805 protein-coding genes, 2 tRNA genes, 16 pseudogenes and 2 riboswitches (2 of these 825 cut by a window edge) are annotated in these 918,300 nt (G+C 63.0%); of the genes and pseudogenes, 433 read left to right on the top strand and 390 right to left on the bottom strand.

Annotated features, from left to right (window positions below; translation table 11 throughout):
- From HU752_RS17780 to HU752_RS17760, 5 genes are all read left to right on the top strand, one after another.
- Positions 1-668: the 3' portion of an amino acid ABC transporter ATP-binding protein gene (locus tag HU752_RS17780; RefSeq protein ID WP_186685955.1), read on the top strand. It extends 115 nt beyond the left edge of the window; the window shows 668 of its 783 coding nt (coding positions 116-783); its start codon lies off the left edge, out of view; it ends in the stop codon at positions 666-668.
- Between the two features lie 21 nt (positions 669-689).
- The gene (locus HU752_RS17775; RefSeq protein WP_186685957.1) at positions 690-1,076 is read left to right on the top strand and encodes a RidA family protein; all 387 of its coding nucleotides are present in this window, start codon (positions 690-692) and stop codon (positions 1,074-1,076) included.
- A gap of 146 nt (positions 1,077-1,222) precedes the next feature.
- A complete protein-coding gene (locus tag HU752_RS17770) occupies positions 1,223-1,987 on the top strand; it encodes an IclR family transcriptional regulator (RefSeq protein WP_186685959.1) in 765 nt (254 codons plus the stop codon).
- Positions 1,988-2,026: 39 nt separating this feature from the next.
- The gene (locus HU752_RS17765) at positions 2,027-3,238 is read left to right on the top strand and encodes an amino acid deaminase (protein WP_186685961.1); all 1,212 of its coding nucleotides are present in this window, start codon (positions 2,027-2,029) and stop codon (positions 3,236-3,238) included.
- 133 nt (positions 3,239-3,371) lie between these two features.
- Positions 3,372-4,298 (top strand): sugar kinase, encoded by a 927-nt coding sequence (locus HU752_RS17760; RefSeq protein WP_186685963.1) that lies wholly within the window; start codon positions 3,372-3,374, stop codon positions 4,296-4,298.
- 160 nt (positions 4,299-4,458) lie between these two features.
- Here HU752_RS17760 and HU752_RS17755 read toward each other — a convergent pair whose 3' ends face one another.
- The gene (locus tag HU752_RS17755) at positions 4,459-4,734 is read right to left on the bottom strand and encodes a peptidylprolyl isomerase (protein WP_186685965.1); all 276 of its coding nucleotides are present in this window, start codon (positions 4,732-4,734) and stop codon (positions 4,459-4,461) included.
- A gap of 58 nt (positions 4,735-4,792) precedes the next feature.
- Positions 4,793-7,327 (bottom strand): PAS domain-containing hybrid sensor histidine kinase/response regulator, encoded by a 2,535-nt coding sequence (locus HU752_RS17750; RefSeq protein ID WP_186685981.1) that lies wholly within the window; start codon positions 7,325-7,327, stop codon positions 4,793-4,795.
- A gap of 135 nt (positions 7,328-7,462) precedes the next feature.
- Here HU752_RS17750 and HU752_RS17745 point away from each other — a divergent pair, with 135 nt between their 5' ends.
- The gene (locus tag HU752_RS17745; RefSeq protein WP_186685999.1) at positions 7,463-8,629 is read left to right on the top strand and encodes a PilT/PilU family type 4a pilus ATPase; all 1,167 of its coding nucleotides are present in this window, start codon (positions 7,463-7,465) and stop codon (positions 8,627-8,629) included.
- 50 nt (positions 8,630-8,679) lie between these two features.
- On the opposite strand, the gene HU752_RS17740 is transcribed toward HU752_RS17745, so the two are convergent.
- The 8 genes from HU752_RS17740 to HU752_RS17705 all read right to left on the bottom strand — a co-directional run bounded on the left by HU752_RS17740 (position 8,680) and on the right by HU752_RS17705 (position 18,477).
- Positions 8,680-9,618 (bottom strand): carbohydrate kinase family protein, encoded by a 939-nt coding sequence (locus HU752_RS17740; protein ID WP_186686002.1) that lies wholly within the window; start codon positions 9,616-9,618, stop codon positions 8,680-8,682.
- Positions 9,619-9,624: 6 nt separating this feature from the next.
- Entirely contained in the window at positions 9,625-11,115 is a 1,491-nt protein-coding gene (gene xylB, locus HU752_RS17735; RefSeq protein WP_186686005.1) for a xylulokinase, read from the bottom strand.
- The gene (locus HU752_RS17730; RefSeq protein WP_186686008.1) at positions 11,112-12,587 is read right to left on the bottom strand and encodes a mannitol dehydrogenase family protein; all 1,476 of its coding nucleotides are present in this window, start codon (positions 12,585-12,587) and stop codon (positions 11,112-11,114) included. The genes xylB and HU752_RS17730 overlap by 4 nt, the downstream gene beginning before the upstream one ends.
- Positions 12,588-12,603: 16 nt before the next feature.
- Positions 12,604-13,707 (bottom strand): ABC transporter ATP-binding protein, encoded by a 1,104-nt coding sequence (locus HU752_RS17725; RefSeq protein ID WP_186686010.1) that lies wholly within the window; start codon positions 13,705-13,707, stop codon positions 12,604-12,606.
- 146 nt (positions 13,708-13,853) lie between these two features.
- The gene (locus HU752_RS17720) at positions 13,854-14,687 is read right to left on the bottom strand and encodes a carbohydrate ABC transporter permease (protein ID WP_186686154.1); all 834 of its coding nucleotides are present in this window, start codon (positions 14,685-14,687) and stop codon (positions 13,854-13,856) included.
- Positions 14,688-14,700: 13 nt separating this feature from the next.
- Positions 14,701-15,627, bottom strand: a complete 927-nt coding sequence (locus tag HU752_RS17715; RefSeq protein WP_186686014.1) for a carbohydrate ABC transporter permease — start codon at positions 15,625-15,627, stop codon at positions 14,701-14,703.
- 195 nt (positions 15,628-15,822) lie between these two features.
- A complete protein-coding gene (locus HU752_RS17710) occupies positions 15,823-17,133 on the bottom strand; it encodes an ABC transporter substrate-binding protein (protein WP_186686017.1) in 1,311 nt (436 codons plus the stop codon).
- A gap of 438 nt (positions 17,134-17,571) precedes the next feature.
- Positions 17,572-18,477 carry an AraC family transcriptional regulator gene (locus HU752_RS17705; protein WP_186686020.1) on the bottom strand — a complete coding sequence of 302 codons (906 nt, stop codon included), beginning with the start codon at positions 18,475-18,477 and terminating at the stop codon, positions 17,572-17,574.
- Between the two features lie 131 nt (positions 18,478-18,608).
- On the opposite strand from HU752_RS17705, the gene cobF reads away from it, so the two are divergent.
- On the top strand, positions 18,609-19,364 hold the full coding sequence (gene cobF / locus HU752_RS17700) for a precorrin-6A synthase (deacetylating) (protein WP_186686023.1): 756 nt from the start codon (positions 18,609-18,611) through the stop codon (positions 19,362-19,364).
- A 131-nt stretch (positions 19,365-19,495) separates the two neighbouring features.
- A complete protein-coding gene (locus HU752_RS17695; RefSeq protein WP_186686025.1) occupies positions 19,496-21,814 on the top strand; it encodes a glycoside hydrolase in 2,319 nt (772 codons plus the stop codon).
- A gap of 4 nt (positions 21,815-21,818) precedes the next feature.
- Here HU752_RS17695 and HU752_RS17690 read toward each other — a convergent pair whose 3' ends face one another.
- The gene (locus tag HU752_RS17690; RefSeq protein WP_186686027.1) at positions 21,819-23,108 is read right to left on the bottom strand and encodes a glycosyltransferase; all 1,290 of its coding nucleotides are present in this window, start codon (positions 23,106-23,108) and stop codon (positions 21,819-21,821) included.
- Positions 23,109-23,197: 89 nt separating this feature from the next.
- Positions 23,198-23,404: riboswitch (cobalamin riboswitch) on the top strand.
- A 101-nt stretch (positions 23,405-23,505) separates the two neighbouring features.
- Here HU752_RS17690 and cobW point away from each other — a divergent pair.
- From cobW to HU752_RS17670, 4 genes are all read left to right on the top strand, one after another.
- Positions 23,506-24,573 (top strand): cobalamin biosynthesis protein CobW, encoded by a 1,068-nt coding sequence (gene cobW / locus HU752_RS17685; protein WP_186686029.1) that lies wholly within the window; start codon positions 23,506-23,508, stop codon positions 24,571-24,573.
- 4 nt (positions 24,574-24,577) lie between these two features.
- Positions 24,578-28,348 carry a cobaltochelatase subunit CobN gene (cobN, locus tag HU752_RS17680; RefSeq protein ID WP_186686031.1) on the top strand — a complete coding sequence of 1,257 codons (3,771 nt, stop codon included), beginning with the start codon at positions 24,578-24,580 and terminating at the stop codon, positions 28,346-28,348.
- A 12-nt stretch (positions 28,349-28,360) separates the two neighbouring features.
- A complete protein-coding gene (locus tag HU752_RS17675; protein WP_186686045.1) occupies positions 28,361-29,374 on the top strand; it encodes a magnesium chelatase ATPase subunit I in 1,014 nt (337 codons plus the stop codon).
- A 74-nt stretch (positions 29,375-29,448) separates the two neighbouring features.
- Positions 29,449-30,030, top strand: a complete 582-nt coding sequence (locus HU752_RS17670; protein WP_367616285.1) for a vWA domain-containing protein — start codon at positions 29,449-29,451, stop codon at positions 30,028-30,030.
- A 149-nt stretch (positions 30,031-30,179) separates the two neighbouring features.
- Here the strand turns inward: HU752_RS17670 and HU752_RS17665 are convergent, their stop codons facing one another.
- Positions 30,180-30,443, bottom strand: a complete 264-nt coding sequence (locus HU752_RS17665) for a hypothetical protein (RefSeq protein ID WP_186686050.1) — start codon at positions 30,441-30,443, stop codon at positions 30,180-30,182.
- Between the two features lie 335 nt (positions 30,444-30,778).
- On the opposite strand from HU752_RS17665, the gene HU752_RS17660 reads away from it, so the two are divergent.
- Positions 30,779-32,104, top strand: coding sequence for a sigma-54 dependent transcriptional regulator (locus HU752_RS17660; RefSeq protein WP_186686052.1), 1,326 nt, complete (start codon positions 30,779-30,781; stop codon positions 32,102-32,104).
- A 105-nt stretch (positions 32,105-32,209) separates the two neighbouring features.
- Here HU752_RS17660 and fapF read toward each other — a convergent pair whose 3' ends face one another.
- The 9 genes from fapF to HU752_RS17615 all read right to left on the bottom strand — a co-directional run bounded on the left by fapF (position 32,210) and on the right by HU752_RS17615 (position 40,337).
- Entirely contained in the window at positions 32,210-33,511 is a 1,302-nt protein-coding gene (gene fapF, locus HU752_RS17655) for a fibril amyloid transporter FapF (RefSeq protein ID WP_186686062.1), read from the bottom strand.
- 51 nt (positions 33,512-33,562) lie between these two features.
- The gene (fapE, locus tag HU752_RS17650) at positions 33,563-34,312 is read right to left on the bottom strand and encodes a fibril amyloid subunit FapE (RefSeq protein ID WP_186686064.1); all 750 of its coding nucleotides are present in this window, start codon (positions 34,310-34,312) and stop codon (positions 33,563-33,565) included.
- Positions 34,313-34,356: 44 nt separating this feature from the next.
- Positions 34,357-35,037 (bottom strand): fibril amyloid maturation endopeptidase FapD, encoded by a 681-nt coding sequence (fapD, locus tag HU752_RS17645; protein ID WP_186686066.1) that lies wholly within the window; start codon positions 35,035-35,037, stop codon positions 34,357-34,359.
- A 63-nt stretch (positions 35,038-35,100) separates the two neighbouring features.
- Positions 35,101-36,072 (bottom strand): amyloid-like fimbrin subunit FapC, encoded by a 972-nt coding sequence (gene fapC / locus HU752_RS17640; protein ID WP_186686067.1) that lies wholly within the window; start codon positions 36,070-36,072, stop codon positions 35,101-35,103.
- 61 nt (positions 36,073-36,133) lie between these two features.
- Positions 36,134-36,709, bottom strand: a complete 576-nt coding sequence (gene fapB / locus HU752_RS17635; protein ID WP_186686069.1) for a fibril amyloid subunit FapB — start codon at positions 36,707-36,709, stop codon at positions 36,134-36,136.
- 1 nt (position 36,710) lies between these two features.
- Positions 36,711-37,157 carry a functional amyloid chaperone FapA gene (gene fapA, locus HU752_RS17630; protein WP_186686071.1) on the bottom strand — a complete coding sequence of 149 codons (447 nt, stop codon included), beginning with the start codon at positions 37,155-37,157 and terminating at the stop codon, positions 36,711-36,713.
- A 342-nt stretch (positions 37,158-37,499) separates the two neighbouring features.
- On the bottom strand, positions 37,500-38,024 hold the full coding sequence (locus tag HU752_RS17625) for an AAA family ATPase (RefSeq protein ID WP_186686073.1): 525 nt from the start codon (positions 38,022-38,024) through the stop codon (positions 37,500-37,502).
- Positions 38,021-38,584 (bottom strand): nicotinamide riboside transporter PnuC, encoded by a 564-nt coding sequence (pnuC, locus tag HU752_RS17620; RefSeq protein WP_186686076.1) that lies wholly within the window; start codon positions 38,582-38,584, stop codon positions 38,021-38,023. The genes HU752_RS17625 and pnuC overlap by 4 nt, the downstream gene beginning before the upstream one ends.
- 118 nt (positions 38,585-38,702) lie before the next feature.
- Positions 38,703-40,337, bottom strand: a complete 1,635-nt coding sequence (locus tag HU752_RS17615) for a methyl-accepting chemotaxis protein (RefSeq protein ID WP_186686079.1) — start codon at positions 40,335-40,337, stop codon at positions 38,703-38,705.
- Between the two features lie 289 nt (positions 40,338-40,626).
- On the opposite strand from HU752_RS17615, the gene HU752_RS17610 reads away from it, so the two are divergent.
- Positions 40,627-41,454 (top strand): undecaprenyl-diphosphate phosphatase, encoded by an 828-nt coding sequence (locus HU752_RS17610; protein WP_186686158.1) that lies wholly within the window; start codon positions 40,627-40,629, stop codon positions 41,452-41,454.
- Entirely contained in the window at positions 41,451-41,885 is a 435-nt protein-coding gene (locus tag HU752_RS17605) for a DUF1294 domain-containing protein (protein ID WP_186686082.1), read from the top strand. The genes HU752_RS17610 and HU752_RS17605 overlap by 4 nt, the downstream gene beginning before the upstream one ends.
- Before the next feature lie 7 nt (positions 41,886-41,892).
- Here the strand turns inward: HU752_RS17605 and HU752_RS17600 are convergent, their stop codons facing one another.
- Both HU752_RS17600 and HU752_RS17595 read right to left on the bottom strand, forming a co-directional pair.
- Entirely contained in the window at positions 41,893-42,237 is a 345-nt protein-coding gene (locus HU752_RS17600; protein ID WP_186686084.1) for an MmcQ/YjbR family DNA-binding protein, read from the bottom strand.
- Positions 42,238-42,248: 11 nt separating this feature from the next.
- Positions 42,249-43,157, bottom strand: a complete 909-nt coding sequence (locus HU752_RS17595; protein ID WP_186686086.1) for a LysR substrate-binding domain-containing protein — start codon at positions 43,155-43,157, stop codon at positions 42,249-42,251.
- Between the two features lie 132 nt (positions 43,158-43,289).
- On the opposite strand from HU752_RS17595, the gene HU752_RS17590 reads away from it, so the two are divergent.
- Together HU752_RS17590 and HU752_RS17585 are read left to right on the top strand one after the other, a co-directional pair.
- Positions 43,290-43,901, top strand: coding sequence for an FMN-dependent NADH-azoreductase (locus HU752_RS17590; RefSeq protein ID WP_186686088.1), 612 nt, complete (start codon positions 43,290-43,292; stop codon positions 43,899-43,901).
- 247 nt (positions 43,902-44,148) lie between these two features.
- Positions 44,149-45,186: an alpha/beta hydrolase family protein gene (locus HU752_RS17585; protein ID WP_186686090.1), complete on the top strand. Its 1,038-nt coding sequence runs from the start codon at positions 44,149-44,151 to the stop codon at positions 45,184-45,186.
- A 1-nt stretch (position 45,187) separates the two neighbouring features.
- Here HU752_RS17585 and HU752_RS17580 read toward each other — a convergent pair whose 3' ends face one another.
- On the bottom strand, positions 45,188-46,381 hold the full coding sequence (locus tag HU752_RS17580; RefSeq protein WP_186686092.1) for an MFS transporter: 1,194 nt from the start codon (positions 46,379-46,381) through the stop codon (positions 45,188-45,190).
- 326 nt (positions 46,382-46,707) lie between these two features.
- A complete protein-coding gene (locus tag HU752_RS17575) occupies positions 46,708-48,294 on the bottom strand; it encodes an ABC-F family ATPase (protein WP_186686094.1) in 1,587 nt (528 codons plus the stop codon).
- A 323-nt stretch (positions 48,295-48,617) separates the two neighbouring features.
- On the opposite strand from HU752_RS17575, the gene HU752_RS17570 reads away from it, so the two are divergent.
- Complete coding sequence (locus tag HU752_RS17570; protein ID WP_186686096.1) at positions 48,618-49,055, top strand: GNAT family N-acetyltransferase; 438 nt, start codon at positions 48,618-48,620, stop codon at positions 49,053-49,055.
- A 129-nt stretch (positions 49,056-49,184) separates the two neighbouring features.
- Positions 49,185-49,367 (top strand): DUF2188 domain-containing protein, encoded by a 183-nt coding sequence (locus HU752_RS17565; RefSeq protein ID WP_186686099.1) that lies wholly within the window; start codon positions 49,185-49,187, stop codon positions 49,365-49,367.
- A gap of 58 nt (positions 49,368-49,425) precedes the next feature.
- Here the strand turns inward: HU752_RS17565 and HU752_RS17560 are convergent, their stop codons facing one another.
- Positions 49,426-51,813, bottom strand: coding sequence for an autotransporter family protein (locus HU752_RS17560; protein ID WP_186686112.1), 2,388 nt, complete (start codon positions 51,811-51,813; stop codon positions 49,426-49,428).
- Positions 51,814-52,128: 315 nt separating this feature from the next.
- Here HU752_RS17560 and HU752_RS17555 point away from each other — a divergent pair, with 315 nt between their 5' ends.
- Complete coding sequence (locus HU752_RS17555; RefSeq protein ID WP_186686114.1) at positions 52,129-52,479, top strand: hypothetical protein; 351 nt, start codon at positions 52,129-52,131, stop codon at positions 52,477-52,479.
- Positions 52,480-52,520: 41 nt separating this feature from the next.
- The gene (locus tag HU752_RS17550) at positions 52,521-53,672 is read left to right on the top strand and encodes a PQQ-dependent sugar dehydrogenase (protein ID WP_186686116.1); all 1,152 of its coding nucleotides are present in this window, start codon (positions 52,521-52,523) and stop codon (positions 53,670-53,672) included.
- Here the strand turns inward: HU752_RS17550 and HU752_RS17545 are convergent.
- Positions 53,651-54,757, bottom strand: coding sequence for a GNAT family N-acetyltransferase/peptidase C39 family protein (locus HU752_RS17545; RefSeq protein ID WP_186686119.1), 1,107 nt, complete (start codon positions 54,755-54,757; stop codon positions 53,651-53,653). The genes HU752_RS17550 and HU752_RS17545 overlap by 22 nt on opposite strands.
- A gap of 89 nt (positions 54,758-54,846) precedes the next feature.
- On the opposite strand from HU752_RS17545, the gene HU752_RS17540 reads away from it, so the two are divergent.
- Together HU752_RS17540 and HU752_RS17535 are read left to right on the top strand one after the other, a co-directional pair.
- Positions 54,847-56,433, top strand: a complete 1,587-nt coding sequence (locus tag HU752_RS17540) for a RimK family ATP-grasp domain-containing protein (protein ID WP_225920014.1) — start codon at positions 54,847-54,849, stop codon at positions 56,431-56,433.
- Positions 56,434-56,443: 10 nt separating this feature from the next.
- On the top strand, positions 56,444-57,385 hold the full coding sequence (locus tag HU752_RS17535; protein ID WP_186686121.1) for a magnesium transporter CorA family protein: 942 nt from the start codon (positions 56,444-56,446) through the stop codon (positions 57,383-57,385).
- A 145-nt stretch (positions 57,386-57,530) separates the two neighbouring features.
- Here the strand turns inward: HU752_RS17535 and map are convergent, their stop codons facing one another.
- Both map and HU752_RS17525 read right to left on the bottom strand, forming a co-directional pair.
- Complete coding sequence (gene map, locus HU752_RS17530; RefSeq protein ID WP_186686164.1) at positions 57,531-58,307, bottom strand: type I methionyl aminopeptidase; 777 nt, start codon at positions 58,305-58,307, stop codon at positions 57,531-57,533.
- 11 nt (positions 58,308-58,318) lie between these two features.
- Positions 58,319-58,519 carry a ParD-like family protein gene (locus HU752_RS17525; protein WP_186686123.1) on the bottom strand — a complete coding sequence of 67 codons (201 nt, stop codon included), beginning with the start codon at positions 58,517-58,519 and terminating at the stop codon, positions 58,319-58,321.
- A 263-nt stretch (positions 58,520-58,782) separates the two neighbouring features.
- Between HU752_RS17525 and ilvA the strand changes: the two genes are divergently transcribed.
- On the top strand, positions 58,783-59,823 hold the full coding sequence (gene ilvA / locus HU752_RS17520; RefSeq protein ID WP_186686125.1) for a threonine ammonia-lyase, biosynthetic: 1,041 nt from the start codon (positions 58,783-58,785) through the stop codon (positions 59,821-59,823).
- Between the two features lie 15 nt (positions 59,824-59,838).
- Here the strand turns inward: ilvA and HU752_RS17515 are convergent, their stop codons facing one another.
- Both HU752_RS17515 and eco read right to left on the bottom strand, forming a co-directional pair.
- The gene (locus tag HU752_RS17515) at positions 59,839-60,144 is read right to left on the bottom strand and encodes an NIPSNAP family protein (protein ID WP_186686127.1); all 306 of its coding nucleotides are present in this window, start codon (positions 60,142-60,144) and stop codon (positions 59,839-59,841) included.
- A gap of 19 nt (positions 60,145-60,163) precedes the next feature.
- Positions 60,164-60,646: a serine protease inhibitor ecotin gene (gene eco / locus HU752_RS17510; RefSeq protein ID WP_186686142.1), complete on the bottom strand. Its 483-nt coding sequence runs from the start codon at positions 60,644-60,646 to the stop codon at positions 60,164-60,166.
- A 461-nt stretch (positions 60,647-61,107) separates the two neighbouring features.
- On the opposite strand from eco, the gene HU752_RS17505 reads away from it, so the two are divergent.
- Complete coding sequence (locus HU752_RS17505) at positions 61,108-61,377, top strand: DUF1652 domain-containing protein (RefSeq protein WP_186686145.1); 270 nt, start codon at positions 61,108-61,110, stop codon at positions 61,375-61,377.
- 163 nt (positions 61,378-61,540) lie between these two features.
- Positions 61,541-63,187: a phosphoglucomutase (alpha-D-glucose-1,6-bisphosphate-dependent) gene (gene pgm / locus HU752_RS17500; RefSeq protein ID WP_186686148.1), complete on the top strand. Its 1,647-nt coding sequence runs from the start codon at positions 61,541-61,543 to the stop codon at positions 63,185-63,187.
- A 444-nt stretch (positions 63,188-63,631) separates the two neighbouring features.
- Here the strand turns inward: pgm and HU752_RS17495 are convergent, their stop codons facing one another.
- Positions 63,632-64,330 (bottom strand): pirin family protein, encoded by a 699-nt coding sequence (locus tag HU752_RS17495; protein ID WP_186682748.1) that lies wholly within the window; start codon positions 64,328-64,330, stop codon positions 63,632-63,634.
- 281 nt (positions 64,331-64,611) lie between these two features.
- Here HU752_RS17495 and HU752_RS17490 point away from each other — a divergent pair, with 281 nt between their 5' ends.
- The gene (locus tag HU752_RS17490) at positions 64,612-67,071 is read left to right on the top strand and encodes a UvrD-helicase domain-containing protein (protein ID WP_186682750.1); all 2,460 of its coding nucleotides are present in this window, start codon (positions 64,612-64,614) and stop codon (positions 67,069-67,071) included.
- 64 nt (positions 67,072-67,135) lie between these two features.
- On the opposite strand, the gene HU752_RS17485 is transcribed toward HU752_RS17490, so the two are convergent.
- Positions 67,136-67,408, bottom strand: coding sequence for a DUF1652 domain-containing protein (locus HU752_RS17485; protein WP_186682752.1), 273 nt, complete (start codon positions 67,406-67,408; stop codon positions 67,136-67,138).
- Positions 67,409-67,612: 204 nt separating this feature from the next.
- On the opposite strand from HU752_RS17485, the gene HU752_RS17480 reads away from it, so the two are divergent.
- The 6 genes and pseudogenes from HU752_RS17480 to HU752_RS32210 all read left to right on the top strand — a co-directional run bounded on the left by HU752_RS17480 (position 67,613) and on the right by HU752_RS32210 (position 73,384).
- Positions 67,613-68,425: an AraC family transcriptional regulator gene (locus tag HU752_RS17480; RefSeq protein WP_186682754.1), complete on the top strand. Its 813-nt coding sequence runs from the start codon at positions 67,613-67,615 to the stop codon at positions 68,423-68,425.
- A gap of 49 nt (positions 68,426-68,474) precedes the next feature.
- A complete protein-coding gene (locus HU752_RS17475; protein ID WP_186682756.1) occupies positions 68,475-69,881 on the top strand; it encodes an NAD(P)/FAD-dependent oxidoreductase in 1,407 nt (468 codons plus the stop codon).
- Positions 69,882-69,925: 44 nt separating this feature from the next.
- Positions 69,926-70,267 (top strand): cupin domain-containing protein, encoded by a 342-nt coding sequence (locus HU752_RS17470; RefSeq protein ID WP_186682758.1) that lies wholly within the window; start codon positions 69,926-69,928, stop codon positions 70,265-70,267.
- A gap of 51 nt (positions 70,268-70,318) precedes the next feature.
- On the top strand, positions 70,319-71,398 hold the full coding sequence (locus HU752_RS17465; protein WP_186682759.1) for a polyamine ABC transporter substrate-binding protein: 1,080 nt from the start codon (positions 70,319-70,321) through the stop codon (positions 71,396-71,398).
- A gap of 321 nt (positions 71,399-71,719) precedes the next feature.
- Positions 71,720-72,526: pseudogene (locus tag HU752_RS32215) on the top strand (MCP four helix bundle domain-containing protein); the annotation flags it as partial.
- The gene (locus HU752_RS32210) at positions 72,521-73,384 is read left to right on the top strand and encodes a methyl-accepting chemotaxis protein (protein ID WP_437182377.1); all 864 of its coding nucleotides are present in this window, start codon (positions 72,521-72,523) and stop codon (positions 73,382-73,384) included. The pseudogene HU752_RS32215 and the gene HU752_RS32210, both read left to right, overlap by 6 nt.
- Positions 73,385-73,430: 46 nt before the next feature.
- On the opposite strand, the gene HU752_RS17455 is transcribed toward HU752_RS32210, so the two are convergent.
- From HU752_RS17455 to HU752_RS17440, 4 genes are all read right to left on the bottom strand, one after another.
- Complete coding sequence (locus HU752_RS17455; RefSeq protein ID WP_186682763.1) at positions 73,431-74,360, bottom strand: alpha/beta hydrolase; 930 nt, start codon at positions 74,358-74,360, stop codon at positions 73,431-73,433.
- Between the two features lie 56 nt (positions 74,361-74,416).
- Complete coding sequence (locus tag HU752_RS17450) at positions 74,417-75,358, bottom strand: choline ABC transporter substrate-binding protein (RefSeq protein ID WP_437182376.1); 942 nt, start codon at positions 75,356-75,358, stop codon at positions 74,417-74,419.
- 153 nt (positions 75,359-75,511) lie between these two features.
- Entirely contained in the window at positions 75,512-76,123 is a 612-nt protein-coding gene (locus HU752_RS17445; RefSeq protein ID WP_186682768.1) for a LysE family translocator, read from the bottom strand.
- A 51-nt stretch (positions 76,124-76,174) separates the two neighbouring features.
- Positions 76,175-77,023, bottom strand: coding sequence for an AraC family transcriptional regulator (locus tag HU752_RS17440; RefSeq protein WP_186682769.1), 849 nt, complete (start codon positions 77,021-77,023; stop codon positions 76,175-76,177).
- A gap of 503 nt (positions 77,024-77,526) precedes the next feature.
- Here HU752_RS17440 and HU752_RS17435 point away from each other — a divergent pair.
- The 9 genes from HU752_RS17435 (at position 77,527) to HU752_RS17395 (ending at position 89,946) form a co-directional block, all read left to right on the top strand.
- On the top strand, positions 77,527-78,972 hold the full coding sequence (locus tag HU752_RS17435) for a serralysin family metalloprotease (protein ID WP_186682770.1): 1,446 nt from the start codon (positions 77,527-77,529) through the stop codon (positions 78,970-78,972).
- Positions 78,973-79,372: 400 nt separating this feature from the next.
- Positions 79,373-80,848, top strand: coding sequence for a serralysin family metalloprotease (locus tag HU752_RS17430; RefSeq protein WP_437182264.1), 1,476 nt, complete (start codon positions 79,373-79,375; stop codon positions 80,846-80,848).
- 30 nt (positions 80,849-80,878) lie between these two features.
- Positions 80,879-82,228 (top strand): serralysin family metalloprotease, encoded by a 1,350-nt coding sequence (locus tag HU752_RS17425; protein ID WP_186682978.1) that lies wholly within the window; start codon positions 80,879-80,881, stop codon positions 82,226-82,228.
- A 45-nt stretch (positions 82,229-82,273) separates the two neighbouring features.
- Positions 82,274-82,681 carry an AprI/Inh family metalloprotease inhibitor gene (locus HU752_RS17420; RefSeq protein ID WP_225920013.1) on the top strand — a complete coding sequence of 136 codons (408 nt, stop codon included), beginning with the start codon at positions 82,274-82,276 and terminating at the stop codon, positions 82,679-82,681.
- 133 nt (positions 82,682-82,814) lie between these two features.
- Complete coding sequence (locus tag HU752_RS17415) at positions 82,815-83,432, top strand: calcium-binding protein (RefSeq protein WP_186682772.1); 618 nt, start codon at positions 82,815-82,817, stop codon at positions 83,430-83,432.
- A 162-nt stretch (positions 83,433-83,594) separates the two neighbouring features.
- Positions 83,595-85,382 (top strand): type I secretion system permease/ATPase, encoded by a 1,788-nt coding sequence (locus HU752_RS17410; RefSeq protein ID WP_186682773.1) that lies wholly within the window; start codon positions 83,595-83,597, stop codon positions 85,380-85,382.
- Positions 85,379-86,698, top strand: coding sequence for an HlyD family type I secretion periplasmic adaptor subunit (locus tag HU752_RS17405; protein ID WP_186682774.1), 1,320 nt, complete (start codon positions 85,379-85,381; stop codon positions 86,696-86,698). Before HU752_RS17410 ends, HU752_RS17405 begins: the two co-directional genes overlap by 4 nt.
- Before the next feature lies 1 nt (position 86,699).
- Positions 86,700-88,058, top strand: coding sequence for a TolC family outer membrane protein (locus HU752_RS17400; RefSeq protein WP_186682775.1), 1,359 nt, complete (start codon positions 86,700-86,702; stop codon positions 88,056-88,058).
- Positions 88,059-88,107: 49 nt separating this feature from the next.
- On the top strand, positions 88,108-89,946 hold the full coding sequence (locus HU752_RS17395; RefSeq protein WP_186682776.1) for a polyurethane esterase: 1,839 nt from the start codon (positions 88,108-88,110) through the stop codon (positions 89,944-89,946).
- A gap of 159 nt (positions 89,947-90,105) precedes the next feature.
- On the opposite strand, the gene HU752_RS17390 is transcribed toward HU752_RS17395, so the two are convergent.
- The 8 genes from HU752_RS17390 to arnC form a co-directional block, all read right to left on the bottom strand.
- The gene (locus tag HU752_RS17390; RefSeq protein WP_186682778.1) at positions 90,106-91,701 is read right to left on the bottom strand and encodes an ArnT family glycosyltransferase; all 1,596 of its coding nucleotides are present in this window, start codon (positions 91,699-91,701) and stop codon (positions 90,106-90,108) included.
- 168 nt (positions 91,702-91,869) lie between these two features.
- Positions 91,870-93,237, bottom strand: coding sequence for a UDP-glucose dehydrogenase family protein (locus HU752_RS17385; protein WP_186682780.1), 1,368 nt, complete (start codon positions 93,235-93,237; stop codon positions 91,870-91,872).
- Positions 93,234-93,641 carry a 4-amino-4-deoxy-L-arabinose-phosphoundecaprenol flippase subunit ArnF gene (arnF, locus tag HU752_RS17380; protein ID WP_186682782.1) on the bottom strand — a complete coding sequence of 136 codons (408 nt, stop codon included), beginning with the start codon at positions 93,639-93,641 and terminating at the stop codon, positions 93,234-93,236. The genes HU752_RS17385 and arnF overlap by 4 nt, the downstream gene beginning before the upstream one ends.
- Positions 93,638-93,982 carry a 4-amino-4-deoxy-L-arabinose-phosphoundecaprenol flippase subunit ArnE gene (arnE, locus tag HU752_RS17375; RefSeq protein ID WP_186682784.1) on the bottom strand — a complete coding sequence of 115 codons (345 nt, stop codon included), beginning with the start codon at positions 93,980-93,982 and terminating at the stop codon, positions 93,638-93,640. Before arnE ends, arnF begins: the two co-directional genes overlap by 4 nt.
- Positions 93,979-95,628, bottom strand: a complete 1,650-nt coding sequence (arnT, locus tag HU752_RS17370) for a lipid IV(A) 4-amino-4-deoxy-L-arabinosyltransferase (protein WP_186682786.1) — start codon at positions 95,626-95,628, stop codon at positions 93,979-93,981. Before arnT ends, arnE begins: the two co-directional genes overlap by 4 nt.
- Positions 95,625-96,509, bottom strand: coding sequence for a 4-deoxy-4-formamido-L-arabinose-phosphoundecaprenol deformylase (gene arnD, locus HU752_RS17365; RefSeq protein ID WP_186682788.1), 885 nt, complete (start codon positions 96,507-96,509; stop codon positions 95,625-95,627). Before arnD ends, arnT begins: the two co-directional genes overlap by 4 nt.
- Positions 96,509-98,500, bottom strand: a complete 1,992-nt coding sequence (gene arnA, locus HU752_RS17360; RefSeq protein WP_186682790.1) for a bifunctional UDP-4-amino-4-deoxy-L-arabinose formyltransferase/UDP-glucuronic acid oxidase ArnA — start codon at positions 98,498-98,500, stop codon at positions 96,509-96,511. Before arnA ends, arnD begins: the two co-directional genes overlap by 1 nt.
- Positions 98,497-99,510, bottom strand: a complete 1,014-nt coding sequence (arnC, locus tag HU752_RS17355) for an undecaprenyl-phosphate 4-deoxy-4-formamido-L-arabinose transferase (protein WP_186682792.1) — start codon at positions 99,508-99,510, stop codon at positions 98,497-98,499. Before arnC ends, arnA begins: the two co-directional genes overlap by 4 nt.
- Positions 99,511-100,014: 504 nt before the next feature.
- Between arnC and HU752_RS17350 the strand changes: the two genes are divergently transcribed.
- Together HU752_RS17350 and HU752_RS17345 are read left to right on the top strand one after the other, a co-directional pair.
- Positions 100,015-101,676 carry an MFS transporter gene (locus HU752_RS17350; RefSeq protein ID WP_186682794.1) on the top strand — a complete coding sequence of 554 codons (1,662 nt, stop codon included), beginning with the start codon at positions 100,015-100,017 and terminating at the stop codon, positions 101,674-101,676.
- Positions 101,673-102,824, top strand: coding sequence for an HlyD family secretion protein (locus HU752_RS17345; protein ID WP_186682796.1), 1,152 nt, complete (start codon positions 101,673-101,675; stop codon positions 102,822-102,824). Before HU752_RS17350 ends, HU752_RS17345 begins: the two co-directional genes overlap by 4 nt.
- Before the next feature lie 21 nt (positions 102,825-102,845).
- Here the strand turns inward: HU752_RS17345 and HU752_RS17340 are convergent, their stop codons facing one another.
- Genes HU752_RS17340 through HU752_RS17330 form a run of 3 tightly spaced genes read right to left on the bottom strand, consistent with a single transcriptional unit; the run spans position 102,846 to position 106,168 of the window.
- Positions 102,846-103,676 carry a metal-dependent hydrolase gene (locus HU752_RS17340; protein ID WP_186682798.1) on the bottom strand — a complete coding sequence of 277 codons (831 nt, stop codon included), beginning with the start codon at positions 103,674-103,676 and terminating at the stop codon, positions 102,846-102,848.
- A 33-nt stretch (positions 103,677-103,709) separates the two neighbouring features.
- Positions 103,710-104,612 (bottom strand): SDR family NAD(P)-dependent oxidoreductase, encoded by a 903-nt coding sequence (locus HU752_RS17335; RefSeq protein WP_186682800.1) that lies wholly within the window; start codon positions 104,610-104,612, stop codon positions 103,710-103,712.
- Positions 104,609-106,168: a flavin-containing monooxygenase gene (locus HU752_RS17330; RefSeq protein WP_186682802.1), complete on the bottom strand. Its 1,560-nt coding sequence runs from the start codon at positions 106,166-106,168 to the stop codon at positions 104,609-104,611. Before HU752_RS17330 ends, HU752_RS17335 begins: the two co-directional genes overlap by 4 nt.
- Before the next feature lie 251 nt (positions 106,169-106,419).
- On the opposite strand from HU752_RS17330, the gene HU752_RS17325 reads away from it, so the two are divergent.
- The 12 genes from HU752_RS17325 to HU752_RS17270 all read left to right on the top strand — a co-directional run bounded on the left by HU752_RS17325 (position 106,420) and on the right by HU752_RS17270 (position 122,778).
- Positions 106,420-107,412: an alpha/beta fold hydrolase gene (locus HU752_RS17325; RefSeq protein WP_186682804.1), complete on the top strand. Its 993-nt coding sequence runs from the start codon at positions 106,420-106,422 to the stop codon at positions 107,410-107,412.
- Positions 107,413-107,685: 273 nt separating this feature from the next.
- Positions 107,686-108,963 (top strand): alkane 1-monooxygenase, encoded by a 1,278-nt coding sequence (locus tag HU752_RS17320; protein ID WP_186682806.1) that lies wholly within the window; start codon positions 107,686-107,688, stop codon positions 108,961-108,963.
- A 133-nt stretch (positions 108,964-109,096) separates the two neighbouring features.
- Complete coding sequence (gene praA / locus HU752_RS17315; protein ID WP_186682808.1) at positions 109,097-109,588, top strand: alkane oxidation protein activator PraA; 492 nt, start codon at positions 109,097-109,099, stop codon at positions 109,586-109,588.
- Positions 109,589-109,730: 142 nt separating this feature from the next.
- A complete protein-coding gene (gene praB / locus HU752_RS17310) occupies positions 109,731-110,234 on the top strand; it encodes an alkane oxidation protein activator PraB (protein ID WP_186682810.1) in 504 nt (167 codons plus the stop codon).
- A 115-nt stretch (positions 110,235-110,349) separates the two neighbouring features.
- Positions 110,350-111,792 (top strand): outer membrane protein transport protein, encoded by a 1,443-nt coding sequence (locus tag HU752_RS17305; RefSeq protein ID WP_186682812.1) that lies wholly within the window; start codon positions 110,350-110,352, stop codon positions 111,790-111,792.
- A 211-nt stretch (positions 111,793-112,003) separates the two neighbouring features.
- Positions 112,004-114,553 carry an acyl-CoA dehydrogenase gene (locus tag HU752_RS17300; protein WP_186682814.1) on the top strand — a complete coding sequence of 850 codons (2,550 nt, stop codon included), beginning with the start codon at positions 112,004-112,006 and terminating at the stop codon, positions 114,551-114,553.
- Positions 114,554-114,583: 30 nt separating this feature from the next.
- Positions 114,584-115,936, top strand: coding sequence for a 3-oxoacyl-ACP reductase (locus HU752_RS17295; RefSeq protein ID WP_186682816.1), 1,353 nt, complete (start codon positions 114,584-114,586; stop codon positions 115,934-115,936).
- 3 nt (positions 115,937-115,939) lie between these two features.
- Positions 115,940-116,824: a MaoC family dehydratase gene (locus tag HU752_RS17290; protein WP_186682818.1), complete on the top strand. Its 885-nt coding sequence runs from the start codon at positions 115,940-115,942 to the stop codon at positions 116,822-116,824.
- 203 nt (positions 116,825-117,027) lie between these two features.
- Positions 117,028-118,326, top strand: a complete 1,299-nt coding sequence (locus HU752_RS17285; protein WP_186682820.1) for an acetyl-CoA C-acetyltransferase — start codon at positions 117,028-117,030, stop codon at positions 118,324-118,326.
- A 21-nt stretch (positions 118,327-118,347) separates the two neighbouring features.
- The gene (locus tag HU752_RS17280; protein WP_186682822.1) at positions 118,348-120,054 is read left to right on the top strand and encodes an AMP-binding protein; all 1,707 of its coding nucleotides are present in this window, start codon (positions 118,348-118,350) and stop codon (positions 120,052-120,054) included.
- A 385-nt stretch (positions 120,055-120,439) separates the two neighbouring features.
- Entirely contained in the window at positions 120,440-120,844 is a 405-nt protein-coding gene (locus HU752_RS17275) for a TraR/DksA family transcriptional regulator (RefSeq protein WP_010445713.1), read from the top strand.
- A gap of 308 nt (positions 120,845-121,152) precedes the next feature.
- A complete protein-coding gene (locus HU752_RS17270) occupies positions 121,153-122,778 on the top strand; it encodes a methyl-accepting chemotaxis protein (protein WP_186682824.1) in 1,626 nt (541 codons plus the stop codon).
- Positions 122,779-122,848: 70 nt separating this feature from the next.
- On the opposite strand, the gene HU752_RS17265 is transcribed toward HU752_RS17270, so the two are convergent.
- Entirely contained in the window at positions 122,849-123,262 is a 414-nt protein-coding gene (locus tag HU752_RS17265) for a hypothetical protein (protein ID WP_186682826.1), read from the bottom strand.
- Positions 123,263-123,781: 519 nt separating this feature from the next.
- Here HU752_RS17265 and HU752_RS17260 point away from each other — a divergent pair.
- The 3 genes from HU752_RS17260 to HU752_RS17250 all read left to right on the top strand — a co-directional run bounded on the left by HU752_RS17260 (position 123,782) and on the right by HU752_RS17250 (position 125,566).
- Positions 123,782-124,252 carry a hypothetical protein gene (locus tag HU752_RS17260; RefSeq protein WP_186682983.1) on the top strand — a complete coding sequence of 157 codons (471 nt, stop codon included), beginning with the start codon at positions 123,782-123,784 and terminating at the stop codon, positions 124,250-124,252.
- Entirely contained in the window at positions 124,249-124,452 is a 204-nt protein-coding gene (locus HU752_RS17255) for a hypothetical protein (RefSeq protein ID WP_186682828.1), read from the top strand. Before HU752_RS17260 ends, HU752_RS17255 begins: the two co-directional genes overlap by 4 nt.
- A 103-nt stretch (positions 124,453-124,555) precedes the next feature.
- Positions 124,556-125,566: an ABC transporter substrate-binding protein gene (locus HU752_RS17250; protein ID WP_186682830.1), complete on the top strand. Its 1,011-nt coding sequence runs from the start codon at positions 124,556-124,558 to the stop codon at positions 125,564-125,566.
- Positions 125,567-125,615: 49 nt separating this feature from the next.
- Here the strand turns inward: HU752_RS17250 and HU752_RS17245 are convergent, their stop codons facing one another.
- The 6 genes from HU752_RS17245 to HU752_RS17220 all read right to left on the bottom strand — a co-directional run bounded on the left by HU752_RS17245 (position 125,616) and on the right by HU752_RS17220 (position 132,190).
- Complete coding sequence (locus HU752_RS17245; protein ID WP_186682832.1) at positions 125,616-127,748, bottom strand: TonB-dependent receptor; 2,133 nt, start codon at positions 127,746-127,748, stop codon at positions 125,616-125,618.
- 92 nt (positions 127,749-127,840) lie between these two features.
- Positions 127,841-128,227, bottom strand: a complete 387-nt coding sequence (locus HU752_RS17240; RefSeq protein ID WP_186682834.1) for a DUF2946 domain-containing protein — start codon at positions 128,225-128,227, stop codon at positions 127,841-127,843.
- Positions 128,228-128,363: 136 nt separating this feature from the next.
- Positions 128,364-129,131 (bottom strand): SDR family oxidoreductase, encoded by a 768-nt coding sequence (locus HU752_RS17235; RefSeq protein WP_186682836.1) that lies wholly within the window; start codon positions 129,129-129,131, stop codon positions 128,364-128,366.
- A gap of 24 nt (positions 129,132-129,155) precedes the next feature.
- Positions 129,156-130,223 (bottom strand): phosphotransferase family protein, encoded by a 1,068-nt coding sequence (locus HU752_RS17230; RefSeq protein WP_186682838.1) that lies wholly within the window; start codon positions 130,221-130,223, stop codon positions 129,156-129,158.
- A gap of 213 nt (positions 130,224-130,436) precedes the next feature.
- On the bottom strand, positions 130,437-131,336 hold the full coding sequence (locus tag HU752_RS17225) for a proline iminopeptidase-family hydrolase (protein ID WP_186682840.1): 900 nt from the start codon (positions 131,334-131,336) through the stop codon (positions 130,437-130,439).
- 89 nt (positions 131,337-131,425) lie between these two features.
- Positions 131,426-132,190 (bottom strand): LuxR family transcriptional regulator, encoded by a 765-nt coding sequence (locus HU752_RS17220; protein ID WP_017905850.1) that lies wholly within the window; start codon positions 132,188-132,190, stop codon positions 131,426-131,428.
- A 170-nt stretch (positions 132,191-132,360) separates the two neighbouring features.
- Between HU752_RS17220 and HU752_RS17215 the strand changes: the two genes are divergently transcribed.
- From HU752_RS17215 to HU752_RS17190, 6 genes are read left to right on the top strand one after another with little or no spacing between them, the layout of a single operon-like run.
- Positions 132,361-133,254: a proline iminopeptidase-family hydrolase gene (locus tag HU752_RS17215; protein WP_186682842.1), complete on the top strand. Its 894-nt coding sequence runs from the start codon at positions 132,361-132,363 to the stop codon at positions 133,252-133,254.
- Entirely contained in the window at positions 133,251-134,198 is a 948-nt protein-coding gene (locus HU752_RS17210; protein WP_186682844.1) for an ABC transporter permease, read from the top strand. The genes HU752_RS17215 and HU752_RS17210 overlap by 4 nt, the downstream gene beginning before the upstream one ends.
- On the top strand, positions 134,195-135,052 hold the full coding sequence (locus HU752_RS17205; protein WP_017905847.1) for an ABC transporter permease: 858 nt from the start codon (positions 134,195-134,197) through the stop codon (positions 135,050-135,052). The genes HU752_RS17210 and HU752_RS17205 overlap by 4 nt, the downstream gene beginning before the upstream one ends.
- The gene (locus tag HU752_RS17200; protein ID WP_186682846.1) at positions 135,049-136,032 is read left to right on the top strand and encodes an ABC transporter ATP-binding protein; all 984 of its coding nucleotides are present in this window, start codon (positions 135,049-135,051) and stop codon (positions 136,030-136,032) included. Before HU752_RS17205 ends, HU752_RS17200 begins: the two co-directional genes overlap by 4 nt.
- A complete protein-coding gene (locus HU752_RS17195) occupies positions 136,029-137,042 on the top strand; it encodes an ABC transporter ATP-binding protein (RefSeq protein WP_186682848.1) in 1,014 nt (337 codons plus the stop codon). The genes HU752_RS17200 and HU752_RS17195 overlap by 4 nt, the downstream gene beginning before the upstream one ends.
- Positions 137,039-138,574 (top strand): ABC transporter substrate-binding protein, encoded by a 1,536-nt coding sequence (locus HU752_RS17190; protein WP_186682850.1) that lies wholly within the window; start codon positions 137,039-137,041, stop codon positions 138,572-138,574. Before HU752_RS17195 ends, HU752_RS17190 begins: the two co-directional genes overlap by 4 nt.
- Positions 138,575-138,652: 78 nt before the next feature.
- On the opposite strand, the gene HU752_RS17185 is transcribed toward HU752_RS17190, so the two are convergent.
- Both HU752_RS17185 and HU752_RS17180 read right to left on the bottom strand, forming a co-directional pair.
- Positions 138,653-138,967 carry an SCP2 sterol-binding domain-containing protein gene (locus tag HU752_RS17185; protein ID WP_186682852.1) on the bottom strand — a complete coding sequence of 105 codons (315 nt, stop codon included), beginning with the start codon at positions 138,965-138,967 and terminating at the stop codon, positions 138,653-138,655.
- Between the two features lie 57 nt (positions 138,968-139,024).
- The gene (locus HU752_RS17180) at positions 139,025-139,735 is read right to left on the bottom strand and encodes a histidine phosphatase family protein (RefSeq protein WP_186682855.1); all 711 of its coding nucleotides are present in this window, start codon (positions 139,733-139,735) and stop codon (positions 139,025-139,027) included.
- 206 nt (positions 139,736-139,941) lie between these two features.
- Between HU752_RS17180 and sohB the strand changes: the two genes are divergently transcribed.
- A complete protein-coding gene (gene sohB / locus HU752_RS17175) occupies positions 139,942-140,973 on the top strand; it encodes a protease SohB (protein WP_186682857.1) in 1,032 nt (343 codons plus the stop codon).
- A 235-nt stretch (positions 140,974-141,208) separates the two neighbouring features.
- Positions 141,209-145,936, top strand: a complete 4,728-nt coding sequence (locus HU752_RS17170; RefSeq protein WP_225920012.1) for an NEL-type E3 ubiquitin ligase domain-containing protein — start codon at positions 141,209-141,211, stop codon at positions 145,934-145,936.
- A 41-nt stretch (positions 145,937-145,977) separates the two neighbouring features.
- Here the strand turns inward: HU752_RS17170 and HU752_RS17165 are convergent, their stop codons facing one another.
- From HU752_RS17165 to metH, 4 genes are all read right to left on the bottom strand, one after another.
- Positions 145,978-146,472 (bottom strand): DUF934 domain-containing protein, encoded by a 495-nt coding sequence (locus HU752_RS17165; protein WP_186682859.1) that lies wholly within the window; start codon positions 146,470-146,472, stop codon positions 145,978-145,980.
- Positions 146,456-148,114: a nitrite/sulfite reductase gene (locus HU752_RS17160; RefSeq protein ID WP_186682860.1), complete on the bottom strand. Its 1,659-nt coding sequence runs from the start codon at positions 148,112-148,114 to the stop codon at positions 146,456-146,458. Before HU752_RS17160 ends, HU752_RS17165 begins: the two co-directional genes overlap by 17 nt.
- A 541-nt stretch (positions 148,115-148,655) precedes the next feature.
- Complete coding sequence (locus HU752_RS17155) at positions 148,656-148,874, bottom strand: DUF2970 domain-containing protein (protein WP_186682861.1); 219 nt, start codon at positions 148,872-148,874, stop codon at positions 148,656-148,658.
- 201 nt (positions 148,875-149,075) lie between these two features.
- Complete coding sequence (gene metH, locus HU752_RS17150) at positions 149,076-152,786, bottom strand: methionine synthase (RefSeq protein WP_186682862.1); 3,711 nt, start codon at positions 152,784-152,786, stop codon at positions 149,076-149,078.
- A 155-nt stretch (positions 152,787-152,941) separates the two neighbouring features.
- Between metH and HU752_RS17145 the strand changes: the two genes are divergently transcribed.
- Positions 152,942-155,233: a fatty acid cis/trans isomerase gene (locus tag HU752_RS17145; protein WP_186682863.1), complete on the top strand. Its 2,292-nt coding sequence runs from the start codon at positions 152,942-152,944 to the stop codon at positions 155,231-155,233.
- A gap of 242 nt (positions 155,234-155,475) precedes the next feature.
- Entirely contained in the window at positions 155,476-156,060 is a 585-nt protein-coding gene (gene nfuA, locus HU752_RS17140) for a Fe-S biogenesis protein NfuA (RefSeq protein WP_186682864.1), read from the top strand.
- 193 nt (positions 156,061-156,253) lie between these two features.
- On the opposite strand, the gene HU752_RS17135 is transcribed toward nfuA, so the two are convergent.
- From HU752_RS17135 to HU752_RS17110, 6 genes are all read right to left on the bottom strand, one after another.
- A complete protein-coding gene (locus tag HU752_RS17135) occupies positions 156,254-156,673 on the bottom strand; it encodes an NUDIX hydrolase (RefSeq protein WP_186682865.1) in 420 nt (139 codons plus the stop codon).
- 18 nt (positions 156,674-156,691) lie between these two features.
- Positions 156,692-157,438: a precorrin-4 C(11)-methyltransferase gene (gene cobM, locus HU752_RS17130; protein WP_186682866.1), complete on the bottom strand. Its 747-nt coding sequence runs from the start codon at positions 157,436-157,438 to the stop codon at positions 156,692-156,694.
- A 121-nt stretch (positions 157,439-157,559) separates the two neighbouring features.
- Positions 157,560-157,982: a cobalamin biosynthesis protein gene (locus tag HU752_RS17125; protein WP_186682868.1), complete on the bottom strand. Its 423-nt coding sequence runs from the start codon at positions 157,980-157,982 to the stop codon at positions 157,560-157,562.
- Entirely contained in the window at positions 157,979-158,686 is a 708-nt protein-coding gene (locus HU752_RS17120; RefSeq protein ID WP_186682871.1) for a CbtA family protein, read from the bottom strand. Before HU752_RS17120 ends, HU752_RS17125 begins: the two co-directional genes overlap by 4 nt.
- A 10-nt stretch (positions 158,687-158,696) precedes the next feature.
- Positions 158,697-158,882, bottom strand: a complete 186-nt coding sequence (locus HU752_RS17115) for a CbtB domain-containing protein (RefSeq protein ID WP_186682873.1) — start codon at positions 158,880-158,882, stop codon at positions 158,697-158,699.
- A gap of 97 nt (positions 158,883-158,979) precedes the next feature.
- Positions 158,980-159,206, bottom strand: a riboswitch (cobalamin riboswitch).
- A gap of 130 nt (positions 159,207-159,336) precedes the next feature.
- Positions 159,337-159,693 (bottom strand): response regulator, encoded by a 357-nt coding sequence (locus tag HU752_RS17110; protein ID WP_186682875.1) that lies wholly within the window; start codon positions 159,691-159,693, stop codon positions 159,337-159,339.
- A gap of 257 nt (positions 159,694-159,950) precedes the next feature.
- Between HU752_RS17110 and HU752_RS17105 the strand changes: the two genes are divergently transcribed.
- The 5 genes from HU752_RS17105 (at position 159,951) to HU752_RS17085 (ending at position 166,488) form a co-directional block, all read left to right on the top strand.
- Entirely contained in the window at positions 159,951-163,442 is a 3,492-nt protein-coding gene (locus HU752_RS17105; RefSeq protein WP_186682878.1) for a response regulator, read from the top strand.
- Positions 163,442-164,257 carry a CheR family methyltransferase gene (locus HU752_RS17100; protein ID WP_186682880.1) on the top strand — a complete coding sequence of 272 codons (816 nt, stop codon included), beginning with the start codon at positions 163,442-163,444 and terminating at the stop codon, positions 164,255-164,257. Before HU752_RS17105 ends, HU752_RS17100 begins: the two co-directional genes overlap by 1 nt.
- Positions 164,254-164,859 (top strand): chemotaxis protein CheB, encoded by a 606-nt coding sequence (locus HU752_RS17095; RefSeq protein ID WP_186682882.1) that lies wholly within the window; start codon positions 164,254-164,256, stop codon positions 164,857-164,859. The genes HU752_RS17100 and HU752_RS17095 overlap by 4 nt, the downstream gene beginning before the upstream one ends.
- Positions 164,853-166,046: a hybrid sensor histidine kinase/response regulator gene (locus HU752_RS17090; RefSeq protein WP_186682884.1), complete on the top strand. Its 1,194-nt coding sequence runs from the start codon at positions 164,853-164,855 to the stop codon at positions 166,044-166,046. The genes HU752_RS17095 and HU752_RS17090 overlap by 7 nt, the downstream gene beginning before the upstream one ends.
- 64 nt (positions 166,047-166,110) lie before the next feature.
- The gene (locus HU752_RS17085; protein WP_186682886.1) at positions 166,111-166,488 is read left to right on the top strand and encodes a response regulator; all 378 of its coding nucleotides are present in this window, start codon (positions 166,111-166,113) and stop codon (positions 166,486-166,488) included.
- 1 nt (position 166,489) lies between these two features.
- Here the strand turns inward: HU752_RS17085 and HU752_RS17080 are convergent, their stop codons facing one another.
- The 7 genes from HU752_RS17080 to mexE form a co-directional block, all read right to left on the bottom strand.
- Positions 166,490-168,163 carry a response regulator gene (locus HU752_RS17080; RefSeq protein WP_186682888.1) on the bottom strand — a complete coding sequence of 558 codons (1,674 nt, stop codon included), beginning with the start codon at positions 168,161-168,163 and terminating at the stop codon, positions 166,490-166,492.
- Complete coding sequence (locus HU752_RS17075) at positions 168,160-169,662, bottom strand: ATPase domain-containing protein (RefSeq protein ID WP_186682890.1); 1,503 nt, start codon at positions 169,660-169,662, stop codon at positions 168,160-168,162. Before HU752_RS17075 ends, HU752_RS17080 begins: the two co-directional genes overlap by 4 nt.
- Positions 169,663-169,758: 96 nt before the next feature.
- Positions 169,759-170,811, bottom strand: coding sequence for a tetratricopeptide repeat protein (locus HU752_RS17070; RefSeq protein ID WP_186682892.1), 1,053 nt, complete (start codon positions 170,809-170,811; stop codon positions 169,759-169,761).
- Positions 170,812-170,888: 77 nt separating this feature from the next.
- Entirely contained in the window at positions 170,889-171,788 is a 900-nt protein-coding gene (locus tag HU752_RS17065) for a bestrophin family protein (RefSeq protein WP_186682894.1), read from the bottom strand.
- A 346-nt stretch (positions 171,789-172,134) separates the two neighbouring features.
- On the bottom strand, positions 172,135-173,559 hold the full coding sequence (locus tag HU752_RS17060; RefSeq protein WP_186682896.1) for an efflux transporter outer membrane subunit: 1,425 nt from the start codon (positions 173,557-173,559) through the stop codon (positions 172,135-172,137).
- A complete protein-coding gene (locus HU752_RS17055) occupies positions 173,556-176,735 on the bottom strand; it encodes an efflux RND transporter permease subunit (RefSeq protein ID WP_186682898.1) in 3,180 nt (1,059 codons plus the stop codon). The genes HU752_RS17060 and HU752_RS17055 overlap by 4 nt, the downstream gene beginning before the upstream one ends.
- 12 nt (positions 176,736-176,747) lie before the next feature.
- Positions 176,748-178,004: a multidrug efflux RND transporter periplasmic adaptor subunit MexE gene (mexE, locus tag HU752_RS17050; protein WP_186682900.1), complete on the bottom strand. Its 1,257-nt coding sequence runs from the start codon at positions 178,002-178,004 to the stop codon at positions 176,748-176,750.
- Positions 178,005-178,424: 420 nt separating this feature from the next.
- Here mexE and HU752_RS32205 point away from each other — a divergent pair.
- The 5 genes and pseudogenes from HU752_RS32205 to HU752_RS32190 form a co-directional block, all read left to right on the top strand.
- Positions 178,425-179,528, top strand: a pseudogene (locus tag HU752_RS32205) (nitrate- and nitrite sensing domain-containing protein); the annotation flags it as partial.
- Positions 179,520-180,386 carry a methyl-accepting chemotaxis protein gene (locus tag HU752_RS32200; RefSeq protein WP_437182375.1) on the top strand — a complete coding sequence of 289 codons (867 nt, stop codon included), beginning with the start codon at positions 179,520-179,522 and terminating at the stop codon, positions 180,384-180,386. The pseudogene HU752_RS32205 and the gene HU752_RS32200, both read left to right, overlap by 9 nt.
- Positions 180,387-180,552: 166 nt before the next feature.
- Positions 180,553-182,682: a TonB-dependent siderophore receptor gene (locus HU752_RS17040; RefSeq protein ID WP_186682904.1), complete on the top strand. Its 2,130-nt coding sequence runs from the start codon at positions 180,553-180,555 to the stop codon at positions 182,680-182,682.
- Positions 182,683-182,884: 202 nt separating this feature from the next.
- Positions 182,885-183,649 (top strand): annotated as a pseudogene (locus HU752_RS32195) (PAS domain-containing protein); the annotation flags it as partial.
- Between the two features lie 75 nt (positions 183,650-183,724).
- Entirely contained in the window at positions 183,725-184,240 is a 516-nt protein-coding gene (locus HU752_RS32190; RefSeq protein WP_437182374.1) for a methyl-accepting chemotaxis protein, read from the top strand.
- Positions 184,241-184,450: 210 nt separating this feature from the next.
- On the opposite strand, the gene HU752_RS17030 is transcribed toward HU752_RS32190, so the two are convergent.
- The 4 genes from HU752_RS17030 to HU752_RS17015 are packed head-to-tail and all read right to left on the bottom strand — an operon-like array spanning position 184,451 to position 189,061.
- Complete coding sequence (locus HU752_RS17030; RefSeq protein ID WP_186682908.1) at positions 184,451-184,906, bottom strand: response regulator; 456 nt, start codon at positions 184,904-184,906, stop codon at positions 184,451-184,453.
- Positions 184,903-187,230: an ATP-binding protein gene (locus tag HU752_RS17025; RefSeq protein WP_186682910.1), complete on the bottom strand. Its 2,328-nt coding sequence runs from the start codon at positions 187,228-187,230 to the stop codon at positions 184,903-184,905. The genes HU752_RS17030 and HU752_RS17025 overlap by 4 nt, the downstream gene beginning before the upstream one ends.
- Positions 187,227-187,880 carry a response regulator gene (locus HU752_RS17020; protein WP_186682912.1) on the bottom strand — a complete coding sequence of 218 codons (654 nt, stop codon included), beginning with the start codon at positions 187,878-187,880 and terminating at the stop codon, positions 187,227-187,229. Before HU752_RS17020 ends, HU752_RS17025 begins: the two co-directional genes overlap by 4 nt.
- A complete protein-coding gene (locus HU752_RS17015) occupies positions 187,877-189,061 on the bottom strand; it encodes a sensor histidine kinase (RefSeq protein ID WP_186682914.1) in 1,185 nt (394 codons plus the stop codon). The genes HU752_RS17020 and HU752_RS17015 overlap by 4 nt, the downstream gene beginning before the upstream one ends.
- A gap of 175 nt (positions 189,062-189,236) precedes the next feature.
- Between HU752_RS17015 and HU752_RS17010 the strand changes: the two genes are divergently transcribed.
- The gene (locus HU752_RS17010) at positions 189,237-189,755 is read left to right on the top strand and encodes an SgcJ/EcaC family oxidoreductase (protein ID WP_186682916.1); all 519 of its coding nucleotides are present in this window, start codon (positions 189,237-189,239) and stop codon (positions 189,753-189,755) included.
- Between the two features lie 125 nt (positions 189,756-189,880).
- Here the strand turns inward: HU752_RS17010 and HU752_RS17005 are convergent, their stop codons facing one another.
- The gene (locus HU752_RS17005; protein ID WP_186682918.1) at positions 189,881-192,298 is read right to left on the bottom strand and encodes a glucose/quinate/shikimate family membrane-bound PQQ-dependent dehydrogenase; all 2,418 of its coding nucleotides are present in this window, start codon (positions 192,296-192,298) and stop codon (positions 189,881-189,883) included.
- A gap of 329 nt (positions 192,299-192,627) precedes the next feature.
- Between HU752_RS17005 and HU752_RS17000 the strand changes: the two genes are divergently transcribed.
- Genes HU752_RS17000 through HU752_RS16985 form a run of 4 tightly spaced genes read left to right on the top strand, consistent with a single transcriptional unit; the run spans position 192,628 to position 195,498 of the window.
- Positions 192,628-193,113 (top strand): chalcone isomerase family protein, encoded by a 486-nt coding sequence (locus tag HU752_RS17000; RefSeq protein ID WP_225920182.1) that lies wholly within the window; start codon positions 192,628-192,630, stop codon positions 193,111-193,113.
- Positions 193,114-193,124: 11 nt separating this feature from the next.
- Entirely contained in the window at positions 193,125-193,661 is a 537-nt protein-coding gene (locus HU752_RS16995; protein ID WP_186682922.1) for a DUF3833 domain-containing protein, read from the top strand.
- Entirely contained in the window at positions 193,658-193,963 is a 306-nt protein-coding gene (locus HU752_RS16990; RefSeq protein ID WP_186682924.1) for a DUF6482 family protein, read from the top strand. The genes HU752_RS16995 and HU752_RS16990 overlap by 4 nt, the downstream gene beginning before the upstream one ends.
- 8 nt (positions 193,964-193,971) lie before the next feature.
- Positions 193,972-195,498: a cryptochrome/photolyase family protein gene (locus HU752_RS16985; RefSeq protein ID WP_186682926.1), complete on the top strand. Its 1,527-nt coding sequence runs from the start codon at positions 193,972-193,974 to the stop codon at positions 195,496-195,498.
- Here the strand turns inward: HU752_RS16985 and HU752_RS16980 are convergent.
- A complete protein-coding gene (locus HU752_RS16980; protein WP_186682928.1) occupies positions 195,456-196,718 on the bottom strand; it encodes an MFS transporter in 1,263 nt (420 codons plus the stop codon). The genes HU752_RS16985 and HU752_RS16980 overlap by 43 nt on opposite strands.
- Before the next feature lie 60 nt (positions 196,719-196,778).
- Positions 196,779-198,278, bottom strand: coding sequence for a sensor domain-containing diguanylate cyclase (locus tag HU752_RS16975; protein ID WP_186682930.1), 1,500 nt, complete (start codon positions 198,276-198,278; stop codon positions 196,779-196,781).
- Between the two features lie 638 nt (positions 198,279-198,916).
- Between HU752_RS16975 and HU752_RS16970 the strand changes: the two genes are divergently transcribed.
- Positions 198,917-200,248, top strand: coding sequence for an MFS transporter (locus HU752_RS16970; RefSeq protein ID WP_186682932.1), 1,332 nt, complete (start codon positions 198,917-198,919; stop codon positions 200,246-200,248).
- Between the two features lie 54 nt (positions 200,249-200,302).
- Here HU752_RS16970 and HU752_RS16965 read toward each other — a convergent pair whose 3' ends face one another.
- Together HU752_RS16965 and HU752_RS16960 are read right to left on the bottom strand one after the other, a co-directional pair.
- On the bottom strand, positions 200,303-201,106 hold the full coding sequence (locus tag HU752_RS16965) for a helix-turn-helix domain-containing protein (RefSeq protein WP_186682934.1): 804 nt from the start codon (positions 201,104-201,106) through the stop codon (positions 200,303-200,305).
- 3 nt (positions 201,107-201,109) lie between these two features.
- Positions 201,110-201,358, bottom strand: a complete 249-nt coding sequence (locus HU752_RS16960; protein WP_186682936.1) for a hypothetical protein — start codon at positions 201,356-201,358, stop codon at positions 201,110-201,112.
- 258 nt (positions 201,359-201,616) lie between these two features.
- Between HU752_RS16960 and HU752_RS16955 the strand changes: the two genes are divergently transcribed.
- Together HU752_RS16955 and HU752_RS16950 are read left to right on the top strand one after the other, a co-directional pair.
- Positions 201,617-202,540 carry a universal stress protein gene (locus HU752_RS16955; RefSeq protein ID WP_186682938.1) on the top strand — a complete coding sequence of 308 codons (924 nt, stop codon included), beginning with the start codon at positions 201,617-201,619 and terminating at the stop codon, positions 202,538-202,540.
- A 75-nt stretch (positions 202,541-202,615) separates the two neighbouring features.
- Entirely contained in the window at positions 202,616-203,527 is a 912-nt protein-coding gene (locus tag HU752_RS16950; protein ID WP_186682940.1) for a universal stress protein, read from the top strand.
- An 85-nt stretch (positions 203,528-203,612) separates the two neighbouring features.
- On the opposite strand, the gene HU752_RS16945 is transcribed toward HU752_RS16950, so the two are convergent.
- Complete coding sequence (locus HU752_RS16945) at positions 203,613-204,530, bottom strand: LysR family transcriptional regulator (RefSeq protein ID WP_225920011.1); 918 nt, start codon at positions 204,528-204,530, stop codon at positions 203,613-203,615.
- Positions 204,531-204,837: 307 nt separating this feature from the next.
- On the opposite strand from HU752_RS16945, the gene HU752_RS16940 reads away from it, so the two are divergent.
- The 6 genes from HU752_RS16940 to HU752_RS16920 all read left to right on the top strand — a co-directional run bounded on the left by HU752_RS16940 (position 204,838) and on the right by HU752_RS16920 (position 213,441).
- Positions 204,838-205,860, top strand: coding sequence for a zinc-dependent alcohol dehydrogenase family protein (locus HU752_RS16940; RefSeq protein ID WP_186682942.1), 1,023 nt, complete (start codon positions 204,838-204,840; stop codon positions 205,858-205,860).
- A 210-nt stretch (positions 205,861-206,070) separates the two neighbouring features.
- Complete coding sequence (locus HU752_RS31925; protein WP_264083970.1) at positions 206,071-206,196, top strand: hypothetical protein; 126 nt, start codon at positions 206,071-206,073, stop codon at positions 206,194-206,196.
- A 263-nt stretch (positions 206,197-206,459) separates the two neighbouring features.
- On the top strand, positions 206,460-207,959 hold the full coding sequence (locus HU752_RS16935) for a hypothetical protein (protein ID WP_186682944.1): 1,500 nt from the start codon (positions 206,460-206,462) through the stop codon (positions 207,957-207,959).
- A 41-nt stretch (positions 207,960-208,000) separates the two neighbouring features.
- Complete coding sequence (locus HU752_RS16930; RefSeq protein ID WP_225920181.1) at positions 208,001-209,440, top strand: aminotransferase-like domain-containing protein; 1,440 nt, start codon at positions 208,001-208,003, stop codon at positions 209,438-209,440.
- A gap of 105 nt (positions 209,441-209,545) precedes the next feature.
- Positions 209,546-211,195, top strand: a complete 1,650-nt coding sequence (locus tag HU752_RS16925) for a VRR-NUC domain-containing protein (protein ID WP_186682948.1) — start codon at positions 209,546-209,548, stop codon at positions 211,193-211,195.
- Positions 211,192-213,441: an ATP-dependent DNA helicase gene (locus tag HU752_RS16920; RefSeq protein WP_186682950.1), complete on the top strand. Its 2,250-nt coding sequence runs from the start codon at positions 211,192-211,194 to the stop codon at positions 213,439-213,441. Before HU752_RS16925 ends, HU752_RS16920 begins: the two co-directional genes overlap by 4 nt.
- Before the next feature lie 31 nt (positions 213,442-213,472).
- Here the strand turns inward: HU752_RS16920 and idi are convergent, their stop codons facing one another.
- Positions 213,473-214,036 carry an isopentenyl-diphosphate Delta-isomerase gene (gene idi, locus HU752_RS16915; RefSeq protein WP_186682952.1) on the bottom strand — a complete coding sequence of 188 codons (564 nt, stop codon included), beginning with the start codon at positions 214,034-214,036 and terminating at the stop codon, positions 213,473-213,475.
- Positions 214,037-214,085: 49 nt separating this feature from the next.
- Here idi and HU752_RS16910 point away from each other — a divergent pair, with 49 nt between their 5' ends.
- The 11 genes from HU752_RS16910 (at position 214,086) to HU752_RS16860 (ending at position 225,211) form a co-directional block, all read left to right on the top strand.
- Positions 214,086-214,514, top strand: coding sequence for a cytochrome c (locus HU752_RS16910; protein ID WP_186682954.1), 429 nt, complete (start codon positions 214,086-214,088; stop codon positions 214,512-214,514).
- A gap of 189 nt (positions 214,515-214,703) precedes the next feature.
- Positions 214,704-215,906, top strand: coding sequence for a DUF3142 domain-containing protein (locus HU752_RS16905; RefSeq protein ID WP_186682956.1), 1,203 nt, complete (start codon positions 214,704-214,706; stop codon positions 215,904-215,906).
- Positions 215,893-218,040 carry a hypothetical protein gene (locus HU752_RS16900; protein WP_186682958.1) on the top strand — a complete coding sequence of 716 codons (2,148 nt, stop codon included), beginning with the start codon at positions 215,893-215,895 and terminating at the stop codon, positions 218,038-218,040. Before HU752_RS16905 ends, HU752_RS16900 begins: the two co-directional genes overlap by 14 nt.
- Before the next feature lie 81 nt (positions 218,041-218,121).
- Positions 218,122-218,355, top strand: coding sequence for a DUF465 domain-containing protein (locus tag HU752_RS16895; RefSeq protein ID WP_186682960.1), 234 nt, complete (start codon positions 218,122-218,124; stop codon positions 218,353-218,355).
- 64 nt (positions 218,356-218,419) lie between these two features.
- On the top strand, positions 218,420-219,403 hold the full coding sequence (locus HU752_RS16890; protein WP_186682962.1) for a purine-nucleoside phosphorylase: 984 nt from the start codon (positions 218,420-218,422) through the stop codon (positions 219,401-219,403).
- A gap of 155 nt (positions 219,404-219,558) precedes the next feature.
- Positions 219,559-220,470, top strand: coding sequence for a site-specific integrase (locus HU752_RS16885; protein WP_186682985.1), 912 nt, complete (start codon positions 219,559-219,561; stop codon positions 220,468-220,470).
- A gap of 46 nt (positions 220,471-220,516) precedes the next feature.
- Entirely contained in the window at positions 220,517-221,242 is a 726-nt protein-coding gene (locus HU752_RS16880; RefSeq protein ID WP_186682964.1) for an alpha/beta hydrolase, read from the top strand.
- Between the two features lie 156 nt (positions 221,243-221,398).
- A complete protein-coding gene (locus HU752_RS16875) occupies positions 221,399-222,886 on the top strand; it encodes a helix-turn-helix transcriptional regulator (protein WP_186682966.1) in 1,488 nt (495 codons plus the stop codon).
- A gap of 137 nt (positions 222,887-223,023) precedes the next feature.
- A complete protein-coding gene (locus HU752_RS16870) occupies positions 223,024-223,254 on the top strand; it encodes a DUF1652 domain-containing protein (protein WP_186682968.1) in 231 nt (76 codons plus the stop codon).
- 155 nt (positions 223,255-223,409) lie between these two features.
- The gene (locus tag HU752_RS16865; protein ID WP_186682970.1) at positions 223,410-224,717 is read left to right on the top strand and encodes a chloride channel protein; all 1,308 of its coding nucleotides are present in this window, start codon (positions 223,410-223,412) and stop codon (positions 224,715-224,717) included.
- A gap of 152 nt (positions 224,718-224,869) precedes the next feature.
- Complete coding sequence (locus HU752_RS16860; protein ID WP_186682972.1) at positions 224,870-225,211, top strand: hypothetical protein; 342 nt, start codon at positions 224,870-224,872, stop codon at positions 225,209-225,211.
- Between the two features lie 12 nt (positions 225,212-225,223).
- Here HU752_RS16860 and HU752_RS16855 read toward each other — a convergent pair whose 3' ends face one another.
- Positions 225,224-226,582, bottom strand: a complete 1,359-nt coding sequence (locus HU752_RS16855; RefSeq protein ID WP_186682974.1) for a cache domain-containing protein — start codon at positions 226,580-226,582, stop codon at positions 225,224-225,226.
- 210 nt (positions 226,583-226,792) lie between these two features.
- Positions 226,793-227,560 carry a substrate-binding periplasmic protein gene (locus HU752_RS16850; protein ID WP_186682976.1) on the bottom strand — a complete coding sequence of 256 codons (768 nt, stop codon included), beginning with the start codon at positions 227,558-227,560 and terminating at the stop codon, positions 226,793-226,795.
- A gap of 474 nt (positions 227,561-228,034) precedes the next feature.
- Here HU752_RS16850 and HU752_RS31920 point away from each other — a divergent pair, with 474 nt between their 5' ends.
- From HU752_RS31920 to HU752_RS16835, 4 genes are all read left to right on the top strand, one after another.
- Positions 228,035-228,169: a hypothetical protein gene (locus HU752_RS31920; RefSeq protein WP_264083969.1), complete on the top strand. Its 135-nt coding sequence runs from the start codon at positions 228,035-228,037 to the stop codon at positions 228,167-228,169.
- 99 nt (positions 228,170-228,268) lie between these two features.
- The gene (locus tag HU752_RS16845; protein WP_217838491.1) at positions 228,269-229,465 is read left to right on the top strand and encodes an IS256 family transposase; all 1,197 of its coding nucleotides are present in this window, start codon (positions 228,269-228,271) and stop codon (positions 229,463-229,465) included.
- Between the two features lie 24 nt (positions 229,466-229,489).
- On the top strand, positions 229,490-229,810 hold the full coding sequence (locus HU752_RS16840; RefSeq protein ID WP_186676152.1) for a hypothetical protein: 321 nt from the start codon (positions 229,490-229,492) through the stop codon (positions 229,808-229,810).
- Between the two features lie 200 nt (positions 229,811-230,010).
- Complete coding sequence (locus HU752_RS16835; RefSeq protein WP_186676153.1) at positions 230,011-230,793, top strand: hypothetical protein; 783 nt, start codon at positions 230,011-230,013, stop codon at positions 230,791-230,793.
- Between the two features lie 11 nt (positions 230,794-230,804).
- Here the strand turns inward: HU752_RS16835 and HU752_RS16830 are convergent, their stop codons facing one another.
- From HU752_RS16830 to HU752_RS16795, 8 genes are all read right to left on the bottom strand, one after another.
- Positions 230,805-232,082, bottom strand: a complete 1,278-nt coding sequence (locus HU752_RS16830) for a cytochrome P450 (protein ID WP_186676155.1) — start codon at positions 232,080-232,082, stop codon at positions 230,805-230,807.
- A 176-nt stretch (positions 232,083-232,258) separates the two neighbouring features.
- Positions 232,259-233,056, bottom strand: a complete 798-nt coding sequence (locus HU752_RS16825; RefSeq protein WP_186676157.1) for a hypothetical protein — start codon at positions 233,054-233,056, stop codon at positions 232,259-232,261.
- Positions 233,057-233,097: 41 nt separating this feature from the next.
- The gene (locus HU752_RS16820) at positions 233,098-234,282 is read right to left on the bottom strand and encodes an MFS transporter (RefSeq protein WP_225920010.1); all 1,185 of its coding nucleotides are present in this window, start codon (positions 234,280-234,282) and stop codon (positions 233,098-233,100) included.
- A 123-nt stretch (positions 234,283-234,405) separates the two neighbouring features.
- Positions 234,406-235,212 (bottom strand): hypothetical protein, encoded by an 807-nt coding sequence (locus tag HU752_RS16815; RefSeq protein WP_186676159.1) that lies wholly within the window; start codon positions 235,210-235,212, stop codon positions 234,406-234,408.
- A gap of 11 nt (positions 235,213-235,223) precedes the next feature.
- The gene (locus HU752_RS16810) at positions 235,224-236,663 is read right to left on the bottom strand and encodes a radical SAM protein (protein ID WP_186676173.1); all 1,440 of its coding nucleotides are present in this window, start codon (positions 236,661-236,663) and stop codon (positions 235,224-235,226) included.
- Positions 236,663-239,089: a glycosyltransferase gene (locus HU752_RS16805; protein ID WP_225920009.1), complete on the bottom strand. Its 2,427-nt coding sequence runs from the start codon at positions 239,087-239,089 to the stop codon at positions 236,663-236,665. Before HU752_RS16805 ends, HU752_RS16810 begins: the two co-directional genes overlap by 1 nt.
- 793 nt (positions 239,090-239,882) lie before the next feature.
- Positions 239,883-240,986 (bottom strand): DmpA family aminopeptidase, encoded by a 1,104-nt coding sequence (locus tag HU752_RS16800; RefSeq protein WP_186676178.1) that lies wholly within the window; start codon positions 240,984-240,986, stop codon positions 239,883-239,885.
- Between the two features lie 12 nt (positions 240,987-240,998).
- On the bottom strand, positions 240,999-242,366 hold the full coding sequence (locus HU752_RS16795) for an APC family permease (protein ID WP_186676181.1): 1,368 nt from the start codon (positions 242,364-242,366) through the stop codon (positions 240,999-241,001).
- Between the two features lie 194 nt (positions 242,367-242,560).
- Between HU752_RS16795 and HU752_RS16790 the strand changes: the two genes are divergently transcribed.
- Positions 242,561-243,340 carry a response regulator transcription factor gene (locus HU752_RS16790; protein WP_186676184.1) on the top strand — a complete coding sequence of 260 codons (780 nt, stop codon included), beginning with the start codon at positions 242,561-242,563 and terminating at the stop codon, positions 243,338-243,340.
- Between the two features lie 202 nt (positions 243,341-243,542).
- Here HU752_RS16790 and HU752_RS16785 read toward each other — a convergent pair whose 3' ends face one another.
- The 4 genes from HU752_RS16785 to HU752_RS31965 form a co-directional block, all read right to left on the bottom strand.
- Positions 243,543-243,833 (bottom strand): hypothetical protein, encoded by a 291-nt coding sequence (locus HU752_RS16785; RefSeq protein WP_186676187.1) that lies wholly within the window; start codon positions 243,831-243,833, stop codon positions 243,543-243,545.
- A complete protein-coding gene (locus tag HU752_RS16780; RefSeq protein WP_186676189.1) occupies positions 243,814-244,032 on the bottom strand; it encodes a metallothionein in 219 nt (72 codons plus the stop codon). The genes HU752_RS16785 and HU752_RS16780 overlap by 20 nt, the downstream gene beginning before the upstream one ends.
- Complete coding sequence (locus HU752_RS16775; protein ID WP_186676191.1) at positions 244,029-244,493, bottom strand: phosphotransferase system, HPr-related protein; 465 nt, start codon at positions 244,491-244,493, stop codon at positions 244,029-244,031. The genes HU752_RS16780 and HU752_RS16775 overlap by 4 nt, the downstream gene beginning before the upstream one ends.
- A gap of 118 nt (positions 244,494-244,611) precedes the next feature.
- Positions 244,612-244,749, bottom strand: a complete 138-nt coding sequence (locus HU752_RS31965; protein WP_302471841.1) for a PSPA7_2676 family Cys-rich small protein — start codon at positions 244,747-244,749, stop codon at positions 244,612-244,614.
- Positions 244,750-244,936: 187 nt separating this feature from the next.
- Between HU752_RS31965 and HU752_RS16770 the strand changes: the two genes are divergently transcribed.
- The gene (locus tag HU752_RS16770) at positions 244,937-245,440 is read left to right on the top strand and encodes a DUF4142 domain-containing protein (protein ID WP_186676193.1); all 504 of its coding nucleotides are present in this window, start codon (positions 244,937-244,939) and stop codon (positions 245,438-245,440) included.
- 64 nt (positions 245,441-245,504) lie between these two features.
- Here the strand turns inward: HU752_RS16770 and HU752_RS31780 are convergent.
- A pseudogene (locus HU752_RS31780) lies at positions 245,505-245,630 on the bottom strand (DUF6021 family protein); the annotation flags it as partial.
- Positions 245,631-245,966: 336 nt separating this feature from the next.
- Here HU752_RS31780 and HU752_RS16760 point away from each other — a divergent pair.
- Positions 245,967-248,126 (top strand): c-type cytochrome, encoded by a 2,160-nt coding sequence (locus HU752_RS16760; protein WP_225920008.1) that lies wholly within the window; start codon positions 245,967-245,969, stop codon positions 248,124-248,126.
- 21 nt (positions 248,127-248,147) lie between these two features.
- On the opposite strand, the gene HU752_RS16755 is transcribed toward HU752_RS16760, so the two are convergent.
- A complete protein-coding gene (locus tag HU752_RS16755; RefSeq protein WP_186676201.1) occupies positions 248,148-249,038 on the bottom strand; it encodes a DMT family transporter in 891 nt (296 codons plus the stop codon).
- A 246-nt stretch (positions 249,039-249,284) separates the two neighbouring features.
- Here HU752_RS16755 and HU752_RS16750 point away from each other — a divergent pair, with 246 nt between their 5' ends.
- Both HU752_RS16750 and ligD read left to right on the top strand, forming a co-directional pair.
- Positions 249,285-250,202 (top strand): DUF72 domain-containing protein, encoded by a 918-nt coding sequence (locus HU752_RS16750; RefSeq protein ID WP_186676203.1) that lies wholly within the window; start codon positions 249,285-249,287, stop codon positions 250,200-250,202.
- 96 nt (positions 250,203-250,298) lie between these two features.
- Complete coding sequence (gene ligD / locus HU752_RS16745; protein ID WP_186676207.1) at positions 250,299-252,770, top strand: DNA ligase D; 2,472 nt, start codon at positions 250,299-250,301, stop codon at positions 252,768-252,770.
- Between the two features lie 145 nt (positions 252,771-252,915).
- Here ligD and ku read toward each other — a convergent pair whose 3' ends face one another.
- Complete coding sequence (ku, locus tag HU752_RS16740; RefSeq protein WP_186676216.1) at positions 252,916-253,755, bottom strand: non-homologous end joining protein Ku; 840 nt, start codon at positions 253,753-253,755, stop codon at positions 252,916-252,918.
- A 436-nt stretch (positions 253,756-254,191) separates the two neighbouring features.
- Here ku and HU752_RS16735 point away from each other — a divergent pair, with 436 nt between their 5' ends.
- Both HU752_RS16735 and HU752_RS16730 read left to right on the top strand, forming a co-directional pair.
- Positions 254,192-255,412 carry a cyclic di-GMP phosphodiesterase gene (locus HU752_RS16735; protein WP_186676218.1) on the top strand — a complete coding sequence of 407 codons (1,221 nt, stop codon included), beginning with the start codon at positions 254,192-254,194 and terminating at the stop codon, positions 255,410-255,412.
- A 192-nt stretch (positions 255,413-255,604) separates the two neighbouring features.
- A complete protein-coding gene (locus HU752_RS16730) occupies positions 255,605-256,984 on the top strand; it encodes an APC family permease (RefSeq protein WP_186676220.1) in 1,380 nt (459 codons plus the stop codon).
- A 76-nt stretch (positions 256,985-257,060) separates the two neighbouring features.
- On the opposite strand, the gene HU752_RS16725 is transcribed toward HU752_RS16730, so the two are convergent.
- Genes HU752_RS16725 through HU752_RS16710 form a run of 4 tightly spaced genes read right to left on the bottom strand, consistent with a single transcriptional unit; the run spans position 257,061 to position 260,221 of the window.
- Complete coding sequence (locus HU752_RS16725) at positions 257,061-258,269, bottom strand: pyridoxal phosphate-dependent aminotransferase (RefSeq protein ID WP_186676223.1); 1,209 nt, start codon at positions 258,267-258,269, stop codon at positions 257,061-257,063.
- Positions 258,266-258,895 (bottom strand): RraA family protein, encoded by a 630-nt coding sequence (locus HU752_RS16720; RefSeq protein WP_186676225.1) that lies wholly within the window; start codon positions 258,893-258,895, stop codon positions 258,266-258,268. The genes HU752_RS16725 and HU752_RS16720 overlap by 4 nt, the downstream gene beginning before the upstream one ends.
- Entirely contained in the window at positions 258,892-259,557 is a 666-nt protein-coding gene (locus HU752_RS16715) for an RraA family protein (RefSeq protein ID WP_186676227.1), read from the bottom strand. The genes HU752_RS16720 and HU752_RS16715 overlap by 4 nt, the downstream gene beginning before the upstream one ends.
- Position 259,558: 1 nt before the next feature.
- Entirely contained in the window at positions 259,559-260,221 is a 663-nt protein-coding gene (locus HU752_RS16710; RefSeq protein ID WP_186676229.1) for an RraA family protein, read from the bottom strand.
- A 108-nt stretch (positions 260,222-260,329) separates the two neighbouring features.
- Here HU752_RS16710 and HU752_RS16705 point away from each other — a divergent pair, with 108 nt between their 5' ends.
- The 3 genes from HU752_RS16705 (at position 260,330) to HU752_RS16695 (ending at position 263,670) form a co-directional block, all read left to right on the top strand.
- Complete coding sequence (locus HU752_RS16705; RefSeq protein ID WP_186676232.1) at positions 260,330-261,229, top strand: LysR family transcriptional regulator; 900 nt, start codon at positions 260,330-260,332, stop codon at positions 261,227-261,229.
- A 103-nt stretch (positions 261,230-261,332) separates the two neighbouring features.
- Positions 261,333-262,142, top strand: coding sequence for an alpha/beta fold hydrolase (locus tag HU752_RS16700; RefSeq protein WP_186676234.1), 810 nt, complete (start codon positions 261,333-261,335; stop codon positions 262,140-262,142).
- 94 nt (positions 262,143-262,236) lie between these two features.
- Positions 262,237-263,670 (top strand): alanine/glycine:cation symporter family protein, encoded by a 1,434-nt coding sequence (locus HU752_RS16695; RefSeq protein ID WP_186676236.1) that lies wholly within the window; start codon positions 262,237-262,239, stop codon positions 263,668-263,670.
- A 123-nt stretch (positions 263,671-263,793) separates the two neighbouring features.
- Here the strand turns inward: HU752_RS16695 and HU752_RS16690 are convergent.
- Positions 263,794-264,012 (bottom strand): annotated as a pseudogene (locus HU752_RS16690) (SRPBCC family protein); the annotation flags it as partial.
- Between HU752_RS16690 and HU752_RS16685 the strand changes: the two are divergent.
- From HU752_RS16685 to HU752_RS16665, 5 genes and pseudogenes are all read left to right on the top strand, one after another.
- Positions 264,012-264,800 (top strand): annotated as a pseudogene (locus HU752_RS16685) (ABC transporter permease subunit); the annotation flags it as partial. The pseudogenes HU752_RS16690 and HU752_RS16685 overlap by 1 nt on opposite strands.
- Before the next feature lie 57 nt (positions 264,801-264,857).
- Entirely contained in the window at positions 264,858-265,877 is a 1,020-nt protein-coding gene (proX, locus tag HU752_RS16680) for a glycine betaine/L-proline ABC transporter substrate-binding protein ProX (RefSeq protein WP_186677129.1), read from the top strand.
- A 12-nt stretch (positions 265,878-265,889) separates the two neighbouring features.
- The gene (locus HU752_RS16675; RefSeq protein ID WP_186676238.1) at positions 265,890-267,209 is read left to right on the top strand and encodes an NAD(P)/FAD-dependent oxidoreductase; all 1,320 of its coding nucleotides are present in this window, start codon (positions 265,890-265,892) and stop codon (positions 267,207-267,209) included.
- Positions 267,210-267,293: 84 nt separating this feature from the next.
- Positions 267,294-268,196 (top strand): dihydrodipicolinate synthase family protein, encoded by a 903-nt coding sequence (locus HU752_RS16670; RefSeq protein WP_186676241.1) that lies wholly within the window; start codon positions 267,294-267,296, stop codon positions 268,194-268,196.
- 1 nt (position 268,197) lies between these two features.
- The gene (locus HU752_RS16665; RefSeq protein ID WP_186676244.1) at positions 268,198-269,688 is read left to right on the top strand and encodes an aldehyde dehydrogenase; all 1,491 of its coding nucleotides are present in this window, start codon (positions 268,198-268,200) and stop codon (positions 269,686-269,688) included.
- 189 nt (positions 269,689-269,877) lie between these two features.
- Here HU752_RS16665 and HU752_RS16660 read toward each other — a convergent pair whose 3' ends face one another.
- On the bottom strand, positions 269,878-272,412 hold the full coding sequence (locus tag HU752_RS16660) for a sensor domain-containing protein (protein ID WP_437182263.1): 2,535 nt from the start codon (positions 272,410-272,412) through the stop codon (positions 269,878-269,880).
- A gap of 250 nt (positions 272,413-272,662) precedes the next feature.
- Between HU752_RS16660 and HU752_RS16650 the strand changes: the two genes are divergently transcribed.
- The 3 genes from HU752_RS16650 to HU752_RS16640 all read left to right on the top strand — a co-directional run bounded on the left by HU752_RS16650 (position 272,663) and on the right by HU752_RS16640 (position 275,625).
- The gene (locus tag HU752_RS16650) at positions 272,663-273,427 is read left to right on the top strand and encodes an SDR family NAD(P)-dependent oxidoreductase (RefSeq protein WP_186676255.1); all 765 of its coding nucleotides are present in this window, start codon (positions 272,663-272,665) and stop codon (positions 273,425-273,427) included.
- Between the two features lie 95 nt (positions 273,428-273,522).
- The gene (eutH, locus tag HU752_RS16645) at positions 273,523-274,749 is read left to right on the top strand and encodes an ethanolamine utilization protein EutH (protein ID WP_186676257.1); all 1,227 of its coding nucleotides are present in this window, start codon (positions 273,523-273,525) and stop codon (positions 274,747-274,749) included.
- Positions 274,750-274,836: 87 nt separating this feature from the next.
- The gene (locus tag HU752_RS16640; RefSeq protein WP_186676259.1) at positions 274,837-275,625 is read left to right on the top strand and encodes a helix-turn-helix transcriptional regulator; all 789 of its coding nucleotides are present in this window, start codon (positions 274,837-274,839) and stop codon (positions 275,623-275,625) included.
- Between the two features lie 263 nt (positions 275,626-275,888).
- Here the strand turns inward: HU752_RS16640 and HU752_RS16635 are convergent, their stop codons facing one another.
- Positions 275,889-276,794: a LysR substrate-binding domain-containing protein gene (locus HU752_RS16635; RefSeq protein WP_186676261.1), complete on the bottom strand. Its 906-nt coding sequence runs from the start codon at positions 276,792-276,794 to the stop codon at positions 275,889-275,891.
- A 195-nt stretch (positions 276,795-276,989) separates the two neighbouring features.
- Here HU752_RS16635 and HU752_RS16630 point away from each other — a divergent pair, with 195 nt between their 5' ends.
- The 7 genes from HU752_RS16630 (at position 276,990) to HU752_RS16600 (ending at position 283,542) form a co-directional block, all read left to right on the top strand.
- Entirely contained in the window at positions 276,990-277,940 is a 951-nt protein-coding gene (locus HU752_RS16630; protein WP_186676263.1) for a branched-chain amino acid ABC transporter permease, read from the top strand.
- Positions 277,937-279,031 carry a branched-chain amino acid ABC transporter permease gene (locus HU752_RS16625; RefSeq protein ID WP_186676265.1) on the top strand — a complete coding sequence of 365 codons (1,095 nt, stop codon included), beginning with the start codon at positions 277,937-277,939 and terminating at the stop codon, positions 279,029-279,031. Before HU752_RS16630 ends, HU752_RS16625 begins: the two co-directional genes overlap by 4 nt.
- Entirely contained in the window at positions 279,031-279,804 is a 774-nt protein-coding gene (locus HU752_RS16620) for an ABC transporter ATP-binding protein (protein WP_186676267.1), read from the top strand. Before HU752_RS16625 ends, HU752_RS16620 begins: the two co-directional genes overlap by 1 nt.
- Complete coding sequence (locus HU752_RS16615) at positions 279,797-280,513, top strand: ABC transporter ATP-binding protein (protein WP_186676269.1); 717 nt, start codon at positions 279,797-279,799, stop codon at positions 280,511-280,513. The genes HU752_RS16620 and HU752_RS16615 overlap by 8 nt, the downstream gene beginning before the upstream one ends.
- Positions 280,514-280,590: 77 nt before the next feature.
- Positions 280,591-281,742, top strand: coding sequence for a branched-chain amino acid ABC transporter substrate-binding protein (locus tag HU752_RS16610; RefSeq protein WP_186676271.1), 1,152 nt, complete (start codon positions 280,591-280,593; stop codon positions 281,740-281,742).
- Positions 281,743-281,812: 70 nt separating this feature from the next.
- Positions 281,813-282,304, top strand: coding sequence for an L-2-amino-thiazoline-4-carboxylic acid hydrolase (locus HU752_RS16605; protein ID WP_186676273.1), 492 nt, complete (start codon positions 281,813-281,815; stop codon positions 282,302-282,304).
- The gene (locus HU752_RS16600; protein WP_186676275.1) at positions 282,301-283,542 is read left to right on the top strand and encodes a Zn-dependent hydrolase; all 1,242 of its coding nucleotides are present in this window, start codon (positions 282,301-282,303) and stop codon (positions 283,540-283,542) included. The genes HU752_RS16605 and HU752_RS16600 overlap by 4 nt, the downstream gene beginning before the upstream one ends.
- A 49-nt stretch (positions 283,543-283,591) precedes the next feature.
- On the opposite strand, the gene HU752_RS16595 is transcribed toward HU752_RS16600, so the two are convergent.
- The 3 genes from HU752_RS16595 to HU752_RS16585 form a co-directional block, all read right to left on the bottom strand.
- Positions 283,592-284,509 carry a hypothetical protein gene (locus HU752_RS16595; RefSeq protein ID WP_186676277.1) on the bottom strand — a complete coding sequence of 306 codons (918 nt, stop codon included), beginning with the start codon at positions 284,507-284,509 and terminating at the stop codon, positions 283,592-283,594.
- Between the two features lie 67 nt (positions 284,510-284,576).
- On the bottom strand, positions 284,577-286,142 hold the full coding sequence (locus tag HU752_RS16590) for a DHA2 family efflux MFS transporter permease subunit (protein ID WP_186676294.1): 1,566 nt from the start codon (positions 286,140-286,142) through the stop codon (positions 284,577-284,579).
- Complete coding sequence (locus HU752_RS16585; RefSeq protein WP_186676296.1) at positions 286,139-287,260, bottom strand: HlyD family secretion protein; 1,122 nt, start codon at positions 287,258-287,260, stop codon at positions 286,139-286,141. The genes HU752_RS16590 and HU752_RS16585 overlap by 4 nt, the downstream gene beginning before the upstream one ends.
- A 218-nt stretch (positions 287,261-287,478) precedes the next feature.
- Between HU752_RS16585 and HU752_RS16580 the strand changes: the two genes are divergently transcribed.
- The 5 genes from HU752_RS16580 (at position 287,479) to HU752_RS16560 (ending at position 293,254) form a co-directional block, all read left to right on the top strand.
- Positions 287,479-287,859: a RidA family protein gene (locus HU752_RS16580; RefSeq protein WP_186676299.1), complete on the top strand. Its 381-nt coding sequence runs from the start codon at positions 287,479-287,481 to the stop codon at positions 287,857-287,859.
- Between the two features lie 241 nt (positions 287,860-288,100).
- Positions 288,101-290,092 (top strand): peptidase U32 family protein, encoded by a 1,992-nt coding sequence (locus HU752_RS16575; RefSeq protein ID WP_186676300.1) that lies wholly within the window; start codon positions 288,101-288,103, stop codon positions 290,090-290,092.
- Between the two features lie 149 nt (positions 290,093-290,241).
- Positions 290,242-291,489, top strand: coding sequence for an MFS transporter (locus tag HU752_RS16570; protein WP_186676302.1), 1,248 nt, complete (start codon positions 290,242-290,244; stop codon positions 291,487-291,489).
- Between the two features lie 45 nt (positions 291,490-291,534).
- Entirely contained in the window at positions 291,535-292,581 is a 1,047-nt protein-coding gene (locus tag HU752_RS16565; protein ID WP_186676304.1) for a GSCFA domain-containing protein, read from the top strand.
- Complete coding sequence (locus tag HU752_RS16560) at positions 292,550-293,254, top strand: hypothetical protein (RefSeq protein ID WP_225920180.1); 705 nt, start codon at positions 292,550-292,552, stop codon at positions 293,252-293,254. Before HU752_RS16565 ends, HU752_RS16560 begins: the two co-directional genes overlap by 32 nt.
- Positions 293,255-293,311: 57 nt before the next feature.
- Here the strand turns inward: HU752_RS16560 and HU752_RS16555 are convergent, their stop codons facing one another.
- From HU752_RS16555 to HU752_RS16525, 7 genes are all read right to left on the bottom strand, one after another.
- The gene (locus HU752_RS16555) at positions 293,312-294,193 is read right to left on the bottom strand and encodes a TauD/TfdA dioxygenase family protein (protein ID WP_186676312.1); all 882 of its coding nucleotides are present in this window, start codon (positions 294,191-294,193) and stop codon (positions 293,312-293,314) included.
- Between the two features lie 29 nt (positions 294,194-294,222).
- Positions 294,223-294,438 (bottom strand): MbtH family protein, encoded by a 216-nt coding sequence (locus HU752_RS16550; RefSeq protein ID WP_186676323.1) that lies wholly within the window; start codon positions 294,436-294,438, stop codon positions 294,223-294,225.
- Positions 294,428-295,162: a hypothetical protein gene (locus HU752_RS16545; protein ID WP_186676324.1), complete on the bottom strand. Its 735-nt coding sequence runs from the start codon at positions 295,160-295,162 to the stop codon at positions 294,428-294,430. The genes HU752_RS16550 and HU752_RS16545 overlap by 11 nt, the downstream gene beginning before the upstream one ends.
- Positions 295,152-304,298 carry a hybrid non-ribosomal peptide synthetase/type I polyketide synthase gene (locus tag HU752_RS16540; protein ID WP_186676326.1) on the bottom strand — a complete coding sequence of 3,049 codons (9,147 nt, stop codon included), beginning with the start codon at positions 304,296-304,298 and terminating at the stop codon, positions 295,152-295,154. Before HU752_RS16540 ends, HU752_RS16545 begins: the two co-directional genes overlap by 11 nt.
- On the bottom strand, positions 304,298-308,458 hold the full coding sequence (locus HU752_RS16535) for a non-ribosomal peptide synthetase (protein ID WP_186676328.1): 4,161 nt from the start codon (positions 308,456-308,458) through the stop codon (positions 304,298-304,300). Before HU752_RS16535 ends, HU752_RS16540 begins: the two co-directional genes overlap by 1 nt.
- Positions 308,455-318,867 carry a non-ribosomal peptide synthetase gene (locus HU752_RS16530; RefSeq protein ID WP_186676331.1) on the bottom strand — a complete coding sequence of 3,471 codons (10,413 nt, stop codon included), beginning with the start codon at positions 318,865-318,867 and terminating at the stop codon, positions 308,455-308,457. Before HU752_RS16530 ends, HU752_RS16535 begins: the two co-directional genes overlap by 4 nt.
- A gap of 103 nt (positions 318,868-318,970) precedes the next feature.
- Positions 318,971-327,274: a non-ribosomal peptide synthetase gene (locus HU752_RS16525; RefSeq protein ID WP_186676335.1), complete on the bottom strand. Its 8,304-nt coding sequence runs from the start codon at positions 327,272-327,274 to the stop codon at positions 318,971-318,973.
- Positions 327,275-327,734: 460 nt separating this feature from the next.
- Here HU752_RS16525 and HU752_RS16520 point away from each other — a divergent pair, with 460 nt between their 5' ends.
- Positions 327,735-328,607 carry an NAD(P)-dependent oxidoreductase gene (locus HU752_RS16520; protein WP_186676338.1) on the top strand — a complete coding sequence of 291 codons (873 nt, stop codon included), beginning with the start codon at positions 327,735-327,737 and terminating at the stop codon, positions 328,605-328,607.
- A gap of 348 nt (positions 328,608-328,955) precedes the next feature.
- Here the strand turns inward: HU752_RS16520 and HU752_RS16515 are convergent, their stop codons facing one another.
- From HU752_RS16515 to HU752_RS31915, 5 genes are all read right to left on the bottom strand, one after another.
- Positions 328,956-329,474: a cytochrome P460 family protein gene (locus tag HU752_RS16515; protein WP_186676340.1), complete on the bottom strand. Its 519-nt coding sequence runs from the start codon at positions 329,472-329,474 to the stop codon at positions 328,956-328,958.
- A gap of 206 nt (positions 329,475-329,680) precedes the next feature.
- Positions 329,681-330,109 (bottom strand): copper chaperone PCu(A)C, encoded by a 429-nt coding sequence (locus HU752_RS16510; RefSeq protein WP_225920007.1) that lies wholly within the window; start codon positions 330,107-330,109, stop codon positions 329,681-329,683.
- 72 nt (positions 330,110-330,181) lie between these two features.
- On the bottom strand, positions 330,182-330,787 hold the full coding sequence (locus HU752_RS16505; protein WP_186676344.1) for an SCO family protein: 606 nt from the start codon (positions 330,785-330,787) through the stop codon (positions 330,182-330,184).
- A 118-nt stretch (positions 330,788-330,905) separates the two neighbouring features.
- A complete protein-coding gene (locus HU752_RS16500; protein WP_186676346.1) occupies positions 330,906-331,313 on the bottom strand; it encodes a DUF2946 domain-containing protein in 408 nt (135 codons plus the stop codon).
- Between the two features lie 104 nt (positions 331,314-331,417).
- The gene (locus tag HU752_RS31915) at positions 331,418-331,540 is read right to left on the bottom strand and encodes a hypothetical protein (RefSeq protein ID WP_264083968.1); all 123 of its coding nucleotides are present in this window, start codon (positions 331,538-331,540) and stop codon (positions 331,418-331,420) included.
- A gap of 26 nt (positions 331,541-331,566) precedes the next feature.
- On the opposite strand from HU752_RS31915, the gene HU752_RS16495 reads away from it, so the two are divergent.
- A complete protein-coding gene (locus HU752_RS16495) occupies positions 331,567-331,869 on the top strand; it encodes a DUF2388 domain-containing protein (protein ID WP_186676348.1) in 303 nt (100 codons plus the stop codon).
- A gap of 21 nt (positions 331,870-331,890) precedes the next feature.
- Here the strand turns inward: HU752_RS16495 and pdxR are convergent, their stop codons facing one another.
- On the bottom strand, positions 331,891-333,378 hold the full coding sequence (pdxR, locus tag HU752_RS16490) for a MocR-like pyridoxine biosynthesis transcription factor PdxR (protein ID WP_186676350.1): 1,488 nt from the start codon (positions 333,376-333,378) through the stop codon (positions 331,891-331,893).
- Here pdxR and HU752_RS16485 point away from each other — a divergent pair, their 5' ends adjacent.
- Complete coding sequence (locus tag HU752_RS16485; RefSeq protein ID WP_186677140.1) at positions 333,379-335,151, top strand: NAD(P)H dependent flavin oxidoreductase family protein; 1,773 nt, start codon at positions 333,379-333,381, stop codon at positions 335,149-335,151.
- Between the two features lie 11 nt (positions 335,152-335,162).
- On the opposite strand, the gene HU752_RS16480 is transcribed toward HU752_RS16485, so the two are convergent.
- Positions 335,163-335,912, bottom strand: coding sequence for a TetR/AcrR family transcriptional regulator (locus HU752_RS16480; RefSeq protein ID WP_186676352.1), 750 nt, complete (start codon positions 335,910-335,912; stop codon positions 335,163-335,165).
- 383 nt (positions 335,913-336,295) lie between these two features.
- Between HU752_RS16480 and HU752_RS16475 the strand changes: the two genes are divergently transcribed.
- The 4 genes from HU752_RS16475 to HU752_RS16460 are packed head-to-tail and all read left to right on the top strand — an operon-like array spanning position 336,296 to position 340,949.
- Entirely contained in the window at positions 336,296-337,000 is a 705-nt protein-coding gene (locus HU752_RS16475) for an ABC transporter ATP-binding protein (RefSeq protein ID WP_186676354.1), read from the top strand.
- Positions 336,997-338,196, top strand: a complete 1,200-nt coding sequence (locus tag HU752_RS16470) for an ABC transporter permease (protein ID WP_186676356.1) — start codon at positions 336,997-336,999, stop codon at positions 338,194-338,196. Before HU752_RS16475 ends, HU752_RS16470 begins: the two co-directional genes overlap by 4 nt.
- On the top strand, positions 338,189-339,679 hold the full coding sequence (locus HU752_RS16465; protein WP_186676358.1) for a TolC family protein: 1,491 nt from the start codon (positions 338,189-338,191) through the stop codon (positions 339,677-339,679). Before HU752_RS16470 ends, HU752_RS16465 begins: the two co-directional genes overlap by 8 nt.
- Entirely contained in the window at positions 339,669-340,949 is a 1,281-nt protein-coding gene (locus HU752_RS16460) for an efflux RND transporter periplasmic adaptor subunit (protein ID WP_186676360.1), read from the top strand. Before HU752_RS16465 ends, HU752_RS16460 begins: the two co-directional genes overlap by 11 nt.
- A 326-nt stretch (positions 340,950-341,275) precedes the next feature.
- Here the strand turns inward: HU752_RS16460 and HU752_RS16455 are convergent, their stop codons facing one another.
- Entirely contained in the window at positions 341,276-342,247 is a 972-nt protein-coding gene (locus HU752_RS16455; RefSeq protein ID WP_186676362.1) for a LysR family transcriptional regulator, read from the bottom strand.
- A gap of 296 nt (positions 342,248-342,543) precedes the next feature.
- Here HU752_RS16455 and argH point away from each other — a divergent pair, with 296 nt between their 5' ends.
- From argH to HU752_RS16395, 12 genes are all read left to right on the top strand, one after another.
- The gene (gene argH / locus HU752_RS16450) at positions 342,544-343,971 is read left to right on the top strand and encodes an argininosuccinate lyase (RefSeq protein WP_186676364.1); all 1,428 of its coding nucleotides are present in this window, start codon (positions 342,544-342,546) and stop codon (positions 343,969-343,971) included.
- 173 nt (positions 343,972-344,144) lie between these two features.
- Entirely contained in the window at positions 344,145-345,023 is an 879-nt protein-coding gene (locus HU752_RS16445; protein WP_186676366.1) for an amino acid ABC transporter permease, read from the top strand.
- A 20-nt stretch (positions 345,024-345,043) separates the two neighbouring features.
- Positions 345,044-345,808, top strand: a complete 765-nt coding sequence (locus HU752_RS16440; RefSeq protein WP_186676367.1) for an amino acid ABC transporter ATP-binding protein — start codon at positions 345,044-345,046, stop codon at positions 345,806-345,808.
- Between the two features lie 40 nt (positions 345,809-345,848).
- Positions 345,849-346,667 carry an ABC transporter substrate-binding protein gene (locus HU752_RS16435; protein WP_186676369.1) on the top strand — a complete coding sequence of 273 codons (819 nt, stop codon included), beginning with the start codon at positions 345,849-345,851 and terminating at the stop codon, positions 346,665-346,667.
- Between the two features lie 27 nt (positions 346,668-346,694).
- Positions 346,695-347,537 (top strand): polysaccharide deacetylase family protein, encoded by an 843-nt coding sequence (locus tag HU752_RS16430; RefSeq protein ID WP_186676371.1) that lies wholly within the window; start codon positions 346,695-346,697, stop codon positions 347,535-347,537.
- The gene (locus HU752_RS16425) at positions 347,530-348,450 is read left to right on the top strand and encodes a polysaccharide deacetylase family protein (RefSeq protein WP_186676373.1); all 921 of its coding nucleotides are present in this window, start codon (positions 347,530-347,532) and stop codon (positions 348,448-348,450) included. The genes HU752_RS16430 and HU752_RS16425 overlap by 8 nt, the downstream gene beginning before the upstream one ends.
- 50 nt (positions 348,451-348,500) lie before the next feature.
- Positions 348,501-349,673 carry an MFS transporter gene (locus HU752_RS16420; RefSeq protein WP_186676375.1) on the top strand — a complete coding sequence of 391 codons (1,173 nt, stop codon included), beginning with the start codon at positions 348,501-348,503 and terminating at the stop codon, positions 349,671-349,673.
- Positions 349,674-349,831: 158 nt separating this feature from the next.
- Positions 349,832-350,551 carry an HPP family protein gene (locus HU752_RS16415; protein ID WP_186676377.1) on the top strand — a complete coding sequence of 240 codons (720 nt, stop codon included), beginning with the start codon at positions 349,832-349,834 and terminating at the stop codon, positions 350,549-350,551.
- A gap of 277 nt (positions 350,552-350,828) precedes the next feature.
- A complete protein-coding gene (locus HU752_RS16410) occupies positions 350,829-354,887 on the top strand; it encodes a bifunctional nitrate reductase/sulfite reductase flavoprotein subunit alpha (RefSeq protein ID WP_186676380.1) in 4,059 nt (1,352 codons plus the stop codon).
- A gap of 326 nt (positions 354,888-355,213) precedes the next feature.
- Positions 355,214-357,772 carry a nitrite reductase large subunit NirB gene (nirB, locus tag HU752_RS16405; protein ID WP_186676383.1) on the top strand — a complete coding sequence of 853 codons (2,559 nt, stop codon included), beginning with the start codon at positions 355,214-355,216 and terminating at the stop codon, positions 357,770-357,772.
- Positions 357,772-358,146, top strand: coding sequence for a nitrite reductase small subunit NirD (gene nirD / locus HU752_RS16400; protein ID WP_186676386.1), 375 nt, complete (start codon positions 357,772-357,774; stop codon positions 358,144-358,146). The genes nirB and nirD overlap by 1 nt, the downstream gene beginning before the upstream one ends.
- Before the next feature lie 163 nt (positions 358,147-358,309).
- A complete protein-coding gene (locus HU752_RS16395) occupies positions 358,310-359,041 on the top strand; it encodes a hypothetical protein (protein WP_186676388.1) in 732 nt (243 codons plus the stop codon).
- An 83-nt stretch (positions 359,042-359,124) separates the two neighbouring features.
- Here HU752_RS16395 and HU752_RS16390 read toward each other — a convergent pair whose 3' ends face one another.
- The 6 genes from HU752_RS16390 to tpx (HU752_RS16365) all read right to left on the bottom strand — a co-directional run bounded on the left by HU752_RS16390 (position 359,125) and on the right by tpx (HU752_RS16365) (position 369,578).
- Positions 359,125-360,618 (bottom strand): efflux transporter outer membrane subunit, encoded by a 1,494-nt coding sequence (locus tag HU752_RS16390; RefSeq protein WP_275959754.1) that lies wholly within the window; start codon positions 360,616-360,618, stop codon positions 359,125-359,127.
- Positions 360,615-363,722 (bottom strand): efflux RND transporter permease subunit, encoded by a 3,108-nt coding sequence (locus tag HU752_RS16385; protein ID WP_186676390.1) that lies wholly within the window; start codon positions 363,720-363,722, stop codon positions 360,615-360,617. The genes HU752_RS16390 and HU752_RS16385 overlap by 4 nt, the downstream gene beginning before the upstream one ends.
- On the bottom strand, positions 363,719-366,820 hold the full coding sequence (locus HU752_RS16380) for an MdtB/MuxB family multidrug efflux RND transporter permease subunit (protein WP_186676392.1): 3,102 nt from the start codon (positions 366,818-366,820) through the stop codon (positions 363,719-363,721). The genes HU752_RS16385 and HU752_RS16380 overlap by 4 nt, the downstream gene beginning before the upstream one ends.
- A complete protein-coding gene (locus HU752_RS16375; RefSeq protein WP_186676394.1) occupies positions 366,817-368,121 on the bottom strand; it encodes an MdtA/MuxA family multidrug efflux RND transporter periplasmic adaptor subunit in 1,305 nt (434 codons plus the stop codon). Before HU752_RS16375 ends, HU752_RS16380 begins: the two co-directional genes overlap by 4 nt.
- Before the next feature lie 177 nt (positions 368,122-368,298).
- On the bottom strand, positions 368,299-368,799 hold the full coding sequence (tpx, locus tag HU752_RS16370; protein ID WP_186676395.1) for a thiol peroxidase: 501 nt from the start codon (positions 368,797-368,799) through the stop codon (positions 368,299-368,301).
- A gap of 278 nt (positions 368,800-369,077) precedes the next feature.
- Complete coding sequence (tpx, locus tag HU752_RS16365; RefSeq protein ID WP_186676397.1) at positions 369,078-369,578, bottom strand: thiol peroxidase; 501 nt, start codon at positions 369,576-369,578, stop codon at positions 369,078-369,080.
- Between tpx (HU752_RS16365) and HU752_RS16360 the strand changes: the two genes are divergently transcribed.
- From HU752_RS16360 to HU752_RS16350, 3 genes are all read left to right on the top strand, one after another.
- A complete protein-coding gene (locus HU752_RS16360; RefSeq protein ID WP_186676400.1) occupies positions 369,577-369,858 on the top strand; it encodes a hypothetical protein in 282 nt (93 codons plus the stop codon). The genes tpx (HU752_RS16365) and HU752_RS16360 overlap by 2 nt on opposite strands.
- Positions 369,859-369,972: 114 nt before the next feature.
- Positions 369,973-371,400 (top strand): cytochrome-c oxidase, cbb3-type subunit I, encoded by a 1,428-nt coding sequence (gene ccoN / locus HU752_RS16355; RefSeq protein WP_186676404.1) that lies wholly within the window; start codon positions 369,973-369,975, stop codon positions 371,398-371,400.
- Between the two features lie 26 nt (positions 371,401-371,426).
- Positions 371,427-371,651, top strand: a complete 225-nt coding sequence (locus HU752_RS16350) for a hypothetical protein (protein ID WP_186676407.1) — start codon at positions 371,427-371,429, stop codon at positions 371,649-371,651.
- 9 nt (positions 371,652-371,660) lie between these two features.
- Here HU752_RS16350 and HU752_RS16345 read toward each other — a convergent pair whose 3' ends face one another.
- On the bottom strand, positions 371,661-372,452 hold the full coding sequence (locus tag HU752_RS16345) for an AraC family transcriptional regulator (RefSeq protein WP_186676409.1): 792 nt from the start codon (positions 372,450-372,452) through the stop codon (positions 371,661-371,663).
- 73 nt (positions 372,453-372,525) lie between these two features.
- Between HU752_RS16345 and HU752_RS16340 the strand changes: the two genes are divergently transcribed.
- From HU752_RS16340 to efeO (HU752_RS16320), 5 genes are all read left to right on the top strand, one after another.
- Positions 372,526-373,218: an aspartate/glutamate racemase family protein gene (locus HU752_RS16340; protein WP_186676411.1), complete on the top strand. Its 693-nt coding sequence runs from the start codon at positions 372,526-372,528 to the stop codon at positions 373,216-373,218.
- Between the two features lie 116 nt (positions 373,219-373,334).
- The gene (gene efeU, locus HU752_RS16335) at positions 373,335-374,177 is read left to right on the top strand and encodes an iron uptake transporter permease EfeU (RefSeq protein ID WP_186676414.1); all 843 of its coding nucleotides are present in this window, start codon (positions 373,335-373,337) and stop codon (positions 374,175-374,177) included.
- Positions 374,178-374,185: 8 nt separating this feature from the next.
- Complete coding sequence (gene efeO, locus HU752_RS16330) at positions 374,186-375,379, top strand: iron uptake system protein EfeO (protein ID WP_186676416.1); 1,194 nt, start codon at positions 374,186-374,188, stop codon at positions 375,377-375,379.
- Positions 375,380-375,397: 18 nt separating this feature from the next.
- Complete coding sequence (gene efeB / locus HU752_RS16325) at positions 375,398-376,714, top strand: iron uptake transporter deferrochelatase/peroxidase subunit (RefSeq protein ID WP_186676428.1); 1,317 nt, start codon at positions 375,398-375,400, stop codon at positions 376,712-376,714.
- A 25-nt stretch (positions 376,715-376,739) separates the two neighbouring features.
- Positions 376,740-377,564 carry an iron uptake system protein EfeO gene (efeO, locus tag HU752_RS16320; protein WP_186676431.1) on the top strand — a complete coding sequence of 275 codons (825 nt, stop codon included), beginning with the start codon at positions 376,740-376,742 and terminating at the stop codon, positions 377,562-377,564.
- Between the two features lie 220 nt (positions 377,565-377,784).
- Here efeO (HU752_RS16320) and pssA read toward each other — a convergent pair whose 3' ends face one another.
- On the bottom strand, positions 377,785-379,128 hold the full coding sequence (gene pssA, locus HU752_RS16315) for a CDP-diacylglycerol--serine O-phosphatidyltransferase (protein WP_186676441.1): 1,344 nt from the start codon (positions 379,126-379,128) through the stop codon (positions 377,785-377,787).
- A 215-nt stretch (positions 379,129-379,343) separates the two neighbouring features.
- On the opposite strand from pssA, the gene HU752_RS16310 reads away from it, so the two are divergent.
- The 7 genes from HU752_RS16310 (at position 379,344) to pncA (ending at position 385,164) form a co-directional block, all read left to right on the top strand.
- Positions 379,344-380,981: a methyl-accepting chemotaxis protein gene (locus HU752_RS16310; RefSeq protein WP_186676444.1), complete on the top strand. Its 1,638-nt coding sequence runs from the start codon at positions 379,344-379,346 to the stop codon at positions 380,979-380,981.
- 160 nt (positions 380,982-381,141) lie between these two features.
- A complete protein-coding gene (locus HU752_RS16305) occupies positions 381,142-381,705 on the top strand; it encodes a TetR/AcrR family transcriptional regulator (RefSeq protein ID WP_186676446.1) in 564 nt (187 codons plus the stop codon).
- A gap of 118 nt (positions 381,706-381,823) precedes the next feature.
- Positions 381,824-382,303 (top strand): nuclear transport factor 2 family protein, encoded by a 480-nt coding sequence (locus tag HU752_RS16300; protein ID WP_186676447.1) that lies wholly within the window; start codon positions 381,824-381,826, stop codon positions 382,301-382,303.
- A 165-nt stretch (positions 382,304-382,468) separates the two neighbouring features.
- Positions 382,469-383,011, top strand: a complete 543-nt coding sequence (locus HU752_RS16295) for a tetratricopeptide repeat protein (protein ID WP_186676450.1) — start codon at positions 382,469-382,471, stop codon at positions 383,009-383,011.
- A 93-nt stretch (positions 383,012-383,104) separates the two neighbouring features.
- Positions 383,105-383,563 (top strand): RNA polymerase sigma factor, encoded by a 459-nt coding sequence (locus HU752_RS16290; protein ID WP_437182373.1) that lies wholly within the window; start codon positions 383,105-383,107, stop codon positions 383,561-383,563.
- A complete protein-coding gene (locus tag HU752_RS16285; protein WP_186676454.1) occupies positions 383,560-384,348 on the top strand; it encodes an anti-sigma factor family protein in 789 nt (262 codons plus the stop codon). The genes HU752_RS16290 and HU752_RS16285 overlap by 4 nt, the downstream gene beginning before the upstream one ends.
- Before the next feature lie 180 nt (positions 384,349-384,528).
- Positions 384,529-385,164 carry a bifunctional nicotinamidase/pyrazinamidase gene (gene pncA / locus HU752_RS16280; protein WP_437182372.1) on the top strand — a complete coding sequence of 212 codons (636 nt, stop codon included), beginning with the start codon at positions 384,529-384,531 and terminating at the stop codon, positions 385,162-385,164.
- A gap of 135 nt (positions 385,165-385,299) precedes the next feature.
- Here pncA and HU752_RS16275 read toward each other — a convergent pair whose 3' ends face one another.
- From HU752_RS16275 to HU752_RS16260, 4 genes are all read right to left on the bottom strand, one after another.
- On the bottom strand, positions 385,300-386,976 hold the full coding sequence (locus tag HU752_RS16275) for a SulP family inorganic anion transporter (RefSeq protein ID WP_186676465.1): 1,677 nt from the start codon (positions 386,974-386,976) through the stop codon (positions 385,300-385,302).
- On the bottom strand, positions 386,969-387,154 hold the full coding sequence (locus HU752_RS16270) for a ParB-like protein (protein ID WP_186676468.1): 186 nt from the start codon (positions 387,152-387,154) through the stop codon (positions 386,969-386,971). The genes HU752_RS16275 and HU752_RS16270 overlap by 8 nt, the downstream gene beginning before the upstream one ends.
- Positions 387,155-387,401: 247 nt before the next feature.
- Positions 387,402-388,541: a glycerate kinase gene (locus HU752_RS16265; protein ID WP_186676471.1), complete on the bottom strand. Its 1,140-nt coding sequence runs from the start codon at positions 388,539-388,541 to the stop codon at positions 387,402-387,404.
- A gap of 143 nt (positions 388,542-388,684) precedes the next feature.
- Positions 388,685-389,782 (bottom strand): sugar diacid recognition domain-containing protein, encoded by a 1,098-nt coding sequence (locus tag HU752_RS16260; protein WP_186676474.1) that lies wholly within the window; start codon positions 389,780-389,782, stop codon positions 388,685-388,687.
- Between the two features lie 171 nt (positions 389,783-389,953).
- Between HU752_RS16260 and HU752_RS16255 the strand changes: the two genes are divergently transcribed.
- Complete coding sequence (locus HU752_RS16255) at positions 389,954-391,267, top strand: MFS transporter (protein WP_186676477.1); 1,314 nt, start codon at positions 389,954-389,956, stop codon at positions 391,265-391,267.
- A gap of 66 nt (positions 391,268-391,333) precedes the next feature.
- Here HU752_RS16255 and HU752_RS16250 read toward each other — a convergent pair whose 3' ends face one another.
- Positions 391,334-391,567: a hypothetical protein gene (locus HU752_RS16250; protein ID WP_186676481.1), complete on the bottom strand. Its 234-nt coding sequence runs from the start codon at positions 391,565-391,567 to the stop codon at positions 391,334-391,336.
- Positions 391,568-391,789: 222 nt separating this feature from the next.
- Between HU752_RS16250 and HU752_RS16245 the strand changes: the two genes are divergently transcribed.
- Entirely contained in the window at positions 391,790-392,803 is a 1,014-nt protein-coding gene (locus HU752_RS16245) for an aldo/keto reductase (protein WP_186676484.1), read from the top strand.
- 133 nt (positions 392,804-392,936) lie between these two features.
- Positions 392,937-393,491, top strand: coding sequence for a UPF0149 family protein (locus tag HU752_RS16240; RefSeq protein WP_186676487.1), 555 nt, complete (start codon positions 392,937-392,939; stop codon positions 393,489-393,491).
- 59 nt (positions 393,492-393,550) lie between these two features.
- Here HU752_RS16240 and HU752_RS16235 read toward each other — a convergent pair whose 3' ends face one another.
- Entirely contained in the window at positions 393,551-393,928 is a 378-nt protein-coding gene (locus HU752_RS16235) for a hypothetical protein (protein ID WP_186676490.1), read from the bottom strand.
- A 232-nt stretch (positions 393,929-394,160) separates the two neighbouring features.
- On the opposite strand from HU752_RS16235, the gene pstS reads away from it, so the two are divergent.
- The 5 genes from pstS (at position 394,161) to yghX (ending at position 398,959) form a co-directional block, all read left to right on the top strand.
- Positions 394,161-395,177: a phosphate ABC transporter substrate-binding protein PstS gene (pstS, locus tag HU752_RS16230; RefSeq protein ID WP_186677148.1), complete on the top strand. Its 1,017-nt coding sequence runs from the start codon at positions 394,161-394,163 to the stop codon at positions 395,175-395,177.
- 68 nt (positions 395,178-395,245) lie between these two features.
- The gene (gene pstC / locus HU752_RS16225) at positions 395,246-396,241 is read left to right on the top strand and encodes a phosphate ABC transporter permease subunit PstC (protein WP_186677150.1); all 996 of its coding nucleotides are present in this window, start codon (positions 395,246-395,248) and stop codon (positions 396,239-396,241) included.
- Positions 396,238-397,110, top strand: a complete 873-nt coding sequence (gene pstA / locus HU752_RS16220) for a phosphate ABC transporter permease PstA (RefSeq protein ID WP_186676493.1) — start codon at positions 396,238-396,240, stop codon at positions 397,108-397,110. The genes pstC and pstA overlap by 4 nt, the downstream gene beginning before the upstream one ends.
- A complete protein-coding gene (gene pstB / locus HU752_RS16215) occupies positions 397,110-397,889 on the top strand; it encodes a phosphate ABC transporter ATP-binding protein PstB (RefSeq protein ID WP_017906904.1) in 780 nt (259 codons plus the stop codon). The genes pstA and pstB overlap by 1 nt, the downstream gene beginning before the upstream one ends.
- Before the next feature lie 182 nt (positions 397,890-398,071).
- A complete protein-coding gene (gene yghX, locus HU752_RS16210; RefSeq protein WP_186676496.1) occupies positions 398,072-398,959 on the top strand; it encodes a YghX family hydrolase in 888 nt (295 codons plus the stop codon).
- A 13-nt stretch (positions 398,960-398,972) separates the two neighbouring features.
- Here the strand turns inward: yghX and HU752_RS32185 are convergent, their stop codons facing one another.
- The 3 genes and pseudogenes from HU752_RS32185 to HU752_RS16200 form a co-directional block, all read right to left on the bottom strand.
- A complete protein-coding gene (locus tag HU752_RS32185; protein WP_437182371.1) occupies positions 398,973-399,698 on the bottom strand; it encodes a methyl-accepting chemotaxis protein in 726 nt (241 codons plus the stop codon).
- A 132-nt stretch (positions 399,699-399,830) separates the two neighbouring features.
- Positions 399,831-400,601, bottom strand: a pseudogene (locus HU752_RS32180) (MCP four helix bundle domain-containing protein); the annotation flags it as partial.
- 109 nt (positions 400,602-400,710) lie between these two features.
- Positions 400,711-401,337: a cell wall hydrolase gene (locus HU752_RS16200; RefSeq protein WP_186676500.1), complete on the bottom strand. Its 627-nt coding sequence runs from the start codon at positions 401,335-401,337 to the stop codon at positions 400,711-400,713.
- 192 nt (positions 401,338-401,529) lie between these two features.
- Between HU752_RS16200 and HU752_RS16195 the strand changes: the two genes are divergently transcribed.
- Complete coding sequence (locus tag HU752_RS16195; RefSeq protein ID WP_186676502.1) at positions 401,530-402,384, top strand: CAP domain-containing protein; 855 nt, start codon at positions 401,530-401,532, stop codon at positions 402,382-402,384.
- Positions 402,385-402,390: 6 nt separating this feature from the next.
- On the opposite strand, the gene HU752_RS16190 is transcribed toward HU752_RS16195, so the two are convergent.
- Positions 402,391-403,071 (bottom strand): GNAT family N-acetyltransferase, encoded by a 681-nt coding sequence (locus HU752_RS16190; RefSeq protein WP_186676505.1) that lies wholly within the window; start codon positions 403,069-403,071, stop codon positions 402,391-402,393.
- 399 nt (positions 403,072-403,470) lie between these two features.
- Here HU752_RS16190 and HU752_RS16185 point away from each other — a divergent pair, with 399 nt between their 5' ends.
- Complete coding sequence (locus HU752_RS16185; RefSeq protein WP_186676508.1) at positions 403,471-403,632, top strand: hypothetical protein; 162 nt, start codon at positions 403,471-403,473, stop codon at positions 403,630-403,632.
- Positions 403,629-404,276, top strand: coding sequence for a helix-turn-helix domain-containing protein (locus tag HU752_RS16180; RefSeq protein WP_225920006.1), 648 nt, complete (start codon positions 403,629-403,631; stop codon positions 404,274-404,276). Before HU752_RS16185 ends, HU752_RS16180 begins: the two co-directional genes overlap by 4 nt.
- A gap of 66 nt (positions 404,277-404,342) precedes the next feature.
- Here HU752_RS16180 and HU752_RS16175 read toward each other — a convergent pair whose 3' ends face one another.
- The 5 genes from HU752_RS16175 to HU752_RS16155 all read right to left on the bottom strand — a co-directional run bounded on the left by HU752_RS16175 (position 404,343) and on the right by HU752_RS16155 (position 408,446).
- Entirely contained in the window at positions 404,343-404,849 is a 507-nt protein-coding gene (locus tag HU752_RS16175; RefSeq protein WP_186676514.1) for a hypothetical protein, read from the bottom strand.
- Positions 404,850-405,126: 277 nt separating this feature from the next.
- On the bottom strand, positions 405,127-405,798 hold the full coding sequence (locus tag HU752_RS16170; RefSeq protein ID WP_186676517.1) for a methionine ABC transporter permease: 672 nt from the start codon (positions 405,796-405,798) through the stop codon (positions 405,127-405,129).
- The gene (locus tag HU752_RS16165; RefSeq protein ID WP_186676530.1) at positions 405,795-406,574 is read right to left on the bottom strand and encodes a methionine ABC transporter ATP-binding protein; all 780 of its coding nucleotides are present in this window, start codon (positions 406,572-406,574) and stop codon (positions 405,795-405,797) included. Before HU752_RS16165 ends, HU752_RS16170 begins: the two co-directional genes overlap by 4 nt.
- Positions 406,571-407,380 (bottom strand): MetQ/NlpA family ABC transporter substrate-binding protein, encoded by an 810-nt coding sequence (locus tag HU752_RS16160; protein WP_186676532.1) that lies wholly within the window; start codon positions 407,378-407,380, stop codon positions 406,571-406,573. The genes HU752_RS16165 and HU752_RS16160 overlap by 4 nt, the downstream gene beginning before the upstream one ends.
- 28 nt (positions 407,381-407,408) lie before the next feature.
- Positions 407,409-408,446: an isopenicillin N synthase family dioxygenase gene (locus HU752_RS16155; protein WP_186676534.1), complete on the bottom strand. Its 1,038-nt coding sequence runs from the start codon at positions 408,444-408,446 to the stop codon at positions 407,409-407,411.
- A 308-nt stretch (positions 408,447-408,754) separates the two neighbouring features.
- On the opposite strand from HU752_RS16155, the gene HU752_RS16150 reads away from it, so the two are divergent.
- The 4 genes from HU752_RS16150 to HU752_RS16135 all read left to right on the top strand — a co-directional run bounded on the left by HU752_RS16150 (position 408,755) and on the right by HU752_RS16135 (position 412,192).
- Entirely contained in the window at positions 408,755-409,561 is an 807-nt protein-coding gene (locus tag HU752_RS16150) for an ABC transporter substrate-binding protein (RefSeq protein WP_186676536.1), read from the top strand.
- Positions 409,562-409,637: 76 nt separating this feature from the next.
- Positions 409,638-410,366 (top strand): amino acid ABC transporter permease, encoded by a 729-nt coding sequence (locus HU752_RS16145; RefSeq protein ID WP_186676538.1) that lies wholly within the window; start codon positions 409,638-409,640, stop codon positions 410,364-410,366.
- Positions 410,367-410,369: 3 nt separating this feature from the next.
- The gene (locus HU752_RS16140; protein WP_186676541.1) at positions 410,370-411,113 is read left to right on the top strand and encodes an amino acid ABC transporter permease; all 744 of its coding nucleotides are present in this window, start codon (positions 410,370-410,372) and stop codon (positions 411,111-411,113) included.
- Positions 411,114-411,373: 260 nt separating this feature from the next.
- Complete coding sequence (locus tag HU752_RS16135) at positions 411,374-412,192, top strand: HDOD domain-containing protein (protein WP_186676543.1); 819 nt, start codon at positions 411,374-411,376, stop codon at positions 412,190-412,192.
- Positions 412,193-412,284: 92 nt separating this feature from the next.
- Here HU752_RS16135 and HU752_RS16130 read toward each other — a convergent pair whose 3' ends face one another.
- Entirely contained in the window at positions 412,285-413,484 is a 1,200-nt protein-coding gene (locus tag HU752_RS16130; protein ID WP_186676544.1) for an MFS transporter, read from the bottom strand.
- Positions 413,485-413,756: 272 nt separating this feature from the next.
- On the opposite strand from HU752_RS16130, the gene yddG reads away from it, so the two are divergent.
- Complete coding sequence (gene yddG, locus HU752_RS16125) at positions 413,757-414,656, top strand: aromatic amino acid DMT transporter YddG (protein WP_186676550.1); 900 nt, start codon at positions 413,757-413,759, stop codon at positions 414,654-414,656.
- Between the two features lie 60 nt (positions 414,657-414,716).
- Here the strand turns inward: yddG and HU752_RS16120 are convergent, their stop codons facing one another.
- Positions 414,717-414,938, bottom strand: a complete 222-nt coding sequence (locus HU752_RS16120) for a PLD nuclease N-terminal domain-containing protein (RefSeq protein ID WP_186676553.1) — start codon at positions 414,936-414,938, stop codon at positions 414,717-414,719.
- 194 nt (positions 414,939-415,132) lie between these two features.
- On the opposite strand from HU752_RS16120, the gene HU752_RS16115 reads away from it, so the two are divergent.
- The 5 genes from HU752_RS16115 (at position 415,133) to HU752_RS16095 (ending at position 419,608) form a co-directional block, all read left to right on the top strand.
- Positions 415,133-415,684, top strand: coding sequence for a cytochrome b (locus HU752_RS16115; protein WP_225920005.1), 552 nt, complete (start codon positions 415,133-415,135; stop codon positions 415,682-415,684).
- A gap of 25 nt (positions 415,685-415,709) precedes the next feature.
- Positions 415,710-416,165: a GNAT family N-acetyltransferase gene (locus HU752_RS16110; RefSeq protein WP_186676556.1), complete on the top strand. Its 456-nt coding sequence runs from the start codon at positions 415,710-415,712 to the stop codon at positions 416,163-416,165.
- 336 nt (positions 416,166-416,501) lie between these two features.
- Positions 416,502-417,548 (top strand): alginate lyase family protein, encoded by a 1,047-nt coding sequence (locus tag HU752_RS16105; protein WP_225920004.1) that lies wholly within the window; start codon positions 416,502-416,504, stop codon positions 417,546-417,548.
- Positions 417,549-417,748: 200 nt separating this feature from the next.
- Complete coding sequence (locus HU752_RS16100) at positions 417,749-418,747, top strand: bile acid:sodium symporter family protein (RefSeq protein WP_186676562.1); 999 nt, start codon at positions 417,749-417,751, stop codon at positions 418,745-418,747.
- 111 nt (positions 418,748-418,858) lie between these two features.
- The gene (locus tag HU752_RS16095) at positions 418,859-419,608 is read left to right on the top strand and encodes a creatininase family protein (protein ID WP_186676564.1); all 750 of its coding nucleotides are present in this window, start codon (positions 418,859-418,861) and stop codon (positions 419,606-419,608) included.
- Positions 419,609-419,660: 52 nt separating this feature from the next.
- Here the strand turns inward: HU752_RS16095 and HU752_RS16090 are convergent, their stop codons facing one another.
- Positions 419,661-420,728, bottom strand: coding sequence for a sigma-54 interaction domain-containing protein (locus HU752_RS16090; protein WP_186676567.1), 1,068 nt, complete (start codon positions 420,726-420,728; stop codon positions 419,661-419,663).
- Positions 420,729-421,091: 363 nt separating this feature from the next.
- On the opposite strand from HU752_RS16090, the gene HU752_RS16085 reads away from it, so the two are divergent.
- The 5 genes from HU752_RS16085 to HU752_RS16065 all read left to right on the top strand — a co-directional run bounded on the left by HU752_RS16085 (position 421,092) and on the right by HU752_RS16065 (position 428,893).
- Entirely contained in the window at positions 421,092-422,165 is a 1,074-nt protein-coding gene (locus HU752_RS16085) for an ABC transporter substrate-binding protein (RefSeq protein ID WP_186676577.1), read from the top strand.
- A gap of 11 nt (positions 422,166-422,176) precedes the next feature.
- On the top strand, positions 422,177-423,385 hold the full coding sequence (locus tag HU752_RS16080) for an LLM class flavin-dependent oxidoreductase (RefSeq protein WP_186676578.1): 1,209 nt from the start codon (positions 422,177-422,179) through the stop codon (positions 423,383-423,385).
- Positions 423,386-423,389: 4 nt separating this feature from the next.
- Entirely contained in the window at positions 423,390-424,973 is a 1,584-nt protein-coding gene (locus HU752_RS16075) for an ABC transporter substrate-binding protein (RefSeq protein ID WP_186676580.1), read from the top strand.
- 208 nt (positions 424,974-425,181) lie between these two features.
- A complete protein-coding gene (locus tag HU752_RS16070; RefSeq protein ID WP_186676582.1) occupies positions 425,182-427,782 on the top strand; it encodes a TonB-dependent receptor in 2,601 nt (866 codons plus the stop codon).
- 25 nt (positions 427,783-427,807) lie between these two features.
- The gene (locus tag HU752_RS16065) at positions 427,808-428,893 is read left to right on the top strand and encodes an LLM class flavin-dependent oxidoreductase (protein ID WP_186676584.1); all 1,086 of its coding nucleotides are present in this window, start codon (positions 427,808-427,810) and stop codon (positions 428,891-428,893) included.
- A gap of 150 nt (positions 428,894-429,043) precedes the next feature.
- On the opposite strand, the gene HU752_RS16060 is transcribed toward HU752_RS16065, so the two are convergent.
- The 7 genes from HU752_RS16060 to HU752_RS16030 form a co-directional block, all read right to left on the bottom strand.
- A complete protein-coding gene (locus HU752_RS16060; protein WP_186676586.1) occupies positions 429,044-430,852 on the bottom strand; it encodes a dipeptide ABC transporter ATP-binding protein in 1,809 nt (602 codons plus the stop codon).
- Complete coding sequence (locus tag HU752_RS16055; protein ID WP_186676587.1) at positions 430,849-431,694, bottom strand: ABC transporter permease; 846 nt, start codon at positions 431,692-431,694, stop codon at positions 430,849-430,851. Before HU752_RS16055 ends, HU752_RS16060 begins: the two co-directional genes overlap by 4 nt.
- A gap of 10 nt (positions 431,695-431,704) precedes the next feature.
- Positions 431,705-432,763 carry an ABC transporter permease gene (locus HU752_RS16050; protein ID WP_186676590.1) on the bottom strand — a complete coding sequence of 353 codons (1,059 nt, stop codon included), beginning with the start codon at positions 432,761-432,763 and terminating at the stop codon, positions 431,705-431,707.
- Complete coding sequence (locus tag HU752_RS16045) at positions 432,756-434,327, bottom strand: ABC transporter substrate-binding protein (protein ID WP_186676593.1); 1,572 nt, start codon at positions 434,325-434,327, stop codon at positions 432,756-432,758. Before HU752_RS16045 ends, HU752_RS16050 begins: the two co-directional genes overlap by 8 nt.
- 10 nt (positions 434,328-434,337) lie before the next feature.
- Positions 434,338-435,525, bottom strand: coding sequence for an LLM class flavin-dependent oxidoreductase (locus HU752_RS16040; RefSeq protein ID WP_186676595.1), 1,188 nt, complete (start codon positions 435,523-435,525; stop codon positions 434,338-434,340).
- Positions 435,526-435,606: 81 nt separating this feature from the next.
- Entirely contained in the window at positions 435,607-436,353 is a 747-nt protein-coding gene (locus tag HU752_RS16035; RefSeq protein WP_186676597.1) for a class II aldolase/adducin family protein, read from the bottom strand.
- A gap of 15 nt (positions 436,354-436,368) precedes the next feature.
- Positions 436,369-437,424 carry an ABC transporter substrate-binding protein gene (locus HU752_RS16030; RefSeq protein WP_186676599.1) on the bottom strand — a complete coding sequence of 352 codons (1,056 nt, stop codon included), beginning with the start codon at positions 437,422-437,424 and terminating at the stop codon, positions 436,369-436,371.
- A gap of 417 nt (positions 437,425-437,841) precedes the next feature.
- On the opposite strand from HU752_RS16030, the gene HU752_RS16025 reads away from it, so the two are divergent.
- The 11 genes from HU752_RS16025 to HU752_RS15975 all read left to right on the top strand — a co-directional run bounded on the left by HU752_RS16025 (position 437,842) and on the right by HU752_RS15975 (position 454,301).
- On the top strand, positions 437,842-439,101 hold the full coding sequence (locus HU752_RS16025; RefSeq protein WP_186676601.1) for an acyl-CoA dehydrogenase family protein: 1,260 nt from the start codon (positions 437,842-437,844) through the stop codon (positions 439,099-439,101).
- A gap of 96 nt (positions 439,102-439,197) precedes the next feature.
- Positions 439,198-440,979, top strand: a complete 1,782-nt coding sequence (locus tag HU752_RS16020; RefSeq protein WP_186676602.1) for an ABC transporter ATP-binding protein — start codon at positions 439,198-439,200, stop codon at positions 440,977-440,979.
- Complete coding sequence (locus HU752_RS16015; RefSeq protein WP_186676603.1) at positions 440,972-442,840, top strand: ABC transporter ATP-binding protein; 1,869 nt, start codon at positions 440,972-440,974, stop codon at positions 442,838-442,840. The genes HU752_RS16020 and HU752_RS16015 overlap by 8 nt, the downstream gene beginning before the upstream one ends.
- A 202-nt stretch (positions 442,841-443,042) precedes the next feature.
- Positions 443,043-444,206 (top strand): LLM class flavin-dependent oxidoreductase, encoded by a 1,164-nt coding sequence (locus HU752_RS16010; protein WP_186676604.1) that lies wholly within the window; start codon positions 443,043-443,045, stop codon positions 444,204-444,206.
- A 19-nt stretch (positions 444,207-444,225) separates the two neighbouring features.
- Positions 444,226-445,278 carry an ABC transporter substrate-binding protein gene (locus tag HU752_RS16005; protein WP_186676606.1) on the top strand — a complete coding sequence of 351 codons (1,053 nt, stop codon included), beginning with the start codon at positions 444,226-444,228 and terminating at the stop codon, positions 445,276-445,278.
- Between the two features lie 35 nt (positions 445,279-445,313).
- Positions 445,314-446,372 (top strand): ABC transporter substrate-binding protein, encoded by a 1,059-nt coding sequence (locus HU752_RS16000; protein ID WP_186676609.1) that lies wholly within the window; start codon positions 445,314-445,316, stop codon positions 446,370-446,372.
- A gap of 373 nt (positions 446,373-446,745) precedes the next feature.
- Entirely contained in the window at positions 446,746-449,016 is a 2,271-nt protein-coding gene (locus HU752_RS15995; protein WP_186676610.1) for a TonB-dependent receptor, read from the top strand.
- Positions 449,017-449,248: 232 nt separating this feature from the next.
- Positions 449,249-451,717, top strand: a complete 2,469-nt coding sequence (locus tag HU752_RS15990; protein WP_186676612.1) for a TonB-dependent receptor plug domain-containing protein — start codon at positions 449,249-449,251, stop codon at positions 451,715-451,717.
- Positions 451,718-451,966: 249 nt separating this feature from the next.
- A complete protein-coding gene (locus HU752_RS15985; protein WP_186676614.1) occupies positions 451,967-452,740 on the top strand; it encodes an ABC transporter permease in 774 nt (257 codons plus the stop codon).
- Entirely contained in the window at positions 452,737-453,498 is a 762-nt protein-coding gene (locus tag HU752_RS15980) for an ABC transporter permease (RefSeq protein WP_186676616.1), read from the top strand. Before HU752_RS15985 ends, HU752_RS15980 begins: the two co-directional genes overlap by 4 nt.
- An 11-nt stretch (positions 453,499-453,509) precedes the next feature.
- On the top strand, positions 453,510-454,301 hold the full coding sequence (locus tag HU752_RS15975; protein ID WP_186676618.1) for an ABC transporter ATP-binding protein: 792 nt from the start codon (positions 453,510-453,512) through the stop codon (positions 454,299-454,301).
- A gap of 12 nt (positions 454,302-454,313) precedes the next feature.
- On the opposite strand, the gene HU752_RS15970 is transcribed toward HU752_RS15975, so the two are convergent.
- Together HU752_RS15970 and HU752_RS15965 are read right to left on the bottom strand one after the other, a co-directional pair.
- Positions 454,314-455,051, bottom strand: a complete 738-nt coding sequence (locus HU752_RS15970) for a CPBP family intramembrane glutamic endopeptidase (protein ID WP_186676621.1) — start codon at positions 455,049-455,051, stop codon at positions 454,314-454,316.
- A 169-nt stretch (positions 455,052-455,220) separates the two neighbouring features.
- Positions 455,221-455,295: transfer RNA gene (locus HU752_RS15965), tRNA-Gln, on the bottom strand.
- 332 nt (positions 455,296-455,627) lie between these two features.
- Between HU752_RS15965 and HU752_RS15960 the strand changes: the two genes are divergently transcribed.
- The 4 genes from HU752_RS15960 (at position 455,628) to HU752_RS15945 (ending at position 459,043) form a co-directional block, all read left to right on the top strand.
- A complete protein-coding gene (locus HU752_RS15960; RefSeq protein ID WP_186676624.1) occupies positions 455,628-457,004 on the top strand; it encodes a pyridoxal-phosphate dependent enzyme in 1,377 nt (458 codons plus the stop codon).
- Complete coding sequence (locus HU752_RS15955) at positions 457,001-458,179, top strand: cystathionine gamma-synthase (RefSeq protein WP_186676627.1); 1,179 nt, start codon at positions 457,001-457,003, stop codon at positions 458,177-458,179. Before HU752_RS15960 ends, HU752_RS15955 begins: the two co-directional genes overlap by 4 nt.
- A gap of 37 nt (positions 458,180-458,216) precedes the next feature.
- Positions 458,217-458,696, top strand: coding sequence for a VOC family protein (locus tag HU752_RS15950; protein ID WP_186676630.1), 480 nt, complete (start codon positions 458,217-458,219; stop codon positions 458,694-458,696).
- A gap of 158 nt (positions 458,697-458,854) precedes the next feature.
- Positions 458,855-459,043 (top strand): hypothetical protein, encoded by a 189-nt coding sequence (locus HU752_RS15945; protein WP_186676633.1) that lies wholly within the window; start codon positions 458,855-458,857, stop codon positions 459,041-459,043.
- A gap of 62 nt (positions 459,044-459,105) precedes the next feature.
- Here the strand turns inward: HU752_RS15945 and HU752_RS15940 are convergent, their stop codons facing one another.
- Positions 459,106-459,513, bottom strand: a complete 408-nt coding sequence (locus HU752_RS15940; RefSeq protein ID WP_186676635.1) for a VOC family protein — start codon at positions 459,511-459,513, stop codon at positions 459,106-459,108.
- 23 nt (positions 459,514-459,536) lie between these two features.
- Positions 459,537-459,962 carry a YciI family protein gene (locus HU752_RS15935; protein ID WP_186676637.1) on the bottom strand — a complete coding sequence of 142 codons (426 nt, stop codon included), beginning with the start codon at positions 459,960-459,962 and terminating at the stop codon, positions 459,537-459,539.
- 240 nt (positions 459,963-460,202) lie between these two features.
- Here HU752_RS15935 and HU752_RS15930 point away from each other — a divergent pair, with 240 nt between their 5' ends.
- On the top strand, positions 460,203-460,955 hold the full coding sequence (locus HU752_RS15930; protein ID WP_186676639.1) for a DUF899 domain-containing protein: 753 nt from the start codon (positions 460,203-460,205) through the stop codon (positions 460,953-460,955).
- 240 nt (positions 460,956-461,195) lie between these two features.
- A complete protein-coding gene (locus HU752_RS15925; protein WP_186676641.1) occupies positions 461,196-462,326 on the top strand; it encodes a patatin-like phospholipase family protein in 1,131 nt (376 codons plus the stop codon).
- 3 nt (positions 462,327-462,329) lie between these two features.
- Here HU752_RS15925 and HU752_RS15920 read toward each other — a convergent pair whose 3' ends face one another.
- Positions 462,330-463,208 (bottom strand): EamA family transporter, encoded by an 879-nt coding sequence (locus HU752_RS15920; protein WP_186676643.1) that lies wholly within the window; start codon positions 463,206-463,208, stop codon positions 462,330-462,332.
- 94 nt (positions 463,209-463,302) lie between these two features.
- Between HU752_RS15920 and HU752_RS15915 the strand changes: the two genes are divergently transcribed.
- Positions 463,303-464,181 carry a LysR substrate-binding domain-containing protein gene (locus HU752_RS15915; RefSeq protein ID WP_186676644.1) on the top strand — a complete coding sequence of 293 codons (879 nt, stop codon included), beginning with the start codon at positions 463,303-463,305 and terminating at the stop codon, positions 464,179-464,181.
- 1 nt (position 464,182) lies between these two features.
- Here HU752_RS15915 and HU752_RS15910 read toward each other — a convergent pair whose 3' ends face one another.
- Together HU752_RS15910 and HU752_RS15905 are read right to left on the bottom strand one after the other, a co-directional pair.
- The gene (locus HU752_RS15910; RefSeq protein ID WP_186676646.1) at positions 464,183-465,646 is read right to left on the bottom strand and encodes a sensor histidine kinase; all 1,464 of its coding nucleotides are present in this window, start codon (positions 465,644-465,646) and stop codon (positions 464,183-464,185) included.
- Positions 465,643-466,359 carry a response regulator transcription factor gene (locus HU752_RS15905; protein ID WP_186676649.1) on the bottom strand — a complete coding sequence of 239 codons (717 nt, stop codon included), beginning with the start codon at positions 466,357-466,359 and terminating at the stop codon, positions 465,643-465,645. Before HU752_RS15905 ends, HU752_RS15910 begins: the two co-directional genes overlap by 4 nt.
- A gap of 175 nt (positions 466,360-466,534) precedes the next feature.
- On the opposite strand from HU752_RS15905, the gene msrB reads away from it, so the two are divergent.
- The 3 genes from msrB to msrA all read left to right on the top strand — a co-directional run bounded on the left by msrB (position 466,535) and on the right by msrA (position 469,784).
- A complete protein-coding gene (msrB, locus tag HU752_RS15900) occupies positions 466,535-467,059 on the top strand; it encodes a peptide-methionine (R)-S-oxide reductase MsrB (protein WP_186676652.1) in 525 nt (174 codons plus the stop codon).
- A gap of 167 nt (positions 467,060-467,226) precedes the next feature.
- Positions 467,227-469,038, top strand: a complete 1,812-nt coding sequence (locus HU752_RS15895) for a cytochrome c biogenesis protein DipZ (protein WP_186676654.1) — start codon at positions 467,227-467,229, stop codon at positions 469,036-469,038.
- 20 nt (positions 469,039-469,058) lie between these two features.
- Positions 469,059-469,784 (top strand): peptide-methionine (S)-S-oxide reductase MsrA, encoded by a 726-nt coding sequence (gene msrA / locus HU752_RS15890; protein ID WP_186676656.1) that lies wholly within the window; start codon positions 469,059-469,061, stop codon positions 469,782-469,784.
- A 162-nt stretch (positions 469,785-469,946) separates the two neighbouring features.
- Here msrA and HU752_RS15885 read toward each other — a convergent pair whose 3' ends face one another.
- Positions 469,947-471,566, bottom strand: a complete 1,620-nt coding sequence (locus HU752_RS15885) for a glucan biosynthesis protein D (protein WP_186676658.1) — start codon at positions 471,564-471,566, stop codon at positions 469,947-469,949.
- Between the two features lie 315 nt (positions 471,567-471,881).
- Between HU752_RS15885 and HU752_RS15880 the strand changes: the two genes are divergently transcribed.
- Both HU752_RS15880 and HU752_RS15875 read left to right on the top strand, forming a co-directional pair.
- Positions 471,882-472,565, top strand: a complete 684-nt coding sequence (locus tag HU752_RS15880; protein WP_010448343.1) for a response regulator transcription factor — start codon at positions 471,882-471,884, stop codon at positions 472,563-472,565.
- Positions 472,543-473,937 carry a sensor histidine kinase gene (locus HU752_RS15875; RefSeq protein ID WP_186676660.1) on the top strand — a complete coding sequence of 465 codons (1,395 nt, stop codon included), beginning with the start codon at positions 472,543-472,545 and terminating at the stop codon, positions 473,935-473,937. The genes HU752_RS15880 and HU752_RS15875 overlap by 23 nt, the downstream gene beginning before the upstream one ends.
- Positions 473,938-474,002: 65 nt before the next feature.
- Here the strand turns inward: HU752_RS15875 and HU752_RS15870 are convergent, their stop codons facing one another.
- Complete coding sequence (locus tag HU752_RS15870; protein WP_186676662.1) at positions 474,003-475,217, bottom strand: aldose 1-epimerase family protein; 1,215 nt, start codon at positions 475,215-475,217, stop codon at positions 474,003-474,005.
- A 155-nt stretch (positions 475,218-475,372) separates the two neighbouring features.
- Positions 475,373-475,870 carry a GNAT family N-acetyltransferase gene (locus HU752_RS15865; protein ID WP_186676665.1) on the bottom strand — a complete coding sequence of 166 codons (498 nt, stop codon included), beginning with the start codon at positions 475,868-475,870 and terminating at the stop codon, positions 475,373-475,375.
- 139 nt (positions 475,871-476,009) lie between these two features.
- On the opposite strand from HU752_RS15865, the gene HU752_RS15860 reads away from it, so the two are divergent.
- The 6 genes from HU752_RS15860 to HU752_RS15835 all read left to right on the top strand — a co-directional run bounded on the left by HU752_RS15860 (position 476,010) and on the right by HU752_RS15835 (position 480,451).
- The gene (locus HU752_RS15860) at positions 476,010-476,564 is read left to right on the top strand and encodes an ankyrin repeat domain-containing protein (RefSeq protein WP_186676668.1); all 555 of its coding nucleotides are present in this window, start codon (positions 476,010-476,012) and stop codon (positions 476,562-476,564) included.
- Between the two features lie 17 nt (positions 476,565-476,581).
- Positions 476,582-476,929 carry a DUF7079 family protein gene (locus tag HU752_RS15855; protein ID WP_186676671.1) on the top strand — a complete coding sequence of 116 codons (348 nt, stop codon included), beginning with the start codon at positions 476,582-476,584 and terminating at the stop codon, positions 476,927-476,929.
- 204 nt (positions 476,930-477,133) lie between these two features.
- Positions 477,134-477,838, top strand: a complete 705-nt coding sequence (locus tag HU752_RS15850) for a hypothetical protein (protein WP_186676674.1) — start codon at positions 477,134-477,136, stop codon at positions 477,836-477,838.
- A gap of 379 nt (positions 477,839-478,217) precedes the next feature.
- A complete protein-coding gene (locus HU752_RS15845; RefSeq protein WP_186676677.1) occupies positions 478,218-479,459 on the top strand; it encodes a type II and III secretion system protein family protein in 1,242 nt (413 codons plus the stop codon).
- Positions 479,456-480,169 carry a tetratricopeptide repeat protein gene (locus tag HU752_RS15840; protein WP_186676680.1) on the top strand — a complete coding sequence of 238 codons (714 nt, stop codon included), beginning with the start codon at positions 479,456-479,458 and terminating at the stop codon, positions 480,167-480,169. The genes HU752_RS15845 and HU752_RS15840 overlap by 4 nt, the downstream gene beginning before the upstream one ends.
- 15 nt (positions 480,170-480,184) lie before the next feature.
- Positions 480,185-480,451 (top strand): DUF3613 domain-containing protein, encoded by a 267-nt coding sequence (locus HU752_RS15835; protein ID WP_186676683.1) that lies wholly within the window; start codon positions 480,185-480,187, stop codon positions 480,449-480,451.
- A gap of 43 nt (positions 480,452-480,494) precedes the next feature.
- On the opposite strand, the gene HU752_RS15830 is transcribed toward HU752_RS15835, so the two are convergent.
- The 12 genes from HU752_RS15830 to HU752_RS15775 all read right to left on the bottom strand — a co-directional run bounded on the left by HU752_RS15830 (position 480,495) and on the right by HU752_RS15775 (position 490,780).
- Positions 480,495-481,463 carry a type II secretion system F family protein gene (locus tag HU752_RS15830; protein ID WP_186676684.1) on the bottom strand — a complete coding sequence of 323 codons (969 nt, stop codon included), beginning with the start codon at positions 481,461-481,463 and terminating at the stop codon, positions 480,495-480,497.
- A 29-nt stretch (positions 481,464-481,492) separates the two neighbouring features.
- Positions 481,493-482,479 carry a type II secretion system F family protein gene (locus HU752_RS15825; RefSeq protein ID WP_186676687.1) on the bottom strand — a complete coding sequence of 329 codons (987 nt, stop codon included), beginning with the start codon at positions 482,477-482,479 and terminating at the stop codon, positions 481,493-481,495.
- Positions 482,476-483,918 carry a TadA family conjugal transfer-associated ATPase gene (locus tag HU752_RS15820; protein WP_186676690.1) on the bottom strand — a complete coding sequence of 481 codons (1,443 nt, stop codon included), beginning with the start codon at positions 483,916-483,918 and terminating at the stop codon, positions 482,476-482,478. Before HU752_RS15820 ends, HU752_RS15825 begins: the two co-directional genes overlap by 4 nt.
- Before the next feature lie 3 nt (positions 483,919-483,921).
- Positions 483,922-485,142 (bottom strand): AAA family ATPase, encoded by a 1,221-nt coding sequence (locus HU752_RS15815; protein ID WP_186676693.1) that lies wholly within the window; start codon positions 485,140-485,142, stop codon positions 483,922-483,924.
- Positions 485,136-485,630, bottom strand: a complete 495-nt coding sequence (locus HU752_RS15810) for a TadE/TadG family type IV pilus assembly protein (RefSeq protein ID WP_186676696.1) — start codon at positions 485,628-485,630, stop codon at positions 485,136-485,138. Before HU752_RS15810 ends, HU752_RS15815 begins: the two co-directional genes overlap by 7 nt.
- Positions 485,630-486,109 carry a TadE/TadG family type IV pilus assembly protein gene (locus HU752_RS15805; RefSeq protein WP_186676704.1) on the bottom strand — a complete coding sequence of 160 codons (480 nt, stop codon included), beginning with the start codon at positions 486,107-486,109 and terminating at the stop codon, positions 485,630-485,632. The genes HU752_RS15810 and HU752_RS15805 overlap by 1 nt, the downstream gene beginning before the upstream one ends.
- Positions 486,110-486,117: 8 nt before the next feature.
- A complete protein-coding gene (locus tag HU752_RS15800) occupies positions 486,118-487,452 on the bottom strand; it encodes a TadE/TadG family type IV pilus assembly protein (RefSeq protein WP_186676705.1) in 1,335 nt (444 codons plus the stop codon).
- 61 nt (positions 487,453-487,513) lie between these two features.
- A complete protein-coding gene (cpaB, locus tag HU752_RS15795; protein ID WP_186676707.1) occupies positions 487,514-488,338 on the bottom strand; it encodes a Flp pilus assembly protein CpaB in 825 nt (274 codons plus the stop codon).
- Between the two features lie 15 nt (positions 488,339-488,353).
- A complete protein-coding gene (locus HU752_RS15790) occupies positions 488,354-489,682 on the bottom strand; it encodes a DUF8689 domain-containing protein (protein WP_186676709.1) in 1,329 nt (442 codons plus the stop codon).
- A 2-nt stretch (positions 489,683-489,684) separates the two neighbouring features.
- Positions 489,685-490,215: an A24 family peptidase gene (locus HU752_RS15785; protein WP_186676717.1), complete on the bottom strand. Its 531-nt coding sequence runs from the start codon at positions 490,213-490,215 to the stop codon at positions 489,685-489,687.
- A 27-nt stretch (positions 490,216-490,242) separates the two neighbouring features.
- Complete coding sequence (locus HU752_RS15780) at positions 490,243-490,437, bottom strand: Flp family type IVb pilin (RefSeq protein ID WP_186676719.1); 195 nt, start codon at positions 490,435-490,437, stop codon at positions 490,243-490,245.
- A gap of 148 nt (positions 490,438-490,585) precedes the next feature.
- Positions 490,586-490,780, bottom strand: a complete 195-nt coding sequence (locus tag HU752_RS15775) for a Flp family type IVb pilin (protein ID WP_186676721.1) — start codon at positions 490,778-490,780, stop codon at positions 490,586-490,588.
- A gap of 266 nt (positions 490,781-491,046) precedes the next feature.
- On the opposite strand from HU752_RS15775, the gene HU752_RS15770 reads away from it, so the two are divergent.
- Entirely contained in the window at positions 491,047-491,931 is an 885-nt protein-coding gene (locus HU752_RS15770; protein WP_186676722.1) for a helix-turn-helix domain-containing protein, read from the top strand.
- 9 nt (positions 491,932-491,940) lie between these two features.
- Here HU752_RS15770 and HU752_RS15765 read toward each other — a convergent pair whose 3' ends face one another.
- The 9 genes from HU752_RS15765 to HU752_RS15725 form a co-directional block, all read right to left on the bottom strand.
- Positions 491,941-492,732, bottom strand: coding sequence for a class I SAM-dependent methyltransferase (locus HU752_RS15765; RefSeq protein ID WP_186676724.1), 792 nt, complete (start codon positions 492,730-492,732; stop codon positions 491,941-491,943).
- Positions 492,733-492,822: 90 nt separating this feature from the next.
- Positions 492,823-493,902, bottom strand: coding sequence for a lipocalin-like domain-containing protein (locus HU752_RS15760; RefSeq protein WP_186676726.1), 1,080 nt, complete (start codon positions 493,900-493,902; stop codon positions 492,823-492,825).
- Complete coding sequence (locus HU752_RS15755; protein WP_186676729.1) at positions 493,892-496,381, bottom strand: FtsX-like permease family protein; 2,490 nt, start codon at positions 496,379-496,381, stop codon at positions 493,892-493,894. Before HU752_RS15755 ends, HU752_RS15760 begins: the two co-directional genes overlap by 11 nt.
- Positions 496,378-497,037, bottom strand: coding sequence for an ABC transporter ATP-binding protein (locus HU752_RS15750; RefSeq protein ID WP_186676731.1), 660 nt, complete (start codon positions 497,035-497,037; stop codon positions 496,378-496,380). The genes HU752_RS15755 and HU752_RS15750 overlap by 4 nt, the downstream gene beginning before the upstream one ends.
- A gap of 100 nt (positions 497,038-497,137) precedes the next feature.
- The gene (locus tag HU752_RS15745) at positions 497,138-497,554 is read right to left on the bottom strand and encodes an SRPBCC family protein (protein WP_186676733.1); all 417 of its coding nucleotides are present in this window, start codon (positions 497,552-497,554) and stop codon (positions 497,138-497,140) included.
- Between the two features lie 22 nt (positions 497,555-497,576).
- Positions 497,577-498,374, bottom strand: a complete 798-nt coding sequence (locus HU752_RS15740; protein ID WP_186676735.1) for an SDR family NAD(P)-dependent oxidoreductase — start codon at positions 498,372-498,374, stop codon at positions 497,577-497,579.
- A 125-nt stretch (positions 498,375-498,499) separates the two neighbouring features.
- A complete protein-coding gene (gene phnN / locus HU752_RS15735; protein ID WP_186676737.1) occupies positions 498,500-499,051 on the bottom strand; it encodes a phosphonate metabolism protein/1,5-bisphosphokinase (PRPP-forming) PhnN in 552 nt (183 codons plus the stop codon).
- 98 nt (positions 499,052-499,149) lie between these two features.
- Complete coding sequence (locus HU752_RS15730; RefSeq protein WP_186676738.1) at positions 499,150-500,337, bottom strand: MFS transporter; 1,188 nt, start codon at positions 500,335-500,337, stop codon at positions 499,150-499,152.
- A gap of 74 nt (positions 500,338-500,411) precedes the next feature.
- A complete protein-coding gene (locus tag HU752_RS15725) occupies positions 500,412-501,725 on the bottom strand; it encodes an MFS transporter (RefSeq protein WP_186676739.1) in 1,314 nt (437 codons plus the stop codon).
- A 244-nt stretch (positions 501,726-501,969) separates the two neighbouring features.
- Between HU752_RS15725 and HU752_RS15720 the strand changes: the two genes are divergently transcribed.
- From HU752_RS15720 to HU752_RS15710, 3 genes are all read left to right on the top strand, one after another.
- Complete coding sequence (locus tag HU752_RS15720; RefSeq protein ID WP_186676741.1) at positions 501,970-502,848, top strand: LysR family transcriptional regulator; 879 nt, start codon at positions 501,970-501,972, stop codon at positions 502,846-502,848.
- Between the two features lie 224 nt (positions 502,849-503,072).
- Positions 503,073-504,371 carry an MFS transporter gene (locus HU752_RS15715; RefSeq protein WP_186676742.1) on the top strand — a complete coding sequence of 433 codons (1,299 nt, stop codon included), beginning with the start codon at positions 503,073-503,075 and terminating at the stop codon, positions 504,369-504,371.
- 175 nt (positions 504,372-504,546) lie between these two features.
- Entirely contained in the window at positions 504,547-505,317 is a 771-nt protein-coding gene (locus HU752_RS15710; protein ID WP_186676743.1) for a substrate-binding domain-containing protein, read from the top strand.
- Here the strand turns inward: HU752_RS15710 and HU752_RS15705 are convergent.
- The 4 genes from HU752_RS15705 to HU752_RS15690 form a co-directional block, all read right to left on the bottom strand.
- Positions 505,307-506,212, bottom strand: coding sequence for a LysR family transcriptional regulator (locus HU752_RS15705; protein ID WP_186676744.1), 906 nt, complete (start codon positions 506,210-506,212; stop codon positions 505,307-505,309). The genes HU752_RS15710 and HU752_RS15705 overlap by 11 nt on opposite strands.
- A 108-nt stretch (positions 506,213-506,320) precedes the next feature.
- The gene (locus HU752_RS15700) at positions 506,321-506,827 is read right to left on the bottom strand and encodes a GNAT family N-acetyltransferase (RefSeq protein WP_186676746.1); all 507 of its coding nucleotides are present in this window, start codon (positions 506,825-506,827) and stop codon (positions 506,321-506,323) included.
- Positions 506,824-508,734, bottom strand: coding sequence for a M48 family metallopeptidase (locus HU752_RS15695; protein ID WP_186676748.1), 1,911 nt, complete (start codon positions 508,732-508,734; stop codon positions 506,824-506,826). The genes HU752_RS15700 and HU752_RS15695 overlap by 4 nt, the downstream gene beginning before the upstream one ends.
- A 21-nt stretch (positions 508,735-508,755) precedes the next feature.
- Positions 508,756-509,349, bottom strand: a complete 594-nt coding sequence (locus HU752_RS15690; RefSeq protein WP_186676751.1) for a LemA family protein — start codon at positions 509,347-509,349, stop codon at positions 508,756-508,758.
- Positions 509,350-509,412: 63 nt separating this feature from the next.
- Between HU752_RS15690 and HU752_RS15685 the strand changes: the two are divergent.
- Both HU752_RS15685 and HU752_RS15680 read left to right on the top strand, forming a co-directional pair.
- Positions 509,413-509,781 (top strand): annotated as a pseudogene (locus HU752_RS15685) (DinB family protein); the annotation flags it as partial.
- A 247-nt stretch (positions 509,782-510,028) separates the two neighbouring features.
- A complete protein-coding gene (locus tag HU752_RS15680) occupies positions 510,029-511,372 on the top strand; it encodes an MFS transporter (RefSeq protein WP_302471901.1) in 1,344 nt (447 codons plus the stop codon).
- Positions 511,373-511,390: 18 nt separating this feature from the next.
- Here the strand turns inward: HU752_RS15680 and HU752_RS15675 are convergent, their stop codons facing one another.
- Positions 511,391-511,876 (bottom strand): Lrp/AsnC family transcriptional regulator, encoded by a 486-nt coding sequence (locus HU752_RS15675; RefSeq protein ID WP_186676759.1) that lies wholly within the window; start codon positions 511,874-511,876, stop codon positions 511,391-511,393.
- A 129-nt stretch (positions 511,877-512,005) separates the two neighbouring features.
- Here HU752_RS15675 and HU752_RS15670 point away from each other — a divergent pair, with 129 nt between their 5' ends.
- The 7 genes from HU752_RS15670 (at position 512,006) to HU752_RS15640 (ending at position 525,982) form a co-directional block, all read left to right on the top strand.
- On the top strand, positions 512,006-513,037 hold the full coding sequence (locus HU752_RS15670) for a histone deacetylase family protein (RefSeq protein ID WP_186676760.1): 1,032 nt from the start codon (positions 512,006-512,008) through the stop codon (positions 513,035-513,037).
- Positions 513,038-513,184: 147 nt separating this feature from the next.
- Positions 513,185-514,618 carry an amino acid permease gene (locus tag HU752_RS15665; RefSeq protein WP_186676761.1) on the top strand — a complete coding sequence of 478 codons (1,434 nt, stop codon included), beginning with the start codon at positions 513,185-513,187 and terminating at the stop codon, positions 514,616-514,618.
- 12 nt (positions 514,619-514,630) lie between these two features.
- Positions 514,631-515,695, top strand: coding sequence for an ornithine cyclodeaminase (gene ocd, locus HU752_RS15660; protein WP_186676763.1), 1,065 nt, complete (start codon positions 514,631-514,633; stop codon positions 515,693-515,695).
- A gap of 114 nt (positions 515,696-515,809) precedes the next feature.
- Positions 515,810-517,642: an AAA family ATPase gene (locus HU752_RS15655; protein ID WP_186676766.1), complete on the top strand. Its 1,833-nt coding sequence runs from the start codon at positions 515,810-515,812 to the stop codon at positions 517,640-517,642.
- A 2-nt stretch (positions 517,643-517,644) separates the two neighbouring features.
- The gene (locus HU752_RS15650) at positions 517,645-518,298 is read left to right on the top strand and encodes a 4Fe-4S single cluster domain-containing protein (RefSeq protein ID WP_186676768.1); all 654 of its coding nucleotides are present in this window, start codon (positions 517,645-517,647) and stop codon (positions 518,296-518,298) included.
- 5 nt (positions 518,299-518,303) lie between these two features.
- The gene (locus HU752_RS15645) at positions 518,304-524,627 is read left to right on the top strand and encodes an AAA domain-containing protein (RefSeq protein ID WP_186676771.1); all 6,324 of its coding nucleotides are present in this window, start codon (positions 518,304-518,306) and stop codon (positions 524,625-524,627) included.
- On the top strand, positions 524,624-525,982 hold the full coding sequence (locus HU752_RS15640; RefSeq protein ID WP_186676774.1) for a hypothetical protein: 1,359 nt from the start codon (positions 524,624-524,626) through the stop codon (positions 525,980-525,982). The genes HU752_RS15645 and HU752_RS15640 overlap by 4 nt, the downstream gene beginning before the upstream one ends.
- Positions 525,983-526,189: 207 nt before the next feature.
- Here the strand turns inward: HU752_RS15640 and HU752_RS15635 are convergent, their stop codons facing one another.
- Together HU752_RS15635 and HU752_RS15630 are read right to left on the bottom strand one after the other, a co-directional pair.
- Positions 526,190-526,780 carry a GNAT family N-acetyltransferase gene (locus tag HU752_RS15635; protein ID WP_186676777.1) on the bottom strand — a complete coding sequence of 197 codons (591 nt, stop codon included), beginning with the start codon at positions 526,778-526,780 and terminating at the stop codon, positions 526,190-526,192.
- Complete coding sequence (locus tag HU752_RS15630) at positions 526,777-527,334, bottom strand: RNA polymerase sigma factor (RefSeq protein ID WP_186676780.1); 558 nt, start codon at positions 527,332-527,334, stop codon at positions 526,777-526,779. The genes HU752_RS15635 and HU752_RS15630 overlap by 4 nt, the downstream gene beginning before the upstream one ends.
- Before the next feature lie 264 nt (positions 527,335-527,598).
- On the opposite strand from HU752_RS15630, the gene sctW reads away from it, so the two are divergent.
- The 13 genes from sctW to HU752_RS15565 all read left to right on the top strand — a co-directional run bounded on the left by sctW (position 527,599) and on the right by HU752_RS15565 (position 543,906).
- Complete coding sequence (sctW, locus tag HU752_RS15625) at positions 527,599-528,708, top strand: type III secretion system gatekeeper subunit SctW (protein ID WP_186676789.1); 1,110 nt, start codon at positions 527,599-527,601, stop codon at positions 528,706-528,708.
- A complete protein-coding gene (gene sctV / locus HU752_RS15620) occupies positions 528,705-530,795 on the top strand; it encodes a type III secretion system export apparatus subunit SctV (RefSeq protein ID WP_186676795.1) in 2,091 nt (696 codons plus the stop codon). Before sctW ends, sctV begins: the two co-directional genes overlap by 4 nt.
- 12 nt (positions 530,796-530,807) lie before the next feature.
- Positions 530,808-531,731, top strand: coding sequence for an FHA domain-containing protein (locus tag HU752_RS15615; protein WP_225920159.1), 924 nt, complete (start codon positions 530,808-530,810; stop codon positions 531,729-531,731).
- Entirely contained in the window at positions 531,731-533,086 is a 1,356-nt protein-coding gene (locus tag HU752_RS15610) for a FliI/YscN family ATPase (RefSeq protein ID WP_186676798.1), read from the top strand. The genes HU752_RS15615 and HU752_RS15610 overlap by 1 nt, the downstream gene beginning before the upstream one ends.
- Positions 533,073-533,537 carry a type III secretion protein gene (locus HU752_RS15605; RefSeq protein ID WP_186676800.1) on the top strand — a complete coding sequence of 155 codons (465 nt, stop codon included), beginning with the start codon at positions 533,073-533,075 and terminating at the stop codon, positions 533,535-533,537. Before HU752_RS15610 ends, HU752_RS15605 begins: the two co-directional genes overlap by 14 nt.
- Positions 533,534-534,085, top strand: coding sequence for a type III secretion system HrpP C-terminal domain-containing protein (locus HU752_RS15600; RefSeq protein WP_186676803.1), 552 nt, complete (start codon positions 533,534-533,536; stop codon positions 534,083-534,085). Before HU752_RS15605 ends, HU752_RS15600 begins: the two co-directional genes overlap by 4 nt.
- Before the next feature lies 1 nt (position 534,086).
- Positions 534,087-535,136: a FliM/FliN family flagellar motor switch protein gene (locus HU752_RS15595; RefSeq protein WP_186676818.1), complete on the top strand. Its 1,050-nt coding sequence runs from the start codon at positions 534,087-534,089 to the stop codon at positions 535,134-535,136.
- Positions 535,133-535,786 carry a type III secretion system export apparatus subunit SctR gene (sctR, locus tag HU752_RS15590; RefSeq protein ID WP_186676822.1) on the top strand — a complete coding sequence of 218 codons (654 nt, stop codon included), beginning with the start codon at positions 535,133-535,135 and terminating at the stop codon, positions 535,784-535,786. Before HU752_RS15595 ends, sctR begins: the two co-directional genes overlap by 4 nt.
- 7 nt (positions 535,787-535,793) lie before the next feature.
- Positions 535,794-536,054 (top strand): type III secretion system export apparatus subunit SctS, encoded by a 261-nt coding sequence (gene sctS / locus HU752_RS15585; protein ID WP_186676833.1) that lies wholly within the window; start codon positions 535,794-535,796, stop codon positions 536,052-536,054.
- A 1-nt stretch (position 536,055) separates the two neighbouring features.
- Entirely contained in the window at positions 536,056-536,856 is an 801-nt protein-coding gene (gene sctT, locus HU752_RS15580) for a type III secretion system export apparatus subunit SctT (protein ID WP_186676836.1), read from the top strand.
- Positions 536,857-536,877: 21 nt separating this feature from the next.
- Positions 536,878-537,969, top strand: coding sequence for a type III secretion system export apparatus subunit SctU (sctU, locus tag HU752_RS15575; protein ID WP_186676849.1), 1,092 nt, complete (start codon positions 536,878-536,880; stop codon positions 537,967-537,969).
- A gap of 116 nt (positions 537,970-538,085) precedes the next feature.
- Positions 538,086-543,206 carry an AvrE-family type 3 secretion system effector gene (locus tag HU752_RS15570; protein ID WP_225920158.1) on the top strand — a complete coding sequence of 1,707 codons (5,121 nt, stop codon included), beginning with the start codon at positions 538,086-538,088 and terminating at the stop codon, positions 543,204-543,206.
- A 91-nt stretch (positions 543,207-543,297) separates the two neighbouring features.
- The gene (locus HU752_RS15565) at positions 543,298-543,906 is read left to right on the top strand and encodes an aspartyl/asparaginyl beta-hydroxylase domain-containing protein (protein WP_186676851.1); all 609 of its coding nucleotides are present in this window, start codon (positions 543,298-543,300) and stop codon (positions 543,904-543,906) included.
- A gap of 253 nt (positions 543,907-544,159) precedes the next feature.
- Here HU752_RS15565 and HU752_RS15560 read toward each other — a convergent pair whose 3' ends face one another.
- The 15 genes from HU752_RS15560 to HU752_RS15490 all read right to left on the bottom strand — a co-directional run bounded on the left by HU752_RS15560 (position 544,160) and on the right by HU752_RS15490 (position 554,767).
- Complete coding sequence (locus HU752_RS15560) at positions 544,160-544,486, bottom strand: HrpW-specific chaperone (RefSeq protein WP_186676854.1); 327 nt, start codon at positions 544,484-544,486, stop codon at positions 544,160-544,162.
- A gap of 1 nt (position 544,487) precedes the next feature.
- Positions 544,488-546,071 (bottom strand): pectate lyase, encoded by a 1,584-nt coding sequence (locus tag HU752_RS15555; protein ID WP_217838509.1) that lies wholly within the window; start codon positions 546,069-546,071, stop codon positions 544,488-544,490.
- 157 nt (positions 546,072-546,228) lie between these two features.
- Positions 546,229-546,627 (bottom strand): type III secretion system chaperone, encoded by a 399-nt coding sequence (locus HU752_RS15550; RefSeq protein ID WP_186676862.1) that lies wholly within the window; start codon positions 546,625-546,627, stop codon positions 546,229-546,231.
- A gap of 99 nt (positions 546,628-546,726) precedes the next feature.
- Positions 546,727-547,077: a negative regulator of hrp expression HrpV gene (locus tag HU752_RS15545; protein WP_186676864.1), complete on the bottom strand. Its 351-nt coding sequence runs from the start codon at positions 547,075-547,077 to the stop codon at positions 546,727-546,729.
- Positions 547,070-547,267 (bottom strand): hypothetical protein, encoded by a 198-nt coding sequence (locus HU752_RS15540; RefSeq protein WP_186676867.1) that lies wholly within the window; start codon positions 547,265-547,267, stop codon positions 547,070-547,072. The genes HU752_RS15545 and HU752_RS15540 overlap by 8 nt, the downstream gene beginning before the upstream one ends.
- Positions 547,268-547,384: 117 nt before the next feature.
- Positions 547,385-549,421, bottom strand: coding sequence for a type III secretion system outer membrane ring subunit SctC (gene sctC / locus HU752_RS15535; protein ID WP_225920157.1), 2,037 nt, complete (start codon positions 549,419-549,421; stop codon positions 547,385-547,387).
- The gene (locus HU752_RS15530; protein WP_186676869.1) at positions 549,414-549,821 is read right to left on the bottom strand and encodes a type III secretion system chaperone; all 408 of its coding nucleotides are present in this window, start codon (positions 549,819-549,821) and stop codon (positions 549,414-549,416) included. Before HU752_RS15530 ends, sctC begins: the two co-directional genes overlap by 8 nt.
- Positions 549,808-550,029 (bottom strand): serine kinase, encoded by a 222-nt coding sequence (locus HU752_RS15525; RefSeq protein WP_186676871.1) that lies wholly within the window; start codon positions 550,027-550,029, stop codon positions 549,808-549,810. Before HU752_RS15525 ends, HU752_RS15530 begins: the two co-directional genes overlap by 14 nt.
- 86 nt (positions 550,030-550,115) lie before the next feature.
- Positions 550,116-550,712 (bottom strand): type III secretion system stator protein SctL, encoded by a 597-nt coding sequence (gene sctL / locus HU752_RS15520; RefSeq protein WP_186676877.1) that lies wholly within the window; start codon positions 550,710-550,712, stop codon positions 550,116-550,118.
- Entirely contained in the window at positions 550,663-551,304 is a 642-nt protein-coding gene (locus HU752_RS15515) for a hypothetical protein (protein ID WP_186676879.1), read from the bottom strand. The genes sctL and HU752_RS15515 overlap by 50 nt, the downstream gene beginning before the upstream one ends.
- Positions 551,301-552,095 carry a type III secretion system inner membrane ring lipoprotein SctJ gene (gene sctJ / locus HU752_RS15510; protein WP_186676886.1) on the bottom strand — a complete coding sequence of 265 codons (795 nt, stop codon included), beginning with the start codon at positions 552,093-552,095 and terminating at the stop codon, positions 551,301-551,303. The genes HU752_RS15515 and sctJ overlap by 4 nt, the downstream gene beginning before the upstream one ends.
- 9 nt (positions 552,096-552,104) lie before the next feature.
- Positions 552,105-552,461, bottom strand: coding sequence for a type III secretion system inner rod subunit SctI (gene sctI, locus HU752_RS15505; protein ID WP_186676888.1), 357 nt, complete (start codon positions 552,459-552,461; stop codon positions 552,105-552,107).
- Between the two features lie 32 nt (positions 552,462-552,493).
- Positions 552,494-553,408, bottom strand: a complete 915-nt coding sequence (locus tag HU752_RS15500) for a DNA-binding protein (protein ID WP_186676889.1) — start codon at positions 553,406-553,408, stop codon at positions 552,494-552,496.
- 68 nt (positions 553,409-553,476) lie between these two features.
- Entirely contained in the window at positions 553,477-553,683 is a 207-nt protein-coding gene (locus HU752_RS15495) for a type III secretion system major pilin HrpA (RefSeq protein ID WP_186676890.1), read from the bottom strand.
- A 142-nt stretch (positions 553,684-553,825) separates the two neighbouring features.
- A complete protein-coding gene (locus HU752_RS15490; protein WP_186676891.1) occupies positions 553,826-554,767 on the bottom strand; it encodes a sigma 54-interacting transcriptional regulator in 942 nt (313 codons plus the stop codon).
- A 675-nt stretch (positions 554,768-555,442) separates the two neighbouring features.
- Between HU752_RS15490 and HU752_RS15485 the strand changes: the two genes are divergently transcribed.
- The gene (locus HU752_RS15485) at positions 555,443-555,625 is read left to right on the top strand and encodes a hypothetical protein (protein ID WP_186676892.1); all 183 of its coding nucleotides are present in this window, start codon (positions 555,443-555,445) and stop codon (positions 555,623-555,625) included.
- A 41-nt stretch (positions 555,626-555,666) separates the two neighbouring features.
- On the opposite strand, the gene HU752_RS15480 is transcribed toward HU752_RS15485, so the two are convergent.
- Positions 555,667-557,049: an aspartate aminotransferase family protein gene (locus HU752_RS15480; RefSeq protein WP_186676894.1), complete on the bottom strand. Its 1,383-nt coding sequence runs from the start codon at positions 557,047-557,049 to the stop codon at positions 555,667-555,669.
- 106 nt (positions 557,050-557,155) lie between these two features.
- Complete coding sequence (locus HU752_RS15475; protein WP_186676897.1) at positions 557,156-558,007, bottom strand: response regulator transcription factor; 852 nt, start codon at positions 558,005-558,007, stop codon at positions 557,156-557,158.
- Positions 558,008-558,334: 327 nt separating this feature from the next.
- Between HU752_RS15475 and HU752_RS15470 the strand changes: the two genes are divergently transcribed.
- The gene (locus tag HU752_RS15470; RefSeq protein WP_186676901.1) at positions 558,335-559,246 is read left to right on the top strand and encodes a LysR family transcriptional regulator; all 912 of its coding nucleotides are present in this window, start codon (positions 558,335-558,337) and stop codon (positions 559,244-559,246) included.
- Between the two features lie 47 nt (positions 559,247-559,293).
- Here the strand turns inward: HU752_RS15470 and argE are convergent, their stop codons facing one another.
- The 11 genes from argE to HU752_RS15415 form a co-directional block, all read right to left on the bottom strand.
- On the bottom strand, positions 559,294-560,451 hold the full coding sequence (argE, locus tag HU752_RS15465; protein WP_186676904.1) for an acetylornithine deacetylase: 1,158 nt from the start codon (positions 560,449-560,451) through the stop codon (positions 559,294-559,296).
- Positions 560,448-561,125, bottom strand: coding sequence for a DUF1028 domain-containing protein (locus tag HU752_RS15460; RefSeq protein ID WP_186676907.1), 678 nt, complete (start codon positions 561,123-561,125; stop codon positions 560,448-560,450). Before HU752_RS15460 ends, argE begins: the two co-directional genes overlap by 4 nt.
- A gap of 13 nt (positions 561,126-561,138) precedes the next feature.
- A complete protein-coding gene (locus HU752_RS15455) occupies positions 561,139-561,555 on the bottom strand; it encodes a RidA family protein (RefSeq protein ID WP_054063228.1) in 417 nt (138 codons plus the stop codon).
- A 59-nt stretch (positions 561,556-561,614) separates the two neighbouring features.
- Entirely contained in the window at positions 561,615-562,934 is a 1,320-nt protein-coding gene (locus HU752_RS15450) for a flavin-containing monooxygenase (RefSeq protein ID WP_186676908.1), read from the bottom strand.
- 203 nt (positions 562,935-563,137) lie between these two features.
- Positions 563,138-563,971 (bottom strand): ABC transporter ATP-binding protein, encoded by an 834-nt coding sequence (locus tag HU752_RS15445; protein WP_186676910.1) that lies wholly within the window; start codon positions 563,969-563,971, stop codon positions 563,138-563,140.
- On the bottom strand, positions 563,959-564,762 hold the full coding sequence (locus HU752_RS15440; protein WP_186676912.1) for an ABC transporter permease: 804 nt from the start codon (positions 564,760-564,762) through the stop codon (positions 563,959-563,961). Before HU752_RS15440 ends, HU752_RS15445 begins: the two co-directional genes overlap by 13 nt.
- A 14-nt stretch (positions 564,763-564,776) precedes the next feature.
- Positions 564,777-565,760, bottom strand: a complete 984-nt coding sequence (locus HU752_RS15435; protein WP_186677176.1) for an ABC transporter substrate-binding protein — start codon at positions 565,758-565,760, stop codon at positions 564,777-564,779.
- A 325-nt stretch (positions 565,761-566,085) separates the two neighbouring features.
- A complete protein-coding gene (locus HU752_RS15430; protein WP_186676915.1) occupies positions 566,086-567,579 on the bottom strand; it encodes an aldehyde dehydrogenase in 1,494 nt (497 codons plus the stop codon).
- A gap of 213 nt (positions 567,580-567,792) precedes the next feature.
- Positions 567,793-568,173: a putative quinol monooxygenase gene (locus HU752_RS15425; protein WP_186676919.1), complete on the bottom strand. Its 381-nt coding sequence runs from the start codon at positions 568,171-568,173 to the stop codon at positions 567,793-567,795.
- 28 nt (positions 568,174-568,201) lie between these two features.
- Positions 568,202-568,606 carry a nuclear transport factor 2 family protein gene (locus HU752_RS15420; RefSeq protein WP_186676922.1) on the bottom strand — a complete coding sequence of 135 codons (405 nt, stop codon included), beginning with the start codon at positions 568,604-568,606 and terminating at the stop codon, positions 568,202-568,204.
- A gap of 149 nt (positions 568,607-568,755) precedes the next feature.
- Positions 568,756-569,673, bottom strand: a complete 918-nt coding sequence (locus tag HU752_RS15415; RefSeq protein ID WP_186676925.1) for a LysR family transcriptional regulator — start codon at positions 569,671-569,673, stop codon at positions 568,756-568,758.
- 101 nt (positions 569,674-569,774) lie between these two features.
- Between HU752_RS15415 and HU752_RS15410 the strand changes: the two genes are divergently transcribed.
- The 6 genes from HU752_RS15410 to HU752_RS15385 all read left to right on the top strand — a co-directional run bounded on the left by HU752_RS15410 (position 569,775) and on the right by HU752_RS15385 (position 576,377).
- Positions 569,775-570,527: an SDR family NAD(P)-dependent oxidoreductase gene (locus HU752_RS15410; protein ID WP_186675347.1), complete on the top strand. Its 753-nt coding sequence runs from the start codon at positions 569,775-569,777 to the stop codon at positions 570,525-570,527.
- Positions 570,528-570,585: 58 nt separating this feature from the next.
- On the top strand, positions 570,586-571,131 hold the full coding sequence (locus HU752_RS15405) for a VOC family protein (protein ID WP_186676944.1): 546 nt from the start codon (positions 570,586-570,588) through the stop codon (positions 571,129-571,131).
- Between the two features lie 240 nt (positions 571,132-571,371).
- The gene (locus HU752_RS15400) at positions 571,372-572,754 is read left to right on the top strand and encodes an MFS transporter (RefSeq protein ID WP_186676946.1); all 1,383 of its coding nucleotides are present in this window, start codon (positions 571,372-571,374) and stop codon (positions 572,752-572,754) included.
- Positions 572,755-572,782: 28 nt separating this feature from the next.
- Positions 572,783-573,772 (top strand): LysR family transcriptional regulator, encoded by a 990-nt coding sequence (locus HU752_RS15395; RefSeq protein WP_186676948.1) that lies wholly within the window; start codon positions 572,783-572,785, stop codon positions 573,770-573,772.
- Positions 573,759-575,171, top strand: a complete 1,413-nt coding sequence (locus tag HU752_RS15390) for an aspartate ammonia-lyase (protein ID WP_186676958.1) — start codon at positions 573,759-573,761, stop codon at positions 575,169-575,171. The genes HU752_RS15395 and HU752_RS15390 overlap by 14 nt, the downstream gene beginning before the upstream one ends.
- Before the next feature lie 150 nt (positions 575,172-575,321).
- On the top strand, positions 575,322-576,377 hold the full coding sequence (locus tag HU752_RS15385) for a type II asparaginase (protein WP_275959762.1): 1,056 nt from the start codon (positions 575,322-575,324) through the stop codon (positions 576,375-576,377).
- 34 nt (positions 576,378-576,411) lie between these two features.
- Here HU752_RS15385 and HU752_RS15380 read toward each other — a convergent pair whose 3' ends face one another.
- Positions 576,412-576,864 carry an Lrp/AsnC family transcriptional regulator gene (locus tag HU752_RS15380; protein ID WP_186676960.1) on the bottom strand — a complete coding sequence of 151 codons (453 nt, stop codon included), beginning with the start codon at positions 576,862-576,864 and terminating at the stop codon, positions 576,412-576,414.
- A gap of 100 nt (positions 576,865-576,964) precedes the next feature.
- On the opposite strand from HU752_RS15380, the gene HU752_RS15375 reads away from it, so the two are divergent.
- Positions 576,965-577,576, top strand: a complete 612-nt coding sequence (locus HU752_RS15375) for a LysE family translocator (protein ID WP_186676963.1) — start codon at positions 576,965-576,967, stop codon at positions 577,574-577,576.
- 231 nt (positions 577,577-577,807) lie between these two features.
- Positions 577,808-578,209: a DUF6124 family protein gene (locus HU752_RS15370; RefSeq protein ID WP_186676965.1), complete on the top strand. Its 402-nt coding sequence runs from the start codon at positions 577,808-577,810 to the stop codon at positions 578,207-578,209.
- Positions 578,210-578,494: 285 nt separating this feature from the next.
- On the opposite strand, the gene HU752_RS15365 is transcribed toward HU752_RS15370, so the two are convergent.
- The 5 genes and pseudogenes from HU752_RS15365 to HU752_RS15345 form a co-directional block, all read right to left on the bottom strand.
- The gene (locus tag HU752_RS15365) at positions 578,495-579,403 is read right to left on the bottom strand and encodes a tetratricopeptide repeat protein (protein WP_186676967.1); all 909 of its coding nucleotides are present in this window, start codon (positions 579,401-579,403) and stop codon (positions 578,495-578,497) included.
- A 53-nt stretch (positions 579,404-579,456) separates the two neighbouring features.
- The gene (locus HU752_RS15360; protein WP_186676969.1) at positions 579,457-579,948 is read right to left on the bottom strand and encodes a GNAT family N-acetyltransferase; all 492 of its coding nucleotides are present in this window, start codon (positions 579,946-579,948) and stop codon (positions 579,457-579,459) included.
- A 194-nt stretch (positions 579,949-580,142) separates the two neighbouring features.
- Entirely contained in the window at positions 580,143-580,610 is a 468-nt protein-coding gene (locus HU752_RS15355) for an SMI1/KNR4 family protein (RefSeq protein ID WP_186676971.1), read from the bottom strand.
- Entirely contained in the window at positions 580,607-581,353 is a 747-nt protein-coding gene (locus HU752_RS15350; RefSeq protein WP_186676972.1) for a deaminase domain-containing protein, read from the bottom strand. Before HU752_RS15350 ends, HU752_RS15355 begins: the two co-directional genes overlap by 4 nt.
- 230 nt (positions 581,354-581,583) lie before the next feature.
- Positions 581,584-581,736: pseudogene (locus HU752_RS15345) on the bottom strand (GntR family transcriptional regulator); the annotation flags it as partial.
- Between the two features lie 442 nt (positions 581,737-582,178).
- On the opposite strand from HU752_RS15345, the gene HU752_RS15340 reads away from it, so the two are divergent.
- The gene (locus HU752_RS15340) at positions 582,179-582,508 is read left to right on the top strand and encodes a hypothetical protein (RefSeq protein WP_186676974.1); all 330 of its coding nucleotides are present in this window, start codon (positions 582,179-582,181) and stop codon (positions 582,506-582,508) included.
- A gap of 50 nt (positions 582,509-582,558) precedes the next feature.
- Here the strand turns inward: HU752_RS15340 and HU752_RS15335 are convergent, their stop codons facing one another.
- The 5 genes from HU752_RS15335 to HU752_RS15315 form a co-directional block, all read right to left on the bottom strand.
- Positions 582,559-583,749: an amino acid aminotransferase gene (locus tag HU752_RS15335; RefSeq protein WP_186676976.1), complete on the bottom strand. Its 1,191-nt coding sequence runs from the start codon at positions 583,747-583,749 to the stop codon at positions 582,559-582,561.
- Between the two features lie 17 nt (positions 583,750-583,766).
- A complete protein-coding gene (locus HU752_RS15330) occupies positions 583,767-585,413 on the bottom strand; it encodes a thiamine pyrophosphate-dependent enzyme (RefSeq protein ID WP_186676978.1) in 1,647 nt (548 codons plus the stop codon).
- Between the two features lie 17 nt (positions 585,414-585,430).
- Positions 585,431-586,834 (bottom strand): amino acid permease, encoded by a 1,404-nt coding sequence (locus tag HU752_RS15325; RefSeq protein ID WP_186676981.1) that lies wholly within the window; start codon positions 586,832-586,834, stop codon positions 585,431-585,433.
- Between the two features lie 225 nt (positions 586,835-587,059).
- Complete coding sequence (locus HU752_RS15320) at positions 587,060-588,010, bottom strand: LysR family transcriptional regulator (RefSeq protein WP_186676984.1); 951 nt, start codon at positions 588,008-588,010, stop codon at positions 587,060-587,062.
- Between the two features lie 4 nt (positions 588,011-588,014).
- The gene (locus HU752_RS15315; RefSeq protein WP_186676985.1) at positions 588,015-588,734 is read right to left on the bottom strand and encodes a B3/B4 domain-containing protein; all 720 of its coding nucleotides are present in this window, start codon (positions 588,732-588,734) and stop codon (positions 588,015-588,017) included.
- A 220-nt stretch (positions 588,735-588,954) separates the two neighbouring features.
- Here HU752_RS15315 and pilL2 point away from each other — a divergent pair, with 220 nt between their 5' ends.
- The 13 genes from pilL2 to HU752_RS15250 are packed head-to-tail and all read left to right on the top strand — an operon-like array spanning position 588,955 to position 599,138.
- A complete protein-coding gene (gene pilL2, locus HU752_RS15310) occupies positions 588,955-589,467 on the top strand; it encodes a PFGI-1 class ICE element type IV pilus protein PilL2 (protein ID WP_186676987.1) in 513 nt (170 codons plus the stop codon).
- Entirely contained in the window at positions 589,464-590,135 is a 672-nt protein-coding gene (locus HU752_RS15305) for a hypothetical protein (protein ID WP_186676989.1), read from the top strand. The genes pilL2 and HU752_RS15305 overlap by 4 nt, the downstream gene beginning before the upstream one ends.
- Entirely contained in the window at positions 590,132-590,857 is a 726-nt protein-coding gene (locus HU752_RS15300; RefSeq protein ID WP_202894672.1) for a TIGR03759 family integrating conjugative element protein, read from the top strand. Before HU752_RS15305 ends, HU752_RS15300 begins: the two co-directional genes overlap by 4 nt.
- Complete coding sequence (locus tag HU752_RS15295; protein ID WP_186676991.1) at positions 590,854-591,411, top strand: lysozyme family protein; 558 nt, start codon at positions 590,854-590,856, stop codon at positions 591,409-591,411. The genes HU752_RS15300 and HU752_RS15295 overlap by 4 nt, the downstream gene beginning before the upstream one ends.
- The gene (locus HU752_RS15290; protein WP_186676993.1) at positions 591,408-591,920 is read left to right on the top strand and encodes an integrating conjugative element protein; all 513 of its coding nucleotides are present in this window, start codon (positions 591,408-591,410) and stop codon (positions 591,918-591,920) included. Before HU752_RS15295 ends, HU752_RS15290 begins: the two co-directional genes overlap by 4 nt.
- Positions 591,921-591,927: 7 nt before the next feature.
- A complete protein-coding gene (locus tag HU752_RS15285; RefSeq protein ID WP_186676995.1) occupies positions 591,928-592,188 on the top strand; it encodes a hypothetical protein in 261 nt (86 codons plus the stop codon).
- Between the two features lie 49 nt (positions 592,189-592,237).
- Positions 592,238-592,642, top strand: coding sequence for a TIGR03750 family conjugal transfer protein (locus HU752_RS15280; RefSeq protein WP_186677179.1), 405 nt, complete (start codon positions 592,238-592,240; stop codon positions 592,640-592,642).
- On the top strand, positions 592,639-593,307 hold the full coding sequence (locus HU752_RS15275; protein ID WP_186676998.1) for a PFL_4703 family integrating conjugative element protein: 669 nt from the start codon (positions 592,639-592,641) through the stop codon (positions 593,305-593,307). Before HU752_RS15280 ends, HU752_RS15275 begins: the two co-directional genes overlap by 4 nt.
- Positions 593,307-594,167: a TIGR03749 family integrating conjugative element protein gene (locus HU752_RS15270; protein WP_186677000.1), complete on the top strand. Its 861-nt coding sequence runs from the start codon at positions 593,307-593,309 to the stop codon at positions 594,165-594,167. Before HU752_RS15275 ends, HU752_RS15270 begins: the two co-directional genes overlap by 1 nt.
- A complete protein-coding gene (locus HU752_RS15265) occupies positions 594,157-595,614 on the top strand; it encodes a TIGR03752 family integrating conjugative element protein (RefSeq protein ID WP_186677002.1) in 1,458 nt (485 codons plus the stop codon). The genes HU752_RS15270 and HU752_RS15265 overlap by 11 nt, the downstream gene beginning before the upstream one ends.
- Positions 595,595-596,002 (top strand): TIGR03751 family conjugal transfer lipoprotein, encoded by a 408-nt coding sequence (locus tag HU752_RS15260; protein WP_186677004.1) that lies wholly within the window; start codon positions 595,595-595,597, stop codon positions 596,000-596,002. The genes HU752_RS15265 and HU752_RS15260 overlap by 20 nt, the downstream gene beginning before the upstream one ends.
- A complete protein-coding gene (locus tag HU752_RS15255) occupies positions 596,002-598,737 on the top strand; it encodes a conjugative transfer ATPase (RefSeq protein ID WP_186677006.1) in 2,736 nt (911 codons plus the stop codon). The genes HU752_RS15260 and HU752_RS15255 overlap by 1 nt, the downstream gene beginning before the upstream one ends.
- A complete protein-coding gene (locus HU752_RS15250; protein WP_186677007.1) occupies positions 598,734-599,138 on the top strand; it encodes a TIGR03757 family integrating conjugative element protein in 405 nt (134 codons plus the stop codon). Before HU752_RS15255 ends, HU752_RS15250 begins: the two co-directional genes overlap by 4 nt.
- A 90-nt stretch (positions 599,139-599,228) precedes the next feature.
- On the opposite strand, the gene HU752_RS15245 is transcribed toward HU752_RS15250, so the two are convergent.
- The 4 genes from HU752_RS15245 to HU752_RS15230 form a co-directional block, all read right to left on the bottom strand.
- A complete protein-coding gene (locus HU752_RS15245) occupies positions 599,229-600,125 on the bottom strand; it encodes a PFL_4669 family integrating conjugative element protein (RefSeq protein ID WP_225920155.1) in 897 nt (298 codons plus the stop codon).
- A gap of 76 nt (positions 600,126-600,201) precedes the next feature.
- Positions 600,202-600,393: a DUF1737 domain-containing protein gene (locus HU752_RS15240; protein WP_186677184.1), complete on the bottom strand. Its 192-nt coding sequence runs from the start codon at positions 600,391-600,393 to the stop codon at positions 600,202-600,204.
- Between the two features lie 123 nt (positions 600,394-600,516).
- Positions 600,517-600,834, bottom strand: a complete 318-nt coding sequence (locus HU752_RS15235) for a hypothetical protein (RefSeq protein ID WP_186677186.1) — start codon at positions 600,832-600,834, stop codon at positions 600,517-600,519.
- Between the two features lie 5 nt (positions 600,835-600,839).
- Positions 600,840-601,001, bottom strand: coding sequence for a hypothetical protein (locus HU752_RS15230; RefSeq protein WP_186677008.1), 162 nt, complete (start codon positions 600,999-601,001; stop codon positions 600,840-600,842).
- Positions 601,002-601,205: 204 nt separating this feature from the next.
- Here HU752_RS15230 and HU752_RS31910 point away from each other — a divergent pair, with 204 nt between their 5' ends.
- Entirely contained in the window at positions 601,206-601,340 is a 135-nt protein-coding gene (locus HU752_RS31910; RefSeq protein ID WP_264083998.1) for a hypothetical protein, read from the top strand.
- 39 nt (positions 601,341-601,379) lie between these two features.
- On the opposite strand, the gene HU752_RS15225 is transcribed toward HU752_RS31910, so the two are convergent.
- Positions 601,380-602,891, bottom strand: coding sequence for a methylenetetrahydrofolate reductase C-terminal domain-containing protein (locus HU752_RS15225; protein ID WP_186677012.1), 1,512 nt, complete (start codon positions 602,889-602,891; stop codon positions 601,380-601,382).
- A 246-nt stretch (positions 602,892-603,137) separates the two neighbouring features.
- Here HU752_RS15225 and HU752_RS15220 point away from each other — a divergent pair, with 246 nt between their 5' ends.
- Positions 603,138-604,277, top strand: a complete 1,140-nt coding sequence (locus HU752_RS15220; RefSeq protein WP_186677013.1) for a lactonase family protein — start codon at positions 603,138-603,140, stop codon at positions 604,275-604,277.
- A gap of 74 nt (positions 604,278-604,351) precedes the next feature.
- On the opposite strand, the gene HU752_RS15215 is transcribed toward HU752_RS15220, so the two are convergent.
- The 5 genes from HU752_RS15215 to HU752_RS15195 form a co-directional block, all read right to left on the bottom strand.
- Entirely contained in the window at positions 604,352-604,723 is a 372-nt protein-coding gene (locus tag HU752_RS15215; RefSeq protein ID WP_186677014.1) for a hypothetical protein, read from the bottom strand.
- 92 nt (positions 604,724-604,815) lie between these two features.
- A complete protein-coding gene (locus tag HU752_RS15210) occupies positions 604,816-605,727 on the bottom strand; it encodes an SMP-30/gluconolactonase/LRE family protein (RefSeq protein WP_225920154.1) in 912 nt (303 codons plus the stop codon).
- A gap of 50 nt (positions 605,728-605,777) precedes the next feature.
- The gene (locus tag HU752_RS15205; RefSeq protein ID WP_186677015.1) at positions 605,778-606,098 is read right to left on the bottom strand and encodes a hypothetical protein; all 321 of its coding nucleotides are present in this window, start codon (positions 606,096-606,098) and stop codon (positions 605,778-605,780) included.
- Between the two features lie 182 nt (positions 606,099-606,280).
- Positions 606,281-606,580: a hypothetical protein gene (locus HU752_RS15200; protein ID WP_186677017.1), complete on the bottom strand. Its 300-nt coding sequence runs from the start codon at positions 606,578-606,580 to the stop codon at positions 606,281-606,283.
- A 380-nt stretch (positions 606,581-606,960) separates the two neighbouring features.
- Positions 606,961-607,899 (bottom strand): LysR family transcriptional regulator, encoded by a 939-nt coding sequence (locus HU752_RS15195; protein ID WP_186677030.1) that lies wholly within the window; start codon positions 607,897-607,899, stop codon positions 606,961-606,963.
- Between the two features lie 130 nt (positions 607,900-608,029).
- Between HU752_RS15195 and HU752_RS15190 the strand changes: the two genes are divergently transcribed.
- The 6 genes from HU752_RS15190 (at position 608,030) to HU752_RS15165 (ending at position 610,288) form a co-directional block, all read left to right on the top strand.
- Positions 608,030-608,602: an ester cyclase gene (locus tag HU752_RS15190; RefSeq protein ID WP_186677032.1), complete on the top strand. Its 573-nt coding sequence runs from the start codon at positions 608,030-608,032 to the stop codon at positions 608,600-608,602.
- Positions 608,603-608,614: 12 nt separating this feature from the next.
- Positions 608,615-608,779, top strand: coding sequence for a twin-arginine translocation signal domain-containing protein (locus HU752_RS15185; RefSeq protein WP_186677034.1), 165 nt, complete (start codon positions 608,615-608,617; stop codon positions 608,777-608,779).
- Positions 608,780-608,964: 185 nt separating this feature from the next.
- Positions 608,965-609,174, top strand: coding sequence for a protein L (locus tag HU752_RS15180; RefSeq protein ID WP_225920153.1), 210 nt, complete (start codon positions 608,965-608,967; stop codon positions 609,172-609,174).
- Between the two features lie 294 nt (positions 609,175-609,468).
- Positions 609,469-609,639: a hypothetical protein gene (locus tag HU752_RS15175; protein WP_186677039.1), complete on the top strand. Its 171-nt coding sequence runs from the start codon at positions 609,469-609,471 to the stop codon at positions 609,637-609,639.
- A 9-nt stretch (positions 609,640-609,648) separates the two neighbouring features.
- A complete protein-coding gene (locus HU752_RS15170) occupies positions 609,649-609,888 on the top strand; it encodes a TIGR03758 family integrating conjugative element protein (RefSeq protein ID WP_186677041.1) in 240 nt (79 codons plus the stop codon).
- 37 nt (positions 609,889-609,925) lie between these two features.
- On the top strand, positions 609,926-610,288 hold the full coding sequence (locus HU752_RS15165) for a TIGR03745 family integrating conjugative element membrane protein (RefSeq protein ID WP_186677044.1): 363 nt from the start codon (positions 609,926-609,928) through the stop codon (positions 610,286-610,288).
- Between the two features lie 48 nt (positions 610,289-610,336).
- Here the strand turns inward: HU752_RS15165 and HU752_RS15160 are convergent, their stop codons facing one another.
- The 3 genes from HU752_RS15160 to HU752_RS15150 all read right to left on the bottom strand — a co-directional run bounded on the left by HU752_RS15160 (position 610,337) and on the right by HU752_RS15150 (position 614,758).
- A complete protein-coding gene (locus tag HU752_RS15160) occupies positions 610,337-610,786 on the bottom strand; it encodes a hypothetical protein (protein WP_225920152.1) in 450 nt (149 codons plus the stop codon).
- Between the two features lie 296 nt (positions 610,787-611,082).
- Positions 611,083-612,129, bottom strand: coding sequence for an AraC family transcriptional regulator (locus HU752_RS15155; protein ID WP_225920151.1), 1,047 nt, complete (start codon positions 612,127-612,129; stop codon positions 611,083-611,085).
- A 43-nt stretch (positions 612,130-612,172) separates the two neighbouring features.
- Positions 612,173-614,758, bottom strand: coding sequence for an excinuclease ABC subunit UvrA (locus HU752_RS15150; RefSeq protein ID WP_186677048.1), 2,586 nt, complete (start codon positions 614,756-614,758; stop codon positions 612,173-612,175).
- Between the two features lie 223 nt (positions 614,759-614,981).
- Here HU752_RS15150 and HU752_RS15145 point away from each other — a divergent pair, with 223 nt between their 5' ends.
- A complete protein-coding gene (locus HU752_RS15145; RefSeq protein ID WP_186677050.1) occupies positions 614,982-615,578 on the top strand; it encodes an NAD(P)H-dependent oxidoreductase in 597 nt (198 codons plus the stop codon).
- A gap of 23 nt (positions 615,579-615,601) precedes the next feature.
- Positions 615,602-616,201, top strand: coding sequence for a TetR/AcrR family transcriptional regulator (locus tag HU752_RS15140; RefSeq protein WP_186677052.1), 600 nt, complete (start codon positions 615,602-615,604; stop codon positions 616,199-616,201).
- A gap of 15 nt (positions 616,202-616,216) precedes the next feature.
- Here HU752_RS15140 and HU752_RS15135 read toward each other — a convergent pair whose 3' ends face one another.
- Positions 616,217-617,803 carry a methyl-accepting chemotaxis protein gene (locus HU752_RS15135; RefSeq protein ID WP_186677054.1) on the bottom strand — a complete coding sequence of 529 codons (1,587 nt, stop codon included), beginning with the start codon at positions 617,801-617,803 and terminating at the stop codon, positions 616,217-616,219.
- A gap of 510 nt (positions 617,804-618,313) precedes the next feature.
- Here HU752_RS15135 and HU752_RS15130 point away from each other — a divergent pair.
- Positions 618,314-618,709 carry a VOC family protein gene (locus tag HU752_RS15130; RefSeq protein WP_186677065.1) on the top strand — a complete coding sequence of 132 codons (396 nt, stop codon included), beginning with the start codon at positions 618,314-618,316 and terminating at the stop codon, positions 618,707-618,709.
- Between the two features lie 67 nt (positions 618,710-618,776).
- Here the strand turns inward: HU752_RS15130 and HU752_RS15120 are convergent, their stop codons facing one another.
- Complete coding sequence (locus tag HU752_RS15120; protein WP_225920150.1) at positions 618,777-620,546, bottom strand: putative bifunctional diguanylate cyclase/phosphodiesterase; 1,770 nt, start codon at positions 620,544-620,546, stop codon at positions 618,777-618,779.
- 232 nt (positions 620,547-620,778) lie between these two features.
- On the opposite strand from HU752_RS15120, the gene HU752_RS15115 reads away from it, so the two are divergent.
- A complete protein-coding gene (locus tag HU752_RS15115; RefSeq protein ID WP_186677067.1) occupies positions 620,779-622,689 on the top strand; it encodes an ATP-binding protein in 1,911 nt (636 codons plus the stop codon).
- Between the two features lie 29 nt (positions 622,690-622,718).
- Here HU752_RS15115 and HU752_RS15110 read toward each other — a convergent pair whose 3' ends face one another.
- From HU752_RS15110 to HU752_RS32175, 9 genes are read right to left on the bottom strand one after another with little or no spacing between them, the layout of a single operon-like run.
- Positions 622,719-623,801, bottom strand: coding sequence for a protein-glutamate methylesterase/protein-glutamine glutaminase (locus HU752_RS15110; protein WP_186677069.1), 1,083 nt, complete (start codon positions 623,799-623,801; stop codon positions 622,719-622,721).
- Complete coding sequence (gene cheD, locus HU752_RS15105; RefSeq protein WP_186677070.1) at positions 623,794-624,297, bottom strand: chemoreceptor glutamine deamidase CheD; 504 nt, start codon at positions 624,295-624,297, stop codon at positions 623,794-623,796. The genes HU752_RS15110 and cheD overlap by 8 nt, the downstream gene beginning before the upstream one ends.
- Positions 624,294-625,103, bottom strand: a complete 810-nt coding sequence (locus HU752_RS15100; protein WP_186677072.1) for a CheR family methyltransferase — start codon at positions 625,101-625,103, stop codon at positions 624,294-624,296. The genes cheD and HU752_RS15100 overlap by 4 nt, the downstream gene beginning before the upstream one ends.
- 9 nt (positions 625,104-625,112) lie before the next feature.
- Positions 625,113-625,652 carry a chemotaxis protein CheW gene (locus tag HU752_RS15095; protein ID WP_186677073.1) on the bottom strand — a complete coding sequence of 180 codons (540 nt, stop codon included), beginning with the start codon at positions 625,650-625,652 and terminating at the stop codon, positions 625,113-625,115.
- Positions 625,653-625,687: 35 nt separating this feature from the next.
- Entirely contained in the window at positions 625,688-627,346 is a 1,659-nt protein-coding gene (locus HU752_RS15090) for a methyl-accepting chemotaxis protein (protein ID WP_186677075.1), read from the bottom strand.
- A 29-nt stretch (positions 627,347-627,375) separates the two neighbouring features.
- A complete protein-coding gene (locus HU752_RS15085) occupies positions 627,376-629,415 on the bottom strand; it encodes a chemotaxis protein CheA (protein ID WP_186677079.1) in 2,040 nt (679 codons plus the stop codon).
- A 40-nt stretch (positions 629,416-629,455) separates the two neighbouring features.
- On the bottom strand, positions 629,456-629,743 hold the full coding sequence (locus HU752_RS15080) for an STAS domain-containing protein (protein WP_186677081.1): 288 nt from the start codon (positions 629,741-629,743) through the stop codon (positions 629,456-629,458).
- An 18-nt stretch (positions 629,744-629,761) separates the two neighbouring features.
- Positions 629,762-630,130: a response regulator gene (locus tag HU752_RS15075; RefSeq protein WP_186677083.1), complete on the bottom strand. Its 369-nt coding sequence runs from the start codon at positions 630,128-630,130 to the stop codon at positions 629,762-629,764.
- A 9-nt stretch (positions 630,131-630,139) separates the two neighbouring features.
- Entirely contained in the window at positions 630,140-630,805 is a 666-nt protein-coding gene (locus HU752_RS32175; RefSeq protein ID WP_437182370.1) for a methyl-accepting chemotaxis protein, read from the bottom strand.
- An 811-nt stretch (positions 630,806-631,616) separates the two neighbouring features.
- Between HU752_RS32175 and HU752_RS15065 the strand changes: the two genes are divergently transcribed.
- The 10 genes from HU752_RS15065 to HU752_RS15020 all read left to right on the top strand — a co-directional run bounded on the left by HU752_RS15065 (position 631,617) and on the right by HU752_RS15020 (position 642,332).
- Positions 631,617-633,437, top strand: coding sequence for a PAS domain-containing sensor histidine kinase (locus tag HU752_RS15065; RefSeq protein WP_186677089.1), 1,821 nt, complete (start codon positions 631,617-631,619; stop codon positions 633,435-633,437).
- The gene (locus HU752_RS15060) at positions 633,434-634,063 is read left to right on the top strand and encodes a response regulator (protein WP_186677091.1); all 630 of its coding nucleotides are present in this window, start codon (positions 633,434-633,436) and stop codon (positions 634,061-634,063) included. Before HU752_RS15065 ends, HU752_RS15060 begins: the two co-directional genes overlap by 4 nt.
- A 369-nt stretch (positions 634,064-634,432) precedes the next feature.
- Entirely contained in the window at positions 634,433-634,738 is a 306-nt protein-coding gene (locus tag HU752_RS15055) for an STAS domain-containing protein (RefSeq protein ID WP_186677093.1), read from the top strand.
- Positions 634,738-636,900 carry a chemotaxis protein CheA gene (locus tag HU752_RS15050; RefSeq protein ID WP_186677095.1) on the top strand — a complete coding sequence of 721 codons (2,163 nt, stop codon included), beginning with the start codon at positions 634,738-634,740 and terminating at the stop codon, positions 636,898-636,900. Before HU752_RS15055 ends, HU752_RS15050 begins: the two co-directional genes overlap by 1 nt.
- On the top strand, positions 636,897-638,852 hold the full coding sequence (locus HU752_RS15045) for a methyl-accepting chemotaxis protein (RefSeq protein ID WP_186677097.1): 1,956 nt from the start codon (positions 636,897-636,899) through the stop codon (positions 638,850-638,852). Before HU752_RS15050 ends, HU752_RS15045 begins: the two co-directional genes overlap by 4 nt.
- A gap of 3 nt (positions 638,853-638,855) precedes the next feature.
- Entirely contained in the window at positions 638,856-639,377 is a 522-nt protein-coding gene (locus HU752_RS15040) for a chemotaxis protein CheW (RefSeq protein WP_186677099.1), read from the top strand.
- Positions 639,378-639,406: 29 nt separating this feature from the next.
- Positions 639,407-639,949 carry a chemotaxis protein CheW gene (locus HU752_RS15035; RefSeq protein WP_186677102.1) on the top strand — a complete coding sequence of 181 codons (543 nt, stop codon included), beginning with the start codon at positions 639,407-639,409 and terminating at the stop codon, positions 639,947-639,949.
- Positions 639,950-639,962: 13 nt separating this feature from the next.
- Positions 639,963-640,769: a CheR family methyltransferase gene (locus tag HU752_RS15030; protein ID WP_186677114.1), complete on the top strand. Its 807-nt coding sequence runs from the start codon at positions 639,963-639,965 to the stop codon at positions 640,767-640,769.
- Positions 640,762-641,271 (top strand): chemotaxis protein CheD, encoded by a 510-nt coding sequence (locus HU752_RS15025; protein ID WP_186677116.1) that lies wholly within the window; start codon positions 640,762-640,764, stop codon positions 641,269-641,271. The genes HU752_RS15030 and HU752_RS15025 overlap by 8 nt, the downstream gene beginning before the upstream one ends.
- Positions 641,268-642,332 carry a protein-glutamate methylesterase/protein-glutamine glutaminase gene (locus tag HU752_RS15020; RefSeq protein ID WP_186677117.1) on the top strand — a complete coding sequence of 355 codons (1,065 nt, stop codon included), beginning with the start codon at positions 641,268-641,270 and terminating at the stop codon, positions 642,330-642,332. The genes HU752_RS15025 and HU752_RS15020 overlap by 4 nt, the downstream gene beginning before the upstream one ends.
- A 105-nt stretch (positions 642,333-642,437) precedes the next feature.
- Here HU752_RS15020 and HU752_RS15015 read toward each other — a convergent pair whose 3' ends face one another.
- On the bottom strand, positions 642,438-642,905 hold the full coding sequence (locus tag HU752_RS15015) for a hypothetical protein (RefSeq protein WP_186677118.1): 468 nt from the start codon (positions 642,903-642,905) through the stop codon (positions 642,438-642,440).
- 134 nt (positions 642,906-643,039) lie between these two features.
- The gene (locus tag HU752_RS15010; protein WP_186677120.1) at positions 643,040-643,591 is read right to left on the bottom strand and encodes a hypothetical protein; all 552 of its coding nucleotides are present in this window, start codon (positions 643,589-643,591) and stop codon (positions 643,040-643,042) included.
- A 134-nt stretch (positions 643,592-643,725) separates the two neighbouring features.
- Here HU752_RS15010 and HU752_RS15005 point away from each other — a divergent pair, with 134 nt between their 5' ends.
- Positions 643,726-644,262 (top strand): hypothetical protein, encoded by a 537-nt coding sequence (locus HU752_RS15005; protein WP_186677122.1) that lies wholly within the window; start codon positions 643,726-643,728, stop codon positions 644,260-644,262.
- A gap of 117 nt (positions 644,263-644,379) precedes the next feature.
- Here HU752_RS15005 and HU752_RS15000 read toward each other — a convergent pair whose 3' ends face one another.
- On the bottom strand, positions 644,380-645,576 hold the full coding sequence (locus HU752_RS15000) for an IS256 family transposase (protein ID WP_217838508.1): 1,197 nt from the start codon (positions 645,574-645,576) through the stop codon (positions 644,380-644,382).
- Between the two features lie 626 nt (positions 645,577-646,202).
- Here HU752_RS15000 and HU752_RS14995 point away from each other — a divergent pair.
- The 3 genes and pseudogenes from HU752_RS14995 (at position 646,203) to HU752_RS32165 (ending at position 648,688) form a co-directional block, all read left to right on the top strand.
- Positions 646,203-646,976 (top strand): TerC family protein, encoded by a 774-nt coding sequence (locus HU752_RS14995; RefSeq protein WP_186689207.1) that lies wholly within the window; start codon positions 646,203-646,205, stop codon positions 646,974-646,976.
- Between the two features lie 86 nt (positions 646,977-647,062).
- Positions 647,063-647,824 (top strand): annotated as a pseudogene (locus HU752_RS32170) (MCP four helix bundle domain-containing protein); the annotation flags it as partial.
- Entirely contained in the window at positions 647,822-648,688 is an 867-nt protein-coding gene (locus tag HU752_RS32165; RefSeq protein WP_437182369.1) for a methyl-accepting chemotaxis protein, read from the top strand. The pseudogene HU752_RS32170 and the gene HU752_RS32165, both read left to right, overlap by 3 nt.
- Before the next feature lie 246 nt (positions 648,689-648,934).
- Here HU752_RS32165 and HU752_RS14985 read toward each other — a convergent pair whose 3' ends face one another.
- The 3 genes from HU752_RS14985 to HU752_RS14975 all read right to left on the bottom strand — a co-directional run bounded on the left by HU752_RS14985 (position 648,935) and on the right by HU752_RS14975 (position 652,644).
- Complete coding sequence (locus HU752_RS14985; protein ID WP_017902299.1) at positions 648,935-649,861, bottom strand: GntR family transcriptional regulator; 927 nt, start codon at positions 649,859-649,861, stop codon at positions 648,935-648,937.
- A 67-nt stretch (positions 649,862-649,928) separates the two neighbouring features.
- Positions 649,929-651,236 (bottom strand): MFS transporter, encoded by a 1,308-nt coding sequence (locus HU752_RS14980; RefSeq protein ID WP_186689214.1) that lies wholly within the window; start codon positions 651,234-651,236, stop codon positions 649,929-649,931.
- A gap of 88 nt (positions 651,237-651,324) precedes the next feature.
- Complete coding sequence (locus tag HU752_RS14975) at positions 651,325-652,644, bottom strand: CitMHS family transporter (protein ID WP_186689237.1); 1,320 nt, start codon at positions 652,642-652,644, stop codon at positions 651,325-651,327.
- Positions 652,645-652,948: 304 nt separating this feature from the next.
- Between HU752_RS14975 and HU752_RS14970 the strand changes: the two genes are divergently transcribed.
- From HU752_RS14970 to HU752_RS14945, 6 genes are all read left to right on the top strand, one after another.
- Positions 652,949-655,576 (top strand): aconitate hydratase, encoded by a 2,628-nt coding sequence (locus HU752_RS14970; RefSeq protein WP_186689218.1) that lies wholly within the window; start codon positions 652,949-652,951, stop codon positions 655,574-655,576.
- Positions 655,576-656,724 carry a 2-methylaconitate cis-trans isomerase PrpF gene (gene prpF / locus HU752_RS14965; RefSeq protein WP_186689230.1) on the top strand — a complete coding sequence of 383 codons (1,149 nt, stop codon included), beginning with the start codon at positions 655,576-655,578 and terminating at the stop codon, positions 656,722-656,724. The genes HU752_RS14970 and prpF overlap by 1 nt, the downstream gene beginning before the upstream one ends.
- A gap of 71 nt (positions 656,725-656,795) precedes the next feature.
- Complete coding sequence (locus HU752_RS14960; RefSeq protein ID WP_186689232.1) at positions 656,796-658,016, top strand: lactonase family protein; 1,221 nt, start codon at positions 656,796-656,798, stop codon at positions 658,014-658,016.
- Positions 658,017-658,077: 61 nt separating this feature from the next.
- Positions 658,078-658,260 carry a hypothetical protein gene (locus HU752_RS31770; protein WP_186689239.1) on the top strand — a complete coding sequence of 61 codons (183 nt, stop codon included), beginning with the start codon at positions 658,078-658,080 and terminating at the stop codon, positions 658,258-658,260.
- 51 nt (positions 658,261-658,311) lie between these two features.
- Positions 658,312-659,037, top strand: a complete 726-nt coding sequence (locus tag HU752_RS14950) for a transporter substrate-binding domain-containing protein (protein ID WP_186689234.1) — start codon at positions 658,312-658,314, stop codon at positions 659,035-659,037.
- 63 nt (positions 659,038-659,100) lie between these two features.
- The gene (locus tag HU752_RS14945; protein WP_217838507.1) at positions 659,101-660,744 is read left to right on the top strand and encodes an acetolactate synthase large subunit; all 1,644 of its coding nucleotides are present in this window, start codon (positions 659,101-659,103) and stop codon (positions 660,742-660,744) included.
- Positions 660,745-660,795: 51 nt separating this feature from the next.
- Here HU752_RS14945 and HU752_RS14940 read toward each other — a convergent pair whose 3' ends face one another.
- The 6 genes from HU752_RS14940 to HU752_RS14915 form a co-directional block, all read right to left on the bottom strand.
- Complete coding sequence (locus tag HU752_RS14940; protein ID WP_186685604.1) at positions 660,796-661,365, bottom strand: hypothetical protein; 570 nt, start codon at positions 661,363-661,365, stop codon at positions 660,796-660,798.
- Positions 661,359-662,474 carry an AAA family ATPase gene (locus HU752_RS14935; RefSeq protein WP_186685602.1) on the bottom strand — a complete coding sequence of 372 codons (1,116 nt, stop codon included), beginning with the start codon at positions 662,472-662,474 and terminating at the stop codon, positions 661,359-661,361. The genes HU752_RS14940 and HU752_RS14935 overlap by 7 nt, the downstream gene beginning before the upstream one ends.
- A complete protein-coding gene (locus HU752_RS14930; RefSeq protein ID WP_202894694.1) occupies positions 662,471-662,812 on the bottom strand; it encodes a hypothetical protein in 342 nt (113 codons plus the stop codon). Before HU752_RS14930 ends, HU752_RS14935 begins: the two co-directional genes overlap by 4 nt.
- Before the next feature lie 405 nt (positions 662,813-663,217).
- Complete coding sequence (locus HU752_RS14925) at positions 663,218-663,616, bottom strand: hypothetical protein (protein ID WP_186685600.1); 399 nt, start codon at positions 663,614-663,616, stop codon at positions 663,218-663,220.
- 54 nt (positions 663,617-663,670) lie between these two features.
- A complete protein-coding gene (locus tag HU752_RS14920) occupies positions 663,671-664,186 on the bottom strand; it encodes a hypothetical protein (protein WP_186685598.1) in 516 nt (171 codons plus the stop codon).
- A gap of 135 nt (positions 664,187-664,321) precedes the next feature.
- Positions 664,322-664,516, bottom strand: coding sequence for a DUF7740 domain-containing protein (locus tag HU752_RS14915; protein WP_186675948.1), 195 nt, complete (start codon positions 664,514-664,516; stop codon positions 664,322-664,324).
- A 472-nt stretch (positions 664,517-664,988) separates the two neighbouring features.
- Here HU752_RS14915 and HU752_RS14910 point away from each other — a divergent pair, with 472 nt between their 5' ends.
- Positions 664,989-665,291 carry a hypothetical protein gene (locus tag HU752_RS14910; RefSeq protein ID WP_217838506.1) on the top strand — a complete coding sequence of 101 codons (303 nt, stop codon included), beginning with the start codon at positions 664,989-664,991 and terminating at the stop codon, positions 665,289-665,291.
- Entirely contained in the window at positions 665,288-666,817 is a 1,530-nt protein-coding gene (locus tag HU752_RS14905) for a conjugal transfer protein TraG N-terminal domain-containing protein (RefSeq protein ID WP_186685594.1), read from the top strand. Before HU752_RS14910 ends, HU752_RS14905 begins: the two co-directional genes overlap by 4 nt.
- 9 nt (positions 666,818-666,826) lie before the next feature.
- On the opposite strand, the gene HU752_RS14900 is transcribed toward HU752_RS14905, so the two are convergent.
- Positions 666,827-667,189, bottom strand: a complete 363-nt coding sequence (locus HU752_RS14900; RefSeq protein ID WP_186685592.1) for a DUF3742 family protein — start codon at positions 667,187-667,189, stop codon at positions 666,827-666,829.
- A 638-nt stretch (positions 667,190-667,827) separates the two neighbouring features.
- Between HU752_RS14900 and HU752_RS31765 the strand changes: the two genes are divergently transcribed.
- Complete coding sequence (locus tag HU752_RS31765) at positions 667,828-668,022, top strand: DUF6124 family protein (protein WP_225920148.1); 195 nt, start codon at positions 667,828-667,830, stop codon at positions 668,020-668,022.
- Positions 668,023-668,214: 192 nt separating this feature from the next.
- Here HU752_RS31765 and HU752_RS14890 read toward each other — a convergent pair whose 3' ends face one another.
- Positions 668,215-669,039 (bottom strand): AraC family transcriptional regulator, encoded by an 825-nt coding sequence (locus HU752_RS14890; protein ID WP_186685588.1) that lies wholly within the window; start codon positions 669,037-669,039, stop codon positions 668,215-668,217.
- Between the two features lie 77 nt (positions 669,040-669,116).
- Here HU752_RS14890 and HU752_RS14885 point away from each other — a divergent pair, with 77 nt between their 5' ends.
- Genes HU752_RS14885 through HU752_RS14870 form a run of 4 tightly spaced genes read left to right on the top strand, consistent with a single transcriptional unit; the run spans position 669,117 to position 673,228 of the window.
- Positions 669,117-669,374 (top strand): DUF1656 domain-containing protein, encoded by a 258-nt coding sequence (locus HU752_RS14885; protein ID WP_225920147.1) that lies wholly within the window; start codon positions 669,117-669,119, stop codon positions 669,372-669,374.
- Between the two features lie 13 nt (positions 669,375-669,387).
- On the top strand, positions 669,388-670,290 hold the full coding sequence (locus HU752_RS14880; RefSeq protein ID WP_186685586.1) for an efflux RND transporter periplasmic adaptor subunit: 903 nt from the start codon (positions 669,388-669,390) through the stop codon (positions 670,288-670,290).
- Positions 670,290-672,296, top strand: a complete 2,007-nt coding sequence (locus tag HU752_RS14875; RefSeq protein WP_186685584.1) for an FUSC family protein — start codon at positions 670,290-670,292, stop codon at positions 672,294-672,296. Before HU752_RS14880 ends, HU752_RS14875 begins: the two co-directional genes overlap by 1 nt.
- Complete coding sequence (locus tag HU752_RS14870; protein WP_186685582.1) at positions 672,293-673,228, top strand: LysR family transcriptional regulator; 936 nt, start codon at positions 672,293-672,295, stop codon at positions 673,226-673,228. The genes HU752_RS14875 and HU752_RS14870 overlap by 4 nt, the downstream gene beginning before the upstream one ends.
- Positions 673,229-673,392: 164 nt before the next feature.
- Here the strand turns inward: HU752_RS14870 and HU752_RS14865 are convergent, their stop codons facing one another.
- The 5 genes from HU752_RS14865 to HU752_RS14845 form a co-directional block, all read right to left on the bottom strand.
- Positions 673,393-673,824 (bottom strand): tetratricopeptide repeat protein, encoded by a 432-nt coding sequence (locus HU752_RS14865; RefSeq protein ID WP_186685580.1) that lies wholly within the window; start codon positions 673,822-673,824, stop codon positions 673,393-673,395.
- A 341-nt stretch (positions 673,825-674,165) separates the two neighbouring features.
- A complete protein-coding gene (locus tag HU752_RS14860) occupies positions 674,166-674,672 on the bottom strand; it encodes a P-loop nucleotide/nucleoside kinase family protein (protein WP_186685578.1) in 507 nt (168 codons plus the stop codon).
- A gap of 311 nt (positions 674,673-674,983) precedes the next feature.
- Complete coding sequence (locus HU752_RS14855) at positions 674,984-675,517, bottom strand: hypothetical protein (protein ID WP_186685576.1); 534 nt, start codon at positions 675,515-675,517, stop codon at positions 674,984-674,986.
- 56 nt (positions 675,518-675,573) lie between these two features.
- Complete coding sequence (locus HU752_RS14850) at positions 675,574-675,861, bottom strand: barstar family protein (protein WP_186685574.1); 288 nt, start codon at positions 675,859-675,861, stop codon at positions 675,574-675,576.
- Positions 675,862-675,976: 115 nt separating this feature from the next.
- Positions 675,977-676,873, bottom strand: a complete 897-nt coding sequence (locus HU752_RS14845; RefSeq protein ID WP_186685572.1) for an oxidoreductase — start codon at positions 676,871-676,873, stop codon at positions 675,977-675,979.
- Positions 676,874-676,958: 85 nt separating this feature from the next.
- Here HU752_RS14845 and HU752_RS14840 point away from each other — a divergent pair, with 85 nt between their 5' ends.
- Entirely contained in the window at positions 676,959-677,843 is an 885-nt protein-coding gene (locus HU752_RS14840) for a MurR/RpiR family transcriptional regulator (protein ID WP_186685570.1), read from the top strand.
- Positions 677,843-678,703, top strand: a complete 861-nt coding sequence (locus HU752_RS14835) for an EamA family transporter (RefSeq protein WP_186685568.1) — start codon at positions 677,843-677,845, stop codon at positions 678,701-678,703. Before HU752_RS14840 ends, HU752_RS14835 begins: the two co-directional genes overlap by 1 nt.
- Before the next feature lie 120 nt (positions 678,704-678,823).
- On the opposite strand, the gene HU752_RS14830 is transcribed toward HU752_RS14835, so the two are convergent.
- Positions 678,824-680,059, bottom strand: a complete 1,236-nt coding sequence (locus HU752_RS14830) for an MFS transporter (protein ID WP_186685566.1) — start codon at positions 680,057-680,059, stop codon at positions 678,824-678,826.
- Positions 680,060-680,547: 488 nt separating this feature from the next.
- On the opposite strand from HU752_RS14830, the gene HU752_RS14825 reads away from it, so the two are divergent.
- Complete coding sequence (locus HU752_RS14825) at positions 680,548-681,933, top strand: IS4 family transposase (RefSeq protein WP_186685564.1); 1,386 nt, start codon at positions 680,548-680,550, stop codon at positions 681,931-681,933.
- A 437-nt stretch (positions 681,934-682,370) separates the two neighbouring features.
- Here the strand turns inward: HU752_RS14825 and HU752_RS14820 are convergent, their stop codons facing one another.
- The 4 genes from HU752_RS14820 to HU752_RS14805 all read right to left on the bottom strand — a co-directional run bounded on the left by HU752_RS14820 (position 682,371) and on the right by HU752_RS14805 (position 688,134).
- Positions 682,371-682,616 (bottom strand): hypothetical protein, encoded by a 246-nt coding sequence (locus tag HU752_RS14820; protein WP_186685562.1) that lies wholly within the window; start codon positions 682,614-682,616, stop codon positions 682,371-682,373.
- Between the two features lie 596 nt (positions 682,617-683,212).
- Positions 683,213-683,644 carry a hypothetical protein gene (locus tag HU752_RS14815; RefSeq protein WP_217838505.1) on the bottom strand — a complete coding sequence of 144 codons (432 nt, stop codon included), beginning with the start codon at positions 683,642-683,644 and terminating at the stop codon, positions 683,213-683,215.
- Between the two features lie 370 nt (positions 683,645-684,014).
- A complete protein-coding gene (locus HU752_RS14810; RefSeq protein WP_225920146.1) occupies positions 684,015-686,732 on the bottom strand; it encodes a hemagglutinin repeat-containing protein in 2,718 nt (905 codons plus the stop codon).
- Between the two features lie 808 nt (positions 686,733-687,540).
- Complete coding sequence (locus tag HU752_RS14805) at positions 687,541-688,134, bottom strand: OB-fold protein (protein ID WP_186685558.1); 594 nt, start codon at positions 688,132-688,134, stop codon at positions 687,541-687,543.
- Positions 688,135-688,310: 176 nt separating this feature from the next.
- On the opposite strand from HU752_RS14805, the gene HU752_RS14800 reads away from it, so the two are divergent.
- The gene (locus HU752_RS14800) at positions 688,311-688,745 is read left to right on the top strand and encodes a hypothetical protein (protein ID WP_186685556.1); all 435 of its coding nucleotides are present in this window, start codon (positions 688,311-688,313) and stop codon (positions 688,743-688,745) included.
- A 198-nt stretch (positions 688,746-688,943) separates the two neighbouring features.
- Positions 688,944-689,279, top strand: a pseudogene (locus tag HU752_RS31760) (integrase); the annotation flags it as partial.
- A 164-nt stretch (positions 689,280-689,443) separates the two neighbouring features.
- Here HU752_RS31760 and HU752_RS14795 read toward each other — a convergent pair.
- From HU752_RS14795 to HU752_RS14740, 12 genes are all read right to left on the bottom strand, one after another.
- Positions 689,444-689,517 (bottom strand) — tRNA-Cys (locus tag HU752_RS14795).
- Between the two features lie 158 nt (positions 689,518-689,675).
- Positions 689,676-691,142: an FAD/NAD(P)-binding protein gene (locus tag HU752_RS14790; RefSeq protein ID WP_186685554.1), complete on the bottom strand. Its 1,467-nt coding sequence runs from the start codon at positions 691,140-691,142 to the stop codon at positions 689,676-689,678.
- 14 nt (positions 691,143-691,156) lie between these two features.
- Positions 691,157-691,924 (bottom strand): ABC transporter ATP-binding protein, encoded by a 768-nt coding sequence (locus tag HU752_RS14785; RefSeq protein ID WP_186685552.1) that lies wholly within the window; start codon positions 691,922-691,924, stop codon positions 691,157-691,159.
- 3 nt (positions 691,925-691,927) lie between these two features.
- Positions 691,928-693,268 carry an ABC transporter substrate-binding protein gene (locus HU752_RS14780; protein WP_186685550.1) on the bottom strand — a complete coding sequence of 447 codons (1,341 nt, stop codon included), beginning with the start codon at positions 693,266-693,268 and terminating at the stop codon, positions 691,928-691,930.
- 36 nt (positions 693,269-693,304) lie between these two features.
- Positions 693,305-694,354 (bottom strand): branched-chain amino acid ABC transporter permease, encoded by a 1,050-nt coding sequence (locus HU752_RS14775; RefSeq protein ID WP_186685548.1) that lies wholly within the window; start codon positions 694,352-694,354, stop codon positions 693,305-693,307.
- Positions 694,355-694,357: 3 nt separating this feature from the next.
- Entirely contained in the window at positions 694,358-695,239 is an 882-nt protein-coding gene (locus HU752_RS14770; RefSeq protein ID WP_186685546.1) for a branched-chain amino acid ABC transporter permease, read from the bottom strand.
- A complete protein-coding gene (locus HU752_RS14765) occupies positions 695,239-696,015 on the bottom strand; it encodes an ABC transporter ATP-binding protein (RefSeq protein WP_186685544.1) in 777 nt (258 codons plus the stop codon). Before HU752_RS14765 ends, HU752_RS14770 begins: the two co-directional genes overlap by 1 nt.
- Entirely contained in the window at positions 696,012-697,007 is a 996-nt protein-coding gene (locus HU752_RS14760; RefSeq protein ID WP_186685542.1) for an AMP-binding protein, read from the bottom strand. The genes HU752_RS14765 and HU752_RS14760 overlap by 4 nt, the downstream gene beginning before the upstream one ends.
- An 85-nt stretch (positions 697,008-697,092) precedes the next feature.
- On the bottom strand, positions 697,093-698,523 hold the full coding sequence (locus HU752_RS14755) for an LLM class flavin-dependent oxidoreductase (protein ID WP_186685540.1): 1,431 nt from the start codon (positions 698,521-698,523) through the stop codon (positions 697,093-697,095).
- The gene (locus HU752_RS14750) at positions 698,513-698,968 is read right to left on the bottom strand and encodes an acyl-CoA dehydrogenase family protein (protein ID WP_186685538.1); all 456 of its coding nucleotides are present in this window, start codon (positions 698,966-698,968) and stop codon (positions 698,513-698,515) included. Before HU752_RS14750 ends, HU752_RS14755 begins: the two co-directional genes overlap by 11 nt.
- Positions 698,969-698,977: 9 nt before the next feature.
- Positions 698,978-700,180: an SfnB family sulfur acquisition oxidoreductase gene (locus HU752_RS14745; protein WP_186685536.1), complete on the bottom strand. Its 1,203-nt coding sequence runs from the start codon at positions 700,178-700,180 to the stop codon at positions 698,978-698,980.
- A 245-nt stretch (positions 700,181-700,425) separates the two neighbouring features.
- Positions 700,426-700,989 carry a helix-turn-helix domain-containing protein gene (locus tag HU752_RS14740; protein ID WP_186685527.1) on the bottom strand — a complete coding sequence of 188 codons (564 nt, stop codon included), beginning with the start codon at positions 700,987-700,989 and terminating at the stop codon, positions 700,426-700,428.
- 84 nt (positions 700,990-701,073) lie between these two features.
- On the opposite strand from HU752_RS14740, the gene HU752_RS14735 reads away from it, so the two are divergent.
- Positions 701,074-702,024 carry a DMT family transporter gene (locus tag HU752_RS14735; RefSeq protein WP_225920145.1) on the top strand — a complete coding sequence of 317 codons (951 nt, stop codon included), beginning with the start codon at positions 701,074-701,076 and terminating at the stop codon, positions 702,022-702,024.
- A gap of 35 nt (positions 702,025-702,059) precedes the next feature.
- On the opposite strand, the gene HU752_RS14730 is transcribed toward HU752_RS14735, so the two are convergent.
- Positions 702,060-702,452, bottom strand: coding sequence for a DUF2846 domain-containing protein (locus HU752_RS14730; protein WP_186685617.1), 393 nt, complete (start codon positions 702,450-702,452; stop codon positions 702,060-702,062).
- Between the two features lie 555 nt (positions 702,453-703,007).
- Here HU752_RS14730 and HU752_RS14725 point away from each other — a divergent pair.
- The 7 genes from HU752_RS14725 to HU752_RS14695 all read left to right on the top strand — a co-directional run bounded on the left by HU752_RS14725 (position 703,008) and on the right by HU752_RS14695 (position 709,996).
- Entirely contained in the window at positions 703,008-705,947 is a 2,940-nt protein-coding gene (locus HU752_RS14725) for a monovalent cation/H+ antiporter subunit A (protein ID WP_186685523.1), read from the top strand.
- Positions 705,947-706,291: a Na+/H+ antiporter subunit C gene (locus HU752_RS14720; protein ID WP_007986256.1), complete on the top strand. Its 345-nt coding sequence runs from the start codon at positions 705,947-705,949 to the stop codon at positions 706,289-706,291. The genes HU752_RS14725 and HU752_RS14720 overlap by 1 nt, the downstream gene beginning before the upstream one ends.
- Positions 706,288-707,967, top strand: coding sequence for a monovalent cation/H+ antiporter subunit D (locus tag HU752_RS14715; protein ID WP_186685522.1), 1,680 nt, complete (start codon positions 706,288-706,290; stop codon positions 707,965-707,967). Before HU752_RS14720 ends, HU752_RS14715 begins: the two co-directional genes overlap by 4 nt.
- Positions 707,964-708,452, top strand: coding sequence for a Na+/H+ antiporter subunit E (locus HU752_RS14710; RefSeq protein ID WP_186685514.1), 489 nt, complete (start codon positions 707,964-707,966; stop codon positions 708,450-708,452). Before HU752_RS14715 ends, HU752_RS14710 begins: the two co-directional genes overlap by 4 nt.
- Positions 708,449-708,727, top strand: a complete 279-nt coding sequence (locus HU752_RS14705) for a K+/H+ antiporter subunit F (protein WP_186685512.1) — start codon at positions 708,449-708,451, stop codon at positions 708,725-708,727. Before HU752_RS14710 ends, HU752_RS14705 begins: the two co-directional genes overlap by 4 nt.
- Positions 708,724-709,083 carry a Na+/H+ antiporter subunit G gene (locus HU752_RS14700; protein ID WP_186685510.1) on the top strand — a complete coding sequence of 120 codons (360 nt, stop codon included), beginning with the start codon at positions 708,724-708,726 and terminating at the stop codon, positions 709,081-709,083. Before HU752_RS14705 ends, HU752_RS14700 begins: the two co-directional genes overlap by 4 nt.
- A gap of 112 nt (positions 709,084-709,195) precedes the next feature.
- Positions 709,196-709,996 (top strand): alpha/beta hydrolase, encoded by an 801-nt coding sequence (locus HU752_RS14695; protein ID WP_225920144.1) that lies wholly within the window; start codon positions 709,196-709,198, stop codon positions 709,994-709,996.
- A gap of 16 nt (positions 709,997-710,012) precedes the next feature.
- On the opposite strand, the gene HU752_RS14690 is transcribed toward HU752_RS14695, so the two are convergent.
- The 3 genes from HU752_RS14690 to HU752_RS14680 all read right to left on the bottom strand — a co-directional run bounded on the left by HU752_RS14690 (position 710,013) and on the right by HU752_RS14680 (position 711,595).
- On the bottom strand, positions 710,013-710,294 hold the full coding sequence (locus tag HU752_RS14690; RefSeq protein WP_186685508.1) for a HigA family addiction module antitoxin: 282 nt from the start codon (positions 710,292-710,294) through the stop codon (positions 710,013-710,015).
- A gap of 13 nt (positions 710,295-710,307) precedes the next feature.
- Positions 710,308-710,586 carry a type II toxin-antitoxin system RelE/ParE family toxin gene (locus HU752_RS14685; protein WP_186685506.1) on the bottom strand — a complete coding sequence of 93 codons (279 nt, stop codon included), beginning with the start codon at positions 710,584-710,586 and terminating at the stop codon, positions 710,308-710,310.
- A 106-nt stretch (positions 710,587-710,692) separates the two neighbouring features.
- Positions 710,693-711,595: a LysR family transcriptional regulator gene (locus tag HU752_RS14680; protein WP_186685502.1), complete on the bottom strand. Its 903-nt coding sequence runs from the start codon at positions 711,593-711,595 to the stop codon at positions 710,693-710,695.
- Positions 711,596-711,726: 131 nt separating this feature from the next.
- On the opposite strand from HU752_RS14680, the gene HU752_RS14675 reads away from it, so the two are divergent.
- The 4 genes from HU752_RS14675 (at position 711,727) to HU752_RS14660 (ending at position 716,716) form a co-directional block, all read left to right on the top strand.
- Positions 711,727-712,803 (top strand): AbrB family transcriptional regulator, encoded by a 1,077-nt coding sequence (locus HU752_RS14675; protein ID WP_186685501.1) that lies wholly within the window; start codon positions 711,727-711,729, stop codon positions 712,801-712,803.
- Between the two features lie 242 nt (positions 712,804-713,045).
- Complete coding sequence (locus HU752_RS14670) at positions 713,046-714,062, top strand: iron ABC transporter substrate-binding protein (protein WP_186685500.1); 1,017 nt, start codon at positions 713,046-713,048, stop codon at positions 714,060-714,062.
- Positions 714,063-714,194: 132 nt separating this feature from the next.
- Entirely contained in the window at positions 714,195-715,676 is a 1,482-nt protein-coding gene (locus tag HU752_RS14665; RefSeq protein WP_225920177.1) for an ABC transporter permease, read from the top strand.
- Complete coding sequence (locus HU752_RS14660; protein WP_186685495.1) at positions 715,673-716,716, top strand: ABC transporter ATP-binding protein; 1,044 nt, start codon at positions 715,673-715,675, stop codon at positions 716,714-716,716. The genes HU752_RS14665 and HU752_RS14660 overlap by 4 nt, the downstream gene beginning before the upstream one ends.
- On the opposite strand, the gene HU752_RS14655 is transcribed toward HU752_RS14660, so the two are convergent.
- Complete coding sequence (locus tag HU752_RS14655; RefSeq protein ID WP_186685494.1) at positions 716,713-718,431, bottom strand: hydrogenase maturation protein; 1,719 nt, start codon at positions 718,429-718,431, stop codon at positions 716,713-716,715. The two genes, HU752_RS14660 and HU752_RS14655, sit on opposite strands and share 4 nt — an antisense overlap.
- A 134-nt stretch (positions 718,432-718,565) precedes the next feature.
- On the bottom strand, positions 718,566-719,618 hold the full coding sequence (locus tag HU752_RS14650) for a GlxA family transcriptional regulator (RefSeq protein ID WP_186685493.1): 1,053 nt from the start codon (positions 719,616-719,618) through the stop codon (positions 718,566-718,568).
- A 171-nt stretch (positions 719,619-719,789) separates the two neighbouring features.
- On the opposite strand from HU752_RS14650, the gene HU752_RS14645 reads away from it, so the two are divergent.
- The 14 genes from HU752_RS14645 to HU752_RS14580 all read left to right on the top strand — a co-directional run bounded on the left by HU752_RS14645 (position 719,790) and on the right by HU752_RS14580 (position 733,167).
- Complete coding sequence (locus HU752_RS14645) at positions 719,790-720,590, top strand: N-acetylmuramoyl-L-alanine amidase-like domain-containing protein (RefSeq protein WP_186685492.1); 801 nt, start codon at positions 719,790-719,792, stop codon at positions 720,588-720,590.
- 147 nt (positions 720,591-720,737) lie between these two features.
- On the top strand, positions 720,738-721,409 hold the full coding sequence (locus HU752_RS14640; RefSeq protein WP_186685491.1) for a GntR family transcriptional regulator: 672 nt from the start codon (positions 720,738-720,740) through the stop codon (positions 721,407-721,409).
- 109 nt (positions 721,410-721,518) lie between these two features.
- On the top strand, positions 721,519-722,451 hold the full coding sequence (locus HU752_RS14635) for a 4-hydroxyproline epimerase (protein ID WP_186685489.1): 933 nt from the start codon (positions 721,519-721,521) through the stop codon (positions 722,449-722,451).
- The gene (locus tag HU752_RS14630; RefSeq protein ID WP_186685487.1) at positions 722,448-723,563 is read left to right on the top strand and encodes an NAD(P)/FAD-dependent oxidoreductase; all 1,116 of its coding nucleotides are present in this window, start codon (positions 722,448-722,450) and stop codon (positions 723,561-723,563) included. Before HU752_RS14635 ends, HU752_RS14630 begins: the two co-directional genes overlap by 4 nt.
- Positions 723,556-723,792: a (2Fe-2S)-binding protein gene (locus HU752_RS14625; protein WP_186685485.1), complete on the top strand. Its 237-nt coding sequence runs from the start codon at positions 723,556-723,558 to the stop codon at positions 723,790-723,792. Before HU752_RS14630 ends, HU752_RS14625 begins: the two co-directional genes overlap by 8 nt.
- Positions 723,789-725,045: an NAD(P)/FAD-dependent oxidoreductase gene (locus HU752_RS14620; RefSeq protein ID WP_186685483.1), complete on the top strand. Its 1,257-nt coding sequence runs from the start codon at positions 723,789-723,791 to the stop codon at positions 725,043-725,045. Before HU752_RS14625 ends, HU752_RS14620 begins: the two co-directional genes overlap by 4 nt.
- 74 nt (positions 725,046-725,119) lie before the next feature.
- A complete protein-coding gene (locus tag HU752_RS14615; RefSeq protein WP_186685611.1) occupies positions 725,120-725,875 on the top strand; it encodes an AraC family transcriptional regulator in 756 nt (251 codons plus the stop codon).
- A 430-nt stretch (positions 725,876-726,305) separates the two neighbouring features.
- Positions 726,306-727,124: an ABC transporter substrate-binding protein gene (locus tag HU752_RS14610; protein WP_186685481.1), complete on the top strand. Its 819-nt coding sequence runs from the start codon at positions 726,306-726,308 to the stop codon at positions 727,122-727,124.
- 10 nt (positions 727,125-727,134) lie between these two features.
- Complete coding sequence (gene lhpI / locus HU752_RS14605; protein WP_186685479.1) at positions 727,135-728,898, top strand: cis-3-hydroxy-L-proline dehydratase; 1,764 nt, start codon at positions 727,135-727,137, stop codon at positions 728,896-728,898.
- Entirely contained in the window at positions 728,891-729,562 is a 672-nt protein-coding gene (locus HU752_RS14600) for an amino acid ABC transporter permease (RefSeq protein ID WP_186685477.1), read from the top strand. The genes lhpI and HU752_RS14600 overlap by 8 nt, the downstream gene beginning before the upstream one ends.
- 12 nt (positions 729,563-729,574) lie before the next feature.
- Positions 729,575-730,225 carry an amino acid ABC transporter permease gene (locus HU752_RS14595; protein WP_186685475.1) on the top strand — a complete coding sequence of 217 codons (651 nt, stop codon included), beginning with the start codon at positions 729,575-729,577 and terminating at the stop codon, positions 730,223-730,225.
- Entirely contained in the window at positions 730,218-730,940 is a 723-nt protein-coding gene (locus tag HU752_RS14590; RefSeq protein WP_186685473.1) for an amino acid ABC transporter ATP-binding protein, read from the top strand. The genes HU752_RS14595 and HU752_RS14590 overlap by 8 nt, the downstream gene beginning before the upstream one ends.
- A gap of 154 nt (positions 730,941-731,094) precedes the next feature.
- Positions 731,095-732,123 (top strand): trans-3-hydroxy-L-proline dehydratase, encoded by a 1,029-nt coding sequence (locus tag HU752_RS14585; protein WP_186685471.1) that lies wholly within the window; start codon positions 731,095-731,097, stop codon positions 732,121-732,123.
- 126 nt (positions 732,124-732,249) lie between these two features.
- The gene (locus tag HU752_RS14580) at positions 732,250-733,167 is read left to right on the top strand and encodes a dihydrodipicolinate synthase family protein (protein ID WP_017906453.1); all 918 of its coding nucleotides are present in this window, start codon (positions 732,250-732,252) and stop codon (positions 733,165-733,167) included.
- 205 nt (positions 733,168-733,372) lie between these two features.
- On the opposite strand, the gene HU752_RS14575 is transcribed toward HU752_RS14580, so the two are convergent.
- The 3 genes from HU752_RS14575 to mqo all read right to left on the bottom strand — a co-directional run bounded on the left by HU752_RS14575 (position 733,373) and on the right by mqo (position 736,595).
- On the bottom strand, positions 733,373-734,386 hold the full coding sequence (locus HU752_RS14575; RefSeq protein ID WP_186685468.1) for an Ldh family oxidoreductase: 1,014 nt from the start codon (positions 734,384-734,386) through the stop codon (positions 733,373-733,375).
- A gap of 106 nt (positions 734,387-734,492) precedes the next feature.
- Positions 734,493-734,798 carry an RcnB family protein gene (locus HU752_RS14570; protein ID WP_186685466.1) on the bottom strand — a complete coding sequence of 102 codons (306 nt, stop codon included), beginning with the start codon at positions 734,796-734,798 and terminating at the stop codon, positions 734,493-734,495.
- Positions 734,799-734,945: 147 nt separating this feature from the next.
- Positions 734,946-736,595 (bottom strand): malate dehydrogenase (quinone), encoded by a 1,650-nt coding sequence (gene mqo / locus HU752_RS14565; protein ID WP_186685464.1) that lies wholly within the window; start codon positions 736,593-736,595, stop codon positions 734,946-734,948.
- Between the two features lie 611 nt (positions 736,596-737,206).
- Here mqo and HU752_RS14560 point away from each other — a divergent pair.
- From HU752_RS14560 to feaR, 8 genes and pseudogenes are all read left to right on the top strand, one after another.
- Positions 737,207-738,241: a LacI family DNA-binding transcriptional regulator gene (locus HU752_RS14560; protein WP_186685462.1), complete on the top strand. Its 1,035-nt coding sequence runs from the start codon at positions 737,207-737,209 to the stop codon at positions 738,239-738,241.
- A complete protein-coding gene (locus HU752_RS14555; protein ID WP_186685609.1) occupies positions 738,225-739,229 on the top strand; it encodes an ABC transporter substrate-binding protein in 1,005 nt (334 codons plus the stop codon). The genes HU752_RS14560 and HU752_RS14555 overlap by 17 nt, the downstream gene beginning before the upstream one ends.
- Positions 739,230-739,325: 96 nt before the next feature.
- Positions 739,326-740,099 (top strand): ABC transporter permease, encoded by a 774-nt coding sequence (locus HU752_RS14550; protein ID WP_186685607.1) that lies wholly within the window; start codon positions 739,326-739,328, stop codon positions 740,097-740,099.
- A complete protein-coding gene (locus tag HU752_RS14545) occupies positions 740,096-740,890 on the top strand; it encodes an ABC transporter permease (protein ID WP_186685444.1) in 795 nt (264 codons plus the stop codon). The genes HU752_RS14550 and HU752_RS14545 overlap by 4 nt, the downstream gene beginning before the upstream one ends.
- On the top strand, positions 740,887-741,921 hold the full coding sequence (locus HU752_RS14540; RefSeq protein WP_186685442.1) for an ABC transporter ATP-binding protein: 1,035 nt from the start codon (positions 740,887-740,889) through the stop codon (positions 741,919-741,921). Before HU752_RS14545 ends, HU752_RS14540 begins: the two co-directional genes overlap by 4 nt.
- A 26-nt stretch (positions 741,922-741,947) precedes the next feature.
- Positions 741,948-742,781 (top strand): phosphodiesterase, encoded by an 834-nt coding sequence (locus tag HU752_RS14535; RefSeq protein ID WP_186685440.1) that lies wholly within the window; start codon positions 741,948-741,950, stop codon positions 742,779-742,781.
- An 81-nt stretch (positions 742,782-742,862) separates the two neighbouring features.
- Positions 742,863-743,042 (top strand): annotated as a pseudogene (locus HU752_RS14530) (nuclease); the annotation flags it as partial.
- Positions 743,043-743,990: 948 nt separating this feature from the next.
- Entirely contained in the window at positions 743,991-744,953 is a 963-nt protein-coding gene (feaR, locus tag HU752_RS14525) for a transcriptional regulator FeaR (RefSeq protein WP_186688588.1), read from the top strand.
- A 36-nt stretch (positions 744,954-744,989) separates the two neighbouring features.
- Here feaR and HU752_RS14520 read toward each other — a convergent pair whose 3' ends face one another.
- Positions 744,990-746,429 (bottom strand): APC family permease, encoded by a 1,440-nt coding sequence (locus HU752_RS14520; protein WP_186688586.1) that lies wholly within the window; start codon positions 746,427-746,429, stop codon positions 744,990-744,992.
- Between the two features lie 150 nt (positions 746,430-746,579).
- Here HU752_RS14520 and HU752_RS14515 point away from each other — a divergent pair, with 150 nt between their 5' ends.
- The 4 genes from HU752_RS14515 to HU752_RS14500 all read left to right on the top strand — a co-directional run bounded on the left by HU752_RS14515 (position 746,580) and on the right by HU752_RS14500 (position 748,813).
- Entirely contained in the window at positions 746,580-746,972 is a 393-nt protein-coding gene (locus HU752_RS14515) for a metalloregulator ArsR/SmtB family transcription factor (RefSeq protein WP_189656800.1), read from the top strand.
- Between the two features lie 63 nt (positions 746,973-747,035).
- Positions 747,036-747,506: an arsenate reductase ArsC gene (locus tag HU752_RS14510; RefSeq protein WP_186688582.1), complete on the top strand. Its 471-nt coding sequence runs from the start codon at positions 747,036-747,038 to the stop codon at positions 747,504-747,506.
- A gap of 13 nt (positions 747,507-747,519) precedes the next feature.
- Positions 747,520-748,221 (top strand): arsenical resistance protein ArsH, encoded by a 702-nt coding sequence (gene arsH, locus HU752_RS14505; protein WP_186688580.1) that lies wholly within the window; start codon positions 747,520-747,522, stop codon positions 748,219-748,221.
- A gap of 136 nt (positions 748,222-748,357) precedes the next feature.
- A complete protein-coding gene (locus HU752_RS14500) occupies positions 748,358-748,813 on the top strand; it encodes a VOC family protein (RefSeq protein WP_186688593.1) in 456 nt (151 codons plus the stop codon).
- A gap of 319 nt (positions 748,814-749,132) precedes the next feature.
- Here HU752_RS14500 and HU752_RS14495 read toward each other — a convergent pair whose 3' ends face one another.
- From HU752_RS14495 to HU752_RS14485, 3 genes are read right to left on the bottom strand one after another with little or no spacing between them, the layout of a single operon-like run.
- Complete coding sequence (locus tag HU752_RS14495; RefSeq protein ID WP_186688565.1) at positions 749,133-750,560, bottom strand: efflux transporter outer membrane subunit; 1,428 nt, start codon at positions 750,558-750,560, stop codon at positions 749,133-749,135.
- The gene (locus HU752_RS14490; protein ID WP_186688562.1) at positions 750,557-752,137 is read right to left on the bottom strand and encodes a DHA2 family efflux MFS transporter permease subunit; all 1,581 of its coding nucleotides are present in this window, start codon (positions 752,135-752,137) and stop codon (positions 750,557-750,559) included. Before HU752_RS14490 ends, HU752_RS14495 begins: the two co-directional genes overlap by 4 nt.
- Positions 752,130-753,254, bottom strand: coding sequence for an HlyD family secretion protein (locus HU752_RS14485; protein ID WP_186688559.1), 1,125 nt, complete (start codon positions 753,252-753,254; stop codon positions 752,130-752,132). The genes HU752_RS14490 and HU752_RS14485 overlap by 8 nt, the downstream gene beginning before the upstream one ends.
- Before the next feature lie 103 nt (positions 753,255-753,357).
- On the opposite strand from HU752_RS14485, the gene HU752_RS14480 reads away from it, so the two are divergent.
- Positions 753,358-754,068 (top strand): CerR family C-terminal domain-containing protein, encoded by a 711-nt coding sequence (locus HU752_RS14480; protein WP_186688556.1) that lies wholly within the window; start codon positions 753,358-753,360, stop codon positions 754,066-754,068.
- A 96-nt stretch (positions 754,069-754,164) separates the two neighbouring features.
- A pseudogene (locus tag HU752_RS31755) lies at positions 754,165-754,287 on the top strand (NAD(P)H-dependent oxidoreductase); the annotation flags it as partial.
- A gap of 29 nt (positions 754,288-754,316) precedes the next feature.
- On the opposite strand, the gene HU752_RS14475 reads toward HU752_RS31755, so the two are convergent.
- The 8 genes from HU752_RS14475 to HU752_RS14440 form a co-directional block, all read right to left on the bottom strand.
- Complete coding sequence (locus tag HU752_RS14475; protein WP_186688553.1) at positions 754,317-755,165, bottom strand: ABC transporter permease; 849 nt, start codon at positions 755,163-755,165, stop codon at positions 754,317-754,319.
- Positions 755,162-756,010, bottom strand: coding sequence for an ABC transporter permease (locus HU752_RS14470; RefSeq protein WP_186688550.1), 849 nt, complete (start codon positions 756,008-756,010; stop codon positions 755,162-755,164). Before HU752_RS14470 ends, HU752_RS14475 begins: the two co-directional genes overlap by 4 nt.
- A complete protein-coding gene (locus HU752_RS14465) occupies positions 756,007-757,122 on the bottom strand; it encodes a quaternary amine ABC transporter ATP-binding protein (protein ID WP_186688548.1) in 1,116 nt (371 codons plus the stop codon). Before HU752_RS14465 ends, HU752_RS14470 begins: the two co-directional genes overlap by 4 nt.
- Before the next feature lie 77 nt (positions 757,123-757,199).
- Positions 757,200-758,051, bottom strand: coding sequence for a glycine betaine ABC transporter substrate-binding protein (locus HU752_RS14460; protein WP_186688546.1), 852 nt, complete (start codon positions 758,049-758,051; stop codon positions 757,200-757,202).
- 133 nt (positions 758,052-758,184) lie between these two features.
- Positions 758,185-759,510 (bottom strand): NAD(P)/FAD-dependent oxidoreductase, encoded by a 1,326-nt coding sequence (locus HU752_RS14455; RefSeq protein ID WP_202894701.1) that lies wholly within the window; start codon positions 759,508-759,510, stop codon positions 758,185-758,187.
- A 17-nt stretch (positions 759,511-759,527) separates the two neighbouring features.
- Positions 759,528-760,421, bottom strand: coding sequence for a dihydrodipicolinate synthase family protein (locus HU752_RS14450; protein ID WP_186688544.1), 894 nt, complete (start codon positions 760,419-760,421; stop codon positions 759,528-759,530).
- A 4-nt stretch (positions 760,422-760,425) separates the two neighbouring features.
- Positions 760,426-761,922 (bottom strand): aldehyde dehydrogenase, encoded by a 1,497-nt coding sequence (locus HU752_RS14445; protein ID WP_186688542.1) that lies wholly within the window; start codon positions 761,920-761,922, stop codon positions 760,426-760,428.
- A gap of 336 nt (positions 761,923-762,258) precedes the next feature.
- Positions 762,259-763,236: a LysR substrate-binding domain-containing protein gene (locus HU752_RS14440; RefSeq protein ID WP_186688540.1), complete on the bottom strand. Its 978-nt coding sequence runs from the start codon at positions 763,234-763,236 to the stop codon at positions 762,259-762,261.
- A gap of 216 nt (positions 763,237-763,452) precedes the next feature.
- Here HU752_RS14440 and HU752_RS14435 point away from each other — a divergent pair, with 216 nt between their 5' ends.
- Together HU752_RS14435 and HU752_RS14430 are read left to right on the top strand one after the other, a co-directional pair.
- Entirely contained in the window at positions 763,453-764,685 is a 1,233-nt protein-coding gene (locus HU752_RS14435) for an aromatic ring-hydroxylating oxygenase subunit alpha (RefSeq protein WP_186688538.1), read from the top strand.
- A gap of 684 nt (positions 764,686-765,369) precedes the next feature.
- Positions 765,370-765,939 (top strand): hypothetical protein, encoded by a 570-nt coding sequence (locus HU752_RS14430; protein ID WP_186688535.1) that lies wholly within the window; start codon positions 765,370-765,372, stop codon positions 765,937-765,939.
- A gap of 6 nt (positions 765,940-765,945) precedes the next feature.
- Here HU752_RS14430 and HU752_RS14425 read toward each other — a convergent pair whose 3' ends face one another.
- Together HU752_RS14425 and HU752_RS14420 are read right to left on the bottom strand one after the other, a co-directional pair.
- Positions 765,946-766,512 (bottom strand): nucleotidyltransferase family protein, encoded by a 567-nt coding sequence (locus tag HU752_RS14425; protein ID WP_186688532.1) that lies wholly within the window; start codon positions 766,510-766,512, stop codon positions 765,946-765,948.
- A gap of 30 nt (positions 766,513-766,542) precedes the next feature.
- Positions 766,543-767,184, bottom strand: a complete 642-nt coding sequence (locus tag HU752_RS14420; RefSeq protein ID WP_186688529.1) for a DUF2625 domain-containing protein — start codon at positions 767,182-767,184, stop codon at positions 766,543-766,545.
- A 165-nt stretch (positions 767,185-767,349) separates the two neighbouring features.
- Here HU752_RS14420 and HU752_RS14415 point away from each other — a divergent pair, with 165 nt between their 5' ends.
- A complete protein-coding gene (locus tag HU752_RS14415; protein WP_225920143.1) occupies positions 767,350-767,937 on the top strand; it encodes a hypothetical protein in 588 nt (195 codons plus the stop codon).
- A 51-nt stretch (positions 767,938-767,988) separates the two neighbouring features.
- Here the strand turns inward: HU752_RS14415 and HU752_RS14410 are convergent, their stop codons facing one another.
- Both HU752_RS14410 and HU752_RS14405 read right to left on the bottom strand, forming a co-directional pair.
- Positions 767,989-768,282 carry a hypothetical protein gene (locus HU752_RS14410; protein ID WP_186688526.1) on the bottom strand — a complete coding sequence of 98 codons (294 nt, stop codon included), beginning with the start codon at positions 768,280-768,282 and terminating at the stop codon, positions 767,989-767,991.
- The gene (locus tag HU752_RS14405; RefSeq protein WP_186688523.1) at positions 768,279-768,911 is read right to left on the bottom strand and encodes a DUF998 domain-containing protein; all 633 of its coding nucleotides are present in this window, start codon (positions 768,909-768,911) and stop codon (positions 768,279-768,281) included. The genes HU752_RS14410 and HU752_RS14405 overlap by 4 nt, the downstream gene beginning before the upstream one ends.
- Before the next feature lie 140 nt (positions 768,912-769,051).
- Here HU752_RS14405 and HU752_RS14400 point away from each other — a divergent pair, with 140 nt between their 5' ends.
- Positions 769,052-769,930, top strand: coding sequence for a LysR substrate-binding domain-containing protein (locus HU752_RS14400; RefSeq protein ID WP_186688520.1), 879 nt, complete (start codon positions 769,052-769,054; stop codon positions 769,928-769,930).
- Positions 769,931-770,063: 133 nt separating this feature from the next.
- Positions 770,064-770,627 carry a TetR/AcrR family transcriptional regulator gene (locus HU752_RS14395; RefSeq protein ID WP_186688518.1) on the top strand — a complete coding sequence of 188 codons (564 nt, stop codon included), beginning with the start codon at positions 770,064-770,066 and terminating at the stop codon, positions 770,625-770,627.
- Between the two features lie 97 nt (positions 770,628-770,724).
- Here HU752_RS14395 and HU752_RS14390 read toward each other — a convergent pair whose 3' ends face one another.
- The 3 genes from HU752_RS14390 to HU752_RS14380 are packed head-to-tail and all read right to left on the bottom strand — an operon-like array spanning position 770,725 to position 776,417.
- Entirely contained in the window at positions 770,725-772,128 is a 1,404-nt protein-coding gene (locus HU752_RS14390; protein WP_186688515.1) for an efflux transporter outer membrane subunit, read from the bottom strand.
- On the bottom strand, positions 772,128-775,262 hold the full coding sequence (locus HU752_RS14385) for a multidrug efflux RND transporter permease subunit (RefSeq protein WP_186688513.1): 3,135 nt from the start codon (positions 775,260-775,262) through the stop codon (positions 772,128-772,130). The genes HU752_RS14390 and HU752_RS14385 overlap by 1 nt, the downstream gene beginning before the upstream one ends.
- A 15-nt stretch (positions 775,263-775,277) precedes the next feature.
- Positions 775,278-776,417 (bottom strand): MexC family multidrug efflux RND transporter periplasmic adaptor subunit, encoded by a 1,140-nt coding sequence (locus HU752_RS14380; RefSeq protein WP_186688510.1) that lies wholly within the window; start codon positions 776,415-776,417, stop codon positions 775,278-775,280.
- Between the two features lie 84 nt (positions 776,418-776,501).
- Here HU752_RS14380 and HU752_RS14375 point away from each other — a divergent pair, with 84 nt between their 5' ends.
- On the top strand, positions 776,502-777,152 hold the full coding sequence (locus tag HU752_RS14375) for a TetR/AcrR family transcriptional regulator (RefSeq protein ID WP_225920142.1): 651 nt from the start codon (positions 776,502-776,504) through the stop codon (positions 777,150-777,152).
- A gap of 63 nt (positions 777,153-777,215) precedes the next feature.
- Here the strand turns inward: HU752_RS14375 and HU752_RS14370 are convergent, their stop codons facing one another.
- The 5 genes from HU752_RS14370 to HU752_RS14350 form a co-directional block, all read right to left on the bottom strand.
- Complete coding sequence (locus HU752_RS14370; protein WP_186688505.1) at positions 777,216-778,001, bottom strand: sulfite exporter TauE/SafE family protein; 786 nt, start codon at positions 777,999-778,001, stop codon at positions 777,216-777,218.
- 167 nt (positions 778,002-778,168) lie between these two features.
- Positions 778,169-778,564 carry a GFA family protein gene (locus tag HU752_RS14365; protein WP_186688503.1) on the bottom strand — a complete coding sequence of 132 codons (396 nt, stop codon included), beginning with the start codon at positions 778,562-778,564 and terminating at the stop codon, positions 778,169-778,171.
- Positions 778,565-778,637: 73 nt separating this feature from the next.
- A complete protein-coding gene (locus HU752_RS14360) occupies positions 778,638-779,411 on the bottom strand; it encodes a class I SAM-dependent methyltransferase (protein WP_186688501.1) in 774 nt (257 codons plus the stop codon).
- Between the two features lie 43 nt (positions 779,412-779,454).
- Positions 779,455-780,027, bottom strand: a complete 573-nt coding sequence (locus HU752_RS14355; protein ID WP_186688499.1) for a DUF4174 domain-containing protein — start codon at positions 780,025-780,027, stop codon at positions 779,455-779,457.
- A 69-nt stretch (positions 780,028-780,096) separates the two neighbouring features.
- The gene (locus HU752_RS14350; RefSeq protein ID WP_186688496.1) at positions 780,097-780,999 is read right to left on the bottom strand and encodes a LysR family transcriptional regulator; all 903 of its coding nucleotides are present in this window, start codon (positions 780,997-780,999) and stop codon (positions 780,097-780,099) included.
- A gap of 142 nt (positions 781,000-781,141) precedes the next feature.
- Here HU752_RS14350 and HU752_RS14345 point away from each other — a divergent pair, with 142 nt between their 5' ends.
- The 6 genes from HU752_RS14345 to HU752_RS14320 all read left to right on the top strand — a co-directional run bounded on the left by HU752_RS14345 (position 781,142) and on the right by HU752_RS14320 (position 787,527).
- Positions 781,142-781,840 (top strand): CoA transferase subunit A, encoded by a 699-nt coding sequence (locus tag HU752_RS14345; protein WP_186688494.1) that lies wholly within the window; start codon positions 781,142-781,144, stop codon positions 781,838-781,840.
- A gap of 34 nt (positions 781,841-781,874) precedes the next feature.
- On the top strand, positions 781,875-782,534 hold the full coding sequence (locus tag HU752_RS14340; RefSeq protein ID WP_017902124.1) for a CoA transferase subunit B: 660 nt from the start codon (positions 781,875-781,877) through the stop codon (positions 782,532-782,534).
- Between the two features lie 14 nt (positions 782,535-782,548).
- On the top strand, positions 782,549-783,727 hold the full coding sequence (locus tag HU752_RS14335; RefSeq protein WP_186688492.1) for an acetyl-CoA C-acetyltransferase: 1,179 nt from the start codon (positions 782,549-782,551) through the stop codon (positions 783,725-783,727).
- Positions 783,728-784,285: 558 nt separating this feature from the next.
- Positions 784,286-784,744: an REP-associated tyrosine transposase gene (locus HU752_RS14330; protein WP_186689360.1), complete on the top strand. Its 459-nt coding sequence runs from the start codon at positions 784,286-784,288 to the stop codon at positions 784,742-784,744.
- Between the two features lie 587 nt (positions 784,745-785,331).
- The gene (locus tag HU752_RS14325; protein ID WP_186689095.1) at positions 785,332-786,051 is read left to right on the top strand and encodes a DJ-1/PfpI family protein; all 720 of its coding nucleotides are present in this window, start codon (positions 785,332-785,334) and stop codon (positions 786,049-786,051) included.
- Between the two features lie 69 nt (positions 786,052-786,120).
- Positions 786,121-787,527 carry a hypothetical protein gene (locus tag HU752_RS14320; protein WP_186689093.1) on the top strand — a complete coding sequence of 469 codons (1,407 nt, stop codon included), beginning with the start codon at positions 786,121-786,123 and terminating at the stop codon, positions 787,525-787,527.
- A gap of 27 nt (positions 787,528-787,554) precedes the next feature.
- Here HU752_RS14320 and HU752_RS14315 read toward each other — a convergent pair.
- From HU752_RS14315 to HU752_RS14285, 7 genes and pseudogenes are all read right to left on the bottom strand, one after another.
- Positions 787,555-788,525 (bottom strand): annotated as a pseudogene (locus HU752_RS14315) (ABC transporter permease).
- Positions 788,522-789,529 (bottom strand): ABC transporter permease, encoded by a 1,008-nt coding sequence (locus HU752_RS14310; protein WP_186689090.1) that lies wholly within the window; start codon positions 789,527-789,529, stop codon positions 788,522-788,524. The pseudogene HU752_RS14315 and the gene HU752_RS14310 overlap by 4 nt, the downstream one beginning before the upstream one ends.
- On the bottom strand, positions 789,516-791,057 hold the full coding sequence (locus HU752_RS14305) for a sugar ABC transporter ATP-binding protein (protein ID WP_186689087.1): 1,542 nt from the start codon (positions 791,055-791,057) through the stop codon (positions 789,516-789,518). Before HU752_RS14305 ends, HU752_RS14310 begins: the two co-directional genes overlap by 14 nt.
- On the bottom strand, positions 791,057-792,043 hold the full coding sequence (locus HU752_RS14300) for a sugar ABC transporter substrate-binding protein (RefSeq protein WP_186689085.1): 987 nt from the start codon (positions 792,041-792,043) through the stop codon (positions 791,057-791,059). The genes HU752_RS14305 and HU752_RS14300 overlap by 1 nt, the downstream gene beginning before the upstream one ends.
- A 169-nt stretch (positions 792,044-792,212) precedes the next feature.
- Positions 792,213-792,641 (bottom strand): VOC family protein, encoded by a 429-nt coding sequence (locus HU752_RS14295; protein WP_186689083.1) that lies wholly within the window; start codon positions 792,639-792,641, stop codon positions 792,213-792,215.
- Positions 792,642-792,670: 29 nt separating this feature from the next.
- Positions 792,671-793,069 carry a carboxymuconolactone decarboxylase family protein gene (locus tag HU752_RS14290; RefSeq protein WP_186689081.1) on the bottom strand — a complete coding sequence of 133 codons (399 nt, stop codon included), beginning with the start codon at positions 793,067-793,069 and terminating at the stop codon, positions 792,671-792,673.
- Positions 793,070-793,115: 46 nt separating this feature from the next.
- Positions 793,116-794,126: an AraC family transcriptional regulator gene (locus HU752_RS14285; RefSeq protein ID WP_186689079.1), complete on the bottom strand. Its 1,011-nt coding sequence runs from the start codon at positions 794,124-794,126 to the stop codon at positions 793,116-793,118.
- Positions 794,127-794,300: 174 nt separating this feature from the next.
- Here HU752_RS14285 and HU752_RS14280 point away from each other — a divergent pair, with 174 nt between their 5' ends.
- From HU752_RS14280 to HU752_RS14270, 3 genes are read left to right on the top strand one after another with little or no spacing between them, the layout of a single operon-like run.
- Positions 794,301-795,482, top strand: a complete 1,182-nt coding sequence (locus tag HU752_RS14280) for an acetyl-CoA C-acyltransferase family protein (RefSeq protein WP_186689077.1) — start codon at positions 794,301-794,303, stop codon at positions 795,480-795,482.
- A gap of 11 nt (positions 795,483-795,493) precedes the next feature.
- A complete protein-coding gene (locus HU752_RS14275) occupies positions 795,494-796,348 on the top strand; it encodes a 3-hydroxybutyryl-CoA dehydrogenase (RefSeq protein ID WP_186689074.1) in 855 nt (284 codons plus the stop codon).
- A gap of 6 nt (positions 796,349-796,354) precedes the next feature.
- Positions 796,355-796,981, top strand: coding sequence for a TetR/AcrR family transcriptional regulator (locus HU752_RS14270; protein WP_186689072.1), 627 nt, complete (start codon positions 796,355-796,357; stop codon positions 796,979-796,981).
- Positions 796,982-797,006: 25 nt separating this feature from the next.
- On the opposite strand, the gene HU752_RS14265 is transcribed toward HU752_RS14270, so the two are convergent.
- Entirely contained in the window at positions 797,007-797,357 is a 351-nt protein-coding gene (locus tag HU752_RS14265; protein ID WP_186689070.1) for a hypothetical protein, read from the bottom strand.
- A 274-nt stretch (positions 797,358-797,631) separates the two neighbouring features.
- On the opposite strand from HU752_RS14265, the gene HU752_RS14260 reads away from it, so the two are divergent.
- Together HU752_RS14260 and HU752_RS14255 are read left to right on the top strand one after the other, a co-directional pair.
- The gene (locus HU752_RS14260; RefSeq protein WP_186689068.1) at positions 797,632-798,738 is read left to right on the top strand and encodes an enoyl-CoA hydratase/isomerase family protein; all 1,107 of its coding nucleotides are present in this window, start codon (positions 797,632-797,634) and stop codon (positions 798,736-798,738) included.
- A 3-nt stretch (positions 798,739-798,741) separates the two neighbouring features.
- Entirely contained in the window at positions 798,742-799,893 is a 1,152-nt protein-coding gene (locus tag HU752_RS14255; protein ID WP_186689066.1) for an acyl-CoA dehydrogenase family protein, read from the top strand.
- A 164-nt stretch (positions 799,894-800,057) separates the two neighbouring features.
- On the opposite strand, the gene HU752_RS14250 is transcribed toward HU752_RS14255, so the two are convergent.
- The 5 genes from HU752_RS14250 to HU752_RS14230 form a co-directional block, all read right to left on the bottom strand.
- Positions 800,058-800,831: an enoyl-CoA hydratase gene (locus HU752_RS14250; RefSeq protein ID WP_186689064.1), complete on the bottom strand. Its 774-nt coding sequence runs from the start codon at positions 800,829-800,831 to the stop codon at positions 800,058-800,060.
- Positions 800,832-800,846: 15 nt separating this feature from the next.
- Positions 800,847-801,974, bottom strand: coding sequence for an acyl-CoA dehydrogenase (locus HU752_RS14245; protein ID WP_186689062.1), 1,128 nt, complete (start codon positions 801,972-801,974; stop codon positions 800,847-800,849).
- A gap of 9 nt (positions 801,975-801,983) precedes the next feature.
- Positions 801,984-803,171 carry an acetyl-CoA C-acyltransferase gene (locus HU752_RS14240; RefSeq protein ID WP_186689059.1) on the bottom strand — a complete coding sequence of 396 codons (1,188 nt, stop codon included), beginning with the start codon at positions 803,169-803,171 and terminating at the stop codon, positions 801,984-801,986.
- 11 nt (positions 803,172-803,182) lie between these two features.
- Complete coding sequence (locus HU752_RS14235; protein WP_186689058.1) at positions 803,183-803,950, bottom strand: SDR family NAD(P)-dependent oxidoreductase; 768 nt, start codon at positions 803,948-803,950, stop codon at positions 803,183-803,185.
- A gap of 150 nt (positions 803,951-804,100) precedes the next feature.
- The gene (locus HU752_RS14230) at positions 804,101-805,747 is read right to left on the bottom strand and encodes an AMP-binding protein (RefSeq protein WP_186689057.1); all 1,647 of its coding nucleotides are present in this window, start codon (positions 805,745-805,747) and stop codon (positions 804,101-804,103) included.
- Positions 805,748-806,209: 462 nt separating this feature from the next.
- On the opposite strand from HU752_RS14230, the gene HU752_RS14225 reads away from it, so the two are divergent.
- Positions 806,210-807,406, top strand: coding sequence for an IS256 family transposase (locus HU752_RS14225; RefSeq protein ID WP_217838491.1), 1,197 nt, complete (start codon positions 806,210-806,212; stop codon positions 807,404-807,406).
- A 461-nt stretch (positions 807,407-807,867) separates the two neighbouring features.
- Here HU752_RS14225 and HU752_RS14220 read toward each other — a convergent pair whose 3' ends face one another.
- The gene (locus tag HU752_RS14220; protein ID WP_186687738.1) at positions 807,868-808,884 is read right to left on the bottom strand and encodes an AraC family transcriptional regulator; all 1,017 of its coding nucleotides are present in this window, start codon (positions 808,882-808,884) and stop codon (positions 807,868-807,870) included.
- Between the two features lie 210 nt (positions 808,885-809,094).
- On the opposite strand from HU752_RS14220, the gene HU752_RS14215 reads away from it, so the two are divergent.
- The 7 genes from HU752_RS14215 (at position 809,095) to HU752_RS14185 (ending at position 817,294) form a co-directional block, all read left to right on the top strand.
- Positions 809,095-810,768 (top strand): J domain-containing protein, encoded by a 1,674-nt coding sequence (locus HU752_RS14215; protein WP_186687740.1) that lies wholly within the window; start codon positions 809,095-809,097, stop codon positions 810,766-810,768.
- Positions 810,765-811,760: a DUF3829 domain-containing protein gene (locus tag HU752_RS14210; RefSeq protein ID WP_186687742.1), complete on the top strand. Its 996-nt coding sequence runs from the start codon at positions 810,765-810,767 to the stop codon at positions 811,758-811,760. The genes HU752_RS14215 and HU752_RS14210 overlap by 4 nt, the downstream gene beginning before the upstream one ends.
- A 111-nt stretch (positions 811,761-811,871) precedes the next feature.
- Entirely contained in the window at positions 811,872-812,336 is a 465-nt protein-coding gene (locus HU752_RS14205) for a VOC family protein (protein WP_186687743.1), read from the top strand.
- A gap of 119 nt (positions 812,337-812,455) precedes the next feature.
- Entirely contained in the window at positions 812,456-813,331 is an 876-nt protein-coding gene (locus HU752_RS14200) for an alpha/beta fold hydrolase (protein WP_186687744.1), read from the top strand.
- 98 nt (positions 813,332-813,429) lie between these two features.
- Positions 813,430-814,722 (top strand): C4-dicarboxylate transporter DctA, encoded by a 1,293-nt coding sequence (dctA, locus tag HU752_RS14195; RefSeq protein ID WP_186687752.1) that lies wholly within the window; start codon positions 813,430-813,432, stop codon positions 814,720-814,722.
- Positions 814,723-814,995: 273 nt separating this feature from the next.
- Complete coding sequence (locus tag HU752_RS14190) at positions 814,996-815,910, top strand: LysR substrate-binding domain-containing protein (RefSeq protein WP_186687754.1); 915 nt, start codon at positions 814,996-814,998, stop codon at positions 815,908-815,910.
- A gap of 157 nt (positions 815,911-816,067) precedes the next feature.
- Positions 816,068-817,294, top strand: coding sequence for a DUF2599 domain-containing protein (locus tag HU752_RS14185; RefSeq protein WP_186687756.1), 1,227 nt, complete (start codon positions 816,068-816,070; stop codon positions 817,292-817,294).
- A 52-nt stretch (positions 817,295-817,346) separates the two neighbouring features.
- Here the strand turns inward: HU752_RS14185 and leuD are convergent, their stop codons facing one another.
- The 8 genes and pseudogenes from leuD to HU752_RS14145 form a co-directional block, all read right to left on the bottom strand.
- The gene (gene leuD, locus HU752_RS14180) at positions 817,347-817,961 is read right to left on the bottom strand and encodes a 3-isopropylmalate dehydratase small subunit (RefSeq protein ID WP_186687758.1); all 615 of its coding nucleotides are present in this window, start codon (positions 817,959-817,961) and stop codon (positions 817,347-817,349) included.
- Complete coding sequence (gene leuC, locus HU752_RS14175) at positions 817,958-819,379, bottom strand: 3-isopropylmalate dehydratase large subunit (RefSeq protein ID WP_186687760.1); 1,422 nt, start codon at positions 819,377-819,379, stop codon at positions 817,958-817,960. The genes leuD and leuC overlap by 4 nt, the downstream gene beginning before the upstream one ends.
- Positions 819,380-819,587: 208 nt before the next feature.
- On the bottom strand, positions 819,588-820,250 hold the full coding sequence (locus tag HU752_RS14170) for a DUF799 domain-containing protein (RefSeq protein WP_186687763.1): 663 nt from the start codon (positions 820,248-820,250) through the stop codon (positions 819,588-819,590).
- On the bottom strand, positions 820,247-820,615 hold the full coding sequence (locus HU752_RS14165; RefSeq protein WP_186687766.1) for a DUF4810 domain-containing protein: 369 nt from the start codon (positions 820,613-820,615) through the stop codon (positions 820,247-820,249). Before HU752_RS14165 ends, HU752_RS14170 begins: the two co-directional genes overlap by 4 nt.
- A gap of 30 nt (positions 820,616-820,645) precedes the next feature.
- Positions 820,646-821,323 carry a CsgG/HfaB family protein gene (locus HU752_RS14160; RefSeq protein ID WP_186687898.1) on the bottom strand — a complete coding sequence of 226 codons (678 nt, stop codon included), beginning with the start codon at positions 821,321-821,323 and terminating at the stop codon, positions 820,646-820,648.
- A 341-nt stretch (positions 821,324-821,664) separates the two neighbouring features.
- Positions 821,665-830,163: a two-partner secretion domain-containing protein gene (locus HU752_RS14155; protein WP_186687769.1), complete on the bottom strand. Its 8,499-nt coding sequence runs from the start codon at positions 830,161-830,163 to the stop codon at positions 821,665-821,667.
- 173 nt (positions 830,164-830,336) lie between these two features.
- Positions 830,337-830,846 (bottom strand): annotated as a pseudogene (locus tag HU752_RS14150) (amino acid permease); the annotation flags it as partial.
- A gap of 220 nt (positions 830,847-831,066) precedes the next feature.
- Positions 831,067-831,777 carry a GntR family transcriptional regulator gene (locus HU752_RS14145; protein WP_186687772.1) on the bottom strand — a complete coding sequence of 237 codons (711 nt, stop codon included), beginning with the start codon at positions 831,775-831,777 and terminating at the stop codon, positions 831,067-831,069.
- A gap of 90 nt (positions 831,778-831,867) precedes the next feature.
- On the opposite strand from HU752_RS14145, the pseudogene HU752_RS14140 reads away from it, so the two are divergent.
- Positions 831,868-832,098: pseudogene (locus HU752_RS14140) on the top strand (hypothetical protein); the annotation flags it as partial.
- Positions 832,099-832,120: 22 nt separating this feature from the next.
- On the opposite strand, the gene HU752_RS14135 reads toward HU752_RS14140, so the two are convergent.
- Positions 832,121-833,317, bottom strand: a complete 1,197-nt coding sequence (locus HU752_RS14135) for a lysozyme inhibitor LprI family protein (protein ID WP_186687785.1) — start codon at positions 833,315-833,317, stop codon at positions 832,121-832,123.
- 266 nt (positions 833,318-833,583) lie between these two features.
- Between HU752_RS14135 and HU752_RS14130 the strand changes: the two genes are divergently transcribed.
- The 10 genes from HU752_RS14130 to HU752_RS14085 all read left to right on the top strand — a co-directional run bounded on the left by HU752_RS14130 (position 833,584) and on the right by HU752_RS14085 (position 844,337).
- A complete protein-coding gene (locus HU752_RS14130; protein ID WP_186687787.1) occupies positions 833,584-834,420 on the top strand; it encodes an ABC transporter substrate-binding protein in 837 nt (278 codons plus the stop codon).
- 15 nt (positions 834,421-834,435) lie between these two features.
- Positions 834,436-835,941 carry an amino acid ABC transporter permease/ATP-binding protein gene (locus HU752_RS31960; RefSeq protein WP_186687790.1) on the top strand — a complete coding sequence of 502 codons (1,506 nt, stop codon included), beginning with the start codon at positions 834,436-834,438 and terminating at the stop codon, positions 835,939-835,941.
- The gene (locus HU752_RS14120; RefSeq protein ID WP_186687793.1) at positions 835,938-836,612 is read left to right on the top strand and encodes a GntR family transcriptional regulator; all 675 of its coding nucleotides are present in this window, start codon (positions 835,938-835,940) and stop codon (positions 836,610-836,612) included. The genes HU752_RS31960 and HU752_RS14120 overlap by 4 nt, the downstream gene beginning before the upstream one ends.
- A 16-nt stretch (positions 836,613-836,628) precedes the next feature.
- Positions 836,629-837,477, top strand: a complete 849-nt coding sequence (locus HU752_RS14115; protein WP_186687796.1) for an urea carboxylase-associated family protein — start codon at positions 836,629-836,631, stop codon at positions 837,475-837,477.
- 363 nt (positions 837,478-837,840) lie between these two features.
- Positions 837,841-838,140 (top strand): hypothetical protein, encoded by a 300-nt coding sequence (locus tag HU752_RS14110; protein ID WP_186687799.1) that lies wholly within the window; start codon positions 837,841-837,843, stop codon positions 838,138-838,140.
- 285 nt (positions 838,141-838,425) lie between these two features.
- Positions 838,426-841,152 (top strand): magnesium-translocating P-type ATPase, encoded by a 2,727-nt coding sequence (mgtA, locus tag HU752_RS14105; protein ID WP_186687809.1) that lies wholly within the window; start codon positions 838,426-838,428, stop codon positions 841,150-841,152.
- A 75-nt stretch (positions 841,153-841,227) separates the two neighbouring features.
- Positions 841,228-841,443: a hypothetical protein gene (locus HU752_RS14100; RefSeq protein WP_186687811.1), complete on the top strand. Its 216-nt coding sequence runs from the start codon at positions 841,228-841,230 to the stop codon at positions 841,441-841,443.
- 24 nt (positions 841,444-841,467) lie between these two features.
- Entirely contained in the window at positions 841,468-843,186 is a 1,719-nt protein-coding gene (locus HU752_RS14095; protein ID WP_186687814.1) for a Na/Pi cotransporter family protein, read from the top strand.
- Positions 843,174-843,521 carry a DUF2493 domain-containing protein gene (locus HU752_RS14090; protein WP_186687816.1) on the top strand — a complete coding sequence of 116 codons (348 nt, stop codon included), beginning with the start codon at positions 843,174-843,176 and terminating at the stop codon, positions 843,519-843,521. Before HU752_RS14095 ends, HU752_RS14090 begins: the two co-directional genes overlap by 13 nt.
- Positions 843,522-843,533: 12 nt before the next feature.
- A complete protein-coding gene (locus HU752_RS14085) occupies positions 843,534-844,337 on the top strand; it encodes a PA4824 family protein (protein WP_186687819.1) in 804 nt (267 codons plus the stop codon).
- A 168-nt stretch (positions 844,338-844,505) separates the two neighbouring features.
- Here HU752_RS14085 and HU752_RS14080 read toward each other — a convergent pair whose 3' ends face one another.
- The 4 genes from HU752_RS14080 to HU752_RS14065 form a co-directional block, all read right to left on the bottom strand.
- On the bottom strand, positions 844,506-845,336 hold the full coding sequence (locus HU752_RS14080; RefSeq protein WP_186687822.1) for an NADPH-dependent oxidoreductase: 831 nt from the start codon (positions 845,334-845,336) through the stop codon (positions 844,506-844,508).
- A gap of 44 nt (positions 845,337-845,380) precedes the next feature.
- The gene (locus HU752_RS14075) at positions 845,381-845,680 is read right to left on the bottom strand and encodes a putative quinol monooxygenase (RefSeq protein WP_186687824.1); all 300 of its coding nucleotides are present in this window, start codon (positions 845,678-845,680) and stop codon (positions 845,381-845,383) included.
- 203 nt (positions 845,681-845,883) lie between these two features.
- Complete coding sequence (locus HU752_RS14070) at positions 845,884-846,087, bottom strand: hypothetical protein (protein ID WP_186687907.1); 204 nt, start codon at positions 846,085-846,087, stop codon at positions 845,884-845,886.
- A 72-nt stretch (positions 846,088-846,159) separates the two neighbouring features.
- Complete coding sequence (locus HU752_RS14065; protein WP_186687827.1) at positions 846,160-846,936, bottom strand: alpha/beta hydrolase; 777 nt, start codon at positions 846,934-846,936, stop codon at positions 846,160-846,162.
- A gap of 256 nt (positions 846,937-847,192) precedes the next feature.
- Here HU752_RS14065 and HU752_RS14060 point away from each other — a divergent pair, with 256 nt between their 5' ends.
- Positions 847,193-847,843 (top strand): HAD-IA family hydrolase, encoded by a 651-nt coding sequence (locus HU752_RS14060; protein ID WP_186687830.1) that lies wholly within the window; start codon positions 847,193-847,195, stop codon positions 847,841-847,843.
- Positions 847,844-847,856: 13 nt separating this feature from the next.
- On the opposite strand, the gene HU752_RS14055 is transcribed toward HU752_RS14060, so the two are convergent.
- On the bottom strand, positions 847,857-849,113 hold the full coding sequence (locus tag HU752_RS14055) for a 3-phosphoshikimate 1-carboxyvinyltransferase (RefSeq protein WP_186687832.1): 1,257 nt from the start codon (positions 849,111-849,113) through the stop codon (positions 847,857-847,859).
- Positions 849,114-849,320: 207 nt separating this feature from the next.
- Here HU752_RS14055 and HU752_RS14050 point away from each other — a divergent pair, with 207 nt between their 5' ends.
- Positions 849,321-849,599, top strand: a complete 279-nt coding sequence (locus HU752_RS14050; protein WP_186687834.1) for a hypothetical protein — start codon at positions 849,321-849,323, stop codon at positions 849,597-849,599.
- A gap of 59 nt (positions 849,600-849,658) precedes the next feature.
- On the opposite strand, the gene HU752_RS14045 is transcribed toward HU752_RS14050, so the two are convergent.
- Positions 849,659-850,648 (bottom strand): aldo/keto reductase, encoded by a 990-nt coding sequence (locus tag HU752_RS14045; protein WP_186687836.1) that lies wholly within the window; start codon positions 850,646-850,648, stop codon positions 849,659-849,661.
- Between the two features lie 108 nt (positions 850,649-850,756).
- Here HU752_RS14045 and HU752_RS14040 point away from each other — a divergent pair, with 108 nt between their 5' ends.
- From HU752_RS14040 to HU752_RS14005, 8 genes are all read left to right on the top strand, one after another.
- Positions 850,757-851,674 (top strand): LysR family transcriptional regulator, encoded by a 918-nt coding sequence (locus tag HU752_RS14040; RefSeq protein WP_186687839.1) that lies wholly within the window; start codon positions 850,757-850,759, stop codon positions 851,672-851,674.
- 186 nt (positions 851,675-851,860) lie between these two features.
- Entirely contained in the window at positions 851,861-852,451 is a 591-nt protein-coding gene (locus HU752_RS14035) for an amino acid synthesis family protein (RefSeq protein ID WP_054061345.1), read from the top strand.
- Positions 852,452-852,477: 26 nt separating this feature from the next.
- Complete coding sequence (locus HU752_RS14030; protein WP_186687845.1) at positions 852,478-853,308, top strand: alpha/beta fold hydrolase; 831 nt, start codon at positions 852,478-852,480, stop codon at positions 853,306-853,308.
- Positions 853,305-854,783 carry an aldehyde dehydrogenase gene (locus HU752_RS14025; protein WP_186687849.1) on the top strand — a complete coding sequence of 493 codons (1,479 nt, stop codon included), beginning with the start codon at positions 853,305-853,307 and terminating at the stop codon, positions 854,781-854,783. Before HU752_RS14030 ends, HU752_RS14025 begins: the two co-directional genes overlap by 4 nt.
- 12 nt (positions 854,784-854,795) lie before the next feature.
- A complete protein-coding gene (locus HU752_RS14020) occupies positions 854,796-855,281 on the top strand; it encodes a flavin reductase family protein (RefSeq protein ID WP_186687853.1) in 486 nt (161 codons plus the stop codon).
- 58 nt (positions 855,282-855,339) lie between these two features.
- A complete protein-coding gene (locus HU752_RS14015) occupies positions 855,340-855,735 on the top strand; it encodes a carboxymuconolactone decarboxylase family protein (RefSeq protein ID WP_186687867.1) in 396 nt (131 codons plus the stop codon).
- Between the two features lie 79 nt (positions 855,736-855,814).
- A complete protein-coding gene (locus HU752_RS14010; protein WP_186687870.1) occupies positions 855,815-856,567 on the top strand; it encodes a GntR family transcriptional regulator in 753 nt (250 codons plus the stop codon).
- Positions 856,568-856,569: 2 nt separating this feature from the next.
- Positions 856,570-857,133, top strand: a complete 564-nt coding sequence (locus HU752_RS14005) for an NUDIX hydrolase (protein WP_186687873.1) — start codon at positions 856,570-856,572, stop codon at positions 857,131-857,133.
- Between the two features lie 202 nt (positions 857,134-857,335).
- Here HU752_RS14005 and HU752_RS14000 read toward each other — a convergent pair whose 3' ends face one another.
- Positions 857,336-857,629, bottom strand: a complete 294-nt coding sequence (locus HU752_RS14000) for a DUF1330 domain-containing protein (protein ID WP_017904654.1) — start codon at positions 857,627-857,629, stop codon at positions 857,336-857,338.
- Between the two features lie 74 nt (positions 857,630-857,703).
- Between HU752_RS14000 and ribBA the strand changes: the two genes are divergently transcribed.
- The 6 genes from ribBA to HU752_RS13970 all read left to right on the top strand — a co-directional run bounded on the left by ribBA (position 857,704) and on the right by HU752_RS13970 (position 863,791).
- Positions 857,704-858,813 (top strand): bifunctional 3,4-dihydroxy-2-butanone-4-phosphate synthase/GTP cyclohydrolase II, encoded by a 1,110-nt coding sequence (ribBA, locus tag HU752_RS13995; RefSeq protein WP_186687876.1) that lies wholly within the window; start codon positions 857,704-857,706, stop codon positions 858,811-858,813.
- A gap of 239 nt (positions 858,814-859,052) precedes the next feature.
- A complete protein-coding gene (locus HU752_RS13990; RefSeq protein WP_186687879.1) occupies positions 859,053-860,078 on the top strand; it encodes a polyamine ABC transporter substrate-binding protein in 1,026 nt (341 codons plus the stop codon).
- Positions 860,075-861,019, top strand: coding sequence for an ABC transporter permease (locus HU752_RS13985; protein ID WP_186687901.1), 945 nt, complete (start codon positions 860,075-860,077; stop codon positions 861,017-861,019). Before HU752_RS13990 ends, HU752_RS13985 begins: the two co-directional genes overlap by 4 nt.
- A 6-nt stretch (positions 861,020-861,025) precedes the next feature.
- The gene (locus tag HU752_RS13980) at positions 861,026-861,835 is read left to right on the top strand and encodes an ABC transporter permease (RefSeq protein WP_020481063.1); all 810 of its coding nucleotides are present in this window, start codon (positions 861,026-861,028) and stop codon (positions 861,833-861,835) included.
- 19 nt (positions 861,836-861,854) lie between these two features.
- On the top strand, positions 861,855-863,009 hold the full coding sequence (locus HU752_RS13975) for an ABC transporter ATP-binding protein (RefSeq protein ID WP_186687881.1): 1,155 nt from the start codon (positions 861,855-861,857) through the stop codon (positions 863,007-863,009).
- A gap of 155 nt (positions 863,010-863,164) precedes the next feature.
- Positions 863,165-863,791 (top strand): START domain-containing protein, encoded by a 627-nt coding sequence (locus tag HU752_RS13970; protein ID WP_202894698.1) that lies wholly within the window; start codon positions 863,165-863,167, stop codon positions 863,789-863,791.
- Between the two features lie 4 nt (positions 863,792-863,795).
- Here HU752_RS13970 and HU752_RS13965 read toward each other — a convergent pair whose 3' ends face one another.
- The 4 genes from HU752_RS13965 to HU752_RS13950 all read right to left on the bottom strand — a co-directional run bounded on the left by HU752_RS13965 (position 863,796) and on the right by HU752_RS13950 (position 870,524).
- Positions 863,796-864,824: an HNH endonuclease family protein gene (locus HU752_RS13965; RefSeq protein WP_186687892.1), complete on the bottom strand. Its 1,029-nt coding sequence runs from the start codon at positions 864,822-864,824 to the stop codon at positions 863,796-863,798.
- A 3-nt stretch (positions 864,825-864,827) separates the two neighbouring features.
- On the bottom strand, positions 864,828-867,017 hold the full coding sequence (locus tag HU752_RS13960; protein ID WP_186687895.1) for an AAA family ATPase: 2,190 nt from the start codon (positions 867,015-867,017) through the stop codon (positions 864,828-864,830).
- Positions 867,018-867,365: 348 nt separating this feature from the next.
- A complete protein-coding gene (locus tag HU752_RS13955; RefSeq protein ID WP_217838493.1) occupies positions 867,366-868,562 on the bottom strand; it encodes an IS256 family transposase in 1,197 nt (398 codons plus the stop codon).
- Between the two features lie 564 nt (positions 868,563-869,126).
- Positions 869,127-870,524, bottom strand: a complete 1,398-nt coding sequence (locus HU752_RS13950; RefSeq protein ID WP_186688362.1) for a purine-cytosine permease family protein — start codon at positions 870,522-870,524, stop codon at positions 869,127-869,129.
- Positions 870,525-870,850: 326 nt separating this feature from the next.
- On the opposite strand from HU752_RS13950, the gene HU752_RS13945 reads away from it, so the two are divergent.
- Positions 870,851-871,336, top strand: a complete 486-nt coding sequence (locus HU752_RS13945; RefSeq protein ID WP_186688357.1) for a flavin reductase family protein — start codon at positions 870,851-870,853, stop codon at positions 871,334-871,336.
- Between the two features lie 48 nt (positions 871,337-871,384).
- On the opposite strand, the gene HU752_RS13940 is transcribed toward HU752_RS13945, so the two are convergent.
- A complete protein-coding gene (locus tag HU752_RS13940; RefSeq protein ID WP_186688356.1) occupies positions 871,385-873,331 on the bottom strand; it encodes a methyl-accepting chemotaxis protein in 1,947 nt (648 codons plus the stop codon).
- 215 nt (positions 873,332-873,546) lie between these two features.
- Here HU752_RS13940 and HU752_RS13935 point away from each other — a divergent pair, with 215 nt between their 5' ends.
- The gene (locus HU752_RS13935; protein WP_186688353.1) at positions 873,547-874,590 is read left to right on the top strand and encodes an LLM class flavin-dependent oxidoreductase; all 1,044 of its coding nucleotides are present in this window, start codon (positions 873,547-873,549) and stop codon (positions 874,588-874,590) included.
- 296 nt (positions 874,591-874,886) lie between these two features.
- Complete coding sequence (folD, locus tag HU752_RS13930; RefSeq protein ID WP_186688351.1) at positions 874,887-875,789, top strand: bifunctional methylenetetrahydrofolate dehydrogenase/methenyltetrahydrofolate cyclohydrolase FolD; 903 nt, start codon at positions 874,887-874,889, stop codon at positions 875,787-875,789.
- Between the two features lie 6 nt (positions 875,790-875,795).
- Here folD and HU752_RS13925 read toward each other — a convergent pair whose 3' ends face one another.
- Both HU752_RS13925 and ptaA read right to left on the bottom strand, forming a co-directional pair.
- Positions 875,796-876,044 carry a DUF1652 domain-containing protein gene (locus HU752_RS13925; RefSeq protein ID WP_186688349.1) on the bottom strand — a complete coding sequence of 83 codons (249 nt, stop codon included), beginning with the start codon at positions 876,042-876,044 and terminating at the stop codon, positions 875,796-875,798.
- A 143-nt stretch (positions 876,045-876,187) separates the two neighbouring features.
- Positions 876,188-877,294: a pyoverdine biosynthesis transaminase PtaA gene (ptaA, locus tag HU752_RS13920; RefSeq protein ID WP_186688347.1), complete on the bottom strand. Its 1,107-nt coding sequence runs from the start codon at positions 877,292-877,294 to the stop codon at positions 876,188-876,190.
- A gap of 347 nt (positions 877,295-877,641) precedes the next feature.
- On the opposite strand from ptaA, the gene HU752_RS13915 reads away from it, so the two are divergent.
- Positions 877,642-879,207 (top strand): methyl-accepting chemotaxis protein, encoded by a 1,566-nt coding sequence (locus tag HU752_RS13915; RefSeq protein ID WP_186688343.1) that lies wholly within the window; start codon positions 877,642-877,644, stop codon positions 879,205-879,207.
- Positions 879,208-879,373: 166 nt separating this feature from the next.
- On the top strand, positions 879,374-879,778 hold the full coding sequence (locus HU752_RS13910; protein ID WP_186688342.1) for a helix-turn-helix domain-containing protein: 405 nt from the start codon (positions 879,374-879,376) through the stop codon (positions 879,776-879,778).
- A gap of 20 nt (positions 879,779-879,798) precedes the next feature.
- On the opposite strand, the gene HU752_RS13905 is transcribed toward HU752_RS13910, so the two are convergent.
- From HU752_RS13905 to HU752_RS13870, 8 genes are all read right to left on the bottom strand, one after another.
- Positions 879,799-880,794, bottom strand: a complete 996-nt coding sequence (locus HU752_RS13905) for a 2-hydroxyacid dehydrogenase (protein WP_186688340.1) — start codon at positions 880,792-880,794, stop codon at positions 879,799-879,801.
- Between the two features lie 11 nt (positions 880,795-880,805).
- Positions 880,806-882,086, bottom strand: coding sequence for an MFS transporter (locus HU752_RS13900; RefSeq protein ID WP_186688338.1), 1,281 nt, complete (start codon positions 882,084-882,086; stop codon positions 880,806-880,808).
- A gap of 63 nt (positions 882,087-882,149) precedes the next feature.
- Positions 882,150-883,100, bottom strand: coding sequence for a sugar kinase (locus tag HU752_RS13895; RefSeq protein ID WP_186688336.1), 951 nt, complete (start codon positions 883,098-883,100; stop codon positions 882,150-882,152).
- Positions 883,093-883,872: a sugar phosphate isomerase/epimerase family protein gene (locus HU752_RS13890; protein WP_186688334.1), complete on the bottom strand. Its 780-nt coding sequence runs from the start codon at positions 883,870-883,872 to the stop codon at positions 883,093-883,095. Before HU752_RS13890 ends, HU752_RS13895 begins: the two co-directional genes overlap by 8 nt.
- A gap of 63 nt (positions 883,873-883,935) precedes the next feature.
- Complete coding sequence (locus HU752_RS13885) at positions 883,936-884,958, bottom strand: LacI family DNA-binding transcriptional regulator (protein WP_186688332.1); 1,023 nt, start codon at positions 884,956-884,958, stop codon at positions 883,936-883,938.
- A gap of 226 nt (positions 884,959-885,184) precedes the next feature.
- Positions 885,185-886,486, bottom strand: a complete 1,302-nt coding sequence (locus HU752_RS13880; protein WP_186688330.1) for a cytochrome c — start codon at positions 886,484-886,486, stop codon at positions 885,185-885,187.
- Between the two features lie 13 nt (positions 886,487-886,499).
- Positions 886,500-888,284 carry a GMC family oxidoreductase gene (locus HU752_RS13875; RefSeq protein ID WP_186688327.1) on the bottom strand — a complete coding sequence of 595 codons (1,785 nt, stop codon included), beginning with the start codon at positions 888,282-888,284 and terminating at the stop codon, positions 886,500-886,502.
- Positions 888,285-888,287: 3 nt separating this feature from the next.
- The gene (locus tag HU752_RS13870; RefSeq protein ID WP_186688324.1) at positions 888,288-889,028 is read right to left on the bottom strand and encodes a gluconate 2-dehydrogenase subunit 3 family protein; all 741 of its coding nucleotides are present in this window, start codon (positions 889,026-889,028) and stop codon (positions 888,288-888,290) included.
- Between the two features lie 267 nt (positions 889,029-889,295).
- Here HU752_RS13870 and HU752_RS13865 point away from each other — a divergent pair, with 267 nt between their 5' ends.
- The gene (locus tag HU752_RS13865) at positions 889,296-890,189 is read left to right on the top strand and encodes a LysR substrate-binding domain-containing protein (protein ID WP_186688320.1); all 894 of its coding nucleotides are present in this window, start codon (positions 889,296-889,298) and stop codon (positions 890,187-890,189) included.
- A 99-nt stretch (positions 890,190-890,288) separates the two neighbouring features.
- Complete coding sequence (locus tag HU752_RS13860) at positions 890,289-890,993, top strand: SDR family oxidoreductase (RefSeq protein WP_186688310.1); 705 nt, start codon at positions 890,289-890,291, stop codon at positions 890,991-890,993.
- Positions 890,994-890,997: 4 nt separating this feature from the next.
- Here HU752_RS13860 and HU752_RS13855 read toward each other — a convergent pair whose 3' ends face one another.
- The 6 genes from HU752_RS13855 to HU752_RS13830 form a co-directional block, all read right to left on the bottom strand.
- Positions 890,998-892,488, bottom strand: a complete 1,491-nt coding sequence (locus HU752_RS13855) for a PucR family transcriptional regulator (RefSeq protein WP_186688308.1) — start codon at positions 892,486-892,488, stop codon at positions 890,998-891,000.
- Positions 892,489-892,625: 137 nt separating this feature from the next.
- Positions 892,626-893,987, bottom strand: a complete 1,362-nt coding sequence (locus tag HU752_RS13850) for an MFS transporter (protein ID WP_186688305.1) — start codon at positions 893,985-893,987, stop codon at positions 892,626-892,628.
- 43 nt (positions 893,988-894,030) lie between these two features.
- Entirely contained in the window at positions 894,031-894,378 is a 348-nt protein-coding gene (locus HU752_RS13845; protein WP_186688303.1) for a cupin domain-containing protein, read from the bottom strand.
- Between the two features lie 22 nt (positions 894,379-894,400).
- Positions 894,401-895,807, bottom strand: coding sequence for an NAD(P)/FAD-dependent oxidoreductase (locus HU752_RS13840; protein WP_186688300.1), 1,407 nt, complete (start codon positions 895,805-895,807; stop codon positions 894,401-894,403).
- A 126-nt stretch (positions 895,808-895,933) separates the two neighbouring features.
- Positions 895,934-896,755, bottom strand: coding sequence for an amino acid ABC transporter permease (locus HU752_RS13835; RefSeq protein WP_186688297.1), 822 nt, complete (start codon positions 896,753-896,755; stop codon positions 895,934-895,936).
- A complete protein-coding gene (locus HU752_RS13830) occupies positions 896,752-897,573 on the bottom strand; it encodes an ABC transporter substrate-binding protein (protein WP_186688295.1) in 822 nt (273 codons plus the stop codon). Before HU752_RS13830 ends, HU752_RS13835 begins: the two co-directional genes overlap by 4 nt.
- A 119-nt stretch (positions 897,574-897,692) precedes the next feature.
- Here HU752_RS13830 and HU752_RS13825 point away from each other — a divergent pair, with 119 nt between their 5' ends.
- Complete coding sequence (locus HU752_RS13825) at positions 897,693-898,577, top strand: homocysteine S-methyltransferase family protein (protein WP_186688384.1); 885 nt, start codon at positions 897,693-897,695, stop codon at positions 898,575-898,577.
- Between the two features lie 175 nt (positions 898,578-898,752).
- Here HU752_RS13825 and HU752_RS13820 read toward each other — a convergent pair whose 3' ends face one another.
- Positions 898,753-900,633, bottom strand: a complete 1,881-nt coding sequence (locus tag HU752_RS13820; protein WP_186688292.1) for a sigma-54-dependent Fis family transcriptional regulator — start codon at positions 900,631-900,633, stop codon at positions 898,753-898,755.
- A gap of 366 nt (positions 900,634-900,999) precedes the next feature.
- Here HU752_RS13820 and HU752_RS13815 point away from each other — a divergent pair, with 366 nt between their 5' ends.
- From HU752_RS13815 to HU752_RS13785, 7 genes are all read left to right on the top strand, one after another.
- On the top strand, positions 901,000-902,070 hold the full coding sequence (locus HU752_RS13815; RefSeq protein WP_186688289.1) for an ATP-NAD kinase family protein: 1,071 nt from the start codon (positions 901,000-901,002) through the stop codon (positions 902,068-902,070).
- Positions 902,051-903,025: a thiamine pyrophosphate-dependent dehydrogenase E1 component subunit alpha gene (locus HU752_RS13810; RefSeq protein ID WP_186688286.1), complete on the top strand. Its 975-nt coding sequence runs from the start codon at positions 902,051-902,053 to the stop codon at positions 903,023-903,025. Before HU752_RS13815 ends, HU752_RS13810 begins: the two co-directional genes overlap by 20 nt.
- A gap of 70 nt (positions 903,026-903,095) precedes the next feature.
- Positions 903,096-904,115 (top strand): alpha-ketoacid dehydrogenase subunit beta, encoded by a 1,020-nt coding sequence (locus HU752_RS13805; protein ID WP_186688284.1) that lies wholly within the window; start codon positions 903,096-903,098, stop codon positions 904,113-904,115.
- On the top strand, positions 904,112-905,224 hold the full coding sequence (locus HU752_RS13800) for an acetoin dehydrogenase dihydrolipoyllysine-residue acetyltransferase subunit (protein WP_186688283.1): 1,113 nt from the start codon (positions 904,112-904,114) through the stop codon (positions 905,222-905,224). The genes HU752_RS13805 and HU752_RS13800 overlap by 4 nt, the downstream gene beginning before the upstream one ends.
- A gap of 64 nt (positions 905,225-905,288) precedes the next feature.
- Complete coding sequence (locus HU752_RS13795; RefSeq protein ID WP_225920175.1) at positions 905,289-906,353, top strand: 2,3-butanediol dehydrogenase; 1,065 nt, start codon at positions 905,289-905,291, stop codon at positions 906,351-906,353.
- Positions 906,354-906,564: 211 nt separating this feature from the next.
- A complete protein-coding gene (locus tag HU752_RS13790) occupies positions 906,565-907,314 on the top strand; it encodes a TIGR03747 family integrating conjugative element membrane protein (protein ID WP_186688281.1) in 750 nt (249 codons plus the stop codon).
- 136 nt (positions 907,315-907,450) lie between these two features.
- On the top strand, positions 907,451-907,777 hold the full coding sequence (locus HU752_RS13785; protein WP_186688280.1) for an integrative conjugative element protein, RAQPRD family: 327 nt from the start codon (positions 907,451-907,453) through the stop codon (positions 907,775-907,777).
- 78 nt (positions 907,778-907,855) lie between these two features.
- Here HU752_RS13785 and HU752_RS13780 read toward each other — a convergent pair whose 3' ends face one another.
- Both HU752_RS13780 and HU752_RS13775 read right to left on the bottom strand, forming a co-directional pair.
- Positions 907,856-908,890 (bottom strand): methionine synthase, encoded by a 1,035-nt coding sequence (locus HU752_RS13780; RefSeq protein WP_186688279.1) that lies wholly within the window; start codon positions 908,888-908,890, stop codon positions 907,856-907,858.
- A 27-nt stretch (positions 908,891-908,917) separates the two neighbouring features.
- Positions 908,918-909,901 carry a DUF1852 domain-containing protein gene (locus HU752_RS13775; protein ID WP_186688278.1) on the bottom strand — a complete coding sequence of 328 codons (984 nt, stop codon included), beginning with the start codon at positions 909,899-909,901 and terminating at the stop codon, positions 908,918-908,920.
- Between the two features lie 401 nt (positions 909,902-910,302).
- Between HU752_RS13775 and HU752_RS13770 the strand changes: the two genes are divergently transcribed.
- Together HU752_RS13770 and HU752_RS13765 are read left to right on the top strand one after the other, a co-directional pair.
- Positions 910,303-911,247 carry a TIGR03756 family integrating conjugative element protein gene (locus tag HU752_RS13770; protein WP_186688275.1) on the top strand — a complete coding sequence of 315 codons (945 nt, stop codon included), beginning with the start codon at positions 910,303-910,305 and terminating at the stop codon, positions 911,245-911,247.
- Between the two features lie 38 nt (positions 911,248-911,285).
- Positions 911,286-912,674, top strand: coding sequence for an integrating conjugative element protein (locus tag HU752_RS13765; RefSeq protein ID WP_186688272.1), 1,389 nt, complete (start codon positions 911,286-911,288; stop codon positions 912,672-912,674).
- Positions 912,675-912,911: 237 nt separating this feature from the next.
- On the opposite strand, the gene HU752_RS31980 is transcribed toward HU752_RS13765, so the two are convergent.
- The 6 genes from HU752_RS31980 to HU752_RS13735 all read right to left on the bottom strand — a co-directional run bounded on the left by HU752_RS31980 (position 912,912) and on the right by HU752_RS13735 (position 916,646).
- Complete coding sequence (locus HU752_RS31980) at positions 912,912-913,178, bottom strand: hypothetical protein (RefSeq protein ID WP_367616513.1); 267 nt, start codon at positions 913,176-913,178, stop codon at positions 912,912-912,914.
- 187 nt (positions 913,179-913,365) lie between these two features.
- A complete protein-coding gene (locus tag HU752_RS13755; protein WP_186680263.1) occupies positions 913,366-913,830 on the bottom strand; it encodes an anti-virulence regulator CigR family protein in 465 nt (154 codons plus the stop codon).
- Between the two features lie 107 nt (positions 913,831-913,937).
- Positions 913,938-914,225, bottom strand: coding sequence for a DUF2218 domain-containing protein (locus HU752_RS13750; protein WP_186680260.1), 288 nt, complete (start codon positions 914,223-914,225; stop codon positions 913,938-913,940).
- Between the two features lie 277 nt (positions 914,226-914,502).
- Positions 914,503-915,297 carry an ABC transporter permease gene (locus HU752_RS13745; protein WP_186680257.1) on the bottom strand — a complete coding sequence of 265 codons (795 nt, stop codon included), beginning with the start codon at positions 915,295-915,297 and terminating at the stop codon, positions 914,503-914,505.
- Entirely contained in the window at positions 915,294-916,007 is a 714-nt protein-coding gene (locus HU752_RS13740) for an ABC transporter ATP-binding protein (protein ID WP_186680307.1), read from the bottom strand. Before HU752_RS13740 ends, HU752_RS13745 begins: the two co-directional genes overlap by 4 nt.
- A gap of 309 nt (positions 916,008-916,316) precedes the next feature.
- A complete protein-coding gene (locus HU752_RS13735) occupies positions 916,317-916,646 on the bottom strand; it encodes a LysE family transporter (protein ID WP_225920140.1) in 330 nt (109 codons plus the stop codon).
- Between the two features lie 319 nt (positions 916,647-916,965).
- Between HU752_RS13735 and HU752_RS13730 the strand changes: the two genes are divergently transcribed.
- The 3 genes in view from HU752_RS13730 to HU752_RS13720 are tightly spaced (at most 44 nt apart) and all read left to right on the top strand, a layout consistent with a single transcriptional unit that may run on beyond the window.
- Positions 916,966-917,841 (top strand): DMT family transporter, encoded by an 876-nt coding sequence (locus tag HU752_RS13730; protein WP_186680253.1) that lies wholly within the window; start codon positions 916,966-916,968, stop codon positions 917,839-917,841.
- Positions 917,842-917,885: 44 nt separating this feature from the next.
- Complete coding sequence (locus tag HU752_RS13725) at positions 917,886-918,239, top strand: CidA/LrgA family protein (protein WP_186680252.1); 354 nt, start codon at positions 917,886-917,888, stop codon at positions 918,237-918,239.
- Positions 918,236-918,300, top strand: partial view of an LrgB family protein gene (locus tag HU752_RS13720; protein WP_437182368.1) — the 5' end (the start) only. Its footprint extends 643 nt past the window's final position; the window shows 65 of its 708 coding nt (coding positions 1-65); its start codon is at positions 918,236-918,238; its stop codon lies off the right edge, out of view. The genes HU752_RS13725 and HU752_RS13720 overlap by 4 nt, the downstream gene beginning before the upstream one ends.

Raw genomic sequence — 918,300 nt, 5'->3', positions numbered from 1 at the left:
TCACGCTGATCGGCTCCAGCGGCTCGGGCAAGACCACGCTGCTGCGCTGCGTGAATCTGCTCGAAGAGTTCCAGGGTGGGCAGATCACCCTCGATGGCGAGTCCATCGGCTACAGCGAGGTGGACGGCAAGCGCGTTCGCCATCCGGAGAAAGTCATCGCCCAGCATCGGGCCATGACCGGGATGGCGTTCCAGCAGTTCAACCTGTTTCCGCACCTGACGGCGTTGCAGAACGTCACCCTGGGCCTGCTCAAGGTCAAGAAGCTGCCCAGGGACCAGGCCGTGGCCCTGGCCGAGAAATGGTTGGAGCGGGTCGGTCTGTTGCAGCGCCGCGATCATTATCCGGGGCAACTGTCCGGCGGCCAGCAGCAGCGGGTGGCGATCGCCCGGGCCATTGCCATGAACCCGAGCCTGATGCTGTTCGACGAAGTGACCTCGGCACTGGACCCGGAACTGGTCGGTGAAGTGCTGGCGGTGATCAAGGGCCTGGCCGAGGAGGGCATGACCATGCTCCTGGTCACTCATGAAATGCGCTTTGCCTTCGAGGTCTCGGACAAGATCGTCTTCATGAACCAGGGGCGCATCGAGGAACAGGGACCACCCAAGGAACTGTTCGAGCGTCCGCAGTCGCCGCGCCTGGCGGAATTTCTCAAGAACACCCGTTTTTAACTCTCACTCAAGGAGCACATCATGAGCATTACTCGTTACGGCACTGGCAGCACCGCAGGAGGCGGGCAGCCGCGTCCATTCGCCCGGGCCGTCGAAGCCGATGGCTGGCTGCACGTGTCCGGCCAGGTGCCGGCGGTCGATGGCGAGATCATCAGCGGCGGTATCGTCGAGCAGACGCACCAGACCATGAAGAACCTGATCGCCATTCTCGAAGAGGCCGGCTATGGCCTGGAGGATGTGGTACGGGCCGGGGTCTGGCTGGAAGACCCACGGGACTTCTGGAGTTTCAACAAGGTGTTCGCCGAGTACTTCAAGCCCGAGCATGCGCCGGCGCGGGCCTGCGTACAGGCGAACATGATGGTCGACTGCAAGGTCGAGATCGACTGTATCGCCTACCGGAAGAAGTGAGCCTGGGGCGCCGTTCGCGGGCAGGCCGCGCTCCTGCAGGCTTGTCGCGTCCGTGGGAGCCGGGCTTGCCGGCGAAGAGGCCCTAACGATCACCGTGGCTCTCTGGGTAAACTCCCCGGCAATTTTTCAATGGGATTGCACTGATCATGACCGAAGACACCATCAAGCGCCGCGCAAAGGGGCTGGACCGGGCGTTCGATATCCTCGATTACCTCAAGGAGGTCGGCCAGCCACTGCGTCCCAATGATATTGCCGGTGGTATCGGCAGCCCCAAGTCGACCGTCTACGAGCTGGTGGCGTCGCTGCTGGAGCGACGCATCCTGGAGCCGGTCGGCAAGGAAGGGCATGTCTATCTGGGCCGCCAGTTGTACTTTCTCGGGCAGGCGCACCTGCGTCACTTCGACTTGAGCCGCGAGGCCGACCACGCCCTGCAGGAAATCGTCAGCCAGACCCGTGAAACCGCACAGATGTGCCTGCTCAACGGGCGCAAGTACACGGTGGCGCTGATGAAGGAGGGCGAGCGGCATTTTCGTATTTCCTCGGATATCGGTGAAAACGCCCCGATTCCCTGGACCGCTTCCGGGCGCCTGCTGCTGGCGCACTTGAGCGACCAGGCCATCGTCGACCTGATCGACCCCGACGATTTCATCCTGCCCGATGGCCAGCGCCTGCCGCTGGAGGTGTTTCTCAAGGAAATCCGCCAGGCCGGGATCGACGGGTTCTTCTCCTTCGACAGCGTTGCCGACACCTTTACCCATTGCTTCGCCGCGCCGGTCAAGGATGAGCGCGGTATCTGCATCGCGACCCTGTGCATCGTCGCCCCGAGGGCGGATGCGAAGAATAACTACAACGACTATCGCCGGGTGCTGATCGACAGCGCGAACAACCTGGCGCGTCGTATCAACGATTAGCAGCGGCTGCTTGCGGCCGCCTCCATAGGAGTCTTGAACATGCCTGTCAACCTTCCCCTGGTGGAAAAAGGCGCGGCCGCCATCGGCGCCCAACTGGTCAGTGACGTCAGCCTGCCGGCCCTGGTCCTGCACGGTGCGGCGCTGGAGCACAATATCCGCTGGATGCAGGACTTCGTACGCCGCAGCGGTGCCGAGCTGGCTCCCCACGGCAAGACCAGCATGGTCCCGGCGTTGTTTCAGCGCCAACTGGCCCAGGGTGCCTGGGGCCTGACCCTGGCCACCGCGGTGCAGACCCGCGCTGCCTACGCCGCCGGGGTGCGACGGGTGCTGATGGCGAACCAGTTGGTCGGCACGCCGAACATGGCGCTGGTTGCCGAACTATTGGCCGACCCGCAATTCGAGTTCCACTGCATGGTCGATCATCCGGATAACGTCGTGGCCCTTGGCGAGTTCTTCGCCAACCGAGGCCTGACACTCAACGTGATGATCGAGTACGGCGTGGTCGGTGGCCGCTGCGGTTGCCGCAGCGAGCAGCAGGTGCTCGATCTCGCCCAGGCGATCCAGGCCCAACCGGCGCTGGCCTTGACCGGTATCGAAGGCTACGAGGGGGTGATTCATGGCGAGCAGGCGGTCAGCGGGATTCGCGCCTTTGCCGGCTCCCTGGTACGCCTGGCGGTACAGTTGCAGGACAGCGGCGCCTTCGCCCGGGACAAGCCGATCATCACCGCCTCCGGCTCGGCCTGGTATGACCTGATCGCCGAGGAGTTCAAGGCGCAGAATGCCGACGGGCGTTTCCTCAGTGTGCTGCGTCCCGGCAGTTATGTGGCGCATGACCACGGCATCTACAAGGAGGCGCAGTGCTGCGTGCTGCATCGCCGCTCCGACCTGGAGGAGGGGCTGCGTCCGGCCATGGAGGTCTGGGCCCATGTGCAGTCGATGCCGGAGCCGGGTTTTGCGGTAATCGCCCTGGGCAAGCGCGACGTGGCGTTCGATGCCGGGCTGCCGATGCCGTTGCTGCGCTACAAGGCCGGTGCGTTGCCGGCTGTGGGCGAGGATGTCAGTGCCTGCAAGGTCACGGCGGTGATGGACCAGCATGCCTTCATGAGCGTGGCGCCGGGGTGTGAGCTGCGGGTGGGGGATATCATTTCCTTCGGCACTTCCCACCCGTGCCTGACCTTCGACAAGTGGCGGGTGGGCTGCATCGTCGATGAGCAGTTGCGGGTGGTCGAGACCTTCGAGACCTGTTTCTGACTTGAGATCGCTTCGCGGATAAATCCGGCTCCCACAGGCACAGGTGCACACCCCGATGACAGGTGCGCGCCCATCCTGTGGGAGCTGGATTTATCCGCGAAGGGGGCGGACCTGCCAACACGAGGCTTTCAGCATGAGTAGATTGACCCTGCCGCCACCGCGGATCGCCCTGATCGGCGAGTGCATGATCGAATTGCAACAACACGCCGATGGCAGCCTGCAGCAGAGCTTCGGCGGCGACACCCTGAACACCGCCGTGTATCTCTCCCGCGAACTGGCCGGGCGCGGTTCGGTGGATTACGTCACCGCCCTGGGCGATGACAGCTTCAGCGACGCCATGTGCCGGATCTGGGCTGAAGAAGGTATTGGCCTGGATCAGGTCCAGCGCCTACCGGGTCGTCTGCCCGGCTTGTACTGCATCCAGACGGATGAGCGCGGTGAGCGGAAGTTTCTTTACTGGCGCAACGAAGCGGCGGTCCGTGAGTGCTTTGATACGCCGGCTGCCGAGCCGGTCCTGGCTGCGCTGCCGGACTACGATGTGCTGTATTTCAGCGGTGTCACCCTGGCGGTGCTTGGTGAGGTCGGCCGAGAAAAGCTGCTTGCAGTGTTGCGCCAGTCGCGTGAGGGCGATACACGGGTGGTCTTCGACAACAACTACCGGCCTCGCTTGTGGGCGAGCGTCGAGCAGGCGCGGGCGGCTTATCGTTCCGTGTTGCCCTATGTCGACCTGGCCCTTTTGACCCTGGAGGACGAGCAGGCGTTGTTCGGCCACATCGATGCCGGCGCGGTGTTCGGCGCATGCGAGGCGTTTGGCGTGGCCGAGGTGGTGGTCAAGCGTGGTGCCGAGAGTTGCCTGGTCCAGTGCGAGGGCGAGGCGTTCGAAGTGCCGGCGCAGCGGGTTGAAACGGTGGTGGACACTACCGCCGCAGGTGACTCGTTCAGCGCCGGATACCTGGCCAGTCGCTTGACCGGTGGCGATCCGCGGGCGGCGGCACTGGCGGGGCATCGCTTGGCGAGTCGGGTGATTCAGGTGCGTGGGGCGTTGATCCCCAGGGGCTGACCCAGGCGGTGTGTTGTGCTTGCCGGCCTCTTCGCCGATGAATCGGCTCCCACAAGGTGCACTCCTGATACCAGGTATCTGTAGAGCACTCGCCCGATTTTGAGGACATACCCTGTGGGAGCCCGATTCATCGGCGAAGAACGATAACGCGGTTTCAGGCTCAGTCGCGGTAGAACACCTGCACCAGGTGGTAACCGAACTTGCTCTTGATCGGCCCGTGCACGGTGCGCAGTGGTTTCTTGAAGATCACCTGGTCGATGGCCCCCACCATCTGCCCCGGGCGAATCTCGCCCAAGTCGCCGCCGCGCTTGCCCGACGGGCAGGTGGAGTACTTCTTGGCCAGTACGTCGAAGGCCTCGCCCTTGGCGATGCGCTGCTTGAGCTGTTCGGCTTCCTCGGCGGTCTTGACCAGGATGTGGCGGGCTTGGGCTTTCATTGACGGGTTACCTTGAAACGGTGGGGCGGCTGCCGGGGCTGCGCGATTATGCCTGAAATCAGCTCGAATGGCCGAGCATGTCGCGCACCCGGTTGGCCAGCAGGTCGAGGGTGAAGGGCTTGGCGATCAGGTCCATGCCTTCCTCGAGAAAACCCTGGCGTTCGGCGGCTTTCTGCGCATAACCGGTCATGAACAGCACCTTGAGCCCGGGACGGTGCTGGCGGGCGATCTCGGCCAGTTGCCGGCCATTCATGCCGGGCAGGCCGACATCGGTCACCAGCAGATCGATACGCAACGACGATTCCAGCAGTGGCAGGGCGGTCCTGGCATCGGCGGCCGGGTGCACGGTATAGCCCAGTTCGTCGAGCAGGCTGAGCACCAGCATGCGTACCGCCGGATCGTCCTCGACCACCATCACCGACTCGTCGGCCGACGCGGTGGGCGATTGCGGGCTATTCGGTGGTGGCGCCGTTTCCACCGCCTGGGCATGGAAACGCGGCAGGTACAGGCGCACGCAGGTACCTTCGCCAGGCTTGCTGTGCAGCGTGACGTGACCGCCGGATTGCTGGGCGAAGCCATAGATCATCGACAGGCCCAGGCCCGTGCCCTGGCCGATCGGCTTGGTGGTGAAGAACGGGTCGAAGGCCTTGGACATCACCGAAGGGCTCATGCCGGTGCCATTGTCGCTGACCCCGATCATCACGTAGTCCCCGGCCTTGACCGGCTCCACGGTGCTGATATCGCTGCCGTCGAGGTAGCTGTTGGCGGTCTCGATCAGCAGTGTGCCGCCGCCGGGCATGGCGTCGCGGGCGTTGATGACCAGGTTGAGCAGGGCGCTTTCCAGTTGCCCGGTGTCGGTGTTGACCGGCCACACCTCCTGGCCGAGACGGACCTGTAGCTCGATATGGGCGCCTTTGGTGCGACTGAACAGCTCTTGCAGTGACTGCACCAACTGGTTGGGATCGATGCGGCGGCGGTCCAGGGACTGGCGGCGGGAAAACGCCAGCAGGCGGTGGGTCAGGGCGGCGGCACGTTGGGCGGAACTGACGGCGGCATCGGCAAAACGGCCGATCTCGGCACTGCGTCCGGCCGCGATGTAGCGTTGCATCAGGTCCAGGCTGCCGATGATGCCCGTGAGCATGTTGTTGAAATCATGGGCAATGCCGCCAGTGAGCTGGCCGACGGCTTCCATCTTCTGGGCATGGCGCAGGGCGTCCTCGGCGCGTTCGCGTTCGAACATCTCGTTCTGCAGGCGCTGGTTGGACTCGGCCAGTGCCTGTGTGCGCTGGGCCACGCGTTCCTCGAGGGTTTCATTGAGGTTGAGCAGCGCGTCTTCGGTACGTTTGCGCTCGGTTTCATCGCTGACGAAGATGTAGAAACCGTTCACCGCCCCATCCTGGCCGAAACGTGGCAGGTAGCGCATGTTGGCATGGCGCATGTTCCCGTCGCGATAAGGAGTGTCGAGGTTGAAGCTGCAGGCCTTGCCCGCCAGGGCCGAGGCAATGTGCTCGGCGCGCATGGCATAGGCCTGGTCGCCGAGCACCTCACGCAGGGTCTTGCCGTAGAGCTCCTGTGGCGTCTTGCCGAACCAGTTGAGGTAGGCGCTGTTGTTCAGGCGAAAGCGCTCTTCACGGTCGACGTAGGCGATCAGCGCCGGTACGGCGTTGATCACCAACTGCAGTTCGGTCTGGCTCTGGCGCAGGGCCTGTTCGTTCTGCTTGCGTTCGGTGATGTCCAGGGCGGCGCCGACAAAGCGCTGCACTCGGCCATGGGGGCCCTGGTAGCAGCGACCGCGCGCGAACACCCAGCGGATCTGGCCATCGGTCTGGACCCGGTACTCTTCGGCGTGCTCGGTGTTGTTCTCCAGGCAGTGCTTGATGCCGCGTGCCACCAGCCCACGGTCTTCCGGGTGCACGCTTTCCATGTACACGCTCAGGGGCGTCTGTGCCGCCAGTGCCGGGTCGACACCATGCAGCCGGGCAAACCGGGCATCGGTCACGAAACGGTCCTGGTCGATGTCCCAGTCCCAGGTCCCCAGGGTGCCGGTGGCCGCCATCGCCAGTTGCAGGCGCTCCTCGCTGTCGTGCTGGGCCCTGATGCTCGCCTCGGAACGCTGCTGCAGTTCCAGGGTCCGCAGTCGCCGTTCGTTGACTTCGATGGCGGTGACCAGTACGCCGGCGACTTCGCCCGCTTCGTCACGTACCGGGCTGTAGGTCAGGTCCAGCCAGAGGTCGAGTTCGCCTTCGGGGCGTTGCAGGATGAACTGCTGCTCCGCCAGGTCGACGCTATGGCCCTGTGCTACTGCCTGTAACAGCGGTGCGCTAAACTCCAGGTATTCCGGCCAGGTCAGCTCGAACGGCTGCCCAAAAGCCTGGGGATGTTTGTTGCCCGAAAGCCGTGAAAAACCGTCGTTGTAGATCTGTACGCGTTCCGGGCCCCACATCAGCAGCATCGGCATGGGCGCGTGGACGACGATATCGGCAGCCGTGCGCAGGCTCTGTGGCCAGTCCTGTCGCGGGCCGAGGGTCGTCCGGGACCAGTCCATGTGAGCCAGCAGGGTGGCGACGTCGTTGTCGCCGGGCAATCCGTTCATAAACATGCCTTGAAGGTGAAGCTTTGAGTTGCGTGGCGCACTATTATCCCGCCAAGCTGTAGACCGTTGCCAATCTGAAATGACGCCTGGTTGAGCATTTCAACCTCTTTCGACTGTATTGCGGACATCGTTGCCATGGACATTCACGCCTTATTGAAACTCCTCGCCGCCCAGGACGGCTCGGACCTGTACCTGTCGACCGGCGCTCCGCCCTGCGCCAAGTTCAATGGCGTACTCAAGCCGTTGGGCACCGACGCGCTCAAGGCCGGTGAGGTGGCGCTGATTGCCGACGGTATCATGGACGCCGAACAGCGCCAGCAGTTCGACCGCGAACTGGAAATGAACCTGGCGCTGTCATTGCCGGGCGTCGGGCGTTTCCGGGTCAACATTTTCAAGCAGCGTAACGAAGTCTCCATCGTCGCCCGTAACATCAAGCTGGAGATCCCCCGTTTCGAAGACCTCAAGCTGCCGCCGATCCTGCTCGATACCATCATGGAAAAGCGCGGCCTGGTGCTGTTCGTCGGGGCTACCGGCTCGGGCAAATCCACCTCCCTGGCGGCGCTGATCGACTACCGCAACCGGCATAGCAGCGGTCACATCATTACCATCGAGGACCCGGTCGAGTATATCCATCGGCACAAGAAGTCGATCATCAACCAGCGTGAAGTGGGGGTCGACACTCGCAGTTTCCATGCCGCGCTGAAAAACACCCTGCGCCAGGCCCCGGATGTGATCCTGATCGGCGAGATTCGCGACCGCGAGACCATGGAACACGCCCTGGCCTTTGCCGACACCGGGCACCTGGCGATTTCCACCCTGCACGCCAACAACGCCAACCAGGCGCTGGACCGCATCATCAACTTCTTCCCCGAGGACCGCCGTCCGCAGTTGCTCAACGACCTGGGCAACAACCTGCAGGCCTTCGTCTCCCAGCGCCTGGTGCGCACCACTGACGGCAAGCGTCGGGCGGCGGTCGAAGTGATGCTGGGCACGCCGACGATTCGCGATTTCATCAAGCGCAACGAGTTCTCCGAGCTCAAGGGCATCATGGAGAAGTCCGAGGTCAGCGGCATGCTGACGTTCGACACGGCGCTGTTCAACCTGGTGGTGGAAGGGGCGATCGACGAGGACGAAGCGCTGAAGAACGCCGATTCGGTGAACAACCTGCGCCTGCGCCTGAAGCTGCACCAGGACGGCGCAGCGATTCAGCAGAAAACCCCACCGGCCCCGCCAGCGGCGGCGCCGCAGCCGGACGTCAAGGATTGGGGGCTGGTCGACGATGGTGAATCACCGCACCGTTGAGGTCGACCAGGGACCGGGTCGTTTCAAAGGGTTACTGATACCTGCCGCACTCAGGCGACCTGGTGGCGGTAGGGCAGGTCCGGGCCGACGCGGCTGCAGGTGATGGCCGCGGCGCTGATGGCAAAATCCAGCATCGCGTCGATCTGCGCCTTCTCCAGGCGCTCCAGGCCCTGCACCGAATCCAGCTGCTGCTCGGTCAGCCAGGTGATCAGCGCCGCCTGGAAGGTGTCACCGGCACCCACGGTGTCGGCTGTGACGACTTCGCGGGCCGCGACCGACCAATGCCCATGGCGACGGCTGTAGACGCTGGCGCCCTGGCGCCCACGGGTGAGGAATACCAACTGGCAGCGCTGCTCCAGCCATTCGTGGGCCACATCCTGCGGTTCGCGATCGGGGTAGAGCAGGTGCAGGTCTTCGTCGCTGACCTTGATCAGGTCGGCGTGTTCGGCCAGGGCGGCGATACGCTCGCGCCACAATGCGATATCCGGTTGCGGGTTGAGGCGTACGTTGGGATCGAGAGTGATCAGTCGGCGGCCGCTTTCCTGGCGGACCAGCGTCAGCAGCGTATCGCCGATCGGCTGAACCACCAGCGAGTAGGAGCCGATGTGCAGACCGCGAACCGCCTCATCCAGTTGAGGCAGGTGCTCCGGCAGCAGTTGGCGATCGGCGCAGCCCTCTCCACGGAAACTGTACTGGGGAGAGCCATCGGCACCGACCGCGACCATCGCCAGGGTGGTGGGCGCATCGAAGTCCCGCAGGTAATCGGCGCGCACACCTTCTTCCTGCAGGACCTGCTGCAGGCGCCGTCCCAGGTAGTCGTTGGACAGCCCGGCGAACAGCGCGGACTCCACGCCGAGGCGACGCAGCCCCACTGCGACGTTGAAGGGCGAGCCACCGGCAATCGCCTTGAAGTTCACTTTCGAGGTTTGCCCGCTTGCGTCGGGCTCGCTGAAGAAATCGAACAGCGCTTCACCACAGACCAGATACATGAATGCTCACTCTTGAAGGGCCGCGACCTGTTGACGGTAGCGGTGATAGATCGGTTGATAGGCGCTGACATGGGCCGGGATGGGCCGGGTTTCGCTGCCCCTATCGAGACTGACGCAACGCTCGCACAGTTCGGCCAGGCCGTGAAGTGTTCCTGACTCGCACCAGGCGGCCTGGATCGCCGCGCCAAGGGCTGCTGCCTCGCTCTGTTCGGTGCAGATGACCGGGGTACCCATGATGTCGGCGACCATCTGCCGCCAGACAGGGCTCTTCGCGCCGCCGCCGATCAGGCGGATACTCTCGCCCTGCAGACCGTTGCCATGCAATAGATCGAGGCCATAGCGCAGGCCGAAGGTGGTGCCCTCGACCACGGCGCGGCACAGGTTGGCCTGGGTCAGATTGGTCAGGCTCAGGCCCAGCAGGCTGCCGGTGGCCTGGGGCAGGGCGGGTACCCGCTCGCCGTTGAGGAACGGCAGCATGCTGACACCCTCGGCACCGATCGGCGCCTGCGTCACCAGGTTGTTGAACTCATCCAGGTCGAGCTTGAACAACTCGCGCACCGCGCCGGTGGCGTTGGTCAGGTTCATGGTGCAGATCAGCGGCAGCCAGCCACCGCTGGAGGAGCAGAAGGCGGCGACCGAGGCCTCGGGACTGATCAATGGCTGGTCGGCATAGGCGTAGACCGTACCGGACGAACCCAGGCTCATGGTGATCACACCGGGGCGGATATTGCCGGTACCGATGGCGCCCATCATGTTGTCGCCACCTCCGCTGGCGACCACGGCCTGGGGGTTGATCCCCAGTTGCCGGGCGATCTCGGGCCGTATCTGGCCGACCGGCTGGTGGGCCTCGATCAGTTCCGGCAAGGCCTTTTGCAAGCGGCCGCCGGGGTCGATGTGCTGCAGTAATGGCAAATCCCAGCCGCGTTGGCGTACGTCGAAATAGCCGCTGCCGGAGGCGTCGCCATATTCGGCACAGGCGCGACCGGTGAGCCAGTAGTTGAGATAATCGTGAGGCAGCAGGACGTGGGCGATACGGGCGAACAGGTCCGGGTGGTGTTCCCGGGTCCAGAGCAGCTTGGACACGGTGTAGCCAGGCGCGATCACCAGGCCCAGGCGCTCCAGCGAGCCTTGTTCGCCACCCAGGTAGTCCAGCAACTGCTGGTTCTGCGGGGTGCTTTCGGTGTCGCACCAGAGTTTGGCCGGACGCAGGACCTGGCCTTGTTCGTCGAGCAGCACCAGGCCGTGCTGCTGCCCCGAGACACCGAGAGCGAGGATGGCCTGGCCATCGACCTGTGCGGCCTGCAGGGCCTGGTGCGTCGCTTGGGTGAAGGCCTGCAGCCATTGTCCGGTGTCCTGCTCGCGGCGTCCGTTGGCGCCGCTGATCAGGTCGTGAGGCGCGCCACCCTGGCCCAGTACCTGACCGCTGACACTGTCGAGGACGAGGGCCTTGGTGCCTTGGGTGCCGCAGTCGATACCGAGGTAGAGTTTGCGCTTCATGGTCGCGTCAGGCGCTCCAGGGTTTTGCTCACGCCCACTTCGCGCAGGCTGTTATAGCCGTCTTCAAAGGCCGTGATGAAAGCCTCGGACCTGGGAATGGCGGTGCCGAAGATTTCCTCCACGCCCAGCAGGCGCTGCACGATCAGGGTGTCGTCGGTGACCAGTGCCTGGCAGAACTCGGCCCGTGGGTCGGGGATACGGTAGCGCACGCCGTTTTCATCGACACCCTTGAGGTACAGGGCCCAGGCCGCCACCACCAGTGCGGCGCGTTCGGTGTCGCGGCCATCGGCGATCAGCCGGTTGATGGTCGGGACGGTGAACTTGGGAAACTTCGAGGAACCGTCGGAACACACCCGTTCCAATTGGTCGGCGATGGCCTGGTTGGAGAAACGCTCGACCAGGGTGTTCTTGTAGTCACCCAGGTCGATACCCGGTACCGGCGCCAATTGCGGGGTGACGTCCAGGTCCATGTAGGCGCGCATGTAGGCGACGAACAACGGATCGTTCATGGTTTCGTGAACGAAGCGGTAGCCCTTGAGAAAACCCAGGTAGGTGAGGGCCAGGTGGCTGCCGTTGAGCAGCTTGATCTTCATCTCCTCGTAAGGGGTGACGTCGTCGGTGAATTGCACGCCGACCTTTTCCCAGGCGGGGCGACCGTTGCTGAACCTGTCCTCCAGCACCCACTGCACGAAAGGTTCGCAGACCACCGGCCAGGCGTCGTCGACCCCATGCTCGTCATGCAGTTGCAGGCGGTGGGCGGAACTGGTCATCGGCGTGATGCGGTCGACCATGGCGTTGGGAAAGCTCACGTTGGCGGCGATCCAGTCATGTAGCCCGGGATCGCGCAGCGCGGCGAAGGCCAGCAGCGCCTTGCGGGTCACCGCGCCGTTGTGCGGCAGGTTATCGCAGGACATCAGGGTAAAGGCCGGGATGCCCTGGGCACGCCGCTTGGCCAGGGCCGCGCAGAGGAACCCGAAGACGGTCTGGGGGGCGTCCGGGTACTGCAGGTCGTGCTGGATCTGCGGCAGTTGGCTCATGAATTCGCCGTTGCTGTCGTCGATGCAGTAGCCACCTTCGGTGATGGTCAGCGAAACGATGCGGATCTCGGCCGAAGCCAGCTTGTCGATCAGCATCTGGGCGCCATCCTGGGCCAGCAGCATGCCGCTGATGGAGGCGATGACGCGGGTTTCGGTATCGTCGCCGTCGCCCAGCTCATAGAGGGTGTAGAGGTAATCCTGGGCCGCCAGGGCGTCGCGAACGCCCTGGTCCTCGCGGCGCAGGCCGATGCCGCAGATGCTCCAGTCGTGGCCCTCGCCGAGGTTCATCAGGGCGTCGGTGTAGTAGGCCTGGTGGGCACGGTGGAAGCCGCCGACGCCGATATGGGCGATACCTTGCCGGGTTTGGCTCGCCACGTAGTCGGGTAGGACGATGTGCGCGGACAGGTTGTGCAGGTTCTGTTTGTTCAGGTTCATTGCGCAGTTCTCTTGATCAGGCCGCGGCACGCAGCACGCGGGGCAGTGCAACGCCATCGGCATCGAAAAGGTGGCAGTGCTGGCTGTCCAGGTGCAGGTCGAGGGTTTCACCGTACTGGCTGGCCAGGTCGCCGCGGATACGCATGGTCAGGGCTTCGCCGGAGCGTGTGCGGACGTGGCAGTAGGTGTCGCTGCCCAGGCGCTCGCCGACGTCGGCGGTGACGCGCAGGACGCAGTCGCCGGGCTTGGCGATCTCCAGATGCTCCGGACGGATACCCAGGGTCACCGGACTGCCGACGCTGAGTCTGGCACCACTTTGTGCCAGGCTGATGCGGGTACCGGCTTCCAGTTCGACCTCGCAGCCCTGGCTGTCGACCCGGCTGACCTTGCCCCTGAGAAAACCCATCTTCGGTGTGCCGAGAAAGCCCGCGACGAACAGGTTGACGGGGGCGTGATACAACTCCAGGGGCGAGCCGACCTGCTCGATGCGACCGCCATTGAGCACCACCACCTTGTCGGCCAGGGTCATGGCCTCGACCTGGTCGTGGGTCACGTAGATCATGGTCGCCTGCAGCTCCTTGTGCAGGCGTGCCAGTTCCAGGCGCATCTGTACCCGCAGGGCCGCGTCGAGGTTGGACAGTGGTTCGTCGAACAGGAAGATCTTCGGATTGCGCACGATGGCCCGGCCGATGGCCACCCGTTGGCGCTGGCCGCCGGAGAGCTGCTTGGGCTTGCGTTCGAGCAACGGGCCGAGTTCGAGGATGCGTGCGGCCTCGTTGACCTTGCGCTCGACTTCGGCCTTGGCGACGCCGGCCAGGTCGAGGGCGAAGGACATGTTCTTGCGCACGCTCATGTGCGGGTACAGGGCGTAGGTCTGGAACACCATCGCCAGGTCGCGCCTGGCCGGGCTGACGTCGGTGATGTCGCGTCCGTCCAGTTCGATGGTGCCCGAGGTGACTTCCTCGAGGCCGGCGATCAGCCGCAGCAGGGTCGACTTGCCGCAGCCGGACGGGCCGACGAAGACTACGAACTCGCGGTCGCGTACTTCCAGGTCGATGCCCTTGATGATGGAGAGGCCTTCGAAGCCTTTTTGCAGATGCTTGATTTTCAGGTTGGCCATGGTGTGGCTCCTCGATTGTTTGGCAGAACACCGGTCCCTGTAGGAGTCGGGCTTGCCCGCCAAGAGGCCGGATCCGACGAATTGCGGTGTCTGGTCCGGCGCCTTCGCGGGCGAGCCCGACTCCTACCGGGACCGTGTTGTATTCATTACTTCACGGCACCGAAGGACAGGCCGCGCACCAGCTGTTTCTGGCTGATCCAGCCAAAGATCAGGATCGGCGCACAGGCGAGAGTCGAGACGGCGGACAACTTGGCCCAGAACAGTCCCTCGGGACTGGAGTAGGAGGCGATCAGCGCGGTCAGGGGCGCGGCGTTGGAAGAGGTCAGGTTCAGTGACCAGAAGGCTTCGTTCCAGCACAGGATCAGCGACAGCAGCAGGGTCGAGGCCAGGCCACCCTTGCTGATCGGCAGCAGCACCCGCAGCATTTCCTGCAGCAGCGTGGCGCCGTCGAGACGGGCGGCCTCGAGGATGTCCCGGGGGATGTCCTTGAAGTAGGTGTACACCATCCAGATCACGATCGGCAGGTTGATCAGGGTGTAGATCACGATCAGCGCCAGGCGGGTATCGAGCAGGTTGAACGACTTGGCCAGCAGATAGATCGGCATCAGCACGCCCACCGGTGGCAGCATCTTGGTCGAGAGCATCCACAGCAGGGTGCGCTTGGTCCGCTGGGTCTCGTAGAACGCCATGGAGTAGGCGGCCGGTACCGCGATCAGCAGGCACAGGGCGGTGGCGCTGAAGGATACCACCACCGAGTTCCAGGCGAAGCGCAGGTAGCCGCTGCGCTCCTGGATGTGCAGGTAGTTCTCCAGGGTCGGGCTGAAGATGAACTGCGGCGGCGTGGCGAAGGCGTCGATTTCGCTCTTGAAGCTGGTCAGCACCATCCAGAAGATCGGAAAGAAGATCAGCAGGGCGATGGCCCAGGCCAGGAGGCCGAGCAGCACGCTCTGCAGGCGGCGTGATTGTTTGAGGGTCAGGATCATGGCGCGGGCCTCAAGGCTTGTCTGTCAGGTTTTTGCCGAGCATCCGCACCAGGATGATCGCGGCGATGTTGGCGATGACCACGGCGATCAGCCCGCCGGCGGAGGCCATGCCGACGTCGAACTGCACCAGCGCCTGGTTGTAGATCAGGTAGGCGAGGTTGGTCGAGGCGTAGCCGGGGCCGCCGTTGGTGGTGGTGAAGATTTCGGCGAACACCGACAGCAGGAAGATGGTTTCGATCATCACCACCACGGCGATGGGCCGGGCCAGGTGCGGCAGGGTCAGGTGCCAGAAGATCGCCAGGGGGCCGGCGCCATCCAGGCGTGCGGCTTCCTTTTGTTCCTGGTCGAGCGATTGCATGGCGGTCATCAGGATCAGGATCGCGAACGGCAGCCATTGCCAGGACACGATGATGATCACCGACAGCAGCGGGTAGTGCGCCAGCCAGTCCACCGGCTCGGCGCCGAACAGCCGCCACACGGCGGCCAGGACGCCCGAGACCGGGTGGAACAACAGGTTCTTCCAGATCAGCGCACCGACCGTGGGCATGACGAAGAACGGCGAGATCAGCAGCACCCGGACGATACCGCGGCCGAAGAACTCGCTGGCTTCCAGCAGGGCCGAGATCAGTACGCCGAACACCACGCTGATCAGCAGCACGCTGCCCACCAGCAACAGGGTATTGGCGGCACCGGGCAGAAAGCCTGAATCGGTCAGGAAATAGCTGAAGTTCTCCAGGCCGACGTACGGGTTTTCCCCCGGGTAGAGCAGGTTGTAGCGGATCAGGGAAAAATACAGGGTCATGCCCAGCGGGACGATCATCCACAGCAGCAACAGGGCGACCGAGGGGCTGACCAGGAACCAGCCGGGATTGCGCAGGCGGCTTTTGCGCAGCGGTTGGGGGATGTCCATATGAGCTTTTGCAGTGGTGCTGTTCATGGCGTTCAAAACCGCTAGGGGGTGGGTTGCGCCCTGGAGAGCGACGCATGCCTTTGTGGGAGCCGGTCGGGCGGCGCTCCGCTTGCTGGCGATGGCGTCTTCACGATCGCCACCGGTCTGACCGGATGGCCGCCTTCGGCGGATCGCCAGCAAGCCGACTGCCACGGGGTTGCGTGTATCCACGGGGCTGCGGGGTTATTTGGGGTAGCCCGCGCGCTTCATCTCGCGTTCGGTACTCTGCTGGGCGGCGGCCAGGGCCTGGTCGACCGTGGTCTGGCCGATCAGCGCGGCGGAGAACAGCTTGCCGACCTGGGTACCGATGGCCTGGAACTCGGGAATGGTCACCAGCTGGATCCCCACATAGGGCACCGGTTTGGCGCTCGGATCTTTCGGGTTGGCGACCTTGAGCGATTCCAGGGTGATCTTCGCGAACGGTGCGGCCTGCATGTAGGCCTCGCTATAGGTCGAGGCGCGAGTGCCCGGTGGTACGTTGGCGATCCCATCTTCCTTGGCTACCAGGGCGGCGTATTCCTTGGAGGTCGCCCAACTGCTGAAGGTTTTTGCCGCGTCCTTGGCCTTGGAACTGGTGGGGATCGCCAGCGCCCAGGAGTACAGCCAGGCCGAGCCCTTGTCGGTGACCTGGTGCGGTGCATAGGTGAAACCGACGTGGTCGGCGACCTTGCTCTGGGTCTTGTCGGTGACGAACGAGCCGGCGACGCTGGCGTCGACCCAGATCGCACACTTGCCGCTGTTGAACAGCGCCAGGTTCTCGTTGAAGCCGTTGCTCGAGGCCCCGGGTGGCCCGGACTTTTTCATGGTGTCGACGTAGAAATTCAGGGCATTCTTCCATTCGGAGCCACTGAATTCCGGCTGCCACTTCTCATCGAACCAGCGTGCGCCATAGGCGTTGGCGACGGTGGTGATCAGGGCCATGTTCTCGCCCCAGCCGGCCTTGCCGCGCAGGCAGATGCCGTATTGCTCCTTGTCCGGGTGGTTGAGCTTGGCCGCGAACTCGCCGAGCTGTTCCCAGGTCGGCCGTTCGGGCATGTTCAGGCCGGCGTCCTTGAACAGGTCGGTACGGTAGTAGGTCATGGAGCTTTCGGCATAGAACGGCAGGGCGAACAGCGTGCCCTTGACCGACAGGCCGTCACGCACCGATGGGAACACATCGTCGATGTCGTAGCTGGCCGGCAGGTTGTTCATCGGTTCCAGCCAGCCCTTGGCGCCCCAGAGTGCGGCTTCGTACATGCCGATGGTGAGCACGTCGAACTGGCCACCCTGGGTGGCAATGTCGGTGGTCAGGCGCTGGCGCAGGACGTTTTCTTCCAGCACCACCCAGTTCAGCCTGATTTCCGGGTGCTCGGCTTCGAAGGTCTTCGACAGCTTCTGCATGCGGATCATGTCGCTGTTGTTGACGGTGGCGATAGTCAGGGTCTGGGCGCCCAGGCTGACACCGCTGACGGTCAGGCAGGTGGAGACGAGCAGAGCTTTTGCAATGGCTTTCATCGAACACTCCTCTTCTGTCGCGCGGCGGCGATGAAGGTCGGTTTATTGTTGTTGTCTCTTCCTGTGCCCCGGAAGAATCTGAGGCTGATTACAGCCCTCAATCGCCGGCCAGACAAATCCTTGAAGACACTCTGATCGATACTTTTTTGCACTCGGTGGGCATGGCGTGGCTGGGCGCAACGTTTAGCCGGCCGCACTAGGGCGCGATTTCAGGGGCGTTGGGGGAGGGGTAAATCAGTACAGGTTTTGCCGGGCAGTCGGCTGCTAGGCTATGTATGAAATCGCTTGAAACTTGGTTATGCGGCGTTAAAAACCGGCTCGGAATGCTCATTGACAACCAGTCAACTGCGCTTCCTCGCCGGTTTTTGCCTTGCCTAACCTGCGTTTCAAACAATTTCATACACAGCCTAGCGCCCCGAGTGGGGCGCCGGGTGGGGGTCAGCCGAGGTTCTGCTCGGTCAGGCGTTGCACGGCCAGGCGGCGATAGTGCGAGGGCGTCATGCCCTTGAGTTGCTGGAAGCGCCGGTTGAAGTTGGAAATGTTGTTGAAGCCGGATTCGAAGCACACATCGGTCACCGGCTTGTCGCCGTCGACCAGCAATTCGCAGGATTTGCTGATGCGCAGGCGATTGACGAACTCGACGAAGCAGCGCCCGGTAGCCTGCTTGAACACGCGGGAAAAATAGGTGGGTTTCATTCCCAGGTAGTCGGCGACCTCTTCGAGCGGCAACTCCCGGGCGTAGTGGGCGAAAATGTAGTCGACGGCGCGGTTGGTGCGGTCGATATTGTTTTCGTCGGCCAGTTGCGGCGTCGTGACCCCGGAAAGCAGCTGGTAGTCGTCGCAACTGCTGAGCAGTTCCAGCAGGATCAGGAAGTGCCCCAGGCGTGTCACGCCCTGGGAGTCGGCAATGCGTTGCATCAGTTGCGCAGCCTTGCCAATGGTCTCCGGGCAGCGGAACTCGATACCGTACTGGGCCCGCTCCAGCAGCGGCGCCAGGGTCTTGAGTTCCGCGAAAATCTGGTGGCCTTCCTCGAACAGCTCGTCGGTGAAGTTCACCAGCATGTCACGCTTGGGTACCACTTCGTCCTCGGCCACCTGGCTGATCCAGTTGTGGGGCAGGTTGGGGCCGGTGAGAAACAGCGTGTACGGGTGGAAGTTGCCGATATAGTCGCCGATGAAGACCTTGCCGGAGCTGGCCACGATCAGGTGCAGTTCGTATTCCTTGTGGAAATGCCAACGCACCAGTGGGCACGGGAAACCGTGCTGGCGATAGATGATGGAGAGGCCGTTATGGTCATCCATCAGCTCGTAGGAGGGATCGGTGATGCGGGTTGTTCGAGTCATGGGAAGCGCTTTTATTATTATTGCAACCCGATAATGCCTCCTTCGTCGGCTCTCTGCCAACCTTGCGCCCAGGTTCGGATAAGCTGAAACGGGCTGGGCAGCGTTCATCGACCCTATCCTGGAGCGAAACAGTGAAGAGCGTCCTATTGATTGGCATTGGCTCCGGCCACCCGGAGCAGATCACCATCCAGGCGGTCAAGGCCCTGAACCGCGCCTCGGTTTTCTTCCTGCTGGACAAGGGGCGGGCCAAGGAAGAACTGGTGCAGTTGCGCAAGGACATCTGTGAGCGCTATATCGAGCAACCGGGTTATCGCCTGGTGCAGGTCAGCGACCCGCTGCGCGAGGAAAACGAGGATTCCTACGAGGCCGGGGTCGAACGCTGGCATGCACAACGCGCCGGGTTGTTCGCTCGCCTGATCGATGAGGAATTGGCCGATGGTGAATGCGGGGCCTTTCTGGTCTGGGGCGAGCCGGGTTTGTACGACAGCACCTTGCGGGTGCTGGAGCGGGTGGTGGACCTGGGCGGGCCGCCGTTCGAGGTCGAAGTGATTCCCGGGATCAGCAGCGTGCAAGCGCTGGCGGCCCGTCATCGGGTGCCGCTGAACCGGATCGGCGAACCGATCCGCATCACCACCGGCCGGCGCCTGGCTGCGGCCGACCTGGACAATGTGGTGGTGATGCTCGATGCCCACTGTGCCTTCGGTCAGTTCCTCGACCAGACCCTGGAAATATACTGGGGTGCCTACCTGGGGACCGAGGATGAGTTGCTGGTGAGCGGCCAGTTGCACGAGGTGCACGGGAAAATCCGCGAACTGCGCGAAGAGGCCAGGCAGCGCAAGGGCTGGATCATGGACACCTACCTGCTGCGCCGTCCGTTGAAATCGTAGGGCAGGCGTTAAGCAGCGTAATTTGGCGATATTTCCGCTACCTGCAAGAGAGCTTTCCCATGGAGCACGGGGGCTTTGTCGTTTAGTGTCCGCAGGATCTTGAAACTGCCGGGACACTGCCGTGGAGCCTCATGCGCCTGCTGCCAGAGATTGATCGATTTCGTTGCCTGTATCTGGCACTGGTCTTGTGCGTGTCCAGCCTGCCGGTTTTCGGCCAGCCGCTGGTTGACCTGCCTTACGGCGATGGAGTCTTCAGCGTCGACCCGGCAACGCTTCAAGTGACCCTGCATCGGGATGATGGCCAGGTCTCGGTGCTGAGCGCACCGGCCTTTCCCGATACGGCGCGGGCGTTTCCCGTGGGCGAACGTGCCTGGCGTATCACCAACGGTGCCGATCAGTTCCAGGTCGAGGCTGGAATCGAGCAGGACGCCCTGCGCCTGTCGATCCGTGCCGGGCAGCCGGTGGTGCTGGAGTGGCCGCGCCCCCAGGAGGCCAGGGCCATCGAGGCCCATGCGCTGCCGTTCGGGGAGGGGGCCTATGTCCCCAGTGATGACAGCCAATGGCTGGACTGGCTGCTGCGGCGTTACGAGCCCGATGCGCTCAACGGTCTGCTGTCGATGCCATTCTGGAGCGAGTTGCGCGGTGATCATTCGATCACCTGGCTGATCGAGACCCCTTTCGATACCCGTTTCGGCATGGTCGTGCAGGATTCACGGCCTTTGCCCCGGATCAGCCATGAGTTCAACCGCCTGGCCAACGGGGAACCGTTCACGGTCCGTATCAAGGTCGGACCGGCCGATCCGCTGTACGGGGCGCGTTTCTACCGCCAGTGGCTGGAAGCCGGGCAACACCTGGTTTCGCTGAAGCAGAAAATCGCCCAGCAGCCGCTGATCGCCAGGCTGGGTGGGGCTGCGCATATCTACCTGTGGGGGGCCGGGCCGCTGAAGGCAGCGGATATCAAGGACTGGCCCGCCTTCCTCAGGTTTTTCGCCGCGCGGCGCCAGGATCATCGGCACCTGGCATGGAAGTTGTGGGCGGCATTCGATCCACCGGCGCGGGAAAGCTTCGAGGCGGCATTGCAGGAGGCCGATAACTGGCGCACAGGCGTATCCGTCCAGCGTCGGCGCGAGGTGACCCGGGCGCTCAATGCGGCGTTGCCGGAGGTGCTGCCCCGGGTGCCGGTCGAGCCGTTGCCGGGCAATCATGATCCTGCGGCGAATGTCGCCTGGGGCCAGAGCATTCGCGGGCAGTTGATGGAGGCCTTCGGGCCATGGCTGGCGTCGCCCCGGCGCTGGGGGGGCGGGCTGTCGTTGGACACCGTGGAGGCGCTGCGCAAGGCCGGCCTGGGCCGGGCCTGGCTGGGGGCGGATGACTGGCGCGATGCCTTGTGGCATCCCGAGGCGGTGGAAGCGGCCAAGGCGGCCGGTTATCTGGTGGCGGTCTATGACAGTTACGGCAGTGCGCATCCGTCCAATCTGCGGGCGACCTGGGCCACGGCGCAGATGGGTGACGAACTGGCGGCGGCGGGCTATCGCGATAGCCGTGGCGAGAAGGTCAGGGGCTTCAATGGCCGTGGGGTCTACGTCAATTCGCGGGTCGTCGAGCCCTATGCGCAGCAGCGCATCAGTGCGGTCGCCCGCGCCGGGCGGCTGAACAGCTACTTCCTCGATGTCGATGCCGCCGGCCCCGAGTTCCGGGACTATACCCCCGGGCGGGAAACCAGCCAGCGCGAGGATGCCGAGGCGCGCTGGCGCCGGCTGCAGTTTCCGAGTCGCAAGCTGGAATTGGTGACGGGCAGCGAGGGTGGGGTGGCGTACTACGTGCCGGGCATTGCCTACAGCCATGGCATTGCTACCCAGCCGTTCGCCTGGATGGACCCGGATATCGGCAAGAACAAGCAATCACCGTTCTACCGCGGTGGCTACTGGCCTCCGGAAACCCCGGACCTGTATTTCAAACCGGTCCCGCTCAAGCCCGCCGTCGCGCGTTTCGTCACCTCGGCACAGTTTCGCCTGCCGTTGTACCAGATGGTTTTTCACGACAGCCTGGTCAGCACGCACCACTGGGAATACGGTTCGCTGAAGTTTTCCAGCGAACGGGAGAGCACGGCGTTGCTGCAGTTGCTGTACATGGTGCCGCCGCTGTATCACCTCAACGACCAGGTGCTGGCGCGCGACCTGCCGTTCATCCGGGCCTATGACCGGGTATTCCGGCCGCTGCACGAGCGCCTGTTCACCGAGCGGATGAGTGATTTCCAGGTGTTCTCGGCTGATCGCCAGGTGCAGCGCACCTCGTTCAGTGATGGCACACTGGTGACGGTGAATTTCGCCAGGAAACCTGCGCGTTCGCCGGAGGGCCGGCTGCTACCGGCGCGCTCGGCGCTGATATTGATGCCGGACCGGGCGCCGCAACTGATCGAGGTCGGCAAATTGTTCCTGCCGTCCGCGTGAGGCCTCAGGCCGTACGGTTTTTCGCCTCGATCCACTGGGCCATGTACTGGGTGCTTTTGTGATGGTGGTGACGCAGCATCGCCCCGGTGAAGTTGTCGCGGCGATGCTGTACCAGCTGCTCTCGGCATTGCTCGATCCGGGCCACCAGCGCCGGGCCGTGCAGGCGTCGATCGTAGCGCGCTGCCAGCAAGGCCTGGCCGGCGGCCTGGGCCCGGTGCCAGGCCGATGAGTCCTGGTAGAGCTGTACGGCGGCCCTGGCCAGGGCCTGGGCGCTGCTTTCCACGGCGCCGGGCCAAGGCAAGTCTCCGTGCATGGCTTCGGCGCCGATCGGCGTGGTGATGCTCGGTGTGCCACAGAGCATGGCATCGACGAGCTTGCCCTTGATGCCCGCGCCAAAGCGCAGGGGGGCCAGGCAGATCCGCGCGGCACTCATGACCTGCAAGGCATCTTCGGCCCAGTTCAGCACGTGGAAGCCCTGGGCCGGGTTGTGCAGTGCGGTGGCCTTGGGGGGCGTGTAGGCGCCGTAGATATGCAACTGCGCGCTGGGCAGTTGCTGGCGAATCATGGGCCAGAGGGTGGTTTTCATCCAGAGCACGGCGTCCCAGTTCGGAGCATGGCGGAAGTTGCCGATACTGAGAAAGTGCGCGCGTTGTTCGAAGGACCGAAAGGCGTCGGGAGCATCGAGCATCAGCGGGCACCAGTGCAGCAGGGCTGGTGGCAGGCAAAACTGCTCGGTCAGCAGGCCAATCTCGACATCGGAGATCATCAGGCTCAGGTCCGAGCGGTAGATCGCCGCGATCTCCCGCTGGGCCAGGTCGGTGGCGCTCATCTGCTGGAAGATCTGCGGCAGCTCGGGGGCAAACAGCTCGCTGAAGTCATCCGGGTCCGGATCGGCCTTCAGGCGCTCCTTGAGCTGTTGCTGGCGGGCATCGCGCAGGCTTTGCAGGTCGGAGGTCTCCAGTACGCGCAGGGCATCGGGGCAGTGTTTCTCGACCCGCCAGCCAAACTGTTCCTCCATCATGAAACGATCGAACAGCACTACATCCGGCTGCAACTGCGTGATGAAACTGTCGAAACTGCTGTTGTTGAGTTCGATGGCCTGCTCGTCGATCCCCAGGCTACGCAGGTCGGCCTTGTGTTCGCCAATGCTGGCGGGGCTGGCGAAGGTAATGTGCCAGCCGGCCTCGAGGAAACTTTCGAGGATCTGCATCATGTGCCCGCCAGCGGCCGAGGAACGGGGTTCGGGCCAGACATAACCGATAACCAGGACGGTGGTGGTGTCGTTGGCACTCATGGGCGGTGATTCCTTGAAACGGGCGGGGTGAAAAAGGCGCGCAATTAAACCACAGCCGCCGCCGAGATTGACCTGCCCCCGCGCACTGCGTAGCCTTGCAGGTTCGAGGTTCTTCGGCATCCGGCCGAAGCTAAGACGGGAACGCGGCAAGCCGCGGCTGCCCCCGCAACTGTGAGCGGTTTGAGCGTCTTGCCTGGCCACTGCCCCCCTGGGGTGGGAAGGCGCAAGACCCGGTGATCCGACCCTGGTCGACACCCGCCGCAAGCCAGGAGACCTGCCTCGTGACAGAATTTCACTTGAACCGGGCGGGGTGATCCGGTGGCGAATCTACCCGCGCCTGTTCCGGGCTGCGGTTTCTCGTCCCGCATGCCCGCTATTTTTGCCAAGGGGCATCCCGATGAAAACACTGGCCAAGCTTCCCGTCACCATCGTCACCGGCTTTCTCGGCTCGGGCAAGACCACCTTGCTGCGCCATATGCTGGACAACGCCCAGGGCCGCCGTATCGCGGTGATCGTCAACGAGTTCGGCGAACTCGGTATCGACGGTGAAATCCTCAAGCAGTGCTCCATCGGTTGCACCGAGGAAGAGGCGGTCGGCCGCGTTTTCGAACTGGCCAACGGCTGCCTGTGCTGCACCGTGCAGGAAGAGTTCTTCCCGGTGATGCGTGAGCTGGTGGCACGGCGCGGCGACCTGGACCATATCCTCATCGAAACCTCTGGCCTGGCACTGCCCAAGCCGCTGGTCCAGGCGTTCCAGTGGCCGGAAATCCGCAGCGCGTGCACCGTCGACGCGGTGATCACCGTGGTCGACAGTCCCGCAGTGGCGGCCGGTACCTTCGCCGCGTTCCCTGACCAGGTGGATGCCCAGCGCAAGCTCGACCCGAACCTGGACCATGAGTCGCCGCTGCACGAACTGTTCGCCGACCAGCTGTCGAGCGCTGACCTGGTCATTCTCAACAAGACCGACCTGATAGCGCCCGAGGACCTGGCCAAGGTGCGCCTGGAAGTGGCTGAAGAGCTGCCACCGGCAGTGAAAGTCATCGAGGCCAGCAGCGGTCGCCTGCCACTCGACGTACTGCTCGGCCTGGGTGCCGGCTCCGAAGAACATATCGACAGCCGTCACAGCCACCACGATCACCACCACGACGGCGATGATCACGACGATCATGACCACGATGCCTTCGATTCGATTTCCATCGACCTGCCGCAAGCCGACGAAAGCCTGCTGCTCGATGCCTTGACGCAACTGGTGGTCAAGCATGGCATCCTGCGGGTCAAGGGGTTCGCGGCGATCCCGAACAAGCCGATGCGCCTGCTGGTCCAGGGGGTCGGGACGCGTTTCGACAAGCACTTCGACCGTGCCTGGGGCGCTGACGAACCCCGTATCACCCGGTTGGTGCTGATCGGCCAGGAGCTGGATGCCGCGCTGCTCGAATCGACCCTGCGCGCCGCACTGACGGCCTGACCCCATGCACCTGCTCAGGACCCAGCCCGGCGGCTTCGTGTCGGATGACAACATTGCCGACCTGGGACAAACCCCCGCCGAACTGGTGATCCTGTGCAGCGGTGACTCCAGCCTGGCATTGCTCGCCGAAGCGGCGCAGCAGCTGCCGGACGACTATCCCAGCCTGCGTCTGGCCAACCCGATGCAGGTCCAGAACCATGCCTCGGTCGACCTCTATGTCGAGCAGGTGCTGCAACAGGCCAAGGTCATCCTGCTGTCGCTGCACGGCGGTATTGGCTATTGGCGCTATGGTATCGAACGCCTGGTGCAATTGGCCGAGCGCGGGGTGAAGCTGATCCTGGTGCCGGGCGATGATCGTCCCGATCCTGAGTTGAGCGCCCTGGGCAACGTCCCGGTCGCCGACGCCGAACGGCTCTGGCACTTCCTGCGCCAGGGCGGCCTGGGCAATGCCTTGCAGTTGTATCGCTGCCTGGCCAGTGGCTGGCTGGGCCGCGATTATTCCTGGCTGGAGCCGCGGGCGTTACCGCGCACGGCGATCTACCACCCGCGACGGGTCGATGCGCAACTGGCTGACTGGCAAGCCGACTGGCAGGCTGGGCAACCGGTAGCGGCGCTGCTGTTCTATCGTTCGCACCTGCAGGCGGCCAATACCGCCTTCGTCGATGTGTTCTGCCAGCGCCTGCAGGCGGCTGGGCTGAACCCTTTGCCGATCGCCGTGGCCAGCCTCAAGGAGCCTGCCTGCCTGGCAGTGGTCGAAGACTGGCTGGACGAAGTGTCGGCGGCGGTGATCCTCAATACCACCGGATTTGCCCAGTCGACCCCCGAAGCCCCGCACCTGCGGCCTTTCCGCCGTGATATCCCGGTGATCCAGGCGATCTGCGCCCAGGACAACGAACCTGGCTGGCAAGCCAGCGAGCAGGGCCTGGGCCCGCGGGACCTGGCGATGCATATCGCCTTGCCGGAACTGGACGGTCGGATCATCAGCCGGCCGATCAGCTTCAAGGACCTGGCCTGGCGCAGCGAGCGCAGCCAGAGCGACGTGGTCTGCTACCGTGCCCAGCCCGAACGGATGGACTTCGTCGCCGAGCTCGCGCGGCGTTGGGTGGACCTGGCACGGCTGGACAACGGCGACAAGCGTATCGCCCTGATCCTGGCCAACTATCCGACCCGTGACGGGCGGATCGGCAATGGCGTCGGCCTGGACACGCCAGCGGCGGCGCTGAACATCCTGCGTGCGCTGCAGCGCCAGGGCTATCCGGTCGATGATCTGCCCGAGAGCGGCACCGGTCTGATCCAGGCCTTGCTTGGCGGCGTCAGCAACGACCTCGACAGCCTCGACCTGCGGCCGTGCCAACAAAGCCTGGCGCTGGCCGAGTACCAGGCACTGTTCGAACAGCTGCCCGAGGCCAACCGCCAGGCGGTGCTGGCCCGCTGGGGTCGCGCGGAACACGACCCGATGTTCCGCGCTGGGCGGATGATGATTGCCGGCTTGCGCCTGGGCCTGACCTTCGTCGGTATCCAGCCGGCCCGGGGCTATCAGGTCGACCCGAGTGCGGTCTATCACGACCCGGACCTGGTGCCGCCGCATGGCTACCTGGCGTTCTACTTCTGGCTGCGTCATCGTTATGGTGCCCATGGCGTGATCCATGTCGGCAAGCACGGTAACCTGGAATGGTTGCCGGGCAAGGGCGTCGGGCTGTCACGCAACTGCTGGCCGGATGCGCTGCTGGGCCCATTGCCGAACATCTATCCCTTCATCGTCAACGACCCGGGCGAGGGCGCCCAGGCCAAGCGCCGGACCCAGGCGGTGATCATCGATCACCTGATGCCGCCATTGACCCGTGCCGAAACCTACGGCCCGCTACGCGACCTGGAGCTGCTGGCCGACGAATACTATGAAGCACAGTTGCTCGACCCGCGGCGAGCGCGGGAATTGCAACGCGATATTCTCAAACTGGTCCGTGAAACGCAGATCGACCGCGAACTGCAGTTGGATGCCGGGCTCGACAGCGACGCCGACGCGGCGATCTGGCTGCCACGGCTGGATACCTACCTCTGTGACCTGAAGGAGTCGCAGATTCGTGATGGCCTGCACGTGTTCGGTGAATCGCCGCAGGGACAGTTGCGGGTCGATACCTTGCTGGCGTTGTTGCGCATTCCCCGGGGTGACGGGCGAGGTGCCCAGTCGAGCCTGCTGCGGGCGCTGTCCAAGGCCTTCGAGCTGGGCTTCGATCCGCTCGACTGCGTTCTGGCCGAGCCCTGGACCGGCCACCGGCCGCAGGCCCTGGGCCTGCTCAGCGAGGCCAGCTGGCGCACGGCGGGCGATAGCCGCGAGCGCCTGGAGCTGTATGCCGCCCGGTTGATCGAGCAGGCCCTGGCGGGGCGCGCGGTACTGCCGGACAACGAGGCATGGGCCGATGTGCGCAGCATCATCGGCGGCCTGCTGGACTCGGTGGCCCCGCGGCTCGATGCCTGTGGCCCGGCGGAAATGCAGGGGCTGCTCGCGGCCCTCGACGGGCGCTTCGTCCCGGCAGGCCCAAGTGGCGCGCCGAGCCGTGGACGGCTGGACGTGCTGCCCACGGGGCGCAATTTCTTCTCGGTGGACGTGCGCAACCTGCCGACCACCACGGCCTGGCGCATCGGTTTCCAGTCGGCCAACCTGATCCTTGAACGGCATCTGCAGGATCATGGCGATCACCTGCGCCAACTCGGCCTGTCGGTCTGGGGCACGGCGACCATGCGCACCGGCGGTGACGATATCGCCCAGGCCATGGCCCTGATGGGGGTAAGGCCGGTCTGGGCCACGGGCAGCCAGCGGGTCGACGACTTCGAAATTCTGCCGCTGAGCCTGCTGGACCGGCCGCGGGTCGACGTGACCCTGCGCGTTTCAGGCTTTTTCCGTGATGCCTTCGCCAACCTGATCCGCCTGTTCGACGCCGCGGTGCAGGCGGTTGCCGCGCTGGACGAGCCCGAAGACATGAACCCGCTGGCGGCCCGGGTGCGTCAGGAGCGCGAACAGTTGCAGGCCAGCGGCCTGGATGCCGAGCAGGCCTCGCGCCAGGCCGGTTGGCGGATCTTCGGTGCCAAGCCGGGTGCCTATGGTGCCGGGGTCCAGAACGCCATCGACGGACGCCTGTGGCAAACCCGCGAGGACCTTGCCGAGGTCTACCTGAACTGGGGCGGCTATGCCTATGGCGGTTCCGATGAGGGGACCGCGGCCCGCGAACTGTTCGCCCGGCGTCTGAGCCAGGTCCAGGCCGTGTTGCAGAACCAGGACAACCGCGAGCACGACCTGCTCGATTCCAACGACTACTACCAGTTCCAGGGGGGCATGCTGGCAGCGGTGGAAAGCCTGCGCGGAGAAACCGCCGCCAGCTACCACGGTGATCATAGCCAGCCCGACCTGCCGAAGATCCGTACACTCAAGGAAGAGCTGAACCGGGTGATCCGTTCCCGGGCGGCCAATCCCAAGTGGATCGAGGGGGTCAAGCGCCACGGCTACAAGGGCGCCTTCGAGTTGGCGGCGACAGTCGACAACCTGTTCGCCTTCGACGCCACCAGCCAACTGATCGACGATCACCAGTACGCGCTGCTGGCCGATGCCTATCTGCTGGATGCCGACACCCGTGAATTTGTCCGCGAGCACAACCCCCATGCGCTGCGCGACATGACCGAGCGCCTGCTGGAAGCCCAGCAACGTGGGTTGTGGAGCGAACCGGGGGAGTACCGCGAGGCGCTGGAAAACCTGCTGCTGGATATTGAAGAAGATTCCTGAGGTCTATGCACCATGAATGATACCCCGCATTTCCCGCTGTCGGCGGTAGTCGGTGCCGAGGCGCTGAAACTGGCGCTGTGCCTGACCGCGATCGACCCGAAGATCGGCGGTGTGCTGATCGAGGGGCCGCGTGGCATGGCCAAGTCCACCCTGGCCCGCGGCCTGGCCGACCTGTTGGCCAGCGGGCAATTTGTCACCTTGCCGCTGGGTGCCACCGAAGAGCGTCTGGTCGGTACGCTCGACCTGGATGCCGCCCTCGGTGAAGGGCGGGCGCAGTTCTCGCCCGGCGTGCTGGCCAAGGCGGACGGCGGTGTTTTGTATGTCGACGAAGTGAACCTGCTGGCTGACCATCTGGTGGATCTGCTGCTCGATGTCGCAGCCAGCGGCACCAACCTGGTCGAGCGCGATGGCATTTCCCATCGGCATGCGGCGCGTTTCGTGCTGATAGGGACGATGAACCCCGAGGAAGGTGAGCTGCGACCGCAGTTGCTCGATCGCTTCGGCCTGAATGTCGCCCTGAGCGGCCAGCCGCAGCCGGCCGAGCGCACGCAGATCATCCGTCGGCGGCTGGATTTCGACAGCGATCCGCAGGCCTTCCGTGCGCAGTGGGCGCAACCGCAGCAAGCCTTGCGTGAGCGTTGCGAACAGGCCCGGGCGTTGTTGCCAGGTATCGACCTGGATGAGCGGGCGATGACGGCGATCAGCGAGCGCTGTTTTGCCGCTGGCGTCGATGGCCTGCGGGCCGACCTGGTCTGGCTGCGGGCTGCCCGTGCCCATGCGGCCTGGCGCGGCGTGCGGGAGATTGCCGACGAGGACATCGAGGCGGTCGCCGAATTTGCCCTGCGACACCGGCGCCGGGAACACTCGTCAGCCACGTCGGCGCCTCGGCCGGCTGCGGCGCCCGAGCCTCAACCCAGTCCGACCCCGCAGACGGAGCAGGGGCAGGGACAATGGGGCGAACTGCCAGCCAGGGCCCTGGCGGTGGGCGCTCGCCGGGAAATTCCGAGCTGGCCAAAAAAGCCCTAGGCATTCGTCCCCGAGTCAAGCCGGGGGCGAATGCCAAAGCCGGTTCGGGTGCGGTCCCCAAGGGGCGCCAGGGTGTGGCCCGGGCGGCGGCCAGCGGCACGATCAATTGGGTCGAAACCTTGTTGGGTGGCCGGCCCCAGGCCCGCCGGGACCTGCGCTTTCGGCTGCGTAGCAGTACGCGTCATGAGTTATGGCTGGTGATTGTCGATGCTTCGGCCTCTACCCGCCGGCATCAGGCGCTGAGTGACGCCAAGGGGCTGCTGGCGCAGTTGTTTGACGATGCCTACCGCGAGCGTGCGCGCCTGGCATTGTTGACGGCCAGTGGCAGTCGGCCGCAATGGCAGGTCCAGGGGCTGAAAGCCTCCAGTAGCCTGGCGGGATGGTTGGAAGGGCTGGGGGCCGGAGGTGGCACGCCATTGCTGGCCGCTCTGCAGGAGGCCGGACGCTGGTTGGCTGTCCGGCAGAAGCGTTTTGCCGACGAGCAGCAGCGCGTATTGATTCTTACCGATGGACGACTGAAGGCCTGGGCGCCATTGGTGCCGCTTGCTTGTCCTGCCTTATTGGTCGACCTGGAAAAAGGTCCGATCCGTTTGGGGCGGGCGCAACAATTGGCCAATGAACTCGGGGCCGAGTATCGGCATATCGAAGGCCTTTAACTTCAGTTACAACTTTTGCGTCTGTTCGTTAGTGTTCGCGAGCAAGCCGCGCTTCTACAGTTACAGTTTTGTACAAGTACCCAATGTAGGGTACCTATTCTGTAGGCGCAGGGCTTGCCCGCGAAGCTTCTTGCTTTAAAGACCGAGAATCAGGCCGAGAAAGTCCAGGGCTGCAAGTCGTAGCCCTTCTTGCTCAATTCGGCACGAGCCTGTTCCAGAACGGATTTTAACTGCGCCAGGTTCGAGTAGTCACTGCAGGAGATCTGCCGGCGGTCGATGCTGTTGTTGGTGCGATCGACTACGGTCAGGCTCAGGTCGCCTTTGTCTTGTGCGGTCCAGGCCACGCATTGGAAGGGTTTGAATGCGTTGCCGGCCATCAGGAGTGCTTCGTTGAAACGGAGCGGGGCGTTCATGGGGTCTTCTCTCAAGTATGCCCAAACAATGTTGTATGCCGTCGGCTGGGCGCACCGTCGCGGCGGGTCTCACTTGTACTGATGTCCGCTGGGGGGCATCGGGTCACATGGGAAATAAAGTTTTTTCAGTTTTTTTCATCGACTTCGAAAAAACCTCGGTGAGTGGACGACGAATAGGGAAATAGGTTCCCCGTTATGTAGGTGATGCCCAACCGGCTGTCGCCTTTATGATCAAACGGTACAAGTTCGCGTCAAGTTCTTGCTAGTGTTACAGCCAGGTCTGCCAAATGACTGTTTCTAATAAAATTTTATAATTCCGGCGCCAGGGACCCGTCATGCAAGAAGCCATTCCGCTCAGGCGTCTCCTGGTCGTCGATCCGTGTGACGATTGTCATCAACTGCTCCCCGGCCTGCGCAGCATCGGCTGGGATGTCGACAGCTGCGAACTCGAAGCCGCTGTCGATCGTCCCTGCGACATCGGCCTGTTGCGCCTCCAACCGTTCCATCTGGAGCGTCCCGAGGCGGTCAAGGACCTCATCAGTCGCAGTGGCACCGAGTGGATCGCGGTGCTCAGCCAGGAGGTGCTGCGCTTGCAGAATGTCGGTGACTTCGTCTGCGAGTGGTTCTTCGATTTTCATACTTTGCCTTTCGACGTTTCCCGCGTACAGGTGACATTGGGTCGCGCCTTCGGCATGGCACGCCTGCGCGGGCAGGGCTCGACGCATGTCGAACAGCCGGAGCACGAATTGCTCGGCGACAGTCGCTCGATCCGCGAGCTGCGCAAGCTGCTGGGCAAATTGGCGCCGACCGAGTCTCCGGTGCTGATCCGTGGCGAGAGCGGTACCGGCAAGGAGCTGGTCGCGCGCACCTTGCACCGCCAGTCACAGCGACACGCCAGGCCCTTTGTGGCGATCAACTGCGGGGCGATTCCCGAGCACCTGATCCAGTCCGAGCTGTTCGGGCATGAGAAGGGGGCTTTTACCGGGGCCCACCAGCGCAAGGTCGGCCGCATCGAGGCGGCCAATGGCGGCACGTTGTTCCTGGATGAAATTGGCGATCTGCCGCTGGAGCTGCAGGCCAATCTGTTGCGCTTTCTCCAGGAAAAACACATCGAGCGGGTTGGCGGCAGCCAGTTGATCCCGGTCGATGTGCGGGTGCTGGCGGCGACCCACGTCGATCTGGAGGCGGCGATTGGCGCTGGGCGCTTTCGTGAAGATCTCTATTACCGGCTGAATGTGTTGCAGGTGGTCACGGCGCCGCTGCGCGAGCGCCATGGCGATGTGCGGATGCTGGCCAACCATTTCTCCCATTTCTACAGCCAGGAAACCGGGCGGCGGCCGCGCAGTTTCAGCGAGGAGGCGCTGGTTGTCATGGGCAATCATGGCTGGCCGGGCAATGTGCGCGAGCTGGCCAATCGGGTCCGGCGTGGCCTGGTGCTGGCTGAAGGGCGGCAGATCGAGGCCGCAGACCTGGGATTGAGCAGTGCGCAGAGCGCGCCAGTGCCCATGTGTACTTTGGAGGACTATCTCTACCAGGCCGAGCACCAGGCGTTGTGCGATGTGCTCAATCGTCATGGCGACAACATGAGCGTTGCGGCGAAGGTGCTGGGTATCTCCCGGCCAACGTTCTATCGGTTGCTGCACAAGCATCAGATTCGCTAGGTTCTGGTGTCGGACCGCTCAGGCATTTCAGGAACAAGGCCTTGTACAAGACGCCTGTAAAACCTGCGCCACAGTATTGGCTGTGGCGCAGGGCGTCAGGCTGGATCAGAAGTAGTAGGGGAATTTCAGGCTGAAGCTGAAGTCCGGGGCATCTGGCGTCATGCCCAGGGACAGTTGTGGAACGATGGTCAGGTTCGGTGTGGCGGCGATGGTCATGCCGACGTTGAAGTAGCCGGCATTGGCGTCGCTGCCCACGACGCTTTGCCAGCTCTGCCCATCGGGCTTGAGCTTGCTTTTACGTTGAACCAGATCCGACACCGAGAACGACATACTCATTTTTTCATTCAAGGCGAAGGCCACGCCAGCGCCGAATTGGTAGCTATCGCCAATACTGACCTTTCCTGGCTGGGTGACTCCTTGTTGAGCGCTGATATCGCTGAAAGAATCCTCGAAGTTGTGGGTGTAGGCGAATGTGCCGAACAAGACTGCCGGATCGAACGTCTTGACCAACGAGAGGCCGGTCGTGAGTGCCCATACACCATTGCCGGTAGGCAGGTCCTCGGGCACGAACAGGCTGTTGCTCTTGGGTGACTGGACGAACTTGATACCGAAAGGATCCTTGCCGGTGGGGGCCTTGAGCCTGACGCTGACCACCGCATCCGGCAGGCTTTCGGATTCATCGAGGAACTTGTAGGCCACCCCGAAGTTCACGTCACCGAGTGTTGGGTCTCGCGTCACCGTGTCTTCCACGGTCGATGCGGCGCTGCCACCATTGCCACCACCGGACTGATAGGTGGACTCGCGATAGACGACTGGCGCGTTAATATCGAACTGCCAACGGTTTTCGTAGTTGTAGCGAGCCGTCAAATCCAATGTCCATGTATCGGCCTTGATCCGGTCTAGGTTGATCGTGCCAAGAAAAATGGAGTCCAGGGCGAGGAAACCGTTGAGCGTCAATTGCCGTGTGTCATAACGTGAATAAGTGATTCCCGTCTCGACACTGAACTTGCCATTTCCAAAGAAACCACTGGCTTCGTTATACAGGTCGGAAACACTCTGGGCCGGTGCCGAATCATCCTTGAGCGACTGACCATAGGAGGCGCCGGAGGTACCCGCTGCGGCACCCGAGGCATTGGCGCTGGCCCCTGCCACAGCCTGGCCTTTTCTGAGGTCGGCCGGGGACTTGACCAAGCGCTTGGGGGGTGGTGGCGCCGGTTGGTCCTCGACCTGTCGAACCCGCTGTTCCAGCACGGATAGGGCTTGTTGCTGTTGAACGTAACGCTGTTTGAGCTCCAGAAGTTCCTGTTTCAGGGCCTCTACCTCAGCGTCAGGTGCCGCTTGCAACATCGCTGCCGGGAAAAGTGTCCCCACACAAATTGCCGCCCGCAGAGAGAATGATCGGTGCATGAAATTAGCCATCCCTTACTGACTTTCCCAATGGTCGAAGGTGAGCGTAGTTCAGAATCCCATGTTGCGTAGTCCTTTAAGTTGGGTCAGGTTGCAATCCAATGCGCCGACGGTTTGCAAGTTGTTCTGCAGTACCACATTAAGTTGGGTCATGCTGTTGACCAGGTTGTGGCCGCCGAGCAGGGCGGTGGATTGCAGGACGCCGCCCTGGGCGATCTGTTGCAGCGACTGCCCCTGGTTGTTGCTCGCCGCGATGGCCATCTGAATGCCGCCAGAGACCGCGGAAACGGTGACCTTGCCTGCCGCGCCGGAGCCGCTGATGCTGCCACCGCTGTTGAGGATCTGCCCGACCTGCTGGCCGCTGATGGGGGCCTGGTCGGCCTCGCTGACGTTGATGGCGACATTGTTGTAGGCGCTGTTGCCGTCGCCGGCGGCGCGGACCACCTGGGTTACACCAGCGGAGGTGTTGAAACCGGCACCGCCGACCACCGTACCGGAGCCCTGGGAAGCAGGGGAACCGTTGCCCTGGATGCTGTAGGTAGAGACGTAGAATTGCGGTTTGACGGTCGATTGCTGGATCTGCAGGCTGGTGGTGGCGCCGATGATATCGCCGCTGGCATTCTTCCAACTGCTTTCCATCACGACGCCGAAACTGATGATGCGTCCTGGCATGACATAACGGCCGCGCAGTTCGGACAGTTCATGGTCCTTGATTTCGACAGGCTTGAAGGTTGACGCCGCTTGTGCGGGTACACAGGCGATTGCCAGGCAACTCACGACCAGCCAGTGTGGAGTTTTCATGTGTCGCTCCCGGGGCATCCTGCTCCCTTATAGGTTGTTGCACCTCAGAAAAAATCGCTCTGGATAAAACCGAAGTCCATCAGCTCGGCATCTTTGACCGGGTTGAAAGTGTCCAGCTTGTCTTTCGCCGTGAGCGGGGCCGGCGGTGCCAAAAGGGCGTTGTTCTTGTCATAGCCGGGACCGACGATGGCGAAGACGATGCCATTCCAGCCCTTTTCGAAATCCGCTGCGGCGTAGCGCTTGTGGCCGAGCACCGGGTCACCGATGTACACCCAATCCTTGTCCGCGCGCTGCATCACCACGAAGTGCTTGTAGCCGCGTATATCCATCAGCACCACCACCGGAATGCTGACGCTGGCCAGCTTGTCGGCGGGTATCCGGTATCCGCGGGCGCGCATGCCGATGCTCTCGACGTAGCGCTTCATGTCCAGCATGGAGAAACCGTGGGTCTTGACCAATTCCACATCGGACGTGGTCAGCATGCCCTTGATCACCTGTTCTTCATCGACGTCCAGCCAGTAGGCCTGACGCAGCACGGTGGCGAGGGCGGCGGCGCCGCAACTGAAATCGGTTTTCTGCTGGACCAGGTCGGCAAAACGCCGTTCGCGAATGCTCTGTACATTCTTGTAGAAGAGGTTTGCGCCGGGAAGGCCGGGGATGGCCATGGTGGCAGCCTGGCTCAGGTCACAGAGGCTGATCAGCAAGGCAAGGACGAGAATACGCATGGTCGACACGCCTTCAGGTACGGAAGAAAGAGCCCCGTTTCCGGGGCTCTCATGCTGTCGCGACTACATGCAGGCTTTGCAACCGGCGGCGATGGACAGCGAGTTGCTTTGTTGGTTGCCCACCCCGGCCGAGACGTTGATGCCAGCGTTGCCGGACATGTGGTTGGCCGAGTTGTTCATGCTGGCGTTGTTGGTGACCACGTTTTTCCAGCCGTTGGGAGTGAGTACTTGCTGGGTCCAGTAGCCGGCCAGTTCAACAGAGCCTTGTTCCTTGAAGGTGAACTTCTGGTCATCGTTGTCATGACCGCCCTTGTTGCCATGACCATGGCCGTGGTCGTCGTCGCCCTTGATCGTGCCGTAGCCAGTGCCTTTGTAGCTGCCCTTGACATCGATCGTGCCCTTGAGGGTTTCCTTCTCATAGGCTTGCACGCCGCTGTTGGTCACCAGCAGGCCGCTTTCGGTCTGGTTGGCAGCGGCGGCGGCGGTGGCTACGCGTCCACCGGAGACGGCGATGGCCAGGTTGTTTTTCTGTTGGTTGAAGTTGCCGGCGGTGATGTTGACCCCCATGTTGCCGGAGCCATTGTTGCCGGAGTTGTTCATCGACGCATTGTTCTGGGTCGACTGGTTGAGCACGACGTTGTTGGTGTTGGTCTGGGTCGCGCTGCTGGCGGAAACCGCGGTGCCGAAAATGAAGCTTTCGTCGGCGGTGGCCAGAGCGGCGGCGTTGTCCTGTTGGTTGCCGTCGCCGGCGGCAACGTTGGCGCCCATGTTGCCGCTGGAACCGTTCAGCGAGTCATTGGCGCTGGCATTGTTCTTGGTGCCCTGGTTGATCACGGCATTGTTGTGGCTGTATTGGGTGTCGATTACGGCAGCGCCGGCGCCGGCGGTAATTTGCAGCAGGGTCCCCAGGTCGGGGCCTTTGGGACCATGGTTGCCGTGGCCATGACCGTGGTTGTTGCCACCTGCCTGTGCGGCCATTGCCATGACGGCGGCCAGTGCGAATACCAGTGGTTTGAGAGCCATTGTAGGTTTCATGGTGTATCTCCGTGCTTATTAGTTGGTTAAGTGTTGGTACTTTCTAATTGCACTGCTCGGGTCAGTCAGCGACCCGGATACTGAGGGTGTTGGCCATACGGTTCCCCACCCCCGCGCTCTGGTTCACCTGAATCACACCCCGGCTGCCGGTGAAGGCCTGGTCGCTGGTAACGACCTGGCGGCTGCCTGGGGTGCCGGATGAACCGGAGTTGGGTGCCAGCGCCACGTTCTGTTGCGACAGGGCGCTGTCATCGACGCTTTGCGGCGCAGCACTGATGCTGATGCGCACGGCGTTGATCATCTGGTTGTTGGCCCCGGCGGACTGGTTGACGCCCACCATGCCGGTGCCGTTGCTGAAGGAGTTGCCCTGGATGGCCGCCTTGGCGTTGATTGCCGTGTTGGCCGGGGTGTTGAGTTTCTGGGTCAGTGCGGTCGATGCGCCGGCGTTGGTGCCAATGGCGATCGCGCGACTGTTGATCTGTTGCTGCTGGTCGCCGGCGGCCTGGTTGAGCATGATGCTGCCCTTGTACTGCTGGCCGGAGTTGTCGATCAGGGCGGTGTCGTTGGCAACCACGCCGCTGTCGGCGAATGCATTGAAACTGCTGAACAGAGCGAGAAAAAGCAGTGTGCGATTCATCTCATTGTCCCTTGCCGATGGCGTTGAGAGCACCCATGCCGGCCGACAAGCCACGATTGACCGTATTGGCAATGCTTGCGCCGCTGCCACCACCGTGCCCGGCAGCCATGCCTGGGAGGCCGTTGGGATTATTCAGGGCGGGCATGTTGCCGGTATGGACCGTGATGACGCGGCTGACGGTTGAACCGGTGCTGATACCGGCGATATCGCCATCGCTCAGTTCCATGCTGTTGGTCAGTGAAATGACCCGGGCAGACGGGTTGGCATTGACGGTGGTGGGATTCGGATCGGGCTGCAGGGGGGGGCGACCATAGGCCTGGGGTTGCACGGTGCGTTCGAGGACGATCACACCGTTACTGCCACCGGCCTGGACAGTCAGGCTCAATAGCGAGCCGAGGGCGCAGCCGATCAGCAAGGTGCGGGTTAAAGCTGTTCTGGTAGTCCCCACGGCGGTGTTCCTTCTTCAGTGCGCTGGCCCTGTTCAGCGTTGGGAAGGAAAGAGCAGAAGCTGTGCCATTTTTTATTTTTTTATTTAAAACAATGAGTTGCTGTCCATGATGGGCGGTGACGGTTTTTTGCTGTTTCAGGCTTGAAACAGGTAGGCTCGGCAACCACGCTCGATTGTCGGGAAAGCCCCGTGGAATGGGGCTCTGAGGCAGGTGTATCAGCGGCTTAACACAACGGCGCAATTGGCCGGCAGGTGCTGAGTACGCCCGTCTGCGTGGGGGTGGGGTGTTTCATCAGCGGACACCTCGGTTGTAAAACCGCGTTTTGGCGCTTTCAGCGAGGGTTACGATTGCAGCAGCCGTTCAACTGCCTTCATCGCCTGCTCATGGCGCTCCTGCCAGTCGCCTCCGAGCACCTCGACGGCCTGCCGGTGGCGCGTCAGCCAGGCCAGGCTGGCGTCGAAGAAGGCACGACGCTCCTGCAGGTCGGGTTGGCAACGCAGGCCGTCGCCGACCCAGCCGACCCCATCGGGATCGAGCAGCAGGTGCAGGTCATAGTGGCGGGCGAGCAGGGCGGGTTCGAGCCAGTCCGGGCAGTCGCCAAACAGCGTCTGGCTCCAGAGGATGTTGCTCAGCAGATGGGTGTCGAGGATCAGCAGCGACGGCTGCCGTGCCCGGGCCTGGTCTTCCCACTCCAGCTGTCCACGGGCGATGGTCGGGATATCGGCCAGGCAGGTGTCACGCTGCTCCTGCTCCATGAAGTGCCGCACGTACTCACCCACCAGCAGCCCGCCAAAACGTTCGTGCAGGGCTTCGGACAACCAGCTCTTGCCACTCGACTCGGGGCCGGCGAGGACTACGACCTTCACGCCTGCAGCGCCGGGTCGGTACGCCACTGGCGCCAGCCTTGCACCGCGAGCAGTGTGAACAGGGCATAGAGGGCGGCGGTCAGGTACAGGTCCTTGTAGATGAACAGCCCGACGAAGATCACATCGACTACGATCCACAGAGGCCAGCATTGCAGGCGCTTCTGTGCCATCCACAGCTGGGCGACGAGGCTGAAGGCGGTCAGTGCGGCATCGAGCCAGGGCTGCGCAGCGTCGGTCCAGGTGGCCATGGCCGCGCCGAGCAGCAGGCTACCCAGTGCACCGACGGCGAGCCCGGCGAGCAGGGCCTGTGGACCGAGGCTGGAGACCTCGCGGCCCTGGTGAACGGCGCCGCCGCGGGTCCATTGCCACCAGCCATAGAGTTGCAGCACGGCGTAGACCACTTGCAGCAGCATGTCCGAGTAGAGCTTCACGTCGAAGAAGATCCAGGTGTAGAGCAGCACCATGACCAGGCCAATGGGCCAGCACCAGGGGTTCTGCCGGACCGTCAGCCAGACGGAAATCGCGCCGAGCGCAGCGGCAAACAGTTCAAGCCCGGACATGGGAACCTCTGGGTCGCAAGGAAAAGGGCGGATTGTACCCAGAGTGGGGAGGGGAAGGGAGGGGCGGTGCCGGGTTTTAGGGCCCGGTTCATCTCGAACAGGGCCCTCCATGCCCACCTCAGATGCGGAACTGGCGCAACAATCCGTTGAGTTGTTCGCTCAGGACCTTGAGCCGGTCACTGTCGGCGCTCGACTGTTCGGCTGCCAGGGCGGTGTTGTGGGACAGTCCTGCCGCTTCGGTGACGTTCTGGTTGATTTCCTCGACCACGTGAGCCTGTTGCAGGGTCGCGCTGGCAATCGAGGCGTTGAGGCCGTTGAGGTTGCGCAGTGCCTGGCTGATGGCATTCAGGCTTTCGCCAGCCAGCCCGGCCAGCTCGATGGTCTGTTGCGAGACGCGGCTGCTGTCGCCGATGACTTTCACCGCAGCCTCGGAGTGGTTCTGCAGGCGTTCGATCATCGCCTGGATCTCGGCCGTGGACTGCTGCGTGCGCTGAGCCAGCAGGCGCACCTCGTCGGCCACTACCGCAAAGCCGCGTCCCTGCTCCCCGGCCCGTGCAGCCTCGATGGCAGCGTTCAGGGCGAGCAGGTTGGTCTGCTCGGCGATCGAGCGGATCACTTCCAGGACACTGCCGATCTGGGTGCTTTCCGCCGCCAGGGTACGGATCACCTCGACCGCCTGGGCGATGGTGCCGGACAACTGGTCGATCTGCTGCAGGCTATTGTCGATGTTCAACTGGCCCTGGCGCGCCTGGCCTTCGGCATCACGTACTTCACTGGCGGCCTGTTCGGCGTTCTTGGCGACATCCTGTACACCGTAGGTGACCTGGTTGATCGCCGTGGCCACCAGCTCCATCTGCTGCGATTGCTGCTGGCTGCGCGACTGCGACTCAATGGCACTGCTGCCCAGGTCGCTGGAGGATTGCCCCAGCTCGCTGGCCGAAACCTGCAACTGGCTGACCACGCCGCGCAGCTTGCTGGTGAAGGCGTTGAAGTGCCGGGCCAGTTCGGTCACCTCGTCCTGGCCGTGGGTATCGAGGGTACGGGTCAGGTCGCTTTCGCCACTGGCGATGTTGGCCATTGCGTGGACCGACTCCTGCAAGGGATGAAGGATACTGCGACCGATCAGCAGGACCAGGGCGCTGAGCAGCACGGCAATCGCCAGGCCGATCATCGATGCATTGCGCACCTGCCCATAGAACTCGGCCTGCACATCGTCGACATAGACGCCCGAACCGATGATCCAGCCCCACGGTTCGAACAACTGGACATAGGAGGTTTTCTGCACCGGGGCGCTGGCCCCCGGCTTCGGCCAGCGATAGTCGATCATGCCGCGGCCCTTGGCCTTGGCCAGGGCCACCATTTCATTGAACAGTGCGTAGCCATCGGGATCCTTGATGCCGGACAGGTCCTGCCCCTCGAGCTTGGGGTTGGCCGCGTGCATGACCATGACCGGCCGCAGGTCGTTGATCCAGAAATAGTCGTTCTGGTCGTAACGCAAGCCGCGTATCACATTCATGGCCTGTTTCTGCGCGGCTTCGCGGCTCAGCGTACCGGCAGTTTCCTGGGCATGGTAGTAATCGAGGATGCCACTGGCGGCCTGGACCACGTGCTGGGTCTTCTGCGCCTTGGCCTGGTAGAGGTTGTCATGGGTCTGCTTGAGCATCAGCAGCCCCTGGGTCAGCAGCATCGCCACCGCCAGGATCAGGATGAGCCACAAGCGTCGACTGATCGACACGCTGCGCAAGCTTTTCATAAGACCACCGTTCCTTTTTTCTTGTTGTGTCGCCAGGGACTTTATAGCAGCAGGTTTTATCCGCGTTGCACAGCCTCCTTATGGCTACTATCGAGGCAGCGATAAACAGGCATGTCTGATAGGATTTCGGCCCAATCTCGGCAAACCTGAGTTGATGTTTGATTTTTCAGGCATTTTTCACGGTTTTCCGACGGGCTGGGCAACAGACTTGCCGGTGGATCGCCGATCTTGCGATCGGCCGCTTTCGATTTTTGTAGGGATCCGCGGGAGCGGTCCTTGAGGGGGAATGATGGATCTTTGGACCGCCGCGCAGGCGCTGATATTGGGTATTGTCGAGGGCTTGACGGAGTTTCTGCCGATTTCCAGCACCGGCCACCAGATCATCGTCGCGGATCTGCTCGGTTTTGGCGGTGAACGGGCGATTGCCTTCAACATCATCATCCAGCTCGCCGCGATCCTGGCGGTGGTCTGGGAGTTTCGCCAGAAGATCTTCACGGTGGTGCGGGACCTGCCCCGGCAGCGCAGCGCCCAGCGCTTTACGCTCAACCTGCTGGTGGCCTTCATGCCGGCGGTGATTCTTGGCGTATTGTTCAAGGAGGTGATCGCCACCTACCTGTTCAACCCGATCACCGTGGCCTCGGCACTGGTGGTGGGCGGGGTGATCATTCTCTGGGCCGAGCGTCGCGAGCACACCGTGCACGCCGAAACGGTCGATGACATTCGCTGGCAGGATGCGCTGAAGGTCGGTTTCGCCCAGTGTCTGGCGATGATCCCGGGGACCTCCCGTTCCGGCGCGACCATCATTGGCGGCCTGCTGTTCGGCCTGTCGCGCAAGACGGCCACCGAGTTCTCGTTCTTCCTCGCCATGCCGACCATGGTCGCGGCCGCGGTGTACTCCGCCTACGGCTTCCGCCACCAGTTCCAGATGGCCGACCTGCCGGTGTTCGCGGTGGGCTTCGTCACCTCCTTCGTGTTCGCGATGATCGCCGTGCGCGGCCTGCTGAAATTCATTGCCAGCCACAGCTATGCGGCGTTCGCCTGGTACCGGATCGTCTTCGGCCTGGTCATCCTCGCCACCTGGCAATTCGGCTGGGTCGACTGGTCGACCAAGGGATGAGGAAGGCGAACGCTGCCGAGGGCGCCCGGCCAGCCACCACTGGCCGGGTCCGCCAGCTCCGGCTCAAGCTCGTCGTCGGGCTGTTGCTGTGTGTCTTGCCGGGCGTCGGTGTGTTGCGCCTGTGGCTGGGTGAGGGAACCCGTTGGCCACTGTGGGCCTATGGGATCGCCAGCCTGCTGGCGTTCGTTCTGTATTGGGACGACAAGCGCAAGGCGCGCAATGACGCCTGGCGCATCCCGGAAAAGGTGCTGCATGGCGTCGAACTGCTGGGCGGCTGGCCCGGGGCGCTGATCGCCCAGCAGGCCTTTCGGCACAAGACCCGCAAGCTGTCGTTCCAGGTGGTGTTCTGGCTGATTGTGCTGGTGCACCAGGTGTTCTGGATCGACCGGCTGTTTCTCGACGCCACCCTGGCTCACCTGTCCTTTTTATAGGACAGCGCTACAGCAGCAGGCCAACCTGGCTGCGCTTGGGCAGCTTGGCGACCACCAATTGGTGGGAGCGGCGCAGCAGGTCCTGCAGTTCCTCGCCGCCCAGCGGGTAGGGAGCGTTCATGCTGATCCAGAAAGCCCGTGCCAGATAGGGCGCGGGACGGATGCCCGGACGATCGACATGACCGAGGAACAGCTCCTTGTCGACCTTGAACGACAACGTGTCGCCGCTGAGATTGAGCAGGGCGAACATCTTGCTTCCGGCAACCGAGAACACCCGGACGCCACCCCACTTGTAGTCTTCCCGGGCTCCTGGCAGGTCAAGGCAGAAGCGCGCGACGGCTTCCTGGTTCATGCTGGATCCTTTCATAGTGCTCTGTCTCCACATTCCCTGAAGGCTTCGGCCAGGTGATCGATCCAGGCCCGTACCGCTGGCAGCAACCCACGCCTATGCGGGTAGACGGCCTGCAACCAGCCCCCCGGTAGCGACCACTCGGGCAGGATGCGCACGAAGGTGCCATTGGCCAGTTCTTCCTCGCAGTAGAGCATGGGCAGTACCGTGAAGCCCAGTCCGGCCGAGGCACAGGCCTTGCGCACGATGAAATCATCCACGCCCAGCCGGGCCTCGAGCGCCAGATCGCGCTTCTGTCCGCGTTCGTCCAGCAGGCTGAGGTGGACCTGGCGATCGGCTTCCAGGGCGCCGAGGGCAGGGGCCTTCATCAGGTCCTCGAGGCTGTCGATCGGGTGCTGTTGCAGGAAGGCCGGGGTGGCGAGCATGAAAGTCTGCGCCTGACGCAGTCGACGGGTGACCAGCGACGGGTCTTCGTCGCCATGTTCACGTACGCGCAGGGCGACGTCGATGCCTTCCGTGACCAGGTCGACCCGGCGGTTGACCATCACCACTTCCAGTTGCACCAGCGGGTGGGCCGCGAGGAAGCTGGCAATCACCCGCGGCATGAATTCCTGGGCGAGTCCGATCGGGCAGGATACCCGCAACCGCCCGCGGGGCTCGCTGGACATGCTGGCGACGGCCTCATCGGCCATTTCCGCCTCCAGCAGCATGGCCTGGCAATGGCGCAGGTAGCGTTCGCCGACGGCGGTCAGTTTCAGTTGTCGCGTGGTACGTTGCAGCAGGCGGGCGCCGAGGCGTTCTTCCAGCTCGGCAATCCGTCGCGACAGGCGCGACTTGGGAATCCCCAGCAGACGGCCGGCCGCCGCGAAACCACCGGCTTCCACGACCTTGGCGAAGTAATAGAGATCGTTGAGATCCTGCATGGTGTGAACATTCCGGTCGTTCTATTAATGGGACAATCTATCGCATTTAGAGCGGCTAATCATTTATTGAGTTCGCAAGTAGGATTATCCCATCTTGATCGCCAAGTGGCGATCCTCACTTGGAGAACCGACATGAAACTCTTGCACATCGATTCCAGCATCCTGGGTGACCACTCGGCTTCGCGCCAACTGAGCCAAAGCGTGGTCAAGGCCTGGCAGGCCGCCGAACCTTCGAGCGTGGTGACCTACCGTGACCTGGCCAATGATGCCATCAGCCACTTCTCCAGCCTGACCCTGGCTGCCGGTGGTACCGCTGCCGAACTGCGTGATGCCGCCCAGCGTCACGAAGCCGAGCTCAGCGCCGCGACCCTGGAAGAGTTCCTGGCCGCCGATGCCATCGTCATCGCCGCGCCGATGTACAACTTCAGCGTGCCTAGCCAACTGAAGGCCTGGATCGACCGCATCGCCGTGGCCGGCAAGACTTTCCGCTACACCGAGAATGGCCCTGAAGGCCTGGCCGGTGGCAAGAAGGTCGTGATCGTTTCGACTTCCGGTGGCCTGCATGTGGGCCTGCCGACCGGTGTCGGCCATGAAGACTACCTGAAAGTACTGTTCGGTTTCCTCGGCATCACCGACATCGAGTTCGTCCGTGCCCACGGCCTGGGCTACGGTGAAGAGGTTCGTGCCAAGTCCATGAGCGACGCTCAGGCACTGATCAGCGACACCTTGTTCGCTGCCGCGTAAAGCTTTTGTAAACGCGCAAGAAACTTGCGGTAACAAACACTAAACTCTGTACTCTGATCATGATGAATGATCGGGTACGGAGTTTTTTGCATGGGTTGGGCGCAATTTGGCGCGCCTTATGCAATACGCCAGGGCATAGGCGCTCTGGAAAACTGCGAAAGCCAGTCGAAGCCCGATGTTGTGCTTCAGTTTCAAGGAATGACAGAGATTTTGGTGTGCTAATTACTCAGCAAAGGTGGGCATCCCCATGATGCGTCTTTGTGCAGTATTACTGATCTGCCTGGCAACGGGCTTCACGACGGTGCAGGCGGCTCCAGCCCCTGCGGCTCACTGGAGCGTGGGCTTTCATCGCCTGACGTTTCTCGATCCCCTGGACTTGCAGCCGATGAAGGCGATTGCCTTCTATCCTTCCACCGGTCGCGAGCAGTGGAGCAAGATCGGTGGCTACACCATCCAGGCCAGCGAGGATGCGCGGATTGCCATCGGTCGTTATCCGCTGCTGATGCTGTCCCACGGCAACACCGGCACGCCGCTGGCCCTGCACGACCTGGCAACCTCGCTGGCACGCAAGGGTTTCGTCGTGGTGGCGGTGCTGCATCCTGGCGACAACTACAAGGATCACAGCCGCCTGGGCACCTTGAGCAACCTCTATGGCCGCCCCATGCAGATCTCCGAAGCGATCACCGCGACCCTGGGCGATCCGATGCTCTCGCCATTCGTGGAAGCCGAGCAGGTCGGGGTGATTGGCTACTCCGCCGGGGGCGAGACTGCGCTGATACTTTCTGGTGCACAACCGAACCTCGATCGCCTGCGGCGTTACTGCCAGGAACGCCCGGACGACAAGGATGCCTGCACCACCAAGGGTGAGTTGATCGTCGACCGCGACGACCTGCAGCCGGTTTCCGATCCACGGGTACACGCATTGATGCTGATGGCACCGCTGGGCCTGATGTTCGGTCGCCATACGCTGGCCGACGTGCACGTGCCGGTGCTGATGTACAGTGGGGACGGCGACAAGCTGGTGTTCCCCGACAAGAATGCCGCCGCCCTGGCCCGCAAGCTGCCGGTGGCACCGCAGTTCAAGCTGATTGCCGGCGCCGGGCACTTCGTGTTCATGGCGCCCTGCAGCGAAGAACAATTGCATGCCACGCCGGGGCTATGCACCGACCCGGAAGGTGTCAATCGGGCGGATATTCATCGCGACCTGATCTCCGAGGCCGGGCGCTTCTTCAGCAAGACCCTGAACGTGCCGAATCGCGGCGGCCTGCAAACCGCCGATCAGTGATTCACTGGGCTGTCGGGCGCCGTGCCAGCAACACGGTGACCGACAGGCCGATGATCGACAGCACGGCCGCGCAGCAGAAAATCCACGCATATCCCAGGTTCAGCGCGACCGCGCCCATGAGTGGGCCGGCAATCGCCAGTGCCAGATCGAAAAACACCGCATAGGCGCTCAGCCCCGCCCCGCGACTGCTGGTTGGCACCTGCCGGATGGCTTCCACGCCGATGGCCGGATACACCAGCGACAAGCCAAAACCCGCGAGGCCCGCGCCGGCCAGGGCGACGCCGGTGGAGGGCGAGAGCCAGAGCAGGGTCAGGCCGAGGGTTTCGATGCTCATGCAGGCCATGGCCACCTTGAAGCCACCAAAACGGTTGATGGTGCCGATGAAGAACAGTCGCGCCAGGATGAAACAGCTGCCAAATACGGTCAGGCAGTAGGCGGCGCCGGTCCAGCCCCGGCTGAGGTAGAAGAGGGTGATGAAGGTGGTCAGCGTGCCATAGCCGATGGAGGCCAGGGTCAGGCTCGTGCCGTAGGGCGCAATGCGACCGAATACCGCCCAGAAGGGCAGGCGCTCACCCCGGATCACCGGCACCGAGGGTTTGTTGCGAATCAGCAGCAGGGCGCCGGCAGCCAGGGCCGACAAGGCGATCCCGAGACTGGCGAAACCGTAGTCGGCGACCATCAGTACGCCCAGCGGTGCACCGATGGCGATGGCGCCGTAGGAGGCAATACCGTTCCAGGAAATCACTCGCGCGGTCTGGTCGGCACCGACCTGGCCGATCCCCCAGCTGATGGTGCCGACACCGATCAGGCCCTGGGCAGTGCCGAGCAGCAGGCGCCCGATGATCAGGATGATCAGGCTCAGCAGGGGCAGTTGCTGGAGCAGGGTCGACAGCAGGGTCAGTGCGCCGCTCAGGCAGATGCCCACCAGGCCGTAGATGATCGCGCGCTTGGTGCCGACGTTGTCGGCCATGCGACCGGCCATGGGCCGACTGAGCAGGGTCGCCAGGTACTGCGAACCGATGGTCAACCCGGCGATGACCGCACTGAAGCCCAGTTGTTCGTGCACATAGCCGGGCAGCACCGCTATCGGCAGGCCGATGCAGAGGAAGGCGATAAAGGTATAGAAGACGATGGAGACGATTTGCAGGGTGACGGTCAGGTTGCCGGGCTGGCGGGGCGGTTGCTGGGCAGACATGGAGGCTCGTTCGCGGGCGGGCGGTTGGAGAACTCCATCATGGCGGGATGGCAGGATAAAAGAAAGCAGGCTAACTAGTTTTCTCCTGCAATAGGGGAGACGAGGGCCTGATGGGCGAGGAACTGGACCTGATGGATATAGGTCGTTTGTGGCGAGCGGGCTTGCCCGCGTTGGGGGCAAGGCCCCCTTTGAAACTGCGACCTTGTTCTTTCAGGAGAACCGGGTGACCGGGTTTGGGGCTGCCTTGCAGCCCAGAGCGGCGGTGCGGCGTCCCGACAAGCCCGCTCGCCACAGACCCGGCCTAGGAGGTCAGAACACCACTGAAATCAGAAAACCACGCCCTGGCTGCGCAGGTAGTCGTCATAGGTGCCGCTGAAGTCGACCACGCCGGTTGGGCTCAGTTCGATGATGCGGGTCGCCAGGGACGAAACGAACTCACGGTCGTGGCTGACGAAAATCAGCGTGCCCGGGTAGTTTTCCAGGGCCAGGTTGAGCGCTTCGATGGATTCCATGTCCAGGTGGTTGGTCGGCTCGTCCATTACCAGTACGTTGGGCTTTTGCAGGATCAGCTTGCCGAACAGCATGCGGCCCTGTTCACCACCGGAAATCACCTTGACCGACTTGAGGATCTCGTCGTTGGAGAACAGCATGCGGCCCAGGGTACCGCGTATGACCTGCTCGCCCTGGGTCCATTGGCCCATCCAGTCGAACAGGCTGACATCTTCCTCGAAATCGTGGGCGTGGTCCTGGGCGTAGTAGCCCAGCTCCGCGCTTTCGGTCCATTTCACGCTACCGGCATCCGGCGCCAGCTCGCCCACCAGGGTGCGCAGCAGGGTGGTCTTGCCGATACCGTTCGGGCCGATGATCGCCACGCGCTCGCCGGCTTCGACGGTGAAGCTGAAGTTCTTGAACAGGGTCTTGCCGTCGAAGCCCTTGGACATGTTCTCCAGGGTGACGGCCTGGCGGTGCAGCTTCTTGGTTTGTTCGAAGCGGATGAACGGGCTGACACGGCTCGAAGGCTTGACCTCGGCCAGCTGGATCTTGTCGATCTGCTTGGCGCGGGAGGTGGCCTGCTTGGCCTTCGAGGCGTTGGCCGAGAAGCGGCTGACGAAGGTCTGCAGCTCGGCGATCTGGGCTTTCTTCTTGGCGTTGTCCGACAGCAGTTGTTCGCGCGACTGGGTCGCAGCGGTCATGTACTCGTCGTAGTTGCCTGGGAACAGGCGCAGCTCACCGTAGTCCAGGTCGGCCATGTGCGTGCAGACGCTGTTCAGGAAGTGCCGGTCGTGGGAGATGATGATCATCAGGCTGTTACGCTGGGTCAGGACGTTTTCCAGCCAGCGGATGGTGTTGATGTCCAGGTGGTTGGTCGGTTCGTCGAGCAACAGCACTTCCGGATCGGAGAACAGCGCCTGGGCCAGCAGTACCCGCAGCTTCCAGCCGGGTGCGACTTCGCTCATCGGGCCGAAGTGCTGTTCCAGCGGAATGCCCAGGCCCATCAGCAGTTCGCCGGCACGGGATTCGGCAGTGTAGCCGTCCATTTCGGCGAACTCGGTTTCCAGCTCGGCGACGGCCATGCCGTCTTCCTCGGTCATCTCTGGCAGCGAGTAGATGCGATCACGCTCGGCCTTGACCTTCCACAGCTCCTCGTGGCCCATGATCACCGTGTCGATCACGGTGAATTCCTCGTAGGCGAACTGGTCCTGGCGCAGTTTACCCAGGCGCACGTTCGGTTCCAGCATGACCTGGCCGGCGGACGGCTCGAGGTCGCCGCCGAGGATTTTCATGAACGTCGACTTGCCGCAACCGTTGGCGCCGATCAGGCCGTAGCGGTTGCCGCTGCCGAACTTGACCGAGACGTTCTCGAACAGCGGCTTGGCGCCGAATTGCATGGTGATATTCGCGGTGGAGATCAAAGTGCTTACCTATCAATAGCTTACGCAGCCGGATTGTCAGCCGATACCGATTTGATACCAATCCTGAGTGTTTCCAGCCCGCTCCAGTCGGAGCCTGAGTTGGGCCAACGGGCATGGGGCAACAGCAGCATCTGCAGGCTGTGACCCAGTGGTTGGGCGATGAATGCGGGGGTTGAGACCGGACATTGCGCCTATTGTCGCATAGGTGCGATGACAGTTGAACGTTGCTCTGCGCCTGAACGCTATCAGAGGGGCGTTGCAACTGGCTCGGCCAGATTCGACACGAGTACAATCGCGTTGGGCCCAATTGGAGAAAGGCAACCATGGAGTGGCACATCAGGCAGGCCGTTATCGATGATCTGGAGGGCTTGTTTCGTATTGACCCGATCGCGACAGTGGATTCCAACCGCCAGGCGCAGATCCGCAAGGCGGTGGAGTCAGTCGAGTGCTGGGTTGCCTGTGAAACGGGTAGGCCCGGCATCCCGATCGGTTATGGTTGCCTGGACAGAAGCTTTTTCGGGCAATGGTTCATTTCCCTGGTGATGGTCGCCAGCGCCTGCCAGCGTTCTGGCGTGGGGCGCCAGATCGTGGTGCACCTGGAACGTGTTTCAGGTGCGGGGAAGATTTTCACCTCGACCAACCTGTCCAATACGCCGATGCAGCGATTGCTGCTTCAGCTTGGCTACCAATCCAGCGGGACGGTGGAGAATCTTGACCCGGGTGATCCCGAATTGATTTTTGTGAAGTTCCTCGACCAGTAGCCTCCCTTTCGCGCCAGTCCGTGGCCTGATGAACCCCGCTTGGCGACGTACGGCTGGGTCGTTTGAGGTTGCTGGGTGTATGGTGTCAGGGCAACGCCTCGGATCTTTAGACGTGAAAAGGAGGTGACCATGAGCGTTCCACAGCTCTTGAAGACGCATGTCAACGGCTATGACGTGATCCGCGTTGGCGGCGGCCCCTGGAAGGTATGCACCCAGACCGATCGACTCAGTTCGTTCCGGACCCGGGAGGAAGCGATGGCCTACGCGGTATCGCTGCCACTGCACAAGGTGCGTCAACCCGCCAATCAGTAGCAACGGGCGCAGCTCCCGGGGACCTCCAGGCCCTCGGGAGTTCATGAACCGGACTCCATCACCAGTTCAGCCTGATCCCCAGCGTGGCAGAGATGCTTTCCTGCTGGCGGCTGTCGATGTGGCTGCCATAGTCCAGGCCGCCGTAAACGCTCAGGTCGTGGCCGAGCCGTGCCAGTACTCCGGTGCCCAGTTCCAGCTGGCTGGCGCTGTGGTCGGTCCTGATCGGATACCCCTCGAAACTCATGGTGTCGCGGCCGCCAAAGGTGTGCCAGAGGTTGGCCTGCACATAGGGTTCCAGCGGCACCGCGCCCGCCTGCAGGGCGCCCTTGAGGCGTACGCCGAGCCGACTTTTCAGATAGACCTGCGAGTCCGGTCGGATCGGCGAGACACCATCGTTCTGGTTGTCCAGGCTGATCCGCTGGGCGATGAGCTGCGCCTGGGGTTCGGCCACCCAGCCATTGGCCAGCGGATAGGGATAGCCGCCTTCCAGCGAAAGGCTGAGTCCGTGACCGGCGATGTCGAACTTCAGGTCGCGGTTCGAACGGGCGGTGCCGCTGTAGCGGGTGCCCATGGCCACCACATCGAGGTAGGCGTCGTGGGGCGCGACCAGGGTCCAGTAGGCGCCAAAGCCGTTGCCGTCGAGCCACAGGTCACCGGCCCGGGTATCCTCGAAGCCGTCGACGAACCCGCGCACGCTGCCCTGGAGCCGGGCATGGCTGACGAACAGGCCGACCTTGTGCAGGTTGCCGCCGTCATCCTTCGCGCTGTAGAGATCATGGCCGGCCTGAAGCCCCCAGAGGTTGCCATCCAGGCTCGGGGTGACATCGCCCGACCAGCCCTGGCGCAAATGGCTGCCGAAAGTCCGGGCCCAGCCGGCACTGGCCTCGTTGTCCCTGAGCAGGGCCTGTTCGCCCTGGCGTTGGTGAAAGGTGCCCAGCGTGGCCTGGTCCAGCAAGGCAGCAGCCGGACCGACCACGGCGTCGACGGCGACTTCGGGCCGAAAGAAGGGAAGGGTTTGCCCGGGATCGGGATTGGGCAGCAGCGGGCCTCCCGGTTCCGGTAGCGGGGTGACCGGGCCCTCCGGCTCGGGAAGCGGTACTTCCGGACCGGTGATGCTGGAGCGCAGGTACCAGTTGTTCTGCGTGCCGGGAGTGAGGCCACCCTTGTAGAGGAAGTAGTCGAAGGGCCCGGCCGAGACCGGGCCGCCCAGGCTGAAGGCGCTGTTGCTGCTGGTGGCGCCCTGGTTGGCCTCCACCACCTGGATACCGTCCTGCAGGGTTTCGGCACCGCTGCCGCCGACATTCGCGACGTTGATGACGGTGTTGCCCGACAGGCTGCCCTGGGACACCACCAGGCGGTCCGAAGCCGAGCCGTCGCCGTCCAGGACGCTATGCAGGCTCAGGTGGCCGCCGTTGCCGACGTAGTTGCCGATCACGGTCAGGCGGTCGGAGACCTGCGCGCCGCCGGCGCTCAGGTAGATCGTGCCGCTGTTGTCCAGGGTCGCATTCTGCCCGGCCGTGAAGGCCCTGATCACGCCGCTGCTGGAGGTCAGGCTGCTGCCGGCATCGATGTTCAGGCTGCCAGTGCCGGTCCCGCTGTCGCCCAGCACCAGGCTGTCATTGAGGGTCATGGCCGAGCTGCGGGTCAGTGCCACGGCCTCCCAGTTCACATAACGCCCGCCGGTACCGGGGCTGCTGTTCTCGAACACCAGGCTGTCGTTGCCCGTACCGCCGTCCAGTGATGGGGTCGAGGACAGTGCCGCTTCGCCGAGGTTCTGGATCAGTGCACGGTCATTGCCGGCGCCCATGAGGATCTTGCCATGGACGATGCCCGCATCACGCCAGTTGAAGTAATCGTCGCCGGCGCTCATGTGGATTTCGCCATAGACCGTGCCGCCGCTCATCAAGACCTGGTTGTTGCCGCCGCTGGTGACGATATCGGCGGACTGGGTAAAGCTGCCGATGGTCCCGCCGGTGACGGTGACTACGTCATTGACGCCTTCGCTGACCAGGTTGCCCTGGATCGCACCGCCTTGCAGGGTGAAGTGGTTGTTGTCATGGACCAGGTCGACCCGGCCGATCGAACCGCCGCTCATGAGGGCCTGGGCGCTGCCGGTCAACGTGCCGCGAATCGTACCGCCGCTCATGGTGAAGCGGTTGTTGCCGCCCCCCAGGTCGAGGTTGCCGTCGATCGTGCCGCTGACGAGGGTCGCGCTGTCGTTGCCGTCACCGAACACCACGTTGCCGGTGATGGTGCCAGTTCCAGGGTAGGGCATGCTCAGGCTGTTGTTGCCCTGGGTGTCGACGACTCCAGGGGAAGTGCCGCTGTCGCAGACGAATGAGTCGTCGCCGGCGGTCGGCGTCAGGTCGCAGGAGGCCCGGGCGTCCTGCAGAACCAGTGCCAGCAAGGGCAGGGCGCAGGTCCGGGCGAGGTGGTGTCGGATCATTGCGTTCATCCTTTGGGCAAAGGACAGGGCAAAGTCACCACGACGCATCCGGAGGGCCCCATGCACTCGGGATGGGTGTTGTAGCTGGCGTTATAGCGGAAAAAAAAGCGGAGGATAACTGTCAAGAATGACAGGTTATGCGCAGCGCAAAACCGGCGTACGCTTGAAGGTTATGGCCTGGTTTTCGCTGAAGAGCGGTCGGGCGATGCGCTGAAGCATTCTGTCATATGAAATTTCTCTTAGATTCGAACCCGCGGTCCAGGGTGTTATCCAACGCAGTGGATAGCTGTCATCCATTGGCATGGGAGAGACGCCATGAACCGACCCGTACTCGGCCTGAGCGCCTTGTTGACTGCCGCCCTGCTGGCCGCCGCGACGAGCGCCGCCGCGGCGCCCGTTGAGGTAATGCAGCCCGCCGTGCTGCTGGCGCAGGCGCTGCCCAACAGCGACAACCCCTACAACAGCCCGATTCGCCGGGCCAACCCGAACAGCCGCCAGGGCTCCGAGCCCAGCACGCCGCCCGTGCGTGGGCCCAACACCGTGCCGACACCGCGTCCCTCGACCATCGAAAACGGTGCGATCGGCAACGGCTACCCACGTGATCAGCCGGTACCGGCACCGGTACCGATCCAGCCGGGCACCCGCAGCCCGAATACGCAACGTTGATCGTTGCCGTGGTTTTTCGTTATTCCCGTAAGGAACTATCCATGTTGCGAAAAAATCTGATAGCGACCCTTTGTGCCAGCGCCTTGCTCGGTCTGCCGCTGCAGGCGGTCCTGGCTGCACCGCAGACGTTCGATTCCGAGCTGGGGCCGGTCACCGCCACGCAGATCGTGAGTGGCCTGGATCATCCCTGGGCATTGGCCTTCCTGCCTGACAAGAAGGGCATGCTGGTCACCGAGCGTCCCGGCAACCTGCGCGTGGTCAGTCCCGACGGCAAGCTTTCGGCGCCGCTGGGCGGCGTGCCTCAGGTCTGGGCCAAGGGGCAGGGTGGCTTGCTCGATGTGGTGTTGTCGCCGTCGTTCAAGGAGGACCGCCTGGTCTACCTGTCGTATGCCGAGGGTGGCGGTGCAGGTGGCACAGCCGGTACCGCCGTAGGTCGCGGGCGGCTGTCGGAGGACCTGACACGGCTGGTCGACTTCAAGGTGATCTTCCGTCAGGAGCCCAAGCTGTCGGTGGGCAACCACTTCGGCTCGCGCCTGGTGTTCGACCGCGATGGCTACCTGTTCATCGCCCTGGGCGAGAACAATCAGCGTGCGACGTCGCAGGATCTGGACAAGCTGCAGGGCAAGGTGGTGCGCATCTTCCCCGATGGCCGTGTACCCGACGACAACCCCTTTGCCGGGCAAGAGGGCGTGCGTCCCGAGATCTGGTCCTACGGGCATCGCAACCAGCAGGGCGCCGCACTCAATCCCTGGACCGGCACCCTGTGGACCCACGAGCACGGGCCGCGTGGCGGTGACGAGATCAATATCATCGAGCGTGGCAAGAACTATGGCTGGCCCCTGGCAACCCATGGCATCGACTATTCGCTCAAACCCATCCCCGAGGCCCAGGGCAAGACCGCACCGGGAACCGTACCGCCCCACCATGTGTGGGAGAAGTCCCCGGGGCTGAGCGGCATGGCGTTCTATGACGGCGATCGCTTTGCAAAATGGCAGCACAACCTGTTCATCGGTGCATTGGCCGCCCAGGAGCTGATCCGGTTGCAGTTCGACGGTGACCAGGTCGTCCATGAGGAGCGTCTGCTGGGCGAACTGAAATCGCGGATACGCGATGTCCGCCAGGGCCCTGACGGTTACCTGTACGTGCTGACCGATGCCGACAACGGCGCGCTCTACAGGGTCGGCCTGGAGTAGAGGATCACCGCGGCCCGCAGTTTGCGGTGGCCGAAGCTGCTCATCTTGTCGAACTCGCCGTGACTGACGGGAAGGTGCTGGCAGTCCAGCGCCTGGCGATGTTGACTGTGGTCGACGTCCGGGTCGTGCAGGTAGACGAACTCCTCGTCGCAGTCGGTGATGATCACCCAGTGGGGGGCCTTGGAGCGGGTCAGGCGATAGCTGCTGATCAGCACCAGCGGCTTGCCGCCTGCGGCCAGCAGGCCTGGCAGGTCCAGTGCGTTGCCGAGGACCTGTTCGACATCGGTGGCGCGCAGTTCCTCCTCGAAGCCGTCGTGCACCAGGCGCATGACGGCTTTTTTATGTTCGTTGCGCACGCCGTCGAGCAGCAGCGGGCCGTCGATACTGACCTGCAGTCGTACTGCAAAACCGCGTCGCCAGGCAGCCAGCGCCAGACCCTGGGGGCTGCAGCCACCATGACCGGAAGTCATGAAGATGGTGGTCGCCTCGCGCCAGACCTGCACTTCCTCGCGTCGCGTGGCCGGGCGGCCTGGTTGCAGGGCCGCCATCGCCATCAACAGGCAGGCCGGGCCGCAGGTGAAGTCGGTGGTCTGGGCGTAGTAGGGGACCTGTGCCTCGCGACGGGTTGGGTGGTGCAGGATGCGCTTTTCCAGGCGCAGGGCATCGGCGTGGTCTTCGTAGTAGTCGTTGATCAGGCCAAAGCGACGATAGCCGTTGTGCTCGTAGAGGGCGATGGCCGCGCTGTTATCGGTACGGACTTCCAGGCGCAGGTAGGCGCAATCGTGTTCCAGGGCGCAAGTTTCGCTGCGTTGCAGCAACTGCCTGCCCAGGCCGAGACCACGGGCTTGGGGGGCGATGGCGATGGAGTACAGGCGTGCCAGGGACGTCCCGCGATGAAACAGCAGCAGGGCATAGCCGGCCAGTGGCTCGCCTGACTGCTGGGCGACGATCAGGCGCGCGTGCGCACGATTGATCATCCAGTGGAAGCTGCGTGCGGTCAGGCGATCACTGGTGAAGCAGTGTTCTTCGAGTTCCAGCAGGGCGGGCAGGTCATCGGTTGTGGCAAGGCGAAAGACAAGATCCATATAACCACCGTAAAAGTTGCGTAACGAAACGGGACTTTCCCGAAAGTTCGTGCTTAATAGAAAGTGTCTTGTTCAACGGATCTATCTCTATGTCAGCGGTGCAAGGTGATTGGCGCGAAGTATCCGATCAAAGTTTTCCGGTAGCAATATCCAAAGGAACTTATTTGTCGCTGTCGAATAACTTGAGCAGCCAGCTGGTTATTATTGTCGAGCGCAAGGAAGACTGGGCCTCGTACTTTCCCTGCGAGGACATCGTCACGGCCCAGGAGTACCTCGAACAGTCGCTCGCCGGCGAGCCGGGCAAGCGGGTCCAGGTGATCAACCTGTGTCGCAGCTACAGGTACCTGGGCCACGGCTACTACTGCTCGTTGCTGGCCGAGGCGCGTGGACACCGGGTCATTCCCTCGGTAAAGACCATCAGCGAGCTGACCCGCAAGTCCCTCTATGGGTTGGCCCTGGATGACCTGGACAAGACCCTGGGCAGGGCCTTGGGGGATCATCTTTATCGTGACACGGAAGGTTTCACGCTGACGCTGTATTTTGGCAGTACGGTTATTGAGCCGTTACAGGAACTTGCTCGTCAGTTGTTCGAGGTATTTCCTTGTCCGATATTGCTGGTTGATTTCAAGAAAAGTAATGGCTGGCATGTCGAGGGTGTAAAGGCTGGAACTCTGCACAAGTTGCGTGAGGACCAGGAAGATCACTTTGCCCAGGCGCTGGATGGTTTCAGTCGGCGCATCTGGCGACTGCCGCGCTCGCGTCGCCTGGCTCGCTACGACATGGCGATCCTGCATGATCCCCAGGAGGCATTGCCGCCGTCGAATGCCCGCGCGCTGGATAACTTCATCCGGGTCGGCAGGGGCTTGGGGATCGATGTCGAGTTGATCGAGAAGAAGGATTACGGGCGAATCGCCGAGTACGATGCCCTGCTGATTCGTGAGACCACCAGTGTCGATAACCACACCTACCGCTTCGCCAAGAAGGCCGAGAGCGAGGGGGTTGTGGTGATGGATGACCCGGCGTCTATCCTGCGTTGCACCAACAAGGTCTACCTGACCGACCTGCTCAAGAGCCATGGCCTGGGCATGCCGGCTACCGAGATCCTGTACAAGGAGCGACCGGAGGATTTCGAGCGGGTCGGCGACCGCCTGGGTTTCCCGTTGGTGCTGAAAATCCCCGACGGCTGTTTCTCCCGTGGCGTGATCAAGGTCGAGAGCCAGCAGGCATTGCTCGAGGCAACCGCCGAACTGTTCGAACACTCGGTGCTGTTGCTGGCCCAGGAGTTTTTCTACACCGAGTATGACTGGCGTATCGGTGTGCTCAACCGCAAGCCGATCTTCGCCTGCCAGTACTTCATGTCCAAGGGACACTGGCAGATCTACAACCACAAGGCCAAGGGGCAGGACATCAACGGTGAATGCCGGACCCTGGCAATTCACGAGGCGCCGCGCGCAGTGGTGGACCTGGCGGTCAGGACCGCCAACCTGATCGGCGACGGGCTCTATGGGGTCGACCTCAAGCAGTCTGGCGACAAGGTGGTGGTGATCGAGGTCAACGACAACCCCAACCTGGATGCCGGAATCGAGGATGCCTACCTGCAGGATGACCTGTATGGACTGGTGCTCGAGGAGTTCGTCCGGCGCCTGGAACTCAAGCGTCGCGGCCAGGCCTGGTAGAGGGCGGGCGATGATCAGGAGTTTCGAGTTGCAGCAGGGCGCGTTGCACGCCGTCGCCCATCTCGAGGCGGCCGTAATGTTGTTCTGCAACCCCGATACCGCCGAGCGGGAGCTGTTGCGCAGTCACTTCAAGCTCGACGAGCATGCCCTGGCCTCGGCGCTGGACCCGGACGAGATTTCGCGGATCGAGTTTCATCCGGACAACCTGTTCCTGATCTGGAAGCGTCCGCTGAACTACTCGGCGGCCGATAGCCTGTCCTTCGAGGTGTCTTCCTGCGGCCTGCTGTTCTGCGAGGAACGCCTGCTGGTGATTGCCACCGATGCCGCCCAGCTCGATGGCCTGGGTAGCCACAAGGCGCTGGACACGCCGCTCGACGTGTTGCTGGAGATGCTCTTCAACAACATCCATCACTATCTCGGGCACTTGAAGGTGATCAAGATGGTTGCCCGCGAGCTGCAGCAGAAGTTCTATGCCTCGATGGAAAACCGCCACCTGATCCAGATGTTCAACCTCAGCGAGAGCCTGATCTATTACATCAACGCCCTGCACAGCAACGGTGCCGTGCTGACGCGCTTGCGCAACCACGCGCAGAAGCAGGCCTTCAGCGAGCAGTCGATCAGCCTGATCGACGACCTGATCATCGAGAACAACCAGTGCTACAAGCAGGCGGAGATCTATTCCAACGTATTTTCCGGGCTGATCGACGCCCGGGGCAACCTGATGAACAACAGCACCAATGGCCTGCTGCGCAAGCTGACGTTGATCAACGTGGTGTTCCTGCCGCTGAACCTGATCGCCAGCATCGGTGGCATGTCCGAATACAGCATGATGACGGCCGGTACGCCGTGGTGGGTGTCCTACCCGCTGTTTCTGTTGGCGATGCTGGCCGGTGCGGGGCTGATGGTGCTCGGCCTCAAGCGTTTGGCCGGGAATGCCGACAGGGCGACTTGAGCACCGGGATCGCCCAGGCCTGTGGGCGCGTGGCTTGTCGGGACGCCGCACCGCCGCGAACCGCCACAGGCGGCCAGTCTCCATGGACCCGTGGTGCCAGCGAAGCAGCCCTCGCGGGCAAGCCGCCCGTCTCAGGCGCATGCCTTCACTGAGGTGTCGGTCGATCCTGGAGTTGCGGTTGCAGGGTCAGTACCTCGAAGCCATCGTGGGTGACGGCCACGGTGTGCTCCCACTGCGCCGACAGGCTGCCGTCGCGGGTGACCACGGTCCAGCCGTCTTTGAGGCTGCGGGTGCGGGCGCTGCCCTGGTTGAGCATCGGCTCGATGGTGAAGACCATGCCCTCGCGCAGCACCAGGCCGGTGCCCGGCCGGCCGAAGTGCAGCACCTGCGGTTCTTCGTGCATCTGGCGGCCGATACCGTGCCCGCAGTACTCGCGCACGACACTGTAGCCATTGCTTTCGGCGTGTTTCTGGATCGCATGGCCGATGTCGCCCAGGCGCGCACCGGGCTTGACCACATGGATACCTGCCCAGAGCGCTTCGAAGGTCTTGTCCACCAGGCGCCGGGCCTTGGGGCTGACAGCACCGATCAGGTACATCTTGCTCGAGTCGGCAATGAAGCCGTTCTTTTCCAGGGTGATGTCGATATTGACGATATCGCCTTCGCGCAGGATCGCCTTGGCGTCGGGCATGCCATGGCACACCACCTCGTTGATCGAGGTGTTGATGGAGAAGGGGTAGTCGTATTGGCCCTTGCTGGCCGGGCGGGCCAGCAACTCCTGGCGGATGAACGTCTCGACCCTGCGGTCCAGCTCGAGGGTCGACAGGCCGGCGGCGACCAGGCCATCGAGCATGCTGAATACCTGCGCCAGCAATCGTCCGGATTCGCGCATCAACGCCAGTTCGGCTTCGCTCTTGATCAGCCCGACAGACATCAGCTGCGCCCCCGGATCAGATCATCCCTGTTCAGTAGCAGGCGATTGACCAAGTCGTTGTAGCCCAGTTGCGGGTTGAGTTCGGCCAATAGGCCGAGCTTGATCCAGAACTCGGCCTGGGCGTTGATCGAGCGGTCCATGGCGGCACTGGCCATGCGGATCTGCTCGTGAAGTTCATCGGAGATCTTGACGATACCCATGGGGGCTCCTGGAAAATTGATATACGAATCGTATATGTTTCGTATATCAAGGGCAAGCCACGGCACATCTTGCCCATTGACTTGCCCGGGACTCCCGGATAAGTTCCAGCCATGACCTGCGTTCACGTTCTGCCTCAGCCAAGCATTATTATTATCGCCATTCCTTATCCGGCGGGCTGAGCTGCACCTGTTTACCCAAACCCGCCTCCGAGGCGGGTTTTTCGTTTCTGCCTCCGAGGTCAAATGCCAACCCGGAGAGCCTGATGAATACCGATACCGCCAACCAGCACGCCAATGCCGATGACGAACTACTGGGCCGCTATGTCCGCAAGATCCTTGCGGCACCGGTCTATGACCAGGCGATCTGCACGCCGTTGCAACCGGCCCCGGCCTTGTCCGCGGTGCTCGGCAACCGGGTCCTGCTCAAGCGCGAGGATCTGCAGCCGACCTTTTCCTTCAAGATCCGCGGGGCGTACAACAAACTGGTGCAATTGAGCCAAGCGCAGCGCAGTTGTGGCGTGGTCACCGCGTCGGCGGGCAACCACGCGCAGGGCGTGGCCCTGGCGGCACGAACCCTGGGAATCAAGGCGACGATCGTCATGCCGACCACCACGCCCGAGCTCAAGGTACAGGGTGTGCGCAGTCGCGAGGCCACGGCGGTCCTGCACGGCGAGAGTTTCCCCTTTGCCCTGGCGCATGCACTGGCCCTGGCGCAGGAGAAGGGCTACACCTTCGTCTCACCCTTCGATGATCCCGAAGTGATCGCCGGCCAGGGAACCGTGGCGATGGAACTGCTCAACCAGCACCAGGGTGTCATCGATGCGATCTTCGTTCCGGTCGGCGGTGGTGGCCTGATCGCCGGAATCGCCGCCTACGTCAAGTACCTGCGGCCGCAGGTGCGTATCATCGGCGTCGAATCGGAGCACTCCAACTGCTTGCAGATGGCCCTGAAGGCCGGGGAGCGGGTGGTGTTGCCCGAGGTGGGAACCTTTGCCGACGGCGTGGCGGTTGCGCAGATCGGCGCCTACGGGTTCGAGATCTGCCGGCGGCACGTCGACGAGGTCATCACCGTCAGCAATGACGAGCTGTGCAGTGCCATCCGCGATATCTATGACGATACCCGCTCCATCACCGAGCCTTCAGGTGCGTTGGCCGTGGCCGGGATCAGGAAATACGTGGCGCGTGAGCAGGTAGAGCGGCAGACGCTGGTGGCGATCAACTCCGGCGCCAACATCAATTTCGACAGCCTGCGTCATGTGGTCGAGCGTGCGGCCCTGGTCAGGCCGCAGGCGGTCCCTGCATGACAGGGGCTTGTAGGCTCAGGACAGCAATGGGCGCATGAAGCTGCGCTCGTAGCTGAGGATGAACTTCTTCTCGACCACCGAAGCCACCAGTGCGGTGCTTTCGGGGTCGGTCAGGGCTTTCTGGCGATAACGTTCATACTCGGCCAGCGACGTGAAGCTGAACAGGCAGTAGGCGATGTTGCTCGCGCCTTCGCTGGGCAGGAAGTAGCCATGATGCTTGCCGCCAAGGCGCTCGACGATGCGAATCCAGGCCTTGGAGTAGGCCTCGAACTCGGCCAGTTGATACGGATCAATGATGTACTTGACGTGGCAGGTGATCATTAGCTTGAGGCTCCCGGGGTCATTCGCTGACGGCTTTTTTCACCAGCTTCGATGGTGTCCAGATCCGATAGCGAATCTGCACGTCGTCCGGTGCGTAGATCACCAGCGGCAGCTTGCTGTTGTAGCGCAGCATGTAGCCGGTGCCGACCACGGGGACGAAGTCCTTCTTCGCCTTGGTGCCGGGAGGGCAGGCCATCAGCGTGGAAACCGGCCCGCTGACGTTTTCCAGGCGGTAGTAGGAGTAGCTCCAGCCCTCGAGATTCTTCTCGTCGAGGTTGCCGCTCAGGCGTTTCTGGTTGCAATCGACGGGCAGGATCTTGCCGGCGATGATTTCGACCCGGTGATCGGAGTCCTTGGTCATCTTCGGTACGCGGATCACCGTCCGGGTGAAACCGTCTTCTGCCTTGGGGAAGGGCGCCAGGTCCGATTTGTCGGCGGCGACCGCGCTGGCGGCAGTGGTCATGGCCAGCAGGAACGTGGCGGCGATAGTCGTCGAATTCATGAGCTTTCTGTGCCCCGGGTCAGGAGGGATCGTGCCCTCGGTGGAATGATACGGCGTGGGTGTTGCACGCTGTTTTCGCTGCAGATTGGCAGGCAACGGCTGAAGATAAGGGCAAAATGCGCATCGGCAAAGGTTTTTTCTTGCCGGCTCGATAGCGGCATTTGGCTATTAATCAGTCATTTGCGGCGATTTTCCACTAAACGATTATTCATGCTGGGCGGCACGCTTGCTGCTGTTTCCTGTTGATTGCGCCGATGGGCAGGTGACCAATGGTTGGATTGTCGGACGAAATGCGCTCACGCCCAGCTGGGAAAGCGCTTAGTCTGTTGAGGATGCCCTTGTCTTTCAGGATAGGACAGGGCTCGAGTCCTTGTCGGGCTTGTGATGTGTGAGCACCCGCAGGCGGTCGGTGACCGCCTCGGCAAAGAAACTGGCAGTCTCATATAACGGAGAGAGTCGCCATGCTATCGCTATCGTCGCTGGAGTTACGCAATATCATTGAAAGCAGTTTCCTGCCGATGCGCTGCCAGTGCAGCATGGGGGCCGATGAGTCCCTCACGGTCAAGGTCTTCGATGCAAAGAACGAGCGGATGGACCTGATGGTCACCGGTATCTGCGCGTCTAAACTCGATAGCAGTCGCGCTATTTCGGAGCTCGTTGCCAAGTTGCGTCATGACCTGCAAGTGAGCCAGGACGCCAGCTACAGCCCCGTGCGGGCGAGGGCGGTTTGACGCCTGAACCTCGTCGCATGATTCTCCCGTCTACGCCCTCTTGCCCGAAGGGGGCGTCCTTCAAAAAATCTTTCCCGCCACGGGATAGATAGCTTACCGGCAGTGTCGAACTGCCAGTAAACTGCGCGCTTTTCCCCGTACCCTTCATTTCCAGAGGTTTTGCATGACACTCAGTCCTTTTGCGGGCAAACCGGCACCGGCCCAGTTGCTGGTAGATATCCCGCGACTGGTATCGGCCTACTACACCGGCCAACCTGATGCGACGATCTCCACCCAGCGTGTCGCCTTCGGTACCTCGGGACATCGGGGCAATTCCTTCGATCTGAGTTTCAACGAGTGGCATGTTCTGGCTATCAGCCAGGCGATCTGCCTGTACCGCCAGGCCCAGGGGATCGATGGCCCCCTGTTCGTCGGTATCGATACCCACGCATTGTCCACCCCCGCCGGGGCCAGTGCGCTGGAAGTGTTCGCCGCCAATGGCGTGGAAACCATGATCGCCCAGGGCGATGAGTACACCCCGACGCCGGCGGTGTCCCATGCCATCATCTGCTACAACCGCGGCCGTACCAGCGGCCTGGCGGATGGCGTGGTGATCACCCCGTCCCACAACCCGCCGGAAAGCGGTGGCTTCAAGTACAACCCGCCCAATGGCGGCCCCGCCGACACCCACGTCACCAAGTGGATCGAAGCCAAGGCCAACGAGCTGCTGGGCAACCAGTTGGCCGGTGTGAAGCGCATCAGCTACGAGCGTGCGCTCAAGGCTGCCACCACTCACCGTCACGACTACCTCAACAGCTATGTCGCCGACCTGGCCAATGTCATCGACATGGATATCATCCGCAGTGCCAACCTGCGCCTGGGCGTTGATCCACTGGGCGGTGCCGGCGTGCGCTACTGGTCGGCGATTGCCGATCACTACAAGTTGAACCTGGAGGTGGTGAACACCGAGGTCGACCCGACCTTCCGCTTCATGAGCGTCGACTGGGATGGCAAGATCCGCATGGACCCATCCTCCAGCCACGCCATGCAGGGCCTGATCGGCCTGAAGGAGCGTTTCGACGTGGCCTTCGCCTGCGACCCTGACCATGATCGCCATGGCATCGTCACCCCGTCCGGCGGCCTGTTGGCGCCGAACAACTACCTGGCGGTGTCCATCGACTACCTGTTCCAGAACCGTCCACATTGGCGTGCCGATGCGGCCGTGGGCAAGACCGTAGTCAGCAGTGGCCTGATCGATCGTGTCGCCGCTCGCCTGGGGCGTCGCCTGTACGAAGTGCCAGTCGGCTTCAAATGGTTCGCTGACGGGTTGTTCGACGGTTCCCTGGGCTTTGGTGGCGAGGAGAGTGCGGGCGCCTCGTTCCTGCGCAAGGATGGCAGCGTCTGGTCAACCGACAAGGATGGCCTGATTCCGGGCCTGCTGGCGGCGGAAATGACCTCGCGTACCGGCCGTGACCCCAGCCAGATCTTCCGTGGCTTGACCGACGAGTTGGGTGAGCCGTTCTCCGTGCGGGTCGACGCCGCGGCCACACCGGCGCAGAAAGCCCTGTTGGGCAAGCTGTCGCCGCAGCAGGTGAGCTCGACGCAATTGGCGGGCGAGCCGATCCAGCAGATCCTCAGCCATGCGCCGGGTAACGAGCAGGCCATCGGTGGCCTGAAGGTCATGACTGAAAATGGCTGGTTCGCCGCGCGTCCATCGGGTACCGAGGACATCTACAAGATCTACGCCGAGAGCTTTATCGGTGAGGATCACCTCAAGCGGCTGGTCGAGGAGGCACAGGTGCTGGTGGACGGGGCAATTTCCCCGGCCTGAGGCTTTCTGGAGCCAGGGCTGCGGTGGTGAAATTTGCCGCAGCCTGGTTGTGGTGAGCGGGCTTGCCCGCGTTGGGGGCAAGGCCCCCTGAAACCTGAGTACCCGGTCTGTCAGTTAAGTCGGAGTAGTTGGGTTTGGGGGTGCCTTGCACCCCAGCGCGGGCAAGCCCGCTCGCCACAGTGGGGTTTCGGCCGTAATTCCGGTTTCAGTCCTTCATTATCGGTGAGGATCTCCTCAAACGCTTGGCCGAGGAGGCGCTGAGGTTTGCCGCAGCCTGGTTGTGGTGAGCGGGCTTGCCCGCGTTGGGGGCAAGGCCCCCTGAAACCTGAGTACCCGGTCTGTCAGTCAAATCGGAGTGCTTGGGTTTGGGGGCGCCTTGCACCCCAGCGCGGGCAAGCCCGCTCGCCACAGTGGGGTTTCGGCCGCAATTCCGGTTTCAGTCCTTCACGCCACATCCACCAGGATGATCTCGCTGTCCTGGATGGCGGTGACCCGCAGCACTTCCTCCTCGGCCACGGCCACGCCATCGCGTGCTTCGGCGCGCAGGCCGTTGACCTCGATCACGCCGGTAGCCGGTACCAGATAGGCACGGCGATCACTGCCCAAGTGGTATTCGGCACTTTCACCGGCCTTCAGGTTGGCTGCGACCAGTCGTGCATTGGCGCGAATGCGCAGGCTTTGCTCATCGCCGTCCTTGCCGCTGGCCAGGGTGACGAAGCCTTCACCGCGTTCCCCCTTGGGAAACGGCCGGCTACCCCAGGAGGGCGCTGCGCCGGCCTGTTCCGGAATGATCCAGATCTGGAAGATCTTGGTCGGTGTCGACTCCAGGTTGTATTCGCTATGGGCGATCCCGGTGCCGGCGCTCATGACCTGCACATCGCCAGCCTCGGTACGGCCCTTGTTGCCGAGGTTGTCCTCGTGACTGATCGCGCCTTCGCGGACATAGGTGATGATTTCCATGTCCCGATGCGGGTGGGTCGGGAAACCGGTGCCCGGGGCAATCACGTCGTCGTTCCAGACCCGCAGGTTACCCCAGTGCATGCGTTGTGGATCGTAGTACTCGGCGAACGAAAAGTGGTGGTGGGCATTCAGCCAGCCGTGATGGGCACCGCCCAGGCTGTTGAAGGGGCGAAGTTGCAGCATGGTTCTTCTCCTGTTCAGGTTCGTCGTGGGCTGGCGCCGAGCCAGGGCAGGACGGTGACCGTGGGTTGATGGCCTTATGATCGGTCAAACCAATATCGATAAAAAGCGTAAATAATGCCTTTTTATGATCGGTTTATTAGATGTGTTTATCTCTAGGCAGTGATGTCTGTTCTTTCACTTCGTCATCTAAATGGCTGATTGGAAAGCAATTGACTAGAACTGCGGGTCTAATCGGGCGACCATAGGCTTTTCGCCCGGACAGTCCCAGACCTGGAGTCAGCGTGTCGCCATACAGCCCCGAACCGCCTGCCGAACTTTCCTCCCTGGCCCAGTTGCCGCTGTTCAAGCGCCTGGTGGCCCGCTTGCTGGGCGGCGGCCTGAGCCGGCTGCGGGCGCAGCACGTGGCGTCCTGGTTGCAAGGCCAGGCCGACGGCTTTCGCAGCGGCCATAGCGCGGGTGTCGAGTATGGCTACCGCGAAGGGCATGCCGAGGGACTGGAGGAAGGGCGCCAGGTCTTGCTGATTCGTGATACCCGGCCTGTCGAGCACCGGGCTCCGGGGATCGATGACAACCTGTTCGACGATTGGCGCCTGCCGCTCAGTGCCGAACTGAAGAAACGCATCAAGGCTGATGTCGCCCGCTTGTTGCCTGCGCATGCCCAACCGAGCGCGGCGCAGTGGAAAATGGTCTTCAGTGACACACCGTCGACTTCGGTGATCGCCGGGGCGGGTGCGGGCAAGTCCACTTCGCTGGTGTTGCGTATCCTGCTGTTGACCCATTACCTGGGTTTCGAGCTCGACTCGCTGACCGTGGTGACCTTCACCCGCGAGTCCCGCAAGGACTTCATTGCCAAGCTGATCGAGATCTTCACCCTGTGGGGGCGTCCGTTGGGCCTGCGCGAGGCCAGGGACGTGGTGCGCACCTTCCACTCGCGGATCCTGCCGATGGTCCGTGGCCTGCCGGGTTTTGCCCAGTTGCAGGCGTTCGAGAACCTGGGCGCACGCACGGGGGACGATGAGGGGGCCGACAGCAACCCCTTCGACCTGCGGATCAACGATGCGCAGCGCCAACAGCTCAATGCCTGCTATCACCGGTTGCAGCGTGACAACCCGCGTTTTCGCGAGATCCTGACACCGTTGTACAAACATGCCCTGCAACTCAAGGAACTCGAGCAGGATCATCCGGACGTGCAAAAGCGCATGGCGGTGACCGAATTGGCGTCCCGGCGCGATGAGGAGCTGTGCGATACCATCGAGGACCTGTGGTTCCGGGCCGGTGCCTGGCCGATCCAGGGTATCGAGCCGAACCGCGAGACGCTGGACATCAATGGCTCGCCATTTCATTGCCACGGCTACATTCCGGAACTCGATGCCTGGGTGGTGCTGGGCTTCGATCCACGCGAAAGCGCACAGATCACCCGGCCAGGCTCTCGTTTGACGGTTCGCGCGGAGTGGGCGGTAAAGCGCACCCTTTTTCAAGCTTTCTGTCGTAAGCCGTTGATATGGCTTGATAATTACGAGTCGGCCAAGCGGGTTCTGTCTTCCCTTGGCGGGGATGCCACGGCGGGTCCGGGCTTCGACTACAAGGTCAAGGGCGAGCTGGCCTCGGCGCCCTTGCTCGACTGTTTTGTCATGGCCGCCGGGTTCATCGAGAACCTTGGCCTGGACGTCAGCGTGGCGGTCGGCCAGATGAGCTTTGCCCAGGACGACCCGGACCGGTTCTTCTTCGAGGCCCTGAGCCTGTTCTGGAAGGCGCTGGAGGCGCACCTGCTGGCGCAATCGCCACCGATCATGACCTACAACCGGATGTTCTCGCTGTTTGGCGAAAACAGTCCGGAAAACCAGGCATTGCTCAGCGATGAGCTGCTGCGGCCACTGTCGCACCTGATGATCGACGAGTTCCAGGATGTGTCACCGCAGATCGTCTCCTGGCTGCGGGCCAGTCTGCGGGAGATTCGTCGTCGTGGCCCGGCGCTGCATATCGGTCGTGGGGCCCAGCACTCCTCGCTGCTGTGCGTGGGTGATGACTGGCAATCGATCTATGGTTGGCGGGGCAGCTCACCCAAGTACTTCATGGAGTTCGGCAAGGAGTTCCCGTCGCCGTCGACCACGCGGGTGATGCTCAGCGACAACTTCCGCAGTCATCAGCACATCATCGATGCCGCCGAGCACATCGTGCGCGCAGCGCCCGCCATCGCCGGGAAAAAGGCCAAGGCCGCGGGCGAGCCGAGGGAGTTGGTGCCGGTAAACATTCTCGATCGCGATGAGATGGAGCTGGGGGCGCGCCTGGCAGAGCACTATCGAAACGGCGACAGCATATTGATGTTGTTTCGAAAAAGTAGCGATAAGCTATTGATTGAAAAGCATATTCAGTCTGTAGTTAATGTTGATTCTAGCTTGCCGTTCGAGCAGCGGCGGCTCAAGCAACTGACCTACCACAGCTCCAAGGGCCTGCAGGCCGATGCGGTATTCCTGCTCGGTGATTGCCTGCACCTGACGCGTTCTCCCTACAAGAACCAGGTCTACCGGATGGCGGGACTGGGCAAGGACGGTGATGCCGAGCCCTATGACAGTGCACAGAAGGACGAGATCCTGCGGTTGGCCTATGTGGGTATCACGCGGGCTGTGAAGCACTGCTATTGGTACCTGGACGCTCCGGATGCGCAGGCTGCCAATGCGCCCAAGGCGTCCGACCGAATTGCCGCGGGCAAGGCGTTTTTTGCCGATCGGCGAACCCGGTGACTGGCGGTACCAATGAGGCTGTGGTCGCCCACAGGCGGCTGTTCAGGCAATGAGAGGGTGCCGATCAAGCCGGTACCTGAAGGCTTTGGGGAGGCACGAAGCACTCCAGCTCTGCCTCGATCGCCTCGATGATCCGTTCCACGTCGGCCGCATTCATCACGGTCGCGCAGGGGAGCCCGGCGATGGCGATCAGGGTTTCCCCAGTCGCTCGGTCGAACAGCCGGGCAATCATGCTGCCCGGTGCGTCCATGCTGGCTTCGAAGCCCATCGGGTGGAAATGCCAGCGCATCAGTTGGCAGGCATTGGGAAACGTGACCTTGCTGAAGAATTTGCTCATAGTGCCCACCTGTGTCATTGAGCGCTTCCTTGTGCTCGCGGGTAGGAACGGCAGGACCTCATGGTCCAACCTGGCCTTGTGCTGAAGGCCGAGTGCTAAAAGTAGCATCCGTCTGCTGCCCGCAGGAGAGTTTTTTCAGCCCGTTCGGCAATTGTTTTCCTGTAACTTGATCGATGTCATGAAACTTTCACTTGCGAGCGATCCATGTTCGATGACGACGGCCCGCTGCAGACCCCGGCCACCGGCGATACTGTCCTGCGCTATCACCTGCGCTGGAAAGAGCGTGACCTGGACGGTGTCATGGCCCTGTATCACCCGGATATCCAGTACCACGATTTTTTCCAGAACCGCCTGATGGGCCTGGCCGAGTTGCGTGAATACGTGCAGGCCAGCATGCCCCGCGACTCCGGTGAAGCGCTGGAGCACAGTGACCGCATTCGCCTGGATGGCAACACGGCCTTCATCCAGTACAAGATCACCCTGCGCGGTGGTGCGGGCCTGGTGTCGTTTCGCGCCAGTGAGGCGATCACGGTCCGTGACGGACTGATCTGGCGTGTCAACGAATATGCCTCCCTGGTCCATGAACAGGCCAGCCGTCCCGAGGTGACCAGCCTGCGCCCGGCGACCAGTCGCCTGGGGCTCTCGCCCAGGCAATTGAGCTTCATGGCAGATGACCTGCAGCAGTACTTCGAACGCCAGCAACCCTATCTCGACGCCGATCTCGACCTGCAGCGGGTCGCCCGCGAGACTGGCTACAGCCGCAACCAGATTTCCTACCTGCTCAACCAGGTGCTCGGCCAGAGTTTCTACCGCTACGTGAACCAGGCCCGCCTCAGGCACCTGCTGACGGTACTGGACCAGGCTGGCCCGACGGCACGCGTGGACGAGCTGGCATTCGCTGCCGGTTTCAACTCGTTGTCGGCGTTCTACAACTGCTTCCGCCAGCAGACGGGCCTGTCACCCAAGGCCTATGTCAGGCAGATTTCCTTGCGTGCACGCGCGCAAGACACTCCCTGACCTGCCGGACTAGCATCGCAGCCATCTGTTACAGGTTGCGGAGTCCTGCATGCCGGTCTGGCGAAATATCAGTTTATGGATGGATCAACTCGATGAGCCGCTGGCGCCTCGAACCAGTCTGGAGCATGACCTGGATGTCGATGTGGCGATCATTGGTGCCGGTTACACCGGGCTTTGGACCGCCTATTACCTCAAGCGCCAGGCACCCCAGCTGAAAGTGGTGGTGCTCGAGGCCCAGACCGCCGGCTTCGGGGCGTCCGGACGCAACGGTGGCTGGCTGATGGGCAATCTGCTGGGCGAGGACCGCCTGTTGGCCGGTCTGTCGCCGCAGCAGCGGCGCGCTTCTTTCGAGCTGCTGCACGGTATTCCCGATGAAGTGAAAGAGGTCATCGACCGCGAGGCCATCGACTGCGATTTCCGCAAGGGCGGGGTGTTGTACTGTGCCGCGCGTTATCCCGAACAGGAACACAGCCTGCGTGGCTACCTGGCCGGGCTTCACCGGCAGGGGCTGGAGGAGGCCGACTACTGCTGGCTGGGCCCGCAGGAGCTGACGCGGCAACTGCGTGTAACCCGACCCTATGGCGCAATTTTCTCCCCGCACATGGCCACGATCCAACCCGCCAAGCTGGCCCGCGGGTTGGCCCAGGCGGTCGAGCGCCTGGGAGTACCGATCTACGAAAACAGCCCGGTGATCGATTGGCGCCATGGTGGCCTGCGTACCCACCAGGCGCAGATCCGCAGTCACTGGGTGGTACCGGCCGTCGAAGGCTATTCGGTGAGCTTGCCGCCCCTGGGGCGCTACCAGTTGCCGGTCCAGAGTCTGCTGGTGGCAACCGAGCCACTGTCGGCGGCCACCTGGGAGGAAATTGGCCTGGATCGCGGCCAGGCGTTCAGCGAGGGCAGTCGCCAGGTCACCTATGGCCAGCGTTCGGCCGACAACCGGCTGGTGTTCGGTGCCCGTGGCGGCTACCGCTTTGCCGGCCGGCTTCGGCATGACTTCAACCTCACCGAGTCGGAAATCGAGCTGCGTCGCTATCTGTTCGGTGAACTGTTCCCGCAATTGAAAAAGGTCCGGATCACGCACTCCTGGGGCGGCAACCTGGGCATGTCGCGGCGATTCCGGCCGCACATGCTCTGCGACCGGGCCAATGGCCTGGCACTGGCCGGCGGCTATGGTGGTGAAGGGGTCGGGGCCAGTCATCTGGGCGGGCGAACCCTGGCTGACCTGATTCTGCAGCAGGACACCCCGCGAGTCCGGCAACCCTGGGTGATCCAGGCGGGTGGCTTGAGCGCCCTCAAGGCCTGGGAGCCCGAACCGTGCCGCTGGCTGGGCTACAACGCGATCGTGCGCAGCTTCGTCCATGAAGACCAGGTGCTGGCCAACCCCAATGCGGCGCCTTGGCGTCGCAAGCTGGCCAGCAGCCTGGCCGGTTTCATGGAAGGTTTCATGAAATAACGGCGCGGTTGCGCCGCACCATCCATCCGTTTGGAGTTCAAGCCATGAGCATCACGCAGTTCAAGAACACCGCCACAGCCGTCCTTGAGACTTCGACCCCGGTCGCCGTTCCCCTGGGCGAGCCGGTCTCGGTGGCTTCGGTCACCAGCGTCGAGCGCAGCGACGGCGTCGAGACCGGTATCTGGGAGTGCACCCCGGGGCGCTGGCGACGACAGATCACCGCCCAGGAGTTCTGTCATTTCATCCAGGGGCGCTGCACCTTCACGCCCGATGGCGGCGAACCTCTACTCATAGAAGCGGGCGATGCCCTGATGCTGCCAGCCAACAGCACCGGTATCTGGGATATCCAGGAGACCGTACGCAAGACCTATGTGCTGATCCTTTGATCCTTTGATCGCTTGAGCCTGCCAATAACAATCATACCCAGGAATCGACTCATGCTCCGTATGTCCCTTGCTCCCCTGATGTTGGTGGCGTCCTTCAGCCAGGCGGCCGAAACCGTCAAGATCTACAACTGGTCGGACTATATCGCTCCGGACACCACCAAGCGTTTCCAGGCTGAAACCGGGATAGGTTTCAGCTACGACGTCTATGACAGCAACGAGACCCTGGATGGCAAGTTGATGACCGGCAACTCCGGCTATGACGTGGTGTTTCCTTCCAACCACTTCATGGCCTGGCAGATTCAGGGCGGTGCGCTGAAAAAGCTCGACAAGAGCCAGTTGCCGAACTGGAAGAACCTCAATCCGGTGCTGCTCAAGGCACTGCAGGTCAATGATCCGAACAACGAGCATGGTTTCCCTTATCTGTGGGGCAGCACCGGCATCGGCTACAACATCGACAAGGTCAAGGCGGTGTTGGGTGACAATGCGCCAGTGGACTCCTGGGACCTGGTGTTCAAGCCGGAGAACATGAAAAAGTTGCAGAAGTGCGGCGTGGCGATTCTCGACAATGGCCCCGAGTTGTTGCCGGCAACGCTCAACTACCTGGGGCTGCCGCATCACAGCAAGAATCCTGCGGACTATAAGAAAGCCGAGGCGCTATTGATGAAAGTGCGGCCTTTTGTGGCGTACTTCCATTCATCCAAGTACACCACCGACCTGGCCAATGGTGATATCTGCGTCGCCGTGGGTTTCTCCGGCGACATCCTGCAGGCTGCCAGTCGAGCCCAGGAGGCGCACAATGGGGTCAACATCGGCTATTCGATTCCCAAGGAGGGCGCGGCCATCTGGTTCGACATGGTCGCCATGCCCGCCGATGCACCGGATGAGAAGGCCGGCTATGCCTTCATGAACTACCTGTTGCGGCCCGACGTGATGGCCGGCATCAGCAACTACGTGAAGTATGCCAACGGCAACGCGGCGGCCGACAGCCTGGTCGATCCGGCGCTCAAGGCCGATACCAAGGTGTACCCGAGCCCGCAGATGATGGACAAGCTGTTTGCCCTGGAAGCCATGCCGTTGAACATCGACCGCATCCGCACGCGCCTGTGGAGCAAGATCAAGACAGGCGAGTAACCGCGATAATTCTGGTTATTTGCCCAAAAGACGGGAAACGGAGTGCATTCGTTTTCCGTTTTTTTTGAGCGCAAATTATTGGATCCAACTAATCTTCTGATTAGTTATAAAGTTACATTGGCTGAATCGATTTTTTAATACTAAATGGCCATCTTTTTGGCGTCATAGATAAAGCTTCTCAACTGTCTGTAATTGCTTGAAATATTTTTGCTTCTACGCTGAATAAAACCTCAAGTGCTGCCGATAAGCCTATTGAGTCCATGTCATTTTCCCCACATGGCGTTGAAACTATCTGGTGGTAGAGCCTGATAGAGAGATGGCATGGATGCTTATAGCCTCATTGTTCAGAGAGAGCTTCCCATGTCGCTACGCAATATGAATATCGCCCCACGAGCCTTTCTCGGTTTTGCATTCATTGCATTGCTGGTGATTGTGCTGGGAGTGTTCGCACAAACCCGCATGACGGTGATCCGCCAGGCGTCGATCGATATGCAGACCAACCAGTTGCCCAGCGTGGGCTACCTGGGCAATGTGATCGAGGGTGTACTGCGGATGCGTATTTTGTCCTTTCGCGTCCTGACCAATCGCGAACCGGCTGCCCTGGACGAGGCCTACACGCGCATTGCTTTCCTGGTGGACAAGGTGCGCAAGGACCAGAAGAGTTATGCCGACCTGCCTGCCGAAGGCGAGGAGTTGGCCAAGTATCGGGAGTTTACCGGCACCCTCGACACCTACCTCAAGGATCAGGAGCGCATGCTGGAGCTGTCCCGGCAGAACAAGCTCGACGAGCTGCGCAGCCTGATCAACAACCAGATCAAGTCCGGCACCGACCTGATGGGCGTGCAGCTCAACCAACTGGTGGACATCAACAAGGCCGGGGCCAAGGCCGCTTCGGATGAGGCCGGCAGGCAGTACGACAACGCCAGCACCGGCATTATCAGCGTTTCGGTGATTGCCGCGCTGATGACCGTGTTGTTGGCCTGGCTGCTGACCCGCAGTATCGTCACTCCATTGAAGACCGCCGTCGAAACTGCCGAAGTCATCGCCAGTGGCAATCTGACCAAGCCGATTCAGGTCGACGGTACGGATGAGCCGGCCCGCCTGCTGGCCGCGTTGTCCACCATGCAGGGCAACCTGCGCAAGACCATCGAGCAGATCTCCGGCTCGGCCACGCAGTTGGCGTCGGCGGCGGAAGAACTCAGTGCGGTGACTGAAGAGGCTTCCCGTGGGCTGCAACAGCAGAACAACGAGATCGAGCAGGCGGCCACCGCGGTCAACGAAATGACCAGTGCGGTGGAAGAAGTCGCACGTAACGCCGTCTCGACTTCCGAGGCTTCCCAGCAGTCCACTAACGCCGCCCGCGAGGGGCGTGACCGGGTTGTAGAAACCGTCGAAGCGATCCAGACCATGACCCATGACGTGCAGAGTACTTCTGCGTTGATGGAGGGCTTGGCCGCCCAGGGTCGGGACATCGGCCAGGTGCTGGACGTGATCCGGGCGATTGCCGAGCAGACCAACCTGCTGGCGCTCAACGCCGCCATCGAGGCGGCCCGTGCCGGTGAAGCCGGTCGCGGTTTCGCGGTGGTGGCCGATGAAGTTCGGGCCCTGGCCCATCGTACCCAGCAGTCGACCCGCGAGATCGAACAGATGGTGGCCGGGATCCAGAACGGTACCGGCGAGGCGGTGCAGTCGATGCAGCAGAGCAACCAGCGGACCCAGGACACTCTCGAGCGCGCCCGGGCAGCAGGGGTGGCACTGGAGCAGATCACCCAGTCGATCAACCTGATCAACGAACGAAACCTGGTCATCGCCAGTGCTTCGGAAGAACAGGCGCAGGTGTCCCGCGAAGTCGACCGCAACCTGGTGAACATCCGCGACCTGGCCTCGCAGTCGGCCGCCGGGGCCAACCAGACCAGCGCTGCCAGCCATGAGTTGTCGCGCCTGGCGGTGGACTTGAGCGCGATGGTTGCCCGTTTCGTTATCTGAGGACCCGATGCTGTGGTTGTGGGAGGTTGCTCCCACAACCGGGGTGTCAGAGGGTCAGGTAGCGCCGTAGCTGCGCGAGCAGTTTCTCGTACAGCAGGTCCACCTCCGGCGCCATGCCCCGCGCCCGCAGGCAGCCGTGCACCCATCCCAGGCCCAGGTGCAGGGTGGCGCGGCCACCGGCCTTTTTCAGTCGCTCGAAGTAGCAGACACCGTCATCGCGCAGCGGATCGTATTGCGCCACGGCAATGAAGGCAGGGGAAAGGTCCCGAAAGTTCGTCGCCCGCAGTGGCATCGCATAGGCGTCAGGCTTCTGCGCGTTACCCAGGTACCAGGCGTGATAGGTGCCTACATCGTCGCTGCTGAGCAATGGCGCGTCGGCGCACTCGCTACGTGAAGGCAGGCCGTCGCTGCCTCCCAGTCCAGGGTAGATCAACGCCTGCAGCCGCGGTTGCGGCTCTGCGGCGTCGCGCAGCGCCAGGCACACGGCGGCAGCCAGGTTGCCGCCGGCGCTGTCGCCGGCAATCGCCATGCGCTGCGGGTCCAACTGCCAGTTTTCGGCCTGCACGCGCAGTCCGCGCCAGACCGCCAGGCAATCGTCGAAAGCGGCCGGGTAGGGATGCTCCGGCGCCAGGCGGTAGTCCACGGCAATCACCATGGCCTTGAGTCGTGACGCCAGCTCGGCGGTGATGAAGTCATGGGAGTCCAGACCCCCCACCGCCCAGCCACCGCCGTGCAGGTAGACCACGCAGGGCCAGCCAGTGGCCGGTCGGGAGGCGGTTGGGCGGTACAGGCGCACCGGTACCCGGGCGATACGATGGTCTTCAGTCTCGATATCGGCCGGACGCGGTGGAGTGAAGGCCCTGCACATCCGGTTATAGTCGTTGCGCAGGCCCTGGATGCTGCTATCGGTACTGCCGAAACTGAGGCTCTTGCTGACGAAGGCACTCATTCCGGGGGAAAGAGGGTAGTGGCTCATGCATGGCTTCCATGGGCGGGCTTGCCGGACCGGCAAGCCCCGTGGTCGGTTGAGCGCTATTTCAGGCTGGCCTGGACCGTCGCCACACCCTCCTTGCCGTCAATGCTGGTCACGCCGGCCAACCAGCGCTTGAGGTCTTGCGGATGGTCGCGCAGCCATTGGCGAGCCACGTCCTGGGGGGACTGGCGCTCCATGATCGGTACCATCAGTTGACTTTCCTGGGCTGACGTGAAGGTCAGGTTTTCCAGGAGCCGGTTCACGTTGGGACAGCGTTGCGCATAGTCCGGCGCGGTCACGGTGGAAACGGTGGCGGCACCCTCGTTGGGGCCGTAGACATCCTCGCTGCCGGTCAGGTAGGCGATCTTCATGTTGATGTTCATCGGGTGCGGGGTCCAGCCGACGAAGACCACGAACTCCTTGCGATTGATCGCCCGCTGGACCGCTGCCAGCATCCCGGCCTCACCCGACTCCACCAGCTTGAAGCCCTTGAGCCCGAAGTGGTTGGTGTCGATCATGGTCTTGATGGTGGTGTTGGCGCCGCTACCGGGTTCGATTCCGTAAAGGGTGCCCTTGAGCTGATCCTTGAACTTGGCGATATCGGCGAAGGTCTTGAGTCCCGCGTCCGCCACGTACTGGGGTACGGCCAGGGTCGCCTGGGCGTCGGACAGGCTGGGGCTGGCCATGACCTTGACCTGATTGGCCGCGACGAAAGGCTCGATGTTCTTGTCCATCGCCGGTTTCCAGTAACCCAGGAAAATGTCCAGGCGCTTGTCGCGGATGCCGGCGAAGATGATCTGCTGCACGGCACTGGTCTGCTTGCTCTCATAGCCCAGGCCATTGAGCAGTACGTCGGCCACCGCGCTGGTGGCAATGACATCGGTCCAGTTGACCACACCCATGCGTACGCTTTTGCAGGAGGCATCTTCAGTGGCGAAGGCCGGGGTGGCCAGGAGTGCGGTGGCGCCAAGGAACAGACAACCGTTGAACAGTTTTTTCAGGTTCGGGGTTTTCATGAGCGCAAAGTCTCGCGGCAGGTCGTTATTGTCGTGGCCGGTGTCTTCATGCACCGTGCGGCTACGTTACGCAGCCGTGGGTTGCCAAAAGCGCACCACGGCGACCGGCTTTTGCACTATGGCGACCCGTACGCCTGCTCAGGCCAGGACACTTAGCCACGCCGAAGCCAGCAACAGCAAGGCCATGCAGCGGTTGAATCGGCGCATCGCCACAGGTGAGCGCAGCAACCGGGCCGAGCCGACACCCAGCATTGCCCACAGGCCGACGCAGGGAAGCGAAACGAGGAACAGAACCAGTGACAGCGCCGTAACGTGGAGCTGGCGTTCGGCACCCTGTCCGGCGAACACGCCCACCACCGCCAGTGCCACCAGCCAGACCTTGGGATTGATCACTTGCAGGCTGGCTGCTCCCAGCAAACCGAGGCGCCTGGACGGGGCGCTGCCGGCCCCGATATCGTCGACCGGCGCGTTGAAGATCTGCCAGGCCAGATAGCTCAGCCAGGCGATCCCCAGCAATTGCATGGCGGTCTGTACGCGGGGCAGGTCGCTCAGCGACTGGCCGACCCCACTGCCGACCAGCAGCACAATCAGCGCAGTACCGGCGCAGGCACCGAGAATGATCGGCAGTGTCGCTGTCAGACCATGTCGGGCACTGTTGCTCAGTACCAGGATGTTGTTCGGCCCGGGGGTGATCGAGGCGACGAAGGCGAACAGTGCGAAAGGCAGCAGGTTCGGGATAGTGGACAGCATGGATGACAACTCCGCGAGTGGATCGATGTGACGATCTTCGCGGCTGTCGGCTCAGGCGTCTGGAAGGTTTGAGCAGCGTTTGCGGTAGGCCGCCGGCGTCAGGCCATAGGCACGGACGAACCAGCGTCCCAGGTGACTCTGGTCGGAAAAGCCGAGGGTCATCGCCACCGTTGCCGGCTGCTCGCCCCGTGCCAGCAACTGCCGGGCCCGGGCCAGGCGCAACTGCACCAGGTAGGCGTGGGGCGGCAGGCCGTAGGCCGACTTGAAGGCTCGGGTCAGGCGGAAGCGGTCGACACCCGTCACCGTGGCCAGGTCATCCAGGCTGACATCCTGCTGCAGGTGAGCGTGCAGGTACTCCCGGGCCCGTTGCGCCACCCGGGGCAGGCGTGGGTCCTCGCGGTAGCGGGTACGCCAGTAAAGATGGCGGGTGAGGGCATCGAACATCTGGTCCAGGGCACTTTGCTGGACAATCCGCAACTCCGAGCTGTGGATCGCCCGGAAGGCCGCGTTGGTGGCCAGGGCCAGGCGGCTGTCGCCGGTTGTCAGCGGTTCGGCAAAGGACAGTTGGCTGTTGGCCGGGGCCTCCTGGAACAGCGCGCCCAGCTCGCGTTCGAGCCAGTGGGGTTCAAGGTACAGGGTGCTGTAGGTGAAACCGCCCTCGGTCGGCGCATCGCCGTCGTGAATCTCCCCGGGCTCGAGCATGAATACATTGCCCGGCGTGCTGTGGTAGCGGGCGCGCCGGCAATTGAATTGCTGGACACCCTGCTCGGTGACACCCACCAGGTAGGTGTCGTGCCAGTGGGCGTCGTAGGCGTGACCCTTGAAATGGGCGCGCAGGGTTTCGATACCGGTATCGCGATCCTGAGTCAGGTCGATCCAGTTGTCGGCGTTGCTGGACATGCTGTACCTGGAACATAGCTCAATCGTGCAGGGGGACAGTAGGCACCGCTTTGCCAGGGCAAGTCTAGAACATCTGTGCAGGTGCCCCTGCCTTGGCGGACCGCCACGACGGGGAGGGAGACGGTACTCCCGGCCCTGCTCGATTAAATTGTCCGACAAGAATAAAGAGTGGAAAACACGTTGAAACCCATAAGTTGCCAAATGACCGATTGGTCATTTATTGATGCACCTCGCTTATGTATTTTTCTGATTTGAATATTCTTGATGTCCTGCTTATGGGGTTCAGAAAGTTCTGTAGGAAAATATTTTCAGAGATCGGGGCAATGTTTACGGGATCTTTTCAGATTCCGGCGATTTGATATCAAAAAAAGCGCTGGACGGTTGATTTCAAAATGTGTCAGTTTCTCGCTGCCTTCAAAAAGGGCGAGTGATAGGATGATCTCGCCAAGGGATTGTCGCTATCGGACAAAAACTGTTTCACTTGTAAACAAGGAAGTGTGTTTATGTCGAAAGTCAAAGCGAAAGCTATTGTTTCTGAGTCGGCGCTGGCGGCCAATGGTACAAGTTCGGCCTTCAACCAGATCGATAGCTTCAGCCATCAATATGACCGTGGTGGCAATCTCACGGTCAATGGCAAACCCTCCTACTCCGTTGATCAGGCCGCCACGCAACTGTTGCGTGACGGTGCCGCCTGGCACGATCTGAACGGTAGCGGCAAGATCGAACTGACCTATACCTTCCTGACGGCTCCGACCTCGAATTTCAGTGGTCTGGGCGTCAGCGGCTTCAGTCAGTTCAGCGCGCTGCAGAAGTCGCAGGCGGTCCTGGCCATGCAATCCTGGGCCGACGTCGCCAACGTGACCTTCACCGAGGCGGCGAGGGGCGGAGATGGTCACATGACCTTCGGTAACTACAGTGCCGGTCAGGAAGGCGCGGCAGCGTTCGCGTTCCTGCCGGGTACCGAGCCTGGCTATGATGGCCAGTCCTGGTACCTGACCGGTAGCGGCTACAACGTCAACAAGACGCCTGGCCTGAACAACTACGGACGCCAGACCCTGACCCACGAAATCGGCCATACCCTGGGCCTGTCCCACCCCGGCGACTACAACGCCGGCGAGGGCAACCCGAGCTACAGGGACGCGTCCTACGGGCAGGATACCCGCGGCTACAGCGTCATGAGCTACTGGAGCGAGAGCAACACCAGCCAGAACTTCAGCAAGGGTGGGGTGGAGGCCTATTCCTCCGGTCCGCTGATGGACGATATCGCGGCGATCCAGAAGCTCTACGGCGCCAACTACAGCACCCGTTCCGGTGATACCACCTACGGTTTCAACTCCAATGCCGGTCGCGACTACCTGAGCGCCACCTCGTCTTCGGACAAGCTGGTGTTCTCGGTCTGGGACGGTGGTGGCAACGACACCCTGGATTTCTCCGGCTTCACCCAGAACCAGAAGATCAACCTGCATGCAGGTTCCTTCTCGGATGTGGGCGGCCTGGTTGGCAACATCTCGATCGCCCAGGGCGTCACGGTCGAGAACGCCATCGGCGGCTCGGGCAACGATCTGCTGATCGGCAACGACGTGGCCAACGAGCTGCGCGGCGGTGCCGGTAACGACATCCTCTACGGTGCCGGTGGCGCGGACAAGCTGTGGGGTGGCGCGGGCAGCGACACCTTCGTGTTCGGTGCCGTTTCCGACTCGGCGCCGAATGCGGCCGACCGGATCATGGATTTTGTCAGTGGCCAGGACAAGATCGATCTGTCCGGTATCACTCATGGTGCGGGCCTGAACTTCGTCACCGCGTTCACCGGACATGCCGGCGATGCGGTCCTGACCTATGCCGCAGGGACCAACCTTGGCACCCTGGCAGTCGACTTCTCCGGGCACGGCGTAGCTGACTTCCTGGTGACCACGGTCGGCCAGGCGGCGGTCTCGGACATCGTGGCCTGAGTCGCTGAAACGGGAGGCGGCGTTCGCGCCGCTTCCTTGAATCGCGCAGTGGTCGACTTCCCGAACAACTGCAGTGTGCAAGGTGGTAGTCACGCGTGTTCTGCCTGAGTCAATGAAGAGGGTCGTGCTGCTAAGGCCGCCTCTTGAACTTGGGTTGAAGAGCGACTGTCATTGCAACAGCAGTCGGTCCGGTATATGAAGTTCCGGCAGGTAGACAGTCTTGTCGAATTTTCCTGTTGAGGTTTAACCCTCTTCAGCTGGATTTATTGAAACTTGTGCATTCAATCAAAGGATGAGCGTTATTTGCAGGAGGCATCAGGCGGGGAACAGTCCAATGCGTCTGCTTGTTATCAGGTAGTTGCCTGTTCGAGCAAGTTTTCCCATGCCTCAAGGATTTAGCATGACAACTCTCAGTACCAACACGAACCTCCCTGGACAGTTTCAGCCAGGGATTGAGCAGCAGACGCTCTCCGACTCCGGAAAACCTTCCTTTTCCGCAGATGAGGCTGTGCTGCAAATCATCCGCTCCGGTCAGAAATGGTGGGACTATGACAACAACGGTCGGATCGATCTGACTTATGAGTTTCTCGGTGCGCCGAACCTGCTGTTTGGTGCCGAGGGACTTGAAGGGTTCAGCGAATTCAATGCGCAGCAGAAAGCGCAGGCAGTGCAGGCCATGCAATCCTGGGCCGATGTCGCCAATGTGACCTTTACCGAGGCCCGGTCGGGCGGCGACGGGCACATGAGTTTCGGCAACTTCAGTAAGGGCATGCAGGGCGCCGCGGCGTTTGCGTTCCTGCCCGACAGCCATCCCTACCTGGATGGCCAGTCCTGGTACCGGGTCTCCACTGATGACAGCTGGTACGGTTGGTTGCGGGACTGGCTCGGCGGTGCAGATGACACCAACAGGGCTCCCGTGACGAACAGTCTGGGTCGACTGGTCCTGACTCACGAGATCGGCCACACCCTGGGCCTGGATCACCCGGGTGAGTATCAATCCCGGGCAGACACCTGGCTCGACTGGCTGTGGAATCGCATCACCCGTGACGATAACCACCAGCAGAAGGCTGCCTACGTCGAGGACTCCGTCGGCTACAGCCTGATGAGCTACTGGCGCGAAACCAACACCGGGCAGGACTTCACCAAGAGTGGTTCGCAAGCCTATCCCTCGGCGCCGCAGATACATGACATCGCCGCAATCCAGGAGCTCTATGGCGCGAACCATGGCACCCGTGCCGATGACACCGTGTATGGCTTCAACTCCAATGCTGGCCGTGATTACCTGAGTGTGACCTCAAGTGCTGATGCACCGGTGTTTTCGGTCTGGGATGGCGGTGGCAATGACACCCTGGATTTTTCCGGCTTCACCCAGGACCAGGAGATCAACCTGAATGCCGGCGCGTTTTCCGACGTGGGTGGCCTGCGTGGCAATGTCTCCATTGCCCACGGCGTCGATATCGAGAACGCTATCGGCGGCAGTGGCAATGACCTGCTGGTCGGCAACGCACTGAGCAACCAGCTGCGCGGCGGTGCCGGCAACGACGTTCTCCACGGCGGCGGCGGTGCGGACGAACTCTGGGGGGGGACTGGCAAGGATACCTTCATGTTCTCCGCTGCTTCCGATTCGAGGCCCCTGGCGGCCGACCGGATCATGGACTTTACCAGCGGTCAGGACGAGATCAGCGTGGCCGGAATGACCCGCGGTGCAGGCCTGAACTTCGTCAGTGCGTTCAGTGGCAATGCCCGGGAGGCCGTGTTGAGCTACGACATGGTCACCCATCAGGGGAGGTTGGCCGTCGACTTCTCCGGACAGGGGGTGGCAGATTTCGAGGTCATCACGGTGGGTCGGGTGGCTATCACGGATATCGTGGCCTGAGGCCCTGTTCAAGGATTTCGCGTGACTACAATGAATTTCCCCATCACTGGCGACAAACCGAGTTACTCCGTGGATCAGGCGGCGCAGCAACTGGCCCGCAGTGGTCAGGCCTGGAAGGATAAAGACGGCAACGGTACGGTCGAATTGACCTTTGCTTTCCCGGACACGGCGCCGGACAACTTCATCGAGCTGAAGGTTGATCACGGTGTCGGCGGTTTCGCCCAGTTCAGCGCATTGCAGCAGGAGCAGGCGGTACTGGCCCTGCAGTCCTGGGCGGATGTCGCCAACCTGAGTTTCACCCAGGCGCAGGACGGTGGCGAAGGGCATCTGACCTTCGGCAACTACAGTGTCGGCCCATCGACCATTGCCGCGTTTGCCTACATGCCGGGGTCCGATCCCGACTATGACGGGCAGTCCTGGTACCTGGTCAACAGCAGCTACGACCTCAACGGCACGCCAGGACTGAACAACTACGGGCGGATGTCGCTGGTTCATGAAATCGGCCATGCCCTGGGGCTCTCCCATCCCAGTGACTATGGGACCACTACCGACGAACCGAGCTACCGTGACGCGACCTATGCGCAGGACAGCCTGGGTTTCACCGTCATGAGCTACTTCAGTGAAAGCCATACCCGGCAGAACTTCGCCAGGAACGGCGCCGAGCACTATTCGTCCGGACCGCTTCGCGACGATATCGCCGCGATCCAGAAAATCTACGGTGCCAACTACGCTACGCGTGCCGACGACACGGTCTACGGATTCAATTCCAACACCGGCCGTGACCACTTGAGCGCCCAGTCGTCGTCGGATGTCCTGGTGTTCGCGGTCTGGGATGGCGGGGGCAATGACACGCTGGATTTCTCCGGGTTCACCCAGAATCAGGAGATCAACCTGCAGGCCGGTGCGTTTTCCGATGTCGGCGGGTTGGCCGGCAACGTCTCGATCGCCCAGGGTGTCACGATCGAAAACGCCATCGGTGGTTCTGGGCATGACCTGTTGGTCGGTAATGATGTCGCCAACGAACTGCGTGGCGGTGCCGGCAGCGACATTCTCTACGGTGGCGCTGGTGCGGACAGGCTGTGGGGCGGCGCGGGCAATGACATTTTCGTGTTTGCGGCCGTTTCCGACTCCACGCCACAGGCGGCTGACCGGCTCATGGACTTCGCCAGTGGCCAGGACCAGATCGGCCTCGGAGGTATAACCCGGGGGGCGGGACTGAGCTTCGTCAGCGCCTTCACCACAAAAGCGGGCGAGGCGATGCTCAGCTATGACGCGGCGACCAACCTGGGCAGTCTGCAAATCGATTTTTCAGGTGATGGCCTGGCAGATTTCCAGGTCGACACGGTTGGCCGGGTCGCGGTTACGGACATCCTGGCCTGAGGTGTGAACGGATGAACAAGGAACGAATTCGGCAAGGGACGACGCATGCACAAGCGCAACGGCTCCATCAGCGGGCCAACCCGTCAAAAACACTTGGGGGCCTGGTTGTTGGCCCTGTCACTGACCTTCATGGGAGAAGCCGTCATGGCCAGTAGTTTGGTATTGCCCAGCCGCGAGTCGCTCGCGGGTCAATGGCTGTTGTCCAGCAGCGCAGATCCGGCACGAAACTGCGTGTTGCAACTGTCGGCACAGCCGCCACTGCTGGCCGGCGACCTGGAGTGCGCCACCGAGCTGCTGGGTGCCCGCCCCGGTAGCTGGGAGCCGACACCGGATGGCCTGTGGTTGTTCGACCAGGAGGGCAGTGGCCTGGTGCACCTCAATCGCGACGCTGGACGCTATTGGGCGACGAGCAGGCAAGGTGAGTTGACGCTCAGCCGCAAGTCTCGGGATTGAATTTCGACAAGTACAAGTCGGCGCCATTTTCGGAAATGCATACGTAAGTATCTTTCTGGTTTGCGCCCTGTTATCGAACAAGTTTATTCGTGCAGATATTAAGATTTAAGGAAGTGATGTGGCACAGTCTGACATGTTTTCATTCGCTCTTACGCCCTACGCGTCCGGCAAGGAGTTGCCTCGGGATCAGATCGTCAACTTCAATGGCACGATCGACAATGAATATATTGTCGGCAATGCCCTGGACAATCATATCGTCGGCGGTGGTGGTCATGACGTACTGTTAGGAGGCGCCGGCAACGATACGCTGGAGGTGGGTCACAGCTCCAGCGTGCTCTATGGCGGAGATGGCGACGACTTGCTGATCGGTGGCGACGGCTCCGATCATTTGCGCGGTGGTGATGGCGAGGATCGCCTGAAAGGCGGTGATGGCAACGACATCCTCGAAGGAGGGGCCGGTCTCGACTGGCTGGAAGGTGGGGCGGGTCGTGATGCCTTCGTGTACCGCAAGATATCCGACTCGACCCCCACGGATGCCGACTGGATCACCGACTTCGTCAGTGGTGAGGACAAGATCGACCTGAGCGTGATCACTGGCGGATCGGGCCTGACCTTTGTCGAGCAGTTCACGGGGCGTGCGGGCGAAGCGGTACTTGGTTATGACCTGGTGATCGACTTCAACGGCAACGGCGCGGCCGACTTCCGGGTCATGACCGTTGGCCAGGCCCTGACTACGGACATCGTTGCATGACCTCACTCGAAGGGGTGACCTGTATGTCGCCCCTTCGAGTGAGTATGAATCCATCATAATCAGAACGGACTCTTTCCATGACTTGAATCAACTTCAGTGACAAGATCGAGACTTGTTCAGGTCTCATGAATTCCGAGAAATAAGAAATATCAGGGAAGATAAATGAAATCGTTGAAGATGATTTCTGGCACACCCTTGTTCCGTGTATTGGGCGACTATAAAAGCACCTTGATCAGCATTGGCTGTTTCACCGCCCTGATCAACCTGCTGATGCTGGTCCCGTCGATCTATATGCTGCAGGTCTACGACCGGGTCCTGACATCACAGAACGAAACCACCCTGGTGATGCTCACGCTGATGGTGGTGGGCTTTTTCGCTTTTATCGGGCTGCTGGAAACCATTCGCAGCTTCATCGTGATCCGCATTGGCAGCCAGCTCGAACGACAGTTCAACCTGCGGGTCTATCGGGCGGCGTTCGAACGCAACCTGTTTCGCGGCGAAGGGCATGCGGGACAGGCCCTGGGCGACCTGACCCATATCCGCCAGTTTCTCACGGGGCCTGCGTTGTTCGCGTTCTTCGACGCGCCGTGGTTTCCCATCTATCTGCTGGTGATCTTCCTGTTCAACCCCTGGCTCGGGGTTTTCGCCAGCGTGGGTGCGCTGCTGCTGATCGCGCTGGCCTGCCTGAACGAATGGCTGACCCGCAAGCCGCTGGCCGAAGCCAGCGGCTATTCGCAAAAATCCGCTCAGTTGGCGACCAGTCATCTGCACAACGCCGAGACCATCCAGGCCATGGGCATGCTCGGCGCCCTGCGGCGGCGCTGGTTCCAGGTGCACTCGCGGTTTCTCGCCCGGCAGAACCAGGCCAGCGATACCGGCGCGATGGTGACCTCGCTGAGCAAGACCCTGCGCCTGTGTCTGCAATCGCTGGTACTGGGCCTGGGCGCATTGCTGGTGATCAAGGGTGACATGAGCTCGGGCATGATGATTGCCGGCTCGATTCTGATGGGGCGGGTGCTGAGCCCCATCGATCAGTTGATCGCCGTATGGAAGCAGTGGAGCGCGGCCAAGCTGGCCTATCGGCGGCTTGATGAGCTGCTGCGCGAGTTTCCCCAGGGTGAATCGCCCATGAGTCTGCCCGAACCCAGGGGGCAAGTGGCGTTCGAGCAGGTCAGCGCGGGTCCGCCGGGCAGGCGTGAGGCGAGCCTGCATCATGTCAGTTTTGCCATCGATGCCGGAGAGGTGCTGGGCGTTTTGGGCGCTTCGGGATCTGGCAAATCGACCCTGGCCAGGGTGCTGGTAGGTGTCTGGCCAACCCTGGGCGGTGTGGTACGGCTGGATGGCGCAGATATCCATCGCTGGGACCGTGATGAGCTCGGCCCGCACATCGGCTACCTGCCGCAGTCGATCGAGCTCTTCAGTGGCACGGTTGCCGAGAACATCGCCCGCTTCAGTGAGGCCGATCCACAGAAAGTCGTCGCGGCGGCGGTCCAGGCTGGCGTGCATGAACTGATCCTGCGTCTGCCCCAGGGGTATGACACCCCGTTGGGGGATGACGGTTGCGGTCTGTCCGGCGGACAGAAGCAACGGGTCGCCCTGGCCCGGGCGCTGTATGGCGGGCCCCGGCTGGTGATCCTCGATGAGCCCAACTCCAACCTCGATGCGGTCGGCGAGGCGGCGCTCACTGCCGCCATCGCCCAGCTCAAGGCCCAGGGTAGCAGCGTGATCCTGGTGACTCATCGGACCACTTCCCTGGCCCAGGCAGACAAGCTGCTGGTGCTCAACGATGGGCGGATGCAGGCCTTCGGGCCCACTGCCGAGGTGCTCAAGGCCTTGTCCGGCAACGCACAAGCCGCCAGCACGGCGGCGCCCCAGGCTCCGTCCCCAACCGCTGTCGGCCTCAGCCTGAGCCGCCAATACGGAGCCTCGACGCGCAGGAGCGGAGCATGAGCCAGGACAACCTGATGCAACACGATGAGCCTCGTGAACGCGATGCCCGCTTTTTTGTCCGTGCCGGTTGGTGGCTGGCTCTGCTCGGCGCCGGCAGTTTCTTTGCCTGGGCGGCGCTGGCACCGCTCGACCAGGGGATTGCGGTGCAGGGTACCGTGGTGGTCTCCGGCAAGCGCAAGGCGGTGCAGTCGCTGGGAGGCGGGGTGGTCGAGCGGATCCTGGTGCACGAGGGGCAGGTGGTCCATCAGGGCCAGCCACTGTTCCGTCTCGACCAGACCCAGCGGGCGGCTGATGTCCAGTCCCTGCGCGCGCAGTATCGCGTGGCCTGGGCCAGTCAGGCGCGTTGGCAGAGCGAGCGGGACAACCTGGCGCGGGTGAGCTTTCCTGAGGAACTGACCGCCGATAACGATCCGCAGTTGGGGCTGGTGCTCGAAGGCCAGCGGCAGTTGTTCAGCAGCAGGCGCGAGGCGTTTTCCCGCGAACAGGCGGGTATCCGGGCAGCCATCGACGGTGCCGGTGCGCAACTGGCTGGCATGCGCCGGGCGCGCGCCGACATGACCGCGCGCGCCGAGTCCCTGCGCCGTCAGTTGGAGAACCTGCGGCCATTGGCGGAAAACGGCTACATCCCGAGCAACCGCTTGCTGGAGTACGAGCGACAGTTGTCCCAGGTGCAGCAGGACCTGGCGCAGAACACCGGAGAAAGTGGGCGGGTCGAGCAGGGCATTCTCGAGTCGCGCCTGAAACTGGCGCAGCACGCCGAGGAGTACCAGAAGGAGGTGCGCAGCCAGTTGGCTGATGCCCAGCTCAAGACCCTGACCCTGGAGCAGCAATTGACCTCCGCCCGTTTCGAGCTGCAGCACAGTGAAATCAGCGCGCCGGCCGAAGGCATCGCGGTGAACCTGGGGGTGCATACCGAGGGGGCGGTGGTGCGTGCTGGCGATACCCTGGTGGAAATCGTGCCGCAGGGTGAGCGCCTGGAAGTGGAGGGGCGGCTGCCGGTCCACCTGGTGGACAAGGTCGGAACGGCGTTGCCGGTGGACATCCTGTTCACTGCCTTCAACCAGAATCGCACGCCGCGGGTCAGTGGCGCCGTGAGCCTGATTTCGGCCGACCAGCTACTGGATGAAAAGAGTGGTACGCCATACTACGTATTGCGTAGCTCGGTCAGCGACCAGGCATTGGAAAAACTCAACGGGTTGGTGATCAAGCCCGGTATGCCGGCGGAGATGTTCGTTCGCACCGGTGAGCGTTCGTTGCTCAACTACCTGTTCAAGCCCCTCATGGATCGTGCGGGCTCTGCGTTGACCGAGGAGTAGTATGTTGCGCCTGATGACCAAACCGCTGTGTGTGGCGGCTGCCTTGCTGTTGTTTGCGCTCGATTGCCAGGCCATGGGGCCGTTCCAGGTCTATGAGCAGGCATTGCGCAATGACCCGGTGTTCCTCGGTGCATTGAGGGAACGTGATGCCGGCCAGGAGAACCGTGCCATCGGCCGCGCCGGCCTGTTGCCGCGGCTGTCCTACAACTACAACCAGGGACGCAACGACTCGCGGGTCACCTACCTCACCGAGCGTGGCAATTTGCATGAGGATCGAACCTACACCAGCTCCGGTTCGACCCTGACCCTGCAACAGCCGCTGATCGACTACGAGGCCTATGCCAACTATCGCAAGGGGGTGGCCCAGGCACTGTTCGCCGACGAGACCTTCCGCGGCAAGAGCCAGGAATTGCTGGTGCGGGTGCTGACCTACTACACCCAGGCACTGTTCGCCGAGGACCAGATCCAGATCGCCCAGGCCAGGAAGAAGGCCCTCGACGAGCAGTTCCAGCAGAACACGCAGCTGTTCCGCCAGGGCGAGGGCACCCGTACCGACATCCTCGAGTCCGAATCGCGTTATGAGCTGGCCACGGCCGAGGAGATCGAGGCGCGTGACGCCCAGGATGCGGCCTTGCGCGAACTGGGGGCGCTGATCGGCGTGCCGGCGGTCAACGTGACCGAGCTGGCGCCGCTGGGGCAGGGATTCGACGCCTTCGCCCTGGAACCGGCCAACTTCTCCACCTGGCATGAACTGGCCTTGAGCAACAACCCGGCGCTGGCGTCCCAGCGCCAGGCCGTGGAGGTCGCTCACTACGAGGTCGAGCGCAATCGGGCGGGGCACCTGCCCAAGCTCAATGCCTACGCGAGCCTGCGCAAGAGCGAGTCCGACAGTAACAACACCTACAACCAGCGTTATGACACCAATACCGTCGGCTTCGAGGTCAGCGTGCCGTTGTTCGCCGGCGGCGGCGTTTCGGCCTCGGTCCGCCAGGCCAGTGCCAACCTGGAACAGGCCGAATACGAACTCGACGGCAAGACCCGCGAAACCCTGATCGAGCTGCGGCGCCAGTACAACGCCTGCCAGTCAGGGGCGAGCAAGCTGCGGGCCTACCGCAAGGCTCTGGCCTCGGCCGAGTCGCTGGTGCTGTCGACCCGGCAAAGCATCCTCGGTGGTGAGCGGGTCAACCTCGACCTGCTCAACGCCGAGCAACAGCTCTACAGCACCCGTCGGGACCTGGCGCAGGCGCGCTACGACTACCTGATGGCCTGGACCAAATTGCATTACTACGCCGGCACCCTGCGCGAAACCGACCTGGCCAGGGTCGACGAAGCCTTTGTGTCGAAAGCGACCCTTCACTGACTTCCTTTGCTGGCTTTCTCGACAAGTTCAACAACAGAGAGGCGATACCATGGGTGTTTTTGACTATGAAAATGCGGGTTCGGCAGTCTCCAAGGCGCTGTACGGTGATGCGATGGCGATCACCTTGTACTCCTACCACAACATCGACAACGGCCTGGCCGTCGGCTACCAGCAACACGGCTTCGGCCTCGGCCTGCCGGCAACGCTGGTCAAGGCGCTGATCGGCGGCACCGATGCCCAGGGCGTCATTCCCGGAGTGCCCTGGAATCCCGATTCGGAGAAGGCGGCGCTGGCGGCGGTGAAGGCGGCCGGCTGGACGCCGATCAGTGCCAGCCAGCTGGGCTATGCCGGCAAGACCGATGGCCGGGGCACTTTCTATGGCGAGAAGGCCGGCTATACCACCGGGCAGGCGGAGGTGCTGGGCAAGTACGACGCCGCAGGCCACCTGACCTCCATCGGTATTGCCTTTCGCGGTACCAGCGGCCCGCGCGAGACGCTGGTCACCGACACCATCGGCGATGCAATCAATGATCTGCTGGCCGCCATCGGTCCCAAGGACTATGCCAGGAACTACAGCGCCAATGCGTTCGAGGGCCTGCTTGACAGCGTCGCGGCGTTTGCCCGTGCCAACGGCCTGGGCGGCAAGGATGTGCTGGTCAGCGGCCACAGCCTGGGTGGCCTGGCGGTCAACAGCCTGGCGGATCTGAGCGCGGATCATTGGGGTGGCTTCTACCGGGACGCCAGCTATATCGCCTTCGCCTCGCCGACCCAGAGCGGTGCCGGTACCCACGTGCTGAACATCGGTTATGAAAACGATCCGGTGTTCCGTGCACTCGACGGCTCCAGCCTGACACTGGCGACCCTGGGCGTGCATGATGGCTACCAGGCTTCGGCGACCAACAATATCGTCAATTTCAACGATCACTATGCATCCGATACCTGGAACGCCATGCCGTACTCCATCGGCAACATCGCCACCTGGCTATCGCACCTGCCGACGGCCTATGGCAACGGTCTGCAGCGCATCGTCGACTCGACGTTCTACGACCTGACCAGCAAGGACTCGACCATCATCGTCAGCAATCTGTCGGATCCGGCGCGGGAGAAGACCTGGGTACAGGACCTCAATCGCAACGCCGAGGCCCATACCGGCACCACCTTCATCATCGGCAGTGAAGCCAGCGACCTGCTCAGGGGTGGGCGAGGCAACGATTACCTCGAAGGCGGTGGCGGCGATGATACCTTCCGCGATGACGGTGGCTACAACATCATCCTGGGCGGCAAGGGACACAACACTCTCGACCTGCACAAGCCCCTGGACAGTGTCGAGATCGCCAATGACGGCCAGGGCACGCTGTACATTCGCGATGCCCAGGGGGGGATCACCATTGCCAAGGATATCGGCACGCTGGTCAGCAGCGAGCCCTATCTGGTGTTCCTGAACCGGGATGTGGCCCATCAGGTCGGCAACCACAGCCTGTCCGGCGGCCAGTATGTCGCTTCGCAGGTCGGTGACGCGGGAGCTGATACACTGACCGCGAAGGCATCCGGTGAGTGGCTGTTGGGCAATGCTGGCAACGATCATCTGGTCGGTGCGGCCAAGGGCGGCAACCTGTTCATCGGTGGCTCAGGCAACGACCTGATGGAGGCGCGCGGTGGTGGCAACACCTTCCTGTTCAACGGAGCCTTCGGCCAGGACCGCATCACCGGGTTCCAGGCTTCGGACAAGCTGGTGTTCATGGGCTATGCCGATACGCAGGGGCACAATATTCTCGATCATGCCAAGGTGGTGGGTAGCGACACTGTGCTGAGTTTCGGTGCCGATTCTGTGACGTTGGTCGGGGTAGGGCTCGATGCCCTGAAGGGAGCCAGCGCAGTGATTGCCTGAGTTCTGTTGGGCTGATGCTGACTGGCCGCCTGCGGCGGTTCGCGGGCGAGCCCGGCTCCTACAGTGGATCGCGTCGTACACTGGTTTCGTGTACGACATCAACCTCTGTAGGAGCGTGGCTTGCCCGCGAACCGCCCATGGCGGCCAGGCGACCTTGTCTCAAGGCTGCTTCAACAGCACAAAATCGTTCTTGTCGAACCGCCCGCTCAGTACTGGCACCAAGGCGCCAGTCGGCGTGCCCTGCAGCTTCTGGTAGTCCTGCCTGTCCATCACCAGCCACGCCGGGCCGGTCACGGCCTGGAGCTGTTCCGGTGTCCCGGTGAACACCGGCTGCAGGTCTTCATCGAGGTTGACCATGAACTTGATCGCCTTGGCGTCCTTGCCCATGGCGTGCAGGACCACGGGGGCTGGCGCCTCGTGGATCAACTGCCGGGCGGCCCGGGTGAAGGTGCGGGTGTCATAGGCGGTACGCTCGACCGGCTCGACGATCAGGATATAGCTCGCCCACATTGCCAGCACCGCACAGGCCGCCAGGCCCAAGGCGCGCCAGCGGGCCTGAAACAGCGCAAGCACGGCGATGATCTGCAAGGCCCCCACCAGCCAGGGCGCAACCCCCAGTGTTGGCAGTTCTTCGGGGAAGCGCCGATGCAGCAGGATCATCCCGCCGATCAGCAGTCCCGGCAGCAGCAGCCAGATGCCCTGGGTGAAGCCACGCAGCCAGGTGAACAGTCGTCCCTGGCTGGTCTGGAACGGAAAGGCTGCGACGATGGCAATCATGGGGATCATCGGCAGGATGTAGCGCGCCTTCTTCGCCTGCGGCACCGACAGCCCTAGCATCACGATCAGGCCGGCGGCCAGGCAGTAGAGCGTCAGTTGCAATGCCGGGCCCCGCGGCTGGCGACCACCGGCGAGCAGCGCCGCCACCACCAGGACCGCCAGCGGATAAGCCAGGGCGTAATTGCCGAACGAGCTGCTGAAGTAATACAGCACGCTGCTGGAGCCTTCACTGCCGTCCATGCGGCCGGTGAACTGCATGCGGATCACTTCATTGAGGAAGAAGCTGCCGCCATCGAGCCAGGCCAACCAGAGCAGCAGGGCTATGCAGGCCGCCAGCAGGCCCAGGGCCTGGAAGCCGAACACGAAGAAACGCCGCCATTGGCCGCCCAGCAGGTAGTAGCTGCACAGCATGCCGGTGGGAATCACCAGGCCGATCGGACCGCGGATGGCGAAGCCCAGCACCAGCAGGGCGAGGATCCAGGCATGGCGCTTCGGTGCAGCGAAATGCTCGGCCGCGTAACCCAGGTAGAACACCGTGAAACCGACGGCGGCCAGCAACAGGTCCAGCGAGACGGCGCGGGTCTCGGTGATGAAGGTGTTGCTCAACAGCAGCAGGGCGATGCTCAGCAGGGCCCAGCGTGGGGAATAGGGGGCGACCAGGCGATACATCAACACCACGATCCAGGACGCAGCGAGCGCACTCGGCAGCCACGCCGCCAGGGCATTGACGGTACCGAAGGGCAGGGCGAACAGCCAGACCAGCAACGTCGAAAAGGCCGAGTAGTCGGGGTAGGGCTCGCCGTAGGTGGTCGGGAAGAAGCTTGGACCGTGGCGCAGCATTTCCTGGGCGAACAGCACGAAGCGTGAATCGAAGCCAATGGCCGCCTGCTGGTAGACGCCAGCAAGGAACAACAGCAGGGCGATCAGGCCCAGGCCCAGGGATTGACGATTGAGGGTATCGCGAGAGGTCAATGTCACAACGAAGTCCTTGTGAAAGGAGGATGACACCGTTTTGAGGGCGCTGAGGAAATCTGTAGGAGCGTGGCTTGCCCGCGAACCGCCGCCAGGCGGCCATTCAATGACCGCACAGGGGGCTTTTGGACCGCTATCGCCAGCAACCCGGCTCCTACAGAGGCACGCCGGGGATCAGGCTTCTACCTGGCCATGGCGGGTTACTGGCAGATCCAGCGACGCGCCGCGACCGATCGCGAAATAGGTGAAACCCTTGCGCTGCATGCGGTTGGCGTCATACAGGTTGCGACCGTCGAAGATCACCGGGGCCTTGAGGCGCTGATGGATGCGCTCGAAGTCCGGAGCCTTGAACTGCTGCCACTCGGTGCAGACGATCAGCGCGTCAGCACCCACCAGGGCGGCTTCCGGTGTGCCCATCAGCGACAGGCCCGGCTCATCCGGGTACAGGCGCTGGGTTTCCTGCATGGCTTCCGGGTCGAAGGCACGGACCTGGGCGCCCGCGGCCCACAGCGCTTCCATCAGCACACGGCTTGGCGCATCGCGCATGTCGTCGGTGTTGGGCTTGAACGCCAGGCCCCAGAGGGCGAAGGTCTTGCCCTTGAGATCGCCCTTGTAGAACGCGTTGATGCGGTCGAACAGCTTGTGTTTCTGCCGCTCGTTGATCGCTTCCACCGCCTGCAGCAGATCGCTGGAGCAGTTGGCTTGCTGGGCGCTGTGGATCAGGGCGCGCATGTCCTTGGGGAAGCACGAGCCGCCGTAGCCGCAGCCCGGGTAGATGAAGTGGTAGCCGATACGCTGGTCGGCACCGATGCCCATGCGCACGGCCTCGATGTCGGCACCCAGGTGTTCGGCCAGTTCGGCGATCTGGTTGATGAAACTGATCTTGGTCGCCAGCATGCAGTTGGCCGCATACTTGGTCAGTTCGGCACTGCGCAGGTCCATGAACATGATGCGGTCATGGTTGCGGTTGAAGGGGGCGTAGAGGTCACGCATCACTTCGCGGACTTCCTCACGCTCGCAACCGATGATGATGCGGTCCGGGCGACGGCAGTCTTCGACGGCGGAACCTTCCTTGAGGAATTCCGGGTTCGAGACGATATCGAATTCCAGGTCGCGACCGGCTTTTTGCAGGCCTGCCTCGATGTGGGCGCGCAGAGTGTCGCCGGTGCCGACCGGCACGGTGGATTTTTCCACCAGGATCAGCGGTTCCAGCCGATGCCGAATCACGGCGTCACCGACCGACAGCACGTACTTGAGGTCGGCCGAGCCATCCTCGTCCGACGGCGTGCCGACCGCGATGAACAGTACCTGGCCATGCTCGATGGCGAGTTTTTCATCGCTGGTGAAGTGCAGGCGGCCACTTTCCAGATTGCTCTTGACCATGGTCTCCAGCCCTGGTTCGAAGATCGGGATATGGCCCTTGCGCAGCAATTCGATCTTGTTCTGGTCAACGTCCATGCACACGACGTCATGACCGACTTCGGCCAAGACAGTCGCCTGTACCAGGCCTACATAACCGCTACCAATTACGCTGATTTTCATACGGAGTCCCTAGGACGGGGTATACGTGGAGAATTGATCGTAAGAACACCCAGGATGACCAGCGCCACCCCCAGTGTCTTGGAAAGGCTGAAGCTTTCGTTGAAGAACGGCAGGCTGGCCGCCAGCAGGTAGACCAGTGCATAGCTGACACTGAGCAGCGAGTAGGCGCGACCCAGCGGTACGTCGCGCAGGGCCATCAGCCAGCAGAGCATCGACAGCGCATAGGCCAGAATCGAAGCCGCTACGACGGCCAGGGCCACCAGCGAGACGTTGCCGGTCATCAGCGCGTCCAGCCACTGGCTTGGCTCGGGCAGGCGCGTCATGCTCCAGCGCATGCCCAACTGGGCGCTGCTGACCAGCACCACGCTGCCGCTGGCGAAGGTGAAACCGCGTGCCAGGCTCATAGATGCAATCCCAGCAACACCACGCCGGCCATGATCAGGGCGACGCCCAGCCAGTGGCGGCGGTCGATCGATTCCTTGAACAGGTAGTGCGCCACCAGGGTGATCAGCACGAAGTTGAGGCTGAGCATCGGATAGGCGATCCCGACCTCCAGTCTCTGCAGTACCAGCAACCACACCAGCAGGCCAAGGCCGAGGCTGGCCAGGGCCAGCCACAACCAGGGCGAACGCAGCTTGTCGAGCGCGCCCAGGGAGGTTTCGCGCCAGCCTTCGACGGCGAACTTCTGGGCCACCTGGCCCAGGCACGTCAGCAGGCAGGCGCTGAGGAGGAGGATCAGGGTCATGGAGCGCTCTGTGGGAAAATCAGGATCACGATGTTGCCCTCGTCGTAACGCTTGTAGTCCTTGGGCAACTTGTCGATTTCACGCAGCTCTTCCTCGTCCTTGACGCGCATCACCACGCCGACCTGGCCTTCGCGGCGGGCCTGCTCCATCCAGCCCTGGATCTGGTCCATGTCCTGGGTGCGGTGCTCGGCTTCCGGGTAGGAGAGGCCATACTTCACTTCACCCTGGGTGTTATAGAGGGTGATATCGGTGCGCTTGACCCGCCAGGCCAGGGCCGAGGCGGCGCCCAGGTCGTTGCTCAGCAGGTGGCGGCTCTTGGCCAGTTCCTGTTCGTGATCGGCGATGAACTGGTCGGGCATCTTGTTGTGCACGATCACGCTCGGCATGGCTGCCGGCAGCAGGGCGATCAGCAGGCCCATGCCCAATGCCGGCAGCGCCCACAGTTGCAGCGGCTTGAACGCGGTCAGGGTATTGAACAGGATCCAGCCGACGATCACCACGCACAGCAGGGTCAGGTGCAGCGGTTCGTTGTCGTAGAACGGCTTCTTCAACTGGAAGAACACCACGGCAGCCAATGCCACCACGCCCAGCAGCAGGTTGAGCAGGCCATTGAGGCGTGATACCCGGGCTTGGGCCCGGTTGAGGCGTTCCATCAGCGAATGCCCCATCAGTAGTGCCAATGGCATCAGGCACGGCATGATGTAGGTCGGCAGCTTGCCGCGGCTGAGGCTGAAGAAGGCCAGTGGCAGGAACAGCCACAACAGCAGGAAGGCGGTGATCCGCTGGCCCTTGCCTTTCCAGGCATCCTTGAGCGTGATCGGCAGCAGCAGTGCCCAGGGCAGGCTGGAAACCACAATCAGCGGCAGGTAGAACCACCAGGGGCGAGTGTGCTGGGCATCTTCGGCGGCGAAACGGCGGATATGCTCGTGCCAGAAGAAGAAACGCCAGTAGTCCGGCTCCTGCAGGTGCACCGCGATGACCCAGGGCAGGCTGACCAGTGCAGCGACCAGCACCGCGACCAGGCCGTAGCCCACCAGCTCGCGAAAACGTTTCTGCCAGATCATGTAGGGCAGGGCGATCAGCACGGGCAGCATCAGCGCCAGGAAACCCTTGGTCATGAAGCCCCAGCCGCAGGCAAAGCCCAGGGCTGCCCAGGACAGCAGGCGCGCCTTGCGGGTCTGGCTGTCGATCGCCAACCACAAGGCGACGAAGCTCAGGTTGACCCAGAAGGTGAACTGTGGATCGAGATTGGCATAACCGGCCTGGCCGGCGATCAGGCCAAAGCTCATGAACAGCGCCGCACTGGCGAAGCTCTTGCGCGGGTCGTTCCACAGGCGTCCGGCCAGCAGATACACCAGCAACACGCTCAGGCCCGTGCTCAGGGCTGAAGCGAAGCGTACGCCGAAGAAGTTTTCGCCGAAGATCGCCTGGCCGATGGCAATCATCCAGTAGCCGGCAATCGGCTTCTCGAAGTAGCGCAGTTCCATGAAATGCGGCGCGGCCCAGTGGCCGCGCAGGAGCATTTCCTGGCCGATCTGCGCGTAGCGGGTTTCATCCGGAATCCACATGCCGTGGCCCATCAAGGGGGCCAGGTAAAACAGCAGGAAAGCGAGGAACAGTAATGGCAAAGCCCAGCGTCTGGTCATCCCTGTTGTACCCCCAGCCAGCCTTCACGGCCACTGAGGGTGCCACGCACCAGGCGACCTTCGGGCAGCCTGTCCAGCTGTGCCGGCAACAGGTTGACCAGGGGTTGGAACTCGATATCACGTGCCTTGGCCTGAGCCAGCAACTGACGAAAATCGTTGGCCATCAGAATCCCTTCTACTTCTGCATGGATGGTGTAGACATTCAGTTTCGCCGGGCTGAACCGGTCGAGGATGAATGCGTTGAAATCTTTCGCGGCCAGGTCCGCCCCGACGACTTCGTCGAAGGTCGGCAGGTCCACGGGAATTTGTGGGGTACCCGGGCTACCGTCCGCCAGCCGTGGCAGGAACAGGCCGTGTCCCCGGCAGTCGCTGTTGTAGCGAAAGCCGAAATGTTCTTTGGCTTGCACGACGCGCTCGTCCGCCCGCCAACCGGCGGTGGCAGAACACTCGACGGCTTGCCCGGTGATGTCGCTCAGGCAGTCGACGCCGCGGCGGATCTGTTCGATCAGCTCGGCTTCGCTCCAGCGTCCGGCATTGGCCTGCCAGCCGTGGTGATCCCAGGCGTGCAGGCCGACTTCATGACCGGCGGCCAGGGTCTGGCGCATCAGGTGCCCCAGGTCCCGGCCGATCGGCTTGCCTGGCCAGGCGGTGCCGGCCAGGAGAATGTCCCAGCCGTACAGGCTGGCTGCCTTGGAACGCAGCATCTTCAGCAGGAACTGCGGCTTGATGAGGCGCCACAGGTGGCGCCCCATGTTGTCCGGCCCGACGCTGAAGAAGAACGTCGCCTTGACCTGGGCCTCGTCGAGCAGTTCCAGCAGTCGCGGGACACCCTCACGGGTGCCGCGATAGGTGTCTACATCGATACGAAGTCCAGCTTGCATCAGCGTTTTTCCGCGATTTCGATCATGGCTTCCTTCAGGAAGAAGTCCAGGGTGTTACCGATGGTTTCGCTCATCTCGACGGTCGGCTCCCAGTTGAGCAGGCGCTTGGCGTTCTCGATGCTTGGCTTGCGGTGTTCCACGTCCTGGTAGCCGGCGCCGTAGAACGCCTTGCTCTCCACTTCGCGGAAACCGGCGAACGGAGGGAAGTTGCTGCGCAGCGGGTGAGCTTCGAACTGACGCAGCAGTTCTTCGCCCAGCTGACGGATGCTGGCTTCGTTGTCCGGGTTGCCGATGTTGATGATCTGGCCGTTGCAGCTGTCGTTTTCGTTGTCGACGATACGGGCCAGGGCCTCGATGCCGTCGGCGATGTCGGTGAAGCAACGCTTCTGCTCGCCACCGTCGAACAGGCGGATCGGGGTGCCTTCGACCAGGTTCAGAATCAGCTGGGTGATAGCACGCGAGCTACCGATACGAGCCGAGTCCAGGCGGTCCAGGCGCGGGCCCATCCAGTTGAACGGACGGAACAGGGTGAAGTTCAGGCCCTTGGCGCCGTAGGCCCAGATCACGCGGTCCAGCAGTTGCTTGGAGACCGAGTAGATCCAGCGCTGCTTGCTGATCGGGCCGACGATCAGGTTCGAGCTGTCTTCGTCGAAGTTCTTGTCCTGGCACATGCCGTAGACTTCGGAGGTCGACGGGAAGATCACGCGCTTGTTGTACTTGACGCAGTAGCGAACCAGTTTCAGGTTCTCTTCGAAGTCCAGTTCGAATACGCGCAGTGGGTTGCGGGTGTATTCGATCGGCGTGGCGATCGCCACCAGCGGCAGGACCACGTCGCACTTCTTGATGTGGTACTCGATCCACTCGGAGTGGATGCTGATGTCGCCTTCGACGAAGTGGAAGTTCGGGTGGCTGCGCAGGCGCTCGATGGCGTCGGAGCCGATGTCCAGGCCATAGACTTCATACTTGTCGTCACGCAGCAGGCGTTCGGACAGGTGGTTGCCGATGAAACCGTTGACGCCCAGGATCAGCACGCGGGTACGGCGCTTCTTGCGAGCCGCTTCGGCGCCACGCAGCAGGGAACCGTCAACCAGGCCCAGCTCGTTGGCCAGTTGCGGGCCGCTCAGGAACAGGCCGTTTTCGTTGCGCTGGCCGGCGTTGATCACCAGCGAGTCTTCACCACAGGCGATGCGCAGTGGGTCAACGCTGATGACGCGACCAGGAGCCTGGCCTTCGTTGCCCTTGACGACTTCAGCGCCCCAGACGATCAGCTTGTGCTCGCCCACGGCGCAGAATGCACCCGGATAAGGCTTGGTCACGGCGCGAACCAGGTTGAACAGTTCTTCGGCAGGCTTGCTCCAGACCAGCTTGCCATCGGCAGCGGTACGGCGGCCGAAGTAGGTGGCCTTGGACTCGTCCTGGGCGGTTTCGCTCAGCTTGCCCTGGGCCAGTTGCGGCAGGGCGTCGCGCAGCAGGTTGGCGGCGCTGTCACGCAGCTTGGCGTGCAGGCTCAGGGCGGTGTCGGAGCGCTCGATGGCAACGCGGTTCTGCGCCAGGATCGCGCCGGCATCGGCACGCTTGACCATGCGGTGCAGGGTCACGCCGGTTTCGGTTTCGCCGTTGACCAGCACCCAGTTGGCCGGTGCGCGGCCGCGGTAGCGTGGCAGCAGCGAGCCGTGCAGGTTGAACGCGCCATTCTTGGCGGTCGCCAGCAGGGCTTCGCTCAGCAGGTTGCGGTAGTAGAAGGAGAAGATGAAGTCCGGGTTCAGCTTGGCGATACGCTCGATCCACAGTGGGTGGTTGGCGTCTTCCGGTGCGTGCACAGGAATGCCCTTGAGGGCGCACAGTTGGGCAACCGAACCGTAGAAGGTGTTTTCCTTGGGATCATCGGCGTGGGTGAACACGGCAGCGATTTCATAACCTGCGTTCAGCAGCGCTTCGATGCCTGCGCAGCCGATATCGTGATAGGCAAAGACGACAGCTTTCGGATTCATGGTGCAACCTGATTGGAGGTAGTTGTAGAAGGGGTTTGCTCGACGGTGCTGCTGGCAGACGGCTGACTGCGCAGCACTTTCTCGATGAAGAAGCGTGGACGGGCACGGACGTCGCTGTACATGCGACCCAGGTACTCACCCAGCAGGCCCATGCCGATGAACTGGCCACCGGTGAAGACGAACAGCACGGCGAAGAGCACGAAGGTACCGTCGCCGGCCCAGGCGGCGCCAAAAATCAGGCGCAGGAAGATCAGCAGCAGGGAGAACAGCGCGCCGAGACCGGCCATGCCGAAACCGATGATGCTCAACAGCCGCAGGGGCGTGGTGGTCATGCAGGTGACCAGGTCGAACATCAGGTTGATCAGGCGCATCGGGCTGTACTTGGAGTCACCGTGCTCGCGCTCGGCGTGCTGCACCAGCACCTCGGTGGTGTGGCGGGCGAAGCTGTTGGCCAGGATCGGGATGAAGGTGCTGCGCTCGCGGCAGGCGAGCATGGCGTCGACGATGCTGCGGCGATAGGCGCGCAGCATGCAGCCGTAGTCGCTCATGGCCACGCCGGTGGAGCGTTGCACGGCCAGGTTGATCAGGCGCGATGGCCAGCGGCGGAAGGCCGAATCCTGGCGGTTGTTGCGCACGGTACCGACCACGTCGTAGCCCAGCGCAGCCTGGGCCACCAGGCGCGGGATTTCTTCCGGCGGGTTCTGCAGGTCGGCGTCCAGGGTGATGACCACGTCACCGGTGGACTGCTCGAAACCGGCCATGATTGCAGCGTGCTGGCCGTAGTTGCGGTTCAGGATCACGGCAACCACCGGGCTGCCTTCGCGCTCGGCGGCTTCCTGAAGAAGGTCGGCGGAACGGTCGCGGCTGCCGTCATCGACCAGGATGATTTCCACTTCCTGGGTCAACTGGGCGCAGGCGGCTTCGGTACGGCGCAACAGCTCGGGCAAACTCTGTTCTTCGTTGTAGACCGGTATGACGATCGACACGCGCTGAATCGGGTAAGGTTTCAAAGGCTTCTTTCCAGAAAGGTTTCAGTAGTGCAAGCGATGATCTGCGTCATCGTGTGGCAGGCCAGATTTCAACACGTGAACGATGACCTGTGCCAGTGATGCAGGCAAGAACGAGACCAGCTCGTAGGAAGGTGCCGAACACACACGATGAACATCCGGCGATTAAAGCCCAAAACCGCAAAAGGTAAAGGAGTAAAGCAGCGTTATCTTCATGATTTTCATCAATTCCCTGACGTAAGGTCCTGGACGGAGCCTACGTTAAACGTAGATATGTGAAAAGCCTATGAAAGATAGATCAACAACGTGTCCTTTTTGACATATAGACAGGCTTTATTCAGGAAATCGGGTGGATGTGAAAACTTGTAACGCTTTTTGACTTGCAGTTGGTGTTTTTTTGCTCAATTGGGCCGTAACCGCTTCGAGCATAAGGATTTTTCTGGCAGGCTCCCAGTGCTGTACGAAAATAAGTAATCTGCGAACAGATTTTGTATTCGGGACGCCTGGATGAATCAATACACGCCGCGCAACTGGCAGCCCCACGAACGTCCCAGCCTGCCGGGTTCACCCTCGACGCCCCTGCATTCGACGCCCAGGCGCCTGGCTTATGCGATGGTCGGGCTGCTGGTGGCGCTGACGGGCGGGTTGGGCAACGCCCTGGTGGTGGCCAATTTGCCTTACCTGCAGGGCGCGCTGGGTGCCACCACGGCGGAAATGGCCTGGTTGCCGGCGGCCTATGTGATGACCAACGTCTCGATGAACCTGCTGTTGGTGAAGTTCCGTCAACAGTTTGGCTTGCGCGCCTTCACCGAGGTGTTCCTGGTCCTCTACGCCCTGGTGACGTTCGGCCACCTGTTCGTCAACGACTTGAGTTCGGCCATTGCGGTCCGTGCCGCCCATGGCATGGTCGGTGCCGCTCTGAGCTCCCTCGGCCTTTATTACATGATCCAGGCGTTTCCCGCCAAATGGCGGCTCAAGGCCCTGGTGCTGGGGTTGGGCACTTCGCAGCTGGCCTTGCCGCTGGCCCGGTTGTTTTCCGAGGACCTGCTGCAGATCGCCGAATGGCGAGGCCTGTACATGTTCGAACTGGGGCTGGCGCTGGCGGCGCTGGGGTGCGTGTTCCTGCTCAAGCTGCCGCCGGGTGACCGCTTCAGAACCTTCGAAAAACTGGACTTCCTCACTTTTGCGGTACTCGCCACTGGCGTGGCGTTGCTGTGCGCGGTGTTGTCCCTGGGACGTATCGACTGGTGGTTGGAGGCGCCGTGGATCGGTTTCGCCAGTGCCGCATCGATCGCATTGATCCTGGCCGGGCTGGCCATCGAACACAACCGCAGCAATCCGATGTTGATGACCCGCTGGCTGGGCAGCGGGGCGATGATCCGCCTGGCGCTGGCGGTGATCCTGATTCGCCTGGTTTTTTCCGAACAGTCCACTGGTGCGGTGGGGTTCCTGCAAGCGCTGAACATGGGCAGCGAGCAGATGCGCAGCCTTTATATGGTGATGCTGGTGGGGAGCATCGCCGGTCTGGCCGTCAGTGCTCTGACCATTCACCCGGACCACCTGTTCATGCCACTGATCATTTCCCTGGCGCTGATGGCGCTGGGCTCCTCGATGGACAGCTTCTCGAACAACCTCACGCGTCCGGCCAACATGTACCTCAGCCAGTTCCTGCTGGCTTTCGGCGGCACCTTTTTCGTCGGCCCGACCATGGCGCTGGGCACCCGCAACGTCATCACCAACCCGCGCAACCTGGTGAGCTTCTCCGTGCTCTTCGGGATCTGCAACAACCTCGGCGGGCTGATCGGCTCGGCGTTGCTGGGGACCTTCCAGGTGGTGCGCGAGAAAATCCACTCCAGTAGCATCGTCGAGCACCTGACCCTGAGCGACCCGCTGGTGGCCGCCCGGGTGCAGGGCTCGGCCGCCGGCTATGCCTCGACGATCTTCGACCCGGCGCTGCGTACCACCCAGGGCATGCGCGCGCTGGCCACGGCGGCGACCCGCGAGGCCAACGTACTGGCCTATAACGATGTGTTCATGTTGATCGCGCTGATCGCGGTGCTGACCATGCTGTGGATCTTCCTCCGCAGCCTGTGGCTGATGAGCACCACGCGGCGGGTCGCCGGCAAGACCTCCACTTCCATCTCCAGCAGCGGTGCCACACCACGATGAGCGAATCCGTCACCACCACCAATGCCATTGCCGCCACGGCCGAGGGCCAGACACCTCCCGGTGCCTCGGCGACCGAGCCGCGCTCGTTGCGGGTTCGGATCATTTCGTCGCTGGGCTTTGCCGCGATCGCCCTGACCGGCGTACTGATCGTGCTGTACGCCTGGCAACTGCCGCCGTTCAGCAGTGCCATCGAGAGCACCGAAAACGCGCTGGTGCGAGGGCAGGTGACGTTGATCGGCCCGCAGTTGAGCGGGTACGTGTTCGAGGTGCCGGTGCAGGACTTCCAGCACGTCAAGGCGGGCGACCTGCTGGTACGCCTGGATGACCGGATCTACAAGCAGCGCCTGGACCAGTCATTGGCCCAGTTGGCGGTACAGAAGGCGGCCCTGGCGAACAACCTGCAGCAGCGGCGCAGTGCCGAGGCGACCATCGCCCAGCGCCGGGCGGCCCTGGAGAACAGCAAGGCCCAGGCGCGCAAGAGTGACGCCGACCTGGCGCGCAACCAGGCACTGATCGCCGATGGTTCGGTGTCCCGTCGCGAGCTGGACGTGACCCGTGCCGATCATGCGCAGACCCTCGCGGCCATCGCCCAGGCCGAGGCGGCGCTGGAGATTTCCCGGCAGGACCTGCAGACGGTAGTGGTCAACCGCGACTCGCTGGAGGCCGCGGTGACCAATGCCGAGGCCGCGGTCGAATTGGCTCGCATCGATCTGTCCAACACCCGGGTGGTCGCGCCCCGGGACGGGCAGTTGGGGCAGATTGGCGTGCGCCTTGGCGCCTATGTGAACTCGGGGGCGCAGTTGATGGCGCTGGTGCCGGAGCGACGCTGGGTCATCGCCAACATGAAGGAGACGCAGATGGCCGAGGTGCGTGAAGGGCAGGCCGTGACGTTTACGGTCGATGCGCTCGATCACCGTCGGTTCAGCGGTCGGGTGCAGCGGATTTCGCCGGCCACGGGCTCGGAGTTCAGTCTCTTGCAGGCCGATAATGCGACCGGCAACTTCGTCAAGATCGCCCAGCGGGTGCCGGTACGGATCACTGTCGATCCGGGCCAGGATCAGGCCGAGCGGTTGCGACCGGGGATGTCGGTGGTGGTGAGCATCAATACGCGCAGCGAGGTGAAGGCGGTAGAGGAGGAGGCCTTTTGAGCCTCCCCCCGCCGTGATTGGCTATTTGGCGGCCTGTGCCCGGATATCCTCCATCAGCCCATCGATGCGCTTGAGCTGTTCGCGGTTGTCATGATCCCAGGGGTGGAAGCCCGGCTTGAAGTAGTCCAGCCAGGGCAGTGCGATGCGTGGAAACACCCCGCGTGTACCGAACAGGTACTTGGCCATGCGCCACCAGCCACGCAGGTGATGCCCGGCCTTGCGGTCGGCGATCAGCAGGCGGACATGGAAGTCGAACACCACCAGCCAGAAAAAAAAGGTGGTCGACAGCATCGCCCCGGTGCGCAGTAGATAGCGCTTGGGACCCGGCTTGATCACCGTATTCCAGACATCGAAGGCCACCGACTTGTGCTCGGTTTCCTCCAGCGCATGCCAGGTCCACATCTGTCGGTAGCCTTCGACCGAATCGCCGAAGCGGCTCGGGTCGCGCAGCAGGATGTCGGCGAGCATCGCCGTGTAGTGTTCCAGGGCGATGGTGATCGCCAGGTTGAACGACGGCGCAAAGTGTTTCTTCTGGAAGTCGAGGATGGCGCGCAGGCGTCGATCGAGCAGGTGCGCCGGCAGTCCAGCCCCCTGCAGCAGATCGTTGTAGAGCACGTGCTCGCGGCTGTGCATGGCTTCCTGGCCGATGAAGCCCTGGATCGCCTTGCGCAGTTGCGGATCCTCCACCTGGTCGCGGTAGTGGCGCACACTGTCCATGAAGAACAGCTCGCCGGAAGGAAACAGCAGGGAGAGGGCGTTGAAGAAGTGGGTGACCCAGGGGCCCTCGGCGTGCCAGTCCTTGATGCGGTCGGCTGGCAGGTGCGGGTGAATGTCGCGTCGGATCGGCAGCATGGCTGGTTCTCCTGAAAGATCGGTTGAGGGCGGTCAGATCCCGCCCGAGTCCTTGACGTCGTAGCTCGCGGCCTTGTTCTTGCGCCGGCCCAGCGGCGACAGGCGCCGGGTGGCGAACACCACCAGGGCCTGGTAGGCGCTGGGCAGCAGGCGCACGAGCAGGTCCAGTGCATGGGCGTCACGACCGATCAGCACGCGGCGGCGGTTTTTGCGCACGCCTTGCAGGATCACTCGGGCGGCCTGTTCGGCACTGGTGATGAACAACTTCTCGAAATCGGCCCGGGCCTGTTGTTCGCTTTCGATCAGCAGGCCCTTGACGTTGTCGCTGATGCGGCTGGAGCGGGCGATATCGGTGCGGATGCCGCCCGGGTGCACGCTGGTGGCCGAAACGCCGTAGTCCATCAGGTCGAGCTCCTGGCGCAGCGCCTCGGTAAAACCGCGCACCGCGAACTTGCTGGCGTTGTAGCCGCTCATGCCGGGCTGGGCGAACAGGCCGAACACGCTGGAGGTGTTGATGATGTGCCCCTCACCTGACTGCCTGAGGTAGGGCAGGAAGGCCTGGGTGCCGTGAACCACCCCCCAGAAGTTGATGCCGACGATCCACTCCAGGTCCTCCAGGCTCATGCCCTCGATGGTGCTCGACAGCGCCACGCCGGCGTTGTTGAAAATCAGGTTGACCTGGCCGTGCTCGGCGGCCGTCGCCGCCGCCCAGTCGAACATCGCCTGGCGGTCGGCGACGTCCAGCACCTGCGAGCTCATGCGCAGGGGCAGCAGTGCCGCAGAACGGGCCAGGACCAGGGTCTGCTCCAGGCCGGCGGCGTTCCGGTCGGCCAATGCCAGATGACACCCCTCGCGGGCCAGGGCTATGGCCAGGGCACGCCCCATGCCGGAGCCGGCACCAGTGATAGCGGCTACCTTGCCGTCGAATGTCTTCATGAGTGGCTGCCTTGTGCGGGTTCGATAGGGAGGGGCGCAGCGTCGGCAGGGTGTTGGAAACTGTCGCCGACGGTGAGGTAGTCGCGCAGGGCGAAATGCCGGGTGACCTGGCGAAAGCGCCAGGTGGACCCGGGCCACAGGGTGGTGTTCTTGCCGGTGCGTGGGTCCAGGTACCAGCTGCGGCAGCCACCGGTGGACCAGATTGCTCGCTTGAGTTGCTGTTGCAAACGGCTGTTGTACTGGCTTTCGACCTCCGGCCGGACTTCCAGGGCGCGGATCCGCTGGTCGCGCATCTGTTTCAGTGCCTGGAGGATGTAGTCGACCTGGGCCTCGATCATCAGGATCATCGAATTGTGTCCCAGGCCGGTGTTCGGGCCGATGATCATGAACAGGTTGGGGTAGCCGGGCATGCAGGTGCCCAGGTAGGCATGAGCGCCTTCTTCGCGCCAGGCCTCCATGATATCCAAGCCGTTGCGGCCGATCAGCAGGCCGTGGGGCAGGGGCTCGGTGGCCTGGAAACCGGTGCCGTAGATCAGGCAGTCGACCGGGTGGCGCACGCCGTCGCGGGTGATCACGGCGTCGGCCTCGATGCGCTGGATCGCCTGGGTCACCACCTTCACATGGCTACGCGTCAGGGCCGGGTAGTAGTCGTTGGAGATCAGGATGCGCTTGCAACCGATGGTGTAGTCGGGCGTCAGCGTCTTGCGCAGGGTCGGTGCCGCTACCTGCTTGTGCAGGTGGCGCAGGGCGATCTTCTGCACCAGCTTCATCAGCCTGGGATGGCGGGCGAAGGCGATGACCCGGCTTTCGAGCGCCCAGTAGATGGCCGAACGGGCCAGGCGCTGGGTCACCGGCAGGTGCTTGAACAGCCAGCGTTCGCCGCTGGACAACGGACGGTCGGGCTTGGGCAGGATCCACGGTGGCGTGCGTTGGAACAGGCTCAGGTGAGCCACGCGCGGAGCGATCTGCGGCACGAACTGGATCGCGCTGGCGCCGGTACCGATCACCGCGACGCGCTTGCCTTCCAACGGGTACTGGTGATCCCAGTACTGGGAGTGAAAGCGCTTGCCGGCGAAGCTCTCCAGCCCCGGAATGTCTGGCAGCGCCGGGCGCGACAGCCCGCCCATGCCGCTGATCAGCACCCGGGCACTGACCTCGCGCCCGTCGGCGAAGCTCAGTTGCCAGCGTTGCTGCGCTTCGTCGTACACGGCTTTTTCCAGGGCCATGTTGTAGCGCAGGTGGGGCGTCAGGCCGAAGTCGCGGGCACAGCGCTCCAGGTAGGCGCGTATCTCCGCCTGGGGGGCGAACTGCCGGCTCCAGTGCGGGTTGGGGGCGAAGGAAAAGGAATAGACATGGGACTGCACATCGCAGGCGCAGCCCGGATAGTGGTTGTCCCGCCAGGTACCGCCGAGCGAATCAGCCCGTTCGGCAATGAAGAAATCGGCCATCCCGGCCTCTTTCAGCTTGATGGCCATGCAAAGCCCGGCAAAGCCGGAACCGATGATCGCGACATCGACCGATTCGCGGCCTACGGGGGGTGACGAGTACGCATTCATGGTGTGTACCTCGATTGTGGCGACGCCTGACTGTCAGTTTCGTCGCTGGGAGAAAACCCGGTGTTGCACAATTAAATTATTTGTTTTAAAAATTAATTTAAATAATTTACCTGAAAATATCTCCGACGCCAGGGGTCTGTGCTGATCAGGCGGTTTACCTGACCGATGGGAGGCAGCGAATGCCAGGAGATCGCCATGGCAGGTGCCAATACCGGCGCCTGGAGAGGTGCAGGGATGCGGAGGGCCAAGTGATGGGATGGGGCGTAGCAGCGGTCGCTTTCGTGCTGGGCAGTGCTGGACTCTGGGCCACCAGTGTTCGTATCGATCGGCGGATCGAAGAGGCGGTACCGGCCGATGGGCGTTTCATCGAGGTCGATGGCGAGCGCATCCACTATGTGGATGAAGGCAGTGGACCGGTGCTGGTCATGATCCATGGCCTGACCGGCTGTGGGCGCAACCTGACCCACTCGCTGTCGCCACGGTTACGCGAGCAGTTCCGGGTGATCACCCTGGATCGTCCCGGCTCCGGCTACTCGAGCCGCTCCCCAGGCGCAGGGGTCAGCATCACGGCGCAGGCCAGCCTGATTGCCCGTTTCATCGAAACCCTGCACCTGGGGCGACCATTGATCCTCGGCCATTCACTGGGCGGCGCACTGGCCCTGGCCCTGGCGCTCGATCACCCGCAGCGGGTATCCGGGTTGGTGCTGGTGGCCCCGTTGACCCATCCGCAGCGCATGTTGCCCCTGGTATTCCTGTCACTGGGCGTCAGGCCCGCCTTCATCAGGCGCTGGTTTGCCCGAACGCTGGCTGCGCCCATGGCGATGCTCGGGCGGGGTGGGCTGCTCAAGGCGGTGTTCGCGCCCGAGCGCCCGCCGGCGGACTTCGCCGAGCGTGGCGGTGGCCTGCTGGGCATGCGTTCGGGCAACTTCTATTGCGCTTCCAGCGAGATCGCCACGGTCAATGACGATCTGCCGCGGATGGTCAGGCGCTATCCGCAGCTGGATCTACCGGTCGGGCTGATCTATGGCGCGCAGGACGAGGTGCTGGACTATCGCCGGCACGGCGAGTCGATGGCGAGCCTGGTACCTGGTATTCAAATGGACATTCTCGAGGGGCGAGGGCACATGCTGCCGGTCACGGCGGTCGAGCCGGTGGTGGCCATGGTGCGTGCCGTCGCCGCTCGGGCAAACGAGCAACAAGGTGTTCCCCAGCAACACGAAACGACGGCAGCAACGCTTTCCTGAGGTGGGTTTCAGGTGTGCCGGACTGCGCCACGAGCGACATTCAAAATGACGTCAAAAAAATAGTTGACGAGCTATCGAAATCGGGCTAGTTTTTTGAAAAAACGTTTTGAATGTTTTTTTTAAAAAATGCAATTGAGCGGTTAGAATAATGAAAATAACGCCTTTTGAAGCATTTTGTCTGTCTACTCCTGCCCGCCGTCTGGCGCGGCACTCGATCTGTGTTTCGGTTTCGTCCGTAGTGATGCTGTCCATGACGGCTGTACGGAGGTTGCCATGAATTCCACCGTAGCCGCACCTGGTATCTGGACTGACGGCAAGCGTCACCTGTGGTGGCTTGGCGCCTTGCCCATGGCGACACCAGTATTGTCCGGAATCTTTGCCCTTGCCACCGGTGTTCAAACCTTGTGGTGGAGCGGGGTGGTGGTGATCTTCGGCCTGATTCCGATGATCGACGGCCTGCTCGGCGAAGACCGCAGCAACCCACCGGAAACCATCGTTCCGGATCTTGAGAAACAAACCTACTACCGCTGGATCATCTATTCCTGTGTCGCCCTGATGTGCCTGTCCGTGGTCACCACGGCCTGGATGGCAGCCGGGGGTGTCGACTGGATCATCGGTGGCGGCCTGATGCAGTGGGCCCAGGCCCATCACCTGCAGGGCGGGCTGGCCGGGCCCATGAGCTATATCACCGAGCGTGCGCAGGTGCATGGCACTATCGGTTGGTTCACCTACCTGGGCATGGCGATGTCCACGGGGGCCGCGACCGGCATTGCGATCAACATTGCCCACGAACTGGGTCACAAGACCAAGCCGCTGGAGCAGTTCCTGGCCAAGGTGGCCCTGGCGCCGACCTTTTATGGACACTTTTTCGTCGAGCACAACCGCGGCCACCATGTGCGGGTGGCGACTCCGGAGGATCCGGCCAGCTCGCGCCTGGGCGAGAGCTTCTGGGTCTTCCTGCCACGCTCCGTCTGGTTCAGCCTGCGCTCGGCCTGGCATCTGGAGCGCGAGCGTCTGCACAAGCAGGGGCTGCCTGCCGTGCACTGGAAAAACACGGTACTGACTGCCTGGTTGTTCAGTGTGGTGCTGTGGGGTGTGTTGATTGCCTGGCTGGGTGTAACGGTGATTCCTTTCCTGGTGATCCAGGGCATCTACGGATTTTCGCTGCTTGAAGTGGTGAACTATGTAGAGCACTACGGCCTGCTGCGTCAGAAGTTGCCCAATGGTCGTTATGAGCGTTGTTCCCCACGGCACTCCTGGAACAGTAATCGTATTGTCACCAACATCTTTCTGTTCCAGTTGCAGCGCCACTCCGATCACCATGCCTATCCGACCCGCAGTTACCAGGCGCTGCGTCATTTCGACGAGTCGCCGCAACTGCCTTACGGTTACGCGAGCATGATCGTCTGGGCCTACGTGCCGTTCCTGTGGCGGCGGCTGATGGATCACCGGGTGCTGGCGCATTATTCGGGAGATGTGCGCCTGGCGAACCTGCAGCCCTCCAAGCGAAAGCAGTTGCTCCGCCAGTACGGTACTCGCTACACCGATTGACTTGAAAGTTTGTATGGCGTGCTCACTTGCAAAGTGTGCATGACGGGAGCGGCTTGCCCACTTTCAGTGGCATTCGCTCCAGGCAAGGAAAGTTGACGAATAAAAACAATAAGTAATGGGAAGGATGTCAGCCATGCAGAAAGTTCTGTTGACCGTACGTGTAGTGACCGCGCTGCTGGGGATCTCCCTGGTGGCCCCGGCCTTTGCCGCGGCACGTATCGAACCGGCCAATGCCGAGTTCACCGCCAAGGGCCCCATCAGTTTCACCAAGAGCATCATCAGTGCCGACTGCACCATCCAGGTCAGTGGCCGGATCAGTGCCGACGGCAGCTATGTCAGCGTGGAAAAGGTCGGTTTCGACGGCGGCTTGAAGTGTGGCCAGGTCGAGGCCACGCATCTGCCCTGGAAGCTGATTGCCAAGGATGAGACCAGCGGGGCGATGTCGGGCATCCAGGTCACCGTGCATGCGCCGCTGGTGGGCGGTGATTGCGGGCCGACCACCGCCGAGGGCAGCTGGAACAACAGCACCGGCAAGCTCCAGGCGGCCAATGTGGCGCTCGATGGCGGTTGCACGATCAAGACGGTTTCGATCCAGATGCCGCCGACTTTTCGGGTTGTTCCCTGAGTCGACGGCAATCCAGGCAACACCAGGAATCTTGAAGTTTGGCTGAAAGGGAAGCTCGGTCGTGGTTGCGGTACTCCGTGTCGTCTCAAAAGGCCATTAACCCCGGCGAAATGAATCGCCATACATGTGAGGAAAAACAACAATGAAAGGCATCAAAACTCTCGTGTCTGCAACTGCAATCGCTGTCTGCATGGGTGCTGCATCCATGGCTTCTGCCGCTACCATCGGCCCTGATGGTCCGTTCTCTGCCACCGGTAGCATCACTGTCAAGTCGCCTTCGTCGTTCCAGGCTCCGGTGACCTGCCCCGTGGTGGCTAGCGGTACCGTTTCGGGTGGCGTTGCCACGATCACCAGCTTCAGCACGGCCAGTGGCAGCGGTCTGTGCCAACTGCCACAGTTCAAGAACCTGCCTTCTCCAGGCTGGGTGATCACGGCAGCTACCGCTACCACCGGCACCATCGCCAACGTGGGCTACACCATCAGCAGCCTGCCCGCTACCAACTGCGGCCCAAGCACCATCAACGTGAACTGGGCCAGCTCCGGTTCGGTCGGCGGCACTCTGAGCGCTACCAACCAGGCTCTGAGCGGCAGCTGCACCGTGACCTCGCTCTCGGTCAGCGCTCCGACCATCACCATCACGCCTTGATGTTGATACTCCGGTAAAGGGCTGATCACCCGCGGAAAGACAGGCATCTTGCAAAAGGTGCCTGTCGAGCAACAAGCGCTACGGCGAAGTGGTAGATAATAATAAGGAGTGGGGCATGAATAATAAGAAGCAGCAATTGCATGTAGCGATAGGACTGGCATTGCTGGGCAGCATAATGGCACCCGGTTCGGTTCAGGCGGGGGGGTTCCAGACGCCGACTTATGGTGCGCCAGGTTGGGGGCGGGCCTTTGGTGGTGGTTCGCTGTTCAAGAACGATCCATCCGCTGCATTCAACAACCCGGCTGCCATGGCGTTTATCGATCAGGCAGTCGTGCAGCAAACCGTTGATTATGCGCGAATCAGTATCAAGTACAAGGGGACGGCCAAGGACTATAGCGGTCGGCCAACTTCCGACACCACGAGTGATCCGCTGACAGGAGATCCTGTCTATCACGATCGCACCGGCAATGGAGGCCAGGCAGGCTTTACAGCTTGGTTACCGACCGGCTTCCTGGTGATGCCAATCAATGATCGGCTAAGTTTTGGCCTGAGTCAGGTTGTGCCACAGGGGATGAAAAGTACTTGGGATGATGACTGGAAAGGGCGTGATTTTGCGGTAGATACAAAGATTGAAACGGTTGGGTTGACCGGCTCTCTTTCGTTCAAAGTGAACGATCAGTTTTCGTTGGGTGGTGGTGTCATCGTCCAGCACAGTAGTGGTTTCGTTAGTCAGAACATTGACCTTCTTGCTGCGGCTGCTCTCTCTCCCAACTTCGGTGGAGTACCGCTTCCAGCAGGTGTAGGGCAGTCCCTGATCCGGGTGAAGGTAGATAATACTTCGGTTGGCTGGTTTACCGGCGTGGTCTGGAAACCGACCGAGGTGGACACAATCGGCCTGAACTATCACGCCAAGATCAAAAATAAGATGGAGGGCAAATACAACATCTACGCGGATGAGGCTTCCAGGCAGCTCATGACCCAGCCTTTCGGGCCTCAAGGCCAGACGCTGGTCGAGTTTGCGTACCCTGGGCTCAAGCTTTTCCCCGATGGAGCCAATGCCTCGACCCAGCTGGATATCCCGGCCACTGCGGGGCTTGATTGGGTCCATCAGTTCAGTGATCGGTTCACTCTGGGCGCCAGTGTCAACTGGACCGAGTGGTCGTCATTCAAGGACCTGACATTGAAATCCGATGGCAATACCCTTGTTGCCATTCCCTATAACTACAAAAATTCGTGGATGCTTTCTCTGGGGGGGGACTACAAGGTTACTGATGACTTCACCTTCCGGGCGGGTGTGGCGCGTGACCAGACTCCGACACGTAACTCGACTCGCGATCCGCGGATTCCCGATGGCGATCGCTGGTTTGCATCTCTTGGTTTCGGTTATGAGATCAGGGCAATACCGGGCTTGAGTGTTGACGGAGCTTATTCGCGCCAGTTTGTGGAGGAAGTCAAACTCAAGACCCAGAATCAGGACCGTCTCGGCGGTGCCTCTCTGGATGGCAAGGTCAATAGCAAGGGCGAAGTGGTCAGCCTGTCGGCGACATACCGTTTCTGACGCTGCATTGATGTGATCTGAGCGCGCATTTTCACTCCTTTTACTGCTCACTGAGGCTGAATCCGTTCGGCCTCATTTTTTTGCCCAAAAAATAAATAAATATTTAAAAATAAAATTTGAAACGCGTTCGCTTCATTTGTAAGGTGATCTTCGAGAAGGCGCTCAATGCCGCCCTCGCTGGTTGTTTCGTACGTAATGAGAGAGGTATTCCATGATGGTATGGTTATTGGCAGGGCTGTTTGCCGCCCTCGTACTCGCCTATCGACAAGCTGCAGCGATTCTCTGGCTCGGTATTGCCGCTGCCTGGCTGGCTGTTGGCTATGTGTTCAATGTGGTTGCCCCGCTGGGCGCGACGGTGGCCGCAATCCTGATCCTGCTGCCGGCCCTGGTGCTGGCGATCAAACCCTTGCGCCGCAGCCTGCTCAGCAGCAAGGCCCTGGCGCTGTTCCGGCAGATCATGCCGGCGATGTCCGACACCGAGCGCGCGGCCATCGAATCCGGTACCGTCTGGTGGGATGCCGAGCTGTTCAGTGGCAAGCCGAACTGGGAGCGCCTGCTCAAGGCGGCTCCGGCGAGCCTGAGCGCAGAGGAGCAGGCGTTCCTCGACAACGAGGTCGAAACCCTCTGCGACATGGCCAATGACTGGGAAACCACCCAGGTCTGGCAGGACATGTCGCCCCAGGCCTGGCAATACACCAAGGACGCCGGCTTTCTCGGCATGATCATCCCCAAGCAATACGGCGGTAAGGGTTTCTCCCATTACGCCCATTCCCAGGTGGTGATGAAGCTGTCGACCCGCTGCTCGGCGGCGGCCATTTCGGTGATGGTGCCCAACTCGCTCGGCCCGGCCGAACTGCTGTTGCACTACGGCACCGAGGCCCAGCGCCAGCACTACCTGCCGCGCCTGGCGCGTGGCGAGGACATCCCGTGCTTCGCCCTGACCAGCCCCTACGCCGGTTCCGACGCCGGGGCCATCCCGGATGTCGGGGTGGTCTGCAAGGGCCAGTTCGAAGGCGAGCAAGTGCTGGGTTTCCGGGTTACCTGGGACAAGCGCTACATTACCCTGGGGCCGATCGCCACGGTTCTCGGCCTGGCCTTCCGTGCCGAAGATCCCGAGGGGCTGCTCGGACACAAGGGTAGCCTGGGCATCACCTGCGCGCTGATTCCGACCACTCATCAGGGCGTACAGACCGGTCGCCGGCACTGGCCGCTCAACGCGGTGTTCCAGAACGGTCCGACCCAGGGCAAGGATGTTTTCATCCCGCTGGAGTGGGTGATTGGCGGTCGTGACCAGGTTGGCAACGGCTGGCGCATGCTGATGGAGTGCCTGGCTGCGGGACGGGCGATCTCGCTGCCCTCGGCCAACGTCGGCCTGAGCAAGATCGCCGTACGGGGCACCAGCGCCTATGCGGCGATGCGCAAGCAGTTCGGCTTGCCCATCGGCAAGTTCGAGGGCGTGCAGGCCCCGCTGGCACGGATGGCCGGGCACCTGTATGCCTGCGATGCGGTGCGCAAGGTCTCGGTGGCCTCGCTGGATGCCGGGGAGAAACCTTCGGTGATCTCCGCCATTGCCAAGTACCACGTCACCGAACGCGCCCGGGCGGTGGTCAACGACGGCATGGACATCGTCGCCGGCAAGGGCATCTGCATGGGGCCGAACAACTTCCTGGCCCGTGCCTACCAGCAGAGCCCGATCGCGATCACCGTGGAAGGCGCGAACATCATGACCCGCTGCCTGATCATCTACGGCCAGGGGCTGATTCGTTGCCATCCGTATGTCTTCCGTGAAATGGAAGCCGCCCGCGCGCAAGGCCGCGCCGGGCTGGAGGCGTTCGACAGCGCGATGTTCGGCCATATCAGCTTCGTCGTGGCCAACACCGTACGGGCGCTCGTTCATGGCCTGAGTGGGGGACGCCTGCTCAAGGCACCGGCCAGGACCGACAAGTCGCTGGCGACCTACTACCAGCAGGTCGAACGGCTGTCGGTGGTGCTGGCGCTGGCCTCGGATATCTCCATGGGCGTGCTGGGCGGTGCGCTGAAACGCAAGGAGAGCATCACCGGCCGTCTGGGGGACATTCTCTCGCAGCTGTACATCCTGTCCTGCGTGCTCAAGCGTTTCGAGGACGATGGGCGTCCGCAGGGCGACCTGCCGCTGGTGCATTGGGCTGCCCAGGATGCCTTGTTGAAAGCGCATGAGGCATTGGCCGAAGTGCTCGACAACTACCCGTCGAAGGCGGCCGCGCGGGTGATTCGCGCCTTGAGCTTCCCGTTCGGTATCCCGCTGCGCAAGCCGTCCGATCGCCTGCTCGGCGAAGTCGCCGAACTGGTGCAACAGCCGGGTGCGAGCCGCGATCGTCTGCTGGCTGACTCCTATATCCCGCAACCGGACATCGACAAGCTGGCCTATGGCGAACTGGCTTTCCGCCTGTTGCCCCAGGTCGAACTGATCGAGACGCGCCTCAAGTCAGCCGTGCGCGAAGGGACCATCGCCCCCTTGCCGATTTCCCGCGAGGCCTTTGTGGTCTGGCGCGTCAAGGCGCTGGAGCTGCAACTGATCAGCGAGGAGGAAGACCAGTTGCTCGGGCGCTATGTCGAGTATGGCGACCATGCGATCCAGGTCGACGACTTCCCGCAGGACTTCGGGCTGCTCGAAGCCCTGCAGCGGCGCCAGGCGCATGTCGAACAGATGGCCAGGCCAGCCACCAGGCGACGCGCGGCGGTCAACGAAGGCACGGCTGTCGCTGACGACAGCAGCTATTGATCTTTCTCGGCTCTGGAACGGAATTCATTCATGTCTGACGGTTATCTTTCTTTCGTCAACTCGCCCTGGGGGCGGCGCCTGGCCCAGTCGGTCGGCTTGCCGCAACCGCTGCCACTGCAGCGCTATCGCCAGGGGCAGGTGGGCAACAGCCTCAATCCGGTGGTATTGGCGGCGGCGTCCCAGGGGCGGCTGTTGGGGGAACTGCAGCGTATCTTCGCTGCCACCGAAACGGTCGCCGCCACACCGGCAAGTGTCGAGGCCCCCTCCACGGTCAAGGTCCAGGGCCTGGTGTTCGATGCCAGCGGCCTGGCCGATATCGCTCAACTGGACGAGCTGTACCGGTTCTTCCATGCCAACGTCCGGCGCCTGACGCATCACGGCCGCGTGCTGGTCCTGGGCACGCCACCGGAGCACTGCGCGGAACTGGCCCAGGCGGTGGCGCAGCGGGCCCTGGAGGGCTTCGTGCGGTCGCTGGGCAAGGAACTGCGCAAGGCGATCACCGTGCAGTTGCTGTACGTGGAGCCCGGTGCGGAAACGGAAATGGACAGCAGCCTGCGCTTCTTCCTGTCGCGCCGGTCCGCCTATGTCTCCGGCCAGGTGGTGCGTATCGCCGAACCGGTGGATGTGCCCAGGACCATCGACTGGCAGCGGCCATTGGCCGGGCGGCGGGCGCTGGTCACCGGGGCCTGCCGCGGCATCGGCCTGGCGATCGCCCAGGTGCTGGCCGGTGAGGGCGCCGAGGTGGTCTGCCTGGACATTCCGCCGGTGGAGGCGGAGTTGCAGCAGGTGGCCGGCTCCCTGGGCGGGGCGGCGCTGGCCATGGACATCACCGCACCGCAGGCCGCCGAGCGCTTGCTGGCCTTTGTCGGCGAACACGGTGCCTTCGATATCGTCGTGCATAACGCCGGTATCACCCAGGACAAGACCCTGGCGAAGATGACCGAGGCCTCCTGGCGCAAGGTCATGGCGGTCAACCTTGAGGCGCCGCTGCGCTTGAGCACGGCGCTGCTCGAGGGCCAGGGGCTCAATCCCGGTGGGCGTATCGTCTGCGTGTCGTCGATCTCCGGGATCGCCGGCAACCTTGGGCAGAGCAACTATGCCACCTCCAAGGCCGGGGTGATCGGCCTGGTGCAGAGCCTGGCGCCGCTGGCCGCGCGGCAGCAGGTGACGGTCAATGGCGTGGCGCCCGGGTTCATCGAAACCCAGATGACCGCGAAGATTCCGTTGCTGATCCGCGAGGCCGGGCGGCGGATGAACTCCATGTCCCAGGGCGGGCAGGCCGAGGACGTGGCGCAGACCATCGCCTGGCTGGCGCACCCGGCCTCGGGTGGGATCAATGCGCAGGTCGTGCGCGTGTGCGGGCAAAGCCTGCTGGGGGCCTGAGCGATGAGTACGGACTTGACGCTGCGTATCATCGATCCGGTGCCGTCGACTGCCCGGTTGCTCTGGGGCGGCTTGCGCAGCCTGCGCAAAGCCAAGGTCGAAGGCGTGCCGACCTTGCCGCAGGAGCGGCTGGTAAGACCGGCCGTGGAACTGCGCGCCGCCGACATCGAGCGATACGCCCGGGCCTGCGGTTTTCGCCGCGAGCACGGCGTGCCGCTGTCGTTCGTGCACACCCTGGCGTTTCCCCTGCACCTGCTTCTTTTGACCAGCCCGGCGTTTCCCTGGCCGGCCAGCGGCATGGTGCACCTGGCCAACCGGATCCGCCAGTACCGGCGGCTGCAGGAGGGCCAGGCGTTGCGCCTGCAGGTGCATTGCGAACGCTGGGTGGCGCACCCCAAGGGGCAGGCGCTGCTGATCGTCAGCCAGGCCCATGGTGATGGCAGCCTGGTCTGGGAGAGCGAGAGCCTGTACCTGCGTCGTGGTGTCGCCGCGCCGGTCGGCGAGCCCTGGCAGGGCGAACTGGAGCTGGATGAGCAGGCGCTGGTCCGAACCCAGCGCTGGTCGCTGGCGGCGGACCTCGGGCGGCGTTTCGCCAGGGTGTCGGGGGATCACAATCCGATCCATACCTCGTGGCCGGGCGCACGGCTGTTCGGCTTCAGGCGCCCGATCGCCCATGGCATGTGGACCCTTGGCCGGGCCTTGGCCGCGCAGCAGCCGCCCCGCGCGTTGGACGCGGCGGGACTCGACTGTGAGTTCAAGCTGCCGATGTTCCTGCCCGGCAGTGCAACCTTGTGGAAGGTGCCGTCCAGCGAATCACGCCAGGCCTTTGAAGTGCGCACGGCGGCCGGAGACAAGCCGCACATGCGTGGGGTGCTCACGCTCACTTGAACACACCGCACAACCTGCAGGGCGGGTTCTGTGGCGAGCGGGCTTGCCCGCGCTGGATGGCGAGGCCATCCTGAAACCGAATGTCACGGTCTGTCTGATTTGACGTGAATTCAGATTTACGACTGCTTCGCAGTCGAGCGTGGGCAAGCCCACTCGCCACAGGTGCCGCACCTGCAGGTCATGCGTATGGAAGGAAACTTTGCATGACCGACTACAGCTTCACACCGGCTCCGGCAAGACGGGTCGCCATTCTCGGTGGCAACCGGATTCCCTTTGCCCGTTCCAATACGGTGTATTCCCATGACAGCAACCAGGATCTGCTGGCGGCTGCCCTGCAAGGGCTGGTCGACCGTTTTGGCCTGCAGGGCCAGCGGCTGGGCGAGTTCGCCGCAGGGGCGGTGATCAAGCATTCACGGGACTTCAATCTCGCTCGCGAGACACTGCTGTCCACCACGCTGTCGCCGGAAACCCCGGCCTATGACATCCAGCAAGCCTGTGGCACGGGGCTGGAGGCGGCATTGCTGGTCGCCAACAAGATCGCCCTGGGACAGATCGAGGTCGGAGTCGCCGGCGGTTCCGACACCACCTCCGATGCGCCCATCGGCATCAACGAGTCGCTGCGCCGGACCCTGCTCGACGCCAACCGCAGCAGGGACACCCTGGGCAAGCTGCGCAGCCTGCTCGCCATCCGCCCGTCGATGTTCTTCAAGCCGTTGCTGCCGCGCAATGGCGAGCCGCGCACCGGGCTGTCCATGGGCGAGCATTGCGAGGAGATGGCCAAGCGTTGGCAGATTAAGCGTCTGGCCCAGGACGAACTGGCGATGAGCAGCCACCAATCGCTGAACGCGGCCTATCAGCGCGGGTTCTTCGACGACCTGATCACGCCGTATCGTGGGCTCAAGCGCGACAACAACCTGCGCGCCGACACCAGCCTGGAGAAACTTGCCGGGCTGGGCCCGGCCTACGACAAGCGCAACGGTACCCTCACCGCCGGCAACTCGACGCCGCTGACCGACGGCGCCTCGGTGGTGCTGCTGGCCAGCGAAGAATGGGCGGCAGCGCACAACCTGCCGGTGCTGGCCTATCTGCGCACCGGTGAAACGGCCGCGGTGAACTTCGTCGACGGCAGCGAGGGCCTGCTGATGGCACCGGCCTATGCTGTTCCGCGGATGCTCGCTCGCGAAGGGCTGGGCCTGCAGGACTTTGATTTCTATGAGATCCACGAAGCCTTCGCCGCGCAGGTGCTGTGCACGCTCAAGGCCTGGGAGGATGCCGACTATTGTCGTGAGCGGCTGGGGCTGCCGGCTCCGCTGGGGAGCATCGACCGCAGCAAGCTCAACGTCAACGGCGGCTCGCTCGGCTGCGGGCACCCGTTCGCGGCCACCGGTGGCAGGTTGCTGGCCAGCCTGGCCAAGGCCATTGACCAGCGCGGCGGCGGTCGCGGGCTGATTTCCGTGTGTGCCGCCGGCGGCCTGGGTGTGACGGCGATCGTCGAAAAATAAAACAACAACAAGGAGACTGCCATGAGTGTCGCGAGCCTGCAGAGTACCGAACGTGTCTGGGTGAAGGCCTACCATCCCGGCGTGCCGGCGGATGTCGAGAGCGAGATCGACCGTTACCCGTCGTTGCGCGAGGTATTCCTTGAACACGTGGAGAAATACCGCCAGCGGGTGGCCTACGTCAGCATCGGCACCGAGATGGGGTATGACGAATGGGAGCGCCGGGTCTTTGCCTTCACCGGCTGGCTGCAGTCGCGAGGGGTGAAGAAGGGCGATCGCGTGGCCCTGATGATGCCCAACTGCCTGCAGTACCCGATCTGCCTGTTCGGCACCCTGCTGGCCGGTGCCGTGGTGGTCAACGTCAACCCGCTCTATACCGCCCGTGAGCTCAGGCACCTGCTCAAGGACAGTGGCGCCGAGACCCTGGTGATCTTCGAGAACTTCGCCCATACGCTGGAACAGGCGATGGAAGGCAGCTCGCTGAAAAATATCGTGGTGGCGGCCATTGGTGACCTGGTGGGGACCTTCAAGGGGGCGGCGCTGAACTTCGTCCTGCGCCATGTGCAGAAACAGGTCCCGCGCTTCAACCTGCCGGGTTCGATCCGTTTCCCGGCGATGATGAAGCAGGCCCGGAACATGAAACCCGGCCCGGTGAAGTTGACCCATGACGATATCGCCTTCCTGCAATACACCGGCGGTACCACAGGCGATGCCAAGGGCGCGATGCTCACCCACCGCAACATCCTCGCCAACCTGATGCAGGCCAAGGCCTGGGTTGGCGACCAGCTCGACGAGAACCAGCAGGAAACCAACGTCACCCTGTTGCCGCTGTATCACGTGCTGTCGCTGACCGTGAACTGCCTGATGTTCATGTGCCTGGGCGGGCGCAACATCCTCATCGCCAACCCGCGGGATGTGAAGCGGGTACAGATGATCCTGCGCAAGGAAAAATTCAGCGGCATCGTCGGGGTCAACACGCTGTTCAATGGTTTGCTGGAGAACGATGAATTCCGCGCGCGGGACTTCTCCGACCTGAAACTGGCGATTGCCGGTGGCATGGCCACGCACACGGCCGTGGCGCGTCGTTGGCAGGAGGTGACCGGGGTCCCGATCATCGAAGGCTACGGGCTCACCGAATGCTCGCCGGTGGTGAGCATCAGTCCGATCGATATCAAGCGCATGCGCGAAGGTGAGTTCAGCGGCACCATCGGTGTGCCATTGCCCTCCACCTGGGTGCGGTTTGCCCGGGAGGATGGCTCGCTGGCGGACATCGGCGAGGAGGGCGAGCTGCAGGTACGTGGGCCGCAGGTGATGAAGGGCTACTGGAAACGTCCGGATGAGACGGCCAAGGTGCTGGATGCCGAGGGCTGGTTGTCGACCGGTGACATCGGGATCATGAACGAGCAGGGCTTCATCCGGCTGGTCGATCGCAAGAAGGACATGATCCTGGTATCGGGCTTCAACGTTTACCCCAACGAGATCGAGGACGTGGTGGCGCTGCACCCCGGGGTGGCCGAGGTAGCGGCGATCGGCGTACCGGACCAGGTGACCGGGGAGCGGGTGAAGATCTTCGTCGTGCGGCGGGATCCGGGCCTGACCGAAATGCAGTTGCTGGCCCATTGCCGGGAATACCTCACCGGGTACAAGGTACCCAGGATCGTCGAATTCCGGGTCGAAGAGCTGCCCAAGACCACGGTGGGCAAGGTGCTGCGTCGGGCCTTGCGCGAGTAGCCCGCGTGGCGGCCGCGCACAGGTTCTGGCCTGTGACGCGGCGAACAGGGCTGCCACGCCCGCCACCCACACCCCAATTCCCCTATCCCTGGCTCATGGGGCACTGCCGTCCGTCTCCCGGACACAGGCAGCCAAGGGAATTTCTTGCTATAAACGCACTCCGATACCCCCTGGATACAGGCCCTTATAGCGCTTGCCAGGGGTTATTGAACGATTTTGCTGTCATTTCTGTTGCTGACTCGATAACTCGGCCTTAGACTGCCGCCCCTCGTAAATTGAGTGCCGGGTGGCGCTTGGAATGGACGGCGCCTTTCTGTGCATCCCCTCAGGTGTTCAGAACGCTCCCTAATTCGCCTTAATGCACGTATTTTCTATAGAGAAATCAATGACAAAGGAAAAGTTGCTGGCCATGCCGGCGGACGACTACATGAACGCTGAGCAACTGGCTTTCTTCACCGAGCTGTTGCAGGCAATGAAAGTCGAAACCCACGAGCGTATCGAGCAGAACCGCGTGGCTATCGAAAGCCTCGATACCCCGGCAGACCCGGCTGACGCCGCCTCCGTTGAAGAAGAACGCACCTGGCTGGTGAACGCGATCGATCGCGACCAGCGCATGCTGCCGCAGCTGGAACAGGCCCTGGACCGCATTCGCGACGACTCCTTCGGCTGGTGTGATGACAGCGGCGATCCGATTGGCCTCAAGCGCCTGCTGATCAGCCCGACCACCAAGTACTGCATCGAGGCGCAAGAGCGTCACGAGCAGATCGACAAGCACCAGCGCCAGGCCTGATCGGCCCGCTGTGCCAGTGGGCCCCCGGGGTGTCAAAATACCCCGGTAGCAGCCCCGATATACGCCATACCCGACGCCCCGACAGGATCGGCTGCGAGCACTTCGCTGCGCGGGTATGGCGTACAGAGTGCCGATGCGCCTGCCTGGCGTGTTCTGCCACCACTTCCAGATCCCTACCTTCTGTCTCCAGCGCTATTCGATTCGCTGTGCCCACCCCTCGTCGATTACAACTAACGGACCATGGATAATGGCCTTGTAGTGGCGTTTAATGCAGGAAAATAACTAGAAGCCGAAAGTGGGTAACGCTTATGTCTGGAGAAGGAATTCTGCCTGGAGTTCTCGCGCCATTGGAGGCGCAGTCGAAGTCGTCCCCGCGCTGGCGGGTGCCACTGATTCAAAGTATCGGGCTGGCGCTGTTGCTGTCGGCCATGGCCTATGCCGACTGGCCGCTGGGCGTTTGCCTGCCGCTGGCGCTGTTGCTGGCCTGGTTGCCGTTGTGGCGCTCGCGTCCCACAGAGGCCGCACCCAAGAGCGAAGGAGATGCACTGGGCGAGCTGACCCGCGATCTGTCCTATGCCACCAGCCATAACGCCCTGTCGGCGGCCGGCGTCGCCTTCTCGGTCAAGCAACTGGCCGGCAAGCTGCAATCGCAACTGGATGCCGCGGCGCAGATCGTCAGCAGCGCCGAACGGGTGATCGATACCGAACAGGCCACTTCACAGCTCAGCCAGCAGGCCCTCGGCTCGGCCAGCGAGGCGCGCCAGAGCAGTGCCGAGGGGCATGCCGTGCTGTCGGAGTCGATCAGTCGCATGCACCAGCTCAGCCAGCGCGCAGCGGCCAGCCGTGAGCTGATCGAGGCCTTGAGCCTGCGCAGCGAGGAGATCCAGCGGGTGACCCTGGTGATCCAGGCCATTGCCAGCCAGACCAACCTGCTGGCGCTCAATGCCGCCATCGAGGCGGCCCGCGCCGGCGAGCACGGGCGCGGGTTCGCCGTGGTGGCCGACGAAGTGCGCGGACTGGCCGGGCGAACCGCCGCCGCGACCGACGAGGTCGGCGTGATGGTCGCCGATATCCAGCAGCGTACCGCCCAGGTGGTGGAGCAGATCCAGCAACTCTCCGCGGACCTCGAGGGCGGCGTCGAGCAGGTCGAGCAGACGGGCCGGCAACTGGAGAACATTGCCCAACTGGCTGCCGGCGTGGAAGGCCAGGTCAGTGAGATTGCCCGCGGTGCGCAGAACAATCGTGAGCAACTGGAAAGCCTGTTCGGCGCGGTGGAGCAGATGCGTGGCGACCTGTCGGTGAGTGACCAGCAGACCCGGCGCCTGGCCGAGGCCGCCGTACAGATGGAAGGGCAGGCCGAGATCATCAGCGAGCGACTGGCCGAGGTTGGCCTGGATGATTATCACCAGCGTGCCTATGACCTGGCCCGGGAAGGCGCCAGCCAGATTGCCGCACGTTTCGAGGCCGACATCGAGCAGAACCGCATCACGCTGGAAGACCTGTTCGACCGTAGCTACCAGGTGATTGCCAATACCTCGCCCACCAAGTACCAGACCCGTTTCGACCGTTACACCGACCAGGTGCTGCCGGCGATCCAGGAACCCCTGTTGGCACGTCACGAGGGCCTGGTCTTCGCCATTGCCTGCACACCGCAAGGCTATGTGCCGACTCACAACCAGGCGTTCTCCCAGCCCCTGACCGGCGATACGGCCAAGGATGCGTTGCAGAACCGTACCAAGCGCAAGTTCGATGATCGTACCGGTATTCGTTGCGGCAGCCACCAGCAGCCGGTGCTGTTGCAGACCTACACCCGCGATACCGGTGAGTTGATGCATGACCTGTCAGTGCCGATCATGGTCAAGGGCCGGCACTGGGGCGGCCTGCGCCTGGGATACCGGCCGGAGAGTGCTCCGCAGGCGTCGCAGCGCCGGTAGTCCTGGCCAGGTTATGAATGCGGCCGTTCGACGGCCGCCTGAGCTTATGCAGGGAGGCGGACAGAGGGGCTCAAACGGTTGTGTTGATCATGCCGGCGAGCAGCTTCTGCGCCATGAACAAGGCGATGTTGACGCTGTTCAGTGCGCTATTGAGCGCCATGACCTCGGCGCGGGCCGGTTGGATCGCGGCATTGCGCGCTTCCTCGGTGCGGTAGCGAGCCTTTTTCATGGCGGCCAGGCGCGCGTTGGCCCGCCGCAGTTTCTGCTGCAACTGCTCGAGCTGTTTGCGCAGCTGCTTGATGCGATTCTTTGCCGCCAGTTCGTTACCCGCCAGGCTGTCGGCAGGGGCCAGGGTGAAATCGCTATCGGCGTCATCACCCAGCAAGGTGCGAATGGACAAGGCAGGGGCCGCTCCCTCGGTCTCATCGCTGCGGCTGGTCAGCGAAGGCATGGAGATCGCGAGTGAGTTCAGGCTGATCATCATGGCGTCCTTTCTCCGGATTACTGCCTTTGTATCGGCGTTGTTACCTTTTGCTTGAGCGGTCATGCGGCGAAAAACGATGGCAGGGCACCTCAGGGGATTGTCAGATCGGTCATTGATCAGTACTTTTTGTCTGGTCTGGTACCACTTGGCGGTAGTTTGATTGGCAGTGACAGGCCGACGTGTTCTAAAATCGCTGCAGTTCCCCCGGTTGGTGTCGTTTTGGGGGCTTTCAACTTGCACGTCGGAAACTGCGCTTTTTCAGAAAGGTAACCTCCGTAATTTCACTGTCCCACTTGCTGGCGTCAGCGACATGCGGTGTTTTCCTTCACACTCTGGTGAGTATTCGCAGAAGTAACAGAACTTTTGATCCATTAGTCTTTCTGTGTTTTTCACTCGACCTCCGCGGGGTCGACAGGCAGTCATCAGGGTCTCCAGTGAGTAACCGTCGGCAATGACCGAATGTCTTGTGCTGCCTGCTCCCCGCTGGGCGGCTTCATTTTTGGGTTTGAGGGCTTTTCGTTGGCAGTCAGTAATCTGGATATGCATGCATTGTTCGTCTTGGGCGACCTGCGGGCAAAACTGGTCAAGCAGTTCCAATCACGTTTCGTCTACATCACAGAACAAACCGCCGAAGGCATCTATATCGCCGAGATCGATACGGAATCGGCCATGGTCGTCGATGACAAACAGCGGCTCGAATTGAAAGTCGGCGATCATTTCCGTGCAGCGGTACTGCCTAGCCGCGAAGGTGGAAAGTTCGATATCAAGTTTCGCGAAATCAAGCTCACGGTCTATGGGCTGGGTGACTATGCCTATGTCTCGAACGAACAGGGTCATGGCATCGTGTTCAAGGAGAGCCATACGGTCGTGATGGTGTTCGCCGCCCATGAGCAATTGCAGGAAGGCCTGACCAAGACCCTCAAGGATGTGACGAAGAAGGCCGCGAAATGGCGCAAGGGTGAGCTGACGTTCAAGGCCAGCGAGCAATGACTGGCGGCCGGGCCGCGTTTCACCAGCAACACCTGGAGCAGGCCCGTCTCGATGCCCGCCACCTGTTCGAGCGCAAGCAGGCGCTGCAGGGCGCCTGGCTGTCGTGGGTCGCCTCGCAGCTCTATGCGATGGCCCCGGCGGAGTACGCCAGCATGGTCCGGCGTGAGCTGCAGCAACTTCAGACGCAGGACGCGGATTGATTCCGACCTTACCTGCCGAGGAACCTCTACTAAAGTCAGTTGACTGATTATTTCAGAGACTTTCGACAGCTCGTCGAAGGTGACCCATGACTGAGGTAGATCCATGAAAGGATTTCGTGCGCTGTTCGCCGGCGCCCTGGCGGCCTGTTGCGTGGTTTTCGCGACGCATCCGGCCCGTGCGGCGACTCCGATCCACTTTGCCGACCTGAACTGGGAAAGTGGCAGCCTGATCACCGAGCTGTTGCGGCATATCGTCGAGAAAGGCTATGGCCTGCCGACGGACACGCTGCCGGGTACCACCGTGACCCTGGAAACGGCGCTGGCCAGGAATGATATCCAGGTGATCGGTGAAGAATGGGCCGGCCGCAGCCCGGTCTGGGTCAAGGCTGAAGCGGCGGGCGAAGTCCTGGCGGTGGGCGATACCGTCAAGGGGGCCACCGAGGGCTGGTGGGTGCCGGAGTATGTGATCAAGGGGGATCCCGAGCGGGGCATCAAGCCATTGGCGCCGCAGTTGCGCAGTGTCGAGGACCTCAAGCGCTACAAGTCGGTGTTCCAGGACCCCGAGTCGCCCGACAAGGGCCGCTTCCTCAACAGCCCGATCGGCTGGACCTCCGAGATCGTCAACAAACAGAAGCTCAAGGCTTATGGCTTGAGCGACAGCTACGTGAACTTTCGCAGCGGCTCCGGGGCGGCGCTGGATGCCGAAATCACCTCGTCGATTCGGCGTGGCAAGCCGATCCTGTTCTACTACTGGTCGCCGACGCCGTTGCTGGGCAAGTTCAAGCTGGTGCAATTGCAGGAGCCGGCGTTTGATGCCGAGGCCTGGAAGACCCTGACTGACGCCGATAATCCCGATCCCAGGCCGACCCGTTCGCTGGCGTCGAAGCTGAGCATCGGGGTGTCGGCACCGTTCAAGCAGCAACACCCGCAGGTTGTGGCGTTCTTCAGCAAGGTCGACTTGCCGATCGACCTGCTGAACCAGGCCCTGGCGAAGATGAGCGAGGAACGCCTGCCGCCTGACCAGGTGGCGAAGGCGTTCCTCAAGGATCATCCGCAGGTCTGGAAGGCCTGGGTGCCGGCGGACGTGGCGCAGAAGGTTGCAGACAGCCTCTAGTGGCCTGTGTGGCCAGCTTCGGCGAAGCCTTTAGGGATTCAAGTCCACCTCAGAAGCGGGTTTGTACCGCCAGCTCGAAAGTCCTCGGCGTGCCCAGGTAGTACGCCGGGGATACATGAGCGAACTCGGCATACACCTGGTTGGTCAGGTTGCGTACCCGCCCGGTCACCGTGGTATGACTGTCGAGCTTGTAGCTCAGGAAGCTGCCGTACAGGGTGTAGCCGGGTACATATTGGGTGTTGGCACTGTCGGCATAGACCTTGGCCACGTAGCGTGCATCGACCCCACCTTGCCAGCGTGGATCGAAGTCATAGGTCAACCACAGGTTGGCGACACGCTCCGGGACATTGGTCGGGGTGTTGCCCTTGCGCGAAACCACCACGCCGGCGGCGTTCTTCTCGTTGAACTCATCGTATTGCGCGTCGACCCAGGCGAAGTTGCCTTCAGCCAGCAGTCTCGGGGTGATGCGCAGCGAACTGGCCAGTTCGATGCCCCTCGATGACTGTTGCCCCACCGCAAGGGTGTTGGTCGGGTCCTGTGGGTCGGTCACGGCGAAGTCCCTGCGCACGATGTGATAGGCCGCCGCCGTGGCGCTGCCGCGACCGTCGAGGTAGCTGAACTTGCTGCCGACTTCCCACTGCTTGCCGGTAGAGACGTCGAAATTCTGCGTGCCGTTGGGTTGTTCGGCTGCCGTGCTGTACTGCACGTAGACGTTGGCCGAGGGCACGAACTGGTAGATCAGCCCGGCACGTCCGGTGACCGGCTCCCAGCTACGGCGCAGATGCCGGGGATTGCTGGCGGTCACTACGCGGTGGTTGGTCACGTCCAGGTCGATATCGTCATAACGCAGCCCTGTCAGCAGGGCCAGCTTGTCGGTCAGCATCAGTCGGTTTTCGACGAACAGGGCGCGGGTGGTGACCTGGTTGGTCTTGTCGCTGACAAAACCCGGACGCGTGCCGGGAAGCCCGTAGAAGTAGCCGGGATCGAAGTCGTCCGGGGTCACGCTGTTGTTGGCCGGGACATTCCACGGGTGGTTGGTGGTGCTGTTGATCCGATACTCGAAGCCGCCGGCCCAGCGGCTGTCCAGGCCGAACAGGCTCGACTGGTGGCGCAGCTCGAACTGGTTGCCGTTCTGTTCGCCGGAGTGGCGCACCAGGTAGGCGGTAGAGCGGTTCACGACGGTGTTGCCGGGGTTGTACTGGTAGGTTTCCAGGTCGCGGTAATCACGCTCGGTCCCCAGGTGATAGAGAGTGTTGCGCAGGCTGGTGCTGTCGTTGATCCGGTAGTCGATGATCGAGCGCAGCCAGCGGGTGCGCTGCACGTACTGGCCATCGGCGACATTGTAGTTGTTGAAACGGTTGTGCCGGTCGATCTTCAGTTCGCCGACCTTGGGGTTGAGTACCGGAGTGCCCCAGTAGGGGCTGTCGACCACCTCGTCTTGGTACTCCAGGGCCAGGGTGTGCGACAGGTCCGGCGTCAGGTCGCTGAGCAGCGAGAATGCCAGGCTCCAGGCGTCGCGCTGGTTGCGGTCGATGTAGTCGTTGCTGGCATTGTGGCTGACATCCAGGCGGGCATAGTGCTGCACGTCGGCCGCGGGATCGGTCAGGGCATGGTTGAGGCCGAAGGACATTTCCCGGGTGTCGTTGCTGCCGTAGCTGATCTTGCCTTCGGCCGCCTGTTCCTGGCGGTTGGCCAGCTTGGTGATGTAGTTCAGCGAGCCGCCGACCGAACCTGCGCCATTGAGCAGCGACGAGGGGCCGCCGACCAGTTCGACCCGGTCATAGATCCAGGCATCCACCGGGCGCGCAAGGCCGGTGGGCACGACGATACCGTTGAACATCTGGGTGACCTGGCTGCTGGTGAAGCCGCGGTAGGAGACAAAGCCGCCGAAGCCCAGCGGGGCCGTGGCGTTGACTCCGGGCAGGCTATTGGCGGCGTCCTGGAAGTTGCGTGCGCCGTGACGCTCGATGCTGTCGCGGTTGGCCACGCTGACCGAGGCCGGGGTTTCCCGCGGACTCAGCCCCAGGCGTGAACCGGTGGTGATCGGGGTGTCGAGATCCAGCCCAGGTTCGGCGGATGACGTCGCCTCGATGGTCACGGGGGCGAGGTCGAGGGTTTCTTGCGCCCAACCGTTGGCGGACAGGCAGCCGAGCAGGCCTGCGAGCAGGGAGAAGCGTTTCATGTTGAGTTCCTGAAGTCATGGCGAATATCCAGCGCGCACGGGCACGACGCGGTTGGGCGTCGACCGGGTGGGCTGATCGTTGGCGGAATGACTCAGGCGAGCGGTGGGGCGCGGGGATTGGCCGAGGGCCAGGTAAAGCGGTTGGGCAGCGGCTGGTTGGCGATGCGTGCCAGGGGCGGGCTGTGCTGTTCCGGGAGGATCGCCAGGGTCAGGCTGGAGTTGAGTGCCGGGCCCATGCCGCCGGTGGAGCACAGTGGGCAACCAAAGGCCTTGGCCAGGGTTGGCAGCTTTTCGTCGGCAGGGTTGCTCGACAGCGGTGCCTGGGTGTTCGGGTCAACGGCACAGAACTGGCCGCCGATACCGTTGAGCTGCTGGCCGACCATCTGCCCGTGGCCGATGCTGCAGGCGAACACATTGAACAGGACGCAGCAATAGAGCATCCAGGCAATGAGTGAGCGATCGGTACGGGCCAGTTTCATGGCCGCGGACTTTAACAGGACCGACGAACGGTTACAAAGCCGGGTTCATGGGTGAAGGAAAGGAAGATCTGCGGCGTCAGCACCGATCATGCCCACGTAGAGCGCGGAAATGATCGGGCCGAGGCTTCAGAGGGGATCAGGAGAGGAAGCCACCGTCGACGTTCAGCGCCACGCCAGTGGTGTAGCTGGAGGCGTCGCTGGCCAAGTACAGCACGGCGCCGGCCATTTCGCTCGGGTCGGCCACGCGCTTGAGCGGGATCTGCTGCAGGGCGGTCTTGAGGATCGAGTCGTTCTTGACCAGTGCCGAGGCGAACTTGGTGTCGGTCAGGCCCGGCAGCAAGGCGTTGCAGCGAATGCCAAACTGCGCGCACTCCTTGGCGAAGACCTTGGTCATGTTGATCACCGCCGCCTTGGTCACCGAGTAGATGCCCTGGAAGATCCCCGGGGTGACGCCGTTGATCGAGGCCACGTTGATGATGCTGCCACCGCCGTGTTCGCGCATCAGCTTGCCGGCTTCCACCGACATGAAGAAGTAGCCGCGGATGTTCACGTCGACGGTCTTCTGGAAGGCGCCCAGGTCGGTATCCAGCACGTTGCAGAATTGCGGGTTGGTGGCAGCGTTGTTGACCAGGATGTCCAGGCGCCCGAACTGTTCGCGGATACCGGCGAAGACCTGGCTGATCTGCTCCATTTCACCGATGTGACAGGCGATGGCTGTGGCCTTGCCACCGTCGGCAATGATCGCGTCGGCCACTTGCTGGCATCCCTCGATCTTGCGGCTGGAGACGATCACGTGGGCACCCTGCTGGGCCAGCAGGCGGGCGATGGCTTCACCGATACCGCGGCTGGCTCCGGAAACGAAGGCGATCTTGCCGTCGAGGTCGAACAACTGAGTCTTGGACATGGTTTTTCCTTGTTGTAGTCGCGATCAGAGGCTGGATTTCTGGATGACCTGCAGGCTCATCTGCTCCAGCAGCTTGTTCATGTGAATGAACTGCGCAAAGCGTTTGTCCTGGGTCTGGCCGTGGAAGAAGCGGTAATAGATCTGCTGCACGATGCCGGCCAGGCGGAACAGGCCGTAGGTGTAGTAGAAGTCGAAGTTGTCGATCGACAGGCCCGCACGCTCGGCGTAGTAGTCGACGAACTGGCGGCGGGTGAGCATGCCCGGTGCGTGGCTGGGTTGACGGCGCATCAACTGCACCGGTGCCGGGTCGTCGGCCTGGATCCAGTAGGCGAGGGTGTTGCCCAGGTCCATCAGCGGGTTGCCGAGGGTGGTCAGCTCCCAGTCGAGCACGCCGATGATCTGCATCGGGTTCTCGGGATCGAGGATCACGTTGTCGAAGCGGTAGTCGTTATGCACGATGCTCGAGGTTGGATGATCGGCTGGCATCTTGTCGTTCAGCCAGGCCTTGACCGCTTCCCAGCTCGGTGCATCCGGGGTCAGGGCCTTTTCATAACGCTCGCTCCAGCCGCGGATCTGGCGTTCGACATAACCTTCGGGCTTGCCCAGGTCGGCCAGGCCGCAGGCGTTGTAGTCGACGCGATGCAGCTCGACCAGGCGATCGATGAAGCTCTTGCACAGGGCTTCGGTACGGGTGGCATCCAGGCCCAGTTCCGGTGGCAGCTCGGAGCGCAGGATGATCCCCTTGACCCGCTCCATGACGTAGAACTCCGAGCCGATCAGGCTTTCGTCGGTGCAGTGCACGTAGGCTTTCGGGCAGTACGGGAAGCCATCCCTGAGTTGGTTGAGAATGCGGAATTCACGGCCCATGTCGTGGGCCGACTTGGCCTTGCGGCCGAACGGCGGGCGCCGCAGGACGAATTCCTGCCCGGGGTACTGGATCAGGTAGGTCAGGTTCGAGGCACCACCGGGGAATTGGCTGATGCTGGGCTGGCCACTGAGGCCTGGAATATGCGCCTTGAGGTACGGATCGATCAGCGCGGTGTCGAGTTCTTCACCGGCACGGATTTGAGTGGACTGGTCAGTAAGCGCCATGCTTATCCCTTCTGCTTATTCTGGAGGCCAGAGATTATTGGCTAATCTAATGCTCGTCCTGCATCGGTCACAAGCCTGACCGGGCCTTATAGGTCTGGGTGTTGCAGGATGATCAGCGTTCCTGATGCGTGAGGTGGGATGCAGCGTAGCCGAAAAAAGCCCGGTCTGAATCAGACCGGGCAGTTCTCGAAGGGAAGGGCGGGAAGTAGCGGTCTAGAGGCTTTCGTCGAGGAATTGCAGTACGGTGCCCATGCAGGCCTGGCGCTCTTCGACGTGAGGCATGTGGCTGGAGTCCTCGAACAGCGCCCAACGGGCACCGGCGATCTTTTCGACGTAGGGTTTGACCACGGCTTCGGTCGCCTCGTCGTGGCGGCCGGAGATGACCAGGGTCGGCACTTGCACGAGGTGCAGCCGGTCGATGATCGTCCAGTCCTTCAACGAACCGATCACGTGGAACTCGGTCGGACCGCTCATCGTGTGGTAGACGGTCGGGTCGGCGTCGACCTGGGCGAAGGTGCGCGCCACTTCTTCGGGCCATGGACTGATGCGGCAGACGTGGCGGTCATAGAACACCCGCGAGGCCTCGACGTACTCCGGGTCGCTGTAGGTTCCGGCCTGCTCGTGCTTGAGCAGCGCCTGCTGGACGGCAGGCGGCAGTTGCTCGCGCAGGCGGTTGGCTTCGCTGACCCAGGTGCGCATGCAGGAGGGCGAGTTGGCCAGGATCATCGCCTTGAGCCCGGCGGGCTGGCGAACGGCATGTTCACTGGCGAGCATGCCACCCCAGGATTGGCCGAGCAGTACGTAGTGCTGGCCAATACCCAAGTGGTCAAGCAGGTTGTCCAGTTCGTCGAGAAACAGCTGGACGGTCCAGAACGAAGGGTCCTGGTCGGGCAGGTGGGTGGACTTGCCATTGCCCAGTTGATCGTAGTGCACCACCGCATGACCGCTGGCGGCGATATCCTTGAAGGCGTCGACATAATCGTGGGTGCAGCCCGGGCCTCCGTGGAGGATCACCAGGGGCGTACGACCACTGGCCAGGTCTCCGGTGACGCGGTACCAGGTCTGGTAAGGGCCGAAGTTCGCAAATCCTTCCTGTACATCCTTGAATTCCATCTCGCCAAGCTCCCTGTGTGCACGATGCCGGGAACAATAGCGAAACTGTCAGGCAGGCATAACTAGGTGAATTGCTAGGTTTTGCCGGTTCAGCTGTCCAGTAGTCGGTAATGCACGGCGCGCAGCACCGCCTGCACCCGGTTCTTTGCCCCAAGTTTGTGCATGGCCGAGGCCAGGTGCAGGGTGACGGTGGCCAGCGAACGGTGCAATTGTTCGGCGATTTCCTTGGCGGTGAGGCCTTCGGCGGCCCATTGCAGGCATTCACGCTCGCGTCGGGTCAGGTGGATGTGCGGGTAGGCGCGCATTTCAGGGCTGAATAATGGGTAGGCCGCTTCCTGGAGCGCATGGGAAATGACGCTGAACTCTGTCAGGCTCTGCTGGGCGTCCTTTAGGACATATTTACTGTTGCCTGTACGTAATCCCGTCAACGAGGCGAATCCACCCTTGGGCAGGTGAATCGGGACGCTCACGCCGCAGGTCATCTGCCGGTCCTGCAGGTAGCTGGTCACGGGCGAATGACGTTGGTCGATGACCTTCTGCAGGGCGGTTTCAGCCTTGGGCTGATAGGACCAGACGAAGGGGGAGGTGCTGTTCAGGGCCAGGTGCTGCACGGGGTCTATCTGGTAGAAACCCTGTTCGCACCAGAGCGAATGCCAGTCCGACGGCGTATTGCGAACCTTGAGCAGCGAGGGGGTAATCAGGGTACCCTCGTGATCCGTAGGCACTGGCGTGTAGTCGTAGACCAGGGCATCGAACCCCAGGTTGCCCGCCAGGACCATGGCGTTGTCCATCAGCTCATCCATTGTGCTGCCGGACAGACGGCGGGGATCGACCTCGGCGAATTTGGTCTGCATCCGTTCTTCTCCTGAATAAATTTCAATCCTGAAATCAAGCAAGTAGAATGCCACGCCTCGGCGAGGGACAGCCAGACCAAACCTATAAGAATTGCTAGCTTATGGGCTCGGAAATTCCCCGCTAGGGTGAAGCCGACAGGCCACAAGGTCTGCTAACAGGGAGAGCGGCAATGTGGTACGAGTTGGAACCGGATCAGCGTTACACCCTTGAAGTCGATGGTCACAACATAGTGGCCTACAGCTTTGGCAGCGGTGATGAAGTGCTGCTGTGCCTCAACGGGGGCCCCGGGCTGCCATGCGATTACCTGCGTGACGCCCATGGCTGGCTGAAGGAAAAGGGCTTGCGGGTAGTGGCCTTCGACCAGTTGGGCACGGGCGCCTCCGACCGGCCGACCGATCCGGCGCTGTGGGATATCACCCGCTACGTCGCCGAAGTGGAGCATGTGCGCCAGGCACTGGAACTGGGCCGGGTACACTTGCTCGGCCATTCCTGGGGCGGCTGGCTGGCAATCGAGTATGCCATTCACCACCCGCAGCATCTCAAGTCCCTGGTGCTGGAAAACACCGTCGGCGATATCCCGCACCTGACCCTGGAACTGGAGCGCCTGCGCAGCGCCCTGGGCAGCGAGACCGTTGCCATGATGCAGCGCCACGAGGCCGAGGGCCGATTCGACCACCCGCAGTACCAGGCGGCGATCACCTTGCTCAACTATCGCCATGTCTGCCGTCTAGACGAATGGCCCGTCCCGGTACAGCGCTCCCTGGGCGACTGGAACATGGGGCCCTATGAAACCATGCAGGGGCCCAACGAGTTCCTGTACGTCGGCAATCTCAAGGACTGGAACCGCATCGAGGAGATGAAAGCCTTCGAAATGCCGGTCCTGATCACCACCGGCCAGCATGACGAACTCACTCCGGCCTGCGCCTATCGAATGAAACGTTCGCTCAGGGACGTCGAACTGCACGTGTTCCCCAACAGCAGCCACATGCCATTCTACGAGGAGCCCCAGGCCTACTTCCCGGTCCTGCTCGACTTCCTGCGGCGTCATCGGGGCGCTGCATGAATCTGCAGCGCTACCGCTTCATCCTGACCCGGCCCCTGCAGCTGTTGCCGGTGTTGTTCGGCATCAGCCTGGTGACCTTCGTGCTGATCCGCTCGATTCCCGGGGATCCGGCGCGGGCGTTGCTGGGGTCGCGCACCACACCTGAGGCATTGGCCAATGTCCGGGCACAGTTCGGTCTCGACCAGCCACTGCCACTGCAGTACTTCTATTTCCTCAAGAACCTGCTGCAGGGCGACCTGGGACAGTCGATCCAGTACCGGGTCGATACGCTGAAGCTGATCGCCACCCGCATCGAGCCGACACTGACCCTGGTGCTGGGTAGCGTCGTGCTCGCGCTATTGATCGCCATCCCGCTGGCGACCCTGGCGGCCCGGCACAAGGGTGGCTGGGTCGACAACCTGGTACGGGTGTTCACTACCAGTGGCCTTGGGGTGCCGGCGTTCTGGCTGGGAATCATGCTGATCCTCGTGTTCAGCGTGCAGCTTGGCTGGTTCCCGGTGACCGGCTATGGACGTACCTGGCTGGACAAGCTGCATCACCTGACCTTGCCTTGCCTGACCATCGCCCTGGCCCTGTCCTCGGTACTGATCCGCAACCTGCGCGCGAGCATGCTGGCCGAACTGCAGGCCGATCATGTCACCGCGGCCCGGGCGCGTGGCCTTTCAGAGGCGGCGATCCTGCGGCGGCACGTGCTGCCCAACTCCCTGGTGCCGACGGTCAACCTGCTGGCGGTGAACATCGGCTGGCTGATCAGTAGCACGGTGGTGATCGAAAGCCTGTTTGCCATTCCGGGTATCGGCCAATTGCTGGTGCGCGGCATCTTCGGGCGTGACTACATGGTGGTCCAGGGGGTAGCGATGGTGCTGGCCCTGGCGACGGTGGCGGTCAATTTCCTGGCGGACGTGGCGACTGTTGCGATCGATCCGCGAGTGAAAGTCCAATGAGCGGCGCACAGGCGATCGGCCTGCGGCGCAGCGTTCTCGGCCTGCGGCTGGGCAACGGCCGCCTGGCGATGGTTCTTGGGCTGGGTATTCTCGGTGGCTGGCTGTTGCTGGCGATCTTCGCCCCCTGGATCGCGCCCTACGATCCGATCCTGCAGAACACCGATGTGCGCCTGCTGGCGCCGAGCGCAGCGCATTGGTTCGGTACCGACCATTTTGGCCGGGACGTGCTGTCCCGGGTGATCTGGGGCGCCCGGGTCGACCTGCAGCTGGCGGTACTCGGAGTGATCTTCCCGTTCCTGATCGGCACCGTGGTCGGTGCCCTGTGCGGATACATCGGGGGCCGCTTCGATACCGTCTGCATGCGCCTGATCGATATCGTCCTGGCCTTTCCGTTCCTGGTGCTGATGCTGGCGATCATGGCCATTCTCGGCCCTGGCCTGACCAGCTTCTACATCGCCATGGCCCTGGTCGGGTGGGTGTCCTATGCGCGACTGATCCGCTCGCAGATCCTGATTCTCAAGCACAGTGACTTCGCCCTGGCCGCTAGGAGCCTGGGGTTCGGCCATGGGCGCATCCTGTTTCGGCACCTGCTGCCCAACGCATTGTTCAGCTCGGTGGTGTTCGCCATGTCCGATGCGGTACTGGTACTGCTCAACGGTGCGGCGGTGAGTTATCTGGGGCTGGGCGTGCAGCCGCCAACCGCGGAGTGGGGCACCATGGTTGCCGAAGGGCAGAGCCTGATCACCAGTGCCTGGTGGATCTGTACGTTTCCGGGGATTGCCATCGTCACCCTGGCCATGGGCTTCAGCCTGTTGGCCGATGGTGTCGCCGAAGCCATGGGGGAGCGCACATGAGTTCGCCGGTGTTGCAGGTGCAGGACCTCAGTGTGGTGGCGCATGACGGCGCAACGCCGCTGACCCTGGTCGATCGACTGTCCTTCGACCTGGCCGAAGGTGAAATCCTCGGCCTGGTCGGTGAAAGCGGCTCGGGCAAGACCATGGCCTGTCGGGCCCTGATGCGCCTGTTGCCCTCCAACAGCCTGAGCATCGAGGGGACCGCCGTACGCCTGGCCGGGCAGAACCTGCTGGCGCTGGATGAGAAAGGCATGCGCGCCATGCGCGGTCGGCAGATCGGCATGGTGTTCCAGAATCCCAGTAGCCATCTCGATCCCTTGATGCGCATCGGCGAACAGATCGGCGAAGGCATCCGCCAGCACCAGCAGTGCTCGCGCCGTGAGGCCCGGGCCCAGGCAATCGAAGTGTTGCGCCAGGTGGGGATCCCCGACCCGCAGCGGCGGGTCGACAATTACCCCCACGAATTCTCCGGCGGCATGCGCCAGCGGGCGATGATCGCCGTGGCCCTGGGCTGCGAGCCCAGGGTGCTGATCGCCGACGAGCCGACCACGGCCCTCGATGTGACGGTGCAGGCGCAGATCCTGCGTCTGCTGCTGGATCTGCGTGACCAACGTGGCCTGTCGTTGATCATGATCACCCACGACCTGGGCGTGGTGGCACAGACTTGCGACACGATCGCCGTGATGTATGCCGGCCGGCTCTGCGAACATGGGCGCAAGCAGGAACTGCTGGCGCGGCCACGGCACCCCTACACCGCAGGGCTGGTGGCCTGCCAGCCGGCCGGCGGTGCCAGCCAGGAGCCGCTGCGGACCATTGGCGGCCAGCCACCGTTGCTTGCCGACCTGCCATCGGGCTGCCGTTTCAACCCACGCTGCCAGTCCCTGGGGGCCAGTTGCCGTGAGGTCCTGCCGGACCTGCGGGCTGTCGAACAGGGGCAGCGAGTGGCCTGTCATTACCCGTTGTCCGGAGGCCAGCCATGAGTCTGCTCGAAGTCAGGGACCTGCATGTGCACTTTGCCGCCCAGGGCCGTGGCCTGCTGGGCCTCAAGCGGCAATGGGTGAGGGCGGTCAACGGTGTCTCGCTGACCTTGGCCGCGGGCGAGACCCTGGGGCTGGTTGGCGAGTCCGGCAGCGGCAAGAGCAGCCTGGGCCGGGCGATCCTGCGGCTCAACGACATTGCGGCGGGCCAGGTCCTGTTCGATGGCGTGGACGTCGCCCAGGGGCGCGGCATCGAGCTGGAGCGGCTGCGCCGCGAGACCGCGATGATCTTTCAGGACCCTTATGCCGCACTCAATCCGCGGCTGAGCATTGGCCAGACGCTGGCCGAAGTCCTGCGGGTCCAGCGCAAGGTGGCGCCCGAGCGGATTGCCGCGCGCGTCGAGGAGTTGCTGACCCTGGTCGGCCTGCGTCCCGAGCTGGCCGGGCGCAAGCCGGGCAGTCTCAGCGGTGGACAGTGCCAGCGCGTCGGCATCGCCCGGGCCCTGGCGGTGGAGCCGCGGCTGATCGTCGCCGATGAATGCGTGGCCGCACTCGACGTGTCGATCCAGGGACAGATCGTCAACCTGCTGCTGGAGCTGCGTCAGCGCCTGAACCTGTCGATCCTGTTCATCGCCCATGACCTGGCAATCGTCCGGCGCCTGTGCGACCGGGTCGCGGTGATGTACCTGGGCCAGATCGTCGAGGAGGGCAGCGTCGAGGCGGTGTTTGGCGCGCCGCGGCATCCGTATACGGCCGCGTTGATCGACTCGATCCCCGACATCGACCCCGAGCGTCGCCTGCCTGCCGAACCCTTGCCCGGCGAGCCGCCGAGCCCCCTGCAAGCCCCGAGTGGCTGCGCCTTTCATCCGCGCTGCCGCCAGGCCCGGCCGGTGTGTGCCGAGGCCCAGCCGCCGACCCATCAGCTCGAGCACCAGCGCTACAGCTGCGTGATCGAGCAACCGCTGTCGCAAACCCCAAACCCCACATCGATTAACAGGGAGTTATACGCATGAGATCCAGGCACTTCAAACTGTTGAGCGCGGCCACCCTGGCTGTCTGCTCGCTGGCGGCGGGCGTGGCACAGGCCGCGGGCGTGCTGACCATCGGTTGCCGGGAAGACAGCACCACCTTCGACCCGATCAAGAGTGCGCAAAACCGCGATACCTGGGTATTCGCCAACGTCTATGACACCCTGGTGCGCGTAGACAAGGCTGGCGTCGAGCTGCAGCCGGGCCTGGCGGAGTCCTGGTCGGTCTCGCCGGATGGCCTGGCCTATACCTTCAAGCTGCGCGCGGCGAAGTTCTCCGACGGTTCGCCGATCACCGCCAGCGATGCGGCCTTCAGCCTGCTGCGTATCCGTGACAACAAGGCTTCGCTGTGGAGCGACTCCTTCAAGCTGATCGACAAGGCCGAAGCCAAGGACCCACAAACCCTGGTGGTGACCCTCAAGACCCCGTCCATGCCATTCGTGTCGCAGCTGGCTTCGCCGACCGCCTCGGTGCTGTCGCAGAAGGCTATCGAGAAGATGGGCGAGGATGCCTATGCCGAGAAGCCGGTGGTATCCGGTGCCTTCACCGTCAAGGAGTGGATCCGCGGCGACCGCGTGGTACTGGAGAAGAACCCGGACTTCTGGCAGGCCGGCAGCGTCAGCCTCGACGGCGTGGAGTGGATCTCCATCCCCGATGACAACACGCGCATGCTGAAAGTCCAGGCCGGTGAGCTGGACTCGGCGATCTTCGTACCGTTCTCGCGGGTCGATGCCCTGCAGAAGGACAAGAACCTGGTGGTGCACCTCGACCCGTCGACCCGTGAAGACCACCTGCTGATCAACCACGCCCATGGCGAGCTGGCCAAGCAGCAGGTGCGTGAAGCACTGGACTACGCGATCGACAAGAAGTCGCTGGTCAATACCGTGACCTTCGGCAAGGGCACCGTGGCCTATTCCTACATTCCCAAGGGCGGCCAGTATCATTACGCGGACAACCTGCAGCGTCCGTATGATCCCGATAAGGCGAAGAAACTGCTGGCCGAGGCGGGCGCCAAGGACCTCAAGCTCAACTACGTGGTCAACGCCGGCAACGAGGCCGACGAGCAGATCGCGGTCATGGTCCAGCAGCAGCTGGCCAAGGTCGGCGTCACCGCCAACCTGCAGAAGGTCGACCCGACCCAGAGCTGGCAGATGCTGATCGACGGTGCCTATGACCTGTCGGTGATGTACTGGACCAACGACATCCTCGATGCCGACCAGAAGACCACCTTCGTCCTCGGCCACGATACCAACAACAACTACATGACCGGCTATCGCAACGAGAAGGTCAAGGAGCTGGTGGCGGCGGCGCGTATCGAGAGTGATCCGGCCAAGCGCCAGCAGATGTACGTCGACCTGCAGAAGATGGCCAAGGCCGACGTCAACTGGATCGATCTGTACTACAGCCCCTACATCAACATCTCGCGCAAGAACATCGAGCACTTCCAGCAGAACCCGCTGGGGCGTTTCTCGTTGGAAGAGACGGTGAAGAAGGATGACAAGGTCGCCAGCAACTGACCGACCACCGTCAAGGCGGTAAAACACAAAAGCCAGGGAAATCCCTGGCTTTTGTATTCAAGCGATACGCTGCCGATATCAGGCAGGGAACAGCTCGCTCAGTTTCATCGACAGCATCATGTCGCCTTCGACACGCAGCTTGCCGCTCATGAAGGCCTGCATGCCGTCGGTGTCGCCGCTGACGATGCCCTGCATGGTTTCGCTGTCGGTCACCAGGGTCACGTTGGCGTCCGGGTTCTCGCCTTCCTTCAGGTCGCAGGTGCCGTCCTTGACGATCAGCGAGAAGTGCTGGCTTTCATCGATACGGAAACCGAAGACAACGTCCAGGCCGGCAGCGGCGGCTGGGTTGAATTTGGCTTTCATCGCTTCTACGGCTTTGGCTACAGCGGTCATGGTTCGATCCTTTTATGGGTGATTACAGCGACCCCAAGGGTCACGGTTGGCCGGTACTCAGCGGAAGGTGATGAGTTCCGGCGCCTTCAGCAGTTGCAAGTGGGTTTGACTGTTGAAGGAAGCCAGGGCCACCTCGCGACCACGGAACTTGAGTTGGTTGAGCGAGGTGTTGACGATCTGCCAGTTCAGCTCGAAAGCCTGCCTGGCGGGAATCCGGGTAATCAGGTGAAGCAGGGCGGTGATGGTGCCGCCGGAGGTGAACACGGCGATCTTCTGGGTGTTATCGGCCGACTCGAGGATGCGTTGCAGGCCGCCGTTGACCCGCTCGACGAAGCCCAGCCAGCTTTCCAGGCCTTGCGGGTCGTGACTGCCGTCGAGCCAGCGCTCGATGATCAGGGCGAAGATGCGCTGGAACTCACTGCGATTCTGTGCGGCGTTGCGCAGGATGTGCAGCGCTTCGGGTTCGTCCGGCAGCATGGCCGGCAACAGGGCGCGGATCACTGCATCGGCATCGAACTCGTTGAAGGCGTCATCGATTTCCAGCGCCGGTACAGGCATGCCGACCCTGGCGAACTGTTCCATCGCCAGCGAGGCGGTGTGCTGCTGGCGGCGCAGGTCGCCGGCCAGGCAGCGATCGAAACTCAGGCCCAACTCGGCCAGGTGCTGGCCGAGGACTTGTGCCTGGCGCATACCGGTCGGCGAGAGGACATCGTAGTCGTCCGCGCCGAAGGAGGCCTGGCCATGTCGAATCAGGTAGATGCTGCCCACGTCCGCGTCATCCCGGTACGTTGAAGTTCTGGCGAGGTTATGAGGATGCCGGGGGCCTGTCAATGAAAAAACATACGCTCGTTTGAAATGTCTGTTAGAGACTTGTATCGCGCGGTGACGGCGGCTGGTCGCAGGGCTGTCCCGACGGTATGCTGGAGACGTCAAGCCGCCGGAACCGGGGCTGTCTGGATTTTTAAGGAGCTAATGTGGAGTTTCTCTCCGAATACGCCAGTTTTCTGGCCAAGACCGTGACGCTGGTCATCGCGATCATTGTAGTGCTGGTGGTGGCGGCTTCGTTGCGCAGCAAGGGGCGGCGGCGCTCGGCCGGCCAACTGCAGGTCAGCAAGCTGAACGAATTCTACAAGGGCTTGCGCGAGCGCCTGGAACAGACCCTGCTGGACAAGGAGCAGCTCAAGGCCCTGCGCAAGGAGCAGGGCAAGGACGACAAGAAACAGAAAAAGCAGAAGAAACAGCCCCAGGCCAAGTCCCGGGTGTTCGTGCTGGACTTCGATGGTGACGTGAAGGCCAGTGCCACCGAGAGCCTGCGCCATGAAATCACGGCGCTGCTCAGCCTGGCCACGCCCAAGGATGAAGTGGTGCTGCGCCTGGAAAGCGGTGGCGGCATGGTCCACAGCTATGGCCTGGCTTCATCGCAACTGGCGCGTATCCGCCAGGCCGGTGTGCCTCTGACCGTGTGCATCGACAAGGTCGCGGCCAGCGGCGGTTACATGATGGCGTGCATTGGCGACAGAATCATCAGCGCGCCCTTTGCCATACTCGGTTCCATCGGTGTGGTGGCGCAACTGCCGAACGTCAACAAACTGCTGAAAAAGCACGATATCGACTTCGAAGTCCTGACCGCTGGCGAGTACAAGCGCACCTTGACCGTATTCGGCGAGAATACCGACAAGGGCCGTGAGAAGTTCCAGCAGGACCTGGACATCACTCACCAGTTGTTCAAGAACTTCGTCGCTCGCTACCGTCCGCAGCTGGCGATTGACGATGTGGCCACCGGCGAAATCTGGTTGGGCGTTGCCGCGCTGGACAAGCAACTGGTCGATGAGTTGCGCACCAGTGACGAGTACCTCGCCGAACGCGCCAAGAATGCCGAGCTGTTCCACCTGCACTACGCCGAACGCAAGAGCCTGCAGGAGCGTGTTGGCCTGGCCGCCAGCGCGTCCTTCGAGCGGGTTCTGCTCAACGGCTGGAATCGCCTGACCCGCCAGCGTTTCTGGTAATCCCCACGTCCTGACGGTTGTCGGCCCGTTTCGACAACCGTCAGGCTGCCAGCGATAAGTACGCCCCCTCGACAACAGGCCTTCAATAGGCTGGAGCCTTCAATGGATTTCCAGGGCGAGGGTCATGGCTGAAACGAGTTCCACGAGTGCGAGTGCGGCAGCTGTCGAGTTGGGTGTGCACTTTGACAGGGTCAGGGAAAAGATTCCCAGTTGGTTGTACAAGGCCAGCGCCTCCATGCGCCAGTCTTTCCGTGAGCATCTGCTGGCACTGGAGACATCCCGGCATGAGGTGCAAACGATCCTGTCGCAAATGCAGGGTGTCGATCAATTCTGTCGGCCACGTTTGCTTGCGGCGCTCGAACGGTACCTCAACACCGGCCTGGATGTGGACCACACCCAGTTCATCAGGGTCGATGCCACCTACCTGCTGAGTATCTTCGAGAGCAAACTCTATTCCTTCGTGCAGAGGCAGACTCTGCTGGGCGCCGCCCTGCAGAATTTCGAGGCCGATGAGACCGAACCGGGCGCGCTCCAGGGCAGGGGGATGATCAGGCTCCCTGGTCGTGAACCCGGCCGCCGGGTTGCGCTGGAGCCGGAAACTTTCGCCGGAATCTGTCGTGAACTGGACCTGGGAGGGGCTTATCAGGCGCACATCGACAGTGTTTTCAAGCCTGCCGAGTCGCTCTTGATCGAGGGCCGATCTTCGGTTGAGCGATGTTTTCGCGACTATGACAAGCGTGCGCTGACGATCACTTCCGATGTCGCCTGCATGAAAGGCGCGATTTCCCCCGCAGCCCATGATTTGCTCATGCGCCTGGTCAACGGTGGCACAGACCTGGAACTGGAGGGCGAGAGGGTTCATTGCAGCCGCATGAAACTGTTCGACATCGAGTCCAGCGGCTGGGTGGTGATCGGAGCGAAGCTCTCGAGCGACGCGGCCGCGTCCTGTATCGCCTATCTGCCAGGCGATCCGCTGACCCCGCTCAAACTCTACAGCAGCTTCTTCTCTCTGGAGCAGGACCTGGCTGTCAAACTGCAGGATCCGGGCTACAAGCGTTTCTTCAGTCGTTTCATTGCCGAAGAGGATCGCCTGCGTTTCCTGCAAACCATCGACGCTCGGGTTGCCCTCCGGCGCTATGGCCGGCCACCTCAGAGCGCGTTGCCTCGGCACGTCACGTTGAGCGAGATACCGATCGAAGGTGACCTGTTCGAGAGTCTCCATCGACAGCGCTATCAGCGGATCAAGGCGCATGCACGGCAATGGGTGGTGCCCACGGCCGATGTCGATGCCCGGGTGCGACAGGCCCGGCTGGACGCCTATCTGGAGGCCGGAATGAGCTTGCTGGGCCTGGCCCTGTCGTTCGTACCGTTGGTCGGTGAGGTCATCCTGGCGGCGACAGCGGTGCAATTGGTGTCCGATGTCTATAACGGCCTGGAATCCTGGCGCCTGGGGCAACGGCACGAAGCCCTTGGTTACCTGATGGACGTGGCGGAGAACGTTGCGCTGCTCGCCGGCGGAGCGTTGGTGACAAGTGCAGGTCACGCGCTGTTCAAGCCGATCAAGGTCGCCCCGGCGGTCGACGCGCTGATTCCGGTGAAGGTGGCTGGCAGCAGCCGTTTGTGGAACGCCGATCTGGCCCCCTATGAGCGAGGTATCCGCCTGCCGGAGGGGCTGACTCCCGATGAAACGGGGCTTCACCCCTTCGAGGGCAAGCACTACCTGCCGCTGGAGGGCAAGCTCTACGTGGTCGGTTATGATCGCAAGCGTCTGCGCTGGCGAATCGAGCATCCTGGCGGCAAGGCGCACCATGCTCCACCGCTGAAGCACAATGGCCTCGGCACCTGGCAAACGCTGCATGACCGACCGGCGCAGTGGTCTGTCATGCAGTTGTTCCGGCGTCTGGGCCGGCCGGTAGCGGGATTGGGCGAACGGGCGCTGCGACAGATTCGACAGTTGCAGGGGGCCGAGGTGGATGTCCTGCGTCGGGCTCTGGTGGACAATCGGCGCCCGCCGGCCCTGCTGCTCGACACCCTCAAGCGTTTCAGGATCGACCAGGCCATCGCGCAATTCATCGAAGAGGCCGCAGGCACGCGAATATGGACGCTGGAGCAAGGCGACCTGCGCCTGCGGATACTGACCTCGTTGCCAGGCTGGCCGGAAAACCGCGTCATCCACCTGTTCAGTCGCGAAGGGGAAATATTGCAGGAGTACGGTGCCCGAACTTCGCAGCGCTTTTCCTCGCTACAGATCAGTGAGTCGCAGCTCCGGGCGGGTGAGGCATTGCCCCTGTCGTTGAGCATGCTGAGCGAGCCGGAGCGCCTCGGGCTGTTGGGCAGCGACCTATCCGAACAGCCCGAGCGCGTTCACAGGTTGGATCAGCGCTTGCGGCAGTCGGCCGTGCAACGTCGGCAATGGTTATTCGATACGCTGTATGAAGCCAGCGAGAAAATCGACGATATCCGCCGGCAGCGTATTCTTGAGCGTTTTCCGGGGTTGCCCAGCAGTGTCGCCGAAGAACTGATTGCCCATGCCAGCAGTGCCGAACTGGAGCAATTGCAGGAGCGGGTTCCATTGCGCCTCGTCGAAGAGATCCGCTGGTACCTCAGGCAGCTCAGGCTCAACCGTGTCTGTGAAAGCTGGTACCTGTCCAGCAATGAGGAGGCCCAGGCCGATCGCCTGGCCCTGCATGCGCTCGAACTTCTGCCAGGTTGGCCGAAAGACGTGCGCCTGGAGTTGCGCAAGCAGCGGGTGATCAGCGACGCCGTGGAGTCGGTAGGGCCTGCGCAGGCCTCGACGCTGCGCGTTCTGCTCAAGGTCGGTCACCAATACACGGCTATCGATGATAGGGGAAATATCCTCGGGACTGCACGGGACATCTTTGATGCACTGATCATGGCTTTGCCGCCGCCGTTGCTTGAAACCCTTGGGCGTGGCGTGAAGGTCGACGGCGGCTGGCTCAGGGATGAGGTGGTTCATCGGATTACCCTCAATCCCGAGGCCGGCCAGCGAACCTTGGGGCTGGTCCCCTTCAATCACCGATTCAAGCCGCCGATGCGCCTGGCCTCGGGGGCCATTGGCTATCCGATGAGCGACGAGGGGGTGGTCATCGGCTATTCCGAACGCCTGGGCCAGCGGGTCAGGGGGTTGTACCCGGGGTTCTCCGTCGATGAGGCGAGGGCCTTCATTGCCTCGCTCGACCTGCCCGAGCCTGCTTGTCTGGCCGAGCTGGAACGGCGACGCGAAGAGTACGAAACCCTGTCTTCCACCCTCGAAAGCTGGGTTCAGCGCCAGACCTGGCGCAGGGTCCGCGGAACCCTGCAGGTCGCGCCGGTGGCCATGGACAACAAGCAGCGAGTGGCCGAGGCGATCCTGGCCTGCTGGCGTCGACAGTCACCGCGCAACCAGTTGGGAGGGCAGTATTTCCATGAGCTGGATCTGTTGGGGATGCGTATCGGTGACTTGCCACCGATCGCGGCCGATTTCAGTCATGTAGGCTTCCTGTTCATGAATGACATGGGGGTGAGCAGCAGCGAACTCTCGTTTCTTGCCCATTTCCGGCACTTGCGCTGGTTGTCGCTGGGGTTCAACCACCTGGACAGCCTGCCGGCGGCGTTGGGGCAGATGCGCGAGCTGCTCCACCTGCATCTGCCGGGTAACCGGATCGTAATGAACACCCAGGTCCGTGGGGTGCTGGCCCGCTTGACCAGGCTCCGGTTCCTCAATCTCTCGGATAATCCGCTGGTACTGCCGCCGGACCTCGGCAGCATGCCTGAACTCGAGCACCTGTTGTTGCGACATACCAACATCGAGCAATGGCCCATGGGTATAGCTTCGTTGCAGCGCCTGCAACTGATGGATCTGCGCGACAACCGGATCGCAACGATCCCCGAGTCCGTCTATACCAATCCGGTTGCGATCAACCGAGGAATTCACCTCCATGACAATCCGCCGTTACCGGCTGCGGAGCTGCAACGGTTGCAGCGTTACGAGCAGCAGACCGGGATCAACTTCGGTATCGATATGCCCGCGCGACGCCGCGTCCACGTCTTTCGCCGAACACCGTCGCTCAGGGAGTACGACCGCTGGAGCGAGGGACTGGCGCCTGGGGTGGAGATGCAGAGAGAACAACAGTGGCGGGCTCTGTTCCGCGAGCGCGGCGCCGAAGATTTTTTCCGCCTGCTGGGTGACCTGACCGCCACGGCCGAGTACCGCGAGGCGCGGGAAATCCTGGGGCGGCGTGTCTGGCAGGTGCTGGATTCGGCCAGTCAGTACACCGACCTGCGCGAAGAACTGTTCGTGGCCGCGTCCCAGCCGCAGACCTGTTCCGATGGGGCGGAACTGATCTTCAGTGACATGGAGGTCCGGACCCTGGTCTTCCAGGCCCGGGTGATGGCGGGCGACAATCCGCTGCGCACCGAGTCGAGCCTGTTGAAGCTGGCTCGTGGGCTATGGCGCCTCGATGAGGTGGAGGCCCTGGCACAGGCCGACATCGAGACACGCTTGAAGGTGGCGGGGGCGCATGTCGATCCGCTGGAGGTCCGCCTGGCCTACCGTATCGGTCTGGCCAGTCGTCTCGGGTTGCCGGGGCAGCCAACCCACATGACTTTCACCGAGTTGGCCAAGGTGGATGCCAAAACGCTGGATGCCGCCTTTACCACGGTGATCAATCGCGAGAAAACCCCGGCCTATATCCGGGCCCTGGTGGCCCGCGAGTTCTGGAGCGATCACCTCAAGAGCAGCTACCCCGAGCGCTTCGAGGCGATCAACCAGCGGCATCAGGCGGTAATGGAGGTGCTCGATGCCCGGCGCACGAGTCGTCAGGATCCGATCTGGCACGAGTTCATCGATGTCGAGCTGGAGGCGCAGATGGGGGACGCGCTCAAGGCCTGGCGTGAGGAGCAGGGCGAAGAACTGGAGAAATTGACCGGGGAGATATTACAGAGGGCGCCTGAGGCGCAGTGAAACCCGCTCCGGGACTCTGGCGAGCCCCGGAGCGGTCTACATCAGCGGCGACGGAACAGCGGCAGCGGTTCGTCGGTGGCGGCCTGGTAGGTCACCGAGAAGTCCTTGAGGCTTTCCAAGGCTTCATAGGGGTCCTTGTCCGCACGCAGGGCAAAGGCATCGAAACCGCAGCGGTGCAGGTAGAACAGCTGGTCGCGCAGCACGTCGCCGATCGCCCGCAGCTCACCCTTGAAACCATAGCGATCACGCAGCAGGCGGGCATTGGAGTAGTTGCGACCGTCGGTGAAGGCCGGGAAGTTCAGGGCGATCACCTGGAAATGCTGGATGTCATCACCGATCTCCTCGGCTTCCTCGTCCGCGTCCAGCCACACGCCCAGGCCGCCATCGCGGGCCTTGAGGGCATGGCCGTGGTCGCGCCACAGGGCCAACGGGACGATCAGGTCGTCACAGTTGGTGATACCGTCGAGGGTCGCGTCCTTGGGCAGCAGGTGCCAGGTCTCGTCGACCACCTCGTTGTTCTTAATGATTCGCTGCATAGACGCGTTCCTTGAAGAGGTCGATGCCGATACGTTGGTAGGTGTCGATGAAGCGTTCGTCTTCGGTACGTTGTTCAACGTACACGTCGATCAGCTTCGAGATCACGTCGGGCATGTCGTCCTGGGCGAAGGATGGGCCGAGGATCTTGCCCAGGCTGGCGTCGCGGCTGGCACTGCCACCGAGGGAAACCTGGTAGAACTCTTCACCTTTCTTGTCCACCCCGAGAATGCCGATGTGGCCGACGTGGTGGTGACCGCAGGCGTTCATGCAACCGGAGATGTTCAGGTCCAGCTCGCCGATGTCGAACAGGTAGTCCAGGTCGTCGAAGCGGCGCTGGATCGACTCGGCGATCGGGATCGACTTGGCGTTGGCCAGGGAGCAGAAGTCGCCGCCGGGGCAGCAGATGATGTCGGTCAGCAGGCCGATGTTCGGCGTGGCGAAACCGTTTTCACGCAGTTCGCCCCACAGTTCGAACAATTTGCTCTGCTCGACGTCGGCGAGAATGATGTTCTGCTCGTGGGAAGTGCGCAGCTGGCCGAAGCTGTAGCGGTCGGCGAGGTCGGAGATCGCGTCGAACTGCTTGTCGGTGACGTCGCCTGGAGCGATACCGGTCGGCTTGAGCGACAGGGTCACGGCAACATAACCCGGTTTCTTGTGAGCCAGGGTGTTGCGTACACGCCAGCGGGCAAAGCCCGGGTGCTGCTGGTCCAGAGCGGCCAGTTCGGCGGCCTGGTCTTGCAGTGCCTTGTAGTCGGGGCCGACGAAGTGCTTGGCGATCCGCTGCACTTCGGCCTCGGTCAGGGTGGTCTGGCCGCCACGCAGGTGGACCATCTCGGCCTCGACCTTCTCGGCGAAGACTTCCGGCGTCAGGGCCTTGACCAGGATCTTGATGCGCGCCTTGTACTTGTTGTCACGACGGCCATAGCGGTTGTACACACGCAGGATGGCGTCGAGGTAGCTCAACAGGTCCTGCCACGGCAGGAACTCGTTGATGAAGGCACCGACCACCGGGGTACGGCCCAGGCCGCCACCGACCAGAACGCGGAAACCCAGCTCGCCCGCGGCGTTGCGCACGGCTTCCAGGCCGATGTCATGGACTTCGATGGCTGCACGGTCGGAGCTCGAACCGTTGATGGCGATCTTGAATTTGCGCGGCAGGTAGGCGAATTCCGGGTGGAAGGTGGTCCACTGGCGGACGATTTCGCACCAGGGGCGCGGGTCGATCAGCTCGTCGGCGGCGACGCCGGCAAACTGGTCGGTGGTCACGTTGCGCAGGCAGTTGCCACTGGTCTGGATCGCGTGCATCTGCACGGTGGCGAGTTCCGCGAGGATGTCCGGAACATCTTCCAGGGCCGGCCAGTTGAACTGCACGTTCTGCCGGGTACTGATGTGGGCATAGCCCTTGTCGTAGTCGCGGGCGATCTTGGCCATCATTCGCGTCTGGCGCGAAGTCAGTTGGCCGTAAGGCACGGCGACCCGCAGCATCGGCGCAAAGCGCTGGATGTAGAGGCCATTTTGCAGGCGCAGGGGGCGGAACTCTTCTTCGCTCAGTTCGCCCGCCAGATAGCGTCGGGTCTGATCACGGAACTGCTTGACGCGGTCCTCGATGATTCGCTGATCGTACTCGTCGTATACGTACATATTGATCCTGTTTTCAGGCTTTATAGGTCTGCCGCAAGGCGGGTAGGGCCATCGCCAGACCTGAACAATTCCGCGCGCACGGCCGCGCACTCCCGTGGGGAGCCGGCGCAAGATAGCAGTTTGCGGTTATGTGCAAAAATGATGTTTTTGAATATGAACATAACCAAAATCGATATGCACCGGGAGGCGGCAAAGACCTTGGTTGTGATAGGGACAATTGTGGTCTTAACTATCGAGGCGTCTTCGAGCAATCACCGACAAAATCTACAAGAGGCGATGCGATGAGCAATCCAACCAAGACAAGGAAAAGCGACAGTGCGGTCGATGCCTGGGCCATCCTGTTCCTGATCATCCTGGTGGTGGTCACGGCGGTGTTCTGGGTCAGTCATCAGTGAACGGGCCGTTTGGCCTGTCCTGAACTGAACGTCGTTCCCGGGGCTGTGTGCAGTCGTCGTGGGGCTCAGGAATGACAGGGGTGTGGTAGATGCAGCAGTGCGCGGTTCCCCGAAGGAGCGGGGAGCCGCGAAGTCGCGTCAGGGGCTCAGACGCCAGCGAAGAGCAGCACCAGCTTGACGATACCGAGCAGGGTCAAGGCGAATACCGCAGTGAACAGGATACCCAGGATCACGAAGTGGCTGGGCTTGCCGTGGGTGAAGTCGCGTGCGCGGTTTTTCCCGCTTTGCACGCCGAAGGCGGCAGCCATGACGCTGTGCAGCATCTGCCAGAAGGTCGGCGGCTTGTTATCGATAGGATCGTCCATAGCATCCTCCACACGGGTCCCAGTGTGGAGAGCATAGACAATTTCCAGGGTGGGCGCAGAGCGCCTGGTGAGGCATTCCCACGCTGGAGCGTGGCAACGATCGGCTTCGGGCTCGTGGCTGACAGGCAATCACCGTGGCAGGTTTCAGGGGCGCCAGAGGCGCCCCAGCGCGGGCAAGCCCGCTTCCAGCAGGAGGTGATATCAGTTGTCGTAGCCCAGGTTCGGCGCCAGCCAGCGCTCGCTGACGGCCAGGTCCTGGCCCTTGCGCGCGGTGTAGCTTTCGATCTGGTCCTTGTCGACCTTGCCCACGGCGAAATACTGCGCCTGTGGATGGGCGAAGTACCAGCCGCTGACCGCCGCCGCCGGGAACATCGCGTAGTGCTCGGTGAGGAACACGCCGCTGCGACCGGCCTTGCCCTCGCTGGCCTCGGGATCCAGCAGGCTGAACAGGGTGGCTTTCTCGGTGTGGTCCGGGCAGGCCGGGTAGCCGGGGGCAGGGCGGATACCGCTGTACTGCTCCTTGATCAGCGCCTCGTTGTCCAGTTGTTCATCCTTGGCATAACCCCAGTGCTCCTTGCGCACCTGTTCGTGCAGCCATTCGGCGCAGGCTTCGGCCAGGCGGTCGGCGAGGGCCTTGACCATGATCGAGTTGTAGTCGTCGCCCTTGTCCTGGTAGGCCTTGGCCACTTCCTCGGCGCCGATGCCGGCGGTGGTGATGAAGCCACCGACGTAGTCGGTGACGCCGCTGCCTTGCGGGGCAACGAAGTCGGCCAGGGAGAAGTTCGGCTTGCCGTCGGTCTTGATGATCTGCTGACGCAGGTGATGCAGCCTGGCCAGTGGCTGGCCGTCTTCGCCATACAGCTGGATGTCGTCGTCCTGCACCTGGTTGGCCGGCCAGAAGCCGAACACCGCACGTGCGCTGATCAGCTTCTCGTCGATCAGCTTGTCGAGCATCTCCCGGGCATCCTTGTACAGCGCCGTGGCCGCTTCGCCGACCACGTCATCCTCGAGAATGCGCGGGAACTTGCCAGCCAGGTCCCAGGAAATGAAGAACGGCGTCCAGTCGATGTACTCGGCGAGGGTTCGCAGGTCGATGTTGTCCAGCACCCGGGTCCCGGTGAAGGTCGGCTTGACCGGCTGGTAGTCGCTCCAGTCGAACTGCGGCTTCTTCGCGATCGCGGCGGCGTAGCTCAGGCGCTCGGTGCGGGCGCTGCGGTTGGCAGTGCGCTCGCGCACTTCGACGTATTCTTCGCGGGTGCGCTGGACGAAACCGGCCTTGAGCTCCTCGGACAGCAGTTGGGTCGCCACGCCGACGGCGCGGGAGGCGTCGGTGACGTAGACCACGGCGTCATTGCTGTAGCGCGGTTCGATCTTCACCGCGGTGTGCGCCTTGGAGGTGGTCGCGCCGCCGATCATCAGTGGCAGATGGAAATCCTGGCGCTGCATTTCCCGGGCAACGTGAACCATCTCGTCCAGCGACGGAGTGATCAGCCCGGACAGGCCGATGATGTCGCATTTCTCTTCGCGGGCCACCTGCAGGATCTTCTCCGCCGGGACCATCACGCCGAGGTCGACAATGTCATAGCCGTTACAGCCCAGGACCACGCCGACGATGTTCTTGCCGATGTCGTGCACGTCGCCCTTGACCGTGGCCATCAGGATCTTGCCCTTGGCTTGCGGCTTGTCGCCTTTCTCCAGTTCGATGAACGGGATCAGGTGGGCTACGGCCTGTTTCATCACCCGGGCGGACTTCACCACCTGGGGCAGGAACATCTTGCCGGCGCCGAACAGGTCACCCACGATGTTCATGCCGGCCATCAGCGGGCCTTCGATCACCTCGATCGGGCGGGCGAAGGACAGCCGCGATTGCTCGGTGTCCTCGACGATATGGGTGGTGATGCCCTTGACCAGGGCATGCTCCAGGCGCTTGTTGACGTCCCAGCTGCGCCACTCCTCGGTTTCGGCTTCCTTGGTGGCACCGTCGCCCTTGTACTGGTCGGCGATGGCGAGGAGGGCGTCGGTGCCTTCCGGCGTGCGGTTGAGGATCACGTCCTCAACCGCGTCGCGCAGCTCCTGCGGGATCTGGTCGTAGATCTCCAGCTGGCCGGCGTTGACGATACCCATGGTCAGGCCGGCGCGGATCGCGTACAGCAGGAACACCGAGTGAATGGCCTCGCGCACCGGGTTGTTGCCGCGGAACGAGAACGACACGTTGGACACACCACCGCTGCTCAGGGCATGGGGCAGCTCGTCACGGATGTAGGCGCAGGCGTTGATGAAGTCGACCGCGTAGTTGTTGTGCTCCTCGATGCCGGTGGCCACGGCGAAGATGTTCGGGTCGAAGATGATGTCTTCCGGTGGGAAACCCACCTCGTTGACCAGGATATCGTAGGAGCGCTTGCAGATTTCCTTCTTGCGCGCCTCGGTGTCGGCCTGGCCGACCTCGTCGAAGGCCATCACCACCACGGCGGCGCCGTAGCGCTTGCACAGCCTGGCGTGATGGATGAACTGCTCGACACCTTCCTTCATGCTGATCGAGTTGACGATGCCCTTGCCCTGGATGCACTTAAGGCCGGCCTCGATCACCTCCCATTTGGAGGAGTCGATCATGATCGGTACACGGGAGATGTCCGGCTCGCTGGCGATCAGGTTGAGGAAGGTGACCATCGCCTTCTTCGAGTCGAGCATGCCCTCGTCCATGTTGATGTCGATTACCTGGGCGCCGGCTTCCACCTGCTGCAGGGCGACTTCGAGGGCCTCGGTGTAGTTTTCCTCGCGGATCAGGCGGGCAAACTTGGCGGAACCGGTGATGTTGGTCCGCTCGCCGACGTTGACGAACAACGACTGGCGATCGATGGTGAACGGCTCCAGGCCGGACAGGCGGCAGGCCTTGGGAATGTCCGGGATGACGCGTGGTGCATGGGCCGAGACGGCCTTGGCGATGGCGGCGATGTGCGCCGGGGTGGTGCCGCAGCAGCCACCGACGATGTTCAGGAAACCGCTCTGGGCGAATTCCTCGACCACCTTGGCCATTTCCTCGGGCAATTCGTCGTACTCGCCGAATTCGTTCGGCAGGCCGGCGTTGGGGTGCGCGGAGACGTGGGTACTGGCCTTGTCCGACAGCTCTTCCAGGTACGGGCGCAGCTCGCTGGCGCCGAGGGCGCAGTTCAGGCCGACGGAGATCGGCTTGGCATGCGCCACGGAGTTCCAGAACGCTTCGGTGGTCTGGCCCGACAGGGTGCGGCCGGAGGCATCGGTGATGGTGCCGGAGATCATGATCGGCAGTTCGAACCCCAGTTCCTCGAAAACGCCCTGCACGGCGAAGATCGCTGCCTTGGCATTGAGGGTGTCGAAGATGGTCTCGATCAGGATCAGGTCCGAGCCGCCTTCGATCAGGCCACGGGTGGCCTCGGTGTAGTTCTCGACCAGTTCATCGAAGGTGACGTTGCGATAGCCAGGGTTGTTCACGTCCGGCGACAGCGAGCAGGTACGGCTGGTCGGGCCGAGGACGCCGGCGACGAAACGTGGCCGGTCCGGGGTTTCCAGGGTCTTGGCGTCAGCTACCTGGCGCGCCAGGCGTGCGCCCTCGACGTTCAGTTCGTAGACCAGTTCCTCCATGCCGTAGTCGGCCTGGGAGACGCGGGTGGCATTGAAGGTGTTGGTTTCCAGGATGTCGGCACCCGCGTCCAGGTAGGCCTTTTCGATCGAGCCGATGACATCCGGGCGAGTGATGACCAGCAGGTCGTTGTTGCCCTTCACGTCGCTTGGCCAATCGGCGAAGCGTTTGCCGCGATAGTCCTGCTCCTCGAGCTTGTAGCTCTGGATCATGGTGCCCATGCCGCCATCAAGAATCAGGATGCGTTCTTTGAGGGCCTGCTGGAGAGCGTTGAGGCGAGCACTGCGGTCGGACATGGGACTACCTGGAAAGACGGACACAGAAAGAGCCGGAATGATATCAAAGCTGTGCGTCTTGAGAGCATGTCGGGGTTTTTCATGAAAATCACTCATGTTGAAACGTCGGCGACAGGGTAGAATCAGCGCGTTTTTTTACTTTCAGGACCAGGGATATGTCGCGTCGCTTTGTCAGCGTTTTCTTACTGCTGTTGTTCAGCGGTGTCACTCAGGCGCAAAGCCCGGCCCCTGCGATCTCCTATACCCAAGATGTCCAGCCGATCTTCACCGAGAAATGCGTGGCCTGTCATGCCTGCTACGACTCGGCCTGCCAGCTCAACCTGGGCAGTGCCGAAGGTGCTGCACGGGGCGCCTCGAAGCTGCCGGTCTACGACGGTGACCGCAGCAAGGCGCTCGAGCCGACTCGGCTGTACATCGATGCCCATACCCCACTGCAATGGCGACAGAAGACGTTCTACTCGGTGCTCGATGCCCAGGGCAGCCAGGCGGCACTGATGGCGCGCATGCTGGAGTTGGGCCATCGCACGCCGCTGGAGCCCAATGCCAAGCTGCCGGATAACATCGTGCTGGGCCTGAACCGGCAGAACATGTGCCCGCTGCCCGAAGAGTTCGACGGTTATGCCGGTGCCCATCCGAAGGAGGGCATGCCATTGGCGGTGACCGGGCTGACCGATAGTCAGTATGCGATCCTGCGACACTGGCTGGCCATCGGCGCGCCGATGGATGCCAAGCCGCTGGCGCCGACGGCCCGCGAGGCGCAGCAGATCACCCAGTGGGAGAGCCTGCTCAATGCGCCGGGTGCCCGGGAAAGCCTGGTGGCACGCTGGCTGTACGAGCACTGGTTCCTGGCCCATGTCTATTTTGACGGCGGCGAGTCCGGGCATTTCTTCCAGTGGGTGCGTTCGCGCACGCCCAGCGGCCAGCCGATCGACCTGATCAACACCCGGCGGCCCAACGACGATCCCGGTACCCAGGTCTACTACCGTCTATGGCCGGTACAGGGCGCGATCGTCCACAAGACTCACATCACCTATGCCCTGAGCGCGGCGAAAATGGCGCGGATCAAGACCCTCTTCTATAGCGGCGACTGGCAGGTCAGTGCCTTGCCGGGCTACGGGCCGCAACGCCGGGCCAACCCGTTTGAAACCTTCGAGGCGATTCCGGCGGCCGCGCGCTACCAGTTCATGCTCGACAACGCCGAATATTTCGTCGACACCTTCATCCGTGGGCCGGTCTGCCGCGGACAGATTGCGACCGATGTGATTCGTGACAACTTCTGGGCGTTCTTCCAGGCCCCGGAGCATGACCTGTACATCACCGACCCGAGTTATCGCGGCAAGGCCACGCCGCTGCTGGCGATGCCCGGGCAGAACGACGATGTTGGCAGTGTGTTGAGCCTGTGGTTGGCCTACCGCGACAAGCGCAACGAGTACGAGTCGCTGCGCTCGAAGGCCTATGCCCGGGTGCCGGCGCCCAGCTGGTCGACCCTGTGGGCTGGCAACGACAACGCCTTGCTGAGCATTTTCCGCCATTTTGACAGCGCCACGGTGACCAAGGGGCTGATCGGCGAGGTGCCGCAGACCATGTGGCTGTTCGACTACCCGCTGCTGGAGCGCACCTACTACCAGTTGGCGGTGAACTTCGACGTGTTCGGCAACGTCTCGCACCAGGCCCAGACCCGGCTGTACTTCGACCTGATCCGCAACGGTGCCGAGCAGAACTTCCTGCGCCTGATGCCAGCCGATTCGCGCGATGCCTACCTCGACGACTGGTACCAGAACAGCGGCAAGATCAAGATGTGGATGGATTACGAGCGTATCGACGACAGCAAGCCGACGGCGCTGAAGCTCGACGAGAAGGACCCCAAGCGGGACTTCGCCAAGCAGTTGCTGGCGCGCTATGGCGAGCTCAACGCCCATCCGGACCCGATCAACCGCTGCGATGGGGCCTACTGTTCGCGGCCCAATATCGTCCCGGCGTTGCAGGAGGCCGAACAGTCGCTGAGTCGCCTGACTTCACGTCCGGCGGCAGGTCTCAGGGTGATCGACCAACTGCCTGAAGCCACGATGCTGCGCATCGAGACCCGTGAGGGTAAACGCGCGATCTACAGCCTGCTACGCAACCGTGCCCACAGCAACGTGGCGTTCATGCTCGGCGAGGCCTACCGCTATCAGCCGGGCCTGGATACCGTGACCATCTACCCGGGGGTGCTGACCAGCTACCCGAACTTCATGTTCAACGTACCTGCCGAGCAGGTGCCGGCGTTCGTCGATGCCATGGAGCAGGCCAAGGATGCCGCGGCGTTCGAGCAGATCGTCCGGCGTTGGGGGATACGCCGTAGCCATCCGCAGTTCTGGTTCTATTTCCATGACCTGACGACCTATCTCAAGGAAACCGATCCGGTGAATGCGGGCGTGCTGGACATGAACCGTTACGAGAACCTGTGAAGAGAACGGCTTGTGGCGAGCGGGCCTGCCCGCGCTCGGCTGCAAGGCAGCCGCAAACCAGCAATCGCGATATTCCTGACACGTTGAGTTGCCTGGTTTTGGGGCCGCTTTGCGGCCCAGCGCGGGCAGGCCCGCTCGCCACAAGCCTGGCATCAGTTGCTGTGTTATTCCGACAAAAATACTAGGACTTTGTCCGGCGGCCTGATTTGGCGTAGACTGGTAGCAATCTGTGAGGAGATTCCATGAGCGCCATAACCATTACCGATGCCGCACACGATTATCTGGCGGACCTGCTGTCGAAGCAGAACACTCCAGGGATCGGTATCCGCATCTTCATCACCCAGCCGGGCACCCAGTATGCCGAGACTTGCATCGCCTACTGCAAGCCGGGCGAGGAAAAGCCTGAAGACACCGCGCTGGGCCTGAAAAGCTTCACTGCCTGGATCGACTCGTTCAGCGAGGCGTTCCTCGACGACGCGGTGGTCGACTATGCCACGGACCGCATGGGTGGTCAGCTGACCATCAAGGCGCCGAACGCCAAGGTGCCGATGGTCAGTGCCGACAGCCCGATCAACGAGCGCATCAACTACTACCTGCAAACCGAGATCAACCCCGGTTTGGCCAGCCATGGCGGCCAGGTCAGCCTGATCGACGTGGTCGAGGACGGCATCGCCGTACTGCAGTTCGGTGGTGGTTGCCAGGGCTGTGGCCAGGCCGACGTGACCTTGAAGGAAGGCATCGAGCGCACCCTGCTCGAGCGTATCCCCGAACTCAAGGGCGTGCGTGACGTCACCGACCATACGCAGAAAGAAAACGCCTACTACTAAGGGTGTTCGCTGCATTGAGTCGCAAAAAACGGTGCCCGTGAGCACCGTTTTTTTTGGGGCGAGCAGTTGTGGTGGCTGAATTGGTGTATTCGCGGGCAAGCCCGGCTCCTACAGTGCTCGGGCGCTCATGAATCTTGTGCGCGACGCAATCCTGTAGGGGCCGGGCTTGCCCGCGAATGCGTCCTGGTGGCCACTACCTATCCTGCAGGTAATCGCGCAGCCGCTCCTGCAGGTACGGCACCCCCAGTGGGTGCGCCAGGTACTCGGCAATCGGCATCATCCGCCAATACTGTCCCTCGTCGCCAAAGCGGATCGCCGCGATTTCCACCTGGCTCAGTTGCCCCACCAGAAACCATGAATGGCTGCCCGGCTGGGTGACGCTGGGGTAGCGTCGCGTCCACTCGATGCGCTCGGCGCCGAGACGCAGGGAAAACTCCTCGTCCAGCTCGCGCAAGGCGCATTCGCTCGGGGTTTCCTCGCCTTCGCGGCCGCCACCGGCAAAGTCCCAGTGGCCGGGGTAGGGAATACTCTCCTTCATGTCGCGCAGGTAGGTCAGCAACTGGTCGCCACAGATCAGTGCCAGCTTGGCACCGGAGAACGCTTGCTCGGACATTGCTTTGCCTCCGCCAGGTCAGGGTCGGTACAGGTGGGCATGGCCAGCCCGGTACAAGGATGACTCGCTGAAGTGGTCGCTGCCCAGTACGCGCCCCACCAGGATCAGCGCGGTACGCCGAAAACCCTTGGCTTCGACCTTGGCCTGGATGTCCGCCAACGTGCCCTGGACCCAGTCCTGGTCGGGCCAGGTGGCGCGGTGGATCACAGCGATCGGGCAGTCTTCGCCGTAGTGGGGTAGCAGCTCGGCGACGATCTTCGCCAGGTGATTGACGCCCAGGTGAATCGCCATCGTCGCCTGGTGCTGGGCCAGGTCCGCCAGTTCTTCGCCAGCGGGCATCCGGGTCTTGTCGGCATAACGGGTCAGGATCACGCTTTGGGAAATGTCCGGCAGCGTCAGTTCGGCGCCGAGCAAGGCCGCGCAGGCGGCCGTGGCGGTGACGCCGGGGACGATTTCATAGGCGATGCCCCGCTCACGCAGATGACGGATCTGCTCGCCAATGGCGCCGTACAGGGAGGGGTCTCCGGAATGCACCCGGGCTACATCCTGTCCGGCGGCGTCGGCGGCCTGGATCAGGTCGATGATCTGTTCCAGGTGCAGTTCGGCGCTGTTGATCACCTGGCTGGCGCGGTGTCCCTCCAGCACGGCCTCGGGTACCAGCGAGCCTGCGTAGATGATCACCGGGCAACTGCGGATCAGGCGTTGACCCTTGACGGTAATGAGTTCCGGGTCGCCGGGGCCGGCACCGATGAAGTAGACGGTCATAAGTTTCTCTGTACGGGCTTTGCCATGAACCTCGCGTTGAGTGCACCCAGGTTTGCTGGCTGGGTCGCGACGCGAATTCTGGGGCCGACATGAATAGCGCTCATGCAGGAGGAGGGGGTTATCAGGGGTTTTGCCCGGTCCAGGCCAGCGCAAAGGTAGCCTGCGGGTGCTTTTGGCGTGAAATCAGCAGACTGGCCGGGGCCTGGCCCAGCTGTTCGGCCAGGGCCAGCGCGGCACTTTCGGCCACGCCGTGGCAGCCGGTGCGGGCAAAAGCCAGGCTCGAACGATGGCTCAGGCGAGGCTCATACGGCTGCAGGGCCGCGGCCTCGAAGAACACCAATGGCAGTTGCAGGTGCCGGGCCAGTTCAATCAGTCCCGGCTCGTGGCGTTTCCCGTCGATGCTGGCCAGGCCTGCGATGCTGGCCAGGTCGATTCGCCGGGCCAGCAGCGATTGTTCCAGCAACTGCAGCAGCACCGGGGCTTCGCAACCTTGTCGGCAACCGAAACCAACCGCCAAGGTCGGTTTCGCGTCGGGAGTTGTCATGCCGGGTACTGATCGTCGTTCTTGCGACGGAACAGCCACGCACTGACCAGGCCCAGGGCCAGCCAGAAGACGGCGTTGGTCAATTGCGAGGCGATCTTGAACTGCGCTTCCAGTGCGGGCGGCGCAAGGCTCGAATGTACTTCCGGCTGTGGTGCGCCAATCACGTGAGGAACCACGATAATGGCCACGCCGAGCAACTTGAGTGCCCAATGCCGACCGAACACAAGCAGGGCGATGGCCACGGCGGTGGACGCTGCGGTGCTGGCCCACCAGATCTGCCGTTGCAGCAGGTCCGCGGCGGCCGTGCCGGGCAGCTCTGGCGGCAGCCCCAGGGTGGGCGCCAGGCAGAAGGTGGCATAGCCGGCCAGGCCCCAGAGCAGTCCCTGGGACGTGCGATTGGGTGCGCGCAGGGTATAGAGGCCGGCGAGCATCAGGGCGAAGCCGACGGCAACTACCAGGTTGCCACCTGTGGTCGACAGCACGCGCTGCCAGCCATCTTCAGGCTCCCAGGCTTCTGCATCGTGTTCATGGCTGTGGCCGGCCAGGGCGGCATCGGTGTGTTCATGGGCTTCGCTGGCAGGCGCCTTCTCGTAGGTTTCCGCCTCGAGAATCAGTGGCGCGACCCAGAAGCTCTGTAGCAGGGTCAGCAGCAGGGCGGCCAGCAGTCCGCTGAAACCGGCGGTTCGGGCAATGCGCTGGATCATGTCGGTTGTCTCAATGGCACGGGAAGGCGGCGCTATGGCGCGTGTCATGGGCCGCATTGTGGACGGCATCGATATGCGAGAAACCGGCGAAGTAAACCAGCAGCACGCCGAGCACACTGGCACCGATGGCGGCAACCAGGCGTTGAGTGCGAGTCGATGTAGTCGTGCCGCTATGGCTGGCGGTAGTAATGGACATGGCGCTTCCCTCTGCGATTTTCAGCGGGCGGCCAAGCGCAAGAAAACCTGTCGGAACGGGTCCGCAGGTTTCAACAGCGCCTGCCCACCGCAGGTTTGTCATTCGATTTTTCCGGGCCGGTCTCCGGGCTCGCGAGGGGTTCGAGCGTGGCTTGAACCTTCCAGCATCACCTTCCCATGCCGAGTGGCACAGTGGATCCGACGCTTCTCTCGCTTACCGTTGCGGGGGCAGCACCGGACTTGCCTGGCGTGATGAATCATCATCCGCCGACGCACCGGTTTCCCGTTTCACCCTGTGAAGGGCACCCAGAACAGGCGGCTAGGAAACCATGCCGTGTGTCCGTGCGTCAACTGAACCGAGCGCGGTCAAGGCGTCATGGATGCGCAGGCATGAATGAGGGGTGGGCTGAACTTAAAGTGAATTCTAGAATAAAAAAATCAATAAAAACAAAAAGTTATATTATGCTTTTGATCTTGTCCCTTAACTGGTCGATGGAGAAGGGCTTGCCGATCACCTGCATGCCGGCGGGCACCTCGATGCTTTCGGCGTAGCCGCTAGCGAACAGAACCGACAGTTCGGGGCGAGCCTGGCGCGCCGTGCTCGCCAGTTCGCGGCCATCCATGTCGGGTAGGCCGACGTCGGTCATCAGCAGGTCGATCGGCATGGCCGGGTCGTTGAGGATTTCCAGGGCCTCGTCACTGCTGCCGGCCTCCAGTACCTTGAATTCCAGTTCCTCCAGCACATCGACAATCAGCATGCGGACAATGGTGTCGTCTTCGACGACGAGGATGGTGGAGCTGGCTGCACACATGGCGGTTTTCCCGAAAAGTGAAAGCGGGAACAGGAGGCTGCCTGTCCCTTGTCTTGTATTGGTAAGCGGCGAATCGGTACAAGTTCTATTTCTTGTACAAAAAAACATTGGCTGTATAAGTGTGGCAGGATAGCCGGTCTGGTTGATGCTGTGCAGTGCGAGGCGAGAAAATGCCTTCTACGCTGTGAGAAAAATGGATCCTTTTTTCAGAATTACGGCAAACTCCTTAATTTTCAAGACTTCCTCCGGGGCCCGAAATGAATTCACCGTCTTCGGTTGATGAGAGCAGTTTTCGCAAACTCTTGAGCCGCAACATCAGCCTGCCATTGGGGGTGGGCGTACTCAGTGCCGTTTTCTTCGTGGCCCTGATCACCTATCTGCTCTCGGTGATCCAGTGGGTGCAGCACACCGACCGGGTGATCAACAACGTCAACGAGGCGATGACGCTGTCGGTCGACCTGGAGACCGGCATGCGCGGGTTCCTGATCACGGGCGACGAGCATTTCCTCGATCCCTATGAGGTCGCCAAGCCGAAGATCATTGCCGAACTGCGTAGCCTGCAGCAGCTGGTGGGGGATAATCCGCAGCAGGTCGATCGCTTCAGGCGTATCGAGGCCCTGCAGGGGGCCTGGACCGAATACGCGCAGTCGATGATCGATCTGCAGCGTAGCAAGGGCGACTATCGCGAGGCGATCAAGGCTGGCCGGGGCAAGCGCCTGACCGACGAGATTCGCAACGAGTACACCAACGCCATCGACACCGAGCAGCAACTGCGCCTGGCTCGCAATGAGGATGTCAGGCATACCACCATCTGGATCATTGGTGTCTACCTGGTCTTCGTACTGGGCCTGAGCGCGCTGCTGGCCTATGTTGGAAGAAAAAATTTACTAGATCTTTCAAATAGTTATGGGAAAACCCTCGAGTCGCAACGCAAGAGTTCGGAGCGGCTCGAGAAGCAGGCCTGGCTGCGTGGCGGACAGAATGAGTTGGGCTCGCAGATGCTGGGGCAACTGGGGTTGGGCCCACTGGGGCGCAACATCCTGCAGTTCTGCTCCCAATACCTGGATTGTGCCGTGGGGGCCCTGTATGTTCGTGAGGAGCATGGTGGTTTCCGGCGTATCGGTACCTACGGCCTATCCCGCGAGCAGGAGCAGCAGCGGGTGGAGATTTTCACCGACGAAGGCATTGTCGGCCAGGTCGCGACCCAGGGGCGGCTGATTCGCCTGGATGCAGTCCCGGAGGATTACTTCAAGGTCAGTTCCGGCCTTGGTGAGGGCTTGCCGCGCCATGTGGTGGTGGTGCCGACCAGCGATGACGGGCGTGTCAACGGCGTGATCGAACTGGGCTTTCTGCGTGAGCTCTGCGAGCGCGATATCGAGCTGCTGGAACTGATCGCCGGCAGCATCGGCACCTCCATCGAAGCGGCTCGTTATCGCCAGCGCCTGCAAGAGGTGTTGGCCGAGACGCAGCAGCTCAACGAGGAACTGCAGGTCCAGCAGGAGGAACTCAAGACCGCCAACGAGGAACTGGAAGAACAGTCCCGGGTGCTCAAGGAGTCCCAGGTACATCTGGAGACCCAGCAGACCGAATTGGAGCAGAGCAACGAGCAACTGGCCGAACAGGCCAACGCGCTCTCCGAGCAACGTGATGCCCTGGACCGCAAGAACGGCGAACTGAATCTGGCCCAGGCCGAGCTCGAGGAGCGCGCCGAGCAACTGCAGCGCTCGAGCAAGTACAAGTCCGAGTTCCTCGCCAACATGTCCCATGAGCTGCGCACGCCGCTCAACAGCTCGCTGATCCTGGCCAAGCTGCTGGCGGAAAACCCTCAGGAGAACCTCACCGACGAGCAGGTCAAGTTCGCCGAATCGATCTATTCCGCCGGCAACGATCTGCTGAACCTGATCAACGACATTCTCGATATCGCCAAGGTCGAGGCCGGCAAGCTTGAAGTGCGTCCGGAGAACACCAGCGTGGCGCGGTTGGTCGAAGGCCTGGACAACCTGTTCCTGCCGCTGGCGAACGACAAGGGGCTGGGTTTCAGCGTGGTGATCGAGGACGGCGCGCCCGAGATGCTGTTCACCGACCGTCAGCGCCTGGAACAGGTGCTCAAGAACCTGCTGTCGAACGCGCTGAAGTTCACCGAGAAGGGTCACGTCAACCTGACCGTCTCCAGCCGGCCAGGCGTGGGTATCGTCTTCAGTGTTCGTGATACCGGAATCGGCATCGCCGCCGAGCAGCACGAAAGCATCTTCGAGGCGTTCCACCAGGCCGACGGCACCACCAACCGGCGGTATGGCGGTACCGGCCTCGGCCTGTCGATTTCCCGCGACCTGGCGACCCTGCTGGGCGGTTCGATCAGCGTCGCCAGCGTGCCGGGGCAGGGCAGCGTGTTCACCCTGGCCCTGCCACGTGAGTACACCATGGCCAGCGGCGATGTGCCGGTCGCGACGGCGCCGGTGCATGCCGATTCGATCATGCCGGCCCGCCCCCGTGTCGAGCCGCCGGTGGTGGTCGATACACCCGTTGAGCGTTTCGCCGACGACCGTGACAAGGCTCCCTTCACCACCCGCAGTATCCTGGTGGTCGAGGACGAACCAAGCTTTGCCCAGATTCTCTACGACCTGGCCCATGAGTTGGGTTACCAGTGCCTGGTCGCCCACGGTGCCGATGAGGGGTTCGGCCTGGCGGCACAGTTCATCCCGGATGCGATCCTGCTGGACATGCGCCTGCCTGACCATTCCGGCCTGACCGTGTTGCAGCGCCTCAAGGAACAGGCATCGACCCGGCATATCCCGGTGCATGTGATTTCCGTGGAAGACCGTGTCGAGACCGCCATGCACATGGGCGCCATGGGTTATGCGGTCAAGCCGACGACCCGCGAGGAGCTCAAGGAGGTCTTCTCCCGGCTCGAGGCCAAGCTGACCCAGAAGGTCAAGCGCGTCCTGCTGGTCGAGGACGACGACCTGCAGCGCGACAGCATTGCCCGGCTGATTGGCGATGATGACATCCAGATCACGGCGGTAGGTCTGGCCCAGGATGCCCTGGACCTGCTACGCGAAAACGTCTACGACTGCATGATCATCGACCTCAAGCTGCCGGACATGCTCGGCAATGAGCTGCTCAAGCGCATGTCCACCGACGAGATCCGCTCGTTCCCGCCGGTGATCGTCTACACCGGGCGCAACCTGACCCGTGATGAAGAGGCTGACCTGCGCAAGTATTCACGCTCGATCATCATCAAGGGGGCGCGTTCGCCGGAGCGCCTGCTCGACGAAGTGACATTGTTTCTGCACAAAGTCGAATCGCAGTTGTCCCATGAACGTCAGCGCATGCTCAAGACCGCTCGTAGTCGTGACAAGGTTTTCGAAGGTCGCCGGATCCTGCTGGTGGACGACGACGTACGCAACATCTTCGCCCTGACCAGTGCCCTGGAACACAAGGGGGCGGTCGTCGAGATCGGTCGTAACGGCCGCGAAGCGATAGAGCGGCTCAACGAAGTCGACGACATCGATCTGGTACTGATGGATGTGATGATGCCGGAGATGGACGGCTATGAAGCCACGGTCGAGATCCGCAAGGATCCGCGTTGGCGCAAGCTGCCGATCATCGCGGTGACGGCCAAGGCGATGAAGGATGACCAGGAGCGTTGCCTGCAGGCGGGCGCCAATGATTACCTGGCCAAGCCCATCGACCTGGATCGCCTGTTCTCGCTGATTCGCGTGTGGTTGCCGAAAATGGAAAGGATCTAGTGCAGCAGAATATCGACATTGAAATACGCCTGTTGATCGAGGCGATCTACCTCAAGTACAGCTACGATTTCCGCGATTACTCCGGCGCGTCGATCAAGCGCCGGGTCGTCCACGCCCTGCGCCAGTTCGACTGCGCGACGATTTCCGCGCTGCAGGAGCGGGTGCTGCATGACCCGACGGCGTTCATGCAGTTGCTGCAGTTCCTGACCATTCCGGTCAGCGAAATGTTTCGTGACCCCAGCCATTTCCTGGCGATTCGCCAGGAGGTGGTGCCGCTGCTGCGGACCTATCCCTCGATCAAGATCTGGGTCGCCGGTTGCAGCACCGGTGAAGAGGTCTACTCGATGGCGATCCTGTTGCGCGAAGAAGGCTTGCTGGAGCGCACGATCATCTATGCCACCGATATCAACCCCAGCTCCCTGGAAAAGGCCAAGCAGGGAATCTTTTCCCTGGACAGCATGCGTCTCTATACCCGCAACTATCAGCAGGCCGGTGGCCAGCGGGAGTTTTCCGAGTACTACACGGCGGCCTATGGTTATGCGATTTTCGACAAGACGTTGCGCGAGAACGTGACCTTTGCCGATCACAGCCTGGCTACGGATAGCGTGTTCTCGGAAACTCAGTTAATTTCATGTCGTAATGTATTGATTTATTTCAATAAAAAGCTTCAAGATCGAGCCTTTGGTCTGTTTCATGAGTCGCTCTGCCACCGCGGTTTCCTGGCACTGGGCAACAAGGAAACGCTGGAATTTTCCTCCTTCGGCAAGCAGTTCGAGACCTTGGTCAAGCAAGAGCGGATCTATCGCAAGCTATGAACAGACTGGCCCTTGAGTTCACCCAGCGACAGCGTGTCGAGGCCATCGCCATGGGCGCCTCGGCGGGCGGCGTCGAGGCATTGCTGACGGTATTCGGCGAGTTGCCGAGCGGGTTCAGCCTGCCGATCATCGTCGTGCTGCACATGCCCGAGGAACGCAAGAGTCACCTGGCCGAGGTCTTCGCCCGGCGCGTGTCGATGCCGGTCAAGGAGCCGGCCGACAAAGAGTCGATCAACCCTGGCACCCTGTATTTCGCTGCACCCGGCTATCACTTGTCGGTGGAGCAGGACCGCAGTTTTTCCTTCAGTTGCGAGGCGCGCCTGCACTATTCGCGTCCCTCCATCGACTACCTGTTCGAATCATCCGCCGACACCTACGGTTCACGCCTGCTGGCAGTGCTGTTGACCGGCGCCAACCATGACGGTGCCAACGGGCTGGCGCAGGTCAAGGCCCATGGCGGCCTGACGGTGGTCCAGGATCCCCGTGAGGCGCGGGTGGCGACCATGCCCGAGGCGGCCCTGGCGCTGCATACCCCCGACTACATACTTCCCCTTCGCGGCATCGGCCGCCTGCTTGCCGAGTTGGAACGAATCGCATGTTAAGTACTATCCAGGCCAAACTGCTGATCGTTGACGATCTGCCGGAAAATCTGCTGGCGCTGGAAGCGCTGATCACACGTGAGGATCGCGTCGTCTACAAGGCCTATTCCGCGGATGAGGCCCTGTCCCTGCTGCTGCAACACGAGTTCGCCATGGCCATTCTCGACGTGCAGATGCCGGGCATGAATGGTTTTGAACTGGCCGAGCTGATGCGCGGCACGGAGAAAACCAAGCATATTCCCATCGTGTTCGTCAGTGCCGGCGGGCGCGAGCTCAACTATGCCTTCAAGGGGTATGAAAGCGGGGCGGTGGACTTTCTCTACAAGCCGCTGGATACCCACGCGGTGAAGAGCAAGGTCAATGTCTTCGTCGAACTCTATCGCCAGAGCAAGGCCATGAAGCAGCAGGTCGAGGCCCTGGAGCAGAGCCGGCGTGAGCAGGAGGCGTTGCTGCGCGAGTTGCAGGCGACCCAGGAGGAGCTGCAACGTGCGGTGCGCATGCGTGACGACTTCATGTCGATCGTCTCCCACGAAGTGCGCACGCCGCTCAACGGACTGATTCTCGAGACCCAACTGCGCAAGATGCATTTGGCCCGCAACAACGCGGCGGCCTTCACGCTCGACAAGATGAATGCGATGGTCGAGCGTGATGAACGGCAGATCCAGAGCCTGATCCGGCTGATCGAGGACATGCTCGACGTGTCGCGTATCCGCACCGGCAAGCTGTCGATCCGGCCCAGCCGGTTCGACCTGTCGCAACTGGTGGCCAAGCTGCTGGAGGGTTTTGCCCCTCAGGTACAGGCTGCCGATTCGACGCTCGAATACGAGGCTGCTGGGCCGGTGGAGGGGAACTGGGATGAGTTCCGCATCGAGCAGGTGGTTTCCAACCTGCTGACCAACGCCGTTCGCTATGGGGCCAAGAGCCCGATCGGTGTGCGTGTGTACACCAGGGACGGCCAGGCCTGTATCGAGGTCAGCGATCGCGGCATTGGTATCAGCGAAGAGAACCAGAAGCGCATCTTCCAGCAGTTCGAGCGTGTCTCGGCAGGCCATGCGGTGGCAGGACTCGGATTGGGCCTGTTCATTTCCGAGCAGATTGTTGCCGCCCATGGCGGTACAATCACGGTCAGCAGCCGGCTGGGCGAGGGCTCGACTTTCTGCGTCCGCCTGCCGCTACAGGAAAACCGGTAACCCGACGCAACCTCCGGCGCAGCCGGTGGTCGTATTGGCAGAATTTAGAAAATGAAGGTTTTCCATGAGTGAAGATGCACAAGACGTCGTCCTGATCGTCGAGGACGACCCGTCGATCCTGATGGTGTTGTCGGCCTATCTGTCCAGCGAGGGCTATCGGGTGCTGCAGGCCGAAAACGGCGAACAGGCCTTCGAGATCCTGGCGACCAAGCCGAACCTGGACCTGATGGTCACGGACTTCCGGCTGCCCGGCGGGATTTCCGGGGTCGACATTGCAGAGCCGGCGATCAAGTTGCGTCCGGACCTGAAGGTGATCTTCATCAGCGGTTACCCGGCGGAAATTCTCGAGACGGACAGCCCGATCACTCGCAAGGCGCCGATCCTCGCCAAGCCTTTCGATCTCGACACGCTGCAGGAGCAGATCCAGCGCCTGCTGTCCTGACTCAGGCGTTGATCATTTCCCGTACCCTGGCCGTCAGCAGGTCCAGGTTGAAGGGCTTGGTGATCATCTGCATGCCCGGGTCGAGGAAGCCGCCGCGAACCGCCGCATGTTCGGCATAGCCGGTGATGAACAGGACCTTGAGCCCGGGGCGCAACTGGCGACCGATCTCTGCCAGTTGCCGTCCGTTCATGCCTGGCAGGCCAACATCGCTGATCAGCAGGTCGATGCGCTGCTCGGATTCGAGCACCGGGATCGCCGCGTTGGCGTCTCCGGCCTCGACGAACTGGTAGCCCAGCTCGCTCAATACGTCGCGCACCAGCACACGTACCGCCGGATCATCCTCGACGATCAGCACGGTTTCGCCTTCGGTGGCATGGGAGGCGGGCAGCAACTGCAGCGAATCATCCTGGAGCACGGTTTCGCCCTTGTAGCGCGGCAGATAGAGATTGACCGAGGTGCCCCGGCCCACATGGCTGTCGATGGACACATGACCGCGCGACTGTTTACTGAAGCCATAGATCATCGACAGGCCGAGGCCGGTGCCCTGGCCGATGGGCTTGGTGGTGAAGAAGGGATCGAACACGCGGCTGATGATGTTTTCCGGCATGCCGCAGCCATTGTCCCGGACCTGAAGCAGGACATAATCGCCAGGCTCCAGGTGGCCCTGGGGCTGGGTGAAGGCCAGGTCCAGCCGCTGGTTGGAGGTGCTGACCAGCAGCTGTCCGCCATCAGGCATCGCGTCGCGTGCATTGATCACCAGGTTGAGCAGGGCACTTTCCAGTTGATTGGGGTCGGCCTCGGCGATCCACAACGTTTCGGCAAGGTCCATGCGCAGCTCGATGCTTTCATTGAGGCTGCGACGCAGCAGCTCGCTCATGGACCTGACCAGTTCGTTCATCTCCACCGGTTTGGAGTCCAGTGACTGACGACGGGAAAAGGCCAGCAGCCGATGGGTCAGGCCGGCGGCGCGGTTGGCCGAAGTGACGCCCAGGTCGATCAGGTTTTCCAGGTCGTCCAGGCGGCCGCGGGCCAGCCGGCGCTTGAGCAGTTCCAGGCTGCCGATAATACCGGTCAGCATGTTGTTGAAGTCGTGGGCGATGCCGCCGGTCAACTGGCCGACCGCTTCCATCTTTTGTGACTGGCGCAGTGCTTCCTCGTTGTGGCGCAGTTGCGTCGTGCGTTCCTCGACCTGCTGCTCCAGGGTTTCCAGCGTCTCCTTGAGCCGCTGCTCGCTCTGGCTCAGGTCAACCAGGCGATCGCGGGCCTCGTACTGGCGCCTGCGCCCGCGTATGGCCGACGTCACCTGGCTGATCAGCGTGACCGGATGGAAAGGGCGCTCGAGAAAGGTGACATTGCCCAGTTGGTGACCCAGGTCGGAGGAGGCTGGCTGTACCGGCCCGCCGTGATGGGTCAGCAGGATGATCGGCAGGTCCGACCAGGCCGGCTGTTCGCGTAGCTGCCGCAGCAGCGGTTCGAGGTCGATGGCCTGCAGGGCTTCGACAGCGATGACCAGCAGACCGGCGCCGAGTTCGAGCTCATCGCACAGAGACTGCAGGCTCGTGCTCACCACCCCCCTGAGGCTGGCCTCTTCGAGGAGCCGGCGTGCGATCTGGCTGTCGCGCCCCCAGGGCGCGAGAATGATCGCCCGTTCGGAGACCTCGTCCGGCAGGTTCAAGAGGCTTCGTCCTGTAGCAGGGGCAGGTCTTCGCCCAGGTAGGTCGGTACGCCGCGCAGCACGCCCTGGAAGGCCTCCAGTGGCTCGCCGATGGTCATGCCGCGTGAGTTGATGCGGTATTCGCGAATCGTCGACTCATGGGAGCCGGTGCGTTTCTTGATGATCGAAATGGCTCGGCGAACCTTGCCCAGGGCCTCGAAGTAGCGCAGCAGGATGACCGTATCGGCGAGGTAGGTGATCTCCACGGGAGCCTGCATGTCGCCGACCAGCCCGTGCTGGGCGACGGTCATGAACGTCGCGGCACCCCGGCGGTTGAGGTACAGCAACAGTTCGTGCATGTGCAGGATCAGCGCGTTTTCTTCCGGCATCGCCGCCTGGTAGCCGTTGATGCTGTCGATCACCACGGTCTTGATATTACCCTCATCCACGCAGCGGCGGACCCGATGGGAGAATTCCCCGGGTGACAACTCGGCGGCGTCGAGCTGTTCGATCCACAGGTTGCCGGTGGCCCGCAGGGCTGCCAGGTCGATGCCGATGTTTTTCATGCGCTCGTAGAGCAGCCCCAGTTCTTCGTCGAAGATGAACAGGGCGGCCTTTTCGCCGCGCGCGACCGCCGCAGCGGCGAAAATCATCGCGATCAGCGTCTTGCCGGTACCGGCAGGGCCCAGGATCAGGGTGCTGGAGCCGGTTTCGATGCCGCCACCGAGCAGGGCGTCCATCTCGGGGATGCCGCTGCTCAATTGCAGGCGCAGATACTCGCCACGGTGTTCGGCCGCCACCAGGCGGGGGAACACATGCACGCCGTCGTTGCTGATGGTGAAGTCATGGTAGCCACCGCGGTACTTCTGGCCGCGGTACTTGACCACCCGGACCCGACGGCGCTCGGCACCATAGTTGGGCGCCAGTTCCTCAAGCCGTATCACACCATGGGCAATGCTGTGCACGGTCTTGTCGAGGGATTCGTTGGTCAGGTCGTCGAGCAGCAGGACCGTGGTGTCGTAGCGCACGAAGTAGTGCTTGATCGCCAGGATCTGCCGGCGGTAGCGCAGCGAGCTCTGGGCCAGCAGGCGAATCTCGGAGAGACTGTCGAGTACTACGCGGGTCGGCTTGACGCGCTCGATCACTTCGAAGATCTGTCGGGTCGCTTCACCCAGCTCCAGGTCCGAGGAATACAGCAGGCTTTGCTGATGCTCGGTATCGAGCAGGTTCTCCGGGGGCGTCAGCTCGAAGATGTCGATTTTTTCGTCCAGGGTCCAACCATGGGAGCTGGCCCCCTGACGCAGTTCCTCCTCGGTTTCCGAAAGCGTGATGTACAGTGAGCGTTCGCCGACGGCGGCACCGGCCAGTAGAAACTGCAGGGCAACGGTGGTCTTGCCGGTGCCTGGCTCGCCTTCGAGCAGGAAGACGTGACCACGGGACAGGCCGCCGGAGAGGATATCGTCCAGGCCTTCGATACCGGTGGCGGCCTTGGCAGTGTTAGGGAGAGGTGGTGTAGTCAATTCTGCGGCTCTTTTGACTGGAGTATTGCAGTACTGGACCTTGTGCATCAGCAGCAGTTCCCAACTTCGGCCAGCGCAGCACCCTGGCTGCCGAGGTTACAAGCCCTGCTGCAACGCCGGATCATCCGGATTCTGCTGTTCCAGCTGTGCCAGCAGGATCTGCACGTTCTGCAACTGACCGCTCTCCTTCCAGTAGGCGATCAGCAGCACCCGGGCCTTGCGGTTCGCCGGGTGGCGCTGGACCAGTTCTTCCAACTGGCGCTGGGCGGCTTCGAGTTGATCGAGGTCGTGCAAGGTGGTGGCGAGCTTGTAGCGGTATTCGGTGTTGTCCGGTTCCAGCTCGACTGCCTTGGCCAGGCTCAGCAGGGCGTATTCGCTCTGGCCGTGGTGCAGCAGCCAGACACCCAGCGCATGCTGCAGGTACGCGGACTGCGGTTGTACCTCCAGTTGCTTGGCCAGCAGCTGTCGGGCCTGGTCCGGCTGGTTGCGCTTGTCGAGCAGTTCGACCTGGGCAACCACCGCCTTGAGGTTGTTCGGCTCCAGTTGCGAGATGCGCTCGAGGGATTGCTGGGCATTGTCCAGCTGGCCTTCGTGCAGGTACAGGCGGGCCAGCTGGAACTGTGCCTCGGCGCTTTCCGGCTGGGCCTTGAGGGTGCGCTCGTACTCCTCGACCACCTGCTGCAGCGGAGCGAAATACAGCCCCTGGTCATCGGGTGAGAGACCGAGCATGGCGTTGGCCGCGGCAAAGCGTACTTCCTGCTCGCCATCTTCCAGTACCGGTCCCAGCAGCAGGCTGCGCTGGGCACCCGGCACCAGCCCGACGATGCTCTGGATCGCCGCTTCGCGCACCAGTGCCGAAGGGCTCTGCAGATCCGCATCGGCCAGTTTCAGGGCGCGGGGGCTGGGGTAGTTGGGCAGCTCGGCGTGCAGGGCGGCCCGGCGGATATCCGACAGGTCGGTGCGCGCCAGTTGCTGGTAGAGCACGCGGGCGGCACCCGGCTGGCCGTTGTGCGCCTGCTTGAGTGCCTGGCCGTAGTTGACGTGCGGTGCCTGCGGAGCGGCCATCTTGCCGGGCAGCTTGTGCCAGATGAATCCGAGGGCGAGCAGGAGCAACAGGCTGATCAGCAGGTAGCGGCGAGGCTTCGTCATGCAGGGTCCGTGAGCTGGCGAGCTTTTCGTAAGGTTGCCAGCTTCGGTCAGCCGCGCTCCGGAGTCAAACCCTGGCCTCAGTTGAGTACGTAATCCACCGGCTCCAGCGGCGGCGGCAGGTCGGCATGGCCGAGGCTCGCGAGCACTTCCCGTTCCACGGTGCGCAGGATCGCGCTGCAGGGCAGGTCGTTCTCATCGAAACCGAAGGGATCCTCGAGATCGTCACCGATCTCGTCCAAGCCCAGGAAGGTATAGCTGACGATGGCGGTGAAGATCGGCGTCAGCCAGCCCAGCGGCTCGGCCATGGCGAAGGGCAGGAGGATGCAGAACAGGTAGATGGTCCGGTGCAGCAGCAGGTTGTAGGGGAAGGGCAGCGGCGTGAGCTTGATCCGCTCGCAACTGGCCTGGACCTGGCTGAGGCTGACCAGCAGCCCGGAAAACACGGTATAGCGCCATTCGCTGAGCACGCCCTGGTCGACCAGGCCCTGGACACGGGCGCCAATGCGTTGCAGCAGTTGATCGGTCGTGTTCGGATGGCCGGGTGCAGGGATGTCCTGCTGCCAGGGGCTGATGGCCTGACTCTCATTCTCCCGGCGCAGGCGGGCGATCAGGCCATGGGCAAAGCCGCAGAGCTCGCGCAGCAGCAAGGTTCGTTGCGGGCTGTCGCCGAGCACCTGGCTTTCGCGAATCAGTGAGCGGATATCGATGATCATCTGGCCCAACTGCTTGCGGCCTTCCCACCAGCGGTCATAACAGGCGTTGTTGCGAAAGCTCATGAAGATCGACAGTGACAGGCCGAGCAGGGTGAACGGCGTGGCGTTGACCTTGGAAAAGAACTCCGGGTGAGCGGTTTCCACCAGCACGATGACTGCGGCGAGCAGGGTCACTACCAGGCAGCGCAGGGCGATGCGACGGGCGATGGAGCCCTTGAGGGAAAACAGGATGGCGATCAGGTTCGGCTTGGGGCGGACAATCATGGGAAGGGACTGCTTGCAGCGTGGGGTCTATGCAGGCGTAGGCTAGAAGTCTGGAACGGGCTTGTCCAATCGCTTTATCCGACAGTGTGATCGATGAGATCTATCAAGAGGCGGCCTCTTGATGTGCAGGGTTATCAAGCTGCCGGTGGCGGCAAGGCTGCTGACCTATTCGTGGGCAAGCCCTGCTCCTGCACGTTTGTGCCGTACGCAGGTTCCGGGCTTGACGCCCACTTGTAGGAGCAGGGCTTGCCCGCGAACAGAACCAACGCCAGACAAAAAAAGCCCCGCGACCAAAGGCAGCGGGGCACAAGAGGATCGGAGGGGCATCCAATCCGGGAGAGCTCGATCAGTTGCTGGCGACGGCCTGCGGTGTGAAACCGCCACCCAGGGCCTTGTAGATCGCGACGATGCCGCGATACAGGTCGACTTCGGCCTGGGCCTGGCTGTCTTCGGCGGCCAACCGTTCACGCTGGGCGTCGAGCAGCACGAGGAAGTCCACGCTGCCCTCGCGATAGCGGATGGCGGCCAGGTCGGCGGCGGCACGGCTCGATTCGCTCTGGCGAATCAGCGAGATCAGCCGCTGCTGGCGCTTGCCATAGTCGGTAAAGGCATTCTGCGACTCTTCCAGTGCCAGCAGCACCTGCTGCTCGTAGGTCGCCAGCGCGCCTTCCGCCTCGGCATTGGCGCCGCGCAGGCGGGCCCGCACGCTGCCCAGGTTGAACGCCGGCCAGGTGATGCTCGGGCCCAGGGCCCAGGCGTTGGCCGCCGACGAGCCGATCTGCGAACCACGCCCGGCGGTGAAGCCGAGGAAGCCGCTGAGGCTGACCCGTGGGAACAGGTCGGCCTTGGCCACGCCGATCCGCGCGGTGGCAGCAGCCAGCTTGCGTTCGGCACTGAGGATGTCCGGGCGGCGTTGCAGCAGGTCACCCGGGTTGCCAATCGACAGCGCCTTGGAAATCGCCGGCAGGTCCTTGGGGCTCAGGTCAATCGACAGACTGTCCGGACGCTCCCCGAGCAGGGTGGCGATACGGTTCTTGTCTCGCGCCTGTTCGGCCTGCAGCTGTGGCACGCTGGCTTCGACCGCCGCCAGGCGGGCGTCGGCGCGGACCACGTCGAGCTGGTCGCCCACACCGGCATCACGCAGGCTTTCGGTAATGCCCTTGGACTCCTGCTGGTTCTTCAGGTTGGCCAGGGCGATCTTTTCCCGCAGTTGCGCGCCGCGCAGCTGTCCGTAGGCATCCACCAGCTCGGCGATCATGGTCACCTGCAACTGGTACAAGTCGGCGGCAGCCGCTTGTTCGTCGGCATCGGCAGCTTCCAGGCTACGCTGGATGCGGCCGAACAGGTCGACTTCCCAAGCCATGTCCAGGCCCAGGTCATAGCGTTCGCTGTTGACCCGGCTTTCGGTCTGGCCCGGCACCTGGCCCTTGCCCAGGTTGGCGCTGGCGCGACTGGTGATGGTCGGCATCGCGTCATCGCTGACGTCGTCGCGGATCGCCCGCGCCGCTTTCAGGCGGGCGAAGGCGACGCGCAGATCGCGGTTGCCGCTCAGCGACTGGGTGACCAGCTGGTTGAGGGTCGGATCGTCGAACTGTTGCCACCAGACACCCTCGAAGCGCGCACGGTCGAAGTTCTTGCGATCGGCGCTGTCATCGCTGGCGGCGCTGATCTTCGCTGCCGGAGTGTCGGGTGTCTTGTAGTCCGGGCCGACGGCACAGGCGCTCAGCGCCAGTACCAGCAGGCTCGGGAGAAAGGCCTTCATACTGCTCATTGTTGCGCCTCCAGCTTGAGGGCCCGGGCAGCCTTGCGAGCTTCACCACGCTCGACAAAGCGGCGGATCAATACATAGAACACAGGGGTCAGCAGCAGACCGAAGAAGGTCACGCCGAGCATCCCGGAGAACACCGCCACACCCATGGCATGACGCATCTCGGCACCGGCACCGCTGGAGAACACCAGGGGTACCACACCCATGATGAACGCTACCGAGGTCATCAGGATCGGCCGCAGACGCAGGCGGCAGGCTTCCAGTACCGCGCTCAACGGGTCGAGACCTTCTTCCTGCTTGTCCTTGGCGAATTCGACGATCAGGATCGCGTTCTTGCACGCCAGGCCGACCAGTACGATCAGGCCGATCTGGGTGAAGATGTTGTTGTCGCCACCGGACAGAATCACCCCGGCAATCGCCGACAGCAGGGTCATCGGTACGATCAGGATCACCGCCAGCGGCAGGCTCCAGCTTTCATACAGTGCCGCCAGGACCAGGAACGCCAGCAGGACGCAGAGCGGGAACACCAGCAACGCGGTGTTGCCCGAGAGGATCTGCTGGTAGGTCAGGTCGGTCCACTCGTAGGTCATGCCGTTGGGCAGTTCTTCCTTGAGCAGCTTCTCGATCGCCGCCTGGGCCTGGCCGGAGCTGTAGCCCGGGGCCGCGGCACCGTTGATTTCGGCGGTGATGAAGCCATTGTAGTGCATGACGCGGTCCGGTCCCGAGGTATCGCTGACCTTGATGAAGGTCGCCAGCGGGATCATCTCGCCCTTGTTGTTGCGCACTTTCAGCTGGCCGATCTGGTCGGACTCGAGGCGGAACTGCTGTTCGGCCTGGACGTTGACCTGATAGGTACGACCGAAGCGGTTGAAGTCGTTGGCATACAGCGAACCCAGGTAGATCTGCAGGGTGTCGAAGATGTCACTGACGGCCACGCCGTGGGTCTTGGCCTTCTCGCGATCGATGGCGGCATCGACTTGCGGCACGTTGACGGTGTAGCTGGTGAACAGGTTCGCCAGTTCCGGCACGCTGCGGCTCTTGCCGATGATGTTCATGGTTTCCTTGTACAGCTCGTCGTAGCCCAGGTTGCCCCGGTCCTCGATCTGCAGGCGGAAACCGCCAATGGTGCCCAGGCCTTGTACCGGCGGTGGCGGGAAGATCGCCATGTAGGCTTCCTGGATGCCGGCGAACTTGCCGTTCAGGGCGCCGGCGATGGCACCGGCCGACTCACTCGGGTCCTTGCGCTCGTCGAACGGCTTGAGGGTGACGAACACGATGCCGGCGTTCGGACTGTTGGTGAAACCGTTGATCGACAGGCCAGGGAAGGCCACCGCACTTTCCACGCCAGGCTGTTTCAGGGCCAGGTCGGACATGCGCTTGATCACGTCTTCGGTACGGTCCAGGCTCGCCGCGTCCGGCAGTTGGGCGAAGGCCACCAGGTATTGCTTGTCCTGGCCGGGTACGAAACCGGTCGGGGTGGTCGAGAAGCCGAGCCAGGTCAGTACGATCAGGCCGGCGTAGAGGATCAGGGCCACGCCGCTGACGCGGATGACACGGGCCACACCGCCGACGTAACCATGGCTGGCACGATCGAAGAAACGGTTGAACGGACGGAACAACCAGCCGCCGAGCAGCGCGTCGAGGAACTTGGAGAAAGCGTCCTTCGGTGCGTGGTGGTCCTTGAGCAGTACCGCGGCCAGGGCCGGCGACAGGGTCAGCGAGTTGAACGCCGAAATCACGGTCGAGATGGCGATGGTCAGGGCGAACTGCTTGTAGAACTGGCCGGTCAGGCCGGAGATGAACGCCGCCGGGACGAACACCGCACACAGTACCAGGGCCGTGGCGATGATCGGGCCGGTCACTTCACGCATGGCGCGCTTGGTGGCTTCGACCGGGCTCAGGCCCAGGCCGATGTTGCGCTCGACGTTTTCCACCACCACGATGGCGTCGTCCACCACGATACCGATCGCCAGTACCAGGCCGAACAGCGACAGGGCGTTGAACGAGAAGCCGAACACATGCATGACCGCAAAGGTACCGATCAGCGACACCGGTACGGCCACCAGCGGGATGATCGAGGCACGCCAGGTCTGCAGGAACAGGATCACGACCAGGACCACCAGCACCAGGGCTTCGAACAGGGTATGGATCACCGCTTCGATGGAGCCACGGACGAAGATGGTCGGGTCATAGACGATGCTGTAGTCCATGCCCTGGGGGAAGTCCTTCTTCAGTTCTTCCATTTTTGCCCGGACTTCGTTGGAAATCTCGATGGCGTTGGAGCCTGGACGCTGGAAGATCGGGATCGCCACTGCCGGCTGGTTGTTCAGCAGCGAGCGCAGGGCATACTGGCTGGAGCCGAGCTCGACCCGGGCGATGTCCTTCAGACGAGTGATCTCGCCATCGTCGCCGGCACGGATGACGATGTTCTCGAACTCTTCCTCGGTGACCAGGCGGCCCTGGGCGTTGATCGACATCTGGAAGCTGGTGGCGTTCGGTGCCGGTGGGGCGCCCAACTGGCCGGCCGCGACCTGGCGGTTCTGTTCACGGATGGCGTTGACCACGTCAGTGGCAGTCAGGTTGCGCGAAGCGGTCTTGTTCGGGTCGAGCCAGACGCGCAGCGAGTAGTCGCCCATGCCGAACAGTTGCACGTCACCCACGCCGCCCAGGCGCGCCAGCTCATCCTTGATGTTGAGCAGGGCGTAGTTGGACAGGTAGAGCATGTCGTAGCGCTGGTCCGGCGAGGTCAGGTGCACGACCATGGTCAGGTCGGGCGAGGCCTTGTCGACGGTGATACCGATGCGGGTCACCTCGGCCGGCAGCTTGGGCTCGGTCCGGGTCACGCGGTTCTGCACCTGTACCTGCGCGTTGTCCAGGTCGGTGCCCAGGGCGAAGGTGATGGTCAGGGTCAGCTTGCCGTCAGCAGTGGACTGCGAGGACATGTAGAGCATGTTTTCGACGCCGGTGATCGCCTGTTCCAGCGGTGCGGCCACGGTTTCGCCGATCACCTTGGGGTTGGCGCCGGGGAAGTTGGCGCGTACGACCACGGTCGGCGGTACCACTTCCGGGTATTCACTGATCGGCAACTGGAACAGCGAGATCGCACCGGCGATCAGGATCAACAGCGACAGTACGGCCGCGAAGATCGGTCTTGATATGAAGAACTGGGAAAAATTCATCGTGTGTATCCCTTAACCGCGTGGAGTCGCTGCGGCCAGCTTGTTTGCCTGGGTCGGCGCGGCCTTGGCCGGGGCGACCTGGGACAGGTTGCTGGCTTCCAGGGCTTGTCGTTGTTGCGCCAGGGCGGCGAGGGTTTCCTTGCTTGCCATCGGGATCACTTCAGGATCGACCGGTGAACCAGGACGCACGCGCTGCAGGCCCTTGACGATGACGGTGTCATCCTTGTTCAGGCCGCTGCGTACGATGCGCAGGCCTTCGATCTTCGGACCCAGCTCGACGGTGCGATAGGCGGTTTTCTTCTCGGCGTCCATCACCAGCACGAACTTCTTGCCAAGGTCAGTGCCGACCGCTTCGTCGTTGATCAGCACGGCGTCGTAGGTGCCGCTGCCGACCAGCTTCAGACGAGCATAAAGACCTGGGGTGAAGCTGCCGTCGCTGTTGTCGAACACGGCGCGCCCGCGAATGGTGCCGGTGCGTGGGTTGACCTGGTTGTCGACGAAGTTCATCTGGCCCAGGTGCGGGTTGCCGGTTTCGTTGGACAGGCCCAGGTAGACCGGAGTGGTCTGGCCGCGCTTGCCCTGGCGAGCCAGCTGGGTGTATTTGAGGTAGACCCGCTCGTCAGCGTCGAAGTAGGCGTAGACCTTGTCGGTGGAGACCACGCTGGTCAACGGCGTGACATCGGCGGTCACGATGTTGCCGGCGGTGATTTCGGCACGGCTGACGCGGCCGGTGATCGGTGCAGTGACGCGGGTGAAGCTCAGGTTCAGGCGCGCGAGGTCCAGTTGTGCCTGGGTCGCGTCGACCGCGGCCTTGGCTTCCTGGGCGGTGCTGGTACGGGTATCGGCCAGCTCGGTGGAAATCGCATTGCTGGTCAGCAGGCGCTTGCCGCGTTCGGCTTCGTTGGCGGTACGGTTGGCCGTGGCGCGGGCTTGTTGCAGCTGGGCTTCGAGGCGATGGACTTCCGCCTGGTAGGGGCGTGGGTCGATCTGGAACAGCAGGTCACCTTTCTTGACCAGCGCACCTTCGGTGAAGGCCACCTGGTCGATCTGGCCGGAGACGCGCGGACGGATTTCCACGGTTTCCGGGGCTTCGAGACGGCCGGTGAATTCGTCCCATTCGTTGACGGGTTGCTCGATGACCTTGGCCACGCTGACCTTGGCTGCCGGCATCGCACCGCCTGCCGCCACTGGTGCCTTACCGCAGGCGCTCATCACCACGACCGCCAGGGCCGCGAGAGGGAAGCGCAAAAGTTTAAGTGACTGTTCCATGGGGATGTCCGCCAATCTATTGAGATGGGCGGATCATGCGGTGGGCGCTGATCGCACACGAATCGAATGAAGCGAAGGTAACTATCATTCGGAATGATATGAGGGCCGAGCCAGCCCTCTAGCATGCACCTTTCGTTAGCAGCCTATCAATCTCTTTTGGTGCAAATCACTGTTGTCGGATATGTAAAAGGCGGGGTTCTTCCGCGGGTGCCGGGGTCGGTTTTTCGCCTTTTGTTGATCTGGGTCAATCAGTTCATATATGGATCGTGATAGCGATTGAAGAGTAACTAACTATTTATTTCAATAAGGGTGATGGCACTTCGATATATCCCGTAAGATGCGCGCCGCGCACAGGGGGACAAGAACAAGAAACTTCATAGCGCTCAAACTTTACCGGTTCAACTAGAGGCTTGAAGTCACATGTTCAGAAACCTGCCCCTGCGCATGAAATTAATGCTGATCCTGATGTTGCCCTTGTTGGGTTTCCTGATTCTGGCCGGGGTCTTCGTCGTGGATAACTACAAGACCCTCAGCGACATGAATACGACAGTGAGTGCCAGCGCCACGGCACAGAAACTCAGTCGATTGATCACCACCCTGCAGCGGGAGCGCGGTGCCAGCGGGGTGTTCATCGGCAGTCGTGGTGCCGCGATGGGCGATCGTCTGATGCAGATGCGCAAGGATTCCGACGATTCGATCGAGGCTGTGCGCAGACTGTCGGTCACCACCGGTGAAAACCTCGATGCAGTCCTCAATACACTGGATGGGCTGCCTCAAGTTCGTGGGCAAGTTGACAAGCTGGCAATAACCGCGACCGATTCCGGCCAGCGTTATACTGGAACCATCAAAGAGTTGATTGGTTACACCCAGTCGCTGGAGGCCCGTGTCAATAATGCAACGATTGTCTACGCACTGGGGGCGCTCAATCAGTTCATCGAGATGAAAGAGCGGGCAGGGCGGGAACGGGTGATATTGGGCCTGGTATTCAACCAGGACCATTTCGACGAAACCCTGCTGTCCGGCTTCAGCCGCAACCTGGGTGAGTTCGCCGCCTATTCCGATGCTTTCCGCCGCAAGGCCCCCGAGGTCTCGCTGCAGCAGTTCGATCGGGAAATGCAGGCCCCGGCGGCGCTTGAGGTCGCCAGGCTGCAACGCCTGGGTTTTGAAGTCCCGATGGGGCAACCGCTGGGCATCAAGCCGCAGGTCTGGTTCGAAACCGCCACGCAGCGTATCGACCTGATGAGCCGGGTCGAAGAAGCCCTGGGGCAGAGTGTCAGTGCATTGGCCGCGCAGCGCCGGGATGAGGCTCGCCGGGCACTGTGGTTGACGATCGGTGGCGCCATCGCGGCCCTGCTGGCTGTTTCGCTGCTGTCCTGCCTGATCATCCGCAATATCGACGAGGCGGTGGCCGAGGTGAACCGCGTACTGGCTGGCCTGGCTCAACGTGACCTGACGGCCAGGACCACCTATGACGGCCGGGATGAGTTCGGCCAGATCTCGCGCAACCTCAATGGCATGGCGCAGGAGATCCGCGATATCGTCCAGGAAATCGGCAGTGCCACGGCGCAGGTGGCCACCGCCGCCGAAGAGTCCTCGCAAGTCACGGTGCAGACCAGCCAGAGTGTCGAACAGCAACGTCAGGGCACCGAGCTGGTCGCCACGGCCATCAACGAAATGAGCGCCACCGTGCGTGACGTGGCGCGCAGTACCAGTGATGCCGCGCAACTCTCGCAACAGGTCAACGTCAGCACCTCCCAGGGCCGTGGCGAGATCGAGGGTACTATCGAACTGATTCGCCAGGTGTCGATGCAGGCTGGCGAAACCGCTTCGATCATTGGCGACCTCAAGTACGAAAGCGATGCGATTTCCTCGGTGATCGATGTCATCCGGGACATTGCCGAGCAGACCAACCTGCTGGCCTTGAACGCGGCCATCGAGGCGGCGAGGGCGGGTGATCATGGCCGTGGCTTCGCCGTGGTGGCCTCGGAGGTACGGACCCTGGCGCAGAAAACCCAGGAGTCGACCGGCAACATCCAGCAGATGATCGTCAATCTGCAGAACGGCTCGGATCGCGCCAGCAGCTCCATGCAGGAGACCCTGGAAACGGCGAGGGCGGGGGCTAGCCGGATCGAGCGGGCGGGTGAGCTGCTGGGCCAGATTTCCGAAGGGGTCGCCAGCATCAATGACCGCAACATCCAGATCGCCTCCGCCGCGGAAGAGCAGAGTGCCGTTTCCGAAGACATCAGTCGCAACGTGAACGAGATCAACGATCTGGTGGTGCAGGTCAGCGCCGGAGCCGAACAGACCGCTGTCACCAGCCGCGAACTCGCCCGCCTGGCCGAACAGCAACAGCAACTGGTCAGCCGCTTCAAGGTCGCCTGATCCCGGCGATTTCCCCTCGGCATGAGGTGGCCGTTGGGCTGCCTCGCCGCCTTTAAAATAATTAATGAGAATCAGTATCAAAAAACAATGATATGGCATACCATGCGCCGGCTTTTTTTGGCGTCTATACCCTCTCATTTGGCTCTTTTACTAGGATTCATTGTTAATGCGTCGCACCCTGATTTCGATTTGCGTGCTACAGGCGTTTGTTCCGTCCGTATGGGCAGAGCAAACCGCTGCGGAAAAGACCACCCTGGAGCTGCAGGCCACCGACATCGTCGGTACCGCGGACTACGAAACGGCGCAGGGACCGGTCAAGGGCTATCGCGCCACCCGTTCCGCCAGTGCGACGCGCACCGATACTGCGATTCATGAGACGCCACAGTCGATCAGCGTGGTGCCCAAGGATGCCGTGGAGGATATCGGCGCCACCCGCCTGCAGGACGCCCTCGACTATGCCGGCGGTGTGGGCCGGGCCAACAATTTCGGCGGTCAGGGCCTGACCACCTTCACCGTGCGCGGCTTCACCACGGGAGAGTTCTATCGCAACGGTTTCCCGATCAACCGCGGCTACCCGAACATGCCCGATGCCAACACCATCGAGCGCCTGGAAGTGCTGCGTGGCCCGGCCACCACGCTCTATGGCCGTGGCGACCCTGGCGGTACCTTCAACGTGGTCTCCAAGCAGCCTACGGCCGAGCGGACTGTCACCCTGGGTAGTCAACTCGATGACCAGGGCATGAAGCGCGGAACACTGGACGCTTCCGGCCCGCTGGATGACGAAGGGCGCCTGGCCTATCGGCTGAACGTGATCGGCGAGGGCGGTGATACCTTCCGTGACCACGTCGAGACTGAACGCTACGGCGTGACACCGGTCATCTCCTGGCAGGCCACGGATGACACCAGGATCACCTTCGAAGGTGATTTCATGCGCAACAACCATCCGCTGGATCGTGGTGTGACGCGTTATGCCAACCAGGTCGGCACGGCTTCACGCGACACCTTCTTCGGCGAGAAGGATGTCGGCAAGCTGCACAACGACAACAACATGGCACAGGTGCGTTTCGAGCATCTGCTCAATGAGAACTGGACGTTGGGCGGTGGTTTTCAGTGGCTTGACGGCACGCTGAAGGGCAACGCAATCGAGGCCAATGGCGTCGGCGCAGACGGTCGCACACTCGGCCGTAACTTCAACTATCGCAAGCTGGAGTGGACGGACAAGGACGCCCAGTTGAACCTGACCGGGCATTTCTCTACCTGGGGCCTGGAGCACACGCTGCTGACCGGCGTCGAATACGAGGATTACGACTACAAGTCGATCATTCAGCGCTCCAGCGGGGCAGTGGGTTCCTACGCGGTCGACATCTTCAATCCGGTCTATGGCCAGGCGCGCCCGGCTCTGACCCGCACGCCGACCCATGACAAGGAAAACCTCAAGACCTACGCGACCTTCGTGCAGGATCAGGTGGCCTTGACCTCGCGCCTGAAGGTGCTTGCCGGCGCCCGCTTCGAGCGTTTCGAGGATGACTACGAGTCGTATGTTGCCGGCGTGAAAAGCTGGACGAAGAGCGAAAACGGCGTTACTCCGCGTCTCGGAGTGATCTATGACCTCACTGACACGCTGGCGGTCTATGCCGACACTGCGCGTTCGTTCAAGCCGAACAGCGGTGCCAGTCGCCAGGGCGGTGGTTTCGAGCCGGAAAAGGGCAAGTCCTATGAGATGGGGATCAAGTGGGAAGCACTGGATCGTCAGTTGAGCGTCGATGCGGCGATCTACCAGATCGACAAGCGCAACGTTCTGACCGCCGACCCGGTTGACCCGATCAACTTCAAGGTTGCCGCCGGCGAAGTACGTAGTCGTGGCTTCGACCTGAACGTGACTGGCAACCTGACGCCGCAATGGCGTGTGATCGGCGGCTATGCCTACGTCGATGCCGAGGTGACCAAGGACAACACGATTCCCAAGGGCACCCGCCTGATGAACATCCCACGTAACAGCTTCAGCCTGCTCAACGTCTATGAGTTCCAGGATGGCGCACTCAAGGGACTGGGGCTGGGCGTCGGTGGCAAGTATGTGGCCGACCGTGCCGGCCAGACTGCCGCGACAGGCTTCTCCATGGGCAGCTACACGGTGGTCGACCTGCTCGGCTTCTATAAGGTCAACGAGAAGGTTCGGCTCAACCTGGACGTGAAGAACCTGTTCGACCGCGATTATGAGGAAGGCGCGTTTGGCAACGTCTACGCCTACCCGGGTGCGCCTCGCACTGTCCAGGTCGGGGTTTCGTACACGCTGTAAGGGCTGTAACGCCTGCTCCTGCAGGAGCAGGCGATCCGGCCGCCCGGCTTGCCCGCGAATGGGCAACGGGTCTCACTCCGGGCCTCCTCATCCATTTCCCTATCTCTTATCAGGCATACACTCTATTTCTCGGCAGGCCTTCAGCCATACTCCGACAGGCCGATAACCATTAAAGGCCCCCGTCCCTTTGCCGAGGTGTGTCATGTTCAACAAAAAACTCAAAGATGAACTGGCGGCCAGGACGGCCGAGGTGGAAAGCTGCAAGGGACTGATTGCCGCGCTTGATCGATCCATGGCAGTGGTGGAATTCAGCCTGGATGGCAAGGTCATCCGGGCCAACGAGAATTTTTCGAAAACCATGGGCTACCGCGCGGATCAGCTGCCGGGCAAGGCCCACAAGGACTTCTGCGACCCCGAACTGGTCCGCAGTCGCGAGTACAGCGAGTTCTGGAGCCAGTTGCGCGCCGGCAACTTCGTCTCCGGGACCTTCAAGCGCGTCAACGCCCAGGGGCAGAACGTCTGGCTGGAGGCCAGTTACAATCCGGTGCTGGACGAGCGTGGCCAGGTTTGCAAGGTCGTCAAATATGCCCTCGACGTCACCAGCCAGGTGGTCAGGGAAGCGGATACCGGCGGCAAGCTGGCGGCACTCGATCGGGCCATGGCGGTGATCGAGTTCGATCTCGCCGGTAATATCCTTTGGGCCAACGACAATTTCCTCAACACCATGGGTTACTCCCTGGCGGACCTGAAGGGCAAGCACCACCGGTTGTTCTGCGAGTCCAGCCTGGTCAACAGCAGCGAGTACAGCGATTTCTGGCGCCGGCTCAACGCGGGCGAGTTCTTCAGCGGCCAGTTCAAGCGCATCGCCAAGCACGGTCGTACCGTCTGGCTGGAGGCGACCTATAACCCGGTCTTCGATGCCGCCGGCAAACTGAGCAAGATCGTCAAGTTCGCCAGCGACATCACCGAGCGCGTCGAGAAGTTCGAAGCCGACTCCCTGGGGACGGCGCGGGCCTACCACATCTCCGCCGAGACGGAGCGCGTGGCGGAGCAGGGCGAGCAGGTGATCCAGCAGACGGCCCAGGAGATGCGCCTGATAGCCGACAACATCGGCAATTCGTCGCGCCTGGTCGGACAGTTGGGCGGTCGCTCCGAGGAAATCACGGCGATCGTCAATACCATTCGTGGCATCGCCGAACAGACCAACCTGCTGGCCCTCAACGCCGCCATCGAGGCGGCGCGGGCAGGCGACCAGGGCCGCGGATTTGCCGTGGTGGCCGATGAAGTGCGGCAGTTGGCCGGGCGAACCAGCCGTTCGACCACGGAGATTGCCGATGTGATCGGCAAGATCCTCTCGGAAACCCGCGATGCGGTAGCCAGCATGCATGTCACCCAGGAAGGCGCGCAGCGCGGCGTCACCCTGGCCGACCAGGCCGGCTCGGTCATTTCACAAATCCGCTGCGGCACCAGCGATGCGGTGGAGGCGGTGAGCATGTTCGCGTCCAAGATGCAGGAATCCGACATCATTCCCAAGACAGCGGTCGGCTGGGTCGGGTAAGGGCTGGTCCTGCCGGAGGTCGCGTTTTCGTACACGGTTTGAACGACGCGGCTTCTGGCAGGTGGCTCGACACTCATGGGCGAGCCAGGGTGTCGGACCGTCTGCTCCTACAGCAAATATGTCAGACGTCTCGACCCGGTGGGAGCCGGCTTGCCGGCGATAGCGTCGCCCAGGCATCCGGCACTGGCCCAGGCGCGCCTGGAACGGTATCTAGAGCTTTCCGGCTTGACGCAACAACTCAATCTCATGGTCAGGCACCAGCGTGCGCAAGGTTTTGTACAGCGCCCGCGTCTCCAGCAGGTTCCACACCCGCAGCATGGTCTCCAGGGCATCCAGGGGCTTGCTGATGAAGTCCTTCGCGCCCAGTGCCAATGCCCGCAGGCGGGTTTCGCGGGTCGCGTCGGCGGTCAGCACGAGAATCGGCAGGTATTCTCCCGCTCGAATGCGCCGGCTCAGTTGCTCGAGAATGGCGAAACCATCGAACTCCGGCATGTGCAGGTCGAGAATCACCAGGTCCGGTTCGAAGCTGTTGAACAGGTCCAGGGTGCGCAACGGCTGGGTGCTGCTCAGCACATTGCTCAGGCCTTCACGCACCAGCAGTTGCTCCATCAGGTCGAGGTTGGGACGTTGATCGTCGATGATCAGGATACGCAGGTCAGTGTTCACACGGGCTCCGCAAGGTACTGGTCGAGATAGGCGAGAAACGACGGGATGTGGATCGGCTTGCCCAGCACGGCCGTGGCGCCGGCCTCGCACAAGGCCTGGCGGGTCGCCTCGCTGGCGTCCGCGGTCATCATCAGCACCGGGGTGGCGCTGGTGATGGGGGACTGGCGCAGCAGCCGCAGGATGGCCAGCCCGTCCATGTCCGGCAGGGTGACGTCGAGCAGGACCAGTTGCGGCGCATGCTGCGCAGCCAGGTCGAGCCCCAGTTGACCCTGCATGCTCGACAGCAGCCTGATGCCGGGGCGCCGCTGCAACAGCGTTTCGATCAGTGCCAGGCTGGCCAGGTGATCCTCGATGTACAGCACCTGGCCGCGCCAGCTGGGGAGGGTGGGCGCAGGGAGTTCGGGAAGTGGATCGATCGGTTCGACGCCAGGCCCTGTGCCTTCCTCAAGCCGCACGAAGGGCAACTCGAGCGTGAAGCGCGAGCCCCGGCCGGGTTGGCTGTGCACCACCAGGCTGCCTTGCATCATTTCCAGCAGGTTCCTGCTCAGCGCCAGGCCCAGGCCGCTGCCTTCGATGTTCGGATCGATGTCCAGGCGCTCGAACGGCTTGAACAGCTGCCCCAGGCGTTCCGCGGCAATCCCTTTGCCGGTGTCGCTGACCGACACGGCGACACGCTGCCGGTCGACCGTGACCTCGATGCTGACCTGGCCCCGGGGCAGGTTGTACTTGATGGCGTTGGACAGCAGATTGAGCAGGACCTGGGTCAGGCGCTGCCGGTCGGCGACGATACCGCTGTCTGCCGGTAGCGAAGGCAGGGGCAGTAGGCGAATGCCCGCGCTGGCGGCCATCGGCGAGACCAGCGCGAGGGCTTCCTGCAGGGCGGGCACCAACGGCACCGGTTCGAGGTTCAACTGCAGATGCCCGGCTTCGATGCGGGCGATGTCCAGCACCTCGTTGATCAGCCCCAGCAGGTGCTTGCCGCCCCGAAGGATGTGCCCGACGTTGGCTTGCTGTCCGGGTTGCGCGTCCATCTCCAGCAGTTGCGCAAACCCCAGGATCGAGTTGAGCGGGGTACGCAGCTCGTGGCTCATGCGTGAGAGAAACTCGCTCTTGGCCCGGCTGGCGCGCTCGGCTTCCTCGCGGGCGGTGCGCAGCGCAATCTCCGCGGTGCGCCGGTCAGTGATGTCGCGGGTAATCTTGGAGAACCCGCGCAATGCCCCACGGCTGTCGTACTGGGCGGTGATGACCACGCTGGCCCAGAAACGGCTGCCGTTCTTGCGAATACGCCAGGCCTCTTCCATGTAGTGACCGTCGCGGGTCGCCTCCCTCAGCGCCCGCTGCGGATGCTCGGGGCATTCCTGCGGCAGGTAGAACAGCGAGAAATGCTGGCCGATGATTTCCTGTTCCGTGTAGCCCTTGATCCGCTCGGCTCCAGCATTCCAGCTAGTGACGAAACCCTCGGTGTCGAGGGCGAAGATGCCATAGTCCTTGACGCCGTCGATGATCAGTCTCAACCGCTCCTCGTTGTCGCGCAGTGCCCGTTCGCGCTCGGCCAGCAGCAGCCCGGCTTCGACCAGGCGGGTGCCGAGCTGGCCGATTTCGTCGTTTTCCGGTGGTTGCGGCTGCAGCGGTTGTCCTAGCGCCAGGCGTTGGGCGTTGCCCTTGACCTGCTGGACCCGGGCCACGATGCCCCTGGACAGGAACAGTACGGCGACGATGGCACCGAACAGGCCACAGAAGGCCGCCAGCAGCGTCGAGAACAACAGTCTCTGGCGAGTCGCGGCGGCGGCGGCGGTGCGCTCGGCCAGCAAGGTGTCCTCGAGGGTCAGGATGGTGCCGATGTGTTCGCGCAACTCATCGAGGATGTGCTTGTTGCTGATCAGGATCGAGGTGATCGCCTCAGGGTTGGCGTGGTGCTCGGCGAGCATTTCCTCGAGACCGGCGACCTTGCTGTTGATCAGTGGCGCGATGGCCGCCAACTGCCGGCGCACGCGCTCGTCGCGCACGTTGCGGTTCAGCCGTTGCAGGGCTGCGTCGATCTGCGGCCTGGCTTTGAGGTAGCCCGGCAGGAAATCCTCGCGCTCGGTCAACAGGTAGCCGCGTACGCTGGCGGCCGCCTCGGCGAGCAGCGTGTGCACGGTCTGGATATCGCCCTGCACGCGCAGCACCCGCCGCACATCCTCTTCGGCATGGGCGGTCTGGCGTTCGGTGATGTAGATCAGCACCAGCGACATGAGCAGGATCACCAGGGGCAGGGAAATCGCCACCAAGGCCTTGCCGCGTAGCGGCAGGTCGATCCAGCGCCGGGCGGAAAACAGCCTCATGACTGCGTCACCAGGCCCAGGGCGATGCCGCGAACGGCCGCCTGGGTACGGTCTGCCGCGCCCAACTTGCCGATGACCCGTTCGACATGGGCCTTGGCGGTTCCGGTGGTAATACCCAGTTTTTCACCGATCTCACGGTTGCCCAGGCCAGCGGCCACCAGGGCGAGCACCTGGCGTTCACGGGCGGTCAGGTTCTCGCTGGCGGGCGCGCCCTGGCTATGGCGCTCGGTCATGCGCCGTAGCAGGCGGGCACTGACCGCATTGTTCAAGGCTTCCTCGCCGCGCGCGACGCGTTGCAGGGCGTCGATCACCTCGTCGCGGCGGGCATCCTTGAGCAGATAGCCCACGGCACCGGCCTGCATGGCCGCTTCCAGGTGGTCCGGGCTGTCGTCCATGGTGAAGATCACCACTTTCACGGCCGGCTGCTTCTGCTGGAGAATCCGCGCCGCGCCCAAACCGTTCAGCACTGGCATGCGGATATCGAGAATGACGATGTCTGGCTGCAATCGCTCGCACAGCTCCACGGCCTCCTGGCCGTCGCAGGCCTGGCCGACCACATCGAATTGAGGATGCCCGGCGAGCAGGGCGACGAAGCCGGTACGGGTGACTTCATGGTCGTCAGCCAGGACCAGGCGCAGAACGGCGGTCATAGGGCAGTTTCCTCCAGGGGGCAGGGCACGTCGATCTTCAGTTGCGTGCCTTGCTGCACGGCACTGAGGCAGATGAATGTTCCACCCAGCAGGCTCGTGCGCTCCTGCATGGTTGCCAGCCCCAGGTGCTGGGCGTCGTGGCTGTCGGGCGGCTGCCCGGGGACAAAGCCCTTGCCATTGTCGGTCACCCGCAGCGAGGCCTGACCGTCGTGGAGCGCCAGGGCCATCTGTACCTGGCTGGCCCGGGCATGCTTGAGAATGTTGTTGATGCCCTCCTGGGCGATCCGGAACAGGGCGATTTCCACGGCGCCGGGCAGGCGTGCCTGGCAGCGTGTCGTCCATTGCACCTGGATACCGGCATCACGCAGGCGGTCTGCCTCCTTGTCCAGTGCGGTCAGCAGGCCGAAGTCATCGAGTACGCTCGGGCGTAGGCCGGCGATCAACTGGCGACCCTCGACCACGCAGTGCTGGGCCAGCGTCAGGATCGCCTGCAGATCCGCATCCAGCGTTTCGGGCAGCGTGGGGCAACGGCCGGCAAACCCTTGCAACCGCTGGTGCAGTCCGGCCAGGGTCTGGGCCAGGCCGTCGTGCAGGTCGTAGGCCACGCGCCTGCGCTCGTCCTCCTGGGCCCGGAACAGCCGGCTGACCAGGTCCGACAGCGTGCGGTCGCGCACGATCAGTGTGCTCAGCAGGCGGTCGTTCTCAAGGTGCGCGGCCAATAAAGTGGCCAGCAGTTGCAGTGATTCGAGGTCTTCGTTGTCCGGGGCGGCAATGCCGGTGCTGTTGGCCAGCACCAGGATCCCGAAGGTCTGGTCATCGCCCCCACGCAGGGGGACCTGCAGCCTCTGCGGCAGCAGCGTGCCGGGCTGCTCCTGCCAGCAGGGCAGGCGCAGCGAGGTGTCGACCTGGAGCTCCAGGCTGCCCAGGCGTTCCCGACTGCCCAGGCTGGCAGTACGGGTGACCTGGCCCCCGGCATCACGTTCCAGCAGCATTCCATGATCCATGGCGAGAAACGCACAGGCCCGGGCGAGGACCCGCTCGCGCATGGCGGCCGGTGCCAGGCGGGTCAATTCCTGGCCGGTGTCGACCAGCAGGCGCAGGCGTGCCGCGCGGCTTTGTGACTGTCGGTACTGGGTCCGAATCGCCAGGGCGCTGCCCGGGTCATGAGGCAGGTTTTGCATGGTCGGGCTCCGACGCGTCGATAGGCGTGCCCGTGCGGGCGAGGGCGCTATTAAACCGTGGAACCGGGGCAGGGGCCATCTGCCGAATGGCATAGGCAAAAGACTCCGGTTGGCCGATGGCGGGCGCTGTCCTGCTTGGCAAAGTGCAGCCATCGGACACCACTGGAGAGTTGCAATGAAAATGAAGACCTCGGCCCTTGTTCTGCTGGCAGCCCTCAGCGCGCCGTTCGCCCAGGCGGCGCAAACGGCCCCCTATGTGTACAGCAGCGTCGCTGCGCAGCCGGAAAACCAGAAGGACCGCGAGATTGCCGGCCTGTTCGACCGCTGGAACGCGGCCCTGAAAACCGGCGATGCCCAGTCCGTGGTGGACCTCTATGCGCCCGACGCCATGTTGCAGCCGACGGTTTCCAACCAGGTGCGCACCACGCCGGCACAGATCAAGGACTATTTCGATCACTTCCTGGCGCTCAAGCCGGTAGGCCAGATCAACTACCGCGACATTCACCGCCTGGGCAACGACGTGGCCATCGACAGCGGTGTGTACACCTTCACCCTGACCGGGACCGATGGTTCGACCCGCCAGGTCCAGGCTCGCTACACCTTCGTCTACGAACAGTTGAACGGCCAGTGGAAGATCCTCAACCACCACTCTTCGGCGATGCCGGAGGCGCAGGCCAAGCACGCCGCGAAGTGATCGCGGCGCAGGGAGATGAGCGATTGTGAAGCCTTGTGTCCAGCCGGACAGGGAAGTCAAACGGGGCTCGCCTGGCGTAGCCCCGTCGGAACAAGTGAAGGCCTACCCGCCGGTGGGCCCCGGGATCACGGCAAGGCGTAGGCCAGCACGTAGTCGCCACGGTCGGTCGATTGCCGCGCGCCACCGGCGGTAATCACCACGTACTGCTTGCCGGTCTTCGGCGATACGTAGGTCATCGGGCCGCCCTGGCTGCCGACTGGCAGGCGGGATTTCCAGATTTCCTTGCCGTTGCCGCTGTCGAAGGCACGCAGGTAGAAGTCCTGGGTGCCGGCGATGAACACCAGGCCGCCCTGGGTCGACAGGGTACCGCCGAGGGTCGGCAGGCCGATCGGCAGCGGCAGGTGCATGCGGATGCCCAGTGGACCGGTGTCCTCGACGGTACCGACCGGAACCTGCCAGGCGATCTGGCGGGTCTTCATGTCGATGGCGGTCAGGGTGCCGTAGGGCGGGGCCTGGCAGGGAATGCCGGCGACCGACAGGAAGCGGTTCTTGTTCACCGCATACGGCGTGCCCTTGAGTGGTACCGCGCCCATGCCGGTGTTCAGCGCTTCACCACCGCCAGCGGCAGCCCCCTTGTTGGCCGAGGGAATCATCTGGATCCACAGGCCCAGGCGCATGTCGTTGACGAAGATGAAGCCATTGACCGGGTCGGTGGACAGGCTGCCCCAGTTCATGCCGCCCAGGGAGCCCGGGAAGCTCAGCGACAGGTCGGTACCCGGCGCGGTGTAGAGGCCGTCATAACGCATCTTCTTGAAGTCGATACGGCACAGCAACTGGTCTAACGGGGTCGCGCCCCACATGTCCGATTCGGTCAGGGTCTGCGCACCGATCTGTGGCATGCCCACCGATTTCGGCTGGGTGGGCGAGTAGGGTTCGTTGGGGATGTTGGAGGCCTTGACCGGCACTTCCTCGACCTTGGTCAGCGGCTTGCCGGTGGCACGGTCGAGCACGTAGATCTGCCCGGCCTTGGTGCCGATGACCACTGCCGGTACCTGCTTGCCGTCATCCCTGGTGAAGTCGATCAGGCTCGGCTGCATGGGCAGGTCGAAGTCCCAGAGGTCGTTGTGCACGGTCTGGTAGACCCACTTCTCGGCACCGGTGCTGGCGTCCAGGGCGACGACCGAGGCGCCGTACTTGTGGTTCAGGTCGGTGCGCTCGACACCATAGATGTCGGTGGACGAACTGCCCATCGGCAGGAACACGGTGTTCATCGCCGGATCGTAGGACATTGGCGCCCAGCTGTTCGGGGTGCTGCGTACGTAGGTCTTGCCGTCGACAGGAGCCTGCTTGTCTTGCGGGTTGCCCGGGTCGAACGCCCAGCGCATGGCGCCGGTGATCACGTCGAAACCACGGATCACGCCGCCTGGCATGTCGGTCTGGACGTTGTCCGCGACGCGACCGCCGACCACCACGGTGGTACCGGCCATCAGCGGTGCGGAGGTCAGCTGGTAGTAGGAGTCCGGCACGTCGCCGAGGCCGGCCTTCAGGTCGACCTGGCCGTGGTTGCCGAAATCCTCGCAGAAGGCGCCGGTGTCGGCGTCCACCGCGATCAGGCGGGCGTCGATGGTGTTGGTCAGCAGGCGACGCTGGCAGCTCGCACCGGCTGGCACGCTGGCGGCGATCACCGGGATGCTGTTCGGCTGGGTCGGTTGAACCGCCGGTTGGGTGGCGTCGAAGTACGCCATGCCACGGCAACGCTGCCAGACCTTGGCCTGGGCGTTGATTTCGTTCTTCCAGAGTTGCTTGCCGGTGTCGGCATCCAGCGCGATCAGGTTGTTGTGCGGGGTGCAGATGAACACCTTGTCGCCCACCTGCAGCGGGGTCAGCTGGTCTTCGGCACCGTTGCCGTCGCTGATCGCCACGTCACCGGTGTGGTAGGTCCAGGCCACCTTGAGCTTGTCGATGTTGCCGCGGTTGATCTGGTCCAGCGCCGCGAATCGGCTGCCACCCTCGGTGTTGCCGTAGTGGGCCCAATCCTTCTGCGCCTTGGCCGGGTCGACCGGCGTCAATGCCGGGCCGTTACCGCTGGCTGCCACGGTCGGGTGGGCGACGAACATGTTGCCGACTGCCCAGACCAGCGCAATCGCCAGCACGCCGGCCAGGCCGTAGGCACCGCGTCCCGCCGTGCGGCCGGAAGCCCGCATCAGCGTCGGATAGACCAGTGCGACGACCAGGCCGATGGCGCTGAACATGAACAGGCGGGAGAACATCGGCCAGAAGCTGCGGTCGGTGTCGACCAGTGCCCAGATCGCGGTACCGACCAGGAACGCGGCGAACAGCCAGGCACCACCGGGCTTGCGGCGGGCGATCAGGATACCGGCGATGGCCATGGCCAGGCCGCCGATCAGGAAGTACCAGCTGCCACCGAGGGTGGCCAGGCGTACACCGCCTGCGGCCAAGGCCAGGCCGAGCAGGGCGATGATCACGCCCAGCCCGGTGAGGATGAGTCTGCTGAGGCCGGAGGCCTGAGAAGGTTGTGTCATACAAAAGGTCTCGCTGTGTGAATGCGGGCGACTATACCCTTAGCTTGCTAATTAACTAAATAGTTAATTTGAAAAAATGCGACAAATTTTCGCAAGCGTTTGCCTTGACAAACTCAGATTAGCTTGGCCGTGCATGCTGTGCTGTGGCGAGCGACTGATTTCCCTTACGGGTCATTCAGCGAGAAAAGAGGCTTGGATAATCCTGCAAAAATTTATACAAAACTTGTACATGGATATATGCTTGTACAATATTCGTCGTTTCCGGTGTTCCGCACATGGCCCGCAGACCCTCGTCGCTCAGCCTGTTCGTTCTGATCGTACTGATCACGATGACGCCACCGGCCTGGTCGGACTGGCGTCCGGCGCTGGACGGTGCACGCCTGATCGGCACGGGTGAGTTCAGCTGGTTCGGCCTGCGGTTGTACACCGCCCGGGTCTGGAGTGCCGGTGCGGTGCAGGACTGGCAGCAGCCTTTCGCGCTGGAGCTGATCTACCACCGCGCGTTGTCCCGGGACACCCTGGTGCAGGCCAGCCTGGACGAGATACATCGCCTGGCCGCACAGCCCCTGGCAGCCGATACCGAGGCGCGCTGGACGAAGACGATGCAGGAGGCATTCGTCGATGTTCGCCCGGGCATGCGCATCACCGGGTTGTACCTGCCGGGTCGTGGCTGTCGCTTCTATGTCGATGGGCAATTGAGTCGCGAGATCGCCGATCCGGCGTTCGCCCAGGCGTTCTTCGCCATCTGGCTCGATCCGCGGGCCCGGGACCCGCAACTGCGCCAGCAACTGCTCGGCCTGGCCGGGAACCCGTGAGGAGCTTGAGCATGTACAGAAGCCTGCTGCTGTTCTGCTGCCTGATGCTGGGCAGCTGCGGCAATGTCGAGGTCGATCATTACGTCGGGGAGCAGCCGCCACTGGATCTGCCGGAGTTCTTCTCGCGACCGGTACAGGCCTGGGGCATGTTCCAGAAGCGCTCGGGCGAGGTGGTCAAGCGCTTCCACGTGCGCATCGACAGTCATCGTGACGGCGAGCGGCTGATCCTCGACGAACATTTCATCTACAGCGATGGCACTCGCCAGCAACGGACCTGGACGCTCACCCCCGACGGCCCCGAGCGCTGGCGTGGTACTGCCGGCGACGTGATCGGTGAAGCCCGGGGGCAGGTGGCCGGCAATGCCTTGCGTTGGCGTTATCGCCTGGATCTGCCGGTCGATGGCCGGCACTGGGAGGTCGACCTGGACGACTGGATGTACCGCATGGATGACGACACCCTCATCAACCGCTCGAGCATGAGCAAACTCGGTGTGGAGATCGGGCAGATCACCCTGTTCTTCCGCCGCCTGCCGGAGGGCACACCATGAACCTGCGTCACCTTGGCGAGTTGGCTGCCACAGGCGCCATCAGTGAACTTGAACTGCTGTCACTCGAAGGCGGCTTCTACGTGCTGCGCGCCTTGACCGAGGCCGGGCCGCAAACCTTGTGTGATGCACGAGGTGAAGTCCTGCACCTGCGCTCGACCACCGAGTTGCGACAGTTGCTGGCCGATGTGCCGCCGCTGCGCTGCACGTTGGTACAGCAGGTGGTGCACGATGAAATGTGCGGGCAGCGTGATGGCCCGGTCGAGCCACTGCGGGTACCGGTATCACTGGCCAGCCAGTGGTAGTGCAAGCGATGCGGCTGGGGCTGGTGCTCGGTGACCAACTGTCGTTCGACCTCGCGACGCTGCGTGCCCTGGAGCCGGAGCGCGATGTATTGCTGATGGCCGAGGTCGAAGGGGAGGCGCGCTACGTACCGCACCATCCGCAGAAGATCGTGCTGATTTTCAGCGCCATGCGTCATTTCGCCGAGGCCCTGCGCGAGCGGGGCTGGCGCGTGCACTACGTGCGGCTGGATGAGCCGGGCAACAGCGGCAGTATCGCCGCGGAACTGTGTCGCTGGCAGGCCCGGCTGGGCGTGGACGAGGTGCACGTTACCGAGTGTGGCGAGTGGCGTCTGGAACAGGCGCTGCGCGAGGCCGGACTGCCGCTGGTGTGGCACCGCGACACGCGCTTCCTGTGCTCGCGTGAGGCCTTTGCCCGCTGGGCCGCGGATCGCAAGCAGTTGCGCATGGAGCACTTCTACCGTGGCATGCGCAAGCGCTGCAATCTGCTGCTGGAGCCTGATGGCAGTCCGGCCGGCGGCGCCTGGAACTTCGATGCCGACAACCGCAAGCCCTTGCCCCGTGGCTTGCGGGGCCCATTTGCAGCGTATTTTGCCCAGGACGCGACAACAGCGGCGGTGATCACCCTGGTCCGTGAGCGCTTTTCGCAGCATTACGGCACGCTCGACGCCTTTGACTATCCGGTGACCCATGAGCAGGCCAGGACGCTCTGGGAGCATTTTCTCGAGTTCGGCCTGGCGGCGTTCGGTGACTACCAGGATGCAATGGCCGAAGGCGAGCCGTATCTGTTCCATTCCCGTATCAGTGCCGCCCTGAACATCGGCCTGCTGGATGTCCGTGAACTGTGCGAGGACGTCGAGATGGCCTGGCGGGAGCGGCGGGTACCGCTCAACGCCGCCGAGGGGTTCATTCGCCAACTGATCGGTTGGCGCGAGTACGTACGGGGTATCTACTGGTTGCGCATGCCCGACTACGCCGGGCTCAACTACCTGGGCAACGAGCGTGCGCTCCCCGAATTCTACTGGACGGGGCAGACCCGCATGCGCTGCATGGCCCAGGTCATCGGCCAGACCCTGGAGCTGGGCTACGCCCACCATATCCAGCGACTGATGGTGACCGGCAATTTTGCGCTGCTGGCCGGCATCGCTCCCCCGGCGATCTGCGAGTGGTACCTGGCCGTGTACCTGGATGCCTTCGACTGGGTCGAATTGCCCAATACCCTGGGCATGGTCATGCATGCCGATGGTGGTTACCTGGGTTCCAAGCCCTATTGCGCCAGTGGTCGCTATATCCAGCGCATGTCCGATCACTGCAAGTCGTGCAGCTACAAGGTCGACCGGGCGGTGGAGGAGGATGCCTGCCCGTTCAACGCGTTGTACTGGCACTTCCTCATTCGTCATCGCCAACCGCTTGCGCATAACCCGCGACTGGCACTGGTCTACCGCAGCCTCGACGGCCTGCCGCAGGCCCGACGCGAGGCCTTGTGGCAGCGTGGTCAGACGCTGCTGGCGCGGCTGGACGCGGCAGAGGCATTGTGAAAACCTGCCGCCGATTGCGGTCGGGTTTCCGGCAGTGCGAGCAATACCAGCAGGAACGCCGCTGCGGCGATGGCCGCCAGGGTCAGGAATGCGGCATCGTAGCCGGCCGTCTGGACCACCAGACCGGCCAGCCCCGGACTCAGCGCCGCGCCCAGGCCGAAGACTGCGCTCAACGCCCCCAGGCTGACATTGAAGCGCCCGCTGCCCTCGGTGAGGTCCTTGACCACGATCGGGAACAGCGCTCCGAAGATGCCGGCGCCGATGCCGTCGAGCAGTTGCACGCTGACCAGCCAGAACGGATTGTCGGACAGCACATACAGTGCACCACGCAGTGGCAGGATGAAAAATCCGGCGAGCAGGAACGGCTTGCGCCCCCACTGTTCGGCCTTGGCGCCCACCAGCAGGGCCATGGGCACCATCACCAGTTGCGCCGCGACGATACAGGCGGACGTGAGGGGCGTGGCCAGGCGCAGGTCGACCTGCGACAACTTCTGGCTCACCAACGGCAGCATCGCCGCATTGGCCAGGTGGAAGAGGGCACAGCACACGGCGAACAGCAGCAGGGTGCGGTTGTGCAACAGCAGGCCAGGACCGGCCGGCTGGCTGTCGTCCGACGGCACATGCGCCAGGCCGCGGGCCAGTTGATGATCAATCGCGGCCCCGGGGACACGACTGACCGCGAGGATGCTGGCCACGGTCATGACCGCCATCAGGTAGAACACCACCACCGGTCCGAACAGATAGGCCAGGCCGCCTGCCAGCAGGGCCGAGAACGCATTGCCGGCATGGTTGAAGGTTTCGTTGCGTCCCACGCGCCGGGTAAAGGCCCTGGGCCCGGTCAGGCCCAGGGAGATGCCGGCAATGGCCGGGGCGAATACCGAGCCGGCCAGTGCACTGAGGGTCTGCGTCAGCGCCACCAGCCCGAACGACGAGATCAGTGGCAGCAGCAGGCAACTGCCGGTGACCAGCAAGGCGGCGATCACCACCACTGCGCGCTTGGCCGGTGTCCTGTCGATCAAGGCGCCGGCCGGGGTTTGGGCGAGCAATGCCGCGATGCCGGCCAGGGTCATCACCAGGCCGATGCTCGCCGGTTGCCACTGGTGCACCGCCAGCAGATAGATCGCCAGGTAAGGGCCCAGGCCGTCGCGCACGTCGGCCAGGAAGAAGTTCAGCCAGTCGAGCGCGCGCTGAGGTGCAGCGGTGTGCCGGGAGTCGTTCAAGTGTGCAGCCTCAATCAGCCAGGGGAAGGCACTTGCGTCAGTGTTTACAGCGAGGCGGGCTCAGTCGACATGCAGGCGATTGCGACCGGACTGCTTGGCGACATAGAGAGCCTGGTCGGCGCGCTCGAGCAATGACTGCCAACAGTCCAGCTCGGATCCGCTCGCGCAGGCAATACCCATACTGACGGTCACCTGTGCAAAAGGACTGCTCCGGTGGGCGATAGGTTCCAGGGCCAGGCGTTCGAGCATCATGTGCGCAACGACGACGGCTCCGGCACGGTCGGTGTCGGGCAGGATGACGGCCATCTCTTCGCCGCCGTAGCGTGCCAGCAGGTCGGGCGGTCGGCGCAGGCAGCCGGAAAGCCGCGCGGCGACCTGTTGCAGGCAGGCGTCGCCTGCGGGATGGCCGTAGGTGTCGTTGTAGCGTTTGAAATGATCGATATCGATCATCAGCAGCGCCAGTGACGTACCGCTGCGCCGGGTCCTGCTGGTCTCCTGGAGCAGCGTCTCGTCGAAGCTGCGCCGATTGGCCAGGCCGGTCAGTGCGTCGTGCATGGCCAGGCGCTCCAGTTGCTGGTTGCTGTCGAGCAATTGCCGCTGGGTCTGCCGCAGCTGGTTTTCCACGGCGATACGACGGCGGATGTTGCGTATCAGCATCCAGCCGATGGCGCCGGTGACCACCAGCAATGCGCTGACCACCAATGCCGACAGCAATGCCTCAAGCTGCCAGGCCGCCAGCGCTTCGCGCTTGCCCAGCGCAACCGTCGTTACCAGGGGCAACTTGTCGCTCTTGCGAAAGGCATAGAGGCGTTCCACGCCGTCCAGGCTGGAGGTGAACGAGGCGGTTCCCACCGACTTGTCGACCAGATACTTGGCGTAGATCGGCGATTTGGAAAAGTTTCGTCCCATGTCCTGTTCCCGGAACGGGTAGCGCACCAGCATCGAACCGTCGGTATAGGACAGGCCGATGGCACCTTCCTGGCCCACGTCGATCTGGCCGAACAGGCGCAGGAAGTTCTCCACCCCGAGCGTGACGGCGACCACGCCGGCGAATTCGCCCTGGGCATCGTTGAACCGCCGACTGATGGTGATCACCCATTCCTGATTGGTGCGGCTGCGAATCGGCAGGCCGATGAACGGCTCGCGAGAAGGGTCATCGCGGTGGTGGATGAAATAGGCCCGGTCGCTGCTGTTGGCGCCAACGGGGACTGGCCGGTTGGAGGACATCAGCCAGCGTCCGTCCCTGGCGTAAACGGTGATGCCGCTCATCTGCGGCATCAGTGGCTGCTGGCGGCTGACCAACTGGCTGAGGCGTTCGATCTGTGCCGGTCCGCTGCCCTCGGTCTCCAGGCGTTCGACCAGGCCGAGCAACAACAGCGAGCTTTGCCTCACGATGCCTTCGGAGTAGGTGGAGAGGGCCTGGGTCAGGTTCAGGCCATGGATATTGATTTCTTCCAATGCCCGCTCACGGGAGGCCATCACTTTCCAGAGTGTCAACGACGCGAGTGAACAACCAATGACCGAGAGCAGAAGGATAACGAGGTGGATGTCACGTTTCACGTCAATACCTGATGGAGTCCGAATCCCTGAGCCGGCAACCCTTTCTGGAGGGTGCGTGGCAGAAAGCCATTCCTGGCCGCGGGCAAGGATACAGGGAGTTGGGGTAGGAAACAGTAGCCGATATACACTGCTGTCACTTATTTAGTTTGGCGCGAACCTTCTAATTGCGTCACATGCATGTCAATTTGCGTCAGTAGGGATGACAGTCTTGAGGGTTTTTTAATGGTTCGGCTGTTTGGTAAATAATTAGCTTGATCATGAATCGGTGACGTTCAATTCCACAACTCATGTGGGGTGAAAAATACCGTTGACCCTTCTTAAAAGCTTCGATTATTCTGCGCCCACAAATTGTAGACAAAAGGTATACATGAGGCCCTGGCCGCAGAAATCCTGCTGAAACCTGCTGGTTTCCTTGCTGGTCTCATCCCCGCTGACTAAAAAACGTCCCTGCCAAACGAGCCTTGCCGAAGTTCGGCTATTGCCCGTACACGCCGTTATTTTGCCTTGAATTTATCAGCTAAGTTCCGCGCCGTCGTGCGCGAAAGGTTTACGGCTATTCAGGTCCGTGGTGGGGAAAGTCAACAATTGATCGACTGTCTTTAAACGCTAAAAACAATGAACGCAGGAGACACATCGCGGTGACTAGAAGTGCTATTTCCATCGAAGACGTACCGATCAACAACTTTCACCAGTTGATGACGGTTCGTGCGGGCGGTGGCTGGATTCTGGATGGTTACATCCTGAGCATCATCGGCGTGGTGATCGTCCAGTTTTCCGAATATCTGAAGCTTGACTCCTTCTGGCAGGGCCTGGTCGCCGCCTCGGCGATGCTGGGAACGTTCTGCAGCGGTTTCCTCGGTGGCTGGCTGACTGACAGGATCGGCCGGCGCCGCCTGTTCTTCGTCGGTCCTGTTCTTTTCATCGTGGGCTCGGTGGGGTCCTTCTGGGTCGAGTCGGGCGTGGCATTGTTCATCCTGAGGTTCCTCGTCGGTGTCGGCGTGGGGCTCGAATATCCCGTGGCGGGCTCGCTGCTGACCGAGTTCCTGCCGCAGAAACATCGTGGCCGTCGCCTGGCGGCACTGACCATCCTGTGGTTTGCCGGTGCTGCGCTGGCGTACATGGTCGGCAACTTCATCCTGGCTCGTGGCGGCGACGATGCCTGGCGCTGGGTGCTGGCCAGCTCCGCCGTGCTCGGTGTGCTGCTGTTCATCGTGCGCCTGGGGACGCCTGAGTCGCCACGCTGGCTCATGAGCAAGGGCCGTCTCCAGGAAGCCGAGGACATCATCAAAAAGGTCTACGGATCGTCCTTTTCCCTGGCCAACATGCCTGAACAGGAGGTGGAGCAAAAGGTCTCCCTGACCGACCTGATGCGCTCGGGGTATGGCAAGCGCATGCTGTTCGTCGCGGTGTTCTGGAGCGCGGCAGTGGTGCCGATGTTTGCCGTCTACTCGTTTGCCCCGGTCGTGCTGCAGGCGCTGAACCTCAAGGGTGAGTGGGCGTCCTTCGGCTCGGTGCTGATCACACTGCTGTTCGTGGTCGGCTGCATTGTCGCCACCCGGCTGATCGATTCCCTGGGGCGACGCCCGCTGATCATCCACAGTTTCCTGTGGTCGACCCTGGCCCTGCTGGGTCTGGGCGTGTTCTCCACGGGCTCCGAGGTGCTGGTCCTGGTGCTGTTCGGCGCCTATGCGCTGTTCATCGGCGGTGCGCAGGTGCTGGAGCTGGTATATCCCAATGAGCTGTTCCCCACGGAGATCCGCGCATTTGCGGTCGGCATGGGCTCATCCATGTCCCGCATCGGTTCTGCCGCTGGCACCTGGTTGGTACCGATCTCGCTGCAGAGCATCGGTATCGGCAACACCATGCTCATTGCCGCCCTGGTTTCGCTCGTTGGCCTGATCGTCTCGGTCTGGCTGGCACCGGAAACCCGCGGCATGAGCCTGGAAATGGCTGCATCGCTGGAACGCTGATTGAAAAGGCCGCCGCAGTCCACACTGCGGCGGCCTTTTCATCCCGGAATCGCCTCATGTGCTCTTCAGGCTGTCGTTGCGCTCGCGGTCGCCCTGTTCGAGTGCCACCAGCGCCGGCATGTCGAGAATCTCCACGAGTCGCCCACGCAGGTTGACGATGCCCTGCGCCCGCAAACGGGTGACCGACCGGCAGACGGTTTCAAGACGCAGTCCCAGGTACGAGGCCATGTCCTCACGAGACATGCGCAACATGAAACCGTGGGCAGAGTATCCCCGGTTGACGAAGCGCCGGGACAGTCCGATAAGGAAGTTGGCCAGGCGCTCCTCGGCGGTGAGGTTGCAGAGCATCAGCACGCGCTGATGCTCGCGCACGATTTCCCTGCTCATCAGTCGATTCAGGCTTTGCTGCAGGAACGGGAACTCGCGAGCCAGGGTTTGCAGCCGCTGATAGGGGACAGGGCAGACCTCGCTATCCTCGAGGGCGATGGCGTCGCACACATGTCGCTCGGTGGCGATGGCGTCGAGTCCCAGCACCTCGCCCGGCATCCAGAAATTGATCACCACTCCCTGGCCCTCCGCAGTGTTAAGGCTGGTCTTGAAACTGCCGCAGCGCACGGCGTAGAGAGTGGTCAGCGGATCGTTGGCATTGAACAGCGCGGCACCTTTGCGGATGCGCATGCGCGGTCCGATCAGCGCCCCCAGGCAACTGTTGTCCTGCACCGGCAGCCCCGTTGGCAGGCACAGGCTATTGACGCGGCACTCCTGGCAGGCGTTCGACAAGGGTTTCAGGTGAATGGGAGGCGCTGCGCAGGGCGCCGTCGGGGGATCGAGCAGGGTGACGCTCAACGGTCCGGGCATGGCTCAGGCCTCCTTTGCACATTGGCGGTCGGATTGAGCCGCAAGACCAGCGCGGGCCTTGCCGGCATCGGCCGGACCCCGGTATGGCGAGCCGCCTGCCAGCCGCTCGAAGGAATGGGGCGCGTTAAGCCGGGTGGTCAGCCGCTCCACGAATTGTTCGGCTTCAGTGGAGGTATTGAAGTCCACTCGCCAGTCATCCATGTAGACCCACCAGCGGTTGTATTCGGCATTTTTCTCGACGTAGACGTTCATGGGGGCCTCCGGAGCCTGCATGAGCCAGGCAACTGCCTATCGATGCGAAGCGAAAGCGTCCCTGCCGACAGCCCAACGTGTTTCAGGGTGTGATGAGTAGCGTGCGCCGCACACACGACGAAGCGTTGATCCGCGTCAATTTATTCGATGGTGATCCCGGACCGTCTGTCCGAGAACCGCTGTTCTTGATAAACATCAAGCCCGGCGGGTGCGTGAGGTGGATGATCAGGGCTCGATCTCCTGCCGCAGAGGTGTGCCATGACTCATCCGCAAAGACTTCTTCTCGTGGCATCGCCGCTGATGCGCCGCACATCGGTCTATGATCGTGCTGCCGCGCTGGCCAAGGCCAAGGGCATGGCCCTGCACATCGCGGCCTTCGATTACCTGGAAGGGCTCGCCACGGCAGGCCTGGTCAACGAACAGGCCCTGGCGGTCATGCGCGAGGGGTATGTGCAGCAACACCGCGACTGGCTGGAAAGCCAGGCCGTGTCGATGCGACGTAACGGCCTGACGGTCACGACCGAGGTGGTGTGGGTGCAGCATCCGCTGGACGAGATCCTGGTGCACTTGCGCGAACAGCCGTTCGCCATGCTGATCAAGGAGTTCGAGCATGAGCCCTGGTGGATGCGCGCCATGTTCACCTCGCTCGACATTCAGTTGCTGCGTGAGGCCCGGACTCCCGTGCACCTGGTGCGAAAGGCCAGCCAGGCCCTGCCGCGCAAGATTCTGGCGGCCGTGGACCTGTCCCGGCCCGAAGACCAGGTCGAGGGGCTCAACGACCTGATCATCGGCGAGGCACTCAAGCTGGCACTGCAATGCAATGCCCAGATCGACCTGTTGTTCGCCTACGACCTGGGAGCCATGTACCAGGACCTGGAGGGTGGCGACCATGCGTTTCTGTTCGAATCCGGCCTGGCCCGAACGCTTCACCAGGCCCAGAGCGAGGCCTTTCAGACACTGGCCGAACGTAACGGGATCGCCATCGAGCATCGTCACATGCGGGTAGGGGATCCGGCCAAGGTGCTGGCGTTGTTCATGGAGAACAACGACATCGACGTACTGGTCATGGGCAGCTACCACCATCACGGTATCGGCTGGTTCATCGGCAGCACCGCCGAGCGGGTCCTGTATCGGTTGAACAGCAGCGTCCTGGTGATCTCGCCCGAGCATTCGCGGGGGTGAAAGGCCAGGTTCGAACGGGCCTGGTCGTTCAGGCCCGCAGGTTCAGTTCGTGAAAGATCTGTCTGGAGGTTTGCCATGGGTCAGTATCGACAACTGCTGGTGTTGCTCGACGAGCTCGATCCGCATTCGGTTGCACTCCGTCGGGGCCTGGCCCTGGCGCAGGCCAGTGGCGCCAGTGTGCACGTACTGGGGGTATTCAAGCCTGGCGTGCAGTATCTGCTGCGCGAATCACGGCTGGAGGAGATAGAAATTACGCTTCAACGGGCGCGCTATCAGGAACAGCTCAAGGGGCTGGTCGAGCGAAACCGTCGCAGTGGCGTGCGCTTGACGGCCGACAGCGTCGAGAGCAGCGAGCAGGTCGTCGACTACCTCGCCGAGGTCCAACCTGACATGGTGATCAAGGAAAGCGAGGAGCCATCGGCCCTGGCGCGCCTGTTCGGCACGCCCACCGATTGCGCGCTGATGCGCGGGTTCCAGGGCATCAAGCATTTCGTACCCGCCCGGGCGGTCGCGCTGCCCCGGCGCATACTGGTCGCCGTGGACACCGAGCCAGGCGAATCGCCTGAGGCCCAGGGACTGTTCAACCAGGCGCTCATCAGGGCAGCCCAGGCGTTGGCCCTGCAATGCAATGGGCAACTGCACCTGCTGTCGGCCTACAGCCTGGCTGCGGTATTCGCTGCGGACATGGCGGTTACCCAGGCCTGGATCGAGGAAATGCGTGACACCCTCAAGGCTCCTTTCGATGCCTTGGCAACTGCCGAAGGCGTCCCGCCCGAATGTCGGCATTTCGAGGAAGGAACACCTGTCCAGGTGATTCGTGAGCAGGTCGCTGCGCTGGATATCGATGTAGTGGTCATGGGGGTTGTACAACCCCGGGGGCTGGACAAGTTGCTGGGCGACACCACTGAACGCATCGTCGGCCAGCCGCCCTGCAGCGTGCTGGCGGTATCACCCCGGGTGATTGAAACCTGGGCACCACAGCCATGAGCGTGCGGGCGACATCGTGATCTGGTCGGCGGGGGTTACGGCATTGCAAGTGATCCGGGGCGAGCCGCCACGCGGCCCCTCAAGGTCATGCCAGACTATCGGGGTCCCCGCAGAACATCTGGATCCGCGAGCGCAACCAGCGCTCGCCCGGATCGTTGTCCTGGGAGCCGCGCCAGGCCATGTGCAGTTCGAAACTCTGCACCGGCAGTGGCGGGTCCTCGGCCCGTACGCCGCCGGCGGCGGTCAGGGCATCGGCGGTGTAGTCGGGTACGGTGGCGATGATATCGGTGCCGCTGATCAGCGTACCCAGGCCGTTGAACTGGGGAACCGCCAGCACGACGTGGCGCTTGCGCCCAAGTTTTTCCAACTCCGTGTCGATGAAACCGCTCAAGTCGCCGGCAAAGGACACCAGTGCATGGGGACGGGCGCAGAAGTCATCCAGACTCAGCGGGCCTGGCACGGTGTCGGCCCGCAGCAGCTTGGGCGAACTGCGGCGCAGCACCTTGCGCTTGGCGTTGGCGGGCAGGTCGGCGGTGTAGCACACGCCGATGGAAATCTCGCCGGAGCTGAGCTTGGCCGGGATCAGCAGGTAGTTGACCCGGCGCACCACCAGCACGATGCCGGGTGCCTCGGCCCGAAGGCGCTTGAGCAATTGTGGCAGCAGGGCGAACTCGACGTCGTCGGACAGGCCGATACGAAACACCTGGGTGCTGGTCGCCGGATCGAACTCGGCCGCGCGACTCACGGCGGTGGAAATCGAATCCAGCGCCGGCGAGAGCAGGGCAAAGATCTCTTCGGCGCGTGCCGAAGGCTCCATGCTGCGCCCGGTGCGCACGAACAGCGGGTCATCGAACAGATTACGCAGGCGCGACAGCGCCGCACTGATCGCCGGTTGGCCGAGAAACAGCTTTTCCGCGGCCCGGGTCACGCTGCGCTCATGCATCAGGGTTTCGAACACGATCAACAGGTTCAGATCGACGCGACGCAGGTCGTTACGGTTCATCGGGCTCGCTTCACAGGACGGTCAATAACGTGAGGGATGAATCTTAAGGGCAAAACCGCCTGATTCGCACTGGAAAAATGAACTTTCCTATCTATCTGCGGAATGATGCCACTTGGACTCGGGTTTTCGGGCGTTTCTGTCGCATCAAGGAGGCTTTTCTCACAGCCAAGGCCCGATGCGGCTGACATTGTGTACAATGCCCCCGAATCAATGACAGGCATGTCGACTATTAACGGGCACGGATAGTGTTCAAGACAAAGCCCGGATAGAGTTCGTGTCATTAGAAGTTCATTTGGCGAGGTTTGCGATGTCCCGCACGATCCGTTTTCACAAGTTTGGTTCGGCCGAGGTGCTCAAGTGCGAAGAGCATGCGACGTCCTTGCCTGCACCGGGCGAAGTGCAGGTACGTGTCGAAGCGATTGGCATCAGCTGGTATGACGTGCTTTGGCGGCAGAACCTGGCGTCTTCCCATGCCCGCCTGCCGGCCGGTATCGGCCACGAGATGGCCGGCGTGGTCACCGCCGTCGGCGATGGCGTGGACGACTTGGCCGTGGGCGACAAGGTTGCCAGCTTCCCGGCCCAGAGCCCCAACGACTATCCCGTGTATGGCGAAGTGATCATCCTGCCGCGCTCGTCCCTGACGCGTTACCCGGATGTGCTGACGCCGGTCCAGGCCAGTGTCCACTACACGCCGCTGTTGATTGCCTATTTCGCGTATGTCGACCTGGCGCGCGTCAAGCCCGGGCAGTTCGCCCTGATCACCGACGCCAGCCACTGCGCCGGCCCGGCCTTCGTGCAACTGGGCAAGGCCCTGGGCGTGAAGGTGATCGCCGCGACCAAGACCGCCGAGGAGCGCGATTGCCTGCTGGCCCTGGGCGCCGAGAAGGTCGTGGTCACCGAGGAACAGGATCTGCTGATGCAGATCAACAAATACACCGATGGTCGGGGTGTCGACATGGTCTTCGACGGCCTGGGCGGGCCGCAGATGTCGATGCTCGGCGATGTGCTCGCGCCCCGGGGCAGCCTGGTGCTCTATGGCCTGCAGGGTGGCAACCAGACGCCATTCCCGGCTTGTGCGGCGTTCCAGAAGAACATCCAGTTCTTCGTGCACTGCATCGGCAACTTCACCGGCAAGCCGGAGCTGGGCATCGTCCAGGACCAGGCGGCGGTACAACGGGCACTGCGCGATATCAACCAGTTGACGGCCGATCGCGTGTTGCCGCCAATGGAGATTCGCTCATTTCCTTTCGAGGCGTTCGTCGAGGCTCATCGGTTCATGGATGCCTGTCCATGCCGCGGTCGCGTGGCCTTGCAGATCGAGAACGCCTGACGCCATCACGCGTTTCATCCAGCCTCGTATCGGTCGACTGATACGGGGCTTTTTATTTTGTCCAATATTTTAGCGGGCATGCGGCCGAAACTTGTCGCTGATCGGCTTGCCTGGCTGTAACTGAACTGGTTTTTCCAGAAATTCTGTATCTGTTAATCGTTTTCTGGGCGCTGATAATTAACCGGTAACTTTCAGCTCAAGGAATGAGTCATGAACCAAATTCAGTTGTTGTACCGCACCGGGCCACTTGCACAAGCTTTGGGCGCCGAGTTTGCCGAGGCAGGAAGAACAGGCCGGGCCCATGCAGCGGGGCTTGGCCGTCTGCGCTTCAGGTAATCGAAACTTGTAAGTTGATGTAAGAATATTCCTAGGAAGTTGTTTTGCTCCAGGTATTTCCAACGCTAACCGGCAATCAGTAATCAGGGCACGCTCGTATATCCGGCTATGGATGTTACAGGCTCGGGGTAATACTCTTGTTGTTGCCCGACATGTTCCGGTGGCGCACGCTTATTAGGCACCTGAACATGGCACGACCTGGCAAGCGCGGATAATACGAGCGCCGTTGGCCCGACACTGAACCCAATCCAGGTGTAAAGGCTATGAGCTCTATTCATGAGCAGGCAATGAACTATGTGTATCAACAGGTCCTACAACGGTTGATGAGTTACTTCAGCCGTGCCGAACGTATCGCCCTGCAGTTGTTGATCCAGCGCCTGATCGTCGCTGCCGGCGGTATCGAGCGTATCGGCGAGTTCAAGGTCATGGTGGGCCACGGCGGTGGCAAGGACAGCAGCTACACGCTGGCCTTCCTGCGGGCCGCGCAGTTGAGTATTGCCGGCCGCTCGCCGGCGACCTTCAACCTGCGTATCGCGACCTCGCGTCATGCGGGTCTCACCTCCATGGTGATGAACAACATCCATCACGCCTATTGCGCCCTGTTCGTCTACGACGACCCGCGGGTGGAGTTGTTGATGGTCGACAACAAGCATGTGCGGCCGTTCAACCACCGTACGCCGATGTCCGAGATGGCCCGTGAGTTCAATCGGCGCGATCTGCTCATGAATGGCCATCTGACGGCGGGTGACAGCCGCACCACGTTCTGCAACAACTGTTACCTGTCGATGGCCGACTTCTATGAGCGGGCCAGTGCCTGGGACCAGGGAATCGATGCGTTGATCCTGGGTGATCCGCCCCGTGAGCAGAAGCAATACCTGACCTGGTTGCTGCGCTCGACCGAGAAGCCCGAGCACGGCCGCACGACTGAAGGCCCCCTGGAGTTCGAGGAAGCGGTCAGGACCTGCAACGAGCTGAGCCTTGAGTATTACCGCGAGCTCTATGGTGACGCCTCTCTGCAGCCGCAGGGACCGGCCATCAGTCGCTCCAGTCGCAGGCAGGGACCGATGATCCTCGGCGTGCATGACCTAGTGGGCAGCGACATCGAACAGCGCTGGCCACTGCTGACCGAGTTCCTTGGCTTTCGTTTCGATGACCTGGCGTTTCACTTCAGTGAATCCGACTGCGCCAACCCATTGTTGATGGCTCATATGCGTGGCCTGCAGGCCCAGTATGTCCGGGGGCTGAACTACCAGGCCGGCATTACCGAATACCTGCAACTGGCCGTGGTGATGATGCGCAAGAAACGCATGTCGGCCCCGCTGATCGAACAGGCGATGATGGCCTACGACACGCCGGAGAAGCTCCTGGGCCGCAGGGCGCTGGCCCGGGCCTATGCGCAGGAAGCCTATGGCCTGAGCGAGGGGCAGCTCATCTGCCTGTTGTTCGCACCATTCGTCAACCAGGGACGGGGGCTCGAGCTTTTCCTGCGCCGTTGCCATCCGGGCATGCTGGTGGCCTTGCCGGACCTGCACAAGGCACTGTCGGCCAAGCCGGCCGGGGAGCAGGTCGAGCAGTGGCTGAAGGAGGTCAGCGGCTTGCCACTCGAGCGCCTGCAGGACCTCTACCAGAAAAAACAGGTCGACTTCAGCGCTGCCGCGTCGCTGATTGCCCGGGTACGGGCTAGCGATCCGGACAAGCACCGTGTCGATATCATCAATCCCGACAATGGCGAAGTCCGCCAGGAAGTCCTGTCGGGACGCTGAAGGGTTTGCGATTGACTGTTTCAAGATCCCCCAAGCCCGGACTGTCCCAGGCCGGGCCGAACGGCCGTCCGCCTGGGACAGTCCGGGAGCGCAAGCACTCGGGTTTTGCCTACCAGGCGGTCTATCGGTACCTGGTCAGCCTCATCAACGAGGTCGAAACCGAAGCCCGGGTCAAGTTGCCCTCGTTGCGGCAACTGGCCGAGCGCCTGAACGTGTCGATCTCGACCATCCAGTACGCCTACTCCCTGCTGGAGAAGGAGGGGCGGGTCTATTCCCAGGCCAAGTCCGGCTACTACGCGCTGCCGGTGCCCGGCGGCTCGTTCGTCAGCGGTGGCGCCGACCTGCTGGAACGGATCTACGTGCACTCGCGCCGGCCCGGCACCCTGGTGCTGGGTAATGACGAGCCGGCCTTGCTGCTGTCGCTGGACAATCCGTTGCTGCTGCTCGAGCGTGAGCTGGTGCGCCAGTACCCCCGGCAACAGCAGCCGCAGTTGCAGCCTTTTGGCGAGATGGAACTGCGTGCCGCGTTGGCGGTGCGCTATACCACCTCGGCCCGGCGCTATTGGCATGCCGACGACGTCTACATCGGCGCCGATGTGCGCAGCGTGCTGGAAACACTGATGGCGGCGCTGTCGTTGAAACACACCACGGTACTTGTCGAGTCACCCTGTGACTGGGTGATTCTGCGCCTGTTGCAGGCCGGCGGGGTCGACGTGGTCGAGCTGCCGCTGGACCCGAACGGGCTCTTCGACCTGAAGCGGCTCGAACAGGTGTTGCAGGCACAGCCGGTCAAGCTGCTGCTGATGTCGTCCGGGGTCAACATGCCCCGCGGCAGCCTGATGCCATTGGAGCATCGTCGGCAGGTCGCCCGGCTGATGGAGCGCTTTGGCGTCTGGCTGTTGGAGAACGACAGCCACGGCGAGCTGGCCTACCAGCCCGACGCAGTGCACATGCGTGACCTGGTCGACCCGGAGCGCCTGCTGGTACTGGCGGGTTTCGAACGGTTCATGGGCTGCGAGGCACCGTTCGGTTACCTGTTGTCACGCCACTTCGGGGTGGAACTGCAGCGGCATTTCCTGCTGCGTTCATTCCGCATGTCGCCGACCCGACAGAAGGCGATTGCCCGGTTGTACAGCAGCGGGCGTATCGACCAGCACCTGGGTACCCTGCGTCGGTTGCTGCAGGAGCGCATGCTGCAGATGACCCAACTGCTGCAGGAGCGGTTGTCCGATAGCCTGGACTTCGTCCCGCCCCAGGGCGGCGCGACGGTCTGGGCACGGGCCAGGCGCGCGGTGGATATGCGCCAGGTCTTCGAACAGTTGCTGGAGCAGAAGATCGTCATCGCCCCTGGCGAACTGTTCAGCCTGCAGGGTTTGCATCGCGACTGCCTGCGCCTGAGCGGTACGTCCAACAGCCACCGCCATCTGGACCTGGCCCTGGGGCCGCTGGGCAACACCTTGCGCCTGGAGTTCGGCGCCTGAAACCACAGGCCGGGGGGCCCTTTGTCCAATTGTGTTTGCCAGACGCGGGGAGGACTGTTATCTGTATGCATAACCAGCACTCGACAACTGTGGTCCTGCCTACCCGTGACAACTGCGCCCCTCGACGATCCCTTCTACTACCTGAACAACTTCCAGTGCGTACTCGATTGGCTGACGCAGCGTTATGCCGACCTGCTGGATGCGCAGGAGCGGGCGTTCATCGACGATTTCGTCCGATTGCCCAGGGCTTCGCGAGCCTTGCTGGTGCGGATGGTGATGCGCAAGGGCGAGCACTTTCGTCGCAGCAAGCTGAACTACGGCGAGATCGGCGACACCGAGACCGCCGTGCAGCCGTTGCTGGAGCGTGGCTGGGTCCGGGACGACCTGCCCCTGACCTTGGAAAGCGTCTTCGGGGTATTGCAGAAGGCCGAGATCGTCCAGGCGTTCCAGGCCGAGATCGTGCAGCCCAAGCTGAAGAAAGCCGAGCTGTACGAGCAACTGGCCCTGCTGTTCGTCGAGCCGCGTCCATTCGACCAGTGGTGCCCCCAGGTGCCAGACCGGCTCTACAGCCTGGAGGTCATGGCGCTGTGTGATCGCCTGCGGCTGATGTTCTTTGGCAACCTCTACCAGGACTGGTCGGAGTTCGTGCTGGCTGACCTGGGCATCTTCAGCTACGAAAAGGTCGAGTTCCATGCCGATTCCCGCGGCCTGCGCAGTCGTGCGGACGTGGACGGCTACCTGCACCTGCACGCGGCCCGGCAGGCGTTGGAGGTCGGGGAGGAGGTGGCCTGGGTGCTGGAACAGGTCAACCGGCTGGAAATCGACAACCCCTGGCTGGAGCGCCGCCGTGGCAAGCTGCTGTTTCAACTGGGCCAGTACCGTGAGCGCGAGGAAGACCTCGCCGGCGCGCTGGCGATCTACCAGAGCTGCCTGTACCCCGGCGCCCGTCTGCGCCGTATCCGCGTGCTGGAGCGCCTGGGTGAGCACGAGGCCGCCATGGCCCTGGCCAGCGAGGCCCAGGCGGCACCCGATACGGCCGAGGAAGAACAGCACCTGCAGCGTATCCTGCCGCGCCTGAGGCGCCGGCTCGGCCTGCCGGCCGTGGCGCGCAGCGCGCCGACACCCGTGACGCGGCTGGATTTCAACCTTAGCTTCGAACCGGACGAGTCAGTCGAGCAACGCGTCGCCCGGCACCTGCAGGAAGAGCAGGCACCGGTGCATTATGTCGAGAACACCCTGGTCAACTCGCTGTTCGGCCTGTTGTGCTGGCCGGCGATCTTCGCGCCGTTGCCGGGTGCATTTTTCCACCCCTTCCAGAGCGGGCCGGCAGACCTGCACAGCGAGGATTTCCATGCCCGGCGTGCCGAACTGTTCGAGGATTGCCTGCGGCAGCTGTCGGACCAGCGCTACAAGCAGACCATTCGGCAGAACTTCGTCGCCAAATGGGGGGTGCAGTCGCCGTTCGTGTTCTGGAACGTACTGACCGAGGAACTGCTCGAACAGGCGCTTGCCTGCCTGCCGGCTGAACACCTGAAACACTGGTTCGAGCGACTGTTGCTGGATATCAAGGCCAACCGCGCCGGCATGCCGGACCTGATCCAGTTCTGGCCGGCGCAGAAAACCTACCGAATGATCGAGGTCAAGGGCCCCGGCGATCGCCTGCAGGACAACCAGCTGCGCTGGCTGGAGTTCTGCCACCGGCACCAGATGCCGGTGACCGTCTGCTACGTGCAATGGGCGGAGCCGGGCGCTTGATCTACAGCGTTGCCGTGCGGGCCCTGTGCGAGTTCACTGCCAAGGTGGGCGACCTGGACCTGCGCTTCACCCCGTCACCGACCGCCCTGGAGGGCATCACCGGTCACCGCACCGTGGCCGCGCGCCGCAGTGAGGGGTATCGCGCGGAGCTGGCCCTGGAGGGGTATCACCGGCAACTGCGGGTCCGGGGCAGGGCCGATGGCTATGACCCGGTGCAGAACCAGCTGGAGGAGATCAAGACCTACCGCGGCGACCTCGCCAACCAGCCGGACAACCATCGCCAGTTGCACTGGGCCCAGGCGCGTATTTATGGCTGGCTGGCCTGCGAGCACCTGCAACTGCCCGAGATCAACCTGGCGCTGGTGTACTTCGACATCGTCAGCGAGAAGGAAACCCTGCTGCGCGAAACCTGGCGCGCCGAGGATCTCAGGGGCTTTTTCGAACAACAGTGCACGCTGTTCCTGCATTGGGCCGAGCAGGAAATGGCCCATCGCAGCGCCCGTGACCAGGCCGCCCGCGAGCTGGCGTTCCCCCATGGCGAATTCCGGCCTGGCCAGCGGTCCCTGGCCGAGACCGTGTACAAGGCGGTCAGTACCGGCCGCTGCCTGATGGCCCAGGCGCCCACCGGGATTGGCAAGACGCTCGGTACGCTGTTTCCGATGCTCAAGGCCCTGGCCCCGCAGCAGTTGGACAAGGTGTTCTTCCTTACCGCCAAGACCCCGGGGCGCCAGTTGGCCCTGGATGCGGCGCAGGTGTTGCACGCCCGCCAGGATGGCTTGCCGCTGCGGGTGCTGGAATTGGTGGCGCGGGACAAGGCTTGCGAGCATCCGGACAAGGCCTGCCACGGCGAGGCCTGTCCACTGGCACGAGGGTTCTATGATCGCCTGCCGGCCGCGCGCCAGGCGGCAAGCGCAGTGGCCGTGCTGGATCGCCAGGCCCTGCGCGAAGTGGCCCTGGCCCACGACATCTGCCCGTACTACCTGAGCCAGGAAATGGCCCGCTGGGCCGACTGGGTGGTTGCCGACTACAACTATTACTTCGATTTCAGCGCGCTGCTGTTCGGCCTGGCCCAGGCCAACCAGTGGCGGGTCGCAACCCTGGTGGACGAGGCGCACAACCTGGTGGAGCGTGGGCGCCAGATGTACAGCGCCAGTCTCGACCAGCAGGCCCTCGCGCAGGTTCGCAAGCATGCGCCGGTACCGTTGCAGAAGTCGCTGCAACGCCTGAACCGCGAGTGGAATGCCTTGCACAAGGAGCAGGTGGCCAGCTACCAGGCCTATGAGCAGGCGCCAGGCAAGCTGCTGCTGTCCGTTACCTCGTGCATATCGGCCATTGGCGACTACCTCAACGAGCATCCGCAAGGACTGGACGGCGAGCTGCAGGCCTTCTACTTCGAGCTGCTGCAGTTCGCCCGGGTCGGCGAGTTGTTCGATGAGCACTTCCTGTTCGATATCAGCGTGCGCGAACTCGGGCGTCGGCGCCTGTCACAGCTATGCCTGCGGAATGTGGTGCCGGCGGCGTTCCTGCGTCCTCGCCTGACGGCTGCCCGTAGCAGCGTGCTGTTTTCCGCGACCCTCAGCCCTCGGCACTACTACGCTGACCTGCTGGGGCTGCCAGCCGACACGGCCTGGATCGATGTCGAATCGCCGTTTCGGCGTGAACAGCTGGACCTGCGCATCGTTAGCCAGGTGTCTACCCGCTACGTGCACCGCCAGGCGTCACTGGCGCCCATTGTCGAGCTGATGGCCGAGCAGTTCAGCCAACGCCCTGGCAACTACCTGGCCTTTTTCAGCAGTTTCGACTATCTGCAGCAGGTGGCCCAACTGATGGCCGAGACCCACCCGGGTATTGCGTTGTGGCTGCAATCACGGCGCATGGAGGAAAGCCAGCGCCAGGCTTTTCTCGACCAGTTCACCGAGCACAGCCAGGGGATCGGTTTCGCGGTGCTGGGCGGAGCCTTTGGCGAGGGCATCGACCTGCCTGGGCAGCGCCTGATCGGCGCCTTCATTGCCACCCTGGGCCTGCCGCAACTGAACCCGCTCAATGAGCAGATCAAGCAGCGCATGGCCGCGCTGTTCGGCTCCGGTTACGACTACACCTACCTCTACCCGGGGCTGCAGAAGGTGGTGCAGGCCGCGGGGAGGGTGATTCGCAGCCAGCACGATCATGGAGTGGTGGTGTTGATCGACGATCGTTTTGCCGAGGCCAGGGTCCGGCAGTTGTTGCCACGCTGGTGGCAGGTCTGACCGCTCGGGAATGCGGCGGATGGCGCTACGCTTACCGTGGCGCATGACGAGAGGCCGGGTGTAGGACCATTTCGTACCAACGCTGCAGTTCGGCGAGGGGATATAGTTCGAAGATCCTGCAAAACCACACGGTATAGCTTTCCGGCTCGGCGGCAATGCAGCGGGGGATATCCGACAGCGGCAGCCAACGCCAGTCCATGGCCTCGTCGGGATTGGCCTGCGGTGGCGTGCCGCCGAGCCCCACGAACAGGTGATCGAATTCATGTTCGATCAGTTGGTTGGAGACCTGTTCCCGATAGAGCAGGGAGGCCACCTTGCTCAGCGGGCAGGTCAGTCCCATTTCCTCGAACAGGCGCCGCTGCGCAGCCGCATGGGTCTGCTCGCCCAGGCGGGGGTGACCACAACAGGTGTTGGTCCACAAGCCTTGCGAATGGTACTTGCCCATGGCTCGCCGTTGCATGAGCAGGCGACCCTGTTCGTCGAAGATGAAGATCGAGAAGGCCCGGTGTCGCAGGCCCTGTTGATGGACGAACAGTTTCTGCGCGCTACCGGTCTCGCAATCATGCTCATCGACCAGGATGAGAGTTTCCTCCATGATTCGGACTCCGCTGCAATCAATAACTATAAATGCACAAGGGATTAGCATGTTTCACGTCGCAACGCCAAAAAGCTCCGTTCTTTCACCCGCCTTTTTCTTCAGAAGGTTGCCTGTCGCCCTGCTCGGGGCCTTGTCGCTGGTTCAGGCAGCGCCATCCTTCGCGGACAATGCCAACGGAAAGAACATCTATCTGCAGCGCTGCGCCATGTGCCATGGTCCCGATATCAAGGGTACGGGTCCGCTGGCGCGGAAAAGCAACCCGCCCACGCCGGACCTGACAACGCCTGCCTTCAAGAAACGGCTTAACGATTATCCGGGCGTCATTGTTTCATCGGTCATTCTTCGTCCCAATGGCGACCTGATCCCGAGAACCCTGAAAGAGAATGGTGTGAAAGTACCGCCGTTCACCTGGAGGGTTCAGGATTTCCGGGACTTGCACCAATACATGGCTGGCGTGATTGCAAACAGCCGCTGACCCGGCGGTCCGCAGTACACGACGGCGGACCGTGCCCGTCCATCAGACCAGGCGGGACACCCAGGACAGCGTGGCGCTCATCCAGAGCCTGGGCGGTGGCTGGCAGGAAAAATGAGCCGCCAGCGGTGGTCGCGTTGAGGTAATATCGCTCCTCGAAACGGTGCTCGAACGCGCCCGACAAAGGACTGTATGCCCGCCACGTCGTACCTTCGCCGCCTGTGTGCCTGCCTTGCGCTGGGCCTGCTGGTCGGCTGCCGGCCTGAACCGGCCAAGCCCCTCGATCAGCAACTCTATGTCTGGCAACGCCAATGGCGACCGGCCCATGAACAGGCCCTGGCCGAAAGCCGGGCGGACTTCTCGACCTTGCGCGTGCTGGCGTTGCAGGCCCAGCCCCAGGCGGGGTGGAGCAGGGCGCTGGTCGACTTGTCACGGCTCAAGGCCGATGGCCGGCCCGTGATCGCGGTCGTACGTCTCGACGGCCAGCTCCCCGCGCTGGACCTGGATGTGGCCCGTACCCAGATCGGACAGATGCTGGCCGATTGGCAGGCCGCAGGCCTGAATCCGAGCGGATTGGAAATCGATCACGACAGCGCCAGTGCCCGCCTGGCGGGCTACACGGATTTCCTGTTGAAGTTGCGCGAGCAACTGCCGCCGGGCTTGAAACTGAGCATCACCGCCTTGCCGGCCTGGCTCGATAGCCCGCAATTGCCGGCCCTGTTGCGGGCCGTGGACAGCAGCGTGTTGCAGGTTCACGCAGTAAGCAATCCGCGACTGGGCCTGTTCGATCCGGTGCAGGCCCGAAAATGGGCCGAACGCTGGAGCCACGTTACCGAAAGACCGTTCTACCTTGCGTTGCCAGCCTACGGCATGGCGTTGCTGCCAGACACTGGCGGGGTTCCACTGGTCGAGAGTGAAACACCGTTGAACCGTGGCGGTGAACGGCGTGAGTTACTGGCCGATCCACAACAACTGGCGGACCTCGGCCATCAATTGCGGGACAAACCGCCTGCGCACCTGGCCGGCTTGATCTGGTTCCGCCTGCCATTGCCGGGCGATCGCCGGGCGTGGAGCCTGACGACCCTGGCTGCGGTGGCGCGTGGCGATGCACTGTCCGGCCGGTGGCTGGTCGAACTGTCATCCCAGGACGGACTCTATGACATCAGCCTGGTCAACGTCGGCAATCTCGACCAGGCGTTGCCCCCGCGAGTAGAACTGAGCGCCGAGCAATGCGATGGTGTCGACGGACTCAGTGGCTATACCTTGCAAGCATTACCGCAACATCTCGTCTTCAATCGCCAGTCCAGCGCCCGCGTGGCGGCTGGTGGCCGGCGTGCCCTCGGTTGGGCACGCTGCATCCGAATCGATCAAGGAGCGTGGCATGTCTACCCGTAACTGGCCCCGGCACCTGTTGTGCCTGTCCCTCAGCCTGCCACTCGGCTCGGCACTGGCCTGCGGACCGGACTTTCCGTTGCGGCTGCTGGACAACCGTGAGCAATCGCTGGCCGATTTGCCGGAGACCAACTTCGCCTTTGAGGTGAGTCGTCTCGGCCAGGCGATCGCCGGTCTCAAGCCTGCCACTGACGCGACCCTGAGAATGTACTGGTACAGCGATGACACCTCCAGCGCCTACCGCAAGCAACGCGATGAGGTCGAGGCCAGCGAGCTGCCGGAAAACCTGCGGGCGAAAGTGGCGCAACTGCGCACATTGCAGGACCCGCAGCAGGTGGAGCAGCAGGGCGCCGAGCTGCCCGAGGAAATGAGACTGTATATCGCCGGTGCGGTGGCCTTCGACGCTGGTAACCAGGCCCAGGCGGCCGAGTACTTCCGCAAGGTTCTGGCCTTGCCCGCCGAGCAGCGCAAGTTGCGCAGTACCTGGGCGGCCTATTCCCTGGGACGCGCGTTGGTGGCGCTGAGCGCCGAGGCCAGCGATGATCCGCAGCAGACGCCCGCTGCCCTGCAAGCACAGGCTCGATTGGCCTTCCAGCAGGTGCGGGAGCTCAGCGCCGGCGATTTCAGCGATCCCCTGGAGCTGGGCATCGCCAGCCTGGGTGAGGAGGCTCGTCTGGCCAAGCTCAATGGCGACTGGGAGACGGCCGTGCAGCTGTATGCCAGCCAGAGTCGGCTCGGCTCCAGCACGGGCTACAGCTCGCTGCAGCAGGTTGCCGGTGAACTGCATCAGTTGCCGGATGAGTCGTTGCGCGAGCAACTGCAGCATCCTACCGTTCAGAAGCTGCTGACCGCCTATCTGTTGAGTCGGGTCGGCTGGTCTTTCGACGAGCAACCCGCCTATACGCAGCGCCTGACCCAGATGGTGCTCGACAGCGCCGCCGGCAGCCTGGAGTACGCCGACCGGCTGGCAGCGCTGAGCTATCAGAAGGGTGACTTCACCATGGCCAAGGCCTTCCTCGAGCATGCCGGCGATGGCGGCCTGGCCTGGTGGGTACGGGCCAAGCTGGCGCTGCGTGATGGCGACAAGGTGCAGGCGGCTGCCGCCTATGCCAAGGCCGCCGCTGCGTTTCCCAAGGATGAAAGCTGGGGCTCGCGGCGTACGCCGGATTGGGCTTACGAAAGCGTCCAGCCCGGCTGCCGGGTCGAGGGCGAAAGTGCAATCCTGGCACTGGACCGTGGCGACTACCTGCAGGCGTTCGACCAGCTCTACCGCAGCCAGGACATCTACTGGCCGGATGCGGCAACCGTTGCCGAGCGGGTACTGACCCTCGATGAGCTCAAGGGTTATGTCGATGCCCATGTCACCGCGCCGCCGCCAGCCACCCAGCAAGACAAGGACAACTACGTGCGTCGTCCCGTGGCGGCGCAATTGCGCGAGTTGCTGGGCCGCCGGTTGTTGCGCGAAGGTCGCTACGATGAGGCGCCAGCCTACTTCGATACCCCCGAACTGCAGGCTACCGCCCAGGCCTATGGTCAGGACCGCAAGGATGCCGCCTCGCGCTGGACCGCTACGGGGCGCGCCGAGGCGCTGTACGCGGCAGGCAAGCTGGCGCGCAAGAGCGGCATGGAGATCCTCGGCTACGAGATGGCGCCGGATTATCGCTGGCTCGGTGGCAACTACAGCCTGGAAAGCCCGGAACTCAAGCCTGCACCGTTCCTCGAAGAGGCGGAGATCAAGCGCCAACAGGGTACCGAGGCCAAGCCCAACCAGCGTTATCACTACCGTTACGTCGCCGCCGACCTGGCCAGTCAGGCTGCCAATCAGTTGCCCCACAGCAGCCAGGCGTTTGCCGCGGTACTGTGCAAGGCCGCCGGTTGGGTCGCCGGTACCGATCAGGAAATCGCGTTGTACCAGCGCTATGTCGAGCAGGGGCCCTATGTCGAATGGGCCGGGAATTTCGGCCAGCAGTGCCAGGAACCTCGGTTCGACCAGGCCAATCGGCGTTATCTGACCCAACCGATCCACACCGTGCGTTCAGCCTTGCGCCCCTACAAGGCGCTGGTGTTGACCGTTGCCGTGGCGCTGCTGGGCGGTATCGGCTGGCTGTGGATTCGCCGCCGCAAGGTAAAGCAGTGAGGCAATCGGCGGCCGGGCGTGCTATTGATAGGAGGTAACTCCCTGAACAGCCATCGGTTTCCAGATTTACGAGGTGAAGATATGCCAGTTAAGCACGACTTGTTCGCAGATTTGCATTTGACCCGGGAGCAGGTCACTGAGCGCAGTGCCCAGGACAGCAAGCTCAACCATCTGCTCAACGAGTACGACGAGATCGACAAACAGGTACTGGCCGCTGAAGCCGCGCTGGCAGAGGATGACGATGTGAGGAAACTCAAGGAGAAGCGTCTGCTGGTCAAGGACAAGATCGTCCGCCAGCTCGAACAGCCGCATTGATTCGGCAAGCCGCTTGAGCCGTGCTGCGGGCAGCAGAGCCCGCGGCACTTTGAATGGAGTTTCCATGTCTTCGTTGATGCCGTCCACGGCCGGGGAGCCGATCCGGCCCAAGGTCGTGCTGATCACCATGTTCGCGCCCGAAGCCCAGGCCTGGATCGAGCGCCTGGCTTTCAATCGTGAAATCCCGTTGCCGGGATTGAGTGCCGACTACCCGAACATTCTCTGTAACGAGCAGGGTGTCTGCCTGCTGGTCACCGGCATGGGCCAGACCAATGCGGCGACCTCGACCCTGGCCTTGGCCTTGTCGACACAGTTCGACCTGCGCCAGTCCTATTTCCTGATTGCCGGCATCGCCGGGATCAATCCGCACCGCGGTACCCTCGGCACAGCGGCCTGGGCACGCTACCTGGTGGACTTCGGTACCCAGTGGGCGCTCGACTCGCGTGACGCACCGCAGGATTGGCCGAGCGGCTACCTCGGCATCAATACCCGGGGACCGAACGAAAAACCACCGCTGGATTACCGTACCGAGGTTTTCGAACTCAACGCCAAGCTGCAGGCCAGGGCCCATGCCTTGACCCGCCACGTTGCCCTGAGTGAAAGTGCCGAGTCGGCGGCCTGGCGGACGAACTACCCCCATGCACCGGCCAACCAGCCGCCGCAGGTGATCTGTGGCGATACCGTCGCCAGCTGCACCTGGTTCTCCGGCACGCGCCTGGGCGAGCGGGCCGAGGCCTGGACCCGGCTGCTGACCGATGGCGCCGGGGTCTATTGCAACACCCAGCAGGAAGACAACTCGACCTACGAAGCCCTGTCGCGTGCGGCAAGAGCCGGCCTGGTGGACATCGATCGGCTGGCGGTCCTGCGTGCGGGCTCGAACTTCGATCGACCTTACCCGGGCTACAGCGACGCCGACAACCTGCTCAACTATGCAGAGCAGGGCGGATTCGCTCCGGCGCTGGAGAACCTGTACCGCGTGGGCAACACGCTGGTGCAGGAGATCATTGGCAACTGGGCGCAGTGGGAGCGGGGTGTTCCCGGGGCCTGAGGCAGATTCGCGGGGCCTGTATCGGGTGTTCCGGTTCATCCGCGAACAGCGATACAGGATCTGTATATCCATCCAGTTGCGTTATAGTGACGACCTCACATTCCGTTCGAGTGCAGGTCTTGTCTTCTCCATCCCCGATTACCACGCCCGGCGTTCTGGCCCAGGCGCTGGCGCCGGTCACGCTGTACCTGGCCCGCCTGGCGCCCTCCAGTCGCCAGACCATGCGCTATGTGCTGCAGGACGCCGCCGATCGCCTGGGCCTGGAGGACACGCCGATCGACGAGATTGCCTGGCACCTGCTGCAACCGGCCCATCTCACCGCCCTGGTGGCGGCCCTGCGCGAGGATGGTTTCGCCCCCAACACTTCGTCGCTGTACGTCAATGCCATTCGCGGCGTGATGAACCAGGCCTGGCAGCAGGACCTGATCACCCCCGAGCAGTTGATGAAGATCCGCGCGGTCAAGGCAGCGGGTGGTTCGCGCCTGAGTCCGGGACGTAATTTGCGGCGTACCCTGATTCGCGACCTGATGGAGGCCTGTGCCGCCGACCCACGGCCGCAGGGGCTGCGCGATGCGGCGATCATCGCGATCCTCTATGGCACCGGCATGCGCAAGTCCGAGTCGGTGGATATCGAGCTGCGCCACGTCAATGTCGCCGAGCGCAGCCTGCGGGTGATCGGCAAGGGCAACCGCGAACTGGTCAAGTTCGCGCCAGCCTGGGCCTTCGACAAACTCGAGGCCTGGCTGCGTTTTCGTCGCGAGCAACTGCCCGAGGGTGTGGTCGACGACACGTTCCTGTTCAACCGGATCCGTCGCGGCCATCACATCACCCGCGAGCGGCTGACCAAGCACGCGATCTACTACATTGCCAAGAAGCGCGGTCGACAGGTCGGGGTCGAGATCATGCCTCATGACTTCCGGCGTTCCTTTATCACCCGGGTGATCGAAGAGTACGATGTGTCGATTGCCCAGAAGCTGGCGCACCACGCCAATATTGCCACGACGGCCGGCTACGACATGCGCGACGACAACGAGCGACGCAACGTGACCGACCGTTTCCTGCTCTGATGACGGCTCCCAGGCCTCACCGCGCGATTACCCGAAAGGATCGACCATGTTCAAACCCCTGGCCCTTGCACTGATGCTGAGCTGTTCCCTGGCCCAGGCTGCCGAGCCCGAGCTGCTGGCCGACATGCCACTGACCTACCTGGAACAGGCTGAAGCCGATACCCGCGATCAGCCTCTGGTGATCTTTCTCCATGGCTACGGCAGTAACGAGGAGGACCTGTTCGGCATCCGCGAGAGCCTGCCGCAAAACTACACCGTGCTGTCGGTACGCGGCCGACTGGAGTTGAGTTCCGGTGGCTACCAGTGGTTCCACAAGCGCACCGACTCGGCGCAATACGACGGCAACAGCGATGATCTCAAGCTCAGCGCCGAGGCGGTGACCGACTTCATCCAGCGGGTGACCGCGAAGTATCACACCCAGCCGGACAAGGTGTTCCTGGTCGGCTTCAGTCAGGGCGCGATGATGACCTACGAGGTGGCCTTGCGGCATCCGCAAGTGCTGCACGGCATCGCCGCGTTGAGCGGGCGTTTGTTGCCGCTGGTACGTACCGAGGTCAAGCCACAATCGAGCTACCGGCGCCTGGGCGTCTTCATCGGCCATGGCACCGCCGACCCGCAGGTGCCCTATGCTGGCGCCACCGATGCCTTGGCCTACCTCAAGAGCCTGTCCATCGAGCCGCAGTTTCATTCATACCCCGGTGTGGTACATACCATAAGTGCTACCGAGGTCACCGACCTGGCGAACTGGATCGCCACCTCGCTCAAGCCCTGACGGAGAGTTTGCGTACGGCCTGGTCCCTGGTGGGCGTCGCAGGTCTTGCGAGCAACTGCCGAATTTTTAGGCACTTGCACATTTCGAGGATGTCAGACGTTTCAACGGCCGGAGCAAACGCCGGCCTTTGCGTCCTCAGACACCTCGGGAGAAACAATGAGCCAAGATGTCCTAGCCACCGAAACCAACCGCCGCCAACTGCAACAGATCATCGCCGGCCTGTCCGACGGCGTGATCCTGATCGAGGTCGACCAGGGAATTCTCTGGGCCAACGAGGCCGCGCTGGCCATGCACGGTGTCAGCGAGGTCGGCGAGTTGGGCGCGAATGCCGAGCAGTATCGCGAACGCTTCACCCTGCGTTATCGCAACCACCACCTGCTGGAAGCGGACAGCTATCCGATCGCCCGTGTCGCCAATGGCGAGACCTTCAGTGACCTGGTCGTCGAAGTCACCGCCCAGGCTGAGCCGGAGCGCACCCGGGTGCACAACATCCGCAGCATGATTCTCACCGACCGTGCCGGCGAGCCGGAGTCCCTGGTGCTGATCATCAGTGACGCCACGGAGCTGGCCAGCGCCGAGCAACGTTTCGAAAAGGCCTTTGGCGCCAACCCGGCGCCGGCGGTGATCTGCCGGCTCAGCGACCTGCGCTACATCAAGGTCAACCAGGGGTTCCTCGAAATGACCGGCTACAGCCGCGACCAGGTGATCGGTCGTTCGGTCTACGAACTCGACGTGCTGGAAGATGCCGAGCGTCGCGAGCTGGCGATCCAGCGGCTGGGGGAGGGCGCGACCATTCCGCAGATGCAGGCCGAGCTGAAACTCGCGGACGGGGGCAGCAAGCTGGTGATCGTGGCCGGCCAGCCGCTCGACATCAACGAGCAGGACTGCATGCTGTTCACCTTCATGGACCTGGAGCCGCGCCGTCGCGCCGAAACCGCCCTGCGCCAGAGCGAGGAACGTTTCGCCAAGGCATTCCGTCTGGCCCCGGCGCCGACCCTGCTCTGTGGCGTGGCCAGTCGCCAGTTGCTGGACGTCAACGAGGCCTTGCTCGGCACCACCGGCTACCCGGCACAGGAATTGATCGGCATGCGGCTCGACGAGATCGGTCTGTTCGAGGACAGCAGGTTCTGTGAGCAGGTATTTGTTGCCCTGGCGAAAGCCGGTCGACTGGAAAACCTGGACCTGAGGGTTCGCCGCAAGGATGGCGAGCTGATCGATTGTGCCTTGTCCGCCGACAGCGTGCAGATCCAGGACGAACCCTGCTATCTGCTGGTGCTGATGAACATCACCGAACGCAAGCGCTCCGAACTGGAACTGGTGGCGGCCATCGAGGCGGCGATGCAGGACACCTCCTGGTTCAGCCAGAAGCTGATCGAGAAGCTGGCGACGGTGAAGAATGTCAGTGCCCGCAAACTGCCCGGCTTGTCCCTGGCCGACCTGACGCCGCGCGAGCGCGATGTACTGGAACTGATCTGCGAAGGCCTGGCTGACAAGGAGATCGCCGCGCGCCTGAAGCTGGCGCCGAACACCGTGCGCAATCACGTGGCGACGGTGTATTCCAAGCTCGATGTGCACAGTCGCAGCGAGGCGATCGTCTGGGCCCGTGAGCGTGGGTTGTATGGGACCCGTTCCCAGGGCGAATAGTGCAAATGCACTAGTGCCACTAACTCATATTCGGGTTTCTTCGGCAGGGCTGGCGTCTCAACATGGAGACAGGGTGATCGGGCCTTTTGCCCGATTCGCAGCCAACCTGCTGAAGGACTTCGCTGGTGTTTTCTTTAATGGATCTACGCGTGCTGCTCGAACAGGGCTTCGCGCCGCTGGCCTGTGACTGTGTGTTGGGTGATGCCTCGCTGAGCGTGCGGGTCTATGACCGGGAAACCGGTCGTGTCGACCTGATGGTGGCGGGGATTGCCCTGGCTGGCCTGCGCCAACGGGAGGACGCGTTGCGTCTGCTCGCGGAACTGCGTGATGAGCTGGCGTTCAACGCGCTACGACGCCTGGATACATAACCTGGAGTGCGGTGAGCCTGTCCGTTTGCAGCAATGCTTCCCGCGCTTTCCTGAACCCCGCCTGACTCGACCCCCTGCGGCATTTGCACCATTGCCCCAAGGTTACATACTGGGGGCCAGGCGCATCGAGCGCGGTCGACAGTGCGGGGATTCGAATGGCTTTGGTGCAGCAGCGGCTACAGGAGCAGGAGGCGAGGCCGCAGGACGCCTCGAAAATACGCCAGGCGCTGGTTCTGGCTGCGGTCGTTATCTTCACCGGTATCGGCGCAGGACTGGGCGGCATGCTGCTGGCCATGTTGCTGCACGGCATTCAGCATCTCGCCTATGGCTACGGCCAGGACGGCCTGAGCAATCATGAAAGCTTCCTGATCGGCGTCAGCAGCGCCTCTGCCGAACGCAGGGTCCTGGTACTCGCACTCTGTGGGCTGGTGGCCGGTTTCGGTTGGTGGCTGGTCTATCGCTTCGGCCGGCCCTTGGTGAGTATCAAGAAAGCCGTGGCCCCGGGTGGTGCGCTGATGCCAATGAAAACCACGCTGGCCCACGCCTTGCTGCAGATCGTCACGGTTGCCCTGGGCTCGCCCCTTGGACGCGAGGTGGCGCCGCGCGAGGTGGGTGCACTGGTGGGGACCTGGCTGTCGCGCAAGGCTGGCCTGCCGGCCGAGACCCAGCGGTTGATGATCGCCTGTGGCGCGGGCGCCGGGTTGGCGGCGGTCTACAACGTGCCGCTGGGCGGGGCGATCTTCGTGCTGGAAGTGCTGGTCGGCAGTTTTAGCTGGCCGGCGGCGATCATGGCCCTGGCGACTTCGGCGATTGGGGCCTGTGTCGCCTGGATCGGTCTGGGGGCCGAGGTGCAGTACGTGGTCCCGGCCTTGCCGCTCAGTCCCGGACTGTTGGCCTGGGCGCTGCTGGCCGGGCCCGTGTTCGGCCTGGCGGCCCACAGTTTCCTGCGCCTGACCGGGCAGGCCCGAACCCACGCAGCACGGGGCTGGCAGTTGCCGGTGCTATCGCTGATCAACTTCACCCTGATCGGCTGTATCGCGATCTATCTGCCCCAGGTGCTGGGCAACGGCAAGGGCCCCGCGCAACTGGGTTTCGACAGTGAACTGAGCATTGGATTGGCGGCGTTGCTGCTGGTGGTGAAGGTGCTGGTGACCAGCAGCAGCCTGCGCGCCGGTGCCGAAGGTGGCCTGTTGACCCCGGGGTTGGCGATTGGCGCGTTGCTGGCAATCATCCTTGGCGGGCTGTGGAGCCTGGCCTGGCCGGGTATCCCATTGGGGGCATTTGCCATCGTGGGCGCTGCGGCGTTCCTTGCCGCCTCGATGAGCATGCCGATCACCGCCATCGTGCTGGTGGTCGAATTCACCCGCATCGAGCACGACTTCCTCGTGCCGATCATCCTCGCCGTAGTCGGATCGGTTTGCGTGAGCCGCCTGTGCGCGACGCTGGCCGAGGCGAAGCGCTGAACCACGATATGGATCACTGCAAAGGGAGGGAAGGGCACTGAACTATCGGTTCCAGTAATAGTGAACATCGAGAATCGCAAGTTCCGTTTTGACGGGGTAAACCGGAAAATTGCCACCATTCCAACGAACAGTGTCTTTTCCAGGATTTGCTCATGCGCCGCTTACTACTTCCCGTTCTGGCCTTCGCCGCCTTGTTGATCCAGGGCTGTGCTTCAGCTCCCAACGATCCGACGCTGACCCTGCAGACCAGCAAGACACCAGAAGAGTACACCGAGTGCGTCGTGCCTAAATTGCAGAAAAATGCGCTCGCGCCGACAGTTTCCCAAAGCCAGCGACATTACAAGATCGTTGTCGCCAGCAAGTTCGCCGCTGACAACGTGCTGGAAGCCTACAAGGCACCGACCGGCGGCAAGGTCTTCATTTATGAGCGTCAACTGCTGGCGTCGACCTTCAAGGCGTCGCCCTTCGAACGTGCCGCGCAGGACTGCCTGTAACAGGGCGCGACCTTATCCCCCTGGCTGACGCGCGGGCAACAGCACATCGAGCTCACTTCTACCCGGTACCGATGTCAGTTCGAGGCGCCCGCCGAACTGCTCGACCCGTTCACGGATATTGCGCAGGCCGATGCCTGCCTGGCGGCGCGTGACCTCGGCTATATCGAATCCGGTGCCGTCGTCGACCATCGTCAGGCGGATGGAGGTGTCGTCGCTGCGCAGCATGATCGAGACGTTCCTGGCCCGGGCATGTCGCTCGATATTGGCCAGGCCCTCCTGGACGATACGGAACAGCGACACGGCCACGGCGTCGCTCAGGCGACCCTCGAACGCGTCGACGCTGCAGCTCACCTGCAGCCCCGTGCGCTGCTCGAACTCCGCCGCGAGATGACCGATCGCCGCCGGCAGGCCCAGGCTGTCGAGCAGCGACGATCGCAAGTCGTGGGACAGGCTGCGCACCTCGCCAATCGCTTCGCCCATGCGTTCGGTCGCGTCCTTCAGCAGATTCAACCCCTTGTCGTACTGCTGTTTCTCCAGCACATGGGTCGCCAGCTCGAACTTGAACTTGATCGACACCAGTAGCTGGCTGATCCCGTCGTGAAGTTCACGCGCAATGCGTGTGCGTTCTTCCTCCTGCAGGCTGATGATGCGCCGCGTCAGGTGACGCAGCTTGCGGTCGGCCAGGCGCTGCTCGCTGAAGTTGAGGGTCATGCCGCCGGCGAATACCAGCCATACCGCAACCAGCGCCACCAGGGCTATCTCCAGCATCGTCTGGTGGATACCACGGGCCACTTCGTCGCGGGCCTGCTGGGTGAAGCGCTCGACATCCTCCTGGTAGATGCCGGTGCCGAGTATCCAGCCCCAGCGATCGAGCGTCACCACATAGGAGAGTTTGTCGGTGATTTCACCGGTAGACGGCTTGTTCCAGGCGTAACGCTGGAAGCCTCCACCGGATTGAGCGGTTTTCAGCAGGGCCTGGATCACCGCCAGGCCGTGCGGATCCTTCATGTCCCACAGGTCCTGGCCGACCAGCTCCGACTGGCGGGAGTGCATCAGGTTGCGCCCGTCGCGGTCATAGACGAAAAAGTAGCCATCGGCACCGAAACTGAGCTTTTGCAATAGCTGCAACACCTGCGCACGGGCGTGCTCGTCACCCTTGCCATCGTCGTACAACGGGGCAATCAGGCTTTGTGCCAAGGCGACGTAGTTCTTGAGTTCGGCCTGTCTGCTGGCCAGGATGCTGCTTTGAATCAGTTGGGCCTGCTGATCACCCAGTTGGCGGTTGAGGGAAATCACCAGGGCGCAGATCACCGCGATCGCCAACGCCAACGGCAGAATCCCGAGAGCGACGATTTTGTGCTTGAGCTGCATCTGGGCTCCTATCCGGCTCATGGGCTTTCAGGCCATTCGTAGTGTTCGCATACGTAGTCCTACGAATTCGCCTGAGACGTCGGACAACTACATTGGGCCATTTCCGCATTGCGGGCACAAGGTGTTTACGAAGAAAGCGGCCTGCAGACGATTTTTCAAGGAAGGGCAAAGGGAGGAGGGAAGGGAAGACCGATGCGTTTCAGTTCCGGATTATTCTGGCATGTACTGGTTTTTCAGCCGCTCCAGGGTGCCATCGGCGCGTAGTGACTCAACGGCTGTACGCAGGTTCTTCACCAGTTCGTCGGAGCACTGCCTGGAGCAGGCTAGATAGATGTCCGCCGTATTCAGGACCGGACTCATGAACAGTGTGCGATCGGAGTTCTTGGGCCAGATGTAACGGCTTTCCGGAACACCGTTGAACCAGGCATCGATACGGCCCTTGAGTAGCATTTGCGCAGGGTTGTCACCGATGGTCAGAGGATAGATCTGATCGTTGCTGAAACCCTGGGAGCGGAGGATTTCCTCCTGGGCGCTGCCCAGGCCGACACCAATGATCCCATAGGTCTGCCTGGCCTCTTCGTAGCTGGTCACCGGCTTGCCGAGAGTAAAAAAGGCACGGTCCATGCTGATGATCGGCGCGATCCAGGTGAAACGATTCTCGCGCTCCGGCGTACGTGTCAGGGGGGCGATCAGCAGGTCCTGCTTTTCACTGACATGGCGCTGCGACCTGGCCCAGGGCAATGCCTGGATATGAACCGTGTAACCCGCCTTGGCGATGGCTTGTACGGCGATCTCGCCGACGATGCCGTGTCCGTTGGATGAGTCGACGAAGGTCAGGGGTGGTGCATCGAGAATGAACAGGTCGAGGGGCGAGGGTGCTGCCACCGCAGCCTGGGTCGCCAGCGATGACAACGATAGCGAAAGGCACAGCCCGAACAGTCTGGGACGGAGCGTCGATAGGCATGTGATCGAAGGCATGGCAGATATCTCAAGCTCGGCTGTCGTTTTTTTGTGTTGCGGCCTGGCTGATAGCAGATGGGTTGAGCGTAGCATTTGAGCACCAGGACGGTACTTTGTTCGGTGGGGAATTCAATAGGTATCGGATAACTCAACTAAATCTCCATTTAGTTGAGTTAAATACTGGGCTACCAAAATCGAAGCAGGGTGTATCGAGTCTATAAGATCATTGCCCATCGTTATCAGGAGACCGCGATCAGCTCTGTTGCTGTCATGTTTTCGGGCCTGAGCCTGGACACCGCGCGTTATCAGGTGGCACCCGGGCTAGGCTGTGTACGAAATTGTTTGAAATGCAGGTTAGGCAAGGCAAAAACCGGCGAGGAACGGCTGGGGTCGCGCCCGACTTTACTGGAGTAAATGAGCATTCCGAGCTGGTTTTTAACGCCGCATAACCAAGTTTCAAGCGATTTCGTACACAGCCTAAGGGCATTTGGCGTGCGCATCCGTCATACCGGTTCATCGCGGATCAATCCATGCGACAGCGAAACCCTGAGCCTCTACGTGAACGACGGTTCTCGGTTGCGCCAGATCATGAGCAGCCTGGTGATCGTGTCCCTAGAAGTGGTGTAACTGAACCAACCGAAGGCGCCCTGCGGGCGAAAGAGGTGGGTCATCGTGGTTCTTGGCTAACGTTGAGTTTGCGGACTTAACCTTCACCAGGAAACCACGATGACCAAGCCCACTATCGCATTGACCGAGTTGGTTGAGAAAGGGGCAGACGCTGATCTGCTCAAGCAAATGATCCAGTTTGTTGCCCAGCGCATGATGGAGTTCGACGTCGAGGGCTTGTGCGGCGCCGGTTTCGACGTCAAAAGCCCTGACCGAACAAACAGCCGCAACGGCTACCGCGATCGCCTCTGGCAAACTCGCGCTGGCGACGTTGACCTGAAGATCCCCAAGCTGCGCCAGGGCAGCTATTTTCCCGGTTTTCTCGAACCACGACGCACCGCCGAAAAGGCCATGGCAGCCGTGATCCAGGAAGCCTATATCCAGGGCGTTTCGACGCGCTCGGTCGACGAACTGGTCAAGGCCATGGGCATGTCCGGCATCTCGAAAAGCCAAGTATCCAGGCTCGCTGGCGAGATCGATGAGCGCGTCCACGCCTTCCTTGATCGACCGCTTGAGGGCGATTGGCCCTACCTGTGGATTGACGCTACCTACGTCAAGGTGCGGGAGGCCGGGCGCATCGTCTCGGTCGCCGTCATAATCGCTGTGGCCGTGAACACCAACGGCGGGCGCGAGGTGCTGGGTATGCGGGTTGGCCCGTCGGAAGCCGAACCGTTCTGGACGGACTTCCTGAGAAGCCTGATGCGACGCGGGCTGCGGGGTGTGAAACTGGTGATCTCTGACGCTCACGAAGGGCTCAAGGCCGCTGTTTCCAAGGTTTTCCACGCGACCTGGCAACGCTGTCGCGTTCACTTCATGCGCAATGCCATGGCCCATGTCGGCAAGGGCCAGCGCACCATGGTAGCGGCCTTGCTGCGCACGGTGTTTGCCCAGGACAGTCGAACCGAATGCCATCAGCAATGGCGGCTGGTGGCTGAACAACTTCGTGAGAAATACCCCAAGATCGCCACGCTCATGGACGGTTGCGAAGATGAAGTGCTGGCGCACATGGCCTTCCCGAAGGCACATCGACAGCAGTTGCACAGCACTAACCCGCTAGAACGGCTAAACGCTGAGATCAAGCGGCGTACCGAAGTGGTGGGCATCTTCCCCAACGATCCGGCGATTACACGGTTGGTTGGGGCGATGCTGCTGGAGCAGAACGACGAGTGGTGCCTGCAACGGCGCTATATGCAGTTGGAGGCCTTCGAGGCGGTCAGCGATAATCCGCAGGCCAAGCTGTCGGCCGTGATCAACTAAACGGCAAACTCAGTGGCCAGAGCCATGATGAGTTACACCACGTCCTGGGACACGATCAGCCTGGTGGTAAGCGAAAACCACGGTGAATGGGATTGTTTCTGCGCCGGTGATTTCGGCGAAACAAAACGTACGCTGGCGGTTGGCAAACCCGGCACGGACGGTTTCGCCAGTTTGCGGGTGACCGAGGTATCGACTGGCAGCCGGAGTGTTCTCAAGGGCGATGAAGAGTGCGAAGACATTCCAAGCGATTCGAAAACGACGGTGTTCAGCCTGGCTTATGCGGGAAGTCGGTATGAGGCACCGAAGGCGAGACGAGGTTTGGATCATGGTATGGATGGAGGCTGAATTCTGGCCTCCATAGGGTCGTAACGACTAGTACCGAACTACGCATAATGTATATTATGTTAAATCGCATATGTGGATAATGAGGCTCACACTGCCCCTCGTAGAATCTGCTCGCTAGAACGTAGAATGCGCCTGCTCAAATTCGGCTCAGGCGCGCTCTGCGCTTTCAGCTTGATCAGCCACCACACGAAAGGATTCCGATGAGCGCTGAAGAAAAGATCGATACGGCTGCGCCTGCCGTCTCTGTTACCAAGCCCACCAGCCAATTCCCTTGGGCTCTCGCGCTGCCGTTTCTTGGCTTTGTCGGTTATGCCGCGCCGTATGTCACTGGGTTGATTTACTGGCAGCGCTATCTGCGCGGTCTCGGCATTCCCTCTGGGCTGTTCGAGGCTGAAGCCCGGGATTATTTCATGTTCGCCTACGTGGCCCTGATCGAGTCGCTTGGCAACTGGTCCGGCATCGTGCGCAATCCGTTTGTCTGGCTGTCCATCGCCGGATTCATCCTGGCGCTCTCCGTTGAGCTGGTGGTCATCAAGAAGCTCGAAAAAAATGCTCGGATAAAGAGTACGGTCGAAAAATACACGCGCAATCGGTACGTCGCACTCAGCAGTGGGCTTGTTGTGCTTTCTGCAGCCATCACGACCGTGTTGATGCTGATACCGCTCATCATGCTGCCGGTCATGCTTATTCCAGGGACCATTGGCAATTACGGTGCCGATCAAACCTTGAAGCGCAATCGCGAGATCTTTGCTCAGGGTTGCGACCTTTCAGTGCAGGCGAAAATGCACTGTTACGTGGTCAAGGACGGCGACAAAGTTGTTGCCTCAGGCTTTCTGGTGGCTGCCTCTGGCTCCAGGCTGGCCCTCTATGAAAATGGCCGCCCCAGGATCATTCCCTTGAAAGAATACAGCGTCGAAGTGCTCGCCAAAGAGGACGATAAGGCTGTTGTGCAGCAGAGTACTGAAGCCCAGAAGATAGATTGATTACAGCTGGCTCACCGTCGAACGAAACGCACCCGAGCCCGCTGCGGTCGCAGGGAGAACCACCCCCGTGGCGCCAGCTCGCCGTCGTGCACAATGTCCCAATGCTCCACCCAGTAAGCCAGCGCTGCCGCCAGATCGATCATCGCCATCGCTGTTCCCGGGCAGGAACGGTCGCCCAGGCCGAACGGAAAATAGGCGCCACGCGGCCATGTGGCCGAGTCCAGGAAACGTTCCGGGCGAAACTCCAGGGGCGCCTCGAACCAGCGTTCATCCCGATGGGTGATCCAGCTGGACACCATGACCACGTCGCCACGCTTGAGTGAATGCCCCGACACTTCGATGTCTGCTGTCACCTGCCGTGGCGCCAGGCCGTAGGCCGGTGGGTAAAGGCGCAGGCACTCCTGTAGCACTGCCCTCAGCAAGGGACAGTTGCGCAGGTCACTGACCGAACGGATGGCCGGCCAGTCGACGGGTTCCAGCTCGGCTCTCAGCCGTGCGCACAGTTCGGGACGCTGCGCCAACAGCAGCAAACACCAGGTCAGGGTGACGCCTGTCGACTGGTGCGAGGCCATCAGCAAAGTACAGAGTTCATCACGCAACTCGACCAGAGGCCTGGGCGACTGCTGCGCCACCTCCTCCACCACGGCCCGCAACTGTCCCAGCGCCCAGCGTTTGCGCGGGCAAAGCTTGCTCGGGAACCAGTGTCCCAACGGCAGTCCGGTGGACATCTCCAGCAGCGCCACCCGTGACAACAGGCGAACCGCCTTGGCGATCCGGTAGGCCGAAGGCTCCAGGTCTACCTCGAACAGGGCATGACCACTGAGGGTGGCGCTGAACGCGGCCATCTCCAGGTCGAGATCATACTCGCGCCCCTCCTCTATCCGCTCTGCCCATTGCGTGGCCAGGTGGCGCACATCACTGGCTGCCGGTGCCGTGATGTGCGGGCGTACCGCCTTGCGCTGTGCCTGGGCCGGCTCGCCTTCACGCATCATGAAACTGCGCCCGTTCCATTGCTTGAGCATGCACAGTGCCGGTGCCCAGCGGCGCAGGTCGTCGCGATGCTCGACCATCAGCTCGTGCACCGCTTGCGGATGGAACAGGCACCAGACACGTTGCGGCCCCATGCGCATGACGGCGACGTCCGGCTGCCTGGCGTGCATGTTCTGCAGCCAGGCCAGTGGGTCGCGCTGGATCTCCAGCCAGTGGCGCGCGCCCGCACGGTTATCACCGACCCACGGCAGATGGGCCAGCCGACGACGGATGGGGCAATTCGGATTGGCTTCGAGCATGGTCCCTCGCGCTGCGACAAGTTCAGCTCAGGCGCTACGCGCTTTCAGCTTGTTCAGTCACCTTACGATAGGACGGGCATGATTTCAAAACTCGCTGATCCGGGTGTTGTGGAAGAGCTTTCTGATGCATTCAGGCCCCGATCACCCAACGATTCGGGTGTCGGGGCTTGGCCTGCTCAGTCACCATTCCCGGCGATGGTGATGTAGTCGGTGTACACCTGCGGCGCACCGGAGAAAGATGCCAGTTGCCGCCATTCCTCGTACATGCGCTCGCTCTCCTGGTGCTCACGGACGAAGGTGAGTGCCTTTTCCGTCGACACGTCCAGATCCGGGTGGAAGGCATTGAGCGACTCCAGGCTCTCGATCTCCAGCATCACTGCGTATTGATCCAGGCGATTACCACCCTGCCCCTTGAGCATGTGGAACTTCCAGCCCGGGTAGTCTTCGATACGCTGGATATTGCCGGTGATGAAATCCTCGAACATTTGCGCCGACACCCCGGAGCGCAGCGCCAGGTTATGGATGCCCACCACCCGCGCTACCGGTTTCTGGCTGGTTGCGGCGCGATAGTTGGGGCCCTCGGCCAGGGAGCTTTGGGTGTTTTCTGCCAGCAGTGAATAGGTGGAGAAGATCGTTGGCAGCTCAGCATAGGTCGAGAAGGTTTTCCACTCGGCGATCAGTGCCAGCGCCTCGTCCTGCTGTTGCCAGAACTCACGGGCATGGGCGGTCTGGTCGCCGTTGCTGTCAATATAGTGGGCGTACTGTTCGGCGCTGGGCGCCTCGAACAGCATCAGGTACTGGTTCTGCCGCTCACCGCGCAGGCCCTTGAGCAGGGTCCAGCGCCAGCCGGGATAGGCCGGGATGGCAACGCCACGCTGGCGCACGAACGCCTCGAAATCCTCGGCCGTTACGCCCTTTTTCAGGTTGAGGCCGATGTAGTGCAGGCTGAATACCGCAGTGGATTCTTGATTCATGGGGACTCCCTTGATGGACAACGTTTGGACGAAACAGACCGTCAGCGCGTAGCCTTGGGTTGCTTGCCTGTGATACGCCGGGCGCTGGCACCGACCAGCAGCATGATCACCACCCCGGCCGCAAAGGCTGCAGACAGGCTGGCATGCCGGGCGACCAGGCCGATCAGCGCCGGGCCGCTGAGCAGGCCGCTGTAGCCGATCAGGGTCACGGCCGACAGAGCCATGCCCGAGGGCACCCGCGGGTGGTTGCCGGCAGTGCTGAACAGGATCGGCACGATATTGGAAAGACCGATGCCGGCCAGGACGAAGCCGCCCAGTGCCACCGCCGGCAGATCGATCGACACGATCAGCAACAGGCCAAGCGCGGCGCAGCCGGCACCGGCCACCAGCATGCGTTGATGGCCTACGGCGTTGACCAGGCGATCGCCGCCAAGCCGGCACAGGGCTACGGCCAGTGCGTAGAGGGTGAAGCCGAAACCGGCGTGGCTCTTGTCCATGCCACGTTCGCTGTGCAGGAATACCGCTGACCAGTCCAGCATTGCTCCTTCGATCATGAAGATGAAAAAGCACAGCAGTGCGATAAACAGCAGGCTCGGCTGGGCCAGCGCCTGCAACAGTCCAGAAGTCTCACCTGGCTCCGGCTGCCGTCGACCCAGCAGATGCGCGCAGGCCTGCATCGTCAGCACGGCAATCAGCAGCACCACCAGCAGGATCGCCTGCAAAGGCTCCAGCCCCGCCCACAGCATCAGGCTGACACCGCCTGCCCCGGCCACGCTGCCAATGCTGTAGAAACCATGGAAACCGGACATTTTCGCTTGCCCGCTGTCGCGTTCGACGATCACTGCCTGGGCGTTCATCGATACATCGAGCAGGCCGTTGACCGCGCCAAACAGCAACAGCGCCAGGGCGATCTCCGGTATCGCGCTGGCATACAGCATGAACGGCAGTACCCCGCAGAACAGCGTGGCACAGACCAGGATCAGGGCTCGGCAGCCGAACCGGGCAAGCGCCCGGCCGGTAAAGGGCATCACCAGCATGGAGCCGGCGGCGATACAGAACAGCAGCAGGCCCAGGGTGCCGTCGCCGATGCCCAGCCGGGCCTTGACGAAGGGAATCAGCGGCGCCCAGGCGGACATGCCCAAGCCGGCGAGAAAAAAGATGCGGCGGGTGGCCTGCTGTTGGCGCAGGTTGCCAGCCATGTGTGAACCGAGCACTTGAGTCGTCAAGGCGCTATCCCCTTTGTGGTCGGCGCGGCACCGCAACGGTACCGTTGCCGCAAACACCTCAAGGTGGCCATCCTGGCCACCGCGTCCATTCACGGGCGGAACGATTCGCCCGCCCCACTCCGCTCAGCCCAGGCTCTGCGCCACCGACAGGTAGTCGGTGTAGATCTGCGGCGATCCGGAGAACGATGCCAACTGCTTCCACTCCTCGTACATCTGCTTGGTGTCGCGATGGGCCCGGGCGAATATCGCCGCCTGGTCGGTGGCGATATCCGGCTCGGGGTAGAACACATCCAGCGCCTCGAGGCTGGCGATCTCCATCATCACCACGTACTGGTCCAGGCGATTGCCGCGCTCACCCTTGAGCAGATGAAACTTCCAGTCCGGGTAGTCCTCGATACGGTGGTGGTTCTCGGCGATGAAGGTTTCGAACGTCTGCGCCTGGACATCCGCACGCAGCGCCAGGTTGTGGATGCCGATCACCCGGGCGATCGGTGGCTGCCCTGCCCGCTCCTGGTAACGTGGGCCCGGCGCTACCGTGCTCTTGCGGTTCTCGGCCAGCAGCCGGTAGTCGGTGAAAAGCGTCGGCAGTTCGGCGTAGGTACCGTAGCGTTTCCATTCACCGAGAATATCCAGGGCCTGCGACCGCTCACGCCAGAATTGGCGGGCCAGCTCGGTCTTGTTGCCATCGGCGCTGACATACCGGTCACGCTGCTCGGCACTGGCGATTTCGAACAGCAGCAGGTACTGCCCTGCCCGCTCGCCCCGTAGCCCGCGCAGCAGGGTCCAGCTCCAGCCCGGATAGCAGGGAATGTGCACGCCCTTTTCGCGCACGAAGGTCTCGAACTGTTCCGGTGTCACCCCCGCCTCGGTATCGATGGCGATGTAGTGCAGGCTGAACACCGGTGCGGTTGTACTGTTGTGCTGTGACATCGACGCGCTCCTCAAGCCTCGGGGGTCATGAACTGGGTATTGATGATGGCTTCGACCAGGGTGACGCCATTGGGCGTCAGTCTCACCAGATCGCCTTCGACGCTGACCAGCGCCTTGTCCACCAGGGCCTTGAGGGTCTGGCTGATGATTGGGTTGTCGTGATAACTGCGTCCTGCGAAACGCTGGCCGAACACCTGGTCGTCCACCGGTACCAGGGTCGAAAGAGCCATCTTGAACGCGTTCACTTCACGCTGCAGCGGCGAGACGCCGCGGCTTTCATCGATGGGCAGGCGGCCTTCGTCCAGCGCCTGCTTGTACTTGGCGTAGCCGGTGATGTTGATCGCTTCGGCGCGGGTGCATTTGGAACTGCCGCCCAGGCCGATCGCCACCTCGGGGTACTGGGTTTCGAGGTTGGTGATCAGTCCCTTCCACTTTTCCGCCGGCAGATGGTTCTGGTGGAAGTACATGGTCGGGTGCTCGCGATAGCTGGGCGCCAGGTACTGCTCCACCAGTTCACGCATCTGGTACTGCTTGCCCAGGCCCGGGAAGGTCATGTCGTTCATGCTGATCAGGCCCTTGCGCTGCCAGTGGCTCTGCTTCTCGCCGGACACGCCGGTACGGGTCTTCATGAACTCTTCCATGTGCAGCTTGCTGATCACCACATGGGACAATTCCAGTTCCAGGGACTTCTCCATGTCGTACTTCACATCGTCGACGCTCTGGCCGAGCATGCCGTAGATCAGGTCGACACTGACCCAGTCGAGGCCAATGGAGCGGGCATGATGGATGGTTTCCACACACTCCTCGGCCGAGTGCATGCGGCCGCAGGCGGCAATGATGCGATCGTCGAAGGACTGCGCACCGAAGCTGATCTTGGTGAAGCCCAGCTCCTTGAGCAGCGACAGGTATTGCTTGTTCAGCGTGCCCGGCTCGCCCTCGAAACGCAGGGTCGCGGCCGAGAAATTGAAGTGTTCCCGGTAGAACGCCATCAAGCGGCGCAGCTCCGATTCCGGCAGCAGCGAGGGCGTGCCACCGAAGATGTTGAACTCGCCGACCTCGGCCCGGGCCAGGCTCGGCACCTTCTCCAGCCACAGGGCGGCTTCCTTGATGTTGTAGTCGACCACATCGCGAAATACGACCTGGGATGAGGCTGCCTTGGGATTGAGGATCACCGTTGGGTACTGGCAGAAATGGCAGCGGTAGCGACAGGTCGGGATATAGGCCCACAGATGGATCTGCCGGGCCTGGCGGATCTCCTGGTCCATGTCCGCGAAGAATGACGGCAAGGGATAGCCGGGAACATCACCGGGAAACACATGGCAGCCGAACGGATCGTTGAACACGTATTCCAGCAAGTCGCGGTTGTCCGGCCGCGCGAGGAATTCGTGGACCCGCGGTACCGGATAGTTCGGATCGATATCGTGCAGTGAGTGCAAGGCTTCGCCGTTCATCAGAACACTCCCCCGTTGGCAAAATAGTTGTGGGCCTCACCGGACTCGCGGTCTTCGGCGAAGTAGTAGACGAAGCGCTCGAAGTCCTCGGGCTGGACCCGGTCGAAGCAGGCCGGCAATGGCGGCGGGTAGCCGATGTCTTCGCCCACTGCGCGGCGCAGGGCGCTGAAGATTTCCTCGCGGAACTCGAAGTACAGGCGATAGGACGGGGTCTTGTAGGCATGGATCGGCTTGAAGTCGATCACCCGCGACTGCTGTTTGATCTCGTGGATGCGCCGGTACAGGCGGTCTGCCACCGATTCGCCGAAGAACGCCCGTACGGCCTGGTCTTCCAGCAGGATGTGCGGATTGAGCAGCGCCGGCAGCACGATGTTCTTCGGCACATAGTCCTTGATCGAGTACTCCCAGGCCTGTTGCGATTGTGCTGGCGTGGTATCGCGTAGCGTCGGAGCCTGCACTTCGACCTCCGGACGCACATCCTTCATGATAATGATCCCGTCCTGGCCGTAGGCATTGCCGGTGATCACCTCGTCGAGAATGGTGTCCACCCGCCGGCTGTTGATCTCGATTCGCGACTCGTGGGCATAGACCGGCTTGCCGCCCCAGGCGATGACCCGAATGCCGAAGTCCCAGTCGTCCGAGAGGTGTTCGACGAAACGGCCCTTGTCCAGCTGGTAGAAAATCTCGATGCCGCCGACCAGGTCGTAGAGTCGGCGCTCGACCGCAAAACCCTTGCCATCCGGAAAACCGCCGAACAGCGAGAAGGACATTTCACGGCAGCGCAGGGTCTTCTGAATCTCGTTGTACAGATTCGGTCGCTGCCGGAAATGCGCCTCGTTGTAGTAATAGTTGCAGGTGCCCAGGTCACCGTTGTCGGTGATCATCTTTTCGATCAGCGCGTGCAGCCAATACGGGTCGACGGTGCAGTCGGCGTCGGCGGAGGCGATGTAGTGCCGGTTATTGAGCCCCAGGCGGATATCCCGCTCCTTCGAACGCAACGAGGCATAGTCCATGCCGCGCTTGCGGGCGGAAGAAACGCCCTGGATGTGCTCCTGGATCACATGGATGTCCAGGGACGGATTGCGCTGTTTGAACGCGTTGATCTTTGCCACCGAGTCGTCGGTCGAATTGTTATCGACGATAATCAGTTCATAACTGGCATGGGTAATCAGATTGTCATGGGTTTGCTGAGTGAACAGCGAATCGAGCACGACATCGATTCGATTGCTTTCGTTATAGAGCGGCAGTACCACCGAGACAAAAACAGTATCACGCATAGTTCCTCCAGAAAAACTCAAGTCGAGCATGTCCATTAGCGTATTGGAGAGCACGCGCTGGCCAATGGAAAAGTTTCGCCGAGCGATCTGAGTCCTCAGCGTCTCGTCATTTAACAGTCGGTAGACTTCGGCAATGAAGTTCTCGTCGGGCAAACCATCATGTTCTTCCGAGATCGCCATGATCGGAGCCTCGAAACCATGCTGGCCATATACCTCATGGTAGTACTCATAGTGACTGGCGATATAGCAACGCTGACTGCTGATAGCCTCTCCTACGGGATTGCCATAACTGTCATAGCCCCAGGAAGTCAGGAATGAAACGAGATCACAGGAGTGATAGAGATCCTCGATGGTAATGGTCTCCTTATCCGACGACATATAGTCATGGGGCAGGGCGCCAACGAACTTGATATAGGCTTCGACCTCCAGTTCACGGGCCAACCGGTTCAATTGGGTGTAATACCCCGGATGCTCCTCGGGGTCGCCTGCCAGTGCCAGGTACACCCGGCGCCGGATGCCGTCCTCGGCGAGGCGTTGGTTCAGCCGCTGCAGCAGGTGGATATCGCGATCCAGGCGCTTTTGCGGAATGATTCGCGTGGTGCGGGCGATCAACAGGTCGCTGTCACGAATATCCAGGCTTTCCTTGATGTTGCGGTAGCGGCCCTGGCCACTGAAATCATAGGTGTTCTTGCGCACCTCGATCTGCACCTGATGATCGCACCAGTGTTCGAGCTTGTCCTTGAGATGTTCATTGAGGGTGACATAGGTGATATGAGGTGAAGGGACCGGCTTGATCGCGTGGGGATAGGGCTCGGGACCGTATTTCATCACGGTCTTTTCGCTGCTCCACATCAAGTCATGGTCACGCCAGATGACAAAACGGCCCAGCCCGTGTCGGTTGCCATAGTGTTCGATGGCCAGGTACAGCGCCTGGGTGTAGATGATGTTTTCCGGCAGCGTGGCGTTCTCCACGATGACATGCCGGATATCGAGCTGCTCCCACAGTTCGACGATCCGCAGGGACAAGGCTTGGGCCGACTCTCCGATGGCCTTGAGCAGGTGCTGTTGCTCTTCCCGGGATACCTGGGCCTTTTGCGCAATCAGGATGTTGTGCGAGTACTCGATAAAGTCCACGTTGTAGTAAGGCACGGTGTCGATATCCTCGATCCGCACCAGATTGAAGACATCTCGATAGATATTTCTTTCATGGTCGTAGGGTTTCTTGAAATTGCCTTTATCAACTTTTATTTCATAACCCAGGTCAAGGTGCGAGGAAATTCCCTTTTGCAAGAGATGTTTCGCCAATTTCAACGCTTCGACAGTGATGCCCGATACTGCAACAGCGTCGAATGATATGAATATCGCTCCAGCAGGCATGACAATACCTCTCGAATCAATAGAAGTGTATTGATCTTCACGGACTAAAGTGATCAGCTTTTTTAAGAGTGCACGACGCTGCGAAATGACTTTTTGTCATCCCGGTGTCATCGAGTCGAAGGCTCGTGCCAATCCAGATAATAATTCCAGGGCGAGCGCCTCCCTTGGCTGCTATTAGCCATCATCCTGTTCAGCCGATGGAATGTTGCGCGGGTGGCTAAGGGGCGGGGCCGCCGAGGAAGTGCGGCGCAGGGCTGTCGATCTGCAAATAAACGTGGCTCATGCTCTTTCCCTTTTCAGTATTTTTGTTTTGAAAATCTGCGGGGTGACGCTGAGTAACATTTCGTTAAGAACATACTCGTCTGTACGAGTTTAGGCAACAGTCCTACAGACAGGTTTTTGAAATTGTGAATTCTGTCGAGGAGAAGTAAGAAAAACCTGAAAGTTAATATGAGATTGCCACTATCCAGATTCAGCCTGTTCAGGACGAAAAAGCCCCTGGATCTGAAGAACCAGGGGCCGCCGGAGGGTATCGATCATGCTTTTGTCGTGGAGGTCGCTTCCGTTAGCCCCTAGCCTGCCATCCCATTGCTTCCAAAGCCTTGCTCAAGCGTTGACCTGTAAGGGCCGGCACCTCTCGCCCATCCCCTGCCCTCATCGAGCGCCCCGCCAGCAGCGCATTGATAATGGCCTCCTCCACCGCCTCGGCCGCCGCCGCGAACAGCGGCGAAATATGATCGTTGTTGACCATGGCAACCTGCGCTGTTCTCGGCAGATCACGCCGGTTGTAATCCGCTGGCGCCAATCCCGTGTTTCCGGTCGAAAAGGCCAGGAAAATGTCGCCACTCGAATCTTCCGTGCCCCCGCCTGTACGGGCGATGCCCACCGAGGCACGCTGCGCCAGGCGCTGGCATTGGTGCGGCAGTAACGGTGCATCGGTGGCCAATACCACCACGATCGAGCCCATGCCCGGGGTATCTTGCTCTGCAAAGGGCGAAGGCAACTCCTGGAGTACCCGGCCAACGGGATAGCCGTCGACCCGTAGCTCACGACGCCGCCCGTGGTTGGCCTGAACAAAGGCCCCGACTGTCCAGCCACCCTGCTCCGCCGGCAATTCCCGCGAGGCGCTACCAATTCCGCCCTTGAACTCGTGGCAGATCATGCCGGTACCGCCACCCACGGCCCCCTCTGCCACGGGCCCGGAGACCGCCGCCGCCAGCGCTTGGTGCACCAGCTCGCCATTCACATGCTGGCCCCAGATGTCGTTCAGCACCCCATCGTAGGTCTCCATCACCACCGGCATGCACCAATAGACCGACGGATCGGCCAGGGTCGCGTGTTCATGGGCGATCAGTGCGTCGCGCACCACGCCGACACTGTGGGTGTTGGTGGTGGCAATGGGCGTTGTCAGCAGGCCCGCTTCGCGGATCCACTCAAGGCCCGTGGCATCGCCATTGCCGTTGAGCACATGGCAACCGGCGAAGCATGGCTCATAGCGTGCGGCGCCAGCACGTGGCTCGATGATACTGACACCGGTGCGCACGGGTTTGCCGTCGTGGACCTTGTCCAGCGTGGCATGGCCGACCCGCACGCCCGCTACGTCGGTGATTGCATTGTGAGGGCCTGGCTTGCCAAGGCCCAGGGTGATACCGAAGTCGCGTGCTCGCATTGTTTCTCTCGCTTAAAGTTTCTGGAAAGCCGGGCTCAACTTGCCGTAGGTGCCATAGAGCACCATGGAGCTGAGCAGGATACCCAGAATGATGAAGATATCCCGGGCAGACGCACTACCCAGCAACGTAACCAGCAGATACCCCGCGCCCATCACGGCCGCCATCGCCGGCAGCGGCCACAGCGGCATCCGGTACGGGTGCTCGCGGTCACGACGCAGTACGCGGCTGAACAGCGCGCACAGGCCAACCACCAGGTAGACGCACAGGATCAGCAGCACGGTGAATGACGTGAGTTCCGCCAGGTTGGAGCTGAAGGTCAAGGCCGCCGAAGGCACCGCCAGGAACAGCGTCGCCAGCCATGGCGAATCCCATCTGGGATGGATGCGGGTGAAGGCGCGATTCAGTTTCGGCATCCACAGCTCGTCACGCCCGCTGCTGTAGATCACTCGCCCGATCTGGATCACCAGGGCGATGATGGCGTTGAACACCGACAGGAAGATCCCTGCACTGACCAGCCGGGACAGCGTTTCGTTGCCGTGGGCCGTCAGCAGGTAGCCGATGGGGTCCGGGCTCGCCAGCATCTTTTCCAGCGACGGGGCCCCGACCAGCAAGGCAATCAGCGGAACCAGCTCGATGCTCACCACCAGCACCAGCGACCACATGACGGCCTTGGCGATGCCCCGCCCACCGCACTTCATGTCCTCGGCGAGCAGCACCGCGCCACCATAGCCGTTGAAGGAGAACAGCGCGGTGCCCACGGCACCGATGACCAGCGCCCACGGCGCCGCGTGCAGAACGCCCTTGTCGAGCATCACCGGGTTGAGCAGGCTACTGACCGGTTGCTGGGCATGTCCGAAGCCCAGCACCACGATAACCATCAGCGCCGCCACCTCAAGGAGCAGGCAACTGCCGGTGACCCAGGCATTGAGCTTGATGTTGAGGATACCAAGCAGATAACTCAGGGCCACGATCACCAGGGCGACGGTCTGGCCGTCGAACTGGGTGCCCAGCGCCGCGTTGAGATAGGTCGCGGCGCCGGTGGCCAGCACCGGCGGAATGAAGAGCAGCATGGCCAGCACGGTCAGGAACGTGGCGTAACCGGCCAGGCCGCCAAACACGCGCTTGGCGAACACGTACTCGCCGCCGGCGGCGCTGTGCGCCCGGCCCAGCTCGGCGTAGCAAAGCGCGAACATCAGCGCGAGCACGCCGCCGAGAATGAACGCCCAGATCACCCCGGTACCGGCCTGGGCGATCGCGAACGGCGCAATGACAAATACGGAGCTGGCGGGCGTCACCGAGGAGACGGTGATGGCGACGACATCGGGAACGCTCAGCGTGGGCTTGAGCTCAGGGGATAGCTCAGGGTGTGGTGCAGTCATATGTTCATCCTCACGTTGTTGTAGGTGTTGGGAGGCAGAACCGGGAATCGAAGTGTTGCGAGCTCGACGGCTCGCTTGATGGGTTTGCAATCTAGGCCGGTGCGCCCACTCGAACAATTCCCCCTAAGGGGTACCCCCGTTGACAGCTTCGCCAAATCGGGTGCCAATGCCCTACCCGTTTCAAGGATGCAGTCGTGGACATTCTCTTCAATGAAGTCGCCAGCCACACCGCGCTGGCGCGAACGATCGAGCAGATCGGCAGCCCGCGCTTCTGGCGGCAGTTGATCCTGGTGCTGCGCCATTGGGTGCCGTTCGACAACGCGCTGGCGATTCACTTTCCTGCCCAGGGCGCCCCCCATGTGCTCGAGGAATACGATGCGGCGCCGGCGCCCGTGGCGGGAGAGTTGTATCTGGATGGGCTGTACCTGCTGGATCCGTTCTACCAGGCTGCTCGCGAAGGCCTCGCCAGTGGTTTCTACCACCTTGAGGAAGTGGCGCCTGACCACTTCTCGCAGACGGACTATTACCTGAACTACTTCCAGGACCATGTGCTCGTGGATGAAGTGCAGTTTCTGCTGCAGGTGCCGGATGGCGTGCTGTCGCTATCTCTAGGCATGCGCCGGGCGTTTGATTCGACGGAGCTGGGCAAGCTGAGCCTGGTCAGTGGTTGGGTGCTGGCCCTGCTCAACCAGAACTGGACTCGCATCGGGGCCTGCGTACCCGTGCAGCCGCCTTCGGGTGACGTACTGGCGAAGTTTGGCCAGGGCGTGCTGTCGGAGCGAGAGCTGGAAATCGCCCGGTTGATCCTGCGTGGATACTCGTCGAAAGCCATGGCGCAGCGGTTGGGCATCTCGCCGGAGACCATCAAGGCCCACCGGCGGCATTTGTACGCGAAGCTGGATATCTCTTCGCAACCGGAGCTGTTTTCGTTGTTTATTCGGGAGTTGGGGTTTGAGGAACTGCAAAGTCCCTGAGGCCAGGGATGAAATACGGCAAGGAGTACAAATGTGCTCCTGGTGGTTTTGCGATCAGTACTGGGTAGCCGCGGTCAGGGCGGCTACCCATTACCCTCAAGCAGGATTTTCACGGTGAGTTGGTGCGGTACAGGCAGCCTGGAGGGCTTGAAACGCGGGCTGCCTCTCTTGAAATTTCTTCGGGATTGGCCTGCACAGCCAATCAGTGCTCGGCAGGATGCGCTGTGTCGCCCTGCGCTTGCAGTGCGCGTGTTTCGATCACTTTCCAGATGTCGAACCCATCGCGCAACAGCAGCGCTGCGCCCTGGATGAAGTGCGCCAGGTCTTCGTCATCGATCTTGTTCAGGTTCAGGCACGACAGGCTGTCGACCATGTCCCGGCCAGCCTGCAGCCGTTCGTTGGCGTAGGCATGCAGGTTGCCTGATGGAGCCAGGGAGTCGATGAACAGGACATGCCGCTCGGTCACGGTGGGGCTAAGGGGGTGATAGTTCATGGGAAACTCCATTGGAGGCAGCTGAGTCGGTCGTCGGTCGGGCCGCCTCGCCGCATGAGCAATCTTTCATGCAGCAAGGCGAGCCATCGGGGTGGCCCGCCGCGCAAGCTGCACAGCAATAGGTCTTGCCGTCCTGTACCAGGGCATTGGCGCCCACGGTGCAGGCACAGTGGCTACAGGCACAAGGTTGTCTGTTCATTTGCGTTTTCCTCCTTTCTCCTCCGACGCCACTTCATCGTGCCAAGGCTTGCCATCCAGCGGCGCCGAGCGGGCCAGTTCAGCTTCGTCGAGGCCGATGCCGCCGGCGATCTCGTCGCCCTCTACGCGTCTGAGGATACTGTCCGCCGGTCCTTGGCCGTTTCCGGGTTCGTACGGGTCGCGGGCACCGGTTTCGTCGAACAGTGTGTCGGGGCTCAGGTCATCCAGGGTGACGTGGTCTTCATGGAGGCTGTCGCTCAGCGTCTCGCCGCCGGTCATGCCGCTCTCGGCAACGCGGCGGGCTGGGTAGCCGTCTTCCAGTTCCCGTTGCGAGCGCTCATCGCCAGCACGGCCCTGGCGTTCGTCGCGGTGTTCGCTGAAGTCGAGTTCATGGACGCTGCCCATGCGGTCTTCGGTGTCGTCGATTTCGAGTGGGGAGCGTTGGGGGTTGGGTGTGGGCATGAGGTTTCTCCAGTTGAATGGCCGCCTGCGGCGGTTCGCCGGCAAGCCGGGCTCCTACAGAAAGGTGGACTGGCTGACCGCCCGGATAATTCAGAGTTTCTGCCGGGCGGTGTGGCCCCTAGCCGTTCACGGGTTGATCGCAGTGGCGATGGCGCAGTGCACCACAGCGTTCGCAGCATTCGCATTTGAGCCCGGCGAGTTCATCAGTCAGCACGTTGCGCCATTGGCATCCATACAACAGGCAGACGAGTTTCATCTGGCACCTCCCTGGCCCGGAAAAGGGGGCCCTACAAGGACTGACCCGCAAGGGGGGGCGAAGGTTTTATTTAATTGCGTGCGGTGTCATTGGTCGCCAGCCCCGGCAAAAAAACTAAACCTTTTGCCCAAGCCCCGGGTCCACCCCTCGCGACACTGAGGTCGTATTACCGAACAAGGAGTCAAAGATGAGCAATCCATTCTTCAAATACGCAGGTTTGTCACTGTTGCTGGGCATGGCGTCGATGCAGGTGCACGCCGCCACTTCCAATGATTTCGTCGACGAAGCGACCGAAGCGGGTATCTCGGAAGTGGTGATCGGCAAGCTGGCCCAGGAAAAGAGCCAGAGTACCGATATCAAGAAGTTTGCCGAAGAGATGGTCAGCGACCACACCAAGGCCAACCAGAAGCTCGCCGAGATCGCGCACAAGCTGGACATCGAGGTGCCTGACGAGGCCGCGCTGACCGACAAGGTCAAGAAAATGATCCTGGAATGGCGCGACGAGTCCTTCGACAAGTCTTATGTCGAGAACCAGCTCAAGGCTCACGAAAAGGCCGTGGAGCTGTTCAAGAAGGAAGCGGCTTCCTCGGACAAGGCTGAACTGAAGGCCTTCGCCAGCGAGACGTTGCCGACGCTTGAGCATCACCTGGAGCAGGTCAAGGCGCTGCATGCCAGCCATGACAAGCCGTAATGGTCACGTTTAACTGACCAGTCGGGCCCAGGGGCTCCCGGATCGCCCCTGGGCTCGGCATCATTCAATCCCTGGGCGGTTTTGCCGGCCCTTGGGGATCCACTTGCGGGTCCTCCAGGTCGGGGGAGTCCGGATCGAAGCCCAGGTCGTTCTTCGAGCTGGCCTGTTCGGATGAATGCGGGCCCTGATCGCGGGCTGTCTTCTGTGCCGTGGAGTCGTGCCTGGTCCCGGTCGAGCCATCCGGCCGATGAGCGTCATTATCCCGCTCTTGCTCACCCAATTCCTTTGTCTGTGATTCGGTAGTGTTTTTCATGTCCGCTCCTGGCTTTGTCTGTCATGCATTGGGACCTCGGCGGTTGTCGGAGCGTTCAGAACGATTTGTCCTCGTGAGCATGGTCGGGGTAAAGGCCGGCTGTTTGACGAGGGTCATGATCTCCCGTCACTAAAGAACGGACCCTAAGGGTATTGCGAAGTGCCCAGTGCGCACCTCGTCGACACCTTTGGCTTTATGGATTCCGTTCCTGACATGGACATGACAACTTATTCGCCGCGCGCCCTGTTCCTGGCCGTGACCGCCTTGTTGGTCAGCGTGGCAACTACAAACGCGGTGGCGAGCAAGGCGCCTGGGCAAGACAACGCCCTTGCCCCTGCGATCATCGATGACCTGCCCGCCAATTATGCGGCCGACCTCGACGGTGATACCCGTCGACTGGTGGAGCGCGGCCGGTACATCGCCCGCCTGGGCGATTGCGTGGCCTGTCACACCGCCAGCGACAAACGTAAGCCCATGGCCGGTGGCTTGGCCCTGGAAACCCCATTTGGCGTGCTGTACTCGACCAACATCACCCCCGACGACGAGACGGGTATCGGGCGCTACTCCTTCGAGCAGTTCGATCGCGCCATGCGCAAGGGCGTCGCGGCCGATGGGCATAACCTGTATCCGGCCATGCCCTACCCCTCCTATGCCAGAATCACCAACGAGGACATGCACGCGCTGTATGCCTACCTGATGGAGGGCGTCAGTCCGGTTCGCCAACCGAACCGGCCGCTGGAGATGGGGTTCCCGTTCAACCAGCGCTGGGGCCTGTCGATGTGGAACTGGATGTTCCTCGACGACCAGGTGTTCACCGCCAACCCCGAACAGAGTGATGCCTGGAACCGCGGGGCCTATATCGTCCAGGGGCTGGGGCACTGCGGGGCCTGCCATACGCCCCGCGGCATCGGTTTCCAGGAGAAAACCCTGTCCGAAGCCGGCAGGCACGGCAGCCACTTCCTTGCCGGGGAAACCGTGGAAGGCTGGCGCGCCCTCAGCCTGCGCAACCTGTGGACGCCCGAGCAGACCGCCGAGATGCTCAAGACCGGGCGCAACAGCCATGGCACGGTGTCCGGCAACATGGTCGACGTGGTGCAGCACAGTACCCAGTACATGGATGACCAGGACCTGCGGGCGGTAGGCCTGTACCTGAAGTCGCTGCCCGCTTCCGAACATGACCAGCCCTTGCAGGTCGTCCAAGGGCCGGTGCCCGCTATCACGCCGGTCTCGGCCAGCTCAGCGGGCGCCCTGCCCGTGGACTTGCTGACCTCCCGGGGCGGCCTGGGCTACCAGCAGTTCTGCGCCGACTGCCATCGCTCGGACGGCGCCGGGGTCCATGGCGTGTTCCCGCCGCTGGCGGGCAATCCGGTGTTGCGGTCCGAAGATCCGTCCACCCTGGTGCATATCACGCTCACCGGCTGGCGCTCGGCGCAGACGGCCAGCCACGCACGGGGATTGACCATGCCGTCGTTCGCGCGGCTCAGTGATCAGGAAATCACCGACATTCTCAACTTCACTCGCCGGGCCTGGGGCAATTCGGTGGTGCAGGCGATTCGTCCGACTCTGGTCGCCGATATGCGCAAACGCCTCGATGTGCGGACTCAGGACAATCGACCGTTCGAAACACCTCGCCTGGCCGATCTGCTCAAGGAGCCGAATGCCGGGCAACTGGTGCTGGGCGCACAGCTCAACACCCACACCCACGAGCTGCTGCCCGCCAACGTCGGCAATGCGCTCAACTGCGCCAGTTGTCACCTGAACGCCGGCACCGTGGCCGATGGTTCACCCTACGTCGGTGTCTCGGCGTTTTTTCCCAGCTATGCACCCCGTGCCGGTCGGGTGATTTCCCTGGAGGAACGGATCAACGGCTGCTTCCTGCGCTCGATGAATGGAAAGCCGTTGCCGCTGGAGTCCACGGAAATGAAGGCGATGGTGGCCTATTTCGACTGGATGAAGCGCGAGACCAGACCGGCGGACAAGGTCGAGGGTCGTGGAGTCGGCAAGATCGACACGAGCATCGTGCCCAACCTGGAGAACGGCGAGAAGCTTTATGCCGTGCAGTGTGCGCTGTGCCACGGCAACGATGGCGAGGGCATCAGGAACGCCAGCGGCAAATGGGTCTATCCGCCACTGTGGGGTGACGATTCCTTCAACCTCGGCGCGGGCATGGCGCGCACCTACACCGCAGCCGCCTTCGTCAAGCAGAACATGCCGATTGCCTTCAAGGATCACTTCCCGCTCGGCCAGGGCGGCCTGACCGACCAGGAGGCGGTGGATGTGGCGGCCTACTTCAGCCACAAGCCCCGGCCTGACTTTGCCGGCAAGGTCAGGGACTGGCCGAAGGACAAGAAACCCGTGGACGCCCGGTACTGAGTCCGGCTGGGGGCCGGACGGTCAGGTGGCCGAGCCCCCACGCTTGAACGCATACCAACCCGCCGCCACCACCAGTGCGGCGCCCAGCACGGTGTAGAGGTCCGGCGTCGAGCCGAACACCAGATAGCCGATGACGATCGCGAACACCAGCAGGCTGTAGTTGAAGGGTTGCAACGTCGTCGCCGGCGCATATTCCAGTGCCTTCACCAGCAGCAGATGAGCAAAGACCCCGGTCATCGCCAGGGTCAGCATCAGCGGCCAGTCACCCGCAGCCACGGGCTTCCAGCCGGGTACGCCGGCGGCGGTCGAAAGCCCGGCCCCCACCAGCGCCATGTAGAGCATGTTGGTGTTGAAGCTGTCCTGTCGGCTGATGCGTCGGGTCATCAGGTTGTACACGGCGAACATCAGGGCGGCACTCAGCGGGATGAGAGCCCCGGTGTCGAACACCCCGAGGCCGGGGCGCAGGATGACCAGGGTGCCCATGAAACCGACCACCGCCGCCAGCCACTGCTTGCGTGTGACACGCTCGGAGAAGAACAACCCGCCCAGTACCAGCGTGACCAGCGGAAAGACGGCGAACAGCGCGTGGCTCTCCGCCAGGCCCAGGTACTTGAGGCCAAGGGCGAATACGCCGATCTCGACGATCGACAGGGTCGAGCGCACCAGTTGCAGCAGCGGATGATGCGTCCTGAGTGCGGGCCTGAGCCCACCGCGCGATTGGACGTACATCAGCGCGAACGCCGCGAACACCCAGTAGCGGATCATGACGAACTGGGCGATGGCGTAGTCCTTCACCAGGGTCTTGGTGATTGCGTCCTGGGCCGCGAATACCAGCATGGCGAGCAGGCAATAGGCGATGCCCCGGGCGTTGGAGTCCACGGGTGCCTGTACGCGGGCCATTGTCTGCGGCATGAGTGTCCTCGACGCTGAATGCGAAGTCCGTGTCGTCTGGCCAGCCAGGCCCACTGCCAGGACAGCCCGTCACGTCTGTCCTGGCAGGCTATCACTCGGCTTTCCCGCCTGTCTGTCATTTGCGACAGTTCTTCGTCCATCCGCGTCATCACGGGGCCGTTCCCCCGCTGGTCTGTCAAGCTGAACCCTCCCGGATCCCCTGGAGTCAGCTACTACTGACAGACACTCGAACGAATGGACGCATTCATGAGCGATATCCGTATCGGCATTTCCGGTTGGCGCTACGGCCCTTGGCGCAAGGACTTCTACCCAAAGGGGTTGCGTCAGGACGATGAGCTGGGGTTCGCGTCGCGGGCAGTCAATACCATCGAAATCAATGGCTCGTTCTATGCCCTGCAGACGCCTGAACGCTATGCACAGTGGCGCGACAGTACACCTGAAGACTTCGTGTTTGCGGTAAAGGCGCCGCGCTATATCACTCATGTACGCAGACTTCGGGAAATTGATGAACCCCTGGCCAACTTCTTCGCTTCAGGCCCGCTCTTGCTGGCGGAAAAGCTGGGGCCGTTTCTTTGGCAGTTTCCGCCGTCGATGAGGTTCGACGAACAGCGTTTCAGCGATTTCCTGGCGAAGCTACCCAAGGACCGCAAGGGCGCCCGCGCCTGCGCCCGGCATGCCGCCGAACGACTGCGGAACAATGGGGGTATCACCATCGGTGGCAATGTGCGACTGCGCCATGCCGTAGAGATTCGGCACCCGAGTTTTCTCTGTGACACTTTCGTCGATCTGTTACGCAAGCACAAAGTGGCATTGGTGGTCTCCGACAGCGCAGGTAAATGGCCGTATGTCGAGGACGTCACCGCTGATTTCGTCTACCTGCGCCTGCATGGCGACGTCGAACTCTACAGCAGCGGCTATACCGCCAAGGCGCTGCACCGCTGGCGTTCGCGCATCCAGGCCTGGAGTCAGGGTGGTCAGCCGGACGATGCTGCGCTGATTCTGCGGCGGGCACCGACCAGACGCGCTTCGCGCGACGTGTACTGCTATTTCGACAATGACCAGAAGGTGCATGCGCCCTACGACGCCCGCCGTCTGCTGGCCGATCTGGGACTGGATGACGAACTGGTCACTGAACCCGGCGTGGCGCCGCAAATAGCGTTGTAGGTGGACTGCTGAGCACCCCGAGCTTTTTTGAACTCCCGGCTCGGGCACCGCATCCCAATCTCAGAGACCTTGAGAATTGTCAGGGAGCCCCATGCCATGACCCAGCCTCTTCAGGAATATCAGCGCAAACGCGATTTCAACGCCACGCCCGAGCCCGCCGGAAAAAGTGGCCGGTCGAGAGCGGCGCACGCGCTGCAATATTGTATTCAGAAGCACGACGCCAGCCACCTGCACTATGACTTTCGCCTGGAATTGGACGGGACCCTGAAAAGCTGGGCGATTCCCAAGGGCCCCTCGCTCGACCCCACGGTTCGCCGCCTGGCGATCCATGTGGAAGACCATCCGCTGGACTATGCGGATTTCGAGGGAAACATCCCCGAAGGTCATTACGGTGCCGGTGACGTGATCGTCTGGGACCGTGGTATCTGGGAACCCCAGGGCGACCCGCAGGAGGCCTACGCCAAGGGCAAGCTGCGTTTTCGTCTGCGGGGCGAGAAGTTGTCGGGTATCTGGAATCTGTTCCGCACTCACCTGGCGGGCAAGAAGGAGCAGTGGATGCTGGTCAAGTCCCGGGACGGCCAGGCCCGTAGCGAAGCGGACTACAGCATCGTCACAGCGCTACCCGACAGTGTGCTCAGTGAGCGTACGCTGGTGCCGCGCCACCCCGCCCCGCTCGCCTCTGCGCCACTCAAGTCCGTGGCCAGGCCAACGCCCGCCCTCGCCGTCACCAGCCTGCCTCAGGCCCTGCAACCGCAACTGGCCACCCTGGTTGACTCAGTGCCCAAGGGTGATTGGCGCTATGAGGTGAAATTCGACGGCTACCGCATTCTGGCCCGTATCGATGGAGATGACGTGCGCCTGTTCACTCGCAACGGGCACGACTGGAGCGCGAAAATGCCGCGCCAGGTCAAGGCGCTGCGGGCATTGGGCCTGGATTCGGCGTGGCTCGATGGGGAGATGGTGGTCATGGACGGCAACGGTGTTGCCGACTTCCAGGCACTGCAGAATGCCTTCGACACCGACAATGACCAACAGATCACTTATTACCTGTTCGATCTGCTCTTCCTGGGTAATAGGGACTTGCGGCCATTACCGTTACAGAATCGGCGCAGCACCCTCGCGCAGTTGCTCGAACATAATGAGTCGGAACGCCTGAAGTTTTCCGCTGATTTCGATCAACCGGTCGATGCGCTGCTCGACAGTGCTTGTCGTTTGGGGTTGGAAGGCCTCATCGGCAAACGGGCCGATAGTCCCTATGTCGGCCGCCGGAGCAGTGACTGGATCAAGCTCAAGTGCAAGCAGCGTCAGGAGTTCGTGGTCGTCGGCTACACCGAGCCCAAGGGTAGCCGTGCGGCCTTTGGCGCTCTGCTCCTTGCCTTGTATGACGAAAGTGGGGAGCTGCGCTACGCGGGCAAGGTGGGCACCGGTTTCAGTGCCATCACACTCCTGAGCATCCATGCACGCCTCAAACCGCTGGAAACCGGGACACCGGCGGTTTCCAATCCGCCGACCGGGAGCGAAGCCCGGAATGTCCACTGGCTCAAACCGCAATTGTTGGCCGAGGTGGCCTATGCGCAGATGACCCGGGAGGGTGTGGTGCGCCATTCGGTATTCCACGGCCTGCGTGAGGACAAGCCGGCAGGCGGTGTCGACCTGGAACGCGCCCAGCCCGCCAGCAAGGCGAAGCAGGCACCGGGTAAGCTGCGCCTCACCCATCCCGACCGAGTGATCGATGCGACCACAGGCACGACCAAGCGGCAGGTCGCCGAATACTACGCCCAGTGGGTCGATTCGCTGCTGCCTCAGCTCAAGGACAGGCCCGTGGCGCTGGTCCGGGCGCCAGAGGGTTTGAGGGGGGAATTGTTCTTCCAGAAGCACGCCGGGCAGTTGCACATTCCCAAACTGCTCAGTTACAGCAAGGAACAGGCCGGTCAGGCGGCGATGGTGATCAACCACGTCGACAGCTTGTTGGGCGCGGTGCAGATGAACATGCTCGAACTGCACACCTGGAACGCTACCGACAAGGATTTCGACAAGCCTGACCGCTTTGTTCTCGACCTTGACCCTGACCCGGCGCTACCGTGGAAGGCCATGCTCGAGGCCACCCAATTGACCCTTGCGCTGCTTGATGAGCTGGGTCTGAAAGTGTTCCTCAAGACCAGTGGTGGCAAGGGCATGCATCTGGTGGTGCCGTTGACCCGGCGGGCAGGATGGGCTGAAGTCAAGGACTTCAGCCATGCCCTCGTCGAGCACATGGCGGGGCTGTTTCCTGATCGGTTCAGCGCAGTATCCGGCCCGAAGAACCGAATCGGGCGGATCTTCATCGACTACCTGCGCAATGGCAGGGGTGCTACAACCGTCGCCGCCTATTCGCTGCGCGCTCGTGAAGGGTTGCCGGTGTCGGTGCCGATCTGGCGTGAGGAACTGGCGCAGCTCAAGGGCGCCAATCAATGGAATATCGGCAACCTGCGTGAGCGGCTGGCGGAGGTCGATGACCCGTGGGCGGGTATGGCAAGCGTCCGCCAGTCAATCACTGCGCGGATGCGAAAGCAGCTGGGCATTGCCTGAGCGGTTGCGGGTCGAGTGGTGGCTGCTGACGCTTTCGCGGATAAACCGGAGCGCCGGTTCCCCCGGGATTCGCGATGATCACAAGTGGGAACGGGCATACCCTGTTGGGCAAGCCGGACTCATCCGCGAACAGGCCTTCCCCTCCTCAAGATGCCTTGTGCGTGCGCCTCGCCGCAGGCTTCTTCGTTCTGGCGCCACCAGTGCCTGCGAGACTGCGCTTGAGCAGCTCGGTCAAGTCGATGATATCCGCCCCTTTATCCTCGCTGCCGTCGCCCTTCTCCACGGTCTCGATCTTACCTTTGCTGGCCTTTTCCTGAACAAGGTCGAGAATGGTCTGGCGAAATGCATCGTGGTAATCGCCGGGCGTCCAGGGCCCACTCATGTCCCGCACCAGCCGCTTGGCCATCTCGAGCTCGCGCTTGTCCAGCTGGGTGTCGGTCACACTACTGTCCAGTTCCAGCGTTTCCAGCCGGCGTACTTCCTCCGGCCAGCGCAGGGTGATCAGCACCAGCGCCTTGTCCAGCGGACGCAACAATGCCAGATGCTGCCGAGTGTGTAGAACCACCGTGGCCAGGGCGACCTTGCCGGTGCCCTGCAGGGTTTCTCGCAGGAGTGCATAAACCTTGCCGCCACGGCGATCCGGGCTGAGGTAGTACGGGGTATCGAAATGCTGCAAGGGAATCTCGCCAGCCTCGACGAAGGAAAAAATATCGATGGTCTGGGTCGCTTCGGGTCGAGCCTTGCGGATTTCTTCCTCACTGATCACTACATAACGGCCCTTTTCGTATTCAACACCCTTGACGATCTGGCTCTTGTCGATTTCCTTGCCAGTGACCTTGTTCACTCGCTTGTAGCCCACCGGATCCATGCTGCGCTTGTCCAACCAGTCGAAATCGACGCCCTCGGCATGCACGGCAGTGCTCAGGGAAACGGGGATATGGACCAGACCGAAGCTGATCGCGCCTTTCCAGATTGCCCGGACCATGGTTGGCTCCTCTGAATGAATCGATTGAGCAGGCCGGTGGTGGCGCCAGGTGCCACAGGGCTCGCGGTACAAGCATTCAAGCCTGAAAAAGGCCACCACTCGGCAGGCGGTGCCGGCGCAGGCAGTCGAGTCTCATCCGTGGATCCCTGAGCACTTGAAAGCGGCCCATGCTTGAATGGACTACAGCGCAGGGCGAAGGTTTACTTCAATGGAAAACAGCGAGTCGCGATCATTCCAGATCCTGCCCCGACTGCCCGCTTCAAGACGCGCAGGCCGTGCATCGCCTGGTTTTGTCAGTCGCCGTATGAAGTGCGCCTTGACTATCGACAGGCATTGGCACAAACAATGGGCTGAGCTGGCCTAATACTGGCCATCGAATGGGAATTGCTTTCAATCGCAGGACTTGAGTTATTTACCTTGATACAGGCTGCCTGCCATGTTGAAACGTATAAAAACGACTGATCTTTGCGTTGGCATGTACATCAAGGAGCTGTGCGGCTCCTGGATGAATCATCCTTTTTTGAGGGGGCGGTTCCTGCTCAGCAGTGAGCAGGATCTCAAGCAGATTCTGAGTTCCTCCGTTTCTCAGGTCTGGATCGATACGAGCAAGGGGCTCGATGTACCGCCCGGCGCGGTCAGCCTGTCGCCCGAGGAGGCGGGACAGCAGGCCGATGCACGCCTGGAAGGCATTACCGAGAAAACCACGGTCATCCGCTCGAGCATGGAGGATGAACTGGCCGCAGCCCTGCGTATCTGCGAACGCTCAAAGGCGGCCGTGGTGGAGATGTTCAGCCATGCCCGGATGGGCGCGGTGATCGAACTCGAGGGTGTCGATACCCTGGTCGACGATATCGCCAGCTCCATTCACCGGCATCCCAATGCCCTGATCAGCCTGGCCCGGCTGAAGACGGCCGATGAATACACCTACCTGCACTCCGTGGCGGTGTGCGCCCTGATGATCGCCCTCGCCCGCCAGCTCGGGCTGTCCGAGGAGCTGGTGCATGAGGCGGGCATTGCCGGCCTGCTGCACGACATCGGCAAGGCTGCGGTACCGGATGCGATTCTCAACAAGCCCGGCAAGCTCGACGACGCCGAGTTCGAACAGATCCGCCAGCATCCGCAGGCCGGTGGCGAGATCCTGGTGACGAGTCATCACGTCAGTGCCTTGGTCGTGGATGTCTGCCTGCACCACCATGAGAAAGTCGACGGCTCCGGTTATCCCTCCAGGCTGGCGGGCGAGCAGATCAGCCTGTTTGCGCGCATGGGCGCAATCTGTGATGTCTACGATGCGATCACCTCGGACCGCCCTTACAAGAAGGGGTGGGGGCCGGCCGAATCGATCCACAAGATGGCCGAGTGGCAAGGTCACTTTGACGAGAACATTTTCAAGGCCTTTGTCCGCACGGTAGGGATCTACCCTGTCGGCTCCCTGGTACGCCTTGAAAGTGGCGCGTTGGGGGTGGTGATCGAGCAGCATGAGCGCTCGCTGCTGACGCCCAAGGTCAAGGTCTTCTTCATGACCAAGGGCCGTACGCCCATCCTGCCCAAAGTCGTCGATCTTGCCAAACTGGCCGGCACGGAGCGCATTATCGGGCGTGAGTCTCCCGAAACCTGGGGCTTTCGCCATATCGAAGAACTCTGGAAAGGCGCGCTCTAAGGAGACCGGGAGGCGCCTGGACACTCCTGGGAAAAGGCGCTCTCGCAAGCCGCAGGCGACTCACCCCAGAGGGTGATATCGGCCAAACCGCGAGTATGGGAGCATGCCTCCCGCTTCCCTTGGCATGAACACATCGGTATCGAGCCCGCTCGCATACCGCGGTGTCCTGCATCCTCGTTTCAGGAGTTGGCAATGCATACAACAACAAGTACAGCCCACGCACATCCCCACCACGCCGCGTCGCAGCCCTCGCCTTCAAGCCGTTTCAGAACGTCCATGAGCATGACCGCCCTGGTACTCTTCGGGCTGGCCTACATGGTGCCGCTGGCGGTGTTCTCCGCCTACGGCCTGGTCGCCCAGACCACCAGGGGGCACCTGCCCAGCGCCTACCTGCTGACCCTCCTCGCCATGCTGTTCACCGCCTTCAGCTACGGGCGCATGGTCCAGGCCCACCCCTACTCCGGCTCCGTCTACACCTACATCCGCAAGACCTTTGGCGCTCACCTGGGCTTCATGACCGGCTGGACGCTGCTGCTGGACTATATCTTCCTGCCACTGCTCAGCTATCTGCTGATCGGTATCTACATGTCCGAGTACTTCCCGGCCATCCACGCCTGGGTCTGGGTGCTGGGCTCGATAGCCCTGGTGACCTTCCTCAACCTGATCGGAATCGAATCCGTCACCCGGGTCAACTGGATCATGGTCGTCGCCCAGCTGGTATTCATCGTCGTATTCGTCGCCTTGTCGATCCGCGTCGTGTCCGACCAGCCGGAGCCGGTGTCACTGCTCTCGCCTTTCTACCATGAAGGTTTCAGCCTGCCGCTGGTCATGACGGGCGCCGCGGTGCTGTGCCTGTCCTTCGTCGGCTTCGACGCGGTCTCGACCATGGCCGAGGAAACGGCGAATCCAACCTCGCGTATCCCGGCGGCGATCATGGCGGTGTCGCTGATCGGCGGCCTGCTGTTCCTGGTGGTGTCGTATTTCGCCCAACTGGTCCACCCGGCGTGGAACAGCTTTGTCGATCCGGACTCGGCGCCGGTGGAGGTGATGCGCAGCGCAGGCGGCCAGATGCTGGCCAGTGCCTTCATCGCGACCTACGTTGCCGGTTGCTTCGCCTCGGCCATGGCGGCCCAGGCCAGTGTGTCTCGAGTGCTGTTCGCCATGGGCCGCGATGGTGCCCTGCCACGCAGGCTGGGCCAACTGGTGACGAAGAAGCGCGTTCCGGCCAATGCGATCATGCTGGTGGGCCTGGTTTCGCTGATTGCACTGGTGATCTCCCTGGACACCGTGGCCAACATGATCAGCTTCGGCGCGCTGTGCGCCTTCTCGGCGGTCAACCTGGCGGTGGTCAAGCATTATCTGGTCGACCGGAAACTGCGCGGGGCGCGCAACTGCCTGCTGTACGGCGTGATTCCGGGGTTGGGCTTTCTCTCCACGCTCTGGCTGTGGACCAGCCTGTCGAGCCTGTCGCTGGACATTGGCCTCGGCTGGATGGGCCTGGGCGTGCTCTGGCTGTTCGGGATGACCCGGGCGTTCCGGGTAAAACTGCCGGATTTGCAGATGGCGGATTGAACCTACGCGAGGGAATTGGACCGGTTATGTCCAGGTCACAAGCCAACAGCAGCCATTGCTGCTGTTGGCGCAAGCGCTAGCGGACGTTCTTGCAGAAATGCAGGATCGCCGCACACGCCGCACGCAGCGACTCATCATCCAGCGCGTAGGCGATACGCAGGTGGCCCGGCAGGCCGAACGCGCTGCCCTGCACCACCGCCACGCTGGATTCCTCCAGCAATGCCAGGGCCACCGCCTCGTCATCGACCAGCTCGAGTCCGCCCGGCGAACGTTTACCGATCAATCCGCTGCAGTCGGCGAACGCATAGAACGCGCCCCCCGGTACCTGACAGCGGATACCCGGTGCCTGGTTCAGCAACTGCACCATGAAGTCACGCCGACGCTGGAACACCTCACTGCTGTGCGCGATGAAGTCCTTCGGCCCGTCCAGCGCCGCGATGGCCGCATGCTGGGAGATCGAACAGGCCCCCGAAGTCTGTTGGCCCTGCAGCTTTTCCATGGCCTTGAGCAGCCAGCGCGGCCCGGTGGCGAAACCGATGCGCCAGCCGGTCATGGCATAGGCCTTGGAGACGCCATTCATGGTCAGGGTTCGCGCGGCCAGCCGTGGTTCGACCTGGGCCAGGGTGAGAAACTGGCGACCGTCGAAGATCAGGTGCTCGTAGATATCGTCCGCCAGGATCAGCACCTGGGGATGTTCCAACAGCACGTCGGCCAGGGCCCGCAGTTCGCCGTGGTCGTAGACCGCGCCGGTCGGGTTGGAGGGCGAGTTGAGGATCAGCCAGCGGGTCTTCGGTCCGATCGCTTCGGCCAGCCGCTGGGCGGTCAGCTTGAAGCCGGACTCGGCGCCACAGGCGACAGTCCGTGGCTCGCCGCCACAGAGTTGGACCATCTCCGGGTAGCTGACCCAGTACGGCGCCGGAATGACCACTTCGTCACCCTCGTTGAGGGTGGCTGCCAAGGCGTTGTAGATCACCTGCTTGCCGCCACTGCACACCAGGGTGTCCTGCCACGTGACGCTCAGGCCGTTTTCACGCTGGTACTTGCGGGCGATCGCTTCACGCAGCGCCCGCAGGCCCGCCACCTGCGTATAGCGGGTGTGGCCCAGGTGGATGGCGTTGATCGCTGCCGCACGAATGTGCCCGGGGGTATCGAAGTCCGGCTCGCCGGCGCACAGCGAAATGATCTGGGCCCCTTCGGCCCGGCGCAAGGCCACACGATCGATGATCGTGTAGGTTGCCGAGGGTTTGGCCGCTTCCAGGCGGCGGTTCAGGGTTTCCAGGCTCACGCGTGTGCCTCCGGGTGGGACAGCCCCATCAGTTCCAGGGTGGTGCTGCCCTCCTGCAGTTTGCTCATGAACACGGCTTCCTTGTCGGCGCGCTGCTGGCCCTCCTGCAGCGTGCGTTCGATCGCCGCGGCCGGGATGATGACCACGCCATCCTCGTCAGCCACCACCAGGTCGCCGGCGCTGACCGGAGCACCGCTGAAATCGAACGGCTTGCCCACCGATGGGGTGGTCGCCTTGACGGTGCCCTTGACCGAAATGCCCCGGGCAAACACCGGGAATCCGCGTGCTTCGAGGGCTGCGATGTCGCGCACACCGCCGTTGATGACCAGGCCGACGATGCCGCGGGCCTCGGCGGCCACGGTCAGCACTTCCCCCCAGTAGCCGGCCACGAAGTCGGCGGTGTCGCACACCAGCACACTGCCACGAGGTGCATTGGTTACGGCCAGGTGCAGGCCCAGGTTGTCGCCCGGGGAGCATTGTACCGGGTAGGCCGGTGCGGCGATGAACGCGCCTTTCCAGACCGCGCGGATCTGCCGGTCGACGGCGCACGGCAGACCGCAAGCCTCATAGAGGGTGGAACTGCCCAGGACCTTGGCGAGGCTCTGGTAATCGTGTGGAAGGCTCATGGCTGTTTACTCTGCAGGGAGTGGTAACCGAGGGCGGCACGGGCCTCCTTGAGGCTCTTGCCAGCAGCGATCTGTTGACGAATCCGGGCCTCGACGTGCTCGATATGGCGAGCGGTCTCGGCCACCTCGCGGGCCCGCCCGCGGGGTACGATGACCACGCCGTTGGCGTCGGCGACGACGATGTCCCGGGCACAGGCGCGCGCCTGGCCAACCGAGACCGGCTGGTTGACGGCCACCACCTCCACGCGATCCTTGCCGGTGCGCATGAAGCGGCCCTTGCTGAACAGCGGGTAGCCCTCGCCCAGAGCCTTGTTCACGTCGCGACAGACACCGTCGATCACGGTACCGGCGATACCGCGAGCCAATGCGTACTGGGTCATGATGTCGCCCCAGACCGTGCAGTCGGTGCGGCCGGCGTTGGCGATGACCACCACGTCACCGGGTGCCACATCGTCAATGAAGTCGCCAACGGTACCCGGCGGGGTACTGGCGCTGACGTATTGCACGGTGAAGGCCGGCCCGACCACCACCTGGCTGTAGTTGGCCAGCGCGGCAATGCCGTGGGCTTGCCCGGGTAGACCCAGCTTGTCCATGGCATCGGATACGCCCGGGGTATCCAGGCCCTCGAACAGGGCCACGAGTTCCTTGTCGCTCAGGGTCATATCAGTGCTCCACCTTGATCGCTTCGAATTGGCTGTCGTGCATGACCGCTTCCACCGAGCGGCCGGCGCGCACCGCCTCGACCATGCCGGCCTGGCGCCGGTCGATCCGCTCGGCCAGGTCCAGCACCCGCTCGATGGCGGCGGCCGCGACGAACACCGTGCCGCACTCGTCGGCAATCACGTAGTCGCCTTCGTCCACTTCCACGCCGGCCATGCGCACCTTGACCGCGGCATCGAGCTGAATGAGCCGGTTGCGGGCGCTGATCATGGTCACGCCACGGCCGAACACCGGATAGCCGATGTCGGCGCTGCCGCGGATATCGCGGCTGAACCCGTCGATCACTGAACCCCGGATACCCTTGCGCTGGGCGGCGTTGGCGAGAATGTCGCCCCAGCTGGAGATGCCCTCCACGCCCCCGGCGATGACCAGCACGCGATCATCGGTGCTGATCTGTTCGACCACGGGAGTGATCAGGTGGACGGTGGGCGCAGCGTCCTGTTTCGGGCCGAGTTGTACGGTGCTGGCCCGTCCGACGATCTTCGGGCAGTTCCACAGCGGCCGCAGGCCATGGGTGGCGCCAGGCAGGTCGAGGAAATCCAGGGCGTCGGAAACCGTGTTGGTATCCAGGGCCGCCAGGCGCTCAAGTGGGGCTTTCAAACTCATCGATTGCAGACCTCTTGTAAGGGAGACTTGAGTATCTGCAAGGCGGTTTGATACGTATATTACTAAGAAGCTAAGCTTGTTATACGTCTAACCTATGGATAATCACCCGTGATCAACTTCCGCCTGATTCGCCATCTCTGGCTGTTCCTGGCCGTTGCCGAAGATCAGAACTTCAGCCGCGCCGCCAAACGCCTGGGCATGTCCCAGCCACCGCTGACCGAGCAGATCCAGGCCCTGGAGCAGTCCCTGCGAGTGCAACTGTTCACCCGCTCCCGGCGCGGTGCCCAGCTCACTGCCGCAGGTACGGCAATACTGCCGGCGGTGCGCAAGTTCGCCGAACAGCTCGAGCGCCTGGAACTGGCGGTGCACGAGGCGGTGGCGGGTCACGCCGGTGTCCTGACCATTGGCGCGATCACTCCGGCGATGATCGATGTACTGCCGCCACTGATCGAGCGTTTCAAGCAGGATCACCCGCTGATCACCGTATCGGTCAAGGAGATCGACAGCGTGGAGGCAATCCCGGCGCTGGAGGCGGGTGACATCGACCTGGCCTTCGCCCGGTTGGAGGGCCAACTCGGTCGGCACGTGCAGTCCCTGCCGCTTTCGGAAGATCGCCTGGCGGTCGCCTTGCCCACGGATCACCCGCTGGCCGGGCAACCGTGTCTCGAGCTGAAGTCACTGGCCGATGAGGCCCTGGTGATGGCTTCGCGCGATGTCAGTCCGGTGTACTTCGATTATCTGGTCGGTTTATGCAAGGCCAGCGGTTTTCCGCCACGTATCCTGCACCAGGTTCGCTCCGTGGCGTCCCAGGTCGCGTTTGTCAGTTGCGGCCAGGGGATTGCGTTGGTGCCGACCTCGATCGGCAAGCTGGCCCCGGAGAACGTAGTGATCCGCGCGCTGCAGCCGGAAGTGAAAGTCGTGACCACCGCCATGGCCTGGCATGGCGAACATGACAATCCGCTGGTCGAAGCCATGATCGACCAGGTAAGGGCGAGTGCCTTGCCTTGAGCTTTCAGCCATAGCCTGGACATATCACAGGCTTCGGGGCTTCGTATTTTACAAATCACCGGCCGGAATAGACATTGGCCTCTCCGTAGAAGGAGTCCCTGACGTGCCCCACCCTGCCCGCTTCATCCATGAAAACCTGCCGCTGGAGATCGACGGCGTATCGCTTGAACTGGCGCTGATCCACCGCGTCGGTCCGAAGGCGCCGATCCTGTTCCTGCACGGCTTTGGATCGACCAAGGAAGACTACGCCGATATCACCCTGCAAGCGGCCTTCGACGGGCATCCGTTCATGGCCTACGACGCACCGGGTTGCGGTGAAACCCTCTGCAGCGACCCGAGTCGCATCAACATCCCTTTCCTGGTGAAGACCGCCCAGGCGGTGCTTGCCCATTTCGGTATCGAGCGTTTCCACCTGGTGGGCCACTCCATGGGCGGCCTCACCGGCCTGATGCTCGCCGACGCCGCGCCGGGTCGGGTGCTGAGCTTCGTCGACATCGAGGGCAATATCGCCCCGGAGGACTGCTTCCTCAGTCGACAGATCCACGACCACCCACGTGACGACGATGCGCGGTTCTTCCAGGATTTCATCGAGCGCACCCGCCTCGCCCCGGACCCCGCCAGTGCGCTGTACGCCGCGAGCCTGTCGCACAAGGTGCGTACGGGCGCGGTACGGGGCATCTTCGAATCCATGGTCGAGCTGTCCGATCATGGCAGGCTGATGAGCAAGTTCCTGGCGCTACCGTTTCCACGCCAGTACATGTACGGCGTGACCAACTCGCACCTGTCATACCTTGGCGACATCGCTGCCAAGGGCGTGGACCTGGCATGCATCCCCGATTGCGGGCACTTCCCGATGTACTCCAACCCCGTGCTGATGTGGCAGCACATCAAGGCCCTGCAAGACCGGGCCTGACCGGCGCTCCTGCTGTTCACCCTGTCCCGCACACGCCCCTTGCGGTCGTGTGACGGCCGCGTTTTACCCATCACAATAACAATGAGGTTGAGCCATGCTCGAAACCATCAATGGCTTTCTGTCCGGAAAGCTGCTTATCGTCCTGGTCGTGGGCCTGGGCACCTACTTCACCGTCAAGACCCGCTTCGTGCAAATCCGCTATTTCCTGCACATGTTCAGGGTGTTCAAGGACAGCCTGATTGGCAGCACCACCCAGATCAGCTCCTTCCAGGCCCTGATGCTGAGCCTGGCCGGCCGGGTGGGCGCCGGCAATATCGCCGGGGTGGGGGTTGCGGTGACGCTGGGTGGGCCGGGCGCGGTGTTCTGGATGTGGGTCACCGCACTGGTGGGAATGGCCACCACCCTGTTCGAATGCAGCCTGGCCCAGCTCTACAAGCGTACCGACAGCCAGGGTCACTTCCAGGGTGGGCCGTCGTTCTACATGCAGCATGGGTTGAAGAAACGCTGGATGGGCATGGTGATGGCGGTTCTGCTGATCGTCACGTTCGGATTCTCGTTCAATGGCCTGCAGGCCCACGCGGTGACGCATTCGCTGCAGAACGCCTTCGGGTTTGATCCCACGCACTCGGGGATGGTACTCGCGGTCCTGCTGGGCCTGGTCTTCATCGGTGGCATCAAGCGCATCGCCCAGGTCGCGGACCTGCTGGTACCGCTCAAGACCCTGGCCTACATTGCCGTGACCCTGTATGTCCTGGTGTTGCAGTTCGACCAGGTGCCGCTGATGCTGCTGACCATCGTCAAGAGCGCCTTCGGCCTGGACCAGGCCTTTGGCGGCCTGATTGGCAGCGCCATCGTCATGGGGGTCAAGCGCGGGGTCTTTGCCAACGAAGCCGGCCTGGGCAGCGCGCCCAACGTGGCGGCTGTCGCGGAGGTCAGGCACCCGGTTTCACAGGGTGTGGTCCAGGCCTTCAGTGTGTTCCTCGATACCTTCGTGATCTGTACCTGCACCGCCCTGCTGATTCTCCTGTCGGGCTTCTATACCGCCGGTTTTGCTGGAGACGGCCTGGTCCTCACGCAGAACTCCCTCGCCGCGGTGGTCGGTGACTGGGGACGGGTGTTCATCAGCGTGGCCCTGGCGCTGTTCGTGTTCACCTCGATTCTCTACAACTACTACCTCGGCGAGAACAACCTGCGCTTCCTCCTCGGCGAGAATCGCCAGGCGCTGCTGGGCTATCGCGCTCTGGTACTGGGCTTGATCCTGTGGGGTTCGGTGGAAGACCTGTCGACGGTGTTCGCCTTTGCCGATGTCACCATGACCTTGTCGGCGCTGGTGAACCTGGTTGCCCTGACCTTGCTGTGCAAGGTCGCCTTGCGCCTGCTGGCCGATTACGACAAGCAGCGCAAGGCGGGCATTGCCGAACCGGTGCTGAACGCGGCGGCGTTCAAGGACCTGGATATCGACCAGAACATCTGGCGTGAGGCCGCCGAACCTCGGGAGCGGCGCCAGGAGGTTCTTGGCAAGGTTTGAGGGCCTATTCGCGGGCAAGCCCTGCTCCTACAAGAGTGGCGTCGTACATACATTTTTTTCGTACGACAAGGCCACTGTAGGAGCCCGCTTGCTGGCGATGACGTCGGTACCGACGCCGCAAGGCTAGCTGACCGAACGCAACGGAATCGGCCCCTGCAACCGCGTCAGCATGGTTTCGCAATACCAGTCATCGAACTGACACACCCCATTCTCGGCCACTTGCGAGAATGGCCCCGGTTCGTAGGTCGGCGAGCTGATGCCGGCCTGGGTGCCCTCGACCAGGCGACGGTCCTGGTCGTTGGTGGCCAGCCAGACCTTGGTCAGGCGGTCGAGGTCGTAGTCCGCCGACCATCGGCATCCTCCTCTCGTCGTTGCTCGGCTGGCAGTTGGCGGGCAAGCGCATGGCCCTGCTGTGCCTGGTGACCCTCACCCTGCTGGGCCTGATCGGGGTCTGGTCCGAATCGATGACCACCCTGGCGCTGGTGCTGACCTCGGTGTTCTTCTGCGCCCTCATCGGCATCCCCCTGGGCATTCTCTGCGCCCGCAGCAATCGCCTGGAACAGGTGATTCGGCCGGTGCTCGATGCCATGCAGACCCTGCCCGCCTTCGTCTACCTGGTGCCGGTGGTGATGCTGTTCGGCATCGGCAACGTACCGGGTGTGCTGGTGACCATCGTGTTCGCCCTGCCGCCGCTGGTGCGCCTGACCAACCTGGGCATCCGCCAGGTGCCGGAAGACAAGATCGAGGCCGCTCGCGCCTTCGGCTGCACGCCACGGCAGATGCTGACCCGCGTGCAACTGCCGCTGGCCACTTCGACCATCATGGCCGGCCTCAACCAGACCCTGATGCTGTCGCTGTCGATGGTGGTGATCGCCTCGATGATTTCCGTGGGCGGCCTGGGCCAGATGGTCCTGCGCGGCATCGGTCGCCTGGACATGGGCCTGGCCACCGTCGGCGGTGTCGGCCTGGTGCTGCTGGCGATCTTCCTCGACCGCCTGACCCAGGCCATGGGGGCCCGTACCGCCGCCGACCCCAGCCGACGCTGGTACCACACCGGCCCTCTCGGCCTGCTGCTGCGGCTGACCGGCACCGTGCAACCGCCGGCCCGAGGCAAACCCGCGTCGCACTGATAACTGCTGTTCCCCTGTCACGCTGTGCTCACAACAATCAGAAGAAGGTACGTGATGATGTACGATTCCCTGTTCCCACGCGCTGTTCTCAAGGGTGCCGCCGCCCTGGCACTGGTCATGACCTCACTGTGCAGCCAGGCCTCGGCCGACAAACCGGGTGAAGGCGTCAAGGTCACCCCGATCTTCCCCTCCATCGCCGAAGAGCGCTTTCGTGGCGAGATCGCCATGGAGGGCCTGCGTGAACTGGGCTACAAGGTCCAGGAACCCAAGGAAACCGAATACGGCGTGATGATGGTCGCCCTGGCCAACGGTGATGCCGACTTCACGGTGCACTTGTGGGACAAGCTGCACGACAAGTTCTACCAGCAGGCCGGCGGTGATGACGTGATGGTCAAGACCGGTTCGATCATGCCCGGCGTGCTCCAGGGCTACCTGATCGACAAGAAGACGGCCGAGCAGTACCACATCAAGTACCTCACCGACCTGCAGAAACCGGAAATCGCCAAGCTGTTCGACACCGACGGCGACGGCAAGGCCGACCTCACCGGCTGCAACCCGGGCTGGGGCTGCGAACTGATCATCGACCACCACATGAAGGCCTACGGTCTGGAGAAGACCGTGCACGTCAACCAGGGCTCGTACTTCGCGCTGATGGCCGACACCATTGCCCGCTACAAGGAAGGCAAGCCGATCCTCTACTTCACCTGGGTACCGCAGTGGATCTCCGCCGTACTGGTCGAGGACAAGGACGTGGTCTGGCTGGAAGTGCCGAAGACCGACCTGCCCGGTGGCAAGAATGATGTCGACACCATGTACAAAGGCAAGAACCTGGGCTTTGCTGTAGACAAGGTCGAGGCCGTGCTGAACAAGGACTTCGCCAGGAAGAACCCGGCAGCGACGAAGTTCCTCTCGGTGATGCAGATCTCCACCGCCGATGAAAGCGCGCAGAACATGAAGATGCAGCAGGGTGAGAAAACCCCTGCCGATATCCAGCGCCATGCCAGGGAATGGGTGGCTGCGCACCGCCAGCAGGTCGATGAATGGCTGAAAGTCTCGCGTGCGGCGGCTGGTCAGTAAGGACAGGCAAAAATGAGCAAAGTCACCTCGCTACCGGCCGACGATCGTTCGTGCGGCTGGTATCACCTGAGCAAGGGCCGGCCGATCAGGCCGGCCCACCAGGGCCACACCAGCGCCCGCTGGGTCATCGTCGGTGCCGGCTTCGCCGGCCTGGCGGCGGCCCGGCAACTGGCGGCCCACTTCCCTTCCGAGCAGATCCTTTTGGTCGAGGGCCAGGAAGTCGGATTTGGTACCTCGGGCCGCAATGCCGGGTTCGCCATCGACCTGCCGCACGACATCGGTGCGGACGATTACATCGGCGATATCGACATTGCCAAGACGGTGCTCAAGCTCAACCTCAGCGGCCAGACCTACCTGAAGGAGCTGGTCGAGCGTTTCGACATCGACTGCCAGATGAAACACTGCGGCAAGTACCAGGCGGCAGTCGAGCCACGCGGTATCGCCATACTCGAGGCTTACCGGCGCGGGCTCGACAAGCTGGGCCAGCCCTACGAGATGATCGATGCCGATGCACTGCCCGAGCACATCGGCACGTCTTTCTACCGCAAGGCGCTGTTCACCCCGGGCACGTCGCTGATCCAACCCTCGGCCCTGGTCAAGGGCCTGGCTGACAGCCTGCCGGCCAACGTGACGCTGTACGAGAACACGCCGATCAGCGCGGTCGAATACGGTGACAAGACCGTGCTCAAACACGCCCATGGCTCGATCACCGCCGACAAGCTGATCCTGACCACCAACGCCTTTGGCATGAGCTTCGGGTTTCTCAAGGGGCGCATGCTGCCGGTGTTCACCTATGCCAGCCTGACCCGGCCGATGACCGCGCAGGAACAGGCGCGCCTGGGCGGCAAGCCTTTCTGGGGCGTGATCCCGGCCGACCCGTTCGGGACCACGGTGCGGCGTACCCCGGACAATCGGCTGCTGATTCGCAACAGTTTCAGCTTCAACCCCGATGGACGTGCCAAGGACAAATACCTGGAGCGCTTCGCCCCACGGCACCGGCAGTCGTTCGAACGACGCTTCCCGATGCTCACGGGCATGAACTTCGAGTACACCTGGGGCGGTGCCCTCGCCCTGTCGCGCAATCACGAGGGTTTCTTCGGCGAGCTGCGGCCGAACGTCTACGGTTCACTATGCTGTAACGGGCTCGGTGTTACCCGTGGTACGGCCACCGGCAAATTGCTCGCCGACTGGCTGGCTGGCGAGCGCTCGGACCTGATCGATTTCGTGCTCAAGTCCGCCGGTCCCTGTGCCAACCCGCCGGAGCCACTGCTGTCGCTGGGCGTCAATTTCAACCTGGCGCTGGGGCAATACCGTGCCGGCCGTGAATGCTGAACCACCTTGCCCTGCCAGGAACACTCACACACCGGCCAGCCCTGGGCCTGGCCTGACACTTTGCAACCACTGGAGAACCTGATCGTGAAATTCGAAGGCATCTACACCCCGGCCATCACGCCTCTGGCCGCGGACGGTTCGATCGACAAGGCGGCTTTCAGCGATGTGCTCGAGTTCCTGGTCGAGTCGAAGATCCATGGGGTGATCGTGGGGGGCACCACCGGCGAATACTACGCCCAGTCCGCCCAGGAGCGTTTTGAACTGGCCGAGCAGGCTCGCCAGGTGCTCAATGGCCGCCTGCCGCTGATCATCGGCACCGGTGGCTTTCGTACCGAGGACGCGGTGGCCTATGCCAGCCACGCCCGGGAGATCGGCGCCGATGCGCTGCTGGTCGGCACCCCGCCCTATGTGTTGCCGACACAAGAGGAGATTGCCCTGCACGTGAAGGCGGTCGACGCCGTCGCCGACTTGCCGATCATGCTCTACAACTATCCTGGCCGCATGAGCGTGAGCATGGGCGAGGCGTTCTTCGATGCCGTGGCCGACGTGAAGAACATCGTCGCCATCAAGGAGAGTTCCGGCGACATGAACCAGCTGCACCGCCTGGCGATCAAGCGTCCGCACATCGGCCTGTCCTGTGGTTGGGACGATCAGGCCCTGGAATTCTTCGCCTGGGGCGCGCGCAGCTGGGTCTGCGCCGGTTCCAACCTGATCCCGCGCGAGCATGTGGCACTGTACGAGGCCTGTGTGCTGGAGAAGGACTTCGACAAGGGCCGTCGCATCATGGCGGCGATGATGCCGCTGATGGACTTCCTCGAAGGCGGCAAGTTCGTCCAGTCGATCAAGTACGGTTGCGAAGTCGTCGGGCTGAAGACCGGCAGCGTGCGCAAGCCGCTGACCGAGCTGGATGCCGAACAGAAGCAGGCGCTGAAAGTCGTGATCGGCGACCTCAAGCGCAACATCGCCCACATCACTGGAGGTGCCTGACATGGCTGAAGTACTGAGCAAGGCGCAATACGCGGCCATCGCCGCCGAGCTGCACCCGCGGACCCAGGCCTTCATCGACGGTCAATTCCGTAACGCGGTCTCGGGTCGAACCTTCGTCACCAGCAACCCGGCCACCGGCCAGCCACTGGCCGAGGTCGCCGCCTGCGACGTGCAGGACGTCGACCTGGCCGTGGCGGCCGCCAAGCGCGCCTTCGAGGACGGCCGCTGGGCCAGGCTACAGCCCGGCGAGCGCAAGCACGTGCTGCTCAGGTTCGCCCAACTGCTGGAAGACCATGCCCATGAGCTGGCGGTGCTGGAAAGCCTGGACAGTGGCAAACCGGTCAGCGAATGCCAGAATGTCGACGTGCCGGAGACCATTCACACCCTGCGCTGGCATGCCGAACTGATCGACAAGATCTACGACAGCACCGCGCCTACCGGCAACGCCGCCGTGACCATGGTGGTGCGCGAGGCGATCGGCGTGGTTGGCCTGGTACTGCCCTGGAACTTCCCGCTGCTGATGCTGGCCTGGAAGATCGCCCCGTCGCTGGCCGCCGGCTGCTCGATCGTGGTCAAGCCGGCCATGGAAACCACCTTGAGCGCCTTGCGGGTGGTCGAGCTGGCTCACGAGGCCGGGATTCCACCGGGTGTGTTCAACATCGTGCCCGGCGGTGGCCGCGAAGCCGGAGAACCGATTGGCCGACACATGGACATTTCCATGGTCAGCTTCACGGGCTCCACCGCCACCGGCCGGCTGTTCCTCAAGTATGCCGCCGAGTCCAACCTCAAGCGTGTCGTGCTGGAACTGGGTGGCAAGAACCCTGCCGTGGTGATGAACGACTGTGAGGACCTTGACCAGGTGGCCCAGTACGTGACCGCTGGCGCGTTCTGGAACATGGGTGAGAACTGCTCGGCGTCCTCGCGCCTGATCGTGCACAAGGACGTGAAGGATGAACTGTTGCAACTGATCGGCAAGCACCTGGGCGACTGGAAGCTCGGTGACCCGCTGGACCCGGACAACCGCCTGGGCGCGATGGTCAGCAAGACGCACTTCGACAAGGTCCGTTCCTACCTGGAGCACGCTGCCGAGCAGAACCTCAAGGTGGCGCTGGGTGGCCAGACCGAGGCCGGCGTGTTCGTGCAGGCAACCATCGTCGACGGTGTGCCGCGTGACAATCGCCTGTTCACCGAGGAGATCTTCGGTCCGGTGCTGAGCGTGACCACCTTCGAAACCCTCGACGAAGCCATCGAAATCGCCAACGACACCGTCTATGGCCTGGCAGCCTCGGCCTATACCGGCAGCCTGCGCAACGCGTTGCGCCTGTCACGGGAGATCCGCGCCGGCGTGGTGACGATCAACTGCTTCGGCGAAGGCGATGCCTCGACGCCGTTCGGTGGCTACAAGGAGTCCGGCTTTGGCGGGCGTGACAAGTCGCAGTGGGCTCACGACCAGTACACCGAGCTGAAGACCATCTGGATCAACGCCAACTGAGTCATCGGGTGAACCGTAACCTCGTTGCGGCTCGCCTCCTTTAGCCACTGTCTCTCGTAGGCAGTGGTTTTTTTTGCTTTTTTGTAGGAGCCGGCTTGCTGGCGATAACGGTGCGCCAGGCTGCGGTGATGTTGTTGAATGGTCGCCTACGGCGGTTCGCGGGCGAGCCATGCTCCTACAAGGGATGCTTCAGTCCTCGGGCTGAGGGCCGGGCAGGCCCTTGGGCGGCGAGGGTCGGGCGAGCGCCGGTACCGGGTCATCCTGCTGCAGCCGCTTGTCCGCCGGCATCGGCCGGCCGAAGAAGTAACCCTGGAAGTGCGAGCAGCCTTCCGAGATCAGTTGCTCCATCTGCTCGACAGTCTCCACCCCTTCGGCCGTGGTCTTGATCATCAGGCTGTTGCTCATGCCGGTGATGGCCCGGATGATCGCCAGTGCCTCCTTGCTATGGGCCATTTCGCGCACGAACGACATGTCGATCTTGATCCGGTCGAACGGGAACGAGCGCAGATAGCCGAGCGATGAGTAGCCGGTACCGAAGTCATCGAGGGAAATGGCCACGCCCAGCGCCTTGAGAGCCCTGAGCATGTTGACGTTCTCGTCGCTGTTGTCCAGCAGCACCGACTCGGTGATCTCCAGTTCCAGGCGCGAAGGCGACAGGCCCGCGTCGGCCAATGCCAGCGCGACCGAATCGACCAGGCCGGGATTCTTGAACTGGATCGGCGACAGGTTCACCGAGACGGTTTGCTCGGTCCCCCAGCTGGCCGCCTCCTGGCAAGCCAGGTTCAATGCCCGATTGCCGACTTCGTGGATCAGCCCGGTTTCTTCAGCCATGGGGATGAAGTCGCTGGGCATGATCGTACCCTTGGTCGGATGCCGCCAGCGCAGCAATGCCTCGTAGCCGGAGATCTCCTCGCCACACTGGGTCACGATCGGTTGGTAGTGCAACTGCAGATGACCAAAGTGCAGTGCCGTACGCAGGTCGGTTTCCATGGTCCGGCGATAGCGGGCCGCTTCGTCCAGCTGGAACTTGAAGCGCTCGAAGCGGTTGCGGCCGTTGCGCTTGGCTTCATAGAGGGCCATGTCGGCATAGCCCATCAGTTGTTCGGGGTTGTTGTGGTCTTCCGGAGACAGGGCGATGCCGATGCTCACGCCGACCGAGCAGCTATGGCCTTCGATCAGGAAGGCCGGGCGAATGGCCTGGATCAGCCGCTGCGCCGTCAGCTCGGCAGCTTCCGCGGTCTCCAGCTCCGGCAGGATCACCGCGAATTCATCGCCGCCCAGACGGGCCAGGGTGTCGTGTTCGCGCAGCTCGGCGCGCAGGCGGGCACTGAGCACGCGCAGCAGCTTGTCACCAAAACCGTGGCCCAGGGCGTCGTTGATGTTCTTGAAATCGTCCAGGTCCAGGCACAGGGTCGCGGTGATCTTGCCCGAGCCCTCGGCGTCGCCCAGTGCGTTCTTCAGCCGCTCATGGAACAGTACCCGGTTGGGCAGCCCGGTCAGGGCATCGTGGTGCGCCATGTGGTGGATCTTGGCGTTCGCGGCCAGCTCCACGGTGACGTCTTCAGCGACGAACAGTACGTACTCGGAAGCGTTGCCCGGATCCTGGTTGAGCACCGTGCGGCTTCTGAGGGTCTTGTGGCCGCGGTTGGTGTGGACCAGGGTCTCGACGGTCCGGACCTGGCCGAGGCGCAGGTCCTGGTTCATCTGCTGCTCGATGTAGGCGGCCGACTCCGCCGGCAGGCAATCGCAGAGGAGCTTGCCGACCATGCTGCCGCCGTTCGGTACGAACAGCGTTTCCGCCTGGTGGTTGGCCAGCAGGATCTTGTTGCTGCGCACGTCCTTGACGATGACGCTTGCGGGAATGTTGGAGATGACCGAGTCGAGAAAACGCGACAGCGACGCCATTTCGACGCTGTACTGCTCGGCCAGGACCTTGGCCTCCATCAGTTGCAGCTCGTTCTCGCGCTTCTCGGTGATGTCCTTGGTGATCTTGGCGAAGCCGATCATCTGGCCGTCATCGTCATGAATCGCGTCGATCACCACGCTGGTCCAGAAGGTCGAGCCATCCTTGCGCTGGCGAATGCCTTCGGCATGGAACCGCCCTTGGCTTCGAGCCTGCTCCAACCCCTGCGCCGGCAGTCCGGCCGCCTGGTCTTCGGGGGTGTAGAACACCGAGAAGTGCTGGCCGACGATTTCCTCTTCCTTGTAGCCCTTGGCGCGCTCGGCCCCGGCGTTCCAGTTGACCACATGCCCACCGAGGTCGAGCATGTAGATCGCATAGTCGCTGACGCCCTGCACCAGGAACCTGAAGCGACGCTCCTGCTCCTGCTGGGCCAGCATCAGTTTCTGTTGTTCGGTGCAGTCGCGGGTGATCTTGGCGAAACCCAGCAGCTTGCCGTCGGCATCACGAACCGCATCGATGACGACATGGGCCCAGAAGGCACTGCCGTCTTTCTTCAGTCGCCAGCCTTCGTCCTCGAAGCGGCCGGTCCGGCGGGCAGTCTCCAGGTTCTGTGACGGCTGGTCGCGATCACGCTCTTGCTGGCTGTAGAACACCGAGAAGTGCTGGCCGACGATTTCCTCGGCGGTATAGCCCTTGGCGCGCTGCGCGCCAGGATTCCAGTTCGCGACGATGCCCTCCGGAGTGAGCATGTAGATGGCATAGTCCACCACGCTCTGGATGAGCAGGCGGTACATGGCATCTGAATCGTCAATGAACTGCATACTTGCGAACCTCGGATCAAGCTGAAGATGGTAAACAGGGCCCGCATCCGTGGGCCCAAGGCAATGGCATTATGCCGCCCAACGCCAGGAAGCGATATAAACGTGACGTACGAACCCCGGCAAAATTTCAGTTGATAAAGCCCGCCCGTGCTATCGGTGCCCGGGTGTATATCCAGTGGTATATGGACGCACTGTCCCTCACCCCCTAGCTTGGCGTTCGAATCCCATCCAGACACAGGAGTACTTCCCCATGGGTCGATTGAACGGCAAGGTGGCATTGATCACCGGTGGCGCTGGCGGTTGCGGGTTGGCCGCGAGCGAGTTGTTCGCTGCCGAAGGCGCGAAGGTGATCATCCTGGACCTGCCCTCCAGCGACGGCGAGCGGGTCGCCGGCCAGATCAATGAACATGGCGGGCAAGCCTGCTTCGTCGCCGCCGACGTGTCGAACGCCGAGCAGGTCAAGCGTGCAGTAGCCGAAGGCCAGGCGCACTTCGGGCCGATCACCGTGCTGATGAATCATGCCGGTACCATCGCCGCAGGGCCTTTCCTGGAGACCACCGAGGCGCAGTGGGACCGGCTGATGAGCATCAACGTCAAGGGCATGTTCCTGGTCACCCAGGCGGTACTGCCGGGCATGCTCGAGGCCGGTGGCGGCAGCATCGTCTGCACCTCGTCGATCTCGGCAGTCGCCGGCACGCCGATGGAAGTGCTGTATTGCACGACCAAGGGTGCCTGCCACATGTTCGCCCGCGCATTGGCGGTGGAGTACCGCGACCGCAACATTCGCAGCAACGCCGTCTGCCCGGGCTTCATTGCCACGGCCCACGGCCAGCGCGAGATCGAGTTGCTCGGTGGTTTCGGCGTCGCCGTCGGTGAAAGTGACATCCGCGCCATGCAGGGTCGCCTGTGCGAGCCGAAGGAAGTGGCGCAGGCCGCGCTGTTCCTGGCCAGTGACGAGTCGAGTTTCGTCAACGGCACGCACCTGTTCGTCGACAACGGCTACACCGCCTTGTAGCAACGGTTTCGGGCGCCAATAACCAGACTCAAGCCCGAACCGCGCCTTGCCCCTTATTCACTGCCCAACAACAACCTCCAATAGCCGAGGCAGTCATGGAAAACATCGGAACCTACGTTATCTACGTCATCATGGTCTGCGCCGTCATTGGCGCGCTGGCTGCGATCTTCCGCTCCGAATCGGAGCTTGCCGGCGAGTTCAATGCCGGGATCCACAGCATCGGGCCGATTTTCATACCGGTGGCTGGCATCATGGCCTCCATCCCGTTCATCTCTACCTTCATCCGCCAGGTGATCAGCCCGCTGTTCCTGGCCATGGGCGCCGACGCCGGCATCGCCGGACCGATCTTCATCGCCAGCGACCTGGGTGGCTATCAACTGGCCCAGGCCCTGTCGGCCAGTCCCGAAGGCTGGATTCTCGGGTTGATCACCGGCTTCCAGTCCGGCTCGACGATCATCTTCGTGATCCCGGTGGGACTGGCGATGCTCGACAAGTCCGACCACAAGTACATGGCCCTGGGCATCATGGCCGGGCTGCTGAGCATTCCGGTGAGCATCATGTTCATCGCCCTGCTGATCGACGGCCTGGGCCTGGGCGTACGTCCCGATATCGCCACCGCCGGCGCGGCCACGCAGGTATTGCACTACACGGTGGCCGGACTGGTGCGCAACCTGATGCCACTGATCCTGTTCTGCGCGGCCCTGGCGGCGGCGCTGCGTTACCTGCCCGGACTGATGGTGGCGTTGTTCCTGCGCACCGGTCAGCTGATGTACGGTGCGGTGACGCTGATCCTGGTGGCTTCGATCGTCGAGTATTTCACCGGCGCCTTCACCCATGTGTTCGGTGCCTGGGGCTTCGCGCCGATCATCGCCGACAAGGAGGATCAGTTCCGCGCGCTGGAGATTGCCGGTTATGTCGGGATCATGCTCTGTGGGGCGTTCCCGATGGTGTACCTGATCAAGCGCTACCTGTCGCGGCCGATCGAGAAGTTCGCCTCGCGGGTGGGCCTGTCGGCCAACGGTGCAGCCGGTATGCTCGCCGCTTCGGCGAATATCCTGGCGATGTTCCGCCTGGTGTCGTCGATGCCGCCCAAGGACAAGGTGCTGGTGATCGCCTTCGCGGTCTGTGCCGCCTTCACCTTTGGTGATCACCTGGCCTATTCGGCGAACTTCCAGCCAACCATCATCCCCTGCCTGATCGTCGGCAAGCTGCTCGGCGGCCTGCTCGGCATGGGCCTGGCCTACTGGCTGGCCGTACCGCGGGCACTGGAGATGGAGCGCGAGCTGGAGCAGACCGGCGAAGCGAAGCTGCGGTTGTCCTGAGTGAGTGGACGGAGGGGCCTGCGGGCCTCTCCAGTCGCGAAAGCGTTGCTGTTAAAGTGCCTGCGCCTCCCCGCTCCGAGAATCGCCATGTCCCTGACCTCCCCCTCCGTTCTGCGCGCCGTGGGTAGCGCCGGCTTCGGCCCTGCGCTCGACACGGCCTTCGAAGCCCTGACCGGCTACGACATGAGCTGCGCCTATCTGTTTCGTCCCAACGCCCCGGCGGTATTGCTGCACAACGGCTATGGCGCAAGGGTGGCGCGCAGCACCCTGGAAGCCTACCAGCGCGGTGGCTACCTGCTCGATCCGTTCTATGTCGCGGCGATGAACCGGCACCCGGCCGGACTCTGGCGCATGAGCGAACTGGCCCCGGACAGTTTCTTCGCCTCGGGTTTCGCCATTTCACCGGATATCCATCCTTGCGTGGCGAGTGATCACGGGGTGGACATCGAGGAAATTGGCTACATCGCCTACCTGGATGACCGGGCGGCCGTGGTGTTCTCGTTGATGCGTGGCCTGGGTGGCGGTGGCTTCAGCCAGGAGCAGGTCGAACGCCTGGCGCCGCTGGCCGACACCCTGGCTGCCCTGTTCGAACTGCATCTTCGACTGGACAGCAGCGCCCTCGCCCCTTCCGGTCGCGAGGAAGATACCTTCATTGCCCTGCTCCAGCGTCAGCTGACCGAAACCCAGGCGGTCATTGCCCGCCTGATCCTGCAGGGCCACAGCAGTGTGTCGATCGCTGCCAACCTGGGCATTTCCGAGGGGACGGTGAAAGTCCACCGCCACAACCTCTACCAGCGCCTGAACATCTCGACCCATGCCGAGCTGTTCCGCCTGTTCATCGACTTCCTGACGACGGCCGAGCCCGGCCCGGGCTGAGGTCCTGTGGGAGCCGGCTGGCTGGCGATAGTGGTGTGCCGGGCTCCGATGAGGTCATTGAATGGCCGCCCATGGCGGTTCGCGGGCAAGCCACGCTCCTACAGGAAATCGCGGTGCGTGCCGGTCTTGCACACATCACTCGGTTCGCGGGAAAGCCAGTTCCCACAGAAGGTTGCGTTCTCTGTAGGAGCGTGGCTTGCCCGCGAACCGCCGCAGGCGGCCATCCACTGCAGGAAAGCGATTGCCAGCAAGATTGTGGCGTCTCAACCCGGGCTGCCGATCAGGCTGCGCTTGATCCAACTGTAGAGGTTCAGACCCTCGCGGGACAGTTCGCTGTCGGCTCTCCGGCACAGGTAGTAGCCACGCCCATCGTCGACGCTGCTGTCGAACAGGCGCACCAGTTCACCGCTGGCGACGTAGGGCTGCACCAGTGGCTCGCGCAGCAATGCGCAGCCAAGGCCGGTCAGCGTCGCAGTCAACGCCAGTTGCCCATCCTCGAACAACAGGCCGCTCAGTGCGGTCGCACGCCGTACGCCGACCTGCTGGAACCACTGCGCCCAGGTACCACGCTCCTCATCGTGCAGCAGCGGTAGCTCGACCAGTGCCTCAGGCGTATCGATCGGGCCATGTCGTTGCAGGAATTCGCGGCTGCAGAAAGCCGAAACGGCGCCGGAAACCAGTGGCTCGCTGTGGTATCCCGGCCAATGGCCCGTGCCGAAACGGATCGAGATATCCGCCGCATCGCTGGGGTAGCTGCGGTGGTTGGCGTAAGTCACATTGATGTCCAGCCCGGGATTTTCCTCGAGGAACTCGGGCAAGCGTGGGATGAACAGATTGATGCCGAACAAGGGAATCAGGCTGATGGTCACCTGGCGCAATGCCGATTTCTCGCGCACGTGATCGGTAGCGCTGCGCAGCACCGCGAAGGCCGAGCGGATCGCCCGGTAATACTCCCGACCTTCCTCGGTCAGGATCAGGTTGCGTCCCTGCCTGAACGTCAGCGGCTGCTGCAGGAATTCCTCCAGCAGGCGTAGCTGGTGGCTGATCGCAGAGGCGGAGATGTCCAGTTCGCGCGCAGCGGCATTGACGCCACCGTGGCGGGCGAAGGCTTCGAAGGTGCGCACTGCACGAAGAGGCGGATCGTTATCCAACTGTTCTGTATTTTTCATGTATTGAGCATATTCTAAAAATAAACCGCTGAAAATGGCTATTTTTTGCCGTATTTGCGCGTTTTTGTTTTTGTTATAAGCATAGTATTTACAGATATTTGATAAAAACAGAATGCAACATTACTGTGCGCCTCTTTCCCGACCCGGGCCTTGTGCGTTTGCGGTCGCTCTAGCGCAAGAGGCTTTTTCGCAGCAATGGATACCCTGATACAACAACTGCTCAACGGTTTGATGCTCGGCAGCCTGTATGCCCTGGTCGCGCTGGGCTACACCATGGTCTATGGGATACTGCGCATCATCAACTTCGCCCACGGCGACCTGTTGATGATGGGCGCACTGATTGGCCTGTCGATCATCCGCCTGCTGCAATCGCTGTTTCCCTCGTTGCCGGGTCTGCTGGTTCTGCTGCTGGCGACACTCGGAGCCATGGCGGCTTGCGCCATGCTGGCGGTGTTGATCGAGCGTGTCGCCTACCGACGCCTGCGTAACGCTCCACGCCTGGCGCCGTTGATCAGCGGCATCGGCGTTTCCCTGCTGCTGCAGACCGTGGCCATGCTGGTGTGGTCGCGCAACCCGCAGATGTTCGTGCAACTGCTGCCGCTGGATCCGATCGAAGTCACTGCCGGTGATGAGCTGCATCCACCTGCCATGACCAACATCACGGCGCTTGCCACGATCGGCATCGCCCTGGGCCTGATGGTGGTATTGCTTCTGCTGGTCAACCACACCCGCCTGGGCCGTGCCATGCGCGCCGTGGCGGAAAATCCGCAGGTCGCCAGCCTGATGGGGATCAATCCGAACCAGGTCATCGTGCTGACGTTCGCCATTGGCGGCGCCCTGGCGGCCCTGGCCGGCATCATGATGGCGAGCAACTACGGCAGCGCACACTTCTACATGGGCTTCCTGCCCGGGATCAAGGCATTCACCGCGGCTGTGCTGGGTGGGATCGGCAACCTCAAGGGCGCGATGCTCGGCGGCATCCTGCTGGGCCTTATCGAATCGCTGGGCACCGGTTATCTCGGTGACGCCACCGGCGGTGTGTTCGGTAGCAACTATCAGGATGTGTTCGCCTTCATGGTGCTGATTGCCGTGCTGGTGCTGCGCCCAACCGGCCTTCTGGGCGAACGACTGGCGAGCCGCGCATGACTGAATCCATTCTCCACAACACCGCCCCGCGAGCGAAACTCGGCCTCCTGCTGTTCGCAGGTGCCCTGCTGCTGGCGCCCTGGCTGGTCGGCCAGGCCGGCGGCAATGCCTGGGTACGCACCCTGGACTTTGCGCTGCTGTACATCATGCTGGCCCTGGGCCTGAACATCGTGGTCGGTTATGCCGGGCTGCTGGACATGGGCTTCATCGCCTTCTATGCGGTGGGCGCCTACTTGGCTGCCCTGCTCTCGTCACCGCACCTGCTCAGCCAGTTTCCGGCCCTGGCCGCCGCACTGCCTGGCGGGATGCATGCGCCACTGTGGGTGATCCTGTCATTGGCGGCGTTGCTGGCCGCAGGCCTGGGCATCCTGCTCGGCGCACCGACCTTGCGCCTGCGCGGTGACTACCTGGCGATCGTCACCCTGGGCTTTGGCGAGATCATCCGCATCTTCATGCGCAACCTCGACCGGCCGATCAACCTGACCAATGGCCCCAAGGGCATTTCCTCGGTCGACCCGCTGCACCTGTGGGGCGTGAACTTCGCCCGCCCCCAGGAACTGTTCGGCCTGCGCCTGCCGTCGGTGTACCTGTATTACTACCTGTTCGCGGCGATGATGGTGGCCATCCTGTTCATCTGCATTCGCCTGCAGCGCTCGCGCATCGGCCGGGCCTGGGTGGCGATCCGCGAGGATGAGCAGGCCGCCGAGGCCATGGGCCTGAATACCCGCAACCTGAAGCTGCTGGCCTTTGCCATCGGTGCGGCATTCGGCGGTGTCAGCGGTGCACTGTTCGCCTCGTTCCAGGGATTCGTCTCCCCGGAGTCCTTCAGCCTCAATGAGTCGATTGCCGTGCTGGCCATGGTGGTGCTGGGCGGCATGGGTCACATTCCCGGGGTCATTCTCGGCTGCGTGCTGCTGGCCGCACTCCCGGAAGTGCTACGTGCCAGTACCGGCAGCCTGCAACAGGCGCTGTTCGGCCAGGTGCTGCTGGATCCGGAGGTCATTCGCCAACTGTTCTACGGGCTGGCATTGATCCTCGCCATGCTCTATCGACCCACCGGCCTATGGCCCGCTCGCAATGGAGGTGCGTGATGAGCACGGCCCTGCTGGAGATCACCGGCGTCCACAAACACTTTGGCGGCGTGGCAGCCCTTTGCGATGTCAGCCTGAGCATCGAAATCGGCCACATTCACGGCCTGATCGGCCCCAACGGTGCCGGCAAGACCACCTTGTTCAACGTCATGACAGGCTTGTACCGTGCCGATTCAGGGCAGTTTCGCCTCGACGGCCAGGGCTACCGGCCCTCGTCGGTCCATAAGGTGGCGCAGGCCGGCATTGCCCGTACGTTCCAGAACATCCGCCTGTTCAAGGCGATGACCGCGCTGGAGAACGTCATGGTCGGACGACACATCCGTACCCGCAATGGTGTCTGGGCCGCCTTGACGGGACACCGTCGTGGACGCGAGGAGGAACGGCAGACCCGTGAGCGGGCCATGCATCTGCTCGACTACGTCGGCATCGGCCCGTTCGCCGACTACCGCGCCGACAGCCTGTCTTATGGGCATCAACGCCGCCTGGAGATCGCCCGGGCATTGGCCACCGAACCCCGTCTGCTGGCCCTCGACGAACCGGCAGCCGGCATGAACCTCAGCGAGAAACAGCAACTGCGCGAGCTGCTGGAGAAGATCCGCGGCGATCACCGCACCGTGCTGCTGATCGAACACGACGTCAAGCTGGTCATGGGCATCTGCGACCAGTTGACGGTACTCGACCACGGGCAGGTGATTGCCCGTGGCAGCGCCGAAACGGTCCGTCGTGACCCGGCGGTGATCCAGGCCTATCTCGGAGCCAGCGCCCATGCCTGAAGCCCTCTTGCAGATTCGGGGTCTGAACGTGCACTACGGCGCCATTGCCGCGGTCAAGTCGCTGGACCTGCATATCAATCCGGGAGAGCGCGTCACGCTGATCGGCGCCAATGGTGCCGGCAAGACCTCGACCCTCAAGGCGTTGACCGGTCTGCTGCCGGCCAGCGCCGGCGAGATCCACTTCGCCGGTCGGTCGATCGCTGGCCGTGCGGCCCATGAACTGCTCCGCGAGGGCATCGCCATGGTCCCGGAGGGCCGCGGTGTCTTTGCCCGCATGAGCGTGGTGGAGAACCTGCACGCCGGTGCCTTCTGCCGCTCCGATCATGATCAGGTAGAACAGGAGATCGAGCACTGGCTGGAGCTGTTCCCGCATTTGAAGCGGCGTGCACGGCAACCGGCCGGTCTGCTGTCGGGTGGTGAGCAGCAGATGCTGGCCCTGGCTCGCGCACTGATGTCGCGCCCTCGCCTGCTGGTGCTGGACGAGCCCTCGATGGGCCTGGCACCGATCATGGTGGAGAAGATTTTCGACGTGATCGACCAGGTCTGCGACAGCGGCATGACCCTGCTGCTGGTCGAGCAGAACGCACGCCTCGCCCTGCAGGTCTGCCAGCGTGCCTACGTGATGGACAGCGGTCGGATCAGCCTGGAAGGCCCCTCGGCCGACCTACGGGACGATCCGCACGTGCGCGCCGCCTATCTCGGCGAATGAACCCGAACCGCCACCGGGCCTCCGGAGCCAATTAAACCGGCGACCTTTCAGGTCGCACTCTGTAACAGGACTCACCCATGCATATCACTGCCCTCATCAAGCGCGCCGGCCTGCTCGGTATCGCCATCAGCAGCCTGGCCGCCGCCGTCGCCCAGGCCGACCAACAGGTTCTCATTGGCTTGGCCGGCCCGCTCACCGGCCCTTCTGCCCGGATCGGCAAGGACCTGGAAAACGGCGCGCAACTGGCTATCGACGCGGCCAACGCCCGTCATCCGAAGATCCATGGCGAAGCCGTGACCTACAAACTGGTCTCGGAGGACGACCAGTCCGACCCACGCACCGCCGTGACCGTCGCCCAGCGTCTGGTCGATGCGGGCGTGGTCGGTGTGGTCGGCCACTGGAACACCGGCACCAGCATCCCGGCGGCCCGGGTCTACCACGACGCCGGCATCGCCCAGGTGGCACCGGTGGCTACCGGGCACGCCTATACGCAACAGGGCTTCGACACCAGCTTCCGGGTCATGGGCCATGACGATGACGGCGGCCAGGTTGCCGGCCGCTATGCGTTGGAAACGCTGAAGGCCAAGCGCATTGCCGTGATCGATGACCGCACGGCTTTCGGCCAGGGCCTGGCGGACCAGTTCGTCAAGTCCATCGAAGCCAGCGGCGGCAGTGTCGTGTCGCGCGAATACATCGACGACAAGACCGTGGATTTCAGCCCGGTGCTGACCACCGTGCGCAGCAAGAATCCCGACCTGATCTTCTTCGGTGGCGTGGATGCCCAAGCCGCGCCGCTTGCCCGGCGCATCAAGCAATTGGGGATCAAGGCTACGCTGATGGGAGCCGGTGGCTTCGTCAGCCAGACCTTCCTGGAACTGGCACAGAAGGAAGGTGAAGGCGTGATTGCCCTGGAGCCGGGCCTGGCCGTGGCGCAGATGCCGGGCGGCAAGGCGTTCGAGCAGACCTACAAGCAGCGCTACAAGACCCCTATCGAGCTGCATGCCCCCTTTGCCTACGACGGCGTTGGCGTGCTGATCGCGGCGATCGAGCAGGCGGACTCCACCGATCCGGCCAAGTACCTGCCGGTGCTCAGGGCCAGCCAGTACCAGGGCGTCACCGGCCCGATCGCCTTCGATGCCGAAGGCAACCTGAAGAACCCGACCTTTACCGTTTACCAGGTCAAGGCCAATACCTGGCAGCCGGTCAGCGTAGCCGGCGGCAAACAATAACCCGGCCGGCGGTGGCGAAGCGCGACTGCCACCGCCCGGACGGTCCGTGGAGCTGATGGAGGCACACATTATGAGTCAACATGACGGAGAACTGGGCATCCTCGCCCGGCGGCGCATCGAAGCCGAAATCATCAAACCCATCTACGAAATCCTGGTGCGCGACTACGGCAAGGACAAGGCCGCCGCAGTCATCGGCGAGGCCGTGTCCCAGGCGGCGATCGAAGCCGGTCGGCAATTCGCCGCTCGCGAGCCCAACGGCCCGGACCTGCAGGGTTTCATCGACCTGCAGGAACTGTGGGAGAAGGATGACGCACTGAAGGTCGACGTGATCGCCACCGATGCCACTCACTTCGACTACGACGTACACCGCTGCCGCTACGCCGAGATGTACCATGAGATGGGCCTGGGCGAGATCGGCCACCTGTTGTCGTGCAACCGCGACGAGCTGTTCATCGTCGGCTATGACCCGCGGGTCGAGCTCAAACGCACCCAGACCATCATGGGCGGCGCCTCCCATTGCGACTTCCGCTACCAGGTCAAGCCGCAGGAAGGTGATGCATGAGCCAGGCGCTGGGTATCAATGGTGAGCGCCTGTGGGATTCGCTGATGGAGATGGCACGTATCGGCGCCACTGAAAACGGCGGGGTTTCACGCCTGGCGCTGACCGAGGAAGACCGCCGCGGCCGCGACCTGTTCGTGCAATGGGCACGCGATGCCGGCTGCAGCATTCGTGTCGATGCCATGGGCAACATCTTCGCCCGCCGTGCCGGCCGTGACGACAGCCTGGCGCCGGTGATCACCGGTTCCCATGGCGACTCGCAGCCTGCCGGGGGCAAGTTCGACGGCATCTACGGGGTCCTGGCCGGGCTTGAAGTGATCCGCACGCTGAACGACCTGGGCATCGAGACCGAACGTCCGATCGAAGTGATCAACTGGACCAACGAGGAAGGCTCGCGCTTCGCCCCGGCAATGATTGCTTCCGGCGTCTACGCCGGCGTGTTCGATCTTGACTACGGCCTGTCGCGGACCGACGCCGAGGGCATCAGCATCGGCCAGGCGCTGCAAACCATCGGCTACGCCGGCACCGAGCCCATGGGCGGCCGTGATATCCATGCCGCGTTCGAACTGCACATCGAACAGGGGCCGATTCTCGAAGCCGAAGACCTCACCATCGGCGTCGTTACCGGTGCCCAGGGCCAGCGCTGGTATGAGGTCGAACTGATCGGCCGCAGCGCCCATGCCGGCACCACACCAATGGACCTGCGCCTGGATGCGTTCCTGGGCCTGGCCCGGGTCGCCGAGGCCGTCAATGCCCTTGGCCTGGCCCAGGGGAATGAAGGTCGCGCAACCATCGGCCTGGTCAAGGTCTTTCCCAACTCGCGCAACGTGGTACCGGGACGGGTGTTCTTCAGCGTCGAATTCCGCCATCCGCGTGAAGAGGCACTGGTTGAGCTGGATCGAGACTTCCGGCAGTTGGTTCAACGTATCGCCGAAGGCATGGGATTGCGCTGGAAGGTCGAACAGATTTTCGACTACGCGCCGATCAACTTCGATGCCGGTTGTATCGATAGCGTCAGGCGCGCCACCGAACAGTTGGGCTACAGCCACAAGGACATGGTTTCCGGAGCCGGGCATGACGCCTGCTACCTCAACCAGGTCGCCCCGACCTCGATGATCTTCGTGCCTTGTGTCGACGGCCTGAGCCACAACGAGGCCGAGCACATCCATCCCCACTGGGCGCAAGCGGGAACCAATGTGCTGTTGTTGGCGATGCTGGACAAGGCAGGAGTCTCTGCCTGATTGTCGATGAGCAGGGAGTCGTCCGGCAGTGATGCCGGGCGGCCATATCCTACCCCTCCAGATCCCGAGAAAGTCGATCCAGGAATGCCCTGACCTCCTTGCTGTCCAACTTCTCGTTCAAGGTCGCGCACTGCCTGAGACTGCCACCACCCATGTCGGAAAATACCGTGCCGTTCATGAAGAAACTGACTTTCTTCCGGGCATCATTGCCCTTGGCAGCCTCGGCCGTAATCTCTTCGCGGAAGCGCCTGAGTGACTCGGTATCACCAGGCGTCTTGTTGGCGTTGGTGAAAACCTCGAAGAGAACATTCACGTACTCCAGGTAATTCACATAATGGTGATCGACAAAGATCGAGTCCGGCCGCTCCCCCCAGGGCAGGTTGGCCAGGGCATGCCCGGCAAACTCGCCATAAGCACGCTCGCCATCGGCAGTCCCATGGACGTGGGCATAACTGTCCCCCAAGGCATGAATGAGAAAACCGGTCTCCCACTCGGGGCGCCCTTGACTGAGGGAGGTTTCGATCAGTCGCTTCAACTTGCCTCTGCGAAGCGCCACGGCCCGGGCATCGCCGCCGTGCAGCGAATGCAGGCCATTGACGATTTCATGCCGAAAGGGCCAATTGAATATCCCCCAAACCGCCACATAGGGTGCCGAATAGTGAACAGCCTCCTGGTCCGGGGTCTGTGAATAGCACGAGAACTCATGAACCTTTTCACTGGAATAGCCGGCCAACTGCGCTACGTAACCTGCTGTGGAGTAATGCCCGTCGACGGCATAGTAGGGAGTCAGCGGCGGGCGTAGCGTACCAACAAGATCGGCCCTGAAGTCCGTATGCTCGACAACCGCTTCGGATTGCGGCAGCGCATTGAAGGGCACCTGGGAGGCACAGCCCTGTAGCAGGGTCATGAGGGCTAGTGTCGCGAGGCATGAACATGCTCCTGCGTATCCGGTGTTCGATGCTTCCATGCTCACAGCCTCTTCCCTTGTTGTCTGGGCAGCAATTACAACAAGCTAGCAGTCGCTACACTTCCTATCAATGCGCATCCGCCGATGGCTGCTGCGGCGGCTGAACCTTGCGCATCAGCGGCACCAGCGCCGTCGCGAGGATGAAGCAGGCCATGATCACCAGGAACGCGTCGGCGTAGGTCAGCGTCTGGGCCTCACGCCAGGTCAGCGACCAGAGCTGGCGAAGCGCGATCTGGCCGGCATCCAGGCTGCTCTGGCCAAGCGCCTGGGCGTTGTTGCTCAATTGCTCCAGCCACAGGTTCATCTCTTCATTGCGGATGTTCAAATGCTCGGCCAGGCGCAGGAAATGCAGGTTGCTGCGGTCGTTGAGCACCGTGGCACAGGCGGCGATACCGATCGCCCCGCCCAGGTTACGCATCAGGTTGAACAGTCCCGAGGCCAGCTTGAGCCGGGCTGGCGCCAGCGAACCGAGCGTCAGCGTCACCGTCGGCGCCACGGTCAGTTGCTGGGCAAAGCCGCGTATCGCCTGGGGCAACAGCAACTCCTTGCCACCCCAGTCATGGGTGATCGGCGCGAAGTTCCACATCGACAGGCCGAACAATGCCAGGCCGAGCATCAGCACCCAGCGCAAATCGATACGGCTGGCGAGGAATGCGTACACCGGAATTGCCAGCAACTGGAAGATACCCGTGGAAAACACCGCGATGCCGATATCCAGCGCGCCATAACCCCGTACCCGGCCCAGGAACAGCGGTGTCAGGTAGATGGTGGCGAAGATGCCGATGCCGGTGATGAAGGAAAACAGGCAGCCCAGGGCAAAGTTGCGATCACCCAGGGCGCGCAGGTCGACGATCGGCTCGGCGATTTCCAGGCAACGCCAGACGAACAGCACCCCGCTGGCCAACGCCACCCAGGCGGTCAGGGTGATGGTGCGGTCACTGAACCAGTTCCAGCGCGGCCCTTCCTCGAGGGTGTATTCCAGGCAGCCAAGAAACACCGCCATCAGTACGATGCCGAGGTAGTCGGCGCCCTTGAGCAGCGCCAGGTTCGGCTGGTCGACCCTGACCAGCATCGGCACGCTGAGGGTCACGAACAGGCCGGGCAGCAGGTTGATGTAGAACAGCCAGTGCCAGGAGGAAATGTCGGTGATCCAGCCACCCACCGCGGGGCCGAGCGTGGGGGCAAGCGAAGCGATGGCGCCGATGGTCGAGGCCGCGATGATCCGCTGCTTGCCGTTGAAGTAGATGAAGGCCGTGGTGAACACCAGTGGAATCATCGACCCACCGAGAAAACCCTGCAGGGCCCGAAAGGCGATCATGCTCTGGATGTTCCAGGCCACGGCGCACAGCAGGCTGGTCAGGGTGAAGCCGGCGGCGGACGCGGCGAACAACCAGCGGGTGCTCATCACCCGCGACAGCCAGCCGGAAAGCGGAATCACGATGATTTCCGCAATCAGGTAGGCCGTCTGCACCCAGGCAGTGTCGTCGGCACCGGCCGACAGGCCACCGCCGATGTCGCGCAGCGACGCCGAGACGATCTGGATGTCGATCAGGGCGATGAACATGCCCAGGCACATGCAGGCAAAGGCGGCGACCTTCTGCCGGGTACTCAATGTCGGCAGTTCGCCGCTCATGGCTGGCTGGCCTGGGCAACTGTCGGCTCAGCGACCGGTTGTTCGCGGGTGTTCACCTCGGTCAGGACCGACAGGCCGGGACGTAGCGCCCCAAAGTCCGCATCGTTGCCGTCCAGGCGAATCCGTACCGGAACACGCTGGACGATCTTGGTGAAGTTTCCGGTGGCATTTTCCGGCGGCAGCACACTGAACTGGGCGCCGGTAGCCGGTGCCAGGCTTTCGATATGCCCACGGAATTCACGACCCGGGAGGATATCGGCCTTGATGCTGACCGCCTGACCGACCTGCATCCGGGCCAGTTGGTCTTCCTTGAAGTTGGCGTCCACCCACAGGCCGTGGGCCGGTACCACGGCGACCAGCTGGCTGCCGGCCGCGGCATAGGCGCCAACCTTGGCCCGACGGTTGCCGACATAGCCGTCTACCGGGGCACGCAGTTCGGTGTAACCGAGGTTCAATTGCGCCTGGTCACGCTCAGCCTGTGCCTGTTCCAGCATGGCCTGGGCCTGTTGGCGCTGGGTGTTGATCACGGCCAGTTGGCGCTGGGCCGCGAGCAACCCGGCTTCGGCTCGCGCCCGTTCGGCCTGGGCGGTCTTCCAGGTGGCATCGGCGCGCTGGGCGCTTTCGACCGAAACGGCCAGGCTGCGAACCAGCGTCTGGTAGCGCGCATGGTCATCGTGGGCCCGATGCGCTTCCGCCTCGCTGGCATCGATCTGCGAACGGGCCTGGCTGATCAGCGCCTGTTGCAACTGTTCGGTGGCATCCAGGTTGGCCAGGCTGGCCCGCTGGGCGGCCACGGCGCCCTCGGCCTTGGCCAGGGCCGTACGGTAATCGCGGACATCGATGCGAGCCAGCAGGTCACCGGCCCGGACGAACTGGTTGTCGCTGACCGCGACCTCGGTGATGTAGCCCGGCACCTTGGCGCTGATGACCGTCACTTCGGCGCCGACATAGGCATCCTCGGTGTCCTCGACGAAGCGTCCGGTCTGCCACCAGTGGCTGCCATAGGCCAGGGCGCCCGCGATCACGGCTGCCGCCACCGCCAGGCGCAGCACTTGCTTGCGCCGTGCGGGAGCGGCGGCTGTTTTACTTTCGGGGGCGATGTGGACTTGAGTGCCCATGGCAAACTGACCTCTATCACTGGCAACAAAAAATTATATTCATAATATTTCATGGCTACTTCTATCATGCAAGTCACTATTTCCGGGCTGAAGAATCCGCTTGTCGGAGCAATGCGGTACCCGTGCCCCCGCACCGCGCTTATACTGCCGGGCTGACGATCAACGGGCGGGCCCTGCGTGCGCCCTTCCCTGCATAACCCCGGACACAAGAGAACCCCATGGCAAATCAAGACCTGACCTTCCTGCCTGATCCCGACGCGGACTCGATTTCCTCGGATGTCGCCGGTTTCGGCGGCCTGCTGGTCTCCACCCAGATCCCGACCCGTGCCGACGGCAGCCTGGAACTGGGCGATATCACCCTGCAGAGCGAGTGCACGCTGCAGGCGCTCAAGGTGGCGCTGGAAAAAGCCGGCAGCTCCCTGGACCGGGTGATGCACCTGACCATCTACCTGACCGATATCGCTGATCGGCCCGCGTTCAACGAGGTCTACAAGCGCTTCTTCGCCAAGCCCTGGCCGGTGCGTGCCGCCATTGGTGTGGCGGCACTGGGCGTCGAGGGCATGAAAGTGGAAGTCACCGCGATGGCGGCCAAGGCCTGAGGGCCCTTCAGGAGGCTTCACACCTGTCACCGTGAAGCCTGAAACCAGTGGCAGCCGGACCGGCAAACGGCCTGATCGCGGTCAGGTTTGCAGCGATCCCAAAGGCCCTGTCGCGGATAAATCCGGCTCCCACTGGGCATCTGCCTCGGTAAGCGCGGTCTCCACCGGGCGGCAACGGGTGCCGACCGAGCGTTTCGCCGGTACAATGCACGCCTTGACCGTGCAGCCTGACTAGAAAAACATGTCCCTACCCAAGCATCACCTGGAATTGCTCAGCCCCGCCCGCGACGTGGCCATCGCCCGCGAAGCCATCCTGCACGGGGCCGATGCCGTGTATATCGGTGGCCCGAGCTTCGGCGCCCGCCACAATGCCTGCAACGAAGTGAGCGATATCGCCCAGTTGGTGGAGTTTGCCCGTCGCTACCACGCGCGGGTCTTCACGACGATCAACACCATCCTGCACGACAATGAGCTGGAGCCGGCCCGCAAGCTGATCCACGAACTCTACGATGCCGGCGTCGACGCACTGATCGTCCAGGACCTGGGGGTGATGGAGCTGGATATCCCGCCGATCGAGCTGCACGCCAGTACCCAGACCGACATCCGTACCCTGGAGCGGGCGAAGTTCCTCGACCAGGCCGGCTTCTCCCAGTTGGTGCTGGCCCGCGAGCTGAACCTCAAGGAAATCCGTGCCATCGCCGACGAAACCGACGCGGCGATCGAGTTTTTCATCCACGGTGCGCTGTGCGTGGCCTTCTCCGGCCAGTGCAACATCTCCCACGCGCAAAACGGTCGCAGCGCCAACCGTGGCGACTGCTCCCAGGCCTGCCGCCTGCCCTACACGCTCAAGGATGACCAGGGTCGTGTGGTCGCCTTCGAAAAACACCTGCTGTCGATGAAAGACAACAACCAGAGCGCCAACCTGCGCGCCCTGGTCGAAGCCGGCGTACGCTCGTTCAAGATCGAGGGCCGCTACAAGGACATGGGGTATGTGAAGAACATCACCGCCTACTACCGCCAGCGCCTGGACGACATTCTTGAAGGCCGGCCGGACCTGGCTCGCGCTTCCAGCGGTCGTACCGCGCACTTCTTCGTGCCGGATCCGGAAAAGACCTTCCACCGTGGCAGCACCGACTACTTCGTCAGCGATCGCAAGATCGACATTGGCGCCTTCGACACACCGACCTTCACCGGCCTGCCGGTAGGTGTGGTGGAGAAAGCCGGCAAGCGCGATCTGCAAGTGGTGACCACCGAGCCGTTGTCCAACGGTGATGGCCTCAACGTGCTGATCAAGCGTGAAGTGGTCGGTTTCCGCGCCAACGTCGCCGAACCCCGTGGCGAGTTCGAGGAAGAGGGCGAAAAACGCTACCGCTATCGCGTCGAGCCCAACGAGATGCCGGAGGGTATGCATCGCCTGCGCCCGAACCATCCGCTGAACCGCAACCTGGACCACAACTGGCAACAGGCACTGCTCAAGACTTCCGCCGAGCGGCGTATCGGCGTCAACTGGACGGCGCGCCTGCGCGAGGAGCGCCTGGAACTGACCGCGACCAGCGAGGAAGGCGTCAGCGCCAGCGTCGCCCTGGACGGTCCGTTCGGCCTGGCCAACAAGCCGGAGCAGGCGCTGGAGCAACTGCGCGACCTGCTTGGCCAGCTGGGGACCACCCAGTACCACGCCACGGCCATCGAACTCGATGCGCCGCAGGCCTACTTCATCCCCAACTCGCAACTCAAGAGCCTGCGCCGTGAAGTGATCGAGGCGCTGACCGAAGCGCGCGTCGCCGCGCATCCACGCGGCGGCCGCAAGGCCGAGACCAGCCCGCCGCCGGTCTACCCGGAATCGCACCTGTCGTTCCTGGCCAACGTCTACAACCAGAAGGCCCGCGACTTCTACCACCGTCACGGGGTGAAGTTGATCGATGCGGCGTTCGAGGCCCACGAGGAAACCGGTGAAGTGCCGGTGATGATCACCAAGCACTGCCTGCGGTTCTCCTTCAACCTGTGTCCAAAACAGGCCAAGGGCGTGACAGGCGTACGGACCAAGGTGGCGCCGATGCAACTGATTCAGGGGGACGAAGTACTGACCCTGAAGTTCGACTGCAAGCCTTGTGAAATGCATGTGATCGGCAAGATCAAGGGCCATATCCTCGACCTGCCGCAACCAGGCAGCGCCGTGGTCGGCCATATCAGCCCGGCTGACCTGCTCAAGACCATTCCACGCGCGCCCCATTGATGTGAAGGGCCTTCTGGGCCGTTTTCGTCACCTACGTACATAAAGTCGCCGACATGCCAGGCAAGGCTTGCATATCGGCGCATGGCACTCTTCAATGAGCAGCGCCCCGCCTTCGGGCGGGGCATTGTTCAACTGTCGAGACGAGCCAGATGGATCTGCGCCACCAATCCGCCCCATGGAAGGCCTTGCGGGCCCTGCCCGCTGCAACCCGCTGGCTGCTCTTGGGCATCGGCCTTTCGCGTATTGCCTCGTTCATGGTCTGGCCGTTCATCGTCGTGGCGATGAACAGGCGCTTCGGTACGCCCATCACCGATATCGGTGCACAACTGGCCCTGGGCGCGCTGATCAGCATTGCCCTCTCGCCGCTCAGCGGTTTTCTTGGCGATACCTTCAACTCCCGCAACCTGATGGGTTTTGGCTGTGCCCTGGGGGCTGGCTGCTTCCTGTTGATGGGGCTGGCTCCCGGGCAAACCAGCTATTTCGCCGCAATCATTGGCATGGCCGTGGCCCACAGCATTCTCGAGCCGCTGCTGCGGGTGCTGCTCAGCGATACCGTTGCCAGCGACGATGAGCGCACCTTTCTTTTCCATATCCGCTATTACGTGGTCAATTGCGCGGCGGCCACCGGGCCGCTGATGGGGATGTGGTTCGCCAATCGTGAGAGCGACGCGGTGTTTCCCATCGCGGCTTGCGCCTATGGTCTGCTGGCCCTGACCATCATCGCAGCGGCACGCTTCAGGTTGCAGGCTGCGCACCTGTCCGGGCTGGAAGTCGCCTCACCGCCATTGCCACAGGTGTTGCGGGCGATCCTCGGCAGCCGGTTGTTCCTGACCATCGTCGTCGCCAACTTCTTCCTGGTGCTGGTCTATGCCCAGGTCGACGAATCGCTGACGTTCTACCTGCTGGCCCTCAAGGTCGAGAACATCAACGGCGTGATCGCCACCCTGAGCGTCACCAACGCGTCGGTGGTGCTGGTGTTTCACCTGTGCCTGATGGGCTGGCTGATGAACCTTGCCGACAAGCGCGCCTACGTCCTTGCCCTCGCCTGCCTGATGGTCGGCCACGCGATCATCGCGCTGAACACCGGGGCGCTGTGGTACGGCTGGATACTGGCGATCGGTTTCGCGACGCTGGCCGAGATCATCGTCATGCCGCTGTTCGCCACCCTGATCGACCGCCTTGCACCGCCGGGCATGCGTGGCAGCTTCATCGGTATTTCCATGCTGGCCGGACTCGGCTCGGCACTGGCACCCTTGCTTGGGGCACTGGTGATCAGCCACTTCGGCGGGGTGGTGCTGTTCGCGGCCCTCGCGCTGGCCTGTCTGCCCATCGGCCTGCTCGGTTATCGGGCATTGGAGGGTGGTCAACCGGACAGCGCACTGGAACCCAGTACATGACGGCGCCCTTTCCCCTTGCCAGGTCCAATCCGGAGTGATCCAGGGATGAATCCATACCAATTTCTGTCACCGCGCTCGTTCTGGCGCAGCGCCGTGGCCCAACAGACGGTCCAGGGCATGAGCGAATTGTGGCAGCCACAATTCGATATCGAGCGTGACGATGCCATCGTGACGGCCGGCTCCTGTTTCGCCCAGCATATCGGGCGGGCCCTGGTGGAGCGCGGCATGAACTGGATCGACAGCGAACCGGCGCCAATCGGGCTGTCGGAGGCCGAGTGCAAGGCGCGGCACTATGGAGTGTTCTCCTTTCGTACCGGCAATCTCTACACCCCGGCGATGCTGCGCCAGTGGCTGGAATGGTGCCTGGGTCGGCAGGATATGCCCGAAGAGGTCTGGAGCCGTGATGGACGCTACTTCGACCCCATGCGCCCGATGGTCGAGCCTGATGGTTATCCAAGCCGGCAGGCACTGCTGGAGGCCCGTCAGGTCACACGGCAGGCGATGAAGGCCGCACTGGTTCGGGCCAGGGTCTTCGTCTTCACGCTGGGGTTGACCGAGGCCTGGGTCAACCGACGCACGGGCCTGGTCTATCCGGTCTGCCCGGGCACTCTGCAGGGGACGTTCGACCCGGATGCCCATGCCCTGCGCAACTTCGGCTTTGTCGACAGCCACCGCGAAATGAGCATGGCCGTCGAGCTGTTGCGCTCGGTGAATCCGCGGATCCGGGTATTGCTCACGGTATCACCGGTGCCGTTGACCGCTACGGCGACAGGCCAGCATGTGTTGACGGCTACCACCTACTCCAAGTCGGTATTGCGTGCTGTGGCCGGTCAACTTTGCGAGGAGCAGCGCGAAATCGACTATTTCCCCTCCTACGAGATCATCACCGGAACACCGTTCAAGGCTGCCTTTTACCAGGCCAACCAGCGCGAGGTCACGACCGAGGGCGTGGCCTTCGTCATGCGTCAGTTCTTTACGGCCCTGGAGGGCAAGCCGGAGACTGTCGTGGCCCCTGAACAGCCGATCGTCCACCTGCCCAGCGAGGACCTTGTTTGTGAAGATGCCGTACTCGACTACTACGCCAGGCCCTAGCTTCCTGCTGCTGGGCGACTCCAATGCCGGGCCGATCGGCAAGGCGGCACAGGCACGCGGGTTGTCGGTCAGTGGCGGCCCGCTGGGTGCGGGTCGTGATTTCAATGTCGACTTCTTTGTGCCGCAGCCGGCTGACGTCGCCTTTCGTGATCCGGAGATGGACCAGCGCTATCGTCAGGCGCTCGAACGGGCCGGTGTCACTCGACTGGGCGAGCTGTCGATGCCCCTGGTCAGTACCTTGGGCATGAGCGTGCACTTTCTCGCCAGCCGGCCGAACTGGCAGTGCTACCAGGATGAGCGCGGCGAGTTCGATGCAGGGTTTCTCGGCGGGCAATTGTTCGAGTCGATCATCGAAGAGATGAGTCGGCATGCCCTGGCGTTCCATGAGCGGGTATTGGCGATGGGCGTCAGGGTGCTGGTGGTCCTGCCACCCCAGCGTGTGCCGGAGTTTTCCGATCCACGGGTGTTCATCCCGGCGCAGACCGTGCTGATTCGACGACTTCGCGAGCTGGGGGTCGAGTGGGTCGACGTGCGTGAGGCGGCGAATGGCGAGGATGGCTGGCAGCACCCGCGTTTTTGCGAGATCGATGACCCGCTGCATGGCAATCTGGCGTTTGGCGATCTCGTCGTCGATGCGCTGCTCGACCAACTGCCAAAACAGCGCTCTGCCTGACACCACATTGATCACTCCCAGGCAGAGCGTGGGAGCGATCAGCAGCCAACAAAAGGGTCAGGTCTCGCTCCAGGGCTGTGGTTGCTCGCCAAGGAGGGTGACCCGCTCGCCATACCGCGAATGCGGGAAGTAGTCCCAGACCGCATGATGCTGGGTGCAGCGGTTGTCCCAGAACACCAGGGTATTGGGCTCCCAGCGCACCCGGCAGGAGAGGATCGGCTCGCGCGCCACCACATCGAACAACAGGTTCAGCAAGGCCCGGCTCTCGCCTTCGGAAAGCTGGACGATGTGGGAGGTGAACCCCGAGTTGACGAACAACGTCCTGCGCCCGGTCTCCGGGTGACGTACCACCACCGGGTGTTCGCTTTTGGGCAATCCCTCTGGCGCCGGGTAGCCCTTCCACGGAATCGCCCCGTCATGGACTGCCGTCAGTCCCTGCACAAAGCCCTGCATCGTCGGTGACAGCATGTCCAGCGCCAGGTGCATGTTGGCGAACAGGGTATCGCCACCCGTACCGATGGCCGGGGTCTCCTTGATGTACAGCATCGACCCCATCGAAGGGGCCAGGTCCGCTGTGCCGTCGGTGTGCCAGGCCTCTCCCGCCACGAAACGCGATTGGGCCGTGGCGCGGATCACCACCAGTTCCGCGTCATCACCATCGATATCTTCCAGCGGCAAGGCGCGCAGCTCACCGAACAGGCGGGCGAAGGCCTTGTGCTGCTCGACGCTCAGGTGCTGGTCGCGAAACACCAGCACATGATTTTCCAGGAAAGCCCGGCGAATCTCCGCCAGTTGCTCTTGCGACACCGCCTGGGATAGATCGACGCCACCGATCTGTGCCCCGATGATCGGTGTCAGGCGATCGACCGTGATGTGCTGGTATGGTGCCCGACGTTCGCCGGCGATCCTCTCGACGGCTTTCAATGCCCACTGATCCATGTTCCCTCACCTTTTTCGAATTGTTCGCGTTATTGGCCCACAGCCGCACGTTGGACGCCTGCCTCGCGCAGCGAGCGCGGGCGCATGTCGGTCCAATGCTCGTCGATGTAGGCCAGACAGGCCTGGCGCTCGCCACCGGCACCGACGGCACGCCAGCCGATGGCCATGACCTTGCCCTGCGGCCAGACGGAGTATTGGCCCTGAGGATTGATCACGACGTCGAACATTTCCGTTTCATTGTTCATGCTGTTCTCCAGAGAAATAACCACGTGCGGCCGGAGCCGATTCGATAAGGCAGCGGCTCAAGCCCTCTGCCAGTTTTTTCAGGACCGACCGGTGTGCCCCTGCGTCCTGCCGACCGGCCGCAGCCAGTGCACAGACCCGCGTCGCGCCGGCGCAGATTTCGCCGTAGAGCCGGGCATCGTTATCGGCATAGACACCCGCTGCGATCCGCGCATGGGCCCGGCTGTTGGCATCGGCGAACGCGATGGCGTTGGCTTCGGTGCTCAGCTGGGCGTAGTAGTCGGCGTAGGCCTTGGCATCACCAAAGTGCTCGGCGATCATCGCCGTGTTGGCCGGTGCGGTGGCATAGTCCAGGGCGATTTCATGAGCCCGGGCATGACTGCTGGCATAGGGAAAGGCCTGCCGGTAGAGGCCAGGCAGGATCGCCTTGAGCGCTGCCAGCCATTCGCCGCGCCGCCCGTTGAGTCCTAGCGCCGCCCGGCGATGTAACTGCTGCAGGGTCAGAAGGTCCGTGCCCCTGGCGCCCTCGATGCCGGCCTCAAGCAGGACTGGCAGGACCGTCTCGGCCTGCCAGGCGTGCATCAGGCGAAAAGGCGGTGGCCCGCCCCAGCCGGCCAACGCCGTCTGCAGCTCGTTGCTCCAGCGCAACACCCAGTCCTCGGGCTGCCCGGCGAGCAGCACCGCAATCAGCTCCTGGTACCAGTCCGTCCGCTGTTCAGGATGCATGCTCACCTCCCAGGGCAATCGTTTCACCTATCAGCCGGGCCCAGTGTCCCGTGACAATGCCGTAGTGGTCGGTGGCCAGTGCCTGCCAGTCGAGCATGCGCGGCAACAGCGCCTGCCAGGCCGCCCTGAGCTGGTTGGCCTGCCAGGCTCGGCCGACGCCATAGGGGTTTTCCTGCGTGGCGATAAACAACCGGGCCGGCGTGTCCGGCAGGGCCGGCGGCGTGAAATGGCCCATGCTTGCCATGTTGTGCTTGCAGCAGGTGACCAGGCGCTGCAGGTAAGCCTGCATTTCCTCGGACAGTCCCTGCCCGATCGCCTGTGGCCAGCGTTGGGAGAATTCACGCTGGAACACCTGTTCGATGTGTCGTTCGTCCATCCTCGCCAATTCCTGGCCGGCATCCGGCGCGGGAGGGTCGATCAGGTACAGCAACGGCGGCTCCAGGCCTGCCTGCCGCGCCTGCGAGCACATGGCCTGGACCACCCAGGCACCGAACGACCAGCCGGCCAGTCGCCAGTTGCAAGACTGGCGGGGAAAGCGGGCCTGCAGCGCTTGCAGGTAACAGGAGGCCCGCTGTTCGATCGTGATCGCCGGCAACTGCGGATGCTGCAACAACGGATCGGCGATCACACAGACACCCAGCGAGTCGGGCAAGGCCGCCGCCAGTTCGCGATAGGCCTGCACATCGCCCCCCACCGGGTGCACCAGCAACAGCCAGTCGCGCCCGTTACCACTGTTCCAGACATCCAGTTGCACGGCCCGGGCCCAATCGACGACCGCCGACCTGGCACCACTGCCGTCGATCAGCGTGAGGATCTCCCGCAAGCTGACCTTGTGGCTGAACTGCGACAGCTGCAGGCCAATGCCCCACTGCGTCTGTACCTCGTCGATCAGGTCGAGCAGCGTCAGGGAGTCCGCGCCCAGTTCATACAGCGAATCGCCATCGTCCAGTTCGTCGCTACCGAGCCACTGGCACAGGCACTCGCGCAGATGCGTAGCCGGATCCCGCTCATCGCCGGCCGGCGACGTGGGTTCGGGCGAGCCCAAAGAGTGGCGCCGGGGGTAGAACTGGCGCGATGCTTCGATCGAAGTAGTCGACACCAGGCACTGCGGTAGTTGCATCGCCAGGGCAAGATCGAACACCTGCCCGCCCTCCTGCGCCGACAAGCCAACGGCCAGGTGTCGTTGATGAGCCTCGTCGCTGGCGCTCACCGCAGTGGCCATGCCGCGTTCGCGCCAGATATCCCAGTTGATGCCCATCCTGACGCAGTGGCTCGTTGCCGGCGGACGGTAATGCGCAAAGCTGTCCATTACGCCGTTGGCGGCGGCATAGTCCAGGTGACCCACACCGCCCAGCACTGACGACATCGACGAGCAGTACAGCACGAAGCGCGGTGACAACCGGCTGATCAAGGCTTCGACCGCCAGCATGCCGAGGGTCTTGGCGGCCATGACACGGTCCATCTGCCGCGGATCACGATAACGGATCAGGCTGCCGGCACCGACGCCCGCCGCGTGAATGATGCCCGCCAGCTGGCCATGGCGCTGCACCAGGGACTCGACAATGGCCGGCCAGCGCGCGAGATCGGTCATGTCGGCCTGCAGGAACTCGACACGCTCACCCTGGCCGGCCAGGGTTGGCGGCACCTCCCCCCGGCGCGACAGTACGACGACCCGACGTTCGGGGGCTTGCAGCAAGTGTTCGCACAGGCTGCTGCCAACACCGCCGCTGCCCCCCAAGACCAGGAACGTGCCATCGAGCGGCAACAGTGGTGAAACCGACGGTGGCACCGGAGGTCGACTGGCAATCAGTCTTGGTTGCCAGAGGAAGTCATCCCGAACCGCCAGGCGCCGAGGCAGGGCTGCCGGATCGCCCAGCAGCGCAGCCAGGCTGGCGGCCTGGTTCGTCCACTGAGCATCTGGCAAATCCAGCCAGTGCACTCGCAATGGGTACTCCTGGGGCGCCACTTCGCAGATACCGGCCAGGGCTCCCAGCTCGGGCCGGCGGATATCGCCTTCCACCGCACAGGCCTGCGCGGACAGCAGCCACAGCCGCAGCTTCGGCGAGCCGGCCATTTCCCCCCAGGCTTGGAGCAAGGCGCTCGGCGTATCGACGCAGGCCCATTGGGCGGCTGCCAGGCTCTGTTCGTTCACGGCGCCGCTGACCGACAGTGGCAACGCGTGCAACCAATCCAGTTCACCGCCCTGCGGATCGACCAGTTCCGCCAGCAGCGTCGACAATGTCCGCGCGTCGCCGGGGTCCAGTTCGAAGCGATTGGCGCCCAGGCGTCGCAGGCCGTTACCGGCGCGAATCTGCACGACACGCTGATAGGCGCCTTCGAACGCTTCCAGCAGGCTGTCGTCCAGCGCCCCGCTGGCACAAATCACCAGGGTGTCGCGGCGCTCGCCGACAGGCTCACTGCGCACACGACGCAAGCGCAACCATTGGCGTTGATAGAACCAGCCAGGCAACGCATGGCGAACAGACTCCGGCTGGACTTCGACCGTCTTGACCTGCTGCCCCCCGGTCGCCTGGAATTGGCAAGGTTCAAGGTCGAAGGCCGAGGGCGACAGGTCCCAGGGCGGTGGCGCCGAGCGTGTCGGCCAGGTCAACTGGGCGCCCTCGTACCAGGCCTGCAGGATCGCCTCCGGCGTTGCCGCCTCGGCCGACCAGGTGCGGGTCGACAGCGGTACCTCGCGGATCAGCGCCTCATCGAACTGCCAGTTTTCTCCGGCCTCCAGGCGTACGCCGTAGCGCCAGCGGTGCTGGCGTCGTCCCGATTGCAGGAAGCGCAGCAATGCTTCGTGGCGCTGCGGGAACTCGTCCCGATAGGCCCTGATTGCCATGATGTTGCGCAGCAGTGCGCTGCGACTGTGCGCACTGATCAGCAGGCACGCCGCAGGCTGCGCCGTTGGCCGCTCGTTCGTGGGGGCGGCCCCGACGATGACATGGGCATTGGTGCCACCGATACCGAAGCTGCTCACCCCGGCCACACGCCTGCGCCCTTCGGGCCAGGCACGTGGTTGGGTCGGGATGTAGAACGGTGTGTGCCGCAGATCGATCTGCGGGTTGATCCGATTGAAGCCCAGGTTCGCCGGCAAGATACCGTGATAGACCGCCAGGGTCGCGCGAATCAGCCCGACCACGCCGGCCGCGGCGCCCAGGTGGCCGATCTGGCTCTTCACCGAAGCCAGGGCGCAGTGATCGCTGGGCGCCGCTCCGAAGGCCTTGCTCAAGGCCGCCACTTCGATCGGGTCGCCCAGCAATGTGCCGGTGCCGTGGGCCTCGACATAGCCGATATCGGCACCCCGCAGGCCGGCCTTGTCCAATGCCTGGCGGATCACCGCGCTCTGCCCGGCTACCGACGGTGCGGTATAGCTCATCTTGTCGTGGCCATCGTTGTTCAGGGCCGAGGCCTCGATGACCCCGTAGATCCGATCGCCATCGCGCTGTGCCCCTGCCAGCGGCTTGAGCACCACCACGCCGTAGCCGCTGGCGCCCAGGGTGCCGCTGGCGTCGTCACTGAATGGCCGGCACTGGCCGTCGCGAGAAAAGATATGCTGCGGCCGGTAGCGATAGCCCGCCGTCAAGGTCGGGTCCACCAGCACGCCGCCAGCCAGCATCACATCGGCATCCCCCTGCCTGAGCAACGCAGCAGCCATGTGCACGGCGATCAGCGAACTGCCACAGGCGGCCTGCACGCTCATGGCCGGCCCACCGAGGTTCAGGTGGTAGGCCGCCTTGGTCGCCAGGAAGTCCTTGTCGTGGTGCAAGGCCATCTGAAAGGTATCCGGCAGCTCGGCATCGTCGGCCTGTCTCAACAGTTGCTGGAAATAGGTGGTTTCCCCGCAACTGGCGATCAGGCCGATCCGCGGCCCGCCAGCCGTCGGCACCAGCGCCGCATGCTCCAGGGCCTGTACGCAGGCCATCAGCAGATGGCGTTGCTGCGGGTCCATCAACCGGGCTTCCTGGCGGCTGATACCGAAGTATTCGGGATCGAAATCCAGCAGCCCGTTCAGTTGGCTGCGCGCCCCGACCAGCCCCTCGTCGGCCTCGAACCGCTCGATGCCGGACTCGCCCGCCTGGACCATCGACCAGAATGCACGCAGATCCGGAGCCCCGGCGACATTCACGGCCATGCCGATCACGGCCATGGACGAATGACGGCCATCGCCACTCCCCAACTGCCGCTCCGTCACGGCCGGCGCACTGGCCAAATGGGCGGCCAGGCGCCGGATGCTGACCTGCTCGAACAGATCGGCCATGCTCACCTTCAGGTCGGGTTCCTGATTGTAGCGAGCGTGCAGGCGCATGAGGCCGAGGCTGGTCGCACCGGCCTCGAAGAAGCGCTGGTCGAGGCCGATTGGCCGGCCAATCACCGCCTCGAACAGCTCGCGCAGGCGTTGCTGCAGGGGGCTGACCTGCTCGGGTTCACTGGCCGGCTGACCCTGTAGGCATTCGCCCTGCCCCGCAAGCGCCTTGCGATCGACCTTGCCGCTGGGCGTACGGGGCCACTGGTCGATGCGCCAATAGCTGGCGATCCGCACCGGTGCCGGCAGTTCCCGGGCCAGGTGATTGTCCAGTTCCTGCGGCGTCGGCGGCAAGCCGTCGAGTTGCAGGTAGGCGTTGAGTTTCGCCGAGTCAGCGTCCACGGTGACGATGGCAACGCTCACCTCGGGCCGTTGCATCAGCGCGGCCTCGATCTGCCCGAGCTCCAGGCGGTGGCCGCTGACCTTGACCTGCTGGTCGTCACGCCCCAGGTAATGCAGGCACCCCGAGGCGTCAACGCGGGCCAGGTCACCGGTGCGATAGAACAGGCGAGTCGTGCCCGTCGGATCGGGCAACTCGACGAAGCGACTGGCATTGAGGGGCGCATCACCCAGGTAGCAGTGTGCGACCATCGGTCCGGCGACCAGCAGATAACCGCTTACGCCGGAAGGTACCGGCCGATCATCCTCATCCACCAGCAGCAGGCAGGCATTGTTCACCGCCCGGCCGATCGGCGCGCGCACGGGCCAGTCCCGCGCGTCACCGGACAGGCGCAAGCCACACACCACGTGGGTTTCGGTCGGCCCATAGTGATTGTACAGGCTCGCCTGGGGCATGCCGGCGAACCAGCCGCGCAGGGTCTCGTTGCACAGCAGTTGCTCGCCTGCACTCACCACCTCACGCAGGTGTGTCGGATAGATGCCCCGGCTCACGGCTGTTTCGGCCAGATGCTGCAAGGCCACGCAAGGCATGAACAGGCGTTCGATATCGGCCTTGAGCAGGTACTCCAGCAGTGCCGGAGTGTCGTGGCGCCAAGCCGGCACGATCAGGTGGTAGCAGCCGCCGCCGCACAGGGTGCTGAAGATTTCCTGGAACGAGACATCGAACGACAGCATGGAGAATTGCAGGGTGCGCGCCCGCGCGCCGAGGCCACCCTCCCCCCGCTGCCAGTGCAGCAGATTGCACAGGGTCCGGTCCGATACCCGAACACCCTTGGGGGTACCGGTCGAACCGGAGGTGAACAGCATGTACAGCGGCCGTTGCCCCTGGTGCGGTCGGCGTCGGAATGATCGCTGCGGCGCATCGAGGGTGACCCGATGGCAAGCGATGGCTGGCACTTCCAAGCGCCCAAGGGCGGATTCGGTGTCCTCACTGAACAGCAAGCCATGGGCCCGGAACTGGTTGACGACCTGGTGCAGCACCGTCGGCGGATAGGCCGGGTCGAGCGGCACCGCCGTCAGGTTGAGCTTGGCCAGGGCCAGCAAGGCGACAATGTGCTCCATCGAGGGCTCGAGGAACAGCAGCACCGGGCCAGGCTCATCGCCCAGCGGCGGCAGGCTGCTCCCATCGCTTAACGTCGCGGCCAGGGAGTCGGCCAGCTCGTTCAGGCGCCGGTAGCTCAGGCGTCGTTCACCCGCGACCAGCGCAGTGGCTTCCGGAGTGCAGCGCGCCTGGTGTTCGAACCAGTCTGCCAGCGTGGTGAACGGCACTGGTGTGAGCGGCCCCTGGCTGGCTGCTGGCAGGCTGCGACGGTATGGCAACAACAGTTGGTCCAGGCGGGTATGACCAGAGGTTTCGAGCAGTTCATCCAGGCCTCGTTGAAACAATTGGGCAGCCGCCTGGATCTGTGTCTCGGTGAAATGGTCGCATTGGTATTCCCACCAGGCCGCCAGCCCCTGCGGGCTGTCCACCAGGGAGAGGGTCAGGGCGCACTTGGCCTGCACCGGCCCGGTGAACTCCAGCCGGGCCTGGAGCCCGTCCAGTTTGCTGAAGTCGGTGTTCTCCAGCACGAACATGAAGTCGAACAACGCCTGCTGACCCGACAGGTGCAAGTCCTCCACCACGTCCGCCAAGGCCACATCCTGCAATGCCAGGACGTGGCGAACCCGAGCGGTCTGCTCACGCAGTTGGTCCGTCAGCGAACGAGAGCCGGCGAGCTGCGTCGGGATCAGCACGGTGTTGGCGAACATCCCCACGATGTCCTCGAACTCGCCCAGCGGACGGTTGGATACCGGGCTGGCGATACGAGGGCATGACAGGCCGGTCAAGGCATGCAGGCTCCAGGTGAACACGCTGAACAGGACTTCGAAACGGGTCAGGCGCTGCTGCGCGCAAAATCGATCGAGCGCCTGGCACTGTGTCACTCGCAGCTGCTGGCGGTACTGCCCGGCCTGTGCACCGCGCTCGCGGCGTTGCGGGCCCCATGCCGCAGAAGCCGGGGGCTGTTCGCGGAAGAACTGCGCCAGGGCGCGCCGCTGCTGGCGGTAGTAGGGCGCGACACCCCAGCGCCCCTGCCACTGGCCGAACTCCAGCGGCGTCAGGCACTCCAGCCGCTCGGGCTCGGCTGTGCCGCGCCGATTGGCCTCATACAGCGCAACCAGGTCGTCGAACAGCAAATTCAGCGACCAGCCATCGACCACGCTGTGATGCAGGTGCCACAGCAGCCGGGCACTGCCGTCGGCGAAGGGCAGCAGCCAGGATTGGAACAGCGTTGCGGTGCCCAGGTCGAAGGGCGTGGCGAACACCAGGGCGGCGAAGGCCTGCCAGTTGTCCTCGGTGAATTGCCCCAGGGGCATGCGCAGGCAGCTCGTGCCCTGCTCGGCAATCTGTTGGTCGAGCCCATCCGGGCCGGATACGAATCGGGTACGCAAGGCCGCATGGCGTTCGACCAGTTGCCCTACCGCCGTGGCCAGCGCATCCAGGTCGATGGCGGACGGCAGGTGCAGCACCAGCGGCACGTTATAGGCCGTCGAGTCCGGTTCGCGTTGCTGCAGCAGCCACAGACGGCGTTGCTCGGCGGTAGCGGGCAGCCGCCATGTGTGGCTGCGGGGGGGCGCGGGTGGATAGACCGGCGCGGACAACTGCGGGGCGCGCAGGCGCCAGGCCAGCCCGGCGAACGACTCGCCCAGCAGCTGCGCCATGCTCAACTCCACCTGCCATTGCTGGCGAATGGCCGAGCGTAGCCGCAAGGCCTTCAGCGAATCGCCGCCACTGCCCAGCCAGTCATCCTGGGCGGTGAGCTGCGGCTGCCCCAGCAGCGTACGTACCTGCGCCAGCAACCAGGTCAGTTCCGCGCCCTGCTCTTCAGCGCTCGACCGCTCGCCCGAGACGGGCGCGCGCCAGGGTTGCAGGTCCTGCTCCAGCAGCCGTCTGCGGTCGACCTTGCCATTGGCGGTCAAGGGCAGGCGATCGAGCAGAAACAGATGGTGCGGGCGCATGTACGCGGGCAGTTGCGCTTGCAGGTAGGCATCGAAATCGGCCTGCCCGAGCTCGCCACGCGGCACGATGAAGGCCAGCAACTGGTGCTCCTCGGCAGCCTGGCGTCGTGTGCAGACATAGGCCTGGGCCACACCGGGATGCTCGACCAGCCGCTGCTCGACCTCACCCGGTTCGATTCGGAAACCTCGTACCTTGACCTGCCGATCGGCGCGGCCGATGTATTCGATCAGGCCGGATTCGTTTTCCCGGACCAGGTCACCGGTGCGGTAATGACGCTGCAACTGGCCGTGCTCATCCGCCAGGAGCAGAAACGCACGAGCGGTTTCCTCGGGGCGCTGGCGGTAGCCTCGGGCTACACCACTGCCACTCAGGTACAGCTCGCCGACCGTGCCAGGTGTGACGGGTCGCTGCTGCTCGTCGAGCACCCTTACCCCGGTATCGGGCAAAGGTCGCCCGATGGGCACCGAAGCCCCCCTGAAGTCCCTTGCGATCGGCTGGCACAAGGCGAACGTGGTGCACTCGGTCGGACCGTAGACATTGAAGATTCGACAGGCGCTATCCGGGTTGGCCTGGTACCACTCGCGCACCGCCACGGCGCTGATCTGTTCACCGCCGATCAGCACCTGGCGCAGGCTGGCGAAGCAATGCGGGTACTCCCGGACCAGTGTGTTGAACAGCGAGACGGTCATGAACAGGCTATGGACTCGCTGCGTCTCCAGTACCTGCGCCAGTTGCCGGGCATCGAGCAGATCCTCGTCGGCAATGATGACGCAGGTACCGCCATTGAGCAGCGGTGCCCAGATTTCGAAGCTGATCGCATCGAACGCCGGATTGGCCAGGCAGGCGATCCGCTCGCCTGGCGGGATATCGATGTAGCTGCCCGCTTGTACCAGGCGCAACATGCCGAGCTCGCCGACCTCGACCGCCTTGGGCATGCCGGTCGAGCCCGAGGTGTAGAAGAGAAAACTCACCGCCGCCGGATCGCTGACCCGTTCCAATGGATTCGCGGCCACCGACTCCAGCAGCTGCGAAACCTCGGCCTGCCACAAGGTGGCCGACAGTTCGGTGAGTCGCTCCGCCACCAGCAGGCCGACGCAGCCGGCGTCCTCCAGCATCCGTGCCTGACGTGCCTTCGGACTGGCGCGGTCCAGTGGAACCACCACCGCCCCCACCTTGAGCACACCGATGATCGCGGCAAGCCAGTGCCAGGACCGTGGCATGCACAGCGCCAGCGCTTGTCCCGGACGAACGCCCCGCGCGATCAACGCATGGGCGATACGTTCGCTGGCCGCGGCCAGTTCGCTGTAGGTCAGTTGCGCCTGGCGGTCGATCACGGCCAGGGCCTGGGGGGTTGCCCTCACCTGTTCGGCCAGGCGCCCGAGCAGGGTCGCCGGCAAGGCCATGGAAGTTGCCTGTTGCATGCTGTCCATCACGCCTCCTGCGCCAGGGTGTCGACGGGAAAGGTCGCGGCCAGCGGCCTCTCGTTGGCATCGAAACGCCGCAGTTCCTGTTCAAGGGTTCTGGCAACTCGCCGCAACTCCACGGTTTCGAGCATGTCCCAGTGACCGCCGTTGACCAGCTTGGCCAGGTAGCCATCCCCGGCACGCCTTCGCCAGAAACCCCGCAGGCCGCGGAGCTGGGCCCGGTTGAAGCCTTCACGCGCCTGGATCAGTACCACCCGCCCCGCCCTCGGCTCGCAGACATAGCCCGCCACCGCCATGCGGTTGTGGTTGTAGATATGGAAATAACGCTCGACCTGGGCGTCATCGATGCCAGGGTACATGCCGTTGAAACGCACCAGCTTGTCGCGGAACTCGGCCATGTCCACCGGCGCCATCTGCTGGCGGTAGGCGGCGTTGTCCGAACCCTGGGTGTCGAGCAGCACCACGGTGACCTGGCGATACCCTGCCTCGGTCAGGCGGCGCGCCATTTCGTAGGCCACCAGCCCGCCAAAGGACAGCCCGGTGAGAATCAGCGGTTGCGCCAGCAGCGGTTCGATCAGCCGCAGATAGGCGATGGCCATCGCCTCGACCGTCGGCTCCGTGGCTTCCCCGGGGTTGATCCCCGGCGATTGCACGCCATACACCCCGACCGACTCATCGAGGACCTTGGCCAGCGACAGGTAGCAGAAAGCCGTCCCCCCGGCCGGATGAATGCACACCACATTGCGCCGTCCTGCGCCCGGGCGGAACTCGATCAGGCTGCCCGGGGCCACCGAAGGGCCCGCCCCGGAGCGGATCCAGCCACCCAGGGCCTCGATGGTCGGGTGGCCGATGACCACACGGATCGGCAGTTCGATACCGAACACCTCACGAACCTGGTGCGCCATCTTGATCGCCGCGATGGACGTGCCGCCGACATTGAAGAAGTTGTCGCGAATACCGATCTGCGGGACCAACAGCAGACCTTTCCAGATCTGGTAGAGCGCCAGCTCGATCGAGTCGCGCGGGCTCGACAGATTGACCTGGCGGTTAGCCAGGTCATGATCGGCCATGGCCCGCAATGCATCGCGATCGATCTTGCCATTGGCGGTCAACGGCAAGGCTTCGAGCCAGAGATAGGCACTGGGCAACACCTGGGCCGGCAGGGTCGCTGCCAGGTGCTCGTGAACCGCCGCCGGCTCGGGTCGATCCGCGTGTACGGCACAACAGCAGGCAACCAGACGCTGGTTCCGGGCGTTGTCGCCAACCATCAGCACCACCGCTCGGTGTATGGACGGGAACGCTTCCAGCCGTGCCTCGATCTCGCCGAGTTCCACCCTTACACCACGCAGCTTGACCTGAAAGTCGTTGCGACCAAGGAATTCCAACTGGCCGTCGGCGCGGTAGCGCGCCAGGTCGCCGCTGCGATACAGCCGCTCACCCGGCTCGAACGGGCTGTCGATGAACCGCTCTGCCGTCAGCGTCTCCAGCCCCAGGTAGCCACGGGCCACGCCCACGCCGCCGATATGCAGGTGACCACTGACTCCGACGGGCACCGGCGCGTCGTGCTGGTCGAGGACATACAGCCGATTACCGGCAATCGGCCGGCCGATCGGCAGTTGCCTGACCGGCACCTCTGCTCCGGGCGGCAGGGTCCAGATGCTGTTGATCACCGTGGTTTCGGTGGGACCGTAGACGTTGTGCAGGCGGGCGTTGGGCAGCACTTCCTGGAAACGCCGGGCAATCGCTGGGGTCAGTTCGCCACCACCACAGAACACGTGGCGCAGGTCCTGGCACTGGCTGACGTCATCGACCTCCAGGAACAGTTGCAGCATCGCCGGAACGAAAACCAGCGCCGAAATCCGCTGGTCGCGAACGGTCCGTACCAGATAGTCGGGCTCCAGATGCCCACCGGGGCGGGCCAGCACCAGGCGTCCGCCCATCGCCAGCGGCCAGAGCAGCTCCCAGGCTGAAGCATCGAAACCGAACGAAATCTTCTGCAACATGCTCGCTTGCCGGCCATCGCCACCGAGCTGCTGGCACCACAGCAACAGGTTGCCCAGCCCACGATGGGCGACCATCACACCCTTGGGCAGTCCTGTGGTGCCGGAGGTGTAGATGACGTAGGCCAGGTGATCGGGCGTCAGGCCGATCGCGCTCGCGTCAGGATCGTGAACCGCCTGCCCATCCCAGCGGGCGGCATCCAGGTCGAAATCCAGGACCGGCACCTCGCACTGTGCGACTGCCTGCGCATCGCGCAACAATTGGCGTGTCGCTTCCTGGACCAGGGCGACACAGGGCCCGCTGTCGGTCAGCATGTGGCCCAGGCGTCCGATCGGATACGTTGGGTCCAGCGGCACATAGGCACCACCGGCCTTGAACACGGCGAGGATCGCCACCGGCAGTTCCAGGGAGCGCTCCAGGCACACGGCCACGCGCACATCCGGACCTACACCGAGGCTGCGCAAGTGATGGGCCAGGCGGTTGGCCCGCTGATTGAGCTCGATATAGCTCAATTGCCGACCTTCGCACATCACCGCGCAATCGTGCGGTGCCATCGCCGCCCGCTCCTCGATCAACCGATGTACGCAGCCCGGCTCACGGGCCAGTGGTACGCTGCGGTTCCAGTCGACGACGATCTGCTCACGCTCGGCTTCGGTCAGCAGCTGCAGGGTGCCGATCGGTTGCTTGGCATCGGCTGCAATCTGCTCCAGCAACTGCCGGTAATGCCCGCTCAGGCGCTCCACGGTACTCGCGTCGAACAGATCGGTGTTGTACTCGACTACCAGTTGCAGGCCCTGGGCCTGCTCCACCCATTCGAAGGCCAGGTCGAACTTCGCGGTGGCACTGCTGGTCGCGTAGGGCGCCAGGTTCAACCCGGGCATTTCGATCGCCGCACCCGGTGTGTTCTGCAGGACCAGCATCACCTGGAACAGCGGTGAATAGGACGTGTCGCGCGCGGGGTTGACCGCTTCCACCACCCGTTCGAACGGCACATCCTGATGAGCGTGCACCTCCAGCATCGCGGCGCGTACTTCACGCAGCAGCTCGGCAAAGGTCCACTGCGGCTGCAAGCGATTGCGGATCACCAGGGTATTGACGAAATGGCCGATCAGCGGCTCGATTTCGGCCTGCCCACGGTTGGCGAACGGCGTGCCGATGCACACGTCCTGCTGGCCGCTGTGACGCCAGAGCAACACGGCCAGCGCCGCCATCAGCACATTGAACAGCGAACCCTGGGTCTGCCGAGCAAGGTCCTGCAACTCACGCAGGGTGCTGGCCTCGATACGGCTGGCGAAGGTGGCGCCGGCATAGCGCTGCACCGGCGGGCGCGGCCGGTCGGTGGGTAGCGTCAGCAGCGGTGGTGCGTCAGCCAGCGTGCGGCGCCAATAGTCGAGCTGCGCCTGCAAGGCTTCGCCCCCCAGGAGACGCTGTTGCCAGCAGGCATAATCGCCGTACTGCACCGGCAATGCCGCCAGGCTCGCGGGTTCGCCCCTGAGGTAGTCGCCGTAGAGGGTCACCACTTCACGCAGGACGATACCCATCGACCAGCCATCGGCAATGATATGGTGCAGGTTGTACAACCACAGGTGTTCTTCGTCCGCCAGCCGCACCAGCGAGGTCCGCAGCAACGGCCCGCGCCCCAGGTCGAACGGCGCCCGAGCGTCTTCGGACACCCTCGCCCGTGCCGCCAGTTCGCGTTCGTGGGCCGGCAGCTCACGCAGGTCGGTGACCGCCAGCGTCATGGGCCGGTACGGGTGCACGACCTGGCAAGGTTCGCCATCGTGGTCGCCGAAGCGGGTGCGCAGCACCTCATGCCGGCGTACCAGTTCGTTCAGCGCCTGCTCCAGCACGGCGACGTCCAGTCGCCCCTTGAGCACCAGGGCATTGGGAATGTTGTAGAACGGGTTGCCCGGTTCCAGCTGGTCGAGAAACCACAACTGTCGCTGGGAAAACGACAGCGGCAGCGGCGCCGTGCCAGCCGCTCGCGGGGTGACGCCCATGGCGGCGGTCAAGCGCTCGATCAACGCCTGCTTGTGCAGCTTGAGTGCCTGCAGCAGGTCTTCGCCGAGGAAGCCCTTGGGCGCCTTGCAGCGCAGCTTGTCACCCTCGACTTCCAGCACCACGCCGTGACGGTCGAAAAAGGCCAGCAACTGATCGGCATTCATATCTCAATCTCCTCCATGTCGCTGTCGTCTTGCGCCTGTGTGCGGGTGAATGCCTCCACCTCGGTGCTGCGCCGTTCTCCCTCGTCCCGCAGACCGCCGACCATCGAATAGATCAGTTGATGGCTCGCCCCCAGCTCGAACAGCCGTGGCAGCGCCTGCTCATCGATCGAACCCATGCCGCACAGCCCCAGGCCATGGTGGGCCGCCGTCAGGGTCAGCAACTGGGTCATGGCCCCGGCCTCGATATGGCAGAAATCGCGGCTGCGTTCGCCGTAGAGCGGCCGGATCGCGGCCATGTCGGCGATGAGGAACAGCGAGAACGCGGCGTTCTCGTAGACCGGACGGTTGACGAAGTAGTCGTAGGTGTCGGGATCGAGCTGGGAATCTTCGCCCATCGACAGCAGTCGATGGCGTACCGGGTCGTAGTAGAACGCGCCACCCGGCACACCCTCCACTCGCTGCGGCTTGATGTACAGGTAGGCCTGCAGCGGATAGAGACCACCGGCCGAGGGAAACTGGTATTTCACTTCACCGTCGAGCTGTCCACGCGACAGCCCGGCCAGCCAATGGGCGAATGCGCTGTTCGGGATAGCCTGCGGGTCGTAGCGGCGTACCGAACGACACTCACGAAAACGCTGGGCGAATCCGGCGTCTGTCGGCAGTGCCAGGGCCACTGCCGGCAACGGCTGGGCGAAGCGTCGGCGCCCCCGTTCATCGGCCTTGAACTGCTGGCGCAGTTGCGGATCCTCGATCACCTCCTCGGCCGCCGCAGGTTGCGGGACACGGCTGGGCGATGACTGTGTCGCCAGGTTGCGACGGTACAGTTCGATCAGGTTGGCCAGGGTTGGCTGGGCCAGCAGCTGCGCCAGATGCGGCCGGAACTGCAACTCGGCGGCCAGGGCGTTGCTGATGCGCACGATATCGATCGACGTGGCCCCCAGGCTGAGCAGGTTGGCATTGCCGGCAATCGCCTGGCGCTTGAGCAGTTGCTCGACGATTTCCACCAGCCGCTGCTCCCTCGGGCCTTCGGGAGTCAGCAATGGTCCTGAATCCTCGTCCTCCTGCGGTTGCGGCAGGCGGTTCTTGTCCACCTTGCCGTTGGCCGACAGCGGCCAGGCCGCGAGGAAGGTAAAGGAAGTCGGCACCATGTAGGCCGGCAGCTTGTCGGCCAGGTACAGGGCAAAGTCACTGGCCTGCAGTTGAGCGTCGCTCCTGATGACATAGGCCACCAGGCGTTTCTCCCCCAACTGTTCGCCAAGTATCCGTACCACCGCACTCTGCACGCCAGGATGGCGGTTGAGCACGGCTTCGATTTCCCCCAGTTCGATGCGGTAGCCCTGGACCTTGACCTGGTTATCCTCGCGCCCGAGGAACTCGATGTTGCCATCAGGCAACAGGCGCCCCAGGTCGCCGGTGCGATACAGCCGCTCACCGGTCGCCGGGTGGGCGAAGAAACTGGCCGAGGTCTGTTTCTCGTCACGCCAGTAGCCCTTCGCCAGGCCCACGCCACCGATGTACAACTGACCGGGCACCCAGGTCGGACGTGGCTGCAGCGCTTGGTCGAGCACATGGAAACGCTGGTGGTCCAATGCCTTGCCGTAGGGAATGCTGCGCCAGTCGGGATCGACCGGGCCGATCGGATAGCAGATCGACCAGATCGAGGCCTCGGTTGCACCACCGAGGCTGACCACCTCGATGGCCGGTTGCAATGCCCGCGCCCGATCCGCCAGGTTCAGCGGGATCCAGTCGCCGGAAAGCATGGCCAGCCTCAGGCAGGGCGGCAGCTCGCCGCCCTGCTGTTCGACCGATTCCAGCAACAGCCCGAGCAACGCCGGTACCGAGTTCCACAGGCTGACGCGATGCCGCTCGATCAGCTCGCGCCAGTGCAGCGGGTCAAGCGCCAGGCGAGGTTCGAGCAACACCACCGCAGCGCCGACGGCCAGGCTGCCGAAAAAGTCATAGACCGACAGGTCGAAACTCAGCGACGAGATCGCCAGGATCCGATCCTGCGCTCCGACGGCGAAGCGCCGGTTGATGTCCAGCAACGTGTTGACCGCCCCCCGATGGTCGATCACCACTCCCTTGGGCATGCCGGTCGAACCGGAGGTGTAGATGACGTAGGCCAGGTCTTCGGGGGTCAGTTCAACCGTTTGCAGGGCTGTTTCGCCGGTGTCCAGGGACTCGCTGACGGTGATGATCCGCACCAGGTCCGACCATTGGCTGTCCGGTTTCAGGGGCGGCTGACCGAGCAGCAGACGGGCCTCGGCCCGCTCCAGGAGATGCCGGACCCGTTGGGCCGGCAGCGCTGGATCGATCGGCAGGTAGGCGCCCCCGGCGTACAGGATCGCCAGGGTTGCCACCAGTTGCTCCCAACCGCGCTCCATCATGACCGCGACCAGCTGGTTGGGCCTTGCGCCCTGTGCCTGCAGGTGTGCACCGAGCTGACGAGCCTCATGGCGCAACTGCGCGTAGCTCAGTTGCCGGCCTGGTGCGATCAGGGCCACGGCATCCGGGGTCGCCTGCGCCTGTCGATCGAACAACTCGTGCATCAGCAACGGTGTTTGCCGATACGCCGGTGCCGGCGGCAGGCAGGCCTGTGGCAACAGCGCGGGCGTGCCGGCTGACCAGGCTGCCGGCTCAAGCAGACGGTCAAGTACCTGGTTGTAGGCAACGAACATCTGCTCGACCAGGCCTTCGGGGAACAGCTCGTCGATGCTGTCCCAGTTGAACAGCAGGCGGCCCTCCAGCTCCAGCAGGGTATGGTCGATCCACACCTGCGGGGTCTGGGTGATGCTGTGTACGTTCTGCGCCTGCAGGGCATCGGCCAGGTTGTACTCGGCCTGTTGCGTGGCGGCTTCGGACAGGGTGCTGTTGAAGACGATCGGAATCGCTGTCTGTTGCGCGCCGCGGGCCTGTGAAAGCTCGCGCAGTACGCGCACGCCGCTGACCACCGCATGGTCGATGTCCTGCCAGAGGCGCTGTTGAATGGCCCGGGCCTTGTCGGTAAAGCCGAGGTTGCCATCGATCTGCACCTCCAGCAGCACCAGCGAGGTGAAGTCGCCGATGATCGAGTCCACCTCCGGGTGCAAGGGCAGCCGATTGAACAGCGGCAGGCTGAGCGTAAAGCGTGGCTGGCGGCTCCACAGGGCGAGTACTTCGCAGAAGGCGGTGAGCAATACCACCGACGGCGTCACGCCGAACTGCTTGGCCAGCGCCTTGATCCGGCTCCAGTGCTCGACCGACAGTTGCCGGTCGCGTCGTGTGAAGTGCGGCGTGGCAATGCTCTGTGGCTGGCACACCAGGGGCAGATCCGGTGCAGGCGCCAGGTCCGCAACCCGCTCGCGCCAATAGGCCAGCGCCCGCTCGTAGCGCGCACCCCTGCGCAGTTGCTGCTCGGCCAGGACATAATCACGGAAGTTCAGGCCCGGTGCGGGCAGTGTCCGTTGCGGCTCCAGGTAGAAGCCCATCAGTTCACGGGCAAGAATCTGGCTGCTGGCCGCATCGACGATCAGCGCGTCGAGGCTGATATGCAGGTGGCTGATACCGTCGTCCAGCAGGGTCAGGCTGAATTCGAACAACGGCCAGCGGCTGGCGTCCAGCACCTGGTGGGACAGGCGTTGGCGATTGTTGTCCAGGGCCTGTTGCGCCGCTTCACGGTCCAGGCCACGCAAGTCGGTCTGTGGCATCCGATACGTCGGTACCTGCTCCAGCACCTGCTGGGTCCCATCACTGAGAAACACCACGCGCAGCATGTCGTGCCGTTCGATCATCCGGTTCAGCGCACGCTCGAAACGCGCAATATCGAAATCGCGGATACGCAATTCCTCGTAGCCGTGGGCACTGACCCCGCCGAGGCTGACCGTCGACTCGCGACCGAACCAGTAGGCCTGCTGGATATCGGTCAGTGGAAACGGCTGGTAACGGCCCGCCGGGTCCGGCTGGATCACCGCGAAGGCCGGCTCGTTGCGGATCTGCTCGTCGCGACTGGCGCGGATAGCCCCCATCAGTTCACCCGGCGTCGGTGTGTTGAACAGGCTGCTCAGGGACAGTTGCGCAGCCATGCGCTGGTTGATGGCATAGACCAGTCGAGTGGCCAACAGCGAGTGCCCGCCCAACTCGAAGAAATTGTCCTGCAGCCCCACCCGCTCGCACCTGAGCACCTCGGCCCAGATGGCGGTCAACTGGATCTCGTCGGCTTCCCGGGGCGCCACGTAGGCGCTGGCGGAGATTCGCTCCGGTACGGGCAAGGCACGGCGGTCGAGCTTGCCGTTGCGGGTCAGTGGCAGGTTCGCCAGGGACACCCAGGCGCTGGGAACCATATAGTCGGGCAACTGGCGACGCAGGGCTTCGCGCAACGTCTCGACCGGAGCCGAGCCAACGATGTAGGCCACCAGTTGCTTGTCCCCCGGCGCATCCTCGCGCAGCAGCACCGCCGCTTCCAACACACCCGGCTGTTGTTGCAGCAGGCTGTCGATTTCACCCAGTTCGACCCGGAAACCGCGCAGCTTGACCTGTTGGTCGATGCGCCCCAGGTACTGCAGGTTGCCGTCAGCCAGCCACCTTGCCTGGTCGCCGCTGCGGTACATGCGCGCCCCGGGCTCCTCGCTGAAGGGGTCAGGCAGGAAACGTTCGGCGGTCAGCTCCGGCTGGTTCAGGTAGCCGCGCGCCAGGCAGGCGCCCGCGATATACAACTCGCCCGCGACGCCCGGCGGCACCAGGTTCAGGGCGTCGTCCAGCACGTACAGCCGCGCGTTGTTGATGGGCCGGCCGATCGGTGGGGCCTCCGGCCAGTCGGCGGCTGCGGCACAGGCCAGGCTGAACTGACTAACCACATGGCTCTCGGTCGGGCCATACTGGTTGTACAGATGCGCACCGCCCAATCCCTGGACGAAGCCGCGCAGCTCGTCATTGACCCTCAGTGCCTCGCCGGCGGTGACGATATCGCAGCCGCCGCGCGGCACTGGCGCATCGGCCTGCGTCAGGCCCGCCACCTGCTGCAGTACGGCGAATGGCAGGAATGCCCGCTGCACGTCGTTGGCCACCAGGGTCGGACGCAACGTGGCGAGATCCTTGCGCCCGTCCTCGCTCATCAGTACCAGGCAGCCGCCCTGGCACAGGGTGCTGAAGATTTCCTGGAACGAAACATCGAAGTTCAGCGAGGCGAATTGCAGCACTCGCCGTGGTGCCGGCGTCTGTCCCGCGGCTTCGTGCAGTTGCCAGTCGATCAGGTTGTCCAGGGCCCGGAGGGTATGCGCCACCCCCTTGGGACGACCGCTGGAGCCGGAGGTGTACAGCACGTAGGCCAGGTTGTCCGGCCGCGTCGCCACCTCCGGGTTGCTGCCGGGCTGGTCGGCCCAGAGCGACTGGTCGCTGTCCAGGCAGTAGAGGGGACGCTCACCGGCGCGCGCCGGCAGCCTTTCCCGCAGCCCCGAGTGGGTCAGCAGCAGGCTCGGCGCTGCGTCGTCGAGCATGTAGGCCAGGCGCTCGCTCGGATAGGCCGGGTCGAACGGCACATAGGCGGCGCCGGCCTTGAGGATCGCCAGCAGGCCGATGATCATCTGCGGCGAACGCTCCAGGCTCAGGCCCACCCGATCCTCGGGGGCAACACCCTGCTCGCGAAGGAAATGCGCCAGGCGATTGGCTGCGGCGTTCAGCTCGGTGTAGCTGTGGTGCTGGTCCTCATGAATCAGCGCCGTGGCCTGCGGTGCCCTTCGCACCTGGGCCTCGAAACGGGACAGGAAGCGGCCCTGCGGAGCGCGATCCGTGTCACTGCGGCTCCACTCGTGCAGCAACTTGCGCCGTTGTTCAGGCGTCAGCAGGTCGAGACGGGCGACCGCCTGGTCGCTGTCGGCCGTCATCTGCATCAGCACCCGGCGCAGGTACTCGCCGAAACCGGCAACCGTCTGCGCGTCGAACAGACCCGAGGCATACTCCAGGCCACCGACGATCTGCCCGTCGCGTTCACTGAGGGCCAGTTGCAAGTCGAACTTGGCGACAGGCTGGCGGCTCTCGACCGCCTCCACCGTCAGCCCGGGTAATGCCCATTGGCCCTGCTGGCCCTGTTCCCAGGCGAACAGCACCTGGAACAACGGGCTATAGGCCAGGCTACGTGGCGGATTGAGCAACTCGACCACCTGCTCGAACGGCAGGTCCTGGTGTTCCTGGGCCTGTAACGCGACCTGGCGGGTGTGTTGCAACCACTGGCTGACACTGGGGTTGCCATTCACCCTCAGGCGCAGCGCCAGGGTGTTGACGAAGAAACCGATCAACGCCTCCAGCTCGCTGTTTGGACGGTTGGCCACGGGCACGCCGATCACCACGTCGGATTGCGCCGACAGGCGGGCCAGCACCAGTGCCCAGCCGGCGAGCACGGTCATGAACAGGGTCGTGCCCTGACTATGGCTGAGTTCCTTGAGACGACGGGTCAGTTCCTCGTCCAGTACCAGCGGTACCACCGCACCCCGATAGTCCTGTACCGGCGCACGCTTGTGGTCCGCCGGCAGTTCCAGCAGCACCGGTGCATCGGCCAGGGCCTCGCGCCAATAGTCGCTCTGGCGCTGCAGCACTTCGCCGCTCAGCCACTGGCGTTGCCAGGCCGAATAGTCGAGGTATTGCAGTGGCAGCGCCGGCAAGGGATCGTCGCGATCCGCCAACGCCGCCGCATACAGCTGGCTGAGCTCACGGGTCAGGACGCCCATCGACCAGCCATCGGAAACGATATGGTGCAGGGTCAACAGCAGCAGGTGCTCGTCATCGGCCAGCCGGACCAGCACCGCACGGATCAGCGGGCCGTGCTCCAGGTCAAAGCCGCGGGCGCCTTCATGGGCGACCAGTCGCTCCAGGTCAGTGTCGTCGGTGGCGCCGAGCCGCTCCAGTTTCAGTCCCTGCCCGGGCTCTGCAATCACTTGCCGAGGCTCGCCCTCGACGCTGATGAAGCGCGTGCGCAGGGCTTCATGTCGATCCAGCAACTGATTGAGGCTACGTTCAAGCGCCGGCACCTGCAGTTGGCCGCGCAAGCGCAGGTTCAACGGCATGTGGTAGGCCGCGCTCCCACCCTCCATCTGCGCCAGGAACCACAGGCGTTGCTGGGCAAACGACAACGTTTGCGCGCCGCCTCGTTCGATCCGCCTGATCGGCGTCTGCGGGCGCTGCGTCGAGCCTTCCAGGTTGCGGCAGAACGCTTTCAACTGCGGAGCGGCGAACAGTGCGGAGGCCGACACCTCCCGCCCCAGATGACGTCGAATCCGCGCGATCACCTGCATCACCAGCAGCGAATGCCCGCCCAGGGCGAAGAAATGGTCATCACGCCCTACCCGCTCGACGCCCAGCACTTCGCTCCAGATCCGTGCGAGCGCGGTTTCCAGCTCGTTTTGTGGCGCAACGTAGTGGCGCTGGTCGAGGGCTGCGGTATCCGGTGCCGGCAAGGCCGTACGGTCAAGCTTGCCGTTGGCGGTCAGCGGCCATGCATCGAGATGCACGAAAGCGCTGGGCACCATGTAGTCCGGCAAGTGCAGGGCCAACTGCTCGCGCAGCACGCCAGGGCTGATGCCCCGGGCATCGCTGCCCAGGTAGTACGCCACCAGCCGGGACTGGCTGCTGGCGTCGTTGCGCAGCAGCACGACAGCATCGCGAACGCCGGCGATATCGGTCAGGCGCGCCTCGATCTCACCCGGTTCCAGGCGCAGGCCACGCAGTTTGGCCTGCGCGTCGTTGCGCCCGAGGAATTCCAGGTTGCCGTCGGCGCGGTAGCGCGCCAGGTCACCACTGCGGTACAGGCGCTCACCCGCAACGAATGGGTTGTCGACAAACCGCTCAGCCGTCAGTTCGGGCTGGTTCAGGTAACCCCGGGCGACCCCCACCCCGCCGATATGCAGCTCGCCCGGAACCCCGGGCGGAACCGGCGCTCCAAAGCCGTCCAGCAAATAGATACGGGCGCTGGCCAATGCCCGGCCGATCGGCAGGCTGGCTTCGGCCACTGGCTGCACAGGCAGTTCGAAGCAGGTGCTGTCGATGCTGGCTTCAGTGACGCCATAGGCATGGACGATACGCACCCCAGCGCCACACAACTGTCGCAACTGGCGGGCGCTGTGCACGCTCCAGGTGTCCGAGCCACACACCACCGTCTCGAGAAACGACAGGTCCTGGTCGCGCTCTTCGGCCCAGGCCAGCAATGGGCCCAGCACCGCAGGCACGAAGTCGGCAAAGTCGATTCGCGCGTCACGCAGCAACGTGTACAGCGCAGGTGGGTCCATCAGCGTCTGGCGCGGGCACAGCACCAGTTCGCCACCAAAACACAAGGCCCGAATCAGGTCGGCACTGAACACATCGAAGGAGAATCCGGCCATCTGCAGGTGCCGCAGCCCCGGCCGCAGGGCGTAGAGGTCCTCCCAGGCGGCGCTGACCGCCTGCAGGCCCCGATGTTCGACCATCACCCCCTTGGGCTGGCCGGTGGAGCCCGAGGTGTAGATCACATAGGCCAGATGGTCGGGTGTCAGCCTCAGCGCCTCGGGCGCGAGGTCATGATCCGGGGGGGCAGCCCGGCGTGAGGCATCCTGCAGGTCGAGCAATAGCGGTTGCGCTGCCAGGCCATCGAGGGCCGTGCGCAATGCAGAGCGGGCCGGGCCATGGCAGAGAACCACCAACGGTGCACTATCGAGCAGCATGTGCTGCAGGCGTGCCAACGGATAACCCGGGTCCAGCGGCACATAGGCACCGCCGGCCTTGAGTACGGCAAGCACCGCCAACGGCATGTCCAGGGTCCGCTCCAGGCACAGCCCGACCCTCACCTCCGGGCCGACGCCCAGCGCCCGCAGCTCATGGGCCAGGCGATTGGCGCGGGTATTGAGTTCGCCATAGCTGAGGCTGTCGTCGCCACAACGCACGGCGACCGCTTTCGGATCTCGCCGTACCTGCGCTTCGAACAAGCGGTGCAGATAACCTGTCGGCTGGACAGCCGGTGCGCTACCGCCCCACTCGCGGACCAGGTTGTCGCGGGCCTCGACACTGAGTAGCGGCAGTGCCGCAACCGGTTGCTGTGGTTGAGCCACCATGCCTTCCAGCACCTGGCGCAGGTAGCCGGCAAAGCGCGCGATCGTGGTCCCGTCGAACAGTGCGCGGGCATACTCCAGCCCACCGACAATCCGCCCGTCCTGCTCGGCCAGCACCAGGGTGAGGTCGAACTTGGCCACCTGCGGGCTGCCGCGCAGTGGCTGGCCGCTCAACCCGCCTAGTTGCAGTGTCCCCGGTTCGGTGTTTTCCCAGGCGAACATCACCTGGAACAGCGGGCTGTAGGCTTGGCTTCGCTCCGGATTGAGCAACTCCACCACCTGCTCGAAGGGCAATTCCTGATGTTCCTGGGCGCCCAGCGCCACGGCCCGGGCCTGTTCGAGTAACTGAACGGTCGTCGGCGAATCGGCCAGTGACAGGCGCAACACCAGGGTGTTGACGAAAAAGCCGATCAGGCCTTCGGTTTCCCGTCGTGTCCGATTCGCCACCGGCGTTCCGATCAACAGGTCGTCCTGGCCCGACAGGCGAGCCAGCAGTACCGTCCAGCCGGCCAGCAAGGTCATGAACAATGTGCAGCCATGGCGCAGGCTCAGGGCCTTGAGCTGCTGGGTCAGGGTTTCGTCCAGTTGCAGCGGTTCGAAGCCACCCTGGTACTGCTGCAGTGCCGGACGCGGGCGGTCGCCCGGCAGCTCCAGCAAGGCCGGAGCCCCGGCCAGGGTATCGCGCCAGTAATCGGCGTGCCCGGCCTGGTCCTGTTCGGCGAGCCAGCCCTGCTGCCATTGGGCGTAGTCGGCATATTGCAATGTCGGGACTGGCAGCGGGTCGTCGAGTCCCTGGCGAAAGGCGTCATACAGCTCACCCAGTTCTCGGGTCAGGACAGCCATCGACCAACCGTCACAGATGATGTGATGCAGGGTCAGCAACAGGACATGTTCCTGCTCGCCGAGGATCAGCAGGCGCGCGCGAAACAGTGGGCCCTCGCGCAGATCGAAGGCGGTTCGCGCCTCTTCGTCCGCCCGGCTCGCCACCTGCGCATCGGCGCCTGGATGTCGGGCCAGGTCGTCGATCTGCCAGGCACAACCGCAATCGGCTTCGGCGATCAGCTGGACCACCTCGTCGCCCTCGACGCTGAAGGTCGTGCGCAATGATTCATGGCGTGCCACCAACCGATCCAGGGCCTGCCTCAGTGCCGAACGGTCGAGTGGCCCGTTGAGACGCAACCCGAATGGCACGTGGTAGGCATCGCCGCCTCCGGCCAACTGGGCAAGGAACCACAGTCGCCGTTGCGCGAAGGATGCCGGCGGCGGCGTGTCGTCCCGCACTGCCGGGGTGATCTTCGGCCGTTTGTGCAAAGCGGCGAACTGCGCCGGCGTCATATCACGCAACGAGGTTTTGTCGAACATGAGAGGCTTCCATCCATGACTGCATTATTTTTGTTGGGTTGTGGGGCGTGATACGCCCCGCACGCCGCGACCCGGCCTTGTGGGCCGGGTCGCTCTCAGGGTCTCAAGGGGAAGCGCGGGTTTCCTGCGCCTGGGTAAAGAGGTGATCGAGCAACGCCTCGATGGTCGGGTGATCGAACATCACCCGCATCGGCAACTCGATGCCCAGCAGATCGTCGATCCGGGCGACGATGCGGGTGGCCAGCAAGGAGTGGCCACCGAGTTGGAAAAAGTTGTCGGTCAGTCCGACCCGCTCGCAGTGCAGCACTTCGCACCAGATCTCGGCCAGGGCCAACTCGATAGGCGTGCCAGGTGCAACATGGGTGTTCACCGCGTAGGCGGCTTCATCGGGTCTCGGCAGTGCCTGGCGGTCGAGCTTGCCGTTGGGGGTCAGAGGCAACTGGTCCAGACGCACGTAGGCGGCTGGAACCATGTGTTCGGGCAACACTGCAGCCAGTTGCGTACGCAACTCACGCGCATCTGGCGCGGCCCCCTCGGCAACCGTGTAGTAGGCCACCAGGCGTGCTTCTCCAGGCTGATCCTCGCTGGCAAGGACCACGGCCTCACGAACACCGGTACAACGACCCAGGCTGGCTTCGATTTCAGCCAGTTCGATGCGGTAGCCGCGAATCTTCACCTGAAAGTCGTTGCGCCCCAGGTACTCCAGGCTGCCATCGGCCCGGTATCGGGCAAGGTCGCCGGTGCGGTACAGTCGATCACCGGGCACGAAAGGACTGTCGATGAACCGCTCGGCCGTCAGTTCCGGCCGATTCAGGTAGCCCCGCGCAACACCGGCACCGCCGATATGGATTTCGCCTTCGGCACCGATCGGCACCGGTTGCCCCGCTGGACCGAGCAGATAGCAACGCAGGTCGGCCAGTGGCCGGCCAATGGGGCTTGCACCGCAACGCTCGGCATCTTCGGCCCGCAGCGCCAGATAGGTCGCGTGCACGGTGATCTCGGTGATGCCATACATGTTCACCAGTTGCGTATCGCTGTTGCGCGGGTCGGTGAACCAGGGTTTGAGTGCCGTGGTTTCCAGCGCCTCGCCCCCGAACACCACGCAGCGCAGGCTGTGGGTCGCCTTGCTGCGGGCCTGGGCATCGAGCAGGCCACGAAAGGCGCTCGGCGTCTGATTGAGCACCGTCACCTGCTGTTCGCAGAGCAATCGGTAGAACTCCGCCGGGGCGCGACAGACCGGAGCCGGCACAACCACCAGCCGCCCGCCGTGCAACAGTGCGCCCCAGATTTCCCAGACCGAGAAGTCAAAGGCAAAGGAATGGAACAGCGTCCAGACATCCTCGTGGTCAAAGGCGAACTGCGCAGCAGTAGTGTCGAACAGGCGCATCACCTGGCGGTGCTCGACCATCACCCCCTTGGGCTGGCCGGTGGAGCCGGAGGTGTAGATGACGTAGGCCAGGCTCGATGGCGTCAGTCCCAGGCGCGCCGGGTCGAGGTTGTCGGTCGGCGCGTCGGCCCAGCCCGGGCTGGTCAGGTCCAGGCACTCGGGGGCGTTTGCCAAGCCTTGCAGGGCTTCGCCCAGCGCCGCCCGGCCGGCCGGGTGAGTGAGCACCAGCGCCACGCCACTGTCTTGCAGCAGATAGGCCAGGCGTTCGCGGGGGTACGCCGGATCCAGGGGGACGTACGCACCGCCAGCCTTGAGAATGGCAAGCAGGCCGACCAGCATGTCCAGTGAACGTTCGACACACAGCCCGACCCGGACCTCCGGACCGACGCCTCGTTGGCGAAGGTGATGGGCCAGGCGGTTGGCCTGGGCATTGAGTTCGCCATAGGTCAGCGCCCTGCCCTCGAAGCAGGCCGCCAAGGCGGCGGGCTGGCGAGCAGCCTGGCGCTCGAAAACCTGGTGCGGGCAGTCGCGGATGACGCTGGCAGGCGCAGCAGGGTTCCAATCGTGAAGCAATTGACGGCGCTCGCCGGGCGGCAGGACATCCAGACGATCAGGGCGGCCTTGTGGCGCCTGCTCAAGGGCCTGGACCAGACTTTCCAGCGCCCGCTGCATCATCGCGCAGGTGCGATGCGGGTCCAGCGCCGCGCAGACTTGGGCTCCGATCCGGAAACCCTCGCCACTGTCATCCACGGCCAGCACCAGCGGATAGTTGGTGCGTTCCTCGCCACCCAATACCTCAATCCCCTTCCAGGCACCGGAGGTCGAGTCCCCTCCCTCGGTTGCCCGCTCGCTGTGGCGGTAATTGAGCAAGGTGGTGAACAACGGCGTTGGCGAGGCGATGTCGCTGCAACGCTGGGCCAGTGCCAACGAGGCATGTTCGTGCTCAAACAGTTGGGTCAGCAGCCCATGGGTATGACGCACGCAGGCTGCCACGCCCTGCGCCGCCAGGTCGATACGGATCGGCAGGGTATTGATGAACGGTCCGAGGATCCGCTCGGCGCCCTCGCCGCCATAGAGGCGGCCGAACAGGACCGTACCGAAGATCACATCGTGGCGACCGGAGGTCTGCCCCACGACCTGGCCCCAGGCCACATGGAACAGGCTGGCCGGGCTTACGCCCAGGGCCTGGGCCGACTGCCGCAGGCGTTGACCAAGGTCGCTGTCGAGCATCAGCCGGGCCTCGCCGACACCGCTGCCATCGCCCTGGATATCGAGCAGGCCGAACGGTGCGGATGGTTGGCTGATGCCGGCCAACATGCCACGGAAAAACTGCTCCTGGGCCTGCCGGTCCCCCCCCTTGACCCGCTGGGCAATGAAGTTGCGATAGGGCAAGGCTGGCGGCAGGCTGTCCGCGTGACCGTCAAGGACCGCCTCGACCTCGGCGTTGAGCTGTTTCAGCGAGGTGTTGTCATCGATGATGTGATGGAACAGGCGCAGGCCCAGCCAGCGGTCGTTGACCTCGTCCCGGGCAATGACCAGGCGCATCAGCGGCGCTCGCTCCAGTGGCAGGCGGTATTGCCGTGGGTCGAAGCGTCGACGCAACTGCGTGGCGATATCGCCCTCGGCCGGGTCCAGGCTCAGTTCCTCGACCAGACCCTGCACTTCACGCCAGACCACTTGCACCGGCTCCTGCAGATCGTCCCAGAACACCGAGGTGCGCAGGATGTCGTGGCGGGTGATCACGGTTTCCAGCGCCTGGACATACCGCTCCAGGGTCGCCCGGTCGCTGAAACTCATCAGGCACCAGAGCAGGTAGGGATCACCATGACGCGCCATCAGGTGATGGAACAGCATGCCCTCCTGAAGCGGCGACAACGGGTAGATGTCCTGTATGTTGTCGGCACCGCCCTGCACCGCGCCGACAATGGCATCGATCTGCCGCTGTTGCAGACTGACCAGAGGCAGGCATTCAGGGGTGATGGGCAGGCCGCGAACGATGGCATTGGCCGGAATCGGTGCGGCCAGTTCCGCCATGTCCACACCGGCGGCGAGTTCGCGCAGTACCGGGACGCTGAACATCAGCCGGGCATCGAGTTCGATACCCTGTCGCCGCAGCCGCTCAAGCACCCGCAAAGCCGAAAGCGAGTGCCCGCCCAGGGCGAAGAAGTTGTCGTCGCGACCGATTCGCTCGCGGCCGAGCACATGGGCCCAGGCCTCGGCTAGCGCGCTTTCCACCGGCCCTTGCGGAGCACTGAACGGCCGTGTGCCGAAGGCACTGTCATCGGGCGCCGGCAACGCCTGGCGGTCGAGCTTGCCGTTGGCGGTCAGCGGCAAGGCCTCCAGGCTGACATAGGCAGCCGGGACCATGTGCTCCGGCAAGGCAGCAGCCAGTTGCGTACGCAGTTCCCGGGCGCTCGGCACGGCGCCCTCGGCGCACGTGTAATACGCTACCAGGCGAGGCTCGCCCGGTTGATCCTCGCGGGCGATCACCACCGCATCACGCACACCGGCACAGCGAGCGAGGCTGGCTTCGATTTCACCCAGTTCGATGCGGAAACCACGAATCTTCACCTGGAAGTCGTTGCGACCGAGGAACTCCAGGCTGCCATCCGCGCGATAACGCGCCAGGTCGCCAGTGCGATACAGGCGCTCACCCGGCACGAAGGGGTTGTCGATGAAACGCTCGGCGGTCAGTTGCGCACGATTCAGGTAGCCACGGGCCACCCCTGCTCCACCGATATGGATCTCGCCTTCGGCACCGATCGGCAGCAGTTGCCCGTTGGCACCGAGCAGGTAGCAGCGCAGGTCGGCCAGCGGGCGCCCGATCGGGCTACCCGGCTGCTCGGCATCTTCAGGCTGCAGGGCCAGGTAGGTGGCATGCACGGTGATCTCGGTGATGCCGTACATATTGACCAGTTGTGTATCGCTGTTGCGTGGGTCGGCGAACCACGGCTTGAGCGTGGTCATCTCCAGGGCTTCGCCGCCGAACACCACCTGGCGCAGACTGTGCGCCGCTGTGCTGCGGGCCTGGGCCCCCATGAGGCTGCGGAAGGCGCTCGGGGTCTGGTTGAGCACGGTCACGCCCTGCTCGCAGAGCAACTGGTAGAAATCTGCCGGGGTACGGCTGGTCAGGGTCGGCACGATCACCAGGCGCCCACCGTGCAGCAGCGCGCCCCAGATTTCCCAGACCGAGAAGTCGAAGGCGAAGGAGTGAAACAGTGTCCACACATCATCGGCGTTGAAGCCGAATTGCGCAGCGGTGCTGCTGAACAGGCGCGCCACCTGAGCGTGCTCGATCATCACGCCCTTGGGCGTGCCGGTGGAGCCGGAGGTATAGATCACGTAGGCCAGGTGGTGCGCGGTCAGGCCCTGTTCCTCGGGGTTGAGGTTCTCGGCGGGACGCTCAGCCCAACGTGTCGCATCGGCTTCCAGGTCGAGCAGGCGCGGCTTGCTCTGCAGTCCCTTGCAGGCGGCGGTCAGGCTGGGCCTGGCCGGTGCGTGGGTCAGGACCACTGCCGGGGCGCTGTCAGCCAGCAACAGGTGCAGGCGCTCGCTCGGGTAAACCGGATCGAGCGGTACATAGGCGCCACCGGCCTTGAGGATCGCCAGCACACCGACCAGCATCTCCAGTGAGCGCTCGACACACAGCCCCACCAAGGCATCGGGGCCGATACCGAGGGTGCGCAGGTAGCGCGCCAGGCAGTTGGCCCGGGCATTCAACTCGCCATAGCTGAGCGTCTGGCCTTCGAGGCTGACAGCCGGCGCCCAGGGATCAAGCGCTACCCGCTCTTCGAACAATTGATGCAGGCAACGGGGCGGTGGCTCGGCAGGACTGACCTGGTTCCACTCATCGAGCAACCGCTGACGCTCTTCGGTACCGATCACCGTGTCAGTGTCGAGGCGGCGCCCCGGTGCCTCCAGGCACTGTCCCAACAGCTCCAGATAGTTATCGCGCAAACGGGTCATGGTTTCGTCCTTGAACAGATCAGCCGAGTAGTTCCAGAGCAGTGACAGGGTGTCGGGGTTGTCGGCCCGGGTGCCCCGGGGAATCACCACCACCTCGATGTCGAATTTGGCCGTCTGGTTGCTGTAGGCCTCGAACAGCGACAGATCGAAACCCGGTCCCTGAAGCGGCGGGGTCTGCGAGTTGTGGAAGCTGAACGCCACCTGGAACAGCGGGTTGCGTGACAATGAGCGGCTGGGCTGGAACTCACGCACCAGTCGTTCGAACGGCAGGCTTTCGTGGTCATAGACGTCGAGCATCCGCTCGGCGGTGCGGCCCAGCAACTGGCGGAAGGAGGGTGAGCCGCCCAGGTCGGCGCGGATCACCACGCTGTTGACGAACATTCCGAGGCAGCGCTCGTAGGCGACCGACTTGCGATTGGCCACGGCCGAACCGACCAGGAAGTCCTCGACACCGCAGCGCCCGCCCAGCCACCACTGGAACACCGTGAACAAGGTGGTGAAGACTGTGACACCCTCGGTTTCACTGAACTGGCGCAATCTGGCGGCCAACTCGGCGGACAGCTCGAAGCGCAACTGCCGGCCACGACCGCTGCGCTGGGACGGCCTGGGGAAATCGGTGGGCAGCGGCAAGGTGAACGGTGCGCCCTGCAACTGCTGCTTCCAGAAGTGCATCTGCCGCTCGTATTCGGCTTCGGCCGCCTCGCTCTGCTGCCAGCGGGCATAGTCCGAGTATTGTGCGCCGGGCAGCGGCAGCGCATCGCTGCGGTCGCCGTGGTGGTACTGGTACAGGTGCAGCAGCTCCTCCAGGAACAGGTTTGCACTCCAGCCGTCATGTACGAAATGGTGTTCGATATGGACCAGCGCATAGGCATCCGTGCCACGCCTGACCAGCAGCCAGCGAACCAGTGGAAGATTCGAGACGTCGATGGCCCGGTGCACCTCCTGCTCGACCCGCGCGATGAAGCCCTGCTCGTCCTCTGCCGGGATGTCGATACAGGTCAGCGCGGCAAGGGCCTGTTCATGGACACGCTGGTAAGGCACGCCCTCGCCATCGTCATGAAAGGTGGTGCGAAAGATCTCGTGACGGCTGACAATCTCATCCAGGCAGCGCTGCAACAAATCCTCATCGATCCGGCCGCGGATGCTGATCACGCTCTGCGCGTGGTAGGCACGGGCATCGGAGACCTTGTTCAACCACCAGACACCGCTCTGCTGGTAGGACAGCGGTGCGATCGGCGAAGCATCGACTGCGGTGGGCTGCGGCAGCGGTGCATCGGCCATGGGCTCACTCAACTGGCGTGCCACCTGATACAGCGTACCGTCGAGAAACAGGCTCTTGAGCGGCAGGTGACGTCCCCCCTGCTCGCGAACCCTGACGGTGATCTGCAGGGCGCTGAGGGAGTCTCCCCCCAGGGCCAAAAAGTTGTCCTCGCGCCCTACCCGCTCGACTTTCAGCACCTCGGCCCAAATACCGGCCAACCACTGCTCCAGTCCTTCATGAGGGGCGACATACTCGCCGCAAACCCGCGCAGCGGCATCGGGCAGCGGCAGCGCCTGCCGATCGAGCTTGCCGTTGGCGTTGATCGGCCATTGCATCAGGCGCATGCAGGCCGCGGGCAGCATGTGAGCGGGCAAGGACTGTCGGGCATGTTCGCGCACTTGTCCAGGCGTGATTTCGGTCGTTGCCAGGTAGTAGGCCACCAGCCGGCGGTCCCCGGGAGTGTCTTCGCGGGCGATCACCAGCGATGCCTCGACACCTGGCAGAGCGTTCAGGCAGGCCTCGATCTCTCCAGGCTCGATACGAAAACCGCGCACCTTGACCTGGAAGTCGCTGCGCCCCAGGAACAGCAGTTGGCCATCCGCCTCGAAACGGGCCAGGTCGCCCGTCCGGTACAGGCGCTCACCGGGTGTGAAGGGACTGTCGATGAAGCGTTCGGCCGTCAGTTGCGCACGGTTCAGGTAGCCGCGGGCCACACCGCAACCGCCGATGAACAGCTCGCCAATCTCGCCCATGCGCACTGGCACGCCGGTTTCGTCCAGCAAAATGGCACTGGCCTGATCGATAGGTTCACCGATCGGCACGGGCGACTGCGGGTCCTGATGCTCGCTGCAACGGTAAACGGTGGCCCAAATGGTGGTTTCGGTCGGTCCGTAGGCATTGAACAGCTGTCGCCCTTTCGCCCAGGCGGCGGTCAGCGCCGGAGGGGGTGCCTCTCCGGCCAGTACCAGCGTACGCAGCTCGGGCAAGCCCATCGGCTCGCCTAGACCGGCGAGCACCAGCGGCGGCAGCGTGGCATGGGTGATGTGTCGTTCGCGCAGAACCGTTGCCAGGTTGTCGCCCAGCAGCAATGTGCCGGGCTCGACGAGTTCCAGGCAGGCGCCATGGGCCAGGGCCATGACCCACTCGAAGACCGAGGCGTCGAAGCTGAAGGAGGCAAACTGCAGCACTCGGCATCCGGGCCCGACCTTGAACAACGGGCCCTGGACCTGAGCCAGGTTGACCAGTCCACGGTGCTCGACCATGACCCCCTTGGGCAGCCCGGTGGAGCCCGAGGTGTAGATCACGTAGGCCAGGTGACTGTCGTTCAGCCCGAGGACGTCAGGGGAAAGGTTGTCGCCTGGGCATTTGGCCCAGGTGGTGTCGTTGGCCAGGTCGAGAATCTCGGGCTGTTCGGCCAGGCTCGCCAGCGCCGGGTTCAAGCCGGACAACGCCGCAGCATGAGTGATTACCAGCCGGGGGCTGCAATCGGCAAGCATGTGTGCCAGACGTTGCGAGGGGTATGCGGGATCGAGCGGGACATAGGCCCCCCCGGCCTTGAGCACGGCCAGCACGGCGATCAGCATCTGCGGCGAACGTTGCAGGCAGAGGGCGACCCGCGTGTCGGGCCCCACCCCCGCTGAACGCAGGTGGTGTGCCAGGCGATTGGCCTGGGTGTTGAGTTGCTGGTAACTCAGGACCTGCCCCATGAAACCCAGCGCCGGGGCCGAGGGATCACGCAGTACCCGGGATTCGAACAGTTGCTGGATAAGCGCTGCGTTCGGTTCTCTGACCAATTCAAGCCTCTCATTCCCTTGGAGGATTCACGATCAGTGGCGAAACCTGCGCAGGGATGACAGCGCTAGGGTCGACCCGATCGGCTGCGACTGCTCGGACTGTGCCGTCCGTAGCAATCTTCTTACGCTGGAGGGGATTCTGTCCCACAGCGCGGACGGATAATAACCACGAATTTTGTCGGCTGGAAATACAAAGTTGCGTCGTTCATGTAGCGATTTTGCGCTCATGGCTTTCTGCATCCACTGCTTGTCCAGTGGATCGCAGGAGGTGCGCAAAGGGCCATACCGACGTCTGGACGGTGCCTGGACTGTATTGCAATGTATCGAAAACCCGACTCGATACCTTGCGATGCCCAAGGTGCGAGATTTGACATACTGCCGATGCTTGCCGGTGTGCTCAATAGTGTGTCTGGCGGTAGACACCGCCAATGTCATCACCTTTCATCAGGAGTATGTCTTCATGAAAATCGGTTTTGTCGGCCTGGGCAGCATGGGCCAGGCCATCGCCAGCAATCTGCTGAAGTCCGGCCATGAGCTGTGGGTGTGGAACCGCTCGCCCGCGCCGGTACAGGCACTGGTGGACCTCGGCGCCAAGGCGGCCGCCGAGCCACGCCAGGCTTTCGCTGCGGATGTGGTGTTCAGCATGCTGGCCCATGACCAGGCGATGCGTTCGGTGTTGCTCGACTCCGGCTTGCTCGATGAGCTCGAGGCGCCGCTGATCCATGTGAACCTGGCGACCATCGCGGTGGATTTCGCCCAGGAGCTGGCCGAGTTGCATTGCGCACGGGGGCTGACCTACATCGCCGCGCCGGTGATGGGCCGGCCGAATGTGGCGATTGCCGGGGAGCTGAATATCCTGGCCGCTGGACCCGCGCAAGCCCTGGATCAGGTGCAGCCGCTGTTCGATCTGATCGGGCGCAAGACCTGGCGGTTGGGGGACAGCGTCACGAGTGCCAATGCGATGAAGCTGGCCACCAACTTCCTGCTGGTGTCCGCCGTCGAGGCCATGGCCGAGGCGGCCAGTCTGGTCAAGGGGCATGGCATGGAGTCCGCGGCGTTGATCGATCTGATTTCGACGACAATCTTCCCGGGCCCGGTGTACTCGGGGTATGGAGCGTTGATTGGCCGCAGTGAGTACGGCAATGCGGCGTTCAAGGCGGCGTTGGGACTCAAGGACGTCAATCTGATTCTGGATGCGGCGCGTAGTGTTTCGGTGCCCATGCCGAGTGCGGAGCTGATACGCGACAACCTGGTTGATGCGCTCGAGCACGGCGAGGGGGAAATGGACCTGGCGGTATTGGCCCAGGTCATGGAGCGGCGGGTGGGTCAGTAGCGGCGGGTGCAGGGTGGGCGGTCGTTACCCGCTCTGGCCCTGTAGCTTGTGCCGTTTGCACGGGCCTCCTCGCAGATAATTCCGGCTCCCACAGTCCGTGTGCTCGGCACAGAACTGTAGGAGCGCGGCTTGCCCGCGAACCGCCGAAGGCGGCTAGCATTTGGCCACTCATCACCGGGAAAGTCAGAGACAGCTGGCTCCCACAGCCCTCCCCTGTGAGGGTCGGATCCACCGAAACGTCGGGCTGCGCCAATGCGTCCGCCGCAATAGCCTGAAAACCGGATGAGCCAACAGCAAGTGCTGCTGGCTCATCCGGTTTTCAGGTTTCGGAAGAGGTTGTTGAGTTCTTCAGCGAGCCAATCGGGTGAAGACGTAGTCGCGATCCTTCACCAGCGCCTGATGGCAGGCGAAGCAGGTTTCGTGCTGGCTGACATCGGCCGGCTTGCCGTTGATAAAACGACCAAAGCCCCAACCACCGGTGGCGGCATATTTCTTCGAGTCCTTGACCATGAATTGCACAGTGGTCGAGTCAGCCGGGACCAACGCACTGGCGGCTTCCGGGGACTGCATGTGTTTCCAGGCCAGTTTGGCGAGGATGGTGCCATCGGGAAACGGCCGGGTGTCATCGCTGCGGTACGCCTTCAGCGCCGTTGGATTGCCAAGGATCGCACGCAGTTCGTTCAGTGGCGGCCCCTGTAGCGACGGTGCCACCAACTCCCACTGGCGATAGCCGTCGGGAATGGTCACGCCATAGATGGGCGAAGCATTTTCCGCGTTGACCGTGCTGTTCGACGTCGGCGCCGCCAGGGCAATCCCCACCGACAGAGCCACGCCTGTCGCAGCCAGTCCGGTATAGAGCCATTTCATGTCAGCGTTTCCTGTTTGACCTGAGAAGGCTCACAGTCAATCGCCCCCCTGTATCCCGGATGTGTTCAGATCCGGTCGAAAAGCCAGCCAATGTATCAGCGACCGATCCAGACACACTGTGATACAGCAAGTGCCGATCAGAAATGCAAACGCCCCGGCAGATTCGGCCTGCCGGGGCGTTTTTTTTCAAAACCCTGGAGGGTTTCTCAATGCATCATCTTGCCGTGATCGTGCATCGGCATTTCAGTCAGGGCCCGGGCCGTGGCCTTGACCTCGATCGACTCCTTCACCCCCTTGGCATTCTCGACCACCAGGGTCAGCGGCACGCTATCGCCCTCCTTCACCTGGCCGGCCAGGTTCATCAGCATGATGTGATAGCCCTCGGGGTCGATGTCGACGGCCTTGCCGGCAGGCAACTCGACCGAAGCGACCGGCTGCATGCTCATGACGTCGTTCTGCATCTTCGACTCATGGATCTGCACCAACTTGGCAACAGGCGATTTCGCCTCCAGCAGCTTGCCACCTTCGGTCGAGGTGATACGCATGAAAGCGCCGGTGGAGGGCTGGCCTGGCACGGTCGCACGGACCCAGGCGTCTTCCACCAGGGTTTGCGCCGAAGCGTGCAGGCTGATCATTCCTAGAATAGAAAATGCTATGTATTTCAATGGTTTCATATGAGTATCTCGAATCATTCTAGCTGGCGTCTGTCAGCAGACCGACATGACGGTGAGCAAATCTTCCGCACATTGCTGCGCAGTCAGTGACGGCGACAGGCCAAGGCGCAGGCGTCCGCGGCTGTCATAGACAAAGCTGGTGGCGGTATGGGACATCGTGTAGCTGTCGCCGGCCGGGATCTTCTCGTAGAACACCTTGAATTCCTTGGCGGTCTGCGCGGTTTCTTCCAGGGTACCGTAGAGGGCGACGAAGCTCGGGTCGAAAGCCTTGACATAGGCATCGAGCACCTGTGGCGTGTCGCGCTCCGGGTCGAGGGTGATGAACACCACTTGCAGCTTGTCGCCATCGGGGCCCATCAGTTTCTTGGCGCGGGCAGCCCGGGCCAATGCGGTCGGACAGACCGCCGGGCACTGGGTGAAGCCGAAGAAAACCATCGGCATCAGGCCGCTGAAGCTGCCGAGCATGGTGACGTTACCCTGGGTGTCCTTGAGTTTGAACTTGCGCCCAAGGATCTCGTCGCTCAGGTCCTTTCCATACTTGTACGTCAGTTTGTCGGAGCTGTCGCAGCCCGCCAGCAATCCAAGACCCAGGACACCAAGGCCGGCAACGACCTGGCGGCGAGTCAGTAACTCATTCATGTAAACGGCCCTCTAGGTAGCCTTTTTGCAACACAAGTGTGCAACGCAAGTGGTGACGACGTGCGTGACCCCGCCAGTGGAGTGCAGTCACGCTGCCAACCACGATTGGCAGTGATGGTCAGGCAGCAATCCGAGGGGGTGCACGGGAGCGGGAACCAGGAAAGACTGGCGCTGCGGCTTGCCGGGGGGAGAACGTGGCGCTCGGGAAACCGAACGGTCGGACGCCGACAAATACCTGCACCGCGTGGGAGTCTGCCAGTGCCGGGTGCTGGAAGAGCAACGAGCAGTAGCCACATTTTTCCCACAATGCGAGGTGATGCGGGGAAGGTCCGGGGCTGCGCTCCGGCAACAGGCCGGAACCCGGAAGAGGTCCCCCACAGATATCCTCCAGCGACGCCTGCGTGGCGCGGGCCTGGCTCATCTCCTGCCCGATCAACGGGCCGGCGAACACCAGCAGCATGGCGAGTAGGCTCAGCCAGGCTCCGGCGCGGTGCCTGAGTGTTCCAGAGGGGAGAAAGGAGGTCATGGGCAGGCAATTTACCACTGTCGCCCACTTGGCGTCGGCCGGTGCGACAAAATGGCACATGAGTCGAGAGCTTCTGCACGTGCCATTCAACCGGCTGGAGAACTTCAGGCCAGCTTGACGTTCATGGTGATCCGCGCCGTGAACACCTTGGCCTTGCCGGGCACAGGCGTCCGATAAGCGGACTGTCCCAGCCCGCGCCAGCAACTACGCTCTAGATTGGAACACATCCCTTGAACTCCAGGAGCGTACGATCATGCGTCGCGTAGTGCTGGTTCTTTCCGTTGCCGTTCTGCTTCCCGCCGGTTATGCCATGGCCAGGGTCGATGCTGGCGATGTCGCGACCTCGGCCGGGATCTCGGCGTCGCTGTATTCCACTTTCAAGAAGGACAAGAAGATGGTGGCCCCTTCCCGTGATGACGCATCGAGCTTCATCGCCAGTGGTGGCGCGATACGCGGCGCCTATCTGGAAGCGGCCCTGAAGCAGATTCGCCAGGATCATCCGGGCCTGCAGGCCAGCGACCAGGACCTGGCCGAGGCGATTCTGCTGCAGCCTTGACACGGTGCTGCGCACAGCAGGTTATCGAATGGCATGCCGTGAGGCCTGCGCCAGGCGCCGAATCGCCTCACGGATCTCATCCGTATCCAGGGAGGCGAAGCCCAGGCGCAGGCCGTTCTCCGGCAGATCCATGGGCGAGAACTGCCGCCCGCTGCGCACCACCAGTTTGCGCTCAAGCGCCTGCATGACCAGTCGATCGACATCCGTTTCGGCCTGGAAGGCCACCCACAAGGCCAGGCCTCCCTGCGGCGAACGGATCTCGATGCGCTCGCCAAAAGCCTCCATGAGGCACTCCTGGAGGACTTCACGTCGTTGCCGGTAGATTTTCGATACGCGCCGCAGGTGTTTTTTCAACTCGCCGGCATGGATCAGCTCCGCCAGCATTGTCTGCATCACCGCATCGCCCTGGGATACCACCAGGGCGCTACGCTGCTCCAGCACGCGGATGACGTTGACCGGTGCTACCACGAAACTGCAGCGAAAGGTCGAACCCAGGGCCTTGGACAGCGAACCGACATAGATCACATGGCGTTGCCCGGTGTCGCTGGCCAGCGGCAGGTAGGGTCGCCCCTCGAAGTGGTATTCGTGATCGTAGTCTTCCTCGATCACGCAGAAATCATAGCGGCTGGCCAGTAGCAGCAACTTTTGTCGCCGCTCGGCCCGCAGGCTGACGGTGGTCGGGAACTGGTGATGAGGCGTGAGATAGATCATGCGCACCCGATGCTGCCGGCACAAGCCTTCGATCTGCTCCACCTGGCAGCCTTCGCTGTCGATGTCGACGGTGATCAGCTGTGCGCCCAGCGCACGAAAGACCGCCCAGGCCGGCGGATAGCTCAGGCGCTCCACCAGTACCACGTCACCGGCGCGGATCAATGCACTGGCCGCCAGGTACAGCGACATCTGGGTGCCCTGGGTCAGGCAGATATTTTCGGCAGTCACCGACAACCCACGGTTGTTCCGAAGCATCTCGGCCAGGGCGGTGCGCAGCAGGTAGTCACTGCCGTCACTGCCATGACGCACGGTGTTGGAGGCAAAACTGCGTCGCAGGGCATTACGGTAGTAACGATGCAGCACCGCCTGGGGCAGCAAGCGGTGGTCGGAGGCGCCGTTGTCGAAGAACAGCGCATCGGGCAGGCGCTGCAACGCCATGTCCCGCCGGGTGTCCTGCAGATAAGGCACCGGCGGGTCACTCAGCAGGCGCGGCACGAAGTCCCCCGTCAAGCCTTGTCGCACGACGTCCGCTGCCAGTTGCGTGTTGACGAAGGTGCCGCGACGCACCTCGCTGACCAGCCAGCCCTTGGTGACGGCCTCTTCGTAGGCCAGGATCACCGTCTTGCGATTGACGTCGAGCAACCGGGCCATCTCCCGCGTGCCTGGCAACAGGCTGCCCGCTTCCAGGCGGCCCTCGCGGATGGCCGCGACCAGGCCTTCGACGATCCGCCGATAGGATGCCTGGCCCTGCACCACATCGAGATTGAGCAAGGGCCGCCATTTGCGCATCTGGACCATCTGAAGTTTCCAAAACTGGAGGTTCTAATGGTCCTAGTCTATCGCAACAATGGAGACCTCTACCGTCCCGAGGTCGTTATGCATCCCCATCGTCATGTGATCGAACTGTCGCCTTCGGGCAAAACCTTCAGTGCCGGCGACGAGCTGCTGCTCGACGCCATGCTTGCGAGCGGGTTGCCGGTGCCGTTCTCCTGTCGGCGTGGCGCCTGCGGTTCGTGCAAGGTCAAGGTGCTCAGTGGTGAACGGCGGGACAAGACGCTGGGGCCGAACGATCCACTCCCCTCTTTTCCGCTCGCGGCGGATGAAGCACTGTTGTGCCAAAGCCATGCCTGCAACGACATGCGCCTGGAGATTCCTGGCTGGTCCCTGGAGGCGCCCACCCTGGAAATCACGGCGGCGGTCGTGAGCAAGCGCGTACTCAGTCGGGATATCACCGAGCTGGTGCTGCAAGTCGGTACGCCCGAGGCATTTGACGTGAGAGCCGGCCAATACCTGCGGTTGCGCCTCGACAACGGTGATAGTCGCTGTTTTTCCGTGGCCAACCTGCCGGCACACGACCAGGGGCGGCTGGTGTTTCAAATTCGCCGGGTTCCGGGCGGGCTCTTTTCCGAAGGCGTCCTCGATCAGTTGCACACGGGCCAGCGCCTGAGCCTGGAGGGCCCCTTCGGTGCCTGCACCTGGCAGCCCGACGGCGAGCGCCCGGTCGTGCTCTTCGCCACCGGGACCGGTTATGCCGGTATCAAGCCACTGCTGCTGATGGCCCTGGCCGAAGGCATCGACGTCACCTTGTATTGGGGCGGTTCGACAGCCGAGGACTTCTATGAGCGCGATTTCCTCGACGAGGCCCGCCAGGCGCATCCGGGGTTTCGCTGGTTTGCGGTGTTATCCGGGCAGGCGCGACTACAAGACGTGGCGCTGGAGCATGGTCATCGCTGGATCGACGCGCAGGTCTACGCCTGCGGCAACAGCCGGATGGTCAGCGAGGTACGAACCCAATGCATGGCCGCCGGCCTGCCGCCACAGCGCTTCATCGCCGAGGTGTTCGCGGCCAGTGGCGCCACCAGTGCTCCTCGGCAGCTGGACCCGGTGCTGGAAAAGGTCGGTCCTCGCTACTCCCTGGACGGCATGCTCGCGGCTCGTGAGCAATCGATACGTGCCCTGGCGCAGATCGCCAGCAAACTCAAGGTCGGGATGACCACTGGCCAAGCCCTGGACATGGCCAACCAGCACTTGCAGGCGATGGGGGCTTCCCACACCTGGCACCCGACCTACGTTCGCTTTGGCCCGGACACGGCCCGTATCCAACTGCAGGGTGTGGACCTGCAGCGAACCCTGCAGGCGAACGACATTGCCGTGGTCGACCTGGGACCGGTCTGGGATGGCTACGAAGGCGACTACGGCGATACGTTCGTCTTTGGCGAAAACCCGCTGCATCGAGCTTGCACCCAGGCGCTGCACGAAGTCTTCGACGAAACCTGCCAGGCCTGGCGTGAAGGGCTGAGCGGGCGTGAGCTGTACGATTTCGCCCAGTCACGGGCTGAAGCGAGGGGCTGGGTACTGGAGCGCAATATCGCCGGTCACCGACTCTCGGACTTCCCCCACGCCTTGCATGGCCCGGCCACGCTGGCGACCCTGGACATCGTTCCGAGCGAAATGGTCTGGGTGCTGGAGATTCAGTTGCGCCACCCTACCGAGGAAGTCGGCGGATTCTTCGAGGATGTGCTGATCGGTCAACCCGGCCAGGCCGTCGAGGCTGACCGGGCAACACGCTGAGCGAGCCGCTGCTATTTGCTCGCCACCTTGGCCCCCGTGGGGTGGCCCCGGCGTATTTCATGCTGGGTTTCCAGCACTCGATCCAGGGCACTGGTCGCCTGGTGGTCCTGCATCGGCGCATGGATGGCCGCTGACACCAGGCTGATCAGCTTGGCCATCACCTCGGCATCGGTGGCGGGCCGGCCGAGACTCATCGCCTGCATCAGGAAACGCAGCTCGGTGCCGGCGATCACCCCGGAGATGGCCTTGAGGGCGAACTGCAGGCGTACACCGACTTCATTGCGCGGCATATCGGGCAAGGCCAGGGCAAAGGCATTGAAGAATCGCTCGAACACCGGCTGATAATGTTCCTTCAGGTATTCCTGGATGAACGGCGAAGTATCGCTGTAGACCCGCCCGAGGAACCGCACGAAGGACCGCCCTTCCTCGCCGGAGTCGGCACGTTCCAGTCCCATGGCCGGAGCAAACAGCACACCGAGCAGGGTTTCGCAGTCCAGCGGACCGTCGGACTGTTCCTCGCAGCGGGCGAGCAGTTCAAGGCGCTGTTCGTTGAGCGGACCCAGGCGTTGTTCGAGCAAGGCGGTCATCAGGGAGTCCTTGTCCCCGAAGTGGTAGTTCACGGCGGCCAGGTTGACCTGGGCTCGTTCGGTGATCTGGCGCAGCAGCACGGCGTCATAGCCATACTTGGTAAACAGTGCCTCCGTGGCATCCAGCAAGCGAGTCTTGGTGACATTGGGAGCGCTGAGTTTCTTTGCGACCATGTGTGAGGAGCCTTTGCAAGGAGATAACTGACCGAACGAACAGCGTTTTAAAAATAAATTTGATTTTTTATACCTCTGAAAGCCTTGGAACGCAAGCTTCTCGCGGATTCGTTACCCTCGCGCAAGGCAATAGAAGACTCACGAAATATTCGATGAAAAGCCTCGTGAAAGTGTTTCTTGTTGTCACAAAGCTGAGACAAAAAACAGCCATTTTCCTTGCCCTAGACGGCTAGCATCGGACCGGGATCACAGCTACTATTCAAACAAATTTTTAAAATAAGAAAACAAAACCTGTGCTTGACCCTGCCCGCAACTCGCCTGGACGCTTGCCGCGTGACCAGGTGTTGGCAGCATCATGGACGGGCCTGCCGGCGCTATCAGCAATGACTGAAACGACAGCTCACAAAGGTCTCATTTCCCTGCAGGGCATCGGCAAGAGCTACCGGCTCGCCGAGCAACCGCTGACCATCCTCAAGGATGTCTCGCTGTCCATCGAAGCCGGTGAAAGCTGCGCCATTCTCGGTGCCTCCGGTTCCGGCAAAAGTACCCTGCTCAATATCCTCGGCCTGCTCGACCTGCCCAACAGCGGCCGTTATCACTTCGCCGGGCACGATATCTTCAGCGCCAGCCCCGACCAGTTGGCGGCCATTCGCAACCAGCAGATCGGGTTTGTCTTTCAGAGTTTCAACCTGCTGCCACGGCTCGATGCGCTCGACAATGTCGCCCTGCCCCTGAGCTATCGCGGCGTACCGCGCGGCGAATCACTGGCCCGGGCCAAGGCCATGCTCGACCAGGTCGGCCTCGGCGAGCGCGCCCACCACCGTCCAGCCGACCTGTCCGGCGGCCAGCGCCAACGGGTAGCCATTGCCCGGGCGCTGGTCGGTGAACCCTCGGTGATCCTGGCCGACGAGCCGACCGGCAACCTGGACAGCAGCACGGCCCGGGAAATCATGGACCTGCTGCTGGAGCTCAACCGGACCCGCCAGGTGACCCTGATCATCGTCACCCATGATCCACACATCGCCGAGCGCCTGCACCGGCAGATCCGGGTCCAGAACGGTGTGGTGCACGAGACGTGCCCGGCATGAGCCTGCGTGTCGAACAGAGCGCCAGCCAACTGCTGCACGAGGCGTTCGTCAGCCTGCGCACCCTGGGCAAGCGCTCGATCCTGGCGCTGCTGGGGATCGTCATCGGCAGTTCTTCGGTGGTGGCGCTGATCAATATCGGCCATAACGCGGCGCTGGAGGCGGCAGCGATCTTCAAGGACATGGGCACCGATACCCTGACCGTACAGTTTCCCAACAATGGCGACAGTCGCGAGCCGATGCCCGCCCACCTCGACACCGCGCGGCTGCAGGCACAGGTGCCAGCGGTGCTGTACCTGGCGCCGATCGTGCTATCCAGTGGCTCGGTGGTGTTCCAGGGGCATGCCACCAATGCCAACTGGGTCGGTGGCACCGCGCAACTGGCCGGGGCCATGCGCCTGAGGTTGCGTGAGGGACGTTTTCTCTCCGATTTCGATCAGGGTGAAACCTACGTGGTGGTCGGTGATCGCATTGCCCGCACCCTGGGCGTCCCCGGCCACCCCCTGCAAACCGGCGACCGGATCCGCCTCAATGATTACCTGTTCCAGGTCATCGGTATCCTGCAGAGTCAGCCGCCAGCCGCGCTGATTCCGATCCAGACCGATGATTCGCTGTTCCTGCCCCTGGCCGGGATGCGCCGAATCACCGTTTCGCCGCAGATCAGCAGCGTGATTGCCCGGGCCGCCGCCGATCAGGACATGGAAACCGTTGCCGGTGAACTGGCCCAGGCACTGAAAAACACCTTGCGCGGTCGCGCCGTGGAAGTCCAGATACCTCAGCAGATGATCGATGGCATGACCCGGCAGAGCCGGACCTTCGGCTACCTGCTGATGGCCCTGGGGGGCATTTCCTTGATCGGAGGTGGCGTGGGGGTGATGAATGTGATGCTGATGAATGTGTCCGAACGCCGGCGGGAGATCGGCATCCGCATGGCCCTGGGCGCCAGGCGGAGGGACATTCGCAACCTGTTCCTGCTTGAAGCCGTGACACTGACGGCGGTCGGCGCGTTGTCCGGGGCCATCCTCGGCATCAGTGCCGCGTACCTCTACGCCCGGGTATCCGGTTGGCAGTTCTCCCTGTCCGCCGCCTCATTGCCGCTTGGCGTCGGCAGCACCCTGCTGGTAGGCCTGTTCTTCGGGCTCTATCCAGCCCTCTCGGCGTCACGCCTGCAACCGGTGGAGGCGCTACGCGATGAGTAGACGCAGGCCATGGACGGCTACCCTGCTCTGCCTGTTGTGTTGCCAGGCATTGGCCGGCAGCTCGCTGGTGGGCCAGCCCTCGGCGCCGTCCCTGCGCAACGGTCAGCCACGCAGCGTGCTGCTCAGTGAGCAGATCACCAACCTGACCCTGGGCGATGCGGTCTATCTGGGGCTGCGCAACAACCGTGGCATTCGCAGTGCCTATCTGCAACGCATTGCCCAGAAGTTCGACCTGCGGGTCTCCGAAGATGCCTTCAACCCCAAACTGCTGCTTTCCGGCCAGTACCGGACAACCAAGGGCTCCGACGACAGTGCGCGCAATGCCTCGTTGTCGCCCACCGCCAGCTTGTTGGGCGAATATGGCACCCGCCTGAGCATGGCCTGGACCCAGCAGTTGAATAACGCCGACGTCGCCGGTCGCTATCGCAGCGATGGTCTTGACCTGGCGATCGTCCAGCCGCTGATGCGCGGCGCCGGTTGGGATGTGACCACCGCGCCGCTGCGTCTGTCGCGGATCTCCGAGCAGATCAACCGGCTCAATCTCAAGGCCAGCGTCTCCCAGACCATCAGCGATATCATCACGGCCTACCGGGAAATGCTCAGGTCCCAGGAGCAGTTGGTCATCACCCAGGAGGCACTCAAGCGTGCCAGGGCGCTGCTGGAGGTCAACAAGGCCCTGATCGCCTCCGGGCGCATGGCCGAGTTCGAGATCGTCCAGACCGAGGCGGACATCGCGACCCAGGAGCTGGGCGTCGAGGAGGCCCGCAACCAGGTCGATGTCAACCGCCTGTCGTTGCTGCGCCTGCTGGCCCTGGATCTGTCGACGCAGATCCGTGCCAGCGAGGCGCTGGAGGCCTCGCAGGTCAACATCGACAAGCAGGATGCCCTGCGCGTGGCCAAGGTCCAGCAACCGGGGTATCTCGCGACGCTACTGGGCAGCCAGCAGGCCGATCTCAACCTGGTGATCGCCAAGGACCAGGGGCGCTGGGACGTGTCACTGGTGGCCGGGGCCAACCAGATACGCGACCGCCTGGACAACGACGTCGGTAACAGCGGCTCACGCCGCTGGGACAGCTATGCCGGGGTCCAGGTGCAGATTCCCATCGGTGATCTGAGCACCCGCCAGGCCGAAGTGCATGCGCGGGTCGACGTGGAGAACCAGGAACTCATCCAGGCTGATGCACGCCAGGCCCTGGAGCGCAGTGTCAACGATGTGGTGCGTGACCTGGGTACACGCTGGCGCCAGTATGAAATTGCCCGGCGCGCGGTGGACCTGTCCAGGCGCAAGCTGGATATCGAACGGGACAAGCTCAGCGTCGGACGCTCGAGCAACTTCCAGGTATTGAGTTACGAAAGCGACCTGCGCAACGCCGAGAACTCGCGCCTCAATGCACTGATCGCCTATCTGAACGCCCAGACCCAACTGGATCTGACCCTGGGCATGACTCTGGAGAGCTGGGACATTGCACTCAATGACTACTGACAAGCCGCTGCGGCGCAAGCGCTGGATACAGGGAGCCGGGCTGCTGCTCACGCTGGTGGTGGCCGGTGCCGTCGTCACCACCCTGCGCGCACCGGCCGCCGACGAGCCCGCAGATGGACGCTGGATCGCGGTGCAAGTCTCGCCACTGGTGCATCAGATCGGCCTGGTCGGCAAGATCGAACCGCAAAGGACCATCATCCTCACTGCCCCGTTCGACGGCAACGTACGAGCGATAGACGTCGAACAGGGGCAACGGGTCGAATCTGGACAGACCCTCCTGCAGATGGACCCGGGGCTGCTGGAGATCCAGTTGCGCGATGCGCTGTCGGCGCAGCTCAAGGCACGCCGGGCGGTGCAGGAGCTGCAGGATTGGAAGAACAGCCCGCAAGTGTCCCGGGCCCAGCGGACCTTGCGCAGTGCGCAGATGACGGTCGGCAACAGTGAACGCAAGTTGAACGAAAGCCAGAAGCTGTTCGAACGCGGCATCATTCCGCGCAACGAACTGCAGGATCTGCAGCAGCAGTTGCAAAGCCAGCGCATAGACCTGACTGCGGCAGAAGGTGACCTGCAGCAGGCGCTGGACCAGGGCAAGGGCGAATACCGCCAGATCGCCGATATGGAACTGACCAACGCCACCGTCAAGTACGAGGCGCTCAAGGCCCTGCTCGACGGCAGGAACGTGGTGGCGCCCTTTGCCGGCATCGTCGTCCCTGCTCCTGGCAGCAGCGGCCCGCAGAACGCTTCCAGCAACAATTCGGCCCCGGTGCAGACCGGCAGCCGGGTCACCCAGGGCCAGATACTGTTCGGACTGGCCAACATTGAACAGCTGAAGATTGTCAGCAAGGTCTCCGAGCTGGATATCAACCAGTTGCACCAAGGCCAGAGCGTGGAAATCCTCGGCGATGGCTTCGACGGTGAACGGCTCAGTGGTTCGGTCGATATCGTCAGTAGCCTGGCACTGCCCAATGACGCGCCGGGTGGCAGTGCACAGTTTCCGGTGACCCTGTCGATCCCCAAGTTGACCCTCGAGCAGCTGCAACGGGTGCGCCTGGGCATGAGCGCCCGGTTGACCATCGTCACCTATCGCAACGACCAGGCGATCGTGTTGCCGGCGGCGGCTATCCAGCATGACGCCAAGGGTATGGTGGTGGATTACCGCGAGGCGGCAGGCCAGCCAGTGAAGCGTGTGCCGGTAAAAACCGGGCAGGCGACCCCCGATGGAGTGGAAGTCTTTGGGTTGCAGCCGGGCTTTGTGCGATTGGCGCAGTGACCAGCCAGCCCCTTTGGGCAGCCGCAACAGCGAATGATCAGGGCCGATTCCAGCTTATGTCCGAGTCGATACGCCAATATCTGGCTGCACGCTTGCAGACCGCTGCAGCGGTCACTCTGGTTGTTCAATCGAGACCGGTGTTTTCATCCAATTAAAGTCGAAACTCTCCAGGCCTGGGCGGCCAACTATGGCGTTCGGCGCAAGTCCATCCCGTGGACCCGACCCAAATGACTGTTTTGTAAATAAAATACCCAGATACTGGAACTTGGGACGTTCGAAACAGGTTCGTGCCAAACCCTTGCACACGGGTGTTTGCCGTTTCTCATTCAATCCTGGGCGGGAACCTTGAGGTCGACTCCAAGCGCCTGGGCGAACGACTTGATCAGCGGGCTGCGCGTCGTGTTGTGACGCAGGATCAGATTGAATGCCGTACTGAACCGAATGACCTCCGGGCGCAGGGCCCGCAGTTTCCCCGCGGCGACCTGTGCCGCGGCGTAATGCCGGGGCAGGAAGCCGACAAAACGCCCGGTCTGGATCAGCATCGCCACCGCCTCGACCTGAGACGCGGAAGCCGAATGACTGTCCTGTCCGACGAAATTGAGCTTGTCGCGGTGGATGGCGTAGCGGTGGTTGATGAAGGGCTGGGTACGCAGCACATCGACATCGATCAGGGCGTCATCGACATCGAACAAGGGGTGCCCCACACCACAATAAGCCTCTGACAATTCCTCATACAACTTGAAGTAATCAAACTCTTCCCTGCGTTGATATACCGGCACTATCCCGGCAATGAAACGCCCTTCGACCACGCCTCGCTCGACTTCATCCAATTGGGCAGCGTGCAAGCGAAACCTGACCTTTGGAGATTCATCATTGATAAGGCGCAAGGCGGAAATCAACGGGGAATTTTCATCGGAAATCGTGTTATCCACGACACCAATACTAAGATCACCAACAAGTTCATTCTGGGCAGAACTAAGGCGATCACGAAACTTGTCTACCGATGCAAATAACTCAATTGAAGCCTGATACACCAGGCTCCCCTCTTCGGTCAGGCAAAACCCTTCCCGCCCACGTGTGCAAAGGCGCATGCCGATCCGGATTTCCAGGTCGGAAATCTGTTTGCTGATGGCCGCAAGCCCCACGTTCAACTCGTTTTGAGCGGCACTGAAACCACCGGCCTCGACCACCGCCTTGAACACCTTGAGCAATTTGAAGTCCAGTCCACTGAGCGCCAAGGGCGCTCTCTGGACCGGCTTCGCCGATGGGTTTCCAGAATTGGAAAGTTGGGTTTCCATAATGCTTATTGACCTCTAACCGCCTATTCACCAGGATTTGTTCCACAAGAAAAACATAGCCGGTTAATAATAATGACCACAGAAAACAAGGCTTGGCAACCACAACAAATTCCTGCGAATCAGCACAAGTCCGCTGGTTGTACGCGTTTAAAAACTGACGTTCCGATCAGTTCCTTTCAGTTACAACTGCCCTCCTGAAAAGCGCCTGACCCACCCGCCCACGACTGGCCCCAGCCCGTCCGGAAGGCCGTGATGGTCCTGCGTCGAACACTCAAATCCGTGCGAGGAAAACAATAATGACCCAAGCCACCGATCGTCTCTGGGGCGCCCGTTTCAAGAGCGGACCATCCGCCGCGCTGGCTGCGCTGTCCCGCTGCCCGGAGCGCTACTTCCGCCTGACGCCCTACGACCTGGCGGGTTCACGGGCGCATGCCCACGAATTGCAACGTGCCGGCCTGCTGGATGAGCAGGAAACCCGCACCCTGATCGAGGCGCTGAACCGGATTGGCGAAGACTTCCAGGCCGGGCGTATCGCCCCGACGCTCGACGACGAAGACGTCCATACCTTCATCGAGCGGTTGCTGACCGAACGCCTCGGCGCCCTGGGTGGCAAGCTTCGGGCCGGGCGCTCGCGCAACGACCAGACCGCCAACGACCTGCGGTTGTTCCTGCGTGATCATGTCCGTACCCTGGCCACTGAGGTCCTGGCACTGCAGCAGGCGCTGGTGGAACAGGCCGAACAACACGTGGAGAGTATCTGCCCAGGCTTTACCCACCTGCAGCAGGCCCAACCGATCGTCTTCGCCCACCACCTGCTGGCTCATGCCCAATCGATGCTGCGCGATGTCCAGCGGCTGGTCGACTGGGACGCCCGCACCGCACTATCGCCGCTGGGCGCGGCCGCCATGGCCGGCTCGGCCATCGCCCGCCAACCGCAGCAGTCGGCCCGGGAGATGGGCTACGCGGGGGTCTGTGAGAACTCGATCGACGCGGTGGCCAGCCGTGACCACGTCGCCGAGTTCCTGTTCGTGGCCAGCATGCTCGGCATCAACATCTCGCGCCTGGCCGAAGAGTTCTGCCTGTGGTCGTCGCGTCAGTTCCGCTGGGTGAACCTGGATGACGCCTATGCCACCGGCAGCTCGATCATGCCGCAGAAAAAGAACCCGGACATCGCCGAACTGGCACGGGGCAAGGCCGGCCGCCTGATCGGCAACCTCACCGGCCTGCTGTCGACCCTCAAGTCGCTGCCGCTTTCCTACAACCGCGACCTGAGCGAAGACAAGAACGGCGTGCTCGACAGTGTCGACACCCTGTTGCTGGTGCTACCGGCGATGGCCGGCATGGTCGCGACCATGACGGTGAACGTCGAGGAACTGCGGCGCCAGGCGCCGTTGGGCTTCACCCTGGCCACCGAAGTGGCCGACTGGCTGGCGGTTCGCGGCGTACCGTTCAAGGAGGCCCACGAGATCACCGGCGCCCTGGTCAAGGCCTGCGAAGCCCGTGATATCGAGCTGTGGGACGCCAGCCCGGCACTGCTGGCCGAAGTCGACAGCCGGCTGACCCCGGACGTGCGTGACAGCCTGACCCTGGAAGCGGCCATCAACGCCCGCAGCGGCTGGGGTGGAACCGCTCCACACCAGGTGCGCGAGCAGATCAGCCGGCTGAAGACAGCCCTGGCCGCGCAACAGCAATGGGCGGCGGATTACTCAGGCTTCCGTCTCTGAAGAAACACCGAACCGGCAACACCGCTCCCCCCTGTAGGAGCCGGGCTTGCCCGCGAATAGGCCCTTGAGGCCGCTAAAAGCTTCGCGGGCAAGCCCGGCTCCTACAGGGAGGGCGGCGATCCACAGTTGGAAACACAGGTGGCGCCCAGCGGCGCCGCATACGGAGAAACACCATGAGCCAGACCCAGGCGGACCGCCTACTCGCCGAGCGCAAGCAAGCCGAGAACCAGTTCGACATCACCCAGTACGAACACGTGCCGCGCCGTTACTACGGGCGGATCCTTTTCGCCACGCTGATTGTCGTTGCCCTCATCGGCCTGGTCCGGGCCTTCGCCAATGGCCAGATCGAATGGTCGTACATCGGCCAGTTCGTCACCGCCAAGTCGATCCTGACCGGACTGCTCAATACCCTGGTCATGGCCGTCCTGGCGATGGCCCTGGGCATCCTGTTCGGCATCATCACCGCGATCATGCGCATGTCGTCCAACCCGATCCTGCGTTATGTCGCCATCGCCTACACCTGGCTGTTCCGCGGCACACCGCTGATCCTGCAACTGCTGCTGTGGTTCAACCTCGCGCTGATCTTCCCGACCATCGGGATTCCCGGCCTGTTCCAGCTCGACACGGTGAGCCTGATGACCCCGTTCGTTGCCGCCCTGCTCGGCCTCAGCATCAACCAGGGCGCCTACACCGCCGAGGTGGTGCGGGCCGGCCTGCTCTCGGTGGACACCGGGCAGTACGAGGCCGCCAAGTCGATCGGCATGCCGCGCCTGCAGGCGCTGCGCCGGATCATCCTGCCCCAGGCCATGCGCATCATCATCCCGCCGGTGGGCAACGAGTTCATCAGCATGGTCAAGGCAACCAGCCTGGCCAGCGTGATCCAGTACTCGGAGCTGCTCTACAACGCACAGAACATCTACTACGCCAACGCCCGCGTAATGGAGCTGCTGATGGTCGCCGGCATCTGGTACCTGCTGGCAATCACCCTCTTGTCCTTTGCCCAAAGCCGCCTGGAGCGCCGATTCGCTCGCGGCGCCGGCAAGCGTTCGTAAGTGCCCTGGAGAACCTGCCCATGAGAACCATCGTCAAGGCCGTTGGCCTGAACAAGCACTACGACTCGTTCCACGCCCTCAAGGACGTCAATATCGAAGTCGAACAGGGCGAGGTGCTGTGCATCATCGGCCCATCCGGCTCAGGCAAGAGCACCCTGCTGCGTTGCGTCAACCAGCTGGAAAGGATCGACAAGGGCGGCCTCTGGGTCGACGGCGAGCTGGTCGGCTACCGCGTGGTCGGCAACAAGCTGCACGAACTCAACGAAGCGCAGATCGCCCGCCAGCGCCTGGCCACCGGCATGGTGTTCCAGCGTTTCAACCTGTTCCCGCACATGACCGTGCTGGAAAACATCATCGAAGGCCCGGTCCAGGTCCTCAAGCGTTCGCCCAAGGAGTCAACGGACGAAGCCCTGGAGCTGCTGGCACGGGTCGGCCTGGCGCACAAGCGCGACAGCTACCCCATCGAGCTGTCCGGCGGCCAGCAGCAACGGGTGGCGATCGCCCGGGCACTGGCGATGCGGCCCAAGCTGATGCTGTTCGATGAACCCACTTCGGCACTCGACCCGGAACTGGTCGGTGAGGTGCTGTCGGTGATGCGCGACCTGGCGCGCACCGGCATGACCATGATCGTCGTCACCCATGAACTGGGCTTCGCCCGCGAGGTTTCCAATCGCATGGTGTTCATGGACGGCGGACAGATCGTGGAGGAAGGAAGCCCCGAAGAGATACTTATAAATCCACAGAACCCCCGCACCCAAAGCTTCATTTCTGCCGTTCGAACCTAGGTTCATGCTGAACCTCACAACATTTCATAAGAGAACGACCATGAAGAACCTCGCAATCCCAGCAGTACTCGCCGGCCTGATGGCTTCCAGCTTCACCGGGGCCGCCGAACTGCCCGCCACTATCAAGGCCAAGGGCGAGATCGTCGCCGCCATCGTGCCGAACTACCCGCCGATGGACTTCAAGGACCCGGCCACCAACGAGCTGACCGGTGTCGACTTCGACCTGGGCAACGCCCTGGCCAAGCGCCTGGGTGTGAAGATCAAGTGGCAGGAGACCTCCTTCGAACAGATGATCAATGCCCTGACCACCAAGCGCGTGGACATCGTGCTCTCGGGCATGACCGACACTGCCGAGCGCCAGAAGGCGGTGGATTTCGTCGATTACTTCACCAGCGGCTCGCAGTTCTACACCCTGGAGAAGAACAAGGACATCAACGAGATGACCGATATCTGCGGCAAGGTCGTCGGTACCAGCCGGCGTACCACCTTCCCGGCGGAAATCGCCGCCTGGAGCAGCGCGCACTGCCCGGCCGACAAGCAGATCAAGGTGATCGGCACCGAAGGCTCGGCCGACGCTCGCGCACAACTGCGCCAGAGCCGTATCGCCGCCGCCGTCCAGGGCAGCGAGACCCTGCCGTACCTGGCGACCCAGGAGAAGAACACCTTCAAGATCATCGGCACGCCGATGACCGTGCAGTTCACCGGCCTGGGCGTCAGCAAGGAAAACCAGCAACTGCGTGACGCCATCCAGGCGGCGTTGCAGGACATGATCGCCGACGGCAGCTACCAGCAGATCCTGAAGAAGTGGGACCTGTCGGTTGGTGCGGTCAGCGAAGTTGCTATCAACAAGGGCCAGTAAGCGCCGGTCAACAAGGAATAACCACCCATGTCCTCGACTCCAACCTGGCCGAATGGGCACAAGGCCTGCCTGGCCCTGGCCTTCGACCTCGACGGTCCGACCGGCGATGCCATGCTGGATGGCTCGATCTGGCACAAGCCCGAGTACTTCGGCTTTGGCGGCTATGGCCCCTATCGGGCGTTACCACGGCTGCTCGACCTGCTGGAGGAATTTCGCCTGCCAACCACGTTCTTCGTCCCGGCCTGGGTCGTGGAGAACTGGCCACGACAGTGCCAGGCGATCATCGAGCGGGGACATGAGGTGGCCTACCACGGCTACAAGCACGAATCCTTTTACGCCCTTGCGCTGGAACAGCAGAAGGACGTGATGAAAAAATGCCGCGAGGTGTTCTGGCAACACCTGAACATCCGCGCCGAGGGCTTTCGCACACCTTCGGGGGACTGGCAGCGCGACACGCCGGCGATGCTGGTGGAAAATGGCGTGATCTATTCCAGCAGCATGCGCGGCGACGATCGCCCGTATCTGGTCAATGTCCCCGGCCACAGCCAACCACTGGTCGAAATCCCTGGCCGCTGGGAAATGGACGACTACGCCTCGATCGCCTACACCCGCGGGCCGGATTTTCCCAGCGGGCTGGACCGCACCGCCAGCTATGAGCTGACCCTGGACAACTGGTGCCGTGAATTCGACGGTGCCGCCGATGAAGGCCTGTGCCTGACCACCCTGTTCCACCCCAAGATCACTGGAAAACCGGGGCGCCTGGTGCTGCTCGAGCGGCTCTTCGAACACATGCGCCAGCGCGATGACGTCTGGTTCGCCACCTGTCGTGAAGTCGCCCACTGGTGGCTCAAGGAGCATCATCATGGCTGAGTTCATCCGCACACCCGTCGCCAGGGCCCCGTTCAAGAGCCCTTGGCCTGCGCCCTACCGCAGTGCGGTGGTGATCACCGTCGACTACAACGACATCCATGGCATCCTGACCCAGGCCCCCCAGGTGGCCGGGCGTGACAAGACCCTTTCGGTCTGGCGCTACGGCACCCAACGCGGGGTCGAGCGCCTGCTTGCCCTGTTCGATGAGTTGAACGTGCGCAGCAGTTGGTGCATCCCGGGGATAGTCGCCGAGGAAAACCCGGTGCCTATCCGGGCCATCCTCGCCGGCGGCCATGAAATCGCCTGCAGCGGTTATCACCACCAGGACTACGACCTGCTCAGCCTGGCAGAACAGAAAACCGCCCTGATCCGCGGTTGCGAAAGCCTGGCCAACCTCACCGGGCAGCGCCCCCGCGGCTTTCGGATACCCGCTGGCCAGTGGCGGCCAGGCTTTACCGAGGCCTTGCAGGAACAGGGCATCCGCTGGTCGTCCTGCTGGCGTGGCGATGACCTGCCGTTCGCCCACCCGACGGCGCCAGGGCTGATCGAGCTGCCGCTGCACTACGAACTCGAAGACGAACCCTACTTCGCCTTCAACCTGAGCCCGGCCGTGCCGCCGGCGCAGTCACGGATCGCGTCCTACAGCCACACGCTGGGCAACCTGCAGATGGACTTTGCCGGTTTTTACCGCTTTGGCCTGTGCTACGTGCTGCGCTTGCACCCTGAGATCATTGCAACGCCAGGACGTATTGGCGTGCTGCGCGAGCTGTTGCAGGGCATCCAGCGCCATGACGATGTCTGGATCACCACGGCCGAGGAAGTCGCCCAGTGGTGGTCAAGCCATGCAGCGCCCATGACCGAGGACCATCCGGCGGCAGTCTACGAGCGGCATTACCGCACCTACCTGTCATGAGGACTTCGACCTGCGCCTGGCAGCCACAACAATAAGGACATAGCCCAACCGTGGCCACCTACTCTCTCGTTATCCGCCGGTTGATGATCTGTTCGGTGACCATTGTCGTCAGCCGTGCCATCACCAGCCCGCTGTTGACCCTGTTCCTGAGCCACAAGCTGGGCCTGAACCAGCAGGACATCGGCCTGCTGCTGGGGATAGCGGTCTTCATCGCCACCCTGATGTCGCTGTATGGCGGCTACGTCATCGACCGGCTGGAGAAACGCCGGTTGCTGATCCTGGCCATGTTGTCGAGTGCCATCGGCTTTACGCTGCTGACCTTCGCTCAGAACCTGTACCTGACCACCCTGACCCTGGTCATCACTGAAGCCGCATCGGCGCTGTTCCTGATCGGTTCCAAGGCGATCATCAGCGAGAACCTGCCCATGGGCCAACGTGCCAAGGTATTCTCGCTGCGCTACACCCTGACCAACGTCGGCTATGCCACCGGCCCCATGCTTGGGGTGGTGATTGCCGGGGTACAACCACAGGCTCCCTTCCTGATCGCAGCCGGCATTGCCTTCTCGAGCATGTTCCTGATGTTCGGCATCGCGCCACGAACCGAAGAGTCGTCCGCCAAGCCGAGCAGTTTCCTCGATACCCTGCGCACCCTGCGTGGCGACCGCACTCTGATCCTGTTCACCTGCGGCAGCCTGCTCAATACCATCGTCCATGGCCGCTACACCCTGTACCTGTCGCAGTACCTGCTGGTGACCCACAGCAATCAGGATGCCCTGGCCACCCTGTCGGCGATCCTGGCCTGCAACGCCATCAGCGTGATCCTGCTGCAGTACCAGATCGGGCGCTTTCTCAAGCGCGATCAACTGCGCTACTGGATGGGCGTGGGCATCGCCTTCTTCATCATCGGCCTGATCGGCTTCAGCTACGCCACCCACCTGGTGTCCTGGTGCCTGGCCATGTTCATCTTCACCCTCGGCGAAATGATCATCTACCCGGCCGAGTACCTGTTCATCGACACCATCGCTCCCGAACACCTGCGCGGCAGTTACCTGGGGGCCCAGAACCTCGCGGCCCTGGGCGGTGCCATGAGCCCGGTGATCTGTGGCTATCTGCTGATCAATACCCCTCCGGCGACGATGTTCTACGCGCTCTGCGGCTTGACGGCAGTGGGTGGCGGCCTGTGCTTCCTGGCTGGGCGCGGCATGCATTCACTGCAAAAATAGTGAAGTTAAAGCGCATTATTATGAATTAGCCAATCATTGAAGGAACCGGCACACTGGCGTCGTTCCTTCCCCCCAATGTTGGAACCTTGAGAGGGCTTGGCGCGGGTCGCACAAGCCCCTTTTTTTGTCCGATGCCTTCGAAGTGGATCGTTTTCAGCATGCTTGCCCGTTGGTCACGCCGTTTACTGCCGCCCTCCCTCAATACCCGCCCGACAGAATGGAGCCGCGCCGCCATAGGCGTTGGCCTTGGCACCCTGATCAGTGTCTGGGCCTGCGCCCAACTGTTCGGACTACCGGTGGCGCTGCACCTGATTGGCCCACTCGGTGCCTCGGCGGTGCTGCTGTTCGCTGTTTCCTCGGGTGCCCTCGCCCAGCCCTGGTCGATCATTGGCAGTTATTTGTGCGCCACCCTGATCTCCATGCTGGTCGTACACTGGCTGGGACGTAGCCTGGGCAGCGCCGGCCTGGCGGTCGCGCTGGCGGTACTTGGCATGTGCCTGCTGCGCTGCCTGCATCCGCCTGCCGGTGCCCTGGCGCTACTGATGGTGATTGCCGACCCGGACACCGTCGCACTGGGCTGGCAGGTACTGGAGCCGGTGATGCTCGCAGCGGCCTGCCTGCTGGCGGTTGCCATCGGCTACAACAACCTGACCCGGGTTCGTTATCCCAAGGTGCATGTCGAACCCCCAAAGACGTTCATCAGCACACCCCAACCCGGTGAACCACCCGGCATCACCCGCGAGGACCTGGAACAGGCCCTGGCCCAGATGGAGGAGTTCATCGACGTGACACCCGAAGATCTGGAGCAACTGATCACCGCCTGCGAGACCCAGGCCAAACGCCGCAGCATTGGCGAGGTCTTCGCCTCCCGCCCCTGATTTTTGCCCCAAGCTGGAGCAGATACCCCACCTGGCAACCATTGACGGTGCAGTGTGGGGGCCGGCTTGCTGGCAATTGCGTCCTCCCAGGCACCGCATAATCCGCTGGCACAACCGGAAACACGGGTTGGCGCAAAGCTTGCAGACAGCGAAACAACAGCCGTCAACGTAGACGGTTGATTTCACGACAAAGGCGCCGTGTTGCCCCGTTTCGACGGAGTGCGACACAGCGCCTTTTTCATTTGTGCAAGTTTTCCTCGGGCAGGAGCAACGGACCATGACCCAGACCAGCGTACGCAGCGTGTGCCCCTACTGCGGTGTCGGTTGCGGCATCGTCATGGAAGTGCGCGACAACCAGGTGATCAAGGTCAGCGGGGACAAGCAGCACCCGACCAATTTCGGCCGCCTGTGCACCAAGGGCAGCACCTGCGCGCAGCCACTGGCGCATTCCGGGCGCATGGCGCAGGCCTTCATGCGCCACGAACGCAAGCGCGACCCCGGCCAGGTCGGCATGGATCAGGCCATCGGCGAAACCGCGCGACGGCTCAAGGCGATCCTCGATGAGCACGGCCCCCACGCGCTGTCATTCTATGTCTCCGGACAGATGTCGCTGGAGGCCCAGTACCTGATCAACAAGCTCGCCAAGGGCTTCGTACGTACCAACCTGATCGAGTCCAACTCACGCCTGTGCATGGCCAGCGCCGGCGCCGGCTACAAACTGTCGCTTGGGGCTGACGGGCCGCCGGGCTCCTATCAGGACTTCGACCAGGCCGAGCTGTTTTTCGTGATTGGCGCGAACATGGCCGATTGTCATCCCATCCTGTTCCTGCGCCTGATGGATCGGCTCAAGGCCGGGGCCCGGCTGATCGTGGTCGACCCCCGACGCAACGCCACCGCCGAAAAGGCCGACCTGTTCCTGCAGATCAAGCCGGGCAGCGACCTGGCCCTGCTCAATGGCCTGCTGCACCTGCTGGTGAAGAACGGCCACACCGATCCCGAGTTCATCGCCCATTTCACGGAGGGCTGGGAGGCACTGCCGGACTTTCTCGAGGACTACCACCCGGCCCGCGTCGCCGAACTGACCGGCCTGCCCGAGGCGCAGCTGCACCAGGCCGCACAGTGGATCGGCGAGGCCACTGAATGGATGAGCTGCTGGACCATGGGCCTGAACCAGAGTACCCACGGCACCTGGCACACCAACGCCCTGTGCAACCTGCACCTGGCCACCGGGGCGATCTGCCGGCCCGGCAGCGGCCCGTTTTCCCTGACCGGCCAACCCAACGCCATGGGCGGCCGCGAGATGGGCTACATGGGCCCGGGCCTGCCCGGCCAGCGCTCGGCGCTGGTGCCTGCGGACCGCGAGTTCATCGAGGACCTGTGGCAGATTCCCCGTGGCAGCCTGAGCCAGCAGGTCGGAGGCGGCAGCGTCGCCCTGTTCGAGGACATGCAAGCCGGCAAGGTCAAGGCCTGCTGGATCATCTGCACCAACCCGGTGGCCTCCTCGCCCAACCGGCAAAAGGTCATTGCCGGCCTGCAAGCTGCCGAACTGGTGATCGCCCAGGACGCTTTCCTCGACACCGAAACCAATCGCTATGCCGACATCCTCCTGCCAGCCGCCCTGTGGGCCGAGGCCGAGGGCGTGATGATCAACTCCGAACGCAACCTGACGCTGATGCGCAAGGCGATCGATGCACCCGGCCAGGCCCTGCCGGATTGGCAGATCATCGCCCGGGTTGCCTGCGAAATGGGTTATGCCGCAGCCTTCAGCTATGCCAGCGCGGCCGAGGTGTTCGAAGAGATCAAGCGGGCCTGGAACCCCGGGACCGGCTACGACCTGCGCGGAGCCAGCTACGAACGCCTGGAACAGGCACCCTTGCAGTGGCCGTGTGGCCCCGGTCAGCAGTCCCATCGCAACCCGATCCGCTACCTCAATGATGGCCTGGGCAGGCCTGCCCTGCCAGCCGCCGACGGCAGCTACCCACGCTTGCTGTTTCCCACCGCCAGCGGCAAGGCAATGTTCTTCGCCCGGCCCTGGGAGCCCGCGGCCGAGCGGCCCGATGAGCAGTTTCCGTTGGTACTCAACACCGGCCGCCTGCAACACCAGTGGCACACCCTGACCAAGACCGGCAAGGTCGCGGCACTGAACAAGCTCAATCCCGGTCCCTTCGTCGAGATCAACCCGCTCGACGCAGCACGCCTGGGTATCTCCGACAAAGACAGTGTCGAGGTACGCTCGGTGCGCGGCCGGGCGGTACTGCCGGCGCAGGTCAGCGAGCGGGTCGCCCCTGGCAACTGCTTTGCGCCCTTTCACTGGAACGATGTCTACGGCGAGGACCTGGCGATCAACGCGGTTACCAGCGATGCCGTGGACCCGATCTCGCTGCAACCGGAATTCAAGTTCAGCGCCGTGGCCCTCACCCGGGTCGAGTCCCCCCAGCCTGATCCACTGCCCTCGCCCACGCGCACGGAGGCCCCGCAGACCATGCAGACCCAAGCCCTGGCCCGGATCCTCGGGCTCGACACCGCCCCCAGTATCCAGCTGGCACCCAATGAGAATCTCTACCTGCAGGGCTTCCTGCTGGGGTTGGGCAGCAGCCAGGCCAACGCCGGGGTTCCGGCCCTGCCGGCCAATGCCCCGCTGCAGCCGGCCAACCGGCTGATCCTCGAAGGTATCCTGGCCGGGTTGTTTGCCCGTCAGGAGCCGGTCCAGCCGCAGGCACTGGTGAGCCCTGTCATCGCGAACGAGCCGCCGCCCCTGCTGCTGCTCTGGTCATCCCAGACAGGCACGGTGGAGGCCTTCGCCAAATCAGCCGCCGAGCGCCTGCAGAAAAAAGGCCACCGGGTGCGCCTGGCCTCGATGGACAGCATCCAGGCCCAGGAACTGAGCCAGGCCGGTCGTGCGCTGCTGCTGACCAGTACCTTCGGTGACGGCGATCCGCCGGACAATGCCCACGGCCTGTGGCAAGCCCTGGCGGCGGACAGCGCACCCAACCTGGCTAACCTGCGGTTTGCCGTACTGGCCTTCGGTGATTCCAGCTACGACCAGTTCTGCGGCTTTGGCCGCAAGCTCGATGAGCGCCTGCACAGCCTCGGCGCCCAGCGCCTGGCGGCCCGGGTCGACTGCGAACCGGATTACCATGCGCCGGCCAGTGCCTGGTTGGAGACGCTCGATACCGCCCTGGCCGAAAAGCCAGCGCCTGCCACCAGCGCTCCACGCTACAGCCGCCAGCAACCCCTGCCGGCGCGGCTCAAGCATAACCGGCTGCTGAGTGGGCCGGACGCGGGCAAGGAAACCCGCCAGTTCGTCTTCGACCTCGGCGACAGCGGCCTCGACTACCAGGCCGGTGATGCCCTCGGCGTCTGGCCCAGCCATTGCCCGGATCAGGTGGAACGACTGCAAGCTTGCCTTGGCGCGACCACCGCCGACACCGTGGTGACCATCAAGGACCAGACGCCGTTGCCGCTGGTCGAGGCCTTGACTCGCCATCTGGAGATTGGCCGGATCAGCCCTGCGCTGCTGCAACTGGTGCTCCAGCGCAGCGGCAGCAGCCAGCTCAAGCGACTGCTCGCCGACGAACACAAGACCGAACTCAAGGATTGGCTCTGGGGCCGGCAACCGGCTGACCTGTTGCGCGAGCTGCAAGTCGAGTTGCAGGCCCAGGAACTGGTCGATTGCCTGAAACCGCTGCAGCCGCGGCTGTACTCGATCTCCTCAAGTCCCAAGGTGCATCCGGGCGAAGTCCACCTGACGGTGTCCACCGTGCGTTATGAGCGCGCCGGGCAAGCACGCTCCGGTTGCTGCTCCGGCTTTCTCGCCGATCGTGCCGAAGGCCTGGAGGTACCGATCTTCGTGCAGAAATCGGCGAACTTTCGACCGCCAGCCGATCCTCGCGCACCGATGATCATGGTCGGCCCGGGCACCGGGATCGCCCCGTTCCGCGCCTTTCTGCAGGAGCGCCAGGCCACCGGGGCCACCGGCAGGAACTGGCTGTTCTTCGGCGAGCAGCACGCGGCCAGCGACTTCTATTATCGCGAGGAGCTGCAAGCGTGGTCCGAACAGGGTCACCTGCATCGTCTCGATACCGCGTTTTCCCGGGACCAGGCGCAGAAGATCTATGTGCAGCAACGGATGATCGAGCAAGGTGCGCAACTGTGGGCCTGGCTGGAGGATGGCGCGGGCTTCTATGTCTGTGGTGATGCCAGTCGCATGGCACGGGATGTAGATGCGGCACTCAAGCAGGTGGTACGCACCCACGGCGGCCTGGATGCCGAGGCGGCGCAGGCCTATGTCACGGCACTGGCGGCGGACAAGCGTTATGTGCGGGATGTGTACTGAGCCACAACCGCGAAAAGGCCCGGAAGAACGCCCCCATAGCTGGCGAATGCCCCGCAGGATGCACCAACACAGGTCGCTTTTACCCAGGAACCGCTCAAAAAACCCGGAAAAACCGGCAACCCGGCACTTGGCACGCTCCCTGCTTTTATCCGATTACCCTCTGCCATGAATGACCAGGCAGACCGTTCCAGTGGTCAACGGCGATCACCGACAGAACAGGAATAAAACACCAGGCAAAGGCGCCTGGAGCTTCGGCTCCAGGCGTTTTTTTTTGCATTTTTTCTGGCTGGGCCAGCCCGTGACTGGCCGTGATCCGAGGAAGCTCCATGAACGCTATCGTGAATGTCGAACATCGCAAGAAACTGGTGATCGTGGGTAATGGCATGGTGGGCCATCACTGCGTCGAGCAGTTGATCGAACGCGGCGCCCTGCGTCACTTCGAACTGCATGTCTACGGCGAAGAGTGGCAACCGGCCTATGACCGTGTGCATCTGTCCGAGTACTTTGCCGGCAAGGATGCCCACGCCTTGGCCCTTGGCGAGCCCGGCCTGTACGAGCGACATGGCGTCAACCTGCATCTGGGCGTGGAAGTATTGGAGATCGACCGTGATCGCCGGGAGATCGTCACTCGCTCCGGGCGCCAACCCTACGATCAGTTGATCCTGGCCACCGGTTCCTATCCGTTCGTTCCGCCGATTCCCGGCTCCGAAGGCTCGGCACGCCTGGTCTACCGGACACTCGACGACCTCGACGCGATTCGCTCGGCGGCGGCCGAAGCCCGTCGCGGCGTAGTGGTCGGTGGTGGACTGTTGGGCCTGGAGGCAGCCAACGCGCTGAAGTCCCTGGGCCTGGAGGCCCACGTGGTCGAGTTCGCCCCACGGCTGATGCCGGTGCAACTGGACGGTGACGGTGGCGCCGCCCTCAAGGCACAGATCGAAGGCCTGGGTGTCGGTGTCCACCTCTCCCGGGCGACCCGGGAAATCGTCGCTGGTGAGCAGTACCGCTACCGGATGAACTTCGAAGGCGGTGAGTTTCTCGAAACCGACCTGATCGTTTTTTCAGCCGGCATTCGGCCACAGGACCTGCTGGGCCGCAACAGCGGACTGGAAATCGCGCAACGAGGCGGTATCGTCATCGACGGCCACTGCCAGACCAGCGACCCGACTATCTCGGCCATCGGCGAATGTGCGTCCTGGAACGGCAGCGTGTTCGGCCTCGTCGCCCCAGGCTACAGCATGGCGCGCAACGTCGCCGCACGCCTGGCCGGTGAGACCGCCGATACCTTCAATGGCGCCGACATGTCGACCAAGCTCAAGCTGCTCGGCGTCGACGTCGGCTCGATTGGTGACGCCCATGGGGCGACTCCGGGCGCCCGCAGCTACCGTTTCATCGATGAGGCCAATTCGGCCTACCGGCGGCTGGTGGTCGATGCCGAAGGTAAGAAAGTCATCGGCGCCGTGCTGGTCGGCGACAACAGCTATTACGACACCTTGCTGCAATACGTGCAGAACGCAATCGCCCTGCCCCAGGATCCCGCCAGCCTGATCCTGCCGCTGAGCGAAGGCGCACCGACCCTCGGCGCCGATGCCCTGCCGGCAACCGCGACCATCTGTTCGTGCCACAACGTCACCAAGGGCGCGATCTGCTGCGCGGTCGACGCCGGCTGCAGCGACCTTTCCGAACTCAAGGCGCAGACCAAGGCCGCAACCGGCTGCGGTGGCTGCAGCGTACTGCTCAAGCAGGTCTTCGAACACGAACTGGTCGCCCGCGGCGTGGAAGTCGACAAGAGCCTGTGCGAACACTTCGCCTATACCCGCCAGGAACTGTACGCGATGGTCCGGGTGGGTGGCATCGAAACCTTCGAGGAACTGCTCGGTCGCCACGGCAAGGGGCATACCGGCTGCGATATCTGCAAGCCGGCGGTGGGCTCGATCCTCGCCTCGTGCTGGAACCGGCCGATCATGGACAAGGCGCTGGTACCGCTGCAGGACACCAACGACACCTTCATGGCCAACATGCAGAAGAACGGCACCTACTCGATCATTCCACGGATCGCCGCCGGCGAAATCACCCCGGACAAGCTGATTGCCCTTGGTGCCGTGGCGAAAAAATACGACCTCTACACCAAGATCACCGGTGGCCAGCGCATAGACCTGTTCGGTGCACAACTGCACGAACTGCCGCAGATCTGGGGCGAGTTGATCGATGCCGGCTTCGAGACCGGCCACGGCTACGGTAAGTCACTGCGTACGGTGAAATCCTGCGTGGGCAGCACCTGGTGTCGCTACGGGGTGCAGGACAGCGTAGGCATGGCCCTGCTGCTGGAGAACCGCTACAAGGGCCTGCGTGCCCCGCACAAGTTCAAGCTGGCCGTCTCCGGGTGCACCCGTGAATGCGCCGAGGCGCAGAGCAAGGACATCGGCGTGATCGCTACCGAGAAAGGCTGGAACCTGTATGTCTGTGGCAACGGCGGCATGCGCCCACGCCATGCCGAGCTGTTCGCCACCGACCTGGATGACGAGACGCTGATTCGCTACGTCGACCGTTTCCTGATGTTCTATATCCGCACCGCCGACCGCCTGCAGCGCACTTCGGTGTGGCGCGAAAACCTCGAAGGCGGTCTCGACTACCTCAAGGCGGTCATCATCGACGACAGCCTGGGCCTGGCGGCCGAGCTGGAAAGCCAACTGCAACTGGTGGTGGACCGCTACGAATGCGAATGGGCCAACGCCATCAGCGACCCGGAAAAACTCAAGCGCTTCCGCACCTTCGTCAACGACCAGCGCGGCGACCCGGATATCCATTTCGTCAAGGAGCGCGCGCAGCGTCGCCCCGTGCGCGCCAACGAACTCAACCTGATTCCCGTACATGAGGAGGTGGTCTGATGGGCCAATCAACCGCACAACACAGCGTTGCCAGCGACTTCCAGTGGCAGGCGGTCTGCCGCCGCGAAGACCTGGTGGAGAACTCCGGCGTGGTGGTCTGGTTCCACTGCGCACAGGTCGCGCTGTTCTACCTGCCCGATGCCAGCCAGGGGCGCACCCTGTACGCCATCGACAACCATGACCCGCTGTCCGGTGCGAATGTGATCGGCCGTGGCATCGTGGGTCACATCAAGGGCCAGCCGGTGATCGCCTCGCCCCTGTACAAGCAGCACTTCAGCCTGGAAGACGGCCTGTGCCTGGAGTATCCGGAGCAACAACTGCGGGTCTGGCCGGTACGTTGGGCGGGTGACGAGGTGGAAATCGCCGTGATCTGACGTTCGTCGGGAACCTGGCAAAACTGTCAGAACTGACAGTAGCCAGTATCAAGCGCACGGGCCCTAATGGGTATCTGGCAGCTGTATCCATCCGGATTGCCAGCGGGACAGGTGTTGCCCAGGCAGCACCTGTCACTTGTCAGCCACGATGGAGACCACGACGATGGATCACACCCCCCTTCCCGCCCCGCATATTGCGCTGGCACTGGGAAACTTCCACTATCCGCAGCACAATCTTCTGCCTGTCGCCGCCCTCACGTCCAATCTTGCCCTGGACATCGAGAACGCCTGGCCCGACCCCGCACAAAGTGGCCAAGTCGACCACATGACCCTGCTCTACACCTCGCCTACCGGCAGTGTGCATGAGGTGCCTGTGCCGTTGCCCGGCCCCCTGCACTTTCCGCTCAGGGTATGGTTACCCTACAAGTACCTGCATGAAGACGGGGTTTCAAAGGTCGCCTTCAAGGTGCGCAACCATGCCGGCGTTACCTACGAGTCGGACCCCGTGGCCTTCACCATCGACCTGCGCGTGCCCAATCATGACCAGGCCGGTACCAAGCCCGTGGTGGACGACGAAGTCGGTTTTCCGGGCGTGACCCGTGACTACCTGCTCAGGCATTGCAACAGCGTGAAGTTCCTGGTCGAACAGTATCCCGGGCAGACCGCCGGTGACAGGGTCGGCCTCTGCCTCGGCGGCCCCAACGAGCCGGTGCTCAGCGACGTCCTGGTGACCCGGGCCGACCGTGACATCATCATTCGCCTGGATGCGGAGTACTTTCTTGAACTGGCCGATGGTGTGCACCTGGCCTACTACAAGCTCTTCAGCCGCGCCGGCAAGGTGGGCCCCAATTCCAAGGGCACATTCGTGCGTATAGACCTCGGCCCGCGTGACTGACAGCGGCGCCAGCCGGCCAGGCATATGCTTGGATGGCCGCCTGCGGCGGATCGCCAGCAAGCCGGCTCCTACAGGGGGCGCGGCTACTTGGCGGCCACCGGTTCGGTCGCCCCGTCCCAGCCGCCGCCAAGGGCGGCGATCAGTTGCACGCTGGCGAGCAGGCGGCTTTGCAACAGGCTCAACACGCTGCGCTCATTGCTCAGGGCCGTGGTCTGCACGGTGACCACATCCAGGTAGGCAATCAGGCCGGCCTTGTACTGGTTCTCGGTCAGGCGCAGGGATTCACGGGCCGAGTCCAACGCCTGCTGGCGCACCCCTGCCTCGTTCTCCATGACCTTGAGCTGCACCATGTAGTTTTCCACCTCGCGAAAGCCATCCAGCACGGTCTGGCGGTACTTGGCGACGGTCTGGTCATACACCGCCTCGGTGCGCTCCACTTCCGCCGAACGCTGGCCGCCGTCGAACAGGGTCATCGCCAGTTTCGGCCCCACCGACCAGAAGCGGTTCGGCAGGCTGATCCAGTCGGCATAGGTACTGCTGCTGTAGCCACCGGACAGGCTCAAGGTCAGGTCCGGATAGTAGGCGGCCTTGGCTACGCCGATCTTGGCGTTGGCGGCGATCACCGAACGCTCGGCCGACGCCACATCCGGACGTCGCTCAAGCAGTTGCGAAGGCAGGCCCAGCGGAATCTGCGGCAACGCCGGAACATCCCGGGTCGCCACCAGCTTGAAGTCGGCCGGTGCCTGGCCGGTCAGCACGGCAATCGCGTTTTCAAACTGGGCGCGCTGCCAGGCCAGGTCGATCAGGTCGCCCTGGGCACTCTTGAGCTGGGTCTGGGCCTGGGCGATCGCGGCCTTGCCCGAGACGCCGAAACGGTACTGGTTCTCGGTGGTTTTCAGCGAACGCTCGTAAGCCTGCACCGTGGCCTCGAGCAGGCGTTTCTGTTCGTCGATCACCCGCAGTTGCAGGTAGTTCTGTACCAGTTCCGACTGCTGGCTCAGGCGCATCGCCGCCAGGTCGGCGAAGCTGGCCTGGGCACTGGCCTTGTCCGCCTCGAGGCCGCGGCGCAGCTTGCCCCAGACATCCGCCTCCCAGCTCACGCCCAGTTGGGCGTTGTAGGTATCGCGTATTCCGCTCGAGGAACTGCTCAGGCTCGAGTTGCTGCTGCCGGTGCCCTGGCTGGAGCGGGTCTTGCCGGCACTCAGGTCGACGCTCGGAAAGAACGCCCCGCGGGAGCTGCGCACCAGCGCCTGGGCCTGGCGAAACTGTGCCTCGGACTGGGCCACGGTCTGGTTGCTGCTGTTGAGCTTTTCCACCAGGCCATTGAGCACCGGATCACCGTACAGCTCCCACCAGGCGCCACGGGCCAGCGCATCGCTGGGCTGGGCCTGGCGCCAGCCGGCTGCTTCCTTGTACTGCGCCGGGGCGGCGGCATCCGGGCGCTGGTAATCCGGGCCAACGGCGCAGGCGCTGAGCATCAACCCACACAGGGCCAGGCTCAGCAGGCGCGAGCCACGCGCCATTTCCAGGCGTTGGGCCGCCTGCGCGGTCACATTGCGGTATGCAGGGTCAGTCATAGCGGAGTTTCCAGAGCACCATCGGTACGTACGCCGCGCCAGGCGTTGAAACGGTGGCGCAGGCGATCAAGATAAAGGTAAACCACCGGGGTGGTATAAAGCGTCAGGATCTGGCTGAAGATCAGCCCGCCGATGATGGTCAGGCCCAACGGCTGGCGCATCTCCGCACCTTCGGCGGTGCTGAGCATCAGCGGCAGAGCGCCGAGGATCGCCGCCAGGGTGGTCATCAGGATCGGCCGCAGGCGCAGCAGGCAGGCTTCGCGGATCGACGCCTGGGGCTCGAGGCCGCCATTGCGCTCCAGTTGCAGGGCCAGGTCGATCATCAGGATCGCGTTCTTCTTCACCACCCCGATCAGCAGGAACAATCCGAGCAGGGAAATCAGGCTGAACTCGCCACCCAGCAGGTAAATGCTGAGCAACGCGCCGACACCGGCCGACGGCAGCGTGGACAGAATGGTCAGCGGGTGGATGTAGCTCTCGTAGAGCACCCCGAGCACCAGGTAGACCGCCACCAGCGCCCCAAGAATCATGAACGGCTGGCTTTTCTGCGTCGCGGCAAAGGCATCGCTGGTCCCGGCCATCTTGGCGATCACCGACTCCGGCAGGCCGAGCTTGGCCACCGCCCGCTCGATCGCGGCCGTGCCCTGCTCCACCGTCACGCCAGGGGCCATGTCGAACGACAGGCTCTGCGAAGCGAACTGCCCCTCATGGTTGACCTGGTCTTCCTGCAGGCTGTTTTCGTAGTGCGCGATGGCCGAGAGCGGGATGCGCTCGCCGTCCTTGCCGATCACCTTGACCTGGTTCAGGGTCTCCGGGTCCTGGGCATACTTGGGGTTGACCTCCATCACCACCTGGTACTGGTTCAGGGTGTCATAGATGGTCGAGATCTGCCGTTGGCTGTAGGCGTTGTTCAGCACGGCGGTGACCATGCTCATGTCGACGCCCAGGCGCTTGGCCGTGTCGCGGTCGACCACCAGGGTGGTCTGTTGGGCCCCACGCCCCTCGCGAGCGTCGATCGCCGTCAGCTCCGGCAACCCCTTGAACGCAGTGATCACCTTCGGGTACCACTCGCGCAACGCCGCCAGGTCGTCGCTTTGCAGGATGTAGGAGTACTGGGAAGTCGTCTGTTCGCGACCGCCACCAAACTGCAGATCCTGGTCGGCCATCAGCATCAACCGTGCGCCAGCGACCTTGGGCATCTCCACCCGCAGGCGCTCGATGACCTTTTGCGCCGAGATGTTGCGCTCCTTGATGGGTTTGAGGCGCACCAGCATGAAGGCGTTGTTGGTGCCGTTGTTGCCGCCGATGAAGCCGGCCACGCTCTGTACCGCCGGGTCCGCGAGAATGGCCTTGCGGAAGGTTTCCATCTTCGGCTGCATCACGCCGAACGACAGGCCATCATCGCCGCGCACGAAACCGATCAACTGCCCGGTGTCCTGCTGCGGCATGAAAGTCTTGGGCACCACCACGTACAGCGCGATGTTGACGCCGATGGTAATCAGCAGGCTGAGCAGCGTCAGCCGGCGGTGGCGCAACACCCAGTCCAGGCTCTTGCCATAGGCGTCGACCATGCGGTCGTTGGCCTTCTCGCTCCAGCGTTGCAGGCGCGTCTGTACGCCCTTGGCATGCGGCTTGAGCCAACGGGCGCAGAGCATCGGCGTGAGGGTCAGGGACACCACCAGCGAGACCACGATCGAGGCGGCCAGGGTAATCGAAAACTCGCGGAACAGACTCTCGATGATCCCGCCCATGAACAGGATCGACAGGAACACCGCCACCAGCGACACGTTCATCGACAGCAGGGTGAAACCGACCTCCTTCGCCCCCAGGTAGGCCGCCTTCATCGGCGCCACACCGTCGTCGATATGCCGGGAAATGTTCTCCAGCACCACGATCGCATCGTCCACCACCAGCCCCGTGGCCAGGATCAGCGCCATCAGCGACAGGTTGTTCAGGGAGAACCCGTACAAATACATGATGGCGAAGGTGCCGATCAGCGACACCGGTACCGCCAGGGTCGGAATCAGCGATGCACGGAAATTGCCGAGGAACAGGTAGACCACCAGCACCACCAGGGCCACGGCGATCAGCAGGGTCATCTCGGCTTCATGCAGGGTGGCCTTGATCACCGGTGAACGGTCCATGGCCAAATTCAGCTTGACGCTCGAGGGCAACACCGCCTGCAACGCCGGCAACTGGGCCTTGATCTCGTTGACCGTCTCGATGATGTTGGCCCCGGCCTGGCGGTTGATCACCAGCAGTACCGCGGCATCATTGTTGAAGAAGCCGCTGTTGTAGCGATCCTCGACACCGTCGCTGATTTTCGCCACATCGCCCAGGCGCAGGGCGGCGCCGTTCTGGTAGTGGATGATCAGCGGCTCGTAGTCCTTGGCCTTCTCCAGCTGGTCATTGGCCTGCACCTGCCAGTTGCGCTGGTCATCCTCCAGCGACCCCTTGGGCCGACGCACGTTGGCATTGGCGATCGTGGTGCGCACGTCGTCCAGCGCCACCCCATACTGGTTCAGCGCCTGGGGTTCGAGTTCGATGCGCACCGCTGGCAGCGAGCTGCCACCGATCTGCACCTCCCCCACGCCCGGTACCTGGGACAGGCTCTGGGACAGGATGGTCGAGGCCAGGTCGTACAGCTGGCCCTTCTGCAACACATCGGAAGTCAACGACAGCACCATGATCGGCGCCTGGGACGGGTTGACCTTCTTGTAGGTCGGCATGCTGCGCATGCCGCTGGGCAGCAGGTTGCGCGAGGCGTTGATGGCCGCCTGCACCTCGCGCGCCGCGCCGTTGATGTCACGGTCCAGGTCGAACTGCAGGATCACCCGGGTCGAGCCCTGGCTGGAGCGGCTGCTCATGGTGTTGACCCCGGGGATCACCCCGAAGGAACGCTCCAGTGGCGTGGCCACGGTCGAGGCCATCACCTCCGGGCTGGCACCCGGCAGGCTGGCCTGCACCACGATCACCGGGAAGTCCATCTGTGGCAACGGCGACACCGGCAACAGGCCGAAGCTGACGCCACCGAGCAGGACGATCGCCAGGCTCAGCAGCATGGTCGCTACCGGTCGACGGATAAAGGGTCCGGAAAGGTTCATGTGTCCGCCTGCTCCAGGCGGCTCGGATGGCGGCCCCAACGTCGTCCCAGGCGATCGAAGAACAGGTAGATCACCGGCGTGGTGAACAGCGTCAGTACCTGGCTGACCAGCAACCCGCCAACCATCACCAGGCCCAGCGGCTGGCGCAGCTCGGCCCCGGAACCGGTGGCGAGCATCAGCGGCACGGCCCCGAACAGCGCGGCCAGGGTGGTCATCAGGATCGGCCGGAAGCGCAGCAGTGCCGCCTGGTAGATCGCCTGCTCGGGCGCAATGCCCTGGTTGCGCTCGGCGTCGAGGGCGAAGTCGATCATCATGATCGCGTTCTTCTTGACGATACCGATCAGCAGGATGATACCGATGATGGCGATCATGCCCAGGTCGTTGCCGCTGAGAATCAGCGCCAGCAAGGCACCGACCGCGGCCGATGGCAGGGTCGAGAGGATCGTCACCGGGTGGATGTAGCTCTCGTAGAGCACCCCGAGCACGATGTACATGGTCACCACGGCCGCCAGGATCAGCAGCAAGGTGCTCGACAACGAGGCCTGGAAGGCTTCGGCAGCGCCCTGGAACTGGGTCTGCACGCCGATCGGCATGCCGATGTCCTGCTTGACCTGGTCGATGATCTCGACGCCCTTGCCCAGGGCGATGCCCGGCGCGAGGTTGAACGACATCGTCACCGCCGGGAACTGGCCGATATGGGAAATCGCCAGTTGCGCCTGGCGTTCCTCGATCCGGGCCAGGCTCGACAGGCGAACCTGGCTGCCGCTGGTGGTCTTGACGTGGATCTGGTCGAGCGCCGCCGGACCGATCTTCTCCCCGGCCTGGGCCTGGAGCACCACGCGATACTGGCTGGCCTGGGTGTAGATGGTGGAGATCTGCCGCTGGCCGAAGCCGTCGTACAGCGCATCGGTGATATCGGAAACCGAGACTCCCAGCCGCGAGGCGGCATCGCGATCGATCACCAGGTACACCTGCAGGCCCTTGTCCTGCAGGTCGCTGGCGACATCGGTCAGTTCCGGCCGCTCGGCCAGGGCCTGCAGCAGCTTGCCACTCCACTCGGCGAGCAGGTCGGCATCCGGCGAGGACATGCTGAACTGATACTGGGTCCGGCTGACGCGGTCCTCGATGGTCAGGTCCTGCACCGGCTGCATGAACAGGCGGATACCTACCAGCTGGTCAACTTGCGGTTGCAGACGGTTGATGACCTGGGCCGCACTGAGATCACGCTGGCGATGCGGCTTGAGGTTGATCAGCAGGCGGCCGCTGTTGAGGGTGGCGTTATCACCATCGACACCGATGTAGGAAGACAGGCTTTCCACCGCCGGGTCGGCCAGAATCACCTTGGCCAGCTCCTGTTGGCGCTGGCTCATGGCCGCGAACGATACGGCCTGCGGCGCTTCGGAAATGCCCTGGATCACCCCGGTATCCTGCACCGGGAAGAAACCCTTGGGCACCATCAGGTAAAGGAACACGGTCAGCGCCAGGGTACCGATGGCGACCAGCAGGGTCAGCGGCTGGTGCTTCAGTACCCATTGCAGCTTGCGTCCGTAGGCTTCGATCAGCCAGTCGATCCAGGCACCACTGGCGCGGTAGAAACGCCCCTGCTCCTCTTCCTTGGGCTCGCGCTTGAGCAGGCGGGCACACATCATCGGGGTCAGGGTCAACGAGACCACCAGGGAAATCAGGATCGCCACCGCCAGGGTAATGGCGAACTCGCGGAACAACCGCCCGACCACGTCAGCCATGAACAGCAGCGGGATCAGTACCGCGATCAGCGACAGGGTCAGCGACACCAGGGTGAAGCCGATCTGCTTGGCGCCCTTGAGGGCCGCCTGCATCGGGCTGTCGCCTTCCTCGACGAAGCGCGAGATGTTTTCCAGCATGACGATGGCATCGTCGACCACGAAACCGGTGGCGATGGTCAACGCCATCAGCGTCAGGTTGTTGACCGAGAAGCCCGCCAGGTACATGACCCCAAAGGTACCGATCAGCGACAGCGGCACGGCCACTGACGGAATGATCGTGGCACTGGCCCGGCGCAGGAACAGGAACGTCACCATCACCACCAGGGCGATGGCGATCAGCAGTTCATGCTGGACGTCGGTAACCGAGGCGCGGATGGTCTGGGTACGGTCAGTCAGCACGGCCACGTCGATGCCGGCCGGCAGGTTGTCGGTGATGCTCGGCAACAGCGCCTTGATCCGGTCGACCACCTCGATGACGTTGGCCCCCGGCTGACGCTGGATGTTGAGCAGCACGGCCTGGTTTTCATTGGCCCAGGCCGCCAGGCGCTCGTTTTCCGCGCCATCGACGATCTCGGCCACGTCCTTCAGGCGCAACGGCGCCCCGTTCTTGTAGGCGAGGATCAGCTCGGCGTATTCCTTGGGCGAACGCAGTTGGTCGTTCGCATCGAGCATCGATACCCGCGTCGGGCCATCAAAGTTACCCTTGGGCTGGTTGACGTTGGAGGCGCCAATCAGCGTGCGCACATCGGACAGGTTCAGGCTGTTGGCCGCCAGGGCCTCGGGATTGACCTTGATCCGTACCGCCTGGCGCTGGCCACCGGCGATGCTGACCATGCCGACGCCGCTGATCTGGGCGATCTTCTGCGCCATGCGGGTGTCGACCAGGTCGTTGAGCTTGGGCAGCAGCATGGTTTTCGAGGTGATCGCCAGGGTCAGTACCGGGGTATCGGCCGGGTTGACCTTGTTGTACACCGGGGGTGCCGGCAAATCCTTGGGCAACAGGTTGGTTGCCGCGTTGATCGCCGCCTGGACCTGTTGCTCCGCGACATCCATGTTGATGTCGAGGTTGAAGCGCAGGGTCAGCACCGAGGCACCGCCGGAGCTGGTGGATGCCATCTGGGTCAGCCCGGGCATCTGCCCGAACTGGCGTTCCAGGGGGGCCGTGACCGCACTGGTCATCACATCCGGGCTGGCGCCCGGATACAGGGTCATGACGCGGATGGTCGGGTAGTCGACCTGGGGCAGTGCCGAGACCGGCAGCAGCCGGTAGGCGATCACCCCGGCCAGGACAATCGCCAGCATGCTCAGGGTGGTGGCTACCGGGCGGAGAATGAACAGCCGCGAGAGATTCATGCGCCGACCTTTTTCGCCTTGGCCTCAGCCCCTGCGTCCGCGTCCTTGGTCTTGGAGCCATGCAACTGCCCTGCTGGCGTGCTCGGCACGTCCTGGCTGTCATTGACCACTTCCACCTCGCCGCCGTCCTTGAGACGGTCGGTGCCTTCCAGCACGACGCGATCGCCGGCGGCCAGGCCCGAAGTGATCACGGTGACGTTGCCGTCGCTTGGACCGACTTTCAATGGACGAATCTTGACCTTTTTCTCGCCATCCAGCGCATAGACGAAGGTGCCGTCGGTACCGAACTGGATCGCCGCACTCGGGGCCAGTATCACGCCCTTCAGCGTGTCGGCAAGCAGGCGCACATTGACGAACTGGTTGGGGAACAGGTTCTGGTCCTTGTTCTCGTAGAGCGCCTTGAACTTCAGGGTGCCGGTGGTGATGTCGATCTGGTTGTCCAGGCTCTGCAGCACACCGGTCGCCTGCAGCTTCACGTCGCCGCGGTCCCAGGCCTCGGCCGGCAGATGCGCACCGCTACGGAAACGTGGCAACACGACGTCGAGGTTGTTCTCCGGCAGGGTGAACGCCACGCTGATCGGCTGGGTCTGGGTGATCACCGCGACGGCCTGGGTATCGTTGGCCGCCAGCAGGTTACCGACGTCCAGCTGGCGCAAGCCCAGGCGTCCGGAAATCGGCGCGCGGATCTTGGTGAAGGCCAGGTTCAGCTTGGCGGCGTCGACCGCACCCTGGTTGTTCTTCACGGTGCCCTGGTACTGCAGCACGGTGGCTTCGGCGGTATCCAGGGTCTGCTTGGCGATGCTGTCCTCGGCATACAGCCCGCGATAGCGCTGCAGGTCGACCTGGGCATTCTTCAGTTGGGCCTGGCTCTGCAACAAGGTGCCCTGGGCCTGCAGCAAGGCGCTTTCATAGTTGCGCGGGTCGATCTCGGCGAGCACATCGCCAGCCTTGACCATCTGCCCTTCCTGGAAGTTGATCTTGACCAGTTGCCCGCCCACCTGCGCACGCACATTGACCGTATTGAGCGCGGTCACGGTACCCAGCGCCTTGTAGTAGAGCGGGAAATCGCCGACGGTCGCCGGTGCCACGCGCACCGGTACCGGGCCGGTGGAGGCGCCGAAGCCGGGGCGCATCATGCCGCTCTTGCCGGTACGTCCGGCGGGCTGCTTGTGTTCGGTCTTGTGATCGCCGGCTGGCCAGAAATGCCAGCACAGCGCCGCGATGATCAACACGGTGAACAGGCCGAACAGCCAACGACGGGACTTGCGAGGAGCAGAGGATTGCATGGAATGACCAACCATTATGTGCGAGAGCTTCTTCCTTAGGAGGATGAAAGATAAGCACTCAAATGTTTCATGCAAAGTGCCTTTACCGGCAATTTACCTTTGCATGACCTTCTTCGACCTTCGACCAAGGCACTGAAACGCCAATGAAAAACGGCCTGGACAGGGTCAGGCCGTCGACAGAGGCAAGGTCGCTTACTGCAAGACAGCGAGGGCGGCGGCGTAGTCGGGTTCCTGGCCGATATCGGCGACCAGTTCACTGTGCAGCACCTGGTCCTGCTCATCGAGTACCACTACGGCCCGGGCGGTGAGCCCCGCGAGTGGGCCGTCGGCAATGGCTACACCGTAGTCTTGCATGAATTGGCCGCCACGCAAGGTCGACAGGCTCTGTACGTTGTCCAGGCCTTCGGCACCACAGAAACGCGCCTGGGCGAACGGCAGGTCACCGGAAATGCACAGTACCACGGTATTGCTCAGCGCATTGGCATGGGCGTTGAACGTGCGGACCGACCTGGCGCAGGTGGGGGTGTCGACACTGGGGAAGATGTTCAGCACCTTGCGCTTGCCGGCAAAGTCACCCAGGGCGACATCCGCCAGGTCCTTGTTCACCAGGGAGAATGCCGGCGCCCGGGTGCTGGGCTGCGGCAGCTCGCCGTTGACCTGCACCACCACACCCCTGCGCGTCACTTGAGCCATGAAGCGAATCCTTTTGAACAGTTGTAGGAGAAAGGTCGAAGTTAACCACGATATGCCGTTGACACCTACGGCCAAACACAAATTGTCACAGCACGGCAGAGTCCGGAAGGCCCAGACCAGAGCGGCCTGTGACCAGGCATCGCGGTATGACAGTTGAAATGGGATTCAGGTTTCAGGCCCGCTTCGCGCGCCAGTGCGGACAAGCCCGCTCGCCACACGGGCGGCACAGACAAAAACGGCCTGGACAATGCCAGGCCGTCGGTGACGCGTGCTGCCGTTTACTTCAGTACGGCCAGGGCGGCGTCGTAGTTGGGCTCGTCGGCGATTTCGCCAACCAGCTCGCTGTGCAGGACGTTGTTGTTTTCATCCAGGACCACCACCGCACGAGCGGTCAGGCCGGTCAGCGGGCCTTCAGCGATAGCCACGCCGTAGTTCTCGATGAACTCGCGACCACGCAGGGTCGACAGGTTCTGGACGTTTTCCAGGCCTTCGGCGCCGCAGAAGCGCGCCTGGGCGAATGGCAGGTCAGCCGAGATGCACAGCACCACGGTGTTGGCCACGTCGTTGGCCTGGGCGTTGAACTTGCGAACGGAAGTGGCGCAGGTCGGCGTGTCGACGCTTGGGAAAATGTTCAGCACCTTGCGCTTGCCGGCAAAGTTTTCCAGGGTGACGTCAGCCAGGCCGGCGTTGACCAGGGAGAAGGCTGGGGCCTTGGTGCCGACCTGTGGCAGTTGGCCGTTGACCTTGACCGGGTTGCCTTTGAGGGTGACTTGAGCCATGAGCGAAATCCTTCCAGAAAATGTTGAAGAGGCCGAAGTTAACCACGAAAGCGTCAATCGACCTACCGTGGGGGCGAACAAATTCGCACACCATCGAAGAGGCGGCAAATCTGAAATACGGTTTTTTTCTGTAGGACCCGACAGCAACGATCGTCACCCATATCCTGGAGCTTTGTCGATCAGCGCCCTGCCATGCCGCTACGGACAAACAGTGCAAAGGGATCAACAAAAATACGGATCAGAGTGGATCGAAGCCAATCCAGCCAGGATAAAAGCCTGATCCGCATGAATGAGCCATTTCTGAGTCTGTTTTGCGTCCATGGCAATTCCTACAGTCGCGTCATGCCGGGCCAGGGTGGCCCGGCACGATCTGGCAACCGTGGAAGACTTGACCATGAGTACAGCAGCAAACACAGAAGCCTATAACTACAAGGTGGTCCGACAGTTCGTCATCGCCACCGTGTTCTGGGGCGTGATCGGCATGGCGATGGGTGTGCTGATCGCCTCGCAACTGGTCTGGCCCGAGATGAACCTGGATCTGCCCTGGACCACCTTCGGCCGACTGCGCCCGTTGCACACCAGCCTGGTGATCTTCGGCTTCGCCGGTAGCGCACAGTTCGCCGCCAGCTACTACGCGGTCCAGCGTACCTGCCAGGTGCGGCTGTACAGCGACAGCCTTGCAGCGTTCACCTTCTGGGGCTGGCAAGCGGTGATCGTGATCCTGTTCATCAGCCTGCCGCTGGGCTACACCACCACCAAGGAGTACGCCGAGATCGAATTCAGCGGCGCGGTCTGGATGGCGGTGGTCTGGGTCGCCTATGCCATCGTGTTCTTCACTACCGTGGTGCGCCGCAAGACCCGCCACATCTACGTCGGCAACTGGTTCTTCGGTGCCTTCATTCTGGTGATCGCCATGTTGCACGTGGTCAATCACCTGTCGATCCCGGTGAGCTGGTTCAAGTCCTACCCGGTCTACTCCGGTGCCACCGATGCCATGGTGCAGTGGTGGTATGGGCACAACGCCGTGGGCTTTTTCCTGACCACGGGCTTTCTCGGCATGATGTATTACTTCGTGCCCAAGCAGGTAGGGCGGCCGGTCTACTCGTATCGCTTGTCGATCGTGCATTTCTGGGCGCTGATCACCCTGTACATCTGGGCCGGCCCGCACCACCTGCACTACACGGCCCTGCCGGACTGGGCGCAGTCGCTGGGCATGGCCATGTCGCTGATCCTGCTGGCACCGAGCTGGGGCGGCATGATCAACGGCATGATGACCCTCTCGGGCGCCTGGCATAAGCTGCGCACCGATCCGATCCTGCGCTTCCTCGTGGTGTCCCTGGCGTTCTACGGCATGTCGACCTTCGAAGGACCGATGATGGCGATCAAGACCGTCAACGCCCTCTCCCACTACACCGACTGGACTATCGGTCACGTGCACGCGGGCGCCCTGGGCTGGGTGGCGATGATCACCTTCGGTTCGCTGTACCACATGATTCCCAGGGTGTTCGGTCGCGAGCAGATGCACAGTGTCGGCCTGATCAACCTGCATTTCTGGCTCGCCACCATCGGCACCGTGCTCTACATCGCCTCGATGTGGGTCAACGGCATCACCCAGGGCCTGATGTGGCGAGCCGTGAACGAGGACGGCACCCTCACCTACTCCTTCGTCGAGGCACTGCTGGCGAGCCACCCCGGGTTCATCGTGCGTTTTGTCGGTGGCGTGTTCTTTCTCGGCGGCATGCTGCTGATGGCCTACAACACCTGGCGTACGGTGCGAGTGGCAGATCGCACGCTGGCCCATCAGTCGGCGCAGATTGCCTGAGCACTCACGGACAGGAGCAAATCCCGATGCTGGAAATCCTCTTGAACCTGCTGGCCGTGACGTCACTGTACCTGGGCGTGAGCTACTGCTTGCGCGGGCAATCGGATAAAAGCCTGGATGACGCCAGCCTGATGCTGTTCTCCGATGACCCGCCTGTCGCGCAACGGGTTGAAGAGGCCACAGGCAAGGTGGTGCCCCAAGCGGTGGTCGAACAGCCATCGCCTGGGCAGTGGACCCGACTGGACATGTAGGAGGGCGACTTAACGACCCGTGACACGCCTGCGGTACTCCCCAGGCGTGATCCCGAGCACCTTGCGAAAGGCGCTGCCCAGGTGAGACTGGTGGGCAAAACCGCAATCCAGTGCAATCTCCGCCAGCGGCAGATCGCCAAACTCGATCATCCGTCGTGCCGCCTGCACCCGCACCTCCAGCAGATAGGCATGCGGTGTCATGCCGATGGACCGGGTGAAATCGCGCAGAAAGCGCAACTCCGACTGCCCCTGCCCGGCCGCCAGTTGCGCCAGGCTCAGGGGTTGGGCGAAGTCTTCGGCAAAACGATGCAGAACGGCCGAGAAGTCGGTTTGCCCGGGCTTGCCCTCCGGCATGGATTCACACAACCTGACAAACTCCAGTGCAGCGGCTTCCAGCATCAATGGATCAGCGCCCGGCTCCAGCAGCAGCCGGCGCAGTTGCCGCCCCAGTGCCAGTCCCCGTGCATGGCCGGGGCTCTCCAGTCGATGCTGCAACCCTGGACGATCATCTTCGAGTTGCCAGCGCACCAGCAGGTATTCGCCACCCTCGGCGGATTCGGAAAACACCTCGACACCCGGTGGCGTCAGTGCCAGGGTTCCAGGGTGAGTATCAAAGTCCACCCGGTGGTCGGAGTCGATCGCATGCACGCCCCGCTGCTGCTCCAGGGCGACCCCAAGGGTCTGCCACTGCACCGGATCACGCGCGCTGTAGGCTGAGCGTGGCAACAATTGCAGACACAGGCGCCCGTCCAGCAACGACTGGGCAGGCGGCGGGAAGGCTCCGGAGCGTTCTGCGGGCATATGAAATTTCCTGATAGATCGCACTCGACGCCAGAGAGCAGACTGCACGCTCCCCCATCGACAGGAGCACCGCATGCGCACCATCGGCCTTATCGGCGGCATGAGCTGGGAGTCCAGCGCCGAATACTACCGGATCATCAACCAGCAGGTTCGTTCGCGTCTCGGCCCGCTGCGCTCGGCATCGCTGCTAATGTACAGCGTCGACTTCGGCCCTGTCGAACAGGCCCAGCACGCCGGACGCTGGGATGACGCCGGGCTGATCCTGCAGGATGCGGCCCGGCGACTGCAGGCCGGCGGCGCCGAGTGCGTGGTGCTCTGCACCAACACCATGCACCGGCTGGCAGAACAGATCGAGGGGGCCGTGAGCATCCCCTTCCTGCATATCGCCACGCCGACCGGACGAGCCGCGCTGGCCAGGGGTGCAACCCGGGTCGGCCTGCTCGGAACCGCCTTCACCATGGAACAGGATTTTCTCAAGCAACGGCTGGTGGCCCAGGGACTGGAGGTGCTGATCCCCGAGGCCGAGGAACGCCAGGCCGTGCACCGGATCATCTATGACGAGCTGTGCGTGGGCGTCATCAACGAAGACTCACGGCAGGTTTACCAGCAGATCATCGCGAGGCTGGCGGCGCGCGGTGCGCAGGCGATCATCCTGGGCTGCACTGAAATCGGCTTGCTGATCAAGCCCGAACACAGCCACCTGCCGTTGCTCGACACCACCGAGCTGCATGCAGGAGCGGCAGTCGATTTCGCCTTGGCCACCTGACAGGTGAGGCCCTGCCGTTCAGCCCCGGTTCAGCTATAAGCCGTAAAAGCTGTTTAGTAATGAGTATCATTATGTTACAAATTACTATCCACTTTTGTAACGGACGCGATCGCCGAATGCTGGTTCCCTTTCTGATCATGTTGCGCGAAGGCATCGAAGCCGCGCTCATCGTTGGCATTATTGCCAGTTATCTCAAGCAGACTGGCCGTGGCCAATGGATGCCCGCCGTCTGGATCGGGGTGTTTCTCGCCGCTGCCCTCGCGCTGCTGGTGGGCGGCGGCCTGGAGCTGATGAGCGCCGAATTCCCGCAAAAACAGCAGGAACTGTTCGAGGGCATCGTCGGCCTGGTTGCCGTCGGCATCCTCAGCTCGATGGTGTTCTGGATGCGCAAGGTCTCGCGCTCCATCAAGCATTCCCTGCACGTCTCCCTCGACCATGCCCTGGCTGCCTCCAGGCATCAAGTCTGGGCGCTGATCGCCATGGTGTTCTTCGCCGTGGCTCGCGAAGGCCTGGAAACCGTGTTCTTCCTGCTGGCGGTGTTCCAGCAGAGCGAAGGGCCAGGTGCCCCCATCGGTGCCCTGCTCGGCCTGATCCTGGCGATCCTTGTCGGTTTTGCCATCTACAGCGGCAGCATGCGCCTGAACCTGGGCCTGTTCTTCCGCTGGACCGGGCTGTTCATCCTCGTGGTGGCCGCCGGCATCCTCGCCAACTCGGTGCAGGCGCTGCATGAAGCCGGCCTGTGGAACCACCTGCAGGATGTGGTCTTCGATATCAGCGCCACACTGCCGATGGATGGCCCTGCCGGTTCAGTCCTGGCCGGGATGTTCGGCTACCAGGATGCACCGACCGTCAGCGTGCTGGCCGCCTACCTGCTGTACCTGGTGGTCGCCCTGGTGATGTTCTTCATCCCGGCTGCACCGTCGGCCGCCAAGCAAACCTCTTCCGTTACCAACCAGTAAGGTTACCCATGTCCAACCCTGCAACTGGCAAACCGCCCCAGGCCCTGCGCTGGGCGGTAGCCGGCTCGGTGATCGTGATGATCGCGGCCGGTGGACTGTTCTACTACGCCTCGCAACTGGCCGCGAGCAAGCGGCAAAGCCATCACAACGAGATTACGGTCAATATCCTCGGCCACAGTTGCGACCCGAACGCGCTGACCGTGCCGGCCGGGCCGAACAGCTTCCGTATCGTCAACAAGTCCGATCGTGCGGTGGAATGGGAAATCCTCGACGGCGTACTGGTCGTCGAAGAGCGCGAGAACATAGCGCCAGGCCTGAGCCAGGTGATCAACGCCAACCTTGCCCCTGGCGACTACGTCATCACCTGCGGCCTGCTGAGCAACCCGCGTGGCACCCTGCACGTGACCCCGACAGCGGCTTCGGAAGCGGCCGCCAAGGCCCGTCCGTCGATGACCGCGTTCATTGGTCCGCTGTCGGAGTTCCGTGTCTACCTGAGCACCCAGGGCGGAGCCCTGATCAAGGCGGTCGACGCCCTGCAGCAGGCGATTGCCGCTGGCGACCTGACCCAGGCGCAGGCGCTCTACGTGCCGGCCCGTGAGGCCTACCAGCGTCTGGCTCCGGCGGCCCAGCGTTTCTCCGAACTGGACAACGGCATCAACGCCCGCGCCGACTACTACGAAAAACGCGAGCAGGACACCGGCTTCAACGGCTTCCACCGTATCGAATACGGCCTGTTCCAGCAGCGCAGCCTCGACGGCCTGAAGCCGGTGGTCGAACGCCTGCAAGCAGACGTGATCACCCTCAAGCAGCAGCTGCTGGCCCAGTCGCTACCCCCGGAGCAACTGGTCAGCATCGTCGCCCGCAGCATGCACAGCATCGCCGAAACCCGTGGCAGCAGTGGCGAGGAAGAACGCTACAGCCATGTCGACCTGAACGGCTTCGCAGCCAACCTGCAGGCCACGCGCAAGGTCATCGACCTGCTGCGTCCGCTGCTGGTGAAGTCGGCCGCCGATCTGCTGCCCAAGCTCGACAGCGCCGCAGTGGCCCTGGATGCCGAACTCAATGGCCTGCGCAACGGCGACAGCTATGTCACCTACGACACGGTCGGCGCTGATAAGCGCAAACAGATTGCCGACAAGGCCAAGGTCCTGGCCGATGCACTCGATGGAATCGACCCAGCCCTTGGCCTTTCCGGCCTGTAACCAGCAGACGACCCGAACATGAGCGATTCAACAGAGCGCAACAACGAATTTTCCGCCGACCGCCGCCGTGTCCTGTTGGGCATGGGCGTGGCTGGCGCCGCCATCGCCGGCAGTGCCCTGAGCTGCCCGGCCATGGCCGCCTCGCAAACCCAGTCCCAGGTCACCCAGGCCCCGAGCAGCGAGAAGACCCAGGACCGCCACGAATTCCATGGCAAGCACCAGACCGGCATCGTCACGCCGCGCCCGGCGGCCGGCATGTTCGTCGCCTTCGACGTCCTGGCCAGCGACCGCAAGGACCTGGAGCGACTGTTCCGCACCCTCAACGAACGCATTGCATTCCTGATGAGTGGCGGCGCAGTCCGGCAGATCGATCCGAAGCTGCCGCCCCTGGACTCCGGCATCCTCGGTCCGGTCGTCACCCCGGACAACCTGACCATCACCGTCTCGGTTGGCAACTCGCTGTTCGACGAGCGCTTCGGCCTGGAATCGGTCAAGCCCAAGCGCCTGAGCCAGATGGTCGGTTTCCCCAACGATGCGCTGCAACCGGGCCTGTGCCATGGCGACCTGAGCATCCAGTTCTGCTCCAACACCCCGGACACCAACATCCACGCCCTGCGCGACATCGTCAAGAACACCCCGGACCTGCTGCTGGTGCGCTGGAAGCAGGAAGGCACCGTCCCGCCACAGGCACCGGCCAAGCCTGGCGAGCCGGCCCAGAGCGCGCGCAACTTCCTCGGTTTCCGTGATGGCTCGGCCAACCCGGACTCCAACGACAACAGCGCCATGGACCGCATCGTCTGGGTTCAGCCCGGCAGCGACGAGCCGGCCTGGGCCGCCAACGGCAGCTATCAGGCGGTGCGGATCATCCGCAACCTGGTCGAGCGCTGGGACCGTACCCCGCTACAGGAACAGGAAAGCATCTTTGGCCGGGAGAAAATCACCGGCGCGCCTATCGGTGGCAAGACCGAAGCCGAGGTCCCGGACTACAGCAATGACCCGGAGGGCAAACGCATCCGGCTCGATTCCCACATCCGCCTGGCCAATCCGCGCACTCCCGAGTCGCAGCGCAACCTGATCCTGCGCCGGCCGTTCAACTACTCCAATGGCGTCAGCAAGAACGGCCAGCTGGAGATGGGCCTGTTGTTCATCTGCTACCAGTCGAACCTGGAACAAGGCTTCATCACTGTCCAGACCCGACTCAACGGCGAGCCCCTGGAGGAATACCTCAAGCCTATCGGTGGCGGTTATTTCTTCACCTTGCCGGGTGTCACCGGCGACCAGGACTTCATCGGTCGCTCGCTGCTTTCTGCAACACAACAAAAATCCAAGGCTTAATCCTTAACTCACCTGGGAAGTTCTCATGAAGAAGTCGCCTCTTGCTTTGTTGTTGGCCGTCGGCCTGCTGCACGCTCCGCTCTCCGCTTTCGCGGCCACTGCACCGCTGGACCTGGTGGGCCCGGTTTCGGACTACAAGATCTACGTCACCGAGCAGCTTGACCAACTGGCCAGCAAGACCCAGCAGTTCACCGACGCCGTGAAGAAAGGCGACCTGGCGACCGCCAAGAAGCTCTACGCCCCTACCCGCGTTCACTACGAGTCGATCGAACCGATCGCCGAGCTGTTCAGTGACCTGGACGCGGCCATCGACTCCCGCGTCGACGACCACGAAAAAGGCGTCAAGGCCGAGGACTTCACCGGTTTCCACCGCCTGGAGTACAGCCTGTTCTCCGAGAACTCGACCCAGGGCCTGGGCGATCTGGCCGACGGCCTGGACAAGAACGTGAAGGAGCTGCAATCGCGCGTTGCCGGTCTGACCTTCCCGCCTGAGAAAGTCGTGGGTGGCGCTGCCGCCCTGTTGGAAGAAGTGGCTGCGACCAAGGTCTCCGGCGAGGAAGACCGCTACAGCCATACCGACCTGTATGACTTCCAGGGCAACATCGACGGCGCGAAGAAAATCGTCGACCTGTTCCGTCCGCAGATCGAGAAGCAGGACAAGGCCTTCGCCGCCAAAGTCGACAAGAACTTTGCCACCGTGGAAAAGATCCTGGCCAAGTACAAGACCAAGGACGGCGGCTTCGAGACCTATGACAAGGTCAAGGAAAATGACCGCAAGGCCCTGGTCGGCCCGGTCAACACCCTGGCAGAAGACCTGTCGACCCTGCGCGGCAAGCTGGGCCTGAACTAAGGTCGTGGTGCCTCCCGGGCGAATGCGGTCGCCTGGGAGGTCTGTCGCCCCGACAGACCTGGCCCCCCCTACAGGTTTTTGGCGTCATGCATGCGTGACAGGCGCGCCATGAAGCCTGTAGGAGCCGGCTTGCTGGCGATCCGCCAAAGGCGGCCATTCAATGAGATCCAGGGTGCCAGGCTCAGCGCTATCGCCAGCAACCCGCCGCCCCAACAACGAATCAGAGCATCCGATAGAGCAATCGCTCGATCTTCACCCGACTCACCCGCCGCAGGAACTTGCCCACCGCCTCCGGGTAGTCCAGCAGTGTATCCAGCTCCCTGAAGCTGGCGATCCGCTGTGTGTTTTGCAGAATCAGTTCCAACTCCCGTGCCCGCACTTCCAGCAGCTCACTGCGTGGATCGTCGATCAGCAAGGCGTTTTCCAGGTCGAGGCGAAAGGCTCGCGGATTGAGGTTGTTGCCGGTCAGCAAGGTATAGCGCTGGTCAACCCACATGCCCTTGAGATGATAGGTGTTGTCACCATCACGCCACAGGTGCAGGTTCAACAAGCCCTTGTCGATTGCCGCCTGGTGCCGCTTGGCGAAACGCCGCAGGCTGATCTCGTACAGGTACGGCAATGCCGCGATGACCTTGAACGGCTCGCTGGGCGGGATGTAGAAGTCGTTGGCGGTCTTGTCGCCGACGATGATGTCGATCTTCACCCCGCGTTCCAGCGCCCGGTTGATTTCCCGGGTCACCGCCAGCGGCAGGTTGAAGTACGGCGTGCAGATGGTCAGTTGCAGTTGGCTGGCGGCAATCAGCTCGCAGATCACTCGGCTCAATGGGTTGTTCTTGCCCAACCCCAGCAACGGGCTGACCGACAGGCTGAAGCTCGGCTCGCCACCTGCCCGGGTGTCGTACTGGGCGCTTTTGAGTCGGCTGCGCAGATCGCCAATACCGCCGCGCAGGCTGCGGGTGGTCGGCAGGCTCGGCAGGTCCAGGCGACAGACTGCATGGGAGGCCAGCAACTCCTTGTACACCAGGCCCTGCATCGAATCGGCCAGGGCCTTGTTGTGCAGCAGGTGATAGCGGTCGAAACGGTACTTGTCGAATTTGTGCAGGTACACGTTGTTCAGGCTGGCGCCGCTATAGATCACGCAATCGTCGATGATGAAGCCCTTGAGGTGCAGCACCCCGAACAGCTCGCGGGTCTGTACCGGCACGCCGTAGATCGGCACCTCGGTCTCATGGGCCCGGGTCTGCGCCTGGTACCAGGCGCTATTGCCCGGCTGCTTGGCTGCACCGATCAGTCCGCGCTGGGCCCGCAGCCAGTCGACCACCACGACGATTTCAAGCGTTGGGCGAGCCGCCTTGGCCGCGTGCAGCGCATCGAGGATTTCCTGCCCGGCCTCATCCTCCTGCAAGTACAACGCCACCAGGGTGATGCGCTGACGCGCCGTGGCGATCCGCTCCAGGAGACAGCGGCGGAACTCGGCGGCCGAAGGCAGGATGGTCAGGGAGTCGGCAGCCAGCGGGAAGCTGCGCAGTTTGGGTAACAGGGAACGTTTGAAAAGCGACGGCATAGGGCTCGAGTCGAATTCGGAGGATGAGTGAGCTTACACCATGCATTGCGCTGGATGCTCGTGTTCGAACAGGTCATTGCTGCCAACTCTGAGAGGTTCGTCCCATCATGGCGATAGATAAAAACAAATACGGGGTGCCCTTGTAACGCGATACAACGCTACCCAAGTAATGGCTCACTGACATCAATCCTGCGTTTACGCTAAGGAAACCTGAAATGCCCCGCTCCCTGACAATCGCCAAACGCCTTGGATTGGGCTTTGGGCTGGTGCTTTCGCTCCTGACCCTGGTCACCCTGATCGGGGTCAACCGTGTCGGCCTGATCGACTCCACGCTGACCAATGTCAGTGACGACAGCGCAGTCAAGCAACGCTATGCGATCAACTTCCGCGGTAGCGTGCATGATCGCGCCATTGCCATCCGCGATGCCGTGCTGGTGCGTGACAATGCCGGCCTGCAGAACCACCTGGGCAACATCGAGAAACTGAACGCCGACTACCAGGCCTCGGCGCAGCCGATGGACACGATTTTCAGCAAGATGGGGGCATCAGACACCGAGCGCCGGCTGCTGGGAGACATCAAGGACAGTGAACGCACCACCCAGGCACTCACCGCCCGCCTGATCGAAGTGCGCCGCCAAGGCGACATGGACAAGGCCCAGGCATTCCTGCTGAGCGATATTTCCCCGGCCTACCAGGAGTGGCTCAAGCGTATCAACGCCTTGATCGACTACGAGGAAGCCTCGATCGGCAAGCAACTGGCCGAAGTGCGTACCACGGCCAGTCACTTCGCCACCTTGATGCTGCTGGTCACCACGATTGCCGTGCTGCTCAGTGTGCTGGTTTCGGTGCTGATCATCCGCAACCTCAAGTCGACGCTTGGCGCCGAGCCGGAAGCGGTAGCCGATGCGATACGGCAATTGGCTGAGGGTCAACTCGATACGGTAATCGACACTCGCCACCCCGACAGTGTCATGGGCACCCTGAAAACCAGCAACCGCCACCTGGCCGAGACCATCACCCAGGTACGCGCCGTCGCTCATGACCTGATGGGCTCGTCCTCGCAGCTGCTGGCCAGTTCCGAGAGCAACAGCCAGCAGATGCGCCTGCAGACCGGGGAAACCGAACGCATGGCCACTGCGGTCAACCAGATGGCAGCCACCGTTCACGAAATCGCGGCGTATGCCCAAAATGCCGCGCAGGCCAGTAGCGCCGCCGACCAGGCGGTCGAGAGCGGCAAGCAGGTGGTGCAGACCACGGCCAGCGACATGCAGCAACTGGCCAAGGTGCTGGACGAGGCGGCCGAATCGGTGGGTCGCGTGTCCCATGACAGCCAGGCCATCGAAAACGTCGTTGCCGTGATCAATTCGATTGCCGAGCGCACCAACCTGCTGGCCCTCAATGCCGCCATCGAGGCAGCCCGCGCTGGCGAGGCCGGACGGGGGTTTGCCGTGGTGGCGGATGAAGTCCGCTCCCTGGCCACGCGAACCCAGGATTCGACCCGGGAAATTCGCGAGATGGTCGGACAGCTGCAATCGGGCGCCAGTGACACTGCCGAAATCATGCGCAACAGCCGGGAGCTGGCACAGCGAACCGTCGAGCAGACCCGCGTCGCGGAAAATGCACTGGTCCGTATCCGCCAGGAGGTCGGCGCGATCAACGACATGAACGCCCAGATCGCCAGCGCCTCCACCCAGCAAGGTGTCGCCACCCAGGAAGTGAACCAGAACATCAATCGCATCCACGATGCCGCCGTGGAAACTTCGGTCGGCTCCAACCAGGTCGCCCTGTCCAGCCGGGAGCTCTCGGCACTGGCCGACAACCTGACGCGCAAGGTCAGCTTCTTCAAGGTCTGACATCTCACGCGGCCGGCGCCCACAGCATTGCGGGGTCGGCCGTGATCCGACGTACACCGAGGGGGTTTGAACCCGGGCCTACCGGGGCTTCGAACCGCCGCGGATGCAAATTTGAAATTCGGGGTTGACCATGGAGAACGATCGTTCTACCATCTCTCCCATGAACGAAAACACTCCCAACCCAACGCGCGAAACCCTTCTGGACACGGCTGAAAGGCTCATCTATCAGGGCGGCATCCATGCCACCGGGATCGATCTGCTGGTCAAGACCTCCGGTGTGGCGCGCAAGAGCATCTACAAGCATTTTGGCACCAAGGACGACCTCACGGTGGAGGCCCTGCGGCGGCGCGATATCCGCTGGATGCAGTGGTACCGCGACGAGGTCGACAAGGCCCCGACCAGCGGCGAGCGACTGCTCAGCCTCTTCACCGTGCTGGGTGGCTGGTTCGCCTCCGAAGGTTTTCGGGGTTGTGCCTTCATCAATACCGCCGGCGAGACCGGCGACCCGCAGGACCCGGTGCGCCTGCTGGCCAAGGAACACAAGCAGAAACTGCTCGACTACCTCGTCGAGCTCTGTGAAGCACATGGCATCGACGATCCGTTGGTGGTTGCCCGGCAACTGCTGATCCTGATCGACGGCGCCATTACCGTGGCACTGGTCATGGGTGACCACGGTGCAGCCGATAATGCGCAATGCATGGCGCGGAAGTTATTGGCGCTCTGACAACGGCCTGAGCCGGAAAAGCAGCTCAACACGGATGGCATTTTTCCTGCCCGGTCGACTGTCGCCTGGATAAAAAGCGCTACATCAGTCTGAAACCTATTTAATTGGAGACATTGCCATGTCATCTAACGCAGACGTTCGCCCGCCACTTCCCCCTTTCACTCGCGAATCGGCGATCGAGAAGGTTCGCCTGGCCGAAGACGGCTGGAACTCCCGCGATCCGCAACGCGTGTCCCTGGCCTATACCCTGGACACCCAGTGGCGCAACCGTGCGGAGTTCGCCCACAATCGCGAGGAAGCCAAGGCGTTCCTGACCCGCAAGTGGGCCAAGGAGCTGGATTACCGTTTGATCAAGGAGCTCTGGGCCTTTACCGACAACCGCATTGCCGTGCGCTATGCCTATGAATGGCATGACGACTCGGGCAACTGGTTCCGCTCCTACGGCAACGAGAACTGGGAGTTCGACGAGAACGGCCTGATGGCTCGCCGTTTCGCCTGCGTCAACGACATGCCGATCAAGGCCGAGGAGCGCAAGTTTCACTGGCCACTGGGCCGCCGTCCGGACGACCATCCAGGGCTTTCTGAACTAGGCTTGTAATCCGTCGTAACGACTGGATGCGAGCGGGTTCGCCTGCTCGCTTCCATCGAATCCCTATTCAGCTTCCATAGCGGTTGTGCGCCGCATGAATTAATTTTCCACCGTACCGAATAAAACCCCGCTTCCAGGCGTTCTCATTGTTGCCCACCTTCTGGAGCACTACCCATGAGCCTTCGCAAAAGCACCCTACTCGTTCCTGTACTGATCGCCGGTGGCCTGGCCGCGGCACTTTCGAGCAGCCTGGCACTGGCTTCCGGCGACGAGCCAGCACCGCCCAAGCCCAAATGCACCAGTCAGCAGGTCTGGAACCCGAAAACCAACAAGTGTGAGCCTCTGGTGAGCAGTCGCGCCAGCGACGATGCACGTGCCGACTATGCCTACAGCCTGGCCAAGGACCAGCAGTACCAGGAGGCGCTGAACGTACTCGATACGCTGAAGAACCCCAATACCGCCAAGGCCCTGAACTACCGTGGCTACGCCACCCGCAAACTGGGACGTACCGACGAAGGGATCGGCTATTACCTGCAGGCGGTCAAGCTCGATCCGAGCTACGCTCAGGTCCGCGAGTACCTGGGTGAGGCCTATGTGATCAAGGGACGACTGGATCTGGCTCAGGAGCAGTTGCAAACGATCAAGTCGCTGTGTGGCACCCAGTGTGAAGAATATGAAGACCTGGCCGATGCCATCGCCCATCCGACCCAGAGCTGAAGACCGAGAGACGCGGAGGCTGCCATCGCCAGCGACAAGGAAATACGAGCCGAACTGGGTCAGCACCTGACACGCCTGTGGCGTTACGCCCTACTGTTGTCCCGGCAACGACACATCGCCGAAGACCTGGTGCAGGCTACCTGCGTCCGGGCGCTGGAGCGCGGCGAACAATTCGTTGCCGGCACCCGCATGGATCGCTGGCTTTTCAGCATCCTGCACTCGATCTGGCTCAACGAGATCCGCTCCCAGCGTGTACGCCGGGGCCAGGGCCAGGTGGATGCCGACGAGGTACTGGCCTTCGACGGCGAACAGGTGGCACAGACCCACGTGCTGGCCGCGCAGGTCATCAGGCGTGTCGACGCCTTGCCCGAAGCCCAGCGCGAGACCGTGTTCCTGGCCTATGTCGAAGGTCTGTCGTACAAGGAAGTGGCCCATATTCTCGAGGTACCGATCGGTACGGTCATGAGCCGGCTCGCCGCCGCGCGCGTGAAACTGGCGGACAACCCGCCCCTGCGTGCCGTGCCCACCTCAACCCGTGGAGAACGGCGATGACTGACCAGTTTTCTCACCACATGCCTTCCGATGAGCGGCTGGTGGCGTTTCTCGACGACCAGCTGGAGCCCGAGGAGCGCGCCCAGATAGCGGTCGCCATCGCCGAAAACGCTGAAGTCGCCGAGCGTGTCGAATGGCTGGGGCGCAGTAGCCTGCCCTTCCAGCCAGCCTACGATGAGCTGCTGGAACAAGCCCCGCGCAGCCGCCTGGAGGCCATGCTTGAGGCGCTGCCCGCACAGCCGGCCAAACCCTCGATGAGCCGGCGCGGCTTCCTAGCGGTAGCGGCCAGTTTCATGTTCGCCGGGATTGCCGCCGACCGCCTGTTCCAGTTGTGGCAGGCACCCAGGGAACAGCAGGATGACGTCAACTGGCGCAGCGTGGTCGCCGACTACATGACGCTCTACACCACGCAGACTCTGGATGGCCTCCCGGACGACGAAGCCTCGCAGCAGGCTCAGTTGCGTAATCTGGACAAGGGACTCGGGATTGCGCTCGAGCCCACGCAGTTGCTGCTGCCAGGGGCGCAACTCAAGCGCGTGCAGATGCTCGAGTACGAGCGCGAGCCCATTGCCCAACTGGCCTACCTGGACCCGAAACACGGGCCCCTGGCCCTGTGCATCACCCGAGCGAAGAAAAGCGCGAGGCCGCCCGCCGAGGAAGTACGCCGTGGCATGAACGTGGTGTTTTGGGTCGGCCAGGCCCATGCCTACATGCTCATCGGGCGCAATCCGACGCCGGAACTGCACACCATGGCGGATCTTCTGCGCCAGCGCTTTGCCACCTAGCTGATCGCGCCATGGGCGATTCTCTCCATGGTGCGACAGCCAACCACGTACCTGTTGCACCGCGCAGTACCGACACATTCTTGCACTGGCTACAGACGCGGGTAGCTGTGTCATGCTTGTATGCTCGGCACTCACTTGAACCGGGTACATAAGGACATTCCCATGCCAAACTCCACCTCTCTGCCCTTGAACGACCCACGCTGCGCCCTGATCGTGATCGACGTGCAGAATGACTTCATCCCCGGCGGCAACCTGGCCGTTGCCGGCGGCGACGAAATCGTGCCGTTGATCAACCGGTTGGCCCCGCGCTTTCGCAACGTGATCATTGCCCAGGACTGGCATCCTGCCGGCCATGCCTCGTTCGCCAGCAGCCATCCCGGCCGCCAGCCTTTCGATACCGTGCAACTGGCCTATGGCACCCAGGTACTCTGGCCAGACCATTGCCTGCAAGGCAGCCATGGCGCGCAACTGCATGCCGACCTGCAATTGCCCCATGCGCGACTGGTGATACGCAAGGGCTGCAATCCGCAGATCGACAGCTATTCGGCGTTTGTCGAAGCCGATCGCCAGACGCCGACCGGCCTGGCGGGTTACCTGAGGGAATGCGGCATCGACACGGTGTACCTGGTGGGCCTGGCCCTGGACTATTGCGTGGCCTGGTCGGCCCTGGATGCACGCGCGGCGGGCTTCAACACCGTCCTGATCCCGGACGCCTGCCGCGCCATCGACCTGGATGGATCGCTGAAACGGGCCATGGCGCAGATGGAGACGGCGGGCGTGCAGTTCATGGAGGCCAAGGATCTCATGAACCTGTAGGCGCATGATTTGAGAGCTTCTTCGCGGGCAAGCCCTGCTCCTGCAGGCTCTGCGTCGTTCGTACGACACCTTTTCTGCAGGAGCGAGGCTTGCCCGCGAAGAGGCTCTGAAGCCTGGCCAGCCCCCTTTGCGCTATCAGGCATTGGCCCCGCCCTTGACAGCACCGACCTGCTGCACCACGGCGTAAACGCTCAACTCACTGAGCACGACCTCGGACAGATCCGCCTCCGGCAATGCCAGCAAGGCCTGGTGCGCCTCATGCTTCAGGCGGGCAAACAGCAGCATCTTGTTCTCGCCCTTGAAACGCACGATGAAGTCCTGCAGCGCCTCGATGCTGGTCCCGTCCAGATCCGGCGACTCTTCCAGGCTCAGGATCACCGCACGCACCGGCGGTTCCTGTTGCTCGGCCAACCGTTGCACGCTGCGCAAGATCCGTTCGGCATTGGCGAAAAACAGCGCTTCCCCTGGGCGCAGGATCAGGACGCCCGGCACCTGCTGCGCCTGCGGGTGCAACTGGCAATCAACGAAATCATGCCCCTGCGCCAGGTGCCCAAGCACCTGCACGGCTGCCGATGACATCTGGCGCAGCATCAGCATCAGGCTGATCGCCACCGCCGCCAGCAGCCCGTCCAGCACCCCCAGCAACAGCACCGCCCCTACCGCACAGATTGCCAGGAAACGATCCCGTCGCCAGACGAAATAGCGCTGCAGCGGCTCCAGGCTGACGGCACGGGTCAACGCATGAATGACAATGGCCGCCAGCACCGGTTCGGGCGTCAGCGCAATCAGCGGCAACAGGGTCGCGACGATCAGCAGCACGACCAGCGCCGCCACCACCCCGGCGCAGCGCGAGGTTGCACCAGCGGCCTCATTGGCCGAGGTTGCCGAATACCCGGCACCGGCCGGCATGCCATGAAACAGCCCGGACAGCAGGTTGGCACCACCGAGCACCAACAGGTCGCGGTTCGAACTGACCCGATCACCATGCTTGAGGGCAAAGGCGCTGATCGAACCATAGGACTCGGCATACAGGATCATGACCAGGGCAAAACCCAGCTCCACCAGTTTCAGCCAGTCGGAGAAAGCCAGTCGCGGCAGTGATGGCACCGCCAACTGCAGGTCGATGACCCCGATCAGGTTGATGCCATGGCTCGGCAGATCCAGCCACCTGCCCGCCACGATACCCAGCATCACCACCAGCAGCCCACCCGGCACGCGGCGCAGACGCCCGAAGATCGCCAGCAGCACCAACGCCACAAGCGCTACCGACGCGCTTGCCCAGTTCCACTGCGGCAGTTGCCCGAGCAGCTCCGGGATGAAGCGGATCAGGTCACTGTGCTGCGGATGCACATCGACGATGCTCGCCACCTGCTTGAGAATGATGGTCACCGCCAGGCCGAAGGCAAAACCGCGCAGGACCGGCTTGGCAATGAACGACGTCACGCTGCCGAGCTTGAACAGCCCGGCGAGCAGGAACATCAGGCCGGTGATCATCACCAGGCCGATGGCCATGGTCAGACGCAACGCCAGGTCCGTCCCGGCCACCGACAAGGTGGCCGCCGCCAGTACCGCAGCGGACGACGAGGTAGCCGAAACGATCGCAAAACGGCTGGTACCGAACAGGCCATAGCAGAACAACCCGGCAAACAGGGCGATCACCCCGGCCTGGGGTGGCAGATTGGCAATGCTCGAGTAGGCAACCGCCTCGGGCAACAACAGGCCGGCAATCGACAGGCCGGCGACCAGGTCAGGGCCCAGGCGGCGAGGTTGGACGGGGGTGGCAGCGGCATGTTGCAGGGAAGGCTCACGCATCGATGGGGCCGAGTACGCAGGGGAACCAGTGATTGTCCAGCGCCGCTTCACGCTCCTTGCGCTTGAGCTTCTGCCACTGGGTTCGCTTGAGGTCGACCTCTTGCAGGCCGACAGTGACTTGGGTGGGGTACGGTTTTTCCAGCTTGGCACTGATCAATTGCGGACGGGCACGAGCCATCGAGCGTCTCCTGACAAACGGACTACTCGCAAGCTTAGCGCCGAATGCCCTGAAGGACATCACCCTCCTTCGGTGAACGGACCTGCAATGAATGGCGCTGGGGTAAAGCAGGCTCGCCCGCGCTGGGGGCTCAGCCCCCTGAGCCCTGAGTCCCGGTTGTGCATGACACACCCTGCATGCAGCGTTCGGGGGTGCCATGCACCCCAGCGCGGGCAAGCCCGCTCGCCACTACCAACCGGTTTGGTGCTCAACGCGTTGCGGCGAGCCTCCAGACCCGGGCGATATCGCGGGCTCGTGCCGACAACAGCCCTGGCGCATCGGCGCAGGCCTGCTCCAGCGTCATCGGCCCGGATGCCAGGGCAAAGGCGGCATCGACCCCGTGCTGGTACATCTGCTCATAACCATCACCCAGGGTACCGGCCAGCACGATGACCGGCACACCGTGCTGGCGAGCGATCCGCGCCACGCCAAAAGGCGTCTTGCCCCGCAGGGTCTGGGCGTCGAACCGGCCCTCCCCGGTGATGACCAGGTCGGCGCCCTGCACCGCCTGCTCGAGCCCGACCAGGTCGGCAACCACTTCCACCCCCGGACGGAACTGCGCGTCGAAGAAAGCCTTGGCGGCAAAACCCAATCCACCGGCCGCACCGCTACCCGGCTCGTCACGGACATCCCTTGGCAACACCTGGGCACACAAGTCGGCAAAATGGCCGAGCGCGGCATCCAGTTCACGCACCTGGGCCGGCGAGGCGCCCTTTTGCGGGCCAAAGATCGCCGAAGCTCCGTGTTCACCACAGAGCGGGTTGTTCACGTCGGCGGCGATCTCGAAACGCACCTCGGCAAGGCGCGGGTCGAGCCCGGCCAGATCGATTCGATGCAGCCCCGCAAGGGCCAGGCCACCACACGGCAATGGTTGCTGCTGGTCGTCGAACAGGCCCAGGCCGAGTGCCTGCAGGGCGCCGGCGCCGGCATCATTGGTGGCGCTGCCACCGATGGCGAGGATGATTCTGCGGGCGCCGGCGTCGAGGGCCGCGGCGATCAACTGCCCCGTGCCGAAGGTGCTGGTGATGCACGCATCACGCTGTCCGGTCGGGACCCGTTGCAGGCCACTGGCCTCGGCCATTTCAATGATCGCGGTCTGGCTTTGTGGCAGCCAACCCCAGCGGGCCTGCACCGGGCTGCCCAGGGGCCCCCGGACCGTCTCGGTACGCGGCTCGCCCTTGCAGGCGGCGAGCACCGACTCCACCGTGCCCTCGCCCCCGTCGGCCATCGGGTACTGGAGCAGTTGCGCCTGCGGCAGGACCTCGGCCAGCCCCTGGGCAATGGCCTTGGCCACACCGTCGGCACTCAGGCTGTCCTTGAAGGAATCAGGGGCGATGATGATTTTCATGGGGGGCTTCTCCGGTTCTTGTAGCGTCCATGCTGCCAGTTGAAACGGCGAATGACGCCGGTCTGCTGCACAAGCATTGCCGGGCTTTATTGTTCATTCACACAAACCCGGCACGTTGTGGGCCGGTTTCCATGGCGTTCGGCTCAAGCCTGGGGCAGCAGTTGCAGGCCCAGGTACAGCGCCAGCATGCCATCGAGCCGTAGCGGATCGACGCCGCTGAGTTCGGTAATCCGCTCCATGCGGTACCGCAGGCTGTTGCGATGGATACCCAGCGCATCGGCGCAGGCCTGATTCTGGCCATCATGCTCGCACCAACTGCGCAGGGTCGAGAGCAACTGGCCATTGCTGTCCTTGGCCAGCACCTTGCGCAACGGAGTCAGCAGTTCCTCCAGGGCATCGTCGTTTCGATAGCGCCAGAGCAACACCGGCAGGCGATAGCGATCGAGCAACAGCACACGGGTATGCGGCAGCATCTCACGGCCGTAGCCCAGCAGGTCGCCGACCCGGCGATAGCAGCGGCGCAATCCCGCCAGGCCGTCAGCCGGTCCGCCCACGGCCATGCGCAGCACCTTCCAGCCCAGCCCGTCGAGCTTTTCCAGCAGGCGCGGTTCATCCAGTGACAACGTCGCCGGGCGGCACCACAAGAGCGAGGACTCGGAGGCACTGAAGCACCAGCTATCGGGATAGCGCGACTGCAACCAGGCAATCAGCGCGTCGGTGCCCTGCCCCGGCTCCAGTTCGAACAGGCAGGGAATCCGCGACAGTTGCGGCTTGAGTCCCATCTGGCGGGCCTCGTCGAGCAACCGTGGCGAGTCGCCGCCGTCGCCGAGCAGCAACGCCAGCAGATCATCGCAGCGTTGACGCCGCCATTGCTGCTCGGCCTGCTGATGTCGCTGCGCCACCAGCATCTCGGCGGTCATGCGCACCAGTGCGGCATAGGTGCGCAACTGGTCCGGATCACCGGTGATGCCCAGTACACCGATCAGGCGCTGGTCGTGCAGCAACGGCAGATTGATGCCCGGTTGCACGCCCTTGAGGCATTTGGCGGTCTGGACGTCGATTTCGACCACCCGACCATTGGCCAACACCAGTTGCGCGCCTTCGTGACGGGTATTGATCCGCTCCTTCTCGCCACTGCCGAGGATCAGCCCCTGGCTGTCCATGACGTTCACGTTGTAGGGCAGGATGGCCATCGTGCGGTCGACGATGTCCTGCGCGAGGTCGTGCTCCAGTTCGAACATGAGAGGATGAATCCTTGTCTGGGTGCCTTGAGGTGAATTGTTCAGCGGCACAGGTCAAGCCTGCAAACCCTGTGCAGCAGCACAAAGACAGCGACGCCGGGGTGGCCGAGACTCACAGGGCGAGCAACGTTACTCTTGCATCGCGAAAAATCATAATAAAGAGAGACCGACATGTCACAGAGCGCCGCGTTGCCCCAGGCCACCGCTGACTTGAAAAATGCCGTATACAAGCGCATCACCCTGCGCCTGATCCCCTTCATCTTCATCTGCTACCTGTTCAACTACCTCGACCGGGTCAACGTTGGATTCGCCAAGCTGCAGATGCTCGACGCCCTCAAGTTCAGTGAAACGGTATACGGCCTCGGTGCCGGTATCTTCTTCATTGGCTACGTCTTGTGCGGCGTACCGAGCAACCTGGCACTGACCCGATTCGGCCCACGGCGCTGGATTGCCTTGATGATGATCACCTGGGGGGCGCTGTCCACCTGCCTGCTGTTCGTCACCACCCCGACCCAGTTCTACACCTTGCGCCTGTTTACCGGTGCGGCGGAAGCCGGTTTCTTCCCAGGCGTGGTGCTGTACCTTTCGCAGTGGTTCCCAAGCTTCCGCCGCGGTCGCATCATGGCCTTGTTCATGTCGGCGATTCCGGTCTCGGGGCTGCTCGGCAGCCCGTTCTCCGGCTGGATTCTCAATCACTTCGCCGCAGGCCAGGGTGGACTTTCGGGCTGGCAGTGGATGTTCCTGCTGCAAGGCATCCCGACCGTACTGTTGGGCATAGCCGCCTTCTTCCTGCTGGCCGACTCGTTCGCCCATGCCAAGTGGCTGACCGCCCAGGAACGCGCAGTACTGGAGGCTGACCAGGCCGAGGACGCCGCCAACAAGCCGCGTACCGTCAGCGACTCGCTGGGCGAGGTGTTCAAGAACCCGGCGATCTGGGCGTTCGGCCTGATCTACTTCTGCATCCAGAGCGGCGTCTACGCCATCAACTTCTGGCTGCCGTCGATCATCAAGAACCTCGGCTTCAGCGATAACCTGGTGATCGGCTGGCTCAGCGCGATTCCCTACCTGCTGGCTGCCGTGTTCATGCTGTTCGTGGGGCGCTCGGCGGACCTGCGCAAGGAGCGCCGCTGGCACCTTGTCGTACCGATGCTGATGGGCGCTGTCGGTCTGTTGATCGCGGTGAACTTCGCCAGTTCGCCGGCGATTGCCATTCTCGGCCTGAGCCTGGCGACCATGGGCGCCCTGACCGGCCTGCCGATGTTCTGGCCGGTGCCCACCGCGTTGCTCAGTGCGGGCGCTGCCGCCGGCGGCCTGGCACTGATCAACTCGATGGGCCAGATGGCAGGCTTCCTCAGCCCATACCTGGTGGGCTGGATCAAGGATGCCACCGGTTCCACCGATGCCGCGCTGTATGTGCTCGCCGCCGTGATCGTTGGCGGTAGCCTGCTGGCCCTGCGCGTGACTCGGGGTCTGCGCGCGCAGTAAATCGCGCGCAATAAAAAAGGCCTGATAACCGGCACGCCGGTGTCAGGCCTTTTTTGCATGGGCTCTTTAGGCGCTGGCTTTCAGCGCGCTGCCCTGAGTGGCCGAGTGCTGGGTTTTCTTGTGTTTCTTGTGCTTACTCTTTTTCGTGATGGCGGTTGCCAGTTGAGTACCGGCCTTGGTTGCGGTAATGCCCTGCGTCGTTGGTGCAGGCTGGGCCTGGGCCATGGCTGCCGGAATCATCGCCCCCTGGGCCACGACCAGCGACAGTGCCAGCACCACGAAATGTCTGGGTTTGAACATTATCCCTCTCCCTGTAAAGCCAAGAATGATGACCACATTGGCAGGTACCTGCTCTGCAGCAAGCCTGTAACAAAATACTTCTCGATTTTTCCGTGACCGGATACCTGTCAGAAATGACAGTGCCGACGAACGGTAATGGCAGGAAAATTGCGGGATTGCTCGACGGCAGGCTTCTGGTATCTGATTGAAGGTCTTCCTTCGGCGTAAATAGGGACCTCAAGCATGAGCTATCGCATCCTCGGCCAATCCGGGCTCAAGGTGTCATCTCTGACCCTGGGCAGCATGATGTTCGGTGAACAGACCGATACCGAGACGTCGTTGCGCATCATCGACAAGGCCTGGGACCAGGGCGTCAACTTCATCGATACCGCGGACGTCTACAATGCCGGGCGCTCGGAAGAGATCGTTGGCGAAGGCGTGGCCCGCCATCGCCATGACTGGATCATTGCCTCCAAGGTCGGCTTCGGCCCGGCCGACGGCGTGCCGAACCGCCGAGGCCTGAGCCGCAAGCACATCTTCAATGCCATCGAGGCCAGCCTCACCCGCCTGGGCACCGACTACCTCGATATCTACTACCTGCACCGCGAGGACCACGATACGCCGCTGGAGGTCACGGTAGCGGCCATTGGCGACCTGATACGCCAGGGCAAGATCCGCTACTGGGGCGTGTCGAACTACCGTGGCTGGCGGATCGCCGAGGTGATCCGCGTAGCTGAACGGCTCGGGGTCGACCGACCAGTGATCAGCCAGCCGCTCTACAACATCGTCAACCGCCAGGCCGAGATCGAGCAGATCACCGCAGCCGCGGCCTATGGCCTGGGTGTCGTGCCCTACAGTCCCCTGGCCCGCGGTGTACTCAGCGGCAAGTACGCACCCGACGTGACACCAGACGCCAATAGCCGGGCCGGACGGCAGGACCGACGCATCCTGGAAACCGAATGGCGCCTGGAGTCCCTGCGCATCGCCCAGCAGGTCCAGCAATACGCCCAGGGGCGCGGCGTGGGCATCGTCGAGTTTGCCATTGCCTGGGTACTGAACAACGCCGCCGTCAGTTCGGCCATCGTCGGCCCGCGGACCGAAGAACAGTGGGACAGCTACACCCGGGCGCTGGCGGTGAAGATCAGTGCCGAGGATGAAGCCTTCATCGACTCGCTGGTCACCCCGGGACATGCCTCGACGCCAGGCTTCAACGATGTCGGCCACTTCGTGTCCGGACGCACGCCGCTCGGGCAGTGAACCACGCCCACTCGTGGTGGCACGCTCGCCACGAGTGTTTCATGCTGGATAAATGCGCCGGAACGCGCCATCCTGCGCGCCTTTCTCCAGCGCGACGCGTTGCTACCGCGCCCGCCCCACCAAGGATCCGCCCATGCAAGACCAGCCATTGATCGACGCCGACTTCGAGTTCATCGAAGACATGCTGCTCAAATACGGTGACGACCACTCCGTCCTCAACCCTTCGGAGCTGGACGGCTACCTGACCGCACTGGTATCGGGGCCGACGCCGATCGATATCTCGATCTGGTTCCCGGCCATCTGGGGCGACCAGAACCCGAACTGGGAAACCCCGCAGGACTGCAAGCGCTTCATCGACCTGGCCGTGCGCCACATGAACGCCCGTGCGACCCAGATGGCCAACGATTCCCAGGGATTCAAGGCCCGCTTCGAGGAAACCGAACACCAGGGGCAGCCGCTGGTGCTGGCCGAGGAATGGTGCTTCGGCTACCTGCGTGGCGTCGGCGTCAGCCAGTGGCCGGAGCTGCCGACAGCCCAGGCCCAATGGCTGGGTGCGATCACGCTGTGCGCCGAACAGGATAACTTCGAACTCCCTGCCGATTTCGACGTGACCCTGCATCGTCAGCGTGTAGCGGCCATCGAGCCTGCGGCGCGTGGGCTGCATGATTTCTGGACTGGACAACGCTAGGCCGTCCGTCCACTAGGCTGCTCAAGACAAGGACGTCCAGGGCAGGGTGTCAAGCTTTTCTATCGACGGGTACGCGGCGCGTACTTGCTCGCAATACGCCGGGACCAGTCCCCGGCGTTTTCCCGCAGACAGGCTTCTTCGCTGTCGAAATGCACATGGGCGGCGAGCCGATCGAGCGTGACACCGGCATCGACCAGCGCAATGCTGGTCAGCTCAAGCATCCGTGCATCCAGGCCGGCAGCCAACGCCTGGCGCTGCTCCAACTGGGTGTCGAAGACCCAGATCACCTGCAGGCTTGCAGGAAAGACCGCGTAGTCGACCTCATGGGTCAACCAACCGAATCCAACGATCTCGGACTTGGCCGTTTCGCAGGCTTCGGTCAGGGTGGCGACCAGCAGGCGCTCGGTTCGAGCCTGGTCGCGTTTGCTCAACGGCATGAGTGAATCCTTGGGGCGGGCAATGCAAGGGAGCGCATGATACGCGGGTTCATCCCTCGCGTTCCAACGCTCGGGCCCATCGAAACTTCTCTTCCGCAATCAATGGGTTATTTCTAAATATTTCGTCATTTACCCGCCCTGTCATCAGACAGAAATATTTCCGGCATTAAATCGCTGGCTATCTGACATGTAGATCCATCTTTTCAACCCTGAGCCCCGAGGTATTCTCGTGATTTTGCTGACCAAAAAACGCTTGTCGGTCCTGCTGGCCTCCCTCTGCCTGAGCGGCGTCGCCCACGCTACCGATGTGACCGGTGCCGGTTCCAGCTTTGTCTATCCGGTACTGTCCAAGTGGTCCCAGGACTACAGCAAGACCTCCAGCAACCGCATCAACTACCAGTCGATCGGTTCGGGCGGCGGTATCGCTCAGATCAAGGCCGCTACCGTGGACTTCGGTGCTTCCGACGCCCCTCTGTCGGCTGACGAACTCAAGGCCGCAGGCCTGGGTCAGTTCCCCAGCGTCATCGGCGGTATCGTACCGGTGATGAACATCGACGGCGTTGCCGCCGGCCAACTCAAGCTCGACGGTGAAAGCCTGGCGAAGATTTTCCTGGGCGAGATCACCACCTGGAACGATCCTGCCATCGCGGCCCTCAACCCAGGCCTGAAGCTGCCTGGCGGCAAGATCACCGTCGTACACCGTTCCGATGGTTCGGGTACCTCGTACAACTTCACCAACTACCTGGCCAAGGCCAGCGAAGGCTGGAAATCCAAGATCGGCTTCGGCACCACCGTGCCATGGCCAGTGGGGGTTGGTGGCAAGGGCAACGAAGGTGTCTCGGCCTACGTGAAGCAGATCAAGAACTCGATCGGCTATGTCGAATACGCCTATGCCCTGCAGAACAAGATGACCCATGCCCAGATGAAGAACGCTTCCGGCAAGTTCGTCGAGCCTAGCGCCAAGGCGTTCCAGGCTGCGGCCGATACCGCCGACTGGGCCAGCGCCCAGGACTTCAACCTGATCATGACCAACGCTCCAGGCGATGCCGCATGGCCAATCACCGCCACCACCTGGATCATCATGTACAAGCAGCCGAAGAATGCCGAACAAAGCAAGGCCGCCTTCGACTTCTTCAAGTGGTCGCTGGAGAAGGGTCAGCAGCAAGCCGCCTCGCTGGACTACGTGGCCCTGCCCGACTCGCTGGTCAAGCGCATCGAAGGTTACTGGAAGTCTGACTTCGCCCATTGATCCGCCCGCCTGAAACCGCCCGTCACTCGTGCCTTGCGGCCGGGTGACGGGACTTGAGCAGAGTAATGATGAACGACTCCGTGCAACCTCTGGCCTTGTCCACCTACAGCAGCGACGTGGCCGGTGAAGAACGGGCCGCCCGCGATCACCGGCATGACCTGTGGTTCAAGCGAACCATGTTCGGCGCCGCCATGCTGGTGCTGATCCTGCTGGCAAGCATCGCAGCCTCCACCCTGTGGGGTGGCAGCCTCGCCTTCAAGACCTTCGGTCTCGACTTCCTGACCAGCACCGAATGGGATGCGGTCAATAATCACTTTGGCGCGCTGGTACCGATCTACGGCACCCTCGTGACCTCCTTCCTGGCCTTGCTGATCGCCGTTCCCGTGAGCTTCGGCATCGCGATCTTCCTCACCGAAGTCGCGCCGCCCTGGCTGCGCATGCCGGTTGCCTCGGCAGTCGAGCTGCTGGCCGGGATTCCCTCGATCATCTACGGCATGTGGGGCCTGTTCGTCTTCGGTCCGTTCATGGCCGAACACCTGGCCCCGTGGATCAATGACTACCTCGGCGCTCTGCCGCTGGTAGGGCCGCTGTTCCAGGGCCCGCCCCTGGGCATCGGCATGCTCACCGCCGGCATCGTCCTGGCCATCATGATCACCCCCTTCATCACCTCGGTGATGCACGAGGTGTTTCGCAGCGTACCGACCACCCTCAAGGAATCGGCCTACGCCCTGGGTGGCACGACCTGGGAAGTGGTCTGGGACATCGTCCTGCCCTACACCCGCTCGGCAGTCGTCGGTGGCGTGTTCCTCGGCCTCGGCCGGGCCCTGGGCGAGACCATGGCGGTGACCTTCGTTCTGGGTAACGCCCAACAGTTCTCCGCTTCGTTGCTGATGCCGAGCAGCTCCATTGCCTCGATCATCGCCAACGAGTTCAGCGAGGCCTACACCGACCTGCACCGCTCGGCGCTGATCGGCCTGGGTTTCCTGCTGTTTGTCGTGACCTTTTTCGTCCTGGCATTGGCGCGACTGATGCTCATGCGACTCTCACGCAAGGAAGGGCTATGACAGGCAACGAACGTCTTTATCGCAACCGCGCCCTCAAGAACCGTATCGCCATGGTCCTGAGTTGCGGTGCCACCCTGTTTGGCCTGACCTGGCTGGTGTGGATTCTCCTGACCACCGTCATCAACGGTTTCGAAGCCCTCAACCTGCGGCTGTTCACCGACATGACGCCACCGCCGGGCACCGAAGGCGGCCTGGCGAATGCGTTCTACGGCAGTGCACTGATGTCGCTGATCGCCTTGCTGGTCGGTACGCCGATCGGCCTGATGGCCGGTGTCTGGCTGGCCGAGTTCGCCCGCCATTCGCGCCTGGGCGCCGTGGTGCGCTTCATCAACGACATCCTGCTGTCGGCACCGTCGATCGTGCTGGGGCTGTTCATCTACACCGGCGTGATCCTGCCGATGAACATCCTGAGCAACCACCAGATCGGTTTCTCCGCCATTGCCGGTGCCCTGACCCTGGCCCTGCTGGTGATCCCGGTGGTGGTCCGCACGACCGACGAAATGCTCCAGCTGCAACCCTCGACCATGCGCGAAGCCGCGTTGGCGCTGGGCGTACCGCAGTGGAAGCTGACCCTGCAGATCGTCTTGCGCGCGGCCAAGGCCGGCGTAATCACCGGCGTGCTGTTGGCCCTGGCCCGTATCACCGGCGAAACCGCCCCGCTGCTGTTCACCGCCTTCGGCAACCAGTTCTGGAGCAGCAACCTGCTCAAGCCGATCGCCAGCGTTCCAGTGGTGATCTTCCAGTACGCAATGAGCCCGTTCGAGGACTGGCACTCGCTGGCCTGGGCCGGCGCCCTGGTACTGACCCTGTTCGTCCTGCTGCTCAGTTTGCTGTCCCGATTGATCCTTTTGCGTAATAGGCTGACCTGATGAAGACCCGTGACCTTGCCAGCGAGAACACCAAGATTCGCGTTCGTGGCCTGGAGTTTTTCTACAACAACCAGCGGTCGCTGAAGTCCATCGACCTGGATATCCCGGAGAAACGCATCACGGCCATCATCGGCCCTTCGGGTTGCGGCAAGTCGACCATGCTGCGGGTGTTCAACCGCATCTATTCGATGTACCCGAAACAGGAAGCCCGTGGCGAAGTGCTGCTCAACGGCGAGAACATCCTTGCGCCCGGCTACTCCATGAACCGCCTGCGCAGCCAGGTCGGCATGGTGTTCCAGAAGCCGGTACCGTTCCCGATGTCGATCTACGAGAACATCGCCTACGCCGTGCGTCACCACGAGAAGCTGTCGCGTCATGAAATGGATGAGCGGGTCGAACAGGCCCTGCACGGCGCGGCCTTGTGGAACGAGGTCAAGGACAAGCTCAAGCAGAGCGCCCAGGGCCTCTCCGGCGGCCAGCAACAGCGCCTGTGCATCGCCCGCACCATCGCCCTGCGCCCGCAGGTCCTGCTGCTGGACGAGCCGACCTCGGCCCTGGACCCGATCTCCACCGGTCGTATCGAACAGTTGGTCACCGAGCTCAAGGAGCAGTACACCGTGATCATCGTCACCCACAACATGCAGCAGGCTGCGCGGGTGTCGGACTACACGGCGTTCATGTTCATGGGCGAGCTGATCGAACATGATGCTACCGACTCGATCTTCACCCATCCGAAAATGAAACAGACTGAAGACTACATCACCGGTCGTTTCGGCTGATCGCCTCTCCCCGGTGCGACCATCTCGCACCGTGTGCCGTCGTTACTGCCAGTGCCGGCGGCCACCTCCCGGCGCCCTGGGTTTCATGGGACCGTCAAAGGCTGCTTTAATGAGTCGATTGCATTGATCCTCCGCGATTGCCCGGATCAGCCTCTCGAACCACTCGACAAGGTAGCGTAACGATGGAACGTCTCACCGCGAAAGACTTTGCCCCCGAATTGCTGGAACTCTACGACTACTACGTCCACGGCAGGATCAACCGGCGGGAGTTCATCGACCGGGCAGCCAAGTTCACCCTGGGGACCATGGCAGCCGCCAGCGTACTGGCGGCGCTCAGCCCGAACTACGCGCTGGCCGAGCAGGTGCCCTTCACCGATCCGGATATCGTCGCCGAATACATCACCTACCCTTCACCCAAGGGGCATCAGCAGGTCAGGGGTTATCTCGTGCGTCCGGCCAAGGTCAGCGGCAAGGTACCGGCGGTCGTCGTGGTACACGAGAACCGTGGCCTGAATCCCTATATCGAAGATGTCGCGCGGCGTGCGGCCAAGGCCGGCTTCATCGCCCTGGCGCCCGACGGCCTGTCCTCGGTCGGTGGCTACCCCGGCAACGATGAAAAAGGTGTCGCGCTACAGAAAACCGTCGACCCCGAGAAACTGATGAACGACTTCTTCGCCGCCATCGAGTGGCTGATGAAACATGAGGCCAGTACCGGCAAGGTCGGCATCACCGGTTTCTGCTACGGCGGCGGGGTTGCCAACGCGGCCGCCGTAGCCTATCCCGAGCTCAGTGCGGCGGTGCCGTTCTATGGTCGCCAACCCAAGGCCGAAGACGTGCCCCGGATCAAGGCCCCCCTGTTGCTGCACTATGCCGAACTGGACAAGGGCATCACCGATGGCTGGCCGGCCTACGAACAGGCCTTGAAAGCCAACGGCAAAGTCTACGAGGCGCATATCTACCAGGGCGTCAACCACGGTTTCCATAACGACTCCACGCCTCGCTACGACGAGGCCGCCGCCAAGCTGGCCTGGGATCGAACCGTGGCCTGGTTCCGGCGTTACCTGGCCTGAGCGCCGCCACTCATCAGAGCCGAAAACGGTCCACCGATTGCGACAGTTGTCCGGCCAGGCTGGACAACTGATCGGTGCTCGCCGCTGTCTGGCCAATGATCTGATTATTGCCGGTGGACATATCGGCGATCTTTTCCACCTGATGGGCAATTTCATTGCTCGCCAGGCTCTGTTCGCCGATGGTTCGCGAGATATCGTTGACCAGCTCGCTGGTATGCAGGGTTGCCTCGAGGATCTCACTGATGGCGCGCTCGACCTCCGCCGTCACTGCCATGCCCTTGTCGACCTGGGCCACCCCCGCCTCCATGCTGTTGACGGCTTCGCGGGTGCTGTGCTGGATACGCAGCACCATGTCGGCAATCTCCTGGGTCGAGGCGCTGGTACGCCCTGCCAGGCCGCGCACCTCATCGGCTACCACCGCAAAACCCCGCCCCTGCTCACCGGCGCGGGCCGCCTCGATGGCCGCGTTGAGCGCCAGGAGGTTGGTCTGGTCAGCGATCCCCTTGATCACCTGGATAATGCCGAAGATCGCCTCGGACTCCTTGTCCAGCGTACGGATGACCTGTGCCGAGTGTTGGGCCGAACGGGCGATGTCATCCATGTCACTGACCACCTGGTGGATCACCTTCCCACCATTCTTGGCCAGCGACTCGGCCTGGTTGGCCATGCTCAGGGCCCGCGCCGCGTGGCGGGTAATCTCTTCGATACTTGCAGTCATTTCGCTGGCCGCGGCGGCCATGGTGCCGGCCGCTTCACTCTGTTGCTGGCTGCTGCCCGCGACCTGATGACAACCGCCGCTCAACTGTACGCTCATGTCGTTGACGTCATGGGCATTGCTGCGCACCACCTCGATCATGCTACGCAGGTCGCGCTGCATGGTTGCCAGGTTGCGGATCAGTCGCGCGGCCTCGTCCTGTTGCCGGGGTTCGTCGATTCTCGTACTCAGGTCGCCATGGGCAATGTCGGCGGCAATGCGGCTGGCCGTCTGCAAGGGCCCCATGATGCCACTGATGACCCAACGGCCCTGGAGCAGCAGCAACAGCAGGCCGGCCACCAGTACCAGCACCAGGACCAGGTTGGCGTGGCTGACGGTCTGTCGGGTGCCGTCGCCGCTGGACTGCGCATTGGATTCGATCAGTTCGCTCAGCTTGGCCATCTCGTCCTCCAGGTGGCTGAACGCGGTACTGAACGAGCCCAATTGCTGCTGGGCGGCATCCGGGTTGGCAATGGCCAGGTCGACGATGTGCTCGGCCGCCCCGATGTAGGTGTCCAGGCTCGGTCGGATCTGGCTCAAGGCGTTCTTGAGGCTGTCGTTGACCGGCAGCTTGAGGTTTTCGCCAAGCACCTCGCGAAAGTGCCTGGTGTGCTCGGCCAGCGAATCACGCACCTCGGCCTCGCTGTTGGGGCTCTTGCCCAGCCCGAGCAGCATCGCCGACAGCACGTCGGCGCGCAGGGCATCGTGCATCATGTCGGCTTCCAGATGGTTGCGCAGCAAGGTCATGCTCACCTCGCTGTCACTGGTGGCCTGTGCCATCCGCAGGTTGCCCAGGTAACCGACCAGCGCCATGACCAGCACGGTGAGCAGGCCACTGCCAATCAGCAGGTACAGACGCAATCTTATCGACACAATGCGGCCCTCCATCGGCGCAGGACAAACCGGCCGGCCGCAGGAACGGGAAGCGTGCCGGCACCCCCTGACGGTTATTTAAGACCATTTTCAGGGATTGACCGCCCCATTGCGCTACACGGGACTATTTCGCCTTGTCGTCCCGAGGTTTGTAGAACAGGAACTTGCCGGTCTCGGCGGTACGGATGTACTGCCTGACCCAATCCGGGCTGACACTGCGGTCATGAAAGTACATGGCGCCGTTGGTGCGGTCCTTGAGCTGCTGGTTGAGCGCCTTGCGGGCGATTTCCTTGGCAACCGCATAGCGATCTTCTTCTTGGACATCGTCGGGGCGACCATCGCACCACCAGGAAAACTGGCAGGCCTTTTTCTCCGAGCCCTGCTTGACCACCTCGCAGATAGTCCCGGGAAAACCTTCGTGACCGAGGCGATTGAGCACGACGCTGGCCACCGCCTCCATGTCGGCCGGTTGCCCACCCTTGGCCTCCCAATAAATGGTCCGCGACAGACAGGTGATGGTGTCGGCCACCGCCGCATCACCGGCCGGATCCACCACCTGGGTCTCGACCTTGGTCAGGATCGGCGCCTTGGGTTCCGCCGCCGGGCTCTCCTTTTCCGCGGCCTTCTGCTCCAGGGCCTCGGCCTTGTCGATGACGACTTGCGGCTGGGGGGCGGATTGCTCGGCGAGCGCGAGGGCCGCTTCGCTGGTAAAGACAACAACAAGACACGCGACGATCCAGTTCAGACGCATGATTGCACCCTGTTGAATGAACCCTGCCCACGATGGTCACCCGGCCCCGGCCGGGCAGTCGATCCGGGGTGGGCTGGCAGGTTCGACAGCGGTGTGAATAAATCATTCCGCACTCGGTTTCACACAAAACACCTTGCCTGGACCCGGGTGCTATCGCGCATCATGTGCGCAGTTCGTTCGAGGAGGATGTCCATGCGCACCCTGTTTTCCAACCTGCGTCTTACCCTGCTCGCACTGGGGCTGGCAGCCAGCGCCAACGCCCTGGCCAGCGACGAAACGCAACTGCTGCAGTCGATCAACAGCTACCGCGGCCAGGTCCAGCGCTGTGGTGGCCAAGCCTCGCTGGAACTGCCGCCCCTGGCCGCGGACCCACGCCTGGTCCTGCCGCCTGACAGCCCGGGCGACCTGCAACAGGCGTTGTCGCGCGCGGCCTACCCGATGGTCAATGTCCAGGCGATCAGCCTGTCCGGGCCACGGGATGCCGATGCGGCGATGAAAGCGGTACGCGAGAGTTTCTGCCGGGTGGTACTCGACCCGCAGTTCGTCGACATCGGGGTCAGCCGCCAGGGCAACGACTGGCGCATCGTCCTGGCACGCCCGCTGTTGACGGCACGCCTGGGCGATTCCCAGGCCGAGGGACAGAAGTTGCTGGAAATGATCAATACCGCCCGCAGCCAACCGCGTCAGTGTGGTGGCCAGTCCTTCGCCGCCAGCGCGCCATTGGCCTGGAATGCCCTGCTGGCCAGCGCCGCCGAGGGCCATAGTCGCAACATGGCCAACAGCAATTTTTTCGATCACCAGGATCGTGAGGGCCACACGCCCGGCGACCGGGCAGAACTGGCGGGCTACATTGCCCAGCAGATCGGCGAGAACATCGCCGCCGGACAGGACAGCGGGCGCAAGGTGGTCGACGGCTGGCTCGCCAGTCCCGGGCACTGCGCCAACCTGATGAATCCGCAGTTCCACGAAATGGGCGGCGCCTATGCGGTCGACCCCAAGAGTGATTCAGGCATCTACTGGACGGCGCTGTTCGGCACCCAGCAGTAACCCCTGTCAGCCAAGGCGCTCCAGGACCAGTGCACTGGCCTGGCGCGTCATCTGGTCAAGGTGACGGTCGCGTTTTTTCTCCGCTTCGGCCATCGCCTTGCGGCCATGCTGCTGCAACAGGTAGGCGTGAATCTGCCGAACCTCCTTGGAGCTGTAGATCGGCGCCACATCGATCACCGCAATCAGGCCGTCGGTACCGTGGTCACGGGTATTCATCAGCACCTGTGGACCGCGCGCGGCCAGCACCTGGAAACCCATCGCCTCGAAATGCGGCACCTTGCCGGGGGCACAGGCGAGCTCGGCATGGGGATAGTGCTCGAACATCCGCTCGAGCATCGCCCGCGCCACGCCCTGCCGGCGACGATCGGCCCTGACGGCCATGTAGGCCACGGCACAGGCTTGAGGATCGTCCCTGGCCGGTAGATACAGCACAAAGCCCAGCACCTGCGACGGCTCATCTGCATCCAGGGCCACGATGAGTTCTGCCGGGATTCCCTTGCTGCCGTCCATGGCATCCAGGTAAAGATGCACCTCGTAGCCGACCCCGTACTGATAGAGGTTGTACAGCGGATTGCTCGGGGGCAGCGCGACCTGGCTGATGTCGGTGAAGTAATCGACCACCATCTGCAGGATCTGGCTCCTGATCGATTCGGGGGGCGGGGTTTGCAGGTGGGTAAGCGTGAACATCGACAATCGGGCTCCGGGCAAAGGCATGTCCGGGCTCGACCCGGGCCAGGCATTGTACTCCTTCCGTGGCGAGCGGGCTTGCCCGCGCGGGGGGCGCAGCAGCCCCAACTCTGCTGACGCGGTATGACAGAAGCATTGAGCAACCTGGCTTTGGGGTTGCCCTGCAACCCAGCGCGGGCAAGCCCGCTCGCCACATGGGCTGCCAACCTGCCCGTCCGGTCTGGCAGACGGCCGTGCGCCCAGCTCCCTGTAGGCGCCAGCTTGCTGGCTCCTACAAGGACGGGCTGGCCTGTGGAATGCCGACTAAGATCCAAAAGTAATCAATCAATAAATAATCAGTATTTATCGTTATTAAAACAACCACGTACTCTCCGCTCATACCGACACAGGAGAGTCCCCATGCGCCCGACCGATAACGTCATCGACCTCGCTCACTACCGCAAACGCAAACAGGCGCAACAGCTGGGACGGGCGCTGTGGGCGCTCTACGCACGCAATGCCGGCCAGCAGGCATGCCAATGGGCCCAGGGCGCACCCGCCAGCGAGACCCGTCACGCGTGAATGCACAAGACCCTTCGCGGTTCCTGGCCAGTGTTGATGAACACGCCCTGGAGCTGAACCACCTGGCAACGCTCGAGGAAGACTCGATTTGTGCCCGGGTCGCCCAGAACCTGCAACGTCTACGCGGCAAGCACCACCTTTCCCTGGACGCCCTCGCCCGCCAATGCGGCGTCAGCCGGGCGATGCTGGCGCAGATCGAGTCCGGTCGCAGCGTGCCGTCGATCAAGGTGCTGTGCAAGATCGCCAAGGGCCTGAAGGTGTCGGTCGCCGCCTTCCTCGAACATCGTGCCTTCGAAGGCGTCGCCGTGCTTTCGGCCAGCCAGAGCAAACGCCTGGTCAGTGCCAACGGCAGCTTTGTCAGTCGCGCGCTGTTTCCTTTCGACGTGGCTCGTCAATCGGAATTCTACGAACTGCGCCTGAGCCCGCTGGGTGAAGAAGAATCCGCGGGCCACGGCCCGGGCGTCCAGGAAAACCTGGTGGTGTCCCAGGGCGTACTGGAGATCAGCCTGAACGAGGAGCGCTACCTGCTCTCACCCGGCGACTCGATCCTGTTCTACGCCGACCAGCCGCACCGTTATCGCAATCCGGCCGACAGTGAAGCGGTGGCCTACCTGGTGGTGACCCACCCCGAACGCCCGGACTGAACGAACAGGCATGAAAAAGCCCGGCGTGGATCTCTCCCGCCGGGCTTGCTGCAACCAGGCAACCGATCAGCAGGTGCAGCACATCAACGGCATGCCGTTGCAGCTCATCATCATCGGCATGCCACAGTCGTTCATCAGTTTCATCATCAGGTTGCAGCAACTCTTCATCATGTCCATGTTCATGCCTGCCATTGGCATGATCTTGCACATCATGGCATCGCCCTGCAGGGTGCACTCCATCACGCACTTCATCGAAGGCATCGGCATGCCCATCATCGGCATTGGCATCATGCCGCCCATCATCGGCATGGCCATGGCCGCCTGGGACATGCACATCATGCTCATGTTGGCGCAATGCATCATCATCGGCATGCCGCAGTCCATCATCATCTGCATCATCTGCGCGCTGTTCCTGAACATCGCCATGTCCATGCCCGCGGCCGGCATCATCGTGCACAGCATGCCGTCGTCCATCATTTCGCAGGTCATGGTTGCCATCATCATCGGCATTCCCATGGCGGGCATCATGGGCATGGCGTTCATCGGCATTGGCATCTGCATGGCATTCATCATGGTGAAACTCCCTGATCTTCGATAGTTGGATGAAGCGGATGGAGGCGGATTCTAGGGATTGCCGAACGCACGACAAGACGCCGGTGGAGCAGCAGGAACGGCTGCCACAGCGGAGTTTTTGCTGTCGTTTACGAGAGGATTTCTGCCTTGGCGACCGTTGCGTCGCCAAAGCGGAAAAAATGGAAGATCCAGCGACGCTTTGCCCGTCATGGATATGCCCGGAAGCGCTATACCAATAACCGCCAGAAATAATCAGTCTAAGCGATACGAAAAAAATTCAGCGCCGATGGGCCAGGGAGCGCACCAGGCGATCGCCCAGGCTCTGTACGCCCTGCACCAGGATGACCAGGACCACCACCGTGGCGACCATGACTTCGTTGTTGAAACGCTGGTAGCCGTAGCGGATGGCCAGGTCCCCCAGCCCGCCACCGCCGATGACCCCGGCCATGGACGAAAAACCGATCAGCATCACCACGGTCAGCGTGACACCGGCCAGTAACGCCGGCAGCGACTCGGGCAGCAGCACCTTGAAGATCACGTGACGGATATCGCCGCCCATGGATAGAATGGCCTCGATTCGCCCCTTTTCGACCTCATCCAGGGCACTTTCGACGATACGGGCAAAGAACGGAAAGGCACCGATGGTGATCGGCACTACGGCGGCCGTGCTGCCCAGGGTGGTGCCGACAATCAACCGGGTCAGCGGAATCAGCGCAATCAGCATCACCACGAACGGCAGTGACCGCCCCAGGTTGACCAGCGCCGCCAGGCTGCTGTTCAGCCGCGGCAGCGGATACAGGCCATGGCGGCGGGTGACGAACAGCAACACCCCCAGCGGCAGACCGATCAGCAAGGTGAACAACCCCGCCAGGAGCACCATGTAGAGCGTTTCCCCCGTGGCGTTGAGTACCAGTTGGAAGATCTCGTTCCAGTCGATCGTACGGTTCATAGCAGTGCCAGCCTCAGGCGTGGGGTGCGGACTTCATCCTCGACATGTACCGGTGCGGCAGGACGCAGCGAGCGCCCCAGCGCCGAGTCCGGATCGGCCAGCAGACGCGACAGCGGCCCGGCCTCCAAAAGCCGGCCCTGGGCCAGGGACGCGGCGTGATCGCAGATCGACCTGACCACATCCAGTTCATGGGTGATCAGCACGATGGTCAGGCCCAGGCGCCGATTGATGTCGCGTAGCAAGTGCAGGATCGACTCGGTGGTTTCCGGGTCCAGCGCACTGGTGGCCTCGTCCGACAGCAGATAGGCCGGGCGCGCCGCCAAAGCCCGGGCCATCCCGACCCGCTGCTTCTGCCCGCCAGACAATTGCGATGGAAAGGCCCCGGCCTTGTCCGCCAGCCCCACCAGCTCCAGCAACTCGCTGACCCGGGCCTGTCGTTCAGCCTTGGGCGTACCGGCGATCTCCAGGGGCACGGCGACATTGTCGAACACCGTGCGCGAATGCAGCAGGTTGAACCCCTGGAAGATCATGCCGATGCGCTGGCGTTGTTGGCGCAGCTCCCGATCAGACAGTGTCGTCAGGTCCTGGCCGTCGACCACCACCCGGCCCGAGCTGGGGCGTTCGAGCAGATTGAGGCAACGCAGCAGGGTCGACTTGCCAGCACCGCTACGACCCACGATGCCATAGATCGAGCCGTCCGGAATGCCCAGCGACACCTGCTCCAACACTGGCGGGCCGTCGCCATAACGTTTGCTCAATTGCTCAACGCTGATCATTGCACGTTGCCCGCCACCGGAATCACCGAACCCGAGTAGTTGTCATTGATGAACTTCGCCACCTCTGGCGACGCCAGGTCCTTGGCCAACTGTTTGATACGCGGGTCATCCTGCAGCTTCGGCGTGGTCACCACGATATTGGCATACGGGTTGTGATTGGCCTTCTCCAGGCCCAGGGCATCCTTGGCCGGCGACAAACCGGCTTCCAGCGCATAGTTGCCGTTGATCACTGCCAGGTCGACATCATCCAGGGCGCGAGGTATCTGCGGCGACTCGATTTCGAGAATCTTCAACTGCTTCGGGTTCTCGGCGATATCCTTGGGCGTGGCCTGGTCGGTGGCCGGATCGTTGAAACCGGGCTTGAGCCTGATCAGGCCATTGTCCTGCAGCAGGTACAGCGCACGACTGAGGTTGGTGACATTATTCGGCACGGCCACGGTCCCCTTCTGCGGCACCTGGTCGAAGTTCTTGTGCCGATGCGAATAGATCCCCAGTGGTTCGATGTGCACGGTCGCCGCCACGGCGAACTTCTGGCCCAGGGCCTGTTCCTGGGAGTGCAGGTACGGCAGGTGCTGGAAGTAGTTGGCATCGACATCACCGTGGGCCAGCAGCTCGTTGGAGTTCACGCCGTTGGGAATCTCGATGACCTTGAGGTTCAGTTGCGGGTCGAGCTTCTGCACATAGGCGAGGATCTGGGCGTGGGGCACCGGGTCGGCGGCGACGCGCAAGGGCTCGGCGGCCAGTGCAGCAAACGAGGAGGAAAGCCCGGCCCAGACCGCCAGGGTCAATGCGGTTTTTTTCAGCATGCGAAGAGTCCTTGATCGAGTGAGAGGGTCAGGCGCTGACGGCCTTGGGTGCCAGTGCATCGGCGTAGAAACGCTGGGCGACATCAGGGTGCGAACGCAGTCGACCCTTGAGGTAGTTCCAGCCCACATCGCGAAACAGCGGGTTGTCCGGATCACTGGCAGGGCCGCGTGCTTCGCGCAGCAAGGCGGTGGGCAGCGGATAGAGCGGCACCACCGCATCGAGTTGGGCACCGAGGAAGAAAGCGATCGACAGTCGTTCGCTACCTGCCGGCGGCGATTGCACGCGATGCACCGTGGCACGCAGGTAACCGTTGGTGGCCAGCTCCAGCAGCTCGCCAATGTTCACCACCAGGGTGTTGTCCCGTGGCCGCGCGTCGATCCAGCGGCCCTCCTCGACTTCCACCTGCAGGCCGGCCTGCTGGTCCTGCAGCAGAAAACTGAGAAAACCGGAATCCTTGTGCGCCCCGACGCCCTGGTTGCTCTCGTTCGCAGCGCGGCCCGGATAGCGGATCAGCTTGATGTGTTCGTTGGGCTTGTCGCCGTACAACGGATCGAAGGCCCCTTCAGGCAGCGACAGCGCCTCGGCGAAAGCGCGCAACAGGCGCAGCGACATGCGGGTCATCTGCTGTTGCCATTCCAGCAGCAACGGCCTGAGCTGCGGCAGCTTCTGCGGCCACAGGTTCGGACCTTGCAGGCGAGCCCAGGTCGGCGTGTGTTCGTCTACTTCAATAGGCTGGCGTTCGGCGCCGACGTCGAACTGCTCGCGCAGGTCCGGCTGGCCCCGGGTGATTTCCGAGGCCGCACGGTTGTAGCCACGAAAGTGCGGCGAGTGGATCATCCCGACAGCCGCCTTTTCCTCCTCGGGCAAGGCGAAGAACTGCCAGGCATGCGCCTGGACCTGCCGCAGCAGCTCGTTGTCGACACCGTGACCGGTCAGATAGAAGAAACCAACATCCCGCGCAGCCTGACGCAGTGCGTCAAGAAATACCTGGCGTTGCTCGGCGCTGCCGTCGAGTGCAGAAAGGTCCAACAGCGGTAATGCAGTGATATCCAGCGGCTGCGGCATGCTTCACTCCCTGTGATCGGAACGGATTTGTCTTTCACATAAAACTATCTGATCTTAAAAATCATCAATAAATATCTTTTTAGAATTAGCTTAGTTTCGTACTCGACTCGCTCGTCATCACACAGGCAGGTTGCCGCTGACCTTCCCCCTCTCTTGCCTGGAAGGCTCTGGAACGCGAGTTACGGGGAGAGCCCGGGAAATCGACTTATTCTTAAAAGATATCAATAAATTCTTTTATATTCTTTTGTTGGTCGACCATTGGGCTGCAAGACTCGGCGCCGAATCATCCATCAAGTGTTGAGATCCCCATGAAAAAATTGACTGCCCTCACTGCCCTCACCCTCGCGATCGTCTCGGGCCTGGCCCATGCCGACCGCCTGGAAGACATCAAGAAATCCGGCGTATTGCGCGTCGCCTCGTTCGACAGCAACCCGCCCTTCGGCTTCATCGATGCCAAGACCAAACAGATCGAAGGCCTGGACGTGGACTATGCCAAGGCCATCGCCGACAAGCTCGGCGTGAAGCTGCAACTGCAGCCGACCAACCCGGCCAACCGCGTGCCCTTGCTGGTGGCGAACAAGGTCGACCTGGTGCTGGCCAACTTCACCATCACCCCGGAACGTGCCGAGCAGGTCAACTTCAGCATTCCCTACTTCAGCTCCGGCCAGCAGTTCATCGTCAAGAAAGGCACCCTCAAGTCCCAGGACGACCTGAACAAGTGGCGCGTCGGCGTCGACAAGGGCACCACCAACGAAGGCGTGCTGCGTGAGAAATTCCCGGGTGCCAAGGTCGTGGCCTACGACGACACCCCCTTTGCCTTCACGGCCCTGCGCAACGGCAACGTCCAGGCCATCACCCAGGACGGCCCGAAACTGATCGGCCTGCTGGCCAACGTGCCGGACAAGGACAAGTACGAAGTGCCGCCCTTCACCATCTCCAACGACCTGATCGGCGTGGGCGTGCCCAAGGGCGAGACGGCGCTGACCGAGGTGGTCAACCAGACGCTGGTGGAACTGGAGGCCAAGGGCCAGGCGCAGAAGATCTACGACACTTGGTTCGGCCCGGACACCAAGACCCCGCTGACCCGCCTGTACAAGATCGGCGACAAGAGCTGATCACTGCCCCTGCGGCCCCACAGCCTGCCCGGTTCGCCGTGCGGGCTCTTTGTCTTCTGGATGGACTTCGTGATCGATGTTTGGTGAATTGCTCGGCCCGCAGTACCTGAAATGGCTGTTCGATGGATTTGTCCTGACGCTGGCGCTGTCTGCCGTGGTCTGCCTGGTCGCCACCGGGCTTGGCTTCCTGGTGTGCCTGGCGCGGCTGTCCGGTTCACGCTGGCTGGCCTGGCCAGCACGCAGCTACCTGGCGCTGCTGCGTAACACACCGCTGCTGGTGCAACTGTTCTTCTGGTACTTCGGCGTCAGTGCGCTACTGCCCGAAGAGCTGGTGAGCTGGCTCAACCTGCCTCATGAAGTGACGCTTGCCGGCGTGACACTCAACTGGCCGTCCTTCGAGTTCATCGCCGGATTCTGGGGCCTGATGCTCTACACCTCGGCTTTCATTGCCGAAGAATTCCGTGCTGGCGTAGCCTCGGTGCGCCCACAGCAGCGTGAGGCCGGCCTGGCCATGGGCCTGCGCCCGGCACAGGTGTGGCGCTACGTGGTCTTGCCGCAGGCCCTGCGTACGGCCCTGGGGCCGCTGCTGGGGCAATACATGAATGCCTTGAAGAACTCCTCGTTGACCATGGCCATCGGCCTGGCCGAGCTGTCCTATGCCTCGCGCCAGGTCGAGACCGAAACCTTCAAGACCTTCCAGGCCTTCGGTTTCGCCACCCTGCTCTACATCTTCAGCATTGCGTTGATCGAAGCGGCGGGCCAATGGGTCCGCCAGACCAAGCGTTATCGTCAGGGAGCCGCCTGAGTCATGGATTTTTCCGTCATCACCGACAACCTCGACTACTTCCTGCTGGGCGCCTATCCCAACGGCCCGCTCGGCGGTGCCGCCCTGACACTGGTGTTGAGCGTCCTTTCCGGGGTCAGTGCCGCCCTCCTGGGCCTGGTGCTGGGCATTGCGCTGAGCACCCTCAAGGGCTGGCCTAAAGGCACATTGATTGCGGCATTGGGTTTCCTGCGTGCAATTCCCGTACTGATGCTGATCTTCTGGAGCTACTTCCTGCTGCCGATCCTGTTCCATTTCGACATCCCGGCGCTGTTCACCGTGGTCTGTGCCCTGTCGCTGATCGGCGGTGCCTACCTCGCGTACTCAGTGCATGCCGGCATCCAGAGCCTGCCCGCCGGCCAATGGGCTGCGGCGCGGGCGTTGGGCATGCGGCCGGTACAGGTCATGCGCCTGATCATCCTGCCCCAGGCATTGCCGATCATGCTGCCGTCGTTTCTCAACCAGTGGGTCTCACTGATCAAGGATACGTCGCTGGCGTATGTGATTGGCGTGGGAGAGTTGTCTTTCGTCGCGACGCAGGTGAGCAACCGGGTGATGGTTCATCCGACGGAGATCTTCCTGTTCGTGGCGTTGGTGTACTTCGTGTTCTGCACCAGCCTCGATTTGCTGGCGGGTGTACTGACCCGCAAGCGAAAAACCGCACCGGCTCGACAAACGGAGCCCAGCACCGAAACGAAAGCTCTCTTTCCATCGACTGAAATTTCCTAGGAAGACGCGAATCCACTGATCGTTCCCACGCTCTGCGTGGGAATGCTGCCTGTGACGTCCGGCGTCACCAGAGCGGGCGCGGAGCGTCGTGGAGGGCACGCCCAAGTGGACAGTGAATGGCCTGCCCCAGGGGCTCCGCTCAGGTACTGCCCTTGATCGGGCGGCGGTCTCTGGCTTCGCAATAGCACTCGAAAACGCCGTGCAGAGCGCGAAAAATTGCCTATCGTAAAGAGTCTCCACTGGACGAAGAGAGCCTTACCATGGATATCGATACGTTGTTTGCGCAGTTGCACAGTCTTCCCAGCATTCCCCAGGTTGCCCTGGAATTGGTCCAGCAATTCGACAACCGTAACGAAAGCCTCGAAAACGTGGCACGCAACATCGAACGTGACCCGGTGATCGCCGCCAAGGTGCTGCGCCTGGCGAACTCGGCGCGTTTCAAGGGCGCCCGCGAGTCGGCCAGCATCGAGGATGCGGCCATGCGCCTGGGTTTCAACGTATTGCGCACCCTGGTGCTGGCTTCGGCCGTGACCGGGGCCTTCAAGTCGGCACCCGGTTTCGATCTCAAGGTGTTCTGGGGCCGTAGTTTCCAGGTCGCCAGTGTCAGTCGCCTTCTGGCGCGTCAGGCCGGCCTCGATGCTGAAGTGGCGTTCACCTGCGGGGTCATGCACGACATCGGCGAGCTGTTGATCCAGACCGGTGCACCGGACTACGCCGCACGTATCAAGGGTGCCAGCGGCACCACCAGCCGCGCCGCCAGTGAAACCCAGCAACTGGGCTTCGGCTACCCGGAAGTGGGCGCGGAGCTGGGTAAACGCTGGAATCTTCCACTGACCATCCAGTCGGCCATCCGCTACCAGGCCCAACCGCACCTGGCACCTGCTGGACAGCCCTACGCGCGGATCATCGCCCAGGCCATGGAAATCTGCGACGAGCTGGAGCGGCATGGCGGGCCGGACGCCGAGGCGCGCAATGCCTTGGGTGGCCCTCTGTTCGAGGACGTGGACCTCGACGCGCTGTTCGACAAGCTGCCCCAGGTACTGGAACAGGACAAGGCCTTCGCCGACTTTCTTGCCTGACCAGCCCGGGCCGTGGGCATCGAGCGGCAGTTCGCTGCCCACGGCCTGTCAGGTATCGAAGCGCGTCACTACAGTGAAGTGCCCGCTAGTGGCTAGCGCGTCACCCACTCCGCCCTGGCAAAGCGCCAGAACAGCCAGCGCCCGACACTCACCATCCAGACCAGCGCCGCCACCACTCCTACCCCCCACAGCATCCCCTGAACACCGGTATGGCTGATCAGTTTGCCGGCGATGAAGGGAAAACCGAACACCCCAATGAAGTAGGACAGGCTGAACAGCAGCAGTGCCTGGGCCGTCAGCCCGGGTGGCGCCTCGTTGGCCGCCAGGCCATTGATCACCGAGTAGTTCAGGCCGTAGCCGACGCCCAACAGCGCAGCCGTCAGCCAGTAGCCAAGGCTGTCGTGGACCCACTCGCCAAAACCGAGCACCGCGACCAGCATCAGGCTGGTCAATACGCAGGAGGCCGAGAACGGATTACGTTGAACCACCCACTTGGCGACCAGTAGCCGGCAGGCAATGGCTGCGCCCATGAACCCAATGAAAAACAGCGAATAGTCCAGCCCGAGGCCTGCCGCGTAACTGGTCTGGAAACTGCCCATGACGCCGAAAACCGCACCGCCCAGGCCAACCATGAGAATCGACAGCCCGGACGGCGAACGCAGCACCTGCGCCGTCGCCTTGAGACTGATCTGTACCCGTTCGCTTGAACGCATTCGGGTTTCCTCCCTCGCCCCCAGGCGCCAGAAATAAAGCCCGCCCAGTAATGCGGCAACTGCTGCACAAGCAAAAGCCGCTTGCACTGGCAGACCCGCATGAGCCGCCAGCTTGCCCAGCAACGGCCCGCTGCCGATACCGGTCAGCATGCTCCCCGACAGCAGTGCGAAACAGTGGGTACGGCGCTGTGGCTCGACCATCGCTGCCACCATGATCGGGCCGACCGTGTAGAACAGCCCCCAACCGACACCGAGGATGAAACCACAGGCTGACAGCGCAAGACCCAGCCCCGACACCATGGCAAATCCCGCAGAGGCGATGACCAGGAAAACAGCGCCCAGGGCAATGCTGCGCGGTGCTCCCAGGCGCTGCAGCACATGCCCGGAACCGAGCACGGCCACCAGCGTACTGACCATCGCAACGGCAAAGACCTGCCCGGCCTCACGCTCACCCGCACCAAAGGACCTCACCAGCAAGGACAACAGGAACGTCGCCCCGTAGGAAATGGAGAGGAGAAAGCTGGCCATGCAGAACAGGCCAAAACGCGGGGCTGTCGTGCCGGTCGAGGGAGAATTCATCGGTGCGATCCAGACATGAGAAGAGCGCCTTTCTAGCACGGCAGGATCGAGGATTAGTTATCGGATTCCCGGAGTTGAGGGAGACCACCGCGCACCTATGCGAGCCGTCACGGCCGTTGATCGGCCACACCGTTCTGCACGTGGCCTAGTGGCCTGTAGGGTGAGTTCGGATATAGGCCACTAGCCTGGTTGCGACGTCGTTTCTTCAGCTCATCGCCTATTCAGCGGCAGGGCTTGTAGGATGTCGCCAATTTCCTGATCGAGAGGACAAAATGCGGGTTCGTAGCGAGCGCGCCGCAACGGCGTGCGGATTGTTGGCGATCATTCTGTGGAGCACAGCCTCCGGCCTGATCAGAAGCGTGACTTCCAGTTTCGGGCCGTTGGGCGGCTCGGCGATGATCTACACCCTGGGCAGCCTCCTGCTGCTGGTCCTGCTGGGCAAACCACGCCTGCGCTCCACTCCCCCTATCTACCTGATACTGGGCACTGCGCTGTTCGTGGCTTATGAGGTCTGCCTGTCGCTGTCCCTTGGCTTCGCCATCAGCAACACCCAGGCCATTCAATTGGGCGTGGTGAACTACCTGTGGCCGTGCATGACGGTGCTGTTGGCAATCGTCATGAATGGGCAACGGGCCCGCTGGATCATTGTGCCAGGCTCGATCCTGGCGCTGTTCGGGATTGTCTGGGTAGTGAGCGGCAACAGCCTTTCACTTCCGAGCATCGCCGCCAACATCGGCTCCAACCCGCTGAGCTACAGCCTGGCATTCGGGGGTGCGATCGGATTCGCCCTGTATTGCAACGTCACTCGCCGATATGCGGGCGGGCAGAACCTGGTGGTGCTGTTTTTCGTGGTTACGGCACTCGTCCTCTGGCTGAAATACCTGCTGAGCAGCGAGGTGATTCCCGCCCTGACGCTCGGCAGCGGGCTGGAGCTGTTCGCCGCCGCCGCCGCGATGGCTGGTGGATATGCCCTCTGGAACCTGGGCATCATCCGCGGCAATCTCACGCTGCTGGCGACCGCCTCCTACTTCGCCCCCGTGCTGTCCTCGGCGTTTTCGGCGGTGTGGCTGGGCGCCGCGCTGACAACCCAGTTCTGGCAAGGCGCAGTGCTGGTCACCGTGGGGTCGCTGGTGTGCTGGCAGGCTACCCGTAGCCTTGAAGACCCGACATAGCCGCCAGTGCAGATCGAAACGGGAAGTCCGGTTTCCCGTTTTTCAAGCGACCTGAAACCTCTAGCTCCGGCCCTGCTGGGCGACTGGCAACTCCCGAGTCGGCGCCTTGGGACCGATGAAGAACCAGAGCACCAGCCCCAGCAACGGTACCCAGATCAGCACCACGATCCATAGCCCCTTAGTGCCGGCGCTCCGTCCGCTCCTGAGCACGCTCCTGATAGCCCACAACTCGACCAGCAATACCACCACCGCCAGGGCGATCCAGACATATTCGATTTGCATGGTTTTCCTCCCTTGTGTCTTGCGTTAGGCGGGGCGTACCAACGAGGGTTCATTCGGATTTCTTGACGGTTTCAAGTATCTGTCTCGCTTCAATCCCGAAAACCACCCGAAACGTCAGAATTTACAGCGCATTCCCAGAGGGATATCCTTCTGCCATCTATGAGAATCAGACTCATTTCTCTCAAGGCATTCCGTTGACTCATAACCACCCCCCCTCCACGCCGATGCTCAAGGACAGCGAAGCAGGCGCCTACTCCGGACCGCGTATCTTCCTGCACTGGCTCTCCGCCGCCGTGATCCTGTGGGCGACCTTCAGCGGATTCGGGGTAAGTCTGCTGGACCAGCAGGCACCCTTTCGGCAATGGGTCGAGTCGTTCAACCCCCAGCTCACCAGCCTCTTCATCCCGTTCTTCGCCTGGCGTCTATGGTTGGCGATAAAGGCCTCTCCGCCTCCCAGGCACAGGGGCCTGCAGGCGCGCCTGGCGGGGCTTGCGCATATCGCGATCTATGCCATGGTGACAGGAGTGCTGGTCACCGGCGTGCTGATGATGAATCACCCGGTGGAGATGCTCGATCTGTTCGAACTGCCGCAGTTGATCCACTCCAACTCGGCACTGGCGCAATTGCATCAGGAACACCATGTGATGTGCGCCTTGCTAGGCGCCCTGGTCGGCCTGCATTTGCTGGCGGTGGTGCAACACCAGGTGATGGGACGCTCAGTGTTGGGTAGGATGCTCAAACGCTGACCTGAAAAACGGAGGGATCAGAGTCGTGACCCATCTTACCTTTCGCCGTGCCGAACCCGATGACGCCGCGACCTGCATCACCATCAGGGGGCTGACCAGGGAAAATGCGTTCAGCGAGCAGGACCTGCGCGCGCTGGGCATCACGGTCGACTCCTGGAGTGCAGGCATTCGCGACGACAACCTTCCTGGTTTCGTTGCCTGCGTGGAGGGCCAGGTCATTGGCTACTGTTTCGGTGACCGGGGTACCGGTGAAATCGCCGTGCTGGCGCTGCTTCCCGCCCATGAGGGGCAAGGCATCGGCAAGCGGCTCCTGGAAATGATGGTGCAGTATCTGCGAAACCAAGGGTTCAATCGCCTGTTCCTCGCCTGCGCCAGCGATCCGAACGTGCGCTCCCATGGTTTCTACCGGCACTTGGGCTGGGTGTCGACAGGCACTCTGGATGAGTTGGGAGACGAGATCCTGGAGATATCGATCGGGTGATCGTGAGTCACCCGACTGTGCGGGAACTCATGCTCACCCCCCTATAGTCGAATCGATTTCGCTCCGGTGTTCCTCGGTGCCCTCAAAAACTTGGCCCGCACTGAACAGGGTGATCTTCTGCTGCTGGGCTGCGCAGCGGCGATCCAGGGATTGGCGATTCTGTCCCTGCAACTGGGTCGGCAGCGCCAACGGCCTCTGCTACATGAAACGCCAACCTGATCCTTTCATCTTGTGCGAGGCGACCCCGTGCTAGATTTTCAACCTCGATCACCAAGCATGGGATGGAACGTGTCAATAGCTGCCTGCCGCAAGACCGGTTCCGGATGGAGGCTCTGCGTGGCGCTGCTTGCCACGCTCTCGAGCCCTGCCTTCGCGGCTGCAGAGTCGGGCTCCAACGCCTCGGGCATCACCACCCTGTGCCAACCCGCCGCCAGCAGCCCGTCCGCCAAACAGCTCTTGATGGCAGCGAGTCGGCAACTCGGCGCCACGAGTCACCCGCTGGCTCGACTGCATACCGAAGGCACGCTGCCAAACCAGGGCATCCGTGAGCAGAGCATCGCCGCCGAGAAGGACTGGCCGGTCCTGCGTCGGGCGGCCCTGGCTTGGCGGCTGAGCGGCGACGGGCGCTATCTGCAGCAGGTCGATGCGGGCCTGATTGCCTGGTTCGGCACCTATCAGCCGGATTTCAACCCGATCGACGAAACCAACCTCGACCAACTGATACAGGCCTACCTCCTCACTGCCGAGCAGTTGAGTCCCAAGACTCGCGAGGTCAGCCGCACCTTCCTGCGCAACCTCGGCAATGGCTACCTGGCCCGGATCGCCCAGTTCCACGGCGCCAAGGGGGGAACTCATAGCAACAACTGGCAGAGTCACCGGGTCAAGCTCGTTACCCTGGCCGCTGCCGCGCTGGCCGACCACGAAATGCTCGGGCAGGCCTTCGGGGTCTTTCGCCAGCAAGTCGCCGATAACCTGCTGCCTGATGGGTCAGTCTCCGATTTCACGGAGCGCGACGCCCTGCACTATGTCGTCTATGACCTGGAACCACTGGTCCAGGCAGCACTGGCGGCCCGTCCCTATGGCATCGGCGGCAACTGGCTGGACTACCGGGCGGCGAACGGTGCTTCGTTGGCACACTCGCTGGATTGGCTGATGACCTACGCCAGCGGGCAGCGCACACACCAGGAGTTCGTTCACACCACGGTGAAATTCGATCGTGACCGTGCCAACGTCGGCGAAACTGGTTACAGCGGCTTCTGGGAGCCCAAAAGCAGTAGCCAGTTGTATTGGCTGGCGGCACAACTGGACCGGCGCTACCTGCCGCTCGCTCGGCAACTGGCGCCCAACCCTCCGGATTGGCTGGGCGCCTGCTACCTGAAGTAGGTTGCCGATCGATCATGACTCTCCGGGACTGAACACCTAGTTTCCTGCAATCCGATTACACGCAGCAGGCCGACGCCCAGCGTAGTCAAACATCCCGGGCATGTCCTTTAGGCGATATCCGGGGGCTTATTGGCGTTAGTCGGAAGATGGCGAACAGGTTAAAGTCGCCATACTGTTTCTGCTCCCGGATAACGTTCGCCATGACCCGTCCCCGTTTCCTGCCCGACAATTTCACCCTGACCCTGATCAGCGTGGTGATCCTTGCCAGCCTCCTGCCCGCTGGTGGCCAAGTGGCCGTCGGTTTCAGCTGGCTGACCAACATCGCCATCGCCCTGCTGTTCTTCCTGCACGGGGCCAAGCTCTCGCGTGAGTCGATCATCGCCGGTGCCGGCCACTGGCGCCTGCACCTGCTGGTCTTCGCCCTGACCTTCGTGCTGTTCCCGCTGCTGGGCCTGGCACTCAAGCCGCTGCTGTCACCCCTGATCGGCGACCAGTTGTACATGGGCATGCTCTACCTCTGCGCCCTGCCCGCCACGGTGCAATCGGCGATCGCCTTCACCTCCCTGGCCCGCGGTAACGTCCCGGCCGCGATCTGCAGCGCCGCGGCCTCCAGCCTGTTCGGCATCTTCATCACGCCGCTGCTGGTGACCCTGCTGCTGAACGTGCACGGCGAAGGTGGCTCGACCCTCGATGCCATCGTGAAGATCAGCGTGCAACTGCTGCTGCCGTTCATTGCTGGCCAGATCGCCCGGCGTTGGATCGGCGCCTGGGTCGGCCGCAACAAGAGCTGGCTGAAGTTCGTCGACCAGGGTTCGATTCTGCTGGTGGTCTACAGCGCCTTCAGCGAGGCGGTGAACGAAGGTATCTGGCATCAGATTCCACTTGTGGATCTGGCCGGGCTGGTGGTGGTCTGCGGCGTGGTGCTGGGCCTGGTGCTGCTGGCCTCGACCCTGCTGGGCAAGGCGTTCGGCTTTGACCAGGAAGACCGCATCACCATCCTGTTCTGCGGCTCCAAGAAAAGCCTGGCGACCGGCGTACCGATGGCCCAGGTGCTGTTCGCCGGCAGCACCATCGGCGTGCTGATCCTGCCGCTGATGCTGTTCCACCAGATCCAGCTGATGGTTTGCGCCGTGCTGGCCCAGCGTTATGCCAAGCGTCCGGAGTCGGTGAGCGAACTGATGGGCCAGGTCGATCCTTGACCCCAGCCCAATTGCCGGGCAGCACCGTGGATCGACTCGGCATCGCTCTTGCCGAGTCAGCGACAGCAGCGCAGCATGTGCGCACATAACAAGCCGCGATGAGGAAAACCAATGCTCCTGCACCTGTCGACCTGGGCCGAGATCGGCCAGTTTCTCGAACGTAGCCGTACCATCGTCGTGCCCATCGGCTCCAATGAGCAACATGGCCCCACCGGTCTGTTGGGTACCGACTGGATGTGTCCGCAGATCATTGCCCATGAAGCCGAGAAGAACGCCGACATTCTGATCGCCCCGACCTTCAACATCGGCATGGCCCAGCATCACCTGGCCTTCCCGGGCACCATTTCACTACGGCCTTCGACCTTCATTGCCGCCATTGGCGACTGGGTCCGTTCGCTGGCAGGCCACGGTTTCGAGAAGATCCTGTTCCTCAATGGCCATGGTGGCAACATCGCTTCGATCGAAGCCGCATTCTCGGAGCTGTATGCCGAAGCCAGTTTCGCAAGGCGCCCTGCCGGCTTCGCCTTGAAACTGTGCAACTGGTGGGACCTCGAAGGCGTCGGCGAGCTGGCCCGCGAACAGTTTCCGGTCGGACACGGCAGCCATGCCACGCCCTCCGAGATCGCCGTGACCCAATGGGCTTATCCGGACGCCATCAAGACGGCCGAGTACTCGCCACAGATCGCCAACACCGGCCCAATCCGCGAAGCCCTGGACTTCCGTGCGCGCTTCCCGGATGGCCGCATGGGTTCGGACCCGGCCCTGGCCACCGTGGAGAAAGGGGGTGAACTGGTACGCCTGGCCGCCAGCAGCCTGATACGTGAAGTCGAGGCCTTCAGTCGCGAAGCCCTGCCCAGGTAAGGCCTGTTCGAGGAGGTCCACAGGCAACGCCCGTCGACCTCCTTGCCTTTTCCTATTCCTGCGATCGACTCAATTCGCCGATCTTCTCCAATCTCGCTCGCACGATGTTGCGGCTGATGTTCAGCAGGCGCCCTGTCTGCAACTGGTTTCCGTGGCAGTAGCGGTAGGCCGTACGAAAGATCGTCTCCTCGATGTGTTCGTACAGGTCCGGGATATTGCGCTCGAACAACGCATTGAGCGCCGCTTCCAGATCCGCCGGGCCACTGATTGCCCGCGCGGGTTGTACACTTTCCTCCTGCCGAACACCATTGACCGGGCGCATGTCCACCAGGTGCAGGTCGGCAGGTGCCACCCGTTGATTGCGGCACACCAGCAAGGCATGGTGAATGGCATTCTCCAACTCGCGAATGTTGCCTGGCCAGCTGTGTTCGAGCAGCTTGCGTTCGGCCTCGCTGCTCAGTGAGGCACGGTTGTAGCCCAGGCGCTGGCAATGCTCCTCGAGGAAGAACTCCGCCAACGGCAGGATATCCCCCGGGCGCTCACGCAATGGCGGCAGGCGGATCGTCGCCACGTGCAGGCGGTAGAACAGGTCCTCACGGAAATTACCCGCCACCACCGCATCGGCCAGGTTGACGTTGGTCGCCGCCACCAGGCGCACATTGATCGGAATCGGTGTGCGCGAACCCAGGCGCACCACCTCGCGTTCCTGTAGCACCCGCAGCAGCTTGACCTGCATGTTCAACGGCAAGTCACCGATCTCGTCGAGAAACAGCGTGCCACCGTTGGCCGCCTCGAACCAGCCGGCCTTGTGGGTGGTAGCGCCGGTGAACGCGCCTTTCTCATGGCCGAACAGCTCGCTTTCCACCAACGTTTCGGCGAACGCGCCGCAGTTGACCGCCACGAAAGGCTCGCGACCACGCCGACTGAGATGGTGGATATGCCGCGCGACCAACTCCTTGCCGGTACCGGTCTCGCCAATGATCAGGGTGTTGGCCTCGCTGGGTGCCAGGCGCTCGATGCGGCTGAGGAGCTCCTGAGAGCGCGGGTCCTTGAAAACCAGCACGGTGGCGCGCACCGACTTGGTCAGTTCGCGAGCGTTGGGGTGTGTGATCAGCGACATGGTGCATTCCTGGCAGTAAAAGCGCCCCGTCATAGTGCCCGAAGATTTTTAGACTAAATAATTATTAATTAATATTTATATATTCCTTGAAATCATATGCGCATTTTTTGTTACACGGCTGCTGCTGGAGCAGCAACGGGCCAGCAACCGTCTGTGTATCAATCAGCACAAGGTGTCCCCGGTGTTACTCGGCAGCAGCGCGGAGACCCTTATTTCCTGCGGCCTGTAGCTGAGTGCTGGCTCAGTGGCACGCAACATGCTCTGCCCCCCTCACGAACATCACACAGTGGCCGCCTGCGGCGCATCGCCAGCAAGCCGGCTCCCACAGGGGGTAGGCGTCGCTGTAGAGGGGGAGAAGTTTCAATGAAAGGTTTCTGGCGCAACAGCCTGGTCGTACTGGCCGGGTTACTGGTGAGCTTCACGGCGCTCGCCGAATCGGCTCCGGCCTCGGTGAAAATTGCGATCGTGGCCTTTACCCAAGGCGGCAAGCCCGTCTTCGGCGGTATACCTGGACGGGTGATCGAGGAAGGCTGGCTGGAGCAGCAACTCCAGCAACGGGGGATCAAACTGGACTGGATCGCCCTGCCCCACGCCGGCGCCGGTCCACAGATCAACGAAGGCTTCAGCAACAACAGCATCGACTTTGCCGTCCGCGGCGACCTGCCGTCGGTGATCGCCGGCGCGGGAGGGGTACCCGGCAAACTGATCGTGCCGGGCGGCAGCGGCAACAATGTCTACCTGGTAGTCCCCGCCAACTCCACCGCTACCTCCATCGAGGACCTCAAGGGCAAGCGTCTGGCCCTGCACCGTGGCCGTCCGTGGGAGTTCGCCTTCAGCAACTTTCTCGCCAGCAGGCAGCTCAAGCTGGACGATTTCAAGATCGCCAACCTCAACCCGCAGGTCGGGGCCGCCGCCGTGTCTGCCGGCAAGGTCGATGCTGCGGTATTGCTCAACGAAGCCTATGCCCTGGAAGACAAGGGCGTCGGCAAGATCATCTGGTCGACCAAGCAGGGCAGCAATGACTGGCGCCTGGTCTCCGACCTGTGGGGCACCGACCGCTTCATCGAACAGCACCCGGACATCACCCAATTGCTCGCGACGGCCTGGGTCAAGGCCGCCTGGTGGATTTCCCAGCAGGCGAACCAGGACGCCTACTACCAGTTGTCCTCTCGCGCCGGCATCAGCGAAAGCGTCCTGCGCCGCGACGACCAGGACGACCCGGTGAGTTGGAAAGACCGCTGGGCCCCCAAGAGCGACCAGCAACTCAAGACCCACTACCAGGCCCTGAGTGCCTACGCCCTGGCCAATCACCTGATTCGCGACAACTACGACATCCGTCCAGCCCTGGCCACCCGCTACACCAACCAGGCACTGATCGACCTGAACCTTACCGACTACTGGCCAAATCTGCGTGGCCAGGTCACCCAGAATCCATGACAGGAGTCCCGATGAGCATCGAATTCTTTACCCGCCTGCCGCTGCACGGTGAAACCCAGTTCCTTCCCGGTGATCCTCGCAACCGGGGCGACTGGCACCGTGGCGGCCCCAGTACCGGTGCGGTGTCCGGTTTCAACGTCGGCGATCACTTCACCTACATCGACTACCTCGGCCAGATCGCCCGAGCCGCGGAAATCAACGGCTTCGGCGGTGCGCTGATGGTCAACGCCCCGAGTGGCGAGGAGCCCTGGACCGTCTGCTCGCTGCTGGCCCGGGAAACCCGCACGCTCAAATACGTTACGGCGTTCCAGCCTTACCACTACACGCCCTGGGTTGCCGTGCAGCAGGCGGCGACCTATCAGCGCGCCACCGGCAATCGGCTGATATGGAACATCATCAACGGGGGGTCCGATGCAATCCAGCGCCAGGTCGGTGACTTCAGTGAGCATGACGAACGTTATGAACGCGCCATCGAGTTCATGGATGTGGTCAAGGGGTACTGGAACAACGAAACCTTCCACTACGACGGCAAGTTCTACAAGGCCGATGGCGGTGGCCTGCGTGGCCCGCAGAAAAAGGCCGAGCTGCCGCTGATCTGCACTGCCGGCTCGTCGATTCCGGCACGGGAATTCGCGGCACGGCACGCCGACTTCTATTTGATGCGCGCCGAGCATCCGACGGAGATCGCCGCACTGATCGCCGATATCCGCGAGCGTGCGCTGAAGTACGGACGCACCGGGATCCGCTTCGGCCTGTCCATCGACGTCATCACCCGGGAAACCGAAGAACTGGCGCTGGCCGAAGCCAAGCGCTTCTTCGACGAAGGCATCGCCCGTGGCGCGGTCAAGGCCGTGGCAGCCCACGCCGGGCTGCGTACCGCGCGCAAGCTCAGCTATGAACACGATTTCGCCGGCAAGAACGAAACCCAAGGCTTCGAGGACTTCTTCATCCACCCCAACGTCTGGACCGGTTTCGGCTACATCGGCATTCCGCCTGGCTGCGCGCTGGTGGGCAGTCATGAAAATGTCGTGGCGCGAATTCGCGAATACAACGCCATCGGCATCGACCTGTTCTTCCTCGCCGGCTACCCCCACCTGGAGGAAGCCTATCGCCTCGGCGAACACATCCTGCCGCACTTTCGTGGCGAGCGTAGCGGCTTGAGCCGCACGAACGAGCCATTGCCGGCCTTGCACAGTGCCAACGGTCCGAGCGGAGCCTGATCCCATGAGCCAGGACTCTCTCCTCAGCCGACGCACCTTTCTCGGCCACAGTGCCGCCCTCGGTGGCGGGCTCATCCTGGGTGGCAGCCTGCTAGCCGGCTGTGGCCCACAGGACAACAAGCCAGCCGCAACAGGAGCCACGGACGACCAGCCACGCTATGGCGGCCGGTTGCGCCTGGGTATCATCGACGGCAACCAGAACGGCAATCTGGACGCCCACAAGCCCATCGGCGGCGGCATCGTGCGCGGCTTCGCGCTCTACAGCAAGCTCTGGGAATGGGACGAGCACATGCAACCGCGCCTGGCCCTGGCCGAGCTGGCAGAGCCCAACGCCGACGCCAGCCAGTGGACCTTGCGCCTACGCCAGGGCCTGGAGTTCCACAACGGCAAGACCATCGACGCCGATGACCTGATCTTCTCCATCCGCCGCCTGACCGATCCGCAGCTGGCCTCGCCCTACGCGGCACTGCTGCACTGGGTCGACCGCGACAACCTGGAGAAACTCGACTCGCGCACGGTACGCCTGGGCTTTCGCGAAGGCCGCAGCTACATGCCGTTGGCCGAAACCTGGGTCAACTTTGGCGGTATCGTCCCGGTGGACTACCACCCGGTGACCAACCCCGTCGGCGCCGGTCCCTATAAGTTGAAAAGCTACAGCCCGGGCCAGCGCTCGCTGTTCAGCCGTTTCGAGAACTACTACAAGGAAGGCAAGCCCTACGCCGACGAACTGGAGATCATCGACTTCAAGGACCAGGTCGCCCGCCTGGCAGCCCTGCGCGCCGGGCAGATCGACATGGCCAACGTGATGCCGACCGAGCAGCTTGAAGTACTGCAGCGTGATCCCCGGGTACGCCTGCTCAAGTCGGTCAGCGGCAACTGGCTGTCGTTCGACATGAACCTGGACAAGCCTCCGTTCAACGACGCACGGGTACGCGAGGCGTTCCGCCTGCTGGCTGATCGCGAGGAGCTCGTGCGCCGAGCCCTGAACGGCCAGGGACGGGTGGCCAACGACCTGTATGCACCGAGCGATCCAACCTTCAACCACGAGCTCGGGCCACGGCCCTACGACCCGCAGAAGGCGGCGCAACTGCTCAAGGAAGCCGGTCAGGAGAACCTCGAAGTCGAGTTGATCACCACCGCCGGGCCAGGGCTTTCTTCGGCGCTGGTCCTGGCCGAACAGGCCAAGCGGATCGGCGTCACCCTGAAGGTCAAGCAGGTCGACCAGGCAACCTTCGACGGGCCACAGCGAAACGACTGGACCCTGAGTACCGGCGGCAGCATCGGCGCACCGTTCCTGGCCAGCGCAATCCACACGGATGCACCGTTCGCCGTCTCGAACAAGACCCATTTCAACGATCCGCAGTTTTCGCAGCTGTTCCTCGAGGCCATGGCCCAACCTGACCTGGAGAAACGCACGGCCCTGGTCCACCAGGCGCAGCGTATCCAGTACGAGCGCGGCGGCATGCTGATCTGGGGCTACGCCGACCTGCTCGACAGCGTGGCCACTCGCGTCGGCGGCGCAGCAGCGGAAGAGTCGCTGTTCAGCACCTGGCGCTTCGAGCGCCTATGGCTCAGGGACGGCGCCTGACGAAGGGACCCACCCGACTGTGGGAGCCGGGCTTATCAGCGAACACGTGGACGCGTCTGTTCAGTCAGACCTCGTTGTCGGTTTCCGCGGATAAATCCGGCGTCCACCAGAAGGCGGACAGTCCCTCCTTTGCAAGCTGGCCAACAGACCACTAACGCCAGCCTCACCCCGATTTCTCATTACCTTATTGACTTGAGGCGAGTTCGTCATGCCCGCTATCGCACGTTTTTTACCCACGCCAGATCCGGAAAACCTGCGCAGGAACGCCCTGGCGCTGGCTATCCTGTCGAGCCTGGCCTTGCCCACGCACGCCGCCGATACCCAGTTGCAGACCGTCACCGTCGAGGCCAGCGCCAGCAACAGCGACGACGATGCGCTGCCCACCCGTCCCCCATCCTCGGTCTACGGCGGCACCGAGGCCAAGGTTCTCGACACCCCGCGCTCGGTGACCCAGATCAATGCCGAACAACTGGCCAACGACTCGATACGCAGCGCCGACGACCTGGTCAAATACGCTCCCGGCATTACCCGCGGTGGCGGTCAGAACGCCGGTATCGCCCCCCAATTCCGTGGCCAGGGCTCCGAAGTGTTCCAGGACGGCCAACGTGCCTACGGCGTGCGTCATCCGGCCAACTTCAATGCCTACGAAGGCGCCGACATTGTCGCTGGCCCCTCATCGGTGACCTACGGATCGGTCTCCGGGAGCGGCGGCTACATCAACTACCTGAGCAAGAAACCCGACTTCAACACTTTCAAGACCAAGGTCAGTGGCGAGCTCGGCGCCTGGATACCCGATGGCACCTCCCGCGACTCGAGCAAGTTCAGCATCGACAACACCGGCCCGCTGAGCGATAACCTCGCCTATCGGGTCAGCATCACCAAGCAGCGCCAACAGGACTTCTACGACAACGTCGACAACAATTTCGACGCTTTCTACGGTGCGCTCGCCTGGCGCAACGACAACGTACGGGTTGACTGGAACGCCAGCTACGACAACTACTACGACTACAACATCACCCACGGCTGGAACCGTGCCACCCAGGAGTTGGTGGACAGCGGCAAGTACTATGCCGGCCGGGCCACGCCGATCATCCAGAACGGCAACACCCTGTGGTCTCCGGTGCTGGCCTCCGGTGCCGCCGACGCCACGACCCTCGGCTGGGTCCAGCGCCAGCGCAACGCCCAGGGCCAGTACACCGTGGTCGACGGTAGTTTCCAGAGCGCGTCGCCCAATACCCAGGCCAACCCTGGCACCCTGCGCGGTTGGGTGTATGACCCGACCCTGGCGGGCAATGGCCTGACTTCATTGTCGCCGCAGGTCGGCCAGCGTGCCGAAGACCAGAACAGCTCTCGGCGCTTCACTACCCAGTTGCGAATCGAGGCCGACCTGTCGCCAACCATCACCCTCGCCAATAGCACCTTCTACCAGCGCTCGAAGGATATGACCGATGCTGTCGGCTCCTTCCAGGTCAAGTCCAGGGACAACATCTTCGACAACCGTTTCGAGTTCCATTGGAACCATGAACTGCGCCTGGGCGATTTCAGCCTGCGCGACGAGAGCAACAGCGGTCTGATCTACCGACGTGAATTCAACCAGTCGATCGCCGCCAACAACAGCTTCGGCTCGACCATCAACGCCTATGACCTGACCCTGGACCCTTCCGGCAAGAACCCCGGGACCCTGCTCGGGCTGACTGGCGCCAACCCGGCTGGAGGCAACGCAGCCTGGATCGGCCAGGCCGGCGTGCCGCAATACTCCAGTTATTACGGCTGGCTCAACCTGCCAGCCATGTACCCCATTGGCGGCGGGCTGTACGCCGAATCGGTCGCTCCCTACACCGCTGAAAGCACCTGGAGTACCAAGACCCTGTTCAGCCAGCACAACCTGCATTTCGGTGAGCGGGTCGGGCTGAACATCGGTGCCAGCCGCAGCTGGATCGATGCCGAGATCGACAACCCGTTCGTGCTGCCGGGCGGCAACTCACGCAAGGACAGCCACGACTACCGGCTGTTCTCGGTGCAGGTCAGCCCCTACGTCAAGCCCACCGAGAACAGCACGCTCTACTACACCTTCGACCGCTCGCTGGCGGTCAACACCGGGTTCTTCTCCAACGGCCTCGGCTGGGGCAGCGGCACCGCTGTCAACCAGCTCAACCCGTTGGCGTTCCAGAGTCTGAGCGTGCTGCATGAGGTCGGGCTGAAGGTCGAGGCCGTGCCCAAGGAGCTGTTCTTCACCCTGGCGGCGTTCAAACAGGCCCGGGACCAGTCGCCGGACAGCAACAACAATATCGCCCGCCTGGTGGTCAAGGGCGTGGAGTCGACCATTCGCTACCAGCCGGACGATCACCTGCGCAGCGGCCTGAACCTGTCCAAGCTCAATGCCTACAACGAATACACCTCCCAGGCGGGTTTCGCCTCGGCCGGCTTCATCCCCGACAACGGCACGGTGTTCGGCGACAACAACAGCCTCAACCAACGGCCCTCCGGCCGCTTCGACGCCGTGCAGATCCCCGAGTACACCGCCAGTGGCTATGTTGACTATCGGTTCGACTCGGGTTTCGGTGCCGAGCTGTCCGGCTGGTGGACCAGCCACTGGTACCTGAACCTGAGCAAGACCGTGAAGATCCCCAACGAATACAACCTCGACCTGGCCCTGTACTACCGCCAGCCACAATGGAGCACCACCTTGCGGGTGCTCAATCTGACCAACGAGCTGAACTTCGTCAGCGGCTTGGCCGGCTCGACCAACACCTTCCTGCAACCGATGCCGGGCCGCACCGTCCTGGCCCAGTTCGACTACCAGTTCTGATCGTTCCCCCCAAGAGGCAATCACGATGTCCATTGAATTTGTCGGTATGATCTTTCCCCGCCAGTGGTCGGAAACCCGCGGCGTGCGCAGTCCGGATTTCGACCTGGAGTTCATCCGCCACCACGCCCGCAGTCACGAGCACGCGGGTTTCGATCGGGTGCTGATCGCCAGCGGTCCGGGCAGCGCCGACAGCCTGCAGATTGCCGCCTACGCGGCAGCGCACACCGAGCGATTGGGTTTCATGATCGCCCATCGTCCGGCCCTCACCGCCCCGACAGTGGCGGCCCGAGCCTTTGCGACACTGGACCACACCACAGGCGGCGGGCGGATTCGCCTGCACGCGATCACCGGCATCACCGCCGAACCCCAGGAAGGCGACACCTTGCTGGACAAGACCGAGCGCTACAAGCGCACCGACGAGTACCTGGAGATCGTCCGACGCACCTGGACCGAAGAGGAACCGTTCGACTTCGCGGGCCAGTACTTCAACATCAAGGGTGCCTTTTCCCCGGTCAAGCCGCTGCAGAAGCCGCATATCCCGATTTCCTTCGGCGGGTCGTCGGATATCGCCTACCAGATTGCGGTCAAGCACGCGGACCTGTATGCGCTGTGGGGCGAGCCGTTGGGCGGAGTGGCCGAACAGATCGGCAAACTCAAGGCGGCGGCGCAGGCGGCAGGCGTCGAGGCGCCGCGGGTCAGTTTGTCGGTGCGGCTGATCCTGGGTGCCACCGAGGAGTTGGCCTGGCAGCGGGCCGAGCAGATCCTGGCGCAGATCAAGGCCAATCCGCAGTTCGCGGCGGGCAGCCCGTGGCAGAAACGTATCAAGGGAACGGGTTCGGAGCGACTGCTGGCGGCAGCGGCACGGGGTGATCGACACGACCGCGCGCTATGGATGCCAACCGCCACGGCTGTCGGCGCCTATGGAGACACCACCGCGCTGGTCGGCACACCGGAAACGGTGGCCCAGGCGCTGCTGGATTATGTCGACCTGGGCGTGACGACCTTTCTGAATCGTGGCTACGACCCATTGTACGACACGGTCGACTACGGACGCTGGATCATTCCGGCTGTGCGGGAAGAGGCTCAACGTCGCACGGCGCGGGTGGCATAGATCACGTGCGGTGTCGTGGCTGAGAGCGCTATCGCCAGCAAGCGGAGCGCCGCCCGGCCGCCTACCTCAGGGCGAGGGAGGCTCTGAGGTTGTGTTCATACAGGACCTTGTGGGAGCCGGCTGCTGGCGATCGCGCACAACGGTGGCCTGTCACCGCCCGCCAACCAACGTCGGCGAATGCTCCAGCAGTGAGCGGGTGTACGGCGCCTGAGGCCGGTCCAGCACCTCGTCGACCGCGCCCTGCTCCACCACACGCCCCTGTTTCAGCACCAGCACCCGGTCGGCAATCGCCCGGACCACGCCCAGGTCATGGGTCACGAACAATAGCGTCAGGCCTTCCTGCTGCAACTGGCGCAACAAGGCCAGGATCGACGCCTGTACCGATACATCCAGCGCTGAAGTGACCTCGTCGCAGATCAGCAATGCCGGCTCACACACCAGTGCCCGGGCAATCGCCACCCGCTGGCGCTCACCACCCGAGAGGCCATGGGGATACAACTGCGCCACCGATGCCGACAGCGAAACACGCCCGAGTACCGCCTCGACACGCTCGCGCGCCTGATTGCCCTTGATGCCGAAGAAGTGCTCCAGCGGTGCACTCAGGATCTGGTAGACGGTCTGTCGCGGGTTCAACGCCCGATAGGGGTTCTGGAAGATGTACTGGATCCTGTGCCGCAAAGCCTTCTCGCGTCCACGCGCCTCCAGGCTCAACGCCTGCCCGGCAAAACGCAGCCCGCCCTCGGCATTTTCCCCCAGGCCGGCCACGGCACGGGCCAGGCTGGTCTTGCCGGAACCCGATTCGCCCACCAACGCCAGGCATTCCCCCGGCAGCAATTGCAAGGACACATCGAACAGCACCTGGCGATCATAGGCCACGTTCAACCGCTCGATCTCCAGCAACGACTCCTGCTCCGTACGAACGCCTCTCTGTCCCAACGGCACCTGGGCGAGCAACTGCAAGGGTTCACGATGAGGATTCAGGCAGGCCACTGCCTGCCCGACCGTCAAATCGTGCAAGGCCGGCTCCGTTGTCGTGCACTCGGCACGAGACCACGCGCAGCGCGGCGCGAAGGCACAGCCCGAAGGCCGTTGCCCAGGCGCCGGCGCATGACCGGCAATCGCTTGCAGATCACGGCGCTCAGCGACATCCGGGATCGCCGCAAGCAAGCCACGGGTGTACGGATGAGCCGGTCGCGCGAACAACGTATCGCGCCCGGCAATCTCCACCAGTCGACCGGCATACATCACCATCACCCGATCCACCAGGTCCTTGATCACCGCCAGGTCGTGCGACACGTACACCGCCGCCACCCCCTGGCTTTTGCAGAGGCGGCGCAGCGTCTGGAGAATATGCGCCTGGGTGCTGACATCCAGCGCGGTGGTCGGTTCATCCAGCACGATCAACCGTGGCCGAAGCACGAAAGCCAGCGCCAACATGACCCGCTGCTGCTGGCCACCGGACAATTGATGGGGAAAACGCCGCAGGAACGCCTCGTCATCCGGCAGACCGACATCACGGAGGGTTGCGCCGATGCGCTGACGTACAGTCGCTCGGTCCAGGCGGTGCTGATGAGTTTCCAGGGTTTCGCGCAACAGATGGCCGATACGCAACGCCGGATTCAGCGCCGTGGCCGGATCCTGGGCGACATAGCCGATCAGGCTGCCTCGCGCCCGGCGCAGGTCTTCACCGCGCAGTTCCAACAACGCCTGCCCGGCGACTTCGACCCGGCCGCCGACAATTCGCGCCCCACGCCGGGCGTGCGCGAGCAACGCCGTGGCCAGGGTGGTCTTGCCGGAGCCAGACTCCCCCACCAGGCCAAGGATTTCCCCGGCGGCCACCGTGAACGACACCCCCGACAGCACATCGACCTGCGCCGACAGTTCGACCCGCAGGTCACTCACCTGCAGCACCTGGGCGCCCGTCTGCAGACGGGGCTCTATTTCGGCAACGGCGTTCATGCTTGCTTGTCTCCAATCCGTGAACTGCTGCGACCGATGCCCTCGGCGAGGATGTTCGTGCCATAGGCGAAGATACCCACCAGTACCGCAGGCGCCAGTACGGCCCACGGTTGTACCAGCAGGCCAGCCTGGTTTTCATTGATCATCAGCCCCCAGTCGGCGGCCGGTGGCGCCACGCCGTAGCCGAGAAAACTCAAGCCCGAAAGCATGCCGATGCCCCAGGTCAGCATATTGCCCAGATGCACCAGCAGCGGCGTGAGAATATTTGGCAGGATCTCGCGGAACAGGATGCGCCAGCGCGAATACCCCATCATCTGTGCTGCCTCGACGAACTCCTGGCCGGCCACGCTCACCGCGCACCCACGGGCCAGGCGAATGACGCCGGGAATGAAGGCAATCGCCACGGTCAGCACGATCAGCCAGGGCGCGCGCCCCAGCATCGAGACGATCAGCAGCACCAGGATCAGATCGGGAAATGCCAGCGATACGTCCGCCAACCAGGTAATCCACTGGTCCAGCCGACGCCGTGACAAACCCGCCAGCAAACCCAGCGTGCCTCCTACCGCCAGTGCGATCACGGCTGCCGCTACCGACATCCAGAGTACCGATAGCCCACCACCAAGCAGCCGCGACAGTACGTCATGCCCAAGAAAGTCGTACCCCAGCCAGGCACCGGCCTGCGGCACGCCATACACCTGGCCCACCATGTCGGTGGTGCCGTGGGGGGCGACCCAGGGTCCCACCAGTGCCAGGAGGACGACTGCCAGGGTAATCAGCGCGCCCCTGCGGGTCTGCGGCTCGGCCAGCCAGTGGCGCCCGCGCAAGAATCGGATATCACTCATGTTTCACCTCTCAAGGCGCCTTCGGCGAACGCCGCCACCAGGGCTGGATGCCACGCTGGTTGCGCTGGATCAGGGTGACCCGCCAGGCAGTGCGCAGCTTGGGAGTCAACAGGACGGTCAACAGGTCGGCCAGCAGGTTGATCAGCACTACGCCCAGGGTGATGACCAGCACGCAGGCCTGGATCATCGGCAGGTCGCGCATCTGAATGGCGGCATTGAGCAACGTGCCTATCCCCGGGTAGCTGAAGACCACCTCGGCCAGCAACGCGCCGCCGAGCAGGATGCGCAGGGTCAGTGCCACGCCCTGGATCGCCGGCACCAACGCATTGGGCAAGGTGTGCCGCCAGACGATGCGCCATTGCGGTATGCCCCTCAGCCTCGCGGCGATGATGTAGTCGGACTCCAGCGCCTCGATCATCGAGGCACGCACCAGTCGCGTCAGGTAAGGCAGTGCCGATAGGCTCAAGGCCACCACTGGCAACACCAGGAATTGCAGTTGTCGAACCAGCGGGCGCTCGGGGTCGAGGATCGACACAGCCGGCAGCAGGTCCATGTAAGGCATGGAAAACAGCAGCACCAGGCCGATGGCGAGCAGGAAACCCGGCGTTGCCTTGAGGAAGATCAGCAACGACAGGCTCCAGCGATCCAGGGGCTGGTCGCGACGCAATGCCAGGGCGACGCCAAGCGCCAGCGCTGCAGGCACCACCACCAGGATCACTCCCAGTACCAATGCCAGGCTGTTACCGAAACGGCTCGACAGGATACTGCTGACGGCGGCATTGGAATCCAGCGAGGTCCCCAGGTCACCGCTCAGGAAGCGTCCCAGCCAACGCAGGTATTGTTCGATGATGGGTCGATCCAGCCCCAGTTGCTCGCGCAGGGTCAGCACACTCTGCAACGGCGCATCGGGCCCGAGGATCACCCGGGCCGGATCGGACGGCAGCGCCTGGGTTGCAATGAATACCACCAGGCTGATCAGCCAGGCGGTCAGCAAGCCGTAACCCAGCCGGCCCATGAACCAGGACAACCAAACCGGTGTCCGCGAGGTCTTGCGATGGGATCTAGGCATGATTCAACCACAGTTCGTCAAAACGCCAGGAGGCGAAGGTGGTCTGTTCCGGCGTCAGGCCGCCGACCCGTATCGAAGCGGCATCAAGTACATCACTGAAGCCCCAGATCAACAGGCCACCACGCTCGTGCTGGATACGCTGGGCCTCGTGCACCAGCAGCCGGCGCTGCTCCAACCGGGGTTGCGCCAACGCCTGCTGGTACAGCGCCGTGAAGCGCTCGTCGTGGAAGTTGCTGCGGTTGTAGATCGCCTGGGGCGCATCGTTGTGCAGGGCCGAGGCCAGGAAACCCCGGGCCGGGGTCGAACCTGGCGACAACAGCCAACTCTCGCGCTGCGGGCCGTTGAACACCGAGCCATCGACCTGGTTCACCCTGATCTCGACCCCGGCCTTCTTCGCCTGCTGGGCAAAGACCAGCGCAGCATTGACCCCTGCCCCCGGCGTGGTGGTCAATTCGACGCGCAGATCCTGCCGACCCGCCTGGCGCAACAGTGAGCGAGCCTGCTCCAGGTCGTGTGGACGTTGGTCGATGTCGTGGTTGTAGGTCGGATCCTGGGGTGAATACAGATCGTTGGCGATCCGCCCGAAGCCGTTGAGGCCGCGGTCCACCAACTCCTGGCGGTCGGCCAGCAGGCGGAACGCCTGACGTACCCGTACATCCTGGAATGGCTCCTTGGCCAGGTTGAGGTTGAAGCCGGTGAACGAGGTGGTGGGCGACACATAGAGCCTGAGACGTGAATCCGCCTTGAGCAACGCACTGTGCTCGGCCTGTACGCCACTGGCCACATCGATCTGCCCGGCTCGCAAGGCTGCTGCGCGGGAAACCTGGTCCTTGAATTCGATGATCTCCAGCTCGTCGGCATAGGGCTGCCCGGGCTTGTAGTAATTCTCGAAACGGGTGTAGAGCGAGCGCTGCCCGGGAATGAAGCGTTTGAGCCGATAAGGGCCCGCCCCCACCGGGTTGGTCACCGGATCGTAGTCGGTGGGCACGATGCCGCCGAAGCTGATCAGGGTTTCGTCCAGCGGGAAGAAGCTCTGGCCCTGCTTGAAACGGATCTCGATGGTGCGCTTGTCGAGTTTGCGCAACGCCGAACGGTCAATGGCGCCTACCAGTCCGGCGTATGGCGAAGCCAGCCCTGGGTCGGTCAGGCGCAGGATCGAAAACAGCATGTCATCGGCATCGATGGTCTTGCCGTGATGGAACTCCAGGCCCGGCTTGATGCGGACGGTCCAGGCGCTGGCGTCGGCATTCGGCTCGGCGAACTCGGCCAGCGCCAGTCGGGTGCTGACGTCCGGGTTCCATTCCCAGAACTTGCTGTAGAGCGCCCAGCCACGAATGATCCCGCCGCCTACCGGCTTGTGGGCATCGAGGTTGCCGGCCTGGTCACCATCGATGATACCGACCCGCAGGCGCCCACCGTGGACCGGCGTCGTGGAGACCGCACTGGCCACGGCGGTCGCTGGCGAGTTGTCGCAACCGGCGAGCAGACTGCTACCGAGCAACAGGCCACCACCTACCGCCAGGCTGTTGCCGAGAAACGCCCGGCGGGAGAACTCCTGACTCATGAGCGTTTCCTCAGACCGTTTCGGCCAGTGCTGCCGGGGGGTTCACACCCAGGCGAGGGACTTCGAAGCCGTGATCCAGGTCGAGCAGAGGGAACAGCAGGTCGGCGACACGGTGAGCTTCATCGATCAATGGAAAGCCGGAGAGGATGAAGGCCGATGTGCCCTGGGCCTCGTACTCGCGGATCCGCTCGGCAACCTGTTCTGCACTGCCTACCAGGTAAGTACCGGCAGCCGGGCCGAGAATGTTGAAACCGAACAGGCTCGGCCCGAGCCAGACGTTGGGGTAGATCTCCAGGTCGCGGGCCTTGGGCAGGCGCCCGGCGCGAATACTCTCGACGTTGCGCTGGACCTGTGGATCGTCGCTGTGGAAGTTTTCCAGGGTCACGCCCGGCGGCAACTGTCGCTCGAGGGATGCCCGTGCCGTTTGCAGCGAGGTGCGTTGCAGCAGCTTTTCCGCGTGAGCCCAGGCTTCTTCCTCGGTTTCGCGGACGATGATCTGCAAGCGCGTACCGAAGGTCAGCTCACGACCGATCTTCGCCGCCTCGGCGGCCACTTTGCGAAACTTCTCGCCCAGCGCCGGCGGTGTGTTGGCGAAACTCAGGTAGACGTCGAGCAGTTGCACCGAGTGAGCCACTCCCGGCGCCGACGTGCCTGCACCCCATAGCGCAATACCGGGTTTCTGCCTGGGTGGGTGCCAGCCGCCGAGTGGATGACCGGCCGCACCCGGCGAGCGTGGCGCCAGCTTCACGTAGCGGCCGTCGTAGCCATCGGTTTCACCGGCATAAATGCTCTGGAAGCTGCGCCAGTATTCAAGGCTGAAGTCATAACGCTCGTCGTGCGGGTAATGCACGCCGAGTGTGGCCAGCCCCGCGTCGTTGCCGTTGACTACGTTGAACAGCAGTCGGCCATTGGAGAACTGGTCGAACGTCAGTGCCCACTTGGCCAGCACCGCCGGCGACAGCTCCCCCGGGTGCTGCGCGACCAGAAAACGCAGGCGTTTGGTGGCGTCGATCAATGCCGCCGAGACAGCCAGGCTTTCGTTCGGGCTGGACCCCAGCAACGAGCCGTAGTAGCCCAGTCGGTCGCTGGCCACCGCCAGTTGCTTGAGGTGTTCGAAATCCGTTGTCCAGCGTCCCTCCGGCTCCCACGGATAAGGTCCATCGGGGGTAGTGAGGTACCAGAGAATTTTTACGGCCATGCTCATGTTCCTTGAATAATCACAGTGGTCCCACAGAAACACACAGCCCCTGTGGGATCGGGGCCTCCTCGAAGGCGGCAGTCAGTTGCGGCGGTCGATCGCGGGCACCAGGCCCAGCTCGGTGGCACGCTCGTACAATCCGCTCATTTTCCACTGCTGGGTCAGTACGCCCGGGCCGTAGGGGCGCGAGCCACCCAGGGCATCGGCCAGCAGTTGCAGTTGCGCGCCCTCCTCCAGCAGCAGGATGAATTCCGCCGTCGCTCGCAGCCCCTGTTTGCCCCAGACGGTGGAGCCCCCATTGGCTTCGAGAATCGCCAGGTTGAACGGGTTTTCGGTGATCTTCTCGAGAATGAAATCCACCTCGGCCTGGCGCCGATCGATGTACACCGGCAACTCGCGCGCCAGCTGGTAGCGCTGCACCGGCACGTAGTGGAATGGCAAGGTCCGGTGGGTCTGCGCCCAGGCGCCGAGGTACGGTGAATGCACATGGGAGACGGTGGTGATATCCGCATGCTGCTGGAACAGCTTGGTGTAGCGACCCAGGCCACCCTTGCCCTTGCCCAGCAGCACGTTGCCGGCAAAATCGGTGACCGTTGCCTGTAGCGGCTTGCGGTAGTTCCATGGCCCGCCGTAGTTGACCGAAACCAGCAGTTCACGCCCCGGAACCCGTTCGATGAAGCCAACGGTGCCATTGGCAGTGATGGTGTGGGTTTCGCGAAAGACGGTGAACGCCTCCTCGGCCTCCACCAGGACTTTGCTGACAAAGTCTTGCAGCGGCTGGTCCAGCAGCGCTTCGTTCACGGACGGTTCATTGAGCAGTGCAGTCATGGCAGTTCTCCAGTTTCAGGCGCGGCGCTTGGCCAACAGTTCGTGGGCAGCTTGCAGGGGGCGCGGATCGACCCAGTCGGCGAGGGCGAAATCGCTTTCGAGGAAACCGTGCAGGTACAGGAAGTCTTTCTGGATACCGAGGAACTCCAGGCGCTGTGGTGACAGATCGGGGGCCAGGGTGGTGTGGAAATCACCGCGATAGGCCTCGGCCACGCCGGTGCTGCCGGCGCGGGTCTCGTCTTCGAGAATGCTGTTGAGCGCATCGCGATTGCCGGCAGCCCATTCGGCAGCCTTGAGGGTTTGCGCCAGGAAACGCACAACTACGTCGTAATGGTTGTCCAGCAGGCTCTGATGCACGGTGATCGGACGTGGCGTGCCATTGTTGATGCGGTAGCGCGGCTCGGCGATCAGGTCCAGGTCGATGCCCACCACCAAGCCCAGGCGGCGTGCGGCGTCAGCGGCCGAGGCGCCCTTGACGTAGACCGCGTCGACTTCGCCACGGGCCAGGTAATCCAGCCCCGACCACAGTCGTTGCAGGCCGGCACGCGGGTCACTGGCCAGTTCCTGGTCCAGCAGCGCCACCTCCACCAGTTCGACATCATCGAAACCCAACCCGGCCAGGCTCAGCGCCCCCTTGTAGCCATGCAGGCTCATGGCTCGGGCGATGCTGCCCGGTCGGCTGGCCCCCCAGGCCGGCAAGGCCAGGCGCTTGCCCTTGAGATCTTCGGGACGACTGATGCCGGAATCGGGACGAACCAGGATGGTCTGCCATTCCTCGATCCAGGTCAGGCCGATCAACCGACTGGGCGAACCGGCCGCGCGGGCTGCCAGGGCCGGAACGTTGCCACCTTCGCGAAACAGTCCCGGCAATTGGTGATCGTAGTGGTGATGGCCAAACTGACGGGCCTCCTGCAGGGTCGAGACCGGCAGGCCATCGACAGCGAACTCTTCACTGAGCCAGCCAAGTTTGTAGGCAATGCCGGAAGCGGTAGGCACCGGGCAACGGGTGAACCAGATCTGGTCCAGCTCGGTCCGGGCCTGAGGCTCGGACAAGGTAGCGACAGCGGTCATGTGTGGCTCCATGGGTTTGGGCAAGTCGAGGCCTGTGCAACTCGATGCAGGGGCCGTTGCAGGCGTCATTGCAGCGCCCGTGCCAAGAGCTGAAAGCCTCTATTTCAAAGGGCTGCAGGGCATCCACTGAAAACCGCTGGCGATCAATTGCTGATGGCGAAGCAGCATTGCACAGGGACTGCTGCTGGCTGAGCAGTCGCCTTGCGTCATTGCTGCTCCAGCAGCAGCCGCCCTCCTGGAGAACCCCTTTCCCGAGGCTGGAGCCCTGGCCCGACAGGGCTTTCAGCCTCGCTTCGCGTCCCTGGCGCAGAACTTGCTCAAGGCCCGGCAATGCCACTGCCTTGCCTTGTGACCTGTGGGAGCGCAGAACACACAGGGGCAAGGCGGACTCATCCAGTGAAACGCCAGAGGTCAAACATGAGTACGCTCGAACGTCATCCCACCACCCTGTCGCTGCAGGAGTCCTCACCGGTGCGCCTGCTGCGCAGTGAGGCCGAGGCCATCGAGGCCGCCCGGGAGATAGCCGGGGAAATCGCCAAGATCGCCGCCGACAGCCGGCAAAATGGCCAGTTGCCACGGCGCCAGGCGCAATTGCTGTCGAGCAGCGGCATTACCGCCATCGGCGTGCCCAAGGCCCAGGGTGGCCTGGGAGCCTCGGTGCAAACCATTGTCGAAACCGTACGCCTGATTTCAGTGGCCGACGGTGGCGTCGGCCAGTTGCTGCAGATCCACAACGTGATGCTGCGTGGAGTGACGGGCTACCCCGACGATGTACGCGACCGCGTGTTCGCCGATGTACTGGCCGGCAAGCGCCTGGGCAATGCCCTGGCGGAAGTCGGCGGCAAGAACAAGTTCGCCTTGAAGACCCGCGTCGATCGCCGCGAGGACGGCACGCTGGTGCTCAATGGCAGCAAGTTCTACTCCACCGGCTCGTACCTGGCCGAATGGATCTCCCTGACTGCCGCCAGCGACGATGGGGGTGCCGGTGTGCTGCTGCATCGCGACACCCCGGGCCTGACGCTGGTCGATGACTGGGAAGCGTTCGGCCAGAAGAACTCGGTGAGCGGCACGGTGATCTTCGACAACATCGAACTCGACGAGCGCTTCGTGTCCCGGCGCAAGGGGCCGATGAAACGCACCGGCCTGACCTTCCCGCAGATCCTGCATGCGGCCATCGACACCGGTATCGCCGCTGGCGCCCTGGCCGCAGCGGTGGACTATCTAAAGCACAACGCTCGCGCCTGGGTGGAGAGCGGCGTCGAACACGCCAGCGAGGAACCGCACATCATCAAGCAGATCGGCGAGTACGCCGTCGCCCTGCGCGCCGCCGAATCGCTGCTGCGCGATGCCGCACGGGTATTCGATCAACATGAACAGGACCCGGAAAACAAGGAATTGCAGGACGAACTGATCCTCTCGGTGGCCACCGCTCGGGCACATTCCGACAGCGCCTCGCTGAAAATCTCCAGCGACATCTTCTCGCTGCTGGGTGCCAGCGCCTCCCTGAGCAAGTGGAATCTGGACCGTTTCTGGCGCAACGCGCGGGTGCATACCACCCACGACCCGATTCGCTGGCGACTGCACCACGTCGGCAACTACTACCTCAATGGCGTCGACCCGGGCGAGTACACCGCCATCCTCAACGCGAAGGAAAAACAGGGCGCCACCACCCGCTGAATCCCCACTGCCCCACCCACTACGTCCTGTAGGAACCGGCTTGCTGGCTCCTACAGGACGTAGTGGGTGACCTGCAATTGTCTTGTCGAGCCATTCATGATCGAAAAACACCCCCTGCTCCGCAGCCTGGCGATCTATCGCGAGATGCCCTGGCGTTTCGCGCTGGTGGCTGCGTTGTTCGTCAGCGTCAACCTGGGCCTGGTCTGGCAGCAGTGGCTGATCGGCCACGCGGTCAACGACGTCAGTGCCGGCCGTGCGGTACTGCGCCACGACGATGGCAGCCTGGATGCCAGTCTTGGCTGGTACTGGTTCGGACTGATGCTCGCCGTGGCCGTGCTGCGTGGTGCCTTGCAATATGCCGCCGGGGTACTGTCTCTGGTCCTGAGCCAGGAGCTGCTGACACGCTTGCGCGAACGGATCCTGCAACAGGTGCAGCGCCTGCACCTGGGCTATCACTGGCAGCACGGCATGGGTGAAATGATCACCCGCACCACCCGTGATGCCGACAAGGTGCGTGATGCGCTGATCAGTTTCTGGCGCCAGGTGGTGGAAACACCGCTGGTGGTGCTGGCGGCGGTCGGTCTGCTGAGCTGGTACGACCCGTTGCTGGGACTGGTACCGTTGCTGCTGACCGCCTTTGGCCTGTGGATCTTCGTGCTGCAGACCGAGCGCCTGGTCAGCCTGGACCGTGCCGTCGGCGCCGCCTACGATCGGGTCAACCAGGACCTCAGCGAAGGCATTGGCGGCGTCCGGGTGATCAAGTCGTTCGCGCTCGAACACCGGCGCATCCGTCGTTTCTCCGAGCAGGTGGCGGTATTCGCCGAACTGGCCCGCCAGGCCCTGGCCTATTCCAGCTCGCGCATTCCGTTGCCACAGGCAGTGGTTGCGCTCGGCCATGTCTGGGTTCTGGTCTATGGTGCTCACCAGGTCGCCGCCGGGCGCCTGGGTATCGGCGAATTGGTGACCTCGCTGCTGATCGCCACCACCCTGGTGTTCCGCATCGAGGGTATTGGCCGGGTCATGCAGACCTTCGCCGACGCCCGCTCCAGTGCCGAACGGATCTGGCAACTGCTGGATGAGCCAACAGCCATTCGCAGTGGCAGCGCACGACTGCCCGAAACACCCGTGGGACTGAAGCTGGAGCAGGTCAGTGTCAGTGCCCCTGGCGGCGGACGGGACATCCTTCATGACTGTTCCTTGACCCTCCAGCCGGGGGAAGTGGTCGCCCTGGTCGGTGCCACCGGTACCGGCAAGAGCCTGCTGGCCAGCCTGCTGCCACGCCTGGGCGATGTGAGCAGCGGCCGTCTGCTGCTGGGTAACGACCACAGTGGTTGGCAGGACATCCGCCAGCTGGACCTGGCCGAGCTGCGGCGGCGAGTGCATGTGGTGCCGCAGGAGAGCTTCCTGTTTTCAGACACCCTGGCTGCCAACCTGCGCCTTGGTGCGCCGGACGCCAGCGACGAGCAACTACGTGAAGGCCTGCGCCTGGCCGCCGCCGAGGACGTGCTGGAGCGTTTGCCCCAGGGCCTGGCGACACCTCTGGGCGATCGCGGCGTAACCCTGTCCGGAGGCCAGCGCCAGCGCCTGAGCCTGGCCCGCGCCCTGCTCGGCACCCCCGACATTCTCTGCCTGGACGACGCCACCAGCGCGCTGGACGCCCAGACCGAACGCCGGGTGCTGGACAACATCCGCAGGCTGCGCGGCGATCAGGCCCGCCCCATCAGCGTGCTGCTGATTTCCAGCAGACTCTCCACCCTCCTGCTGGCCGACCGGGTGCTGCTGCTCGACGGCGGCCGGATCTGCGCCAGCGGCACGCACAGCGAACTGCTCGAGCACAACCCACACTACCGCGACCTGCTGGGGATCGACCATGGCTAATCCAACCGCGGGCAAAGCCCTGAGCGATATCGAGATCGAGGAGATGCTTGCCAGAAAAGCCCTCGATCGCAGCATGTTCGGCCGCCTGTTGCCACTGCTGCGGCCGATCCGCACGGCGATCCTCGGGGTCATCGGCATCGAGCTGCTGCTGGTATTCACCGTGTTCCTGCGGCCCTGGTTCGTCCGTGAACTGCTTGATCACGGCCTGGTCCGCGACGCCGATCACTGGCTGTTGGACGAACAACTGGTGCTTTACCTCGGACTCGGCCTGGCGGCCAGCTGGCTGGGACGCTTCCTGCTCGCCGGGATCTCGCAATTCATCGCCGGCGGCGCGGCGATCCGCGTACTCAATGACCTGCGGGTACGGGTGTTTGCCCACGTCCAGGCGCTGAGTGTCGGCTACTTCGACCGGACCAAGGCCGGTCGGATCATTTCCCGCGCCGACCGCGATGTCGATGCCCTCGAGCCGCTGCTGATCCAGGGACCGCCGGAACTGCTGGGCGCACTGCTGCGCTGTACCCTCGCTTCGATCATGCTGTGGTACATCGATCCGCGATTCTTTCTCAGCCTGGCGGCCACCGTGCCGCTGCTGGTCCTGGCGACCTGGAGTTTCAAACGCATCTCCCAGCGCAACTGGGCCAAGGTCGCGGAAAATCGCAGTCGCTTCACTGCCCACCTGGTCGAAAGCGTCAGCGGCGTGCGCATGTTGCAGCAGTGCGCCCGCGAGGAAAGCAACCGGCGACGCTATCGCCAACTGCTGGTCGACTTCAACCAGGCGTTGATTCGTGGCAGTTTGCGCGCCAGTTGGTTCGCGCCGTTCACCGCCCTGCTCAGCACCGCAGGCATGGCCGCGCTGTTGCTGGTTGGCGCGTACGGACTGGCCGAGTCGACCGTGAGTGTCGGCCAGGTCGCCGAAAGCCTGTTCTACGTGTTCCTGTTTCTCGGCCCCTTGCAGGAACTCTCGGAGCTGTTCGAGCGCTACGCCACCGGCTCGGCTTCGGCACAGCGGATATTTCTGCTGCTCGACACCCACCCCCAGGTCAATGACCCGGCTGAACCCCGTCCGCTGCACCGAGCACGAGGCGAGGTGGATTTCGAACAGGTACGGTTCGCCTACGACCCCGCCGGGGCATCGCCGGTGATCAACAACCTGGACCTGCGTATCCCGGCCGGCGAGGTCCTGGCGATCGTCGGACCGTCCGGCCACGGCAAAAGCACCCTGGTGCAGTTACTGACGCGTTTCTACGACGTGCAGGGCGGTAGCGTGCGGCTCGACGGCATCGATGTGCGCGAACTGGCGCAACAGACGTTGCGGCGCAACGTTGGGGTGGTGTTACAGGACAACGTACTGTTCAGCGGCAGTATCCTGGACAACCTGCGCCTGGCGGCGCCGGAAGCCAACGATGCGGTATTGATCGCCGCAGCCCGGGAGCTGGGGGCGGACGAGGTACTGGAGCGCCTGCCACATCAGTACCAGACCGAGGTCGGGCCGCTGGGCAGTCACCTGAGCCATGGTCAGCGGCAGTTGGTGTGCCTGGTACGGGCCTACCTGGCCGATCCCGCGGTGCTGGTGCTGGACGAGGCGACGTCGGCAGTCGACATCCATACCGAACGGCGTATCCAGCAGGCATTCCGGCGCCTGTGCGAAGGCCGCACGGCGATCATCATCGCCCACCGCCTGGCAACCATCCGCGATGCCGATCGTATTGCCGTGATCCGTCATGGGCGGCTGGTCGAGCAAGGCCCTCACAGCCAGCTGATTGCCCAGGGTGGAGCCTATGCGACGTTGTACGAGACCTATCTGCACAACGCTGAAAGCGGCATGAACATGGATGAAAGCAACGCGATGGCAACGGTCTGAAACAGAGGGTCTCACAGAGACAGCGCCGCCCCTGGGGACTTGTTGCGTGCAGAGCAACCATTGCTGAAGGGGTGCTGCTACAGCAGCACCCTCCTCCCCCCCAGGCACTCGCCATCGCCAGCAGGCCGGCTCCCACAAGGGACGTGGCATGGCCGTTGCAGATCGGTACCCAACCCTCCGTGCACTTGAATCGGGAGCACCCATGAGCACTGAATTTTTCTGGCGCCTGCCACTGGGCACCGACGGCCCGCAGTTGAGCACCGACAAGCACAACCGCGGCAGCGCCCATCATCGTCCAGGCCATATCGCCCCTGGCCGCCTGCCCAATGGCGAGCCTGACGACTTCACCTACATCGACTACATCGCCCAGGTAGCCAAGGCCGCCGAACTGGCGGGTTTCGAAGGCGCCCTGTTGCCCACCGGCCCCGAGCCATGGATCGCCGCCGCCGCGCTGGCCCGGGAAACCCGTCGCATCCGTTTCCTGATCGCCTTCCAGGCCACCTGGACCCTGCCAGCCTATGCGGCGCAGCAGGCAGCCATCCTGCAGAACCTCAGTCGCGGCCGCCTGGACTGGAACATCATCACCGGCGGTAATCCGGCCAGCCAGCGCGCCCACGGCGACTTTCTCGAACACGACCTGCGCTACAGGCGCACCGGCGAATTCCTCGACATCATCCAGGGCCTGTGGGACAACGAGCACTTCTCCTACGACGGTGATATCTATCAACTGGAGAACGGTTCCCTGCCCCCCGGCCTGCACGATGAACGCAAGCCAGGCGTGTACTTTTCCGGGTTCTCCGACGCAGCCCTCGACGTCGCGGCCCGACACGCCGATGTCTACCTGAACTGGGCCGAGCCGATCGACAAGCTCAAGCCGCACATCGAACGGGTACGCGAACTGGCGGACAAGCAGGGCCGCAGCGTGCGCTTTGGCCTGCGCGTCGATCTGTTCGCCCGGGAAACCGAGGAACAGGCCTGGGCCGACCTGCGTCGCCAGTTCGACAAACTCGAAGGTCGCGGCAGCGCCCTGGCCAAGGGTTTCACCAGTGGTTCGGACTCGGTCGGCGGCGCACGCCAGACCGCCTACCACCAGAACATCGACCGTTTCGAAGACCTGATCATCGGCCCCAACCTGTGGGCCGGTTTCGCCAAGGCCAAGCCCGGCCCCACCGTCGGACTGGTCGGTAGCCACCAGAACATCGCCGAGCGCCTGGCCGAGTACCGTGATGCTGGTTTCTCGACCTTCATCCTCGCCGGCAACCCGCATCTGGAGGAAGCCCTGCGCATCGGCCAGGAAGTCCTGCCGCTGGTGCACCAACGCCCTGCCGTCACGGTCGACGCCCCTCACTTGAAAGCCAGCGCCTGAGCGCTGCGGAGCCAAGAACATGCCTCAACCTCTCGACACGCTCTGGTACACCCGCTGCCCGGTCCCGACCGGACTCGGCATTGCCGTACAGAAGGGCTGGCTACAGGAGACCGTCGGCGCCCTCGGCACCGAAGTGCAGTCCCTGCGCGAGTCCAGCGACAAGGCCGTGCGCGAATCGCACTTCGACCACACCCTGCGCAACTCGGTACGCCATGGCGGTAACATCCCGGCCATCTGGGCCAGGGCCCAGGGTCGCGAAACCCGGGTGATCGGCCTGTCCTGGGCCGACGAGGTGCAGTTGATCCTGACCCGCCCGGACAGCGGCATCAAGACCGTCAAGGATCTCAAGGGCCGCACATTCGGCCTGCCGGACTGGGCCAGTGTGCAGATCGACTTCACCCGTGCCCAGGCCCTGCGTGGCCTGGAGAACGCCCTCAAGCTCGAGGGCCTGCAGGTCGGCGACGTGCAGGTGGTCAACTACACCTATGGTGGCACCTTCAGCGAGTCACAGGTGCTTACGGTTGCCGGTACACCGGTCAATGGCCGGCAGAGCGAGGGCCGCAACCTGGAACTGCTGGGTCTGCTGCGTGGCGAAGTCGATGCGATTTTCCTCAAGGGCGCCAGCGCTGCCCGTCATGCCCATGAATTCGGCCTGCACACGGTGATCGACACCGGCGCCCACCCTGAACCCCTGATTCGCAGCAACAACGGCACTCCGCGCACCCTGGCCGTGGACCTGAACCTGCTGGAACAGCATTTCGACGTCGCCCGGGGCATTCTCGACTCGGTGCTGCGCGCCGAGCGCTGGGCCCATACCCATCCGGAAGACACCCGTCGCTACCTCGCCAGGGAAACCAACAGCAGCGAATACTGGGTCAATGCCGCCTACGGCGACGATGCCCACCTACGCCTGCGTACCGGGCTGGATGAGCAGGCTATCGCGGCCCTGCAGGACTTCACCGGTTTCCTGCATCGCTGGCGCTTCATTCCCAAGAGCTTCGACGTACGTGACTGGATCGACCACCGGCCACTGGAGTCGCTGCTGCAAACCCCTGCCGCGCTGGCAGGTTGACCATCAGGCTTCATGGATTCGAACTGAAGGCTTTTATGAGCAAACCACTCGATACGCTCTGGTACACCCATAGCCCGGTCCCCACGGGGCTTGGCATCGCCGTGCAATCCGGGCGCCTGGCCGAGGCTTTTCAGCCCTGGGGCACTAACATCCAGTCCCTGCGCGAGTCCAGCGAAAGGGAGGTTCGCGAGGCGCACTACGATCATCACCTGCAGAACTCGGTGCGCCACGGCGGCAACATCCCGGCCATCTGGGCCTACTCCAGCGGCGTGCAGACGCGGGTGCTGGGTCTGTCGTGGACCGATGAGGTGCAACTGATCCTGACCACTGCGGAAAGCGGCGTCAGAACTGTTCGCGACCTGAAGAACCGGCGCTTTGGCGTGCCGAAATGGGCCAATGTACAGATCGACTTCACTCGTGCCCAGGCCCTGCGCGGGCTCGAGAACGCCCTCAAGCTCGAAGGGTTGAGCGTCAGTGATGTCGAGCTGGTGGACTATCCCTATGGTGGCACCTACAGCGACCATCCCAAGGCCTACGTCCATGGCTCGCAGATCAGCCTCGGGGTCATTCACTACAGCCGCCGCAACAACGAGCTGATCGGTCTGCTGCGTGGCGACATCGATGCGATCTTCCTCAAGGGTGCCCATGCCGTGCACCTGGCCAATGAATTCGGCCTGCATGTGGTGGTGGACACCGGCTCGCACCCGGACCCGCTGATCCGCTCGAACAACGGCACGCCACGGACCCTGACCGTGGATACCCATCTGCTGGAGGAGCACTTCGATGCCAGCGTGAAGATCGTCGATACCGTGCTGCGCACCGAGCAATGGGCCTGGGCCAATCCGGAAGAAACCCGACGCTTTCTCGCCCGCGAGTTGAATACCAGCGAATACTGGGTATCGGCCGCCTACGGCGAGGATGCGCACCGACGCCTGCGCACGACTCTTGATGCGCGCTCGATCGAGGCCCTGCAGGACTTCACCGATTTCCTGCATCGCTGGGCATTCATTCCGCGGCGTTTCGACGTACGCGAGTGGATCGACTTCCGTGTCCTGGAGAAAGTGATCGGATCGACGTCCCGGGTAGCGGTCTGAAAACCCTGTTGTTCATTCGGGCGTAATCGCCAGCCAGCGCAGCGATGCTCCGCTGACTGGCGATAACCATGTAAGCCTCACTCTTCCCCCAAGCGCAACTGCTTGCCCAGCAACACTCACCATCGCAGCCACTGCTGCTGCAGCAGCACCTACCAAGCAACTTCTGCTGAATCCCCGGCAACTCACTTCAGTTGCTTTCAAAGCACTTGGCATTTGCTCGAAACATAACTTTCCATAACGTTAAAAAATAAAATATATCCTTTGTTTTTCAAGTAATTAGAGACACTAAACAACAAAAAAACCTACAGCCAATATTCTTGGCACGCTCCCTGCTCAAGCCCCTTCAGCAATACTTTCAAGGGGGAGAGACTTGATGCACACACTTAATCCAATCAGCCGAAGCCTATGGCTCACACTGGCCCTCGCCGGCGGCACGTTCAACGAAGTTTCGCTGGCGGCAGAAAACACCGACAATGAAGCGGCCAATACCTCCAGCGAGCCGGTCCTGAAAGCCGTGACCGTCACTGCCCAACACCGCGAGGAAACCCTGCAAGAGGTTCCGGTGGCCGTGTCGGCGGTCCAGGGTAGCAACCTGATCGCCGATGGCGCGCGCAACCTGCGCGACATTACCACCTTCATTCCCAACGTCTCGGCCAAGAACCCGGATGGCGATGCCCGTCCGCGTTGGTACATCCGCGGCCTGGGTACCGGCGATACCGGTGCGGCGACGGTCTTTCCGGTAGGTATCTACGCCGATGACGTGTACCTCAATGCACCGATCGCTGGCGGCGGCCCGCTGTTCGACCTGGAGCGCATCGAGGTCCTGCGTGGCCCGCAAGGCACGCTGTACGGCAAGAACACCACGGCCGGTGCGGTAAACATCATTTCGAAGAAGCCGACCTTCGACACCGACGGTTTCGCCACCCTCGGCATCGGCAGCAGGAACGATCGTATCCTGACCGGCGCCATCGGCGGCGCCCTGGTGGAGGACCGTCTGGCAGCACGAGTCTCGCTCTATTCCGAAGAGCGCGACGGCTTCCAGAACAACCGCTTCGACGACTCGACCTATGGCGACGTGAACAAGAAGGCCATTCGCTTGCAGTTCCTGGCCAAGCTCAACCCCGACCTGGATGCCCTGCTGAAGATCCACAGCCGCGAATACAAGGGCGACGGCGCCAATGGCACGTTGCCGATTGGCCGCTACTACAACGTCGGTTACCAGCGCCCGTCCGGACGCAATGTCGACCAGAACGTCGATGACGACTCCCGCCTCGACCATGACGGCACTTCGCTGACCCTCAACTGGCACCTGGGCGACTACACCCTGACCTCGATCAGCGCCTACGACTATATTCGCGGTCGCTCCACCAGCGACGCCGACTACACCCCCTACGAGGTGAACGGCACCAGTTACAGCGACAATGCCTACCGCCAGTACTCCCAGGAAATACGCCTGGCCTCGCCGCAGCAGGAAACACTGCGCTGGCTGGCCGGTGCCCACTACTTCCACGAGGACCTCGACAGCAACGGCTCACGAATCATCACACCCGGCACGACGCCCAATGGCACGGGTTCGAACCAGACCGGCGGTGTCACGGATGTGCGCAACCTCAATTACACCCACAAGACCGACAGCTACGCGCTGTTCGGCAACCTGACCTACGACTTCACCGACAACTTCAGCGTGACCGGCGGCCTGCGCTGGACCCAGGAAAAGAAAGACATCGACCTCGACCTGACTCAATTGACCCGCGCCACGGCCAACGGCCCGCTGATCCCGCTGGCGGGCACCGCTACCAATGGCAATCGCCAGGAAGACAAGACCTGGGAAGCCTGGACCTACGACCTGACCCCCGAATACCGGATCAACGACAACGTCCGGGTGTTCTTGCGCTATGCCCACGGTTTCCGCTCCGGTGGTTTCAACACTGGGCTGTCCACGAGCCTGTCGCAACTGACCACGGTCGATCCGGAACAGCTCGACGCCTACGAACTCGGCCTCAAGTCCGAGTGGTTCAACCACCGGCTCACGGCCAACGCCAACGTTTTCTACTACGACTACTCGGATATCCAGGTCAACCTGCTGACCGTCAACAACGGCGTGCTCACTACCGCACTGACCAACGGCGCCAAGGGCAAGGTCAAGGGTGCTGAACTGGAGCTCGAGGGCCAGCCCACCGATTACCTGCACCTGCGCGCCGCTGTCTCGTTCCTGGATACCGAATACACCGACTTCAAGAACATCAACCCCACTACCGGCGCAGTCACTGGCGACTACAGCGGCAACAGCTTCGTCCGTTCGCCGCGCAATGTGGTCTCGCTGGGCGCCGACTACACCTTCCCGCTGGCGATCGGCGGCAAGCTGGTGGCCAGCGGTGATGTCAGCTACCGCGACAAGGAGTACTTCCTGGCAGACCGCCAGAGCAGCGCCGACAAACTGCTCAGCCAGCCGCACTACACCCTGGCCAACACCCGGCTGACCTGGTACAGCCCGGATGAAAAGCTCAGCGTTACCGGCTTCATCGACAACGTCACCGACCGCCGCTACCAGGTCCATGGCCGGCCCAACGGTACCGCCGGGCAGTACGTCGTCACCTATGGCGATCCCCGTACCGTCGGCTTGAGCGTCACCAGCCGCTTCTAACGATACACACCATCCCACGCCCGCCGCGCTGCCCTGTGAGAGCCGGCTTGCTGTCGATCCGCCGAAGGCGGCCATCCACCGCTTTCAGTGGAGGCAGTCGTACCGCTATCGCCAGCAAGCCGGCTGCCACAAAAAAGGACTGCCCACAAAGTTGGATACTTATCCAACCCTTGGGGGGCAGTCCAAAAGCGGGGTCGGCAAATAACATTTTCCAGCTGAAAGGAATTTTCCCATGTTCCATCGTCACCCGTTGGCCGGCGCCGTCGCGCTGGTCATTGGCAGCCTTGCCGTGCCCGCTTTCGCTGCCGAATCGTCCTCCAAACCCTCAGCCGACAAGGACCAGCTCGACACGGTAGTGGTGCTCGGCACCCGCCGCAGCGACGTCACCGCGCTGGAGAGTGCCGCACCGGTGGACGTCCTCTCCGGCAAGCAACTGCAGGAGACCGGTGCCAGCGACCTCTCAGGCGCCCTCACCGCCCTGTCGCCCTCCTTCACCATGCCGCAATCTCCCCAGGGCGCATTTGCCGGCTCCATTGCCCAGGGGGCATCGCTACGCGGCCTGGCGACCGACCAGGTCCTGGTGCTGGTCAATGGCAAGCGACGCCATACCAGCGCCAACATCACCCGCCAGAGCCTGGCCAACGGCCGTGGCGCGGCAGCAGTCGATATCAGCCTGATCCCGTTGAGTGCCATCGAGCGCGTGGAAATCCTCCGTGATGGCGCCGCCGCCCAGTACGGCTCCGACGCCATCGCCGGAGTGATCAACATCGTGCTCAAGGAAAAGGACGAAGGCGGCAACATCGGTTACCGCTTCGGCGGATATGACAAGGGCGATGGCCTGCAACGCAAGTACAGCGGCTGGAAGGGCTTTTCCCTGCCCAACGACGGCTTCCTGACACTGAGCTTCGATGCCGGTAGCCAGGACCCGGCCAGCAACACCAACCCGGACAACAGGATCTTCTACCCCGGCGACACCAGCACCAACACCCCACGCGAGCAGAACAACCGCTATCGCACCTGGAACTGGGGCACCAACGGGGTTTCCGACCAGTACAACTTCATCGTCAACAGTGAAATGGGTCTTGGCCAGGGGCTGACCGCCTATGGCTTTGCCACCTACTCACACAAGAACACCGACTCCGAGGGTTTCTTCGATCCGCCCACGGCTCTGCGCAGCAATTACGGCAGCGTGGCCTTGCAGCGCTACCCTGATGGCCGGCTGCCGGTCACTCGCTACTCCCTGGAAGACTATGCCGTCACCGGAGGCCTGCGCTGGGAAGATGAACGCCTGGGCAAGTTCGACCTGGCAATCAACCACGGCGACAACAGCCTGACCTCGGACGATCGCAACGCGATCAACCCGAGCTGGGGCGTCAACAGCCCCAGCAACATCTACACCGGCAAGCGTGAAGCCGACCAGACCAACCTCACCCTGGACTGGGTCCGTGACTTCCCCACCGACCTGCTGGCCAAACCGTTGACTCTCTCCGCCGGGCTGGCCTGGCGCAAGGAGAACTACGAGTTGACCGCCGGCGAAGCCGCCGGCTGGCAGAATGGTCCTCTTTTCAACACGATCGACCCGATTACCGGCAGGCGCCTGCCGGGCTACTACTCCGGGATCACCCAGGTCGACGCCGCCTCCCTGGATCGCAAGGTGCTGGGTGCCTACTTCGACATCGAGGGCCAGGTCACCGAGAAATTCCAGGCGGGCGTGGCCGTGCGCACCGAGCACTACTCGGACTTCGGGGATACCACCAACGGCAAACTCTCGCTGCGCTATGACTTCACCCCCGAACTGGCCGCCCGGGCCACCGCCAGCACGGGCTATCGCGCGCCCTCGCTGGTACAGAGCGGCATGTCATCCTTCAGCGTCCAGGTGGTGGAGCAACCACCGGGCAGCGGCAACTATGTCGAGGTCCAGCAGCGCACACTGCGTGCCGACAGCCCCGAGGCGCAACTGCTCGGCGGCAAGGCGCTGAAACCGGAAGAATCGAAAAACTACTCCCTGGGCCTGGTCTGGCGCCCGCTGCCCAATGCCTCGGTGACGGTGGACGCCTACCGGATCGACATTTCCAATCGCATCACCCTCTCCGACCAGCTGCCCGCCTCGGTTGTCTCGCCGATCTTTGCTGGTACGCCCTACGCCAATATCCAGAGTGCGGCGTTCTACACCAACATCGCCGACACCCGCACCGACGGCGTCGAGCTGACCGGCAACTACCAACTGGACCTGCAGCAATGGGGGCGGCTGAACCTGAGCAGCGGTTTCAGCAAGAACAACACCACCATCACCGCGCTACGCGACGTCGGCGGGATCAGCGGCTCGCAAATCATCGGGCGCGCCACCCAGGGCCTGATCGAGGACGGGACGCCGGATTCCAAGCTGACCCTGAGCGCCAACTGGCTGTATGACAACTGGGGCGTGACCATCGCCCAGCGCCGCTATGGCGAATGGAAGAGCCTGAACGCCACCAACCCGACCCTGGACCAGACCTACAGTGCACAGTGGGTCACCGACCTGGACGTGTCTTACACCTTCAACAAGTCCCTCAAGGTGTCGGTCGGCGCGATCAACCTGTTCGACAGTTATCCGGACAAGGCCAGCGGCACGCAACTCTATGGCGTCCCCAAGTACTCGATCACCAGTCCCGAAGGGGCCCAGGGGGCGTTCTACTACACCAGCCTGAGCTACAACTTCTAGGGGATTGCTGATCGACTGCTGCTGGAGCAGCAGTCGGGTGTTGCCAGGGCATCAATCCAGGGTGCCCGTGGTAATGCTGTCGCCAGCCAGCCAGCTCCTGCTGGGATCTGTGTCATATGATGAATCCGTGAACGACGCGGTCATTGTGGGAGCCGGCTGGCTGGCGATAGCACCCGCCCGGACATCCCACCACCAACTGGCACACCTCTTGCGATACCCCCGGGGAATTTCACCCGGTCCCGATCCCTCATGCCCCACAAGCGCCTGCTCGAATCCCTGACCTGGCTCATTTCGCCCCTGGCCCTGCTACTCCTCTGGGCCCTGGTCGCCGACGCCGGTTTCTTCCCACGCAACCTGCTGGTTCCCCCGGCGCGAGTCCTGCAAAGTTTTGAGGAACTGCTGGCCAGCGGCGAGCTGCTCGAACACCTGCACGACAGCCTGTCGCGCCTGACTCTGGGTTTTGGCATTGGGGCCCTGGCCGGCCTGGCATTCGGTATCGTCATGGCCTTGTCGAAACGGGTCCAGGCCTATTGCGGCCCACTGTTCCATACGCTGCGCCAGATACCCAGTATCGCGCTGATCCCGATGTTCGTGCTGCTGTTCGGTATTGATGAGACCTTCAAGATCGTCATCGTCGCCAAGACTGCCTTCTTTCCAGTGGCCCTGGCCGCCAGCGAGGGCATCAAGGCCATTCCACGCAGCTACTTCGAAGTCGCCGACGTCTACCGGCTGCGCTGGCCGACTTTCGTCCGTGAAATTGCCCTGCCCGCCGCCGCCCCCTCGATCATCACCGGCTTTCGTATTGCACTGACCCGTGCCTGGGTGGTGTTGGTGGCGACCGAGCTGCTGGCCGCCGACAGTGGTTTGGGGCAGATGATCGAAATGAGCCGGCAAATGCTGCGCATCGATGTGGTGATGGTCGGCGTGCTCATTACCGGGGTGATCGGTTTTGCCCTCGACTATTCCTTTCGCCAGCTTGAACAACGCCTGTTTCGCTGGCAGGCCAACCGGGGGCGTCCATGAGTCGTCTACTTGGCAAAGGCCGCGGCCTGCTGTTGCCCCTGCTGCTGCTCGGGCTGTGGGAATACCTGTCACGTCAGGGTGCCTCTGGTGCCTATGCCTTCGTGCCGCTGTCGAGCATCGGTGCAGCCCTGCTGGAACTGCTCGGCAATGGCGAGCTGTTGGTGAACCTCGCAGCCAGCCTGGCCCGAACCTGCGGCGGGCTGGCACTGGGGATCCTGTTCGGTATTGCTCTGGGCGTTCTGATGGCTCTGTCGTCCTTGAGCAATCGATTGATCGGCCCACTCTTTCACTCGATCCGGCAAGTGCCAATGCTGGGCTGGATCCCGCTGATCGCCATGTGGTTTGGCAACGGCGAATTCTCCAAGATGCTAATCGTCAGTCTCGCGGCGTTCTACCCGATGGTGCTCAACACCTACCAGGGCTTGCGCCATGTCGAGCAACGCTACCGCGAGGTCGGCCAGGTGCTGGTACTCAGCCGGACCCAGCAGTTCGTCCACGTGCTGTTACCCGCAGCGCTGCCGGCCATCGCCACTGGTGTGCTGCACGCGTTGGCCTTCGCCTGGGTCACAGCGATCGGCAGCGAGCTGTTCCTGTCTTCAGGGGCCGGCCTGGGCAACCTGATGATGAACGCCGAGGCTGGCTCACGCATGGAAGTGATCGTCCTCGCCGTCCTGTGCATCGGCCTGTGCGGTTACCTGATGAACCTCCTGTTCAATCGCCTCAGCCGGCACCTGCTGCGCTGGCGCGTCACCCGTTGAAAGGTCTGACCATGAATGCCATAGCCCAACACCTGCCCCCCACCGAGACCCCGCTGCACAGTGGCGCCCTGGAGATTCGTGGCCTGAGCAAGACCTATCGGATCGAAGGCAAGCCGCTGCCGGTGCTGGCGGACATCGATCTGAGCATCCGCCCCGGCGAGTTCATCAGCATCGTCGGGGCCAGCGGCTGCGGCAAGTCCAGTCTGCTGCGGCTGATCGTTGGCCTGGAGGCCGACTACGAAGGTGAAATACGGCTGGACGGCAAACCCGTGACCGGTACCAGCCTGGAACGTGGCATCGTGTTCCAGGATCACCGCCTGTTCCCCTGGATGACCGTGGGCAGGAACATCGCCCTGGCCCTGAAGAACCATCCATTGTCGCAGAAGGAAAAGGACCAGCTGGTGGCCGAGCACATTGCCCTGGTCAATCTGGAGGGTTTCGAGAATGCCTACCCGCACCAGCTTTCCGGCGGCATGGCGCAGCGTGCGGCCATCGCCCGGGCCTTGGTCAACAAACCAAAGGTATTGCTACTGGACGAGCCCCTGGGTGCCCTTGACGCGCTGACCCGGGTGCGCCTGCAACATGAATTGCAGAGTATCTGCGTCAAACAGCGCTGCACGGTGATCATGGTGACCCACGACATCGAGGAGGCGCTGTACCTGGGCGACCGGGTCATCGTCATGGATGCCCGCCCAGGTCGGATCAAGCATGAAATCAGCATCGAACTGCCTCATCCACGCGATCGTGCCTCCGGACTGCTGCAGGCCTACAAGGAGCAGTTGCTGGCGGAGTTGGTCCACTAAACCGGCGACCATTCACCCCGACATCGGCACGGCAATCAGCAGGATCGCCGTGCCATGGGTCACCGTCGAAGCCACTACCCCGTAGCGCATCCGCACCAACGCACACGCCAGTCCCTCCAGCAGGGTAAAGAGCAGTACCGGCCAGCCCAATTGGGTAACGGTCAGTGCCAGGAACACATGGCAGGCGGAGAACGCCACGGCGCTGATCAACGCCGCACGCAGTGCCGTCACCTGCTGCTCCAGGTAGCCCTGCAGGAACCCGCGAAACAACACCTCTTCCAGTGCATTGGCGCCATAGGCCAGCACCAGCATCCCGGGGAGCCAGCGCCAGTAACCGGCAATCGCGCCCGCCTCGATCCCCTGATACAGCCGCAAAGGCAGGCCTATCAGGCAACCTGTAGCCAGGCCCACCGCCAATCCGGCCAGCGGGCTGCCCTTGGAAAGCACCACCCATCGCCACAATTCCGGCGCCAGCCTGGCCAACAACGCTATCAGCCCCAGGGACATGCCTCCGAGCGCTGCCAGGACGAAAGGGTTGGCGATAAAACCGATCTGCAAGTCGCGACTGAGTGACCACAAGCCCTGCGGTGTCATCGCGTCGCGCAGCAATACGAAAGTCAGCAGCAGGATCGCGATGCGCAGGGCCGGTTGGGTCCTGGGCACCAGGCCAAACCAGAGACCGCACAGCAGCAGCCCCGGGATCAGGTAGAGCCCGTAGTGAATGAGAGCAACAAGTCCGTCGTGGATCATTCGGCCATCCCTGGTATTGGCGCGTAGCGGAAGGCCTCTGTTTTATCAAGTTTCCTGCTGTGCGGACAATGCAGAGCCTTTGCCTGGCGCGACATGCAGGACGAACAATAAAAAACGAAGATTCGAGGCGGAAAATGCCTTGGGATGAAAATCTGGAGATTGGAGAAAATGGCAGGGGCGGCTGGATTCGAACCAACGCATGGCAGGATCAAAACCTGCTGCCTTACCGCTTGGCGACGCCCCTGTAGCTTTACAGCCTGATATTGCCGCTTTCTTTTGCAACCCTGGCGGACCACTGCGACAACGGAGATAAATGTATCAAGCTTTATTCCCAATGGGAAGCCCCTTGGGATAAAAAATTTCTTTTAATACAGCTACTTATTTATTCATGGCCAGCAGAGCGCCATTCCTTGCTGACACCGGCCGGGCCCAAACATCCCGCGCCAGCGGGTTTGCGATCAACGCAATCACGACCTAAGGTCCAAACAACACCCCCTTCACTGCCCCGCTCCCTGAGCCGCTGTCCATCCAATACGAAGCCATCGAGCACGAAGCTATCCGTAACGAGGTGACGACATGCAGAACAACTCCCGCCCCGCCGTACTCGAACTGATCGGCAATACCCCACTGGTCCGGGTCAGCCGCTTCGACACCGGCCCCTGCACGCTGTTTCTCAAACTCGAATCGCAGAACCCCGGCGGTTCGATCAAGGACCGCGTCGGCCTGGCGATGATCGATGCCGCCGAGCGCGACGGGCGACTGCGCCCCGGCGCGACCATCATCGAAGCCACCGCCGGCAACACCGGCCTGGGTCTGGCCCTGGTGGGCCGGGCCAAGGGCTATCGGGTGGTATTGGTGGTTCCGGACAAGATGTCCACCGAGAAGGTCCTGCACCTCAAGGCCATGGGCGCCGAAGTGCATATCACCCGCTCCGACGTCGGCAAGGGCCATCCCGAGTACTACCAGGATGTAGCCGCCCGGCTGGCCAGGGAAATTCCCGACGCTTTCTTCACCGATCAATTCAACAACCCGGCCAATCCACTGGCCCACGAAACGAGCACGGCACCGGAGATCTGGGCGCAAACCCAGCATGATGTGGATGCCATCGTCGTCGGCGTCGGCTCGGCCGGCACACTGACCGGGCTGACCCGGTTCTTCCAGCGTGTGCAGCCGAACCTGGCCATGGTGCTGGCCGATCCGCTTGGCTCGGTGGTAGCGGAATACAGTCGTAGCGGAGCGCTCGGCACGGCGGGCTCCTGGGCGGTGGAAGGCATCGGCGAGGACTTCATCCCGTCGATCGCCGACCTGTCCAGCGTACGCCAGGCCTACTCGATCACCGACGAGGAAAGCTTCGATCATGCCCGCCAGCTCCTGCGGGCCGAAGGCATCCTGGGCGGTTCCTCGACCGGCACCCTGCTGGCCGCGGCGCTGCGCTACTGCCGTGAACAGACCCGGCCCAAGCGGGTCGTCACCTTCGTCTGTGATACCGGTACCCGCTACCTGTCCAAGGTCTACAACGACCAGTGGATGAACGATCAGGGCCTGCTGCAGTACAAGCGCTATGGCGACCTGCGCGACCTGATCGCCCGCCGCTTCGAGGACGGCCGGGTGATCAGCGTCGGCCCGGACGACACCCTGCTCACCGCGTTCCAGCGCATGCGCCTGGCCGATGTCTCGCAACTGCCGGTGCTGGTGGATGGCCAGCGACTGGTCGGCGTCATCGACGAATCCGACATCCTGCTCGGCATGCATGACGATGCCGCGCACTTTCGCCTGAGCGTCGCCAGCGTCATGACCGACCAACTGCATACCCTCTCGCCCGCGGCCAGTCTCGCCGAGCTGCAGGCGGAACTCGATCGCGGGCTGGTGGCGATCATTGCCGACGCCTCGGGCTTCCATGGCCTGATCACCCGCTTCGACCTGCTCAATCACCTACGGAGATCCCTCGCATGAGCCAGCACGACAAGTCCGCGACCGAGCGCGCCTTCGCCACCCGGGTGATCCATGCCGGCCAGGCGCCGGACCCGACCACCGGCGCCCTGATGCCACCGATCTACGCCAACTCCACCTATCTGCAGGACAGCCCCGGCGTGCACAAGGGCTTCGACTATGGCCGCTCGCACAACCCGACACGCTTTGCCCTGGAGCGTTGCGTGGCGGACCTGGAGGGCGGCAGCCGGGCCTTCGCCTTTGCCTCCGGACTGGCAGCGATCTCGACCGTGCTCGAGCTGCTCGACGCCGGCGCCCATGTGGTCTGCGGCAATGACTTGTACGGTGGTACCTTCCGCCTGTTCGACAAGGTCCGCCAGCGCAGCGCCGGGCATCGCTTCAGCTTCGCCGATCTGACCGCCCCCGGGGCACTGGAAGCGGTGCTGCAGCAAGATACGCGGATGGTCTGGATCGAGACACCGAGCAATCCCCTGCTGAGCCTCACCGACCTGGCAGCCGTCGCCCGCCTCTGTCGCAGCCGGGGCATCCTGTGCGTGGCCGACAATACCTTCGCCAGCCCCTGGGTCCAGCGTCCACTGGAGCTGGGGTTCGATATCGTCGTGCACTCGACCACCAAGTACCTCAATGGCCACTCCGACGTGATCGGTGGCATCGCTGTGGTTGGGCAGAATGCCGAACTGGCCGATCGCCTGGGTTTCCTGCAGAACGCGGTCGGGGCCATCGCCGGGCCATTCGATGCGTTCCTCACCCTGCGCGGCGTGAAGACCCTGGCCTTGCGCATGGAGCGCCACTGCAGCAACGCGCTGGAGTTGGCGACCTGGCTCGAACGCCAGCCCCAGGTGGCACGGGTGCACTACCCCGGCCTGCCCTCGCACCCCCAACATGAGCTGGCACGGCAGCAGATGCGCGGCTTTGGCGGAATGATTTCGGTTGACCTGAAAACCGACCTGGCCGGCTCGCGCCGCTTCCTGGAAAACGTGCAGGTTTTCGCCCTGGCCGAAAGCCTGGGTGGCGTCGAGAGCCTGATCGAACACCCGGCGATCATGACCCACGCCACCATCCCCGCCGCGACCCGTGCCCAACTGGGCATCGGCGATGCATTGGTGCGCCTGTCCGTGGGCGTGGAAGACGTCGAGGACTTGCGGGCCGACCTGGCACAGGCACTGGCAAGAATCTGACCCCCCCTCTCCCGACCACCACCCAAGGAGCCCCGGCATGCCCAGCAAGAACACCATCTGCCTCTGGTTCAATGGCACGGCCCTGGAGGCCGCGACCTTTTATGCCCAGACCTTTCCCGACAGTTCGGTTACGGCGGTACACCGCGCACCCGGCGACTACCCATCGGGAAAGCAGGGCGATGTGCTGACCGTCGAGTTCACGGTCATGGGCATCCCCTGCCTCGGCCTCAACGGTGGCCCGATCTTCCCTCATACCGAAGCCTTCTCGTTCCAGGTGGCGACCGACGACCAGGCCGAAACCGACCGCCTATGGAATGCCATCGTCAGCCATGGCGGCCAGGAAAGCGCCTGCGGTTGGTGCAAGGATAAATGGGGACTGTCATGGCAGATCACCCCGCGGATGCTCAGCGCAGCGATCAGCCACCCGGACCCGGCGGCGGCCAAGCGGGCGTTCGACGCAATGATGGGCATGGGCAAGATCGACATCGCCGTGATCGAGGCCGCGCTCAAGGGGTGACACCTGTGGTCCGGCCAGGCGATGGCAATCCGACGAACAGCACGGTTGCACAATGCCAGCCGTCGGACACCGCATGCACCATTTTGGGTTCTCTACTAGCCTTGGCTACTCATGGAATTACCCGTTTGCTCAGCAGACTATTGTTCAAGGAGAAATCAATGACGACCCCCGTACTGATGGCCGAACGCACCTACCGCAACTGGTCCACCCCGATCCTGCTGGAACTCAATCTGCGTGCCCATCAACTGGACGCGCCTTCACGTCAGGCCCTGCGCAATGTGCTGATCGAACGTCGAATGGTCGACCTCGGCAGCCCGACCGGGGTTGAGCGCCGCAAGACCGCATGATTCGACTGCGGGGGCCGGTTTGCCGGCTCCCGCAGCTTCTTCTACCGGATACGCAATGCGGGTTACCTGGCCCCCTCGTAGTTCACCATCCAGGCCACGCCGAAACGATCCTCGAACATGGCAAACCGTTCAGCCCAGAAGGTTTTCGCCAACGGCATGACGACCTTGCCGCCCTCACTCAAGCCCTTGAACAAACGCTCGGCCTCGGCAGTGCTGTCGACGTTGAGCGAGACCGATACGCCCTGAGGCTTCTGGTAAGGCTGGCCAGATGGGCAGTCCGAAGCCATCAGGCTGAACCCACCTACCGTCAGGCAGGCATGCAGGATCTTGTCACTGTCCTTGGGCACTTCGGCCTCCGGTGGCGCATCGGCAAAGGACAACGAAAACAGCTCGCCACCCAGCACGCGCTGGTACAGGGCGAAGGCTTCCTTGCAGTGACCGTTGAAGGTCAGGTACGGAATGATTCTCATGGTGGTTCTCCTGTCGTCAGGTTTCACGGTTGGCCGGACAACTGCGCGCGCATACGGTCTTCCTGCTCACGCAACTCGGGGGTTAGGCACTCACCGAAATCCTCGGCTTCGAAGATCTGGCGAATTTCGATATCGCTGTCGCTGACCATCGGGTTCGGACAACGCTTGACCCAGTCGATGGCCTCCTGCAGCGACTGGACCTGGAAAATCCAGAAGCCGGCGATCAGTTCCTTGGTCTCGATGAAGGGGCCGTCCACGACCGTACGCTGCTTGCCGGAAAACCGTACGCGGGCACCCTTGGCGCTGGGATGCAGGCCTTCGGCCGCGAGCATCACCCCGGCCTTGACCAGTTCCTCGTTGTAGGCCCCCATGGCCGCCAGCAGCTCGGCACTGGGCATGGCCCCGGCTTCCGATTCCGGGCTGGCCTTGACGATCACCATAAATCGCATGTCTGTTCTCCTGATGGTGGATGAGCCGTCCCTGTGGCGGCTCTACGGATTAATCGAATGGCCGGGGACGGAATCGACAGGCCGCCGAAAATATTTTCCCGGGTACCGCTGGTCCGGTTCAGAAGCTGCCCACAACTGACTGTCGAGAATGCGAGGCGTCAATCGACTAAGCATAGAACTGTACCGCCCTCGCTTCCCGGCGCAGTGGCCGGGCGGCACCGACCAGAAGGAAACCTCGTGATGAAGCAGCCCAACGTTGAACAACATGCCGTGGTATCGCGCCAGGAGTGGCTGGCGGCGCGCCGGGAACACCTGATCCAGGAGAAGGCCCTGAGCCGTCAGCGCGAACAGCTCAATGCCGCTCGACGCGCCCTGCCCTGGGTCCGGGTCGACAAGGACTATCGGTTTGACGGCGGCAATGGACCGCGCCGACTGGCCGACCTGTTCGGCCACAACAGCCAGCTGGTCGTCTATCACTTCATGTTCGGTGATGGCTGGACGCAGGGCTGTCCGAACTGTTCGTTTCTGGCCGATCACTTCGACGGTGCCAACCTGCACCTGGCTCATCACGACGTGTCTTTCGTGGTGATCTCCCATGCGCCCTGGGCGCAGTTCCAGCCGTTCAGGCAGCGCATGGGCTGGCGCTTCGAATGGCTGTCTTCGGCCGGCAGCGACTTCAACCATGACTTTGGCGTCAGCTTCACCCCCGAGGAGCAGGCCAGCGGCCAGATCGACTACAACTACCAGCCCCTCGCCGGCGGTGCCGAGGAAATGCCCGGGCTCAGCGTGTTCTATCGCAATGGCGGGGGTGAGATCTTTCATACCTATTCAACCTATGCGCGGGGCCTGGACATCCTCATCGGTGCCCACAACGTCCTCGACCTGACGCCCAAGGGGCGTAATGAAGGCCCGATCATGAACTGGGTCAGGTTCCATGACCGCTACACCGACAGCACCCGGCATTCCTGCTGCGGGTCCCAGGGTGAGCAATAATCAATCAGCCTGCGCCAACGTTCGTCATAAGATCCCCATACGCTGACAAGTTCATGCGGCGGGTAACCACCGCCAGCAATTCAGACAACTCCTACAAAACACGCTGACTCTGTGCCCATCCCCGGTCAAAAATCCGGAGGGTGGGCAGCGCAAGTACAACCATTCGCCAGCGGAACAGTTAATATCGAAAGGCTACTACTCCAGCCTTTTTCCAGTATCAGCCCCTATCAGAGAGGAACAATGGATTCTCCTGCAGTCTCGCTAGGTCAACGTCCGGATTTCGCCCTGGCCCTGTCCGGTGGTGGTGTCCGGGCCATGGTGTTTCATCTGGGGGTGCTCAAGTACCTGGCCGAACAAGGCGCCCTGGAGCGGGTCGGCCAACTCTCGACCGTCTCCGGTGGCAGCCTGCTGGTAGGCCTGCTGCTGCATGAGAACGGCGGACAATGGCCCGGCTCGGCCGACTTCCTGCAACGGCTGTATCCGGCGCTGCGTGACAAACTGTGCTCGCGCAGCCTGCTGCTCAGCGGGTTGCGCCAGTTGCTCAACCCATTGAACTGGCGTTACATCCTGTCACGCGCCAACCTGCTGGCCCTGGGGCTGCGTAACGAATGGGGAGTGGATGGGCTGCTGTCACAGGTCGGAACTCGGCCTGACTGGTCGATCAATGGCACCACGGCCGAAAACGGCAAGCGTTTCCGCTTCAAGCGCAGCAACATGGGTGACTACTCCATCGGCTACGCCGCCACCGGCGACATGAGCCTGGCCGAGGCCTTGGCGGTTTCAGCGGCCTTTCCTGGCGGGATCGGGCCGCTGGTACTCGACAGCCGACGCTTCAAATGGATGCAACGGGCCTGGGATGCGCCGCTCAACACGGCGGTGGAAACGAAATTGCCCTTCGCCAGGCTGCACCTGTATGACGGCGGGGTCTACGACAACCTGGGCCTGGAGCCGTTCTTCGACGCCAGCACCGGACGCAGCAAGCGCTACGAATACCCGATCGTGGCCTGCGATGCCGGTGCGCCGCTCAAGCCGGGCTTCGAAGCCGGCATACTGAGCCCCTGGCGACTCAAGCGCATGGCCGACATCATGTCCGACCAGTCCCGGGCCCTGCGGGTACGCACCTTTGTCGAGTACCTGAACCAGGCGCCAGGGCGCGGCAGCTACCTGGGCATTGCCAGCACGCTGATCGCGGCACCGCCCGGCAGCGATGCCGCCTTTGCCGCAAACTTCCCCACCAGCCTGAATCGCCTGGGTCACGAGGTCTTCGACCGTATCGCCAGGCATGGTCATGCCGTGGCCCAGGTCACCGACCAGCAATACGGCCTGCTACCCACCGTGCCGGCGACGAACCGCCCCCACCAGCCGGCATGAGGCTCAAGGGGCTACCAGCACGCCCAGGCTGGCACTGACCACCAGCGCGGTACCGACGAACTGCAACGGCACCATGGGCTGGCTCAGCACCACGTAGCCGGCCAATGCCCCCACCGCGGGTTCGACGCTCATCAGGATGCCGAAGGCGGACGTCGGCATCCGCCGCAGCGCGATCATCTCCAGGCCGTAGGGCAACAACGGCACGAACAACGCCAGCCCGGCGCAACTGATGACCTGTAGCCATGGCAAATGACCACCGCTCTGCCACAGCCCCAGGGGAGCCGTGATGACAGCAGCCGCCAGCAGTGACACCGACAGTCCTTCGAACCCCGGGAACAAGCTGCCGACGCGCTTCATCAGCAGGATATAGGCAGCCCAGCCGGCTGCCGAACCGAAGGCCAGGAGCAAGCCCAGCGGCTCCCCGATCCACCCCTGGTCATTGCGTGCCAGCAGCACCACGCCCAGCAGCGCCAGCAGCGGCCAGAGCAAGGCTCGCCAACGCCGTATGGCCACACTCGCCACCAGCAACGGGCCGAGAAACTCGATGGCGATCGCCAAGCCCAGCGGGATACGCTGAATGGCAGCGAAGAAACAACTGGTCATCACGGCCATGGCCAACCCCAGACCGGCCGCAGCACACCAGCGCGACAACGAATAGGTCAGCAGTCGCGGACGCACCCATAGCGCCAGGAGGGTCGCGGCCCAGCACAGCCGCAGCCAGGTGGTGCTGAAAGTCCCGTAGCGGTCCATGGTCGGTGTCGACAGCGCCGCGCCGAATTGCACGAAGAGCATCGACAGCACACACAACGCCGCCGCCAGCAACAGGTTGCGACGCGATGTTCGAACAGCGGTAGGGCTCAGTACGGCAGCGTTGTCCTGCATGACGCAAACTCCTTTGAGTGAGTCGCCATCCTAGCCAGTCGATCAGCCTTCAAATAAGCTGATATTTCTAAAACCCACTTCACGATATTTTATAATGCGCGATCTTGACAGCAACCTGTTGCGAACCTTCGTCACCGTCGCTGAAACCGGTGCGGTCAGCGCCACGGCCCAACGCCTCGGGCGGACTCAGGCGGCCGTCAGCATGCAACTGCGCCGTCTGGAGGAAGACCTGGAGCGCCGCCTGTTCGAACGCTCTCCCCGAGGCCTGCGCCTGACCGAAGCCGGCCATCTGTTGTTGCCCTATGCCCACAGCATCCTGGGTGCTGGAGCCGATGCCCGAAGAGTATTGTCGGCCAGCCAGGTGGCCGGCACGGTCCGGCTGGGGATGCTGGAGGACATTGCAGTCGGTAGCCTACCGCGCGCCTTGCAGCGGTTTTGCGCCGCCTATCCGCATATCAACCTGGAGATCACCGTCGACAGCAGTGCGGCGATGTCGTCCCGGTTACTGGACGGCGCGCTGGATATCGTCATTGGCGACGCCCATGGCATCCATGCCAAACCCCTGGTGAGCTGGGACCAGCCATTGTTCTGGGTCGGTGCCCGCGGGCTGGTGCTGGAACCGGACCTGGGCGGGCGGCCGCTGCCGCTGGTCACTTTCAGCGGCACGTGCCTATGGCAGCCTCAAGTGGAGCAGAAACTCCGGCAGGCCGGGCTCGGCTGGCGGGTGGTCTGCAGCAGCACCAGCCTGCCCGCCGTACAGTCGGCGATCGAGGCGGGACTGGGCATTGCCGTACTGCTGGAGGGCAATATCCGCCCACAGAGCATGCGCGTGCTGGGCCCGGCCGAAGGCCTGCCATCGGCGCCGGTGGTGACCTTCGGGCTCTACGTCCGTCCGGTCCCCGCCGCCCAGGCGACGGCGGTCAAGGCCCTGCAGCGGTTTCTGGAAGAAGAGCTGAACATCGCCAGTGGCTGAATCACTCCCCGGCCGCCGCCAGTTCGAAACAGAACACCGCGCCCTTGCCGGGGATGGACAGCAGGCGGATCTGGCTGTCGTGCAGTTGCAGGATGCGCCTTACGATCAACAGGCCCAGCCCGCCGCTACGACGATCACCGTCCTGGTTGAACGGTCGCCGGAACAGGTTCTCCAGCAGCTTGGGCGGGATACCCGGCCCGGTGTCGCTGACCGTGATCCGAACCTTGCCCGGCTCATGCACCAGCGCGACTTCAATGTTGCCACCTTCGGGGGTATGGCGCAGCGCGTTGTCGATCAGGTTGGTCAGCACCCGCTCGATCATGCCCAGATCGGCACTGACCATCGACGCGCCGCGTGGCAACACCGCCAATAGCTTCGAATGGCGGGTCTCGGCCATCAGTTCGAACTTTTGGAACACGTCCTGGATCAGGTCGCTGAGCGAGAAGTCCTCCCGCTCCAGGCGGACCTGTCCATGCTCCAGGCGCGCCAGCTCGAACAGTGCCTGGGCCAGTTGCCGGACCTTGTTGCTCTGGGCCAGCGCCGTCGCCAGATAGCGCTGGCGTTCCTCCACGGCCAATCCCTCGCCCTTGATCGACAGGGTTTCCAGGTAGCCATGCAGCGAAGCCAGCGGTGTGCGCAGGTCGTGGGAGATGTTCGCCACCAGTTCGCGGCGATCCTGGTCGAGCTGGGTCAAGGCCCGCCACTGCTCGCCGATCCGCGTCGCCATCTGCGCGAAACTGGCTTCCAGCACCTCGATTTCGTTGCCACCGCCGGAGCCGGCCAGGGGCAATGTCGGCGGGTTGACGGGCGCGGCATCGGTATCGAAGTCGCGCATGGTCTCGGTCAGGCGCCGCAATGGCCGGGTGATCAGGCGAAAGGCAATCAGGCCGGCGATCAACCCCAGCAAGGCCACCAGGCCCATCGCCCACAACGTGGTGCGCAGCACCGAGCTGGCGGTGACCCGCGCCGCCAGGCGATCATGTTCCTCGCCCTGCAACACCACATAGAGATAGCCCAGTGCCTTGCCACCGCCCTGCAACGCAGCGGCACTGAAGACTTTGCGCCCGTCGGTGCTGCGAGGGTCATCACCGAGGATCGGCAGCGGCTGGTCGTCCAGCAGGCGCCGGATCGGGCCCAGGTCGACCTGGTCACGCTTGAGATGCCCCTGCGGCGCCGCATCGCCGGTGATCCGCCCATTCGGATCGAGCAGGTAGACCTCGACGCTGGGGTTGACGTTCATCAACTGCCCGAACAACGCGCGCACGCCCTCCATGGTCAGGCCCTCGGTACCCACCAGGCGGTTTTCCAGGGCGATGCTGCGGGCCAGGTCACGGGAAAGCCCCTGCACCACTTCCTTTTCATGCATGTCGCTGGCACGTACCTGCAGCCATACCGACGCGCCACAACAGGCCAGCAGCAGGATCGAGAACACCACCGACAAGCGCTGGGACAGGGTCAGTTTCATTCGGCACGCCCCGCAGGAGCGAACCGATAGCCACGGCCCCAGACCGTGAGGATGCGTTCAGGCTGTGCCGGATCGGCCTCGATCTTGGCTCGCAGGCGATTGATGTGGGTATTGACCGTGTGCTCGTAGCCATCGTGCTGATAGCCCCAGACCTGGTTCAGCAGGTCCAGGCGCGAATAGACCGTGCCGGGGTTTTTCATGAAGAAGTGCAACAGGTCGAACTCGCGTGGCGTCAGGTCCAGTTCCTGCCCATTGACCCGGGCCTCGCGGGTCAGCGGGTCCAGGCTCAGACCATTGGCTTCCAGGCTGCCGGCATCGACCTTGAGGCTCTTGGCCAGGGCATCGACCCGCCGCAGCAGGGCCTTGACCCGCGCAGCCAGCTCAAGCATGGAAAACGGCTTGGCCAGGTAATCGTCGGCCCCCAGTTCCAGGCCCAATACCCGGTGCATCTCGCTGGAACGGGCGCTGGTGATGATGATCGGCGTGTAGCGCGCCATGGCCCGGGCCTGGCGACAGATCTCCAGGCCATCGACACCGGGCAGCATCAGGTCGAGGATCAAGGCATCCCAACCGCCCTTTTCCAGCTGCGCCAGGCCCAGGTTGCCGTCGGCACAATGGGTGACCTCGTAGCCCTCGTCACGCAGGTGCAGGCTCAGCAGCCCGGCCAGGTGCAGGTCATCTTCGACGATCAGAATGCGTTTGGGTGAATCCATGGAAGGGCGTTCCTGCAAGTGAAGTATCCGTGACGCTCACAGCATAAGGCGTCGAGCCCATTGTGCCGAATCGTCGAGAGGAAAATGTTCACGATTAATTTAACTTTACGGGAGGATTTGGCGACCGTTGCCGCCCGACACTGAAAGCCTGATCAATTGCCATGGAATCTACGCCATGTCCTCCAGAAGACGCTTTCTGTTTTCCAGTGCCGCTGCCCTGCTCGCCGCCGGCTTCGTCGATTGGCGCGCAGTGGCGGCCACCCTCGGCAGCAGCGCAGCCCCCGAGGCTTCGGACGAGACCTTCGAAGTCAACCACAGCGACGCCGAATGGCGGGCGATGCTGAGCGACAGCCAGTATCAGGTACTGCGCCACGAAGGCACCGAACGCCCCTATACCAGCCCCCTCAACGACGAACATCGTGACGGTGTGTTCGCCTGCGTCGGCTGCCAGCAGGCGCTGTTCTCCTCATCGACCAAGTTCGACAGCCACACCGGCTGGCCGAGCTTCACCGCCCCACTGGCGAACGCCGTCGGCACCCGCCGTGACAGCACGCTGGGCATGGTCCGTACCGAAGTGCATTGCCATCGCTGTGGCGGTCACCTGGGCCACGTGTTCCCCGATGGGCCGGCACCGACCGGATTGCGCTACTGCATGAATGGCGTGGCGATGAGCTTTGCGCCAAGCGCGAGTGCGGCCTGAACAGAGGGTATCCCTGTGGGAGCGGGCTTGCCCGCGAATAGGCCCTCCAGGACGCCAAAAGCTTCGCGGGCAGGCCCGCTCCCACAAACAGCCGTGTTCCCAAAGGGCCCTGCTCGGCAGGAGCCCGCGCCGGCGACGATCCAACTTTACCGACAAGGACTCTCACCATGCTTCTACTCACCCTGGCCTATCTGGGCGGTCTGCTGACCATCCTGAGCCCCTGCATCCTGCCCGTGCTGCCGTTCGTGTTCGCCCGCTCCGGCGAATCGTTCCGCCGCAGCGGCCTGCCTCTGCTGTGCGGCATGGCCCTGACCTTCGCCCTGGTCGCCACCCTGGCCGCCGTCGGCGGTGGTTGGGTGGTGCGGGCCAACCAGTACGGACGCTGGCTGGCAATGGCCCTGATGGCGTTTTTCGCAATTACCCTGCTCTTCCCGCACCTGGCCGATCGCCTGGCCCGGCCGCTGGTATCGGCCGGTGATCGGCTGTCGCGTTCGGCCCAGGGCGACGACGGCCAACCCAGCGTGCGTTCGTCCTTTGTGCTGGGTATCGCCACCGGCCTGCTGTGGGCGCCCTGCGCCGGACCGATCCTCGGCCTGATCCTTACCGGCGCGGCCCTGCAGGGTGCCAACATCGGCACGACCTTCCTGCTGCTGGCCTATGCCGCAGGTGCCGCCACCTCGTTGGCGGGCGCCCTGCTGGTCGGTGGGCGGTTGTTCACGGCGATGAAACGCAACCTCGGTACCGGCGAATGGCTGCGTCGTGGCCTCGGCGCGGCGATGCTGGCCGGCGTGGCGGCAATCGCGCTGGGCCTGGACACCGGCCTGCTGACCCGGGTGTCGACAGTCGCCACTTCCGGCATCGAACAGAAACTGCTCGACACCTTCAATCCGGCACCGCAACAGAACGCCATGATGCAGGGCAGCGCGATGATGGCTGCCGGGGTTCACGATGAACAGCCGGCCGGCAGCATGATGGCAATGGCCGCCAAAACGGCGGCGACCGAACGCAGCCTGCCGGTCGAGGGCACCCTGCCCGACCTCTCCGGCGCCGTGCAGTGGCTCAACTCCTCCCCGTTGAACGCCGCCGAACTCAAGGGCAAGGTGGTGCTGATCGACTTCTGGACCTACTCCTGCATCAACTGCCTGCGCAGCCTGCCGTACGTCAACGCCTGGGCGCAGAAGTACCGCGACCAGGGCCTGGTGGTGATCGGCGTGCACGCGCCGGAGTTCGCCTTCGAGCGTGATATCGACAACGTGCGCCAGGCTGTGGCTAAGCTGGGCATCCAGTACCCGGTGGCGATCGACAACAACTACGCGATCTGGCGCGGCTTCAACAACCAGTACTGGCCGGCGCACTACTTCGTCGACGCCCAGGGCCGGATTCGCTACCACCATTTCGGCGAAGGCGACTATGCCGGTTCCGAGCAGGTGATCCAGCAGCTGCTGGCCGAAGCCGGCAACCGCAACGTCTCCGGCGGCATGGTCAGCACCCAGGCCAGCGGCGTCATGCAGGCGGCCGATGAGGCCGAGGTGAAGTCTCCGGAAACCTACATCGGTTACGAACGTGCGGAAAACTTCGCCTCCCCGGGCCAGCAGGCAGCCGATCAACCGAAGCTGTACAGCGCACCGCAACAGCCACAACTGAACCAGTGGGGCCTCGCTGGCGACTGGACGGTGCGTTCGGAACAGGCGGCGCTGAACCAGAACGGCGGCCGGATCATCTTCCGCTTCCACGCGCGTGACCTGCACTTGGTGCTCGGCCCTGGCGCCGATGGCAAGCCGGTGCGCTTCAAGGTGCTGATCGACGGCCAGACACCAGGCGCGAGCCACGGTACCGACACCGACGCCAGCGGCCAGGGCACGGTGACCGAGCAGCGCCTCTATCAGCTGGTGCGCCAGGCCGGCGAGGTCGGCGACCACACCTTTTCCATCGAATTTCTCGACCCCGGTGTCCAGGCCTACGCCTTCACCTTCGGTTGATTGCCAAGAGGATGCATGAAATGAGCAAGTCCGTGATGCAGAAAAAGACCGCCTCGCCCCTGCTGACGATCGCCGGTGTAGCCGGTTTGGCCCTGTCGATCCTGCTGGTCCAGCGCTTTGCCTTTGCCGCCGAACCGGCCGTGCAGATCGCCCCGCCGGCGCTGGATGAACCTGCCACGGCCGGCCAGGCCACGGCGGTGTTCGCCGGTGGCTGCTTCTGGGGTGTCCAGGGTGTGTTCCAGCACGTGCGCGGGGTGCAGAACGTGGTGTCCGGCTATGCCGGTGGCGCGGCCGGCACCGCCCACTACGAACAGGTTGGCGAGGGTGATACCGGTCACGCCGAATCGGTGCAGATCACCTACGACCCGAGCCAGGTCAGCTACGGCAAGCTGTTGCAGGTGTTCTTCTCGGTCGCCCATGACCCGACCCAACTCAATCGCCAGGGCCCGGACAGCGGCACCCAATACCGCTCGGCAATCTTTCCGGTGAATGCCGAACAGGAAAAAGTCGCGCAGGCGTACATCGAGCAATTGGACGGGACCAAGGTGTTCCCCTCGAAGATTGTCACCCGGATCGAGGACAACAAGGTCTTCTATCCGGCCGAGGGTTACCACCAGAATTACCTGACGTTGCATCCTTACGCCCCGTACATCGCCATCAACGACTTGCCGAAGGTGGAGAACCTCAAGCGCATGGAGCCGCAGTTGTATCGAGAGGATCCGGTATTGGTGCCCAACGTGCAGTGAGTTTGAGGGCCCATTCGCGGCGAACCGCCGCCCCGGCAAACCACGCGCTTACAGGAATATGCCGAGCACTCTAGTTGTGTACGACACCATACTGTTGGAGCGTGGCTTGCCCGCGAACAGCCTGGAGCAGGCACCGCCTGTTCCAAGGCGGTGCCCCAGGGCTCAGGGATAACGCCGCCTGTCCGGTGCTGGCGGGAAATACTGGTACAGCCAGGTTTCGCTCAACGTCCGCTCGCCACTGCGAATGAACAGCCGCAGCTCAACCGGATCAACGCTGTCGTTGGTCGGATACCAGTCGAACGTCACCCGATAACCACCGATCTCATCCAGCTTGAGGACATTGAAATCCTTCACCTGACCATTGGAGGTGGTCACCACTGGCTCGATTCCGGTCCCTTCCGGCAACCGCTCCAGCCCACCACCGTTGAAGTCCACGGCAAACCGCCGGGCCCATACCTCGGGGTAATGCTCGCCCGGCGCCCAGCCCTCGGTGAAGCCGCCCATGCCCGAGCGCGTCGCATGCACCCGCGCCAGCGGCGTGCCCACCGGCGGCAATGCGCTCCAGTACAGCTTGTAGCCATAGGTCAGCGAGTCGCCGGCCTTCACCGGCTGTTTCGGCGTCCAGAAGGCAACGATGTTGTCCAGGGTTTCGCCCGTGGTCGGGATTTCCAGCAGGTCCACCGAGCCCTCGCCCCATGGCGTAGTCGGCTCGACCCACAGGCTTGGCCGGCGGCTGTACCAATCCACGGTGTCCTGGTAGCTGGCGAACTCGTGATCGGTCTGCACCAGGCCAAAGCCCTTGGGGTCCTTGTCGGCGAAGGCATTGAACTGCAGCTTGGCCGGGTTGTTGAGCGGCCGACAGATCCACTCGCCATTGCCCCGCCACATCGCCAGGCGATCGGAGTCGTGGATCTGCGGGTGAATGGTGTCGCACATGCGCCGCTCGTGGGTACCGCAGCTGAACATGCTGGTCATCGGCGCGATACCCAACTGCTCGATGTCCACCCGCGCATTGACATGCGCCTCGACCATCATCACCACCTGTTCGGCCTGGCAGTCGATATCGAAGCGATAGGCGCCGGTAGCGCTTGGCGAGTCAAGCAAGGCATAGACCACGAAACGCGTGCTCTCCTTGGCCGGGGTCTCGAACCAGAACTTGGTGAAGTCCGGGAACTCCTCGCGCTTGTGCGCGTAGGTGTCGATCGCCAGGCCACGTGCCGACAGGCCGTACTGCCCGGTCTTGTCGACTGCCCGGAAGTAGCTCGCACCAAGGAAGGAGACGATGTCGTGACGGTCGATCTCCGGCGCCTTGAACAACTTGAAGCCGGAGAAGCCCAGGTCCCCCTTGAGCTGGGACTGGTCGATACCGCTGCTGGCGTAGTTGAACAGCGGCGGCCGGAAATGCACTTCCCGCGCCTGGCGCGTCTGCGCATCGACGCTGTACATGCGCACCGGCTGCTTGAACCCCATGCCGACGTGGAAGAACTGCACATCCAGCTGGCCCTTGAGCTCGTTCCACAGCGAATGCCGGGCGTCATACTGGATCGCGTTGAACTGCTGCGGCGTCATGTTCGCCAGGGTCGGCGGCAGGATCTGCCGGGTGCTGACATAAGGTTTGCCCGCGAGTCCCTTCGCCTGGGCCTGCAACGCCTCGAAATCAAAATGTTCGATGTCACCGTCCGCGGTGGCGGCAAGCGCCCGCGCCGCGAACAGACCGCTGGCCGACAGGCCGGTGTAGGCCGCCAGGGCCATGGAAGCTTTCAGGAGATTACGGCGATGCATAAAAAGACCTGTACTGAGGACGATCCGGACACTGGAAAACGTGAAGTGTCGGACAGGAGAGTCAGCCGCTACGCACGACCAGCGGCTGCATGCAAACAGATACCAAATCCTGATGAACGTTCGCAATCTCTTTGAAAAACATGATGACAGCCTTTATTCAGCAAAGGTGTGGCTAGATGTTTCAGGCCTTGATCCGATTTCGAGGCGCCCCCCTTAACGACCGCCAGGCAAACATGAATATTTCTTCAGGAAGCTTTCACTGGTTTGTTGGCAAAATCCCACACCTGTTGTGAAGGTCCGTACGAGGCAACTGCAATGACCCGCATCCTGACCATTGAAGATGATGCTGTAACCGCCAAGGAAATCGTGGCTGAACTGAGCAGCCATGGGCTTGAAGTGGACTGGGTGGACAATGGCCGTGAAGGCCTGGTACGCGCCGTGAGCGGTGACTATGACCTGATCACCCTCGATCGCATGCTGCCGGAGCTCGATGGCCTGGCTATCGTCACCACCTTGCGGACCATTGGCGTCGCCACGCCGATCCTGATGATCAGTGCCCTGTCCGATGTCGACGAGCGTGTCCGCGGCCTGCGTGCCGGCGGCGACGACTACCTGACCAAGCCATTCGCCTCCGACGAGATGGCCGCGCGGGTCGAGGTGCTGTTGCGGCGCAAGAGCCCCGCCCGTGAATTCGAGACCTCGCTGCGCGTCGCCGACCTGGAACTGAACCTGATCAGCCGCGAAGCCTCCCGCGCCGACCAGTTGCTCAGCCTGCTGCCGACCGAGTACAAGCTGCTGGAATTCCTGATGCGCAACACCGGGCAGATCCTGTCGCGGATGATGATCTTCGAGGAAGTCTGGGGCTATCACTTCGACCCGGGTACCAACCTGATCGACGTGCACATCGGCCGCCTGCGCAAGAAAATCGACAGCCCGGGCCTGCCGCCACTGATCCGCACGGTACGAGGCTCGGGTTATGTCATTGCCGAACCCCTCTAAGGGCTGGCGCTCCTCCACCAGCCGCATGCTGGCGCTGTACAGTTTCCTGTTCGTGGCCTGGAGCTGCAGCCTGATGGGCGTGCTCTACTACGAGGTCTCGGGCTACCTCAATACCCTGGCGCGCCACTCGCTGATGCAGCGCCAGCACCTGTTCTCGCGCTTCCAGGGCCAGCAACTGGTGGACGCACTGACCACCAGCATGACCTTCGACATGCGCGGCGTAGACGCCTACGGTCTGTTCAACGACCAGAAAATGCACCTCAGTGGCCCGATCATGGAGATGCCACCGGACCTGATCATGGACGGTCGCATCCATGAACTGGCCAACTGCATCGACTCCGACGATCCCAACCTGCCGCAGGACAGCTGCGACGCCGTCGCCACCCAGACCCATGACGGCCGCTGGCTGCTGCTGGTGCGTGACAACGGCTCGCTGTTCGGCGTGACGCGGATCATCCTCCACGCCTTGTTCTGGGCGGTTTCGCTGACCATCCTGCCGGGCATTGCCGGCTGGCACCTGCTCAGGCGCCGGCCGATCCGGCGCATCCGCGCGATCCAGGCCAGCGCCGAGGCGATCGTCGCCGGGGACCTCGGCCATCGCCTGCCGCTGTCCAACCGTCGTGACGAGCTGGACATGCTGGCCGCGATCGTCAACGCCATGCTCGACCGTATCGAACGGCTGATGAACGAGGTCAAGGGTGTCTGCGACAACATCGCCCACGACCTGCGCACACCATTGACGCGCCTGCGGGCACAGCTCTACCGCATCCAGCAGCAGGCCCCGGAAGACTCTCCCGAGGCCCTGCAACTGGATGGCGTGATCGCCGAGACCGACACCCTGATGGCGCGTTTCAAGGGGCTGCTGCGGATCTCCGAACTCGAAGACCATCAGCGTCGCTCCGGCTTCGTGGTGCTCGACCCGCTGCCGCTGCTGCGCGAGCTGCATGATTTCTATCTGCCACTGGCGGAGGAAGCCGAGATCAGCCTGCGCCTGGAACTGCCAGCGACACTGCCGTTGATCACCGGCGACCGTGCCCTGCTCTTCGAGGCCCTGGCCAACCTGCTCAGCAACTCGATCAAGTTCACCCCGCCGGGTGGCGAGGTGGTGCTACTGGCCGCGGAAGAGCATGGCAGCACGCGAATCGAAGTGATCGACACCGGCCCGGGCATTCCACCGTCCGAGCGCGATGCCGTGTTCCAGCGGTTCTACCGGTGTGACGATGGCAACCAGCAGAGCGGCTTCGGCCTGGGCCTGTCGATCGTCGCGGCGATCATCAACCTGCATGGTTTCAACCTGAAGATCGGCACGGGCGAACGTACCGGTGCCCGGTTGATCCTGGAGTGCCGGGACAGCCTGATGGCGGTCGACTAGCCGCGCCGGTGATCGGGCCGTTACCGCCGTGACGTGCCCTGATCACCCGAGCGGCTCCGGATAGGTCATTCCTTGCTCAGATCCACCAGTGGCGTACCGCGAACCTCCGTCTTGCGCCCGTCCTGGATCTGCGTCACCCGCTGCACCGCCTTGTCCACGGCCGCCTTGTCCGCCAGCAGGCTGTAGCTGATCTGGAACTGTCGTTGCTGGCCGGCACCAATGGTCGGCACCAACCCCAGTGGACGCTGGTAACGGCGGTTATAGGAGAAGCTGGTACCCGGCTCCAGCCCGGTCACGTAACCCTGGCCCTGGGTGTCGGTGTTTTTCCAGAGGGAGAACACCGGCAACTGCTGTGTGTTGAACCCGACCGAAACCCCGAGGTTTGCGGCCTTGTTGTGCAACACCGCCAGGGTATCGCCCTTGGCATCGGCGTAAGGCACCACGTTATAGACCGTCTCGTCGTAATCCCGGGTCGGCGCGCGATAGGTCTGCCAGTCCGGCAGGTCGCCCTTGGCCTTGTCGTTGAACGGTGACACCTGCTTCACCGGCGCCACGAAGCGCGCGCCCTGCTCCAGGAACGGCGTGCTGAAGTTGTTGTGATACAGCGCCTGGTATTCCTTCGGGTAGTCGCCGTTGTTGGTCAGCGTGTCATTGAGCGCAAAGCTCACGCTACCGGGCAACGTCGACAGCTCGGTGACCACGGAGAAGTCGACTTTCTTGAACGCCTGTTCCTTCAGTTCACCTTGCAGGCGGATGGCATGAGGCGGTTGTTCATCGATATGCAGAGTGACCTTGTTGGCCGGCGTATTCGCCGCCCGTCCATGCAGGGTGAGCAGTTCTCCATTGTCCATTCCCGGATGCCCCACCCACTCGTAGCCGCAGCGCACCACCAATTCGTTGAAGCCCTCCAGCCAACCCAGGCCGCCACGGCCGTTGAGTTCGATAAAGGCCGGATTGACCACTTCCTTGACCGGTGAGTCCCAACCCATGCGCACATTGCCCACGGCGGCGTGCAGAACGTTCATGCCCCGCGTCGGTACCACCGAGAGCTTCATCGTGCCGTTGTCGATATCGACGATGCTGACCCCTTCCTGGCGGCCACCGTGCAAGGTGCGCATCGTTACGGAGAAGGGCTTGTCCGTCTTGATCCCCAACTGCTGGCTGGTGATCTGGCGGTTCTGTGCGGGAGTGTCGCTGTCAAGCAACACGAAGTCCCAGGCCATGGCATGGGAAACGGTGGTCAGGGCGGTGACGCCGAGCAGGAGTCGGAGGGTGTTCATGGGCTGTCCTTGTTGGAATTGTCCGACTTTTATAACGCGAGTGAAACGATTCAGCAAGTAAAGCAGACACAGTCACAATCCAATCCGGGCCTTCGGCTTCCGGGCTGCCCCAGCGGGTTCAGCCCAGTCGCGGATCGCCTGGTTTCGACAGGCTGCTAAAGCGTCAGCACGAATCGATGCCGGTCCCTCGCGCCTTCCTGCGGCGCCGGCTCAATCCAGAATCCGCAACGCTCCAATACCTTTCTGGAACCGATATTGTCCTTGTAGACGTACGCAACCAGCTGCCTGAGTTTCCAATGTTGCCGTGCCTGCCGAACCAGCTGTGCCAGCGCCTGTGTCGCCAGCCCTTGCCCGCCCACATCCAGGCCGACCCGATAGCCAACCTCGGCACAGCCCTTTGCCGAATCGATATCCTTGAGATTGGCCCGCCCCACGATAGTGCCGCTGGCGTCCTCGATGACAAACGGGTGCCAGGTACCGGCGGCAAAACCGGACAGGTAGTCCGCGATATGTGCGGTCACACCCTGCGGCGTGTAAAAGGACGGATCGCGCGCATCGATCTGCGACTCGAACCATGCGCGGTTACGGATTTCAAAGGCCAGTAATGCCTGGGCATCGCCGGCTTCCAGCTTGCGAACGCTGAACGCACTCATTGACCGCTATCTCCCTGATCCGGAACATGCCGTTTGCTTGTCGTGGTGGCAAGGTACCCTACCCTGTCGTACGGTTCCTCATTTTCCACGGCATAGGGTCACGCTATAGTGCCTGGAGCCTCCCCATGAGCGGAACGACATGAGCGCACTGCAGAACCTCGTTGAACAGGCCTACGAACAGGCCAAGCGTGGCAACTGGGACCAGCTCCTCGTCGAATGGAACGAGATCCCCCAGCTTGCCCGACGCTGCTGTCACTACCAGAAGGCTTCTTCCGGCTGGACCTTCTTGCACCAGGCCGCCTACTTTGGTCATGAGACCGCCTGCCGGGCCCTGATCCGCCTGGGTGCCTCGCTCGACAGCGTGACGTACAAGGAACAGACGGCGGCGGACATTGCCCGGGAACAGGGCCATCCCGCCCTATCGGAAACGCTGCGGCACGCGCTTCAGGGCAGCGAATCCCTCTGGGTCAGCCCCAATGACCCGGACCTGCTGCCCAGCAGCCAGCTGTGGCAAGAAGCGATCGAACGTCGTGCGCAGGCGCCGATGCTGGTGGCCTATGCCGGTGGAGCGGTGAGAATCGCCAAGGGCGCCCGATATTATGCGGACTCGTTCGAACGGACCCTGGTAGGCTGGCATGGCACCTATGACCCGCCTTGCGGGATGGATGGCGAATCGGTTTTGCGCCCGGCCTAGCCATGGGAGAGCCGCGCATGAAGGCCGTCGATACGAACCGCCTGAAGATCTGGCAGGCGCTTTCATCGCTGTTTCTCGATACCGAGATCGACGGGCTGACCTACGACGACATCGCACGAACCATCCAGGACACCGGCTACTTACCGGCTGAGGTCCACACGATCCTGTGGTGTGAAGTCTTTCCCATACTGGAGGCGAACCTCAGAAGCGTTGCCGGTGAATGGGCCGGATGGTCGGATGAATGGCTTCTGGAAAACCTCAAGGTGCTCGACAACCCACCGATCAGGAACCGGCGTGGCGCCATCGCCCGGGAGATCGGAAGATGCTGGGAGCAGATAATGCTTCGTTTCCCATACGGTACCTGATCGCTGTGGCAGCAACCCGGGCATCCGCCCGAACACCTGTGCAACGGGCTGAGCGGCTCGGCCCGATATCTCTTTCACCCCATAACCGCGTATCATGAAATAGCTATTCGCCATTACCTATCGATTGAGTGCTCCCCAGACCTCGACCCGACAGATTCGAGATCAGTTCGAAGCTCTTTCGTTTCCATGACAACAGGACGTTCCATGCAGCCGTTGAAAACCCTTCTCGCCATCAGTGCCGTTCTCATCGCCGGCTGTGCCAGCCAGCCGCCAGTACCACCACCGCAATACCCTGGACTGGAAAAGTCCGACAAGATCGCCATCCAGGACCTGCGCCCCCACAGTGAGAGCGAAAAGGAAATCTTCAGCCTGCTGATTACCAGTGATGCCTATGCCATCTATCGTGTGGCGGACACCGCGACCAAACCTACAGGCCCACGCCTGTTGGCTCATCGCGCCTATGAAACACTTCCGGAACTGAACAACCAGCCATCGATCAAGGTGCTGCACTTCGTTGCCTATTCCAACCTGCAATCGCAACTGCGCAAGAACTCGCTGCTGGCCGGCTTTACCGGTCCGATCGGCGTCGCCCTCCTGGCGGACAAGACATTCCCGTCCGCAGATGTCCTGACCACCCAGATCGACAGCCAATCGCTCGATAAGACCGAAGGCAAGGAGGAATACACCCGGGCCTACTTCACTGCCGAGGAAAACCCGAAAAAATCTCCAGTCAATCTCATCTATATCGATACGGAGATGCTCGGCAAACGCGTCACCACCCGCTGCCTGGTTCCGCCCATCGCCTCCAAGCCCTACCTGTATCTGGTAGAGGCCTACGACATGTGCATCTCCAACCACCTGGCGCTGTATCAAGCCAAGACACCGTCAAAGAACACCGCCGCCAACTAACCAGTCAGCGACGGACTTGCGGCCAAGTTCAAGCAAGTCCGTCTCTAGTTCGTCGCAAGTTCGCCAGGCCCGCAACTTCCCGTCCGGGATTTGCGGGCCAACAGGTCCTCTCCCTCCAGTGAAAGTTTTTCCTTGCAATCATGGCGCTTTGCTTTGATTGAACTACCTTTTCAAAAAAGAACAAGCCATACCGGTTTGTATGACTTCCCGTTGTTTTAGTTGTTTTCAGCGACCAGGCGCTGGAGCGGTCAGCCCTGCTCCCCTTGCTCGTGCGCGGTATCGAGGATTTTGCTGGAACCTTTGGTGGTTGGTGTGGGGGGGCATTCTGGGGTATCCCAGTCAGCCCACGGACGGCCTGTTCGGCGAGGATGTACCTATCATGAGTTATCGTACCGTGCCTGCTTTGAAGACAATTTTTCAGGGCCTGTTGTGGATGGGCCTGGGGATGGAAGCGGCCCAGGCCGCCACAGGGAATTGCGCGCAGCTGGGTAACCTGCCCACCGTGTTCGAGGTCGGTCAGGGGCTGCAGGATGAACTGCGCATGCCCGTGCCGATTACGCAACTGGCCGTGGGCGATCCCAAAATCGCCGACGTGCAAACCAGCGGCGGCAGCGCCTTCATCCTCACCGGCATGGCCCCGGGAGCCACCAGCCTGATGGTCTGGACGGCCTGCTCGCCGACGCCCCGCCAGAGCATGGTGTTCGTCAAGGGCAAGGCCACCTCGGCGTTGACCAGCGTGTCGACGGTCCCCTCCGAGGACCCGCTGCTGCCCAGCCAGGTGCAAACCGATATTCGCTTCGTCGAAGTCAGCCGAACCAAATTGAAAGAGGCCAGTACGTCGATTTTCGGCAAGAGCGGCAACTTCCTGTTCGGCTCTCAGGGCACCGTGCCCGGCGTGACAGTGACCCCTGGCCAGATTGGCAACCTGGCCCCCAACATCCCTCTCAACAACAGCTCGTTCAATATCGGTATTGGCGGCGGCAATGTGCTGGGGTTGATCAACTCTCTGGAAGGCAGCGGCTTCGCCTACACCCTGGCCCGGCCCAGTCTGGTCGCCCTCAGCGGGCAGAGTGCAAGCTTCCTGGCCGGCGGCGAAGTACCGATTCCGGTGCCCAGCTCGGGCAGCAACACCATTTCCATCGAGTACAAGGAATTCGGTGTCCGCCTGACCCTGACGCCGACCATCATCGGCAGCAGCCGCATCGCGCTGAAGGTGGCTCCCGAAGTCAGCGAGCTGGACTACACCAACGGCGTGCAGATCTCCGGCATCGTGGTGCCGGCGCTGACCGTTCGCCGTACCGATACCAGCATCTCCCTGGCCGATGGCGAAAGCTTCGTCATCAGCGGCCTGATCAGCAGCCGCAACACCGCCCAGGTGAACAAGTTCCCCGGGCTGGGTGATATCCCGGTGCTCGGCGCCTTCTTCCGCAACAATACGCTCAACCGAGATGAGCGCGAGTTGTTGATGATCGTCACCCCGCATCTGGTGCAACCGCTGGCAGCCAACGCCAAGCTCCCTTCATTGCCCGGCGAACAGCTGCGCAACTACGACCCGAACTTCTACCGCATGTACTTTCTGGAAAGCGGTGATTTCGACAATCGCATGGGACTCTCGCAATGAAAACGGTCATTGCCCTGGCGGCCACGGTGGTGCTCAGCGGTTGTGCCAGCAATCTCGTGTCGTCACGCCCGGCCAACTGCACCCCGCCCCCTTCGGACCAGCAACTGACCTTGAACCTGGCCGACGAGATGATCAACGATGGCCGCTTGTATGCCAGCCTGGCGAACCTGGAGGGCCTGCCCGACGACCTGGTCCAGGTTCGGCTGCGCAAGGCGCGCATCCTGCGCCTGCTTGGGCGTAATGATGCCGAGCCCTTGTACAAGGGACTGCTGGGTACCTGTCTGGCCGCCGAAGGAGAGCATGGCCTTGGCCAGTTGGCGGCGGCCAGGAACGACAACGCGGCGGCGCTGGAGCACCTCGAGCGGGCTGCGAGGATGTCCCCTACCGACGAGAAGATCCGCAACGACCTGGGAGTCGTCTACCTCAACCAGCGCCGGGTCAACGATGCCCGCTTCGAGTTCATGACCGCCATGGAACTCAAGCAGGCCGACTCGCTGGCCGCCTTCAACATGGTGACGCTGCTGATCTACCAGGATAACTGGAAGCAGGCCGCAGAGCTGGCGAGTCGCGCCAACCTGAGTCCGAAACAGGTCAGCGAAGCCCAGTCACGCGCGGCCAGGATCAAGGCCCAGGCACCGAAAGTGGTGGCCTCCGAAGGCACACGCCCGGTACAGGGCGTCGATACCTCGGCCGGCAGTGCAATCAAGTAGAAACGAGGAATCGAGATGAATAGCAGAAGGTGGTTGATCGTGTCCCTGGCCTGCCTGTCCTCGACCGCCTGGGCGATCGAACCGGGCCCGGCCTCGGACCAGCAGCAGGTCACCGAACAGTGGCTGCAACTGCAGATTCGCGGTGTCGTGGCCTCCCCCAAGCTGCAGACCGCTTCGGCCACCGAGCGTGACCTGGCCATGCAGCGTTGGCTCAACAGCTACAACTACCCCATTCCCGAACGTTACGATCAAAAGGCATCGGGAAGCATCACCAGCAAATGAGCCAGCCGGAGGGCTGGCTCGTCGACACGCCAGGGTCCAGCGATCATGGCGTGCCGAACGCCTGGAACACCCCGATCATGGCCGGACCGATCGCGATCAGGAAGAAGCTCGGCCACAGGCAGAAGATCAGTGGGAAGATCAGTTTGGTGCCAATCTTCGCGCCCTTCTCTTCGGCCGCCTGCGTGCGCCGGTCACGGAATTCATCCGCATAGATACGCAGGGTCTCGGCCACGCTGGTGCCAAAGCGGATGCTCTGCGCCAACAGGCTGACCAGCCCCTGCACATCCTCCAGGCCAGTGCGCACCGCCAGTTGCTTGAGTGCCTCGGTATTGCTGACCCCGGCACGAATCTGCGCATTGACCAGCGCCAGTTCCTCGGCCAGCTCGACCTGGCTGACGGCCATCTCTTCGGCCACCCGCTCGATGGTCGTTGGCAACGCCAGGCCCGACTCGACACAGACCACCATCAAGTCCAGCGCATCCGGAAACGCCGCGCGCAGCCGGCTCTGCCGTGCCTGCTTGCGCTTGCTGACGTACAACGCCGGCAGCAGCCAGGCGACACCGGCCACCATGACCAGCAACAGCAGGCCCGTCACCAGCGAGAGCCTGGGTACCAGCGGCAGCACCAGCACCCCGACACCCAGCAGCGTCAGGGGCAGCAACAGGCGCACCGCCCAATACATCTGTACTGCCGAGGACGAGCGATACCCGGCATGGATCAGCAACAACCGGGTTTCAGAGGTCTGCGCAGTCTCGGTCGAACCGAAATGCTGCCCCACCCGCTCCAGCAACAGCTGCAGGCTACCCGGCGCCTCCGGCCCCGCCGTGCCACCGAACTGCCCCCGCTTGATCAATGCCAGGCGACGCTGCATGGGGTCCTGCAGCCCCATCACCAACAGGATGACGGTGACCACCGCCAGTACCGTACTCAAACCGATCGCACTGACGAACAACAGCCGAGCCAGCGCTTCATTCCCCGTCACCCGACTGAACAACCCGAGCAGATAGTCCATGACTCGCACCTCCAGATGGTGAGAACCGCTTAAACCTGGATCCGAATGATTTTGCGGATCCAGAAAATCCCGACCAGCATGGCGCAGAAGGCGCCAACGATCAGTTTGTGGCCCACCGGGTCATTGATCAGCACCGGCAGGTAGCTGGGCGTGGTGACCAGGATCACCGCCGCCAGCACGAAGGGAATCGATACCAGCACCCAGGCCGACATGCGCCCCTCGGCCGACAGGGTCTTGATCTTGCGCTGAAAGCGAAAGCGTCCGCGGATCAACCGGCTCAGGCGCTCCAGGACTTCGGTCAGGTTGCCGCCGGTTTCGCGGTGGATCAGGATCGAGGTCACCAGCATCATCACCGTCATGCTCGGCATGCGTTCGAGCAGGCCGAGCATCGCCCGACGGACATCATTGCCGTAGTTGATGTCGGCGAACGTCAGGCCGAACTCATGCGCCACCGGCCCCTTCTGGTCCTCGGAGACCAGCCGCAGGGTTTCGTTGAACGGGTGGCCGGCGCGCAAGGCACGGCACATCGCATCCAGTGCATCGGGCAAGCCCGCCTCGAAGTCGGCGAAGCGCCGGTTACGGTCCCTGAAGATCTTCAGCAGCGGCAACCAGGCCACCGCCAAGGCCATGAGCAGTGCCCCCCACCAGATCGACGTGAACATCAGGCCGAGCAAGCCTGCGCCCAGCCCCAGGGCGATCATCAGCAACAGCACCCGATAGGCCCGGTAGTCATGTCCGGACTGCTCGATCAGTTGCGTCAGGTCGGCCATGAACGGCAGTTGCTCGAATGCCGCCTCCAGGGGCGACAGGCGCGTCAGGTACTTCTGGCGCAGCACGGTCTGCATGTTCGGCAGGTTGTTGGCCTTTTCCAGTACATGCAGGCGGCTGCGAATGCGCTTGCGCATCCTGCTCGCCTCGCCGAAAACCGGTACCACCACGCTCTGGGCGAGCAGGAAGGCGGCGATGAACACCATGCCGAGAAATATCAGGATGAATTCACCGGAAATGTGGTTCATGACTGCCGACCCTCCATCCACTCGGGCCGGAACAGCGAGAGCGGCAGTTCGATACCGCGCTTGGCCAGCACTTCGCGAAATGACGGGATCATCCCGCTGGGCCGATAGTCGCCCTGCACTTCACCCTGCTCGCCCACGCCACTGCGGGCAAAGGAGAAGATTTCGCTCATGGTGATGATCTCGCCCTCCATGCCATTGATTTCCTGGACGCTGACCAGGCGCCGCTTGCCGTCCTCCTGGCGCTCGAGCTGAACCACCACATCGATGGCCGAGGCGATCTGCTGGCGCATGGCCTTGATCGGGAATGTGGCCCCGGTCATCGACACCATGTTCTCGATACGCCCCAGTGCATCCCGCGGGGTATTGGCGTGGATGGTGGTCAGGGAGCCGTCGTGCCCGGTATTCATGGCGGTGAGCATGTCCAGCGCTTCAACACCGCGGACTTCGCCGATAACGATGCGGTCGGGGCGCATCCTGAGGCTGTTGCGCACCAGCTCACGCTGACTGACCTCACCGCGCCCCTCGATGTTGCAGGGACGGGTTTCCAGGCGTACCACGTGAGGCTGCTGCAATTGCAGCTCGGCGGAGTCCTCGATGGTGACGATCCGCTCGTTCACCGGGATGTAGCTGGACAATACGTTGAGCAGGGTCGTCTTGCCGCTGCCGGTACCGCCGGAGATCAGGACGTTCAGGCGACCGCGCACGATCGCCTTGAGCAGCAGCGCAATGGCGGGGGTCAGGGTGCCGACCTGGATCAGGCTGTCGGTATTGAGCAGGTCCACGGCAAAGCGGCGGATCGACATGCTCGGTCCGTCGATCGCCAGCGGTGGAATGATCGCATTGACCCGCGAGCCATCCTTGAGCCGGGCATCCACCAGCGGCGAGGACTCGTCGATACGCCGCCCCAGGCTGGAAACGATGCGGTCGATGATGTTCAGCAGATGCTGGTCGTCACGAAAACGTACGTCGGTGCGCTGCAACTTGCCAAAGCGCTCGACATACACCGAGGCATGGCCGTTGACCAGGATATCGGACACGCTGTGGTCGGCCAGCAGCGGTTCCAACGGCCCCAGGCCGAGGACCTCGTCGGTGATCTGCTTGATGATCAACTGGCGACTGACCGAACTCACCGGTGCCGAATACTCGTCCAGCAGGCGCTGGCAGATCTCGCGGATCTGCCGCGCGGCCTCGGTCTGCTCCAGGGCATCGAGCAGCGACAGGTCCATCACCTTGAGCAATTGCTGGTAGATCTTTTCCCGCCACTCGGCCTCCACGGCAGTGACCTGGCTCTTGGTCTCGTAGGGAACATCGGGAGCCGACTGTTCCCACGCCATCAGTTGCGCGGCCGGAGCCTGCGGCTCATCCCCCTGCTGGACCGCCAGTGCGGCAAGAGGCTTGCCGGGCTGTTTACGCAAGCGGTTACGAAATTCGCTGATCATGGGTCACCCCCTGAAAATACGGTTGAAGGCGCGCTTGAACAGGCCGTTGTTTCCGGCCAGTGGATTGCCGTACAACTGTCCGGTCATCTCGCGCATCGCCACGGTAATCGGCGCCCGCGGAGCCTGCAGCCCCAGCGGCACGCCCGAGTTCTGGCTCTGGTTGACCAGGCCGAAGTCATTGGGCAGTTTCAACAGGTTGACGCAGCGCAGGGCCTCACCGATGTCCTTGAGGCTCACCGGCGCCGACTTGTCATAACGATTGACCACCACCTGCAACTGATCCCCACGCACCCCCAGGTCCTCGCGAAGAATCCGCATCAGGGGGCTGGCATCACGCAGGTGGCAGACACTCTGCTGGACCACCACGTAAACCCGGTCCGCCTGTTCCAACACCGAACCGGTGAGATGGTCGATCTGCCGCGGCAGGTCGACCACGACCCAGTCGTAGCTGGCACGGGCCAGTTGCAGCAAGGTGTCGACCTGCTCCGGCTGGGCGTCCTGGGCCAGACACAGCTCACCGGCGCGTCCTCCCAGCACATGCAGGGTCGGGCTGAAATGGCTGCAGAATCCGCGCAGCGCCACGCTGTCCATTCCATCGACCTGCTGCAGCACCTCCAGGTGACTGTGCGACTGCGCCACCTCCAGGTAATGCGCCACGCTGCCGAACTGCAGGTCCATGTCCAGCAACAGGGTGTTGCTGTTCTTGAGGCTGAGTTGATGGGCCAGGTTGCACGCCAGCAGCGTCCCGCCGGAGCCACCCTTGGCGCTCATCACCGCAATCAGCTTGCCTTGCGCCCCCGTACTGGCATGGGCCTCGGCGACCAGCCGGTTCAGGGCCGCGACCAACTCCATCTCGGCGATCGGCTCGGGCAGGACGTCCCGGGCACCGGCCTGCATCGCCAGGCGCATGGCCTCCTGCTCGTTCAGCAACCCGCACACCAGCAACGGCGGACGTTCATGGGCCGGGCGCTGGAGCAGTGCCGCCAATTCTTCGCGCCACAGGTGGCTGACGCGCAACAGCAGCAGGTCGGGCATCCGTTCCAGACCGTAGAGCGGGTCGACATGCCCGTTGCTCACCAGGCGGGTGCTGACTTCCAGGCTGGGAATGCGTTGGCACACGCCCTGCAGATCACGCAGTGCGGTGGTATCGCGGCTGCTGATGAGCAGGCGCAGCCCGGATTTGCCGCTCGCGAGGGTTAACGGATTTTCCTTCATGTTCAGCATGGCGTGACCTCCCCCGATTCGGAGTGATGCCCCAGGGCTTCGCGTGGCTGCACCGCCCTGAAGGTGGGCAAGGTGATGGCCACGCCAAGGCCGGGAATGAACAGGTTGAATACGTAGCCCGACAGGCTCAGCTGGACATAGCGGATGGCCCGAAACCCTGTGGTGCTGGTGGTGTCGGAGGGGTTGGTGACCACCGCACCGTTGGCATCCAGGTAGGTCAGGGAAAGATTCGTGGTGTTGAGGTTGGTCACCAGCGGGCTGGGCCCGGTGTTGCCCGGCGCGTTGTAGATGGCCCGCTGCAGGACGGCCGGGTCGCTGATGTTGCACACCGCCGCCAGCCGTGCGCCACGCCGTACCGACTCGTCCAGGGTATTGACCGTGAAATACAGGCGTCCCATCTCCAGCACGCCGAACAGCACGATGAATACCAGCAGGCCAACCAGGGCGAACTCGACCGTGTAGAGCCCGCTCATATGTTTGCGATTCATCACAGCACCCTCATGACAGTGGTGGCAACCAGCGGAATGCTCAATGCAATCGGCGTAGGAAAAAGGCCGCGGATCGATCCGGTGCAGGCGCCACCCCCGATGACCGGGCAGAAGGTGTAGTTGATCGTGACTTGCACATGGTCGGTGCCCAATGCACTGACCGTCACATTGGCAGTCGTCAGCCCCGATACCACGGCGGTGCCGGTGTTGCTCGGCACGCCGTAGACCGCCACGTTCTGCGTCTGGGTCTGCAGCGAGCTGCTCAGCGCAACGGTACCCAGCGTCGGGTTCCACGCCTGGCCGGCGACAAAACGCCCGGCATCACGACTGGCCTGCAGCAGGGTGTTGTACTGAAACAGCATCCGGCCGAACTCGCCCAGGGCCAGCAACAGGAGCAGCATCAACGGCAGCACCAGGGTGAACTCGAGCAATGCCAGACCTTGCTGTTGCCTGGCGGCCTTGAACGCATGAAGTCCCATGACGCCTCCTACGAGTCATTGCTCGGAGTGCCGCTGCCATTGATATAGGTCTTGTAGAGCTGAATGATCAGCGGCCCGGTATCGCCCGAGGGGTTTGGACCCGGTACGTTGTCACCGGAGCATTCGCTGACGAATTGCCCGAAGATCTCCGAGGTGGTCCCGGTACCACCGGCCGGCTGCACGACGAAGTAGCAGCCGAAGCCGAGCACCGGGATCGAGGTGGCGCCGTTGTTTTTTCCACTACAGTCACCAATCACGATTTTCAGCATCCGCCGCTCAAAGACCCCGTTGCTCTGGCAACCGCTGCCCGTACCGGCGACACAGGCCGCCGTACTTGCCCGCCATTCGTTGTAGCCCAGCACCGTCTGGCTACCGGCCGTGAGGGTGCCGTTGTTCGAGGTGATGGTCTGGCCGTTGTACTGCAGGTCCCCCGAGTTGTTGGCGATCACCGGGGTGCTGTAGCTGACGACCAGGTCAGGCGGATAGTCGGAGGCCTTGACGCCCCCCGCGTACTGGCCAAAACGGGTGTTGAGGCCCTGGGAGGTTGGGCCGACCTTGTTGCCCGGTGAAGTCGTGACGTTTTGTCCGACCGTGCGGCACTCCGAGCCACCACCGGCCAGGTCTTCCCGAACGGTGCTGCCCCCCGAACCGAAATCGAGCAGTTGGAAGTTGCCCGGGCCAATGGCCGACGAGGTACCCGACGCGGTTTTCAGGTCCTGCAGGTCGCCAAATCGATAGCCCCAGAAGTTGCCTGCGCCCGGGTTGTACTGGCTGGGATCGCCACACACCATCAGAGGGGCCAGATCACAGGGGCTGGTGGGGCTGGGGCCGGCGGTGGCCATTGCCGCCACGGCCTTGTTGCCCAGGCCCGGGGTCCCCAGTGACTGGACGAAACTCCAGAAAAAGCCGGTCAGGCGATAGCTCGACACCGTTACCCTGACATAGGTGGCATCGGCGGGCCCTGGATAGGAGAACGGCCCGTAGACACTGTTCGCCAGTTCCACCACGGCGAAACTACCGGCGTTACCGCCGATCGCCGCCGCCAGCTCGGTGTTGCCGCTGGCGTTGGCGTTGAGTGTCAGGGTATTCAACGCCGCGGCGCGCGTGGTACTGGCGATACCGGTACCACCGCTGACCTGGCTCAAGGTCTTGGCACCGCTGAGGGCCGCGGCATCCACGGCATTCTGCAGGCGGGTCTTGTTCAGCAACATATGCCCGCCGTCCAGCGCCAGCGCTGCCAGCATGGTGATCGCCGCCAGGGCGATGACCATCAGGACGGTCACCGACCCGCGCTGACTCTCGGGCATCGGTGAAAACCGGAGTTGAATTCGAGGACACATCATCAGTCCCTCACTGGCCGTTACCGAATCTCATCGCCCGCCCCGCGCCTGGCGGGGCGTTCACTCACTGCACATTGACCACGTGGGATTCGATACCGCGGATCACGGTGATGGTCCCGCCGGTGCTGTTGCGGCGACGCACCGCGGGCTTGGGCTGCACTGCGCTGGCTACGGTGACCGGTGGTTCAACACGGGCGACGGATTCGACAGGCGCAGCCGCCACCGGTTTCTTGTCCACGGTCAGCGGATTGCGCAGGGCCAACTGCAACTTGCCTTCGGTCTGCGCCGTCACCAGGCTTTCCGCCTCGGCAGCACTCATTTCCAGCGTCACCGCACGCACCACCACCGGCTGGGTCTTGTCGGTACCGGCGGTCTGGTCCACCGCCAGCACCCGCAGGTTCTCGAGGATGGTCCTGGACACGGCGTTGTTGCTGTTGCCATCGGTGTGCTTGGTCGCCAGCACATCGACCCGGTTGCCCGGCAGCAGGAACCCACCCACGCCGACCACATCGTCCACCCTGACGGAAATCGCACGCTTGTCCGGCGCGATGAGCGAAGCCAGGGTGCTGCCCCCCAGGTGCTCGCTCAAGCGAGCCCCGCGCACGATGTCACCGCGCAGGATGTCGAACGTGGCGATCTTGCCCACCGCTTTTTCAGTGGTGTCCAGGGCATCGTCCGGGATGGCATCGATGGGCATGCGCACGGTGGTGACCTGCTGGGCCTCGACCATCTGGCCGAACGGAATCTCCACGGTGGAGACCACCACGCTGCGCAGGTGGTCGTCGGGACTGGCATTGAGCCGTGCGCTCAACCAGGAGTTGGCCATCCAGGCGGCGCCCAGGCCCATGACCAGGGAAACACCAATCAGGGTTGCAGTACGAGAACTCATGTCTGTATCTCCCACTCAGAGAAAGTCGAGCTGGACGAAATAGTTGCGCCAGGCCCAATCCAGTTCCTGGGGCGACAGTGGCCCGCTGCCGCCCTGGTAACGCTGGCGATCGAGTGCCATGTTCAACAGGTCGCGCGGATGGCAAGGCACCAGCGGCATGCCCTCGACGGCGTAGAGTTTCTGCAGGGCGTAACGCACCAGCATCGGGTCATGCCGTATCCCCAGGCGTTCGCATTCCTGCTGCCAGATCTGCTCATACTGTTCGGGCCTCAGGTAACCGAACTGCAGCTTGTAGCCAATGCGCCGAAGAAAGGCCTCGTCGGCCAGTTCCAGAGGGTTGAGGTTGGTGGAGAACACCAGGATCAGGTCGAACGGCAGCTCACAGTGGCGCCCGCCGCCCAGGTTGAGAAAGTCGCGCTTCTCCTCCATCGGCACGATCCAGCGGTTGAACAACTCGGCCGGCGTCATGCGCTGGCGGCCCATGTCGTCGATGATGAACAAGCCATTGCTGGCCTTGAGTTGCAGCGCCGCCTGGTACTGGCGGGTGAAGGGGTCATAGCGGATGTCAAGCTGCTCCATGCTCAGCTCACCGCCGGTGATGACCAGTGGACGCTTGCAACGCAGCAGTCGGCGGTCGATGCCCTTGTTGAGCATCAGGTTGTTCAGCTGAGCATCGTCATCCAGGCGCTGGTGCACCTGCGGGTCATAGATCTCGACCACCGATTCATTGATCGCGATGGCCTGGGGCACCCAGATGGGATCGGCGAACAGGCGAATCAGGCGGCTGCTGACGTAGGTCTTGCCGGTACCGGCCGGGCCATAGATCATCAGCGCCCGCCCGGAATTGAGCGCCACGCCCAACTGATCGAGCATCTGCTCGGTGAGCACCACGCCATCAAGCGCCATGCGCATGTCGTGCGCACCGATCTTGCCATGATGGATGGTCTGCAATTTGAGCAGCGAACGGTAGGTGCTCACCGGAAACGGTGCGGCGCCAATGTAGCCGCTGCGCGACAGCGCATCGCGGGCGGAACTGCGCCCGCGTTCAGTCAGGCCATAACGCAACGTTTGCCCGCCCGTCTGCGCTCCGGCCTGGCCCAATACCTCGACACGGCCATCCTTGCGCAGGAACGCCAGGACTTCCTCCAGCACGGCCCCGGTCAGTGCCAGGCGCTCCACCAGCCGTGGCATGTCCAGCACGCCGGCATCATGCAGGTGTTTGCAGACCAGGTCACCGAGAAAGCTGTCGGTCAGCCCTGTCTCGCTGATCGTGCAAGGTTGGGGAGCGAGGCGCTGCACCGCTTCTCGTTCACTGTGATAAAGATCACTCTCGACGATGCGCATGACTAACCTCCCAACCCATTGGAAAAGAGTTGCCAGCTGAGGGTATTCAAAGTGCCGAACAAGATGGCGATTGAATAAGGGAAAGGCTTGCCGGCGACTTCATCCGAAGTCGGCGCCAGATAAGCCTGCGCTCTCATGATCAGCCAGTAACGCCCCAAGGTTTTCAATAGTTGACCGCGAAACAGTACGATTAGAAAACCGCATATACCTCCGGCCATCAAACTGAATAACGCCGCCCACATGGCATAATGCAAAGGTAGAAAACTACCGACCATGGCCATCAACTTTACGTCACCAGCGGCCATGCCCCCGACCGCATACATCGGTATGAAAAGAGCAAAGCAGACCAGTACGCTCAACAAGCCATTACCTAATCCGCTCATACCTCCCGAGTAAAACTGACCGACCAATCCCAGGGCAAGTCCCAACAGGACCAACATGTTGGGGATACGGTGGCGAAGCAGATCGCTCACCACCGCCACGCCAAGCAGTCCTATCAGCAAAACAGTAGAAGCCAGCAGTTCCGTGGACATGGCGCGTCTCCCAGGTGGGATGAGTCGTTAGCACGCAACGTTGTTGTTTACGGCCTGGCAAAGCGCCTGGATCTTGGTGTTCACCGCACCACCGAGCAGCGTGAACGCAACGGCCACCGCGACCGTAATCAGCCCGCCCGCCACCGCGTACTCGACAATGGTCAGGCCATTGTCATCTGCAGCGAACTTGCGCATGGCGCTTCTTATTGTTTGCAGTGTCATTTTGCACACCTCACTTGAGCAGTCATTCAACCCATTTTGGCGGGAACAGATTCAAGTGCTTAAAATCATCCGGTGGCACCCTCTTTAAACAGTTGCCACCGGTTACTCAGGTAACTGAGCCGCGTCCCACCGCAACAAGCCAGGGTGATCAGCAGGCAACGTTATTATTCACGGCCTGGCACAGCGCCCTGATCTTGGTATTCACGGCACCGCCCAAAAGAACGAATGCAGCGGCTACCGCTACCGTAATCAGGCCACCTGCCACTGCATACTCGACAATGGTCAGCCCATCTTCATCTTTGGCGAACTTCATTACCGAAGCCTTGATAGTTTGAAGAGTCATTTCGCACACCTCATTCGCTTGTTGTTATTACGGGGCAGCAGCTCTTTTCGAACTGCTTGTGGCTACCTTAGTCAGGGCACTTGCGAGGGGGTTAGGAGGATTTTGCGTATCGCTAGGACTTTTTTGCGGGCCTGCCGGGCAGCCGGCGAGACATAGAACACAAGGAACTGAGTGTCGTTCTTTTAATCAGGATTCAATCTGAACAGCTGATGGCACATTGGCGATACTGTTCACTGGATGGCCGTACGAACCTCAGAGCAGAGCGCATGACGTCGAAGGTGACCCGAAAACCATCACTGCTGTGGCTCGATCGGACCCATGATCGAAGCACCACCGAGCTCATCAGGCAGTTTGAGCAGGCCTGCGACTGCACACTGGCCCAGGAGCCCGTTTTTTCGGGCAAGATCCACGCCGACATGATCTGCATTCACTTCGACCGCCCCGACACACCGGGCCTGAGAATGCTTTTGGAGATCAAGCAGACGGCGCCCACCATTCCCATCACCATGTTCACCGTACAGCACTCCGAAGAGCTGGCCGTATGGGCCATGCGTTCATGCGTTTGGGAATACATGGTATTGCCTTTGACTGTCGCCGAAAGGAATCGCTATCTGGCCGCAGTGCTGCAGCTCCACGAGCTGCGCCGGCCGGCCAACGAGCAGCGTAAGACCCCGCGAATCGATCATTCGCCGACCTTGCCGGGCAGCATCCGGATGACGGCGGACCACCAGAAGCACCAGGCGCTGAGCCATGTGCTGTTGTACATCGACCAGCACTTTCGCGACAGCATCGACCAGAAGGAACTGGCCACGCGCTGCGGCATGACCACCTTCCGCTTCAGCCGCCTGTTCAAGGAAACCTACGGGCTCGGTTTCACCGACTACATCCTGAACAAGCGCATGGACTTCGCCAAGCAGTTGCTGGACAACAGCCAGATGCCCATCACCAGCATCGGCTATGAGGCAGGCTTCAAGGACCCCTCCTACTTCGCCCGCGCCTTCAAGCAGTTTGTCAGTTGCACCCCCAGCGAATACCGCCTGACTCGCCAGTTCGGCGCCCGTGCGATGATCGAGCCGGCGCAGGACAATGTGACCACCGAGATGCTCGAGAGCCTGGTGCAGACGCTCGGCGCCGAACCGGTGGAGGGCTGAGGCCACAAGTCAGTATTGCCGGACGCGACCTTTGACTGCATTCGCCCGTGCACTGTAGGTGATACGCCCCTCGGCATCTGCCGGCAGACGCTCGCGTACCCGCGCCTTGAGCGATTCCAGATCCTCACCCGTCAGCCTGGCCAGCGTCGCCCCGACACTCGGCGCGCCACGCGCCGTCTCCCAGAAATCGTCGAAGTCGGCGAAGGTGCGGCTGACCTCGATCGCGCGAGTCTCGATATCATCCAGACCGGCCTCCGCCCACAGGTTGCGCATGTCGTCGATCCGCGAGGCCTCCGGGCTGGGTGGCTTGGGCACCGCAATTCCCAGCCCGCGAATTTCCGATAGCAGCGCGTCATAGGGGAAACCACCGCCGTACATGTCCCAGGCATAGGCGGCAACCACACCGCCTGGGCGCACGACCCGCGCCATCTCGGCAACGCCCTTCGCCGGCTCGGGGACGAAGAAAATCACCAGCGGCATTACCGCGATATCGAATGAGTCCTCGCCATAGGGCAGCGCCATCGCATCACCCTCAATGAACTTCACGTTGCCCAGCGCAGGCCGGGTACGTGCATAAATCAACTGTTGCGCGGAGGGATCGACACCCTCCACCGCCACCGGTGCAGAGTGCCCGATCAGCATCTCGGTGAAGGCACCATTGCCACAGCCGACGTCCAGCCAGCGCTGACCGCGAGCCGGAGCGATCCAGTCAAGGAAGGCCTCCCCGGCCAGTTGGCTCCACTTGCCCATGTAGCGCTCATACGAAGCGCCATCATCGAAGCGAATCTGTTCGGTTTTCATGTGAGTCATCCTGGGTAGCAGTTGTTAGAGCGAATGAAACGGCTGTTGTTGTCCAAGGGCGTTGCGCCCACCCGGCGTTCGACATGGACTTCAGTATCCCGTCATCTCCAGGTAGCCCACCCCCTGCTGGCTCCCGTGCAAGCTGATCGGCCCTTCCCAATAGGAAAACGTGGTGCCCATCCAGGCATCGTCCCGCAACGGTTTCGTCTCGATACGCAGCTGCCGGCTCGGAATCTCCAATTGCCATTGCACCGGCAACTGGCGTCCGGCGACACGGGCCCGCCGTCCCGGTGTCAGCACGATATCGTCGCCCCTGAGCACTTGCGCCTGGCCGTCAGCACCGATCCAGGTCCCGGCCCGGTAGGCCTCGCCTCCCTGCTGGCGGACCTGAAACAGCATCACCTTCGAACCATCGGCCAAGTGCAGGGAAAACCAGTCCCAGCCGGACTGTTCTGCGGCCAGCGGCTGGCTGCTCCACTCGCGGTCGAGCCACGCCTGGCCGCTGACCTGAACCTCGCGACCATCGACCTGCAGGCTGCCGTTCACCTGGAAATATGGCTGGCTGTAATACCACGAAGCCTGCCCCTTGCCGGACTTCAGGCTATAGCCATGATCGCCCTGCAACACCAACGGGCGCTCGCTGCTCAGGTTCAAGCGATAGGCGAAATCGCTGCCATGGGCCGTCAGCAGCATCTGCCCCAGTCCCTGGTTGGCCGGTGACAGGCTGCGCAGTTGCCAGTCGTCGATCCAGGCATGCAGTGGCTCGGCCTCGACGCCCGCCGTACCGACACCGGCCCGGGACAGCGCCTGGGCATAGTGATGGCCCTGCTCGCTGGTCAGCGCCGCATGCCCCATCCACAAGGTTGGCTCGCTCCAGCCCTTGAGGTCTCCGGGCACCCTGAGGGCGCTGCGAAAGAGCGTCCACTGCACGCCATAGGCGTGGCCTTCGGCATCCTTGAGGTTGGCGGTGATGTACCACCACTCGATGCGATAATCACGATGGGCGCCGTGGTCACGAGGAAATTCCAGGGTCTGCCCCGGCACGACCTGGGCGAAATCGGCGGCGCTTGCCCCCAGTCCGGCGAAACCTTCCGACTCTGCCGGCGGCGCCTGATCGCAACCCGCCAGCAGCAAGCCGAACAGCACGGCAAACAGGCCCCTAGCGTTCATTGGCAAACGTCCTCAACAAGGCCACCGGGCTGACCCGCAACAGCTTCCATAACGGCCAGGCCGCCGCAACCAGGGTCACCAGCAGCGCCATCAGCGACAGGTGCAGCAACTGCCAGGGGAAGACCAGCATTGGCAGGCGCCAGCCGAAAGCCTGCACGTTCACCACCGCCACCAGGCACCAGGCCAGCGCCAGTCCCAGGGGAATCGCCAGCAACAGCGTGAGCGAACCCAGCAGCAAGGTCTGCCCGAGGCTCAACAGCAGCAAATGGCGGCGACCGACACCCAGTGCCCACAAAGGTGCCAGTTGTGCCAGGCGGCTTTCGCTCAGGCTCAGCAGGCTGATGAACAGTGCCACGCCGGCCACGCCGAGGGTCAGGCTGTTGAGGGCCGTGGTGGCGGCGAACGTGCGTTCGAAGACCTTGGCGGCGGTGTCCTTGAGCTCGCTCTGGTCGATCAGGTGCGCCTCGTCGAAATGAAAGGTCTGCTGCAGCGCCTGCTTGAGCGGTGCAACCGCCTCGGGAGCGACCAGCAGGTTGTAGCGGGTTGGCCGCAACTCCGGCCAATGGGCCTGCAGTGCACGTCCCTCCAGCAGCAGGTGCCCCTTGGGATTGCCGTAGTCGGCATACACACCCAGCACCGGCACGGACCAGTCGCCTACCGGAGTGGGCAAGACCAGTTGCTGGCCGAGCTCGAGCTTCAGGTGGCGCGCCAGTTGTTCACTGACCATCACCCCCTCGCCCGCCCCCCATTGCTCCCAGGCGTCCTTCGCAGACTCCAGCAAGGGCCAATGCTGGCGATAGGTCAATACATCCGGTATGCCACGCACCTGGGTCGGCCAGCCCTGCAGGCTGATCTCGGCATCCCAGCCCGGCATCACCAGCTGGACATCGCCGCGGGCGGCCAGCCATTGCTCCAGCGGCGAGTCCTGCCCGGCGTCCTGGGTGGTGATGTACAGTTGGGCAAACAGGCGTTGGTCCAGCCAGTTGGTGAAGGTCTGGCGAAAGCCCGAAGTCATGCTGCCCACGCCAATGTTCGCGGCCAGGGCCAGGAGCAAGGCCATCAGCGCCAGGCTCAGGGCCGGCAACTGCTGGCGGCTGTCGGCGATGAACCATTGGCTCAAGGGTCGCCGGCAAGCCGGCAGCAGGCCGCTCAACAGCACGTTCAGGCAGACCGGCAGCAGCAGTGCCGCGGCAATCAGCAACGCAGCCATCAAGGCAAAACCACTGGCCAGGCTGTTACCCCAGGCGATGCAGGCCGGCACCACCAACGCCAGCGCGACCGCCAGCCAGAACTGTTGGCGCAGGCGCCGTGCCTGCGCCGTCCGCCAGGCCTCGGCCTGGGCCAACGCCAGCAACGGCAGGCGTGCCGCCCGCCAGACACTGCCGGCACCAGCCAGCAAGGCGCCACCCACGGACAGCCCCAACCCCGCCAGCCAATCGCCAGCCGGCAGATTCAGGCTACCCGCCACTTCAGCACCATAAAGCCCACGCAGGCTGGCCGCCACGTCCGGCAACAGCAGGCTCGCCAGTCCGTAACCGCTGACGACGCCCAGCACTCCGCCTACCAGGGCAAAGCCCAGCAGTTCGACCGTCAGCGCGCTCAGCAGGCAACGGGCGCTGACACCACAGGAGCGCAGCGTCCGCAGCAGGCCTCTACGCTGCTCCAGGGCCAGGCCGATCGCCCCGTGGACGATGAACAAACCGACGATAAAAGCCAGGAAGCCCAAGGCGCTGAGATTGAGATGAAAGCTCTCGGTCAGATGCGCCAGGTCGCTTTCGTCACCGGGAGCCTGCAGGCGCAGGCGATTGACCAGATCGGCGGGCAACGGCGGATCGGTGCGGGCGAAATCCGTCGCCAACAGCAGTTGTGACAGCTGTCCCGGTGCATTGAGCACCTCTTGGGCAGCCCCCACGTCCATCAGCAACAGGCCGGGCGGCAGTTGTGGGCGCAAGGCCAGCGGCGGCAGCAACTGCCCATCCGGGCCATGGGGTCGGTCGCCGACCTTCAGGCCGAGCCGCTGCAAGGTATCGGCCGCCACCCAGGTCTGCCCCGGCACACCAATGAACGCCAGCAACTGTTGGCTGTCCACGGATTGCCCGGCCAACGTACTGCCCCGCGGCAGGCTGACCGGATCGACCCCCAGCACCTGCAGGCGCTGGGGATGCCCAGGCTGGCGTGGATCATCCAGTTCCAGGCGCCCCTGCAGCAACGGTGAAACCGGCCACCCCGCCAGGCGCAGCTGGACAAACAGTTGCTGCTCGAAATGCCCGCCGTCACGACTGACCAGCCGGTAAGGCGCCGCACCGCCGATCAGTTGGCTGGCCCGCGCGTAACTGTCCCGGGCCTGGCTGTTGAGCGCCTGCACGCCGATCAGCAAGGCGGTGGCCAACCACAGTCCGGCCAGGACGCTGGCCAGTTGGACGCGATGACGCCACCAATGACTGAGCAGGGCCAGCAAGGCCCAGTAGAAGGTCCTCATGACTCGCTCAGCCGGCCATTGTGCAAACGCACTCGACGTTGCAGGCGGCTGGCCATGCGCTCACTGTGGGTGACCATCAACAGGCTGGTGGCATTGTCGGCAAGCAGCTCCAGCAGCACATCCAGCACGTCGTCACTGGTGCTTTCATCCAGGCTGCCGGTGGGCTCGTCGGCCAGGATCAGCGGCGGCCGGGCCGCCAGTGCGCGACCGAGGGCAACCCGCTGCTGCTGGCCACCGGAGAGTTGTTCGGGATAACGGGACAGGGTCTGCCCGAGCCCCAGGCGCTCGACCAACTGGCGCTCCCAATGCCGGTCATGACGCCCGGCCAGGCGAGCCTGGAATGCGAGGTTGTCGGCCACGGTCAGGCTCGGAATCAGGTTGAACTGCTGGAAGATCAGGCCGATTTCCTGGCGCCGCCAATTGGCCAGTTGCCCTTCATTCAGTTGGCAGAGGTCACGCCCGGCGACCTCGATCGAGCCACTGTCGGCGCTGTCCAGGCCGGCCACCAGGTGCAGCAGGGTACTCTTGCCACTGCCCGACTCGCCCATCAGGGCCAGGCTCGCGCCCTGCTCCAACTGCAGATCCACGCCCTGCAACACCGCCAGCCGTCCCTGGGCGGTGGCATAGCCCTTGCTCAACCCGCGAATACGCAACATCGATAACCTCTTCCCGAGACAAAACCCGACCTGCGCATGGCCGGCCAGGCTTTACGATGTCAGCCGTTATAGGGCATCACGCGTTCTTTTGCACGCGCGTTCAACCCGGGAAGTGGGTTTTCAACGCCTCCAGGCCCGCGCTGTAGATGCCGTGGAACAGCGCAACAGCCTCCTCATCGCCCACCCCGACCGGGCTGAAGATCCCGGCCCATTCGACGATGGCACTCTGAGGGGTGCTCCCTTCACGCACCTGCAACGTGGCCAGGTAGTCAGTGACGGGAAAGGCCGCCTGCAGGATCGAGTAGCTGTAACGCCGTGCCCGATTATCGAAGGCCTCCAGGCGCTCGACCACCACACTGCCATCGGCGGTCTGCAAGGTGCGGACCCGCCCGCCCTCACTCAGGCGGGTGCTGGGAATGAACGCCAGCCAGTCGGACAGCGAGCCAAAGCCCCCCATGAGTTGCCAGACCTGGTCGGGGCTGGCAGGAATTTCAATCGTGACGGATGTAGCGGCCATGCCGGGATGCTCCTCAAAAGGCTCAGATAGCCAGGCTGTCGACGACACCGCCGTCGACCCGCAAGGCCGCGCCAGTGGTGGCAGAAGACAGCGGCGAAGCGAGGTAGACGGCCAGGTTGGCCACCTCCCGGACATCCGCTGCGCGCTGGATGATCGAGGTCGGCCGGGCGACCTTGACGAAGGCGTCGGCCTCTTCCCGGGCACTGCGGCCCGATGCCGCGATCGCATCCTTGAGCATGCCCTCGAGACCATCGGTGAAGGTCGGCCCGGGAAGGATCGAGTTGACCGTCACCCCGGTCCCCGCCAGGCGCTTGGCCAAGCCGTGGGACACGGCGAGGTTGGCGCTCTTGGTGACCCCGTAGTTGATCATGTCGGCCGGCGTGGCAATCCCCGACTCGGACGAGACGAACAGCACGCGCCCCCAACCACGCTCGACCATCTGTGGTGTGTAGTGCCGCGCCAGGCGCACACCGGAAATCACATTGACCTCATAGAAGCGCGCCCACTCTTCGTCCGGCGTGTCGAAGAAATCGACGTCGTTGTAGATGCCCAGGTTGTTGACCAGGATGTCTGCGTGCGGCTCGGCCTTGAACAGCGTCTCTGCGCCAGCTGCCGTACCCAGGTCGGCCACAAGGCCACGAACGTTAGCCGCGGGATGCGTTGCGAGCACACTGGCGATGGCTTCGTCGACCTTGCCCTGCTGGCGACCGATGATCACGACGCGGGCACCGGCGCCGGCCAGGCCCTGGGCAATGCCCAGGCCAATACCGGCGGTGGAACCACTGACGATGGCAACCTTGCCGGAGAGATTGATGTGCATGGAGACCTCGATGAAGTGAATGTGCGTGAGTGGCTGCTCGGGATATGGCGTAACCCCGCCCAACAAGCGGCGGAACTACAGCCCCCGTTCAACTCTAGACAACACTTGCAAGGACGTCGGCGTATTCACGCCCTGTCGATCAAGGCGAACAACTGGGTCACGGTCTGGCGGATCGGCCCGGAGTTGTCCAGCAACACCAGCGACGGGTCTTCTCCGGCATCGAGGGTGAATGCCGCGTTGCGCGCCAGTCGTGCCTCGATCTCCGGCAGCGACTCACGGCGACGCTCCAGCAGTCGCTCGCGCAACACCGCCTGGTCCACCGTCAACAACACCGCCAGCAGGTCGGGATAACGCTTGCGGGCCTCGGGCAGGTAGCCCCGCGAGCCGTTGACCAGCACGTCCTGGCCATCAGCCAGCCACTGATCGATTTCACTGGGGATGCCATAGCTCAGGCCATTGGCCTCCCAGCTCATGGCAAAAGCCCCCTGCTCGCGCATCGCCGCGAACTGCCCGACACTGACACCATGGGCCGCCTCGCCGGTCGCCTCGGCGGAACGGGTGATGACCCGCCGCACGATACGGCCACCACGCTGTAACAGGGAGTCACGGGCGGCCTCGAGCAGACTGTCCTTGCCGGAACCCGAAGGCCCGATGAGATAGATCAACCTGCCCGCCATCAGCCCACCCTCTGTACTTGTCGACACGCCTGAAATCGGCGGATCGGATCCATAATCGGCGCACAGAATATCCAATCGCCGGTGTTTTTCCAGTGATGTCAGGTTGCCTGCAAGCGCTCATGCCATCGCCAACAGGCGGCCACGCCGATCAGCAGGCTGGCCACGCTCAACACCAGTACCACGCCGCGAGCGCCCAAAGGGGCCGCCAGGCCTCCAACCAGCAAGCCGGCCAGAGGCTGCGACAGGTTGTTCAGCAAGGTGATCACGCCCACGGTCTTGCCGAAATCCTGCGCGGGAATGACCCGCTGGCGGATGCTGCGCATGTACACGTTGAACATCTTGTCGAAGCCGATCACCAGCAGGAAACCCAGCACATAGCCCGCGATGGAGCCACTCAGGCCACTGATGAAGCCGCCCAGCACGATCAACGAATAGGAGAGTCCGCCCAGCAGCCGCAGCGACAGGTGGACCCGCGCCAGCAGGAACAGGATGGCGATGGTCACCCCCGCGCCCACCGCCTGCAGTCCGGCATAGTAGTCCTTGCCCTGCTCGTGGACACCGACCACCAGCGCGGCCGAAGTCGCCAGGGTCACGCCAACGATCAGGTTGACACCGACTGCCAGGCAGATGATTTTTTGCAACTCGGCCAGGCTCCGGATGTGCCCGAGCGCCACGCGCAGGGGTTTCAGCCAGAGCCCTGGCTGCTGCTCGAAAGTGGGCAGTGTGACGGTGCTGCTGCGCTGCCAGCCCCACATCGCCAGGTCGGCCAGCAGGAACAGGCCGGCGACGGCCAATACCACCCAGGACCAGCTCATGGTCCCAAGCATCAGGGCCGCCAGCAATGGGCCGAGCACCAGGCCACTCTGGTCGGCGATCTGCGAGTAGGACAGCGTCCTGGTGTAGCTGTAACGCGCGAAGACATGTGGCAGCAGCACCTCGCGGGCCATGATGCCCTGGGTCGTCAGCACCCCGCACAACGCCGACAGCACCACCAGCCAATAGATGCCGCCGAACAGGCCATGGCCGACAACCGCCAGGATACAGGTGATGGCCCGGCAGGCCTGGCTCAGGTGCAGGATACGCACCGGCGAAAAGCGGTCGCACAACGCGCCGCAGACCGGGAAGGCGAGAAAGCGCGGCAAGGCTTCGGCAAAGAACGCCAGCCCGGCCCAGGAGGCGCTGTTGGTGCTCTGGAACACCAACAGCGGAACGATGAACAACAGGATCTGGTCGGCCAGCCTGGAAAGAAACAGCGACGCAAAAAATGCCAGGTAATCCCTGCCCATCCCATTCCTCATCCAGGTCCCTGTGGGCGCTGGCTTGCCAGCGAACCGCCGTCGGCGGCCATCCCCGCTACCTCTTACACGCCGCTACGCGCCACCAACCGCGAAAAACTCGCCAGGCAAGCCGCCGCCGCGAACCCCGCACCGATATACAGTGCCAGAATCGGCCCCTCATGGCTCGATATACCGAAACTCAGCGCCACCAGCGCAGCCCCCGTCGACTGGCCGATCAGCCGCGCCGTGGCGATCGTACCGCTGGCCCCGCTGCTGCGCTCACGTGGTGCACTGGTCATCAGCGCCTTCTGGTTCGGTGACTGGAAGAAGCCGAAACCCAGGCCGCAGATCACCATGCGGACGCCGATCTCCAGTGCACTCGGGTCACTGGGCAGCATCGCCAGGGACAACATGCCCAAAGACAGCACACCCAGCCCGATGCCCCCGAGCAAACCCGGCGGATAGCGGTCCGACAGGCGTCCGGCAAACGGCGCGATCAATGCCACCACCACCGACCAGGGTGTCATCAGGTAGCCGGTCTGCACGGGGTCGCGCCCCAGTACCGTTTCGAAAAAAAACGGTAGCGAGACGAACGCCAGGCCCTGGGTGGCAAACGAGCAGATCGCGGTCACGGCCGACAAGGCGAACATCGGCCGCTTGAGCAGGTCGAGCGGGAACAACGGCGCCGGATGCCCGGCTTCGCGGCGAATCATCAGGAAACCGGCACCGACACAGACCAGCAAAGCCAGGCCGATCACCGGTGCGCCAGCCAGTTGCGCGCCTTCGCCCAGCGCATAGATCAGCGAACCGAAGGTGACCATGCTCAGCACAGCGGTCCCCCAGGCGAAACGCTGGCCGTTGGGCGGGGTATGCGGCAGCGAAGGGATCGCCATCGCCAGCGCAATCAGGCCGATGGGGAGGTTGACGCCAAACAGCCAGGGCCAGTTGGCCACCGACAGGATCAGCGACGCCACCGTCGGCCCGGCGGCGAACGACATGCCCACCACCAGCGCATTGAGGCCCATGCCCTTGCCGAGTTTTTCCGGCGGGAACAGGCTGAAGATCAGCGCCGCGTTGACACTCATGATCGCGCTGCCGCCTACGCCCTGCAGCACCCGGGCGAGGGTCAACTGGGTCAGGGTGGTCGACATCGCGCAGAGTGCCGAAGCTATCGTGAACAGCACCAGTCCGAACAGGTAGACCTTGCGGTGCCCGATCACACCACCGAACGAGGCGAACGCCAGAATGGTCGCCGCTGCCGCCAGTTGGTAGGCATTGATGATCCACACCGAGGCCGCCGGCGTGGTGTGCAGGCTGTTGGCGATCGCCGGCAGCGCCGTATTGGCAATGGCGGTATCCAGCGATGCCAGGGCGATAGAGATCAGAATCGCCAACATGCCACTGGCCTGACGCGACAGGCGCAGCCCGAAAACTCCCGATGAACCGCTGATCACACACCCCCGAAACCCGCTGTACCCAACGGATCATAGCCTTGCGGGCAAGCCCGATGACGACGTCTTGCTGAACCCTTGCTGTACGACTTCACGCAAGTGCCCAACCGCTGTTGCCGCCCATGGTGATCCCATAACCCTGCTTGATAAACTAGCGCTTTCTTGGATCACTCCCAATCAAAGGTTGGCAATGGACGTCCTGGCTAGCATGAAGGTCTTCGTCAAGGTGGTGGAGCACGGCAGCTTCAGTGCGGCTGCGCAGTCCATCGGTATTTCCTCGACCATGGTCGGCAACCACGTCCAGGGCCTGGAACGGCACCTGGGCACCCGTCTGCTGCACCGCACCACCCGCCGCCAGAGCCTGACCGAGATCGGCCAGGGCTACTACAGCCAGTGCGTGTCCATTCTCAACCAGATCGAGCAGGCTGAGCTGATCGCCCGCGAACAGCGTGCCCACCCCCGCGGCAAACTGCGGGTCAGCGCCTCGGCGACCCTGGCCTCGGATCGATTGATGCCGGCCATTGCCGCCTATCTCAAGCAATACCCGGAGGTCGAGATCGAGCTGCAGTTCAACGACCGCGTGGTGGACCTGGTGGAAGAAGGTTTCGACGTGGTGTTCCGCTACGGCGAATTGCCCAACAGCGGTCTGGTCGCACGCCTGCTGAACAAGAACCGGCGCATTGCCTGTGCCTCACCGGCCTACCTGGAAACTCACGGGGTGCCGCAGACCCCGGCGGACCTGCAACATCACAACTGCCTGGTGTTCCTGCGGGCCACGGCACAGCGTGACTGGCTGTTTCGTGGTGTCAGCCACGAGAGCGTGCGGGTGAACGGACAACTGTCGGCCAATAACGGCACTGCCCTGATGAATGCCGCGCTGGAAGGCCTCGGCATCGTCCTGCTGCCGCAGACCCTGATGCAGGAAGCGCTGAAGGACGGGCGCCTGGTGCATGTGCTGCCCGATCACGAGACGCTGGACCGGCCGTTGCACCTGGTCTACCTGCCGGACAAGCACATGACGCCGAAGTTGAGCAGTTTTATCGAGTTCATGCTGGGGAGGTTTGCCTGATGGCGGCTCGCTCATCGGGAGGACTACTCACCAGGGGGGCACGAAGGTGCCATGTCCTGGCGGCTCCATAGGTAGGAAGTGAGGGGCATGTAACCCATTTGATCCACAAGACGCATCAATCCATTCTAAAAATGCACTTATCAAATCTATAAGGCTGCTCCAGTATCGCCTCCAATAAAAATCTGCACCGCGATGCAGGCCATAAAAATGCTGGAGACCTAACGATGCACGCCACACCCCCCACCGCCAGTTCTGCCCGTGCCAAGGCGGGCGCGGTCTTTCGTGTCACTTCGGGCAACTTCCTCGAGCAGTTCGACTTCTTCCTGTTCGGCTTCTACGCCACCTATATCGCTGCCGCCTTCTTCCCCGCCAGCAGTGAGTTCGCCTCGCTGATGATGACCTTTGCGGTCTTCGGCGCCGGCTTCCTCATGCGTCCGCTGGGCGCGGTGATCCTCGGGGCCTATATCGACGAGGTCGGCCGGCGCAAGGGCCTGATCGTCACGCTGTCGATCATGGCCAGCGGCACGATCCTGATCGTGCTGGTACCCGGCTATGAAAGCATCGGCCTGCTCGCGCCGGCCCTGGTCCTGCTCGGGCGCCTGTTGCAGGGCTTCTCGGCCGGTGCGGAGCTGGGCGGGGTCTCGGTCTATCTGGCGGAAATCGCCACCCCGGGCCGCAAGGGCTTCTTCGTCGCCTGGCAATCCTGCAGCCAGCAGGTCGCCGTGGTGGTCGCCGCCGCCCTGGGTTACGGCCTGAACCAGTGGATGGCCACCAGCACCGTGGCCGACTGGGGCTGGCGCATTCCGTTCATGATCGGCTGCCTGATCGTGCCGTTCATCTTCTTCCTGCGCCGCAATCTGGCGGAAACCGAAGAGTTCGCCCAGCGCAAGCGCCGCCCCGGCCTGCGTGAAGTGCTCAACACCCTGGCACAGAACTGGGTCACCGTGGTCGCCGGGATGCTGATGGTCGCCCTGACCACCACCGCGTTCTACCTGATCACCGTCTACGCCCCGACTTTCGGCAAGACCGTGCTGCACCTGAGCACCGCCGACAGCCTGCTGGTGACCCTGCTGATCGGTGTCTCGAACTTCTGCTGGCTGCCCCTGGGTGGCGCCCTCTCCGACCGTATCGGCCGGCGTCCGGTGCTGCTGGCCATGGCCGGCCTGACCCTGGCCACGGCCTATCCGGCGCTGTCGCTGCTGGTCAAGGCACCGAGTTTCAACAGCATGCTGCTGGTGCTGCTGTGGCTGTCGTTCCTCTACGGGATGTACAACGGCGCAATGGTCGCCGCGCTGACCGAAATCATGCCGGCAGAGGTCCGCGTGGCCGGTTTCTCGTTGGCCTACAGCCTGGCGACCGCAGTGTTCGGCGGCTTCACCCCGGCGATTTCCACCGCACTGATCGAATACACCGGTGACAAGGCCGCGCCCGGTTACTGGATGAGCTTCGCCGCCATCTGTGCGCTGTGTGCGACGCTGTTCCTTTACCGCAAGGCGAACCTGCAGCTCAAGCCCGCCATGTAATGGCGTGTCCCCCGACCCCGTGGGAGCCGGCTTGCTGGCGATAGCCATCTCAAGAGCCATAGAGATTTTGCTGGATGGCCGCCGTTGGCGGATCGCCAGCAAGCCGGCTCCCACAAAATCAAGGCGGCAGTCCGCCCCCCATTCGAACACCACCCATTCGAACAAGAGAAACCCGATGAAAGCACTGTTCCTGAAACTCGCCCTGATTGGCAGCCTGGCCCTGGGCAGCGTCGCCCAGGCCGAGGAAATCCGCGTGATGACCTCGGGCGGCTTCACCGCCGCCTACAAGATCCTCGGTCCGAAATTCGCCGCCGAAACCGGCAACACCCTCGACACCGCTCTCGGCCCGTCCATGGGCAAGGCCCCGGAGGCCATTCCCAATCGACTGGCGCGTGGCGAGAAGGCGGATGTGGTGATCATGGTCGGCTACGCTCTCGATGAGTTGATCAAGCAAGGCAAGGTACTGCCCGCCTCCCGGGTCGAACTGGCCGACTCGCGGATCGGCCTAGTGGTGCGCGAAGGTAGTGCCAAGCCGGCGATCGGTACCGAGCAGGAACTCAAGGACACCCTGCTCAAGGCCAAGTCCGTGGCCTACTCCGACAGCGCCAGCGGCGTGTACATCCAGGAGCAACTGTTCAAGCGCCTGGGTATCGAGGCCCAGCTCAAGCCCAAGGCGACCATGGTGCCGAAGATTCCCGTGGCCTCGGTGGTGGCAACCGGCGAATACCAGTTGGGCTTCCAGCAGGTCAGTGAGCTGCTGCCGGTACCCGGGGTGACCTATGTCGGCAAGATTCCGGAGTCGGTGCAGTCGGTGACGCGTTTCGCCGCCGGTATCCCGGTAGGTGCGCAGCACCCGGAACAGGCCAAGGCACTGCTCCAGTACCTGGCCGCACCCGCCGCCCAGGAAACGGTCAAGTCCACCGGATTGGACACCGTTACACGCTGACCGGCTGTTTCATCTCCACGATCAGCCGCTCCAGCTCCAGAGCCGCCGGGGTCAACACCCTGCCCCGGCGCTTGAGCAACCCGACCTTGCGCAACACCTCGGGCTCGACCAGCGGCACGCTGGTCAGCAGCGGATGCTCCGGCCCCGGCATCGCCATGGTCGGTACCGCCGCCACGCCCAGCCCCGCCTCCACCAGACCGATCATGGTCGTGACATGCCGGGTCTCGCACACCCCCGGTTTTTCCGGTGTGATGCGGATCAGCGCCTGATCGAGCAGAAAGCGGTTACCGGACGTCTTGTCGAGGCTGATGTAGTCCTGCTGGTACAGCTCCTTCCAGCTCACGCTGGCCCTTTGCGCCAACGGATGATCACGACGGCAGGCCACCACGTAGCGCTCCTCGACCAGCAGTTCGAACTCGATTTCCGGCTGCAGGTTGCCGGTGAAACTCAAGCCGAAATCCGCCTCGCCGCTGAGTACCGCGGCATGCACATCGTTGGCACTGGAATCGAGCACCTTGACCTTGATCTTCGGATACTGCCGGTGATAATGGGCGATCACCTTGGGCATGAAGTAATAGGCCGCTGAAGGCACGCAGGCCACGGTGACATGCCCCAGCCGGGTCGAGGCGACATCGGTGATGCCCAGCAACGCGACATCCAGGTCATCCAGCAGGCGCTCCACCGTGGGTGCAAAGGCGCGGCCGACCTGGGTCAGACTTACGCGCCGGGTGGTGCGCTCGAACAACCGCACACCCAGGGCTTCCTCGAGCTTTTCCACTCGCCGACTCAGGGCAGGCTGGGAAATATTGATGGCCTGGGCGGCCTTACGAAAACTGCCCTGCTCGACCACGGCACGAAAGGCCTGCAGGTCGTTCAAATCGAAATTGATGGCCACGGGAGACTCTCACGGATCACTGATTGATCAGTTTAACGCATGAGTTATCCCGATAGATGCAAAAGGCCCTGCTTCGTCGGGCGAACGCAGGGCCTCGGGAGAGCGGCATCAGTCGCGCAACATGAGCCAGTCACGCTGCCGCTCATCGCCACACTGGAAGTAGGTTTCGCCGACGATGCGAAACCCCTGGCGCTGGTAGAAGCGGATCGCCCTGGAGTTCTCCTCACTGACACTCAGGCGAACCGGTCCCGTCAGGTGCTTGAGCGATTCGTTCATCAGGAAACCGGCAGCCCCCGTACCATGAAATTCGGGCGCCACGTAGCAGCGGGAAAACTCCTGGACGCCATCGGCGAGCTCAATCCCCACCGGCTCCGGATCGAGGGTCAACAGGCTGTAGCCGATCAGTTGGTTGTCCACTTCCAGCGCCAGGACGATCTTGCCCGGCTGCAGCAGCAACTCGCCGAAATGATCAGGCTGCAGGTTGCCTTCGATGTGCCGGGCAATCTCCAGCGCGGGCGTACTCGCCGGACAGGCCATGGCAAAGGTACGGCAGGCGACGTGGCTGAGTTGCACGCAATCGGCAGCACTGGCGTGGCGCACGATGAAAGGCGTCATGAGTGGATCTCCGTGAGTAACGGCGGCATCGGGCAATCCAGGATATCGGCCACCGCCCGCATAAGTTCAGCCTCGGCAGCGGTAACCTGGCCATCATGGCCAATGCAGCGGGCCATGGCCTTGAGCAGTTGCGGCTTCTGCAACGGCAGCAGGCCGGTCAGGCGCTGCAGGGCCGCCTCCAGCGCCTTCAGGTCACCGTCACTCTTGAAGGCCGGCACCACGAACGCCAGTTCGGCACAGCCATAGGCGAAAGCCTGGCCGGCAAGCTTCGGATCGCCCTGCCCGGCCCGGGCCAGGAACGACAGCAGCAGCGACACCTCCTCGGCCAATGCCTCCAGACGGTACTTGCCGGCCACCGAGCGCAAGCCCTCGACATTGCGCTCGACAATGCGCAACAAGGTCCATTCCAGCAGTTCGACACGGTCATCGGCCCGGATCAGCACGGCCATGCCACGCTTCATGGCGGCGAACTCTTCCTTGCCCAGCTGCTTGAGCGCCGGGATCGCCAGATCGATCAGCGCCAGGCGCTGGCCCTGGGGGACCTCACGCAGCGGCGCCCGCAATGCGTCCAGGCGTTCGGCCAGTGCCGGCTGCAGATGCGGGCGCAGCAGGTCTAACTGCTGTTGTTGCAGCACGTCCACGGCATCGAGCAGCAGGCCGTAGACCAGCGCCTGGGCAGCCTCCTTGTCGTGGGCAGCCTGGACCAGGGCGTCGGGCAAGGCCTGCAGCGTTAGCTGGGCCTCCTGCAGGTGCGCCAGGCCAGGATCACCGATCGCCGCGATGGACTGGGCAACCGCCGCGCCGGCAAAGGCTTCCTGCGGCTTGCCCGGACGGGCAGGCTGGCTCGGGGCGGCAACCAGATCCTCGGGATTGCGGCTGGAACGCTTGACCTGGGGAAACTGGCCATCCCAGCCGGGCTCGATCCGGCGAATGCGTTCGGCCAGTGGCGGATGGGTGGCGAACATGCCGTCGAGGGCCGACTTGATCCCGGCGCCGAAATACAGGTGGCTGAACTCGGCAGCATTCGCCGCCCGCAGTTGCGAGCCGGCTGCATGACCACCGATCTTCTTCAGCGCACCACCAATGCTGTCGGGGTTGCGGGTGAACTGCACCGCCGAGGCATCGGCAAGAAACTCGCGCTGGCGGCTGACCGCGGCCTTGATCAGGTTGCCGAAAAACGTGCCGGCATAACCGAGTATCAGCAGGGTCAGGCCAACGGCCAGCTTGAACAGCTCGCCCTTGTTGTCGTTGGACGATGAAGAGCGGCGCGACGAGCCAGTATCGCTGCGCAACACCCAGGAGCCGATCAGGCCAATCAGCAGGATGCCGTGGAGCAAGGCGATCAGGCGCATGTTCAGGCGCATGTCGCCGTTATAGATATGGCTGAACTCATGGGCGATCACACCCTGCAGTTCATCGCGATCAAGCAGGCTCATCGCCCCCTGGGTCACACCGATCACCGCGTCCTTGGGGCTCAGGCCGGCGGCGAAGGCATTGATGCTGTCATCCTCGAGCACATACACCGAGGGCACCGGCGTACCGGAGGCCAGGGCCATTTCCTCGACCACATTGAGCAGGCGTTTTTCATAGAAGTCCTGCGGCGAAAGGTTGATCAGCCGGCCGCCAAGGCTTTCGGCGACCACCTTGCCGCCGGCGTTCAACTGCACGCGCTTGTACAGCGAACCGACCAGCACCACACCGATCACCACCACGGCCACGGTGCCTATCAGTGATGGATTGAGTATCGGCGTGAGGCTGCGGCGGCTTTCAGACTCGCCATAGAAGTGCCAGATCAAAGCCAGGGACAGGCTGGTGAGAGCGATCAGGCTGATGACCGCCAAGGCCATCAGCAGGACCAGGCGCCCGGTATGACGACGGGCGCGGTCCTGGTGTTCAAAGAAATTCATGGGCCGTCCGTGGTGGGCAGATCAGAACGATACCTTGGGTGCGGCCTGGATCTCGGCGCTGTCGGCAAACTCCAGCAGGCTGGCATCGGCAGAGTGGCCAAAGGCTGCGGCGAAGAACACCGGCGGGAAGGTCTGCTTGTAGGTGTTGTACGCCATCACCGAATCATTGAAGGCCTGGCGGGCGAAGGCCACCTTGTTCTCGGTGCTGCTCAGCTCTTCGCTGAGCTGCTGCATGTTCTCGGAAGCCTTGAGTTCCGGATACGCTTCGAGGGTCACGTTCAGACGGCCCAGAGCGCTGTTCAACAGGCCCTCGGCGCTGCCCAGCTGGGCCATGCTGCCGGCATCGCCCGGATTGGAAGCCGCGCTCTTGAGGCCGCTGACAGCCTGGTTGCGGGCGTTGATCACCGCTTCCAGGGTACCGCGCTCGTGCGCCATGTAGCCCTTGGCGGTTTCCACCAGGTTGGGGATCAGATCGTGACGGCGCTTGAGCTGGACCTCGATCTGGGCAAAGGCGTTCTTGAAACGGTTACGCAGGGTCACCAGCTTGTTGTAGATGCCGATGACGTAGAAGACCAGGAGGGCAACGATAGCCAGAAAGATCAGAATGGTGGTCATGCGACGTCCTTATCTTCGTCAGGAAAATGAGCGGCGATGTTAGCGCATAATCTCCAACAAGCGCTGCAACGGTTTGCCCGACACCCGGCGCAATACCCGTCCCTGGAGCCGATTCGCCAGCGCCCCTCCCCCAGTCGCCTCGACCAGTTGCTGTTCCCCAGTTTCGGTGAGCTGATCGGCTACCGCACCTGGCTCGACCAACTCATCATCGATTGGGCACACAGTGTGTCCGAAGCGGACCTCGACCACTCCCTGCACTACGCCAACAGCAAAGGCATACCGGGCGTTCGCGACTTCCACGGCCTGGTCGTCCACCTCTTCAACCACCAGACCCATCATCGCGGGCAAGTGACCACCCTGCTGTCGCAGGCCGGCGTCGACGTCGGCAGCACGGACCTGCTCGCGCTGATCCCCAACGAACCGCACAACTGATCATCCAGTCGACCTGCTGGAAGAACAGCCCGCAGGCACCTGCCGCCCTCACCCTGGCCGTGAACCTGACGAAAGAGTCGAACTGACGGTCGGGACCGAGGGCAGGAACCGAGCTGGCCGCTGATGCCTTGCCAGGTGACGCCCTTGTCCACCTGCGACAAATCATCACACATCCGACGTCCGAGCCGAAAACAGGGTAATTGCATCTTCATTTGCGCCATCGCGCCCGCTAAGATTCGCGCCTGCGTTGCCAGCCCAGAATTCCTATAAAACCCCGCCTGCAACACCGTTACTCCGTTCGTTCTCTGAGGTCATCATGTCCCCGCAATTATTGGCCACGGCGCTGGCACCGCTATTGGGCCTGTTCATCATCAGCATCAGCAGCGCACTGATGTCGTCCCTGACCACCCTGCGCCTGGATACGCTGGGGTTTTCCGCCAGCATGATCGGGATCGTGTCGTCGGCCTACTTCGTCGGCCTGACCCTGGGCTCGATCTTCAACGAACGGCTGATCGTGCGCATCGGCCACATCCGCGCCTACAGTTGCTTCGCCGCGGTGATCGCGGTGACCATCGCGTTGCAGGGCCTGAGCCACGACCCGTGGGTGTGGTCCGGCCTGCGCCTGATCGGCGGCTGGGCGCTCGTCGGCGTGTACCTGGTGGTGGAAAGCTGGTTGCTGCTGGTGGCCGAACCGAAGATCCGCGGGCGCCTGCTGGCGGTGTACATGATTGCCTTGTACGGCGCCGGCCTGATCGGCCAGATGAGCCTCGGCCCGGTGATGGGCGCAGGTGAAAGCGTACCGTTCACCATCGCCGCCATGCTCGCCTCACTGTCGCTGGTGCCGATCGCCATGATTCCGCGGGTTACCCCGCTGGTCGAGCGCGCCGAGCCGCTGCCGGCCGGCCAACTGATCCGCATCACCCCGACTGGCGTGATGGGCTGCTTTGGCTCCGGCGTGATCATTGCCGCCGTCTACACCCTGTTGCCACTGTACCTGCAGAAAGTCGGGCTGAGCGTCACCGAAGTCGGCCATACCATGGCCGCGGTGATTTTCGGCGCGATGGTGCTGCAATACCCGGTGGGCCGCTGGTCCGACCGCAAGGACCGCCAGACCGTGCTGATCGTGCTGGCCGCCGCCTGCCTCGTGCTGTCGGCCATCACCCTGCTGCTGCCGCCTTCCGGCTGGCCCATGCTGGTGGTGATGTTCCTGCTCGGCGGCGGCGTGTTCGCGGTGTACCCGGTGGCAGTCAGCCACGCCGCCGACAGTGCGCCGTCCGGTGCCCTGGTGCGAATGATCCAGGGCCTGCTGCTGATCAACTCCCTGGGTTCGGCGGTCAGCCCCCTGGCCATTTCGCCACTGATGGAATGGTCCGGCCCGTCCGGGCTGTTCTGGGCATTCGCGGTGCTCAACCTGGCGCTGGTGATGTTCTTCGTCTGGCGTCGCCGTGCGCACCCGGTAACTGTTGCCGCCGCGCCGTTCGCCGCTGCCACGCAGTACTCGGCAACCGGCGTCGAACTGCGCATGACCCAGGACCTGACCGAAGCGGTAGAGGCTCACGAAGCCGCCGAACAGGCTGCCCCGGCACAATAGGACACGCGACAGGGCCCGCTACCCGTCCACGGGTATGCGGGTCACCGCCTTGACCTCGCGCAACGCGAGGCTGGACTGGATCGAGGAAATGCCTGGCTGGCGCCGCAGCACATCCTCGACAAAACGCCCGTAGCTCTCAAGATCGGTGGCCAATACGGTCAGCACGTAGTCCGCCTCCCCCGTCACCTTGTGACACGACAGCACCTGCGGGAGCCCCCGAACGACCGCCTCGAAATCATCCGGCGCGTTCGCCGAATGATTGCCGAAGCGCACCTGGGCGAACGCCATGACGTCATAGCCCAGCTTGCGCCGGTCCAGGTTCGCCTGGTAGTCCTTGATGATCCCCAGATCCTCCAGCCGCTTGCGCCGGCGCCAGCACGGCGTCACGGTCATCGACAGCTTCTCGCCGAGCGCGGCGCTGGACAGCGTGCCGTCCTCCTGAAGCAGGCGCAGCAACGAACGATCGACGCTGTCCAGCTCATCCACTGCAAAACCTTTGCTCATATCAAGGCAATCCTGAGTCTGACTTTGCTAAAAAGTGCCCACATTGCGCGAATAAAGCAAAGAATTTTCACGCCCTCCAGCTCAAAATCTTCCCATCAGCCATTACAGGAACAGCAAGAGGAAATTCGCGTGCTGACAGTCTTCAGTCCCAAGCATCGCCTGCATCACGGCTCCGAACTCAAGGATGGTGCCGTCAAGCCGTCCTTCGAAAACCCGCAGCGCGCCGATACCGTGCTCGCCCGTGTGCAGAACACCGCATTGGGCGAGGTGATCGCCGAACAGGAGTACGACCGCGCCTGCTACGTCGCGGCCCACAGCGAGCGCTACGTGAGCTTCCTGGAAAATGCCTGGAGCGAGTGGACGGCCACCGGCAAGACCCATGACGCCCTGCCGCTGGTCTGGCCCGTGCGTGACCTGGCGATCGACCGCGAGCCGGGCTTCATCGACGGCAAGCTGGGTTTCTATGCCATGGACGCCGGCTCGCCGATCACCGGCGGTACCTGGGAGGCGGTGCGCAGCAGCGCCAACGTGGCGCTGACCGGCATGGACCGGGTCATTGCCGGCGCCGACAGCGCCTTTGCCCTGTGCCGTCCACCGGGACACCACGCCGCCCGCGAGTACATGGGCGGCTACTGCTACCTGAACAACGCGGCCATCGCCGCCGAACGCTGCCTGAGTCGCGGGGCGAAACGGGTGGCCGTGCTGGATGTCGATTTCCATCATGGCAACGGCACCCAGAACATCTTCTACGACCGCCCGGATGTGTTCTTCGCCTCCATCCATGGCGACCCGCATGTGTCCTACCCCTACTTCTCGGGCTATGCCCATGAGACAGGCAGCGGTGCCGGGGTCGGTTTCACCGCCAACTATCCGCTGCAAAAGGGCACCACCTGGGACCATTACAGCGCTGCGCTGCAGAACGCCCTGGAGCGGATCGTCACGCACCAGGCCGAGTTCCTGGTGGTATCGCTGGGCGTCGACACCTTCGAGGACGACCCGATCAGCCACTTCCGCCTGACCAGCGAAGACTTCCTGCGCCTGGGCGCGCAGATCGCCAGTGCCGGCATCCCTGCGCTGTTCGTCATGGAAGGCGGCTACATGGTCGACGAGATCGGCATCAATGCCGTCAACACCCTGCAGGGATTCGAGAACAACCGCTGAAGTCGCTCAGTTCCACACGCCACGGCACACACGGACAGGTGCCGCGGCGTAAAGCCCCAAGCCCAACCACTGTGATAGGCCGGCACGGGCAGCACATGGCCTCGTCCGGACACTCAACATAACCATTACAAGAACAAGAGGTCAGTCATGGAGAAAATCTCCAGTCACCCTGATGACAGCTCGGCTGTCGGGCACGACTCCAGCGGGCACCTGCAACGGACCCTGGATAACCGTCACATTCAACTGATTTCGATTGGCGGTGCCATTGGTACCGGACTGTTCATGGGTTCCGGAAAGGTCGTGGCCTTGTCCGGCACCTCGATCGTGCTGGTCTACGCCATTCTCGGGTTCTTCCTGTTTTTCGTCATGCGCGCCATGGGTGAGCTGCTGCTCTGCGACCTGCGTTTCAAATCGTTCGCCGATATCGTCGCCGCCTACCTCGGACCCCGGGCCGGGTTCGTCCTCAGTTGGTCCTATTGGCTCAGTTGGAGCGTCGCGGTGGTCGGCGACGTGGTGGTCGTGGCCGGGTTCTTCCAGTACTGGTATCCGGACGTGCCGGCGTGGATGCCGGCCTTCTTCACGATGTTCCTGCTGCTGGGATTGAACATGCTCGCCGTGCGGGTGTTCGGCGAAGTGGAGTTCTGGTTCGCCATCATCAAGATCGCCGCCATCGTCCTGCTGATCCTCACCGCCCTGTTCATGATCGGCACCTCGTACACCTCGCCCAATGGCGTGGTCGCCTCCTTCGGCCACATGGTCGAGCCACAGTCGATCCTGCCCCACGGCCTCAGCGGTTTCTTCGCCGGGTTCCAGATCGCCGTGTTCTCCTTCGCCGGTACCGAGCTGATCGGCACCACCGCTGCCGAGGCGAAGAACCCGGAACGCACGCTGCCCAAGGCGATCAACACCATTCCCTGGCGCATCCTGCTGTTCTACATCCTCGCCCTGGTGTGCATCATCAGCGTGGTGTCCTGGGCCGAAGTGCCGGCCAACCGCAGCCCGTTCGTGGAACTGTTCCTGCTCGCCGGTTTCCCTGCCGCTGCCGGCATGATCAACTTCGTCGTGCTCACCTCGGCTGCGTCCTCGGCCAACAGCGGCGTGTACTCCGGTTGCCGCATGCTCTTCGGCCTGGCCCTGCGCAAGAGCGCCCCGGCACTGTTCGGCAAGCTGTCGGCGCTGAGCGTACCGGTATGGAGCCTGCTGTTCTCCGGCGTGTTCATGCTGATCGGCCTGGCCCTGCTGTTCATCATTCCCGAGGTGATGACCGTGTTCACGCTGATCTCGACCATCTCGGCGATCCTGGTGATCTTCACCTGGTCGATGATCCTCGCCGCCTACATCGCCTATCGCCGGAAGAACCCGGCGGCCCACCAGCGTTCGAGCTTCAAGCTGCCCGGCGGCGTACCGATGGCCGTCGCCACCTTCCTGTTCCTGATCTTCGTGCTCGGCCTGCTGGCCCTGCGACCGGATACCCGTACGGCGCTGTACTTCATGCCGCTGTGGTTCCTGTTCCTGGTGCTGGCCTACAACCGCAGCAAGGCTTCGCCGCCCGTCACCGCCACCACCCCCACCCTGAACTGACGGAGAGACTTCATGACCCGTTTCGTCGATGTACCCACCATGACCCGGCTCGTCGAGGAGATCGGCATCGCCCGCTTCATCGGCGACCTGGCCGATGCGATCCATGACGATTTCCGCCGCTGGCCCGAGTTCGACAAGTCGGCCCGCGTCGCCAGCCACTCCGACATCGGCGTGATCGAGCTGATGCCGGTGGCCAACGAGCAGCGCTACGCCTTCAAGTACGTCAACGGCCACCCGAAAAATACCCAGCTCGGCCTCTACACCGTGATGGCGTTCGGCGTGCTCGCCGACGTCGAGACCGGCTACCCGGTGCTGCTCTCGGAGCTGACCGTGGCCACGGCGCTGCGCACCTGTGCCACCTCGCTGATGGCCGCGCGTGCGCTGGCCCGTCCCGACTCGCGGCGCATGGCACTGATCGGCAACGGCGCGCAGAGCGAGTTCCAGGCCCTGGCCTTCCACTATCACCTCGGCATCGAGGAAATCGCGGTCTACGACGTCGACCCCGAGGCCACCGCCAAGCTGGTCCGCAACCTGGCCGAGTACCCCTCGCTGAAGATCATCCGTGCTGCCTCTACCGCCGAGGCGGTACGGGGCGCCGATATCGTCACCACCGTCACCGCGGACAAGACCTACGCAACCATCCTCACGCCCGAGATGATCGAGCCGGGCATGCACATCAACGGCGTGGGTGGCGATTGCCCCGGCAAGACCGAACTGCACGCCGACGTCCTGCGGGCCGGCACGGTGTTCGTCGAGTACGAGCCGCAGACACGGATCGAGGGCGATATCCAGCAGATGCCCGCCGATTTCCCGGTGGTCGACCTCTGGCGGGTACTGGCCGGGCAGGTCCGTGGCCGGACCGGCAGCGAACAGGTGACCATCTTCGATTCGGTGGGCTTCGCCCTGGAAGACTATTCCGCCCTGCGCTACATCAATGAGCAGGCTGAAAAGCGCAACCTCGGCATCGGCATCGAGCTGGTGCCCTGGGGTGAGCAGGACGATGGCAACGATCCCAAGGACCTGTTCCGCTACACCCGGTCGGGCAAGGCACGTCGTTCAGTACGGCGGATTGCCTGACTGAGTGAGGAAAGGCGTTACGACGAGCAACGCCTTTTCAGGCCCGAAGATGGTATTAAGGAGGACATCTTGTAGGTAACATCCTACGCAGACCATCACAGCTGCGAGTCGCCAATGCCAGGGAATGCTCCGTTTGAACAACCACGGTGGGCGCGCGATCTACTGCGCTTCCTGCCGTTGAAAAGCCAATTCGTCCTGTCAGGGAACATCCGCGACCTGCAAGCCTGTGAAGTGGCGCCCGGTACCGTCACCGCGCAAAGCTTCAATCAGGCGTTGTGCGATGTGCTGCTCAACAGCGGTCATGCCCAGGTGCTCAGTTGGGATCCGGTCGCCGGTTTTCGCGCACTTGGGCGCCCCGGCAGCGATCCGGCCGCCGGGCATGCCCTGCTCACCGAACTGGGCCTCACCCCGGTGGACGGCGTCGCCCCCGCCGGCATCGACCTGCTGGGCAGCACCCTGCCGCGCCTGGTCAATCGCGCGGGTGAACCGATCGCCCTGATCATCGACTTCGCCTCCCGCCTGGTCGTGCGCAACGACTCGCTGAGCGCCGCCGAACACCAATTGTTCACCCAGGCCCTGGTGCTTTCGCACCAGACCCGCAGTCGTCCGGCAGGAGAACAGCGCAAGCCGTTCTTTAACAGCGTGCTGTGGGTGGTGGAAAAGGAAGGCGACCTGCCCGACTGGCTGCTGGTCGACAACCCGCGCCTGCGCCATATTCCCGTGTCCAAACCCGACCAGCTCGCCCGCCGCGCCCTGGCCCCCGCCCTGCTCAAGGGGCTGGCGGGCAAGCCCGAAGCCACCGAACAGGAACGCCAGGGGGCCATCGATGCCTTCGTCGAAAACACCGAGGGCCTGCTATTGCTCGACCTCAGCGCCATCGCCCAGTTGGCCCGGGTCGAGGACGTGCCGATGGAGCGCATCACCGATGCCGTGCGCCGCTACAAGGTCGGGGTCACCGAAGACCCCTGGCTGAAGATCGACCGGCAGCGCATCCGCCAGGCCGATGAGATCGTGCGGCGGCGCGTCAAGGGCCAGACCCACGCCGTGACCCACATGCTCGATATCGTCAAGCGCGCCATGACCGGTGTCGGCGCCAGCCGCAAGGGCAATAGCCCCCGGGGCGTGGCGTTTCTCGCCGGCCCCACCGGGGTCGGCAAGACAGAGCTGGCGAAAACCATCACCAGCCTGCTGTTTGGCGACGAAAGCGCGTACATCCGCTTCGACATGTCGGAGTTCAGTGCCGAACATGCCGACCAGCGCCTGATCGGCGCGCCACCGGGCTACGTCGGCTATGACGTCGGCGGCGAGCTGACCAACGCCATTCGGGAAAAGCCCTTCAGCGTGGTGTTGTTCGACGAGATCGAGAAGGCACACCCGCGCATCCTCGACAAGTTCCTGCAGATCCTCGACGACGGCGTCCTGACCTCCGGTCGCGGTGACCGCGTGTATTTCTCCGAGGCGCTGATCGTGTTCACCTCCAACCTGGGCATCTACCGCCAGGGTGAAAACGGCGAGCGGGCCGCCAATGTCCTGCCGGGCGAGCCCTACGAAACGGTACGCGACAAGGTTCACGGCGAGATCGACCGCTACTTCAAGCTGGTGCTCAACCGCCCGGAAATCCTCAACCGCATCGGTGAGAACATCATCGTCTTCGACTTCATCCGCGAGGATGTCGCCGAGCAGATCTTCACCCAGATGGTCGACAGCACTTTCGCCGACCTGCGCGACCTGCAACTGACCATCGAACTGGCCCCGGCTGCTCGCCAGGTCCTGCATGACCTGTGCCTGCGCGACCTGTCCAATGGCGGGCGCGGTATCCGCAACCAGCTCGAAGCGCGCCTGCTCAACCCCCTGTCCAGGGCGCTGTTCGACCAGGATGCGCAACCCGGCCAGTCGTTCCTGATTACCGAACTGGATGCCGCCGGCCTGAACCTGGAACGCCGCTGACCATGGAACTGAGCCTGTCACGGGTGCACTTCCCGGTCACCACCCTGGGGCCGGGGCGGCGCCTGGGTATCTGGTTCCAGGGCTGCCGCATCCGCTGTCCGGGCTGCATCTCCGCCGATACCTGGGGGCCTGGCCGCTGGCGGATCGAACTGCCCCGGCTGCTGGCAGACCTGCAGCCCTGGCTGGCCGAAGCAGAGGGCATCACCCTCTCCGGCGGCGAACCGTTCGATCAATTCGACGCACTGCTGGCCCTGCTCGGTGAACTGCGTCGCCTGAGTGACGTCGACATCCTGGTCTACAGCGGCTATTCGCTGGAGCAGCTCGAACCCAAGCTACGGCAGGCCAACGGCCTGATCGACGGATTGATCAGCGACCCCTACCTGCAGGAACAACCGCAATCGATGGCCTTGCGTGGCAGCGACAACCAGCGGCTGAGCCTGTTCACCGAATTGGGGCAGGCCCGCCTGGGAACCTATGAACGGCAATTGACACCTGCCGACAAGGCACTGGACCTGATGTTCGACGACGATGGCAGCATCTGGATGGCCGGCATCCCGAAACGCGATGACCTGCTCCGGCTGCGCGACCTGCTCCATGACCAAGGCCACCAACTACAGCTGAGTGCCCATACCGCGCGGCCTCGCCAAGGGAAGTGATACGGATGATTCGTTTTTGCCCCAACTGCCAGTCCGAGCGTTCGCTCGCGGAAATCTTCTGTGAAGGCACCATCGACGGCCACGCCTGTGGCTGGGACCTCTCCGGGGAGGCCATCCATCCGCTCGGCTGGCGCCCACAACCGGTCGTCACCGTGGATGATCTGCCCAAGGCCAGCGACGAAATCGCTGCGGCACCGGACACCCGCCTCTGCGAAAACGGCCACTCCATGGAGGCCGGTGACCTGATGTGCCTGGAATGTGGCAGCGGCCCGGCCAATCAGGACGCCGCCGCTTCCTCCAGCGACATCGAGGTGCCACTGCCACCACCCGGGCCCGACAGTGCGACAGTCGTCGATGGCTGGCACCTGCTGCGCCAGATCAGTCATACCGACGGTGTACGTGAGCGCTACATCGCCCGGCATCAGGAAAGTGAACGGCAGGCCGTACTGACCCTGTATCGGCCCGGTGCCGAACCGGACCCGGCCATCTACGATGTCATCCGCCGGCTGCCGCGTGAACACGTCCCCGAGATCCTCGCCACCGGCCGCTGGGATGAGCGGGCCTACGAGGTGATCGAGGAACTGACCGGCGGCACACTGGCCGATCTCGGTATCGTGGTCAGCGATGATGCGGCCGTTCGCCATGTGGTCCGCGAACTGGGCCAGGCCCTGCATGCCTTCAACGAAGCCGGCCTGCGCCACCGGGACCTGCGCCCCGCCAGCCTGCTGGTACGGACTCGCGAACCGCTGGACCTGGTGATCAGCGGCTTTGGTTCGGCACGGCTGTCCGAGTTCGACCTGGATATCGTTTCCCCGCTGGAGACCAGCCGCTACATGGCCCCCGAAGCGATCGCCGGCGGCGTGGCCCCGGCGTCGGACTGGTGGAGCCTGGGCATGATCCTGCTAGAACAGCTGACCCACGGGGCCTGTTTCGAAGGGATCAACCCCAACGCCTTTCTGATCCATGTGCTCGCCAACGGCGTGCCGATTCCCGAGAACCTCGACCCGCAACTGAACCTGCTGCTGCGCGGCCTGCTGGCCCGTGACCGGCACCAGCGCTGGCAGTGGCCACAGGTGCAGGACTGGCTCAATGGCATCCCGGTCGAGGCACCGGCGTCCTCGTACAGCGAACAGGATGATGACGAAGGTGCGTCCATCACCCTGGGCAGCCAACGCTTTCGCAAACCCACGGTATTCGCCCTGGCGGCGGCGCAGGCGGACAACTGGGCCCAGGCCCTCGACCACCTGCTGCGCGGGGTCATCGTCACCTGGGCCGAACACATCGGCCTGGCACCGCGGCTGCTGGCCGGCCTGCGCCAGGTGGCGCAGCACGAAGGCATCGAGGATGATTTCCGGCTGATGCTCGCCCTCAAGCTGCTCAACGCCGAGATCCCGCTGATCCATCGCGGCGACATCGTCACCCCGGGCTGGCTGCTCGATCACCCGCTCGAAGGCTACCGGCTGATCAGCGGCTCGCTGCCCGACCTGCTCGAGCAGTTGCAGACCGAAAGCTGGCTGTCGCGGCTGAGCGTGCGTGCGCAGAATGTTCGCCAACGGGCACTGCACCAGCACATCGAGGTCGATGAAGAACACCTGCGCATCTACCTGCTCTCCACCTCCCGTGCCCGCCTGGCCGCCCAGTGGCAGGAGCGCCAGCGCCTGCTGCCGGACACCGAACACCCCGGCCTGCAGGCCCTGTCGGAACGCCGGGTGATCGCCGAGGAAGACCTGATCGTCCTGCTCAGTGCGAACATCAGCCAGTTCCGCTCGGCCACCGCGATCGTCGAGGAAGCCGCGAGCCTGGCCAGGGATGCCGACGTTCGACTGTTTGATCCCGACAACGCCAGCGCGCTGCTGGAACACCCCCGGCAGGAACTCTACCGCGCCGTCGACGAGCGCATCAGCGGCTTCGCCTGCAGTGGCGTGCCAGTGGTGGACGAGTGGGCGGAACAGTTCCGCCTGGAACGGCGCATGCCCCTGGCCAGGGCCCTGGTGCTGCTGGCGATTCCCGCCGAGCAGTGGCTGGAACCGCAGAAACAGCAGTACGTCTCGCAGATCCTCGACTTCTTCGAGAAGAAGGTCGTCACCGCCGTGATGCGGGGCCCGCTGGTGCGCATGAGCATCGGCAAGACCACCGCGCGCGTCGACCTCCAGGAACTGGACACTGAGCGCCGCCCCGCTGCCGCCCTGCTCGATCACCTGCTGCTGCGTAACGCCCGCTCGGTAAACCTCGATCCGGAAAGTTTCCTGGCCAACGCGCAACTGGAGTCGCGACTGCATGCCTTGCAGCGGCAAAGCTCGCTGTACAAGCGCGACACCGGTATCGACGGGCTGTACCTGGGATTCCCGTTCCTGCTCAGCCGCGATACACGCGGCAATACCCGCCCGCGCATCGTGCCGCTGCTGTTGTGGCCGGTGAAGCTGATCGTCGAGGTGGGCAGCCGCGCGCAGGTGGCGCTGGCGTTCGATGGCGAGCGCGAGGAGGTCCGGCTCAATCCGGCACTCGAAAGCCTGCTCGGCCCCGAAGCCTGCAAGCAGTGGCGCAAGACTGCCGATGAGTTGCTCGGCCGCTCGGCAATCCGTACCGCCGATGTCATGGATGCCTTCGGCATGCTCGCCACGGCACAGTCGCGTACGCTGGCTACGCTGCCGCCGACCAGCATCGACGTGGCACCGTACAAGGACGAACTGGCCTGTGCCGCCGTGCTGTTCCATGTCACCTTCATGGGCCAGGCCATCGGCGAGGACCTGCGCCAGCTCAAGTCGCTCTCGCCGGGCGGCACCGGCCTGGAGACCGCCTTGCGCCTCAAGGAGTCAGTCGAAGCCGAGGCCGGTCAAGCGCCGCCCGAACTGCAACGGTTCTTCACCGTGGCCAGCGATCCCTCCCAGGAGGCGGCGGTAATGCGCGCCCGGCAAAGCCCGGGGCTGCTGGTCGAGGGGCCGCCCGGCACCGGCAAGAGCCAGACCATCGTCAACATGGTGGCCGACGCCATTGGCCGCCAGCGCAGCCTGCTGATCGTCTGCCAGAAGCATGCCGCGCTCGAAGTGGTACACAAGCGCCTGGTGGCCGAAGGTCTCGGTCAGCGCATCGTCATGCTCAATGACGTCAACCGTGACCGCGAGCCGGTCATTCGCAGTATCCGTGAACAACTGGAAGCACTGTTCGTCGAGGGCGCCTGGGCGAGCGACTGGCAACGCCAGCGTGAACGCATGGCCGCGCGCATCGAAGCCCTGGAAGGCGAACTGGATCGTTTCCACCAGAGCCTTCATCGAATCGACGAGTTGACCGGCATCAGCTACCGCAGCCTGCTGGGTGAGCTGATCGAACTGGAGCAAGGCAGCCCGCTGCTGGAATTCCCGGCGCTGCGCCAACGCCTGGCCGCACTGGATATCGCCAGCCTGACGCGCCTGGAGGAAAACTGCGCGCCGCTGATTCGCCTCTGGCTGCCGGCCCGGTTCGAAGGCAGCGCCCTGGCGCAACTGCAGCCCTTCGCCGCGGACCCGGCGACCTTGCAGGCGTTCAGCGATGCCCTGCTGGAGTTTGTCGCGGCGGAAACGGCTCGCCAGAAGGTCTTGCAGGAGCACCTGTCGAGTTTTGAGGTCGACGACCCGACGCCCTACCGCCACTGGATGGCCGGGCATGCCGAAGCCCTGCTGGGCCTGAAAGAGGAACAGCGCCTGCGCCTGGCGCACTGGCTGCCGCTGTTCCGGCGCAATGACACGACACAGGCACTGCGCGGTGAAACCCTGCTCGCCGAACTGGGCGATATCGAACAGCAACTGCGCCAGTTGGACCCCGGGCATTACCTGCCGGGCCACTCCCCTGCGCTCAGCGCGCTTGACGACAAGTCACTGCAGCGCTTGCGGCGTCATGCCGAACAAGTGCTGCAGGCCCAGTCCTGGCTGGCCCGGATCAACCCGCTGCACCTGCTGCGCCGACGCGGCCTGCGCCGCTTCCTGCGTAGCCACGACGCCCAGGCCGACGACACCCGCCTGCCGGCCCTGCTGGCCGCCGCCACGCTGGAGACCCGCACACGTCCGCTGCAGGCGGCGCTGAACGGCGTACATCAGGCATTGGGCCTGGAAGCGCTGGCACCGGATGTCCGGCTGGAACTGCCGAGCCTGGCCAGCCGTGATATCGGTCATCTGCGCGAAATCCAGGCACTGGCCCAGGGCCTGGCGCTGGCGCCGCGCGGCGAGCAGGTCGATGCGGCGATTCTCACCGGCCAGAAGCAGAGCTTCGAAGCGCTGCTCAAGGACCTGGATGCCGCCCTCATTCGCCAGGGCGCCAGGCAGCACAGCCAGGACCGTCTTACGCGGCTGGCCGACTGGGTGGGCGAAGACCTGCGCCAGGCGTTCGAACGGGCCATTGCCGCGAATGAAAGCAACCAGCTGGCCCTGACCCGCTTGCAGGACGCGCTGCCTGCACTGGCGGCCTACCAGCGCTTTCGCGGGCGGGCCGGCCAACTCGGACCGGCCGACCTGGAACTGCTCGCGCTGTTGCGCCAGGTCCAGGACAAGCTCGATCAGCTCCCCGTCGACCAACTCGAAAGCGCCGTGCGCCGACTGCTCAACCGTGAGGCCCGGCTGGGCTGGAAGCATCGGATCGAGCAGGCCAACCCGGAGCTGCTGTTCGGCCAGGATGAGGCCCGGGCGAAGGTTGCCGGGCTGGCCGAAGCCGACATCCAGATGCGCCTGCTCAACCGCGAGCTGCTCGGCAAGGGCATCGACCCTGCCCGCCTGGGCAGCCGCAAGCAGTGGGAAGACGTCACCCGCCTGACAGGCAAACGCTCGCGACGCCTGCGCGAGTTCATCGAAATGGGTTCGGAACTGGGCCTGATGAGCCTGCGTCCGGTCTGGCTGATGAACCCCGACGTCGCCAGCCGCGTGCTGCCACTCAAGGCCGGCCTGTTCGACATCGTGATCTATGACGAAGCCTCGCAGATGCCGGTGGAGTTCGCCTTGCCAACCCTCTACCGCGGCCAGGTGACCGTGGTCAGCGGCGACGAGAAACAGATGCCACCCACGGCGTTCTTCTCGAGCCGGGTCGAAAGCGACGAAGCCGAACTGTTCGATGGCGACCTGCCGAACGAAGACGCCGACGAGGAACAGCGCGAAGCCTTCGAGGACACCTGGAACCGCCGGGAAATCAAGGACTGCCCGGACCTGCTGCAACTGGCCCGCAGCGTCCTGCCCAGCACCACGCTGGAGATCCACTACCGTTCGGCCTACCGCGAACTGATCGGTTTCTCCAACGCGTCGTTCTACGGCAACCGCCTGAGCGTACCGGTGCGCCATCCCCAGGCCAATATCCTGCGGATCAAGCCGCTGGAGCTGATCCAGGTCGACGGGCTGTACCAGAACCAGAGCAATGCCCTGGAAGCCGAGCGGGTCGTCGAGCATCTTGCCCAGCTGTGGCGTCAGCCCTACGAACAACGCCCCTCCATCGGCGTCGTCACCTTCAACCGCAAGCAGGCCGACCTGATCGAGGAACATCTCGAACGACGTGCCGAGGAAGACGAGCTGTTCCGCCAGGCCTACGCCCAGGAGCGCGAGCGCCTGGAGGACGGCGAGGACATGTCGGTGTTCGTCAAGAACGTGGAAAACGTCCAGGGTGACGAACGCGACATCATCGTCTTCTCCACCACCTTCGGCCGTAACGGCCAGGGCGCCTTCCGCCGCAGCTTCGGCGTGCTCGGGCAAAAGGGCGGCGAGCGGCGCCTGAACGTGGCCGTCACCCGTGCGCGCCGGAAGGTGGTGCTGATCACCTCGATGCCGATCGCCGATATCTCCGACATGCTCACCACCCACCGCGCGCCCAACAGCCCGCGCGACTACCTGCAGGGCTACCTGGAATACGCCCGTGGCCTGTCGGCCGGAGAGTTCGCCACCAGCGCCAGCCTGCTCAACCGCCTGCAGACCGACCGCAGCGAGGCCCGGCGCCGGCAGCAACAACAGCGTGACGGTTTCATCAACACCGTTGGCCAGTACATTCAGTCACTGGGCTGGCAGGCCAGCAGCGCCAACGAGGGCGATGCCTTCGGCCTGGATTTCGCCATCGAGAACCCGGCCACGGGCCTGTATGCCATCGGCATCGAGTGCGACTCACCCTGCCACACGCTGCTGAGCCACGCCCGCGCCCGCGAAATCTGGCGGCCGTCGGTGCTGCACCGTGCCATCCCGAACCTGCACCGGGTCTCGTCCCATGGCTGGTATCACGATGGCGACAATGAACGTGCACGGTTGCGGGCGGCGATCGAAAGCGCCTTGCAGCCGGCCCTCGAACCCCTGCCGCAGAGCCCGGCAACCGTAACGGAGACCAGCGCATGAGTGGACCGAAAGTCGTCCGCATCGTCACCCGGGAAGAGATCCTGGCGATCTGCGAGGCCCACCTGCAGCGCCTGGCTACAGCCTTCGAGCGCTGGCAGACGCAGGCCGGCAGGATCGGCGAACTGAGCGAGGCCGACCGCGCCGCCGCCGTGGCCCGGCATGCACGCTTGTGCGCGTTGCTGCAGCAGGATCAGTTGCGTGAACTGCAAAAGGCCGTGCCCATCGAAATCGACTTCCTGGAACGCGACCTGGAAGAGCGCGAGGAACGGGCGATCATCCGCGCAACGCAAAAGCGCCAGCAGCAGCGGCGTGTCCACGAAAACGCGGCCACCCTGCTCAAGGCCCTGCAGGCCAAGCCCGGCCTGGCCACCCGCGAGTTGCAGCAAGAGATCAGCGAGCTGGCCCAGGGCGCTTCGCGCGAAGATGCCGATGCCCTGCTGGCCAAGGGGTTCGCACTTCTGGCCACGGCGCCCGGGCAGGAAACCCTCGGTGCCGGGCAGCACGCCCTCGCCCAGCAGCTCAAGAGCGACGCGCCGGCCCCCTCGCTGGCCGACTGGATCAATAGCCAACCGCTCGACAGCTCAAGGGATGTACGGCTGCTGCGCATCGACCGGCACATTGCCGAGCTGCAACTGCTGCAAGGTGTACAGGCGGCCGAGCCGTTTGTGCTCAGGCTGGAAAAGGCCGAAGCCGAGTCCCGCCCGCAAACCCACAACCTGCTGCTCGACAGCCTGGTACTCGACCTGGCCCACGCCACACGCCTTTACCAGCAACAACGCGCCCACTTCAACCAGTTGCAGGATCTTGCCAGCGAAGTGGCCGCCTTCCAGGATACGGCCCACCAATCGCTGCTGGAGCAGGTCGCGGGCTGCGAAGCGAACCAGGACCTGCAGCAGCTCAGCGGTCTGATCGAACAGTGCAAGGCCGCGATCAGCACCCATCTGCAGGCACAGGCGGCCATCGCTCGGCGCCAGGCGGTCCTGCAGGGACTGGCCAGCCTGGGTTATGAAACCCGCGAAGGCATGGAAACCGCCTGGGCACAGGCCGGGCGTGTGGTACTGCGCAAGACAGCCACCCCGGGGTTCGGGGTCGAAGTCGGCGGCAAGGCGGACACCGGTCGCCTGCAAGTGCGTGCCGTCGCCATGAGCCACGACCGCGACAAGACCCGGGATCGCGACATCGAGACCATCTGGTGTGGTGAATTCCAGCGCCTGCAGGCGCTGCTGAAAAGCCAGGGCGATGAGCTGATCATCGAACAGGCCCTGGAGGTCGGCCAGGTCGAACTCAAGGTGGTCGCCACTGGCGAGCAGGAGGCCATCGAGGCGGCCAGGACCACCCAAAGAACCCTCGGCTGAGCGATACCGGGCACCGGGGCCACGATGGCCCCGGCAACCGGAGGCCGCCCCTAGGCTATGCACGAAATCGCTTGAAACTTGTTTATGCGGCGTTAAAAACCGGCTCGGAATGCTCATTGACAACCAGTCAAGTCGGGCGCGACCCCGGGCGTTCCTCGCCGGTTTTTGCCTTGCCTAACCTGCGTTTCAAACAATTTCGTACACAGCCTAGTGCGCGGCGCTGTCAGGGGCCGTCGCAACCGGCGACGGCTCGGCCAGGGTCTCATACAGCGGCAGGCCGAACAGCAGCACGTCGGCCCGTTCCTCGCCAAACCGGGCGATGTTCGGCAGACGTGCCCACTGCACCGCACCGATGGACTGCACGATGTGCTGGCTGGGTACGTTGGCGGCCATGATCCAGGCCACCAGGGTTTCCAGGCCGAACTGGCGGCCGAGAATCACGGTCGCATGCCCCAGGCGCACACCAATGCCACTGCCATGGCGATCGGCCCGGACATAGATCGCCGTTTCGCCCGTGTTGCGGCAGGCCTGGGTCCCCCAGCTGAAGCGGTTGATCGACAGCCAGCCGACCACTTCGCCCCCGCGCTCCAGCACATATACCGGCAGGCCATCACGCTTGTAGAGGTTGATGTAGAAGGTCACCTCCTCCAGCGTCATCGGCCGGGTCACTGGGGAATTGGCACCGGTGCCGGCCGTTTCGTTGAAGATTTCCATCATCGCCGGCAGGTCGGCCTCACAGGACTCCCGGACGCCCCGTGGCAGGGTCGCGGGCAAGGCACGGCGGACAAAACCGTTCATGCGCTGACCCCCTCGGCATACACACTCATTTTCAACTGGCCGCGAGCCCGGGCCAGGCGCGAGCGCACGGTGCCGATCGGCACCCCCAGCTGCTGCGCGGCGTCCTGGTAGCTGATGTCCGAATCGACCAGCAGGTCGATCACCGCGCGCATGTCCACCGACAGGCCATCGATGGCTTCCAGGGTGCGACTGAGCAGGCGCTGGTGTTCGCTGACCTGGCTGGGATCATGCCCATGCTCCAGGCTCTCGACTCCCGACTCTTCCAGCACCGCGCATTGCGGCTTGCTGTAGAGGCTCTTGAAGTGATTGCTGACCAGGTTGGTGGCGATCCCGAACAACCAGGTTTCCGGCTTGGAGGCCCCGATGAACTTGTGCTGGTTGCGCCAGGCTTCCAGGTAGGTCATCTGCATCAGGTCATCGACATCGGCCTGGTTGAACACCCGCTTGTTGATGAAACAACGCAGTTTCTTCTCGCTGCTGCGTGCCAGGCCACCCAGGTCCAGCTTGATGGCGCCAATGACTTTCGCTTCCTTCTGAACGCTATTCGATTCCACGGTTGATCCCTCATCACTCACGCTATGCCGACAGTGGCGAGAGAGACAGAGAGCAGCGAATGTACCAACCTCAACACTTAAACAAGTCTTTGATTTAAAAGGATTTAATTTTCAAAAAACGGCTTTTTTTGCCATTTGTTGCACTTTCGACAAAATCGCCGTGCCAGTTCTTGCACAACCTCCCAGGCTGCCAGAAGGCAGGGAACCGCAGGCCGCCAGACGCCACTCAGCACACACCAGTACTGCGGTGGATTGCCTGCCTCCATGAAAATCAACAGCTACAACGACGTCGTACCCCTGGACCTGCTACCACGCCCGCCCATCGTCCCGGAGACGAGCGCGAGCGTGCCGGACAACCCGCTGATCGATTCCATGGAAGAAGTGGCGCTGAAGTTCAGCGAGAGCGTCGAGCGCCATAGCAAGAGCCTGGATGAGCGGCAGATCAGCGAGTCCTCGCGCGGGCAGCGCGTGGAGCGCATCGAAAAACTCGCCGAGCTCTACCGCCTGCTGGACTACAGCGACCAGCCGAGCCTGGAACAGCAGGCCCGGCGCATGCAGATGCAATTGTTGCAGCAGCCTTCGCTGCAGTCGGCGCTCAGCGTGGCCGAACAGGACCCGGCACGCGCCGACATCCTGCTGCAGCAGGCCCTGCGGCTGTCGACCAGCGAAGGTCGGGACACCGAGGCCCAGAGCACCCGTGGCCTGATCGACGAACTGCGCCAGTTGCACGGCGACCGGATCCGTGCCGGCTTCAACACGGCCGGCGCGATTGCCCTGTTCAGCCAGGACCCGCAACATCGCACCGCCATGCGTCAGCTGTACTACAGCGCCATCGTCGGCCAGCAACCCCTGGCCAGCCTGCTGGAAGGCCTGCTCGAACGCTTCAGCGAAGAGCAGTTCGGCCGCGGCCTGCGCACCTTGCAACGAGCCCTGGCCGACGACATCGCCGCCCTGTCCCCCTCCCTGCCTGGTGGCGTGTTGGGCTCGATGCTGCGCGGCCTCGGATCCTGCGGCCAGCTCAACAATCTGCTCAAGGCCTGCCAGGCCCTGCTCGACCGCCAGCGCCAGCACCAGCCACGCAGCAACATGACATCGCTGGCCATGAGCAAGCGGGTCCTGCGCTTTTGCGGCAACGGCTTTTTCGCCCGCGACCTGACCCTGCTCGGCGAAGACACCCTGGGCCAGGCGCCGCACCTGCAACCCTGGTTCTTCAACGGCCTGTACCCCTTGCTGCAGAACCTGCCGCTGGTGCTGTGGAAGGACCTCAAGACCCGGCAGAACGGCCTGCGCCTGCTGCAGAACCTGATGGACCAGCTGGCCCGCCAGGAACGCCAGGCCATGGGCCTGGGCGATAACCTGCGAGGCCTGCAATGAACCGCCTGATCCACAGCCTCAACCGCCTGGCCCTGGCGGTGATGCGGCGTACCGAGATCGTCGGCGCGGTGATGGTCATGGCGATCGTGTTCATGATGATCCTGCCGCTGCCCACCGCGTTGGTGGACGTACTGATCGCCCTGAACATCTGCATTTCCTCGCTGCTGATCGTCCTCGCCATGTACCTGCCGCGGCCCCTGGCGTTCTCGACCTTCCCGGCGGTATTGCTGCTGACCACCATGTTCCGCCTGTCGCTGTCGATCGCCACCACGCGACTGATCCTGCTGCAGCAGGACGCCGGGCATATCGTCGAGGCGTTCGGCAGCTTCGTCGTCGGTGGCAACCTGGCGGTGGGCCTGGTGATCTTCCTGATCCTGACCATCGTCAACTTCCTGGTGATCACCAAGGGCTCGGAACGGGTCGCGGAAGTCGCTGCACGCTTCACCCTGGATGCCATGCCCGGCAAGCAGATGTCCATCGACAGCGACCTGCGGGCCAACCTGATCACGGTGCGCGAGGCCCGCCAGCGGCGCGAACAGTTGTCCAAGGAAAGCCAGCTGTTCGGCGCCATGGACGGCGCCATGAAATTCGTCAAGGGCGATGCCATCGCCGGCCTGGTGATCGTGTTCATCAACCTGATCGGCGGCTTTTCCATCGGTATCCTGCAAAACGGCATGGAAGCGGCCGACGCCATGCACCTGTACTCGGTACTGACCATCGGTGACGGCCTGATCGCGCAGATCCCGGCACTGCTGATCTCCCTCACCGCGGGCATGATCATCACCCGCGTGGCCCCGGACAGCCAGGCCGGCGACGCCAACATCGGCCACGAAATCGCCGAGCAGTTGACCAGCCAGCCCAAGGCCTGGGTGTTTTCCTCGCTGGGCATGCTCGGTTTCGCGGCGATCCCCGGCATGCCCAGCCTGGTGTTCGTCAGCATCAGCCTGGTGTGCCTGTTCAGTGGCCTGATCCAGCTCTGGCGCATCCGCCAGAAACAGATCCAGCAGGACCACGCCGGCGCCGCGCGCAACGCCGCTCCGGAACTCAACGGCCACGAGGACATCCGCCGGTTCAATCCCTCGCGCCCCTATCTGCTGCAGTTTCACCCTGCTCACCAGGGCAGCAAGGCCCTGGAACGCCTGCTGCAGGGCATCCGCCAGCGGCGCAATAGCCTGGTGCACCAGTTCGGCCTGACCCTGCCATCCTTCGAGCTGGAGTTCAGCCCGCACTGCGCCGAAGACGAGTTCCGCTTCTGCGTCTACGAGGTACCGCTGATCCATGCCACCTTTGCCGAGCGCATGGCCGTGCACAGGCGCCAGAGCGGCGAATTGCATGACGGCGAGCCCGGGCGCGTCGAGCGTGCCGAACACGAATGGATCTGGTTTGACCCCGGGCATGCGCTGCTGCGCATGAGCAGTGTCGACCCGGTCAGCGCCGAGGAACTGATCCTGGAGCGCATGAGCCGGGCGTTCCAGGCGACCGGGCCTCAGTTCATCGGCCTGCAGGAAAGCAAGGCGATTCTCGGCTGGCTGGAAAGCGAGCAGCCGGAACTGGCCCAGGAGCTGCAGCGGACCCTGCCGCTGGCCCGCTTTGCCGCCGTGCTGCAGCGACTTTCCGCCGAGCTGGTGTCACTGCGCTCGGTACGCCCGATCGCCGAAACGCTGATCGAGCAGGGCCAGCACGAACGCGACCTGAATGCCCTGACCGACTACGTGCGCATCGCCCTCAAGGCGCAGATCTGCCACCAGCATGCCGAGCAGGGCGTGCTCAATGCCTGGCTGGTCACCCCCGAGACCGAAGTCCTGCTGCGCGACGCCCTGCGCCAGAGCCAGCACGAGGCCTATTTCGCCCTCGAACCGGAAGTCGGCGGCGCGCTGCTCGAACAACTGCGCGAAGCCTTCCCGCTGCGGGCCAGGCCGGCGCCGGTGCTGCTGGTCGCCCAGGACCTGCGCAGCCCGCTGCACGGCCTGCTCGACGAAGAATTCAACCACGTCCCGGTGCTGTCCTTTGCCGAGCTGCTGTCCAGCGTGCAAGTGCAGGTACTGGGGCGAATCGACCTGCAAGAGGCACAGGCCATGCTGGCCTGATGGAGTCCGACCATGAAACCCGAAATGCTCTATGAACTGCGCGTGCTCACCGGCCTGCATCGTGGCGCGGCCCTGCCGCTGACTGGCGGCGAATGGAGCATCGGCTCCGCCAACGGCGCCGACCTGGCCCTGTACGACCCGGGCATCAAGGGCCGTCACTGCCTGCTGCGACTGGTCGATGACAACTGGTCGCTGGCACGCAAGGACGGCCCGGTCACCGACAGCGAGGGGCACAAGGTCGACGCCATCGCCAGCCTGCAACCAGGCACGCCGTTTGCCCTCAATGGCGTCTGGCTGTCGGTGGTCAGTGCCAACACCGAATGGCCCGAGGAAGAGGAACAGGTCCAGTGCGCCGATAGCGAGCCCGTGTCGCTGAGCGCCGAGCGCGACGAGCCGTTGCCCCAGGTCGTCAGGGAGCCCCGTTCCCTGCTCGGTCCGCTGTTGCTGCTCGGCGCCCTGCTGCTGTTTCTCGGCGCCCTGGTCTGGGGCCTGAGCCGCCAGGAACCGGTGCCGGCCGTGCCGCTCACTCCGGCGCGCACCCCGCTCAAGGATGCCGCCGCCGTACGCCAGGTGCTCGAGGGCATGCTCAAGGAACGCGAACTGCAGAACCGCATCGAGATCGTCGAGGAACACGGCAAGATGTTCCTCAAGGGGCGTTTCGAGGAAGACGACCTGCTGCAGTTGACCGAGCGCATGCTGCTGCGCTTCGAGCAACAGTATCGCAGCCCGCTGCAAGTGCTCAGCGCCCTGCCCCAGGCCACCGAAATACTGCCCTTCAGCATCGTCCAGGTCAGCAACGCGCGTCTGCCCAATGTGCTGACCAGCGACGGCCGTCGGCTGTTCCTCGGCGATGAGGTGGCCGGGGTGCGCCTGGTCGATATCAACGAACACAAGATCGTCTTCGAAGGCGACCAGCGCATCGAGTTGAACTGGTGATGCAGGCAGCCCTCGAGAACCTCGCACGCTGGAGCGAGCAGCAGCAGGCACGCCTGGCCCAGTGCGCCCCGGTCAGCATTCGCGGACGCATCACCGGGGTCAGCGGCATTCTCCTGCACAGCCGCATGCCCCGTGCCCGCATCGGCGACCTGTGCCAGATCCGCCGTGCCGATGGCAGCGAGGTGATGGCCGAGATCGTCGGCTTCGACCGCCAGCACACCCTGCTCGCCGCCCTGGGCCCGCTGGATGGCATTGCCATCGGCGCAACGGTGACACCGTTGTTCCAGCCCCACGGGCTGCTGGTCAGCGAACGCCTGCTCGGCTGCGTGCTCGACGGTTTCGGCCGTGCGCTGGGTGGCGAGGGCCCGCAAGCCTTCGCCCCGGCTGGTGCCCTGGGCGCCCTGCCGGTGATTCGCGACGCACCGGCGGCCACCGATCGCCCGCGCATCGAGGCACCCCTGGCAACCGGACTGCGTGCCATCGACGGCCTGCTGACCCTCGGCGAAGGTCAGCGCGTGGGCGTGTTCGCCGGTGCCGGCTGCGGCAAGACCACCCTGCTCGCCGAACTGGCCCGCAACACCCCGTGCCAGGCGATCGTCTTCGGCCTGATCGGCGAGCGCGGGCGCGAGCTGCGCGAGTTCCTCGACCATGAACTGGACGCCGAACTGCGCAGCCGCACGGTGCTGGTCTGCGCCACCTCGGACCGCAGCAGCATGGAACGGGCGCGCGCCGCCTTCACCGCCACGGCCATCGCCGAGGGCTTTCGCCAGCAGGGCTGTTCGACGCTGCTGATCATCGACTCGCTGACCCGCTTCGCCCGGGCCCAGCGCGAGATCGGCCTGGCCAGCGGTGAGCCGGCCGACCGCGGTGGCCTGCCACCTTCGGTGTACAGCCTGCTGCCACGCCTGGTCGAGCGCGCCGGGCGGACCCACGACGGGGTGATTACCGCGCTCTACTCGGTGCTGATCGAGCAGGACTCGATGAACGACCCGGTGGCCGATGAAGTGCGTTCGCTGCTCGACGGGCACATCGTGCTGTCGCGGCGCCTGGCCGAGCGCGGGCACTACCCGGCGGTGGACATCCTCGCCAGCCTCAGCCGGACCATGAGCAACGTGGTGGGAACCGAACAGCAGCACGGTGCCACACAGTTACGCCGGCTCATGGCGGCTTACCAGCAGGTGGAAATGCTCCTCAAGCTCGGTGAGTACCAGCCGGGCCATGACCCGTTGACCGACTGCGCCGTGGAATCACGTGCGCGCATCGAGGCCTTCCTGCAGCAATCGCTGCGCGATCCGGTGTCGCTCGACGAAACCCTGGACCACCTTCTACAGGTAACTGCCCATGTCCCACTCTGATACCGATGCCCTGGCCCCGGCCAATGACCCGTTACTCAGCGACCTGGCGCCCACCCTGGATTTGCTGGCGCCGATCCGCCGCCACCGGCTGACCATGGCCGAACAGGCCTGGCAACGCCAGCGCTCGGTACTCGACGCCCTGCGCACGCGCCTGGCGCAGATGACCACCGAACTGCAGCAACTGCGCGACAACCAGCGCCAGGCGCGGGCACAACAGCACGAACAGCACGCCAACCGGCGCCTGCCATTGCACGAGATGAACCAGTGGCTGGCGGGCGAGCAGCAGGCGCTGCGCCAGATCGAACGTTTCGAACAGAACCTCAGGACGTTGCAGGAAGAATACCGCCAACAACAGCACTGGACCGATGACAGCCAGCGCCAACTGCGCCGGCACCAGCGCGACATGGAAAAGCTCGATTACCTGCGCGAGCTGTCCCGGGAGGCGTCATGACCCCGCGCCATCCCCTGCTCAAACCCGCCAGCCGGCCGGCCGAACCGCCGCGGCTACGCCAGGAGCCGCCCAGCGCCACCTGGAGCGTACGCCAGGAGCGAACCCGGGACCTGCGCAGCGAAGTGCGCGACGAAAGCGAATGTTTCGAGCAGTTGCTGGCCTCGCCGCAAGGGCTTGGCCAAGGCGCCGTGGTCGACGTCAGCGATGATCGCGGCCAGCAGTCCTCGTCGCAGGAACAGGAGCACGCCAGTGCCTCGCAACCGCCCGACAGCCAGGCCGCGACGCTCTGGCAGGCACTGCTCGATCGCCTTGAGGAACATCTGGAAGAACGGCACGAGGGTCCGCTGGAAGTCCAGCTGGAACTGCCGAACCTGGGCCCGGTCGCCGTGCGCGTACAGTCTCGCGGCCATAACCTGGACATCGCCCTGCGCTTTGCCCGGGATGCGGCCTGGCAATACTGCTCGACCCAGCGCCAGGCCAGCGCCGACTGGCTTGCCCGGCAACTGGGGCGACCGGTGCAGGTCACGCTGCAACGCGAGGTCCACTGACATGGCCCTGCACGCGCTGCAACTGCGCACCATGTCACTCGCCGAAGCCCAGGTCCGCGAACGCCTGGGGGCTGGGCTGTGCCTGAGGCTGTCGCCACCGCACACCACCACCCTGCACCTGCGCCTGGCGCCCGGCCCTGTCGACCTGGCACCCCGCACGGCCATCGAGAGTGCCTGCGGGGCCTTCTGGCTGGACGATGCCCTGGCCCTGCTCAGCCGACTGTCCGAGTGCCCGGCGATCCTCGCTGGCACACCGGAGAACGGCGACTGGTACTGGCCGCTGTACAACCACTACCTGGCCCCGGAGCTGCAAGCGCTGCTCAGTCCGCTACGGGTGAGCGGTGCCTCGCCGGCCACGGGGCTGGACTGCCTGCTGGAACTGCGCGACGACGACGGACAACGGCAAGCCCACCGGGCGCGAATACCCGCCCGGACCCTGCTCGCCCTGCTGGATCATCCCCACTGGCAGGTGCCGAGGCAAACACCTGGCACGGCGCAATGGAGGCTGCGCCTGCCATTGCTGCTGGGACATTGCCCGCTGACCCTGGGCCAACTGCACGGCCTGCGCCCGGGCGATGTCCTGCTGGTCGAGCAGCCGCTGTTCTCCCCCACGGGTGACGGCAGCCTGCAGCTCGGCACGTGCCGCCTGCACCTGCAACAACTGCCGGGGACCACCCTGCGCTTTACTCTCACCGAACTGGAAGCTCCCAGCATGAATGCCTCCCTCGATCACTTCGCCTTCACCGACCACGAACCTCTGAACCCAGTGGCCTCGCCCTACCCGTCCGACGTCGGTGAGCTATCGGAGCCGGAGGGCGACCTCAGCCGTTTCGACGACCTGCCACTGGCCCTGACCCTGCGCGCCGGCAGCCTGAACCTGAGCCTTGGCCAGTTGCGCAACCTCGGCGTCGGCTCGGTGCTGACCTTCAGCGGTTGCGTCCCGGGCCAGGCCACCCTGTGCCAGGGCGAGCGGCCCCTGGCCCATGGCGAGCTGGTGGAAATCGACGGCCGCCTGGGGTTGCAGATCACCCGCCTGGAGCCGCGCCAGTGAACCTGCAGGACGTCGATCCACTGACGCTGGCCCTGTTTCTCGGCGCCCTGTCGCTGGTGCCGCTGCTGATGATGATCTGCACCGCGTTCCTGAAGATCTCCATGGTGCTGCTGATCACCCGCAACGCCATCGGCGTGCAGCAGGCACCCCCGAACATGGCGCTGTATGGCATCGCCCTGGCGGCGACGATGTTCATCATGGCGCCGGTGTTCAACGACATGAGCCAGCGCTTCAAGCAGCTACCACCGCACATGCAGGACTTCACCGCCATGGAAAGTGCCGGTACCCAGGTGCTGGAGCCACTGCGCCGGTTCATGCTGCGTAACGTCAATCCGGACATCCAGGCCCACCTGCTGGAGAACACCCAGCGCATGTGGCCAGCGGCAATGGCGGCCAAGGCCAGCAAGGATGACCTGCTGCTGATCGTCCCGGCCTTCGTGCTCTCGGAGCTGCAGGCGGGGTTCCAGATCGGCTTCCTGATCTACGTGCCCTTCATCGTCATCGACCTGATCGTGTCCAACATCCTGCTGGCCCTGGGCATGCAGATGGTGGCCCCGATGACCATCTCCCTGCCGCTGAAAATCCTCCTGTTCGTCCTCGTCGACGGCTGGACGCGACTGCTCGACGGCCTGTTCTACAGCTACCTCTGAGGGCGCCATGGATACCTTGACCCTGTTCAAGCAGGCGATGCTGCTGGTGGTGACCCTGTCGGCGCCGCCGCTGATCGTCGCGGTGATCGTCGGCGTGCTGACCTCGCTGCTGCAGGCGGTGATGCAGTTGCAGGACCAGACCCTGCCGTTCGCGATCAAGCTGGTGGCGGTCGGCCTGGCGCTGGCGCTGACCGGGCGCTGGATCGGCGTGGAGCTGATCCAGCTGACCCAGCTGGCCTTCAGCATGATCGCGCAGACGAGGGCCTGAGATGTTCCAGGCCCTGTTTGGCAACATCTCCGAGCTGATCATCGCCCTGACCATCGGCATGGCCCGCCTCTACCCCTGCCTGTTCCTGATCCCGGCCTTCGCCTTTCGCGAGATCAAGGGCATGTTGCGCCATGCGATCGTCCTGGCCCTGGCCCTGGTACCGATGCCGACGATCCGCGCCAGCCTCAGCGCCCGCGACCTCGGCTGGCTGGACCTGAGCGGGCTGATGCTCAAGGAAAGCCTGATCGGCCTGCTCCTGGGCCTGCTGCTGGCCATGCCGTTCTGGCTGTTCGAGTCGGTGGGCTGCCTGTTCGACAACCAGCGCGGCGCGCTGATCGGCGGGCAGATCAACCCGGCGCTGGGTGACAACACCTCGGAGCTGGGACACATGTTCAAGCAGGTGCTGATCCTCCTGCTGGTGCTCGGTGGTGGCTACTCGAGCCTCACCCAGGTGATCTGGGACAGCTATGCCGTATGGCCGGCCAGCCACTGGCTGCCGATGCCGGCTACCGACGGCTGGGACCTGTACCTCAAGCTGCTGGCCAGCACCTTTCGCAGCATGGTGCTGTTTGCCGCGCCACTGGTGGGGCTGTTGCTGCTGATCGAGTTCGGCCTGGCGATCCTCAGCCTGTACAGCCCGCAGTTGCAGGTCTCGACCCTGGCGATGCCGGCCAAGAGCCTGATCGGCCTAGGCTTCCTGGTGCTCTACCTGCCGATGCTGTGCTGGCTCGGCAACGGCCAGTTGAGCCAATTGGGCGATCTTCGCCACCTGCTGCCGCTGTTGCTGCGGCCCGGCTCCTGATGCTCGAAGCGAGGTGCGCCCATGAGCGAAAAAACCGAAGAACCCACGCAGAAAAAGCTGGCTGATGCGCGCAAGAAAGGCCAGGTTGGACAGAGCCAGGACGTGCCCAAGCTGCTGATCTTCGCGGCCCTGCTGGAGATGATCCTGGGCCTGGCCAGCGGCGGTATCGGCAAACTCGAAGCCCTGGTGCTGCTGCCCCTGCAGCAACTGGGCCGGCCCTTCGGCGCGGGTGTCGGCGAGGTGCTGAGCAAGGCCGGCTGGGACCTGTTGATGTTCATGCTGCCGGTGCTGGGGATCGCCGTGGCCATGCGCCTGGCCGGTGGCTGGGTGCAGTTCGGGCCGCTGTTCGCCCCCGAAGCCCTGAAGCTGGACTTCGAACGCCTCAACCCGCTGAACCAGTTCAAGCAGATGTTTTCCTCGCGCCAGCTGTTCAACCTGTTCAACAGCCTGTGCAAGGCGGTGCTGATTGGCGTGTTGCTCTACCTGGTGCTGCCGCCGGCGCTGGGCGACCTGATCGGCCTGGCCAACACCGACCTCGATACCTACTGGCAGGCGATGATCAGTCTGTTCAGCCGCCTGTCACGCACCTGCCTGGGCGTGCTGCTGGTGTTGGCGGCGATCGACTTCGCCCTGCAGAAGTACTTCTTCATCAAGGGCCAGCGCATGAGCCACGAGGACGTGCGCAAGGAGTTCAAGGAGATGGAAGGCGACCCGCACATGAAGTCGCACCGCAAATCCGTCGCCCGCGAACTGACCCAGCAGCCGGCCAATGCCGCCCCGGCCAAGGCGCCGGTGGAGGAAGCCGACCTGCTGCTGGTCAACCCGACTCACTACGCCGTGGCGCTGTTCTATCGCCCCCAACAGACTCCCCTGCCACGGATCATCTGCAAGGGCCACGATGCCGAGGCGCGGGACCTGATCATGCGCGCGCGGCAAAGCGGCGTGCCGGTGATCCGCTTCGTCTGGCTGGCGCGTACCCTGTATCGCAGCGAAGTCGGTCACTTCATCCCACGCGAGACCCTGCAGGCCGTGGCCCAGGTCTACCGGTTACTGCGCGAGCTCGACGAGCACGCCCGTTCGGAGGTGATCGAGATGCCCGGCACAGCCTACTGAGACCCCGCCTGGAACCAAGCTGCAACCGCTGCCACTCAGGGCAAAGGAGTCATTCCTGAACGCCCGAGGCGAGCCTAACGAACTCGCCCTGTCAGTCCATGACATGGAGAAACAGCATGCAGTCAACGATTCAGCGAGCAGCGGCGAACCACACCGCCGCGATTGCCCAGACCGGGCAGAATACCCAGGGGCTGGAGCAACGCCCGGAACAGCCGAGCCAGCGCAGCAGCCATTCCCTACGCGCCTTCGGCCAGCGGATCATGCGCTCGATCGGCCAGTTGACCCAGGACCTGCGCGCCACGCCACGCCAGACGTCGCGCAGCAACAACACGACCGCTCCCGCGCCGAGCCGCGATGAGCAGGCGGCCAGCGCCGCGGCGCGCCAGACCCGCCAACCCGGCTCGCGCCTGCAAGGCGGCGCGGGCCTGGGCCCGTCCCTCATGGCCGGGACCCGGCAAGCCCCCGGCACAAGTCAGCTCGGCAGTACCCGCGAGATCGAGCAGGCCCCCGAGGCATCCACCGAAGCCTCGACCAGCAGCAGCGGCCAACGCCTGGAACGCAGCAACGCCGGGCGCTTCGACGGCCGCAATGAGCGTATCCAGCGCCAGGCCGCCGCGGACACCCCAGGCGCCAGCGTGCAGTTGGACGCCAAGGGCGCGGCCGACTTCCAGGGCTTCAAGCCGGCAGCCGTCGGCGAACTGCTGCACGATGCGCTGGGCCGTGCCGGGCAGAGCTACCAGGCCAGCCACAGCGACCGCAACGGCCAGGATCATCTGTTGCTGGACCAGGGCGGCCACCTGCTGCACCTGAAACAGACACCGTCGGCCCTGGTCGTCCTGCGCAGCAGCCAGGCTGAGGGCACCCAGGCCGGCTCGGCCCCCACGACACCCAGCCTGGAACTGCAGGACAACGCCGCACAGGTCAGCCATGGCGGGCAGAAAAGCAACCCGCTGCAAACCATCGGCCGCGCCCATCTCGCCCACCTGACCGGTATCCACCAGGATCGTGACGGCCAGCCGCTGCGCCTGCATGAGCAGCAGCTGTACGAATTCGACCACGCCAACGCGGCCTGGCGGCTGCCCGAGGAAACCGGCCACCTCAAGTTCAGCCAGCTGGCCAGCCAGGGCAACGGCAAGCTGTACGGGCAGACCGGTGACGCCCTGGTCGACCTGACCAGCCAGGATGTGCCCCACGTTGAAGTACCGGCGCTCAAGGCTTTCTCGGTCAGTGCCGACCACCACGCCGCGACCCTCAGCGGCGACGACAGCCAGACCCTGCACCTGATCGACCTCAACCAGCAACCGCCACGACAGTCGGCGCCCAAGACCCTGGAACTCAACGGTGGCCAGGCCGAACCCAAGAGCATCGGACTGAGCCACGACCGGCTGTTCGTCAGCGACACCGAGGGTCGCCTGTACAGTGCCAAGCGCGCGGATCTGCAACAGGACTCGCCCACCCTGCGGTTGATGCCCGAGGAGCACTTCCACCCCACTGGTGAACGCCTCGGCGGAGCCCGCCAGGTCAGCGGTTTCCTGCCCGGTGACCAGGGCGAGCTGCATGTGCTGCTCAGCGACAAGTCCGGGCAAACCCACTCCCACGCGCTGGACGAACAGAACCAGCGCCTCAAGGGCGGCTGGAACCTCACGGATGCCCTGGTACTCGACAACCGTCGTGGCCTGCCCGGCAGCGAGCCGCCCACGCCGGCGGCGACCTTCGACCTCGACCGCCTGGGCCGTGTCGGCCTCAGCGATCAGCGGGTGCAAAGCTGGGACTCCACCAGCCAGGACTGGAAAGACACCGGCATCAAGGACGTCACGCAGCTGCAACGCGGTATCGACAGCAAGGCCTACCTGCTGCAGGACGGTACGCTGCGCAAGCTCGACGTCAGCCCGCGCTACAACTCGGTCAGCGTCGGTTCCAGCCATAATCTGAACCAGCCGCCACGTACCACCCAGGCCAGCCTCGGCGAGCCGCTGCCAGGCCTGGACGACCGGCATGTCACGGCCTTCGCCATGCTCAACGAAAAGCAGTTCGTCGCCCTCGATGCCAGCGATCGCCTGACAGCCCACCACAAGGACGGCCAGGTCAGCGACCTCAGTCGCATCGACCTGGAAGGCACCGTCGCCTCCCTGGCCCTGGACGAAAACCACAACCTGCACGCCCTGACCACCGAGGGCAAGCTGTTCACCATGGCCCGTGACGACTGGCAGGCCAGCCCGGCCGAACTCCGCCCCGAAGCGCAGTGGAAACCGGTACCACTACCTGCCGGGCGCAAGCTGGAGAGCATTCGGACCGCCGACGACAACAGCCTCAGCGTCACCCTCAAGGACAGCGCCGATCACTCGCAGTTGCAACTCAAGGGCCGCACCTGGCAACCGCTCACCCCGCGCCCGGCCGACCACAATGCCCTGAGCGAAATGTTCGGGCGCATCCGGGGTGACGAGAAGACCGCGCGCATTCCCGGTACCGGCCTGACCGCCCGCTTCGGCGCCAACGCCATGGGTCGCAGTGGCCTGGAACGCAGCAACCGCGCCAGCACCAGCGAGTTCATTCGCGCCAACATCTTCCGGCCTGGGCTGGAAACGCCACGGGTGTTGAAGAACATCGGCAACCACATCCAGCACCGCCACCATGGCCGCGAGGGCCTGCGCCCGCTCTACGAGTCGGAGGGGCCGCTGTTCAAGCGCCTGGAACTGCTCAGCCACACCCAGCAACCCGCCGCAGCCGGCCAGGACCTGAAGTCGCGAATCGGCCGGCTTGACCTCGGCCCGCAAGGGGCCGGGCTGCTGGAGGACCTGGAAGCGTTCCGCGGCGAACTGGAGGACAACAGCCTGCGCGCCACCCGGCACCTGGGCCAGCAGCACGGCAAGTCGAAACTGCTGCAACAGAAGGAAGGCCTGCTCAATATCCACGGCGAACTGTCGGAGCCGTCCAAGCGCACCCAATTGAGCATGAAGCTCGACAACCTCTCGCAGAAGCTCAACATCGCCAGCTCCGGCCACGACCTGATCAAGGAGCTGCAAGGCGCCCTGGAGCATGTCGCCCCGTCGGAGCAGAACAAGACCGGGGCGCTGCTCAAGACCCTGCGCGACAACGGCATGCAGCTCTCCCACCAGAAGGCCGACATCCCCTTGGGCCAGCGTCGCGACGCCAGCGACAGCCTCGGCCTGACCAAGGCCCGGGTGGCCCTGGATGTGGTGACCCTCAAGGACCTCGGCACACTGCTGGACAAGGTCGAGATGCTCAGCCCCGGAGCCGACAACAGCCGCCAGCTGGATCAGCTGAAAAAGGACCTGGGCCAGTTGCGTGACAAGCAGTACGGCGAACACCCGGTCAAGCAGATGACCGACATGGGCTTCACCGACCACGCCAACCTCGAGGCCTCCTACGATGGCGTGAAAGCCTTCCTCAACGGTTTCAAGAAGGAGGACCACGCCGTCAGCGTCAACCTGCGGGCGGCCACCGGCAGCAAGACCCAGGCGGAACTGGCGGACAAGCTCAAGGCATCGCTCAAGCAACTGGAGCATCCCGACGATGAAATCACCCTGCAGCGCAGCTACGGGCTCAACCTCAGCACACCGTTCGTGTCGCTGGCCAACAAGGGCATGGGCCCCTGGCCGAGCGGGTCGGTGGGCGGTGCACGCAACTACAACCTCAGCGCCGAACGCGCCGACAAGGGCATCACCGTGTACCTGCAACGCGAAGGCTCCGGCAGCGTCAGCGGCGGCGTCGGGGGTGGCAAGGACTATTGGCCCGGGTTCTTCAAGAGTGACGAGGTCAACCAGTACACCAAGGTCGACATCGGCAACGATCGCCGGCTGACCCCCGCCCTGCGCCTGGGGGTGGACGTCACCGGCACGGCGACCACCACCCAGCGCGACGGCGTGCTGTTCACCGTACCCGATGAAGGCATCGATCGCTTCGTCGACGATCTGTTCGGCGGCAACATCAAGCCCCTGGAGCTGATGAAAAAGGGCGTCGACCATGAGACCCAGAAGGGCCTGCGGTTCAACTTCGACCTCAATGCCAGCGGCACCGCCGAGTTCCGCGTCGGCCTGGGCCTGACCGACAAGGACAGCACGCCGCTGTCGGCGGCGGCGCGTTTCGGCGTCGGCGGCACGGTCAATGTCAATCTGCTCAACTACACCAACTACTCCGTGGATCATCACAGCAACACCGGGCAACTGCAGGAAAGCAGCCGCAACCGGCCACGGCTGCTCAACAGCCTCGGTGGATCGCTGTTCGCCCGGGCACAGATCGCCGGCAGCAACACACCCGCCTCCAGTGCCGCGACCCCGCCTTCCCAGGGGGTGGTGGCGCCCCTGGGGGGCGCCGTCACGGCCAGCGTGGACAACAAGACCACCAAGCGCGTCAAGTTCACCTTCAAGGAAGCCGAGTCGCTGACCAGCGCCGGCCTGAGCAAGCTCGGCACCAGCCTCGGCAAGGCGTTCAAGGATCCGGCCTCGCAGCGCGAGCTGACCCGCCTGGCCGACATGAACCAACCCGAATACGCCGGCCTTGGTGCCAAGGAAAAACTGCACAGGCAGCTGCAAGGGCTGGAGCAGCATTTCGCCGACAAGCCGGCGGGGAACGACGAACAGTACGCCGCCCTGCGCGCCCTCAAGCGTGCCGGTGTGCAACAGCAGGCAGCCGAGGCCAGGCACAGCATGCTTGACGGCGGCCGTATCGAAAGTTCCTACACCAACCTCTCGCGCCTGAACGAGCAGAGCGCAGTGTCCAAGGTCATGAGCCTGGTCAGCCCGCTGCACTCGACCAGCAACGCCGAACGGGTATCGGCCCTGCTCGACCACGACCCGACGCTCAAGGCCCTGGTCAAGGACATGCAGAACACGCCCGGCACGCTGGCGCGGGTGCGCCTGGAGCTCAAGGATCATGTCCAGGATCGCATCGACGAGGGCAGCCGCAGCGGCAACCTGTCGCAAAAGGAATTGGCGGCCCTGCTGTCGGATCGCGACAACATGCGGGTCAAGGCCATCACCGTGTACCAGAGCGTCAGCCAGCCCGAAAGCTTCACCTCGCCGCTGCCCCTGGTCAGCTACAGCAGCAGTGCCTCGCTCAACGTCAACAAGACGCTGGGCAAGATCAACTTCAGCTACGGCCAGGACCAGGACACGCCCAAGAGCTACTTCCTCGATGGCGAACTCTCGAGGCCTGGCCAACCGCTCAAGTCGGCGGTCGGTGCCCTGAAGAAAGACGGCCTGGAACTCAAGAGCTGACCTGTCACACAACCACCGTGGTGCCTGGCGCCACGGTCCCCCTTCAAGCCCCGCCGCACCGGCGGGGTTTCGTCTTGTTCAAGGAGGCTGCATGCAACCGGCGTTCTATCCCCTGAGTGACTTTCCAGCCCTGGCGCATCTCGCGAGCCAGTGCCCACTGATCCAACAGGAACTGCTCGCCCTGCGAGCACCGCTGCTGGACATCGATCGTACCGACAAGCCCCACCAGGCCGTACACGGCGAGCTCACTGCGCACCTGCAACAAGGCGGTGCCTATGGCTGGCTCAAGGGCTGGGGCGAAGCGGGTGGCAACCGCGACTGGGTGCAATACCCGCTGGTCTTCCAGGACTGCCCCATCGCCCCGGCCCAGGCGGCCCTGCCCCGGACCCTGGCCTTGCTGCAAGCGATCCCCGGCCTCAAGGTGGCCGCCCTGGCACGCCTGGAACCCCATGCCTGGCTCAGTACCCATCGTCACCCGGAGGTGCACGAGGAGGGGCTGCTGCAGATGCACCTGACGCTCAGCGCCGCCAGCGAACGCAACTATGCCTACCTAAATGTCGCCGGTGAGTTCCACCGGCACGACAGCGGCGCGGCGGTGGTGTTCGATGGCTCCCTGGATCACTTCGTGGTCAACGCCAGCGACGAGCCGCGGACGATCCTGTACCTGGAGTTCGCCAGGGCGCGACTGAGTGCGGCCTGAAGACCGGATCGGAAGCAGAGTCCTGCAGCGAGGCAACCGGCGCTTTCGCGGATAAATCCGGCTCTCACAGCCTTCCTGCGCCCACAGAACATGAGGTAGCCGCGAGCCCTGTGGGAGCCGGATTGATCCGCGAAGACGCCCGCCAGTACACCACAAAACCCGGCTCACCCCCTCTTCACCTCCTTACCCCACAACCTCAAACGCAAAACGGGCGCATATCGCTATGCGCCCGTAGCGTGTGACCTGCCGCGATTCACCAATCCGTGCGGCTACCGGCAGCCTCCTGCAACTGCTCGGCCAGCAACTGCACGATCCAGCTGGCCGTCAGTGCCGCATCCCCCATGAGTGGGTCAGCGCCGGCATCCCGCCGAAAATCCCCTTCCAACCCATCGACATAGCGCCTCAGGCTGAAGCGCTCACTGCTGCGCGGCGCCGGCTTGTCCAGCGTGGTGTGCAGGCACCGGCTGACCAGGCCAATCGCCTGCTCGAACGCCTGGCGCTGGCGAGCATCGAGATAACCGTCACCTTGAACCAGGCTCTTCCAACTGGTCACTGCCCCTGCGGGCTGCCCGGAACTCATCTCACAGCTCCCGGAAGTGGGTCGACTCAGGCAGCTTGCTGTAAGCGTTCTGGACGTTCTTCAGGTCGATGTTCTTGACGCTCAGGTTCAGGCCCTGGCTGTCGCTCTTGACGAAGGAGAACTTGCCGTCCTCGGCGCTGATGTTGCTCAGGTTGAGGTTCCAGTTGCCCTGCTGCCCACCGTTGGTGCGCATGAAGGTGCCGAAGTCCTTGGCCTTGAAGTTGTCGACGTTGACGGTGGCATCGGCGTTGAGCTGGAAGATCTTGTCGCTGGCACCCTGGGCACTGCTGTTGGTGATGTTCACGGTCGTCGACTTGGCGCCGGCGTCCTTCACCGTCAGGGCGTCTTCGCCGACGTTGGTCCAATGCACGTTGTCGACGTTCACTGGCCGGGCGACCCCGTCCTTGCCGGGTGCGGCCCGCACATGCACGCCATCGGCGCCATTCTCGCCGATCACCACGTTCTTCAGGGTGGCGCCCTCGGCCAGCTCGAACAGCGGCTTCTGCGACTCGCTCTGGCCACCATCGCCCAGGGCGGCGCCGGCAGTGAACGTCTGGCCCTTGCCGTCGAACACTTCGCCCGGCCCGACCTTGATCGTGCTGTTGACCACGGTCGGGTTGCCCGATGCAGTCGGGAACGACACCGGCGCTGCACCGGCATTGTTCAGGGCCAGAGACCCGGCGTCAGGAGCACCGCCCGCCGCGGGTGCCGGCGCTCGGCTGCCACCCCCGGCTACGGGCGCTGCTGCCGGCGCACCGCCTTCTACCGCCGGTGCCGGGGCGCCGCCACCGGGCGCCGGGGCAGCACCGCCGATCGAAGGCATGCCACCACCACCACCACCACCACCACCTGCGCCAGGCGTGCCGAAGGTCTCGGGATGGCTGTCCATGAACTGACCGATCATCTCCAGCAGTTGCTTGAGCCGCTCATCCTGGGACACCTGGCCACCGCCATCGGCCGTCGGGCTGATCGACTGGTTCAGCGAGCCGTCGCCCAGGCTCTTCATCAGCGTATTGACCAGGTCCTCGACCGAGCCGTTGCCCGCGCCCTGGCCGCCCCCCAGCCCCTGACCACCACCCAGGGCCTGCGAACCACCGCCGCCGCCAATCGCGCCACTGCCACCTCCCGAGCCTCCCGAGCCCAGGCCGCCACCCGACTGGCCACCGGTACCGTCCTGGCTGCCATCACCGCCGAGGATTTTCTCGAACAGCGCCATCAGTACCTGGGTCAGCAGTTCCTTGGCCGAGTCGCCGCTGCCGCCATCGGCCGTCTTCTGCCCGTCCTTGCCCTGACCATTGCCGCGCAAGGCCTGCAGCAGATCGTCAGCGGAGCTTTGCCCGCCAGCGCCGACACCGGCTCCCGCGCCCTGGCCCTGGCCCTGGCCCTGGCCCGACGAGGAGCCGAGCAGCATGTCCGCCAGCATGCTGGCCAGATCGTGCAGGCCGGACTGTCCGGATTGTCCCGACTGACCGCCCAGCCCCGGCAAGGCGCCCTGGCCCAGAGAGAAGCCGGCGCCCCCCGTACCGCCCAAACCACCCAGGCTGCCCAAGCCGCCCAGGCCACCTTGTGAAAACCCTGAAAACATCCCTAATTCCGACATGTATCTTGCACTCCGATCCTGAGAATGTGCGGTGGTGGCAACCCTCGCCGCCGACCTCCCGTGGCCCCGTGCCGTGGCGTCCCTCGGCCTGGGGTTCACCCCTGCTGAGTGGCGACCAGGGGCCGGACGGTTCCCTCGTCGGTCAACTGAGGATTCGGGACAGGCTCGAGCGGGTCTCGCGCGCCTGGACGACGAAACCACCCACCAGGCTGCTGAAGCTCTCCTCATCGAGACGGGACAGTTCACGCTGAGTGCACAGGCGCACATCGCCCTGGTCGAGGGCCAGCCAGCAACCGCGTAGGGACGCGGTATCGAAATTCAGGGCGAGTAGCCGTTGCAGGTGTTCAGGACCGGGCTGCAAGGTGCCCAGGCGACAATGAAAGATCACATTGTCGCTGTGTTCCGGCAACTCGATAACGGCGGCTTGAAGATGTTCGTTGTCATACAACGCACAAACACCGTTCTGCCATGTAAGAGTGGCTCCCAGTTGGGTGGCCAAATGGGCAATGTAACGTTGTATCGTTGATGTGGAGTTCGCCATTTGTTTGTCCCTTAGTTGAATGCACCAGGCCTGCGCCGGCTCGCAACATGAGTGGAAAAACAATGGCGAATAGTTCCAAATGGAACGATTATTCCAAAATCAGTGCTTCAGCCCGGCCAATGACAGCAGCTGCAGAAGTAGCGCCTGTATTTGCTCGCACCGATAATCACCCTGCAACTCATGCCAGACCACAAAAGTACGCTGGCTGTCGAGGCAGATGTAGTAACCCTCATAGGACTCGACGTCCTCGAAACGCCGCTTGAGCGTCTCGGAGAACAGCTCGGGGCGCTGCGCCTGCCGGCGGATATTGAGCGCCAGGCCCCAGCCCAGGCTCTCCTTGCGGCATACGAACTCGATGCCAGGTGCCCACTGCAGGACACCCGCACGCTTTTCAGCGGTCCGACGTAGGAAATCCTGCTGATCGGTACTGTGAAAAATCGTTTCAGTCATTCAAAGATACCGTACTGTATTGACCGCCGCCGTCACGCAGCGCGGGAGACCACCAGACATTCAACTGGGAATTATTGGCGTCAACTTGCTGACAACCGCCTACGTTGTTGCAGGAAGTTTCAGACATAGAAGTACAGGCACTCAATAAAAGCACACTCAACACCGCTACAGCGGCCTGCCACGATTTCATCTCATCACCTTCCTTGTCGGACTCTACACAATGTGGCCCGGTAGCTTGGCTACTCTATGGGCTGGGCGCCATTGAACTACGCATGGCGCGTTCATGAGTCTTTTCTTATAACCCCAGCTAGTGCGGGGGCAACAGCGATACTCGTACCGGGGCCGTCGCAGGCGAAACAATCGCCGCCGGACGCAACGCCACGAACACCTCTGTTGATTCACCAGGTTGCAATAGGAACCGCGGGGCAACCGTTACTGCCAATGTCGATGATCCTGAGCAGGATTCGGGGTTGAAGCGTTGCGGCTTGACACTGACGTTCTTGACGACGCCAACCGCCACCGAGAAATCCGGACCACTGAACCATTGCTTCCGTTCGCGATCGAGCACGAACGAATTGTTCACTTTACACAGATCGGCCAAGGCCACGCCAGATGATGCCCGTTTGATATCACTTGGCAAGCGGCCACGAACCAATTCGGCGAATGTCGAGGCGATCGCCGCCCGCAAAACCGCCGAACCTCCCGGCTGCCGACCAGAGGCCAGGGCCTGGTCGAGCTGCTGGCGATTCTCGCTGGCCACGTAGCGAGCCGGATCGATCTGGTCACCGATCAGGCGTGGCGTAAGAATGAACAGTCGCTCGCGCCGCGAGGTTTCGCGCCTGGTCGAAGAGAACATCGGGCCCAGCAGCGGCAACTGCCCGAGCACCGGGACCTGGTCCTTGCGATCCCCCCGTTCGTCGACATGAAAGCCACCAATCACCAGCGAACGGTTTTCGCTGATCACCGCCTGGGTACTGACCGTACCGCGCTTGACGGTCGGGGTCTGCTGATCGGCCGCCTGCTCCAGCTGGCCGTCCTCGATATCGACGATCAGCTGGAAGCGGTTGTGCCGGTCTCCCGGAATGGTCCGGGGCACCACCTGCAGACTGGTCCCGGCCGTCACCGGCTGGATGGTCGCCACCCGTTCGCCGGTGGCCGTGATGTACTGGGTGCGACTGAAGTCGATCACCGCCGGCTGGTTCTCCAGGGTCAGCACCGAGGGCCGGGCGATCACCGAGGCCATGCCCTGCCCCTCGAGCGCCTGGATCTGGGCGAAGAAGCGATCGAAGTCACTGATGAACAAGGTCGAGGAACCGCTGCCGAGCAACGAACTGCCAAAGCCGACATCCCCCACCCGCGCCGACCAGCGCGACTCCAGGTTCGCCAGTTGGTTGCGGTCGATGTCGAGAATGATCGCGTCGATTTCCACCAGGTTGCTCGGTTTGTCCAGCTGCTCGACCAGTTGCTGGTAGATGGCCTGTTTTTCCGGGTTGTCGTAGATCAGCACGGCGTTGTTGCGCACGTCGGCAGCCACCCGGCGCTGTCCCGCAGGCTTGGAGCGAGTGTCGGGACGCCCCGTCACCCGTTCGCTGGCCAGTTTGAGGATCTTGCCACGGGCCATGTCGGCCATGCCCTGCAGGGCTTCGATGTTGGCCTTGGGGTCCTGGGGCGAAGGTTGCAGCGGGCGCTGGTTGTCCAGCACGCCTTCGAGGATCGTCGCCACCCCGGGGATGCTCATGTTCTGCCCACGGTAGCTGATCTGCCGATCGGCCACCGCCGCATAGCGCAGGGGAAACATCATCACCTGCTGCTTTTCCTCGGGCTTGACCTTTTCCTTGCTGAAACCGCGAATCAGCTCGACGTAGCGCACCGGCCCGCTGACCAGCACCACGCCTTCATCGGGCAGTTCGCCCCAGCCGAAGCGCTTGTCCAGCAGGCCGATATCGGTCAGTGCCTGCTTGAGGTCGGGGGCCGCATCGGCGGACACCTCCAGGCGTTGCGACACCTGGGCCGAGGATGGGCTGACATACAGCTTGCCGTTGTAGACGAACCATTGGAACTGGTGCTCCAGGGCCAGCCGGTCGAGGAACTCCTCGGCGTTGGCCGCCCGCAACTTGGCATCCACCACACCGCTGACGCCGCTCAGACTCAGCCCCACGCCATAGGCGTTGGCGAAATCCTTGAGCACGGTTTCCAGCGGGGTCTGGCTCGCCTCGTAACCATAGGCCGATTGCCGCCAGTCCTCGGGTACCACCGCCGACACCGGCGAGGACAGCACCAGCAGCATGAACAACCCGCCCAGTCGCATGAGTCCTGGCTGTTTGAAACGTAGCGGCTTAGACATAGTGGCGTCCCAGGGGTAAGGAGCGGTTGACAGGACGGGCGGCGGCACTGCGTTCGAGGGTCGCCTCCCAGGCGTCGCGCTGGTTGGCCAGGGATTCGATGGCCGCGATAATCACCGCCACCTCATCGACCGGCAGATAGCGCATCAGGCACAGCCGGCGCTCGACCGGATCCAGCGCCAGGGCGGCGCTGAAGCGTCCGAGGCTGGGCCCGGACAGGCGCAAGGCCGCCTCCAGTCCACGGTCGTCGCCGCGCCAGGCGACGCTGAGCAGCGCCACGCACAGCACGCCAGCCGCGCGCCGCTGCAAGCGTTGCGGTGCCTGGTCGATCAGCAACCGCAGCTCGCCCTCGCCGCTGTCCAGCCAGCGCTGCACGGTGACCGCCAGCTCAGCGGATTTCATTGATGATGGCCTTGGCCAGGTTGTGCTTGACCACAATCTCCTGGTTCGCCGCCCAGCTGGCGGTGGAGGACTGGCGGATCGCCGAGTTGAAGGCGTGCCAGTCATCCGGGGAGAAGGCATCCAGATCCAGCGCCGCAGCGTCCAGGTCCTTTTGCGCATGTTCGAAGTTGTTGTCCAGACGACGACGCAGTGCATCAGCAGAAAGCATGGTGAGACTCCAGGTCCGAGAACTGCCCACTGAGTGGCAATCGGTCGCGGTTGGTTCCATCACCGCGGGCGATCATTGCCTGTCGATCACGCCTGGGTGGTGGCAGGCTCCGGCCACAGGGCCTGGACCAGGCTGCCCCAGCCCAGGCTGAACTCGCCCTGCTCGGTCCGCAGGCACAGGGTGTCCGCCGCCAGTTGCGGGTCGGCACGCACGCTCCAGGCCGCCTGGACGAGTTGCAGGCAGTCGGTCGCGGCCCCTACCCAATCGGGATGGCAATGCAGCACGCCGGGCTCGTCCTGGGGCTGCGTCGTAGCCAGTTGGCGGATCAACGCCTCGATGCGCACGGGGTCGTCCTGCTCGCCCGTCAACTGCTGCCATGCCTGGCCCACCAGGGTTTGTGCATGGTGCGTGATCTGCTCCCACATCTGCTGGCGTTGCACCTGCCAGTCCGCCAGCATGGTATCCGCCTGGCGCCAGGCCTCGGCCTGGGCACTGGCCCTGGCCTCTTCACGCAACCGGGCGGCTTGCTGCCGAGCGTCCTCCAGCAAGGCCTGGGCTTCGGCCCTGGCGGCTTCGAGCAACTGCTCGGCGAGCAGGCTGTCCTGGAGGATTTCGCGACGCAGTACGGGGCCGCTAGGCAACGCCTGGGGATGACTCAAGCTCAGGCTGCGACGGGTCAACATGGAACGGTCCTTGTGTGATGAAAGTGAGGGCGTACCAACCAACGGCCTGCCACAGGGCATTCAAACGTGCCGGCGGCAGTTCCTCGAAGGCCTGCTGCTCGGCCGCCTCGACCATTGGACGGGCAAAGCCCAGGCGCAGTCGCTGCCACACGGGCTCGCCCACCCAGGCTCGCAGCAGGCGCAGCCCCTGGAGCTCGATCCCTCCGTCGTGCCAGTGGCCGGGCAACCAGTGCCCGGGCTGCAACGCCCGACCCAGTCGCCGGCACCAGGTCCGGTCGGCTTCATCGAGTACCAGGCCGGTCTCGGACTGGCTGCCGGAACAGACCGCCACCGCCAGCTGCAACACGCGCTGCCACTGGCCCGCATCCAGTCCCAGCAACGGCAGCAGCCCGGGATTGGGCGGCTCGGGCCAGGCCGCGCGCAGGCCCAGGTGTTGTTCGACCCAGGGTGGGGCGGCGCGCAACCGGGCTTGCCATTCAGGCCCCAGGGACGCCCTGCCCAGTTGCCAGCTGGTATCGGCCCCCTGCCCACTCGCCACCCACCAGCGGACCCAGGCCAGCGCCTGCGGTTCGGAGATCGACAAGGTGTTCATGCCGGATCGGTCGGCGCGGGCTTCATGCCCCCCGCTCCCTTGAACAGCCGCTGGCGCCAACCCGGATTCAATGCCAGCAGGCCACCGAGCAGCAGCACCAGAGCCACGGCGCACAATCCCAGCAGCCACTGCCAGAACTGCCAGCGCTCGCGGGTCAGGCTGAAGGGGCCGATCTCGACCATTTCCACCGTTTCGCGGTAGCCCTGGGCCGGCACGAAGACCACAGCGAGTTTCTTGTCATCGGCACCGCCGATGCCCGGGATACTGCTGGCGACCATGCGCCGGATCCGTGGCAGCACGCTGTCCGGATCGAGCTCGGGGCGGTGCTTGATGAACACCGCGGCGGACGCCGGCTGCACCGGCTCACCCGGCGCGATGCGCTCGGGCAGGACCACATGCACCCGCGCCACCACCACGCCGTCGATCTGCGACAGGGTCTGTTCCAGTTCCTGCGACAAGGCGTAGAGGTAGCGGGCGCGTTCCTCCAGGGGCGAGGAAATCACCCCTTCCTTGCGAAACACCTCGCCCAGGCTCGAACGCGAACGATGTGGCAGCCCCGCGGCATCGAGCACCCGCACGGCGCGGGAGATATCACGGGTCGCCACCAGCACGGCAACGCCGTTCTTGTCCAGGCGCTTCTGCGCCTCGATATGCTTGCCGGCCAGTTCCGCCACCACCTCGTTGGCGTCCTGTTCGGACAAGTCGCGATGCAGTTCCATGCGTTCGCCACAGCCCGCCAGCAGCAGGATCATCAAGGCCGCCAGCAGCGGCCCGAGCACCTTGGGATGCATGGTTGTGCCTTATTGAAGACTGGTGAGTTTTTCCACGCTCTGCGCCGCCTTGCTCACCAGCTTGGCGCTGAGCAGGCTCTGCAGGTAGAACGATGACAGCGAGCGGTTGGCCTGCAACGCCTGCTGCGGATCGGTGGATCGCGCCGCCCGCTGCAGGTCGCGGTCAGCCCGGTCGGCGCCCTTCTGCAGCGCCGTACCGGCCTGGGAAATCGGTGATGCGGTGGGTTCACTCGGCGCTCCACGCGCCGCCACCTGCTGCATCTGCAGGTTGAACCAGGCAATGTCCGCCTCGGCAGGCGGCCTGACCGGCAGCGCCTCGCCCCCGGATACCGCCGGGTGTCCAGCTGTTACCCCTGTAATCGCCATTCAAGCTCTCCTGCCAGGACGAAGGTTTACATTCAGCCGCGATAGCTGGTGGCGCTTTGCTGCATCACCACCGACAGCACGTTGCCAGCGGCAATGCTCGCGTCGGTCTTGAGCGTGTTGCCCGCGCCGCCGTTCTGGAAGTTCTGCTCGGCATTGGGGAACAGTCCACCCAGCGAGTTGCCCTGAGCGCTGCCCTTGACCTCGCCCTTGATCAGGTCGATGGCCTTCTGGAACTGCTTGCTCTCGTTGCGCGACATGTACAGGTCGCCCTCGGACAGCTCGCCCATCCAGTCCTTGGACTTGCCATCGGGCTTGCCGAACTCTTCCGGGTGCATGTCCATGAAGCGCGCGACTTCCTTGAGCACGTCCTTGTCATCGTTGGAGAAGGCCATCTCGCCACGGGCATCGCGAATCGGGTTGCCGGTGGGCTTGAGCAGGTTGTCGAGCTTCTCCTCGCCCAGGTTGCCCAGCAGTGACGACAACAGTTCCTGGATGCCACCGCCGTGGCCGGTGCCAGTGCTCGATGGATTCCAGCCGCTGTTGGCCGCACCACCGAACGGGCTGCCAGCCTGCTGGCTGCCACCGCCGAGAATGTCCTTGATCAGGCTTTCCAGGCCCTTGGTGAACGCGGCCTTTTCGTCCTTGTCGAGGTAGTTGTCCTCGCCCAGCTCGTCGCGCCAGGTGCGCACCTTGCCATTGGCGTCATCGGGCTTGCCGAATTCGCCGATGTTCTTGTCCATGTGGTCGGCGATCATCCCCAGCAGCGGGTTCTTCGCATCACGGATGTTGGCGCCGCTACCGGACTTTTCGAACAGTGCGTCGCTGAGCAGCGATGCGATCTGGCCAGCGGTGTCGTCGGAACTGCCCTGCGCACCGCCCAGGCCGGCGGCGCTGAAACCGCCCTGGAACGAGCCGGTTTGCGGCAGGCTAATCGAAGTGGAAAACATAGATAGGCTCCTGCTTGACTGCACGAGTCATGGCCCTCTCGACCACGGTCAAGAGGGCCCACGACCACTTAGTAGTTGATCGCCTTGCCGGTTTGCTGCGCGGCGTTCTGCGCCTTGGTGGCAGAGTCCTGGTAGGCGCTGGCGATACCGTTGACGGTATCGGTCATCATCTTGTTGGACTGGGCCTGGGCGTTCATGGTGGTGGTGGCAGCTGCGGTGGAGTCCATTTGCTGCATGGCAGCCATCGAAGCGCCAAGGGATGCGGTACCGGCCATAGTTGTTACTCCTAGTAATCGAAGGTTGTTTGAGCACCCAAATGGTGTTCGAACAATGAGTGGTCGATTACCGGCGGCGGTTCCATGAGCGGAGCAAATTGCGCTGCAGTGACCTGCTCGGCGCGATTGCAGGCAAGCGTGATCAGAGCTCGGGGGAGTCGATACTCAGCGTTTTCATGCGGTGATAGAGCGTGCGCCGGGGAATGCCCAGCTCGCTGACCACCGCGTCGATGCACTTGGCGTGGCGCTCCAGGCAATCGAGGATCAGGGTCTTCTCGAACAGGCGCAGGTGGCTCTTGAGCGGCGCCTGCGCCCGGCAGGAAGCGAACGGGTCGATGCTCTGCAGTGGCGGCATGCCCAGCACGAAACGTTCGGCGGCGCACTTGAGCTCACGGATATTGCCGGGCCAGCGATGGCTGAGCAGGCTCTTGAGCAGGTGCGGGTCAGGTTCGGGGATCGGTTGGTGATGACGCTCGGCCGCCTCGCGGACAAACCGCCGGAACAACGGCTGGATGTGCTGCAGGCCGGAACGCAGGGTCGGCAACTGGATCTTGATCACATTCAGGCGAAAAAACAGGTCACGACGAAACTTGCCTTCCTCCACCAGCTTTTCCAGCGGAGTCTGGGTGGCGACGATCACCCGCAGGTCCAGCGGCACGAAGCGTGTCGAGCCCAGGCGTTCGATACCCCGCATTTCCAGGACCCGCAGCAGCTTGGCCTGGAGCAGCAGCGGCATGCTGTCGATCTCGTCCAGATACAGCGTACCGCCGTTGGAGGCCTCGATGTAGCCGGCGCGAGACTTCGACGCACCGGTATAGGCTCCGGCCATGACCCCGAACAGCTCGCTCTCGGCCAGTTGCTCCGGAACCGCCGCGCAATTGAGTGCCACCAGTTGCCCGTCACGGCCGGACAATTCATGGATACGGCGGGCCAGGGTGTCTTTACCAGTACCGGTTTCTCCCTCGAGGACCATATCGATCTTCAGTGGCGCGGCCTTTCTGACAAACGCTTGCAAGGCTCCCACGTTGTCGAGAACCTCGTGTTCCCGCTGCGTGGTATCACTATCGAAAAAGCCCCCAGTCATCTTGCTCCCTCACGATGATGATCACTTGTCTTGGTATCGAGGAATACAAAGCGTCATGCCTTCCCTACCCCCACGTACGGAAAACCGATGGACATCAGAAGCTTGAGAGTATTCCCGCCACACCATTATTTTTTTGGGCGCTACATGCCGGCAGTTTCGATCATCGCGCAGCCGGTTCGGGTGAACCGGTGCGACAATGCCCGAGGATTGTCGCCGCCTATTTGGGCAAATCGGCGACGGCGCTGTCAATCGGGCCGACGCTTAGGGAGTTGCGCACGCGATACCTTCCAGGTGCCAACGACAAAACCCTGACCAAGCAGGCACGGGGCCGTCTCCATGGGCCCGGGGCGAGTCTAATGATGCGCTATTCAAACTCAAAATTGAAATTCAATAGTCCGATCATAGGTAACCTCTATAGCCCTTTGACTATTGAGTCTATCTATAGATACCGCCCGCCTGACGGTCATGAAACAGCAGATGTTGCACAATGCGGTGTCAATCGGGGTACCCTGGGACTCTGGCAAACGAACGATTCAGCATGAAGCGCTGGCGGATGCTGTGCTTCGAGCCGACGACGCTGGCCGAGACGATACGGGATCTGACGGAGGGCTCGGCCGGCGATTCGGAGTTCACCCGGCCGGCACTAGCCCAAGCGAAACAGGCCCAGTCCAGCAGATGCTGGAGCTGAGCCTGGTGTTCATTGGGCTGAAGTTCGTGGTGTTTGCCGCCTATGGTGCCTTGGCGGCGTCAGTACGCCAGCCTGTCATCTCCAGCAGCGCCGTCCAGAATGGGATGCGACGCAGCGTTGCCGCCGCCTTCGCTGTGCTGGCCGCAAAGCTGGCCTTCACCCAGCGCTAGCCTGCTCGCCGCAGCAGGGTTGCGGCGGCGTGCCAGCCGATTCACAGGCGCCCCAGCTCCTGCGCCGTGCGGTCGACGGCGATACGGGTCTTTTCGACCAGTTCGTCGATCTCGCTACGTCCGGCCACCAGTGCCGGCGCCATGATCATCCGTCCCAGGGTCGAACGAATGATCAGGCCCTCTTCGAAACCGATGGTCCGGCAGCGCCAGGCAATATCGTTCTCGTTGGCGAACCGCTTGCGGGTGCCCTTGTCTTCGGCGAACTGCAACGCCGCCACCAGGCCGGCGCCCTGCACTTCACCGATCAGCGGGTGCTGCTCGAACACCTCGCGCAGGCAGCGCTGCAGGTACGGGCCGGTGTCGTCCTTCACGCGCTTGACGATGCCTTCGTCGCGCAGCGCCCTGAGGTTGGCGATCGCCACGGCGGCGGCCACCGGGTGGCCGGAATAGGTCAGGCCGTGGGCGAACACCCCGCCCTGCTCCACCAGCGCCTCGGCGATACGCTTGCTCAGCACCAGGCCACCCATCGGGATGTAGCCGGAGGTCAGGCCCTTGGCGATCGACAGGGTGTCCGGCTGAAAGCCGAAGTACTCGTGCGCGAACCACTCACCGGTTCGGCCAAACCCGCCGATCACTTCGTCGGCGCACAGCAGCACGTCGTACTGACGGCAGATGCGCTGGATCTCCGGCCAGTAGCTCTCTGGCGGGAAGATCATGCCGCCCGCGCCCTGGAACGGCTCGGCGATGAAGCCGGCGACGTTCTCGGCGCCCAGTTCGAGAATCTTATCTTCCAGCTGCAGCGCACAACGACGGCCGAACTCGGCCGGGGTCAGTTCGCCGCCCTGGGCGTACCAGTACGGCTCGTCGATGTGTGCGACATCCGGGATCAGCCCGCCCATTTCGTGCATGAACTTCATCCCGCCCAGGGCGGTGGCCGCCAGGGTCGAGCCGTGGTAGCCGTTCCAGCGACCGATCATGATCTTCTTCTGCGGCTTGCCCACCACCTGCCAATAACGGCGCACGGTACGGATCAGCACCTCGTTGGCCTCGGAGCCGGAGTTGGTGTAGATGGCGTGGCTGTAGTGAGCGGGCAGCAGGCTGAACAGCAGCTCGGAAAGCTCGACCACCGCCGGGTGGGTGGTGTGGAAGAACATGTTGTAGTACGCCAACTGGTCCATCTGCGTCGCGGCGGCGGCCGTCAGGTCCCTGCGGCCATAACCCAGCTGGGTGCACCACAGGCCGGACATGCCGTCCAGGTAACGCTTGCCGTCGTTGTCCCACAGGTGCAGGCCTTCGCCACGCACCATCACCCGCGGGCCTTCGGCATTGAGGGCCTTCTGGTCGAGGAAGGCGTGAATGTGGTGGGCGGCGTCGGCCGCCTGGTAGTCACGGGTGGTGCGTTGTGGGGTAACGGGGGCGTTCATGGTCATGATTCCTATCGTGTTGTTGTCTTTTTCCAGGCAGCAGCCTGCCGTATGGCCCGGTCCGCGCTTGATTCGGGACCAGGCCAGCGTTGCAGCGGGATATCAATCAGTGTCGGTGGTCGAGGTAGTACGCCAGCGGGTCCTTGCCCAGGCCGTCCCGGGCCAGGGCCAGGGAATTGATGAACAGCGAGAACAGTTCCGACTGCGAGGAAATGTCCAGTTTCACGTAGATGTTCTTGCGGTGACTCTTGATGGTGTCTTCGGACACGCCCAGGCGCTCGGCCAGGGACTTGCTCGAATAACCGCGCAGCAACAGCTGCACGATGCCGCACTCGCGCTCGGTCAGCACCGAGGCGCCAAAGTTGCTCAGGGCACTGCTGACCTGCCGTTCGATCGCACTTTCGAAGCGCCCGCCCAGCACCTGGCTCTCCAGATATCGCCAGTGCTGGCTCACCACCGCCAGTACCCACGGGGTCACGCACTTGAGGTCGCGCACCTGGCTGGCGCTGTAGGTGCCGGTGGTGGCCAGTTCGACCGCGATCACCAGCTCCGTGCCCAGCGGCACCAGGTAGTTCACCTCGTCCTCCAGGTGCGAGTGCTGGTAGAAGCTCAGGTAGTACTCGCTGCGCTTGAAATGGTCCGGGGCCACGTCGGCCAGTTGGTAGCAGCCGGCGCTCGCGCCCTCCATTGCCGCCCGGTAGAACGGACACAGCAGGCAGTGACCGTCGATGTATTCGCGGATGCTGCCCTGCGGCAGCCAGGGTCCGTCGTCCTGGGTCTCGGCCAATGCCGACGGCAGGCCCTGGCGCGGAAACAGATAGACCATGGTGCCCTGGCTCGGGGCCAGGTAGCACAGCGCCGCAAACAGGGCATCGACGAAACCGGGCTGGCCGATCACGCAGGTGACGTTGGCCAGGTGGCGATACCAGTCTTGGGTGGTCAGTCGATTGCTTGCCATCGAGGCGGCCTTTTACCGTTCATTACCTGCCGGCGAAGGTGGAGATTTCCGGCACGGAGAATCTTCTCATCAGTCGGGCAAGCGGCCTATCACCCTTTAGGGTGAGCGTCGCGAAGCCGCCTGCGGCGACCGTTGGCGCTTCTCGTGAGGCTCATGGTTGTGCACCACGGCAGGGCGCTTGCATAGGATTTCATGAGGTGTCTGAGCATAAAAAAGCTGATACCCCACGGCACCGGCATGCCAGGATAATGAAACGCTGCCCCCACGTCCGCCAACGGGGTTCAAGACGCCTCAAGGTGGGCGAAACGTATCTGATGAGAGGATTCCGTGGCTGCCTATAACCTTCGCCAGTTGAAGTACTTCACCGCCGTCGTCGAATGCGGCAGCGTCGCCGAGGCCTCGCGCAAGCTCTATATCGCGCAGCCTTCGGTCTCCACCGCCATCCGCCAGCTCGAGGACAGCTTCAACGTCCAGCTGTTCATCCGCCAGCACGCCAACGGCATGTCGCTGACTCCGGCCGGCAACCGTTTCTACCGCAAGGCCCAGGAACTGCTGCGCATGGCGCACGAGTTCGAGCAGAACGCACTGGCCGATAACGATGTGGTCGCCGGGCAGATCGACATCGGCTGTTACGAGACCGTGGCGCCGCTGTACCTGCCGCGATTGATCGCCGGTTTTCGCGAGCGCTGGCCGGGGGTAGAGATCCGCATTCGCGATGGCGAGCAACAGGAACTGATACAGGCGCTCACCAGCGGCAGCATCGACCTGGCGATGCTGTTCGAGCACGACCTGGACCACACCATCGAGACGGCACCACTGATGCCGCCACAACAACCCTACGCGCTGCTGCCCGCCGACCACCGCTTCGCCCGGCAAGCCAAGGTGTCGCTGCACGATCTGGTGCTCGAACCGATGATCCTGCTCGGCACCCTGCCCAGCCGGACCTACTTCGTGAGCATCTTCACCGAGCGCGGCCTGACACCCCACATCACCTTCAGCTCGCCGTCGATCGAGATGGTCCGCGGCATGGTCGCCCAGGGCTTCGGCTTCTCGATCCTGGTGACCAAGCCGTTCTCCAACTACACCTATGACGGCAAGCAGCTGGCCTGCGTGCCGCTGGCCGAAACCGTCACCGGGTCGGGGCTGTCCGCCGCCTGGCTGCGCCGCTCGCAACTGACCAAGCCGGCACAGCTGTTCGTGGAGTACTGCATCGAGGAGTTGGCGCGCCTGCAACACTGAGCGCCAGAAAGATAGCGAGGTTGCGCACGCAACCTCGCGAGGAAAGGTCACTGGCCCTGGCGAACGAACGCCAACACCCGTTCCAGCATCTCGTCACAGGCCTGCAACTGCGCCAGGCTGACGAACTCGTCGGGCTTGTGTCCCTGGTCCATGCTGCCCGGCCCGCACACCACGGTCGGGATACCCGCCTGGTCGAACAGCCCGCCTTCAGTCCCGAACGCCACCGTCCCGAACTCACGCGAACCACAGAACTGCGCCACCCAACGGGCCGCCTGGCTCTGTACCGAAGTCGCCAGGCCCGGATAGCTCGACAGCTCGCTGAAACGGATGTCGCTCTGGGCGCTGACCGCGCGCATCGCCGGCAACAGGGTGTCGGCAGCGTACTGCTGCAGTCGCTCGGCGACCTGCCAGGGGTCCATGTGCGGCAAGGCCCGCACCTCGAAATCGAACCGGCAAGCCTCCGGCACGATGTTCAACGCCTTGCCGCCCTCGATCACCCCGGTCTGCACCGTGGAAAACGGCGGGTCGAAGCGCTCGTCATGCTGCCCGGGCGCCCTGAGTGCTTGGCCCAGGCGACCGAGTTCGGCGATCAGCCGCGCGGCGTACTCGATGGCATTGACCCCCTGCGGCGCATAGGCCGAATGACAGGCCGCACCGTGCACATCGCAGCGCATCGCCAGCTTGCCCTTGTGCCCGAGCACCGGCTTGAGCTGCGTCGGCTCGCCGATCACGCACAGCAGTGGCTTGACCGGCCGCTCACGCAACACCTCGAGCAGCGAACGCACACCCAGGCAACCGACCTCCTCGTCATAGGACAAGGCGATATGCACCGGCAGGCGCAGATGGCTGTCGACCAGCGCCGGCACCAGGGCCAGGACACAGGCGATGTAGCCCTTCATGTCGGCGGTACCACGCCCGTACAGATTGCCGTTGCGCTCGGTCAGCTCGAACGGCGGGCAGGTCCAGGCCTGGCCGTCGGCCGGCACCACGTCGGTGTGCCCGGACAGCACGATGCCCGGAACATCCGCCGGGCCGATGGTCGCGAACAGATTGGCCTTGCTGCGCTCGGGGTTGTGAATCAGCTCGCAAGGCACGCCCAGGTCGGCCAGGTAGTCGCGCACGAACCCGATCAACTCAAGGTTCGATTCGCGGCTGGTGGTGTCGAAAGCCACCAGCCGCGCCAGCAGCTCGCGGCTGGTGCTCATCGGTCATCCCCCGGCACGCCATAGCCGGGCGCCCGCGAAGGCTCCAGGGCGCGGTCGATGTAGTCCTGCATCTGCGGGCGATAGGCTTGCCACAGCTGGCCCAGCTCACCGATCGGGTCCTGATCGGCCCAATCGACCCGCAGGTTGACGATCGGCCAGAGCAGCTCGCCCACCACCACCAGCGCCGCCGAATGCACCGGACCTGCTTCACCGCCCTCACCCACCCCGGCCTGCATGGCCGCCAGCAGGCGATCGGCCAACTGCCCCTCGGCCTGTTCGAAAGCGCGGACCATCGCCTCGATCACCGTCGGGCTGGCCAGCATGTTGCCGGCGGCCACGCACTGTTCGCCGCTCACGGCGTTGTTCACGCCGAGGGTTTCACTGCCGCTGAAGTGCGCGGTGCGGCCCAGGTGGTCGATGACGGTGATCTGCCGGTACTGGCTGTAGCCGTTGCGCGTCAGCACCCGGTCCAGCGCCTGGGCAGGAGAAAGCCCCTGCTCGAGTTCGTCCAGGGTTTCCGGCCCCAGCGCCGGCAAGGTGATGTTCTGCGAGGCCACCGCGCCCACGCCGGGGCGCAGCCAGGGACAACGCGCGCCCACGGCAATGCTCGACGAACTGATGGCGATGCCGAACTGGCCGGTGCTTTCGCAGCGGGCGACGATGGAAAAGGTCATGGCAAGGCTCCTGTCAGTCCGGAATAACGGCGATCACGTCGATTTCCATCAGCCATTGCGGCTGGGCCAGGCCCGAGACCACCAGCCCGGTGGAGATCGGAAACACACCCTTGAGCCACTTGCCGACCTCGCGATAGACCGGCTCGCGGTAGCGCGGGTCGATGATGTAGGTGGTGGTCTTGACGATATGCGACAGGTCGCTGCCGGCCTCTTCCAGCAGTTGCTTGACGTTCTTCATCGCCTGCTCGGCCTGCGCGGCCGGATCGCCCAGGCCCACCAGGTTGCCGGCGAAGTCGGTGCCGACCTGGCCGCGCACATACACGGTGTTGCCAGCGCGCACGGCCTGGCACAGGTCGTTGTCCAGGGTCTGGTTGGGGTAGGTTTCCTTGGTGTTGAACATGCGGATACGGGTGTGGGTCGGTGTAGCCATGGCGAGGTTTCCTTGAATGCGGGGCGCGGACTGCAACCGCGCCCTCTTGGGGAGAATGATCAGGCGGTGGCGACCTTCGCGGCCGGGGCGCTGGCGAGCGGCCTGACGCTGGCGGCCCGGCGCTGGCCCGCATCCTCGTAGTGCTGGTAGCCGCGCTGGGTGGCGATGTGGCAGGCCACGTGCCGGGCGTCGTGCCACACACCCCAGATGAACGCCGAACCACGACGCGATAGCCATGGCAGGCCAACGAAATAGATGCCCGGTTCCTTGCCGACGCCGCGCTGGTGCTGGGGCTTGCCCTTGGCGTCGAAGGCATCGACCTGCAGCCAGTTGTAGTCCACCGCGTAGCCGGTGGCCCAGATGATCGAGTTGACGCCGGCTTCGGCCAGGTTCAGCTCACGCAGCGGCTGGCTGATGCACGGCGAGTCGGCGACGCGCTCACGGGCACTCGGCTCCAGCGGCAGGTCCAGGCCGTTGCGCTCGATGTAGGCATCGGCAGCGTCGAGCAGGGAAAGGTAGTTTTCATCGCCATTGGCGAGGTTCTCGACCAGGTCCTGCTTGAACACCACGGTGTTCTCGTTGAAGGACTCGGTCAGCCCGACCAGGGTCATGCCGGCCTGGGCCAGGCGACGGAAATCCACGGTATGACCGCCACGGGCGCCGCTCACGGCGATGGTCACGTGTTCGCGACCCGCCTGCATGGTCTCGGTGTCCCACAGGCCGAGCACGCCCAGCCACCAGCAGAAGTCGCGGTTGCGGTAGGCACGCGGCGGACGATCATGCGGGCCGACGGAGAGGTAGACCTGCTTGCCGGCGCGCAGCAGTTCTTCGGCGATCTGTACGCCCGACGAACCGGCCCCCACCACCAGCACCGCGCCTTCAGGCAGTTGCTGCGGGTTGAAGTACTGCGCCGAGTGGATCTGGTAAAGACGCTCGTCCTTGGGCGCGATGGCCGGGATCACTGGTTTCTGGAACGGACCGGTGGCCGCCACCACACGCTGCGCACGAAGGGTGCCTTCGGAGGTTTCCACGGTGAAGCCCGGGCAATCGGCGTTGCGGGTCACCCGCTTGACGGTGACGCCGGTATGGATCGGCGCGTTGATCTTTTTCGCGTAGGCCTCGAAATACGCGGCCACCTGCTCCTTGCCGGCGAAGCCGTCGGGGTCGATGTCGAATTGCAGCCCCGGGAAGCGGTCATGCCAGGCCGGGCCGTTGGCAACCAGCGAATCCCAGCGGCCGGTGCGCCAGGCTTCGGCGATGCGATTGCGCTCCAGCACCAGGTGCGGTACGCCTTGCTCGCTCAAGTGCTCGCTCATGGCTACGCCGGCCTGGCCAGCGCCGACCACGAGGGTATCGATTTCGATGTTATCCAATGACATGAGTTATATCCTTCACCAGGGCTTTGGTGTATTTGAATGAACAGTAGTTGTTAGCCCGTTGCAGCAGATTAAGTAGCGCCTGGTCATCGGTAAATTATTATTAAGCTTGTGCCTGACCATAATTATCTGATATCGCCAGACAGGCTGTTTCAACTTCGGATAGAACAACTTCCAAACCTGAAAACAGGCTTGGAAGTTCAACATCAATGAGCAACTTGCAAGTCGTCGTGAAGCAGGCCGAGGATGTCGCGCTTCATCTCGATGAATTCGCGTTCCATCACCATGTCCATGTCACGCGGACGCGGCATGGGCACATCGAGTTCGCGCTTGATCCGCCCCGGTCGGGCGCCCATCACGTAGACCCGGTCGCCGAGCAGAATGGCCTCGTCGATGTCGTGGGTGACGAACACCACGGTCTTCTTGCTGTGCTCCCAGACCCGCAGCAACAGCTGCTGCATCTGCATGCGGGTCTGGCTGTCGAGGGCGCCGAAAGGCTCGTCCATCAGCAGGATCTGCGGGTCGTTGGCCAGCGCCCGGGCAATCGCCACCCGTTGCATCATGCCGCCGGAGAGCTGCTTGGGATAACGCTCGGCGAAGGCCGTCAGGCCAACTTCGTCGAGGTAGTAGTCGACGATCTCCTTGCGCTCCCGGGCGCCCATGCCCTTGCGCTTGAGACCGAAGGCGATGTTGTCGCGCACACTGAGCCAGGGAAACAGCGTATAGCTCTGGAACACCATGCCGCGGTCCGCGCCCGGGCCCCGCACTCGTTGCCCGCCGACGTGGATGTTGCCGGAAGTCGGTTCGGCCAGCCCCGCCGTCAGGTACAACAGGCTCGACTTGCCACAGCCGGACGGCCCCACCAGCACGGCGAATTGTTGATCCGGCACATTGAGCGAGACGTTTTCCAGCGCCGTGAAGGTGTTGCCGTCGGAGCTGCGATAGCGCAGGCAGACCTGATCCACCTGTAGCCGAGGCTGCGTCGTTTCTGGTTTTCTGACCGGATTGACCGGCATTTGCACTGCAGTTACTGCGCCCATGACACCACCTTGAGCCGAAGCACGCGAAACAGTTGATCGGTCAGCAGGCCCAGCAGGCCGATAACCGCGATAGCGAGGAAAATCACGTCGACCTGGAAGCCGCGCATGGCCTTGAGGCTGATGTAGCCGAGGCCGCTGGACGCCGCGACCAGTTCGGCAACGACCAGGTAGGTCCAGGCCCAGCCCATGGTGACCCGCAGGGTATCGAGCACACCCGGCAAGGACGCCGGGCCGAGCACGTGCAGGATCACGTCACGACGCGAGGAACCGAGGGTGTAGGAGGCATTGATCAGGTCCTTGGAAACGCCCTTGGACACGTCGGCGACCATCACCAGTTGCTGGAAGAAGGTGCCGAAGATGATCACCGCGACCCGCTGCTCCAGGCCGATGCCGATCCAGAGGATGAACAGCGGCACGAACGAAGTCACCGGCAGGTAGCGGATGAAGTTCACCAGCGGCTCGAGGAACGCCTGCACCACCCGGAAACTGCCCATCAGCAGCCCCAGCGGCACGGCGACCAGCGAGGACACGGCAAAGCCGATCAGCACCACCTCGACGCTGGCCAGCACGTGCTTGCCCAGGGTGCCATCGCCGGCCAGGCGCAGGCCCGCCTCGACCACCGCCCCCGGCGTGGGCAGGAACATCGACGGTACCACGCCGCCGTAGGACAGCCCGGCCCACAGGCCGAACACCAGCAGCCAACCCAGCGCACTGGTGCTGAACACCAGGGCCGTCGGCAGCTCGACTTTCGGGGTCAGGCAGCGGCTGACCCATGATTGACGATCGATCATCGGGAGCCTCCGCCTTATTGCTTCACGAAACGGGTGTCGACCAGGTCGCCGTAGGAAACGTCCAGGGTCTTGTTCTGCAGGCTGCTCCAGGTGTCGTCGGCCAGGCGGATGATGCCGGCGATGTCACCCTGCTTGCCGGGCGTGCCGAGCAGTGCCTCGCTCATGGCCTGGTCATAGAAGCGCACGCCCTTGGCGGCCGCGGCCAGCTCCTTGGGATCGGCCAGGTAGCCACCGACACCCTTGGCCATGATCTTGTAGGCCTCTTCCGGATGGTCATGGGTGTACTGCACGGCCTTGTACAAGCCCTTGACCAGTGCCTTCACGTCATCGGGCTGCCGGTCGATCACATCGCAGGACAGCGCAACCACGTCGACGATCACGCCTGGCGTGGCGCTGCTGTCGACCAGGACCTTGCCCTGGCCCTTCTCGCGTACCAGCGACAGGTGCGGCTCCCAGGTCACCGCCGCCGGAACGCGGCCGGCGATGAAGGCCGTGGCGGCATCGTCGGCAGTCATGTTCTGCACATCGAGGTCCGCCATGCTCATGCCGTTCTGCTTGAGCAGGTACGACAGCCAGAACTGTGACACCGAACCTTCGTTCACGGCCACCGACTTGCCCTTGAGTTCCTTGAGGCTGGCAACGTCCTTGCCCACCAGCACGCCGTCGCCGCCGTGGCTTTCATCGAGGGCGGCGACCGCGCGGAAACAGAAGTCCTTGCTGCGGTACTTGAGGACTTCATCGATGGTCGAGGCCGAGCCCGACAGCTTGCCCGAGGCCTGGGCGGCCATGTACATCGACGCTTCTTCCATGGTGGTCAAGTTGACGTCCAGTCCCTGCTCCTTGAAGTAGCCCAGGTCCCGGGCCAGGTACAACGTGCCATAGCCGACCCAGGTGGTGTGGCCGATGGACAGCGTGCCCGCCTCGGCAACACCGGCCGTGCCCACGACCAGCGCCGTGGCCAGAAGGGTTTTATGAAAGGAAACTTTATGCAAGGTCATTGACATGATGGAACGCACTCCCGCTGCCTGTTGGGTTGTTTGTTATTTATCTGGCAGTACCGGCCATGGGCCAAAAAAGGATTGCATCGCGCCCGCTTCGAAAGAGCCGGCGGCAAGTTGTCGCTGTGTTGCCGTTAATACTCACCCAGGCGTGCCTTGGACGAAAGCATCAAATATATGGAGGGGATATAGGAAAAATATAAAGGTCAGTCACGAAAGTTCATTGGCGGCAGAGAAAGTGCATGGCGGCCTCTCTCCCGAACCATGCGAAGACAGCATGACGACCGGGGCGACGGCGACACCTCGCCGCGCCCCGATTGGTCTGTCAGCCGCGCAGCTGGAACCAGGTGGTCTTGAGCTGGGTGTACTTGTCGAACGAATGCAGCGACAGGTCGCGGCCAAAGCCCGATTGCTTGCCGCCACCGAACGGCACGGTGACATCCAGCGCATCGACCGTATTGACCGACACCGTACCGGCCTTGAGTGCCCGCGCGACACGGTGGGCACGGTTGAGGTCATCACTCCAGACCGAGGCCGCCAGGGCGTAGAGGCTGTCGTTGGCCAGGCTCACGGCCTGTTCCTCGGTATCGAACGCACTGACCGCCAGCACCGGACCGAAGATCTCCTCGCGCGCCAGGCTCATGCGGCTGTCGACGTTCGTGAAGACGGTCGGCTCGATGAAGTTGTCCGAACCGCCAAAGGTCAGGCGCCGGCCGCCACACACCAGTCGTGCGCCCTCCTCCCGTGCCTGGTCGATGGCCTGGACAATGCGCGCACTCTGCTCGCCGTCGACGATGGCCCCGGCACGGCTGGCCGGGTCCAGGGGATTGCCGGGCAACCACTGGCGGGCCTTGGCCTGCAGGCGCTCGACGAACTCGTCGTGAATCGAGCGCTGCACGTACAGGCGCGAGTTGGCCGAACACACCTCGCCCTGGTTGAAGAAGATCCCGAACGCGGCCTTCTCCGCCGCCAGGTCCAGGTCCTGGCAGTCGTCGAACACCAGGTTGGCGCTCTTGCCACCGCACTCCAGCCACACCTGCTTGAGGTTCGACTGCGCGGAATACTGCATGAAGTACTTGCCGACCTGGGTCGAGCCGGTGAACACCAGGCAGTCCACGTCCGGGTGCAGGCCCAGTGCCCGCCCGGCGTTCTCGCCCAGGCCCGGGACCACGTTGAGCACGCCTTCCGGCAGCCCGGCCTCCAGGGCCAACTCGGCCAGGCGCAGGGCGGAAAACGGCGATTGCTCGGCCGGCTTGAGCACCACGCTGTTACCGGCCGCCAGCGCCGGGGCCAGTTTCCAGGCGGCCATGTCGAGCGGGAAGTTCCACGGCACCACCGCCGCCACCACGCCCAGGGCCTCGCGGGTGATGGTCGCCAGCACGTTGGGCGCGGTCGGCGCGACCTGGTCATACAGCTTGTCGAGCGCCTCGCCATACCAGGCGAAGACGTGCGCCGAGCCCGGTACGTCGATGTTGTAGGCATCCATGACCGGCTTGCCCATGTTCAGCGAATCGAGCAGTGCCAGCTCTTCGCGGTGGGCCATGATCCGTTCGGCCAGGCGCAGCAGCACCTTCTTTCGCTCACCCGGTGCCATGCGGGCCCAGGGGCCCTGCTCGAAGGCACGACGGGCACTGCCGACCGCCAGATCGACCTCGGCCTGGCCACAGGAGGCCACACGGGCGAGCAACTGCCGGGTGGCCGGGTTGATGGCATCGAACGTGGCCTGGCCGGCCGCGCTGACCTGGCGGCCATCGATCAGTGCCTTGTCACGAAAGCTCAGGCCGGCGGCCCGCTGTTGCCAATAGTTGAGGTCGTTCATACGCACTCCAAGCGACCGTCGAGGCGGTCTGTTGTTGTTTGGCCGGTGCCGTCACCTGACGGGCTTGCGGCGGTGGAGTGCATTCTGGTTGGCCCCCAGGCGCTGCGAAACCAGCATTTTCCTGTACCTTGAACAGGAAAAAACTAAGGCCGCGCCGGCGGGATCCAGATGATCCTGCCGGTGCAGCCGCAGCGGGTCCGAAGGGGAACGTGATTATTGCGCGACCTTGCCACGCGGGTCGTCGATGTGCTGCTTGGCAACGTCGTAGCGAATGCCCTCGCGGTCGAGGATCCGCACTTCCCTGACGACCGTGGCGAGCGCGTGCAGGAAGGTTTCCGAGTGCTCATGCCGCTCATAGGCGGCCTCGTCGGCCCAGCCTTCGGTCAGGTGGAAGGTGTTCGGGTTGCTCAGGTCCTGGGCAAAGGCGTAGTAGATGCAGCCGGGCAGCTTCTGGGCCGCGAGCATTTCCGGAATCACCGCATCGATGAAGGTCTGCCGGTCATCGGGGTGTACCCGGTAGTAGGCGCTGACCAGGATCTGGGTCGGCAGGGTCTTGTCGTGGTCGGATGCAGCGTCTTTCTGAAAGGTTTGCATGGTCATTCTCCAGGTCTCGAAAAGGTGATCAGGCCGCGTCGCTGGGTGCGAAGGCCGTAGCGGCGGCAACGGTGTCCATCGACTCGCGCAGCAGCTGGATCTTGCCGTCACGGGCGACCAGGCGGCCGGCGTAGGACTGGCGGTAGATACGCCCGGTGGCCGGCACCAGGGCTTCCACGTCGTACTCGGCGAACGCTTGCTCGGGGGTGTCGATCAGGAAGCGGACACGGCGGAACTTGAAGTCCGGCACCTTGTTCAGCAGCGAGGCGATGAACGCCTCGATCTGTTCCGGGCCCTCGACGCGGCTGGTGATGCCCAGCGATTGCAGGTAGGGAATTTCCAGGGCGCCGTCCTGGGCGAACAGTGCGGCGGCGGCACGGGGATTCTGAATGGAGTCCAGGTACATCTGGAGCAGTTGCACGGCAGTTTTCATGGGAGGTGTCCTTGGGTGATCGATTCGTTTGCGGCCAGTGACTGGCGGCGACGGAATGAACTTTAACCAAGGACCCACAAATCCAAAATATCAAAGATAGAAAGCTACCATTTCATTTATGAAATGATTGGGTGCACGGTCACCCTGCCCTACCTTGGCCAGCGCCAGGAAGGTTCGCTGAGGTGTTCGGCAAAGAAATCCGAGAGTGCCCGGATCTTCACTGGCCGTGTGCGCGCTGACGGCGTGACGAAGTACAGGCCACCGCGGGTCATGCTCCAGTCCGGCAGCAGGCGTACCAGTCGACCGTCGGCCAGGTATTCGCTGGCAATGAACTCCGGCAGTTCGGCGATCGCCAGCCCTTCCAGCAGCACCGGGATCATCGCGTCGGAGTTGGTCACCCGCAGCGGGCCGTTGGGGACGACATCTTCTTCAGCGCCATTGTCATGGGTGAACCGCCAGATCTGGGTACGCGCGCGGTAGGCGTAGCTGAGGCACTGCCGATTGGCCAGCTCACGCGGATGCTGCGGTATGCCGTGCTGCTCCAGATAGGCAGGCGACGCCACCAGGAACTGGGTCACTGCGCACAGCCGCCGGGCGACCAGCGAAGAGTCCGGCAACGCGGCGATGCGCAAGGCCGCATCGAAGCCGTCCGCAATCAGGTCGACCGACGCATCGGACAGATGCAGATCGATCGACAGTTCCGGGTAACGGCGAATCAATTCGGGCATCAGCGGCGCCACCCAGCGCAGGCCGAACGACATCGGGATAGCCAGGCGTACCTGTCCACGGGGCTGCACCGACAACTCCTGGGCCTCGCTTTCCACCTCTTCGGCCTGGCGATAGATGTCCCCGGCCTTGGCCGCCATGCTCAAGCCGAACTCGGTCAGCGACAACTGCCGCGAGGTGCGGTTGAACAGCCGGCCACCCAGCCGTTCTTCCAGCCGCGCCACGGCCCGCGACACCGTCGGCACCGATACGCCCATGACCCGGGCGGCGGCGGCGAACGAGCCTTCCTCAGCGACCTTGGCGAACATCGCCAGGCCTTCGAAATCAGGTAATTTGCTCATTTCATTTCTGCAACGATAGGTTTCAGACAATTCTATTTTGAAAAATCAGGCCCGTCGATAAGCTTCTCCCATCGCAGCAAACAACCACTTGGAGAAACATCATGATCGGCAAACTTGAAGGCAAAATCGCAGTTGTCACCGGCGGCACCACCGGCATCGGCCTGGCCACCGCCAAACGCTTCGCCCAGGAAGGCGCCCACGTCTACATCACCGGCCGCCGCCAGGCCGAACTGGACGCCGCCGTGGCCCAGGTCGGCAACGCCACCGGCGTGCAGGTCGACTCCACCCGCCTCGACCAGCTCGACGCCCTGTACCAGCGCATCCAGGCCGAGCGCGGCCAGATCGACGTACTGTTCGCCAACGCCGGCGGCGGTTCGATGCTGCCACTGGGGCAGATCACCGAAGAGCACTACGACGACACCTTTGACCGTAACGTCAAGGGCGTGCTGTTCACCGTACAAAAGGCCCTGCCACTGCTGGCGAACAACGCCTCGGTGATCCTCACCGGCTCCACCGCCGCCAGCTCCGGCACTGCGGCCTTCAGCGTGTATGCCGCGTCCAAGGCCGCCGTGCGTGCCTTCGCCCGCAACTGGATCCTGGACCTGAAGGACCGCAACGTTCGCGTCAACACCATCAGCCCGGGCGCCACCCGCACCCCCGGCTTGGTCGACCTGGCCGGCCCGGATGCGGCGCAGCAGCAGGGCCTGCTGGATTACCTCGCCTCGCAGATCCCGCAAGGACGCGTGGGTGAGCCGGAAGAGATCGCCAGTGCCGCACTGTTCCTGGCCTCCAGCGATGCCAGCTTCGTCAACGGTATCGAACTGTTCGTCGACGGCGGCCAGGCGCAGATCTGACTTGAACGCGGGCCGCCTTCCAGCGGCCTCGCCAGCCCACTTTCAAAGGAAATAAACCATGAAAACCGCAAAACTCGCCCTGCTGGGCCTCTCCCTCGCCACAGCCTCGATTGCCCAGGCCGCTACCCCCACCACACCAGCTGAGGCCCCTGAGGCGCTGCAGGTATCAGCCATCGACCACGTCGGGATGAACGTGCCCGACATCGACTCGGCAGTGAAACTCTTCACCGACCTGGTCGGCGCCAAGGTCATCTCGGACATCCGCCCGGGGGCCATTCCGGCCGAATGGAAGCAGCAGTTCCGCTGGAATCCATCCAGCAAACTGGAGCGCTTCGTCATGCTGCAGCTGGAAGGTGGCGCCAAGGTGGAACTGTTCCAGTACAAGGGGCCGAAGATCAACCACGTGCAACCCCATGAAGACGATATCGGCGCCACTCACTTCGCCCTGCGCACCCAGGACATGGCCCGCAGCCTCGCCGTGATCAAGGCCAGGGGCCTGAAGGTACTGAACGAGCCGATCACCAACCCCGATGGCGTGCAGTGGTTCTACTTCCTGACGCCGTGGGGCTCGCAGATCGAGTTGGTGTCGCTGGCAGCCCAGTGATCGACCTGTCGTCTTGGCAAGCCCACCATCGGATGGGGTCTGAAGCAGAACTGATACCGCTTATCAGAAACAACGATGGTGGGCCCTTTAAGCGTTCTATTACCCATTACGCTAAACAGTATCAGAAATTCTGATACTACAAAGACACATACTGTTTCAATAATTCTAGCGTCGTACACTCGCTGACATGCCAGGAAATAAAAACTGGCTCCATAAATACAAGAAGCAAGTGGTGACACGATGAGCAGTCAAGTTTCATTCGAAGATCTTCCGCTGAGCCGATTCCATCTACGAACGGTATTCAGTGGAACAGGAGGACAGTTCAGCGACGGATTCGTACTGGGTATTATCGGCATCGCCGTGAGCATGGCGGCCGGGCCCTTGCAGCTCAATGCCCTGTGGATGGGCCTGCTGGGCGCCGCCTCCTTGGCGGGTCTGTTTCTTGGCAGTTTGTTCGGTGGTCCCATTGCCGACAAGTTTGGTCGTCGCACCCTCTTCGCCTGGGACATGTTGCTGTTTGCAATCATCTCCGCCTCACAGTTCTTCGTCACTTCCCCTGAACAACTACTGGCCCTGCGCTTATTACTCGGCCTGGTACTTGGCTTCGATTATGTCGTCAGTAAATCCCTGGTCACCGAGTTTGCCCCTCGGCGTTATCGAGGACGCCTGCTCAGTATTCTTGCCGCGGCCTGGGCCGCCGGTTATGTCGCCGCCTATCTGGTCGGCTTCGCCGTACGTGATACCGGTCCCGATGCCTGGCGGCTGATGCTCGCCCTCAGCGGCGTGCCAGCCCTGCTGATTCTCCCCCTGCGCCTGGGCGTACCGGAGTCGCCGATCTGGCTCATGGCCAAGGGGCGCACCGAAGAGGCGATGGCGATCATTCGCAGCAAGTTCGGCGAGCACGTCACCCTGAGTGCCGCAACCCCTGCCGCCAGCCAGAAACGGGGCGGCATGGCCGAGCTGTTCAGCCGGCGCTGGCGCAAGCACACCCTCGTCGGCTGCGTGTTCTACACCTGCCAGGTCATTCCGTTCTTCGCCCTGGGCACCTTCTCGCCGCGGGTACTGGAAGCCCTCAATGTGCAGGACAAGTTCGTCGGCGGGCTGGTGTACAACGTCCTGCTGATGGTCGGCGCCCTGCTCGGCCTGATGATCATCGACCGGATTTCCCGTCGCGCCTTCCTGATCGGCACCTTCTACCTCAGTGCCATCGGCCTGGCGGTGCTGGCCTACGCCGGTTTCGGTCCGGTCGGCACCATTCTCGCGTTCGGCTTCTTCGCCTGTGTGCTGGCGGCGGCCGTGAACCTGGAGTTCGTCTACCCACCGGAGCTGTTCCCTACCCACCTGCGAGGTTCGGGTATCGGTCTGGCCGTGGCTTCGAGCCGCTTCGGCTCGGCATTCGCCACCTTCCTGCTACCGATCGCCGTTCAGCAGCTGGGTATCCAGACGGCGTTGGGGGTCTGTGTCGCGGTACTGGTGTTCGGCGGTGTGTTCTGCCACCTGTTCGCCCCGGAAACGAGCAAGGAAGAACTGGCCGGCATGACCGCGGTCAGCGACGACAGCGACGCCCGCCCGGCCATGCCACTGGTGACAGCGGCCGGCCAGGAAGGAAAGATTCGCTCCTGAATCCCGACCCAACCCAGTGAGAACGCCCATGCCCGCCAACAAACTGATCGACATGCATGCCGTACAGGTCTTCATCTGCGTGGCTGAAGAAGGAAGCATGTCGGGCGCCGCCAGCCGCATGGGGATCTCCCAGTCGGGTGTCTCGCAGATGGTGCGGCAGCTGGAGGATGAACTGGGCGTGGTACTGGTCGACCGCACCACCCGCCCACTCACCCTCACCTCCTGGGGCGTGGCCCTGCGAAACCGCGGCGCGCTGCTGGCCGAGGAGTTGTCGAACCTGAAGGTCCAGGTGCTGGAAGCCGGTCGAGGGGTCAAGCCCGACCTGCGCCTGGGCCTGGTCGATTCGTTCGCCTCCACCTGCGGCTCGATGTTCACCAAGCGCATGCTGGGCCAGGCGGCCCAGCTTTCGGTACGCACCGGGCTCAGCCCGCAACAGGGCGAAGCCTTGCTGCGACGCGATCTCGACCTGATCGTGACCAGCGACCCGCTGATGGATGCCAGCGATGTCGTGCGCTACCGGCTGTTCTCGGAGCGCTACTTCGTGATCACGCCGACGACACAGCGCAAGCCATTGAACACCATCGAGGAGGTGCGGGCCCTGGCCAACGTGCTGCCGGTGGTGCGCTTCAACCATGCCTCCCAGGTCGGCCAGCAGATCGACCGGCACCTGAGAAGCCTGAACATCCGGGTACCGAACTGGCTGGAACTGGACAACGCCGACGCCCTGACCTCGATGGTCGCCGAGGGCATTGGCTGGGCCGTCACCAGCCCGATGTGCTTCCTGCAAGCCAGCACCTGGGCCCGCAACGTGACCGCCCACGTGATACCGGAACTGGGCCTTGAGCGCTCGCTCTACCTGGTCGCCAGACGCAACGAATACAGCGCCTTTTTCGCAGACGCCTGCGAAGCGGCGCGCGACGTCATCCTCGACACCTTCCTGCCCAACCTCAAGGCCCTGGGCCAGGGTGTCGAGGCCCTAGTGAAATTTGATGAGGGTAATATCCGTGAGTACTTTTGATCACCGCAACGCCAGGGTTGAACAGGACTACGTAGGGGAAGTCAGCATCCCCGGCGACAAGCTCTATGGCGTGAACTCGGCGCGTGGCCTGGAAAACCTGACGGTATCGCCCCTGACGGTGGCCCACTACCCGGCCTTCCGTGACGCCTTCGCCCAGTGCAAATGGGCCGCGGCCCTGGCGAACCGCGACAGCGGCGTGCTCGACTCCACGCAGTGCGATGCCATCGTGCAGGCCTGCCAGTCGGTCATCGCCGGCGAGTGCGACGACTCGCTGATCGTCGACCTGCTGGAAGGCTCGGGGGGTACCTCGACGAACATGAACTTCAACGAAGTGATCGCCAACCGTGCCCAGCAGGTCCTCGGCCACCCGGCCGGGCGCTATGACATCGTGCACCCGAACGATCACGTCAACATCTCGCAATCCACCAACGACGTGTACCCGGCCGCGCTGAAGATCGCCACCTATGCGATGTTCACGCCGCTGATCAGCGAAGTGCAGTCGCTTGCCGTGGCGTTCGAGAAAAAGGCCGAACAGTTCGCCGATATCCTGCACCTGGGCCGCACCTGCCTGCAGGACGCCCAGCCCATGCGCCTGGGCCAGCTGTTCTCCGGCTACGCCTCACTGACCCAGCGCCTGGCGGCCGAGCTGGCGGCCGTGCGCGACAAGCTGCGCACCCTGCCCCTGGGCGGCACCGCCATCGGCACCGGCTTCGGTGCACCGGCGGCCTACCGCAAGGCGGTCTACCAGCACCTGTCGGCCATCACCGACGTCGAGTACCTGGCACCGTCGAACCCGTTCGATGCCATGCAGAACATGGATGTGTTCTCGCGTGTGTCCGGCGAACTGCGCACCTGTTCCGCGTCGCTGGCCAAGGTCGCCGCCGACCTGACCAAGCTGTCCTCCGGTCCGGTCGGCGGGATCGGCGAGCTCAAGCTGCCCGAGGCGCAGGCCGGCTCCTCGATCATGCCGGGCAAGGTCAATCCGGTACTGCCGATGGCGATGATCCAACTGAGCTTCGCGGTGATCGGCAACGACGTCGCCGTGGCCCAGGCCGTGCAATACGGCGAGCTGGAGATCAACCATTTCGAGCCGGTGGTTGCCTCGCGGGTGTTCGACAGCATCACCCTGCTGACCCAGGGCATCCGTCGCTTCCGCGAGAAGTGCATTGCCGGTATCACCGCCGACGCAGAGCGCAACCTGCAGCACCTGACCGACTCGATGGCCGTGGCCACCGCCCTGGTCCCTCAGCTGGGCTACGCCAAGGTCAGCAAGCTGGCCCGCCAGTCGGTATCGGAAGGCCGCTCGCTGCTGGCGATCATGGAAGAATCCGGGGTCATGACCCGGGAACAGGCCCTGGCCGCCATCGAAAAGGCTTCTCATCCAGTGTTCGAAGGTTGAGAAACCCGGTGAGGTGGTCGCCAGATCACCTCGCCGCCCGGGTGGACGTCCTCGTCCGCCCCGCTTGCCCCCCAAAAAACAACAACCCTTCAGAGTTCGCTCCGCGAGCTCAGCCTACCTCTGCCCCAAAAACCAGAATGCAGGTGAATAATGAAAATTCTAAAAGTAGGTTTTACCGTCTTGTTCGCTTCGGTCATGACCGTCAGCCAGGTCATGGCGCAGTCTTCGGCCAAACCCACCGTGGCCGTCCTGGCAACGGGTGGCACCATCGCCGGCACGGCCGCACAGCAGAGCCAGACCACCGGTTACAAGCCTGGCGTACTGACGGCGCAGGCACTGATCGCCTCGGTCCCGTCGCTCGGCGAAGTGGCCAATGTCACCGCCGAACAGGTGGTCAACGTCGGTAGTGACAACATGGACAACCCGATCCTGCTCAAGCTGGCCAAGCGCATCAACACACTGCTGCAGCGTGATGACGTTTCCGGCGTGGTGGTCACCCACGGCACCGACACCCTGGAAGAGACCGCCTATTTCCTCAATCTGGTGGTCAAGAGCGACAAGCCAGTGGTCGTGACCGGCTCTATGCGCCCTTCCACGGCCATCGGTGCCGACGGACCAAGCAACATCCTGCAGGCTGTGGCGGTCGCCGCCTCGCCGCAAGCGAAAGGTCGTGGCGTGATGGTGGTGCTCAATGACCGGATCGGTTCGGCCCGCTTCACCACCAAGACCGACGCCAACGCCCTGGACACCTTCAAGTCACCGGAAGCCGGAGACCTCGGTCGCCTGGTCAACCAGGTACCACTGTTCGAAACCCAGGTTGCCAAGCGCCACACCGTGCAGACGCCCTTCGATATCTCCCAGCTGGACACACTGCCCAAGGTCGACATCCTCTACGGCTACCAGAACGACAGTGGCTACCTGTATGACGCCGCCGTACAGAACCATGCGCAAGGGATCGTGGTGGCTGGCGTCGGTGCCGGCAGCGAATCGAACTTCGTTCTGCCGGCCATTCGCAACGCCATCCAGAAAGGCGTGGTGGTGGTGCGCTCCACCCGCGCCGGCAGCGGCTACATTCCGGAAGACGATGCCTATGTGGGCCTGCTGGGCGACACCCTGAACCCGCAGAAAGCGCGGATCCTGCTGATGCTGGCGCTGACCGTCACCCACGACCCGGCGAAGATCCAGCAGATGCTGCACACCTTCTGACAGCCCTCAAGCACAGGACGACGAACGCCCTGACTCAAGGGCGTTCGTTTTTCGGCGAGTCCATCACGATATGGCTGGTGATCGATGACACATGCGGCAGCACGCCCAGCACATCGGTGTGAAAGGTCTTGTAGGCCTTGATGTCCGCGACCTCGACCCGCAGCAGGTATTCGATGGCCCCGGTGATGGTGTGAAACTCCACGACATCCGGTGACTGGCTGATGGCCCGCTCGAACGCCTCAAGGCTGTCCTTGGTGTGGCTGGACAGGCCGACCGTCACATAGACGATGAAGCCGGCGCCCAGCTTGCTCCTGTCGATCACCGCCCGGTAGCCGGTAATCACCCCCGAACGCTCCAGTTCCTGGACGCGCCGCAGGCAGGCGGAAGCGGACAGCCCGACCCGCTCGGCCAGCTTGACGTTGGTCTGGCGTGCATCGCGGGAAAGCTCGCGCAATATTTTTCGGTCGATCTTGTCAATATCTGTCATTTATTGCACCAAAGCTCAATCCACGCACCATTATGCAACCAACGTGCGTGATACGAGCAATAAAATAACCACCTTCCCTTATCGATCGTTGAAGGTGTTCATGACTGATCTCACGGTGCTTGTCGCGTTTCTACTTTTTGCTGTGGTCATGACCGGGACCCCGGGCCCGAACAACGCCATGGTACTGGTCTCCGGGGCGCGGGTGGGTGTCTGGCGCACCCTGCCACTGGTAGTGGGAATCGCCTTCGGTGTCGGCGTACAGTTCGCGATTCTCGGGCTCGGCCTGGGTGAACTGTTCGAGGCCGTGCCGATGATCCATACCGTGCTGGCGGTGCTGGGCGCCGGGTACATTGTCTGGCTTGCCTGGAAGATTGCCAGCAGCGGCCCACTGGCGTTGCAGCAGGACAGCCGCCCGCCAATGGGCTTTCTCGGTGGCGCGGTGTTCCAGTGGATCAACCCCAAGGCCTGGGCACTGTCGATCAGTGCGGCGGCGACCTACATTCCGGTGGAAAACCACGTCGTGAATCTGTGCATCGCGGCGGCGTTGCTGACGGCGTTGTCGATTCCTTGCGTCGGCATCTGGGCGGTGGGTGGCGTGGCGTTTCGCAAGTGGCTGACCCGGCCAAGGTTCGCCCTGGTCTTCAATGCGGGAATGGCGGTGACGTTGTTGATGGCGACCCTGCCGGCGATCTGGCGGCTGATGAGCGTCTAGCTCGCAACACTTGGTAAAGACACGAAACGGCTTTCCGATAATGCGCCGATTTCCTACTCAATATTGGCATGGAAGAACGTTGTCTGCGCTTAACGTCGTCACTAGAGTCCAAAAGTCGCTGCAAACTCGGCGACCGAGCTTGGTAACCCGGATATGAATAGGCGCACAGCGCCGCGAAGTTGTGTCGCAGCGAGTGTGGATGAGTCCCATGAACGCAATAGGAGATTCACCATGATCAAGAAAACCACTCCCACCCCTTGCAGCACCTCCAGCCTCGAAGAAAAAGCCGCCTATCTGCGCAAGGTCATGCATGATTCGCTGGCTCAGATCAAATCGACGTCCCCTTGCGCTCAAACACCCGCACTACTCGAAACGCTCGGCAGCACCTCCTTCAGAAGCGTCGAGGCCGCGCCATCCATGACGCCGCTGTTCTGCGTACAACCAGGCGTAAGCGCGCAGGCCGCACTGACGCAGGTATCGGAAATGCTCCGCTGCGCCGAACTCAACGCCGATGAAATCTGCCCACGCCTGCAGGGCTTCGAGCGGGAGCTGATGATGGGGTTGATTCACTCGGTCGGGCTGTCGCGGGCCGTGGTGGATGCGCTGCTCGATGGCGCGCCCTCAGCTACCTGAGTGCAGTGATGGATAGCGGCGACAGGCATGGAAAGCGTGCAATGCGGAGGGCGCCGCGCCTGAGCACTGCGGGCTGATCCGGAGCCTGTGTCGATGGCGACGCCCTCTTCGCGGATAAATCCGGCTCCCACAGGGGCTCTGTCGCACATAAAATAGGCGGCTGGCGCAGTACCTGTGGGAGACGGCGCACCGGTTCATCCGCGAACAGGCCAGCAGAAACAGCACAGGATCCGGATCAGAACAACCACTGCGGTCACCGGTCAGTGACAAGCCAATGCCCTGCACTCAACCACAGGGCTTGCGCCCACAAATGCCCCATACCCGACCCGAAATCTCCTGAACCCTGACCGTCAACGGCGACACGATCTCCAGCTTGCCCGTCTCGTCCGTCAGCGGCGCCGAATCCCTCAGGCTGATCCGCACTGCGGCCTTCATGATCCAGGCGTCGACATTCGCGTCGCCCGAACCCTTGGTCAGCGTCACCTGCGGCGTGCCGCTGTCCGAAGTGAAGCGATAGGTCAAGGTGACGCTCTTGTCCTGCCCACTGGCATTCACGGCCTCAAGCACTTCGCGCACGAAGAGCCTGCGGTTCTGCTCCTTCAAAAAGCCCTTGAGCCAGACCTGTCGAAAGCGTGTCGCCTGCGCCTCGTTGAGTGGGTGGCCCTCCTTGCGCAGGCTGTCCATCGCCTTCCAGGCGTCATCACCCACGTACCGGGTGGTATCCAGGTAGAGCGTCAACGCCCCCGGTATATCCTGCGACCCGCCCTTGCCCTGCGCCATGAGCCGTGCAAGCGGCAGCGCGGCGCTCTTGCCCGAGCGTTGATACAAGTCGCGCGCCTTGGCGTAGTCGACAGGCTCGCCTTCGCCGCGCTCGGCCATCTGCCCCAGCAAGACGTTCATGGACGGATCCAGCGCCGCCGATTCGGCGAACAGTACTCTGGCCTTGCCCAGGTCCTGATCGACACCGTAGCCGCCCTCCTCGTACATCTTGCCCAGCGCCACCTTGCACTTGGCACTGCCATGGCCAGCGTAACGTTCGATGTAGCGCAGGTTTTCCCGCTCGAACGGCTGCTTGCCAGCCAGGATCAGGCAGCGCAGCCCCACGATGGGAGAGTCGACATCATCCGGTCGCCCCAGGCCCTGACAGCCCACGAGCGCCGCAAAAACGGGAACCAGCAACAAGGTTCTCAACATGGCTTCCCTGCATCCTTCAAGATCACAGCCTGCGGTTACTCGTGCCAACGTGCTCAGAGCGACATGACCATCTCATGCCAGGCCATGCCGCCGTGGTCGGATGGCGACGGTCGCACATACGCATAACCCATCTTGCGATACAGCTCGACATGCTGCTCCTTGCACATCAGGTGGATGGTCTGCTTATCCATCGCCTTCATGCGAGCGATGAACTCGTTCATCAGGAGCTTGGCGTAACCCTTGCCCTGGTGAACGGGGTCGACCACCACCGACATGATCACCACGTTGGGGGCCACCGGGTCATGGCCGACCAGTTCCTTGAACGCTTCGTCGGACATCACCACTTCGTGGGCGCACCCACTGTTGATGAAGCCGACGATGCCACCGTCCGCCTCGAGCAGCAGGAAACCCTGCGGGTACTGGTCGATGCGAGTGCGGATTTTCTCCAGGGTGGCGGCTTCGTCGCCCTCGTACGCGCCGATTTCAATCTCGTAGCAGCGTTCGGCGTCCTGGGCGACAGGTTGGCGCAAATGCAGGTTGCTCATGAATGGGTTCCATAAAGTGATCCAGCGATTGGCCTATGGTAAATGACCAGCCTCCTGCATGCCCTGCATTCTTTTCAGCACAGGATTCAGGTACAGCAACGGGGCAGGCACCGCACATCAAGGTGCAGGTGGTCTACCCGGGGCGCCGCGATTCCCTGAATTCCTGTTCGCTCCCATCTCACTGATTTTCGTCTTCAGCCAGGGTTCAAGTCAGGCCAATGAGCCAGATGCTTCTCGATGGAGTCGCTCAAAAATTCGGAAAAGCTGTTCCAGGGCTGCGTCACGGCGCACTCCCCTTCAACATACTGAAAGATCGCGGGGTCATCGGCGCCGGGCATAAAAAACAGAACCTCATACCCCTGGTGCATGCAGAATGCCTTCGCATCATGCGGATAGAGGTCAGGGAAACCGGAATCAGAAAACAACGCCTTCGCTGCAGCGTTCAACTGTAGTAATTCCGGATAAAACATAGCGCTACCCGCAAACAGTTTCCCCGCAGACCGCCCCGCTACCATCAGGAAATCACGATAGGCCCTTGGCAGCCTGCCGCCGTGGCTTTTTTCGACCCCAAGAATCTCTTCCTCATTGCAACCGACAAGGCTACCCCTTGAAATAGCGCCTCTGCGCTCCAAATCGAAAAAAATCGTTCGAACATCACTCATTGCCGTGGCCTTCCGGTCGTCACATCTACGACCACATCAGGGAATCTTTGCCGAAATTGCTCGACGACTCCATCACAGGAAACACAGAGTCGCAGCTCAGAATAAAGTGCCACGGCCCCTTTAGACGACGCAGTCATATCAGCGGCCATCGCTGAGAGAATCTTGTATTCAGAGTCCAGTTCCCTTGAGTTATCACCCGTTCGAACGGTATCAAATATTTTTATCACGGGAGCACTCACGGTTCCTGCACGCTCGCGTGCTCCACTGATGCCGATGAGTTCACTGCTTTTCCCATCGATAGTAAATCGAGCCACGGCCACGTTCCTGTTGGGATACAACTCATACTGCTTGCGGATTTCAGCAACCCGCTCGATAAAACCAGTACTCAAACCCGACAGCCCGCGAGTCCCCATGGCCCCGCTGAAGGCAGCGGGCCTGATCGGGATGGGGCGCTCAGGTGCCTGATGGGCACCCACGTTTTTCACCCCTTGCAACTGACTGGCGAGCCGCTCGTGCGGTTGAGGCGAAGTGGGGAGTTTCGCCTGCTGCAAACCCAGGTGTGCCCTGGACGGCGCGGGCCGGGGTGCGCCTTGCAGTATCGAGGCGTAGGTCGGCGTGTTTTGCGCGACTGCCAGCGACTGTCCCAACAAGGTGACGTCGCACCGGACCCGGTCGATCGGTGGGCCCGGAACGGTCAGCAGGGGCACACTGCCCGCGCCGCCAGTATTGTGATGAATCGGCATGCTGCTCGTCCCATCCAGGGCTTGCCAAGGAACCCGTCCCTGCTGCGCAAGCGTGGAGAACCCACCAATGAAATCCCTACCTCAACAGATGCCCCCTTGGCCTATTCAGGTTGAAACCCCAGAGCAATCGATCTGAAACAGGACTACTGTCTCTCACCTGAATGGAAAAAAGACTACAAGCAACCCTGGGTCCACACTGTAAGAAAACGCCCCTGGCGGCGTGGTGCGAATCACCGGCTCTGGAACACGCCACTGGGCACGAAGGCATAACGTTCCAGCCGAATGAAGAAGGTCATGCGATCGCAGCAGCGGTCGTCGTCGAACCAGGAGGCACGTTCCATCATCAGCAGCGCCGTGCCGCGCTTCCCCGCCAAGTGCGCGGCCTTCTCGCAGTGGCCTTCAAACAGCGTCCGCACCCCGTGTCATCCCCCTGCATGAACGAGAGAGCCGTGTTGTGTCGTGGCCTTGGGCGAACTCGGAAAAAGACTGTTGCAGATAGGGCTTTGACAGCCCCCGCCCGCATTCGCCATTGTGTGGACGCATACCGCTGATCCTGTCAGCACCATGCCGATGTAGCCTGGACCCGAGAGGCTACGCTGCGCCAGTGCGCAGGGTCCGCCTTCAGGTCGCAGCGCTTCCAGTCATGCGACCGATCGACTTCTGTCGAGGGAAGCTTGCCGTGACGCCGCTGTTCTCCCCTACCCCTGCATCCGTCCAGAGCAGACGCTCAAGGACAGAGCACGACCTGCTGCATCGTTCACTACCTCAACCGGGAAATCACCTCCCGGTCAGGACCGGTGGTTTCTCTCGACAAGGAGAAGTCATATGTCCCAGATGCAACAGACAGGCGCTGCCTTCAAGTACGCCATCATTCTGACCCCGCTGCTATGGAAGAAGGCCATCAGGGATTACAAGGGCCAACGGGGATCAACCTTCGCAATCAGGCTACGCGAGCTGCTTCAGGCCGCGGCCAAGGCTCACAGCCAGGCGCCCGAAGCCGAGCAGGTGTTTTTCAACCTGTACCCGCTCATGGAGAAACGGTTCCGTCTGAAGCTGGTACTCACTCTGTTGAGTGCTGACCCAGGCTTGCCGTACCTGCTGCTTTCGCTCAAGGAGGAGTGGACCGAGTCACCTTTGGAATCTCTCCCTCGGTGATCCTCAAGAAGAAGCCCGACATTGTCGGGCTTCTTCTTTCTGCGCGGTGATCAGGACGCAGCAGCGATGGCGGCCGCCACCCTGGACACGTTCGCCCCATTCAGGCCAGCAATGCATACACGGCCATTGCGGATGAAGTAGATCCCGTACTCATCACGAATGCGGTCCACCGCCCCAGGAAGCAGCCCGGTGAAGCTGAACATGCCCTTCTGCGTCAGAAGGTAATCGGCGTCGCAGTCCGGCTTGAGGCTCTTGATCCGGTCATGCAGTGCATGACGCATGTCTTGCATGCGCTGGCGCATGCCGTCGAGCTCCGCCAACCACTCCTGGCGCAACTGGGCATCGGCCAGGATGATGCTCACCAGCTCGGCGCCAAAGCGTGGCGGGTTCGAATAGTTGGCCCGCACCGTCCCCTTCAACTGCCCGGCCACCCGCTCAGCAATCCCGGCGTCCCGGCAGAGAATCGACAACGACCCCACACGCTCGCCATACAGCGAGAACACCTTGGAAAACGAGTTGCTGACCAGCCCGGTGATCCCGGCACGGGCCAGGGCGCGAATGGCATGGCTATCCGCCTCCAGACCATCTCCCATGCCGAGGTACGCGGCGTCAAGGAACGGAATCAGCTTGCGCTCGGCGAACAGGCCGATGAGCGTGTCCCACTGGCCCGGCGACAGGTCCAGTCCGGTCGGGTTATGGCAACAGGCATGCAGCAGCACGATGCTGTGGGCCGGCAACGAGTCGAAGCACTCGAGCATCGCCTCGAAGTCGATCGAGCAGCCGGCCTCTTTCAGGTATGAATAGCGATGGACCTCGAAACCGGCCCCCTTGAAGATCGCCAGGTGGTTGTCCCAGGTCGGGTCGCTGACCCACACCTGCGACTGCGGATAGTAACGCTTGAGGAAGTCCGCACCGATGCGGATGGCCCCCGAGCCACCGACACTCTGGATCGTGGCGATTCGCGCACCGTGCACGACATTTTCCTCTGCGAACAGATAGTCCTGCACCAGGCCGCGGAACGCCGGCAGGCCATCCATGGGCAGATAGAGGTTCGGCGTTTCCGCGCGGGCATCGAGCACAAGCTTGGCCTTCCTCACCGACTCCAGTACCGGCACGTTACCGTTCTCGTCGTAGTAGAAGCCGATACTGAGGTTGACCTTCTCGGCACGCGGGTCCTTCTGGTAATCGTCCATCAGCGAAAGAATGGGATCACCTGGGTAAATCTCTACCTGATCAAGCACGGTCGTACTCCTTCAATTCAGTGGGCAAACGTCGGATGCAGGAAGGTCCACGGGCTGGTGTCGCTGCCACGGGGAACCGTCACTTCGATCAGCACCGGCTTGCCGGCGGCAAAGGCACGCTCAAGCACCGGGCGCAGTTGTGCAGGTGTGTTCACGCGATGAGCCTCGACACCAAACGACTCGGCGAACCTGATGAAATCCGGGTTGACCAGCTCCGAGCCGAGCAGCCGACCAGCGAAGCTTTCCTGCTGGTCGCGGTAGACGTTGCCGTAAGCGTTGTTGTTGAAGACAACGGTGACCAGGTTCAGTTGGTACTGAACCGCCGTCGCCAACTCCTGCGCGGCGAACATGAAGCCGCCATCACCGCAGATCGACACCACGGCCTTGTCCGGATGCGCGGCCTTGACCCCCAGCGCAGTGGGGAAACCGAAACCCAGGGTGCCCTGGTGCCCAGAGGTGACCAGGGTACGCGGCTGGTATACGGGGAAGCCGAAGATCGAGGTGAAACCGACCTGGGAGATTTCCTCGACGAAGAAGCCGTCGCGCGGCAGCACATCGCGAATCACCCGCAGATAGTCCATCTGCGGCTGCACCGACTGGATCGCCTGCTGGGCCGCCGCCTTAGCTTCGGCGATCTGGGCATTGCGATGCGCCGGCGGGCCGACACGCAGCACCGCTTCAGCCAGGGCCCTGGAACCCTCGGCGGCGTCGGCCACCAGGTTGACCTGGGCGTTGATGCGGCGCACCTCCGCCGGGTCGATGTCGATACGAATCAACTGCAGCCCGGCCGGACGATGCCGCCAGCGGATGTCCAGCAACTCGAAGCGCGAGCCGATCACCACCGCCACGTCGGTCTGCGGCCACAGGCGCGAGCCGGCAGCCACGGTGAAGCCCAGCGGATGCTCGTCACTGACCACACCACGCCCACCCCGGAAGCTCACTACCGGCGCACCCAGCACTTCCGCCAGTTGGCCGACTTCGGCGCTGGCGTCCAACGCGCCGGAACCGACGAAGATCATCGGTGCCTTGGCCTTGCTCAGCAGCTCGGCGGCACGGGATACCGCATCGCTGTCCACTGGCGGCTTGGGCTTGAGTTCCAGCGGCGCCTGGCTGCCCACCGCCGCCCTGGTGGTGAAGTAGTCCCAGGAAGCCTGCAGGGAGACCACACCCGGGCGCCCGGAGCGCATTTCCTGGAAGGCCCGTGCGACCTGCCACGGGGTATCGGCCGGTTGCTCGATGTGCGCCGCCCACTTGCCGATGCCTTGCAGGATTTCCAGCTGGCGTGGCAGCTCGTGCAACTGCCCGCGACCACGGTCCTTGAAGCCGCTCATGACGTCACCCGTCAGCGCCAGCACTGGAGCATTGCACCCATGGGCGGTCAACATCGCTGCACTGGCGTTGAGGATGCCGGGGCCCGGCACTACGGTGAAAACGCCGGGGCGCCCGGTCGAACGGGCGTAGCCGAACGCCATGTAGGCGCTGGTCTGCTCATGGCGCGCACCGAAGATCCGCAGGTCGTCACGGTTACGCGCCAGGGCATCGGTCAGGCCGTAGATCTGGGCACCGGGCAAGGCGAACACCGTGTCCACGCCATGCCCCTTGAGACTCGCGATCAGGGCATCGCCGCCGGTCATCATCGCAGAGGAATTGCTGTCGTTTTTCATATCACACCTATTGCAGATTATTCGTAGCTGACTTGTTGGTTCAATCCGAGTTGATACTTCCGATAGCTCGCATAAACAATCAACAGCCAAAGCGGGATCAACCAGACGGCAATACGAATTGCCGGGATAAAGGCCATGATGAGCAACAGCCCAACAATGAAGCCGATGCACAGATAGTTCGACAAAGGATGGCAAGGCGACGCATATTCAAGTGCCTGTCCTTTTTGCAACTTGGCCTTGCGAAACTTGAGATGCGTATAACTGGTCAGCAGCCAATTGATCACCGTTGCCGATACTGTCAGCGACATGAGGATTTCGATAACGCCCTCCGGTGAGAAATAATTCAGTACAACGGCAATACCGGTAATCAATGCGCTCGCCAACAACGCATTGACGGGAACACGGTTCCTGTTGAGCTTCAGGAACGACCTGGGCGCCTGGTTCTGTTCTGCCATGGCAAACAACTGACGGGTATTGCAATACACCACGCCGTTGTAGACCGACATGGCCGCGGTCAGCACCACCAGGTTCAGCAGGTGGGCGGCCAGGTCGCTGCCCAGCAGACTGAGGATCTTCACGAACGGACTGGCGCTGTAGGGATCGCCAGCATGATCGAGCGAAGCGACCAGCGTGTCCCAGGGCGTCAGCGCGAGCAGAACCGCCAGGGCCGCGATGTAGAAAATGCCAATGCGATACAGGACGCGGTTGATGGCCCTGGGGATGCTCGACCTGGGCTCTGCCGCCTCGCCTGCGGTAAAGCCGATGAACTCGAGCCCACCGAAGGCAAACATGATGAACGGCATCGCCATCAGCAGGCCGCCCAGCCCATGGGGCAGGAAGCCGCCATGGCTCCACAGGTTGGACAGCGCCGCGTCCGCTGGCTGGGTGGGGCCGAACAGCAGCCAACTGCCGAAGCCGATCATCGCGACGATCGCCACCACCTTCACCAGGGCGAACCAGAACTCCGCCTCACCGTAGAAACGCACGTTCAACAGATTCATGGCGTTGATGGCGATGAAGAAACCGGCGGCCGTGACCCAGGTCGGGACATCCGGCCACCAGAACTGAATGTACTTGCCGATGGCCGTCAGCTCGGCCATGCCCACCAGGATATAGGCGGCGATGTAGTTCCAGCCGGTCAGGTAACCAAGAAAACCACTGCAATACTTCTTCGAGAAGTAACTCAGCGAACCCGATACCGGCTCATCGACCAACATCTCGCCCAGTTGCCGCATGATCAGGAAGGCAATCAGCCCCGCCAGGGCATATCCCATCAGTAATCCAGGGCCTGCCGACTTGATGACACCGGCACTCCCCAGAAACAGTCCGGTACCAATTGCACCGCCCAGGCCGATCATCTGGATGTGGCGATTCGACAGGCCACGAGATAACTCGCGACCCGCATTCTGTTCTCTGCTCATCGTATTGTTCTCAATTGTGATTCATCGGCAGCCGTCATTGTTTGAATGAGCGACCGATGTGATTCGGCAGATTCAAGTTAAGTGCAACCCGTCATTATGTTTATTTGGGTAGCGGCTTCATCGAGTTGCCAATGGCAAAACGACTGAGGCTTTACGGTAACATTCCGTTGTTAGTTGGGCAGCCGCAGTACCTGCATAACAACTATGCAGAATCCGGATGGACTGTTATGCGAGAGTCAGCGGCAGATGATCGCCAGGACTCAGAAACTTCGAGCCGCGGCAATGCTGATAGATGAACTGGCGAAACCATTGCTGTTCGGGCGATGGCTGAGTACGACTGTGCCACACCACCCAATAGCGGAACTGGTGTTGCATGAACGCGATGGGCCGATAGCAGACCTCCGCCTGCCCGGCCCACGTCCTGGCGATGTGTTCCGGCAGGGTCAGCAGCGCATCGCTTTGCTGGAGCACGGTCAGGGCGGCCGAGAAGAACGGCACCGCCAGCTTGATCGTGCGACTGGCCTGGGACTTGCGCAGGTGGGCGTCGATGAAGCCGTCCTTGTCCCCGCCCATGGTGATCTTGATGTGCGACCAGGCCAGGTAATCCTGCTGGGTCAGCACGTTGCTGCGCGCCAGTGGATGCCCGGCGCGCATGCAGCACACGGCCATGTCCTCGCCGATGATCCGGCCGTGGTAGTCGGCGGGCGTCTCCTCGATCATGCTGGTCGCCAGGTCGACCTCGCCACTGGCCAGCCAATCAAAGCGGTTGGCCTGCCAGGTCCGAAAGTCGAGGCTGACACCGGGGGCAACGACCGCCAGGTCGTTCAGCAACTCGGGCAGGATGTACTGCGCGACATAGTCGGAGCCTGCCATGCAGAAGCGGCGCTCACAGGTGGCGGGCGAAAACACCGTCGGCGAGCTGATGCCGTCGAGCCGCTGCAGCACCAGCTTGAGCGGCTGCAATACCTCCAGGCCGCGCTCGGTCAACACGTATTCGCGCCCCTGTCGAACCATCAGCGGGTCGCCCAGTGCCTCACGGGCCTGGGCCAGGTAGCGACTTAGCGCCGACTGGCTCGTTCCCAGCAGGATGGCCGCCCGGCTGAGGTTCAGCACCTCGAGGATGGTGACCAGGGCCCTCAATTGAGAAATGCTCAGGTTATTGAAGGCTGGGTTCATCGGGTCAATCCAGGCGGATACTCAGGTTCGGTTGCTGGGCATCCAGTATGGCGTAGCCCAGGCATTCACCACCACAGTGCTGGCTGACCAGTTGCCTCAAGTCAGCCATCGCCGCCTCGACATCCCCCTCCGTCACGGGTGGCAGCCCATCGATATCGAAGAAGACGAAGCCGGTGTCTTCCACGGTTCGCGTATCGGCCGCCTGTCGCCAGGTCCAGCGGCGGGTCAGCACCCGGTTCCCCGAGGCGAGGACGATTTCATTCGGCGCAATCGCTTCCGGCGCCTGCCCCGGCTCGGCCAGGAACGCATCCTGCTCGGTGGCGCGGCGCAGCTCGAGGGTGCGCGAGTGCTCGGTGATGGGATGCACGCCGGCCGGGAGTGCGTATCGCAGCGAAAGCAGGTTGCCGATGTCCACCAGGGTATTGATGTCCGGCAGTGAATCGGGCTTGAGTACCCGACGTCCCAAGGCTTCGATAGCGCTACGATGCTCGGACGGCTTGGCGCCGAATTGGCGATACGCATCGCGCCAGGCAGCGATGTGAGGATATTCGGCGGGATTGCCCTGGACACGTTCGCGGAATGCCGCCTCACTCTCCCTGAGCTGGCGGGTCACCTCCGGTACCGCCCTGGAATTGTCGAGCCCGCGGAATACCACTACACCGCGACGGTACTCCGGATGCGCGGAAAAAACGGCCGGTTTGATGCTGTAGGAAAAGGTAGTCACTGGATCTTCCTGGGTGAACGATGCATTTTCCGAATATAACACCCACTATCCTGCGGTCATCCATGCTGGAATCGGCAACCAGCTATTCACTTTCTGCATAGTAGCACTGGATCTGGCTGCTTAAAGGCCCAGAAATAACACTCATACGAATCCAGTTTTCCGGCGGCGAGCGCTCCGCCGATCTGCAACCGTGTGCTCACCACCGTGTGAGGACACCTGGATGCATGGATCCCCTACCCGGCCCCTGGCCGCCCTAGTCATACTCGCCCTGTCGGGCTGCGTCTCGCCAGTGCCGCCGGCGTCGCTCAACGAGCCCGATACCCGGGCGACGACGCCATCGGGCACCGTGCTGCCGGTCCGCTCGTGGCAACTCGAATACTCAGCGCCCTTGCGGACAAACCGCTACACCCTGGCGAACACCCTGCCACGGCGCGACCAGCTGGACCTTCTGAGCCAGGTGATCGATGTGCACATACCAGATCACCTGACCCCCAGCGTCCAGGACGCCATGACGCACGTCCTGCGCCGCTCGGGGTACCGCCTGTGCCCTGCGGTCGACAGCGTGCAGGTGTTGTACGGCCATCCGTTGCCCGCCGCGCACTATCACCTGGGCCCGCTCACGCTCGGCAACGCCCTGCGGGCCCTGGCGGGACCGGCCTGGCAGTTGGAGGTCGACGAGCGTACGCGGCGCATCTGCTTCAGCGCGGCGCAAATGGCGGGAGTTCAGGAATGAGATGGCCGTCGCGACATTCGCTTGCGCAAGGTGCGACGCTGCTGCTGTTGGCGGGCTGCGCGACGATCTTCGCCCGCCAGCTCTCGAGCCTTTCGCAAACGGTGCAGACACGACCAAGCGCCGAGCAGATACAGGGTCTGCAACAGCAACTGCAGCGGATCGACCACGAGCTGGAAGGCATGCAGCGCTTCAAGGGCGTCCTGAAGACGGATTTCCAGCAGACGCAGCAATCGCTCAGCCAGCGATTGGACGTGTTGGAAACAGCCGCTCGAACGGTCGACTCGCTCACCGCCAGCCTGACAGCGGTGAATGCGCGGGTGCAGGCCACCGAAGGGACGTTGTTGATGCTCAAGGCCAGCGTGGAAAAATGTCCGGCGACGTGTCCTGCGGCACCCGTTGCCGAGGGGCCTCCCACAAAGACCAAGGCCCGCGTGACGAAACCCACCGCAGGCAAACCCAGCGCGCCACCGTTCGTGCTGCTGGGGCTTGAGTCACGCGCAGGCGAAGCGTTTCTGGCCGTCCTGCCCAAGGGCCAGCAACGGCTGGGAGACGTGCACCTGCTGCGTCCCGGCATGCAACTGCAGGGCTGGCGGCTGAGTGCACTGGATGCCCGACGGGCCCATTGGATCAAGCCCGACGGCATCGCCACTTCGGTGTCGATTCCATGAAGGGCGCCGGTCCATCCTGGCTGGTGCTGATCGGCCTGGCTTTGCCGCTGCCGGCCATGGCACAGGATCACCCAGCCACCGCACCAGCAGTGAAGGACAGCGTTTACCACCAGAGCCGGGTCGAACAGCAGCGAGCGGCCGAATGGGGGCTCAAGCGTGAGGAATGGCAGCGTTATCGCGAGCTGATGCAAGGCCCGCTGGGCGTGTACTCACCCAACCTCGATCCCCTCACGGCCCTGGGTATCGAAGCTCGCGATCCGGCCGAGCAGGAGCGCTATGCGCAGATGCAGGTTCAGGCCGAATTCGCCCGCCTGCAGAAGCTGTTCGATTACCAGAACGCCTATGACCGGGCCTACAAGCGACTGTATCCCGGCCAATTGCCAGTGGACCTGATCGGTAGCAGGCGCCCACCACCCATGGCCTCGCCAGCGGAAACCGGCAGCCGGCTCGCCGTGTTTGCGAAACCCCGATGCCAGGCGTGCCTGGCCCGCGTCGCGCAGCTTCTGCGGGAGGGGCGGCCATTCGATCTCTACCTGCTCGACACCGATGGTCAAGACCAGCCGTTGCGCGACTGGGCCAGGCAGGCCGGCATCGACCCGCAGCGGGTGCGCCTGCGGGAGATCACCCTCAATCACGATGCGGGGCACTGGGCGCGCCTGGGCGACAAGGGGACCTTGCCTGCCGTGATGCGGTCGGTCAACGGCCAATGGCGACGCCAATGAATCGGGGACGCGTACTGCCCACGGCGCTGCTGACAGCCAGCTGCCTGCTGGCCCAGACCGCTATTGCCGCGCCGCCCCTGGCCTATCACTGGGCTACCCAGGGTACCGAGGTGCCGGCGCAGGTGCTGTACGCGCTGGCACTCCAGGAGAGCGGCGCCTGGCTGCGTGGACGCCTGGTTCCCTGGCCCTGGACCCTGAATGTCGCGGGCGAGGCCCGACGCTTCGCCGACCGCCAGTCGGCCTGCAACGCCCTGCTGCTGGCAATCCATGACGTCGGCGCCAAGCGGGTGGATGCCGGGCTTGGCCAGATCAACCTGGGTTGGAACGGCCAGCACTTCAGCCACCCGTGCCAGGCGCTGGACCCGTACCGCAACCTGAGTGTCGCCACTCGCCTGTTGCTGGTGCACAAGGAACCCGGTCTCGACTGGGTGACCACGGCAGGACGTTACCACCGCCCGCTCGGTGGTACGCCTGCCGAAAGCTATCGCAAAACCTTTGCCCGTCACCTGGGCCGTGTCTCGCAGGGATCTGTTCAAGGAAGGAACGCCCGATGAAACCTACCCGCTTTTTCAGCGTCCTGGCGCTACTGATGTCCCTTGGGGCGCAGGCCGAACTCAAGGTTGTCGACGACCTGGGCGGCACCTCGGCGCTGGCCTACTACCGCTCACTCAACCTGTTCGCGACGGCCCCCGGCATCGCCACGCAACTGCCCGTCCTGCGCGTGAACCCCTATGGCGAAGCGGACATGCTGCCAGTACACACCCCGTCCTTGCAGCCCGGTCGCGTGACACCCCGCGTACACAACATTCCCGGCCTGCGTCCGCTGTTCCTGGTGGGCGATGACCCACTGTCGCGACAGTGGCTGCTGGAACGCATCGAGGTGCTGCGCGAACTGAAGGCCGTCGGCCTGGTGATCAACGTGCAACAGCTACCGGCACTGGCCGAACTGCGGCGGTTGGGCGCGGGACTGGACATGGCCCCGGTCCCCGCCGACGACCTCGCCCGGCGCCTGGGCCTTCGACACTATCCGGTGCTGGTGACCGAAACCGGCCTGGATCAGTGAGGTGACCATGAAGTGGCCCAGTCGAGTGGAACTGCGCTTCATCGCATTGTGGGCACCCAGCCGTTCGGTCCCGGCCCTCTCGACAGGCCTCAACGACCTGCTGGGGTTGACCCAACTGGGACTGCTCGACGCCCACACCCTCTACCCCCTGCTGGAGAGCAACGGCCTGAACCCAAGGTGGATCGGCCCCAGGGGCCTCGAAATCCAGGACCCGCTGGCCGGCACCCTGCTGCTGTGCTTCGAGTTCCACGAAATAGCGATTCATTGACGGATGCGAGCCACGCATCGCCAAACCGCCCCCCAAAGAGATGACTGCCATGACACACGACCCGGATCACTGCCTGGCTGACGGAACCATCCGTTTTCTGCCATCGCGCCTCAACCACCAACCCGTCATCGTCCTGGGGCTCACCGCGGACGAGATGTGGATCACCGTTATCGTCGCCGCCCTGTTCGGGGCCGGCCTGGGTGTCACTGCGGCGATCGTGCTGCAGAGCATTGCCTGGGTGCCGTCGGCGATCGTGCTGTGCATCGGCCTCGGGCTGCTCGTCGGCGGCCGGCTGCTGCGACGGCACAAACGCGGCAAGCCGCAGACCTGGCTGTACCGCTACCTGCAGTGCTGGCTGGCGAGCCATTGGCCGACATCGCGCGCCTGGGTGGGGGCTGGCGACCTGATTACCCGCACGGGCCTGTGGAGTACACGCCGGAGCCCCCGTCCATGAGCCACTTCAAGAACGAGGTCAGCCGGCTGCAGGCCCATGTCACCTCCCTGCGGGCCGGCTGCGGCCTGCTGTTCGGGGTGGCGCTGCTGCTGGGCCTGGGCTGGTGGGAAGCTCCCAGGAACCTGACCATCAACATCCCGCCCGACTTGCGCTCCGGCAGCACCCGCAAGTGGTGGGAGGTTCCTCCGGAATCGGTCTACACCTTCGGGCTGTACATCTTCCAGCAACTCAACCGCTGGCCCGCCGATGGCGAGAAAGACTACCTGCGTGCGATCCAGAAGCTCACCGCCTACCTGACGCCCAGTTGCCAGGCGCAACTGGAGGAAGACTTCCAGCAACGCCAACTCGCTGGTGAGCTTCGCAGCCGCACCCGTGGTGTGTTCGAGATCCCCGAGCGCAGTTACGGCCAGTCTCCGGAACAGCGAGTCAAGGTGCTGGGGCGCGATCAATGGCTGCTCAACCTGGACCTGGCCACCGAGGAGTTCTACGGCTCGGAGCGGGTCAAGCAGAGTTTCGTGCGCTACCCGCTCAAGGTGGTACGCCGGGACATCGATCCGGAACAGAACCCATTCGGCCTGGCCCTGGACTGCTACGACGGCGCACCGCAGCGCATCAGCACCTGGTCCTCGAACGACAACAGCACCTCCCGTGAAGGAAACGACTGATGCGCCACACGGCACTTTTCATCGCCCTCTGGCTGGGCTGCGGTGCTGTGCACGGCGTCGAGCTGATGACCTGGGAACGCCTGCCCCTGGCCGTACCGCTGCAGGTCGGCCAGGAACGGGTGCTGTTCATCGACCAGAACGTCAGGGTCGGCGCCCCTCGCTCGCTGGGTGACAAGCTGCGGATCCAGAGTACCGGCGGCACCCTGTACCTGCGGGCCAACGCGCCGATCGAACCGACGCGGCTGCAACTGCAGGACGTGCAGAGCGGAGAACTGATCCTGATCGATATCGCCGCCAGCGATCCCCAGGGTGCCGCCGCCCTCGAGCCCATCCGGATCGTCAAGGCACCCGGCAAACCCACACGTTACGCAGGCACCGTGTCTACGCGGCCGAAGGCAATGAAGCATCCGACAGGCAAGGTCGCTGCACCGCGGGAAACGCCCCTACCGGTCACCCTGACCCGTTATGCCGCGCAGAATCTCTATGCGCCGCTGCGTACGGTGGAACCCTTGCCGGGCGTGGTCGCCATGAAGCCAAGGCGTCCTCCCGAGCTGTCGAACCTGCTGCCAGGCCGGCCACTCTCGGTCACGCTGCTGGGCGCCTGGCAACTGGACGATCACATCGTCAGCGCGGTCAGGCTGCGCAATCTCGCGCAGGCCACCCTGGCCCTTGACCCGCGCGAGCTGCAGGGCGACTTCATCAGTGCCACCTTCCAGCACCCCGACCTGGGCCCCGCCCACCGGCCGAGCGACACCACGGTGGTCTACCTGGTGACACGTGGACGGGACCTTGCCCAAGCGCTGCAGCCCAGCCTCAGCCCTCGCCTTCATAGCCTCACCGGGAGCGTCGATGAAAAGTAATGCCTTGCTCAAATGGCTGCTCCTGCCGCTGATGTTGCTGGCCCTGCTTGGCCTGCTACGAGCCTGCTCCGGCAAGGACGCCGCGCAGAACCGCACCGACCAGGACGGACACCGGTTGACCCCCGAGGAAATGAAACAGTTGGGCATCGACGGCGACACCCCGCACGACACGGTCGCGACCCTGGTCGCGCAGACCAAGGCCATGCGCGAGGAGCTCAAGGCGCTGCTCTCCGAGAACAAGGACCAGCAGGAGGAAAACAGCCGCCTGCGCCAACGCGACAGCGAGATCGACCAGCGCATCCAGAAGATCCTCGGCGCCGAACTCGAGCGCACACCGCACGGTTCAGGACCGGATCTCAGTCCCCAGCAGAAACAGAGCCTGCTCGATGAACTGCAACAAAGACTGTCGCCCCGGTTCCTTGACAGGCAGGACGGCGACCTGCCCGTCGGCCTGGGCCTCGAACCCGGGGATGAAGCCGGCTTTGCACAAGATGAGCTGGTGTGGACCGAACCCCAGGATGCCACGGCCGTCGATGCTCGCGGCCAGCCGGTACCCGCTGGCTCCGGCAAGCCGGCAATGGGCCTGGGCTTTGCGGGCACGTTCAGCGACAACATCGATCAGCGCCAGGCGCAGGACACCGAGGGAGAGCGGGATCACGAGCTCGGCACAACGCCAGGCAAAACAGCGGAAAACCCCGTCTATACCCTGCCGGAAAACAGCACCCTGACCGGCTCGATCGCCATGACCGCGCTGATCGGCCGCGTCCCGATCGATGGCGTGGTCAACGATCCCTACCCGTTCAAGGTACTGATCGGCCCGGACAACCTCACCGCCAACGGCATCGACCTGCCGGAAGTTGCCGGCGCCATCCTCAGCGGCACCGCCGCCGGCGACTGGACACTATCCTGCGTACGCGGGCAGATCGTCAGCCTGACCTTCGTCTTCAACGACGGCCGCATCCGCACCCTGCCGGCACCGCAACGGCTGACCAGTCGCCAGGGCAACACGCCAACGGGCGCGACGGCCTCCGGCAGGATCCAGGGGGGTATCGGCTGGCTCAGCGATCCGTACGGCGTGCCGTGCATTGCCGGTGAACGACGCTCCAACGCCCAGCAGTACCTCGCCACACGCAGCCTGGTCACGGCAGTCGGCGCCGGCGTGGCGGCGCTGCTAGAGGCCGACAAGGCCGATACAGGCCTCGTCACCCCCGGTGGTACACCCCTGGGAGCCGGCCCCTCGGCGCTCAACAGCATTCTCTCCGGTGGGGTGAAAGACGTTGGCGACTGGGTCAACAAGCTCTATGGCCAGGCCTTCGCCGCAGTCTACGTGCAGCCCGGCGCCCAGGTCGCGGTGCATCTGGATCGGCAACTGGAGATCGACTACGAAACCCTCGGCCGCCAGGTGCGGCACCTTGCAGGAGCAGACCATGCCCATACGCTCGACTAGATCCCTGCCCGGCCTGCTGCTGGGCGCATTGCTCTCCAGCGGTTGCAGTACCGACAAGGACCACCTGCTGCCGCACGGTCCGCAGACCATGGCGGACATCTGGGACAGCCAGTCCGCGCCGCCCCTGGAGCGTCGTCTCGAAGAGGTGCGCCAGACGCTGCAGCGCCCCCTGAATGAAGCTGCCGCCGCACAGCCGGCCTACACCCGTACCGCCCGCAACGAGATCCATAGCCAGTTCAGGCGCCTGCCCAACCCGGACCTGGTGATGTACGTCTTTCCACACCTGGCCGGCTCCGACCCGGTTCCCGTGCCGGGCTACAGCACCGTGTTTCCCCTCTACCAACGGGTGCAGTACGCCTTGCCCGGCGAACGCACGGAGGACTACTGATGCCAGCGAAACCCAAACGCCCCGCCACCGAGGCAGATGAACAGGCGCTCTATGACGTAACACCCAGTTTCGTCGATCTGTTGCCATGGGTGGAGTACCTGCCTGAATCGCAGTGCCTGCTGCTCGAGGATGGTGAATCGGTGGCGGCGTTCTTCGAGCTCACCGCCATCGGTACCGAAGGCCGTGAGGCCAGTTGGCTGCGCACCGTGCGCGATGCCCTGGAGAATGCCCTGCAGGACAGCTTCGACGAACTGGAGGAACAACCCTGGGTCCTGCAGCTCTACGCCCAGGACGAAACCGACTGGGCGGCCCACCTGCAGACACTGCGCGCCTACGTCCAGCCGCGTGCCCGCGGCTCGGCGTTCAGCGAGTGCTACCTGCGGATTTTCGGCCAGCACCTGCAAGCCCTCTCCCGGCCTGGCGGCCTGTTCGAAGACACCACCGTGACCCAACTGCCCTGGCGCGGTCAGTGCCGCAAGATCCGCCTGGTGGTGTACCGGCGCAGCAAAGGCACGCCGATGCAGCGTGGACAAGGCAGCGAACAGGCGCTCAACAGCCTCTGCGAACGTCTGACCGGAGGCCTGGGCAATGCCGGCGTGAAAGCCCATCGGCTCGACGGCGCACAGATCCACCGCTGGTTGCTGTACTGGTTCAACCCACGACCCCACTTGCTGGGCGAGTCCGCGCAGGACCGCCAGCGGTTCTATCAACTGGCCGACTACCCGCCGGACGCCGCCGACGGTGAATTGCCCCTGGCCAGCGGCAGCGACTTCGCCCAGCGCCTGTTCTTCGAACAACCGCGTTCGGACGTCGAGCACGGGCTGTGGTACTTCGACCGGATGCCGCACCGCGTGGTGGTGCTCGATCGCCTGCGCACACCACCGGCGACCGGCCACCTGACCGGGGAAACCGCCAAGGGCGGCGATGCCATCAATGCCCTCTTCGACCAGATGCCCGAAGACACCGTGCTGTGCATCACCCTGGTCATCACCCCGCAGGACACCCTGGAGACCCACCTCAACCACCTGGCCAAGAAGTCGGTGGGTGATACCCTGGCTTCCGAACAAACCCGCGATGACGTGCAACAGGCCCGCTCGCACCTGGGCAGTGCTCACAAGCTGTATCGCGGCGCCGTGGCCTTCTACCTGCGCGGGCAGCACCTGGAGGAGCTCGACCGGCGTACCCTGCAGCTCAACAACGTGATGCTCAACGCCGGCCTGCAGCCGGTACGCGACGAGCATGAAGTGGCCCCGCTCAACAGCTACCTGCGTTGGCTGCCCTGCGTATTCAACCCGGGCATGCGCCACAGCGAGTGGTACACCCAGTTGATGTTCGTGCAGCACGTCGCCAACCTGGCGCCGATCTGGGGTCGCAGCGAAGGCACCGGCCACCCGGGGTTCACCTTCTTCAACCGCGGCGGCGGCCCGCTGACCTTCGATCCGCTCAATCGCCTCGACCGGCAAATGAACGCCCACCTGTTCCTGTTCGGGCCAACCGGGGCCGGCAAGTCGGCGACCCTCAACAACCTGCTCAACCAGGTGGTGGCGATGTACCGACCACGCCTGTTCATCGCCGAAGCCGGCAACAGCTTCGGATTGTTCGCCGACTTTGCCCGACGCCTGGACCTGAAAGTGCATCGGGTCAAACTCGCGCCCGGCTCTGGCGTCAGCCTGGCACCGTTCGCCGATGCCCATCGGCTGGTGGATACGCCAACCCGGGCCCCGCTTGCAAACCACGATGCGTTCGATGAGCCCGACAATGCCGATGATGAGCGCGACGTACTGGGTGAACTCGAGATCACCGCCCGCCTGATGATCACCGGCGGCGAGGAGAAGGAAGAGCAGCGCCTGACCCGCGCCGACCGTAGCCTGATTCGCCAGGGCATCCTCAACGCCGCCCGACTCTGCGTCAGCCAGGACAGAAGCGTACTGACCCAGGACGTCCGCGATGCCTTGCGGTGCATGGGGCGGGATCCCGACCTGCCGGAACCGCGGCGCCTGCGCTTGCAGGAAATGGCCGATGCCATGGACATGTTCTGCCAGGGCGCCGATGGCGATCTGTTCAACCGGGACGGTACTCCCTGGCCCGAGGCCGATATCACCCTGGTCGACCTCGCCACCTACGCCCGCGAGGGCTATAACGCGCAGCTGTCGATCGCCTACATTTCGCTGATCAACACCGTGAACAACATCGCCGAACGCGACCAGATGCTTGGCCGCCCCATCATCAACGTCACCGACGAAGGCCACATCATCACCAAGAACCCGCTGCTGTCGCCCTACGTGGTCAAGATCACCAAGATGTGGCGCAAGCTCGGCGCCTGGTTCTGGCTCGCGACGCAGAACGTCGACGACCTGCCCAAGGCGGCCGAACCGATGCTGAACATGATCGAGTGGTGGATCTGCCTGAACATGCCGCCGGATGAAGTCAACAAGATCGCCCGCTTCCGCGCGCTCACCGACGCGCAGAAAACCCTGATGCTGTCCGCGCGCAAGGAGTCCGGGAAATTCACCGAGGGGGTGATTCTCTCCAAGTCGATGGAAGCGCTGTTTCGTGCGGTGCCACCGAGCCTGTACCTGGCCATGGCCATGACGGAGCCGGAGGAAAAGGCCGAGCGTCACGCACTGATGAACAGCCGGGGTATCAGTGAGCTGGACGCGGCCATCGCCGTGGCGCAGCGAATGGATGAGGTCCGCGGCATCACGACCAGCGCCATCGAGGGGCTCTTGCCATGAATATCCCTGGCCTCCTGCGACGCTGCAGCCCGCTGGTCCTGCTGGCCTGCCTCACGCCATGCCTGGCCGAAACCTGGGTCATCACCGACTCGGCCCATCCCGTCGAGGTCCCGGCGGGTGTGCGCCTGATCCACCTCGATCGCCTCGACCAGCTGGAAGTGGCGCTGTTCGAGAACCTTTCGCCTGATGCGAGCCAGGCCCAGGCGGCCTTCCAGGACATCATGACCGTCGATGCCGCCGCCGACATCAGCCGCGCCCACCAGGACATCGTCGATGCCTGGAGCCTGGGGGTCAGCCGGATCCCGGCGGTTGTCGTCGACCGTCGCTACGTCGTCTATGGCGACCCGAACGTGGAGCGCGCCCTGGCCCGAATCGAGCAGTTCAGGCGCGCCGCCCGATGAGACGCCACACAGAATCCTGCCAGCACTGATCCGGAAAACGACGACCCAGCCGCAAGGGCTGGGTCGTTTGGTTGGAAGGGAACCGATGGACTAATCGCTGGCAACCCATTCGCAGGCACCGCTTTCAGGTCCACCGGGCGTGGCCGCAAACCACTCGACCTCATCGACCACGGCAGCAGCCTCCTCCATCAGCCCGCGGGCGATAGGCGGGGCAAAATCAGCTCGGCGCGTGCCGTCCAACACATCCCTGGGCAACTCGCCAAACAGTTTTCTGGCTTGACTGGCCTGATCGTTGTCGCAGGCGAAATCCGCCCGGGTCGCTCCGGAAAACCGGTACCGGCGAGGCAACCCGAACAAACCGCGCAACAAGCGGGCACCGGCATGAATCCGGCTTTCCATCTCGCGCCGATCGATCAACGCAACGTGGTGGGCATGCAGCAGGCGGCGCACGATATTGTCGTAGGTGATCAGCAGATACATTGCCAGGTAACCGAACTGGGTGGTGATGACAATGGGCAGCCTGACCGGCTGGATACTGAAATTCTCCTGCGCACTGATCGCATCCGGGAAGGCCGTCAGCAGCAGTTCCAGCCTGTCCTGGATCAACGCCAGCTCGGCCTTGCAGCTTTGCAGTCGCTCCTGGATACGCAACATCCAGAGGTCGGCATAGGGGTCACCCTGCTCGATGCCCTGTATCACTTTCCTGATCGCGTTGGAGAAACCACCAAAACCGATGATCGCGTTTTTCTCTTCGCTGGCGGCCCTGCCTTCCCAGATGCGGACCGCATGAAAGGTATGCAACGTCAGTTGCATGGCACTGCGCAAGGGACCGAGTTGACTTTCAATGGATTCGAACATTGATTGCTCCTGACTGGAATATCGGGAGCCCAGTGTCGTCAGGAAGGAAATGGCCGACAGCCGAAAAACAGAATCGTGTGCTTGGGGTTTTCCGTCGATGCCACCAGGAAAACACCAGGCTGGGCACAACCGGAACCGAACAAACCCACGTGAAAGTAGGACGTGTGGCTGGTCATCAGTCTGTGCCCACCCCCTGTGGGAGTGACTACTGCTTGTCCGGATTCCAGATCAGCGCCTGCGCAACCACGACATGCTCGCCGTTGAAGGTCGCCGCCGGAGAGCCGTGAAGCTGGTAACCCAGCGCCAGCGCTTCAGAGACGCGATGGCAGAACTTGGCGTCGTCCTTGCCTGTCAGCAACCGATAGATGGGGAGACCGTCTGGAGGAAAATTCTGCATTGGCGTACCTGCTTCAATCGATGAAGGCCCTCGCCTGATGGCCGGGGCCATAAACGGCAGATCATCAAGCTGACGATCCACATGACCTGGCCCGGCGATCGACCGCCGGGCCAGAGGCTGCAACTACAGCATCACGGTGGACAGCATGCCCAAGGCCCCCAGGCAGAAGCCAATCAACGCACCGCGTCGCGGCATTTCGCCGAACAGGGACCAGACCACTATGGGCTCCAGGATCAGCAGGGACGTGACGGAGACCACCGTGACGACCCAGATGTCACCCACCGCCACATAGCCCAGCCAATAGGCGCCCAAAAGGCAGAGACCGGCAAAGCACATCAGCAGGACCGGAACGATGAAGGCGTCCCATGAAACACCTCCGCCCTGAGCCACCTTGGCCGTCACCACCTCGCTGTAGATTGCACAAAACTCACCCAGCACCATCAGACCTAGAGCAGAAACTCCGAGTAATTCTTTGGACATATCAAAAACTCCTTCGCATTCAGCGCAATGTTTTTCAGCTCCCAGCGGGCGATGCTGCCCACCTGGGACTTGTTGCGACGATACGAAGCAGCCTTGAACAGGCCTGAATTATCGAAGTACTTTTCCATGCTCGTGTCCTTGTGAAGGTGCGAGTCTGAACGACCCGCCCTGATCATACGTTCGTTGAAGGGCGCGAACAATTGCACTCCGGTCGCGCGCTGGCGCAGGGCACAATCACCACGCCGCATATCAGCGCTGTAGAAAAAATGAATTAGCGAGCTGTTCCGCGGGTCAGGAATTATGAACGCAGTCAATCTGACGAGGTAACAGCGATGACTATCGAAGCAGAGACACTCGTACAACTGACCGAAGCCCTGCAGCGACGCGGCATGACCCTGGTCTCGGACGTGGCGTTTACGCGGGCGCCCTACCGGCACAACCACCGCTGGATCTGCGCCGTGGAGTAAGTGCGTAGCGCAGGTGGCGAGGCGGACGCACCACGCACGTCAATCGACCACTTCCACCGACCGGGCGACCGCTTCGCCCCCTTCAACCGCGTCCCTGCGCCCGGGCACCCCAGGCGAATGTTCCTCGAACCAGCGAGGCCATGAGCTCTGATGCCGCGACTCGACCTCGATGCAGGGGATCAGTCGATCGGTCAGCACCGCCTCCTGACCAACCGCCTTGGCCGTGCGGTACTTGATGCTGTGCACGCACTCACGGTCGCCGAACTCGCAGCGGTTGAGGCGGGTGCCGCCACAGGGCCCGTTCGCCAGCCCCTTTGGGCAGGTTTCCGGGCAGATGTAGAGCGTATCCTCTAGGCGGCAGCGACCGCAGGTATCGCACCCCACCAAGGGGCGCTTGAAACAGCGCTCTACCTGATGCAACCAGCGCGCTCCCCGGGATGAAGACCAGAGCGGTCGCTGCACCGCCCAGCCGAACGCCCGGCTCAACCAGGTCGTGCGGCTGAACAGCTGCGCATGCAAGCCCGACATCAGGTGATAGCGCAATGTCTCCTTGCGGGAGGCCTGCGCAGACGACTCGCCCAGTCGCCAGTTCGATGGCCCGGCATGAAACACCACCGCCGGCAGATCAGGCATGCTCCAGGCGGCAGCCCAGGCTGAATCCCACTGCTGCTCGGTGCCAATCCGCGCCTGCCAATCAGTGATCGCCTGTTCGAGCGCCTGCAACTGCTTGAGTTGATGAACACCAGAGAGGTGAATGCCCGCATACCCCATCCGTTGCAAACCGATGATTTGCAGCGCGAGACGGCTGACACTGCGCTCCTGGGCAAACGCCCTGGAAATCGTCTCCTCTGCTTCCAGCACTGCGCGCATCGAAGGTGTGATGACGATACCTGCGACCTGTTCCAGCATCGCGGCACGCCCCTTGGTCAAGCCCATGACACAGGCCAGCAGCGGCTTGGGCGCGCGTTGGCGACTCATCCAGGTCAGCGCTTCACGCTGTTTCTCGATGTCGAACCCCAATTGCAGGGTCAGGAAGTCCGCGCCGGCCGCCAGCTTCTTCTCGGCCTTGAAGTACTGGGCACCTCCCTCTTCTTCCCGGTACTTGAACGGATTCAGTGCCGCGCCCAGCAGCCAATCCGGCCTTGCCTGGCGAACAATCTGCAAGGCCGGCACCGACTCCAGATAACGCACGGGCCGTTGCCCCGGCTCATGACCAGGCAAGCGATCGCCCGTGAGCATCAGCAGCTCATCCAGCCCGGCAGCGTCCATCCGCTTGAGTTGCGCCAGCAGTTCCCGACGCTCGCGGTCCTTGCCGGAAAAATGCACCAGCGCGCGACGGTCATCGTTGAACTCGGCAACGGCATCCAGCGGCGACAGGTCGAGGTTGCCACCGACGCGATCGGCCACCGCAGCGATCATCGGCCAGCCACACAGCGTCGAGTGCGCCATAAGCTGTTCGAAGGCCTCGAAGTGTTGCGCGGAAGGCTTGGGAACGAACTCGGTCAGACAAACGAATGTCCGCTCGCCCAGTGTTTTTTTCAGCAAACCCATCGATCGTCGGCACCTGGCTGATTCGCACCTGCCGGCTCCAAGCAGCCCGGCGGTCTCAGGGCAACATTCTGCGGCATCTGCAAATCGGGCCATGTCCAGAACCGCAGGAAATCGGCTGAAAAGAGACATCGGCCCCTCAGTGGCGTAATCACACACGCCATTGACAAGGCCAGGTTGATCGCCTGAGAATCACTCAAGTCGTACGACAACTGACAAATCAACAAAAACAATAAAGAGCCCCATCGAATGAATCGACTCAAGACCCTGCAGGGCCTGGCTGGCGCTGCATTGCTGGCGACCGCACCCGTGACCTGGGCCAACACTTATGTCTACGTCTCCAACGCCACCGACGGCACCCTCTCCAGCTATGAGCTGTCGGCGGATGGACTGTTGCAGCCGCTGGCACTCACCGACGCCGGAGCCGGCGTCATGCCGCTGGCCCTGAGCCCGGACCACACCAGGCTCTATGCCTCCATTCGCGCCAAGCCCTTCTCGGTGGCGACCTACGCCATCGACCCGAAGAACGGCGCACTCAAGCACCTGAAGAACTCGACCGTCGCCGACAGCCTGGCCTACATCTCCACGGACAAGGCCGGACACTACCTGTTCGGCGCCTCCTACGGCGAGGACCTGGTCAGCGTCAATACGATCAACGCCAATGGCGTCGTCACCGATTATGTGCAGCAAGTCGTCAAGACCGGGCCGAACGCCCACTCGATCATCGTCGACGGCACCAACCGCTTCGTGTACGCGGCCAACCTGGGTTCCGACCAATACCTGGAATTCAAGTTCGACGCCGCCAGCGGTCAGTTGACGCCCCTGGGCCATGTCGACCTGCCCAAGGGCAGCGGCCCGCGTCACCCGGCCTTGTCATCAGACAACCGTTTCATCTACCTGCTCAGTGAGATGGCCGGTACCGTGACCACGCTTGCCATCGACCCGCAGACGGGACGCCTGCGGGTGCTCTTCGAAGTCAACACGCTACCGGCTGATTCGGGCATGGTGCACGGCGTCGTCCGGCCAGTGGTCAAGCCCGGCCAGCCAGCACCACCGGCGATACCCGACCACGCGATCTGGGCGGCCGATATCAAGCTGACCCCCGACGGGCGCTTTCTCTACACCAGTGAGCGCACCGGCAGCACGGTCAGCGTGTTCTCGGTCGACCGCGACAGTGGCAAGCCCAGCTTCGTGCGCACCATCAAGGTCGAGCAACAACCGCGCGGCATCACTGTCGACCCGTCAGGGAAATGGCTGCTGGTCACCGGCGAGAAAAGTGCCGAGGTCGGCGTGTACGCGATCGATCCGCAACATGGCACCCTCACCCGTCGCTCCAGCGCCCCTTCAGGCAAGGGCGCGAACTGGGTGCAGGCGGTCAGTTATCCCTGAAAGCAAAAGGCCCGCTGACAAGCGGGCCTTTTTTTGGCGAGACGGCGGGCAGTGGGTACCGCCCGCCGCAGGTCTTACACGCGAGCGTTGCGGCTGTGGTGGAAGTACAGGTACAGCAGCCCCACCGGCGCAATGAAAATGGAGAAGGCCCAGCACAGGTACATGGTGAAGATCTTCACCACCATCATGAAGATGGCGTTCACGAAAAAGACATTGTTGCCCATCACGTAGCCGACCACGCTTTCATAGACAAAGCGCGCGTAAGGATAGAGGAAGCAACTGACGATCGAGAACAGGATGAACAGGCTCGAATTGAGCGTCAGCCCGGTCTTGCTGTTGGTGACCCCCCAGATGACTATCGCGAGGAACAACAGGCTGAACAGAAACTGACGAATGTAGTACTGCCGAGTGAGACCACCGAAGGTCTTCGAGAGGAACAACCGCATAAAATCCCTTTAAGATCATGTTGATAGCCCAGGAACCATAACATGGCTCCCGAACTGGCTCAAACCGACCTGGCGGGATTGTGACCCGATAGTCAATCCGCCTCGCCGTGAAGGCTGTCGATCGAGGCTGGCGTCAGCTCCAACACCCGGTTGCGCCCACCTTCGGCCAGCAGATAGCTGCCCTTGTCCGTCCGAATGATCGACTGCGGTGCCTTGAGGAACGACAGGATGGTCTGCTGTTTCCCCTGCGGGTCCACCAGTAGCAGGCGGGCACGGTGCGTCGAGTCCTCGCTGATCCACAAGCCGCGCTCATCGCACATCAGGTAGGTCGGCTGGTTCAGGCCGGCCAGCACCACCGGGTCACGGTGGTCCTCGGTCAGTTGGCGGACCGCGCCCTCCTTCTTCTTGGTGTAGAGCAGCCGGCCATCCGTACAACGGGTGATGGACTCAGCCTCGTTGAGCTGGTCGCGCACGACGGTCAACGTCCCGTCGCTCCAGCGATAGCGCAGCAACCGACCATCACCCTTGCTGTCCTCGATGGCGTAGAGGTCATCACCGTCATTCCACAGCCCCTGCACGTTGTCGCCGGAGAACAGGTCGGTCACCACGCCATCCTTGAGCAAGCTGACCGGTGCCCCGCCGACCTCCTGGCTGAACACCCAGCCACCCTGCGCAGGCACCATGCCATCGGGCTTCGAGAGGTTGGGCACGATCACCTCACGCTGGCCGTCCGGGTGGATACGCACGATGCTGCCTTTTCGGTCGCGCAACTCCTGGCTGACGATCAGCGAACCGTCCTGGGCGAGGGCCAATGATGCCGCCTTGGGTACGTCGCGATAGGCCACCTGATAGTCCCAGCCATCCGTCGGACGCACCGGGTAAAAGCTCTGCCAGGCAAAGAAACCCAGCGCTGCGGCGCACGATAGTCCCAACCCGTACAGCACGAATCGAAGTTTACGCAAAGGTGAAGCCACGCCATTGACCCTATCGAGAGTTCGATCCATTGATTACACCGCCGACAAATGTTCGTAGGCGATTGTCGCATCTACCCGTATCAGCACGATACCGCCGCGCCTTTTGCCAGGACGCTGAGCACCAGCAGATCAGGGGAATTGTCTCCGGCTGCCGCGTGATCAGAGATGGAGCCGATGACCTCGCCGCAGATGATCGAGCCGGCGGCGAGTTCCGCATCGAAGCCGCCGAAACAAGGCGCGTCCTTGATATAACGAAACTCGCCACTGCGAAGCACCACCCGGTAGATATTCCGCTCCTCGGTCTCCTCGAGAAAAACCGGTGCTGCGCTCTGCAGGATGTCATACGTGACGGCTCCCGTGCCGCGACTTGCGACGAGCCGGGTGATCAACGAAACGCCCATTTTTTGCCCCCTCCTTGTACAGCCCTGGCTGTCATTCATCTATAGCGGGCGGACTGCCGAACTTCCATCATTCTTTGCGACTAGTCGTTATGCTCAGGTGGGAGGAATCGTGGGAGAACCGGGGCATCCACGAGGCAGCCGCTCCCCGTCGGATGCCTGGGAGCGGCCTGCTGCGCAACCGATCAAGGTTTGGGGATGTGCAGAGTAGCCGTGGCATAAGGCATGTCATTGATCCTGGCCTGGACTTCATACTCCTTGACTCCAGGCGTCAGATCGTCGATGCGACCGATCCAGTCACCATTGGAGTCCACCCTCAGGACCACACCTTCCGGGTCGGGGCCGTGATCATTCTTCACACGGATTTCAAACCCGTAGACACCACCGGTGCCTTCGACATAGACACTTTTGGAGTTGTAGAGCGTTACCGAAAGACGAAATAGGACCTGATGATAGGCATCTTTACTGTCCGCACTCTTTTTCATGGTGAGCATCTCCTGTTCATCACAAGGTGTTGGAAATAATTCCAACACAGGCATGGCTCACTCGGATGACAGGTAATGAACACTACGACTTGAAAATGCATTCCACTCGAGAGGCTGAGGCAATGAAACTGCGTTTCAAATGCCTCGTACGAAGCTTAGAGCAGCCCGCCCCAATCGCCAGTATTCATGGGGACCAGGTGCAGACCAGAAGAACATCCCATCAAGGCACAGCTCGTTCAGGGCTTGCGATAGTGGCCTTCACTCTCCAGCACTCATGGACATCTTGAGGACTTCATGAATCAAGCGGCCCAACTGAGGGTCCAGGTCAGCCTGCCAGCGAAGTCGATTGTCGCGTCATTCTGAGTGAGATCGGACAGCCACTAGGTGTTCGGCAAACCCTCGACTCCCGCCCCGCGCATGCCCTCCCACCGCCATGCGTTGCCAAGTCGATCGCCCAGGAATTCCACCAGGGCACGCACGCGCGGCGCGAGGTGGCGTCCAGTCGGATAGATCGCATTCAACGGTGCCGCGCAAATGGCAAACGCTGGAAGCACCCGTTCCAACCGGCCAGCGGCGATCTCGTCGCCCACGTCCCAGATCGACTTGCGTGCAATTCCCGCCCCTGCGAGCGCCAGCGCGTGGGCCGCACTGCCATCGTTGGTGACGAACGTCCCGTTGATCTGCACCGAGAGAGGCTCCTCCCCCTCGAATGTCCAGACCGTGCGTGCGTGATGACCGATCAGGATGCATTGGTGGTGAATCAACTCATCCGGGTGGCTGGGCTCACCAAACTGCCGAAGGTAATCCGGCGATGCGCACAACACCCGGAAATTCGGCGCCAGCGGACGAGCGATCAGTGATGAGTCGGCCAGGCTGCCGAAACGGATGGCCAGGTCGATACCCGCATCGAGCAGGTCCACGAGCACATCGGAAAGCTCCAACTGCACGCGCACCTTGGGGTGCATTTTCTGAAAAGCGGCAATCGCTGGTGCGATCCACTGCCGACCCAACTCGACGGGAGCACTCAGGCGCAGCGTGCCATCAATCGTCTGCGACCTCCCCGAGATGACGGCCTCCGCCTGTTCGATGGCCGCCAGTATTCGAAGCGCTTCGACATGAAACAGTCTTCCTTCCTCCGTCAGCACCTGCTTTCGCGTGGTGCGTTGAAGCAGGCGGACGCCCAGCTCCCGTTCCAGTTGCGCCAGGCGTTTGCTGACCATCGCCAGTGACAGATCCATGTCACGGGCAGCCGCAGACAGGCTGCCTACGGCCACCACGCTCACGAAGGTACGCAGGTTGGGTAGGTTGTCGATCATCATCTGATTCTTGAACAATTGGAAAGGATCTATTCGAAGAATACCCGTATTTACCTTCGATTTGTTGAGTGACCATGGTGCCAGGCCGGACAAACGCGCCGGGAACACGACCGCTCAAACCCAGGAGATATCCATGCCCTCCCAGACCACGCCACCCAGGATTCAACAGCGACTTCGCGCAACGGCCCTGCTCCCGGCCCTCATGCTGGGCGCTGCGGCCACACCCGCCGTTGCCCAATCCGACAACCTCGTCCAGCCCGCCGTCCTGGTCGCCGACGCCAGCCTGTCGAAGCAGGCACTCGACGCCCAAGCACTCGCAGCAAGCCGCTACGGCACCTTCTGGAACACCGGCGACGAGGCCATGGCGCGCCAGGCCCTGGCACCGACGTTCCTCGACAAGACCCTGCCCGGCGGCCGCGCCCAAGGTATTGAAGGAGTACTGGCCGCCTCGAAGGCTTTTCGCTCCGCCGTACCGGACCTGCATTGTGAAATCCGCCAGATGATCGTAGCTGGCGACCGGGTGGTGACTCACCTCCACTTCACCGGTCATTTCACCGGCACGTTGATGGGTAAACAGGGACAAGGCCAGGACATCGACTTCATCGCGACCGACATCTATCGGATCGCCAAGGGGCGCATCGTCGAAAACTGGCACCTGGAGGACAACCTCTCCCTCCTTCAACAAGCCGGCCTGGCCGCCAGGTAAAGGAGACTGCTGGTGAACTCGACACGGCAGCAGACGCCGGATAAGGACCGGCGTCGTTTTCTCAAGCAGACCGGCGTGATTGCCGGCGGCATTGCCACCCCGGCCATGCTCCCCAGCGCAATGGCAGGCACGGAGCAGACAATGGCCAAGACCATCCAACACCCTCCGAGCGATTGAGGTACGAGAACGAGAGTCGGGGGGCGGATATCGAACGAGGTGCAGGGCAGACAGGCCTTTACTGCGCCGCCTGACCGCCCAAAACCAGGGAAGGCAGCCCATCTGTCGGAAAATGCGGCACGCTGTCCAGGGTGTAGTAGCGTTGGTGAGTCAGAATTCATCATGTGAGGGATCAAAAGATGGCCATGGCACTTCTCGGTGACTCGGACGAGTGGAATCTGAGTTACGAATTCGACGCGGCAGTCCCTGTTTCCGGTATCTACCTCTGCACCGGGTGCGGGAAAGAACTCACCGCCCGCAAGGGCGAACGCTTCCCCCATCAGAACCAGCACCGGCACACTGACTTCAAGATTCCCGTGCACTGGCGCCTGGTGCTCAAGACCGCCGTCAATTAGGCCAGTCAACGCTCTGGCCCGTGGCCGAAAAGCCATGGGCCTGGCTCGTTTCCTGTCGGTTGCTTTGCGGTGTAGAGCCAGTCACTGACGGAACGTTCTTTCAGGCTCCAGTGCCGGAAAGCCTGGCATCGCTGCCGCCGACAGGCCGAACAACCCTCTGAGTTCCACAGGAATCAGGTGGTTCCGGCCTGGAAAACCCGTCCCCCCGGTTCCTGTTTTCCTGCTGCTCTCGATGGGAACCTACGGCACGCTCGACGAACTTTCTTCGAGCGGACCACACCCATGCCCCCTGCCATGAAACAGCTGCGCCTTATCGCACTCTCTGCAAGCCTTGCCACGGATCTGGTGCAAGCCGACCCCTCAGGCAAGGAACGTGCACACCTGGAAGACCTGCTGCGCCAGCTCGATACCGAGATGCAACCGGTGCCGGCCAGCGCTGACCGCTCAACACCCCCGAACAGATGAATCCGCACCATGAGCATGAGCCAATCGCAGCGGACGGCTTTTGAGGCCATAGGCGGTTTTACCGTGTCGCAAAGCACGCAGTTGCTGTCCGGCCTGGTGCTGGCCGTGGCGTTGGTCTTTGCCGGCTGGGCGATCTTGAGTGGCTATCGAGGCTGGGCCGCCGGCCACCTGTCCCAGGGCAGGTTCTTCAGCCTGTTCATCAAGGTGGCGCTGATCTACATCCTGCTCACCGCCCTGGTACTGCACTGACTCTTCCTGTTCCACACCCTGCAATGGAGGCACCCTGATGAACATCCAACGCGCCCTTGAAAGGTCCAAACGATCACTCTCGCGCCTACTCCTGACCGGCATTACCTTGTGGTCAGGACTGGCCTGCGCGGGCTTACCCTCGATGGAGGCCCCCAGCCGCGGCGATGGCCGGGGCATCATCGAGACGCTACAGAACTACGGCTACGACATCGTCGCACTAATCGCGCTGGCCATCTCCGCCGCAGCGTTCTGCGGAGTGGCCTACCACGCCTACAGTTGCTACTCCGAGGTGCAGACCGGCAAGAAGACCTGGGGCCAGTTCGGCCTGACCTGTGGGGTCGGCGCCCTGCTGTTGGTGATCGTCATCTGGCTGTTGACCAAGGGCACCGGTGTGCTGTGATCCGGAACGTCGTGGCAATGCTCGCCTGAAGTGATCGAGTTTGCCACGTTATTGCGACCAGGATTTAACCACCCCGTTCTTGTCGAAGGTCACACTCAGGTAATTGCTGTCATGACCTTTGTTCCCTGACAACTCTTTGATTGAATTGTTTGCCTTGTCAAGGTCATAGGTCTTGTTGCTGGCCTGGGCCAGCGCTGAAGTTGCAGAATCGGTACCCGGAATGGTGCCGACCAGATTATAAAGCGACGTCAGATTGTCTCGTACAGTACGCTTCCTGTAGATAAGGCTTGAGCTGCCATCACTGTAGTTGCTTTTAGAGTCCGGCTCTCCGTACAAACTTGAAACTTCTGCCAGGGTGGTTCTCCCCTTGAACAGGTGTGATGCCACGTAGCTTTCTGAAAACTTGTCATCCCCCGCCATGGAAGGTATTGGAGGCATCGAACTGCAACCACTGGTGATGGCCGAACTTAAAATTGCCATTAGAAACAACTTTTTCATCCCTAACCCCTTAACCCTATTTATTGAACAATCCCTGGACGCTCAGTTATTAAGCTTTGCAAACGAATGGTCATGACAGCCACCCGGACAACTTCATTCCGGATACAACCCGACAAAAATAAAGCGCCCACCACAAGGGCAAGAACAGATGGCCCACGACGCATGAAATAGCCGCTTAATACTCGGCAACAAGAGCTGAATCAGCTCTGAAACAATTCGATACCGATTATAAAGTTACACTTGGATGGCCGAGAAAATTCTCTTGCCTGAGCGTCTCAAACTGTTGTCCGTGCGTCTCAGTCGGTCTGCATCTGATCAAGGATCTTCTGCAGGGAAAATCCGGTGTGGGCACGATTGGGCTTTGCGGTGTGAGGCAGCCGTCCGGCCGCGGCCTGCTCCCTGGCTTCAGTGGGTGAGTAACCAAACGCGGCCTTGAACGAGCGACTGAAGTGCGCGTCGCTTTTAAAGCCGAATTGAAACCCCAGGCTGGAAATACGCTGCTGGTGGCCGAGCTCGCCTTGAAGAAGCTCGCGGGCCTTGTTCAGCCGGCGGAACTGGATATACGCCGACACGCCCGACTCCTGTGCAAACAGTCGGTACAGGCGCGCCCGGGAAAGGCCCAACTGCCCGGCCACGAAGGCCGGAGAGAGATCGGGTCGATGCAAATGCTGTTCAATCAGTTGACGCGCGCGATTGAGCAGCGTGTGGTCGATTTGCGCCTCGGCCTCCATGAAGTTGGCTGCACTGGGTGCCAGCGCGGCGGCGACCATGGCCAGCGTGGCTTGTTGTACGTAGGGGATGTCGTCGTGCTTGAGGTCAGCCAGCCGATGCTGCAAGGCGCGCATGTGATCGGCAAGCAGGTCGCCCAATGCGCCTCGCAGCACCAGCCCGTGAAGGTCCTTGGGGCCCAGGCGGGCGCTGAGTACATCGCGAGGAATAGTCAGGATAATCGTGTCCCCGGCAGCAATCACGCTGTCGAGTTCGCGAGCCAGGTCGAGCACGTAGATCTGCGACCGACCGGCAGCGAGCGTTGTGCGCCCGGCAGAGCCATGGATTGAATGGGAGAGGCTCAGGCAGACGTAGAAATGATCCAGGCCATCACGGCGGATCATCTGCAAAGGCCGTTTCACACCGTAGTGCACCGGCGCGCTCTCCCCCTCCCAGACACCACAGCCCATCAGGATTTCACCGACAAAACTGGTCGTCAGGCGGTAGTTGAATCCTGAAGACTCCGTTGTGCCGATGTTGATGTCGAAGATGGCGTTGACTTCTTCACGCCAGGCCTCGAATCGCGACCTCGGTGGGAGCGCCTCGGTACTGAACGTGAAAACCGGGTTTCCCATGACGTCTCACCTCTGTGATGCAGGCTTGTATTGGATTGGGAAATCATTGCGTGCGCAGCAGCGCCTCAGCCAGAAATGGGGCCGTGCGACTGCCAGGCGCCGTCGCCACTTGCCGAGGCGTACCGGTCGCGACAATACGGCCACCCGCTTCCCCTGCCCCTGGCCCGACATCAATCACCCAGTCGGCCTGGCCCACCACGCGCATGTCATGCTCGATCATCACCACCGTATTGCCGGCCTCGACCAGGCGCTGCAACTGCACCAGCAAACGGTCGGCATCGCAGGCATGCAAGCCTGTCGTCGGTTCGTCGAGCACGTACAGGCTGCGGCCCCGCTGGCTTCGCTGCAGCTCCGTGGCGAGCTTGATGCGCTGTGCCTCGCCGCCCGATAGCTCAGTGGCGGGCTGCCCCAGTCGCAGGTAGCCCAGCCCGATCTCCCGCAACAGCTGCAGTGGACGCGCGATAGCGTCTTCACCCGCAAAGAACTCGTGGGCTTGTTCCACCGTCATGTGCAGCACCTCGGCGATGTTGCGCCCGTTCCAGCGGACGGCGAGCGTGTCCTGGTTATAACGCGCGCCGTGGCAAGTCTGGCACGGTGCGTAGACACTGGGCATGAACAGCAGTTCAACGCTGACGAAGCCCTCTCCCTCGCATGTTTCGCAACGCCCCTTCGCCACGTTGAAGGAAAACCGCCCGGCGTCATAGCGGTGCCGGCGCGCATCCGGCGTGGCCGCAAACAGCTTGCGCACGTGATCGAACAAGCCGGTATAGGTAGCGAGGTTGGAGCGCGGCGTGCGGCCAATCGGCTTCTGATCGACCTGGACCAGGCGCTGGATCCCCTCCAGGTCTCCGGCCAGATGACCGCCCGTGACCTCGATCACGGAAGGCCCCTCACCATTGGCATTGTCAGCCGCATCGTCTTGCGGTTCGTGCCCAAGGTGCAGCAGCAACAATTCTGGCAGGGCCTGGGCGACAAGGCTGGACTTGCCCGACCCGGAGATACCGGTCACCGCCGTCAGTACCCCTAGCGGGATGCGAGCATCCACGCCATGCAGGTTGTGCCGCCGAATGCCTCGCAGCTCCAGCCATCCAACGGGTTCGCGCTCGCGACTAGCGGGCGCGGATATCTCGTCGAACAGATAACGCGCGGTCCGCGACTCGGCAATTTCCCGCAGCCCTTGCGGCACGCCACTGTAGAGCACGCGCCCGCCGCGCTCTCCCGCATCGGGCCCCACATCCACCAACCATTGCGCACGGCGCATCAAGTCCAGGTCATGCTCCACGACAAACACCGAGTTGCCGGCATCACGAAGCTTATCCAGCGAGTCGTACAGCGACTGACTGTCAGAGGGGTGCAGACCCGCCGAGGGCTCGTCCAGCACGTACACCACGCCAAACAGCATGGAGCTCAATTGCGTGGCCAGGCGCAACCGCTGCAGCTCGCCAGCCGACAACGTTGGCGTGGCCCTGTCCAGGCTGAGGTAGCCCAAACCCAACCCACGCAGTTGACGCAGACGCGCCATCACCCCACCGGCCAGACGTTGCGCGGCGAGGCGCTTTTCCTCCGGGAGCGCGCAGGTGCCAGGCACACCAGACGAGTTCGCATCGGCCGCCATGTGGGCCTGGAAGTCGCCCTCGGCAACCGGTTCGAGCAAAGCCGCCAAGCGATCCAAGGGCATTTGCAGGAACTCGCCAATGTCCAGCCCGGCAAAAGTCACCGACAGCGCCTCGGCCTTGAGTCGCTTGCCATTGCAGGCCGGGCACAGCCTGCCCTCCATGTAGCGCGAGACACGCTTTCGCATCAGGGCACTTTGCGTGCTGGCAAAGGTGTGCAGCACATAGCGCCGGGCCCCCGTGAAGGTCCCCATGTAGCTGGGTTCAAGTTTGCGCTTGAGCGCCTCACGGGTCTCGGCCGGCGTGAGGCCGGCATAGACCGGCGCCGTGGGCGTCTCTTCGGTGAAGAGAATCCAGTCCCGGTCCTTCTTCGGCAAATCCTTCCAGGGACAGTCGACGTCATAGCCCAGGGTGACCAGGATGTCGCGCAGGTTCTGGCCATGCCAGGCCGGCGGCCAAGCCGCAATGGCCCGCTCGCGGATGCTCAGCGAGGGATCGGGCACCATGGTGGCTTCCGTCACCTCGTACACGTGGCCCAAGCCATGACAGGCCTGGCAGGCGCCTTGCGGGGTGTTCGGCGAAAAGTCCTCGGCGTAGAGCATCGGCTGCTCGGCCGGATAGGTACCGGCGCGCGAATACATCATGCGCACCAGGCTGGAGAGCGTGGTCACGCTGCCCACTGAGGAACGTGCATTGCTCGCGCCTCGCTGCTGTTGCAGCGCGACCGCCGGCGGCAGGCCATCGATGGCATCGACATCGGGAACACCGGCCTGGTCGATCAGGCGTCGCGCATACGGCGCCACCGACTCGAAGTAGCGCCGCTGCGCCTCGGCGTAAAGGGTGCCGAACGCCAGCGAGGACTTGCCGGAGCCGGAGACCCCGGAAAACACCACCAGCGCATTGCGAGGGATGTCGACATCCACCTCCTTGAGGTTGTGTTCCCGCGCGCCGCGCACCTCCACCTGGCCGCTGGCTGCGACGCGGCATGAGGATTCACCGTATGGAGGATTTGCCATGTATCCGTGTCCTGCTGCTGAGCTGAGGACGCCACTGTACATCATCACGCTTTGGCAACTGACACGACCGACAACGACGGGTTCGCCTTATCGGCGATGCGGGCGCCTGGCCTCCGCCATGCCGGGCTCGACAACCTACTAATGGTAAGTTACTTTTAGTAGGTAGAAATTCACCCACACCCGAGCCTTCAAGAGCCGCTCACCCGCCACTGGAGCTTCAACCATGCACAGCCTGATCGTCGTCGCCCATCCCAATCCCGATTCACTGACTCACGCCATTGCTCGATGCGTGGCCCAAGGCATTGCCGCTTCAGGCCCGCAGCACACCAGCGAGATTGCCGACCTGGCGGCCGAAGGGTTCGATCCGCGTTTCAACCAGGCGGATCAGGCACTGTTCATGCAGCAGGCCGCCGTGCCTGCCGACGTGGCAGCAGAGCAGGAACGAGTGGATCGGGCGCAGGCCCTGGTGATGGTCTACCCGATCTACTGGTGGTCATTCCCTGCCCTGCTCAAGGGCTGGATCGATCGTGTGTTCTCGATGGGCTGGGCCTACGAAGACAGCGGCAACGGCAAGGTCGTGAAAAAGCTGCAGCGCCTGCAAGTCCACTTGGTTGCGGTGGGAGGCGCCGATGCAGGCACCTTCACTCGGCACGGCTATGCGCCGGCGATGAAGACGCAGATCGACCACGGCATCTTCGATTACTGCGGAGCCCATGTGCGCAGCTCAGACTTGCTTCTCGCTTCGGATGAGGGCTATCCGCAGGCTCACCTGCAGACAGCGCAACGGATAGGCGCGGGCGTGGTGGCTTCTCAGCCATAGGGCGGTGTGGGACAATCCGGTGCATGACTTCGCCAACTTCCGAACCGCCGCGCCGACGCCTGACCCGAGAAGCCCGCACCCGCCAGTTGCTGGAGGCGTCCTGGACGCTGATCGGCGATGAGGGGACCGATGCGCTCACGCTGGGCCGCCTGGCCGAGGTCGCGGGTGTCACCAAGCCTCTGGTCTACGATCATTTCGGAACGCGAAACGGTCTGCTCGCCGCCCTGTACCAGGATTACGACATTCGCCAAACCGCACTTTTCGATGCCGCCATTGCCGCCGCCCGGCCCACCTTGGCGGACAAGGCACAGGTCTTTGCCGCGGCGTATGTCGATTGCGTGCTGACCCAGGGGCGTGAAATCCAGGGAGTCCTGGCTGCGCTCTGCGGCTCGCCAGAGCTGACGGCCGTCAAGCGTCAGTACCAGAAGGCGCTCATCACCAAGTGTGCTGGAATATTCGAGCCTTTCGCCGGACCCGGGGGTGTATCGAGCGCCAGCCTCTGGGCAATGCTGGGAGCTGCCGACACCTTGTCCGAGGCTGCGCTGGTGGCGGACATCACTGAAGAACAGGCCAAAGAAGAGCTTCGACAAACTCTTCTTGGCATGGTCGAGCGCAGCCACTGAGCTTAAGGCTCTCCCTCAAAGCTTGAATTGACCCACCAGGCCTTGCAACTGCACGCCCAGGCGCGCCAGGTCGATGCTGGACGCAGCGGTTTCTTCGCTGGCGGCCGAGGTCTGCTCGGAAATGTCGCGCACGTTCAGCACACTGCGGTTGATCTCATCAGCCACGGCTGCCTGCTGCTCGGCGGCCGCGGCAATCTGCTGGTTCATCGATTCAATGGAAGCCACCGAACGGGTGATGTTGAGCAAGGACGTGCCGGCACGCCGGCTCAGTTCGACACTGCTGTCGGTCAAGGTGCGGCTGTTGTCCAGGGTGGTGGCCACTTGCGCGGTGACACCCTGCAGGCCATCGATCAGGCTTTCGATCTCCTGGGTCGAAGCCTGCGTGCGTTGAGCCAGACTACGCACCTCATCGGCCACCACGGCAAACCCGCGCCCGGCCTCGCCGGCTCGGGCGGCTTCGATCGCCGCGTTCAAGGCCAGCAGGTTGGTCTGTTCCGCCACCGACTTGATCACATCCAGTACCGTGCCGATCTTGTCGCTCTCGCGCTTGAGCTCGGTCATGGCCTCGGTGGAATGCCCCACTTCCGTAGCCAGGCGTTCGATCTGGGACAGGGCCTGTGCCACCACCTCATCACTGTTGCGGGCATCCTCGCTGGCGGTCAGCGCCACCTGTGAAGCCTGTTCGGCGTTACGTGCCACTTCCTGCACGGTGGCGGCCATCTCGTTCATGGCGGTCGCCACCTGGTCGGTCTCCACCTTCTGGCTGTTGACCCCGGCACTGGTCTGTTCGGTGACCGCCGACAGCTCTTCGGCAGCACTGGCGATCTGGGTCACACCGTCGCGAATGCCGCCAATCACTTCGCGCAGGCTGATCGTCATGCGTTGCATGCTGTCCTGCAGCTGGCCCAGTTCGTCACGGCGCGTCACCTCCAGATCCTGGCTCAAGTCGCCACTGGCCACGCGCCGGGACGCCTGCACCGTCACCATCAGGGGACCGACGATCAGCCGGGTGATGAACCAGGCGGCAAGCGCGCCCAGTATCAGGGCAGCTGCAGAGGCGCCGCCGAGCCACGCGTTGGCCTGGTTGACATCATGATCGCGCTTGGTGATCTGGCCGGCTGACAGTTGCTGGCTGGCCTCCAGCAAGGAGGCGATATCGGCGTTCAGGCCGCTCTCTGCCTGACGTGCCCGGTCTTCAGCGCCCGTGGCGCCAATGGCTTGGGCGAAGTCGTTGAAATGCGCCCGGTACTGGTCCAGGGCACGGTCGGCCTGGGCCACCCAGCGCAGGCTCTCCGGAGTTTCCAGTTGCGCCTTCACCTCATCGATATGCCGATCCGCTGCGTCGATCGCCCTGATCACTGCGCCAGCGTGCTCGCTGTCAGGCTTGAGCGCGTAGGACAGCCTCGCGATGCGCATGTCCCGGGCTTTCTCGTTCAAGATGGAAATCGAGATCAACTTGTCACCGCGCTCACTGAGCGATGCCAGTCCTTGCCAGCCAGTGAGCGCGATCAATACCGTCAGTACCAGCACCGTCGCAAAGCCAAGCGTCAGCTTCGCCCGGACACTGATATTGCCCAACCCACGTGTGATTGCTCCCGCCATCTAAATTTCCGCCGTTCAGTGTCTATGTGTGAGGTGGCGCGAACACTGCGCACCACCACATGAACGACGGAAGCCTGGAAGGTGCCGCCCTTCATGATATCAACATGACACCATCCAAAAATGGCGGTTCCATCGAGAGTGCTTTTTTTCACAAACACCCAGCTCGCCTCGACAGCCTTGTCGCGACGGCCAGGGGACTGAGCCGGTAATGGGTAGCAGGCAACTCTAGGCTCTGTCTGAAAAATCTTGATACTCGGTGATGCTGCGTTGAAAACCGCCTCGGAATGCTCATTTACTCCAGTAAAGTCGGGCGCGACCCCGGTCGTTCCTCGGCGGTTTTCGCCTTGCCTGACCTTCGTCTCAAGACTTTTCAGACAAAGCCTAGCCCCTCCTCCGTTTGATACCGGCCAATGCGCGTCCAAGCCATTCGCCAGGGCGGACTCAGACTGCTGACAGGTTCTGACAGGCACCTCGAATAACATCCGGGCTCCCACACACGAGGAAACCCCCATGAATCACCCGAACCTGTTTCTGCTCTACGTGCAGGACCCACAGAAAAGCCGCGCCTTCTACGAGAACCTGCTGGGCATCGAGCCGCAGGCCGCCTTCCCCAACTACGTGTCGTTTTCGCTCAATAGCGGTGTGGCCCTGGGGCTCTGGTCAACCAGCGCCCAGGACTACAAGAGCGGCGGCAGCGGCCATCGAAGTGAGGTGGCGTTCCTCGCCGAGACACCGGCGCAGGTCGAGGCACTTCAACAGCAATGGGTCGACCGGGGGGCCGTCGTTGAGCAGCCGCTGCATCACGCCGCGTTCGGACTGACGTTCGTGGCGCTCGACCCTGATGGTCACCGGCTACGCGTGTGCCTGCCCGACCGGGCAGTGCCCACACCCGACCAGCCGGTGTAGTCAACTCGAATCCGAATGACTTATACAGGCGCCGCGCGGCATCCAGTCCCTGGAATGTCCACAGCTGTCAGGCCGGCCGCTGCAGCCACTCCATGAGCGCCTCGGCCGGCATGGGCTTGGCGTAGTAATAACCTTGCCCCTGATCGCACCCCCAGCCGCGCAGCAGGTGATGATGCAGATCGGTTTCTATGCCCTCTGCCACGACCGTGAGGCTCAAGTCGCGCAGCAGGCTGATCAGATTTCGAATGATGTGCCACTCGTTGTTCCCGGGTTGCAGGTTGGCCAGCAGCGAGCGGTCGAGCTTGACGCTGGTGGCGGGGATGCGGCGCAAGTACACCCAGTTGCTGTAGCCACTGCCGAAATCGTCGATACCAATCGCAACCCCCAGGTCGCGGAAACGCTGGAGTTGCTGGTGCACCATCTCGAAGTCGGTCACCAGCGCGCTTTCGGTGAACTCGAGTTCGATGTGCCGGGGATCCACGTCATACACCTCGAGCGCGCGGGTCAGGTCCTCGAAAAGGTGGCCGTCACCGAGATCGAGTGCGGAGATGTTCAGCGACACGATCAGCTCCAGCCCCTGGGCCCTCCATTTGGCCTGTTGCGCGCAGACGTGCCGGACCACCAGGCGCGTGATACCGCGAATGGATGCGGTGGTTTCAGCCAGGGGGATGAATTCCGCAGGACTGATCGGGCCCAGGGTCGGATGCGTCCAGCGCAGGAGCGCCTCGACGGCGACACAGCGGTTATTGGCCAGGCCGACCCTGGGCTGATAGACGAGTCGCAACTGATCCGTGGCGATCAGCGCTGCCTCGAGGTCGTTGAGCAAGGTGGCGCTGCGTCGCAGGCTGGCATCGACCAGGGGGTCATACCCCAGCCAGCGATGCTCGCTCAGACGGGCCGCATCGGTCATGCTGGCCATCAGGCGCAGGCTGTCGAGCGAGGCATCGACTTCAACGCCGAGCTCCAGGACACTGATCGCCACGTCCGCAAACACCGGCACGTTGCCACAGTGAAGCGGCCTGCCCAGCGCCCGGACGATTTCATCGAGCTTGCCCGGCAAGGAAGCCGCCTCGCGAGGCTCGACCAGGGTCAGGAAGCTCAGGGTACTGACCCGATACAGCCGTGAGGACGCGGGCAGCACGTCCAACAGGACCTCCTTGACCGCTAGCATGAAATGGGTGAAGAACTCCAGGCCCAGGGCCTTGACCAAACGGTCCATGCCGGATGCCGAAATCGGCTCGATGAATACCGCCACCTGACCGGCCAGGGTATCGGCATCATGAAGATCCGCCTCGAAGCGTCGCCGGTTGGGCAGCCCGGTGATCGAATCGTAGAAATTCTGCTGGTGGATGGACTGCAGCCGCGACACCACGACCTGCGCGGCATTGCGCAACAGCTCCTGGTCACGTTCGCTCAGCGCTGCCCGTGACTTGCGATCGATGATGCACAAGCGGCCTACGCTCAGGCCTGGCTTGACCTCCAGCAGAGCCCCGGCGTAGTAGCGGATGTAGGGGTCCCCTGTCACCAGCGGGTTATCGACAGTACGGACGTCAGCCAAGGCGTCGCAGATTTCCAGCACCGTGTCCTGGCAAAGGCCGTTGGCACAGATCGACATCTCCTTCGGCGTGCGCTCCAGGGCCAGGCCTATCCGCGCCTTGAAGATCTGATAGTCGCGATCAATGACGCTGACCAAGGCGATCGGCACATCGAAATAGGCGCAAAGCAGGGAAACCACGCTGTTGAGTACCGGGTCCGAGCCGCTTGAAAGCGCGGACGTCAGACGGTCCACCTCGGCCAGGCGCAAGCGTTCATCTTGCTCGATTGGCGTGTTGCCCATGATCACTCCAGTTACCGTATTAAAGACGCATGAGCTTAAGAGCGGCACATGGCCAGTTTGTTCACCGCTGATGACTCCGCCCCCCGGAAACGCTTGCCCATTGAAAGGGAAAAACCGGGCGGCCACTGTCAGCCGGACTGACGCTGCCTTGAACGTGCGACGCACACAAGGCTGCGCCATGGCGCCTGGCCAGCTATGATGATGGCCAGAGACCTCGACGCCGGAGTCACCCTTGACTAGTTTTTTTAGACGGGCCGCCGACGTTCTTCAACGTCTGGAACGCATTCAGCTCAACCGCCCGACACGTTACGTGGGGGCCGTGCTGGTGGTCGCGCTGTCCTGTGCCCTTCGTGCGCAGATGTCATCCACGGCACTCCCCTACCTGTTTTTCATCCCCGGCCTGATGCTCATCGGCTTCTGGTTTGGCGTGGGCCCCTCGGTACTGGGATGTGTCCTGGCCATGCTGGCGGCACAATATTTCTTCATTGGACCGATCGGTTTCGAGGCCGATGCGACGGCCTGGCTCAACAGCCTGAGTTTCGGCCTGGTCACCCTGGGGATCGCCATTGTGTGCGCCCTGCTGCGACGCAGCCTCAGGGCGCTGGACAACGTCAACAGAAACCTCGAGGGCGAGGTCCAGCGGCGCACGGATGAGCGTGATGGTATCTGGGAGGCCTCTCCCGACCTGATCTGCACCTTGTCCGGGAGCGGCGATGTGCTGGCGATGAACCCCGCCTGGCAGGTCGAGACGGGCTGGACCGAGCAACAGCTCAGGGAGGGTGCGTTCTATAGCCTCATTTCGCCGGCCCAGTTGTCGGACGCCTTGCGCATCCTCGGTGAACGGCCGATCGCGGAACTCGACACGCAGAGTGTACGCAGCAATGGCCAGCCCCTGCTCCTGAACTGGCGAATCACCGGGCGTGGCGATCTCTATTTTGCGATAGCGCGGGATATCACGCTCTATCGCGAGCGCCAGAACGCCCTGGAGCGGGTCAGCTCGCAGTTGCAGCAGAGTCAGAAAATGCAATCGCTCGGGCAGTTGACGAGAGGTCTGGCGCATGATTTCAACAACCTGCTCACCATCATCAATGGCACCCAGGAGATGATCCAGCAGCGGCTCTCCCAGGGGCGAATCGACGAGATCGATCGTTATGTCACCCTGGCCCGGCACACCACGCACCGCGCCAGCTCCCTGACACACCGCCTGCTGGCCTATGCCAGGAAACAACCGCTGAACAGCGAAACGGTCGACCCGGCCCTGCTCATCGAGGAGATGAAGGAGCTGATTGCCAGGACCCTGACACCGCAGATCGAGTTCGAGCTGCTGTCGTCGATACACTCGACGCTCTGCCACTGCGATGCCAGTCAACTGGAAACGGCTGTCCTGAACCTCTGCATCAACGCACGGGATGCCATGCCCAATGGCGGCCGATTACAGGTCGAGGTGGACCGGCTTGCGGTCAACGCCCCGCGCCAGGGTTGCGAACTGCGAGTCGGCGACTATGTGCAGATCCGTGTCGTGGACACTGGCATGGGCATGCCGGCCAGCGTGGCCGAGCGCGCGTTCGAACCGTTCTTCACCACCAAGCCGCTGGGTTCGGGCACCGGGCTGGGGCTGTCCATGGTGCACGACTTCGCGCGCCAGGCCCGCGGGCATGCGCAAATCGACTCGGTATTGGGTGAAGGCACCTCGGTCAGCCTGTTGTTGCCGGTCTACCGCGGTGTCCCGCCGGCGGCGAACGTCGCTGACGTTGAAGCAATCACCGCAACCCACCGCGAAAATCGTGGCTCGGTGCTGGTCATCGACGATGAGGCCGCCATTCGGGAACTGGTGGGGGAGGTACTGCAGGATATGGGCTACGAGGTGTTCGAGGCGAGCACCCCCGACCAGGCCCTGCAGCGGGTCGACGAAATCCCGGACCTGCAACTGGTGGTGACGGACATCATACTGCCCGGCCACCTGGATGGTCACGGCGTGGCCAAGGCGGCCTGGGCAGTGCGCCCTGACCTCAAGGTCCTGTTCATTTCAGGCCTGATTGACGCCAGCAGCCGCGTTCCCGAACAACCGGGCAATGCCAGGCTGCTGGTCAAGCCCTTCACGATCCAGGAACTCCAGGCGAACGTTGAGCAACTGATGGCCTAGCTCAACGGTTTGGCCTGAAGGTCATCGACTCACTTGTGCAGGATCGCCTGGTGAATGTCCTGCAGTGCCATGATCCGTTGCGCGGCATTGAGCTTGATGGCTTCCTTCGGCATCCCGAACACCACGCAACTGGCTTCATCCTGGGCCACCGTCGTGGCACCGGCGTCGAGCATTTCCTTGAGACCTCGTGCGCCGTCGTCGCCCATGCCGGTCATGATGATGCCGGTGGCGTTCTTGCCGGCGAACTTGGCCACCGAGCGAAACAGCACGTCCACCGACGGGCGATGGCGGTTGACCAGTGGTCCGTCGATGACCTGGGCGTGGTAGAAGGCCCCGCTGCGGGTCACCATCAGGTGTTTGCCGCCAGGAGCGATCAGCGCCAGGCCGGGCAGGATGCGGTCATTGTTGCGCGCTTCGCGGACTTCGATCTGGCACAGGCTGTTCAGACGCTCGGCAAAGGACGCGGTGAACTTCTCCGGCATGTGCTGGACCACCACCATGCCCGGGCACACCCTCGGCAGCGCGGTCAGCACCGTTTCCAGCGCCTGGGTGCCGCCGGTGGACGTGCCGATGGCGACGATGCGCTCGGTGGTCTGGGCCATCGCGTGGCCGGTGGCGGCAGGCAGGATCACGTCCGCGCTGAACTTGCTGGCGGGAACCGGGGCCGGCGTCGCAGGCGCACTGCGCCGGCCCAGGTTGCCAAGATTGGCCTTCGCCGCCGCGCGAATCGCCGCGACCAGCTCGGCCGCCGAGTCGATCAGAAAGTTCTTCAAGCCGGTGGTCGGCTTGGTGATGATCTCCACGGCACCGGCCGACAGCGCCTGCATGGAGGTTTCCGCGCCTTTCTGGGTCAGGGAGGAACAGATCACCACCGGCGTCGGCCGCTCGCTCATGATCTTGCGCAGGAAGGTGATGCCGTCCATGCGCGGCATTTCCACGTCCAGCACGATCACATCCGGCCATTCGCGGGCCAGCTTGTCCATGGCGAAGATCGGGTCGGAGGCGGCGCCCATGACGTGGATGTCCGGCGTATCACTGAGGATCGACAGCAGCACCTGACGCACCACGGCGGAGTCATCGACCAGCAACACATTGATTTTCTTGTTAGGCATGTCTATCGAGTGTTCCCATTGGTTGGTGCCGGACCCAGACGTTGCCGTTCCACAGGTCGAATAGAATCGTACGGTAGCCGGTACTGCCCATGTCCTGGGCAGCCAGGTGCAAGCGATGATGCTCGGCCAGCTCCAGCGCGGCACGGATGTTCAGGCTGGCCACGTCCTGCGCGGGCAAGCTACGCCGCTGTTCGGGGAACATCTCGCCACCACCGAACAGCTTGACCTGGTAGTCCTGCGGCGTCGTGCCGTGGGCGCGGGCATGCCCCAGCAGCAGTTCGACCGCCTCGTCGGCATACCTGCCGTCCAGCGCAAGGTCCCTGCGCGAGCGGGCCGGCAACATGAAATGGCACATGCCGCCGATCCGTCGTTGCGGGTGCCAGAACGTGAACGCCACGCACGAGCCGAGCAGCGTGCGCAGGCGCGTCGGTCGCGCCGCGAAACTCACCTGCCCGGGCGCCAAGACCACTTCACTCACACCTGTAGGCTTCTTCATGGTTTTCGGTAGATCGACGGGGCCACCAGCTTGAGCGTGTCATTCACGCCGTGCAGGCTTTCCGAGTGGCTGATGATGAAATAACCACCGCTCTTGAGTCGCGGCAACAGGCGTGCCACCACTTGGCGCTTGGTCTTCTGGTCGAAATAGATCATGACGTTGCGCAGGAAAATCACCTCGAACTCACCCAGGTCGGGCAGGTTCTCGTTGAGGTTGACCTGGACGAAATTGACCCGGTTGCGCAGTGCCTTGTCGATCAGGAAGGTACCGTCCTGGCGGCCGATGCCCTTCAGGCAGTATTTGGTCAACATCGGCATGGGCAAGGTGCCGGCGCGCTCCATGGGGTAATGCCCACTGCGCGCCCTGGCCAGCACCTGGGTGCTGATGTCCGAGCCGACCACTTCCCAAGGCGTGGTCGCCAGGCCTTCGGCCAGGGTCATGGCCAGGCTGTAGGGTTCTTCGCCAGAGGAGCTGGCAGCGCTCCACACGCGAAACAGCCGGCCTGGCGGAGCCTTGGGCAGCACCTGTTGCCGCAGGAAGTCGAAGTGCTTGGGCTCACGAAAAAAGTAGGTTTCATTGGTCGTCAGCAGGTCGAGCGCGACCTGCAGCTCACTCTTGTGCTGATCGCTCATGATCAGCCTGAAATACTCCCCGTAGCTCTCCAGCTCATAATGCTTGAGACGCTTGAACAGCCGCCCGGCCACCAGGGCCTTCTTGCCCTGCGACAGATTGATGCCGGCCGCGCGGTACAACCATGCCTGGAACTGGTCGAACTCGCGATCATCGAGGGAGGCAACTTCCGACATGATCGGCCCTTAACGCGAATCGAGGTCGAGCCCCGGCGCCTGGACAACCTCGGCGAGGCTGGACATCTCGTCGATGGACAAGACCTTGTCCACCGCCAGCACAATCACGAACTTGCCGTCGATCTTGGCCATGCCGCTGATGAAATCGGCGCGAATCCGGGCGCCGAAGCTGGGCGGCGGCTCGATCTGGTCGGCGGGGATGTCCTGCACGGCCGAGACGGTGTCCACCAGCAGCCCGATATCCTGGCTCTCGCCCTCCTCGCTCCTGGCCTCGATGATGATGACGCAGGAGCGCCGGGTAATGGTCGAGGTCGCCCGACCAAAGCGCGCCGACAGGTCAACCACCGGCACGACGGCGCCACGCAGGTTGATCACGCCACGCACGAAGGCGGGCATCATCGGCACCACGGTCAGGCTGCCGTACTCGATGATTTCCTTGATCCCCAGGATACCGAGGGCAAACATCTCGCCGCCGAGTATGAAGGTCAGGTACTGCCCGTCCTCACTTGTCGCGACCGCACTATGCCGGGTCGTCATGACTGCGCCCATGTCGTTCTCCCTTTAGGCCCGTATCGATCCTGCGATCAGAAACGGGTGAATTCCGATTCATCCAATGCACCCGCCGCTTCCTGGGCGAGCGCCCTGCGCGGGGCCTGCGCCGCCGGGCGTGGAGCCTGGCGGTCCGGTTTGGTGGCGCCGGTGCCCTCCACACTGCGCGCAGGGGCGGCCCGGGGAGTGGCATCGAGCACGAAGAAGCTCATGGCCAGCTGCAACTGCTCGGCCTGGCTGCTCATCTCTTCCGCGGTGGCGGCCAGTTCCTCGCTGCTCGAGGCGTTCTGCTGGGTGACCTGGTTGAGCTGGGTCATCGCCATGTTGATCTGCGAGACGCCGGCGGACTGCTCCTCGGACGCGGCGCTGATCTCCTGCACCAGGTCGGAGGTCTTGGTGATCGACGGCACCATTTCATCGAGCAACTTGCCGGCTTTTTCGGCCATGTCCACGCTGCTGGAGGACAACTCGCCGATTTCCTGGGCAGCCACCTGGCTGCGCTCGGCCAGCTTGCGCACTTCAGCGGCCACCACCGCGAAGCCCTTGCCATGTTCGCCGGCCCGCGCAGCCTCGATGGCCGCGTTGAGGGCCAGCAGGTTGGTCTGGTAGGCGATGTCATCGATGATGCTGATGCGCTGGGCGATCTTCTTCATCGCCACCACGGTCTGCTGCACCGATTCGCCCCCCTCGCCGGCTTCCTTGGCGGCCTTGCTGGCCATGCCATCGGTGACCTTGGCGTTCTCGGTGTTCTGGTTGATGCTGGCGCTCATCTGCTCCACCGAGGCACTGGTTTCCTCGACGCTGGCCGCCTGTTCGCTGGTGGCCTGGCTCATCGACTGCGCGGTGGCGCTGACCTGCTCCGAGGCACTGGCCAGGTTGTCGGCGGCGTTGCGGACCTCGCCGATGATATGCGCCAGCTTGCCGACCATGTTGCGCATGGCGTTGAGCACCATGCCGGTCTCGTCCTTCGCGCCCGCCTCGATGTGGGTGCCGAGGTTGCCATCGGCCAACTGCTCGGCGGCCGCCGCAGCATGGCGCAAGGGGCGCGAGATGATCCGGGCGATGAACAGGGCCAGGCCCAGGCCGACCACCAGCGCAACGATCAGGGCGACGACGATCGAAAGGCGCGAGCTCTCGTACAGTTCCGAGCCCCGGTTGCCTGCCGAGGTCGCGCCGGCGTCGTTGAGTTCGATCATTTTCTGCAGACGGTCGGTCAGTTCATCGAAACGCGCCCTGGATTCACCGCGCAGCAGCAGACGAGCCTGCGCCTCCTGCGCCTCCCGCGACAGCTCGAGCAGTTTCTGGCTATCCGCCAGGTAGGCGCTCCAGGCACGCTTGACACTCTCCAGGAGCTGACGATCCTCGTCGTTCGACAGCAGCTTCTCGTAGGTGCCCAGCCGTGTCTCGAATTGCTGGCGCGACTCGGTGGCCTCGCGTTCGGCCTGGGCCTTTTCCTCGGCGACCTCGGTGGCGACGTGACGATTCTCCTTCAGGCGATAGTTGGCGGCAAAAAAGCGCATGCCGGCCGCTGCGCGCATTGACGGCATCCAGTTGCCCCGGATGTCTTGCGCCGCCTGGTTGACACTGCCGAGCTGGACGACCGCGAAGCCGCCCATGGCCGCCGTCAGCGCCAGCACCACCAGGAACGAGCTGATCAGCTTGATGGAAATCTTGAGATCGTAGAACCATTTCATCGGGGAACCTCCATGGAATTGCAAAGACGTCAGCGACCGACGACAGGTGGCAACTGGGGTGCCTGGGCCGTTCGGGCTTCCCGTTGTACGATTTGGTTGAGCAGTGCCGGTATATCCAGGATCAGCGCCACCGCGCCGCTGCCCAGGATGGTCGAACCACTGATACCGCGCAGCGCGCCGAAGAGCTTGCCCAGGGGCTTGATCACGATCTGGAACTCACCGAGCAGCTCATCCACCACCAGCCCGGCCTTGTGCTCGGCGTAGCGCACCACCACCACGTTCTGGCGTCTGGCGGCTGGGCCCTCGTGGTTGAAGTGATCGCGCAGGTCCACCAGCGGCAACACCTCGCCCCGCAGCCCCAGGTAGCCGCGGTCGCGGCTGGACTGGCGCTGCTGTTCATCCAGCTCGATACACTCCTGAACCATGTCCAGCGGGATCACGTAGGTGGCGTGGTCGATGCCCACCAGGAAACCGTTGATGATCGCCAGGGTCAACGGCAGGCGAATACGCACCACGGTGCCCTGGCCGGGACGGCTGTCCAGGTCGACGGTGCCGCGCAACAGGGTGATGTTGCGCTTGACCACGTCCATGCCAACGCCACGCCCGGACAGGTTGGTCACCGCTTCGGCGGTGGAGAAGCCAGCCTCGAAGATCAGGTTGTAGATCTCCTGGTCGGTGAGCACCGCTCCGCTGGCGACCAGCCCGCGCTCCTGGGCCTTGGCCAGAATCCGTTCACGGTTGAGACCGGCGCCGTCGTCGGCAATCTCGATGACGATGCTTCCCGAGTCGTGATAGGCGTTGAGGCTCAGGTGCCCCTTGCCCGGCTTGCCGGCCGCACGCCGGGCGTCGGCGCTTTCGATCCCGTGGTCCATGGCGTTGCGCAGCAGGTGCATGAGCGGATCGCCGATCTTCTCCACGACCGTCTTGTCCAGCTCGGTTTCCGCCCCGTTGATGATCAGGTCGATGTCCTTGCCCAGTTCCTGGCTGACGTCGCGGACCACGCGCCGGAAGCGGTTGAAGGTGTCGCCGATGGGGATCATGCGCAGGTGCAGCGCGCCATCGAGGATTTCCTCCACCAACCCCGACACCGTCGAGTTGGCCTCCTGCAGCGAGTCGTTATCGCAGGAGCGGGCCAGCAGGTTCGCACCGGCGCTGGCGATCACCAGCTCGCCGACCAGGCTGATCAACTCGTCGAGCTTGTCGGCATTGACCCGGACATAGTTGCCATCGCGGGCTTTCGCTTCGCTGGTTGCCGGCAACCGCGCGGGCGCAGCGGGCGTGGCCTGCTGCTCCGGCAGCATGACCAGCCCGGTGCTCGGAACAGCGGCGTCGTCATGGGCTTGCTCGACGGCACTGATCCGCACTTCGCACTCGTCACGCACGAAGTCGAAGACCTCGTTGAGGGTGGCGTGGCTGGCCGAGGAGCGCAGGTCGATTTCGAACCCCAGGTAGCAGCTCTCCGGGTCCCAGCTTTCCAGGGTCGGGATGTCCTCGGTCACTGTCTGCACCTCGACCAGTTGCCCCAGGGTCTCGAGGTAGCGCAGGAACGACAACGGGTCCATGCCATTGCGGAACACGTCCACACCGAAGCGCAGGGAGATGTGCCAGAGCACTTCACCGTGCGTATCCGCCTCGGCAACGGCAATCTCGACGCTTTCGCCCTTCCCGGCGGGCGCCTGATAGGCACCGAGTGCTGCCCGCAATGCCGCTTCGCGCTCCAGCGCAGCCGGCCCGAGTGCCTCGCCACGGTTGGCGACGACCTCGATCAGCTCGAGCATATGGTCGCCACACTTGAGCAGCACCGCGATCAGGGCCGCATCCACGGCCACACTGTCATCACGGATACGGTCGAGCACGTCCTCCACGATATGCGTGAAACTGACGATAGGCGCCAGGCCGAACAGCCCGGCGGAGCCCTTGATGGTGTGCGCGGCGCGGAAAATCGCGCCGATGGCATCCTGGTCGCCGGGCTCGCTTTCCAGCTGCAGCAGGGATTGCTCCATGGCCTGCAACAGTTCGTGTGCCTCGACGATGAAGGTCTGTAATGCCTGATCGAGATTGATACTCAACTGGACGTTCCTTGTCGGTCACTAACGGTCACGGCCCCGGTTACAGGGCCGTACTTCGACAGAGTTCAAGCGTTTGCGCGACCGTCTGGCTCTTGCCAGTCAGGCTCAAGGCCATGCCAGCCAGGCCGGTTTCACGCTCGATGACGGCGAGCAGCTGCAGCCCGGCGCCATCCATTTCGGTGACCTGCGACAGGTCCAGCTCCAGGCGCGGCACCGCACCAAGCTGCGCCAGCAACGCGCTCGCCAGCTCGGCGACGGTGTAGATCGTCAGCTCGCCGTCAACGGCTACGCGGGCCGTGTCGCCGACGGTTTCGCGGGTAACGGACATCGCAACCTCCCGGGCCGATCAGGGCAGGATCAGTTTGGAAACCGCCGCCAGCATCTGTGCCGGCTGGAATGGCTTGACCACCCACGCCTTGGCCCCCGCAGCCTGACCCTCCGCCTTCTTCGACTCCTGCGATTCGGTGGTCAGCATGATGATAGGCGTGAACTTGTAGTTAGCCAGTTTCTTGACCTCCTTGACGAAGGTGATGCCGTCCATGTTCGGCATATTCACGTCACTGATGATCAGGTGCACTTTCTGCCCGGTGAGCTTGCTCAACGCATCCTTGCCATCACTCGCCTCGATCACGTCGTAACCGGCGCCTTTCAGGGCAATTCCGACCACTTGTCGCACACTGCTGGAATCGTCGACCACTAATACGCTCTTCGCCATGATGGGCTCCTAAAAGAAGGTGATGTCCTGGGAACTCTGTTGGGCGGCGGCAGCGCCATGGTGAATACGCCGCTGCTCGTCGGTGGCATAGGTGGACTCCATGCGCGCCAGCCATTGCTTGACGTCCATCGCCGCCACCTGGTCGGGCGCGCGGCTGACCTGCAACAGGTGATCATGCAAGGCGTTGATGTTGTCGCGCACATGGCTGAGGATCTGACTGACCCGGTCCTGGAACTGCAGGTTGACCAGCACATCGGTCATCTCGTCGCGAATGCCGTAGCTTTCCTGCTTGAGCAGGTCGGCGGAGTCGGCCAGGCGCCCGGTGATGTTCTGGAAACGCTCGAGCACCAACTGGATGCTCTGTTCGGAGGCGACCACCGAATGGCTGTCCTCGTCTGCGCTGCTGGAGGCGGCCTGCACCAGCTGGGTAATGGCATTGTTGATGATGTCGACCTTGGCCGACATCTGCTGGCCGGTCTCGCTGGACTTGCTCGACAGGTTGCGCACTGCATCGGCCACCACGGCGAAGCCGCGCCCGGCTTCACCGGCCCGTGCCGCCTCGATGGCGGCATTGAGGGCCAGCAGGTTGGTTTGCGCGGCAATCGCCGCAACGTCGGCGGCCATGGTGCGCAGTTCGCCGGTATAGGCCGTAAGCCCGCGCACCTGGCCGAGCATATGGTCACGGCTGGTTTGCGTGGCCTTGAGCGAGTCGATGACCTGGCTCAGCTCGCTGTCGCTGCGCGCCAGGACCTTGAGCGCGCCGTCGGCGGCCTGGCCATCCAGTTCGCCAGCGGCGTCCTGCGAGGCCTGTACCGTTTCCTGAAGGCGCGCGGCGATGCCACTGAAACGCTCGACCAGGCTGACAATCGCCTCTTCGGTCTGCTGCCGCGAGCTTTCCACCTGCTTGGCCCAGATCGGCATGGCCCCCAGCAACACCTCGTCGAGCTTCGCCCGCGACGCCACGGCGTCCTGTGCAGCGTCCACGGCGGCCTGGCTGGTCTGGCCGCGAGCACCGGCACGCAGTACCGAGCCACGCCATGAGCCTGCGCTCCAGGCACAGGCGGCGAACCCGATCAGTACCAGCACCGCGCAGGCCGCCAGGTTGGCCGGGGAAGTCGATTGCACAAGAATCCAGATAACGGCGGGAACCACCGGGATGAAAGCGAACCAACGAAAACGCGGGTAACCGGAACGGGAATAAGGGCTGGACTGGGGTGGGGTCATAGGTTCCATCCTTGAATGTTGCTACCAATACAAACAACATAGGACTTATCTGTGCTCCGTGCCGCAACTTTAGACATCTCCTTATACCTTCCGTCCGGTTTATCAGCGGAAAACGCCCTGATCGACCACTCACGAACCCTCAACCGCGTTACCAAACGGCCGGCGTCGTACGCCTCGAGCCACGAACGCGAGCAAAAAAACGCCCGTATTTCGCAGATGATCCATACTCCTTCGGTCGTATCACCAAGTGGTCAGGGAAGCCATGGACAGCCGCACAGACGAGGGCATCTATCGCCGGGCATTCGAGTCATCTTCGGTGGGCCTGGCCCTGCTGGGGCTGGACGGCCGGATCCAGCACGTCAACCGGACGCTGGAGCAGATGCTCGGCCGCAGCGAGTCGGACTTGCTGGGCGCCTCGCTGGAGACCCTGCTGCATCCGCGTGATCGCCATGCCGTGCTCCGCGCCTTCGACCGGGCCCGACGCCAGCATGAGGAAATAGAATACGGCGAGATCCGGCTGGCTGCGCCGGAGGTCGATCGCCACTGGGTGCATCTGGGCCTGCAGGTGATCCACGACGATGCCGGCAGCCCTTCCCATTGCATGATTCGCCTGCAACCGTCGCCAAGGTCGCGCCAGCGTGCCGAACAGATATACCTGCTCAGCTACGCCCTGGACTACACGGCAGACGGGGTGCTGCTGCTCGATGATCAGCAACGCGTTCGCTACCTCAATGAAGCGGCCTGCCGTCTCTCGGGCCAGACACGCCAGCGCCTGCTGGGCCAGCCGCTGTCAGCGGTCCTGGCACCGGTTGCAGGGCAGTTGACGGACCTGGCCGATGACGAGTGCCTGGAAGAAGACCAGGAGACCCAGCGGGTATTCAGCTGCGAGCTGACGGTACCTGGCGAGGACGCCCCCCGCTACGTCACCATCCAGTTCAACCATTTGCGCTACGACCAGCGCCGCTACAGCCTGGCGCTGATCCACGACTTCTCCGAACAGCGGCACATCGCGGGCACCCTCCGGCGCAATGAGCGGCAATTACGCGCCCTGATCGAAAACACCCCCGACGCCATCGGCCGGCTGACTCCCGACTTTCGCCTGATCTACGCCAACCCGGCCCTGGAGGCGCTGTGTCGCCTGCCACTGGTGGAGGCTCGCGGCCGACCCGCCCGGGAAGCGTTCGGCGACAACTCCCAGGTCGATATCATGGCTGACCTGGTGCGCGAGGTCGCCTCGACCGGCGAGTCCATGCAGGAAGAACTGATACACGGCATCGACGGCCCCACCGACCAGCAGACCCACTACCTCATTCAGCTTGTGCCGGAGCGTGATGCGCAGGGTGAAGTCACCAGCGTCATCTCGATAGCCCGCGACATCAGCGGCATACGCAAGGCAGAGCGACGCCTGGCCGCCAGCAACCGCCAGTTGCTCGAACTCTCCAGCCGCCGGGAAAGCGCCCGCGAGGAAGAACGCAAGCTCATTGCCCAGGAGATCCATGATGAGCTGGGCCAGCACTTGACGGCACTGCGCATGGGCATATCGCTGCTGCGCCTGAAACACGGCGAGCAGGCACCGGGACTTGGCGATGGCGTGGAATCGCTCATGGCCCTGTGTGACCGGACCATCGGCGTGGTCCGCTACATCGCCACCAGCCTGAGGCCCGCGGCACTCAACATGGGGCTGTACCCTGCCCTGGAGTGGCTGATCAACGAATTCCGCAGCCACCACACGCACATCGCCTGCGAGTTGCTGGCCCACAGCGGCGCACCGGCCCTGGACGATAGCCAGGCCACTACCGCGTTTCGCATCGTGCAGGAGGCCCTGACCAACATCGCCCGCCACTCCGGAGCCAGTCGCGCGGTCATCAGCCTGGAGCGTGCCGACGACCGTTATGTACTCGACATTACCGACAACGGTCACGGCTTCGACCCGGCCAAGGTCGGCAGACACTCGCTAGGGCTGGCCGGCATGCGCGAACGCGGGGCCAGCCTGGGCGGCGAGGTGGTGATCTTCAGCCATCCGGCTCATGGCACCACGGTACAGGCCACCTTCCCCGTCAACGAACCTACGGAGACCGTATGAACCGCATCTTCATCGCCGACGACCACGCCATCATGCGCGGCGGCCTCAAGCAGCTGATCGAGTTCGACAGCCGTCTTCAGGTGGCGGCCGAAGCCGAGAATGGTGCCCAGGTTCTGGAGCGCCTGCGCGACGGCGAATTCGATCTGCTTCTGCTCGACATGAGCATGCCCGGGCTCAGTGGTGAAGACCTGATCAACCGCGTCCATACCCGCTATCCGAAACTGCCGATCCTGGTCCTGAGCATGCATAACGAGGCGCAGATTGCCCAGCGTGCCCTGCGGGCCGGCGCCAACGGCTACCTGACCAAGGACCACAACCCGGAAACGCTCCTGGCGGCGATCCATCGCGTCGCCAGTGGCGGCCGCTACCTGGACCCGCGCATTGCCGAACAACTCGCCTTTGCCAGCAGCAGTCCCTCGGACGATGCCGCCACCCAGCTCACCGATCGCGAGTTCCAGATCCTCCGACTGCTGGCCCAGGGCCTGAGTGTCAACCAGATCGCCGACCAGTTGGTGATCAGTAACAAGACCGTCAGCACCCACAAGGCCCGTTTGATGGAGAAGATGGGGTTCACCAGCAACGCCGAAATCGTCAAGTACGCCATGACCCATGGCTTGGCGGTATAGGCCACCCACGCCCGCGCACCGCCCCCGTCCCTGCTGCACGACCCGCCCCTTGAGCCCAGCGCCAGCGTCAGGACGTCCGCGCTCGCGTCAGGAAATCCCTACACGGATGAAAGATGTCCTTATGCCATCACCGGGATAGGACGATAGAACCGCAAGCACCGCACGCCCATTCTGTACACAACGCGCAACGCCATGTCCTGGCGAGCCCTGTGTCCTGAAGGCCTGCGACCGTGACCAGTCAACCACCATCAGGCCCTGGGCGCCACCAGGATTTCGTTCGAACGCGTCTGCCGGAGGTCCAGCCTGTCCTTCCGGCACAGATGCTGACAGCCGCTTGCGAGCTGATTCGCCCCTGATCCGGAGTCCACCATGAATACGCTGAAAGCCACCGATTGCAGCCGCCACCTGGTACTGGACAGCGCGCTGACCATCTACACCGCCGCCGACACCAAGCTGTTGCTGGCCAATGCCCTTCGCGGCGCCGTCGACCTGCACCTGGACCTCAGTGCCATCGACGAAGTGGACTGCGCAGGCCTGCAACTGCTGCTGGCAGCCTGCAACGAAGCCGGTCGCCAGCACGTCACGCTATGTCTTGAGGGCGTCAGTCCGGTCATGACCGAGATCCTGCAACTGAGCGGCATGCGTGATCTGCTGCCGATCGAAGGGGTACGTTGATGAACCTGGACAATGTGCTCGGCACCTTCATTGCCGAAAGCCGGGAGCTGCTGCTGCAAATGGAGCAGGCCCTGCTGCAGATCGAGCAATCGCCGGATGACCCCGAACTCATCAACGCCATCTTCCGTGCCGCCCACACCATCAAGGGTTCTTCCGGGCTGTTCGGCTTCGACTCCCTTGTTGCCTTCACCCATGTGGCCGAAAGCGTGCTGGATCGCGTCCGCGCCGGCGAGCTGCCATTCAGCGCCGACCTCAGTGCGCTGATGCTGCTGGTGGGCGACCACCTGGCCGGCCTGGTCGACCATATCGCCGAGGGACGCGACCTGGCGCAGCTGCCCCAGGCCCTGTGCGTCCATGAAGCCGAGTTGGTGGCACGCCTGAGCCAGTACTTGGCAGGGCCGGCCCCTACCCCGCCGCCATCCCCTGCCGAAACAGCAGAAATCTCTGCCGATGCAGTGTCCAGCCAGCATTGGCACCTGTCCTTGCGCTTTGGCACCGACAGCCTGCGCAACGGCATGGACCCGGTGGCCTTCGTTCGCTACCTGGGCACCTTCGGCCACCTGCTGCACATCGAACCGGTCCTCGATCACCTGCCCGCACTCGACGCACTTGATCCGGAAGCCTGCTACCTGGGCCTGGAAGTGGCCTTCGCCAGCGAGGCCGAACGGTCGGTGATCGAAGGCGCCTTCGACTTTGTCCGTGAGGACGGGCGCATCCGCATACTGGCCCCCGGCGATTCGCTGGCCCGTTATGCCGACCTGCTGGCCGAACAGGCCGATGAAGGTGTCGCCCAGCGCCAGCGCCTGTTGCGTTGCGGCACCCTCAGCGAGGCCGAGCTGCTTCGACTGGACACCCGGCCAGCCACCGCGACCCCGCCAGGCACCGACGAAAGCGCCTCGAGCCTCGTCGAGTCGAGCGCCGGTGTGGCCGTCGGCAAGGTCGCCAGGGAGACCAGTCGCGCCAGCGGCGAAGCCAACCTGATCCGCGTCGATGCCAGCAAGCTGGATCAACTGATCAATCTGGTGGGCGAGTTGATCATCGCCGGTGCCAATACCCGCATGCTCGCCCAGGGCAGTGGCCTGGTGAGCATGAGCGAGTCCGCCGAGACACTCTCTCGCCTGGTGGAAGAAGTGCGCGACTCGGCGCTGACCCTGCGCATGGTACAGATCGGCACCACCTTCAACCGCTTCCAGCGGGTGGTGCGCGATGTCTCCAAGGAGCTGGGCAAGGACATCATCCTGTACATCAGCGGTGGCGACACCGAGCTGGACAAGACCGTGGTGGAAAAGATCGGCGACCCGCTGACCCATCTGGTCCGCAACGCCATGGACCATGGTATCGAGTCGGCCGAGCTGCGCCGGGCCAGTGGCAAGCCCCTGCAGGGCGTGGTGCGCCTGAACGCCTACCATGAAGCCGGAGGCATCGTCATCGAAGTGAGCGACGATGGTGGCGGCCTCAACCCGGAGAAAATCCTCGCCAAGGCCATCCAGCGCGGCCTGGTCACCGAGGGCCAGCCACTGACGGACAAGGAGATCTTCAACCTGATCTTCGAGCCCGGCTTCTCCACTGCCGAGCAGATCAGCAACCTCTCCGGCCGCGGTGTCGGCATGGACGTGGTCAAGCGCAACATCACCGCCCTGCGCGGCAGCGTGGAACTGGACAGCCAATCGGGTGCTGGCACCCGCGTACGTATTCGCCTGCCGCTGACCCTGGCAATCATCGACGGTTTCCTGATCGGCGTCGGCAGCTCCAGCTACGTGGTCCCGCTGGACATGGTCGAGGAATGCATCGAACTGCCCAGTGGCGACCTGGATGACCTCGATCAGCTGGATCTGCGCGGTGACGTATTGCCCTTCATCCGCCTGCGCAACTACTTCGACGAAACCAGCCAGCGCCCACGCCGGGAGAACGTCGTGGTGGTCAGCTACGCCGGGGTCCGCGCCGGGCTGGTGGTGGACCAGTTGCTTGGCGAGTTCCAGACCGTGATCAAGCCCCTGGGCAAGGTGTTCGGTCAAGTCCCGGCCTTCTCCGGCTTCACGATTCTTGGCAGCGGCGCGGTCGCGTTGATTCTCGATATTCCAGGCCTGCTCGCCCAATTCACGCAGCCCGGTCGTCCCGGCACCCCAGGCGTTGTCCTTCCTCAATGGAGTAACCTGCAATGAACATAGCCGTTCGCATCCTCGCGTTGATCGCAACCGCCATCTCCGCCCTGCTGGCCCTGGTATTGGCATCGAGCCTGGCGGCCGGCATGGTTATTCCCATTGCCGTCGTGGCCGCCATTGCCGTCGCCGTTCAGGGCTGGCTGCTGCAACACAGCCTGGCTGACCAACTCGGTGGTGAACTCGATACGCTGCTCGAGCTCGGCCAGCAGTTGGTACGCGGCGAAACCAGCCGCCAGTCGTCCACGCCCGCCGTCTCCGGCACACTGCGAGGCTGCCTGCAACAGCTCGGTGGCCAGATAGACGGGCTTGCGCAGAACCTGCGACACGTTGCCGACGAACATGCGCGCGGGGAAATCGACGCCACCCTGAACACCCGGTTCCCAGGCCTCTACGGTGAAATGGCAGAGGACATCAACGCGCTGGTGACGAGCCACATCGATGTCAAGAAAAAGGCCATGGCCTGCGTCTTCTCGATCGCCGAAGGGGACCTGAGCGCTCCCCTGGAGGCATTCCCCGGCAAGAAAGCCTTCATCAACGAAAACATCGAGACCTTGCGTCGCAACCTGACCAGCCTGCTGAGCGAAATGCGCCGCATGTCCGACGAACACGACCGGGGGGACATCGACGTCGTCATCGACGCCTCGCGCTTCCAGGGCAGCTACGGCGAGATTGCCCGCGGCATCAACGCGATGGTCGCCGGCCATATCAGCGTGAAGAAAAAGGCCATGGCCTGCATCAAGGCCTTCAGCGAGGGGGATCTGACCGCACCGCTGGAGCAGTTCCCCGGCAAGAAGGCCTTCATCAACGACAACATCGAGACCCTGCGCCGCAACATCCAGGCCCTGATCGAAGACACCCAGATGCTCAGCAAGGCCGCACTCGACGGGCACCTTGACACTCGCGCCGATGCCAGCCGCCATGAGGGCGATTTCCGCCGCATCGTCAACGGCATCAACGATACGCTCGAAGCCATCATCACCCCGCTGCGCGAAGCGATGGGCGTGATTGAAGGGATGGCCGTGGGCGACCTCACTTGCACCATGAATGGCCACTACAACGGCCACCTTGATGAACTGAAGCAATCGCTCAACGCAACGGTACGCAAACTGGCCGACGTGATCGGCCAGGTACACCAGTCCACCAGCATGCTCAGCAATGCTGCCGAGGAAATCTCCGCCACCGCGCAAAGCCTCAGCCAGGCCGCATCCAGCCAGGCCGCCTCGGTCGAGGAGACCAGCGCCGCGATGGAGCAGATGTCCGCCTCGATCGGCCAAAACACCGAAAATGCCAAGATCACCGACGGCATGGCCGGCAAGGCCGCCCGTGAAGCCAGCGAAGGCGGCCAGGCCGTACGCGACACCGTCTGCGCGATGAAGACCATTGCCGACAAGATCAGCATCGTTGACGACATCGCCTACCAGACCAACCTGCTGGCCCTCAATGCCGCTATCGAAGCCGCCCGTGCCGGCGAGCACGGCAAGGGGTTCGCGGTGGTCGCGGCCGAGGTGCGCAAGCTGGCCGAACGTAGCCAAGTGGCCGCGCAGGAAATCAGTGAGGTGGCCAAGAGCAGTGTTTCCCTGGCCGAGCGCGCCGGCACCCTGTTGGACCAGATGGTCCCCTCGATCAGCAAGACCTCGGACCTGGTGCAGGAGATTGCCGCCGCCTCGGAAGAGCAGACCACCGGCGTCAACCAGATCAGCGATGCCATGACCCAGCTCAGCGATATCACCCAGCAAAACGCAGCCGCCTCGGAGGAGCTTGCCGCCACGTCGGAGGAGATGACGGTGCAATCGAACAACCTGCAGGACCTGATGCGCTTCTTTCAACTGGCCACGCCCGGTGGTGCCGCCAGCGTGTTGCGCTTTCAGCACACGCCATCGCAGATGCATCGCGGCGCCGCGGCACTGGATGCAGATGAGCAGGACAGCGGATTCATCCGCTTCAGGAGCTGACTCATGGGCATCGATCTCACACTGCCTGCCGCAGAAGAACAACAGCGCCAGTACCTGACCTTCAGGGTAGGTCGCGACCAGTTCGGCGTGGCTACCCGCTACGTGCGGGAGATTCTCGAGTTCCACGCCATCACTCCGGTACCGATGATGCCGCCTCTGGTTCGCGGGGTGATCAATCTGCGTGGCGCCGTGGTCCCGATCATCGATCTGGCCGAGCGCTTCGGACTGGGCGGTACCGAGCTGGGGCCGCGGACCTGCATCGTTATCGTGGAACTGCAGGACAGTGACGAGGTTCAGTTGATGGGGGCCCTGGTGAACTCAGTCAACGCCGTGACCGAGATCGAGCCAGGCGCCCTGCGCCAGGCTCCTGCCTTCGGCAGCCGCATCCCGCCGGAGTACATCGAGGATCTCGCGCGAGTGGACGAGCGCTTCCTTACCCTGCTGCGCATGGAGCAAGTTCTGAGTGTCGACCAGATCGCCCTGCTGGCTGGTCAACGCAATACCTATCGACAGCCCTTGATCTGAATGCACAGGTACGCACAGGAGCCTTGAACATGACCAGCAGCAAAATGCCCCTTGCGGGTTTCAATTCAGCCCCCCTGCCGGAGGCGCCCCAACAGTACCTGACCTTCACCCTGGCCGAGGAAGTGTTCGCCGTCGGCACCCGCAGCGTGCGTGAAATCATCGAGTACGGCTGCCTGACCGGCGTACCGATGCTGCCACCCAGCGTGCTCGGGGTGATCAACCTGCGTGGCGGCGTGGTGCCGATCATGGACCTGCGGCAGCGCTTCGGTGCGGGGCCGACCACCATCAAACGGCGCAGTTGCATCGTGATCCTGGAAGTCGAGCGCGGTGATCTGCGCCAGGTGATGGGTATCGTGGTCGAGGCGGTCAATGCGGTTATCGAGATCGATGCACAGTGCGTGGAGCCGCCCCCCAGCTTCGGCGGCCACCTGCACACGGGGTTCATCAACGGCCTGGCCAAGCTCGACGGCCGCCTGGTGGTGATGCTGGATATGGGCCGGGCCCTGTCGCTGGACGGCCTGCAGTGCCTGGCCGAAACCAGCCAGTACGACGGCCTGCAACAGTCGGCCTGACCGGGAGCTCGCCATGACCGAACTCAGCCTTTCCAACTCGGAACTCCAGCAGTTTCGCGCAATGATCCACGAGATTGCCGGCATTGCCATGTCCGAAGCCAAGCGCCAGTTGATCGCCGGCCGACTGAGCAAACGCCTGCGTCACTTTGGCTTGGGGAGCTATGGCGACTACTACCAGTTGCTGATGAAGGACAAGGGCGAAATGCAGATGGCCATCGACCTGCTCACGACCAACGAGACCTACTTCTTCCGCGAGCCCAAACATTTCGAGTTCCTGCGCGAGAAGCTGGTTACCGAGCTACGCGGCAGTGGCCCACTGCGTATCTGGAGCGCGGCCTGCTCCAGCGGCGAAGAACCCTATACGCTCGCCCTGCTGCTGGCCAGCACCCTCCAGGGCCGCCCTTGGGAAATCCTCGCCTCGGACATCAGCACCCGTATCCTCGACAAGGCCCGCGCCGGTCTCTACCCCCTGGATGCCGCGCAAGGCATTCCCGGTGACCTGCGCCAACGCTTCTGCCTGCAGGGCACCGGGCGTAACGAGGGCCTGTTCACGCTGGACGCCAGCCTCAGGCAACGCGTGCAGTTCCGCCAGATCAACCTCAACAGCACGCTGCCGGACGTGGGAATGTTCGACGTGATCTTTCTGCGCAACGTGATGATCTACTTCGACGCCGACACCAAGCGCCAGGTGGTGCAACGCTTGCGTGCACGCCTGCGTCCAGGGGGCTACTTCCTGGTCAGCCATTCGGAAAGCCTCCATGGCATCACCGATGAGCTGGAATCCGTGCGGCCTTCGGTCTACCGGAGGCCCCATGCGTAAGCCCAAGGGCGTCATCGAGGTGTTCCTGCAGCCGGGCGAGTTGTATTTCAGCGACCGCTACACGCGCCTGCGCACACTGCTGGGTTCCTGCGTCTCCATCGTGCTCTGGCACCGCGAGGCGCTCCTGGGTGGCATGTGCCACTACCTGTTGCCCACCTCCTGCCACCCGGACCACAAGCCGGACGGTCGCTACGCCGATGGCGCCCTGCATCAGTTGCTGAGAGAAATCCGCATGAGCGGTACCCACGCCAGGGATTACCGGATTGGCCTGTTCGGCGGCGGCAACATGCTGGAAAGCCGCAATCGCCAGCACATCGGTCAAAGAAACGTCGAGGCCGGCCTGGCCCTGCTGGCCGCCCACGGCCTTGCCTGCCATGCCCAGGATGTGGGTGGCGAAGGCTACCGCAACCTGATCTTCGACGTGTGGAGCGGCAGCATTGCACTGCGTCACCCCAACCCTCAGCACGTTGCCAACCGGCGCAACGAGGCCAGCTCATCATGAAAAACATCAAGGTGATGATCGTCGACGATTCCGCCGTCGTGCGGCAGGTGTTGACCAGCAGCCTGTCCGGCCATGGCGGTATCGAAGTGATTGGCGCCGCCGCCGATCCGCTGTTCGCCCTAGAGCGCATGAACCGCAACTGGCCGGACGTGCTGGTGCTGGATGTGGAGATGCCGCGCATGGACGGCATCAGTTTCCTGAAAAAGCTGATGGCCGAAAGACCGACCCCCGTGGTGATCTGCTCGACCCTGACCGAGAAAGGCGCTGCGACCACCATGGAAGCCCTTGCCGCCGGCGCGATAGCCATCGTCACCAAGCCCCAGGGCAACCTGCGCCAATGCCTTGTCGAGGCCACCGCAGAGCTGGTGAGTGCGATCAAGGCCGCATCCCAGGCACGCCTCAAGCCAATTGCCATCGCCCCCGCCGTAGCACCCAGGCTCACTGCCGACGCGATACTGCCCGACGCGGGGCCGAGCGCCATGACCCGCACCACCGAACGCATCGTGGCCCTGGGCACCTCCACCGGCGGCACCCAGGCCCTGGAACAGGTGCTCACCGCCCTGCCCCAGGTCTGCCCGGGCATCGTGATCGTCCAGCACATGCCGGAAAAATTCACCGCAGCCTTTGCCGCACGCCTGGACAGCCTGTGTCGTATCGAAGTGCGCGAGGCGCGGCAAGGTGACCGGGTCATCCCCGGGCGCGCCCTCATCGCCCCCGGCGGTCGCCACATGCTACTGAAGCGAAGTGGCGCGCAGTACGTGGTGGACATCGTCGATGGGCCGCCCGTCTCCCGGCACAAACCCTCGGTCGATGTGCTGTTCCGCTCCGTGGCCCGGGCTGCAGGTGCCAATGCCACCGGCATCATCATGACCGGCATGGGTGACGACGGCGCGCGCGGGTTGCGGGAAATGTACGACGCCGGCGCCTATACCCTCGGCCAGGACGAAGCTTCCTGCGTGGTCTATGGCATGCCCAAGGAGGCTCGCAAACTGGACGCGGTGCAGAGGGAGATTCCCCTGGAGCAGATCCCGGCCTACATGCTCAAGGGAAACCGTCCCTGAGCACAGGGCTCTCGTCAGACCTGGGGCGTTAAGGATGCACCATGACTCTCCGGGACCGAACACCTGGAAATGGATCTGTTCCCGCCTGAGCGCGCGCTGCCGGCATCAGCCTGTACAGCTCAGTTGCTCAGGGTAAAGTTCGATGGAAAACAGTGTGGTGTTCCTGGCCAGGTAGAAATGTTCCTGGTGAAACTTGAACCGGCTCATCGCCGCCAGCAGTTGCGGCTCCTTGCAGGCCAATTGCTCCAGATTGCTGCGTATTTTCTCCTTCATGCTGGCCTTGCTGTCTTCGGAGAGGCTGCTCGCGGCCAGGTCGACCCGATAGCGGTAAAAGAGCGTGTCGCCGTACGTCAGACCGACGAACTCAAGGGTGGTCATTGCATCCAGTTTCTTGGGCAGGGTCGCGTTCAACTGAGCGAGTCGCTCGGTCAGCAATGCCTGCTGAGTCACCTTTTCCTGTTCGGCCTTGTGCGCGAAATAACGTCCAACTCCAGCAATCACTACTACCGCCGCGATACTCAGATAGAAATTACGCGGGTTGCGCCGCTTCTTCGGCGCCAACTTCATCAACATCTCGAATGACTCGTCCTGAGAATAAAAAAGCTCCTAGCGCTGCCAGGAGCTACAAGTGAAAACGGCATGGCCTGACATAATACGCCCGCGAGATCACCGGGCATTCAATCAGCCACAACGTGTGCAGATAGGCACTAGGCCCAGCGTGTCCCGGCCACATTCCACGACAGGGCATGCTGCTCTCTCACCAGGCTCCAGATGCCGTTGTCCAGGCGGTGCGTGAGCATTCTCTTGAAGAACCGCGTGCTGCTGCCTTCGTACTCGACCAGCGTAACCAACAGCGGTAAATCGGCCTTCCACCACTTTTCAATGTAAGCCTGCTGTTTCTCAAGGGTTCCAGTGGGCATATAGCCGAACAGAAAACAGAACTGGGGGCGCTCCTTGATGGCTGCGTTGGAGAGTTTTTCCGGTTCGTTGATACTATTTTCGCAAGGACTGCACCACTCCCACTCGGCAAACAGCACAGGCGAGTTCTGCGAGTCACGAATCACCGCATCAGTCCGCCCACCGGACTCAAAATGAGCGTAGTACCCCATCAGATCGGCAACTCGGCGCACAGTGAGACCGGTATGAATGTTCCAATCAGACGTCGACCCCATATCCCGGTAGGTATTATCCAGGGGAAAATCGCGATACCAGCAGTAAGCGAACAGCGTCGAGAAATCATTTAGCAGGTCCATCTTCATTTTGTTGCATCCGTTCCGGTCGATAAGGTTCTGAGCCCTTGATCAAGGTTTCTGCGCATTGGGCCAGCGTCGCAAGTATGATACCTGCCCCACGCCGTCCGCGGGAGACGGTATGTTCGAGCACAGGAAGTCTCATGAAAAAAATGCTGTTCGGTGTCTGTCTGCTGTCGCTGGCCGGTTGCGCCAGCTCGCCCGATACCACCTTCTCCCAGGCCACCCCTGGCTGCAAGTCGAGCACAACCGAGGTCAATGGAAAACCGGTCACCACGCAGTTCTGCATCAAAACCATCGCCTTCAAACCCTCGCAATACCGAGTGACGGTCAACGATCAGATGCTGTTCAACGGTACTGATTTCCAGCGCGTCGCCTTCACCCAAACCATCAAGGAAGGTCCGACCAAGGGCGGATGCGACGAGCTGATGGAGTTGCAGAGCAAAGGCTCGAAGACGGCGCCCTTGAACCAGTTGCCCGCTGAGTTGGTGGCAGGTTGCCGGATCACCGCCGACGCGGCCGGTAACTCCCAAGCCTTCAGTAAAGACGCCGAATGCGACAAGGTATTCTACAAGTCGCTGGTATCGTTGCTCGGCAAAGTGATGCCGGTTGAAGTGGCCCGTCAGTGCACAGTATCGGTGGGTGAGCAGAGAGTGTTTGACCAGCGTTTCGATTTCTAAAATGGGAACGAGAGCAGAGGCATTTCCTCTGCTCTGCCCGGCAAGGAAAATCTGCTCACCGATCGTGTCCCAGGACGTGGTGTAACTCATCATCGCTCTGGCCACTGAGTTTGCCGTTTAGTTGATCACGGCCGACAGCTTGGCCTGCGGATTATCGCTGACCGCCTCGAAGGCCTCCAACTGCATATAGCGCCGTTGCAGGCACCACTCGTCGTTCTGCTCCAGCAGCATCGCCCCAACCAACCGTGTAATCGCCGGATCGTTGGGGAAGATGCCCACCACTTCGGTACGCCGCTTGATCTCAGCGTTTAGCCGTTCTAGCGGGTTAGTGCTGTGCAACTGCTGTCGATGTGCCTTCGGGAAGGCCATGTGCGCCAGCACTTCATCTTCGCAACCGTCCATGAGCGTGGCGATCTTGGGGTATTTCTCACGAAGTTGTTCAGCCACCAGCCGCCATTGCTGATGGCATTCGGTTCGACTGTCCTGGGCAAACACCGTGCGCAGCAAGGCCGCTACCATGGTGCGCTGGCCCTTGCCGACATGGGCCATGGCATTGCGCATGAAGTGAACGCGACAGCGCTGCCAGGTCGCGTGGAACACCTTGGAAACAGCGGCCTTGAGCCCTTCGTGAGCGTCAGAGATCACCAGCTTCACACCCCGCAGCCCGCGCCGCATCAGGCTTCTCAGGAAGTCCGTCCAGAACGGTTCGGCTTCCGACGGGCCAACCCGCATACCCAGCACCTCGCGCCCGCCGTTGGTGTTCACGGCCACAGCGATTATGACGGCGACCGAGACGATGCGCCCGGCCTCCCGCACCTTGACGTAGGTGGCGTCAATCCACAGGTAGGGCCAATCGCCCTCAAGCGGTCGATCAAGGAAGGCGTGGACGCGCTCATCGATCTCGCCAGCGAGCCTGGATACTTGGCTTTTCGAGATGCCGGACATGCCCATGGCCTTGACCAGTTCATCGACCGAGCGTGTCGAAACGCCCTGGATATAGGCTTCCTGGATCACGGCTGCCATGGCCTTTTCGGCGGTGCGTCGTGGTTCGAGAAAACCGGGAAAATAGCTGCCCTGGCGCAGCTTGGGGATCTTCAGGTCAACGTCGCCAGCGCGAGTTTGCCAGAGGCGATCGCGGTAGCCGTTGCGGCTGCTTGTTCGGTCTGGGCTTTTGACGTCGAAACCGGCGCCGCACAAGCCCTCGACGTCGAACTCCATCATGCGCTGGGCAACAAACTGGATCATTTGCTTGAGCAGATCAGCGTCTGCCCCTTTCTCAACCAACTCGGTCAATGCGATAGTGGGCTTGGTCATCGTGGTTTCCTGGTGAAGGTTAAGTCCGCAAACTCAACGTTAGCCAAGAACCACGATGACCCACCTCTTTCGCCCGCAGGGCGCCTTCGGTTGGTTCAGTTACACCACTTCTCGGGACACGATCCTGGTTTCAACGGGCACTGTCTATGAGGGAGACACCGTCAGGGGTCACTGTCTAGCAGCAGACCACAGGCCTAGCAGTTGCCCATGCTCCGCAGGAAATCATGGAGCCCCTTCTGCGAAACCGACAGCTTCGCCGGGCAGAACCCGCACGAGCATCATTGACTTTACTAAAAACAAAACGCAATCTTGTCTTTGAACTAATCAATAAATCTCATAAAAGACTGCTTAATATAAACACCTAACACAAAAAGATCCCTTAACGTCAAGGAGATGCTGAGCATTTCCAGCCGGGGCGTGATGCTTCGAGCCGCGCATTGACCCAGCCCAGAGCCTGAGACAAATGATGCCAATACGCTTCATGCCCCCTGTGTTTGTCGCCACGCCGCTCGTAGGCGCACTGGGTGCTCTCTGTGCAGAGCGCATCGGGTGCCTGCAAGCACGTTGATATGACCGAATTGCCGCCCAGGCAACTCTCCCAATGACCCACACATGAGACACGTAACATGGAATGGCTGATGAGCCCCGAGATCTGGATCGCGTTCTTTACCTTGACTGCCCTGGAGATTGTTCTCGGCATCGACAACATCATCATGATTGCGATTCTTGTGGGTCGTATGCCTCCCCACATGCAGGCACGAACCCGTTTTTTTGGATTAGCGTTGGCGATGGTCACGCGCATCCTGTTGCTGCTTTCCATCACTTGGATCATGCGGCTCACCGACGACTTGTTCGACGTGTTGGGCCACGGCATATCTGGACGTGACCTGATCCTCTTCTTCGGGGGTTTATTCCTGCTTTGGAAAAGCAGCACCGAGATGTATCAGAGCCTCGAAGGTGAGGAGGAACCTGAGGCCAATCCGAAAAGCCTGGCCGGTGGCTTCATAGGAACGATCATCCAGATTGCAATTATTGACATTGTCTTCTCATTGGACTCCGTGATCACCGCCGTGGGCATGGTCTCTAACGTGCCCGTGATGGTCGCAGCGATCATTGTCGCCGTGATGGTGATGATGCTCTGCGCGGGAACGATCAGCGGTTTTATTGAGCGCCATCCGAGTTTGAAAATGCTGGCTCTGTCTTTCTTGGTCGTGGTGGGTACCGTTCTGATTGCCGAGGCTTTTGATGTGCACGTGCCCAAGGGCTACGTTTACTTTGCTATGGCGTTTTCGCTGGCAGTAGAAGCACTGAACATCCGCATGCGCACAGCCCATGGCCGCAAAAACGACCCTGTAAAACGGCGCAAGGACGTTACCGGCAACCGATCACCGCGCAGCTAAAACTCCCCGCCTCCCCCCGTAAATCGCCAAGTTACAGGCTTGAGCGAACGGGGAGGTGTTCGCCATCGTTTAGGATAAAGACTGCCATGAGCACTAGATCAATGGGCATCGCCCTGCGCGCCACGTTAGGATTTTCGTGTATTGCCGCCCTCTGCTTCTTCTTGGGCATCTTTGCCCTACAGCAAATCAGCGAAGTCCGAAGCCAGGCGCTAGAGATTCAAGACAATTGGCTTCAACGCGTACGAGCGCTTGCAGCAGCCAACACCTCCCTAAACCGCTACCGCATGGGATCAATGCAGCACATCCTGACCAACTCTTCTGAAGAAATGGATGAGTATGAGGCGAAGGCTTCAATTCGCTTGTCACAAATCCGCGAGCAAATGGCTGTGTACAGCCAACTGTTGCAGACCGACTCAGAAAGAGATCAGCTGCAAACCTTCAACCTGAGTCTGGAGGCATACGCCAAAAGGCACCAAGAGCTCTTGCAGGTCTCTCGGGCCGGGGACAAAGCCGCAGCCAGAAATCATTTGGCATCGATCCGAAATGCCTACGATCAGATGACCAAGAGCTTTGAACAACTGATTATCCAAGCCGACCAAGGTGCGAAGGCTGCCGGCGAGCAGTCGTTGGTTTCTTACACAGAAGCGAAATTCGGCGTACTGCTCGTCATAGCTCTGGTTGTCCTCGGCACCATCTGTATCGCTTGGCTGCTCACACGCAGCATCATCGAGCCCCTGAACGAAGCACTAAAATGCGCCCAAACCGTCGCTGCTGGGGATCTCACTCACGCCATCACTCCATCGGGCAATGATGAGGCGACTCGATTACTCGAAGCCTTGGAAGCCATGCAGGGCGTGCTGCTTTCTACACTCAGGCAAATTGGAAGCAGCTCCACACAGCTGGCGTCGGCAGCGGAAGAACTGAACGCGGTGACTGAAGAAGGCGGACGGGAGACGCACCGCCAGCACCTGGAAATTGAACAGGCCGCAACCGCGGTAACCCAGATGTCGGTGGCAATCGAGCAGGTCGCGCGCAACGCCGCATTCACCCTCGAGCTGACGCAGACCTCACAACAAAAGGCACTCAGTGGCCAACGCTCAATGGAACAAACGCTGACATCGTTGGCGAGTCTGGCAAATGACGTGTTATCCAGCGCCCGAGAAGTCGAAGGACTTGCCGATCAAGCACAAGGTATCGGAAAGGTGTTGGAGGTGATCAGAACGATCGCTGAGCAAACCAACCTCCTAGCGCTCAACGCGGCCATTGAAGCCGCCCGGGCAGGTGATGCAGGCCGAGGCTTTGCAGTCGTCGCCGATGAAGTGCGCGCGCTCGCTCACCGCACCGCCCAATCTACAAGGGAAATCGAGGAAATGATTGGGAGCATTCAGACGGGTACAGATAAGGCAGTCAAAGCGATGCAGCTCAGCAACACCCGTTCGCAAGAGGTGCTGACAAAGGCCGAACAGGCGAGCGCCGCGCTAGAGACCATCGTTGAGAACAGCAACGAGATCAGTCGCCAGAACCTTCAAATCACTACCGCAACCGAGGAACAGGCGCGAGTCGCCCGCGCCGTTGACCAGAACATTTTGACCATACGCAATGTCTCTGTACAAAACTCAGAGGGCGCAAAGCAGATTAGCGCAGCCTCTCAGTCGCTGGCGGTGCTCGCCGCAGAGCTGTACACGATGCTGAAGAAGTTCCGCACAGATTAGACCTCTGATGGACAATCAAAAACTCAAGCCGAAATGCCAGTCATTGATTGTCCTCTTGAGCGTCTTCGACCACACACAAGGGTTTGCTTGCTACCGGCTCATTGATTATCTGAGCCTGCACGTTGAAGACATGCCCTGGCAACTCTGGGCTGATTACCCCATCTTCGATGGGGCTGCTTGGGGGATGCAGAAGAACGCGACAAGCGCAAAGACAGCGGTACTGAGCAAGCGATTCAGAGTGCCGGCTCAGGCCGACTCAAAAGCAGCCTCAACGGGCAGCTCAACTGCCTCGAACAGCTCCGCTGCGACTTTATGACGACGAGCTTGCTCCAGGTGCTTACGCATATGGTCAGCCGCCGCAAGGCGATCACCTCGCTCAAGACAGGCAAGAATCGCGAGGTGCTCGACTGCCTGCTCACGGCGTGGCGAACGCTTGCTGGCCTGCCGGTACTCCACCAGACGGCGAAGCTGGTCAAGTCGGCGAACTGTCTGTACGTGAAATCTGTTGCCAGAAAAACTGGCAAGCGTCTCGTGGAACTGAGCATTCGATTCAAACAGCTCCTGAGGCGTCATGGTCAGGTATCCGCCATCTGCAATGAATTGCTGCTGCTTCTTACAGCGAGCCAATGCTTCCGTATCGGCCATGAACGTCGGGGCAAGTAGGCCTGCCGGCTCTATGATCGCTCGGAAGGAATAGCTCTCTTCATAGGCTTCGACCGAGTCAATCATCGGCAGAAACTGCCAGCCCTGACCTGCACGCTGCTCGATCCAACCCTCTTGCTGAATACGCATCAACACACCACGGAGCATGTAGCGTGAAATGTTGAATAAACGCATCAGGTCCGTCTCTGCGAACTGCTCGGGAATCTGCCCATTGAGTCGCATCACCGCGATCTGCTGATAGATCGGGTCATCGATGGAGACCGACAAATCCTGGGCAATTTCGGCCAGATCATCATACGGCTTCGCCAAGAAAAAGCCGCGGTTGCGATCCTGGTTCAGCATGCCTCGCTCAGCGAGGTAGTTCAGAGCGATCTTGATAGGAGTCCGTGACGTCTTCAAAGCCTTGGCCAGTCCCAGTTCCGAGACGTGATGCCCCGCCGCCAGTTGTTCTTGGCGAACATAGGCAACGATATCGCGAGCTACGCGGGCTTGAAGTGGCGTCAGATTCATATCTTTTCCGAATTAAGGCATCAGAGGGTGGGGCTCGCTCAGTGAAACGAGCCCCACAGCGCCTACATTATGCCTTTTGCGGGCTCATTTCCAAATGGGGCTCACTCTCAACTGCCCGGGGAACCATTGGTTTACGAGTCATAGTCAGTGCAATAACCGCTCCAGCCACCAGCAAGATACCCGCAATCATGAAGGCCCAGCTGTACGACCCGGTGGCCTCGATAACGTAACCCGTGACAATCGGAGCGGCCATACCGAACAGGTTGCCACCCACTACGACGAACGCCATCGCCCTACCCACATCGCCTGCGCTTGGCAACAGATCATTGAGCAGAGAGAAATTCAATGAAGTGGTGGACGCAATACCTGCCAACGTGAGGGAGGAAATCAGCACCAACGTCACAGTGCTGCCGGCAAACGGCACCAAAAGAATGCAGCTGGCAACAACCATAGCGAATGCAATCACGTTACGGCGCTTACCCGAGCTGACACCACCACCACGAGTCAGATACCAGTCGCTGAGCTTGCCAAGAGCGATGCAGAGCACGACTGCTGCGGCATAAGGAATCGCTGTCACCAGACCGCTTTTTTCGAGGGTCAGGTGGCGCTCCTGCTGAAGGTAGCTGGGCAACCACGTTAGAAAGAGATACTGCGTGTACACGTTGCAACCCTGGGTCAGCGCAAGCCCCCAAAGGGTCGGAGTTTTCAACAACCGTTTCAGACCGTAAGCCGCCACTGCCACCCCACCGGCGTTGCCACCCCCGGATCGCGAATCCAGGATGGTTTTACGCTCTTGGTCGCTGAGCCACTTCACCTCTTCGGGCTTGCCGTAGAACAGGTACCAGGCCAACAGCCAAACGAAGCCGACACCGCCAGCAATCACGAAGGACCAGCGCCATCCGACACTGGCTACCAGCATCGCAAGCACGATCGAGCAAATCGCTGGACCGGCGTAGGAGCCGCTGTTGAAAACAGCGGTGACAGTGCCGCGCTCCTGACTCGGGATCCACTCCCGGATCACCTTGGCGCCCACCGGATTGCTGACCGATTCACCCGCCCCCATGACAAGACGCGCCGCCAGGAGCGACGCAAAACTCATCGCCGCACCGGTCAGCGCCGTAGCCGCCGACCAGACAAGAATGCCAATACCACCGATGCGCTTTGCACCATAGCGATCGATCAGCAGACCAACAGGGATCAGGAAGAGCGCGTAACTCCAGATAAATGAGGAAAAGAGGTATCCCATGCCGACTGCACTGAGATTGAATTCCTCGGCGATTGGTTTGGCAGCGATGGACAGGGCTATACGGTCCATGTAATTGATCATCGCCAGAGAGAACAGAAATACAGCAATCCAGGCTCTACGGTACGGCATGATTACACCTTTATTTTTCTAGGCGCGGCTGCGCCGGCTACAAGCATCGGCAGCCGACCATCGACACAGTCGACGGTCGACCACCGACTCACGAAGCTGTGTGATAGAGCGGGAACGCTCCGAACATCACGCCACCTACCAACATGACCATGCTCACCAAGAGCGCCCACTTCAAAGCAAAGCGCTGGTGGTCACCCAGGTCGACTTTGGCCAATGCCACCAGCAGGTAGAGCGAAGGCACCAGTGGGCTGAGCAAGTGGACCGGCTGCCCCACCACCGAAGCCCGAGCGATTTCCAAAGGCGTGATGCCATAGGTAGCCGCAGTCTGGGCAAGCACCGGCAGGATGCCGAAGTAGAAGGCATCGTTAGACATGAAGAAGGTGAAGGGGATGCTGACCAGTGCGGTAAAGACCGCCAGATAAGGTCCGAAGGCATCCGGAATAACAGCCAGCATTCCCTTCGCCATCGCATCGACCATCCCAGTACCGGAAAGAATGCCGGTGAAGATGCCTGCGGCGAAAATCACCGACGTCACGGCAAGAACGTTACCGGCGTGGGCGCCGATCCGCTCTTTCTGCTGCTCCAGATGTGGGTAGTTGAGCATCACCGCAATGGCGAAGCCGACCATGAACAGCACCTGAATCGGTACCGCGCCCATCACCAAAAGGCCAATCATCGTGGCGGTGAGCAGGAGGTTTGGCAGGAACATGCGCGGGCGACGGTTACGATCGCATTCTTCATGCGAGCCATTACCCAAGGCAATTGCACCGTTGTGGAAATCGTCCACTGCAATCACCCCCAGCCGTGCACGCTCACGCCGTCCCAGCATGATCGCAATGAGCAGCAAGCACCCACAGCCCAGCAACATCGACGGCACCATAGGCAGGAATATATCCATCGCATCGACATGCAGCGCAGCGGCAGCGCGTGCGGTCGGGCCGCCCCATGGGGAGATATTCATGATGCCGTTGGCAATGTTGACCACACAGGTCAACCCGAGAACGCTCATTCCCAAACGCTGATACAGCGGAAGGAATGCGGCAATCACGATCATGTAGGTGGTGGAGCTATCGCCGTCGAGCGACACCAACATCGTCAGGATAGTGGTCCCGACCAGCACCTTGAGGGGATCGCCTTTTACGATCTTCAGAATGCAACGCACCAGTGAATCGAACAGACCCGCGTCGATCATGATGCCGAAGTAAAGAATCGAAAAAGTCAGCATGACGCCGGTAGGCGCCAACGTCTTGATGCCATTGAGCATCATTGCGCCCAGGCCGGCATAGAAGCCACCGATCAGGGCAAACACGATGGGCACCACGATCAGGGCAACCAGCGCGGTAAGCCGCTTGGTCATGATCAGGTACATGAAACAGGTGACCATCGAAAAACCGAGTACGGTCAGCAGCATGTCGCTCTCCTTATTGTTTTAGCGCCGCAAAACGAGCTTTAGCGGTACGAAGAGGAAGAAGCGGGCTGATGCCGGACGGATTTACGGCAGGTCTGATTGCATTTCATCTTGATTTTCCTCGTTTTTATCTTTGTTCGGGACCATCTGGCTTGTAGCTGGCAGAGATACGAATGGCTTCTGTTCAGGCTTAGAAGCGACCACTCGGCACATGACTGATGCATTTCTGCTGGAGATAAATTGACTCAAGTTTAGACAAAGTGCAATATCGCCTCACAAAAAACACGCCTGTGAGGTCCCCGGCATGAGCAAGCACATTGGCCAAACCCTGGCCGTAAACGGTCGCGATTACCGCGTCTGCAACGTATCTGAAGCCGTAAAAGCGGCAGGAGGCGACTTTTCCCGCCTGCCCATGAGCCTTCGGATCCTTGCTGAGAACGTACTGCGCACCGAAGCAGATCCGACCGAGGCGCTGAAAGTGATTTGCACTCGATCTAAAAACAGCGACATCCCATTCCGCCCCGCTCGCGTGGTTCTTCAGGACCTGCTCGGCACTCCGGCCCTGGTCGACTTGGCTGGCCTGCGTGACGCTGTTGCGAAAGCAGGCGGTGATCCACGCCAGGTCAACCCGGTCACCCCTACTCACCTCGTGGTGGACCACTCGCTGAACGTAGAGCGCTGGGGTGATGCCAGCGCCCTGGCCGATAACGAAGCGATCGAGCGCGAGCGCAATGCTGAGCGCTTTGCATTCCTGGACTGGTGCAACAAGGCCTTCAACAATCTGTCGATCGTGCCTTCCGGTAACGGCATCCTTCACCAGATCAACCTGGAGCGCCTGACCACCGTCATCGGTACTCGCGAGGTCGAAGGCGACCTGTGGGCGTTCCCCGATACGCTAGTGGGCACTGACAGCCACACCACCATGATCAACGGCATTGGTGTGCTGGGCTGGGGTGTGGGTGGTATCGAGGCCGAAGCGGCAATGCTGGGCAAAGCACTGATGATGCGGGTTCCCGAGATTGTCGGTGTCCGACTCGAAGGCGTGCCGCCCTCGGGCTACATCGCTACCGACATCGCGCTCGCCTTGACCGAGAGCCTTCGTAAAGCCGGTGTAATCGGCAGCGTGCTGGAGTTCCATGGCCCAGGCGTAGCAGCCCTCTCCCTGGCAGACCGAGGCACCCTGTCCAACATGGCCCCCGAATTCGGTGCGACCGCCGCCATGTTCGCGATCGACGACCGCACCCTGCACTACCTGCGACTGAGCGGCCGCGGCGGTGAGATTGCCGAGCTGACCGAGGCTTATGCCAAGCACCAAGGCCTGTGGCATGACAGCCTGGAAACCGTCGAGTACGACCGCGTTGTCACGCTCGACCTGAGCGGCGTTGGCCGTGCGATTGCCGGCCCGAAACAGCCGCACCAGCGCATCCTGCTGGGTAACGGTGAAGCAGCAAAGGACATCCCCACAGGTCTGGACAATGGTTCGGTCGTCATCGCCGCCATCACCAGCTGCACCAACACCTCGAACCCGCGTGGCGTGATCGCCGCGGCCCTGGTCGCTCGCAACGCGCTCAAGCGCGGCCTGCATCGCGCGCCATGGGTCAAGACCTCTTTCGCACCGGGTTCCAAGGTCGTCGCCGACTACCTGGATCGCGCCGGCCTCAATGTCGACCTGGACAACTTCGGATTCAATGTCGTGGGCTACGGCTGCACCACATGCAATGGCATGTCCGGCCCACTGTTGAGCAAAGAGATCGAAGACGAAATCCGTGCCCGCAAGCTGGAAACCGTTGCCGCCACCTCCGGCAACCGCAACTTCGAAGGCCGCGTGCACCCGCTGGCTCGCGAAGTCTTCATCATGTCCCCTCCCCTGATCGTGGCGTACGCCATCGCAGGTACCTATCGCGTAGACCCGCAGGTGGATGCGCTCGGTACCGACACTGAAGGCAAGCCGGTTTACCTGAGCGAACTGTGGCCGTCGGATCAAGAGCTGGACGAGATCGAGAAGAAAGCACTGTCCGCCGACCTGTTTGACAAGGCCTACAGCTCGGTACCTCGCGAGGCTGGCGTCATCGCTTCGGACCTTCGCGCCGGCGTTACCGATCAGTACGCATGGGATCAAAGCAGCACCTACATCCGCAAACCGCCGTACTGGAGCGACGAACTGACGGCGACTGACCCTCAGCGCGACCTGAAAGACATGCGTGTGCTGGTGATGCTGTCGGACAACATCACGACTGACCACATCTCGCCGTCTGGCGCCATCCTCTCGGACAGCGACGCTGGTTCATACCTGAAGGGCCACGGCATTGGTGTCGATGACTTCAACTCCTACGGCACTCGTCGCGGCAACCACGAAGCGGCACAACGCGCCACCTTCGCCAGCCCACGCCTGAAAAACGAACTGATGACCGACGGCCGCGAAGGCCCCTGGACCCTGCTGCTGCCAGAGAATCGCGTGAGCACCGTATTCGAAGCCGCACAAGCTTATGCCAAGCGTAAGCAGCCGCTGATCGTCGTGGCAGGTAAAGAGTACGGCAGCGGTTCGTCGCGTGACTGGGCGGCCAAAGGCCCTCGCCTTCTGGGCGTACGCGTGGTCGTTGCCGAGAGCTTCGAGCGCATCCACCGCACCAACCTGGCCGGCCTGGGCATTCTGCCGCTGCAGTTCCCGGAAGGCGTGACCCGTAAAACCCTCGGCCTGACGGGGCACGAGAAATTCTCGGTGGAAGGCATCAATGACGCTTTCGCTCCGGGCGACACGCTGCGACTCGTCATCGAGCGCGAAGACGGCAGTACTGAAAACGTGAGCGTCACCAGCCGTCTGGATACGCACGAAGACGTGCGCTACTTCCGCCGCGGCGGCCTGCTGCCGCAGCTGCTGGTCGAGAGCATGGAACAGGCTGCACAAGCGAAACAACTGGAAGGAGCCGTGTAATGACCCAAGTTCGAATCCCTGCCGTCTTCATGCGCGGCGGTACCAGCAAAGGCGTCTTTTTCCTTGAGCAGGACGTCCCTGCCGCCGGCCCTGAGCGCGATGCTCTGATGCTGCGGGTCATTGGCAGCCCGGACCCATACGGCAAACAGATCGACGGCATGGGTGCCGCCACCTCCAGCTCCAGCAAGGTCGTCATTATCGGCAAGTCGGGACGCACCGACTGCGATGTCGACTACCTGTTCGGCGCACCAGCCATCGAAAATCCAGTGGTCGACTGGTCCGGCAACTGCGGCAATCTGAGTGCAGCCGTCGGTCCTTTCGCCATTCGCCAAGGGCTCGTCGATGCACCTCGTGACGGCATCGCCACCATCCGCATCTGGCAGGCCAATATTCAGAAACGCATCATCGCCCATGTCCCGATGAAGGATGGCGAGGTCGTTGAAGAAGGTGATTTCGTGCTCGATGGCGTCGCCTTCCCTGCAGCCGAAATCGTCGTGGAATTCCTTCAGCCCGGCGGTTCGGGCGGCAGCATTCTGCCAACCGGCAATGTCGTGGATGAGCTGGATATTCCGGGCTTCCCGGGCTTGCCAGCAACGCTGCTCAACGCCGGCAACCCGACGATCTTCGTCGACTCCCAGCGCGTTGGCCTGACCGGGACCGAGACCCAGGATCAGGTCAACGGCAACGCCGAGCTGCTGCAGTCGCTGGAAACCATCCGTGCACACTGCACCGTGGCCATGGGGCTGGCGGCTAGCGCCGAGGAAGCAACGCGCCTTCGACCCCATACACCTAAGCTGTGCCTGGTGGCTCCACCGCAAACCTACGCAGCTGCCGGTGGCAAGACGGTCGAAGCCGCCGAGATCGATGTGATCGCTCGCATCCTCTCCATGGGCAAATTGCATCACGCAATTACCGGCACTGGCGCTGTAGCCGTTGCCGTGGCAGCCGCCCTGGAAGGCACGCTGGTCAATCGGATCGTCGGCGACATCGGCGAACGCCAAGTCAACATGGGCCACACCGCCGGTACCGTCGCCGTTGGCGCGCAGACCACTCAAGTCGATGGCAACTGGATCGTGGACAAGGCCGTCATGAGCCGCAGTGCACGCCGCCTGATGGAAGGCTGGGTTCTCGCACCTTCGAAGTACTGATTGATCCGCTACCGCCGACCGGCGAAGGTCGGCGGTACTCATCACAACAAAAACAACGATGAGATTTTGCTATGCGCCCAACACCGCGTTCACCCGTCATTACTCGACGCACGCTGCTCTCTTCAACTTCCATCGTCGCTGCGGCAACCTTTCTGGGCCTCGGCGCGGGAGCGGCAGATGCCAAATCAGGACCTGAGAAGAACCCTATGCAGCCTGCCAACTCGAACAAAACTCAAATGGTCTATGTGGGTTCCAGAACCACTCGCGAGCGAAACGCACGCGGCGCAGGCATCACGGTTTATCGCCATGATCCACAGACAGGTCGCTGCGAACTTATTCAAACCGTCGGCGATCTGAACAACCCCTCCTTCTTATGTCTCGACCAAACCCAACGCTTGCTGTTCTGCGTGCATGGTGATCAGTCCATTGTCAGCTCATTCCAGATCGAACCAGGCAACGGAACGCTCACCCACGTGAGCTCGGTCAGTTGCGAAGGGAACAACCCCGTCCACCTTACCGTGGACAAAAGCAACAAATTCCTCGCGGTGGCCAACTATGCCACCGGCAGCATTGTCATTCTGCCGTTCGATACAGACGGCCGCCTGCAACCGGTCATCAGCAAATACGACCTTCCGGGCAACCCTGGCCCCCATAAGATCGAACAGACCAGCTCCCACCCGCACATGATCCCACGCGACCCATCGGGTCGTTACCTGGTGGTGCCGGACAAAGGGCTAGATAAAGTCTTCGTGTTCGATTTGAAACAGCAAGGGAGTACGCTGAAACCTGAACTGGCTCATGAAATCAAGGCACGCGAAGGTGCTGGCCCCCGGCATGTAGTGTTCTCTCCCACCGGTTCTTTTGCCTACGTGGTAAATGAGCTGGACAGCACAATCACCAGCTACCGCTACAACCAGAACGACGGCTCCCTGGTTCCATTCCAGGTGGTCTCGGCCCTGCCTCAGGACTTTGTAGGGGACAGCCGTGCAGCAGCACTGGTCATGGCACCGGACGGAGTACATTTGTTCTCCTCCAATCGCGGGCATGACAGCGTGACCATTTTTTCGGTGGATCAGCCCACCGGCAAGATCAACCCGATCGGCAACGTACCTAGCCAAGGCAAGAAGCCCCGCTTCATGACGGCCTCCCCTAACGGACGTTTCCTGTTCGTCGCCAACGAAGACAGTGACAACATCAAGACCTTCTCCATTAGCCCGAAAGGCGAACTGACTTTGCTGGAACATCAGATCGAGACCGGCAGCCCGGTCTGCCTGGTTTTCCGCACCGTCTGAACCTCACTGTTTCCTGATCCTGGCGTGCCGGGAGACACGCCTATACCCCGCGGAGTAGCACATGCATAACAAAAACAAGATGGGTTGCGAGCTTCTTGCCGCGACTCCTTACCTAGCCGCACCTACCGCCTATGGGGATGGCTTTATCGACGACAGCAAGGTCACCTTGCAAACGACGAACTTCAACATCAACCGCGATTTGCGTGACGGTGCTGGCCAGTCCAAGCATCGCTCGATGCTTTAAACCGCCTGATCGTGCCCTAGACACGCCCCATTTTCTAACCCTGGAGAAGGCATGAGCCCTATCGCCCAGCAGGTCCTCAACGACCTGGCGCCCAATGGCATCCTGCGTGCCGCGATCAACTTCGGTAATCCCGTGCTGGCTCAGCCAGGCGCTGACGGAGAGCCGCATGGAGTGTCTGTAGCGTTGGCCAAGTCGCTGGCTGATGAACTGGGCGTAGGTCTTGAGCTGCGCACGTACGACGCAGCCGGCAAGGTATTCGCTGCACTTGAGGAGAATGCATGGACGCTCGCCTTCCTGGCTATCGAGCCTGTCCGCGCCGCTCAGATCAGCTTCAGCGAACCCTACGTTCTGATCGAGGGGACCTATCTGGTTAAAGCCGATGCCCCCTATTCAACGATCGAGGACCTTGATCAACCTGGACTTCGGCTTGCGGTAGGCAACGGCGCGGCATACGACCTGTACCTGTCACGCACCTTGCAACATGCCGAGCTGCACAGAGTTGAAACATCGGCGGGCGCTGTAGAGTTCTTCATGGACCTAGGCCTGGATGCTGCCGCCGGCGTAAGACAACCGCTGGAGCAAGTCGCAGCCAAGAACCCGAATTATCGGGTAATACAGGGAGCGTTCACCGCTATCCGCCAAGCAGTCGCGGTTCCTCGCGGCCGTAATGCGGGAGCCGCCTATATACGGGATTTCGTCGAGCGACGACTTGCCGAGGGGTTCGTCCGAGGCGCGTTACTCGCCAGCGGACAAACAGACCTCAGCGCACCTCGCTGAGGTCGAACGCCTGCAGGTGCGTCTCACCTGCTTCCAACCGTGATCACTGAGGTAATAAGCAAGATGGCCAAGGCCGCCGATGTCGTTGTGCAATGCCTGGAAAACGAAGGTGTCGAGTATGTGTTCGGCATTCCTGGCGAGGAAAACCTCGACCTGCTGGAGTCGCTGCGCAAGTCGCCGATCAAGCTGGTCCTGACCCGTCATGAACAGTCCGCCGGCTTCATGGCCGCCACCTATGGCCGCCTGACCGGCAAGACCGGCGTCAGCCTGTCGACCCTCGGCCCCGGTGCCACCAACCTGGTGACCGCCAGCGCCTACGCCTACCTGGGCGGCATGCCGATGATGATGATCACCGGCCAGAAGCCGATCAAGAAGTCCAAGCAGGGCCGGTTCCAGATCATCGACGTCTGCGGCATGATGGACCCGATCACCAAGTACACCCACCAGTTCGCCTCGGCCGACAACATCCCGGCGCGCATGCGCGAAGCCTTCCGTCTGGCCGAGGAAGAGAAGCCGGGCGCCGTGCACCTGGAACTGCCGGAAGACATCGCCGCCGAGCAGACCGACTCGATGCCGATCCCGCCGAGCCTGCACCGCCGTCCGCTGGCCGAGCACAAGGCGGTCGAGGCCGCCGTCGAGAAACTGCAGAAGGCCCGCAGCCCGATCCTGGTGATCGGCGCCGGCGCCAACCGCAAGATGACCGCCAAGGTGCTCAAGCAACTGATCGACCAGACCGGCATCCCGTTCATCACCACCCAGATGGGCAAGGGCGTGGTCGACGAGCGTCACCCGCGCTTTCTCGGCAACGCCGCGCTGTCCTCCGGTGACTTCGTCCACCGCGCGGTCGAGGCCGCCGACCTGATCGTCAACATCGGTCACGACGTGATCGAGAAGCCGCCATTCTTCATGGTCCGTGGCGGTACCGAAGTCATTCACATCAACTTCCGCTCCGCCGAAGTCGATGCGGTGTACTTCCCGCAGATCGAAGTGATCGGCGACATCGCCAACGCCGTCTGGCAGATCGGCGAAGCGCTGGGCGACAACCCGCACTGGGACTTCAGCCGCCTGATGGCGATCCGCGAGGCCAACGAAGCGCAGATCGCCGAAGGCGCCGACGACAACCGCTTCCCGGTCTACCCGCAGCGCCTGGTGGCCGATATCCGTCGCGTGCTGCCGTCCGAAGGCATCGTCGCGCTGGACAACGGCATCTACAAGATCTGGTTCGCCCGCAACTACAAGGCCCACAAGCCCAACACCGTTCTGCTGGACAACGCCCTGGCGACCATGGGCGCCGGCCTGCCCTCGGCGATGGCGGCGCACCTGGTCTACCCAGACCGGCCGATCCTGTCGGTCTGCGGTGACGGCGGTTTCATGATGAACAGCCAGGAACTGGAAACCGCGGTACGCCTGAAGATGAATCTGACCGTGGTGGTCCTGCGCGACGACGGCTACGGCATGATCCGCTGGAAGCAGGCGAACATGGGCTTCACCGACTTCGGCCTGGACTACGGCAACCCGGACTTCGTCAAGTACGCCGAAGCCTATGGCGCCAACGGTCACCGCGTCGAAAGCGCCGAAGGCCTGCTGCCGCTGCTCGAGCACTGCATCAAGACCCCGGGCGTGCACGTGATCGATTGCCCGGTGGACTACAGCGAGAACGACCGCATCCTCAACAGCGAGCTGCGCGAACGCGCAATGGCGGTCTAAGCCGGTAAACACCAACTTGGGCCCCGATCTGAATGATCTACGGCGCAGTACTCACCCAGTACTGCGAAGGAACTCAATCAGCTCCCGTGCACTGGGGCAGGAGGGGTGAGCCGATGAGTGCTCGACGCTGAATCCCCAGTGTGTGACGGCTTTTTTGGCAAAGGCGACTTTGTTACCAGGCCCTCGAGCACCTCGCTCTGCCGCGACCTGCTTGACCCTCTCCCATGGTTTTTCTGCTGTTTGCTCGGGAGTGTCTTCAAAAAAATCATCGGTCTTTAACCAGGCGTTCATGGCCTGGGTGTCAGCCAGGAACCATGCCTCTAGGGCCTTGACGGCGACAAACGCAAATCGGACGCGCTGATGGGCAACGCGGTCCCTGACGGTTCGCACATGAAGCTCATCCTCCAAGTCGGTGAGGATGAAAACCTCCTCTGCCCCTGCCTCATCCAATCGGTCAAGAAACGCTTCGATGTTATGGGGCAGCAGATTCCCACCACCGTTCGCATCGACCACTGGCGTGACCAACTCGTAGCCGCAGGACTGCAATAGCGCTCTAAACGCCTGGGACTCAACGACGATTCTTTCGCTGGCGCCCTCCACAATAAAACCGGCCTTTACCATGGTAACCCCCCATCAAAGAGGTTGGTCAGCCAGGCCGTATCGAGCGGAATCTGCTCTTTCTTAACTCCCGCTTTGGAAGCGGCTTGTGTGCGGGTCTTACCGTCCTGCTTGCTGACGAAATACAGCTCTGGGGTTTCCAGGTTCCGGACAATCGACTCGCTGTGCGTGGTCAGAAAAATGGGGTGTTTGACAGAGGCGCTGTCGCGCATCAATTGCACCAGCTCACCAATGGCCTTGGGGTGAATACCGCGTTCCGGCTCCTCGATGATGGTAATGCCCGTCTTGCTCGTACGACTGAGCACCGCAGTCAGAATGCACAGCACATAGATCGTGCCATCTGATACCAGCTTTGCCGGAAAACGTGTTTTTGTTCCAGACTCCTTGAAGGTAATGACCGTCGACCCATCCAACCGCTGCTTCTCGGTCGAGAGGCTTTCCATTCCAGGGACGATCAGCTCCATCCATTCCAAGACTTGATCCCTGAAATCAGGATCCTTCTCAAGGACGGTAAGCATCGACGCAACATTCTTGCCTTGTGTGTCCAGCTCGGTGGTATCGGTGGTTGAACTATCCGGTTCCTTCGCGGCCATCGGATCAATACGGAACACCTTGGTGTTGGTCAAAAACGCACGAAGTGGGCTCTGTCCCAACAGCATCAGAGCCGCCAGATCCTGCGGGTAGTCAGGCAGGCTTTGGAGCCCCGTCGATTCGCCCATCTGGACTTTCAAATCCGCGCCCGGACGACGGTCGATCAACAGTTTGCCATCCACTTTCAACGTCTCGGACAACTGGGGTTTCTTGTCCAGGGAGCGGATCGTGAGGCTGTAATCGTGGACGCTCCCATCCAGCTCAACCTCCATGGAGAAACTGATGCTGGTGCGCAGTTCCTTGCGGTACTTGTAACAGTGAATCTGAGAAAAGCCCCCGAACTGAGTTCTGGCCTGTGACGCACCGAATTTAACAACAGCCCCCATGAACGACAGAGCATCGGCGATGTTGCTTTTCCCAGAGCCATTGGCACCGGCAAATACCAGAAACGGCGAGACATCCTTGAGCTGAAAATCAGCCAAGCTCTTAAAGCCTTTTATGTGCAGCTTCTTGATATTCATGAGCTTTCCTGTCGATCATTCTGAGCTTGAGTGAGCGTCGGTCTTGCCCCATCGAAGGAGGCCTGAAGCGCCTTTCTGACACCGGCTCGCTTCAACACCTCTCCCCAGGATTCAATTCGAAATTCGGGACCTTGTTTCACAATACGAGTGCCAAACTCCACGTTGAGTACTCGCACGTAGTCGTCGATCTTACCTTTGCTGAGCCCCGTCAACGCTGCAACACTGGTCGCCGTCGCGCGCTCCAGGCGGTCGATCGCGGCCAAGGTCACAAACAGCCGTCCAGCATGCCCCTTGGGATACTGAGGAACGCCGTGCTCATTCACTTCGTATTCGCTCATGCGGTCACACCTGTTCCACTAAACGGAACTATAAAGCGAGCAGGCAAGCACGTCGAATAGTTTCTTGGCGGGTCCGACAGCGAACGTTTGGTGGTATTCAAGCAACGTTGAGTGTTTTCTCAAAGCCATCTAGTCAGCAGTGTGCCCGTGACGAGCTGCGCCTCAGGATCAGGGGAGCGCTTCGCCCAGTGGACCACCTTCGTTTTTTCGAGCAGTAGCAGTAGCTACCAGCATCGCCTGATGACTCAATTTGAAACCGTTTCATACACTCCAGAGGTGGGCACTCACAAAGAGCGACAACATCGTATTCCCCTCCAAACAAGGACCTGCCTACATCACCGCCCGAACGGTCAGTCGCGCTGGCGGATGAAGTGGACAAAGTCCCCGAGGAGAATCCCGTTGTGATCAGCCTCGCGTCCATTGGCGGTGCAATCCGGCGGCGTTCCGCCAGTACACCGTGGTTTCGAACTGGAAGCTGATCACAAAGCATGCTGAGCAGGCTTGGGCGATGCCCTGGGCAACGTTGTCCAGATCCTCCATGCTCGAATGACCTTTCGGCTCGGGGCCTTTGATCCTGAGATTACAGTACACCGAGACAGGAAAATCCATGCCCTTGGCATCCTCTGCGTAGAGCTCGAAGTCTTCGTTCCTTTCCTCGGCCCAGACTGAAATACCTGAGGTGAAGTAGGCCTTCAGCAGGCCATCCTCCCAATAGACTTCCTCCGCGCCCGCCTTAACTAAAACCTGCTCCAGGATCGGCAAGGTGAGTGCGCTATCGGCTTCCAAAAACATCTCAAGGCTCACGTTGAAACCTTCCTCATGGGGTGTCATTACAAGGGTTGTTCTCGACTGAACGGCTTACGCCCTGCCCGCTTGCTCGTAGAAAGCCTCAATGGCCGTGATGCGCTCGCCACCGATCGCCTCAACGACGTCCTGAATGATCTGTGCGAGGGTCTCCAGGCTTTCATCGAGGACCTCGATGCAAGCCAGTCGGCCGGGCGACCAGTCCAGAACGGCGCACTGCGGGTACCTCTCCAACAGCCCGGCCAGCGCCTGGCGAGGGGGCTCGTCACGGGTGTATTGGACGTCAAAGTAGGGGGTACTGTTTTCCCAGCGTGGGTAGACCAGCACCCAGACATCAGCTGGGCCAGGAAAGCACAACGTAACGCTGCGATCGGCCCACTCGGGGTCTCCACGCCTGATCAGGCGAAGCACCTCCAGGATCGACTGGCAATCGGGTATCCGGATCTTGCCCTCATTGGGATTTACCACAACCGCCACCATGGCCGGGCTTTCGCAGGCGCAGGTGCTGCTGGTTTCGATCTCTGCCTGATTGCGATTGGCATGTTCGTAGGCCGTGTAGGCATCACTCATTCCAGAAATCTCGTTGATGCGGGTAGTGAGCGCCTACCCGCCTGTCCTTGAAATGCTCAATAGGTCCCCTCTTCGAGCACCTGACACCGATCATCGCGCTGCATGGCGGATCAGATATTCGCCCGGCAGGTGCTTTCAATCCTCGAGGTTCTCGGCCATGAGCGCGATCAGCTCCATGGGGCTGCGGCTGTTGATCACGTTGTAGATCAGCTCGCGCTTGGACCGGGGCAGCTTCTTCACGCAGCTCTTGGCTGAGGCCCGCACCGCTTCGTCCGTGCCGTGAATACGGGCGGCCAGCAGCAGGATCAGAACAGCGTCGGAGAGGTTCATGGGGCAGTGGCTCGAAGGATCTGGGCGTGAGTGTATCGGCGGTGGCGGCGCTTTCTACAGATACAGGGGGGGGCAGGACTTCGCTGTCTGCGCGCGTTGCGTCCTGAGCACTCTTTTCACGCGAAACATACGCTGGAGCGATGGCCGATCACTGATGCCACGCCTCAGGTTCATTGGCATCGCCCGCACGAAAACTCTACTCCTGATTCGGCAACAATCGCGCTTACCTTGATCCAGTTTTCCTGCTGCGACGCTGCAAACCCTTGGGGAGTATTTGAGGCTTCTCTTTCAGGAGCCTCGCTATGTATCCACTCTTCCCCCTCCGCGCTGCTTGGCGAGTACTCGCTCCTTCAAGGCCATCACCCGCTGTTGAGTACTGCTACACCTTAGCGCGGTGCTTGCATGCACAGGCGATGAAACCATGAACCTGGGCACACGCAGATACCTCAGGATCCTGGGGCTGGTTGTCCTGGTGCCGTTGGTACTGGCGCTGCTGAGCCTACTCATCGCGAGCCTTGTGGCGATCGGCGGTGTTTCCTTCATGCGCTTCGCGGCCTGGCAGGAGTGGCAGATCCACAACTACTGGTCTTTCCTGGCGGCCCGGCTGATCTTTTTCGGCGTCACTGCCTGGGCATGGGTGTGGTTGCGCCGCCGGACACTTCAGGTTCAGCCGGCCACCCTCAAACGCCTGAAAAAAGCCGAATTGACCGCGGTCCTGGGCATCCTGTTGATCGAGCTGTTGCGGGCCCTGGCCCTCTGGGAGGAGTTGGTATGACGCTCTACACCAACGACTACCTGGAGTTCTACCTGACCCTGGTGGGATGGCTGGTCAGCAACGGGATCTGGAATGCGCTGATGGACTCAGGGTTCTTCGCCCTGCCCTTCCTGGTCATCATGCTGCAGGAGTGGTTCGGGGCACGGGAGGACGGGGGTGGCGCTGATGCAGTACTGGCGGCCTGCGCCCGCATCGAACATCGCTTGTGGTTGGCGGCGGCGGTGATCATGTTCGCCGGCGTGCCCTTCATCACCATTAGCCTGAATACTCTGCAGTTCGACAAGAGCCGCTCGGAACAGTGCCAGTACCAACAGCCCTTGCCCCAGAACACAGGATGGGGCAAGACCTTCACGACCCTGAACGACCAGAGCGCCAAGGTGCCCATCTGGTGGTTCTTCGTGCACTCGGTGTCCAAGGCGGTCAGTGGTGCAGCCGTGGCTGCCATCCCGTGTGGAACGGATCTGCGGCAGATGCGGATGGAGGTGAATAATTCCCGGCTGAAGAGTCCGCTTCTGGCCCAGGAGGTCGCGGACTTCACCAACGATTGCTATGGCTATGCCCGGGCCAAGCTGTTCATGATGCAGCCCAAACTGACAGAGGCGCAGACCCATGACACCAACTGGATTGGCTCCAAGTATTTCTTGCAGCAGAAAGGTTTCTACGACACCTATCACTCCAGGACGCCGCGAGCAGAGTGGCCCTACGACCCGAAGCGGGACGCGGGCCTGGCCCAGGTGAAAGACGGCGGTGGCTACCCGACGTGCAATCAGTGGTGGACTGAAGAAAAACAAGGGTTGAGGGTGCGAGTGCTTGCCGAGATGGATAAATCCTTGGTGGAGCGCTTCGTGAAGTGGGCCACTTTTTCCAACCGGGAAAAAGTGAACGACGCGCTGATTCGGCAACTGGTGTCACCGAGGAATCAGCAAGTCACCCAGGGGCAGGTCTATACCGACTATGGGGGACGGGTCGGCCCTTCGGTTCCTGATTTTGCGGCGCGGGTGACGGGGGCGGTCGGGACGACCATGGGGACCCTGACCAACATGCCGGCCATGGACGTGGTGCGCCAGGCACTGCCGATGGTGATGGCGTTCCTGAAGATGGCGCTGGTGATCTGCATTCCGCTGGTACTGGTGCTGGGTAGCTATGACCTGAAGGCGCTGGTCACTATCTCGGTGGTTCAGTTCGCACTGATCTTCGTGGATTTCTGGTTTCAGCTGGCGCGCTGGCTCGACAGCACCATCTTCGATGCCCTGTACGGGTCCGGTTCGCCGCATGCGAACCTGAACCCGTTGATGGGGTTGAACAATGAGCAGGCTGACTTTCTGCTGGGGATTGTGATGGGAGCGATGTTTCTCGCTCTCCCATCGTTTTGGATGACCTCGCTAACCTGGGTGGGCTTTCAATCTGGACAAATCTTGCGAGGTCTTGCAGAAGGAACAAATAGCGCTCAACAGCATGGTGGCCAAGGAAAAGGCATTATTGAGAGAGCGGGAAGAAGCCTAGCCAAAAGATACAGCTCAAAATGAAACCGGTATTTATATTTCACGATAGAAAGCAGGATCACTCATATTTTCAGGAGAATAAGGATCAGGAAAAACCTCATCTGCCTTAAACACTACTAGTTCCTCTTCCTCTGCACCTGAGCTGTTCAGCAATAATTCCTTGCAAAGGATAACGCCTATAACTGCAACCACAACCCAAAACGCCAGATACAGGAAAGCACCGATCAGGGATAGCCGCACCAGCCCACTCAGCAAGCTCGCCAACGTGGCGGACATGCCCTTCTCAATCGCCCACCGCAGCATCGGCGCCTCAAATCTGCGGTAGCGGGCCGAGAGCCCGCCAAAGACGAAGCCAATGCGGTAGGTAAGTCCTTTTTTCTTTGCTTCAGTAGCCATGCCTCTGACCTCGTGCTTGAGATTTCTCTCGCCGTACAACTTGTCGGCACGACGCTCAATTGAGCTTGGCAGAGGGTCTGAATGGGGGCTTGTAGGAATATTCCCAAATAACAACAGATTCGGCGGTAACAACGAGGAATGCGTGGCTCTTTTAGAAAATTGAAAGATGCATCTCTTTCACTTGAGTGAAATTTCCGAGACAATTCCAAGTGCTTGTTTTGCGCCCAATCTCGCCGCTAGTCTTCGTCCCGTCACTGTTCATCAGTGATCGGGTTTAGCAGCCTGCTCTGCACTTAGATTGCGCAAAACGCCACCTCAAGAGGTTCCTTTCGAGCCTCAGCTTTATGGTGGTCGTGCGCGGGGCGTCTTCGGGCGCGCCGGTTTCCAAGTGCACCGGTCTGCTAACCCGCGTACGGCTGCCACCTCTCGTTTAGCAGCGATGGTGACAGCCTCCATCAAGCACTTGGAGTTATCAAATCATGTTCAAACCAACTCCCAATCCGCCAGCAAAGCCCAAGCTGACAAGCATCGATTCCCGCATTGCCGACCGGGCACTGGCCCACCACAACCTCGGCCCAGATGCGAGTGCAGAGCCCACTCCTCCGCCCACTGTGTCACCACCCTGCCACGCGCCAGTAATGCTCGCCCAGGAAGAAACCCTGGTCGACATCCACTCGATCCTGCAGTCGGCCGCGGCCACGGCCTACGAGAACGCCGACAACCAGACCGGACCCAATCGCAAGGTCGCGATGGGCGTTGTGCACCTGATTGAGCTGGCGCAGTTGAGGATGGATCAGGTCCTGGGTGGACAGGCGATCAGCGCCCGCGGCTGATCGCACTGACGCTTCATGGGCAGCGGGAAGCCAAAGCAGCGCTCCCCGCTCTCCCCCTACCCTCTGCGCATCTCTGCCGGGCCGCTGCCCAGTGGAAGCCATTGTGCAACGCAAAATCCCGGCACGAGCTTTATCGTCTTGGCGTCGATATGGACCCAATGGTTGTAGCGCACCTGGCCCAATCGCTTCCCCTTACTCCAGCGTTCGCGACCCCCTCGCGTATTGGCGTACCGCCGTGCCGCGCACATACCGCGCCGGTGGCTCGCCCAGCGTCTTGCGGAACATGGTGATGAACGAACTCACCGATTCATAGCCAAGCGCTTCGGCGGTCTGCTGTACCGACTCGCCCTCTGCGAGGCTCTGCAGTGCGACGATGATCTGCCATTGCTTGCGCCATTGGCCGAAGCTCAGGCCTGTTTCGCCCTTGATCAAACGTGCCAGCGAACGTTCGCTCATCGCCACATGCCTTGCCCACTCGGCCACGGTCGCACGGTTTGAGGGATCTTGCGCCAGGCTGCGGGCAATAGTGCGTAACCGAGGGGAAGCCGGTAGCGGCAAGTAGAGCTGTTCAGAAGGGGCCTGCTCCAGTTGTTCAAGCAGCACACCGACCAGCCGGGCGGTGGAGCTGTTGTCCGGGTAGGTCTGCACCTGGCCGCTCAAATGGATAATCAGCTCCAGGATCAGCGATGACAGCGCCAGCGTACAGCAGTGCTCCGGCATGGAGGCGGCGCCAGGCTCCACGAACAGAAAGAATACCTGCCCATTGGCGGTCACCCGATTGCTGTGGGCAACCCCACCGGGAATCCATACTCCGAAACCGGAGGGCACCATCCATACGCCATCCTCCACGGTACAGACGATACCGCCCCGGTAGGCCACCACCAGTTGGCCCTTGCGATGCTGATGCACCGCCGATTCGCTGTCGTTACGCTGGGTTTCCAACATCAGGGCCACGGCAGGTTGCGGTAGGTCGTCATGTTCAAAGTGGTCAACGTCGAAACGATGGATCTCGGCCATAACGTGTCCCTGAGCCTTGGCTGGATTTGATTATATTTTGGCAGTGTACTCAATATCGGCAAGCATGGTCGTTGCATATGATTCTCAACAAGGCCGCATCGAGATGGGGCCCGAACGCAACGATCATCCGAATACCGGTGCCCACCATGCTCAGCGAAGTCTCCATTGCCAGTCTCTATGTGCCTCCTTTCCTGATCTACCTCGGCGTCGCGGTCCTGGCCTATCGGCTGTTTGAACGGGCGCTACGTCGCGGGCTGGATTGGACCTGGCATCCGGCGCTCGCACGCTTTTTCGTCTCGCTCATCGTCGTTTCGGCTCTGGTCGTGCACTGCTGAGAGGAGGCCATCCGTGTCTATCGTCAAAATCCTCAAGACTCTTGCAACGCTGTCGCTTGGCGTACTGGCCCTGCTGTTTTGCTGGCAGCTCTGGCAAGCCTATGTCCTGGCTCCCTGGACCCGTGATGGACGGGTCAGCGCCCAGGTGATTCGCATCGCCCCAGAGGTGTCCGGTCAAGTCGAGCAGTTGCTCGTGGGCGACAACCAATGGGTGGCCTCGGGCGAGCTGTTGTATCGAATAAGCGCCCGCTCCTACCGCTTGGCCGAACAGCAGCGCAGCGCCGAACTGGCCGAAGCACGCAGCGTCTTCGAACAACGCAGTGAACAGTTCAAACGGCGCGCACGGCTGGGCGACGCCATTGCTCGCGAAGAGGTCGACAACGCGGCCCGGGACGTGGCGGTGGCCAAGGCACGCGTGGATGCAGCCAGCAGCCAATTGGCCCAGGCCCGGCTCGATCTTGAGCGCACCGAGATCCGCTCACCGGTGGATGGCTACGTCACCCAGCTTCGCCTGCAACCGGGGGACTATGCGGTGGCGGGCAACACCAACCTCTTCGTGGTCGACAGTCACAGTTTCTGGATTACCGGCTATTTCGAGGAGACCAAACTGCCTGGCATTCACCTGGGTGCACCTGTTTCGATCAAGCTGATGGGGTTCGCGCCGCTGCTCGACGGACACGTGGCGAGCATGGGCCGGGGTATCGCCGATGGTAATGAACTGCGCAGCGACAGCGGCCTGCCTCAGGTGAGTCCAACCTTCAGTTGGATACGTCTGTCGCAACGCGTGCCGGTGCGTATCGAGTTGGACAGCGTGCCCGACGGCGTCGAGCTGGCCGCCGGCATGACGGCCAGCGTTGAGGTGAAGGCGACCGAACCTCACTGGCGGCTCACTCGCTGGTTGCAGGCGTTCATGTAATGGCCAATCACTTATCACGCCTGCTGCAAGCGATCCCTCGCCCTTGGACGCCCGCGACCTTCGGCTACGTGCTGCGCAGCATTACGGCTGCCGGGCTGGCCCTGTGGCTCGGCTTCTATTTGAACCTGGAGTCGCCGTTCTCCGGCGCGTCCACTGTCTTGCTGTTGGTGCATCCCATCCAGGGCGCAGTGGTGGGCAAGGGCCTGAATCGGGTGATCGGTACGTTAGTGGGCATGATCGCCGCCTTCGTGCTGACGGCGCTGTTCGCCCAGCAGATGCTGCTGTACATCCTCGGCATCGGCCTATGGTTGGGCCTGTGCGTCGGCGCGATGACCCTGCTCAGGCACTATCAGGCCACGGCGGCGGTGGTCGCCGGTTACACGGTCTGTCTGGCACTGGGCCCCGCGCTCGTCGCACCTGACAAAGCGTTCGACCACATCATCACTCGCGGCACGGCCGTGGTGCTCGGTGTGTTCAGCCTGAGCCTCATCGCCACGTTGTTCAGTCGCAAGACCTCGGAGCAGAAAGTCCGCCACGCCTTGTCAGTGGTGTGCTCGCGCAGCGCCCAGCTACTGGCGGCACAGTGCTCGGGCAAACAGTCGTCGCAGATGGCGGCGGATCAGCGCCAGCTCGCGATAGACATCGGCAAGGTCGATGAGCTGCTGGGAGTCGCCAAGGGCGAGTCCTCGCTCATTCGTACCAGGATGCTGACCATCCAGGTGGGACTCGCGCAACTTCAGGCCGCGATCCTCCATGGCCCCCTGGCCGAACCTGAAGCAGACATCCAGCATGCCCTCGCCGACGTCAGTCAGGAGTTGCAGCGCCTGGGCGAAGGCCTCGCCAACGCCACTTGCGGGTTCGCGGCGGCGGCGGATCAGGCCGGTCATATACGGATCGGTCCTGCCCCAGAGACGTGCACTAGCCTAACCCCCGGTTCGATGTCTTCTGTAGAACGCCTGGAGGACCAACTGGCGGACTTCGCTGGCGCCCTGGAAAGCTTTTCAAGCCTCGATCGCCAGGCTCACCCCCCTGAGCGCAGCATCGGTTTTCACCGCCATTATCCAGACGCCCTACGTAACGGTATACGCGCGTTGTGTGCCACGCTGGTCACCGGCGGGCTCTGGTACCTGACCGCCTGGGACCAGGGACCCACCCTCCTGGCGGTGCTGGGTCCGAGCTGTACCTTGCTGGCTGCAGCCGCGGCCCCCATCCACGGCCATTCCGGTTTCATTCGCGGCACCCTTTACGCCGTGCTGACGGCCGCTGTTTACAAATTTCTGCTGATGCCGCAGATCAACGGCTTTCCGCTTCTGTTCATCACCCTGGCCATGTTCTGGTCGCTGGGTATTCATGCCACGACTCAACCTCGCCAAGCCCTGCAAGGTGTCGCCTATCTGATCGCGTTCAATACGCTGGTCAGCACCGGCGGTACCGCCCAATACGATTTCACCGACTTCGCCAATCAGGCACTGGCGTGGATCGCAGCAATGCTCATTTCCCTACTGGCCTTTCACATCCTGCCCAAAGATGCCGGCAAGCAGGTCCTGGCGCTCAAGAAGGCGTTGCATAGAGAAACGCTTGTGTTACTTCGCCATGGTCAGCGTGTCGATCACGATCAATGGCAGGCCAAGCAGCAGCACCGCATGGTGTCCTTGCATAACCTGCTGGGCCCGGAACCTCAGCATGACGACCAGGCAGGCTACCTGTCGCTTCAATTAGGCCGTGAGCTCAAGCGGCTGCAGCGTAAGGCCAGTGCACTAGACCCCTCCTCTCCCATCGCCAGGTGCGCGCAGGCAGGGAGACTCAGGATTGCCCGGAACGCCCACGCCCCGTCGATCAGTGCCGCCCAGGCACGACGAACATCGAAGACGATGACGAGACTCGGTGCTCCTCACTGGGCGGCGTGCTACCAGGACTTGGCCTGGCTGCTGCAGCGATATGCGAACACGACCCACTGCCCTCTGGCAGGCCATCGCCGTACAAAGGACATTGGGGGTGACGCATGAATCGCAATGAGCTGCGCAAGGCGGACATCAACCTGATGGTCGTCTTTGAGACGTTGATGCAGGAGCGAAACGTGACCCGAGCGGCCGATAAGCTGTTCGTGGGCCAGCCCACCCTCAGTGCGGCACTCAATCGCCTGCGCGCACGCTTCAACGACCCGCTGTTCATCCGCGTCGGCCATCGCATGGAGCCCACGGCCCGGGCCAACGAAATCATCCATCATTTGTCGCCGGCGCTGGATGCCCTGTCGACGGCCCTGAGCCTGACCCGTGGTTTCAATCCCGCCAGCAGCGACATGACTTTCCGCATCGGCCTGTCTGACGACGTCGAATACAGTTTGCTACCGCCCTTGTTACGCGCGTTGCGCAAGGAAGCACCGGGCATCGTGCTGGTCATCAAGCAGGTCAACTACTGGAATGTATCGGAGTTGCTCAAGTCGGGCGAAATTACTGTGGCGGTCTGCATCACGCTTGAACTGCCGGCAAATGCGAAGCGCAAGCTGTTGCGTAACATGAAACCGATGGTCGTGCGTGCCGACGCATCGCCCGAGCCCATCACGCTCGACGATTACTGCTCACGTCCCCATGTGGTGGTCTCACATGTGGCGAACATCTCCGGCTTCGCTGATGAATGGCTGGCCGCGATCGGCCGCAAGCGCAAGGCGGTACTGTCGGTACCGCAATACGTAGCGGTGCCGACGCTGATGGCCAGTACCGACCTGCTGTGCAACCTGCCGGATCACTTGGCTCTCACACTCCATGAACGAGGTTTGCTGCGGGCAGAGCCTTTACCCTTCGCGACACCGACCCTGGGGTTGTCGCTCGTGTGGCTGAGCCTGACGGACAGCGACCCTGCCGAGCGTTGGTTGCGCAAGAAAATGGAGCAGTTCATGAGCGATCACAGCCTGATCGCGCCGGTGTCGGCGGTGGTTTGAGCCTGGGCGACGGTTTCCGCTCTAGTCGTACCCGTCAAGCTTGAGGCTGATGACCTTGCGAAAGCTGTCCAGGGCACTCATGTACTCGCCTATCTCGAACAACACTGGCGCAAATTTGGCCGAAGCTGCCGCCGTCGAGCTTTTGTTTTCGGCTATTCCGATTTTTAAATCACGGCCCGCGTTTTTAGGAACGCGAAATACTTAGGGTCGTCGTTGTCAAAAATCTCATCTCCAGCCGCCATGTATGCTCGCATAAGTTCATCGGCGGCTCGATCAGTTTCATCTTTTTCGTACAGTACTTGGCCCAAACGCAAATGCAAAAATGGATTGCCGACCGCATCGGGACAAGTCATCGCATACTCAAGGGCCTCTTTTGCGGAGGTAAAGAATTCTCCCTGAAAACAGGCATCACCGATAGCGGCAAGCACCCATGTCGCCGCTTCCCAGTCATTTTTGGGTTCTGGAATCAACTCCCACGCTAGGTTGTACTGATCGATGGCAGCCTTGAAATTACCGCTCTCCAGATGTTCATCACCCAATTGGCAAAACGCCTTGATCTGCTCATGGATCAATTCATCCAATTCGAAAGTTTCCATCTGAACTCCGTGTCTATAAGGCTCAAACGCGTTAGCCGCCGATTTTGCAACCAAGCTGGGTGATAAATAATCGTAAAATCACGACGATTATAGGCCAGCTAACGGCCGATGGACACCTGTAGTGAGAGGCAAGGCGTCGCGGCATGGACTCATATCGGTAAAAAATCGGTATGCAGCTATCAGGTCGGTTCTGTAAGGCAATTAGTACGTGGCCTACAGAATTAGCAGTTCCAATTCATCACCGAAAAGGCTGATGTTTTTCGCTCATGACCAGCAGCGGTCGGCTAAAATCGGAAAGTGCCTGCTGACCTCCCTTTGCTACGTGGAGCTTTTAGAAGGCGCTACCCCTCGGATAAAAATCGTTTAGTGATCATTGCCACGGCATCCGCCGGAGAGGTCAAGGCAGTGTCTATTTCAAACGGTGCGTTATCCCACGGTTCATATTCATGATCCAATACAGATTGCCAGGTTGGTGGCGATAGGCCAGGGATATCAATTTTCCTAGTTTCTACCCGCCGTTGGTGTTCATATTTATCAGAACAAATCACCTGGATGTCCACTAATGGAGTACCAGAGCGAGTCGCAATCTCGCTCCAGGCGTTTCGGCTTTCCATTACTGGGTTAACACAGTCGACTATGACTGTACTGCCAAAACGAAGATTGCTCAGAGCAAGCTCATTAGCGACCATATAACCGCTTCGCCCTACGTCTTGTGCCAGAGCACCCGAGTTTCGGAGAGCCTGCTCAATTGTATCGATCCGCAGATACACCGCACTTGTTCTGCTAGCAAGTTCACTTGCTATCGTCGTTTTTCCTGTACCTGGAAGGCCGCTGAAGACAATAAGCACTCTATGTACTCCGATTATTGAGTTGGCCCAGTCTAGACCAATACCTGCCAAAGCCAACGTCCGCTATTGGCCGTTTTCTGTCGTTCCTCATGTACCATTTGAAGTGGGTGGGCGGAGCCTCCACAGTTCCCGATTCGATTCCACTGAAAGCCATAACTAGCTGATTTTTTTATAGATATCCTATGAGGTACGGCTGGAAATCCATTAAATTCCAGCCCAGCGAAAACCAGGACTTCACTACCAATGAGCGTCCATCTGTCTCCGCTACAGAATGCCCAATGCAGAGTCCATGGCCTTCCATCCCTAACTCACTACACGTCCAAATCGCTCTGCCCGCCATACCAAAATGTCCCGGCGATCAATTGGCCCTCGGTGTCGTTGAAGTCGGTGTGGTACCTGACGGGGAAGACCTGCTTCTCCGTGCCAAGGGAGGCCAGCAGCGCCCTCTCGTGCTCCTGGTTAGGGCCCTTCAGCATCGGATGTGCGCTGAACTGGAATCTCTCACCTTCGTGGAAGATCGTGAGGCAGTACGCATCCTCGTCCATCACGAATCCCTTGAGCAATCGTCCGTCAGCCGCCTCGATCGTGGCGCGCACGAACAGGCGCATCCGCGGCGGAAATGGATTGGACTCCAACAGGGTGTAGACGCAATGATCGCTGCCGACGGAGTTCATTTCGAACAACTGAAGCACCTCGTCCCGATCCAGCCCCCAGCGCACGACATCCTCGATCTCCTCACAGTCGTAGCGTTCCGACCAGACGGGGTAGTAATCGAAGGCCTCTTCGTTGAGACGTGTCTCAGGCAGAACACGGAATGCAGCAATGGCTTGTGTGTCGATGGCCACGGGGGCTCCCAATGCAGGTGGTGAAGTTTGGCGATATGAGTGAGCCAGCCAGCGGCTCAACCGAACTCAACGTTAGATGCTTCGTCAGGATACTGCGCGTGCATGTCATCCAGGCATGCTTTCAGCAACCTGGCATCGTTTGGCAAGCGCCTGGAAAAGCCGTCCCAGCCCAGAATTTTCAGTTTCAGGGGCATTGGGACCAGGCCGGTTATGGCATCCCAGAAGGCATCCCAGTTGCAGCCGTACCATCCAGGAAAATCAAGAGCGTTGCTCAAGAGGGTGTGTACCTCGTCGGAGTTTGCCGCGTGACTCAAGTCGACTTCGACAAGCGGGAGTCTCGTCATCCCTGGTACTCCGAAAGGTGGTCATGACATACGGGCCGAACTGTATAGTACCCCGTGGGAATGGTTGGGCAGTTTTCCATTTTAGGCAGCCAAGAGCGAGTGCTCACTCCAGGGTTCAGCCAGCGCCATCACTGGCGGCGGCAAGAAGCGGCACCAGAACATCGCTGATGGGCGTCGCAATGCCGTGGACCCGGCCGCGACGCGCGATGATGCCGTTGCGGATGTCCCACTCCAGTGGCCGACCGGCTTCGCGATCCGTCAGGATGGAGGTACCCATGTCGGCCGGGAATGCCTGAAACGTGTCGAGAATGGCCCGGGGCACCTCATCGCCCAGTTCAACACCCTCGGCACGTGCCACGGCCAGACACTCCTGCAGATAGTCCAGGGTGAGCCTGGAAATGTCGGACCGGTTGAACATTCCCGCACGACGATGCGTGAGTGCCATGAGCCCGGCCACCGCATTCTGCATCAGCTTGCGCCACGCCAGGGCGTTGAAGTTCGAGGCCAGCTCCACCGAGCACCGGGTGCCTTTCAGTGCCTGCGCCACCACCTGGGAAGCCGAAGTGTCAGGCAAGCTGATGCGCACGTTGCCACGCAAGTGCACCGAACCGTCGGCTTGCGCCTGCGCAGGGAACCACACGACAGCGGGAACGACCCGCGCCTGCGGGCAATGCGGGGTGACGCTCTCCAACTGCTCGATGCCGTTCTGGAGCACGCACACGACAGTGTCCGGACCGCTCAACGCCGCCAGCCAGGCTGCCGCCGCCGCGGTTTGAGTCGCCTTGACCGCGAGAAAGACGAGGTCGACCGGCCGATCAATCCCTGCCGGATCCGTCTGAACCGGACCAGGCACAACGACAAGGCGACCCCTATCGCGCAGCGTCAGGCTGTCGCGGGGAGTACGCCCACACAGCAACGGAGTACGGCCGACTTCGTGCAGCGCTGCGGCGATCGTGGTACCGATCGCACCGGGCCCCAGAACCGCGACGCCTGCTTCAGCTTTTGTGGTCATTGACGAGGACTCCTTCAGGTTTGAGGTGGAACACCTGCTCATCGGGTGATTGTGCTATCAACCACGCAACTGTAATGTATTACACATGACTAAAGAAATTGGTAATTCCATTACAGGCGGTGCCGAGCGATTGGGACAATTGATCGGCAGCATTCAGGCACGCAGCGGCGATCTCGCTGCCAGCGAGGCGAAAGTCGTCGCGGTCCTGCTCGCCGATCCGTTGTTTGTCGGTGCAAGCACTACCGCACAGGTGGCCGCCCGTGCCGGTGTCTCGCCGCCCAGCGTGATTCGCGCGGTGCGGGCAATCGGTTTTGGCGGATTCGCCGAGCTGAAGATCGAGATCGCCCGTGCCCGCGGGACCACCCAATTCTTTGCGCCACCTGAAGCCCTCGCCGCGAACGCGTCTTCGGCCGCCGTGCTGGAGACGTCCATCCGAGCAGGCACCGACGCCCTGACCGCGCTCGGTGGCGCCCTTGAGCTCGCAGCGCTCGAGAGGGCAATCGATACGATCCTCTCTGGACGCCAGGTGATTGCCTTCGGAGCCGGCCCCTCCTCCACGGTCGCCGCCGATGCGGTCTTTCGCCTGCGTGCGGTCGGCGTAATGACCATCGGCATTGCGGACCACTTGTCGGCCATGATCGCCACACGCCTGCTGGGCCCCGGTGATGTTGTCATCGCCGTCAGTTCGACCGGTCGCACCTCATCCACGCTCGCCATCGCCGATGCCGCCGCCTCTGCCGGGGCTTCGGTCATTGCCATCACCAACCAGTACGGCACACCCCTGGCAAACCTCGCGGATACCGTGCTGGCGGTGGGCGGTGCGCCGTTGCCGGCGCAGATGGCGGCAGCGGGCAGCAGGCTGGCCCAACTCGTGGTCGTTGACGCGTTGGTCGCGGGTATCGCCCTGCTCGATCCGGAGCGCAGCCGTCGCGCAGAGCGGGCAGGTATCGACCTGCCCGATATCGACTGATGAGCCCAGCGACTGTCGGGCTCGTCCTCACGGCGGCGACAGCCCATGCACTGTGGAACATCGCCTCCAAATACAAGCGCGAAGACACCTACCTGTTCGTCTGGGCCTACACTTGCGCCTCGGCGCTGCTAGGCGTGCCGATCGGCGTTGCGCTCATGCTCAACGGTGAGCAGGTGCTCGACTGGCGGCTGCTGGTGGGCTGCGCCGTCTCGGCGACCTTGCATATCGTCTACTCCCTCATCCTGCAAGCCGGTTACGCGCGCGCAGAACTGGGCGTGGTGTATTCCGTCGCACGCGGCACAGGCCCCATGCTGACGATGCTGTTCGCGGTTCTGCTGCTGGGGGAACGGCTCACTGCCGTCGCGATATTCGGGGCCTTGCTCATCGTCGCGGGCATTCTCGTCGTGGTCGGCAATCTGTTCAGGCACCCGAGCAATCCTCCCCTACCGGGCGTGCTGTGGGGAGCGGCGACAGGCGCAACCATTGCCAGCTACACCCTTTGGGACAGTTATTCGGTCACTTCGTGGCACCTGGCGCCGCTGAACTATTACGCCGGCACACTCCTGCTGCAAACCCTGATCCTGACGCCCCTCGCCTTGCTGCGACGGCAGCGGATCCCTGCCGTGCTCCGTGCTGACGCAGGGCCAATCCTCATCGTGGCCATCCTCTCCCCACTGGCCTACATCCTCGTGCTCACAGCCATGCAGAGCGCGCCGGTGGCACTTGTCGCGCCTCTGCGCGAGTCATCCATCGTGATCGGCTCTTTCCTCGCCTACTGGCTCTTTCACGAGGGCCACCTCGCGCGCCGGGTCACCGGGGCCGTGATCGTGCTGATCGGCATCGTGGCGATCAGTCTTTGATGTCTGGGCCGTAACACACGCCAGAGGCCAACGTGTTTGGCGTAGTCACCGCACCCAGGCGATGCTACCGCTGCTGCGCCAGGTGCCCGCATGAGTCCGAGGGGGAAAGCAGATCGATCTTCAGCGCTCGAATCCCCTGCGAGGACTGAAGGCATAGGCCAGCCCTCCAATCAGGATGAGCGCCGCCGAGAAGGTAAAGATCTCGCTGTAGATCGACGCATCGGGCAAACCGCGATGCAACCCATCGGCCGCGATCAGTCCATAGACCCAGGAGGCAAAGGCGGAGCCAAGGAACACGAAGCCATTGAGCAGGCCCAGCCCGCGACCTCGGAAGGAAGGCTTGAGCAAACTCCGGGCATGCGACATCACCAGCGGATGAAGCACCCCGACCGTCGCCAGCAAGGCCAGCAGGCCCACGTCGGTGACCACTCCTGCCTGCGGCCAGATCATCAAGGCGATGGCGGAAAAGAACGTCAGCAGCGTCCAGTTCAGGACGGTTGAGCGCACGGCATAGCGCTGGACCAACCCGGACATCAGCCCGGCCGCCGCAAAGGCGCCGACACTCAACACGGCCAAGGCCAGGCCTCGAGTACCGATATCCAACGCGAAGACACTGGCCAGGTACGGACCTCCCCAGGCGTTCCTGAATGAGGTGCCGGCAGCCATGGCGATGCACATCGGGATGATCGTCCACAGCGCCGGCATCGCCAGCAGGCTCAGACTGGCCCGCACCATTTCGGCCGGACTCTCGGTGTGCTCGAGGGATTGCCCCTGGTCCTTCACGCTACGCCAAACGCTCGCCGTGATGAAGGCAAAGACCAGCGCAGCGATTGCCATCGCCGGACGCCAGCCAATGCCCTCTATGACCCATCCAAGGGGGGCGGTCGCGCACAGTGCGCCGAGCATGCCCAGTGCATTGGTCCGACTGATGAACGGGACATAGCGATCAGGCGGCAGCACTTCAGCGGCGTAATGCATCAACCCCATGAAGATGGGCGCGCAGGCCAGCCCCAATCCGGCCTGGGCCAGCATCGCCGTGAGGCCGCCAGGGGCACACACGAAAAGCGCCGCGCTGAAGACCCCAAGGGCCATCAGCACCCGTGTCGGCCCGCCTACCCCATAACGGTCAAAGGCGATGCCGACAGGGATCTGTGCAATTCCGAAAGAGAGGAAGAAGCAGGATGACAGCAGGCCGAAACCCGCGGGTGACAGGTGCAGGTCCGCCTGGATTTCAGGGGCCATGACCCCGAGGCAGGTCCGGAAGAACTGGCTCAGCAGGAGCGCGCACGTCAGGGCCGTCAGGCCACGGGTTGAGGCTGGGTTGTTCATCGTCACCTGGTTGTCGGCCCCCGGCATCGACCTGGAAGGTGCACGCGAAGCGGGGAAATTGTTGTTCTTGTCCGTCGCGCCAGAACCGGGGGACCGTCGCTGGAAGTGGCGAGACAGAGCATGGCGATTGTACCGATTTCGGCCATCTCCGACGCACCGATCACGGAGAGCAATGCTGACAGATTCATTTTCATGCCCTGCCTTGCTGTCAGGTGTGAATCTGATCCACTGCCTGCCCGGTGCTCTCCACAACGAAGTGCAGCCTCTGTACTCGCCAATGGCTTGCAACGACAGGGACTGGGGTGTGACGATGAATAATGAGTATCGCGCTTGACCTGAAAAATGGGGATAGATTTACTTTTACGGCTCGCCGAATCGATAAAAATAGGTCTGTCCCGAATGGCACTTACTTAACGTCTAAGTGCCTGAGCTAAAAGCGAAAAATGAAGAAGGGCTGATCTTGGTCTACGGTGATAGTTGCGAACACACACCCAGCACCAAGGATGCAGCCCCTCATGAATCCTAGACGCCAGATCCTCCACCATCAACGACAACGTATACGCCGACACACCACGAGTTGTGATGCCCCAGCCTTTTTCAACCTGCTCACGACCCCTCAGTTCCTGCGGCGGGTCGAGTCGATCTTGCCGGTGCATCGGGACCGACTGTTCCCTCCGACTGAAACACTATCCATGTTCCTGGCCCAGGCCCTGAGTGCCGATCGCTCCTGCCAGAATGCCGTCGATGAGCTGTCCATCAAACGGGCCTGCGGTGGCTTGAAACCCAACAGCACTCGCACAGGGGCTTACTGCAAAGCCAGGCAGCGCTTACCGGTCGAGATGGTTTCCACATTACTTCGAAGTACCGGCTCTTCGATCAGTGATCAGGCCATAGCGTCCTGGTGTTGGATGGGGCGCCCCGTGCGCCTGGTGGACGGTACGACGGTGACCATGCCCGACACGTCAGCCAACCAACGCGCCTACCCGCAATCGCGCGGTCAGAAAGTAGGTCTCGGTTTTCCGATTTGCCGGGTTGTCGGTATCGTTTGCCTGGCCAGCGGTGCCGTCCTGGATGTCTCCTTGGGGCGCTTTCGAGGCAAGGGTGGTGATGAGCAGACACTCCTCAGGTCGATGCTCGATACGTTGAAAACGGGCGATGTCCTTCTGGGGGATGCCTACTACGCGACCTATTTCCTGCTGTGCGAGTTACAGCGCAAGGGTGTCGATGGCGTGTTCGAACAATATGGCGCCAGACGACGTCGGACTGACTTTCGCCTGGGCCAACAGCTGGGGCCGGAAGACCATTTGATTGAACTGAAAAAGCCCGAAAAAAGGCCACCCTGGATGGGACAAGCCTTTTACGAACAGGCACCAGAGCGCCTGACGGTTCGAGAATTGAAGGCTGACGGCAAGATCCTGGTCACTACGTTATGTTGCCCAAAGCGAACTCCCAAGGCCGCCCTCAAGGTATTGTTCAAAGGGCGATGGCATGTCGAATTGGATTTGCGCAATCTCAAGGCCACACTCGGGGTTGGGCAGTTGAGCTGCAAGACACCGAGCATGGCGGTGAAGGAGCTATGGATCTATTTCCTGGCGCACAATCTGATCCGGATGATCATGGCGCAATCAGCGTTGCTGGCCGATTGCTTACCCCGTGAGCTGAGTTTCAAGCACAGCCTTCAGCTCTGGTTGGCTCTACGGCAATACGGCAGTGCTGCCGAGGAGGAAGACATGTCCAATTTGTTCATGCTGGTTGCCCAGCGACGTGTTGGAAACCGCCCAGGGCGGATCGAGCCTCGGGCGGTGAAACGAAGACCTCAGGCCTATCCACTCCTGACCAAGCCGCGTCGGTTCGCCAGGGCGGAGGTTAGAAAATACGGGCACCCGAAACATGTTAAGTAAGTGCCATTCAAATCCGTCCCCGTTTTCGGTCCCCGTTTTCGCACTGAAGCTGTCAGAACAGCAAATGATTCAAAGAATAAATACACCCAACTTTTCATCGTTTTTTTAAAAATTTTAGAAACACTCTCTTAGCCACCAATTCCCTTTAGAACATCGCCCACGTTTGACACGAACCAAGAAAGCTCCTCTTTAGACTCGCAATCTACCCTCCCCGATATCTGAGAGTTATTAAATCTATCCATGACCGCCCCCATACAGCTGGCTAGAACCTTAATTTCACTCTCAGATATTCTAGCATAGTAAAGTGTAACGCTAGCTATACACTCCTTCCTGATAAGATCCATTCAAAATACCTCAACTCAAAATTAAAAACCAAAATTAGCAGACCACCATTTCCCGCAAGCAAAACAAAAACCTTACAAGCTATAGTCAGCACATCAAGATCTAAACCTATCAGGCAAATACTCAAGACGTTCCATACCCCTTAAAAGACCAACCAAATCATCATAAAGCCCCAACAGCTCCAACTTAGTTTCCCCTCCTGTCACGGCAACAACGTCAACATCAGAAAACTCCTCAATCAAAACACGAAGGCAATCCGCATACACCATGAACTCACCTTCAGAAAACCTGATATCAAAATATACCTCTTCACCTACGCGCTCTTTCTTCAGAACATCCATAAATCACCACTTTATATATTCAGAGAATTTTTCACTAAACCCATTCAGCTCTTCCTGGGTTGGCCTAACCCATTCCCCTCTCTGAATCCGCCGATTGGTATTATTACTGTTATTTTCAAATGTAGTAACCAACTCGCCATCCTGCTCCAAAACATGGATACGACCATTTGCCCCCTAACAATCCAACGCCCATCATCTTGAAAGGAAAAACGGGGACGGATTTATTCTCCCGAGTCTCGCTTCGGCCGCTTCGGAATTCGTTTCAACAATACTCTCCACCTCGCCCACGAAACGATCTGTTCCTGTCAACTGGCCTTGTTGCAGAGCATTATCGGAGAAAATAAATCCGTCCCCGTTTCTCCAGAGAAAATAAATCCGTCCCCGTTTCTCCGGTTTCTGTTGTAGCCAGTGCATGAGAAAACGGCTTCGACGGGTTCAACCGATCAGGTTGAGTTGAAGGACAAACCCTGCCGTTAAAAACAGCAGGGCGTGGTGGCTTTTAACCTTGACTTGAGACCGACTAATGGGCGTCCCCGTTTCTGCAAATTTATTTTTCAGCAGTAAAAAATAAATCCGCCTTCGTTTCCCCTAACCCTCTACTTTCTTTTACTTTTTTCAGAAAACACCACATCAAACCCGGAAGACTCGCAACTCTCGAAACCATACGCCACTTCCCCATCAGCAGAAAAAACCATGAACCGCCCATTCACAACATCGGACACATGAACATAATCACCAATAGCAACATCCGTCCCCAACTCAACCGCAAGATACTTTGCGAGACTACCTAGCGACTCACCATATAACTCAAAATAGCAATAGCACACAACAAGAGTTTTGTAGCCTACTTCACTGACATTCAGCCTAACTCCGACCAGATATTGCTGCTCAGAAGGTTCAGCGCCCCAAAACTCATCAATCTCTACAACCCCCCCAACTGGGATACCAAAATAGCTTGAGAACAGAGCAGAGACTCTCTTCATATCAAGCTCTTTCCTGATAGAAATCTCAAAAATTGAAATAGTCATTTTCTGCTATTAAACAAATTTATTAATTTTTGACCAGAACCCTCGCTGAGGCCCGGATTACCAGCTCGCAACATACCTTCATATGCCCTTAGCGCGCCACCCTGAAGACCTCCATTCCTGACCATATCCACATACAAGCCGAACTCAGCCTGAGTTAATTGCACTAGCCCAGGCCCTGTCCTTGGGAATATGGTAGAGCTTCCAGGGTGCGTCCCATAAACTCGTCCCGAGGAAGTCAGAATATCTCCACTACTGAGAAGGGAAGCCTTTCCAGCATTAATCTCTGCTAGATCGACATTCAAGTCAATATCTCCCAACGCAACCGTTTTAGGCGTGGTTCTGTCTCCCCCACCAAACCGTGTAGAAGCAGTTATGGTATTGACGCTATGAGCTCTAGAAACAGTTGCAGGATCCTCCGGAGTGAAAAATCCTTCATTTTAACAACATCTGCTCCAACGCCGCGGTCCTTTCCAGTGTAATTTTGCCAGTCGGGGTGGTAAGGATCGGCTTTCATTTCCTCCGATACCTTAGTCGCCCCTCCTACTTCTTTGGCAACCACATTACCTACCGCAGCCTTAAGCCCAACTATATTCAGAAGAGCTTGCGCAAACCAACCGATTCGCTCCCCTGTGGTTGCCTCCTTTTCGGTAACCGGGTTAGTCACACCTGCCGCCATCGAAAGCTGGCAAGCAATGCCAATCGCTCCCATACCACCGCAGCCCTCCGCAAAGGACTCTGCAGCAACTCTTTTCAGGTCTAACGTAAGATCACTAACCGTCTTCGCCTCGTTTGCAACCCCCACCAACGCCTGTTCCTGGCTCGCATACTCCAGACGCCACTCATCCCCTTGCGCGGTTTTCACCGATTGATTCGTGACAACACAGAACCCGTTAGGAGAGTTCTTGCACATGATGATCTCGCCAGGGTAATGATCAACACTGCTGGCCCTGGTCATGTCGCTGTCTTCGCTGACGACCTCATGCTTGAGCTCGCTTTCCGCTTTTTTGCGCAAATCTTGGATATCCGCAGCCAACCGGCTGCACTCTTCCGATGAAACGCCCACACAATTGGCGTTGTATTCGCTCTGTTTCTTATCTAGATCAACACCTTCTATGAAACTCAGATGGTTGTTCTCTACCGCATTCTTTGCCGCTCCAGCAGCAGCAATCGCGTTCTGCAAACCACCAGCCGCCAGCCCACCGGCCAGGCCACCAGCAAGCGTCGACAGCGCCGAAACCGTCTGTTTCTCCGACTCGGTCAACTGATCAACAGACTTATTCGGGTACAGTTGCTTGGCGATGTATTCACCAATGCCCGCACCGGCCAAAGCCGAGTTGCCTTGCGAGCTTGCAAGCACTGCTCCCCAGACGGCATGCGCCATCAGGTTTGCGGCGTCGTCACCTTTGGTGGCCTCCTTGATGCTCTGGGCCACATAGGGCGCCGCCGCCCCCGCCAGCGCACCACCGATGTTCCCGCCCAGAACACCCTGCACAACTGCGCTGACCGCCTGGGCTGCCTTCTTGAAGCTGCTGCCCACGCCATAGTTCTGGCTGACCTGTTGAGCGATCTGCTCTCCAGTTGGATTGGCGTTGCCCTTATCCAGCAACTGTTGCCGGGCAGCCTTGTACTCCTCGCTATTCGAATCCCGAGCCGCCTCCATCTTGGCCTTGGCAATCGCATCCGAAACACCATTGACCAACTCCACGGAACTGCGAATCAGCTCCATGCGCTCTTCCATCGCCTTCTTGTCAGGCCGGTCGAGCTTTTCGTTGGCATTGGCCGTATCGCGACTCAAGCCCACCAGGTCGTTGGCCCCCTCAGCGTTACGGACGACGATGGTGCCCTCACTGACGGCGCTACGGGTCTTGCTGCTGTCCGAATCGCTGAGCGACATGCCGAACATCCCGCCCAGGCCGGCGCTCGAAGCACCAGCGCCAAAGCTGGCCGAACCGCTGACGCTGACAGAGGTGCTCTTGATCTCGCTCTTGTTCTTGATATCACTGGCAATTAGACGATCGGTGCTGAGCAGGTTCTTGTCCGCCGTCGCATCGCTGGCAATGACCGCCCCTTGCAAGGTGGTGTTATGACCGACATAGATGTCGTAGCCACCGGCACCCGCAAACAGTCCGCTCTGATCCTCGACCGCCTGGTAATTGCTCTTCATGTTGCCGGCGGCAAGGTTGGCCGACACCACGACCGGCACGCCATAGCAGAACGGAGGGATACAGATGCTGCCGCCGATACCGGCGCTGCCCTGCTTGTTCTTCTCGGTCTCGGAGTCCTGGCGCGAGGCGATGTTGAGGTTGCCCTCAACCAGCGCATCGATCGACTTGGCCCGTACCTGTGCACCCGCCAGCGTGGTGTCATTGCCGCTGTGCAGCGTCAGCGCACCGGTGTCCAGCGTGCTGTTGACCTGGGTAACCGAACTGCCGGTGCCCAGGCTCTTGGCGATCTGGGCCCCAAGGTCCAGGGTGAAGCCATTCTGCTGGCCGATGTTGAAGCTGGCGCCAATGGCCGTCCTGTTGTTGGAGCTGTTGTTGGCCCAGTTCGCGGTGTTCTGCGCACTTTCCAGAACGATGTCCCGCTTGGCAGTCAGATCGGTGTCGGCTGCCTTCAGAGTGCTGCCGATAACGTGGATATCACCGGTCGTCCCCGCCGCCTTACCGGTCGCCTCGATAGCCAGGGTCTGCCCCACGTTGAGCGAGCTTTGCTTGGCGGTCTGGCTCTCATACTCACTGGTGCTTTTGCTGTGGGTGTTGGCGATCTCGGTGCCGATCTTTATCAGCGAACCGTTGGCCGAGGTGCCACCCTGTTTGTTGGCGTAAGCGTCCGCACTGTCGGATACCGAACTCCCCATACCTCCCAGGTTGTAGGCAGCTAATGCAGCCTGGGCCAGCTTCACCGCCTTGAGCTTGGGATCATCGGCATTCTTCGCCGCCTTGACCGCACTACGGATAGTGTTGACGCTGTCCACGACAGAGCCGCCAATCACCCGGCCAACCGCCAGGCTCGCAGACTTGTCGGTAGTGCTCTGGCTGGCACTCTCCATCCCGGCAGCGATACTGACGCTGGAGCCGGTCAGGCTCATGTTCTTGGGAAACGAGGACGGATTTATTTTCAACCTACCACGCCGAAAAATAAATCTGTCCCGTCTCCTGCACGCGACGTGAGGCGACGGTAGCCGAACGCGTAAGTCTTCCAGGTTCGACTCCTGGACAGAGCACACCCCGATGCGGACGAATGCACACTGCGAAAGCGGCCCCTGCACCAACGCAACAAAGCAGAGGCAGCGTGTAAGTCGGAGTGCCCGACCGTAAATCAACCGGAATATCCATGAATTCTTCCAGTGGGCGCGTAGTCTTTTATTCCGTGTCCCCAATAGGAGGCTTGTGATCTTCTTTGGTATTTGCAAAACACTCCTTCATCAGTCGGCTCCTCCTGTAATCATTCGGCAGCTCAACAAAGTGTCCAAATTTGCAGTTTTTTTCGTTGACGATATAGGCGGGATTCTCAGGCCAGAACAAAAAAATCATCATCAGTAGAAACATGGATTGCAGTCCTTTGCGCATTTTTGACCGGCCTTATAACAATCGCCGAATCCAATAGCAACCCACCTGCCAGTCATTGGTGAGCGCGGCGACATCAAGGACAAGAACAGTCGAATCCAGGGCACCTAGGGACTGAATGGGTGTCCCCGTTTCCACCGTTTCCATGTTGACCACCGCCCCCGAACTTTGAGCGAAAGAAGGCCCAAAGCTCGGCGGCTTTGATTGCTCGGATGCTGAGGATTGGTGAACTGTAGAAAGCAAAAAGCCCAACTTAGGGTTGGACTTTGCGCGCGGAAAAACCAAAAAATAACACGAACTCCACAGACAGGGACTTCGGTTGTCAACTGGTTATTTTAAGACTTCGCAATTTTCGAACATCGGTACTTTGGCTACGTCACCATTGCCGGTGCAGACTACCGAAATTTGCACACCTTTCTTGAGCGATGCGAGAGAGGCCATGTCCGATTTTTCAAATTTGAACTGCGGCCCCAAATACGGGTTAGTGCCCGCAAGTACCAGGTACGGTTTCCCGAGGAAATCAGTATTGATATCGGTGATGCGTCCGGACACCTTCACGCGCTTGCCCTTGTACTGCATGTCAGCAGCAACAGTGTTGTCTTCGTAATCTTGGGAGACTTTCGTCGACGTGTAAGCCTTAAGTGGTTCTGCCTGGGCCGACTGTTTAGGAGCCGAACCTTGTGTACTAGATTGGGCTGCCCTTTCCTTGTAGGTGTCATAACTGGTTTTTGAAATCGAGCCCATGCCAATCAACGAGAAAAGACACAGAGCCATCCAGAGGAGACCGACAATGCGCGCAAAGGTCGAGTGCCCCTTTCTCAGCAGCATCCAGCCAAACAGCAAGGGGAACAACAGAATTCCAAGCCCTAGAATAAACCCTACTTGCCGCTTCTGCGGAGCCGTCACTGCAACTGCTTCGTTCATTTCGCTCTCCATGGCGATAAGATTGGGCGGCATTCTAAACCACTCCTATCAAATTGCCAGCACCTTCACCCAAGCCCCAAAAGGCAGTGATCGCGCCACAGAACGGTGCATTTTGATTTTGTGGCGCGGATTGATGATCATGCGGGATATCAAACGCTGCTTTGGATCAAGGAACGATGCCCGGACTACTCACTCTGCGGATCTGCCTCACGATATGTGCTCTTATCGGTCTCCTACCCGTTACCGCCCTTTTCATCTACGGCACCCTGGCAGTCTTCATTCCACTGCTTTTCACTGATCTGCCAGCGAAAGGGATACTGTGGGTACTTAGCGTCTTTGGGGTGTCCGTTTTCAGCCTGTGGTCGGGCTGGAAAATCTATGCCCGGGCCATGGCAGAAACCCCAGCCCTCAGCAGAAAATGGCTCTTCCTCGCTGGAGCCATCGCCTCAACCGCCTGGGGAGCGGTCATAGGCTGGGGCATGTGGGGCAAGATGCCGCAAGCTTTACCATTCTTCATGATGCCCGGCGTCACTTCCTGCCTGATGCTCTCGATAGTCAGTTGGCGATGGAAGAGAAACAGAGAATCACAGGCTACTGCGATACCCGATTGAGGGCCTCATCAGCCTTGTCGGCGGCCTGGTTGGCGGTGGTCGCAGCCTTCGATGCCTTTGCCGAGGAGGGAACGACTGGCGCCTGGCCTGCGACCTACTGCTGAGAGTTTGGCGAGGACTACAAGCGCTATACCGCGGAGGTACAGCCATGATCGCCCTCGCCTACATGGCCCACTTGACGAGCATGAAATCAGGGTCATGCCTGGGCTCAAGAAAGGAACCCATGACGACTACGTGAAGGGATTGAGGCAACTGAGGAAGGCTTTTGAGGGTGCTCCAGTCGAGGCCATTACCACCCAGGTGCTTGCCCAGTACAGGGATGGCAGGAAGGCAAAGGTTCGCGCGAACAGGGAGCTGGCCCTGCTCTCGACGATATTCACCCACGCGCGCGAATGGGGCTTCACGACGCAGGCAAACCCGTGCCTTGGGCTTCGCCGAAACAAGGAGGTGCCCCGCGACTTCTACGCCGGCGAGGCTGTGTGGGATGCTGTTTATGCCGTGGCGCCTCAGGAGCTGAAGGATGCTCGGGCACTCGAAAGAAGAGATGACGAAGAAGGTGTACCGCCGCGTTGGCGAGATCGTCAGCCCGACCAAATGACGCCGAGTTGCGGAACTGCTGCCTTTAATTGCGGAACACTTCAGTTTTTGCAGGCAAAGAAAAAGCCCCGTAAACTATTGATTTACGGGGCTTTGAATAGTGGAGGCCGAGGTCGGAATCGAACCGGCGTAGATGGATTTGCAATCCACTGCATAACCATTTTGCTACTCGGCCTCAGGGTCGAATCGAGCGCCCTTGCAAGTCTGACTTGCCGCAACTCCTTGATTCTTCAGCGATCGCTACGTTGCCGTCCGTGCTGATGGCGCGCATTATGTCCTAGTTACATGACACTGGCAACCCCCTGAATTCTAAATATTTTTTATTTTTTCAGATCAGCCCTCGCCCGCCTTCCGCACCGCCAATTGCACCAGCCGCGCCGCCAGGGCCTTGGCCTGGATCGCTACGTCGGTCACCGCCGTACTCTCCCACCACATCCCCCGCAATGGCGGGCCCATGGCAAACAGCCGGGGCGAGGTTTCACCCTCGGCATCCACCACCGCACCACCAGGATCAGCCGCAATCCCCAAGGCCAATGGCCCCGGTCGGATCAACCCACGCGCCAGCAGTTGCTGCGGCAATGGCCGATCGACACGACGCCAGTCGTATTCGATACCGGTGGAGTTGATCAGGCCTACACCGCTGACCGTCACGGTCTGCGCTTCACCCCGTGGCCGGAGGGTGATGCTGACCTGCCCGTCGCGCACTTCAACCAAGCCCTTGAGCGAAGCCGCCTCGATGGTCAGGCGCCCTTCCCTGTGCAGGCGCTCCACCAGTTCGGCACTCAACGGCGGCGAGCGGTGGTGGTGGCTCTCCCACCAGGGCCGTACATGCCGTACGAACTGGCGACGTTGAACGTCGGTGGCCTGGCTCCACAGTCGGCCGATATGGGCGCGCACGGTATCCAGCGGTGCTTGCCAGTCGATACCGGCGTCGATCGCCTCGGCACATTGCCGGCGCACTTCGCGCAGCAGTTGCAGCGGGCTGCGGATGCCATGGTCAGCGGCCAGGAAATCGACCCAGGTCGGCGGCTGACGGCGGACATGCGGCAGCAGGCCATGGCGGGAGAAAACACGGATCGGCCCGCGATGGCCGGCCTGCTCCAGGGAAACCACGGCATCGACCATGGTCAGGCCGGAACCGATGATCAGGATCGTGCCCTGGGGATCGAGACGCGACATGGCGGCCACGTCCCAGGGATCGACGGCGGCGGCGTTGAGGCCGCTGGATTGTTTCTGGCGGGTGCGCGCAGCCGGGAACATGCCGGTCGCCAGCACCGCGTGGGCGGCCTGCAGTTGCTGACCGTCAGCCAGCGTCAGGCGAACGCCGTCGCTGTCAGCCTGCAGGTCGACCACCTCACCACGCACATGCTCGGCGGTCGAGCCCCAGGCGGCGCCCTGCTCCCGCGCTTCGGCCAGGCGCTGCTGGACGTAGAGGCCGAAGATGCCACGGGGCATGAACAGTTCGCTGACCGGCACGTGTTGCTGGTCCGATTCGGGCCAGCCGCCGTCGGCGATATAGGCCTCGAGCCACTGGGTGAGGTCGTCGGGGTTGTCCGGGTCGACGCTCATGCGCGCCGCGTTGCCGTTCAGGGTGTGACCCAGCTCCGTGGCGCTGTAGGCCTCGCCACGGCCGAGTTCGGCACGTGGCTCGATGACCAGCACCCGGCGCCGTCCCGGCAGGCGCAGCAACTGCACCGCCAACATGGTACCGCTCAAGCCACCGCCGACGACCAGTACGTCGGCCTGCCCCGCTACCGGCGGGATGGCGTGTGTCGCCTGTCCGCTCAGGACTTCACTCATGCTTCGCTCTCTTGTCAGGGTTTGCCCAGGTAGAAATCCTGCAGGTCGCCCCGGGCCAGCAATTCGTCCGACGTTCCGCTGAGTACCACCCGGCCGGTGTCGAGCACGTGACCGTGGGTGGCATATTTCAGCGCTACGTTAATGTTTTGTTCGGCAATCAGGAAGCTGACGCGCTGCTCACGGTTGAGCTGGGCGACGATCTCGTAGATCTCTTCCACGATAATAGGCGCCAGGCCCATGGATGGCTCGTCGAGCAAGACCAACGTCGGCCGGGTCATCAGGGCCCGGCCGATGGCGACCATCTGCTGTTCGCCGCCGGAGGTCAGCCCGGCCTGGGTCTTGCGCTTGGTTTTCAGGCGTGGGAACCAGGCGTACAGCCGCTCCAGGTCATCCTGCAGTTCGCGCCGGCTCAGGCCACGAACGAAGCCACCGCTGCGCAGATTGTCCTCCACGGTCAGTTGGCCGAACACGTGCCGGCCCTCCAGCACGTGCACCAGGCCATCACGCACGCGCTGGTTGGGCTCCACCGCCAGGCTGTCCTGGCCCTGGAAGTGGATGCTGCCACGGGTGACCTGCGCCCGCTCGGCCCGCACCAGCCCGGAGATGGCCTTGAGGGTGGTGCTCTTGCCGGCGCCATTGGCACCGAGCAAGGCGACGATGCCGCCACGCGGCACGCTCAGGGACACCCCGGACACCGCGAGAATGCTGCGGTCGTAGATCACCTCGATGTCGTCGACCTGCAGCAACGGCGCCGCCCCCGTTTCAATCGCCGGCTGGCCCATGGCTCACTCGCCTGCCGCGCAGGTGCGCGGGGTCAGGTTCTTTTCCTTGGCGAAGGCCGCCGACTTCTCGTCGATCAAGGGGCGCAGCAACGTGCGGTCGGCGGCGATCCAGTCGCTGACCAGGCTCCAGTGCGCGCCATCCCATTGCTGCACCCGGGCCGAGCCGCCACCCTCGTGGTCGCTGCAGGACAGCTTGAGGTTCTGCATCAGCCCGTAGAAGCCCATGGCCTTGAGCCGTGTGTCGTCGATGTCCAGATGCTCCAGGCCCCAACGGCCTTCCTCACCGTGCAGCGGCCGCTTGCCGAACTTGCCCTGGCCGGTGCGAATCGCTTCCACGGCGATGGCGGCGTTCACCAGGCCGGAGTTGTAGTAGACGCTGCCGAAATTGCTCAGGTCCTTGAGGTCGCTCTTGCCCTTGTCGAGGATGTATTGCTTGAGGCGCTTGTGGATCTCGAAGTCGCTTCCCGCCGGGTACGGTGTCAGAGCCAGGTAGCCCTTGGCTGCGGCGCCGGCCGGTAGCACGTCTTCGCTGGAGCTGGCCCAGATGTCGCCGACGATATGGTCGACCGGGAAGCCGAAGCGCGCAGCGGTCTTGACCGCCACCGGGGTCGAGACGCCCCAGGTGCGCAGGAACACCCAGTCCGGATTGAGCTGACGGACCTGGCGCCATTGCGCCGACTGCTCGTTGCCCGGGTCGGCGACCGGAATCTGGATGTTCTCGAAACCGTACTTCTCGGCCAGCAGCTTCAACGGGCCAAGGGTCTCACGACCGTAGGCCGAGTCGTGGTAGACGGTAGCGATCTTCTTGCCCTTGAGCTTGTCGAAGCCGCCTTCGCGCTGGGCGATGTAGTTCACCAGGGTCGAGGCTTCGCTGTAGAAGGTCAGCATTACCGGGAAGTTGTAGGGGAAGACCTTGCCGTCGGTGGCTTCGGTACGGCCGTAGCCGAGGGTGATCAGCGGGATCTTGTCGACCTCCGCGCGCTCGCTGAGGGCATAGGCCGCCGGCGCGCCGTTGGGCTGGTAGACCGCCACCGGCGCGCCATCCAGGCCGTTCTTGAAGCGCTCGTAGCACTCGATGCCCTTCTCGGCCGTCCATTCGGTCTCGCATTCCTGCCACACCAGTTTGACGCCGTTGATGCCGCCCTCGACCTCGTTGATGTAGTTGAGGTAGTCGATCATCCCGGCCCACACCTGCACGCCGCTGGAGGCGTAGGCGCCGACCCGGTAGGTGGCCAGTGGGAAGAACTGCTGGTCCGGCGAGGCCTGGGCCAGGGGCGCCGCCGCGCCGAGGAGGGTCAGGGCCAGGGCGGTGGCGGTCAGTGAACGTTTGAAAAGTGCACGCATGGTCGAATCGGTCTCCAGGGATGGCGGATCGGGAAGTCAGAAGCGCAACGGCCAGTGGCGCAGCCGTTCACGGGTATTGCCCAGCAGGCGGATCAGCCCTTCCGGCTCCTTGACCAGGAACAGGATGATCAGCACGCCGAAGATGATTTTCTGCAGGTTCTGCAACTGCCCGGCGTCCACCGCGCCGCCCAGCAGGGCCTGGCCGAGGTGGCTGAGCAGGATCGGCAACAGGCTGATAAAGGCCGCGCCGATGAAGTTGCCGGCGATGCTGCCCATGCCGCCGATAATGATGATGAACAGGATCTGGAATGAGCGGTTGATATCGAAGCTGCCGGCGCTGGCCGTGCCCAGGTAGGCGAAGGCCCACAGCGCCCCGGCGATGCCGAGGTAGAACGAACTGACGGCGAACGCCAGGCGCTTGTAGCGCGCCACCGGGATGCCGATCACTGCCGCGGCGGTGTCCATGTCGCGGATCGCCATCCAGTTGCGCCCGGTCTGGCTGTTCACCAGGTTGCGCGCGGTCCAGGTCAGCAACAGCACCGTGACCAGCGTCAGCAGGTAGCGCCCCAGCGGCGTGTTCAGGTCGTGGCCGAACAGGCTCAGGCTCGGCGCGGAGATGGTCCCGGAGGAGCCGTAGTTGTAGAACCAGGGAAACTTGACGAACAGCCACTCCAGGAAGAACTGCGCCGCCAGGGTGGTGACCATCAGGTAGAAGCCCTTGATCCGCGAGCTGGGCAGGCCGAACAGCAGCCCCACCAGCGCACTGATCACCCCGCCGCCGAGCAGCGCCAGGGGCAGGCCCAGTTCCGGCAGGCGCAACAGGAAGCCGTAGGTGGCAAAGGCCCCCACTGCCATGAAGCCCGCCGCGCCGACCGAAGTCTGCCCAGCGTAGCCGGTCAGCAGGTTGAGCCCCAGGCCCGCCAGGGACAGCACCAGGAATGGAATCAGGATCGCGCTGAGCCAGTAGTCGTTGCCCACCAGCGGGACCACGCCGAAGGCCAGCACCAGCAGGCCGACCAGGGTCCACGGCAGGCGCCGCTGGACCAGCACCCAGGGTGCCGTTTCAGTGATGACAGGAACAGACATGCTTCAGACTCGCTCGATGGCCCGCTCGCCGAACAGGCCGGCCGGGCGGATGTAAAGGAAGACCAGCGCCAGGACATAGGCGAACCAGGGGGTGATGCCGCCGCCGATCAGCGGGCCGATATAGACCTCGGCAAGGTTCTCGGCGGCGCCGACGATCAGACCGCCGACGATGGCTCCGCCGATCGAGGTGAAACCGCCGATGATCAGCACCGGTAGCGCCTTGAGCACCACCAGCGACAGCGAAAACTGCACGCCCTGGCGCGCGCCCCAGAGCAGCCCCGCGACCAGGCCAACGACACCGGCCACCGCCCAGACGATCTGCCAGATACGGTTGAGGTGGATGCCGATCGACAGTGCCGCCTGGGTGTCATCGGCCACCGCGCGCAGCGAGATGCCGATGCGGGTCTTGTTGAACAGCAGCGCCAGCACGACGACCAGCACCACGGCTGTGGCGGCAGCGATCAGGTCGAACTGGCTGAGCATCACGCCGTGGACGAACAGCGGTATATCGTCGATGCCCAGGTCCAATGCCCGCACCTGGGAGCCCATCAAGCCCTGGGCCAGGCCCTCAATGATGAACGACAGGCCGAGGGTGGCCATGAACAGGGTGATCTGCGAACGGTTGACCAGCGGCCGCAGCACCAGGCGCTCGATCAGCAGCGCGCCGATCACCATCACCACCACGGTCAGCAGCAGCGCCAAGGCGAAGGGCACGCCCTGCTCGTGCAGGCTAACGAAGGTCAGCGCGGCAAACAGCAGCATCGAGCCCTGGGCGAAGTTGAACACGCCGCTGGCCTTGTAGATCAGCACGAAGCCAATGGCGACCAGCGAATACAGGGTGCCGGCGAGCAGGCCGCCGATCAGGGTTTCCAGGAAGAAGGCCATCAGTGCACCGCTCCCAGGTAGGCCGCGACCACTTCCGGGTTGGCCTGCACCTCGGCCGGCGTGCCGTCGCCGACCTTGCGCCCGTAGTCAAGCACCACCACGTGGTCGGACAGGCCCATCACCACGCCCATGTCGTGTTCGATCAGCACCACGGTGGTGCCGAGGTCGCGATTGACGCCGGCGATGAACCGGGCCATTTCCTGCTTCTCCTCGGCGTTCATCCCAGCCATCGGCTCGTCCAGCAGCAACAGGGTTGGCCCGGCGATCAATGCCCTGCCCAGCTCGACACGCTTTTGCAGGCCGTAGGACAGGTTGCCCACTGGCACATCACGCAAGGCCTGCAGTTCAAGCAGTTGCAGGACCTGCTGGGCCTTGCGCCGAAACACCTCGGCCTCGCGCCGCGCCCGTGGCAGGCCCAGGGCCTGTTCGAGAAAGTGGCTGTGCTGGTAGCGCGACAGCCCGGTGAGCAGGTTGTCGAGCACGCTCATCTTCTTGAACAGCGCGTTGTTCTGGAAGGTGCGGCCAATGCCACGGCGCGCGGCGTCCAGCGGATCGATACGGCGAAAGCGCTGCCGCTCGAAGACGATCTCGCCGCTGTCGAAGCGGTAGACACCGTTCAGTAGGTTGAGCAGCGAACTCTTGCCGGCGCCGTTGGGCCCGATCAGCGCGCAGATCTCGCCACGGCGGACCTCGAACGACAGTTGGTTGATGGCTTTCACGCCCTTGAACGACAGGGATATGTCCCGCACCTGCAAAATCGGCTCGGCCACACTCATGCGCTTTTCCGTCCCGGGGCCTGGAGCCGCCATTGGTTGAAGGTTGCCGGCAGCTTCACGGGCTGACTCGGCTGCCAGATGTATTGCAGGCGCTGGAACCCCAGCAGCCGGCGCACCCGTTGCTTGAGCAGGCGCGCGATGAGGCGTTCGGGATGGGCCAGCGACCATTCGCACAGGCGGCGACGCCAGGTGCCCGGGGCCGCCAGGCGCTGCTCGATCTCGTCGGCCAGGGTCTGCAGGCGCTCGGGGGAAAGCAGCAGTCCGGAGGGCGCCACCTCGCGGCGATCGCGACTGGCACTGTCGCGGCTCTCGGCGAACGCCAGGCTGTGGCCGCTGTTCAGCCACTGGTCAAGCAGCACCGCTAGGCCGCCCGACCAATCGGTCCCCTCCTCGCTCCAGAGTTGCGGCTGCGCCAGCGGCGCCCGCCACAGCACGATCGGGCGCGGTGCCTGGTTGTCACCACAAAGGCTGGCAAAGGCCAGCACGGTCTGGCGCGGCAAGCCCGGTAGCCGGCCGGGCAGTTGGTTGGCTATCAGCACGCCGGGAGCGCTGTCCGCCTCGCCGGCGGCGAGCCAGTCGAGCAATTGCTGGCGGCTGTCGACAAAACCGTGGCTGGGTTGCAGGCGCCAGAACGCCTGGCCAAGGGCTTCGGCACTCAGGTCCGGCGCCAGGCTGAAGACCTGGCCGCCGATGGAATGGGCTGCCAGGGCCACCAACAGCAGGTTAGGTTCAAGGCTACCGCTGAGCGCCAGCCGCGACTCGGCGCTGAAACCCTGCTGGCGCAGGCCATCGGCCAGGCGCTCGACTTCGCGCAGGGTGTCGATCCAGCGCCAGCTGTGCCATTGGCCATGGCGCTTGTGGCGCAAGGCGCTTTGCAGCGGACTGACCTGGGCCCAGTGCCGCAACTGTTCGAGGGCGGCGGGAAGGATCGAGACCGTTTCGGGTTGCGGCGGCAGGGTCGCTGGCGGACGCTTGAGTTCGTGCACGCTCATGGGGATCACCTCGTTCAGTCATGTGGCGAGGGGGCTTGCCCCCGTCGGGGTGCGAAGCACCCCTGAAATCGGCGATTGCGGTGTGTCAGGTGGAATACGCCGATAGGTTTGCGACTGCTGTGCAGTCGAGCGCGGGCGAGCCCGCTCGCCACAACAGGTCCCGGTACCCGGCCCCCGGATGAACATCCGAGAGCTTCGGCCCGGCGCCGAACAGCTTCTCGCGCAAGGTCCCCGGCGCGTACGCCTTCTTGTACACGCCGCGTTTCTGCAGCTCCGGCACCAGCCACTCGACCGCATCGACGAAGGTCTCATGGGTCAGCGCATAGGCCAGGTTGAAACCATCGACGTCGGTGTCCTCGACCCACTCCTGCAGCAGGTCGGCCACCGTCTCCGGCCCACCGACGAACAGCGGCCCGAAACCACCGATGCCCACCCAGTCAGCCAGCTCGTTCGGCGTCCAGACACGGTTTGGATCCGCCGTGGAAAAGGTCTCCACCGCCGACTGGATCGCGTTGGTGTGCACATGCCGCAGCGGCTCGTCCGGCTTGAACTGACTGAAGTCGATCCCGGTCCAGCCGGAAATCAGCGCCAGCGCACCCTCATAGCTGACGTAGGATTTGTACTCCTCGAACTTGGCCTTGGCCTTGGCGTCGGTCTCATCGACGATCACCGTCTGCAGGTTGAAGATCAGGATGCTCCTCGGGTCGCGCCCGGCCTCGGCGGCGCGCCGGCGGATATCGGCCACCACCTTCTTGAGCAGCACCTTGGACGGCGCCGCGACGAACACGCACTCGGCATGCTCGGCGGCGAACTGCTTGCCGCGGCTCGACGCCCCCGCCTGGTACAACACCGGCGTGCGCTGCGGCGAGGGCTCGCACAGGTGGATGCCGGGCACCTGGAAGTGTTTGCCGAAGTGCTGGATCTCGTGAATCTTGCGCGGGTCGCTGAACAGCTTGCGCTCGCGGTCACGCAACACCGCGCCGTCTTCCCAACTGCCTTCCCAGAGCTTGTAGCAAACCTCCAGGTACTCCTCGGCGTAGTCGTAGCGCGCGTCGTGCTCGGTCTGGGCGCGCTGGCCGAGGTTCTTCGCCCCGCTCTCCAGGTACGAGGTGACGATGTTCCAGCCGGCGCGGCCCTTGGTCAGGTGATCGAGAGTCGACAGCCGCCGGGCGAACGGATACGGGTGCTCGAAAGACAGCGAGGCGGTCAGGCCAAAGCCCAGGTGCTCGGTCACCAGCGCCATCGGCGGGATCAGTTGCAGCGGATCGTTGACCGGCACCTGCGCCGCCTGGCGGATCGCTGCATCACCGTTGCCGTTGTAGACGTCATAGATGCCGAGCACGTCGGCGATGAACAGGCCATCGAACTTGCCACGCTCGAGGATCTTCGCCAGGTCGGTCCAGTACTCCAGGTCCTTGTACTGCCAGGAACGATCCCGTGGGTGGGCCCACAGGCCAGGAGACTGGTGGCCCACGCAGTTCATGTCGAAGGCATTGAGGCGGATTTCACGGGACATCGACAGCACTCCTGGAACGGTCGGGCAGCACGCCATTGAGGCGGAAGTTGCCAATCAGCTTGTATTTGAGGTGCAGGGGGTCCTGCAGCGGGTCATGGCTGGGTGACACCACGGCACGCTGGCCGGTCAGCGCCCACTCGGTGTTGCCCACCTGTTGCAGGGCCTCGGCGCTGGCGATCGCCGCTTCGGTGGCGGCGATCAGCTTTTCCGCCTCGTCGTGGGGGCCGTCGGCAAAACGCTGGGCACGTTCGATCAGGGCGGTGGCGACCTCGATGCGGATCTGCAGGTCACCGAACTGGCTGATCACCTGCGGGTCGCGTGCCTGGCTGGCATGGCCGCGCACGGCGGCAAGGGTCCGCTCCAGACCGCTGCGGGCAGCCTGCAGGTCGGCGCTGGCATGGTTCAGCGCGGCTTCTCGGGGAATGGCTTGATTCAATGCGTTCATCACGAACTCCTAGTTCCAGGCATGCCGGGCCGGCTTGACGCCGTTGAGCAGGTAGTTGCCGATCAGGTGGTATTTCCAGCGCGCGGGGTCATGCAGGGTGTGGGTGCGAGCGTTGCGCCAATGGCGATCGAGGTTGTGCTTGCCCAGCACCGAACGGGTGCCGGCCAGTTCGAACAGCTTGCTGGCGGCCAGCAGTGAGGTTTCAGCGGAGAGCACCTTGGCCTGGGCGACCACGACCGAGGCTTCGGCGACACTCTCCTCGCTCGGCTGCGCCAGGGCGCGGTCGATGGCCCGGCCGGCCTTTTCCAGGATCGCCTCGGTGCCGTGCACCCGCCACTCCAGGTCGCCGATGGCGGCCAGGCTGAACGGATCCTGCCAGCCGTGGTCCTGCTGACTGTCGATCCAGGGCCGGGCTTGACGGGCATGGCGCTTGGTCTCTTCGAGGGCGCCCAGGGCAATACCGGTGTCGACTGCGGCCTGGATGATCTGCGAGATCGGGCCGTTGGCAGTGGGCTGGTCAAACGCCAGGTGGGCGGGAATCACTTGGCTGCGCGGTACACGAACATCGAAGAACACCGCATTGCCACTGGCGGTGGTGCGCTGGCCGAAACCGTCCCAGTTGTCGACGATGGTCAGGCCCGGGGCATGGCGCTCGACGAAGGCGATCTGTGCGTTGCCCGCCTCATCGAGGCCGACCACCGGGACGATATGGGCGAACAAGGCACCGGTGCAGTAGAACTTCTCGCCGTTGATCACCGCCTCGTCACCGTCGAAACGGATGCGGGTGTCGAAGGTGCCGGCATGCTTGCTCTTGGCTTCGGAGAAGGCGTTGCCGAAGCGGTAGCCTTCCAGCACCTTGCTGAAGTAGTGGCGCTTCTGCTCCTCAGTGGCGGTCTGCAACAGGATGTCGAGGACACCGAGGTGGTTCTGCGGGATCTGCCCCAGGGATGGATCGGCGGCGGAGATGATCTTGATCACCTCGGCTACCGTCACATAGGACACGCCCGCACCGCCATAGGCCTTGGGAACGGTGATGGCCCACAGGCCGGTAGCGGAGAATTCGTCGAGTTCGGCAGCCGGCAGGCGGCGTTCACGATCGCGTACGCTGGCCTCGACGGCAAAACGTGCGGCCAGTTGCCTGGCGGCGGCAATCGCCTCTTCATCCGAACGGATGACATGGGCGACGGAGGTGGGTTTGGCGGCAGTTGTCATAGACCGGCTCCAGAGTCCTGTTGAACGCGAAAGAACGCATGCAAGGGACATAGCAGGAGTCGTGCCTGAAATTAAAACCTATACATTTCAATTGCTTATCAATAAAAACTAGAAACAGCTCTAGCTAGAAAATGGCCAAACTGTCCAGTCACTGTTGTTCTGGCAACAGTTGGTGAGAAATCACTTGAAGTGTGAAGTGGCTGGCGGCAGAGATCGTGAACCCACCGCCCTGACAGATATGCCCCTCACAGCACCACATTGCGCACAAAGCGCACCGCCACCTCGCCGTCGTTGCGATACCCATGCGGCTGGTTGCTCGGGAACATGAAGAACTCACCCGTCGCCACCGAACGTTGCTCCTCACCCAGCCAGACGGTCAGGCAGCCCTCGAACACATACAACTGCTCACTCCAGCCATCGTTGTCCGGCTCGGAGTGATACACCTCGCCCGGCTCCAGACGCCACTCCCACAACTCGACCTCACGACTGGCCATCGCCTTGGCCAGCAGGACCGCCTTGCTCCCGGGAATGGCACCGGCCCAGGCCAGTTCGTTGATCCGGCTCGGATCACGGGCATCCGGGGCCTGGATCAGGTCGCTGAAGGCCACGTCGAGGGCTTCGGCCACCCGGTCGAGGGTGGTCAGGCTGACGTTCTTTTCCCCCGCCTCGATGGCCACCAGCATCCGCCGGCTGACCCCGGACTTCTCCGAGAGCGCGGCCTGGCTCAACTGCGCCTCATGGCGCAGGCGTCGGACATTGAGGCTGACGTGTTGCAGAACCGAGGCACGTTGCGAAGTTTCTTTGTGCACTATATTGCTCACATAGTAGGTTTGCGCAGTATACTGCCCATCTTTCGGCGCATTGTGCGTCTCACCCAGGAAGCGCGCAAGGCCATGGCACCGGTCAAATCCAACAGTTTAATCCCTTCGATCCTGCGGTTCAGCAAAGCCGAGTGCGTGCTGATCCTGATCACCATGGTCTGGGGCGGGACCTTCCTGCTGGTCCAGCACGCCATGACCGTCAGCGGACCGATGTTCTTCGTCGGCCTGCGGTTTGCTGCCGCAGCCAGTATCGTCGCGCTGTTCTCGGCCCGCAGCCTGCGTGGCATCACCACGCTGGAGATAAAGGCCGGCGTGTTCATCGGCACGGCGATCATGCTCGGTTACGGCTTGCAAACCGTGGGCCTGCAGACCATTCCCAGCAGCCAGTCGGCGTTCATCACCGCGCTGTATGTGCCTTTCGTGCCGCTGTTGCAGTGGCTGGTACTGGGCAAGCGGCCGGGCCTGATGCCCAGCATCGGCATCATGCTGGCCTTTACCGGGCTGATGCTGCTGTCCGGGCCCAACGGTGCCGAGCTGAACTTCAGCTCAGGGGAAATCGCCACCATCATCAGCGCCATCGCGATTGCCGCCGAGATCATTCTGATCAGCAACTATGCCGGAAAGGTCGATGTAAAACGCGTCACGGTGGTGCAACTGGGCACGGCTTCGGTGCTGGCGTTCCTGATGATCGCCCCCACCCAGGAACAGTTGCCGGTGTTCTCCTGGACGCTGCTGTTCAGTGCCGTCGGCCTGGGCGCTGCCAGCGCGGCCATCCAGGTGGCGATGAACTGGGCGCAGAAGAGCGTGTCGCCGACTCGCGCCACGTTGATCTACGCCGGTGAGCCGGTGTGGGCTGGCATTGCCGGGCGGTTGGCCGGTGAGCGGCTGCCGGGGCTGGCACTGGTCGGTGCGGGGTTGATCGTGGCGGCGGTGATTGTCAGCGAGCTGAAAACCAAGGGTAGGCAGACCGAGTCGACCGAGCCTGAAATCGAGTCCGAGGCGGTGGACTCGAACAATCACTGAAGAGCGCTGGCCGTGACGCCAGCGCCCAGGGAACGTTACTTGCTCTCTTTGGCGATGGTGCCCAGGGACGCATCCTTGACCAGGTAGCGGCCCTCGACATCGCTCAGCTGCTTGAGGCTGTTACGCGCCATCACCACACCCATTTCCACTTCCTGCTTGAGGTAGACAACCTCGCCCGCCTTGACCGTGACGGTCGTGTCCGCCCAGTTCTCGGCCTTGGAACTGATCACGTGCTGGCCAGGCGTCACGAAGAAGTAGATGTACTGGTTGCCCCGGTTGTAGCCCATCTCCGACTCGGCTTCCTTGTCGTCGAGGAAGACGTTGAAACGCACCATCATGCCCGCATTACTCGGACGCACGACATACACCAGACCTTTATCCGCCACCGGCGCCTTGGGCAGGGAATACTGCGCAACTTCCGCCTGCATCTTTTCCAGCGATGGAGACGAGGCGCAACCGTAAAGCAGGGCGACGGAGAGCACGGCGGCGGTTTTGCAGAGAGTCTTGAACATGGGGATCATCCTTATGGATTGAAGACGCCAGTTGCCGATCGGGCAGTTCCTTGCGATCTTCTGGTAAACATCATGGGGGTGTTCAGCGAAATCAGCGCAGGCACTGTTCAGCGCGCCCTGGAAGCAAGCGGCACACGTGACAGTTTCGTGGAGGGAATGGGAAGTCATGTTCGATCCATCGAAACAGCAGCGACAGGTATCACAAAGCGCGGCGTAAATTAGCCATCACTATGATATCAGTCAAGTGAAACCGGACGCCCGCAGGAGCCGCTCCAGGCCCAGCCGTGACTGAAGGGATATGCGTCGTGATCGACGGCGCCTGCAGGAAAGATCGGAACACCTGCCCTGTGAACCCGTCATGCGCATCAGGCATTTACCACCTACCTTGTAGGATTCTGCCACAGGTTCCGGGTTGGTGATCCCGGACGGGCCACGTATGATCCTTGGCAAACTCCTGCAGATTAGAAGCCTATGTCACTGATAGTTCTACTGCTTCTGCCTTTTTTAGGTAGCTGTCTGGCAGCCTTGCTGCCGCATAACGCACGTAACACTGAATCGATTCTGGCCGGCCTGGTGGCCTTGGTCGGCACGATTCAGATGGCTTTGCTGTACCCGCAGATCGCCCACGGTGGCGTGATCCACCAGACCATCAGTTGGCTGCCCAGCCTCGGCCTGAACCTGGTGCTGCGCCTGGACGGTTTCGCCTGGCTGTTTTCCATGCTGGTGCTGGGCATCGGCACACTGGTGTCGCTCTACGCCCGTTACTACATGTCACCGGACGATCCAGTACCACGCTTCTTCGCCTTTTTCCTGGCGTTCATGGGCGCGATGCTCGGCCTGGTACTCTCCGGCAACCTGATCCAGATCGTGTTCTTCTGGGAACTGACCAGCCTGTTCTCGTTCCTGTTGATCGGCTACTGGCACCACCGCTCCGATGCCCGACGCGGCGCCTACATGGCGCTGACCGTCACCGGCGCCGGCGGCCTGTGCCTGCTGGCGGGGGTACTGATCCTCGGCCATGTGGTCGGCAGCTACGAGCTGGATGTGGTGCTGGCGGCCGGCGACAAGATCCGCGCCCACGCCCTCTATCCGGTGCTGCTGCCCTTGATCCTGATCGGCGCCCTGAGCAAGAGCGCGCAGTTCCCCTTCCATTTCTGGCTACCACGGGCGATGGCCGCGCCGACGCCGGTCTCGGCCTATCTGCACTCGGCGACCATGGTCAAGGCCGGGGTGTTCCTGCTGGCGCGGCTGTGGCCGGCGCTTTCGGGCAGCGAGGAATGGTTCTGGATTGTCGGCGGTGCCGGTGCGGCAACGCTGATGCTCGGCGCCTACTGCGCCATGTTCCAGAACGACCTCAAGGGCCTGCTGGCCTATTCGACCATCAGCCATCTGGGCCTGATCACCCTGCTGCTGGGCCTGAACAGCCCGCTGGCCGCCGTGGCCGCGGTGTTCCACATTCTCAACCACGCCACCTTCAAGGCCTCGCTGTTCATGGCCGCCGGCATCATCGACCATGAAAGCGGCACCCGCGACATCCGCAAGCTCAGCGGCCTGGTCAAGCTGATCCCGTTCACCGCCACCCTGGCGATGGTCGCCAGTGCCGCGATGGCCGGGGTGCCGCTGCTCAACGGTTTCCTGTCCAAGGAAATGTTCTTCGCCGAGACGGTGTTCATCAATTCCACGGCCTGGGTCGAGGCGGCGCTGCCGATCATCGCGACCATCGCCGGTACCTTCAGCGTCGCCTACTCGCTGCGCTTCACCGTCGACGTGTTCTTCGGTCCGCCGGCCACCGACCTGCCGCACACCCCGCATGAACCACCCCGCTGGATGCGCGCACCGGTCGAACTGCTGGTGTTCACCTGCCTGCTGGTGGGGATCTTCCCGGCCCAGGTGGTCGGCGCGATCCTCGCCGCCGCCGCCCTGCCGGTGGTTGGCGGAACCCTGCCCGAATACAGCCTGGCGATCTGGCACGGCCTGAATGCACCGATGATCATGAGCCTGATCGCCATGTCCGCCGGCGTGCTGCTCTATCTGCTGCTGCGCAACCAGCTCAAGCGCGGTCGTTTCAGCCGTCTGCCGCTGGTCGGGCGCCTGGACGGCAAGCGCCTGTTCGAGTCCGTGCTGGTGCTGAAGATGCGTGTGGCCCGGCGCCTGACCCGCCTGTTCGCCACCCAGCGCCTGCAGCCACAACTCTTCCTGCTGGTGCTGGCGGCCCTGGTCGCCGGACTGATCCCGATGCTGCACAGCAGCCTGAGCTGGGGCGATCGGCCGAAGATCCCCGGCTCGATCGTCTTCGTCACCCTCTGGCTGCTGGCGATCGCCTGCGCCCTGGGCGCCGCCTGGCAGGCCAAGTACCACCGTCTGGCCGCCCTGACCATGGTCAGCGTCTGCGGCCTGATGACCTGCATCACCTTCGTCTGGTTCTCCGCACCGGACCTGGCCCTGACCCAACTGGTGGTCGAAGTAGTGACCACCGTGCTGATCCTGCTCGGCCTGCGCTGGCTGCCACGGCGTATCGAAGAGGTCTCGCCGCTGCCCAACAGCCTGCGCAAGGCGCGCATCCGCCGCCTGCGCGACCTGTTGCTGTCGGTGCTGGTCGGTGGCGGCATGGCGCTGCTGTCCTATGCCATGCTCACCCGCCAGACGCCGAACGACATTTCCTCGTTCTACCTCAGCCGCGCCCTGCCCGAAGGCGGCGGCAGCAACGTGGTCAACGTGATGCTGGTGGACTTCCGCGGCTTCGATACCCTCGGTGAGATCACCGTGCTGGTGGCCACCGCGCTGGCAATCTACGCCCTGCTGCGCCGCTTCCGGCCGCCGCGCGAGAGCCTTGAGCTGCCCAACCAGCAACGCCTGCTGGCCAGCGACGTGGTCACCGACCTGGTCAACCCGCGCAGCGCCAGCGACACCGCACTGGGCTTCATGATGGTGCCGGCGGTGCTGGTGCGCCTGCTGCTGCCGATCGCCTTCGTGGTCTCGATGTACCTGTTCATGCGCGGCCACAACCAGCCCGGCGGTGGTTTCGTCGCCGGCCTGGTGATGTCGGTGGCGTTCATCCTGCAGTACATGGTTGCCGGCACCCAGTGGGTCGAGGCGCAGATGAGCCTGCGGCCGCTGCGCTGGATGGGCTTCGGGCTGCTCTGCGCGACGCTCACCGGATTGGGCGCGATGGCCTTCGGTTATCCGTTCCTGACCACCCACACCGCGCACCTGCACTTGCCGCTGCTGGGTGATATCCATGTCGCCAGTGCGCTGTTCTTCGATATCGGCGTGTACGCGGTGGTGGTCGGTTCGACCCTGCTGATCCTCACGGCGCTGGCGCACCAGTCGGTCCGCGCGCACCGGCCTCAGCTGGCCTCCTCGCCCGCCAAGCCGTCACTCAAGCCCGCATACAAGGGAGGCACCGTCTGATGGAAGAAGTCATTGCAATTGCCATCGGTGTGCTCGCCGCCTCCGGCGTCTGGCTGATCCTGCGACCCCGGACCTTCCAGGTGGTGATGGGCCTGTGCCTGCTGTCCTACGGGGTCAACCTGTTCATCTTCAGCATGGGCAGCCTGTTCATCGGCAAAGAGCCGATCATCAAGGACGGCGTGCCCCAGGACCTGCTGCACTACACCGATCCGCTGCCCCAGGCGCTGGTGCTGACGGCGATCGTCATCAGCTTCGCCATGACCGCACTGTTCCTGGTGGTGTTGCTGGCCTCCCGGGGCCTGACCGGCACCGACCACGTGGACGGTCGGGAGCCCAAGGAATGAATTTGCTACCGCACCTGATTGTCGCGCCCATCCTGCTGCCGCTGCTGACCGCCGCGCTGATGCTCATGCTGGGCGAGAAACACCGCCCGCTCAAGGCGCGCATCAACCTCTGCTCCAGCCTGCTGGGGCTGGGCATTTCCGTCTGGCTGCTGGTCTGGAGCCAGCAATCGGTGGAGCCCGCCTCCATCGGCGTGTACCTGCCGGGCAACTGGCAGGCGCCGTTCGGCATCGTGCTGGTGGTCGACCGCCTCTCGGCACTGATGCTGGTGCTCACCGGTATCGTCGGCATCTGCGCACTGCTGTTCGCCATGGCCCGCTGGGATCGGGCCGGCAGCAGCTTCCATGCCTTGTTCCAGATCCAGTTGATGGGCCTGTATGGCGCCTTCCTGACCGCCGACCTGTTCAACCTGTTCGTGTTCTTCGAAGTGCTGCTGGCGGCTTCCTACGGCCTGATCCTGCACGGTTCCGGGCGGGCGCGGGTGTCCTCGGGCCTGCACTACATCGCGATCAACCTGCTGGCCTCGTCGCTGTTCCTGATCGGCGCGGCGCTGATCTACGGCGTGACCGGAACCCTGAACATGGCCGACCTGGCCGTGAAGATCCCATTGGTGTCGGAAGCCGACCGTGGCCTGCTGCACGCCGGTGCGGCGATTCTGGCCGTGGCGTTCCTGGCCAAGGCCGGGATGTGGCCGCTGAACTTCTGGCTGGTGCCGGCCTATTCCTCGGCCAGCGCGCCGGTGGCGGCGATGTTCGCGATCATGACCAAGGTCGGCGTCTACACCCTGCTGCGCCTGTGGACCCTGCTGTTTTCCGGCCAGGCCGGTGCGTCGGCGTACTTCGGCGGTGACTGGCTGACCTATGGAGGCATGGCGACCATCGGCGTCGCCGCCATCGCCATCGTCGCCGCCCAGCGCCTGGAGCGCATGGCGAGCCTGAGCATCCTGGTGTCGGCAGGCATCCTGCTCTCGGCCATCGGCTTCGCGCAGCCGAGCCTGACAGCGGGCGCGCTGTTCTACCTGGTCAGCTCGACCCTGGCGATGAGCGCGCTGTTCCTGCTGGCCGAACTGATCGAGCGTTCGCGCTCGGCCAACGAGCTGCCGCTGGATGAGGACATCGACCCGCTACCACGACCACTGGAGTCGCTGCACCCACGCCCGGGCACCAACCTGGACGATGAACAGAAAGCCGTGGTCGGCCAGGTCATTCCCTGGACCATGGCCTTCCTTGGCCTGAGTTTCATCGCCTGCGCCCTGCTGATCATCGGCATGCCGCCGCTGTCGGGCTTCATCGCCAAGCTGAGCCTGCTCAGCGCGCTGCTCAATCCCCTCGGGCTCGGTCAGCAAGCACCGATCTCGCCGGCAGCCTGGGCCCTGGTGGTGCTACTGGTGGTGTCTGGCCTGGCCTCGCTGATCGCCTTCAGCCGCATGGGCGTGCAGCGCTTCTGGAGCCCGGCCGACCGGCCCTCGCCAGCCCTGCGTCGCCTTGAATGCCTGCCCATCGTCACCCTGCTCGGCCTGTGCATCCTGCTGACCGTCAAGGCCGAACCGCTGCTGCGCTACACCCAGGCCACCGCGGCCAGCCTCGCCAACCCCGAGCACTACGTCAGCTCCGTCCTGGCGACCCGCGCCCTGCCGAGCCCGACAGCCAAGGCCGTCGCACAGGAGGTGCAACCATGAAGCGCCTGTTCCCTGCCCCCTGGCTGTCCCTGGCGTTGTGGCTGCTGTGGCTGGTGCTGAACCTGTCGGTCAGCCCCGGTCATCTGCTGCTCGGCGCCGTCCTGGGCTTCATCGCACCGCTGATGATGGCGCCGCTGCGGCCGCTGCCGATCCGGATCCGTCGGCCCTGGGTGATCCTGCGCCTGTTCCTGCTGGTAGGACGCGACGTGATCCTGTCCAACCTGGCCGTCGCCTGGGGCGTACTCAACGCTGGCCGCCGTGCGCCACGCTCGGCCTTCGTCAAGGTGCCGCTGGACCTGCGCGATGCCAATGGCCTGGCCGCCCTGTCGATGATCTGCACGGTGATTCCCGGCACCGTCTGGTCGGAGCTGGCGCTGGACCGCAGCATCCTGCTGCTGCACGTGTTCGACCTGGGTGAGCAAGCGCCCTTCATCCAGCACTTCAAGGACACCTACGAACGCCCCCTGATGGAGATCTTCGAATGAGCGCCCTGCTCGCCAACGCGATCCTGTTCAGCCTGTTCCTCTTCAGCGTGGCCCTGGTCCTGACCGTGATACGGCTGTTCAAGGGCCCCTCGGCACAGGACCGGGTCCTGGCACTGGACTACCTGTACATCATCGCCATGCTGATGATGCTGGTGCTGGGCATCCGCTATGCCAGTGACACCTACTTCGAGGCAGCCTTGCTGATCGCCCTGTTCGGCTTCGTCGGCTCTTTTGCCCTGGCCAAATTCCTCCTGCGCGGCGAGGTGATCGAGTGAACGAACTGTCGTTGTGGATCGAGATTCCGGTGGCGGTGCTGCTGGTGCTCGCCAGCCTGTTTGCCCTGTGCGGTGCCATCGGCCTGCTGCGCATGAAAGACTTCTTCCAGCGCATGCACCCGCCGGCGCTGGCCTCGACGATTGGTGCCTGGTGCGTGTCACTGGCCTCGATCCTGTATTTTTCCGGGCTCAAGTCGGAACCGGTGCTGCATGCCTGGCTGATTCCAATCCTGTTGTCGATCACCGTACCGGTCACCACCCTGCTGCTGGCCCGGACCGGGCTGTTCCGCAAGCGCATGGCCGGTGACGATGTGCCGGGTGAAGTCAGCAGCGGTCGCACCGAAGGCGGCAGCTGAAATGCCGCTCGCTGTTCCTGGCAACACACCGCCCCCTGTAGGAGCCAGCTTGCTGGCTGACCCGACGCCATCGCCAGCAAGCTGGCTCCTACAGGGGATCGTGGCGTTGTTGATGACTGGGCTGGTCAGTGGCTGCGCCTCGGTGCCCTCGCCGGAGTCGCGCAGTGCCGCAGCCAACGAGCTGGCGCGCAGTCATCACTGGCAGGGCCAGCAGATCGACAGCCAACCGTTCCCGCTCAAGGCCTTCAGACCTGAGCAGTTCAGCGACAACCCACGCCTGACGATCTACCTTGAAGGCGATGGCTTCGCCTGGGTGACCGCCAGCCAGCCATCGACCGATCCGACCCCCATCGACCCCGTGGCGCTGCGCCTGGCGCTCGCCCAGCCGAGTGGCAATGCGGCCTATCTGGCCCGCCCCTGCCAGTACCTGAAACCGGCAGCCTGCAGCCGTGACGACTGGACCGACGCGCGCTTCTCCGCCGATGTGGTCAGCAGCCTCGACCGGGCCGTGGATACCCTCAAGCAACAGGCCCATGCGCAGACGCTGCAACTGGTCGGCTACTCGGGTGGCGCCGCCATCGCCCTGCTGTTGGCGGCACGCCGCACCGACGTCGAGAATGTCATCACCGTTGCTGGCAATCTCGACCACCAGGCCTGGACCCGCTTTCATCGCGTGCAACCGCTGACCCGCTCGCTCAACCCCGGCGATTTCGGCCCAGCCCTCAGCCATCTCAGGCAAATGCACCTGGTGGGCACCGACGACCCGGTCATCCCCCCGGAGCTGACTCGCCAGTTCGTCACCGAACACCCGAGCCAACCCGCCGCCCGCGTCCAGGTCATGCCCGGCTACAACCACCATTGCTGCTGGGCCGAGCATTGGGCAGAGCTGTGGCCCACGCTCGATCACCACTAACCGACTGGACCGAGCTTCAGGCGGCGACCAGGCGATCCACCACCGGCTGTTCACGGTGCTCGGCCTGCCAAAGGTCATAATTCATTTGCAACCCCAGCCAGAAACGCGCGGTGCTCAGCCCTGAACGCTCCAGGCGCACGGCCAGGTCGGGGCTGATAGGCGCCCGGCCATTGATCACACGCGAGAGCATTTCACGGGAGAAATGCAGCCTCCTGGCCATTTCGGCAATCTTGATGTTCAGCTCCGGCAGCATTTCTTTGATCATGACACCGGGGTGGGGAGGATTATGCATGGCCATGAACGGCCTCCTTTCAGTGATAGTCGAGATAATCGACCAACTCGACGTCCACACCGACGAATCGGAAAATCACACGCCAGTTACCGTTGACGGTCATTGACCAATAGCCAGACAACCGCCCTTTCAACGGATGCAGGCGATAGCCCGGTAGATCGAGTTCCCCGGGAGTCGCAGCCACATCAAGTGCGGCAAGGATAAGACCCAGTCGCTTGGCATGGCCAGCCTGGATCCCCCTCGTGGTCCCGGATTCAAAATAGGCCTTCAGGCCCTTGTGTTGAAAAGTCTTGATCATGACTATACCGTGAACTAACAGTTCACGCAGAACAAGATTCAAACCGTAGGCGATCCCGATTGTTTGACGGTGTATCGGGCACTGCTTATGTAGGAATTGCCGCCTATCAACGCTCCACAAAAAAGCTCCGTCCCTCACGCTTGAGCAGATCCAGTAGCATCTGCGCCGCCGGGGACAGATAGCCGCCGTCGCGCACCGCGGCCACCAGGGTGCGCTTCATGGTGGTTTCCTTGAGCGGCACCTCGCGCAGGTGCATCGCCCCGCGCACGTCTTCCAGGGTATTGCGCGCCAGGAAACTCAGCAGGCGAGTCTGGCCGATCAGCGGTGGCAGCAGGGAAATGGTATTGGTCTCGATCTGCACCGAAGGCAGCGGCAGGCCCCGGGCGAGGAACACCCCATCGATCCAACGCCGGGAGGAAACACCGGTGGCCGGCAGCACCCAGCGATAGCGCCCCAGATCCTTCAGACGGATCGGCCCGTCGAAGATCGGGTGGTTGCGGCTGGCGACGACCACCGCCTCGTCGTCGAACAAAGGGTGGGCCAGTATCTGCGGATCGCTGTCGAACTGCGGGCAGATCACCACATCCAGGCGACCGGCACGCAGTGACTCGCGCAGCATGTTGTCCTGGCCGATCACCAGGTTGAGGGTGATTTGCGGGGCACGCTCGAGCAAGGCCGCAGTCAGTTGCGGCAGCAGGTACTCGGCCATGCTCGAGGCGCAGCCCAGGCGGATATTGCCCAGCACGCCACTGGCGAAGTCGCGGACCTCGCGATGGGTCTCGGCGATGTTCTGCTGCAGTTGCCGCGCGCGCTGCTGCAACAGTACCCCGACCGGCGTCAGCTTGATCCGCCGCCCCTCACGCTCGAACAGCTTGGTGCCCAACGATTCCTCCAGGCGCTGGATGCTCTTGGTCAGCGCCGGCTGGCTGCGATTGAGCTTTTCCGCGGCGCGCCCCAGGTGTCCAAGCTCGGCGATGGTTTCGAAATAGGTCAGATCGCGCAGATCCATAATCAATCAACCAAAGTTATAGGTTCATGACAATTAGAAACTGGACTTGATCAATTGCGCTATCAATAATTTACCCATCGCGTCGATCTCAACGCCCTGCAACGGGTGCGTCCGGCGCTCTGGAGGGAGTTTTGTCCGATTCAACCCGTTTTTCCCTGAGCCACTGGCCACGCCCGCTGCAATGGCTGGCCCTGATCCTTCTCGCCGGCAGCGCCGGCCAACTGCTCAAGCACGCCGACCTGCCGGCCGGTCAGTTCATCGGCCCGATGCTGGTGGCGATCGGCTTTGGCGTCAGCGGCGCCCGCATCCGCATTCACCGCCAGGCATTCCGCCTGGGCCAGGGCTGCATCGGCCTGCTGGCCGCGCACTCGATGACCCTGGCCGTGCTCGAAGCCATGGCCGACTCCTGGCACCTGATGCTGTTCGCCACGGTGCTGACGGTGGCCCTGAGCTCCGTGGTCGGCCTGGCGATGGTTCGCTTCGGCGGCATCCAGGCCAGCACCGCGGCCTGGGGTACCTCTCCCGGCGCGGCATCGGCCATGGTCGCGATGGCCGATGACTTCGGCGCCGACGGCCGGGTCGTGGCCACCATGCAGTACGTGCGGGTGGTCTGCGTGGTGGTGATCGGCGCGCTGGTCAGTCACGTGCTGGAAGCCCCGGCCAGCGGTGGCGCACAGCACGCGGTAACGGCAACCCAGCACAGCCTGGACCTGGTCAGCCTGGGACTGACGCTGGCGACCGTGGTGGTCGGCGTGGTGCTCGGCGCCCGCGTACCGGCCGGCGCCCTGCTGGTGCCCTTGCTGATCGGCGGCGCACTGCAACTGTCCGGCCTGCTGCACATCACCCTGCCAGCCTGGTTGCTGGCGACGGCCTACGGCGCCATTGGTTGCTACGTCGGCCTGCGCTTCGACCGCCCTACCGTGCTCTACGTCTGGAAGCGCCTGCCGGTGATGATCCTCAGTGCCATGAGCCTGATCGCCCTGTGCGCCGCCTCAGCCTGGCTGCTGGCGAAGTGGCTGGGCCTGGATTTCCTTTCGGTGTACCTGGCGACCAGCCCCGGTGGCCTGGACACCATGGCGATCATCGCGGTCGACACCCACTCCGATGTCGGCCTGGTCCTGGCGATGCAGACCCTGCGCCTTTTGGCGGTGATTTTCACCGGCGCCTACTTCGCCCGCCTGGTGATTCGCTTCGCCCGCCAGGACTGAAGCCTGGCCGCCGCCATTGCAGGGATGCAATCGCGGTGCTGCCGCCCACCTGCCCTTCGACACGGCTTAACGATTTATTTGACGTTTTTTTCTCATCTGCCCCTCTACATTCCCGCCCGAACAAACATGCGAATGATTCCTATTGTTTAACCAGAGTGGCGAATGAGGTGCAATTCGGCCCCGCTCCCGCTCTTCGGCATCTACCATAAGACCGTACACAAGACCGCAGGAGCTTCCACACGATGATTTCCCGTTTCCCTTCGCTGTTCAAAACGACCCTGCTGGCCACCGCCCTGCTCGGCGCCGGTCAGGTCTTCGCGGCGCCCAGCGCCGACGGTATCGTGGTCTATAACGCCCAGCACGAAGGCCTGACCAAGGCCTGGGCCGAGGGTTTCACCCGGGAGACCGGCATCAAGGTGACCCTGCGCAACGGTGACGACACTGAAATGGGCAACCAGCTCGTCCAGGAAGGCGACAAGTCGCCAGCCGACGTCTTCCTCACCGAAAACTCGCCGGCCATGGTGCTGGTCGATAACGCCAAGCTGTTCGCCCCAGTTGCCCCGACCACCCTGGAGCAGGTCGGCGCCGCCTACCGTCCGGCCCATGGCAATTGGGTCGGCATCGCCGCACGCTCCACCGTGTTCGTCTACAACAAGGACAAGCTGACCGAGGCGCAACTGCCCAAGTCGCTGCTCGACCTGGCCAAGCCCGAGTGGAAAGGCCGCTGGGCCGCCTCGCCGGCCGGTGCCGACTTCCAGGCCATCGTCGCTGCCGTCCTGGCCCTCAAGGGCGAAGCGGCCACCCTCGACTGGCTGAAGGCGATGAAAACCAACGCCGCGATCTACCGTGGCAACAGTGCCGTGCTCAAGGCCGTCAATGCCGGCCAGGTGGAAAGCGGGGTGATCTACCACTACTACAGCTTCGGTGACCAGGCCAAGACTGGCGAGAACAGCAAGAACACCTCGCTGCACTACTTCAAGCACCAGGATCCGGGCGCCTTCGTCAGCCTCTCCGGTGGCGGCGTGCTGAAGTCCAGCAAACACCAGGAAGAAGCCCAGGCGTTCCTCAAGTGGGTCACCAGCAAAGGCGGCCAGGCCGTCCTGCGCGACGGCAACTCCTTCGAATACGCCGTCGGCGCCGGTGCCGACTCCAACGCCAAGCTGGTTCCGCTCAAGGACCTCGACGCACCGAAGGTCGATGTCTCGAAACTCGACAGCAAGAAGGCCGTGGCGCTGATGACCCAGGCCGGAATCCTGTAATTGATACCAGAGTCCAACCTCCCCCTGGCCCCCGCCGCAGCCGCTCACGCGCCTGCGGCGCTTTCGCATCGGCGAACCAGAAAACTGCTGGCTCGGCAGAGCAATCCGTGGATCATCGGATTGTCGCTGCTGATGTCCCTGCTGGCCTTGCTGCCCATCGCCTTCGTCGTCCTGTCGGCCTGGCAGACCGGCTGGAGCACTCTGTTGGAGCTGGTGTGGCGCCCTCGGGTGGCGGAACTGGCGGTCAACACCCTGCTGCTGAGTATCCTCACCCTGCCCCTGTGCGTGGCCCTGGGCCTGGCGCTGGCCTGGCTGACCGAACGCACCGACCTGCCCGGTCGGCGGCTGTGGTCGTTGCTGGCGACCGCGCCACTGGCCGTACCGGCGTTCGTTCACAGCTACGCCTGGGTCAGCCTGGTACCGTCGATCCACGGCCTGGGCGGCGGCGTGCTGGTCTCGGTGATTGCCTATTTCCCGTTCCTCTACCTGCCGATCGCCGCCACCCTGCGGCGCCTGGACCCGGCCATCGAGGACGTTGGCCAATCGCTGGGGCTCAAGCCCTGGGCGGTGTTCATGCGTATCGTGCTGCCGCAGCTGCGGCTGGCGATCTGCGGCGGCTCGCTGCTGGTCGGCCTGCACCTGCTGGCCGAATACGGCCTCTACGCGATGATCCGCTTCGACACCTTCACCACGGCGATCTTCGACCAGTTCAAGTCGACCTTCAGCGGCCCTGCGGCGCATACCCTGGCCGGCCTGCTGGCGCTGTGCTGCCTGGGCCTGTTGACCGTCGAGTCGGCAGCCCGTGGCAAGGCGCGTTACGCCCGGGTCGGCTCCGGCAGCGCTCGCCAGCAACGCACCGTGCGACTCGGGCGTGGCGGCAAGTGGCTGGGCCTGGCCCTGCCACTGCTCACCAGTGCACTGGCCCTCGGAGTGCCGTTGATCACCCTGGGCAACTGGCTGGTCGCCGGTGGCCTGGAGGTCTGGCAGGCTGACGAACTGTGGCCGGCGCTGCAGCAGACGCTGCTTCTCGGCGCCGCCGGGGCCCTGCTGACCACCGGCGCCGCGGTACCGGTGGCCTGGTTGTCGATCCGCGCCCCTGGCCGGCTGCACCGCCTGCTGGAGAGCTGCAACTACATCACCAGCTCGCTGCCCGGCATCGTCGTCGCGCTGGCCCTGGTGACCGTGACCATCAATTTCGCCCGGCCGATCTACCAGACCTCGATCACCGTGCTGCTGGCCTACCTGCTGATGTTCATGCCGCGGGCGCTGGTCAGCCTGCGCGCCGGTATCGCCCAGGCGCCGGTGGAACTGGAGAACATCGCCCAGAGCCTGGGCCGCTCACCTGCGCGAGCGCTCTGGCTGGTCACCTTGCGCCTGGCCGCGCCGGGGGCTGCCGCCGGCGCGGCGCTGGTGTTCCTGGCCGTGGTCAACGAACTGACCGCGACCCTGCTGCTGGCGCCCAACGGCACGCGCACCCTGGTCACCGGTTTCTGGGCCCTGACCAGTGAAATCGACTACGCCGGCGCCGCGCCCTACGCCCTGATCATGATCCTGCTGTCGCTGCCGCTGACCGGGCTTCTCTACCACCAATCCAAACGTACGGCGGGCCGATGAACGCTCTGGAACTCAAATCGCTGTACAAGTCCTTTGGCGCACAGACGGCCCTGGAGAACATCAACCTGTCGATCGCCACCGGCAGTCGCACGGCCATTGTCGGCCCGTCGGGATCGGGCAAGACCACCCTGCTGCGGATGATCGCCGGGTTCGAATTCCCCGACTCGGGCAGCATCGTGCTCGACGGCCAGCCACTGGTCGACGCCCACACCGCGATCCCCGCACACCAGCGCCTGATCGGCTACGTGCCACAGGACGGGGCGCTGTTCCCGCACATGACGGTGGCCGACAACATCGGCTTCGGTCTTGCCGGCAAGCCCAGTGAAAAGCAGCCCCGGGTCGCCGAATTGATGCAGATGGTCGCCCTCGATCCACAGATGGCCAGGCGCTGGCCCCATGAGCTGTCCGGCGGCCAGCAGCAGCGGGTCGCCCTGGCGCGCGCCCTGGCCCAGCGCCCTCGGCTGATGCTGCTCGACGAACCTTTCTCGGCCCTCGACACCGGGCTGCGCGCCGCCATGCGCAAGATGGTCGCGCGCCTGCTCTCGGATGCGGGTGTCACCACCATCCTGGTGACCCACGACCAGGCCGAGGCGCTGTCCTTCGCCGATCAGCTGGCGGTGATGCGTCAGGGACGTCTGGTACAGGCCGGGGCCCCGATGGATCTCTACCTGCGCCCGACCGACGAGGACACCGCGCTGTTTCTCGGCGATGCGGTCATCCTCCCGGCCCGGATCGAGGACGGCTGGGCGGAGTGCGAACTGGGGAAAATTGCGGTCAACAACGAAGGGCTGCATGGCCAGGCGCAGATCATGCTGCGCCCCGAACAGCTGCAGTTGGCGATGCCCGCCTCGGGCGAGGCCTCGGGTAGCCCGGCGGTGGTGACCGACTGCGATTTCGGCGGCAACACCTGCACCTTGACGGTGGAACTCACCAACGGCAAAAGACGCCCGCTGCTGGTTCGCAGCAGCGGGATGTTGGCCCCGAGGGTCGGCAGCCAGGTGCTGGTGTCAGCCCTCGGCCACGCCCACGTGCTGGGTTAGCAACTCAGCACGCCCAGCGTACGGGTTGGTCGGGCCCAGGGCGCGACCAGCCGCTCCGGAGTGCCACAGGCCTTGCGCTTCAACACGAAGTTGCGGCACTTGCCGGCGAAGCCGTGGCGATCCTGCACCATGTCCTGCTGCATCTGTGCCAGTTCCAGGTCGCGGCAGTACTCCATCGCGTCCAGGTCCGGCGCCAGCTTGTCCTCACGGGCCATGTGCGGTTCGTCGACCAGGCGCTGGGCCTCGCCCATCAGCCACTCGCCAAAGGCTTGCGGGCAACGCGGGCCGACCCCCTGGATCATCCCCATCGCCAGCGCCTGGGTGGTGCTCAGCGGCAGGCATTCCTGGGTCAGTTGCACGGCCAGGTCGGCCCCCACTGCCCGCGGCAGGCTGTAGGTCCAGTATTCGGAACCGTACAGGCCCATGGTCTTGTAGTGCGGGTTGAGCACGATGCCGTCGCGAGCCAGCACCACGTCTGCAGCCAGCGCCAGCATCACGCCACCCGCGCCCGCGCTGCCGGTCAGGCCACTGACCACCAGTTGCCGGGCGCTCAACAACTCGCGGCAGACATCATTGATCGCGCGGATATTGGCCCACGCCTCCAGCCCAGGCACCGCGGCCGCCTGGATGACATTCAGGTGCACGCCGTTGGAGAAGCTGCCCTGTCCGCCGCGGAACACCAGAACCTTGGTGTTCTGCGAGCGGGCCCAGCGCAGGGCGCTGACCAGCCGGCGGCATTGCTCGGTGCTCATGGCGCCGTTGTAGAACTCGAAGGTCAGCTCGCCGACCTCTCCCACCTCGCGATAGCGGATCGGCTGGTAGGCCTCCAGGCACTGGCGATGGGTACCGATCGACCAGTCGAGGGTCGGCACCTGGTCCAGGCGACCGGCCAGCACGTGGCGGGCCGGACGCTTGAAGGTTTCCTCGCCGGCGGCCGGCTTGCGCCGCAGCGAGCCGATCCACAGGCTGTGGTCACCGGTGGCGACCAGTACCGCGTCATCATGGATCGCCAGCAGTTGCCCCGGCGTGCCGCAGCGGCTGTCCAGGTGGGCGTCGTAGAGGTAGTACTGTTCGCCCTGAAGGTTGGCGAGTACGCCAGGCTGGCCATCGGCGGCGTCGATGCGACGCTTGATGAACTCGGCGCTGTCATGCCAGCTGAAGCTGCGGTCGCTCTGCTTCATGTTCGGTTGCAGGTGCCCACGCACCTCTGGCAAATCGTAGTTCAGTGGCGTCGGCTCGAAGTCGGTGCCGAACTTGGCCACCACCTCGTGGATGCAGGCCAGGGCCGCATCGGCCACCGGGCCGTTGTACAGCTGCGACTTGCGCACCTGGGCCGGCATCTCGAACTCACGGGTTGCCCAGATCGCCCCACTGTCCATTTCCTCGGCGGCCTGCATCGCGGTCACGCCCCAATACGACAACTTGCGGCTGATGGCCCAGTCCAGCGCGCTGGCACCACGGTCGCCGACGATCCCCGGATGGATGATCACCACCGGACGTTCGGTATTGCGCCACAGCTGTTCAGGAACACGGTCCTTGAGGAACGGGCAGATCACCAGTTGCGCGCCGCTGCCCTCGATCTGCTGGCAGACCTCCTCTTCACGGGTGAACAGCACCACGCTGGGTTCATGCCCGGCCTCTCGCAGCGCCAGCCAGGCACGCTGGGTAAGACCGTTGAACGCGGTCGACAACAGAATGATTTTCAATGAGCGCATGACCAACCTCCTCCTTGAGCACAGGTACCGGGCCCCTTGCCACGACGAGCAATCCATGGCCCGGCTGGAGTGGCTACAGTAGCGTGGTGTGCGGAGGCGGCCTTGACCGAGGTCAAGGCCAGGAGGTGCAGGCTTCAGCGGTGACGCGCGCGGGCTTCGCTGGCGGTATGGCCGAAGAAATCGCGGAAGCAGCGGCTGAAATGCGCCGAGCTGACGAAGCCACAGGCAGTGGCGATGTTGATCACCGACTCGTTGGTCTGCAGCAGCAGTTGCCGACCACGGGTCAGGCGCAACTCCAGGTAGTAGCGCTTGGGCGAGCTTTGCATGAACTGCTGGAACAGCCGGTCGACCTGGCGCCGCGACAGGTTGACGTAGCTCGCCAACTGGTCGAGTTCCAGCGGGTCCTCGATGTTGTTTTCCATCAGGTCGAGCAGGCTTTGCAGGGCCACCGGCAGGCGCGGGTCACGGGAGACCCGCGCCAGCGGCATGTTGTCGGTCTGCTCGCTGCGGTCGCAACTGAGGATCGCCTCGATCCCCCGCACCAGCTCGTCGCCCTGCTGGGCACGAATCACGTTGAGGATTAAGCCCAGGGCGCTGTTGGCACCGGCACAGCTGATCAGCCCGCCGTCGATCACATAGGGTTGTGGCAGCAACCGTACGGTCGGGCAGATTTCCATCAGCCCGGCGCGGTTTTCCGGGTGCACGGTGCAGGAGCGCCCGTCCAGCAGCCCGGCATGGGCCAGCTGGAAGCAGCCATTCCACAAGCTGCCCAACTGCATCGAGGCCCGCGCGCACTGGCGCAGTTTCTCCACCAGCTTGCCAGCCGGTTGCAATGGGCTGCGCAGGCCGCCGCAGACGATCAGCAGATCGGCAGCGTCCGGGCGCAAGGCACTGATGCAGTCATCGGCAGCGATCGAAATCCCCAGGTCGCAGGCGATCTGCAGGTAGTCGATCCCAAAGGTCTTCATTTCATACAGCGGCGCCCGTCCCAGCAGGTTGGCCGTGACCAGCCCGTCCAGCGCCCCGGTGAAGGCCATCATCGAGAAGTTGTCGAGCAGCACGAAGGCGATCCGCCGCGTTGGCGGGGGCGTCGGCACTGCCTGGCCCGACTCGTTCAGGTAGGCGAGGTTCAGGGTCTTGAGGCTGCGACTGAATTGGCGGTGCCCCGACGGGGGTGATTCGGACATGCGTGATGATGCTCAAGAAAGACCAGTGGGCTGGTGCACATGAGAATATCGCGTTAATGCGGCGCCATCAAAACTGTTCGCAAGGCCACCGGGCAGTTTTCTTTGACAGCCGCCCTGTCGCAGAAAACAATGCCTCTCGGTATGGCAGCCGTGGTGTCTTTCGGAGATTGTATGAACAAGATGTTGTCGATCCTGTCAGGCCTGGCGGTCGGCCTGATGCTGAGCGGTTTCACCGGGGCATCGACCGATGCACCGCTCAAGCTGGACGACTACACCCTGGGCAGGATCAACCTGATCGAGTCACGCCTGGCCAGTGCCCCGCAAGAGACACCGGGCCAGCGCATCGACGAGATTTCCGCCAGTTTCCTCGGCACGCCCTATGTGCCGCACATGCTGGAGGGTTCGGCGACCACGGCGGAAAAGCTGGTGATCGACTTCCGTGGCCTGGACTGCTTCACCTACCTGGACTACGTCGAGGCACTGCGCAAGTCCGATGACCTGCCGCGCTTCATCGAGAACGTGATTCGCACCCGCTACGAACACGGCGATATCAGCTACGTCAACCGCAAGCATTTCTTCACCGACTGGGCCCACGCCACGCCGCTCAACGCCCGCGACGTGACCCGCGAAACCAGCCCTGCCAGCACCACGGTCACCAAGGTGCTGAGGACCCCGTCGGCCGGCGGCCAAACCGGCCAGTCGGGCAGTGAAGTGACCCGTGCCATCAACTACATTCCCAGCCAGTTCGTCGACGAGGCCGTCATCAGCCGGCTGCACACCGGCGACTACATCGGCATCTACACCCCGGCCCAGGGCCTGGACGTCACCCACACCGGCATTTTCATCATGACCGACAAGGGCCCGGTGCTGCGCAATGCCTCGGCCCAGTCGAGCCACTACCAGGTCATCGACTCGCCCTTCCTGGCCTATGTGAAAAAGACCCCCGGAATCGTGGTGCTGCGAGCGCTCTGAAACCAAGTCCCCATTTTCTTCGAACAATCTCCAGGCGCCTGGCATGTGTCCAGGCGTCGTCAGGCATACCCCCTCGTCGTCAGGAAAGGAAAACAACACGTTTTTTGTATACCATATCCTTTCCATCCCACCTCGAATGATCGCGCCGTGTCCCTACCCAAACTCAATCTGCCAGACCTGGGCAACGCGCCCTCCACCTCGGAGATCATTACCCGCCACCTGCGCGAGGCGATCGTGGCCGGCAACTTTGCCGAGGACGAGCCGATTCGCCAGGACGAAATCGCCCGCCAGTTCAACGTCAGCAAGATCCCGGTGCGCGAAGCGCTCAAGCGGCTGGAGGCCGAGGGGCTGGTGATGTTCCAGCGCAACCGGGGGGCAATGGTCACGCGCCTGTCCGAGCTCGAACTGGCGCAGATGTTCGAGGTGCGCATGCTGCTCGAAGACAAGGTGCTGCGCCTGGCGATCCCGAACATGACCGACAGCACCTTTGCCAGGGCCGAGCGCATCTGCCAGGAATTCGTCGGCGAGAACGACGTCGGCCGTTGGGCCGAACTGAACTGGGAACTGCATGCCTGTCTCTACGAGCCGGCACAGCGGCCGTTCCTGGTGGGGATGATCCGCTCGGTCAACGACAAGCTGGAACGCTACCTGCGCATGCAGATGAGCCTGTCGGCCGGCAAGGAACGCGCCGACCACGAACACCGGGAGATCATCGAGGCCTGCCGCTCCCGGGATGTGGAACGGGCGGTGAAACTGCTCGACGAGCACATTGCCGGTGTCTGCGCGACCCTGCTCGAGCACTTGCCACGGTCACACTGAAGCTTTTGTCACTGTGCTGATTTCGTCATCGGCACCCGATAAAAGCATCAAGCCGGACTGCCCCTGTGCAGGCCACTCTGCGAACTCCTTCATTCGACAGTGGCCTGCCATGAAACGTATCACCGTGATCGACTCCCATACCGGCGGCGAACCGACCCGCCTGGTGACCGCCGGTTTTCCCGACCTGGGCCACGGCAGCATGGCCGAGCGCCGCCAGCGCCTGGCCGAACAGCACGACAGTTGGCGGGCCGCCTGCGTCCTCGAGCCACGCGGCAGCGATGTACTGGTCGGCGCCCTGCTCTGCGAACCGGTGGACCCGCAGGCCTGTGCCGGCGTGATCTTCTTCAACAACACCGGCTACCTCGGCATGTGCGGCCACGGCACCATCGGCCTGGTCGCCTCCCTCGCCCACCTGGGCAAGATCGGGCCCGGCACCCATGCCATCGAAACCCCGGTCGGCACGGTGCATGCCACCCTGCACGAGGACCGCTCGGTCAGCGTGCGCAACGTCCCGTCCTATCGCTACCGGCGAGCCGTGGCCCTGGAGGTGGAAGGGCTCGGCCAGGTGGTCGGCGATATCGCCTGGGGCGGCAACTGGTTCTTCCTGATCGCCGAGCACGGCCTGGACGTCGCCAGCGACAACCTGGAAGCGCTGACCGCCTACACCTTCGCCGTGCAGCAGACACTGGAGCAGCAAGGTATCCGTGGCGAGGACGGCGGCCTGATCGACCACATCGAACTGTTCGCCGACGACGCCCGCGCCGACAGTCGCAACTTCGTCCTTTGTCCTGGCAAGGCCTACGACCGCTCGCCCTGCGGTACCGGCACCAGCGCCAAGCTGGCGTGCCTGGCGGCGGACGGCAAGCTGCAACCGGGGCAGACCTGGCGCCAGGCCAGTGTCATCGGCAGCGAATTCGAGGGTTCCTACGAGACCGCCGGCGAGCGCATCGTGCCCACCATTCGCGGTCGGGCACACATCAGCGCCGAAGCGACGCTGATTCTCGAACAGGACGATCCGTTCGCCTGGGGCATCCGCCTGTGAACGAAGGCACGGTCGCCGACGTGATCGTCATCGGTGCCGGCATCGTCGGCGCCGCCTGTGCCCAGGCCCTGGCCCGGCGCGGCCTCGACGTGCTGGTGTTGGACGCCGGGCTGCCCAATGCCACGGCGGCGGGCATGGGCCATTTGCTGGTACTCGACGACAACCCGGCCGAGCTGGCGCTGAGCCAATACTCGGTGCAACGCTGGCGCGAGCACGCGCCCGACCTGCCCGAAGGCTGCGCCTATCGCAACAACGGCACGTTGTGGATCGCCGCCAACGCCGAGGAGATGGCGGTGGCCGAGACCAAGTATCACAACCTGCGCGCGCACGGCATCGGCTGTGAACTGCTCGATGGCCAGGCGCTGCACGAGCGCGAACCGCAATTGCGCGAAGGACTCGAGGGGGGTCTGCTGATCCAGGGCGACGGCATTCTCTATGCCCCGGCCACGGCGCGCTGGATGCTGGAGACCCCGGGCATCCGCCAGCGCAGGGCACGGGTCAGCGAAGTCGACGGCCATCGCGTACGGCTCGACAACGGTCACTGGCTGGCAGCCGATGCGGTGGTCCTGGCCAATGGCGTACAGGCTGACGAGCTGTGTCCGGAGCTGCCCATCGAGCCGAAGAAGGGCCACCTGCTGATCACCGACCGCTACCCCGGCAGCGTCACCCACACCCTGGTCGAACTGGGTTATGTCACCAGTGCCCACAACGCCAAGGGCCCCTCCACCGCCTGCAACATCCAGCCGCGTCCGACCGGCCAGTTGTTCATCGGCGCCTCGCGGCAGTTCGGCACCCGCGACCTCACGGTCGAAAGCTGGATGCTGGCGAAGATGCTCAAGCGCGCGGTCGAGTACCTGCCGGGATTGGCCCGGCTCAACGCCATCCGCGCCTGGACCGGCCTGCGCGCGGCCAGCCCCGATGGCTTGCCGCTGGTAGGTGAGCATCCGCAGCGCAAGGGCCTGTGGCTGGCCGTCGGCCATGAAGGACTGGGCGTCACCACGGCACCCGGCACCGCCGACCTGCTGGTCGCCCAGCTGTTCAACGAAACACCACCACTGGACATCACCCCCTACCTGCCCCAGCGCTTTCCTGGAGTCTCGTCCCATGCCTGAACTGACACTGGACGGTCGCGCCCTGCGCGTCGCCGAAGGCACCACCGTCGCGGCGGCATTGGCCCTGGGGGGTGATGGTTGCAGCCGGACCTCGGTCAGCGGTCGCCGCCGCGCACCGCTGTGCGGCATGGGCATCTGCCAGGAATGCCGGGTCAGCATCGACGGCGATCGCCGCCTGGCCTGCCAGACCCTGTGCCAGGACGGCATGCGCGTGGAGACCGGAGCATGATCGAGACCACCGACCTGTTGATCATCGGTGCCGGCCCCGCCGGTATCGCAGCAGCCCTCGCCGCCGCGCCCAGCGGCGCCCGGATCACACTGATCGATGACAACCCGTTGGCCGGCGGGCAGATCTGGCGCGACGGGCCACAGGCCAAGCTGCCGACCCTGGCCCGGCAACTGCGCCAGGACCTGCAGCATCACACCAACGTACGGCACTACCCGGCCACGCGGGTCATCGCCCAGAGTGGCGCCAGGCAACTGCTGCTCGAAGACCCGCAACGCGGCTGGCGGATCCACTACGACAAGCTGATTCTCTGCACCGGCGCTCGTGAACTGCTGCTGCCCTTTCCCGGCTGGACCCTGCCCGGCGTCACCGGTGCAGGGGGCCTGCAGGCGTTGATCAAGGGCGGACTGCCGGTGAGCGGCCAACGCCTGGTGATCGCCGGCAGCGGTCCCTTGTTGCTGGCCAGCGCCGCCACAGCCCGACAGGCCGGGGCAGACATCCTGCGGGTCGCCGAACAGGCACCCCGATCCGCCGTCGCCGGCTTTGCCGCACAACTGCCCCGCTGGCCGCACAAGGCGCTGCAGGCCTTCGGCCTGTTCGATCGGCATTACCGCACCGACACCCATGTCCTGGCCGCCCTCGGCAGCGACCGCCTGGAAGGCGTACGCCTGAGCCAACGCGGCCAGATCGTCGAGTTGGCTTGCGAGCGACTGGCCTGCGGCTTCGGCCTCATCCCCAACACCCAGCTCGGCCAGGCCCTGGGCTGTGCACTCGACGGCCACGCCCTCGCCGTCGATGAGTGGCAGACCAGCAGCCTGGTCGATCATTACGCAGCCGGTGAATGCACCGGTTTCGGCGGCAGCGAACTGGCACTGGTCGAAGGCGCCATTGCCGGCCATGCGGCTGTCGGTGATCGGGACGCCGCCCGTGCGCTGTGGTCACGCCGCAAACGCTGGCAAGGCTTTGCCGACACGTTGAACCACGCCTTTGCCCTGGATCCGCGGCTCAAGTCCCTGGCCCAACCGGACACCCTGGTCTGTCGTTGCGAGGATGTCACCTACGCGGCGCTGAGCGGCCACCGAGACTGGCGCGAAGCGAAGCTGGCCAGTCGCTGCGGCATGGGCGCCTGCCAGGGGCGCGTGTGTGGCGGTGCCACCTCGCACCTGTTCGGTTGGCAACAGGCAGCACCCCGCCCACCGTTCAGCCCGGCCCGCATCGACACCCTGTTGTGCCTGGACGACACACCCCCGGCATGAACCGCGGCCCGGGGCTTTCGGCAACCCCGGCGGATCTCTATGATCCGCAGGGTTGCCACCAGACGCCTACCGCCATGTATGCCTCGCTCACCCGCTTCCAGCCCTGCGACCTGCCCACTCTGCTCAGCAGCCTGCAGGCCATCGCACCGTTGCTCGACACCCTGGCGGACGTGGTGTTCTTCATCAAGGACCCCGAGGCGCGCTACGCCTTCGCCAACCAGACCCTGGCCCGACGCTGCGGTTTCAAGCACACCGAACAATTGCTGGGCCTGACCGCCGACCGAGTGTTCCCCGAGCGTTTCGGCGCCTCCTATACCGAGCAGGATCGCCGGGTGCTGGACAGTGGTCGCGAACTGGCCGACCAGTTGGAGTTGCACCTCTACTACGGCAACCAGCCGATCTGGTGCCTGACCCACAAGGTGCCGCTACGTGATCGGCAAGGACAGATCGTGGGGCTGGCCGGAATCTCCCGCGACCTGCAACTGCCGCAATCGAACCACCCTTCCTTTCAGAAGGTCGCGGCGGTGGATGCACATATCCGCGAACACTTCTCCCAGCCGATCAGCCTGGCCGAGCTGACCCGCATCGCCGGCTTGTCGGTGGCTCAGCTGGAGCGCCAGTGCAAACGCATCTTCCAGCTCACGCCACGGCAGATGATTCACAAGGCGCGCCTGGAAGAAGCCTCGCAACTGCTGTTGCAGACCGACCTGCCGATCACCGAGATCGCCCTGCGCTGCGGGTATACCGATCACAGCGCGTTCAGCCGCCAGTTCCGCGCGTTGACCGGGTTGTCGCCAAGCCATTACCGCGAGACGCACCGGCAAAGCTGAGCCGTCATGCGAGGCAGTCCCGGGATCGGTGGAGCAAGACCTGGACTGCCCCCAAGGGTTGGATGGGTGTCCAACTTCCTGGGGGCAGCCCAACCTGTGGGAGCCGGATTTATCCGCGAAGCTTTTAGCGGTTTCAAGGGCCTCTTCGCGGATAAATCCGGCTCCCACAGGTATTGCTCCCACATGTCCTGCACCCACAAAAAGTCAGCAGTGTTCCTTTAAGGGGCGCATATCCCCTCACCTGCTCCCTTCTGTAACACCACCCTCGCCACCCGCCTTTACCCGCTGCGCTCAACAGTCCCTCTAACCCAAGGCCCTACAACGAATTCGCTGCGCCACCTCGAATCAGGCACAGTCATTGCTAATCTAATATCGTATACGAAATTCATAATACGATAGCCAACACCACTCACCGACAAACGAGGCTTCCATGAAAACTCCCGTTTTTGCCGCAGCGCTCAGTGTGGTTCTCAGCTCTTCCTTCGTTGCCACGGCCCACGCCGACAAGCTCGATGACATCATCAGCTCGGGCAAGCTGCGGTGCGCCGTCACCCTCGACTTCCCACCGATGGGCTCGCGGGATGCCAGCAACAAGCCGATCGGCTTCGACGTCGACTATTGCAACGACCTGGCGAAAGTCCTCGGGGTCAGCGCCGAAGTCGTCGAGACGCCATTCGCCGATCGCATCCCGGCGCTGATGTCCGACCGCGTCGACGTCATCACCGCCTCCACCTCCGACACCCTCGAACGCGCCAAGACCATTGGCATGAGCATCCCCTACTTCGCCTTCCAGATGGTCGTGCTGACCCGCGAGGACACCGGCATCACCAAGTACGAGGATCTCAAGGGCAAGAATGTCGGCAACACCAGCAGCACCTACGAAGCCATCGCCCTGGAGAAGGACCAGAAGAGCTGGGGCAGCGGCAGCTTCCGCGCCTACCAGTCGCAGAACGACACCATCCTGGCCGTGGCCCAGGGCCATATCGACGCCACCGTCGTCACCAACACCGTGGCCGCCGCCACGCTTGCCTCGGGCAAGTACAAGGGCCTGAAAGTCGTCGGCAACGCACCGTACGTGATCGACTACGTGTCGCTGGGTGCCGCGCGCAACGAGTACGGGCTGATCAACTACCTCAACCTGTTCGTCAACCAGCAGGTGCGGACCGGACGCTACAAGGAACTGTTCACCAAATGGGTCGGCACCCAGATTCCACCGACCGACCTGACCGTTCCCCACGTCTACTACTGAGGACAGCCCGATGCCCAGCACGCCCACTGTCCTGACCGGACGCAGTCTGGTCGAGGGGTCTGCCCAAGGTCTCCTGCTGTTCGCCGATGTCGGCCTGAGTTTCTGGGGCGGCGTCGACCCGTTCAGCGGCGAGGTGATCGACCGCCATCATCCCCTCAGCGGCGAGAACCTGACCGGTCGCGTACTGGCTTTGCCCAGCGGGCGCGGCTCCTGCACCGGCAGCAGTGTCATGATGGAAGCGATCAGCAACGGTCATGCGCCTGCCGCCCTGGTACTGGCCGAGGCCGATGAAATCCTGACGTTGGGTGTGCGGGTGGCCCAGGTGATTTTCGAACGCTCCCTGCCGGTGCTGTGCATCGGCAAGGAGGCCTTTGCCGCCTTGCGTGGCCAGGCCTTCGCCCGGGTCGAGGAGGATCGCCTGAGCCTGTTCGAGGGCTCCCCCGAGGACGGTTGGCAGGCAAGGGAGGTGGCTGCGCCGGTCCGTCCGGCCACCACCGGCATTGCACTCAGCGAACATGACCGGAACCTGCTGGACGGCCAGTATGGCAAGGCCGCCCAGGTGGCCATGCAGATCGTCCTGCAGATGGCTGAGCTGCAAGGCGCCCCGGCCCTGCTGGACGTTACCCAGGCGCATATCGACGGCTGCATCTACACCGGCCCGGCGAGCCTGCGCTTTGCCGAACAACTGGTGCAATGGGGCGCACAAGTACGCGTTCCGACCACCCTCAACTCCATCTCCGTGGACCAGCGGCGCTGGCGTGAGCTGGGGGTCGACGCGGCTCTCGGCGAACCCGCCAGCGCGCTGGGCACGGCGTACATGGCCATGGGCGCGCAACTGAGCTACACCTGCGCACCCTACCTGCTCGACAGCGCGCCCAAGGCCGGCGAGCAGATTGTCTGGGCCGAATCCAACGCCGTGGTCTACGCCAACAGCGTGCTCGGTGCCCGAACCCAGAAATACCCCGATTACCTGGACATCTGCATCGCCCTGACCGGCCGCGCGCCATTGACCGGCTGCCACCTGGCCGAACGGCGCAAGGCGCAGTTGCAGATCGAAGTGCCCGCACTGCAAGGGTTGGACGATGCGTTCTACCCACTGCTCGGCTACCACATCGGCATGCTGTGCGGCAGCCGTATCCCGCTGGTCCGTGGCCTGGAGCGCAGCCAGCCCAGCCTCGACGACCTCAAGGCCTTTGGTGCAGCCTTCGCCACCACCTCGGCGGCCCCACTGTTCCACATTGCCGGCGTCACCCCCGAAGCTCTCGACCCCGCACAGGTGGCGGGGGCCTCTCTGCCCGTCGAACGCATCGAACCCAGCGACCTGCTGGTGAGCTGGCACGAACTCAACAGCGCCCGCACCCCGTCGGTGGACGTCATCTCGCTGGGCAACCCGCACTTCTCCCTCAGCGAGTTCGCGCACCTGGCGCGGTTGTGCCAGGGCCGCCGCCGGCATCCGTCCGTGGTCGTGGCCATCACCTGCGGCCGAGCTGTACTGGAACAGGCACGAAGTGCCGGCCACCTGGAGCCGATCGAAGCCTTCGGCGCCACGCTGATCACCGACACCTGCTGGTGCATGGTCGGCGAGCCGGTGATCCCGCCAGCGGCCCGTACCCTGATGACCAACTCCGGCAAATACGCCCACTACGCACCCGGCCTGGTCGGGCGCAGCGTGCACTTCGCCAGCCTCGCCGAATGCGTCGACAGCGCCTGCTCCGCCCACGCCAGTGGCCGCCTGCCGGCCTGGCTGCCACAGGAGGCAATCGCCCATGTTTAACTTCAACTACACCTTCCAGTGGCGCGCGGCATTTCGCGCCCTGCCGGACATGCTCGGCGGTGCCTGGGTGACCTTCGAGACGGCCGCCCTGTCGATGATCTTCGGCGTACTGATCGCGCTGACCCTGACGGTGATGCGCGAGGCCAAACAGCCGTTGCTGCGCGGCTTCGCCAACGGCTGGGTGTCGATCGCCCGCAACACGCCGTCGCTGTTCCAGATCTACATCCTGTACTTCGGTCTCGGCTCGCTGGGGCTGCATGTCAGCTCCTGGTTCGCGCTGCTGGCCGGGATCACCTTCAACAACGCCGGCTACCTGGCGGAGAACTTTCGTGGCGGCCTCAAGGCAGTGCCCGGCACCCAGATGCGCGCCGCCCGTTCACTGGGCATGAGTGCCTTCCAGGCCTACCGGATGATCGTGGTCCCGCAGTTGCTGCGAGTGGTGTTCTACCCCCTGACCAACCAGATGGTCTGGGCCGTGCTGATGACCTCGCTGGGCGTGGTCGTGGGACTGAACAACGACCTGACCGGGGTGACCCAGGAATACAACGTCAAGACGTTCCGCACCTTCGAATACTTCGCCATCGCGGCGGTGCTGTATTACCTGATCGCCAAGGCGATCGTCGCGATAGCCCGGCTGTTGTCCTGGCGGCTGTTCCGTTACTGAGGGGTCTGATCCATGTTTTCCACCAGTCTTACCGCCAATGACCTGCTGTTCCTGCTCAGCGGCGCCTGGGTCACGCTGCAACTGACGTTCTGGTCGATCCTGCTGGGCAGTGTCGCCGGCCTCCTGTTCGGCCTGTTGCGCGCCCTGCTGCCACGGGTGAGCCTGCCGCTGGCCTGGGTACTGGATGTGTTTCGCAGCGTGCCGCTGCTGATCCAGTTCGTCCTGTTCAACTCGTTCAAGAGCATTCTGGGCCTGAAGATCAGTGCCTTCTCCGTCGGTTGCATCGTGCTGGGGATCTATGCCGCCGCGTACTTCACCGAAATCGTGCGCAGCGGCGTGCTCTCGGTACCGCTCAGCGTGCGCCGGGCCAGTCGTTCGCTGGGGCTGAGCTACCTGCAGGACCTGCGCTGGATCGTCCTGCCGATGGCCACGCGGGTGGCCTTCCCCGGCTGGCTGAACCTGGTGCTGGGGGTCATGAAGGACACTGCGCTGGTGATGTGGATCGGCATCATCGAACTGCTGCGCGCCTCGCAAACCATCGTCACGCGTATCCAGGAACCGCTGCTGGTGCTGTGCATCGCGGGCCTTATCTACTACGTCATGAGCCTGGTGGTCGCTCGCCTGGGCGCTCGTCTGGAAAGAAGGTGGCAAGAAAATGATTGAGATCGACAACGTACACAAATCCTTCGGCGACCTGGAAGTGGTCAAGGGCGTCAGCCTGACGGTGAACAAGGGCGAGGTGGTGTCGATCATCGGCGGCTCGGGCTCCGGCAAGTCGACCCTGCTGATGTGCATCAACGGCCTGGAGTCGATCCACAAGGGCAGCATCCGCGTCGACGGCATCGAGGTCCACGACCGCAACACCGACCTGAACAGGCTGCGGCAGAAGATCGGCATCGTGTTCCAGCAGTGGAACGCCTTCCCTCACCTGACCGTGCTGGAGAACGTGATGCTGGCGCCGCGCAAGGTGCTCGGCAAGAGCCGGCAGGACGCCGAGGAACTGGCGGTGCGCCAACTGACCCACGTGGGCCTGGGCGACAAGCTCAAGACCTTCCCCGGCAAGCTCTCCGGCGGCCAGCAGCAGCGCATGGCGATCGCCCGCGCCCTGGCCATGTCACCGGACTACATGCTGTTCGACGAAGCCACCTCGGCGCTCGATCCGCAACTGGTCGGCGAAGTGCTGGACACCATGCGCATGCTCGCCGAGGACGGCATGACCATGGTCCTGGTGACCCACGAGATCCGTTTCGCCCGCGACGTCTCCGACCGCGTGGCGTTCTTTCGCAACGGCCTGGTGCACGAGATCGGCGCACCCGACCAGGTCATCGGCAACCCACTGCAGCCGGAAACGGCGGCGTTTCTCAAGTCGGTCAAGTAGAAATGCACCCCAATCCCTGTAGGAGCCGGGCTTGCCCGCGAAAGCGCCGGCAAGGCTGTCACGCTGGCGAGGGGAATGGCCGCCTTCGGCGGTTCGCGGGCAAGCCCGGCTCCTACAGGGGAATGTTGAGCAGACACGAGAGAAGGAGTAGGCAATGCGTTCTTCGAAGATCGTTCATGTAGTCAGTTGCCATGCCGAAGGTGAAGTCGGCGATGTGATCGTCGGCGGCGTCGCCCCGCCACCGGGCGCGACCGTGTGGGAGCAGTCGCGCTGGATCGCCCAGGACGAGACCCTGCGCAACTTCGTCCTCAACGAGCCACGCGGTGGCGTGTTCCGTCACGTCAACCTGCTGGTACCGGCCAAGGATCCGCGGGCGCAGATGGCCTGGATCATCATGGAGCCGGCCGATACCCCGCCGATGTCCGGCTCCAACTCGCTGTGCGTGTCCACCGTGCTGCTCGACAGCGGCATCCTGCCGATGAGCGAACCGCAGACCCGCCTGGTGCTGGAGGCTCCCGGCGGCCTGATCGAGGCCGTGGCCGAATGCAAGGATGGCAAGGTCCAGCGGGTGGAAGTCAGGAACGTGCCGTCGTTCGCTGATCGCCTGGATGCCTGGATCGAGGTCGAGGGCCTGGGTTCGATCCAGGTCGACACCGCCTACGGCGGCGACAGCTTTGCCATTGTCGATGCCCAACGCCTGGGCTTCGCCATCCGCCCCGATGAAGCCAGGGACATGGTCGAGACCGGCCTGAAGATCACCCGTGCCGCCAACGAACAACTGGGTTTCGTCCACCCGCTGAACCCGGACTGGTCGCATATCTCCTTCTGCCAGATCGCTGCCCCGGTGACCTACGAGAACGGTGTCGCCACCGGGGCCAACGCCGTGGTGATCCGCCCCGGCAAGATCGACCGCTCGCCCTGCGGCACCGGCTGCTCGGCACGCATGGCGGTATTGCAGGCCAAGGGCGTGCTGAAGGTCGGTGATCGCTTCATCGGCCGCTCGATCATCGGTTCGGAGTTCCACTGCCGCATCGACTCGCAGACCGAACTGGCCGGGCGTGCGGCGATCTATCCGTGCCTGTCCGGCCGCGCGTGGATCACCGGCACTCACCAGTTGCTGCTCGACCCGACCGATCCCTGGCCACAGGGTTATCGGCTGTCGGACACCTGGCCTGGCGCCTGATACCCCACTGACTCAGCCACATTGCAGGACCTTGGGGCGCTGGAGTGGCCCCCGCTGACACACACGAATAACCGGTTTTTATCAGCAGTATCGTATACGAAATACAATTAAACCCAGGAGTCAATCATGAGCAAACGCATCAACTGGAGCGGCGTCTTCCCCGCGGTCACCACCCAATTCAACGACGACTTTTCCATCAACCTGGAAAAGACTCACCAAGTCATCTCCAACGTCATCCGCGACGGCGTCTCGGGCCTGGTGGTCTGTGGCTCGGTCGGGGAAAACACCTCGCTGACCGCTGAAGAAAAGATCGCTGTCACCGAGGTCGCGGTGGACGCCTCCAAGGGCCGGGTGCCGGTGATCTGCGGCGTGGCCGAATTCACCAGCGTGCAGGCAGCCAAGGTCGCCAACTCGGTGCGCAAGGTCGGGGTCGACGGGGTCATGCTGATGCCGGCGCTGGTCTACGGCTCCAAGCCGTTCGAGACTGCCGAGCACTACCGCTATGTGGCCCGGCATGCCGACGTGCCGCTGATGGTCTACAACAACCCGCCGATCTACAAGAACGACGTGACCCCGGAGATCCTGATCTCCCTGGCCGACTGCGACAACGTGGTGTGCTTCAAGGATTCCTCGGGCGACACCCGCCGTTTCATCGACGTGCGCAATGAAGTCGGCGATCGTTTCGTGCTGTTCGCCGGCCTGGATGACGTGGTGTTGGAGAGTATCGCGGTGGGCGCCGAGGGCTGGGTGTCGGGGATGTCCAACGTGTTCCCCAAGGAAGGCGAGACCATTTTCCGCCTGGCCAAGGCCGGACGCTTCGCCGAAGCCATGCCGATCTATGAGTGGCTGATGCCGATCCTGCACCTCGACGCGCGTGCGGACCTGGTGCAGTGCATCAAGCTGTGCGAGGCCATCGCCGGCCGCGGCAGTGCCCTGACCCGCCCACCGCGCCTGGCCCTGCCGGAAGCTGATCGGGTGTTCGTCGAGCGGATCATGGCCAAGGCCCTGGCCAACCGGCCGGCACTGCCGGATGTCGGCCTCTGAGTGCGGTACCGGGGCAGCCTGCCGATTCTACAGCGCCTGCCCTATTGCAATATCTGCCTCACCCACATTGTGGCGAGCGGGCTTGCCCGCGCTGGGCTGCGCAGCAGCCCTGAAGCCAGTCACCGCATGCCGTCAGGTATTTCGCGTTGGCTGAGGTCAGGGCTGCCTTGCAGCCCAACGCGGGCAAGCCCGCTCGCCACAATGTTTACTCCCACTCAAGCAATGCCTTGAGGTCGTGGTACAGCGCCTCAGGAATCTCCACGCCCTCTTCCCGGCTGCGCACCCGTGCCTCATACCGACGCTGCGAAGGCAGCCGCGCGCCCTGCCCCTGGATGCTCTCGAACACCTGCTCGGCCCGTGCCAGGTGCTGCTCGGTAGCGCCCCCGAGAAACCGTTGTGGATCGAGGGCAATGATCAGTTCCCCATGGTAAGGCGATGACTTGCTGCCCGCGTCGTGCGCCAGCGACTCGGCACTGGTCAGGTCGCCAATCAGCGGCCCGGCGATCAACTCGACCATCGCTGCCAGTGCCGAACCCTTGTGCCCGCCGAACGTCAGCATCGCTCCAAGGTCCAGCACCACATTCGGGTCGGTACTCGGTTGCCCCTGGGCATCCACGCCCCAACCTTCCGGGATGGCCTTGCCGGCCCGCCGATGCAGTTCGATCTCGCCGCGGGCGATGGCACTGGTGGCAAAGTCGAAGACAAACGGTTCACGCCCCGGACGCGGCCAGCCAAAGGCGATGGGGTTGGTGCCGAACACTGGCCGGTTGCCACCGGCGGGCGCTACCCAGGCATGGCTCGGCGTGAAGGCCAGCGCCACCAACCCGGCCTCGGTCAACTGCTCGATCTCGACCCACAACGCGGAAAAGTGCACACAGCGATTGATCGCCAGTGCCGCTATCCCGTTGGCTCGGGCCTTGTCCACCAGCAACGGCAGACCGGCCTGGAAAGCCAGTTGGGAAAACCCGCCAGCGGCGTCGACCCGCACGATCGACGGGGCCTGGTCGATCACTTCGGGCGCCGCATCGGCCTCGACCTTGCCCGCCTTGCGTGAGGCGACACAGCCAAGTACCCGGTACAAGCCATGGGAAGCACAACCGTCGCGTTCGCCAGCGGTCACCGTATCGGCGACGGCATTGGCATGGGCGGGGCTGAAACCGTTGTGCAGCAGGATGGATTTGGCCAGGTCATGGGCTTGGTCCAGCGTCAGTCGAGTCATGGGGCGCTCCTGGAGAAAGAGCTCCAGCGTTGCCTATCGGCCCGCCCCAAGCTTGATCGGTTTGCCCGGCGACCGTGACGAATTCGGCACAACCGCCGCGCCTGACTCAATGTTTCACGGGTTTGAGTTCAATGATCTTGCCGTTGGTGATGGCCACCAGCACGTACTGGTTCTTGATCTTCACCCACTGGCTGTCTTCCTCCGGCGCATGCAGGCCACGCTTCTTCCAATCGTGCAGCGCCTCCGACTCACGCTGGTAGACCGCTGGAGCGCGGTCGCCCACCACCAACTCGCCGCTGCTGAACGTGGATGGAACCTTTTCCTCGGTGGACTGTGCCGCCTGCAGCGGCAGTGTGACGGTGGCCGAACAGGCCAACAGGGACAATCCGGCAATCAGGGATTTCACGGTCATGGACGACTCCTTGGTTCAAGACGGATGCAAAGGGTCTGACCGCGGCTCGGGAAAATCATTCGATTCCATGGCATCGACGAAAAGCGGATGCAAGAACGCCACTCGAATGAGTGGCGTTCCTGTGAGACTCAAAGTCGATCGGGTCGCTTACAGCGCCATGTCGGACTTCGGATCCTCAGCCTTCGGCTTGTCGGTCGCAGCAGGGGCTGCAGCCGGCGCCGCCGCGGTCTGGCCGATCACCGGAGGGGTGGTCAGTTGCAGGATTTCGGCGGTGTAGTTCCACTCTTTCTGCACGGCTTCAGGGCTGCCGTTGAGCTTGGTGCCGTAGCTAGGAATGATCTGGTGCAGCTTTTCCTGCCAGGCAGGGGTCGCCACCTTGTCCTTGAACACCTTTTCCAGCACGTTCAGCATGATCGGCGCTGCGGTCGAGGCACCAGGCGATGCACCCAGCAGGCCGGCGATGCTGTTGTCCTTGGCGGCCACCACTTCGGTGCCGAGTTTCAGGACACCGCCCTTCTCTTCGTCACGCTTGATGATCTGCACGCGCTGACCGGCCTGCCACAGGCGCCAGTCTTCTTTCTTCGCCTCTGGGAAGTACTCTTTGAGGGCGTTGAAGCGGTCGTCATCCGACATCATCAGTTGGCCGCCCAGGTACTGGACCAGGTCGAACTGATCGATACCCACGCGGGTCATCGGCCAGACGTTGTGGGTGGTGGTGCTGGTCAGCAGGTCGAAGTACGAACCGTTCTTCAGGAACTTGGTGGAGAAGGTCGCGAATGGGCCAAACAGGATGACGCGCTTGCCGTCCAGCACGCGGGTGTCCAGGTGCGGAACCGACATGGGCGGTGCACCGGTCGAGGCGATACCGTAGGCCTTGGCCATGTGCTTGAGGGCGATGTCCTGGTTGTCGGTCACCAGGAACGAACCACCGACCGGGAAGGCGGCGTAGTCGTTGGCTTCCGGGATTCCGGACTTCTGCAGCAGGTGCAGGGCGCCGCCACCGGCACCGATGAACACGAACTTGGCGTCGGCTGCGGTTTCGCTGCCGTCCTTCAGGTTCTTGTAGGTAACGTGCCAGGAGCCGTCTTCGTTACGCTTGATGTCCTGCACTTCGCTGGACAGCTTCAAGGTGAAGTTGGGCTGCTGCTGCAGGTGAGCGACGTACTGGCGGGTGATCTCGCCGAAGTTCACGTCGGTGCCGATCGGAGTCCAGGTCGCGGCGATCTTCTGCTTGGGATCGCGCCCTTGCATCATCAGCGGAACCCACTTCTTGATCTGCTCCTGGTCTTCGGTGTACTGCATGCCGCTGAACAGCGGGCTGGTCTGCAGTGCGGCGTAGCGATCGCGCAGGAACTTGACGTTGTCGTCACCCCACATGAAGCTCATGTGCGGCGTGGAGTTGATGAACGAGTGCGGGTTCTTCAGCACACCCTGACGCACCTGCCAGGACAGGAACTGACGGGTGATCTGGAACGACTCGTTGATCTCGATCGCCTTGGTGATGTCGATCTTGCCGTCCTTGCCGTACGGGGTGTAGTTCGACTCGGCCAGGGCGGAGTGACCGGTACCGGCGTTGTTCCAGCCGTTGGAGCTTTCTTCGGCCACGCCGTCGAGACGCTCGACCATCTCCATCGACCAGTCAGGCTGCAACTCGTTCAGCCAGATACCCAGGGTCGAACTCATGATCCCGCCGCCGATCAGCAGCACATCGACCTTCTTGGATTCGGCCGCGAACGAGGACGATGCCCCGATCGACAAGGCCAGGCCCAATAGCGCCGTGTTCACTTTCTTAAACATATTGTCATACCTACGATAGAACGCCATCCGCTCCTCCGCTCTCACTCATGCAGGGCCGCGACGCACGGAAAACACCGTGGACTCCCGCACTCGAAAAAACTGGAGGATGGGCACACAAGGCCGCCATGACTGGTTCGGCCTCACTTTTTATGTCGCTCCTGCGCTGACTTCTTATCGTTGTTGGCTTCAGCTGACTTGAGTGACACGAATTCTGTTGGTGCGTAATCGCACTCACTGGGGCTCCGACACCTTTCGACGAACCCGCCGCTTGGTGACCGGGAGGTCGCCAAATACGCGGCTTTGACGGCAGTCGGGCTCCGCAGGACACGAAGAGACTGGCCAGCATCAATGGTGGCAGAAATGCCATTGTCTACTGCATGCGCAAATACGTCAAAAAAAGTGTCGTTTTCCTACCTTTTTTCGACCAAAGACTGACATCCATTTGACAAAAAGCGTGGTAGTTGAGCCTGGCATCCCTGCAAGGTCCGCGAATGCGCCAGTGGCAACAACGCCGCCATAGACGACTTCAAACTGTCATCACTTCTTTATAAGTTCGCCATCTCCAGTCCGTACTGTCGCCATCCAATGAGATCGATCTCAAGGACGCGACCATGACCGATTTGAAAGAAGTAGCCCGCCTGGCCGGCGTTTCCCGAGCCACGGCGGCCCGCACCTTCGCCACTCCCGAGGTGGTGCGCCCGGCGACGCGCGAGCAGGTCTTCGCCGCCGCCCGCGAGCTGGGCTTCCGCCCCAATCACCTGGGGCGCCAACTGCGCCTGCAACAGACCAACCTGATCGGCGTGGTGGTGCCCAACCTGCTCAACCCGGTATTCGCCGAGCAGTTCCAGGCCATGGAGCGCGCCGCCAGTGCCTGGGGCTACAACCTGCTGCTGGCGACCACCGACTACGCCGCCGAGCGAGAAAGCGCGGTGGTCGAGGAACTGCTGCGCCAGCGGGTCGACGGCCTGGTCCTGACCGTCACCGACGTCGAGCACAACAGCCTGCTCGAAAGCCTGGCCTGCGAAGACACCCCGTTCGTGCTCGCCTACCACCAGCCGGACAACACTGATTACTGCGCCGTCTCGGTCGACAACCGCGCCGGCATGGCCCTGGCCACCCGCTACCTGCTGGAGGCCGGCCATACCCGCATCGGCATGGTCGCCGGCCCCGCCCTGCAATCGGACCGTGCGCGCCTGCGCTACGCCGGCTATTGCGACGCTCTGCAGGAACACGGCCTGACGCCCTTGCCGGTGATCGAGATGCCGGCGCACATTCGGGCGGACTTTTCCGCCATTGAGCCGCTGCTGCGTAGTCCACAGCGCCCCAGCGCACTGGTCTGCTCCAACGACCTGCTGGCGATCAGCCTGATCGCCGAACTGCGACGCAACGGCTGGGGGGTTCCCGAGCAGTTGTCGGTGATCGGCTTCGACGGCATCGCCATCGGCACCCAGATGCACCCGAGCCTGTGCAGCGTGGTCCAGCCGATCACCACCCTGGCGAACACCGTGATCGAACACCTGCTGGCCCGCATCAACGGCGCCAGCCCTACATCCCAGTGCCTGCCCTGCCATATCCGCCCCGGCGAAAGCATGCGCCCCTACGAGGAAACAGTTCATGACCCAGTCCATCATGACCAGGCTCAGTAAGACCCTGGCGGCCCTGCTGCTCGGCGGCCTCACCGGCCTCGCCCACGCCGCCGAGACCGCGATCTGCTACAACTGCCCGCCGGAATGGGCCGACTGGGGCAGCCAGCTCAAGGCGATTGCCGACAACACCGGCGTGCAGGTGCCGCTGGACAACAAGAATTCCGGCCAGGCCCTGGCGCAACTGGTGGCCGAGCGCGCCGCGCCGGTGGCCGACGTGGTCTACTACGGTGTGACCTTCGGCCTGCAGGCACAGCAAGCCGGGGTCCTGGGTGAGTACAAGCCCAGCCACTGGGACGAGATTCCTGCCGGTCTCAAGGACCCGGCCGGCCATTGGTTCGCGATTCACTCCGGCACTCTCGGCCTGATGGTCAACGTCGACGCCCTCGGTGGCTTGCCCGTGCCACAAAGCTGGGCCGACCTGCTCAAGCCCGAATACAAGGGCATGGTCGGCTACCTCGACCCGTCCAGTGCCTTCGTCGGCTACGTCTCGGCCGTGGCGATCAACCAGGCCATGGGCGGCACACTGGACAATTTCGCCCCGGCCATCGAGTACTTCAGGAAACTCTCGAAAAACGCCCCGATCGTACCCAAGCAGACCGCCTATGCGCGGGTACTCTCGGGTGAACTGCCGATCCTGGTCGACTACGACTTCAACGCCTACCGCGCCCGCTACAAGGACCAGGCCAACGTCGATTTCGTGATCCCGAAGGAAGGCAGCCTCAGCGTGCCTTACGTGATGAGCCCGGTCGGCAACGCGCCGCATCGCGCCAATGCCGAGAAGGTCCTCGACTTCGTGCTCTCGGACCAGGGCCAGGCTCTCTGGGCCAACGCCTACCTGCGCCCGGTCCGGCAGATGAAGATGCCGCCGGAAGTGGCCGCACGCTTTCTGCCGGACAGCGACTACGCCCGCGCCGGGGTGGTTGACTACCAGCACATGGCCGCCGTGCAGGAAGCCTTCGCTGCCCGCTACCTGAGCGAGGTGAAGTAAGTGTCGGTGGTGCTCGACGAGCTGCTGGCCAACCCGCCCCGCGCCTGGCCACGATTACGCCTGCCCTCGGCGGCGAGCTGGGCGCTGGCGCCGGCCATGGCCCTGCTGCTGGCGTTCTGGTTGTTGCCGCTGGCCCACCTGGTGCTGCTCGGTGCTGACAGCCGCGGTGCCGGCGACAGTGGCTACTGGCAGGTGCTGAGCAGCCCACAGTACCTGGAAAGCCTATTGCAGACCGTCCTGCTGGCCGCGCTGACCACCCTGGCCGCACTGCTGGTGGGTGGCATCAGCGGCGTGTTCCTGGCTCGCCAACAGTTCTTCGGCCGTTCGCTGCTGGTGGCGCTGCTGACCTTTCCCCTGGCCTTTCCGGGCGTGGTGGTGGGTTTCCTGGTGATCCTGCTGGCCGGTCGCCAGGGCCTGTTCGCCCAGCTCGGCCTGCAACTGGCGGGCGAGCGCTGGATCTTCGCCTATTCGCTGGCCGGCCTGTTCCTCGGCTACCTGTACTTCTCCATCCCCCGGGTGATCCTGACCGTGATGGCCGCCTGTGAAAGCCTCGACCGCAGCCTGGAGGAAGCCGCCCGCTCTCTCGGCGCCGGTCTCTGGCCGGTGGTACGCGATGTGATCGTGCCGGGCCTGGCACCGGCGCTGGTGTCCTGCGGGGCGATCTGCTTCGCCACCTCGATGGGTGCCTTCGGCACCGCCTTCACCCTCGGCACCCGGCTCAACGTCACCCCGGTGGCGATCTACAACGTGTTCACCAACTACGCCAACTTCAGCGTGGCCGCCGCGCTGTCAGTGGTGCTCGGTGGCGTGACCTGGATCGTATTGCTGCTGGCCCGGCGCCTGGTCAAGCAGTCGGGGAGCGTACGGTGAAACGTTCGAATCTGTTCTTCGCCCAACTGGCGTTCACCCTGCTGGTGTGCGCCTTCATGCTGGTGCCGGTGCTGTTGTCGCTGCTCGCCGGGCTGACCCGCAACTACTTCCAGGGCCCGTCCAGCGGCCTGACCTTCGCCTGGCTGGCCCAGGTCTGGCAGGCCTATGCCGGTACCGTCTGGTTGTCCCTGCAACTGGCCCTGGCCTGCGCCCTGTGCGTCTGCGTGATCGGCGTACCGGCCGCCTATGCCCTGGTGAAGATGAACAACCGCTTCAGCCGTGCCTTCGAGGAACTGATGGTCTTGCCGGTGGCAATGCCGGGCCTGGCCAGTGCCCTGGCACTGCTGCTGACCTACGGCCAGTTCGGCGCCTTTCGCGGCAGTTGGCTGTTCATCCTGGTCGGGCACGTGCTGTTCACCCTGCCCTTCCTGGTGCGCCCGGTGATGGCGGTGATGCAGCGCCAGCAGTTGCCACTGCTCGAAGAGGCTGCCGCCAGCCTCGGCGCCGGTCCGTGGCAGCGCTTCTTCAGCGTCGTGGTGCCCAACAGTCGTGCCGGCATTCTTGCCGGGGTGCTGATGGTGATCACCCTGTCCCTCGGTGAGTTCAACCTGACCTGGATGCTGCACACGCCGATGACCAAGACCCTGCCTGTCGGCCTGGCCGACAGCTACGCCTCGGCACGGCTGGAGGTCGCCAGTGCCTACACGCTGATCTTTCTCTTGCTGATCGTGCCGCTGCTGATTGCGGTCCAGGCCCTCAGCGCCCGTCTGTCCCGTGGAGAACGCCCATGACCGGCACCCCGATTCGCCTGCAAGGCTGCCGCAAGACCTTTTCCGATGGCACGGTTGCCCTGTATCAGTTGGACCTGGAGATCGAGCCCGGTGAGATCCTGGCGATCCTCGGCCCGTCCGGCTGTGGCAAGACCACCACCCTGCGCCTGATCGCCGGCCTGGAGCGCCCTGACCGCGGCCAGGTGCACTTCGGTCAGCAGGATGTCACCGCCCTGCCCATCGAGCGGCGTGACGTCGGCATGGTGTTTCAGAACTATGCGCTGTTCCCCAACCTCAACGTCGCCGACAACGTGGTCTATGGGCTCAAGGTCCGTGGCGTCGTCGCCGCCGAGCGCAAGCGCCGCTGTGCCGAACTGCTCGAGTTGGTGGGCCTGGAAAGCTACGGCCAACGCAGTATCCATGAGCTGTCCGGTGGTCAGCGCCAACGCGTCGCCCTCGCCCGCGCCCTCGCACCAAGGCCGCGCGTGCTCTTGCTCGACGAGCCGTTGGCGGCGCTGGACGCCCAGTTGCGCGAACGCCTGCGCAGCGAGCTCGACCAACTGCTGCGTAGCCTGGGCATCACCTCGGTGTTCGTCACCCACGACCAGGGTGAAGCCATGGCCCTGGGCGACCGCATCCTGGTGATGGAACAGGGCCGCGTCGCGCAACTGGGTACGCCAAGGGAGATTTACCAGCGGCCGGCCAACGCCTTCGTCGCCGGCTTCGTCGGCAACCTCAATGCGTTCACCGTGCTGGACTACCCCCGCGACGGCCTGCGGGTCGAAGGCGGCGAACTGCCCTGGAGCGGCCCACAGCAACCCACCACGGTCTATTGCCGTCCCGAGCACCTGCGCGTCATGGAGCACGGTGCCGGGCATCTGCGCGGGCGCCTGCTGGGGCAGTTCTTCCAGGGTGCCCAAAGCCGCCTGCTGGTCGATATTGGCGCCACGCAACCGCTGCTGGTCGACAGCCGCGACGCACAGATCCACTCCACCGGCGCGCCGATTTCCCTCGCCATCGAGCCCCAGGCGTTGTTCACCCTGCAATCGTGAATGATTTCCCCGTACGAGAGGTTTCCTTGAATTCTTCGTTTCTCATCGCCCAGATCAGCGACCTGCACCTCAAGGCCGGGCAACGCCTGACCTATGGCGTGGTCGACACCCTCGCCGCCTTGCGCCGCGCCATCGAGCACCTGAACGCGAGCGTCCCGCGTCCGGACATCGTGGTGATCAGTGGCGACCTGGTGGACTTCGGCCGGGCCGACGAATACGCCGTGCTCGCTCCCGAGCTGGCACGCCTGCCAATGCCCTGCTACCTGGTGCCCGGCAACCATGACCAACGCGAACATATGCTGGCCGGCCTGCCTGCGCATCGCTACCTGCCACGTTCGGCAGGGGGGCCGTTGGACTGGGTGGTGGACGAGCATCCGGTGCGCCTGATCGGCCTGGACTCGACCACCCCCGGGGCCCATGGCGGCAGTCTCACCGACGCGCAACTCGATTGGCTCGACGAACAACTGGGCTTGCGTCCCGAGGTACCGACCCTGTTGATCCTGCACCACCCGCCCTTTATCACCGGCATCGGGCACATGGACCGCGAGTCATTCCAGAATGCGCCGGGGCTGGAGGCGGTGATCGCCCGTCATCAGCAGGTCGAACGCCTGCTCTGCGGGCACCTGCACCGCCCCATGCAACGGCGCTTTGGCGGGAGTGTCTGCTGCGTGTGCCCGGGCACGTCCCACCAGATCGTTCTCGACCTGCAGGAAACGGCGCCGGCACACTTCAACCTGGAGCCCGCCGGCTACCTGCTGCATGCCTGGCATCCGCAACGTGGGCTGGTGACGCATAACGGGGTGTTCGGAGAATATGCGGGGCCGTATCCGTTCTACGATGAGCATGGGTTGATCGACTGAGCCTGGACCCAGCAAACAGTGACCATTTGATACTACCCTTCGGTACTATCCGGAATCTTTCTGGATGACTGAAGGTACGAAGTGGATTTCACTCCTCTCATCGCGCAACTCTGCCAGCAGTTTGCCTGGACAGTCGCGTTCTTCCTGCTACTCGGCCTGCTCAGGAGTCCCCGGGCCAAGGGCCAGATCGGTGAACAGCTGGTACGTCTGTTCGCCTTCTTGCAGCTGGACAAGCGAAGCTACCGGCGCCTGCACTCGGTCATCACCTTGGTCGGCGGCAGCACCTTCAAGACCGCGATGCCCGCCAACGTCACCCAGGGCAGCCGAGGCTCTGAGTGCGCTGGTTGTACTTGAAGCCGAGTCGGTTGATCGTTCCCACGCTCTGCGTGGGAACGTCTTGCAGGACGTTCGGTGTCCGCTCTCGAGGTGACGCCGAGCGTCACTGGCGGCATTCCCACGCAGAGCGTGGGAACGATCAAAACTTTGCGCTCAGGTCATCGATCTGGAAACGCACGTCGCAGGGCTGGCAGATGTTTTTTCACCAGGGCACGCCAACCATCCCCTGATCGTTCCCACGCTCTGCGTGGGAACGTCTTGCAGGACGCTCGGCGTCCGCTCTCGGGGTGACGCCGAGCGTCACTGGCGGCATTCCCACGCAGAGCGTGGGAACGATCAAAACTTTGCGCTCAGGTCATCGATCTGGAAACGCACGTCGCAGGACTGGCAGATGTTTTTTCACCAGGGCACGCCAACCACCCCCTGATCGTTCCCACGCTCCGCGTGGGAACGTCTTGCAGGACGCTCGGCGTCCGCTCTCGGGGTGACGCCGAGCGTCACTGGTGGCATTCCCACGCAGAGCGTGGGAACGATCAAAACTTTGCGCTCAGGTCATCGATCTGGAAACGCACGTCGCAGGGCTGGCAGATGTTTTTTCACCAGGGCACGCCAACCATCCCCTGATCGTTCCCACGCTCTGCATGGGAACGTCTTGCAGGACGCTCGGCGTCCGCTCTCGAGGTGACGCCGAGCGTCACTGGCGGCATTCCCACGCAGAGCGTGGGAACGATCAAAAGCCTCGGGCCGCCCCGTGCAAAGCCTGGAAACCGGCGGTATGTGAACGACATCCATTAACATGTTATCTTTATAGCCGTCGCCTCCAAAGGCGGCGACAGTGCACTCATTACAAGAACAAGCGTGCAGAGGTAGAACATGAAAGGGCTCGCCCAGAACGATGATCGCTTTCAGGGACGCGAGGGTTTCGGGCAATGGGAACATGCCTTGCAGGCCCACTGCGGTGCATTTCAATGTGAACCGCCGCCAGGCCGCGAGATTGCCGGATTTTGCGGGCAGATCATCTCCCCCGCCTTCGATTCGACCCGTGTCGGCGCACGAATCATCAGCAACAGCCCACACATCCACCGCAGCCACCACGACATCCGCCAGGACGACAATGACTGTTTCTTCCTCGTCCATCAGGCCAGCGGCAGCGCCCTGATCGAGCACGGCGAACAACGGAACCTGCTGCATCCCGGCGACCTGGTGCTGCTCGATGCCACCCGCCCCTGCGACATTCGTTTCCAGGGCATGGCTGGCCAGTTGTCGCTGATCCTGCCGCGCAACACAGTGCAGCGTCTGGCATCAGGGCGTCGCCTGCTGCTCAACCGTACACTGCGTGCCGATTCGGCGCCGGGACGGATCGCCGGCGCGCTGGTCAGCGAACTGTTCGAAAGCAGCAGCGACAACTCCGAGGAGACCGAAGCGATGATGGACGCACTGCTGCGTCTGATTCGGCCCCTGGTCAGTGAAGACATGCGCCAACCCTCTTCCTGTGCCCCACGCACCCAGGCCCAACTGCTGAACAAGGTGCGACAGGCGATCAACGACAGCCTCGCCAACCCCGAACTGAGCCCGTTGTCGCTGGCCCAGGCCATGGGCTGTTCGCTGCGCACGCTGCATCGACTGTTCGCCCATGAGGGCATCACCCTTGGCCGCTACATCATGGAGCGGCGCCTGGAGCGCTGCGCCGAGACGCTGTCGCGGCACACCGATAAACAGAAGATCTCGAGCATTGCCTTCGACTGCGGCTTCAGCGACCTGAGCCACTTTTCCCGAGCCTTCAAGGCCCGTTACGGTCAGTCCCCGAAGGACTATCGCACGGCCTCTGGCAACTGAAACACGCAGCCGGCTCCAAGGACCGGCTGCGGCCCCTCAGACTTCGCTCAACACCCGCCCCAGGTTCTGGTAGACGACAGGCCGCCGCCAGCGCAGGTAGCCGGCCAGCAGCAGGCCGGACGCCGCGATCCCGAGCATGCCCAGCGGGATCAGCTGATTGAAGACCGACTCGCCACCGGTCAGCAGCGCCATGTTGAGGACGATCAGGTAGATGCCGTAGCCCAACGCCCCCGCACTCAACAGCGGGGCAATGCATCGCTGCCAGAGATTGCTGCCCCTCGCATCACGGCGGAAGAAGGCAATGACGGACACCGAAGCCATCACCTGCACGGCCAGGATGCCAAGCGTGGCCGGCGCACTGCCCAACGGCAGCACCTGGGTGATCGGATCCGCGCCCTGTACTCCACAGGCGGCAATGATCAACAACGCCAGTGCGGTCTGGACGGTACTCGCCAACCAGGGCGTTTGATGCTGCGCGTGGGTGACCGCGAACATCCGTGGCAGTACCCGTTCCCGCCCCAGGGCGAACAGGTAGCGCGACAAGGAATTGTGGAAGCTGAGCAACACGGCGAACAGGCTGGTGATCAGCAGCACATGGATCGAATCACCGAGCAGCGGCCCGACCCAGTCGTTCGCCAGGCGAAACCATACCGCCCCCGGGTCCTGTTCGATGAAGGCCGTTGCGTTGGATGGCCCGATGGCGACGATCATCAGCCACGACGACAGGGCATAGAAACCCATGATGATCAGCAGCGCGAGGAACGTCGCGCGCGGCAGGGTCTTGTGCGGATCACGTGCCTCTTCGGCATAGATGGCCGTGGTCTCGAACCCCATGAAGGCCCCTCCCACGAACACCAGCGCCGCACCCAGTCCCGGGGCCAGCACGTTCGATGGCTGCAACGGCGCCAGGCTGAAGCCCTCGGGCCCGCCATGATGGGCCACCACGGCCAGGTCGAAGACAGCAATGACCACCAGTTCGGCGAGCATCAACCAGGTCAGGAAACGCCCGTTGAACTCGACGTTGCGGGTACCAAAACCCAGGATCAGCAACGCATAGCCCATGCTCGCCACCCACCAGGGAAGGCTGATGCCGAAACTCTCCAGCGCCTGGGCGGTAAAAAAGCCGATCAGGCCATAGCAGGCGATCTGCATCCCGGCGTAGGCCGTGATGGCCAGGAACGCCGAGGCGGTACCGCATGGCCGCCCCAACCCACTGGAAACGTAGGCGTAGAACGCCCCGGCATTGCGGATATGCCGGCCCATGGCGACGAACCCCACCGCGAACAACAGGTACACCAGTCCCGCCAGCAGAAACACGCCCGGCAGTCCTATGCCATTGCCCATCAGGATCGCGGTGGGCACGACGCCGACCAGCCCGGTCAGCGGTCCATTGGTGGCGATCACGAAAAACACGATGCTCCACATGCCCAGGGCATTCTTGCGCAACGTGCCGGTTGTTTGAACATTCGCACTCATGGCATTCATCCGCCGTTATTGAAGTTGTTGTGTCCGAACTCGGAGACGATCGGGAGGCCAGCTTAAAAGCGCTCCTCCCAAGACGTCTTGGCGATGAGTGCCAGTGCTTGACTGGTAGTGACAAAGGGTCGACACGCTTGCCTTTTATATATGGACATCCGTATATTCGACTATCCATATACAAAGGCAGTTCCCGTGATCACTCCTCCCGAGCTTTTCAAGAACCTGGCTGACGAGACACGTGCCCGTGCCACCCTGCTGATCGCCAAGCTTGGCGAGCTGTGCGTCTGCGAGCTGATGTGTGCCCTGAATGACAGCCAGCCGAAAATCAGCCGTCACCTGGCGCAGTTGCGCAGCAGTGGCCTGCTGCTGGATCGCCGCCAGGGCCAGTGGGTGTATTACCGGCTCAACCCCCAATTGCCTGCCTGGGTGCACGAAATGCTGCAGGTCACCCTGCGGGCCAACGCCGAGTGGCTACAGGACAACGCTGCTCGCCTGCACGACATGGACGACCGTCCGGTTCGCAACAGCGCCTGCTGCTGACCAGCCTTTCGGCTCTGGCCCCACGCCAGGGTCCCTGACATCCGCCCCCGCGAGGAAACTTTCATGCGAGTCCTGTTCATGTGCACGGCCAACAGTTGCCGCAGCATCCTTTCCGAAGCCCTGTTCAATCACCTGGCACCCCAGGGGTTCGAGGCCGTGAGCGCCGGCAGTTTCCCCAAGGGGCAGGTGCTGCCACGCAGCCTCACCACCCTGCAACAGGCGGGTATCTCCATAGAAGGCCTGAGCAGCAAGGGCAATGACGCGTTCGAGGACAACCCGCCGGATATCGTCATCACCGTCTGTGACAAGGCGGCGGGAGAAACCTGCCCGGTGTATTTCGGCCCAGCGCTGAAGTCCCACTGGGGACTGGAAGACCCTTCCGATGTCATTGGCGACGAAGCCTCGGTCGATGCCGCCTTCCACGCCACGCTCAGCCGGATCGAGGAACGCTGCAAGGCGTTCTTCGCCCTGCCCTTCAACACGCTTGGGCGCGACGAACTCAAGCACGAACTGGACCGTATCGGCGCTCTTTGAGCGGGAGTAACACATGTCGGAACAACTGCCCAACCTTGACCATTCACTGTTCGACGCAGCACCGGCCGCCAGCCGCACCAGCAGCCACAAACCCCGTATCCTGCTGCTTTACGGCTCGACGCGCGAACGCTCCTTCAGCCGTCTGCTGGTGGAAGAAGCCGCGCGCCTGCTGGAACACTTCGGCGCCGAGACCCGCACGTTCAACCCCTCTGACCTGCCTCTGCCTGACGATGTGCCCGTCGAGCATCCCAAGGTGCAGGAGCTACGCGACCTGGTGCAGTGGTCCGAAGGTCAGGTCTGGTGTTCACCGGAACGCCATGGAACCCTGTCTGCGGTGTTCAAGGCGCAGATCGACTGGATCCCCCTGGCGCTCGGGGCCGTGCGCCCTACTCAAGGCAAGACCCTGGCTGTCATGCAGGTCTGTGGCGGTTCGCAATCGTTCAACGTGATCAACCAACTGCGCGTGCTTGGCCGCTGGATGCGCATGTTCACCATCCCCAATCAATCTTCGGTGCCCAAGGCCTACCTGGAGTTCGACGATACGGGACGCATGAAACCTTCGGCCTACTACGATCGCGTGGTCGACGTGATGGAGGAGTTGGTGAAGTTCACCCTGCTGCTGCGTGACCAGCAGGAACACCTGGTGGATCGCTACTCGGAGCGCAAGGAGAGTGCCGAACAACTCTCCAGGCGTGTCAATCAGCGCGCGATCTGAAGCCCTCAGCCCCATCGAAATCCGAGGCAAATCCCGGTTACCTGTGCCACTGTGGCGATGGTCATGGCAAGCTCCAGCGGAGCGCGCCATGACCAGGAACAGGCGGCAAACCGTCACCATCTACCGGGAGCATGCAATGGATCTGAAGTTCAGCCACGTGGACGTCCTGGTCAAGGACCTTGAGGCGGCCTGCGACTACTACGCCCGGATCCTCCAGGCCAGGATCTCGACGACGCAGGTCTGGGACCGCGGCGGCCTGCATGTGCGCTACGCCGTTGCCCTGATCGGGCAGGAGCGCTTCATGCTGGTCCAGCCACTGAAGGGCAATCTGAGGCAACTGCTGGACACCGTGGGCGAAGGCATGATCTATCGCCACTGCTACACCACGCCGGATATCGAACGGGCCTACGACGAACTGGTCGCCTGCGGTGTCCAGCCCGAAGACGAGAATGGCAATCCCCTGACCCGTGAGGACCTGCAGTCGCCCTCCGGGACACGCATCCTCTGGTTGCCCAAGCGCTTCGGGCACTTCTCCCTAGAGATACTCGAAGAGAAGACGCTCGAAGCCTTCATCGAGAAGGTGTTTGCCTGAGGCCGGGCTGGCGGCCATCGAAGGCTGGGCGAGGTCGGACTGGCTTCCAGGCAATCGGTGCCAGAAGCAGCACGAACAGCAGGAACCCGACCTGTGACAGGTAGAATGTCTCCAGCACTGCCGGTGCAGCGCCACATAAACCGTGTTGTGAAGCACATCGGCGACAATGATCACTGCGGTAAGCATGATCCCCGGTCGAGGCCTGATGAACAGCAGCACGGCGGCCAGTTGGTGGCCGCCCATTTCTGACTCACAGTTCGTTGGCTGGCCGGCCAACCTGCCTGTCCGGTGTCACTCGGGCGACACGACGTCCTGTCAGTCAGACTCCCCACCCTAACCCCAATGACTTGTGCAATGCGGCAAAATCCTTGAGCAGTTGCGCATCCCCCGCCACCCGGTTCTGCTGGGCATCGAACCGTGTCCGTTCGGCATCCAGCCAATCCAGCGTGCTCGCCGTGCCGGCACGGTAGCGTTGCCGGGTCAACTGCGCGGCTCGCTCGGCACTGGCCTGGATGCCACGCAGCATCACCACATGCTCGCGCTGCTGCCCATAACGGGCCAAGGCGGTATCGGCGTCGCGCAAGGCGCCCAGCACCGTGCTGCGATATTGCGCAAGGGCCACATCGCGTCCGGCCTCGGCCCCTTCGACACCGGCCTTGACCCGACCGAAATCCAGGGCGTTCCAGGTCAGGCGCGGGACCACCAGCCAGGTTGCATTGTCCTTGCGGGCCAGATGCCCGGGGTCACCGGCACTGAACCCCAGATCGCCATACAGGCTGAGCTTGGGAAACCAGTCGGCGGTTTTCTCGCCGATCTGCGCGTTGGCCGAGGCCAGCTGGCGCTCGGCAGCACGGATGTCCGGACGCGCCTTGAGCATGGCCGCCGGATCGGCGAGCGGCACCTGGGCCGGCACGCTTGGCAATGGCCGCGCGGACTGCAGGCGACTGTCCAGAACGCCCGGTTCGAGGCCACACAGCGTGGCCAACTGGTCCAGTGATTCGATGATCTGTGCCTGCAACGGCATGCGCTGGGAACGGGTGGTATCGGCCTGGGTGATGACTTGCTCCAGTTGCAGCTGGCTGGCGACACCACGACTGCGACGCTGGCGGGTCAACTCCAGGACCTGCTGTTCCAGCTCACTGGAAGCATCGACCAGGGCCAGCCGCTGCTGGCGATCGCGCAGGTCGACGTACGCCTGCACCACTTCAGCCGCCAACTGCACCTGGGCATCGGCCAACTGCGCGGCGCTGGCACCGGCACTGGCATCGGCGGCCTCGATCGCCCGACGGGTGCCACCGAACAGGTCGGCCTCCCAGCTGGCATCGAAGTCAGCCAGGTAAAGGCTCAACGGCCCTCGTCCGCCACCGCCACCTTCACCACCACTGAACTGGCTGATATCCGGTGAGCGCATGCGCAGCATGGTCGCGTTGGCCGAAAGCTTCGGCCGCCCGGCCGCCTGTTCGCTGGCCAGGCCCGCACGCGACTGGCGCAAGCGCGCCTCGGCCTCGGCGAGGCTCGGGCTGTTGCGCAGGGCCTGGCGCACCAGGTCGTCGAGCTGGGCGTCGCCCAGGTCATGCCACCAATCGGCAGGCGCCGGCGCACCGCTGTCGAGCCCGGCGGCATGCGGCAAGTGACCGGCGGCCAGGGTCTGTTCGGCCACGGTCGGTGCCCCCTGGTAGTCAGGCCCCACGGTGCAACCCGCGGTCGCGGCCAGCACGGCGATGGCCAAGACAGTCTTTCGAATCATTGTGCAGCACCTTGGGGTTTGCGGGACTTGAGGATCAGGGCCAGGGGAATGCAGGCCAGTAATGCCAGCCCCAGCAACAGGAAGGCTTCGCTGTAGGTCATCACCAGCGCCTCACGGGCGATGGTCTGGGCCAGTTGCCCGAGCGACTGCATCTGCGCATGGGCCTGGTCGCCACCACGGGCCATGAACGCCGCCGTGCTGGCCGCCATCTGGTCCTGGACCAGCGTGCTGTTGGCATTGACCGACTCACGCAGCATGGCATCGTGAAAATGCTCACGCCGGTCGATCAGCACACCGATCAGCGCCAGGCCGATCGAGCCGCCCAGGTTGCGCGCCATGTTGTAGAGCCCGGCGGCATCGCCGGCCTCCTCGGTCCTGACTGCCGACATGGAGGCCTGGTTGAGCGGCATCATCGCCAGGATCTGGGCAAAGCCACGCATGAGTTGCGATCCCCAGAAATCGTGGCCGACGCTATCGGCCGTGATCGTCACGTCGAGCAGGCAACTGATACAGAACAGCGCCAGGCCGACGCTGACCAGCCAGCGGGCCGGGTAACGGCCGAGCAACCGGGGTAGGAACGGCATCATCAGGAACGCCGGTATCCCGGACAGCAGCATGATCGAACCGGCCTGCTGGGCGTTGTAGCCCGAGACATTGCCAAGAAACTGCGGCAGCAGATAGGACACGCCATAGATGCCGGCCCCGACCACCGAGACGATCAGAATCACGCTGGCGTAGTTGGCATTGCGCATCAGGCTGAGACGGATGATCGGCTGCCGCGAAGTGATCTGGCCGAGGGTGATCAGCACGAAGCCGAGCACGGTCAGCAGGCTCAGCCAGAGGATCATCGGCGAGTCGAACCAGCGCTCGCGCTGGCCCTCCTCCAGCACCACGGTCAGGGAACTGAGGCCGATGGTGAGACCCACGATGCCCAGCCAGTCGGCCTTGAACAGCCGATCGAGATCGACCTTGTCCGGTTTCAGGCCGGTCCACAGCAACGTTACCAGGGCGATGCTCACCGGCAGGTTGAGGAAGAAGCACCAGCGCCAGCTGGCGTTCTCGGTCAACCAGCCGCCCACCACGGGCCCCAGCAGCGGTCCGAGCAACACGGTCAGGCCGAAGGCACTCATGCCGATGGGCAACTGATGCTGCGGCAATCGGGTGCGGATGATGGTCTGCGCGGTGGGAATCATCGCCCCGCCCGCGAAACCCTGACCGATACGCCCGGCGATCATCGCGCCGAGACTTTCGGAGGCACCGCAGTACATCGAGAACAGCGTGAACAGGATAGCCATGGCCATCAGGAACCGGCGCAGGCCGAACACCCGGGTCAACCAGGCCGCCAGCGGAATCATGACGATTTCCGACATCAGGTAGCCGGTACTGATCCACGTGCCCTCGGTACCGGTCGCGCCGATCTGGCCCTGGATCTGCGGCAACGCCGAGTTGGTGATGGAAATGTCCAGGGTCGCCAGCAACGCGCCGAGCGAACCGGCGACCACGGCGATCCAGTCGGCCAGGGCGGCATTGGCCGGGCGCGCGTCGGCGCTGGCCGTCCCATGCAGGGTCTCAGCCATGCTTGGCATCCGCAGCACCCTGGGTGTCGACATCGACGGTCACCGACAAGCCCGGCAGCAGCACCGGGCGCAGCGCCTCGGGAATGTCGAGAACGATACGCACCGGTACCCGCTGGACGATCTTGGTGAAGTTGCCGGTGGCATTGGAGGGCGGCAACAGCGCGAACTGCGCCCCGGTACCGGGCGAGATGCTGTCGATGTGGCCATTAAGCGCCTGGCCCGGCAACGCATCGACATGCACGGTCACGTCCTGCCCCGGACGCATGGCGCCAACCTGGGTTTCCTTGAAGTTGGCCGTCAGGTACAGCGACTGCACCGGGACGATGGTCATCAGCCGGGTACCTGGCTGGGCGAACTGCCCCACCCGTACCGTCCGATCGGCGACCCGGCCGCTGATCGGACTCTTGAGCAGCGTGTCGCCCAGGTCGATATCGCTCTGCCGGGCACTGGCCTGGGCCACCGTCAGTTGCGCCTGGGCCTGCAACAGTTGCGCCTTGAGCGTACCGATGCGCACCTTCGCTGCACGCAGCGAGGCCTGGCGCGAGATCAGGGTGGCGTTGGCACGGGACTGTTCGTTGGTCAGGCTGGCCAGCCGCTCCTCGGTCTCGGCCCCTGAGCGGGCCAATGGCGCATAGCGCTGGACCTGGCCACGCGCGTGACGCAAGTCGGCCTCGGCCCCGGCCAGCTCGGCCTGCGCCTGAGCGATAGTTGCATCCTGTTCGGCCAACTCGGCTTCGGCGCGGGCGACATCGGCCTCACGCGCCTTGATCGTGGCGGCCGATTGCTCCGCTGCCGCCTGGTAGTTGCCGCGATCCAGGCGCGCCAGCGGCTGGCCGGCCTCGACCTGCTGATTGTCGGCCACCAGCACCTCGGCGACATAACCGCCGACCTTGGGCGCGATGGTCATGCTGTCGGCCTGCAGGTAGGCGTCATCGGTGGTTTCAATGAAACGACCGACGCGATACCACTGCACGCCCCAGATCAGCGCGCCCACCGTCGCCAGCGCAGCGAGCCCCAGCAGTACCCGTTTCGGGTTGCGGCGCCCGGCCAGGGGTTGCGGGGTGGAAGTCACAGGTTGCGTAGGGTGTTGCTGATCAAGCGGGCGATGGGCGGACATGCGTGCCAGGTTCCGAATTTATTCCACTTGATAAAAAATCGCCTTTGAGCACTTTTATGTCAAGTGATATATTTTCAAAACATTTCCCAATAGATGCATTTCAATGGCCCGACATAAAACCACTGCCGAAGGCGGTTATCAGCGCGGTGAGGAAACTCGAGCACGCATCATCGAGAGCGCCCTGCGGCTGTTCGGCGAACGGGGTTTCGAGGGTGCATCGACTCGCGACATCGCCACCGACGCCGGGGTCAACGCCCCGGCGCTGCAGTACTACTTCGACAACAAGGAAGGGGTCTACAAGGCCTGCGTGGAATACATCATCGACCGCGTCTGGGAGCAGTTGGCGGTCCCCATCGAGCAGGCCGAACAGGTGCTGAACGAGCCTGAGTGCGCCGATCAACACCTGATCGACACCTACCTGACGCTGCTCGGCGGCTTCATCACCTTCATCCACGACAGCCCCCGGGGGCGCGACTGGCGCCTGTTCATGGCCCGCGAGCAAGCCGGCTTCGGCCCTCCCGGCACCCAGGAGCTGATGGACGAGCGCCTGCACCGGCGCATCGGTGGCGTCACCACCGGACTCATCGGTCGAATCACCGGCTTGCCGGCCGGCGATGAACGCACCGTCATCCGCACCATCTCCATCAACAGCCAGGCCCTGGTGTTCCGCGTGCTGCGGCGGCAGGTACTGGCGGGACTGGGTTGGCAGAGCATCGATCGCGAGCGGATGGAAAAGGTCCGCGAGGTGCTGCTGGGGCAGACCCGACTGACGCTGCAGGCCCTGCTGCAGGAGCGCGGCACCGGCCGACTCTGAGCCCCCGGCTCTGAAACGTCGGAACCGCTTCGACGGTTGTTGACTCTCCCGTTAGGGGCACACCGTAGCCTGAGGTTTCACATTCAGGATGCGGTGATGATGAGCAAACGAGTACTGGTGATTCTGGGCCACCCCGCTGCCGGGAGCTTCTGTGGCGCCCTGGCTGAACGATATGCGGCGGCAGCCAGGAGCGTCGGGCATGAGGTGCGAGCAAACCGCTCCAAGCCCGGAGCCCGCACCGCTACGACTCAGACAGCCATCGCCCGGCCCGCAGAGTGACGCTGCAACGCACCGCGCGGCAGCCGATCCAGCAACAGGGCGATGGCCACGATCGCCAGGCCCGCACGCAGTCCCAGCCCCATTTCCATGCGCGACAGACCGCGGGTCACCTCGGCGCCCAGGCCACCGGCGCCCACCAGTCCCGCCAGCACCACCATCGCCAGGGACATGAGGATGCACTGGTTCAACCCCACCAATAGGGTCGGCGCAGCCGTCGGCAGTTCGATCTTGAACAGGATGTCCCGCGGTGACGCACCGGACGCCTGGCCCAGCTCGAGCAGGTCCCTGGGCAGTTGCCTGAAGGCCAGGGAGGTCAAGCGCAGCATGGGCGGAATGCCGTAGACGATGGTGGCGATGATCGCCGGGACACGTCCCAGGCTGAACAGCATCACCGCCGGGATGAGATAGACCCAGGGCGGCACCGTCTGCATGATGTTCAGGATCGGCAGGATGATCTCGTCCACCCGCTTCACCCGGGCCGCGATCACGCCCAGTGGAAAGGCGATGGACACCGAGATCAGCACCGCCACGCAGACCAGGGCAATGGTCTGGATCGAGGCCACCCAAAGCCCGGCACACAAACAGAAGGCCAGCATGCACAGCGCGAACAGCGCGACTTTCCTGTTGATCCAGATGGCCGCCGCCGCCACCACGATGGCGATGAACAGGTAGGGATGCGGCAGCAGCAATACGCTCTGCACCATCGCCAGCAGGGCTTCGACGCCCTGGCTGATCGCGCTGAACAAACCATGCAGGTGGACGTTGAGCCAATCCACGGCAGGCGCCAGGTAACTGCCCGGCGAAAAGGAATCGGTCATTGCGCAGCTCCTGTGCGGGTCGTGGCGGTGGCTTGCGCCAACCGGTCGAGAATCAGCGTGAGCACCACGATGGCGATGGAGGCGTTGATCGACTTGGCGATATCCAGTGTACGAATCGCTCCGTAGATCGCCTCCCCCAACCCACCGGAACCGACGATGCCGGCGATCACCACCATGCCGAACGCCATCATCAGGCTCTGGTTGATGCCGGCCATGATGCTTGGCAGGGCGAACGGCAGGCGGATCTTGAAGAACATCTGCCAGCCGCTCACCCCACTGGCATCGCCCAGCTCGATGAACTCCCGGGGTGTCATGCGGATCCCCAGGGAGGTCAGGCGCAGCGCCGGCGGCAACGCCACGATGAAGGTGGCGAGCAGCGCGGTGGCCGGGCCGTAGCCCAGCAAGGCGATGGCGGGCAGCAGGTAGATGTACGGCGGCATGGTCTGCAGCAGGTCGAGGCAGGGATCGACGACCCGATCGAGCACCGGAGCCAGGCCGGCCACCACGCCCAGAGGAATGGCGACGAGCAGCGCCAGCACCGTCGAGCTCAGCACCAGTGCCAGGGTACTGGCCGTTTCCGGCCACAACCCCATGTAGGCGGTGAAGGACAGCGCAGCGGCGCTCAGCACGGCAAAGCGCAGTCCCACCAGCCGCCAGCCGATCAGGGCCAAAACCGCCACCACCGCAGAGTACGGCGGCGTGCCCACGCACCACAGGACCGCCTGATAGAGGCCACTCAGCCAGGCGTTCATCGCATCGAAGACGAACGAGCCCTGGTCCGACAGCCATTCGAGCCCGGCATTGATCGCGGCATCGAAGCCGCTGGAGAAGTCCGGCGTGTTCATGCCGTCGCCTCCAGCACGCTCGCCACCGGCGGCACGCTTTCGTTGGCAACGCCTTGCACGCCGCGCAGCAGATCGCGCAGCGTGATCACACCGATCACCGTGCCATTGTGCTCCACGGCAACGGCGTCACGCTCGGACCTGATCGCCAGGTTGATCAACTGGTCGATGTCCGCCTCGGGCGAAGCCTTGGCCAGCCGTGCAATATCGACGCCCGGATGCGCCGCCTGGTAGGCCGCGAGCGGAGCCATCACCGAATGCGCCTTGATCAGGTGCAGGCGCGAGATCCCGGCGACGAACTCCGCGACATAGTCATCCGCCGGGTTCAGCACGATCTCCTCGGCGGTGCCGACCTGGATGATCACGCCATCCTTCATGATCGCAATGCGATCGCCGATTCGGATCGCCTCATCCAGATCGTGGGTAATGAAGACCGCCGACTTGCCCAGCGCCTTGGTCAACTGACGGAATTCGTCCTGCAACTGTCGACGGATCAGCGGATCCAGCGCACTGAATGGTTCGTCCATCAGAATCACTTCCGGGTCCGCGGCAAGCGCACGGGCCAGGCCCACGCGCTGCTGCATGCCACCGGACAGCTCGGCCGGGTAGCGCTGTGTCCAATCGCTCAAGCCCACCTTGGCCAGTGCCGCTTGCGCGACCTTCAGGCGCTCGGCCTTGGGAACGCCCTGCACTTCCAGGCCAAAGGCGGTGTTCTCCAGCACCGTGCGGTTCGGCAACAGGGCCACGCTCTGGAACACCATGCCGATCTCCCGGGCCCGCACGCTACGCAACTGCTGCGCGTTGAGACTCGACAGGTCGCGCCCCTTGACCATCACCTGGCCGGCGCTGGGGGTGATCAATTTGTTGAGCAGCCTGATCAGGGTGGATTTGCCGCTGCCGGACAAGCCCATGATGCAAAAGATCTCACCACGGCGAACCTCGAGGTTGACGTCAGACACGCCGACGACGCAACTGTAGTCCTGGAGTATCTGCTTCTTGCCATGGCCCTTCTCGACAACCGCCTGCATGGCCGCCGCCGAGTTGTCGCCGAAGATCTTCCATACCGACTGGCAGCTCACCAGTACTTCATTAGCGTCTGAACGTGGAGTAGTCATAGCAATCCCATTGAAACTTTGCATAACACAAGGCTCTTTCAAGTTCGGCAGCATTTAAAAAGGCAAATACGGCCTGATCAGTTCTTCTTGTTGTTTTCCCAACGCGCCATCAGGTCCTTGTGCCTGGCCGTCCAGGCATCGACGGCTTCGCCGACGGACTTGCCATCACGAATGTCGCCGTTGATGGCACGGATGTCGGCAATCGGGATATAGATACTGGCAATGGCTTCCCGGGCCTGGGGATTCTTCTCGGAAAAGCCTTTCTGGCCGATCCAGTAGTAGGTTTGCGACGGTGGGAATACCCCCTTGGAATCGGTGAGGTATTTGACATCGAACTTCAGGGACATCCAGGACGGATCCCACAGGGTGACGGCGATCCACTCCTTGCGGTCGATTGCCGACTTCAGGGCGGCGGTCATGGCGGCAGAACTGCCTTCCACCAGTTGCAGCTTGAGGCCGTAGTCCCTGATCGCATTGTTGGTGTCACGCATCAGGCCCGCCCCCGGTTCGATACCGATGATCTTGCCGCCGAACTTGTCGGCGTTGGCATTCAGTTCCTCGATCGAGTCGATGCTGACGTACTTGGGAACGGCTATGCCCTGGTAGAGGCCGTCGGAAATCGGCGAAACCCGCTCGAGCTTGTTCTTGCTCTTGTTCCAGTAGTCCTGGGTCAGGTAGTTGACCTGCGACACCAGTATCTGGACATCGCCCTTGCCCAGGGCGGCATAGGCGATGCCCCACTCGGAAAACTCGGTCAACTTGACGGTGTAGCCCTGCTCTTCCAGCACCTTCTTGGTGATCAGTGCCATCGGCGACATGTCCTCCCAGGCCATCGACCCCATCGTGATGGTTTTTTCTTCGGCCTGCACCGGGAGAATGACGGTAGCCATCATCAGCAAAGCAATGAACGCTTTCCAGATTGTCTTCATGGTATTTCCTCTACGAAGGTTGAGTGTTCGCCTTCTCAGGCATGCTGCGGGTGTTGTTATGGTTGTTGCCGCAAAAGCGATGTCGCTGGTGTGTTTCAACTACAGAGGTGGCAGGCTATTGATTGATCGGGTCTCACTCGCGCCCCGCGCGCCACTCGCGCAGCTTCAGGTCGGCCTTGGCGCCGATGCTCAGCAATGGCTGGGGTGGGAGCTTTTTCGGTGAGTCGTATTTCGACAGGATGTCCACCAGGGGGGACTTCAAGCCCATGGCCGCTTCCGCCGCCGCGATCCCGGCGGCACTGGACTTGGAGGCGCCCAGTCCATTGCAGGCACAGGCGGAAATCAGCCCGGGCTCGATCTCGCCAAACAGCGGCACGCTGTTCCAGGTCAGGGCCATCGGCCCGCCCCAGCGATATTGCATCTTCAGGCCGAGCAGCCCCGGGAAACGATCGGCGAACTTGCCATCGTGGACCCGACCAGCGCTTTGCACGTGCCCGTCATTGATCTCGATGCCGGCGTGATAGGAATAGCGCGAGCGGATCAGGATTCGATCGCCATCCGCCCCGCTCACCCGCCGGACCGTGGTGCCCATGGGCAACGCCGGGGTGGCCGCCCAATCGCGCTTGCCGGCCAGACGCCGGGGGTCGAATGGTTCGGTCATCGATGCATAGGTGAACACATGCAGCAGTTGGCTGGGGAACAGTCCGAAGCTCTGGGCATGCCCGTTGGTAGCCAGGATGATGCGCTGGGCACTGACGGAGCCCTCACGCGTCTTGAGCAACCAGCCGCCAGCCTGCTTCTGGAACGACAGCACCGCGCAGTTTTCATACAGGCTCACCGGGCTCCGCAGGCTGTCCGCAACCGCGCGGATATAGGCCGCCGGCTGCACCATGACCGTCCCGGGCATGTACAAGCCCGAGGTATAGAGCCTGCTGCCGGTGACCGCGTAGATGCCCTGGGCATCGAGGATCTCGTGCGACTCCCCCAGGCCCTTGAGTTGCTGGGCGTAGGTGCGGATGTGGGCATCGCCCTTTGCACTGATGGCGACGCTGTAGCGCCCGCAGGGGTCGAGGATCTCCCGGCCCCAGCCGTATTGCTCCGCCATGTCCGTGGCCAGGCCAATCGCCGAGCGATACAGGGTGATGTCACGGCGAGCCCGCTCGGTCGAGGTATCGCCAAAGTCCTCGGCGCTGACTTCGTGCGGCAGGTCGATGATGAACCCGGAGTTGCGTCCGGTCGCCCCCTCGCCAACCACCCCGGCCTCCAGCACCGCCACCCGCAGGTTGGCATCGAGCTGGGAAAGGCGACGTGCGGCCGACAGGCCGGCAAAGCCGGCACCGATGATCGCCACGTCGACCGTCACCGCGCTGCTGAGTGCCGGCCTGGCCTGGCGCGCAGGCAGCAGGCCGACCCAGGCGGAGAGGCTGTCGTTTCTTGGAAATTTCTTGGCCACGTACATGCGCTTGCTCCCACTCCTCAGGCGAGGTCCGACTCGAACGCGATCAACGGTTCCAGTGCGGCCTTGAGGGCACCGTTCCTGTCCTCGCCCAGGCGTGCCAGCGGACGACGCGGCTCGCCGGCGCCGTAGCCGGCCAGGGCCGCACCGGCGTAGACCGACTGCACGTAGTCGCCTTGCCAGATCAGCGACATGACCGGCTCCAGGACTCGCCAGATGTCACGTGCGCGGCTCCAGTCCTGCTCCCGGGCGGCCTTGACCACTGCGACGCAGGTTTTCGGTGCCATGTTCGCGCCTCCCCAGATCAACCCGGCGGCACCGGCGAACAGCGCATACGGCACCAGCGGGTCGGCGCCGTTCATGGTCGGCAGGCCGGTACGGATCAGCGAAGCCTGGGCGGCCAGGTCACCGCTGCTGTCCTTGACCGAGGCGAAGTTCGGAATTCGGCTCAGTTGCTCGAACAGCGAGGGCGTGACTTCCACCCCGACCGCCTGCGGAACGTTGTAGCCAATGATCGGCAGGCCACCGTCGGAAACGGCGGCATAGAAATCGATGATGCCCTGGTCGTCAGTCGGGCCTTCGAAGAACGGTGGCAGCACCATCACCCCGTCCGCGCCGCAGTCGGCGGCATGCCGGGTGCGCTCCAGCACGTCTTCCACCAACAAGGCGGAAGTCTGCACGATGACCCGGGCCCGGCCGTTGATGGCCTTGGCGCCTACCGCCACCAGCGCCTTGGACTCTTCCTGGCTCAGGTAGACGTGCATGCCGGTACCCGAACTCAGCACGAAGCCGTTCACGCCGGCGGCGAGGTAGCGTTCGATCAGGCTCTCGAAACGGGCATGGTCGACCTTGCCCTGGGTGGTGAACGGGGTGGTGATCGCCAGGTTGAGGCCGGAGAAAGCGAATGCGGACATGAAATCAAACCTCTTCTTCGTCGCTGGAGAGATCCAGCCAGATAGTTTTCAGTTGGGTGTACTGGTCATGGGCGTGGACCGAGTTGTCGCGCCCACCGAAACCGGACTGCTTGTAGCCGCCAAACGGCGTGGTGATATCGCCCTCGCCAAAGGCGTTCACAGTGACGTTGCCAGCCTTGAGGGCACGGGCCACCCGCAGCGCACGCTTGGCGTTACTGGTGAACACCGAGGCCGACAGCCCGTACTCGGTGTCATTGGCGATGGCCACGGCTTCCTTCAGGCTGCCGACGGTGATCACGCTGAGAACCGGACCGAAGATTTCGTCGCGGGCTGGCCTGGCGTCATTGCCCGAGACCTCGAGGATGGTCGGGTGCACGTACCGGCCAAGGCTGGTTTCACCGCCATGGAGGACTTTCCCGCCGTCACCGAGGTAGGAGCTGACCTTGCGGAAATGCTCGGGGGAAACCAGTGGGCCAATACGGTTGGCCGGGTCGAGCGGTTCACCGACGTGCCACTCGCTCGCCAGGGCCTGGATACGTTCCAGCAGGGGTGCTTTCACCGCTTCATGGACGATCAGGCGCGAGATGGCCGAGCAGTTTTCGCCCATGTTCCAGAACGAGCCGTTGACGATGTGCGCGGCCACGCCGTCGAAGTCGCTGATGTCGTCGAGCACGATGCAGGGGTTCTTCCCGCCCATTTCGAGCGTGACCTCCTTGAGGTTGCTCTCGGCCGAGTACTTGAGGAAACGCCGACCGGTGTCGGTCGACCCGGTGAATGACAGGGCATCGATGTCCGGATGCCGCCCGATGGGCTCGCCGACCTCGGCACCGGAGCCGGTCACGACGTTGAACACGCCAGCCGGAATACCGGCTTCGAGGGCTAGTTGAGCCACGCGCAACGTGGTGAGCGAGGTTTCCTCGGCCGGCTTGACCACCAGGCAGCAGCCGGCCGCCAACGCCGGGCCGATCTTCCAGGCCAGCATCAGCAGCGGGAAGTTCCAGGGCAGGACCAGCCCCACCACGCCCACCGGTTCACGCACGACCAGCGCCAAGTGCGCGTCGGAGGCCGGCGAAACCTGGTCGTAGAGCTTGTCGATGGCCTCGGCGTGCCACTTCAGGCAGTTGATGGTCTCGGGGACGTCGACTGTCACGCAATCGAGGATGGTCTTGCCGCTGTCCAGGCTCTCCATCACGGCCAGCTCGACCGAATGCTCCTCGATCAACGCCGCCAGGCGCAGGATCGCCTGCTTGCGTGCCGCCGGGTGCTGCTTCGACCAGCGGCCGTCGTCAAAGGCCTCACGCGCTGCCGCCACCGCCACGTCCACGTCCGCGGTGGCGCAGGCCGCTACCTGCGCCAGGGCCTCGCCATTGGCGGGATTGGAGGTGGAGAAAGTTGCACCGGAAAGGGCCGCCCGTTGTTCGCCGGCAATGATCGCTTTCGTCGGGAAAACGATATTACGCGCAATGGATTGATACTCTTCCAGGCTTTTAAGTTGCGTCACAGTATTGCCTCCCAATGGGCACACTTTTATATGAAGCCGTGTTTTTGGGCATGAACAGGCCGGCCACAGCTTCACGCTAGTTCGATGAGTGGCAGCCAAACAATAAAGACGGAGCTACTATCAAAAAGTACAAGGCACTTATTTGATGTGAGTGATCAGCACGCGAGTTTTATTGTTGTTTGCCTACAGCTATAACAGCCCAAGGCATGTCCGCATGGTTTAGGTAAGAGACTGCCATTCACCTCGAAAAGTGCTTGTCAGCTTTCGAGGTGAAGGATAGAGCGAGGGGAAAAATCGGGAAAACGACTTTTACGGCGAGCTATTGATGAGCTGGGCTCATGACTCGTGGGGCTCCACGTGCACCGCGAACTGTTCGGTGAGCCAGTCACGCAGCTTGCAGCAGCTCGGGTCACGGCCCTTGTCCTCCTTGAAACTGAGGTAATGCAGGGTTTCCCGGTGCACCAGTTGCTCCTGGACCGGACGCACCAGCAGTCCCTGCTCGATCAGCGGTGCGACCAGGTAATGCCAGCCCAGCGCGACGCCCTGGTGACTCAGGGCCAGCTGGATGATCAGGTTGTAGTCGTTGGCATTGAAGAAATGCGGGGCATGGCTGGGCCGTGCCTTGAAGTCGATACCGTGGTAGGCGAACCAGACATCCCAGTCGACGTGCTCGGCCACCTGGGAGCGGCCATAGGGGCTGAGGTTCAGCAAGGCGGTGTCGCGAAAATCCTGCAGGGTCTGCAACTCGGGATGCCGTTCCAGGTACTGCGGCGTGCACACCGGGTAGATCACATCGCACATCAACGGCTGGCTGTGATAACCATCGTGGCCCATCATCAACTTGCAGATGATCATGTCCGGGTGGACGCCGGTCTCCAGGGACAGGAAGTTCTGCGTGACCACCAGGTTCAGGTCGATCTCCGGATGGGCCTGGAAGAAATCCGGCAGCCTGGGCGCCAGCCAGAAATTGGCAAAGGCATGCGAGCAGCACAACGTGACCACATGCTTGGAACTAGCATTGCTGCGGATGCGCTCGGCGGCCTGGCCGATATTGGTGAAGGACAACTGCACCACGTCAAAAAAGATCGAGCCGGCTGAAGTCAGCTCCACCGCGCGCCCTGCGCGGGTGAAGAGTTCGGCGCCGAGGTGCTCTTCGAGCTCGCGGATCTGCCGGCTGATGGCGCCTTGCGTCACGCAAAGGGCCTCGGCCGCCCGGGTGAAATTCTGATACCGGGCTGCCGCCACAAACGCCTTGACCGCTCGCAACGAGGGCAGCTTGATGAGGCTTTGATCGGGGTCGGTCGCTTTAACCATTACGGAATCTCATCAATAGCTTGTAGAAAATGTCGGTTCTTCTGCCGACCGCTTGTCCCTAGACTTCGCACGAAAGAAGTGAACAAATCATCCGGTCCCTGCACTAGCAGATTATCCGATTTACCTATAGAGCGGGCGAAAACCGCCTGGGTAACTTTCCCCTTTCGATAGCAAAGCTGCCCCATACAAAAACAATCCCGGGAGTCTATTAAAGACATGCAAGCGAAAACTGCAGTATTAGACCTGATCAAACAACGCAAGGCGCAACATGGACTCCCTGGATCCGTGTATTCGGATGTCGATGTCTATCGCCAGGATCTCGAACAGATCTGGCACCGCGAGTGGATCTTCGCCGGGCATACCTTCGAGCTGGAAAAGACCGGCCAGTACCTGACCCTGCAGATCGGCGATTACCCCATCGTCGTGGTACGCGGCAAGGACGGTGCCGTTCGCGCCTTTCACAACGCCTGCCGGCATCGCGGTTCCAAGGTCTGCAGCGAAGACAAGGGCAAGGTGGCCAAGCTCGTCTGCCCCTACCACAAATGGACCTTCGAGCTGGACGGCAAGCTACTGTACGCCGGCAACATGGGCCCGGACTTCAACCTTGCCGAGCATGACCTGATCCCGGCGCATTGCGAAATCGTGCACAGCTACATCTATGTCTGCGTGGCGAAAGTCGCACCGGACTTCGAGAAATTCCGCAGTGCCGTCTCCCCCTTCATCGGTCCACACTACCTGGAAGACTGCAAGGTTGCCTTCGAGGCCACCCTGGTGGAAAAAGGCAACTGGAAACTGGTGTTTGAAAACAACCGTGAGTGCTATCACTGCGACGGCACTCACCCGGAGCTGTTGAGCTCCTACACCGAACTGGCCTCGGTGCGTGGCGGTGGCGAGGAAGACCCGGCACTGGCTGAGTACTGTGATACCTGCGAGGCCGCAGGCCTGGCCAGCCGTCAGGTGATGGACCCGGCCGGCCAGTTTCGCATGACCCGTATCCCGCTCAACCCGGGGGCCAGCAGCTACACCCTGGACGGCCAGCCTGCCGTGGTCGGACGCCGCCTGGACCGTAGCGGCGTGGACAACATCGGTGCCCTGCTCTACTTCAACTACCCCTCGACCTGGAACCACTTCCTGGGCGACCACGCCTTGAGTTTCCGCGTGCTGCCGGTCGGCCCGGGTGAAACGGTGGTCACCACCAAATGGCTGGTGCCCAAGGACGCCCAGGAGGGCGTGGACTATGACATCGAACGCCTGACCAAGGTCTGGATGGCCACCAACGACCAGGACCGCCGGCTGGTCGAGGGCGCCCAGGTCGGCGTGACCTCCCCGGCCTACACGCCAGGTCCCTACTCACCGCTGATCGAAACCGGCGTCAACCAGTTCGTCGATTGGTACTGCGAACTGCTGACCCGGCGCATCAGCGAGTCATTGCCCATCGCGGTCGGCTGAGCGCAACCCGGTCGGAGGACTCACGCTTCCGGCCGGGCCTGGAAACAGCCAGCCAGTTGCAGAATAACCCTCCTGGAGAACGCTGTTTCGAGCAAGGACCTGATGCACTTTCCGAGCGATAAGCTACCCCGCGACATGATCTCCAACGGATCAGCTTTTTACATGAACCCTTGTCTTCAGGGCATGAACTAGCGGGACCCGGCTACATGAGTAGAAAGCCGACAAACAAAGTGGCGTTAATATCAAAAAGCCATACTCCTTACTTGATATGTATCTCATACAACGACTGCAATCTGGATAGACTCTGATCGGACTTGATTTCACTTAGCCATCATGCAGCCTTACAGGAGTCATTTGAGCACGAACGTGCCAATCCATAACGCACGGCTGCGGCAGGATCCATTGAGCTCGTGCAAGGGCAATAGATATCAAAGAGCCACTAATTGTAAGTACCCGGAAATACGGCTTCCGAGTTTGTCGAACAGTTCAAACATCTGATCATCGAGAGCGAATATCGATTGACTGACTAGTCACCATTGACTATACCGTCTTCCAGGGACGGAACCCGGTCATCGACGATTTCAGAAAAGATCGTTGCGAGTTGAAGTAATTCCCGCCCCTTCTGGTACAGCAGTACGCGAAAGGACACCGGGCATTTCGCGTTGTCATGGAAGGACAGACGCCTTGAGCATTCTCGATACGAGCATCAAACCCTCAGCCGAGGACACAGCCGATCGTTTCACCGTACGCCATCTCGGCGACTGGCTGGTGTTCTGCCTGATTCTCTACATCAGCAGTGAACTGGACCGCATGCTGGGCCTCTGGCTCCTGCTGATCCCTTTGCTCACGGCCCCTGCGCTGGTCGCTTCCGGGAGCTTCGTCGTCGGTTTCGTGGCCAACCTCTGGACACGCCGCTGGAAACGCCTGGTCTCGGTTGTCGTCGCCCCGGTCATCACCGTCGGCCTGCTGACCGCCTCGTACCACTATGGCGTGGATGCCGGCTGGGTGAGCTTCCAGCTGAAACGGCATGTCTATCTGGAGATGATCCGCAGCCTGCCGCAGTCATCCGCCAAGTATCACGAGTGGAGCTGGGGTTCGACCGGCGGCGATGCCGGCACGAACGTGGCCTACACCCTGGTCTACGATGAAACGGACAAGCCGCTGACGCAGCCCAAGAACGACAAGCGCTGGCAGGCTGATGCCTCGGTACAACCCTACGGACACCACTTCTTCCTGGTGACCGAACTGCGTTGAAGGCCATTACGGCCCGGTTGGGATGATCCTCAACCAGGGCCACCGAGCCTGATAGCTTTTTGCTTTCAGCTCGAACAGGTGAGGATCAGGGTGTTCAGGGTTGATACGCAGAATGCCCTGCTCCACGTCAGTCAGCCCATACGGCGCATAGAGCTCGCCGGTGGCAACCTCCAACCCGATGCACGTCCCGGCAACCAGGTAGCGATCGATCCCCTCCCGGGTTGAATGCAGTTGGGAGTAGCAGCGGCCAAACCGTTCCTTGTACCAGAGGTGGACCCGGGCCTGGTTCTTCGCCTCGATGTTGACCCCAAGATCCTTGAAAAGTCGCTCGACCGAGCGAATGACCGCATCCTCGGCTTCCCAGGACAGGTCCTCGTCGAAGTAGAAAATGTCATAGTCCTTTATTCCCCAGTCGGCCGGCAGTTTCGCCTGCTGATTCCACACCGCCTGAAACAGGCAGCCTGCGGCGAGCATGCACTGCCCCAGCCCCAGCGAAGGCAAGCGTGAGGTGATCTCGGCGTTTATCGGGTTGGCCATGGCCAGGCTGATCAGGCGTTCGACAGTCAGTGTCATGAGGGAGTCCCTTGGGATCGATCCTCTACCTTAACCGAGTGTCCGTGAAAGTTCGGTGTTCACGCTGAACTGTTCGGCGATGTCGACTGCCTTGCGCTGACTGCCTTGTACCGAACCTTCACGGCTCCAGAGAAACGGGAAGAAGTTGAAACATCGGTCCGCGCCCAGCGCCTGCGTGTCCTCGACCCAACCGTCCCAGCGCAGGCTCTCGTAGAACGCCGTGAGCTGGTCACTCAGGGCCCAGCCCAGAAAATCCGTGTAGCCGATCTCCAGCGGCTCCCAGGCCAGGGTATCCGGCGCCCAGTAATACATCGCGCCGCGATCATCGCCCAGCGCCCCGCCATTGATCGAAAAGAAACCGCCTGCGGCATCGTCGGCCACCAGCAGGTGCCCTTCGGCGCGCTGGTCGTTCCAGTCGACGAGGTTTCGCGAGAGTTCAGCGGCCCCGGAACCGAGTATGCGCAACCAACCGTGATCGATCAGCAGACCGCCCGTCTCGTAGGCCATCGCTCCCAATGTCGAGCGGGTGGTCACCTGCAAGTGGCTCAGGACCCGGGCGTTTTCGCTGGATGCCGGCAGCAACCGATAGGGCCGTGTTGCACCTGCCAGCATTTCGCGAATGATCGGCATCGCCGGGTCATCGCGCTCGATCAGTTCATCCAGGTGTTTCATCGACCAATCCTTGGGAAAAAGAATGGGCCCAATGGTACCGGGGAGCTGCTTGCGCGACCATGGTAAACGAGCCATCCGGCACGCCTGCCAACCGTCTCTGGACAGCCCAGTCAGATTTGAAGAAAATCCCGCGCCCTGGCGGAGGCCGAGCCCGGTCACGCCCTCATGGAAGAAGCAGGCATCTTGGACACAATGGATACCCAGGCCGGACCGATCCCGGCCAAACGCATGGATCGATTTACCGCCCGCCACTTTTGTGCCTGGCTGTTGTTTGGCGTAATGCTCTACATCAGTCCTGAACTGGACCGTTTGTTCAATCTCTGGATCATGGTAGTCCCACTGTTTCTCATCCCGGCGCTGATTGCCTCAGGCAGTTTTATCCTGGGATTGCTGATCAATCTGTGGACTCGTCGCTGGCGCCGGCTGGTTTGTGTCGTCACCGCGCCTGCGATGACCTTCGGACTGTTCGCCGTGCTATGGCACTATCAAATAGGTGCCGACTGGATCTACTTTCAGTTCAAGCGCCACGAGTACGAGGAGCAGTTGCGCAACCTGCCTGGCCCACATCCGCGTTACAACGAGTGGGACTGGGGTGCTACAGGTAGTGCTATATCCGCAAGTTCTTCATACACCCTCGTTTACGATGAAACGGACACGCCTCTTGAACAGTTCAAGAGGCGAAGATCATGGGCAGCGGATCTTTCGGCAAAGGCCTACGGACAGCATTTCTTTCTGGTGAGCGAGTGGTATTAGTAGCACTGCAGCCAAAGTGCCCAACGGCCTCGAACACCAGCTTATCATGGCTCAGGGGCGTGCCACGCAAACGCGATACCTGATTCGCCGATCGAATTCATCTGTCGGGTCCTGCTGACTTTCAATCAACTCAAGGAACCCGGAACGCTCCAGACCGGCCAGGTCCTCAAGCGTCCACCCTGCGGGAAAATCGCTGGAAACCTCCTTGCCCTGGTGCTCGATCCAGTGGTAGACCCCGAAGGGCAGATAGCCCAGCCACTCCGACTGGTAGGTGATCTCGTCCACTGCGCTGGCCGCCACCAGTGCCTCGATCCTGCCTTTGATGATGCCCTGCCTGTCACTCATGCCGTTCTCGCTGCTCCACGCAAGGCCAATAGCGCCAGCACCGCGACCCAGGCCACCGAAACCCCGTAGTTGAGTCGCTGGTACAGGCCAAACAGGTGCCCTTCGGCAAAGGCCTTGCCCATCATCGCCACCGTGGCGATCGACAGGATGACACAGATCGCCGAGAACACGGCGAAACCGGACGAGGACAGCAGTCGCTTGCCAAGGAATACCCAGAGCAACGCCGCCAGCGTCAGCGAGATGAACATCAGCAGGCCCGACAGGTTGTGGATCTGCTGCGAAAGTGACGGTTCGGCCGGCACGCACCCCTGGTCGCAGGAGAAGTAGCCGGTAGCCAGGCTCGCCAGGCCATGCACGAAGATCAGCGCGGCGCTCAGCAGTGCCAGTCGCGAATCCCTGAACCGCCTGGCGACACCCAGGGCAAAGAGCAGGAACCAAAGCCCCAGTGGGAAGTTGTTCAGCCAGGCGGAGAAGCCGTGAGTCGGTGCACCCTCGGCGCCCAGTTGGCTCATGGCCAGTTCCAGATGGCTGTAGCCCGGATACGCCAACGCGGTCAGGGCAACACCCAGGAACAGCCAGAAAGGAATCAATACGCCCAATCCCAGCAAGGCACGATCGGTGGTTTTCACGATGCGGCACTCCCTTGTCTTGTAGTGGTCAATCCGGGCTCCATGCTAGGGAACACCCTCCTCGCGCGTTACCGATTTTTTTGCAAGGCAGCTTGCGCATGCGTCATGATGCCGCCCCCTTGCCCCATGGATGGCCCGCAATGACCCGACGTCTGCCCAGCACCTCTGCGCTGCTCGCCCTGGAAGCTGCGGCACGCCACCAGAGCTTCGCCAAGGCCGCGCAGGAGCTGTCGCTGAGCGAAGGCGCAATCAGCCGACAGATCGCCAAGCTGGAAGACTTTCTCGGGGTACGGCTGTTTCACCGCGTGGGCAACCGCGTCGAGCTGTCCGCTCCGGGCGCCAGCTACGCGACACGCATGCGCACCGCCCTGGCCGACATCGAACGCCATACCCGCCAGTTGATGAGTGACACGCAAGGTACGAGCACACTGGAAATCGGCGTGATCCCGACGCTTGCCAGCCGCTGGCTGATCCCCCGGCTCGCGCGGTTTCGCGAGCGCCATCCCGACATCGAGGTCAACCTGCGCGAAAGAACGCAGCCCTTCTCGCTTGAGGAAAGCGGCCTGCACGCGGCGATCAACTATGAACATCCGATCTGGCAGCCAATGAAGGTCCAGCCGTTGTTCGAGGAGCCGGTGGTCGCCGTCTGCCATCCGCGCCTGGCCGATAGCGCGGCGCGGGACATGCCGCTGCTGCACAAGCATGAAAGCCCCTATGGCTGGAGCCGCTATGCACAGTTGGCCGAGCTCGACCTGCCCAATGGCTCGACAGGCCCCACCTATGACCGCTACGCCCTGCTCATCGAAGCCGCCAAGGCCGGCATTGGCATGGCCCTGGTGCCGCGCCGCTACGTCGAACAGGAGTTGAGCGACGGCCGACTCAGTGCGCCCTGGCCGACATTCGCGCAACTGAGCGAGCGTTATGTGCTGGTCACTCGCGCGACGGCAGAGCCGTCCCGGGCACTTGCACAGTTCGCCCACTGGTTGCTCGATGAGGCTGCCAGCCACCCGCCGGCCTGACTCGCGCGCTTTGGCGCAGGCCCTGTTTCGATATCAAAACGTCTCAAATGATCCCTATTTTGCGCAAACGAGTTGAACACCTCGGCAAATTCGACACAATGTCCCTATGAATGTGCGAACGTGAGGAACTTCAATGCAACACTCGCCACATGACGAGAAACTGCTCAAGGCGCTGGCCGATGCCATCGTCGTCCATCCGCGGGCAACCCTCAAGGAGCTGGCCGAAGCCGCCGGCGTGAGCAAGGCGACGCTGCACCGCTTCTGCGGCACCCGTGACAACCTGGTCAATATGCTCGAAGGCTATGGTGAGCAGATCCTCAACCAGGTCATCGCACAGGCGGACCTGCTGCATGCCGAGCCCCTGTCGGCCTTGCGCCACCTCATCACCGAGCACCTCAAGCACCGCGAGATGCTGATTTTCCTGCTGTTCCAGTACCGCCCCGATACCTTCGACCCCGACAACGAGGCCAACCGCCGCTGGACGGCCTATGCCGATGCCCTCGACGCGTTCTTCCTGCGCGGCCAGCAGGCCGGTGTGCTGCGCATCGACATCAGCGCCGCGGTGTTCACGGAGATGTTCCTGAGCATGGTCTACGGCATCGTCGATGCCGAGCGCCGTGGACGGGCGGCCAGCGCCACGTCGATACAGACCCTGGAGCAACTGTTTCTCCACGGTGCCGCGACGACCAACGCCTGACAGGCTGCAGACGGCACAAAAAAAGCCCCGGCACACCTGGTGCCGGGGCAGCGTGATTGAACACGTCAACCAAAGGAGTCGTCACCAGGGCCGGGTGTCAGCCCTTTGCAGGCCAACCGCCCCCCAGGGCCCGGAACAGATCGACCAGCGCCAACTGCCGTTGGGTACTGGCCTGAATGAAGGCGGCTTCGTTCACATAGCGGCTGCGCTGTGCGTCCAGATAGCGCAGGTGACTGTCGATCCCGCCTTCGTAGCGGGCCTTGGCCAAGGCCAGGGTCGCCTGGCTGGTATCGGCCAGGCCCTTGCGTGCCGCCTCCTCGCGCCGCAGGGTATCGGTGGCGACCAGGGCGTCCGCCACCTCACGGAAGGCACTCTGGATCGTCCCTTCGTAAGCCGCCACGGCGGAATCCTTGCGCACTTCAGCCAACGTCAGGCCGGCCCGGTTGCGTCCGCCGTCGAACAGCGGCAGCGACAGTTGCGGCACGAAGCTCCAGCTGCGCGATCCGCCATCGAACAGGCCGGACATCTGCGCACTGGACGTGCCGAAGCTGCCGGTCAGGCTGATGCGCGGAAAGAACGCCGCACGTGCCGCGCCGATATCGGCATTGCGGGCCCGCAGGCGATGCTCGGCAGCCAGGATGTCCGGGCGTTGCTCGATCAGTGTCGAAGGCGCTCCGGGGGCGATGTCCTGCAACACCACCGGTCCGCCCGCCTGCCCGTCAGCAATGGCCTTGAGCGCCTCGGCACTGCCCGACAGCAGCACCAGCGCGTTGTAGGCCTGGCGGTGCTCACGCGAGATACTTTCCAGTTCGGCGCGAGACTGCTCCACCAGCCCCAGCGCTTCCTGGTGATCGAGCGCCGTGGCACTGCCGGCCGAACGCCGCTGGGCGACCAGCGCCAGCGAGTTCTCGCGACTGGCCAGGGTCTGCCGGGTCAATGCCAGGCGGCGTGCGGCACCGTCGAGATTGAGGTAGGCCTGGCTGACTTCGGCGATCAGCGCAATCCGTGCGGCTCGCCCGGTTTCCTCGCTCGCCAGGTACTGTTCGAGGGCGGCATCGCTCAGGCTTTTCACCCGGCCAAACAGATCGACTTCATACTCCGGCAACGACAGACCGACCTGATAGGTGCTGCTCACGCCTTCACGGCCGCTGCTCGACAGGTCCGCCGGCAGGTGCTGGCGATTGCCGGAGGCGCCGGCATTCAATCCCGGCAGCCGATCGGCGCGCTGGATGCCGTACTGCGCCCGCGCCTGCTCGATGTCCAGCAGCGTCTGGCGCAACGAGCGGTTGTGCTCCAGGGCACCACTCACCAGCTGCCGCAGGGTCGGGTCGACGATGAACGCCTGCCAATCCAACTGGGCCGCCTGCGGCCCCTGGCGGCCCTGGACATCGTCCCATTGGGCCGCGACCGGCGCATCCGGACGCTGATAGGTCGGGGCCAGGGAGCAACCGCCCAAGGCAATCACCAACGCCAGAGGGAGAAAAAGATTACGCATCACCATCACTCCAGGACCTCGACAGAACGTTCGACAGGGGCCACCTTGGGCTTGCGCTTGAGCAACGACAGCACCCAGACGAAGCAGATCGGCACGAACACCACGCCCAGCAAGGTGGCACTGAGCATGCCGCCAATCACCCCGGTGCCGATGGCGCGCTGGCTGGCGGCGCCGGCGCCGGTCGCGATCGCCAGCGGAACCACGCCGAGGATGAAGGCCAGCGAGGTCATCACGATTGGCCGGAAGCGCAGCCGGGCCGCCTCGATGGCCGCATCCCGCAGGCTGTGGCCCTTCTCCCACAGTTCCTTGGCGAACTCGACGATCAGGATGGCGTTCTTCGCCGCCAGGCCGATGATGGTGATCAGGCCGACCTTGAAGTACACATCGTTGGGCAGGCCGACCACGATCACTGCCAGCACCGCGCCCAGGGCACCGATCGGCACGATCAGCATCACCGTCAGCGGGATCGCCCAGCTCTCGTAGAGCGCCACCAGCAGCAGGAACACCACCACGATCGCCAGGCCGAACAGGCCCGCCGCCTGGCCGCTGGAGACCTTCTCCTGATAGGAAAGGCCGGTCCAGGCATAGCCGATGCCCTGTGGCAGCTCGGCCGCCAGGCGCTCCATTTCGGCCATCGCCTGGCCGCTGCTGTAGCCCGGCGTCGCATCCCCGGTGATACGGATCGAGGGGTAGCCGTTGTAGCGAACCAGCTGCACCGGGCCTTCTTCCCAATTTGTGGTCGCAAAGGCGCTGAATGGCACCTGCTGGCCGGAAGCGTTGGGCGCATAGAGCTGCAGCACGCTTTCCGGGGTCATGCGTTCACCCTGCTCGGCCTGCACCACCACGCGTTGCTGGCGACCGGCGTTGGTGAAATCGTTGATCACCGCCGAGCCGAATGCGGTGGACAGGGTGCTGTTGATCGTCTCGAAACTCACACCCAGGGTGCGGGCCTTTTCCCGGTCGATGCGTACCCGCAACTGCGGCGCCTCGGCCAGGCCTTCCATCATCGCGTAGAGGATCGCCGGACTGCCCTTGGCCTTTTCCAGCAGTTGGTCACGGGCTGCCAGCAATGCCTCGCGGCCCAGGCCGCCGCGGTCCATCAGGCGCAGGGCAAAGCCACCGGAGTTGCCCAGGCCGTCGATCGGCGGTGGTGTCACCGCCGTGATGGTGCCATCGCCATAACCGGCGAACTGGGCATTGACCGCTGCGGTTTCGGCGTCTGCCGATTGTTCCGGGCCACGTTTGGACCAGTCCTTGAAGGTCGGGAACGCCAGCGCAGCGTTCTCGCCCTGGCCGGAGAAGCTGAAGCCGCTGATGATAAAGGAATTGGCAACCGCCTCACGGGACATCAGGAAGCGTTCCAGGGTCTGGCTGGTGTGATCGGTACGGGCCCGGCTCGCGCCTGGCGGCAGTTGCACGTCGACGATCGCATAGCCCTGGTCCTCCACCGGCACGAAGGCTTCCGGCAGGCGCAGGTAGACATAGCCCAGCATCGCCAGGATCCCGGCATACAGCAGCATATAGCGGCCAGCCCGTGCCACCAGCGCACTGTTCATGCCCGAGTAACGCTCGGTCAGGCGGGCGAAACCGCGGTTGAAGGCGCCGAAGAAACCGCGCTTTTCATGGTGCCCAGCGGCTACTGGCTTGAGCAGCGTGGCGCACAGCGCCGGAGTGAAGGTCAGTGCAAGGAACCCAGAGAACAGGATCGACACCGCCAGCGACAACGAGAACTGCTGGTAGATCACCCCCACCGAGCCGGACATGAAGGCCAGCGGCAGGAACACCGCCGACAGGACCAGGGTGATGCCGATGATCGCCCCCGACACCTGCCCCATCGCCTTGATGGTCGCCTCCACGGGCGACAGCCCCTCCTCGGCCATCAGCCGCTCGACGTTTTCCACCACCACGATGGCGTCGTCCACCAGGATACCGATAGCCAGGACCATGCCGAACATGGTCATCATGTTCACCGAGAAGCCCAGCAGCTTCATCACCGTCAGCGTACCGAGCAGGCAGACCGGCACCACGATCGACGGGATCAGCGTGTAGCGGATGTTCTGCAGGAACAGGAACATCACCAGGAACACCAGCACCATGGCCTCGATCAGCGTGTGGATCACCTTCTCGATGGCCACGTCGACGAATCGCGAGGTGTCGTAGGGCACCGCGTACTCGACACCCTCGGGGAAGAACGCGGACAGTTCAGTCAGGCGCTCCTTCACCAACGCGGCGGTCTTGATTGCATTGGCCCCGGGCGCCAGTTGCACGGCCCCGGCAACGGCCGGCTGACCACTGAGCCGCGAGGACAGGTTGTAGCTTTCGCTGCCGATCGCCAGGCGCGCGACATCGGCCAGCCGTACGCTGGAACCGTCCGGGTTGGCCCGCAGGACAATACCGCCGAATGCCGCCGGATTGTCCAGGGTGCCCTGGACGGCGAGGGTCGCGGTCAGTTCCTGCTCGCTGGCGCCGGGCGTGCTGCCGAAGCTGCCCGCTGGCACCTGTACGTTCTGCCCACGGATCGCGTTGTTCACGTCATCGATGGAAAGGCCATAGCCCACCAGCTTCTGCGGATCGACCCAGACCCGCATGGCCGCTTCCGAGGAGAAGAATTGCAGCTTGCCGACACCCGGCACCCGCCGCAGTTCGGGGTTGATGTTGCGCGCGGCATAGTCGGCCAGCAGGGTGGTGTCACCGCGGGTGCCGTTCTTGCTGGTCAGCGCATAGATCAGCAGGAACCCCGAACTGGCCTGCTCCACTTGCAGCCCCTGGGTCAGCACGGCCTGGGGCATGCGCGCTTCGGCCTTCTTCAGGCGGTTCTGCACATCGACCTGGGCCAGCTCCGGATTGGTCCCGGGCTCGAACGTCACCTGGACTTCGGCAACGCCGTTGGAGTTGTTGGTCGACTCGTAGTACAGCAGTCCCTTGGCGCCGTTGAGCGACTCTTCGATGATGCTGGTCACCGACTCCACCAGCACCTTGGCCGACGCCCCGGGATAGGTGGCGGTGATGGAAACCTGCGGTGGTGCGACGCTGGGATACTGGGCCACCGGCAAAGCCGGGATCACCAGCAGGCCGGCCAGGGAAATGAACAGTGCCACGACCCAGGCGAAGTTCGGTCGATTGATGAAAAACCTGGACATATCGTTACCCTCGCCTCACTGCGCCGCGGCCTGGGGCGCGGCGATCATCACCGGCATGCCCGGGGCCAGGCCGGCCGGGCTGCCGACGATGACCTGGTCACCCGGCTGCAGGCCCTCGGTGATCTGCCAGCGGGCGCCCTGCATGGCGCCGGTCTGCACGCTGCGCGCTTCGGCCACTTCGCCGAGGCCGACGACCATGACCCGCGCCTGACCATCGCTGCCGCGCTGCACGGCGCGTTGCGGTATCAGGATTGCACGATTGTCGGTGCCATGCGCCGTGCGCACGCGTACGTACATGCCGGGCAGGAGCATGCCGTCGGTATTGGCGAAACGCCCCCGCAGGCTGACCTGGCCGGTGCTGCGGTCGACCGCGGCATCACTGAACATCAGCGTGCCCTGGCGCTCGGCCTCACTGCCTTCGACACGGGCGCTGAGCACCTTGTCGTCACCGCCAGCCAGTACCCCGTCCTTGAGCGCCTGGCGCAGACGCATCGCGTCGGCAGCCGACTGGGTGAAGTCGACATAGACCGGGTCGAGCTGCTGGATACGCGCCATCAAGGTGGCGTCGCCCTGCCCGACCAGTGCCCCTTCGGTCACCAGCGCCCGACCGATGCGTCCGGAGATCGGCGCGGTGACCGTCGCATAGCCGAGGTTCAGCTGTGCCGTCTGCACATCGGCCTGGGCCGAACGAATGGCCGCCTGGGCATTGCGCAGGTCGGCACTGGCACTGTCGAAATCCTGCTGGCTGACCGCTTCGATCTTGACCAGCGGCTCATAGCGCTTGACCCGCGCCTGGGCTTCCTGCGCCACCGACCTGGCCCGTGCCAGGTCGCCCTCGGCCCGCGCCAGGGCGGCCTTGAAGGGCGCCGGGTCGATCTGGAACAGCACTTCGCCGGCCTTGACGTCGGCACCCTCTTCGAAACGCTTGTGCTGGACGATGCCGGCGACACGGGCGCGCACTTCGGCGACCCGTACCGGCTCGACCCGGCCCGGCAGTTCAGCGACCAGGGCCAGCGGTTCGGCCACCGCCTTCACTACTTCGACCGGATAGGCCGTGCTGGCAGCGCCCTGCTGCTCGCCAGCCTGGCCACAGGCTGCCAACGCGACGGCCACGGCCAGCAGTCCAGCCATCCTTGTTACACGTGTCTTGCTCATGATTCACCAGAGCCTTGATTGAAGTTGGATCAAAGGCTACATTTAAATCCATTATGAGTCAATTTTGTCTCACAAAGGACTTCAATGCCTCTAGAACCCCATTCAATCAGCCGCACGACACCTGCGGCCGAGACCTGTCGCGGACCGTCCGTATCCGGCGAGCACGCCTTGCTCAGTACCCTTTGCGCCATGGTGGCCCGGCACCCCAGGGCCACCATGGCCGAGTTGGCCGGGCTCGCCGGTGTGAGCAGGGCCAGCCTGCACCGTTTCTATGGCACCCGGGAAAAGCTCGATGAGCAGTTGGAGCAACACGCGCTACAGGTGCTGGAACGCATCATGGGTGTTGTCGACCTGGCGACGGCACCTGCCCTGGCGGTGCTACACCGGCTATGGCAGGAGCACTTGGCCCATCAGGAACTGATGGCTTTCCTGATCCCGCGTTATCCGCTGAACACCGTGGCCACCGAGCAGGGCCAGGCCAGTTGGCGGTTCTATCGCGACGGACTCGATGCGCTGTTTCTGCGGGGCCAACAGCAAGGCACGTTGCGTATCGATGTCACGGCACCGCTGCTGACCGAGCTGTTCATCACGCTGCTGTATGGAACGATGGAAGCCCGACAACGCGGGCGAATTGCCGACGGCTGCACAGGGGTGATGGAGGAAATGTTTCTGCACGGGGCCCAACGTCGCCCCCTGGGTGATGGACACCCGCAGCCTTGCACTGCCAAGGTGTGAAGCCACTTGCGGCCTTGCATGAAGCCAGATGAAACAAGGCCCCGAAGATCGGGGCCCGTCAGGTCAGAACACCAGCTTGTAACCGATGGTGAACAGCATCAGCGCCAGGAATGGCCGCAACAATCCATCGGAGACCCGGCCCGCCAGGTGGCTGCCGAGGTAGATGCCCGGTAGCGATCCCATCAGCAGGAACCCCAGCAGTTCCCAGTTCATGTTGCCCATGCTCGCATGCCCCAGCCCCGCAACCAGTGTCAGCGGCACCGCATGGGCGATCTCGGTGCCGACCAGGCGCCGGGTCGGCAGGAACGGATAGAGGATGAACAAGGCGACCGTGCCCAGGGCTCCAGCGCCGATGGACGTCAGCGCAACCATGGTGCCCAGGATCAGGCCGGTCAGCACCGTCAGGCCATTGAGTTTGGATGGACTGATTCGCGAGTGGTCGACGCCCCGGCGATGGGCGAAACCCAGCAATGCCTTCTTGAACAGCACCGCCAGCGCGGTCAGCAGCAGCACCACGCCGAGCGCCTGCTTGATGATGCGGTTCAACGCATCGGGTGCCTCATGCAGGCTGCTGAGAAACCACAGGGTCAGCAGGACGGCGGGCACACTGCCCAGGGTCAGCCAGCCGGTGATCTTCCAGTCGATATTGTTGTTGCGCTTGTGCACCAGCACACCACCGGACTTGGTGATGGCCGCATACAGCAGATCCGTACCCACGGCCGTGGCCGGGTTGATGCCGAACCACAACAGGATCGGCGTCATCAGCGAACCGCCGCCGACGCCGGTCATACCGACGATGAAGCCAACCACCAGGCCTGCTACGACAAAACCGAAATTACCGACATCCATTAGCAAACCCTGGGCGAGACGACCAAAACAGGCGCGCAGCATAACGGTTAATCTTATGACCGTTTATAAAAATAAGGTCTATCGTTATAACCAGAGTGCTAGCTTCACGCACAATTTCGCTGCTGCAACAGCGGGTTTTACCCTGTTCTGAACGGATGGATTCGCACTCAGCGACCAGGCTGCCACTGCGGATACCGCACCACGCCTTCGTACTGCAGCCACGGCACATCATGGGAGACCCAGATGTGCTGCTGGGGAATCACCCCCGGATCCTCGTCAAGCGTCGCCACCCGCACGATCACCACCGGCATGTTCAGCCGCTCGGCCATCAGGTGCGAGCCACAGTGCGAGCAGAAATGACGCAGCTTGCCAGACGAGGACTCATAGGCGCTCAACGCCTGCTGCCCCCTCGTCCAGCGAAAGTGCTCGCGCCTGACCCCGGCTGTACTGGCGAAGGCCGCCGCGTGCGTCTTGCGACAGGTCTGGCAATGGCAATGCCCGATCGGCATGTCGAGCACATCGACTTCATAGGTAACGGTCCCACACGCACAACTGCCCTTCATGCCCACATCCTGCTCCGGTTGACTCAGGGCATCCTACACGGCCCACGAAACAGGCGTCAGCTCACGCGCGACATCAGTCCAGGCGAATGCAGTGATAGGCTTCGGTGCGATAGGGAAAGGCGATGGTCTCCCGCCCCCGCAGGTCCGGGTGGGTCTCGATCAGCTTCTGCAACTGCTCGACCACCCGGGCCTTGCCGGCGTCGGGCAAGGCGGCGATGAAGCTGACCGAGAGGAAACGTTCGATGATCACTTCCTGCGGCGGACCTATGTGGCTGTACTCGAAACGGCTCAGCTCGGGTGCCGAGAAGTGCCGGCTGTTGTCGAAGGGCAAGCGCCAGGCGCCGGTATGAAAACGCGGGGTGTCCCCTTCAAGGGGCGTAATGATCCGGGTGATCTGCGCCACCCAGTCCACCGACTCGTCGCGCACGTTCCATACCAGCCCCAGTCGGCCACCGGGCCTGAGCACCCGATGCATCTCGGCCAGCGACGACTGATGGGCAAACCAGTGAAAGGCCTGGGCACACGTCAGTGCATCCGCGCTGCCGGTGTCCAGTGGCATGGCATCGGCGGTGCCCGACAGCGCGCGAACCTGCGGCAAGCGGGCGACCAGCTCGGCGCGCATGGCCTCCACCGGTTCGATCGCCGTCACCGTGGCCCCGGTCGTCGTGAGCAAACGAGTGAACTTGCCGGTGCCGGCGCCCAGGTCGACCACCTGGGCTGCGGGACCGGCGCCCAGGGTGTCGCGCAACCACGGCAGCAACTCGGCGGGATAATCGGGACGCCCATGGGCGTAGGTCTTGGCTTCGGCGCTGAAGCCGACTTGTGCAGCCTGGTGAACACCCGACATGGCAGCGATCTCCGTGGGTCAATACCGCAGGATACTCCCCGGATCAGTCATCCAGGTCCTTGGGCGCAGCCGCGGCCTTGCCCGGTTTTTCCGCCTTGCCCGGCTTGGCGCCCTTCCCTGGCTTGGTCTCGGCAGCTTCCGCGGCGGGTGCCGGCGGCGTCGGCGCGACGGTTTCCTTCTCGGAGGCCGGCAAGGCATCGACCGCCTTGAAGACGTCGGCGATCGGCATTGGGCCGTCATGTTCGAGGGTCTTCTGCTGGCCGTCCTTGCCCACCAGGATCACCGTGGACTTGCCCTCCGGCGTAACCCCCAGTTTCAGGCCACGAATCAGCGCCATGGTGGTCGGCTGCTCCATGAACTTGTCGGCGCGCTTGCCCACGGTCTGGGCCACCTCGTAGAGCACCAGCTGGCGCTCGTCGAACGCTTTCCTGTTGGCCGGATCGTCGAGGGCCTTCTTCAGCCCGACCAGGGTCGGGTCCGCGGTGCTCGGTGCAATCACCACCAGCGCACGGGATTTGCCGTAGTCCTGTGCCAGCGGAGAGTCGACGTCGGCGGCCAGCAGCGGACCGGACGCGAAGATCGACAGGGCGGCGAAGGTCAAAGACCGGACGAACATACACACCTCCTTTGAATATTCATGGGGTAATGATTGCGCATCGTAGGAAAAGATCCACACAGGGCCGAGTTATTTCTCAAAATTCAAGTAACGGGATCTTTCCTCCAGCAGGATATCGAACAGTGCCTGAGCCGCCGTCGACAGCTCATGACCCGGCTTGGTCAAGACACCAATGGCCCGTTCGACCACCGGCTCATGTAGCGTGATACAGCGCGCACCCAGCTCGCGCATCTGCCCGACGCACAGCGCCGGCACCGCACTCACCCCCAGGCCGCTGGCGACCATCCGCCCCACCGTCGCCAGTTGGTGGCTCTCGAACTCCACCGGCAGGGTCATGCCACGCGCACGCAGGTGTTCCTCGAGCATCACCCGCACGTTGGACGGCCGTTGCAGGGTGATGAAAGGCTCGCGCAGCAAGGTGTCCCAATCGATCTCGCTGGCCTCGGCCAGCGCTGAATCCGCTGGCACCACCGCGACGAAGCGATCCCTGTACAACGGCGTGAAACGCAGCGACGAATTCTGCAGCGGCTCGAAGGCCACCCCCAGTTCCACCTGGCGATCGCCGACCATCTCCAATACCTGCTCGTTGATCACATCGTTCACCGCGACGTTGACCTGAGGGTAGCGTGCACGAAAGATCTTTAGGATCGGCGGCAGCAGGTTGCCGGCGAACGAAGGCATCGCCGCCAGGGTCACCCGGCCGCGCTGCAGGCTGAAACGCTGGCGCAATTCATCCTCGGCATTATCCCAGTCGGCGATCAGGCGCCGGGCCAGCGGCACCAGCGCCTCGCCCTCCGGGGTCAAGGCGACGTTACGGGTGTTGCGGCTGAACAGGCGGCCGCCCAATCCATCCTCCAGCGCCTTGATGGTCAGGCTCAGGGCCGATTGCGACAGGAACAGGCGCTCACCCGCCACGGCGAAGCTCAGGCTCTGGGCAACGGCGAGAAACGCCCTAAGCTGTTTGACGGTCATCGGTATTTCTCATGGCAGCGGGCATTTATTGAGTTTTCCCAATCAATCAAACCTAAAAATCAACTTAACAAATATATTTCCCGGAGCAACACTCTGTCCAAAGGTCGTGAAGACCAACGAACAACAAAAGAGGATCATGCATATGGCAGGTTTCGATAAACGCGTGGCGTCCTACGAAGAGGCCCTCGCCGGCCTCGAAGACGGCATGACCGTACTCTCCGGCGGCTTCGGCCTGTGCGGTATCCCGGAAAACCTGATCGCCGAGATCAAGCGCCGGGGCACCCGCGACCTCACCGTGGTTTCCAACAACTGCGGCGTCGATGGCTTCGGCCTCGGCGTACTGCTCGAAGACCGGCAGATTCGCAAGGTGGTCGCCTCCTACGTCGGTGAGAACGCCCTGTTCGAGAAGCAACTGCTGAGCGGCGAAATCGAAGTGGTCCTGACTCCACAAGGCACCCTGGCCGAGAAGATGCGCGCCGGCGGCGCGGGCATTCCAGCCTTCTTCACCGCCACCGGCGTTGGCACCCCGGTGGCCGAAGGCAAGGAAACCCGCGAATTCAACGGCCGTCCGTACCTGATGGAAGAATCCATCACCGGCGACTTCGCCATCGTCAAGGGCTGGAAAGCCGACCACTTCGGCAACGTCATCTACCGCCATACCGCACAGAACTTCAACCCGCTGGCGGCCACCGCCGGCAAGATCACCGTGGTCGAGGTCGAGGAAATCGTCGAACCGGGCGAACTGGACCCGGCGCAGATCCACACCCCTGGCATCTACGTCGACCGGATCATCTGCGGCACGTTCGAGAAGCGCATCGAACAGCGCACCGTGCGCAAGTAATCCCCGGCCCCCTCGACTTACGGAGAACAAGAACATGGCACTTTCCCGCGAACAAATGGCCCAGCGCGTCGCCCGCGAGCTGCAGGACGGCTTCTACGTCAACCTCGGCATCGGCATCCCGACCCTGGTCGCCAACTACATCCCGGCCGGCATGGAAGTCATGCTGCAGTCGGAAAACGGCCTGCTCGGCATGGGCGCCTTCCCGACCGAGGACGCGGTCGACGCTGACATGATCAACGCCGGCAAGCAGACCGTCACCGCACGCATCGGCGCGTCGATCTTCTCCTCCGCCGAATCCTTCGCGATGATCCGCGGCGGCCACATCGACCTGACCGTACTCGGCGCCTTCGAGGTCGACGTCCAGGGCAACATCGCCTCCTGGATGATCCCCGGCAAGCTGGTCAAGGGCATGGGCGGTGCGATGGACCTGGTGGCCGGTGCCGAGAACATCATCGTCACCATGACCCACGCCTCCAAGGATGGCGAGTCGAAGCTGCTGTCCAAGTGCAGCCTGCCGCTGACCGGGGCCAACTGCATCAAGCGCGTGCTGACCGACCTGGCCTACCTGGAAATCGAAAATGGCGCTTTTGTCCTCAAGGAACGCGCACCTGGCGTCAGCGTCGAAGAGATTGTCAGCAAGACCGCGGGTAAACTGATCGTTCCCGACCATGTGCCTGAAATGCAGTTTTCCTGATGAGGAATGAAGCGATGCAAGACGTAGTGATCGTTGCCGCCACCCGTACGGCGATCGGCAGCTTCCAGGGTGCGCTGGCCAACGTCAGCGCCGTGGACCTCGGCGCGGCGGTGATCCGCCAGTTGCTGAGCCAGACCGGCCTGGATGGCGCGCAGGTCGATGAAGTGATCATGGGCCAGGTGCTCACCGCCGGTGCCGGCCAGAACCCGGCACGCCAGGCCGCGATCAAGGCCGGCCTGCCCCACGCCGTACCGGCCATGACCCTGAACAAGGTCTGCGGCTCGGGCCTCAAGGCCCTGCATCTGGCAGCCCAGGCGATTCGCTGCGGCGATGCCGAGGTGATCATCGCCGGTGGCCAGGAGAACATGAGCCTGTCCAACTACGTGCTACCCGGTGCCCGCACCGGCCTGCGCATGGGGCACGCGCAGATGGTCGACACCATGATCAGCGACGGCCTGTGGGACGCGTTCAACGACTACCACATGGGCATCACCGCCGAAAACCTGGTGGCCAAGTACGACATCAGCCGTGAAGCGCAGGACGCCTTTGCCGCCGCCTCGCAACAGAAGGCCGTGGCCGCCATCGAGGCCGGGCGCTTCGTCGACGAGATCACGCCGATCCTGATTCCCCAGCGCAAGGGCGACCCGCTGGCCTTCGCCACCGACGAACAACCCCGTGCCGGCACCACGGCCGAAGGGTTGGCCAAGCTCAAGCCGGCGTTCAAGAAGGACGGTTCGGTCACGGCCGGCAACGCCTCGTCGCTGAACGACGGCGCCGCTGCCGTGATCCTGATGAGCGCCACCAAGGCCAAGGCCCTGGGCCTGCCGGTGCTGGCGAAGATCGCGGCCTATGCCAACGCGGGCGTCGACCCGGCCATCATGGGCATCGGCCCGGTCGGCGCGACCCGGCGCTGCCTGGAAAAAGCCGGCTGGAGCCTGGGCCAACTGGACCTGATCGAAGCCAACGAAGCCTTTGCCGCACAGGCCCTGTCGGTCGGCAAGGAGCTGGGCTGGGACGCGAGCAAGGTCAACGTCAACGGTGGCGCCATCGCCCTCGGCCATCCGATTGGCGCCTCGGGTTGCCGGGTACTGGTGACCCTGCTGCACGAGATGATCAAGCGTGATGCGAAAAAGGGCCTGGCGACCCTGTGCATCGGCGGCGGTCAGGGCGTAGCCCTGGCGATCGAGCGCTGACAGACGATCGAGGGCCTGCTCCCACCAACCGTGGCGAGCGGGCTTGCCCGCGCTGGGGCGCAGAGCGCCCCCAAACCAGCCACCGCGGTGCATCAGGAGCAATGGGGAACCCGGGTTTACGACTGCTTCGCAGCCGAACGCGGGCAAGCCCGCTCGCCACAACCGCAAGCGGTACCACTGGGCAATCGGGTAGTCCTCATGGCAGGCAGACCCACTAAATTGCAATAGCTCCCGTCCCAAGCAGCCCATGGCCTGATGTGGCGAGCAGGCTTGCCTGCGCTGGGGCGCAGAGCGCCCCCAAACCAGCCGACGCGGTGCATCAGGAGCAATGGGGAACCCGGGTTTACGACTGCTTCGCAGCCGAACGCGGGCAAGCCCGCTCGCCACACGTGACATAGCGCGAACGAGGCGCTCTTGCATCGTTTCAATCCCGCCCCGTCGGGAACATCACTGCACAGCATATCAAGGTGGTAATACACAGCAAAAATACCCTGCCTCCCAATAACGTTTGCGCTGCTAGCGTGAACCAGATCCATCACAGCAGAGGAGCGCAATGGATTGCCTCCCCACCCCAACTCTCATCGCCTGCGTACAGGTCGATACTCCGAACCCGGCCGAGCCTATCTCGTTACGGCAGTGGTACATGGGCGAAGGCCTCTTTTCAGCGACTGGATATTGGGACGCTTGCTGGTTGCCGAAATGAAAAGGACTCATGAACTCGGCCTCGTGACATCACTGGCCTGGGTAATCATGCCAGACCACTTCCACTGGCTGTTCCAACTGCACCACACGCCCCTCGCCCAAGTTGTCGGCTGCGTCAAATCCTGCAGCACATTGGCCATCAATCGAGCCACGGAAAAGCATGGTCGCTTCTGGCAAAGCGGCTATCACGACAGGGCCATTCGAGATGGTGAAGACCTGCGGGGTGCAGCCAGGTACATCATCGCCAACCCTTTGCGGGCTGGCCTGGTCGAACGAGTGGGCGACTATCCGTTGTGGGATGCGGCCTGGCTTTGAGTTTCTTCGGGCACAATGGCGACTTGGGATGGGACAACTTGACTGGGCTGAGTAACCGGGTTTGTTGTGGCGAGCAGGCTTGCCTGCGCTGGGGCGCAGAGCGCCCCCAAACCAGCCAACGCGGTGCATCAGGAGCAATGGGGAACCCGGGTTTACGACTGCTTCGCAGCCGAACGCGGGCAAGCCCGCTCGCCACAACCACAAGCGGTACCACCGGGCAATCGGGTAGTCCTCATGGCAGGCAGCCCCACCAAATCACAATAGCCCCCGTCCCAAGCAGCACCACGGCCCAATGTGGCGAGCGGGCTTGCCCGCGCTGGGGCGCAGAGCGCCCCAAACCACCCAACACGGTGCATCAGGAGGAATGGGGAACCCGGGTTTACGACTGCTTCGCAGCCGAACGCGGGCAAGCCCGCTCGCCACAACCGCAAGCGGTACCACCGGGCAATCGGGTAGTCCTCATCGCAGGCAGCGCCACTAAATTGCAATAGCCCCTTCCCAAGCAGCACCACAGCCCGATGTGGCGAGGGAGGGGCCTCCGAGTGCTATCCTCGACACATGTGTCCATGCACTTGAGCGCGCCCCGCATGATTCTTGTCCTGCTGCCCCACAGCGACTACGACCCCACCGAAAGCAGCGTGCCCTGGCAGTACCTGCACCGTGCTGGCATCGAGGTACGCTTCGCCACGCCCACCGGCGCCGTGGCGCACGCCGATCCACGCCTGGTCGAACAGGGCTTCGGCCCACTCAATCCGCTGCTGATGACCCGCAAGCCCGACCTGGAGAGCTATCGGGCAATGCTGAGCGATCCACATTTCCAGCACCCCATGGCCTATGCCGACGTCGATCCCACGCAATTCGCTGGCCTGCTGGACGCCGACGCGGCAAAACGGATCGCCCTGCACTTCTTCAAGGCCGGCAAGCCGATCGCGTCGGTCTGCCACGGCCCGTTGCTGTTCGCCCGCACCCTCGATCCCGAAACCGGACGTTCGGTGCTCTACGGCCGCAAGGTCACCGGATTGTTGTCCGTGACCATGGAACTGGCCGCCTGGATGATCACCGCCCCCTGGCTCGGGCGTTACTACCGGACCTACCCGCAGACCGTCGAGGCGGAGATCAAGGCCACACTGGCCAGTCCCGGGGATTTCATCGCTGGGCCGCCGGCGTTGCTGCGTGATTCCGCCAGCAGGCCCGAGCGTGGTTTCACCGTCCGCGACGGCAACCTGTTGACTGCGCGCTGGCCCGGCGACTGCCATCGCCTGGCCGCCGAATGGCTGAGGATGCTCAAGGAAGCACCCACCTCCTGAGTTCAAGGAACCGTGCGGCCGGCCGAAGGTCTTTATTCACCTGAACTCGGTCTCCAGCAAGGAAAGCTCATGAAGCGCATCGCCGTCGTCGCCACCCTCGGCCTACTCAGTGCCTGCCATCTGCAGCCAGCCCGTACCGGCGGCAGTTCGCAGGCGTTGTTCGGCGACATGCTCAAGCAGCCGCCACTGGCCGACTCGATCCTGCGCGATGGCGACCAGCTCAGCTACCAGGCCCAGGTGGCTTCCAGCAAATCCGCCAGCACCCCGGAGATCGCGCAGATCCAGGCCGCCTGCAATGGCACGGAGGCCAGCCTGCTGTTCGTCGAATCGCCCGGGAAACTGGCCGCCGATGGCCAGCCCGAACGCGTCACGGTCATGAGCCGCCTGCTACCTGCCGTCGCTGTCAACCTGCGGCAGAACCCCGGCTTCGTCGAGGCCTGCGCCAACACCCCGCGGCCAGACTGGCGCCTGGCAGGTGAAGCCGAAGGCCAGCGCCAACTGCTGATCGACCGCGCCAGCCTGAAAGACGTGGGCGGTGCCTGGCAGTTCTGGGGAGCGGTCGACGAGCCTTCGGTCCTGACCCAGCAGCAGAAAAGGATGCCCTACGCGCAAACGCGCATGCGCCTGCAGGCCAACTGCAGCAGCCAGACCTATCGCGTCCGGGCCGAATTCGGCCTCAATCAGAACAACGTGGTGACCTTTGGCAAAACCGACAGTGCGCCTCAGGACCAGCCCTTCGGCAGCGCGCCGGCCACCACCCGCACCCTGCTGAAAGCCGTCTGCGTGGCCGATGCAGGCACCGCACTGGAGCGCCTGCCCATTGCCGTGCCACGCAGCAAGACCGCCCAGCAACTGACGCCCGCGCAGGTACCGGCAACGGTCATCGCGGCAATCAACGCCCTGGATCTGCCACCTGCCACCACGCTCCTGCGTCGCCAGGTCATGGAGCGCAACAGCGCCCATACCAGCCTGCGCTATGAGTCGTCCTTCGAAACCGATCCCCAGAGCGGGCAGATGCGCCAGCGCGAGAAGAGCCAGTACTCGAGCAGCGACAGGATCACCTTCCGCGGCTTGTTCAGCCTGACCTTCCAGACGCAGTACCAGGACAAGGGCCTGACGATTTCGCAGGCCAGCAATGTCGAACAATTGAGTTTCAGCGGTGACTGGAAGCAGATGCCCATCGGCGCAACGCTCGGATTCAGTTCCCAGAGCCGCAACCGCGATACCTCCAGGCCGGATCGCCTGGTGTCGCGCCAGGAGAGCTGTGTGGTCAAGCGCGAGCTGCCGGCGAGCAAGATCAACTCCAGCCTGGGCGGTATGGCCAGGGAACTGGAGTGCACCAGCACCAGCGAGCAGTTGATCACCACGTCGACAGTGTTCTACCTGCAGGACCCGGGCTACTTCTTCACCAGCAAGAGTGCGACTCGGGGCCTGTACAAGGACGACACGAGCATGCGGCTGGTCCAGGTCGAATGAAGCCTGGCCCCCTGGCGAATCTGCACGCTAGCGGTTCTCCAGGATCCGCCTGCTGATAAAACTGAATGCCAGCACCACGAAGATCAACACGCCAGTCGCGACCTGCTGCCAGTAGAAGTTCCAGCCGATCAGCAGCAGGCCGTTGGCGATGACGTTGATGAACAATACTCCCAGCAGCGTACCCGGGATGTTGGCCCGCCCCTGCCGGTTGAGGGTGGTTCCGATGAACACCGCCCCAATCGCATTGAGCAGGAAGGCGTTGCCGGACAAGGGTACATAGGCGTTGACCGTCGAGCTCAGCACTACCCCGGCCAGCCCGCAGGCGAGCGCCGTGGCCAGCACCACGCGGGTCACGATGCGCCGCACCGACAACCCCGAGTAGTACGCCAGCAGCGGTTGGGTCCCCTGGGCCAGCAACTCACGCCCCAGCCGCCCGCGCGCCAGCAACAGGCCATACCCCCACGCCAAGCCCAGCGCGATCCAGAGCGGTACCGCCACGCCAAGCAGGCTCGACTCGACCAGCCCCGGTTTGAACCCCTGGGGGATGTAGATCGGCTGCCCGCCGTCAGACAGTAACTGTTGGGCGCTGGTGCCGATGAACAGCGTGCCCAGGGTTGCCAGGAACGGGCTGATCCGCAGCCCGGCGATCAGCCCGGCATTGAATAACCCGACCAGCAGGCCGCCCCCCAGCGCCGCTGGCAACGCGACCGCCAGACCATGGCCGGCATTGAGCAATACCACGAAACTCAAGCTGGCGAAGTCCAGGCCGTGCCGACTGACAGGTCGATCCCGCCCGCAGCCACCGCATAGGTCATGCCGATGGCGACAATCGCCAGCAGGACAAAATTGTTCAGCACCAGGCTGCGCAGGTTGCCCGCGCTGAGAAAACCTGGCGCCTGCCAGGCAAAGAACAGGACAATCGCCAGGAACACCAGGGGCAAGGTGAAAGGCAGCAGCGACCGCACCGCCACATCCTGACGTGCAAGCAATCGACTCATGCGCCCTCCCCTCGACTCAGTGCGCTGGAAGCTGCCACCACCAGCAGGATCAGCACGCCTTGAACGCCGTTGACCCAGAAACTGGCGATGTTCAGCAGTTGAAAGCCATTGATCAGGAAGCCGATCAGCAGCGTCGCCAGCAAGGTACCGGGAATGCTCGCCACCAGCCGTCGGGAGAACACCACCCCGAGAAAGGCGATCGCCACCACCGACAGCAGCATGTCACCGGAACCGGTGGTGCTGCCACTGAAGAAGGCCGCCGAACACAGGGCCGCCACCGCGGCACACAGTCCCGACAGCAGGTAGCTGGACAACACGTGACCGGCCACTGCAATACCCGCCGCCTGAGCGGCCTGCGGATACTCGCCCACGGCATGCAGGCGAAGCCCATAGGCCGTGTGCTGGATCAATAGCGTCAACAAGCCCGCCATCACCAGCAGCACCCAGGCCAGTGCGGGCACGCCCAGCCAACTGCCGCTGCTGAGCAGGTCCAGCAACGGCGAGTCGGTCGGCACCACGGTGTTTTCCGTCAGCACCAGCTCCAGGCCGGCCAGCACGTTCATGCTCGCCAGCGTTGCCAACAATGGCGGCAAGCGCAGCAGCACCACCGCCAGGCCATTGGACAGGCCGACGAACAGCCCACAGGCCAGGGTCAGCGGCAGGCTGAGCCACAATTCCAGACCGGCATTGTTCAGCCGGCTGAACAGCGCCGCGCACAAGCCGAGGTTGGCTGCCAGCGACAGGTCCAGGCCGCCGGCGACGACGTTCGAGCCACCCCCGATGATCACGCAGGTCAGGCCAAAGGCGAGCACTCCGAGAATCGCCGACTGGCTGAAGACATTGGCAAGATTGCCCAGCGACAGGAAATTCGGCGCCATCAGCGCGAAGCCCAGCAGAATGACCAGGAACACCCCCACGGAGCCGCGTCGCAGCAGCAACACCCAGAGGCGTCGGGACAGGCCGTCGCCCGCTGCCTGCCATTGAAGCTGATCAGACGGCGACATCCGCCACCTCCCTGTTCACGATGACCTCATCGGGCTGCCCGGCACCGGTGGCGCAAGCCAGCAGGCGATCGCTGTCGACGTCACCGGCGCGAAACTCGCCAGCGATTTCACCCCGATGCAGCACCAGGATACGGTCGCTGATGCCGATCAACTCCGGCAGGTCCGAAGACAGCACCAGCACGGCCGCGCCTTCCTGCACCAGACGACCGACCAGGCGATAGATTTCCACCTTCGCCCCGACATCCACACCCACGCAAGGCTCATCGAGCAGGTACACGGCCGAACGTCGACTCAACCATTTGCCCAGGGCAACCTTCTGCTGGTTGCCTCCGCTGAGCTGGCTGACCGCCGCCTGGGGGCCGGGGGTCTTGATCGCCAGCTCGTCGATCAATCGGACACTCTCGGCCTGCTCCAGGCCACGGCTCAGCAGCCCCCAGCGACTGAAGCGACGAAGCCCGGCCAGGGTCAGGTTCTCCAGCACCGAGAGCAGCGGAGAAACGCCATGGCTACGGCGTTCTTCAGGCACCAGGGCGATACCGGCAGCGATCGCCTGCGCCGGCGAATGCAGGCGCAGCGGACGGCCTTCGAGTTCGATGCTGCCGCTGTCGGGGCGAATCACGCCGAACAGGGTCTTGAGCAGTTCCTTGGCCCCGGAGCCGACCAGGCCGGTCAGGCCGACGATCTCGCCGCGGCGCAACTGCAGGTCGATCTGCCGGTAATGCCGGGCCAGGCTCAGGGAGCGTACCTGCAACAGCGGCTCACCCGGTACGACCGGGACCTTGGGGTACATCTCCCGCACCTCGCGGTTGACCATCAATCGGGCTATCTGCGCACTGGTGGTGCGGCGCGGCTCGACCACGGCCACATCCCGCCCATTGCGCAACACCGTGACCTCGTCGCACAGGCTGTCGATTTCCTGCAGGTAGTGCGAGATGTAGAGAATCGACAAGCCCTGCTCGCGCAAGCGCTTGACGATGCGCATCAGCTGGTCGACCTCGCGCTTGACCAACGCTACGCTGGGCTCGTCGAACACCAGGATCTTCGGTTGGCGCACCAGGGCCCGGGTGATCTGCAGCACCTGCCGCTGGGCGCTGTTGAGCTCGCCCACCAGCGCTCCGGCCGGCAGTTGCAGATCGAAGTACTCCGCCAGCAGCCGTTCGGCCTCGCGCTGCTGACGCCGGCGATCGAGCAGCGGACCACGACACAGCTCATGGCCGAAGAACAGCGCCTCGCCGACGGTGAAACGGGTCGGCAGCAAACGTTCCTGGTGAATGAACTGCACGCCCAGGGCTTCCGCCTGGCGGGGTGACAGCGCGGCATGACGCTGGCCGTCAATGCCCAACCAGCCCGAGTCGGCCCTGTGGATGCCGGCCAGGATCTTGATCAGCGTCGACTTGCCGGCACCGTTCTCGCCGACCAGACCGTGAATGGTGCCGCGCCGGACCTTCAGGCTGGCGTCATCCAGCGCCAGGGTCGCGCCGAATCGCTTGCGCAGATGCTCCAGGTGCAATGCCGGGACGGCTGTCATCAGTCACCCCGCAATTGCTGGACCTGGGCCAGGTTGCCAGCGGTGGTCAGCAACGTGGCGACATGGGTTTCCCTGGGCAGGTCATGCTGCCCGGCCAGGTAGCGGGCGACGTTCTGCACGGCGGTCTTGCCGATCAGCGCCGGCTGCTGTGCCACCACGGCGCCGACCGGCGAATGGGGCTGACCCAGCAGCTCCAGCACCTCGGGAGTACCGTCGACGCCGTAGGTCTTGATCTCGGTGCGTTTGGCATCGATCAGGGCCTTGCTTGCCCCCAGTTGCGGGATGTCCCAGGCCGACCAGATGGCCGTGACGCTGCCGGCCGGGTACTTGTTGAGCAAGGCCGACACCTGGGAATAGGCGTCCTGCACGGTGTTGGGGATCACATCGCGCAGTTCCGGCTCGATGATCTCCAGTTGCGGATGATCCTTGAGCGCCAGCTTCAGCTGGTCGTAGCGGATCGCGCAGACAGGGACGCCATAGAAGCCGTTGAACACCAGGATGCGGCCCTTGCCACCGGCGTCCTTGATCAGTTGGTCGGCCAGGGCCTTGCCGGTGGCGACGTTGTCCGAGGTCGTGTTGTTGAGGCTGTACTGCGACGGTGCATCGATGGTGAACAGCGGGATACCGGCCTTGCTGATGCGCTTGAGCCAGGGGTCGATCACGCTCAGGGTGCCGAGGGTCTGGATCACCGCATCGGGCTTCTGGGTGACCACGGTTTGCAGTTGGGTCACCAGGTTCTTGTCGTTACGCCCGGCATCGAGGGTAATCGGCGTACCGCCCAGCCGCTTGATCTCATCGACCTGCGCCTGGAAAGCCTTGATGTCGAAGTAGTGACTGGTGCCGGTCATGCTCACGGCGATGCGCTTGCCGGCCAGGGAGGGTACGGCATCGTCGCCTTCAGCGGCCTGGGCAAGGGAGGCCTGGCCGAGCAGCAAGGCTGCGCCAAGCCAGACAAAACGGGAAAGTGAAGAACGGGTGGAAGGCATACAGGGCTCCGCTGAGCAGCCGATGAAAGGGTTCACCGGTTCATAAGCACGCCCCGTGCCATAGATTTTTATCTATGAATATCAAGTAGATACAAAACAAACCTGATCCAGAATCTGTTATCCATTCGACAGATCTGTCGGATCACTGTTGCCCACGCAACAGTGAAGCTCAGCCCCTGGGCTGCCGCGCGAGCATCACCTCCAGCTCGGCCGTGTGCACGAAGCACAGCTTGTTGCCTTCCGGGTCACGGCAGTAGGCGCCGTAGTAGTCGGCGCCATAATGAGGTCGCAGGCCCGGTGCGCCCTCGTCCCCCGCCCCCAGCGCCAGGGCTCGATGCCAGGCCGCCTTTACGGCACCCTGCGACAGCGCGGCAAAGCTGACCTGCACGCCATTGCCCCAGGTCGCCGGCAGACCGTTGAACGGCTCCTGCACGAAGAAGTGCGGCCATTCCCAGCCCGGCATCCGCCAACCGGCACCGGGCGGGCCGCTGTCCGCTTCGTCGGGCATGCGCACCAGGCCAAGCTCGGCCAGCACCGCCTCGTAGAAGGCAATCATGCGCGGCAAGTCCCGCGCCCCCAATTGGATATGGCTGAACATGACGATCCTCCCTGATGGCTACCGCTCTGTCAGTCGAGCTTGAACGCCTCGTCCAGTGGTACACGGTAGCCGTTGGCCAGGCGATTGGTCTCGTTGGCCATGCCGACCACCGCCTGCAATTCGCCGAACATCGCGTCGGTCATCCCTGCCTTGCGCGCCGCCGCCGTGTGCGAGGCGATGCAGTACGGGCAATTGTTGGTGACGCTGACGGCCACGTAGATCAGTTCCTTGGTCAGCGAGTCCAGGGCACCAGGCGCCATGATCTCCTTGAGGCTGTCCCAGGTCCGGCGCAGGGTCGGCGGGTGAGCGGCCAGGCACTTCCAGAAATTGTTGACCTGCGCAACCTGGCGGGTCTGCATGATGTCATCGTAAACGGCGCGTACTTCAGGGCTGGCGTCTTCGTATTCAGTCAGGTGCTGGGACGACATGGAGCTTCCTCGCAATGGAATGGATTACCGCGTCAGGCCGCCTACGTTACGCCTTCTGCCCACGCAAGCGAAAGCTCCCCGGACTCTCCCCCGTCCACTGCTTGAAGGCCCGGTGAAACGCGCTCGGCTCGCGAAAACCGACATCCTGGGCGATCTCGGCGATGCTCATGCGAGTGTTGCGCAGGCGTTCGAAGGCAATCGCGCGACGCACCTCGTCCTTGATTTGCTGGTAGGAAAAACCCTCGCGCTGCAACGCCCGGCGCAGGCTGGCCAGGTGGATGTCGAATTCGTCGGCCAGTTGCTCCAGGGTCGGCCAATGGTCATAACCGCATGAACGCAACCGCTGGTGCACGCGAGCACTGAAGCCCTCGCGATTGCGAAAGCGGATGAACACCGACTGCGGTGCATCACGCAAAAACGCATAGAGCGACTTGCGATCGGCCAGCACGGGCAGACGCAGGTACTCGCGTTCGAACTCGATCTCGGTCACCGGTGCATCGAATTCCACGTAGGCTCCCCACAACAGGTGCTCGTCGCCATGGGGCGGTCGGGCATGGGCGAAGCGCGCCCGGCTGATGGGGATGCGCCGGCCGGCCAGCCAGCACATCAGGCCGACGATCAGGATCAGGAAGGTTTCGGTGACCACGGCCTGCAGGTACGGGTCGCGGGTATCGGTGCTCATCACCACGGCAACCCGCTTGCCGCGCACCTGCACCTGGGCGTGGATGTCACGCAGGAACAGCGCGAAGTACTCCAGCGACAAGCCCAGCGCCTTGCCCACCGTGGGTGCCTGGATCAGTCCGCGGCAGATCAGGGCAAAACTGCCGATGGGCATGCCGTGAGAGTCGAAACCGAAGAATTCGTCGCCCAGCTCGCGAATCACCGCCAGCCAGAGCTGTGCCAGCTGCCGGGGCGCCACCCGTTCCCCCAGTTCCTCCACCGAGCCCTCACGGAAGCCGGCGGCCTGCAGCAGCTCGGCAACCCGCTGCGGCTGATCGAGAAAACGCACCAGCAGGGCCTTGACGAAGTACGACGATACCGAATGTTTTTCTTTCATGAATCCCAGGCTGCGTATGGCAAAAAAGAACAGATTTACTGAGCGGTTTCGGCATAGTTCCAAGCAATGGCCGGTCCTAGACTTGTCGACCAGATGAGCCCTGCGCCAGGTGATACGCCCGACACGGACTAAGCTTGCTCACCGGCTGCCACAACGACAAAACAGGAGTGCCCCATGTCAAAGCCCGAAGTGTATATCGTCAGCGCCGTCCGGACAGCCATCGGCACCTTCGGCGGCGCCCTGAAGGACGTCCCCCTGAGCGACCTGGCGACCACCGCCGTCAAGGCCGCCCTGCAGCGTTGCGACCTTGACCCGGCCTTGGTCGGCCATGTGGTGATGGGCAACGTGATCCCCACCGACACCCAGGATGCCTACCTCTCCCGCGTCGCCGCCATGAATGCCGGCATTCCCAAGGAAACACCGGCCTATAACGTCAATCGCCTGTGCGGCTCGGGCCTGCAATCGATCGTCTCGGCCGCCCAGACCCTGCTGCTCGGTGATGCCGAGGTGGCCATCGGCGCCGGTGCCGAATCCATGAGCCGCGGTCCCTACCTGCTGCCTGCCGCCCGTTGGGGCGCGCGCATGGGCAACGTGCAGGCCATCGACTACATGCTCGGCATTCTCCACGACCCATTCCACGGCATTCACATGGGCATCACCGCCGAGAACATCGCCGAACGCAATGGCATCACCCGCCAGATGCAGGACGACCTGGCCCTGGAAGAACAGGTACGGGCCCGGCGTGCCATCGACGAAGGTCGTTTCACCGGGCAAATCACCCCGGTGGAGGTGCGCAGCCGCAAGGGTACCGAGCTGTTCAGCGTCGACGAGCACCCACGCAGCACTTCGCTGGAGCAATTGGCGCAGATGCGCACCGCCTTCAAGAAGGACGGTACCGTGACCGCCGGCAACGCCTCGGGCCTCAATGACGGCGCAGCCGCCGTGCTGATGGCGAGCGCCTCGGCCGTGCAGGCCAATGGTCTCAAGCCGCTGGCCCGCCTGGTCGCCTACGCCCATGCCGGAGTCGAGCCGGAACTGATGGGCCTGGGCCCGATCCCGGCTACCCGCCTGGCGCTCAAGCGCGCCGGGCTGACCATCGCCGACCTCGACGTGATCGAATCCAACGTCGCCTTCGCCGCGCAGGCCTGCGCCGTCAGCCAGGAGCTGGACCTCGACCCGGCCAAGGTCAACCCGAACGGCTCGGGCATTTCCCTCGGCCACCCGGTCGGGGCGACCGGCACCATCATCGCCACCAAGCTGATCCACGAGTTGCATCGCACCAGTGGGCGCTATGGCCTGGCCACCATGTGTATCGGCGGCGGGCAAGGCATCGCCGTCATCTTCGAACGGGTTTAAGGACTATTTTCATGAGTATCCAACGTATCGCCGTGATCGGCGCCGGCATCATGGGCAACGGCATCGCGCAGGTCTGCGCGGTGGCCGGCCTGCAGGTCAGCCTGATCGACGTTTCCCAGGCCGCCCTCGACAAGGGCCTGGCGACTCTCACCGGCAACCTCGATCGCCAGGTGCGCAAGGCCGTGATCAGCGCCGATGACAAGCAGGCCGCCCTCGGTCGCATCAGCCTGAGCACCGACTATGCGGTGCTGGCCGGTGTCGAGCTGGTGATCGAGGCCGCCACGGAAAACCTCGAGCTGAAAAAGCGTATCCTCAAGCAGGTCGCCGAAGTGGTTGGTGCCCAGTGCATCATCGCCACCAACACCTCGTCGCTGTCGATCACCGAGCTGGCCGCCGCGATCAGCCGGCCGGAGCGTTTCATCGGCCTGCACTTCTTCAACCCGGTGCCGGTGATGGGCCTGCTGGAGGTCATTCGCGGCCTGCAGACCAGCGACGCGACCCACGCCAGTGCCCTGGCCCTGGCCACGCAGATCGGCAAGACCGCCGTGACCGCCCGCAACCGCCCGGGTTTCGTGGTCAACCGCATCCTCTGCCCGATGATCAACGAAGCGATCTTCGTTCTCCAGGAAGACCTGGCGAGCGCCGAGGACATCGACGCCGGCATGCAGCTGGGCTGCAACCAGCCGATCGGCCCACTGGCCCTGGCCGACCTGATCGGCCTGGATACCCTGCTGGCGATCATGGAAAGCCTGCACTCGGGCTTCGACGAACCGAAGTACCGGCCAGCACAGTTGCTCAGGGAGATGGTCGCGGCCGGCTACCTGGGCCGCAAGAGCGGTCGCGGCTTCTACTCGTACGAAGGCTGATCGAGCATGGCCCGGGCAGCCCTCGCCATCGCGCCGCAGGCCGCGGAACAGAAGCCTTCACGCCACCTGGAAACCCGCACCAAGGCCGTGGCGCTGTTTGCCCGGCGCGGGTTCGCCCAGGTCGGCCTGCGCGAGCTGGCAGCGCACCTGGGCATCCAGCCCGGCTCGATCTACAACCATATCGAGAGCAAGCAGGCGCTGCTGTTCGAACTGATCGAAAGCCTGCACCTGGACCTGCTCGAGATTGTCGCCGCGCCATCGGCGCGGACCTCGCGCTCAGCGGAAAAACGCCTGGACGCGCTGATAAGCGCCCATCTGGACCTGCACCGCGACAAGGCCGATTTCTTCCGCGTCGCGGAGCATGAGTTCCATTGCCTGGACGACGCGCAGCAGGCGGCGGTGCTGGAGTTGCGTCGACGCTACGAGGGCCACCTGGTCAAGCTGCTCACGCCGCTGGGCCTCTCCCCTGACGAATCCCTGGCCCGCACTACCGTGCGCACCTTCCTGTGCCTGCTCAACAACCTGCCGGCCTGGACCGACGACGCCGGCCTGGAGCCCCAGGGACATCGGCTGCTGATGCATGGCATTGCATTGGGGGCGGTGAAAGGCGCGCTGGCCAGCGCCTCTGGTTGAAAGACACCGGCTGCGGCTCACACCCTCAGAGACAGGTCGCGACAGCCGCCAGCCGTCTGGCACCGATCGGCTTGGTCACGGTCGCGTAGTAGTCCACCACGGTACCGTCGGCCTCGCGGCGGACATCGACGAAGTACTCGGAGCCACGGGTATAGACGGTCGAACCGCCCTTGTAGCCCGGTTGCAGGTAGGCCGCGGCGTCGACATCGAAGACCTTCTCGTCCTGCCAGGAGAACTGGATGCACTGGGCGACGATGTTGTCGGCCTTGGTCGAGGTGAAGCTCTTGGTCGGCCCGGTGGTGCGGGTCTGATTCATGCCAGGGCCCATGCACCCTGCCAACGCCACTGCCGCCACCGCCCCGATTAACATCCGCATGACCGTTCTCTGCTCCAAAAAAGAAGCGACTTTAGCACTGAGTCCATGCAATACGAACCGGATTCGCACGACCTGGCACCGATCATGACCACACGGATCCGGCTTGCAACCACAGCGCCTTGAGCCAGACTATCCAGAGGCCTGTTCGTACACGCAAAAATGCAGACAAGACCTGCAGTTATCCCGGTTGTAAGCGATAAATTTGCACTGTTACGATCAACCATCGTTCGCTTGCGAACGCACCTAAAAAGACAATAAAAGCAGGGAGTTAGTAATGACTGCTCGGGTTTCATCCTCCGCTGCGACGGATTTTGACGACACCTCGGCCGATGTTCTGGCGCAGGTGCGCAACCACATCGGTCACCTCACCCTCAACCGCCCCGCCGGCCTCAATGCCCTGACCCTGGACATGATCCGCCAGTTGCAAGGCCATCTCGACGCCTGGGCCGAAGACCCGCAGATCCATGCCGTGACCCTGCGCGGTGCCGGCGATCGTGCGTTCTGCGCCGGCGGCGATATCCGCTCGCTATACGACAGCTACAAGGGCGGCGGCAAGCTGCACGAAGACTTCTTCGTCGAGGAATACGCCCTCGACCTGTGCATCCATCACTACCGCAAACCGGTGTTGGCACTGATGGACGGCTTCGTTCTCGGTGGCGGCATGGGCCTGGTGCAAGGTGCCGACCTGCGGGTGGTCACCGAGCGCAGCCGGCTGGCCATGCCGGAGGTGGGCATCGGCTACTTCCCGGATGTCGGCGGCAGCTACTTCCTGTCACGCATTCCTGGTGAAGTCGGTCTCTACCTGGGCGTGAGCGGCAATCAGATCCGCGCCGCCGACGCCCTCTACTGCGGCCTGGCCGACTGGTACCTGCACAGCGACAAGCTGGCCCTGCTGGATCAGCGCCTGGACCAGATGGAGTGGCACGACACGCCACTCAAGGACCTGCAGAGCCTGCTGGCCAAGTTCGCCGTGCAGACCCTGCCGGATGCCCCGCTGGACAAGCTGCGCCCGGCCATCGACCACTTCTTCGCCCTGCCCGACGTGTCGAGCATCATCGAACAGATGCGCGCAGTGACCGTCGCCGACAGCCATGAGTGGGCCTGGGACGTCGCCAACCTGCTGGAGACCCGTTCGCCGCTGGCGATGTCCGTGACCCTGGAGATGCTGCGTCGCGGTCGCCACATGAGCCTGGAGGACTGCTTTGCCATGGAGTTGCACCTGGACCGCCAATGGTTCGAGCACGGCGATCTGATGGAGGGCGTACGTGCCCTGCTGATCGACAAGGACAAGGCCCCGCACTGGAACCCTCCGACCTTGCGCGCACTGCAACCCGAACAGGTCGCACGGTTTTTCCATGGCCTGGATGAGAGCGAAAACTAAGTCATGCACGATATCGAATTGAGCGAAGAACAAGTCATGATCCGCGACATGGCCCGGGATTTCGCCCGCGGCGAAATCGCACCCTATGCCCAGGCCTGGGAAAAGGCCGGCTGGATCGATGACGAACTGGTCCGCAAGATGGGCGAGCTGGGCCTGCTCGGCATGGTGGTCCCGGAAGAATGGGGCGGCACCTATGTCGACTACGTGGCCTATGCCCTGGCCGTCGAGGAAATCTCGGCCGGCGATGGTGCGACCGGTGCGCTGATGAGCATTCACAACTCGGTCGGCTGCGGTCCGATCCTCAATTACGGCTCCCAGGCGCAGAAGGAAGCCTGGCTGGAGAAACTCGCCAGCGGCGAGGCCATCGGCTGCTTCTGCCTGACCGAGCCACAGGCCGGCTCCGAAGCCCACAACCTGCGCACCCGGGCCGAACTCAAGGACGGCCAGTGGGTGATCAACGGCGCCAAGCAGTTCGTCAGCAACGGCAAGCGCGCGAGCCTGGCAATCGTCTTTGCCGTGACCGACCCGGACCTGGGCAAGAAAGGCCTCTCGGCTTTCCTGGTACCGACCGACACCCCGGGCTTCATCGTCGATCGCACCGAACACAAGATGGGCATTCGCGCCTCCGACACCTGCGCGGTCACCCTGAACCAGTGCATCGTGCCCGAAGCCAACCTGCTGGGTGAGCGTGGCAAGGGCCTGGCGATCGCGCTGTCGAACCTGGAAGGCGGGCGTATCGGCATCGCCGCCCAGGCACTGGGAATCGCCCGCGCCGCCTTCGAAGCGGCACTGGCCTATGCCCGTGACCGGGTGCAGTTCGGCAAGCCGATCCTGGAGCACCAGAGCATCGCCAACCTGCTGGCCGACATGCACACCCGGATCAATGCCACACGACTGCTGATCCTCCATGCCGCGCGGCTGCGCAGTGCAGGCCAGCCCTGCCTGTCGGAGGCATCGCAGGCCAAGCTGTTCGCCTCGGAAATGGCCGAGAAGGTCTGCTCATCGGCGATGCAGATCCATGGTGGGTACGGTTATCTGGAGGATTACCCGGTGGAGCGCTACTACCGGGATGCGCGGATCACGCAGATCTACGAAGGCTCGAGCGAGATTCAGCGGATGCTGATTGCACGGGAGCTCAGGCATTACCTGGTATAACCCCTGTGCCTGTGGGAGCAGAGACTGTGGGAGCAGGATTTATCCGCGAAGCTTTTGGCGGCCTTGAGATCGGTTCGCGGATAAATCCGGCTCCCACAAAGACTGCGCCCCCAGCCTCTGCTTCTACATGCCTGCCCCTGTAGCCAGGCGCTGACGGAGCAGGCTCAACGATCTTTGAACTGCGCCTCGCGCTTGGCCACGAACGCCGCCATGCCTTCCTTCTGATCCTCGGTGGCAAACGCCGCATGAAACACCCGGCGCTCGAAACGCACGCCCTCGGACAGGCTGACCTCGAACGCCCGGTTGACGCTCTCCTTGACCATCATGCTGATCGGAATCGACTTGCCGGCGATCAGGGTCGCCACCTTCAACGCCTCGTCGAGCAATTCATCGACCGGCACGATCCGCGCCACCAGGCCACAACGCTCGGCTTCCACCGCATCGATGAAGCGCCCGGTCAGGCACAGGTCCATGGCCTTGGCCTTGCCCACGGCGCGAGTCAGGCGCTGGGTGCCGCCCATGCCCGGCAGCACGCCGAGGTTGATCTCCGGCTGGCCGAACTTGGCGTTGTCGGCGGCCAGGATGAAGTCGCACATCAACGCCAGTTCACAACCGCCACCCAGGGCAAAACCGGACACCGCGGCGATGATCGGCTTGCGTCGGTTGGCCACCCGGTCGCTGTCGCTGAACAGATCGTCGAGGTAGATCTTCGGATAGGTCAGCTCGGCCATTTCCTTGATATCGGCGCCGGCGGCAAAGGCCTTCTTCGAACCGGTCAGCACGATGCAGCCGATCTCCGGATCGGCCTCCAGGCGGTCCAGCGCCTGGTTGAGTTCACCGATGATCTGCGCGTTCAGGGCATTGAGCGCCTGCGGGCGGTTCAGGGTGATCAGGCCGACGCGGCCCTTGATGTCCAGCAGAATGGTTTCGTAGCTCATCGTTAATGTCCTTGCTCACAGGTTGCGCGAAATGACCATGCGCTGAATGTCACTGGTGCCTTCATAGATCTGGCAGACCCGCACGTCGCGGTAGATCCGCTCCAGCGGGAAGTCGTTCAGATAGCCATAGCCGCCAAGGGTTTGCAATGCCGAGGAACAGACCTTCTCGGCCATTTCCGAGGCGAACAGCTTGGCCATGGACGCCTCCACCAACGCCGGCCGGCCGCTATCGCGCAGGGCTGCGGCGTAGTGCACCATCTGCCGCGCCACGGCGATCTGGGTGGCCATGTCCGCCAGGCGGAACGCCACGGCCTGGTGCTCGACCAGGGGCTTGCCGAAACTCTCGCGCTCACGCGCATAGTCACGGGCCGCCTCGAACGCCGCCCGGGCCATGCCGACCGATTGCGCAGCGATGCCGACCCGGCCACCTTCCAGGTTCGCCAGGGCGATGCGGTAGCCCTCGCCCTCCTCGCCCAGCCGGTTGGCCACCGGCACCTTCACATCCTCGAAGAGGATCTGGCAGGTGTCCGAGGCGTGCTGGCCGAGCTTGTCCTCGACCCGCGCGACCTTGTAGCCCGGCGAGTCGGTCGGCACGATGAACGCACTGATCCCACGCTTGCCAGCACTCGGGTCGGTCACGGCAAAGACGATCACCACCCCGGCGTTCTGCCCGGAGGTGATGAACTGCTTGCAGCCGTTGATCAGGTAATGGTCGCCTTCGAGCCGGGCGCGGGTCTTCAGGCCGCTGGCATCGGAACCGGCCTGGGGCTCGGTGAGCGCGAAGGCACCCAGCATCTGGCCACTGGCGAGGGCCGGCAGGAAACGCTGCTTCTGCTCATCGTTGCCGAAGTTCAGGATCGGCACGCAGCCCACCGAGTTGTGCACGCTCATGATGGTCGAGCAGGCGCCATCGCCGGCAGCGATCTCTTCCAGGGCCATGGCATAGGCCAGGTAGCCGGTGTCGCAACCACCCCACGCTTCCGGCACCAGCATGCCGAAGAAGCCCAGCTCGGCCATCTCGCCGATGGCCTCCCGGGGGAAGCGGTGTTCACGATCCCACTCGGCAGCGAACGGTTTCAGCCGTTCCTGGGCAAAATCCCGGGCCGCGTCGCTGATCTGTTGTTGCTCTTGATTCGGTAGCATGGGAACTCCTTACAGGCACTCGACCGCGATCGCCGTGGCCTCGCCACCGCCGATGCAGATCGCCGCGATACCGCGCTTGAGCTGCTGCTGGCGCAGCGCCGACAACAGGGTCACCAGGATACGCGCGCCGGAAGCGCCGATCGGGTGACCGAGGGCGCAGGCGCCGCCATTGACGTTGACCTTCTCGTGAGGGATCTGCAGCTTGTCCATGGTCACCAGGGTAACCACGGCGAAGGCCTCGTTGATCTCGAAACGGTCGACCTGGTCCAGCGACCAGCCGGTCTTCTTCAGCAGGTTGTGGATCGCGCCCACCGGTGCCACCGGGAACAGGCTCGGGGTGTCGGCGAATGCCGCATGCCCATGGATCACCGCCAACGGCTTGAGGCCACGCTTCTCGGCCTCGGAACGGCGCATCAGCACCAGGGCCGCCGCACCATCGGAAATCGAGCTGGAGTTGGCCGCAGTGACGCTCCCCCCCTGGCGGAACGCCGGCTTGAGCGAGGCAATCTTGTCCAGCTTGGCCTTGGGTGGCTGCTCGTCATCGCTGATCAGTCGCTGTTCCTTGCCAACCGTTACCTCCAGCGGCACGATCTCGTCCCGGAAGCGGCCTTCGCTGATGGCCTGCTGTGCACGCGTCAGGGACGCGACCGCGAAGGCATCCTGGGTTTCGCGGCTGAAGCCGTTGCTCTCGGCGCAGTCCTCGGCGAAGGTCCCCATCAACCGGCCCTTGTCATAGGCGTCTTCCAGGCCGTCGAGGAACATGTGGTCGAGCACCTGCCCATGCCCCATGCGATAGCCACTGCGGGCACGGTCCAGCAGGTACGGGGCGTTGGACATGCTTTCCATGCCGCCGGCCACCACCACCTCGGCACTGCCGGCCAGCAGCCGATCGTGGGCGATGATGGTCGCTTCCATGCCCGAACCGCACATCTTGTTCAGGGTGGTGCAACGGGTGCCCTTGTCCAGCCCGGCACCCAGTGCCGCCTGGCGGGCGGGAGCCTGGCCGAGACCGGCGGGCAGTACACAGCCGAACAGCACTTCGTCCACCGCATCCGCCGCCACCCCGGCGCGCTCGACCGCCGCACGGATGGAGGCGGCGCCCAGCTGCGGCGCGGTCAGGCTCTTGAGGTCGCCCTGGAAGCCGCCCATGGGGGTACGCACGGCGCTGACGATGACAACGGGATCCTGGATAGTCATGGTTATTCCTCCTACTTGGCAGCCATGCGCAAGGCACCGTCGAGACGGATCACCTCGCCGTTGAGCATGCTGTTTTCAATGATGTGCCGGACCAGTGCGGCGTATTCGGACGGTTTGCCCAGGCGCGGCGGAAACGGTACACCGGCGGACAACGACTCGCGGACTTCCGGGGTCATGCCGGCCATCATCGGTGTTTCGAAAATGCCCGGGGCAATGGTCATCACGCGAATGCCGAAGCGCGCCAGCTCACGGGCGGCCGGCAGGGTCAGGCTGACGATCGCGCCCTTGGAGGCGGCATAGGCCGCCTGGCCGATCTGGCCGTCGTAGGCAGCCACCGATGCGGTGTTGATGATCACCCCGCGCTCGCCGCCGGCGTCCGCCTCGGTCTCGGCCATGGCCGCGGCGGCCAGGCGCAGCAGGTTGAAGCTGCCGATCAGGTTGACGTTGATCACCTGGCTGAAGCTGTCCAGCAGGTGCGGGCCATTCTTGCCGAGGATCTTCTCACCACGCACGATGCCGGCGCAGTTGACCAGCCCGTGCAGGCCACCGAAGGCGCCGACCGCCGCCTGTACCGCCGCCTGTGCCTGATCCTGCCGGGTGATATCGGCGACCGCGCTGCGGGCATTGGCTCCCAGTTTCTGCGCCTGGGCGGCGACGGCCTCGGCATTGAGGTCCACCAGCATCACCCGGGCACCGGCCGCCACCAGCATCTCGGCAGTCGCCGCACCGAGGCCGGAAGCCCCGCCGCTGACCAGGAAAGCCTTGTCTTGTATGTTCATTGCCTTGTCCTTCTTGGATATTTCGTTCTGAATGGCGAGGTTCTTGTGGGAGCGGGCTTGCCCGCGAAGCCTTGAGTGGCCTCGCGGGACTCTTCGCGGGCAAGCCCGCTCCCACAAAAGCCCCCACCAGAGCCTTTCGCGAATGTTCTGTCAGGCCCCTGCCTGGGCCTTGGCGATTTCCTGGTTGCGCAGGATGAAACGCTGCAACTTGCCGCTCGGGGTCTTGGGTAGTTCGTCGACGAATTCGATTTCCCGTGGGTAGGCATGAGCCGCCAGGCGCTTGCGCACATGCAGGCGCAGTTCCTCGGCCAGTTGCGGCTCGGCGCGGTACTGCGCATTGAGCACCACGAACGCCTTCACCAACTCGGTGCGCTCCGGATCGGGCTTGCCGACCACCGCCGCCTCCACCACTGCCGGGTGCTCGACCAGGGCGCTCTCCACGTCGAACGGGCCGACCCGGTAGCCGGACGTGGTGATCACGTCGTCACTGCGGCCGACGAAGCTGATGCTGCCGTCGGGGTTCAGCTCGACCGTGTCGCCACTGAGGTAGTACGGGCCGACGAAGGCCTTGGTCTCGAAACCCTTGTAGCCATTGAACCAGCACATCGGCGACTGGGTGCGGTCCAGGGCAAGAATGCCTGGCTGACCGACACCCAACTCCTGATGATCGTCATCGAGCACCACGATGCGATGACCAGGCGAGGCAAACCCCGCCGAGCCCACGTGCACCGGATGCTGCAGGCCATGGTGGTTGCACAGGACCATGCCCAGTTCGGTCTGGCCATAATGATCAAGAATAGTGACGTCGAGGTTTTCCGCGAACCAGCGGATCACCTCGGGGTTCAGCGGCTCGCCGGCGCTGCTGACCGCTCGCAGGCGGCCACGGATCCGGCTGGAAAACGCCTCGCCGGCGGCAATCAGCAGGCGGTAGGCCGTCGGCGAGCCGGTCAGGTTGGTGATGCCGTACTTCTCGATCACCCGGCAGGTGCTTTCCACGGTGAACGGACCGTCGTAGAAGGTGATCGGGTGGCCCAGGCCCAGCGGCCCGGTGATACCGAAATAGAGACCGTAGGCCCAGCCCGGATCGGCGACGTTCCAGAAGGCATCTTCGGGACGCAGGTCGACCGCATCGCGGGTGTAGCTCTGGAAGGCGATAATTGCCTTGAGCGGCACTTCCAGGGGTTTGGCGGGGCCGGTGGTGCCCGAGGTGAACATCAGCAGGAACGGGTCTTCGCCGTTCAACATCACCGGCTCGCAAGCCGCGGGATAGTTGTCCAGTTCGGCCCAGAAGCTGAAATCCCCGCGCACGATCCCCTGCCCCTTGGCACCGGCGACCGTGACGATGGTCGGGCAGTCGGCGACCTCGTCGAGCTTGCTGCGGTTGGCGGCGTCGGTGACCACCACCTTGGCCGCCGAGCTGTTCAGCCGGTGTTCGATGGCCTTGGGCCCGAACGCGGTGAACAGCGGCTGGTAGACCGCACCGATACGCCAGGTGGCGAACAGCGTCACCAGCAACTCGACATTGCGTGGCAGCAACCCGGCGACCTTGTCGCCCCGTCCCACGCCCTGGGCCCGCAGGAAATTGGCGAAGCGCCCGGCCTGCTCCTGCAATTGGCTGAAGGTATGGGTGGCGCTGCTGCCGTCGCGGCCCTCCCAGAACAGTGCGATCCGCCCCGGCAAGGCATGCCGGTCACAGCATTCGACGCAGGCATTGAGTGCCGTCAGAGAGCCCTTCAGGCTCATGTCGGCCACGTGTTGATAATTGAAATTCTCGGTGGCAGTCAGGTAGTCGCGCATCCCAGCAATCTCCCGGTCTTGTTATTAGAGGAAACCGTAGAAAAATCGAGGAAATAGTCGCCCCGTCAGAGACTTGGGACAATGGTCAAAGCCTTCAACCTGATTGACTGGTTTGGCCAATATGGAGGGATTGTCCAGCTCCTGGCTTAACCCATTGAGAGGCTATAGCACTGAAACTCCGGGCGCACCGCAACCTTTGTGGCGAGCGGGCTTGTCGGACACTGGTGACAAAGACGATCAAAATGTGGCAGTTCCCATCACCTGGTTGCACCACGGACCAATGTGGCGAGCAGGCTTGCCTGCGCTGGGGCGCGGAGCGCCCCCAGAACCGGCCAACGGATCGTGTCCCTAGAAGTGGTGTAACTGAACCAACCGAAGGCGCCCTGCGGGCGAAAGAGGTGGGTCATCGTGGTTCTTGGCTAACGTTGAGTTTGCGGACTTAACCTTCACCAGGAAACCACGATGACCAAGCCCACTATCGCATTGACCGAGTTGGTTGAGAAAGGGGCAGACGCTGATCTGCTCAAGCAAATGATCCAGTTTGTTGCCCAGCGCATGATGGAGTTCGACGTCGAGGGCTTGTGCGGCGCCGGTTTCGACGTCAAAAGCCCTGACCGAACAAACAGCCGCAACGGCTACCGCGATCGCCTCTGGCAAACTCGCGCTGGCGACGTTGACCTGAAGATCCCCAAGCTGCGCCAGGGCAGCTATTTTCCCGGTTTTCTCGAACCACGACGCACCGCCGAAAAGGCCATGGCAGCCGTGATCCAGGAAGCCTATATCCAGGGCGTTTCGACGCGCTCGGTCGACGAACTGGTCAAGGCCATGGGCATGTCCGGCATCTCGAAAAGCCAAGTATCCAGGCTCGCTGGCGAGATCGATGAGCGCGTCCACGCCTTCCTTGATCGACCGCTTGAGGGCGATTGGCCCTACCTGTGGATTGACGCTACCTACGTCAAGGTGCGGGAGGCCGGGCGCATCGTCTCGGTCGCCGTCATAATCGCTGTGGCCGTGAACACCAACGGCGGGCGCGAGGTGCTGGGTATGCGGGTTGGCCCGTCGGAAGCCGAACCGTTCTGGACGGACTTCCTGAGAAGCCTGATGCGACGCGGGCTGCGGGGTGTGAAACTGGTGATCTCTGACGCTCACGAAGGGCTCAAGGCCGCTGTTTCCAAGGTTTTCCACGCGACCTGGCAACGCTGTCGCGTTCACTTCATGCGCAATGCCATGGCCCATGTCGGCAAGGGCCAGCGCACCATGGTAGCGGCCTTGCTGCGCACGGTGTTTGCCCAGGACAGTCGAACCGAATGCCATCAGCAATGGCGGCTGGTGGCTGAACAACTTCGTGAGAAATACCCCAAGATCGCCACGCTCATGGACGGTTGCGAAGATGAAGTGCTGGCGCACATGGCCTTCCCGAAGGCACATCGACAGCAGTTGCACAGCACTAACCCGCTAGAACGGCTAAACGCTGAGATCAAGCGGCGTACCGAAGTGGTGGGCATCTTCCCCAACGATCCGGCGATTACACGGTTGGTTGGGGCGATGCTGCTGGAGCAGAACGACGAGTGGTGCCTGCAACGGCGCTATATGCAGTTGGAGGCCTTCGAGGCGGTCAGCGATAATCCGCAGGCCAAGCTGTCGGCCGTGATCAACTAAACGGCAAACTCAGTGGCCAGAGCCATGATGAGTTACACCACGTCCTGGGACACGATCGGCCAACGCGGTGCATCAGGAGAAATTGGGGAACCCGGGGTTGCGGCTGCCTCGCAGCCGAGTGCGGCAGTGCGGCGTCCCGACAAGCCCGCTCGCCTCAAGAGCTGTGGGTGTTTGCCGGACACCGGTGACAAAGACGATCAAAATGTGGCAGTTCCCATCACCTGGTTGCACCACGGACCAATGTGGCGAGCAGGCTTGCCTGCGCTGGGGCGCGGAGCGCCCCCAGAACCGGCCAACGCGGTGCATCAGGAGAAATTGGGGAACCCGGGGTTGCGGCTGCCTCGCAGCCGAGTGCGGCAGTGCGGCGTCCCGACAAGCCCGCTCGCCACAAAGGCTGCGGTGCCCCCCCTTTCGTTTTTACCGGGGACTAGGAGCATGGGAACGATCAGAAATGAATGGGATTATTGGCTTTCGTTGAGAATCAGGCTGCGATAATGCCCCGGATTCGAACCCGACCATTTGCGAAAGGCCTTGTAGAACGAGCTGACATCGGCGAACCCCAGCCGCGTGGCGATCTCGGCGAAGCTGATCGCCGGCTCGGCCAGCCAGGCGATCGCCAGCTCCTTGCGCACGCTGTCCTTGAGCCCCTGGTAGGTCTGCCCCTCCTCCGCCAGCCGCCGCCGCAGGGTCGATGCCGACATGCACAACTGCAGCGCCAGGCCCTCGGTTTCCGGCCACTGCTGGGCCGGCAACTGCCGCAGGTCGTGCCGGATCCGACTGGAAAAGCTTTGGGCATCGCGATACTTGACCAGGATGTTGGCCGGCGCATGCCCGAGAAAACGCTGCAACTCCTGGGGGCTGCGCTTGATCGGCAGGTCCAGGCAATCGGCCGCGAGGATCATCCGTGTCCGTGGTCGGGCAAAGCGCAGGTTCTCGGAAAACATCACCCGGTAGTCATCGCAGTAGTCGGGTGCCTCACAACGCAGCTCGATAGCCAGGATCGGAATCCGCCGCCCCGCCAGCCAACAGGCCACACCGTGGACGATCATCCAGTAGGTGAAATAGGTGAACGGTCGTCGGGCCTCGTCTTCAGGCTCTGCAAGGACGATTTCGGCCAGGCTCTGCTGGGTCACCAGTTGCGCCGGCAGCCGCTCGAAGATCAGCGAGAGGAATTCCAGCACCGCTTCCAGCCCGGCCCTCACCGTCGGCTGCGCCATGCCGGTCCGGCACAGGTAGGCAAAACTGCCGGCCCGCAGCCTGCGCGGGTCCATGCCGAAGAACTCGTCATCGTTGCGCCGCGCGAGCAGACGCCACAGGCGCGCATAGTCACTGGCCGGTACCCGGGCCTCGGGCCGGTGCAATAGAGCCGGGTCGATTCCGACCTTGCCCAGGACCTCTTCGGTGGCCACGCCCGGGGCGCAACTCTGCAGCAGTGCCTCACGCACCAGATGGATGGAGATGGTGTCTTTTTCCGACATTGGCCGTTGCCCGAGCCTTGTGCTGTTCCTTGTGACGGCCATCTTAGGCAGCGCCAAGCAAAAAGCCAGCCTGCTGCGTCGATAAAGCCAGTTTCAACATCGGCAACTGCATTTTGATATTATCCCCCGCCAACAACGGAGCGGTTTTTCAAGGAGCCTTGGCGGTATGGTCGCGGTAGCAGTGTCGAATACAACACCCGGGACTTGCCGATGAGTTGCTGGGAAATTTTAGGACTACCATCAGACGCCGATACCCGTAGAATCAAGCGTCAATACGCCACCTTACTCAAACAGACCCGCCCGGATGATGACCCGGAGGGTTTCCAGCGGTTGCGCGAAGCCTATGAACAGGCACTGGACTGGAGCAGCCCGATGGCTGAGCTCGAGTTTTCAGCAGCGCCAACCGTTTTCGTCGAAACCACCCCATGCACCAGAGAAACCGGTCTGCCCCGCAAAGACCCAGGCCCCAGCGCAGCACAGCAGGCAGCCAGCGAACTGCTCGACGGCATCACTGCGCAACTGCTGGATGAACGTTTTGCCCGGGCGGCCCTCTATTGCTGCCAGGCGGAGTTCGAAGAGCAACTGTTACAACTTTGCCTGGAGCCCTCGCCTCAGAGCCGGGCGCTGATCCAATGGGCCCTGAAGCAGTTTCAGTGGCTTAGTCCATGGCAGGAGGGTGTACTGCCTACTCAGGCCTTGCAACAACTGCAGCATAAACTGTTCGTCGACGTACGACAGACACTGCTCCAGACTCTGGCGTTGGGTGACCTGAACAGCTTTCGCCAGATGTATGAGCAATTCAGACAATCGTCCTGGATGCAATCACTGGAGCGGCGCAGACAGTACGGACGGCTGTTGGCTGACGTACTTCTGGAGTCAGCTTTCTGGTCATCGGAACTGTTCGCCGAGTTATCGCGACTGGAGAACTGGGAAGACGACGCCAGATACGTGGTCAACCCCGAGAGCTACTGGCAAAGCCTGCTCAAACGCAGCCGAACCGAGGCTTTCGTGGAAGAGCAGAAGCGTCTGGCGGCTCTTGATGACCGTACACCGGAATCAAGGGCCGCACGATTGCTGTTCGGTGCTCTGGCGTCCAGTGAACGCATCGTGCACGCCCGCAGAATGCGCAAGCAGGACTGGATCGCCTGCCAACATCTCAGCGAAGTCGTCTACAACCAATACCCGCAACTGCGCAAGAGCATGCCTGAGGGCGATCCTTTCTTCTGGCGCCCCCTGGAAAGTGCACTGACGGATTGGCCGATGTACATGGCCGCAGTCGTGTCCGGGGCAACTTGCGCCATTGCCCAGTTCGGTCTTTCGATGGCGGATGCCGCCGCAGTCTTGTCCGGAACTCTCTTCTGGAGCGGCATGTTCGCTGGCTGCACCTGGCTGTTTCTGAAGTTGTGGCGAGCACTGATTGACCCTGCTTCAGGCTTGGAGCAACACCTGACCACGCGTTTATCCAATTGGCTAAGCCCTCGCCGTCCTGCCCCCTTGCTACTAAGGGAAATCGTACCGTGCTGGTTGCTGGGTTGCGCGGTGGCATTCTCCGGAGGATTGGCCGCACTGCTCGCCTACACAGGCTGCTTGCTGGCCATTGGCGGACTGCAGCGGGTTCGCGAGCATTTTCTATGGCCAGCCCGTGCCTATCGATCCATGCCCTCGTCAGTGCTGACCCGCTCGGCACTGTTCGCAGGCGCAGTTCTGCTCCTGATAGTGGGCATGATCGCCTATGGCAACCATATCCGACTGGGCCGGGACCAGGGCCTGCAGCCATGGCCTGAGCGGCTATGCACGCGCTCCCCCGACCTGCCCGAATGCAGAGCGTCCTCGAGTCGGGTGCAGTGGTACGCAGAGCAGCGCAAACAGGAGCCAGGCCAATGAATCGCAAGGCACGGATGTACTTGCTGATCGGCCTGGTAGTAGCCATGCTGGCTAATCTCTCAACAGCCAAGTACTCAGTACTGGATGCTGTCTGGAACTGGCTAGGAATCCTGCCAAGCACTGAAAACGACCAGGCAGCAGCCATGAAGCCCTTGGTCGACTGCCTGCGCAGCGTAGATGTCGAATGGCGAAACGCGTATACACGCTACCAGAAGATCACTTCTACCCAGCAGAGCAGCGATCACGACGGTAGACTGGTCGCTATTGACACCCAGGGACAACGGAACAAGATGATGTTCGCAGGCCAACGCTCGCGCATTATCGCCTGCCTGCCAGACGAAGGCGATCGCCAGGCGCTGGCAAGGATGCTGCCAGGGTTTTCCCGGTACCTGACAGCCTGGATCAGGGTCAGTGAAGTGACCGAGACCTTCAACTTTTACAGCTACCTGCTTGCGCCGCCCCTGACAGCCGAGGAGAAGGAGCACCTGGACCCAACCTTCCGCCCTCTGGCCGAGGACTTCCTCAAGGAGTCCGACCAGTTGCGCCGCGAGATCGTCGCCCAAGACCTGAGGATTCGTCAGGTACAACTACGACAGATAGAGGCTCGCTTCGGGCAGGACCAGCATTGGCACCTGTTGAACTTCATGCTCCAGGCCAGGCTGAACCTTGATCAATTGACAAAAGCCAGTGCCGAGCACAACCTGACACCCACGCTGTTGAGCGGTCTTATCGAGAATGTGAAAGCGGCCCATGCTGCCGGAACCAGCTACATGCAGGCACATCCTGCCACCAGCAGCGACAAGTCGGTCCAAGGCATCTGGGAGCACCTCCACACACCCGCTACAGATTACTTCAAGGCGTTGGATAGCCTCAGGGACGATTGGACAGCGCAACGCGACTCGTTGTATCTGGACGATGATCTGGAAAAAATCCAGACCACCTACGATGCCTTGCTCATTCGCTACAATCAGGAGGTCCGTGGCCGCTACTGATGCCCACGCCAGCACGCCCGTCAGACCGCCACAGACTTCATCGCCCGTGACCTATAGTCAAATGACCGGCCACGATGACCGGTCATTGCCACCTGACAAGGGAGAACCGTCATGAGCGTCAAAGCGATACCGGAGGGTTTCCACAGCATCACCCCCTACCTCGGCGTCAGCCAGGCCGCAGCAGCCATCGACTTCTACAAGAAAGCCTTCGGCGCCACGGAAGTCATGCGCCTGGCGATGCCCGATGGCAGCATCGGCCATGCCGAACTGCGTATCGGCGATTCACCACTGATGCTGGGCACACCCTGCGAAGATGGACCGTTCGTCAGTCCGCAGGGCCACACTTCAGTCGGCATTCACCTGTACGTCTCGGACGTCGACAAGCAGTTCGAAACCGCCACGGCCGCTGGTGCCACGGTGATCAAGGAGGTCCAGGACCAGTTCTACGGCGACCGCAGTTGCACGCTCGCAGACCCATTTGGCCATGTCTGGTTCCTGGCCAGCCACAAGGAGGACGTGCCACAGGCCGAACTCGAGGCACGACTCGCTGCGTTGTACGAGCAGCCTCAAGGCTGAAGCATCGGTCTCATCCGCGACCAGCAACACACTTCATGAACGAGCGCACCACGCTTTGCGCCTTGCCCCTGGCGCTGTGGGTCTTAGGATGTCGGCAACAATAACGAGGAGTCACTTCCATGTTCGCCGGATTCGAGAAAGACCAGCGCCACGTCAACGGTGTGGACATCGCCTACCGCATTGGCGGCAGTGGGCCAGGCCTGTTGCTGTTGCACGGCCACCCACAGACACACGTTATCTGGCACAAGGTCGCGGGCGAGCTTGCCAAGCATTTCACCGTGGTCGCCGCCGACCTGCGCGGCTACGGTGACAGCAGCCGGCCAGCGGCCGACGAGCAGCACCTGAACTACTCCAAGCGCGAAATGGGCCGCGACGGCGTCGAGCTGATGCGCGCCCTGGGCTTCACGCAGTTCTCGATCCTGGCCCACGACCGTGGTGCCCGCGTCGCCCATCGCCTGGCACTCGACCATCCCGAAACGGTGCAGCGCATGGTCCTGCTGGATATCGCGCCGACCCTGTCGATGTACGCCCAGACCAATGAAGCCTTCGCCCGCGCCTACTGGCACTGGTTCTTCCTGATCCGCCCGGCACCGCTGCCGGAGAGCCTGATCGAGGCCAACCCGGAACAGTACCTGCGCAGCGTCATGGGCAGCCGCAGCGCCGGGCTCAAGCCATTCACCGACGAAGCCTTCGCTGAATACATCCGCTGTCTCAGTCTGCCTGGCAGCGCACGTGGCGTCTGCGAGGACTATCGCGCCAGCGCCGGCATCGACCTGGAACACGATCGCGCCGATCTCGCTGCCGGGCGCAAGCTGAACCTGCCACTGCTGGCCCTGTGGGGCGCCGAGGGTACGGTCGGCCGCTGCTTCGACCCACTGCACGAATGGCGGCAGGTCGCCACCGATGTACGCGGCAAGGCACTGCCGGGCGGTCATTACCTGGCCGAGGAAATTCCGCAGGAACTGCTGGACGAAGTCTTGCCGTTCCTGCGCTGAAGTACCGGCCACCACCGATTTGAAACACCCCTTCCCCATGGGCCGCCGTGACGGCCCATGACGGGATCGGCTTGCCTGAAACTCTGGAGATAATAAAAATGACAATCAGAAAACTGCTGGGAACCCTGTATATCCAGGTCGTCATCGCCATCGTGCTGGGAGTGCTGATCGGCAACCACTGGCCGCAGACCGGTGTCGAGCTCAAGCCCCTGGGTGATGGTTTCATCAAGCTGATCAAGATGATCATCGGCCCGATCATCTTCTGCACCGTAGTCTCCGGCATCACCAACATGCACGACGTGAAACAGGTCGGGCGGGTCGGTGGCAAGGCGCTGCTGTACTTCGAGATCGTCTCCACCCTGGCCCTGGCCATCGGCCTGCTGGCCGCCCACGCCCTGCACCCGGGCTCGGGCTTCAACGTCGACGTGAAGACCCTCGACTCCTCGGCCATCGCCAGTTTCGTTGGCCAGGCCCAGCACGGCGAAGGCGTGACCGGCTTCCTGCTGCACGTGATCCCCACCACCTTCTTCGATGCCTTCACCCAGGGCGAGATCCTGCCGGTGCTGTTCGTCTCGCTGCTGTTCGGCCTGGCGCTGGTGATGGCCGGTGAGAAAGCCCGGCCGCTGGTGGGCGTGATCCACCAGGCCAGCGAAGTGTTCTTCCGCATCGTCGGCATGATCGCCCGGGTCGCCCCCGTGGGTGCCTTCGGCGCGATGGCCTTCACCATCGGCAAGTACGGCCTGGGCTCGCTGCTGCCGCTGATGAAGCTGGTGGGCACCTTCTACCTGACCGCGCTGATCTTCATCACCTGCGTGCTGGGCAGCATCGCCCGCTATGCCGGCTTCAGCATCCTGCGCCTGCTGGGCTACATCAAGTCGGAGCTGCTGATCGTACTCGGCACCAGCTCATCGGAATCGGCCCTGCCGCAACTGATCCAGAAACTGGAGAACCTCGGCTGCTCCAAGGGCGTGGTGGGCATCGTGGTACCAACCGGCTACACCTTCAACCTCGATGGCACCAACATCTACATGACCCTTGCGGTGCTGTTCCTGGCCCAGGCAACCAACATCGACCTGACGCTGGAGCAGCAACTGACCCTGCTGGCGGTGACCATGCTCACCTCCAAGGGCGCCGGTGCGGTGGTCGGTGCGGGTTTCGTTGCGCTGGCCGCCAGCCTCGCCGTGGTGCCGACCGTGCCGGTGGCGGCCATGGTGCTGATCCTCGGCGTAGACCGGTTCATGGCCGAGTGCCGCTCACTGACCAACATCATCGGCAACGCCGTCGCCACCCTGGTGGTGGCCGCCTGGGAAGGCCAGCTCGACCGCGAGAAAATGGCGCCGATCGCCCTCGGGCACGAGCGCAAGGCCCTAGCCAGCCAGCCCGCCGAGTAAGGCTCATGGCCTCGCACCGTCCTCGTAGGAGCCGGCCGGGCGGCTCCTACAGTGACCGCGCCAGGTTCTTACCTTGTGGGAGCCGGATTCATCCGCGAAGCTTTTAGCGATTTCAGTGACCTCTTCGCGGATAAATCCGGCTCCCACAAGTCCGACTCCTACAGTGAATCCGACTCCTGCAGTGAGTCCGGTTCCTGGTGGTCCTGCTCCCCGGCACCACGACCAACGATGCTATTCTGGCGGCTTCTGCCGCCAGTGTTCGTTGCCTTGCCCATGAACCCAAAGAAAGACACCGTGCCCCTGCCCGAAGACCTGCGCGTGTTCCTGACCGTCATCCGCAAGACCGGCTTCGCGGCCGCAGCCGATGAGCTGGGGCTGTCGCCCGCCTACGTCAGCAAGCGCATCCAGATTCTCGAAACCACCCTCGCCACTCGCCTGCTGCACCGTACCAGTCGCCGTATCGCCCTGACCGAGGACGGCGAGCGGGTGCAACGCTGGGCCGTGCGCATCCTCGAGGACTTCCAGCAGCTCAGCGACGAGCTGTCCGAAGCCCATGACAGCCCCAGCGGCCGCCTGCACCTGTGCAGCAGCTTCGGCTTCGGTCGCAACCATGTGGCACCGGCCCTGTCGCTGCTGGCCGAGCGTTATCCGGCACTGGAGATCCGCCTGGACCTGTTCGATCGCGTGGTCGACATCGTCAGCGAGGGTTTCGACCTGGAAATCCGGGTCGGCGATGATATCCCCGGGCAACACATCGGTCGGCGCCTGGTCAGCAACCGTCGGGTCCTGTGCGCCGCTCCCGCCTACCTGGAACGGCGAGGCATCCCGCAACAGTTGAGCGACCTGGAGCACCATGATTGTCTGGTGCTCAAGGAGCGCGACAACGCCTTCGGCATCTGGAACCTGGAATGCGACGGTCGCCAGGACAGCGTGCGCGTACGCGGGCCGCTGTCCTCCAACAGCGGTGAAATCGTGCTGCAGTGGGCACTGGACGGCCGCGGCATCCTGCTGCGCTCGCTGTGGGACGTCAAACCACTGCTGGAGCAGGGTCGACTGGTACAGGTGCTGCACGAGCACACCCAGAGCGCGAATGTCTGGGCGGTGTATCCGACACGGCTGGCCTACTCCGGAAAACTGCGGGCGTGCGTGGAGTTCCTGCAGGAACACTTCCGGCAATTGTCGCTCTGACAACCGGCGCCAGCCATCGCCCTGGCGCTGTCCCCGAAATGCCACGCAGCTGCCGAAAAAAATCTTCAGCCCTTTCAGGTGCCCTCTACTCTCATGCCATTGCCAGTGATGGCAGGCCGTGATCGGCCACAGTTCCACACCACAAGGAAGTTGCATGATGAAAAGCACCAGAGCGTCCATCGCCGGCCTGGCGGCTGCCTTCGGCCTGTCGTTTTGTGCCGCCGCCCAGGCAGACCAAGGCAGCGAAACCGTCGCCCGCCTCTACCAGCTCTACAACGATACCCGACAGGATTGTGGCGGCCCCTCCAAGCCGGCGTTCCTCTGTTCCGGGGTCCTGTTTCGTGCCACCTGGCCCTCCACCGACTACCAGTTCTACAGCATCAGCCCCAAGAGCCAGGCCAGCGGCGGCGTCTCCGCCTCGTACCTGCGCAAGGATGCGAAGTACCGCAAGCTGGCCTACGGCCTCACCAGCGGCTTCATCTTCGACACCATCTTCGGCAACCCCCGGGATCACCAGGACTACGCGGTGCTGTGCTCGTTCGCCATCGATGCCGCCACCGACGATCGCCAGCAGGCCGGCTGCACCGACTCACGACGCACGCCCGCCAACGTGGAGAAGTACTGCCACGAAATCGGTGTGACCACCGCCGAGCAATGGGGAGCCAACTACCGCCAGAACGGCGGCGATCATTCGCGTCAATGTGCCTTCGACGTCCGCGATGAACGCAACAGCGCCGCCGGCCCGGCCTTCTACCAGAGCATTCGTGCGATGGCACAGATCGCCACCGAGTCCTTCGGCACCCAGAACGAGCTGCGCCTGGCCAAATGGGAGGAAAAGCCACCGCTTTCGCCTTCGATTCTCGCGCTGTTCTACACCGAGGACAGCGGACTGGAAGGCGCCCGCCTGAACCAGATCCAGTGGTACCGGGCGACCCAGCGCTACCTGCCGCTGATCAACATGAAGCTGCCGCAAACGCCGCAGCAGGATGCCACCTTCCTCTACGACAGTAAGAAACAGGTGATCTACCCCACCAGCGAGCGCAACAGCTGCGAGCGTTATGTACAGAGTGCGGTGTGGGTGGAGCGCGACGATCCGGGCTTCGGCAAGAAGATCATGACGCTTGAGGTGACGCCGACCGACTGCGGCCGGAACATCCGGGACAACCAGACCAACAACTTCTTCAATGAACTGGCCGCGGCGCAGTACCTGAACCCGAACTGGAAGAACAACCCGGACAACCGTGACAGCACGGTCGGCAGCATGCGCCGGCAACTGGTCTGTCACTTCAACATCGCCCGCAACAAGCCGCAGTGGAACCTGGAGCCCTCGCGGCCCTACACCTCCAACGAAGACTCTATCGCCAAGTCCTGCAACAACACCTGAGTCGCCTGGATGGGTGATCGCCTCCTGAACCTGGGGGCGGTCACCCCAAGCCTCACTTCAGCCAGGGATTGGCCTGCAGGTGCGAGCGCTCGAACGCCTCGATCTGCTCGCGGCGCTGCAAGGTGCTGCCGATGGCATCGAGCCCGAGCAACAAGGCGGACTTGCGCAGTTCATCGATCTGGAAATCGATCACGCTGCCGTCCTGCAGGCGGATCTGCTGGGCCGGCAGGTCAATCGAGATCTCGGCGCTCTGCGGCTGGCTGACCACCCGCCCCAGATGCTGCGCCGTCGCCTCGTCGAGGGTAATCAGCAACACGCCGTTGCGCTGGCAGTTGTCGTAGAAAATCCCGGCAAAGCTGCTGCCGATCAGCGCCCGGATGCCCACCTGCTTCAGGCCCCACACCGCATGTTCACGACTGGAGCCGCAACCGAAGTTCGGCCCGACCACCATGAAGCTCGCCCCCTGCCAGGCCGGTTGATTCAGCACGAACTCGGGATTGGGCTCGCCCGAAGGCAGCAAACGCAGGTCGAAGAACAAGCCACGGTCCAGGCCGTTGCGGTCGATGCCCTTGAGAAACTGCTTGGGCATGATCACGTCGGTGTCGATATTGGCAGCCAGCATCGGCGCGGCCTTGCCGGTGACCTGGGAAAACGGTTGCAGGCTCATGGGCGTTGCTCCAGGGAACGGATATCGGTCAGGCGCCCGGCAATCGCCGCGGCCGCCACCATCGCCGGGCTCATCAGGTGCGTCCGGGCACCGGCGCCCTGGCGACCTTCGAAGTTGCGGTTGGTGCTGGAAGCACAACGGTCGCCCGCCGCCAGCACATCGTCGTTCATCGCCAGGCACATCGAGCAGCCGGACTGGCGCCATTCGAACCCGGCCGCGATGAACACGGCAGCCAGCCCTTCGGCTTCGGCCTGGTCGCGAACCTGGGTCGATCCGGGCACGATCATCGCCCGTACATGCCTGGCAACCTGCCGCCCCTGCACCACTCGGGCCGCGTCACGCAAGTCCTCGATGCGGGCATTGGTACAAGAGCCGATGAACGCATGACTGATGGTGATCTCGTTCAACGGCATGCCGGCTTCCAGGCCCATGTAGCTCAGGGCCCGGCGCATGTCCTGGCGCAGGATCGGATCATCGAGGCTGTCCGGGTCCGGTACCCGCGCGCCGATGGGCGCCGCCTGGTCCGGGCTGGTGCCCCAGGTGACCATCGGTTCCAAGGTCGTGGCGTCGAGGTGTACTTCGCGGTCGAACCGCGCGCCGGCATCGCTCTTGAGCTCGCGCCAGCGGGCAACGGCCTGGTCCCACAACTCGCCCCGAGGGGCTCGCGGCTTGTCCTTCAGGTAGGCGAAAACCTTCTCGTCCGGGGCCATGAAGGCTCCGCGGGCACCGGCCTCCACGGCCATGTTGCAGATGGTCATGCGCGCCTCGACGCTCAACGCATCGATGGTCGAACCGCAGAACTCGATGGCATAGCCAGTCGCACCGGAGGCGCCGATCTCACCGATCAGCGCCATGATCACGTCCTTGGAGGTCAAGCCTTTAGGCAACTCGCCATCGACGGTCACGCGCAGGGTCTTCAGGCGCTTGTAGACCAGTGTCTGGGAGGCCAGCAGATGCTCGATCTCGGAGGTGCCGATGCCGAAGCCGAAGGCGCCCAGGGCGCCATAGGTGGTGGTGTGACTATCACCGGCGGCGACCACCATGCCCGGCAGGATGAAGCCCTGCTCCGGGGCGACCACGTGCTCGATGCCCTGGCGCTTGTCGAGCACATCGAACAGCTCGATGCCGAAATCGGCGCAGTTCTCGCCCAGGTAGGACACCTGCCGGGCGCCACCGGCATCCGGCATGGCGGCGATGCGCCGGGGTGCGGTGGGGTTCACATGATCGACCACGGCCAATGCCGTCTCCGGCCGCCACACCTTGCGCCCGGCTTCACGCAGGCCACTGAAGGCCTGTGGGCTGGTGTATTCATTGATGACCTGGCGGTCGACGTACAGCAGGACATGGCCCTGGTCATCGAGGCGGCACACCGTATGGGAATCGATGTGCTTGTCGTAGAGGGTTCTTGTTGGAGTCATGGTGGCGCTCGCAGGAATGAAGGTACGCGAGGCCGTCGGATCACGGTCAGGGGCCGACAGGCTTCATGTCCATCATAGGGAGCCTGGGTGGGGCATCAATGGCGCGAGGGTGATGGCGAGGAACATGGATCGTGTTCGATCGGCGCCTGTGTTGCACAAGCGCCGCGCAAGGCCGCGAGGTGGGGCAGCGACCTGCCCCTTGCGGACATCAGTCGGTGCCGTACTTCGGTGACCGTGGCCCGTACAGCAGCCCGGTATTGCGGCCTACGGACAGCAGGCGTCGACTGGTCAGGCCGGCAATCGGATGCCCGGCATCGGTGGAGCTGTTGATGATCTGCTTGACCGCCGCCGTAATCAGCATGCCGACCAGGCCGCCCTGGTTATTGTTGTTGCCCTCTTCGCTCGATGCGGTCGCGCTGCCGGTCCACAGGGTGGTACCGGACTTGAGGTCGACCAGCTTGGCGTTCGCGGTAACGATGGTGTTGCTGCTCAATACCATGTACTTGGTGCCATAGTCGGTCACGGTGATGTACATCGCCGCGTCCGCACCGAAGATGTCATGCAGCTTGGCTGGCGAGGTGTTGTGAATGTCATCGGCGGTGGTCAGGCCGTTCTGCTTGAACGTCTCGTCCACCAGGGCCACCGGCATCACATAGTAGCCTGCCTCGGCCAGCGGGAAGGTCACCTGGGACAGCAGGCTGTAGGAACCCTTGATGTCCGGCGACTGGTTCAGCGGCGGCAACACCAGGATGGTTCGCGGACGCGCCTGCTTGTAGGCCGAATAGTCGAGGCTCTTGACCTGGTGGGCACAGCCGCCCAGCAGGCTCAGCACGATCAGCCCGGTCACGATCCCCCAAAAGCGCAGGTTCATGGCTTGCTTCCTTTCTGTGCGTTACTCAACAGGAAATCCATATAGGTGCCCGACTCGGGAAACAGCGCCTTTTCGGTCTGGAACTGCTGCACCATCTGGTCGTCCTTGCCCAGGCTGCCATACAGCAGGCCCAGGTGAGCGTGATAGCCCGGCGGTGCCGCACGATTGGTCGCCTTGATCTTTTGCAGGTCGGCTTCCAGCGCAGCGACCTGCGCTTCCTTGGATTCGCCCTTGAAATACTCGTAGACCTGCGGCTCGTAGCCTTCCCACTGATAAAGCGTCTTGGGTTGTTGGGCACACCCCACCAACACCGTACCACCGAGCACTAGCGCGCCGAAACGCAGCGAACTGAACACGTTACCCATCACCACTGAAACTCCCTGTTATCGAATACGTTAGTGCTGACCCGGTTTCCACGCACCGCTGTCGATGGCATCGACCATCTTGTTCACGGCTTCGCGCATGGCCAAGTCGAGGACCTTGCCGTTGAGGGTCGAGTCGTAGCTGGCGGTACCACCAAAACCGACGATCTCACGGTTGGACAAGGCGTACTCACCCGCACCCTGGGTGGAATAGACCACCTCGGAGGTCACGATATTGACGATGTTCAACGCGACCTTGGCATAGGCCACCTGGGTCTTGCCACGACCGAGGATACCGAACAGCTGCTGGTCGCCGGTTTCCTTGCGCCCGAACTCGGTGACATCGCCGGTGACGACATAGTCCGCGCCCTTGAGCTTCTGGGCCTGGGACTTGATGGTCGCCTCCTGCTGGATCTCGGCCATGTTGTCGCGGTCCAGCACGCTGAAGCGGTTGGTCTGCTGCAGGTGGGTGATCAGGATGGTCTTGGCCTGGCCGCCCAAACGGTCGACGCCATCGGAAAAGATCCCGCGCATGTAGCTGGAACGGTTGTCGAACTTGCCGACGGCAATCGGTGTACGCGCGCCGACATAGGGCCGACTGACGCTTTCGACCTGCTGCACCGGCAACGCCCGGGAGGTCTCCTGGGCCGCACAACCGGCAAGGGTGGCCAGCACGATTGCCGCCATCCCTGACATCATCACCTGCGGCATTTTCTTCACGCAGTACTCTCCTTTAAAAAACGGACTGGGGGGGAAATCTGGAAACGAATGGGTCGAGGTGTTCTTCAAGTACAAGGCATCAGGCCCGAGCCGTCATTTTCGCTCGAGCCACTGAAGGAGGCGTTTCATAGGGGGGGGTAACGCAGAGCGGCATGGCCGCGAGGAACCTCATCCCGAGGATAAACCTGTATGTACGATCCCTCGATACAGTTAATATCAATTTAATGGCAACCATCATAATTCGACGACTTTTGAGCGTCAAGAAACTGATACATGCATGAGATCCCGATGACCTTGTTTCAAGCCCTCGGGATCAGGTATTGCTCAACCTCTTACATTTCGGTAAGTGCAGCCGTAGTCGACAGTAGGATGTTCTTCAACTGGTCGCTCAATTCAAGTTTGGAAATCTTTTCCTTGAGCACGGACCACTGCGCTTTGCCAGCCGGACCACCAGCCCCGGTTACCACATCTACCGCAGTCCCGGACATCCCCTGAGTTGCACCAGCCAGCATTTCCAATACCAGTCGGGCGGAGCCATGTTCGTCCCAGGCTGCCTTGGAAGCCGGGTCCTTGGCCAGATCACGCTGGGTATCGGCATAGTCGCCGATCAGTTTCTTGGTATCGTCCTTTGTGGTATTGGCGACAATTCCCAGCGAGGTCAGCCCACCTGCGCCCCCTAATGTTGCGCCAATCAGACCCGCGGCAATATCAGCAGCGACACGATTATTTCCACCCGCAGCCCAGCTCTCGGTCACCTGCTTGTAATTGAGTTCAGCAGCCGCTATGTCCTCTTTGCCCTTTGTATTCTTGGCATCATCCAGCAAGTTCTTGGCCTGCTTTTCCGCCTGCTCAGCCACCTTACCCACTATGTCCTTAGTCAGGCCGATTGAGCTCTTCAGAAGCTCGATCCGCTCCTGCAGCGCCTTCTCGTCCGGCTTATCCAAAGGTTCATTCGCATGCGCGGTATCGCGATTGAGCCCCACCAGATCATAAGCGCCGGCGGCATCCCGGACGATGATGGTACCTTCACTTACGGCACTACGAGTCTTGCTACTGTTCGACTCTCCCAGTGCCAAGGGCATTCCAGTACTGATCCCGCCGTCAAAGCCTTTCACGCTGCCATAAGAACCGGACAGAGCAACAGAGGTGCTATGGCTGTCGATTTCACTCTTGTTCTTGATATCGCTGACAATCAGACGATCCGTGACGATAAGGTTCTTGTCCACACTGGCATCACTGGCAATGACCGCGCCTTCCAGCGTCGTGTTATTACCAACATTGATGTTGTATCCACCTTTGCCGGCAAACAGTCCACTCTGGTCCTTGACCGCACGATAATCTCGATCCAAACCGCCATTTGAGAGTTCAAGACTTGCACTACCACTGGCACCGGCCGTTGCGCCATAACAGAACGGAGGAATACACAGGCTGGCACCAAAACCGATATTGGTATTCTTGCTCTCAAACTTATCGGTATCTTGCCTTGAGGCAATATTGAGATTGCCGTCGATTGTCGCGTCAATCGTCTGAGCCTTGACCTGAGCTCCAGCCAGGGTCGTATCCTTGCCGCTATGCAGCAGGAGGTCACCCGTCTCCAGCGTACTGTTGACTTGGGTCACTGACTTGCCCTTGCCGTCCACCAAGCCCAGCTTGGCTCCCAGATCAAGCGTGAAGCCGTTCTGTGCCCCCAGGTTGAAACTGACGCCTATGGAGGTCTCATTGGTATGGGAGTCGCTGGACTGACGAACCGTATTCTGAGCGCTCTCCAACGTAATGTTGTTTTTCGCCTCCAATACCGTCGAGTTCGCCTTCAACGAGCTGCCCACCACATGAATATCACCCGCCGAACCGGTCATGGCGCCAGTCGAAACGACTGCCAGGTTCTGTCCCGCCATGATCGAACTGGCCTTCGCTGTCTGGGTCTCTTTCTCGGAGGTCTTGCGACTGCTGCTACTGGCCAGTTCCGAACCGATCTTGATCAACGTCGTGTCACCGCCAGCTGTCTTATTTTTATAGGCGTTGATCGCATCACCAAAACCGGCTGATGTATCGGTTGAAAGGGATTTCGCACCGACAAGCTGTGAAAATTTATTCTGCAACTCCTGCTCTGTCTTCCAAAGGGTGGTCCCTGAGTCGGTCAGCGACAAGGCAAGCTGCGCCTGCTTGACCGCTCGCAAGCGCGGGTCGTCGATGGACTCGATCGACTTGATCGTCTCGGGCAAGTTGTAGAGCGCCGTCACCGCGTTCACAACCACTCCACCCATGACCCGCTTCACCCCAAGACTGGAAGTCTTGTCAGTCATCTCCTCATTGGAGTTCTCCATCCCAGCGACAATGTTCACATTGGAACCGGTCAGGCTCATGTCCTTGCTACTGACCAGATTACTGGCTACGACGTTCAGCTCACGACCCGCGGTGAGGCTCACATTCCCCAGGGCAGAGCCAACGGTGCTGCCCGTCAACGTGGTACCGGACGTTTGACCATCATGGCTACCACTGTTGATGAACAGTTTCTGCTTACCCGTGATGTCATCGATCCCCAACTTGTTGGCCGTCAGAATGCCGGTCAGGTCACGGTTCTTTTCCTTATGCGCCTGCTCACTGGTGAACGTGTTTTGCGCCGCATTGATCGTCAGGTCACGACCCGCTTGAACCGTCAGGTCCTGCATGCTGGCCAGTGCCGACCCCGTCACCGTGGCATCGCGCTTGGCAACCACGTCCACAGTGTCACCCGAAATCAGACTGCCGGATGCCTTGGTCTGCGCCGCCGCCATATGGTCCGAAACCTTGCTTGCCTTGAGACCAAGCCAACTGCTCTTGCTCTGGCTGCGATCATGCTGGCTGCTACTTGCATCGGTGGCTGCAACAATCTGTACATCGTTGCCTGCTGTCAGCTTGACAGCTCCTTCGCCGGAAACGACCTTGCTACCCTTGACCAGCAGATCATTACCCGCCACCAGCGTGGCCTTGCTGGCACCACTCACGGCACTGGCGACGTTGGTACTGCGCGACTCCTCATCCAACTGACTCTTCTTGCCCGACGAGCTTTTCGAGGTCTTGCTGTAGAAGCTGTAGTCCTCGTTGGTCGCCGTCTGCAACGTCAGATTCGCGCCAGCAGACAGGTAGGCCTCTTTCTGTGCGCTCACCTGGCTGGACACCAGGCCCAAATCCTTGCCGGCATTGAGTGTCACATTACCGCCCGCTGTAACCTGGGTGGAAACCTGCTGGCTGTGGTTCTCGTCCCCTCGGTACTTCTTGTTCCAACCACTGTAGGTACTGGCGTTCGCTGCGGACTCCAATGTCAGATCACCCGTTGCCGACATCGTCGCATCGCGCTTGGCGTCGATCTGGCTGGCGACTACCGACAGATCGCGCCCCGCGACCACGGACACATCACGCCCGGAGGTCAGGCTTGAACTCAGTTGAGTCACCTGGCCGCTGGTGTAGTTGTCATAGCGAACATTGCTGGTCTGTTCGGCCGAAGTGATCTTGACGTCTCGCCCTGCAGTGACGCTGGTGTCACGCCCACTCTGCAGCACACTGCCCTGGTTGAGCAGATCCCGCCCGGCATTGACGCCCAGGTCATTGCTCGCTTCAATCCGCGCGGCGCTGTCGGCGAAGTCCTTGCGATTGCTGATCAGGCCGTCATAGCTCTGGTGAGTGGTCACCGTTCGCTCATTGAGCACGTCGCCCTTGACGGCGGTGACACTCACATCGCGACCGGCAATGATCCCGCCGGCCTTGTTGCTGAGATTATTGGTCGCCAGGGCGTCGAGGCGATTGCCTGCTTCGAGCAGGCCGCTGTTCACCAGGTCGTTGCTGGCCGTGGCCTTGAGGTTGCTGCTGGCGCGCAGGGTGCCGGCATTGCTCAGGTCCTGGCCGGCAACCAGGGTCACGTCGCTACCCTGAATCAGCGCACCGTTGTCGGCCAGGCGGTTGTTGGCACTGGCCAGGTACAACACCGGGACCAGCACTTGCTCGCCATTGATCGTCTGGTTCTCCATCCACACGATGTCATGGGTCAGGGCCGCAACCTGCTCCGAAGTCAGGCTCACGCCCAATTGCAGGTTCAATTCCTGCTTGCTGGCGACAGCGTTGTTCATCAGGTACTTGAACATCGCATCATCGGAAGTCTGGCCATCGATGTAGCGCTGGCCGGTACGCGCAGTCACCGCCTGCTGGATCAGTTTCTGTTCGTAGAACCCATCGCCCAGGCGCTTGGCGCTGGCGTCAGGGTCGTATCCAAGATTTGACAGCAGGTAATCCGAGCTCATGAACTGCTTGAGATCGGTGAGCGCCGGATTGGTTTCAATCAGGTACTTCTGCGGGTTGGATTTGCCCGAAGTGTCCGGCAGACCTGGAACGTGCACCAGACCGGAGGCCGAACCGTTCGAACTGGTGCCCTGCCCGCTCAGGCGGAACAGCCCATTCTGCCCGGCTGGAAGGGTAAAGCCAGGCAACGCGACCGGGTTGATCTGATGCTGCGCCAGGTCTGGCGGCAACTGGGCATTGATGTAGATCGGTGTCGAGTAGGCACTGCCCGAGCCGGTATCCGTTGCCGTGCGACCGGCTGCGACGTACTCGTAGAACGGTCGGATCACACTGTTGTTGATCTTTTCGTTGGCATTGAGCGAAACACTGCCACCAGCCTGGATAATCGCGTCGTAGGACTTGTCACTGATGTTGTTGGTGACCGTGGTCCCGCCCATGTCCACCGTGGCCCAGTGGAAGAATGCGCTCAGGTCCGAAGCATAGGAAGCCGAAGGTGTCGGGTTGTTCCTCGCGTTGAAGTTGGCTGCCGCGGCAGCGGCAGCACCGGTTTCGTTGACGAAGCTCCAGTAGCGGCGCGTAGTCTTGATTTCCTGGGGTTGCAGCCCCTTGTTGTTGATCGTGTTCGCGTCAACCTGCACGTTGCCGGTGGCGGCAATGATGCTGCTGGTATTGTTCAGAACCTGGGTATCGATCGACAGGTCGGCGCCACTGGTCAGGCTCGCCGCTGCGCTGCTTTGGGTGACATTCAAGCGGTCGGTCTCGGTCAACTCCCACAGACCATTGATACGACCACCACCGCGATCATCGCAGCCTGCCGTCGGGATCAGGGTGCACGACAAGCGGGTAATGCCCGTAGCACTCTTTTCATGCTCGGTGTACTCCAGTACATCCATCACGTTGTTGACCGTTGTCGCCGCGACCGTCAGTTTGCCCATGCTCTCGATGTCGCCCGAACGGTTGTCCAGCAGGTCGGCCCGGGTGCCATTGGAATCCCTGGCGATCAACGCTGTGCCCAGGCTGTAGACCTGCGCATAGCGGTTGGTGAAACTGCTGACCAGCAGTTGCATGTCTTCGCCACTGGAGATCAGGCCATGATCGTTGAGCAGGTTGCCCGTCGTGATCACCAGCCCCTTGCCACTACCCAGGGTCCCCAGGTTGTTCACGCCTGAAGCGGTGAGCTTCAGGTTTCCACCAGAGGTCAGCCGACCGGAACTGTTGAACAGCCCATCGATATTGACGGTGGCATCTGCGCCGGCGGCGATACTGCCGGTATCGCCCAGATCGACCTGTATCGCGTGCAGCCCCAGGGTTTGGACTCCACTCAGACGTCCCGAGCCAGCGTAACCACCGTGCAGATCGAGACGGACAGCGCCGTCGGTGCCGATCAGGCCATCGTTGCGCCAGTCATTGCCACTGCCCTGGAAACCGCTACTGGACAAGAGCTGGCCGGTAGCGGTCTGGGTCAAGTGATTGACATTGACGATCAGGTGATTGGCCTGCAGCGAGCTGCTGTTGGTCCAGGTATCGGTCGCCAGCGTCAGGTCACCTTGGGTGACCAGCCGGCCGCCAACATCATTGAGATTGGCCATGGAAATGCCGAAGACACCAGTGTTCGCATGCAACAGGCTGCCCCCCTGGTTCTGGAAGCTCGCCACGTCAAAATCGAGGTCGTTGTTGGCGGTTTCCACAGTACCGCCACGGTTGTCGAACAGGCCACCGATCTTGAAGGAGGTCTTGTCGACAGTACCCAGCGCCCGCAGTTGCCCACCCTGGTTGACCACGCTGGCGGCACCAACGGCCAGCGTAGTCCCACTCTCGACGATCCCCTTGCTGTTATTCAGCTCACCGCTCAGGCTCAGGCCGATCCGTTGGCCGGTCACCTGGCCGCCGGTATCACCACTGTTATCCAGATCATTGCCGCTGACCTGCACCAGATTGGAGGCGTAGAGGCCGCCGTTGCGGTTGTCGATATTGCCGCTACGGGCATCGAGTACCGCATCACCCGACTGAGCGGCGATGCGGCCGCCATTGTTGTCGATACCGCCAAAGGCATTGAGCGCCAGGCGCTGGGCCTGGATGGTGCCGCCCTGGTTGTTGTTGCTCAGGTCGTAACCGTTCTTCAGTACACCGACGATGTGGCTTTCGAAGGCGCCCTTGACGCTGGACAGCAGGCCGCCGCGACTGTCGAGGTTGGCCGCAGTGACGCTCAGGTCACCGTCCTGGGCGATGACCTTGCCGCTCTGGTTGTCGATGTCGCCGGTGACATTGAGAGTGACCGCCCCCTTGCCTTGCAGGGAGCCCTTGCTGTTGCCCAGGCTGTCAGCATTGAGTTGCAGGTCGGCATTGCGGCTGGCGATCAGGCCGCCGGTGCTGTTGTCGACTTTACCGCTGGCCGTGACCAGCAAGGTATCGCTAGCCCCGATGGTGCCATTCTGGCTGTTGTCCAGGCTGCCGGTGAGCAGAGTCAGCAGGTCCTGGCTGTTGATCCCGCCGTTCTGGTTGTTGATCTGCGTGCTGCGCTGGAGCAGCAGCGGGCCTGCGCTGGACAGCTTGCCGTAGTTATTGGTCAGGGTCCCGAGCAGGTCGAGGGTGACACCGGCATTGCCGGTGAAGGTGCCGTGACTGTTGTCCAGGTCGGTACCGGTGAAGCTCAGCGCGTCATCGGCGCTGAGGGTGCCGGCGTTGTTCAGGGCCATCGCCTGCAGGGTCAGGGTGGCCGAGCTGGTGATGGAACCGCCCAGGGTGTTGTCGAGCAGGCCGGTGACCGTCAGCTTCTGGGCAGCGCCGCTGGAGAGGACGCCCTGGTCACTGTTGTCGAGGCTGTCGGCGGTGACGGTCAGGGCCTTCTGGCTGACCACCGCGCCGGCGTGGCTGTTGAGCAGCGCACCACTGAGGGTGGCGGCGACATCACCGCTGCGACTGGAGACAGTGCCGCTGTTGCGGTTGTCCAGACTGGTGCCGTTGACGGTCAGGCCCTGCCAACCGGAGATCACGCCGCTCTGGTTGTTGATCGCGCCGGCGGCGGTGAGGCCGAGGGTGCTCTCGGCCATCACCAGGCCAGTGAGGTTGTCCATCGTACCCAGGATCAGCGTACTGCTGGCCTTGGTGGACACTTCGCCTGCATTGTTATTCAAATGACCGAGGGTGGCAGTCAATTGACCGACGCTGTTGATCAGGCCGCCCTGCCCGTTCAGTACGGTATCGGCGGTCAGGTTCAGGCTGTCGGCGCTGAGGACTCGGCCCTGGTTCTGGTTGTCGAGGGTGCCGGCGGTGACGGTGGTCTGGCGCTTGCCGCTCAGGGTGCCGCCCTGGTTGGTCAGGGTCTGGGCGGTGGTGACGGTCAGGTCGCGGCTGGCGATAACGCTCTTGCCGGTGTTGTTGAAATTCTGCGCCGTGACGCTGACGTCGCCTGCGGTGTTGCGGCTGTTATCAGCATTGACTCCGGCTTCGATGATGCCGTTGTTGGTCAGTTGGCCGCCGCTGTTGAGGGTGATGCGGTCCTTGGCGACGAGGTTGTTCTGGCTGGTCAGGTCGCCCTGGGTGTTCACGTCCAGGGTGGTGCCGGCATAGACCGGACCCTTGGCTTCGAGGCTCTGCGCCTTGACGTTGACCGCGCCCGTCGCCGCCGCGTCGACCATGCTCAGATGGCCATTGGCGTCGAGCTGAATGTCGCCACCGCTGGCAACCATCTTGCCGTCGAGTTTTACCCCGACACCGGCCTCGGTACCCACCAGCTTGATCGCTCCGGCGTACATGCCGCCCAGCGCCGAGGAGTCGATCGCCAGTTGCGGTGCACTGGCAGGATCGGCGGCACGGGCTGTGGCCTTGAGAGTCTTGGCATCGACGTCGTTGGCGCCGGTGATGATCGCCAGGTTCCTGGCCTGGATCTCGGCATTGAGCTTGGCCGAGCGGGTGATGATCTCGAAGCGGTCGATGTTGTTGGCGTTCAGCAGCGCGCCTTCGATGGACACGCTGCCCTGGTCGACCTGGTAGCGACTCACCTGGCCGTTTTCCACGACTGGTTTGCCGGTGGTCAGCGTCGCCTGCGGGGTGTTGATGAAGCCGCAGCCGTTACAGGTGATGCCATAGGGGTTGGCAACAATGACGTGGGCCGACTGCCCCGCCACCTCGGTATAGCCGCGCAACTGGCTCGGACTGCCGCCGTTGACCTCGTTGAGAATGGTGGACGCAGCACGGCCGTTGAGGTTGCTGTTGCCAAGAATGATCCCGCCCAATTGCGTCGACTGGGTACGGTTCGTGGCGTTATTGAGGATGACGCCCTGGCTGCCGACGTTGTAGTCCTGGAATTGGTTGTGCGACAGACCGCTGCCATTGGGGGCGGCGATGTTGACGATGGGCACGCCGTTGCCCGCCTGGCCGAGCGTCGTCCCCGGTGCGCTGACCACGATGCCATCCGCCTGCGCCCATAGCGGCTGCCAGAACATGACGTTCGCCATCAATAACGCAAGGCCGCGTTTGGGAAACCCAAGGAAATGATCGCGGTCTTTTAGGGCTGCAGAAGACTGGCCCACGGGAAAAGTGAACTGGCGAACGTCCATGTCAGGTCTCGGATCCGATGAATCGGTGCAATTGAAAGGCGAGAAATCAGCCGCTGGCCGCAGACGCTGATATCAAAATGCTATCCAAGACAAAACAATGGCGTCAACAAATAGTTACAAAACTATTCAATCCCGATAATGGCTTCAGCGAAAATCCCCGCGTTGACGAATTACTTCAGCGGATTGATTCCCAATAGATTCACCCCGAGCCCCAGTGCCAGCAGCAGCGCCCCACAGGCAACCTGAGTATTCGGCGATGGCGGTTCGCTCAGCACCAGCAACCCGAGCCAGAACCCGCCCAGGTAAGCCACCGTGGTCAGAGAAGCCAGGGCCGCCGACAGATAGAGAAAACCGGTGAACCAGGCCAAGCGATCACCGCTCAGCCGCCGTACCCATTGGTAGCAGCCGCCAGCCAGCGGGAACTGCGAAGACAACTCGGCGTACACCGTAGCCACGCTCATCTGCAGCAGTAGGCTCAGCGGCACGATCCACAACCATGCGGGGCCGATGTTGACGGCCCCGAGGGACATCACCGAGTAGATCCCGACAACCGGGGAAATCGTGGCAAACCCCACGGAAAAGGAAGACCACAGGCTAAGTCCCCGGTCCAGCTCCTGGTGATAGCCATGACTGGCTAGCAGGCTTTCATCCTGCTGGGCGACGGAAGATGAAAGATCACTCATGTCGAACCCCGCTCTGCGCGGGCACGACTAGATGCCGAGTGAAAGGAACAGGCAATGGCATGGCAGGATCCTCGGTTGGATTTGTTATCGAGGTGGGCCGGCTGGGAGCCGGACGGGTTCCTGCGCAGGGTATGACGGCCTTACATCAGAGAAAATTCATATCTCGTGCTGCTGGCATCAGCTTTTATTGAGGTTTTAACTTGATGCCACTCAAGCCTCCCTAGCCGACCCTCATGTTCGACGTCAGGTTCTGCTGCATGAAATCCAGGAATCGACGCTGGAACAGCATCGTATGCTCATGCGCAGCCTGCTCCGCAGCGTCGGCATCACGCGCCGCGATCGCCTCGACGATCTCGCCATGGTCACGGCCCATGCCGGACGAACCGGCAGGACTGAGGAGGAAATCGAAATGCAGGTGCGACAAGCGCTGCCCTTCGCCGAGCAGGCGCTCATAGTGACTCGTCAGGTACGGGTTTTTCCCGGCCCGCGCGATCTCCATGTGCATTTCCTTGTTGCGCTCGGTCATGACCTGGAAATCGCCGCAGGAAATCGAGGCCATGTAGGCAGCCTCGGCGGCCCGGATGCGCTCCAGGTCCTCTTCGGTGCGCTGCAGCGCGGCCAGGCGGGTGACCGCACGCTGCAACAGGTCGAGCGCGGCGATGTAGTTGGGGAACTCTTCGATCTCGAACGGCGTGACGAGGGTCGTCCGGTTCGGCAGGATCGTCACCAGTCCCTCGGTGATCAAGCGCGCCAGGGCATCACGTACCGGTGAGCGGGACAGCCCGAACTGAGTAGCCAGGGACACCTCGTCGAGAGGCGCGCCCGGTTTCAGTTTCAGCGTGAGAATCTGCTTGCGCAACTCCTCATAGATATACCGGCCACCATGGCGGCGGCCACTGCCTTGCTCATCCGAAGCTTGCTTGCTGCTCATCAGGTACCCTTTCTTGTCTGGCCCCGGCTCATTGACGTCGTCCGGGACCGTCAGGGTAGCGCACATGGCCAGAGCTCGGCTATCGGCTGCCCTGGCAAGTTCAGCACCTGGTTGGCCGGACAGACCAGCGTGGACGAAGGCTGCCCGGCCATCACCCGTTACTCCAACTTCGACCTGACCTTCGACACCCAGGGCATGAAGCTCGCCACGCCCGCGACCGGGGATGGCTGCGACAACGAACGGAGTTTTACCTGGGAGCAGTTGCAGCCGGTCCTGAGCGACAAGGGCAAGGCTGCGCTGCCCAGCCTGAAAACACCCTGATCGCTCAGCGGCCCGCGCTGCATCAGCCCTCGTTGTTTTCGCCGATGAAATCCAGCCGATCATTCAGCCACTGGCGGACGATCTCCCGCGCCGCCTGCTGAGCCTCGCCGGCTGACAGGCCGCGCGCGCGCTGCAGCCAGGTGCTGGTTGCCCGGCGCGCAGGCTCGACGGCCGCCAAGACCTGTTGCCGCTGCTTCTGCGGCCAGGTCTTGTCGTCCGTCCAGTCGCGGATGACCTGTTCGGGATCCGCAGCCTGCTTGTCCGCAGCCGTGAGAAAGTCGCGCGGAGCAACCGTCGCTTCCAACAGCATCAGGCGCCAGCCAGCGTAACTGGCAAAGCGAATGGTCCCGCTGTTCTCGCTGGCCGCCTCCAGTACCTTGTCGAAGCCACGAGCCAATTGTTGCCAGGGTCCCTGCTCGAACAGATTGCCCTCGGGAGAGCAGATCGGAGCACCACTGTCGCGGGTGGAGCCATACAACGGCCCAAAGGTGGCGAAGGCATCCTTGCCCTGACGCGAGAAGACGAAACAGTGCACATAGGCACGTTGACTGTCATAGGGTTCATATTCCGATCGTTCGATCAGCATGCGCAGCAGCGTCAGGTCCACCCGGGCACGACTGACCGAAGCGTCCTTCTCGGTATCGGTGTAGACCGACAGCGAAAAACTGTCGTCCGACAGCGCCTTGATCGCCACTCGCCGGCTTTCCTCGGCTTCCTTTTGCGTCACCCCACTGTTGGGTTCGAAACGAGACAGGTAGACCAGCCAGGCAGCGGCCAGGCCATTGTTCGGATAACCCCTCAGACCTTGGGCCGCTTCGGCCGGGTGATAGGGAATGCTGGCAATAAGCGCGTCCAGCGCCACGGTGTCGAGCCGCACCTGCTTGCCCACCTCCAGCACGCGCTGGCTCAGCAGCGGTTGCAGGCAGCCGGCCAGTTGGGTCGGATCGGCCGCACAGGCATTGCGGGTCTGCAGCCAGGCCCGCTGGTCGCTACGCAGGGCCTCGCGCGGCTCCGGGGCCAGCTTGGCCATCGCCTGGCTGTAGTAGTCCCCGAGGGCACTGTCCAGCCCGCTCAGTTCAGGACTGGCACAAATGGCCTTTTCCACTGCCGTGGAGGCCTTCTGGCAATCGAAGGACGCGGCGATGGCGGGCGAACCGGCCCCCAGCAGCAATCCGGAAATTAACAGCATCGAACGGAGGGAGTGTACGTAACGATCCATGGTGCCCCTTGAATGAGTGCCTGCCGAAGGCCCGATTGTGCCAAGAGCACTGATTGCACGTCTATCGATCAGGAAACCATCCGTGCCGTATCGGAAACGACCGAGCGCGACGCACCATGATGTTACTTCCGGTAAAGACCGTGCGCTTTTCTGTAGCACCCCATCGTGCCAAACCCCTCTGCACGGTCTTGCTATCAATACATGGCATGACTATTGATATACGTAACCACAACGATTGTTGAACAATCATAAGTGGAGCGTTTCCCATGTCCCGAGTAAAAGCCTTCACCCTCGCACTGACCCTCAGCGCCGCCGGCGCCGCCCATGCCGCCGACGGCACCCTGCAAGCCGATCGCCTGAGCATCGGCTCGGACCTCACCTACCCGCCCTACACCTACCTGGCCCAGGGCAAGCCGGCCGGCTTCGACCCTGAGTTCATGACCCTGCTCGGCCAGCACCTCAAGCTGACCACCCAGTTCCAGGACACCCGCTTCGCCAACCTGGTGATGGGCGTCAACGCCCGGCGCTTCGACGTGGTCGCCTCGGCGCTGTACGTCACCCCGGAGCGCGCCGCCCAGGTCGACTTCGTGCCCTACCTCAAGAGCGGCGCCTCGCTGATGGTGCGCGCCGATGACAGCTTCCGCCCACAACACCCCGAAGACCTCTGCGGCAAGCGCATCGGCTCGATCAAGGGCGGCTCGTGGATCCCCAAGCTGATGGCACTTTCCAAGAGCCACTGCGAGGCCACTGGCCAGGCACCGATCGACTCGCGTGAATTCCCCACCTCGCCGGAGGCGGCCCAGGCACTGCTGGCCAAGGCCGTCGACGTGCAGTTCGAGGACGCCGCGGTGGCGACGATCACCGCCGACAAACTCAAGGGCCGCGTGGTCATCAGCTCCAGGGAACTGATCTACCCGGTCGTGATCGGCCTGGCCGTGCGCAAGGGTAACGATGCGCTGCTCGGCGAACTGCGCCAGGGGCTGGCCGCCATGAAGAGCAGCGGCGAATACCAGACCCTCCTCGCCCACTACAACCTGGGCGAACCCAGCCCGAGTGAAGTCGCCCAGGCCCTGGGCCAGAATCCCCAAGCGGCAGCACAGTAAGCGGGAGTGTCGAGCATGCAATTCGATTGGCACTACGCCGCCAGCCTGCTGGTCAACGGCGATTTCTGGAAGGCAGTCGGCACCGTGGTGGAGCTGAGTGTCGAGACCTGGTTGCTGGGCATCGTGCTCGGCTTCGTGCTGGCCTTGGCACGACAGTCGGGCAACCGCGTCCTCAACCGGGCAGCGGCCCTGTACATCTGGTTCTTCCGCAGCCTGCCATTGCTGGTGCTGCTGATCTTCGTCTACAACCTGCCGCAGGTGTTTCCGAGCACCAGCGCGCTGCTGTCCAACCCCTATGCCGCGGGCCTGATCGCACTGGTATTGAGCGAAGCGGCGTACATCGCCGAGATCCATCGCGGCGGCCTGCTGGCCGTCGCCAAGGGCCAACTGGAGGCGGGCAAGGCGCTGGGCATCCGCTACACCGGCGTGCAACGACTGATCGTCATCCCACAGGCACTGCGGGTCGCCCTGCCCACCCTGGCCAACGAGTACATCACCATCGTCAAGCTGACCTCACTGGTGTCGGTGATCTCGCTGTCGGAGATCCTGCTGGTGGGTCAGCAGTTGTACACGCAGAACTTCCTGGTCATGGAGACCATGCTGGCGGTGGCCTTCTACTATGTATTGATCGTCACGGTCTTCAGCTATCTGCTCCAACGCCTGGAACAGCATCTGGACGTGACGCGCCGCCAACCCAGGGTGATTGCCGACAGCCCGGCGCAGGTGGCTCCGGCACGCCAGGAGAACACCGCACGCCGCGGCGAGTATGCCCTGCGGGTGACCGGTGCGCGCAAGCACTATGGTCAACTGGAGGTGCTCAAGGGCATCGACCTGAACATCCGCTTCGGGGAGGTGGTATCGATCATCGGTCCATCGGGTTCGGGCAAGACCACCCTGATCCGCACCCTCAACGGCCTGGAGGGGCTCGATCGCGGCCAGGTCGAATTGTGCGGCGCGCCGTTCCTGCGCGGCAGCCACGAAGACGGCGGCAGCCTGGGCACTCGCCTGCACATGGATGGCATCGTCCAGGTGGGCATGGTGTTCCAGGGCTTCAACCTGTTCCCGCACAAGACGGTCCTGGAGAACGTCATGCTCGCACCACGCCACCATGGTCACGCCAACGATGCCGAACTGCGGGCCCTGGGCCTGTCGCTGCTGGCCAAGGTGGGTTTGCGGGAGCACGCCGGCAAGTACCCGCACCAGCTCTCCGGTGGCCAGCAGCAGCGCGTGGCGATCGCCCGGGCACTGGCGATGCGGCCACAGGTGATGCTGTTCGACGAACCGACCTCGGCGCTGGACCCGGAGCTGGTCGGTGACGTGCTGAAGGTGATCGAGGACCTGGCCCGCGAAGGCATGACCATGGTCATCGTCACCCATGAAATGAAGTTCGCCTTCCAGGTTTCCGACCGCGTGGTGTTCATGGAGCGCGGGCAGATCGTCCAGGCCGGCGCGCCACGCGAACTGCTGGAAAACCGCAGCGAACGGATGAGCCGCTTCCTCAAGGATGTGCAACTGGCATGACCAAGACCACGGAAAAAACCGGCGAAACCCTGTCCCTGGCCGACCAGGTGGCCTGCGAGGTGCGCGAGGACATCATCGGCGGCCGGCTGCTGCCCGGCATGGCGCTGGTCGAGGCCGAACTCACCGGACGCTACAACGCCTCGCGCAATACCGTGCGCGAGGCGTTGCACCAGCTCGGCCACGAGGGCCTGGCGACCTACGTGCGCAACAAGGGTGTGATGGTCCGCCGCCTGGGCGTGCCGGAAGTGCGCGACCTGTTCCTTGTGCGCCGCACCCTCGAGGTCCAGGCGATCCTGGGCAGCAAGCCGCTGCGCGAATACGAATCCGACCGCATGCTCGATGCCATCGAGGCCGCCGAACTGGCCCGCGAGCGCGAAGACTGGCAGGCCTTCGGTACCCACAGCCTGCGTTTTCACCAGCACATCATCGGGCTGTTGCGCAGCCCGTTGCTCGATGCCTTCTTCACCAACATCGCCGCGCAGATGCGCCTGGTGTTCGCCGTGGCCCCCGATGAAGAGAACTTCCAGCGCCCCTGGCTGGAGCGCGACCGACAGATCCACGACCTGCTCGCCGACGGCCGTCGCCATGACGCCGCCGAAGCGATGACCCGTTACCTGGACGATTCCGAGCATGCCCTGCTCGATCTGTTCAACCACCCACCCCGTTCCTGAAACCGGAGACCCACCCATGTACAAGGATTACCCAGCCGCCTACCAGGTCAGCAAAGGCTCGGCCCTGCAGGTCGACAAGCCGTTCTACGACCGTATCCGCGAGCGTCAGGACGCCCGCACCCTGGTCGAGTCGTTCGAGGTTCCGATCCGCACCGGCCGCGCCTGGAAGGTGCCGGCCGGCCACGTGTTCCGTGTCACCGCGCCGGTCGGCCCGCAGGTCGGCGATTTCAATATCTGGAACGCCAACGATCCGCGCGAGCGCCTGTGGGCTGCCCGCACCCGCCAGTTGCAGGGCGCGCACGTGACCACCCATGATCGCCTGTGGTCGAACCTGCCATTCCTGCGGCCGCTGGTAACCATCACCGACGACAGCCTGGCCGACTACGGCATCGACGAACACGGCGGGCGCCTGCACGACCTGCTCGGCACCCGCTGCGATCCCTACGTCAACAAGATGCTCACCGGCGAGGACTTCCACCACCACTGCCACTCCAACCTGACCCGCGCGGTGCTGCCTCATGGGCTGACCGAGTTCGACGTGCACGATGTGCTGAACATCTTCCAGTGCACCGGCCTGAACCATGACGACATGTACTTCATGAAAGCCTGCCCGGCCAAGAAAGGCGACTACCTGGAGTTCTTCGCCGAGATCGATGTGCTCTGCGCCCTGTCGACCTGCCCGGGTGGCGACCTGTCGCTGCCAATGTGGGGGCCGGATGCCCAGGACCCGCTGTCCGTGTGCCGGCCGCTGGGCGTCGAGGTCTATCAGCTGGAAGAAAGCCTGCTCGAAGGCTGGAAGTCGCCCGAGCGCGCCAGCTATAACGGCTTGCATGGACTGGCAATCGGCAAGGCCGATTGGGAGTAACGGCTGCGGGAGCCTGCCATGACGGCGGGTTCCCCACCCGTCCGGGAAACAACTTCATATCCAATTGCCTGGTACTTCAGCTGCCATTCAGCTTATATGTAACAAAACAGCTTATTTTTAATTGACTTGACAGTTCTTGCTGAGTAAATTTGCCCTGCCTGCGAAACAGGCCCCTTTTTCAACTTAAAAAAGAACCCAATGGACACAGTATCTAGACGCAGTCCGATTACCGCGAGCGCGGTTCATCGGGCGCTTAACCCAAACAATGACGGGACTCGACGCACAGTCGGGTGAGCTGCGCCAGAGCCTAGTGCTCCCACGTAACTCGCCTCTGCCGGCGCCAGTCCGGTCGCGAGGTGTGTTATGACTTTCAAATCCTCCGTAATGCCAGGCGTTCGCGCCTTTGCTTCCAGCATGCGCGTCAAGCTGTCCCGCGAGCCCACTGTTGCCCTGCGGCCCAGCGCGCTGTTCGCCGTTCCCTCCTCCAGCAGCCAGGCCCTGCCTCGCGCGGCCATCGGCTGGCGCATCTGCCCGACCACCGGCCGGCTGCAGCAACGCTGGAGCTTCGATGACAGCCAGGACCCGCAGAGTAGCGTGCTCGCGCAACCCTCACTGCGCATGGGTAAAACCCGGCAAGGCGCCGTCGAGGTTCGCGCCGCCTAATTATCCGGCGCCAGCGAAGACAACTTTCAAACATGCACTTTCGCAATTTTTAAGTGCACGGGATTTCTTTGCCCGTTAATTAATGAATATCGAGAAAGTTATTATGGACGAAGCCAGTAGTCGGTTCGCTGCCTGTCGTTTTTCCGCAGATGGGCAGCGAACGTTAAATATCCCCCAACACCCATATTCGAATCGATCGCACGTTCGCGACTCGGCAGGTATTCGCTCGCCTCTCATTCGGTGAGCCGCACATGCCTGGTCGCGAACACGTGACAGGGGCATCCCATGAGCAACGTCAAGACTCCACCACGGCAACACCTCCACAACAAACCGCAGAACGGCAAGGACACCCCTCGCCTGTCGATGCGCGCTGCCCGCGAATCGCAGCAGGACCTGGCCACCACCCTGGGCAATGTCCGCGCCAGCCGCGACGGTCTCACCGAGCTGGATGCCGAAGGCCGCCTGCAACGCGAAGGCTTCAATGAAGTCGCCCACGACAAGCCGCCTCACGCGCTGGTCCAGTTCCTCCATGCGCTGAACAATCCCTTCATTTACGTCCTGCTGATCCTCGCCGGTATCAGCTTCTTCACCGACTTCTGGCTGGCCGAGCGTGCAGGCGAAGACGGCGACCTGACCAAGGTCATCATCATCATGACCATGGTCAGCCTCAGCAGCGGCCTGCGCTTCTGGCAGGAATACCGCTCGGCCAAATCCGCCGAGGCCCTCAAGGCCATGGTGCGCACCACCGCCACCGTGCTACGGCGCGAGCAACTGGGCAGCCAGCCCACCCTGCGTGAGATTCCGATGCGCGAACTGGTAGCCGGTGACATCGTGCACCTGTCGGCCGGCGACATGATCCCGGCGGATATCCGCCTGATCGAGTCCCGTGACCTGTTCATCAGCCAGGCCGTGCTGACCGGCGAAGCACTCCCGGTGGAAAAGTACGACACCCTCGGTGATGTCGCACAGAAGTCCGCCACCGGAACGACGGCCGACCTGGGCAACCTCCTCGACCTGCAGAACATCTGCTTCATGGGCACCAACGTGGTCAGCGGCACCGCCAAGGCCGTGGTGGTCGCCACCGGCCCGCGCACCTATTTCGGCTCGCTGGCCAAGGCCATCGTCGGCTCGCGGGTGCAGACCGCCTTTGACCGCGGCGTGAACAGCGTCAGCTGGCTGCTCATCCGCTTCATGCTGGTCATGGTGCCGGTGGTGTTCCTGCTCAACGGCTTTTCCAAGGGTGACTGGGGCGATGCCCTGCTCTTTGCTCTGGCTGTGGCTGTTGGCCTGACCCCGGAAATGTTGCCGATGATCGTCAGTGCCAACCTGGCCAAGGGCGCGGTTGCCATGGCCCGGCGCAAGGTGGTGGTCAAGCGCCTCAACGCGATCCAGAACTTCGGCTCGATGGACGTGCTGTGCACCGACAAGACCGGCACCCTGACCCAGGACAAAATCATCCTGGAGCACCATGTCGACAGCAACGGCCAGCGCGACGACGCAGTCCTCGGCCTGGCCTGGCTGAACAGCTACCACCAGAGCGGCATGAAGAACCTGATGGACCAGGCCGTGCTGCAGTTTTCCCAACAGAACCCCAAATTCCAGGAGCCCTTCGCCTACAGCAAGGTCGATGAGCTGCCGTTCGACTTCGTTCGCCGGCGCCTGTCGATCATCGTCAAGGACAGCGCTGGCGATCACTTGCTGGTCTGCAAGGGCGCGGTCGAGGAAATGCTCGCCATCTCCAGCCACGTGATGCAAGGCAACGAGGTGGTCGCGCTCGACGAGCGGCGCCGCCAGGAACTGCTGGCATTGGCCAACGACTACAACAAGGACGGTTTCCGCGTCCTGCTGGTGGCCACCCGCGATATCCCCGAGGGCCAGGCCAAGGCCCAGTACAAGACCGCCGACGAGCGCGAACTGGTGATCCGCGGCTTCCTGACCTTCCTCGACCCGCCCAAGGAAACCGCGGGGCCGGCGATTGCCGCCCTGCGCGACATCGGCGTGGCGGTCAAGGTGTTGACCGGCGACAACGCGGTGGTCACCTGCAAGATCTGCCGCGAGGTCGGACTGGAGCCAGGCCTGCCGCTGCTCGGCCAGGACATCGAGCACATGGACGACGCCACCCTCAAGCTGCGGGTCGAGGAACGCACGGTCTTCGCCAAGCTGACTCCATTGCAAAAGTCGCGGGTACTCAAGGCCCTGCAATCGAACGGGCACACCGTGGGCTTTCTCGGCGATGGCATCAACGACGCCCCGGCGCTGCGCGATGCCGACGTCGGTATCTCGGTGGACAGCGGCACGGACATCGCCAAGGAGTCGGCCGACATCATCCTCCTGGAAAAGAGCCTGATGGTGCTCGAGGAAGGTGTGCTCAAGGGCCGGGAGACCTTCGGCAACATCATGAAGTACCTGAACATGACCGCCAGTTCCAACTTCGGCAACGTGTTCTCGGTGCTGGTGGCCAGTGCGTTCATCCCGTTCCTGCCCATGCTCTCGATCCATCTGCTGCTGCAGAACCTGATCTACGACATCTCGCAGTTGGCCCTGCCGTGGGACAAGATGGACAAGGAGTTCCTGCGCAAGCCACGCAAGTGGGATGCGAAGAACATCGGCCGCTTCATGCTGTGGATCGGGCCGACCTCGTCGATCTTCGACATCACCACCTTTGCGCTGATGTGGTACGTGTTCGCCGCCAACAGTGTGGAAATGCAGGCGCTGTTCCAGTCCGGCTGGTTCGTCGAGGGGCTGCTGTCGCAGACGCTGGTCGTGCACATGCTGCGGACCCAGAAGATCCCGTTCTTCCAGAGCACCGCGGCGCTGCCGATCATCGTCATGACCTGCCTGGCGGTCGCCATCGGCATCTACCTGCCGTTCTCGCAACTGGGCACGCTGGTCGGCCTGGTGCCGTTGCCGATGAGCTACTTCCCGTGGCTGGTCGGCACCCTGCTCGCCTACTGCGTGCTGGCCCAGACCATGAAGACGTTCTACATCCGCCGCTTCAGGCAGTGGTTCTGACACCGCATTGAAGGTACCTGCGCAAGCGCAGGTGCCTTCACCGTCAAACCCACCGGATAACCCCGGGAGACTGCCATGAATCCATTGGAAAAAGCCTTCGCCTTCCTCGACTACGGCTGCCGGGCACTGGCGGTGCTGTGCCTGAGCCAGGCCGCCCGGTTCGTCCGGCGCATCACCGTCAGGCTGTATGTCCGCAGGCGCCTGACGAGTATCGAGATGCGCTACCTGCTGGCGTTGTCCAGCACCATCAGTCGTGCCTCGGTGAGGCTGCTACGCCCACCCAGGAAGTAATACACCAGCACAGGGAGACCCCTCATGTCTGGAACCACTCTGTTGATCAAACTCGCCGGCACCATCGCCCTGTTGCTGTGGGGCACCCACATGGTTTCCACCGCCCTGCTGCGCGGTTTCGGCACCCAACTGCGCAACGGCCTGGGCCGCAACCTGGACAGGCGCTGGAAGGCCCTGCTCTCGGGCATCGGCCTGACCGCCATCCTGCAAAGCAGTACGGCGGTCAGCCTGATGGCGACTTCATTCACCGCCGCCGGCACCCTGAGCCTCGCGCCGGCACTGGCGGTGATGCTCGGCGCCAACATCGGCTCGACACTGGTCGCGCAGTTGCTGAGCTTCAACACCTCGCTGGCGATCCCCATCGTCCTGCTGGTCGGTTTCGTGGTGTTCCGCCTGCGCGATGACTCGCGCTACGAGAGCATCGGCTGCGCGCTGATCGGCCTGGGGCTGATGCTGCTGGCCCTGAACCTGCTGGGCGGCGTGCTCGGCCAGATGGAAAACACCTCGGTCTTTCATGCGGTGATGCAGGGCCTGCAGGGCGATATCCTGATCGCGCTGCTGGTCGCCGCCCTGCTGACCTGGATCTGCCACTCCAGCGTCGCGGTGATCCTGCTGATCGCTTCACTGGCCGGCACCGGCGTGATGTCGCCGGTCACCACCCTGGCCCTGGTGCTGGGCGCGAACATCGGCGGCGCCCTGCCGCCGGTCATGAGCGCCAGCACGACGGTCGCCCGGCGCCTGCCCCTGGGCAACCTGGCCGTACGGTTGCTGGGGGCATCGCTGGTGCTGCCGTGCGTATCGTGGCTGGGTCCGCTGCTCGAGGCCTCGGGGCTCGCCCCGGACCGCCAGGCGGTGTACCTGCACACCGCCTTCAACCTGCTGCTGGGCCTGGGTTTCCTGGGCCTGGTGCAGCCCATGGCCAACCTGCTGACCCGCTGGCTGCCGGCGCCTGAACCGGCAGCCGACCCGGGCATGCCGCAATACCTCGACGAAGCCGGGCTGGAAGTGGCCAACATCGGCCTGTCCAACGCGGTGCGCGAAGCGCTGCGCCTGGCCGACATGCTGTCGGTGATGTTCAGCCAGATGCTCAGGCTGTTCGAGCACCAGGCCCAGGCCACCCCCGAACAGATCAGGCAGCTGGACCAGTCGCTGGACCTGCTCAGCGCCGCCATCCGCGCCTACCTCGCGGACATCGGCCAGGATGGCCTGTGCGACGAGGATGCCGATCGCGCCCAGGAGATCCTCATGTTCGTGATCAACCTGGAGCACGCCGGCGACATCCTTGCCAGCAGCCTGGCGCAACTGGCCGCGCGTCGGCGTCGGCGTGGCGAGAACTTCTCGAAGTTCGAGCTGGGGCATATTCATCGGCTGCACGATGAGTTGCTGGAAAGCCTCAGCCTGGCCATCACCGTGTTCCTGCGCGAGGACATTGCCAGCGCCCACCACCTGGTCGCGCGCAAGGCCGCGATTCGTCGACTGGAGGCCAGCGCCAGTCGCGAGCACTTTCGCAAGCTCAGCGCCGACAAAAGCGCCTGGGCCGAGTCCGGGGACATTTTCCAACGGGTGCTGCGCGATTACCGGCGGGTCCACCACCACATCGCCGCGCTGGCCTATCCGGTGCTGGAGCGGGCCGGCGAGCACTTCCCGGGGCTGGACGAAACGCCGGAGACACCCGGCCCAACGCTGGTCCGGGATGGCGAACGGCACCCGAACGACAAGGATGACCTTCCATGCGCGTCCTGATCTGTGCCGGCCGCTACTACATGAACGCCGCCCTGTGCCGCCAGGTGCTGGAGGCCTACCACGCACAGCACCCGCTCACGGTGCTGGTGCATGGCGGCAACCAGCACCTGGGCAGCACCCTCGAGGACTGGGCCCGGGAAACCGGCGTCCACATCGTGCGCTACCCCTCCAACTGGCAACACTACGGCAAGCAGGCCGAACGTCGCCGCAACCGGTTCATGCTGCAGGACAGCGGACCGGACCGGGTGATCGCCTTCCCTGGCGGCAGCGACACCGAAGAGCTGGTGGCCCAGGCCAGGGCCAGCGGCATTGAAACCCTTTCGATCGACGATTGAGCGAGCCCCCTCATGCACAAGCATCCTCAACCCCGGACCGAGCGTTCGTTGCACACCACTACCCACGTCTCTCTTTACCAGGCCCTGCCACGCGCTCGACGACGTACCCTGCGCGGGACCCTGGCGTTCCTCGGTGCGACCCTGGGCACCTTCGCCCTGCTGTCGATCTACGCCAAGGCCCATGCCGCCGGCGGTGCCTACGTCGTCGACGACGGCGCCATCAACGCCCCCGGAGCATGCAACGTCGACACCTGGTACAAGAGCAACCGGCACCAGGCCTCCAGCGGCGAAACCGTACTGTCGGCGGACTGTACCCCAACCGGCCTGCCGTCCCTGCAACTGGGCGCCGATATCAACCGCAGCCGCCACGACGGCGAGCACCAGACCCTATTCAGCCCGCACCTCAAGGCGTCGCTGTTCAGCCGCGAGGACCTCGGCCTTGAAAGCGCGATACTGGCCCAGGCGCATCTCGCCACCGGTCGACGCCATGCCTACGACGGTATCGACCTGGCCCTGCCGCTGACCTACAAACCGATTGAAGCGCTGCGCCTGACCCTCAGCGGCGGCTGGAGCCATGTCTATGACGACGGTGAGCAGAAGCACCGGCTGACCTGGGGCACCGGCATGGAGTACGACCTGGCACCGGCACTGACCCTGGTGGCCGAGCGTTTCGGCCAGGAGGGCGGCGACCAGGGCTGGCAAGCGGGCCCACGCCTGCACATCGGCCAGAAGCTCGACATCGACCTGGTGGCGGGCGGACAGTTGAATGGCGACCAGGATCACTGGTTCACCACGGGGGCTACCTTGCGGTTCTGAATGAGGAGAGGCCGGCGTTTATGGGTTGCCTGCCAGGGCCTCTCGCGGGCAAGCCACGCTCCCACAGTCGCGCATTGCTCGCAAAACCTGCGTACGCCGCAATCCTGTGGGAGCGTGGCTTGCCCGCGAGAGGCCCCTGAGAACACCACCATCCTCAGGGACCGGACACTAGCGCAACTCGAACCCTAGCGCCGCGACCGCCTCACGCAGCCGGTCACGACCGCTGAGCGAAGCAGGCCCCGCCACACGCTGCACCACCGCCTCGGACCAGGGCTGCACTGCCCGCCCCTGGCGGCTCTGCGCCTGCTGCATCTGCTCATCGTAGGCACGGCACTGCTGCAGTTCATCGGTCGCGCCATAACGATCGTGATGCAACACCACGCTCTGCGGCAGGCGCGGTTTGACCGTCGCCGGCAAGGCCGGGTCGGGATGGCCGACGCACATGCCGAACAGCACCAGGCTGCCAGCCGGCAGGCCCAGTTCCTCGGCGACGATTTCCGGATGGTTGCGCATGCCACCGATGTAGACGATACCCAGCCCCAGCGACTCGAAGGCTACGGCGGCGTTCTGCGCGGCCAGCGCGGTGTCGACACTGCCCACGACAAAGGTCTCCAGGTAGTCGAGGCCGTCGGTGGCCTGCTCCCGGGCATCCCCCAGGCGCCGCAGGCGTGACAGGTCGAGTACCCAGGCCAGGAACAACGGCGCCTGCTCGATATGCCGCTGGCCTCCGGACAACTCGGCGAAGCGGGCCCGGCGCGCCGGGTCCCGGATCGCGATAACGCTCCACACCTGCAGGTTGGACGAAGTGGACGCCGACTGGGCTGCGGCCACCCCGGCCTCCAGTGCTCCGGCAGGCAGCGCATCGGGCAGGAAGGCCCGGACCGAGCGGTGCTCCAGCAGGCTTTGCAGTACCGCATTGTGCGGCAGGTCAGCCTCGGACAGTGGCAGGCCGTAACGCGCCTGCCACAGGGCATCAAAAGAAGAAGTCAGCACGGTCATGGTCAATCTCGAAAGGGAAATGGACGCGTCCCTGCGCGGCGATATTACTGTCCGGGTACTTCGTCCAGCAGCAGGACCTGCCTGTCCTGGACCAGGTCGGCGGCCGCAGCCCCCATGACCCGATAGTGTTCGGTTTCACGGTGGTGTTCGATTGCCGCCATGTCGATCCAGGTCTCGACGAAGACGAAACGCCCGGGATTCTCGCGATCGACATGCAGCGTGTACTCACGGCAACCGGCTTCCGCACGCGATGGCACCACGGCGGCCTTCAACACGGCCTCCAGCTCGGCAGCCTTGCCCGGCTTGGCTTGAAGGATGGCAACGACACGAATGGCATGGTTCATGGATCTTCACCTGAATGGGAATGGGGTGCAAAGGCACTCGGGAGGACGATGATGATCCCTCTGCCGCAAGCCAGCAAGGGCGAAAGGCTCTGAACCGGCACTTGCGGACAGATTTCGGGCGATCTGCGAACAGCACCGGCTCCGTCCGGGAACGATCCGTTGCCCACCCGGCGGGCGGGCAACGGCCGTATCAGGCGTCATCGTCAGGGCTTGAGCGGTGTCTCCCGGTCGCGCTCCGGCATCTCCTTGCCATCCTCGGGATGCTTCCAGGTCTGCGGTGGGGGCTCATCGTCCACCTCCTCCTCGACGACGTCATCCTCCTCGGGCGCCGGCACCTCACGCCAGGGCATCATGCCCAAGGGGTAGCGTGAAAACGGAACGGTCATACCAGCAGGCTGGGTATCCATACGCACCTCGCATCGACCGCCCGGGCCGTCCGGGCGTTGAACCCTGAGTGTAGCAAGTACCCTGCTGGCCGGTTACTTGCCATCCAGGGCGTGCTGGGCCGCCTGTTCGATCAGGGCTGCCACTTCCTTGGGGTGCGACTCGTAGACCGCATGGCTGGCCCCGGGGATCTCGATGGTGTGGCTGTTGGCGCGCTTGGCGTACATGCGCTCCAGGTCCGGGTTGATGATGCGATCGGACTTGGCGACAGCGTACCAGCTCGGCTTGGTCTTCCAGGCGGCGGAGGTCGCTGCCGTGGTGAACACCGAGGCCGAGGTCAGCGCCTGGGACCGGGCTTCGAACTCGGCCTGGGCCTTGGGCAGGTCGGCCGCGAAGTCGGCGGGATAGAACGCCGGATCGAGATAGAGGAACCCGTCTTCGGTCTTCTTCACCGCCTTGGTCGCATTCGGGTACAGCTTGCCGTTGGCCGCTTCGGTTTCGCCGATATCGAGGGCGTGCGCGGCGATGTAGACCAGGCCCGCGACGTGCGAGTCGGTACCGGCATCGGAAATCACCGCGCCGCCATAGCTGTGGCCGACCAGGATGGTCGGGCCATCCTGCATCGCCAGGATACGCTTGACGGCGGTCACGTCATCCTGGAAACCGGTCAGCGGGTGCTGCGCGATCGAGACGTGATAGCCGTCCTTGACCAGGATGTCGTAGACCGGCTTCCAGCCGGCACCGGTCACGAACGCGCCATGGACCAGCACGATGTTGTGGATCGAAGCGGCCGGGGCGGCATTGGCGCCACCGGCAGCCAGCAATGCCAGGGAAGCGGCAGCAAACAGGGAACGGGTCTTGGACAGTTTCATCAGGTTCGTCTCGCAATAGGGATCGGTTTTCACAGGCGCCGACCTGAAGCTCCTGCTGTATCAGGCGGGTTTCCCAGGTCTGACGAACGCGGCCCACCGTTATTCCACGGCTTGCTGAAAAAGTCCTGGCAGTGATTGCTCGCCTGCCTTGTGGCACCCGTAAGATCGCTATCGCCAGCAAGGGGAGCGCCGCCCGTCCGCCTACCCCGCAGGTTGTGCGTGTTAGCATGTTTTTTTACCCAAAGGAGGACACGGCATGTTTGAAGGTCAGCGCTTCGCGGCGTTTCTGTTCGATATGGACGGGACGCTGCTCAACTCGGTGGCGGCCACCGAGCGCGTCTGGAGCAACTGGGCACGCCGGCATGGGCTCGATGTACCCGCCTTCCTGAAGACCATCCACGGCGTACGCTGCATCGACACCGTCCGCCGGCAGAACCTGCCCGGTATCGACGTCGAACGTGAGGCTGCGGCCATTTCCCAGGCCGAGATCGATGACGTCGAAGGCGTGGTCGCCATCGAGGGGGCGCTGCCATTTCTCGCTGCCCTGCCCGCCAACCGCTGGGCCGTGGTGACCTCGGCGCCGCGCGCCCTGGCAGAGAGCCGCATGGCCGCCGCCGGCATTGCGCTGCCGGACCTGGTGATCACCGCCGAAGACGTCAGCCGCGGCAAACCGGCACCGGACGGCTACCTGCTGGCCGCCCGGCGACTGGGCGTCGAGCCATCGCAGTGTCTGATTTTCGAGGATGCGCCCGCCGGCATTGGCGCGGCGCAAGCGGCGGGCATGCCCGTGGCGGTGATCACCGCGACCCACAGTCACCCGCTGGAGACACCGCACCCGACGCTGGTGAACTACCGCCGGGTCACGGTCGACAGCAACGATCAGGGCCTGGCGCTGGTCCAGGCCTGATCAGGCAACGGTTTTACGAAGCGTACTGCACACCCAGCGAAGCCAGGGCCTTCCAGTAGTCCGGGTAGGTCTTGGCCACGCAATCCGGGTCCTGGATGCGGATACCGGAGACCTTCAGTCCGGCCAGGGCGAAGCACATGGCAATGCGGTGGTCGGAGTGGGTGTCGATCAACGCGTTGCAGTGGCTGCCGGCCAACGCCGGGTCGGCCGCCACCAGCAGATCGTCGCCCTCCACCGCCGCCAGCCCGGCGCGGATTTCGTTCAGGCCGTCATGCAGCGCCTGGACCCGATCGCACTCCTTGACCCGCAGGTTCGCCAGTTCGACGAAACGCACCGGCGTGCGGTTGAACGCGGCCAGCACGGCCAGGGTCGGGATCGCGTCCTGCATCTGCGAGCCATTGATCACCGCCGGCATGTTGGGGAACTGCTGGATCACGTCCAGCGCCTTGGCATCCGGCTGGGTGAAAGCTTCACCGGCCACGCCCAGGTCGATACGCCCCCCGGTCAACGCTTCGGCTGCCCACAGGTAGGTGGCGGCCGACGCATCCGGCTCGACCTGATAGTCGCAGGCGGTGTAGCCGGTGGCCGCGACCCGCCAGGTGGTCTCGTCGACTTCCTCGACCTGGGCACCGAAGGCGCGCATGCAGGCCAGCGTCAAGTCGACATAACCGCGGGCACCGATGTCCTTGCCGGTCAGCGCCACGTCCACGGGTTCCTCGCCGCAGGCCGCCAGCATCAGCAGGGCCGACACGTATTGGCTCGACAGGCCACCATCGATCTCGAAACGCCGCGCCTGCACGCGACCTTGGCCGCGCACGGTCACCGGTGGGCAACCGGTCGGGCTTGCGACATCCAGGCCGGCGCGGCCCAGCGCGTCGAGCAGCGGACCGATCGGACGCTTCTGCATGTAGTGGTCGCCATCGAGTACCACGGTGCCGTTGACGGTGCTCACCGCCGCGGTCAGAAAGCGCACCGCGGTTCCGGCATTGCCCAGGAACAGCGGTTGCTCAGGCACCTGCAACTGGCCGCTGCCGGTGACCACGAAGGTGGTGTCGTCGGGTTCGCTGATGGTCACGCCCATCTGCCGCAGGGCATTGGACATGTGGCGGGTATCATCGCTTTTCAGCGCGCCGGACAGGCGGCTGGTGCCCTTGGCCAGGGCGGCGAGCAACAGGGCCCGGTTGGTGATCGATTTCGAACCGGGTGGCGTCACCTTGCCGTTCAGGGACGCGTTCGGCGGGATCACGGTGAGGGTTTGCTGCACAGCCATTGATCAACTCTCCAGGCTCGAAAGGTACGCGCACAGGCTCGTGCGCCTCGACAGTCCGCCATGATGCCATTAATGCGACCATCGGATCATCCGTTTCTGTCGGGCAAGGCGTGCCACAAGCGCGGGACTGTCTGGCTGGCGGGTCTTGCGCTTAATCGATAACACAGGACAATAAGGCCGACTCTTTCTATCGATAACGAACCCGACATGACCGGATACCGCCGACCCCACCTGCTGCCACTGCCCCGCCTGCTCCTGCTGGCCTGCGGTTTTTCGATGATCGCCGGCTGCTCCGGGCACCAGACGCCAGTCAACGGCTATCCCTGCTATGCCAAGGCGGTGCCGACGACGGGTGTGGGTGGCTTGGCCTGGGGGCCGAACGTGAAGACCGCCAGCGTCAAGTCGTTGGACAACTGCCGGCGCTACGCCGCCGAGTCGGGCGGTACGCCAGGCAGCTGCAAGGTGACAGTGGCCAGCTGCCGCTAGCCCACCGTGGAGGAACCGCTCGCCGACGAGGACCGAAGCGTCGTCGGCAAGCCGGCCGGTCAGCCCTGGCGGGTACCGGGCGCCATGAACTCGGGACCTACCGGGTCCTTGACAGTGTTGAGCAGGATGCGATCGATCTGCTGCAGGTCGTCAGCGGACAGGCTCCAGCCGAAGGCCTGTTCGCACCCTTTCAACTGCTCAGGCTTGCGCGCGCCCCACAAGGCGATGGTCGGGCCCTGGTCCAGCACCCAGCGCAAGGCCAGGGCCAGCACCGACTTGTCGTGCCGCTCACGGGCGAACAGGTCCAGCGCCGCCACCGCTTCCAGGTACTGGGCAAAACGTGGCGCGCGGAATTTCGGGTCGTGGTTGCGCACATCGTCACTGGCGAAGGCCGTTTCGGCGTGCATGCTGCCGGTCAGCAGGCCACGACAAAGCGAGCCGTAGGCCAGCACCACCATCTCGTGCTGGCGGGCATACGGCAGGATGTCGCTGTCGATGGCCCGCTCGAACAGGTTGTAGGGCGGCTGCACCGTCGCCAGGGCGGTGTATTGGCGGAACTCATCCATTTGCGCCGGCGAGTAATTGCTCACGCCGACCGCGAGGATCTTGCCTTCCTGGCGCAGCTTTTCCAGCTCCTCGGCGGTTTCCTGCTGGGCCACCAACGGATCGGGCCAGTGAATCTGGTACAGGTCGATGTAGTCGGTTTCCAGCCGACGCAGCGAATCCTCGACCTCATGGCGCAGGCGCCTGGCCGTGGCATTGCGGCGCACCGAACCGTCATCCCACTGCAGGCCCGCCTTGGTCGCGATCACCGCCTGGTGGCGCACGCCGCGCAGCGCCTGGCCGATCAGCTCCTCGGACAACCCCTTGCCATAGACCGGCGCGGTGTCGATCAGGTTGATACCGCTATCGAGGGCGTGGCGAATGGTCTGGATCGATACGGCGTCATCTGCCCCGCCCCACATCCAGCCGCCCATGGACCAGGTGCCCAGGGCAATACGCGAAACCGGTTTGTCGATACCGGCAATGCTGATGTGTTCGATGCTCATCAAGGACCTCTCGCAGAATCGAAGGAAGAAAACGGTTACCTTAGTTCATCCATGGTTGAATGGGGCTCAACACCCCATTGACCCGACTTGTCTTGCAAAGGCTCACCGATGGCAGGCTTCAACCGCTCCGAACTGGCAGATCTCAACGTTTTCATGGCAATCATCCGCCGCCGCAGCTTTCGCCAGGCAGCGCATGAGCTGGGGGTCACCACCTCGGCCCTGAGCCACACCATGCGCAACCTGGAAACCCGCCTGGGGGTCAAGCTGCTCAACCGCAACAGCCGTTCGGTGGAGCCGACCGATGCCGGTGCGCTGCTGGCCGAACAGCTGTCCCGGGGGTTCGAGACCATCCAGGGGGCACTCGACCAACTGGATCGCTACCGTGATACCCCAATCGGGCGCCTGCGCCTGAACGTGCCCCGCGATGCGGCAAAACTGCTGATCAGCCCGGTGCTCGGCCCGTTCATGGCGGCCTATCCACAGTTGCAGCTGGAGCTGATGGTCGAGGACCGGCTGGTCGACATCGTCGCCGAAGGCTATGACGCCGGTATCCGCTATGGCGCGACGGTGCCCCAGGACATGATCGCCGTGCCACTGACCGGGGAACTGCGCTGGGTGATGGTCGCCTCAGCCGACTATCTGGCTCGTCACCCGGCGCCCCGGGAACCGCAGGACTTGTTGCAGCATGCCTGCATCCGCATGCGCCTGGGCGACAACACCCTTTATCGCTGGGAGCTGGGCAACAGTGAAAACCAGCTGCGCCTCGACGTGCCCGGCATGCTCAGTGCCGCCGACAGCCAGTCGGTGATCGATGCCGCCCTGGCTGGAGTCGGCATCGCCTATTGCCTGGAATGGCGGGTGCGCGACGAGGTGCGCGACGGCCGCCTGCAGGAGGTGCTGCCACAGTGGTCCTGCCTCGGTGCGCCGTTGTGCATGTACTACTCCAGCCAGCGCCAATCGCAACCGGGACTGCGCCAACTGATGGAAATGATTCGCCAACAGAACCTGCCCGATCGGCCCTTCTGACCTTCCGTCCGGGTGTTCCCCACCCGGCCCCGCTTTCCCCCGAAAGCGTTCAAACACGGGCCTTCAGCCCGTTATTCCGACCTTCGGTCATCCTCGTGCAACACAAACTCGTTCAAGGGGCTTGCGCAGCCAATATTATGGTATACCATCATACCAACAGACCGACACACAACCGAGGAGCCCCTTATGAGTTTCGAAATCCGCAAGATCGTCAGCTACATCGAGGAAACCTTCATCGAAGGCGGCAAGGCCACCGACAAGCCGGTGACCATGATCGGCCTGGCGGTCGTGATCAAGAACCCATGGCTGGGCCGTGGTTTCGTCGAAGACCTCAAGCCTGAAATCCGTGCCAACTGCTCCGACCTGGGTGCCCTGATGGTCGAGCGCCTGGTCAAGGCCATTGGCGGTGCCGAGAAAATCGAAGCCTACGGCAAGGCCGCTGTCGTCGGCGCCGATGGCGAGATCGAGCACGCTTCGGCGGTGATCCACACCCTGCGCTTTGGCAACCACTACCGTGAAGCGGTCAAGGCCAAGAGCTACCTGAGCTTCACCAACAAGCGCGGCGGCCCGGGCACTTCGATCCAGATTCCGATGATGCACAAGGATGACGAAGGCCTGCGTTCGCACTACATCACCCTGGAAATGCAGATCGAAGACGCGCCACGTGCCGACGAAATCGTCGTGGTCCTGGGCTGCGCCGACGGCGGCCGCCTGCACCCACGCATCGGCAACCGCTACATCGACCTGGAAGAGCTGGCCGCCGAGAAAGCCCAGTAATCAAATAAGAAAGGCAGGAGCGCTCCATGATTCGGCACACCGCTGAACGCACCCCGGCCGGCACCAGTTACCTGGCGACCGGCGAAGGCCAACCCGTAGTCCTGATCCACGGGGTCGGGCTGAACAAAGAAATGTGGGGCGGCCAGATCGTTGGCCTCGCGCCGCACTACCGGGTGATTGCCTACGACATGCTCGGGCACGGCGCCAGTCCGCGCCCGGACCCCGACTGCGGGCTGCTCGGGTATGCCGATCAGTTGCGCGAACTGCTCGACCACCTGCAACTGCCTACGGCGAGCATCATTGGCTTCTCCATGGGTGGCCTGGTCGCCAGGGCCTTTGCCCTGCACTATCCGCAACGGCTGCAAAGCCTGGTGGTGCTCAACAGCGTGTTCAACCGTAGCGCCGAACAGCGCGAAGGCGTGATTGCCCGCACCAGCCAGGCCGCCGAACACGGTCCGGATGCCAATGCCGAAGCGGCCCTGTCACGCTGGTTCAGCCGCGAGTACCAGGCGGCCAACCCGGCCCAGATCGCGGCGATCCGCCAGGTCCTGGCCAGCAATGACCCGCAGGGCTACCTGACCACCTACAAGCTGTTCGCCACCCAGGACATGTACCGCGCCGACGACCTGGGCAGCATCCAGGCGCCGACGCTGGTCGCCACTGGCGAACTGGACCCCGGTTCGACCCCGCTGATGGCCCGGCAACTGGCCGAGCGGATTCCCGGCGCCCAGGTTGCCGTACTCCCCGAGCAACGGCATATGATGCCGGTGGAATCACCGCGCCTGGTCAACCAGATGCTCCTGGACTTCCTTGCAACCACCTACGTCCAACAAACCATAAAGGGGATCGTTGCATGACACTCGCACGCTTTAAGATGTGCATCGGCGGCGAATGGGTCGATGCCCTCTCCGGCAAGACCTTCGACAGCCTCAACCCGGCCCTGGCCGAGCCCTGGGCCCAACTGCCCGATGCCGACGAAGCCGATGTCGAGCGCGCTGTCCAGGCCGCCCAGGCGGCTTTCGACAACCCGGCCTGGCGTGGCCTGACCGCCACCGCGCGGGGCAAGCTGTTGCGCCGCCTGGGCGACCTGATCGCCGAGAACAAGGAACAACTGGCCCAGCTGGAAAGCCGTGACAACGGCAAGCTGATCCGTGAAACCCGTGGCCAGGTCAGCTACCTGCCCGAGTTCTTCCACTACACCGCGGGTCTGGCCGACAAGCTCGAAGGCGGTACCCTGCCGCTGGACAAGCCGGACCTGTTCGCCTACACCGTGCACGAGCCAATCGGCGTGGTCGCCGCGATCATTCCGTGGAACAGCCCGCTGTACCTGACCGCGATCAAGCTGGCACCGGCCCTGGCGGCCGGCAACACCATCGTGATCAAGCCGTCCGAGCACGCCTCGGCGACCATTCTCGAGCTGGCCCGCCTGGCCCTCGAAGCCGGCATTCCGCCCGGCGTGGTCAACGTCGTCACCGGCTACGGCCCGAGCACCGGCGCCGCCCTCACCCGCCATCCGCTGGTGCGCAAGATCGCCTTCACCGGTGGCGCGGCCACCGCGCGCCACGTGGTACGCAGCAGCGCCGAGAACTTCGCCAAGCTGTCCCTGGAACTGGGCGGCAAGTCGCCGAACATCATCTTCGCCGACGCCGACCTCGACAGCGCGATCAACGGCGCCGTCGCCGGGATCTACGCCGCTTCCGGCCAGAGCTGCGTCTCCGGCTCGCGCCTGCTGGTCCAGGACGAGATCTACGACGAGTTCGTCGAACGCCTGATCGCCCGTGCCCAGCGTATCCGCATCGGCAATCCGCAGGATGAAACCAGCGAGATGGGCCCGATGGCCACGGCCCAGCAGCTGGCCGTGGTCGAAGGCCTGGTCGCCGACGCCCTGACCGAAGGCGCGCGCCTGCGTACCGGCGGCAAGCGTCCGGACATCGGCGGCGGCTGGTTCTACGAGCCGACCCTGTTCGAGTGCGACCGTAACTCGATGAAGATCATGCAGGAAGAAGTCTTCGGCCCGGTCGCCTCGGTGATCCGCTTCAAGGACGAAGCCGAAGCGCTGGCCATCGCCAACGACTCGCAGTTCGGCCTGGCCGCCGGCATCTGGACCCGCGACCTGGGCCGCGCCCATCGCCTGGCCCGGGACGTGCGCTCGGGCATCATCTGGGTCAACACCTACCGCGCCGTGTCGGCCATGGCGCCGATCGGCGGCTTCAAGAACAGCGGCTACGGCCGTGAGAGCGGTATCGACTCGGTACTGGCCTACACCGAGCTGAAAACGGTCTGGATCAACCTCTCGCAGGCACCGATGCCCGACCCCTTCGTGATGCGCTAGGAGACAGATGAAATGATCGAACCCGGTATCTACAAAGAAGTCATGGGCTCCTTCCCCTCCGGCGTCACGGTGGTCACCGCCCTCGACGCCGAGGGTGGCATCGTCGGGATCACCGCCAGCGCCTTCAGCGCGCTGTCGATCGATCCGGCCCTGGTGCTGTTCTGCCCCAACTATGCTTCGGACACCTACCCGATCCTGCGCGACAGCAAGCAGTTCGCGATTCACCTGCTGTCCGCCGACCAGACCGCCGAGGCCTATGCCTTCGCCGGCAAGGGCAAGGAAAAGGCCAAGGGCATCGACTGGCACCTGAGCGAGCTGGGCAACCCGCTGCTGGCCAAGGCCACGGCGATCATCGAGTGCGAGCTGTGGCGCGAGTACGACGGCGGCGATCACGCGATCATCGTCGGCGCGGTGAAGAACCTGATCCTGCCGCAGGACCCGGTCACCCCGATGATCTACCACAAGGGCAAGCTGGGCGCGCTGCCGACCCTGGGGTAATGGCTGCTTCGGCCGTGCGCTACCCTCTCGCGCACGGCCCTTTTTTCGAGGACGCGACATGAGCAACGAGAAATACCAGAAGGGCCTGCAGATCCGCACCCAGGTACTGGGCGAGGCCTATGTGCAGAAGTCCATCCAGAACGCCGACGACTTCAACCGTCCGCTGCAGGAACTGGTCACCGAATACTGCTGGGGTCATGTCTGGGGCCGCGAGGGCTTATCGCTCAAGGAGCGCAGCATGATAAACTTGGCCATGATTTCGGCCCTCAACCGCCCCCACGAACTCAAATTGCATGTACGTGGTGCCTTGCGTAACGGCCTCAGTCGTGAACAAATACGCGAAATCCTGCTTCAAGTCGGTATCTATTGCGGCGTACCCGCGGCCGTGGACAGTTTCCGGCTGGCCCGCGAAGCCTTTGCCGAGGCCGACGCCGAAGCAGGCGCCTCCAGTTAACCGATGGCGGTCCGGTACGGCGTAGCAGGCCAGATGCCCAGCTCGCGTGACGCGGACCACCAGATTCAGAGCCGCCCCCATGAAACGCCTGCCACTCGACGATACTTTCAAGGTCAATCGCAACCCCGTCACCCTGCGCGAAATCGTGCTGGACAAGCTGCGAAGCGCCATCATGAACTTCCAGCTCCTGCCGGGGGATCGTCTGGTCGAGCGCGATCTGTGTGATCGCCTGGGGGTCAGCCGCACATCCGTGCGCGAAGCCCTGCGCCACCTGGAGTCCGAAGGCCTGGTGGCGTTCGCCGACGCCAAGGGCCCGAGCGTGGCCATCATCACCCTGGCCGATGCCCGTGATATCTACGAGCTGCGCTGCGCGCTGGAAAGCCTGATCGTCCAGCTGTTCACCCTGCGCGCCAAGGCCAAGGACATCAAGGCCCTGGAAAAGGCCCTGGAGGAGAACCGCAAGGCCCTCAAGGACGGCGAGCTGCAGCAGGTGCTCGATTCGGTGCAGGGCTTCTACGACGTGCTGCTCGAAGGCTCGGGCAACCACGCCGCCGCCACCCAGCTGCGCCAGTTGCAGGCGCGCATCAGCTACCTGCGGGCCACCTCGGTCTCCCAGGAAAACCGTCGCGGCGCCAGCAACAAGGAAATGGAACGCATCGTCGAGGCGATCAAGAGCGGCGACCCGCTGGCCGCGCACCAGGCTTCCGTGGACCATGTCCGCGCCGCAGCCAAGGTGGCGATGGAATACCTGCAGCGCAAACAGGACGAGTCCGGCCCGATTCCGGAAATCGTCGCCCCGATCGCTGTCAAAGAACCTCGCATAGGTATCTGAACATGGCCGCCCCGCGCTTCTGTCCGCAATGCGGTGCCGGTGACCTCGCTCACCAGGTGCCTCCGGGCGATACCCATGAGCGCCTGATGTGCCGGGGCTGCGGCTACATCCACTACGTCAACCCGAAGATCATCGCCGGCTGCATCATCGAGCGCGATGGTCGCTACCTGCTGTGCCAGCGGGCGATCCCCCCTCGCCCCGGTACCTGGACCCTGCCGGCCGGTTTCATGGAAAGCGGCGAGACCACCGAACAGGCGGCGCTGCGCGAGGTCTGGGAAGAAAGTGGCGTGCGCGCGGAAATCATTTCGCCGTATTCGATCTTCAGCGTGCCGAAGATCAGCGAGGTGTACATCATCTTCCGCGCCATCGCCCTGGAGATCACCGACCAGTACGGTCCGGAGACCCTGGACTACCGCTTCTTCGCACCCGACGAAATCCCCTGGGACTGCATCTACTACCCGGCGATCCGGCAGATTCTAGAGCGCTACATCGAGGAACGGCAGGCTGGAGTCTATGGCCTGTATGTCGGCAATGACGACACCGGCAAGGTCCACTTCATCCGCTGAGGCCTTGTGTTTCGCGTCCGCCCTGGTGACGCAGAGCGTCACGGCTGCATTCCCACGCAGAGCGTGGGAACGATCATCGGCTGGGCCCTTGTATTCCGATCGTTCCCACGGCCCCCGTGGGAACGCCTCCCAGGACGCTCCGCGTCCGCCCTGGTGATGCAGCGAACCGCCGAAGGCGGCCATTCCCCCGCGGAATGTCACATCAGGGCGCCATGCCCTCGACGATGATGATTTCCGCCTTCGCCACACCCGCGCGGTGCCCCTTGGCCTCCTGGTACAAGTCCGAGTGGTAGCAGGCCAGCGCCTGGTCGTAGGAGTCGAACTCGATCACCACGCTGCGCTGCGGCGTCTGCCGCCCTTCCACGGCCTGCGAACGCCCGCCCCGGGCCAGGAAACGTCCACCATACTGAGCAAAGGCCGCCGGCGCACGGCGGGTGTACTCGGTGTATTGCTCAGGGTCGGTGACTTCCACATGAGCGATCCAGTAAGCCTTCATTGTCGACCTCATTGTTTGTTTATTTTGTATTATGGTATACCACAAAATACTGCCACACACGCTGAGAATCCAACATGGCCTTTAACAGCATCGAAGAAATAATCGAAGACTACCGCCAGGGCAAGATGGTCCTGCTGGTGGACGATGAAGACCGCGAGAACGAAGGCGACCTGCTGCTCGCCGCCGACCGTTGCGACGCCCAGGCCATCAGCTTCATGGCCCGCGAAGCGCGGGGACTGATCTGCCTGACCCTGACCGACGAGCACTGCCAACGGCTGGGCCTGGAGCAGATGGTGCCCAGCAACGGCAGCGCCTTCAGTACCGCCTTCACCGTGTCCATCGAGGCTGCCACGGGCGTCACCACCGGTATCTCCGCCGCCGACCGCGCACGCACCGTGGCCGCCGCCGTCGCCGCCAACGCCTGCGCCGACGACCTGGTGCAACCGGGACACATCTTCCCCCTGCGTGCCCGTGAAGGCGGCGTGCTCACCCGCGCCGGGCACACCGAGGCCGGTTGCGACCTGGCGCGCCTGGCCGGCTTCACCCCTGCCTCGGTGATCGTCGAAGTGATGAACGACGACGGCACCATGGCCCGCCGCCCGGACCTGGAAGTGTTCGCCCGCAAGCACGGGATCAAGATCGGCACCATTGCCGACCTCATCCACTATCGCCTGAGCACCGAGCACACCGTGGTGCGGATCGGCGAGCGCGAGCTGCCGACCGTGCACGGCACCTTCCGCCTGGTGAGCTACGAAGACCGGATCGAAGGCGGCGTACACATGGCCATGGTCATGGGCGATATCCGCCGCGACGAGCCGACGCTGGTGCGGGTGCACGTCATCGACCCGCTGCGCGACCTGGTCGGCGCCGAGTACCACGGGCCGAGCAACTGGACGCTGTGGGCCGCCCTGCAACGGGTCGCCGAGGAAGGTCGCGGCGTCGTCGTGGTCCTGGCCAACCATGAATCGTCCCAGGCCCTGCTCGAGCGGATTCCGCAACTGACCCAACCACCGCGCCAGTACAGCCGCTCACAATCGCGGATCTACTCCGAGGTCGGTACCGGGGCACAGATCCTGCAGGACCTCGGTATCGGCAAGCTGCGCCACCTGGGCCCACCGCTCAAATATGCGGGCTTGACCGGCTACAACCTCGAAGTGGTCGAGAGCATTCCCTTCACCCAGTAGCCGCGGGGGGAGAAAAACCGTATTGGCCGGATAACCGGTAAGGCAAAGTGCTTGCAGAAAGTTTGGAATACCATAATATGATATCCCGTAGACCGAACAAACTTACCCAGGAACCCGGCCAAGAACGAGACAGGCGACTAGCCTTGCCAAGACCGCCTGCAAAGGCATTGAAGAACCAGCTGCTCCCGATAGGCGGGCATCGATAGCCCGCTCAAAAACACAACAATGAGGGCGTGAAAATGGTGTTGAAAAAAGGTACGACCGCTGTATTGCTGGCAGGCTTGCTGAGCATGGGCAGCCAGGCCGCGATGGCCGCCGAAAGCGTCAACTTCGTCAGCTGGGGTGGTAGCACCCAGGATGCGCAGAAGCAGGCATGGGCCGACCCGTTCAGCAAGGCCAGCGGCATCACCGTCGTCCAGGACGGCCCCACCGACTACGGCAAGCTCAAGGCCATGGTCGAAAGCGGCAACGTGCAGTGGGACGTGGTCGACGTCGAAGCCGACTTCGCCCTGCGGGCCGCCAGCGAAGGCCTGCTCGAACCCCTCGACTTCAGTGTGATCCAGCGCGACAAGATCGACCCACGCTTCGTTTCCGACCACGGCGTCGGCTCGTTCTTCTTCTCCTTCGTACTCGGCTACAACGAGGGCAAGCTCGCTGGCACCAAGCCCCAGGACTGGACCGCCCTGTTCGACACCAAGACCTACCCCGGCAAGCGCGCCCTCTACAAATGGCCAAGCCCTGGCGTACTCGAGCTGGCCCTGCTGGCTGATGGCGTACCGGCCGACAAGCTCTATCCGCTGGACCTGGACCGCGCCTTCAAGAAACTCGACACCATCAAGAAAGATATCGTCTGGTGGGGCGGTGGTGCCCAGTCCCAGCAACTGCTGGCCTCCGGCGAAGCCACGCTCGGCCAGTTCTGGAACGGCCGCGTCTATGCCCTGCAACAGGACGGCGCGCCAGTGGGCGTGAGCTGGAAGCAGAACCTGGTCATGGCCGACATCCTGGTCGTACCGAAGGGCACCAAGAACAAGGCCGCTGCCATGAAGTTCCTGGCCAACGCCAGCAGCGCCAAGGGCCAGGCCGACTTCTCCAACCTGACCGCCTACGCGCCGGTCAACGTCGACAGCGTATCGCGCCTGGACTCCGTACTGGCTCCAAACCTGCCGACCGCCTACGCCAAGGACCAGATCACCCTTGACTTCGCCTACTGGGCCAAGAACGGCCCTGCTATCGCGACACGGTGGAACGAATGGCTGGTCAAATGAAAATGGCCGCTTCCGCGTCCCATTCCTCCCAACCGACCGGAGGCGCCGCTGGCGCCGCCGGCTCGGCCTCCGGCAAGGCGGCTGTCATGAAATCCACACCTTCGCTGGCCCGACGCTGGAAGGGCGCCAGCAACCTGGCCCCCGCCCTGCTGTTCCTGGGCGTGTTCTTTCTCGCACCGCTGATCGGCCTGCTGCTGCGCGGCGTGCTGGAGCCTACCCCGGGGCTTGAGAACTACCAGCAACTGTTCGCCAACTCGGCGTATGCACGGGTGCTGCTCAACACCTTCTCGGTGGCCGGCCTGGTCACGCTGTTCAGCCTGCTGCTGGGCTTCCCGCTGGCCTGGGCAATCACCCTGGTACCACGGGGCTGGGGCCGCTGGCTGCTCAATATCGTCCTGCTGTCGATGTGGACCAGCCTGCTGGCGCGCACCTACTCCTGGCTGGTGCTGCTGCAGGCCTCGGGTGTGATCAACAAGCTGCTGATGGGCCTGGGGATCATCGACCAACCGCTGGAGATGGTGCACAACCTGACCGGCGTGGTGATCGGCATGAGCTACATCATGATTCCGTTCATCGTCCTGCCCCTGCAGGCGACCATGCAGGCCATCGACCCGATGATCCTGCAGGCCGGCTCCATCTGTGGTGCCAGCCCGTGGACCAACTTCTTCCGGGTCTTCCTGCCGCTGTGCCGTCCGGGACTGTTTTCCGGCGCACTGATGGTGTTCGTGATGTCCCTGGGTTACTACGTCACGCCGGCCCTGCTGGGCGGCGCGCAGAACATGATGCTGCCGGAGTTCATCATTCAACAGGTGCAATCGTTCCTCAACTGGGGCCTGGCCAGCGCCGGCGCCGCCCTGCTGATCCTGATCACCCTGGTGCTGTTCTACTTCTACCTGAAGCTCCAGCCGGAATCCCCGGTCGGCGCGAGCAATGCGAGGTAAGCCGCCATGCTCCTGACCCCGAATGCCATGAGCCGGCGCATGCGCCTGGGCCTCTACCTCACCACCGGACTGATCGCGCTGTTCCTGTTGCTGCCGATCGTGTTCATCGTCCTGCTGTCGTTCGGTTCCTCGCAGTGGCTGGTGTTCCCACCACCGGGCTGGACCCTGAAATGGTACGGCCAGTTCTTCTCCAACCCGGAGTGGATGAGCGCCGCCCTGGCCAGCCTCAAGGTCGCCGTGCTGACCACCGTCTGTGCCGTCGCGCTGGGCCTGCCGACCGCCTTCGCCCTGGTGCGCGGGCGCTTCCCCGGTCGTGAAATGCTCTACGGGCTGTTCACCCTGCCGATGATCGTGCCGCTGGTGATCATCGCGGTGGCCGTCTATGCGCTGTTCCTCAAGCTGGGCTACACCGGCACGATGTTCGCCTTCGTGGTCAGCCACGTGATCGTCGCCCTGCCCTTCACCATCATCTCGATCATCAACTCGCTGAAACTGTTCGACCAGTCGATCGAGGATGCCGCGGTGATCTGTGGCGCCTCGCGCCTGCAGGCGGTGTTCAAGGTGACCTTCCCGGCCATCCGTCCCGGCATGGTCGCCGGTGCCCTGTTCGCCTTCCTGGTGTCGTGGGACGAGGTGGTGCTGAGCGTGATGATGGCCAGCCCGACCCTGCAGACCCTGCCCGTAAAAATGTGGACCACCCTGCGCCAGGACCTGACCCCGGTGATCGCCGTCGCTTCGACGCTGCTGATCGGCCTGTCGGTGTTGGTGATGGTGATAGCCGCCGCCCTGCGTCGGCGCAATGAACTCAGCGCCTGAGCGCCCAGGAGTAGACAAGATGAGTGCCGTGATCAAAGACTCCGCACAACAGAACGACCGTACCCTGGTCAGCCTGCGCAACCTGAACAAGCACTACGGCGACTTCGCCGCCGTGGACAACATCTCGCTGGACATCAAGGACGGCGAGTTCCTGACCTTCCTCGGCTCCAGCGGCTCGGGCAAGAGCACCACCCTGTCGATGCTGGCCGGTTTCGAGACGCCCAGCACCGGGGAGATCCTGGTCGAGGGCAAGTCGCTGGTCAACGTGCCGCCGCACAAGCGTGACATCGGCATGGTGTTCCAGCGTTACTCGCTGTTCCCGCACCTCTCGGTCCGCGACAACATCGCCTTCCCCCTGGCCATTCGCAAGCTCGATGCCGCCGAGCGGGACAAGCGCGTCGATGCCATGCTCAAGCTGGTCCAGCTGGACAAGTTCGCCCATCGCCGCCCGGCGCAACTGTCCGGCGGTCAACAACAGCGCGTGGCGATTGCCCGGGCCCTGGTCTATGAGCCACGGATCCTGCTGATGGACGAACCGCTCGGCGCCCTGGACAAGAAACTGCGCGAGGACCTGCAGGACGAGCTGCGCCAGTTGCATCGGCGCCTGGGCATCACCATCGTCTACGTGACCCACGACCAGGAAGAAGCCATGCGCCTGTCCCAGCGCATCGCCATCTTCAGCCACGGCAAGATCGTCGGCCTGGGCAGTGGCTATGACCTCTACCAGAATCCGCCGAATGCCTTCGTCGCCTCGTTCCTGGGCAACTCCAACTTCCTGCGGCTCAAGGCCCAGGGCAACGGGGCCGCCAGCTTCGAGAGCCAGGCACTGTCGATCCGACTGACCTCGGGCCTGCAGAACGACCAGGACATCCTGCTGATGGTGCGGCCGGAAAAGGCCCTGGCCCTGAGCCTCGAACAGGCCGCCAGCGAACCCCTGGCCGCCGGCTGGAACCAGGTCAAGGCGACCGTCGGCGAGGTACTGTTCCTCGGTGAAAGCCAGACCTGCAGTGTCGTCACCCAGGGCGGCACGGCGATGACCGTCAAGGCCCTGTCCGCCACCGGCATGCCGCTCAAGGCCGGTGACTCGGTCGTCGTGCGCTGGGCCACCGCCGATGCCTGCGTCTACACCGAGTGGCAGGAAAGCGACCTGAACAAGGCCGCAGGCAGCCACTGATACCCCGTCCCACCCCAACCTGTCGTCGCCCGCAGCTCGCGACGACAGGTGCCCCCCTCGAAGCACAACCGCGCAAAACCATCGAATAAACTTCGCGTTCGCGTGTTATATCTGACAGACCTGAACCTACCGTCGGGTGTCTGCGGAGGCTGCGAATGAAAACCCTGTTATCCGTGATCGCCCTGACAACGGCCTGCCTGGGTACGGCCACCCTGGCCGCGGCGGAAAACTGGAAGCTGGCCCACGAGGAAGACGGCATCAAGGTCTACCTGACGCAGGTGCCGGGTTCACGCTACCAGAGCTTTCGCGGCGTGGCCGATATCAAGGCCGAAGTCTCGACCCTGCGCGACCTGCAGGAAAACCTCAGGGTCGCCTGCAAATGGCTGTACGCCTGTGCCGAGATGCGCCTGCTGAAGAACGACGGCGATGACACCTGGGTCTACCTCACCACCGAGCTGCCCTGGCCCGCCGCACCGCGGGACATGGTGTTGCACGTGCACACCGAACAGGGCGACGACGGCAGCCTGGTCCGCCGCCTGGAGGCGACACCCGACTACCTGCCGCCAGTCACAGGCCTGATTCGCGTGCGCCAGCTGAGCGGCCTGTGGCAGATGCGGCCCAAGACTGACGGCGAGACCGAAGTGACCTACCAGCTGCAGGCCGAGCCGGCCGGGGACATCCCCTCCTGGCTGGCCAACCGGTTCGTGGTCGATGCGCCGATGGTCAGCCTCAAGACGTTGCGGGCGGTGGCGGAGCGCCAGGGTGTACGGGATACGCCCTGAGGCCTCAGCGACGCAAGCGCTCCTTAAACCCCTCCAGCCACTCCCGGACCATCGCCGAGTAAGGCGCCTCGGGCCGGGCCATGGCCTTGATCTCCCCCAGTATCTGCTCCTGGAGAAACCGCAGTCGCCTGGCAATGCGCTCGCTGCGCGCCCGCGCCTCCTCACTCTCGACCCCCTCGGCCTGCGCGTCAGGCTCCAGCTCCTGGGCCATCAGCCCCATTTCCACCGACAGCATTTCCAGGAACTCCAGCTGGCGCAGTAGCCGTGTGCGCTCCTGTACCAGGCCGAGCCGATTCAGGCCGTAGACATGGATCGATACCGCCCCTCGCAGGCTCAACCCATCCGCCAGCGCCTGCTCGATCACCCCGCGCAACTCCGGCCTGACGCCCGCCACGCCAGCGCCCAGGGCCAGCCCGCCACTGTCATGGGGCTTGGGCAGGACCAGGCCTATCAGGTTGTCGCTGTCGACATGAAACCGCAGGTGCTCTTCAGGCTGGTCCCGGCACGGATCCAGCAGCAATGCCTGTTCACCGGAAAAGTCCGAGGCCCCCACCACAGCCCGCTGACCGAGGATGGGAAAGCTGTCCTGCTTGCCGGTCTGAAGCATCCTCGAGCGGCTGAACGCCTTGTCTTCATTGACCAGGCGGACCAGGCTCGCCGACAACGTGGGCGTTACCTGTCCACTGCGCCGGTTGCAGTGAATGCAGCTGGGCAACAGGTTTTCCCAGTCCATGGCGATCCACCAGTAGCCAGGGTGGTCCGGCTCTTCGTAGACACGGCCCTTGGGCCGATAGTGCTCGATATCCACCGGCGCACTGCCGTAGTAGAAGCTCTCGCAGTAGGCGCACTTGCCGTGGAACAGCTCATGCAACTGCTTCTTGACGCTGTCGGACTTGTAGACGGCAAAGGCCGGTAACGCCCCCTTGGGTGCCTTGAAGTAATCCTGGAGTTTCTGCAGCTCCTTTTTCGCCGGTGATTCTTCTCCCGACATGGCATCGGGCACCGGAACGCTATCGCGACTGACGGCACGCATGCTTCAGAGTCCTTCCAGGATGCCGAGGATGCGCTGTTTGGCGTCGCTGCGCAGATGCGTGAGCTGTTCCGCTGAGGTCCGCCGCCGGCCCTTCAGGTAGTCGACAACAGCCTCCTGCACCAGCCGCTGGACTTCGGTGGAGCCCACCGGCAAGGCATCGGCGATATCACGTTCGAGACTGCGCCAAGCCTCCTGTTGTGCAGCCGTCAGCGGCTCGCCTCTCTCGCGGGCGCTCAGCAGGTCAGCGAAGTGGGCCAGCTCTCGCTCGGTGTCCGGCTGGTCGGTGGAGGTCAGGCTGAAGAAATCCGAGGTCAGCAGTTGCTCCACGGTCAGTTGGCTGACATTCGGCAGGCGGACCACCTGCTCGACCATGACCGGCAGTTGGGTGTCGGCCCGCTGGCCGCTCGGGACCCGCTGCATGACGACCACCTCGCCATCCTGCATGCCGCGCAGGCACAGCGGGTCGTGAGTGGTGGCGATAAAGGTGACCTCCGGCAAGGCCGCCCGCAGGGCCCGCATGATCTGGATCTTCCAGCGCGGGTGCAGATGGGCCTCTACCTCATCGATCAGTACCACGGCGCGGGCGCTTTCCAGATCCTCGAAAGATGGGTTGAGCGTCCGGTCCATCAGGCCGCGAATGATGTCGCAGACCATCGCCAGCATGGAGCGATAGCCCGATGATGCATGACTCAACGGCGTACGGCCGGTGGCGGTAACGATATGGCAGCGGCGGGATCGGCCCGCCTCGTCACGCTCGATGACCTTGAACACCGATTCGATCGACAACACCTCGCGCAATGCCCTGACCACCTGATCGAAGTCATGTTGTTCGAGTCCCAGCAGCCATTTCTCCGGGTTGGGCAGCAGCACATCGGACTTGAACAGGTTGACGATCCATCGGGCCTCGCCGAAGTCGCGCGTGCGGTTCAGATACTGGCGAAAAGCGCCATAGGCAAATACCGGAGGCCGTTCATCCTGCCCCTGCGATTGGTAGCTCCGGCCGCTGATGGTCAGCGTTCGACGAGTCGAGTCGTCGAACGTCAGAACGACCTGTGCACGCTTGGACGCCATCGTCCGGGCCACCCCCATCAACCGTGGATCGAGCGGCAGCTTGCGCGGGTCAAGCCGCAACCTGCCACGCGCCGTGGAAGAGCACAACGCCAGCGCGGTCGCCTCCAGGATCGAGCTCTTGCCTGCGGCATTGTCTCCGAGGATCAACAGGGCGGGCTGCTGGAAACCGGTGGACTGTGCCGGCAGGGACAGACACAGGCGCTCGATCCCCTTGAAGTTTTCCAGTTCGATGGATTGCAGGCGTGGTAGCGGTGGCTCCTGTTCGGCCCATGGCGCCTGGCGTTCGGCATCCAGGGCCTGCGCAGGCGTGACCGCCAGCCCTCGCGCTTGCCGCCCGAGACCGACGAAAACCGAGGCAAAACGCTGCGGATTCAGCGAACGGCCATCGCCGAACGAGCCTTTGAGCAATGGCTCCAACTGCAGGCAGAGCAGATGGCACAGTCCACCGAATTCCATGGAGGAGAAATCGAACAATGCCTCGATGTCGGCTGGTTTGCGCTCTGCGGACTGCACCAGGAACTCCAGCGCGTCCATGTATTCACCGAGCTTTTGGGCCCGTCGTTGCTTGAGTTCGGGCCGATTGAGATTGAAGTGCCGTATGGTTTCCAGGCCGGCATCGCTGAATGTCGCGAGGGTCCCGGTCGACGGATGAATCTCGAAATGCGAGTGAGGCAGCCAATCCCCGCACGGATCGAGCAACAGGCTCATCTCCCTGGGCGGATGATCGCGCCACAGCCCTTCGGGATCCTCGGCATAGGCCGAAAACTGCAACTCATGGGGAATCGGCGCCCTGGCCCCCTCGACTGGAAAATGGTTGCGGCGCTCGGGCAGGCAGCCACGGCAGATCGGGTAGAGGTTCTCCCACGCATTGACCAGCCAGGCGTAGTACAGGTGGTCATTCTCGTCATTCTGTGCGGGACTGGCGTTGCTGCCGGGACGAAAGCGATAGACAGAGGTTTCCTGGGTGACACCCATCAGGCTCTCGCAAAACGCGCACTTGCCATGAAACAGCCTGTCCAGCCCACGGAACAACGAGGCATCTCTCAGCTCGACTCGAAGGTACGAGGGACGTGTCTGGGCACGGACACGTTTGTCCTCGGCGAAGAACTCTTTCAATTGCATGCGGGACGCCTGCATCACCCGGCTTTGAAAAAATTCGGGAACAGGCACGGAACGGCGATCGAACAACTGCATGAGAAGCTTCCCTGAGAAGCCGCGACTGGGCGGTGCATCCATGAAAAACGCAGACTGTAATCGGCGCAAGACGAAAAGTGGAGGCGTTTTTCGTCTCTACTTCCTGCAGCGCGGAAGCAGCATATCTATCAGGCTCTTCACCTGGTTGCAGAGAGTGGAATACGTTGAAGTTTGCGGTGAAATCATCAGCCCTGTGTCGTCTGGACGGACGCCATCGCCGATCGTGTCCCAGGACGTGGTGTAACTCATCATGGCTCTGGCCACTGAGTTTGCCGTTTAGTTGATCACGGCCGACAGCTTGGCCTGCGGATTATCGCTGACCGCCTCGAAGGCCTCCAACTGCATATAGCGCCGTTGCAGGCACCACTCGTCGTTCTGCTCCAGCAGCATTGCCCCAACCAACCGTGTAATCGCCGGATCGTTGGGGAAGATGCCCACCACTTCGGTACGCCGCTTGATCTCAGCGTTTAGCCGTTCCAGCGGGTTAGTGCTGTGTAACTGCTGTCGATGTGCCTTCGGGAAGGCCATGTGCGCCAGCACTTCATCTTCGCAGCCGTCCATGAGCGTGGCGATCTTGGGGTATTTCTCACGAAGTTGATCAGCCACCAGCCGCCATTGCTGATGGCATTCGGTTCGACTGTCCTGGGCAAACACCGTGCGCAGCAAGGCCGCTACCATGGTGCGCTGGCCCTTGCCGACATGGGCCATGGCATTGCGCATGAAGTGAACGCGACAGCGTTGCCAGGTCGCGTGGAAAACCTTGGAAACAGCGGCCTTGAGCCCTTCGTGAGCGTCAGAGATCACCAGTTTCACACCCCGCAGCCCGCGTCGCATCAGGCTTCTCAGGAAGTCCGTCCAGAACGGTTCGGCTTCCGACGGGCCAACCCGCATACCCAGCACCTCGCGCCCGCCGTTGGTGTTCACGGCCACAGCGATTATGACGGCGACCGAGACGATGCGCCCGGCCTCCCGCACCTTGACGTAGGTAGCGTCAATCCACAGGTAGGGCCAATCGCCCTCAAGCGGTCGATCAAGGAAGGCGTGGACGCGCTCATCGATCTCGCCAGCGAGCCTGGATACTTGGCTTTTCGAGATGCCGGACATGCCCATGGCCTTGACCAGTTCGTCGACCGAGCGCGTCGAAACGCCCTGGATATAGGCTTCCTGGATCACGGCTGCCATGGCCTTTTCGGCGGTGCGTCGTGGTTCGAGAAAACCGGGAAAATAGCTGCCCTGGCGCAGCTTGGGGATCTTCAGGTCAACGTCGCCAGCGCGAGTTTGCCAGAGGCGATCGCGGTAGCCGTTGCGGCTGTTTGTTCGGTCAGGGCTTTTGACGTCGAAACCGGCGCCGCACAAGCCCTCGACGTCGAACTCCATCATGCGCTGGGCAACAAACTGGATCATTTGCTTGAGCAGATCAGCGTCTGCCCCTTTCTCAACCAACTCGGTCAATGCGATAGTGGGCTTGGTCATCGTGGTTTCCTGGTGAAGGTTAAGTCCGCAAACTCAACGTTAGCCAAGAACCACGATGACCCACCTCTTTCGCCCGCAGGGCGCCTTCGGTTGGTTCAGTTACACCACTTCTAGGGACACGATCCCATCGCCAGCAAGCCGGCTCCCACAGGAGGCATGTGGCGGCTGCAGTATCCAGCTCAACCAAGAACTCGGCTTTGGCTTTGGCTTTGGCTTTGGCTTTTGATCTTGCTTTTGATCTACCGGCCCCGTTCCCAGCCGGCTGAGTGGAGGTTCTGTTTCGAGAGTCGCCCGGCAGGGAGGCCGGGCGAGCCGTGTTGGGCCATGGATGGCCCGTCACGGCGTGCTCTCGAAACAGGACCGGAGCGAAGGAACCCCTCGCGCAGCGAGGGGCCAATGGAGGGGCAAGACCTTTTGGTTCCTTTTGCGTCGTTTGGCAAAAGGGACTCGCCCGTAAGGGGCGAAACCGTAACATCAGCTAAACGCACAAACGGATATGTACACAATCAAAAAAGGGCGCCCAGAACATCCCCCCCGGCGCCCCTTTTCCGTCAACCAGAGAGGTCAGTCAGCAATCCTCAACCGCCCCGCCTTCACCCGCTCCTTGCGAGTCCGCGTCGCCAGACAGTAGTAGAGCGGACACGTCACCACCAACCCCACCAACCACGACAGATCCGCCCCTTCCACCAGATTGGCATAAGGCCCCACATACAGCGACGTATTGGCAAACGGCAACTGCACCAGGATCCCGATGAAATACGCCACGATCGCATGCAGGTTGAAGCGCCCGTAGATGCCCCCATCCGCACTGAAGATCGAAGCGATGTCGTACTCCCCGCGCTTGATGATGTAGAAGTCGATCAGGTTGATCGAAGCCCACGGCACCAGCACCAGCAGCAGCGCCAGGATCAGCCCGATGAAGTGCGAGATGAAGTCCGCCGAAGCGCCCAGTGCCACCAGGCAGCAGCCGGCCAGAATCACCGCCGAGAGCAGCACCCGAACCTTGATGCTCGGTGTCCAGTTCACCGCAAAGGTCTGGATCGAGGTAACGATCGACAACACCGCGCCATACAGGTTGAGCGCGTTGTGGCTGATGATGTTGAGCAGGAACAGCACCATCAGGATCGGCCCCAGCCAACCGGTGGCCTGCTTGACCGCCAGCATCGCCTCGGTGCCCTCGGGGGTGGCCAGGGCCGCTACCGCGCCGAAGGAGAACGACAGGATCGTGCCCAGTGACGCGCCCAGGTAGGTCGCCCAGAACGGCCGGCTGATGCCGATATCGACCGGCAGGTAGCGCGAGTAGTCAGACACGTAGGGTGAGAAGCTGATCTGCCAGATCACCCCCAGCGACACCGTGGCCACCCAACCGGACAGGTTGAACGCACCACGGCTGAAGAAATCCGCCGGCAGATCATGGGCGAAGATATAGATGAACCCGGCGAGCAAGGCGCTGCCCATGATCCAGGTACCCAGGCGGTTCAGGCTATGGATGAAGCGGTAGCCGATCACGCCGATGGCCGTCGCCCCCAGCGCACCGATCAACAGGCTGGCCGACATCGGCATCGACGGGACGATCCCGGTGATGGACTTGCCCGCCAGGACGATGTTGGAAATGAAGAAGCCGACGTAGATGATCGCGGCGAAGAACACGATCAGCAGTGCGCCGTAACGACCGAACTGGCCGCGGCTCTGCACCATTTGCGGAATGCCCATCCTTGGACCCTGGGCCGATGCCAGGGCGATCACCAGACCTCCGATCAGGTGCCCGAGGGCGATCGCGATCAGCCCCCAGAACAGATTGAGGTGGAACACCTGCACCACCATCGCCCCGGTGACGATCGGCAGGGGCGCGATGTTGGTACTGAACCACAGGGTAAACAGGTCACGCGCCTTGCCATGGCGCTCGGCCAACGGCACGTAGTCGACCGTGTGCTGTTCGATCAACGGATCTTGCTGGGACATAGTCATGAACTCGGTTTTGTCTGTTCTTATCTTTGTACGAAGCCAAACCAGGGGGCGCTCTGCGGCACCCGCTCAGATGAACACCATATTATGGTATTCCAAAAATTCCACAAGACTGATCCGTACTTTCCAAGGCCATCTGATCCGTCTTTTCGCTCTGAAAAAAGCCAATAGAATCAACTGAAAGCCCCGTAAATACTGGTCCTTCGTCAATAAAACAACGTTTGTCGGGCCCCTGAAAAAGCCCTTGCAAAGACAAAATTACGGTATACCATCAGACAATAATCAAACAAAAAACCGCCTTCCCGGCGCCCGAGGTACCTTCAATGATCGACGCAACCCTCTACAAGCAAGTCATGGGCTCGTTCCCGTCCGGTGTCACCGTGATCACCACCCTGGACGACGACGGCCAGATCGTTGGCCTCACCGCCAGCGCCTTCAGTTCATTGTCGATGGAGCCGGCGCTGGTGCTGTTCTGCCCCAACTACAGCTCCGATTCGTACCCGCACCTGATCAAGAGCAAGCGCTTCGCCATCCACGTATTGTCCGAAGCGCAGCAGAAAGAGGCCTACGCCTTCGCCCGCAAGGGCAAGGACAAGGCGCAAGGCATCGAGTGGACCCTGAGCGAGCTGGGCAATCCGCTGCTGGCCAATGCCACGGCGATCATTGAATGCGAGCTGTGGCGTGAATACGAGGGCGGCGACCACGCCATCATGGTCGGCGCGGTGAAGAACCTGATCGTGCCGCAACGCGAGAACGGCCCGCTGGTGTACTGCAACGGCAAGATGGGCGCGCTGCCTGCCGTCGCCTGATCGAACCTCGATGCGGCAGTGCCAACCGGCACCGCCGCGCTCCCCGCCTCAGGTCCGGAAACGCCGGACCCACTGGTTCAAGGTCTCCGACAACTGCGTCAGACTCCTCGCGTCCTGGCTGGTGGAGTCCGCCAGATTCGCCACCAACTGCGCATCGCCATGAATCTGGCTGATGTGCCGATTGATGTCCTCGGCCACCTGGTGCTGCTCTTCAGCCGCGGTGGCGATCTGGGTGTTCATGTCGCGAATCACGTCCACCGATTCGCGGATCAGCTCGAAACTGGCCCGCGCCTCATTGATCGACACCACGGTCTCCTGGGACACCTCCAGGCTGGCATGCATCTGCTTGCCCATCTGCTGGGTGCGGCGCGCCAGGGTGCCGAGCAGTTCATCGATTTCGCCGGTGGAATCGGCCGTGCGCTTGGCCAGCGCGCGCACCTCATCGGCCACCACGGCAAAGCCACGACCCTGCTCACCGGCACGGGCGGCCTCGATCGCCGCGTTGAGCGCCAGCAGGTTGGTCTGCTCGGCAATCGAGCGGATGGTGCCGAGAATCGACTGGATGTCGTTGCTGTCCTGCGCCAGTTGCTGCATGGCCTCGGCAGACAGGCCGATCTCCTGGCTCAGTCGGTCGACCTTGCTCACCGCCGTCTCGATCTGTTTCTGCCCGCTGTGGGCCTGGCGCTGTCCGGTGTCCGCCGAGTCGGCGGCCTGGTTGCAGGAGCGCGCCACTTCGTTGGAGGTGGCGACCATTTCATGAAAGGCGGTCGAGACCATGTCCACCGCCTCGCGCTGGCGTGCCGCGACCTCGGCCATTTCCTGGGACACCACGGTGGTGCTGCCGGAGGTCGTGTGGATCTGCACGGCCGCTTCGCCGATGCGCTGGATCAGGCTGCGGATCGCCTCCAGGAACTGGTTGAACCAGCCTGCCAGTTGCGCCGTTTCATCCCGACCGCGTACTTCCAGGCGGGCGGTCAGGTCGCCCTCGCCCTGGGCGATGCCTTCCAGGCCATTGGCCACGCCGCGAATCGGCCGCACGATGAGGCCGGCGAAAAACGCGCCGGCAAAGGCGAACAGCACGGCGCAGACCACGGCGATGGCAGCGATGACCCAGGTCAGGCGCGTGACGCCGGCCATCACCTCGCTTTCACGCACCAGGCCGACGAAACGCCAGCCCAGGGCCTCGGAAGGCTGGACATTGGCCATGTAGCGCTCACCGCCCAGCTCGACCTCGACCAGCCCCTTGCCGGCCTTGGCGAGGTTCGCGTAGCCATCACCCAGTTGGCTGAGGTTCTTGAAGTTGTGGTCGGGCTGTTGCGGGTCCACCAGCACCTTGTCACTGCCTTCGGTCAGCATCAGGTAGCCACTGTCGCCCAGGCGTATCTGCTTGACCAGGTCGGTCAACTGCTTGAGCGAGACGTCGATGTTCACCACCCCGCCCTGCTCGCCCAGGTGATTGGCGAAGCTGCGCACGGTACTGACCAGCACCACGTTGTCCGCAGCCCAGTAGTAGGCGCCGGTACGCAGGGTCTTGCCCGGCTGGGCCATCGCGGCCTTGTACCAGGGGCGAGTACGCGGGTCGTAGCTGTTGAGGTTGGGATCGCCGGGCCAGAACACATAGCCACCCTCCCGGGTCCCCAGTGACAGGTAGGTGTAGGCCGGATGGCTCTTGGCCAATTGCGCGAACAGCCGGAACACCTGCTGGTCCTGCTCGCCCATGGCAACCTTCGGGGCGTCGGCGTCCAGGTAGCGCTTGAGCTGGCCATCTATATTTTGCAGAGGGGGTGCTTCGGCGAGGTAATCGACGTTCTGGGTGATGCCTTCGAAGAACAGTTGCATGGCGTTCTCGACCTGGCGGATTTCCCGGCCACTGCTGTCCAGGAACGCCTCGCGGGCGTCGTTGCGCAGATTGAGGATGATCAGGACTGCCACGAGAATGACAGGCAAGGCGGCAATCGCAGCGAATGCCAGGGTCAGTTTTTGTTTTATGTTCATCAGGTAGCACGCCTTCCTTGTCAGGTGAGTGCGATTTGTCGGAGAGAAAGGTTTTGCGGATATTCCATATTATGGTATACCAACACCTTATCGAGGGACCAGTCGTGTGCTGGGCGACTCGAACCGCTTGAACATATCCGGCTGCGCCCCGCGCGCCATCCAGGCAACAGGCCCGCATTCGACCGGCCAACTACAAGAGACCCGAGGTAAGCGTCATGAAATTTTCCCTGTTCGTACACATGGAACGCTGGGACGAAAGCGTCAGCCACCGCCAACTGTTCGAAGACCTGACCGAACTGACGCTCATGGCTGAAGCCGGTGGTTTCAGCACCGTCTGGATCGGCGAGCACCACGCGATGGAATACACCATCTCGCCCAGCCCGATGCCGCTGCTGGCCTACCTCGCGGCTCGCACCACCACCATTCGCCTGGGCGCCGGGACCATCATCGCGCCGTTCTGGCACCCGCTGCGGGTTGCCGGCGAATGCGCCCTGCTCGACGTGATCAGCAACGGCCGGATGGAAGTCGGCCTGGCCCGGGGTGCCTACCAGGTCGAATTCGACCGCATGGCCGGCGGCATGCCTGCCTCGTCCGGCGGCCTGGCCCTGCGGGAAATGGTTCCGGTGGTTCGCGCCCTGTGGCAAGGCGACTACGCCCACGATGGCGAGATCTGGAAGTTCCCGACCTCCACCAGCGTGCCCAAGCCCGTCCAGAAGCCCAACCCGCCGATGTGGATCGCCGCCCGCGACCCGGACTCGCACAACTTCGCCGTCGCCAACGGCTGCAACGTCATGGTGACGCCGCTGATGAAGGGCGACGAGGAAGTCCTGGACCTGAAGAACAAGTTCCAGGCGGCCCTGGACAACAACCCCGACGTACCACGCCCACAACTGATGGTGCTGCGCCACACCCACGTGCATGCCAAGGACGATCCGGAAGGCTGGAAAGTCGGCGCCACCGCCATCAACAAGTTCTACCGCACCTTTGACGCCTGGTTCGGCAACAAGCAGGTACCGGAAAATGGTTTCCTGGCACCGAGCCCGGAAGAGAAGTTCGCCGAGCGTCCGGAATTCGAACTGGAGAACATCCGCAAGAACACCATGATTGGCACACCGGAAGAGGTCATCACTCGTATCCGCTACTACCAGGAACTGGGCGTCGACGAATTCAGCTTCTGGTGTGACAACAGCCTGCCGCACGCCGAGAAGAAGAAGTCGCTGGAGCTGTTCATCCAGCACGTGGTGCCGGCGTTCCGCTGAGTCCGGTATAGCCTCCCATCTGCCGGCTTCCACCAATCCCTTGTGGGAGCCGGCTTGCTGGCGATCCGCCGCAGGCGGTCATCCAGAGAATTCAGCAGCGCCTGACACACCGCTATCGCCAGCAAGCCGGCTCCCACCAGATCGTGGTGAGCCCCTGCTCCACCGCCAACCTGCTGCGCTATGTCACACCGCCCCTCGACACGCAGGTGCTATATTCCCGTCATTCCGCCAGCGCCTTGACCCCCGCATTCAAGCTGCTGCCGATCTTTTGGCTACAGACGACGGTGACGCAATCCATGAGCAATACCCCTTCCCTCGCCCGTGATATCGACGGCAAGGCCATTGCCGCCCGGGTACTCGAAGAAGTCCGCGAGGACGTCGCGGCCCTGGCCGGGCAAGGTGTCATCCCCTCCCTTGCCGTGCTGCTGGTCGGCGATGACCCAGCCAGCCATGTCTACGTGCGCAACAAGCTGCTGCGTGCCGAGGAAGCCGGTATCCGCTCCCTGGAACATCGCCTGCCGGCCAGCACCCGCCAGGCCGAAGTCCTGCAACTGATTGCCGAACTCAACGCCGACCCGGCGGTGAACGGCATCCTGGTGCAATTGCCGCTACCGGCGCATATCGAGGAACAGGCGGTGATCCACGCCATCGACCCGATCAAGGACGTCGACGGCTTTCATCGGGAAAACGTCGGCGGCCTGGTCCAGGGTGCCGAGGTGCTGACACCCTGCACGCCCAGTGGCTGCATGCGCCTGCTGCAGGAAACCTGTGGCGATGTGAGCGGCCTGCACGCAGTGGTCATCGGTCGCTCGAACATCGTCGGCAAGCCCATGGCGACCCTGCTGCTGCAAGCGCACTGTTCGGTGAGTGTGATTCATTCTCGCAGCATCGATGCGCCAGCGCTGTGCCGATTGGCCGATATCGTGGTGGTAGCCGTCGGGCGGCCGCAGTTGATCGATGCCAGCTGGCTCAAGCCGGGGGCCGTGGTGATCGACGTCGGGATCAACCGTATCGAAACCGAGGCGGGTCCGCGCCTGGTCGGTGATGTCGACTACGCCAGCGCACGTACCGTGGCCAGCGCCATCACTCCGGTGCCAGGTGGCGTCGGGCCGATGACCATTGCCTATCTGCTGAAAAACACCGTGATCGCCACCCACCTGCAGGGCGCTCGCCGGCCCCTCGCCGCAGTAGCGGGCTGATCCGCGCTAGATCGCGCCGGCGAAGGCCCGGCGCCCGGCCTGCATCTCGGTGCGCAGTTCGCCAATGAAGTTGGCGACCGAACGAACGCTGTCGAAGCTGCTGACGGCGACACCATTGAGCTGCAGGTCCACGCGCCCGGAAATCGGGTCGAAGATCTTCACCATCAGCGAACCGTTGCCGTTGACGGTGCAGGAACAGGACAGCGGCAGAAAGCCGGACTCAATGATTTGGCACAATTCACGTTCTGGAAGCATGACGATCATCCCTGAAGTGGAGCTTGAGGCAGCTCTTGCCGAATCAGCGTAGCCCAACTGTTACAATCTGCCTGCAGCGTGATGCCCCCAAACAGGCAATAACCTGCGAAAAATGTGATCGCCGTCACGTCAGTACCAGAAGGTCAGCGCTTGGCCGGCAAAGCCACCAAGGCAAAGGCGCTTCTCAGGCGTGCCATCTCCTCCTCCTTGCCGACGGTGATGCGCACCCAGTTCGGCCAGTTCTCCCAGATTCGCCCCACCCGTACTCCGTGCTGCGCCAGCCCCTGGACGACCTCCTGGGCCGGGCGGCGCAGGTCGACCATGAAGAAATTGCCCTGGGCGGCGGTGCAGGTGAACCCACGGTCGCGGAACCAGGTCATGTTTTCATCGCGGATACGCGTGTTGCTCTGCTTGCGCTCCGGCAGCAGCGTGCGGTCCTCGAGGCTGGCGATCGCGCCCAGCAATGAAGCCGCGGCAGCGACATTCTGCTCACCCAGCACGTTCAACTTCGCCAGCAGTGCCGGCTGGCCAACCGCGTACCCCAGGCGCGCGCCCGCCATGCCGTAGATCTTGGAGAAGGTACGCAGCACCAGCAGGTCGGGGTGATCCTTGACCAGCGGCACGCAGCTGGGCGCATCGCAGTAGTGAATATAGGCCTCGTCGACCACCACCAGCGCACCAGCGGGCTTCTCCTTCAAGGCTCGCTCGATCTGGGCCATCGGCGTGAGTGTCCCGGTCGGGTTGTTCGGGTTGCAGATGTAGATCACCCCCAGCTGGGTGTCCGCCGCCAGCATCGCATTGATGTCATGCGCATGCGCCGCATCGAGCGGGACCTCGTGCACCGTCGCGCCATGGGCCTCGGCCGCCATGCGCGGCGCCTCATAGGTGGGGGTCGCCAACACCAGGCTGCGGCTGCCGGTGTAGGCCAGCACCGCCTGCTGCAGGGCGACCTTGGAGCCGGCATAGATCTCGATATGTTCCTCGGGGACCGACAGTTGCCGTGCCAGGAGGTCCACCAGGCGGTACTGGAACTTGTAGGGATAACGGCCCGACAGCGCCACTCCCTCGGCCATGGCCTTGCGCGCCGCCGCCGAGGGCCCCCAGGGGTTCTCGTTGAAGTTGAGATAGACCTCGCCGGAGGAAGCCTTGGGCGTGGCAGGCAACGTCGCGGCCAACGCCCGCCCCGCCCCACTCAACAACGGCAGCGCTGCCATCAGCCCCACCACCGAACGACGCGTCACATCAACCATTCACCCGATCTCCCTTGATCATCGGCCCGGATGAGCTCCAAGCCACTTGTAAAAATCTGTTACCAACAAGGGGGACGAGTCGAAAAAAGTACGATTTATCAAAAATCGTGTATCAGTTCCCACACAAACAGTGGCCCCATCCAATCATCGCTCTGTTCACCGACACCGCCCGAGCGCGCTTGCTGCCTGCATTCAGGGGTATCGAGCCCTTCGGTGCGGCTGGCGTAGAGCAGGCACCTGGCGCCCCAACAGGCCCGATTAGTTGAACTAGAGTCTCTATCCGAGTCCCCCTTTTTCCCGTCATAACGTCAGCAGATAGCTTTGCATGGAAGACAGGAGCCGTCGGAATGCGAAACAACCAGCCTGTTACACAGCATGAAATCTCGCTTGCCCCGCAACAGAAGCTCATCTCGACGACAGACGCCCGAGGCGTGATCACCTACTGCAACGATGCCTTTGTCGACATCAGCGGTTTCGATCGCGCCGACCTGATTGGCGCGCCGCAGAACATCGTCCGCCACCCCGATGTTCCCCCGGCCGTCTTTGCCCACATGTGGAGCGCCCTCAAGCAGGGCCAGCCATGGATGGGCATCGTCAAGAATCGCGCCAGGAGCGGCGATCACTACTGGGTCAACGCCTACGTCACACCGATCTTCGAAGGCAGCCAGGTGGTGGGCTACGAGTCGGTCAGGGTCAAGCCGACGGCCGACCAGGTGCGCCGCGCAGAGGCCCTGTACCAGCGCATCACCCAGGGCAAGCCGGCCGTGCCGCGCCAGGACACTTGGCTGCCGGCGCTGCTCGACTACCTGCCCTACCTGGTCCTGGGCCTGGCAGGCACCTTGAGCGGCCTGTACCTCAGTGCCCCCGTGGCGATTGCCCTGACCGCCGTTGTTTCAGTGCCGCTCTGCCTGCTCTCTTCACGCTGGCAGAAACAAGGGACCCTGCGCCTGTTGCAGCTGGTCGAAGCCTCGACCAGCGACGCCCTGCTGGCGAAGATGTACAGCGATGCCCGCGGCCACCAGGGGCGCCTGGAAACCGCCCTGGTCAGCCAGAGCTCGCGCCTGAAGACCTGCCTGACGCGCCTGCAGGACACCGCCGAACAGGTCAGCGAGCTGGCCGGGCAATCCGACCTGTTGGCCAGTGACAGCTCCAGAGGCCTGGATCGCCAACGCCTGGAAACCGAACAGGTATCCGCCGCGGTCAACCAGATGGCGGCCACCACCCAGGAAGTCGCCAGCCATGTCCAGCGCACCGCCGATGCCACCCAGCAGGCCAACCTGCTCACCAGCCGTGGCCGCGATGTGGCCCGCGATACGCGCCAGGCCATCGAGCGCCTTTCGGCGGTCGTCGGCGAGACTGGCGCGACGGTGGCGCAGTTGGCCAAGGACAGCAACGAAATCGGCACCGTGGTCGATGTGATCAAAGGTATTGCAGACCAGACCAACCTGCTGGCTCTGAACGCCGCCATCGAGGCCGCACGCGCCGGTGAAATGGGCCGCGGCTTCGCGGTGGTCGCCGATGAGGTCCGGCAACTGGCACAGCGAACCTCGCAATCGACCAGCCAGATCCATGAACTGATCACCAAACTCCAGGCCTCGTCCCACAACGCGGTGCAAACCATGGAGAACGGCAACCGCCAGGCCGAAGAAGGTGTCGCCTGGGTGCTCGAGGCGGACAAGGCGCTGGTCGGCATCAGCGAGGCCGTCGCCCACATCACCGACATGACCTCCCAGATCGCCACCGCCACGGAGGAACAGTCGGCGGTCGCCGAAGAAATCAGTCGCAACATCAGCACCATTGCCCAACTGGCCGATCGCTCCTCGGAGCAGGCCAACCTGTCGACGGAGCTGAGCAAGGACTTGAGCAAGACCGCCTCCACCCAGTACTCCCTGGTCGAGCGGTTCAATCGATAGCCTGGTGCAAAGAGGGAATGGAGAATCAGGTCACATGGAAAAATCACGCCCGGGGCTGAAGCGGAAACTGACTTGGCTGTGGTAGCCTCGTCAGCTCTGGGACGTTGATTTCCATCGGAAAAGTTCTCCCGTTTGACACAGGAATGCCCCTCTCACGGAACGTTTTATGTCGCTCAAAGCAACCTTTGCCGCTGTACTCAAAGCCCTGCGCGCTACACGTGGACTGTCACAGAAAAAACTCGCCGAAGTCAGCAGCCGAACGTACATCTCGAAGCTCGAGCGCGGCCAGTGCTGCCCGACGCTGGAAATGATCAGTGCCTTGAGTGTTCCGTTGAACGTGAGCCCGCTGACGCTGATGGCCGTCACGCTGGGCGCGCAGACCGGCGAGTCGATCAAGGTGCTGGTCAGTCGCATCGAACAGGAAGCGACCGAGCTGGCCCGCTCGGGAGCGCTGAAGAAGCTGCAGATCCCGTTCGAGGAAGAACTGCCAGTGCCGCAGCGCCGCCCCACTTCGCGGCCCCGGCAGCCGGCCCCGTCGATCCAGCAGACCGAGTTCTGTTTTGCCGAGTGAGCGCGGCCGCCGGGATCGACCTACTGCGGCCCAGCCGCCCGAACGCCCCATGCGCTCTCGTTGACCAGGTCAGGTGGACGGACTCCAGCCACCGCACTGAGCAGATTGTCCACGGCACAGCTGGCCATCGCCTGGCGCGTCTCCCGAGTGGCCGAGCCGATATGCGGTGTCGCCACCACGTTGTCCAGGCTCAGCAGCGGTGAATCGATCGCCAGCGGCTCCTGGGCAAAGACGTCCAGGCCTGCGCCGCGAATACGCTTTTCACGCAAGGCATCGATCAGCGCCGCTTCATCCACGACCCGCCCTCGCGCGATGTTCACCAGGATCGCCTCGGGCTTCATCAGGGCGAGTTCACGACGACCGATCAACCCCTGCGTATGGGCACTCAACGGCACGGTCAGGCAGACGAAGTCGGCCTGGCCCAGCAACTCATCGAGGCTGCAATAGCGCGCGGCGTAGCGGGCCTCCACCTCGGGCTTGGGCCCACGGCTGTGGTAGAGCACGCGCATGCCGAAACCGGCCGCACCGCGCCTGGCCAGTGCCTCGCCAATACGGCCCATGCCGACGATGCCCAACGTCTTGCCATGCACGTCACTGCCAAAATGCGCCGGCCCCAGGCTCGCCTTCCAGTGCCCCGCACGCACCCAGTCGGCCAGCTCAACGACCCGGCGGGCACTCGCCAGGATCAGCGCGAACCCCGTGTCGGCCGTCGTCTCGGTCAAGACGTCCGGGGTGTTGGTCAACAACACCCCACGCCGGGTCAGCTGCGCCACGTCATAGTTGTCCACGCCTACCGACACACTGGAAATCACCTCCAGCTGCGGGGCCAGGTCGAGCAGGCTGGCGTCGATCCGCAGACTGGCGCCCAGCAGCCCATGGGCGCCGGGCAAGGCATCGCGCAAGCGGGCCAGGCCATCCGGTTGCGCCATGTCCACCCAGGTCACCTCGACCTGCTCCTGCAGCCGTGCCATCAGGTCTTCGGACAGCCGCTTGTACAGCACGATTCTCTTCTTCATCCCAGTATTCCCTAGTGCGTTACGGCCAGACGGGCACCCGGGCGCCGCGTCTGCGAAGGGTTGAGTACGGCGGTCAGCACCACAGCCGTGAGCAGTGCACCGCACATGAACAGGTAGGAGGCTCCCGGACCACCGGTCATCCCGTTGAGGTAGCCCACCAGCCACGAGCCACCAAAGGAGCCGAGGGCGCCCATGCTGTTGATCAGCGCCATGGCGCCCCCGGCCACGTTGCTGGGGAGGATCTCCGGCACGATCGCGAAGAACGGGCCATAAGGGGCGTACATGCAGGCCCCGGCAACCACCAGCAGCGCGTAGGACAGCCAGAAGTGCTCGCTGCCCAGGGCATAGGAGCCATAGAACGCCAGCGCGGCGACCAGCAGCGGCGGCCAGACGAAACGCTTGCGTTTCTGCAGGCGATCGGACGCCCAGGACACGCCGATCATCGCCAGCACCGCCGCCAGGTACGGCACCGCCGACAGCCAGCCCGCCTGCACGATGTCGACGTTGGCCGCCTGCTTGAGGATCGACGGCAACCAGAGCACGAAACCGTACACGCCGATGCTCCAGCAGAAGTACTGCAGCGACAGCACGATCACCTGCGGGGAGCGGAACGCCTCGCGGTAGTTCTTCACCGGCCTGATTCCCTGCTGCTCGGCCGCCAGCGCCGCCTGCAGGTCCGCCTTCTGCGCCTCGCTCAGCCAGTTGGCCTGGGCGGGCCGGTCGTCGACCAGGCGCCACCAGAGCAGTGCCCAGATCACCGCGGGCAAGCCTTCGATGATGAACATCCAGCGCCAGTCGAAGTGCTGGATGAGATAGCCCGACACCACCGACATCCACAGGATGGTGGCCGGGTTGCCGAGGATCAGGAAGGTATTGGCCCGCGAGCGTTCCGCCCGCGTGAACCAGTGGCACAGGTACACCAGCATGGCCGGCATCACCGCTGCCTCCACCACGCCCAGCAGGAAGCGGATGGCAACCAGCATGTAGACGTTGCTGACCATGCCGGTGAGTGTCGCCAGTCCCCCCCAGAGAATGAGGCTGACGAAGATCAGTTTCTTCACGCTGCGCTTTTCAGCGTAGATGGCGCCTGGCACCTGGAAGAAGAAGTAGCCGAGGAAAAACAGTGCCCCCAGCAGCGAGGACAGCGCCGGGGTGATCTTGAGGTCTTCAGCCATGCCGGACGCGGCGGCGAAGCCATAGTTGGCACGGTCCAGGTAGGCCAGGCTGTAGGTGATGAAGACGATGGGGATGATGTACCACCAACGGCGAGGGGCGAGGCTTGTCGTTTGCATGATTCACTCTCCTGAGCTTGTTATTGTTGTCGCAACAGGTTTCGGCAATCCGGTTTGAATGGCTCAAGCGCTCCTGCGCTTGTCCTGTTCCTCGAGTTCATGTCGCCAGGGCAATCCCTCCATGTCGCCGCGCGACTGGACGGCGCGGCTGCCGCACCAGTTGCCACGCGCGACCGCCCGGGCCAGCTCGTGGCCTTCGAGCAGGCCACTGAGCACGCCGACAGCGAACGCATCGCCCGCACCGACCGTGTCGATCACCTTGGGCACGATGACCGGCGGGACATACCCCTCGTTTCGCTGTGTACGAAAGTAGGCGCCCTGCTCTCCCAGCTTGATCACCACCCGCTCGGCGCCGCGGTCGAGGTAGAACGCCGCGATATCGGCCGGCTCGCGCAACCCGGTCAGCAGGCGCCCTTCCTCCAGGCCCGGCAGCAGCCAGTCGGCCTTCACCGCCAGCGCGTTGACTTCGCGCACCATGGTCGCGGTATCGGGCCACAACGAGGGGCGCAGGTTGGGGTCGAAGGAGATGCTTCGGCCGGCCTCGCGCATGGTGTCCACCAGCGCATGCGAGAGCGCCCGGCAGGTCGGCGACAACGCCAGCGGAATGCCCGTGGCATGCAGGTGACGGACCTGCAGGTGCTGCCCCTCGATCATGGCCGGCGACAGGTGACTGGCCGCCGAGTTGCGCCGAAAGTACTCCACACTCGGGTCACCGCCATCATCGCGCCGCTCCTTGAGCTGGAAGCCCGTGGCGTGCAGGGGATCGACCTCGACGCCCTGGCAATCCAGTCCTTCCTGTCGCAGGCTGTCGACGACGAAGCGCCCCAGGGCGTCACTCCCGACCCGGCTCAGCCAGCGCACCCTGAAGCCCAGCCGGGACAGCCCGATGGCGACATTGCTGTCGGCACCGGCGATCCGCTTGGTGAACTGGCTGACCTGGGCAAGATCACCCGGCTGGTCGGCGACGAACATCGCCATGGTCTCGCCGAAGCACAGCACATCGTGTTCAAACATGGCTGACCTCCTCGCCCAGTCCGAGCCTGGCCAGGTTGTTGACCTGGGCACGCGTGAGCGCCAACAGATCGTCGTCCACCAGGGGATATTCCACCGCCCGCACCACGCCTGGGGTGAACTCACCCAGCAGTGCCGCCCAGGCCATCAGGTCGGCCGCACGTGGCCGCACCGCGACCAGGCGCCCCGAGGGCTGGCGCTCCACGGCCTTGCAGTGCACATACTGCACCCATCGGCCGAACATGCGTGCGGCCCGGATGGCCGACTCGTCCTGCCAATGCCAGTTGCCGATGTCGAAGGTCATGCCGACGGGAAGCTCCAGGGCCTCGACCCGCTCGAAGAAACCCAGCAAGGGCGCGATTCGCCCGCCTTGCACGGTCTGGTCATTTTCCACCAGCAGCCTGGGGCTGCCGGCAGCGACCAATGCCCGCAAGGCCGACACCTCGCATCGAGGCTGGTAATGCCCAAGCGAGACCTTGAGTGCCACGGCCCCCAGACGGCTCGCCAGCGCCAGCTTCTGCGGCAGCAGCGGATTGAGTGTGCCCTGCTCGGTCCACAGCTCGAGCGGCGAGGAGAACAGGCACTCAAGGTCCAGTGCCGCAGTCGCCGAGCGCAGGGCTGCGGTATCCGGCGCTCCGTCGAACAGTTCCTCGCGAAACTCGACACGAGACACGCCGGCAGCCGCCAGCAACTGCAGAAAACTCTCCTGGCCAGACTGCCGTACAGCGTCGGCACCAAAGCTGGAGAGACTGATGGAAACGGGGTTCAAGCGCATTGTTGTTATCCTTGATGAAACCGGTTTCATTTTTGATTGGCAGAAAACCATCTGCACAACCGCTCAGTTGTTCAGGTGAGTGGACCCTCGGACGATCAGCTCAGCCTTGAGGTCGATTCGCCGGGGCTCGTCGCCCTCTCCACGCAGGCGCCTGAGCAGGCACTCGAAGGCCGTGACGCCAATGGATTCGGTCGGCTGGGCCAACGCGGTGATACCGCTGCCAACCAGCGGGTACCAGTCCAGCTCGTCCAGCGCGAGCAGGCCGACGTCCTCGAACAGGCGCTGGCCCCTGCCATGCAGTGCGCGCGTGACGGCCAGGGTGGCGACGCCGTTGCAGGTGAAGATGGCCTGTGGACCATGGCCGTTCGAGTCGAGGAAGCTGCCCAGGTCATCCTCAAGGCTCGAGGTGATCTCCAGGATCTGCTGGCGGATGCCCGAACGGCGTTGAATGGATTCGGTGAAGGCCTGTACCCGCTCCTGGCGCGAGCTGGTGCCATCGAGGGGCTCGGTCACCGCGAGGATGTCGCGATAGCCGCGCCCTTGCAGGTGGTCCAGGGCCTGTTCGACCGCGTCGGCGTTATCCAGGCCGACCATGTCGACATTGAGTTCCGGCAACTGGCGATCGATCAGCACCATCGGCATGTCGCGTTGCAGTTCGACCAGTTCACCGCGATGGTGGCCGAGCGTGTTCACGATCAGGCCTTCGATGTTGTACGACTGCAGCATCTGCAGGTGATGGCGCTCCTGCTCGTCGTCGCGGTTGGTGTTGCACAGCAGCAGGGTGTAGCCGTGCTGCCGGCAAGCCTTCTCGACGCCGCGCATGACCGCCACCGAATAGGGATTGAGAATGTCGGCCACCAGCATGCCGACCAGGCGCGTCTGGCCGCGCTTGAGGCCCCTGGCCATCTGGTTGGGACGATAGCCCAGGCGCTGGATGACCTCGGCGAGGCGCTGTGCGGTAGCCTCGGCCAGCAGTTGCCGATCGCCGCCGATGTAGCGCGAGACGGTCGCTTTTGACACGCCGGCAGCCCGTGCGACCTGGCTGATGGTGACCCGCTCTCGCGAGCTGGAAGGAAAATCCGTCATCGAAGGTCTCTTGTGGTTATTGTTTGAGACGATGAATGAAACCGGTTTCAATACATCAAAACCGGGCGCATCCGTCATCTACCGTTCGTCGGATGTTAACAAACATTCGCCGAAAACCAGCCGTTCGCCTTCGCTCGGATTTTCCCGGAATCACTGCACAAACCCGGGCCGGCCAGCGACATGGAGCCAGCCGACCCGGGAGATGGGCTAGTGGCCTGTGTGGCCACTAGTTGCGGGTGACGTTCCTCGTGTCGCTGCCTGAGGTCTGGCCCAGTTCAGGTGTACGCAACCTGGCCACGTCGTCCGCCGTCACCGCACTGCCCTGGTTGCCCCAACTGCTACGGATGAAACTGACCACCTCGGCCACCTCCTGGTCGCTCAGGCGCCAGCCGAAGGCCGGCATGGTGATGTTCGAGGGCGCCGAGTGCGTTGCAGGCACCGTCCCGCCGGCCAGCACCACGTGAATGAGCGAGGTCGGGTCCTGCGTCTGCACCACCGGGTTGCCGGCCAACGCCGGGAAGAACCGGGTATAGCCATGGCCGTCGGTGCGGTGGCAGGCCGCGCAGTTGTCGATGTAGACCGACGCCCCCGGCTTGCTGTCATCGCCCTTCCACAAGGCGTCCGCGACCTGCTTGTCGTAGACGTGCGGCTGGTCGTCCGCCTTGCTCGGTGGCAGCGTCTTCAGGTACCGGGCGATGGCGGTCAGGTCGGCCTCCGTCATGTACTGCATGCTGTGCTCGACCACATCGCTCATGCCGCCGAATACCGCGCTGCGATCACTGCGACCGGTCTTGAGGAACTGCACCAACTGCTCCTCGCTCCAACTGCCCAGGCCATCCTTGTGGTCACCGCGCAGGCTCTTGGCGATCCAGCCTTCCAGCGGCGCACTGCCGGCCAGGAACTGATCACCCTCCTGCGGGTTGAGCGCCTTTTCCTGCATGGTCAACGCCCGCGGGGTATGGCAGGCACCACAATGCCCCAACCCCTCGACCAGGTAGGCTCCACGGCTGACAACCGGGTCGGCATTGGCCGGCGCCACCCAGGCCTTGGCCTCTGGCGCGAACAGGCCACGCCAGATCGCCAGCGGCCAGCGCATGCTCAGCGGCCAGGGAATATCGGTGGCCCGGTTCGGCTGTGCAACGGGTTCGACACCCTTCATGAAATAGGCGTAGAGCGCCTTCATGTCCTCGTCATTGACCCGCGCGTAGGACGGATACGGCATGGCCGGGTACAGCGTGCTGCCATCCTTGCCAATGCCCCTGCGTACCGCCTGGTCGAAATCTTCGAAGCTGTAGCGACCAATGCCGCTGGTGTCCGGGGTGATGTTGGTGGAGTACACGGTACCGATCGGCGTCGGCATCGGCAGGCCACCGGCAAAAGGCTTGCCGCCCTTGGCGGTATGGCAGGCCACGCAGTCGCCGGCACGGGCCAGGTACTCGCCTCTCTTGACCAGCGCCTCGCCGGATTCGGCCGCCTGGACCGTTGCACTGGCGCTGAACAGGAGCGCTGCGATCAACATTTTCGTCATGTTCTCTCGCTCCTCAAGCCTGGACCAGCGGGCCGGGGTTTTTCAGGTACTGCTCGCGAATGGCCCGGGCCGACCAGTAGGTCAGCGCGGCCACCAGGCCGGTCGGGTTGTACCCCAGCCCCTGGGGAAACGCCGAGGCGCCCGGAACGAACACGTTGTGCACGTCCCAGCTCTGCAGGTAACGGTTCAGGGCGCTGGTCTTCGGGTCGGTGCCCATGATCGCGCCGCCGTTGAGGTGAGTGGTCTGGTAGCTGGCGGTGTTGAAGTGCTCCTTGACCTTCTTGCCGAGGATGGCAATGGATTTGGGATTCATTGCCTGGGCGATCTTGCTCAGCTTGTCGACCATGAACTGGTTCATCCTGATGTCGTTTTCCTGCCAGTCGAAAGTCATGCGCAACAGCGGCTGGCCGTAGGCGTCCCGGTAGGTCGGGTCCAGGTCCAGGTAATTGCCGCGGTAGGACTGGTGCGCGCCATGGGCGTCCATTGACACCTGGTGGGTGTAGTAATCGGCGGTGGCCTTCTTCCAGGCGCTGCCCCAGGCAGGCGTACCCGGTGGGTTGGCGATACCGGCAATCGGCCGGCTACCGGCCTGGTTCACCCACATCGGCGAACCACCGACGAAGCCATGCGGGCCGTGGTCGAAGTTGTCGGCGTTGAAATCATCGATCGCAATACCGTTGCCGCCCGCACCGATGAAGTTGTTGGTGTAGGTGTCCTTGTCGAAGAACGCCTTGACCGTGCCCATGTTCTGGTAGGCGAAGTTGCGGCCCACGACCCCTTCGTTCTTGATCGGGTCGTAAGGCTTGCCAATGCCGGACAGCAGCATCAGGCGCACGTTGTTGAACTGGAAGGCGGAAAGAATGACGATGTCCGCCGGCTGCTCGACTTCACGCCCCTGGGCATCGATGTAGGTCACGCCGGTCGCCTTGCGCTTGCTGTCGTCGAGATTCACCCGCAGCACATGGGCGTTGGCCCGCAGCTCGAAATTCGGCACCTGGCGCAACGCCGGCAGGATGTTCACGTTCGGCGAGGCCTTGGAGTACATGTAGCATACGTAGCCACTGCAGAAGCCGCAGAAGTTGCACGGTCCCATCTGCGCGCCATAGGGGTTGGTGTAGGGCCCGGAGGTGTTGGCCGAAGGCAGGTTGTAGGGCTTGTAGCCCAGGTGGCTGGCCGCCTGTTCGAACAGCCGGGCCGACACCACGTTCTTCTGCGCGGGCAGCGGGAACGGGTTGGAGCGGTCCGGTGCGTAGGGGTTGCCGCCCTTGCCTTCGCCAACGAGCTCGCCCTTGACAGTCCAGGCTTGGCCCGAGGTGCCAAAGACCTTTTCCGCGAAGTCGAAATAGGGCTCGAGCTCCTCGTAGCTGACACCGAAGTCCTGGATGGTCATGCCTTCGGGAATGAAGCGCTTGCCATAGCGCTCCTCATAGTGGCTGCGCATGCGCAGCTCGATCGGGTCGACCCGGAAATGCACGCCGGACCAGTGCAGCCCCGCGCCACCGACGCCCTTGCCCGGCAGGAAGGCCCCCAGTTGTCGATTGGGCAGTGCCACGTCATTGACGCTGTGGCGGATGGTGACTGTCTCTTTCGAGACATCGACGAACAGCTTCTTGCGCACACTGTAGGTCAGCTCATCGATGACCTGCGGATAGCTGCCTTCCGGGTAGGTGTCCTGCATCGGTCCGCGCTCCAGCGCCACGACGTGCAGCCCGGCCTCGGTGAGCTCCTTGGCCATGATCGCACCGGCCCAGCCGAAACCGACGATCACCGCGTCGACCTTTTTCATTGCGTTGGCCATGGGTTACGCCCTCTCGCCGCGAATCGATACTGCCGGGAACGGGTAAGGTTCGTTGCGCTCGACCCAGTCCATGAAATCCGCCCGGGCACCCGGAAAGCCGATCTGCGTCCAGCCGACCATGCCGCGGTTGCCCCCGTGGATCGGGTCGCAGAAGAACCCTTCACGGGTGTTCTGCACCAACAGACTGAAAAACACCTTGGCCGGCACTTGCTCGAAAACGGCCTCACCGGACTCGATCTTGCGGAGAACATGGTCCCGGGTAGCGCTGTCTTGCGCGTCAAAAGTTTTACCGGTGGTGGTTTTGCACCACGCCTGCGCCGCGGCGATACCCAGGCGATAGATCTGTTGCGGACTGAGTTGCAACTGATAACCCAGCTCGGGGGCGGCATCGGCCTTGAACGGCCCCTGCATGTACCACTGCGCGCCCGTGGCGTAGGGAGTGTTCATCTGCCGGTCGATGAACTCGGCAGCACCGGCCTCCAGCGCACCGGGACCGAGGTCGTCGGCCGGGATGATGCGAGAGACGGCGGCCTGCAGGAACGCCCACTCCTCAGCGGTGAAGAAGGTCGGCTGGTACTGGCTTGGCGGCGGGGTTGCAGGCACCCGTGGCTCGCGCACAGGCGCTGCGCTCAACTGGCCGGCGCCAAAGCCCAGGCCGGTGCTCGCCACCGTCACGACGGGGATCAGGGTCAGCGTTTTGCGCAGGAAGTCCCTGCGCGGGTTATCGGGAGCATGCTCAGGCATTGTTGAATCCTCATCGGCGTTGGGCGGCTCGGAGCGGCGCCTTCTGGTTTTCGAGTGGTCGGTCGTTGCAAACGTTCAGCCGAGTAATTTAGCGTTTTTGAAGCGTCTTTGAAACCGGTTACATTCCTTTGTCGACGGAGAAGCGGCCACAAGGCTGCGGTCCCAGAGTTCGATCAGCCAGTGAGTTTTCCAACGACACGGGTTCCCTTTGCGCACGCCAGGGGCTAGCCTCGGTGTCTCTCACCATTCGATAGAAATTCCATTGCCATGTCCGAAGGTTTCCCGGCACTGCCGCCCCTCAATGCACTCCGGGTGTTCGAAGTGGTGGCGCGCCACCTGAACTTCCGCCTCGCCGCCGAGGAGCTGGGCGTGACCCAGGCGGCGGTGGCACAGCAAATACGCGGCCTGGAGGCCACGCTGAACATCCGCCTGTTCGATCGCCTGCCACGTGGTCTGGGCCTGACCGATGCCGGCCTGGCCTACAGCACCAGCATTCGCACGGCACTGACCATGATCGATGAAGCGACGCGGCTGCTCAAACCGGTGTCCTCGCACCTGACGGTCAGTGTCACCCCAAGCTTTGCCTCGAAGTGGCTGATTCCCCGGCTTGGGGCCTTTGCCGACGCCCACCCGGATGTCGACCTGCGGGTCCTGGCGACCGACCGACTCTCGCATTTCCAGACCGATGCCGTGGACCTGGCCGTTCGCTACGGTTCTCCCGCATTTGGCGCAGGCCTGAACACCGAACTGTTGATGGAGCAACGGGTCATCGCGGTAGCCAGTCCGCGCCTGTTCGACGGCAGGCCGCGCCCCACCAGCTTCGCGGGCCTGCAGGACTTCCCCATGCTGCACGACGCGCACAATGTCTGGCCCGAGTTCACCGCGGCGCTGTTCCCCCACCACGGGCAACCGACCGCCAAAAACATGCGCTTCAACCAGACCTCGCTGGCGATCGAAGCGGCCATCGGCGGCCAGGGCATCGCCCTCGCCAGCCAGGCGTTCGTCAAGGACGATATCGCCGCCGGGCGGCTGGTCCAGGTGTTCGCCCTGCAGCTTCGGCTCGACAAGGCGTTCTACCTGGTATGGCCCCGCAAGGCCCGACAGTCCCCCCTCCTGCTACTGGTCAAGGATTGGCTGAAGCAACAGATACCCAGTAGTTAAGCTACTGCCTTGATAAAGCTCGGCTACCTCCCTCGTCGACGCGCCTGCTGATAGGGTGGATCGATCTGAACCAACACGGTGCGCAACCTGGGAGAGCGTATGTCAGCAGAAAAAGTGGCAATCATCACCGCCGGTGGCAGTGGCATGGGCGCGGCGGCGGCGCGGCGCCTGGCCACGGACGGCTTCAAGGTCGGCATCCTGTCTTCCTCGGGCAAGGGCGAAGCGCTGGCCCATGAGCTTGGTGGTATCGGCGTGACCGGCAGCAACCAGTCGGTGCAGGACCTGCAGCGCCTGGTGGATGCCGTGGTGGAAAAATGGGGACGCATCGATGTGCTGGTCAACAGCGCCGGGCATGGCCCGCGCGCACCGATCCTGGAGATCAGCGACGAGGACTGGCACAAGGGCATGGAAACCTACCTGCTCAACGTGATCCGCCCTGCCCGCCTGGTCACGCCGATCATGCAGCGCCAGCAGGCCGGGGTGATCATCAACATCTCCACCGCCTGGGCTTTCGAACCCAGCGAGATGTTCCCGACCTCGGCGGTATTCCGCTCCGGGCTGGCCGCCTTCACCAAGATCTTCGCCGACCAGTACGCCGGCGATAACGTGCGGATCAACAACATCCTCCCTGGCTGGATCGACAGCCTGCCGCAGACCGAACAGCGCCGCGACAGCGTGCCGCTCAAGCGCTACGGCACCAGCGAGGAAATTGCCGCCACCGTCGCCTTCCTCGCCAGCGCAGGCGCAGCCTACATCACCGGGCAGAACCTCAGGGTCGATGGCGGTATCACCCGCAGCATCTGACCCACTAGGGGCCAGGCGGCGCCTGGCCCGCACCTGCGATATCCATCGAACGCAGCGCGATCCACAGGATGATCACCCCTTCGGTGCTGTCCAGCGAGCGCCCGGTGATTTCCTCAATGCGCCTGATCCGGTAGATCAGCGTCTGCTTGTGGATGTTGAGGATCTGCGATGACTTTTGCCACGAGCGATTCTGTTCCAGGAACACGCGCAGGGTCTGAATCAGCTGGCCACCGTTCTGTTCGTCGTAATCGACCAGGTTGCCGAGCACCCGCCGATACAGGCTGCGGGCCTGGGCCAGGTCGCCTGGCAACCAGAACGACTCATCGAGGGCGTTGGCGTAGTCCACCAGAGGCCTCGACGCGGTGGCATGGGCCAGCGCCAGGCGCGCTTCGCGCAGGGCTTCGGGAACCCGCAGCCCGGAACCCAAAGGCGCGCTGACGCCGATACTGCAACCCAGCACGGACTGCAGCAACGGGGTTGCCGCATGCTCGGCGAGGATCATCACCAATTCATCGCCGACCTGCCGCGCCAGCATCTTCTGGCGTTGCCGGCCCAGTTCGAGTTGCCATCTTCCAGGCAGTGAACCCTGCGGCCTGGCCAACACCAGGTGGGCCTGCCGCGCGCAGCAATCGAGCTGTTCCAGGCGCTCATCGGCGGCCTTTTCGGGCAGCCGCAGGTGGATCAGGTCATCGATCAGCTCCGAGCCCAGGCGCAGCTGGCGTTCGTTCTCGCCTTGCACCCGTTCCAGCTCGATCGTCAGCAGCGAGGCAATATGATGGACGATCCCATAGTCGAGCAACGGGCCGCCACTGGCCAGGATGCCGCAATCGGGCAAGGCCGGCAGCGCCATGACCAGCGCTTCCTGCTCACCGTCATGACAACGCGCCAGGTCGCTGATCGGCTGGGGGCGTTTGCCAAGGACCTGCAACCAGCTCTGCGGCAACCCCGCCAGCCCCTCCTCCCAAGGGTTGAGGGTGCGGGTGTCGAACAGATACAGGCTGGCCATGACGTCTGCCGAAAGCCTCAGCAGCAAGCCGTTGAGCCCCAGGCGACGCAGGCCGATCCTGGCGCTCTCGTAGAGCCGCACCACGGCTCGGCGCCGCTGGTCCTCAACCTGGTCGCGCGCATCGAGAATGGCCTTGGTCACTGCGGAAAACGGCACCGAATAGTCGGTCAGCAGCACCGGAAAGCCCAGCAGCGCCGCCTGCTCGTTCAGTGCGCCAATGTCCGCCGGCGCCTGCATGTTCTCGCCGATCATCAGGCCGGCCACCTTGGCCTCCGCCAGGCGTACCAGGTAGTCACGCTGCTGCGCGGCCTGCCGTGGAATGCCGATGCCCGTGGTCATCAGCAGGTCACCCTCGCCCAGCCACTCGCTGGGGTCGGCCAGTTCACAGACATGCGCCCAGCGCAGGGTCCGTTGGGTGCCCTCGGCGCCGCTCAACAGGCGGGTGCGCAGGGACGCATTGTCGATGATGTCCTGAATACTCAGTGGCATGAGTGCTTGCAGTGGTCGAGGTGATAAAACGTCGGGGGCGCAGGCAACCATGCGCCACCTGCGCCCCCGGGGGATGGCTCACACACTAGCAGCGCCGCCCCTCGATCGTCGAGCAGCTTGCTGCCAGTGCAGGCAGCTCAGCCTGCGAGATTCAATGACGCCGATTGCTGCAGCGAGCGCCCCTTGGTTTCCGGTGCCCAGGCCAGGCAGATGAAGAAGGCCAGCAGGGTCACCGCCGCGCCGATCATCAGTGTGCCCTGCAGGCCGATCGACTCGATGCCGATCGGTGTGAGGTAGGTACCTGTCGCCGCGCCAATGCGGCTGAAGCCGACGGCGACACCCACGGCGGTCGCCCGCACCGACGTCGGAAACAGCTCGTTGGGATAGATCCACTCCAGGATGCTCGGCCCTCCCGAGACGAAGGCGTAGAAAGCGAACGCACTGACGATGAACCAGGCCGGTGCGTCAGCCCAGAGACCCAGCGCGAACAGCGGGACGGCCATCAAGGCAAAGGGCACCAGCACCATGGGCCGGCGCCCCCAGCTTTCCACCAGTTTCAGCGCCGGCACCACACCGATGGCGAAGAGGATCGCGATCAGCAGCTCACCCAGGGTCGAGGCGTTGACGCCCTTGATGCCGGCGGACATCAGGATCATGCCGCCGAAGGTGTAGAGTACGTACTGCGGGGTGATCTGCGCGAAGTAGAGCACGCCGCACATGATGGTCCGCTTGAGGTAGCCACCGGACGCGATCATCTTCAGGTCGGCCTTCCAGGAGCGTGGACGACCGCCGTCATTGAGTTGGTCGATATCCTGTTGCGTGATTTTCACCGACTTGCCGTAGACCTGCAGAATGACTTCCTCGGCCTCCTTCACCCGCCCCTTGCTCGCCAGCCAGCGGGGCGACTCGGGAATGCCGCGGCGCATCAGCACGACGATGATGCCGACCACCGCGCCGCTGAACAGCATCCAGCGCCACAGCGAATGATCCCCGCTGAACTTGACCACCAGGTAGCCGACGATGAACGCCGTCATCGCCCCCACCGACCAGGCCAGCCCGGACACGCCGATCATGAAGCCACGGCGCCTGGACGGAGTGAACTCGGTCAGCAGTGACGTGGCGATCGGATAATCGGCGCCGACAGCGAGGCCGATGACGAACCGTAGCAGGATCAATTGCCAGGCATCGGTGACGAAGGCACTCAGGCCGCAGGCGATGATCAGCACCGTCAGGTCCAGCGCATACATGGTCTCCCGGCCGATCCGGTCGGTGATTGCGCCGAACACGGTGGCGCCGAAGAAGATCCCCAGCAGCGAGGCGGCGCCGATGAGGCCGGTTTCCACGGAGCTGGCCGGAATGTCCTGGGCAAAGCCGACCAGGGCGATACCAATGAGGCTGAGGATGTAGCCATCGAGAAACGGGCCACCGCAGCAGGCCAGCAGCAGCTTGCGGTGGAATTTCGATACGGGCGAATTTTCGATGATATCGAACACGCTCATAAGGCGACCTTTGTTATTGAAGTTATAGAGGTGCGTGGGCCGATCAGCCGACGATGAAGTAGTGCTTGGTGACGGTTTCCCGGATATCCCAGACGCCCGTGGTTTTCGGCGCAAAGTAGATGGCATCCCCGGCCTGGAACTGGACGGCCTCGCCCTCATCCGGGGTGAAGATGCCCTGGCCGCTGATGAAGTAGCTGTACTCGGCCTGCAACACCTGGCGGCGCCAGGTGCCAGGCGTGCATTCCCAGATGCCGAACGCCACGTTCGGGTTTTCCAGGGCCTGGCTGGCAGCCGTGCGGGTCTGGGAGATCGGCTCGCCCAACGGTTGGGCGACGGGCGTCGAGAGGCTGAAAGCGGTGTTGGCCGCAAGGCGGGTAACGATGGGTGTCATGTCGTGGCTCTTTTTTTAAGGATCAGGCTTTGTCTTCAAGGCCGGCGGGGGCAAGCCCGGCCAGCAGGCGGTCGATGGCGCAGGGCCGGGCCCCGCTCATCTCGGCGCGTTCCTTGCGGATGACAGCGTTGCGCACCAGCGAACCACCCAGGTAGCGCAGTGGCTCGGGCGGGAAGGTCCTGCAGCGGCGTCCCACCAGCGGGCAGGTACTCCATTCGTCCTTGAGGCCCTGGGCCAGGCTGGCGAGGATGCGCCCGCCGAGGCGGCTGGGCCCTACCCCGTTGCCGCTCCAGCCGATGCCGTAGTGGATGTTGTCGCTGCCCGCCAGGGTGCCGAACACCGGCAGGCTGTCGTAGGTCCGGTCGATCGGCCCCGACCAGGCATCGGTGATCCGGATGGCGGACAGGGCTGGGTAGGTGCGACGCAGGTCCGCGGTGGTGAGTTCAATACTGTCGCGATGCTCGCTGAAGGTTTCGTCGATCCGCGAGCCATAAGCCAGGGCACCGGTCCCCTTGCCAAAGGCGATGCGGCCATCACGGGTGGTGCGGTAGTAATCCACCATCAGCTGCGAATCGGTGATCGACTGCTGGCCCGTCCACCCCATCCGTTCAAGCTGCTCCGGAACAGGCTCGGTGACCACGATCGAGCTGTTCACCGGCACGATCAGGCGAGCCAACTCCGGAATCGCCGCGGCCCACGCGTTGCTGGCCAGTACCACGGCTGGCGCCCGCACCTGGCCCTGCTCGGTGATCAGCCGTACGGTTTTGCCTGGCTGGATCTCCTGTACGGGCGTCTGCTCGAAAATCCGCACCCCCGAGGCCATCGCCACCCGCCGCATGCCGCGCACGAGCGCACCTGGCTGCACCGTGGCGTTGCTGCGCTCAAGCACCCCCGCCAGGTGCACGCTGGATCCGGTGGCCTGGGCAACAGCCTCTGGCGACAACCTCTCGAATGGCTGGACGCCCAACCGGGCACACAGGTCCAGCGTGCCATTCCAGCTATCGACATGGGCTGGGGCGGTCGCGGTCCACAACCATCCCTTGCGGGCGTAGTGCGCATCGATGTCATGCTGCTCGCAGAACACACCGAGTTCGGTGATGGCCTGCTCGGCGGCGTTGGCGAGGAACAACGCCTGTTCACGGCTGCAGAAATTGAGCAGCGAACCGATCTTGGGCCACCAGGACATGACGAAACCGCCATTGCGGCCGGAGGCTCCGCCGCCGCAGATATCCTGCTCCAGCACCACGACGCTGGCGTCAGGGTTGCGTTCCTTGAGAGTGATAGCCGTCCACAGGCCAACGAAGCCGCCACCCACGATCGCCACATCGGCGATGTGTTCGCCCTTGAGCGGCGACGTGGGCTGCAGGTTTTCCGGCAGGCTCTGCAGCCAATGGCTGCGCTTGAGGGGACGGGAAGATGCCAGGCGCATGGGCGGTGATCCACTGTGTTGTTTTGCACAGTTTCACGCCGCCCGCAGGGTGCAACAATTGAGCGTTGTTAGGAATTTCGACGCGGCCGTTCATACGATCGAACAAGGCCGCGTCCGCCCTGCGCGCTAGCGTCGGTAAGCCTTGCCGAAGTGCCTTTCCAGGCGCGCCTGCACCAGCTCCAGGAGGATCGACAGCAGCCAGTAGATCACCGCCGCCGTGGTCAGCATCTCCATGTAGCGATAGCTGGAGCGGCCATAGGATTGCGCCAGGAACATCACTTCCCAGACGCCCATCACCGAGATCAGCGACGAGTCCTTGAGCATGGAGATGAACTGGTTGGCGGTCGGCGGGATGATCACCCGCATGGCCTGAGGCAAGGTGACGTGCCGGAAGATCTGCCGTGGCCGCATGCCCAACGCCAGTGCCGCCTCGCGCTGGCCCCGGGCAACGCCGAGGATACCGGCGCGAAAGATCTCGCTCAGGTAGGCGCCGTAGTTGAGCGACAGCGCGATGATGCCCGCGCTGATCGCCCCGGGGACCATGCCCAGTTGTGGCAGGCCCAGGTAGATCAGCAGGATCTGGATCAGCAGCGGCGTCCCGCGGAAGAACGAGGTGTAGAAGCTGGCGATACCCACCAGCACCGCGCTGTTCGACAGGCGCGCCAGGGCTGCGGCGAAACCGAACAGCACCGAGACCACCATCGAGCACAGGCACAGGAACAGGGTCAGCGCCGCGCCCTGCAGGAAACCGTTCGGCCCCAGTTTGAAACCGGCCAGGTTCGGAAATTTCTCCAGGATGATCGCGAACTTCAGATCAAAGCTCAGGAAGAAGGCAATGAACAGGGCGAACAGCGCCAGCCAGGTCAGGTACAGGCGTGTCCGGAAACCGAACAGGCGCGGGCCCGTGGCCTTGGCCACAGGCTTCGGGGAGGGTTCGTAGGCACTCATTTACTGATGTCGGCGCCGATCCATTTCTGCGACAGCCGAGCCAGGGTGCCGTCGCTCTTGAGCTCGGCGAACACCTGGCGCACCTTGGCATCCCATTGCGGGTCGCCCTTCTCGATGGCGACCGAGTTGGGCTCCTCATACAACGGCGCACCGGCCAGCTTGAAGCGCTTGTCCTGGTTCAGGCGCGGCTGGGCGGTCACCAGGTTGGTCAGGATCGCGTCCAGGCGCACGCCGGCGCCCAGGCCCAGGTCCTGGAAAGCCACGTTGTCGGTGTCGTAGGGCGCGATCTGGACGAAATCGAAGGGGTAGTCGATCTTCTTGTCTTCGGCACCTTCGATCACCAGGTTCTTGTTCAGGTAGCTCTCGTAGCTGGAGGCACTGGTCAGGCCGACCTTGCGCCCTTCCAGGTCCTTGGCCGAATGAATGCGATCGTCCTTGGCATTGACCACGATCACCGCTGGCGAAGCGTAGTACTCGACCGGGAAGTCGAAGACCTCGGCCCGGGCCTTGCTCGGCGTCATCGAGCAGATGCACAGGTCGTAGCGACCACTCCAGCGGCCGGCCGCGATCACGTCCCACGACGGGGTTTCCAGGCGCAGCTTGACGCCCAGCTTCTGCGCGACCGCCTTGGCCACGTCCACGTCAAAACCATCGAGTTGGTTCTGCTCGTTCAGGAAGGAGAATGGCGGGTAGCTCTCCATCAGCACGTTGACCAATTCCTTGCGTGACTCGACCCGATCCAGCGTGGCACCGGCAAACGCCTGTGAAGTCGCGACCAGAGCAAGCAGCCCCGCGCCCAGCAAGGAAGAAAAACGCATGTAAGCTCCTGAAAAGTTGGCTGAAAATCGAATTAAGCTATTAAATAGCTATAAGCGTACTGAACATAGTGAATTTTCTTCATAAGCACATTCAAGGAAGTTATATGAAACAACGATCGATGGTGGTCCTGGACGGTGGCATGGGTCGCGAGCTGCAACGCAGCGGCGCCCCGTTCCGCCAACCCGAGTGGTCTGCGCTGGCCTTGAGTGAAGCTCCCGAGGCCGTGGTGGGTGTGCATGCCTCGTTCATCGCCGCCGGCGCCCAGGTCATCACCAGCAACAGCTATGCCGTGGTGCCTTTCCATATCGGCGAGGAACGCTTTGCCCGCGAAGGACGTCAATTGGCCGAAACCGCCGGCAAGCTGGCTCGTACCGCTGCCGATGCCAGCGCACAGCCAGTGCAGGTGGCCGGCTCCCTGCCGCCGTTGTTCGGTTCCTACCGGCCCGACCTGTTCCAGCCCGAGCGCGTGGCCGAAGTGCTGACGCCGCTGCTCGACGGCCTGGCGCCAAGCGTCGACCTGTGGCTGGCGGAAACCCAGAGCCTGATCGCCGAAGTGCGCGCGATCCACGCCCACCTGCCGGCCGACGGCAAACCGTTCTGGGTATCGTTCACCCTGCAGGACGAGGACGTCGACGACACCCCGCGCCTGCGTTCCGGCGAGCCGGTAGCCGAAGCCATCGAAGCCGTTGCGGGCCTGGGCGTGGGCGCCGTGCTGTTCAACTGCAGCCAGCCGGAAGTCATTGGTGCCGCCGTGGACGTGGCGCGCTCGGTGATCGAACGGCTGAACGCGGACATCGCCATCGGTGCCTACGCCAACGCCTTCCCGCCGCAGCCGAAGGAAGCCACCGCCAACGACGGCCTGGATGAACTGCGCGAAGACCTCGACCCGCCAGGCTACCTGGCCTGGGCCCGGGACTGGCGGCAACGTGGCGCCAGCATGATCGGCGGCTGCTGTGGCATTGGTCCGGAGCATATCGCCGAGCTCAAGCGCAACCTGGCTTGAGTTTCTGAATGCAGCAGGCGCCTGTTACTCCCCTCAGGCGCCTTCCGCTCGCAGCGTCACCGATCGGCAGCCGGTCCACCCCGGCCGTGAGTCACTGACTTGCATCCAGCCGGATGCCAGCCCGGAAATGGGTCGACCTGCCAACGCAGACGGAAGCCGCGACTCGCCACCGTCATCACCGGCCTGTCGCCCTGTCATGGGGCTTGGCCCGTGGCATCACGATGTCGTGCTGCTTCACCCGCCGATACAGGGTCGCCCGGGAGATACCCAGGGCCTGTGCCGCAGGTCCCGGCTGCCAGCGGTGACGCACCAGGGCATCGAGCAATGCCTGGCGTTCGGGGCTGGCCGGGGCGTCCGTCGCTACCTGTCGCGCAGCGCCATGCAGATCCTCGGGCAGGTCTTCCAGCTGGATGCTGTCGCCCGCGCAGATGGCGCAGGCGTAACGCAAGACATGGCGCAACTGGCGCACATTGCCAGGCCAGCTGTAGCCGAGCAGGCACTCCAGCGCCACGGCCCCCAGCCCCAGGCGCAAGCCGCAGCGTGACGCCTCTTCATCGAGGATGCGGTTGATCAACTCCAGCTTGTCGCTGCGCTCGCGCAGTGGCGGCAACTCGAATCGCGCACCGCTGAGACGAAAATACAGGTCCTCGCGAAAGGCCCCTTCGGCCACCAGGGCCGCCAGGTCGCGATGACTGGCGCAGATCACCTGGAGGTCCACCGCCTGCCGCCGCGCAGCCCCCAACGGCGCTACCTCGCCCTCGGCCAACGCACGCAACAGGCGGGTCTGCAGGGCCAGGGGCATGTCGCCGATCTCGTCGAGGAACAACGTGCCGCCATCGGCCTGTTGCAGCAGCCCGCGCGCGCCCTTGCGCTCGGCGCCAGTAAAGGCGCCGGCAACGTAGCCGAACAGCTCGCTCTCGATCAGGCTTTCGGGAATGGCGGCGCAATTGAGTGCGACGAAAGGCTTGTCGCGCCGCGCGCTCTGCTCATGCAACTGGCGCGCGAAGACCTCCTTGCCGGCACCGGTTTCGCCGTGGATCAACACGGGCAGGTGGCGATCCTTCACGCGGACCGCCAGGCGCAGACTCTCGGCGATCCGTGGGTCCAGCTCGCTGGCCGCGTGACGCGCAACCACTCTCTTGAGGGCACCCCGGGGCACACTCAAGCGAACATGCAGGCCGTGCTCGGCGACATACCTAGGGTGCTCGTCAGCCGCGGCGTGCAACAGGTCCAGGTCGAAGACCTCGCCAATGTGTCGTGGCAGCTGTCCGAAACGCTCCAGCAGGTAATGCCGGGCCGAGGGATTGAGTGCCTGTACGCAACCGTCGGCATCCCAGGCGAAGAGAAAGTCCGGCTGGCTGTCGACATAGCCCGGGGCCGCATGGGCGCGCAACACCCACTGGCCACGGGTGCTGTGCATGAAGAAGGCGTTTTCGATGTCGCGGGCACTCTGCACGGTCATCTGCCGGATCAGGTGCTGGCTGCGACGATCGTCCGGCGATTCCACGGCCGACACGTCGAGCACACCAAGCAGTTCCCCCCAGGGGTCGTACACCGGCGCCGCCGAGCAGGTCAGGCCGATAAAGGCAGCACGGAAGTGATCGCGCTTGTGCACCGTCACCGGCACGCCATTGGTCAGCACCGCCGCGACACCACAGGTACCCTCCTCGCCCTCCGACCAGCACGTCCCCAGATACAGCCCGGCACGCCGGCAATCGGCACGGATCGCCGACTCCACACGATAGTCGATGGTATTGCCCTGCGCATCGGTCAGCAGCACACAGTAGTCGGCACCGCGCACCCGTCCGTGCAGGCGCGAGACTTCCTCGCCGGCCAGGCACAGGAAACTCTCGGCGCGCTCGCGGTACTCCTTGAGCAGGGTCTGGCTGAGGATTCGCGGCCCCTGCAACGATCCAGGGTCCAGATGATGCTGCTCCATCGAGCGCCGCCAGGAGTCGAGGATCAGGTTCGGCACCGGCGCCTCAGGCAAGCGACCGGCATGACGCAGCACACGGCTGACACAGTCCACGTGGGCTTTGGAGTAGGCAGGAAGCATGGGGCCTCCACGGCGTGTTTCATTGTTATTGTTGCGCTCATTTAAGCCCCACCTCGCCTCCCGGACAAGTCTCACGAGCGGACAGCTCCCGACTGAGACGCAGCGTCTCAGCATCTCACGATAGCGCCTTGCAGGCTGACATGGCCCGTCTCATCCAGCCGTGATGTGAGCGACCGACCCGACCCGTTCCAGCCGCTCTGGCCTGGGGCATTCAGCATGACGACAGCCACCCTGGCACCGCCCTTGCTATGACCCGGATGACATCGGGACGCCGTCCCGCACCCACAACAACAATCAGAGGTGCGTCATGCCCACTCCTGCTCCTTCGCAGTTTCCGAAGGCCACCGTCGATGGCGGCTTCTCGCTATGACCGGGCCGCTGCGCGTCGGCATCATCGCCAACCCGGCCTCGGGTCGGGACCTGCGTCGGTTGACCGCCAATGCCGGGCTCTACTCCAGCACCGACAAGGCGGCCGTGGTCCAGCGCCTGATGGGCGCCTTCGGTGCCACCGGCATCGACGAGGTGCTGATGCCACCGGACATGACCGGTATCGCCGCCGCAGTACTCAAGGCCAGCACCAGTCGCCACGCCCGCGAAAGCCGCTGGCCACGCCTGGAATTCCTCGACATGCCATTGCGCCAGAGCGTGGAGGACACCCGCCTGGCCGCGCGCCTGCTGGTCGAACGGGGCGTCAGCCTGGTCGCCGTGCTCGGTGGCGATGGCACGCACAAGGCGGTGGCCGCCGAAGTCGGCGACATCCCGCTGCTGTGCTTGTCCACCGGGACCAACAACGCCTTCCCGGAACTGCGCGAAGCCACCGGCGCCGGGCTGGCCGGCGGGCTCTATGCCAGTGGCCGGATTCCCGCTCAGGTCGCCCTGCGGCGCAACAAGCGCCTGCGCGTGCGGCTGGCGGCACGGGGTATCGACGAAATCGCCCTGGTGGAGGTCGCCGTCTCGCCGCTGACCTTCACCGGTGCCCGCGCCATCAGCCGCGCCGAGGACCTGGCGGAAATTCATGCGGCGTTCGCCGAGCCCCATGCCATCGGCCTGTCCTCGCTGTGCGGGCTGTGGAACCCGGTGTCGCGCCGCTGCCCGCGCGGCAGTTGGCTGCGTCTCTCGCCACAGGCCGACGAGGCGCTGCTGGCCCCGTTGGCCCCAGGCCTGCTGCAAGCCTGCGGAGTCGTCGCCAGTGGCACCCTGGAACCGGGCGTGCCACGCCTGCCACTGCTGGCAGCCGGCACCCTGGCCCTGGACGGTGAACGCGAGATCGAGTTCGCCACCGCCGACCGCCCCAGCATCACCCTCGAACTTGATGGTCCCTTGAGCATCGACGTCGAGGCCGCCCTGGCCTTCGCCGCCCACCACCGCCTGCTGAGCGTTCCCGGCAAGCCTGTGAATCACCCTGGAGAACAAGAAAATGTCCACGCTACCGACTGAACAACTGCTCCATGCCTATCGCGTGATGCGCACCATCCGCGCCTTCGAGGAACGCCTGCACGTGGAGTTCGCGACCGGAGAAATTCCCGGCTTCGTACACCTGTACGCCGGCGAGGAAGCCTCCGCCGCTGGCGTCATGGCCCACCTCGACGACGAGGATTGCATCGCCTCCACCCACCGCGGCCACGGTCACTGCATCGCCAAGGGCGTGGACGTGTACGGCATGATGGCCGAGATCTACGGCAAGAAGACCGGCGTCTGCCAGGGCAAGGGCGGCTCGATGCACATCGCCGACCTGTCCAAGGGGATGCTCGGCGCCAACGGTATCGTCGGCGCCGGCGCACCGCTGGCAGCCGGCGCGGCGCTGGCCGCCAAGCTCAAGGGCAGCCGCGCGGTGGCGGTGGCCTTCTTCGGCGACGGCGGTTCCAACGAGGGCGCGGTGTTCGAGGCGATGAACCTGGCCTCGGTGTGGAACCTGCCGTGCATCTTCGTCGCCGAGAACAACGGCTACGCCGAGGCCACGGCTTCGAACTGGTCGGTGGCCTGCGACCATATCGCCGACCGTGCCGCCGGCTTCGGCATGCCGGGGGTGACGGTGGATGGCTTCGACTTCTTCGCCGTGCACGAAGCCGCCGGTGCCGCCATCGAACGCGCGCGCGCCGGCGAGGGCCCGTCGCTGATCGAGGTGAAGCTGACCCGTTACTACGGCCACTTCGAAGGCGATGCCCAGACCTATCGCGCACCGGACGAGGTCAAGCACTACCGCGAGACGCGCGACTGCCTGATGCAGTTCCGCGAGCGCACCGTGCGCGCCGGCCTGCTGCAGCCTTCTGCCCTGGACAGCATCGATGCCCAGGTGCACGCCAGCATCGATGAGGCCGTGCTGCGCGCCAAGGCCGACCCCAAGCCCTCGCCGGCCGACCTGCTGAGCGACGTGTACGTCGCCTACCCCTGAGAATGCTCGCCGGGTGCCGAGCATCATGCCTGCCACCCGGCTCCGAAAGAACAACAAGAGGAGAGCCATCATGGCCAGAAAGATCAGTTACCAGCAGGCCATCAACGAAGCCCTGGCCCAGGAAATGCGCCGCGACCAGACGGTGTTCATCATGGGCGAGGATAACGCCGGCGGGGCTGGCGCCCCCGGAGAAGACGACGCCTGGGGCGGCGTGCTTGGGGTCACCAAGGGCCTGTTCCACGAATTCCCCGGCCGCGTGCTGGACACCCCACTGTCGGAGATCGGCTACGTGGGGGCCGCGGTCGGCGCCGCCACCCGTGGCCTGCGTCCGGTGTGCGAGCTGATGTTCGTCGACTTCGCCGGCTGCTGTCTGGACCAGATCCTCAACCAGGCGGCCAAGTTCCGCTACATGTTCGGTGGCAAGGCGGTCACCCCGCTGGTGATCCGTACCATGGTCGGGGCCGGCCTGCGGGCCGCCGCCCAGCATTCGCAGATGCTCACCGCGCTGTGGACGCACATTCCCGGGCTGAAGGTGGTCTGCCCTTCCTCGCCATATGACGCCAAGGGCCTGCTGATCCAGGCGATCCGCGACAACGACCCGGTGATCTTCTGCGAGCACAAGCTGCTCTACTCGATGCAGGGCGAAGTGCCGGAAGAGCTGTACACCGTGCCTTTCGGCGAAGCCAACTTCCTGCGCGATGGCGATGACGTCACGTTGGTGACCTATGGCCGCATGGTCCACCTGGCCATGGACGCCGCCGCCAGCCTGGCGCGCCAGGGCGTGTCCTGCGAGGTGCTGGACCTGCGTACCACCAGCCCGCTGGACGCCGACAGCATCCTCGAAAGCGTGGAGAAGACCGGCCGCCTGGTGGTCATCGACGAGGCCAACCCGCGTTGCTCCATGGCCACCGACATCGCTGCCCTGGTCGCCGAGCAGGCCTTCAGCGCTCTCAAGGGACCGATCCGCCAGGTCACCGCGCCACACACGCCAGTGCCTTTCTCCGACGCCCTGGAAGACCTGTACATCCCCAGCGCGGCGAAGATCGAGGCTACGGTCCTGGAGCTGGTGCGCGGGAGGAAGGTCGCATGAGCCGCATCCATACCCTGACCATGCCCAAGTGGGGCCTGTCGATGACCGAAGGGCGCATCGACACCTGGCTCAAGCAGGACGGCGACGTCATCGAGAAAGGTGATTCGGTGCTCGACGTGGAGACCGACAAGATCAGCAGCAGTGTCGAGGCGCCCTTCAGCGGCGTGCTTCGCCGGCAGGTCGCACGTGAGGAAGAGGTGTTGCCGGTCGGCGCACTGCTCGGCGTGATCGTCGACGGTGAGGCGAGCGACGAAGAGATCGACGAGGTGGTCAATCGCTTCCAGGCCGAGTTCGTCCCGAACGGCGGCAGCGAGGCCGACAGTGGGCCGACACCCCGGAAGATCGAACTGGATGGCCGTGTGCTGCGCTACTTCGAGCGCGGCGAGGGCGGCGTGCCGTTGCTGCTGATCCACGGCTTCGGCGGCGACCTGAACAACTGGCTGTTCAACCACGAGGCGCTGGCGGCCGAGCGCCGGGTCATCGCCCTCGACCTGCCGGGCCACGGCGAATCGGGCAAGGTCCTGCAGCGCGGCGATCTCGACGAACTGAGTGGTACGGTACTCGCCCTGCTCGATCACCTGGACATCCCGCAGGCGCACCTGGCCGGGCACTCCATGGGCGGAGCCGTAGCCCTCAATGCCGCACGGCTGGCACCCCGGCGGGTGCGCTCGTTGAGCCTGCTGGCCAGCGCCGGCCTGGGCGCCGAGATCAACGTTGATTATCTGCAAGGCTTCGTCCAGGCCAACAGCCGCAACGAGCTCAAGCCGCAACTGGTGCAGCTGTTCTCCGACCCGGCGCTGGTCACCCGGCAGATGCTCGAGGACATGCTCAAGTACAAGCGGCTCGAAGGCGTGTCCACGGCCCTGCAGCAACTCTCCGCCCAGCTGTTTACCGAAGGCCGGCAGCAGGTCGATCTGCGCCACGTGCCCGGCACCGCCGAACACCCGGCCCTGGTGATCTGGGGCGAGGCGGACGCGATCATTCCGGCCAGCCATGCCGAGGGCCTGAATGCCGAGGTTCATGTCCTGCCCGGACAGGCCCACATGCTCCAGCTGGAAGACGCCGAGGCGGTCAACGCCCTGCTGCTGGACTTCCTCAAACGCCACTGACCGATCAAGGCCCGTCCACAGGGGCGGGCCTCAGGAGACAGCCATGACAATCACTTCCAACAGCATGCGCGCAGCGGTCTGGCACGGACGCAACGATATACGCGTGGAAAGCGTGCCGCTGCCTGGCGACCCGCCAGCGGGATGGGTACAGATCCGCGTACATTGGTGCGGTATCTGTGGTTCGGACCTGCATGAGTACGTGGCCGGGCCCGTGTTCATCCCGGTCGAAGCCCCCCATCCGCTCACCGGCATCAAGGGGCAATGCATTCTCGGCCACGAATTCTGCGGCGAGATCGTCAAGCTCGGGGACGGCGTCGAGGGTTTCAGCAGCGGCGAGATCGTCGCGGCCGACGCCTGCCAGCACTGCGGGACCTGCTACTACTGTCGCAACGGCCTGTACAACATCTGCGAGAACCTGGCGTTCACCGGACTGATGAACAATGGCGCCTTTGCCGAATGGGTCAACGTGCCGGCCAACCTGCTGTACAAGCTACCCGCGGGTTTCCCTGCCGAAGCCGGGGCCCTGATCGAGCCGCTGGCGGTGGGCATGCACGCGGTGAAGAAAGCCGGCAGCCTGCTGGGACGCAACGTGGTGGTGGTCGGTGCCGGCACCATCGGCCTGTGCACCATCATGTGCGCCAAGGCCGCCGGTGCCGCCCAGGTGATCGCGCTGGAGATGTCCTCGGCACGCAAGGCCAAGGCCCGCGAGGTCGGCGCCAGCCACGTGCTCGATCCGAACGAGTGCGACGTGCTGGCGGAAACTCGTCGTCTCACCCACGGCCTCGGCGCGGACGTCAGTTTCGAATGCATCGGCAACAAGCACACCGCCAAGTTGGCCATCGACACCCTTCGCAAGGCCGGCGCCTGTGTGCTGGTGGGCATCTTCGAAGAGCCCAGCTCGTTCAACTTCTTCGAGCTGGTGGCGACCGAGAAGCAGGTGTTCGGCTCACTGGCCTACAACGGCGAATTCGCCGACGTGATCGCCTTTATCGCCGACGGCCGCCTGGACATCACCCCCTTGGTCACGGGGCGTATCGAGCTTGAAGACATCGTCGAGAAGGGTTTCCTCGAGCTGGTGAACAACAAGGAGCACAACGTGAAGATCATCGTGTCACCCCAGGTGGCCTGAACTTCGCTTCGAGGGCCGCCCACGGCGGCCCTTGGACCTGAGCCAGCCGCAAAACCCTCCCGCCCCAACCCCGTTTCCTTGCGGCGGCGGGCATGCCGATGTGCAAGCGTGAGCCCACTACCGCGTGAGCATGCCCGGACCGCTGTTCCCGACCCTCTGCTGCTGGCGTCTGCCAGCGACAGACGCTCACGCCTCTTGAGCGCAGGCATCCATGGCAAACACGACTGACACGACGAGGAACCCGCAGGCCCACCGCGACAAGGGCCTGGTCGGCAGGATACTGGGACTGCCCTTCACCCTCCTGGGCATCCTCATGGCAGCGTTGTTTTTCAGCATCCTCAGCGAGTGGATCGGACTGTTCCTGTTCTGGCCGGATGAAGGCTGGCGCCACTCCCAGGAGATGCTCGACAGCGAACTGGCGTGGATCCCGAGCGCTTTCAGCGACAGCCTGTTGCTGGATGAAACGGAGCATACCGTCCGCCAGGTCATCGTGCTGGCCCATGAGTGGTGCTTCGAAAAAACCGGGCTGATCCAATGGATCACCCGCTCGGCCGAACAGGCCCGCCTGAACAGCCACCGAGGCACGGGCATACAGCACCACCTGGGAACGGCCTATGTACACATCGAGGACTATGGGCTGGCTGCCGTGTACGCCGTACTGACCCTGCTGACTCGGTTGATGATCCTGGTCCTGACGCTTCCCATGGTCCTGAGCGCCGTCTTCACCGGGGTGGTGGATGGGCTGGTGCGCAGGGACCTGCGGCGCTTCGGTGCAGGGCGGGAGTCAGGCTTCATCTACCACCGGGCCAAGCGGCTGATCACACCGCTGTGGGTCGCGCCGTGGATCATCTACCCCGCCCTGCCCGTCACGGTGAATCCCCTGTTGATCCTGCTACCCGGCGCGGTCGCCCTGGGGTTGATGGTCAGCATCGCGGTAGGCAGCTTCAAGAAGTACCTGTGACAGCCGCTTCGGCCAGGGCGGCCCAGGACAGCTGACCGGATGATCATGAAAACCTGCCCGCCCGATCCCCGTTTTCCTGCTGTCCTGCGCGGCCCCCTCCGGCACGCTCGATCAACTTTCTTCGAGCGGACCGCCCATGCCCATCACCCCGAGACACCTTTGCTGTGCCGTGCTCGCAGCGAACCTTGCCGCACCGACGCAGGCCGAACCGACGGCCCTGGAGCGCACACACCTGGCTGGCCTGTTGCGCCAGCTCGACGCCATGACGCGACAGGCAAGCAGCGGTGCCGCCCTGCCCGCCGACGAGCACGCGCGCTTCAGCTTCGACTACGCCCGACTCTCGGCGGACCTGGAACTGGTGCGCCAAGGCATCGAGGGCTACCTCACGCCTTCGCGGGCCCAGCCTCGGCCCTTGCCCGAGCTGACCGGCCACTACACTCTCGCAACCGATACCCCGCCGTGAGCAGCAGTGAATCTTGCTGAGCAAGACTGCGTGACCGGCAAGCTGTTATCGGCTGGTCAGTGACATTTCGGCTTTAACTCAGTGCTGGTTCAAGAGTTCTCTGCGGACGATTTCTGCGCCTGCGCTCAGCGCATTCAACTTGCCCCTGGCCACTTGGCGAGGCAAGGGCGCCATGCCGCAGTTGGTGCAAGGATAGAGCTTGTCGGCATCGACGAACTGCAGCGCCTTTCGCAGGGTATTGGCGACTTCTTCCGGTGTCTCGATGGTGTGGGTTGCCACATCGATGGCCCCTACCATCACCTTCTTGCCGCGAATGAGCTCGATGAGGTCGATCGGAACGCGAGAGTTGTGGCATTCCAGCGAGACGATGTCGATGCCGGACTTCTGCAGCCTGGGAAATGCTTCCTCATACTGCCGCCACTCCGAGCCCAGCGTCTTTTTCCAGTCCGTGTTTGCCTTGATGCCATACCCGTAGCAGATGTGCACCGCGGTTTCACATTTGAGCCCTTCGATAGCCCTCTCCAGGGTGGCGACACCCCAGTCGTTCACCTCGTCGAAGAACACGTTGAAGGCCGGCTCATCGAACTGGATGATATCGACACCCGCAGCCTCCAGCTCCCTGGCTTCCTGGTTGAGAATCACGGCAAATTCCCAGGCCAGTTTTTCACGGCTCTTGTAGTGGCTGTCGTAGAGGGTATCGATCATGGTCATGGGCCCCGGCAGCGCCCACTTGATGGGTTGCCGGGTTTGCTGACGCAGGAACCTGGCGTCTTCGACAAAGACGGGCTTCTGGCGAGCGACCGCTCCCACCACCGTCGGCACGCTCGCATCATAGCGATCACGAATCCTGACGGTCTCACGCTTCTCGAAGTCAACGCCACTGAGGTGTTCGATGAACGTGGTGACAAAGTGCTGGCGCGTCTGCTCACCATCACTGACGATATCGATCCCGGCCTGCTGCTGTTCATGCAGCGACAAGCGCAAGGCATCCTGCTTGCCCTCGATCAGTTCCGCGTCCTGCAGCTTCCAAGGCGACCAGAGTGTCTCAGGCTGTGCCAGCCAGGAAGGTTTAGGCAGGCTGCCAGCAGTCGAAGTGGGTAACAGTTTTTTCATCATGGATAACCTTGTTCCTGGGATGAGTCAAAGAGCGTGATGGGCAGACCACTGTTCAAGAACCGCCTGATAGGGCTTGATAAAGTGCTCCTCGGCGAATCGCCCCTGCTCGACAGCCAGCCGGCTGCGTTCCTCTCGGTCATAGACAATGCGAGTCAATGAGTAATCCTGGTGCTGCAGGCTGGGTTGGTAGGACTTACCCGCAGCCGAGTTCGCGTTGTAGATTTCAGGCCGGTAAATTTTCTGGAAGGTGTCCATCGTGCTGATGGTGCTGATCAGTTCGAGATTGGTGTAGTCGCCCAGCAAGTCACCGGAAAAGTAAAAAGCCAAAGGTGCAACGCTGTTCGAGGGCATGAAGTAGCGAACCTTCAAGCCCATCTTGCTGAAGTACTCATCCGTCAGCGAATACTCATCCTGCTGATACTCGACACCCAGTACCGGATGCTTGTTCTCGGTCCGATGATAGGTCTTGCTGCTCGACACGCTCAGGCAGATCACCGGAGGCTTGTCGAAGTGCTCTCTGTAGGCGCTTGAATTCACGAAACTCTTGAACAGCTTGCCGTGCAAATCGCCGAAACCCTCTGGAGCGCTGAATTCAGCGCGCCCCTTGTTATGACCTAGCAACAGCACGCTGAAATCATAGTCGCGCACATAAGAAGAAAAATTGTTCCCGACGATACCGGCAATGTGCTCATGGGTCTTGCGGTCGAGCACCGTCGTTTTCAGTATCTCGATCAAGGGAAGAGCATCCCCCTGGCTTTCAGCCTCGAAATTCATTTCAACGGAAATGATTTCAAGTTCGACCGTGTAGCGATCGCCCTTGGGATTATCCCAGTGCGCCAAGGCATTGAAGCGGTTGTCGATCATCCGCAAGGTATTGCGCAAGTTTTCCTGGCGGCTCGTCCCTCTCGCCAGGTTGGCGAAGTTTGTGGTGATACGCGTATTGTCCGATGGACGATAGTCTTCATCGAAACAAATACTCTTGATAGAAAACTCGAAGTCACTGTTCATTTTGATCCAACACCCTAAATTCCTGAAATTCCGTTGGTGCGCCCCGGCTTCCGTGAAAGCGGCTGCATGACCTCACCCGGGCACGATGTGCGAAAAGCCGAGGTGGTGTGGCAGTGCCAGGCTGCCCTGTCCCGCCCATGGCAGGCTCAATGAGAGGAATTTTCAGGAAAAGCCCTCAATGAAACAAACTCATTTTTCTTGAGATCATGTTTAGTTTTTCTCATGATCATGTTCAGGCCGCAACCCGCGCGCTGAGAGAGTCGGCCAACGCGGCGCCTGGCCTGCACACGACACCTTCACCGACCTCCGCTACAAAACCGTTCAGGCGCATACCCGTTTTCCAGCTGTCGCCGGGCCGCATATTTCAGACGATCCCGGTTTGTCCACTTCGGATCTCCGCCATGAAACGCATTTCTCGTCGAGGTGCCGGGCGCTCGTGGCCGGCGCTACTGGCTCTGCCCTGTTCCACCTTCTGCCTGGCCCTGGACACGGCTGCCATCGTCCCCACGGTGTCTTCGCCCGACTGCCTGGAGTACCAGGTCGTGGGCGTCTGCTACTGGCTGCGCTGTACCCAATTCGGTTGCAGCGTGAAGACCTCCGCCAAGGTCCGGCATTACGTGCCCGACGCGGTGGTCTCCAGCTACTCCACGACAGGCCAGAACCCCTGGCTGGAAGTCCGGGCCCTGAGTGCGCCGACCTCCGGCGCACAGGGCGGTGGCAGCGGCACCAGCAACAGCTCGCACGAAAACAGTCTCTCGGTGTTCAAGAACGTCGATGTGATCGGTCACCCCGGCATCACCGCCTTCAATACCTTCGCCAGCGGCTCGGGCTACGCCTGCGAGGGCGCGGGCACACCCTATGTGCCCAACTTCCTCAGCACCCTGGACCCGTTCGGCTGGCGTCATGGCATCCCGGAAAGCGTGTTCCCCCAGTCGCTGGTTCCGGGCATCCGTGAAGTCGGCAGCCGGCTGTCGATGAATCTCTGGGGCAACGTCTATCCGCGCAGTGGTTTCCTGCACCAGCCTGACGACTACAAGGCCTCTGCGGTGATGGCCCAGCGCGCGGGCGACATCGTCACCCGCCCAGGGCAGGTGCATGTCTATCGGCCATTGTTGGCGAGCGCCAAACCCGGCTACTGGCCCGCCGGCGAGCTGCGGGAGTCCGACGCCACGACGGGCAAGTGGCAGCAACTGGCGCCGACGGCCAGCGCGTCGTGTGCGACCTTTCCCGAGCCGGGCCCGCATCGACAGGCCCCGGATGGCGCCTATGCCTGGTCGCTCTGGCGTCCCTACAGCTGCTGCAAGCAGGAAGGACAGACGTTCCTGGGCAGCACCGGCGGTCAATGACACCGCGCTATCGACTCTCTCGCAATGGAGCCTCACTCATGACCCGGATGTCATCGTCTTCTCTCACCCCCTGGCTGTTCCTGGTTGCGACACTGACCAGTCTTCCGTGGCTGGCCGCCGCGACGGAGTCCGGCAGCAAAGGCAGTGCCATTGGTGATGACCTGTTGTACCAGGTCGGTGGCGGCAGCGCCGTGAACATGGGCCGAGCCGGCAACATGCAGAGCCTGGGCGTCGGCGTGGGCTGGAACAGCAACCTGCTGTGCGGGAACATGGACTTGAGCACCACCCTGCACAACCAGCTCAACGGTCTTACCGACGGTTTCCAGAACATCATGGGTGACCTGATCCAGGGTGCGACAGGGGCTGTGGCCTCGTTGCCGGCCCTGATCATCCAGCGGGCCGATCCTGGCCTCTACAACCTGCTGACCAATGGCATCCTGCAGGCGCGACTGGACTTCGATCGTTCCAAGTCCAGCTGTCGCGAAATGGCCGAGCGCATGATGAACGTCGCCGGCGGCCAGAACCGTTGGGGCGCGTTGGCCGAGGGTCAGGCACTCAAGGAGGCCATGAGCGGAAACCAGGATGCCGTGGCGGTCACCACCCAGGCCGAGGCGGACAATGGCAACACGGGGGTGCCCTGGGTTGGAGGGGAAAAGGCTGGTGGCAAACAGCAACCACCGATCAAGGTGGTCAAGGATGTGACCAAGGCCGGCTACAACCTGCTCAACGGTCGCAAGGCCACGGACAACAGCAGCATCGACCCCAAGGCCTGCAACAGCGGTCTGTTGTGCAAGACCTGGCAATCACCGGATGAGGCCGCCGGATTTGCCAACCGTGTACTGGGCGAGGACGAGCAGCAAACCTGCAAGGACTGCACCAAAAGCACCGCCACCGCAGGCGTGGGCCTGACACCGCTGATTCAGGAAGAGTACGAGGCCAAGCTCAAGGCGTTGGAGGCATTGATCGCTGGCAACCAGATCACCACGCCGGAAAACCTGGACGCCGCCGGCAGCAACTCGATGCCCATCACCCGGGGCGTTATCACCGCCCTGCGTGACGAACCAGACCAGGAGCTGCTGGCGCGGCGCCTGGCCTCGGAAATTGCCGTCACCAGTATCCTGGAGAAAGCCCTGTTGCTGCAGCGCACCCTGCTCGCCGGCAAGAAGGAGCCCAACGTGTACGCCAGCGGCTTGGCTGTCCAGGCCATCGACGTCGAGCGCGAGGCCCTGCAACAGGAAATCGCCAACCTGCTCACCGACCTGGAAATGCGCCGCTCGCTCACCAGCAATTCGCCCTCGGCGATCATTGCCCGACACCAGCAGCGCAAGGACAACTCGCGCACGATCTACGGAGGAGATCCGGAGGGCAATCGACTGGAGTCAGTGGAGCAGGAGATCAAGGGTGGTCGGTCGACGCAGCCGCGATGACCGGTGGCGTGGTCTCGACATCTTCCGAGGCACTGACCCGGTCATCACGACAGGCGACTCACTTGGACAGGGCCGCACTGGCCGGGCTCTTCCCCTTGGCATCATGATCGACTGGCTTGGTGGCGGCGACAGCGGTCGCCTTCGATAACCCATGGGTCGTCCGGGAGTGCGCAACACTGGAGGTGGCAACGCCATGCCCACGAGAGGTGCCATGGGCCCGACCGGTGTGCTGACCACTCACCCCATGGTCACGAACGGCTCTGCCGACATGATCAGCCTGCTGACCCAGTGCCAGGCCTTTGCCATCGGCATCCGCCGAATGGCCGGCCCCGACACCCGCGTGTCCACCCCCTCCCCACCGTGTCCGCCGTTACCACCGCCTCCGCCGCCCCCCTTGGCATAGGCTGCCGTCATGGGAGACAGTCGAGCCGGTAACAACGGGGCAGCGGCAAGCATCATGAAACAGGACATGATGGCAACCAGGTTGGTCTTTCTGAAACGCATGATGGCTTCCCATTGAGTGAGTCTGTTGAGCTCTCTACGACTCATTAATCCGAGAGCTGTTCAACGATGCACGACAGATGGAGGCCTTGCGGACACTTTAAAAAATGAATGAGAAAACTTCTCCCTGGATCCATGTTTGGGTACCCGGGAACAGCCAGATCAGGTGCAGGCCAATCGCCGATGGCACTCACTGATTGAAGGCACCACTGAGCACTTCGTAGATGATTCCGCTGGCAATGGATACGAGGATCAGGTCAGGCCCCGCCTGTTGCCATTCATAGCCTTCATAGCGCGGAAGTTGCCCCAGCAGCCGACCGTCGAGCCGCTTGGCGATGCCGGGCGGAAGCGGCTTGCCGCGGGCCAGGTTCTTGCGGATGCCCGGCGGCAGCGCAGGCCCTGGCTGCCAGTAGTCACGATAGCCACCCACCACGCCGAGCACGCCACCGCGGTCGATACGGGGACCCTGCTTCCACTCGCCATGGTCGGATCGCCTACCCCGGCCATGGTCGCCCTGCTCGTCCTGGTCCTGAAAGCCGTGGGAGAATTTCTTGCCATTGCCATTGCCGTTGCCCGGATCAGCCCAGGCGGCGGCAGATCCCGCGGTCAGAACCAGAATGGTCGCCAGGGACGTCAACAAGCGAACTTTGGACATGGTGGTGTTCCTGAAAAAGGGAATGTCGTCCCTACTACTGTAGCTGTCCCTGGGGGAGCCTGGCATTCAAGGCTGGATCGACCTCGCTCACGAAGTCGACAGCCTCCTCAGCTACGCCGCTGCCAGGTGAAGTTCAGGATCTCGCCGGGCGCCGCATTGCGTTGCAGGTGATCGACGATCACCACTTCCAGCTCGTCCATCTCCGACGCTGGCGCCCAGGCCTCGACCCACAACCCCTGCTCCACGACTTTCAGGAGGCAGCCACTACCGCCGAAGTCGATACGACTCTGGCCGTCCTGCTGCTCGACCTGAAACTTGTGTGCCCAGTGCCGCGACAGGCGATTGATCAGGCGTTGCGGTTGTTCGGTAGCGGTGGTGGCCTGGCTATACAGCATGACTGAGCTCCAGAAAACATGAATACATTAACGATATGCAGGATACCGGAGCAATGCAATGAAAAGCTGTCTGGCCTCAAGTGACACGGCCAGATGGAGGGGTGCGATCTTTGCGTTCACTTTTATGCCGGACGATTTTCTGCAACTCTTAGCAAGGTAAGTATTTTTTCTGAGACCCGATGATCGGCCAGCTCAAGACCCGGTACCCGGCACCAGGTCCGGGCGGTGGCCGAGCCAGCCTTTTACAATGCCCCGGTCTCGGCTCAGTGCCGGATGTTCAAGACCGCTGCACGAGCCGACTCGCCAGGAAACGGTGGTCGGCCGAGAACAGCCGACGGTAGGTCAGCCAGACCGCCAGCAGTGTTCCGATAGCAGAAGACGCCGCGATCATGAACATGATCACGATCTGGTAGCGAACGGCATCGATAGGGCTTTCGCCCGCGAGTACCTGACCCGTCATCATTCCAGGCAGGCTGACGATTCCGACGACCGTCATCTGATTGAGCGTCGGCATCATGCCGGCACTGATCGCCTGCCGGGCCGCTACCCGGGCAGCCTCCCAGCGCGAACCGCCCAGGGTCAGGATCATTTCCACCGTGCCACGGCCCGAGGTCAGTTCCTGCATCATCCGGTCCATCCCCAGGGAAACCCCCGTCAGGGTGTTACCCAGGATCATGCCGAGGATGGGAATGGCATACTGCGGCTCGTACCAGGGATGAATGCGAATGATGACCAGCAGGCCGATCGCCGTGATCAGCCAGGAGCTGATCCAGACCGAAAGCATGCTGTTGGCACGCAGGCCCCGGTAGGTCCGACGACCGCGACAGGCTGCCGCCCTGCCCGCTGTCCAGGTCATCAGGCACATGATCGGCAGGACCACGTACCAGTACGGGTAGGCGAACACCACGCCCAGCACGTAGCCGATCGCCAGCAGCTGGACCACGGTCCGCACGGCCGCCCAGAACAGCACCCGCTCGATTTCAAGCCTGAGCATCAGCGATATGATGCCATTGACCAGGATCAGCGAGGCCGCGATCGCCAAATCGGCGAGGGTCAGATTCTGGTAATTCATGGATTGAGCGCCCCCTGCAGGCTACCGGCCTGCATCTGCAGCATGAGATTGCTGACCCGCCTCGCCTGGCCATGATCATGGGAAACCCAGATGAAGGCATGCTCGGTCGCCGCTTTCATTTCGCACCAGCCCAGTATCAGGCGCTCGACCGCCTCGGCGGAGGCCGGGTCCAGGGCCGCAGTGGGCTCGTCCAGCAGTAACACGACAGGATCGAACTGAAGCGCCCTGATCAATGCCGCCACCTGTGCCTCCCCACCAGACAGCTCCGTTCCCCGTTTTTCCAGAAAGCCTTGTTCCTTGCCCGTGAGTTCCAGCAGGCCGATGACTCTCGAGCGGTCGAACGCCAGGTGTCGAAGCGTCTTGAGCGAGTAGGGAAAACGCAGGTTATCCTCGACACTGCCCTCGATCAGTGAGGGCCGTTGAGGCAGGTAACAGACCTGGTGGCGATAGAGCGGAACATCCTCGGCTGCGACGCCCCGGTCGCGCCAGCGAATCTCGCCAGCGCTGCTGGCATCGAGCTTGGCGAGGGTTCGCAGGAATACACTTTTGCCGGACCCGGATGAGCCGATGAGCGAAACCCGGTCCCCGCTGCGCAATTGAAAGTCCGTGCGCCTGAGCAGTTCATTGCCCGTGCGTTCATCGGTACGTTGCAGGCCCCGAGCCTCGATCAACACCGTTCGTTGTACAGGCTGAGAAACACCATCCGCCATGGTCAATCCGCTCACATCATCAAAGGAAAACTGCCACGATGGCCAAGCCGGTCCCCTGAACCACGCACGGGCAAGTTTAGGATGGCCCCTCAAAAGCGGCGATACTGTAGCAGTCATCGCCGGGAGGTCCACGCTGAACCGCCCACCGGGAGGGGCGATTCATTCCCCCGTAAGGACGACTTTGTAATGGAATACCCACGGATGTAATGCAATGTGTTCAGCCGGAGGGGCTCCCTCCACAGGGGACAGTTTTTTCTGGCGAGCTAGGCGAAAACCCGGCGGTCAACACGTCAGCGGGTCACAGAAGGCTCAGGAATGCTCGAGGAAAAGCAGCCGCGCAGCCAGCGCGGTCATGACCGCTGCCAGGCCATACGCCCCCACACACCCGCCTTTTCGGCCACGGCCGACACGAACCTGTAGCACGCTGGCGCATACGCCGAGGGCCGTATGGAAAACCAGTGCGATGGTCGCCAGGAGTCCTCCAAGCCCCCACAGCTGGAGCGTGACCCCACCGGCCTCGATGTCGACGAATTGCAGCAGGAAGACCATCAAGAACAGCAACGCCTTGGGATTGAGCAGGCTGTTGAAGGTGCCCCTGAGGACTATGCGTCGAAAAGGAGGCCAACGGCTGTTGCCCACCACCCTCGGATGCCGGCGTGACCAGCACCAGCCCGGCGAGGGCCATGACCCCTAGCCCACTCATCGGCTGCTAGGGGGACACTATCTCAAGCCAGAAAATACTTGGCGGCGCAAGCTCGCTGGTGTAACGTGAGGAATACTCTGTAATCGATTACAGAGCAGATCAAATTTCCATTGCTGGTCGGCTAATGCAGCAGGCCCACGCTGATGCGTGGGCATTTTTTTGCGTTGAGCCCATGAAAAACGAAATCCAACCCGCCATGGCGCCGGGTAGATAAATCAATTAGCCGTTACATTCACCACCCAAGGCTTGCGAGTCATGAAAAACCAATCCAGCAGCGCAGGTATTCTTTGGATCATTGCGGCCGTCGGCTGCCTGGCCCTACATGACTCCATCGCCCGCCAGATGGTTCTGGGGCTCCCTCTTGCTGTCGTGATCTGGATTCGCTACCTGGGCCAGGCCACCGTCATGTCGGCCACAGCCTTGGCTCGCGGAAAGATCGATGCATGGCGGTGCCACAAGCCGGTTGTGCACTTGGCGAGGGCTGTTTTTCTGGTTGCACTGAGCCTGACCTTCATGGGAGGCCTCAGGTATGTTCCACTTGCGCAATCCACAGCCTTGCTGTTTCTGGCGCCACTTTTCGTGCTGGTCATCAGCCGCCTGGTGTTCGACGAGCAAGTCCGCCTGATCCAGTGGCTGGCGGTGGTCGGTGGTCTTGCAGGTGTGTATCTGGTCATCCAGCCAGGCGCGGGGCACTTTGACTGGAACTACCTGTGGCCTTGCGCTGGCGCATTTTTCCTCAGTTGCTACCAACTGGCGACCCGCATGGGCGCGCGGTTCGACAATGCCGAAAGCGCGACTCTCTGGCTAGGACTATATGCCACCCTGCTTTGCAGCCTGATCATCCCCTGGTACTGGCAGTCCCCCTCACCCACACAGTGGATCGGTTTGATCGGCATGGGCTGCATCGGCTCGCTGGCCCACTGGTTTTTTGCGACGGCCTACAGCAAGGCCAGCCCGGCATTGCTCGCCCCCTTTACCTATGTGCAAGTACCGTTCTCCGCACTGCTGGGTTTTGTTTTCTTTTCTTCCCTGCCAACCCCATCAGCCTGGGCGGGCATTGCCTTGATCATGCTCAGCGGGCTGATCGTCGCACTGCCAGACAACAAGCGTCGGGCGCACACATTGGCGTGAGACGCCGGCAAGCAGTTCGTCATCATTCAAACCGGGAGGTACCCATGCCCATACTACGCGGACTCACAGAACTGATCGCCTTTCAACTCATTGGCAGCCTATTGAGCTCATGGCTTGGCAACGTCATTCCCGGGCCCATCGCCGGACTCGTCCTGCTGCTGGTTTATCTGTGCCTCCAGGGCGAAATCAACACGGGGCTTGAAACAGCCGCCTCCGGCTTGCTGCGATGCATGCCGCTGCTATTGGTACCGGCAGCCGTCGGGGTCATGGCGTGGTTTGACGTAATCGCTCCACTGGCGCTGAAGATCCTGCTGATCCTCTGCGTATCGCTATTTCCGGCAATGATTTTCGCAGGTGTGCTGATGCAGTACCTGATCAACAGGAAGGAGAACCCATAGGCATGACCGACTCAGTGAAAACCATCCTGCAGCACCCGTTGCTTTATCTGGGCCTCACACT

The organism is Pseudomonas vanderleydeniana (assembly GCF_014268755.2).
Taxonomy (GTDB): Bacteria; Pseudomonadota; Gammaproteobacteria; order Pseudomonadales; family Pseudomonadaceae; genus Aquipseudomonas; species Aquipseudomonas vanderleydeniana.
Note: the sequence above shows the minus strand (reverse complement) of the source record. Positions and strands in the feature narration are given on the sequence as shown.

Bases quoted from the DNA above. Each gene is read 5' to 3' on its own strand.
- HU752_RS17775 (WP_186685957.1), top strand. From the start codon at position 690: ATGAGCATTACTCGTTACGGCACTGGCAGCACCGCAGGAGGCGGGCAG.
- HU752_RS17770 (WP_186685959.1), top strand. From the start codon at position 1,223: ATGACCGAAGACACCATCAAGCGCCGCGCAAAGGGGCTGGACCGGGCG.
- HU752_RS17765 (WP_186685961.1), top strand. From the start codon at position 2,027: ATGCCTGTCAACCTTCCCCTGGTGGAAAAAGGCGCGGCCGCCATCGGC.
- HU752_RS17760 (WP_186685963.1), top strand. From the start codon at position 3,372: ATGAGTAGATTGACCCTGCCGCCACCGCGGATCGCCCTGATCGGCGAG.
- HU752_RS17755 (WP_186685965.1), bottom strand. From the start codon at position 4,734: ATGAAAGCCCAAGCCCGCCACATCCTGGTCAAGACCGCCGAGGAAGCC.
- HU752_RS17750 (WP_186685981.1), bottom strand. From the start codon at position 7,327: ATGAACGGATTGCCCGGCGACAACGACGTCGCCACCCTGCTGGCTCAC.
- HU752_RS17745 (WP_186685999.1), top strand. From the start codon at position 7,463: ATGGACATTCACGCCTTATTGAAACTCCTCGCCGCCCAGGACGGCTCG.
- HU752_RS17740 (WP_186686002.1), bottom strand. From the start codon at position 9,618: ATGTATCTGGTCTGTGGTGAAGCGCTGTTCGATTTCTTCAGCGAGCCC.
- xylB (WP_186686005.1), bottom strand. From the start codon at position 11,115: ATGAAGCGCAAACTCTACCTCGGTATCGACTGCGGCACCCAAGGCACC.
- HU752_RS17730 (WP_186686008.1), bottom strand. From the start codon at position 12,587: ATGAACCTGAACAAACAGAACCTGCACAACCTGTCCGCGCACATCGTC.
- HU752_RS17725 (WP_186686010.1), bottom strand. From the start codon at position 13,707: ATGGCCAACCTGAAAATCAAGCATCTGCAAAAAGGCTTCGAAGGCCTC.
- HU752_RS17715 (WP_186686014.1), bottom strand. From the start codon at position 15,627: ATGAACAGCACCACTGCAAAAGCTCATATGGACATCCCCCAACCGCTG.
- HU752_RS17710 (WP_186686017.1), bottom strand. From the start codon at position 17,133: ATGAAAGCCATTGCAAAAGCTCTGCTCGTCTCCACCTGCCTGACCGTC.
- HU752_RS17705 (WP_186686020.1), bottom strand. From the start codon at position 18,477: ATGACTCGAACAACCCGCATCACCGATCCCTCCTACGAGCTGATGGAT.
- HU752_RS17695 (WP_186686025.1), top strand. From the start codon at position 19,496: ATGCGCCTGCTGCCAGAGATTGATCGATTTCGTTGCCTGTATCTGGCA.
- HU752_RS17690 (WP_186686027.1), bottom strand. From the start codon at position 23,108: ATGAGTGCCAACGACACCACCACCGTCCTGGTTATCGGTTATGTCTGG.
- cobW (WP_186686029.1), top strand. From the start codon at position 23,506: ATGAAAACACTGGCCAAGCTTCCCGTCACCATCGTCACCGGCTTTCTC.
- cobN (WP_186686031.1), top strand. From the start codon at position 24,578: ATGCACCTGCTCAGGACCCAGCCCGGCGGCTTCGTGTCGGATGACAAC.
- HU752_RS17675 (WP_186686045.1), top strand. From the start codon at position 28,361: ATGAATGATACCCCGCATTTCCCGCTGTCGGCGGTAGTCGGTGCCGAG.
- HU752_RS17665 (WP_186686050.1), bottom strand. From the start codon at position 30,443: ATGAACGCCCCGCTCCGTTTCAACGAAGCACTCCTGATGGCCGGCAAC.
- HU752_RS17660 (WP_186686052.1), top strand. From the start codon at position 30,779: ATGCAAGAAGCCATTCCGCTCAGGCGTCTCCTGGTCGTCGATCCGTGT.
- fapF (WP_186686062.1), bottom strand. From the start codon at position 33,511: ATGCACCGATCATTCTCTCTGCGGGCGGCAATTTGTGTGGGGACACTT.
- fapE (WP_186686064.1), bottom strand. From the start codon at position 34,312: ATGAAAACTCCACACTGGCTGGTCGTGAGTTGCCTGGCAATCGCCTGT.
- fapD (WP_186686066.1), bottom strand. From the start codon at position 35,037: ATGCGTATTCTCGTCCTTGCCTTGCTGATCAGCCTCTGTGACCTGAGC.
- fapC (WP_186686067.1), bottom strand. From the start codon at position 36,072: ATGAAACCTACAATGGCTCTCAAACCACTGGTATTCGCACTGGCCGCC.
- fapB (WP_186686069.1), bottom strand. From the start codon at position 36,709: ATGAATCGCACACTGCTTTTTCTCGCTCTGTTCAGCAGTTTCAATGCA.
- pnuC (WP_186686076.1), bottom strand. From the start codon at position 38,584: ATGTCCGGGCTTGAACTGTTTGCCGCTGCGCTCGGCGCGATTTCCGTC.
- HU752_RS17615 (WP_186686079.1), bottom strand. From the start codon at position 40,337: ATGAAAAGCTTGCGCAGCGTGTCGATCAGTCGACGCTTGTGGCTCATC.
- HU752_RS17610 (WP_186686158.1), top strand. From the start codon at position 40,627: ATGGATCTTTGGACCGCCGCGCAGGCGCTGATATTGGGTATTGTCGAG.
- HU752_RS17605 (WP_186686082.1), top strand. From the start codon at position 41,451: ATGAGGAAGGCGAACGCTGCCGAGGGCGCCCGGCCAGCCACCACTGGC.
- HU752_RS17600 (WP_186686084.1), bottom strand. From the start codon at position 42,237: ATGAACCAGGAAGCCGTCGCGCGCTTCTGCCTTGACCTGCCAGGAGCC.
- HU752_RS17595 (WP_186686086.1), bottom strand. From the start codon at position 43,157: ATGCAGGATCTCAACGATCTCTATTACTTCGCCAAGGTCGTGGAAGCC.
- HU752_RS17590 (WP_186686088.1), top strand. From the start codon at position 43,290: ATGAAACTCTTGCACATCGATTCCAGCATCCTGGGTGACCACTCGGCT.
- HU752_RS17585 (WP_186686090.1), top strand. From the start codon at position 44,149: ATGATGCGTCTTTGTGCAGTATTACTGATCTGCCTGGCAACGGGCTTC.
- HU752_RS17580 (WP_186686092.1), bottom strand. From the start codon at position 46,381: ATGTCTGCCCAGCAACCGCCCCGCCAGCCCGGCAACCTGACCGTCACC.
- HU752_RS17570 (WP_186686096.1), top strand. From the start codon at position 48,618: ATGGAGTGGCACATCAGGCAGGCCGTTATCGATGATCTGGAGGGCTTG.
- HU752_RS17565 (WP_186686099.1), top strand. From the start codon at position 49,185: ATGAGCGTTCCACAGCTCTTGAAGACGCATGTCAACGGCTATGACGTG.
- HU752_RS17560 (WP_186686112.1), bottom strand. From the start codon at position 51,813: ATGATCCGACACCACCTCGCCCGGACCTGCGCCCTGCCCTTGCTGGCA.
- HU752_RS17555 (WP_186686114.1), top strand. From the start codon at position 52,129: ATGAACCGACCCGTACTCGGCCTGAGCGCCTTGTTGACTGCCGCCCTG.
- HU752_RS17550 (WP_186686116.1), top strand. From the start codon at position 52,521: ATGTTGCGAAAAAATCTGATAGCGACCCTTTGTGCCAGCGCCTTGCTC.
- HU752_RS17545 (WP_186686119.1), bottom strand. From the start codon at position 54,757: ATGGATCTTGTCTTTCGCCTTGCCACAACCGATGACCTGCCCGCCCTG.
- HU752_RS17540 (WP_225920014.1), top strand. From the start codon at position 54,847: ATGTCAGCGGTGCAAGGTGATTGGCGCGAAGTATCCGATCAAAGTTTT.
- HU752_RS17535 (WP_186686121.1), top strand. From the start codon at position 56,444: ATGATCAGGAGTTTCGAGTTGCAGCAGGGCGCGTTGCACGCCGTCGCC.
- HU752_RS17525 (WP_186686123.1), bottom strand. From the start codon at position 58,519: ATGGGTATCGTCAAGATCTCCGATGAACTTCACGAGCAGATCCGCATG.
- ilvA (WP_186686125.1), top strand. From the start codon at position 58,783: ATGAATACCGATACCGCCAACCAGCACGCCAATGCCGATGACGAACTA.
- HU752_RS17515 (WP_186686127.1), bottom strand. From the start codon at position 60,144: ATGATCACCTGCCACGTCAAGTACATCATTGATCCGTATCAACTGGCC.
- eco (WP_186686142.1), bottom strand. From the start codon at position 60,646: ATGAATTCGACGACTATCGCCGCCACGTTCCTGCTGGCCATGACCACT.
- HU752_RS17505 (WP_186686145.1), top strand. From the start codon at position 61,108: ATGCTATCGCTATCGTCGCTGGAGTTACGCAATATCATTGAAAGCAGT.
- pgm (WP_186686148.1), top strand. From the start codon at position 61,541: ATGACACTCAGTCCTTTTGCGGGCAAACCGGCACCGGCCCAGTTGCTG.
- HU752_RS17495 (WP_186682748.1), bottom strand. From the start codon at position 64,330: ATGCTGCAACTTCGCCCCTTCAACAGCCTGGGCGGTGCCCATCACGGC.
- HU752_RS17485 (WP_186682752.1), bottom strand. From the start codon at position 67,408: ATGAGCAAATTCTTCAGCAAGGTCACGTTTCCCAATGCCTGCCAACTG.
- HU752_RS17480 (WP_186682754.1), top strand. From the start codon at position 67,613: ATGTTCGATGACGACGGCCCGCTGCAGACCCCGGCCACCGGCGATACT.
- HU752_RS17475 (WP_186682756.1), top strand. From the start codon at position 68,475: ATGCCGGTCTGGCGAAATATCAGTTTATGGATGGATCAACTCGATGAG.
- HU752_RS17470 (WP_186682758.1), top strand. From the start codon at position 69,926: ATGAGCATCACGCAGTTCAAGAACACCGCCACAGCCGTCCTTGAGACT.
- HU752_RS17465 (WP_186682759.1), top strand. From the start codon at position 70,319: ATGCTCCGTATGTCCCTTGCTCCCCTGATGTTGGTGGCGTCCTTCAGC.
- HU752_RS32210 (WP_437182377.1), top strand. From the start codon at position 72,521: ATGCAGGGCAACCTGCGCAAGACCATCGAGCAGATCTCCGGCTCGGCC.
- HU752_RS17455 (WP_186682763.1), bottom strand. From the start codon at position 74,360: ATGAGCCACTACCCTCTTTCCCCCGGAATGAGTGCCTTCGTCAGCAAG.
- HU752_RS17445 (WP_186682768.1), bottom strand. From the start codon at position 76,123: ATGCTGTCCACTATCCCGAACCTGCTGCCTTTCGCACTGTTCGCCTTC.
- HU752_RS17440 (WP_186682769.1), bottom strand. From the start codon at position 77,023: ATGTCCAGCAACGCCGACAACTGGATCGACCTGACTCAGGATCGCGAT.
- HU752_RS17435 (WP_186682770.1), top strand. From the start codon at position 77,527: ATGTCGAAAGTCAAAGCGAAAGCTATTGTTTCTGAGTCGGCGCTGGCG.
- HU752_RS17430 (WP_437182264.1), top strand. From the start codon at position 79,373: ATGACAACTCTCAGTACCAACACGAACCTCCCTGGACAGTTTCAGCCA.
- HU752_RS17425 (WP_186682978.1), top strand. From the start codon at position 80,879: ATGAATTTCCCCATCACTGGCGACAAACCGAGTTACTCCGTGGATCAG.
- HU752_RS17420 (WP_225920013.1), top strand. From the start codon at position 82,274: ATGCACAAGCGCAACGGCTCCATCAGCGGGCCAACCCGTCAAAAACAC.
- HU752_RS17415 (WP_186682772.1), top strand. From the start codon at position 82,815: ATGTTTTCATTCGCTCTTACGCCCTACGCGTCCGGCAAGGAGTTGCCT.
- HU752_RS17410 (WP_186682773.1), top strand. From the start codon at position 83,595: ATGAAATCGTTGAAGATGATTTCTGGCACACCCTTGTTCCGTGTATTG.
- HU752_RS17405 (WP_186682774.1), top strand. From the start codon at position 85,379: ATGAGCCAGGACAACCTGATGCAACACGATGAGCCTCGTGAACGCGAT.
- HU752_RS17400 (WP_186682775.1), top strand. From the start codon at position 86,700: ATGTTGCGCCTGATGACCAAACCGCTGTGTGTGGCGGCTGCCTTGCTG.
- HU752_RS17395 (WP_186682776.1), top strand. From the start codon at position 88,108: ATGGGTGTTTTTGACTATGAAAATGCGGGTTCGGCAGTCTCCAAGGCG.
- HU752_RS17385 (WP_186682780.1), bottom strand. From the start codon at position 93,237: ATGAAAATCAGCGTAATTGGTAGCGGTTATGTAGGCCTGGTACAGGCG.
- arnF (WP_186682782.1), bottom strand. From the start codon at position 93,641: ATGAGCCTGGCACGCGGTTTCACCTTCGCCAGCGGCAGCGTGGTGCTG.
- arnE (WP_186682784.1), bottom strand. From the start codon at position 93,982: ATGACCCTGATCCTCCTCCTCAGCGCCTGCCTGCTGACGTGCCTGGGC.
- arnT (WP_186682786.1), bottom strand. From the start codon at position 95,628: ATGACCAGACGCTGGGCTTTGCCATTACTGTTCCTCGCTTTCCTGCTG.
- arnD (WP_186682788.1), bottom strand. From the start codon at position 96,509: ATGCAAGCTGGACTTCGTATCGATGTAGACACCTATCGCGGCACCCGT.
- arnA (WP_186682790.1), bottom strand. From the start codon at position 98,500: ATGAATCCGAAAGCTGTCGTCTTTGCCTATCACGATATCGGCTGCGCA.
- HU752_RS17350 (WP_186682794.1), top strand. From the start codon at position 100,015: ATGAATCAATACACGCCGCGCAACTGGCAGCCCCACGAACGTCCCAGC.
- HU752_RS17345 (WP_186682796.1), top strand. From the start codon at position 101,673: ATGAGCGAATCCGTCACCACCACCAATGCCATTGCCGCCACGGCCGAG.
- HU752_RS17340 (WP_186682798.1), bottom strand. From the start codon at position 103,676: ATGCTGCCGATCCGACGCGACATTCACCCGCACCTGCCAGCCGACCGC.
- HU752_RS17335 (WP_186682800.1), bottom strand. From the start codon at position 104,612: ATGAAGACATTCGACGGCAAGGTAGCCGCTATCACTGGTGCCGGCTCC.
- HU752_RS17330 (WP_186682802.1), bottom strand. From the start codon at position 106,168: ATGAATGCGTACTCGTCACCCCCCGTAGGCCGCGAATCGGTCGATGTC.
- HU752_RS17325 (WP_186682804.1), top strand. From the start codon at position 106,420: ATGGGATGGGGCGTAGCAGCGGTCGCTTTCGTGCTGGGCAGTGCTGGA.
- HU752_RS17320 (WP_186682806.1), top strand. From the start codon at position 107,686: ATGAATTCCACCGTAGCCGCACCTGGTATCTGGACTGACGGCAAGCGT.
- praA (WP_186682808.1), top strand. From the start codon at position 109,097: ATGCAGAAAGTTCTGTTGACCGTACGTGTAGTGACCGCGCTGCTGGGG.
- praB (WP_186682810.1), top strand. From the start codon at position 109,731: ATGAAAGGCATCAAAACTCTCGTGTCTGCAACTGCAATCGCTGTCTGC.
- HU752_RS17305 (WP_186682812.1), top strand. From the start codon at position 110,350: ATGAATAATAAGAAGCAGCAATTGCATGTAGCGATAGGACTGGCATTG.
- HU752_RS17300 (WP_186682814.1), top strand. From the start codon at position 112,004: ATGATGGTATGGTTATTGGCAGGGCTGTTTGCCGCCCTCGTACTCGCC.
- HU752_RS17295 (WP_186682816.1), top strand. From the start codon at position 114,584: ATGTCTGACGGTTATCTTTCTTTCGTCAACTCGCCCTGGGGGCGGCGC.
- HU752_RS17290 (WP_186682818.1), top strand. From the start codon at position 115,940: ATGAGTACGGACTTGACGCTGCGTATCATCGATCCGGTGCCGTCGACT.
- HU752_RS17285 (WP_186682820.1), top strand. From the start codon at position 117,028: ATGACCGACTACAGCTTCACACCGGCTCCGGCAAGACGGGTCGCCATT.
- HU752_RS17280 (WP_186682822.1), top strand. From the start codon at position 118,348: ATGAGTGTCGCGAGCCTGCAGAGTACCGAACGTGTCTGGGTGAAGGCC.
- HU752_RS17275 (WP_010445713.1), top strand. From the start codon at position 120,440: ATGACAAAGGAAAAGTTGCTGGCCATGCCGGCGGACGACTACATGAAC.
- HU752_RS17270 (WP_186682824.1), top strand. From the start codon at position 121,153: ATGTCTGGAGAAGGAATTCTGCCTGGAGTTCTCGCGCCATTGGAGGCG.
- HU752_RS17265 (WP_186682826.1), bottom strand. From the start codon at position 123,262: ATGATGATCAGCCTGAACTCACTCGCGATCTCCATGCCTTCGCTGACC.
- HU752_RS17255 (WP_186682828.1), top strand. From the start codon at position 124,249: ATGACTGGCGGCCGGGCCGCGTTTCACCAGCAACACCTGGAGCAGGCC.
- HU752_RS17250 (WP_186682830.1), top strand. From the start codon at position 124,556: ATGAAAGGATTTCGTGCGCTGTTCGCCGGCGCCCTGGCGGCCTGTTGC.
- HU752_RS17245 (WP_186682832.1), bottom strand. From the start codon at position 127,748: ATGAAACGCTTCTCCCTGCTCGCAGGCCTGCTCGGCTGCCTGTCCGCC.
- HU752_RS17240 (WP_186682834.1), bottom strand. From the start codon at position 128,227: ATGAAACTGGCCCGTACCGATCGCTCACTCATTGCCTGGATGCTCTAT.
- HU752_RS17235 (WP_186682836.1), bottom strand. From the start codon at position 129,131: ATGTCCAAGACTCAGTTGTTCGACCTCGACGGCAAGATCGCCTTCGTT.
- HU752_RS17230 (WP_186682838.1), bottom strand. From the start codon at position 130,223: ATGGCGCTTACTGACCAGTCCACTCAAATCCGTGCCGGTGAAGAACTC.
- HU752_RS17225 (WP_186682840.1), bottom strand. From the start codon at position 131,336: ATGGAATTCAAGGATGTACAGGAAGGATTTGCGAACTTCGGCCCTTAC.
- HU752_RS17220 (WP_017905850.1), bottom strand. From the start codon at position 132,190: ATGCAGACCAAATTCGCCGAGGTCGATCCCCGCCGTCTGTCCGGCAGC.
- HU752_RS17215 (WP_186682842.1), top strand. From the start codon at position 132,361: ATGTGGTACGAGTTGGAACCGGATCAGCGTTACACCCTTGAAGTCGAT.
- HU752_RS17210 (WP_186682844.1), top strand. From the start codon at position 133,251: ATGAATCTGCAGCGCTACCGCTTCATCCTGACCCGGCCCCTGCAGCTG.
- HU752_RS17205 (WP_017905847.1), top strand. From the start codon at position 134,195: ATGAGCGGCGCACAGGCGATCGGCCTGCGGCGCAGCGTTCTCGGCCTG.
- HU752_RS17200 (WP_186682846.1), top strand. From the start codon at position 135,049: ATGAGTTCGCCGGTGTTGCAGGTGCAGGACCTCAGTGTGGTGGCGCAT.
- HU752_RS17195 (WP_186682848.1), top strand. From the start codon at position 136,029: ATGAGTCTGCTCGAAGTCAGGGACCTGCATGTGCACTTTGCCGCCCAG.
- HU752_RS17190 (WP_186682850.1), top strand. From the start codon at position 137,039: ATGAGATCCAGGCACTTCAAACTGTTGAGCGCGGCCACCCTGGCTGTC.
- HU752_RS17185 (WP_186682852.1), bottom strand. From the start codon at position 138,967: ATGACCGCTGTAGCCAAAGCCGTAGAAGCGATGAAAGCCAAATTCAAC.
- HU752_RS17170 (WP_225920012.1), top strand. From the start codon at position 141,209: ATGCGCCAGTCTTTCCGTGAGCATCTGCTGGCACTGGAGACATCCCGG.
- HU752_RS17165 (WP_186682859.1), bottom strand. From the start codon at position 146,472: ATGCAGCGAATCATTAAGAACAACGAGGTGGTCGACGAGACCTGGCAC.
- HU752_RS17160 (WP_186682860.1), bottom strand. From the start codon at position 148,114: ATGTACGTATACGACGAGTACGATCAGCGAATCATCGAGGACCGCGTC.
- HU752_RS17155 (WP_186682861.1), bottom strand. From the start codon at position 148,874: ATGGACGATCCTATCGATAACAAGCCGCCGACCTTCTGGCAGATGCTG.
- metH (WP_186682862.1), bottom strand. From the start codon at position 152,786: ATGTCCGACCGCAGTGCTCGCCTCAACGCTCTCCAGCAGGCCCTCAAA.
- HU752_RS17145 (WP_186682863.1), top strand. From the start codon at position 152,942: ATGTCGCGTCGCTTTGTCAGCGTTTTCTTACTGCTGTTGTTCAGCGGT.
- nfuA (WP_186682864.1), top strand. From the start codon at position 155,476: ATGAGCGCCATAACCATTACCGATGCCGCACACGATTATCTGGCGGAC.
- HU752_RS17135 (WP_186682865.1), bottom strand. From the start codon at position 156,673: ATGTCCGAGCAAGCGTTCTCCGGTGCCAAGCTGGCACTGATCTGTGGC.
- cobM (WP_186682866.1), bottom strand. From the start codon at position 157,438: ATGACCGTCTACTTCATCGGTGCCGGCCCCGGCGACCCGGAACTCATT.
- HU752_RS17125 (WP_186682868.1), bottom strand. From the start codon at position 157,982: ATGACAACTCCCGACGCGAAACCGACCTTGGCGGTTGGTTTCGGTTGC.
- HU752_RS17120 (WP_186682871.1), bottom strand. From the start codon at position 158,686: ATGATCCAGCGCATTGCCCGAACCGCCGGTTTCAGCGGACTGCTGGCC.
- HU752_RS17115 (WP_186682873.1), bottom strand. From the start codon at position 158,882: ATGTCCATTACTACCGCCAGCCATAGCGGCACGACTACATCGACTCGC.
- HU752_RS17110 (WP_186682875.1), bottom strand. From the start codon at position 159,693: ATGTGTGCAGCCAGCTCCACCATCCTCGTCGTCGAAGACGACACCATT.
- HU752_RS17105 (WP_186682878.1), top strand. From the start codon at position 159,951: ATGAATTCACCGTCTTCGGTTGATGAGAGCAGTTTTCGCAAACTCTTG.
- HU752_RS17095 (WP_186682882.1), top strand. From the start codon at position 164,254: ATGAACAGACTGGCCCTTGAGTTCACCCAGCGACAGCGTGTCGAGGCC.
- HU752_RS17090 (WP_186682884.1), top strand. From the start codon at position 164,853: ATGTTAAGTACTATCCAGGCCAAACTGCTGATCGTTGACGATCTGCCG.
- HU752_RS17085 (WP_186682886.1), top strand. From the start codon at position 166,111: ATGAGTGAAGATGCACAAGACGTCGTCCTGATCGTCGAGGACGACCCG.
- HU752_RS17070 (WP_186682892.1), bottom strand. From the start codon at position 170,811: ATGACGAAGCCTCGCCGCTACCTGCTGATCAGCCTGTTGCTCCTGCTC.
- HU752_RS17065 (WP_186682894.1), bottom strand. From the start codon at position 171,788: ATGATTGTCCGCCCCAAGCCGAACCTGATCGCCATCCTGTTTTCCCTC.
- HU752_RS17060 (WP_186682896.1), bottom strand. From the start codon at position 173,559: ATGAGCAGTATGAAGGCCTTTCTCCCGAGCCTGCTGGTACTGGCGCTG.
- HU752_RS17055 (WP_186682898.1), bottom strand. From the start codon at position 176,735: ATGAATTTTTCCCAGTTCTTCATATCAAGACCGATCTTCGCGGCCGTA.
- mexE (WP_186682900.1), bottom strand. From the start codon at position 178,004: ATGGAACAGTCACTTAAACTTTTGCGCTTCCCTCTCGCGGCCCTGGCG.
- HU752_RS32200 (WP_437182375.1), top strand. From the start codon at position 179,520: ATGGCGCAGGAGATCCGCGATATCGTCCAGGAAATCGGCAGTGCCACG.
- HU752_RS17040 (WP_186682904.1), top strand. From the start codon at position 180,553: ATGCGTCGCACCCTGATTTCGATTTGCGTGCTACAGGCGTTTGTTCCG.
- HU752_RS17025 (WP_186682910.1), bottom strand. From the start codon at position 187,230: ATGAGGCTGTTTTCCGCCCGGCGCTGGATCGACCTGCCGCTACGCGGC.
- HU752_RS17020 (WP_186682912.1), bottom strand. From the start codon at position 187,880: ATGACCGCCGTTCTGCGCCTGGTCCTGGCTGACGACCATGAAGTCACC.
- HU752_RS17015 (WP_186682914.1), bottom strand. From the start codon at position 189,061: ATGCAAAACCTGCCTCATGACCCGGGCAGCGCCCTGGCGATTCGGACC.
- HU752_RS17010 (WP_186682916.1), top strand. From the start codon at position 189,237: ATGAAAATGAAGACCTCGGCCCTTGTTCTGCTGGCAGCCCTCAGCGCG.
- HU752_RS17005 (WP_186682918.1), bottom strand. From the start codon at position 192,298: ATGACACAACCTTCTCAGGCCTCCGGCCTCAGCAGACTCATCCTCACC.
- HU752_RS17000 (WP_225920182.1), top strand. From the start codon at position 192,628: ATGACGCCACCGGCCTGGTCGGACTGGCGTCCGGCGCTGGACGGTGCA.
- HU752_RS16995 (WP_186682922.1), top strand. From the start codon at position 193,125: ATGTACAGAAGCCTGCTGCTGTTCTGCTGCCTGATGCTGGGCAGCTGC.
- HU752_RS16990 (WP_186682924.1), top strand. From the start codon at position 193,658: ATGAACCTGCGTCACCTTGGCGAGTTGGCTGCCACAGGCGCCATCAGT.
- HU752_RS16985 (WP_186682926.1), top strand. From the start codon at position 193,972: ATGCGGCTGGGGCTGGTGCTCGGTGACCAACTGTCGTTCGACCTCGCG.
- HU752_RS16965 (WP_186682934.1), bottom strand. From the start codon at position 201,106: ATGCCCGGACCGTTGAGCGTCACCCTGCTCGATCCCCCGACGGCGCCC.
- HU752_RS16960 (WP_186682936.1), bottom strand. From the start codon at position 201,358: ATGAACGTCTACGTCGAGAAAAATGCCGAATACAACCGCTGGTGGGTC.
- HU752_RS16955 (WP_186682938.1), top strand. From the start codon at position 201,617: ATGACTCATCCGCAAAGACTTCTTCTCGTGGCATCGCCGCTGATGCGC.
- HU752_RS16950 (WP_186682940.1), top strand. From the start codon at position 202,616: ATGGGTCAGTATCGACAACTGCTGGTGTTGCTCGACGAGCTCGATCCG.
- HU752_RS16945 (WP_225920011.1), bottom strand. From the start codon at position 204,530: ATGAACCGTAACGACCTGCGTCGCGTCGATCTGAACCTGTTGATCGTG.
- HU752_RS16940 (WP_186682942.1), top strand. From the start codon at position 204,838: ATGTCCCGCACGATCCGTTTTCACAAGTTTGGTTCGGCCGAGGTGCTC.
- HU752_RS31925 (WP_264083970.1), top strand. From the start codon at position 206,071: ATGAACCAAATTCAGTTGTTGTACCGCACCGGGCCACTTGCACAAGCT.
- HU752_RS16935 (WP_186682944.1), top strand. From the start codon at position 206,460: ATGAGCTCTATTCATGAGCAGGCAATGAACTATGTGTATCAACAGGTC.
- idi (WP_186682952.1), bottom strand. From the start codon at position 214,036: ATGGAGGAAACTCTCATCCTGGTCGATGAGCATGATTGCGAGACCGGT.
- HU752_RS16910 (WP_186682954.1), top strand. From the start codon at position 214,086: ATGTTTCACGTCGCAACGCCAAAAAGCTCCGTTCTTTCACCCGCCTTT.
- HU752_RS16905 (WP_186682956.1), top strand. From the start codon at position 214,704: ATGCCCGCCACGTCGTACCTTCGCCGCCTGTGTGCCTGCCTTGCGCTG.
- HU752_RS16900 (WP_186682958.1), top strand. From the start codon at position 215,893: ATGTCTACCCGTAACTGGCCCCGGCACCTGTTGTGCCTGTCCCTCAGC.
- HU752_RS16895 (WP_186682960.1), top strand. From the start codon at position 218,122: ATGCCAGTTAAGCACGACTTGTTCGCAGATTTGCATTTGACCCGGGAG.
- HU752_RS16890 (WP_186682962.1), top strand. From the start codon at position 218,420: ATGTCTTCGTTGATGCCGTCCACGGCCGGGGAGCCGATCCGGCCCAAG.
- HU752_RS16880 (WP_186682964.1), top strand. From the start codon at position 220,517: ATGTTCAAACCCCTGGCCCTTGCACTGATGCTGAGCTGTTCCCTGGCC.
- HU752_RS16875 (WP_186682966.1), top strand. From the start codon at position 221,399: ATGAGCCAAGATGTCCTAGCCACCGAAACCAACCGCCGCCAACTGCAA.
- HU752_RS16870 (WP_186682968.1), top strand. From the start codon at position 223,024: ATGGATCTACGCGTGCTGCTCGAACAGGGCTTCGCGCCGCTGGCCTGT.
- HU752_RS16865 (WP_186682970.1), top strand. From the start codon at position 223,410: ATGGCTTTGGTGCAGCAGCGGCTACAGGAGCAGGAGGCGAGGCCGCAG.
- HU752_RS16860 (WP_186682972.1), top strand. From the start codon at position 224,870: ATGCGCCGCTTACTACTTCCCGTTCTGGCCTTCGCCGCCTTGTTGATC.
- HU752_RS16855 (WP_186682974.1), bottom strand. From the start codon at position 226,582: ATGCAGCTCAAGCACAAAATCGTCGCTCTCGGGATTCTGCCGTTGGCG.
- HU752_RS16850 (WP_186682976.1), bottom strand. From the start codon at position 227,560: ATGCCTTCGATCACATGCCTATCGACGCTCCGTCCCAGACTGTTCGGG.
- HU752_RS16845 (WP_217838491.1), top strand. From the start codon at position 228,269: ATGACCAAGCCCACTATCGCATTGACCGAGTTGGTTGAGAAAGGGGCA.
- HU752_RS16840 (WP_186676152.1), top strand. From the start codon at position 229,490: ATGATGAGTTACACCACGTCCTGGGACACGATCAGCCTGGTGGTAAGC.
- HU752_RS16835 (WP_186676153.1), top strand. From the start codon at position 230,011: ATGAGCGCTGAAGAAAAGATCGATACGGCTGCGCCTGCCGTCTCTGTT.
- HU752_RS16830 (WP_186676155.1), bottom strand. From the start codon at position 232,082: ATGCTCGAAGCCAATCCGAATTGCCCCATCCGTCGTCGGCTGGCCCAT.
- HU752_RS16825 (WP_186676157.1), bottom strand. From the start codon at position 233,056: ATGAATCAAGAATCCACTGCGGTATTCAGCCTGCACTACATCGGCCTC.
- HU752_RS16815 (WP_186676159.1), bottom strand. From the start codon at position 235,212: ATGTCACAGCACAACAGTACAACCGCACCGGTGTTCAGCCTGCACTAC.
- HU752_RS16810 (WP_186676173.1), bottom strand. From the start codon at position 236,663: ATGAACGGCGAAGCCTTGCACTCACTGCACGATATCGATCCGAACTAT.
- HU752_RS16800 (WP_186676178.1), bottom strand. From the start codon at position 240,986: ATGCGAGCACGCGACTTCGGTATCACCCTGGGCCTTGGCAAGCCAGGC.
- HU752_RS16795 (WP_186676181.1), bottom strand. From the start codon at position 242,366: ATGACTGCACCACACCCTGAGCTATCCCCTGAGCTCAAGCCCACGCTG.
- HU752_RS16785 (WP_186676187.1), bottom strand. From the start codon at position 243,833: ATGAACTATCACCCCCTTAGCCCCACCGTGACCGAGCGGCATGTCCTG.
- HU752_RS16780 (WP_186676189.1), bottom strand. From the start codon at position 244,032: ATGAACAGACAACCTTGTGCCTGTAGCCACTGTGCCTGCACCGTGGGC.
- HU752_RS16775 (WP_186676191.1), bottom strand. From the start codon at position 244,493: ATGCCCACACCCAACCCCCAACGCTCCCCACTCGAAATCGACGACACC.
- HU752_RS31965 (WP_302471841.1), bottom strand. From the start codon at position 244,749: ATGAAACTCGTCTGCCTGTTGTATGGATGCCAATGGCGCAACGTGCTG.
- HU752_RS16770 (WP_186676193.1), top strand. From the start codon at position 244,937: ATGAGCAATCCATTCTTCAAATACGCAGGTTTGTCACTGTTGCTGGGC.
- HU752_RS16760 (WP_225920008.1), top strand. From the start codon at position 245,967: ATGGACATGACAACTTATTCGCCGCGCGCCCTGTTCCTGGCCGTGACC.
- HU752_RS16755 (WP_186676201.1), bottom strand. From the start codon at position 249,038: ATGCCGCAGACAATGGCCCGCGTACAGGCACCCGTGGACTCCAACGCC.
- HU752_RS16750 (WP_186676203.1), top strand. From the start codon at position 249,285: ATGAGCGATATCCGTATCGGCATTTCCGGTTGGCGCTACGGCCCTTGG.
- ligD (WP_186676207.1), top strand. From the start codon at position 250,299: ATGACCCAGCCTCTTCAGGAATATCAGCGCAAACGCGATTTCAACGCC.
- ku (WP_186676216.1), bottom strand. From the start codon at position 253,755: ATGGTCCGGGCAATCTGGAAAGGCGCGATCAGCTTCGGTCTGGTCCAT.
- HU752_RS16735 (WP_186676218.1), top strand. From the start codon at position 254,192: ATGTTGAAACGTATAAAAACGACTGATCTTTGCGTTGGCATGTACATC.
- HU752_RS16730 (WP_186676220.1), top strand. From the start codon at position 255,605: ATGCATACAACAACAAGTACAGCCCACGCACATCCCCACCACGCCGCG.
- HU752_RS16720 (WP_186676225.1), bottom strand. From the start codon at position 258,895: ATGAGCCTTCCACACGATTACCAGAGCCTCGCCAAGGTCCTGGGCAGT.
- HU752_RS16715 (WP_186676227.1), bottom strand. From the start codon at position 259,557: ATGACCCTGAGCGACAAGGAACTCGTGGCCCTGTTCGAGGGCCTGGAT.
- HU752_RS16710 (WP_186676229.1), bottom strand. From the start codon at position 260,221: ATGAGTTTGAAAGCCCCACTTGAGCGCCTGGCGGCCCTGGATACCAAC.
- HU752_RS16695 (WP_186676236.1), top strand. From the start codon at position 262,237: ATGCTCGAAACCATCAATGGCTTTCTGTCCGGAAAGCTGCTTATCGTC.
- proX (WP_186677129.1), top strand. From the start codon at position 264,858: ATGTACGATTCCCTGTTCCCACGCGCTGTTCTCAAGGGTGCCGCCGCC.
- HU752_RS16675 (WP_186676238.1), top strand. From the start codon at position 265,890: ATGAGCAAAGTCACCTCGCTACCGGCCGACGATCGTTCGTGCGGCTGG.
- HU752_RS16665 (WP_186676244.1), top strand. From the start codon at position 268,198: ATGGCTGAAGTACTGAGCAAGGCGCAATACGCGGCCATCGCCGCCGAG.
- HU752_RS16660 (WP_437182263.1), bottom strand. From the start codon at position 272,412: ATGCAGTTCATTGACGATTCAGATGCCATGTACCGCCTGCTCATCCAG.
- HU752_RS16650 (WP_186676255.1), top strand. From the start codon at position 272,663: ATGGGTCGATTGAACGGCAAGGTGGCATTGATCACCGGTGGCGCTGGC.
- eutH (WP_186676257.1), top strand. From the start codon at position 273,523: ATGGAAAACATCGGAACCTACGTTATCTACGTCATCATGGTCTGCGCC.
- HU752_RS16640 (WP_186676259.1), top strand. From the start codon at position 274,837: ATGTCCCTGACCTCCCCCTCCGTTCTGCGCGCCGTGGGTAGCGCCGGC.
- HU752_RS16635 (WP_186676261.1), bottom strand. From the start codon at position 276,794: ATGAAAAATACAGAACAGTTGGATAACGATCCGCCTCTTCGTGCAGTG.
- HU752_RS16630 (WP_186676263.1), top strand. From the start codon at position 276,990: ATGGATACCCTGATACAACAACTGCTCAACGGTTTGATGCTCGGCAGC.
- HU752_RS16625 (WP_186676265.1), top strand. From the start codon at position 277,937: ATGACTGAATCCATTCTCCACAACACCGCCCCGCGAGCGAAACTCGGC.
- HU752_RS16620 (WP_186676267.1), top strand. From the start codon at position 279,031: ATGAGCACGGCCCTGCTGGAGATCACCGGCGTCCACAAACACTTTGGC.
- HU752_RS16615 (WP_186676269.1), top strand. From the start codon at position 279,797: ATGCCTGAAGCCCTCTTGCAGATTCGGGGTCTGAACGTGCACTACGGC.
- HU752_RS16610 (WP_186676271.1), top strand. From the start codon at position 280,591: ATGCATATCACTGCCCTCATCAAGCGCGCCGGCCTGCTCGGTATCGCC.
- HU752_RS16605 (WP_186676273.1), top strand. From the start codon at position 281,813: ATGAGTCAACATGACGGAGAACTGGGCATCCTCGCCCGGCGGCGCATC.
- HU752_RS16600 (WP_186676275.1), top strand. From the start codon at position 282,301: ATGAGCCAGGCGCTGGGTATCAATGGTGAGCGCCTGTGGGATTCGCTG.
- HU752_RS16595 (WP_186676277.1), bottom strand. From the start codon at position 284,509: ATGGAAGCATCGAACACCGGATACGCAGGAGCATGTTCATGCCTCGCG.
- HU752_RS16590 (WP_186676294.1), bottom strand. From the start codon at position 286,142: ATGAGCGGCGAACTGCCGACATTGAGTACCCGGCAGAAGGTCGCCGCC.
- HU752_RS16585 (WP_186676296.1), bottom strand. From the start codon at position 287,260: ATGGGCACTCAAGTCCACATCGCCCCCGAAAGTAAAACAGCCGCCGCT.
- HU752_RS16580 (WP_186676299.1), top strand. From the start codon at position 287,479: ATGGCAAATCAAGACCTGACCTTCCTGCCTGATCCCGACGCGGACTCG.
- HU752_RS16575 (WP_186676300.1), top strand. From the start codon at position 288,101: ATGTCCCTACCCAAGCATCACCTGGAATTGCTCAGCCCCGCCCGCGAC.
- HU752_RS16570 (WP_186676302.1), top strand. From the start codon at position 290,242: ATGGATCTGCGCCACCAATCCGCCCCATGGAAGGCCTTGCGGGCCCTG.
- HU752_RS16565 (WP_186676304.1), top strand. From the start codon at position 291,535: ATGAATCCATACCAATTTCTGTCACCGCGCTCGTTCTGGCGCAGCGCC.
- HU752_RS16560 (WP_225920180.1), top strand. From the start codon at position 292,550: ATGCCGTACTCGACTACTACGCCAGGCCCTAGCTTCCTGCTGCTGGGC.
- HU752_RS16555 (WP_186676312.1), bottom strand. From the start codon at position 294,193: ATGGATCAGTGGGCATTGAAAGCCGTCGAGAGGATCGCCGGCGAACGT.
- HU752_RS16550 (WP_186676323.1), bottom strand. From the start codon at position 294,438: ATGAACAATGAAACGGAAATGTTCGACGTCGTGATCAATCCTCAGGGC.
- HU752_RS16545 (WP_186676324.1), bottom strand. From the start codon at position 295,162: ATGCATCCTGAACAGCGGACGGACTGGTACCAGGAGCTGATTGCGGTG.
- HU752_RS16540 (WP_186676326.1), bottom strand. From the start codon at position 304,298: ATGGACAGCATGCAACAGGCAACTTCCATGGCCTTGCCGGCGACCCTG.
- HU752_RS16535 (WP_186676328.1), bottom strand. From the start codon at position 308,458: ATGAATGCCGATCAGTTGCTGGCCTTTTTCGACCGTCACGGCGTGGTG.
- HU752_RS16530 (WP_186676331.1), bottom strand. From the start codon at position 318,867: ATGTTCGACAAAACCTCGTTGCGTGATATGACGCCGGCGCAGTTCGCC.
- HU752_RS16520 (WP_186676338.1), top strand. From the start codon at position 327,735: ATGAAAATCGGTTTTGTCGGCCTGGGCAGCATGGGCCAGGCCATCGCC.
- HU752_RS16515 (WP_186676340.1), bottom strand. From the start codon at position 329,474: ATGAAATGGCTCTATACCGGACTGGCTGCGACAGGCGTGGCTCTGTCG.
- HU752_RS16510 (WP_225920007.1), bottom strand. From the start codon at position 330,109: ATGATCAGCCTGCACGCTTCGGCGCAAACCCTGGTGGAAGACGCCTGG.
- HU752_RS16505 (WP_186676344.1), bottom strand. From the start codon at position 330,787: ATGAATGAGTTACTGACTCGCCGCCAGGTCGTTGCCGGCCTTGGTGTC.
- HU752_RS16500 (WP_186676346.1), bottom strand. From the start codon at position 331,313: ATGACCTCCTTTCTCCCCTCTGGAACACTCAGGCACCGCGCCGGAGCC.
- HU752_RS31915 (WP_264083968.1), bottom strand. From the start codon at position 331,540: ATGTGTTCCAATCTAGAGCGTAGTTGCTGGCGCGGGCTGGGACAGTCC.
- HU752_RS16495 (WP_186676348.1), top strand. From the start codon at position 331,567: ATGCGTCGCGTAGTGCTGGTTCTTTCCGTTGCCGTTCTGCTTCCCGCC.
- pdxR (WP_186676350.1), bottom strand. From the start codon at position 333,378: ATGGTCCAGATGCGCAAATGGCGGCCCTTGCTCAATCTCGATGTGGTG.
- HU752_RS16480 (WP_186676352.1), bottom strand. From the start codon at position 335,912: ATGGTCGCAAAGAAACTCAGCGCTCCCAATGTCACCAAGACTCGCTTG.
- HU752_RS16475 (WP_186676354.1), top strand. From the start codon at position 336,296: ATGACTGAAACGACAGCTCACAAAGGTCTCATTTCCCTGCAGGGCATC.
- HU752_RS16470 (WP_186676356.1), top strand. From the start codon at position 336,997: ATGAGCCTGCGTGTCGAACAGAGCGCCAGCCAACTGCTGCACGAGGCG.
- HU752_RS16465 (WP_186676358.1), top strand. From the start codon at position 338,189: ATGAGTAGACGCAGGCCATGGACGGCTACCCTGCTCTGCCTGTTGTGT.
- HU752_RS16460 (WP_186676360.1), top strand. From the start codon at position 339,669: ATGACTACTGACAAGCCGCTGCGGCGCAAGCGCTGGATACAGGGAGCC.
- HU752_RS16455 (WP_186676362.1), bottom strand. From the start codon at position 342,247: ATGGAAACCCAACTTTCCAATTCTGGAAACCCATCGGCGAAGCCGGTC.
- argH (WP_186676364.1), top strand. From the start codon at position 342,544: ATGACCCAAGCCACCGATCGTCTCTGGGGCGCCCGTTTCAAGAGCGGA.
- HU752_RS16445 (WP_186676366.1), top strand. From the start codon at position 344,145: ATGAGCCAGACCCAGGCGGACCGCCTACTCGCCGAGCGCAAGCAAGCC.
- HU752_RS16440 (WP_186676367.1), top strand. From the start codon at position 345,044: ATGAGAACCATCGTCAAGGCCGTTGGCCTGAACAAGCACTACGACTCG.
- HU752_RS16435 (WP_186676369.1), top strand. From the start codon at position 345,849: ATGAAGAACCTCGCAATCCCAGCAGTACTCGCCGGCCTGATGGCTTCC.
- HU752_RS16430 (WP_186676371.1), top strand. From the start codon at position 346,695: ATGTCCTCGACTCCAACCTGGCCGAATGGGCACAAGGCCTGCCTGGCC.
- HU752_RS16425 (WP_186676373.1), top strand. From the start codon at position 347,530: ATGGCTGAGTTCATCCGCACACCCGTCGCCAGGGCCCCGTTCAAGAGC.
- HU752_RS16415 (WP_186676377.1), top strand. From the start codon at position 349,832: ATGCTTGCCCGTTGGTCACGCCGTTTACTGCCGCCCTCCCTCAATACC.
- HU752_RS16410 (WP_186676380.1), top strand. From the start codon at position 350,829: ATGACCCAGACCAGCGTACGCAGCGTGTGCCCCTACTGCGGTGTCGGT.
- nirB (WP_186676383.1), top strand. From the start codon at position 355,214: ATGAACGCTATCGTGAATGTCGAACATCGCAAGAAACTGGTGATCGTG.
- nirD (WP_186676386.1), top strand. From the start codon at position 357,772: ATGGGCCAATCAACCGCACAACACAGCGTTGCCAGCGACTTCCAGTGG.
- HU752_RS16395 (WP_186676388.1), top strand. From the start codon at position 358,310: ATGGATCACACCCCCCTTCCCGCCCCGCATATTGCGCTGGCACTGGGA.
- HU752_RS16390 (WP_275959754.1), bottom strand. From the start codon at position 360,618: ATGACTGACCCTGCATACCGCAATGTGACCGCGCAGGCGGCCCAACGC.
- HU752_RS16385 (WP_186676390.1), bottom strand. From the start codon at position 363,722: ATGAACCTTTCCGGACCCTTTATCCGTCGACCGGTAGCGACCATGCTG.
- HU752_RS16380 (WP_186676392.1), bottom strand. From the start codon at position 366,820: ATGAATCTCTCGCGGCTGTTCATTCTCCGCCCGGTAGCCACCACCCTG.
- HU752_RS16375 (WP_186676394.1), bottom strand. From the start codon at position 368,121: ATGGTTGGTCATTCCATGCAATCCTCTGCTCCTCGCAAGTCCCGTCGT.
- tpx (WP_186676395.1), bottom strand. From the start codon at position 368,799: ATGGCTCAAGTGACGCGCAGGGGTGTGGTGGTGCAGGTCAACGGCGAG.
- HU752_RS16360 (WP_186676400.1), top strand. From the start codon at position 369,577: ATGAGCGAAATCCTTCCAGAAAATGTTGAAGAGGCCGAAGTTAACCAC.
- tpx (WP_186676397.1), bottom strand. From the start codon at position 369,578: ATGGCTCAAGTCACCCTCAAAGGCAACCCGGTCAAGGTCAACGGCCAA.
- ccoN (WP_186676404.1), top strand. From the start codon at position 369,973: ATGAGTACAGCAGCAAACACAGAAGCCTATAACTACAAGGTGGTCCGA.
- HU752_RS16350 (WP_186676407.1), top strand. From the start codon at position 371,427: ATGCTGGAAATCCTCTTGAACCTGCTGGCCGTGACGTCACTGTACCTG.
- HU752_RS16345 (WP_186676409.1), bottom strand. From the start codon at position 372,452: ATGCCCGCAGAACGCTCCGGAGCCTTCCCGCCGCCTGCCCAGTCGTTG.
- HU752_RS16340 (WP_186676411.1), top strand. From the start codon at position 372,526: ATGCGCACCATCGGCCTTATCGGCGGCATGAGCTGGGAGTCCAGCGCC.
- efeU (WP_186676414.1), top strand. From the start codon at position 373,335: ATGCTGGTTCCCTTTCTGATCATGTTGCGCGAAGGCATCGAAGCCGCG.
- efeO (WP_186676416.1), top strand. From the start codon at position 374,186: ATGTCCAACCCTGCAACTGGCAAACCGCCCCAGGCCCTGCGCTGGGCG.
- efeB (WP_186676428.1), top strand. From the start codon at position 375,398: ATGAGCGATTCAACAGAGCGCAACAACGAATTTTCCGCCGACCGCCGC.
- efeO (WP_186676431.1), top strand. From the start codon at position 376,740: ATGAAGAAGTCGCCTCTTGCTTTGTTGTTGGCCGTCGGCCTGCTGCAC.
- pssA (WP_186676441.1), bottom strand. From the start codon at position 379,128: ATGCCGTCGCTTTTCAAACGTTCCCTGTTACCCAAACTGCGCAGCTTC.
- HU752_RS16310 (WP_186676444.1), top strand. From the start codon at position 379,344: ATGCCCCGCTCCCTGACAATCGCCAAACGCCTTGGATTGGGCTTTGGG.
- HU752_RS16305 (WP_186676446.1), top strand. From the start codon at position 381,142: ATGAACGAAAACACTCCCAACCCAACGCGCGAAACCCTTCTGGACACG.
- HU752_RS16300 (WP_186676447.1), top strand. From the start codon at position 381,824: ATGTCATCTAACGCAGACGTTCGCCCGCCACTTCCCCCTTTCACTCGC.
- HU752_RS16295 (WP_186676450.1), top strand. From the start codon at position 382,469: ATGAGCCTTCGCAAAAGCACCCTACTCGTTCCTGTACTGATCGCCGGT.
- HU752_RS16285 (WP_186676454.1), top strand. From the start codon at position 383,560: ATGACTGACCAGTTTTCTCACCACATGCCTTCCGATGAGCGGCTGGTG.
- HU752_RS16275 (WP_186676465.1), bottom strand. From the start codon at position 386,976: ATGCGTGAGCCTTCCCTGCAACATGCCGCTGCCACCCCCGTCCAACCT.
- HU752_RS16270 (WP_186676468.1), bottom strand. From the start codon at position 387,154: ATGGCTCGTGCCCGTCCGCAATTGATCAGTGCCAAGCTGGAAAAACCG.
- HU752_RS16265 (WP_186676471.1), bottom strand. From the start codon at position 388,541: ATGAAAATCATCATCGCCCCTGATTCCTTCAAGGACAGCCTGAGTGCC.
- HU752_RS16260 (WP_186676474.1), bottom strand. From the start codon at position 389,782: ATGTTCGAACTGGAGCACGACCTCGCGCAGGACATCGTCGACCGCACG.
- HU752_RS16255 (WP_186676477.1), top strand. From the start codon at position 389,954: ATGTCACAGAGCGCCGCGTTGCCCCAGGCCACCGCTGACTTGAAAAAT.
- HU752_RS16250 (WP_186676481.1), bottom strand. From the start codon at position 391,567: ATGTTCAAACCCAGACATTTCGTGGTGCTGGCACTGTCGCTGGTCGTG.
- HU752_RS16245 (WP_186676484.1), top strand. From the start codon at position 391,790: ATGAGCTATCGCATCCTCGGCCAATCCGGGCTCAAGGTGTCATCTCTG.
- HU752_RS16240 (WP_186676487.1), top strand. From the start codon at position 392,937: ATGCAAGACCAGCCATTGATCGACGCCGACTTCGAGTTCATCGAAGAC.
- HU752_RS16235 (WP_186676490.1), bottom strand. From the start codon at position 393,928: ATGCCGTTGAGCAAACGCGACCAGGCTCGAACCGAGCGCCTGCTGGTC.
- pstC (WP_186677150.1), top strand. From the start codon at position 395,246: ATGAACGACTCCGTGCAACCTCTGGCCTTGTCCACCTACAGCAGCGAC.
- pstA (WP_186676493.1), top strand. From the start codon at position 396,238: ATGACAGGCAACGAACGTCTTTATCGCAACCGCGCCCTCAAGAACCGT.
- pstB (WP_017906904.1), top strand. From the start codon at position 397,110: ATGAAGACCCGTGACCTTGCCAGCGAGAACACCAAGATTCGCGTTCGT.
- yghX (WP_186676496.1), top strand. From the start codon at position 398,072: ATGGAACGTCTCACCGCGAAAGACTTTGCCCCCGAATTGCTGGAACTC.
- HU752_RS32185 (WP_437182371.1), bottom strand. From the start codon at position 399,698: ATGGCCGCCGCGGCCAGCGAAATGACTGCAAGTATCGAAGAGATTACC.
- HU752_RS16200 (WP_186676500.1), bottom strand. From the start codon at position 401,337: ATGCGTCTGAACTGGATCGTCGCGTGTCTTGTTGTTGTCTTTACCAGC.
- HU752_RS16195 (WP_186676502.1), top strand. From the start codon at position 401,530: ATGCGCACCCTGTTTTCCAACCTGCGTCTTACCCTGCTCGCACTGGGG.
- HU752_RS16190 (WP_186676505.1), bottom strand. From the start codon at position 403,071: ATGTTCACGCTTACCCACCTGCAAACCCCGCCCCCCGAATCGATCAGG.
- HU752_RS16185 (WP_186676508.1), top strand. From the start codon at position 403,471: ATGCGCCCGACCGATAACGTCATCGACCTCGCTCACTACCGCAAACGC.
- HU752_RS16175 (WP_186676514.1), bottom strand. From the start codon at position 404,849: ATGATGAATGCCATGCAGATGCCAATGCCGATGAACGCCATGCCCATG.
- HU752_RS16170 (WP_186676517.1), bottom strand. From the start codon at position 405,798: ATGAACCGTACGATCGACTGGAACGAGATCTTCCAACTGGTACTCAAC.
- HU752_RS16165 (WP_186676530.1), bottom strand. From the start codon at position 406,574: ATGATCAGCGTTGAGCAATTGAGCAAACGTTATGGCGACGGCCCGCCA.
- HU752_RS16160 (WP_186676532.1), bottom strand. From the start codon at position 407,380: ATGCTGAAAAAAACCGCATTGACCCTGGCGGTCTGGGCCGGGCTTTCC.
- HU752_RS16155 (WP_186676534.1), bottom strand. From the start codon at position 408,446: ATGCCGCAGCCGCTGGATATCACTGCATTACCGCTGTTGGACCTTTCT.
- HU752_RS16150 (WP_186676536.1), top strand. From the start codon at position 408,755: ATGAAAAAATTGACTGCCCTCACTGCCCTCACCCTCGCGATCGTCTCG.
- HU752_RS16145 (WP_186676538.1), top strand. From the start codon at position 409,638: ATGTTTGGTGAATTGCTCGGCCCGCAGTACCTGAAATGGCTGTTCGAT.
- HU752_RS16140 (WP_186676541.1), top strand. From the start codon at position 410,370: ATGGATTTTTCCGTCATCACCGACAACCTCGACTACTTCCTGCTGGGC.
- HU752_RS16135 (WP_186676543.1), top strand. From the start codon at position 411,374: ATGGATATCGATACGTTGTTTGCGCAGTTGCACAGTCTTCCCAGCATT.
- HU752_RS16130 (WP_186676544.1), bottom strand. From the start codon at position 413,484: ATGAATTCTCCCTCGACCGGCACGACAGCCCCGCGTTTTGGCCTGTTC.
- yddG (WP_186676550.1), top strand. From the start codon at position 413,757: ATGCGGGTTCGTAGCGAGCGCGCCGCAACGGCGTGCGGATTGTTGGCG.
- HU752_RS16120 (WP_186676553.1), bottom strand. From the start codon at position 414,938: ATGCAAATCGAATATGTCTGGATCGCCCTGGCGGTGGTGGTATTGCTG.
- HU752_RS16100 (WP_186676562.1), top strand. From the start codon at position 417,749: ATGACCCGTCCCCGTTTCCTGCCCGACAATTTCACCCTGACCCTGATC.
- HU752_RS16095 (WP_186676564.1), top strand. From the start codon at position 418,859: ATGCTCCTGCACCTGTCGACCTGGGCCGAGATCGGCCAGTTTCTCGAA.
- HU752_RS16090 (WP_186676567.1), bottom strand. From the start codon at position 420,728: ATGTCGCTGATCACACACCCCAACGCTCGCGAACTGACCAAGTCGGTG.
- HU752_RS16085 (WP_186676577.1), top strand. From the start codon at position 421,092: ATGAAAGGTTTCTGGCGCAACAGCCTGGTCGTACTGGCCGGGTTACTG.
- HU752_RS16080 (WP_186676578.1), top strand. From the start codon at position 422,177: ATGAGCATCGAATTCTTTACCCGCCTGCCGCTGCACGGTGAAACCCAG.
- HU752_RS16075 (WP_186676580.1), top strand. From the start codon at position 423,390: ATGAGCCAGGACTCTCTCCTCAGCCGACGCACCTTTCTCGGCCACAGT.
- HU752_RS16070 (WP_186676582.1), top strand. From the start codon at position 425,182: ATGCCCGCTATCGCACGTTTTTTACCCACGCCAGATCCGGAAAACCTG.
- HU752_RS16065 (WP_186676584.1), top strand. From the start codon at position 427,808: ATGTCCATTGAATTTGTCGGTATGATCTTTCCCCGCCAGTGGTCGGAA.
- HU752_RS16060 (WP_186676586.1), bottom strand. From the start codon at position 430,852: ATGAACGCCGTTGCCGAAATAGAGCCCCGTCTGCAGACGGGCGCCCAG.
- HU752_RS16055 (WP_186676587.1), bottom strand. From the start codon at position 431,694: ATGAGTGATATCCGATTCTTGCGCGGGCGCCACTGGCTGGCCGAGCCG.
- HU752_RS16050 (WP_186676590.1), bottom strand. From the start codon at position 432,763: ATGCCTAGATCCCATCGCAAGACCTCGCGGACACCGGTTTGGTTGTCC.
- HU752_RS16045 (WP_186676593.1), bottom strand. From the start codon at position 434,327: ATGAGTCAGGAGTTCTCCCGCCGGGCGTTTCTCGGCAACAGCCTGGCG.
- HU752_RS16040 (WP_186676595.1), bottom strand. From the start codon at position 435,525: ATGGCCGTAAAAATTCTCTGGTACCTCACTACCCCCGATGGACCTTAT.
- HU752_RS16035 (WP_186676597.1), bottom strand. From the start codon at position 436,353: ATGACTGCACTGCTCAATGAACCGTCCGTGAACGAAGCGCTGCTGGAC.
- HU752_RS16030 (WP_186676599.1), bottom strand. From the start codon at position 437,424: ATGACCGCTGTCGCTACCTTGTCCGAGCCTCAGGCCCGGACCGAGCTG.
- HU752_RS16025 (WP_186676601.1), top strand. From the start codon at position 437,842: ATGAGTACGCTCGAACGTCATCCCACCACCCTGTCGCTGCAGGAGTCC.
- HU752_RS16020 (WP_186676602.1), top strand. From the start codon at position 439,198: ATGATCGAAAAACACCCCCTGCTCCGCAGCCTGGCGATCTATCGCGAG.
- HU752_RS16015 (WP_186676603.1), top strand. From the start codon at position 440,972: ATGGCTAATCCAACCGCGGGCAAAGCCCTGAGCGATATCGAGATCGAG.
- HU752_RS16010 (WP_186676604.1), top strand. From the start codon at position 443,043: ATGAGCACTGAATTTTTCTGGCGCCTGCCACTGGGCACCGACGGCCCG.
- HU752_RS16005 (WP_186676606.1), top strand. From the start codon at position 444,226: ATGCCTCAACCTCTCGACACGCTCTGGTACACCCGCTGCCCGGTCCCG.
- HU752_RS16000 (WP_186676609.1), top strand. From the start codon at position 445,314: ATGAGCAAACCACTCGATACGCTCTGGTACACCCATAGCCCGGTCCCC.
- HU752_RS15995 (WP_186676610.1), top strand. From the start codon at position 446,746: ATGCACACACTTAATCCAATCAGCCGAAGCCTATGGCTCACACTGGCC.
- HU752_RS15990 (WP_186676612.1), top strand. From the start codon at position 449,249: ATGTTCCATCGTCACCCGTTGGCCGGCGCCGTCGCGCTGGTCATTGGC.
- HU752_RS15985 (WP_186676614.1), top strand. From the start codon at position 451,967: ATGCCCCACAAGCGCCTGCTCGAATCCCTGACCTGGCTCATTTCGCCC.
- HU752_RS15980 (WP_186676616.1), top strand. From the start codon at position 452,737: ATGAGTCGTCTACTTGGCAAAGGCCGCGGCCTGCTGTTGCCCCTGCTG.
- HU752_RS15975 (WP_186676618.1), top strand. From the start codon at position 453,510: ATGAATGCCATAGCCCAACACCTGCCCCCCACCGAGACCCCGCTGCAC.
- HU752_RS15970 (WP_186676621.1), bottom strand. From the start codon at position 455,051: ATGATCCACGACGGACTTGTTGCTCTCATTCACTACGGGCTCTACCTG.
- HU752_RS15960 (WP_186676624.1), top strand. From the start codon at position 455,628: ATGCAGAACAACTCCCGCCCCGCCGTACTCGAACTGATCGGCAATACC.
- HU752_RS15955 (WP_186676627.1), top strand. From the start codon at position 457,001: ATGAGCCAGCACGACAAGTCCGCGACCGAGCGCGCCTTCGCCACCCGG.
- HU752_RS15950 (WP_186676630.1), top strand. From the start codon at position 458,217: ATGCCCAGCAAGAACACCATCTGCCTCTGGTTCAATGGCACGGCCCTG.
- HU752_RS15945 (WP_186676633.1), top strand. From the start codon at position 458,855: ATGACGACCCCCGTACTGATGGCCGAACGCACCTACCGCAACTGGTCC.
- HU752_RS15940 (WP_186676635.1), bottom strand. From the start codon at position 459,513: ATGAGAATCATTCCGTACCTGACCTTCAACGGTCACTGCAAGGAAGCC.
- HU752_RS15935 (WP_186676637.1), bottom strand. From the start codon at position 459,962: ATGCGATTTATGGTGATCGTCAAGGCCAGCCCGGAATCGGAAGCCGGG.
- HU752_RS15930 (WP_186676639.1), top strand. From the start codon at position 460,203: ATGAAGCAGCCCAACGTTGAACAACATGCCGTGGTATCGCGCCAGGAG.
- HU752_RS15925 (WP_186676641.1), top strand. From the start codon at position 461,196: ATGGATTCTCCTGCAGTCTCGCTAGGTCAACGTCCGGATTTCGCCCTG.
- HU752_RS15920 (WP_186676643.1), bottom strand. From the start codon at position 463,208: ATGCAGGACAACGCTGCCGTACTGAGCCCTACCGCTGTTCGAACATCG.
- HU752_RS15915 (WP_186676644.1), top strand. From the start codon at position 463,303: ATGCGCGATCTTGACAGCAACCTGTTGCGAACCTTCGTCACCGTCGCT.
- HU752_RS15910 (WP_186676646.1), bottom strand. From the start codon at position 465,646: ATGAAACTGACCCTGTCCCAGCGCTTGTCGGTGGTGTTCTCGATCCTG.
- HU752_RS15905 (WP_186676649.1), bottom strand. From the start codon at position 466,359: ATGGATTCACCCAAACGCATTCTGATCGTCGAAGATGACCTGCACCTG.
- msrB (WP_186676652.1), top strand. From the start codon at position 466,535: ATGTCCTCCAGAAGACGCTTTCTGTTTTCCAGTGCCGCTGCCCTGCTC.
- HU752_RS15895 (WP_186676654.1), top strand. From the start codon at position 467,227: ATGCTTCTACTCACCCTGGCCTATCTGGGCGGTCTGCTGACCATCCTG.
- msrA (WP_186676656.1), top strand. From the start codon at position 469,059: ATGAGCAAGTCCGTGATGCAGAAAAAGACCGCCTCGCCCCTGCTGACG.
- HU752_RS15885 (WP_186676658.1), bottom strand. From the start codon at position 471,566: ATGCATCGCCGTAATCTCCTGAAAGCTTCCATGGCCCTGGCGGCCTAC.
- HU752_RS15880 (WP_010448343.1), top strand. From the start codon at position 471,882: ATGACCCGCATCCTGACCATTGAAGATGATGCTGTAACCGCCAAGGAA.
- HU752_RS15875 (WP_186676660.1), top strand. From the start codon at position 472,543: ATGTCATTGCCGAACCCCTCTAAGGGCTGGCGCTCCTCCACCAGCCGC.
- HU752_RS15870 (WP_186676662.1), bottom strand. From the start codon at position 475,217: ATGAACACCCTCCGACTCCTGCTCGGCGTCACCGCCCTGACCACCGTT.
- HU752_RS15865 (WP_186676665.1), bottom strand. From the start codon at position 475,870: ATGAGTGCGTTCAGCGTTCGCAAGCTGGAAGCCGGCGATGCCCAGGCA.
- HU752_RS15860 (WP_186676668.1), top strand. From the start codon at position 476,010: ATGAGCGCACTGCAGAACCTCGTTGAACAGGCCTACGAACAGGCCAAG.
- HU752_RS15855 (WP_186676671.1), top strand. From the start codon at position 476,582: ATGAAGGCCGTCGATACGAACCGCCTGAAGATCTGGCAGGCGCTTTCA.
- HU752_RS15850 (WP_186676674.1), top strand. From the start codon at position 477,134: ATGCAGCCGTTGAAAACCCTTCTCGCCATCAGTGCCGTTCTCATCGCC.
- HU752_RS15845 (WP_186676677.1), top strand. From the start codon at position 478,218: ATGAGTTATCGTACCGTGCCTGCTTTGAAGACAATTTTTCAGGGCCTG.
- HU752_RS15840 (WP_186676680.1), top strand. From the start codon at position 479,456: ATGAAAACGGTCATTGCCCTGGCGGCCACGGTGGTGCTCAGCGGTTGT.
- HU752_RS15835 (WP_186676683.1), top strand. From the start codon at position 480,185: ATGAATAGCAGAAGGTGGTTGATCGTGTCCCTGGCCTGCCTGTCCTCG.
- HU752_RS15830 (WP_186676684.1), bottom strand. From the start codon at position 481,463: ATGGACTATCTGCTCGGGTTGTTCAGTCGGGTGACGGGGAATGAAGCG.
- HU752_RS15825 (WP_186676687.1), bottom strand. From the start codon at position 482,479: ATGAACCACATTTCCGGTGAATTCATCCTGATATTTCTCGGCATGGTG.
- HU752_RS15820 (WP_186676690.1), bottom strand. From the start codon at position 483,918: ATGATCAGCGAATTTCGTAACCGCTTGCGTAAACAGCCCGGCAAGCCT.
- HU752_RS15815 (WP_186676693.1), bottom strand. From the start codon at position 485,142: ATGCTGAACATGAAGGAAAATCCGTTAACCCTCGCGAGCGGCAAATCC.
- HU752_RS15810 (WP_186676696.1), bottom strand. From the start codon at position 485,630: ATGAATCGCAAACATATGAGCGGGCTCTACACGGTCGAGTTCGCCCTG.
- HU752_RS15805 (WP_186676704.1), bottom strand. From the start codon at position 486,109: ATGGGACTTCATGCGTTCAAGGCCGCCAGGCAACAGCAAGGTCTGGCA.
- HU752_RS15800 (WP_186676705.1), bottom strand. From the start codon at position 487,452: ATGATGTGTCCTCGAATTCAACTCCGGTTTTCACCGATGCCCGAGAGT.
- cpaB (WP_186676707.1), bottom strand. From the start codon at position 488,338: ATGAGTTCTCGTACTGCAACCCTGATTGGTGTTTCCCTGGTCATGGGC.
- HU752_RS15790 (WP_186676709.1), bottom strand. From the start codon at position 489,682: ATGCGCATCGTCGAGAGTGATCTTTATCACAGTGAACGAGAAGCGGTG.
- HU752_RS15785 (WP_186676717.1), bottom strand. From the start codon at position 490,215: ATGTCCACGGAACTGCTGGCTTCTACTGTTTTGCTGATAGGACTGCTT.
- HU752_RS15780 (WP_186676719.1), bottom strand. From the start codon at position 490,437: ATGACACTGCAAACAATAAGAAGCGCCATGCGCAAGTTCGCTGCAGAT.
- HU752_RS15775 (WP_186676721.1), bottom strand. From the start codon at position 490,780: ATGACTCTTCAAACTATCAAGGCTTCGGTAATGAAGTTCGCCAAAGAT.
- HU752_RS15770 (WP_186676722.1), top strand. From the start codon at position 491,047: ATGACGTCGAAGGTGACCCGAAAACCATCACTGCTGTGGCTCGATCGG.
- HU752_RS15765 (WP_186676724.1), bottom strand. From the start codon at position 492,732: ATGAAAACCGAACAGATTCGCTTCGATGATGGCGCTTCGTATGAGCGC.
- HU752_RS15760 (WP_186676726.1), bottom strand. From the start codon at position 493,902: ATGAACGCTAGGGGCCTGTTTGCCGTGCTGTTCGGCTTGCTGCTGGCG.
- HU752_RS15755 (WP_186676729.1), bottom strand. From the start codon at position 496,381: ATGAGGACCTTCTACTGGGCCTTGCTGGCCCTGCTCAGTCATTGGTGG.
- HU752_RS15750 (WP_186676731.1), bottom strand. From the start codon at position 497,037: ATGTTGCGTATTCGCGGGTTGAGCAAGGGCTATGCCACCGCCCAGGGA.
- HU752_RS15745 (WP_186676733.1), bottom strand. From the start codon at position 497,554: ATGGCCGCTACATCCGTCACGATTGAAATTCCTGCCAGCCCCGACCAG.
- HU752_RS15740 (WP_186676735.1), bottom strand. From the start codon at position 498,374: ATGCACATCAATCTCTCCGGCAAGGTTGCCATCGTCAGTGGTTCCACC.
- phnN (WP_186676737.1), bottom strand. From the start codon at position 499,051: ATGGCGGGCAGGTTGATCTATCTCATCGGGCCTTCGGGTTCCGGCAAG.
- HU752_RS15730 (WP_186676738.1), bottom strand. From the start codon at position 500,337: ATGGGCAGGGATTACCTGGCATTTTTTGCGTCGCTGTTTCTTTCCAGG.
- HU752_RS15725 (WP_186676739.1), bottom strand. From the start codon at position 501,725: ATGTTGGCGATTCTGATCTCTATCGCCCTGGCATCGCTGGATACCGCC.
- HU752_RS15720 (WP_186676741.1), top strand. From the start codon at position 501,970: ATGGACGTCCTGGCTAGCATGAAGGTCTTCGTCAAGGTGGTGGAGCAC.
- HU752_RS15715 (WP_186676742.1), top strand. From the start codon at position 503,073: ATGCACGCCACACCCCCCACCGCCAGTTCTGCCCGTGCCAAGGCGGGC.
- HU752_RS15710 (WP_186676743.1), top strand. From the start codon at position 504,547: ATGAAAGCACTGTTCCTGAAACTCGCCCTGATTGGCAGCCTGGCCCTG.
- HU752_RS15700 (WP_186676746.1), bottom strand. From the start codon at position 506,827: ATGACGCCTTTCATCGTGCGCCACGCCAGTGCTGCCGATTGCGTGCAA.
- HU752_RS15695 (WP_186676748.1), bottom strand. From the start codon at position 508,734: ATGAATTTCTTTGAACACCAGGACCGCGCCCGTCGTCATACCGGGCGC.
- HU752_RS15690 (WP_186676751.1), bottom strand. From the start codon at position 509,349: ATGACCACCATTCTGATCTTTCTGGCTATCGTTGCCCTCCTGGTCTTC.
- HU752_RS15675 (WP_186676759.1), bottom strand. From the start codon at position 511,876: ATGAGCAAAGGTTTTGCAGTGGATGAGCTGGACAGCGTCGATCGTTCG.
- HU752_RS15665 (WP_186676761.1), top strand. From the start codon at position 513,185: ATGGAGAAAATCTCCAGTCACCCTGATGACAGCTCGGCTGTCGGGCAC.
- ocd (WP_186676763.1), top strand. From the start codon at position 514,631: ATGACCCGTTTCGTCGATGTACCCACCATGACCCGGCTCGTCGAGGAG.
- HU752_RS15655 (WP_186676766.1), top strand. From the start codon at position 515,810: ATGCCAGGGAATGCTCCGTTTGAACAACCACGGTGGGCGCGCGATCTA.
- HU752_RS15650 (WP_186676768.1), top strand. From the start codon at position 517,645: ATGGAACTGAGCCTGTCACGGGTGCACTTCCCGGTCACCACCCTGGGG.
- HU752_RS15645 (WP_186676771.1), top strand. From the start codon at position 518,304: ATGATTCGTTTTTGCCCCAACTGCCAGTCCGAGCGTTCGCTCGCGGAA.
- HU752_RS15640 (WP_186676774.1), top strand. From the start codon at position 524,624: ATGAGTGGACCGAAAGTCGTCCGCATCGTCACCCGGGAAGAGATCCTG.
- HU752_RS15635 (WP_186676777.1), bottom strand. From the start codon at position 526,780: ATGAACGGTTTTGTCCGCCGTGCCTTGCCCGCGACCCTGCCACGGGGC.
- sctW (WP_186676789.1), top strand. From the start codon at position 527,599: ATGAAAATCAACAGCTACAACGACGTCGTACCCCTGGACCTGCTACCA.
- sctV (WP_186676795.1), top strand. From the start codon at position 528,705: ATGAACCGCCTGATCCACAGCCTCAACCGCCTGGCCCTGGCGGTGATG.
- HU752_RS15615 (WP_225920159.1), top strand. From the start codon at position 530,808: ATGAAACCCGAAATGCTCTATGAACTGCGCGTGCTCACCGGCCTGCAT.
- HU752_RS15610 (WP_186676798.1), top strand. From the start codon at position 531,731: ATGCAGGCAGCCCTCGAGAACCTCGCACGCTGGAGCGAGCAGCAGCAG.
- HU752_RS15605 (WP_186676800.1), top strand. From the start codon at position 533,073: ATGTCCCACTCTGATACCGATGCCCTGGCCCCGGCCAATGACCCGTTA.
- HU752_RS15600 (WP_186676803.1), top strand. From the start codon at position 533,534: ATGACCCCGCGCCATCCCCTGCTCAAACCCGCCAGCCGGCCGGCCGAA.
- HU752_RS15595 (WP_186676818.1), top strand. From the start codon at position 534,087: ATGGCCCTGCACGCGCTGCAACTGCGCACCATGTCACTCGCCGAAGCC.
- sctS (WP_186676833.1), top strand. From the start codon at position 535,794: ATGGATACCTTGACCCTGTTCAAGCAGGCGATGCTGCTGGTGGTGACC.
- sctT (WP_186676836.1), top strand. From the start codon at position 536,056: ATGTTCCAGGCCCTGTTTGGCAACATCTCCGAGCTGATCATCGCCCTG.
- sctU (WP_186676849.1), top strand. From the start codon at position 536,878: ATGAGCGAAAAAACCGAAGAACCCACGCAGAAAAAGCTGGCTGATGCG.
- HU752_RS15570 (WP_225920158.1), top strand. From the start codon at position 538,086: ATGCAGTCAACGATTCAGCGAGCAGCGGCGAACCACACCGCCGCGATT.
- HU752_RS15565 (WP_186676851.1), top strand. From the start codon at position 543,298: ATGCAACCGGCGTTCTATCCCCTGAGTGACTTTCCAGCCCTGGCGCAT.
- HU752_RS15560 (WP_186676854.1), bottom strand. From the start codon at position 544,486: ATGAGTTCCGGGCAGCCCGCAGGGGCAGTGACCAGTTGGAAGAGCCTG.
- HU752_RS15555 (WP_217838509.1), bottom strand. From the start codon at position 546,071: ATGTTTTCAGGGTTTTCACAAGGTGGCCTGGGCGGCTTGGGCAGCCTG.
- HU752_RS15550 (WP_186676862.1), bottom strand. From the start codon at position 546,627: ATGGCGAACTCCACATCAACGATACAACGTTACATTGCCCATTTGGCC.
- HU752_RS15545 (WP_186676864.1), bottom strand. From the start codon at position 547,077: ATGACTGAAACGATTTTTCACAGTACCGATCAGCAGGATTTCCTACGT.
- HU752_RS15540 (WP_186676867.1), bottom strand. From the start codon at position 547,267: ATGAAATCGTGGCAGGCCGCTGTAGCGGTGTTGAGTGTGCTTTTATTG.
- sctC (WP_225920157.1), bottom strand. From the start codon at position 549,421: ATGTCTAAGCCGCTACGTTTCAAACAGCCAGGACTCATGCGACTGGGC.
- HU752_RS15530 (WP_186676869.1), bottom strand. From the start codon at position 549,821: ATGAAATCCGCTGAGCTGGCGGTCACCGTGCAGCGCTGGCTGGACAGC.
- HU752_RS15525 (WP_186676871.1), bottom strand. From the start codon at position 550,029: ATGCTTTCTGCTGATGCACTGCGTCGTCGTCTGGACAACAACTTCGAA.
- sctL (WP_186676877.1), bottom strand. From the start codon at position 550,712: ATGTTGACCCGTCGCAGCCTGAGCTTGAGTCATCCCCAGGCGTTGCCT.
- HU752_RS15515 (WP_186676879.1), bottom strand. From the start codon at position 551,304: ATGAACACCTTGTCGATCTCCGAACCGCAGGCGCTGGCCTGGGTCCGC.
- sctJ (WP_186676886.1), bottom strand. From the start codon at position 552,095: ATGCATCCCAAGGTGCTCGGGCCGCTGCTGGCGGCCTTGATGATCCTG.
- sctI (WP_186676888.1), bottom strand. From the start codon at position 552,461: ATGGCGATTACAGGGGTAACAGCTGGACACCCGGCGGTATCCGGGGGC.
- HU752_RS15500 (WP_186676889.1), bottom strand. From the start codon at position 553,408: ATGTTTTCCACTTCGATTAGCCTGCCGCAAACCGGCTCGTTCCAGGGC.
- HU752_RS15495 (WP_186676890.1), bottom strand. From the start codon at position 553,683: ATGGCCGGTACCGCATCCCTTGGCGCTTCGATGGCTGCCATGCAGCAA.
- HU752_RS15490 (WP_186676891.1), bottom strand. From the start codon at position 554,767: ATGACTGGGGGCTTTTTCGATAGTGATACCACGCAGCGGGAACACGAG.
- HU752_RS15485 (WP_186676892.1), top strand. From the start codon at position 555,443: ATGCTGGAGCTGAGCCTGGTGTTCATTGGGCTGAAGTTCGTGGTGTTT.
- HU752_RS15480 (WP_186676894.1), bottom strand. From the start codon at position 557,049: ATGAACGCCCCCGTTACCCCACAACGCACCACCCGTGACTACCAGGCG.
- HU752_RS15475 (WP_186676897.1), bottom strand. From the start codon at position 558,007: ATGGCAAGCAATCGACTGACCACCCAAGACTGGTATCGCCACCTGGCC.
- argE (WP_186676904.1), bottom strand. From the start codon at position 560,451: ATGAGCACCAGCCGCGAGCTGCTGGCGCGGCTGGTGGCTTTCGACACC.
- HU752_RS15460 (WP_186676907.1), bottom strand. From the start codon at position 561,125: ATGACCTTTTCCATCGTCGCCCGCTGCGAAAGCACCGGCCAGTTCGGC.
- HU752_RS15455 (WP_054063228.1), bottom strand. From the start codon at position 561,555: ATGGCTACACCGACCCACACCCGTATCCGCATGTTCAACACCAAGGAA.
- HU752_RS15450 (WP_186676908.1), bottom strand. From the start codon at position 562,934: ATGTCATTGGATAACATCGAAATCGATACCCTCGTGGTCGGCGCTGGC.
- HU752_RS15445 (WP_186676910.1), bottom strand. From the start codon at position 563,971: ATGGGCGCAGTAACTGCAGTGCAAATGCCGGTCAATCCGGTCAGAAAA.
- HU752_RS15440 (WP_186676912.1), bottom strand. From the start codon at position 564,762: ATGATCGATCGTCAATCATGGGTCAGCCGCTGCCTGACCCCGAAAGTC.
- HU752_RS15435 (WP_186677176.1), bottom strand. From the start codon at position 565,760: ATGACCTTGCATAAAGTTTCCTTTCATAAAACCCTTCTGGCCACGGCG.
- HU752_RS15430 (WP_186676915.1), bottom strand. From the start codon at position 567,579: ATGAACGACCTCAACTATTGGCAACAGCGGGCCGCCGGCCTGAGCTTT.
- HU752_RS15425 (WP_186676919.1), bottom strand. From the start codon at position 568,173: ATGCAAACCTTTCAGAAAGACGCTGCATCCGACCACGACAAGACCCTG.
- HU752_RS15420 (WP_186676922.1), bottom strand. From the start codon at position 568,606: ATGAAAACTGCCGTGCAACTGCTCCAGATGTACCTGGACTCCATTCAG.
- HU752_RS15415 (WP_186676925.1), bottom strand. From the start codon at position 569,673: ATGAGCAAATTACCTGATTTCGAAGGCCTGGCGATGTTCGCCAAGGTC.
- HU752_RS15410 (WP_186675347.1), top strand. From the start codon at position 569,775: ATGATCGGCAAACTTGAAGGCAAAATCGCAGTTGTCACCGGCGGCACC.
- HU752_RS15405 (WP_186676944.1), top strand. From the start codon at position 570,586: ATGAAAACCGCAAAACTCGCCCTGCTGGGCCTCTCCCTCGCCACAGCC.
- HU752_RS15400 (WP_186676946.1), top strand. From the start codon at position 571,372: ATGAGCAGTCAAGTTTCATTCGAAGATCTTCCGCTGAGCCGATTCCAT.
- HU752_RS15395 (WP_186676948.1), top strand. From the start codon at position 572,783: ATGCCCGCCAACAAACTGATCGACATGCATGCCGTACAGGTCTTCATC.
- HU752_RS15385 (WP_275959762.1), top strand. From the start codon at position 575,322: ATGAAAATTCTAAAAGTAGGTTTTACCGTCTTGTTCGCTTCGGTCATG.
- HU752_RS15380 (WP_186676960.1), bottom strand. From the start codon at position 576,864: ATGACAGATATTGACAAGATCGACCGAAAAATATTGCGCGAGCTTTCC.
- HU752_RS15375 (WP_186676963.1), top strand. From the start codon at position 576,965: ATGACTGATCTCACGGTGCTTGTCGCGTTTCTACTTTTTGCTGTGGTC.
- HU752_RS15370 (WP_186676965.1), top strand. From the start codon at position 577,808: ATGATCAAGAAAACCACTCCCACCCCTTGCAGCACCTCCAGCCTCGAA.
- HU752_RS15365 (WP_186676967.1), bottom strand. From the start codon at position 579,403: ATGTTGAGAACCTTGTTGCTGGTTCCCGTTTTTGCGGCGCTCGTGGGC.
- HU752_RS15360 (WP_186676969.1), bottom strand. From the start codon at position 579,948: ATGAGCAACCTGCATTTGCGCCAACCTGTCGCCCAGGACGCCGAACGC.
- HU752_RS15355 (WP_186676971.1), bottom strand. From the start codon at position 580,610: ATGAGTGATGTTCGAACGATTTTTTTCGATTTGGAGCGCAGAGGCGCT.
- HU752_RS15350 (WP_186676972.1), bottom strand. From the start codon at position 581,353: ATGCCGATTCATCACAATACTGGCGGCGCGGGCAGTGTGCCCCTGCTG.
- HU752_RS15340 (WP_186676974.1), top strand. From the start codon at position 582,179: ATGTCCCAGATGCAACAGACAGGCGCTGCCTTCAAGTACGCCATCATT.
- HU752_RS15330 (WP_186676978.1), bottom strand. From the start codon at position 585,413: ATGAAAAACGACAGCAATTCCTCTGCGATGATGACCGGCGGCGATGCC.
- HU752_RS15325 (WP_186676981.1), bottom strand. From the start codon at position 586,834: ATGAGCAGAGAACAGAATGCGGGTCGCGAGTTATCTCGTGGCCTGTCG.
- HU752_RS15320 (WP_186676984.1), bottom strand. From the start codon at position 588,010: ATGAACCCAGCCTTCAATAACCTGAGCATTTCTCAATTGAGGGCCCTG.
- pilL2 (WP_186676987.1), top strand. From the start codon at position 588,955: ATGCATGGATCCCCTACCCGGCCCCTGGCCGCCCTAGTCATACTCGCC.
- HU752_RS15305 (WP_186676989.1), top strand. From the start codon at position 589,464: ATGAGATGGCCGTCGCGACATTCGCTTGCGCAAGGTGCGACGCTGCTG.
- HU752_RS15300 (WP_202894672.1), top strand. From the start codon at position 590,132: ATGAAGGGCGCCGGTCCATCCTGGCTGGTGCTGATCGGCCTGGCTTTG.
- HU752_RS15295 (WP_186676991.1), top strand. From the start codon at position 590,854: ATGAATCGGGGACGCGTACTGCCCACGGCGCTGCTGACAGCCAGCTGC.
- HU752_RS15290 (WP_186676993.1), top strand. From the start codon at position 591,408: ATGAAACCTACCCGCTTTTTCAGCGTCCTGGCGCTACTGATGTCCCTT.
- HU752_RS15285 (WP_186676995.1), top strand. From the start codon at position 591,928: ATGAAGTGGCCCAGTCGAGTGGAACTGCGCTTCATCGCATTGTGGGCA.
- HU752_RS15280 (WP_186677179.1), top strand. From the start codon at position 592,238: ATGACACACGACCCGGATCACTGCCTGGCTGACGGAACCATCCGTTTT.
- HU752_RS15275 (WP_186676998.1), top strand. From the start codon at position 592,639: ATGAGCCACTTCAAGAACGAGGTCAGCCGGCTGCAGGCCCATGTCACC.
- HU752_RS15270 (WP_186677000.1), top strand. From the start codon at position 593,307: ATGCGCCACACGGCACTTTTCATCGCCCTCTGGCTGGGCTGCGGTGCT.
- HU752_RS15265 (WP_186677002.1), top strand. From the start codon at position 594,157: ATGAAAAGTAATGCCTTGCTCAAATGGCTGCTCCTGCCGCTGATGTTG.
- HU752_RS15260 (WP_186677004.1), top strand. From the start codon at position 595,595: ATGCCCATACGCTCGACTAGATCCCTGCCCGGCCTGCTGCTGGGCGCA.
- HU752_RS15255 (WP_186677006.1), top strand. From the start codon at position 596,002: ATGCCAGCGAAACCCAAACGCCCCGCCACCGAGGCAGATGAACAGGCG.
- HU752_RS15250 (WP_186677007.1), top strand. From the start codon at position 598,734: ATGAATATCCCTGGCCTCCTGCGACGCTGCAGCCCGCTGGTCCTGCTG.
- HU752_RS15240 (WP_186677184.1), bottom strand. From the start codon at position 600,393: ATGCAGAATTTTCCTCCAGACGGTCTCCCCATCTATCGGTTGCTGACA.
- HU752_RS15235 (WP_186677186.1), bottom strand. From the start codon at position 600,834: ATGGTGCTGGGTGAGTTTTGTGCAATCTACAGCGAGGTGGTGACGGCC.
- HU752_RS15230 (WP_186677008.1), bottom strand. From the start codon at position 601,001: ATGGAAAAGTACTTCGATAATTCAGGCCTGTTCAAGGCTGCTTCGTAT.
- HU752_RS31910 (WP_264083998.1), top strand. From the start codon at position 601,206: ATGACTATCGAAGCAGAGACACTCGTACAACTGACCGAAGCCCTGCAG.
- HU752_RS15225 (WP_186677012.1), bottom strand. From the start codon at position 602,891: ATGGGTTTGCTGAAAAAAACACTGGGCGAGCGGACATTCGTTTGTCTG.
- HU752_RS15220 (WP_186677013.1), top strand. From the start codon at position 603,138: ATGAATCGACTCAAGACCCTGCAGGGCCTGGCTGGCGCTGCATTGCTG.
- HU752_RS15215 (WP_186677014.1), bottom strand. From the start codon at position 604,723: ATGCGGTTGTTCCTCTCGAAGACCTTCGGTGGTCTCACTCGGCAGTAC.
- HU752_RS15210 (WP_225920154.1), bottom strand. From the start codon at position 605,727: ATGGATCGAACTCTCGATAGGGTCAATGGCGTGGCTTCACCTTTGCGT.
- HU752_RS15205 (WP_186677015.1), bottom strand. From the start codon at position 606,098: ATGGGCGTTTCGTTGATCACCCGGCTCGTCGCAAGTCGCGGCACGGGA.
- HU752_RS15200 (WP_186677017.1), bottom strand. From the start codon at position 606,580: ATGAAAAAGAGTGCGGACAGTAAAGATGCCTATCATCAGGTCCTATTT.
- HU752_RS15195 (WP_186677030.1), bottom strand. From the start codon at position 607,899: ATGATGATCGACAACCTACCCAACCTGCGTACCTTCGTGAGCGTGGTG.
- HU752_RS15190 (WP_186677032.1), top strand. From the start codon at position 608,030: ATGCCCTCCCAGACCACGCCACCCAGGATTCAACAGCGACTTCGCGCA.
- HU752_RS15180 (WP_225920153.1), top strand. From the start codon at position 608,965: ATGGCACTTCTCGGTGACTCGGACGAGTGGAATCTGAGTTACGAATTC.
- HU752_RS15175 (WP_186677039.1), top strand. From the start codon at position 609,469: ATGAAACAGCTGCGCCTTATCGCACTCTCTGCAAGCCTTGCCACGGAT.
- HU752_RS15170 (WP_186677041.1), top strand. From the start codon at position 609,649: ATGAGCATGAGCCAATCGCAGCGGACGGCTTTTGAGGCCATAGGCGGT.
- HU752_RS15165 (WP_186677044.1), top strand. From the start codon at position 609,926: ATGAACATCCAACGCGCCCTTGAAAGGTCCAAACGATCACTCTCGCGC.
- HU752_RS15160 (WP_225920152.1), bottom strand. From the start codon at position 610,786: ATGAAAAAGTTGTTTCTAATGGCAATTTTAAGTTCGGCCATCACCAGT.
- HU752_RS15155 (WP_225920151.1), bottom strand. From the start codon at position 612,129: ATGGGAAACCCGGTTTTCACGTTCAGTACCGAGGCGCTCCCACCGAGG.
- HU752_RS15150 (WP_186677048.1), bottom strand. From the start codon at position 614,758: ATGGCAAATCCTCCATACGGTGAATCCTCATGCCGCGTCGCAGCCAGC.
- HU752_RS15145 (WP_186677050.1), top strand. From the start codon at position 614,982: ATGCACAGCCTGATCGTCGTCGCCCATCCCAATCCCGATTCACTGACT.
- HU752_RS15140 (WP_186677052.1), top strand. From the start codon at position 615,602: ATGACTTCGCCAACTTCCGAACCGCCGCGCCGACGCCTGACCCGAGAA.
- HU752_RS15135 (WP_186677054.1), bottom strand. From the start codon at position 617,803: ATGGCGGGAGCAATCACACGTGGGTTGGGCAATATCAGTGTCCGGGCG.
- HU752_RS15130 (WP_186677065.1), top strand. From the start codon at position 618,314: ATGAATCACCCGAACCTGTTTCTGCTCTACGTGCAGGACCCACAGAAA.
- HU752_RS15120 (WP_225920150.1), bottom strand. From the start codon at position 620,546: ATGGGCAACACGCCAATCGAGCAAGATGAACGCTTGCGCCTGGCCGAG.
- HU752_RS15110 (WP_186677069.1), bottom strand. From the start codon at position 623,801: ATGCCTAACAAGAAAATCAATGTGTTGCTGGTCGATGACTCCGCCGTG.
- cheD (WP_186677070.1), bottom strand. From the start codon at position 624,297: ATGAAGAAGCCTACAGGTGTGAGTGAAGTGGTCTTGGCGCCCGGGCAG.
- HU752_RS15100 (WP_186677072.1), bottom strand. From the start codon at position 625,103: ATGTCGGAAGTTGCCTCCCTCGATGATCGCGAGTTCGACCAGTTCCAG.
- HU752_RS15095 (WP_186677073.1), bottom strand. From the start codon at position 625,652: ATGGGCGCAGTCATGACGACCCGGCATAGTGCGGTCGCGACAAGTGAG.
- HU752_RS15090 (WP_186677075.1), bottom strand. From the start codon at position 627,346: ATGAAATGGTTCTACGATCTCAAGATTTCCATCAAGCTGATCAGCTCG.
- HU752_RS15080 (WP_186677081.1), bottom strand. From the start codon at position 629,743: ATGTCCGTTACCCGCGAAACCGTCGGCGACACGGCCCGCGTAGCCGTT.
- HU752_RS15075 (WP_186677083.1), bottom strand. From the start codon at position 630,130: ATGGCGAAGAGCGTATTAGTGGTCGACGATTCCAGCAGTGTGCGACAA.
- HU752_RS32175 (WP_437182370.1), bottom strand. From the start codon at position 630,805: ATGCTCGGCCAGGTGCGCGGGCTTACGGCCTATACCGGCGAACTGCGC.
- HU752_RS15065 (WP_186677089.1), top strand. From the start codon at position 631,617: ATGGACAGCCGCACAGACGAGGGCATCTATCGCCGGGCATTCGAGTCA.
- HU752_RS15060 (WP_186677091.1), top strand. From the start codon at position 633,434: ATGAACCGCATCTTCATCGCCGACGACCACGCCATCATGCGCGGCGGC.
- HU752_RS15055 (WP_186677093.1), top strand. From the start codon at position 634,433: ATGAATACGCTGAAAGCCACCGATTGCAGCCGCCACCTGGTACTGGAC.
- HU752_RS15050 (WP_186677095.1), top strand. From the start codon at position 634,738: ATGAACCTGGACAATGTGCTCGGCACCTTCATTGCCGAAAGCCGGGAG.
- HU752_RS15045 (WP_186677097.1), top strand. From the start codon at position 636,897: ATGAACATAGCCGTTCGCATCCTCGCGTTGATCGCAACCGCCATCTCC.
- HU752_RS15040 (WP_186677099.1), top strand. From the start codon at position 638,856: ATGGGCATCGATCTCACACTGCCTGCCGCAGAAGAACAACAGCGCCAG.
- HU752_RS15035 (WP_186677102.1), top strand. From the start codon at position 639,407: ATGACCAGCAGCAAAATGCCCCTTGCGGGTTTCAATTCAGCCCCCCTG.
- HU752_RS15030 (WP_186677114.1), top strand. From the start codon at position 639,963: ATGACCGAACTCAGCCTTTCCAACTCGGAACTCCAGCAGTTTCGCGCA.
- HU752_RS15025 (WP_186677116.1), top strand. From the start codon at position 640,762: ATGCGTAAGCCCAAGGGCGTCATCGAGGTGTTCCTGCAGCCGGGCGAG.
- HU752_RS15020 (WP_186677117.1), top strand. From the start codon at position 641,268: ATGAAAAACATCAAGGTGATGATCGTCGACGATTCCGCCGTCGTGCGG.
- HU752_RS15015 (WP_186677118.1), bottom strand. From the start codon at position 642,905: ATGTTGATGAAGTTGGCGCCGAAGAAGCGGCGCAACCCGCGTAATTTC.
- HU752_RS15010 (WP_186677120.1), bottom strand. From the start codon at position 643,591: ATGAAGATGGACCTGCTAAATGATTTCTCGACGCTGTTCGCTTACTGC.
- HU752_RS15005 (WP_186677122.1), top strand. From the start codon at position 643,726: ATGAAAAAAATGCTGTTCGGTGTCTGTCTGCTGTCGCTGGCCGGTTGC.
- HU752_RS15000 (WP_217838508.1), bottom strand. From the start codon at position 645,576: ATGACCAAGCCCACTATCGCATTGACCGAGTTGGTTGAGAAAGGGGCA.
- HU752_RS14995 (WP_186689207.1), top strand. From the start codon at position 646,203: ATGGAATGGCTGATGAGCCCCGAGATCTGGATCGCGTTCTTTACCTTG.
- HU752_RS32165 (WP_437182369.1), top strand. From the start codon at position 647,822: ATGCAGGGCGTGCTGCTTTCTACACTCAGGCAAATTGGAAGCAGCTCC.
- HU752_RS14985 (WP_017902299.1), bottom strand. From the start codon at position 649,861: ATGAATCTGACGCCACTTCAAGCCCGCGTAGCTCGCGATATCGTTGCC.
- HU752_RS14980 (WP_186689214.1), bottom strand. From the start codon at position 651,236: ATGCCGTACCGTAGAGCCTGGATTGCTGTATTTCTGTTCTCTCTGGCG.
- HU752_RS14970 (WP_186689218.1), top strand. From the start codon at position 652,949: ATGAGCAAGCACATTGGCCAAACCCTGGCCGTAAACGGTCGCGATTAC.
- prpF (WP_186689230.1), top strand. From the start codon at position 655,576: ATGACCCAAGTTCGAATCCCTGCCGTCTTCATGCGCGGCGGTACCAGC.
- HU752_RS14960 (WP_186689232.1), top strand. From the start codon at position 656,796: ATGCGCCCAACACCGCGTTCACCCGTCATTACTCGACGCACGCTGCTC.
- HU752_RS31770 (WP_186689239.1), top strand. From the start codon at position 658,078: ATGCATAACAAAAACAAGATGGGTTGCGAGCTTCTTGCCGCGACTCCT.
- HU752_RS14950 (WP_186689234.1), top strand. From the start codon at position 658,312: ATGAGCCCTATCGCCCAGCAGGTCCTCAACGACCTGGCGCCCAATGGC.
- HU752_RS14945 (WP_217838507.1), top strand. From the start codon at position 659,101: ATGGCCAAGGCCGCCGATGTCGTTGTGCAATGCCTGGAAAACGAAGGT.
- HU752_RS14940 (WP_186685604.1), bottom strand. From the start codon at position 661,365: ATGGTAAAGGCCGGTTTTATTGTGGAGGGCGCCAGCGAAAGAATCGTC.
- HU752_RS14935 (WP_186685602.1), bottom strand. From the start codon at position 662,474: ATGAATATCAAGAAGCTGCACATAAAAGGCTTTAAGAGCTTGGCTGAT.
- HU752_RS14930 (WP_202894694.1), bottom strand. From the start codon at position 662,812: ATGAGCGAATACGAAGTGAATGAGCACGGCGTTCCTCAGTATCCCAAG.
- HU752_RS14920 (WP_186685598.1), bottom strand. From the start codon at position 664,186: ATGAGTGATGCCTACACGGCCTACGAACATGCCAATCGCAATCAGGCA.
- HU752_RS14915 (WP_186675948.1), bottom strand. From the start codon at position 664,516: ATGAACCTCTCCGACGCTGTTCTGATCCTGCTGCTGGCCGCCCGTATT.
- HU752_RS14905 (WP_186685594.1), top strand. From the start codon at position 665,288: ATGACGCTCTACACCAACGACTACCTGGAGTTCTACCTGACCCTGGTG.
- HU752_RS14900 (WP_186685592.1), bottom strand. From the start codon at position 667,189: ATGGCTACTGAAGCAAAGAAAAAAGGACTTACCTACCGCATTGGCTTC.
- HU752_RS31765 (WP_225920148.1), top strand. From the start codon at position 667,828: ATGCTCGCCCAGGAAGAAACCCTGGTCGACATCCACTCGATCCTGCAG.
- HU752_RS14890 (WP_186685588.1), bottom strand. From the start codon at position 669,039: ATGGCCGAGATCCATCGTTTCGACGTTGACCACTTTGAACATGACGAC.
- HU752_RS14885 (WP_225920147.1), top strand. From the start codon at position 669,117: ATGATTCTCAACAAGGCCGCATCGAGATGGGGCCCGAACGCAACGATC.
- HU752_RS14875 (WP_186685584.1), top strand. From the start codon at position 670,290: ATGGCCAATCACTTATCACGCCTGCTGCAAGCGATCCCTCGCCCTTGG.
- HU752_RS14870 (WP_186685582.1), top strand. From the start codon at position 672,293: ATGAATCGCAATGAGCTGCGCAAGGCGGACATCAACCTGATGGTCGTC.
- HU752_RS14865 (WP_186685580.1), bottom strand. From the start codon at position 673,824: ATGGAAACTTTCGAATTGGATGAATTGATCCATGAGCAGATCAAGGCG.
- HU752_RS14850 (WP_186685574.1), bottom strand. From the start codon at position 675,861: ATGACGAGACTCCCGCTTGTCGAAGTCGACTTGAGTCACGCGGCAAAC.
- HU752_RS14845 (WP_186685572.1), bottom strand. From the start codon at position 676,873: ATGACCACAAAAGCTGAAGCAGGCGTCGCGGTTCTGGGGCCCGGTGCG.
- HU752_RS14840 (WP_186685570.1), top strand. From the start codon at position 676,959: ATGACTAAAGAAATTGGTAATTCCATTACAGGCGGTGCCGAGCGATTG.
- HU752_RS14835 (WP_186685568.1), top strand. From the start codon at position 677,843: ATGAGCCCAGCGACTGTCGGGCTCGTCCTCACGGCGGCGACAGCCCAT.
- HU752_RS14830 (WP_186685566.1), bottom strand. From the start codon at position 680,059: ATGCCGGGGGCCGACAACCAGGTGACGATGAACAACCCAGCCTCAACC.
- HU752_RS14825 (WP_186685564.1), top strand. From the start codon at position 680,548: ATGAATCCTAGACGCCAGATCCTCCACCATCAACGACAACGTATACGC.
- HU752_RS14820 (WP_186685562.1), bottom strand. From the start codon at position 682,616: ATGGATGTTCTGAAGAAAGAGCGCGTAGGTGAAGAGGTATATTTTGAT.
- HU752_RS14815 (WP_217838505.1), bottom strand. From the start codon at position 683,644: ATGACTATTTCAATTTTTGAGATTTCTATCAGGAAAGAGCTTGATATG.
- HU752_RS14810 (WP_225920146.1), bottom strand. From the start codon at position 686,732: ATGAGCCTGACCGGCTCCAGCGTCAGTATCGCTGCCGGGATGGAGAGT.
- HU752_RS14805 (WP_186685558.1), bottom strand. From the start codon at position 688,134: ATGAACGAAGCAGTTGCAGTGACGGCTCCGCAGAAGCGGCAAGTAGGG.
- HU752_RS14800 (WP_186685556.1), top strand. From the start codon at position 688,311: ATGCCCGGACTACTCACTCTGCGGATCTGCCTCACGATATGTGCTCTT.
- HU752_RS14790 (WP_186685554.1), bottom strand. From the start codon at position 691,142: ATGAGTGAAGTCCTGAGCGGACAGGCGACACACGCCATCCCGCCGGTA.
- HU752_RS14785 (WP_186685552.1), bottom strand. From the start codon at position 691,924: ATGGGCCAGCCGGCGATTGAAACGGGGGCGGCGCCGTTGCTGCAGGTC.
- HU752_RS14780 (WP_186685550.1), bottom strand. From the start codon at position 693,268: ATGCGTGCACTTTTCAAACGTTCACTGACCGCCACCGCCCTGGCCCTG.
- HU752_RS14775 (WP_186685548.1), bottom strand. From the start codon at position 694,354: ATGTCTGTTCCTGTCATCACTGAAACGGCACCCTGGGTGCTGGTCCAG.
- HU752_RS14770 (WP_186685546.1), bottom strand. From the start codon at position 695,239: ATGGCCTTCTTCCTGGAAACCCTGATCGGCGGCCTGCTCGCCGGCACC.
- HU752_RS14765 (WP_186685544.1), bottom strand. From the start codon at position 696,015: ATGAGTGTGGCCGAGCCGATTTTGCAGGTGCGGGACATATCCCTGTCG.
- HU752_RS14760 (WP_186685542.1), bottom strand. From the start codon at position 697,007: ATGAGCGTGCACGAACTCAAGCGTCCGCCAGCGACCCTGCCGCCGCAA.
- HU752_RS14755 (WP_186685540.1), bottom strand. From the start codon at position 698,523: ATGTCCCGTGAAATCCGCCTCAATGCCTTCGACATGAACTGCGTGGGC.
- HU752_RS14750 (WP_186685538.1), bottom strand. From the start codon at position 698,968: ATGAACGCATTGAATCAAGCCATTCCCCGAGAAGCCGCGCTGAACCAT.
- HU752_RS14745 (WP_186685536.1), bottom strand. From the start codon at position 700,180: ATGACAACTGCCGCCAAACCCACCTCCGTCGCCCATGTCATCCGTTCG.
- HU752_RS14735 (WP_225920145.1), top strand. From the start codon at position 701,074: ATGGCACCGGTCAAATCCAACAGTTTAATCCCTTCGATCCTGCGGTTC.
- HU752_RS14730 (WP_186685617.1), bottom strand. From the start codon at position 702,452: ATGCAGGCGGAAGTTGCGCAGTATTCCCTGCCCAAGGCGCCGGTGGCG.
- HU752_RS14725 (WP_186685523.1), top strand. From the start codon at position 703,008: ATGTCACTGATAGTTCTACTGCTTCTGCCTTTTTTAGGTAGCTGTCTG.
- HU752_RS14720 (WP_007986256.1), top strand. From the start codon at position 705,947: ATGGAAGAAGTCATTGCAATTGCCATCGGTGTGCTCGCCGCCTCCGGC.
- HU752_RS14715 (WP_186685522.1), top strand. From the start codon at position 706,288: ATGAATTTGCTACCGCACCTGATTGTCGCGCCCATCCTGCTGCCGCTG.
- HU752_RS14710 (WP_186685514.1), top strand. From the start codon at position 707,964: ATGAAGCGCCTGTTCCCTGCCCCCTGGCTGTCCCTGGCGTTGTGGCTG.
- HU752_RS14705 (WP_186685512.1), top strand. From the start codon at position 708,449: ATGAGCGCCCTGCTCGCCAACGCGATCCTGTTCAGCCTGTTCCTCTTC.
- HU752_RS14695 (WP_225920144.1), top strand. From the start codon at position 709,196: ATGACTGGGCTGGTCAGTGGCTGCGCCTCGGTGCCCTCGCCGGAGTCG.
- HU752_RS14690 (WP_186685508.1), bottom strand. From the start codon at position 710,294: ATGGCCATGCATAATCCTCCCCACCCCGGTGTCATGATCAAAGAAATG.
- HU752_RS14685 (WP_186685506.1), bottom strand. From the start codon at position 710,586: ATGATCAAGACTTTTCAACACAAGGGCCTGAAGGCCTATTTTGAATCC.
- HU752_RS14680 (WP_186685502.1), bottom strand. From the start codon at position 711,595: ATGGATCTGCGCGATCTGACCTATTTCGAAACCATCGCCGAGCTTGGA.
- HU752_RS14670 (WP_186685500.1), top strand. From the start codon at position 713,046: ATGATTTCCCGTTTCCCTTCGCTGTTCAAAACGACCCTGCTGGCCACC.
- HU752_RS14665 (WP_225920177.1), top strand. From the start codon at position 714,195: ATGTCCCTGCTGGCCTTGCTGCCCATCGCCTTCGTCGTCCTGTCGGCC.
- HU752_RS14660 (WP_186685495.1), top strand. From the start codon at position 715,673: ATGAACGCTCTGGAACTCAAATCGCTGTACAAGTCCTTTGGCGCACAG.
- HU752_RS14655 (WP_186685494.1), bottom strand. From the start codon at position 718,431: ATGCGCTCATTGAAAATCATTCTGTTGTCGACCGCGTTCAACGGTCTT.
- HU752_RS14650 (WP_186685493.1), bottom strand. From the start codon at position 719,618: ATGTCCGAATCACCCCCGTCGGGGCACCGCCAATTCAGTCGCAGCCTC.
- HU752_RS14645 (WP_186685492.1), top strand. From the start codon at position 719,790: ATGAACAAGATGTTGTCGATCCTGTCAGGCCTGGCGGTCGGCCTGATG.
- HU752_RS14635 (WP_186685489.1), top strand. From the start codon at position 721,519: ATGAAACGTATCACCGTGATCGACTCCCATACCGGCGGCGAACCGACC.
- HU752_RS14625 (WP_186685485.1), top strand. From the start codon at position 723,556: ATGCCTGAACTGACACTGGACGGTCGCGCCCTGCGCGTCGCCGAAGGC.
- HU752_RS14620 (WP_186685483.1), top strand. From the start codon at position 723,789: ATGATCGAGACCACCGACCTGTTGATCATCGGTGCCGGCCCCGCCGGT.
- HU752_RS14615 (WP_186685611.1), top strand. From the start codon at position 725,120: ATGTATGCCTCGCTCACCCGCTTCCAGCCCTGCGACCTGCCCACTCTG.
- HU752_RS14610 (WP_186685481.1), top strand. From the start codon at position 726,306: ATGAAAACTCCCGTTTTTGCCGCAGCGCTCAGTGTGGTTCTCAGCTCT.
- lhpI (WP_186685479.1), top strand. From the start codon at position 727,135: ATGCCCAGCACGCCCACTGTCCTGACCGGACGCAGTCTGGTCGAGGGG.
- HU752_RS14600 (WP_186685477.1), top strand. From the start codon at position 728,891: ATGTTTAACTTCAACTACACCTTCCAGTGGCGCGCGGCATTTCGCGCC.
- HU752_RS14595 (WP_186685475.1), top strand. From the start codon at position 729,575: ATGTTTTCCACCAGTCTTACCGCCAATGACCTGCTGTTCCTGCTCAGC.
- HU752_RS14590 (WP_186685473.1), top strand. From the start codon at position 730,218: ATGATTGAGATCGACAACGTACACAAATCCTTCGGCGACCTGGAAGTG.
- HU752_RS14585 (WP_186685471.1), top strand. From the start codon at position 731,095: ATGCGTTCTTCGAAGATCGTTCATGTAGTCAGTTGCCATGCCGAAGGT.
- HU752_RS14580 (WP_017906453.1), top strand. From the start codon at position 732,250: ATGAGCAAACGCATCAACTGGAGCGGCGTCTTCCCCGCGGTCACCACC.
- HU752_RS14575 (WP_186685468.1), bottom strand. From the start codon at position 734,386: ATGACTCGACTGACGCTGGACCAAGCCCATGACCTGGCCAAATCCATC.
- HU752_RS14570 (WP_186685466.1), bottom strand. From the start codon at position 734,798: ATGACCGTGAAATCCCTGATTGCCGGATTGTCCCTGTTGGCCTGTTCG.
- mqo (WP_186685464.1), bottom strand. From the start codon at position 736,595: ATGTTTAAGAAAGTGAACACGGCGCTATTGGGCCTGGCCTTGTCGATC.
- HU752_RS14560 (WP_186685462.1), top strand. From the start codon at position 737,207: ATGACCGATTTGAAAGAAGTAGCCCGCCTGGCCGGCGTTTCCCGAGCC.
- HU752_RS14555 (WP_186685609.1), top strand. From the start codon at position 738,225: ATGACCAGGCTCAGTAAGACCCTGGCGGCCCTGCTGCTCGGCGGCCTC.
- HU752_RS14550 (WP_186685607.1), top strand. From the start codon at position 739,326: ATGGCCCTGCTGCTGGCGTTCTGGTTGTTGCCGCTGGCCCACCTGGTG.
- HU752_RS14540 (WP_186685442.1), top strand. From the start codon at position 740,887: ATGACCGGCACCCCGATTCGCCTGCAAGGCTGCCGCAAGACCTTTTCC.
- feaR (WP_186688588.1), top strand. From the start codon at position 743,991: ATGAAAGGGCTCGCCCAGAACGATGATCGCTTTCAGGGACGCGAGGGT.
- HU752_RS14520 (WP_186688586.1), bottom strand. From the start codon at position 746,429: ATGAGTGCGAATGTTCAAACAACCGGCACGTTGCGCAAGAATGCCCTG.
- HU752_RS14515 (WP_189656800.1), top strand. From the start codon at position 746,580: ATGGACATCCGTATATTCGACTATCCATATACAAAGGCAGTTCCCGTG.
- HU752_RS14510 (WP_186688582.1), top strand. From the start codon at position 747,036: ATGCGAGTCCTGTTCATGTGCACGGCCAACAGTTGCCGCAGCATCCTT.
- arsH (WP_186688580.1), top strand. From the start codon at position 747,520: ATGTCGGAACAACTGCCCAACCTTGACCATTCACTGTTCGACGCAGCA.
- HU752_RS14500 (WP_186688593.1), top strand. From the start codon at position 748,358: ATGGATCTGAAGTTCAGCCACGTGGACGTCCTGGTCAAGGACCTTGAG.
- HU752_RS14495 (WP_186688565.1), bottom strand. From the start codon at position 750,560: ATGATTCGAAAGACTGTCTTGGCCATCGCCGTGCTGGCCGCGACCGCG.
- HU752_RS14490 (WP_186688562.1), bottom strand. From the start codon at position 752,137: ATGGCTGAGACCCTGCATGGGACGGCCAGCGCCGACGCGCGCCCGGCC.
- HU752_RS14485 (WP_186688559.1), bottom strand. From the start codon at position 753,254: ATGTCCGCCCATCGCCCGCTTGATCAGCAACACCCTACGCAACCTGTG.
- HU752_RS14480 (WP_186688556.1), top strand. From the start codon at position 753,358: ATGGCCCGACATAAAACCACTGCCGAAGGCGGTTATCAGCGCGGTGAG.
- HU752_RS14475 (WP_186688553.1), bottom strand. From the start codon at position 755,165: ATGACCGATTCCTTTTCGCCGGGCAGTTACCTGGCGCCTGCCGTGGAT.
- HU752_RS14470 (WP_186688550.1), bottom strand. From the start codon at position 756,010: ATGAACACGCCGGACTTCTCCAGCGGCTTCGATGCCGCGATCAATGCC.
- HU752_RS14465 (WP_186688548.1), bottom strand. From the start codon at position 757,122: ATGACTACTCCACGTTCAGACGCTAATGAAGTACTGGTGAGCTGCCAG.
- HU752_RS14460 (WP_186688546.1), bottom strand. From the start codon at position 758,051: ATGAAGACAATCTGGAAAGCGTTCATTGCTTTGCTGATGATGGCTACC.
- HU752_RS14455 (WP_202894701.1), bottom strand. From the start codon at position 759,510: ATGTACGTGGCCAAGAAATTTCCAAGAAACGACAGCCTCTCCGCCTGG.
- HU752_RS14450 (WP_186688544.1), bottom strand. From the start codon at position 760,421: ATGTCCGCATTCGCTTTCTCCGGCCTCAACCTGGCGATCACCACCCCG.
- HU752_RS14440 (WP_186688540.1), bottom strand. From the start codon at position 763,236: ATGGTTAAAGCGACCGACCCCGATCAAAGCCTCATCAAGCTGCCCTCG.
- HU752_RS14435 (WP_186688538.1), top strand. From the start codon at position 763,453: ATGCAAGCGAAAACTGCAGTATTAGACCTGATCAAACAACGCAAGGCG.
- HU752_RS14425 (WP_186688532.1), bottom strand. From the start codon at position 766,512: ATGACACTGACTGTCGAACGCCTGATCAGCCTGGCCATGGCCAACCCG.
- HU752_RS14420 (WP_186688529.1), bottom strand. From the start codon at position 767,184: ATGAAACACCTGGATGAACTGATCGAGCGCGATGACCCGGCGATGCCG.
- HU752_RS14415 (WP_225920143.1), top strand. From the start codon at position 767,350: ATGGAAGAAGCAGGCATCTTGGACACAATGGATACCCAGGCCGGACCG.
- HU752_RS14410 (WP_186688526.1), bottom strand. From the start codon at position 768,282: ATGAGTGACAGGCAGGGCATCATCAAAGGCAGGATCGAGGCACTGGTG.
- HU752_RS14400 (WP_186688520.1), top strand. From the start codon at position 769,052: ATGACCCGACGTCTGCCCAGCACCTCTGCGCTGCTCGCCCTGGAAGCT.
- HU752_RS14395 (WP_186688518.1), top strand. From the start codon at position 770,064: ATGCAACACTCGCCACATGACGAGAAACTGCTCAAGGCGCTGGCCGAT.
- HU752_RS14390 (WP_186688515.1), bottom strand. From the start codon at position 772,128: ATGGTGATGCGTAATCTTTTTCTCCCTCTGGCGTTGGTGATTGCCTTG.
- HU752_RS14385 (WP_186688513.1), bottom strand. From the start codon at position 775,262: ATGTCCAGGTTTTTCATCAATCGACCGAACTTCGCCTGGGTCGTGGCA.
- HU752_RS14380 (WP_186688510.1), bottom strand. From the start codon at position 776,417: ATGAGCAAGACACGTGTAACAAGGATGGCTGGACTGCTGGCCGTGGCC.
- HU752_RS14375 (WP_225920142.1), top strand. From the start codon at position 776,502: ATGCCTCTAGAACCCCATTCAATCAGCCGCACGACACCTGCGGCCGAG.
- HU752_RS14370 (WP_186688505.1), bottom strand. From the start codon at position 778,001: ATGGATGTCGGTAATTTCGGTTTTGTCGTAGCAGGCCTGGTGGTTGGC.
- HU752_RS14365 (WP_186688503.1), bottom strand. From the start codon at position 778,564: ATGAAGGGCAGTTGTGCGTGTGGGACCGTTACCTATGAAGTCGATGTG.
- HU752_RS14360 (WP_186688501.1), bottom strand. From the start codon at position 779,411: ATGTCGGGTGTTCACCAGGCTGCACAAGTCGGCTTCAGCGCCGAAGCC.
- HU752_RS14355 (WP_186688499.1), bottom strand. From the start codon at position 780,027: ATGTTCGTCCGGTCTTTGACCTTCGCCGCCCTGTCGATCTTCGCGTCC.
- HU752_RS14350 (WP_186688496.1), bottom strand. From the start codon at position 780,999: ATGACCGTCAAACAGCTTAGGGCGTTTCTCGCCGTTGCCCAGAGCCTG.
- HU752_RS14345 (WP_186688494.1), top strand. From the start codon at position 781,142: ATGGCAGGTTTCGATAAACGCGTGGCGTCCTACGAAGAGGCCCTCGCC.
- HU752_RS14340 (WP_017902124.1), top strand. From the start codon at position 781,875: ATGGCACTTTCCCGCGAACAAATGGCCCAGCGCGTCGCCCGCGAGCTG.
- HU752_RS14335 (WP_186688492.1), top strand. From the start codon at position 782,549: ATGCAAGACGTAGTGATCGTTGCCGCCACCCGTACGGCGATCGGCAGC.
- HU752_RS14325 (WP_186689095.1), top strand. From the start codon at position 785,332: ATGATTCTTGTCCTGCTGCCCCACAGCGACTACGACCCCACCGAAAGC.
- HU752_RS14320 (WP_186689093.1), top strand. From the start codon at position 786,121: ATGAAGCGCATCGCCGTCGTCGCCACCCTCGGCCTACTCAGTGCCTGC.
- HU752_RS14310 (WP_186689090.1), bottom strand. From the start codon at position 789,529: ATGTCGCCGTCTGATCAGCTTCAATGGCAGGCAGCGGGCGACGGCCTG.
- HU752_RS14305 (WP_186689087.1), bottom strand. From the start codon at position 791,057: ATGACAGCCGTCCCGGCATTGCACCTGGAGCATCTGCGCAAGCGATTC.
- HU752_RS14300 (WP_186689085.1), bottom strand. From the start codon at position 792,043: ATGCCTTCCACCCGTTCTTCACTTTCCCGTTTTGTCTGGCTTGGCGCA.
- HU752_RS14295 (WP_186689083.1), bottom strand. From the start codon at position 792,641: ATGTTCAGCCATATCCAATTGGGGGCGCGGGACTTGCCGCGCATGATT.
- HU752_RS14290 (WP_186689081.1), bottom strand. From the start codon at position 793,069: ATGTCGTCCCAGCACCTGACTGAATACGAAGACGCCAGCCCTGAAGTA.
- HU752_RS14285 (WP_186689079.1), bottom strand. From the start codon at position 794,126: ATGAAAGAAAAACATTCGGTATCGTCGTACTTCGTCAAGGCCCTGCTG.
- HU752_RS14280 (WP_186689077.1), top strand. From the start codon at position 794,301: ATGTCAAAGCCCGAAGTGTATATCGTCAGCGCCGTCCGGACAGCCATC.
- HU752_RS14275 (WP_186689074.1), top strand. From the start codon at position 795,494: ATGAGTATCCAACGTATCGCCGTGATCGGCGCCGGCATCATGGGCAAC.
- HU752_RS14270 (WP_186689072.1), top strand. From the start codon at position 796,355: ATGGCCCGGGCAGCCCTCGCCATCGCGCCGCAGGCCGCGGAACAGAAG.
- HU752_RS14265 (WP_186689070.1), bottom strand. From the start codon at position 797,357: ATGCGGATGTTAATCGGGGCGGTGGCGGCAGTGGCGTTGGCAGGGTGC.
- HU752_RS14260 (WP_186689068.1), top strand. From the start codon at position 797,632: ATGACTGCTCGGGTTTCATCCTCCGCTGCGACGGATTTTGACGACACC.
- HU752_RS14255 (WP_186689066.1), top strand. From the start codon at position 798,742: ATGCACGATATCGAATTGAGCGAAGAACAAGTCATGATCCGCGACATG.
- HU752_RS14250 (WP_186689064.1), bottom strand. From the start codon at position 800,831: ATGAGCTACGAAACCATTCTGCTGGACATCAAGGGCCGCGTCGGCCTG.
- HU752_RS14245 (WP_186689062.1), bottom strand. From the start codon at position 801,974: ATGCTACCGAATCAAGAGCAACAACAGATCAGCGACGCGGCCCGGGAT.
- HU752_RS14240 (WP_186689059.1), bottom strand. From the start codon at position 803,171: ATGACTATCCAGGATCCCGTTGTCATCGTCAGCGCCGTGCGTACCCCC.
- HU752_RS14235 (WP_186689058.1), bottom strand. From the start codon at position 803,950: ATGAACATACAAGACAAGGCTTTCCTGGTCAGCGGCGGGGCTTCCGGC.
- HU752_RS14230 (WP_186689057.1), bottom strand. From the start codon at position 805,747: ATGCGCGACTACCTGACTGCCACCGAGAATTTCAATTATCAACACGTG.
- HU752_RS14225 (WP_217838491.1), top strand. From the start codon at position 806,210: ATGACCAAGCCCACTATCGCATTGACCGAGTTGGTTGAGAAAGGGGCA.
- HU752_RS14220 (WP_186687738.1), bottom strand. From the start codon at position 808,884: ATGTCGGAAAAAGACACCATCTCCATCCATCTGGTGCGTGAGGCACTG.
- HU752_RS14215 (WP_186687740.1), top strand. From the start codon at position 809,095: ATGAGTTGCTGGGAAATTTTAGGACTACCATCAGACGCCGATACCCGT.
- HU752_RS14210 (WP_186687742.1), top strand. From the start codon at position 810,765: ATGAATCGCAAGGCACGGATGTACTTGCTGATCGGCCTGGTAGTAGCC.
- HU752_RS14205 (WP_186687743.1), top strand. From the start codon at position 811,872: ATGAGCGTCAAAGCGATACCGGAGGGTTTCCACAGCATCACCCCCTAC.
- HU752_RS14200 (WP_186687744.1), top strand. From the start codon at position 812,456: ATGTTCGCCGGATTCGAGAAAGACCAGCGCCACGTCAACGGTGTGGAC.
- dctA (WP_186687752.1), top strand. From the start codon at position 813,430: ATGACAATCAGAAAACTGCTGGGAACCCTGTATATCCAGGTCGTCATC.
- HU752_RS14190 (WP_186687754.1), top strand. From the start codon at position 814,996: ATGAACCCAAAGAAAGACACCGTGCCCCTGCCCGAAGACCTGCGCGTG.
- HU752_RS14185 (WP_186687756.1), top strand. From the start codon at position 816,068: ATGAAAAGCACCAGAGCGTCCATCGCCGGCCTGGCGGCTGCCTTCGGC.
- leuD (WP_186687758.1), bottom strand. From the start codon at position 817,961: ATGAGCCTGCAACCGTTTTCCCAGGTCACCGGCAAGGCCGCGCCGATG.
- leuC (WP_186687760.1), bottom strand. From the start codon at position 819,379: ATGACTCCAACAAGAACCCTCTACGACAAGCACATCGATTCCCATACG.
- HU752_RS14170 (WP_186687763.1), bottom strand. From the start codon at position 820,250: ATGAACCTGCGCTTTTGGGGGATCGTGACCGGGCTGATCGTGCTGAGC.
- HU752_RS14165 (WP_186687766.1), bottom strand. From the start codon at position 820,615: ATGGGTAACGTGTTCAGTTCGCTGCGTTTCGGCGCGCTAGTGCTCGGT.
- HU752_RS14160 (WP_186687898.1), bottom strand. From the start codon at position 821,323: ATGCCGCAGGTGATGATGTCAGGGATGGCGGCAATCGTGCTGGCCACC.
- HU752_RS14155 (WP_186687769.1), bottom strand. From the start codon at position 830,163: ATGGACGTTCGCCAGTTCACTTTTCCCGTGGGCCAGTCTTCTGCAGCC.
- HU752_RS14145 (WP_186687772.1), bottom strand. From the start codon at position 831,777: ATGAGCAGCAAGCAAGCTTCGGATGAGCAAGGCAGTGGCCGCCGCCAT.
- HU752_RS14135 (WP_186687785.1), bottom strand. From the start codon at position 833,317: ATGGATCGTTACGTACACTCCCTCCGTTCGATGCTGTTAATTTCCGGA.
- HU752_RS14130 (WP_186687787.1), top strand. From the start codon at position 833,584: ATGTCCCGAGTAAAAGCCTTCACCCTCGCACTGACCCTCAGCGCCGCC.
- HU752_RS31960 (WP_186687790.1), top strand. From the start codon at position 834,436: ATGCAATTCGATTGGCACTACGCCGCCAGCCTGCTGGTCAACGGCGAT.
- HU752_RS14120 (WP_186687793.1), top strand. From the start codon at position 835,938: ATGACCAAGACCACGGAAAAAACCGGCGAAACCCTGTCCCTGGCCGAC.
- HU752_RS14115 (WP_186687796.1), top strand. From the start codon at position 836,629: ATGTACAAGGATTACCCAGCCGCCTACCAGGTCAGCAAAGGCTCGGCC.
- HU752_RS14110 (WP_186687799.1), top strand. From the start codon at position 837,841: ATGACTTTCAAATCCTCCGTAATGCCAGGCGTTCGCGCCTTTGCTTCC.
- mgtA (WP_186687809.1), top strand. From the start codon at position 838,426: ATGAGCAACGTCAAGACTCCACCACGGCAACACCTCCACAACAAACCG.
- HU752_RS14100 (WP_186687811.1), top strand. From the start codon at position 841,228: ATGAATCCATTGGAAAAAGCCTTCGCCTTCCTCGACTACGGCTGCCGG.
- HU752_RS14095 (WP_186687814.1), top strand. From the start codon at position 841,468: ATGTCTGGAACCACTCTGTTGATCAAACTCGCCGGCACCATCGCCCTG.
- HU752_RS14090 (WP_186687816.1), top strand. From the start codon at position 843,174: ATGCGCGTCCTGATCTGTGCCGGCCGCTACTACATGAACGCCGCCCTG.
- HU752_RS14085 (WP_186687819.1), top strand. From the start codon at position 843,534: ATGCACAAGCATCCTCAACCCCGGACCGAGCGTTCGTTGCACACCACT.
- HU752_RS14080 (WP_186687822.1), bottom strand. From the start codon at position 845,336: ATGACCGTGCTGACTTCTTCTTTTGATGCCCTGTGGCAGGCGCGTTAC.
- HU752_RS14075 (WP_186687824.1), bottom strand. From the start codon at position 845,680: ATGAACCATGCCATTCGTGTCGTTGCCATCCTTCAAGCCAAGCCGGGC.
- HU752_RS14070 (WP_186687907.1), bottom strand. From the start codon at position 846,087: ATGGATACCCAGCCTGCTGGTATGACCGTTCCGTTTTCACGCTACCCC.
- HU752_RS14065 (WP_186687827.1), bottom strand. From the start codon at position 846,936: ATGAAACTGTCCAAGACCCGTTCCCTGTTTGCTGCCGCTTCCCTGGCA.
- HU752_RS14060 (WP_186687830.1), top strand. From the start codon at position 847,193: ATGTTTGAAGGTCAGCGCTTCGCGGCGTTTCTGTTCGATATGGACGGG.
- HU752_RS14055 (WP_186687832.1), bottom strand. From the start codon at position 849,113: ATGGCTGTGCAGCAAACCCTCACCGTGATCCCGCCGAACGCGTCCCTG.
- HU752_RS14050 (WP_186687834.1), top strand. From the start codon at position 849,321: ATGACCGGATACCGCCGACCCCACCTGCTGCCACTGCCCCGCCTGCTC.
- HU752_RS14045 (WP_186687836.1), bottom strand. From the start codon at position 850,648: ATGAGCATCGAACACATCAGCATTGCCGGTATCGACAAACCGGTTTCG.
- HU752_RS14040 (WP_186687839.1), top strand. From the start codon at position 850,757: ATGGCAGGCTTCAACCGCTCCGAACTGGCAGATCTCAACGTTTTCATG.
- HU752_RS14035 (WP_054061345.1), top strand. From the start codon at position 851,861: ATGAGTTTCGAAATCCGCAAGATCGTCAGCTACATCGAGGAAACCTTC.
- HU752_RS14030 (WP_186687845.1), top strand. From the start codon at position 852,478: ATGATTCGGCACACCGCTGAACGCACCCCGGCCGGCACCAGTTACCTG.
- HU752_RS14025 (WP_186687849.1), top strand. From the start codon at position 853,305: ATGACACTCGCACGCTTTAAGATGTGCATCGGCGGCGAATGGGTCGAT.
- HU752_RS14020 (WP_186687853.1), top strand. From the start codon at position 854,796: ATGATCGAACCCGGTATCTACAAAGAAGTCATGGGCTCCTTCCCCTCC.
- HU752_RS14015 (WP_186687867.1), top strand. From the start codon at position 855,340: ATGAGCAACGAGAAATACCAGAAGGGCCTGCAGATCCGCACCCAGGTA.
- HU752_RS14010 (WP_186687870.1), top strand. From the start codon at position 855,815: ATGAAACGCCTGCCACTCGACGATACTTTCAAGGTCAATCGCAACCCC.
- HU752_RS14005 (WP_186687873.1), top strand. From the start codon at position 856,570: ATGGCCGCCCCGCGCTTCTGTCCGCAATGCGGTGCCGGTGACCTCGCT.
- HU752_RS14000 (WP_017904654.1), bottom strand. From the start codon at position 857,629: ATGAAGGCTTACTGGATCGCTCATGTGGAAGTCACCGACCCTGAGCAA.
- ribBA (WP_186687876.1), top strand. From the start codon at position 857,704: ATGGCCTTTAACAGCATCGAAGAAATAATCGAAGACTACCGCCAGGGC.
- HU752_RS13990 (WP_186687879.1), top strand. From the start codon at position 859,053: ATGGTGTTGAAAAAAGGTACGACCGCTGTATTGCTGGCAGGCTTGCTG.
- HU752_RS13985 (WP_186687901.1), top strand. From the start codon at position 860,075: ATGAAAATGGCCGCTTCCGCGTCCCATTCCTCCCAACCGACCGGAGGC.
- HU752_RS13980 (WP_020481063.1), top strand. From the start codon at position 861,026: ATGCTCCTGACCCCGAATGCCATGAGCCGGCGCATGCGCCTGGGCCTC.
- HU752_RS13975 (WP_186687881.1), top strand. From the start codon at position 861,855: ATGAGTGCCGTGATCAAAGACTCCGCACAACAGAACGACCGTACCCTG.
- HU752_RS13970 (WP_202894698.1), top strand. From the start codon at position 863,165: ATGAAAACCCTGTTATCCGTGATCGCCCTGACAACGGCCTGCCTGGGT.
- HU752_RS13965 (WP_186687892.1), bottom strand. From the start codon at position 864,824: ATGCGTGCCGTCAGTCGCGATAGCGTTCCGGTGCCCGATGCCATGTCG.
- HU752_RS13960 (WP_186687895.1), bottom strand. From the start codon at position 867,017: ATGCAATTGAAAGAGTTCTTCGCCGAGGACAAACGTGTCCGTGCCCAG.
- HU752_RS13955 (WP_217838493.1), bottom strand. From the start codon at position 868,562: ATGACCAAGCCCACTATCGCATTGACCGAGTTGGTTGAGAAAGGGGCA.
- HU752_RS13950 (WP_186688362.1), bottom strand. From the start codon at position 870,524: ATGTCCCAGCAAGATCCGTTGATCGAACAGCACACGGTCGACTACGTG.
- HU752_RS13945 (WP_186688357.1), top strand. From the start codon at position 870,851: ATGATCGACGCAACCCTCTACAAGCAAGTCATGGGCTCGTTCCCGTCC.
- HU752_RS13940 (WP_186688356.1), bottom strand. From the start codon at position 873,331: ATGAACATAAAACAAAAACTGACCCTGGCATTCGCTGCGATTGCCGCC.
- HU752_RS13935 (WP_186688353.1), top strand. From the start codon at position 873,547: ATGAAATTTTCCCTGTTCGTACACATGGAACGCTGGGACGAAAGCGTC.
- folD (WP_186688351.1), top strand. From the start codon at position 874,887: ATGAGCAATACCCCTTCCCTCGCCCGTGATATCGACGGCAAGGCCATT.
- HU752_RS13925 (WP_186688349.1), bottom strand. From the start codon at position 876,044: ATGCTTCCAGAACGTGAATTGTGCCAAATCATTGAGTCCGGCTTTCTG.
- ptaA (WP_186688347.1), bottom strand. From the start codon at position 877,294: ATGGTTGATGTGACGCGTCGTTCGGTGGTGGGGCTGATGGCAGCGCTG.
- HU752_RS13915 (WP_186688343.1), top strand. From the start codon at position 877,642: ATGCGAAACAACCAGCCTGTTACACAGCATGAAATCTCGCTTGCCCCG.
- HU752_RS13910 (WP_186688342.1), top strand. From the start codon at position 879,374: ATGTCGCTCAAAGCAACCTTTGCCGCTGTACTCAAAGCCCTGCGCGCT.
- HU752_RS13905 (WP_186688340.1), bottom strand. From the start codon at position 880,794: ATGAAGAAGAGAATCGTGCTGTACAAGCGGCTGTCCGAAGACCTGATG.
- HU752_RS13900 (WP_186688338.1), bottom strand. From the start codon at position 882,086: ATGCAAACGACAAGCCTCGCCCCTCGCCGTTGGTGGTACATCATCCCC.
- HU752_RS13895 (WP_186688336.1), bottom strand. From the start codon at position 883,100: ATGTTTGAACACGATGTGCTGTGCTTCGGCGAGACCATGGCGATGTTC.
- HU752_RS13890 (WP_186688334.1), bottom strand. From the start codon at position 883,872: ATGCGCTTGAACCCCGTTTCCATCAGTCTCTCCAGCTTTGGTGCCGAC.
- HU752_RS13885 (WP_186688332.1), bottom strand. From the start codon at position 884,958: ATGACGGATTTTCCTTCCAGCTCGCGAGAGCGGGTCACCATCAGCCAG.
- HU752_RS13880 (WP_186688330.1), bottom strand. From the start codon at position 886,486: ATGACGAAAATGTTGATCGCAGCGCTCCTGTTCAGCGCCAGTGCAACG.
- HU752_RS13875 (WP_186688327.1), bottom strand. From the start codon at position 888,284: ATGGCCAACGCAATGAAAAAGGTCGACGCGGTGATCGTCGGTTTCGGC.
- HU752_RS13870 (WP_186688324.1), bottom strand. From the start codon at position 889,028: ATGCCTGAGCATGCTCCCGATAACCCGCGCAGGGACTTCCTGCGCAAA.
- HU752_RS13865 (WP_186688320.1), top strand. From the start codon at position 889,296: ATGTCCGAAGGTTTCCCGGCACTGCCGCCCCTCAATGCACTCCGGGTG.
- HU752_RS13860 (WP_186688310.1), top strand. From the start codon at position 890,289: ATGTCAGCAGAAAAAGTGGCAATCATCACCGCCGGTGGCAGTGGCATG.
- HU752_RS13855 (WP_186688308.1), bottom strand. From the start codon at position 892,488: ATGCCACTGAGTATTCAGGACATCATCGACAATGCGTCCCTGCGCACC.
- HU752_RS13850 (WP_186688305.1), bottom strand. From the start codon at position 893,987: ATGAGCGTGTTCGATATCATCGAAAATTCGCCCGTATCGAAATTCCAC.
- HU752_RS13845 (WP_186688303.1), bottom strand. From the start codon at position 894,378: ATGACACCCATCGTTACCCGCCTTGCGGCCAACACCGCTTTCAGCCTC.
- HU752_RS13840 (WP_186688300.1), bottom strand. From the start codon at position 895,807: ATGCGCCTGGCATCTTCCCGTCCCCTCAAGCGCAGCCATTGGCTGCAG.
- HU752_RS13835 (WP_186688297.1), bottom strand. From the start codon at position 896,755: ATGAGTGCCTACGAACCCTCCCCGAAGCCTGTGGCCAAGGCCACGGGC.
- HU752_RS13830 (WP_186688295.1), bottom strand. From the start codon at position 897,573: ATGCGTTTTTCTTCCTTGCTGGGCGCGGGGCTGCTTGCTCTGGTCGCG.
- HU752_RS13825 (WP_186688384.1), top strand. From the start codon at position 897,693: ATGGTGGTCCTGGACGGTGGCATGGGTCGCGAGCTGCAACGCAGCGGC.
- HU752_RS13820 (WP_186688292.1), bottom strand. From the start codon at position 900,633: ATGCTTCCTGCCTACTCCAAAGCCCACGTGGACTGTGTCAGCCGTGTG.
- HU752_RS13815 (WP_186688289.1), top strand. From the start codon at position 901,000: ATGACCGGGCCGCTGCGCGTCGGCATCATCGCCAACCCGGCCTCGGGT.
- HU752_RS13810 (WP_186688286.1), top strand. From the start codon at position 902,051: ATGTCCACGCTACCGACTGAACAACTGCTCCATGCCTATCGCGTGATG.
- HU752_RS13805 (WP_186688284.1), top strand. From the start codon at position 903,096: ATGGCCAGAAAGATCAGTTACCAGCAGGCCATCAACGAAGCCCTGGCC.
- HU752_RS13800 (WP_186688283.1), top strand. From the start codon at position 904,112: ATGAGCCGCATCCATACCCTGACCATGCCCAAGTGGGGCCTGTCGATG.
- HU752_RS13795 (WP_225920175.1), top strand. From the start codon at position 905,289: ATGCGCGCAGCGGTCTGGCACGGACGCAACGATATACGCGTGGAAAGC.
- HU752_RS13790 (WP_186688281.1), top strand. From the start codon at position 906,565: ATGGCAAACACGACTGACACGACGAGGAACCCGCAGGCCCACCGCGAC.
- HU752_RS13785 (WP_186688280.1), top strand. From the start codon at position 907,451: ATGCCCATCACCCCGAGACACCTTTGCTGTGCCGTGCTCGCAGCGAAC.
- HU752_RS13780 (WP_186688279.1), bottom strand. From the start codon at position 908,890: ATGAAAAAACTGTTACCCACTTCGACTGCTGGCAGCCTGCCTAAACCT.
- HU752_RS13775 (WP_186688278.1), bottom strand. From the start codon at position 909,901: ATGAACAGTGACTTCGAGTTTTCTATCAAGAGTATTTGTTTCGATGAA.
- HU752_RS13770 (WP_186688275.1), top strand. From the start codon at position 910,303: ATGAAACGCATTTCTCGTCGAGGTGCCGGGCGCTCGTGGCCGGCGCTA.
- HU752_RS13765 (WP_186688272.1), top strand. From the start codon at position 911,286: ATGACCCGGATGTCATCGTCTTCTCTCACCCCCTGGCTGTTCCTGGTT.
- HU752_RS31980 (WP_367616513.1), bottom strand. From the start codon at position 913,178: ATGCGTTTCAGAAAGACCAACCTGGTTGCCATCATGTCCTGTTTCATG.
- HU752_RS13755 (WP_186680263.1), bottom strand. From the start codon at position 913,830: ATGTCCAAAGTTCGCTTGTTGACGTCCCTGGCGACCATTCTGGTTCTG.
- HU752_RS13750 (WP_186680260.1), bottom strand. From the start codon at position 914,225: ATGCTGTATAGCCAGGCCACCACCGCTACCGAACAACCGCAACGCCTG.
- HU752_RS13745 (WP_186680257.1), bottom strand. From the start codon at position 915,297: ATGAATTACCAGAATCTGACCCTCGCCGATTTGGCGATCGCGGCCTCG.
- HU752_RS13740 (WP_186680307.1), bottom strand. From the start codon at position 916,007: ATGGCGGATGGTGTTTCTCAGCCTGTACAACGAACGGTGTTGATCGAG.
- HU752_RS13730 (WP_186680253.1), top strand. From the start codon at position 916,966: ATGAAAAACCAATCCAGCAGCGCAGGTATTCTTTGGATCATTGCGGCC.
- HU752_RS13725 (WP_186680252.1), top strand. From the start codon at position 917,886: ATGCCCATACTACGCGGACTCACAGAACTGATCGCCTTTCAACTCATT.